Origin of the sequence: Catenuloplanes niger (assembly GCF_031458255.1) — a bacterium.
Lineage (GTDB): Bacteria > Actinomycetota > Actinomycetes > Mycobacteriales > Micromonosporaceae > Catenuloplanes > Catenuloplanes niger.
Genome location: NZ_JAVDYC010000001.1, coordinates 4,020,202 through 4,928,789, shown reverse-complemented (window position 1 = coordinate 4,928,789; position 908,588 = coordinate 4,020,202). Strand labels below are relative to the sequence as shown.

Sequence of the window (908,588 nt, the reverse complement as noted above, 5' to 3'; positions counted from 1 at the left end):
CCGGCGACCTGCCCGGCCTGGCCTTCGCCGCACTGGCCACGGCCGCGGCGCTGTGGGGGCTGCGCCGGCTCCACGCGAACCTGCCGATGCTGCACCGGATCGCGATCGTCGAGGCCGGCGTACTGCGGCAGGGCCGGCTGATCCCGTGGGCGGAGGTCGAGGCGGTCCGGCTGACCAGCCCCGGCGACCCGGACGAGGAGGGCGCCGTGGAGCTGCGGACCGGCGGCCGGCTGCTGGAGCTCACGCCGCCCGGCTCGATGATCGACCCGACGGAGCTGCGGGTGGCCGTGGCGACCTACCTGCGGGCACCGGAACGCCGGGCCGAGCTGAACTCACCCGTCGACCCGCGCGGCGAGTCCGTCCGGCCGCCCGACCCCCGGCTCGGCCGGCATCCGCGCCGCGAGACCGTCGAGGGTGGTCCGGAGGCCTAGCTCGAACAGCGCGTCCAGGTCGAGGTCGAAGCCGTCCGCGGTGACCACGGCCATCATCCTGGACCACACCGGGTGGCGGTCGCCGGTCATCAGCGCGGCCATCGCCGGTGCGGTGCGCGCGACCCACTCCTCGCCGGAGATGCCGCTGGCGGACTGGGCCTGCGCCTCCCGCTCCAGCTGCATGGCGAGGCTCTGCACCTGCGTGTAGATCAGGATCGAGTGGTTGAGCATCTCCGCCGGCGTGAGGCCGTGGCCGTCCAGCGCGCGCAGGATCTGCTCGTCGTGGGTCAGCAGGTTCGGCAGCGGCAGCGGGCGGAACAGCGAATCGACGTGCGGCAGCCAGGGGTGCCGGCGGTAGAGCGTCCAGAGCGCGCGGGCGGCCCGCTCGATCCGGGGCCGCCAGGCCAGCGGTTCCCCGGTCTCCGGGTAGCCGATCTCGCCGTAGGCCGCGTCCGCCATCAGCGCTGTCAACTCGTGCTTGTCGGCGACGTGCCGGTACGTCGACATGGTGGCCGCGCCGAGCCGGGCCGCGATCGCGCGCATGGACAGCGCGTCCAGCCCCTCCGCGTCGGCCAGCTCGATCGCGGTGCGCACCAGCCGGTCGCGGGTCAGGTCGCGCGGCCCGCTGCGGGCCGGTGCGTCACCGGCCAGGTCGGCGACGATCGTGCCGGACCGCGGCTCGGTGCGGACCAGGCCCAGGTGGCGCAGCGTGGTGAGCGCCTTCGTGGCCGTGGCCGTCGCCACCCCCCACTCCCGCGCGATCCGGCGGGTGGACGGCACCCGGTCGCCGGGGGCGAACTCACCGTCCCGGATGCGGCGGCTCAGCTCGGTGACGATGCGCTGGAACGGCGGCTCCTCGGCCACGGCGACTCCCTTCTGTACTAGTGCACATGCTAGCTGCCCTAGGGCACATTTGCACTGTTCAAGACCTGTATGTGCGCCGTACAGTCAGATGCGTACGGAGTATTTCCGACCGTGAAGGGGCCCCATCATGACCACCGTGCTGATCTCCGGTGCCAGCGTCGCCGGGCCCGCGCTGGCCCTGAACCTGCGCGCCCGCGGCTTCGACGTGACGGTCGTCGAGCGCGCACCCGCGCCGCGCCCCGGCGGCCAGGCGCTGGACGTCCGCGGCGTCGCGCTCGACGTCGCGGACCGGATGGGGCTGCTCGGCGAGCTGCGGGACATGCGCACCCGCATGCGCGGCATGTCGATGCTGGACGCGGACGGCGTCGAGCTGATGCGCTCCGAGGAGTACACGCCCAGCAGCGGGCGGCTGGACAGCCCGGACGTCGAGGTGCTGCGCGAGGACCTGACCGGGCTGCTGCACCGGCGCGCGGTCGAGGCCGGTGTCACGTACGTCTTCGGCGACACGGTCACCGCGCTGCACGAGACGGACGCGGGCGTGCGGGTGGAGTTCCAGCACGCCGCGCCGCGCACGGTCGACCTGGTGGCCGGCGCGGACGGGCTGCGCTCGACCGTCCGCCGGCTGGCCTTCGGGCCGGACGACGCGTTCCTGCACCACCTCGGCGTCTACGTGGCGGTCTGGACGATGGAGAACATCCTGAAGCTGGCGGACTGGCAGGTGTGGATCCAGGCGCCGGGCGTCGGCGGCGGCATCTACCCGGCGCGGGACAACACGGAGATCCGGGTCAACCTCGGCTTCGAGTCCGGTCCGATCGACGGCCTGCACCGCGACCGGGCGGCGCAGCGGGCCGAGCTGGCCGCCCGGTACGCCGGGCTCGGCTGGGAGTTCCCGCGGCTGATCGAGGGCGCGCGGACGGCGCCGGACTTCTACTGCGACGCGATGGCCCAGGTGCGGATGGACGGCTGGTCGCGCGGCCGCGTCACGCTGCTCGGCGACGCGGCGTTCTGCCCGTCACCGCTGTCCGGGCAGGGCACCAGCCTGGCGCTGGTCGGCGCCTGGGTGCTGGCCGAGGAACTGGGCCGCGCCGCCGTCCCGGAGGCGCTGGCCGCGTACGAGACCCGCATGCGCCCGTTCGTCCGGCTCAACCAGGCGCTGGTGGAGAACGAGCCGGGCAGCCCGGAGTCGGAGGCCGCGATAGGGGAGGCGAAGTTCGCGATCACGCTCTGACCTCCCGGAGCGGGCCGTCGGGCCCGCCCCGGGAGTGCGTGCTCAGCGGGTGTACTGCGACTCGCGGACGCTGTTGCCACCGTCCACGACCAGCATCTGGCCGGTGATGTAGGACGCCGCGGGCGAGCACAGGAACGTGATCGCGGCCGCCACCTCCTCCGGCGTGCCGGGGCGGCGCATCGGCGTGTCGAGGCCCTGCTTGAGCTCCGCGACCGTGGACGCGGCCGTGTAGATCGTGCCGGGCGCGACCGCGTTGACGTTCACGCCGTCCGCCACGACCTCCATCGCCAGCGCGCGGGTCAGGCCGACCACACCCGCCTTGGCGGCCGCGTACGCCGCCTCGGTCGGCAGCGCGTTGACCGGGCCGGTGGTCGCGGCCAGGTTCACGATCCGGCCCCAGCCGCGCTCGGCCATGCCGCCGACGAACGCACGACTGCACAGGAACGCGGTGGTCAGGTTGCGGTCGATCTCGGTGCGCCACTCCTCGTAGGTGAGCTGGGCGACCGGCCGCAGCACCTCCGGCGAGGCCCGGCTGGTCAGGCCCGCGTTGTTGACCAGCACCTCCACGTCGCCGAGCGTGTCCGCGACCGCGTCGGCGAGCGCGCCGACCTCGGACTCGTCGGTCAGGTCCGCGACGAATCCGGTGACCGACAGTTCGTCCGCGCGCTCGTGGATGCGGCGGGTGGTGGAGACGATCGCGACCTTGGCGCCCAGGTCCCGCAGCCGGCGGGCGGTGGCGTAGCCGATGCCGTCCGGGCTGCCCGCGCCGGTGACGAGCGCGACGCGGCCGTCCAGTCGCAACGTGGTCGACTCGAGCGAGGGGAGGTCGGCGGGCACTGGATCGGAGTCGGGTGTCATAGCCGAAATCCTGCCCGGTCACCGCGAACGGGGCAACGACCGGGGGCGCGGCGCCGCGAGCGTGGGCCGTCTACCCTCATGGCGTACCCGCGCCATTACGGAGATCGCGAATGACATATCCGCCGCAGCAGCCGGAGGCCTGGAGCGATCCGGCGTACCCGGCCCATCCTCCGGCCGGCCAGCCGCCGGTCTCCGGGCCCGCCATGCCCGGCTATCCCCCGGTCCCCGACCCCGCGGGCGCCTATCCACAGCCGGTGGCCTACCCGGCGGGCAAGGACGCGGGCTACCCGTATGCGACCGGATATCCGGTTCCCGGCTACGAGTACGGCGGCTGGGGCGCGCCCCGGAAGACGAACGGCATGGCGATCGCCTCGCTGGTGGTCTCCGTCATCGGCGCGTTCTCGCTGGCCTGCTACGGCGCCGGGGCGATCCCGGCCGCGGTCGGCGCGATCCTCGGGCACGTGGCCCGGCGGCAGATCCGGACGAACGGCGACGACGGTGACGGTCTGGCCCTGGCCGGCATCATCACCGGCTGGATCGTGACCGGGCTCGGCCTGCTGATCATCGCGTTCGTGGTCGTCGTCGTCCTCTTCGCCTGGACCACCGCATCCACGACGGACCCCGGTGGAACCGGCACCGGCGGCCCGTACTACTAGGAAGGGCCCGCCGTGACGGATCCGAAGTACGCGTACCCGCCGCAGACCCCGCCGCGCCGGCCGACGAACTCGATGGCGATCGCGGCGCTGATCCTCGGGATCGCGTCGCTGTTCACCTGTCAGCTGATCGGCATCAGCGCGATCATCTGCGGCAACCGGGCGCGCAACGAGATCCGCGGCAGCGGTGAGGAGGGCGACGGCATGGCGCTGGCCGGGATCATCCTCGGCTGGGTGTCGCTCGCGCTGGTCGTGCTCACGGTGCTGTTCCTGGTCGCCTACTTCGCCATCTTCGGCGTGTTCATCCTCAACGCACCGAGCTCTTCGTGATCAGCCCTCGGGCGGCGTGAACGCGGAGGTCCGGGTCATCCCGGCGGCCCGGCCCTTCGCGGAGACGACCAGCGCCATCTTGCGGGACGCCTCGTCGATCATCTCGTCGCCGAGCAGCACGGCGCCGACCCGGCCGCCCGCCTCGGAGGTCGCGTACGCGTACGCGTCCAGGATCAGCTCGGCGTGGTCGTAGTCCGCCTGGGTGGGTGCGTAGACCTCGTTCGCCGCCTCGATCTGGTCGGGGTGCAGCACCCACTTGCCGTCGAAGCCCAGCGCGGCCGACCGGGTGGCCGCCTCGCGGAACCCGGCCACGTCCCTGATCTGCAGGTACGGGCCGTCGATCGCCTGCAGGTCATGCGTGCGCGCGGCGACCAACAGGCGCATCAGCACGTAGTGGTACGGGTCGCCGGGGTAGCCCGGGATCAGGCCGCCGACCGCCAGCGACCGCATGCCGATGCTGGCCATGAAGTCGGCCGGGCCGAAGATGATCGTCTCCACCCGGGACGACGCGGCCGCGATCTCGTCCACGTGCGCCAGCCCGGCCGCGTCCTCGATCTGGACCTCGATGCCGATCCGGCCGGCCTCCAGGCCGAGCGTGCGCTCGATCTGGCCGAGCGTCAGGTCCAGCCACCGCACGTGGCTCGCGTCGCGCACCTTGGGCAGCATGACGCAGTCGAGGTGCGGGCCGACACCCTCGACCACGTCCACCACGTCCCGGTACGTCCACTGGGTGGTCAGGTCGTTGACCCGGACCGCGCGCGTCTTGCCGGCCCAGTCACCCTCGGTCAGCGCGGCGACCACGTTCTTCCGCGCGTCCGCCTTGGCCAGCGGCGCCACCGCGTCCTCCAGGTCCAGGAAGACCTGGTCGGCGGGGAGTCCCTGGGCCTTGCCGAGCATCTTGGTGCTCGATCCGGGGACCGCGAGACACGAGCGGCGGGGGCGGCCGAGGACGGTCATGGCACTCCTTGACGACGACGGGACGGCTGGGTTCACTGACCGGTCAACGGGCGCGGCGGTGCCTCGTCACGCACGAAGATCGGCACCTCCCGGCCGTACCGGCGCGGCAACTGATCTTCTGCCTGGGCGACCTGCTGGGTGCTGACCTCGACGCCGGTGCCGTCGTGCCGGCAGCCGACCACGCCGATCTCGATGCCGGCGGCCCGCCAGTGACCGAGGTCGGCGACGACGCGCTCCTGCAGCGTCAGGAGCGTGCGCAGGTCGTGCCGGGCGTCGCGCACCTCCAGGCAGACCGTCGTGCCCTCGGCCCGGAGGAACGCGTCGAAGTCCGCGGACGGCACCCGGTAGACGACGCCGAGCACCGCGGCCTGGTCCACCTCCAGGCCGGCGAAGCTCTCCGGGAACTGCGACCGGCCCACCGACTCGACCCGGGCCAGCACGGTCGCCAGGTCGGCCGGGGTCACCAGCATCGCGCCGGTCACCGCCTCGACCCGCTCCGGCGCCCGCCGCGCGCCGCATCCCTCGGTCCGCCACTGCGCCATCTACGCCTCCGCTCGCTTCGCCACCGGCCGGGTCAGGCCTCGGCGTCGGTCGATGTGGTCAGCGCAACGGTACGTCGTCCGGACCGGGCGCCGCCCAGCACGACCACGGCCACGCCGATCACCACCAGCAGCACGCCGGGCAGCGTGGCCACCGGCGGCGCCTGGCCGAGCCACACCCAGGCGAGCAGCGCGGCGCCCGGGACCTCCAGCAGGATCAGGATGCTGACCGTGGTCGCGGAGACCCGGCGCAGCGCGAAGTTGAACATCGAGTGCCCGAGCAGCTGCGCGCCCGCGGTCAGGCCGAGGATCGCCAGCCAGGTGCTGCCCGGATAGCCGCCGAGGTCCACCCCGGCGATCAGGCACCCGGCCAGCAGGGCCAGCGCGCAGACGCCGTAGCAGACCGTGGTGTACGTGGTGGTGCTGAGCGTGCTGCGGGCCCGCTCGCCGAGCGCGGTGTAGACGGCCGCGAAGACGCCGCCGGCGATCGCCAGCAGGTCGCCGAGCACCGCCTCGCCGGAGACGCCGAGGTCCGCGCCGGTCGCGGCCGCCGCCCCGGCCACCGCAACGCCGATGCCGGCCCACGTCATCCACGGCAGGCGCCGGCCCTGACCGAGCGCGATCAGGCCCTGCCACACCGGCTGCGTGCAGACCAGCGCGGTCGCGGCCGCGACGGAGGTGAGCTTGATGCTCGGCACCCAGGTGCCGAAGTGCGCCGCCAGCGCGACGCCGGACAGCACGCAGAAGAGCAGCTGACGACGGTACGGTCCGGCGAGCGCGCGGAGCTCGGCACGGCGCCGGACGATCGCCACCGGGGTGAGAACGCCCACAGCGAGCGCGTTGCGCCAAAACGCGATCGCCAGCCCGGGTGCGGCCGCGAACGCGATCAGCGGCGACGACGTGGTGATCGCGAGGACCGCGACCGCAAGTGCGGAAACGGTGCCCGCACCGGGATGTGAGCCGGGGTGTTTCGGTTGATCGATTGAGCTCACGGTGTTTCATCCTTACACGTCGCTTCTTGCACCCGTCCGGCTACGGGTGGTGAATCTTCCACAGACGGAATGTCATAAAGCGGCTACGCTCTGACACCGGGCGCTCGCCCTTTCACATAGTTTGGGGAGGATTGATCAACTATGCCCGCATACCGTGCGGTGCTGTTCGACTTCTTCGGAACCCTGACCAGGGCGGTCCGCCGCGGCCCGGCCCACGCGGGCATAGCGCGCCTGCTCGGCTGCGACCCGGCGACGCTGGTCGAGGTGCTCGACCGCACCTACCACGCGCGGGCCCGCGGCCTGTTCGGCAGCGCCGAGGACACGCTGCGCCGGGTCGCGGCCGAGGCCGGCGGGCACCCCGGCGACAGTACGCTGCGGGTCGCCGTCGACGCCCGCCGCGAGGCCATCCACGCGGACACCACGCTGCGCCCGGACGCGGTGTCCACGCTGCGGGCGCTGCGCGGCCGCGGCCTGCGCACGGCCGTGGTCAGCGACTGCACGCACGAACTGCCCGATGTGCTGCCCCGGCTACCGGTGTACCGGCTGCTGGACGCGCGGGTGCTCTCCGTCGAGATGGGCATCTGCAAGCCCGACCCGGGCATGTTCCTGTCCGCGGCCGCACTGGTCGGCGCGCGCCCGGAGGAGTGCCTCTACGTCGGTGACGGCGGCAGCCGCGAGCTGAGCGGCGCCGAGGCGGTCGGCATGACCGCGGTACGGCTGCGCGCGCCCGACCTGGCCGGCCACCTCACGTTCAACCCGGACACCACCTGGTCCGGATCGGACATCGCCCGGCTGTCCGACACGATCGCGCTGGTCGACCGGGTGCTGCAGCCCGCATAGAGTGTCCTTCATGGCTGCTCACCCGCTGGTCGACGAGGCGCTCCGCAAGGCGTCCGTAGCGTGGGTCTCGGTCGGCGGGCGACCCGCGACCGCGCTCTGGTGCCTGGCCGTCGACGGCGTGCTGCACGTGGTCAGCGGCCCCGGCGAGCAGGCCGCGCCCGGCCTCGCGGACGCGTCCGCCGCCCGGGTCACGCTGCGCGGCGACCACGGCGGCGCCGTGGTCGCCTGGGACGCCACCGTCTCCCGGCTCTCCCCCACGGACGAACGCTGGACGGAGATCGCCACCCAGCTGGCCGGCAAGCGCCTGAACGCGCCCGGCTCCACCGCCGACCTCGTGGCCCGCTGGTCCACGGAGTGCGTGATCAGCCGCCTCACCCCGGCCGGCACGGACCCGGCCACCGGCACCACGTTGCCCGCCGGCTCCCAGGCCGCGCCGCCCCGCGAGTCCCCCGCGGCCCGCCCCGCCCGCAAGCCGTTCCGCCTCCACCGGGTCCGCGGCCGCCGCCCCTGACCCGTCACCCCGGCCACTCACCGGCCCACCCGGCCCGCCGGCTCACCCGGCGTACCGGCATACCCCGGCTCGCCGGCCCGTGCCCGGATCGCCCGACCGCTCGGCCCGCCATGATCGCCAACCGGCCCGCTTTGCTCTGCTTACATTGACAAAAGCCGCACATCGTCCACGGCAAATCGCTCCAATACGACTGATCGCGTCAATGATCGGAGCGCTCCGGTCACCGTACCGTCACGTCTTTGCTCTGCTTGCCTGAGCGAAAGCGGCAATTCGCCGACCGGATAAATCGCGCCGAATCGGGCCGCGCGGCGTAGGTAAGCAGAGCAAAGCGGGGTGGTCAGCCGAGGAAGGGCGGGACGGCGATCTCGCCCTTGGCGATCTCGACGACGTGGCCGGCGACGGTGGCGGAGACGGCGCTGCCGCCGGCGGCGGTGACCGTGCACTCCAGCGTGGACGGCCGGTGGATCTCGGCACCCTGGTGGACGGTGTAGCGCGTGGTGCCGTCCGCCGGGAGCAGGCCGGCGCCGGTCAGCCAGACGCCGAGGCCCAGCGCGGCCGAGCCGGTGGCCGGGTCCTCGGCCACGGCGACGCCCGGGCCGAACATCCGCAGGTGCGCGGTGTTCGTGGTGGCGTCCCAGGCCAGCACGGTCAGCTTGGGTACGCCGTGCCGGGCGGCGGCGGAGGCGTCCAGCCGGGCCCGGGCCACCGCGTCCGGGCGGACGGCGAGGAAGAGGTGCTCCAGTCCGCAGCCGGCGGTCCGCGGTGGGTGGCCGGCCAGGTCGGCCGCGGTCAGCCCGGCGATCTCCAGCAGCGGGGCCGGGTCGCGCTCGGGGCCGAGCGTCGGGGTGCCGCCGGTCAGCCGGGCCTCGCCGTGCGCGGACACCTCGATCTCCAGCACGCCGGCGCCGCACTCCTGGCGCAGCGTGCCCGGCGCGGCGAGGCCCCGGCGGGTCACGGTGACCGCGGCGCCCACGCTCGGGTGACCGGCGAACGGCAGCTCGGACGCGGGGGTGAAGATCCGGGCACGGTAGGTCGCGTCCGGGGCCGCGGCGGACGGCGGGAGCACGAAGACCGTCTCGGACAGGTTGAACTCGCGGGCCAGCGCCGCCATCTGCGCGGTGCCGAGCAGGTCGGCGCCGAACACCACGGCGAGCGGGTTGCCGGCAAACGGGCGGTCGGTGAAGACGTCCACGATCTCGTACGGCACTGTCGTCATAGGCTGACGCTAAGGCGTTTCGATCACCGGCGCGCCGTCCGGTCCGCCTTTCATTAGGCTGTGGGCGTGACGACGGCGACGCGGGTGTATCTGGGCCGGCTCGGCGGCCTTCCCGTCTTCGATCCGAACGGTGACACGGTCGGCCGGGTCCGGGACGTGGTCGCGCGGCTGCGCACCTCGATCCGGCCTCCACAGGTGGTCGGCCTGGTCGCCGAGGTGCCGGTGCGCCGCCGGATCTTCCTGCCGATCAGCCGGATCACCGGCATCGACCCCGACAGCGTGCTGCTCGGCACCGGCACGCTGAACCTGCGCCGGTTCGAGAAGCGGGCCAGCGAGCTGCTGGTGCTGCGTGAGCTGCTGGGCCGCCCGGTGACGATCGCGCCGGAGGGACGGCACGCGGTCGTGGTGGACGTGGCGATGGACGCGAACCGGCTGGGCGAGTGGACGCTGAGCCGGGTGGCGGTGCGCGACCAGACGATCCGGCTGGCCCGCCGCATCCACCTGGAGCAGCTCGACTGGGACGATGTGCGCGGCCTGATCCCGCAGAGCGGCGCGCACGCCACCGCGACCATGCTGGCGATGCTGGAGAAGATGCGCCCGGCCGACCTGGCGAACGCGTTGCAGGACCTGCCGGACACCCGGCGCAACGAGGTCGCGGCCGCGCTGGACGACGAGCGGCTGGCGGACGTGCTGGGTGAGCTGCCCGAGCACGACCAGGTGGAGATCGTCTCCGCGCTGGACCGGGAGCGGGCCGCGCACATCCTGGAGGAGATGGATCCGGATGACGCGGCCGACCTGCTGGCCGAGCTGCCGCCGCCGGAGCAGGAGGAACTGCTCGACCTGATGGAGCCGGGCGAGGCCGACCCGGTCCGGCAGCTGATGGCGTACGGCGAGGGCACGGCCGGTGCGGTGATGACGTCCGAGCCGGTGATCATGCCGCCGGACGCCACGGTCGCGGAGGCGCTGGCCCGGATCCGGGAGCCGGAGCTGTCGCCCGCGGTCGCCGCGCAGGTGTTCGTCACGCGCGGCCCGATGGCCACCCCGACCGGGAAGTACCTCGGCGTGGCGTACTTCCAGCGGCTGTTGCGCGAGCCGCCGTCGCGGATCCTCGGCGGGGTGGTGGACAACGACATCGCGCCGCTGAGCCCGGAGAGCGCGCTGTCCGAGGTGACCCGGCGGATGGCGACGTACGACCTGGTCGCGATGCCGGTGGTGGACGAGCAGCAGCGACTGGTCGGCGCGGTCACGGTCGACGACGTGCTGGACCACTCGCTGCCGCGGGACTGGCGTGAGCGGGAGGCCGGGCCGGCCCGGGGCATGACGGGAGGCGACGGTGGCCGAGAGACGGCGTGACCGGCTCGACCAGCCGCAGGAGCCAGGGCGGATCCGGCTGCCGAAGTTCGACCCGGAGTCGTTCGGGCAGTGGTCGGAAAGCATCGCCCGGTACATGGGGACCGCGAAGTTCCTGGTCTACATGACCGTGGTGATCCTCATCTGGATCGGGTGGAACGTGCTGGCACCGGCGTCGCTGCGCTTCGACCCGTACACGTTCACCTTCCTGACCTTGATCCTGTCCTTGCAGGCGTCGTACGCGGCGCCGCTGATCCTGCTGGCGCAGAACCGGCAGGCGGACCGGGACCGGATCGCGGCCGAGGAGGACCGGCGCCGGGCCGTGATGCAGAAGGCGGACACGGAGTATCTGGCGCGTGAGCTCGCCTCGCTGCGGGTGGCGCTGGGCGACGTGTCCACCCGCGACTTCGTCCGGTCCGAGCTGGCACGGCTGGCCGAGGAGCTGGACGAGCAGGCGAACCGGCGGCAGCGGCGGGCGGAGAAGGCCGCGGAGAAGGCGACCGACAAGGCCTCCGACAAGGCGGAGAAGAAGGCGGCGAAGCAGCGCAAGCCGGCCAAGCTCGACGAACCGATCGACGTCGGCGCATATGACCCGGAGCACGCGGAACCGCTCTGACGCAGGTCAGGACAGGGTTGAGCCGCGCGCCCCAAGGGGCTGGGCGCGCGGCCGACCATGTGATCGTGACACCCCGGCCACGATCTCGTCCAGTCCGGATGCGGATAATTGGGAAGAAGCATCGTTTATGGTGCGGGCGGCCTAGAATGCCGGGTTCGTCGCGTAAGCAACGTCTCGGCCCGGCGGCCGGTCGGGTGCGCGTGACCGGGACGTAGCATTGGCGACATGTCTGCAGTCATCACCGTCGAAGACGCCGTCCGGGCAGCGCTGGCCACGGTCGACGACCCGGAGATCCGCCGTCCGATCACCGACCTCGGCATGGTCGGCGCGCTGGAGATCGACGGCTCCGGCCGGGTCCGGGTGGGCATCCTGCTCACCGTGTCCGGCTGTCCGCTGCGGGACAAGCTGACCAGCGACATCACCACCGCGGTCGGTGCGGTGCCGGGCGTGACGTCCGTCTCGATCGACTTCGGTGTGATGAGCACCGAGCAGCGCCAGGAGCTGCAGCAGAAGCTGCGCGGCGCCGGCGGTCAGCAGCAGCAGGCGGTCATCCCGTTCGCGCAGCCCGGCTCGCGCACCCGCGTCTACGCGGTGGCCAGCGGCAAGGGCGGCGTCGGCAAGTCCAGCGTCACGGTCAACCTGGCCGCCGCGCTCGCCGCCAAGGGCCTGAGCGTCGGCGTGATCGACGCGGACATCTACGGCCACTCGGTCCCGCGCATGCTCGGCGCGGACGGCAAGCCGACCCGGGTCGAAGACATGATCATGCCGCCGCAGGCGCACGGCGTGAAGGTCATCTCGATCGGCATGTTCACCGCCGGGAACGCGGCCGTGGTCTGGCGCGGGCCGATGCTGCACCGCGCGCTGGAGCAGTTCCTCGCCGACGTCTACTGGGGCGACCTGGACGTGCTGCTGCTCGACCTGCCGCCGGGCACCGGCGACGTGGCGATCTCGCTCGCCCAGCTGCTGCCGAACGCGGAGATCCTGGTCGTCACCACGCCGCAGACCGCGGCCGCGGAGGTGGCCGAGCGGGCCGGCGCGATCGCGCTGCAGACCCACCAGCGGCTGGTCGGCGTGGTGGAGAACATGTCCTGGCTGGAGCTGCCGACCGGCGAGCGGATGGAGATCTTCGGCTCCGGCGGCGGCGCGGCCGTGGCCGAGTCGCTGACCAGGACGGTCGGCGCGCAGGTGCCGCTGCTCGGCCAGATCCCGCTGGACACCCGCGTCCGCGAGGCCGGGGACAACGGCTCCCCGATCGTGATCTCCGCGCCGGACGCACCGGCGGCGACCGCGCTGCGGGCGGTCGCGGAGAAGCTCGCGGTGCGCCGGGAGTCGCTGCTCGGCAAGCCGCTGGGGCTCACGCCGAGCAGCCGCTGACCGGCCCGGCAGAACGAGAACGAGCAGCGCCCGGGGGTACGTACCCCCGGGCGCTTTCTGCTGTGGTCCTCGACGGTCGCGGTGTCCAGGGCCCGTATCGACGTGTGGGTCGGCGCGAGGCGCGGTCCAGGTGTCGTCCGGGTGCGCGGCGCCTGGGCCTCGACGCAGCCCGGCCATCCACGTCGATACAGGGCCTAGGTGGCGTCGAAGTCGAACGCGGCCGGCTTGTTGGCCGGGGTGGCGGCCGGGACCGCGGGTGCCGGGTCGGGGCGGCGCGGGTCGACGGCAGCCGCGACGTCCTTCAGCTCGTCGTTGATGCCGGTGACGTCCTTCTTCACCGACTCGACCAGGCCCTGGATCGGGTTGCGCAGCGCCGCCTCGTCCTCCTCGCTGAGGAGGTGCTTGCGGATGAAGGCCTTGGGGTGCAGGTCCTCGAGCTGGATGTCGGTGCCCAGCTCGCGGCTGAGGTCGCCGGTGGCGTCGCGCGCCATGTTCCGCAGATTACGGATCATGCGCAGGCCGTCCTGGATCACCTGCGGCAGACGATCACCGAAGATCAGCAGAGCGACCAGGATCAGCCCGACGATCTCCCACCAGTTGAGGTTCTCGAACACAGTGCCTCCTACAACCGGATGCCCCTCCTACGACCATCCCCCGGCAACTGTACGCACGCTCCGGCCCCAACGGCAGGGGCTGGGCGGGGATCATTGGGCGTCCGCGGCCAAGGTCACCGAGGCGGTCTGCGTGGTCGAGCCGCGCCGGTACTCCACCGTGACGATGGAGCCGGGCGCGTACTTGCGGACCAGCGCGACCAGGTCGATGGCGTCGTTGAGCGGGTGGTGGTCCAGGCGGGTGACCACGTCACCGGCGCGCAGCCCGGCGGTGGAGGCCGGCCCGTTCGACTGGACGGTCTCCAGCCGCACGCCGCCGGTCAGCCCGGCGGCCGCGTTGCCGACCTCGGCGCCGATCACGGTGCGCCGCGCCTTGCCGGTCGCGATGATCTCCTGGCTGACCCGTTTCGCCTGGTTGATCGGGATGGCGAAGGCGATGCCGATGTTCCCGGCCGTCTCCTGGTCGCCGGCCACCGACTTGATCACCGCGTTGACGCCGACCACCCGGCCGGCCGCGTCGACCAGCGGGCCACCGGAGTTGCCCTGGTTGATGGCGGCGTCGGTCTGGATCGCCGCGTAGTAGCGCACCTGCCCGCTCTGGTCGGACTGGATGGTCCGGTCGAGCGCGCTGACGATGCCCTGGGTGACCGTGTTCGACAGCGCCAGCGGCGAGCCGAACGCCAGCAGCGGGTCGCCGACCGCCACCGCGTCGGAGTCGCCGAGGTCGACCGCGATCAGGCCCTCCTTCTCCACCTTGAGCACCGCGAGGTCCGACTCCGGGTCCTGCCCGACCAGCGTGGCCGGCGTCGCGGTGCCGTCCGAGAAGACCACGGCCAGCGAGGTGCGCGCGGCACCCTCGACCACGTGGTGGTTGGTGATCACGTAGCCGTCCTGGCTGACCACGAAGCCGGAACCGACGCCGCCCTGCGGGCCGCTGACCCGGATCGTGACCACGCTCGGGCTGACCCGCTCCGCCACGCCGGCCAGCGACTCCGGCGGGCGCACCGCGGCGGCCGGCGGGTCGAGCGCGCCCGCGCCGGCCGGGAACGCACCGGCCGCGACACCGCCGCGCAGCGCCAGCGCATAGCCGACCGCGCCGCCGAGCGTGCCCGCCAGCACCGCGCTGACCAGGCAGAGCAGGACGACGGGACGCCAGACCCGGGCGCGCGGGGCGTCCGGGTCGATGACCGGCTCGGGGTCGCCGTCGCCGGCCGGTTCCGCCGGGAGCACGACGGCCGCCTGCGTGTACGGGTTGCGCCAGGGATCGGACATGGCGTCGGACCACCACGCGGAACCGGGCGGGGCCGAAGTGCCGCGAACGCCCGGCTGGGGCGGGATCCCGCCGTCGGTCACGTGGTGCCTCCGTATCTCGCCGGAACTACCCGTCCAGGATTACACGGATCCCGCGCGGTCACGCATAGCTCGTTCCTCACCCTCGCACACACGCGAAACGGGGAGCCGCCGTTCCGGCGGCTCCCCGACGTCGCACGACCCGGGTGACCAGGCGTTATGAGGCGGTGCAGGTCACCGACGGCACCGGGTTGCCGCCGGTCCAGGAGCCGAGGAAGCCGAAGCTCGTGCTGCCGCCGGCGGCCAGCTTCCCGTTGTACGAGACGTTCTTCGCCGTGACCGTGGCGCCACTGGACGTGACCGTGGCGTTCCAGGCGTTCGACACGGTCTGGCCGGAGCCGAACGTCCAGGTCACGGTCCAGCCGTTGATCGCGCGCCCGGCGGTGACCTTGACGTCGCCCTGGAAGCCGCCGCTCCACTGGCCGCTGACCGCGTACGTCGCGGTGCAGCCCCCGGTGCCGCCGGTCGGCGACGGCGTCGGGCTGCCGGTCGGCGTGGGGCCGGCCGTCCGGGTGGGCGTCGGGCTGCCCGTGCCGCCGCCGTAGACGGACGCCTCGACGGACGTGGCCCGGATCCCGTTCGCCCCGTTGATCAGCCGCTGGCCCCAGGGGCTCAGGCTGGCCGGGTCGAAGTTCCGCACGATGTCCAGGTATTCGACGCCGCCGCCGTTGCCGCTCCACGACCAGCCCAGGTAGCCGATTCGCTGCGCCTGCGCGGTGGCCATGATCGCGTCCTCGTCCGGGTTGCCGTCCGAGTGCATGTCACCGAACTCGCCGACCACGATCGGCAGCCCGGCGCTGACGAACCGGCCCAGGTAGTCGGTGATCTCGGCGGCCGTGTCGAAGACGCCGTACATGTGGATGGAGAAGACCGTGTTCCGGTCCGGGTCCGCGTTGAACACCGCGGCCGCGTTGTCCCGCATGGTGAACGTCCAGTCCTGGCCCCAGTTCGGCGCGTCCACCATGATCGTGTGGTCGAAGCCGGCCGTGCGCAGCCGCTGGATCGCGGTGGAGGTGTCGGCGGCCCAGGTCTGGTAGTTCTGGTTGCCGTACGGCTCGTTGCCGATGTTCAGGATGACGTAGCGCTCCTGGCCGGTCAGCGCGCTCTGCACGCTGATCCAGTAGTCGACCGCCTGGGCCAGCGTGGCCGCGCCGGCCTGCTCGCCGTACCCGGTGGTGTCGTGCACCTCCAGCACGCAGATCAGCTTGTTCGCCTTGCACAGGCCGATCACGTTGGCGACGTCGGCCGCCTCGTTCTTGGTCCAGCGCTGACCGCTGGCGAGCACCACCCGTACCGTGTTGGCGCCGGTCGCCTTGATGTCGGCGAACGAACCGGTCTGCGTCGGGTACCAGGTGTGCGCGTGGTTGACGCCGCGCATCACGAACGCGTTGCCGTTGGCGTCGAGCAGCCGGCCGCCGTCGACCGTGAAACCGGCGGCCGCGTGCGCCGGCAGCGTGAAGACCACCATTGAGACGACCAGGGCGAACAGCGTCGCACCGACCACACTCAGTCTTTTCCTCATGACCCACCTCAAGGGAGCTGAAACGGTTAAGGGTCGCTGCCCAGGCGACTGACCACCCGGCTCCCTGGGTGTCGGGCATCAGCGTAGATGGATGCCTTGCCGGCCGCAACCGGGCCTCGTCACGACGTGCGAGGACGTCCGCCTTACGCTCATATCCACGCGGGCCTTAGGAGGTGCGTCATCGCCACGGTCGCCAGATCGGCTGACACCCCCGGTGGGCAGGCCATGCAGTTCAGCGAGGGGTACGTCGCGGAGGACCTGATCCTGCAGACCGCGCGCAGCCTGGCGCACGAGGTCGGGCTCGGCACGGTCACGCCCGGCGCGGGGGCCGCGCTGCGCCTGCTCGCGGCCGCCGGCAACGCCAAGGCGGTGGTGGAGATCGGCACCGGGATCGGCGTGAGCGGGCTGTGGCTGCTGCGCGGCATGCGGCGCGACGGCGTGCTGACCACGATCGACGTGGAGAGCGAGTACCAGCGGATCGCCCGGCGGATCTTCGTGGAGAGCGGCTTCCCGTCCGGCCGCACCCGGATCATCACCGGCCGGGCGCTGGACGTGCTGCCCCGGCTCGCGGACGGCGTCTACGACATGGTCTTCGTGGACGCGGACGTGGCGGAGTACGCGGCGTGCACGCAGGCGGCGCAGCGGCTGCTCCGGCCCGGCGGCGTGCTGGCGATCAACAACGCGCTGGCCGGCGGGCGGATCGGCGACCCGGCCGCGCGCGACCTGGCCACCATCACGATCCGCGAGCTGGTCAAGGCGATCCGGGAGGCGGACGAGTGGGTGCCCGCGCTCCTGCCGGTCGGCGCGGGCCTCCTCTCCGCGGTCAAGCGAGCGTCGTGAGATACCTGATCAGCGTGCGTACGCCCCAGCCGGTCGCGCCCTTGGCGAGCACGCCGTCCGCGCTCTCCGACCAGGACGGTGCGGACATGTCGAAGTGCGCCCAGCGGTCCCGCAGGTCGCCGGTGAACTCGCGCAGGAACAGCGCGGCCGAGATCGTGCTGACCTGGGTCGGCGCGCTGTAGAGGTCCGCGATGTCGCTGTGCAGCGCGTCCGCGTACTCGTCGGCCAGCGGCATCCGCCAGGCGCGCTCACCGGCGTCCTCGGCCGCGTCCGCCAGCGCCGTGGCGAGCGCGTCGTCCGGGCTGTACAGCGCGGCCATGGTCTTGCCGAGCGCCACCGCGTTCGCACCGGTCAGCGTGGCCAGGTCGATCAGCAGGTCGGGCGCGTGCCGCTCCACCGCGTACGCCATCGCGTCCGCGAGCACCAGCCGGCCCTCCGCGTCGCTGTTCGTGGTCTCGCTGGTCAGACCGCCGTAGTGCCGGATCACGTCGCCGGGCCGGAACGCGGAGCCGCTGACCATGTTCTCCGCGAGCGGCGCGAGCGCGGTCACCCGCACCGGCAGGCGCAACGCCGCCGCCGCGTGCACGGCCGCGACCACGGCCGCGGCGCCGCCCATGTCCTTGCGCATCAGCTTCATCGCGGCGACCGGCTTGATCGAGATGCCGCCGGTGTCGAACGTGATGCCCTTGCCGACCAGCACCACGTGCCGCGCGTCCGCGTTCTCCGGCGTCCAGGACACCTCGACCAGGCGCGGCTCGTTGACGGAACCGCCGCCGACCGCGAGCACGCCGCCGAAGCCCTGTTCCCGCAGCCAGGCCGCGTCCCGGACCACGACCTCCGCGCGGCCGCCGACACCGTCCAGACCGGGCCGGCCGCCCGCGGACGCCATCTCGCCGGCCAGCCAGGCCGGGCTCTTGATCGACGACGGCGTGTTGGTCCAGTCGCGGGCCAGGCTCGTCGCGGCCGCCACCACGGACGCGGTGGCCAGCTCCGCCGTGAAGTCCCCCGTGGTCGCCAGCGCGATGTCGGCCGGCTCCGGGCCCGCCTCGTCGAACCCGGCCGGGACCGTGAACCGGTAGGCGCCCAGGTGCAGGCCTTCCGCCAGGCCACGCACCGCGGCACCGGACACGCCGGACGGCAGCAGCACGGTCGCCGCCGCGTCCACCGCGCGGGACACGGCCGCACCCGCCGCACGCCAGCCCGCCTCGTCCGCGTCGCCGACCCCCACGAAGATCAGTTTCCCGGGGGTACGGGTGGGGCGCGGCAACGTGGCCGTGCCACCCGCCCGGCCGGCCCCCTTCGACTCGGCCAGGAACGCGGTCGCCTCCGCGAGCACGTCGGCCGGGAGCGCGCCGCCGGCCTCGACCAGCTCGGCCTCCGGACCGTCCTCGGCCGGTTCGGCCACCGGCCGCACCGGCAGGACCACCACTGACGTCAGATCCGGCTCGGCGACCAGGCGGACGTTCGGCATGCTCTTCTCACCCTCTTGGCGGTTCGTCGATGGCACAAAGGCCCGCCGGTACGGGACGTCCCGTACCGGCGGGCCTCGAAAACAATCAGCCGGCGGCGGCCTTCAGCGCGTCGCCGAGCGCATTCGCCTCGTCAGGAGTCATCTCGACGACGAGCCGCCCACCACCCTCCAGTGGAACCCGCATGACGATCCCCCGGCCTTCCTTGGTGACCTCCAGCGGACCGTCGCCCGTCCGCGGCTTCATCGCCGCCATGTTGTCTCCCCTCAGACCTACACCAGGGTCAATGGGTTGCCCCACAGCCACTTCCCATCACCGCCGGCACGCACAGCCCGCGCCGGCGACGGCCCGGGGTGTCGAACGAAGCGCTGCCCGCCCCGCGCGACCCCGGCTGCGGGCCGAAACAAGCCTGGTTACCCATATGACCGGCTCAGCCCGCGCTGCCGACCAACGATTTTCCCTGATGAACGCCTCAAGACCCAAACCGAGGCTGCAGAGTTATGACAGTCTCTAGCTTATACGTTTTTCGGCTGTCACAATGTGCGGTCATGCAGGCACGGTCTGCCCTCTTTGACCTCTATGGGGATCACCTTCGCGCCCGGGGCGGACGCGCACCCATCGCCGCCCTGGTCAGACTGCTCGCCCCCCTCGAGATCGCGGCACCCGCCGTGCGGACCGCGGTGTCCCGCATGGTCCGTCAGGGCTGGCTGCACCCGCTCCGGCTCGCGTCCGGCCCCGGATATCTGCTGACCCCGAAGGCCGTGCGCCGCCTGGACGACGCGGCCGCCCGGATCTACCGCATCGGCCGTCCCGCCTGGAACGGGCAGTTCGACTTGATCATCTTACGGCTTCCGCCGCACCGCCGGGACCGGCAACGACTCGCCGGCACCCTCTCCTACCTGGGGTACGGCGCGCTCGACGAGCAGACCTGGGTGGCGCCCCGGCCCGGCGAGGACGTGGACCGGCTGATCACCGAGGCCGGCGTCAGCTACGAGCGGTTCAGCTCCGCGCACACCGGCGGGCCGGCCGGCGCGACCTCGCTGGTCCGGCGGGCCTGGGACCTGGGCGAGATCGGCCGGGCGTACGAGCGGTTCGTCGCCGACCTGACCCCGGTGGTGTCCGGCGTGACCACCCGCAGCGAGGACCTGGAGGCGTACGCGGCCCGGTTCCGGCTGGTCCACGCGTGGCGTCAATTCCTGTTCCGCGACCCGCAACTGCCGCCCGCGCTGCTCCCGGACGGGTGGCCGGGAGCCGCCGCGGCCGCGTTCTTCGACCGACACGCGTCCCGGCTGCGCCCCGCCGCGGACCGGTACGTCGAGCATTGTCTTGCGCAGTCCGGACGCGGCCCGGCTTGACGCCGGCCCGCACGCTTGCTTCATCCCGACAGAAAGGCCCCGGCATCGTGACCGAACCGTTGCTGATCGAACGCTCCGAGGGCGTCCTGACGCTCGTGCTCAACCGTCCCGAGTCGATGAACTCACTGGACGTGGCGTTGAAGGAGGCGCTGCGGGACACGCTCACCGAGATCGAGGCGGACCGGTCCGTCCGCGCCGTCGTGCTCACCGGCGCCGGCCGCGCGTTCTGCGTCGGCCAGGACCTGCGCGAGCACGTAGCGATCCTGGAGGCCGGCTCCGTCGACCCGCTGTCCACGGTGCTCGCCCACTACAACCCGATCGCGCAGCGCCTGGCGAACCTGCCGAAGCCGGTCGTCGCCGCCGTCCGCGGCACGGCCGCCGGTGCCGGCGCGTCCCTGGCGATGCTGGCCGACTTCCGGATCGGCGGCCCCGGCACGTCGTTCCTGATGGCGTTCGCGAACGTCGGCCTGGCCGGCGACACCGGCATCTCCTGGTCGCTGCCCCGGATCGTCGGCCACGCCAAGGCCGTGGAGCTGCTCATGCTGGCCGAACCGGTCCCCGCCCCGGCCGCGCTGGACCTCGGCCTGCTCACCCGGCTCACCGGCTCCGACGACGAGGTGCTGCCCACCGCCCAGGAGCTCGCCGCCCGGCTCGCCGCCGGCCCCACCGTCGCCTACGGCGCGATCAAGCGCGAGCTCTCCGTCGGCACCGCCGGCACGCTCTCCGACGCGCTGGCCGCGGAGGCCCAGGCCCAGGCGATCACCGGTGCCACCACCGACCACCGCAACGCCACCACGTCGTTCGTCAACAAGGAGAAGCCCACCTTCCAGGGCCGCTGACCTCCACCCACCACCGGCACCGCCGCCGCCCGGCCCACCCGCCCGTCGGCGGCGCCTCGCCGCCCCCATCACCCTCACCGCCCCACCGATCGCCACCCGGCCCCCGGCTCGCTCCCTCCGACCGCCGATCCCCCGCTCACCCGCACACTTTGCTCTGCTTACCTAGCTCAACGTTGCTCAGCGCGGTCGCGTATGCCCAGCTGACGCCCTTCTCAGGCCGTCGCTGCCATCTCGGCGCCCATCGCGGGCTGATCAGCGGAGCTCCGACGCACGCCTATCGCCGCAGCGGCACGAACCACCACGAATCCACCGCCCGGGATCCGGTTCTCTCGCGAGGGCCCACCGCACGCGTGCCGTTCGGCCGGCGCTCATACCGGCCTGACGCCGCAACAGACCCGCCGACCCGGCTGTGCCTGCTCAGCAGGCATTAGCGCACGTCACGTGCCGCAATTTTGAGCTAGGTAAGCAGAGCAAAGACCCGCGGAGAGCCGACCCTGCCGGGTGGGTTTGAATCATGCGCGAATCGCGACCGCCCACGTGAGGGCGCCCGAGAGCGCCCGAGCCGGAGGAGCGGAGCGACGACCAAAAACTCAGTCCTCGTCTTCTTCCTCGGGGTCGAGGTTGGTCTCCTCGCCTAGGACGAAGGCCTGCATGGCGAGTTCGTCGCCGGACGGGGAGACGAAGGCGGGGAGTTCGGCGGGGCCGAGTTCGCGGACGTACGACCAGAAGAGGCGGACGGCCTCGGCGCGCGTGGTGGCCTCGATCGGCAGGTCGAGGCTGACCAGCCAGGTGCTGCGCTCGAGCGGGGGGCCGAAGCGCTCGAGCACGGCGGCGAACTCGGCCGGCGTGACGCGGGTGACGGGGCCGTCGAGGTGGAGCGAACCGGCGGGCTGGGGCTGGTCGAAGGCACGGCGGGAGTAGACGACCTGGCGGCGGTCCTCGTCGTTGGTGCGCAGGCCGCCGATGTGGCCGGTCGCGACCGCGCGCGGCGTCGGCTCGTCCGTGACCAGCACGACCTCGTCACCGAGCTCCGGGTGCGCGGACGCCGGGATCTCGGCGAGCACGTCGGCGAGTTCCACGAAGTCGTGGTGGTAGAGCCGCTCCTGCTTCAGCCGCTCGTCCGGAAGCACAATCGCCCACTGCTGCACCATGTGCCCATCTCACCACGGACGCGCGGGGCCGGAGCCAAGACCCCGGACACGCCGGGCGCGCGTCACACGATCCGGACGTGACAGTCTTGGAGGTGATCGTCGACCATGCCGGTGGCCTGCATCAACGCGTACGCCGTGGTGGGGCCGACGAAGCGGAAGCCGCGCTTCTTCAGTGCCTTGGCCATGGCGGTGGACTCGGGGGTGAGCGCGGGAACGGAGGCGTTCGTCGCCGGGCGCGGGCGGGGCGGCGGGGCGAACGACCAGAGCAGCGCGGCCAGGCCTTCCGGCAGGTCCAGCGCGGCCCGCGCGTTCGCCAGTGCGGCTTCGATCTTGAGTCGGTTGCGGACGATGCCGGCGTCGGCCATCAGGCGGGCCTCGTCGTCCGGGCCGAACTCGGCGACGGCCGCGATCGAGAAGCCGGCGAACGCGGCCCGGAACGCCGGACGTTTGCGCAGGATGGTCAGCCAGGACAGGCCGGACTGGAACGCCTCCAGCGTGAGCCGCTCGTAGAGCCCGTCGTCGTCGCGCACCGGACGGCCCCACTCGCGGTCGTGGTAGAGCGCGTAATCGGGCGTGCTGGCGCCCCACGTGCAGCGGGCGAGACCGTCCTCGCCCACGACCAGGTCAGACATGCGGCCCACGATAGGCGCGGGGTACGACAGGCTCCGCTACGGGAGGCGCCCGTTCTCGACCATGGTGGCGAACCTCTTCAGCGCCTGCTTGAGGCTGACCTTGGAGCCGGGCCAGAGGAACGGCCAGGTGACCTTGCCGAGGGCACCGGCGGGGAGGTGGAACCACTCGTGCCAGACGACCTGGGTCCGGTCGTTCTCCATCGGGGTGCAGCGGAGCACGCCGGGGCCGCGCAGGAACTTCCCGCAGTGCACGACGCGCACCTCGTAGGGGGCGTCGACGCGGACCACGCGCATCTCGTCGCGGAGCACGGCCGGGCCGATCGCGGTGACGGCCTCGACCAGGCTGCCCTCGCCGCCGTCGCCCTCGACCACGCGGACCTTGGTGAACGGAATCCATTCGGACTGCTTGGTCCACGCGGTGAACGCGGCGAAGACGGTGGCGGCGGGCGCGTTGACGATCACGGTCGCGGTCACCTCGCCGGCGCCGGGGGTGGCGGCCTCCCGGAGGTTCTCGGCCGGGTCGGGCTGGGTCATGCCTTCACCGTAGAGTCGGTCGCGGCCGGCTCGTCGGTCTTTACGGCAACCGTGGCGCTCTCCGACGTACCGCCGGAATTGTCGTTGTTTTCGGCAACTGGCTCGGTGGTGGCCGGTGCGGCCGGCGCGAGCGCCTCCTCCCGGGCCTTGCGCAGCGCGTCCGCGTCGTCGAGACGGCCGTCCCGGAGCGCGGCGACCTCGGCCTCGAGCACGCCGATCAGCTCCTCCTTGTACCCGATGTCGTAGGCGGCGCGGCGCAGTGCCTGGTCCACCTGGGCCATCCGGTAACCCCGCAGCGCGGTGTCGAAGCGGACGTCGGCGATGTCGGCCTCCAGCAGCGGGCGGCTGCCCGGCAGCGGCACGGCCCGGCCGTCCGGCTCCGCCGGGACCAGTGCGGGGTCGCTGCCGCTGACCAGGACCGTGACGCCGAAGATGATCGCCGCGACGACGAGCGCCGTGACGAGAGTGATGAACAGACCCATAGCGGGGATCGTGACATGGCGGACCGATCATGGCGAGACCGCCACCCCGTGGGTCAGCTCCAGCGGAGGACGTTCTTGCGCCAGGCGTAGAGGATCCCGAGCGCCAGAACGGCCACGAATACTGCCATTTCCACCACAGTGGTGACCCCGAAGCCGGGCCGGTCGAAGACCACCGCCCAGGGAAACAGGAAGACGCTCTCCACGGCGAAGAGCACGTAGAGGTACGCGTAGACGTAGTACCTGATCTGCGCCTGCGCCCAGTCGCCGCCGACCGGGTCGAGCCCGCACTCGTACGGCTCGCGCTTGCCGAACGGGTCGGCCGGCGCGGCCGGGCGGAGCAGCCGGTTCGCCCCGAACGCGGCCACGAAGATCAGCACGCTGGCCAGCAGCAACAGGCCGAGCGTGGCGTACGACCCGAGGTATCCCTCCACGCTCGACGAGCCTAGTCGCCGGCCGGCCGCGGCACACGCCCGTCGGCCGGCTCCGCCACGCTGGGTCGATCTCGCGACAGCCGTAAGTCGCGGAATCGACGTAGGCTCTGGAATGGTGTGTTCTGGCACACAACCCCTGAGGCGATCGAAGGGTGCAGGCATGAGCGAGCTCGGGAGCGAACCATCGGCTCGGCGCCGACCGCGCTGGGGCCGCGGCTCGGATGGGAGTCCGGCATGAGCAAGCAGGTGCGCCGGCTGGATCGGGTGGTCATCCGCTTCGCGGGCGACTCCGGTGACGGCATGCAGCTCACCGGTGACCGGTTCACGTCGGAGACGGCGCAGCTCGGCAACGACATCTCCACGCTCCCCAACTTCCCCGCCGAGATCCGTGCGCCGGCCGGCACGCTGCCCGGCGTCTCCAGCTTCCAGGTGCACTTCGCCGACTACGACATCCTGACGCCGGGCGACGCGCCGGACGTGCTGGTCGCGATGAACCCGGCCGCGCTCAAGGCGAACCTGCCGGAGCTGCCCGCGGGCGCCGTGATCATCGTCAACACGGACGAGTTCAGCAAGCGCAGCCTCGTCAAGGTGGGGTACGCGGCGAATCCGCTGGAGGACGGCTCGCTGTCCCGGTTCGCGGTGCACCCGGTCGCGCTGACCTCGATGACCGTGGCCGCGCTGGCGGACGCCGGAGTGTCGAAGAAGGACGCCGAGCGGGCCAAGAACATGTTCGCGCTCGGGCTGCTGAGCTGGCTGTACTCGCGCCCGTTCGAGTCCACACTGCGGTTCCTGGAACGGAAGTTCGCGGCCCGGCCGGAGCTGGTCGCGGCGAACCAGGCCGCGTTCCGCGCCGGGTGGAACTTCGGCGAGACGACCGAGGCGTTCGCGGTGCGGTACGAGATCGCGCCCGCGCCGATGGCCGCCGGGACGTACCGCAACATCACCGGGAACACCGCGCTCGCGCTCGGCCTGGTGGCCGCCGGGGTGCGCGCGAGGCTGCCGCTCTTCCTCGGCGCCTACCCGATCACGCCGGCGTCGGACATCCTGCACGAGCTGTCCAAGCACAAGCGGCTCGGCGTCACCACCATGCAGGCGGAGGACGAGATCGCGGCGATCGGTGCCGCGCTCGGCGCGTCCTACGGCGGCGCGCTCGGCGTCACCACCACCAGCGGGCCCGGTGTCGCGCTGAAGGGCGAGACGATCTCGCTGGCCGTGGCGCTGGAGCTGCCACTGGTGATCGTGGACGTGCAGCGGGCCGGCCCGTCGACCGGCATGCCGACCAAGACCGAGCAGGCCGACCTGAACATGGCGCTGTTCGGCCGGCACGGCGAGGCACCGGTCGCGGTGATCGCGCCGCAGTCGCCGTCGGACTGCTTCCACGCCGCGATCGAGGCGGCCCGGATCGCGCTCACCTACCGCACGCCGGTGATCCTGCTGTCCGACAACTACGTGGCGAACGGGTCGGAGCCGTGGCTGCTGCCGGACGTGGCGTCGCTGCCGGACCTGACCGTCGAGTTCGCGTCCGCGGCCAACTCACCGGACGGGCGGTTCCTGCCGTACCTGCGGGACCCGGCGACGATGGCGCGGCCGTGGGCGATCCCGGGCACCCCCGGGCTGGAGCACCGGATCGGCGGCTTGGAGAAGGCGGACAAGACCGGCGACATCTCGTACGACCCGGCGAACCACGACCTGATGGTGCGCACCCGGGCGCAGCGCATCGAGACGATCCCGGTGCCGGACGTGACCGTGGACGACCCGGACGGTTCGGCGAGCGTGCTGGTGCTCGGCTGGGGCTCGACGTACGGGCCGATCGGGGCGGCGTGCCGGGCGCTGCGGCAGCGCGGGCTGACCATCGCCCAGGCGCACCTGCGTCACCTGCACCCGATGCCGGCCAACCTGGAACAGATCCTGAAACGGTACGACCGGGTGGTCGTCCCGGAGATGAACCTGGGGCAGCTCGCGCACGTGATCCGGGGCCGGTTCCTGGTGGACGCGCTGCCGTTCAACAAGGTCAGCGGTCTGCCGTTCACGGCGGGCGAGCTGGAGTCCGCGTTGGAGGACGTGGTGAAGAATGGCTGAGCTGCTGAAACTCACCGCGAAGGACTTCAAGTCCGACCAGGAGGTGCGCTGGTGTCCCGGCTGCGGGGACTACGCGATCCTGGCCGCGGTGCAGGGCTTCATGCCGGAGCTGAACATCCCGCGTGAACGGATCGTCTTCATCTCCGGCATCGGGTGCTCGTCGCGTTTCCCGTACTACATGAACACGTACGGCATGCACTCGATCCACGGCCGCGCGCCGGCGATCGCGACCGGGCTGGCCGCCACCCGGCCCGACCTGTCCATCTGGGTGGTCACCGGGGACGGCGACGCGCTGTCGATCGGCGGCAACCACCTGATCCACGCGCTGCGCCGGAACGTCAACCTGAAGATCCTGCTGTTCAACAACCGGATCTACGGGCTGACCAAGGGGCAGTACTCGCCGACCTCCGAGCTCGGCAAGGTCACCAAGTCGACGCCGGTCGGGTCCGCGGACGCGCCGTTCAACCCGCTGTCGCTGGCGCTCGGCGCGGAGGCCGGGTTCGTCGCCCGCACCATCGACTCGGACCGCAAGCACCTGCAGTCGGTGTTGCGCGCCGCGGCCGCGCACCGCGGTTCGGCGTTCGTGGAGATCTACCAGAACTGCAACATCTTCAACGACGGCGCGTTCGAGACCCTCAAGGACGTGGGTACGCGGGACGAGTACCTGATCCGGCTGGAGCACGGGCAGCCGATCACGTTCGGCGACTCGTGCGTGGTGCACCCGCCCGGCGGCTTCGGCCTGTCGGTCCGGCCCACCGCGTCCGTCGACCCGGCAGAAATCGTGGTGCACGACGAGACGGTGACGGATCCGGCGTACGCGTTCGCGCTGTCCCGCCTGCCCGCCCTCGACCTGCGCAACACCCCGATCGGCGTGCTGCGCGCGGTGTCCCGGCCCACCTACGACGAGGTGCTGCAGCAGCAGGTCGCGGACGCCCGCGAGGCCGCGACCGGCACGCCCGAGGAGCAGCTGACCGGCCTGCTGCACGCGGGCGACACCTGGACGATCTGAGGACGGGGCCGCCACGCGCGGCCCCGCCCACCAGGCCACGCCGGCCTCACCCTTGATCCACCGCGCCTTCGGCAGCCACGTGCATCCGCTCCGGCCCGCCGCTGCCGCCCCGGCGCCGCTGCCGGTTGTCGCTGCTGCCGGTTGTCGCTGCCGGACCGGCGCCCCCTAACGGACCGGCGCCGCTGCCGGAACCGGCCACCGTTCCGCGCTCTCGTCAGGCCGGTTCCACTCCTCGTCAGGCCGGACCGCCCCACCGCAGCGGCCGAGCCGAAGATCGACACAGCCTCGTAGTGACCCCCGCACCCGGGTTCCGCCGCGCCACGCTCCACCCGTCGCGAACAACCATCGATCCCGCTTTCCCGCTGCTTTTGCTCTGCTTACCTGTCGGCGACCGACACATCGACGGCGCCGATCCGCCCGGTTTGTGCCAGGTAAGCAGAGCAAAGCCTGCCGGAGTACGGGGTGGAAGCCGGACGAAGCGGCGTGAATGGCGTGATAGGTGCAGATGCCGGACATGGTGCGCCGGGGCACGGTCACGGCGCCCGAGCGCGGTGGGTCAGGGGCGGCGGCCCGGGGGCAGCTCGATCGTCCGGGTGTCGAGGTCGAGCAGGCGGCCGGTGTCGAGGAAACGGCCGCTGTCGGAGCTGAGGTCGGGGTGCTCGACGGCAAGCGCGGCCGCGGCCGCCTCCGGCAGGGAGAGGTCGTTGCCCTCGGCGTAGGCGCGGTCGAACGCGTCGTCGCCGATGACCGCGCGGACGAACTGCTGGTGCTCGGTCCAGTAGTTGGCGAAGATGCCGGGCGTGCTGCGCAGCGACGAGCGCATCGCGGCGGTGGCGCCGAACAGGCGGGCGGCGGTGACCGGGTCGCCGCCCATGGCGCAGCGGACAGCCATCGCGTTGATCGTGTCGCAGGCGCGGCGGTGGAAGCCGTGGCCCATCCGGGAGCGCAGCGCGACGACCAGGTGCTCGTGCGCGGCGACCAGGTCGTTGCGGCCGAGCGCGATCATGCCGAGCAGCATGTCGACGCCGCGCCGGCCGCGCTCGAGCGGACGGCCGGCCTCGACGTTGCGGGCCGCGCCGAGCAGCTCGGCGGCCTCGTCCAGCGCGCCGCGGCGCCAGAGCAGCTCGGCGAGGCTGTAGATGGCGTAGAGCGCGTCGCCGGGCACGCCGTTCGCGGTGGCCCACTCGATGATCTCGCAGACCTGGCGCTCGGCCTCCGCGTACTGTCCCTGGAAGATCAGCGGGCCGCCGCGGGTGGAGAGCACCCGGACGAGCAGGCCGGGGTCGCCGGAGCGGCGGGCGTGCAGCTCGGCGCGCTGGGCGAAGCGCTGCTCCTCGGCGGACTCACCGTCGGCGCCGGCGTGCAGCGAGTGCATGTGGTACGCCAGGGCCAGCTCGGCGTCCGGGATGTGCTCGCCGGTCTCGGCCATCCGCCCGTACATCCGGAACAGCCACAGCCGCCCCTCCCGGGCCAGGCCGCGTTCCCGCCACCACTGGTCCAGGCCCTGCGCGAGGTGCAGGCCGGAGCGGGCGCTGCCGCCGGTGGAGGTCCACCGCAGCGCGGCGCGGACCTCGTCGGCGAGCGGGTCGAGCGCGTACAGCGACAGCGTGATCGGCTGCCCGCCCTGGTCCAGGTGGGCGCGCTGAAGGGCCTGCATGGACCAGTCGACGTGCTGGTCGCGGGCGAAGTGCTCCTCGCCCGCGTCGGCGAGCCGGCGGGCACCGTACGCCTTGATCGGGTCGAGGATCCGGTAGAGCGTGCCGGACGCGTGCGGCTCGACCTGCACCATCGACTTGTCGACCAGCACGGCGAGCGGGTCCAGCGGGTCGTCCTTGAGCACCCACTCGACGGTGGGCAGGTCGACCGGCCCGGCGAAGACGGACAGCCAGCGCAGCAGCCGGGCGGCGCGCGGTCCGAGCGTCCGGTACGACCAGGTGACCGTGGCCTGCATGGTCTGGTTGCGGGAGGCGGCGGACGCGGCGCGGGCGGCCGGGCCGATCGCGACCGTGGCGTCGGTGTCCCCGGAGCCGGCGTCGAGCGCGCCGAGCAGGTCGTCGAGGCGTTCGGCGAGCTGGCTGGCGGAGAGCAGGCGCAGGCGGGCCGCGGCCAGCTCGATCGCGAGCGGCAGCCCGTTGAGCCGGCCGGCGACCCGGGCCAGGTGGGTGACCTCGGCCGGGCTGGGGGCGCGCCCGCCCCGGGCGAGCGAGGTGCGGTCCATCAGCAGCGCGACCGCGTCGGACGGCGCGCCACCGGGGCCGGGCGCGACGGAGAGCGGCGGTATGCGCCAGACGACCTCGCCGGCCACCCGGAACGGCTCGCGGCTGGTGGCCAGGACCTTCGCCCCGGTCCCGCCGGTCAGCAGCGAGGAGATGACCTCGGCGGCCGCGGCGAGTTGCGCGTCGCCGGTGTCGAGTACGAGCAGCATGCGCCGGTTCGCGGCGGATTCGACCAGCGTGTCGAGGATCGGGCGGCCGGGTTCGGGGCGCAGGCCGAGCACGGCCGCGACGGCGAACGCGACCAGCCCGGAGTCGGTGACCGGGGCGACGTCGACGTACCAGACGCCGTCCGGGAAGCGCTCGACCAGGCCACCGGCGGTCTCGATCGCCAGCCGGCTCTTGCCCGCGCCGCCCGGGCCGACCACGGTGACCAGGCGGTGCGTCTCGACGAGCGTGGCCAGTTCGATGCACTCGGCGCCGCGGCCGACGAACGTGGTCGGCTGGTGCGGCAGGTTGTGCGCGGCCGCCTCGGTGCGCGGGCGCGGGAACTCGGTCTCCAGGCCGGGCGCGGTCAGCTGGAACAGTCGTTCGCGGCCGTCGAATCCGCGCAGCCGGTGCAGGCCGAGGTCGAGCAGCCCGGCGTCGGCCGGTATCGCGGCGAGGCGGGCGGTCGCGGCCGAGCAGAGCACCTGGCCACCGTGCGCGGCGGCGGCGACCCGGGCGGCGCGGTGCACCTCGGGGCTGGCGTACTCCCGGCCGACGGGGGTGGCGTAGCCGCTGTGCAGGCCCATCCGGACCTTGGGGGCGGCGCCGGGCACCGGCCAGGCGTGGGTGGCGAGCGCGCGCTGGGCGGCCAGGCAGGCGGTGACGGCGTCCGTGGCGTCGGCGAACGCGATGAAGAACGAGTCGCCCTCGGTGAACAGCTCGGTGCCGTGGTGCGCCGCGATGATCTCGCGCAACAGCCGCCGGTGCTCTTCGAGCACCGGCCGGTATCCCGCACCGAGCATCTGGGCCAACCGTGTTGAACCCTCGATGTCGGTGAACAAGAACGTCACCAGGCCGCTTGGCAGGTGATCCATTGCCGACACGCGTGGAACCTCCGCCCCCCTGGAAGTCGCGAATCATGCTGCCGTACCCGCTCGACCAGGTACATCCTCGAAACGGATGGCCCCGGCTCCCCCAAGGTAGTAGCCGAGCACGGGGTCATCGAGCCGCCGTTTCCGCCGCACCGGGTGTCAGCCGGGCGACTACGGCTGGGACAACGAGACCGGCCGGGGCCGGTTGTGGCACGACAGGTCAGAGCTGACGACCATCCGGATGATCATCCGAAAGGCCCAATCGCACGGTTTAAACCCGAGCGAATTGCGGGGATAAGTGCTTTTTATGACCTTAGCCGCAGCCGCATCCGCCACCGCAGCAACCACCCCCGCCGGTGGGTGCCGGGGCCGCTCCGCCCCGGCCGGTGACCGCGACGGTGGAGAGCAATTTCACGGTGTCATCGTGACCGGCCGGGCACGAGGCGGGGTCGGCGGCTTCGGTCATCGGGCGGTTGACCTCGAACGTCGCGCCGCAGGCCCGGCAGCGGAAGTCGTAGCGTGGCATGACAAGAGGGTACGGCGGCACGCACCGGTTCCGGCAGTCACGCGGACATGGGTAAGGTTCGACGAGTGATGGACGGGGACGGCCGGCCGGAGTCAGGGATGCCGAATATGGACAGTCCGACCAAAGAACCATCATCGCCGGGAATGAGCAACACACCCGGCAAACCGGTTGATTCGGATAAATCCCCCATTCCCGTACCGCGGTCGTGGGGAGTCGCCAGTGACTCGATCGAGCAACCGGAACCCGCCGCCGAAACACGCGCGAAAACCGACAAACCCGCCGAGGGTACGGCCGAGCGCGCGGAACGGGCGATCTCCGAGCCCGTCGCCGCCCGTCCTTCCGGCTCGTCCGTGATCGAGGCGGATTCACCCGATAGCGGAGCGACCGCCACCCCGGCGGTGACCCCCGCCACCACCGGTTCCCCACGCCCACGCCCGTCGGCGGAGCCGCCCGCGCCGGCCGCACCCGCGGCGAAGGAACGGCCGTCCGGTTCCCCGGCCCCGGACCGGAGGACGACGGCCGCGTCCGCTGCATCCGCGGCGTCCGGTGACGCGGCGTCGGCCGAGGCGGCGTCCGCCGACCCGGCGAGGGGCGCGACGCCGGCCGCCACGGCGGGGTCCGCGGCGGCCGTCACTCCCCGAACCGGCGACGGCGCGAGCCCGGACAAGGCCGCCGAGCGGGGCACGGACGCGAAGCCGAGCACCGCCGCCGGTGGTGCGGCCGGTGACCCGGGTGCGACCAAGACCGACCTGCCGCCGGTGGCGCAGCCCGCGCTGGCCGGCGGTGCCGCGCTGGGCCTGGCCCGGCTCACCCGGCGGCGGCTGCGTCCGCCCACGGCGCCGCGGCACGCCGCCGTCCCGCTGAACCCGCTGCTGCGCCGCTTCCCCGCCGTACACGGGATGGCGCAGCGCTCGCTCGACGGCGCCGCCGCCTGGCGACGCGGCCGGTGGGGACGCCTGACGCTGCCCGGTCTGCTGTTCCTCGCGCTGCTCGGTGCCGCCGGCACGGCCGGTGGCGTCCTGGTCCCGGCCGCCGCCGGCAACCGGGCCACGGAGCCGCCGCCCGCCGCGACGCCCACACCCGGTGCGGCCGACACCGGCCTGCCCGTGCCGGCCACGGACGCACCGCTGCCGCCGCTGGTCACGGATCTGCCGGTGGCGCCGACCGGGAGCGCCACGCCGACCGCGCCGGTGCCGGGTGCCCGGCCGGCGGACGCGCTCGCCGCCTGGGCGCAGCAGGTCGGCGCGAAGGTCGACATCCCGCCGGTGGCGCTGCAGGCGTACGGCTACGCGGAGTGGGTGGTCGGCCAGCGGCAGCCGAACTGTCACCTGAACTGGACCACGCTCGCGGCGATCGGCCGGGTCGAGTCGAACCACGGCCGGGCGAACGGCGCGGCGCTGCTCCCGGACGGCGAGTCGAACCCGCCGATCTACGGCCTGCCGCTGGACGGGCAGGGTGACCGCAAGCTGATCCCGGACACCGACCAGGGCCGGCTGGACAGCGACACCACGTACGACCGGGCGATCGGGTCGATGCAGTTCATCCCGACCACCTGGGCGCTGTGGAAGATCGACGCGGACAACGACGGCGTCACCGACCCGAACGACATCGACGACGCGGCGCTGGCCGCCGGTAACTACCTGTGCGCGAACGACAAGGACCTGTCGACCACCGAGGACTGGTGGAACGCGATCCTGACCTACAACAACGTGGAGCCCTACGCCCAGTCGGTGTACGAGGCGGCGAACGACTTCGGGCTGCGCAGTCAGACGTAGCGTGACGGCGGCCGGCCGCCGCCACGACCCGGCGTGGACGCACGCTTTCCTCCGGCGCACTGTCACGGCAAGCTGTATCCGTGACAGTGCGCGAGTGGGATCCCCGGACGGCGCCGGACAGCGATTTCCAGAACCTGCTGGGGGCGCTGAACGCGGCGCTGGCGGCTGATCTCCCGGATGATCCGCCGTGGCGCGACGACCACCTCCGGGAGTACCTGGCCGAGACGATGCCGAGCGAGCGCCGGGTCTGCTGGGTCGCGGTGGACGACGACGGCGTCCTGACCGGTCTGGTGACGGTACTCCTGCTGGGCGGCATCGGGGTGCTGGAGGTGCTGGTCCATCCGCGGGTGCGCCGCACCGGGGTGGCCCGCCGCCTGGTCGCCACGGCCGCGCGCCGGGTCTTCGCCGAGGGCTTCTCGTCGATCGGCGCGGAGGTGGTCGGCGGCACCCCGGCCGTGGCGTTCTTCGAGTCGCTCGGCTTCGAACGGGAGTACGTGGAGACCCGCAGCGTGCTCCGGTTGTCCACGGTGGACTGGCTGTCGCTGGGCGAGATGGCTCGCGGCATCGCGGCCGGCTACCGGGTGGAGTACTTCCCGGGCGGGCCGCCGGACGACATGCTGGAGGCGTACGCGATGGCCAAGGCCGAGCTGCGCGACAGCGACAACGGCGACCTCGACCTGCGCCCCAGTTCGTACGACGCGCGCCGGCTGCGGGAGAGCCTGAACGTGCTGCACCGCCGCGGCATGACCCCGCACATCGTGCTGGCCGTGCACGAGCGGACCGGTGCGGTGGCCGGCCTGACCGAGGTGGTCGTGCCGGTGCAGCGCCCGACGCGCGCGGACCAGTACGACACGATCGTCGTGCAGGACCACCGCGGGTACGGCATCGACCGGGCGATCAAGGCACGCATGCTGTTCGAGCTGCGGTCCGCGGAGCCGCGCCTGACCGAGGTGCAGACGTGGAACGCGCAGTCGAACGTACCCATGCTGAAGGTCAACGCCGAACTCGGTTTCCAGCCGGACCGGGAGTGGTGCGAATACGGGGCCGATGTGGGCGAACTGGTGCATCGACTGGAGAACGTCTGAGGTCGCGGCGCCGAAAGTTAACAGCCACGACCACCGGGAGATAGACGGCGGCCGGTGAGGCGCCTTACCGTGCGTGGGTTCTGGTCGTCCTTCTCTGGAGGATTCATGCGCCCTCGGCTCTGGCGCGCCACGCTGGCCGGCACGGTCACCGCCGTTGCGGCGATCGGTCTCGTGCCCGGCGTGGCGACCGCAGCGTCGCCCGACTTGTTCATCTCCGAATACATCGAAGGCAGCGGCAACAACAAGGCCGTCGAGATCTTCAACGGTACGGGTGCCACGGTGGACCTGTCCGCGTACGCGCTCCGGTTGTACTTCAACGGCGGCACGTCGTTCAGCAGTGTGCCGTTGACCGGTTCGGTCGCGGACGGCGACGTGTTCGTGCTCGCTCACGCGTCCGCGAACGCGGCGATCCTGGCCGTCGCGGACCAGACGTCGAGCGCGAGCTTCTACAACGGCGACGACGCGCTCGTGCTGGTCAAGGGCACCGGCGTGGTCGACTCGCTCGGCCAGGTGGGCGTCGACCCGGGCACCGAGTGGGGCACCGGGCTGACCGGCACCGCGGACAACACGCTGCGCCGGCTGCCTGCCGTGACCGCGGGCGACACGGTGGTCGACGACGCGTTCGACCCGGCGGAGCGGTGGGCCGGTTTCGCCACCGACACCGTGGACGGTCTCGGCTTCCACACGGTCGACGGCGGCGGCCCGGTGGACGTGCCGGCGGTGTTCTCCTGCCCGGCGATCTCCACCGTGGCCGGCACGGCCGGCACCGGCACCGTGACCGCGACCGACGCGGACGACGTGATCATCGAGCTGGCCGTGACGAGCCCGGTCGCCGGCATCACCCGGACCGCGTTCACGCCCGCGACCGCGACGGGCGGCACCGCGACCGCCACGATCGGGGTGGCCGCGGACGTGCCGGCCGGCACCTACCCGGTCACCGTCACCGCGTCGGACGCCGGCGGCGGCACCGCGGCCTGCACGGCCACCGTGACCGTCGCCGGGCTGCTGACCGTGGGCGAGGTGCAGGGCGCGACGCCGGACACCGGTGACGCCCGCGGCCACCGCTCGCCGCTGGCGCCCGCGTCCGGCAACGCCGGCAGCGCGCAGTACCACTTCGTGCAGGGCGTGATCACGCAGCTGACCCAGGCGCGCACGTCGGCCGGCGCCACCACGTACGGCTTCTTCCTGCAGAGCCGTCTCGGCGCGACCGACGGCGACCCGGCCAGCGCGGACGGCATCTTCGTGTTCATGGGCACGTTCACGTCGCTGATCGGCGGTTACGTGCCGGTCGCCGGCGACGAGGTGGTGCTGCGCGCCCGCGTCTCCGAGTACTACGACTACACGCAGCTCAGCAGCGCCTCGCTGGTCAGCACGGTCGCGTCCGGCCTGGACGTGAACGCGGTGGTGGCCACGACCGACGCCCGTCCGCCGGCCGACCTGGCCGCCGCGGACCGTTTCTGGGAGCGGCACGAGGGTGAGCGCATGCGCGTGCGGTCCGGCGCGCAGACGGTCAGCGGCCGCAACGTGTACCCGGCCACCGCGGACGGCGAGGTGTGGCTGCTCGACCGGGACGACCCGATCCTGAAGCGCACGGACCCGTACGCGCGCCGGGTGTTCCGGGACGCGCACCCGCTGGACGACGTGCCCGGCCGGCTGTTCGACAACGGCAACGGCAGCCGCATCATGATCGCCAGCATGGGCGTGAAGGCCGCGGCGAACGACAGCACCGCGCTGATCCCGGGCGCGAAGACGTTCGACCGGCTCACCGCGGACGCGGTCGGCGGTCTCTACTACACGTTCGAGAAGTACGCCGTGCAGGCCGAGGCGATCTCGTTCGCGAACGGTGCCGACCCGTCGCGGAACAACCCGCCGAAGCCGGCCGACCGGTCCTCCGAACTGGCGATCTCGTCGTACAACGTGGAGAACCTCTACGACTACCGCGACGACCCGTTCGACGGCTGCGACTTCACCGGCAACGCCGGCTGCGCGGGCGTCTCCCCGCCGTTCGACTACGTGCCGGGCAGCCAGGCCGAGTACGACACGCAGCTGGCCAACCTCGCCGACCAGATCATCAAGGACCTGCACGCCCCGGACCTGATCCTGGTCGAGGAGGCCGAGGACCAGGACATCTGCGCCGTGACCGGCGGCGAGCTGGTCTGCGGCACCACGAACGACGCGGACGGCGCACCGGACACGCTGCAGGAGCTGGCGCTGACCGTCACCCGCGCGGGCGGCCCCGCCTACGCCGCCGCCTACGATCGGAACGGCGCGGACGCGCGCGGCATCACGACCGCGTTCCTCTACCGCACCGACCGGTTGTCGTTGGCCCCGGCGACCGCGGCCGATCCGGTGCTGGGCTCGTCCCCCACCGTGCGGTACCGCGGCGCGGGCCTGGCCGGCAACGCGGACGTGCAGAACCCGAAGGCGCTGAACGCGGTCCTGCCGGCGGACGTGGACACGTCCACCGGCGTCGACGGCGCGAACGTCTTCACCCGGGCCCCGCAGGTCGGCAGGTTCGTCGTGCGGGCCGCACCGGGCTCGTCCGACACGTATCCGCTCTGGGCGGTGGCGAACCACTACTCGTCCGGTCCGGACTCGCGCGTCGGCCAGCGCCGGGAGCAGGCCGCGTACGGTGCCGCGATCGTCGACGCGATCGAGGCCGCGGACGCCACGGCCAGGGTCGTCTACGGCGGTGACCTGAACGTGTTCCCGCGCCCCGACGACCCGATCGCCACCGCGGCGAACCCGGCCACGTCGGACCAGCTCGGCCCGCTGTACGACGCCGGGCTGCACAACCTGTACGACGACCTGCTGGCCGACGCGCCCTCGTCCGCCTACTCGTACTCGTACGAGGGCCAGACGCAGACGCTGGACCACCTCTTCGTCAACGACGCGCTCTACGCCGACCTGATCGAGATGCGCGCCGCGCACATCAACGCCGACTGGTCCGCCGAGGACTCCACGAACGGTTCCCGCGGCAGCAGCGACCACGACCCGCAGGTCGCCCGCTTCCACACCCGGCCGGCCCTGACGGTCACCGACGCGCAGGTCACCGAGGGGGACCGGGGCACCGCCCAGTTGATGTTCGACGTCTCGCTGTCCCGCGCCACCACCAAGCCGGTCGTCGTCTGCGCCACCACGCTGGGCATCACCGCCTCGGCCGGCTCGGACTACAGCCCGCTGATCCGCTGCACCACCATCGCCGCCGGCCGGACCGGCACCACGTTCACGGTCTCTGTCACCGGCGACCGCAAGCCGGAAGCGGACGAGCGGCTGAGCCTGCTCGTCGCCGGCGTCCCCGGCGTCCGCAACGCCGACCCGGTCGCCACCGGCACCATCCGCAACGACGACTGACCACCCACCGTCGCCCTACCCGTCCGCGATCCCCAGAGGCCCGTCACCCCACCCGGTGGCGGGCCTCCCGTCCTCCAGCCACACCGTGCACATCGGCGGCGGCGGTACGTTCCGGAACTGCGCCACCCGCACCTCCCACTGGCTCCGCCGCCGCTGCCGCTCCCGCAACTCAGGTGACCGGTGAAAGGTCTCCGGCGGACGTGCCAGCCCGTACTGGTCGCCCCACCACTCCCCCGCCCGCGGGTCCAGAATCGTCGACAGGTGCGCCGGGTACCGCCGCCCCGCCCCGTCGTACGTCTCGTCCCACACCCGCATCGGCTGCACGATCCGCCCTTCCGGATCCACCACCACCAGATGCAGTCCCGCCACGCCCAGCATCCGTTCCAGCAACGCCACGCTCGGCGCCAGCCCACCCGTCTCCACCCGCGCCACCGCCGCCGCCGACACCTCCGCCCACCGCGCCAGATCCCGCTGACTCATGTCCGACATCCGCCGCGCCCGCCGCACCAACCCCGACACCGGAAACCCACCACCCCCACCCCGCAGCACCGGCCGCCCATACCCTGCAGCCCGCCCTCTCCGCCGCCTCTTCGCCCTCGTCATGCCGCGCACTCTGCCCCACACCCGCACTCCCCAGCCACCCCGCCACCTCCCCCCACCCTTCACCCTCCGTAACCCCCCACCTCCCCTCCCCCCACCCCCACCCCAAAACTTTGCTCTGCTTACATGCGCACATCCGGCGCCACTTGACGGAATGACCAGCGCAGATCCGCGCGCCGCCAAGGTAAGCAGAGCAAAGGATGCGGAAGGGCAGACGGGGCGGCGGAGACGGCCGTTACTTAAAGTGATGAATCGCGGACCGATCGGTCACGCTAAATTGGGGTCCAATCGGTCACGATCACGGTCTATTCAATCGGTTGGTGTCGATTGATCGAGTGCGGAATGATGGATTCGAAAGGCGCCGGAATGGCCTCTGGAGCGGATGCGGGTGCTCGATCGGGCCGGCGGCCGGGGATCGGGAGCCGGCAAGAGCCGGGGGGCGGTCAGCCAGGGGTGGGTGTCGGTGGTGCCGATGAGCGACAAACTGCGGCAGTCCGGAGGGCGGCCGTGAGGCGCGGGGCACATGTCGAGTTGATCTCGTCACCGGAGGCCGGGCGGGCCCTTCGCGACGGCGAGGGGGCGGGGCCGCAGTGGGCGCGAGGGTGGCCGACGGGGATAGGCCGGGCCGGGTGGGGATGGCCGGGTGGCGTGAAGCACGGTGGTGGTCAGGCGGGGGTGGGGCGAGGGGTGGTGGGGCGCGAGCGGAGGCGGGTGGTGGCGGTGGCGGCGTTGGTGGTGAGGCGGGTGGTTTCGGTGGCGAGGGCGGTGGCGCCGTCGTCGGTGAGGCGGTAGTAGCGGCGGGGGCGGCCGTCGACGGTTTCCTCGCGGTCAATGGTGACCAAACCCTCGGCGGCGAGGCGGTCGAGGGCGGCGTAGAGGGTGCCGGCCTGGAGGTGGACGGAACCGCTGGAGAGGGTTTCGGCCTCGCGGATGATGCCGTAGCCGTGCCGGGGCTGGTCGGTCAGCGCGGTGAGGATCCAGAACGTGGGTTCCCGCATTGCCTTCGCCATGCCAGCAAATATAAAGATTGTCTGAGTATGGGGACAAGCCTTGCGGGCCTGTCCCCGTCGACGTCGATACAGTGCCTAGTAACGGGCGCGGAGCAGGGTGGCGGCCTCGACGGCCCAGTAGGTGAGGATGAGCTGGGCGCCGGCGCGGTGGATCGAGGTGAGCGTCTCGAGGATTGCGGCCTCGCGGTTGATCCAGCCGTTCGCGGCGGCGGCCTCGACCATCGCGTACTCGCCGCTGATCTGGTAGGCGGCGACCGGGACGTCGACCGTGTCGGCGATCCGGGTGATCACGTCGAGGTAGGGCAGCGCGGGCTTGACCATGACCATGTCGGCGCCCTCGGCGACGTCCAGCGCCACCTCGCGCATCGACTCGCGCAGGTTCGCGGGGTTCTGCTGGTAGGTGCGGCGGTCGCCCTCGAGCGCGGACTCGACGGCCTCGCGGAACGGGCCGTAGAACGAGGACGCGTACTTCACGGCGTAGGCGAGGATCGAGCGGTCGGTGTGACCGGCGGCGTCCAGGGCCTTGCGGATCACGCCGACCTGGCCGTCCATCATCCCGGACGGGCCGAGCACGTGCGCGCCGGCGTCGGCCTGGGCCACGGCCATCTGTGCGTACGCCTCGAGCGTGGCGTCGTTGTCGACGGTGCCGTCGGCGGCGAGCAGGCCGCAGTGGCCGTGCGAGGTGAACTCGTCCAGGCAGACGTCGCTCATGATCACCGTGGCGTCGCCGACCTCGGCGCGGACGTCGCGCAGCGCCACGTTGAGGATGCCGTTCGGGTCGAGGCCGCCGGAGCCGGTCTCGTCCCGGGTCTCCGGCACGCCGAAGAGCATCACGCCGCCGACGCCGGCCTGCACGGCCTCGACCACGGCCTTGCGCAGCGAGTCGCGGGAGTGCTGGACGACGCCGGGCATCGACGTGATCGGCCGGGGCACGGTGAGGCCCTCCTTCACGAACATCGGCAGGATCAGCTGCGCCGGCGCCACCCGGGTCTCCTCGACCAGCCGGCGCATGGCCGGGGTGTGACGGAGACGCCGGGGGCGGATGTCGGGGAAAGACACGTCTCTGGGCCTTCCTTGGCTACGGAGCGTCTACCGGAAACGGAGCGCGGTCGGGCCCTGCACCTTCGAGCCGCGGCGCTGCTTGGCCGGCATCGCGGCCAGCTTCTCGCGCAGTTCGACGGCGTACCCGGCGAGCGCCTCGACCAGGTCCGGGACCGAGGCGTGCGGCGGCTGGACGTCGACCCGCAGGCCGAACTCCGTCGCGGTCTCCGCGGTCTTCGGTCCGATCACCGCGACCACCGTGCGCTGGTGCGGCTTGCCGGCGATGCCGACCAGATTCCGGACGGTGGAGGACGACGTGAACAGCACCGCGTCGAAGCCACCGGACTTGATCGCGTCGCGGATGTCGGCGGGCGGCGGGGCCGCGCGGACGGTCCGGTACGCGGTGACGTCGTCGACCTCCCAGCCGCGCTCGACCAGGCCGGCCGCGAGCGTCTCGGTGGCGATGTCGGCGCGCGGCAGCAGCACGCGGCCGACCGGGTCGAGGATCTCGTCGTGCGGGGAGAACTCGGCCAGCAGGCCCTCGGAGGACTGCTCGCCGGCCGGGATGAGCTCGGGCTGGATGCCGAACGCGCGGACCGCCTCGGCGGTGGCCTCACCGATACACGCGATCTTGACGCCACCGAAGTGGCGCGCGTCCAGGCCGTGCTCGCCGAACTTCTCCCAGACCGCGCGGACCGCGTTGACCGAGGTGAAGACGACCCAGGCGTACCGGCCGTCGACCAGGCCCTTGATCGCCCGCTCCATCTGGGCCGGGGTGCGCGGCGGCTCGACCGCGATGGTCGGCACCTCGCACGGGATCGCGCCGTACGCGCGCAGCCGGGCGCTCATCACGCCGGCCTGCTCCTTGGTGCGCGGGACGAGGACCTTCCAGCCGTACAGCGGGCGGTTCTCCCACCAGCTGAGCTTGTCCCGCTCGGCGACGCCCTCACCGAGGGTGAGCACCACGCGGCCGGTGAAGCCGAGCGCGGCCGCGACGAACGAGTCGACGGTGGACGTGGTGGTGTGCTGCGTGTCGCCGGTGCCGTCGCCGGTGACGCCGACCGGCGTGGTGCCGTCGACGCCCGCGGCGAGCAGGCCGTCGCGGACCGCGGCGAGGTCACCGGCGTCGACGGCCAGGGAGATCGAGCCGCGGCCGAGCGCGGCGGCGAGCGCCTCGAAGTCGAGCGTGGTCACGTCGTCCACGTCACCGGCGGTGCGCACGCCGGGCAGCGGCACACCGGCGTAGGTCGCGACGCCGGCGGCCTGGCCGATGCCGGGCACGACCTCGAAGTGCGCGGCGGTACGCGCGACCGCCTGCACGGCCGCGACCACCGAGTCGTGACCGAACGGGTCACCGGCGACCAGGTACGCCGCGTGCAGCCCGGAGCGGGCGGCGGAGAGCAGCACCTTGGCGACGTCGCCGGGGGCCCCCTCGGCGGGCGTGAACTGGGCGTCCTCGGCGGCCTGCGACTTCAATGCCTCGATCAGCGATTCGGGGAGACCCCGGTCGTAGATCACCTGGTCCGCATCGACGACGGCGTCGTGCGCACGGCGGGTGAGCAGGCCGGGGTCGCCGGGGCCGGCCCCGACGAACGCGATGTGGCCTACGGCTTTACGGGTGCGGGTCATTGCGTGCTCCCAGTTACATGTGCTTCCGCGGTCCGCGGTGAGGCATTCGGGGTCGTGCCATTCGGGGGCTGTACGGGGCCGGCCGTCCAGAGTCCGGCGGCGCCGGAGTCGAGCAGGTCGGCCGCGAGCGCCTTGCCGATCTCGACGGCGTCGGCCGGGCGCCCGGTGCGGGACAGGCGCACGTCGTGGCTGCCGTCCGGGGCGATCACGGCGCCGCGCAGGTAGATCTCGTCGCCGTCGTCGCCCTCGGCGAGTTCCGCGTACGCGCCGACCGGTGCGCTGCAGCCGGCCTCGAGCGTGGCCAGCAGCGACCGCTCGGCGGCGACGACCGCCCGGGTGTCCGGGTGGTCGAGCACGGTGAGCAGGTCGATCAGGTCGGCGTCGTCGGCGCGGCACTCCACGGCGAGCGCGCCCTGCGCGGGGGCGGGCAGCATGAGCATCGGGTCGAGCGTCTCGGTGATCTCGCCGTCCCGGCCGAGCCGGGTCAGGCCGGCCCGGGCCAGCACGACCGCGTCCAGGTCCGCGTGCGGCCCGACGACCCGGGAGATCCGGGTGTCGACGTTGCCGCGGATCGGGACGGTCTCGAACTGCAGGCCGAGCGCCTGGAGCTGGGCGATGCGGCGGACCGCGCCGGTCCCGATCCGGGCTCCGGGGGGAAGCTCGGTCAGCCGCAGGCCGTCGCGGGAGATCAGCGCGTCGCGCGGGTCCTCCCGAGCCGGCACGGCCGCGATGTGCAGCCCGGGGGCCGACGCGGTGGGCAGGTCCTTGTAGCTGTGCACCGCGAAGTCGATCTTCCCGGCCGTCAGCGCGTCGCGCAGCGCGGAGACGAACACGCCCACGCCGAGCGTCTGCACCGGCGCGGCGGAGGTGTCGCCGCTGGTCACGATGCGGACCAGCTCGACCGGCCGGCCGGTGGCCGCGGTGAGCGCGCCGGCCACGCGCTGTGACTGGGCGAGCGCGAGTGCGCTGCCCCGGGTGCCCAGGCGCAGCGGTGCGCCGGTGTTCGGTGAGCCGGTCACGCCCGTCCTCCGATCTCGGGTACGGCGTCCGCGTGGGTCGCCTGCGGGATCTCCAGGTCGAACAGCTCGCGCAGCAGTGCCGCGTACTGGTCGCCGCCGGGTGACTGGGCGAGCTGGCGGACCCGGACCGTCGGCTGGTGGAGCAGCTGCTGCACGACTCGGTGCAGGGTCTTCGCCACGTCCGCGCGCTGGTCGTCGCTGAACTCGGGGTGCCGCTGGTTGAGCCGGCGCAGCTCGGCGGTGACCACGTCGTCGGCGCGCCCGCGCAGCGCGGCGACGGTCGGGGCCACGTCCTTGCCGCGCAGCCAGGCGAGGAAGTTCTCCACCTCGCCGGCGACGATGTTCTCCACCGCGAGCGTGTCCGCGGACGCGGGGTGCTCCCGGCGCGCCTCGGCGAGCCGGTCGATGTCGAGCACGACCACGCCGGGCACGTCCACGGCGTCCGGCGCGACGTCCCGCGGCAGCGCGAGGTCCAGCACCACCAGCGGGTCCCGGCCGGTGCGCCCGGCGACGGCCGCCTCCAGCAGCTCGCGGGTGAGCACCGGCGTCTGCGACGCGGTCGCGGAGACGACCAGGTCGGCGTCGCGCAGCGCGGTGGCCACGTCCGCGTAGCCGACCGGGTGCGCACCGTACGCCTCGGCGAGCCGCTCGGCCCGCTCGGTGTTGCGGTTCGTGACGTGCAGCGGGCCGACCCCGGCCCGGCTGAGCGTGGCGACGGAGAGCGCGCCCATCGCGCCCGCGCCGATGACCAGCGTCGGGCGGCCGTCCAGCCCGCCGGGCAGGTGCTCCGCGGCGACCTCGAGCGCGGCCGTGACCACGCTCTGGCCGGCCCGGTCGATGCCGGTCTCCGCGTGCGCCCGCTTGCCGACCCGCAGGCCCTGCTGCATCAGCTCGTGCAGCAGCCGGCCGGCCGAGTCGGCCTCGGTGGCCGAGTGGTACGCGTCGCGCAGCTGGCCGAGGATCTGCGGCTCGCCGACGACCATGGAGTCGAGCCCGGCCGCGACCTTGAACGTGTGCTCCACGGCATCGCCGTCGAAGTGCACGTAGAGGTGGCTGGCCAGCTCGGCGGGGACGTCGAAGCCGGCGTGCCCGGCCAGCACGGTGCAGATGTCGCCGAGACCGCCGTGGAAGCCGGAGACCGCCGCGTAGACCTCCACCCGGTTGCAGGTGGACAGCATCACGGCCTCGCCGACGTACGGCTGGGCGACCAGCCGTTCCAGGATGCCGGGCAGGTCCGCGGGCGGCGTCGCGAGCCGCTCCAGCACCGAGAGCGGGCTGGTGCGGTACGACGCGCCGACGACGAGGAGTTTCACGATCCGACCGCCTCCGCAGCGTCGGTGGAATGGTGTGCTCCCGACCCGGTCAGGCCGCCGGGCAGGGCGGTGAGCGCGGCCGGCCCGGCCGCGCTCGACTTGCGGTGCTGGTGGAAGGAGAGGATCTGGAGCTCGATCGCGAGATCCACCTTCCGGACGTCCACTCCGACGGGCACGTTCAGCACCCGGGGAGCGAAGTTGAGGATGCCCGTCACGCCGGCGGCCACCAACTGGTCGGCTACGCTCTGGGCGCCTTCCGCGGGCGTGGAGATGACGCCGATCGCGATCGGGTCCTCCGCCGCGACCTGCGGCAGCTCGTCCAGGTGACGCACGGTCAGGCCGTGGATGCGCTGGCCGACCAGCTCCGGGTCGACGTCGAAGAGCGCGGCGATGCGGAAGCCGCGGCTGGCGAACCCGGCGTAGCCGGCGAGCGCGTGGCCGAGGTTGCCCAGGCCGACGAGGACGACGGAGCGGCGCTGGGTGAGGCCGAGCACGTTCTCGATCTGGTCGACGAGCAGGGTGACGTCGTACCCGACGCCGCGTGTCCCGTACGACCCGAGGTGGGAGAGGTCCTTGCGCAGCTTGGCGGAGTTGACCCCGGCGGCCACGGCGAGCTCCTCGCTGGAGACCGTCTCGTGACCCGACTCGGCCAGGTGGTGCAGGGCGCGCAGGTACTCCGGCAGCCGGGCGACCGTGGCCTCGGGAAGGTCCGGCGACGTGGCGACGACCGCGGGGTTACCGGGCTCGCCTTGATCGGTCGCGCCGTGCCCGGGCGCGCCCGGCGGGGGGTGCTGGCTCATGTGACTCCGTGCCGACGTAGCGATCCTCGGCCGATCCCGCGGATCGGTCGTTGTGGAAGCCCCTCGACACCCGCCGTTACCGGCTGCCCTGACGGGGCGTGTAGAGCTAACAATGTAGGCGCTTGTGAAGGCGTGCACAAATCGCGATCTTGATCGAAGCAGTGGACAACCGGCCGTCGTCCATGCTAGCGAATTCGCCGGGCTTCGTCGGTGCACCGAAGCCCTCCGTCTCCACCGGGACCAGCCCCGCGCCGCACCCCGCCGCCGCCGCGACCAGCTCACCCCTGAGCCGTTCGAAGACGTCCACCAATCAGTATGCGCCAAATGGCTTTTATGCTGCAAATAACGGGTAACCGCGCCGGGCGACGGTAGGGAGAGCCCTACTACCAAGAGGCGTGCGCGCGGGATCGGATACGTACGGTCGAGGGCTTAGCGTTTTCGGCATGACCACGCTCACCGCCGAATCGGGGACCCCGTCCCCGACCCCGATGCGGCAATTGCTGATCGATTCCGGATACGTCCTGATCGGTCTGCCGCTCGCACTGATCGGGTTCATCCTCACGATCGTCACCGTGACGCTGGGTGCCGGGATGGCGATCACCGTCATCGGGCTGCCGATCATGGCGGGTGGCCTGCTGGTCGCCCGCGGGTTGGCGGACCTGGAACGGCGGCGCCTGCCCGCGGTGCTGCGCACGCCCCAGCTCCGGCCCGCGTACCGGAAGAGCCGGGAGAACGGTGGGCTGTGGTCCCGGGTGTTCGCGCCGATCCTGGACGTCCAGTCCTGGCTGGACTTCGCCCACGCGCTGGTCAAGCTGCCGATCTCCGCCGTGTCGTTCCTGATCACCGTGGTGTGGTGGGCCGGCGCGGCGGGCGGCGTCACGTACTGGATGTGGGACTGGGCGCTGCCGCACGAGCCGGACAGCACCGATCTGCCCGAACTGCTCGGCCTGTCGGACACCAGCGGCTCCCGGATCGCGACCTACACCGTGCTCGGCATCTTCTTCGCCACCACGCTGCCGCTCGTCGTCCGCGGCGCCGCGCTGCTCAGCGCCGCCACCGGCCGGGCGCTGCTGACCGGCATGGCGCAGTTCCAGACCCGGATCAGCACGCTCGAGGGGCAGCGCCGGGCCGCGGTCTCCGCCGAGGCGCACGCGCTGCGGCGGCTGGAGCGGGACATCCACGACGGCCCGCAGCAGCGCCTGGTCCGGCTCGCCATGGACCTGGGCCGCGCGCAGCAGCAGCTGGAGACGGACCCGACGGCCGCGAAGGCCACGCTCGGCGAGGCGCTCACGCACACCGTGGACACGCTCAACGAGCTGCGCGCGCTCTCCCGCGGGATCGCACCGCCGGTGCTGGCCGACCGCGGGCTGCCGAGCGCACTGGCCGCGCTGGCCGGGCGATCGACCGTACCGGTGGAGCTGGCCGTCGATCGTGACCTGGGCCGGCTGGACCCGGCCGTGGAGAACGCAGCCTACTTCGTGGCGGCCGAGGCGCTGGCCAACGTGAACAAGCACAGCAACGCGTCCGAGGCCTGGCTGACCGTGGCGCACGCCGCCGGCCGGCTCGGCATCTCGGTGCTGGACAACGGCGCCGGCGGCGCGCACGTGGCGAAGGGGCACGGGCTGGCCGGCCTGGCCGACCGGGTGCAGGCGGCCGGCGGCACGCTGCGCATCGACAGCCCGATGGGCGGGCCGACCGAGCTGCGGGTCGACCTGCCGTGCTAGACACGGGGTCATGCGGGTCGTGATCGCCGAGGACGCGGTGTTGTTGCGAGAAGGTCTCATCCGGCTGCTGACCGAGCACGGCCACGAGGTGGTCGCGGCCGTGGACAGCGGGCCGGCGCTGGTCGACGCGGTCGCGGCGCACCGGCCGGACGTGTCGATCGTGGACGTGCGGATGCCGCCGACGCACACCGACGAGGGGCTGCGCGCCGCGGTCGAGGCACGCGGGCTGGTGCCGGGCACGCCGATCCTGGTGCTGTCGCAGTACGTCGAGGTCTCCTACGCCGACGACCTGCTCGCCGACCGGGCCGGCGCGATCGGCTACCTGCTCAAGGACCGGGTGGCCGCGGTCGCGGACTTCCTCGACGGGCTCGGCCGGGTCGCGGCCGGTGGCACCGTGCTCGACCCGGAGGTGGTGGCGCAGCTGTTCGCGCGGCGCCGCCGGGACGACCCGCTGCGCGAGCTGACGCCGCGCGAACGGGAGGTGCTCGGGCTGATGGCGGAGGGCCGGTCGAACACCGCGATCGCCCGGAAGCTGGTGGTCAGCGACGGCGCGGTGGAGAAGCACGTGCGCAACATCTTCACCAAGCTGCAGCTGCCGCCGGACGAGGAACAGCACCGCCGGGTACGGGCGGTGCTGACGTACCTCGGAGGCTAGGGCCTAGAGATCTTTCGCGATCTTCACGGCCTCGGCGAGTGAGTCGGCCACCGGCAGGCCGGAGGCGCGCAGCCGGTCCGGGTCGGTGAAGCCGCCGGTGTAGAGCACGACCGCGCCGCCGACCGAGTGGGCCGCGTCGGCGTCGTCGAGCGAGTCGCCGATCAGCACCACGTCGGTGCCGGCCACGCCCAGCTCGGCCAGGTGGCGGGCGAGGTAGCCGGCCTTGAGGTCGCCGCCGACCGCGCCGGGCAGGCCGTCGACGCGCCGGAAGTGCGCGGCCAGGCCGTACCGCTCGATCGCCGGGACCAGCTCGCTGTGGAACCACATGGACAGCAGCGACTGGTCCGGGCCCCACTCGCGCATCGCGTCCGCCGCGTCCGCGGCCAGCGCGACCGAGGTCAGACCGTCCCGGTACGCGTCGTGGAAGATGCCGTCGAGCACGCCGAACTCGTCCGCGTCGACCGCCCGGCCGAGCACCTGCGCGTAGTACTCCGCGATCGGCCGGCGGAAGTGGCGGCGGTGCTCGTCCGGCGTGACCGCGGGGCCGGCGACGCTGGCGAACGCCGCGTTGGTCGCCGCCACGACCAGGTGCAGGTCGTTGAGGAGCGTGCCGTTCCAGTCCCAGACGAGGTGTGTGCGAGTGCCCATCGCGCGATGTTAGCCCTCGCGGGGCAGCGCCAGATCGGCCAGCAGCCGGGCCTCCTCCACCCGCCAGTAGCCGTGCTCCCGGCCGTCCAGCAGCACGACGGGGACGCGCTCGCCGTACTCCCGCTCCAGCTCGATGTCGCTCTCGACGTCGATCTCCAGGTAGCGGTCACCGGTCGCGGCGACCACCCGGTCGACCGCCTCCTTGGCCACCTCGCACAGGTGGCAGCCGGGCCGGGTGATGAGGGTCAGACGGGGCTCCTGCACGGTGGCGAGTCTGCCAGAACCGGCACGCCGATGACCCCCGGTGGACACCGGCCCCGGCGTGTCGCGGTGCAAGTGCGGGCGGGCGTGTCACGGCATAGCCCGAGGTAAGCGCCTGGTCACCACACGTATGGTTTCGCCTGACGCACACCGTGTGCGACACGGAAGTGCGGTTTCCGCGAAATACTCCTGCTCTATGTAACGGACTCCACACGTGTGGGTGAGGCAGGCCCTATCATCTCAAAGGGTCGACTCACCCCTTTTGTTATGAGTTGACACCCCTCACCCAGAGGAGGCCGTTGTGCCCGATCTTGCACCGCAACTGCACCTCATGGGTGCGTGTCCGCTCCTGGCTCGCCGACCCCCCTTACCCGCCGGATGCGCCGATATGCCCTCAGTACGGGGCTGCGCGGAGGAGGCCCAGTGACGTACCGATACGCCGCGGACGGGATCGTCTTTTCGGCCCGGCTCGCGCTCAACGACGGCCTTCACCACCTGGGCGTGACCATCGGGATGGCGCGCGCGGAGAGCAGCGGCAGCGAACGCACCCGGAACCGCCCACCCAACGCACCACCGAACCAGGCACCACCCCGGACCGGCACGCCCACCAACGGCGGGCGGGTCGGTGCGCCACCCAAACCGGCGCCGCCCGGACAGCGCACCACGGACACCGCGCCGCTGCCGGCCACCGGGCCGGACGCGCCGCAGCGCCCCAGCCGTCCGGACCCGTCCGACGCGGCCGCCGAGGTGTGGGCGCTCGTCGAGCGCGCCCAGGCCGGTGAGTCCGCCGCGTTCGGGCTGATCTACGACCGGTACGTGGACACCGTCTTCCGCTTCATCTACTTCCGGGTCGGCAACCGGCAACTCGCCGAGGACCTGACGTCGGACACGTTCCTGCGCGCGCTCAAGCGGATCGGCAGCTTCACCTGGCAGGGCCGCGACCTCGGCGCCTGGCTCGTCACGATCGCCCGGAACCTGGTCGCCGACCACTTCAAGTCCGGCCGCTACCGGCTCGAGGTGACCACCGGCGACGTGCTCGACGCCGACCGCGAGGACCGCGGGCCGGAGGGCAGCCCGGAAGCCGCGGTCGTCGACCACATCACCAACGTCGCCCTGCTCACCGCCGTCAAGCAGCTCAACCCGGAACAGCAGGAGTGCATCGTGCTCCGCTTCCTCCAGGGCTTCTCGGTCGCGGAGACGGCACAGGCGATGGGCAAGAACGAGGGCGCGATCAAGGCACTGCAGTACCGCGCGGTCCGTACGCTCGCCCGGCTCCTCCCGGACGGCTTCCAACCGTGACCCGTTCCCCCGGATCGTCCCGTAACCACGCGTGCCCGTCCCCCGTTTGTCCCGGTGCGACCCATGGTGGTTCCGGCATTTCCCCGCATCGCGGTCGCCCTGGCCGGTGCAGACGCCGTCCGGGTAACCGCGACGACTGAAGGGAGGTGCCTTCGGTGAGAAACGTCATCTTCGACCGTCGTCGTGCCGAACGCTTCGCCCAGCTGCTGGACGAGGCCGACGGCGGACCGCGCCACCACGGCCGGTCCCGAGCGGATGACCAGGTGGCCGAGCTGGTGGCGCTCGGACACGAGCTCAACGGCGCATCGCCGGGCCCCGAGATCGACTCGGACTTCCGGACCGGGCTGCGCGCCATGCTGATGGCGACCGCGGAACGCGAGGGCATCGGCGTCACCGCCACCGACCCGGAGGACGCCGGCGGCCCGGTGGCCCGCCTGCTCAAGGCCGGTACCGCCGCGGACGCGGCCGGACGCCGGCTGCGTGCCCGTGGTGCGATCGTGGTCGGCGTGCTCGCCGGCGCGGTCGTGGTCTCCGGCATGTCCGCGGCCAGCTCCGACGCGAACCCGGGCGACGCGCTCTACAGCGTCAAACGGCACTCGGAGCAGGCGCAGCTGGCGCTCGCCGGGTCCGACGAGGACAAGGGCCGGCTGTACCTGGAGTTCGCGGCCACCCGGCTGCGCGAGGCCCGGGCCGTCACGGACGACACCGCCGGCTTCGAAACCGTCCTCAACGACATGGACGCCGACACCCGCGAAGGCGTGAAGCTGCTCGCCGGGGCCGCGACCCGGGAGCACAGCGGCACACCGCTGGAACCGGTGGACCCGTTCGTCACCGCGCAGCGCCGCCAGATCGGCGGCTTCCTGGACACGCTGTCCGGCGCGAACCGGGACCGCGCGCTCGGCTCACTGATCCTGCTCGACTCCGTCGACAAGCGGTCCCGCGCGCTGACCGACGGGTTCGCCTGCCCGGCCGCGGAGACGCTGCCGCAGACCGACGCGCTCGGCCCGCTGCCGAACGTGTGCGGCGACGAGGACGACCCGGTCGGCTCGCCGGTGCACGGCGGCGGACAGCGGTCGCAGGACCAGGTCCCGGCCGCCCGGGAGACGGACGGCGGCACGCCCGCGACCGGTGCGCCGGCCGCCACCGGCACGCCCGCCCCGGCCGCCACCGCGACGCCGGCACCCGCGCCCGCCGTCGACGAGCCCGCGGCCGGCACCGGCACCGGCACCGGCGACGAGCCGGTCATCGAGGAGCCGGAGCCGAGCGCCCCGGCGCCGAGCCCCACGCCGGCCGGCAAGAACGTGCTGGAGGACCTGCTCGGCGGTCTGCTCGGCGGCTGATCCGAGGCCACTCGCAGCGGCTCGATCCGAACGCCACTCGCACGAGGGCCGTCCGACCACCCGGTCGGGCGGCCCTCGGCGCGTTCCCGCCCCGGGATCCGCACGGTCCGCTTCGGGCGGCGGCTAGGCTCGCCTGAGCGATCGCTACGAGAAGGGGGCCCCGGTGCCGCGCATTCGCAAGGTGACCGTGAGCACGGACGCACGGGGTCACACCGCGGGCTGGGTCTCGACCGATCTGGAGGCCGCGCTGGTACCGCGGCCGGACCCGGGCGCCGCCGCCTTCTTCGACCTGGACAACACGATGATGCAGGGCGCGTCGCTGTACTGGTTCGCCCGCGGCCTCGCCTCCCGGCGCTACTTCACCGCCCGCGACGTCGCCCGGTTCGCCTGGCAGCAGGCCCGGTTCCGGCTGATCAGCGAGCACCGTGGGCACATCAGCAGCGCCAAGGACATCGCGCTGGCGTTCTTCCACGGCTGGAAGGTCGAGGACGTCGAGCGCCTGGCCGAGGAGATCTTCGAGGAGTCGATGGCGGCCCGCATCTGGCCCGGCACGCACGCGCTCGCCAAGACCCACCTGGACGGCGGCGAGCGGGTCTGGCTGGTCACCGCCGCGCCGATCGAGATAGGACGGGTGATCGCGCAACGGCTGGGGCTGACCGGTGCGATCGGCACCGTCGCCGAGATCGTCGACGGCGCCTACACCGGACGGCTGGTCGGCGACATGATGCACGGCGCGGCCAAGGCGGACGCGGTGCGGCAGCTCGCCGTCGTCGAGGGCCTGAACCTGAAGCGGTGCACGGCGTACAGCGACTCGGCCAACGACATGCCGATGCTGACCTCCGTCGGCAACGCGGTCGCGACGAACCCGGACGCGGCACTGCGCCGCATCGCCCGGGTGCGGGGCTGGCAGGTCCGCGACTTCCGGACCGCGCGGAAGGCGGCCAGGATAGCGGTGCCGGTCGCGGTCGCCACCGGCCTGGTCGCGGGCACCGCGCTGACCGTCGCGCTGCGCCGCCGGGCGGCCCGATGACCGCGAGCGCCGCCCTGCCCCGCCGCCGGATCGGGCTCGCTCAGATCGGACTGCTGGTCGCGGTGCTCGCCGCGGTCGCGCTGATCGTGCTGCCGGGCAACGCGGACCGGGCGAAGAGCCCGGCACAGACCGGCCCGCTCGGTCCCGCCGAGGCCTGGCCGGGCGTGACGATCGGCCAGTTCCCGGGCAACGTCTCCGACGGCCCCGCGTTCTCCCCGTCGTACTTCCTGGACGCGCAGACCGCGATCGGCACCGCGCCCAGCCCGGACGGTGCCTTCATGCGGCTGGTCCGCCGCGCCGGTGACGGCACGCTGCGCGAGCTGCGCCGGCTGCCGTACTCCGGCGCGCCGCAGTTCGGCGGGTTCGCCACCGACGGCACGGAGCTCGCCTGGGCCGAGTCGCTGGCCGGGGACGACAACGTGACACGCACCGAGATGTGGGCGATGCGGCTGCCGGACGGCGAGCCGCGCCGGCTCACCGCCGACACCGGCGACGTGGTCTTCTTCAACTCCGAGTACGACATGCTGATCGCCGAGCGTTCGCTCTACTGGGCCGAGGTCGCGCCCGGCGACGAGCCCGCCACGCTGATCCGGTCCGTGCCGCTGGCCGGCGGCGACGTCACCACCGGCACCGAGGACGGCGCCTGGGCGATGACGAAGTTCCCGTGGCTGGTCAGTGCGGAGAGCGGCCAGGCGTCGCTGCCGAAGCTCCGCGACTGGCGGAACAACCGGGAACTGACCGTCGCCGCCGGCGGCACCGAGCTGGTCACCTGCGGCAGCGTCTGGTGCCGGGTGCTGGTCATCTCCGCGGACGGGCCGGCCCGCACCGACCTGATGCGCCCGGACGGCTCCGACCGCCGGCGGATGGCCGGCGGTGCCGCGATGTCCGCCGTCACCGACGTGGCGCTGCTCGACCGGTTCGAGGTGCTCACCGAGGCGGGACCGGACACCATCCCGACCAGCAGCCAGATCCTCTACGTCTACGACATCGAGAAGCAGCAGACGGTACGGGTCGCCGACGCGGTCGGCATGATCCAGTCCCGCAACGGCGTGCTCTGGTGGTCGACCGGCGCCGACACCGACATCGTCTGGCACACGCTGCCGCTGACCGCGATCGGCTGACCCGGCCGCGGTCAGCCGACGAGCGGCCGCAGCTCGGTCGCGACGAACCGGACGAAATCCTCCGGCGACGGCTCGTCCTCGGTCGGCTGCAGCACGATCGTGTCCGCGCCCGCGTCGGTCCAGCGCCGCACGCCGGCCGCGATCGCCGCCGCGTCGCCGCCGACCGTCACGTCCTCGACCGGTGCCGTCATCCCCCACGTCGCGTGCGCCCGCCGGAGCCGCTCCCGGTGATCGTCACCGGTCGCCGCGATCAGGTACACCGCCAGCGTGACCGGGTCGGTCCGGCCCGCCGCCGCCCGCCCCTCCTCGATCAGCGCCCGGGCCCGGGCCGTCTCCGCCGGTGTCGTCCCGCCGGACAGGATCACCACGTCGCCGACCTCGCCGCACAACCGCAGCGACCGCGGCCCCGACGCGCCCACCAGCAGCGGCGGCGGGCTCGCCGGCTTCCAGACCAGCTCGACGCCGTCCAGGTTCACGTACCGCCCGGACACGGTGACCTGCTCGCCGGCGAGCAGCGCCCGCAGCGCCGTCGCGTACTCCCGCATCAGCGTCACCGGCGACCCGGCCCGCGCCCCCGCCTGCCCCATCCAGTCCTGCACCCCGTGCCCGAGCCCGAGCATCGACCGGCCCGGGAACATCCGCTCCAGGTTCGCCGCCTCCATCGCGGTCAGCGCCACGTTCCGCAACGGCACCGGCAGCAGTCCCACCACCACCCGCAACCGCTCCGTCCACGCCAGCGCCGCCGCCGCGCTCGCCACCCCGCTCTCGAAGAAGCAGTCCTCCCAGAGCCACAGCTCCTCCAGGCCCGCCTCGTCCGCCGCCCGCGCCACGCCCCGCAGCCGTTCCGGCTCCCACTGCGGCACGAACACCGCCCCAAGCTTCGTCATGCCCCCATCCTCCCCACCCCCGATCGACAATCCAAAGATCCCGATCAACCCCACCTCCGGAGGATCCAGAACTCCGCGCGCCGCCCGTCCCGTCGCGCACCGACTCACCACAACTCCGCGATTCCCACCCGCGCCACTTCCCACGGCACCCGTCACGCCTCGTAACGCCCCCGCCGCCCGGGCCCGCTTCCCACCCATATTTGCTCTGCTTACATGGACAAAGCGCCTGAATCTGTTGCCTGGTTTCAGGGCAACGCGCACTTTAGGCCGCAAATCCGGCCTTCTGCTTGTTTCGGTATCGACGCCCATATCACTACGACGCCGGGTAGGTAAGCAGAGCAAAGTGGCGTAGGTAAGCAGAGCAAAGGGGGGTGGGGAGATCGTTTGGGTGGGGGTGGGGCCGGGCTCGAGGCGTGCGGGATTACGCGCCGTTACGAGCACGGGGTGCGCGGGTGGGGGTTTCAGTGTGTGCGGGACCGGCAGGGAGGCCGGCCACGGCCGACCGGTGCCCGCGGGAGCACGCGGGACCGGGGACGCCGGGAGCGGGAAGATGCGCTTCGGGGTTCCGGGTCAGAGGCCGAAGGGGTCGGGGCGGGACTTGAGGAGCGTGTGCAGCGCCTGCTGGATGGTCTCGCGGACCTGGTCGGCGAGGTTGTAGACGACCAGCGGGTCGTCGGCCTGGTCCATCAGGTGGGCGGTGGGGATCGGCGGGCAGAACTGGATGAGCCACTTGCTGGGCAGTGGCACCAGGCCGAGCGGGCCGAGCAGCGGGAAGGTCGGGGTGACCGGAAAGTACGGCAGGCCGAGGAGGCGGGCGAGCGGCTTCACGTCGGCGAGCATCGGGTAGGACTCCTCGGCGCCGACGATGGCGGCCGGGACGATCGGGGCGCCGGTGCGCAGCGCGGCGGCGACGAAACCGCCGCGGCCGAAACGCTGCAGCTTGTAGCGCTGGGAGTAGTGCTTGCCGATGCCCTTGAAGCCCTCGGGGAAGACGCCGACGACCTCGCCGGTGCGCAGCAGGCGCTCGGCGTCGGGATTGCAGGCGACGGTGACGCCGGACTTGCGGGCCAGTTCGGAGACGACCGGCATGCGGAAGATCAGGTCGGCGCCGAGCAGGCGCAGGTGGCGCTCCTGCGGGTGGGTGTCGCGCAGCGCGACGGAGAGCATCAGCGCGTCCAGCGCGATCGTGCCGGAGTGGTTGCCGACGACCAGCGCGCCGCCGGACGCGGGGACGTTGCCGACGTCGAGCACCTCGGTGCGGAACCACTCGCGGTAGAGCGGCTTGAGCAGCGGGTGGAAGACCTGGTCGGTGAGCTCGGGGTCGAAACCGAACTCGTCGACGTCGTACTGGCCGGAGAGCCGGCGGCGCAGGAACGACAGCGCACCGGCGACCCGCTGATCCCACACGTCCTCGACGATGCCATCCGGGGCGTCCTCGGCGGGAGCCTTCTCCGGTGTCGTCCCCGCGGTCGGGCGGTCGCCGGGCGGAAAACCGTTCTGCGCCGGTACGGACGGGTGGTGGCCGTTGCTGCGGCGCGGCATCGGCGCCGGGTCGGCCGGGCGGAACTCCGCGCCGGGCAGGAAATCGCTCATCACGCCGCTCCCTGACGGGCCGCGCGCACCCGACGGATGGTGTCCAGGATCGACTGCTCGGTCGTGGCGAGGCGCTCCGGCGAGACCAGTGCGCCGCCGAGGTGGGCCTGGATGAAGTCGTCGAACGCGGCCGCGGTGGACCGGGGCGTGAAACCGAACTCGCGGATCAGGCGGGTGGTGTCGACGACCCGGCCGTGCACGAACAGGTCGACCTGGTCGAGGCCGTTCTGGCCGAGGCCCATGGCCCGCGCGATCGACATGGCGCCGGCCAGGCCGGGCTCGGGGACCGGCACCGGGACGCGGCCGGCCCGGCGGATCGCCTGGGACAGTGCGAGGACACCCTCGCCGGCCACGTTGAACGTGCCGGGGTGGTCCTCGGCGACCGCGCGGTGCATCACCTCGAGCGCGTCGTCGACGTGCACGAACTGCAGCCGGGCGTCGCGGCCGAAAACGGTCGGGACGAACGGCTGGGAGAAGTAGCGGGTGAGCGACGTCTCCGCGCGGGAGCCGATGAACGGCGCGAAGCGCAGGACGGTGGCGACCACGTCCGGGCGCCGGCGGCGGAAACCGCGGACGTAGCCCTCGATGTCCAGGATGTCGCGGGCGAAGCCGCCGCGCGGGACCTCCCGCGGCTCGGTGTCCTCGGTGAAGACACCCGGGTCGCGGAACGAGGCACCGTAGGCGGCGGTCGACGACCGCATGACCAGCTTGCGCAGCCGCGGTGCCTGCTGGGCGGCCGCGAGCAGCTGCATGGCGCCGATGACGTTGTGTTCCTTCATCGCGCCCCGGCCGCCCTGGATGGCGTCCGGCGAGCTGGTGATCGCGAGGTGGACGACCGCTTCGGCGCCGAGGTCGGCGAGGACCGAGCCGGCGGACCGGAGGTCGACACGGACCAGCTCGACGCCGCGCAGCGTGTCGGCCAGCGCGGCGGGCGGATCGGCCGGGTCGAGCCCGATGACCTGCCCGATGCGCGGGTCGGCGGCGAGGCGCGCGGCCACGTGCGCGCCCAGGAACCGGCTGACCCCGGTGACCACGACGGTCCCCGGCGATTCGGTCACTCGCGCCTCCGTGGCCTTCTCGACACCTGCGACCAGCTAGTGAACCTCAGGCAAGCAACACCGCGCGCCGGGCCTTTCCGAAGCGGCCCGGCGCGACGGGAATTACTTGCCGAGACGGCGACGCTGGACGCGGGTCTTGCGCAGCAGCTTGCGGTGCTTCTTCTTGGCCATACGCTTGCGGCGCTTCTTGACCACCGAGCCCATACGACAGCCCCTTCAATCGTTGTTGATGCGATCCTCCGGGCTCGGCAGGTCACGGGGCGTGACGCCGGGCACCGACGAGACGGTGGACCGGGAACCTCAGCGAGCGCGTCATGCGCCGGGCTTCAGCGGCCGGGCACCGGCGCGAGCCAGCTGGGTTCGGGTCCGAGTCCGCTCCAGGGTACCCGTGTGCGACGCGGCGACAAACACGACCCTGCCGGTCAGGCCGACTCGGAGAACGCGCCGCGCAGATATTCGTGGACCGCGTGCTCCGGCACCCGGAACGATCGGCCCACCCGAACGGCGGTCAGCTCGTTGCTGTGCACGAGCCGGTAGACGGTCATCTTGGACACCCGCATCAGCGTGGCGACCTCGGCAACGGTGAGGAAACGGACCTCCGGCAGCCGGCCCTCGGCGTGTGATGCTCCGGCCATGCGCTCACAACCCATCGACCCCGAGCGCGCGCCCCTGTCGGGCAACGCGCGTGTAATTAGTACGGTAACGGGACGGCTGTTAACGGCGCGAGACCTTCAGGAAACTCAGAGTGATCCCGTCAAGGCGACACGCCGGAAATTTCGTTTTTATCGCTCGATGTCCGTTACTCGCCGACGTCCGTGACCCGCTGATGTCCGGTTACCCGCCGATGTCCGTTATTCGCTGCGGAGCGCCACCACCGGGTCGAGCCGGCCGGCCCGTTGCGCCGGCACCACGCCGAAGACGATGCCGACCGCGGCGGACACGCCGAACGCGAGCGCCAGCGACCACCAGGTGATCGCGGCCGGCACCGGGGACAGCGCGCCGACCAGCAGCGCGGAGCCGACGCCCAGGCCCATCCCGAGCACGCCGCCGACCGAGGTGAGCAGCACCGCCTCCAGCAGGAACTGCAGGCCGATGTCGCGCGGCCGGGCGCCGACCGCCTTGCGCAGGCCGATCTCCTTCGTCCGTTCCCGGACCGAGACCAGCATGATGTTGGAGACGCCGACGCCGCCGACCAGCAGCGAGATGCCGGCGATCGCGGCCAGCACACCGGTCAGCACACCCAGGATGTCGCCCAGCACCCCGAGGATCTGCTCCTGGGTGACGGCGCTGAACTCGGTGTCGGGGTGCCGCCGGGTCAGCTCCGCCACCACCCGCGCGCTCAGCTCGTCGATCCGCTCCCGGTCCGGTGCCTTGATCGCCAGGCCGTCGATCCGGTCCACGCCGATCAGCCGCTGCGCCGCGCTGACCGGGATCTGCACCTCGTCGTCGCGGTCCACGCCGAGGCTCTGGCCGAGCGGCGCGAACACGCCGCTGACCCGGAACCGCACGCCGGCGATCGACACCTGCTGCCCGATCGGGTCGCGGTCCGGGAACAGCGACGCCGCCACGGTCGCGCCGAGCACCGCGACGCGCCGGCCGGTCTGCACGTCCGAGGAGGTGAAGTAGCGGCCGCGGCCGACCGGGCGGTCGAAGACCTGCGGCGTCGTCTCCAGCACGCCCTGGACCGTGGTGAACCGCTCGCGCGCGCCCGCCCGGACCGTCTCGCCGGACGCGACCGTGGCCGTCACCCGGGACGGGTCACCGACCACCTCGGCCACCGCCTCCGCGTCCCGCAGCGACAGGCGGGACGCGGACGGCGCGGACCCGAACTCCAACCGGCCCGGCACCACCAGCATCAGGTTCGAGCCGAGGCCCTCGACCTGTGCCTCGACCTCGTTCTTCGCGCCGGTGCCGATCGCCACCAGGACCACCACCGCACCGACGCCGATGATCACGCCGAGCATGGTCAGCAGGCTGCGCAGGCGGTTGGCCCGGAGCGCGCCGAGCGCGACCCGCCAGGCCTCGGCGAGTCTCATCCGGTCCCGCCTCTCATGCGGTCTCGCCTCTCATGCGGTCTCGCCTCTCATGCGGTCTCGCCTCTCATGCGGTCCCGCCTCTCATGCGGTCCCGCCTCTCATGCGGTCTCGTCGGAGACGACGTGGCCGTCGCGCATGGCGATCCGGCGGCGGGCCCGGGCGGCCACCTCCCGGTCGTGGGTGACCAGCACGACCGCGACGCCGGACTCCGCGTTCAGCTCCTCCAGCAGGTGCAGCACGGCCGCGCCGGTGGCGGTGTCCAGGTTTCCGGTCGGCTCGTCCGCGAGCAGCAGGGACGGGCCGGTGACCAGCGCGCGGGCGATCGCGACCCGCTGCTGCTCGCCACCGGACATCTGGTTCGGGCGGTGTGTCAGGCGGTGGCCGAGCCCGACCCGGTCCAGCATCTCCGCGGCGGCCGCGTGCCGTTTCCGGGTGCCGAGCCCGCGGTAGACCAGCGGCAGCGCCACGTTCTCCACCGCGCTGGTCCGGGGCAGCAGGTGGAACGCCTGGAAGACGAAGCCGATCACCTCGTTGCGCAGCCGGGCCAGTTCCGACGCGGACAGGCCGGCCACGTCCCGCCCGTCCAGCCGCAGCCGTCCGCCGGTCGGCCGGTCCAGGCCGCCGAGCAGGTGCATCAGCGTGCTCTTGCCGGAGCCGGACGGGCCGACCACCGCCGCGTACTCGCCGCGCGCCACGGTCAGGCTGACCTCGTGCAGCGCGGTCACCGAGAAGCCCTCCAGCCGGTACGTCCGGGACACCCGCTCCGCCTCGACCGCCGGCCCGGTCATGGCACCCGCTGCCCGGCGGTCACCCGGTCCGTCCCGCGCACCACGATCGTCTGCCCGGCCCGCAGGCCCCGCACGATCTGCACCGCGTCCTGGCCCTGCACGCCGACGGACACGTCCACCCGTTCCGCACGCCCACCGTCGACGACCCAGACCGCCTCGCCGCCCGACTCGGTGGAGAAGACCGCGGCGGCCGGCACCGTTACCGTGTTCGCCGCCTGACGAACCCGCAGGTGGGCGACCGCGCTCATGCCGGGCCGGGGTGCCGGCGCGGGCCCGCCGTCCGCGAGCGTGCCCGCGCCGAGCGAGATCCGCACCCGGTACGACACGCCGCCGCGCGCGGACGCGGTGGGCAGCAGGTCGACGGAGGTCACCTCGCCGGGATAGCCGGCACCGGTCGCGGCGTCCAGCTCCACGTCCGCGGCCGCGCCCTCGGAGACCAGCAGCACGTCGGTCTCGTCGACCTCGGCGGTGACGCTCAGCTCGGAGACGTCCACGATGGTCAGCACGGTGGTGCCGGCGCCCACGTACCCGCCCTCCGGCACGGCCGGGTCGACGCCCGCGGGCGGCCCGCCGGCACCGGTGGGCGGCGCGCCGCCGCGCAGGATCTCGGTGAGGTCCACGCCGCCCGCCGCGGCCGGGGCGCCACCGAGCTGGACCACGCCGCCGATCGGCGCCCGCAGCGTGAGCGCGTCCACCGTGCCCTTGGCCAGGTCGTAGGCGGCCTCGGCCTGCAGCCGCTGCGCGGTGGAGAGCGCACCCAGCGCGGTGCCGAGGCCGGCCACGCCCGCCTGCACGGCCCGGGTCGCGTCGGCCACGGCCGCGGACGCCGCGTCGTACCGCTGCTGGGCTGCGTCCACCTGGCGCAGCAGGGTGTCGCGGACCTGCTGGTCGGCGACCTGCTTCGCGGCGGCGCGGGCCGCGGTGAACGAGTCCGTGGCGGCCGCGTCCGTCTCCCGCTGCGCGCCGTCCAGCCCGCCGGTGGCGAAGCCGGGGACACCGGTCTGCGCGGCCGCGTCGCGCGTGCGCGCGGCCGAGTCCAGGCGTGCGGTCGCCTCCGGCGAGTCGATCACGGCGAGCACCTGGCCGGGCCGGACCTGGTCACCCGGGCGGACCAGCAGTTCCTTGAGCGTGCCGGCGGACGCGGCGGTGAGCGTGGCCGCGGACCGGGCGGTCACGGTCGCGGGCGCGTCCACGACCTCGGCGACCGCGCCGAGCCGCACCTCGCCGACGTCCACGCCGGACGGTTCCTCCTCGCATGAGGCCGCCGTCGCCCCGGCAGCCAGGACGACGGCGGCCAGAAGGGCGAGCGGGCGGCTCCGCGGGGTCATCGCGTCAGGTGACCTCTTTCAGGTAGGCGAGGCAGTCGCGGTTCACGTCGTCCCAATCCTTGCCCAAAGTAGCCGGTGCCGCATCCTTCAGTGATTTTCCGTCGCGGACCACCGCGTCGAAGAAGGCCAGCATCGCGGGCTCGCCGAACCGCTCGGAGATCCGGCGGACCGCGTAGTAGCCGACGCCGTACCGCGCCGCGACCTGCCAGTCCTCGGTGTCCGCGTCCGGTGGCGGCACCACCACGCCGCTCTTCATGTCGACCTCGTCCGCGTACCGGGCGACGAGCTCGGCCTCCTCGTAATCGGCGACCGGCACGCCGATCTCGTCCACGTAGTCGGCGATGCCCTCGATCATCCACCAGAAGTCGTCGTCGTCCGAGTAGTCGGCCGCGCGCAGCGTCGCCACGTGCGCCAGCTCGTGCCGCAGCGTGTCGTCGATGTAGTCCTCGGCCATCTCGCTGAGGTTCAGCACCACGTCCAGCCGGGCCGCACCGGTCGGGACCGCGAAGCCGGCGGCCCACTCCAGGTCCTCGCCGCCGTACCAACGCTGCCACTCCTTGCCGTCGGCCATGAAGATCCGGTAGCGGTCCACCGGGCCGGCGTCGCCGCGCACGTACCGGTCCGCGACCAGCGCCGCGGCCTCCGCCTGCTTCTGCAGTTCGGGGAGGCGCTTGGCGTACTTGGGGGTGACGCCGACGACGGTACGCGGGCCGACCGCGACGGTCAGGTTCGTGACCTCCCACGGGCGGGGGCCGTTCTCCTCCGACTCGGACGGTGCGAACGCGACCATCCGCAGGCCCTGCGCGGGCGTCTCCACCCAGCGCGTCTCGGCGCGCAGCCCGTCCACGGTGCATCCGGGGACCACGAAGCAGTGCCGCAGGTCGACCACGACCCGCCACTCGTCCCGGCCGCCCCGGCCGGTCACCGGCGTGGGCTCGCCGATCATCTCCTCCGACCAGCCGGTCACCTGCATCGCGCGCAGCGTCTCGAACCGGCGGCGCAGGTCGCGGGTCAGCTCGGTGCTGCCCTCCGCGACCGGTGCCAGGAAGCCGTTCTCGTCACCGGCCAGCAGCGCGGCCGCCTGCGCCTGCAGCGCGGCGTCGATCTGGTACCGGATCCACGGGACACGCTCGTAGGAGAGCGCGCTCGGCGCCGGGCTGGCCGGCGGGCCGGTGACCGCGGGCGCGGCGGTGGCGTCGGCGTCCCGGCCGCTCAGGACCGGGTAGACCGCGACCGCGGTGGCCGCGGCGAGTGCCGCGAAGACCGCCAGAACCACGACGGCGGTACGGCCGCGCCGCTTCCGCGGGGGTGGGGGCGGCGGCCCGTACCAGTCCGCCGGGATCGAGTCGAACTCCGGCAGCCGCGGGAACGGGTAGTCGTCCGGGACCGAGTCCGCCAGCGGTGAACGGCCCCACGCCGGAGCGGCACCCGGCTGCACCGGGATCGCCGCCGGGCCGGGGTAGGTCGGCGCCTGCGTCTCCGCCGCCGGCGGGCCCGGCTGCGCGGGAATCACCGGCGGCCCGGGTCGCGCGGGAGTCACCGGCGCACCCGGCGGAGCGGGAATCGTCGCCGGACCCGGTTGCGCGGGAATCACCGGTGGTGGGACGGACCGTGCCGGGCTCTCCGCCGCCGGCGGTCCGGGCTGCGCCGGGATCGCCGCCGGGTTGTAGACCACGACCGCGTCGAAGACGGGAATCGGTGGTACGGCATCCGGGGCCGGCGAGGCTGTTGACTCGGAGTGACCGTCCGGCGTGTTCACGAGCGCAGCCTAGAACCGCGTGTCACGCTGCGGGGATAGGCCTTTTGGCTGGAATCACGCGGTTTCCCGCCGGGTGCGCGGTTCGGCCGGGGTCACCGTCGGTTGGTGAGCGCCCGTCCCAGGAACGCGGCGCTGCCGGGACGCTCGGCGAGCCGGCGCGCCAGGTAGCCGTACCAGTGCGTGCCGTAGGGCAGATAGACGCGGACCGTGTATCCCTCCGCGGCCAGCCGCGTCTGCTCGGCCGGTCGCACGCCGTGGAGCATCTGGAACTCGAACTCGCCGGCCGGCCGGTCGAACCACCGCGCCCGGTCCTCCGCGATCGCGATCAGGCGCGCGTCGTGCGTGGCGACCATCGGGTACGCCGGGCCGGAGAGCAGCGCGTTCAGGCAGCGGACGAACGACTTGTCCACCTCCAGCGCGGCCTGCCAGGCGACCGGCTCCGGCTCCGGGTAGGCGCCCTTGCACAGCCGCACCCGGGATCCCGGGTGCGACAGCTCCCGGCAGTCCGCCTCGGCGCGCCGCAGGTACGCCTGCACCGCCACGCCGGTCGACGGCACGTCACCGCGCAGCTTCCCGACCGTGTCGAGCACGAAGTCGGTCGCCGTGCTCTCCTCCATGTCCACGGTGACCGTCGTGCCGGCCTCGACCGCGGCCGCGCACACGTCCCGGGCCAGTTCCCGGGCCAGGTGCTCGTCCACGGACCGGCCCAGCGCGGACAGTTTCACGCTGACCTCGGCGGAGTCGGACAGGCCGGCGTCGGCGATGCCGCGCAGCAACCGGCGGTACTCGTCGCGGGCCGCGTGCGCGCCCGCCTCGGTGGCCGCTGTCGGGCCGAGGTGCTCGACCGTCGTGGAGAGACCGTCCGCGGCCAGCTCGGTGGCGACCCGGATCGCGTCCGCCACGCCGTCGCCGGCGACGAAACGCCGTGCCAGGTCCCGGCCGAACGGTGCCTTCGAGACCAGGTTCTCCAGCCGGGGTGAGCGGGAGGCGGCGAGGATGGCCGAACGGAGCATACGGGGAGCGTATACGCCCCGCCCTTACGGACGACCGACGTAGTCGAACGAATCGTCTACGGTTGTCGGGTGAACTTCGATGCGTACGCCCGCACCGCGGTCGACCTCGTCAACACGCAGCTCGCGACCGTCGACGACCTCAGGGGTCTCTTCACCGACGAGAACGCGTACATGCGCGACGAGGTCGCCGACCGGGACCTCGCCACGCTCCGCCGCGCGCAGAAGCGCCTGCGCGAGGTCTTCGAGTCCGGTGCCGCCGGCCGCGACACCGAGACGGTCTCCGAGCTGAACTCGCTGCTGGAGGCGTTCCCGGTCCAGCCGCGCATCTCCGGTCACGACGCGGCCGACTGGCACATGCACGTGACCAGCCGCGGCGCGTCGGTCAGCGCGGAGTACCTGGCCGGAGCCGTGTGGGGGCTGGCCGTCTGGCTGTGCGAGTACGGCAGCTCGCGTTTCGGCATCTGCGCCGACGAGCGCTGCGGCAACGTCTACCTGGACACGTCGTCGAACTGCTGCCGCCGCTTCTGCTCCGAGCGCTGCGCCACCCGCTCGCACGTGGCCGCTCACCGCGCCCGCAAGCGTGCCGCGTCCGCCGATCCCGCCACGGCCGACGCGCCGCAGCTCACCCGCGTCTGAGTCGTCCTCGGTTCGTCAGTGGCTGGCGAGCACGCCGAGGTGTTCCCGGGCGAAGCGCAGCGACTCGGCGAGGTCGGCCTCGCGCTCGGCGCGGCTGCTCGACTTGCGGGTGGCGACCTCCAGCGCGACCGACCCGCGGAACCCGTTCCGGGACAGCGAGGCGAGGACCTCGGCGCACGGCATCGTGCCGCGGCCCGGCACCAGGTGCTCGTCGCGACCCTCGCCGGTGCCGTCGCCCAGGTGCAGGTGGGCGAGCTTGTCACCCATCGACTCGGCCATCGCGATCGGGTCGGTGCGGGCGGCGGAGCAGTGCGAGATGTCCAGCGTGTACGCGTCGTAGCCGGTGTCGACCGGGTTCCAGCCCGGGACGTAGGGCACGAAGTCGCGGCCGGCCATCTTCACCGGGTACATGTTCTCCACCGCGAACTTGAGGTCCGGGTGCTTGAGGGTCATCTTGTGCAGACCCTCCTGGAAGCGCTTCGCGTAGTCCCGCTGCCAGGTGAACGGCGGGTGCACGACCACGGTCGTGGCGCCCAGCTTCTCGGCCAGGACCGCGGCCCGGCGCAGCCGCTCCCACGGGTCGGGGCTCCACACCCGCTGCGTCACCAGCAGGCAGGGCGCGTGCACGGACATCACCGGGACGCCGTAGTGCGCCGACAGGCCCTGCAGCGCGCCCGCGTCCTGGCTCACCACGTCCGTCCACACCATCACCTCGACGCCGTCGAAGCCGAGGTGGGCGGCCATCTGAAAGGCCGCGGCGGTCGGCTCCGGGAAGACGGAGGAGCTGGACAGAAGAACTGGCACTCGCTCGGTCACACCCCTCAGCGTAACTCGCGACGGGCGCACCGCCCGGCGAAGTGTCACCCGGCCACCGCTTGTCGCGCTGCTGAGTCGCAGGTCCGGGCGTAGGGTGGCCGGGTGGCAAGCCGAACGCAGCTTCAGGTACTCGTCGACTCCGCGGACGACCCCCGGTCCCGCGAGGTCGACCTCGACTTCCCGCGCGAGTGGATCGAGTTCACCGACCCGGCCGATCCGAAGCACGTGATCCGCGCGGACCTCACCTGGCTGCTGTCCCGCTGGACGTGCGTGTTCGGCAAGGCCTGCCACGGCATCGTGCCGGGCCGCGCGCAGGACGGCTGCTGCTCGCACGGCGCGTTCTTCACCGACTCCGACGACGAGGACCGGCTGAAGAAGGCGGTCAAGCACCTGACGCCGGAGACCTGGCAGCACTACCGGCGCGGTTTCAAGAACTACACCGAGGTCGACTCGATCGACGGTGACGCCCCGGCGCGCCGGACCGCCACCCAGCGTGCGGGCGGCCCGTGCGTGTTCCTCAACGATCCGGACTTCCCGGCCGGCGGCGGCTGCGCGCTGCACGCCCAGGCGCTGCGCGACGGCGTCCACCCGCTGGAGTACAAGCCGGACGTCTGCTGGCAGCTGCCGGTCCGCCGCGCCCAGGACTGGGTCAAGCGCCCGGACGGTACGAAGGTGCTGGTCTCGACGCTCACCGAGTTCGACCGGCGCGGGTGGGGCGAGGGCGGCCACGATCTGCACTGGTGGTGCACCTCGTCGCCGGACGCCCACGTCGGCACGGACGCGATGTTCCGCTCCTACGAGCCGGAGCTGGTCGCGCTGATCGGCAAGGACGCCTACACCACGCTGGCCGAGCTGTGCACCGCCCGGCTCCGGCACGGCCTGATCGCGGTCCACCCGGCCACGGTCGCCGCCGGCACCGCCGAGCTTCCCGGCGGCCGCGAGCCGGCCACGCCCCCGCGGGAGCCATGACCGGCCACGCCCCCGCGGGAGCCATGACCGGCGTACCCGGCCGGCAGCACGCCGCCGGCCGGGCCGGACGGGTCTACGGCTCGAACTTGTAGCCGAGCCCGCGGACCGTGACGATGTAGCGCGGCGCGGACGGCTCCGGCTCGACCTTGGAGCGGAGTCGCTTGACGTGCACGTCCAGCGTCTTGGTGTCACCGACGTAGTCGGCGCCCCAGACGCGGTCGATCAGCTGGCCGCGGGTGAGCACCCGGCCGGCGTTGCGGAGCAGCAGTTCGAGCAGCTCGAACTCCTTGAGCGGCAGCTGCACGGCGGCGCCGTCGACGGTGACCACGTGCCGCTCCACGTCCATCCGGACCGGGCCGGCGGCGAGCGTGGGCGTGCTGTCCTCGACCGCCTCGGTCTGGTTGCGGCGGAGCACCGCGCGGATGCGCGCGACCAGTTCCCGCGGCGAGTACGGCTTGGTGACGTAGTCGTCGGCGCCGATCTCCAGCCCGACCACCTTGTCGATCTCGCTGTCCCGGGCGGTGACCATGATGATCGGCACGTGCGAGCGCTGCCGCAGCTGGCGGCAGACCTCGGTGCCGGACATCTCGGGCAGCATCAGGTCGAGGAGCACGATGTCCGCGCCGGTGCGGTCGAACTCGGTCAGCGCCGAGACGCCGGTCTCCGCGACCGACACCTCGAACCCCTCCTTGCGGAGCATGTAGGAGAGCGCGTCGGAGAACGACTCCTCGTCCTCGACGACCAGCACACGGGCCACCAGTAACTTCCTTTCCTATGTCCGGCAGCTCAGGACTGCCCGAGCACGGCCGGACCGGACTCGATCTCAACCGACGTGGTTAGCGGCATGCCGTCCGCCAGCGGTCGGGCAGGCAGCCGCAGAGTGAACGTCGACCCCTCCCCCAGTGTGCTCGTCACGTCCACCCGGCCACCGTGGTTGGTGGCGATGTGCTTGACGATGGCCAGGCCGAGCCCCGTTCCGCCGGTGGACCGGGACCGTGCCTGGTCGGCCCGGTAGAAGCGCTCGAAGATCCGGTCGACGTCCGCGCCGCCGATGCCGATGCCCTGATCGGTGACCGCGATCTGCACGTTCTCGTCGTCCGCGCTGATCGCGACCGTGACCTTGGTGTCCTCCGGCGAGTACGCGATCGCGTTCTCCACCAGGTTGGTGACGGCCGTGGCGACCTGGCTGTCGTTGCCGTAGACGAGCAGGCCACGCCCGCCCTCCACGGCCACCTCGATCGACTTGGCCGCGGCCGCGGTGCGGGTGCGGTCGATGGTCTCGGCCACCACCCAGTCGACGGAGACCGGTTCCGGCGTGGGGAGCGGTTCGGCGCCCTGCAGCCGGCTCAGTTCGAGCAGCTCGCTGACCAGCCGGCCCATCCGCAGCGACTCGTGGTGGATGCGCTCGGCGAAGCGCCGGGCCGCGGCCACGTCCTCGGCCGGGTCCGGTGAGCTGCCGGCGGTGATCGGGTCGGTCGCGTCCAGCAGCGCCTCGGAGAGCAGCTGGAGCGCGCCGATCGGCGTCTTCAGCTCGTGGCTGACGTTGGCCACGAAGTCACGCCGGACCCGGTCGACCCGGTGCGACTCGGTGACGTCCGCGGCCTCGACGGCGACGAACTCACCGCCGAGCGCGACCGCGCGCAGGTGCACGCCGAGCGGCGCCTGCGGCCCGCCCTCGCGGCCCCGGCGCAGGTCCAGCTCCACCTCGCGGCGCACGCCGGTGCGGCGGACCTGACCGGCGAGGGTACGCAGAATCGGGTGTGCCGCGATCGTCCCGGGCCCGGCGCCGGCGCGCAGCAGGCCCATCGCCCGCGCCGCCGGGTTGACCAGCACCGGCGTGTCGCCGGCGTCCAGCACGACCACGCCGACCCGCAGCGAGTCGAGACTCTTGCGCCCCAGGCCGGACATCGGGGCCTGATCCTTGTTGCCTATCGCCGGCCTCCCATCGACCTGGACCTCGACGCCGGAGTCCGGGTCGAGCCCGGTCAGCCGGTGCCGGGGCCGAGCCCATCGCGCACGTCCGTAGAGGAGCCCGAAGAGCACGCCGAGGGCCAGCCCGATCACTGTCGCACCGGCCACGCCCGACTCCACCGCCCACCTCACGCCAGCGATGTTAGGGGGATTGTTTACCTGGGGCCCTCGACAAAAGCGGCAAAAGCGGTCCGGGTTTCGTAATGTTCAACTCTCGGCTCGGCGTCGTTCATCGCAGTTCACCGTTGGGCCGCCCCCGCGACCTACGGTAACCCCGCATACACAGACAACGAGGACGTGATCATGCGCGTTGAATTCCAGGCAGACCTGAGGGAGGTCAGCCGGCTGCTGGTCGAGTTGGCCGAGGGTGCGCGCGTCGCCATGCGCCGTGCCACGACGGCACTGCTCGCCGCCGACCGCGCCGCCGGCGAGGCGGTCATCGAGCAGGACGCCGACCTCGACGACCTGTACCGGCAGGTCGAGGAGAAGGTCGCGGACATCCTGGCCCGACAGGCGCCGGTCGCCTCCGACCTGCGCCTGCTGATCACCGCGCTGCACATCGCGGCCGATCTGGAGCGGATGGGCGACCTGGCCGACCACGTGGCCAAGACCGCGCTGCGCCGGCACCCGTCCCCCGCGGTCCCGGCCGAGCTGCGCGGCGTCTTCAAGGAGATGGCGAACGTGGCCGACGCGATCGCCGGCAAGGTGGCGACCGTGCTGGCCGAGCCGGACGCGAAGCTCGCGGCCGAGCTCGAGTCGGACGACGACGTGATGGACAACCTGCACCGCGAGCTGTTCAAGGTGCTGCTCGGCGACGACTGGCCGTACGGTGCGGAGACCGCGATCGACGGTGCTCTGCTGGGCCGCTTCTACGAGCGTTTCGCCGACCACGCGGTGAACTCGGGCCGCCGGGTTATCTACCTGCTCACCGGCGAGACCGTGACCGACGAGACGGTCGCCGGCGACTGAGCTTCCGGATGGGAGGGGCCGGGCGGCCCCTCCCATCACCGTGTCACTTGCCCTGGTTGGCGACCGCGGCGGCCGCCTCCTTGGCCGCCTCCGGGTCCAGGTAGCTGCCGCCGGCCACGGTCGGCCGCAGGTCCGCGCCCAGGTCGTAGCGCAGCGGGATGCCGGTCGGGATGTTCAGCTTCGCGATCGCGTCGTCGGAGATCTGGTCGAGGTGCTTGACCAGCGCGCGCAGCGAGTTGCCGTGCGCCGTGACCAGCACGGTCCGGCCGGCCAGCAGGTCCGGCACGATGCCGTCGTACCAGTACGGCAGCATGCGGTGGACGACGTCCTTGAGGCACTCGGTGCGCGGCGCCAGCTCGGGCGGGAGCGTCGCGTACCGCGGGTCGCCGACCTGCGACCACTCGTCGTTGTCGTCGATCGGCGGCGGGGGCGTGTCGTAGGAGCGGCGCCAGAGCATGAACTGCTCCTCGCCGTACGCGTCCAGCGTCTCCTTCTTGTTCTTGCCCTGCAGCGCGCCGTAGTGACGCTCGTTCAGCCGCCACGAGCGGCGCACCGCGATCCAGTGCCGGTCGGCCGCGTGCAGCGCCAGCTCCGACGTCCGGATCGCGCGGCGCAGCACGCTGGTGTGCACCACGTCGGGCAGCAGGCCGTGCTCCTTGAGCAGCTCGCCGCCGCGCCGCGCCTCCGCCTCACCCTTGGCGTTCAGGTCGACGTCGACCCAGCCGGTGAAGAGGTTCTTGGCGTTCCACTCGCTCTCGCCGTGCCGCAACAGCACCAGGGTCCCCACAGTCATGCGATCAGGATATTCCGCGTGACCGGCTCGGCCCCGGGGGACTAGGTTGTAAGGTCCCGAATCAAATTCATTCATTACAGCGGGGGTACGGCGTGCGTGCGTGGTTGTCCGAGACGGCCGGAGGCTTACCGAGGACCTTCTGGTACCTCTGGGCCGGCAATCTGATCAACCGGATGGGCGGGTTCGTCGTCATCTTCCTGGCGATCTACCTGACCAGCGCGCGTGGTCTCTCGGAGAGCCAGGCCGGCCTGGTCCTGGGCCTCTACGGCGCCGGCGCCGCGGCCGGCACGATGATCGGTGGCATGGCCGCCGACCGGTTCGGCCGTCGCCCCACGCTGCTGGTCGCGCACCTCGGCGCGTCCGTGTTGATGGTCAACCTGGCGTTCGCCCGGGACCTCGTGGTGATCACGATCGGCGCGGCCGCGCTCGGCCTGTTCGCCGAGGCGGCCCGGCCCGCGTTCTCCGCGATGCTGGTCGACGTGGTCGAGCCGAAGGACCGGCTGCGCGCGTTCACGCTGAACTACTGGGCGATCAACCTCGGTTTCGCGTCGTCCGCGATCCTGGCCGGCTTCGCCGCGCAGGCGAACTACATGCTGCTGTTCCTGGTCGACGCCGCGACGATCCTGGTCACCGCGACCGTCATCTTCCTGCGCGTGCCGGAGAGCCGGCCGGCCGTGCGCGTCATCCAGGCGGGCGCGCTGGCGCCGCGCACGTCCGGGATGCTGTCGCTGCTGCGCGACCACGTGTTCCTGGTCTACGTGACGCTGAACCTGCTGGTCGCGCTGGTCTTCATGCAGCACCTGTCCACGCTGCCGATCGCGATGACCGCGGACGGGCTCTCCCCGGCCACCTACGGCGTGGTGATCGCGCTGAACGGCGTGCTGATCGTGGTCGGCCAGCTCTTCGTGCCGCGGCTGCTCCGTGGCCGGGACCACTCGCGGGTGATGGCCGCGGCCTCGGTCGTGGTCGGGGTCGGCTTCGGCCTGACCGCGATCGCGCACACCGCGCCGCTGTACGCGCTCACGGTGCTCATCTGGACGCTCGGCGAGATGCTGAACGCGCCGTCCAACTCCGCGCTGATGGCCGAGCTCTCCCCGGTCGAGCTGCGCGGCCGCTACCAGGGCGTCTCCTCGCTGTCCTGGGCCGGTGCGTCCGCGATCGCGCCGATCGCCGGCGGCTACGTCCAGGAGCACGCCGGCCATGCCGCGCTCTGGCTGGCCACGGCCGTGATCTGCGTGGTGGCCGCGGTCGGCCACCTGCTCGCCCGGCCCTCCCGGATCCGCCGGATCGCCGCGGTGGCGGCCGCGGAGGCACCGGTCAAGGAGCCGGCGGTACGGTAAAGAACCTTTACCGAAGGCGGAGGAGCGTCATGCGGCGGTGGCTCGCGAGCAACGTCGGCGGGCTGCCGGGCACGTTCTGGTACCTGTGGACCGGCATGCTGATCACCCGGGCCGGCGGCTTCGTGGTGCTGTTCCTCAGCCTGTACCTGACCGCCGAGCGCGGCGCGGCGCCCTCCCTGGCCGGGTTGCTGATCGGCGCGTACGGCGTCGGTGGCATGGCCGGCAGCCTGGTCAGCGGCGTGCTGACCGACCGGTGGGGGCGGCGGCGCACGCTGATCGCCGCCTACCTGGCGATGGTCGCCACGCTGCTGGCGCTGGCGTTCACCACGGCGCTGCCCGCGATCGGCGCGCTGATCGGGGTGCTCGGGCTGGTGCAGTCGATGCCCGGGCCCGCACTGATCGCCGCGATGGTCGACGTGGTCCCGGAGGCGGACCGGCCCCGCGCGTTCAACCTGGAGTACTGGGCGCTGAACCTCGGCACCGCGATCGCGTCGTTCCTGGCCGGGCAGCTCGCGGAGGCCAGCTACACCGCGCTGTTCGTGGTCGACGCGGCCGCCACCGCGGTCGCGCTGGCCCTGGTCGTGTGGAAGGTGTCGGAGACGTTCCGGCCGGCCCCGCGGGCCGCGCACGGCGGGTTCCGGCGCGTGCTCGCCGACCGGCACTTCCTCGCCTTCACCGGCCTGACGCTGCTCTTCGCGATGGTGGTCACACAGGCACCGACGATCATGCCGATCGCGATGGCGCAGGACGGGCTCGGGCCCAGCGCGTACGGCCGGGTGATGGCGCTCGGCGCGCTGCTCATCATCGTGGGCCAGCTGTTCGTGCCGCCGCTGATCGCCGGCCGGCTCAAGCACCGCGTGCTGGCGCTGGCCACCGCGCTGGCCGCGCTCGGCTACGGCGCGCTGACGTTCGCCGACCACCTCTGGCTCTACCTGCTCGCCGCGGCCGGCTGGACCGCCGGGCAGATGCTGGCCGCGCCGCCGAACGCGCAGATCAACGCGGAGCTGGCCCCGCCCGCGTTGCGCGGCCGCTACCAGTCGGTCTTCTACCTGACGTTCCCGGCCGCCGCGTTCCTCGCGCCGGCCGCGGGCGGGTTCACGCTGGAGCACCTCGGCGACGCGCACTGGCTGATCGCCGGCGTGCTCGGGCTGGCCGCGGCCGGGCTGCACCTGCTGGCCGGCCCGCGCCGGGAGCGGCACCTGTCCGCCATGCGCGCGCGTCCGGAAGCGGACACCGTTCGACTGTGATCAATGCCATGATCGACGACCATGACGCTTCGCCTCGCTTCACTGCGCTCCGTCGTGGCGGCCGCCGTGCTCGCCGCGGTGGCTCTCACCCCGGGTGCGGCCGTCGCCGCGCCCACGCTCGCCTGGGCTCCCTGCACCGAGGAGGACCTGCTCGGGCTCGACTGCACCGGTTACGAGGTGCCGCTCGACCATGACCGGCCGCGCGGCGGGACCACCACGATCGCGCTCGCCCGGCGCCCGGCCACCGACCCGGACCGGCGGATCGGCACGCTGTTCGTCAATCCCGGCGGGCCCGGCGGCGCCGGCCGGTTCCTGGCCGCGGTCGCGGACCTGCTCCTGCCGCCGGAGGTGCTGGCCCGGTTCGACGTGGTCGGCTTCGACCCGCGCGGCATCGGCGCCAGCGACCCGGTCCAGTGCTTCGCCACCGACGAGGAGGCGGCCGCGCTGCTGTCCCGGATGAGCGGGGTGCCGCTGACCGCGGAGCAGATCTCCTCGACGCTGCGCGCGAACCACGAGTACACCGAGGCCTGCAAGCGGAACATGGGCGCGCTGCTGCCGCACATGAGCACGCTGAACGTGGCCAAGGACCTCGATCTGCTGCGGCGCGCCGTCGGCGACGAGCGGCTGACCTACGTCGGCTACTCGTACGGCACGATGATCGGCGCGACGTACGTGAACCTGTTCCCGCAGCGGGTGCGCGCCGTGATCCTGGACGGCAACGTCGACCCGGACCAGCGGGCGAACCGGCGGCTGGCCAACAAGTTCGACCGGGCCGGCGGGTTCGAGGTCGCGCTGGACGGTTTCCTGCGGGCCTGCGACGCGGCCGGGCCGGCGTGCGCGTTCGCCGGTGGCGCGCGGGCGAAGTTCGACGCGATGCGTGAGCGGCTGCGCCAGGGGCCGGCCGACGTGCCACCGTTCGGCACCGTGACCATCGACGACCTGACCGGGTTCATCAGCAGCGTGCTCTACGACGTGCGCGCGTTCCCGGACGCGGCGGCCACGCTGCAGGCGCTGCACGAGGGGCTCTCCGGCACGGCCGGGCGCGCCGCGGGCGTACCGCCGATGGCCCTGGAGGCTCTTCCGCCGCGCGGTGGGCTCGCCGACGCCTACGCGTTCAACAGCAACGACGCGTTCTTCGCGGTGAACTGCGCGGACGCGCCACTGCCCCGGGACCCGGCGCGCTACCCGGGCTTCGCGGCCGCGTTCGAGGCCGCGCACCGGACGTTCGGGCGGGCCGAGGCGTTCAGCGAGGTCGGCTGCGCGAACTGGCCGCGGATCGAGGAGCGGTACGCCGGGCCGTGGGACCGCCGGACCGCGCGGACCGTGCTGGTGGTCAACCCGACGTTCGACCCGGCCACCCGCTACGACTTCGCGGTCCGGATGACCCGGCAGCTCGGCAACGCCCGGCTGCTCACGCTGGACGGTTTCGGCCACGCCAGCGGCGACAGTGCGTGCGTGACCGGCTGGTACGCCCGCTACCTGGTCGAGGGGGCGGTGCCGCCGGCCGGGACCCGGTGCGCGCAGGACGTGGCGCCGTTCCCCGCGGTGGGCTGAACCGGCGGCGACGGGCGGGCCTGCCCCCACAGGCCCGCCCGTTGGCCGCCGCCGGCTCGGTGTCCCCCCGGGCACCGATTCCCCCACATACCGCCCGTCCGACGGTAGTTGCGAAGCGGATCTTGACACAATGGCAAACACCTGTTCGAACGATCACATGACGTGATGTCCGTCAACGCTGCTCGGGGAACAGGTGCGCGAACGCCTGCAGGTTCGCCAGCGACTCGCCGCGCTTCACCCGCCACTCCCACTCGCGCTTGATCGAGCTGCCGAACCCGATCTCCAGCATCTGGTCGAACGACTCGTCCGCGTACGTCAGGACGGAGCCGAGCAGCCGGTCCAGCTCGTCGGCGTCCAGACCGGTCAGCGCGACCCGGCCGGTCAGGTAGACGTCGCCGGCCGCGTCGATGGAGAACGCGACGCCGTAGAGGCGCGCGTTGCGGCGCAGCAGCCAGGCCCAGAGCGCCTCCGCGTTCTCGTCCGGGCGGCGCATCACGAACGCCTCGATCCGCAGCGAGTGCTCGCCGACGATCAGGTTGCAGACGGTCTTGAGCTTGTGCGTGCCGGGCAGCGTCACCGCGAACGACCGGTCACCGGTCGGCTCGCAGGGCAGCTCCCGCTCCGCGCAGACGTCCTCGATCAGCCGTGCGACATCCGTCATCATGCCCCTCCGTAGGCCCCGGCCAGCTCCGCCGTGATCCGCCGGCGGTGCGCGGTCACCGCACCACGGTAGACGTCCAGCAACCCGGCCGCAGTGCGCTGCCAGGAGAACTGGCGGGCGTGCTGCACCGCGCCCAGGGACAGTTCGCGCAGCCGGCCCGGCTCGGCCAGCAGCCCGCCGAGCGCGCGGGCCCACTCCGCGGACGAGTGCCCGTCGACCAGCACGCCGCTCACGCCGTCCGCGACCGCGCGGCTCAGCCCGCCCACGTTCGCGGCCACCACCGGCGTGCCGCACGCCTGGGCCTCCAGCGCGACCAGCCCGAACGACTCGTTGTGCGACGGCACCGCGACCAGGTCCGACGCCCGGTAGAGCGCGGGCAGCCCGGGACCGGCCTGCGGTGGCATGAACCGCACCGAGTCCGCGATGCCGAGCCGGTGGGCCAGCTCGATCAGCGCGGTCGGCCGGTCCAGCCCACTGCCGCTCGGGCCACCGCAGATCACCACGGTCAGGCCGTCCCGGGACTCCAGCTCCGCGGCCGCGCGGACCAGCACGTCCGGCGCCTTGAGCGGCTGGATCCGGCCGACGAACGTGACGATCCGGCCGCGTTCCGGCAGGTCGAGCAGGCGGCGGGCGGCGAGCCGGTCGGCCTCGGCGCGGCCGGCCGGCGCGGGACGGAACCGGTCCAGGTCCACGCCCGGCTCGACGATCGCCACCCGGGACGGGTCCGCGCCGTACAGCCGGGTCAGGTCCTCGGCCTCGGCGAGCGTGTTCGCGACCAGCCGGTCGGACTCGGCCACCACCTGCTCCTCGCCGATCACCCGCGCCTTCGGCTCCGGGCGGTCACCGACCGCGAGCTGCGCGTTCTTGACCTTGGCGAGCGTGTGCGCGGTGTGCACCAGCGGCACACCCCAGCGGTCCTTGGCGAGCCAGCCGACCTGGCCGGAGAGCCAGTAGTGGGAGTGGATCACGTCGTAGTGGCCGGGCGCCCGGGACGCCTCCGCGCGCAGCACGCCGTTGGTGAACGCGCACAGCTGAGCCGGCAGTTCCTCCTTGGCCAGGCCCTCGTACGGGCCGGCGGTCACGTGCCGGACCAGCACACCGGGGCTCATCTCGACCACCGGCGGCAGCCCGCCGCGGGTGGCCCGGGTGAAGATCTCCACCTCGACGCCCAGCTCGGCCAGGCGGCGGGCGACCTCGACGATATAGACGTTCATGCCGCCGGCATCACCGCTGCCCGGTTGGTCGAGCGGCGAGGTGTGCACGGAGAGCGTCGCAATCCGCCGGGGTGTTGGCCAGGCCGTTCGCTGCCGAGCCACTGACACGGTCGCCTCCAGCGGATCAATTGTTGCGATTTTTACGCCGTGGTTTCCAACCACGCCGCGCCGACCCATCTTCCCCGCAGATTTTCGCCGGACATGCACTCCCGCAGCCGCACGTGATCCAACTCATTCCTCCGCGTGCCCCCGGCGTCACGGGCGGTTCCGGCGCGTACGGCAGGATCGAGGGGTGACTGATACCCCCATCGCCGTCGTCACCGGCGCCTCCAGCGGCATCGGCGCGGCCAGCGCCCGCCGGCTCGCGGCCGACGGCTTCCACGTGATCGCCACCGCGCGGCGCGCCGAGCGCCTCACCGCGCTGGTCGCGGAGATCGAGGCGGCCGGTGACCGGGCCACCGCGGTCGCCGCCGACGTCACCGACGACGCGTCCGTGCGTGCGCTGGCCGACGCCGTTCCCGGGCCGGTGACGCTGCTGGTCAACAACGCCGGCGGCGCGCTCGGGCTGGACCCGGTGGAGAGCGGCCCGGTCGCGGACTGGCAGCGGATGTTCGACACGAACGTGCTCGGCACGCTGCGCGTCACGCAGGCGCTGCTGCCCGCGTTGGAGGCGTCCGGCGCCGGGACGATCGTCGTGATCGGCTCCACCGCCGCGTTCACGCCGTACGAGGGCGGTGGCGGTTACGCCGCGGCCAAGCACGCCCAGACCGCGCTGACCGGCACGCTGCGCCTGGAGCTGAACGGGCGCCCGATCCGGGTGATCGAGATCGACCCGGGCATGGTGAAGACGGAGGAGTTCGCGCTGACCCGGTTCGACGGTGACGTCGCGCGCGCGGAGGCGGTCTACCGGGGCGTGGCCGAGCCGCTGCTGGCCGAGGACATCGCGGACTGCGTCTCCTGGGTCGCCACCCGCCCGCACCACGTGAACGTGGACCGGCTCGTGGTCCGCCCGCTCGCCCAGGCCGCACAGCACAAGGTGCACCGGACCGGCTAGATGAGGGTGCAGGGCGTCGTCACCCGCGGGACCACGAATCCCAACCGGCTGCGCCGGGTGGACAACTGGATCGCGGACCGGTACGGCGATCTGCTCCGGGACGCGGCCGACCCGCTCGTCGTCGACCTCGGTTACGGCGCCACCCCGGTCACCGCCGTGGAGCTGCGCGCCCGGCTGGCCCGCCGGGTGCGCCCGGACGTGCGGGTGACCGGCCTGGAGATCGACCCGGCCCGGGTGGCGGCCGCGCAGCCGGCCGCGGACCCGCCGTGGCTGGAGTTCCGGCGCGGCGGGTTCGAGCTGGCCGGGTTGCGGCCGGTCGTGGTCCGCGCGTTCAACGTGCTCCGGCAGTACCCGGAGTCCGAGGTCGCGGCCGCCTGGGCGCTGATCACCGCCCGGCTGGCACCCGGCGGTGTGCTGGTCGAGGGCACCTGCGACGAGCCGGGCCGGCTGGCCGCCTGGATCGCGCTGGACGCGGCCGGCCCGCGCACGCTCACGCTCGCGGCCCGGCTGGCGAACCTGGACACGCCGGCCACGCTCGCGGAACGGCTGCCGAAGGCGCTGATCCACCGCAACGTGCCGGGCGAGAACGTGCACGCGCTGATCCGCGCGCTGGACGACGGCTGGCGGGACGCGGCGCCGTTCGCGGTCTTCGGCCCCCGCCAGCGCTGGGTGCGGGCGGTCCGGGCGGTCGCGGACGCGGGCTGGCCGGTGCGGGACGGCCCCCGCCGCTGGCGCCTGGGCGAGTTGACGATCGGTTGGGATTCGGTTGCCGCGAGGTAGCAAAAACCTCAGGACCGCGTCGGTACGGCCGATCGGCCGGTGGTGAGCGCGAACCTCAAGCTGGCCGCCGCGATCATCGTGCGCGACGAGGCGGAGCTGCTGTCCCGCTGCCTGGACTCGCTGCACGGCGTGGTCGACGAGATCCACGTGCACGACACCGGCTCCACCGACGGCAGCCCGGAGGTCGCCACGCGGGCCGGCGCGTGCGTCACCACCGGGCCCTGGACCGACCATTTCGCGGACGCGCGCAACGCGGCGCTGCACGGCTGGACCGCGGACTGGGTGCTCTCCGTGGACGCGGACGAGCACGTCGTGGCGAACGCCGGCCGGCTGCGCGAGCTGCTCGCCGGCACGGACGCGGACGCGGCCACGCTGGAGATCGACAGCGACCGGCAGGACAGTGCCGTCACGTTCCGGGCGGCGCGGCTGTTCCGCCCGGACCGCACGACGTGGACCAGGCGGATCCACGAACAGATCACCGCGCGCGACGGCACGCTGCGGCTCGCCGCGCTCCCCCGCGACGTGGCCCGGATCGTGCACGCCGGCTACGCGACCGCGGACCGCCGTGAGGCCAAGGCGCTGCGCAACGTGCTGCTCGGCCGGGTGCAGCTGGACGACCTGGCCGCGGACCCGGCGGGCAACCGGGACCGGATCGCCCGCACGCTGCTCGACCTCGGGCGCAGCTGCATCGTCGCCGGGCACCGGCAGGACGCGGTGGACACGCTGGAGTTGCTGCGCGAGCTGTTCCCGCGCACCCGGGAGCGGCTGCAGGGCACCGACCAGCTGGCGCAGCTGATGCTGGCCGAGGGGATGGACGAGGTCGCGCTGGTGCTGGTCGAGGACCTGCGCGCGGCCGGCGCGGAGTCCTCGTACTGCGACTGGCTCGCCGCACAGGCCCTGGCCCAGCTCGGCGAGGTCGACGAGGCCGCGCGCCTGCTGAGCAACGTCGGCCGGGTGGTGGACACGGCCGGGCGCCGGCACGGCCCGGCCGCGCTCACCGAGATGAAGGTGCTGGTCGCCGAGCTCCAGGCGAAGCTGACCTCGGTCTGACCGGCTGGCGGCGCCGACCTCGGTCCGGCCGGCCGGCCGCGCTGACCTCGGTCCGGCCGGCCGTGTGCGTGCCGCCGGGAGCGCCGGCTAGCCGCCGCCGGGCAGCGTGAACCAGAACCGGCTGCCGCCACCCGCGTTCGACTCCACGCCGATCTCGCCGCCGTGCCGTTCCACGATCCGCTGGCAGATGGCCAGGCCGAGTCCGGTCCCGGGCCGGTCGGCGCCGTTCGGCGAGCGGTGGAACGCGTCGAAGACCCGGGCCCGGTCCACCTCCGGCACGCCGATCCCGTGGTCCGCGACCTCGATCCGGGTGCGGGCACCGGCCGGTACGGAGACGATCTCGATCTGCGGGGTCTCGCCGGGCCGGGTGTACTTGACCGCGTTCCCGACCAGGTTCTCCAGCACGTGCCGCAGCATGCCGGGGTCGGCCAGCACGGTGGGCAGCGCGCCGATCCGTACCGTGGCGTGGTCGGCCGTGTCCTGGTCCGCCGCGACGTCGGTGGCCAGCGCGCCCAGGTCGACCGGCCGTGGGTCGAGCGGCGCCGCGTCCGCGGTGGCGTACGCGAGCAGGTCGTCGATCAGCCGGTTCATCCGGGCCAGTCCGCGTTCCACGGCCCGCCAGTCCGCGTCGCCGGTGTCCCGGTCCGGTGCGTCGCGGAGCAAGTCCACGTGACCGGCCACCGAGGCCAGCGGCGCCTTCAGGTCGTGCCCGGCCATGGCCAGGAAGCCGCGCAGCTCGCCCTCGGTGCGGCGGAGCTGCCGTTCGGTCTCCTCGCGGCGCGCGATGTCCGCCTGCAGCGCCGCCGTGGCGGCCGCGACCCGGCCCAGCGCGCGCCCGCGGGACGTGCCGAGGATGCCGATGATGCCCACCACCAGCGCCGTGATCACGGTCCCGGTCAGCGCGGACGCCGGCACCAGCCAGGGTGCTTCGCCCTCGGCCAGCGTGCCGGTCGGTTTCACGGTCAACTGCCAGGTCCGCTGCGCGACGCCGACGGAGACGGTACGGGTGAGGTCGCCGTCGCCGTGCTCCTCGCCGGCCGGCCAGGTCGCGACCGGCGTGCGGATGCCCTCCGCGGACGAGTCCAGCAGCTCCACCTCGATCATGCTCAGCGCGCTGTTGCGCATGGCCGCGGCGAGGAACGTGCCACCGCGCAGGCCCAGCACCGCCCAGCCGCTGACCCGGTCCGCGGTCGGCCGGTAGAACGGCACCGCGACCACGAACGACAGCTGACGCCGGGCGGCCGGCAGGTTCTCGTCGCGGGCCAGCACGTACGTCCGGCTGATCGCGGCCGCGCCGGTGTTCGCGGACTGCCGCAGCGCACCGCGCAGTTCGGCGCGCTTGGCCAGGTCCGGGCCGATCATCTGCGGGCGGCCGTCGAAGTCGCGGGTGAGCACCGCGAACACGTGCTCGTCCTCGGCCGGGTCGGGGCGCAGCGTCAGCCCGGTCGCGCCCTGCGCCCGCCAGTACGCCTGGGTGGCCGGCACCGCCGCGGTGTCCACGGCGACCAGCACGGAGACCGCGGTGAGCGCGGGCAGCCGGCGGGTGGACAGCGCGGCGCTGATCCGGGTGAAGTCCTCCGCGGTCAGGTCGGTCTGGGCGCCGAGCGCGGTGGCGACGTCGGTGAGCGCGTCGACGTACCGGGCGGCCTCGGCGGAGACACCGGCCCGGACCAGGTCGACCCGGCGGTCGAGCGCCTGCCGCTGGTTGCGGTCGGCCAGGCCGTTCAGCGCGCCGCAGAGCGAGACGGTGGCCAGGATGCCGAGCGCGGCGACACCGGCGGCGAGCGCGGCGACGCTGCGCTGCAATCTCGGCATTACACCAGATTAAGCAACAGAAAGGGCCGCCCGGGATGTTTCCCGGGCGGCCCTTCCATCGGGGGGTCCTACTTGAGCGAGACGTTGAAGATCGGGTCAGCCGCGATCTTCTTGAACGCGGCCAGCGCGGACGCGCTGCTGGTGACCGCGATGTTCCGGTCGCCGGTGTCGTCGGCCGGGCAGTCGAAGTAGACCATCGCCTTGACCGCCGGGCGCGCCTTGAGCTGGTTCAGCACGGTGTCGAAGACCGCGCCCTTGTCCGCGGTGCGCTTCAGGCTGTGGTAGACGCCCCACTCGGCGACCATGATCGGCTTACCGGCGTGCTTCGTGGTCGCCCAGCCGTAGAAGCCGAGCTTGTTCGTGCCGGCGACCGGGCCGCGGTCGAGCAGGTTGTTGAAGTCGCCGTGGTGGTAGCCCTTCTCCGCGTTCAGGTACGAGTCCAGGCCGATCCAGTCCACGACGTCGTCGCCCGGGTACAGGTCCGGCCACCAGGACTTGGCCAGGTAGGTCTCGTTGCCCATGTAGGCGACCACGTTGATCGCGTTGGTGACGCCGTTCGCGCGCAGCCGCTGGATCACGTGCCGATACATGCCGGCGTAGTCCTTGGCGGTCATGCCCGACTCCGGGTTGGTGTTGACGTCGTTCTCCGGCTCGTGGTGCAGCGCCAGGAAGAACGGCTTCTTGACGTTCGCCTTGACGTACGCGGCCCAGCGGTCGATGCGCTTGTCCTGCTTGCCCGCCTTCACCCCGGCCCAGGTGTCGCCGTACGCGACCTTCCAGTTCAGCAGCAGCGTGCGCGGCTTCGCGGCGTCCTGCGTCATGGCGAGCTCGGCCTTGGTCGGGAACAGCTCGTTGCCCTTGTGGTACGTGTGGTAGATCGCGGCGGTACGGCCGGTCGCGGCCTCCCACTGCTTCAGCGCGGTGTCCCGCGGGGTCGAGGTGAAGCCGCCGGCCGCCGCACCCCACAGCACGCCGCAGGTCGGGACCAGCTTCGCGCCGGTGGTGCAGCCGGACACCGGGGCGGCCGGGGTCGCCGGGGCCGGGGTGGCCGCGCCGGCCACGGTCAGCCGCAGCGCCGGGCGCAGGCCCGCGGTGCCGTGCTCGGTGGAGTGGATCCGGGTGGCCGCGGTGGTGGAGCTGGAGCTGATCGCGAACGAGTAGGTGCCGGCCGCCGTGATCTGGGCGCCGAGGTCGAGGACGACCTCCCGCTGGCCGGCGGCCAGCTTCGCGGACACCGTGGTGGTGCCCAGCGCCGGGGCGTTCGTCGAGGTCAGCGTGGACTCGGCCCACGAGCTGGTGAGCACCCGGGTGACGGTCAGCGTGCTGCCGGCCGGTGCGCCGTCCAGCGCCAGCGCCAGCTTCGCGCCGGTCGCGGCCTTGCCGGTGGTGAACTTCAGGTAGGAGACCTTGCGGTCACCGGCGACCGTGCCGGCGACCAGCTTCGTCTCCGAGCCGGTGGTCAGGCTCTTGCGGGCGGAGGACGTGTAGGCGTCGTCCGAGGCGGAGACCGACAGCTGCGTCGTGGTGGTCGTGGCCGCCTGCGCGGGCGCGCCCGCGATTGCACCGACCGCCAGCGAGCCCGCCAGCAGCGTCCCGAAGACTCCCTGAGTCCTGCGCAATGTGTCACCCTTCCGTCGGCCGCCCCTGCGGCTCACCGCCTGACAGGAACTAGATTCGGCCGCGCCCGTAGCAGGTCCCGGACCCGTGACGGTGCGAGCCGGTTGCGCATCCGAGCCGCCCGATTTATGGGAGAATTCACGGATCAAGGGGGTTTTTCGTCGGAAGCCCGGAGTCGTTGTGCAGGACTGGTCCACCGATTACGCGCAGGGGCTGCTCGAGGCGGCGCCGGACGCGATCGTCGTAGTGGCCGAGGACGGCCGGATCACGCTGATCAACGCGCAGGCCGAGCGCCTCCTCGGTTACCGGCGGGACGAGCTGGTCGGCCGGACCGTGGAGATGCTGGTCCCGGCGGCGGCACGGGACGCGCACCCCTCGCACCGGCAGGAGTACATGCAGGCCGCCCGGCCGCGGCCGATGGGCTCCGGCACGCTGGCCGCACGCCGGCGGGACGGGTCCGAGTTCCCGGCCGAGATCTCGCTGTCCGCGATCCGTACCCCCGAGGGGCTGTTGATCGCCGCCGCGATCCGGGACGTCAGCGACCGGCTGGAGGCGCAGGCCGAACGGGAACGCCTGACCGCGATCGCGGAGCGGGAGCGGCTCGAGGCCCGGCTGCAGCAGTCACAGCGGTTGGAGAGCCTCGGCCAGCTGGCCGGCGGCGTCGCGCACGACTTCAACAACCTGCTCGCGGTGGTGCTCAACTACATCGCGTTCATCGCGGAGGAGGTCGGCGACGCCGCGACCGGCGACCCGGACCGCTGGGATCCGGTGCTGAAGGACATCAACCAGATCCAGCGCGCCGCGGAACGCGCCATCTCGCTCACCCACCAGCTGCTCGCGTTCGGCCGGCGCGAGGTGGTCAAGCCGCGGGTGCTCAACCTCAACACGGTGGTACGTGAGGTGGAGGCGCTGCTGCAGCGCACGATCGGCGAACACGTGCGGCTGGAGACCGCGCTCGCCGCCGACCTGTGGCCGATCCGCGCGGATCCGGGTCAGCTCACCCAGGTGCTGGTCAACCTCGCGGTCAACGCGCGGGACGCGATGCCCGGCGGCGGCAGCCTGACCATCGGCACCGACAACGTGACGGTGGACGAGAGCTACCTGGCCGGCCGGCCCGGGCTGCACCCCGGCTCGTACGTGCGGTTGCAGGTCAGCGACACCGGCGGGGGCATGCCGAAGGAGGTCGCGGACCGCGCGTTCGAGCCGTTCTTCACCACCAAGCCGAAGGGCGAGGCGACCGGGCTCGGCCTGGCCACGGTGTACGGCACGATCGCGCAGACCGGCGGGCAGGTCAGCATCTACTCGGAGCCGGACGTCGGCACCACGATCAGCGCGCTCGTCCCGGCCAGCGAGGAGGCGCTGCCGGTCGTGGAGCAGCAGACCTCGACGCTGCCCGAGGTCGCGGCCGGCGGCGGCGAGACCGTGCTGGTGGTCGAGGACGAGGACGCGATGCGCGACGTCACCCACCGCATCCTCACCCGGAACGGGTACCGGGTGCTCACCGCGCCCGGCGGCGATCGCGCGCTGGACCTGGTGCGCCACCACGACGGGCCGATCCACCTGCTGCTCAGCGACGTCATCATGCCGAAGATGCTGGGCAAGGAGGTCGCGGAGCGGGTCACCGCGCTGCGGCCGGACACCCGGGTGCTGTTCATGTCCGGCTACGCCCGCCCGGTCCTCACCGAGAACGGCACGCTGGGTGACGACGTCACGCTGGTCGCCAAGCCGTTCTCCGAGCGCGGGCTCCTCCAGTCCGTCCGCTCCGTCCTCGACGACTGACCCCGCTCCCGCGCGCCTTTGCTCTGCTTACCTTCGCAGAACGGGAGAAAAGGGCGCCGCGGCGTGCGCGGTATGCGCGCTTTGCGATGGTAAGCAGAGCAAACGGCGGCCCGGAGGTCTGTCAGGCGGCCTCGATGGTCAGGATGAAGAGCGCGCCGTGCGGCTCGACCGGCTGGTAACGGACCGTGCCGCCGTTCGCCTCGGCCAGGTGACGGACGATGAACAGGCCGAGGCCGGCGCCGCGCATGAAGCGGTCGAAGAGTGTCGGCACGAGGTGGTCGGGGACGCCGGGGCCGTGGTCGCTGATCTCGATGACCAGCTGGTCGCCCTCGCGGCGCCCGGTCAGCGCGATCGGCGCCCGGCCGTACTTCACCGCGTTGCTGAGTATGTTGAGCAGTATCTGCCAGAGGTGACCGCGGTCGGCGAGCGCGGCCAGGTCCGGTTCCACCTCGACCCGCACCGGTGGCGCCGTGGGTGGCAGGTTGCTGATCGCGGACTCGGCCACGTCCCGCACCGGCACCGGGGTGCGGCGCGCGGTGACCTTGCCGGCGTCCAGGCGGAACAGCAGCGTCAGGTCGTTCATCATGCCGATCAGCCGCCGGGTGTTCTTGTCGATCTTCGTGCTGAGCTCCAGGCGGATGTCGTCCTCGAGGTCGTTCCAGTCGACCGTGAGCAGCTCCGCGAGGCTGGCGATCGAGCTCAGCGGCTGGGCCAGCTCGTGCGACACCATCGACATCAGATCGGACTTGAACTCGACCGCGCGCTCCAGCCGCTGGTTCGCCTCGACCAGCTCCGCGTTGGTGGTCTCGGTCTCCGCGGCGTGCGCGGCAACCGCCTCCTCGGTGCGCTTCCGCCCGGTGATGTCGACGTAGGTCACCACGTACGCGCGCGGTCCGCCCGGGCCGGGCAGCGCCGCCATCGACGCCAGGACCGGCACGTCCTCCCCGTTCGGGCGGCGCAGCACGGTGTCGCCGCCGGGTCGCTCCGCGACCTCCAGGGGCGGATCCCACGGGTACGGCGGGAGGTGGCCGATCGCCTCGCGCGGGGTCCGGCCGGTCAGCTCGCACCAGTGCCGGTTCACGTCCAGCACGCGGTGGTCCCGGTCGAGCACCACCACGCCCTCGTTGATCGACTGCAGCAGTGTCTCGGTGAACTCGCGGCGCTCCTCCAGCGCGTCGACCAGCTGCTGCTGCACGCGGTCGGAGACGTTCAGCTCGCGCACCAGCCGGGCCAGCACCACCAGCAGCGCGAGCGTGGCCAGGATCGCGGCGCCGGTGATCGCGGTGGCCGGGCGGTCCACGCCCGCGTAGACCGCCGCGATCGCCAGCAGGCCGGCCACCACCGGCAGCAGCACCAGCGCGAACGCGAGCCGGCGGCCGACCGAGGCACCGCGGCTGGTGCCGGTCAGTGCCGCGAGCGGGCCGCGCTGCGGGCGCGCAACCAGCAGGCCGAGGCAGAGCGCGAGCACGGCGAGCGCGGTGATCGGCGACATGACCGTGGCGGCGCCGGTGCCGGCACCCTCCCGGTACGCCTGGCCGAAGATCTGCACCACCAGCGCCACCACCGCAATCGTGGCGGCGCCGAGCCCGAGCAGGTCGGCCGCGCCCGCGGTCTCCGCGCCGAGGCCACGCCGGTCGCCGGCGCGCCGGTCGCCGCCCGCCCGCCGGTCGCCGCCGACGGCCCGCCGGTCTCCCCCGCCGCGCCGCTGGTCCGCGACCGCGGTCTCCGGGGAGAGCGCCGGTACGGCCGGGTCCGCCGCGGTGACCGTACCGCTGATGATCGTGGTCTCGGTGCCGGCCGGGTCCGGCCGCGGCGTGCGCGGTGCGGCCCGGCGGTCCAGCGTGATCAGCGCGGCTCCGACCAGCATCAGCGTCAGCGCGGTGGTGGTCGACGTGCGGCCGAGCGGCGCGTCGTGGATGCCCAGGAAGTCGAGCGCGACCGGTCCGATGCGCCCCGGCCCGAACAGGCGGGCGATCAGCCCGGTGGCACCGGCCAGCACGGTGATCAGCCCGAGGAACCGCCCGGCCAGCCGGGCCTGCGGCTGCGGGCGGCCGGGGGCCAGCGCGATCAGGCCGCAGCCGGCCGTGGCGAGCGCCACCGCGACCAGCGGCGCGGGCGTACCGGGACCGAAGAGGTCCCCGGCCGAGGAGCCGTCTCCCCAGGTCAGCAGCGTGACCATGCCGAGGGAGGCGACGGCGACGCCGGCACCGATGGCGAACGCGCCGTGGAGTCGGCGCCCGTACTGCGGGATGTCCACGGCCGAAAGCTCCTCATGAACGGACCGGCCCTGTATCGGTGTGGGGCCCGGAGCAAGGCGAGGTCCAGGTGTCGTCTGGCTGTGCGCCGTGGGCCCGGATACCGGCGTCGTATCTGGGGTGTTCGCGACGGCGGCCAGGCGGCTCCTGGGCCATGCCGCAGCCCGGGCATCCACGCCTATATAGGGCCTAAAGGAGCCTATCAGGCAAATGCTCGCCCTTATGCAAGAAAGCGCACAGAGCCCGGGTGGGCTCGGTGCGCTTTCTACGCGGTCTGTGCGGCGGTCAGGCGGTGCGGGACGAGCCGGTCCAGGCGAACCCGGCCTCGACGAGCACCCGGTTCGCCATCTTGGCGATCTCGCCGGCGTGCCGGTTCGCGTGGTGGCCGCAGAACGAGAGCTCACCGCCCCCGGAGAGGCGCACGCCCAGCTTCGCAGCCGCCCCGCAGCTGTCGCAGCGCTCGGTGACGGTGTTGACGATCTCCACCTGGGTGGGGTTCAGCAGTGCGTTCATGGCGTTGGCCTCCTTGGTCGGTCGAACGATGCGTCGGCGCGGCCTTGTGGCCCGGACGAGGTCAACATCGGTCTCCGTTCCACCCGTTTTAGCGCGGCACCCGGCTCCTAACCAAGCCGCTACCCCGGGTTACCGCTACCGGGGGCCTCATTTGCGACGCTCGCCACACCTTGAACCTCATACCCCCAGCTCAACGGCGCCACAACGTACCCGCGCGGGGTCTTGTCACCGGCTCGTCGACGCGCTACCGGAGCGCAACCCCGTGGGTCCCCGGCCGCGACCCCGGCCGCCGAATCTGGTTCAGGTCGGCGGCCAGCAGGGCCCCGGCAGAGGAAAGGGAGTTCATGACCGCGTTTCACCGCACCGGCCGGCGTACCACCGGTCTCGCCATCGCCTCCGCCACCGCCGCCGCGTTCGTCGCGCTGACCGGCGTGGGCGTGGCCCAGGCCGCCGCACCGGCCACCGGCGCCGTCCTCCAGGACGGGGCGCCGGGCGCGATCAAGGACAGCTACATCGTGGTCCTGCGGGACACCGCGGCGACCGGCCGATCCGCGAACGTGGCGGGCGACCTGGCGAAGCGGTACGGCGGCAAGGTCCGCGCGTCGTTCACCTCGGCCGTGCGCGGCTTCACCACCGAGATGTCCCGGACCGCGGCGCGGCGCCTCGCGGCCGACCCCGCCGTCAAGTTCGTCGAGCAGGACCGCCGCGTCACGATGAGCGGCACGCAGAGCAACCCGACCTGGGGCCTGGACCGCATCGACCAGCGCACCCTGCCGCTCAGCCGGAGCTACACCTCCCCGTCCGCGTCGAACGTGACCGCGTACGTGCTGGACACCGGCGTGCGGATCAGCCACCAGGACTTCGGCGGCCGGGCCAGGCACGGCTGGGACTTCGTCGACAACGACGCGGTCGCGGACGACTGCCAGGGCCACGGCACCCACGTCGCCGGTACGGTCGGCGGCACCGCGTACGGCGTCGCCAAGGACGTCAAGCTGGTGTCCGTGCGGGTGCTCGGCTGCGACGGCAGCGGCAGCTACTCGCAGATCATCGCGGGCGTCGACTGGGTCACCCGCAACGCGGCGAAGCCGGCCGTGGTGAACATGAGCCTCGGCGGCTCGGCCTCGGCGTCGCTGGACGACGCGGTGCAGCGCTCGATCAACTCGGGCGTGACGTACGTGCTGGCCGCCGGCAACGACAACCGGGACGCCTGCGGTTCCTCCCCGGCCCGGCTCCCGGCCGGCATCACGGTCGGCGCCTCGGACAGCGTCGACGCCCGCGCGTCGTTCTCGAACTGGGGCAGCTGCCTGGACCTCTTCGCGCCCGGCGCGCGGATCCTGTCGGCGGCCCGGTCCGGCGACACCGCCACCGCCACGATGAGCGGCACCTCGATGGCGGCGCCGCACGTGGCCGGCGCGGCCGCGCTGGTGCTGGGCGCGAACCCGCTGGCCACCCCGCAGCAGGTGCGTGACGCGCTGACCGGCGCGGCCACCACCGGCCGGGTGTCCGGCGCGAACGGCTCGCCGAACCGGCTGCTCTACACCGGCACGGCCACCGCGCCGCTGGCCGTGCAGACGCCGGTCACCCCGGCGACCGCGAACTGCAACCGGGTCGAGTCGCTCACCGACGTGGCGCTGCCCGCGACCTCGGCGCTGACCGTCGCGAACTGCGGCCCGGCGTCCACCACGGCCTCGGCGCGGACCAGCGTGCAGGTGTCCGTCCGCCAGGCGGTCCGTGGCGACCTGCGGGTCCAGCTCACCTCCCCGAACGGGAAGATCTGGAACCTGAAGCCGTCCACCGGCACCGGCAACCTGAACGCCGTCTGGAACTTCGACGCCTCGAGCGCGCTGAAGAACGGCACCTGGACGCTGACGGTCAAGGACGCGCAGGGCCGGACCGGCCTGCTCGACTCCTGGACCCTCACGGTCTGACCCCGCGTCACCCCGGTGAGAGCCCCGCCGTCCCGTCCGGGACGGCGGGGCCTTTCGCGTTTCCGGGAAAAACCCAGAAAACGGATATAGCCTTATCTTTCGGTACGGTCGGAGGAGGGTGCGATGGTGCAGGACCTGCAGTCGCCGCCGCCCACGGTGCTCGTCGTCGACGACGAGGAGGACCTGCGCGACATCATGCGCCGCATGCTGGAGCGCAAGGGCTTCACCGCGCTCACCGCCGGCGACGCCGACGGCGCGATCGTCGCCTGCCGCGACCACGACGGCGGGATCGACCTGCTCGTGACGGACCTCAGCATGCCCGGTGTCACCGGGCGCGAGGTCGCGGAGCAGGCCTCGGCGATGCGCCCCGGGCTCCGCGTCATCTACGTCTCCGGCCTCCCCAAGGAGGTCGCGGTGGACAAGGGCATGGTCGACGAGCACGCCCGGCTGCTGCAGAAGCCGTTCACCACCAGCGCCCTGATCGACGCCGTCAACGCCGCCCTGCACGACGACCCGCCCGCCTAGTCTTCCGCCCGCCTAGCCTTCCGCCCGCTTTTGCTCTGCTTACCCGGGCGAAAACGGACGTGACGCGCACGCGCGGTCGTGGCGGCGCAGCCGCGCGGGTCGTGGCGGCGCAGCCGCGCGGCGGCGAGGTAAGCAGAGCGGAGCCGGTGACGCCGCGTGGCGTGGCCGGCTCGAATCTGCCCGATTTCGGTAGGTAAGCAGAGCAAAGGCGGGCGGGTGGCCAGCCGAGATGTCCGGGTGAGCGGCGGAGCGCGCCGGGCGGAAACGCACGAAGCCCCGGCCCGAGGAGCGGGCCGGGGCTTTCGCGTGGGTGGCGTCGGCGTCAGGACTTCTTGGTCGTGCGCCGGCTGTTCTTGGGGACGCGCTCGGTGGCGGCGTCCGCGGCGGCCAGGTCGACGGTGGAGTCGGCGCCCATGCCGCCGCTGATGCCCTCGCCGGCGCGGCGGGTGCCGCCGGTGACCGCGGCCGTGGCGGTGGAGGGGCCGGTGGCCGCGACCGCGGAGGCGGTGGCGCCGGTGGTGGTCGTGCCGCTGCCGGTGCCGGTCGTGTCGATGGTGGTCGTCGACTCGGTGGTGCCGGCGGTCTCCGCGGGCTTGGCGGCGCTGATCCGGCCGGCCGGCTGGGTGATCGGTTCGGGGCGGCGGTTGCGCATCATGGCCGGGCTGGGCGCGACCGACCGCTGGTTGCCGCGCTTCGTGCCGGCCCCGATGCCGGATCCGGCGCCGATGGTGGGCTTGGTCAGACTCTCGGAGAGCGTGCCCGCGGTGGTGATGCCGGGCTCGTTCGTACCGTAGGTCTTGTTCAGCCCCACGTTCATCCCGGCGTTCGTGCCGGCTCGGCCCATCGTGGTGGCGAGCGGCACGCCGGACGCCTGGTGCGGGCCGAAGCCGGCGTTCTCCATCAGCCGCTTGAAGCTGGTCAGGTCCGCCTTCAGCCGGCGGCTCAGCGAGTCCTGCGCGTGCCGGTCGCTGGGCATCAGCGCGGCCACGTCCGCGTCCATCTGCGCGATGATCTGGGTCCGTTCCGCGGTCATCGGCCGCAGCGTGATGACCTCCGAGAACGCGGGCCCGTTCGTGGCGCGCCAGGCGACCAGCTCGTCCGGGCGGCACTCGGTGATCTGCGCGTCGAACTCCCGTCGCTGACCGTCCAGATCCATGATCCAGTGGGTCTTGGTGCTGGACAGCTGCGTGACTTCCTGGACCCCGCTCATGAACTGCGGATAGTTCTCGAAGTGCGACAGCTGCTCGTAGACCGCATGCAGTGGCGCGCCCACCTCGATGGCCTGCTTCACGGTGCTCATCGGATCCTCCAACGACTAGGAGATCACCCCGGTCCGGGCAGGGGACCGGTTCCCCTGAGCGTAGCCAGGCAAAGTGAGCAAAAGCCGCGAATCGAAGAACCCCGTGTCAGAGCGTGGCGATGTACTGCCAGCGGCCGACCTGGGCGGCGTAGCGGGCGTCCGAGGCGGCGGAGACGGTCACGCCGGCCTCGAGCATGCGGCGCACCAGGGCCGCGGACGGGGTGCGCCAGGCCTCGCTGACCTCGACCGTGGCGTGCGTGACGCGGCAGCCCTCGACCAGGTGGGTGAGCAGGTGCGCGTCGATCTCGTCCTCGGTGATGCCGATCTGGTTGAGCAGGCTCAGCGGGCGGGACAGGCGGGCCGGCGCGTACCGGGCGGCGCGCTCGACGCCGCGGACCGTCGCCTCCACCGCGCGTTCGATCACGTCCGCGCGGCGTACCGTGCCGGCCGCGAGCAGGCCGCGGACCTGCTGCGGCGTGGCCGGGCCGGCGGCCAGCGGGAGGCGGCTGAGCGAGACCGAGATGGCGTCCAGGCCACCCAGGTCCGGCGGCCAGGCCAGCCAGCCGTCCGCCCGGATGATCTCGATCTCCGCCGCGACCGAGAGCCGGATGTCGGTGCGCTGCTGGGCGCGCCGGACCGAGTCGCCGTAGGCCGGCAGCCACGTGCTGTCCGGACCGGCCTGGTCCGCGAACGTGAGCGAGGTCAGGCCCGCACGGTCGGCGGCCATCACCACCACGCCGACGCTGTCGCGCCCCGCGGAGAAGCCGGTGTGGACGTGCGCGTCGGCGCACAGGTCAAGCATCGGCGTCGCCTCGACGGCGGCGGTGCGCTCTGCGCTCACGGTGTGCTCCCTGCGTCTCGCCCGGGCGCCGCCGATCGGCGCCTTCGGTGGGGCGACTCCCGCCCGAGATGACAATCGGCCCGGCGTGTAGTGCCGGTGGGTATCGCGCAGGTGCAGTCCGGTAGTGGAAAACCGGTCGGGGGGTACGACGCGCGCGTCGTACCCCCCGATGAGACTGCAGGAATTTCGGCGGCTTCCCCGAGCGCAGCGACGACCGGAGACGGAGCCGCCTAACTGATGCGGAAGCTGCCGACCAGGGCGCGCAGCTCCTCGGCGGTGCGGGCGACCTCCTGGCTGGCCTGGTTGGTCTGGTTGACGCCCTCCATGGAGTGCGTGCCGGCCTGCGCGACCTCGGAGATGCTGCCTGCGATCCGGCTGGCGCCCGCGGCGACCTCCGCGATGCTGCGGGACATCTCCGCGGTGGTGGCGGTCTGTTCCTCGACCGCGCTGGCGATCGTCGTCTGGTAGTCGTTGATCTTCGCGATGACCTCGCTGATCCGGTTGATCACCTCGACCGCGCCGCCGGTGTCGGACTGGATCGCGGCGACCCGGGAGGAGATGTCCTCGGTGGCCCGCGCGGTCTCCTGCGCCAGATCCTTGACCTCGGACGCGACCACCGCGAAGCCCTTGCCCGCGTCGCCGGCGCGCGCGGCCTCGATGGTGGCGTTCAGCGCCAGCAGGTTGGTCTGCTCCGCGATCGAGGTGATCAGCTTGATCACGTTGCCGATCTCGGCGCTGGACTCGCCCAGCCGCTCGATGCTCTGGGTGGCCAGCGCGGCCTCGCTGACCGCCTGGCCGGCGATCTGCGCGGCCTCGTTGGTGTTCTGCGAGATCTCCCGGATGGACAGGCCCATCTCCTCGCCGCCGGCCGCGACGGTCTGCACGTTGCGGGAGATCTCCTCGGCCTCGGCGGACGCGGCGGAGGTCTGCCCGTTCGTCTCCTGCGCCGCGTGGGCGATCTCGGAGCTGGTCGCGGAGAGCTCGGTGGCCGCGCCGGCGAGCGTGTTCGCGTTCGCGGCCATCGCCTCCATCGCCTGCCGCATCCGGTCCACGGCCCGGTCCAGGCCCTGCGCCATCCGGCCCAGCTCGTCGTGCGAGGAGATCCCGGCACGGACCGTCAGGTCACCGTTGGCGAGCGCGTCGACGACGTCACCGACCCGGCGGACCGGGTTCAGGATCGAGCGGACCAGCGGGATCGCGAAGCCGATCAGCGCGGCCATGCCGAGGCCGGCGACCAGCAGCATCCACAGCCGGGTCGAGGCGGTGGTGGCGGCCATGTCGGCCTGCTCCTGCTCGATCGCGGCGTCGAGCTTCTCGTGGATCGCCCCGATCTGGTCGTCGACCACGTTGTTCTGCTCGGCGATCTGGTCGTAGCGGTCCCCTACGCTCGCCGGGTTCGCCACCGCGTCAGTGACGAACTGGGTGGTGAACGCATTGAAGTCCGCGACGCTGGCGGCCAGCGCGTCGATGTCGTCGTCGATCTCGCCGGGCAGGTCCCAGCCCTCCGCGGCCGCGAGCGCGTCCAGCGCGGACTGCACGTCGTCGGTCACGTCGCCGGTGGTGTCCTCGCCGTTGGCGGCCCGGTAGGCGTCCACCTTCAGCTCGCTCTCGCGGGTGTCCAGGTGGTTGAGCGCGGCCTTGGTCAGCGCGAAGACGCGTACCGTCTCGGCCTGATCGGCGAGCCTGCCCTGGGACCACATGCCGATCCCGGTGACGCAGGCGGCCACGACGACGCCGGACACCACGATGACGGAGAGGCGTTTGCCCACGCCCACGTCTGCCAGACCAGCCAAAGCGACCTCCTAGGTGAGGGCGGTACCGAGGCAAGGCTCCGCACATGGGCCACATCGGCGGCGTGGCAACCGTCATGAGCCAATCCAGCGCCTTCGTCGGGGAAAACGGGGGTTAGGGCGATTTACCGGGGTCGTTCCGTGGTGCCGGACGGGTGCGTGCCGGCCGCAACCCGGCCGCACTTCTCGGGCACCGGGACGGCAAGGCACGCCCGGCAACCTTCTTCCCGTGCCCGCCGCCCGGCGGGGCGGGAGGAGAAGCCTTGCCCACGAAACGCATCCGGCGCCGCGCCTCGGCCGCGGCCATCGCCGGACTCGGTCTGCTGGTCGGCGGCCTCGCGACGGTGACCGCGAGCCCCGCGGAGGCAGCCTCCTCGGTGTCCGGCACGGTCAGCACCGGCGGGCTCGTGCTCAACGTCCGCAAGGCGGCCAAGACCGCGGCCAAGCGGGTCGGGACGCTTCAGGAGGGCGCCAAGGTCAGCATCGTCTGCCAGGCCAAGGGCAACCGGGTCACCGGTACGGTACGCACCACCGACCTGTGGGACCGGCTCTCCGACGGCGGTTACGTCTCCGACGCGTACATCAAGCGGCCGGCCACGAAGCTGCCGGTCTGCGACCCGCCGAAGCCGAGCCCGAGCCGTAGCACCGAGGGCGCGGCCGGTCCCGCGTGGGTGCTGCCGGTGTCGGCCGCGATGAACAGTGCCTTCCGGACGCCGCAGCGTCCCACGCACAACGGCATGGACCTGGCCGCCGCGAAGGAGACCCCGGTCCGGGCCGCGCACTCCGGCGTGGTGATGCGCGTGCTCTGCCAGGTCTCGATCGGCACCTGTGACACCGACGGCGGCCTGACCGTGAGCGGTTGCGGCTGGTTCGCGGAGATCCGCGACGCGGACGGCGTCACCACTCGCTACTGCCACCTGCTCCGGCGTCCGTCCGTGGTGCCCGGCCAGACCGTGACCGCGGGCGACCTGATCGGGCAGGTCGGCTCGTCCGGTCACTCCACCGGCCCGCACCTGCACTTCGAGGTGCACACCGCCTTCCCGGCGACGGTGGAGAACGCGGTCGACCCGTTCCTGTTCCTGAAGGCGAAGGGCGTCCCGGTGCGGTGACGCCCGGGTGGCCGGGGTGTCGACGACGCCCCGGCCACCGGGCCCGGACACGGCGGAAGGGCCGACGCCGAGTGGCGGCCGGCCCTTCCGGACGGTTCACGCAGAGTGTTCAGTCGGGCTTGCGCAGTGCTCCGGCCAGCGCTTCCACGGCGCTGTCCGCCGGGGACGCGGCCTCCCGGTTGGCGGTCTGCAGCTCCCGGTAGATCTCCTCGCGGTGCACCTGTACGGTGCGGGGCGCGCGGATCCCCAGCCGGATCACCTCGCCCCGCACCTCCAGCACGGTGATGACGATGTCGTCGCCGACCATCACGCTCTCTCCGGAGCGCCGGGTCAATACGAGCATGCGGCTTTCCCCTCCATGGTTGGACGCACCGGACCGACGCGGGACCCGGGACTCACCCCGCGACGGCGAGCTCCGCGCGCACCGGCAGCCCGGACCCGCTGAGCACGGTCTGCATGCCCCGGCGGTTACCCCGGTCGATGACGATCGGGGCCAGCAGGTTCGCCGTGGCGTGCGCGGCGGTGTCACCGGCCGTCACCACGAGCAGGACCATCAGGTCCTCGGGCTTCGGGGAGCCGAGCATCTCGGCGGCTTCGTCGTCGATCTCCGGAGCGTAGTCCGGGAAGAACGGCGACGGAGGCATTACCAGGAAACGCAGGTCGGCGTTGTCCACCGCCCGCAGCGAGTAGAGGAGTCCGTTCTCGTCCAGCCGGACCAGGACGAACTGCCGGTTGTCCGGGAAACCGGGCATCGGAGAGACCAGGTCGATGATCGGCAGATCCAGCAGGTCTGCGTCCATCTCTTGCTCGATCGTGCGCGCGGTCATGGCTTCCCTCGATCGTTCTCGGTGGTCGGTTCGGTGGATGGTGAGCTTTCTGCTAGCGCAGGAAATCCATCAGCGAGGGCTGGATCACCTTGGCGGTCGCCTGCAGCGCCGCCTGGTAAGCCGTCTGCTGCAACTGCATCTGCATGATGGTGTTGGGAAGATCGATGTCCTCGATCTCCGAGAGCTTGCTCTTGACGTTCAGCAGCCGGTCGTCGGCGGCGGTGCGGCTGGTCTCGATGCGGTTGTACCGCGCACCGACGTCGGCCAGATTTGTCTTGATCGTACCAATCGCGACGTCGAGATTCTGAAGATCGGCGTCAAGGCCGGCGGTGTTCGAACCGCGCAGATTGTTGGTGATCGACTCCAGCACGGTGAACAGCTGCGAGTCCGCGCCGTTGGCGCCGAAGACCGTGGCGCCGTTCGCGTCGACCTGCACCTTCGAGTTGTCGCCGACCGTGCGCATCACGGTGCCGGTGTCGCCGACGAACTGGCCGTTCCCGTCGAACGCGCGCTCGCCCGTCGTGGTCCCGCCGAAGACCGGCCGGTCCAGGTACTTCGTGTTCGCGACGCCGATCAGCGACTTGCGCAGGTTCTCCACCTCGGCGGCGAGCGCCTCGCGCGCGTCCGGGGTGCTGGCGGTGCCGGCCGACATGCCCTGCAGCACCAGCTCCCGAACCTTGCCGGTCTGGGAGAGTGAGCTGGTCAGCGCCGTGTCGATGACACCGAGCCAACCCAGGCCGTCCGAGGCGTTGCGGGTGTACTGCTGCACGGCCCGCGACTCGCCGCGCAGCTGCATGGCCGAGACCGTGCCGGTCGGTGAGTCGGACGGGCGGCTGATCTGCTTGCCGCTGGAGAGCTGTTCCTGCAGGTTGCCGACCCGGGTCAGGTTGCCCTGCAGGTTGGCCAGCACCCGGTTGGTGATGGCCCCGTCGGTGACCCTCAGCTGCATCGCCATCGTTCAGACCCCCTAGACGGCCATGCGGTTGATCAGCACGTCGAGCATCTCGTCGACCGCGTTGAGCACCCGGGACGCCGCCTCGTACCCGCGCTGATACGTGATCAGCTGGGTCATCTCCTCGTCCAGGTTGACGCCGGCGAAGGACTCCCGCGCCGCGTCCGTGTCCTGGGTGACCACGGCCTGGATCGCCTGCCGGCGGTCGACCGACTGGGCCTCCACACCGAGGTTCGCGATCATGACGGCGTACGTCTCGCCCGCCCCGCCCGGCGTGGTCGCCAGGTCGGCCAGCGCGTCCGCGTTCGCGGCGTCGAACGTGCCGGCCGTCGAGGACGCCGCCACGAACTCCGGGTTGTCGATCGCCACCTTGATCGACTCGGCGGTCGTGCCGGTGAAGAACGCGCGGCCGGTCACGCCGTCCAGGCCGTACCCGCCGGCGTGCAGCGTGTTGACCGTGTTCGCCAGGTTCGCGGCGACGCCGTCGAGCTGGTTCGCGTACTTCGGGATCGTGGTGACCAGCGTGTCCTGGATCGACGCGAGCGTGCCGCCGACCTGCGCGGGCGTGCCGGAGTCGGCCCACCGCACGGCCACGCTGTTGGCCGGGTCGCCGGTCTGGTTCTGCAGCCGGTCCGCGCCGGTCATCCGGATCTCCCGGGCGGTGACGCCCTGCACCAGGCCGGAGCCGCCGAGGTAGACCGCGGCGGTGCCGTCGGCCTGGATCGACGCGGTCGCGCCGGTCAGTTCGGAGAGCTTCATCAGCTGCACGTCGCGCTGGTCGGCCATCTCGTTGACCGGCAGGCCGGCCGCGGTGGCGCGCTGGATCGTGGTGTTCAACTGCGCGATGTTCTTGGCCAGCGTGTTGACCTCGGTGGCCAGCGCGTCGGCCTGGTCCCGGTTCGCCTTCCACTGCGCGCCGAGCGCGTTGTAGGCGGAGTGGACGCCGTCGACCACGGTGTTGCCCTGCTGGATCAGCGCGGTCCGGATGGCCCGGTCGTTCGGGTTGTTCGCGACGTCGCCGAACGCGCCCCACAGCTCGCCGAGCTGGTGCTGCAGCGCGGTGTCGCTCGGCTCCGCGAACGTGTTCTCGATCGTGACGAACTGCTGCTTCTGGTTCGACAGGTACGAGATGTTCGCGCGCTCCTCGCGCCCGCGCCCCTCCAGGAACTCGTCCCGGGTGCGCCGGATGTCGGAGATCGCGACGCCGTTGCCGATGCCGTCCGAGGTGGACCACATGGTCGGCATGGTGTTGCCGCTGGCCGACGTCATCTGCACGCGCTGCCGGGTGTATCCCTCGGTGTTCGCGTTCGCGATGTTCTGGCCCGCCACGTCCAGCGCGCGGCGCTGGGCGTAGAGCGAGCTGAGCGCGGTGGTGATGCCGGAGAAGGTACTCGCCATCAAATCGCCTCATCCACTAGGCGGGCACGGTGGCCGACGGATACGGACTGCCCCTGCGGGCCGTAGGTCTCGACGGAACCGGCGATGATCATCATGGTCTCGCGCGCGGCGCGCTGCCCGGCTGAGAGCAGGTCACGGTTGGTGGCGGCAAGACCGCTGATCTCCGCGGTCAGCGTCAGAAATGACTTACGGTGTTCATGGAGGAGGTCACTCCACGGCGCGGCCGCCGCGTCGGCGATCTCCCCCAGGCTGGCTTCGGGCGAGAGCCCCAGCTCGACCGCGGCCGCCTGTGCGTGGGCGGCGCGGATGACCTCGGTCTCCCGCATCTGTTCGAGGACCATCTCGACCTCGCGGGTCGCGTGCGCGAGCCACCGCGAGCGGCCGGAGGCGAGCAGTACCTGCTCCTCTTCGAGCTTGAAGAGCAGCAGCTCCATCAGCTCCCGGGTTCGCCACAGGACGCTGGACAGTTCGATCAAGCTCACGCGTGCCTCCGCCTGCCGGACGATGTCCCCTGTTCGTCCTTGCCCGTCGGCAGCACAGGGCCGCCCATGAGGGGTTTCGACCTGAGGATTCCGGCTCGGATGCAACCAAATGGCAACCGTAAGTCACGTACACAGCACCCTGAGTAACAGAGAGTTTCTCTTGTTCACGGTGAACAGCTCGCGCGAGCGCGGGCCTACGCCTGAGGGGGAATCTCATGACTGCCGTCGCCGCGGCCACCGCCGCGAACGTCGCCACCGCCCACGAGCACGAGCATCTGATCCGGGAACACATCCCGCTCGTCGGCCACCTGGTCCGCGACATGCTGAGCCGGGTGCCCTCGCACGTCAATCGCGACGACCTGACCTCGGCCGGCCTCGCCGCGCTGGTCACGGCCGCGCGTGGCTTCGACCCGTCGCGGGGCATCCCGTTCGCGCGGTTCGCCGCCACCCGCGTGCGCGGCGCGCTCCTCGACGAGCTGCGCCATCTGGACTGGGCGTCCCGGTCCGTACGATCCCGGGCCCGCAAGACCGACACCGCCCGGCAGGAACTGACCGCCACGCTCGGGCGGACACCGACCCAGCAGGAGCTGGCCGCGTTCCTCGGCATCGCGGTGGACGAGCTCAAGGAGGTGGAGGACGACGTGCAGCGCGCGGTCGTGCTCAGCCTGCAGGGCTTCACCACCGGCGCCGCGGAGGACATGGTCACCGAGCGCACCGCCGGCCCGGAGGACCTGCTGCTGCACCGGGAGAAGATCGGTTACCTGCACAACGCGATCGAGGCCCTGCCGGACCGGCTGCGCACCGTGGTCAACGGCTACTTCATGCAGGAACGGCCGATGGCCACGATCGCGGCCGAGCTCGGCGTGACCGAGTCCCGCGTCTCGCAGCTGCGCGCGGAGGCACTGACGCTGCTGCGCGAAGGACTCAACACGCACCTGGACCCGGACCTGATCGACCGCAAGGACAGGAAGGACGGGTGCGTGGCACGCCGGCGGGCCTCCTACTACCAGGAGGTGGGCTCGCTCGGGAACCTGCACACCCGGCTCGCGTTCACCGATCACCACGGGGTGCCGATCGCGATAGCGGCCTGACCCTCAGGCGCCGCGCCGCGCCGCCGATTCGTCGGTCGGCGGCACCGCCGGCCTCCGCACGGAATCGCCGGCCGCAAGCCAGAAAAAGTCTCGCGAAATCTCAAGAGCGAGTCCCCCGCGCCGAATAGTCATGGCGTACGGCGCACGGATGTGCCGCACAGGGGCCCGATATCAAGGAGGAATTTCAAATGGGTCTTCGTATCAACCAGAACATCGCCGCACAGAACGCCTACCGGAACCTGTCCGTCACGGACGGTCAGATGGCGAAGTCGCTGGAGAAGCTGTCCAGCGGTTTCCGCATCAACCGGGCGGCCGACGACGCGGCTGGTCTGAGCATCAGCGAGGGCCTGCGCGCCCAGACCGGTGGCCTCAAGGTCGCCGTTCGTAACGCGCAGGACGGTATCAGCGTCGTGCAGACCGCTGAAGGTGCGCTCACCGAGGTGCACAGCATTCTCCAGCGTATGCGTGACCTGTCGGTGCAGGCGTCGTCGTCGGGTTCCAACGACGTCGACGCGCGTACCGCGAGCAACACCGAGTTTCAGGAGCTGGGCAAGGAGCTCGACCGGATTGCGAACACCACCAAGTTCGGGTCCCAGGCGCTCCTCGACGGCAACTACTCCGGCGACTTCCAGGTGGACTGGAAGGACGTCACCACCACGGGTGGCAAGTTCCAGGTGGCGATCACCCAGGCCATGGACTCCACGAGTCTGGGCGTCGGCGGCCAGGATCTGATCGCCGCCGGTGGTGCCGACACGGCCCTCGCGGCCATCGACACCGCCATCGCGAACGTCTCCACCACCCGTGCGACGCTCGGTGCGTACCAGAACCGTCTCGAGCACACGATCAACAACCTGAACGTGTCGGTCGAGAACCTGTCGGCGTCGGAGTCGCGTATCCGTGACACCGACATGGCCCAGGAGATGGTCTCGTTCACGCGGGCCCAGATCCTGTCGCAGGCTGGCACCTCGATGCTGGCCCAGGCGAACCAGGCCCCGCAGGGTGTTCTGTCGCTGCTGCGCTAGGCCACACAACAACTTAATCAACTGAAGATCGCTTTTCACAATCGAATAGGTAGGGGTGGCTGGCAGACGGCGCCGGCCGCCCCTATCCCATAAGGCCTCATCTCCCTACCTTCGGAGGGATCGCCCGTGACCACCAGCGTCAGCGGCCTCGTCAGCGGCATGGACACCAGCGCGCTCGTCTCCCAGCTCATGCAGGTCGAGGCGGCCGGTCAGACTCGCCTGAAGTCCAAGGTGAGCACGGAGGAGAAGGCGGTCACCGCCTACCAGTCCGTGAACACGAAGCTGGCCGCGATCAAGACCGCGGCCGACGACCTCGGCAAGCTCGCCACCTGGCGGTCCGCGAAGGCGACCTCGAGCAGCAGCTCGGTCACCGCGACCACCGCGAGCGGCAACACCACCCAGACCGGCGCGGTCACGTTCGACGTGATCTCGCTGGCCAAGTCACAGGTCTCCACCACGCGCGCCGTCAGCACCGGCGACGCCACCAGCCAGAGCAGCATCACCATCACCAAGGGCGACGGTACGCAGTCCAGCGTCGACGTCTCCGCGGACCGCTCGCTCGCCGGCATCGCCAGCGCGATCAACGGCGCCGGTCTCGGTATCAAGGCGACGGTGGTGGCCCTGGAGGGCGGCGAGAGCGTCCTGCAGATGAGCTCCACGAAGCCCGGCCTGGCGAACGGCTTCACCATCGACGGCGGCTTCGACACCGACATCAAGACCCCGACCGCGGCCAGCGACGCGAAGCTCCAGGTGGGCGGCGCGGACGCGGACGGCGGCTTCGCGGTCACCAGCTCCAGCAACACGTTCGGCAACCTGATCACCGGCACCTCGATCACCGTCACCAAGGAGGGCGAGACCGGTGTCACGGTCGACGTCGCCTCGGACACCTCGGCGATCACCGCCAAGGTGAAGTCGCTGGTCGACGCCATGAACGGCACGTTCTCCGAGATCGGCAAGCAGACCGCGTACAACTCGTCGAACAAGGGCTCCGCCGCGCTGACCGGCGACTTCGCGGTGCGACAGATCAGTCAGCGGCTGCTCGGCACGGTCAGCGGCGGCCTGGACAACTTCGGCAGCCTCTCGAAACTGGGCATCTCGCTCACCCGGGACGGCACGGTCTCCTTCGACGAGGCGAAGTTCAAGAACACCTACGAGGCCGACCCGGACGCCATCAAGACCGCCACCACGGCGTACGCGACCGGGGTCAAGGAACTCGCGGACAGGTCGCAGACCGGCGTGACGGACGTGATCAACGGCCGTAAGTCGCTCATCGACGACATGAACGACCAGATCAGCAACTGGGACATCCGGCTCGCCACTCGCAAAACGGCGCTGACCCGCCAGTTTGCGAACCTGGAGACCTCGCTGAGCAGCATGAAGAACCAGTCCAACTGGCTGGCCGGTCAGCTCGCCGGCCTGTAAGGGGAGCCCAGATGACCAGCCCAGCCCTGCGTAACCGTTACCTCAACGACTCGATCGCCACCGCCTCACCCGGGCGGCTGCTGGTAATGCTCTACGACCGCCTGGTGCTGGACGTGGCGCAGGGCGAGGAGGCGCTGCTGGCCGGCGACCGGATCACCGCGGCCGACAAGCTCCAGCACGCCCAGGAGATCATCATCGAGTTGCGGTCGACGCTGGACATGTCCGTCTGGTCCGGCGCGGCCGGGCTGGCCGCGCTCTACGCGTACTGGCTGGCGGAGCTGATCGGCGCGAACGTGGGCAACGACGCGGCGCGGGCCCGCGCGGTGCGCGAACAGATCGAACCGGTCCGGGACGCGTGGCGGGAGGCGGCCGCGCAGCCCGCGGCGGCCGGCTGAGGGAAACCACCATGAACACCCCGCACGGTACGGAAGAGGGCTGGCGGTCGGCCTGGACGAAGGCGCTCGACCGCCTGGAACTGGACGTCGCCGCCGTGGAGACGATGCTGGCCGACACGCACCGGCTCGACGACACGCCGGTGCCCGACCCGTGGTCGCCGCCGGAAGGGCTCGGCCCGCTGCCGCTGGACCTGCGCCCGCGCGCGGACGGCATCCTCAAACGGCAGACCGCGGCCGCGCAACTGCTCGCCCAGCGCCTGGTCGGCACGCGCCGGCAGGTGGCCGCCGTGGCGAAGGTGGAGACCCGCGACTCGGTGCCGTCCCGCCCGGCGTACCTGGACTGCGCGATGTGAACCCGTACCCTCGACGCTTTTGCACCGCCCCTGTCCCCACGGACCCGCTCCGGGTCCGTGGGGACGCGTCTCTTGACAACTCGACAGCGAAATCCGCAACCGACCGGAAACCCGTGCGGCCTCAAGCCCGCGCCGCCCCGGCCGATGGGAAGGGCACGAGCACGGAGCGCTCGGGGAACGACTCGCCACGGACCGGCGGCCACGCAAGGGGGAAGGAGTCGCTGCCGTGTTCGACGATGTCACGTCGTCAGCGCTGCGTATCGCCGTGAACGGGCTCGCCGCCCGGCAGAAGGCGATCGCCAACAACATCGCCAACATCGAGACCCCGGGCTACCACGCCCAGAAGGTCAAGTTCGAGGAGGCGCTCTCGCACGCGGTCGAGACCGGCCAGCCGACCCGCGTCGCACCGTCCGTCGACCGCTCGCTGGAGCCGACCCGGCTCAACGGCAGCAACGTCAACCTCGACGAGGAGACGCTCTCGCACGTCGACACGTCCATGCGGTACCAGCTGACGCTGCGCGCGCTGGACAGCAAGTACGGCCTGATCAGCACGGTTCTGAAGGGCTGAGGGGGATAACCGGTGAGCACATTCAACGCGATCGGCGTCGCCAGCACCGGCGTCACGGTCTACCGCAAGTGGCTGGACGCGGTCTCGGACAACGTCGCGAACATGAACACGGTCACCCGGACGTCGGAGTCCGCGTTCCGCGAGCGCTACGTCATCGCGCAGGAGGCCGGCGACGGCAACGGTGTGCAGGTCGGCGGCGCCGCGTTCGGCAGTGCCGAGGGCCGGCTGGTCCACGACCCGAACCACCCGCTCGCCGACGCCGACGGATACGTGCGCATGCCCGACATCGACCTCGGCTCCCAGATGGGCCAGCTGGTCATGGCGCAGCGCGGCTACCAGGCCAACCTGTCCGTCGTCGAACGCGCCAAGGACTCCTACAACGCCGCCATCCAGCTCGGGAAGGGCTCCTGATGACATCTCCGATCTCCGGCATCTCCGGCATCGGCGCCGCGCTGCCGATCGCACCCGTCGCACCGACCGCGCCGTCCGCCACCCCGGCCGTCTCCGGCCCGAACGGCGACTTCGCCTCGATGCTCACCAGCGGCCTGGAAAACCTTCAGAAGGTGCAGGGCCGTGCCGATGAACTGGCTGTACAAGCCGCTAACGGCACTCTCTCGGATCCAGCCGCCTACACGATGGCCAGCACCGAAGCGGCGCTGGCGACCCAGCTCACCGTGGCAGTTCGGAACAAGGCCGTTGAGGCCTTCACAGAGATTATGAGGATGCAGGCTTAATGAAGAACCGGCTTCCGGCGCCCGTCCGCCGCCTGACCGACTCGTTCGCCTCCTTCACCACCGGCCAGAAGGCCGTCACGATCTTCGCGGTCCTCGCGCTCGCCATCGGCGGTTACTTCTTCGCCACCTGGGCCTCGAAGCCCTCGTACGCGATGTTGTTCAACAACCTCTCCGGTGAGGACGCGAGCGCGATCGTCGAGAATCTCACGGCTGAGGGTGTCACGTACGAGCTCGCCGACGGCGGCGCGACCATCATGGTTCCGAAGGACCAGGTCTACGACCTGCGGATCCAGATGAGCGGCCAAGGACTGCCGGCCAACTCCGACTCCGGTTACGCGCTGCTGGACAAGCAGGGCATCACCACCTCGGAGTTCATGCAGCACGTCGGCTACCAGCGGGCGCTGGAGGGCGAGCTCAACAAGACCATCGGCTCGATCGACGGCGTCCAGGCCGCGACCGTGCACCTGGCGATCCCGCAGAAGGACGTGTTCTCCGACGACGCGGAGAAGCCGACCGCCTCGGTCCTGATCGCCGCGCAGGGCAACACCCCGCTGAGCAACCAGCAGGTCCAGTCCGTCGTCCACCTGGTGGCGTCCAGCGTCGACGGGCTCGACCCGACCGCGGTGACCGTGGCCGACTCGTCCGGCAAGGTGCTCTCCGCCGGGGACGGCACCACGGTCGGCGCGGGCAGCGGCGACGGCGACCAGAAGACCGCCGCGTTCCAGACCCAGATGAACAACAAGATCCAGGCGATGCTGGACAAGGTGCTCGGCCCGGGCAACTCGACCGTCACCACCACCGCGGACCTGGACTTCGACAACACCGAGACCAAGACCACGAAGTACAGCTTCGACCCGACCGTGCCGGCGCTGTCGGAGTCGAACAGCCGGGAGACGTACGCGAACGGTGGCAACACCGCGGCCGGCGTGCTCGGCCCGGACAACATCCAGGTGCCGAACGGCAACGCGAACGGCGCGAACGGCTCCTACGAGTCGACCACGTCCACCAAGAACAACGCGGTCAACAAGACCGAGGAGGTCCGCAAGGCCGCCGGTGGCGCGCTGAAGAAGCTCAACATGGGCGTCATCATCAACAGCGCGGCCGCGGGCGGCATGGACCCGGCCGAGGTGGAGAAGCTGGTCGCGTCCGCGGCCGGCATCGACACCACCCGCGGTGACACGCTCGCGGTGTCGGCCGTGCCGTTCGACACCTCGGCCGCGGACGCCGCCTCCGCGTCGCTGACCCAGGCGACCAACGCGGAGAAGCAGGCCACCTACCTGTCGCTGGCCAAGACCGGCGCGGTCGTGCTGATCCTGCTGATCCTGGTGTTCGTGGCGTGGCGCGCCGGCCGGAAGGCCCGCCGCCAGCGCCTGACCGAGGAGGAGCTGGCCCGTCTGGCCGCCGAGGAGGAGGCCGAGCGCGCCCGCCGCGCCTCGATGAGCACGCAGGTCGAGATCGAGCGCGCGAACGACCAGCACGCCGAGGACCGCGCGATGCGGCAGAAGGAGATCGAGCGCATGGTCGACGACCAGCCCGACGAGGTCGCGCAGATGCTCCGCGGCTGGATGTCGGAGCGCAGGTAGTGGACCACAGGCCCGGCCGGGGAGACCCCGGCCGGGCCTGCCGCATTTTCGCCGAGATGGGGGTGCCGGATGGCAAGCGGAACGATGACCGGCCTGCGCAAGGCCGCCGTGATGCTGGTCCAGATGGACAAGGAGCGCTCCGCGAAACTGCTCGCCCAGCTGAAGGAGAGCGAGGTCGAGGAGCTCTCCGCGGAGATCGCCCGGCTGGGCCGGGTGGAGTCGGAGACCGCCGACACCGTGATGGACGAGTTCCACGCGCAGATCACGGTGCGGCACGCGGGCCAGGGCGGTCTGGAGTACGCCCGGGAACTGCTGGAGGCGTCGCTCGGTCCGGAGCGCGCCTCGATGATCCTGGACCGGCTGAACGCGTCGATGACGGACATGCCGTTCAACTTCCTCAGCCACGCCGACCCCCGGCAGGTCCTGTCCTTCCTGCAGCACGAGCACCCGCAGACGATCGCGCTGGTCCTGGCGCACCTGCCGTCCACGCTCGCCTCGCAGATCCTCTCCGGCCTGGACGCGAACGCGCAGTCCGACGTCGCGCACCGGATCGCGAAGATGGACCGCACCTCCCCCGAGGTCATCCGGCAGGTCGAGATCGCGTTCGAGCGGAAGCTCAGCACCGTGCTGCAGCCGTCCGAGCTCTCCACGGTCGGCGGCCTGCAACCCCTGGTGGACATCATCAACCGGTCGGACCGCGGCTCGGAGCGGCTCATCCTGGAGGGCCTGGAGGGCCGCGACCCGGAGCTGGCCGAGGAGATCCGGCGCCGGATGTTCATGTTCGAGGACATCAAGACGCTGGACGACCGCGCGATTCAGCTGATCCTGCGGCAGGTCGAGTCGAACGACCTGGCCACCGCGCTCAAGGGCGTCGCGGCGGAGGTACGCGACAAGGTCGTGCGCAACCTCTCCGAGCGGGCCCGGGAGAACCTGCTCGAGGAGATCGACCTGCTCGGCCCGGTCCGGTTGCGGATGGTCGAGGAGGCGCAGACGAAGATCGTCCAGGTCATCCGGGCGCTGGAGGACTCCGGACAGATCGAGATCCAGCGGGGCGGCGGTGACGCGGAGGATGAGCTCATCGCCTGACCCGGTCATCCGGGCCGAGAACGCCGGTCACGTCGCGGCCGCGCGGTTCGACATCGACCTGCGCCACGAGGCGCCGGTGCCGGCCGAGGCGGTGGAACGGGCCCGGACCGCGGCCCGCACCGCCGGCTACGCCGAGGGCTGGGCGCAGGGCCAGCAGGCCGCCGCGGTCGCCGCGCACGCCGCGCGCGATCAGGCCGAGGCCGCGCACCGCGTGCACGAGGCCAGGCGGGAGGCCGCGCTGGCCTCCGCGGTGGCCGCGATCGGCGCGGCCGTGGCCCGGCTGGACGCGCGGATCGTCCCGACCCTCGCCGACCTGCAGGAGACCGTGCTGGCCTGCGCGCTGGAACTGGCCGAGGCGGTGATCGGCCGGGAGCTGGCGACGGCGCAGAACGGCGGGCTGGACGCGATCCACCGCGCGCTCGCGATGGCGCCGCCGACCGGCGACGTCCGGGTCCGGCTGCACCCGAACGATTACCAAAACCTGCTGACCACCGCTACCGGTGGCGAGTTCACTTATGAGGGCCGGGTGATCCGGATGCAACCCGATCCGGGCCTGCAGCCGGGCGACGCGGTCGCCGAATGCGGTCCCACGACGATCGACGCCACCATCGCGGCCGCGATGGCCCGGGTGAGGGAGGTGCTGGACCTGTGAGCACGTCGACACTGCGAAGCCGGCTCAGCTCGGCGGTGCGCGCGGCGAAACCGATGGCGGTCGGCGAGGTCACCGGCGCGGTCGGCCTGCGCGTCACGGTCAGCGGCATCGGCGCCCGCGTCGGTGACCTGCTGCAGATCGGCGGCGACGACGAGCCGATCCTGGCCGAGGTGGTCGCGCTGGAGGGTGAGCGGCTCAGCTGCCTGCCGCTGGGCCCGATCACCGGCATCGGCACCGGCGCCCCGGTGGTGAACACCGGGGCCCCGCTGCAGGTGCCGGTCGGGCCCGACCTGCGCGGCCGGGTGCTGGACGGGCTGGGCCGGCCGATGGACGGCGGCCCGCCGCTGCGCGGTGAGCGGGTCAGCATCGACGCGGTGCCACCGTCCGCGCTGGCCCGGCAGACCGTGGACCGCCCGATGCCGCTCGGCGTGCGGGTGCTGGACACGCTGATCCCGCTCGGCCGGGGCCAGCGGATGGGCATCTTCGCCGGTTCCGGCGTCGGCAAGTCCTCACTGATGAGCATGATCACCCGCGGCTGCGACTGCGAGATCGCGGTGATCGGGCTGATCGGCGAGCGCGGCCGGGAGGTGCGCGAGTTCCTGGAGCGCGACCTGGGTCCGGAGGGCCTGGCGCGGTCCGTGGTGGTGATCGCGACCGGTGACCAGCCGCCGCTGGTGCGGCTGCGGGCCGCGTTCGTGGCGACCCGGATGGCGGAGTGGTTCCGGGACTCCGGCAGCGACGTGCTGCTGATGATGGACAGCGTCACGCGTACCGCGATGGCGCAGCGCGAGGTCGGCCTGTCGGTCGGCGAGCCGCCGGCCACCCGCGGTTACCCGCCGTCGGTCTTCGGCATGATGGCGTCGCTGCTGGAACGCGCCGGCCCGGGCGCGATCGGCAGCATCACCGCGCTCTACACGGTGCTGGTCGAGGGCGACGACCACAACGAGCCGATCGCGGACGCGGCGCGCGGCATCCTGGACGGCCACATCGTGCTGGACCGCAAGCTCGCGACGTCCGGGCACTTCCCGGCGATCGAGGCGCTGGAGTCGATCTCCCGGGTGGCGAACGTGGTCACCACGCCGGAGCAGCGCGCGCTGGCCACCCGGCTGCGCCGGCTGCTGGCCGCGCACCGGGACGTGCGGGAGCTGGTCGAGATCGGCGCGTACGTCCCCGGCACCAACCCGGACGCGGACCTGGCCAACGCCATGTGGCCGCAGATCCTCGCGTTCCTCCGGCAGAGCCTGGACGAGCCCACCCCGGTCGAGCACTCCTGGGCTTTGCTGAATTCCCTACTGAACGCCGACAGCCTGCCGATTGAAGGAAGGTCATGATGAACCGCCGCCACTTCCGACTCGCACCGGTGCTCCGCGCTCGACAGGCGCAGGAAGACGCGGCGAAGGGCGGACTCGTCCGCGCCAGATCCGCCGAGCGCGATGCTCAGGACCTGGCGAAGCGGGCCTCGCTCGACCTGGTCGGCGCGGAGGCGCCGACCGAGGGCACCGCCCGGGCGATCGTCGCCGCCCTGGTGGCCCGGCAGGCGCTCGCCGCCAACCTGGCCGCCGCGGAGGCGAAGGTCGTCGAGGCCGGCGAGATCACGGCACTGCAGCAGCAGCTGCTCGCGGACGCCGCCAAGAAGCGGCGTGCGGTGGAGCGGCTGGCCGAGCGGCATGCCGAGGCTCGCAAGGCCCACGAGATGGCAACCGACCAGAAGGCGATCGACGAACTGGCCGTGACGAACGGCCAGCGGGCTTCGGCCCGGGGAGCCAGTGCGTGATCCAAGGCATCGCTAACGTCCAGCAGCGCATCGCGCAACTGCAGACTCAGCTAGGCCTTAATCCGACCAGCACGAACCCGGTGACGGTCAGCACCACCCGCACCACCACCGCGAGCGGCGCCGGCTTCGCGTCCGCGCTCACCGCGGCCACCGGGTCCTCGCCGGCCACGAACGGCGCCACCGGCGCCGGCATCGTCGAGGCAGCGAAGAAGTACCTCGGCGTCCCGTACGTGTTCGGCAGCACCAATCCGGACAAGGGCCTGGACTGCTCGTCTCTCGTGCAACGCGCCTATTCCGACATGGGCGTCAAGCTTCCGCGCATCGCGGCCGACCAGGCGAAGGTCGGCACCGCGGTGCAGAACCTCGCGCAGGCCGAGCCGGGTGACATCCTGGCGTTCAACCGGCCGGTGGACCACGTCGGCATCTACCTCGGCGACAACAAGATGATCGCCGCGCCGAAGCCGGGTGACCACGTCAAGATCCAGAAGGTGTACGAGACGCCCAGCACGATCCGCCGGGTGATCGACGACCCGGCCGCCGCCACGCCGGTCCCGGCCGCCGCGGTGTCCGGGCTGCGGGCCGCCGCGCTCGGCACCAGCGCGTCGCTGAGCGGTGTGCCGTACGCGGACCTGTTCACGCAGGCCGCGGCGAAGCACGGCGTGCCGGCGAAGTTGCTGGCCGCGGTCGCGAAGGTGGAGTCGGGCTACAACCCGAGGGCGGTCAGCCCGGCCGGTGCGCAGGGCCTGATGCAGCTGATGCCGTCGACCGCGCGCGGTCTCGGCGTCGACAACGCGTTCGACCCGAAGCAGGCCATCGAGGGGGCGGCCAAGCTGCTGAAGTCGAACCTCCGGGAGTTCAAGTCGCTCGACCTGGCGCTGGCCGCCTACAACGCGGGCGGCGGTGCGGTGAAGAAGTACGACGGGATCCCGCCGTTCGCGGAGACCCAGGCGTACGTGCCGAAGGTGAAGGCCGCGCTGGCCGCGCTCGGCTGAGCAGAGACCTCAACCCGAAATATCGCCTTTTTTAGGGAGACGTTCCAGCTGATGACCAACCCGATGTCCATCAACGCGTCGAACGCCACGTCGAAGACCAACGCCTCCGGCAACGCCGCCAAGCGGCCCGGCGGCGACGCCGACGCGTTCTCCTCGATGCTGGCCACCGAGGTGGACTCGAAGCAGCCGGAGGCGCAGCGCCCGCAGACCCAGCGACAGAACGACCGCTCCACCGAGCGCCGTGACCACGACGCGGCCCGGCCGCCGCGGGACAGCCGCCTCGACCGCGAGGCGCGCGACACACGCGAGGTCCGCAACCCCCGGAACACCCGCGACGCCCGGGAGACCCGCGACGCCCGGGAGACCCGCGACGTGCGGGAAACCCGGGACGTGCGGGAAACCCGGGACGTGCGGGAAACCCGGGACGCACGCGCCCCGCGCGAGAGCCGGGAGGCGCGGGAGACCGACGGCCCCCGGGAGGCGCGCGCGGCCGGCGAGACCGGACGGACCGGTGAGCCGGGGGCGGCCGAGGGCACCGAGAAGACCGCCGAGGTTTCGACGCCGGACGAGGACACCGCCGCGTCGGCGGGTGACGCGCAGAAGCCGGCCACCGCGCCGATGGACGCCGCCACCGCGCTGCTCGCGTCCGTGATCCCGGCCTCGCCCGCACCGGCCGGCGCCGCCACCGCCTCGGTCACCGCGGCCGCGACCGGACAGAACGCGCAGACCGGGCAGGCCGTGGCGATCGCCGCGGGCGTCCCCGGGCTCGCCCAGGCGGCCGGTCCGGCCGCCGGCACCGCGCCCACCACGATCAACCCCGCCGAGGGTACGGAGACCGGCGTGCCGCTGCCGGCCGGCTTCACGCCGGTGGCCGACGGCGAGACCGTCGCGCTGCCCGGTGCGCTCGCACCGGCCGAGGCGCAGGCCACGGCCGCACCGGCGGTCCCGGCCGACGCGGCGCCCGGCACCGTGCCGGCGGACGCCACCGGCACCGCCGACCCGGCGGCCGCGACCGTCCCCACCACCACGCCGGCCACCGGCCAGGACGCCGCGGCCGGCGACGGCGGGCAGGGCGGCGACGCGTCCGGGAACGCGGCTCCGGCCGTACCCGCGACGCCCCTGGAGACCGCACCGGACGGAACCGCCGCCGGGCCGCAGGCCGCGCCCGCGCCGGGTCCGGACCCCGCGCGCACCGCGGCGCGGCCGGCCGGCGCGCCGGACCCGGCGCTGGCCGCGGGTGCGATCGCGCAGCCCACCGCGCCGGCACCGGCCGCACCGGTCACCGCGGTCACGCCGGCACCGGCCTACGCCGGCACGCCGAACACGCCGCCGGCCCAGCAGGTCGCGATGCACATCGCACCGCTGAAGCTGGAGGCGGACGGCATCCACCGGCTCACCGTGCACCTGCACCCGGTCGACCTCGGCCCGGTGAGCGTGGTGGCGGAGATCCGGAACGGCGACATCAACGTGCAACTGTCCGGCGGCACCGAGGCCGGCCGGGAGGCGCTGCGCAACTCGATGAACGACCTGCGCCGGGAACTGCAGGACGCCGGGTTCGGCAACACCAACCTGGACCTCAGCTCGGGGACGCCGCAGCAGAACGCGGACGCGTACCAGCGGCAGTTCGCGCTGCGCAACCAGAACCGGGGCGGCTACGGCGGCGGCGACGCGTCCGCCGCCGCGGAGCCGGCCGCCGCGCCGGCCGGGGCCTCGCGCGGCTTCTTCACCGACCGCGGCGGCACCCGCCGGGTCGACACCACGGCCTAAGGGGGACACATGACCACGGGCGCCGTAGGCGGGTCCGGATATACCAACATCAACGACGTTCTGGGCAAGACGAACCAGGAGGCCGCGAAGTCGAGCAACAAGCTCGACCAGGACACGTTCCTGAAGCTGCTGGTGGCGCAGATGAAGTATCAGGATCCGAGCAATCCGGCGGACGCCACGCAGTTCCTCACCCAGACCGCGCAGTTCACGCAGGTGGAGAAACTCGGCGCGATCGCCGACAGCGTGGCGAAACTGGACACGCTGGCGAGCGGGCAGGCATCGATGCTGCAGAGCCAGCTGATGCTGGGCGCCAGCAATCTGATCGGGAAGACCGTGACCGCTAAAGATCCCGCCGGGGGTGCCGACATTACTGGTGTCGTCACGTCGGCGACATTTGGTGGCAGCACCCCGACGCTGAAAATCGGGGACAAGGATGTAGCGCTGTCAGACGTCAAGGATGTTCGTCAGGCCGCGAAGCCCAGCTAAACGCTTCGCGGCGAACAACCGGTCCAGCAACACTCCACCGAACAAAGGAAACCACCTCTATGCTGCGTTCGCTGTTCTCGGGAATCGGCGGTCTCCGTGTCCACCAGCAGATGATGGACATCACGGGCAACAACATTGCCAACGTGAACACGGCTGGATTCAAGTCCAGTAACGCCGTATTCCAGGACACGCTCAGCCAGATGGTTCGCTCAGCCGGCTCACCGCAGGACACGGCTGGCGGGACAAACCCCGCTCAGATCGGACTCGGCGTGAAGCTCGCCGGCATCAACACCAACTTCTCGCAGGGTTCCGCGCAGACCACCGGTCGGAGCACGGACCTGATGATCCAGGGCGACGGCATGTTCGCGGTGAAGAACGGCAACGAGACCATGTACACCCGTGCTGGCTCGTTCTCGTTCGACACGCAGGGCAACATGGTCACGGTCGGTGGCCAGAAGGTGATGGGCTGGCAGGCGACGGACGGCCAGGTCGACGCCAACGGCGCGATCGAGCCGATCAAGCTGCCGCTCGGCCAGACCATCGCGCCGAAGGAAACCGACACCGTGACGCTGACCGGCAACCTCTCCGCGGAGGCGGCCACCACCGACCCCGCGATCGAGCTGCCGATCAGCGTGTTCACGGAGACCGGCGCGACCGAGAGCCTGACGCTCAGCTTCACGAAGACCGGCGACGACGCGTGGAGCGTCGAGCTGCCGAACGGCGGAGGCACCGCGACGATCAACTTCACCGACGGTGTCCCCACCACTCCCACGATCACGCTCGGCGACTACACCGTCGACGTCAGCAAGATGACCGAGTACAGCGGCAAGACCAACCCGAAGCTGAACCAGGTGGACGGTAACGCGTCGGGCACGCTGGCCTCGTACAACATCTCGCAGACCGGTGAGATCGTGGGTGTCTTCACGAACGGCATGAAGTCGACCCTGGGTCAGGTCGCGCTGGCGAACTTCAACAACGTCGGCGGCCTGGAGAAGGTCGGAGACTCGATGTACCGGACCACGGTGAACTCCGGCATGGCGCAGGTGGGCACGCCGTCCGACAGCGGACTCGGCACGCTCTCCAGCGGCATGCTCGAGATGTCGAACGTCGACCTCGCCAGCGAGTTCACCAACCTGGTCATCGCCCAGCGCGGTTTCCAGGCGAACTCCCGGATCATCACCACCTCCGACCAGATCCTCGAGGAGCTGGTCAACATCAAGCGGTAATCACGCATAAGCGTCTTACCCGCCGGGGCGGGCCACGAAAGTGGCCCGCCCCGGTTGCTTTTTCGGAGCCCTTTTTCGCTCAGTTCCCGCAACAGCTTGCGACCGGCCTGCTACCGGGTGATGGCTCACTTCACCGGCGCCGGCGTCGAAAAGTCTTGTGTACAGGCCACGGACGGCCTTCCAGCCCAGCCAAGCAGAGCCCGAGGACGGCCTTTCCGTGATCCTGGTTACCCGCCTGAACGGCACGGTGTTCGCCTTGAACCCCGATCTCGTCGAGCGTGCGGACTGCACGCCCGACACCGTCGTCACCCTGGTCGACGGCACCAAGTACATCATCTCCGAATCGGTGCCCGAGTTCATCGACCTGATCATGGGATACCGCGCCGGCCTCATCGCCAAGGCGCAGCGCCTCGACTCCACTCCGCACCAGCTGCTCGACGACGAGCCCGACCACTCTGACCCTGACCCGGAAAAGACCGCGAAGGTCCTTCCGCTCCACCGAAAGGACCGTTGATGGACATCGCGACGATTGTCGGTGTAGTCGCCTCGCTCATCATCGTCTTCGTCGTGCAGGCGCTCGAAGGCGGCCACGCGAGCTCGATCATCCTGCTCCCGTCGATGCTCCTGGTGTTCGGCGGCGGCCTCGGCGCGGCCATGGCCGGCGGCATCCTGAAGGACACGACCGGGCTCGGCGCCTCGCTCCAGAAGGCGTTCCTGGCCAAGGTCGTCGCCTCGGACAAGCTGGTCGAGGACGTCGTCAAGCTGGCCGAGCGCGCTCGCCGCGAGGGCCTGCTGGCGCTGGAGGACGCGGTCAAGGAGGTGCCGCACCCGTTCCTGAAGCGCGGCCTGCAGCTGGCGATCGACGGCACCGACCCGGAGGAGCTGCACGACATCCTGCACGCCGAGATCACCGCCAAGAAGAAGGCGGACAAGGCCGGGATCAAGATGTTCGAGAACATGGGCGGCTTCGCCCCGACGATCGGCATCATCGGCACGGTCATGGGCCTGGTGCACGTGCTGGAGAACCTGGACAAACCCGAGGGCCTCGGCCACGCGATCGCCGCGGCGTTCGTCGCGACGCTGTGGGGCGTGCTCAGCGCGAACCTCCTCTGGCTGCCGATCGGCAACCGGCTCACCCGGCTCAGCGCGCTGGAGGTCGACCAGATGGAACTGACCATCGAGGGCGTGCTGGCCATCCAGTCCGGTTCCAACCCGCGCCTGGTCGCCCAGAAGCTGCGCAGCCTGCTCCCGCCGGGCGGCAAGCCGGCCGCGGACGACAAGGGCAAGAAGGCCGCCTGATCCATGAGCAGACACATCGAATCCGAGGGAGGTGAGTAATGGCCAAGGCAGCCAAGCCCAAGAAGAAGGGCGGCCACGAGGAGCACGAGGAGCACGTCAACCACGAACGCTGGCTCGTCTCGTACGCGGACATGCTCACCCTGCTCTTCGTTCTGTTCGTGGTGCTCTACTCGATGAGCAACGTCGACAAGGCGAAGTACGCCGAGCTCGCGGCCGGCCTCAAGCAGGGTTTCGGTGCCGAGTCGGCCGCGCTGCAGGGGAACATCTCGCTGCTCGACGGCTCGGCCACGGACGCCAGCATCATGAATATCAACCCCGGCCTGGCCGAGGAGGTGTCCGGCGTCCCGAAGACCGCCACCGAGGACCAGATCGAGCAGGCGGTGGCCGCGTCCGACCGGCAGAAGGCCGCGCAGGACCTGGCGGCCGCCAAGGCCGAGGCGGAGAACCTCGACAAGATCAAGCAGCAGATCGACGCCGAGCTGAAGAAGGCCGGCCTGCAGGATCAGGTCAAGTACTCGATCGACGCGCGCGGCCTGATCGTCACCGTGGTCACCAACGAGGTCGTGTTCGCCGGCAACAAGGCGGAGCTGCGGCCCAGCGGCAACAAGATCATTGACTCGGTGGTCCCGGCGCTGAAGAAGATCCCGAACAACATCGAGGTCGACGGCCACACGAATCAGCTCAACGTGTCGGCCGGCGACTACCCGAGCGGCTGGGAGCTCTCCTCGGCCCGCGCGTCGTCGGTGGTCCGGCGGCTGATCACGGACGGCATCTCGGACAAGCGCCTGATGGCGAACGGCTTCGCGGACACCCGCCCGCTGATCGACCCGAAGGACCCGCGCTCGGTGACCATGAACCGCCGGGTCGACGTCATCATCCTGACCACCCTTCCGGCCACCCAGGCAAGCCTTCTGCCCACGGTCGTCGGCACCAAGTAACTCACCAGCTTCCACACGTTCGAAGGGGAATTTCCATGGCTAAGGACGAGAAGGCCGCCGAGGGCGACGCTCCCAAGAAGGGCGGCAAGAAGAAGCTCCTGATGATCATCATCATCGCGGCGGTACTGCTGCTCGGTGGCGGTGGCGGCGGCGCGTACATGATGCTGGCCGGCGGGTCGAGCGAGGCGGAGGCCGCACCGGAGCCGGAGCCGGGCGCGATCGTGGCGCTGGACCCGGTCACCATCAACCTGGCCGCCGGGCACTACCTCAAGGTCGGCATCGCGCTCCAGGCGACCGCGACCGCGGCCGCGGAGCCGGACGGCAGCAAGGCGCTCAACCTGGCGATCGACCAGTACACCAACGTGAAGGTCGCCGAGCTGGAGTCGGCCGAAGGTCGCGCCAAGCTCAAGGAGGCGCTGACCGAGAAGATCAAGGAAGCGTACGAGGACGAGGTCATGGCGATCTACTACACGACTTTCGTCACGCAATAAGCGAAATGTCGGTAACGTGCGAGGCGGGCTCCGGTTCACCGGGGTCCGCCGGGCACGCCGGCACCGCCCGAGGCGAGTTTGGGCGGTTTTCTCAGTGAAGCTCTCAAGATGCCGATGGGAACCGCGTGACCAAGTCGCCGTCCGCGGTCTCCGGCAAAGTCGCATCGGGCCGCATGTCGCGTCGCGGCGGAGGTACGGGGCCGCAGCCCTACGACTTCCGTCGCCCGATCAAGCTGTCCCGCGAGCACATGCGGAACCTGCAGATGTCCTTCGAGACGTATGCGCGCAGCTGCGGGACCCTGCTCACCACCCGGCTCCGGGCGGTCTCCCAGGTCGGCCTGCTCGCCATCGAGCAGCTCACCTACGAGGAGTACCAGACCCAGCTGAACAACCCGACCGTGCTGGCCGTGGTCACGCTGGAGCCGCTCACCGGCTCGATCCTGTTCGAGGTGCCGCTCAGCACCGCGATGGCCAGCATCGACCATCTGCTCGGCGGCCCCGGCGGCGCGCAGCCGGAACGCCCGCTGACCGATCTGGAGATGCCGCTGCTGCGCGGCCTGATCGAGAAGATGCTGGGCGAGCTCGCGTACGGCCTGGAGGCCATGGTCACGGTCCAGCCGAAGCTCGGCGCGATCGAGTACAACCCGCAGTTCGTCCGCACGATCGCCCCCGGTGACGCCGTGGTGGTCACGTCGTTCGAGATCCGGGTCGGCTCCGAGGAGTCGATCGCCAGCATCTGCATCCCGTTCGCGAGCATCCTGCCGGTGCTGGAGAAGCCGACCGAGGACGTGCAGCTGACGCCGGAGGAGCGGATGAGCCTGCTGCGCGCGCAGTCGAACCTCACCACCGGCCTGTCGCTCGCGCCGCTGGACGTGGCGGTGCGTTTCGCACCGATCCGCATGCGCACGGACGACATCGTCGACCTGCGCCCCGGCGACGTGGTGCCGCTCGGGCACCCGGTCACCGTCCCCCTCTCCGTCGTGGTCAACGACACCGTCTTCGCCCACGCCGTCCCCGGGACCCAGGGAGCGCGCCTCGCCTGCCTGATCGTGCCCTCGCCCAAGGAGGACTCCCGCAAATGACGCAGCCTCAGGGGGTGCACGCATGACCGCGGCCACCGTCACCGACTCGCAGCTGACGCTCGCGCGCTCCGCGGCGCAGGCCGCGCTCGCCGTGCTGCCGACCAGCACGCCGCTGCAGGCCGGGCAGCCGGTCGCGGGCGCGCTCACCGACCTTCCGGACGGCCAGGCGATCACCGCGCGGTTCAGCGGCGCGGCCACCGGCGAGGTGGTGGTGATCGTCGGCGCGGACCTCGCGGAGGCGCTGCGCACCAGCCCGCTCGGCGAGCTCGACCTGGCCACCGCGGTCCGGCCCGCGCTGGAGGGCGCGGCCCGCGCGTTCGGCCCGGTCGTGCTGGACCCGGGCCAGGTCATGGAGCCGGCGGTCGCGATGAGCGCGCTGACCGTCAAGGGCGACATGACGGTGAGCGTGCCGCTGCTGGAGGGCGGCGAGACCCGGGCTGTGGTCGCGGTGCTGCTCTCGCCGTGGCCGACCGAGGGCGGTGACGTCGCGCCCCGCGCCGCCGCGCCGGCCACCGCGGTCCGGGCCGGCCTGGAGATGCTGCACGACGTCGAGATGGAGGTCTCGGCCGAGCTCGGGCGCACCCGGATGAGCGTGCGCGACCTGCTCTCGGTCACCCCCGGCACCATCGTCGAGCTGGACCGGGCCGCGGGCAGCCCGGCCGATCTGCTGGTCAACGGCCGGTTGATCGCACGCGGCGAGGTGGTCGTGATCGACGAGAACTTCGGCATCCGGATCACCGAGATCATGACACCGAACGAATAGGTGAAACCCCGTGCTCGAGCTGGTCCTCCGGATCACCTTCTCGCTGGCCATCGTCTTCGGCCTGATGTGGGGTCTGGCGCGCGTGCTGAAGAAGCCGCTCACCGGGCGGCACAGCGGCGCCGCGCTGGACGTGCTGTCCCGCGCGCAGCTCAGCCGCGGCTCGTCGGTCGCGCTGATCCGGGTGGTGGACAAGGCGCTCATCGTGGGCGTGACCGAGGGCCAGGTGACGCTGCTCGGCGAGACCGACCTGGCCGCGGTCGAGCGGCAGCTGGCCGGGCCGCTCGAACGGCGGAACCGGATCACGCTGCCCGAGCACGTGAAACCCGGCGAGGACCTCAGCGGCGAGGGCGCCGAGGACAGCGTGATCGTGGAACGCCCGTCGGACGGGGGCGTGGCCACCGGGCGTACCTGGTCACAGACCGTGAACTTCCTGAGGGAGCGGACGGTCCGCCGATGACCGCGAGGCGCACGGCCGCACTGCTGCTCCTGCTGGGCGCGCTGCTGATCATCAGCCCCGCGTCGGTCGCGGCCGCGCCCGCGCCGCAGCCGACCGATGCCGGCACGATCGACATCAACATCAACGGTGGCGGCGACGCCGGCCAGCCCAGCACGTCGATCGTGCTGCTGATCGGCCTGACGCTGCTCTCCGTGGCGCCCGCGCTGCTGCTGCTCTGCACGTGCTTCACCAAGGTCTTCATGGTCCTCGGCATCACCCGCAACGCGCTCGGCCTCACCTCGATGCCACCGAACCAGGTAATCGCCGGTCTGGCGCTGTTCATCACGTTCTTCATCATGAGTCCGGTGCTGTCCGAGGTGAACGCGACCGGCGTGCAGCCCTACCTGAAGGGCGACAAGGACCAGACCGCGGCGTTCAACGACGGGGTGCGGCCGCTGCGCGCGTTCATGCTGGAGCACACCCGGGCCGACGAGATCGCGCTGCTCACCAAGGTCGCGGACGCGGAGAAACCGGCCAACCCGGAGGCGGTGCCGCTGACCACGCTGGTGCCCGCGTTCATCCTGTCCGAGCTGCGCGCCGCGTTCATCATCGGCTTCGTCATCTTCATCCCGTTCCTCATCATCGACATCGTGGTGTCCGCGTCCCTGATGTCGCTGGGCATGATGATGCTGCCGCCGGTGACCGTGGCACTCCCGTTCAAGCTGCTGCTGTTCGTCCTCGTCGACGGCTGGGGCCTGGTCATCACGGCGCTCGTCGGCAGCTACGGCTGAGCCTGCTACCGACCGGCGACCGAACCGGTAACCGTTCCGCCACGCCGGTGCCGGAGAGTACTTCTCAGCGGGGCAGTCGCCCCGCGGCTCCCAGGCGAAAGGCGAAACCTTGACCGACACGCAGGTTGTGCACCTCGGGCTCGAAGCTATGACCATCGCGGCCAAGCTGTGCGCGCCCGTTCTGCTCACCGCGCTGGCCATCGGCTTCGCCATCTCGCTGTTCCAGTCCGTCACGCAGATCCAGGAGGCCACGCTCTCCTTCGTGCCCAAGGCCATCGCCTGCGGCGTCGCGCTGCTGGTCAGCGGCAACTGGATGCTGCACGAGATGACGTCCTTCACGCGGGCGCTCTTCGACCGCATCCCCAGCCTCCTCGGCTGACACGTCCTTCCTCCGCAGGGCCCGGGTTCCCCCACCCGGGCCCTGTTTTTTTGTCGCGGAAACCCGGCAAGCCCCTCAGAGCCGGAAACCGATCTTCCCGCTCCCGGCGTGGTCCGGGCCCGCACGCTCCCGCGGGCCAACCGCGCGGAGGCCTCCGGCTCCGCCGGCGCTCCGCTCCGGCCGCCGCGTCGGAGCCGGTCCCGGCCACTCACCGAACCCCCGCGATTCCCGCACCGCTCACTTCCCGCACCGCGCCGGCGGTCCCGCCCCGCCCGCGGCCCGCACCCTCTCCGCCGCCGGCTTTGCTCTGCTTACCTGCGCAAAACACCGCACACCGCCGCCCAGCGGCGCGCGACGGCGCCCGCCGCGGCCACCATCGGTGCCCGATACGCGCGGTTCGCGCAGGTAAGCAGAGCAAAGGCGGGCGGAAGGCGTACCCGCTGGGGGTGGGGTGGGAATTGCGGGGTTGGCATGTCGAGGGCCGCAACCGAGTGGTGACCGGGCGGGTAACCGGGCTGCCACGGCCGGGGCGGAGAGTAGTTCTCAGCGGGGCACGAGCCACCGCGGACCTCGGCGAAAGGCGAAACGTTGACGGACACGCAGGTTGTGCACCTCGGGCTTGAGGCTATGACCATCGCGGCCAAGCTGTGCGCGCCCGTTCTGCTCACCGCGCTGGCCATCGGCTTCGCGATTTCGCTGTTCCAGTCCGTGACCCAGATCCAGGAGGCTACGCTCAGCTTCGTGCCCAAGGCCATCGCCTGCGGCGTCGCGCTGCTGGTCAGCGGCAACTGGATGCTGCACGAGATGACGTCCTTCACGCACAACCTGTTCGAGCGGATCCCGAGCCTTCTCGGGTAGGCGGGAGCCGGGCCGGGCGATGGTGTCGATGGAGCTGCAGACCGCGAACCTCACTGCGCTGCTGCTCGCCATGGTTCGCGCGTCGGCCTGGCTGGCGCTCTGCCCGCCGTTCAACTCGCGGCTCATCCCGGCCCGGATCAAGGCCCTGCTCGCCCTCGCGCTCGCGCTGCCGATGTCGCCCAAGCTCGCCGGTCAGGTACCGGAGCTGGCGACATCGGCTCTTCTCGTCAGCGTGGTCGAACAGGTCGTGGTCGGCGCCGCGCTCGGCTTCATCACCGCGTTGCTGTTCGCCGCGATCCAGGCGGCCGGCGACATGATCGACCTGTTCGGCGGCTTCACGCTCGCGATGGCGTTCGACCCGCTGTCCCAGGTGCAGAGCTCGATCTTCGGCCGGTTCTACAACCTGCTGGCCGTGACGCTGCTGTTCGCCACCGAGGGGCACCAGATGGTGCTGCGCGGCTTCATGATGTCGTACACCTCGCTGCCGCTCAACGACACGCTCTCCCTGGAGACGCTCTCCAGGCTGCTCACCGAGGGCGTGGTCGACATGTTCCTGGCCGCGATCCAGATCGCCGGCCCGCTGATCGCGGTGCTGTTCCTCACGGACGTCGGCTTCGGCCTGCTCAACCGCGTCGCGCCGGCGCTCAACGCGTTCTCGCTCGGCTTCCCCGCCAAGATCTTCCTGGTGCTGATGCTGGGCGGCACCGCGATCGCGGTGCTGCCGCGCGCGCTGGACTCCATCATCGAGAAGGCGGTCTCCGCGGTCATCACCCTGTCCGGGGCCTGACGCGGGGAGGTGAGACGTGAGCGGCGAGAAGACCGAGAAACCCACACCGCAGAAACTCAAGAAGGCCCGCGAAGAGGGCCAGATCGGCAAGACGCCGGATCTGGGCGCGTGGGCCGGCATCGCGGCGGCCAGCGTGCTGGTGCCGATGACGCTGGAGCAGGCGGTCATCAAGGCGCGGGAGGTGATCCTGCGGCTGCCGGACGTGGTGGAGAACCCGGACGTCGGCTCCGCGCTGGACATGTTCCGCGACGCGCTGCTGGGCTCGGCGTACGCGGTGGCGCCGCTCGCGGTCTCGATGATGCTGATCGGCATCATCGGCTCCGGCGTGCAGGGCGGCATCCACGTCGCCACCAAGCTGCTGATGCCGAAGTTCTCCCGGCTCAACCCGCTGCAGGGCTTCAAGCGGATCCTCGGCATGCAGGCGATCTGGGAGGGCGTCAAGGCGCTGATCAAGACGGTGGTCCTGGCCGGCGTGCTGTACATGCAGATCAAGGACCTGGTCCCGTCGCTGATGACGGCCGGCAACCTGCCGCTCGCGGTGCTGCTGGACATGGTCAAGGACGCCACCATCGCGATCATCCGGACCGCCGCGGTGGCCGGCCTGGTGATGGCCGCGGCCGACTACTTCGTGGTGAAGATGCGCACCATGAAGCAGCTGAAGATGTCGAAGCAGGAGGTCAAGGACGAGTACAAGAAGACCGAGGGCGACCCGCACGTCAAGGGCCAGATCCGGGCGCGGCAGCACGCGATGGCCCGCAACCGGATGATGTCCGACGTGCCGAAGGCGGACGTGGTGCTGGTCAACCCGACGCACGTGGCGGTCGCGCTGCGCTACGAACCGGAGAAGGGCGCGCCGCGGGTGGTCGCGAAGGGGCAGGGCAACGTGGCGCAGAAGATCCGCGACCTGGCCACCGAGAACCGCATCCCGATGATCCAGGACGTGCCGCTGGCCCGCGCGCTCTACGGCAGCTGCGAGATCGGCACCGAGATCCCGGCCGAGTTCTACGGCGCGGTGGCGAAGGTGCTGGCGTTCGTGATGAGCCTGAAGTCCCGCGGATCCGCGGCCGGCACGCACCGCCTGGCCGCGTAAGCCTCAGCTCTCCCACCGGGGTGCCGATCGGAACGTCGCCAGGACGGCACCTTCACGCAGGGGCACGGACCAGCCCGGGAACAGCCCCACACCCGTGGAAGGTGCCGTGAACTCGAAGCTGATGGGCCAACTGGCCGTACCGATCGGCGTCATCGCGATCATCGTGATGATGGTGGTGCCACTGCCGACGATGCTCCTCGACCTGCTCATCGCGCTGAACATCACCGGTGCGCTGCTGATCGTCCTGGTCAGCATGTTCGTCCAGAAGCCGCTGGAGTTCTCGATCTTCCCGGCACTCCTGCTGATCTTCACGCTGTTCCGGCTGGCACTGAACATCAGCGCGACCCGGCTGGTGCTGATGGACGGCTTCGCCGGCAAGGTGATCGAGGCGTTCGGTCACTTCGTGGTCGGCGGCTCGCTCATCGTCGGCCTGGTCATCTTCACCATCCTGGTGATCGTGCAGATGGTCGTGGTGACCAAGGGTGCGGAACGCGTCGCCGAGGTCGGTGCCCGGTTCACGCTCGACGCGATGCCCGGCAAGCAGATGGCGATCGACGCGGACCTGAACGCGGGCCTGATCGACGAGCCGGAGGCGCGGAAGCGGCGCCAGGAGGTCTCCGCGGAGGCCGACTTCTACGGCGCGATGGACGGCGCCTCGAAGTTCGTCAAGGGCGACGCGATCGCGGCCATCATCATCACGTTGATCAACCTGATCGGCGGCTTCGGCGTCGGCATGCTGCAGAAGGGCATGGCGCCGGCCGAGGCGATCCAGACGTACAGCCTGCTCAGCGTGGGTGACGGCCTGGTCTCGCAGATTCCGGCGCTGCTGCTGTCCGTGGCGACCGGTCTGATCGTGACCCGGTCGGCCACCGAGGGCGACATGGGCAGCAGCGTCACCAAGCAACTCGGTCAGCACAAGCTGGCGCTGCAGATCGGCGGCGGTGCCGCGCTGGCGCTCTGCGTCATCCCGGGCCTGCCGAAGCTGCCGTTCCTGGTGGTCGGCGGGCTGGTGCTGTTCGCGTCCACCCGGCTCAAGCCGCCGGTGGAGGAGCCCGCGCCGGGCGAGGCGGCCGAGGGCTCCGCGGCCGCGTCGGTCAACCCGGACACCACCGAGTCGATCATGGGTGAGATGCGGGTCGACCCGCTGGAGCTGGCGCTCTCCCCCGACCTGGTGGACCTGGTCGACCCGACCGGCGGTGACCTGCTGGACCGGGTCCGCGCGCTGCGCCGCAAGATCGCGCTGGAGCTCGGCGTGGTGATGCCCCCGGTCCGTACCCGCGATGATCTCGAATTGCCGCTCTCCGGGTACGCGATCCGGATCAGCGGCGTGGAGACCGGCCGCGGCCAGGCACCGCCGGGCACCGTGCTGGCGATCGGCGACGGCCTCTCCGCGCTGCCCGGCCGGGCCGGCATCGAGCCGGTGTTCGGGCTGGCCGGCAAGTGGGTCCCGGCCGAGCTGCACTACCAGGCGGAGCTGGCCGGCGCGACCGTGGTCGACCGGGCCTCGGTGATCATCACGCATCTGGCCGAGGTGGTCCGCACGAACGCGAGCCGGCTGCTCGGCCGCGAGGACGTGCGCGCGCTGGTCGAGACGGTCAAGCGCACCCACCCGGTGGTGGTCGAGGAGCTGACGCCGTCGCTGCTCAGCCTCGGCCAGATCCAGCGGGTGCTGCAGTCGCTGCTGGAGGAGGGCGTCGCCATCCGCGACCTGGTGCGCATCTTCGAGTCGCTGTCGCTGCGCGCGAAGGTCTCCACCGACCACGACGGCCTGGTGGAGGCGGCCCGCGCGGCGCTCGGCCCGGCGATCGCGCAGCAGTTCACCACCGCGGGCACGCTGACCGTGATCACGCTCGACCCGCAGCTGGAGCACGCGATGCTGGAGTCGCTGCGGCCGAGCGAGAACGGGCTGTTCCTGGCGCTGGACGCCGCGCTCGCGGAGAACGTGGTGAACCAGATCGGGATGCACGCCGAGACCGCGGAGCAGCAGGGCGCCAACCCGGTGCTGGCCTGCTCGCCGCAGCTGCGGCCGCCGCTGCACCGGCTGTTGCGGGCCGGTGGGCGCAAGACCGCGGTCATGTCCTACTCGGAGATCGCCGGTTCGACCGCGCAGATCGAGACGATGGGGGTGGTGAACGGTGCCTACGCGGGTGCTGCTTGAGGGTCCGGCCATCGAGCCGCTGCTGGAGCAGGTGCGCAGGGAGTACGGCACCTCGGTGCGCATCATCTCGGCGGACAAGGTGCGCACCGGCGGGTTCGGCGGCTTCTTCGCGAAACAGAAGTACGAGCTGTCCGTCGAGGTCCCGGACGAGGTGATGGCCGGCAAGCACGGCGGTGGCGGCGGTGGCACTGGCGGGGGCGGTGGCGGTGGCGGTCAGGAGGCGCCGCCCCGGGAGAAGCCAGCCGACACACTGGCGGCGCTGCTGGAGCGCGCGGACAACGACGGCTTCTCCCGGGCCCCCGCGAAGGAGCCGCCGCCGGTCCGGAACCCGTACGGCCAGGGCGGCGGCGGTGAGCTGCCCGCACGCGCCGGCCTGGTCTCCACCGCGAGCCCGGCGTTCGCCGAGATCATGGCGGGGCTGGAGAGCGGGCACCTGACCCGCGCCCCGGCCGAGCGCGCGGTCACCGCCGGAGCACCGGCCGGGTATCCCGCAGTCACCCCGTCCGCACCGTCCGGCGGCGCCGCGCCGGCGATCGACGTACCGCGCGATCCGCCCGCGATCGACGTGCCGCTCAAGCCGGCCGCGCCCACGGTCCGGCCGTACCGTCCGCCGGCCGCGACGTCGCCGGACGGGCCGCCGGCACCGGGCGGCCCGATGGTCAGCCCGGCGCTGCTGGAACAGCTGATCGCGGAAACCAACCCGTTGGCACCCGGCGTTTCCCAGCCGGCACCGGCGCCGCCGCCGATGAGTACACCGATGGCAACAGCGACGATGGCGCCCGAGGTGCCGATCATTCCGGCCGCTCCGGCGCCCCCGGAACGATCGGCCCTGGTCCCGGTGCATCCGGCGCTCCCGGCCGTACCGGTGCATGCTCCTGAGATCGTGGCTCCCACGGTGCCGAAGGCGGCACCGGTCCCGGCAGCGGCCCCGGCACCGGCCTTGGCGCCGCAGCCGCAGCCGCAGCCGGAGCCGGAGCCGGTGGCCGAGGTCACGCGGAGCTCGATCGCCGAGCGGCTGATCGCGCTCGGCATGCCGGCCGCGATGGCGGAGCGGGCGAGCGGCCCGGACGCCTACGGCGGGGTGCTGGAGGCGCTGGCCGACCTGCCGCCCCGGCCGCAGCCGCCCGCGCGCGCCGGTGACGTGCTGGTGGTGGCCGGCGAGCTGAGCCACGCGCTGCCGGTCGCCCGGAAGGTGGTCGAGCAGCTGCGGCTGGACGCGTCCCGGCTGCTGCTGGCCGGACCGTCCGCGGCCGGCACCGGCATCCACCCGTCGCGGAAGATCTCCGGGCCGAGCGCGGCCGAGAAGAAGGCTCGCAAGATCCACCGAGGTGACACGCCGTACGTGGTGGTGCTGGACGCCCCGGTGAACGAGCCGAACCAGGAGTGGGTCCGGGACGTCTGCGACGCCATCGGCGCGACCGAGGTGTGGGCGGCCGTCGACGCGACCCGGAAGACCGCGGACACGCTGCGCCACCTGAAGGGCATGGGTGACGTGGACGCGGTGGCGGTCTACGGCACCGCCGTGACCGCGGACCCGGCCACCGTGCTGGGTCTGGAAGTACCGATCTTCACGATCGACGGCCAGGACGCGTCACCGCACGCGTGGGCCGCCATGCTGTGCCAGCGTCTGACCCAATCCGAGAAGAAGTCCACCCGAAAGCGGAGGCGTTAATGGGGCTGATCCGTCCGTCTGCACTGTGGTTCGCCGCGATCCTGTCCCTGCCGGCGTTCTTCCAGTCGCTGATCCTGCAGACGCTGGACGTCACGGACGCGCTGATCCGGTTCCTGGTCGCGGTGCCCGTTGCGGCGCTGCTGCTGGCCGGTTTCCGGTTCGTGACGTTCGGCTACGGCCAGTCCGGCCCGGCGAAGGCGCCGGCCGCCGACGGGACGGAGTCCGCGCCGCTGGAGGGCACGATCTCGGACGCGACGCCGCGCCTGGCCTCGTAGGCGGTATATCTATTTCGATATGCCCATCGATGGGTGACCGAGCCATAGGCTCCCCGCAACCAGGAAAATCCGGACGCCCACGAGGCGTCCGGATCGCGTTCGGGAGGACACATGGCTCGTTTGGGTAGAACGCTCGGGCTCCTGCTCGCGCTCATCACGGCCGCCGCGCTGGGCAGCACCGCGGTGCCCGGCGTGGCGCAGGCGGGACCCGACGTCGTCGGCGGCACCCGCGCCGCACAGGGCGAGTTCCCGTTCATGGTGCGGCTCTCGATGGGCTGCGGCGGTGCGCTCTACACGTCGCAGATCGTGCTGACGGCGGCCCACTGCGTCGGCGCCACCGGCGCGAACACCAGCATCACCGCGACGCTGGGCGTGGTCGACCTCCAGTCCTCCAGCCGGATCACGGTCCGGTCCAGCTACGTCTACCGGGCGCCCGGCTACCGCAGCGTCACCACCGGCAAGGACTGGGCGCTGATCAAGCTGGCCTCCCCGGTCACCGGCCTGGCCACGCTGCCGATCGCCACGAACACCGCCAACAACTCGGGCACGTTCACGGTCGCCGGCTGGGGCTCCGCGACCGAGGGTGGCGCGCAGCAGCGGTACCTGCTCAAGGCGTCGGTGCCGTTCGTCAGCGACACGTCGTGTGCGTCCTCCTACACCGGCCGGTTCGTCGCCAGCGACATGATCTGCGCCGGGTACGCCCAGGGCGGCACCGACACCTGCCAGGGCGACTCCGGTGGCCCGATGTTCAAGACCACCTCCACCGGCGCCAAGGTGCAGGTCGGCATCGTCAGCTGGGGCACCGGCTGCGCCCGGCCCGGCTACCCGGGTGTCTACAGCGAGGTGAGCACGTTCGCCTCCGCGATCGCCGCGGCGGCCGCGACGTTGTGACGCGCGCGGGAGGGGCCGGCCGGTCGCGGCCGGCCCCTCCTGCCGTCAGAACCCGCCGGACACGACCACCTTGCCGATCACGGAACCGGACTCCACCAGCGCGTGCGCCTTCCGCAGCGCGGCCGCGCCGATCGGGCTCAGCTCCTCGGTGATCGTGCTGCGCAGCTGTCCCTCGTCGACCAGGCGCGCCACCTCGCTCAGCAGCCGGTGCTGCGTGTCGTCCGCGGGCAGGTGCAGCGGCTTGGTGAACATCAGCTCCCAGTGCACGCTGATGCTCTTTCCCTTCAGCGGCACCACGTCCAGCGTCTCCGGGTCGTCGATCACCACGATCTGCCCGAACGGCGCGGTCAGCCGCTCGTACTCGCCGATCGGCGAGGTCGCCGAGAACGCGGTGAACACGTACTCCACGCCGTCCGGCACCAGCGCGAGTACCGCGTCCGCCAGGCCGTCGCGGTGGTCGACCACGTGGTGCGCGCCCATCCGCAGCGCCCACTCGCGCGACTCCGGCCGGGACGCGGTCGCGATCACGGTCAGCCCGGTCAGCCGCCGGGCCAGCTGGATCACCATCGAGCCGACGCCACCGGCCGCGCCCACGACCAGCAGCGTGCCGGTGCTCGCCGCGGTCACCCGCAGCTTCTCGAACAGGCTCTCCCACGCCGTGATCGCGGTCAGTGGCAGTGCGGCCGCCGCCGCGTGGCTCAGCGTCGTCGGCTTGGGCCCGGTCACCCGCTCGTCCACCAGGTGCAGTTCCGCGTCGCTGCCGGACCGGCCGATCGAGCCCGCGTAGTAGACCTCGTCGCCGACCGCGAACCGGGTGACGTCCGGCCCGACCGCCTCGACCACGCCGGACGCGTCGAACCCCAGCACGCGCGGGCCGCCCGCGGGGTCGCCGCCGCGCCGCACCTTCGTGTCCACCGGGTTGACCGAGACCGCGTGCACCCGGACCAGCAGGTCGCGCCCGTGTGCCACCGGCACCGGCAGCTCCACGTCGACCAGGCTCTCCGGATCACCGGCCGGAAGACTTCTGCGGTACGCGACCGCGCGCATCGTTTCGCTCATGGTCGCCGACGGTATCCCCGGGGTAGTGGTTACCGTCAATGACCAGTAGTTACCGCTGGGAAACTACTACCCTTCGGGAACTATCCTGGCCGGATGCGTGTCGAGCCCCATGCCGAGACCTGCGGTCCCCGCGACGTCTACTCCGCCGCCTGCCCCTGCCGGAACATGCTGGACCTGCTGGCCAACAAGTGGAGCGCGCTCGCGCTCGGCGCGCTGGAGGACGGCCCGCAGCGGTTCGGCGCGCTCCGGGACCGGCTGCAGGGCGTCAGCCCGAAGGTGCTCACCCACACGCTGCGCGGCCTGGAGGCGCACGGCTTGGTCGACCGCACCGTCTTCCCGGCCGTGCCGCTGCACGTCGAGTACTCGCTGACCGAGCTCGGCCGCGACGCGTGCGCCCCGCTCGCGCTGCTGCGCACCTGGGTCGAGCAGAACATCCACCGCTTCCCGACCGCCGCCGCCTAGCCGGCGCCGCAATTCCCACCCTCCATCCCGCCACGCCCACCTTTGCTCTGCTTACATTGCCAAAACCGACCAAAGCAGACCCGGCGGTACGTCGCGCGCGGTCCGCGTACCGGCGGGAATTGGGCTGGTTTGGTCATGTAAGCAGAGCAAAGCCAGCCGGGAGGACGGTGTGAGAGTCCTCGGGCGGGCTATTGGTGGGATGGGCAACCCGTGGGAATCTGGGTGTGGGGATCAGGCGTGGGCCGGGTCGAGGGCGGCGGCGACGCGGGCGGCGGAGGCCGTGGCGCGCGGGGTGGTGGTGGCGAGGCCGACGAGGAGGACGACGAGGCCACCGGCGGCGACGATGAGGAAGCCGGGGCGGCTGGCGGCCGGGAAGTCGGCGGCGAGCGTCGCGCCGGTGGCGTCACCGAGACCGGTGACGACCACGGCGCCGATCACGGCCACGCCGAGGGACTGGCCGACCTGACGGCTGGTGGAGGCGATCGAGGCGGCCAGGCCGGCCTGGGCGCGGGGCATGCCGGAGACCGCGGTGTTGGTGATCGGCGTGTTGAGCATGCCGAAGCCGAGGCCGAACAGCGCGTACGGCAGGAGGATCCACGGCAGCGGCGTCGCGGCGGTGAACGCGGCGAGCATCGCGCCGGCCACGGTCATCGAGACACCCGCGATGATCAGTGGGAGCCGGGTCCCGCACGCACCGACGAGCCGGCCGGCGATCGGCGAGAAGATGACGGTGGCGGCCGCGATCGGCAGCATCCACAGGCCGGCGTGCAGCGCGGACAGGCCGCGCACCTCCTGGAGGTAGAGCGTGCCGAGGAAGAGCATGCCGGCCAGCGCGGCGAAGCCGCTGATCGCGATGACGACCGCGCCGGAGAACGGCGCGCTGCGGAAGAACCGCAGGTCGAGCAGGGGCTCGTCGCGCCGCGGCTCGTAGTACAGCAGGCCGGCCAGGGACAGCGCGGCGGCGGCGAACGCGCCGAGGATGAGCGGCGCGGTCCAGCCGAGGTTCGGGCCCTCGATGATGCCGAACGTGAGCGTGGCCAGGAACCCCAGCACCAGCAGCTGCCCGGCCGGGTCGGGGCGGCGCGGGTGCTCGGCGCGGGACTCCGGCACGTAGAGCGCGGTCAGCGCGATCGCGGCGATCCCGACCGGGATGTTGATCCAGAAGATCGCCTCCCAGCCGACGCTGCCGATCAGGATGCCGCCGAGGACCGGGCCGAGTGCCATGCCGAGGCCGCTGACCGCGCCCCAGACGCCGATCGCCCGGGCTCGTTCGCGCGGGTCGGTGAACGTGTTCGTGATGATCGACATGGCGACCGGGTTGAGCATCGAGCCGCCGACCGCTTGCAGTACGCGCGCCGCGATCAGCCACTCCAGTGTGGGGGCGAGGCTGCACGCCAGGCTGCCGAGCGCGAAGACGAGCAGCCCGGTCTGGAACACCCGCCGCCGTCCGATGCGGTCCGCGGTCGAGCCGGCCAGCATCAGCAGGCTCGCGAGGACCAGCGTGTACGCGTCGACGGTCCACTGCAGACCAGTCACGGAGGCGCCCAGGTCCGCGCGGATGGACGGCAGTGCCACCTGGACGATCGTGTTGTCCAGGCCCACGATCAGCAGGCTCATGCAACAGATCAGCAGGATCAGCAGGCGACGGCCACGCCCCATTTCGCCCCCTTTTTCGACCACCGCAGCGTACCGACCCGGTGATCAACTGACACGTGGTGCGCAACACGATCTCACGCGTGTAAGCGCCGTTACCGAGGGGTAGTCCACGCCCCGGCGACCGGCACCCCACGCGCCGGCACCTGGGGAGGTGTTCCGTGGAGGAGCTAAGACTTGATCTTGGCATAATCGACTATCTGATTCTGGTGCTCTACTTCGGCACCGTGCTGGGCGTGGGCTTCGCGGCCCGGCGCGCGATCAAGACCAGCGTCGACTTCTTCCTGTCCGGCCGGTCGCTGCCGGCGTGGGTGACCGGTCTGGCGTTCGTCTCGGCCAACCTCGGCGCGCTCGAGATCATCGGCATGGCCGCGAACGGCGCCCAGTACGGCATGATGACGCTGCACTACTACCTGATCGGCGCCGTACCGGCGATGGTCTTCCTGGGCATCGTGATGATGCCGTTCTACTACGGCTCCAAGGTCCGGAGCGTGCCGGAGTTCCTGCTCCGCCGCTTCAACCGGCCGACCCACCTGCTCAACGCGCTGAGCTTCGCGCTCGCCCAGGTGCTGATCGCGGGCGTGAACCTGTTCGCACTCGCCCTGGTGCTGGAGGCGCTGCTCGGCTGGCCACTGTGGGTGTCCATCGTGGTCGGTGCGCTGATCGTGCTGGCGTACATCACGGTCGGCGGCCTCACCTCGGCGATCTACAACGAGGTGCTGCAGTTCTTCGTGATCCTGGCCGGCCTGATCCCGCTGACCGTGATCGGCCTGGTCAAGGTGGGCGGCGTGAACGGCCTGGCGGACGCGGTCCGGAACAGCACGCTCGGCGAGGCCGGACTGCACACCTGGGCGGACACCGGTGGCTCGGACAACCCGCTCGGCGCGAGCTGGATCGGCATCGTCTTCGGCCTCGGCTTCGTGCTCTCGTTCGGCTACTGGACCACGAACTTCGCGGAGGTCCAGCGCGCGCTGAGCGCCCGGAACATGAGCGCGGCCCGGCGTACCCCGATCATCGCGGCGTTCCCGAAGCTGCTGATCCCGGCCGTCGTCGTGGTGCCCGGCCTGATCGCGCTGGTGACCGTGTCCGGCCTGGGCGCGGAGTCCGGCGCGCTGCAGTACAACAACGCGATCCCGCTGCTGATGCGCGACCTGCTGCCGAACGGCGTGCTCGGCATCGCGGTGACCGGCCTGATCGCGTCCTTCATGGCCGGCATGGCCGCGAACGTCAGCGGTTTCAACACGGTCTTCACGTACGACATCTGGCAGGCCTACGTCCGCAAGGACCGGCCGGACGGGTACTACCTGCGGGTGGGCCGGATCGCCACGGTGTGCGGCGTGCTGATCGGAATCGGCACCGCGTTCATCGCCGCCGATTTCAACAATATTATGAATTACATTCAAACGCTATTTAGCTTGTTCAATGCGCCATTGTTCGCGACATTCATTGTAGGCATGTTCTGGAAGCGAATGACCGCGCAGGCCGGTTTCTGGTCGCTGCTGCTCGGCACGCTCGCGTCGCTGACGGTCTACCTGCTCTACAAGGCCGGCACGCTGCCGTTCGGCTCGGACCTGGAGGAGAGCTTCTGGGGTTCCGGCATCGCGTTCTTCACCGTGGTGATCGTCGCGCTGGTCATCACGCCGCTGACCCGGCCGAAGTCCGACGACGACCTCCGCGGCCTGGTCTACGGGCTGCAGGGCACCGGCGGCGTCAGTGACGCACTCGCCGGCGACGCCGTCTGGTACCGCTCGCCGGTGCTGCTGGGCGTGATCGCCCTGGTCCTGTCCGTGCTGCTCTACATCCCGATCTGGTGACGGGGGAACCCACGATGACCGACAACGAACTCGAGCAGAAGCGGGCCTCGGCCGCACGCACCTTCGACGTCCGGCGCGTGATCGGCGGTCTCTTCACGGTCTACGGCGTCATCATCACGGCCGTCGGCCTGTTCGACGGTCCCGACGAGATCGCCAAGGCCGAGGGCGTCCGGATCAACCTGTGGATGGGCCTCGGCATGCTCGCGCTGGGCCTGCTCTTCCTGGCCTGGCAGTGGTGGCGCCCGGTGGAGACCCCGGAGCCCTCGGCCGAGGGGCAGTAGATCGCAGAACCTTCGAGGCCCGGGACGGTACGTCCCGGGCCTCGCCCGTGTGCGGCCTGGTCAGACGCGGACGTCGACCAGGCTGCCGCTGCGCTGCAGGACCGAGGTCAGCTGCTCGGTGGTGACGCCCTTGGAGCTGGCCAGGTTGAGCAGGTCGGCGGCGCTGTGCACCTGCTGGCTGACCTCGTCGGTGGACATCTCCAGCAGGTTGCTGATCCGGCTGAGCGACTCCGACTCCGTGGTCGCGCGCGGTGGGCTGCTGAGCCCGGGCCCGCCGAGCTGGCCGCCGTGGCCACCGCCCGGTCCGCCACCGTGCCCGCCGCCGGGACCGCCGGCACCGGGACCACCGGGGCCGCCCGCACCGCCGGCCGCGGCCAGCGCACCCGCGTTCGTCGCGTTGGCCAGCGACTCCGCCAGCTCGGTGGCCTGCGGCGAGTTGGCCTTGTCGACCGGCATGCCCTGCTTGATCGCGGCGATCAGGTCATCGTTCGCGACGCCCTGGGTCTCCGCGATGTCGGCGAGCGAGTTCCCCTCCTTCATCTTCTCCCGGAGGGTGTTGTTGTCCAGGCCGAGCGTCTTCGCGACGGTGGCCATCGGGTCGCGGCGCTCGATGCGGCCGCTGTTCGCGTACGCGGTGTTCGCCCCACCGCTGACGCTGCTGATGGAACCCATGTCGATCTCCTTCCGGACCGGGGGTAGACGGTCCGCTGTAATCCGGTTATCGGCCGGTTGCGGGGAGATCTCAGGAATTTCGGCAGCGCTACGGCTCACGCCGTACCGCGGTCCACCGTCCCTGGAACGCGTCGCGCCGCCGGCCCCGTGCGGGGCCGGCGACGCGGGAGAACGTGGTTCAGGCCAGCGAGAGTGAGAACGTGCCGCTGCCGTACCGCTGGATGTCGACCGTCAGGTCGATGCGGCGGCCGAGTGCGAGCAGGTGGGCCTGTGCGTCGTTCGGGATCGACTCGCCCGGGAGGACGACGCGGTCGAGTTTGACGTGCGGCGCGCCCTCCTTGTTGAGCAGGCCGGTCAGGATGTTGCAGAGCTCGCCGACGTTCTCCGCGAGGTTCGGGTAGAGCTCCTTGTCGTCGATGGCGTCCTCCGCACCGCCGACCGGCAGCAGACCCAGCGCGGCACCGGCGAACGCGGCGAGCTTCAGGTCCATCCCGAGGACGGCCGCCACCCGGTTGCTGGAGTCGACGTAGATCGCCACCGTGGCGGTGGGCAGATCCTTCTGCGTCAGCGGATTTCCGATATTGACGGTGACCTCACGGCCCAGGGTGTCCCCGAGCATGTTGCGCACCGCGAGAGAGGCGGGAACTGCGAGAGTGTCAGACATGGCTCATATCATCCCAAAATTGGACTAAAGACCTCATCAAATCGTTCAGCTGTGAACGGCTTGATGATGAAGAACTCGGCACCGGCGGCTTCGGCCTGTTGCATCATCTCGGGCGTGCACTCCGAGGTGACGAAGCCGAATTTGACGTTGTTCCCGTTCGCGCGCAGCTGCCGGAGGCACTCCACGCCGGTCATCTCGGGCATGTTCCAGTCGGAGATCACCAGGTCCGGCTTCTCCGACTGCACCAGGTCGAACGCCTGCTTGCCGTCCTGCGCCTCGACCAGGTCGTGCCCGTCGAAGCCGGCCTGGCGCAGCGTACGGGTGACGATCTGGCGCATCACCCGGCTGTCATCAGCGATCAGAATCTTCATGCCGCCTCGCCTCCGTCTCCGCGGCTCTGCCACATGGTGATGACGAACGGATCGCTCATCCAGGTACCGGCCAGCCGGCAGACCGGCTCCGCGGACGGGTAGTGCGGGGCCTCGCCGGTGACCACGGTCGGCAGCGAGACGAAGCAGCCCGGCGGGAGCATGCTCTTCACGTTGCCGCCGACGATGTTGGCCAGTTCGCCCAGCACGTCCATCATGTCGGCCTCGCCGACCTCCTCCACCTCCATCGCCAGGAACGCGGCGGAGGTGTTCTTCGCGGCCGACTCGTTGCAGGCGACGACCACGTGCCCGTGCCAGGTGCCGGTGATCGACACGGACGCGTGCATGTCCGTCTTCATGCTGTCGATGTCGTCGTAGACCGGGAGGAGCGGCTCGACGCCCTCCGGATCGAGGTACGACGACCACACCTGTTCGACGATCTCCGACAGGTCTTCGACCCGAAGTGCAGCTACATCACTCATGAACTCGCTCCCTGAGGGACGAGGCCCAGCAGGGCCAGCTTTTCGATCATGGCGCCCGCGGTGAACGGCTTGATCACGTACTCGTGCGCGCCGGCGGCGAGCGCTCGTACGATCTGGCTCTGTTCGCTCTCCGTCGTGACCATGACGAGCGTCATCTCGCGGTACTTCGGCTCCTTGCGGACCGCGGTGACGAACTCGAGGCCGTTCATGTTGGGCATGTTCCAGTCAATGAGCGCCAGTTCCGGCGCCTTCTCCATGCTGTTGAGCAGGTCGATGGCGGCCTGCCCGTCCTCTGCTTCCACCGCGTCGAAGCCGATCTGCCCGACGATGCGGCGCAGGATCAGACGCATCGCCCGGGAGTCGTCGATCAAAATCGCCTGCACGTGGCTCACCCCTTCCGTGCGGTGCCGGCCGGCACCGCAGACTTGAGTCGGTACGCCGACGTGCGCCCGGCTACGACCCGCTCATAGTTGTCATCGATGCCGATTGTTGTCTCGGCGGCTCCCAGGAAGAGCCACCCGTCCGGCCGCAGCATCCGGCCGATATTGCGCAACACGGTGCGCTTGGTGTCCACGTCGAAGTAGATGAGCACGTTGCGCAGGAACACGACGTCGAACGGCGGCATCGGCGGCAGCGGCGCGGTCAGGTTCAGCCGGGTGAAGGAGACGTTGCGCCGCAGCGAGGGCGCGATCCGCCAGTGCGCGCCGGCCCGCTCGAAGTAGTGCACGAGCTGCGCGGCCGGCAGGCCCCGGTTGATCTCCACCTGGCTGAACTCGCCGGCCTCGGCCCGCTTGATCATCTCGGTGGAGATGTCGCTGCCGACGATCTCGTAGTTCCAGCCGGCCGGCAGCGCCTGCTGCAGCGTGATCGCCAGGCTGTACGGCTCCTGCCCGCTGGAGCACGCGGCCGACCAGAACCGCAGCTTGCGGCTGGTCGCCCGGGCACTGATCAGCTCCGGCAGGATCTGTTCGGTGAGTGCGGTGAACGGCTCACGGTCCCGGAACCAGGACGTCTCGTTCGTCGTCAGCGCGTCCACGATCATCCGCTGGTGCGTGGGATCCGGACGGCGCTGCATGTTCGCCAGGAACTCGGTCACGCTGGCCGCGCCGACCTGGCGCGCGACCGGGATCAGCCGCGCCTCGACCAGGTACTCCTTGCCCGGAGCCAGCACGATCGACGCCTCGCGTCGCACGAGCCCAGCGACGAATGAGAAGTCTTGTTGAGACAGTGTCATCGAGTCACCACCTTCGGCCGAGCCGTGCGGCCGGCATTCACACGAGAGGTCAGGTACGGGCCGATCTGGTCCAGCGGCAGCACGGTGTGGGCGAGGTTCGCGGTGACGACCGCGCCGGGCATTCCCCACACCACCGAGGTCGCCTCGTCCTGCGCGACGATCTCGGCGCCGGCCGCCCGGAGTTCCTGGCAGCCATTGCGGCCGTCCTGACCCATGCCGGTCAGGATCACGGCGAGGGTCGAGCCGCCGTAGGCGCGGCCGACCGCTCGGAACATCACGTCCACGGCGGGCCGGCACGAGTTCTCCGGCGGCGCGGTGGACAGCTGGGTGACCACGCCGGTCCCCCGTTTGACCAGGACGAGGTGGCGGTCGCCGGGAGCGATGTACATCGCCCCCGGCTTGAGTGTCATACCGTCCGTGGCCTCGACGACCTGGATCGCGTTCGTGCGGTCCAGCCGTTCGGCGAACATCTTCGTGAAGACCGGCGGCATGTGCTGGGTGACCACCACCGGCACCGGCAGGTCTCCGGGAAAGGACTGCACCACCCGGGCGAGCGCGTCCGGGCCACCGGTCGAGCAGCCCACCGCGATCAGGTCGATCCGCCCGGTCGGCGCGCCCGGTCCGCCGTGCGGCGCGGGGCCACCGGCCAGCGGCGGCAGTCCCGGGCGGCCCATCATCGGCGCGCCGGGCCGGGCCGGGGCCGTCGGGGCCATCGGGCGGGCCGGTGGGCGGCCGGCCATCGGCGGTCCGCCGCGGCGCCCGCCCAACGCGTGGATCTTCGGCACCAGCTGGTCGCGTACCGCCTGGATGGAGGCCTGCACGCTGCCCACGTTCGCCGGCTTGGTGACGTAGTCGGTGGCGCCGGCGGCCAGCGCGTCCAGCGTCGCGGTGGCGCCCGCGGCACTGAGCGTGCTGAACATGATGACCGGCGTCTTGTGCCGTTTGCGCAGCTCCCGGACCGCTTCGATGCCGTTCATCTCCGGCATCTCGATGTCCATCGTGATGACGTCCGGCTTCAGCTGGTCGATCTTCGCCTGGGCCAGACGGCCGTTGGAGGCGGTACCGACGACCTTGATGTCGGGCATGCCGTCGAGCGCGTCCACGATCAGCCGGCGGACGACCACTGAGTCGTCGACCACCATCACTGCGATCGTCACTTCCTCGCCTCCCTGCGCCACATCCGGCGGGTCTGCGCGCTCTGCGCACCCTGCCCGCAACCTTGAATCGACCCCACCGCGACCGAATTGAGGCTTTCTCGCAACGGGGATATAACGGTCAGGACAGCCATGCCGGTCCCAAAGCGGCTACGACCGGGCTCAACAGCCGGTGTGCGGTGCCGGTGTCCAGCAGGTCGCGGACCACCAGTGCCTGGACCGCGCCGCTGAGCATGTTCCAGACGCCGCCGGCCCGCGCGGACATCGGCACCGCGGACGTGTCGATCGCCTGCACGAGCAGCAGCTGGGCGGCCGCGGCCGTGCGGATCCGGTCGGACAGGTACGCCGCCCAGGACGCCGAGTGCACGGCCGGGGACCAGCCGCCGGAGTTCACCCGCGCGTCCTCGCCGGAGCGGATCAGCCGTTCCACGTCCGCCCCGGTCAGCGAGCGCAGCCGTTCCAGCAGCGAGGAGACCACGTAGTGGTGCGGGCCCAGGTCCACCGGTGGGCCACCGGGTAACCGGCGGACCGCGGCCACCCAGCCCGCGCCGAGCCGGCGGCGCACGGAGTCGTCCAGGACCTCGCGCAGGTACGACGCGACCACCGCGTCACAGAGCAGTGCGGTCGCCTTCTCCGCGACCTCGTCCTGGCGGGCGCCGCGCCCCTTGCCGACCCACGTCCAGGACATCACGTCGTAGCGCACGCAGGTGAGCAGCGAGTCGACGCTGCCGATCGGGGCGCGCTCGACCATGGTGAGCGCGGCCGCGGAGTCGGCCATGTCGGACAGCCCGCGCAGCGTCGGCACCTGGCGCGCCGCGCTCTCCACCTCGAGCCAGAGCGGCGCCCGGATCTCCTCGCTCGGCAGCGTGCCGGCCAGCACCGGCAGGTCCTCCCGGCTCAGCCGCAACGCCCGCAGCAGCACCTCGGCGGTGGCGGACCCGCCCGCCAACCGGGTCAGGTCGAAGCCGAGCACGGGCGCACTGACAAGGCTGTACACGAGAAATCAGCACCCGGCCTTAGACAGCGGACCCTCGCACCCCCGGGCCGACGGATCGGCGGCACGGGGGTGCGAGGGTCCGGAGGTGATCACAAGCCCTAGCTCACGGCCGGGGTGCGGTAGGTGTCCACTGCCTGAGCCACGTTGAGCGCCAGCATCAGGCGGCCTTCCAGCTTGAACGTGCCGACGACCAGCTCGCGGGTCGGGCCGTTCAGCGTGTCCGGCGGCGGTTCGAACGTGGCCTCGTCCAGGTCGACCACCTCACCGATCTTGTCGACCAGCAGGCTGACCGGCTCCTCGTCGCCGCGCAGGATCACGTTCATCACCGGGCCGTCCAGCGACTGCCGGGGCAGGCCGAGCTGCACCCGGAGGTCCACCGCCGCGATCACCTGACCGCGGAGGTTGAACAGTCCGCCGACCGCGGACGGCGCCAGCGGCACCATCGTGTACTCGTTGTAGGAGAGCACCTCCTGCACCGTGTGCACCTCGACGCCGAAGAGCTGCCCCGCCACCTCGAACGTGGCGAATTGTCGGGTCGCCATCTCAGGCCTCCACCAGCATCTCGTCCTCGTGCAGGTCGCTGTAGAAGTTCGGGTCGGCCGCGACGATCGCACGGCGGACGTCGAGCAGCTCGGTGACCCGCTGCTGGATGACCGCGGTGCCGACCAGGCCGTCGTCGTCGACGTTCCGGCGGGCGGTCATCGCGTCCTCCACGATGTCCACGATCTTGTCGACGACCAGCGCGACACTGCGCTCGCCCTCGCTGTAGACCACCACGGAGACCGTCTCGCCGGTCTCCTCCGGCATCGCACCGAGCAGGTACGACAGCCGGACCAGCGGCAGGATCTGGCCGCGGTACTGCACGACCTCCCGGCTGCCGGCGTGCTCGATCTTCGCGATCGGGAACTCCTCCAGGCGGGTGACCGTGTCCAGCGGGATCGCCACCCGGCGCTCGCCGACCGCGGTGACCAGCAGGCGCTCCGCGTTGTCGCTCGGCCCGCGGCTGTCCCGCGCGCTGATGCTGGAGTCGCGCTCCGAGCTGGTCGCCAGGTTCGACCGGCGGGCCAGCGACGCGACGTCCAGGATCAGGCCGACCTTGCCGTGGCCGAGGATCGTGGCGCCGGCGTAGAGGCCGACGTCCTTGAACCGCGAGTTGAGCGCCTTGACCACGACCTCCTCGGTGTTCAGGACGCGGTCCACGACCAGGCCGAAGCTGCGGCCGTCGGCCTGCAGCACCACGATGTAGACGCCCTGGTCGCCGCCGACCGGCAGGCCGAGCGTGCGGTCCAGGCGGACCAACGGGAGCAGCCGGCCGCGCAGCCGGTAGACCGGGGCGCCGGACGCGTACTCGATCTTCGTCGAGTTGCCGTCGATGAAGACCAGCTCCAGCACCGAGGCCTGCGGCACCACGTACCGCTGGTCGGCGCAGTCGATGGTCAGCGCCTGGATGATCGCCAGGGTCAGCGGGATGGTCAGGCGCCAGGTGGTGCCCTTGCCCGGCACGGAGTCGACGCCGACCGCGCCGCCGACGCGCTCGATGTTGGTCTTCACCACGTCCATGCCGACGCCGCGGCCGGAGACGTTGGTGACCTTCGCGGCGGTGGAGAACCCGGGCTGGAAGACCATCGACATGATCTCGCGCCGGTCCATGGTCGCGATCTGCTCCGGCTTGGCGAGGCCGTTCTCCACGGCCTTCTTCGCGATCCGCTCCACGTTGAGGCCGGCGCCGTCGTCGGCGACCTCGACCGTCACGTGCCCGCCCTCGTGGAACGCGCGCAGCGTGAGCGTGCCCTCCGGGCCCTTGCCGGACGCGATGCGGGTCGGCACGTCCTCGATGCCGTGGTCGACCGCGTTGCGCACCAGGTGGGTCAGCGGGTCCTTGACCGCCTCCAGCAGCGTGCGGTCGAGCTCGGTCTCCTTGCCCTCCATGACCAGGTTGATCTGCTTGTCCAGCGCCTTGGAGAGGTCCCGGACGACTCGCGGCAGCTTCGACCAGATGTGGTCGATCGGCTGCATGCGGGTCTTCATGATGCCCTCTTGCAGCTCACTGGTGATCAGGTTGAGCCGCTGGGCGCTGCGCACCATCGCCTGGTCGCCCATCTCGGCCACGCCGCGGACCAGCTGGTTGCGGGCGAGCACCAGCTCACCGACCAGGTTCATCAGGCCGTCGAGCAGGTCGACGTCGACGCGGATCGCGCTGTCCGCGACGCTGCGCTTCGGCGCCTGGTTCTGCACCGCGTCACTCACCGCGGCCGGGGCGGCCTTGCCCTCGTCGAGCAGGATCGTGCCGAGCTTGCGCTCGTCGCCCTCGATCTGCTGCTGCAGTGCGGAGGCGACGTCGGCCGTGGAGGCGGCGCCGGACTCGACCAGCTGCTCGCCGATCGGCTTGCGCTGCTCCTCGATCGGCTCGGGCGTGGGGCGCTGCTCACCGGCGTCGTCGGCCGCGGCCTCGTCCTCGAACGCGGACGGCACGCCGGCCGGCGCCTTGGGCGCCTTGTCCTCGGCCTCGGCCGGGGCCTCCTCGGCCGCGGCGGGCTTCTCCGCGGCCGGCTTCGCGGCGGCGGGAGCGGCGCCCGGCTCGGCCATCTGCGCGTTGACGGTGGCGATGATGCCGTCCACGTCGACGTCGCCCTCGGCGCCGGTCTCCTCGATCGTGGCCAGCAGCGCACGGACGCCGTCCAGCATCGCGAGCAGCGCGGTGATGGTCTCCGCGGTCACCGGCTGCACGCCGTCGCGCAGCCGCGACAGCAGCGACTCACCGGCGTGGGTCAGGGTCTCCAGCCGGGAGAACGCGAGGAACCCGCTGGTGCCCTTGATTGTGTGGATCGTCCGAAAGATGCGTGAGATCAGGTCACGCGATCCGGGGTCCTGCTCCAGCGACACGAGGTCCCGGTCCAGTTGGTCCAGGTTCTCGTGGCTCTCCATCAGGAACTCGCCGACGATCTCGCCAAGCTCTTCCACAGGCTTCCCTCCTGCTCCGGTGCAGGAGCCCTATCGACCGAAAAAGGACGTACTTGAGGAATCAGGCATCGGGGTTGGCCTTCCGGTACCGGTAGCCGAAACCTCGTACCGATTCGATGGGCGACTCTTCGGGGTCGGACCAGCCCAGCTTGCGGCGCAGTCGCAGCACGGCGAACTTCACCCGCTCCTGGCCGATGCCGGTCGGGTCGTCCCACGCCTGGGTCAGCAGCTGGTTCGGGCTGAGGACCGCCCCGGCGTGCCGGACGAGCGCGTTCAGCAGCCGGAACTCGGTCGGCGTGAGCCGGACCTCCTCGCCCTTGACGTAGACGCGGCGCCGGGTGGGGTCCAGGTGCACGACGCCGTCGTCGTAGACCTGGCTGGCCCAGCTGTTCTGGCCGGCCGACGAGCGGCGCAGCAGCGCCTCGACCCGGGCCAGCAGTTCCGCGTTCGCGAACGGCTTGGTGAGGTAGTCGTCGGCGCCGCCGCGCAGGCCGCGCACCTTCTCGGCCTCCTGGCCGTGCGCGGTCAGCACCAGCACCGGTACGTCCGAGACGTCCCGCAGCCGTTCCAGCACCTGCCAGCCGTCCATCTCCGGCAGTCCCACGTCCAGGACGACCAGATCGGGCTTCTCCGTGTAGGCCTCGCGCAGTCCGCTGCGGCCGTCGGAGGCGTGTGAGATGTCGTACCCGGCGCGACCGAAAAGCATCCGCAGAGCCAGCGCGATGTCCGGATCGTCCTCGACGACCAGAAGCTTGCTCACCGGATCGCCCCCGCCCGGGCACACATGGGTCCCTGCATTAGCCCACCCCCTGCAGCATCGTCCGGATACCCATATGGCATGAATCGGTTACGATGCCTATAAGGTGATATTAGGAGCAAAAAACCGAACAGTCAGAGTTTATCGTGGGAAGTCACTGCTTGCGCCCGCATCCGAAACAGGACCGCTCGTGAAAACCGCACCGGAGCCCGAATCACGGGATGCATTCAAGGCCCAGTTCCTCGCCGTCGTCTCGCACGAGTTGCGCACGCCGCTGACCTCCATCGCCGCGTTCACGGAGATGCTCTCCGGCGTCGAGCTGCCGGAGGGCGAGCGGCCCACCGCGCTCTCCGTCGTGCAGCGCAACACCGAACGCATGCTGGTGCTGGTCGAGGACCTGATGCTGCTGTCTCGCCTCGAGTCCGGCGACCTGCCGGTGCAGTCCGAACCGGTCGAGCTGGCGGCGGTCGTCGCCGACGCCGGCCGGGAGGTCGAGCGTGTGGTGCCGACCGCGGCGGTGCGCGGCACGGTCGAGGCCGGGCCGGCCGTCCCGGGCGACGCCGGCCTGCTGCACCAGCTGTTCTACGCGGTCACCGGCGCGATGACCGAGCGGGCGCTGGACGGCAGCGGCGAGATCCGCGGCGCCTGCTTCGGCGACCACTGGACCGTGACGATCCGCAGCACCCAGGCCGAGACGCTCACCGACGAATACTTCCTGGCGACCTCGCTGCCGGTGCCGGGCGGCGACCGTACCCGCAGCCTGGCGCTCTGGATGTTGCTCGCCCGGGCGATCGCGCACCGCCACGGCGGCGCGGTCTCGATCGGCTTCGACCCGCGGACCGGCGCGGCGATCACGGTGCGGCTGCCGACCGCCTGAGCCGTTCCGGGAACCGGCCCTCAGATCAGCGCGGAGGCGCCGTGCACCACGCACCGGTTACGGCCGCCGTCCTTCGCCGCCTCCAGCGCCTCGACCGCGCGCGCGACGAGCGACTGCCAGTCCTCGGAGCCGTTCCACAGCGCCACGCCCGCGGAGAACGTCTGCGCGACCGGCGTGGCCTGCTGCAGTCGCGCGATGATCCGTTCCGCCGCGCGCAGCTGCACCCGGCTGAGGATCACGCCGAACTGTCCCTCCCCGTACCGGACGAGCAGATCGTCGGGGCGTACGTGGGCACGCCAGGCCTCACCGGCGTCCAGGAGCAGCTGCTCGGCGGCCTCCCGTCCGTGCTGCGCCTGGTAGGCCGCGAAGTGGTCCAGGTCGAGCAGCACGATCACCAGCGGGTACCGGCCTCGGTACGCGGCGGTGACCCGCCGCTCCAGCTCCTCCTCCCACGCGCTGCGGTCGATGGCACCGGTCGGGGCGTCCATAACGGCGAAACCTCCTGTCGTACGGCACGGACCACCGGCCCGGGCCGCCTGATACCCGCCGTATCGGCGCGCGGGAGCGGTTCCTGAGCGGTCGGGTTGCCGGACGGTGAGGGAATCCGGCACCCGGGTGGGAACCGAGCGCTCACCGCATAGCACCACGTCGATTCATCAAGGGTCCACGCACCCGGCCGAACTTGACCGGCGTAAGCAACGCCGACCGAGAGGCCGAATTCTTGCGCAACCTGATCCGCTCCGCCGCCCTGACCGCCGTCACCGCCGCCCTCGTGATCGGTGGCACCGCCACCACCGCGACCGCCGCCGTGACCCCGGCCACCACGCTGGAGTCCCAGGTCGTCGCCGCCACCAACACCGCACGCACCAAGGCCGGCTGCAAGAAACTCACCACCTCCCCCGCACTGACCAAAGCCGCCCGCGGCCACTCCTCCGACCAGGCCAAGCACCGCTACTTCTCCCACACCGGCCGCAACGGCTCCACCTTCACCGCCCGCGTCAAGGCCGCCGGCTACGCCCCCGCCGTCGGCGAGAACATCGCCTGGGGCTACGCCGACACCACCGGCGTCATGACCGGCTGGATGAACAGCCCCGGCCACCGCAAGAACATCCTCAACTGCAAAGCCACCAAGATCGGCGTCGGCGTCGCCCGCGACACCAACGGCACCATCTACTGGACCCAGGAATTCGGCGGCTGACCCACACACCTCCCCTCACCCCCCGTTGATCAAGGGATCGGCGTCCCCGGACGCCGATCCCTTGATCTGTTTCCCGGTGGTGCCGGACGGTGGCGTCAGATCTCGCAGCCGACCAGCACCGGCTCGGGGTGCAGGAGCACGCCGAAGCGGTCACGCACGCCGTCGCGGATCTCCCGCGCCAGGCCGAGCAGCTGCGCGGTGCTGCCCGAACCCCGGTTGGTCAGCGCCAACGTGTGCTTGGTGGAGATGCTGACCGGCACGTCACCGCCCGGATATCCCCGGCCGAACCCGGCCTTGTCGATCAGCCAGGCCGCGCTGACCTTGACCCGGCCGCCCTCACCGGGCCAGCCGGGCGGCTCGCCGGCGGACGCCTCGCGCAGCTTCTCCCACGCGCCCGCGTCCACGATCGGGTTGGTGAAGAACGACCCGACGGACCAGGTGTCCCGGTCGTCCGCGTCCAGCACCATGCCCTTGCCGGCGCGCAGCGCCAGCACGGTCTCGCGCGCGGCGGCCAGCGGCACCCGATCGCCCTGCGCCACGCCGAGCGTGCGGGCCAGCTCCGCGTAGCGCACCGGACCGGACTCCGCGGCGGGCCGCAGCCGGAAGTCGACGGAGAGCACGACGTACCGCTCGTTGTGCTTGAAGATGCTCGCGCGGTAGCCGAAGCCGCAGTCGGCCGCGGGCATGTCCCGGATGACGCCCTCGGCCCGGTCGTAGACCGTCACCGACGAGATCGTCTCCGCCACGTCCTGCCCGTACGCCCCGACGTTCTGGATCGGGGTGGCCCCGGTCGAGCCGGGGATGCCGGAGAGGCACTCGACACCGGCCCAGCCGGCCGCGACCGTCTCGGCGACGAACTCGTCCCACGGATGCCCGGCCTGGACCCGGACGATCCACTGGTCCGGGCGGCGACTGATCACCTCCACGCCACGGCTGCGGACCAGGATCGCGGTGCCGGCGAATCCGTCGTCCCCGATGACCACGTTGCTGCCGCCGGCCAGCAACAGCAGAGGGTCACCCGTTCGGCCCGCAGCCTTCGTCAAATCAACCAGTTCGTCCGCATTTTCGGCGGAAACCAGCCGTCTGGCGGGCCCGCCCAACCGCAACGTGGTGTGCGGAGCGAGTGAACTGGGGACTGTCGACCCTGCGACGGTGGGCGAATCAGCGCTAACGTCGTGCACGCCCTTAACCCTAGGCTGGGGGCGAGCGGACTGGGCGGCCGCGTGGGAGGAACGGTCATGACGAAGCTGCATGCCACGAAAGACTTCTGGATCGGCGCGCTGCGCGCCGAGGGTCCCGCGTTCCGCGCGGCCCTCGGGGAACAGGCGCTGGGCGCGCCCGTCCCCACCCGTCCGGAGTGGACCGTGACGGACCTCATCGGCCACCTCGGCGGCTTCTACGAGTGGGTCGTCACGCACGTCACGCGCGGGGTGACCACCGCACCCGAGGCGACCCGGCCGGCGAGCGGCGTCCCGGCCGGCGTCGACCCGCTGGTCTGGTGGGACGAGCGGTACGCGGCCGCGCTGGCGACGCTGGAGGGCGTGGAGGAGGACCTGCCCGCGTGGAACCCGATGCCCGCGCCGAAGAAGGCCGCGTTCTGGCTGCGCCGCGCCGCGCACCTGACCACGCTGCACCGGTGGGACGCGCAGATGACGATCGGGCTGTCCGAGCCGGTCGAGGCCAAGCTGGCCGTGGACGGGCTGGCCGAACTGCTCGACACGCTGCTCCCGGCCGGCCGCGGCACCGGCCCGCGCGACCGGTTCGGCATGATCCACCTGGTCGCCTCCGACCTGCAGCACGAGTGGTTCGTCCGGCTGCGCGGCGAGGGCCTGGCACTGCTCGACACGGACACGATCCTGGACTCCGACGACCACCGCGCGCGCGTGCTCGCGGCCGGCTCCGCCAGCGACCTGCTGCTGGCGCTGCACGGCCGAATCCCGTTCGACACGCTGGAAATCACCGGAGAGCGTTCTCTGCTGGACGGCCTGCGCATCGGCTGACCGCACCCGCCGTCATGATCCGAGAGTGATAATGGCGACGTGACTAACCCCTCAACACCGAGCGTGACGTTCCCCAAGGGCTTCCTCTGGGGGTCCGCCACGGCCTCCTACCAGATCGAGGGCGCCGCCCGTGAGGACGGCCGCGGCCCCTCGATCTGGGACACGTTCAGCCGCACGCCCGGCAAGGTCTACGCCGGGCACACCGGCGACGTCGCCTGCGACCACTACCACCGGTACCGCGACGACGTGGCCATGATGGCGGACCTGGGCCTGCAGGCGTACCGGTTCTCGATCGCCTGGCCGCGCATCCAGCCGGACGGCGCCGGCCCGGTCAACCCGGCCGGCCTCGACTTCTACGACCGGCTCGTGGACGAACTGCGCGGCAAGGGGATCACCCCGGTCGTCACGCTGTACCACTGGGACCTGCCGCAGTCGCTGGAGGACCGTGGCGGCTGGACGTCGCGGGACACGGCCTTCGCCTTCGCCGACTACGCGCAGGCGGTCCACAAGCGGCTCGGCGACCGGGTCGAGACCTGGACCACGCTGAACGAGCCGTGGTGCTCCGCCTACCTGGGCTACGCCGCCGGCATCCACGCGCCCGGCGTCCAGGACCCGGAGGCCGCGTTCAAGGCCGTCCACCACCTGCTGCTCGGCCATGGCATGGCGACGCGCGCGCTCCGGGACGCGGGCGTGCAGAAGCTCGGCATCACGCTCAATCCGGCCGCGGTCTCCCCCGCCGACCCGGACAGCGAGGCCGACGTGGCCGCCGCGCACCTGGTCGACGGCCTGCAGAACCGGATCTTCTTCGACCCGATCCTGCGCGGGTCCTACCCGGACGACGTACTCCAGCACATCCGCCGGTTCTCGGACCTGAGCTGGCTGCGCACCGGCGACGAAACCATCATCAACCAGCCGATCGACGTGCTGGGCATCAACTTCTACTCGCCGACCTACGTCCGGTCGAAGCCCGGCATCGACGGCAACCCGACCGCGCCCGGCACCGAGGGCATCGAGTTCCTGCCGGCCGCCGGCCCGGTCACCGACATGGGCTGGGCGATCGAGCCGGCCGCGCTGACCCGCCTGCTGGAGCGCATCCACCGCGACTACCCCGGCACGCCGCTCATGATCACCGAGAACGGCGCCGCGTACCCCACCGGCCCGGACGAGACCGGCGACCGGGTACCCGACACCGACCGCGTCGCCTACCTCGACGGCCACCTGCGCGCCTGCCACGACGCGATCGCCCGCGGCGTCGACCTGCGCGGCTACTTCGTCTGGTCCCTGATGGACAACTACGAGTGGGCCGAGGGCTACCGCAAGCGCTTCGGCGTGGTCTACGTCGACTACCACACCCAGCGCCGCATCCCCAAGGACAGCGCCCGCTTCTACTCCCAGGTCATCCGCAACAACGGCCTCTGACCCACCCCGGGCGCCGGGCCACTCCCGACCCGGCGCCCACCATTCCCTCGACGACCGATCTTCCCGCTCCCGGCGTGGTCGCGCCGGGCATGCTCCCGCGGGCCAACCGCGCGGAGGCCTCCGACTCCGCCGGCGCTCCGCTCCGGCCGCCGCGACGGAGCCGGTCCCGGCCCACTCCCGAAACCCCCGCGAGCCCGCCGCCCCTCACCCGTTACCTTTTTGATCAACCCCTTCGGGGTTGTTTGGTCGCTCGGCTCGGTATGGCTCTTTCCCCCTGTCGTACGCATGATCCGGGGGGTGTTGCCGCCGGGTCGGGTGGCGTCGACGGACCGCTGAATAGGGACCCGGCCGCCCCGCTTGCTGGGGTTGGTCTCTTCGTAACGTGGGTGCCGGCAGTTCGACGCCCGACCGCGACTGGACCCCGGTTGACCTGCGGTGATGGAAGGCATGCGGTGCACAACGAGTACGACGTGTTCCTCGGGCTCGACGTCGGCAAGAGCGACCACCACGCGGTCGCCCTCGGCCGGGACGGAAAGCGGCTGCACGATGCGCCGCTGCCGAACACCGAGAAACGTCTGAAGACCCTGTTCACCAAACTCGCCCGGCACGGCCGGGTCCTGGTCGTCGTCGATCAGCCCGCCTCGATCGGCGCCCTGCCCGTCGCGGTCGCCCGCGCCACCGGCTGCCAGGTCGCCTACCTGCCCGGACTCGCGATGCGCCGCCTCGCCGACCTCCACCCCGGCACGGCCAAGACCGACGCCAGAGACGCCTACGTCATCGCCGACGCCGCCCGCACCCTGCCCCACACCCTGCGCCGCGTCGACACCGGCGACGAGACCCTCGCCGAGCTGGAGGTCCTGATCGGCTACGACGACGACCTGGCCGGCGAGGCCACCCGGATCAGCAACCGCATCCGCGGCCTGCTCACCCAGATCCACCCGCCACTGGAACGCATCCTCGGCCCCAAAGTCACCCACCCAGCGGTGCTGGAACTGCTGTCCCGTTGCGGCGGCCCCGCTGGGCTGCGCACGACCGGCCGGCGCGACCTCACCTCGATCGTCGCCCCGAAGGCGCCACGGATGGGAGCCCGGCTCATCGAGCAGGTCCTGGCCGCGCTGGACGAGCAGACCGTCACCGTCCCCGGCACCACCGCCGCCGAGACCGTCCTGCCCCGACTCGCCGACAGCCTCCGGCAGGCCATGCAGCAGCGTGACCAGGTCGCGGACGAGGTCGAACGGATGCTTGATGCCCACCCTCTCGCCGAGGTCCTGACCTCGATGCCCGGCATCGGCGTCAGGACCGGCGCCCGGATACTCCTCGAAGTCGGCGACGCCACCGCGTTCAAGACCGCAGGGCACCTCGCCGCCTACGCCGGGCTCGCGCCCGTGACGCGGCGTTCCGGCAGCTCGATCCGCGGCGAACACCCGCCGAAATCCGGGAACAAGCAGCTCAAACGCGCGTTCTTCCTCGCCGCGTTCGCGTCGCTGTCCCACCCACCATCCAGGGCCTACTACGACCGCAAACGCGCTGAGGGCAAGAAACACAACGCCGCCATCATCTGCCTCGCCCGCCGCCGCGCCGACGTCCTCCACGCCATGCTCCGCACCAAAACCCCGTACCAGCCCAAAACAACCAAGGAATCTGCCCCTGAGGCTTGACGAAAACCATAGGGACACCCCCCAGCCGCGCCCCACCCTGCCCAGCCAGCCGGTCACCCGCAGCCATCTTTGCTCTGCTTACCTGCGTCAAATTTGCGCCGCGCTGCACTCTCGACGCAGGTCAGGCGGGTGCTTCTTCTCATCGAAGCCGCACTCCACCGCCCGGACGCAGACCCCATCGGACGGACTCGGGATCAGCTCGTGCCGGCGGCGCGCGACGCACGATGCACGCACATGTGAGTGGTGTAAGCAGAGCAAAGCCTCGCGGAAGGAGCGTGGGCGGAGGCGCACCGAAGATCGAGGATCATTGACCGATACGTAAGAGAGGTCAACTCGCGCTTTTGACCGCCATTGTGCATCGGTCAATGATCCTTCGGCTCTGGGCGAGTGCACTGTGGCAAATCCGCCTCCCGAGCTTCGGCCGCCTTATGCCGAAATTTCGGGCGCGTAGCGCCCGGCAGCGCAGACCAGCAGCGCGGAGAGCGCACGGACCCGCAGCGCGCGAAAGCGCGGACCACGCCACGCGGGAAGCGCGGGAAGCGCGGGAAGCGCGCGCCACGCGGGAACGCGCGAAACGCGCCGCGCGGGAAACGCGCGAACCGCGCCATGTCCGAAGCGTGCGGACCGAGGCCGGGCGTGGGGAGCGGGCCGCGATGGGGAGGGGATATCGGGCTTTGTGGGTTAGGTGGTGGGTGGGGTCAGGGGTGGTCGATGGGGAAGCCGAGGGAGCGGCGGGAGAGGAGGGCGGCGCCGGCGATGGCGGCGGGGGTGACGAGGATGGCGCCGAGCGGGATGAGGAAGCAGACGAAGACGCCGACGCCGAAGCCGAGCGCGGCGGGGCGGTGGGCGCGGAAGACGCGGCGGCGGTCGGCGAGGCGGAGGCCGCGGCGGTAGAACGGGAAGCCGGTCAGTTCGATGGCCAGGAACCAGCCGCCGACCAGCGCTGCGACCACGGGGACGACGGTCTGGCCGATCAGCGGGATGAAGCCGAGCACGAACAGCGGGATGCCGCAGAGGATGGTCAGGCCGATCAGGCGGATCGAATCGGTCAGGCTCAGCCGCATGGTCTTGTGCCAGGGCAGGTCGACCTCGTCAGGCACGCCGCCGTAGCGGTTCTCCACCGCCTCGGAGATCTTCTCGTAGAACGGGTCGCCGATCAGCAGCGTGATCGCGGTGAACGTGAGCATGCCGACCAGGACGAACAGGCCCAGTACCCCGGCGGCGACGGCGAGCCGGACGATCTCCTGAAAGCCCTCGTCCCAGCCGTTCGCGAACGGCGTGAGCCACTCCGAGATGTCGGACACGAAGTAGAACAGCGTGCCGAACGCGGCCAGGTAGAGCAGGCCGGAGATGAACGCGGGGATCAGTCCGAACGCCATCAGGCGCGGGTTGCTGACGTAGAGGCCGAGGCCGCGCAGCAGCATCCGGATCCCGGCGAGGAACTCCTGCGCGGTGCTGCCGGCGCGGACGGCGGCCGGGTGTGCGGTGATCGGAGGCCGGGCGTGCGGGCCGGGCTGCTGCGGAAGCGTCACGACCTGGAAGCCTAAGGGCAGCGCGCCATCCCCGCCTCCCGGCACCGGGAGTGCGCGAGCGCCCCGGCCGTCTCCGGGACCGCGCCGGCTCGGGCCGCTCCTACGACAGCGCCGGTTCCGCCTGATCCGGGGACGGCGTCGCTTCCGGCCGGTCGCCGGTCGCCGCCGGCTCCGCCTCCTCGTCGGACAGCGCCGATTCCAGCTGATCCCCGGAGACCGCCGGTCCCGTCTGCTCCTCGGACGGCGTCGGTTCCGGCCGATCACCAGAAGCCACCGGCTCCACCTCCTCGGACAGCGCCGATTCCGGCCGCTCACCAGAGGCCACCGGTTCCGCCTGCTCCTCCGACGGCGTCGGTTCGGGCCGATCGTCGGAGGCCGTCGATTCTGCCCGTTCCTCGGACAGCGCCGATACCGGCCGATCACCGGACGCTACCGGCTTCGCCTGCCTGTCGGAGAGCGCCAGTTCCGACTGGCCGCCAGACAGCGCCGGCTCCGGCCGGTCGGACGACGCCGACTCGGGCCGGTCACCGAACCACGCCGGTACGGGCCGGGTGCCGGACGACGCCGGTGGTGGAGTGGGGATCGGCCTCGGGAGGGACGTGGAGGTGGAGGTGGACTCCGGCCAGGCGTCCGGTGGGGCCGGCCAGTCGGCGGGCGGTTCCGGCGGGGGTGGGGGTGTGGCCGTGGCCGATTCCAGCCACTCGGGCCAGGCCGGCCAGTCGCCGGAGGGGGTGGACTCGGGTACGGGGGCGGTGGGCATCGGCAGCGGTGAGGACGTGCCCTCCGGGTCGCCGCCGGGGCCGGACTCGACCGGCCCGGTCGGGTCGGCGGGGCCGGTCGGTGCGCAGATCGGCAGCAGCGGCACCGGGGTGCAGGTCGCCGGCGGGGACGGGGCGCCGGTGGCCGGCGGGGGTGCCGAGGTGGCCGCGCCGGTGGTGGCCGGTGGCGTGGGACCACCGGTCCCGGCCGGTGTCGGTGGGCCGGCCGGTGCGGGCGCGCCGGGGAGCGGGCTCACCACGCGCCGGCCCGCGGCGGTGCCGGGTGGGTCGTGCGGCGTGCTGCCCGGTGGCGCGGTGCCCCAGGTCGCGACCGCGCTCGGCGGGGCGCCGGCGGGCGCGTCGCCGAACAGGCCGACTCCGGACGGGCCGAGCGGCGAGGAGAGGCCGCCCAGGCGCCAGCCTACGTGGATGGCGGATGGGAGGCCGCACACCACGATGGCCGCGAACACGATCCTCGGCGACACCTTCACACCCAAATCACCGCAAAACGGCAGGTAAAGGTTACGCAGGTATCGGCATGGAATCCGGACGGGTCAGTTCAGGAAGCCGGAGATGCGCTCGCGGAGGTCGGCGCGGTGGGTGAAGACCGGGCCGGGCCGGTCGTAGACGTGCAGCGTCGCGCGCGGCAGCATCCCGGCGAGCCGCTCGGCCGCCTCCACCGGGTGCAGGTCGTCGCCGCGCGCGCCGATCACCAGGGCCTCCGCGGTCACCGTGCCGAGCGCGGCGGTGTCCGGCACCGGGACCGCGTCGGCCAGGCCGGCCAGGTCCGCACCGAGACCGTCCCGGGACAGCTGCTCGACGCGTTGGCGTAGGTAGCCCCAGCCGGCCGGGGTGTTGCGCACGGACGGCGGGAGCTCCGCGGAGACCGCCTCCGCGACCGCGGCCAGGTCGCCGTCCTCGACGGTCGCGAGCAGCGTCTCGATCCGGTCGCGCAGCGCGTCGCCGCGCGGCTCGTCCACCGGGATCGGCAGGAAGAAGACCACCCGGGAGAACCGGCCCGGGCTCTCCGCGAGCAGGCGGGCCAGCGCGGCAGCGCCCATGCTGACGCCGAGCGCGCGGGTGGCGTCCGACAGGTCGGCGACGGCCCGCAGGTCACGGGCCAGGTCGGCATAGTCCCACGGGCCGGGCGGCGCCTCGGAGCGCCCGTGGCCGCGGAACTGGAAGAAGACGCGCCGGCCGAGCACGGCGCTGGCCAGCGGCCGGGTCGCGGCGATGCTGCCGGCCAGCCCGTGCGCGAACACGGTGCCCGGGTCGCCGGTGCCGCCGATCAGCCGCTCCAGCCGCACCCCGTGCGGGGTCCGCACGATGTCGGTCGGCGGTTCGGGAAGCGTGGGACGGCCGCTGCGCGGGGCCGAGGGGCCGGGACCGTAGGTCCGAGGGCCGCCGTCGGGGCGGGGCGGCCAGCGGAAATCTCTCACCAGAAGCCTTTGCCGTCGGAGAGGTCCCGCAGGCCGACGCGGACGTCCAGCAGGTACACCATCGCGGCCGCGATGCCGATCATCTGGAAGATGGTCTGCCGGCTCAGCAGCAGGCAGAAGACCATGCAGAGACCGAGGATCGCCAGCCAGCCGCCCTTGGGCAGCGTGCCGATGGCGGGGAAACCGTCCGCCCGCTGGGTGAGGCAGTGCACGAACGAGACGCCGAGCACGACCAGCGCCAGAAAGAGGATCACCAGGTCGATGATGTTGCGAACGTAGAAGGCGAAGATCGGGACGTCGGCTGCCATGCCCCAAGCTTAGAGCGTTCCCCGCCGCGCGGTAGCGGAGCGCGAGGCCCGCGCATCGGGCCTCGCGCTCGCCGGGTCACTCCGCGGCCGGCGCGGCCTTCTTCGCCACCCGCTTCCGCGGGCCCGGCACCGCGGCCACATCCGCCGGGGTCGCGGTCGCCGCGGCCACGTCCGCCGGAGTCGCGGTCGCCGCGGCCACATCCGCCGGGGTCGCGGTGACCTCGGCCGGGGCCTCGGTCGCCTCGATGTCCGCGTTCACCGTGTCGGCGGCCTGCACCACGCCGGTGCCGACCACGCGCTCGCCGTGCGCGACCAGCGCCGCGTACGTGCTGACCGCGCGCTGCTGTGCGACCTGCGCGCCGGCCTGGGCGACCGCGAGCGCGGCGGCCGCGTTGCGCTTGGCGGCCTCGGTCAGCTTCGCCACCTCGCTCTCCGGGCCGGCGGCGCGCTCCCGCAGCGTGCCGGCCTGCGCCTGGGCGACCTTCAGGCCCTCGACCGCACGGGTACGGATCTCGTCGCGCCGCCCGTTCAGCTCCTCGGCGCGGGTGCGCAGCTCCGCCACCGCGACCGGCACGCGCTCGCGCAGCTGCTCGACCACCTCGGGAAGCTTGCGGATCTGCTGGTACGCCAGGTCGCCCGCGCCGGCCACCGCGTAGAGCGGCGTGGGGATGCGGGTGTTCGCGGGGGTCGTGGTCTCGGTCTGGTTCGTCATGGCGTCTCCTCCGTCGTGGGGGTGGTCGTGGTCGGCGCCTTCGTCACCGGGGGCGCCTGCTCGGCCGCGTCACCGTCCGTCGCGGCCTTCTCCGTGCCGTCCGTCCGCACGCCCGCCGCCGCGGCGGAGGCCCCGGCCGCCGCAGCCCCCGCCGTGTCGGAAGCTGTGGCGGCCGTGGCAGAAGCCGCGGCAGCAGCCGTCGCAGCCTCCGCCGCGGCGGTCTCGGCGGCCGCAGCGGCCGCGGCCGCGGCCTCGCGTGCGTTCTCCCGGCGGAACGTGTCGTAGATCTGGGTGAGGGACTGCTTCTGCGCCATCGTGAGGTCCGGGTCGCCCGCGATGGCCTCCAGCACGCCGGGCGCGTCGCCCTCGAGCAGCCCGGCCCGCAGGTACATCGCCGGGGTGGAGACCCGCAGTGCGCCCGCGAGCTGCTGCAGCACCTCGGCGCTCGGCTTGCGCAGGCCGCGCTCGATCTGGCTGAGGTACGGATTGCTGACCCCGGCCTGCTCGGCGAGCTGCCGGAGCGAGATCTTCGCGTTGCGCCGCATGTCGCGGATGAATCCGCCGATGTCGCGCGGTAGGTCTGCCGGTGCCATGCCTCGACGGTAGTCCCGAGTGCTAACTCTTGCAAGCAAAGTGCTAGCGCGAGTTAGCACCGTCACTCGGGGCGCGTTACGGAACGTAGACAGAACTCGCATTGCCGCGGGCATCGATGCGACCTACTGTCGCTAGGTGCCTTATCTTGATCTTCCAGGGGCGAGCCTCGCCTACGACGACGACGGCACCGGCCCCGCCGTGCTCCTGCTGCACGCGGGCATCGCCGATCGACGCATGTGGCGCGAGCAGGTCGGTCCGCTCTCCGTGATGCACCGCGTGATCCGGCTGGATCTGCGCGGCTACGGGGAGTCCACGTTGACCCGCACGCCGTTCGCGCACCACGACGACGTGATCGCGTTGCTGGACGCGCTGCAGATCCAGCGGGCCGTGCTGGTCGGGGCCTCGTTCGGCGGCGCGGTCGCGATCGACACCGCGATCGCGTACCCGGACCGGGTCGCCGGCCTCGCGCTGATCGGCTCCGCGCTCTCCGGCCACGAGTGGTCCGAAGAGGTGGACGAGCTGTGGGAGGCGCTCGCCGCCGAGGTCGGCACGGACGACGTGGACGCGATGGCCGAGGCCGAGGTCCGTTTCTGGGTGGTCGGTCCCGGGCGGGACATCGCGACGATGGACCCGGACCTGCTCGAACTCGCCTGGCGGATGGACCGGCGCGCGCTCGCGGCCGAGGCCGCGCTGGGCCAGGTGGACGTGCACCAGCTGAACCCGGTGGCCACCTACCGGCTCGCGGAGGTGCGCCCGCCGACGCTGGTCACGGCCGGTGCTGCGGACGTGCCGGACATCCGCCGGCTGGCGGACCGGATGGCCGCGGAGATCCCGAACGCGCACCGCCTGCCGGACATCCCGGACGCGGCACACCTGGCCCCGCTGGAGCGGCCGGAGGCGGTCAACCGCATCGTGCTGTCGTTCCTGGGCGCTCTGCGCGGCTGACCAGGTCGAGGCGTCCCGCGGGCCGGCGGGACGCCCCGGTCAGGCGGTGAGGCCGAGCAGCTCGCGGGCCTGCGCGGGCGTCAGCGGCGGGCGCTGGGCGAGCTGAGCGAGGCCCACCGCCCGCGCCACCAGCTGCATGTTCGACTCGACCGGCCGGTGCTTCGCGTAGGTCAGCGTGTCCTCCATACCGACCCGCAGGTGCCCGCCGGCGGACAGCGCGGCCAGCATCACCGGGATCGTGGTCCGCCCGATGCCGGTCGCGGAGAACGTCAGGTCGTCCGGCAGGTCACGCATCGCGGCCAGGCACGCGGCGACCGTCTCGGTGGTGCCGTCCATCCCGCCGGGCACGCCCATCACCAGGTCGAGGTGGACGTGACCGCCGGCCGGCAGCCCGTCCTCCGCCAGCAGCCGCCGCAGCGCGTGCAACTGGCCCAGGTCGAAGATCTCGTACTCCGGCACGATCCCGCGGTCCCGCATGCGACGGTGCAGGTCGACGACGAACGGCCAGCGGTTCAGGAACACGCCGTCGCCGAAGTTGACCGAGCCCATGGTGAGCGACGCCGCGTCCGGCCCGGCGTCCAGCACCGCGCGGCGCGCCTCCTCCGGGTCGCCGACCGCGCCACCCGTGGAGAGCTGCACGATCAGGTCGGTCTCGGCGCGCAGCGCGGCCACCGTCTCGCGCAACCGGCCCGGGTCGAGCGTGGGCTCGCCGGCGTCGTCCCGCACGTGGACGTGGATCATCGCGGCGCCGAGCGCGGCGCACTCCTTCGCGGTGTGCAGCAGCTCGTCGAGCGTGACGGGCAGCGCCGGCGCGTCCTGCTTACGCGTCTCCGCCCCGGTCGGCGCCACCGTGATCAACGTGCCGAGGGACATCCGGCGTCCTTCCGGGAGCTACAGGGTCATCGTCGGGTCGATGGCCGCGGCCGACACGCCCACTCGCAGCGCCGCGTCGTCCGGCGTGTTCCGCTTGATCACGGCCAGCGCGATCGTACCGAGCTCGTGGTGCCGCACGGCCGTGCCGACGAAACCGATCTCCTTACCGGTCTCGTTCGTCACCGGCGTGTGCACGGCCGGTGACTCGTCCGAGCTGATCCCGTCCAGGTGCAGCAGCACCATGCGGCGCGGCGGCCGGCCCAGGTTGTGCACGCGCGCGATCGTCTCCTGACCGCGGTAGCAACCCTTGTCCAGGTGGACCGCGGGCTCGATCAGGCCGACCTCGCTCGGCAGCGTCCGGTGGTCGGTCTCGAACCCGGCCCGCGGCAGGCCGGCCGCCACCCGCAGCGCCTCATAGGCCCACAGACCCGCCGGGGGTACGCCGAGCGCCGTCACCAGCGCGGCGACGCCCGCGCGCGGCACGATCAGGTCGTAGCCCAGCCGCCCGGCCCGCACGAACCCGCCGGACGGCAGCGCGCGCACCGCGTACCCACTGGTGGGTTGGGGTTTGAGCAGGCCGCTGGGGAACTTGGGGCCCGGCACCGGCTGCACCGACGGCGGCGGCAGGTCCGGCACGCCGATCCGGGCCAGCGCCTCGGCGGCACGGGGGCCGTCCAGCGTGAGCACGGCCCACTCCGCGGTCGCGTCGCGCGGCTCGACCCGGGTCAGGAAGACCATCTTGGACAGGAACGTGAGCAGGCCCGCGGTGCCGGCCGGCTCGGTGTCCAGCCAGACCGTCTCGCCGACCTCGGCGACGCCCGCGTGGTGCTCGACGTGCCCGTGCGGCGACAGCACCAGCAGCTCGGTGCCCTGGCCGTCGCGCAGGTCGGCGAGGTGCTGGGTGGTCAGCGAGTGCAGCCAGCCGGCCCGCTCCACGCCCGGCACGGCCAGCACGCCGCGGTGCGACCGGTCCACGATGCCCGCCTCGGTGTCGAGCAGGCGCTGCTCGCGGGCCGGGTCGCCGTAGTGGGCGGCCACGTCCGTGAAGCCCTTGGCGTCGGGGACCGACTCGTCCAGCTCCCGGATTCCGACCGCGCCCGGCACGTCCAGCATCTACTTCTCCCTGCTGATGTCTCCGCACTCGGCGCACGTGCCGAACAGGGCCACGTGCCCGACGTCCACGGTGAATCCTTTCTCGCGGGTGAGCTCATCGGCCAGCGGCGCCATCAGCATGGGGTCCATCTCACTCACCGTGCCGCAGTGCCGGCAGACCAGATGGATGTGCTGGTCGTGCCCGCCCGGGTGGTAGGTGGGCGAGCCGTGCGACAGGTGGGTGTGCCGGACCAGCCCCAGCTCCTCCAGCAGCTCGAGCGTCCGGTAGACGGTGGTGATGTTGACGCCGGCGGCGACCTCACGCACGGCGTTGTGCACCTGCTCGGGGGTGGCATGGCCCAGCTCGTGCACCGCCTGCAGCACCAGCTGGCGCTGCGGTGTCAGCCGCAGTCCACGCTCCCGCAACATCTCGGCCAGCGTTGTTTCGGACACCGAACGAGCATACGGTGCCGCGGCCGTTCGGCGCTCCACGCCGTGAGGCGCGCTGGCCCCCGCCCCGCTCCGGGTGGCTAGTAGACGAGCGCTTGGGCGGCGTCGGCCAGGGACTCCTCCACGAAGACCGCGGCACCGGCGATCCGGACGCCGTCGAGCACGTCCTCGGGGCCGATGTCCCGGCGGGCCGCGCACTGCGTGCACAGCGTCACCCGGCCGCCGGCCAGCACCGCGTCCAGCAGGTCGGGCAGCGGCGCGGAGTGCGGCAGCGTGAACTCGGCGGCCCGGCCCGGCAACGCGAACCAGGCGGACTCGCCGGTCAGCCACAGCGAGACGTCGACGCCGGCCGCGACCGCGGTGGCGGCGACCGTGAAGGCCTGGGCGCAGCGCTCCGGTGCGTCCGCGCCGGAGGTCACCTTGATGACGAGAGATCGGGCCATGACGGTCAGCATAGGATGGGCCGGTCATGGTTACCGAGATCGGGTTTGTCAGCCTGCTGGTGGCGGGCTTCGGCGCGCTCGCGGGTGGTCTCGCGTATCTCGCCGTAAGGATTTCAAGGGGACGCTGGTGACTTCGCCGGACGCATCGTCGGACAACCCACTACTGCCGCCGTGGGCCTCGCTCGCCCCGGTGGAGTACGCGTACCCGTTCGAGGAGACGCACGACCTGCGCTCCGGGCCGGATCTGCACCCGCACCTGCTGGGCCTGTTGCCGTACGTCGGCGTGTGGCGCGGCCGGGGCCAGGGCGGCTATCCGACGCTCGAGGGTGAGGACTTCCACTTCGCGCAGGAACTGCGGATCAGCCACGACGGCCGGCCGTTCCTGTTCTACGAGTCGCGCGCGTGGATCATCGACGAGGAGGCGAAGCCGATCCGCCCGGCCGGGCGGGAGATCGGCTGGTGGCGCCCGGTGGTGGTGAACGACCGGGTCACCGACGACGTCGAGGCGCTGATGACCAGCCCCACCGGCATCATGGAGATGTACGTCGGCAAGACCAAGGGCACCACCCAGATGGAGCTGGTGACGGACCTCGTCGTGCGCACCGCCACGTCCAAGGAGGTGACGGCGGGCCACCGGCTCTTCGGCATCGTCGAGGGCGCGCTGCTCTACGCGTACGACATGGCCGCCGAGGGGTTGCCGCTCACGCCGCACCTGTCCGCCCGGCTGCTGCGCGTCGCGGGCTAGGTCGTCGGCGGACCGGTTCGGTCAGCAGGAGGTGGTCGCGGCGACCGCGATCTCGCCGCCGTCGGCCACCTCCACCGCGACGCCCTCCCGGGCGCCGTCGGAGTAGGCGAACCGCTTCTCGCCACTGGTCAGCACCAGCCCGGCCCGCGGCGTCAGCACGTCGGCGAGCGCGGGTGCCCGCTCCGGGAAGCCGGCCACGAGCGTGGTGGTGAGTGCGCCGCCCGCCGGGCACGGCACGGACGCCGCGCTCTGCCGCGAACCCTGCGCGCCCAGCGCCGCGAGCACGCCCTCGGCGCGGCCGGCCGACATCGGGTCCGGGGCCGGCTCCGCGACGGCCGGCAGCGGGCCGTCGACCGGCCGGCAGCCGGTCTCCAGCGACACCCGCAGCACGCCCGGCTCCTCGACGATGCCGCGCAGCCCGATGAAGTCGCCGGCGTCCACCCGGAACGAGTTCGTCACGCCGCCGGCGTCCCGGCCCAGCCAGCTGCGGTAGCCGGCGGGCAGCGCGCCGGCCGCGGCGACCCGCTCGATCAGCGGCGCGGTGTCCTCCGGTGTGATGTGGACGGTGGCCCGGCGGGTCAGCTCCGCGCCGTCCCGCGCGGTCGTCACCCGGCAGCCCGGCTCGATCCGCGGCGACTCCAGCACGATGACCGGTCGCACGCCGCCGTCGCCCGGCCCCTCGGCCAGCTTCGCCAGCACGGTGCCGTACGCGGTCTCGGCCACCGGCACCGCCCGGTCCAGCGGCCGGTGGTCCCGCACGGTCGGGGCGTCGGTGCGGTACGAGTAGTAGCCCAGGCCGGCGATCACCAGCACCCACACGGTGACCGCGGCCGGCATCACGCCCCGGCGCCGCCACCACGGGGAGACCTCGGCCTGCGTCACCTCGCCATGGTGTCAAAACGAGGAAAGCCGGTCCGCCCCGGGTGCGGGACGGACCGGCCGGTGGTCGGTGCGGTGACGTCAGTCGCCGACGGTGACCGCGAACTCGTTGAGGCCGCGGTCGGCGGAGACCGTCAGGTCACCGTTGCCGTGGCGGGACAGGGCACGCAGCGTCCACGAGCCCGGGGCGGCGAAGAACCGGAACTGGCCCGCGGCGGACGTGACGACCTCCGCGGTGAACTCGCCGGTCGAGTCGAGCAGGCGCACGTACGCACCCTGCACGGCCTCGCCCTCGGCCGAGGTCACCACGCCGGTGATCACGGTTTCCTTCGTCAGGTCGATGCCGGCCGGCAGCGGGGCGGCCTGGTCGGGCGCGGCGCAGGTCGCGTCGGTGACAGTGGTCATGGTGATCACGCCTTTCCGGGCTCGTCGCCGAGGACCACGGGCACGCCGACGAGCGAGCCGTACTCGGTCCAGGAACCGTCGTAGTTCTTCACGTTCTGGTGGCCGAGGAGCTCCTTGAGCACGAACCAGGTGTGCGAGGAGCGCTCGCCGATCCGGCAGTACGCGATGGTGTCCTTGCCGTCGTCGAGCCCGGCGTCGCCGTAGATCTTGCGGAGCTCGTCGTCGGACTTGAACGTGCCGTCCTCGTTCGCCGCCTTGCTCCACGGCACGCTGACCGCGGTCGGGATGTGACCGCCGCGCTGCGCCGACTCCTGCGGCAGGTGGGCGGGGGCGAGCAGCCGGCCCGCGTACTCGTCGGGGGAACGCACGTCGACGAGGTTCTGCGTGCCGATCGCGGCCACGACCTCGTCGCGGAACGCGCGCAGCGACAGGTCCTGCTCCTGGGCCACGTAGGTGGTCGCCGGGCGGGAGACCTCGCCCTTGACCAGCGGGCGGCCGTCGAGCTCCCACTTCTTGCGGCCGCCGTCGATCAGCTTGACGTCGCGGTGGCCGTAGAGCTTGAAGTACCAGTACGCGTACGCCGCGAACCAGTTGTTGTTGCCGCCGTAGAGCACGACCGTGTCGTCGTTCGAGATGCCGCGGGACGACAGCAGCGCCTCGAACTGCTCCTTGTTGACGAAGTCGCGGCGGACCTCGTCCTGCAGGTCGGTCTTCCAGTTCAGCTTGATCGCACCGGCGATGTGGCCGCCGTCGTAGGCGGTGGTGTCCTCGTCGACCTCGACGAAGACGATGCCGGGCGCGTCGATGTTCTTCTCGGCCCAGTCAGCCGAAACGAGTGCGGTGTCGCGACTCATCGAATCACTCCTTGTGAGGATTTGGTGGGTCGAGTCAGCGCGCGGATTTATCGGTGAGAGTTTGTCGCACCACGCGCGGGACCCTGTAGGTGGAGGGTTCTCGTGTTTGTGCGACGGCGCCGGTGCCGGGCTCAGAGAGATCGAGTGCCACGCGGTCGCGCGACTCGATCGAGCCGACGCGCAGGCGTGAAGGCAGCCCCGCCGTCAGTAGACGCGGGGACAGAGGCAGGCGGCCACGCGGCACAGGTCGACCGCGCGCCTTTTAGTGAGCATCGTGCCCATGCGAAGGACCCTACCAGCGGGTCCAGGTGACGGACAGGGGCGACCACCATGCGGGAAGTGACCACTCCCACGCTCGGTCGCCGCCCCGGCCGGGCCGAGGGACTAGTGGGCTGTCCACGAACGTTTGCCGGGTCCGGGGTTAGGCGGCGGTCTGGGTGCGTGGTCGACCCCAGCGGTGTTGGCGTTCGCTGCGGATGCGGGCGCGTTCGCGTCGTTGGGCGGCCAGGACGTCGGGGTGGCGGGCGTTGGCGTTGCGCCAGCGTAGGTATTTCTGCAGCTCGCCGGTCTGGACGGTGTGGTTCGGGTGGTCCGAGCCGGCCATGACGAACGTGCGGAGTGGTCCGAACTGGGCCTCGATCGGGTTGGCCCAGGACGCGCTGGTCGGGGTCAGGCACAACTCGACCTTGTTGAGGGCCGCCCACCGGCGGATTTTCGCGGTCTTGTTCGCCGACAGGTTGTCGAGGATGACGTAGATCGGTGCCCCGTCCGGCCGCGCCGCGCGGATCGATTGCAGCGCGGCGAGGCTGTGATCTGCGCCTTTGCGGCGGCGGACGACTCCCCAGAGCTGGTCGTCGCCGAGGCTGTAGCAGCCGTGGAAGTAGCGGATGCCGTGCGTGCGGGTGTAGGTCGCGGGCAGCCGGCCCGGATCGGATCGCGGTGCCCACGTGCTGCCGTGGTGCGGGCGGATCGATAGCGGCCCGAACTGGTCGAAGGCGAAACACCGGTCCAGGAACGCGTTCGTGACCTGCTCTATCCGGTCGAGTTTCGCGTCGAAGTCCGGATCCGACGATTCCTTCCAGGTGCGTGTGCGCTGCCAGGACACGTCGTTGTCATGCAAAAGTTGCCGCAGCCGCTCCGGGCTGACGACCACCCGCCGGGCGGCATCACGGCCGGCGAGGTAGTCGGCGAGTTTCCGCAGGCTCCACCGGGTGAAGGGCTGCCCGAGCCGGCGCGGGTGTTGCGTGGCCGTCGTGACGATGAACGCTTCGTCGTCTTCACTGATCCGGCGGGGACGGCCGCCCGCCCACTGAGGGTTTAGGCAGGCCAGCCCCATCTGATTGAACATGTGGATCACGTCCCGGACCGTGTCCTCATGCGCGGCGACCAGCCGGGCGATCGCCGGGACCGGGGTCCCGGACGCGGACGCCATGATGATCAACGCCCGGCGGACCCGGACCGAGTCGTGCTTCCCGCGCCGGACGAGTTGTTGCAGCCTGCGGCCCTCGTCCTGGGTCAACCGCCGTGCCCGTACCGGCTCAGCCACCCCACACCACCCACCCTCGTCAGCGAACAACGCTGCCGAGACTGCCCCCGAACCACCGCCGGGCGGCGCAAGCCGCCCGGCGTGTCTCAGACCCGGTGAACGTTCGTGGACAGCCCACTAGGCGCCGCCCTGGTTCAGCGGGACGTCCTTCGCGGTCGCGGTGACCTGCAGCCCCTCGGCGGCCGGCTTGATCTCGGTGACCTGCAGGCCGAACGGCAGCGCCGGGAGTGCCACGTTGAGGGACAGCTGCTCGGCGTACCCGCTGATCAGGTTCTGGACCAGCGCGTTGTCCGGCAGGCCCTCGGCGGAGAGCGTGTCGAAGCGGACCTGCACGGTGTTGTCCTGGACCGCGATGTTCGCCGTGCCGTTCAGCTCGACGCGCTGGCCGAGCACCTCGACCGGGAGCGTCGCGCCCAGCTTGCCGTCCCGCTCGGTCAGCGTGACGCCCTCCTGGCCGATCATGCCGGCGAGGCTGGTGTAGTCGATCGTGCCGACGCCGTTGACGTTCGACGCGACGATGTCGCCCTGGCCGGTGCGCAGCGTGTCGAGCGGCGCGGAGACGCCGGTCGCGTCGATGTCGAGCGTGGGGATGCGGACCACGTCGGCCGCGCCGGGCACCGGGCCCTGCACCTCGCGCAGCAGCACGGATATCTCGTCGTACCGCCCGGCCAGCACCTGGGTCAGGAACGGGACGCCGCCCACGGACACCTCGGCCGGCTCGGCGCTGAGGCCCTGCGCGGCGAGCTGACCGTCGATCTCGGTGCCGATGCGGTTCTCCGCGTAGCCGTGCGCCACCCGGTCCGCGACCACCACCAGCACGCCCAGCACGATCAGGAACACGATGAGCGTGATGAGCAACGCCCGTCCCCGCCGGCGGCGCCGCGGCCGCTCGACCTCAACCTGCTCGGTCGGCTGCTCGTACACCGTCACCGTCGCCTCCCAGCGCACTCGTTCACTCGAGTCTTGTTACGGAACCGGATACCCATCGGGCTCAGGTGAGGAACATGACAGACATCAGGTACGCCATGGACGCGGCAAGCGCGAAACCGCCCAGCGGACCCTGCATGTGCCGGGCCAGGAACATGGTCGGCGCGTCGCCGGCGAGCTGGCGGCCGGCCTCCGAGTAGTCGGTGGCGAGGTCCACCAGGCTCGCGGCACCGGCCGCGACCAGCCCGACCAGCGCGGCGCTGCCGGGGTCGAAGCCGACCTGGTACCGCCCGATCACCGCGGCCACCGCGGTGCCGATCATGGTGCCGAGCACCACGCCCAGGCCGCCGCGCGGCACGTGCGGCTCGAACCGGGGCCAGGCGAACACGGAGTCGAGCGCGCGCGCGACGACCAGCGCCACCCCGGCCGCGGTCAGGCAGACCACGATCGCCTGGGTGCCGGCCGGCTTGCGGGTCAGCACGATCAGCATGGCCAGCACCACCACGCCGAGCACGATCACCAGCGTGGAGAAGAACGACTCACGCACCCGGGCCCGGTCCTGCGCGCGGAACAGCTGGCCGAACACGCCGGCCGCGAGACCGCCGCACGCGACCCAGACCAGCGGGCCGATGCCGGCCACCGTGGGCAGCACGGCCGCGGCGTCCGCGGCCAGTGCGGTGCCCACCGCCACCGTCGCGACCAGCGGCAGCGCGGGCGGCCGGGTCGCCATCGTCCAGGCCAGGATGAACAGCAGCTGCACGCCGAAGACCACGGTCGCGTACGGCAGGCGCGCGTTGCCCGGTCCGGAGGTCTGCGCGCCGAAGATCAGGCCGATCGCCAGCAGCGCCGCGAACCCGGCGATGGCCAGGGAGAGCAGCCGGCGTACCTCGACCGGCTCGATCGGTTCGTCGTCCTCCTCCGCCTCCGCGGCGCGTCGGGCGTCGCCGACCAGGCTCGGCGCCTTGGGGAAGAAACCGGCGTCCTTGGACGGGCCCGTGGGGCGGTCGTCATCCGCTGCGGAGGGGAACACGACTGCGATGGTGCCAGACGCGGAACAGCGACGCGCAGCACGCCGATCGCGCGTGTGTTCATCCGGTGTCAATACCGCGTCCGCTTGCTCACTCCTTGAACTCGCAGGAGCGCTTTTGTTTAACGATCGGCTAAGGTAATGCCTTGACGCCCGTCAGCGATGCCGGGACCAAACGTCGAATTGGAGATCAGCCGGTCTGGGGATCAGCCAGTTCGGGGTGGCCGGCCTGAGGTCGGCGCCGCTACCGGTCACCTGCGCGGCCCCGCCGCCAGGACGGAGGTCTGTGTGGAAATTCTGCTGCTGGTGACGGCACGCGCGGGTGAACCGTCCGTCGTGCTTCCCGCCCTCGATCTTCTCCCCCACTCGGTGCGGACCGCTCCCCGCGACGTACGCACCCTCGTCTCCGGCCCGAGCCCGGACGCCGTCCTCGTGGACGCCCGCTCGGAGCTCGCCGAGGCCCGTGCGACCTGCCGCATGCTGCACGCCACCGGGCTCGGTGTCCCGCTCGTCGCGGTGGTGACCGAGGCCGGCCTGATCGCGCTGAACGCGGACTGGGGCGTCGACGACGTCATCCTGGCCAGCGCGGGCCCCGCCGAGGTGGAGGCGCGACTGCGGCTCGCGGTCGGCCGGCTCACCAACGCGACCGCCGGTGCCGGGGGGCTGATCCGGGCCGGCGAGCTGTCGATCGACCCGGACACGTACGCGGCGAAGCTCAAGGGCCGCCCGCTCGACCTGACGTACAAGGAGTTCGAGCTGCTGAAGTTCCTGGCGCAGCACCCGGGCCGGGTCTTCACCCGCGACCAGCTGCTGCGCGAGGTCTGGGGCTACGACTACTTCGGCGGTACGCGCACGGTCGACGTGCACGTGCGGCGGCTGCGCGCCAAGCTCGGCTCGGAGTACGAGTCGATGATCGGCACGGTCCGCCAGGTCGGCTACAAGTTCGTGGTGCCGCCGAGCCGGCCGCTGCCGGAGTCGGAGCTGGCCCCCATCCCGGTCGGGTAACCGAACCCCACAGAATTCCAACGGCCCGGCGGGCGCGGTGATCTACATCGCGCCCGCCGGGCCGTTTGCTGTGTGCCTCTGACCTGCAACTTTGATAACGAGAACGTCACGGCAACAACTCGTGACGATATCAACTGGGACGATATAAGCGATATATCGGGCAGCAGTAACTCGGTTCACGAAACGGACAACTCTTCCTCAGACGCAGGACACGTCCGGGCTCAAACCTGTTAAGTCCGTGTTCATTTACACCGGGCGTTACGGCTACCTGACGCTCCTAGCTTGCAAACCAGCCGGTGCGATTCCGGCGGCCGGGACGCCCAACCCGGCGAACCGTCCATTGAAGGGAATTCCCACGGTGAAGCTCCACCGGCACGGCGCTCTCGCGTGCCTCGCCCTGACCACGACGCTCGCCCTGAGCGCCTGCGGATCGGACAACACGGAGACCGAAGCGGCCGCTCCCGGCGCGTCCGCCCCCGCCGCCGCCAACTGCGCGACCGGCACGCTGAACGCTCAGGGTTCGTCCGCGCAGAAGAACGCGGTCGCTGAGTGGATCAAGGCCTACCAGACCGCGTGCGCCGGCTCGACCATCAACTACGAGGGCTCGGGCTCCGGCGCCGGCATCAACGCCTTCATCGCCGGCACCGCGGACTTCGCGGGCTCGGACTCGGCGCTCAAGGAAGACCAGCAGCCGAAGGCCGACCAGCGCTGCGCGGGCAACCCGGCCATCCACCTCCCGGCGGTCATCGGCCCGATCGCGGTCGTCTTCAACGTCGACGGCGTCGAGAAGCTCAACCTGACGCCGGCCACGCTCGCGAAGATCTTCGCCGGCAAGGTCACCAAGTGGAACGCGCCGGAGATCGCCGCCGACAACTCCGGCGTCACCCTGCCGGACGTCACCATCAACCCGGTCCACCGCTCGGACGAGTCGGGCACCACGGAGAACTTCACCAAGTACCTGGCGAAGGTCGCCGAGGCCGACTGGACCTACGAGGCCGCCAAGTCCTGGCCGTCCGACATCAAGGGTGGCACCGGCCAGAAGGGCTCGGACGGCATCGCCTCCGCCGTCGCCAGCTCGGCCGGTTCCATCGGCTACGTCGAGATGTCCTTCGCGGAGAACTCCGACCTCGCCACCGCCGCCATCCAGAACGGTGCGGGTGAGTTCACCGAGCTGACCGCCGAGGCGGCCGGCAAGACCATCGAGGGCGCCGAGGTCACCGGCACCGGTAACGACCTCAAGATGTCCGTCGACTACGCCACCAAGACCGCGGGTGCCTACCCGATCGTCCTGGTGACCTACGAGATCGCCTGCTCGGCCGGCAACGCCGCGGACAAGCTCGCGCTGATCAAGGGCTTCCTCGGCTACGCCGCCAGCACCGAGGGCCAGGCCGCGCTGCTCGAGCTGGGCTACGCCCCGCTGCCCGAGACGGTGCGCGCCAAGGTCGAGACCGCCGTCGCGGCGATCGCCTGACGGTCCGACAACCCCCCGATACGAACGCCTAAGACGGAGCGCGCTGATGGGTGACACCCCTCCCCGCTCGGTCGACGCCGGTGCCGGCGGCCCAGGTGGAAACACCAGGGCCGCCGGCCTCGCGGCGTCTGCCGATGGCCTCATCGAGAACAACTCCAGTAACGGCCGGCGCACCCCGCTCGGGGGGAACGGCGGCGGCACCGCGCTGCCGCGCGCCAAGGCCTTCGGCACCGAGCCGGCCTTCCGCGGCCTGACTCTCGCCGCCGGCACCACCGTGCTGGTCATCATCGTCGCCATCGCGGTCTTCCTCATCACCGAGGCGATCCCGGCGCTGCAGGCCAACGAGGAGAACTTCCTCACCTACAACAACTGGGCCGCCACCGGCACGCCGCCGCGGTTCGGCATCGCCGCGATCGTCTTCGGCACCGTGGTCTCCGCGGTCATCGCGCTGATCATCGCCGTGCCGATCGCGCTGGGCATCGCGCTCTTCCTGTCGCACTACGCGCACCGGCGGATCGCCACCGGCCTCGGCTTCGTCATCGACCTGCTCGCGGCCGTCCCGTCCGTGGTCTTCGGTCTGTGGGGCCGGTCCGTCTTCATCGAGCCGGTCCGGGACTTCTCGGTCTGGCTGCACACGTACTTCGGCTGGATCCCGTTGTTCGGCGGTGAGGGCCCGTACGGCAACTCGATCCTGCTCGGCTCGCTGGTCCTGGCGATCATGATCCTGCCGATCGTCACCTCGCTCTCCCGCGAGGTGTTCATGCAGACGCCGAAGCAGAACGAGGAGGCCGCGCTCGCGCTCGGCGCCACCAAGTGGGAGATGATCCGCACCGCGGTGCTGCCCTACGGCCGCCCCGGTGTGATCGCCGCCGTGATGCTCGGCCTCGGCCGCGCGCTCGGCGAGACCATCGCGCTGGCCATGACGCTCGGCTCGTCGTTCATCATCACGGCCGACATCATCACCAACGGCGGTGCCACGATCGCGTCGAACATCGCCAACGGCTTCGGCGAGGCCAACGACATCGGCCGCGGCGCGCTGATCGCTTCCGGCCTGGTCCTCTTCGCCATCACCCTGGTGGTCAACATGGCGGCCCGCATCATCATCTACCGCCGCCGCGAGTTCACGGATGTGGCCGCATGACACTTCTCGCCCCGGAACAGGACGTCAAGGCCGGCAGCCTGCACACCAGGCGGCTGCCCGCCTGGGCCGCGATCGCCACCGCGGTCGCCGCGCTGGCCCTCTCCGCCGTGCTGGTGCTGGGCACCGGCATCGGCAACTGGGTGCTGGTCATCGTGCTAAGCGCGGTCTTCTACCTGATCGGCTTCTTCGTCGCGGCGAACGCGGTGGAGGGCGTCCGGTCCGCGCGCAACCGCACCTGGAGCGCGCTGATCCACGCCGCCTGCGTGCTGGCGATCCTGCCGCTGGCCTCCGTGGTCTGGACGCTGGTCTCCAACGGCGTCAACCGGCTCGACGCGGACTTCTTCCTCACGTCGATGAACAACATCGGCGCCCGGGACCCCAACGGTGGCGCCTACCACGCGATCGTCGGCACGCTGGAGCAGGTCGGCATCGCCGCGCTGCTCACCATCCCGCTCGGCGTCCTCGGCGCGATCTACCTGGTCGAGTACGGCCGCGGCCGGCTGGCGCTGGCGATCCGTTTCTTCGTCGACGTGATGACCGGCATCCCGTCGATCGTGGCCGGTCTGTTCGTGCTCGCGTTCTGGGTGCTGATCGTCACGCCGATCTTCAACGACGGCAGGCCGGGCTACTCCGGCTTCGCCGCCGCACTGGCGCTCAGCGTGCTGATGCTCCCGACGATCGTGCGCTCCACCGAGGAGATGCTCCGGCTGGTGCCGGCGCCGCTCCGCGAGGGCGCGTACGCGCTGGGCGTGCCGAAGTGGAAGACCATCCTGCGGATCGTCATCCCGACCGCGCTGCCCGGCATCGTCACCGGCATCATGCTGGCGATCGCCCGCGCCGCCGGCGAGACCGCGCCGGTGCTGCTGGTCGCCGGCGGCACCGCCGCGATCAACTTCAACCCGTTCGAGAACAACCAGTCGTCGCTCGCACTGTTCGTGTTCAGCCAGGCCACCGAATCGACGCGGTTCTCCCCGGACCGCGCCTGGACGGCGGCGCTCACCCTGGTGGCGCTGGTCCTGATCCTGACCATCGGCGCGAAGCTGATCGCCCGCCGCAACCGGCTGACTCGCTGAAGCACCCCGAGGAGTAACCACCATGGCAAAGCGCGTCGAGGCGACGAACGTCAACGCGTTCTACGGCTCGTTCAAGGCCATCGAGAACGTCAGCATGGTCGTCGAACCGAAGACCGTCACCGCGCTCATCGGCCCGTCCGGCTGCGGCAAGTCCACGTTCCTCCGGTCGATCAACCGGATGCACGAGGTGCTGCCGAACGCCCGGGTCGAGGGCACGCTGACGCTCGACCAGGAGAACATCTACGACAAGCACGTGGACGTCACCGCCGTCCGCCGGCTGATCGGCATGGTGTTCCAGCGGCCGAACCCGTTCCCCACCATGTCGATCTTCGACAACGTGGTGGCCGGCCTGAAGCTCAACGGCGTCACCAAGAAGTCGGTGCTGAAGGAGGCGGCGGAGAAGTCGCTGCGCTCGGCGAACCTGTGGGACGAGGTCAAGGACCGGCTGGAGAAGCCGGGCGCCGGCCTCTCCGGCGGCCAGCAGCAGCGGCTCTGCATCGCCCGCACCATCGCGGTCGAGCCGCAGGTCGTGCTGATGGACGAGCCGTGTTCCGCGCTCGACCCGATCTCGACGCTGGCGATCGAGGACCTGATCTTCAAGCTGAAGGACCGGTTCACGATCATCATCGTCACGCACAACATGCAGCAGGCGGCGCGCGTCTCGGACCGTACCGCGTTCTTCTCGATCGACAAGACCGGTGACCCGGGCCGCCTGATCGAGTACGACGACACCCAGAAGATCTTCTCGAACCCGAGTGTCAAGCGGACCGAGGACTACATCACCGGCCGCTTCGGCTGAGCCTCGTCCCGGCAGGACCGACAACGCCCCGGTGGTACGCCACCGGGGCGTTTCGCGTCAGACGTCGATGACCAGGCGGCCGTCGACCGCGCGCGGGATGACCGGCGCGGACGGATCGCGGGTCGCGGCGGCGGCCAGCGCACCCGCCAGGTCGCCGGCGGCGGCAAGCTGGCGCAGCGTGACCACGGTGGGCGGCAGCATCACCCACTCGCCCGCGGCCTGCCGGTCCAGCGCCTCGCCGGGCGTCACCCAGGCCGTGTCGTCCGACTCCGTGGTCAGCGCGCGCGGGTCGGCGCCGGGCGGCAGCGCGACCAGGTAGAAGTACGTGTCGAAGCGGCGCGGTTCGAACTCCGGCGTGATCCACCGGCTCCACGGCGTCAGCGCGGCCGGATCGAGCAGCACACCGGCCTCCTCCGCCACCTCGCGCGCGGCCGCCTCCGGGGGCGTCTCACCGGGTTCCGCGCTGCCGCCGGGGAACGCCCACACGCCGCCGAAGACCATCGCGGACGCGCGGCGCATCACGTACACCCGCATGGGCCCGTCGGGTTTGATCATGACGACCGTGGCGGCGACGCGGGGCACGACCGGGTTCTCCCCCGAGTCGGCGAAGCGGCGCATGCGGTCGACCATGGGCGCGGGCAGGGGCCACAGCTCAGCCATTCCGCGACCCTAACCCGGCGCGACGTCGGATAGCGTGCGTCACATGAATGATCGACCCGTTCGCTGGGGCATCCTGGCCACCGGCGGTATCGCCGCCTCGTTCGCGGAGGACCTGAAGCTGCTGCCGGACGCGGAACTGGTGGCCGTCGGTTCGCGGTCGCCGGAGTCCGCGCGGGCGTTCGCCGCGACGCACGGCATCCCGCGCGCCCACGGCAGCTGGGCCGAGCTGGCCGCGGACCCGGACGTCGACGTGATCTACGTGGCGACGCCGCACTCCGCGCACTTCGAGGCCACCATGACCTGCCTGGACGCGGGCAAGGCGGTGCTCTGTGAGAAGCCGTTCACGCTGGACTCGGCGCGGGCCCGGCAGATGGTCGAGCGTGCCCGGGAGAAGAACGTGCTGCTCATGGAGGCGATGTGGACGCGCCTCAACCCGGTGGTGCTGCGCGCGGTGCAGCTGGTCCGGGACGGCGCGATCGGCGAGGTCACCACCGTGTCGTCCGACTTCGGCGTGTACGGGCCGTTCCCGCCGGAGCACCGGATGCGCGCCCGGGCACTCGGCGGCGGCGCGCTGCTGGACCTGGGCGTCTACCCGATCGCGATCGCGCTGCTGTTCCTCGGCATGCCCGATCACGTGCGCGCCTGGGCGAAGCTCGGCCCGGAGGGCACGGACGAGAACACCGCGATGATCTTCGGATACGACCGGGGCGCGGTCGCCACGCTGACCTGCGGCATCCTCGGTGTCACGCCGAACAGCGCGGTGATCAGCGGCAGCGCCGGCCGGATCACGCTGCACGACCCGGCGTTCGTGCCGCGCGCGATGACGCTGCACCGGGACGGCGCGGAGCCGGAGGTGTTCACGGAGGAGTTCCCGGGCAAGGGCTACCAGTTCGAGGCCGCGGAGATCAACCGGTGCCTGCGGGCCGGGCTGATCGAGAGCCCGGCGATCCCGCACTCGCTCACGCTCGACGTGATGGGCCTGCTGGACGACGTGCGCGCCCAGATCGGCCTCTCCTACGACTGATCGGGCCGGTCAGCGATCGAGGCGTCATTCGGCTCGCCGGAACGAGCGGAATGACGCCTCGACACGGGGCCGGTCAGCCGAAGAGTGGCGCGACCACGAAGTAGGTCAGGCAGGCGATGAGCGCCGCGGCCGGGAACGTGGTCACCCAGGCGATCACGATGTTGCCGGCCACGTTCCACCGGACCGCGGACAGCCGCTTGGTCGCGCCGACACCCATGATCGCGCTGGTGATGGTGTGCGTGGTGGAGATCGGCGCGTGCAGGACCAGCGCGTTGAAGTAGAGCACGCCGCTGGCCACGGTCTCGGCCGCGAAGCCCTCCGGCGGGCGCAGGTCGATGATCTTGCGGCCGAGCGTCCTTATGATCCGCCAGCCACCCGCGTAGGTGCCGGCCGCCAGCATGGCCGCGGACGTCCAGAACACCCACTCCGGGATGTGCGTCTTGTCGTCCGCGAACCCACCGGTGTAGAGCGCCAGCACCACGATGCCCATGGTCTTCGCCGCGTCCTGCATGCCGTGGCCGACCGACATCGCGGCCGCGGACGCGGTCTGCGCCCAGCGGAAGCCACGGTTCAGCTTGCCCGGCTGCCCGTTCCGGAAGATCCACAGCAACGCGATCATCACGACGAAGCCGAGCGCGGCGCCGACCAGCGGCGACACCACCATCGGGATCAGCACCTTCTCCACGATGTTGCCCCACTGCACGGAGCCACCGGCCGCGAAGAGCGTGGCGCCGACCAGGCCGCCGAAGAGCGCGTGCGAGGACGACGAGGGCAACCCGAAGTACCAGGTGATCAGGTTCCAGGTGATCGCGCCGATCACACCGGCGAAGAGCACGCCGAGGCTCTCCACGCCGGTGGGCAGGTGGACCAGGCCGTCGCCGACCGTCTTGGCCACGCCGGCGCCGAAGTGCGCGCCGACGAAGTTGCCGACCGCGGCCATCGCCAGCGCCACCCGCGGCGTCAGCGCCCGGGTGGAGACGCTGGTCGCGATCGCGTTCGCCGCGTCGTGGAAGCCGTTGGTGTAGTCGAACACCATCGCCACCACGATCACCGCGATAACAGCGATGAGCTCGGGACTCACGACTCTTTGACCGCGATCGTCTCGACGGTGTTGGCCACGTGCTCGAACGCGTCGCAGGCCGCCTCCAGCTCGTCCGCGACCTCCTTGAGCTTGAGCACGGTGAGCGCGTCGTACTCGCCGGAGAAGAGCCGGACCAGCAGCATCCGGTACGCCCGGTCGCCGTCGTTCTCCAGCCGGTTGCACTCGATCCAGTACGCCTCGAGGTCCTTCAGCGCGCGCAGCTTCGGCATCGCGGCCGCGGTCAGCTTCGCCTGCTGGTCGAGCACGTTGACCAGCTCGTGCAGCTCGCGCGGCAGCGCCGGCAGCTTGGTCAGACCGTAGAGGTAGAGCAGGTTGCCGACCGCCTCGAGGTGGTCCATCACGTCGTCGAGCTGCGACCCGAGGGAGTAGATGTCCTCCCGGTCGAACGGCGTGACGAACGTGGAGTTGATCTTCTTGTACAGCTCATGGGTGATCGCGTCGCTGTCGTGCTCGACCTCGGTCAGCCGCTCGCTGACCGACTGCACGTCGACGCCCGGCAGCGACAGTTCGTTCAGCAGCTCGGTGCCGCGAACCAGGTTGTGCGCGGCTCTGGTGAAGAGCTCGTAGAAGGCGCCCTCGACGGGACGGAAGGAAAACCTCACGGAGTGGACCTCGCTGCGTCTGGCCGGCGTTCCCGCGGCCGGGGCTGTTCGCGGCAGGTCGACATCGATCCTGCGCAGGTGATGCTAAGGAACGGCGCGCGTGCGTAAACCCCCGGATACCGCCTGTATCACGTCATTCAAGTCGCGTTCACCGCCCATTAACCTTGTGGTGACCTAAAGCGAGGTTACGAGCACATTTCGTAGACTACGTCGGCCGCGGCGCGACCACCGGCCGTTTCGGTCTCCGTGCCGTGCGCAGGTATCGAGCGAGCGCGGGGAGATTCGCGTCACCGATCAGATCCACTCCGGCCGCGGCCAGTTCCGCCCAGCACGCCGCCCGGATCCGCCGCGTCCGGTGCGGCACGCCGAACAGCCGCACCCGCCGGCCGTCCTCGTGCGCCTGCCGGACCAGCTCGTGCAGCAGGTACCGCTCCTCGGCCGGGATCGGCTCCTCACCGTCCCAGCCGAACCGCCAGGACCAGTGCTCGCTCACCATCGGCACCAGCGCGGCCGGCGCCTCCGCCGCGCCGAGGTCGTCGAACGTGCCGTCCGCGAAGAGGAGCCGGCCCGGGTCCGCGGCCAGCACCTCACGCACCTCCGGCGTGCCGGAGACCAGCACGGTGACCGCGCCCGGCACGACCCGGCCGTCGACCGCGTGGGTGACCAGCCCGGCGTGCGGGGCCACCTCCTCGCGCAGACACCCCAGAAGATCCCGCACCGGTACGGCCGGGGACAGCTCCAGCACCAGCCCGAACGGTGGCGTGGGGCCGTGGTGCACACGTCCGCCGCGCCGCCGGGCCCGCTCCAGCAGCGGGCGGAGCAGCAGCCGGCCGACCGGGCGCCCGTGCACCAGCGGGCGGCCGTCCGGACCGGCCTGGATCGCGACGGACGCGCTGCCGTACCCCCGGCGCAGCGCGTCGCCGAGCGGGTCGCGCCGGCCCGGGTCGAGCAGCGCGTGGCTGCCCGGCAGGTAGGGACGCGGGCGGCGGAGCATGGCCAGCCCGATCGCGGCGGCGCCACCGGTTCCGGCCAGCCCGACCAGCCCGCTGGCCACCGTCGACACGCTTCCCGTCATAACGACAAATAGTACGAAAGGTGTTAAACGCTGGGTCACATTTCGGTCGGCACGCGCTCACCGGATGGCGGACGCGCCGGCCACGAGCACACACCGGCCCGCCTCGAACCGAGGCGGGCCGGTGGCGTCACGGGTCGTGCTCAGCGGGGCAGCGCCTCGCGGGACCGCCAGGCCGTACCGAGCGAGGTCTTGCCGTTCGTGCGCAGCAGCGAGCCCTCGTAGAGCCGGGCCGCGGCGACCAGCATCGCGGCCGCGGCCAGCACCAGCAGCGCCAGCGCGACGAACGGCTCCCACACCGCGGCGTCCTCCGTGAACAGCCGGACCGGCATCGCGATCGGCGCGGAGAACGGGACGTACGACATGATCGTCATCGCCAGCGGGTTGCCGCTGAGGAAGATCACCCCGAAGAACGGCAGCATGACCGCCAGCTGCACCGGTGTGGACACGCTGTTGATGTCCTCCTGCCGGCTGACCAGCGCACCCGTCACCGCCCACATCGCGGCCAGCAGCACGAACCCGACCACGAAGAACGGCAGGAACCAGCCGATCGCCGGCGCCAGCAGGTTCAGCAGGCTCACGCCGTTGGAGGCCTCGCCGCCGGAGAGCCGCATGCCGCCGATCGACACCAGCGCGAGCAGCGCGATCTGACCGAACGCCAGGATCGTGCCGGCCAGGACCTTGCCGGCCAGCATCACCCGCGGCGGCACGCTGGACACCAGGATCTCGACGATCCGGGTCTGCTTCTCCTCGGTGATGCTCTGCGCGATCTGCAGGCCGAACATCAGCGAGGTGAAGAAGAAGACCATCGCGAACAGGTACGGCACCAGGAAGGCCAGCGCCCCGGACACCGCGTCCGCCTCGAGCAGGCGGACCTCCGGCGCGGTGCTCAGCGCGGACACCACCTCGTCCGGCGCCTCCTGCATGGCCAGCACCACGCCGTCGACCACGGCCGAGTCGACCTCGCCGGCGCGGACCAGGCGCTCCGCCTCGGCCGCGTCCGGGACCTCGCGCACCTCCAGGCCGACGGCGGCGAGCCGGTCGGTCGGCGTACCGGCGACGACCGCCACGCTCGACGCGCTGCCACCGATCAGCGACGGCACGACCGTACCGGCGATCGCGAAGACCAACAGGAAGGCCGTACTGATCAGGAAGGCCTTGTCCCTGATCTTGACCTTGAGCTCGCGCGCGGTGACGAGCCGCGTCGCCTCCCAGTTGGACAGCTGACGGCCGGTCATCGGGTCACCTCTCGGAAGATCTCAGCCAGCGTGGGTACGACCGGGCGGAACGTGCGGACCGGGCCGCGGGCGAGCGCGTCGCGCAGCAGCCCCTGGTCGTCGGCGCCCGGGTCCAGCTCGACGACCGCGCGGCGGCCGTCCAGGTCGACCAGCGTGGTCTCCGGGCGGTCCCGCAGCCAGCCCAGGTCGGAGTCGACGGCCAGCTCGAACTGGCGGCGGGCGTACCGGGTGCGCAGCGCCTCGCGCTCACCGGCCGCGCGGATCGTGCCGTCCGCGATGATCACCAGGTCGTCGCAGAGCCGCTCGACCACGTCGAGCTGGTGGCTGGAGAAGAGCACGGCCGTGCCGGCCCGGGCCCGCTCCCGCAGCACGGAGACGACGTTGTCCACCGCCATCGGGTCGAGGCCGGAGAACGGCTCGTCGAGGACCAGCACCTCCGGGTCGTGCACCAGCGCGGCGACCACCTGGGCGCGCTGCTGGTTGCCGAGCGACAGCGTCTCCAGCGTGCTGTCCGCGCGCTCGCCGAGCCCGACCCGCTCCAGCAGCTCGTCCGCGCTGCGCTTCGCCGCGGCCGCGGTCAGCCCGTGCAGCCGGCCGAGGTAGACGACCTGCTCCCGGACGGACATCTTCGGGTAGAGGCCCCGCTCCTCCGGCATGTACCCGAACGCCTGGCGGTCCGCCCGGGTCAGCGGCGTGCCGCCCCAGGTCACCTCGCCGGAGTCCGCGGCGAGCACGCCGAGAATGATCCGCATCGTGGTGGTCTTGCCGGCGCCGTTGGCACCGACGAAACCCGTCATGCGTCCCGCGGTCACGTCGAACGTGACGTCCTTCAGCACCTGCCGGCCGGCGAACCCCCGGTCGACCGCGCTCACGCTGAGCACCTTCGTCATGCCCACAACGCTATTGGCCGGAGATCGTCCCGGCGTCCGGCACACGACGGATCATGCGGGTCAACCTCGGGACGGACCCACCACGCCGTTCTCGTAGGCGAAGACCACGGCCTGCACCCGGTCCCGCAGGCCCAGCTTGGCCAGCACCCGGCTGACGTGCGTCTTCACGGTCGCCTCGCCGAGGAACAGCTTCTCCGCTATCTCCGCGTTCGTGCAACCGCCGGCCAGCAGCACCAGCACCTCGTTCTCCCGCGGCGTCAGCTCGCCGAGGTCGGCCGTCCGCTGCGGCGTGACCTCGCCCGGGCGCGCGAACGTGGCGATCACCCGGCGGGTGAGCTGCGGGTCCAGCAGCGCCTCGCCGCGGGACAGGATGCGCACCGCGTCGATCAGCGCCTCCGGCGTGCCGGTCTTCAGCAGGAACCCGCTGGCGCCCGCGCGCAACGCCGCGAACAGGTAGTCGTCCCGGTCGAACGTGGTCAGGATCAGCACGGCCGGACCGTCCTCGCCGGTGCTCGCGGTGATCCGGCGGGTGGCCTCCAGACCGTCCACACCGGGCATCTCCACGTCCATCAGGATCACGTCCGGGCGCAGCTGCGCGGCGCGCTCGACCGCGGCCAGGCCGTCCGACGCCTCGCCGACCACCTCGATGTCGTCCTCCGTCTCGAGGATGACCCGGAAGCCGCTGCGCACCAGGTGCTGATCATCGGCCAGCAGAACGCGGATCATGCCGCGACCTCCTTCTTCGTCAGGGGGAAGCGGGCGCGGACCCGGAAACCGCCGCCCTCGCGCGGACCGGTCTCCAGCACGCCCTCGTGTGCGGCCACCCGTTCGCGCATGCCGATCAGGCCCATGCCGCGCGTGTTCGGCGTGCCGATCGCCCGACCGGAGTCCGCCACGTCGATCTCCAGCTCGCGGCTCAGATAGCGGATCCGCACGTCCACGTCGACCGGGCCGGCGTGCTTGAGCGTGTTCGTCAGCGCCTCCTGGACGATCCGGTACGCCGCGACCGAGACCGACTCCGGCACCTCCACGGCCGGTTCCCCGTAGACGCCGTGCTCGATCCGCAGTCCGGCCTGACGCGAGCTCTCCAGCAGCTCCGGCAGGTCGTCGATGCTCTGCACCGGCGGCAGCGTCGCGTCGCCGTCCGTCGCGCGCAGCACGCCCAGCATGCGGCGCAGCTCGTCGACCGCGGTCCGGGCCTCCTGCTCGACCGCGGCCAGCGCGGTGCGTGCCTTGCCCGCGTCCTTCTCCAGCACCCGGCGGGCCGCGGCGGCCTGCACGCCCATCACGGCCACGTGGTGCGCGACCACGTCGTGCAGCTCGCGGGCTATCCGGACCCGCTCGCCGAGCACCGCGCGCTCCGCCTCCTTCTCCTGCGAGCGGCGCAGCTCCTCGGCGCGCTCGACCAGCAGGTGGCGGTCGTGGGCGGCGGTCCAGCCCTGGTCACCGAAGTAGTAGGCGAATCCGAAGTAGAGCGCGTTGACCAGGGTCTGCACCAGGATCGCGGAGATCAGCGGCGGGAGCGGCCCGGCCGCGGTCGAGAACGCGTCCGGCGGCATGTCCGCGACGGAGATCGCTATCGAGGTGAACAGCCAGATGAACATCGCGACGATGACGATCACGCGCGAGATCACCGACCAGCGCCGGTTCCGGCTCCAGGCGCCGGCCGTGTAGATCGCGGTGAAGAGCACGATCTGCGAGATCTGCGCCTCCTGCGCGTGCCGGACCTGGCTGCCGATGTACGCGACCGCGATGATCAGCATCACCGGCTCCGGGAAGCGACGGCGCCAGAGCAGCGGCAGCGTGGTCGCGACCGCCCAGGCCGCCTGCTCGGTCCGGGACGGCGGATCCTCGAACAGGAACATTCCCGCGCTGGTGGAGAGCACCAGGCTGAACGTGCTGCCCACCATCGCGGCGATGCCGATGAGCATGTCGTTGCGCCGCTGGTCGGCGGTCGGTCCCGGCCGCCGCCACGTCTGATCCCCCGCCGTCGTCGTCACGCGCTCAGTGTCCACGACCACGGCCAGCCGTCCAAGATCAGGTAACCAGCGCGAGCCACTTGCGGTAGGCGGAGGCGAACGGCTCGGTCCCGTCGCCCAGCGCGCCGAGCAGCCAGTCCGCGGCCAGGTGCGCCTCCCGGACCAGCTCGTCGGGGTAGCCGAACCGCTCGCGGTGCTCCGCGAACTCGTCCTCGTCGCGCAGCTCCACCAGGCCGGTCGCGCGCCGCCGTACCACATCCAGATCAAGATCTATGAGGTGTACGGTCTCGCCCTCCCACCGCGCCCGCGTGGTGATGTCGCAGTAGACCTCGCTGGTCCGCGGCGGCGGGTTGAACATGCCGGTCCAATGCGCACTGTGCGGCACCAGCAGGATGAACGGGATGCGCTCCACAGAGGCCCGCCCGTGATAGACGCTCGGCGTGCCCGCCGTCACACCCAGCCAGACCCCGAGGTCGTCCTCGGTCAGCCGGCGCGCGGGGTAGTCCCGGTGTGCGGTGCCGTCGTACTTCTGGTAGACCACCCGGACCACGTCTGACATGAGCGAACTTTAACCGATTCGATCGACCCGGCTGCGCGATCATGACCCGTCCCGGCAGGGCGTTGCAGAAAGTTGCGCTAATTGACGGCAAGTCGTAGCCGTGGCGCGTTTCGCGGAGACCGGGGGGCCGGAAACGTCGGTGGGTCCCGGTATCTTTCCCCGGGTGACTGACGAGACCACCCCGACGCCGACCCAGCCGCCGTCCCCGCGCCGGCGCAAGAGCCGCGAGCGAGCCGGCGAGCTGCTGGCCGCCGCGGTCGGCGCGGTCCCCGGCGGCTCCTCCCGCGCGGGCCAGGTGCAGATGGTCGAGGCGATCGCGGACGCGATCACCGACAAGGAGCACCTGCTGGTCCAGGCCGGCACCGGCACCGGCAAGTCGCTGGGCTACCTCACACCCGCGCTGATGGTCGAGGGCCCGGTCGTCGTCTCCACCGCCACGCTCGCGCTGCAGTCCCAGCTCGTCGAGCACGACCTGCCCCGGCTCGCCAAGGCGGTCAAGCCGGTGCTCGGCCGGGAGCCCACGTTCGCCGTGCTCAAGGGCCGGCACCACTACCTCTGCCTGGCCAAGCTGGAGAACTCGCAGGAGGACGAGCCCGAGGACGAGGGTCTCTTCGAGGTCGACGCCCACTCCCGCCCGGCGCCCGGCAACGGTGGTGGCGGCGGCTGGCTCGGCGAGTCCGGCAAGCTCGGCAAGCAGGTCGAGCGGGTGCACGACTGGGCGATGGAGACCGAGACCGGCGACCGGGACGAGCTGGACCCCGGCGTCGACGACCGGGTCTGGCGGCAGGTGTCGATGCCCGCGCGCGAGTGCGTCGGCGCCGCCCGCTGCCCGTACGGGGAGGAGTGCTTCGCCGAGGCCTCCCGCGCCCGGGCCCGCGAGGCGGACGTGGTGGTCACCAACCACAGCCTGCTCGCGGTCGACATGCTCGCCGGCCGGCACATCGTGCCGCCGCACAAGCTGCTGATCATCGACGAGGCACACGAGCTGGCCGACCGCGTCTCGTCCGCGTCCCAGGCCGAGCTGACGCCGGAGTCGATCACCGCGGCGGCCCGGCGCGCCCGCCCGGTCGTCCAGCCCGACGTGCTCACCTCGCTGGTCGAGGCCGGTGACGCGCTCACGGTCGGGCTCGCCGAGGCACCCAACGGCCTGATCACCGGCGAGCTGCCGCAGGCGCTGGCCGAGGCGTGCACGCTGATCGACGCGGCCACCCGGCGTGCGCTCGAGTCGATCGGCGACGTCAAGTCCGACGATCCCGACCCGGTGCGCAAGCAGCAGGCCAAGGCCGTGCTCGACGAGATCGGCAACACCGCGCAGCGTCTGCTCGAGGGCAGCGACCACGACGTCGCCTGGGTGGAGAAGCAGGAGACCGGCACCCGGCGCGCGCTCGTCGTGGCGCCGCTCTCGGTCGCCGGGCTGCTCTCCGAGACGCTCTACGACGAGCGCACCGTGGTCGCGACCAGCGCCACGCTCGCGCTCGGCGGCCGCTTCGACCTGGTCGCCCGCTCGCTCGGGCTGCCGCTCGGCCCGGTCAAGCCGACCCCGATCGCGGCCGCCGCCGCGGAGGCCGCCCGCCCGGCGAACGCGGCCACCAAGCCACCGCCGCCCACCGAGGGTCCCGGCTGGCGCTCGCTCGACGTCGGCTCCCCGTTCGACTACGCCAAGCAGGGCATTCTGTACGTTGCCGCGCACCTGCCGCGCCCCGCCGCGTCCGGCCTGCCGGAGGCGACCGGCGAGGAGCTGCTCAAGCTGATCACCGCGCTGGGCGGGCGCACGCTCGGGCTCTTCTCCTCCCGCAAGGCCGCGCAGCAGGCGGCGGAGCTGGTCCGCGCGCGGACCACGATCCCGGTGCTGCTCCAGGGCGAGGACGCGCTGCCGGTGCTGGTCCGCCGCTTCCGCGCGGAGCGCGACACCTGCCTCTTCGGCGTGATGTCGCTGTGGCAGGGCGTGGACGTGCCCGGCGACGCGTGCCAGCTGGTGATCATCGACCGGTTGCCGTTCCCCCGGCCCGACGAGCCGCTGGCCGCCGCCCGGTCCGCCGCCGTCGACGCCGCCACCGGCTCCGGCACCGGCTTCTCCTCGGTCAGCGTGCCGATCGCCGCGGTCCGCCTCGCCCAGGGCGCCGGCCGCCTGATCCGCGCCGTCGGCGACAAGGGCATGGTCGCGGTCCTCGACTCCCGCCTGGAGAACGCCCGCGGCTACGGCCCCTTCCTGCGCAAGACGCTCCCCCCGCTGTGGTACACCACGCGCCCCGACGTCGCGCTCGGCGCCCTCCAGCGCCTCGCCAAGTCCTGAGCCCGCCACCCGGCCGTCCCCGCTCACCCGCGGGCTACCGGTTTTCCTCGGGGCACCGGTAGCCCACGCACGGTAACGGCGGGCGGTCAGCCATGGGGGATTCGCCTGTCCGGCCGACTTTCTAGCCACGCGACGGCGAAATCGTGCGATAACCGGAAATCGACCGGTCCGGCCTCCCGTTATCGGCCCGGGCCCGGCTGACCCCGCAGCCCCGCGGCCCGGCGGCCCGCCGGGTTCCGGGACCGCCCGCCGGGTCCGGGACCGCCCGCCGGGTCCGGGACCGCCCGCCGGGTCCGGGACCGCCCGCCGGGCTCCGCCCGCGCGACGCGGGCGGCGTGCCGGGAGATGAGTCGCCGTGGGGACGGTGAGGTGGTGCGGTGACCAGCGGCGCGGTGTGGCCGGCCGGGTTCGCGGCGTGTGGGTGCTGGTGGCGGCGGCCGGTCTGGCTGTTGACGCTGGTCGGGGTGGTGTCGCTCGGGTCGTCGGAGCGGGTGCGGCGGGCGGGTGGGTGGGTGCGGCGGGGGCGCGCGGGACTCGGGGTTGATCTGCCGGGGGACCACGGAACGTGCAGGGAGGCCGCCCGCGGCCGACCGGTGCCCGCGGGAGCACTAGGGACGTGGGCGCGCCGGAAGCGGGAAGATCTGCTTAGAGGGTTTTGGGGTTGGCCACGATCGCGTCCGGTGGGACCTCGGGGCGGGTGCCGGCGGTGAGGCGGCGGACGCCGGTGTTGAGGACCGCGATCAGCGGGACGGCCACCAGTGCGCCGGTGATGCCGGCCAGGACCACGCCGGCGGCGATGCCGACGATGACGGCGAGCGGGTGGATGGCGACCGCGCGGCCCATGATCAGCGGCTGCAGGATGTGGCCCTCGACCTGCTGGACGCCGATCACCACGCCCAGGATGATCAGGGCGGTGACCCAGCCGCTGTCGACCAGTGCGACCAGGATCGCGACCGCGCCGGAGACGGTCGCACCGACGATCGGCACGAACGCGCCGAGGAAGACCAGCGCGGCCAGCGGGAACGGGAACGGGACGTCGAAGACGACCAGGAAGCATCCGATGCCGACCGCGTCGATGAACGCGACCAGGACCGTCGCGCGCACGTAGGAGACGAGCGTCTGCCAGGACGCCTCACCGGCGTCGGCCATCCGCCAGCGCGCGTTGACCGGGAAGAGCCGGACCACGAAGCGCCAGATCTTGCGGCCGTCGCGGAGGAAGAAGAACGTCGAGAACAGCACCAGCAGCGCGCCGGTGAAGAGCTCGAAGACGGTGGCCGCGGTGGAGACCGCGCCGGTGGTGAGCGCCTGGGTGTTCTGGTCCAGCCACTGCTGGCCGGTGGTGATCGCGGTGTCGAGCTGCTCGTCGTCGAGGCGGAGCGGCCCCTCGCGCAGCCAGTGCTGGATCTGCCGGATGCCCACCGTGGCGTTCCGGCTGAGCTGCGGCAGGCCGTCGACGAACTGGGTGACGACCATGGTGAGCGTGGCCGCGACCGCGCCCAGGCCGGCGACCAGGACCAGCGCGGTCGCCAGCGAACGTGGGAACCGCAGCCGGAGCAGCCAGCCGACCGCGGGGGTGAGCAGCGCGGAGAGCAGCAGCGCGATGGACAGCGGGATCACCACGATCCGGATCGTGGCGAAGAAGCTGAGCAGCACGTAGCCGATCACGCCGACCACGATCAGGCGCCAGGACCAGGCCGCGGCCAGCCGCAGCGCGTGCGGGACCTCGGCGTCGTCGCGGCTTATCGTCGACGTGTGGGTGATCTCGGGTGGTTCCTCGGGCGGGGGCGCCTCGACGACGGCCGGCGGCTCCGGCATCTGCGACTCGTACGCCCGGCGGAGGTTACGCCGGAGCTTGCTCAGTCGTCCCACACGCACCTCCCGACGGTAGCCCTTGATCACTCTCGCACCCGCGCGCCAGGCCCGGCGGGGTGCGGGTAGCGTCAACTGTCGTGAACGACGACGCCAAGCTGCCGATTCGGCTGCTGCACGACCGCGTCCTGGTCCGCCTCGACGGCGCCGAGGGCGAGCGCCGTTCCTCCGCCGGGATCGTGATCCCGGCCACCGCGTCGATGGGCCGGCGGTTGTCCTGGGCAACCGCGGTCGGCGTGGGGCCGAACGTGCGGTCCGTCGCGGCCGGCGACCGGGTGCTGTTCGACCCGGACGACCGGTCCGAGGTGGAGCTGCACGGCCGGGAGTACGTGCTGCTCCGCGAGCGGGACGTGCACGCGGTCGCGGCCGAGCGCGTCGAGTCCGACGGGACCGGCCTCTACCTGTAGTACGTGGTGATCGGGATCGGTACCACCGGCGAGGTGGGTGCCTCGATCGGCCGGCTCACCCCGTCCGGGAACGTGATGTGGTATCGCTCACCGTCCCAGCGCGCCGGCGGCGTCTGCGGGTCGCGGCCGACGAAGACCGCCCGTTCCGCCGTCACCTTGTCGAGCAGCGCCCGCTCCTCCGCCTCGGCCGTGGCCACGTGCTTGAACAGCCCGCGGTCCATGCCGTCGCGGAGCAGCGCGAGCTTGGTCGCGGTGAACTGGAAGTTGCGCATCGCGCGCAGCCCGGCGTCGCCGGCCACCCGCTTCGCCCAGCGACGGGCGGCGTGCCGGCGGCCGAGGCTGCTCAGCGTCGCGACCTCGGGCGGGGAGAGCCAGCCGGCCCGGACGTACGCCGGGAGCGCGCGCTCGGTGAGCCGCCCCTCCCAGCCGCGCAGCCAGATCGCGAAGCCGACCGTGCCGAAGAAGGCCGGGATCATCACGCCCAGGTATCCGTAGAGCAGCACGACCGTCTCACCGGTCGCGGCGACCAGCGACGGCAGCAGGTTCCAGGTGCCGTGGATCATCATGGCGACCAGCAGGCCGGCGATCGGCGCGAGCCAGCGGACCGGGCGCGCGGCGGTGCGGGCGGCGACGCCGAGCCCGATGCCGGCCATCGCGGTGAACAGCGGGTGCGCGAAGCCGGTGAACAGGATGCGCACGATGAAGATCAGCAGGAGCTGCTGGGCGCCGCTGGCCGGTCCGTACTGCTCGTTGCTGGCCGCGTAGCCGTGGCCGCCGAGGTAGAGGATGTTCTCCACCATCGCGAAGCCGATCGCGGACAGTCCGCAGTAGACGATGCCGTCGGTGATGCCGGACCACTCACGCCGCCGCCGCCAGAGCAGCAGCACCGGGCCGAGCGTCTTCATCGTCTCCTCGATGAACGGCGCCACCAGCACCGCCACCAGCGACTCGGACAGGCCCCAGCCCTCGAAGAGGTACGCCGACCACGAGTTCACCAGCAGCGCGGTGCCGGTCGCCACGAACGCGCCCCAGGCGAAGCAGAACGCGAGATAGCCGACCGGCTCCGGCTCGTACCGGTCGAGCCACATGAAGCAGCCGATCAGCACCGGCACCGGCAGCAGCGCCGCGGCCGTGCCGAGCAGCAGCCCGTCCACGCCGATGTTGAAGCCGAGGAAGACGGTCATCGCGATCGCGCAGCCGGCGATGAACACGATCATCGCGGCCAGGCCGACGAGCCGCCACCGCCGCTTCCGCCGCCCGGGGTCGGGCATCGCACCCGGCGGCATCCCGCCCGGCATCCCAGCGGTCGGCATCCCAGCGGTCGGCATCCCAGCGGCCGGCATCCCAGCGGCCGGGACGGCCGGCAGCCCGGCGGCCGGCGGCGAACCGGCCGGTGCGCCCGGCAGCCCGGTGGCCGGGCCGGCCGGCATCCCAGCGGCCGGGACGGCCGACGGTGGCGCGGACTGCGGCTGCGGTGACATCTCCGACATGGGGATCAGCGTATCCGTCGAAGGGCTTGCCACGATCACCTCGTTCATGGCTATCATTGCCGTCAGGTCACGAGCGCCAGCAGATAAGCCCCGGCTTGCTGGCCGGCAACCCTCGTCAGTTCGCGGTGGGGTGCCCCGGGTGATGACCAGGCCTGTGCGGCGGTCCGCACGGGCAAGCGCGGACCCCGTTCCCGACGGTGTGCTCGGGGTCCCTCGAGACCCCGGAGGTCGTCGCATGTCCACGATCACGCTGCCCGTCACCGCCACCACCGCCGCCGTCGAGCCGCACGTGCCGACCGTGCTCGGCGTGCCCGGCCAGATCAACCTCGACTACGCGGCCACCGCGCCGTGTGCCACCGCGGCCGCCGAGGCCGTGAACGCGATCCTGCCCTGGTACGCCAGCGTCCACCGGGGCGCCGGCGCGCTCTCCCAGCGCTGCACGCTCGCCTACGAGCGGGCCCGGCAGACCGTCGCGGACTTCCTCGGTGCGCGCGCCGAGGACCACGTGATCTTCACGCGGAACACCACGGACGCGCTGAACCTGCTGGCCTCGACGCTGCCCGCGGGCACCACCGTGGTCACGTTCGGCGGCGAGCACCACGCGAACCTGCTGCCCTGGCCCGGTCACCCGCTGCGGCTGCCGGTGCCGGCCTCCCCGGCCGAGGCGGTCCGCACGCTCAGCGCCGCGCTGGCCGAGCTGCGCCGGGGCGCGGACGCGCCGGAGCACATCCTGGTCGCCGTGACCGGCGCCAGCAACGTCACCGGCGAGGTCTGGCCGGTCGCGGAGCTGGCCCGGATCGCGCACCGGCACGGCGCCCGGATCGCGCTGGACGCCGCGCAGCTGGCCCCGCACCTGCCGGTGGACGTCGGCGCGCTGGACGTGGACTACGTGGCGATCTCCGGCCACAAGCTGTACGCGCCGTTCGGTGCCGGCGTGCTGGCCGGCCGCGGCGACTGGCTGGACGCGGCCGAGCCGTACCTGCGCGGCGGCGGCGCCACCGCCCGGGTCGGCGCCGGCACGCACGACGTGGTCTGGAACACCGGGCCGGCCCGGCACGAGGCCGGCACGCCGAACCTGCTGGGTGCGGTGGCGCTGGCCGCGGTCTGCGCGGCCCTGCAGGTCGCGGACCGGGACGCGCTGCGCCGGGACGAGGAGCGGCTGGTCGCACGGCTGCGCGCGGGCCTGGCGTCGATCCCGGGCGTGGTCGAGCTGCGCACGTTCGGCCCGGACGCGGAGCGGGTCGGGATCGTGTCGTTCGCGGTGGCCGGCCGGGACTCGTCCGACGTCGCGGCGGAGCTGGGCCGGGAGCACAACATCGGCGTACGGGACGGGCTGTTCTGCGCGCACCCGCTGGCCAAGCGGCTGCTCTCCGAGGCGTCCGCGCGGTCCGGCCTGACGCTCCCGCCGACCGCGCTGCGGGTCAGCGTCGGACTCGGCAGCACCGACGCGGACGTGGACGCGCTGATCGACGCGCTGCGCTGATCGACGCGCTGCGCTGACCCACCGCCGGTGATCCCCAGGCGTCCTCCGTGTCGCGGGACGGCGCCTGGATCACTGATCGCTGGGCAGGTCCGGAGCGTGCCGGCCGAACGCGCGGCGGACCAGCCGGATCGACTCCTCGTGCTCCACACCCGAGGCCCGGACCAGGTCCGTCGCGGTGGACCGCAGCTGCGCCACCACCACCGAGCCGGAGAAGCCGACGCCCTCCGCGTAGGCCAGGCCGGCCGCGGACGCGGCGCTGAGCGCGCGCCCCCGGGCGGCCTCCGCCTCCACGCCCAGCTCCAGTTCGGTGCGGAGCAGCTCGACCGCCTCGCCGAGCGCGGCCACGCCGGCCGCGAGCGTGCGCGGCACCGGCTCGCCGTCGTTCAGCATCGTGATGATCCGGCGGACCAGCACGCGGCTGTTGCGCAGCGCGTGCGCGACGTACTGCGCGCTGTCCAGGTACTGGGCGAGCGGCGCGCGGGCCCGCCAGCGCACCGGCGCCAGCGTGGCGTTCTCCCGGCCGGCCTTGATCGCCTCGTCCATCGTGCTCAGGTCGGTCTCGGCCGCGCGCAGCCGGTCCAGCACCTCGGCCGCGCGGTCCGGCTCACCGGCGGACAGCGCCGCGGCCGCGTCCCGCAGGCCGTGCGCGAGCACGTCCAGCGCCGGGCCGGCCGCGCGGACGACCACGGTGAGCGGGTTGATCGGCAGCAGCAGCGCCATGACGGCCAGGCCGACCGCGCCGCCGATCAGCGCGTCCCAGAACCTGCCCAGGTAGATGCCCTCGGTCGGCGGCGTGAGCGTGGCGACCAGCACCGCGGACGAACTGGCCTGCACGACCAGCGAGGAGCCGCCGCCGAGGAAGATCGCGGCGACCACGGCCAGGCCCACGGACAGGCCGATCTGCCACGGCCCGGTGCCGATCAGCAGGATCAGCGCGTCGCCGACCGCGATGCCCAGTGCCACGCCTATCACCAGCTCGAACGCGCGGCGCAGCCGTTGCCCGACGGAGACCGCGAGCGTGATCACCGCGGCGATCGGCGCGAAGAACGGCGTCTGGTGGTGCAGCAGGTCGTTCGCGATCAGCCAGGCGATGCCGGCCGCCACCCCGGTCTGCAGCGCGAGGCCCGCGTTGCCGCGCACCCGGGTCAGCCGCTCGCGGATCGTGCCGCCGGACCGGCGGCCCAGGTCGGCCACCCGCTGACCGAACGGCGCGCTGCCCATGGGACGACCCTACCGTCGATCATGGCCGTTCTCCTGCCAGGATGAGCCGGTGAGCGATCTGCGGGTGGACGATCTCCTGGCGGGCTGGCGCGGCGCGCTGGCCGGAGCGGGCGGCACCGATCCGGGTGACCGCGTGGGCACGGCGCTGCTGACCCGCTGGCGCGAGCCGCATCGGGCGTACCACGACCAGGCGCACCTGGCCTCGATGCTGTCCGTCGTGGACCGCTTCGCCGACCGCGCCCGCGACCCCGACCTGGTCCGGCTCGCGGTCTGGTACCACGACGCGGTCTACGACCCGGCCGCCGCCGGCAACGAGGAGGCCAGCGCACAGCTGGCCGCGTCGGACCTGCCCGGGCTGGGCGTCACCCCCGAGGCGGCCGCCGAGGTGGCACGGCTGGTGCGGATCACGGCCGGGCACGCGGTCGACGACGGCGACCTCGACGGCGCGCTGCTCTGCGACGCCGACCTGGAGGTGCTGGCCCGTCCCACCGCCGCGTACCGCGCCTACACCCAGGGGGTACGCCGGGAGTACGCGCACGTGCCGGACGAGCTGTTCCGCCTCGGGCGCGCGGCCGTGCTGCGCGGCCTGCTCGACCTGCCCGCGCTGTTCCGCACCCCGGAGCTGGCCGCGCGCTGGGAGGCGCCGGCCCGCGCCAACCTCAGTCGGGAGCTGGCGGAGCTGACCGCCTGACCGTGTGCTTCGGCTTGCGCAGCCCGGAGGCGCGCAGCACCGCCACGATCTCCCGGCTGGAGACGAGTCGCGCGCCGAGCCGGACCGCGGTCGCCACGCGCTCGGCCGGCACGTCGTAGTGATCGCGGTCGAACGCGCGGCGCGGTGCGCCGATCCGCGCCGCGAACGCGTGCAGCTCGTCCAGGGACCGGTCACTGACCAGATGCGACCACAACCGGCCGTGCGCGGGCCAGGCGGGCGGGTCAACGAAGATCACTCTCTCACCGTACCGTCGAAGGATGTCGGATCTGCTCACGCGATTGGCGGAGGTGCTGCCGGCCGAGGCGGTGCTGACCGATCCCGACCTGCTCGACGCGCACCGGCACGACGAGGCAGACCTCTGCGACTCGGGCACGCCTGCCGTGGTGGTCCGGCCGCGCACCACCGGCCAGGTCTCCGACGTGCTGCGGATCGCGTCGGAGCTGCGCGTGCCGGTGGTGCCGCAGGGCGCGCGGACCGGGCTGGCCGGCGCGGCGAACGCGGTGGACGGCGCGATCGTGCTGTCCACCACCGCGATGACCTCGATCCTGGAGATCGACCCGGTCAACCGGACCGCCGTGGTGCAGCCGGGCGTGGTCAACGCCGTGCTGGCCGCCGAGGTGGCCGGGGCCGGGCTGCGCTACCCGCCGGACCCGGGCTCCTGGCAGACCAGCACGATCGGCGGCAACGTGGCCACCAACGCGGGCGGCATGTGCTGCGTCAAGTACGGCGTGACCGCGGAGTACGTGCTCGGCCTGGAGGTGGTGCTGGCCTCCGGCGAGGTGCTGCGCACCGGCCGCCGCACCGCGAAGGGCGTCGCCGGGTACGATCTGACCCGCCTGTTCACCGGCTCGGAGGGCACGCTCGGCGTGATCACCGAGGTGACCCTCGCGCTGCGCCCGCCCGCCGAGGAGGCGCTCACGCTGGTCGCGGTGTTCGGCTCGACCGCCGCGGCCGGGGAGGCCGTGGCCGCGATCGCCGCCCGGGGCCTCTCCCCCAGCCTGCTCGAACTGCTCGACCGGACGCATCTGCGGGCGATCGAGGCGTACCGGCCGATGGGCCTGCGCACCGATGCCCGCGCGCTGCTGCTGGCCGCCACGGACACCGGCACCCGCGCCGCCGCCGACCTGGAACTCGTCTCGGACGCCTGCATCGCCGCCGGGGCCGAGGAGGTCTTCGCGGCCACCGACGCCGCCGAGGCCGCCGCGCTGCTGGAGGCCCGCCGTCTGGCGCACGCCGCGATGGAGAGGCTGGCCGCCGAGACGTACCCGCACGGCATCGGCGCCCTGATCATCGACGACGTGGCGGTGCCGCGCGCCCGGCTGGCCGAGCTGCTGGACGGCGTCGAGCGGATAGCGGAACGGCACGGCATCCCGGTCGGCACGGTCGGCCACGCCGGCGACGGCAACATGCACCCGAACATCGTCGTCGACCGCACCGACCCGGCCGTCCTCGCGCGCGGCCGCGCCGTCTTCGACGAGATCATGGAACTGGGCCTCGCCCTCGGCGGCACCTGCACCGGCGAACACGGCGTCGGCCTGCTCAAACGCGACTGGCTGGCCCGCGAGGCCGGCCCGGTCGGCATGCGCGTGCAACGCGCGATCAAGGACGCACTCGACCCGGCCGGCCTGCTCAACCCCGGAAAGATCCTCTAGAAGCCGATCTTCCCGCTTCCGGCGTGGGCACCACCCGGTGCTCCCGCGGGCACCGGTCGTCGCCGGCGCTCCTCCCTGCCGGTCCCGCCGTGGCAAGAGCAAACCCGCGCGGCTCACGCCGCGCCGCGGATCTCGCGCCACGACGCCAACCGCGCGGCCCGCACACGCCGCAAAACTCCCGGCACGACCATCGCGCGGTTCGCACGCCGCGCGCGGAACTCCCGGCACGACCATCGCGGGGTTCCGCGCACGCCGCGCCGCGGAACTCGCCCACGACGAGGATCGCGTGGGTTCTCACCGGCACCGCGGGGAACCGGCTCCGACGCGGCCCGGGAAGCGGAGCGTCAGCGGAGTCTTTCCGGGACGGCGAGGTTGGCCCGCGGGAGCATGCGGGCCGCGCCACGCCGGAAGCGGGAAGATCAAGAATGTTGTCCTGATCTTCGATGCGGCCCCTAGAGCTGCGGGAGGTCGGCCTCGTTGCGGTCGGCGGCGAAGCCGCGGACGTCGGCGGCGCCGAGGCGGGCCGCGTCCGCGGTGAGGTCGTCGGGCATCAGCTGGGATTGGCGCTCCGCGGCGACCCGGGCCAGGTAGTGCTCGACCTCGCGGGCGCGCACGGCCTCGTCCCAGCCCAGGACGGAACCCATGATCTCGGCGGCCTGCTCCGCGCTCTCCGTGCCGCGGTCGGGTGTCTCGAACGAGATCCGGGTGCGGCGGGTGAGCACGTCGTCGAGGTGCAGCGCGCCCTCGGCGTGTGCGGCGTAGGCGACCTCGACCGCCAGGTACTCCGGCGCGCCGGCCAGCGGGGTGGCCAGCAGCGGATCGGCGTCGATCATGGCGATCAGGTGCATGGCGAGCGTGCCGTAGCGCTCCAGCAGGTGCTCGACCACGCCGACCGGCATCGCGTGCCGGCGGGCCAGGTCGGCCCGGTCGCGCCAGGCAGCCGCGTAGCCGTCCGCGCCGAGCAGCGGCAGCTGGTCGGTTCGGGAGCGCCGCACCGAGGACCCGAGCCGGCGCGCGGCCTTGTCGACCACGTCCGCGGCCATCACCCGGTACGTCGTGTACTTCCCGCCGGCGACCAGCAGCAGCCCGAGCATCGGCTCGACGACCGCGTGCTCGCGGGACAGCCGGGACGTCGAGTCGGCCTCGCCGGCCAGCAGCGGGCGCAGCCCGGCGTACACCCCCTGGATGTCGTCCGTGCTCAGCGGCCGGTCGAGCACCTTGTTGACCTCGTCGAGCAGGTACTGGATGTCGCTCGCGGACGCGGCCGGGTGCGACCGGTCGAGCTGCCAGTCCGTGTCCGTGGTGCCGATGATCCAGTGACCGCCCCACGGGATGACGAACAACACCGACTTGGCGGTACGCAGGATGAGCCCGGCCTCGCCGGTGATCGCGGAACGCGGCACGACCAGGTGCACGCCCTTGGACGCGCGCACCCGCAGACCCGGCCGGACGCCGACCTCGCGCAGCATGCGCGTGATGTCGTCGCTCCACACGCCGGTGGCCGCGATCACCGTGCGCGCCTTGACCTCGAACTCCGCGTCCGGTGAGCCGGCCGGCGCCTCCATGTCGCGGATGCGCACGCCGGTCACCTCGCGGGCCTGCCGGAGCAGGCCGGTGACGCGGGCGCTGGTGACCACGGCCGCGCCGAGGCTGGCCGCGGTGCGGGCGGTGTTGACCACCAGGCGCGCGTCGTCGACCTGGCCGTCGTAGTAGCGGATCGCGCCGGTCAGCACGTCCGGCCGGAGGCTGGGGAAGATCTCCCGGGCGCCGGTGCGGGTCAGGTGCCGGTGCAGCGGCATGCCGCGACCGCCGCCGAAGATGCCGGCGAACACGTCGTACGCCGCGACGCCGGCGCCGTAGTAGGCCCGGCGGAACGCGCGCATCGGCCACTCGCGCGGGCCCTCGCGGCCCTCCAGCGGCACCAGGATCGGCACCGGGCGCACCAGGTGCGGCGCGATCCGGGTGGCGAGCAGGCCGCGCTCGGTCAGTGCCTCGTGCACCAGGTGCAGTTCCAGCTGCTCCAGGTAGCGCAGGCCACCGTGGATCAGCTTGGAGGAGCGGCTGGACGTGCCGGCGGCCAGGTCGCGCGCCTCGACCAGGGCCACCTTGAGGCCCCGGGAGGCGGCGTCCAGCGCGGCGCCGGCGCCGGTGACGCCGGCCCCGATCACGAGCACGTCGAAGCGCTCGCTGCGCAGGCGGCGGAGGTCGGCGGCACGGCGCAGCGGGGAGAGCTGGCCGGCGGTGTATCGAGACACGGCTGGGTCACGCACGTGTCCCACCGTAACTCCCCTCACGGGAGGCCGTAGCCGTACTGTGCGGATCATGACTGTGCCTGGCCCACCCCCGCCCTCAGGACAGCCGATGCCGTACCCCGGCCCGCCGGGGCCGTACTGGGCACCGCCGCCGCCGTGGGATCCGGGGCCGCCGCGCGGCAACCCGTGGCCGGTGGTCGGCGCCGCGTTCGCCGGGGTCTGGATCGCCGCGGTCACCGTGGCCGCACAGTGGATCGGCTGGTTCGTCGAGCAGCTCGGGCTGGCCACGACCGGTGACGCGCCGGCCGGCGTGGCCGCGGTCTGCGGTGTGGTGGCGGCCGTGCTGGCCGCGATCCCGAGCGTGCTCCTGGCGGTGCTGCCGAGATCGCCGGGCGTGCGCGCGGCCGGGCGCGCGTGGCTGCTGGGTGCGGGCGCGCTCGGCGTGTTCAGTCTGCTGCGGCTGGTGCCGATGCTGGAGCACGAGATCTACCTGCTGGCGCTGGCCGCGGTCGCCGCGCTCGGCGCGCTCGCGCTCAGACTGACCAGTCGCAATAAAACCGAAATTCCGGAAGAGTCGTCTTCACCAGATGAAGCACGTACGGACAGCCGGTGGCCGGTCCGGCTGCTGGCGCTCGGCGCCGGGGCGGCGATCCTGGCGCCGTGGTTGTGGGCCGGCGCACTCGGCGGCCTGACCGAGACGCTGCTGGCCGCGGCCGCGGCGACCGCGATCGGCTGGCTCGCCGCGGCCGTGCTGGACGAGCCGTTCTGGCGCGCGTACGGCGGGCACGGCGGCCCACGGATGGTGCTGGTCGGCGGCCTGGTCGCGGGCGTGGCGCTGGCCGCGATCGCGGGCGGCGCCGGACAGGCCGGGACCGACCTGGCGATGCTGATGATCCCGGTCGTCGCGTTCACGGCCGCCGCGCTGCAGCCGCACGCGCGCACGCTCCGGCCGGTCCGCCCGGGACGCCGGCGACGGATCAGCGGCCCCGTCCTGCTGCTGGTCGCGCCGGCCGTGTTCGGCCCGCTGGCGTTCGTGGACCCGGAAGAGATCACGCTGCTGCTCACCGGGCGGGACGTGCCGTACTGGACCGGCGTGGCCGCGCTCTGCATGTGGCTGGTCGCGCTGGTCGCCGGCCTCGCGTACGGCCTGATCCTGGGCGGTGGCGTGCGCCGGGCCCGCACCCCGGTCGCGGCCGCGGTCGCGGTGCTGCTGCTGGCCGCGGCCGGCGTGGTCTACGCGGTCCCGGGCACGCCCGGCCTGTTCGGTGACCGGCTCTTCGTGGTGCTGGCGGACCAGCCGGACCTGTCCGGCATCGACCGCACCCGCACCGGCCAGGCCGGCCGGGACGCACGCGCCGCCGACGTCTACCGCACGCTGGTCGCGCACGCGGAGGACAGCCAGCGTGAGCTGCGCGCGGCGCTGGACCGGCTGGGCCTGGACTACACGCCGTACTACCTGGTCAACGCGATCGAGGTGGACGCCGGCGCCGGGATCCGCACCTGGCTGGAGTCGCGCGACGACGTGGCCGAGGTGCGACCCAGCCCGCTGCTGCGCCCGCTGCCCGCGCCGGTCGAGACCAGCACCGGCTCGGTACCGGCACCGACCGGCCCGACCCCGGCGATCGAGATGATCCGGGCGCCGGCGGCGTGGGAGATCGGCGTGCGCGGCGCCGGGATCGTGGTCGGCACGTCGGACTCCGGTGTGGACGGCGCGCACCCGGCGCTGCGCGACGGCTTCCGGGGCGGCGACGACTCCTGGTTCGACCCGTGGAACCACACCGGAACGCCGCAGGACCACGGCGGGCACGGTACGCACACGATCGGCTCCGCGGTCGGTGCGAACGGGATCGGCGTGGCACCGGACGCGCAGTGGGTCGGCTGCGTCAACCTGGACCGCAACCTCGGCAGCCCGGCCCGCTACCTGGACTGCCTGCAGTTCATGCTGGCGCCGTTCCCGGCCGGCGGCGACCCGTTCACCGACGGGCGGCCGCAGCGCGCACCGCACGTGCTGACCAACTCGTGGGGCTGCCCGGACATCGAGGGATGCGCCAGCGGCACGCTGGCCGGGGCGACGGCCGCGTTCGCGGCGGCCGGGATCATGTTCGTGGCCGCGGCCGGCAACACCGGGCCGTCCTGCGACTCGGTCGACGACCCGCCCGCGCTCTACCCGGACGTGCTGACCGTGGGCGCGGTCGACGATCAGGGCGCGGTGGCCGACTTCTCCAGCCGGGGGCCCGCCGAGGGCGGCGCGGTCAAGCCGGACGTGATGGCGCCGGGCGACAACGTGCTGTCCGCGATGCCCGGCGGCACCTACGCCCGCAACAGCGGCACCTCGATGGCGACGCCGCACGTGGCCGGCGAGGTCGCGCTGATCTGGTCGGCGAACCCGGCGCTGATCGGCGACCTGCCGCTGACCCGGCAACTGGTCACCGTGAACGCCACCCAGCTGTCCGGGCAGAGCACGGTGTGCGGGCCGGTGGGCAACACGTCCGGGTCCGGCGTCATCTCCGTGTTCGGCGCCGTGCAGGACGCGCAGAACCGTGGCTGAGCCGGAGGGACTCGCCGTCCGGGAGCTGACCGACGACGACGTGCCGGCGGTGGTGCGGCTCTGCGCGAGCGCGCTGGACCTGCCGGAGGACGCGGCGGAGGCGGCCGAGATCGTGCTGCGGCTGCGTGAGCGCGCGGCCCGGCACCGTACCGTCGGCCTGGTCGCCGGTGATCCGGACGGCGCGGTGCGGGGCGTGGTGCTCGGCTCGATCGGGCAGCGGGGCCCGGGGGTGGGGCACGTCGACCTGTTCGCGGTGCATCCGGACGCACGGCGGCGCGGCATCGCGCGGGCGCTGCTGACGCGCGCGGAGGCCGGGCTCGCCGGGCTGGGCGCGACCGAGGTGCGCATCGCCGGCAACGCGCCGTACTACGCGTGGCCCGGCGTCGACGTGCGCTACACGGCCGCGGTCTGCGCCGCGACCGCGCTCGGCTACACGCACGACCAGACCGCGTGGAACATGACCGCGAGCCTGGTGCCGGGGTCGGCCGCGCTGCGCGGGACGGCCACCGCGGAGCGGCGACTGGCCGGGCGGGGCATCACGGTACGGCCGGCCACCCGCGACGACGTGCCGCGGCTGAGCGCCTTCGCGGAGCGGCACTTCGGTGGTGACTGGCCGGGCGAGGTCACCGACTCGATCGGCCGGGACCGGGCCGGCTGCCACCTCGCGGAGCACGACGGCGAGATCCTGGGCTTCGCGTCGTACGGTTCGTCGCGCCCCGGCTGGTTCGGCCCGATGGGCACCGCCCCGGCCGCGGAGGGGCTCGGCATCGGCGGCGTGCTGCTCCGGCGCTGCCTGGCGGACCAGTACGCGCACGGGCACCGGCGGGTGGAGATCGGCTGGGTCGGCCCGGTGCCGTTCTACTCCGGCGCGGCCGGTGCGCGAATCGAGCGGGTCTTCTTCCTGTACCGCAAACGTCTCTGACCTTTTGGGGATAATCTGGGCGTACCCCCGGTCTGTCCGTTCGTGAAGAGACTGGGGGTGTGCGGTGCGGGTGATCATCGCGGCGTCCGACGGGGACGACCCGAAGTGGGCGAACCATCTCGGTGTGCCCAAGCAGCTCGCGCCGCTGGACGGTGCGCCGCTGCTCGCCCACACCATCGGCCAGGCGCGCTCGATCAGCGACGACGTGCACGTCACGTTGCCCGACGATCCGCGCTACGACGTGCTCTCCGCGCTGCCCGGCATCACCCGGCACGTGCGCGCCGGTGACTACCCGAGCGAGTACGCGTCCACCCGTGACCTGTGGGCCGCCGACGACCGGACGGTGCTGCTGCTCGGCGACGTCTACTTCTCGGCCGAGGCGATCCGGACGATCGCCGACGCGGGCGAGCGCGAGATCCGGATCTTCGGGCGGGAGGGCGCGTCCGCGTACACCGGCAGTGACTGGGGTGCGGTCTTCGCCACCTCGTTCTGGCCGGAACACCACGCGGAGCTGGACCGGCACCTGACCGAGGTGCACTACGAGCACGCGGTCGGGCACTGCCTGCGCCCGCCCGGCTGGATGCTGCTGTGCGCGGTGCAGGGCACGCCGTGGGAGGTGCACACGGTGCAGCCGCCCTGGTTCGTGCAGATCGACGACCTGACCGACTGCATCGACCGGGCGGTCGACTACGCCCGGCACCCGGTCTTCATGACCGCCGCCCCGACCGCCGCTATTGGGCCGCGCGGAAGCTGATCGGGTCGGCCGTCACGTCGAGGTTGAGGTCGCGCACGGCCAGTGCGGCGATGTCGGCCAGCTGGTCGCGCCCGATCCGGGCGCCGTACAGGCTGGGGACGCCGTTGATCCCGGCCAGATCGTTGCCGCGCAGGTCCGCGCCCTCCAGGTCGCAGTCGATCAGCTCAAGATCGGACAGCCGGCAGTCGCTGAACGCGGCCGTGGTGAGTTGGCACCGGGTCAGCGACGCCTTGCTCAGGTTGGAGCCGATCCAGCTGACCGGGCCCTTCGCGATCACCGACTCCCAGACCGCGAAGTCGAGCCGGCACGCCTCGAACGTCACGTCGCGCAGCACGCCGTCGAAGAGTTGCGCGCCGGTCAGCCGACAGCCGATCAGCTCGCAGCGGTCCATGGTCAGGCCGCGGAGGTACGCGCTGGAGAGGTCGACCCGTTCGAGCACGCACTCGGTCAGCCGGACGTTGCGCCAGTCCGCCTCGGACAGCTCCACGTCGGTCAGGTAGCAACGGGTCAGCCGGATGCCAGCCAGCTCCAGACCGGCCCAGTCCACGTCCGTCACGTAGGCGTCGGTCAGGTCGTCGAGGGGCGGCTCGGTCACCGGATCGAGATCACGCGGATCGATGCCGGGCGGGGCGATCCCCTGGTCCTCACGCTCGACGCCGGTCTCCACTCGATCGAGACTAGCGCCGCCGGGCGGGAATCCACTTACCACGATCGTTACTCGCGGCGACGCTCACCCGAGCGACCCGCCCGCTTCATGGCGATATATGGCTCCAAAGTTGGTGACTTCAGGCCAGGCTGGGTCGCTTTCGGTTATCTTCTGATCACCCAAAGTACACGGCTGTGCTGCAGAGCAGCGCACAAACGGACGGCCCGACACATAGATCAGCGCGGGTCACGTCCCCACCCAGCCGAAAAACCATGCGGTTCGTCATGACCGTAGGAGGACCCACGCATGCGCAAGTCCCAGCCCACCAGCGGCCGCCGGCTCTTCCGAGCCGGCCTCGCCACCACGGCGGTGGCGGCCGTCGTTCTCGCCGCGGCTCCACCGGCCCTGGCGGCCCTGTCCGTCAACGTCGCGGTCACCCTGAGCCCGCCCAGCGGCCCGGTCAGCGGCGGCACCACCGTCACCGCCAACGCCACCAACCTGCTCACGGACGTGGTGACCGCCCCCAGCCTGCAGGCGGAGGTGCGCTTCGTCACCGCGACGAGCTGCCCGACCACGCTGGTCTCCGCGGTCGCCGGCTCGAACATCGCGGCTACCTCGCCGACCAAGATCAATGACGACAGCATGACGTTCGTGACCCCGGCCACGCTCGCCGCGGTGCCGACCACCTACCGCGTCTGCATCTACGGCGTCGCCAGCGGCACCATCGCCAACGGCGCCGCACTCATCGGTAGCGCCGCGACCGCGACGTCGGCCTTCCGCACGTACATCCCGGGCACGCTCGCCCCCACCACCGGCCCCGCCGGTGGCGGCAACCAGGTCACGCTCTCCGGGACCGGCGTCATCGGCACCGCCACCACCGTCGCCGCGACGTTCACCAAGGGCACCGGCTGCCCCGGCACCTACATCACCGGCTCGACCAGCTTCGCGGCGACGACCACCACGAAGACGTCGGCCAACGAGGCCACCATCACGGTGCCCGCGACCGCGACCGCGGCCGCCGGGCCGTACAAGGTCTGCGTCTACAACGGGGCCACCGCCACCAGCCTGCTGCTGAGCGCCAGCGGCGTCGGCAACGGTGCGGGCGCGAACTACGCGCCGTCCTACCCGCAGGCCATCCTGAGCGCCACCGCCGGTAAGAACGGCGGCGGCAACACGATCACGGCCACCCTGGCCGGCGCGTTCACCAACGTCGCGACGCCGGGCGTGTACTTCACCACCACCGCGTGCCCGGTGACCTACCCGAACAGTCCCGGCAACCTGGCCGGCACGGCCACCGCGACGAACGACATCGCCACCGTCACGGTGCCGACCGGCGTCCTGGCGCCGAGCAACTACAACGTCTGCCTCTACAACGGCACCACCAGCGGCACCAGCACGCAGATCGCCGTCGGCAGCGCGACCTACGGTCCGTCGCTGCCGCCGGTCACGCTGAGCCCGGACTCCGGCTCGGACGCGACCGTCACCACCATCACGGCGACCTCGTCCACGAACGACAGCTTCCTGCTCGGCGTGACCACGCCGAAGACCGTGCTGGTCAAGGGCACGGCCTGCCCGTCCGTCTACCCGACGCTGAACAGCACCAACATCGCGGCGACCAGCGACATCCGGATCTCGAACAACAAGATGGCGCTGACCGTGCCGAACACGGTCGTCTACACCTCGTCGGACGGCAACACCAGCCCGTGGAACGTGTGCATCTACACCGGCACCACCAACACCGACACGCTCGTCGCCACCGCGCTCTACCGGGTCGGCGCCACGCTCACCGTGACCTCGATCAGCCCGACCAGCGGTCCGGCGCAGGGCGGCAGCACCGTCACCGTGCAGGGTGGCGGCTTCACCGCCGGCCTGACCGCCACCATCGGCGGCGCCGAGATCACGAACATCGTGGTCGCGGCGAACGGCAACAGCTTCACCGGTGTCACCACGCCGCGCGGTGCCGGTGCCAACCTGGCGCTGACCGTCAAGACCGAAGCCGGTTCGAAGAGCCTGTCGTCCGCCTACAGCTACACGTTCGGCATCACGGTCACTCCGAACACCGCGCCGGCCGGCTCGATCATCACGCTGGACGTCCTGGGTGCCGGCTTCGAGAGTCTGGCGCCGTTCGGCACGACCGGCTCGAACGACACCGACGCCCACGTCTACCTGGTGCGTGGTGGCGCGGGCACGGCGACGGCCTACAACCCGACCGACAACGCCGGTGCCAAGACGGTGCCGCAGATCGCGGAGTGCACCAACGTCCTCGTGATCAGCGACCTCGAGCTGCTGTGCACGCTGGACCTGACCGACACGCTGACCAACGCGGCTACGCCGGCCTCCGCCGGTGCGCCGGTGCCGGAGGGCACGTACACGGTCACGGTCGTCGACAGCGGCGCGATCGCGCCGACCGCGACCATCGCCAAGTCGCTGATCACCAGCGGTTCCACCTTCACGGTGGCTCCGTACTGATCGGCCTGACCGACAGCAGAACCGCCCGGGGCGTACGCCCCGGGCGGTTTTTTCATGGGCCCGGTCAGCCGAGTTCCTGCCAGCGCTTGCTCAGCGCCGCCACGCTCTCCTCCGGTGCCGGGCGGCCGTCCATGTCGACCGCGACCGTGTAGACGCTCTTCGTGCCGCTGAGCCGCCAGCAGATCAGCAGCGTCGGCCGTTCGGTCGCCGGCACGTCCGGGCTGAGCCGGATCTTGTTGGTGCACTCGACGTCGCCGACCTTGGTGGTGTCGTCGGTGACCCAGGCCAGTTCCTGGTAGCCGGTCAGGTCGGTGCGTGCCGAGGCGACCCGCAGCCGCCGCCGCTTGTCCGCGGACCGCGTCTCGTCGACCGTCACCTCGGATCCCTTGACCGTGCTCCGGGAGTCGGGCAGCGCCCGCAGCGTCTTGGTCGGCTGCGGCAGCGCGGCCGCGCCGGCGTCCTCGTCCTTCCGCTCCGCCGTCCGGGACCGCTCCGGGGGGTCCGGTGGGGTCTCGACGGCCCGTGCGGCACCGGTGCTCCTCGGGGCGCCGGGCGAGGGGGACGCGGTGGCCGGCGCCGAACCGGTCCGCACGGTGGCTCCCGGCTGCGCGGACGGCACCGGCACGGCGTCGTCGAGCGGCGGCAGCGCGCCCACGTTCGCGGGCGGCGCGGGATCGGGCTGGTTGTTCGCCTGGACGGCGACGACGGCGCCGGCGACGCCCAGCACGGCGAACACGCCGGCGGCGCCCGCGATGATCTGCTTTCGCCGGCGCGGACGGCGGGCCGCGGCGGAGGTGTAGGCACTGCCGTCCTCGGGCTCCGGGCCGTCGGCGGTGGGTTCCGGTCCTTCGTTGCGCATGTCGGTCCTTTGCGGGTTTCGGCTCGGGCCGGCCCGCGGAGGTCGCGGATGCCGGCCCCGAATCCCCAGACTTTCACGCGAAACGGACATTTTTCGCGAGATAGATGTTGTTCGGCGGCCCCACGCAGCAGAGCGGGCGGGCCGCTGTCGCGACCCGCCCGCTCCGGTGAAACCGGGACTCAGAAGTCCATGCCACCCGCGTCGGGGGCACCGGCCGGGGCCGGGGTCTTCTCCGGCTTGTCCGCCACCACAGCCTCGGTGGTGAGGAACAGGGCCGCGATCGAGGCCGCGTTCTGCAGCGCCGAACGGGTCACCTTCGCCGGGTCGATGATGCCGGCCTTGAGCAGGTCGACGTACTCACCGGAGGCGGCGTTGAGGCCGTGACCGGCCTCCAGGTTGCGCACCTTCTCCACCACGACGCCGCCCTCGAGGCCGGCGTTGACGGCGATCTGGCGCAGCGGGGCGTCCAGCGCGACCTTCACGATGTTCGCACCGGTCGCCTCGTCGCCGACGAGGTCCAGCTTGTCGAACGCGGTCTTGCCGGCCTGCACCAGCGCGACGCCACCACCGGGCACGATGCCCTCCTCGACGGCCGCCTTCGCGTTGCGAACGGCGTCCTCGATGCGGTGCTTGCGCTCCTTGAGCTCGACCTCGGTGGCCGCGCCGACCTTGATGACCGCAACACCGCCGGCCAGCTTGGCCAGGCGCTCCTGCAGCTTCTCGCGGTCGTAGTCGGAGTCCGACTTCTCGATCTCGGCGCGGATCTGGGCGACCCGGCCGTTGATCTGGTCGGCGTCACCGGCACCGTCGACGATGGTGGTCTCGTCCTTGGTGACCTGCACCTTGCGGGCGCGGCCGAGCATGTCGAGGCCGACACCCTCCAGCTTGAGGCCCAGCTCCTCGGAGACGGTCTGGCCGCCGGTGAGGATCGCGATGTCGGTCAGCATGGCCTTGCGGCGGTCGCCGAAGCCCGGCGCCTTGACGGCGACGGACTTGAAGGTGCCGCGCACCTTGTTGACGATCAGGGTGGCCAGGGCCTCGCCCTCGACGTCCTCGGCGATGATCAGCAGCGGCTTGCCCGACTGCATGACCTTCTCCAGGATCGGGAGCAGGTCCTTGACCGAAGAGATCTTGCTGTTCGCGATGAGGATGTACGGGTCGTCGAGGACGGCCTCCATCCGCTCCGCGTCGGTCCAGAAGTAGGGCGAGATGTAGCCCTTGTCGAAGCGCATGCCCTCGGTGAGCTCGAGCTCGAGGCCGAAGGTGTTGCTCTCCTCGACGGTGATGACGCCTTCCTTGCCGACCTTGTCCATCGCCTCGGCGATGATCTCGCCGACGGTGTTGTCACCGGCGGAGATGGAGGCGGTGGAGGCGATCTGCTCCTTGGTCTCGACGTCCTTCGCCAGCTGGCTCAGGCCCTCGGAGACACTCGCGACGGCAGCCTCGATGCCCCGCTTCAGGGCCATCGGGTTGGCGCCGGCGGCGACGTTGCGGAGGCCCTCGCGGACCAGCGCCTGCGCCAGGACGGTCGCGGTCGTCGTGCCGTCACCGGCCACGTCGTCCGTCTTCTTCGCGACCTCCTTGACCAGCTCAGCGCCGATCTTCTCGTAGGGGTCCTCGAGCTCGATCTCCTTGGCGATGCTCACACCATCGTTGGTGATGGTGGGGGCGCCCCACTTCTTCTCGAGCACCACGTTGCGGCCCTTGGGGCCCAGCGTCACCTTGACGGCGTCGGCGAGGGTGTTCATGCCCCGCTCAAGACCGCGGCGCGCCTCCTCGTCGAAAGCGATAATCTTGGCCATACGGCGTTGTCCTCCTGGACGCTCACGGCACCCGGACTGTTCTCGCCGGCTGCCGCCTGCTGACGCACCTTCGAACGACGTCACGCGATCACGCACGTCGCCGTCGGCCGGGCCGGATAAGCCCGCGACGACCGGTCCTGCCCTCGTGGCTGACCTCTCGGCACCCACTCGGACGAGACCCCACCGTCCCGACCTGTTGGCACTCGCCATCAGCGAGTGCCAGAACCTTTTTTAGCACTCTCCCCATGCGAGTGCAAGCACGGTCGGTAGCCCCATGGACGTGATGCGTGCCCTCGCGGACCGGACGGGCGCCGCCCGGACCGCCCCTCACCACGCCCGCGCGGCCTCCGAGCCCCGGACGCGACCCGTTCCGCGACAGCCGCCGCGACTCCCACAAAGGGTGGAATCCCGTTCAGGGGAATACGCGACGGACGACCCCGCCCGACCGACGGCGTCCATCATGAGCGGCCACCCGATCGGCGGATGGCCAACGACGTTCAAAGTTGTAGTGACGATCGTGAAAGCCACCCACCGTGGCCGTTCGGCGCGATGCGGGAGGCACACCGAAAGGGGGAACCGATTGACCGGCGACCCACCGAACCGCACTGCCAACGGAATGGCTGCTCCGCGCAGACATCAGTTCGGCCGGCACATTAGCGAAGCCGAATAGTACTTCGACATCCGTCTACTTGTTGACGACACGATAACCGTGCCCAACACGTGAGCAGGGCGCCGCCTCACCGACGTGAGGAGCGACGCCCCGAATGGGAGATGTAGGGATCGGTCCGGCCTCGGACCGACACCGGCGAATCAGGCGATGACCCGGACCTTCTCCGCCTGCGGTCCCTTCTGACCCTGCGCGATCTCGAACTCCACGCGCTGCCCGTCGTCCAACGCCTTGTAGCCGTCCATCTCGATCGCGGAGAAGTGGACGAAGACGTCCTGCCCCCCGTCAACCGCGATGAAACCGTAGCCCTTTTCGCTGTTGAACCACTTGACGGTGCCCTGTGCCACGGTGCACTTCCTCACTTCTATGGTGCTGGTTGCGCCAACCCCCCGGCTTAAGCAACTGCTCATCCGGGGCCGCCTGATCCGGGTCCGTCTGGTCCTCGAAACACTGCGGCCGAACCGCACGCTACACGAGCAACACCGACCGTGCACTACCCTAAAACGGACACCGTGGACGCGATGCTTCGGTCCGTCGCTACTGATGGTGATCGTTGCCCGGCCCCCGAAGGAACGAACCCGGACGGCCCGTTCTCGTCGATACCGGTTGCCCGATCACCCGGTTCCGGGTAGGCAGAGCTACATGACCAGCACCATTGCCCCGGTACGCCACCCCGAGCCCCGCACGATCGCGCGCGTGCGGGTCCCCGATGCCGCGCGAATGCGCGCGCTGAGACTGGAAATGCTTGCCGATTCTCCGCTCGCATTTCTGGAAACGGTGGCGGATGCGGCGGCGCGCCCGCACGAGGATTTCCGGGCGCAGATCGCACACAACATTCGATCCGGCCTGGCCGCGCAGTTCGTGGCCGTCGAGGATGGACGGTTCGTGGGGCACGCGGGCGGCATCGTGCTGGCCGCGGACCGCCGGGTGACCGTCATATTCGCGGTCTACGTGACCCCGCGCCTGCGCGGAACGGGCCTGGTCGGAGAGCTGGTCGAGGCGGTGGCACGGTGGTCGCGCGACGAGCGGCGGCCGGAGCTGATGCTGGAGGTGGTGAACGGCAACGAGCGCGCGGTCCGGGCGTACGAACGGCTCGGCTTCCGGGACACCGGCGTGCGCGTGCCGCATCCCACGATTGCCGGACTGACCGAACTCCAAATGCGACGGTCGGCCTGACGGAAATGACGAGAACGACGCAGAACTGCGGACAGAAACGTGTCCATTACCAAGAGTGAGCGGTAGGGCGGTCGCATGCGGCCGCGACAGGCGGGCCGGACGGCGCTGACCGCGATCAACGGCACCACTCTGCTGGGCCTGCTGATCGCGGTGGCCGCCCGTGCCCGGATCCGCCGGGCACCGGGCGGCGTACTGATCGCCGGGAACTGCCGCCGCCCGGCGCTGGGCCGCACGTTCACGGTCGGCAGCGTGATCCTGACCCGGCGCCCGGCGGAGTGGCTGCTGCACCCCGACCAGGCCGAGCTGCTCGGGCACGAGACCCGGCACGTCGCGCAGTACGCCGGGCTCGGCCCGCTCTTCTTTCCCGCCTACTGGCTGGCCTGCGGCTGGTCGTACGCGCTGACCAGGTCGTACGGCTCGGGCAACTGGTTCGAACGGCGCGCCGGGCTGGCCGCCGGACGGTACCCGGAACGACCACTACGCCCGTGGGCCGCGCGGATCACCCGTCAACAGCGGCGGACCGAGAAGCCGGACGGCACCGAGACGTAGGCGTGCGACACGTACGTCCCGGGCGCCACCCGATTCCACAGGCTCGTGGTCCGGACCGTGCCGACGACCTTCTGCCCGCGCTTCTGGCACTGGATCGGCAGCTGGGCGCGCTCGCCGGCCATGCCGATCTCCGCCGAGGTGCCGCTCGCGGCCGCGCGCAGCCGGACCGGGCCGCCGCCGGTGACCACCGTGCCCTTCGTGGCGCCGCCGGTCCACAGGAAGTCCACGCTCACCCAGGAGTTGTCGGTCAGCCGGAGCGCGTCCCAGAACGTGCCGTCGGCGAGGTCGATGCCGGCCGGGTTGAGCACGTCGCGGCGGAACTGGTCGCGGCCGCCGTTGTAGTCGGCCTCGTAGGCGGCCTGCGCCTGCGGGCGCCCGCGCTGCAGCCCGGACCACGTCTGGCGGGGCGAGTTCCAGTAGTCGTCGGTGGTGTTCCACGGGCCGACGTCCCAGACCGGCGCGTACGCACAGCGCCCGTTCCCGGCACAGACCCGCACCGAACGCTCACCGCCGCCGAACGAGGAGAGCCCGAGCCGGGACGGCAGTGCCACGAAGTGGTCCCGCTCCACGATCACGTGCCCGTTCGCGGTGACGCCGCCGACCAGGCCCTCACGGGTGGCGAAGACCCGGTAGGAGAGCGGCTTCCCCGCCGCGGCGGCCTCGGCGGGCGGCGCGGCCGCCGCCGGCACCGGCAGGAAGACCATGGAGAGCAGAACCGCCAGTACCGCGCCCAACCCACTCCGCACGTGACACCCCTCCCGACGACGGCAATAGGGGTCACATCGGCGCGGCCGCGCCGGACCTGAGGAGCGCGGAACCGAAAAGCGGAGAGCGGTTTTCCCGCTTCCGGCGTGGTGCGGCCCGCATGCTCCCGCGGGCACCGGTCGTCGCCGGGGCTCCTCCCTGCCGGTGCGGCGGGTGGCCGGGAGAAACCCCGGCCTACCGGAGGTGGATCTGCCAGTCGACGGTGGCGCCGGAGGGACGGAACCCCAGCTCCGCGTTGATCGCGATCATGTGGTGGTTCGCGTCCGAGTTCCACGTGTGCACGTGGTGCAGCTCCGGAGCCCTCGCCCGTACCTGCAGATGGTTGTGGAGTTTGACGGCGAGGCCGAGGCGGTGGCCGCGGTGGGCCGGATCGACCAGCGTGATCTGCTGCCAGCCCCACGAGGACGGGTCGTCCAGTTGCTCGATCATGGTCCACGCGACCAGGCGGCCGGTGCGGTCGTCGCGCATGGCCGCGTGGAACAGCGTGGAACCCTTGTCGCGGTACGTGCGCTCGTAGTTGCGGATCACCGACGGGTCCGGCTTCTCCGCCTCCCACTCGAGGTCGCCGGTCGGCGCGTCCTCGATCAGCCGTGCGTTCAGGTAGGCGATGTCGGCCACGTCCGCCTCCGGCACGTCACCGGACCAGACCACCGGCGAATAACCACCGGTGTGCGGCGTGACCCGGGCGAGCAGCCGTTCGGCCGGGACGTCCCGCAGGTCGAGGAGCTGCCCGTGCGCGGTCGAGGCCCGCTGGTAGCCGAGCGCCGCCGCGAACGCGGAGCCGTCGCCGGGGCGGGCCGGCCCGCCGGGCAGCGACTCCGACGTGTTCGCCAGCACCGTGCTGCGGTTCTCCGCGCGGATGATCCCGGTCAGCCGGTCGTGCAGCGCGCGGCCGACGCCCCGGCGGCGGTGGGTGGGCAGCACGTGCAGCTCGATCATCGCGGCCTCCCGGTTCTGCTCGTCCGGGAGGATGAGCAGGCCGGCGCCGACCGCGACGCCGTCCAACCGGGCGAGGAAGCCGAGCCGGCGCTCGCCGAGTTGTGGATTGCGGAACCGGGCCACGTACCGCCGGGGGCTGAGGGCCGGCATGTCCGGCGTCTCGGCCAGGGAGGCGAGCCGCATGATCGCCGCCGCCTCCCCGCACGTGGTGTCGTCGGCCGGGTCGAAGGCGGCGATGCGCAGACTCATGCCGTGCAGGGTGCCCCGCGGGATCGCGATCGGGCGAGCGAAATTTGGTCGGGGAGACGCGCGCACAGCACCTCGATGAACGATCGGCACTGGGTCGTCGAGTCGGCGGAAGAGATTGTCGCCAAGCTCAGGATCCGCAACTCTTACGGCGTTGCGTCTCCCCGCACGGAGCATTTTGCGTTGTTGCAAGGATCACGTCAAGACATTCCGCTACCGACAGCCTCGACCGCCACCCCGGAGGGTGATCAATCGGCTCGGCGGGACCGCCGCGTGCTATCCGAACAGTCCCGCTTCGCGGAGCTACCCCAACAGGCCCGCTTCGCGGAACTATCCCAACAGGCCCGCTTCGCGGAACTATCCCAACAGGCCCGCTTCGCGGAACTATCCCAACAGGCCCGCTTCGCGGAACTACCCCAACAGGCCCGCTTCGCGGGCGGAGCGCAGCGACGGCTTGACGGTGTGTGTCGGTCCCACGAGGCTAGCCACGGCGTCCAGCGTCTTCAAGCCCTCGCCGGTGTTGTAGACGACCGTCTCCTTGGACGGGTCGAGCTTGCCGGACTTGACCAGCTTGGCCAGCACCGCCGTGGTCACGCCGCCCGCGGTCTCGGCGAAGACGCCGGTGGTGCGGGCCAGCAGCCGGATCGCGTCGCGGATCTCGTCGTCCTCCGCGTAGTCCATCCAGCCGCCGGTACGGCGCACCGCCTCCAGCGCGTAGAGTCCCGCGGCCGGGTCGCCGATGTTCAGCGACTTCGCGATGCCGGTCGGGCGCACCGGGCGGATCTCGTCCGTCTCCTCGTGCAGCGCGACCGCGATCGGGTTGCAGCCGGCGGACTGGGCGCCGAACACGGTCCAGCCGTTCGCCGGCGCGTCCACCAGGCCGATCTCGACCAGCTCGGAGAACGCCTTGTCCACCTTGGTCAGCAGCTCGCCGCTGGCCATCGGGATCACGACCTGCTCCGGGATGCGCCAGCCGAGCTGCTCCGCCACCTCGTAGCCGAGCGTCTTCGAGCCCTCCGCGTAGTACGGCCGGACGTTGACGTTCACGAACGCGGTGTCCTCGAACTCGTCCGTCTCGACCAGCTCGCTGCACAGGCGGTTGACGTCGTCGTACGAACCCTCGATCGCCACCAGCTGCCCGCCGTACACCGCGGTGGTGATGATCTTGCCCTGCTCCAGGTCGGAGGGAATGAAGACGATCGACGGCACGCCGGCACGGGCCGCGTGGGCGGCGACCGAGTTGGCCAGGTTGCCGGTGGAGGCGCAGGCGAACCGGGTGAAACCCAGGCCCTTGGCGGCGGACAGCGCCACCGAGACGACCCGGTCCTTGAACGAGTGCGTCGGGTTCGCGGAGTCGTCCTTCACCCAGAGCGCGCCGGTCATGCCCAGCTCCGCGGCGAGCGCGGGCGCGGAGACCAGCGGCGTCATGCCCGGGTTCAGCGTGATCCGGTCGGCCGGGTCCTGGCCGGCCGGGAGGAGCGCCGCGTACCGCCAGATGTTGTCCGGGCCGGCCTCGATCTGCTCGCGGGTGACCTTCTTCAGCGCGTCGGTGTCGTAGGCGACCTCGAGCGGGCCGAAACACTCGTAACAGGCGTGCTGGGCGGCCAGCGGGAACTCGGCGCCGCAACCGCGACAGACGAGGGCGCGGGCAGGGCTGACGGCAGACGTCATGAGGAGGTGTCCTCTCATCTTTCCCATCGCCACACCGTGTGACGGGGACGGAATTGGCACCTGCCCTCGCGGCTCGTCGTCGAGCATGCGGGGGTGGTTGCCGGGGCGTCGTCGGGCCGTATCCCTCAGCCCCTCTGGATGAGGTATTCAGTTGTGATGCGGTCGAGTTTACGGGCAGATTTCCGGATCTCCACCAGCCGATCCCGAGGTGTGAGCTAGTCGTCGCCGTTCACTCACGCACCGGCATGCTCCGCCATCGCCCGCAGGCGCCGGCTCAGCACCTGTTCCATCAGCGTCACCAGCGTGCCCTTGACCGCGCCGCGCGAGCGGGCGTCGCACTCCGCTATCGGCACCTCCGGCCCGACGCCGAGCGCCTCCCGCACCTCGGGGATCGCGAACCGGGGCGCGCCGTCGAACGGGTTGACCGCGAGCAGGAACGGCATGCCCAGGTCCTCGAAGTAGTCGACCGCCGGGTAGCTGTCCTCGATCCGGCGCGTGTCGACCAGCACCACCGCGCCGAGCGCGCCGTCGACCAGGTCGTCCCAGAGGAAGGAGAACCGGTCCTGGCCCGGCGTGCCGAACAGGTACAGCATCAGCGACGTGTCCAGGTGGATGCGGCCGAAGTCGAGCGCGACCGTGGTGGTGGTCTTGCCGGCCACCGCGTGCACGTCGTCCACGCCGCGCGAGACCTCGGTCATGTCGGCCTCGGTGAGCAGCGGCTCGATCTCGGATATGGCGCTCACGAAGGTGGTCTTGCCCACCCCGAAGCCACCGCTGATCACGATCTTCACGACCACCGGGGCGGTCGCCGCGCTAGAGGGCACGGACACGGTCGACGATCCTCTCGATCATTTCGATGGGCAGTTCGGACGGGTGCTCCGCCGGTTCCAGCACGGTCAGGTAGCCGTCCGACGCGAGGTCCGCGACCAGCACCCGGGCCACCCCGACCGGGACCCGCAGGTGCGTGGCGACGTCCGCGAGCGCGCACGGGTCCTGGCAGAGCCGGACGATCCGGCGCAGCTCGAACCGCAGCGGCGCGGAGAGCGCGGCCGGTGACGCCCGGACCTGGGTCTCCAGCCGCAGCCCGTCGCGCAGCGGCCGGGTCCGGCCCCCGGTCAGCAGGAACGGCCGGATCACGTCGTCCTCGGCGGGACGGTCGTCCGCGGTGCCGTCCGCGCCCGCGATCCGGCGGGGCAACGGCTCGGCCGGGCGCTCCCACGGTGGGACCATCCGCGGGTCCGGCACCCGCGGCAGCGCGTCGTCGTTCATGCCGGCAGCACCCGCCGGGACTCCGCGATCAGGGCCGGCGTGAGCAGGTCGCCGACGCGTTCGCCGAGCAGCGCGATCTCGTACCCGATGAGCGCCACGTCCGCGTCGCCGTCCGCCACCACGCCGAGGCAGGTGCCACCGCCGAGCGCGGAGACGATCAGGAAGCCGGACGTCATCTCGATCATGATCAGTTTGAGACCGGCGAAGTCGTACCGGCGGGACGCGCTGCGGGCCAGGCTGGTCAGCCCGGACACGATCGCCGCGAGGTGGTCGGCCTCGGCCCGGACCAGGCCGGCCGAGGTGGCGATCAGCATGCCGTCGGAGGAGACGGCGACCGCGTCGCGGACCCCGGCCGTACCCCGGACGAAGTTGGTGATCAGCCAGTTGAAGCGCTGCGCCGTGTCCGGCCCGGCACCGATGCTCATCGCGGGTTCCCATTCTCGTCGGATCGGGTGTCGGAGGCGCCGAGACGCAGGCCGCGCCGCAGTGCCGTCATGGTGGCGCCGATGTCGGCCGGCACGGGCCGTTCCGCCGTGGCGCGGGTGGCCGGCGTCTGACGCGGCACCGCGGCACGTTGCGCGCGGCGCACCCGCTTCACCAGGCCGTTCTCCGTGACGTCGGCCGCCGGCGGGACCGGCGTGACCGGCGGGACCAGCCCCGGTGGTGGCGGCACCTGCACCGCGTCGATGGAGAACGTGGTGGTCGTGGCCGTGGTCACGGTCGTAGGCTCCGGGGCGGGCGCGAGCAGCCGGGCCGGGAGCCGCACCCGCGCGGTCGTGCCGGTCACCGGCGACTGGCAGATCTCCACCCGCACGCCGAGCTTCGCGGCCAGGTGACCCACCACGTAGTGGCCGAGGAACTTCGTCGGCGCGACCGTGAACGACTCCGCGCCGGACAGGCGCGCGTTCGCCCGGGCCAGCTCCTCCGGGCTCATGCCCACCCCCTGGTCGACGACCGCGATCAGGTACGACCCGTCGTCCACCCACCGGCCGTGCACCTCCACGTCGAAGTCCGGTGGTGAGAACGTCAGCCCGTTCTCCACCAGCTCCGCGACCATGTGGGCCAGGTCGGCCACGTACGCACCGGCCGTGAACGCGTCGTCGATCCGGCGCAGCGACACCCGCCGGTAGTCCTCAACCTCCGCGATCGCGGCGCGCAGCACGTCCGACATCGGCAGCGGCCGGGACCAGCTGCGCGGCGTCGCCTCGCCGACCAGCACCAGCAGGCTCTCCGCGTTGCGGCGCATGCGGGTGGCCAGGTGGTCCAGCTCGAACAGGTTCGCCAGGCCGGCCGGGTCGGTCTCCTCCCGTTCCAGCTGGGTGATGAAGCTCAGCTGGCGGCGCAGCAGGTTCTGGTTGCGGCGGCCCAGGTTCGCCATCGAGTCGACGGTGTTGCGGCGCAGCACGGCCTGTTCGGCGGCCAACCCGTACGCGGAGGACTGCAGCCGGTTCAGCGCGTCCGCCACGGACCGGATCTCCGCACCGGCATTGCCCGAGACCACCACCGGTGGCGGCGGCTCCGCGCCGGTGCCGTCCTGCAGCCGGGCCACGGCCGCGGGCAGGCGCCGGACCGCGGCGGCGTCCGCCTCGCTCACCAGGCGGGCCAGCGGGCGGGTGATGCCGGTGGTGGCGGACCGGCCGAGCAGCAGCGCACCGATCAGCGCCAGCAGGATCACCGCGCCCAGCCCGAGCAGGTCGACCGTCGCCTCCTCGCGCAGGTCGTCGGTGCGGGCCCGGATGTCGTCCGCGACCAGCGACTGCGTGGCGGCCAGCTCGTCGAGCAGCACGGTGGTCACGCGCAGCCAGCCCTCCGGGTCGCCCTTGGGCGAGCCGGAGGCGACGGCCTGTTCCGCGGCCGTGACCGCGGTGGCGTCCGGGCCGGTGGCGGCGCGCTCCAGCCGGTCCTGCACCGATGCGGAGACGTACCGGTCGGCGTCGGCCAGCGCCACCCGCCGCACGGCGAACAGCGCGGCCAGCCCGGCCTGCTCGCCGTCCTCGAACACGCCACGCACGTGGGCGGCACCGAGCAGACCGCGCGCGGCGGACGTGGCCTCCTTCGCGTCGGAGAGCGCCTGCATCGCGGCGAGGCCCCGGCGCAGCTCCGGGTCGGGGTCCGGGAACGGCGCGTCCAGCCCGATGTCCATCCGGTTCAGCGCCGCGATCCGGTCGGTGTACGACTGGACGGCCGGCTGCCGCCCGATCCGGCCGGCGTCCACCTCCACGCGCAGCCGGCCCAGCTCCTCCAGCTGCGCGACGGTCGTGCGCACCGCCTCCGGCCCGGGGCCCTCGGCGTCCCGGAGGCCGCTGAGCGCGGTCCGGGCCGAGTCCACCCGGAGCCGCTGCCCGGCCAGGTCGGCGCGCCACCGCGCGCCACCGGCCAGCACCAGCGCGGTCAGGTCACGCTCCAGCTGCAGCTGGTGCACCAGGCCCTGGGCGGCCATGCCGAGCTCGGTGGTGGCGGTCGCGCCGTCCGCGGCCGAGTACTCGTCGACCTCCTTGATCACCAGGTCGCCGAGCAGCAGCAGGATCGCGGCGAGCGGCACCACCAGCAGGCGCGCGACCCGGCCGCGGATCGTGGCCCGGCCCGGCGGTCTCGGACCGGGCGGCTCGGTCCTCCACTCGGGGACGATCGGCCGCCGGTGCCCCGGCACCGCCGAGGTGCGCTCCACTATGGAGCGTCGCGAGTTCCACATGTGACGCCTTCCCGGTGATCCGTGCGTGACCGTCGCGCGACAGACGGTCGTTCACGGAGCCGGGCGGCCGTCGCACGCGATGTGCGAACCTGCCACCAACGGGTGACGCCTACGAAGTGACGTCCTTGCGCGTGAAGCGCCAGAACGCGATCGACCAGAACAGCGTGGCGTAACAGACCGCGGAGATGGTGCCCTTGACCATGTCGTCCGTCTGGACCGGCGTGGAGAGCAGGCCCAGCCAGGCGTCGGAGAAGTGGGTGGGCAGCAGGTTCCGCAGGTCGCCGAGCGCGGTGATCTGGTCCAGGATGTTGGAGAGGATCACCAGTAGCACCGCGCCGCCGACCGCGCCGAGCGGCGCGTCGGTCAGCACCGACAGCAGGAACGCCAGGCCCGCGGTGACCAGCAGCGTCACCGCGAGGTAGCCGACCACGCCGAGCAGGCGCAGCAGGCCCTCGCCCGCCGGGATCTGGGCCGCGACCGTGCTCCGCAGCGGCGACCAGCCGTAACGCGCCGTGCCGAGCAGCAGCGCGGTGCCGGCCAGCGTGAGCAGCGCCAGCCCGGAGTAGGTGAGCGCCACCGCCAGCTTCACGGCCAGCAGCCGCGCCCGCGGCACCGGGATCGCCAGCAGGTACCGCAGGCTCCCCCAGCTCGCCTCGCTGGCCACGGCGTCGCCGTGGAACAGCGCCACCACCACGCCGAGCATGAAACCGGCGGAGACCAGCAGCGTGAACAGCGTGAAGTTGAGACCGCCGGACGTGGCCAGATCGATCAGGCTGCCGAACTCGCCGCCGCCGGTGCCGTCGTCCTCCTCGTTCGTCTCGAACTGGAACGCGATCAAGATGATCAACGGCAGCAGGACCATGAAACCCAGCGCCAGCCGGGTACGCATCCGGGTGGCCTGCCGCCGGAACTCCGCCCCGAACGACAGCGTCCGCCCCGGCCGGTAACCCACCGCACCCGCACCGCTCATCGGTCCCCACTCCCCCGCGAGTTGTCCCCGACCAGCGCCAGGAACGCGTCCTCCAGGCGCCGGCGCGGCACCACCCGGTCGACCCCCACCCCGGCCCGGACCAGCGCCGCCACCAGCTCCCGGCGCGGCGTGCCGGTCAGGTCCACCACCAGGCCGCCGTTGTCCGCCTCGGCCAGGAACCGCGCGCCGTCCAGGCCGTCCAGCACGGCCCGCGCCGCGGCCGGGTCGTCCACGTCCAGCTGCACGGTCGGCGAGTCACCGACGATCTCCTCGACCGGGCCGGACGCGACGATCGTGCCCTTGTTCACCACCACCGCGTGCGTGCAGGTCTGCTCCACCTCGGCGAGCAGGTGGCTGGAGACCAGCACGGCCCGGCCGTCCGTGGCGTACCGCTGCAGCACCCGGCGCATCTCCGCGATCTGCGGCGGGTCCAGGCCGTCCGTCGGCTCGTCCAGCACCAGCAGCTCCGGCAACCCGAGCATGGCCTGCGCGATCGCCAGCCGCTGCCGCATGCCGTGGCTGTACTTGCGGGTCCGCCGGTGCACCGAGTCGCCGAGTCCGGCGATCTCCAGCGCCTCCTCGAAGCGCGCGTCCGCCCACGGCCGGCCGGTCGCCTTCCAGTAGGCGCGCAGGTTCTGCTCGCCGGTCAGGTGCGGCAGGAAGCCCGGCCCCTCGACCAGCGCGCCGACCCGGGACAGCACCGGCGAACCGGGCGTCAGCCGATGCCCGAAGATCCGGATCTCGCCGCGGGTCGGCTGGGTGAGGCCCATCAGCACGCGCAGCGTCGTGGTTTTGCCGGCCCCGTTCGGGCCGAGCAGGCCGACCACCTGGCCGCGCCGGACCGTGAAGTCCACCCTGGACACGGCGACGAAGCCGTCCGCGTACTCCTTACGCAGCCCCTCGACGACCAGCGGCGTGTCCGCGTGCTCGGCCGAGACCGAGCGGTCGATCCGGCGGTGCCGGGCCCGCGCGATCAGCAACACCGCGGCCAGGCCGAGCGCGATCACGGCCAGCAGACCGGCCAGCACCCAGCGCCACACCGCGTCCGGGCTCGCGATCGGGGTGCCGCCCGGCACGGGCAGGCTCACCGCCGGCTCGACCGCGACCGTGTAGACCGCGGGCGCGGCCGGCCCGGCGAACGCCTGGTCCGACGTGGCCACCACGATCCGCAGCCGGTGCCCCTCGTCGATGCGGCGGACGATCCCGGGCAGAGTGACGGTGACCGGCTGCGCGTCGTCGATCGTGGCCGGCAGGCCGGTCAGCCGCACCGGTGCGACCAGGCCCTCGGAGAGCGTGCCGCCGCCGTCCGGGTCGACGTCGTAGAGCTTCACGAACAGCACGGCCTCGCCGGTCGGTGACGCGGCGCGCAGCCGGAGCCGCGGCGAGCCGCCCACGTCGAGCGCGTCCGCCAACGGCTCGGAGACGAACGACGCGTGCTGACCGGGCAGGTCGGAGACCGCGGCGCCGAGCACGAAGGAGAGCGCACTCCCGGCGCCGGGCAGCGAGGAGATCGCGGCCGGGTTGCCGCCGGGCGGGTTCGCGATCCGCTGCGGCGGGCCGGCCACCCCGACCGCCACGGCCGGTTCACCGGTCAGGCCCGGGTAGTCGGCGATCGTGTACGCGTTCGTGACCAGGCCGCGGTCCATCGCGTCGAAGCCGGCCACCCGGGAGTAGACGAACGAGGTCGCCGGGGTGCCCGCGGTACCCGCCACGTAGTGGTCCAGCCACTCGCGGGTCAGCGCGTCCACCCGGTCCCGGTCGGTGCGCGGGCCGGCGCCGCCGTCGTGGCCGCCCGCGTACCAGGCGACCCGGACCGGGGTGCCGTTCGCGGCGATGCCACGCGCGTTCGCGTCCGCCTCGGACAGCGGGAAGAGCGTGTCGGCGAGGCCCTGGACCAGCAGCGTGGGTGCCTTGATCCGGTCGAGGACGCGGGCCGGGCTGGAGCGGTCCAGCACGGCCACCGCGTCCGGGGTGGCACGGCCGGTGGTCGCGATCGTCTGGAACGCCGCGCACACGTCCGGGGCGAACCGGCCACAGGCCGGGTCGAGGCCGGCGGGTACGGCACCGGGAACGCCACCGGACGGCCCGCCGCCGGGACTGCCGCTCGCGCCGCCGCTGGCACCACCACCGCTCGCACCGCCGCTCGCGCCGGACGAGAAGAACGTGCCGGCCCAGGCCTTCTTGAAGACGCCGTCCGCGACCGGGCCGCCGGCCGCGTTCGGCAGGAACGCGCGGGCCAGGTCGTTCCATGTGATCATCGGCACGATCGCGTCCACCCGGGAGTCCTGCGCGGCCAGCAGCAGCGCGAGCGCGCCGCCGTAGGAACCGCCGAGCGCGCCGACCCGCGGATCGCCGGGCGCGTCCAGCCGCACCTCGGGCCGCGCGGCCAGCCAGTCCAGCAGCCGCTGCGCGTCCTTCACCTCGTGGTCCGCGCTGTCCAGGTGGATCTGCCCGCCGCTGCGCCCGAACCCACGCGCGGTCCAGGTGAGCACCGCGTAGCCCTCGGCCGCCAGTCGTTCCGCCTGCGCGTGCACGCTGTGCATGTCGCCGCCGAACCCGTGCGCCAGCAGCAGCGCGGGCACCTTCCGCGTCTCGGACGCGCCGTCCGGCAGGAAGTAGCGGGTGTCCAGCATGACCGGTTCGTCGCCGGTCGGCCCGGACCGTACCGTCAGCATGCGGTCCTGGAACGTGAAACCCGGGTCCGCCGGCCACACCGCCCAGCCGGTCAGGCCCGCGACCAGTGCCAGCGCGGCCGAGCCGGCGATCGCGCGGCGGGGCGTCAGGCGCGGTAGGGCACGGCGGAACCGGCCGGTCAGAGCACGGAGCATGGCGCCGAGCCTACGGCGGAACGGCTGAACCGACCCGGTGAAGCGTGATCACGCTAGTGTCGCTGGGGTGGGCGATGCTGAGCTGACGCTGACCGTGATGCTTCGACCGGCCGCGCTGGACGCGCGCCGGGGGATCGTGCGACTGCACCCGGAGGTGCTGGCCGCGCTCGGCCTGCACCCGGGCGACCCGGTCCGGCTGTCCGGGCAGCGCACCACCGCGGGCATCGTCGCGCTCGCCGAGCCGACGTCGAGCCGCGCGATCCTCTACGCGGACGACCTGGTGCTCGGCAACCTCGGGCTGCGCGAGGGCGGGCAGATCACGGTCACGCCGATCCCGACGACCGGCGCGCGCCGCGTGGTGCTCTCCGGCGCGCCGGAGATCGTGGTCGCGGTCTCGGCCGACATGCTGAGGCTCGCGCTGCTCGGCAAGGTGGTCACGGCCGGGGACGACGTGTCGCTGCTGCCGCAGGACGTGCTGCCGGACGCCGCCACGCAGAGCCTGGTGCAGACCGCGCGGCGCAGCCTGGCCAACACGGTCGGCTTCGGCTGGACGACCACGCTGCTGCGCGTGGAGTCCGTGACGGACTCGGACGGCGCGCTGGTCACCATGGACACCGTGGTCACCTGGGCCGGCGGCCACACCACCCACGGCCAGACCTTCCACGCAAGACCATCGGCGGTACGCCGTGCGCCCGCCCCGCCGTCGCCCGCCACCTCGCCCGCGTCCCCGGTCGCGCCGGCCGCCGGCGGCACCGCCGCCACCGCCGCGTGGCGGACCGCCGGCGCGGACGCGACACCGGCCGCGGACCCGGTCGAGGGGGAGATCGTCGAGGACGCGGCGAACGGCGAGTCGGTGCCGCCGGTCGAGGACCTGCCGGGTCTCCGGGCCCAGGCCCACGAGCTGCGCGAGCTGCTCGACCTCGGCTTCCACCACCGGGAGGTGCTGGGCCGGCTGGGCGCGACCGTCTCGCTCGGTGTGCTGATCACCGGCCCGGCCGGGTCCGGCAAGGGCGTGCTGGTCCGGTCCGTCGCGGCCGCGGTCGGCGCGCGCGTGGCCGCGATCTGGGCACCGGAGCTGGCCGCGCTCAGCAACGAGGCCGCGGCCCGCCGGCTGCGTGCCGCGGCCGAGGCACTCACCGGCTCGGACCGGCCCGGCGTGCTGCTGGTCGCGGACGTGGACGCTCTGGTCCCGCGGGCCGACGCCGGACCGCTGGCGACCGTGTTCCGGCAGGTCGTCACGGGCCTGATCAAGGCGGGTACGGCCGTGGTCTGCACCAGCAGCCGGCCCGAGGAGCTGGACCCGGGGCTGCGCGCACCCGACCTGCTGTCCGTGCAGATCAGCGTGTCGCTGCCGGACGCCGCGCTGCGCCGCGAACAGCTTGACGTGCTCACCCGGGGCATGCCGCTGGCCGAGGACGTCCTGCTGGACGACGTGGCCGGCCGGACGCCCGGCTTCGTCGCCGCCGACCTGGCGGCGCTGACCCGGGAGGCCGCGGTCCGCGCGGCGCTGCGGCAGAAGGCGGACGCACCGGAGACGCCGACGATCGCGATGGCGGACTTCTCGGCCGCGCTGGAGGTGGTCCGGCCGACGTCGATGGCCGAGTCCACGCTGGAGCTGGCCCGGGTCACGCTGGACGACGTGGGCGACATGGCCGAGGTCAAGGAGCTGCTCACCGAGTCGGTGCTGTGGCCGCTGACCTACCCGGACACGTTCGCCCGGCTCGGCGTGCAGGCGCCGCGCGGTGTGCTGCTCTACGGCCCGCCCGGCTGCGGGAAGACGTACCTGGTGAAGGCGGTCGCCGGCTCCGGCAAGGCGAACGTGCTGTCGGTGAAGGGCGCGGAGCTGCTCAGCAAGTGGGTCGGCGAGAGCGAGCGCGCGGTCCGTGAGCTGTTCCGCCGGGCCCGGGAAGCCGCGCCCACGCTGGTGTTCCTGGACGAGGTGGACGCGCTCGCGCCGGTCCGCGGCCAGGGAAGCGACGGCGGCACCACCGACCGGGTGGTCGCCGCGCTGCTCACCGAGCTGGACGGCGTCGAGTCGCTGCGCAACGTCGTGGTCATCGGTGCCACCAACCGGCCCGACCTGATCGATCCCGCGCTGCTGCGCCCCGGCCGGCTGGAGCGCATCGTCTACGTCCCGCCGCCGGACGCCGAGGCCCGCACCGCGATCCTGCGCGCCGCCGCCAAGCCGGTCCCGCTCGCCGACGACGTCGACCTGGCCGCGCTCGGCACCGCGCTGGAGAACTTCTCCGCCGCCGACTGTGCCGCGCTGATCCGGGAGGCCGCGCTCGCCGCCATGCGCGAGTCCCTGGACGCCACCTCGGTCACCGCCGCCCACGTGGCGTCGGCCCGCGACCGGATCCGCCCCTCCCTCGACCCGGCCCAGGTCGCCCACCTCGCCGCCTACGCCGAGTCCCGCTCCCGCTGACCCACCGCGGCCGGCTCTCCGGTGCGGGCCGGTGGCCCGGTTTCGGGGACCGCGCCGGCACCGGCAGGGAGGAGCGCCGGCGACGACCGGTGCCCGCGGGAGCATGCGGGCAGCGGCCACGCCGGGAGCGGGAAATCCGCTTCTGAGGGTTTTTGCGGGTCTCAGGCGGTGATGACGCGGACGCCGGCGGTCTCGAACTCGTCGATCACGGACGGGGTCGCGCCGGAGTCGGTGACCAGCGTCTCGACGCGGTCGATCGGGCAGATGCGGGCGAAGGCGTGGCCGCCGAGCTTGGACGAGTCGGCGATGATCACGACGCGTTTGGCGCGGCCGACCATCAGGGAGTTCATCGCGGCCTCGCCCTCGTGGTGGGCGGCGGCGCCGAGCTTCACGTCGATCGCGTTCACGCCGAGCAGGACGAGGTCCAGCGTGACCTCGCGCAGCAGCGCGCCGCCGAGCGGGCCGACCAGTTCGAACGACTGCGGGCGGACCACGCCGCCGGCCACGACGATCTTCATCTGCGAGCGGACCAGCAACTCGTTCGCGATGTTGAGCGCGTTCGTCACCACGGTGAGCTGGGTGCCCTCGGCGTTCGTGTTCAGGTCGGGGCGGACGGCCAGCGCCCGGGCGACCTCGGTCGTGGTGGTGCCGCCGTTGAGGCCGACGACCTGGCCGGGCGCGACCAGCGCGGCGGCCGCGGCACCGATGCGCTGTTTCTCCGCCGAGTGCTTCGCGGTCTTGTAGCGCAGCGGGAGGTCGTAGGAGACGCCGTTGGCCACCGCACCGCCCCGGGTACGGATGATCATCTGCTGCTGGGCGAGCTGGTCGAAGTCGCGCCGGATGGTCGCCTGCGACACGTTGAGGTGCGCCGCGGCGTCCTCCACGCTGACCCGGCCGCTGTCCGTGAGGAGTTCCAGCAGCGCGTTCCAGCGCACATACCGATCCACCGCCGGCCTCCTCCCGCGCAACCGTGCACACGCTGAGTGATTTGGTGCACAGTAATGCTCGAAAGGACCGCTAAGCAAACCGCCGTGCTGCGCGAAGTTGTTCATGCTTGCCGCCAACCCCGGAATCTGAGCACAATGGCGCGCGAAACAGCGATGAAACGAGCCGTTCTGCGCAGCACGGCCCGTGCCCGTCCCGGTTCCATGGAGGGGTGTTGGAATGGCCTTCGTCGACGAAGAACTCGCCAGTCAGCCCGACTGCTGGCGCACCGCCGCCGCCCTCGCCCCGGAGCACGCCGACGTGCTCGGCCGGCCCGGCGAGCGGGTGGCCGTGACCGGCTGCGGCACCTCATGGTTCATGGCCATGGCCTACGCGACGCTGCGGGAACAGGCCGGCCTGGGCGAGACGGACGCGTTCCAGTCCTCCGAGTTCCCGATCTCCCGACGGTACGACCGGGTGGTCGCGATCACCCGGTCCGGTACCACCACCGAGGTCGTCGACCTGCTCGCCGCGCTGACCGGCACCCCCACCACGGTGATCGTGGGTGACGCCGGCACGCCCGCCGCGCGGCTCGCCACGGACATGGTCGCGATGCCGTTCGCGGACGAGCGCTCGGTCGTGCAGACCCGGTTCGCCACCAGCGCGCTCGCGCTGCTCCGCGCGCACCTCGGCGAGGACCTGGCCGACGCGATCACCGACGCCGAGGTCGCGGTGCGCACGCCGCTGCCGGTCGACCCGGCGCGGGCCGAGCAGATCACCTTCCTCGGCCGTGGCTGGACCGTCGGGCTGGCGCAGGAGGCCGCGCTCAAGTGCCGCGAGGCCGCGAACTTCTGGGCCGAGGCGTACCCGGCGATGGACTACCGGCACGGCCCGATCGCGATCGCCGCGCCGCACCGCGTGGTATGGGCGTTCGGCGAGGTCCCGGCCGGGCTGGACGAGTCGGTCGCGGCGGCCGGCGCCACGTTCGTGCACAGCAGCGGCCACTGCGGGCACACCGCGCTCGGCAGCTGGAACGGCGGCCGGGTGCCGCTCGACCCGATGGCCGACCTGATCCTGGCCCAGCGCTTCGCGGTGTCGCTCGCCGCCGCCCGCGGTCTCGACCCGGACGCGCCGCGCAACCTGACCCGCTCGGTCGTCCTGACGTGAGCTCAGCGAACGGTCCCGGCCCGGTCGTCGTCGCGATGGACATCGGCGGCACCGGGATGAAGTGCGGCGTCGTCGCGGTCGACGGCCCGGTGCTGCACACCGAACGACACGACACGCTCGCGTCCCGCGGGCCCGCGGCGGTCGCGGCCGCGATCTGCGACGTCGCGGCGGGGCTCGCCGACCGGGCACGCGGGCTGGGGCAGGTGCCGGTCGCGGCCGGGGTGGCGATCCCGGGCGTGGTGGACGAGGGCCGCGGCGTCGCGGTCTTCGCGGCGAACCTGGGCTTCCGGGACGTACCGCTGCGGGATCTGGTCGCCGCCCGGCTGGGCATCCCGGCCGCGCTCGGTCACGACATGCGCGCGGCCGGCCTGGCCGAGGCCCGGCTCGGCGCCGGCCACGGCTCGGACGACGTGATCTTCGTGGGCATCGGCACCGGCATCGCGGCCGCGCACGTGCGCGGCGGCCACACCAACAGCGGCGCACACGGCGCCGCCGGCGAACTGGGCCACATCGTGGTCCGGCCCGGCGGCCCGGCCTGCGCCTGCGGCCAGCGCGGCTGCCTGGAGACGATCGCCAGCGCCGCGTCCGTGGGCCGGCGCTACGCCGCGCTCACCGGTGCCGAGATCACCGCCGCCGAGGTGGTGACGCGCGCGGTCGCGGGCGAGGACGCCGCCGGGGAGATCTGGCGGGAGACCGTGGACGCGCTCGCGGACGGGCTGCTCACCGCGCAGGCGCTGCTCGACACGGAGGTCTTCGTGATCGGCGGCGGGCTCGGCGAGGCCGGCGAGGCGCTGCTCGGCCCGCTCCGCGAGGCGCTGGCCGCGCGCGTCACGTTCCACCGCATGCCCCGGCTGGTGAAGGCCAGCCTCGGCGACACCGCCGGGCTGCGCGGCGCGGCCCTGCTCGGCCTCGACGCGCTGGCCGCTTCCGATTCGTCAGTGGAGAACGAGTGACCATGCAGATCGCCGGCCGGATCGTCACGCCCGACGGAGTCGTCGAGGACGGCCACGTCACGATCGACGGACCGCTGATCGCGTCGGTCGGTGAGGGTCGTGCCGACGGTGCCGAGCGGGCCGCCTGGGTGCTGCCCGGCTTCGTGGACATCCACAACCACGGCGGCGGCGGGCACACGTTCACCACCGGTGACCCGGACGCCGCCCGCGCCGCGGCCGCGTTCCACCTGCGGCACGGCAGCACCACGGTGCTGGCGAGCCTGGTCAGTTCGCCGTTCGCGCTGATGCGGGACGCCACCGCCGCGTTCGTGCCGCTGGTCCGCGAGGGGGTACTGGGCGGCGTGCACTACGAGGGGCCGTACCTGTCCGGAGCGCGGTGCGGCGCACAGAACCCGGACTTCCTGCGCGACCCGGACACCGACGAGCTCGCCGCGCTGATCGCGCTCGGCGACGGCGCGGTCCGGATGATGACGATCGCACCCGAGCTGCCCGGCGCGCTCGACGCGATCGCGCTGCTCGCCTCGCACGGCGTCGCGGCCGCGGTCGGGCACACGGACGCACCGTACGACGTGACCCGCGCCGCGGCCGCGGCCGGTGCCACGGTCGCGACGCACCTGTTCAACGGCATGCGGCCGGTGCACCACCGGGAACCCGGCCCGGTGCTCGCGCTGCTCGACTCGCCCGGCGTGATCTGCGAGGTGGTCGCGGACGGCGTGCACCTGCACGACGGCACGCTGTCGTTCGTGGCCGGTGCGGCGCGTGGCGGATACGCGCTGGTCACCGACGCGATGGCGGCGGCCGGGATGCCGGACGGCGCCTACGAGCTGGGCGGCCTCTCCGTGGTGGTGGCGGACCGGGTCGCGCGGCTCGCGGCGAACGGGTCGATTGCCGGCAGCACGCTGACCATGGACGCCGCGCTCCGGCAGGCGGTCGGCGCCGGAATTCCCGTGGCGGACGCTTCCCGGGCCGCATCGTGGACACCGGCCCGCGCGGTCGGCCTCTCCGGCACGCTCGGCGCGATCACGCCGGGCCTGCGCGCGGACCTCGTGCTGCTCTCCGAGGACCTGCAGGTCACCGGCGTTGTTCGCGCCGGAGTCTTCCAGTAATCCATTTCTCTTCGGTACGGTGCGGCGATGTGAGCGTGCACATAGCCGTTCCCGAATACTGAAATTCGTCGCGATTTTTAGCGATAAATCGGTCTATGAGGGTCTAACCTCTCGGGTCATGCATCTGACCGTTACGCACCTTGCCGCCTTCGCGGGAGTGATGGCGCTCGGCACGATGTCCCCCGGCCCGGACTTCGCGATCGTCCTGCGCCACGCCGTCGCCTCCGGCCGCCGGGCCGGCTTCGCCACCGCGGTCGGCATCGCCACCGGCATCCTCGGCTGGGTGCTCCTCGCCGCCGTCGGCGTGGCCGCGCTGGTCGCCGCGTCCCCCGTCGCATACCTGTCGATGAAGCTGACCGGCGCCGCCTACCTGGTCCTGGTCGGCCTCCGCACGCTCTGGACCGCGATCTCCGCCCGCCGCGACCTGCCGCCCGACACCCGCGACGACCTGGCCCGGCTCGCCGCCGCGTTCGACGTCCCGCGCCACCGCCGACGCCGCCTGCCGTGGCTGTCGCTGCTCGCCTGGGAACGCCGCCACTGGTCCGCGTTCCGCGCCGGCCTGCTCACCAACGTCTTCAACCCCAAGGTCGCGGTCTTCTTCCTGGCGCTGCTGCCGCAGTTCCTGCCGGAGCACCCCACCCCCGGCGACACCCTGGTCCTCGCCGCCGTCTCCTTCGCCGTCACCGCCGGCTGGTTCACCACGGTCACGCTGGTGGTCGGCGCCATGAAACGCCTCCTCGACCGCCGCGCGGTCCGCCGCGGCCTGGACACGCTGATGGGCTCGGCGCTGCTCGCGCTCGGCCTCCGCCTCGCCATCGATCACTGAGCGCGCCCGCCGGTCACCCTCTCCACGCCACCCGCGTTTGCTCTGCTTACCTGGACATATCGACCACATCGCACGGACAAATTCGGCCAAGCCGACGCCGTGCGACTCACGTCAGCAGAGCGGGACCGGTGGCGCGGCGGCGCGGTGGGTAGCGCGAAGCGGGCCGGCGGCAGCGCAGGTAAGCAGAGCAAAGCGGGCCGGCGGCAGCGCAGGTAAGCAGAGCAAAGCAGGCCGACGGCAGCGCGGGTGAGCAGAGCAGAGGCGGGTGGGAAGGCGGCGGCGGAGTCGGAAATTTCCGGATCGGATGGCCACAGGTGCGGCGCCGGGCCCTGCCGCGGTGATCACTGTCCGAAACGGTGCGAGCTGGGGCGATGCTCGTTAGGGTGGGCAGCATGAGCGTGGGGGACATCGAGGACGACGATTCCGATCTGACCGAGCTCCCGGCGCCGCGGGCCGCACCGGAGGAGCCGGCCCTGGTCGAGCGCGAGGTGCGCATCCTCGAGTTCGAGAAGCGGTGGTGGCGGCACGCGGGCGCCAAGGAGCAGGCGATCCGCGACGAGTTCGGGCTGTCCTCGACGCGCTACTACCAGTTGCTCAACGGGCTGCTGGACAATCCGCTGGCGCTAGCGCACGACCCGGTCCTGGTCGGCCGGCTGCGCCGGCTGCGCGCCTCCCGCGCCCGCTGACCTCGGCCGCCAGAACGACAGGGTCTGCGGCGCGGGCTCGACCGGCGCGGCCGTGAACGGCAGCCAGGACGGCAGCGGCAGCGTCCGCCACGGGATGCGGGCCATCACCCGGCCCAGCACCACGCCGATGAGCAGGCCGGCGATCGAGTCGGTCAGCCAGTGGAAGCTCAGGTAGATCGTGGTGACGAAGACGATGACCGGCGGGGCGATCCGGATCACCGGCTCGAACCGGCGGGCGCGCTCGCCGAAGAGCCAGGTCAGCAGCAGCACCATGGTGAAGAACCAGACGAACGTGTTGACCATGTGGCCGGACGGGTACGACCAGTCGTAGACGGCCGCCTCGTTGAACAGCTCGACCTTGTTCGGCAGCTCCGAGGAGGGCGCGTCCCGCCCGCCGAACTCCTTGAGCGGGACGACCACGACAGCGGCCAGGACCCACGTGAACGCCAGCAGGATGAGCGGGCGGACGTCCCGGTCGCGGTAGAGCAGCCACAGCGCGATCACCCCGAAGGCGATCACGAAGTGGCCGCTCTGGCCGAGCTGGTTGCCGATCAGCGCGATCCAGTACATGACGGGCGGGCGGTGCGCGTCGGCCCAGTTCGCGATCGCGGAGTCCAGGCCGTACAGGTGGCCGGCGGCGAGCAGCGCGGTCAGCCCCACGAACGCCGCCAGCATCAGGACGTCGAACCACCAGCCAAGTCGTCGCACGCCGGACACGCTACCGGGTCAGACCAGCGACTTGATCCGCTCGTACAACAGATCGGCGCGTACGCCGGAGTTCGGGCAGCCGCCGAAGTGGTGCAGCGCGACCACCTTGTTGGTGGTGCGGGACAGCACCGGCGAGCCGGACGAGCCGCCCTCGGTGTCGCAGTAGTACGAGACGTCGCTGGCGGACGCGTACCCGGTGTAGGCGGGGTTGTCGACCGCGCAGTTGCTGCCGCGCTCGCCCGAGCTCATCGCGATCGCGGTCGGGTCGCCGGCCGGGTGCTGCGGGATGTAGAGCTGCGTGCCCGCGGCCGGCCGGGCGGTGTCCAGCGTGAGGAAGCCGAACTTCTGCACGGACGCGAAGCTCTCCACCGTGAACAGCGTGAAGTCCAGCGTCCGGTCCGTGGCGAGCACCTTGTCACCCCAGACCTTGGTCGACTGGTAGACGTCGTACCCGCCGCACCGCGCGCACTGGTAGTTGAACCACACCTCCGTGTTGTAGGCGTCCTTCGAGGTGGAGAAGCAGTGGTTGTTCGTGACCAGGCGGTTCTGCGCGCCGACCCGCCACGCGGTGCACAGCTCGGTGCCGTTGATCAGCAGCCGGGCCACCGCCTTCGAGCGGGTGTAGGCCATCGGGTTGGTCGCGCGGTAGCAGACCGCGTCCGACTTCTCGTCGCCACCGCAGACGCTCTCCTCGCGCCCCGGCCCGGCCGGGCCGGGTGCCGGCTCGCGCGCGGCCTCGACGCGTTCCGGCCGGGTGTATCCGCGGGCGACCCGGTCGATGCCGACGCCGAGGTCGGCGAGCGCGCTCTTCAGGCCGAGCGGGTCCGTGCCGCCGGTGTGCAGCTCGACCACGGCGGTGTCGCCGGAGACGGACATCGCCCAGCGCTCGCCGTCCCGGTCCGGCGCGCCCGGGTCGAGCACGGCCCGGGTCAGCCCGGTGACCGCGTCGCGGGTGACGCCCTCGTACCGGTGCGATTCGCGGCCGTGCGGGTCGGAGACCGTGAGGTAGTCGCCGGGCAGCAGCGCGATGCGGCTGAAGTGGACCTTCACGTACTCGGCGCCGGGGAACCGGAGCGTGGTGCGCCGGGCCGCGCCGGCGTAGCCGAGCGTGCGGTTCACCCGTTCGACCGTGCCGATCGGCTGGCCGGCGTCCGCGGTCTCGCCCTCCCGCGCCGCACCGGTCGGTGTCGGCTCCGCGGCCTTCGGGGGCGGCGCGGCCTCCGTCGTGGGCACCGGCCGCGGCGCGGTCGTGGCGTCCGGCGTGGCCGATGCGATGGGGGCGCCGGGGGTACGGGCCGAGGTCACCCCCGCCGCGTTCCACACCGCCACGCCGGGCGTGCCCGGGTCGCCGTCACCGAGGTAGCCGATCGCTCCGACGCCGGCGAGCGTGACCGCCGCACACGCCCCGACGACCAGACTCCACCTTCGCCGCATTCCGCTCCCGCTTCCGTTATGTCGCTGTCCGGACGTTTGATACCTGTCGCATGCCGGACGCCCAATTGGATAGACCGGACATTTGAGTAGATCTCGTCACTGTGTAACGAGCCACGATGAGCCGCGACGCGCCGCGGAAAACGGCATGCTTAGTACGTGCGCATCACCTCCGCCCTCGTAGACCCGGCGCTGCTCGACCTTCCCTGGTCGACACCGCTGGAGCAGTGGCCCGCCGACCACCTGGTCGCGCTGCCGCAGGGCATCTCGCGGCACATCGTCCGGTTCGTGAAGCTGGCCGGCACCGTCTACGCGGTCAAGGAGACCGGCGAGCGGGTGGCCGAGAAGGAGTACGACCTGCTCCGCGCGCTGGAGCGGATCGGCTTCCCGTCCGTGGAGGCGGTCGCCGTGGTCGCGGACCGGCAGTCACCGGACGGCGAGCCGCTGGACACCGTGCTGGTCACCCGCCACCTGCAGTTCTCCCTGCCGTACCGGGCGCTCTTCTCGCACACGCTCCGCGAGAACACGATGATCCGGTTGCTTGACGCGCAGGCCGCGCTGCTGGTCCGGATGCACCTGACCGGGTTCTTCTGGGGCGACTGCTCGCTGTCGAACACGCTGTTCCGGCGCGACGCGGGCGCGTTCGCGGCGTACCTGGTGGACGCGGAGACCGGTGCGCTGCGGCCGAAGCTCTCCAACGGCCAGCGCGACGAGGACCTGGACATCGCCCGGACCAACATCTTCGGCGAGGCGCTCGACCTGCAGGCCGCCGGGCTGCTGCACGAGTCGATCGACCCGGAGCAGATGTCCGACGAGGTGATCAAGCGGTACGAGAGGCTCTGGCACGAGATCACCTATGAGCAGGAGGTGCGGCAGGACTCCCGGCACCACATGGAGGGCCGGATCCGCCGCCTCAACGAGCTCGGCTTCGACGTGGCCGAGGTGGCCATGTCGGTCTCGGACAACGGCAGCTCGTTCCTGGTCCGGCCGAAGGTGGTGGACGCCGGTTACCACGTGCGCCGGCTGTTCCGGCTGACCGGCCTGGACGCGGAGGAGAACCAGGCCCGCCAGCTGCTCAACGACCTGGACACGTACCGGGCGGAGAGCGACCTGTCGGACGAGCAGCAGGCCGCGCACCGCTGGCTGACCGAGGTGTTCGAGCCGGTGGTCCGCGCGGTCCCGGCGCACCTGCGCGGCAAGCTGGAGCCGACCGAGCTCTTCTCTCAGGTGCTCAACCACCGCTACCGGCTCTCCGAGCAGGCGGGCCGGGACGTCGGCCTGGCCCCGGCCGTCCAGTCGTTCCTCAACGACGTGCTGGTGCACCGCCCGGACGAGCAGGCCGTGCTCGGCGTCGAGCCGGACGCGCTCCTCGCCTGATCACGGCGCCGGCGTCGTGGGCGGCGCGGGCGGGTTCGCGGCCGCGATCAGGTCGCGCAGGCCCTGGCGGCGGGCGACCACGACCAGACGGTCGCCGGCCGCGACCCGGTGGTCGCGCGGTGGCGCCCAGTCGACCCGGGCCGAGCCGGTCGTGGCCAGGCCGATCACCCGCGCGCCGCCGGGACGTTCCGCCGCGTCCAGCGTCGTGCCGACCAGCGCGCCGCCCGGCGCGACCGCCACCTCCGCGACCAGCAGCACGTGCCGGGCGACCGGGATGGTGGCCTTGACCTCGCGGTCCATCATGGCCTCGGCGAACGCGGGCGCGGCCAGATAGGAGACGCTGCGCGAGATCGCGATCTGGAACGCGCGCTGGATCCGCCGCGCGAAGTCGCCGTCGTAGAGCCGCAGCACCACGCGCAGGTCCGGCTTGATGCCGCGCGCGTTCAGTGCGGCCTGCAGGTTCGTCACGTCGTCGGTGGACACCACGACCAGGGCCTGTGCGCTGCCGGTCTGCGCGGCCAGCAGCGTCTCCTCGCGCGCCGCGTCGCCGGTGATCACGGGTACGCCGAGCCGCTGCGCGAGCGACATCCCGCGCGCGTGCGGGTCCTTGTCCACCGCGACCACGTCCACGCCCAGGTCGTGCAGCTGGGCCATCACCCGCATGCCGACGGTGCCCAGCCCGACCACCACCACGTGGTCGGAGTGCGGGATCGCCAGCCGTCCGGCGGCCAGGGCCAGCCGCGCGTTCACCACCGCGCCGACCACCGCGGCCGTGATCAGCGGGATCAGCGCCAGCCCGGCCAGCGTCAGCACCAGGTCGGTGATCTGCAGGACGCCGTTCTCCGCATGGTTCGGCTCCGCGCCGGTGACCGTGGTGAGCACGGTCTGGTAGACGGCGCGCCAGATGCCGATCGGCTCGGCCCGCGCGTACTCCCGGGCCTGCAGGCCGCCACTGATCAGGATTATGCCCAGCACGGTGAGGACGCCGACGCCGAGCTTCCGGTCGACCAGCGCGCGCCCGGCCCGCAGCAGCACCGCCACCGGCCGGCGACGCCGCCGGCGACGCCGCAGCCGCCGTGCCGCGACCTCGGTCCCGGCCGGCCTGCCGGTCGCCTCGGCCAGCACGATCTCCGCGCGGCTCTGGTCCTCCGGCAGGATCTCCGGCTCGCCGCCGACGGCCACGTCCCGCTCGCCACCGGCCGCCGCGTCCGTCCCGGCACCGTCGGCCGCGTCCCGCTCGCCACCCGCGGACGTGGCCGCCAGCCCGGCCACCACGGTGGCCGGTGGCACGTCGCCGCGCCGCGCCACGAACATGGTCCGGCCGGCGAGCCGGAAGTGCGTCGGGTCCGGCTCGCCCAGCGCGGCCGCCACGAACGCGGGCGCGGCCATCGAGGCGTCGGAGAGCACGGCGCTGTCGTCGAGCACCTCGCGGGCGCGCGCGGCCAGCTTGCCGTTGAAGACGCGCAGCACCAGCCGGATGCCGGGGGCGGCCTCCCGGGCGCAGAGCGCGGCGTGGATGTTCGTCACGTCGTCCGGGTGCACCAGCGCGAGCGCGGCCGCGTCGGACAGGCCCACGTTCTCGAACGCGGCCTCGTCCAGCCGGCCGGCGATCAGCGTACGGACCCGCCGCATGGTGAGCAGTTCGGGCAGCGCGGAGATCTCCGGCACCAGCGCGGTGACCCGGACGTCCGGGCGCGCGGCCAGCAGCTCGTTGATCAGGCGGAGCGCGAGCTGGTCACGCCCGCACACCACGTAGTGCGGCGCCCGGTCGGCGCCGGTGCCCCGCCCGTTCCACCACCGGGCGAGCGCCCGCCCCCGCCCGCTCGGCGAAAGATCCACATTCGCCATTCCGCGATCATATGCACGGCGGCCAAACTGGTCCGTTTAGGGCGAAACGTACACTACGCGTGTTTCGTTGCTCTTTGCGGACCACCGACCCTTTCGTCGCGCCGCATCGGCGGGAGAGCCCTTCCGCCCCGAAAGGAGCACCCTCCATGAACAAGTGGCTGACCCGCGCCGTGGGCACCGCCGGCCTCGCCGGTGGCTTCCTCCTCCTGACCGGCGCCCAGGCGCAGGCCGCACCGGCCGACCCGGAACTGCTCCCGCTCTCCGGTCTGCAGGACGGCGGCCTGCCGCTGCTGTCCGACCTGCTCGGCAACGCGGCAGCGGCACCGGCGCCGGCGGGCGGATCGGACACCCTGCTGGGCGGGCTGCTCGGCGGCGAGGAGACGCACGGGCGAACGGGGTTCACCCACCCGGCCGCGCAGTTCCTCGGCATCGACTCGGAGGCCGGCCCGGATGCCGGCCCGAGTGCCGGCCGGCGGTCCGAACTCGGCGGTGACGGCGGGCTGCTGGGGGCGCTCACCGGTCTCAGCCGACCGGCCGAGTCGCCGCGACCGGGCCTCTCCGGACTGCCCGGGCTCACCATGCTCTCCGCGCTGACCGGCCAGGACGCGGTGGCGGACCGCGCGGACGAGCGCCCGGTCGCGTCCCGGCCCGGCCGGCATCGCGCCAAGCCGAGCCCGACGCGGACGCGCGCGCTCCCGGCGCAGAGCACCCCACGCACGGCCGGCGCCCACCGCGCCGACGACGGCCCCGGGCACACCGACAACGGCCCCCGCCGCGCCGACGGCGGCCCCGGGCACACCGACAACGGCCCTCGCCGCGCCGACGGCGGCCCCGGGCACACCGACAACGGCCCTCGCCGCGCCGACGGCGGCCCCGGGCACGCCGCGGCATCCGCACCCGCCGACGGCCCGCGCCGCACCACGACGCGCACGCCCGCCGACGGCCCGAATCGCACCGCGACGCGCACGCCTGCCGACGGTCCGAACCGCACCGCCGCGCACGTGCCCGCGACCGACGACGACCGGCGCGCGGTCACCCGCCCCGGCAACGACCGGCGCACCACCGCCGCGCCCGCTCCTGCTCCCGGCCGCCGCACCGCGCCCGCCGCACCCGGCCGGCACACCGCGCCCGCGCCCGACCCCGGCCGTGGCGGCGGCACGCTCGCCGGCCACCCGGCCGACGCCTGGGCCGGGGTCCCCGGCTCGCCGGTGGACGACAGCGCCATCACCGTCACCCCGGACCAGGACCACCAGGGTTTCGGCCGGGCGCCCGCGCGCCTGGCGGAGACGCCGCGGCAGCAGGCCGAGACGCCGAAGCCCGCCGAGTCCCCGGCCCGCGCCCGCCCGTCCACGCGTGCCGGGGAGCGCCCGGTGGCCGGCCTGGACCCCGACTACTCGTGATCCACGCACCGGCCACGGCGACAGGGCCCGTCCCCACGGTGGGGACGGGCCCTGTCGCCGCTGGTCAGGACCCGAGCGTGACGGTCGCGCCGCCGACCACGGCGCCCTGGTCGGTGACCACCGACATCTCGCCGGCCAGCGACCGCCCGTCGGCCGCCGCCGACGCCACCGTCAGCGAGCCGCTGACCTTCGCCGTACCGCCGGGTTCGAGGCGTACGACGTCACCGGGCACCGCCAGCGCGCCGAACGTCGGCGTGAAGTACGCGTCCCGGTAGTCGAACGACGTCTCCCCGGACGGCACCGAGTAGCCCTGCACCACCACGCGGTACTCCCCCGCCTCCGGGTCGGTCAGCGACACCGACTCCGCCGAGTCGCCGTCCGCGGACGACGCCACCGGTGTGTCCGAGTCACCGCGGTAGACGAAGAGGTCCAGGTCGGCCGTGACGTCGCTGGTCCCGCCGATCGACACGTCCAGCCGCGTGGTCCCGGCCGGCACGGTCAGCGTGGACTCCACCCGCGCGTCGGCGGCGACGGTCGGCCGCCGGGTCGCCACGCTGCCCAGCGGCCCACCGCGCGCGACCACCCGGACCGGCCCGAACCGGTTGCGCAGGTCCCAGTTCAGCGTCTTGACCTCGCCCACCCGCACGGTGCCCGGCGTGGACTCGGCCGGTGTCACCTCGACGCCCTGCACGGCCGCGGCGATCCGGTACGGGTTCACCAGCATCGGCGACGTCCGCCGGGACTCCACCTCGATCTCCCAGATGCCGGAGAGCGGCTTGCGGTAGTCGCGCTCGATGCCGGCGCAGGGCGACACCGGCTCGAAGTTCGGGTAACAGCCGGTGGTCGCGGTCGGATCCGCCGGCACGCCGTACGGGTCGATCGCCACGAACCGCGTCTGCGAACCCGCGGCCAGCCCGGACAGGTTCACCTGCAGCGCCTCCGCCCCGTCCGGCACCTCCACGAAGTACGACCGGGTGGCGTTCCGCTCGATCTTGCCGTCCGCCTCGAACGCGTGCCCCGGCGCGGAGATCGGCGTCGCCGCGACCACGGTCGCGAACACCTCGAAGTCCACCACCGGCGTCGCCGGGTCGTCCACCGTCATGATCGCGCTGTGCGCGCCGGGTGACGGCCGCGCCCCGACCGTGACCGTGACCGGCCTGTCCAGCGGCAGGGTCACGGTGCGCGCCGCGGTGAACGTGCCGTCGTTGCCGATCCAGCGGAGCCGGTGCTCGACCGGGCCGGCCGGGCCACTGGTCCGGGTGAGCGTCACCGGGTACGGCTTCCACTCCCACGGCTTGTGCCCGCCCTCCCCGGCCGGGCACCGGTTGTGGATGCCGCTGCCCCGGCCGGGCAGCGGCTCGTCGCCCGCGCCGATCAGGTCGGACAGCGCCGTGCAGACCGGGGCGACCGCGGTGTACGTGCGCGTCTCCAAGTCCTGCCAGAGCAGCTTCCACGCGGCCGGCACGTCGATCAGCCCGTACCCCTGGGCGAACGCCGGCACGCCTGGCAGGTGTGACGCGGAGGTGTAGAGCGCCCGCCGCAGCTGGGCCGGCGTGAGCCCGCGGTCCTGCGCGCGCGCCGCGGAGAGCAGCAGCGTGGCCGCGCCGGCCGCCTGCGGGGACGCCATCGAGGTGCCCTGCAGCATCGCGTACCCGGTCGGCAGCGTGTATCCGGCCTGGGCCACCGGCGTGCCGGGCAGCCAGGTCGGGGTGCTGGAGATCGCGGCGCCCGGCGCGACCAGGTCCGGCTTGAGCCCGCCGTCCTCGCGCGGGCCGCGGGACGAGAACGGGTGCATCGCATAGTCGGCGGAGACCACCGAGCCGTAGTTCGCGGCCCACGTCTCGCGGCTGATCGTGGAGCCGACCGAGACCACGGCGCCGGCGGTGGACGGGTCGCCGACCGTGTTCAGGCCGGGCCCGTCGTTGCCGGCCGAGATGAACATCTGCACGCCGTAGTCCGTGATCAGCCGGTCGTAGAGCAGCACCCAGGCGTTGCGCCCGTCGTTCAGCGCGGTCAGGCCGCCGATCGACATGTTGATCACGTCGACGTGCCGGTTGATCACCATGTCCACCATGCCGTCGGTGAGCGCGGCGTACGTGCATCCGCCGCCCCACGTGCAGGCCCGTCCGGACACGATCTTCGCGCCCGGTGCGGCACCGTCGAACGCGGCGTTGCCCAGCAGGTCGTTGCCGGCCGCGATGCCGGCCACGTGCGTGCCGTGCTCGCTCTCCAGGATGCCGATGTTGACGAAGTCGGAGCGGGTGCCGGAGACGTCGACGTCCTCCCGGTACTCCACGGTGAACGCCATCCGGTCGATCGCCCCGGTCTTCGGGTCGTCGGTCCCGAAGTGCCCGATGTCGTACCGCTCCCGGTACGGCCGCATGACCGGCTCGTCCGTGAAGCTCTTGTTCCGGTTCGCGTCGACCCGCACGTCGTGCGACACCGGGTCGTAGAGCACGCCGAACGCGTCCGTGGTGTCGCCGTCCCGGTTGACGTCGCCGCCCGGATCACTGGCCTTGGTGATCGACTCGTAGAACCAGTTGAACGCGTACGACCCGGCCGGCGCCGTGAACCGCGCGCCGCCGACCTGGAACGACGGGCCGGTGACCGGCAGGTTCATCCGCAGCCAGGTGCGGTCCTCGAGCGGATCGGTGACGGTGAACACGTCGACGATCTTGCGTTCGCCGGTGGTGGTCCGCTGCAGTGCCGGGTGGTCGACGTCCACGCCGGAGTCCATGATCCCGATGGTGACGCCGCGCCCGTCGTACGCCGGATGGGTCCTGATGAACTCGACCGCGCCGGTCTCGCCGGCCGGCAGGAACGGGTTGTCCGCGGGCGTGTCCTTCCCCGGCCCGCTGCGGGCCTCGCGCGCGGGGGCGGAACCGCCGCCCAGCCCGTCGGCCGGGTCCGGGCGCGGCACGACCGAGTCCAGGTCGAGCGCCTCCACCCCGTCGAGCCGGGCCGCGTCGAGCACGGCGCCGGTCGGGAGTTTGGCGAGCACGTAGCCGAGCCGGTCGACGCTGCGGGAGACGGAGCCGCCGAGCCGGGTGAGCCGGCCGGCGACCGCGGTCGCGCCGCCGCGGCCGGTCGCGACCAGCACGGTGACGGTGGACCTGCCGCCGGCCCGGGCCTCGGCGAGCCGCCGGGCGTCGTCGGCGCCGAGCGTGTCGCCGGCGGGTGAGGTCTTCGGCGTGCCGGCCGCGGCGGCCGGGCCGGGAAGCCCGGGCCCGGTCAGGCCGCCGACCAGCAGCGTGATGAGGAAATATCGCAGCACACCGGCAGGCTATAGGCCTTTATCCGCATATGTCCGATTGTCGCGAAGACTTAACGCTTCCGGCCCGCGCCCTTGCCGTTCTTGTCGGCCCGCCGGTTCTTACCGGCCGGCGCCGGCTTGGCCGGCTTCTCCACCGGCACCGTCAACCGGACCCGCCACCGGCCGTCGTCCTCGGCCGCGGACAGCTCACCGCGCACACTCTCGGCCCGCTCCCGCATGCCCCGGATGCCGTGCCCGGCCACCGGCTCCGGGCCACGCCGCGACGGCACCGGGTTGCTCACGGTCGCGACCAGGCGCGCGTCCGCGACCTCCAGCCGCACCTCGACCGGTTGCCCCGGCGCGTGGTTCAGCGCGTTCGTCAACGCCTCCTGCACCACGCGGTAGACCGCCAGCCCTTCACTGCGGCCGAGCCGGACGTCCTCCGGCGCCACCATGGTCAGCGCCATCCCGGCGGCCCGCATGATCCGCACCAGCTCCGGCAGGTCGGCCAGGCCGGGCACCGCGCGCTGCCCCGGCTCGATGTCCCGGCGGAGCACGCTGAGCATGTCACCGAGCTCCGCGAGCGTGCGCCGCCCGGTGCCGGCGATCGTGTCGAACGCCCGCTCCGCCGCCTGCGGCCGGCTCTCCACCGCGGCCGGCCCACCCTCGGCCAGCACCACCATCACGCCGATCGCGTTGCTGACCAGGTCGTGCATCTCCGGGCCGATCAGCGCGCGCTCGTCCGCCGCCTCGCGGGCCGCGTCCGCCTCGGCCCGGTCCGCCTCCGCACGGTCCCGGGCGGCCTCGGCCAGCTCGCGGGCCTCCTCCGCGCCGTCGCGGCGCTCCTCGGCGAGCGCCCGGGCCTCCTCCGCGGCCAGCCGCTGGCGACGAAGATCCGTGGTGACCCGCCGGAACTCCCGCGCGGCGTGCCGGCCCTCGGCGGCCCGTGGCGCCAACCACGCGACCGCGGTGCCGAGCACCACGATCAGCACGCCCTGCCACCAGCCGGAACGGACGATCACCAGCACGAGCGTGAGCGACAGCGCCACCGCGACCGGCAACCACCGCGCGACCATCATCCCCACCTTCTCCGGCAAGCGCCCATTCTTACCGGTCCGGGGAATGCGCGCTCACCCAGTGGGTACTCCGGCAACGATGCAGACATTCCTGCCGTATCCCGATTTCCTGGAGAGCGCCCGCGTGCTCGACGCGAAGCGCCTGGGCAAACAGCGCGCGGAGACGCTTCAGGTGCTGCGCGGCCTGACCCGCCCGGGCTACGGCTGGCGCAACCACCCGGCCGTGAAGATGTGGCACGGCTTCCAGGAGGCGCTGGTCCGCTACGGCCTGGACGTCTGCGTGGCCTGGCAGGAGCGCGGGCACGCGGACACGGTGGCGGTCGCGCTGATCGCGGACTACGCGGCCGCGCGCGGGCAGTCACCGGCCGACGTGACGATCCGCTCGCAGCGGCAGCTGGAACGGGTCTGCGCGGTGCCGCCGTGGCTCGGCGACGACGCGTTCCACCTCAGCCACCGGTCCGCGCTGCTGCGCAAGGACCCGGACCACTACGGCCCGCTCTTCGGCGGCATCCCGGCCGACCTGCCCTACGTCTGGCCGGTCCCGGCCTGACCCCTCGCCGGCCGCGCCCGGCCCCGGCCGGCCCGGCCTAGTCCCCCTGCGGTGCGGGCGATTCCGGCGCCGGACGGGACGGGCGTGCCACGCGGGCCACGGACGCGAGGCCGAGGCTGCCGAGCAGCGCCGCACCACTGGCGGCACCGAAGAGACGGTGGCGGGAGGCCTTCCGGGAGTCAGCCTGCGGCTCGATCATGATTCCGGCCTTCCGTCCGAGAGCGAGGGAACGTGCACACCCTCAGTTCGGCGAACAGGTGCGCAGAGTAACCACTTCGCACCCCGGAAAATCCTCGGAGAGATGAGCCCCCTGTCGGATTCGAACCGACGACCGCCCGCTTACAAGGCGGGTGCTCTGGCCATCTGAGCTAAGGAGGCGCGCGTGACGCCCCGCCAGCATAGCCACTCCTCGCACGCGTGCAGACCTTTACCCGCTCGCCGTACCAATTGTCCGGTTATGCCGTTGGAGAATGCCGGCCAGACCTTGGCAGGGGTCACAAACGCGTTTACGGTGGCGTCACACGGGTGACATCCGCCGCGCTGTCAGGCACGACGGAGATCACTCGAGGGTCGGTGGAAGCACCGGCTCGCTCCTCTTCACTCGGATCGTCCGGCACGTTCCTGCCGGTGAAAGGAAGCAGCCACACCATGGCTACGGTCACCTACGCGAAGGCGTCCCGCGTCTACCCGGGCACCGAGCGCCCCGCGGTCAACGAGCTCCAGCTGGACATCGCCGACGGCGAGTTCCTGGTCCTCGTCGGCCCGTCGGGTTGCGGAAAGTCCACCTCGCTGCGCATGCTCGCCGGCCTGGAGGACGTCGACGGCGGTCAGATCCTGATCGACGGCCGCGACGTCACGCACCTGCCGCCGAAGGCCCGCGACATCGCGATGGTCTTCCAGAACTACGCGCTCTACCCGCACATGTCGGTGTACGAGAACATGGCCTTCGCGCTCAAGCTGCGCAAGACCTCCAAGGCGGAGATCGACCGTCGCGTGAAGGAGGCCGCCGGCCTGCTGCAGCTGGAGGACTACCTCTCCCGCAAGCCGAAGGCACTCTCCGGCGGTCAGCGCCAGCGCGTCGCCATGGGCCGGGCCATCGTGCGTGAGCCGCAGGTCTTCCTCATGGACGAGCCGCTGTCGAACCTCGACGCCAAGCTCCGTGTCCAGACCCGTTCGCAGATCGCCAGCCTGCAGGCCAAGCTCGGCATCACCACGGTCTACGTCACGCACGACCAGGTCGAGGCCATGACCATGGGCCACCGGGTCGCGGTCATGCTGGACGGCAACCTGCAGCAGGTCGACACGCCCCGCGCGCTCTACGACACCCCGAAGAACGTGTTCGTCGCCGGCTTCATGGGCTCCCCCGCCATGAACATCAAGACCGTCTCGCTGGTCGACGGCGGCGCCGACTTCGCCGGCATCGTCCTCCCGATCACCCGGGAGAACATCGAGTCCGCGCGCACCGGTGGCGACAAGGTCACCGTCGGCTTCCGCCCGGAGGACACCGACATCGTCAGCGCCAGCGAGGGCGGCCTGCCGATCGTGGTCGAGCTGGTCGAGGACCTCGGCTCCGACGCGAACGTCTACGGCCACGCCGAGATCGGTGGCGCCTCCGAGCGCTTCGTCGTCCGCACCGACCGTCGTCACATGCCCAACATGGGCGAGACGATCTACGTCAAGCCGCGCGCCGACAAGATCCACCTCTTCAACGCCAAGACCACCGAGCGCATCTGATCTCGGACGCACTCACCAGGGGCGGTTCCTCCGGACGGAGGGGCCGCCCCTGCGGCATGTCCGGGGCCTTCTTCACCCGCTTCCGGCGGGCCGGGTCCCGCACGCTCGGAGCGGGCACCGGTCGTCGCCGGGGCTCCGCCCTGCACGATCCGAGGCCGCAGGACCGAAGAACGGGCGGGACCCGCTGCCGCGGATCCCGCCCGGTGGGGAGGGCCTCAGAGGGTCAGCGTGGCCCCGGCGCCGGCCGTGACGACGGACTTCACCGAGGCGGCGGCGTCCGGCGTGTAGGCGTACGGGATGGCGTTCACCGTGCCCGCGCTCTCCGGGGTGCCGGAGTTGACGAACACGTTGTCGCGCTGGACCAGGTCGCCCGGCCCGGAATCGGCGTACCCGACCGCGGTCGGCCGGGTGACGTTCTCGAAGTAGTTGCTCTCGACCAGCACGCCCGCGCCCATCGTGGACGCCACGCCGTAGTCGGCGCCGAAGTAGTAGTTGTTGTACACGTGCACCGGGTCGCCGAAGCGCACCCGCGGGTGCCGCTCCTTGGACCCGTCGAACCAGTTGTGGTGGTAGGTCACGCGCAGGTGCCCGGTGTCCTCGGACGCGTTGCCGTCGTCGTGCCCGAGCAGCATCGACTTGGTGTGGTTGCGCACCCGGTTCCAGGAGACGGTGACGAAGTCGGACCCGCGCTTGACGTCGACGGCGCCGTCGTACCCGCCGTCCAGCAGGTTGTGGTCGATCCACACGTTCGTCGACCGCTGCACGTTGATCGCGTCGTCGTCCCAGCCGCGGAACGTCAGGTTGCGGATGATGACGTTGTGCGCGTCGCTGATGTTGAGGCCGTTGTCCAGCGTGGCGCCGGGCGCGCCGAGCACGGTCTTGTCCGACTCGACGTCGTTCATCTTGTCCGGCATGGACAGTGCGCCCTGCACCCGGATGGTCAGCGGCCCGTCCTGCTCCAGCGCGTCGGCCAGCGCCTGCCCGTCGGTCACGGTCACGGTGGGGCCACCCGCCCCACCGGTGGTGCCGCCGTTCTGGGTGGCCCAGCCGACCAGCCCGCCGGGCGCCGGCGGCGGTGACGTGGGTGGCGGCGTGGTCGGCCCGGGGGTGGTCGGCGACGCCGAGGTGGGTGCGGGGCCGGCCCCGGTGGAGACGGTCACGTCGTCGAACTCCGCGGACGCGTTGAACGTGGCCACGCCGACCCGCCCGGACGTGAACCGGGTGTCGGTCGCGGACGCGAGCAGCGCCCCGTCGACGTAGCCGCGCAGCGTGGAGCCGGCCACCTCCAGCCGGACCGCGTAGGACGAGCCGGCGGCGACCGGCAGCGGCGCCGACGCCAGCGTGGCCGACGAGCCGCCGACCAGCCGTTTCAGCTCGACCGTGCCGTTGCTGCGCAGTGCCAGGTAGTAGTAGTTCGTCGCGTTCTGCGCGCGGGCGAGCAGCGCCACGAACCGGTTGCCGCCGTTGAACGCGGTGGGCCGGACCGTGGCCTGGACCGTGTAGTCGGTCCAGCTCGCGGTGCCGGTCAGCGATCGGGCGTCACTGCTGGTGCCGGTCTGCCGGTAGGCGCCGGACGCGACGCCCCAGCTGCCGCCGGAGGAGGTCCAGCCGGCGGCGTTCCCGTCGCCGAAGTCGTCGGTGAAGAGCGTGGCCGCGGCGGCGCTGCCGGTGCCGATCGCCACCAGCACGGTGGCGACGAGCAAGGACCCACAGACAGCGGCGGCGGTACGGGTACGGGTCACGGTTTTCTCCCTGCTGCGAGAGAGCGGGGGTGGGGGCGGTGGTGTGGCGGCACCGCCCCCACCCGGATTGCGTCAACACCTCGACGTCTGTCGATATGTTGAGGTCTGCGGCCCCCGGGGTGTCTGCCCACCGCCGGGGGCCGGTGGCCGCGGGCGGTTCTGCCGGCCGCCCGCGGTCACGTCACACCATCAGAAAGCGAGATTTCCGGTGCCCGCGCCGGCCATGACCGCGGCCTTGACGCCGTTCGGGTCGGCGACGGTGTAGCTGTAGTAGGTGCTCGGCTCCTGCACGGTGCCGCTGCAGTCCGGGGCACCGGACTCGCCGACGAACACGTTGTTGCGGGCCACGCAGCGCCCGCCCGGGCCGGCGTAGTTGTTGCTGACCGGCTCCTCGACGTCCTCGAAGTAGTTGCCCTCGATCACGCAGCCCGCGTTCGCCTGACAGGCCACGCCGACGTCGGTGTTGTAGACGAAGTAGTTGTTGAACACGTGCACCGGCTCGCCGAACCGGATGCGCGGGTTGCGCTGCGGCGTCCGGTCGAACCAGTTGTTGTGGTAGGTCACCTTGAGGTACCCGGTGTCCTGCGCGCCGTTGCTGTCGTCGTGCCCGAGCAGCATGTTCTTCGAGTGGTCGTGCGTGTGGTTCCAGGAGACCGTGATGTAGGACGAGCCGCGCTTGATGTCGATCAGCCCGTCGTACCCGTCGGACAGGTCGTTGTGGTCGATCCACACGTGGTGCGTGAACATCTGCACGTTGATCGCGTCGTCCGGCGTACCGGTGAAGTTCAGGTTCCGGATGATCACGTTGTGCACCGCGTCCGCCGGCGGCGAGGTCACGGCGGAGACCGGCAGGCCGATGTTGAGGCCGCCGCCGGTGAGCCCGGACGCCGCGCCGACGCCCACGATGGTCTTGTCGCTGGTCACGTCGTGCATCGGGCCGGGCAGCGTGAGCACGCCGCTGACCCGGATGTTCAGCGGTCCGGCCGTTGCGATCGCGGTGAGGAACTCGGCCGCGGTGTCCACCGTGACCGTGGGCCCGCCCGCGCCGCCGGTGGTGCCGTTCTGGCCGAGCGCGTTCACCGAGGCGAAGCCGATCGGTGGCGCACCCGGGTCGATCGGCGGCTCGGTCGGCGGCAGCGTGGGCGTGACGGTGCCGGTCGGTTCCACCACCGGGCCGGTGGAGACCTCGAAATCGTCGAAACTGGCCGACGCGTACGACGTGGCGAGCCCGGCCCGCCCCGACGTGAGCGTGCCGTCGGTGGCCGTGACGACCGGCGCGCCGTTCAGGTAGCCGCGCAGTGTGCTGCCGGTGACCTCGAGCGTCAGCGTGTACCAGGTGCCGGTGCTGACCGTCGCGGCCGCGGACGCCAGCACGATCGGCGCACCACCGGCCCGTTCGAACAGCTCGATCCGGCCCGCGTTCGACAGCGCCAGCCCGTAGTAGGCGCTGCCGCTCTGCACCCGGGCGGTGATGCCGGCCGTACGCCCGCTGCCGTTGAAGCCGGTCGGCTTCACCCGGGCCCGGACGGAGTAGTCGGTCCAGGACGCGGTCCCGGTGTAGGTGCGGGCGTCCGCGCTGGTCCCGGTCTGGCGGTAGGCGAACGAGCCGTCGGAGACGACCGACCAGGAGCCTCCCGACTTGGACCAGCCGTTGGAGTTGCCGTCCTCGAAGGTGTCGGTCAGCAGCGAGGCCGCGCTGGCGGCCGGTGCCGCGTAGACCGCGGCGACCGCGGCGACCGCGGCCAGGGCGATCGTGTGGGCGACACGTCGCATGGTGGGTTCCTTTCGGGTCGTGCCCGGCCGCCTCGTGGAGCCGATGGCGGGACGGCCGGGCGAACTGGGCGCTAGATCCGCCCGGCGCCGGCGAACGAGCCGACGACGCTCGGGACATCCGTGGTGGCGTGCACCGGTCCGGCCCGCAGTACGGGGGTCCAGCCGGCGTCACCGCTCAGATCGGGGTCGTGGGTGGCGTTGTAGGCGTCGAGCGCGCTGATGGCGGCCTCGGCGCGGTTGCCGGTGCGGACGACGGTGCCGCGCTCGGTGATCGCGGTGCCGCCCCAGTCGCGGATGATCGCGTCCGGCCGCAGGTCGTCGTAGAGCCGGAAGTAGTTGTTCTCCGCGTAGATCGCGGATTGCACGCCGACGCCCCACGCGTAGTCGAACGTCTCGCCGGAGCTGCGGTAGTAGTTGTTGTAGATGTCCACCTGACCGAACCGCACGCGCGGCAGACGCTGGATGCTGCCGTCGAAGAGGTTGTGGTGGATGGTCACCTTGAGCCGGCCGACGTCCGGGCCTACCGTGTTCGACGAGCCGATCAGCATGGTCTTGTCGTGGTTGGTGAACACGTTCCACGACGCGGTCACGTAGGTCGCGGTGTGCGTGATGTCCAGCGCCCCGTCGTGCACCTGGTACGGCCGTCCGAAGTGGATCGGCTGGTCCGTGTCGGGGTTGTCGCCGTCGGAGAACGTGACGTGGTCGACCCACACGTTCTGGCTGCGCCGCACGGAGATCAGGTCGTAGTTCGAGTTCCAGTTGCCGAGCTCGCCGTCGGTCGGCGACCAGGCCGGGAAGCAGTCCCGCGCGTCCTCGATCGCGAGGTTGCGGATGATCGTGTTGCTGGCGCCGTCGACCATCAGCGTCAGACCGGTCAGCGTGGCGCCGGGCCGGCCGACGATCGTGGTGTTCGGGCTGAGGTTGATCTGGGTCTGCGCGGTCTGCCGGGTCACCGACCGGGCGCGGGCCGCCTCCAGCTCGCCGGTGGGTGCGACGTATCCCCAGGTGGCCGGGTCGTAGGCGGCCAGGTAGGCGTCCAGCGAGTACGCCGGGTCGGCCAGGTCGGCGCAGTCGAGCAGCGTCCCGTCCGCGGCCTCGAAGCCGTCGATGCGCCCCTCGACGTAGATGATTTTCGGGCTCGCGTCGGCCCGGCCGCCGATCGCGGCGACCAGCTCGGCCCGGGTGCGCACCGTGAACACGTGCGCGTCGTCGGCCGCGCTGCCGCCGGTGGTGCCGGGTCCGGCGGCGGCCCAGCCGTCGTTCGCCGGAAGCGTCTGCCGTCCCAGGTCCGGCGGGGCCGCCTGCGCCGACGAGGGCAGCGTGACCAACAGCAATCCGGCGATCGCCGCCGCGATGGTGGGTTTCGTCATTGATCTCTCCACGTGAGCGCCACACTGAATGCGTTTACGAACGCGAAACATCTGGGCTCAACGTAGATATTTACGTGGATGAGAGTCAATAAAACGAATATGCAGGTTAGTTGCACGTAAAAGCGGCATGACCCATTAACCGACGCACAAACGCCGGATTGTGGACCACTCTGTCCGTTTGGTTACCGGGCGGTTTTGCCTCCCGTTTGCAGGTCTCGTGCCGGCAGTCCGTCGATCGGGGTGCGCCACGGCTCCCGTGCCCAGCCGACGCCCAGCTCGGAGAGCAGTGCGGGCCGGTCCGCCGCGGCACGCAGCGCCGCGTTCACGCCCCGGATCACGTGCACCCGGTCCGGCGGCGTGCCCACGGAGTCGACCAGCGCCGCGTCGATCGCGTGCGGTGGCGGCGCCGCCTGCACCGCCTCCAGCACGGCCGTGAACGGCGCGGTCCGGTCCAGCGGCGCGATCAGCTGCGCCGGGTCGTCCAGCAGGTTCTCCAGCAGGTCACGACGGCCGGGCACGTGCTGCGGCGCGTCGTCGCCGGGCAGCAGCAGCCGGTCGGTCGGATATTCCAGCACGGCCCGGCCGTGCGTACCGTGCACGACGATCTCGCCCCGGATGAAGTCCTCACCGCAGAGCGTCACCGCCATCAGCACCGGCGGGCCGGCCGCGAACGACACCCGCAGGCTCGCGGTGTCGTCCACCTCGATCGGCCGGGTCCGGTACCGCTCCAGCTCCAGCGCGACCGGCCGCGGGTCGGGCGCCAGGGCCAGCGCCTGCATCAGCGCGTGGGCCAGCGGGTTCGCGATCGCGCCGTCCAGTGACGGGCGGCCGTTCACCGTGCGGCGCCCGGCCCACGGCGTCCGCGCGTAGTACGCGTCCGGCCGCTGCCAGGACGCGACCGCGGCGATGCCGGTGACCTCGCCGAGCCGCCCGTCCGCGATCGCGGCGCGCAGCCGGGCCAGCGCTGCCGAACCGAGCGCCTGGAAGCCGATCTGCAGGGCCCGGCCGGTGCGCGCGGCCACCGCGGCCAGCGCGCGATGCTCGGCCAGGGACATCACCGGCGGCTTCTCCAGCAGCACGTCCGCGCCGGCGCGCAGCGCGTCGGTGGCGATCGCCAGGTGCGTGTGCGGCGGCGTGCAGATCACCACCACGTCCGGCCGCACCTCGCGCAGCATCTCCGCGTGGTCCGTGAAGATCCGGGTGGCCGGGTCGATCGGCGCGTCCTCCGCCGGTGCGGGCGGGCGCGGGTCCGCGAACGCGGCCACCTCGACCCGGCCGGCCGCGGCCAGCCGAGCGAGGTTCCGGCGATGCGAGAGCCCGTGCCCGCTCGCCCCGATCAGCGCCACGCGTCTCATGCCGGCCTCCTCGCCGCGCCACCGTCCCACCGAGCAGATGATTCCCGCACGGGCTCACTCATACCGGAGTCCCCACGACGCGACGGCTCCCCGGCGGCCGGTGCCGGGCCGGAACGAGTCGCGGGCGGCTCACCTCCCGGCCGCCTCGACCGTGGCAGCCGCGCCGTGCCGGGTCAGGTCGGTGAGCCAGGACGTGATGGACGCGCGCACCTCGTCGTCCCCGGCCAGCGCGGCCGGGAACACCGAGTCGATGTGCAGCAGCGCGTCCACCACCGCGGCCGGCTCCGACGACGTGTCCGCGAGCGCGGTCCGGATCCGGTCGGCCAGCGGGTCGTTCAGCGGCAGCGCGGTCCCGTCGTCCGCCGTGCCCTGCACGAACCGCATCCACGCGGCCACCGCCAGCGTCGCCCACCGCGCGTCACCGTGCGCGGCCCGCCGGTCCAGGATCGTGTGCAGGAGCCGTTGCGGCAGCTTCTGCGTACCGTCCATCGCCACCTGGTGCGTCCGGTAGAGGATCACCGGGTTGGCGAAGCGAGCCAGCACGTCGTCGCCGTACCCGACGATCGAGACGCCCTCCGGCGGCCGGAAGCTCTCCGCGATGTCCTCCGCGATGAGTTTCCGCAGCGTGCCCTCCATGCCCGGCAGCGCCAGCGCCTCCGCGATGGTCTCCTTTCCGGCCAGCGCGCCGAGGTAGGCGAGCGCGGAGTGGACGCCGTTGAGCGTGCGCAGCTTCAGCCGCTCCCACTGCCCGGCGTCGTCCGTCATGATCGCGCCGGCCTGCTCCCAGGACGGCCGGCCGCCCGGGAACCGGTCCTCGATGACCCACTGGGTGTACGGCTCGGCCGCGATCGCCGCCTGGTCCTCCACCCCGAGCACGCGCGCCGCGGTGGCCAACGTCTCCGGCGTGGCGGCCGGCACGATCCGGTCCACCATCGAGTTCGGGAACGTCACGTTGTGGTGGATCCAGTCGGCCGGCGCACCGGTGAAGCCGCCGAACGCCAGTCCGGCGCCGACCAACCCGTGCGTGCGGCGCCCGTTCGACGGCAGGTTGTCACAGCTCAGCAGCGCGAGTGGGCCGGCGTCCGCGGCCGCGCGCGCCAGCAGCCCGCGGATCAGCAGGCCGGGCACGGTCTGCGGTGGCCGGTCCGTGGTCAGGTCCGCGGCGACCGCCTCGTCCGCGAGCAGCTCGCCGGTCACCGGATCCAGCTGGTACGCCTTCTCCGTGACGGTCAGCGTCACCACCCGGATCCGTGGGTCGGCCAGCAGCGCCACGATCGCGGCCGGGTCGCTGGCCGCGTGCCGTACCTCGGACAACGACCCGATCACGCGGGTCCGGGACGTGTGCGCGCCGAGCGTGGTCACGCTGAACAGGTTGTCCTGCGCCCGCATCCGGTCGAACACGCCGGTGCTGCGCGGTGCCACGCCGACGATGCCCCAGTCGCCACCGCCGGCGGAGATCGCCTCCTCGGTGAAGACCGCCTGGTGCGCCCGGTGGAACGCGCCGAGCCCGAGGTGGACGATGCCGCTGCCGATCTCGTCCGGACGGACCAACGGCCGGCTCTCGATCGGCAGCGAGGCGATCGCGCCCAGACCGAGCCGCTTGACGCTCACCACGCTGGTCATGCGTCCACCCCGTCCGCGAGCCGGGCGCTCCAGATCGGCCCGTCCGGGAAGCTGTAGTCCGCGACCGACTCCGGCTTCATCTCCGCGCTGTACCCGGGCCGCTCCGGCACCAGGTATCGCCCTTCGCGGGTGCTGACCGGGTCGACGAAGTGCTCGTGCAGGTGGTCGACGTACTCCACCATCCGGCCGGTGAGCGACGTGCTGACCCGCAGGTAGTCGAAGATCGCCAGGTGCTGCACGTACTCGCAGAGGCCGACGCCGCCCGCGTGCGGGCAGATCGGGACACCGAACTTGGCGGCCATCACGATCTCGGCGAGCACCTCGTTGACGCCGCCGACCCGGCACGCGTCGATCTGCATCACGCCGATCGCCTCGGCCTGCAGCAGCTGCTTGAAGATGACCCGGTTCGCCGCGACCTCGCCGGTGGCCACTCTGATCGGCGCCACCGCGCGCTGGATCCGGGCGTGCCCGAGCACGTCGTCCGCGTGCGTCGGCTCCTCGATCCAGTACGGGTCGAACTCGGCCAGCCGCGCCATGTTCTCGATCGCCTCGTCGACGTCCCAGACCTGGTTCGCGTCCATCATCAGCCGCGTGTCCGGCCCGACCTCCTCGCGGATGATCCGGGCCCGGCGCACGTCGTCCTCGATCGGGCCGCCGACCTTCATCTTCACGGCGCGCCAGCCCTCGGCGAACGCGGCCCGGCTCAGCGCCCGCACCTTCTCGTCCGGGTAACCGAGCCAGCCGACCGACGTGGTGTACGACGGGAAGCCGTCCCGGGCGATCTCGGCCAGTCGCTCGTCCAGCCCGGTCCGGCCCTTGTCCAGGATCGCGGCCGCCTCGTCCGGCGTGATCGCGTCCGTGATGTGGTGGAAGTCGATCGACGCGACCAACTCCGCGGTCGGCATCTCGGCCAGCAGGCGCCACAGCGGCTTGCCCTCGACCTTGGCCCGCAGGTCCCACACCGCGTTGACCAGCGCGCCGGTCGCCATGTGGATGACGCCCTTCTCCGGGCCGAGCCAGCGCAGCTGCGCGTCCGCGGACAGCGACCGCCAGAACGCCACCGGCGCCGCGACGATCTCCTCCAGCGTCTTGCCGTCGACGTGCCGGGAGAGCGCCTTCACGGCCGCGACCGTGATCTCGTTGCCCCGGCCGTTGGTGAACGTGAAGCCGGCGCCGACGTGCGGGCCGTCCGTGCGCAGCTCGACGTAGGTCGCCGAGTAGTCACCCCGGTTGATCGCGTCGGAACCGTCCGCCGAGTCCGACGTCGGGAACCGCACGTCGTGCACCTCGACCGCGAGAATGGTGGTCACAGCTTCTCTCCGATTTTGAAGATCTTCTTGGGCAGCCGGTACGCGAGGTCGACGATCGTCTCGGCCGCCTCGTCGAGCGGCAGCCGGTGCTCGGCGACCAGCCGGGCCAGGAACCCGGCGTCGATCCGGCGGGCCACGTCGTGCCGCACCGGGATCGAGCAGAACGCGCGGGTGTCGTCCACGAACCCGGCCGTGTTGTAGAAGCCCGCGGTCTCGGTGACCGCCTCGCGGAACCGGCGCATCACCTCCGGCGAGTCCAGGAACCACCAGGGCGCGCCGAGGAACAGCGCGGCGTAGCCACCGGCCAGCGGCGCCAGCTCCCGGGTGAACGTGTCCTCGTCCAGCGTGAACAGCACCAGCCGCAGCCGTGGGTCGTTGCCGTGCGCGTCCAGCAGCGGCTTCAGGCCGTGCACGAACTCGACCGCGTGCGGGACGTCGCCGCCCACGTCCCGGCCGTGCCGGTCGTAGAGCCACCGGTTGTGGTTGCGGAACGCGCCCGGGTGCAGCTGCATCACCAGGCCGTCCTCGATGGACATCCGGGCCATCTCGATCAGCATGTGCGCGCGGAACGCCTCCGCGTCCTCGGCCGTCGCCGTGCCGGACAGCCCGCGCGTGTAGAGCGCCTCGGCCTCGGCCGGCGTGAGCAGCAGCGTGCGCGCGGTCAGGTGCCCGTGGTCGGTGCTGGTCGCCCCGGCCGCGACGAAGTCCAGGCGCCGCGCGCGAAGCGCGTTCAGATAGCCGCGGTACGTGCCGGTGTCCTCGCCGGTGATCTCGCCGAGCCGCGCGACGTTGCCCGCCCAGTCCTCGAACTCCATGTCCACCACGTTGTCCGGCCGGAACGTGGTGATCACCCGGCCGCCGGGACCGCCCCAGCCGTCGTCGGCCAGCCGCGCGTGCCGGGCCAGGTCGTCCAGCGGCGACTCCGTGGTGGCCAGCACCTCGATGTTGAACCGCTCGAACAGCGCCCGCGGCCGGAACTCGGGCGTGGCCAGTCTCGCGGAGATCTCGTCGTAGATCGCGTCCGCGGTCGCCGGGCTCAGCCGCTCGGTCACGCCGAACACGGTCTCGAACGTCCGCTCCAGCCACAGCCGCGACGGCGTGCCGCGGAACAGGTGCCAGTGCTCGGCGAAGCGCCGCCAGATCGTCCGGCCGTCCTGCTCGGAGGGTGTGCCGTCGCGCGTGGGGACGCCCAGCTCCGCCGGGGGAATGCCCTGGCTGAGCAGCATCCGGGTGACGTAGTGGTCGGGCACGATGATCAGCCGCGCCGGGTCCGGGAACGGCGCGTCGTCCGCGATCAGACCGGGGTCCACGTGGCCGTGCGGCGAGATGATCGGCTGTTCGGCCGCCAGCGCGTACAGCTCACGGGCGATGCCGCGCTGCGTGGGCTCGGCGGGTAGGAGGAGGTCGGACACGAGGCTCCTAGGAGGGTTGGTTCACTCGGGTCAGGGACGGGCGATCGGGGCGGCAGCCGGGGTTACATCGCTTTCCATAACTGCAAAGGTTTGCAGCGAAGAAACCATGAGGGATAGCTGTCCGTCAACGGCCGAACACAAAGAGGGCTATTTTGTCCTAATTTAGCCTGGTGCATGATCGCCTTGGGAGCGCTTCCGCAATAGTTCCGCAACAAACATCCATTGACATAGGCACAACCGTTTGCATTAATTGGCCATCCACGTGACGACGGCCACAGCATTGATGACCACGAAGGGGTTCGCGTGCCAGCCACGATCCGAGACGTTGCCCGGGCCTCGGGGGTGCACATCTCCACCGTCTCGCGCACCTTCTCGGCACCCCACCTGGTCAACCCGGACACCCGCAGTCGCGTGCTGGCGTGTGCGGAGTCGCTGGGTTACCGGCCCAACCGCGCGGCCCGGGCACTGATCACCGGCCGCACGCACAACATGGGCCTGATCGTGCCGGACATCTCGAACCCGTTCTTCCCGCTGCTGATCAAGGCGGCGGAGACCCAGGCCCGCCAGCGGGACTACCACATCTTCGTCACCGACACGAACGAGGACCCGGCCGTCGAGGAGGAGCTGGTCCACGCGCTCGCCAAGCAGGTGGACGGCATCCTGCTGTGCAGCCCGCGGATGAGCAACAGCCTCATCGAGCAGCTGTCCCGCGAGGTGCCGCTGGTCGTGGTCAACCGGCAGGTGGCCGGCCTGCCGTCGGTGGTGATGGACGTCGGCCAGGGCGCCCGGCTCGCGATCGAGCACCTGGTCTCGCTCGGCCACCGCGACCTGGCGCTGCTCTCCGGCCCCCGTGGCTCGTGGACCAGCCGGGAGATCCGCCGGGCCGCCACCGCGGCGGCCCGCGCCGGCGGCGCCGAACTGACCGTGCTCGGCCCGAACCCGCCCACCGAGCGCGGCGGCCAGACGATGGCGGAGCAGGTGCGCCGCGCCGAGGTGACCGCCGTGCTCGCCTACAACGACCTGATGGCGATCGGCCTCATGGAAGGGCTCGACTCGCTCGGCATCGCGGTCCCGGCCGAGGTGAGCGTGGTCGGCATCGACGACATCACGCTCAGCCGGCTGACCCGGCCCAAATTGACGACGGTGGCCAACCCCACGGCGGCCGCCGGACGGGCGGCCGTCGACATGCTCCTGCAACAGGACGGCTCCTGGCCGGGTCGCGTCGGACGCGGCGCCACCGGGACCGTTCCCGTCGACGACCGCCGCACCACCGCACAGGTAACGCTCCAGACCCAGTTGGTCATACGCGACTCAACGGGCCCGGGCCCGCATGGCACTGCGGACCCGGGCGGCGCGGTCGCGCCTTTCCCGGAAGTTGTCGCCTCCTAAGCCCAAGGAGTGAGCGCAGAAATGCACCCCGCCACACATCCGGAGAGCGCGCTGCCCGCGCGCCCTCACCGTACCCTCAAAGTTGGTCGTGTTCTTCGCGGCTTGGCCGCCACCGCGGTCGCGCTTCCCCTGATATTCGGTGCCGCCGCGTGCGGTGACAGCAACGACGACGCGGGCACCGACCCGAACGAGAAGGTCGAGCTCAGCGTCTTCTGGTGGGGCGACGACTCGCGCGCCGAGACCACCAAGAAGGTGCTCGACGCCTACACCGCCGCGCACCCGAACGTCACGTTCGTCACCACGTTCCAGGGCAACCAGGGCTACCTGGACAAGCTCTCCACGCAGGCGGCCGGCGGGAACGCGCCGGACATCTTCCAGCTCGACGACAACATGCTGTCCGAGCTGGCCGAGCGCAAGGTCACGCTGGACCTCACGCCGTACGTCGAGGACAAGACGCTCGACCTGTCCAAGTTCCCGGAGAGCCTCGCGAAGTACGGCGTGGTCGACGGCGAGCAGGCCGGCGTCGCGCTGGCGGAGAACACGCCCGGCCTGATCTACAACAAGTCGAAGCTCAAGGAGTTCGGCGTCGCCGAGCCGACCACCGGCATGACCTGGGAGGCCTTCATCACCTGGGCCAAGGAGGTCAGCACCAAGTCCGGCGGCAAGATGCCCGGCACGATGGACCCGAGCGCGGACTACAAGGCGCTCTGGGTCTGGCTGCGCCAGCAGGGCAAGGAGTTCTACAACGGCAAGGAGCTGGGCTTCACCGCCGAGGACCTGACCCGCTGGTTCGAGCTGTGGAAGGGCGCGCGCGACTCCGGCGCCACCCCGACCGCGGACGTGATCCACGAGGGCAACAGCTCGGACGCCAGCAAGCAGCTCGTGGTCACCGGCAAGGCCGCCACCAGCTGGGTCTGGTCGAACCAGCTGGCCGCGCTGTCCAAGAACACCAAGGACGAGCTCGGGCTGATGGCGTACCCCGGTGACCCGAGCGGCCAGTGGGCGCGCGCCTCGATGTACTGGTCCGGTTCGTCCAAGACGAAGTACCCGGACGTCGTCGCCGACGTGATCAACTACTTCGTCAACGACGCCACCGCCGCGAAGACGCTCGGCATCGAGCGCGGCATCACGCCGAACCTGGACCTTCGCAAGGAGGTCGAGGCCACGCTGACCGACGCGAACCAGAAGACCTCGCTCGCGTTCGAGACCGAGATCACGCCGAAGTTCGGCGCCGCGCCGACGCCGCCGCCGAAGGGCCACGCCGCGGTGCGCACGCTGCTCGTGTCCATCGCGGAGAGCGTCCAGTACGGCAAGGCCACCCCGGCCCAGGCCGCACAGGACTTCCTCACCCAGGCCGCGGGCAAGCTCGGCTGACGCACCGCTCGCGCACGTGGAGAAGGAGGCACGCTCGTGGCACTGACCACGGCATCCGCCCCGGTCGTACCCGAGCAGCCCGGTCGACGGTCCCCCGCCGCACACAAGCGGCGGGGGTCCGGTGGCGGGCGCGGTCGACAGGGTGTGGCCGGTTACGTATTCCTGTCCCCCTGGCTGCTCGGGCTGATGGGCATCACCGCCATCCCGATGCTGCTGTCGCTCTACCTCAGCTTCACCGACTACTCGGTCTTCTCCACCTGGGAGGACGTCCAATGGATCGGGCTGGAGAACTACCAGGAGATGTTCACCGGTGACCCGCAGTTCTACCGCGCGGTCACGGTCACGCTCGTCTACGCGCTGGTCATGGTGCCGCTCAAGCTCGCGGCCGCGCTCGCGGTGGCGTTGCTGCTCAACCGTGCCTGGCGCGGTGTCGGGCTGTTCCGCGGCCTGTTCTACCTGCCGTCGCTGCTCGGCGGCAGCGTGGCACTGGCACTGGTGTGGAGCGCGTTGTTCGCCGGCGACGGCGCGGTCAACGAGTTCCTGGCGTTCTTCGGCATCACCGGGCAGGCCTGGGTCAACGACCCGGACTACGCGCTCGGCACGCTGATCATCCTGGGGATCTGGCAGTTCGGCGCGCCCATGGTGATCTTCCTGGCCGGGCTCAAGCAGGTGCCGGTCGAGCTCTACGAGGCCGCGTCCGTCGACGGGGCCAGCCCATGGCGCCAGTTCTGGCACGTCACCATGCCGATGCTCTCGCCGGTGATCTTCTTCAACCTGGTGCTGGAGACGATCCGCGGATTCCAGGGCTTCACGTCCGCGTTCGTGATCAGCAACGGCACCGGCGGTCCGGTCGACTCGACGCTGCTCTACACGCTCTACCTCTACAAGCGCGGCTTCGCCGAGTTCGAGATGGGGTACGCGTCCGCGCTGGCCTGGGTGTTCCTGCTGGCCATCGGCGTCCTGACCGTGGTCCTGTTCAGCACCGGCCGGTTCTGGGTGCACTACGCGGATGGGGAAGACCGATGACCGCTCCCGCTGTGGCACGGCACGCCGCCGTCCGCAAGAACCGGTTCACGATCGGGCAGGCGGTCCGGCTCGCCGTGCTGATCGTCGGCCTGGTCCTGGTGCTCTACCCGCTGGCCTGGGTGATCGGCTCGTCGTTCAAGTCGGACGCGGAGATCGCCAGCAACATCTCCGTGCTGCCGACCGAGTTCACCGCGTCGCACTACACGGCCGGCTGGAACAGCTTCGACGTCAGCTTCACCCGGTTCTTCATCAACAGCACCGTGATCGCGCTGCTCACCGTGGCCGCGAACGCGATCTCCTGCCTGGTCGCGGCGTACGCGTTCGCCCGGCTGCGGTTCCCGATGCGCGGGTTCTGGTTCGCCATCATGATCGGCACGCTGCTGCTCCCCGGCGACGTGCTGATCATCCCGCAGTACATCGTGTTCAACACGCTGGGCTGGATCGACACCCCGCTGCTGCCGCTGATCGTGCCGAAGGCGCTGGCCACCGAGGCGTTCTTCGTGTTCCTCATGGTCCAGTTCATGCGGGGCATCCCACGGGACCTGGACGAGGCCGCGACGATCGACGGCTGCTCGCCGTACGGCGTGTTCTGGCACGTGATCCTGCCGCTGAGCCGGCCCGCGCTGGTCACCACCGCGATCTTCTCGTTCATCTGGACCTGGAACGACTTCTTCACCCAGCTGGTCTACCTGAACGAGCTGGAGGACTACACGGTCCCGATCGCGCTCCGGCTGTTCATCGACTCGACCGGGCAGAGCTCGCTCGGCGCGATGTTCGCCATGTCCGTCCTGTCGCTGCTGCCGGTGTTCCTGTTCTTCGTCGCGTTCCAGCGGATGCTGGTCGAGGGCATCAACACCAGCGGACTGAAGGGTTAGTGATCCACCATGGGTGACCGCCAGTTGCGCTGGCCGACCGACAACGCCCCCGGGCCGCCGGTCCAGCGCGACTGGCGGGACACCCTCCGCGCCGCCTCCGACCTGGCCCTGACCGGCATCGTGCTGACGATCGCGGCCCTCCCGGTCGTCACCGCCGGTGCCGCCGTCGGCGCGGCCTCCACCGCCGTCGCCCGATACACGGATCACGAACGATTCCCCGGCGTACGCGAGGTCGCGCGCACCTTCGCCCGCGGCATCCTGCCCGGCATCCCACCGCTGCTGGTCGCGATCGCGGCCGGCGTGCTGATCCGGCTCAACATCCACGCGCTCAGCGTCGGCCTGGTCCCCGGCGGCCGGCCGCTGATCTGGGCGACGCTGCTGCTCGCGCTCGCCGCCGCCGGCTTCGCCGGCCTGGTCGTGGTCGAGTTCGGCCGCGCCACCGACCTCGGTCCGGCCGGCTCCGGCGGGGCCGCACCGCCGGCCGGGCCCCTGCCCGGAGACGAGGACCGGCAGCGGCGTGCCGGTCCCGGCTGGCGCGCCGCGACCCGCGGCGCGGCCCGGCTCGTGGCCGCCCGGCCGGCGACGCTGGCCGCCAGCGCGGGCGTGCTGGGCCTCACCACGGCGATCGGCTTCCTCGTGCAGGCCGTCGTGGTGCCGATCCTGGCCGGTTACACGCTGCTCGCCCTGCACGTCATCCGGCGCCGGCTCGCGCCGCCCGCCGACGCTGCCTGACGCACCGGCCGGCCCCTCGCCACGACCCGGTCAGTTCCGCACGAAGCGCTGGATGCGGAAGCCGTTGGAGCCGCTGCCGCAAACGATCGTGGTCTCGTTCCACGAGCAACTGCCGAGCCGGGCCTCCGGCAGCGTGCCGATCTGCCGCGGCGAATCGCCGTTGTCGACCGTCGCGGAGAGCGGCACGCCCTCGCTGCCCAGCGAATCACCGATCGGCTCGCGGTCGAAGATGAGGAAGCTGCGCGCGTTGACGCGGGCCGCGACGCCGTTCCACTCGAAGACCTTCTCACCGGACGCGTCGTAGAGCGCGGTCCGGTAGGTCCCGCCCTTCGGCTTGTGCCAGAACAGCAGTCCGCCGTCGGCCGCCGGGACGATCGCCCCGGTGTCGGTCAGCGCGGTCAGACCCGGCGCGGCCGCGCGCAGCACCTGCTCGCTGCCCGCGGAGATGTCGTAGACCGCCACCTCGTCGGTGCCCTCGTCCGCGACGTCCGCGAGGCAGAGGCGGTCGTCGGCGCACGGCGTCAGCGACTTCAGCGTGCGGCCCGAGGTGTCGTTGTAGACGACCGTCGCCGGGCCGAACGAGGTCAGGTCGTAGGCCTCGATGCGGTACCGCTCCCCGGTGGTGCCGACGTAGAGCCGTTCCGGGTCCGCCACGATCTGCGTGCCGGAGCTCGAGGTCAGGCTGAACGGCTCCACGTCGATCGCGCCGGACGACGTGACCGAGCCGGTGCTCACGTCGACGACCCGGGCCTGCTGATCCGCGCTGAGCAGCACGAAGCGTTGCTCGGCGTCCGCGTTCCAGCCGAACGGCGTGCCGGAGGCGGCGGCCGGGCCGGTGCGGTCACCCGGCGCGCCGAGCCGGATCACGCGGTACGCCTCGGAGGACTCGCCGCGCGGGATCGGCAGTTCCCAGGCCTGCTCGCCGTCGGACATCCGGTACCCGATCAGCATGCGGTCCTCGGCCCGGGCCAGCATCAAGACGTCGTTGAAGATCCAGATGCGGTCCTCGCCGGTGATGTCCTTCTGCCAGAGCCGCTTGCCGTCCCGGTCCCAGACCAGGATCGGCCGCGGCCGGTCGCTGATCCCGTCACCGTTCGCGACCACGTAACGGTCCGTCGCGTAGATGCCCTCCCAGGTGGACGCGGTCGCCTCCGCGGTGGACTCCTGCCAGACCTGCTCGTCGCCGGCCAGGTCGACGGCCTGGATCTCCAGTGTCCGGTCGTCGCGCTGGGCGGCGAGGTACGCGCGGTCGCCGACCACGTCCGTGAAGACCTCGAAAACCGACTGGTCCGGCTTGTCGGCGATCGCGGGGACGAGCGTGCCCTCGGTCAGGTCGGCGAACGCCACCGGGGACACGCGGTTCCACGGGCTCAGGTAGATCAGGGTGCCCGCGGTGACCAGCACGATCAGCACGACCGCGGTGGCCACGGCGGCCAGCAGCACCGGCCGGCGCACCGACCTCCGCGGCGGCAGCGCCCCGGCGGGCAGCGGAGCCTTACCCGGCCCGGCCCCGGCCGGGGAGACCGGCGGCGCGGAGACCGGTGGCCCGGAGACCGGTGGCGCCGAAACCGGTGGCGGCGCGGAGCGCTGCGGGGTGGACGGCGTGGGCATCGTGGCCATCAGTTCGGCCAGGGCACCCTCGGCGACCGGCAGTTCCGGCTGCTCCAGCACGGTCGGCGGGACGTGCAGGTCGGAGTGCAGGAGCCGGCCGACCATCGGCACCCGGGACGAGCCGCCGACCAGGAAGAGGCCGGCCAGCCGGTCCGGGGTGACGCCGGCGGCCCGGATCACACCGGCGGTCTCGTGCACGCCGCGACGCAGCAGCGGCGTGACGACGTGTTCGAGTTCCTCGCGGGTCAGGTGCACGGCGCGCTCGACGCCCGGCACCGCGATCGGTGCGACCGTGGCGCGGGACAGCATCTCCTTGGCGCCGCGCACGTCGTCCCAGAGCTGGCGGCGGTTACGCCACTGGGTCACGGTGACCGGCTGGGTCAGCGCCTGCCACGCCTGCCCGGCGGCGAGGTCGAGCCGCTCGGTGGGGCCGTCCGGCGCCACCTCCCAGCCCCCCGGCGTGGCCTGCGGGCCGCCCGGCGTGGCCTGCGGGCCCGGGCCGGTCAGGAGGCGGCCGACGTGGTCGACGAGTGCGGCGTCCAGGTCCAGGCCGCCGAGGTCGGCGACGCCGCCGGAGCTGACGACGGAGAAGACCGGCCGGCCGGCCGGGCCGAGACCGTCGTTGCGGACGACCGCGACGTCCAGCGTGCCGCCGCCGAAGTCGAACACCGCGAGCGCAGACCCGGCCGGCACCGGGCGGTGCAGCACCTCCGCGAAGTACCGGGCGGCCGCGACCGGCTCGGGCGTGACGCGGGTGCCGGGTTGCCCGGGCGCGGTCGCGACCGCCGGCCAGCCCGCGCGGGCGACCGCCTCGGCCAGCGTCGCCCGGCGGACCGGACCCCACGCGGCCGGGTGGGTGAGCATCGCCGGCGGCAGGAAGCCGACCGCCTCCACGGCGGCCCGGGCGACCGCGCCGAGCACGGCCGCCAGCAGGTCGACGACCGGGACCTCGCGGTCGCCGAGCAGCACCGACGTCTCGTCGATGCGGCGTTTCGGGTTCGGCTCGTACCGCACCGGGTCGGCCTGGGCGAGGCGCTGCGCGTCCCGGCCGACGTGCAGCCGGCCCTCCGGGTCCAGGTAGACACCGGAGGGCATGATCGGCTGCCCGTCGAACAGCAGCGGACGGGTCCGCCCGTCCGGGGTGCGCAGCACGGCGACCGTGTTGGACGTGCCGAGATCGACGCCCAGCCCGTACGGACCGTCACTCATGCCCGGCTCCCGGGCACGACGCGGACACGTCGTGGCCGGCGCTGAGCCGATGGTCCGCTCGCGAGCTCGCTCATTGTCGCCGTACCCCTTCGCCACCACACGTGATCAGCCTCGCATGGTAGCGACTCCGCGCAGGTCAGGCGTTGCGTCGCCGGGTGATCTCCGAAAGCGCGACCGCGGCGGCGACCGAGGCGTTGAGCGATTCCACGTCCGAGGCCATCGGGATCGAGACGCGCAGGTCGCACGTCTCGCCGACCAGCCGGGACAGCCCGCGGCCCTCGGAGCCGACCACCACGATGGTCGGGCCGGTGGCGATCTCCAGGTCGTAGACGTCGGTGGCGCCGTCCGCGTCCAGTCCGATCGCCATGAATCCCTCCTGCTGGCAGGCCTTGATCGCCCGCGTCAGGTTGGTCACCTGGGCGACCGGGAGCCGCGCGGCCGCACCGGCGCTGGTGCGCCACGCGGTCGCGGTGATCCCGGCGGCGCGGCGCTCCGGCACGAAGATGCCGTGCGCGCCGAACGCAGCCGCGGACCGGATCACGGCGCCGAGGTTGCGCGGGTCGGTGACGCCGTCCAGCGCGACGAGCAGTGGCGCGGTCTGCTCCAACGCGGCCGTGACCATGTCGGAGAAGTCCTCGTAGGCGAACGGCGGCACCTGCACGCCGATGCCCTGGTGCAGCACGCCGCCGGTGAGTCGGTCCAGCTCGGCCCGGCTCACCTCCATGATCGCGATGCCCTTGTCGGCGCAGAAGCGCACGGCCTCGCGGACCCGCTCGTCCATCTCGATGCCCTGGGCCACGTAGAGCGCGGTCGCGGGCACGCCGGAGCGCAGCGCCTCGACCACCGGGTTGCGGCCGACCAGCAGCTCGGGCGAGTCCTTCGGCGGCGTGGAGCGGCGGCCGGGCGCGATGCGCGGACCGCGTGCGCCGGTCTTGCCGCCACCACGGCCGGCGGCGAACGCCCCACGGGTCGACGCCGGAGCACCACGGCCGGAGCCGTTCCTGCCCCAGGTGGTGTCCTTGCTGCCGGGAACGCCGACCTTGGGCGCGCGGCCCTCGGCGGCCGCGGCCCGGCGCTCCTTGTCCTGCTTGCGCGCGGTCTTCTGCGGCAGGTCCTCCGTGCCGGAGTAGCCCTTGTGCCAGGGACGCTCGTCCGCCGGCAGCGTGCGCCCGCGGCCGGCGAGACTGTCCCGGTTCTTCCCGCCGGAACCCGACGGCGCGCCCCTCTTCGGCGTGACGCGCTTGTTCCTGCGCTGCGAGTTGCCCGGCATCAGTGCTGCTCCCCAATGGTCCATCGTGGGCCGGCCGGGGTGTCCTCCACCACGACGCCGGCGTTCTTCAGCTGGTCCCGCACGGCGTCGGCGGCCTGCCAGTCCTTGCGTGCCCGCGCGGCGGTGCGCTGCTCGAGTGCGAGCGCGACCAGTGAGTCGACCACCTGGCGGAGGTCGCCGCCGCCGCCCCCGGCCTGCCAGGCCGGGTCGAGCGGATCGACGCCGAACACGTCCAGCATGGCGCGCACCTCGGCCAGCGCGGCGGCGACCACGGTCCGGTCGCCGGCGCTGAGCGCGGTGTTGCCGCGGGTCATCGACTCGTGCACGACCGCGAGCGCCGCGGACGTGTTCAGATCATCGTTCATCGCGCCCGCGAACGCGGGTGGGATGTCGCCCAGCTCACCCGGACCGGTCAGCTCGACGGCCCGCTGGACGAAGCCCTCGATCCGCCGGTACGCCACCGCGGCCTCGCGCAGCGCGTCGTCCGAGTAGTCGATGGCCGACCGGTAGTGCGGCTGCGCCTGGTAGTAGCGCAGCTCGACCGGGCGCACGCCGAGGCCGGCCACGTAGTCGAGGTCGAGCACGTTGCCGACGGACTTGCTCATCTTCGACGCGCCGAGGTTGAGCAGGCCGTGGTGCACCCAGTAGCCGGCGAACCCGAACCCGGCGGCCCGGGACTGGGCGATCTCGTTCTCGTGGTGCGGGAACTGCAGGTCGAGCCCGCCGCCGTGGATGTCGAAGTCCTCGCCCAGGTAGCGCCAGGACATGGCGGAGCACTCGATGTGCCAGCCGGGACGGCCGCGGCCCCACGGCGACGGCCAGCTGCCGGCGAGCGGCTCGGACTCCTTCACGCCCTTCCACAGCGCGAAGTCGCGTGCGTCGCGCTTGGCGCGCGCCTCGCTGTCCGCCGCCTCCTGCATGTCGTCCGGGTGCTGGCCGGAGAGTGCGCCGTACGCCGGGTAGCTGCGCACCGAGAAGTAGACGTCGCCGCAGCCGTCCGCGGCCGGGTAGGCGTGCCCCGCCTCGATCAGCCGCGCGATGATCTGCTGGATCTCCGGGATGTGACCGGTGGCCCGCGGCTCGTAGGTCGGCGGCAGCACGTTGAGTGACCGGTACGCCGCGGCGAGCTTGACCTCGTTCTCGTACGCGATCGACCAGAACGGCCGGTCCTGCTCGGTGGACTTGGCGAGGATCTTGTCGTCGATGTCCGTCACGTTGCGGACGAACGTCACGTCGAGTCCGGACCGGGTCAGCCAGCGGCGGAGCACGTCGTAGTTCACACCGGAGCGAAGGTGGCCGATGTGCGGCGGGGACTGGACGGTGAGACCACACAGGTAGATCCCGACCTTGCCGGGTGACCGCGGGACGAAGTCCCGCACCGAGCGGGTCGCGGTGTCGTACAAGCGGAGTGTCACCCTGCAAGGGTAACGGCCGGTCCCCGTGTCGCGGGGACCGGCCATCGTACCAGCGAATGATCTTGGCTAGGCGCCTACGGCTTCACCCAGGGCTGGAGCGGGGTGGTGACGGCCTTGTAGGCGTCCACGATCCCGTACCCCCAGATGCTGTTGAAGTTCTTCGTGCCGGTGCACAGCGCGTCGTACTCGGCCGGCTGGCCGACCTCCGCGTAGCTGATCAGCGCCGGCGTCGGGCAGGCCCGCTCCGCCGCGGTGCGGTAGAGGTGCTGCTCGACCCAGTTCGGCGGGAGCGTCAGCCCGCCGCGGCGCCGGTCCGGCGTGCCGAACTTCGACACGATCAGCCCGGCGACGCCGGACGCGTGCGGCGACGCCATCGACGTGCCCTGCAGGTAGGTGTAGTAGCCGCACTTGCCGGCCGTGGTGCAGTCCTTGAACACGCGGTTCTCGAAGCCGGGGACGATGTTGCCGTCCTCGTCCACCCGCCCGATCTCCTGCAGGACCTTCAGCGGGTACGCCGAGAGGATCCGGTTGGCGAACGTGTCCCCGGTGCCCTGGGTGTCCGTGGCCCAGCCACCCGGCGCGGCGACGGAGATCTGCTCCGCGCCCCAGTTCGAGTAGTCGGCCTTACGGCCGGACGGGCCGGTCGCGGACACACCGATCACGAACGGGCCCTCGACCGGCAGGTCGAAGCAGGTCGCGTTGTCGATCTCGCGCGGCCGCTCGGTGCCACCCGGGTAGTTCGGGCTGGACGCGTCCGGCCGCGGGTTGCCCAGGTCCTCGTGGTTGTTGCCGAGCGAGCCGACCAGCGTCACGCCCTTGGTGTGCGCGTAGGTCAGCGCCCGCCGGACCGCGGTGATGGTGGCCCGCTGCTCCGCCTGCTCCGCGGCCGAGTCGGCCGGGTTGCCGAGGCAGTTGTAGAGCCACGGGTCAATGTAGAAGGACATGTTGACCACGTCCAGGCCGGCGTCGCCCGCGTAGGTCAGCGCGTTGACCACCGACTCCAGGAAGAAGTAGCCGGAGTCCTGGCCGCCCTTCAGCTCGACCAGCGTGACGTTCGGTGCCACGCCGGAGATGCCGGAGCCGTTGGCCGCCGCGCCGATCGTGCCGGCGACGTGCGTGCCGTGGCCCGCGTCGTCCGTGCCGACCGGGTCGAGGCAGCCGGTGACCTCGCACTCACCGTCGATGTCCGGGATGTCGCGCGCGAAGTTGCGGGACAGCTTCCAGCTGAAGTTCGCCGCGATGTCCGGGTTGCTGGCGTCCACGCCGGTGTCCAGGATGCCGACCGTCACCCCGCGGTCGCCCGGCTCCACCCGGCGGGCGTCGTCGGAGCGGACCTGCTCCAGGCCCCAGAGCTTGTCGTCCAGCGGGTCGAGCTTCGGGCCGCCGTGGCCACCGCGCTTGGCCGCGGCCCGGGACGCGGGTGCCAGCAACGCCTCCTGCTCGACCAGGTCGAGCTTGGGGGCCTTGCCGATCGCGCGGTCGTTGCTGGCGGCGCCGATCAGCGCGGTCGAGGCCGCGGCCTTCGCGGCGAAGTCGGCCGCGCCGGCGGTCACCGTGAACGTGCCGACGCTGTCGTTGCTCTCGACCACCGTGCCACCGGCGGCCGCGATCGCCGCCGTCGCCGCGGCGGTGGAGACACCGTCCTCCGCGACCACCGTGTATTCGGCCGCGCCGGCCGCGGCCGGTGCGGCGGTGGCCGCACCGGCGGGGACCGCCAGCACCAACGCCAGCCCGGTCACGGTCGCGACCGAGCCGGCGGTGAAGCGTCTGCTCACCATCTGCTTCCTCTCGAGTCGAGTGGACGGCCGTCCAAGACGGCCTGGAAGCATCCCACCCGATCTCGATGGATTCGAATAGAGGCAAGCACAAATTCTTTACACAGGCGTAGCAGTCGATACGTCGTCAAGGCCGCGTCATGCGCAGAACGTCCAGAGCCGTGTCCAACTGCTCCTCGGTGAGCTTTCCGGACGCCACGTGCCCACGCTCGACGACCACCTCGCGGATCGTCTTGTTCTCCTTCAGCGCGGCCTTCGCGATCGACGCGGCCTCGTCGTACCCGAGGTAGCGGTTGAGCGGCGTGACGATCGACGGCGAGCCCTCCGCGTAGCCGCGGGTGACCTCGACGTCCGCCTCCAGGCCGGCGACGCAGCGGTCGGCCAGCAGCCGGGCCACGTTCGCCACCAGCTTGACCGACTCGAGCAGGTTGCGGCCCATCACCGGGAGCATCACGTTGAGCTCGAAGTCGCCCTGGGTGCCGGCGAACGCCACGGCCGCGTCGTTGCCGATCACCTGCGCGACGACCTGGCGGACCGCCTCCGGCACCACCGGGTTCACCTTGCCCGGCATGATCGACGAGCCGGGCTGCAGGTCGGGCAGGCGCAGCTCGCGCAGGCCGGCGCGCGGACCGGAGCCCATCCAGCGGATGTCGTTGGCGATCTTGTAGAGGCCGGCCGCGATCGTGCGGACCTGGCCGGACGTCTCGACCAGCGCGTCCCGCGCGCCCTGCGCCTCGAAGTGGTCGCGGGCCTCGCTCAGCGGCAGCCCGGTGGCCGCGCGGAGCTTCTCGATCACGGCGGGCGCGAAGCCGGGCGGGGTGTTCACGCCGGTGCCGACCGCCGTGCCGCCGAGCGGCAGTTCCGCGAGCCGGGGCAGCGCGGACTCCAGGCGCTCGATGCCGTACCGCACCTGCGCGGTGTAGCCGGAGAACTCCTGGCCGAGCGTGACCGGCGTGGCGTCCATCAGGTGCGTACGCCCGGACTTGACCACCTCCCGCCACTCGGTCGACTTGGCCGCGAGCGCGTCGGCCAGGTAGCCGAGCGCGGGGATCAGGTCGTGCGTGACCGCGTGCGTGGCGGCCAGGTGGATCGACGACGGGAACACGTCGTTGCTGGACTGGGACGCGTTCACGTGGTCGTTCGGGTGCACGTCCCGGCCGAGCTCGCGGGCGGCCAGCGTGGCGATGACCTCGTTGGTGTTCATGTTGGACGAGGTGCCCGACCCGGTCTGGAACACGTCGATCGGGAACTGGTCGTCGTAGCCGCCGTCCGCCACGTGCGCGGCCGCGGTCTCGATCGCCTTCGCCACGTCCGCGTCGATCACGCCGAGCTCCGCGTTCACCGCGGCGGCCGCGCCCTTGATCTGCGCGAGCGCCCGGATGTGGGCCGGCTCCAGGCCACGCCCGGAGATCGGGAAGTTCTCCACGGCCCGCTGGGTCTGGGCCCGCCACAGCGCGTCCACCGGCACCCGGACCTCGCCCATGGTGTCGCGCTCGATTCGGTATCCACTCTCGTTGGCAGTCACCGGTTCATCCTCCCTCGACCGGCGCCGGTTCGCCGTTGATCTGAGCCACGCCCATCTCCGCGAAGATCAACGCGGCGCGGTCGCGGTGCGCGCGGGCCTCCTCCGGATCGCGCAGGCAGGTGCCGAGCCCGGCGAGCGCGCGGGCCTGCTCGTACCGGTGCCCGATCTGCACGGAGACGGCCAGCGAGCGCCGGTACGCCTCGACCGCGGCCGCCGGGCCGCCGGCCGCCGCGAGCGTGGCCGCGAGATCGTTGCCGACCATCGCCTCGCCGTGCCGGTCGCCGACGGTCCGCATGATCCGCAGCGCCTCCTGGTGGTGCTGCTCCGCCTCGGCCAGCCGGCCCTGGAGGCGGCGCGCGGTGCCGAGGTCGTTGAGCACCTCGGCCTCGTTGTACGGGATGCCGCGCTGCCGGCGCAGCGCGGCGGCCAGGCAGCGGGCCGCCGCGTCGGCCGCGCCCATCCGCACCCGGACCGCGCCGATGTGGCCGAGCGCGACCGAGACGTTGTGCTGGTCCCGGCGCTCGCAGGCGAGCAGCAGATGGCGGCGGTGGTAGTGCAGCGCCTCCTCGTACCGGCCCATCATCGCGGCGACGAAGCCCATCTTCGGCAGGTGCAGCATCCGGCCCCGGTCGTCGCCGCGCCGTTCCCAGACCGCGTAGGCCGCGCGCGCGTTCGCCAGCGCCTCCGGCAGCTCACCCATCATCAGCTGCACCGCGGAGAGGTTGCCGCGGGTGGTGGCCACGGCCCGGTCGTCGCCGAGCCGCTCGCGCAGCCGCAGCGACTCGGTCAGGTGCGTGACCGCGGCCTGGTAGCGGCCGGTGCGGTAGTAGGACGAGGCCAGGTAGTTGAGCACCTGTGCCACGGCCGCGTCGTCACCGGCCAGCATCGCGGCGGTCAGCCCGCGCTCGTGCAGCGCGATCAGGTCGTCGTGGTACGCGTTGACGTACAGGAACCGCCACGCCGCCCGCGCCAGCCACCAGGCGTAGTGCGCGTGCCCGGCGCCGATCGCGCGGTCGGCCAGCGCGATCAGCCCGGCCCGCTCGTCCTCCAGCCAGCGCAGCTTGCTGGGCAGCGCCTCGACCAGGTCGGGCCGCTGCGCCGGGCCCCAGCCACGCACGTCGCCGGAGCTGTGCGCCTCCATGCCGACCGTGGACGCGTCCGCCGCGTGCAGGTAGAAGTCGAGCAGCCGGCCGACCGCGGCGTGCCGCTCCGGCAGCGGGTCGCGCGCGGCCAGCCCGGCGGCGAACTCGCGCATCAGGTCGTGCAGCCGGTAGCGCCCGGCCTGTGGTTCCTCGACCAGGTGCCAGTCCACCAGGTCGTCCAGCACGTCCTGCGCGTCGTCCAGCGGCAGCCCGGCCAGCGCGGCCGTGGTGAACGCGTCGAAGCGCTCGCCCGGGTGCAGGCCGAGCAGCCGGAACACGCGCTGCGCCACCGCCGGCAGGTGTGCGTAGGACAGATCGAAGGCGCTGGCCACGGTGCGTTCCTCGGCGGCCAGCTCGGGCAGCGCGGAGCGGCCGGCCAGCCGCCGGGCCAGGTCCGCGACCCGCCACCGTGGACGGTGCGCGAGCCGGGCCGCGGCCAGCCGGATCGCCAGCGGGAGATGACCGCAGCAGCGCACCACCTCGGCCGCCGCCTCCGGCTCCGCGCGGACCCGGTCACCGGCGATCCGGGCCAGCAGGTCGATCGCCTCGGACTCGGCGAGCACCGGCAGCGACTCGGGCCGGACCGCGTCCAGGCCGAGCAGCCGGCGCCGGCTGGTGATCAGCGCGAGGCTGCCCGCGGACGCCGGCAGCAGCGGTGCGATCTGCGCGGTGCTGGCCACGTTGTCCAGCACCACCAGCGCGCGGCGGGCGGCCAGCTCGCTGCGCCAGAGCGCGACCCGGTCGTCCATGTCGACCGGTATCCGGTCACCCGGCAGGCCGAGCTGGCGCAGCAGCGTGACCAGCGCGGCGGACGCGTCCAGCGGTCGGCGCAGGCTGTGCCCGTGCAGGTCGATGAAGAGCTGCGCGTCCGGGTAGTGCGGCGCGACCAGGTTCGCCACGTGCACGGCCAGCGTGGTCTTGCCGCTGCCGGCCATGCCGTCGATCACCTGGATGACCGGGCCGTCGAAGTCGGCCTCCTCGACCGCGCGGACCAGCCGGTCGACCGCCTCGGCCCGGCCGGTGAAGTCCGCGACGGTACGCGGCAGCGCCCGCACCGGCAGCGTCACCTCCCGCGGTGCCGCCGCGGTCTCCACCTCGCCGGTCAGGATCGCCCGGTGCACCTCGCGCAGCGCCGGTCCGGGTTCGATGCCCAGCTCGTTGGCGAGCGCGTCGCGCGCGTCCCGGTAGACCGCGAGCGCGTCCGCCTGCCGGCCGGCCCGGTAGAGCGCGATCATCAGCTGCCCGCGCAGCCGTTCCCGCAGCGGGTGCCGCTCGACCAGGCCGGTCAGCCCGCCGATCGCGTCCCGTTCCAGGCCGAGCCGCAGCTCCACGTCGAACGTGTCCTCGATGGCCAGCAGCCGCTGCTCGTCCAGCGCGGCGGCGGCGCGGCGCACGGCCGGGCTGGTGATCCCGGCCAGCGCCGGTCCCTTCCAGAGCGCGAGCGCGGCGCGGAAGTGCTCCCGCGCCTCGGACCACTCCTCCTTCTCCACCGCGAGCCGGGCCTGGGCGAGCCGGCGGTCGAAGACGTTCACGTCGACCTGCTCCGGGTCGACGACCAGGCGGTAACCGGCCGGGTCCGTGACGATCAGCTCGGCGGGCAGGCCGGCCTCGGCGAACGCGCGGCGGATCCGGGAGACGCTGCTCTGCAGCTGGCCGCGCGCGGTGGCCGGTGGTGCGGAGTCCCAGAGCGCGTCGACCAGCTGGTCGATCGAGACCACGTGCAGCGAGTTGAGCAGCAGCATGGCCAGCACCACCCGGTCCCGCCCGGCGGCGACCGGCGCGTCGACGCCGCCGTTCGCGGCCCGCAGCGGACCTAGGATGCCAAACCACATCGCCACTCCCGGACGTGCCTCGCCGAGCAGAAATGTAGCTCTTCCCGCGCGGCGGCGTCCTCGGCGCCGAGCGCGACGAACCGGCCTCGGTCCGCCGATACGCCGCCCACCCGATCATTCACCGTGAGAGCAAAACAGCAGCGTTTCGGAAGCGCCGTGCGGCAGGCTATGGCTGCGGATGTGCGAACACGTCTTGCAAGATCACATCGGGGGTGGTCGCCTGCCCGTCCGCGCGTCACCACGACCGGGCGGGCATGCGACCAATACGTCACGGCGAGTTACCGACGACCGACGGTCAGGACCGGCTTGGTGACCTCGGCGAAGAAGTCGTTGCCCTTGTCGTCCACCACGATGAACGCCGGGAAGTCCTCCACCTCGATCTTCCAGACCGCCTCCATGCCCAGCTCGGGATACTCGAGCACCTCGACGTGGCGGATGCAGTCCTGGGCCAGGCGCGCGGCCGGGCCACCGATCGAACCGAGGTAGAAGCCGCCGTACCGGTGGCACGACTCGGTCACGCCGCGCGACCGGTTGCCCTTCGCCAGCATCACCATGCTGCCGCCCGCGGCCTGGAACTTCTCCACGTAGGCGTCCATCCGGCCGGCCGTGGTCGGGCCGAACGAGCCGGACGCGTACCCCTCGGGGGTCTTCGCCGGTCCGGCGTAGTAGACCGCGTGGTCGCGCAGGTACTGCGGCATGGCACCGCCGGCGTCCAGCAGCTCGGCGATCTTCGCGTGCGCGATGTCGCGCGCCACCACCAGCGGACCGCTCAGCGAGAGCCGGGTCTTCACCGGGTAGCGGGACAGCTCCGCGCGGATCTCGTCCATCGGGCGGTTCAGGTCGACCTTGACGACCTGGTCCGTCTCCAGCGTCTCGTCCGTGACGTCCGGCAGGAAGCGGGCCGGGTCGGTCTCCAGCCGCTCCAGCCACACGCCGGACGGAGTGATCTTGGCAACCGCCTGCCGGTCCGCGGAGCAGGACACCGCGATCGCGACCGGGCAGGACGCGCCGTGCCGGGGCAGCCGGACCACCCGCACGTCGTGGCAGAAGTACCGGCCACCGAACTGCGCGCCGATGCCGAACTGCCGGGTCAGCTCCAGTACCTCGGCCTCCAGCTGCACGTCGCGGAAGCCGTGCGCCAGCATCGAGCCGGAGGTGGGCAGTGCGTCCAGGTACTTCGCGCTGGCGAGCTTCGCGGTCTTCAGCGCGTACTCCGCGGAGGTGCCGCCGATCACGATCGCCAGGTGGTACGGCGGGCAGGCCGACGTGCCGATCGAGCGCAGCTTCTCCTCCAGGAACTGCATCATCCGCGTCGGGTTGAGCAGCGCCTTCGTCTCCTGGTAGAGGAAGGACTTGTTGGCCGAGCCGCCGCCCTTCGCCATGAACAGGAACTTGTACGCGTCCGGCTGCCCGCCCGGGTCCTCCGCGAACAGCTCGATCTGCGCCGGCAGGTTGGTGCCGGTGTTCTTCTCGTCCCACATGGTCAGCGGCGCGAGCTGGGAGTAGCGCAGGTTGAGCCGGGTGTACGCGTCGTAGACGCCGCGCGCGATCGCCTCCTCGTCCAGCCCGTCTGTCAGGACGTGCCGGCCGCGCTTGCCGACCACGATCGCGGTGCCGGTGTCCTGGCACATCGGCAGCACGCCACCGGCCGCGATGTTCGCGTTGCGCAGCAGGTCGGTGGCGACGAAACGGTCGTTCGGCGAGGCGGCCGGGTCGTCGATGATGGACCGCAGCTGGGTGAGGTGCGCCGGGCGCAGGTAGTGGGCGATGTCGTGCATCGCCTCCGTGGTCAGCTGGGTCAGCACGGACGACTCTATGGTCAGGAAGCGGCGCCCGCCGGGCCCGTTGACGACGTCGATGCCCTCGTCGCTCACCAGGCGGTATTCAGTCAGGTCTTCCCCGAGCGGTAGCAGGGGGGCATGGGAGAAGGCGGCGGCACTGCTCATGAGCCGCAAGCCTAGGCCAGTCCGGGCGCGGGTTCGGTGACCGGTCCGTGGCTACTTGCCGGAGAGGCCGCAATTGGGCTGTGCCGGGTCCGTGCACGCCGCATCGGCGCCCGTTTGGTCGGAAGTCCCACCATCGGCAAGTTGCGACCCGTAGGGCACGTAACCGATGTCCCGGCCGTCCCCGATGATCAGTCCGGCCGGGCCGGCCGCGAGCACGTCCGCGCCGGACCGGACCTCGGCCAGCACGGCGCCGGTCGACGGCGCGAGCGCGATCACCCGGTCCGGGTCCTGCTCGACCACGACCACCGCGTACCGGGCGATCGCGGCCCGGGTGTCCGCGTCCGCGTCGCGCGACCAGGCCACCCGGTCCTCGCCCAGCACGTACCCGCGCAGCAGCCGGCCGTCCTCGGAGTGCACGGTCACGAACTGGTCGTCCACCGACAGCACCCGGTCGCCCGGATCGCCGGTCCACAGCAGCCGGCCGTCGTACATGTCCACGATCACCTCGCGGCGGTCCGGCGCCACGCCGAGCACCACGTTGCGGCCGCCGCGCGGGTCCGTGCGCTGCGCGCAGCCCGCGCTCTCCGTGGTGCGCAGGTTCAGCGCGGTCTGCCGCCAGACCTCCCGGCCGGTGCCGGCCTCGTGACCGGTGACCGTGAAGTAGCAGGTGCCGTCCGCGGACTGGGCGAGCACCCGGATCACCCGGCCGCCCGCGGTGGTCACCCGCTCCTCGCGGCCCGGGTCGGCCACCCGGGCGACCCGGCCGGTGCCGGTCTCCACCACGAACACCTTGCCGTCGATCGGCAGCCCGAGCAGGCCGGGTGCGGGCTGCGGGCCGGCCGCGTCCGCGCTCACCCGGGGCGCGGTCAGCAACTCCGTACCGAAGGATCTCGGGTTGTCCGCGTTCAGGCCGACCTGGATGCCGGGCAGATCCGTCGACCAGCGCGGTGCGGTCCCGCGCGGGTCGAACGCGGACAGCACGCAGTCCTTGGCCGCGAAACACCGGACGTCGATCACCAGATTCCGGTACGTCCAGACGCCCACCGCGTCCGTGCTGGTCCGCAGCACGGACCCGTCGTACGGGTTGAGCACCTGGTAGCCCTTGGTGAGCAGCTCGCCGGTCAGCACCACCGCGCCGTCCCCGTCGCCGGCCACCGCGTTCCAGCTGATCCCGGTCTTCTCCCAGGCCACACCGCCGCTGGCGAGCGCGCGCCCCTCGACCGCGTCACCCCGGTCGATGATCACGGCACCACCGGCGATCGTGACCGTGCGCGGCAGCGCGCCGACCCGCTGCTGCCAGAGCGGCGCCGGCTCGGCGAGCGTGCCGCTCTGGTTCACCCACGCCCACATGCCGGGCCAGGGGTTCCAGACGTTGGTCAGCGCCAGCGTGACCAGCGCGATGACGGCAAGGATCAGCCAGCACCTGATGCAGGGACGCCGGCCGTTCGCCACGCGACCACGCTAACCACGGTCATGATCTGGGTCGGCACTCGCACAAATGCCGCCTGTCCATCCCAAAAAAGCCCAAATCCCTCCACCGGGGTACGCCGTAAGCTCTTGACCATGCTTCGCCGAGTTGTCGGGACGCGGTATGTCACACCGCTCCGTGAGGGTGGGTCACTGCCCGGCGTGATCGAGGCCGACGACCTCGGCACCTACGTGGTCAAGTTCCGTGGCGCCGGCCAGGGCCCGAAGGCCCTGGTCGCCGAGGTGATCGCGGGTGAGCTGGCCCGCCGCCTCGGCCTGCCCGTGCCCGAGCTGGTGGTGCTGGAGCTGGACCCGGTGATCGCCCGCGCCGAACCGGACCAGGAGGTCCAGGAGCTGCTGAAGCACTCCGGCGGCGACAACCTCGGGATGGACTTCCTGCCCGGCGCGCTCGGCTTCGACCCGCTCGCCCACCCGGTCGACCCGCTGTTGGCCTCGCGGATCGTCTGGTTCGACGCGTTCGTGGAGAACGTGGACCGCAGCTGGCGCAACCCGAACATGCTGACCTGGGCGCACGGCGGACTCTGGCTGATCGACCACGGCGCCGCGCTCTACTTCCACCACAACTGGCCGCGGGCGCAGGCGGTGGTGCACCGCCCGTTCAAGGGGGACGACCACGTGCTCGCACCGTTCGCCACCCAGCTCGCCGAGGCCGACGCCTCGCTCGGGCCGCAGATCACCGGCGAGCTGCTGACCGAGGTGCTGGCACTGGTGCCGGACGGCTGGCTGGCCGCGCCGGACAGCGAGGACCCGCGGCTCGCCGGCCCGGACGGGGTGCGCGCGGCGTATCGCGATCACCTGCTCGCCCGCGCGGCCGGCCGGGACGCGTGGCTGCCGGCGGGGGTGGCGCAGTGAGCGACCGGCAGCTCTTCGAGTACGCGGTGGTCCGCGTGCTGCCCCGGGTCGAGCGCGGCGAGCAGATCAACGTGGGCGTGATCCTCTACTGCCAGCGCACCGGGTTCCTGGCCGCGCGCACCCAGCTCGACCTCGGCCGGCTGCACGCGCTGGACCGTACCGTCGACGCGGACGCGGTGCTCGGCGCGCTGCGGTCGTTCGAGGTCACCACGGCCGGCGACGCGGTCTGCGGCCCGGCCTCACGCATGCGGCCCGGCGAACGTTTCCGCTGGCTGACCGCGCCGCGCAGCACGATCATCCAGACCGGGCCGGTGCACACCGGGCTGACCGCGGACCCGGCGGCGGAACTGGAGCGGCTGATGGACGTGCTCGTCCGGTAGCTCGCAGGCATTCCTCAGCGTGACCTGGGAGACTGTGCCGGTGAATCCGCAGTACTCGGGTCCCCCTCCCGCATATACCGGTCATCCCGGATATTCCGCACCGCCACCCGTGCTGGCCCCGTTCGGCGAGCGGCTCGCCGCGTATGTGATCGACGGCGCGATCCTCGGCGCGGTCGCCGCGATCTATACGATTCCGCTGATCATCTACGTCACCGCGCAGGCGATCGCGCTGTCCGGGCCGGACGGCACCGCGAACCCGGACGCGGCCCCCGGCTTCATCGCGTCGATCTTCATCTCGGTCGGCGCCACGTTCGTCCTCGGCCTGGTGATCAGCTACCTGTACCACGTCGAGTTCGTGCTGCGGAGCGGCCAGACACCGGGCAAGCGGTTCATGAAGCTGCACATCATCCGCCTGGGCACCCAGCCCGGCCAGGCCATCAGCCGCGCCGACGCGGCCAAGCGCTGGGGCGCGACGATCGGCCTGGGCCTGGTGCCGTTCGCCAACTACCTCGACGGACTGTGGCAACTCTGGGACAAGCCGTGGCAGCAGTGCCTCCACGACAAGGCCGCGTCCACCACGGTGGTTAAGGTTTCTCCGGTGAGCAGCACAGCGAGGCCCGGCGGGGTGTTCCAGTGAGCGACATCGCCCCCGGCTGGTACAAGGATCCCGCGGACCCGGCCACCCAGCGCTGGTGGGACGGGGAGGGCTGGCTGGGCGCGCCGCTCCCGGCGGACGTGACCCCGCCGGACGGGCCGCCGCCACCGGAACCGGCCGCGGCCCCGGCCGCGACCGGCGTCGACGGCACGCCACCGGCCCGCGACGGCGGTCCGCAGGGCTGGCCCGCCGACCGGACCGGCACGCCACCGCAGCACCACGCCGGTCACCCGCGGACCGCGCCGCCCGGCTGGCCCCAGGGCACGCCGCCGCCACCGCCCGGCTGGCCGCACGGTGCACCGCCGCCCGGCTGGCAACCCGGTGGGCCGCCGCCCGGCTGGCAACCCGGCGCGCCGCCGCCCGGCTGGCCGCAGGGTGGGCCGCCGCCCGGGTGGCAGCCCGGTTACCCGCCGCCCGGCTGGCCGCCGGCGCCGGTACTGCCGCACGGGATGCCGCTGGCCGGTTACGGCGCACGATTCGTGGCCCGGCTGATCGACCTCGGCCTGCTCACCGTGCTGGTCCTGATCGCGAACTCGTGGTTCCTGGTGCAGTTCGTCCAGGAGCTGCAGGTGTACCTGCCGCAGGCCGTCGAGTACGTGGCCGCGACCGAGCGCGGCGAGAACCCGGCGATGCCGACCGCCTCCGACCGGTTCAGCTACCTGCAGCTGGCGATGCTGGTGGTCACCGCGATGGTGTGGTTCGCCTACGAGGTGCCGCAGATCGCGAACACCGGCCAGACGCTGGGCAAGCGGTTGATGGGCATCAAGACCATCGGTCTGCAGGACGGCGCGACGCCCGGCTTCGGCCGCGCGTTCCGCCGCTGGAACCTCTACGGCACCGCCACGCTGTTCTGGTCCTGCTGCGGCATCGGACTGCTCTGGCAGCTGCTCGACGGGCTGTCCCCGCTGTTCGACCGGCACACGCAGCGCGCCTGGCACGACCGGGTCGCCCAGACCGTGGTGGTCCAGCTGCCGAGGAACGTGACCGGCACCCCGGTGCCCGCGCGACCCTCGGCCGACCCCGAGAGCCGCACCGACACCACCGGAGGTGACCGATGACCCGGCTGACCCGCGCCGACCTGGACGCGATCCCGGCGTACGTGCCCGGCCGCAGCCCGGCCGACCTGGCCCGCGACCTGGGCATGGCGGAGGCGATCAAGCTCGCCAGCAACGAGGTGCCGTTCGGGCCGCTGCCCGGCGTGGTGGAGGCGATCACCGCGGCCGCCACGGGCACGCACCGCTACCCGGACCTGGCCGCGGTCGAGCTGCGGGAGCGGCTCGCCGCGCGGTACGGCGTGCCGGCCGACCGGCTCGTCACCGGCTGCGGTTCCGTGGCGATCTGCGAGAACCTGGCGCGCGCCACCTGCCTGCCGGGCGACGAGATCATCATCGCGTGGCGGTCGTTCGAGGCGTACCCGATCGTGGCCGCCTCGGTCGGCGCCACCGCGATCCGCGTGCCGAACACGCCCGCCCACGGCCACGACCTGGACGCGATGGCCGCCGCGATCACGGACCGGACCCGGCTGGTGTTCGTCTGCAACCCGAACAACCCGACCGGTACCAGCCTGCGCCGCGCGGAGATCGACCGGTTCCTCGACGCGGTGCCGGAGAACGTGCTGGTGGTGCTGGACGAGGCGTACCGGGAGTTCAACACGGACCCGGACGTGCCGGACGGCATCGACACCTACGCGGACCGGCCGAACGTGGCCGTGCTGCGCACGCTCTCCAAGGCGTGGGGCCTGGCCGGGCTGCGGATCGGCTTCCTGGTCGCGGCGCCCGAGGTGGCGGCCGCGGTCCGCAAGGTGACCACGCCGTTCTCCACGAACCTGCTGGCCCAGGCGGCGGCGCTGGCCGCGCTCCAGCAGGAGGACGAGGTGCGCCGCCGGTGCGCGCTGGTGGTCGGCGAACGCGACCGGGTCACCGCGGAGCTGCGCAAACTCGGCCAGGACGTGCCCGACAGCCAGGCCAACTTCGTCTGGCTGCCGCTCGGTGACTCGGCCGCCGCGTTCGGTGCGGCCTGCGAGGCCCGCGGCGTGATCGTCCGCCCGTTCCAGGGCGACGGCGTGCGCGTCACGATCGGCACCGCCACCGAGAACGACGCGTTCCTCGCGGCCGCCACCGACGCGCTCTGACGCACCCCGCGAACGTGATCGAGGCGCTCCGCATGTCGCCGGTACGACGTGCGGGGCGCCTCGATCACGGTGCGGCGGTGCTCAGCTGACGGCGACGGCCACGCCCTCACCCGCGAAGTAGAAGTCCCTGTCCTCCGCCGTGTCCGGCGCGTTCAGCTTGCGGCGCACGGCGACGACCAGGCCGTCCGTGGCGTACGCGGTGCCCGGCGTCCAGTGCCGCTCGCGCGTCGGCTCGGTCTTCGAGGTCGGCACGCCGAACGCGAAGAGCGAGATCTGGGTGCCGGTCGCCGCGTCCAGCGTGATCAGCCGGTCCGCCGCGTTGAGCAGGTGCACCCGGCCCGGCTGCACGGCCAGCACCCGCAGCTCCTCGTCCCAGGTCCGGCCCGGCCAGGTCCAGACCTCCGCGCCGGTGACCAGGTTCCGCGCGGACGCGGTGCGTGCGCCGTCCGTGGTGTAGACCGTCTCGCCGAGCACCTTCGCACCCGGTGCGTTCGCCGCCGGTGCGGCCCGCACGCCGTCGGCCGCGAACCGGTAGGCCGTGCCGCCGTCCCGGACCAGCGCGCACGAGGACGCGCCGAGCCGGCACGAGTCCGCGGTGACCTCACCGGCCGCCACCCACTCCCGGGCGGCGCCACCGGCCAGGTCGTACACGGTCAGGCCGGTCGTGGTGCGGCACGCGAACCCGCCGCTCGCCGTGGTGAAGCTCGCCGGCCCGCAGGCCGCGCCGATCGGCGCGCGCTCCCGGCCGGTGACCGCCTCGAAGACCCGGACCGTGTCCGCGCCACGCACCACGACCAGCTCGTCGCCGGCCGTGTAGAGATCCACCGGCGTCCAGACCAGTTCCTCACCGGTACGCCGCGGCGTGGCCGGCTCCGCGTCCGGTGCCGGCTCCGGGCCGGACGCCCGCCAGGCGAGCTCGCCGTCGCTCGCGCGGATGCCGACCAGCTCGCCGTCCGTCCAGCGGCTGACCACGACGCCGCCCGCCTCGGCCACCCCGAGCAGGCTCTGCGGCCAGCGCCGGAACGTCCAGGCCGGGGTCCGCTCGGTCCGTGCGGCGGCGGGCGTGTCCGCGCGCACCTGCCGGGCGCTCGCGTAGACCCGGATGTCGCCGTCCACGATCAGCGGCGCCGAGTAGAGCAGGCCGGCCGTGCCGGTCTTCCGCTCGATCGGCGCGGCGTTCGCCACCGGCGTCACGGTCAGCACCTCGGCCGGCGGGAGCACCCGGACGACCGCGATCACACCCAGGACGACCAGCACGGACGCCGCGAGCGACGCCTGCCACCAGCCGGCCCGGCTCTTCTTCCCCGCCTCCTCGCGCACGCGGAGAACCCTACCGTGGACGTGCTCCCGGCCGCCTGTCGAACCGCGCCGGCCGCCCGGTCACCGGGTCGCGACGGGCTGGGCCGCGACCGCGAGATCGTGCAGGTCCTGCCGGAGCGCGCCCTCGGAGACCATCGCCGCGAGCCCGCCGAGGACCAGCGCGAGCAGCCGGCCACGCGGCTCCAGCGCGGCACCCTCCTGCACCGCGGTCACCGCGGTCTCGCCACGGTGCCGGCCGTCCTCGATCGGCGTGAACGTGTACGTCATCCGGTAGTCCGCGCCGATGCCGGGCGAACTGACCACGAACCGCGCGCCCTCGTCGCACTCCTCCACCCGGAACTCCTCGGTGACCAGCGCGCCGTCCGGCATGTGCCGCGTCTCCTGCCAGACCGAGCCGGACCGGAGGTCACCGGGGGTGAGCACCTCGACGTGGTCGACCGTGGAGAGCCATCCGGCGCGGCCCTGCAGATCGGTGAAGACCTGCCACACCCGCGCGGCGGGCGCCTTGATCGTCCGGGTGACCGCGATGGTCGACATGGTCCGCCTCTCCCGATGGGGCGTGTGCAGTGGATCCCGTCGAACCGAGGCGAGGGCCGGACGTTCACATCGGTGTCGGTGCGCGCGGCCCACGCATGCCCCAGCTCTTACTGCCGCAGAGTAGCGGTCCGGTCACGGCTATGGGCAGGCATTCCTACGATCCGGCTAATCGAAACCGCCATCTACCAGGCCGAAGCGGATCAGATCGGTCAACGGGTCCACCACGGACGCGGCGCCGAAACCGTCCCACAGCGGCCGCGGCTGGTGCTGGCGCACCCGGACCGGCTCGATCAGACGCATCGGATCGGTCGCCGCCAGCGCCTCGGCCACGTCCGTGACCTCGCCGCCCTCCACCGCCAGCAGCGTGCCGACCAGCACGTTCAGGAAGCCGTGGTGCACGAAGCCGGTCTCCGGATCCGCGCTGCGCAGCGCGTGGTGCGGACCGGCGGTCAGCTTGAACGGCAGCTCCCGCTCCCGGCAGGCGCAGATCACCGCGGCCAGCTCGACCGGCGTCGGGAACAGCTCCGCAGCGAGCCCGCCGGTGCGGAACTTCGCGCTCAGCGGTGCACCGGCCGCACGCGCCGAGGCCACCGTGTCCAGCGCGCCGAGCAGACCCCAGCTGAGCGGGATCTCCGCGTAGCCCTTGGGTGCCGCGCCGGACGCCAGCGCGCGGATCAGGCGGTGCAGGCCCGGCTGCGGGTCCTCGCCGCGTTTCGCCACCGCGACCTCGACCTGGCGGATCGTGAAGTGCCGCGCCAGCCGCTCCCGGACCGCGAGGAAACCGTCCAGCCCGGTGTCCGCGATCACCGCGATCTCGGCCGCGCCCGCGCTGCTCGGTGTGCCCGCCGTCGCCGCCGAGCCCTCACTCGCCGGGCGGCCCGCGCCGGCCGGGATACCCGCGCTTGCCGGACGGCCCGGGTCGGCCGGTAGGCCCGCGCCGGCCGGGCTACCGGCGCCGGCCGGGCTACCGGCGCCGGCCGGGCTACCGGCGCCGGCCGGGCTACCGGCGCCGGCCGGGCTACCGGCGCCGGCCGGGCTGACCGCGTCGGCCGGCAGCACGGGGGCCGCGGACGCGGGGAGCAGCAGCGGGCCGACGAGCGGCGCGTACCACCCCGTGACGTGCTCACGGTGAACCTCCGCGGCGTCGATGATCGCGGCGGCGTCGAGCGGTGTGGTGCCGCCGGAGGCCAGGGCCGCGTCATCCACCAGCCCCGCGAGCAACGGCGGTATCAACCCCGGTGGCACGGCTATTGAACCTAATGGAAGTCTCGATCGACCGACAAGAGCAACGCGTCAGAAGCGACGGGACCTGAGAAAGACGATCAGCTCCGCGACCGCGCCGGACGCGATCGCCAGCACCAGCGGCCACGGCGTGCCGATCATGGCGTAGACCAGGAACAGCAGCGGCATCGCGGCCGTACAGACCAGCGCGATCAGCAGCGGCCGCTCGGTGCGCAGCAGCTGCGGGAAACGCTCCCGCACCATTCGCGGAATCTGCGCCAGGTAGATCACCATCGCGATCGCACCGAGCACGGTCAGCGAGACGGCCGCGAACCGGGACAGCGCACCGTCCACCGAGGCACTGAACGCGACCAGCACCGCCACGATCAGCGCGCCACCGCCGGCGATCAGCAGCGCCCGGTGCAGCGCCTCATCCGTGGTGCGGCCCAGCGTCTGGGTGGCGGTCTCCCGCGCGCGCGGGTCGAACGCGACCGGCTCCTCCTTCGACGCCTCGGCGGCGAGCCCGGCCAGCGCCCGCGCGTACCGCCGCTGCTCCAGACGCAGCAGCCCGGAGTCGGCACCGGCCTGCTCCAGGTCCGGATTGAGCCGGATCGCCTCCCGGTAGGCCCGCTCGGCCAGGTCGAACTGGTGCAGCCGGGCCGCGACCAGCGCGAGCACCAGATGACTCTCCGGCTCGGTCGGCGCGAGCGTCACCGCGTGCCAGGCCGTGTCCAGCGCCACCTGGCCGTTACGCGTCTCACTGAGCAGCGCGGCCCCGGTGCGCTGCGCGTACGCCTCCTGCGGGCCGAGCCGGAGGATCTGCTCCGCGACCTCGGCCCCCTCCGCGAAGCGCTGCAGCTCGACCAGCGCGATGCCGCGCACCACGAGCGGCGCCACCTGCCCCGGCGCGGCCCGCACCGCCTGATCCGCGCTCACCAGCGCGTCCGCCGGCCGGTCGGTGGCCAGATAGACCCGGGCCAGCATCGCCAGCGTCCACGGATCGCCGGGCTCCACCGCCAGCGCGGCCTCCAGCTCGACGATCGCGTCCGGATAAGCCTCCAGATCAGCGAGCAGCGCGGCACGCTGCACGTGCTCGTTCGCGCTCGTCGAATCGGCACCCTCGTCCGGGGTCCGGTCGGGCGTGCTGTCGGGGGCGGCGTCGCTCGGCACGCCTCGAGCTTATGCGAGCGTTTCTACGACGAAGCTGAGCCTTCGCTGATAACGCCCCGATCCGTCACCGACCGCGGCCGACGGATCCGCCCTCGCCGTCGCTACGCGCCGAATCAAGACCCACATCCCGTTCCCGCTTCCGGCGTGGTGCGGCCCGCATGCTCCCGCGGGCAAACCGCGCCGAGGGCTCCGACTCCGCCGGCGCTCCGCTGCGCCCGCGGCGACGGAGCCGGTACCGCCGTGGCCCGGAAGAACACGCGGCTCAGGTCCCGCCGGAGGTCACGCCACGCGCCGGCCGCCCTACCGCCTTCGGCCGACCTCATGTCGCCGACGTGCCGCGGCCCCACAGAGCACGCGTCTCTCGCGCCGGGGCGACCAACACAGCGACACGGGCACTTGACCGCGCTCCCGGCACCCCCACGTGACCCCGCTCCCGGCGCCCCACGTCACACGGAATCCCCCGCCGCCGAGACCCACGCAGTCCGCGCTGCCGGCAACCCCACGACACCCGCGATCCGCGCCGCCGATACCCCACGCAATCCGCGCTGCCGACACCCCACGACACACGCGATCTCCGACGCCGACGACCCGAGGGCACCCACGCGATCCCCGCTGCCGACGTCACCCACGTGATCCGCGACGCCGACGAGCCCGACGTCACGCACGTGCCGCAGGCCGCGCATCGTATGCGATTCCGGCCACGGTGGCCGGGTCACACAGATGCCGCAGCCGACGTCCCACACTTCCGCAGCACCCAGGGACGAAAGGCCGAGCGATTTGGGAGTTGACGGCGCGATCCAAGTCGGACGGCAAGGGCTCGCGTGGCAAGCATCTCTGTCGGAACGTTCCTACCCGAAATTTCGGAGTACGGGCGCGGTCGTGAAGTATCACCATTCTTCGCTATGGCGCTTGATCGGGCATTCGGCGGCCGACATGCCGTTCGCTTCACCGAACAGGCCACGATGAAAAGGCTGACGCTGGAGTCGGCGCCGCTGAATCCCGCGATTCCAGGTGCGAAGCGTTCGGTCCCATCGCCGGCTCGACGAAACTCTGCGGTTGAAGGCCTAGCCGTCGATCTGGCCGCACCGCAGGTCCCGACGCGAGCGCGGAGCGCGGAAGTGGAATCCAGCGCGCAAGCGCGAACCAGCGCGCAAGCGCGGGCTTTGGCTTGGCCAGCGACGGATCTTGCAGGGAGGCCGCCCGCGGCCGACCGGTGCCCGCGGGAGCACTGGGAAAGCGTCCACGCCGGAAGTGGGCAGAAGAACTGCTGTTGGGGCTTGATCCGGTCGTGGATCGGTCTTCCGGTGGGCGCGCGTCAGCGGCGGTAGATCATTGCGACCGCGATGGCGGCCAGGCCCTCCGCGCGGCCGGTGAGGCCGAGGCCGTCCGTGGTGGTGCCGGAGACGGTGATGGTGGTGGCGGCGGCGGTGCTGAGTGCCTTCTGGGCCTCGTCGCGGCGTTTGCCGATCTTCGGGCGGACGCCGATCACCTGGATGGAGACGTTGCCGATCTCGAAGCCGGCCGCGCGGACCCGGGCCGCGGCCTCGGTGAGCAGTGCCACGCCGGACGCGCCGGACCACTCGGGGCGGTCGGTGCCGAAGTTGCCGCCGAGGTCGCCGAGGCCGGCCGCGGAGAAGAGGGCGTCGCAGGCGGCGTGTGCGGCGACGTCGCCGTCGGAGTGGCCGGCCAGGCCGGTCTCGCCGGGCCAGTGCAGGCCGGCGACCCAGCAGTCGCGGCCCGCCTCGAACGCGTGCACGTCGGTTCCCACGCCCACCATCGGAATGATCACGTGGTGGATCCTGCCTCATGGGTCAGCAGGTGTTCCGCGAGCACCAGGTCGATCGGGCGGGTGATCTTCATGGCGAGGTCGGAGCCGGGCACGCACACGACCGGCTCGCCCAGCTTCTCCACCATGCCGGCGTCGTCGGTGTGCGCGGCGACCGCGGCCGCGTGCGCGGCGACGAGCAGGTCACGCCGGAAGCCCTGGGGGGTCTGCACCGCGCGGAGCGTGGACCGGTCGACGGTGCCGAGCACGGTCTCGGTCGCGTCGACTTCCTTGATCGTGTCGACCACCGGCAGCACCGGGATCACCGCGCCGGCGCCGCCACGCACGGCCGCGGCCACGGACTCGACCAGCGCGGCCGGTGCCAGCGCCCGCGCCGCGTCATGGACCAGGACGACGTCCACCTCCACCGGTACGGCGGAGAGCGCGGCCGACACGGAACTCTGCCGGTCGGCGCCGCCGGGGACGACCGTCACCTCGGCGATCGGCGCGAGCAGCTCGGCCACGAACGCGACGTCCGCCGGGGGTGCCGCGATCACGATCTGGCGGACGCCACGGGCGGCCGCGACCCGGCGCACCGCGTGCACCAGCAGCGGTTCACCGCCGAGCAGTCGCAGCGCCTTGGGGCCGCCCGGGCCGAGCCGGACACCCGCGCCGGCGGCAGGAACAAGGACCGCGACGTCACCGCGCGGGTCAAGGTGCGCGGTCACGTCGCGGTCCTGTCGTTTATCAGGGGTGGTGCTGGTGATCTCAGGCCTCGGTGAGGACCTTGTCGAGAAGCGTCTCCGCCTCGTCCTTGGTGCTCTTCTCCGCGAGTGCCACCTCGCCGACGAGAATGTCCCGAGCCTTCGCCAGCATGCGCTTCTCGCCGGCGGAGAGGCCCCGCTCCCGCTCACGACGCCACAGGTCGCGGACGACCTCGGCGACCTTCAGCGGGTTGCCGGAGGCCAGCTTTTCCAGGTTTGCCTTGTAGCGCCGCGACCAGTTGGTCGGCTCCTCGGTGTGCGGTGCGCGGAGAACGTCGAAGACCTTGCCAAGGCCCTCTTCGCCGACCACTTCACGTACACCGACGATCTCGGCGTTCTCAGCGGGAACCCGCACCGTCAGGTCACCCTGAGCGACCCTCAGGACGAGGTAGAGCTTTTCCTCGCCCTTGACGACCCGAGTCTCGATAGCCTCGATGAGTGCGGCCCCGTGGTGGGGGTAAACAACGGTCTCGCCGACACTGAAAACCATAGGTTCGAAACCCCTTTCGCTGTGTCTAGCGTAACACGGTCGGACACCGATGTCCCACCCCGACCCTGACCATTTGCGCAGCTCAGACACCCTGTGAAAGGTCTTTCTCAGGCTTGACAGCGCGCCATTCAGATGATTCGCTGACGCAGCGTAACCAATACATCACCGACCTGCGGTGACGGTCGAGATCGACAGTCGCTAAGGTCGGACAGATCAGCACGTCTGGATCGAGCTGCCTCATCCGGGACGAAACGGAGCGCCGGCGGCGGTCCGCGATGCCCGGCTGGGGCGAAAAATCCTGGCCAGAAAAACTTGCACGGTCTTGCAGAAGGTCGTGGCTCAACGATGCGGCGGCCCCATTCTATCGCCGATGGCCACCCCGTGCCCCACTGGCGGTGAACGCCCGGGTGCGAGACGCTGTAAGCCGGACCCCGAGTCACTTCCGGTGGGCCGGTCAGGGGGCGCAGATGGGCACGCTTGACGGCAACGGCGACGTACCTCCTCCGGACGACAGTGACCTGCCGGAACTCCCTCCCGAGTGGCGATCGATAGTCATTCCGGACGACGCCTCCGCGCTCGCCGACGAGGCCGCGGCCGTCCGGCGCGAGCTGCGTGACCGGCAGCGGCCCGAGCCACCCGCTCCCATCGTCACCCGCCGCGCGTTCCTGACCCGGATCGTCCGGCCGCCGAGTGAGACAGCACTCCGAATTCCGCTGGTGATCATGGGGATCGCCATCATCACCACGCTGACCAGTCTGTTCCTGGTGAGCTGGCTCGGTCAGGCGCGCACGCCGGTGACGCAGCGCACCGCGACCGGGCACACCCCCGGTCCGGGGCGCACGCTGCCCGCGCTCGACCTGGTCGCGGCGGACGGCAGCAGCACGCCGCTGCGGGCACTGCTGCCGGCCGTGTTCGTGATCACCGACGGCTGCGCCTGCGACCGGCTGCTGCAGGAGACGCTGCGGGCCGCGCCGCCCGGCGTGCGGGTGGTGGCGGTGAGCCGGCTCCCGGCCTCCGGCGCACCCGCCACGCCCCGGCCCGGCCTGCTGCACCTGACCGACCAGGCCGGCTCGCTGCGCGCGGTCACCGACCTGCCGGAGCCGACCGGCGGCGGCGCCGTGGTGCTGGTCGACGACCGGAACGAGATTCTTCGCACGATCCCGGCCGCCACCGGCGCGGACGAGTACCGCGTGACGCTCGAGCAGCTCAGCTGAGCTCGAGCAGCACGGCGTAGAGCGTGAGGCCGGGGCCGAAGGCGAGCGCCAGCACCCGGCGCGGCGGCTCCGGACGGCGGCGGAGCGCGTCCAGGATCAGCAGCACGGTCGGGGACGAGCAGTTGCCGTAGGTGGCCAGCACGTCCCGGGACGCGGCCATCGCGGAGTCCGGCAGTTCCAGGTGGCGCTGCACCGTGTCGAGGATGCGCGGGCCGCCCGGGTGCACCGCCCAGCCGTCCACGTCCGCGACGGTCAGCCCGTGCCCGGCCAGCAGGTCGTCGACCATCGGGCGGACGTGCCGGGCCAGCACCTGCGGCACCCGGTTGGACAGCCCCATCCGGAAACCCAGATCGGTGACCTGCCACGACATGTGGTCCGCGGTCGTCGGGTCGGTGACCGCGGCGACCTCGCGCACGGCGTACCCCCGCTGGTTCTGCTCCTCGGGCCGCAGCACGACGGCCACCGCGGCGTCGCCGAAGAGCGCGTGGCAGACCACCTGCTGCGTCTCCAGCCGGGCCGCGGGCGGCTGGATGTGCAGGCTGGTCAGTTCCGCGCAGAGCAACAGCGCCGGGCGGTCCCGCGCGGTCACGTAGTCGGAGACGGCGCCGATCCCGGGCAGCGCGGCGTAGCAGCCCATGTGCCCGATGAACAGCCGCTGGGTGCGCGGCGACATGCCGAGGTCACGGGCGAGCAGGATGTCCAGGCCCGGGGTGGCGTAGCCGGTGCAGGAACAGACCGCGAACAGGCCGACGTCCGCCGCGTCCAGGCCGGACGAGGTGAGCGCGCGTTCCACCGCCTCCTTGCCGAGCGGCAGCGCCTCCTCCTGGTAGCGGCGCATGCGCTGCTCGGTCGACCAGCCGGAGACGTCCTCGGTGAGCGGGTTGACCGCGGCCTGCCGGGTACGCACGCCGGAGTTCGCGAAGATCCGTTCCGCGACGGCGGCGGTCCGCCCCTGGTAGTGCGCCGCGAAGTAGCCGGACCACAGCTCGTCCTGATCGGCCGACGGGGGTAATGCCACACCCATCCCACCTATGATCACCACTCTTTTCGCCCCATTCCCTGGTACGCGACGGCGGTCGACCTGATCGGACGCATGCGGCGAGCACGCTCCGGCGGTCGCCGGCCCAGCAGCCAGCCGGCGAGCGCGGGCAGGCCCGGTCGGATACCCCGAATGCGCAGCCGTACACCGTGTGTGGCGCAGAGCGCAGTCAACCGGACGGGGTCCACATAGAAGCGAGCGTCGTGGATGCCGCGCGACCGGGGCACCAGGAACTCCGCGACGGTGATCGTCAGCAGCCGGCTCAGCGGCGTGTCGTTCAGCGTGTCCAGCACCAGCAGGCCGCCCGGGCGCAGCACCCGGCACAGCTCCGCGACCGTGGCCGGCAGGTCCGGCACGTGCTCGAGCAGCTCGCCGGCGACCACCACGTCCGCGACCGCGTCCGGCAGCGGCAGCCGGGCCGCGTCCGCCCGGACCGGCAGCACGCCCCTCGACGCGGCCTGGGCGAGCGCGGCGGCGCCGAGATCCACGCCGACGTGCCGGTAGCCGTGCCCGGCCACGTGCGGTGCCAGCAGTCCGGCGCCGCAGCCCACGTCCACCAGCACCGCACCGGCCCGGGTCGCCGGTGGGATCAGCGCGGCCCGCGCGGCGGCCAGCCAGTGCAGCAGCTCGAACAGGCCACCGGGACGCCACCACTCCGCGGCGAGTACGTCGTACTGCCGAACGTCGTTACGTGCCTCGATCCGGGGCGGCACCATTCGTCGAGCCTGGCACGAGTCGGCGGGAAGGGCCAGACTGCGGCACATGGCCCTCCGAGGTTTGTTCCGCGCGTCCCATCCCGAGCCCGGCCTCGCCGTGACCACGGTCAGCGCGCTGCTGGCCGCCGGCGCCGGCCACTCGTTCGCGCGCGGTGCGCTGGTCACCGCGACCGTGCTGGCCAGTCAGGCCGCGGTCGGCTGGAGCAACGACTGGCTCGACGCGGCGCGGGACCGGACCGTCGGCCGGGCGGACAAGCCGGTCGCGGCCGGCACGGTGAGCCGCACCACGGTGGGCGTCGCGGCGCTGTTGTCCGCGGCGGCCGTACCGGTGCTGGGTCTGCTCACCACGCCGCCGGCCGCGGTCTGCATCACGCTGGCGCTGGTCTCCGCGCTGCTCTACAACGCGCCGCTGAAGCGGACGCCGCTGTCGGTGCTGCCCTATGTGGTCTCGTTCGGCGCACTGCCCGCGTTCGCGGTGCTGGCGCTGCCCGGCGCGCCCGCGCCACCGCTGTGGCTGGTCGCGGCCGGCGGGCTGCTCGGCGGCGGCGCGCACTTCGCCAACGTGCTGCCGGACCTCGAGGACGACCTGACCACGGGGGTACGGGGACTGCCGCACCGGCTCGGCGCGACCGCGTCCCGGATCGCCGCGGCCGGGCTGCTGCTCGCCGCGACCGTGACGCTCGCGTTCGGACCGCCCGGCCCGCCGTCCTGGGTGGGCACGGCCGCGCTGGTCGCGGCGGCCGTGACGCTGACCGCCGGATGGCTGGCCGGGCGGGCCGCCGCCGCGCGTGGTCAGCGGTCGCACGCCGCGTTCCGATCCGTCATCGCGGTCGCGCTGATCGACGTGATTCTGCTGGTCGTGGGCGGTGCGGTGGGCTGAGCGCGGCCCAGTTGGCGGGTCGGCTCACGAACCGGATCACGGCCAACTAGGCTGAAGCCCGGCCAGCTCGCGTTCTGGTAGTTCGAGGAGGACCGACGTGACGCGCTCGATGACGGTAGGCCGCCGGGCCCTGCGCCTCGCGGTGGGAGCCGCGGCGGTCGCTCTGGCGGTGACCGGCTGCAGTGCCGGGCAGATCGCCGAGACCGCGATGAAGGCGCCGTCGGTCGCGAGCGTCTCCGCCGACTCCGCCGACCAGAAGCTCGCGGTCCGTGGGCTCGCCGTGGCGTACGAGGGTGTCGAGGGCTACCCCGCCGGTGGCAACGCGCCGGTGCACGTGACGCTGATCAACCAGACCGCCAACCCGATGACCGTCGAGATCGGCATCGGCGCGCCGCCCGAGGGTGCGGGCCCGACCGTGACCACGGCGCGGGACGTGCGGATCCTCGGCGGTGCGGCCGCCGCGGCCCCGTCCGGTTCCGCCGCCGCGTCCCCGTCGGGCCCGGTGAGCGCGGGTGCCTCCGGTTCGCCGTCCGCCGGTGCGGGCGAGGAGGAGACCGAGACCTCCGGTTCGCCGTCGCCCGAGACCTCCGAGGGCGCGTCCTCGCCGTCGCCGAGTGCCACGGCCGCCGCTCCGGCCACCCCGGCCGGGCGTGCCGCCACCGTGGAGATCCCGGGCAACGGTGCGGTGATCTTCACGTCGGAGAGCGCGGAGCGGCTGTCGCTGATCGGCCTGGCCGCGGCGCTGCGCAGCGGCATGTCGGTCACGCTCACGTTCCAGGCCACCGAGGGCGGCGCGGCCAGCCCGCTGCTGACCGTGCCGACGCCGGTGGACATCCCGCTGACGCCGGCACCGCGCGAGACTCCGCACGAGGAGGAGGGCGAGGGCCACTAGTCAGCGGCCTTCCGAGACTTCGAGCCCGCCCGGGACACCGGGCGGGCTTTTTTGTCGGTGGGCGCGGCTACCGTTGCGGGCGTGACCCGACCTGTGCCCCGCGGTGCCTCATCGACCCGCCCCCGCTCCGGCGGTTCCAAGGAGCCGCGTCCGAGCTACCAGTGCGACGCCTGCGGGCACCAGCCGCCCAAGTGGCTGGGCCGCTGTCCGGAGTGCGGCGAGTGGGGCTCGGTGATCGAGGCGGCGCCCGGCCCGGTCGTCTCCGGCAAGGTGGTCAGCTCGCGCATGCCGGCGGAGCCGGCCCGGCCGATCTCGCAGATCAGCGCCGCACCGGCCAAGGCCCGCCCGACGCACGTGCCCGAGCTCGACCGGGTGCTCGGCGGCGGCATGGTGCCCGGCGCGGTCGTGCTGCTGGCCGGTGAGCCGGGCGTGGGCAAGTCGACGCTGCTGCTCGACGTGGCGCAGCGCTGGGCCGAGGCCGGCGAGACGTCGTCGCTGGTGGTCAGCGGTGAGGAGTCGGTCAGTCAGGTGCGGTTGCGCGCGGAGCGGATGGGCGCGCTGCACGACAAGCTCTACCTCGCGGCCGAGAGCGACCTCGGCGCGGTCATCGGCCACCTGGACGCGGTCAAGCCGGGCCTGCTGATCGTCGACTCCGTGCAGACCATCTCCACGGGCACGGCCGAGGGCGTCTCCGGTGGCGTCACCCAGGTGCGCGCGGTCACCGCCACGCTGGTCAGCATCGCCAAGGAGCGCGGCATCGCGACCGTGCTGGTCGGCCACGTGACCAAGGACGGCAACGTGGCCGGTCCGCGCGTGCTGGAGCACCTGGTCGACGTGGTGCTGCACTTCGAGGGTGACAAGCACTCGTCGCTGCGCCTGGTCCGCGGCATCAAGAACCGCTTCGGCGCGGCCGACGAGGTGGGCTGCTTCGAGATGCACGAGGGCGGCATCAGCAGCCTCTCCGACCCGTCCGGCCTGTTCCTCACGCGCTACTCCGAGCCGGTGCCGGGCACCTGTGTGACGGTCGCCATGGAGGGCCGGCGCGCGCTGGTCACCGAGGTGCAGGCGCTGATCGGCGGCACGGTCCCGGGCTCGCCGCGGCGCACCGTCTCCGGGCTGGACAGCGCGCGGCTGGCCATGGTGCTGGCCGTGCTGCAGCGCCGGGTCGAGCGGCTCACGTTGCACGACAAGGAGGTCTTCGCGGCCACGGTCGGCGGCATCCGGGTGGTCGAGCCCGCGGCCGACCTGGCGGTCGCGCTGGCGGTCGCGTCCGGCGGGCTGAACCTCGCGCTGCACCCGACGCTGGCCGCGATCGGCGAGGTCGGGCTGACCGGTGAGGTGCGCCGGGTGGGCGCGGTGCCCCGGCGGCTCGCCGAGGCGGCCCGGCTCGGCTTCAGGTTCGCGCTCGTGCCGCCCGGTTGCGGACCGGATTCCACCGGGGTTGTGCCGGACGGGATGCGGGTAGAGGAGGTCGGCGACCTGCGAAGCGCTTTGCAGTGGGCCGCCCGGTTCTCGGCGGAGTGAGGCTACTCAGAGTGACAGATAATCACTGTGTGGGGTTGCGGCCGAACCGCAACGGCGGCTCGTGGATGACGGTCCGTAGACTGTGCGGGTGCCGATCGACCGAGATGCCAGCAAGCCCGCTGGTGCCAGCCTTCCTGGCCGCGCCAGCGTGGTCGGCTCACCCGCTCGCGCCGTGACGAACGGATCCCCCGGGCTGAACGGGTCGAGCGCCGTCGGTGACCCGCTCCGGGCAAACCTCGCCCTGATGGCGCCGGGCACCGCGCTCCGCGACGGGCTGGAGCGCATCCTGCGCGGCCGCACCGGCGCGCTGATCGTGCTCGGCTACGACGCGGCCGTCGAGTCGCTCTGCACCGGCGGCTTCCCGCTGGACGTGGAGTTCTCCTCGACCCGGCTGCGCGAGCTGTGCAAGATGGACGGCGCGGTCGTGCTGTCCAGCGACTGCACCCGCATCGTGCGCGCCGCCGTGCACCTGATGCCGAACCCGGACATCCACACCGAGGAGTCCGGCACCCGGCACCGCACGGCCGAGCGGGTGGCCAAGCAGACCGGCTACCCGGTCATCTCCGTCAGCCAGTCGATGCACATCATCGGGCTGTACGTGAACGGTCAGCGGCACGTGCTGGACGACTCCGCCGCGATCCTCAGCCGGGCCAACCAGGCGCTCGCCACGCTGGAGCGGTACAAGCTGCGGCTGGACGAGGTCTCCGGCACGCTCTCCGCACTGGAGATCGAGGACCTGGTCACCGTGCGGGACGCGGTGGCGGTGGTGCAGCGGCTGGAGATGGTCCGCCGGATCGCGGACGAGATCGCGGGTTACGTGGTCGAGCTGGGCACGGACGGCCGGCTGCTCGCGTTGCAGCTGGACGAGCTGATGGCCGGCGTCGACGCGGACCGCACGCTGGTCATCCGCGACTACCTGCCGACCGGCCGGAAGGCCCGCACGCTGGACGAGGCCCTGGTCGAGCTGGACCTGCTGTCCGCCACCGAGCTGATCGACCTGGTCGCGGTCGCGAAGTCGATCGGTTACCCACCGGCCTCCGACGCGCTGGACGCGCCGGTCAGCCCGCGTGGTTACCGGCTGCTGGCGAAGGTGCCGCGTCTGCCCGGCAGCGTGGTGGACCGGCTGGTCGACCACTTCGGCAGCCTGCAGCGCCTGCTCGGGGCCACGGTCGAGGACCTGCAGGCCGTCGACGGTGTCGGCGACGCCCGCGCCCGCAGCGTCCGCGAGGGTCTCTCCCGCCTGGCCGAGGCCAGCATCCTCGAACGCTACGTCTGACCGCGCTCGAGGCGTCCCGCATGCCGGTCCGGCGTGAGGGACGCCTCGATCATGAGTCCGGCGATCAGTTCAACGTGATCGTTATGGGGTTCGTGGTCTGCTGGGAGAGCCGGCCGAAGAGCTGGTAGGTGCCGGCGGTGGGGGCGTCGCCGGCCGCGGAGCCGCCGTCGCACTTCGCGGACGACTTGCCGTTCCAGCCCGCGGTGCCGATCGTGGTCTCCTCGCCCGGCGCGAACGTCCGCATGTCCGACACGCCCGGTTCGGCGCAGGTGTCCGACGACCAGATCGTCTCCGCGCCCCGCTTCAGGTACATCTCCTGCTCGCGTGAGCCCACATCGAGCGTGCAGGCCTGGCCCGACGAGTTCTTGATCCGCAGCTCGAACCGGAGTCCCGCGCCGCGTGCCGCGCTGGCCCGGTCGGTCGCCGCCGATATCGTGATCGCGCCCTGCGCACAGCCGCCGTTGCCGCCGACCACGATCCCGTCCGCGCCCGCGGTCGGGAAGAGCGAGTCCTCGGGCTGGGGCAGCCCGGCCGAGCCGCCCTCCGGTGCCGGGTTGAACGACTGGTTCTGGCCGGGCGGGTCGGTGCGCGGCGTCAGCACCGGCGGGCTGACCGTGGTCGTGGGGGTGGCGTCGGCGTTCGGCGACGGCGTACCCGTTCCCTGACCGGTCGGCGTGTCGGTGCCGCCGCCTCTGGTGCACGAGTAGACGATCACCATGACGACGACGAGTAGCGCGCCGAGGACAACGGCGCGTCTCCGCCAGTAGACGGCGGGTGGGTGGGGTCCAACCGTCATTCTCATGATGGGGTCACCGTATCGAGCGACGAGCGCTCCGACGGCGCGACGCGCCGTGAGTATCCCTCACAGGTAGGTCCGGCGTTGGTAGATCGCGTGCGCGCCGGCCACCCGGTCCAGGAACAGCAGTCCGGCACAGTGATCGATCTCATGCTGCAGCGCCCGCGCCTCGAACCCGTCCGCCGGGAACTTCACGGTCACGCCGCTGCCGGGCAGTTGTCCCTCGACCACCAGGCGGCTGGCCCGCTTCACGTCGCCGGTCAGGTCCGGCACGGACATGCAGCCCTCGCGGCCGGGCCGCCACCGGCTCGCCTCCACCACGGTGGCGTTGCAGAGCGCGAACGCGCCGTGCACGGTCACCGCCTTTGGATGGCCGGTGACGTCCACGCAGAAGACCTGCGCGCTCACGCCGACCTGCGGTGCGGCCAGTCCGACGCAACCGGGCGAGACGCGCATGGTGGCGATCAGGTCCGCGGCCAGCCGGATCACCTCCGGGTCGCACGGGTCCACGTCGGAGCCGGCGCGGCTGAGCACCGGGTCCGGGGCCGCGACCACGGCCCGGACCGTGCCCGGCTCCCCCAGGCTCTCCGGCGTCCACCCCGCCAGGGCGTCGATCGGCGTGGTCATAACAGGTCCGATTCCGCGCGGCGCAGTGTCACCTCGACGTCCAACGTCTTCGCGACCTCGCGCAGCCGGTCCGCGAGCCGGTCGGCCGCGGCCGGCGGCAGGTCCACCTCCGCGATCAGCAGGTAGAGCGGTCCGGTGAGGCGAGTGGTGAGGTCCGTGACGTTGCCGCCCTCCGCCTCGACCACCCGGGTGACGGCCGCGACGATGCCGAGCCGGTCCGCGCCGTGCACGCTCACCAGGTACGGCTCACCCCGTGGCGCACCGCCGGCGTCCGGCTCCACCGCCCGGACCGTCGCCAGCAGCTTCCCGTCCGCGGTGAGCGGCGTGAGCGCGGCCTCGACCGCGGCCGGCTGCGGCCCGTTGCAGACCAGCGTCATCGCGAAGTGGCCGCGCAGCCGGGTCATGGTGGAGTCGGTCAGGTTGGCACCGAGCCCGGCCAGCACGCCGGCGACATCGGCGACGATGCCCGGCCGGTCGTGGCCGATGACGGTGATCGCAAGCTCCTGCACCCGTGCAGTGTCCCCGATGCGGGCGCTTCCGCGCGTGTTCCCCCGCCGGAGGGTCCAGCGTGCGGGACACATGGGCCCGGTATCGACGTGGATGGCCGGGCGGCGCCTCGCTCCGGCCCCCACGTCGATACCGGCCCCGACGCATCGGGCAGGATGGTCGCGCGATGACTATTGCTGAGACCGCAATCGACTGGTTCGACCGCAACGCCCGGGACCTGCCTTGGCGGGAGCCGGACGCCTCGCCCTGGTCGATCCTGGTCAGCGAGGTGATGCTGCAACAGACGCCGGTCGTCCGGGTGCTGCCGGCCTGGCGCAACTGGATGGCGCGGTGGCCGGTGCCGGCCGCGCTGGCCGCGGACCCGCCGGGCGAGGCGATCCGGATGTGGGACCGGCTGGGCTATCCGCGCCGGGCGCTGCGGCTGCACGCGTGCGCGACCGCGATCGTGGAGCGGCACGGCGGCGAGGTCCCGGACGACCTGGAGGAGCTGCTGGCGCTGCCCGGGATCGGCGTCTACACGTCCCGGGCGGTGGCCGCGTTCGCGTACGGGCAGCGGCACCCGGTGGTGGACACGAACGTGCGCCGGTTCGTCTCCCGCGCGGTGGCGGGCGAGCCGGACGCGGGCCCGGCGACCACCCCGGCGGACCTGGTGGCCTGCGAGGCGCTGCTGCCGGACGAGCCGGCCCGGGCGGCGCGGGCCAGCGCCGCGTTCATGGAGATCGGAGCGGTGATCTGCACCGCCCGGTCGCCGCGCTGCGCGGACTGCCCGGTGGTGTCCACGTGCGCGTGGAAGGCGACCGGCCGGCCGATGCCGGAGGGGCCGACGCGGCGCCCGCAGAAGTACGCGGGCACGGACCGGCACGTCCGTGGCCTGATCATGGCGGTGCTGCGGCAGTCCGACGTGCCGGTGTCCCGGCACCGGATCGACCTGGTCTGGCCGGACGAGGTGCAGCGGACCCGGGCGCTGGCCGGGCTGGTGACCGACGGCCTGGCATGTCCCGCGCCCGACCTGCCCGAGCACTACGTGCTGCCATGAAAAAGGGCCCCCGGTCAGGGGGCCCTTTTCACGGACGGGTCACTCCTCGGTGGCCGCACCCAGGTCGGCCGGCACCGTCTCCGGCACCTCCACCGGCCGGTCCGAAGCCCGGAAGACGAGCTTGGCCTGGTCGATGTTCTCCGGGTCGCCCTCGCAGTCGATGACCACGATGTGACCGGGGCGCAGCTCGTTGAAGAGGATGCGCTCGGACAGGTTGTCCTCGACGTCACGCTGGATCGTCCGGCGCAGCGGCCGGGCACCCAGCACCGGGTCGAAGCCCTTCTTCGCCAGGTACTTCTTCGCGTTGTCGGTCAGCTCGAGCGCCATGTCCTTGTTCTTCAGCTGGCCCTCGATACGCGAGACGAAGATGTCCACGATGTGCAGGATCTCGTCCTGCTGCAGCTGGTGGAACACGATCGTGTCGTCGATGCGGTTGAGGAACTCCGGGCGGAAGTGCTGCTTCAGCTCGTCGTTGACCTTCTGCTTCATCCGCTCGTAGTTCGACTCCTGGTCCTCCGACGCCTGGAAACCGAGCGACACCGCCTTCGCGACGTCACGCGTACCCAGGTTCGTCGTCAGGATGATCACCGTGTTCTTGAAGTCCACGATCCGGCCCTGACCGTCGGTCAGGCGACCGTCCTCCAGGATCTGCAGCAACGTGTTGAACACGTCCGGGTGCGCCTTCTCGATCTCGTCGAAAAGGACGACACTGAACGGCTTGCGGCGGACCTTCTCGGTCAGCTGACCGCCCTCGTCGTAACCCACGTAACCGGGAGGCGCACCGACCAGGCGCGACACCGTGTAACGGTCGTGAAACTCCGACATGTCCAGCTGGATCAGCGCGTCCTCGGAGCCGAACAGGAACTCCGCCAGCGCCTTGGACAGCTCGGTCTTACCGACGCCCGAGGGGCCGGCGAAGATGAACGAACCGCTCGGGCGCTTCGGGTCCTTCAGGCCCGCACGCGTACGCCGGATCGCCTTGGAGACCGCCTTCACCGCGTCCGACTGGCCGACGACGCGCTTGTGCAGCTCGTCCTCCATGCGCAGCAGGCGCGAGGTCTCCTCCTCGGTGAGCTTGTAGACCGGGATGCCGGTCCAGTTGCCCAGCACCTCCGCGATCTGCTCGTCGTCGACCTCGCTGACCACGTCGAGGTCGCCGGCCTTCCACTGCTTCTCCCGCTGCGCCTTCTGGGAGAGCAGCTGCTTCTCCTTGTCCCGGAGCTGCGCAGCGCGCTCGAAGTCCTGCGCGTCGATCGCGGACTCCTTGCCGCGCCGGACCTCGGCGATCCGCTCGTCGAACTCGCGCAGGTCCGGCGGCGCGGTCATTCGGCGGATGCGCATGCGCGCGCCGGCCTCGTCGATCAGGTCGATCGCCTTGTCCGGCAGGTAACGGTCGGAGATGTAGCGGTCGGCCAGCGTGGCGGCCGCGACCAGCGCGGCGTCCGTGATCGAGACGCGGTGGTGTGCCTCGTACCGGTCGCGGAGGCCCTTGAGGATCTCGATGGTGTGCGCCAGCGACGGCTCACCGACCTGGATCGGCTGGAACCGGCGCTCCAGCGCCGCGTCCTTCTCCAGGTGCTTGCGGTACTCGTCCAGCGTGGTGGCGCCGATGGTCTGCAGCTCACCGCGGGCCAGCATCGGCTTCAGGATGCTGGCGGCGTCGATCGCGCCCTCGGCCGCGCCCGCACCGACGAGCGTGTGGATCTCGTCGATGAACAGGATGATGTCACCGCGGGTGCGGATCTCCTTGAGCACCTTCTTCAGGCGCTCCTCGAAGTCACCGCGGTACCGCGAGCCGGCGACCAGCGCGCCGAGGTCCAGCGTGTAGAGCTGCTTGTCCTTCAGCGTCTCGGGCACCTCGCCCTTGACGATCTTCTGGGACAGGCCCTCCACCACGGCGGTCTTGCCGACGCCCGGCTCGCCGATGAGCACCGGGTTGTTCTTGGTGCGGCGGGACAGCACCTGCATGACCCGCTCGATCTCCTTCTCGCGCCCGATGACCGGGTCGAGCTTGCCCTCGCGGGCGGCCTGGGTGAGGTTCCGGCCGAACTGGTCCAGCACCAGGCTGGTCGACGGCGCGGCCTCGCCACCGGCCGCGGCGGCGGCGCCGGTGGTGCCCTTGTCCTGGTATCCGGAGAGGAGCTGGATCACCTGCTGGCGGACCCGGTTGAGGTCGGCACCCAGCTTGACCAGCACCTGCGCGGCCACGCCCTCGCCCTCGCGGATCAGGCCGAGCAGGATGTGCTCCGTGCCGATGTAGTTGTGGCCGAGTTGCAGTGCCTCGCGCAGCGACAGCTCCAGGACCTTCTTGGCCCGAGGAGTGAAGGGGATGTGCCCGCTGGGGGCCTGCTGACCCTGGCCGATGATCTCTTCAACCTGCTGGCGCACGCCTTCGAGCGAGATGCCCAGGCTCTCCAGGGCCTTGGCGGCGACGCCCTCACCCTCGTGGATGAGACCCAACAGGATGTGCTCGGTGCCGATGTAGTTGTGGTTGAGCATCCGGGCTTCTTCCTGAGCCAGGACGACAACCCGACGCGCTCGGTCGGTGAACCGCTCGAACATATCCCTCGTGCTCCTCACGTGCCGTGCGCACTCGATCTTGTGAGTCGAGCAAACGTGGCAGCGCCTCTGCCCGCGAAACCACGTCTCTGCCTGTGAACCACGCCTGAACATCCACGGAGGATGTCCATGCCATCACTCTATCGCCGTCGGCCGACTTCGCCGCTCCTCGAAGTTGTCCGAGTACCGGCTGTCAGCGACGTATTCACCAACCTGCCACGGACAACCGCTGTTCCCTGGCCGGAGCCGCTACGCGCAGAGCTGAACCGTGAACGGCCGACCGACGTCGCCGGACCGGGTGGACCGGCGTTGTCCACAGGTTCGCCACGTTATCCACAGGGCCTGTGGTTATCAACAGGTGGCTGTGGATAACTCTTTGACCTGCGGAAATATGCACAGAGGCCCGCGACGCGCGGTGCGTCACGGGCCTCTGTCCGCAGAACGATGGGATTACGGGGTGTTCAGCGCCCGGGGCCCTTCGCGTGAAACTCGTCAACGATCTCCTGCGGGATGCGCCCGCGGTCGGAGATCTCCTTGCCCTCTTTCTTCGCCCACTGGCGGATCGCCTTGTTCTGCTCCCGGTCCGCCGCCGCGCCGCCACGGCCCCGCGCGGCGCGACCGCCGACAACGACACCGCCCCGGCCGACCTTAGTTCCGGCACCGAGGTAGGGCTCGAAAAGGGACCGCAATTTCTCGGCGTTCTTCTTCGAGAGGTCGATCTCGTACTGCACACCGTCGAGGGCGAACTTGACCGTCTCGTCCGCGTCGCCGCCGTCGATGTCGTCGACCAGCTTGTGAATGATCTGCTTGGCCACGGGCCGTTATCCTTCCGAGCAAGTTTCTCCCGCAATACCTGAACAATAACTCAAAAGATGCGTCGCCCGTCAATAGGATGGGCAAGGGTCTTGTGGCGCGCCGGACGGGCAGCTTTCCACAATGCCGTTGTCGAAGAGATTCCCTGGTCAACGAGGTGCGGGGAACCGAACCAACATTCTCCGCCGGGCGCTTGCAAGGCATTCCACCTCGATACGACGCCGGATCGTGACCGGAAATCCGCGAAGCGCTCAAGTGCTACCTGGCGAACTGCGAGGTGGATGTTGTGGCCGTAGTCACGCGGCGTCACACCAGGCCGCCACTAAGGGAGCATTTCGGACTCCGGGACTGAGTGGCCGCGCCGGTACCACCGAGAGTCGGCTCTGCGGCCCGGCCAGCACACCGGCGGGTCACGGATAGGGACACCCCGCCCCGAACCATACTCGGCGGCCCGGGCAAGGATAAAGGCCGCCACCGATTCGCGGCGGTTGCGTGTCCGGTGGATTGCTGTCCGTCACGGAATGGTGCCGACCGAATATCAACTCGCCCCGCCGGGCGCGCGACCCCTAATTCGAATTAGACGTTGCGCTCGTACACCATGCGCAGACCGATCAACGTGATCATGGGTTCATGGTGTGTGATCGTCCGGCACTCGCCGACCACCAGCGATGCCAGCCCACCGGTCGCGATCACGGCCTTGACCTCGCCGATCTCCTCGATCATCCGCTCCACGATGCGGTCCACCTGGCCGGCGAAGCCGAAGTAGAGGCCGGACTGCAGGCACTCCACGGTGTTCTTCCCGATCACCGAGCGCGGCTTGGTGGCCTCCACCTTGCGCAGCTGCGCGGCACGGGCCGCGAGCGCGTCGAACGAGATCTCGATGCCGGGCGCGAACGCACCACCGAGGAACTCACCACGTGCGCTGATCACGTCGAAGTTCGTGGTGGTGCCGAAGTCGACCACGATGGACGGGCCGCCGTAGAGGCTGTGCGCGGCCAGCGTGTTGACCACGCGGTCCGAGCCGACCTCCTTGGGGTTGTCGATCGCCAGCTGCACCCCGGTCCGCACGCCCGGCTCCACGATCACGTTCGGGACCGACGCGTAGTACTTGGCCAGCATCGTCCGGAGGTTCCGGAGGGCGGCCGGCACGGTCGAGCAGGCCGCCACCCCGGTGATCTCCACGGCGTCGCCGGCCAGCAGCCCGCGGAACATCAGCCCGAGCTCGTCCGCGGTGGAGCGGGCGTCGGTCTTCACCCGCCAGGAGTGCCGGAGCTGGTCACCGTCGAACGTGGCCAGGACGGTGTTCGTGTTCCCGATGTCGATGCAGAGCAGCACGGTGGCAGCCTATCGACCAGGCGATCTAGCGCGGCCGCAGGTCCATGGCGATGTCCAGGATCGGCGACGAGTGGGTCAGCCCGCCGACCGAGAGGTAGTCCACGCCGGTCGCGCCGTACTCGGCCGCCACGGCCAGCGTCAGGCCGCCGGTCGCCTCCAGCTCGGCCCGGTCGCCGACCGCGGCCACCACCTCGCGCAGCAGATCCGGGCCCATGTTGTCGCAGAGCAGGAAGTCCGCGCCGGCCTCCACCGACTCGACCGCCTCCGCGACCGTGGTCACCTCCACCTGCACCGGCACGTCCGGGAACGTCTCCCGGACCCGTCGGTAGGCCGCGGTCAGGCCGCCGGCCGCGAGCTTGTGGTTGTCCTTGATCATCGCGACGTCGTACAGGCCCATCCGCTTGTTCGTGCCGCCGCCGGCCCGCACCGCGTACTTCTCCAGCACCCGCAGGCCCGGCGTGGTCTTCCGGGTGTCCAGCACGGTCGCCTTCGTGCCGGCCAGCTCGTCCGCCCAGGCGCGCGTGTGCGTGGCCACGCCGGACGCCCGGCACAGCAGGTTCAGCGCGGTCCGCTCCGCGGTCAGCAGCGCCCGGGTCGGTCCGGTGACGGTGGCCAGCACGTCGCCCCGCCGCACCCGCGTGCCGTCCCGGCCGGTCAGGACCACCTCGACGGTACGGCCGGAGGAGAGCTCGAAGACGGCCGCGGCCACCGCGAGCCCGGCCACCACGCCGCCCGCGCGCGCGACCAGGTCGGCCGTGTCCGTCTGGTCGGCCGGGATGGTGGACTCGCTGGTCACGTCGCGGTGCTCCGGCCCGAGGTCCTCCTCCAGCGCGGTCCGGACGATCCGCTCGATCTCCGCGACCGGCAGCCCGGCCTCGTCCAGCGCCTGCTGCGTCTTCTCCGACAGGGTCATGCGATGGGCTCCCAGCTGTGGGTGGGTGTTCCGTCCTCGGCCAGCGCGGTGACCAGGTGGCCGCGCCACTCGTCCTCCGCCGTGCCGAAATCCTCCCGCCAGTGGCAGCCGCGGGTCTCCTGACGGGCGTAAGCCGCGCCGGCCAGCGCGGTCGCCACGGTCAGCAGGTTGGTCGCCTCCCAGCTCGCGGTGCGCGGCGTGCCCCGGCGGCCGGCCGTGGCGGTGAGCGCGGCGGCCGTGCCGACCAGTGAACCGGCCGAACGCAGCACGCCCGCGCCCCGGCTCATCGCACGCTGGAGATCCGGGCGCGCGGCCTCGTCGACCACCCACTGCGCGCTGGCGTCGTGCAGCACCGGCTCGGCCTGCGGCGGCAGGTCCCGGCGGATGTCGTCGGCGATCCGGCGGGAGAAGACCAGGCCCTCCAGCAGCGAGTTGCTGGCCAGCCGGTTCGCGCCGTGCACGCCGGTGCAGGCGACCTCGCCGCACGCGTACAGGCCGGGGATGCTGGTGCGGCCGTGCAGGTCGGTGCGGACGCCGCCGGAGGCGTAGTGCGCGGCCGGCGCGACCGGGATCAGGTCGGTCACCGGGTCCACCCCGGCCGCGCGGCACGACGCCAGGATGGTCGGGAAGCGGTGCTCCAGGAAGTCCTTGCCGAGGTGGCGCGCGTCCAGGTAGACGTGGTCGGAGCCCTCGGACAGCAGCACCCGGTGGATGCCCTTGGCCACCACGTCCCGCGGTGCCAGCTCGGCCAGCTCGTGCTGGCCCACCATGAACCGCTTGCCGTCGCCGTCCACCAGGTGCGCGCCCTCGCCGCGCAGCGCCTCGCTGATCAGCGGTCGCTGCACCGAACTGACCGCGCCGGAGACGAACGACGTGGGGTGGAACTGGACGAACTCGACGTCCGTGACCGCGGCGCCGGCCCGCAGCGCGAGCGCCACGCCGTCACCGGTGGAGACGGACGGGTTCGTGGTCGACGCGTAGATCTGGCCCATGCCGCCGGTGGCCAGCACCACGGCGCGGCTGAGGATCGCGCCGACGCCGTCCTCCGTGCCCTCGCCGAGCACGTGCAGCGTGATGCCGCAGGCCCTGCCGGTCTCGTCGGTGAGCAGGTCCAGGACCAGCGCGTGCTCGACCATCCGGATCCACGGGTCGCGGCCGACCGCGGCGTGCAGCGCGCGCTGCACCTCCGCGCCGGTGGCGTCGCCGCCCGCGTGCACGATCCGGTTCGCGCGGTGGCCGCCCTCGCGGGTCAGCATCAGCGAACCGTCCGCGTGACGGTCGAACTCGGCGCCGGTGCGGATCAGCTCCCGGACCCGGGCCGGGCCCTCCTCGACCAGCACCCGGACCGCGTCGGCGTCGCACAGGCCGACGCCGGCGACCTCGGTGTCGTAGGCGTGCGCGGCCGGCGAGTCCAGCGGGTCCAGCACCGCGGCGATCCCGCCCTGCGCCCACCGGGTCGACCCGTCGTCGATGTTGACCTTGGTGACCACGGTGACGTGCAGTCCGCCTTCGCGAAGATGCAACGCGGCGGTAAGCCCGGCGATACCGGAGCCCACGACGATGACGTCGGTGGTCTCGGTCCAGCCCGGCGCCGGGGCGGCGAGACGCGTCGGCAGGGCCGGAAGATCGAGTGGACGCATCCCTCCAGTCAACTCGACCTGCCCACCCTTTGGGGAGCGCGGCCGGCGAAAAGTGGGGCTAATCGCGTACCCGCACCGGCTCAGTCCGTGATCGGGAGTGCGTTCGGGCCGGCCGCGCGCAGCGACTTGTTGATTTTGATGTCCTGGAGCCAGACGTAGCAGCGGGCGCCACGGTCACCGGTCTTCCAGTCGGCCTCGTTCGCCAGCACCGGTGCGACACCGCTGCGGGCCGCGAGGTCGTCGTCCTTCGGCACCCGCACGTACTCCGCGATCTTCTGCCGGCAGTTGTTGTAGAACGCCTGCCACGCCGCGACGTCGGTGACCTGCGGGTACTTCTGGTTGGCCGGTGCCTGCCAGACGCCGACGAACTCGCCGTTGTGCTCCTTGGCGCAGTCGGTCGCGACCATCTTGCTGATCTCCAGCGTGCTCTGCACGTCCAGCGTGTAGCAGCCGAGCCGCAGCGGCGCGTCCACCGCCTTGAGACCGTCCTTGACCGTGCCCTTGCGGGCCACGGTGGTGCCGTTCTCCTCGACGTTCGTCTTCTCGGTCACGTCGCAGCGGTACCACCGGGCGCCACCGGTCCACGCCTGGTCGGACGGGAACGCGAGACCGAGCGAGAGCCGCCCGAGCCGCCAGTCCGCGCCGAGGTACGTGGCCGACTGCTTGTCGCACTCGGCGAACGCGGCGCGGGCCGGGTCCGAGTCGCGGGCCGGCGGCTTCCCGGCGTTCGCCGGATCACCGGTGAACGTGCCGACGAACGTGGTCTCGACGCGGTGATCCGTGGCGCAGTCCACCGGGGTGGACAGCGCGCGCAACGCGATCGGCGCGAAGTCCGTCGAGTAGCAGACGCCCGCGGCCGGCACGAACGACTTCGGCTCCGGGAGCCCGGCCCAGTCGTCGGTGAGCTCGCCGTCGACCCCCTCGGGCATGCCGCAACCGGCCAGCCCCGCCGTCATCAGGGCGCCGAGCGCCAGCGCCGCCACCGAGCGTCGCATCCGAGAGACCTCCCTGCCTGTCGCCGCATCTCGCGACCGTCGCCGAATCTCGCGAGACCTAACGTAGCCGCCGCGACGTGACCCGGCACGCCGCGTGCACCGATCGAGCGTCCCGCGGCGGCATGTTTCCGCAGCTCAAGTCAGTTCTATCGGAATGTTGTCGATGAGCCTCGTGGTGCCGACGCGCGCGGCGACGAGCAGCCGGGCCGGGCCGTGCTCCGGCGCCGGGCCGAGGTCGGGCGCGAGCAGCACCAGATAGTCCAGGTCCACGCCCGGCTCCGACCGGATCCGGGCGTGCGCGGCGGCGAACGCCTCGTCCGCGGCGCCGCCGGCCGCCGCGGTGTCCGCGCCCGCGCGAAGGCCGGCGGAGAGCGCGAGCGCGGCCGCCCGCTCCGGTGCGGAGAGGTACCGGTTGCGGCTGGACAGCGCCAGTCCGTCCGGCTCGCGCACGGTCGGCACCCCGATCACCTCGACCGGTACGTTCAGGTCCCGTGTCATCCGGGTCACGAGCGTGAGCTGCTGATAGTCCTTCTCGCCGAAGAACGTGAGGTCCGGTCGGGTGAGCTGGAGCAGCTTCAGCACCACGGTGAGCACGCCGTGGAAGAAGCCGGGCCGGCTGGCACCCTCCAGCTCCTCGCCGAGCGGTCCCGGGTTCAGCCGGACCTGCGGCGGGCCGTCCGGGTACATCTCCCGGGCGGACGGCGCGAAGACCAGGTCGACGCCGGCGCGCGCGCAGATCTCCAGGTCGGACTCGAGCGTGCGCGGGTAGCGGTCGAGGTCCTCGTTCGGCCCGAACTGCAACGGGTTCACGAAGATGGTGACGATCAGGTGGTCGGCCCGCTCCCGGGCCGCGCGCATCAGCGACTCGTGGCCCTCGTGCAGCGCGCCCATGGTCATCACCACGGCGACGCGGCCGGTCATCTTGGACCGCGCGCCGTCCAGCTCGGCGACCGTGTTGACCAGCTCAGAGGTCGTCATGCGGGGTGCCCTCCCGGGCGTCGGCGAGGACGTCGAGCAGCGGCTCGGCGTCGACGGGGCGGAGCCGGCCGGCGGAGATCGCGCGGTCGGCGGTGCGCCGGGCCAGCGCCCGGTAGGTGGCCACGGAGTCCGGTGCGACCTCGGTCAGCTCGGCCAGGTGGCGGGCGACCGTGCCGGCGTCGCCGCGGGAGACCGGGCCGGTCAGCGCCGCGTCGCCGAACGCCAGCGCGTTCTCCAGCGACGCGCGCAGCAGCGGTGCCAGCACCCGCTCCGGGTGCCGCACACCCGCGTCGCGCAACCGGTCCAGCGCGTCGTTGACCAGCGTGACCAGGTGGTTCGCGCCGTGCGCGAGCCCGGCGTGGTACAGCGCGCGGTCGCCGTCCCGGATCCACTCGACCGCGCCGCCGAGCTGCTCGACCAGCCGGGCCGCGAACGGGCGGTCCTCGGCGCGCGCGGTCACGCCGTAGGAGATGCCGTGCAGCCGGGCGATGTCCTCCGGCCGGCCGGTGAACGTCATCGCCGGGTGCAGCGCCAGCGGACGGGCGCCGTGCGCGACGGCCGGGGCCAGCGGCGCCAGCCCGTGCGCGCCGGACGTGTGCGCGACGACCTGGCCGGGCCGCAGCGCGCCGTCGTCCGCGAGCCCGCGCACCACGGCCGCGAGCGCGTCGTCCGGCACCGAGACCAGCAGCAGGTCGGTCGCCGCGCGGGCGACCTGGGTGGGTGGCAGGTGGGCGGTGTCCGGCAGCAGCCGGTCGATCCGCTCGGCGGTGGCCTCGGAGGTGCCGGAGGCGGCGATCACCCGGTGCCCGGCCGCGGTGAGCGCGGCGCCGAGCGTGGCGCCCACCCGGCCGGCGCCGACGACGCCGACGGTGAGGGTCGCGCTCGATATGTGCGCGGGTGCGGTACGGCGCGTCGATGCGGCCATGTCAGCGATCCAGTCCTCGAAGGGTAGGTACCGGTCGGGGCCAGTATGCGCCAGTGTTTCAGAGCCGATACAAGCACGTGTGAAAACGTTCACCACGGCCGTCCGGGTACGTACCCGGACGGCCGTGCGCGACGGTCAGCGCAGGAATCCCGCATCGAGGAACTTGAAGTTCGTGCTCGGGCGGTCGCCGTCGGCCGGCGTGTCCTGCCCGTCGTGCACCACCAGCAGCCCGCCGGGAAAACCGGGCAGCGGCGTGGCGGTCACGGCCGCGCCGTCGCACTCCTGCGAACCGTCCGTGCGCGGCCCGTCGACCACGGCGAAGTGCCCGGTCGGGCGGAGCGAGCGCCGGTCGTACGTGTAGAACGTGTCGTCGCCCTGGCTGGAGACCATGAGCGTGCTCCGGGCGATCGTCAGGCCCTCCACGTCCGCCGCGATCCGGCCGCCGAAACCGGGGTCGGCGGCGTAGTCCACGACGCACTCCTCGGTCGCCTCGTCGTACGCGGCCGGGATGCCGAACTCGCGCACCTTCTCCACCGTGCCGGGCCGGCCGGTGAAACGGCCGTCCCGGACCGGCACCCGCCAGAGCGCCACGTCCTCCTGCGCGAGGTAGGCGACGCCGTGCACCGCGTCCACCACCACGCCCTCGACCTGCGGGCCGTCGCCCGGGTCGGTGCAGGGCGCCCAGCGCGCACCGGTCGGCAGCGTGAACTCGGCCGGCAGCGTCAGGCGGTCGACCGGGCGGTAGGTGACCCGGCCGCCGTCCGCGACGAGCCGGAACGTGCCGACCTCGGGCGTGCTGCGGCGGCTGACCAGCAGGTAGCCGCCGTCGACGGCATCCAGGCCGTAGGCGGTGCGCTGCTCGTTCACCTCGGCCTGGGTGGCGTTGAACGCGAACGGCACGTCGTCCGCGGTCACGTCCGTGAGCCGGCCGGTGCGCGCGTCGATCGCGTAGAAGCGCAGCTGGTCGCGGCCCCGGTCGCTGACCGCGGCGAGGTCCACGGTCCGGCCGCCGAGCCGGAAGCCCGCGACGATGTCCACGTTGTTGAACCGGCCGGCCTCGTCGTCCGGGCCGGGCGCGGGCGGCGTGGCGATCGACTGCACCTCGCGGCCGCGCAGATCGTAGACGCGCAGGCCGCCGTTCTTCGCGGTGGCGATCACGCGGCTCCGCGCGCGGTCGGTCGGGTGGACCCAGATCGCCGGGTCGTCCGCGTCGGCGTCGCCGCCGGCCGCGTCGTCGTGCAGCGCCGGCGTCTCCGCCGTCGCGCGCAGTTTCTCGAGGCGCTGCGGCCCGTGCGCGGCCGCCGGCGTCACGGTCGTGGTCAGGAGCAGCGTGGGTACGGCGAGCGCCGCGCCGAGGACCCGCAGGGAAGGTGATCGCATGTGACGCGACCGTAGGGTGTCCACGATGACTCGTCCTGAACTCGGCGTGAACAGCCTTCGATGGCGCACGGCGATGCAGACCGCGCTCTACGGACCGGACGGCTTCTTCACCCGGCCGGGCGCGGCCGGGCCGGGCGGCCACTTCCGGACCAGCGCGCACGCCACCGCCGTGTTCGCCGGCCTGCTGCGCCCCCTCCTGGCGCGGGTCGACGCGGCGCTCGGCCATCCGGACCCGTTCCAGCTGGTCGACGTCGGCGCCGGGCGCGGTGAGCTGCTGCTGGAGATCGCCCGGTCGGATCCGGCCGGCTTCGGTGCCCGGCTTCGGCCGCTCGCCGTCGAACTGGCCGGGCGGCCGGCCGGGCTGCCGTCCGGCATCGGCTGGACCGACCGGATCCCGGACCGCGTCGTCGGCCTGCTGCTCGCCACGGAGTGGCTGGACAACGTGCCGGTGGACGTGGCCGAGGCGGGCCCGGACGGGCCTCGCTACGTGCTGACCGACGACACGCTCGGCGAGCCGGTGTCCGCGGCGGACGCGGCGTGGCTGGCGCGCTGGTATCCGCCGCTGCCACCGGGCGCGCGGGCGGAGGTTGGGATCACCCGGGACCAGGCCTGGTCCGCCGCGCTCACGCACGTCGAGCGCGGGGTCGCGCTCGCGGTCGACTACGGACATCTGCGCGCCGGGCGGCCGCTCGACGGCACGCTCACCGGGTACCGGGACGGGCGGCAGGTGCCGCCGCGGGCGGACGGCAGCACGGACGTCACGGCGCACGTGGCGATGGACTCCGTGGCCGACGCCGGCGCCGTGGCCCTCGGTGCGCGGTCGCCCGGCGGGTATCCGTACCGGCTGATGTCACAACGGGACGCGCTGAGAGCGCTCGGGGCCGGCGGGAAGCGACCGCCGCTCAACCTGGCCGCCTCGGATCCGGTGGGTTATGTGCGCGCGCTGGCGCGCGCCTCGGAGGTGGCCGAGTTGCTGGACCCGGCCGGGCTCGGCGGGCACTGGTGGCTGGTGCAGGCGATCGGCGTGGCGCACCCATTCAGCCCCGAAGATGGCATTGTGGAGCCATGACCCTCCGGGAAGTGACGGTCGGGACGCAGGCCGGGCTGGACACCGCGGACATGGTGCTCAACATCGGGCCGCAGCATCCGTCCACGCACGGCGTGCTCCGGTTGAGGCTCCGGCTGGACGGTGAACGGGTCGTCGAGTGCGAACCGATCGTCGGCTACATGCACCGGGGCGCGGAGAAGCTGTTCGAGGTGCGTGACTACCGGCAGATCATCGTGCTGGCCAACCGGCACGACTGGCTGTCCGCGTTCTCCAACGAGCTGGGCGTGGTGCTCGCGGTCGAGCGGCTGATGGGCCTGGAGGTGCCGGAGCGCGCGGTCTGGCTGCGCACCGCGCTGGCCGAGCTGAACCGGGTGCTCAACCACCTGATGTTCCTCGGCTCGTACCCGCTGGAGATCGGCGCGATCACGCCGATGTTCTACGCGTTCCGCGAGCGGGAGACGCTGCAGACCGTGATGGAGGAGGTCTCCGGCGGCCGCATGCACTTCATGTTCAACCGGGTCGGTGGGCTGAAGGAGGAGGTCCCGTACGGCTGGACCGGCCGGGCCCGGGCGGCGATCGACGCGGTCCGGCGGCGCATGCCGGACCTGGACCACCTGATCCGGCGCAACGAGATCTTCCTGGCCCGGACCGTGGGCGTGGGTGTGCTGTCCGCCGAGGAGGCGGCCGGGTTCGGCGCGTCCGGGCCGGTCGCGCGCGCGTCCGGACTGGACCTGGACCTGCGGCGGGACGAACCGTACCTGGCCTACGGCGAACTCTCCGTGCCGGTGGTGACACGGACGACCGGGGACTGCCACGCGCGGTTCGAGGTGCTGCTCGACCAGGTGTACGCGTCGCTCGACCTGGCGCAGGCCTGCCTGGACCGGGTCGACCGGATCACCGGGCCGGTCAACGTGCGGCTGCCCAAGGTGGTGAAGGCGCCGGAGGGGCACACCTACGCGTGGACCGAGAACCCGCTCGGGATCAACGGGTACTACCTGGTGTCACGCGGCGAGAAGACGCCGTGGCGGCTCAAGCTGCGCACCGCGTCGTACGCGAACGTGCAGGCCCTGTCGACGCTGCTGCCGGGCTGTCTGGTGCCCGACCTGATCGCGATCCTCGGCTCGATGTTCTTCGTGGTGGGCGACATCGACAAGTAGGCGCCGGCCGAGGCTCAGCGGTAGTCCTCGCGGTCCCACTGGATCGCCGAGATCGCGCGCTGGTCACCGGTGAACTGGCTGGCCTCGCCGTAGAGGCTGGCGGGGTCGAAGCGCTGCTGCGGTTGCCGGCCCCGGTCGTCCCGGTCGTCCGCGCGGTGGTCCTGGGCACCGCGCTCCGCGCGCCAGCTGTCGTCGTACCGGCCGCGCAGTGGCTCGTCGGCGCCGGGCAGGCCGTCGTCCGGGCCGACCCGCCACGGTTCCTCGCGCCGGCCGCCGCGCTGCTGGGTGCGCCACGGCTGCGGGTCCTCACCACCGACGCGCCGCATCTGGCCGGTGGACGGGCCGGCATCGATCGCCCGGCGCATCTGGCCGGTGGACGGGCCGGCGTCGGCCACCCGGCGCATCTGCCCGGTGGACGGGCCGGCATCGGCCACCCGGCGCATCTGGCCGGTCTGCGGGCCGCGGCGGTCCCGGTCGTAGGGGTTCGGGCGATCCTCGCGGCGGACCGACTCCCAGCGGTCCTCCACGCGCAGCTCGCTGCCGGACTCGTCGGTGTGCACGCTGGCCCGGCGCTCGCCGACGCGCAGCTCCTGGCCGCGGTCGTCCTGGCGGACCGCGGCGTAGCGGTCGCCGGCCTGGCGGATCTGCGACCAGCTCGGCTCGGCGGAGGTCGCCTCCAGCGCGGGGCGCTCGTACGGGTTGACCTGCTCACCGCGCTCACCCCAGCTCGGCTGCCCGGGCCGGGCGGCGCGGCGGCCGACCACGTCGTCGGTGCTCTCCTCGCGCTCGCTCCCGTAACCCCGGCGGTCGTCGCCGTAGCTCCCGCGCTCGTCGCCGTAGCCCTTGCGCTCGTCGCCGTAGCCCTTGCGGTCGTCGCCGTAGTTCTTGCGCTCGTCGCCGTAGCCGTTGTCGTCATTGCCGTAACCGCCGCCGCGGAAGTCCCGGTAGCCGGGGTCGAAGTCGCGGGCGCCCGGGTCGAACGCGCGGGCACGGCGGCCACGGTCGAGGTTGTCCCGGCCGTAGTCGTCACCGTAGCCGCCACGCGGGCCGTTGAACTCGCCGGTGCCGTAGAGCGAGCCGCTGTCGCCGCGCGGATCCACGATCGTCGAGCGGGTGGTGACGTGCACGGTCTCGGTGTGCCGGACGAGACCGCCGGAGATCTGGCCGCGCCGGCCCACACCGGCGGACCCGCCGGCCCGGCCCCGGCCGGACTCGTCCCCGCCCCGGTCCGCACGCCGGTCGCGGCGGTCGTCGTCGGCGTCGTAGCAGGCCGGCCGGTCGTAGCGGTCCTCGTCCGCGCGGCTGCGGCCGTAGCCGTCGCGGTCGTAACCGGAACGGTCGTGACCCGGGCGGTCGTCGGCGTCGTAGTCGCGGTCGCCGCGCCACTCACCGCGGTCGCCACGATCGCCGCGGTCGTCCCGGTACGAGTTCCTGCCGTAGATCTCGTCCGGCTCCACGGCCGCGGAGCGCCGGGCGGTGTAGCCGCCGTCGTCCGGCTGGGCCCGGCGTGGCGTGTAGCCACCCTGGTCGCCGCCGTAGGTGCTCTCCTCAGCCGGCGGGTATCCACCGGCCTGCCCGTAACCGTCGCCCCGGGCGTAGGAGTCGTCCCGGTCGTCGGTGCCGGGCTGGTCGTAGCCGCCGTCCCGGTCGTAGTCGGCGGTCCGGTCGAAGCCGCCGTCCCCGTCGTAGCCGGCGTCCTGGCCGTAGCCGGCGTCCTGGCCGTAGCCGGCGTCCTGGCCGTAGCCGGCGTCCTGGCCGTAGCCGGCGTCCTGGCCGTAGCCGCGCCCGCGGTAGCCGTCCTGCTCGGCGGGTGGCGTGGGCGTCACGGATGCGCGTGCGTAGCCGGCGGACACGGACACGGACGCCGTCGCCCGGCCGGTCACCGGCTCCACCGGGGACGGTGCCGGAACCGCGGCGGACGCACCGATGGCGGCCCGGCCCGCGGGGGCGGCGATCGCCGGCTGGCCCGGCTCGGCGGCGCTCTGCACCGCGGCGAGCTGCGCCTGCAGGCCGTCGAGCGCGGCGCCGAGCGCCTGCAGTCGCTGGTTGGACGCGGCCTGACCGACCCGGGTGGCGTTGGCGATCTCGCTGCGCACCTCGGCGCGGAGCCGCACCATCTCCTCGACCATCGCCTCTTCGAGATCGACGCGCGACGCACCCGATCCGCCACGGAGAGCGACCGAGGTGCCGATCAGCGCGATCGACACGAGCACGACGAAGACGGCGAACCGGAGCATGCCGGTGCTGCCGCCGAGGAGCAGGAGCAGTGCCGCGAATGGCGCGAGTCCGACACCGGCCCAGAGCAGGCCTTGTGTCAGGCGTGGATTCGCCCGCTCCTCCACCGGATCAGGGGCTGGCATGGTGGTGAAGCCTACCCAGAGTTGCCGGATAGCGAAACGGGCTCGGATAGCACAATCCGGCGCCATCCCGTCCCCGAGCAGGGCGGATGGCGCCGGACCGATTTTTTCCGATTAGATCAACTTGTGGCGAGTTCGCCGTCGGAGGAGAAGACCAGGCCGACGGAGATGGTGCCGGTCTTCAGCGCGTTCTTCGTCTGGGCGCCGCCCGCGTCCAGCGAGCTGAACTGACCGGCCTGGAAGCTGTACGTGGTGACCAGCCCGGCCTGGCACTTCGGCCGCTGCGGGCACTCCGGCGGACCGCCGAGCACGGTCGCGGCGCCCGAGCACTTCTCGGCCAGGTCGCTGAGCGTGGTCAGCTCGTACTTCGCCGCGAACTCCTTGGTGACCGCGAACGCGTTCTGGTCCTGCGCGGCGGACGGCTTGCCGAACGCCAGGCCGACCTTGTCACCCAGCGCCGCGAGCGCGGTGGTGGTCGCGGTCAGGTCCGGCGACGAGACCGGCGCCGCGTCCTTGCCGTTGACCTTGCCGTTCAGGAAGTCGGCCAGCGTCGCCGCGTACTCCGGGACGACCTGGATCTCGCCCTTCTCCAGCGCCGGCTCGTACAGCTCACGGTTGCCGATCTGCTGCACCGTGACCTTGTAGCCGGCCGCGGTGAGCGCGATGTTGTAGAGCTCCGCGAGCGTCTGGTTCTCGCTGAAGTTCGCCGCGCCGATCTTGATGTCGCCGCCCGGGCCCTTCGCGATGCCGGTGGTCAGGCCCGCGGTCGCCGCGAACTCGTCCGCCGCCACCTTGGGCGTCTTGCGGTCCACGTCGACCGCCTTGTTCAGCGCGATCAGCTTCGTGGTGTCCAGCGACTCGGAGACCTTGTCCAGCGCCGCGATCAGCTCCGGCGTGGCCGCCTTCTTGTTGATCGCGGGCAGCACGTTGTCCGTGTTCTGCAGGCCCTTGTCGTCGGTGAGGACCACCAGCGACGTGCCCGCGACGCCCGCGCAGCCGGCGCCCGCCGCCGCGCTGGCCGGCGCCTCGGTGCCGGACGAGCCGGCCTCGCCGCAGCCGCTCAGTATGGTTGCCGCCGCCAGCGCGCCGAGCGCGCCGACGGTCAGACGCGAAAATCTCACGTGCCCGCCTTCCGTGTCCCGGCGCGCCCCGGTCGGGGCGGCCGCGTGTCCGACGGGCGGATGCACCTGGTGCCTCACCAGGGTCGGGACCGCCCGCGCTGTCTCACCCAACATCTTTCGCGCCGGGTACGACAACTTTCACCAGCAGTTGTCACCGGATCGTCATGATCCATATCCCGTACGCGATCACACTTACGCCGAGGCCGTTTCTATTCCTTCATTCTCGGTGTCGCACGCTGCTTTTTCAGGCGGTCGCCGGTCGACGACGGAACCGTCCGGGACGGCGCAGCGGCCGGGGCGTCAGGGCCCGCTCCACCAGCGCCAGCAGTCCTTCGATGCCGAGCGCGAGCAACCCCACCAGCAGCGCGCCGGCCAGGATCTGACCGCCACCGACCGACATGCCGAGCCCGAACCCGGCGCTGATGATCTGGCCGAGCCCGCCGCCGTTCACGAACGACGCCAGCGCCGCGGTGGCCACCACCTGCACGGACGCGGTCCGGAAGCCGGTCGCCAGGTACGGCACGGCCAGCGGCAGCTCCACCCGGGTGAGCAGCTGACGACCGGACAGACCCATGCCGCGTGCGGCGTCCCGGGCCTCCGGGTCGACCTGCCGCACGCCGGTGTACGCGTTGGCCAGCAGCGGCGGCACCGCGAACACGGCCAGCGCCAGGATCACCGGTCGCTGGCCGAAGCCGAGCGGCGTCAGCGGCAGGATGGTCAGCAGCGCGACCGTGGGGATCGCCAGCGTCACGTTGGAGATCAACACGACCACGCCGCCGCCGCGCCCGGTGTGCCCGAGCCAGAGCCCGACCGGCCAGGCGACCAGGCAGCCGATCAGCACCGCGGCGAACGAGATCCACAGGTGCTCGCCCAGCCGGTCCAGGATCCCGCCGGGGTTGGACCAGTTCAGCGGGTCGTTGAGCCAGAGAATCGCCTGGTTGATCGCGTTCATCCGCGGGCACCTCTCGTCCACGGCGTGAGCAGTCGCCCGGCACCGGCCAGCAGCAGGTCCAGCAGCAGGCCGAGCGCCACGCAGAGCACGGTGCCGACCAGGATCTCCGCCTTGTAGAAGTTGTTCCGGAAACCGCCCAGGATGAGGTCGCCGAGCCCGCCGTAGCCGATCAGCGAGCCCACCGTGACCAGCGCGACCGTGGAGACCGTGGCCAGCCGCAAGCCGGTCAGGATCGCCGGGATCGCCAGCGGCAGGTCCACCCGGAACAGGCGCGCGAACCGGCCGTACCCCATGCCCTGCGCCGCGTCGAGAACCTCCGCGGGCAGCTGGTTGAGCCCGGCCAGCGTGTTACGCACGATCAGCAGCAGCGCGTAGAGCACCAGCGCGATCAGCACCGAGGCCGGGCGGGTGGTGCCGACCAGCGGCGCCACGAACGCGAGCAGGGCCAGCGACGGGATGGTGTAGAGCACGCCGGAGAGTGCGAGAATCGGGCCGGTGAGCGGCCGGAACCAGTAGGCGAGCACGGCCAGCGGGAGTCCGACCACCGCCGCGAACGCCACCGCCTGGGTGGTCAGCGTCACGTGCTCGACCAGCGCGGACAGCACCGTATCGGCGTTGTCCCGCAGATACTGCCAAGAAAACCACGGGTTGCCGGGTGCGTCGGCGTATTGCACGCTCGAAACCGCCCATTGCCGAGAGGACATACGTGGAACCTACCGTGGACGGCGGGCAGAAGGCCGCCACCATCACGCTCGACCAGGTCAGCAAGACCTTCGACGACGGTACGAAGGCGGTGCGCTCGCTCGACCTGGAGATCGGGGCCGGCGAGCTGGCGGTGCTGATCGGCCCGTCGGGGTGCGGCAAGTCGACCGTACTGCGGATGATCAACCGGTTGATCGAGCCGACCGGCGGGCGGCTGCTGATCGACGGCGAGGACGTCACGAAGCTCGACCCGGTGCAACTGCGGCGCCGGATCGGCTACGTCATCCAGAACGTCGGCCTGTTCCCGCACCAGACCATCCGGACCAACGTCGGCACCGTACCCACGCTGCTCGGCTGGCCGAAGGCACGGGTGCGGGCGCGGTCGGACGAGCTGCTGGAACTGGTCGGCCTGGACCCCTCGGTCTACGGCGGCCGCTATCCCAAGGAGCTCTCCGGTGGCCAGCGGCAGCGCGTCGGCGTGGCCCGCGCGCTCGCGGCCGACCCGGTGGTGCTGCTGATGGACGAGCCGTTCTCCGCGGTCGACCCGATCGTCCGGGCCCGGCTGCAGGAGGAGTTCCTGCGCCTGCAGGCCGAGGTGCGCAAGACGATCGTGCTGGTCACCCACGACCTGGACGAGGCGGTGCGGCTCGGCGACCGGATCGCGGTGCTCTCCCAGGGCGGCCACCTGGAGCAGTTCGCGGCGCCGGCCGCGCTGCTCGGCGAGCCGGCGTCGGACTTCGTCCGCGAGTTCGTCGGCACCGACCGGGCGATCCGCCGGCTGTCCGTCACGAAGGTCAGCGCGGAGATGCTGGAGCCGGCCGGTGCGGCGACCGGGCTGCCGGACGCGGATCTGGGCGGCACGCTCTACGACGCGCTGGCCCGGATGCTCGGCGCCGGCACCGACCGGGTCCGGATCGTCTCGGACGGGCGCGAGGTCGGCGTGCTGACCCGCGACAGGCTGTTCTCGTAGCGCGCTGTTCTCGTGGCGCGCTGTTCTCGTGGCGCGCTGTTCTCGTGGCGCGCTGTTCTCGTGGCGCGCTGCTCTCGTGGCGCGCTGCTCTCGTGGCGCGACGGCGTGCGGCCGGGCTCCGGGATGTCCGGGCCCGGCCGTGCCGCCGGAGGTGCCCGCGCCCCGGCTAGTCGCTCTTGAGCAGGTAGTCGATGAACGCGGCCCGTAGGATCGGCTCGTTCTCCCCGTACGAGGTGTGGCCGGTGAACTCGCGCCAGAGCGCCACCGCGTGATCCACGGTCGGGCCGATCGAGCTGAGACCGTCGTCCCGCTCCGCGGCGTCGTCCGCGTGCGGCAGGTGCTCGACGATCGACCAGAAGAACTTCAGATCGTGCTTCTCGCGGGCGAGCGCGAACGCTCGCTGGCGCAGTTCCTCGGTCGGCAGTGCGTCGAGTTCGGCGAACCTGGTGTGGTTCGCGCTGACGCCCGCCCCGGTCTCGGCAGATGCTCCGGTCATGCCAGCGAGCCTAACCGGATCGGGGAGGCGCGGCTCAGGATCCCCAGCGGGAACTGTCCCACGGGTCGGTGCGCGGAGCCGGGTTCGGCTCCGCCGGCGGGGCCTGCCAGGTCGTCGCGGCCGGTGGCTCGGTCCACTGGGTGTCCGGCGCCGGCGCGGGCCGGCCGAACGTCTCCACCAGGCGCGTCACCACCAGACCGCCGCCGACCGCCACCGCGGCCGTGGCGTAGGTGGAGATGTCCCAGCTCTCCAGGTCCTGGTAGCGCAGGAACAGGGTGAGCACGACGACCGCGAGCAGCGTGCCGAGGACGCCACCGCGCCGGCCGAACGCCGAGGTGCCGCCGACCAGCGCCGCGCCGAGCGCCAGGCCGGTCCATTCCAGACCCACCGACGGTACGACCGGATCGGGGCTGCCCGCGGCCAGCAGCACGCCCGCCCCCACCGCGAGGACGGTGGAGAACACGATCGCGAGGGTGGTCACCACCGCGCCACCCACGCCGCGCCGGTCCGCCGGGTCGCCGACCGGCCGGAACCGGCCCACGGTCCGCCGCACGTTCTTGATCAGGCCGAGCAGCCCGCCGATGACCGCCAGCGCCGCGAAGCCACCGAACAGGTAGACCGCGTGCCTGGTCGGGTCGTAGTCGCCCTGCACGGCCACCGGGCCGGGCCGCAGCTGGATGTAGACGATCACGCCGAGCGCGGCGGCCAGGCTCGCGGCCCAGCCCGGCACGTGGAAGCCGACCACCACCAGCGCCAGGATCAGGCCGCCGACCAGACCGATGACCAGCGCCACGCCGGCCGCCTGGAGCACGCCGCCGTCGCCGTTCTCCGCGAAGTGCAGCGCGGACGCGACCGCGACCGGGCCGATCGCCAGGTTCGGCGCGGCGGTGCGCAGCGTGGCGCCGGCGCCGAGCGCGAGCAGACCGAGCGTGGCGCCCTGCACCAGCAGCGTGTCCAGCCCGGCACCGGTCACCGCGTCCGGCTGGCCGGCGTAGAGCAGGTAGGCGAGGCCGGCGCCGGCCACCAGCAGCACGAACTCCCAGAGGAAATGGACGGCCATCCGGTCGCGGCCGACCTCGCCGTGGCTCGGGTCGTCGAACGCGTCGCCGAGCGAGACGCGCGGCGCCTCCGCGTGCTCCGGGACGCGCGTCTCGGCCGTGGCGGCGTACTGCGGCGGGTACTGCTCGTCGCGGCGGTGACTGCCCTCGGGCCGGTAACCGGTCTCCGGCTGCCCGTAGCCGCCCGTCACCCTCGCCGTGGAGTCGGTCTCGCCGTCACGCCGCCGGTAGGCCGGCTCGTCGTACGCCATCTCGCGCGCCTCCTGTGGTGACGCGGCACCGCGCCCGTGCCTGCGTTGTCGCGTCGGCCACGCCGCGGCGGAGCCGTTCGGACGCACCGTACCCGCGCGGCGGCGCGGCCGTCACCCCTGCGACTGTTCAACCGGCCGCAACACGGAATTTCACGGCTTTGATGTCACGGCTTTCGACCGGATCCGGATGCGTCGTCGTCCCGGTCCGGCACCCGGCAGGCCCGCTCCAGCCAGAGCGCGGCCGCGATCAGCGCGATCGAGGCGATCAGGCCACCGGCCGCGGACGGCCGGTCCTCCTCCGCCGCGCGGGTCGTCTCGATCAGCAGCCAGACCAGCATCGCGCCGGAGAAGCCCGCGTAGATCGCACCGGCCGCCGAGGACGCCTTGGCCAGCACCGCGAACCGCGCCACGGCCAGCGGCTCGACCGGTTCCTGCCCGGGCCGGCGCTCGATCCGGGAGCGCGTGTTGTACGCCAGGTACGCCTCGAGGACGGCCAGCGCGGCGATCGTGACGGTCGGCAGCCACGGAACAGAGACGCCGTGCTCGCCGTAGTAGAGACCACTGATCAGCAACCACCCGACCGCGGCCGCCGCCAGCGCGGCGACCAGGAGGGTGGAGGCCCGAGTCGGGCCCATCGTCGGCGGCGGGGGCGCCGGGTTGGGGGCCTGCTCGCTGCGCTCGCTCACCTTTAGAACTCTAGCTTGATGTTCGGCCGCGGCTCGATTCCTCCGGCATCGGCGGCCGCCGGGCCCTCCCGCAGCAGCACGTCCAACGTGCCGTGACCGGGCAGGACCCCGAACGGGTCGATGTCGATCCATGGGCGCAGCACGAACGCGCGCAGGTGCGCGCGCGGATGCGGCAGCGTCAACTCCGCGTCGTCGCGCAGGACCGGCGTGCCGTCGTCGCCCCAGACCGCGATCACGTCCACGTCCAGCGTGCGCGGGCCGAACCGGCGCTCCGGGTCGCGGGCCCGGCCGGCCTCGGCCTCCAGCCGCCACGCGGTCTCCAGCCAGTCGCGCGGGCCGTGGTCCGCCGCCGCGACCATCACGGCCGCGTTCAGGTAGGACGGCTGGTCCGGGTCGCCCCACGGCGGCGTCTCGTACACGCCGGACACCACCAGCACCGTGTCACCCAGCCCGGCCACGGCGTCCCGCAGGTGCCGCTCGCGGTCGCCGAGGTTGCCACCGATCGACAGCAGCGCGCGGGTCATGGACGGCTCCGGCGCAGCGTCACCGCGACGTCCGCGAACTCGTGCGGGATCGGGGCCTGCGGCTTGTGCACGGTGACCGTCGCGGCCGCTACCCGGTCGTCCGCCAGGCACGCGGCGGCCAGCCGGTCGGCGAGCGTCTCGATCAGGTTCACCGGCTCGCCCGCCGTGATCGCGACGAGCCGCTCGGCCAGTTCGCCGTAGTGCACGGTGTCCGTCACGTCGTCGGAGGCGGCCGCGCGGGCCAGGTCCAGCTCCAGCTCCACGTCGATCAGGAAGTCCTGGCCCTCGGCCCGCTCGAAGTCGTAGACGCCGTGGTGGCCGCGTACCCGCAGCCCGCGCAGCGTGATCCGGTCGGTCATGCCTCCTCCGTTCCCGGCGCGCCGTCGTCCGGCCGGACCGCTCCCGGCCCGCCGTCGTCCGGCCGAACCGCTCCCGGCCCGCCGGCGGGTGGCCGGGCCGCCTCGGACGTGTCGGTGGCCGGCCAGACCGCTCGTGGAGCGCCGGCGGCCCGCCAGACCGCGAGCGCGTCGGCGGTGTCCCGGACCTGGTGGACGCGGACGCCCCAGGCACCGGCCGCGACCGCGAGCACGCTGGTCGCCACCGTGGCCGCGTCGCGCTGCTCGCCGGCCGGGCGCGGCGTGCCGTCCGCATCGGCCAGCAGGCTGCCCAGGTAGGACTTGCGGCTGGCGCCGAAGAGCAGCGGGAAACCCAGGGAGAGCAGTGTGCCGAGGTGACGGGTCAGCTCCCAGTTGTGCGCCGCGCCCTTCGCGAAGCCGAGCCCGGGGTCGACGATCACGTTCTCCGCCGCGACGCCCGCGGCCAGCGCCTCGTCCACCCGGCGGGACAGCTCGTCGCGCACCTCCGCGACCACGTCCTCGTAGACGGCGAGCTGCTGCATCCGCTGCGAGTGCCCACGCCAGTGCATCAGGATCCACGGTACGCCCGCAGCCGCGACCACCTTGGCCATCTGCGGATCCGCGAGCCCGCCGGAGACGTCGTTGACCGCGACCGCGCCGGCCTCGATCGCGGCCGCGGCCACGGACGCGCGGGTGGTGTCGATGGTGACGCGCACGCCGGCCGCGGCGAGGTCGCGGATCACCGGCAGCACGCGGCGGGACTCCTCGTCCGCGTCCACCCGGCCCGCGCCCGGACGGGTCGACTCGCCGCCCACGTCGACCAGGGCCGCGCCGTCCGCGCGCATCGCGACGCCGTGCGCGACCGCGGCGTCCCGGTTCGCGTACCGCCCGCCGTCGGAGAACGAGTCCGGCGTGACGTTGAGGATCCCCATCACGACCGGGCCCGGGAGGGTGCGCAGATCAGTCACAGGTAGACGGTAGCGAGCGGGTGAACAGGCCTCCGGCGGGCCCGGTTCCGTCATACCATCGGGCCGCGCCGTACCGGGCGGAAAGTTGGATCTTGTCCGGATTTTCTTCGAACACGTGTACGGTAGCCGTGACTCACGTTCAATCACGTGCGCACCACGGGTAACGGACCGGGAAGCTTGTTCGGGACAGGGACGAGCCGTACGCTTTGCAATTGCGCAGCATTCAGACGTCGAATCTTGAGGAGTCGGGGCAAGATACTTAAAACGCCCAGGTCACCCGCAGGGGCGACATGAAACGTTGAGCGGACGGCCCTCGCTGACCGCCCCGCGTTCTCGCAAGGATTGACAACTGCTGTGCCGCGGCACACCACGCCGGCCGCGGACCGGGGAGGTTCTCCAATGATCACCATAGAGCTCGTCACGCATACGCTCGACGCGCTCGCCAGCGCCTCGTCCATCGCCGCCGAGCCGGCCGAACCCGGCATCAACACGGACGGCATCGTCGGCTTCATCGCCAGCAAGATCGCGCCGATCCTGCTCGCCGGGCTCGGCATCGTCTTCATCAGCCGGGCCAGCAAGGGCGAGATCTCGAAGGTGCTCACCAGCTCCGCCATCGCCCTCGTCGGCCTGGGGTTCATCGCGGGTGCGGCGACGCTGTTCTTCGTGGGCGAGTCCCTGATCGACCTGATGTTCCAGTAGGCCGCGGGGCAGAGCATGAGACTGCGGACAGACGACGACATCTACCGGGCGAGGCTTGTCTACCTCGGCCCGCCGGGCTACACGCTCCCGATCCACCTGCCCTATGCGCAGTACGGCGTCTTCATACTCCTGGTGCCGTTCTTCATGTTCCTGCACTGGCTGGTGACGTTCGAGGTCGAGGCGTTCCCCGCCTGGGAGATCGCGCTCGCCATGGTCTCCACGTCGTTCATCTTCCGGTACGTCGACCCGGACCGGCCCGCCCGGGCCGTCATCCGCACCGCGCTGACCGACTGGCGCCGCACCCGCGAGCCGGCCGTCGAACAGCGGGATCCCCGTCTGGTCGCCGCTCGCATCCGCGTTCGGGAGGAGCTGGTATGACGTTCACCCTCAGTCCGGTCCCCGGCCTGCGACGCACGCCCTCGGGCGGGGCGAGCGCATGACGCGGTCGTCTCAGCCGGGCTCCGCGCGCCCGGCCGCAGATCAGAACGGCAATATCGGTAACGGTACGCATCAGCACGGCTACGATGCGCCCGATCTTGCCGCCGAGCCCGACTTCGTCACGAACCCCGGGCACGGGTCCGTTGCGCGCTTCCAAGCGCCCCAGCCCGTGAGAGGCCGGCCCACCATGGCCCGCGGCGGCGACAACGCAGACATCGACTCACCGTTCCTCGACCTCTTCGGGGGTACGCCGAACGACGCCACCACGCACGTACCGGCCGCGCAGCCGGCCCGGCCGGCACCGGGCTCGCCGGCCCGGCCCGCACCGGGAGCCGCGTCGCCGGTCCCGCAGCCGCCGGCCCCGGTCGCGCAGGGCGCGCAGCCGCCGATCGCCGCGCAGCCGCCGCGCACTTCGCAGCCGCCCCGTACCACCCAGCCGCCGCCCACCGCGCAGCCGTCGGCCGCCGCGCCGCCACCGCTCGCCGCGCCGGCGCCCTCGATCGGGCAGCAGCCCGCGGCCGGGCAGCCGGCGTCGATCGCACCGCCGGCGCCGGGCACGCAGCCGGAGACGGCCGGGGTGGCGTCGCCCAGCGCGTCCGCACGGCCGGGAAACGGCAGGCCGGCCGCCGCGCCGGAGCACCCGGCCGGCCGGTGGCAGACCCGCGACCGCCGGGCCGCCGCGACCACGTCCGCTCCGCCGCCCGCGCGCGAGCGGCAGACCGGTGGCGGCGGGCGGCCACCCGCCGGCCGTGGGGGCGCCTTCGGGCGACCGTCGCGGCCCGCGCCGCCGGCCCCCGGCACCCACCTCGAAACGTCCGGGCCGGGCACCTCCGCCGAGGCCGGGCAACGGCTATCCGTACCGGCAGAGAACGGTCTTGAGGCGGCTTCGCCGCCCGGCACGGAACTGAAGCCGGCCGTGGAACTGGACCCGGCGCCGCGCGAAGCGCGCAACCTGCCGGCCGTCCGGCAGGGCGACCGGCGGCCCGCGCGCAAGCCGGCCAAGGAGAAGAAGCAGCAGCAGCTGGTCATCCCGCCGCGCGCGCCGAAGAAGTTCAACGACCGCGACCCCGCCGTCGAGCTGGCGATCACCGAGATCGCCGGGCACCTCACGTTCACGCCGAACACGGTGACCGCGTGGTACTGGCTGCCCGAGGTGCGGTGGGCGTTCCGGCCGGACGCGGAACGCGAGGCGTTGCTCTCCGCGATCTCCGAGCAGTACGCGGGTCTGGCCGGCTTCCGGCTGCACCTGCGGCGGACCAACCGGCCGTTCCCGGCCGACGAGTGGGCGCGCACGGTCGACACGAACACGCTGCGCCCGCTCCCGGACGTGCCCGGCGGCACCTCCTGGTCCGACCACCTGGTCGCGGCGCAACGGCACCTGATGTCGGTCAACCACTCCGAGGGCCAGACCTACCTGGGCGTCACGTTCGCCCGGCGCTCGCTCGGCGACTCGCTCAGCGAGCGGATCCTGCGGATGTTCGGCCGCGGCGTCGCCGAGGGCGAGCGCAAGAAGCTCGGCCGCACCGTCGAGCAGTTCGACGAGGTGCTCAACGCGTTCGGCATGCGCGGCCGGCAGGTCACGCCCGGCGAGCTGGAATGGCTGCTCTACCGGTCGATCGCGCTCGGCATGTCGCCGCCCGGCCCGCTCTCCCCGATCACCAACGGGAAGTGGGAGCGCGGCGACATGCTCGCGCTCACCGAGCAGATCGAGCGTTACCGCACGCCGTACGGCTCGACCGTGAAGCTGGTCAACCGGATGACCGGCGAGGAGCGGCACGTCGCCGTGCTCTCCGTCGGCCGGATGGAGCCGCTGGAGATCCCGGAGCGGCACGAGCCGTGGATGCACTTCCACGAGCGGCTGCCCTGGCCGATGGAGCTCTCCTCGCGGATCGACATCCTCGGCCCGAACGACTCGTTCCGCAACCTCGAGCACCGGCTGCGGATGATCCGGTCCCAGCAGCTCGACTACGCCGAGCACGGCATCGACGCGCCGCCGGAGCTGGAGCGCCTCGCCAAGCGGGCGCTGCACATCGGCGACGAGATGACCACCGGCCTGCCGGTCGAGTCCGCCCGGGCGCACGGCTGGCACCGCATCGCGGTCAGCGGCCGCACCCGGGAGGAGTGCCTGGAGCGGGCCCGGCGCCTGATCCAGATGTACTCCCGGGAGCTGCGGATCTCGCTGCAACACCCGAAGAACCAGGACTGGCTGGCCCGCGAGTTCATCCCCGGCGAGCCGATCGCGAACACCGGATACGTCCGGCGCATGCCGGTCCGGCTGCTCGCCGCCGCGCTGCCGCAGGCCGCGTCCACGGTCGGTGACCGGCGCGGCGACCTGATCGGGCGCACCGCCGGCACCTGCCGCCGGCCGGTCTTCCTCGACCTGCACTTCCCGATGGAGATCCGGGAACGCTCCGGTCTCGCGGTCTTCGTCGCCGAGCCCGGCGGTGGCAAGTCCACGCTGATGGGCTCGCTCGGCTACCTCGCCGCCCGGCGCGGCGTGCAGGTCACGCTGCTCGACCCGTCCGGCCCGCTGGCCCGGCTCTGCGCGATGCCGGAACTGCGGCCCTACTCCCGGGTGCTGAACCTGACCGGTTCGGAGCAGGGCACGCTCGCGCCGTACGCGCTGATCCCGACGCCGAAACGGACCGAGTTCGCGCCCGGTGCCGCCGGCGACCGGGAATTCGAGATCGCGGTCTCCAACGCCCGGGCCGAGCGCCGCATGCTGGTCCAGGACATCTGCTCGATGCTGGTCCCGCCGCAGGTCGCACGCCAGGCCTCCACCGCCACGCTGCTGCGGCACGCGGTCCGCCAGGTCCCCGCCGAGGAGACCTCCACGCTCGACGACGTGGTGCAGACGCTCGCCCAGCTGGACAACGACGACGGCAAGGAGCTGGCCAACCTGCTCCTCGACACCGCCGAGATGCCGCTGGCGCTGCTCTTCTTCGGCTCACCGCCACCGGACGCCCTCGGCGCCGACGCCGCGCTCACCGTGATCACCATGGCCGGGCTGCGGCTGCCGGACCTGAAGATCGAACGCGAGTACTGGTCGGCGGAGGAGTCGCTGGCGCTGCCGATGCTGCACACCGCACACCGGCTCGCGGTCCGGCGCAGCTACGGCGGGTCGATGACCACCCGGAAACTGGTCGGCCTCGACGAGGCGCACTTCATGGAGGGGTGGCGGTCCGGCCGCTCGTTCCTGGTCCGCTTGGCTCGGGACTCGCGCAAGTGGAACCTGGCCGCGCTGGTGGCCTCGCAGAACCCACGCGACATCCTCGGCCTCGACGTGCAGAACTTGGTCTCCACCGTCTTCGTCGGCCGCATCGCCGAGGACCAGGAAATCGCGTCGGAAGCGCTCCGGCTCCTCCGGGTCCCGGTCAACGACGGCTACGAGGCGACGCTGGCCTCCCTGTCGAACGTGGACAGCTCATCGTCGACGCGGCTCGGCTTCCGCGAGTTCATCATGCGCGACGTCGACGGCCGGGTCCAGAAGGTCCGCGTCGACGTCGGTTACGTCGAGGGCCTCCTCGACTACCTCGACACCACCCCCACCGCGGCCCCGGCGCCGCCGGCGGGCATCGAAGCCCTGGATCTCGCAGGCGACGTGGAGGCCTGAGATGAGGCAGACCGCCGGCCGAATCAGCTCAGTGCTGCTCGCACTGCTGGTGCTGGCCATGGGAACAATCAGCTGGCCCTTCACCTCCCCAGCGGAAGCTTCGCCTAGACCCGCAACGGCGCTAGCTGCAGCCGATCTCTGCACTACCGAAGAATGGCAGCTGGATTTCAGGTCTTGCGTCGACGGCCTGGCCGATGTCGGCCAACAAAGAGCACAATGCCTAAATGCGCCCAATTCTGACGCACCGGATTCCGGCTTAGCCGGGTGGTTTGCCAGCCGACCAGAATCATCGAAACAGGTTGGCCCTGGCGGACTATATAGCCATTATGGCTATGCCGGCTACAACTACACAACATATGACCTAGACGGTGGATGCATGTCCACCTTAGTTGCGCCAGAGTTCAAGTTTGAGACCACCGTCGCCAACGGCGAGTTCATGGTTGCGACCGCGATCATTGGAGCTTCGAATGCACTTCGCGAGCGGGCCTGGGATCCGGACACGATGTGGGGATGGGCAGACCCGCTAGTCGACCAGGCAACTCGTGCTGTTTATGAAAAGGTCTTCAGCGTCTTCGGGATCGTGACGCTGTGTATCGTCGGAATCTACCTTCTTTGGCGGTCACAGCAGTCCGACATGAGCAACGCAATGACAACAGCCGGATGGGCACTGCTCGTCATGGTCGGAGTTACAGCGCTAGCCGCCTGGCCGGTCAAGTCGGCGAATATCGCCGACTCAACACTCATCACATCTCTTGGCGTTGTTCACAACGCTATCGGCCCCGCGAAAGATGACATTCCACCAGACAAGTGCGCCATGCCCAACCCCGATGCTTGCGTAGACAAGCGGCCACCGGCAGTCCGGTCGAGCGATACAGTCACCGAGGCGATGCTCTATCGGAATTGGCTCCGAGGAGTTCTTGGATCAGCGGAATCCGAGACAGCCAAGAAGTATGGTGAGGCACTATACGACGCTCGAGCCCTCCGGTGGGAAGAGTCGGAGAAGATTCGCGAAAATCCAGCCACACGCGACGCGACGATTGAAGCCAAAAAGCGCCAGTGGATGAAAATCGCCGAACAGATCAAAACCGAAAACCCTGAGGCATACGAATATCTTCAGGGAAAGAAGGGAATGGAGCGCATCGGGGCCGGCTTCATTGCAATGCTAGCGGCCACCCTGTTTGCACTATTCGACATCACGGCGGCGATCCTGGTTCTGCTCGGCTTCCTCATCTTCCGCTGGGCTGTCATCGCGGCGCCCATCTTGGGCACTGTTGGACTCTTGCGGCCCGCCGGTGAGGGATTGCGGCGACTTGCGAACGCGGTGGTGGCGGCTGTGTTCAACATTGCCATCTTCGGCACGGGCGCTGCGATCTATCTGTTTGCGGTTGACCTCATCATGAGCACCGCCACGTTGCCCGGCTGGCTGCAGGTCGTGCTGGTCTTTCTCTGTGGCGTGGTGGGATGGATGCTGTTGCGCCCGTACCGCCGGATCACGCAGTTGGGTGGGAAGAACAATGCGGCGGCCGACTCGTGGTCGCGGCGGATCTTCCGTGATCTGCGTGAGGCGTCGCGGATCGGTGCCGACGAGAACGACGATCGGGGCAGCCGGAGCATCAAGCAGCGTGACGTGACGGTGGAGCAGATCAACGTACGGCCGGAAGCGCGGTTGGAGGATCCGGTGCACGCGTCTCCGCGCGCGGAGACGACGGACGCGCCGCAGGTACGTTCCCGTCCGGACGGTGCCGAGCACGTGACCGATGCCGAGCCGGCCGTGGGCGCCGGTGGTGGCAGCGGCGGTGCGGGCGGCGGAAGCTCCACACCGCGGCGGACCCGCCAGCCGGCGCAGTGGACGGAACCGGACGTGGCCGACGCGCCCTCGTCGTACGCGATCTATCGTCCGGACACCGGCCAGACCACCACCGCGCCGCAGACGCCGCGGGTGCGTGCCGAGGCGAGGTGAGACGCGGGTGCGCCGGTTCCTCGACCTGATCGTCAAGCGCCTGCTGCGATCCCGGGCCGGGGTGGCGATCGTGTTGTTCGCGATCGTGCTGCTCATAGTGGGCGTCGCCCGTGGCTTCTCCGGGAACGCGACGGACCGCGGGCCGACCGTGGTGTCCGGCGGCACGGCGACGACCGCCGGGCCGTCGGTCGACCCGAGTTACAACTACGACGGTCCCGTGTCCTCGCTGGCGCCGCCGACGCCGTCGACCAGCCCGGGCGGTGCCAAGCCGGAAGCGGTCGGGTACGCGTTCGCGGCGGCCTGGACAGACCATCAGAACGTGTCCGCGGAGGCGTGGCTGGACCGGATGCTGCCGCATGCGACGGAGTCGCTGGCCGCGAAGCTGAGCGGCGTCGACCCGGCCGGCGTCCCGGCCGACCGGATCACCGGCGAGCCGGTCGTCGCGTCGTACGCGGAAAGCGTGGTCGACGTGACGCTGCCCGTCGACTCCGGCACGCTTCGGCTCACGCTGGTCGCGCCGGAGGGCCGCTGGCTCGTGGACAGCGTCGACTGGGAACGGGCATGACCGACCGGAGCGGGTGCGGCGCCCACGCGCGGACACGCGGCGCGGAGGGAAGACGGGCGTGAGTGACTACGAAGGAGCGCCTCGCCGCCCCGGGCTGCGAATACGGCGTATCGCGCTGGCGGTCGCGCTCACGGCCACGCTGACGCTGCTGTGCTGCGGCGGCACGGTGAGCGCGTTCTTCCTCGGCGGGCTCGGCGGGCTCGACGACAACACGATGACCCTCAGCGCGTACGGCTGCGGCGAGGGCGGCCCGGTGAGCGCCGACGGCAACCTTCCGGCGATCGGACCGTACGGCAAGGTCCAGGTGCGGAACGCGGCGGTCATCATCAACGTGGGTTCGAAGATGAACGTGCCACCCCGCGGGTGGGTGGTCGCGGTGGCCACCGCCATGCAGGAGTCCCGGCTCTCCAACCTGGGGTTCCTGGGTGACCGGAACGACCACGACTCGCTCGGCCTCTTCCAGCAGCGGCCCAGCATGGGCTGGGGCACGCCGGAACAACTGCAGGACCCGGAGTACGCGGCCACGAAGTTCTACGAGAAACTGATCACCGTGGCGGGCTGGGAGGACATGTCGCTCACCGCGGCGGCGCAGGCGGTGCAACGCAGCGCTTACCCGGACGCGTACGCGAAGCACGAGCCGATCGCCACGCAGATCGTCAACCTGCTGGCGAACGGCGCGGCCCGGGCGATCGGGAGCGGCACGGACCTGCGGTGCGCGGCCGCCGGCGAGGTCGCGGCGTCCGGTTGGACGATCCCGGTCAAGGCGATGGTCGGGTCCGGCTTCCGCACGCCGGAGCGACCGGACCACGACGGAGTCGACCTGATCGTCGGCAGGGGCGCGCCGATCTGGGCCGCGTCCAGCGGCATCGTCACGATCGCGGCCTGCGACAACGACGCGTCCGGTCGCAGTTGCAACGTGGACGGGTACCCGGGCAAGCTCGGCTGCGGCTGGTTCGTCGAGGTCCAGCACGCCGGCAACCTGATGACCCGGTACTGCCACATGGTCGAACGACCGTCCGCGAAGGTGGGCGACGTGGTCAACGCCGGCCAGGTCATCGGGCGGGTCGGGTCCAGCGGCAACTCGTCCGGCCCGCACCTGCACTTCGAGGTGCACGTCAACAACGACCGCTCGTCGTCCGGCGCGGTCAATCCGGTGTCGTTCATGAAGGACCAGGGCGCGTCGCTGGACGGTGGCCAGTGAGCCGCGAGCCGCTGCCGGAGGATCCGTTCGCCGGGCAACCCGACTGGGCGCCGCGGCCACCGCGGGCGATCGTGCCGGTGCCCGCCACCGCCGGTGGCGAGCTGCGCGGGCGGCGGGTGATGACCGGCCTGCCCGGACTGGGCTGGCGCACCGACCTGCGCGCGGACGAGCGGGTGGTGCAGGGCAGCCGGACCTACGTACCGATCATGCAGGAGCAGGAGTGGTACCGGGCCGAGGCGGAACAGATCGAGGTCTTCGCGCCGTTGGTGCCGCAGGAACGGGTCTGGATCGAGACGATCGGCTCGACCCCGGCGACTGACGGGCCCCGCGACGTGCTGTCCCGGCTCATCTCGCTGGACGCTCCGGCGCGCCGGGATCCGGTGCCGGTGATCGACTCGCCGAACCTGCTGGGACGGCGGGTGGTGCAGATGGTCGACGGGGTGGAACGGCGAGACCTGCGGGCCGTCACCGATCTCTACAGCAATGCCGAGGGCGACATCTGCCTTCGCGTCGCCGCCGAACTTGACTGGTATCGCTGGACCTGGACCGGCCAACTGCCCAAAACCATGGAAGTCCCGGTCCATCTCGCTTGGCTCGAATGAATCAGTCCAGTCGGCGTGCGCCGCATACACGCCATTCGTCTTGATCACGAACATCCAGTTGCCAGGACTGGATGTCGCTTTGAGGAAAACCATCCACTATCGCAGAAAGGCGTATATCGACCGTTGCCTGCCGATCCGATCCTGTCCCCGACTCCTTAATGCTTCCCCAGGTTACTTGAAAATCAGTTCCGAATTTCTCCTCGCGCTCTACTATGTCGCTTCGCAGTGCCTCGATCGCAGCAAGTCCTCGCCTGTCAGAACACTCATAAAATGATCTTTGTACGGGATTATTTTCGACAAGAAGAGCTCGGAGATAATTGTCGACAACTACGTCTGGCGCGCTGCGGTCGGGCTTGGTTTCCTGGTTGTACCACCACAGGCCATAGCCCACCGTGCCGGAACAGAGAACGCCTAGAACCGATGCGATGACCAGCACCACCGTCTTCCACGAGCGCCGCCGTTTGACCGGCTTCGCGCTCGGGGGCGTTTCTGGGGCGCCTGGTTCCTGCCGAGGCGGCGGGTTCGGCTCGTCCGGCTGGCTCTGCTCCACCTCCTGAGCCTATCCACCTGCGCAACGCCCCACTCATGACGCTCCAACCAGGACAGCTGGGGTGCCGATCGGGTGATGTGGGGTGGGAGAGGGCTGGTTCGTCACCCGGCCGACCGTGACATGCAGGATTTTCTCCGCTTCTGGGATACGGTCTGTGTCCGTAGGGAGGTGAGCGCGTGGCCGACGACGAGACGGACGTCAGCCGGGCCGCCGCCCTGCACCGGCAGGCGGCGGCGGTGTTGGCGGCGGCGGACGCGGGGTTGCACGCGTTGACGCCGGCTCCGGCTGATCTGCAGGCGCAGCGAGGGCTGGCGGAGCGCTTGGCCGCGGCGGCGGCGATGCTGGTGCCGGGGTGGCTGGGGGCGAATCTGGCGACCGGTCAGGTGCCGCCGGAGTCGCCGGCCGGACGGCCGGCGTTCGTCCGGGTGGGTACGGCGCGGCCGTTGCCGGAGGCGGGTTTTCCGGCCGTGGTGCCGCTGGCCGGGACAGGTCATCTGACGGTGGACGCGGACGGTCGGGACCCGCGCACGGCGGCGTTGCTGCGGGCTGTCCTGCTGCGCCTGCTGGCGTCGACCGAGCCGGGGTCGCTGCTGGTCCGGGCGGTCGACGGCGCGGACGACGCGGTCTTCGCCCCGTTCGCCGCGCTGGCCGAGGCGGGTCTGATGCCGCCGCCGGTAACGGATCCCGAGGGGCTGCGCGCGGTGCTGGCCGAGGCCGAGCAGTGGCTCCGCCTGCGCGCTCCTCGCCTACCGGACTCCCGCAAGCCCGACACGCCCGGCACGCACCCCCGCACCCAGAGCGCGCCCGCCCCACATCCACAAGACACGCACACCCACAGCACACACACCCACAGCACGCACGTCCAGAACGCACCCACCCACGACACACCCACCCAGGACACGCACCTCCCCGAGCACCGCGTCCTGGCGCCCCGGGGCCTGGAGTCGCGCCACACCGACGCCCGGCGGCCGGAGCAGCGGAAACGGGAGCAACGACGGGACGACAAGCGCCTTTTCCTGCTCGTCGTCTCCTCGTTCCCGGCCGGTGCGGAACCGGTCGACCTGCTGCGCTTCCGGGAGCTGGCGGCGCGCGGTCCCGAGGCCGGCCTGCACCTGCTGGTGGCCGGCTGGCCTCCGCCCGCGCTCGCGACCGGTCTGCCGGCGCAGCCGCTGCCGCTGAGTACCCCGATCACGCTCCGCGAGGCGTACGCCATAGTCGGCGACCCTCCCGGTGCGTCGTTCGCGGCCCAGCCGAACGACGTGGGTCTGAACTCACCGGTCCTGCTGGACGGTGACCCGCCGGCGGAGATGCTGGCCGCGGTCTGCCGTCGCCTGGCGTCCGGTTTTCTCGCGTTCGAGCGGCCCTCGCTGCGTGAGGTGCTCCCGGCGGAGCTGTGGGCGGAGGACGGCACCGAGGGTCTGGTGACGGTGGTGGGCCGGGACGGCGAGCGCACGGTGACCGTGCAGCTGACCGACCTGGCGCCGCACTGGCTGATCGGCGGGCGCAGGTCGTCGGGCAAGTCCGCGTTCCTGACCGCGGCGCTGGCCGGCCTGACCGCCCGCTACTCCCCGGACGACCTGACCCTCTTCGTCATCGACGGCCCCAGCGGCACCCAGACCAGCGGCACCCATACGAGCAGCAACCACACCAACGCCGGCGGCGGCACCCACACCAGCGGGAGCGCGGCCCGGACCGCCGGCGGCGACAGCGCACCTCACCTGAGACACGTCGACGGCGACGCCGAACGCATCCTGCACCGCCTCACCCAGGAACTGAACCGCCGCGCCGCACTCGCCGCCCGGCACGGCACCACCCGCTTCGCCGACCTGCGCACCGCGCTGGCCACCGAGGCACGCCAGAGGGCCCACGCACGCCCGAAGGACACGGCACGCCGGGACAGCGGACCACAGGAGACGAACCCTCGCATCGTCTGCGTCATCGACGAGTTCGTACCGTTGCTCCAGGCCCGTCCCGAGCTGCTCGAGCCGCTGACCGCGATCTCCCGGGGCGCCCGGTCGTGCGGCATCCACCTCGTCCTGACCAGCCGGTCCCCGCGCGCGATCCCGGCGCTGCACGAACGTGACGGCCTGTTCGCCCAGTGGACGGTGCGCATCGCGCTGCCCGGCGGCGGTGACGTGCTGGAGCCCACGAACGAGTCGGCGCAGAGCCTCCCCGCCGGCACGGCCGTGGTCAACACCGCGGGTGGACTCGGTGGCCCCAGAAACGCCACCAGAGGCCACGAACGCCTCGTCCGCTTCCCGAATCCGGACGCCGATCACAAGGCGCTCAGCGAGCTCCACAGCCGCCTCAACGCCGCCCTGCCACGCCCACGCACCACCCAGCCGAACCGGCCGGAGCAGCCGAACCCGCCGGAGCAACAAGAGAGACCGGAGCAGCGGGATCGGCCGGCGACACCATCGGTGGAGGTTCTGCTCGGCCGCCCGGTGTCGGCCCGGAGCACCGGCACGCCGCCCCCGCCCGTGGCCTTCCCGCTGGACGCCGCGCCCGGCCGGCACCTGGCGATCATCGGCGCCGCGCCGCAGGCACCGGATCTGCTGCACGCCGCCACCCGCAGCGTCTCCGCCCACCTCGCACCCGGCACCGCCCGTTTCCTGGTCTGCACGCTGGTCCCGGACGCGGACCGGCACGCGGCCGCGCTGACCGCCGCCCTGGTCCGCCGGCACGAGGTGGAGCACCTGGACGCGGCCGGCCTGACCAAGGCGCTGGAGCTGGAGGAGCCCGCCTACCTGGTGGTGTTCGGCCTGGACGCCGGTGACCGGGTGACGCTTCCGCCGGACCGGCTCACGCGTCTGCTGCGCACCGGCCCGGCGAACGGCGTGCACCTGCTCTCCTGGTGGCGCGGCGCGCACCGGCTCACCGGTGACCTGAGCGCGGCGGCGGCCGAGATCTCCGGGCTGGCGCTGCTGGATCTGCCCGCCGACGAGATCGACCACCTCATCGGCGGCGGTTCGGAACCCGCCGGCGCGCTGTTGCACGACCGCCGGTCCGGGATCAGCACGCCGTTCATCCCGTTCCGCACCGAGCCCAAGCAGCACGTTCTTCCGGCGCCGAGGAGCACGGCCCGGCCGGCGGAGGCGAGGGAGACGTGACCGACGACGCCTGGGCCGCCTACCTGGAGGCCGCCCGTGAGCTGGACGTGGCCCGCCGGGACGCCACCGTCGCGGCGGGTCTGGACCGGCCGGTCCGGGCCGCCCACGACGACCTCGCGGTGATCCGCGCCCGCCTGGTCACGCAGCGCACCCGCCTGCGCGAGCTGGGTGCCGAGGAGTCCGCGCTGATCCCGACGCTGGACGAGGTCACCGCGGTCTCGGTGGGCATGGGCGACGGGCCGGCCGCGATCCGCTCCGCGCTGCAACGGGCCCGGGCCACGGTGGAGGCGGCGGAGTCGCGACTGCCCCCGCACCGGCCGGCCGCGCCGCGGACGCCGGTGTGGGTCCGCAACCTGGTCGTCTACGGCGCGCTGGCCGCGGCCGTGCTGGTCATCCAGCTGGCGCTCTACCTGACCGCGCGGTCGGAGGTGCTGCTCACGTTCGCGCTGCTCTTCGGCGTGACGCTGCCGGCGCTGGCGTTCGCGCTGGGCTGGTTCGCGATCGGCGTGGCCTTCCCACGCGGCGACGACGGCCGCGCCGACCGCACCCCCGCGCTGGGCCTGTTGGTCTGCGCCGCCCCGAGCGTGCTGACCTGCGTGGGCGTCGGCATCATCGCGCTGGCGACGTAGAGCCGGACGCGGGACCGAGAAGCACGGGCGAGAGGCAGAATCCGGAGGACGTCTTCCCGCTTCCGGCGTGGTCGCGTTCCGAGTGCTCCCGCGGGCACCGGTCGTCGCTGGCGCTCCTCCCTGCCGGTCCCGCGGGCGGCGGGAACACCGCGGCTACCGCCGCACCCCGCGGCGAGCCCGCTCATCGCCGCCGGATGCGCGGACGCCACGAGCACCGCGGCTGCACTCGCGGACCCGCGGCCGGTCCCGTCGCCGGACCGATCCCGTGGCGGGACCGGTCAGGAGCGGCCCAGGATCAGGCTCATCGCCTCGGCGCGGGACTTCGCGTCCGTCTGGAGGCCGCCCCGTACCGCCGAGGTGATGGTCTTGGATCCGGATTTCTGGATGCCGCGCATCGCCATGCACATGTGCTCGCACTCCAGCACCACGATGACGCCGCGCGGCGCGAGCTTCTCGGTGAGCAGGTCGGCGATCTGCGAGGTGAGCCGCTCCTGCACCTGCGGGCGCCGGGCGAAGACCTCGACCAGCCGGGCCAGCTTGGACAGCCCGGTGATCCGGCCGTGCGTGCCGGGAATGTAGCCGATGTGCGCCACGCCGCGGAACGGCAGCAGGTGGTGCTCGCAGAGCGACATCACGTCGATGTCGCGGACCAGCACCAGCTCGTCGTGGTTGGCCTCGAACGTGGTGGCGAGCACCGCGCCGGGGTCGACGCGCAGGCCGGCGAACAGTTCGGCGTAGGCACGGGCGACGCGGGCGGGGGTCTTCTTCAGCCCGTCCCGCTCCGGGTCCTCGCCGAGCGCGATGAGGATCTCCCGGACCGCGGCCTCGATCCGGGGAAGGTCGACGGCGTCCTCGACCGGCGTGCCGGTGAGCTTGCCGTCGATGAGCCGTGCCGCGAGATAGTCCAACCCCGCCGACGAGGTCTCCTCGTCGACGGGGTTGGGCTGTGAACCGTTGGAGCTCAGTGGGTGCCGTCCGAGTTGTTCGACTCCGGGGACGCCGGGCCGGAGCCGACGGTCGCCTCGGCGCCGTCCGCGGCGGCCTGCGCCTTGAGCTTGTCCTTCTCCGCCGGGGTGAGGACCGGCGGGTCGGTGGACGGGCGCCGCTTGCCGAAGCCGTTGTACGGCGCCATCGGCGGGCGCTTCTGCACGCGGGCGCAGATGCGGGCCATGTCCTGCTGGGAGATGGTCTCCTTCTCCATCAGCTCCAGCACCATGTTGTCCAGCACGTCCCGGTACTCCACCAGGATCTCCCACGCCTCGTCGTGCGCGAGCTCGATGAGCGCCCGCACCTCGCCGTCGATCTCCGCGGCGACCGAGTCGGAGTAGTCCCGCTCGTGGCCCATCGTGCGGCCCAGGAACGGCTCGTCGCCGCTGGTGCCGTACTTGACCGCGCCCAGCTTCGAGCTCATGCCGTACTGCGTGATCATGGCGCGGGCCAGGCCGGACGCCTTCTCGATGTCGTTGCCGGCACCGGTGGTGGGCTCGTGGAAGACGAGCTCCTCCGCGGCGCGGCCACCCAGCGCGTACGCCAGGGTGTCGATCATCTCGGCGCGGGTCTGCGTGTACTTGTCCTCGGTGGGCAGCACCAGCGTGTGGCCGAGCGAACGGCCGCGCGGCAGGATCGTCACCTTGTGCACCGGCGCGGAGTGCGGCAGCGCCCAGGCGACCAGCGCGTGCCCACCCTCGTGGTACGCGGTGATCTTCTTTTCGCCGTCGCTCATCGCGCGGGTCTTGCGCTCCGGTCCGGCGATGACCCGGTCGATCGACTCTTCCAGGTACTCGTTCGAGATCGCACGCTTCTCGTGCCGTGCGGTCAGCAGCGCCGCCTCGTTGATCACGTTGGCCAGGTCCGCGCCGGAGAAGCCGGGCGTGCGCCGCGCGACGGAGTCGAGGTCGACGTCCGGCGTGAACGGCTTGCCCTTGGCGTGCACCCGGAGGATCGCCTTGCGGCCCTCCATGTCCGGCGCGTCGACCGCGATCTGCCGGTCGAAGCGGCCGGGACGCAGCAGCGCCGGGTCGAGGATGTCGGGGCGGTTGGTGGCGGCGATCAGGATGACGCCGCCCTTGGTGTCGAAGCCGTCCATCTCGACGAGCAGCTGGTTGAGCGTCTGCTCGCGCTCGTCGTGACCGCCGCCCATGCCGGCGCCGCGGTGCCGGCCGACCGCGTCGATCTCGTCGACGAAGACGATGGCCGGCGCGTTCGCCTTGGCCTGCTCGAACAGGTCACGGACGCGGGAGGCACCGACACCGACGAACATCTCGACGAAGTCCGAACCGGAGATCGAGTAGAACGGGACACCGGCCTCGCCGGCGACCGCGCGGGCCAGCAGCGTCTTACCGGTTCCGGGCGGGCCGAAGAGCAGCACACCCTTCGGGATCTTGGCGCCCAGGGCCTGGTACTTCGACGGGTTCTGCAGGAAGTCCTTGATCTCGTGCAGTTCCTCGACGGCCTCGTCCGCGCCGGCGACGTCCGCGAACGTCGTCTTCGGCGTGTCCTTGGTGATCATCTTGGCCTTGGACTTGCCGAAGTTGAGCACCCGCGAGCCGCCGCCCTGCATCTGCGACATGAACAGCAGCAGGAGGACGACGAGGATCAGGATCGGCAGCAGGTTCAGCAGCAGGGTCAGCAGGACGCTGTCCCGGGTGACCTTGGCGTCGATCGTGCCGGTGATCTTGCCGGCGGCCTTGGCCTGGACCACGGCGGCCCAGATGTCGTCACTGACCTCGTACGGGACCTGGGTCTCGATCCGGTCGGTCGTGGTGTCGTCGAAGGCGGCCTTCTCGCTCAGCTCGAGCTGGAGCGTCTGCTCCTTGTCCTCGTAGACGGCATTCTTGATGCCGCCCGTGTTGAGCCTGTCGAGTGCGACCGACGTCTCGACCCGGTGATAACTGGGGCCGCCCGTGAAGAAGGAGCTGGCGGCGATCGCGGCGGCGATCACCAGAATGATCCAGATCACCGGGCGGCGGAAGAAACGCGTGCGTTCCATACTGTTGTCGAGCGCCTGGCGCCCGCACCCTCCTGATCGTCCGGCTTGTCTACCACCAACGCTGCCCCCGCGACCTCCCTACCCAGGGAGGCGCCGTGACAACCGCGGACGCCGGCGGGCGGCGCCATCGGTCATTCGACGGTACACCGTAGGTGCGACGGGTGAGGTTGCGAGCCCCGTGAATACCCGGACCCCGCAGCGCGCTCTCGCGCGCCGTTCAGCACGGTAGTCCGGTTTTCTGAGAGTGCGCTGAAGCTTCACCCAACCGACACGACTCAGCTCAGGGCGTAATCAGCGTCAGCTGCGCGCGTAGACCTCGGGCTTGAGCACGCCGACGTACGGCATCTCGCGGTAGCGCTCCGCGAAGTCCAGCCCGTAGCCGACCACGAACTCGCTGGGGATGTCGAAGCCGACGTAGCGCACCTCGACCGGGACCTTGATCGCGTCCGGCTTGCGGAACAGCGCGACCACCTCGATGGAGGCGGCACCGCGCGACTCCAGGTACTTCAGCAGCCAGGAGAGCGTGAGGCCGGAGTCGACGATGTCCTCGACCACGATCACGCGCCGGCCGGCGATGTCCCGGTCCAGGTCCTTGAGGATGCGGACCACGCCGGAGGAGGTGGTGCCCTGCCCGTAGGAGGAGACCGCCATGAACTCCATCTCGCTGGCCGGGCCGAGGCGGCCCAGCTCGCGCGCGAAGTCGGCCATGAACATCACGGCGCCCTTCAGCACGCACACCAGCAACACGCCGTCCGCCGCGTCGGCGTGGTCGGCGGAAACCTGCTTGGCCAGCTCCGCGATCTTGTCACGGATCTGCTGCTCAGAGATGATCACGCGTTCGATGTCCGCGTCGTACCAGGACCCGTCAGCCATGGTCCTAGCCTGCCCCATGAAGGTTACGCGCCGTCGCGCACCCCGGGAGATTCCGGACCTCGGGGCGGGCCACACGCCCACCCGCAAAAGGGCCAAACGGCACTAAAAAGCCAATACCCGCCGACGGTACGCCGCACGCCCGCCCAAGATCACCCGATTTGATCGACTTCTGTGTCGGTGGTCACGACCGCCAGCGCGTCACCGGAACGGCGTACCGCGATCCCACCGGGGAGGTAGGCCGAACCCTGCCCGTGCCAGTCCACCACCAGCGCGTCCAACGCGGACACGTGCCGCTGGGACAGCGCGGTGCCCGGCGCGCCCAGCTCACGGGCCCACAGGTGCAGCACCCGGCTGCGTATCGCGGGGTCCAGCCCGGACAGGCTCCGCACCCGCAGCCCGCCACCGCCGGAGCCGCGCGCCTCGGCCAGCGCGGTCCGCGCCAGCCCGTCCAGCGCGGCCGCGTCCGCCGCCAGCAGCCCGGCCGTGCGCGCCAGGTTGCCGACCACGCGCGGGCCGAGCGCCGCGACCAGTGCGGGCAGCGCGTCGGCCCGGACCCGGCTGCGCGCGTACGCCGGATCCGCGTTGTGCGGGTCGGTCCACGGGTGCAGGCCGAGCGCCACGCAGGCCTTGTGCGTCTGCTCCCGGGTGATCTCCAGCAACGGCCGCACCAGCAGCACGTCGTCCGCGCCGGGCAGTGGCCGGCGCTCCCGCATGCCGGCCAGGCCCTTTATCCCCGCGCCACGCGCGAGCGCCAGCAGCACGGTCTCGGCCTGGTCGTCCCGGGTGTGCCCGACCAGCACCGCGGCGGCTCCGTGCCGGCGCGCGGCCTCGGCCAGCGCGGCGTACCGGGCCTCGCGCGCGGCCGCCTCCGGGCCACCCGGCCGGCCGGCGACCGTCACGGCCGCGACCTCGACCGGGTCCAGTCCTGCCTCGCGCGCCCAGCGGGCCACCGCGGCCGCCCGGTCCGCGGAGCCGTCCTGCAGCCGGTGGTCAACCGTGACCAGGCCGGCCCGCAGACCGAGCCGCGGTGCGACGAACGCGACGGCCGCGGCCAGCGCGAGCGAGTCGGCGCCGCCGGAGCAGGCGACGAGCACCGGACCGTCAGGGGGAAAGCCGGTCAGGGCGCGACGCACCGCCACCCGCAACTCCGCGACCGGCGGTGCTATCCGAGCCATGGAAAAACGCTAACCGGTCAGTCGCCGTCCGGCCGGGAGGCCGGGCCGGACGCGCTGGTCGCATCCGTCGCCGAACCGTCCACGCCCCCGCCGCCGAACGCCCCGTCCGGCCCGGCACCGGACTGGCCGGCACCCGACTGCCCGGCACCGGACTGGCCGACGACCCGGGCCACCCAGGCGTCCGGGTCGCCCAGCTCGTCCACCCGCGGCAGCGTCGCCGGCGACTCGAAGATCTTGTTGAAGCCGGCCATGCCGACCCGCTCCACCGCGCCGTGCACGAACTTGCGGCCCTCCGCGTACTGCCGCATCTTCACGTCCACGCCGAGCAGCCGGCGAACCGCCTTCTCCAGCGGGTTGCCGGCCTCGCGCCGACGGTTGAACCGGGCGCGGATCGTCTCCACGCTCGGGATCACCTCGGGGCCGACGCCGTCCATCACGAACTCGGCGTGGCCCTCCAGCAGCGTCATCAGCGCGGTCAGCCGGTCCAGCACCTCCTTCTGCGCGGGCGTCTGCACCAGGTCCAGCACGGACGACCGGCTCTCCGGGTCGCGGACCGCGTCGGAAAGCGTGCCGACCGCCCGGCGCAGCCGCTCCACCAGCGGGTCCTCGCCGGACTGCGACGCGTCCACGAACGCCTGCACCTGCTCGAGGAAGTAACCCCGCATCCACGGCACGGCGGTGAACTGGGTGCGGTGGGTCACCTCGTGCAGCGCGACCCAGAGCCGGAAGTCCCGCGGGTCCGCGCCGAGCTTGCGCTCCACGTCGACGATGTTCGGCGCGACCAGCAGCAGCCGGCCGTGCTCGCCGGAGAACACCTCGTACTGCCCGAGCACCCGCCCGGACAGGTAGGCCAGCACGCCGCCGGCCTGCACCGCGGTCACCCGCGAGCCGATCGCGTCCGCGATCGCGCTCGGTGCCCGGTCGCCGGTGAGCTTGCCGATCAGCGGCGCGACCACCGAGCGCAGGCCCTCGATGTTGACCTGGGCCCAGTCCCGCCGGTCGACCACGCGCACCGGCGGGTGGTCCACCCGGGACGTCAGCCCGGTGTACGCCGCGACGTGCCCCGCGGCCTCGTCGGTGAGCCGCCGCAGGTCCGCGACGACCGCGGCGGCCTCGTCATAGGTCACCCGTGGCCCGGACTTGCCCAGGGCACCCGCGGTGGCGGCGGCCAGATCCCAGTCCACGAACTGCGTCATGAAACCCAACGTACCCGCGCGCCACCACCGTGACCCGCCCGGAACGTGACCCGCCCGGAGTCAGCACCCGCAGGCGGCGAGCACGGACGCGATCCGGTCGAGCTTCCACTCCGCCTGCCACTTGCTCACCGTCTTGTACGGCACCTCGTCGGCCAGCAGCGCGAACGCGAGCAACCGCCCGTCCGCCGTGGTGAGCACGCCGGCCAGCGCGTTGACGCCGTCCAGCGACCCGGTCTTGGCCCGCACCGACCCGGCCCCGCCACGCGACTCCGGCGGCGCCGGGTCCCGGAACCGGGTGTCCAGCGTGCCCGACCAGCCGCCCACCGGCAGCCCGGCGAACATCGCGCCCAGCTCCGGACGCGATCCGTCCGCGGCCAGCCGGACCAGCGAGGTCAGCAGAGCCGGACTGATCTCGTTGTCCCGGGACAGCCCGCTGCCGTCGGTCAGCCCGAACCCGTCGACCGGCAGCCCGAGGCCGGCGATCAGGTCCCGGGTCGCCGCCGCCGCGCCCTGGAACGAGGCCGGCTGGCCACCGGCGATCGCCACCTGCCGGGCCAGCGCCTCCGCCACCACGTTGTCGCTCTCGGTCAGCATCACCTCGACCAGCCGCAGCATGGTCGGCGACTCCACCCGGCCCAGCTCGGTGCCGGGCGCCGGCCCGGTCACCGCCGCGCCCGAGGGCGTCGCGGCCGGCGTCCCCGCGGCCTGGACCGTGCCCCGCGCCACCGTCACGTTCTTGCCCAGCAGCGCCGCGAACGCACGCCCCGCGGCCAGGTCCGGTGCCGTGTGACGCTGCGCGCCGCCGGTCGCCTTCGGGTTGACCCGGGCGCCGTCCGTCATCAGCGCGGTGATCGGCGCGCCGTAGCCTGCGGACACCGCGTCGGGGTCCCAGCCCGGCCCGGTCAGCGCGCCGGTGAACAGCGACGAGTCCACCAGCACGCGGGACACCTCGGCGTTGCCGAGCGCCTTCTTGACCTGCTCGGCCAGCGTGTCCAGCCGCGCCGCGTCCTCGTACGCCGCGGACTCGCCGATCGCCAGCGTCGGATCACCGCCGCCGATCAGCACCACCTCGCCGGGCGCGGACCCGGCCACCACGCGCGTCGGGATCCGGTGGCCGGTGCCCCGCGCCGCCAGCGACGCCGCGGCCGTGACCAGCTTCGTCGTCGACGCCGGGGTGGCCGGCTCGGCCTGCTGGTAGCCGTACAGCTCGGTACCGGTCGCCACGTCCAGCACCGACACGTGCAGGCCCGGGCCCAGCTCACCGCTGGTCACCAGCGGCTCGATCGCGGCCTTCACCGCCGCCGCCGACGGCATCGGCGCCGCGTCCGTGTTCGCCGCCAGCACCGGTTGCGGCGGCGGCTCCGCGGACGGTCCCGCCGTGGTCGGGGCCGCCACCGGCTCGTCCACCGCACCCGGCCGCACGACCAGCACCACCACGAGCACCAACACCAGCGCCAGCGCCGCCGCACCGGCGCCGGCCAGCACCTTCCGCGACCGCCACGGCGCCGGCACCGCTACCCCACCGGCACCGCCGGCCGCTTCCGTGCCGCCGCCACCAGCAACCCCATCAGCCGGTACGACGGACACCCCCGACGCCGTGCCCGCACTCCCGCCCGATCCCACCGTCGCCCGCCCCGCCGCCGCCACCGGCAACGGCACCGCCGCACTCCCCCGGCCCACCGCCGGCGCCTCGACGACCCGCGGAATCACCGCCGTCGACTGCGGATCCACCGGCGCCGCCGCAGACCCGCGCACCGCGGCCGCCCCGGAAGCCGGACCACCACGTCCCCCGGCCGCGGCACCCCCACTCATCGCAGCCGAACCGGAGGCCGAGCCCCCGCGTCCCGCGGCCGCCCCGGAGGCCGAGCCACCACGCACCGCGGCCGCACCGGAGGCCGGACCACCGGCCGCCGTCGGCGCAGCACCTCCTCGCACCGCAGCCGCACCGGAGGCCGGACCACCGGCGGCCGTCGGCGCAGCACCTCCTCGCACCGCGGCCGCACCGGAGGCCGGACCACCGGCCGCCGTCGGCGTCTCGACGACCCGCGGAATCACCGCCGTCGACTGCGGATCCACCGGCGCCACCGCACCCCCGCTCGCCGCGGCCGCCCCGGAAGCCGGGCCACCACTCCCCGCGGCCGCACCGGAAGCGCGACCACCGGCCGGCGTCGGCGCCGCAGCAGCACCTCCACGCACCGCGGCCGAACCGGAGGCCGAGCCACCGGCCGCGGTCGGCGCGGCACCGCCGCTCCCAGCGGTTGTCCCGGAAGCCGGGCCACCGCTTCCCGTCGGAATCGCCGCGGTCGGCTGCTCGTCCTGCGACGCCCGTTCCGGGATGCGGATCGTCTGCTCGTCGTCCGGCGTGCGCACCGGAATGCGAATCGTCTGTGCGTCCTCCGCGCCGGACCGCGGCGGGCGCCGCTCAGCGGCCGGACCGCGCTCAGCCGCAGGCTGCCGCTCGACGGCCGGCCCCGCTTGCCGCTCGACGGCCGGCCCCGCTTGCCGCTCGACGGCCGGAGCCGCTTGCCGCTCGGCGGCCGGAGCCGCTTGCCGCTCGGCGGCCGGAGCCGGCTTCTTCGCAGCCGACACCGGTGGGGACACGCTCGGCGCGGCCACCGGGACCGACTGCCGCACGGGCGGCTCACCGGCCGGAACCGGCTGTTCAGCCGCGGGATCCGGCCCGGGCACGGACGGCTTGACGGCCGCGGCCGAATCCTTGGCGACCTGAGCCGGTTCCTCCTTGGCGATCTGGGCCGGTTCCTCCCCGGCCGGAACCGCCGGAGGCGCAGGCGGCTTCGCGACCGGGACCGGCTGCGTGGTAGGCGACTCAGTTCGCGCGACCGGCTGCGTGGTAGGCGACCCGGCGGCCGGACCCGGCTGCACGGTCAGCGGCCCGGTGGGCGAAACCGGCTGCCCGGTAGACGCGCCCCCGGGCGACATCGACTGCGCGGCGGACGAGCCAGCGGGTAGGACCGGCTGCCCGGTAGGCGACGTCAGCTGCCCGGTGGGCGATGCCGACTGCCCGGCGGGCGAACCAGTGGGTGAAACCGGCCGCCCGGTAGGCGCGCCCGCGGGCGGCGTCGGCTGCGTGGTGGGTGGCGTGGTGGGGGAAGGGCGGCCCGGGTGAGAGAGCGTGGGGCGGATGCTCGCCGGGGGTCGGAGCGTCGCGGGTCGCGGCTTCTCGGCGTACCCCGGTGGCGTCTGTGGGGTTTGGTTTTTGTTCTGCGGGAACACCGGTCCGGATGATGGGATGGGCGGCGTGGACGGCGCGGGTTCGGCGGGGGTGACGGGCGAGGACGGCGACTCAGACGGCGTGGATGACGGCTCGGCGGCGCGTTCGGGCTGGTCCGGGGCGTTCATGGCGGACACCTGTGTATTCTCGACGGAGGCAGCACCCGGGCTTATGTCGCTTTTGTCCGATGCGGCGACCGAGTCCGAGGTTGCTCCGACCCGACGCTGATCACCGTTTTCGTTGCCGTTGTGTGAATCTTGCCTCCCCACCCCAGCCCCTCCTCGTCCTGTCCCGCCGCTTTAGAGGAGACTAACGGGGTCCGAGACCGCATTGGCCGTGCCCGGGGTGTGGCGTGAGCTGTGCGAGTTCCGTTAGCCAACGTGGGCGAACGAGGGAGCGTGAATATGGATTTCGACGTTACGGTTGAGATCCCCAAGGGTCACCGCAACAAGTACGAGGTGGACCACAAGACCGGGCGCATCCGGTTGGACCGCACGCTCTTCACGGCGACCCAGTACCCGGCCGACTACGGCTTCATCGAGGGCACCCTGGGCGAGGACGGCGACCCGCTGGACGCGCTCGTGCTGGTGCAGGAGCCGACGTTCCCGGGTTGTCTCATCCGGTGCCGCGCGATCGGCATGTACCGGATGAAGGACGAGATGGGCGGCGACGACAAGGTCCTCTGCGTGCCGTTCGAGGACCCGCGTCAGGAGCACCTCCGGGACATCCACCACCTCGGTGAGTTCGACCGGATGGAGATCCAGCACTTCTTCACGGTCTACAAGGACCTGGAGCCGGGCAAGTCCGTCGAGGGCGCCACCTGGACCGGCCGTGTCGAGGCCGAGCAGGAGGTCCGCAACTCGATCCTGCGGCACCAGCGTGCGCTGGAACTGGGCGAAGGACACTGAGCACCGCGTCCCACGCCTGACGACCCGCACCGACGATCGACGCGAAGCGCGCCGGGCATCCCGCCCCGGCGCGCTTCTCCGTCATCCGTTGACGTTCCGCAGGCTCGCGTAGAGCCCGAGCACCACGCAGGCCAGCGGGACGAGCGAGACCAGCGCGGCCGTGTCCAGCAGCTCGGCGGCCCGCGCCAGATAGAGCGACGGCGGTCGCCGGGACCACACCGCGCCGGCCGCCAGCACGGACAGCGCCACCGCCACCGGCAGCCCGGCGGCCGGCGGTGACGCCGCCTCGATCGCCGTCGTGCAGGCGAGCGACACCAGCACGCCGGCGCCGGCCGCGAGCAGTGGCGCGCGATGGTGCGTGGTGACCAGCGCCCGGGCGCGCAGCAGCACGCTGACCGCGACCGCACCCGCCAGCACGCGCGCCGCCACGCCGCCGCGCAGCGCCAGGACCAGCGCGGCCACCGTGATGACCACGGCGTGGCCGGCGAGCAGCCCGGTCAGGAACTCGTCCGTGCGGCCCAACGCGGCCAGCACCGCCTCCCGGGGCGGCCGCCGGCGCGCCTCCCGCAGGCCGTCGAGCCCGGGATCGTCCGGGTCCGCCGGGCCCGCGGGCAGCGCGATCGCCGGTACCGGCAGACGGCCGAGCCGGATCGCCAGCAGCGGGAGCAGGCCGAGCGTGCAGACCGCGGCCGTGACCAGCACCGCGGACGCGTGCACCGCGGGGATCACCAGCGCCAGCGCGGCGGCCGGGACGGCCTGTAGCGCCGCGGACGCGAAGGCCACCGGGATCCACGGGTGCACGGCCGTGCCCACGGCGGCCAGCAGCGCGGCGAGCAGCACCGCGACCGCGGCGACCAGCGTTTCCGGCGCACCCCACCAGGACGGGAACCCCGGTGCGGCCCGGCCCGTCGCGACCAGCAGCGCGCCGGTGACACCCGCGAACGGAAGCGCCAGCGCGCCGAGCACCGCGGCCGTGCCGGCGTCGCCGTAGGCGCGGGCCGCGGTGACCGCGGCCAGCAGCAGCGCGACCGTCAGCCCGGCCGCGGCGTAGGCACCCGCCGGTGACGGCGGCGGGAGCAGCAGCGGCGCGAGCGCGGCCGGGAGCAGCGCGACGGCCGCGGCGCGGGTCGCGATCCGGGTCGCGGCCGGGGACCACGGGCCGGTACGCCGCGGCGCGCCCGCGATCACGTCGACCACGTCGTCGTACTCCGGCACCGGCCAGTGCACCCGGGCCGGCGTCAGGTGCAGGATCTCGCCGTCCCGGATGCCCTGCGCGCGCAGCGGTCGGGCGCCGAGCAGCGCGGCACCGTCCGGCCGGCGCAGCAGCCAGCCGCCGTGCCGCTCGCCTTCGTCCGCCAGTGACTCGCCGGCGTGCCGGAGCAGGTCGGGCAGCAGCTCGGCGAGCGGGATCTGGTCCGGTAGCGCCAGGTCGACGCGGCGGCGCGGTGCGGCGATCGTGACGCGCGCGAGGCCGGCACCCATCGACGAACCCCTTCCTCCGGCGGGCTGCGGAACGCCACGCACCTTACCTAGGATGAGCGCTCTGTTGCAGTCCGTACCGCCGGGAGACGCTGATGGCGACCGTGATCGTGCGACGTCCGCCGCGCCGCGCGGCGCCCGAGATACCCGCCGGTGAGCTGGCCGTGGACGCGCCGCCGGAGCTGCCGGAGCCGACCGGTGGACGGTGGCGGACGCTGATGACCGCACTGCCGATGCTGGGTGGCTCGGTCGCGATGGCGATGATGTTCGGCCGCGGCGGCGGCACCTACTCGTACGTGGTGGGTGCGCTCTTCGGGGTGTCGTCGCTGGCCATGCTGATCACCGGTGCGGGCGGTGCCGGCGGGCCGCAACGCGCGGAGGTCGCGGCCGCCCGCCGGGAGTACCTGCGCCGGCTGGCCGCGCTGCGCCGCCGCGCCCGGCGGACCGCGCTGGCGCAGCGGGACGGCCTGCGCTACCGGCACCCGGACCCGGCCCGGCTCTGGTCCACCGTGGACAGCCACCGGCTGTGGGAGCGGCGCGCGGGCGACCCGGACTTCGCCGTCGTCCGGGCCGGGCTCGGACCGCAGACGTTGGCCACGCCGCTGGTGCCGCCGGTCACCCGGCCGCTGGCCGAGCTGGAGCCGATGTGCGCGGGCGCGCTGCGCCGGTTCCTGGACGCCTACTCCGTGGTCCCCGAGCTGCCGGTGGCGGTGTCGCTGCGCGCGTTCGGCCGGATCCACCTGCCCGGCGGACACGGCCTCGCCCGCGCGATGCTGACCCAGCTCGCGGTCTTCCACGCGCCGGACGACCTGGTCGTCGCGGTCTGCGCCGGCCCGCACCGGCGTACGGACTGGGACTGGGTGAAGTGGCTGCCGCACGCGCTGCACCGCACCCGTACGGACGCGGCCGGCCCGCTCCGCCTGGTCACCGGCACCGTGGCGGAGTTGGAACCGCTGCTCGCCGAGCCCGGCCGGGCACACCTGGTCGTGGTGCTCGACGGTGCCGGCGGCACGTTCACCGACCGGGCCGGGACGACCGTGCTGGACCTGGACTCGGCGCCGCCCCGCAGCCCCGGTCACCGGGCGCTGGTGCTGACCGCCGGGCGGCGCCTGACCAGCCGCACCACCGAGTCGGAGACCGAGGTCGGCGTGCCGGACTCGCTGACCGTGGCGGAGGCGGAGGCGGTCGCGCGCCGGCTGGCGCCGCTGCGGCTCGCGGCCGTGGAGACGCCGCGCACGGCCGCCCGCGACACCGAGGCCGGGCTCGCGGAGCTGCTCGGCATCGACGACCCGGCGCGGATGAACCCGGCGCGGCGCTGGTCCCGCCCGCGGCCGGCGCGCGACCGGCTGCGCGTGCCGATCGGCGTCGGCACGGACGGCAGCCCGGTCGAGCTGGACCTGAAGGAGTCCGCGCAGGACGGCATGGGCCCGCACGGCCTGCTGATCGGCGCGACCGGGTCCGGCAAGTCCGAGCTGCTGCGCACGCTGGTGCTGGGGCTGGCCGCGGAGCACTCGTCGGAGACGCTCAACTTCGTGCTGGTCGACTTCAAGGGCGGTGCCACGTTCGCGTCGCTGGACCGGCTGCCGCACACCGCCGCGGTGATCACGAACCTGGCCGACGAACTGCCACTGGTGGACCGGATGGTCGACGCGATCAACGGTGAGCTGCTGCGCCGCCAGGAGCTGCTGCGCCGCAGCGGGAACATCCCGAGCCTGCGCGAGTACGACCGGGCCCGCGCCACCGGCGCCCCGCTCCCGCCGCTGCCGTCGCTGCTGATCGTCTGCGACGAGTTCTCCGAGCTGCTCTCCGCCAAGCCGGACTTCATCGACCTGTTCGTGCAGATCGGGCGGGTCGGTCGGTCGCTCGGCGTGCACCTGCTGCTGGCCAGTCAGCGGCTGGAGGAGGGGCGGCTGCGCGGGCTGGACACGCACCTGTCGTACCGGATCGGGCTGCGCACGTTCTCGTCGCTGGAGTCGCGGGCGGTGCTGGGCGTGCCGGACGCGTTCGAGCTGCCGCGCTCACCCGGCCACGGTTACCTGCGGTTCGGCACGGAGCCGCTGGTGCGGTTCCGGGCCGCGTACGCCTCCGGTCCGTACCGCCCGGCCACCGGCCCGGCGATCGCGGAACCGGCGACCACGGCCCGGGTGGTGCCGTACACGTCGGGTGTGGTGACGGTCCCCCGCACGCCACGCCCGCGCGCCGAGATCACCCGCGAGCCCGCCACCACGAGCCTGCTGGACCTGATGGTCGACGCGCTGGAGGGCGCCGGGCCGGCCGCGCACCGGGTCTGGCTGCCGCCGCTCGGCGACGCGCCGCCGCTCGGCGAGCTGCTCGGGCCGGTGCGGGTGGATCCGCGCCGCGGCCTGACCGTGGCCGACCCGGCGCTGCGCGGCACGCTGCGGGTGCCGGCCGGCGTGGTGGACCGGCCGCTGGACCAGCGCCGGGAGACGCTGTGGCTGGACCTGGCCGGCGCGTCCGGGCACGTGGCGGTGGCCGGCGGCCCGCGCAGCGGCAAGTCCACCGCGCTGCGCACGCTGATCACCGCGCTGGCGCTGACCCACACACCGGCGGAGGCGCAGGTCTACTGCCTGGACTTCGGCGGCGGCGCGCTGGCCCAGCTGACCCGGCTCCCGCACGTCGGCGGCGTGGCCGGGCGGCTGGACCCGGTGGGCGTGCGGCGCACGGTCGGCGAGGTACGGGCACTGCTCGCGGAGCGGGAGGCGCGGTTCGCGGCGCTGGGCGTGGACGGGATGGCCGACTACCGGGCCCGGCGCGCGTCCGGTGCGGTGGAGGACGACCCGTACGGCGACGTGTTCCTGGTGGTGGACGGCTGGGCCACGCTGCGCGCCGACTTCGACGACCTGGAGTCGCTGGTCACCGAGGTGGCATCGCGCGGCCTGGCGTACGGCGTGCACGTGGTCGTCTCCACCGGCCGCTGGATGGATCTTCGCCCGGCCCTGCGCGACCAGCTCGGCGCGCGCCTGGAGCTGCGCCTCGGCGACCCGGCCGACTCGACGGTCTCCCGCCGCTCCGCCGCGAACGTGCCGGCCGGCGCGCCCGGCCGGGGCATCACCGCGGAGTCGATGCACATGCTGGTCGCGCTGCCCGGCGTCGCGCCGGACGACATCGCGAAGGCGTGGACCGGGCCGCCGGCGCCACCGGTGCGCCGGCTGCCGGCCGAGCTGCCCTACGCGGCGATCCGGGACACCCGCGAGACCGGCCTGCGTATGCCGGTCGGCGTGGTGGAGACCGACCTGTCCCCGGCCGTGCTCGACTTCGCGGCCGACCCGCACTTCCTGCTGTTCGGCGACGGCGAGTGCGGAAAGACGTCGTTCCTGCGCGCGCTGGCCACCACGATCACCACCCGGTACGCGCCGGAGGCGGCCCGGCTCGTGATCGTGGACTTCCGCCGTACGCTGCTCGGCGCGGTGGAGACCGGCCACCTGCTCGGGCACGGTTCCACCGCCGCGACCGCGCGCACGATGGTCGAGTCGGCCGTCGACGCGCTGCGCCGGCGGCTGCCCGGCCCCGACGTGACCGCCCGGCAGCTGCGCGACCGCTCCTGGTGGACCGGTCCGGAGCTGTTCGTGCTGGTCGACGACTACGAGCTGGCCGGCGGCCCGGCCGGCCCGCTGGCCCCGCTGGCCGAGCTGCTGCCGCAGGCCCGCGACATCGGCCTGCACCTGGTGCTGGCCCGGCGCTCCGGTGGCGCCGGCCGCGCGTTCGACCCGGTGCTGACCCAGCTGCGGGAGCTGGCCGCGCCCGGTCTGGTGATGTCCGGCAGCCGCGAGGACGGTCCGCTGCTCGGCGACGTCCGGCCCGCCGCGATGCCGCCCGGCCGGGGACAGTTGAAGACCCGGCGGGAGGGTATACGGCTGGTACAGATCGCCTATCTGCCACCGTCCGATCCCGCATAGCCTTCGGACCTGTTGTCCGGCCCGCCGGCGCCCCGGCGGGGAGTAACCTTCACCCAGCCGAGACCGCAGTGAGGTGACCAGTTGAGCAGGCGTTGGAGACCGGGGGCCGCCGTGGCCCGCCTGGCCGCCACCGTGCTCGTCGGCGCCGCCACCGCGCTACCGGCCGGTGCACCGGCGCTCGCCGGGCCCGGCCTCGCCGCGGTCGCCCCGCTCGCGGTCACCGGTGACGAGGTGCGCGACGAGCAGTGGTCGCTGACCGAGCTGGGCATGGCCGAGGCGTGGCAGCGCTCGACCGGCGCCGGCGTCACGGTCGCGGTGATCGACTCGGGCGTCGACGACACGCACGTCGACCTGACCGGCCGCGTGCTCTCCGGGTTCGACCTGGTCAGCACCGCCGGCGACGGCACCGACGACCCGGTCGGGCACGGCACCACGGTGGCCTCGCTGATCGCCGGGGTGCCGGACGACGCCGGCATCGTGGGCATGGCGCCGGATGCCCGGATCCTCCCGATCCGGGTGCTGGACAAGCAGAATCGGTACGACGACGCACAGGTCGTGGCGAAGGCGGTGCGCCTGGCCGTCGACAACGGCGCCAAGGTGATCAACCTGTCGCTCGGCGGCCTGGGCAGCAGCCCCGCGCTCGCCACCGCGATCGACTACGCGTTCGTCAAGGACGTCGTGGTGATCGCCTGCACCGGCAACGCCAGCGCGTCCGCGCCGTCCGACGTGTGGTACCCGGCACGCGAGCCCGGTGTGATCGCGGTGACCGGCCTGGAGGAGAACGGCACCAGCCTCTGGTCCGGCTCCATCACCGGCGCCGAGACCGTGCTGTCCGCCCCCGCCACCGACCTGATCGGCGCGCGGCCCGGCGGCTACTGGCGCGTGCAGGGCACCAGCTTCGCCGCGCCGATGGTCGCCGCGACCGCCGCGCTGATCCGCGCGCGCTGGCCCGAGATGTCCGCCGCCACCGTGGTCAACCGCCTGATCACCACCGCGACCGACCTGGGCTCGCCCGGCCGCGACGCCCGCTACGGCTTCGGCATGGTCAACCCGGTCGCCGCGCTCGCCGACAATCTCCCCGAGAGCGCCCGCAATCCCCTCGACAACGCGCAGCCGCCCGGCGATGTCGGCTTCGGCTCCGCCCCCGGCACCGGCGACGACCCCCGCGTCGAGTCGGGCGACGCGGCCGCGCTCCCGGGCCGCGGGATCGAGGGCGCGCCCGGCGGCGCCGCCCAGCCCGCGGCCGCCACGGAGGCCACGCCGCCCACCGCCGGCCACCGCGGTCGCGGCCTGCTCGGCGGCCTGATCGGCGGCTCAGCCGGGCTGCTGGCGATCGCCCTTCTCTACTACGTCACGCTGCACCGCCTCCCCCGCTTCCGCGGCCCGGACCGCCAGAACCCGTGACGTCCGGCGGCTCCCGCCGGGCCGTATCGTGCGATGAGCCGAAATGTCGGGCAGGGATGGCTTCCCCGGAAGCGGCGGCGCCACTCGCGGGCGGTGGCCTCAGCGGTGCCGAGCGGCCGCAGGTAACCGGTCAGCGGCGACGGGCGCCCGCGGCGCGGGTGGATCGACAGCCGGGGCAATAGCGGGAGCGTCGACCAACGGCGCCTGGCGCATGTCGGCGACCTGCGGAAACGACGCAAGCGGCGACCGGCGACCCACAGCGGCGCAGACCGACAACGCAACCCGGCAACCCGCAGCGGCGGCATTGAGCCTGCGACAGCGCCGCAGACCGATGCCCGACGGCAGCGCCGCCAACCAGCGCCCACCCGGCAGCGCCGTAGGCCGGCGCCCAAGACGGCGGAGCCGGCCGGTGGGTTTTCGGTGACCCGACGCGGAACCGGAAGGGAGGAGCGCCAGCGACGACCGGGGCCCGCGGGAGCATGCGGGCCGCACCCCGCCGGGAGCGGGCAGATGCGGGTCTGGGTCTTCGGTCAGCTCTCCGTGCACTCGCCGGTGCCGGTGGCGCGCGTGCGGTCGAGGCCCTGCTGGGCGATCGGTGCCGCCTCCTCCGCGGTGACCGCGAAGCCGATGTTCGGGTCGTCCGCGGCGGCCGCGAAGATCACGCCGAGTACGTCGCCCTGCGCGTCGACCAGTGGGCCGCCGGAGTTGCCGTTCCGGACCAGGGCGTTGATCGTGTAGATCTCGCGGGTCACCTGGCGGGCGTTGTAGATGTTGGGGCCGGTGATGTCGCCGACGTCGCGGAGGCGGGCGGCCTGCGCGTTGTACGGGCCGTCCAGCGGGTAGCCGAGCACGATCGCGCTCTCCGACCGGCTGCCGGCCTCCTGTGACCACTCCATCACCGGCGCGTCCATCCCCGGCACGTAGATGACCGCGAGGTCGCGCTCGGGGTCGTAGACCGTGACCCGGCCCTCGAGCCGCTCCTCGCCGACCTCCACGCTGACCGAGTCGGTGCCCGCGACCACGTGCGCGTTCGTCATCACCCGGTCGTCCGCGTAGACGAAGCCGGAGCCCTCGAGCCGCCGGCTGCAGTCGTTGGCTATGCCGCGGATCTTGACGACCGACTGCCGCGCGTCCTGGACCACCGGCGACCTCGCCAGCGCCGGGTCCGGCGCCTCGACCTGCGGCGCGCGTGTGGTGCCGAGGCCGCTGAAGACCTCCGGGAAGCCGCGGGTGTTGAGCGTCTGCCGCAGGCCCTGGGACAGCGCCTCGGCCTGGGCCGGCATCACCGAGTCGACCGCGCCGAGCACGTAGCTGCTCTTGATCGACCGGGCCAGCCACGGCACGGACGAGGAGGCCAGCGGCACCGCGACCAGCCAGGCGACGAGCAGCACCGCGCAGACCGAGACCAGCGCGCCGCCGACCTCGTCGATCCGCTGGCCGGTCGGGTTGACGATGCCGTGCCGCAGCCGGGCGCCGAACCAGCCGGCCAGGGTCTGGGCGATCACCGCGAGCAGGAAGATCGCGACCAGGGAGGCGACGACCCGCAGGCCGGGGTCGGCGAACTGGGCCGCGATCAGCGGCCCGAGCTGCAGGCCGAGCAGGGCTCCGCTGAAGAATCCGGCGAAGGACAGCGTCCCCACCACGAATCCCTGCCGGTAGCCGCTCGCGGCGAACAGCAGCACCAGCAGAAAGAGCACGATGTCGGTCACGGACACCCGCCTAGGGTAGGTATGCCGGCCAAGGGCCGCCGGGGGCTGCGACGACGCCTCATGCGAGGGGACCGCTGACGTCGTCGGCCGGCGGCGGCGCCGCCGGGCCGTGCGAGGAACGTTCCGGGGGTACGAGCACCGGCCGCAACCGGTCGTCCAGCTCGGCGACGCGGGTGCGCGGCCAGGGCCGGCTCCAGCCGCCCATGTCGAGCAGCGCGGCGAGCACACCGGCGGTGAAGCCCCACACCACCATGCCCTGCGAGTCGAACGCGGGCCCGATCCAGCCGCTGCTGTGCCGCACCTGGAGCCGGTGCTCGGGATCACACAGTTCCGCGATCGGCAGCCGGGCCACGTGCGCGACCTCGGCGGGCTGCCGCGGGTGCACCGGGTGCGGCGCGTGCCACCAGGCCAGCACCGGCGTGACCACGAACCGGCTGATCGGGATCCACAGCTTCGGCAGCTCGGTGAGGACGGTGACGCTGGCCGGGTCCAGCCCGACCTCCTCGTTCGCCTCGCGCAGCGCGGTGGCGACCGCGTCCGCGTCGCCCGGATCGGCGGCGCCGCCGGGGAACGCGGGCTGGCCGGCGTGGTTGCGCATGTCCGCGGCGCGCTCCAGCATCAGCACGTCCGGACCGTCCGGTCCCTCGCCGAACAGCACCAGCACGGCGCTGGCCCGGCCCTCGCCGGTGGGCGTGGGCATGCGGGTGAAGTCCCGCGCGGTCGCGGAGGCGGCCCGTTTCGCCAGCGGCGCCAACCACTCCGGGATCTCGTCGCTCACGCCTCACCTCCGGAGGGTCTACGGCTGCCGGGCCGGAACCGCTCAATCATCCGGCGACCGTCACGCCGAGGGTGTCCCGGACGAACCGGTCCAGGCCGGCCTCGTCCAGCGCGGTGGTCTGGTGCACGCCGCGCACCCGGCCCTCCGCGTCGATCAGCACGGTGGTCGGCAGGCCGGGCGCGCCGAGCTTCGCCACGCTGAGCGCGGTCAGCAGCTCCTTGTTCGGGTCGAACAGGGACGGGAAGCGGAAGCCCAGTTCGCGCCCGAGGTCCTCGGCGGTGGACTGCCGGTCGCCGGTGTCCACACCGAGGACGCGCAGCCGGTCGCCGGCGCGGTCCGCGTAGGCCTGGACAACCGGCAGCTCGGCACGGCACGGCCCGCACCAGGAGCCCCAGAGGTTGATCACGGCGGGCCCGCGCAGCTCGGTGAGCGCGACGATGTCGCCGCCGTTGAGGCAGGACAGTTCCAGCTCGGGCAACCGGTCGAGCAGCACGTCACCGGGCGGCTCGGGGGCTCCGGCGATCGGCGTGGTGAGCCCGGCGCAGTCGGCGAACGGGGACGCGATCACCACGTCGCCCGCGGTCGCGGTGGTCCGGGGGGTGCCGGCGCATCCGGCCAGCGTCAGCGCGAGCGCGGCCGCGGCGGCCCGGACCGCACGCCTCACGGCACGTCCACGGTGGTTGCGGTCGCGGCCGCGGGGACCAGCGCCGGGTCGAGCCCGACCGCCTCGGCCAGCGCACCGGCCCGGGGGCCCTTGAGCAGCTTCACCGCGACCTCGGGCTCGGTCGGGCCGGCACCGAACGAGGGGCAGACCTTCGCGAGCGTGCAGGCGCCACAGGCCGGTTTCCGGGCGTGGCAGACGCGGCGGCCGTGGAAGATGATCCGGTGCGACAGCATGGTCCAGTCGCGCTTGGGGTACAGCGCGCCGATCGCGTGCTCGATCTTGACCGGGTCGTTCTCCGCGGTCAGCTTCCAGCGGCCGACCAGCCGTTGGAAGTGGGTGTCGACCGTGATGCCGGGCACGTCGAACGCGTTGCCGAGGATCACGTTCGCCGTCTTGCGGCCGATGCCGGGCAGTGTGACCAGGTCGTCGAGCCGGCCGGGCACCTCGCCGCCGTGCCGCTCGACCAGCGCCTGGCCGAGGCCGATCAGCGAGTTGGTCTTGTTGCGGAAGAAGCCGGTCGGCCGGATCAGCTCCTCCAGCTCGGCCCGGTTCGCGCCCGCGTAGTCGGCGGCCGTGGGGTAGCGGGTGAACAGCTTCGGCGTGACCTCGTTGACCCGTTTGTCCGTGCACTGGGCGGACAGGATGGTGGCGACGGCGAGTTGCAGTGGGCCGTCGTGGTCCAGCTCACAGTGAGCGTCCGGGTGGGTCTCGGTGAGCAACCGGCCGATCCGGCGGGCGCGGCGGGTCAACGCGAGCGAGGACTCGGCCGGGGCGGACGTGCGGGTCACATCGGCCAGCGTACGTCGGAGCCCGGGCCCGCCGCCTCCGGCGGTCGTCTATCCGGCCGTCAGCCCGCCGTTCTCGCTGATCACCGGCCCGGTGCCGGGGAAGTCCGCCGCGGACAGCTCCCGCACGTGCCGCAGCCCGGCGGCGGTGCGGTCCGGCACCGGATGGCCGGCCCGGTCCGGCCGGGTCGCGGTGAACGTGCCGCCCGCCCAGCGGCCGTCCGCGCGAAGCGTGACGCGCAGCACGCCGGCGGCCGCGTACCGCCCGGTCCGGCCGCCGGGCCCGGCGAACGTGCCGAGGCTGTACGCGATCAGCCGGCCCCGGTGGAACTCCATCCCGCGCAGCACCCCCGGGCCGTGGCCGAGCACCAGGTCCGCGCCCGCGTCCACCACGCCGTGCGCGAACCGGACCGGGTCGCCGTGGCTCTGCCGGCGGTGCCGCTCGACGCCGCCGGCCACCCGGTAGCGGCCGGGCGCGCCCAGCCGGGCGTGCACCACGACCAGGTCGGCGCGCCGCGCGGCCGCGGTCACGGCGCGTTTCGCCGCGGTCAGGTCCGATCCGGCGCCGCCCGGGAAGCCGAGCACCGCGACCCGGATCCCGCGGATCTCCGCCGCCTCCGCGCCGTACCCGCCGATGATCCTGATGTCGGTCTTTCGCGGCATGGTCCCGGTGAGATCGGCCGTCAGCACGTCCGCGCCGAGCAGCGCCCGGACGCCGTCGAGCCGACCGGTCTCGGCGATCGAGCCGGTCGCGGCGATGGAGATCAGCCCGGCCGGGCGGGGCGGCGCCGGCGGTACGGACGCACGCGGCACGAGCGGCGGCACCCCGAGCCAGAGCGGCCGGGTGCCGGCGGCGGTCGCGACGGAGATGGCATGGACGCCGGACAGTCCGCCGGCAAGCAGGATGACCAGGGCGAAAAGCACAACAAAGACCGGTTTGCGCGCCATACTGATCAAACGCACGGGGCCGAGATCGGAAGTCGAACTGCGGAGCGTGATCTTCGCTCTAGAGCTGACGGGCGCCGGATGTTACCGTCCGTTGAGGTCTGGTTGGTTACGCTTCCGGATCAAGATTCCTGGGGTGCACGCCCGATTCCGGCCCGCGTGCGCCTAGACTGACTGCGCGCGAAGGCTTCACCGGCCATCCAGGTTCTGACCGGTAGCAGAAACAGCTCGGCGCTTGGCGGAGGTGCGCATGGACGAGGTGTTGGCCCGCAGCGGGATCTTCCAGGGGGTTGATCCTGAGGCGGCCGAGGCGCTCGCCAAGGAGATGGAGACCCTCGAGATCCGGAAGGGCGAGGTCGTCTTCAACGAGGGCGAGCCCGGGGACAGCCTGTACATCGTACTGTCCGGCAAGATCAAACTCGGGCGGCGCGCGGCTGACGGCCGGCAGAATCTCGTCTCGATCATGGGTCCGTCGGACATGCTCGGCGAGCTCTCGCTGTTCGACCCGGGCCCGCGTACCGCGACGGCGACCGCGGTGACCGACACCCGGCTGGCGCGGCTGCGCAAGCAGGCGCTGCGGCCGTGGCTGCACAACCGCCCGGAGATCTCGGAGCAGTTGCTCCGGGTGCTCGCCCGCAGACTGCGACGGACGAACGACAACCTGGCCGACCTCATATTCACCGACGTCCCCGGCCGGGTCGCCAAGAACCTCCTGCAGATGGCAGGCCGGTTCGGCACCCGCGACGGGGGCGTCCTCCGCGTCACGCACGACCTCACCCAGGAGGAGCTGGCCCAGCTGGTCGGCGCGTCCCGGGAGACCGTCAACAAGGCGCTCGCCGACTTCGCGTCGCGCGGCTGGCTGCGCCTGGACGGCAAGAGCGTGATCATCCTGGACCCGGAGCGCCTGGCCCGCCGGGCCCGTGTCTAGCGACTGACCCTTCAGCGTTTCGAGCCCCGGCGGGATCACCCGCCGGGGCTCGGCGCGTTTCGCCCCTGCGGGTCGCTCGTTACGACGTGTGGCAACAGGGCCGGGCCGCACAGACGTAGAGGGGTTGCACATGGCTGTCCTCGACACCGCCATCGATCCGCGCAACCCGACGTACCAGGAGAACCGGGACGCGATGCTGGAGCGCCTCGGCGTGCTGGCGAACGCGCTGGACCTGGCACGCGCCGGCGGCGGCGAACGGCACGTCACCCGGCACCACGCGCGCGGCCGGCTGATGCCCCGCGAACGCATCGACCTGCTGCTCGACCAGGACGCGCCGTTCCTGGAGCTGTCCCCGGTCGCGGGCTGGCACACCGACCACCCGGTCGGCGCCGGCGTGGTCACCGGTCTGGGCGTGGTCGAGGGCGTCGAGTGCGTGATCGTGGCGCACGACCCGACCGTGCGCGCCGGCGTGCTGAACCCGATCGCACTCCGCAAGATCGAACGGGCCGGCGAGATCGCGCTGGCCAACCGGCTGCCGTTGATCAGCCTGGTCGAGTCCGCCGGCGCGGACCTGCCCGCCCAGACCGAGGCGTTCGTGCCCGGCGGTGTCGTGCTGCGCGACCTGGCCCGGCTCTCCGCCGGCCGGATTCCCACGGTCTGCGTGGTCTTCGGCGACGCGGTGGACGTGGCCGCCTGGCTGCCCGGCCTCTCCGACTACACGGTGCTGGTCCGTGGGCAGGCCAAGGTCTCGGTGGCCGGGCCGCGGCTGGTGCAGGAGGCGACCGGCGAGATCCCGGACGGCGAGGCACTCGGCGGTGCCGCCATGCACGCCACCCGCTCCGGCCTGGCCGACTTCCTGGCCGAGGACGAGCGCGACGCGGTACGCCTGGCCCGCCAGTGCATGCGCCGGCTGAACTGGCGCAAGCTCGGCCCGTCGCCGCGCACCGCGCTCCCCGCGCCACCCAAGTACGACGCCGAGGACCTGCTGGCGATCCCGTCCGCGGACGAGCGCACCCCGTTCGACCCGCGTGAGGTGCTGGCCCGGATCCTGGACGCCAGCGACTTCGACGAGATCAAGCCCGGCTACGGCACCGCGCTCGTCACCGGCTGGGGCGAGGTGCACGGCTACCCGGTCGGCGTGCTGGCCAGCGCGCGTGGCCTGCTGGCCTCCGCGGAGGCGCAGAAGGCCACGCAGTTCATCCAGCTGGCGAACGCGTCCGGCACGCCGCTGCTGTTCCTGCAGAACGCGTCCGGCCTGGTCACCGGCGCCGAGTTCGAGCAGGCCGGGATCGTCAAGCACGCGGCCGCGCTGATGGGCGCGGTCGCCGCGTCCGGCGTGCCACACCTGGCCGTGAACCTGGGCGCCGCGCACGGCCCGGCCGCGTACGCGATGTCCGGCCGTGCCATGGCCCCACGTTTCCTGTTCAGCTGGCCCAACGCCCGGTCGGCCGCGCTCGCGCCGGAACGGCTCACCGGCGTGCTCACCGCGCTGGCCCGGCAGGCCGCCGAGGTCAAGGGCCAGCGGTACGAGGAGGACTTCGACCGGAACCTACGGATGAACGTCGAACGGCAGGTCGAGGCGCAGACCGCCGCGCTGTTCGTCTCCGGCCGGCTGCACGACGACGGCGTGATCGACCCGCGGGACACCCGGACCGTACTCGGGCTGTGTCTGTCCGCGATCCACAGTGGCCCGGTCGGTGGCGCCGACCGGTTCGGCGTTTTCCGGATGTGAGGACTTGATGATCCGACGACTCCTGGTCGCCAATCGCGGAGAGATCGCCCGGCGGATCTTCGCGACCTGCCGGTTGATCGGCATCGAGACGGTCGCGGTCTACTCCGACGCGGACGCCCAGGCGCCGCACGTGGCCGAGGCCGACTACGCGGTGCACCTGCCGGGGAACGCGCCGACCGCCACGTACCTCCGGGGTGACCTGATCCTCGGTGCCGCGCGGAAGACCGGCGCGGACGCGGTGCACCCCGGCTACGGCCTGCTCGCCGACAGCGCCGACTTCGCGGCCGCGGTCATCGACGCGGGCCTGACCTGGGTCGGTGCCCCGCCCAAGGCGATCGCGCTGCTCACCTCCCGGCTGGAGTCGCGTGCGCTGCTGGCCGACGCGGGCGTGCCGATGCTGCCCGCGTTCGGCGAACCGGAGCACGTGCCCGGCTTCCCGGTGCTGGTCAAGGCGGACGTCGGCAGCGGCGGACGGGCGATGCGCCTCGTCCGCGACCCGGACACGCTCGCGGACGCGTTCGCCGCGGTCCGGCGGGAGGCCGCCGGCCTGTTCGGCAACGGCACCGCGCTGGCCGAACCGTACGTGGAGCGGGCCCGGCACATCGAGATCCCGGTGGTCGCGGACTCCACCGGTGGCGTGATCACGTTCGGCGAGCGCGAGTGCTCGATCCAGCGCCGCAACCAGAAGCTGATCGAGGAGACGCCGTCCCCCGCGGTCGCGCCCACCCTCCGCGCCCAGCTGTGCACGGTCGCGACCGCCGTGGTCCGCGCGTCCGGCTTCGTCGGTGCCGGTGCCGTCGAGTTCCTGCTCGCGCCGTCCGGCGACTTTTTCTTCCTGGAGATGAACACCGCGCTGCAGGTCGAGCACGCCACCAGCGAGTGCGTCGGCGGCTTCGACCTGGTGCGCCTGCAGCTGCTGGTCGCCGAGGGCTCCCCGCTGCCGATGAACGCGCCGCCGCCGGTCCGCGGCCACGCGATCGAGGTCCGGCTCTGCGCCGAGGACCCCGCGTACGCCTGGCTGCCGTCCACCGGCCGGCTGCACCGCTTCCACATCCCGGACGTGGCCGGCTCGTTCAAACCGCTGCTGCAGCCCGGCCTGCGCCTCGACACCGGCGTCGCCGACGGTTCGATGGTCGGCGTCTACTACGACTCGATGCTGGCCAAGCTGGTCGCCTGGGCCCCGACCCGGCACGAGGCCGCCCGCATGCTCGCCGCCGCCCTGACGCGTTCACACGTCCACGGCGTCGTGACGAACCGGGACCTGCTGGTACGGGTCCTGCGGCACCCCGCGTTCCGCTCCGGCAACGTCGACATCAACTTCCTCGACCGGCACCCCGAGGTCTTCGCGCCGCTGCTCTCCTCGGTCGACGCCGTCCGCGTCTCCTGCCTCGCCGCCGCCCTGGCCGGTGCCGCCACCCGCCGCGCGGCCAGTCCCGTGCTGGCCACCATCCCGTCCGGCTGGCGCAACGTCCCCAGCGGCGCCCAGATCACCGTCTACGACGGCCCGGCCGGCCCGGTCGAGGTCGGCTACCGCCTGGAACGCACCGGCGAACTGGCCGGCTGGTGGGTCCGCGCGGTCGACCCGGAGGAACTCGACCTGGCCGGCCTCGGCGCCCCACCGCTGACCGACGACCACCCGCCGGTCGCCGTCGTCTCCGCCGCCCCCGACCGGGTCGTCCTCGACGTCAACGGCATCCGCCTCGCCTTCGGCGTCCACCGGGTCCAGGACGTCTCCTACGTCGACAGCCCGGAGGGCTCGGTCGCCCTCACCGAACTCCCCCGCTTCCCGCGACCGTCCGAGCTGACCGACGGTTCGCTGACGGCGCCGCTGCCGGGCGCCATCGCCCGCGTCATGGTCGTCCCCGGCCAGCGCGTCCGCGCCGGCGACCTGCTGCTGACGCTCGAGTCCTCGATGGTCGAACACCCGGTCCACGCCCCGTCCGCCGGCGTGGTCGCCTCGGTCCCGGTCCAGCCCGGCATCCACGTCGCCGCCGGCACCCTGCTGGCCGTCCTCAACCCGGACTGAGGACCCCGCACCGGCTCGCGCCGCTTGCGGCGTGACGCGTCTCGCCGGGCGCATATCCGGTCCACTCACTCGGCGGCACGCATATGCGCAGCCGAGCGAGTGGGCCGGACGTTTCAGCGATCTAGCGCATCATGTCTGTTGTCCCGGCCACGACCGCACCGGGCCAACCGAGTTGCGCGACGAAAGATGCCGCGACGAACAATCCGATTACCGGCAGATGAGAGATCGTTCCGGCGCACACGGCACCCACGAATGCCGTCCAGCAACGGTCGTGGAAAGACAGCAACCGACTGTCCGGGATTTTGCTGTCCCGTACCTGCACAAATCCACTCTCGGTCCGCGCCTCCACACAACCGGAGTGCTGACTGTGCGTACTCTTGCGCCAATTCTCAGTGAGGCCGGACTTGTTCATGGAAATCTCCGTTCGAATGAAGAATCGCCTCGAGCAGCTGCAGCGACGATTCCGCATCGCGCGCGTCACGCGATAGAGATTTAAAAGCATCCTCGTAGATGCCCGCGCTACCGCCTGCGACGATGGAGCCTCGACCGGAGCCTGACTCGACGACGGCGGTCAAACGGCCGCTCGAGGACCTTATCAGAACAAACGGTTCGTAGAATGCCGGAGCGCGAATGTCACCGAACGCCAATAGGCGAATACTGACCACACCGGAATTACCTGCGGCGAGAAGTGCCTCGAGTTGCTCACGGTGCACCGCACGGTCGCCGAACACCCGATGGAGGACCGCCTGGTCGAGCACGACCTCGAATGCGGGAGACGAAGAAGCTCGATGCAACACCTTCTGTCGCTCGAGACGCACCTCGATGAGTCGATCCACCGACGGGTACACATGCGGCGCAAGATTGGCATAGTGGCTGTACAGAGTGCGCATGTAACTTTCGGTCTGCACAAGGCCCGGAATGACTCGGTCCTGGAACTCGTATATCTCCGCCGCCTCGTCCTCCAGGCCGATCAGCGTGGTGTAGAACTCGCTGAGCACGTCCCGGTAAGAACTCCACCAAGCCCGTCTGCGACCCGCCACCGCCAGCGCCTCGAGTTCATTTCTTACGCTCGCCTCACGAACTCCGTAAATTTCGAGAAGGTCTTTTAGATCGCGAGGCCGGAGGCCGATCAAACCCAGTTCAAGGCGACTTATCCACGAGCCGGATCGGTCGATCATGGAACCCGCTTGATCGGCCGTGAGATTCGACCGCTGCCGCAGCCGGCGCAACTCCTCGCCGAGCACCCGCCGCTGCGCCAGCGGATTGCCGCCTCGCAGAATGCGACCCCGCTCTCTGGCTGCCACCAGAACACCACCTCGCCTGCGAAATTACCGCATAGATCGGCGGATGCACATAGTTGCACGTGCGAGTTTCACTTGCGACCGTGGGTTTTACACGTGAGGTGTCGCTCGCGAGGCAAGCCACGATAACGGCCCGAAGATCGATGCGGTCCGGTGGTCAGGGCGACTCGCAGGACTTGGGGGGACCATGAACGCTGGCGATCACCCGGCCCGGCCGGGCCGGGACGACGATGTCGGAGAGCCGCACGACGAGGCCGCGGCGGGGACGGAGGCAGCGGCCTCGGCAACCATCGAGGCCCTCGAACCGCACGCATGGAACCAGCGCCACGTCAGCGCCGACGTGGTCGCCTTTCTGGAACGACGGTGGAGCTTCGCCGAGCAGAGCGCCTCACACGCTCACCGGTCGATCGTGATCCTGCTGGGCTTCCTGGCCTCCGTAGGAGTACTGCTTGCGCTCTTCGTGGCTGCCGTACTCCTGGTGGCCGTCCTGATCAACCACCTGGCCGTTCAACTGCCTACCCAGCTCGGCCTTCTGTTGTCGCTCGCCGGGCCCGGTGGGTTGGCCGGCCTGACCGTCACGGTCTGCCTGTGCCGTCGATGAACCCGCCCGGGTCGTGACCGGCCGAGATGATCACCGTCCGGCCCGCACCGACCTGATGTGTCGAGGCATCGGGACGACCGGGCCGGTCCGCTCCGGCGTCCGGGACGCGGCCGGGGTCGCTCGCGCGGGTCGCCCGCGGAAGGGGTTCAGGAACCCATCAGGCGGCGGAACCAGCTGCGGAAGCCCGGGTTGGGGACCGTGGGGTGCGGGTCGCCGTGTGGCGGGCGGGGTGGGGTGTACGTGTCGCCGTGGTAGACCCGGCCCGGTTGGCGCGGTGGCCGGTTCTGGGGGGCGTGGTGGGTCTCCGGGCGTGGGTTCGGGTACGGGTTGGCGCCGCCGGACGGCAGCCGCACCTCGTAGAGCATGTCGCGCAGCTGCTCCGCGCTCGGCCGCGACCCGGGCTCGTTCGCCATGCCCCGCCGCAGCACCGCGGTCAGCTCGCCCGGCACGTTCGGCAGGTCCGGGATGGGCTGGTTGAACATGTCCATGATGGTGAGCAGGCTGGGGTTGCGGTCGTTGTCCCAGCGCGGCGGCTTCCCCCGCAGCATCGCGTAGAGCGTGGCGCACAGCGCGTACACGTCCACCGCGGCCGACGGCCGGGACGCCCGGAACATCTCCGGCGGCGCGTACGCCGGCGTGAGCACCTCGAGCGTCACGTTCGGGTCGCGCATCTCGGCCAGCACGGCCAGGCCGAAGTCGGCCAGGACGGCCTCGTTGAACTTGGAGTACAGGATGTTGGCCGGTTTCACGTCGCGGTGCAGCACCTGCTCGGCGTGGGCGTCGGCGAGCGCGTCAGCGATCTTGATGCCGACCGACCGCACCTGACCGGCCGGCAGCGGCCCGCGGTTGGCGTACGACCCGTCGCACAGCTCCATGATCAGGTATGGGTGGCCGTCCGCCGTCACCCCGACGTCGAACAGGTCGACGACGTGCGGGTGGGAGGACATGCGGCTGGCGGCGCGGGCCTCGCGGAGGAAGCGGGCGCGGTCGCGGTCGTCGCCGAGCGCGCGGTTCTCCACCTTGATCGCGACCTCGCGGTCGACGGAGATCTGGGTGGCCCGGTAGATCGTGGCGTACCCACCACGGGCAAACTTCCGCAGATCCGTCATTCCGGGCACAACAGGCACGTGTTCATTGCCGCCGGACCCGGTCGCGGGCGGCGGTGGCCGATCCGAGTCGCCGGTCACGGATTAGAAAATACGCGATGCCGCCGGTCGGCCCACAGGCCGATGCCGGTCGCGAGCGCGCCGACGCCCTCCCAGGCCGCGACGCCGAGGAACCGGTCGGGTGCCTCGCCGGTGAGCACCAGCGTCGTGAACACCGTGCAGGTCACCAACCGGAACACGACGGTGAAGAGGTAGAACGCCCGCCACTCGGTCCAGACCGAGACGAGGTAGTAGACGCCCATGTTGAAGCTGGCCATCGACGACGCGATGATGAACACGCGCGTGTAGTCGCCGGCGGCCCGGTCCGCGGCCGGGACGACCTCGAATCCGAGGCTGCTCAGCATCGCCTCCGGCCGGATCAGCCCGGTCGCGCCCATCACGATCGCCAGGAGGCCGAAGACGGCCATCGTCCATCCGGCTATGGACCTGGGCAGCCTCATCTGATCCTCCACAAAGGTCTATGGCCGGATCATGCTAGCGGCTGCTCCAGAGTGAGGTCATCCTCCAAAGGCCTGAGTCGATCGAACATCGCGTCCGCCTCGGCCCGCTCACTGACCTGCTCGCTCGCGTACGCCAGCCGCACCGCCTCGGCCGCGGCCTCGCACGCCTCCTCCGGCGCGTCGTTGGCCAGCAGCGCGGCCGCCAGCACCCGGTGCGCGCGCACGCCACTGCGCACGTCCTCGGCCGGCATCGCCACCGCCCGCCGCGCCCAGTCCAGCGCCTGCATCGACTGCCGCTCGGCCAGCAGCGCCTGCGCGTACGTCGCGACCGCGTCCCGGCGGGAGAAGAGCAGCGACGGCGCCCGGCTCGCCGCGATCGGCGCCAGCAGCCCCACCGCGGTCAGCGCGTCGCCGGCGGTGAGCCGCACCGCGGCCAGCAGCACCCGCGGGCCGACCTGCGCCGGTGCCAGCGGGTTGTGCGGCTCGACCGCGGTCAGCACGGACCGCGCGTCCGCCTCCGCGCCCGGCACGTCGCCGAGCCGCAGCCGGACGAACCCGCGCATGGTGCCCGCGATGCCGAGCAGCAGCGGGTGCGTGGTGCGCTGGCTGTAGCCGAGCGCGTCGGTGAGCAGGTCGTGCGCGTGCTCCCACTGCCCGAGGCCGCGCGCGACCGCGCCGCGCACGGAGAGCGCGAGCCCGCGCCCCCAGTCGTCGGAGATCTCACTGAAGTCCCGGTACGCCACCCGCGCCTGGTGGTCCGCGTCGACCAGGTCGCCCAGTTCCGCCGCCGCGAACGCGTCCACGGCGCGCAGCGTGCCGACCGCCCAGGCCTCGCCGAGCCGCTCGCCGAACGGCAGGAACGAGCCGGCCAGCCGCCGTGCCTCGCCGAGCTGGCCGGCGAGCAGCCGGGAGAACGCGGTGGTGCCGCGCACCCAGGCGTGCCCGACCGGGTCGCCGAGCTCCGCGAACAGCTTCGTGGCCCGGTCCAGCACCGCCTCGCTGCCGGCGAAGTCGCCGCGCGCGGTGGTCACCCAGGCGAGGTCCTGCAGCGACCAGGCCTGCCCGTGCCGGTCACCCGCGGTCTTGGTGACCTGGAACGCGGCCGCGAACCGGCTGCTGGCCTGGCTGAGCCGGCCGGTGAAGAAGTCGTTCATGCCGAGCCGGCGCATCGCCTCCGCGCGCTCGGCCGGCAGGCCCGCGTCCGTGGCCACGGCCAGCGCCTCCTGCCAGGCTTCGGCCGCGCGCTGACCGTCGCCGAGCAGCCGGTGCGCCTGGCCGGCGATCAGCAGCGCGCCGGACCGGCAGGCCCCGTCGTCGCCCGCGTTCGCGCTGAGCTTCTCGGCCAGGTCCAGCGCCTCGGTGATCCGGCCGTTCTGCATCAGCGCGTTCGCGTGCACGAGCTGGTCGATCTCGGAGAGCGCGTCGTCGGCGAGCGCGGTGGCCCGCTCCGCGTAGTCGACCGCGAGGCCGGGCTCGCCCATCGCGTGCGCGCGGCGGGTGGCCCGGCTGAGCGCGGCCACCCCGAGCGGCACCACGTCGCGCACGTCCGAGTCGGTGCGCAGGCCGACCGCGTCCGCCAGGCGCAGCGCGGACTCCACGTGGTGCGCGACGAACAGGTCCCGCGCGTCCTCGGTCATGCCGCTCGGGCCGGCGAACCCGCTGGACAGCAGCGGTTCCACCTCGTCCTCCTCGGACGCGGCCCAGCGGGCCAGGAACGAGTGCCGCTCGGCCAGGTCGGCCTTGCCGATCCCGGCGTACGCCGCCTCCCGCATCAGCGGCGTGCTGAACGCGAAACCGCCGCGGGTACGGGTGAGCATGCGCCGCTGCAGCAGCTCCTCCACGGCCCGTTCGAAGTCGCCCGGGTGCCGCCCGCACAGCGCGTGCAGCGTGGCCGTGGCGACCTGGTCGCCGATCACCGCGGCGTCGCGCAGCACCGCGCGCGCGTCCGCGGGCAGCGCGTCGATGCGCGCGGCCAGCACGGCCGCGAGGTCGCGGGAGAGCAGCTGCCGGTCGAGCGAGCCGGCCGAGAGCCGCCACCTGCCGGCCGGGTTCGCACCGCCCGCCGCCTTCAGCGCGCCGCGTTCCATCAGCAGCGTGACCAGCTCGGCCAGGTAGAACGGGTTGCCCTGTGCGGTGGCGAGCAGCCGGTCGGTGTCCTCCGGCGGCAGCTTCCCGCCCTCCAGATAGGAGGTCAGCAGCCGGGACGCGTCGGCACCGCGCAGCGGCGGCAGCGAGTAGACCTCGGCCTCGGACATCCGGGTCATGATGCCGGCGGTCCGGACCAGCTCCGGCCGGCCGAGCAGCAGCACCAGCACCGGACCGGCGAGCCGGCCGAGCGTGACGCCGAGCGCCTCTATCGTCTCCGGCGTGGCGTCGTGCAGGTCGTCCACCACCACGAACAGCGGCGCCTCCGCGGCGAGCGCGCTGAGCAGCACGGACACGGCGGCCGGGAGCACCTCCGCGTCCGGCGGCGCCGGGATGTCCTGCGACGACCAGTCCGGTGCGCCGGTCGCGGACTGTGTGTCGCCGTAGCCGAGCAGCGTCATCAGCGCGTCCACCGACACCGGCGTGTCCGGCGACGTCCTCGCCAGGCGGGCGGCGACCCGGCGGACCCGTTCCTCGACCGCGGCCCGGGTGGCGGCCGTGAACGGCTCGTGCGGCAGGCCGATCGCGGACCGGACCAGGTCGGCCAGCGGGGCCAGCCGGCGGCGTTCGCCGAACGCGGCGCACTTGACCGCGAGCACGGTCGCGCCGCCGGTGCCCTCGAACGCGGCGGCCAGCCGTTCCGCCTCCGCGCCGAACCGGGTCTTCCCGAGCCCGGCCTCGGCCGTCATGATCAGCACGCCGGGCTCGTTGCGGTCGATCACCTCGGCGAGCCGGCTGGCGACCCGGCCAAGCTCCGCCTCGCGGCCCACGAACGGTGCCTCGTCGCCGAGACCGGACCGGGTGCCGGGCGCGTCCCGCAGGCCGAGCAGCTCGAACGCGGGAACCGGCTGCCGTTTGCCCTTCAGCTTGAGCGGGCGCAGCTGCCGCCAGGACGCCAGGTGCCGGGTCGCGTTCATGGTCGTCTCGCCCGCGTAGACCGCGCCGATCGCGGACGCGTCCGCGAGCCGGGCCGCGGTGTTCACGGTGTCGCCGATGACCGTGTACTCGAGGGACGCCTGGATGCCGGCGACCACCTCGCCGGTGTTCAGCCCGACGCGCAGGCCGAGCGGGGCGCCGCCGCCGCGTTCGTCGTCCAGCACCCGGCGGACCGCGCGCTGCATGGAGAGCGCGGCCCGGACCGCGCGCTCCGCGTCGTCCTCGTGGGCCACCGGTGCGCCGAAGACCGCCATGATGCCGTCGCCGGTGAGCTTGTCGACGTGCCCGCCGAACGTCTTCACGGCGCCGGCCAGCGCGGCCATCACCCGGTCGGTCACCGCGCCGACGCGCTCCGGATCGACCTCCTCCGACCAGGAGGTGAAGTCGGAGAGGTCACCGAAGAGCACGGTCACGACGCGGCGCTCGGCCGCCGGGAGCGCGGCGGCGGTATCGGCGACGGCGGGCAGCGCCGCGCCACAGTTGTGGCAGAACCGCGCGTTCGGGACCGCCACCGTCCCACACACCGGACACGTCACGGTGGGTCCAACCCGGCGGATCCGCTGGGGAATTCCCCGTCGAGTCCGTGCAGGTAATCGAGCTGAGCGCGGACCGACCACTCGGCCGCCCACCACAGCGAGCGGTCGACGTCGGCATAGACGCGCGCCACCACCTCCGGCGCCGTGGTCGCGCCGGCGCGCACCGCGTCCCGCACCTGGTCGAGGCGGGCGAGCCGGTGCGCGTGATAGAACGCGGCCGCCGCGCCGGTGTCGGTCAGCGCCGGGCCATGGCCCGGAAGAGCGACGACGCCACGGTACGCGGAGAGCCGCTCGAGACTGGCCAGATAGTCGCCGAGGTGCCCGTCCGGCCAGGCGACCACGGTCGTGCCGCGGCCCAGGACGGTGTCCCCGGTCAGTACCACGCGCTCGTCGCCGTGGCTCACCACGAAGCTGACCGAGTCGTGCGTGTGGCCCGGCGTGCCCAGCACCTCGACCGCGATGCCGTCCGGCGTGAGCCCGTCGAACGGCGAACCGTGCCGCGGGTCGGCGGCCAGCACGGGTGTCCCGCCCAGCCGGGTCGAGAGCGCCTGCGCCCCCTCGACGTGGTCCGCGTGCCCATGCGTGATCAGGATGGCGGTGAAGGGCCGGCGCTCCGCGATCGCGGCCAGGTGCTCGGCGATCTCCGGCCCGGGATCCACGACCAGACCGCGCTCCGCGCCGGGCACCCGCAGCAGCCAGGTATTCGTACCGTCGAGGGTCATGGGGCCGGGGTTGGGCGCGCGCAGCAGCGTCACCCAACGAGGCAACGCCTCCGCGAGTTCCCCCGCGGAGGCGGTCACGTGACCCGGCCCACTCATGACACCGATCCTACGGCGCGGAAGAGGTCAGTCCGTCAGCTCGACGATGACCTCGACCTCGACCGGCGCGCCGAGCGGCAGCTCCGCGACGCCGACCGCGCTGCGGGCGTGCCGGCCGGACTCGCCGAACACGGCGCCGAACAGCTCGGACGCACCGTTGATCACGCCGGGCTGGCCGGTGAAGCCCGGTGCGGACGCGACGAACCCGGTCAGCTTGACGACCTTGGCGACCCGGCCGAGGCCGACCAGCGCCTCGATCGCGCCGAGCGCGTTCAGCGCGCACTGCCGGGCCAGCGGCGCCGCGTCCTCCGCGGTGACCTCCGCCCCGACCTTGCCGGTCGCGGCGAGCGTGCCGTCGACGAACGGCAGCTGGCCGGAGACGTAGACGTGGTTGCCGGACTGCACGGCCGGCACGTATGCGGCGACCGGCGGCACGACCTCGGGCAGCACCAGACCGAGCTGCGCGAGATTGGCGTACGGGTCGACCGGACCCAGGATCGGCTCGGTCATCATTACCCCTTCGGGCGCTTCATATAGGCCACGAGCTGCTCCGGGTTCGGGCCCGGCACGACCGCCACGAGCTCCCAGCCGTCGTCACCCCAGTTGTCGAGGATCTGCTTGGTGGCGTGGGTCAGGAGCGGCACGGTGGAGTACTCCCACTTCTGCATGGTCGACAGCCTAGAGGCTGCGTCGCCGAGCCCCGCATGACCGCTCCGGTTACGCTGGCCGACGGCGTCACTGACGCCCGGTGAAGAGCGCCCCCGCTGCACCCGACCCGGAGGAAGTGAGATGACGACCCCGCCAGACGGTTCGTACCCTCAGGAGGGTTTCGGTCCTGCTCCTGCCCCTCCGCAGGAGGGTTTCGGCCCGGCGCCGGAGAAGCCGGCGAAGAAGCGACGCCCGGTGCTGATCGCGTCGATCGTGCTGGCCGTCGTGGTGCTGCTCTGCGGCGGCGGTGGCCTGGCCGCGTTCCTGCTGCTGCGGTCCGTGGAGTCCGGGACCGGCGCGCCGGAGCCCGCGCAGGCGGTGGACAGCTTCCTCACCGCGGTCTACGCCGACCAGGACACCCGTGAGGTCGCGCAGTACGTCTGCGCGGACAGCCGGGACAGCGAGGACATCGACGCCAAGATCCAGGAGGTCAAGGGGTACGCGTCGGCGTACCAGGACCCCAAGTTCGACTGGACCGTGCCGCAGGTGTCCGACTCCACCGAGGAGACCGCCACCGTGACCACCACGGTGACCCTGGTCACCGCGGACGAGAAGACCGCTGACCAGGCGTTGACCTTCACGGTCGTGGAGAACAATGGGTGGTGGGTCTGCGAGGTCAAGGGGTGAGCATGTGACGGGGTCCTGGTCCGCACGCCTCCACGTGGTCACCGGCAAGGGCGGCACCGGCAAGACCAGCGTGGCCGCCGCGCTGGCGCTGGCGCTCGCCCGGGACGGCAACCGCACGCTGCTGGTCGAGGTGGAGGGCCGGCAGGGCATCGCGCAGCTGTTCGGCCTGGATCCGCTGCCGTACGAGGAACGGCGGATCGCCGTCGTGCCGGGCGGCGGCGAGGTCCGCGCGCTGGCCGTGGACGCGGAGGCCGCGCTGCTCGAATACCTCGACATGTTCTACAAGCTCGGTGCCGCGGGCCGGGCGCTGCGCAAGGTGGGCGCGATCGACTTCGCCACCACCATCGCACCCGGCCTGCGTGACGTGCTGCTCACCGGCAAGGCCAAGGAGGCCACCACCCGGTCGGTGAACGGGCGCCGGGCGTACCACGCGGTGGTTCTGGACGCGCCGCCCACCGGCCGGATCGGCCGCTTCCTGAACGTGACCGCGGAGACCGCGCGGCTGGCCAAGATGGGCCCGATCAAGACGCAGTCGGACGGCGTGGCCGCGCTGCTGCGCTCGCCGATGACCGCGGTGCACGTGGTGACGCTGCTGGAGGAGATGCCGGTCCAGGAGACGCTGGACGCGATCGTGGAGCTGGACCAGCTCGGCATCCCGGTCGGCAAGGTGATCGTCAACAACGCGCGCCCGCCGCTGCTGGCGGACGGGAAGCCCACCCAGGCCGAGTTGCGGCGCGGGCTGGCCGCGGCCGGGCTGCCGGCCGACCGGGCGACCGTGGCCGGGCTGCACGCGGAGGCGAAGGCCTACCTGGCGCGGCGCGAGCTGGAGGACTCGCTGCGCGCGGAGCTGGTCGAGCTGGACCGTCCGACGATCGAGCTGCCGCAGCTGCCGGGCGGGGTGACGCGCGAGGGACTCGACGTGCTCGCCGACACTCTGCTCCGCTGACGTCCGGCCGATAGGCTCGTTTCGTGTCAGCAGATCGAGGGCCTGTGTCGACGTGGGAGCCGGGCTACGGCGAGGCCCTGGACGTGGACGCGATTCTCGCCGACCCGGACTCCCGCATCATCGTGTGCTGCGGTGCCGGTGGCGTGGGCAAGACCACGACCGCGGCCGCGGTGGCGCTGCGCGCGGCGGAGCGGCACGGCCGCCGGACCGTGGTGCTGACCATCGACCCGGCGAAGCGACTGGCGCAGTCGCTCGGCCTCTCCGAGCTGGACAACACGCCGCGCCAGGTCAAGGGCATCGACACGGAGGCGACCGGCGGCGAGCTGCACGCCATGATGCTGGACATGAAGCGCACGTTCGACGACGTGGTGCTCGCCCACACCGACCCGCAGCGCGCGCAGGAGATCTTCGCGAACCCGTTCTACGCGGCGATGAGCTCCACGTTCTCCGGCACGCAGGAGTACATGGCGATGGAGAAGCTGGGCCAGCTGCGGGCCCGCGACGAGTGGGACCTGATCGTGGTGGACACGCCGCCGTCCCGGTCCGCGCTGGACTTCCTGGACGCGCCGGCCCGGCTGGCCCGGTTCCTGGACGGCAAGATGCTCCGGCTGCTGCTGGCCCCGGCGAAGACCGGCGGCAAGAGCGTGTTCAGCCTGGTCACCGCGTCGTTCGGGATCTTCTCCCGGGTGGTGCAGAAGGTGATCGGCACGCAGCTGCTCAGTGAGCTGTCCGGGTTCGTGGCCGCGCTGGACTCGATGTTCGGCGGGTTCCGGCAGCGCGCCGAGCAGACGTACCGGATCCTGCAGGCCAAGGAGACGTCGTTCCTGCTGGTCGCGGCGCCGGAGCCGGACGCGATCCGGGAGGCGGCCTACTTCGCGCAGCGGCTGCGCGACGACCGGATGCCGCTCGCCGGCCTGGTGCTCAACCGCGTGCACCAGCCGGTCGCGGCCGGTCTCTCCGCGGCGGACAGCCTGGCCGCCGCGGCGGCGCTGGACACGTCCGGGGAGAGCCCGGCCACCGCGGACGCGTTGCGCATCCACGCGGCGCTGACCGAGCAGTCAGCGCGGGAGCAGCGGGTGGCGGCCCGGTTCACCGACGCGTTCCCCACGGTGCCCACGGTCGCGGTGATGGCGCAGCCCGCCGACGTGCACGACGTCGACGGGCTGCGAAGTATCGGCGAGGCACTCGCCTAGGTTCCGTTATCCGGCGTGCACCAGTACGTTGGTGCGGCTCTTGTCCTGTTCGCGAAGGGCGGCCTCGAACATCTTCCGCCAGCTCGCCACGTGCGGGTGCCGGCGCAGCAGCGCTCGCCGTTCCCGCTCGGTCATTCCTCCCCACACTCCGAACTCGATGCGGTTGTCGAGCGCGTCCGCCAGGCATTCGTTACGGACCGGGCAGCCGCGGCAGATCCTCTTCGCCACGTTCTGCTCCGCCCCCTGCACGAAGAGCGCGTCGGGATCGCCGTTCTGACACGCCGCCATGGTCGGCCAGTCGCTGATCATCCCCATCTGTGCACGTCCCCCCAAGCTGTACCACCGCCGACCCGTTTCCCCCGGTCGCGGTACATGTCCCTGCCGGTACGTCCCGACCGGCCACAGATCCCCCGGTCACTCCCCGCTATCCTTGCGGCACGGAGGGTGACATTCGATCTCCGGAACATCATGCTCCGTAGTTAGGCGATTACGCAACGTTGTCTGTTAAATCGACCAGGTCGGACACTTCGCCCTCTTCACTCATTATCTCGATATTTATCGATGAGCTGCTTATCCGGCTGGAGGTGCGGCCGGGCGGGATTCGCGAAAACGGCGTCACCGGCGGCCGGGAGGCGGCACACTGGTCCGGGATCCGGAGCCGCACGCCATGGGTCGCGCGTCTTGCACAACGAATGCAAGTGCCGGCGAGACGCGCGCTCGTCCGGTCATTTTTCGGCCTCGCGTGCCATACCGGACAGAATGCGCAATTGCCCTTTTTCGCCGTAGCCTGGGCTCGTGAGCTGGATCAGGAAACGTGACCACACCGTCTTTTCCGGCGCGGCGTCACTGGGCATCTGCGGCCTGCTCGCGGGCATCGTGGTGTCCGCGGCCGCGTTCCCGGCGGTGGCCATGTCCGGGCTGGCCGCGAAGGCCGGCGCCGAGACGTTCGACCGGCTGCCGACCGAACTGACCGTGCGGCGCGCGCCGCAGAACACCTATCTCTACGCGTCCGACAACCGCACGCTGGTCGCGATGATCTACGACGAGAACCGGAAAGACGTCGAGATCAACGACATTCCGCCCGTCATGCGGAACGCGATCATCGCGGCCGAGGACCACAACTTCTACCGGCACAACGGCGTCGACATGAAGGGCGTCGCCCGCGCGTTCGTGAACAACAAGTCCGGCGCGACGCAGCAGGGCGCCTCCACGCTCACCATGCAGTACGTCCGGATGGCGATCTCCTACTCCGCCACCCGCCCGGCCGACGTGGTCCGCGCCACCGAGGACACCAGTGCCCGGAAACTGCGCGAGATGCGGTACGCGATGCAGGTCGAGAAGGAGATGACCAAGGATCAGATCCTCGAGCGGTACCTGAACATCGCGCCGTTCGGCAACGGCGCCTACGGTGTCTCGGCCGCCAGCCAGGTCTACTTCAGCAAGCAGCCGAAGGACCTGAACACCGAGGAGGCCGCGATGCTGGCCGGCATGGTGAAGGCGCCCTCCGCGTTCGACCCGACCACGGAGACCGGCCGGCCGCTCGCGCTCAACCGGCGCAACTACGTGATCGACAACATGACCGAGATCGGCGCGGTCACCACGGCCGAGGCGGCCCGGGCCAAGGCCGCGGCGCTGACCGTCAACGGCACGCGCACGCCGAACGGCTGCGTCAACTCGTCCCACAACGAGTGGGGCTACTTCTGCGACTACGTCTACCGGTGGTGGATGGAGCAGGACGAGTTCGGCGACACCCCGTACGACCGGGAGCGGCGGCTGAAGAGCGGCGGCTACCGCATCGTCACCTCGATGAGCGTGAAGACGCAGGACGCGGCGCGCAAACACGTGCACAAGCGCGCGTCGGACGGCAACCGCAACGCCATCATGGTCGCGGCCGTGGAGCCCGGGACCGGACGGGTGCGGGCGCTGGCCGTGAACCGGGTCTACAAGAACGACGACGCGCACAACGAGCCGAACAGCGACCCGGTCAAGCGCCGGAACGGGCTGAAGGGCACGTACCCGAACACCACGAACCCGGTCATCACCGGCAGCGCGGACGTGCACGGATATCAGGGCGGCTCGGTCTTCAAAATGTTCGCGCTGGTCGCGGCGCTGGAGAAGGGCTACCCGCTCAGCTACTCGATCTACGCACCGGAGACCTACCACTCCCGGTACGTCGTCGCCGCGTCCAGCCCGGCCGCCTGCCCAGGCCGCGCGCTCTACTGCCCGAAGAACGCGGTCAAGAGCATGGCCGGCGTGCACAACATGTGGAGCGCGTTCGGTGCGTCGGTGAACACGTACTTCATCCCGCTCCAGGAACGCGCCGGTGCGGAGAACGCGGTGGACGTGGCGAAGCGGCTCGGCATCAAGTTCCGCGCGGCGAACGACGCCCGGTTCGCCGACGACGAGGACGCGGCCTCGCAGTGGGGCGCGTTCGCGCTCGGCGTCTCCTCCACCACGCCGCTGGACCTGGCCAACGCGTACGCCACGCTCGCCGCGGACGGCCGGCACTGCGAGCCGATCCCGGTCATCGAGATCCGCCAGGAGGGCAAGCCGCTGCCGGCCGCCGCGCCACGCTGCAACCAGGCCGTCGCCAAGGACGTCGCCCGCGCCGCGATCGACGCGGCGCGCTGCCCGGTCGGCGACCGCTCCGAGACGTCCCGATGCCGGGGCGCCACGGCCGCGTACGTGCGGCGCGCGGTCGGCCACCCGGTCGCCGGCAAGTCCGGCACCACCGACGGGGAACGCACCGCCGCGTTCGTCGCGACCACGAAGCAGCTCACGGTGGCCGGCATCGTCGCGGACACGGACAACGCCAACACCACCATGCGCGGCGGCGGCGACGGCTGGGGCAACCCGCACACCGAGGCGGTGAACCCGGCCGTCTACCTGACGCTCGCGGACGCGATGGAGGGCCTGGACGTCGAGGACTTCACGCCGCCCAGCCAGCGGATGATCAACGGCAAGCAGGTGAACATCCCGAACGTGCGCTGCGACTCCGAGCCGGACGCCCGCACCCGCCTGGTCGCGCGCGGCTTCGAGGTCCAGGTCGCGGCCGGGCGCTGGGACTCGCACTGCCCGGCCGGCACGGTCGCGAGCACGGAACCGGGCGGCAGCACCATCGAGGGCGGCGTGGTCGTCCTGCGGCTCAGCACCGGCCGGTCGCCCCGGCAGGCCGCACCGTCACCCTCGGCATCGGCTTCGGCCCGCCCCGGGTGATCCACCTTCATGATCAAAAAGCGCCGGGGGTACGTACCCCCGGCGCTTGTGGGTGGTTCTCTCAGGCGGCCAGCTGGCGGCGGACCTCGGCCGCGACCCGGCCACCCTCCGCGCGCCCCGCGACGGCCGCCTGGGCCGCCTTCATCGCCGGGCCCATGGCTGACTTACCACTCAGCCCGGCCAGCGCGCCGGAGACGATCTCAGCCAGTTCCTCGTCGGTCAGCTGCTTCGGCAGGTAGCGGTCCAGGATCTCGTGCTCGGCCAGCTCCTTCGCCGCGGACTCGGCGCGGCCCGCGTCCGCGAACGCGGTAGCCGACTCCCGGCGCTTCTTGGCCTCCTTGGTCAGCACCGCGAGCACCTCGTCGTCGGACAGGTCCCGCTTGGCCGCCCCGGCGACCTCGGCGTTGCCGACGGCGGTCAGCGCCATCCGCAGCGTCGACGTGGTCAGCTCGTCGCGGGCCTTCATGGCGGTGTGCAGGTCTTCGTTGAGGCGGTCCTTGAGCGTACCCATGGGCAGTGAAACTACCCTTGGTGGAATGCGGAAGCGCACCCTTTTCAGCCTGGCCGCCGGTACGGTCGCCGCCGGAGCCGCCACCCTCGCCTACGCCTCGCTCGTCGAGCGCAACATGTTCACGCTGCGCCGATTCGACGTGCCGGTGCTGGATCCCGACGCCGAGCCACTGCGCATCCTGCACATCTCGGACATGCACATGATGCCGGAGCAGCGCCGCAAGCAGCGCTGGGTCGCCGCGCTCGCCGCCACCGACCCCGACCTCGTCGTGGTCACCGGCGACAACATGGCCGACCCCGGCGCGGTCCCCGGCGTGCTGCGCGCGCTCCAGCCGCTGCTGGACCTGCCCGGCGCGTTCGTCTTCGGCTCCAACGACTACCGCGGCCCGGTCTTCAAGAACCCGTTCTCCTACTTCAACCCCGACCGGGAGTACGTCCAGGGCGTCGAACTCCCCGCCGACGAGCTCCGCCAGGTCCTGGTCGACGCCGGCTGGCAGGACATGAACAACGCCCGCACCACGATCAAGGCCGGCGGCCGCGTCATCGAGCTGGTCGGCGTCGACGACCCGCACGTCGACCGCGACGACTACCCCCTGGTGGCCGGCCCCGCGTCCGCGGCCGCCGACCTGCACGTGGCCCTCACCCACAGCCCCGAGCCGCCGCTGCTGGACCTGATGGCCGCAGACGGCTTCGACCTGCTGCTGGCCGGCCACACCCACGGCGGCCAGGTCTGCGTCCCGTTCTACGGCGCGCTGGTGACCAACTGCGGCATCCCCCGCAGCATGGTCAAGGGCCTGCACCGCTGGCCCGGCTCCGACTCCTGGCTCCACGTCTCCGCCGGCCTCGGCACCCACCCCACCGCCCCGATCCGCTTCTCCTGCCCCCCGGAGGCCACCCTGCTCACCCTCATCCCCCGCTGACCTGCGAAAACACGCGGAGGGGTATACCGATTTCGCGTGGGCGGTGCGGTCGGATAGTATTTGAGCCGCACCCCGGGGTATGGCGCAGCTTGGTAGCGCGCCTCGTTCGGGACGAGGAGGTCGTCGGTTCAAATCCGGCTACCCCGACCGGTAAGTGCGGGTCAGGCCCGGCCTCCTAACGGAGGCCGGGCCTGACTCATTTCGTACGGCCATGTCCGGAGAGATCTGGAGCGGCACCCGTCGAAGCGACCTCGCCCGGCAGTGCGGGGCCGGTCCCGCTACGGTGCGGTGCCGTGCAGTTCTCGGACGAGGGAGGCCGGCACCGGCGTGTCGAGCATGTGGCAGACGGCCACCTTCTGGGCGGCGAACTCCGCGGTGGTCCAGCGCGTGATCCCGTCGTTGGGTGCGAGGTCGCCGGCCTTGCCGGTGCTGTCGCTGATGGCGGTGCGGCGACCGTCGTCGGAGACCGCGGTCGTGCTGTGGTGGCCCTGGGTGTCACCGCCGTGGCCCCACGCCGTCCCGCACGGCGTCGCAAACTTGATGAGTCCGAGGCCGTAGCCGCCCTCGATGGGAAACCCGCTCGGCAGGGGGACGGTGGTCTTCATCTGCCGGAGCTGCGCACGGGAGAACAGCTCGGCGTCGAGAAGGGCGGCATAGAAGCGTGACAGGTCGCCGGCGGTGGAGATGACCGCCCCGGCGGCGCCGGCCCAGCCGCCGATGTTCGCACCGGTGTAGTCGGTGTACCTCGGGGTGCCGTCGGCGAAGTGGATGGCGTACCCGTGCGCGTATCCCGGGCCGGTGTCGGTGACCCGCGGGTCGGCGTAATAGGTGTGCCGGAGGCCGAGCGGCCGGGCGATGCGCTGGTGAACGAGCTCGGCGAGACTCGAGCGGGTCAGCTTCTGCGCGATCATTCCGAGCAGGGTGTAGTTCGTGTTCGAGTACGACCAGCTCTCGCCGGGGGCGGATGTCGGCGGATGGGCGAAGGCAGCGGTGAGCAGCTCTCGCTCGGTCCAGTTGTGCCGCGGGTCGTTCTGCATGATGGACAACACCGTGGGGTCGCCGGTGTAGCTGAACAGGCCGCTCGTGTGGTTGAGCAGCATGCGCACGGTGATGTCGTCGCCGTCGGGGACGACGCCGGGCAGGTACGCCGAGACCGGCGAGTCGAGTTCGACCGCCTTCCTGTCGACCAGTTGCAGGATCAGGGTCGCGGTGAACGTCTTGGTGTTGCTGCCGATCTCGAACTGGTCGTCCGCCCGCAGCGCGCGGCCGGTGGCCAGGTCGGCGACGCCGGCGGCAGTGGTGGAGACGCGCCGGCCGTCGTCGATCCGGGCCAGGTAACCAGGGTTGCCGACGGCCAGCATCCGCTGTGCGACGTCCCGCATCGAGCCGTCGGCCGGCGCGGACGTGGCGGTGGCCGGCGGGGCCGCATGGTGGGTGGTGGCAGCGGAAGCGGCGACGGCGTGTCCCGGGGCGGCCGGCAGCACAGCCGCGGCTATGGCGACGACAACGGTGCGCCGGTTCCCGCGGCGCCTTCTCGGTGGGGCGGTCGGGCTGGTGGGGCTCATGGTCTCGTCTCCTTGATCGATGGCGCCAGGACCGGCACGCCTCGCCCGCGAAGCGCCGTGGCCGAGTAGCTGTTCTATAAAATGTATAACAGATACCATATGTGGTGTGCACCTGCTCATTGACCTGGACAGCGAGACGCCGATCTACCAGCAGATCCGCGACCGCATGGTGGAAGCCATCGCGGACGGGCAGCTGGCGGCGGGTGCCGCGCTGCCGTCGACCAGACAGCTGGCGGTCGACCTCGCGATCAACTTCCACACCGTCAACAAGGCGTACGACCTGCTGCGCCGAGAAGGAATCATCCGCATCAACCGCAAGAGCGGCGCCGTCGTGCACCCGGACGTCAAACAGCCCACGGCCGAGGCCGAGGCCGCCGCCGCGGACTGGCGGCGACGTGCCCGCACGCTCCTCGCCGAGGCGGACGTTCGCGGACTACCCAGGCAGGACGTGCAGAACTTCGTCCGTACGACCCTGGACCGATTTCCCGGCCGGGACGACACGGGCACGGGACGACCCCCGACGGCGCCCCACCCGGGCACCGCCACCACCGCGTGACGATCTACCACCGACCGAGACGGGCGCCACTCATGCTGATCATCGCATTCGTCAACCTGGCCGGCACCGCGGTCGTCGGCGCCGTGCTGTACCTCTTGCCCCGTGCACTGCTGAACGCGGCCACCGTCCCGTTCGGAGTCCGGGTGCCACCCGACCGCTCGAACGCCCCGGAGATCAGCGCCCAGCGCGGGCGGTACGCCCGCCACCTGATCGCCGCCACCGCGGTGGTCACCCCGCTCGCGGTGATCTCGGGTGCGGTCCTGCGCTCCGCCGCACCCGGCGCCGTCGGCGCGATCGCCCTCGCCGCCACGGCGGCGGTCCTGTGGACCCACGCCCATCGCCGCATCGGCCACACCAAACGACGCGACGGATGGTACGAACGGGTCCGCCAAGGCGTCGCCACCGACACCTCGCTGCGCACCGACCCGGTCCGCTTCCCGTGGCCGTGGACGATCCCCTCACTCGTGATCATCGCCGGCACCACCGGCGCGGCCGTCATCGGCCACCACGAGCACGCCGCGCTCCGGACCGTGTTCGGCCCACCGGTCGCCCAACTGCTCGCCACCACGATCGCGGCCGGCACGGTCATGCTGATCCTGCGCGCTCGTGCCGACATCGACGTCACACTCCCGCGCGACGGTGCCACCCGCTACCGGCGGCACCTCGTCAGAACCGCGCGGGCCGTCATGGTGAGCACCGCCCTGATCAACATCATGCTGCTCGGCCTCGCCGTCATCGTCTGGACCGGCAACCGCTCCGCCTGGCCGCCCGCCCTGGTCACGGTGCCGCCCGTGCTCGCCTCGCTGGCCGTGTTCGCCCACCTCCTCGTGCGTGTCGGACCGGCCGGCGACCGCCTGCCCGGCACGGTCGACGACGAGACGCCCACCGGCCTCGTCCGCCGCGACGACGATCGCTTCTGGCGCGCCGCCGGCACGATCTACCTCAATACCGGCGACCCCGCCGTAGTCGTACCCAGCAGGACCTGGACCAGCTGGACCCTCAACGTCGGCAACCCGCGCGTACTCCTGGCGGCGGCCGCGATCCTCACTCTCGCCGCCGGAATCGCCACAGTCATCACCGTGAGCTGAGGAATGCAGGTGGAGGGCGTGCGCGTCAGGAGACGTTGGTGTGGACGTGGTGGCGGGAGGCCTCGAAGACCCTGACCGGGTTGCCGCGGTACTGCCAGGGCCAGTGGCTCACCCGGTCGCCGAGGAGCGCGTGCGTGGCCGCGGCGCGGTCGAACTCGCCGGCCGTCTCCAGCGTCATCGCGAACGTGGCGACGCGCGGGGTCGCGGTGGGGCGGAAGCGGCAGGACGGGTGCAGGACGCTGCTGTCGGCCGCCCGGACCAGGTCGGCGCGGACCTCCGGTGACGTGACGTAGCTGTGGTCGGTCCGGGTGCCGTCCGCGATGTCGATCCACTGCTCGAGGTGCGCGACCGGCAGCAGCTCCCACAACAGGCTGCCGGCCGGTGCGGACGCCACGGCCGTACGCGCGAAGTCGAACATCTGCTCGTGGCTGCCGAACCACTTCGCGCACAGGTACTGCAGGCGCTGCTCGTGCGCGACCACGTGACCCGGGTGGCGCTCGATCACCGCGTCGAACCGGGCCTGGGCGACGTCCGGGCTGACCTGCGTGCCGCGGGACGACGTGACCAGGAACGTCCGGGCGGTGACGTCGTCGGCGTCGCGGGCCGCGACGTCGGCGAGGAGGTGCTCGGCGAGGCACAGCCGGCGGTGGAACTCGCGGAACTGCTCCTCGCGGGTCTGGTCGGCCCGCTGGCCGCCGCGTGCCTCCCCCGCCCAGCCGACCCCATGGCAGCCGCGCGTCTGCCGAACGGCCACATGCGAATGTTCCTCCCGTGTCGGCCGCTGATCTTAGAGGTCGGGGAGGCAAAACGGGTGAAGGTGCCTTGACGAGGCCATTCTCTCCGCGAGACTGGACAAATGGTCAAGACCCTGCGTCCACAGAGCTACAACGAGGTGTTCTACGTCGGGCACTACTTCCGCGAGGGGATCGCGGTCGTGATGGACCTGACCAGCCTGACGGACGAGGAGGCCACGCCGCTGGTCGACTTCGCGGCGGGCCTCATCGTCGGGCGGGGTGGCGAGATGGAACGCCTCGCCACCAAGATCTTCCTGTTGCGGCCGCCCGGCATGACGGAGGCGGACCTGCCGAACTACCCGGTCGTGGCGCCGCAGCCGATGTCCCGCGGCGGGCTATGACCTGAGCAGCCCGGTCTCCGCCTGGCCGCACGCGCGCTGCGCCGCCCGCCAGTGGCCGTCCATGTCCTGCACGATCCCGACCAGGCGCTTCGCGTATTCCGTACGCTGGCCGGCGGAGATGGTCTTGATCTCCTCACCGAGCTTCAGCGCGTTCTCCGCGTCGTCGGTCAGTCCGTTGACCGCGGCCCGCAGGTCGCTGTCGATGACGAGCAGCGCCGCGTGCCGCCGGGTGGCGTCGATGTCCTCCCGCAGCTGTTCCGCGCTCTGCGCGCCGGTGGTGGCGGTGCTGGCGGCCGGCGTGGCCCTGGTGGCCGCGACCGCGGGCGTCCCGGCGGTGGCCTGCGCCGGGGTGGACGCCGCCACCTCGCCGCACACCTGGTGCTTGGCGAACTCGTTCACGCCGAACGCCGCGCCGAAGCCGAGCATCACCACGGCCAGCGCGGTCACCGCGACCGGGCCCTTCCACGAGCGGGTGGGCGGGGGAGCCCACATCGCCTGCGGCACCCGGCCGGGGGCGTAGTAGGCGTTGGTCAACTCTTCGTACGGGTTCACGGGAGCGCCCGGCGGCTGCTCGGTCGTCATACGCCTGGTCACAATCGTCTGGGGGGACGGCGGGCACCCGGCATTTCGGCACCCCGGCCGCCACCCTTAGCACTACCGGCACGCAACCCGGAGATGGCGCGCAACCCGGAGATGGCGCGCAACCCGGAGATGGCGCGCAACGCGGAGATGGCGCGCAACGCGGAGGTTCAGAGGCGCACCGGCATCACGACCGCGAACGAGTCCGGGCCGCGCAGCGCCAACGGCATGATCGGCCCGTCCAGCTCCAGGACGAGCTGTCCCGGCCCGCCCGCGTCGAGCGCCGCGAGCAGGAACTCCCGGTTGACCGCGATCCGGTGCGGCCGGTCCGGCGAGCCGGCCTCGATCGCGCCGTCCGCGCCGACGGTCAGCACCAGCACGGGCGCGTTCTCGTGCAGCACGGTCGGCGCGGCCGCGACGTCCCGCCGCAGCGCCGCCGCGTCCACGCTCACCCGCAGCGGTTCCCCGGCCCGGGCCGCGAGCGCCCGCCGGTAGTCCGGGAACTCGCCGGGCAGCGGCAATCCGCTGAGCCCGTGCCCACCGACCGCGAAGCGGATCTCGGACGCGGACAGCGACATCCGGACCGGGTCGCCCGCGGCGAGCAGCGGCACCAGCGCGTCGACCAGCGGCAGCGGCGCGACCACGCCGACGTCCGGGCCGGTGAGGTCGGTGAGCGGCACGTCCGCGATCGCCATCCGGTACCGGTCGGTGGTGACGAGCCGCAGCGCGCCGTCCAGCAGCTCGACGAAGACGCCGCCGAGCGTGGGCAGCTCCGGATCGTTGCCGGCGGCGTAGCGGACGGCGGCGAGCGCGGCGCGCAGCCCGCCGGCCGGGACGGTCAGGTCGGTCATGAGGTCCTCCACGAGATCCAGGTCACCGTCGATCATTCGGTGGATCCGGGAGAGCTCCCGCCGGGCGTCCGTCAGACCGTCCTCGAGGCGCCGCAGGTGCGCGTCGAGGAGCGCGTGCATGCCGGGCCGGTCGTCGCGCCGGTCCAGCATCGCGGTGATCTGCGGCAGCGGCATGCCGACCCGGCGCAGCCCGGCGACCAGCCGGGCGGCCGGGACCTGGCCGGCCGCGTACCGCCGGTAGCCGTTGTGCGGGTCGACGAACGCGGGGCTGAGCACGCCGGCGCCGTCGTAGAAGCGCAGTGCGCTGATGGTCAGCCCGCTGGCCCGCGCCATCTCGCCGATCGTGCGCAGCTCGTCGTCGCTCTCCATGGCGAAGACCCTGATCCCTCGACCGGGTGGAGGGTCAAGCCACGCAGAACTCGTTGCCCTCCGGGTCGGCCATGGTGACCCAGGAGTGCGGTCCCTGCTGCCCGCGCCACAGGAACGTGGCGCCGCGTGCGGTGAGCCGCTCGACCTCGGCCTCGCGCTTCTCGTCGCCGACGCGCACGTCGAGGTGGACCCGGTTCTTCCCGGTCTTCGACTCGGGCGCGGTCTGGAACAGCACGCGCCGGTCGTTCGACGGGTGCCGGATGGCCGCGCCCGAGGCCCAGACCAGCGCGCCGTGGTGCGTGGTGGTCTCGGCCTCGGTCGCGAACCCCTGATCGATCATGGATTTGATGAACGCGGCGTCCTGCGGCTCGACGGTCCAGCCGAGCGTTTCCGCCCACCAGTCCGCCTGGGCGTGCGGGTCCGCGCTGTCGATCGCCACCTGGAAGTCGTAAGCCATACCCAGGATCGTAGGGAGGATCAGGCCTCTTCGGAGTGCACCGGCTGTTCCGCCAGCAGGGTGAACTTGAACTCGGTCGTCTGTGCGTCGGGGTCGTCCTCGGGCGTCACCGTGTACGACTCCACCCGCACGCCGAGCCCGAGCGTGTCCGCGGCGGTCAGCGCCTCGGTGAGCTCCTGCACGGTGTGGAAGTAGGCGGTGTAGATCTCGGTGGGCTCGTCCAGCACAACGTCGGTCGTCATGTCGGCCGAGCCTAGATCCAAAACGGGCCGCGCGCCGGGTAGCGACGCGGCCCGCACCCCTAAAGAGCGAGCCAGACCGTGGTGTCCGGCGGCAGCAGCCCGTCCTCCAGCGGCCCGCTGGCCAGCAGCACGTCCCCGTCGAACGGCACCGGCGCCGTCGACAGGTTCGCCACGCAGGCGAACGCTCCGCGACGGAAGGCCAGCACCCCGGGTACGGAGTCCAGCCACGTGAGAGCGACCGCAGGAACGGTACGGCGCAGCCGCAGCGCGGCTCGGTAGAGCGACAGCATCGATGCCGGGTCCGCGCGCTGCACCGCCACGGTCCGGTCCTTCCACGCGCGCGGCTGCGGCAGCCACGGTGTCCCGGTGCCGAACCCGAACGGCGGCTCCTCCCCCGACCAGGGCAGCGGCACCCGGCACCCGTCCCGGCCGGGGTCGCGATGGCCGGACCGGTGCCACATCGGGTCCTGTCGCAGCGCCGGCGGGATGTCCTCGACCTCCTCCAGCCCGAGTTCCTCGCCCTGGTAGACGTAGGCGGCGCCGGGCAGCGCCAGGCTGAGCAGCGCGGCCGCGCGTGCCCGGACCGTGCCGAGGCGCAGGTCGGTGGGGATGCCCTCGCGCTTGGCCGCGAAGCTGAACCCGGTCTCGGCGCGCCCGTAGCGGGTCACCGGCCGGGTCACGTCGTGGTTGGAGAGCACCCAGGTGGCGACCGCGCCGAGCGGCTCGTGCACGCGGATCGTCTCGTCGATGACCTCCCGCAGCCGGCCGGCGTCCCACGGGCTGCAGAGGAACTCGAGGTTGAACGCGGAGTGCATCTCGTCCGGCCGCAGGTAGCGGGCGAACCGCTCCGGGTCTGGCAGCCACACCTCGCCGATCAGCGTCCGGTCCCCGCCGTACGAGTCGATCAGCCGCCGCCACGAACGGTAGATCTCGTGCACGTCGTCGAGGTCGTGGAAGGGATGCGGCCGGCCGTCGACGACCGGTGGCAGCGCCGGGTCCTTGACCAGCAACGCGGCCGAGTCGACCCGGAAGCCGTCCACCCCGCGGTCCAGCCAGAAGCGCAGGATGTCGAGGTGCTCCTCCCGTACCCGCGGATGGTTCCAGTTGAGGTCCGGCTGTGCCTTGTCGAAGAGGTGCAGGTACCAGGCGCCGTCCGGGGTCCGCGTCCAGGCCGGGCCGCCGAACTCGCCCTCCCAGTCGGTCGGGCGCTCGGGCCCCGGCCGGAACCAGAACAGCTCCCGCTCCGGCGCGTCCGGGGAGGCCAGCGCGGCCTGGAACCACGGATGCGCGGCCGACACGTGGTTCGGCACGATGTCGATGATGATCTTCAATCCGACGGAGTGCGCCGCACGGATCAGCGACTCCGCCTCCGCCAGCGTGCCGAAGATCGGCTCGATGTCGCGGTAGTCGGCCACGTCGTACCCGGCGTCCGCCTGCGGCGACGGGTACCAGGGGCTGAACCAGATCGCGTCCACCCCCAGGTCGACCAGGTGGTCCAGGTGCGCGCGCACGCCCGCCAGATCACCGATCCCGTCCCCGTTGCCGTCCGCGAAGCTCCGCGGGTAGACCTGGTAGATCACCGCGTCACGCCACCATGCACTCACGTTTCAACCCTTCATTGCGCCGGCCGAGAGGCCCCCGATGATGCTGCGCTGGAAGATCAGGAAGATGACGATCATCGGGATGCTGGCGATCACCAGGCCCGCGAGCATCATGTTCAGCGGCACCTGGCTGGTCAGCGACAGCCGGGACAGCGCCACGCTGAGCGTCTGCGCGGCCGGCTCCGACAGCACCAGCAACGGCCAGAGGAAGTCCTTCCAGATGCCGATGATCGCGAAGATCGAGACCACGCCGAGCACCGGCCGGGACAGCGGCAGCACCACCGACCACAGCACCCGTAGCCGGCCCGCGCCGTCGATCGCGGCCGCGTCCAGCAGATCGTCCGGGATCTGGTCGAAGAACCGCTTCAGCACGTAGATGTTGAACGCGTTCGCCACCGCGGGCAGCCACAGCGCCCACGGCGTGTTCAGCAGGTTCACGCCGAGCAGCGGCACGTCCGTGACGGTCAGGTAGGCCGGGATGAGCAGCGCGGACGCGGGCAGCATCAGGCTGGCCAGCATGCCGCCGAGGATCAGCCCACCGAGGATCGGCCGCAGCTTGGACAGCGCGTAGGCCACCGCCACGTCCAGGACCAGGATGAACAGCCAGCCGCCGAACGCGTAGAACACGGTGTTGCCGAAGTAGCGGGCGATGTCCATCCGGTTCCACGCGTCCGCGTAGGCCGACGGGTGGAAGCTCTCCGGAATCAGCGTGGGAATCGGCTGGGCCAGCTCGACCGGCGATTTCAGCGCGCCGGTCACCATCCAGTAGACCGGGAAGAGAAATGCGAGCGTGAACGCGATCGTCACCGTGCCGAGCACCGTGACATAGAGCGCGCGGTGCCGGCGGATCTCCGTCTCCGAGACGAGCGTGCGCATCAGGACTCCTGGCCGCGGGTGAGCCGCAGATAGACGGCGGAGAACACGGCCAGCACCACGAAGAGCGTCACGCTCATCGCGGCGGCCAGGCCGAAGTCGTTGTTCACCGTGAACGCGTACCGGTAGATCAGCACCATCACCGTGATGGTGTCCGGATTCGTGGTGCCGGTCAGCTGATAGGGCTCGATGAATACCTGCACGGTCGCGATGACCTGCAACAGCAAGAGCACCAGCATCAGGAACCGCAACTGCGGGATCGTGACGTGCCGGAGCCGTTGCCAGACCGACGCGCCGTCCAGTTCCGCCGCCTCGTACAGCTCGCCCGGAATGCTCTGCAGGCCCGCGAGATACATCAGCGTGGCGCCGCCCAGGTTCGCCCACGTCGACACCAGGACCAGGGAGAACAGTGCCGTACTCGGTGACTGCGTCCACTGCGACGTGGGTAGCCCGACCGCGTCGAGCACGGTGTTGAAGAGCCCGTTCCCCGGGTCGTAGAAGTAGCGCCAGAGCAGCACGACCACGATCGGCGGCAGCATCACCGGCAGGTAGACCGCGACCCGGAAGAAGCCTTTCAGGTGGCGCAGCTCGTTCAGCAGGATCGCCAGGAACAGCGGCACCAGGTAGCCGAACACGAGCGCGAACCCGGTGAAGACGAGCGTGTTCCGCCACGCGGTCCAGAACAGCGGGTCCTCGAACAGCGCGGCGTAGTTCTCGGTGCCGACCCAGTAGGGATCGGTAACGAAGTTGTCCTGCTGGAAACTCAGGACGATGCCGCGGACCAGGGGGTACCAGGAGAACAGCGCGAAGCACGCGAGTCCGCCGGCCATGAACGCGTAGGCCAGCAGATTGTCGCCGACGACCCGGCGCAACCGCCCGCTTCGCGGTCGTTTCGGAACTTCGGGCGGCGTCCGCGTCTCCCCCGGTGCCGCGGCCGACAGGACCGCCATCGTGCTCACCCTTCTCTCATAAGCCGTTCAGCGGTACGCCGAAGGAGGCGGGACGGCGTTCCTGACGGGTGCGACGGCGGGTGGGGCCGCCGGTGGTCAGCGGCCCCACCGTCGCTACCCGACCGACGCCAGGATCTGGTTGACCTGCGTCTCCGCGTCCGCGAGGAGCTGGTCGACGTTCGCGTTGCGGTCGGTGAGCACCTTCTGCATCGCCACGTCCAGCACCGCGTAGATCTGCTGCGCGTTCGGTGGCTCCAGCTTCACCGGGATGCTCGGCATCGCGGCCTTGAACGGCGCGTAGTTCTGCTGCGGCACGTTCGCGTACTTCGCGTCCGCGGTCTCCTGGAGCTGCGCGGCCGCACCGGTGAAGATCGCCGGCTCGGGCAGCCCGACCGGGTTCTTGTTCTCGGCGGCCCACTTGTTCTCCGCCTCGAACCGTTCCGCGCTGGTGAACCAGAACGTCAGCCACTTCAGCCCGGCCCGGATCTTCGCGGGCGAGGCCTTCGCGTTGAACATGTAGCCCTCGCCGCCGCCGAGCGTGCCGGCGCCACCCGGGATCGGGCCGAGCCCGTACGTCTCGTACCTGCCCTTGTACTGGTTGACGATCGTCGGGATGTTGTCCGCGGTCGCCACGTACATGCCGAGCTTGCCGGAGCCCATCATCTGCAGCAGGTCCGCCCACTCCAGCAGCTGCCGCTCGCCCATCGAGTTGTCCGTCCAGCGCATGTCCTTCAGCTGCTGGAGGACCTGCTTGCCCTGCGGCCCGTTGAACGCGGCCTTCCACGTGCCGCCGTCGTCGACCGCGACCTCGCCGCCGAGCGAGTAGATCTCGGTGGTGAAGTGCCAGCCGCCGGTGTTGCTCTTCGAGTAGTCGCCGTAGCCCACGTGCCCGTCCCCGAGCGCGGCGATCCTCTTCGCCGCCTCGCGCACCTCGGCCCAGGTCCGCGGCGGGTTCTCCGGGTCGAGCCCGGCCTTGCCGAACAGCTCGCGGTTGTAGAGCAGGCCCATCGAGTAGTTCTTGTACGGCAGGCCGAACGTGCCGCCCTTGTCGTCCTGGAAGACGCGCAGCACCTCCGGCTTGATCTGCGAGGTGACCGGGAAGTCGCCCAGGTACTCGCTGATGTCCGCCACCTGCCGCTTGGCGATCAGGTTGGCCGGGTCGGTGAAGTAGACGTAGAAGACGTCCTCGAGCTGGCCGCCGGCGAGCTTCGCGGCGAACGTCTGCGGGTCCATCTTCCCCTCGCGGGGATCGAGGTCGATGTCCGGGTTGAGCCTCTCGAACTCGGCCACGTTGTCGAGGAAGCGCTGGTGGGTGGCGGCCTCGGTGGCCGGCGGCAGGCCGTTGATCACCAGGGTGACCTTGCCGCCCTCCTCGGTGTCGTCGTCGCCGGCACCGCACGCGGCGGTCCCGAATCCGAGTCCGACGGCCAGCAGGAGCCCGAGAGTCGTCCGCATCCGATGTGTGCCCATGGGAACGGACCCCTTTCTGGGGTGAAATTCGGTCGTAGTCACGCCGTGTTTCGTGTCGATGACGATACAAACACCAACCGGTGACCGCAAGAACTGCACAACATCAAGAAAATTTCCGACGGTACGGGTTCGGGACGCGCAAAACGGCCCACGGTCCGCGGACCGTGGGCCGTTCGGGTGCTCTGTGGTCAGTCCCTGGGTGCCGGCGCGGTCGAGCTCCGTACCACCAGCTCCGGCTCGAAGAGCAGCTCGTCCGCCGGGATCTCCACGCCGTCGATCTGCTGCACCAGCAGCTCCACCGCGGACTGTCCCATCGCCTCGATCGGCTGGCGGACCGTGGTCAGCGGCGGATCCACGCTGTTCATCAGCGCGGAGTCGTCGAACCCGACCACGGACACGTCCTGCGGCACCCGCAGCCCCAGCCGGCGCACCGCCCGGACCGCGCCCAGCGCCAGCACGTCGCTGGCGCACAGGATGCCGGTGACACCCCGCTTGACCAGCTTCGCCGCGGCGGCCCGCCCGCCCTCGGTGGAGAACCCGGACCGCTCCACGTCCAGCCGGATCCGGCCCCGGTGCGCCTCGATCGCGGACTCGGCCGCGGCCAGCTTCCGCCGCGACGGCACGTGGTCGGCCGGCCCGAGCAGCGCGCCGATCCGGGTGTGCCCGAGCGAGACCAGATGCGCGAACCCCTGCTCGACCGCCTCCGCGTCGTCCGTGGAGACCAGCGGGAAGCCCAGCCCGTCCACCCCCGCGTTGACCAGCACCGCCGGCAGCCCACGGTCGGTCAGCTTCTTGTAGTGCTCGTGCGACGCGTCCGCCATCGCGTAGTTGCCGCCAGCGAAGATGATGCCGGAGACCTGGTGCTCCAGCAGCATGTCCAGGAACTCGACCTCGGAGACGCCACCGATCGTGCGCGCGCAGAGCACCGGCGAGAAGCCGCGCTGCACCAGCGCGCCGGTCACCGCCTCGGCCAGCGCCGGGAATATCGGGTTCTGCAGCTCCGGCAGGACCAGGCCGACCAGCCGGGCGCGCTCGCCGCGCAGCTTCGTCGGCCGCTCGTAGCCGAGCACGTCCAGCGCGGTCAGCACCGCGGTGCGGGTCGCCTCGGACACGCCCTCCCGCCCGTTCAGCACCCGGCTGACGGTGGCCTCGCTGACGCCGGCCTTCTTCGCCACCTCGGTCAGTCGTCTCGTCACGCGCGTCATCGTACGTCCGCGCGTTGCAAGAACTGAACCGAGATGTGACGTCTATCGGAAAGCCGGCGTCAGCACACCGCAAAATCAGTCAAGCGCTTTGACGGCCTCGTGGATCGCCCGGTGGAACGTCGGGTACGCGTAGATCATGCTGCGCAGCGTCGCGACCGGCACCTCACCGTGCACCGCCACCGCCAGGCCGCTCAGCACCTCACCGCCGGTCACGCCCGCGGACGTCGCACCGACCAGCACACCCCGGTCCACGTCCTCGACCACCTTGATCACGCCGGCGTTGCCCGGCCCGTGGATGAAGCCGCGCGACGACGCGGACACGTCCGTCACGCCGACCCGCACGGTCAGCCCCCGCTCCCGCGCCTGGTGCTCGGTCAACCCGACCGCGCCGACCTCCGGGTCCGTGAACGTCACCCGCGGCAGCGCCCGGTAGTCCGCGCCCGGCCCGCCCTGGCCCAGGATGTCCCGCACCACGATGTCCGCCTGGTACATCGCCATGTGCGTGAACCCGCCCTTGCCGGTCACGTCGCCGATCGCCCACACGTTCTCCCCCGCGCGCAGCCGGTCGTCGACCTCGATGAACCGGCCGGACGCGTCCACGCCCGCCTCGTCCAGGCCCAGGTCGCCCAGCTCCGCCCGGCGGCCCAGCGCCACCAGCAACTTCACCGCGGACACCTCGGAACCGTCGGACAGGCCCACCACGAAACGCGCCCCGTCGTGCCGGACACGCTCGGCCCGTACCCCCGTGTGGATCTGGACGTTGTCGGCCCGCAGGGCCGTCGCCACCACCTCCGAGGCCTCCGGCTCCTCGGCGGCCAGCACCCGGTCCGCGCCCTCCACCAGGGTCACCTGCACGCCGAAGCGCGCGAACACCTGGGCGAACTCGACCCCGATCGCACCGCCACCCAGGATCACCAGCGACGACGGCAGCTGCTCCACCTCGACCGCGTCCCGGTTCGTCCAGAACGGGGTGCCGGCCAGCCCGTCGATCGGCGGCACCACCGGCACCGTCCCGGTCGCGACCACGATGCCACGCTGCGCCACGAACTCGGTGGTGCCGACCCGCACCCGGTTCGGCCCGACGATCTGCGCCGTGCCGCGCTCGAACCGACCGCCCTTAGCGGTGAACCGGTCCACCGCCACCTTGTCGTTCCAGGTGTCGGTCGCCTCCTCGCGGATCCGCTTCGCCACCGGCGCCCAGTCCGCCGTCACCGTCGACCGCCCCGCCAGCTGCGCCACCCGGCGCGCCTCCACCAGCGCGTTGCCCGCCCGGATCATCATCTTCGTCGGGATGCACCCGTAGTACGGGCACTCGCCGCCCACCAGCCGGCTCTCGATACCCACCACGCTGAGACCGGCCGCGGCCAGCCGGCCGCCCGCCTCCTCACCGCCCACACCGAGCCCGACAACGACCACATCGACCTGCTCCGGCTGACCCATGCCCGCCAGCATGCCACCCGTGATCGTCCGCCGTCTTGTAGCGTCTCCCACCGTGATCCCGTTGCACGGCCAGGTGTCGCCCGGCTTCGAGCCGCTGCGCAGCGCCTTCTCCGCACTGCTCGCCTCCGGCGCGGAAACCGGCGCCGCGCTGACCGTCATCCACGACGGTTCCGTCGTGGCCGAGCTGCACGGCGGCTGGCGGGACCGTTCCTTGACGGTGCCGTGGACGCCGGACACCCTCACCGGGGTCTACTCGGTCGGCAAGCCGGTGGCCGCGCTGTGCGTGCTGCTGCTGGTCGCGCGCGGCCGGCTCGGCCTGGACGACCCGGTCACCCGGCACTGGCCCGAGTGCCGCACGCCCGCGGTCACCGTCCGCCAACTGCTCGACCACACGGCCGGTCTGGTCGCGTTCCCGCCCGGCCTGCCCGCCACCGCGTTCGCCGACTGGGACCTGCTCACCTCATCGCTGGCGACCGCACCGCCCGCCTGGGAGCCGGGAACGGTGGCCGGCGAGTTCGCGCTCACCTACGGCCACCCGCTCGGCGAACTGGTCCGCCGCGTCGACGGCCGCACGCTCGGCGCCTTCCTGCGGGACGAGATCGCCGTACCGTGGGACCTGGATCTCGCCTTCGGCCTGTCACCGGCCCAGATCGCGCGGTGCGCCGACCTGGTCCCGGCGTGGCCCGCCGACCCGCTGGGCGAGCCCGGCAGCTGGAAGCACCGGGCCCTCTCCTCCCCCGCCGGCGCGACCTCCGCGTCCGTCATCAACGGCCCGCTGTGGCGCACGACGGAGATCCCCGCCGTCAACCTGCACAGCACCGCGACCGCACTGGCCCGCCTCTACTCCCTGCTCCCGGCCATCCTGCCGGCGAACCTGATGACCGAGCTGACGTCCGCCTCCTACCGCGGCCACGACGTGGTCCTGAACCGCGACGTCACCTGGACGCTCGGCATGCAACTGGAACCGGACGGCAGCTGGGGCATGGGCGGCATCGGCGGCAGCTGCGCCTTCACCGACCCGGCACGCGACTACTCCTTCGCCTACGTCACCCACCACCTCGCCGACTTCACCCGCGTCGACCACCTGGTCGACACCCTCAACACGATTCTCTGAGCCGCCTTTTGGCGCCGCCCAGGCGCACTCCCCCGCTCGTTGCGCCGTGCACATAATCGACCATGTTCTACGGCATCCGCTCTAGGCTATGTAGAGCGTCGGTCTCTGACGCGCCCCTCGTCGAGCACAGCGACCTGTTCAGCAGCACCGTCCGCGCCATGAACAGGGGAACCCATGACACAGCTGTCATTCTTCGGTCCGGATGACACCGGCCCGGAGCCGAAACCGGCCGACGACCGAGTTCGCACGCTCGAACTGATAGTCACGGTGAAGGCCGCGCCGAATCCATCGGAGAAGTACGGCGAGACCGTGTGCGTCGCCGGCTTACGAATCGACACCGCTCGACGAGGCTGGGTTCGCCTCTACCCGATCAAACTTTCGATACCTGGCGTCCGAGGCGACCTTCAAGAAGTACGACGTGATCTCGATCCCGGCACGACCCGCTCATCAGGACCCTCGCCGGGAGAGTTGGCGGCCGAACATGGAGCGCATCGTCCGCATACGGCACCTCGACGGTTGGCAGTCACGGCGACCGTGGCTCGACGAATGGGTCGAGGACTCCATGTGCAAGCTCAATCGAGCGGTCAAGGAACGCAGCGACGCCCCGTCACTCGCACTGGTCCGCCCGCGCGACGTCGGCGCGCTCCGAGTGACCCGGCGGGACGGATGGAGCGCGGACGAACAGCGAAAGATCGATGCGTACGTAGGCCAGCTCGATCTTCTGTCGTCGCGTGACCGGACACCGCTTGAGGCACCCCGTTTCCGCGCCACGTACGAGTACCGATGCTGGGCACCCACCTGCAAGGGCCATCGCCAGGGAATCATCGACTGGGAGCTGGTCGCACTGCAGCGGCGATATCGCACCGAGCCGGACGAGACGGTCGAGCGCATCCTGCGCGAGAAGTTTCTCGACGAGATGTGCGCCGCCGACCGTGACGTAGCGTTCTACGTCGGCAATCAGGCCAAGCGACTACACGTGTTCAGTGTGCTGGGAACGTACTGGCCTCGGCGGCGCTGATTCTCCGCGCCAACTCTCGCAGCACGACGTGGCGGTGGCAGCGGGACTCGTCCGACTCGAAGCACAACAGAGCGACCAGCTCCCGGGTGGCCGCCCGCGCCAGCTCGTCGAGCGTATGCTCGGCGGCGCCGTCCTGCAGCAAGCCGGCGTAGACGGCGCGCGCCTCGAACAGCTCCTCGTCGGCGCCACCGAACCCGGCCCGATTCGCCTTGGGATTGCCGAGCTCACGGCGATGGTCGTAACGAATGCCAGCCGCGGTCAGCGCATTTCCCAAGGCGGTCTTGCTGAAGCCCCGCTTCCGCGAGATCGGCGTCAGACGCACATCCACCAGGTGCGCCACCCCTCGATCCACGAGGTCCTCGACGAACTCGTCGATCGCGCGACCCTCGTAGCCCACTCCGACGAGGCCGGTCGGTCGAGTCGGTGGGGAAGTCAGAACCATGGCACCAACTCTTTCATGGCACTGGACCTCGTAGCCAACGCCGCTTGCCTGACACGGAAATCCCCGTACAGCGATATCCAGCCCCGCTGGCACGACACGCCGTTCCGGACTGTCGTGTGGGCGATAAAGCCACGAACAGGCTAAACCGACACGGCATACGCATCTCGCCCCCCTGCCGCAAATGCCCACCGACGCGCGGCCCTCGGGCGCCGGACCGCGTTGATCGCTACCGGTGCACCCGATCCCACTCAGCGTGATCAAACGGCAGAGTTGCTTCCCGGCACACCGATCACGGGAGGCACACGATGCGCAGCAACACCAGCCGGCACCGGCACTGGGCCGGTCTTGCCGGCCTGGCGCTCGTCGCGCTTTCCGCGGTCGTCTCCGTCGGCGCCGTGGTCGGCACCGCCGCGGCGGGCGTCGGCTACCGGCAGAAGGTGACGGTGGAGATCGGAGCGACCGTCGGCGTTCCGCCATCGCCGAGCTCCAGCCCGAGCGCCGCGGCGAAGAATGCCGCACCGAACCCCGCTGCGATGCCCGGCACGGTCGCGGTGCCGCGCACCGCATCGGCGATGACCTCGGAAGATCCGGCCGTGCGGCCGGCGGGCGATCCCCCGCCGGACGTCGCTCTGCCGGACGCTCCTCTGCCGGCCGACGAGGACGACGCCAGACCGGCGCCCGAGTCGGTGCGGACGTCACCGGCGGAGGCAGCCGTCATCCCGAGCCCGGAACCCGCCGTGTCCGACGCGGAGACCCCCATCCCCTAGCGGACCTCCCGGCGGAGATCCCTGCCACCCGACCCAACCTTTCACTGTGCACAAGGGAGCCTCACCATGTCCAAGACCAAGAAGCGCGGCACCACCATCGCAGTGGCCGGCGCCGTCGCCGCGGTCGCCATCGGCGGTGGCGTCGCCTGGGCGGCCTTCGCCCAGTCCGCGACCGCACAGAACGTGGCCGGCTCCAGCGCCAAGTTCGGCGTCTTCACCGCGACCGGCAACTTCGCCACGGGCCAGGGCGCGAACATGCTTCCCGGCGACAAGGCCGACATCGTGATCAACGTGAACCTGCCCTCCAACAACACCGCGAACGCCCTCATCAAGTCCGTGACGCCGACCGTCGGCGGCAAGACCGTGACGCCGGCGGCGCAGGCCGACTGCGCCGGCCAGATCGACCTCGCCCAGTACCTGCCGGCCAACCTGGTCATCGCGAAGGGAGCGGACGCGAAGCTGATCCTCGCCGACGCGGTCACCTTCCGGAAGACGATGACCGAGGCGTGCCAGGGCATCTCGTTCACGACGACGTGGGACGTCCAGGTGGAGGCCACCAACGACGATGCCTCGAAGGTCTCGGCCGACGGCGTCAAGCTCACCGCCGCGCCCAACGGCAGCGCCCTGGCCCCGGCCGGCGACGACTCCGCCCCGGCCGGCAACGCGGTCCCGGGCCAGAAGAAGTAGCGTCGCGGTCCCACCGGCCCGCGCATCTCCGCCGAGGAAGGTGCGCGGGCCCACGGCGGGGCGATCCGCGTCCGATAGCGTGGCGGGCATCGACCTCACTGCTCTGATCGCCGCGTCGCGTGTGCTGCTGCTCGACTTCGACGGTCCGGTGTGCGGCCTGTTCGCCGGGCATCCGGCGGCCGGGATCGCGACCGCGTTACGCCGCCTGCTCGTCGAGCGGGGTGTGCCCGTCGTGCCGGACGAGTCGGATCCGATGGAGGTGCTCCGCTACGCGGCGACGCTCGGCCGGCCCGCGCTGACCCGCGAGGTCGAGGATGCCCTGTGTGCCGCCGAGCTGGTGGCGGCGCGCAGCGCGGAGCCGACGCCGTACGCCCGGGAGTTGTTGGTGGCGGCGCACCGGACCGGGCGGCGGTCGTCTCCAACAACTCCGCCGCCGCCTGCCGTGCCTATCTCACCGGTCAGGAGTTGGAGCGTCTCGTGCATCCGGTCGTCGGCCGGGCGTACGCCGATCCCGCGCGCATGAAGCCCGACCCGGCCCCGGTTCTCGCCGCGATGCGCGAGCTGAACGCGGAGCCCGGCGAGTGTGTCCTGATCGGCGACTCCATCAGCGACCTGACGGCCGCGCGCCGGGCGGGGGTCGCGGCGATCGCCTTCGCGAACAAGCCCGGCAAGGCGGAACGCCTCGCCGACGCCGCCGTCGTCGTGCCCGGCATGGACCGGATCGTGGCGGCCATCGAACAGCGGTACGAGCACCGGCCGACCCCGAGGGTCAGCTGAGGGCGGCGCAGAGGTCCTTCCGGATCCGCCAGCCGCCGGACAGGCTGCGGTGGTTGTCGGCGGAGATGTGCAGCGTCCAGGCCACGCCGTCGATGACGTAGAAGCCGCGCGGCAACGTGCCCCGCCCTTCGCGGAATCCGACCATCAAAGGGCCGCTGACCCGGTACGTCAGGGCGCCGTCGTCATGGTGCGTGATCAGCCCGCTGGCGCTCGCGTCGCCCCGGGTGGTCACACCGGTGGAAAGATTGGTCACCAGGAAGACGAGCGGGCCGAACGCGGCCTCGGTCCGGGGCGTACCGTCCGGCTTGGTGGTCAGGGTCTTGTAGTACACCTCGTCCACGACCGGCTCGCCGTGAAGCGCGAAGTCACAGGTCAGACCGGCCGGGTAGTCGTACGGTGGGCTGGGGACCCGGACCCAGCCGGAACCACCCGGCTCGGCGGCTTGTGCGGGCGCGGCTTGTGCGGGCGCGGCTTGTGCGGGCGCGGCTTGTGCGGGCGCGGTGACCGTGAGGGTGATCAGGGCGCACACCAGGGCTGTGCTGACCAACCGGCGCATGGGTTACCTCCATCGAGTGCCTGACGCAGGAACGCGATGGGCATCGATCCAGGTTGCCCGGCCGGAGGAACTGACGGTCCACTGTGGGGTGGCGCGCCTCCGCTAGCGTCGGCAGTTGTGCGGATCATTCGCTTGCTCGCCATGTCCGTCGTCGTCGCGCTGTTGAGCGCGTGCTCGCTGCTCCCGGAGAGCGATCCGATCCTCGTCGAGAATCCCGTGCTGAGGGTCTACCTGACGCACTCTGCCGACGACTTCGAACGCGACGAGATCGAGGAGGCGTTGCGGGCGCTTCCCGGTGTCACCGAGGTGACGTTCCTCACCAGCCAGCAGACGTACGACCAGCTGAAGGAGGGCCTGAAGGGCCGCCCGATGCCCGAGTACATCGACCCCGAGAACATGCCGCAAGTGTTCGAGGTTCGCACCACCGACGTGGACGCCTACACAGCGCTGCGTGACGGCACGGCCAGGGCGCAGGCGGAGGCGCTTCCGGGCGTGGACGAGTTCGTCTTCCAGTGCCTCACCGAGGCCGAGTGCCTGGAACGCGCCGCCGAAACCACCGAGCCGATCTGAGCACGGTGCTCAGGCCGGGACAACGGGCAGAGGACTCCCCGTTCACGGGGCCCTCGGCAGCGCAATAACGGGGGAATCCGTTGACCCCGGTCCGAGCCGGGACGCAGGATCGTCGTGGCCGTGACCCGGGGCGATGACGCCGGGGCCTCCCACGAGGTGTTCATTCACGACCATCCGACGTCGTGTCCGGTGATGGTGGCCCTGGCGCCGGCGTGGAGACCTCCGGCGGGCGGACCGCCCGTGGCGTGCCCGGCCGCGCCGCGGCCGGTCTGCTCGCGGTGGCCGGCATGACCCCGGATCTCGACGAGCCTGCCTGCTGGGGGCGACCGCGCCCTCGACAGCAGACCGAACGGAGAGATATGAAAAGAATCCTGAGCATCCTGTCGGTCCTCGCCGCGGCACTGGCCGTGTCGACGCCGGCGAGCGCCGCGCCGACGCCGACGCGCACCGCGCCGGTCACCGGGGAGTACGTCGCGCTCGGGGACTCCTACGCCTCCGGGGTGGGCGCGGGGCCGTACGACCCGGCGAGCGGGGACTGCAAGCAGAGCCCGGACAGCTACCCGCGGACCTGGGCACGGAACCACCCTGGTGTCGCGTTCAAGGACATGACCTGCAGCGGTGCCAAGATCGACGACGTGCGCGCCCGGCAGCTCGGCGCGCTCAGCACGCGGACCACGCTGGTCACGATCACCGTCGGCGGCAACGACGACGGCTTCACCTCGACCGTCGAGAACTGCCTCACCGGCAGCGACGCGCTCTGCAAGTACTCCACCGACCTGGGTTCCTGGTACGCGCGCAATACGCTGGTCGACCGGCTCGCGGCCCTCTACAGCGAGGTCCGGGCGCTCGCTCCGAATGCCCGGGTCTTCGTGATGAGCTACCCCCGGGTGATCGACGAGGGCACCGGCAGCTGCGGTGCGATCACTCCGAACGCGTTCAAGCGCACGCAGATGAACAACAACGCCGATCACATGGCCGAGGGCATCAGGTCCGCCACGGAGCGGGCGGGCGTGAAGTTCGTCGAGATGCGCCTGCCGTTCCTCGGACACCAGGCCTGCAGCGCCGAGCCGTGGATCAACGGGGTCGACGCAACCCGGATCAGCGAGATCTTCCACCCCAACCGCTACGGGTACGCCGTGGTCTACACGTTCATGCTCCAGATGGAGACGGACGTGCACTGATCCGGTTCGGGCACCGCATGTCCGTGCTGCCGGGCCACCCTCGGACGGCCCGGCAGCACCGCGACCGCTCAGCCGCGCGTCCCGCCGACTTGGCAATGGTGCCTGGTGGCCGCGCCCGCCCGCGGAACGCGAACGCGGCCGGTCAGCGGCACGGTCCGAGCCCGCCCAGCACCCGGCCGGAAGCGTGTGTCAGAGACCGCACCGGTCCGGCAGGACTCACGGTCCAGACAGCAAGATCGTCGCGTGTACCCAGCACCGGTGAACGGCCACGATCACCGGGCAACAGCGGTCAGGATGCGGGCGGCCTCAACCGGCCGGAAAAGTAAAAAGCGCCGACCGCGTTTCCGCAGATCAGCGCTTCGATAGCCCGGCGAAAGGCTATGTGGCCAGGGGCGGGGTCGAACCGCCGACCTTCCGATTTTCAGTCGGACGCTCGTACCAACTGAGCTACCTGGCCGTAACGCAGAACGCCGCGCTTTCGCACGGCGATTGCTGCGTGGCGGTCCTGACGGGACTTGAACCCGCGACCTCCGCCTTGACAGGGCGGCGAGCACTCCGACTGCTCCACAGGACCTTGCTTGTCTTGCGCCTTGCTTGCCTTGCTGGTCTTACCTTACAGTGCCCCGGCTCGGCCGGTGCTGTGCCCCCAACGGGATTCGAACCCGTGCTACCGCCTTGAAAGGGCGGCGTCCTGGGCCACTAGACGATGAGGGCGGCTCCGCTATCTTCGCACACGCTCTGCAGAACGTTTGCGTCGACTGCGGTGTCTTGCTCTCACCGGCCCCGCCGGAGGCATGAGAAGCATATGTCATCCCCCGCACCGCCTCCAAATCAGTATCCCCGCGCGGCGCCCGCGCCCGTAATAGCCCGAAAAAAGTATCGAGAAACGGGCAGAATGCTCACCATGAGTGATCAGCCCGGCGCGGACGGCGATATCGCCCAGTCCGTGCACGTCGGGCGCCAGCCGATCTGGTCGGTGGAGCGGCGTCTGGTGGGCTACGAACTTCTGTTCCGGGGCGGGACGGGTGTCTCCGGGAGCTTCGCGACCAGCCAGGTCATCGTGAACGCGTTCACCGAGTTCGGGCTGACGGAGATCGCCGGGGACCGGCTGTGCTTCATCAACATGACCCGGGAGTTCCTCACGGACGAGCTGCCGCTGCCGTTCGGGCCCGGACAGGCGGTCCTGGAGGTGCTGGAGACGATCGTGGTCGACGAGGAGCTGATCGCGGGCGTGCAGCGGCGGTCCGAGCAGGGGTACGCGATCGCGCTCGACGACTTCCTGTTGGACACCGGGCATGAGCGCCTGATGGGGCTGGCCGACTACGTCAAGATCGACATCCTGAACACCGAGCCGGACGAGTGCCGCCGGATCGCGGCGGCCTGCCGGGCGTACCCGGACGTCACGCTGCTGGCCGAGAAGGTGGAGACCGAGGAGCACCTCGCGCTCGCCGAGGAGCTGGGCTGCGAGCTGCTCCAGGGTTATCTGCTGGGCCGGCCGCAGGTGCTGTCCGCGCAGGCGCTGTCGCCGTCGAAGTTCAGCCGGATCCAACTGATGGCCGCGCTGCTCAAGCAGGACGTGGAGATCAACGAGATCGTGTCGCTGGTCACCCAGGACCCGGCGCTGTCGTTCCGGCTGCTGCGGGCCAGCAACTCGGTGGCGGCCGGCGTCACGAACCGGGTCTCCTCGGTGCACGAGGCGGTGGTGATGCTCGGGATCGCCCAGGTGCGCCAGTGGGTGGCCCTGATGGCGCTCAGCGACGTCTTCGACTCGACCGAGGGGCCGGTGGACGCCGCGCTCTCCCGGGCCCGCATGTGCCAGCTGGTGGCCGCGGAGCTGGACGAGCCGATGGACGCGGCGTTCACGGTGGGGTTGCTGGACCGGGTGGCGGACCTCATCGACGTACCGTCGGATGAACTGGCGGGGCAGCTGCCGCTCTCCACCGAGGTGTCGGCGGCGCTGGCGGACCACACCGGCGGCCTGGGCCGGGTGCTCCAGGCCGTGCGCGCCTACGAGAGCGGCGACCTGGACTCGATCCGGGCGACCGGCATCGACCCGAGCCGGCTGACCACCACGTTCCTGGCGGCGGCGGGCTGGTCAACCAACGCGATCAACGCGCTCTACGCCGGTTCCGCTCCGCGCGAGTAGCGGCAGCACCAGCGCGACCGCGTCGTCGAGCGAGGTCGGTGCGGCGGTGCCGGCCGGCAGCGCGTCCCGTTTCCACCCGGGCCCGGCCGCGATCAGCAGCATCGCGTGCCGTACCCCCGCCATCAGCGCGTGCAGCTGGGCCGGGTCGCCGGTGGACGGCAGCTGCGACCAGAGCACCACGGCCAGCGGCCCGGTGCGGGCGACCGCGTCCGCGAGCGCGGCGGCCGGCACGCGCGCGCCGAGCAGGCGGCAGGCGGCGCCACGTTCGGCGAGCGCGGCGGCGAGCGCCTCCAGCGGCAGGCTGTGCTGCTCCTCGTCGGCGCACGCGAGCAACACCTGTGGTGACACTCCGTAGGCGACCGGCCGGGTGACCGCGCCGAGCGCCTCGGAGACGGACCGGGACAGCAGATGCTCGACCTCGACGTACCGGCCGGTCGCGGCATACCGCTCGCCCACGCCGACGAGCACCGGGACCAGCAGGTCGGTCCAGGCCTGGATCACTCCCACCTCGGCGATGGCCTGAGTGATCAGTTCGCGCATGGCGGGCGCGTCGAGCCGCATCGCCGCGGTCGCCAGCCCGCGTGCGGCGGGAGCGGCGTAACCGAGAGCGATCGAGTGCCCGCCACCGTGCCGAACATCAAGATCAATATCAAGGTCCTCCGGCGATACGTGCGCCACCTCTGACGGCGAGCTCGGGGTGCCACCGACGGCGCCGTCGGACACCGGCGCGCGCGACGCGAACCGGGCCGCCTCCGCGGCCGGCACGCCCTCGGCGGTCAGCCGTCGCATGACCTCCAGCCGCGCCAGGTCCTCGTCGGTGTACCGCCGGTGCCGTCCGCTCTCGTGCCGGCTCGGCCCGAGCCCGTACCGCTGGTGCCAGGTGCGCAGCGTGGTGACCGCGATGCCGAGTCGTCGCGCGACCGCCCCCGCCGTCAGGCCGTCATCGCCCACCCGACCGCTCCGCGGCTGATATCGGCGCCCCGGCCGGGTCACCGGCGTCGACGAGCGCGAACAGGTGCTTGATCACTCCGTCGAACCAGGGCGCGAAGGGACGCCCGTCGACCAGCTCGGCGCGCAGGTCGTCGGGCGCGACCCAGCGCAGCTCCGCGACCTCGGCCGGGTCCGGCGCGATGGCCGCACCGGCCGGGAGACGACCGAGCAGCACGTGGTCGTACTCGTGCTCGACCCGTCCGGTCGCGGGGTCCTCCGCGTAGTACAGGTGCACGCCGATCTCGGTCAGCGGCAGCGGCGCCACACCAAGCTCCTCGCCGAGCCGCCGGTTCGCCGACACGGACAGTTCCTCGCCCGGCTCCGGGTGACCGCAGCACGCGTTCGCCCAGCGCAGCGGGAAGCGGGTCTTCACGGCGGCCCGCTGTTGCAGCAGGACCCGCCCGTCGTCGTCCACGAGCAGCACCGAGAACGCGCGATGCAAACGTCCCGGTGCGACGTGGGCGGCCGCGACCGTGGTGCTGCCCTTGGGGGTTCCGTCCTCGTCGCAGAGCTCGACGAGGTGTTCCTCACGTGCGGTCATGCAGTGCTCCCGGTGATGCGCGCGGCGGCCAGCTTTCCAGAGATCAACACCATCGGTACGCCGACCCCGGGCTGGGTGCCCGAACCGGCGAAGACCACGTTGTCTATCGAGGGGTGCAGGTTGTGCGGCCGGAACGGGCCGGTCTGCAGCAGGTTGTGCGCGGCCGCGAACGGGGTGCCGGCCGCCATTCCCTGATCCGCCCAGTCCGCGGGCGTGATCGTACGCAGCACCTCCACGCCGTCCCGGAAGCCGATGTAGCCGCGCTCCTCCAGCGTGCCGAGCAGCTGGTCGGCGTATCGGTCGCCCAGCCCGCCCCGCCAGTCCAGCCGGCCGCGCTCCAGGTTCGGCACCGGGGCCAGGATGTAATAGCTCTGCTTGCCCTCCGGGGCCGCCGACGGGTCGTCCATGCTCGGGTTGCAGACCAGCAGCGACGGGTCGGTCATCAGCTCGCCGCGGCGGATCACCTCGTCGAACGTGCCGCGCCAGCTCCGGCCGAAGTGGATGTTGTGGTGAGCGATCTTGGAGTAGGACCGGTCCGACCCGACGTGCAGCACCACGCAGGACGGCGAGTAGCGCAGCCGCCGCCGGTAGGTGCCCGAGGGCAGCAGGTCCCGGTAGGCCACCGGCAGGTCCGGGTTGAGAACGAACGCGTCCGCCGCGATCCGCTCGCCGTCCGCGGTGATCACCGCGGTGGCCCGGCCGTTCACCGTCTCCACCCGCGAGACCGTGGTGTTGTACCGGATCTCCACGCCGTGCTTCTCGGCCGCCGCCGCCATGCCGCGCGGGACCGCGTGGATGCCGCCCTTGGGGAAGTAGACGCCGGCCACCGAGTCCAGGTACGCGATGACCGCGTAGATGGCCAGCGCGTCGTGCGGCGACATCCCGGCGTACATCGCCTGGAACGAGAAGACGCGCTGGGTGCGCGGGTCCTTGAGGAACTGGTTGACCTTGGGCTGCAGCCGCCGCATCGCACCGCTGCCGAGCAGCTTGAGCATGCCGAGGTTGACCAGGTCGCGCGGGGAGTCGAGGTTGCGGTCGATGAAGTCGTTCCGCTCCAGCTCCCACAGGTTGCGGGCGAAGTCGACGAAGCGGAGGTAGCCGTCCGCCTCGCGCGGGCCGCAGACCCGGGAGATCTCGGCGGCCATCCGTACCGTGTCCGCGATCACGTCCAGCTGCGAGCCGTCCGGGTAGAACGCGCGGTACGCCGGGTCGAGCGGCGTGAGCTCCATCCAGTCGGACAGCTCCTCACCGACCGCGGCCAGCGGCTCGGCGATCAGCTCCGGCATGGTGAGCACGGTCGGCCCGGTGTCGAACGTGTAACCGTCGGCGTCCAGCCGCCCGGCCCGGCCACCCGGGACCGGCTCGCGCTCCACGATGGTCACCCGCCGGCCCGCGCCCGCGAGGTGCAGCGCGGCCGCGAGACCGGCCAGGCCCGCGCCGACGACCACCACGTGATCAGTGGCCCCGCTCACCGTACGCATTCGTGACCTTCCGTTCTGCTGTTTGGCTATCATGCCTGGCGCTGGGTGGCGGTGACCGCCAACCCGGTCAGGATCTCGCGGGCCGCGTCGTCGATCGGCGCGCGGCGCAACGCATGCAGCGCCGCCGCCACCCGCTCCTCGATCATTTTTTCCACTCGTTCGGGTGCACCGGTCTCCGCCACGACCTGGGCCTTGCGTGTCACGTCCACGGCGCCGTCCAGCTCGGCGAGCTGCGCCGTGGATGCCATCTCGCGCGCCAGCATCAGCAGCGCGGTCGGCTTGCCGGCGACCAGGTCGTCACCGGCCGGCTTGCCGGTGACCGAGGGCTCCCCGTAGACACCGAGCAGGTCGTCACGCAGCTGGAACGCCTCACCGACGGCCAGACCGTAGCCGCTGTAGGCGTCCGTCACGGCCCGGGTCCGCCCGGCGAAGGGCTTCCCGGCCAGTGTAAGTCCGAAGTGGAGCGGCCGGAGGACGGTGTAACCGGCGGTCTTGTGCCGGGCCACCTTCAGCGCCCGCGCCACCGACCAGCTGCCCGGCTCGGACTCGCCGAGAACGTCCAGGTACTGCCCGGCGACGGCCTCTATTCGCATCTGGTCGTAGCAGCGGCGGGTGGCGAGCAGCACATCCGCGTCCACGTCCGCCGTGCCGAGCAGCCGGTCCGCCCAGATCAGGCAGAGGTCGCCGATCAGCACGGCCGCGGCCTCACCGAACCGGGCGGCCTGGCCGCGCCGGCCGGCCGCGACGTGCTGCGCCTCGAAGACCCGGTGCACCGTCGGGCGGCCGCGCCGGGTGTCCGAGGCGTCCATCACGTCGTCGTGCACCAGCGCGAACGTGTGCAGCAACTCCAGCGCGGCGAGCGCGGGCAGCACCGCGTCGGCGCGCGGCTCCATGCCGGTCACGCCGCGCCAGCCCCAGTAGGCGAAGACCGGGCGCAGCCGCTTGCCGCCGGCCAGCACGCTGTCGCGCGCGGCCCGGGCGAAACCGCCGAGCGCCGGGTCGATCTCGTCCAGCGCGGCGATCTCCCGGGCGAGGAAGTCGGCGAGGGTGCCCTCGACCGCCTCGATCAAATTCAGCGGCATGGTGTGTACCGGGTGTTCATGTGGTTGATCCTGAGGGTGAACGGGCGGCTTACCCAGCGCGTATGGAGCGAGCGTGTCGTTGGCCACCCCACGGACGGTACTCTACGATCGGTGTTGCGTCGATTGCTGAGTCGATTTGCGCACAAGCCGTTTGAAGTTGAGTCGGTTGTGACACTGAGTCGGTCGACACCGAGTCGGTTGGCATGCAGTCGGTTGACATTGAGTTGTTCGAACCCGAGGAGCGGGCATGGACCTGGCGGACAGTTACGCACGCTGCCGCGATCTGCACCGGGAGCACGGCCGCACCTACTACCTGGCCACCCGGCTCCTACCCGCCTGGAAGCGCCGTCATGTGCACGCGCTCTACGGCTTCACCCGGCACGCGGACGAGATAGTCGACCGCACCGAGAGCCTGCCGCCGCAGCGCCGCGCCGAACTGCTGAACGAATGGTCCGAACGGTTCCTGGCCGGGCTGCGCGGTGAGCCGGTCGACGACCCACTGCTGCCCGCGGTGCTGCACACGATCGCGGTCTTCGGCCTGGACCTGGCGGACTTCGACTCGTTCCTGCGCAGCATGGCGATGGACCTGACGGTCACCCGCTACCCGACCTACGACGACCTGCTGGAGTACATGGAGGGCTCGGCGGCCGTGATCGGCACGATGATGTTGCCGATCCTCGGCACGGACGACGTGGCCGCCGCGCGCGAACCGGCCCGCCAGCTCGGCTTCGCGTTCCAGCTGACCAACTTCATCCGCGACGTCTCCGAGGACCTGGACCGCGGCCGTGTCTACCTGCCGGAGGCCGACCTGGCCCGGTTCGGGCTCGGCGTGGACGACCTCCAGGCGTGCAAGGACCGCGGTTCCACCACGCCCGAGGTGGCCGCGTTGATCGAGTTCGAGACGGCCCGCGCGCAGGAGCACTACGCGGCCGCGGCCGCCGGCGTCACCATGCTCGCGCCGGCGTCGCAGGCCTGCATCCGCACCGCTTACCTGCTCTACGGCGGCATCCTGGACGAGGTCGCGGCGGCCCGCTACGACGTCTTCGAGCGCCGCGCCACCGTGCCGAACCGGCGCCGGGCCGCGGTCGCCGGCCGCGCGCTGCTGACCGCCACCGGCACCGCCGTGCCGCTGCCCGGCCCCCGACTGGACCGCGAGGCGATCCTGGCATGAAGACCGCCGTCGTCCTCTTCACCCGTGATCTGCGGCTGCACGACCAGCCCGCACTCGCGGCCGCCTGCGCGAACGCGGAGCACGTGGTGCCGCTGTTCGTGCTGGACCCGGCGCTGCTCGGCCGCTCCGCCAACCGCGACCGCTTCCTCCACCAGGCCCTCGCCGACCTGCGCGACGGGCTGCGGGAGCGCGGCGCGGACCTGGTCGTGCGGCGCGGCGACACGGTGGCTGAGACGATCACGGTGGCCCGGCAGGCCGAAGCGGACGGCATCGCGCTCTCCCACGACGTGACCGGCTTCGCCACCCGGCGGCAGGACCGGCTGCGCGCGGAGGCGGAGCGGCACCGGATGTCGCTGCGCCTCTTCCCCGGCGTGACCGTGCTGCCGCCCGGCGAGGTCCGGCCCGGTGGCGGCAGCGGTCACTACCGGGTCTTCTCGCCGTACTTCCGGGCATGGGAGGCGGCGACGTGGCGGGACGAGGTGGCCTCGCCGCGGACCATCCGCCTGCCGCCCGGCGCGGAGCGGCTCGGCGGCGCACTGCCGGACCCGCCGGCGGGCGAGTCGCCGGACGCGGCCGAGGGCGGCGAGACCGAGGGGCGCCGGCGGCTGAAGAACTGGCTGCGCCACATCGACGCGTACGACGACCAGCACGACGCGATGGCCGACGACGACACGTCGCGGCTCTCCGCGTACCTCCGATTCGGTTGCCTGTCCCCGCTCGCGGTCGCGAACGCGGCCCGGAAGGTCGGTGGTCCGGGCGCCGCCGCGTTCGTCCGCCAACTCTGCTGGCGTGACTTCTACTACCAGGTCACGGCCGGTTTCCCGCGCATCGCCCGGCAGCCGATGCGACCGGCCGGCGACCGGAACTGGCGGTACGACGACGCGCACGCGCTGGAGGCCTGGCAGACCGGGCACACCGGCGTGCCGATCGTCGACGCCGGCATGCGGCAGCTCATGGCCGAGGGCTGGATGCACAACCGCGCCCGGCTGATCACGGCCGCGCTGCTCACCAAACACCTGCGCCTCGACTGGCGGGCGGGGCAGGACTGGTTCTTCCGGTGGCTGATCGACGGCGACGTGCCGAACAACTCCGGCAACTGGCAGTGGGTGGCCGGGACCGGCAACGACACCCGCCCGCACCGCCGCTTCAACCCGATCAGACAGGCCCAGCGGTACGACCCGGAGGGCGACTACGTCCGCCGCTACGTCACCGAGCTGGCCGGTGTGCCGGGTGCGGACGTGCACCAGCCCTGGCGTCTCGGCGACTTCGCGAAGCTCGGCTACCCGCCACCGCTGGAGTCCCATGGGGACGAAGCGGTCTGGCTCAGATAGCACGCGAAAAGGGCGCCGGTCCCCGTCGGGACCGGCGCCCGGAAAGCGCCGCCCGCGGACAAGGGGGGTCCGCACGCGGCGCCGGCGGGGCGGTGGATCGACGGTCACGGGCACCAGCCCTGCCCGTCCGTCGCGCTCCCGTCTTGCCGTGCCCTGTGTATCGGTAGCCCGTCCGGGTGGCTGAGGGATTCGACGATCCGTCTTTCGTGTGACCGCCACATCGCCGTACCCGGAGGAGAATGTGCAGGTCAGGTGGGGAGGTCGGGATGGAGCCGGTATCGATGTCGGCGGACCCGGGACGGACGCTCGGCGTCACGCTCGCCGGGGAGATCGACTTCAGTAACGCGGCCGGCGTCCTGGACCGGATCCGCGTCGAGGTCGACGCGCGCCGCCCGCCCGCGGTCCGCGTGGACCTGGCCGCGGTCACGTTCCTGGACAGCTCCGGCATCGGCGTGCTGGTCAACGTGATGAAGCTGGCGCAGGCCCGGCACGCGGCGTTCCGGGTCGAGCACCCCAACCCGAAGGTGCGCGACCAGCTGCGGATAACCGGCCTGCTCACCGCGTTCGGCCTGGACACGTGAGCGAATCCGCCGGCTCCGGGCCCGACGCGGGTCGTCGGGGCGCCGCAGCGCGGGAGCCGGCATGAGTCTTCCGCCGCCGGGCTGGCACGACCGGCTCGCGCAGGTCGAGTCGCAGCTGGCCGCGGAGCATCGCCTCGCCGCCGGGCTGCAGCACATCCTGCTCCCGATCCCGGCCACGCCGGTCGACCTGGGCGGGCTGCGGGTGGCGGTCCGGTACCTGCCGGCCGAGCGCGCGAACCGGGTCGGCGGCGACTGGTTCCACGCGACCGAGGCACCGGACGGTTCGGTGGTGCTGGCGGTCGGCGACGTCGCCGGGCACGGGCTCTGCGCGGCCGCCACCATGGCACAGGTCCGGCACGCGCTGGCCACCCTGCTGATCACCACCACCACCGCGCCCGCCGAACTGCTCACCCACCTCAACCACGTGCTGCTCGCGGCCGGCGCGGACGCCCGTACCGTCACCGCGGTCGTCGCCCGGTACGACGCCGCGGCCGGCACACTCACCTGGGCCCAGGCCGGTCACCCCGCGCCGCTGCACGCCCGGGACGGCCGCACGGTCGAGCTGGACCGGCCGGCCGGCCCGCTGCTGGGCGTGGTCCGCGACCCCCGCTACGGCACCGCCGTCACCGCACTCGACGCACACGACCTGCTGGTCTTCTACACGGACGGCCTGGTCGAACACCGCCGGCACAGCCTCGCCGAGGGCCTGGCACCGGTGATCGGGACGCTGAACCGGATCTCCGCGGCGCGCGGCCCGGCCCCGCTCGACGACCTGCTGGCCCAGCTGCCACCGGCCAACCCGGAGGACGACACCTGCATCCTCGCGGTCCGGCTGCTGACCCGGGAGGTGACCGTCGATGGCTGAGCCCCTGCGGACCGGCTTCACGATCACCACGCTGCCCGCGCTGCGCCGCGCGGTGCACCGGCACGCCGCGCGGTCCGGGCTGACCGGCGTGGTGCTCTACCGGTTCGTGGTGGCCGTGCACGAGGTCGCCGTGAACGCGGTCCGGCACGGCGGCGGCAGCGGACGGCTGGAGCTGTGGCGGTCCGGGTCCGCGCTCTACTGCCGGATCACCGACGACGGCAGCGGCGGCCTGAACAGCACGATCCACTGCCCGCCGCCGGACGCCGCCTCCGGCCGGGGCATGTGGCTGGCCCGGAACGGCACCGACTCGCTGCTCGTCCACTCCGGCGAGTCGGGCACCGCCGTCACCCTGCTGGCCCACCTGACCCCCGCCTGATCAGGCGGTTCATCCGGAAAACCCTCCCTTGATCACAGTTCGCAGTGGACACTGGTGGCACGGATCGCCGCTCGGACCGCATCCAGGGAGCTCGCCATGACCCAGCCCATCCCGCCGGACTTCGTCACCCCCGAGATCCACGCCGCCGTCTCAGCCGTCCCGCCGCACGCCGACGCCACGCGCGATCCCGCACCGGGCACCGCCCCGTCCCACGCGCTCCCGGCCCCGGCCGCGCCACTCCCGCCCACACCGGCACAGACCCCGGCCGCCTCAGTCCCGGCCGCCTCAGTTCCGGCCGCCTCAGTCCCGGCCACGCCGGTTCCGGCCACGCCGGTTCCGGCCGCCGCGGTCCCGGCCACGCCGGTACAGGTTCCGGCCGCGCCCGGTGTGGGGCCGGCCGGTCCGGCGGTGTCGGTACCGCACCCGGCGTTTGCCGTCACCGGATGAACCGAAGCGATCGCGAGGCCTCCCCCTAAATGCCGAAAAAAGGGTAGAAAAGGGGCATGGCCTCTGCAATCGCGGTGATCGTCGTCGTAGCCCTGCTCGCGGTGATCGCCAATCTGAAGGGCCGCCTGTGGCTGGCCGTCATCCTGGTCGCCGTGCTCGGGGCGCTGGCCAGCAACACTCCGGGCCCGCTCGGCACCTACGCCGACCGCGGCGCGAAGTGGGTCCTCTCGGTCCCGAGCAGACTCGGCAGCCTCCTGGACTGACCGGTCGGGCTCGGCCGACCCACGAGCCCGACCTCGCCAGGCATCCGAGCTCGACCGGCCCTCGAGCTCGACTCCCCACCTAGCTCGGCCGGCCGGTCAGAGCGACGTCGCCTTGACCTTCCAGCTGCTGGTGAACGGGGCGCCCTGGCACCGGTCGCCGGCGTCGCCGCGCAGTGCCACGGCGCCGAGGAGGCGGATGGTGCGGTCCGCGCCGGCCGGGATGACGACGGTGTCGTACTCGGTGCCGTCCGTGATGGAGACCGGCGCGTCCGCGCTCAGGAACCGGCCGCACGCCTCCTGCACGTCGTCGTCGGTGAAGCGCAGCTCCGCGTTGCTGATGCTGGTGTTCGAGACCTGGACCGCGATCTCGTTGTCGTTGCGTACCGGGATGACGATGTCGGCCGCGTGCTTGTCGCCGGGCCAGAGCCCGGTCTCCTCGCCCGCGTAGTCGGTCGCGGGCGTGCCGACCTCCAGCGGGCGAAGGCTCTGCGCGGATCCGGTGATCGACCCGCTGGAGACGGTGGTGTTGAACGCGGCGTAGGCGATGCCGGCGGTCAGCACGGCCGCGACGGCCAGGCCGACCGCCACCAGCGCGACCCGCTTGTCGGTCTTACCCATGACGTTCTCCTATGGAGTGCCGGCCGGCATGGCCGACGGCGCGCCGGACGGGGCACCCGTGCTCTCCAACGACGGACCGGCCTGCGGCGCGGCGGGCACGGGCGCGGGCGGCGCGGTGGTCACCTCCGTGACGACCGGGGCGGACCCGTCGGCCGGCGCGGGGCCGGGCGGCGCGGGCGCCGGGTCCGGCGAGCCGTCGGGCGCGGGCGCGGTGACCGGCACGGCGGTGGGCGTGGCCTCGACCAGCGGCGTGGCCGTGACGGACACGGCCGGCGCGGGCGTCTCCGTCGTCCCGGGGGCGACCGAGACCGCCACCGTCGCGATCGGGGTGGCGCCGGGCGAGCCGCTGGTGTGCACGGCCACGCCGATCCGGGGTGCGTCCGCGCTCGGCGTCACGGTCACGCCGTCCACGCTGACCTCGGTGGTGGTGGACCAGCCGGCCGCGGCGACCGCGACGCTGCCCATGCCGATCATCGCCATCAGGCCGGTTGCCGCGAGGACCACGGCCGGCAGGCGTTGTTCCTGCCAGAGCCGGCTGTCCACCATGCGGCGGTACACGTTGGCAGGCACGTCTCCGCTCCCCCGTCGAAAGATCACGTCCGGACTTCCTATGCCCACAATTCTCTCTTGACGGACATAACGAGAACCCTAAGGAACCCAGCCCAACCGGACAATCAATGTCTTTCCCTACGCACCGGACGGCCCGCAGGCGTGAGCGTTCGACCGACCCTGAACGGGGTAAATCCCGCGAATCCCAGGAAAGTCGGCAGGAACTGCGCTAGGCCCTGTATCGAAGTGGGGGGCCTCGCCGCAGCCCGGCCATCCACTTCGATGCAGGGCCTAGGTCCGCCCGGGATCGCTCGTCGGCGCGCTTTCGGCTACTCCGCGATCGACGAGACGCCGCCGAGGTCGGCGCGGGTGCCGGCCACGTAGCCCTGGCGCATGCCGCCGCCGGCCAGCCGCCGGCGGCCGGCGGTGCGCAGCCGCGGGTAGATCTCGGACACCCGCGCCTCGACCCGGTGCGACCGGTCGACCAGCACCAGGTCGGTGGACGTCCCGGCCGCGGCCGCGGCGGACGCCTCCGCCTGATGCAGCCGGCCGGCGATCGCGGCGCTGAACCCGGCCAGCCAGGAACGGCGGAACGCGGCCGCGTTCTCCCACGGCGGGACCGGCGCGGCCGCCATCCCGTGCGCGGCCTGCACCAGCAGCGAGGTGTAGAGCAGTTCGGCGCGTTCCAGGTCGCTGTCGAAGCCGAAGAGGTGCATGGCCCAGGCGTCGCCGTCCCGGCGGCGCACCGAGCGGCAGCGCAGCGCACCGGCCACGCCCGCGAGCAGACCGGCCTTGTCCAGCGCGTACGGCGGGTGCAGCACGACCACGCGGTCGCCGACCAGGTCGGTGCCGGGCTCACGCGCGGCCAGCAGCGCGCGGTCGACGCCGTACTTCGCGATCAGGTCGGCGGCCTTGGCGGTGAACGCCTCCGCCTCGGCCGGCGTGCACGCCGGGTCCTCGGCCTTCGCCAGCAGCTTGCGGACCTTCGCCAGGATCTGGTCGGACATGGGTCAGGCTGCGCGCCGCTTCAACGTGGCGACGGCGGACCCGGCCAGCGTCAGCAGGCAGTCCGGCAGCTGCCCGTCGGCGAGCGCGGCACCGAAGAGCGCCTCACCGGTGGGCATGTCCGAGTTCGCGTACGCACTGACGAACCGGGCCACCCAGCGCGCGTCGTAGTCCGCCTGGTCGATGCCGGGGAAGTCCAATGTCCACGCTCCAGCGGGGACATCGACACCGACCATCGCGGCGGCGAGGCACCAGGCCAGGTTGTAGGCCCCCTCCACCCCGTCCCGGTCGACCACGGCATCGAACGTGCCGACGACCGCATCGCTGTCACCCGCGAGCGCGAGGTGAAGCACCTGCGCCGCGTCGTCGAGCGACTCCGATGGAAGGTCCGTCACGTCCGGAAGCCTATGCCGGACCGTCAAGGGTGCGGGACGGGATACCCCAGGAAGGCACATTTGCTTAAGTAGCCCTCAAAGACGCGCAACTGCGTCGATCAGGGACGACGCAGCTGACAGGTGATACGGGCAGTACACACGCGATCACCCGGCTCGTCGGTGATAATGATCTCATAAGTCGCTATGGACACGCCCCGGAAAACTGGGGTAGCAACGCCGGTGACCACGCCCGCGCGTACCGCTTTGTGATGGGTGGCATTGATATCCACCCCTACGGCGGCCGGCCGTCCGACCGTCAGCCCGTGCGCCTGGGCGCCCAGCGAACCCAGCGTCTCGGCCAGCACACAGGACGCCCCACCATGGAGCAGGCCATATGGCTGGGTGTTTCCCTCGACCCGCATGGTGCCGGACACCCGATCGGCGGACACCTCTGCGATTGTGATGCCCATCAGGCGAACAAGATCACCCGGCTCGCCGAATCCATCGACAAGATCAACCATTTCGGACCCCTCACCTTCGGTGACGTTACCGCCGGGTTGGATTGTGCCCTCACCGTCATCGGCAAAGTGTTCAAAGCGCGCTAATGTGCCCAGCGGCGACTCTGGGAGGAGGAACTCCATATGCGCATCCGACGTGGCACGGTCATCGCCGCTGCCTGCGCGGCTCTGTTAGCGGGAGTGACGGCGTGCGGTTCGACCGAGGGATCCTCGGGGGGCGACGAGACCGGCGGGCCAATCCAGCTGTACGGCACAGACGGTAACATGATCAGTTCCTTCGGTGACGAGTTCGATCAGCCCGGCGCACTGCGCGGCATGAAGGGCACCACGCCGCTGGCACCGCTGACCGACGACTTCAAGAACCGGCTCAAGGGGGTCAATCCGGAACTCGGCGACTACGTCTACTCCGGAGAGACCTACGACGCGGTGGTGATGAGCGCGCTCGCGGCGGAGCTCGCCGGGTCGACCGCGCCGGCCGCGATCGCCGCCCAGCTGATCGGCGTCACCAGCGGCGGTACGCCGTGCGACACCGCGAAGACCTGCCTGGCGCTCGCCGCGGCCGGCACCGACCTGGTGTACCGCGGCGTCTCGATGCGCACCGGCGGCTTCACCGACGTCGGCGAGCCGTCCGTGGCCAGCTTCGCCACGCTCCACTTCGACGACCAGGACCAGCTGGACGACGGAAAGATGGAGTTCGTCAACGCCGGCGACGAGACGCAGGCCTCCACCAGGTCCGCCCCGCCCGGCGCGCGTCCCTCCGGTGCGGCCGCGTCCGGAGCACCGCTGAAGATCGGTGGCCTGTTGCCGAAGACCGGCGACCTGAAGCTCGCCTACCCGCCGATGGCGGCCGGTGCGGCGCTGGCGATCCGCGAGGTCAACGCGGCCGGCGGCGTGCTCGGTGAGGACGTGGCCTTCGTCGAGGGTGACGACGGCACCGACCCGGAGGTGGCCAAGGCGACCGTCGCCTCGCACATCGCTGCCGGCGTGCACGTGATCCTGGGCGCGGGCGCGTCCGGCGTCTCCACCGCCGTGCTGCCGCAGGTCAAGGCGGCCGGGCTGATCCTCTTCTCGCCGAGCAACACGGCCGCGAGCCTGACCGGCGCGGACGACGGCGGTCTCTACTTCCGCACCGCACCGCCGGACGTCATGCAGGGCGCCGCGCTCGGCGACGTGATCCTGCGGGACGGGCCGAAGCGGATCGCGATCGTGGCGCGCGACGACGAGTACGGCAGCGGCCTCGAGGAGAACCTGCGGGCCGCGCTGGACCGCTCGGGTGTCGCGGCGGAGAACATGCTGGCCCTGACGTACGACCACACGTCCGAGACGATCGACTTCACCGGCGGCGCCGAAGAGGTCAAGAAGTTCAAACCGGACGCGCTGGTACTGATCGGGTTCGCCGAGTCCGCTGACGTGATCAAGGCACTACAGTCCGCCGGCGTCGAGTTCAAGCACTGAGCCGTTCGGCCAAGGCGGGCCTGGCACATTTCCGGGATGTCCCTTCGCGGCTCCACCTCGTAAGTTTCATCTCAGCAACCGCGAGGTGCAGCGAACTTGAGTAGCCGCGAAGGGACATCACGCACATGAGCAGCGATTTCACCGCCGACGACACCACCATCCCGGCCGACACGACCGACGAGGGTCTCGGCCTGAACGACTCCGGCCTCAACGAGACCGGTCTCGACGACCCGGCCGCCGCCGCTCCGATCGACACCGACCTCGCGGAGGACGAGAGCGTCCTGATGGTCGAGCAGACGCTGGACGGCGCGACCAACGTCTACCTGGACGGCAACGGTGACGGCTTCGCCGACCTGGTCGTGTCGGACCTCGACAGCGACGGCGTCGCGGACATCATCTCCGCGGACAGCGACGGCGACGGCCGGATCGACACCGCGCTGTACGACGTCGACGGCGACGGCGTGATCGACGCCGGCATCCAGGACACCAACTCCGACGGCATTGCGGACGTCTTCATGAGCGACACCAACGCCGACGGCTCGCCGGACGTGGTCGAGGTCGACGAGAACTACGACGGTTCCGTGGACTACACGGTGCGCGACACCGACTTCGACGGCAACGCCGACGAGGTCGCGGTCCCGATCGCGCCGAACACCCCGGTCAACCCGTACGCGGCCGGCTGATCCGGCCGCTGCCGGAAGACTGGCGGGCGCCGACGGTGGGTAGTAGACGGCCCGCGTGGGTTTCTCCGCACGCGGGTCGCGCGAGATGCGCGATCGGCCCTACGGTGAACCAGCGCTGCACCACGATTTCAGCGCCCCTCGAACGCCTTCGGGAAGGATGCCCGCCATGACCGAGCCGCAAGAGATCGTCGAGACGCGCGGCGACGACCGGGTCGACCTGCTCGCCGCCGACACCGACGGCGACGGCCGGCCCGACGTCTGGGTGGCCGACACCGACGGGGACGGCAAGGCCGACCTCTTCCAGTTCGACACCGACCACGACGGCAAGGTCGACATCACCATGGTCGACCTGGACGAGGACGGCACGCCGGATACCGTCGTCGACGGCGACGGTGGTCACCCGCCCACGGTGTGACCACGTGCCGCTCCGCGCCTCCGGGCCCGGTGCGGCCCAGGACCACTACGAGATCCAGGTGTCCGCCACGTCGCTCCGCGCGACCGGGCGAACGCCTGGATCTTCGTCGTCATCGGCCGCCGAGCGCGGCGATGGCGGCCCAGACGACCATCATCAGCAGGCCGACCGCGCCGGTCGCGGTGAAGATGCCGCGCACGGTGCCGCCGCGCTCCTCCGGTGCCCTCGCCTCCGGATGGCGCAGCCGCCTCAGCCGAACCCGCTGCGCGCGCACCTCACGTTTCCAGCGCGCCACCTCCGCGGTCGTGCCACCGCCGTTCGCACGGAGCCCGGCGCCGTCGCCGTCCGCCTCTCGGAACCCGGCGCCGTCGCCGTCCGCCCCGCGGAGCTCGCTGCCGTCCGCACCGCGGAGACCGGTGCCGTCGCCGTTCGCCCGGCTCAGTGACACCGCCAGGCGCGCCTGGGCCTGCTGCAGCCGGCGCACCGCGCGCCGGCCCCGGATGCCGGCCTGGCCGTGGGCGTACCCGCGCGCGGCCGCACGCCGGGTGCCGGAGCCGAGCGCGCGCAGCTCCGCCTCGGTGGCGATCTCCGGATCGTTGAGGTCCGCCAGCAGCGACACGTAGTACTCCGCCTCCCGGCCGTGGGCGGCGCGCACCACGTACGCGATCAGCAGCAGCGGCGGAATGCCCTTGATCACCAGGATCAGCAGCACGCCGAGCGCGCCCTCGACCGGCCCGTCCAGCAATATCGGCGTGTTCCACAGGAAGTGGCAGGCCCAGGAGCCGGCGAACGCGAGCAGCGCGATCCCGGCCCGGCGGAACAGCGGCCGGTCCGTGCGCACCACCAGGTAGCCGACGCCGAGGCCGGCGAGCGCGCCGAACAGCGTGTGACTCCACAGCCCGGCCAGGAAGCCGCGCAGGAAGAACGTGATGACGACCGGCGACACCCGGTCGCCCTGCCCCTCCACCGCGACCGCGTTCACCGCGAAGACCACGTCCTCCGCGACCTGGAAGCCGAGCCCGACCATCGCGCCGTAGACCGCGCCGTCCAGCGGGCTGTTCACCTGCCCGGCCGCGACCAGCACGATCGCGAAGACACCGAGCACCTTGACGGTCTCCTCGATGGTCGGCCCGGCGATCGCGGCGCCCCAGCTCGCGGCGAACTCCGGCGAGACCAGCTTGGCCAGCACGTTGTGCAGCGCGCCGGCGCCGGGGATCGCCACCGCGGTGGCCACCAGCGCACCCCAGGCGAACGCGGTGGCCAGCAGCGTGCGCGGCTCCCGTTCCAGGAAGTCCAGACCCCCGACGAAGATCCAGAAGGGTACGGCGTAGAGCGCGAACAGCACGACCGCGACCACGGTGGCGACCGGGTAGCTCGTGACCGACTCGCGGAGGAACACGGTCATCCGCACCGCACCGACCGCCAGCAGCACCGCGAGCACCCAGAACGCGGGCAGCAGCAGCGCACCCCGGCTCAGCGCACCCTCGCGGGCCGGCAGGACCTCGTTGGGCTCGCTCACTCCGTACCCCGGACGGTGATGGATCTGGTGGAGGCGTCGATGGCGGCGCGCGCGGCGGACAGTTGCGGGTCGGTGCCGCTGACCGTGACCTCGATGGAGCGATCGCCGGCCAGGAAGACCGCGTACCGGCCGCCGCGGCCCGGTGCGCTGTAGCCGCCGGACAGGCCGAGCAACTGCCCGTCCGCGGTGGCGATGCTGGCCTCGCGTCCGACCACCTGATAGCCCCGGTTGGCAGCGATCTTGCGGCGCAGCTTGTCGGCCGCGTCCGGCAGACCACCCTCGAACGGCTGCACCACCACCGCGTACCGGATCGGGCCGACCAGGAAGAGCACGGTGCCGCGGTCGTCGGACGGGCGGGTCTTCGTCACGTCCAGCAGCGCGCCGGGCGGCGGGATCACGGTGACGCCGCCGCCCACCTCGTACGGCACGCCGTCCGGAAGCGCCTGTGTGGAGTCCAGTGACCGGTCCAGCGCGGGTAGGCCGACGGCGAGCAACCCGAGCACGAGCACGATGACGCCGCTGCCGAGCCCGTTCCGCAGCAGCCGACGCCACATCCCCACACATAGACGCTAACTGTTGCTGTGACGATTCGTGGCCTTCTTCTCACGGATCGTCCGAGTGACCGACCGGCGTTCAGCCGTCCAGGGTCAGCGTGGCGAGGTAATAGGGCCGGTCGGCATCGTCCACATCGGTGAGCCGCCACCGTGTCCCCTCGACGAGTCCACGCAGCTCCTCCACGGAACAGACCAGGTAGTCGAACCAGTCCGTGGTGATCTCCCGGTAGCGCAGCCGCAACCGCAGCTGCCCGCCGAGCCGCCCCCGCGACCGGTTGAGCTCGTGATAGCCGACGTGCACCGGGTCCGTGGTGCCGTACGGGTCGGTGCCGTGCGCGATCAGCCGGGCGCCGGGTGCGGCCATCTCGGCCAGCGCGGCCAGGAAGCCGGCGGCGCGGTGGTGTCCCTCCAGCAGCCCGAGGTTGTTGCCGAGCATGAGGAACGTGTCGTAGCGGCGCCCGTCCCGCGCGTGCTCGTCGACCGTGGCCAGGACGGTGTCGCGCACGCCCCGCCGGCGGCACACCGCGATCGCGCCGGGTGAGACGTCCAGCCCGGTCACGTCCACGCCGGACTCCTGCAGCGCCAGCGCGATCCGGCCGCCGCCGGTGCCGATGTCCAGCACCCGGCCCCGGGCAAGGGCGATCGCGCGGTGGTCGTGCGGCTGCCACTCGGCCGGTTCGGCCAGGTACTGGTCCGCGGGCGCGCCGTTGATCAGGCCGTCCTCGCGTTCGATGATCTCGATGACCGGGCGCGGCACCCGGCCGCCGGCCAACGGACGGCGGCCGACGCCGGTACGGATCGCGTAGGCGTCCCGGAGCATCTCGCCGAAGACGTCACCGACGCGTGGCCGGGGCACGATGTGTTCGTTGTCCACATCCGGCAGCCTGTCAGATGGCGGACACCGTTTCCGTCCGCCGCGCGTTGAGCCGTCCGTCACCCGGCCGCGTATATAAGGTCGAACACGGCCCACAGACAGAGCGAAGGCGGAGGAGCACACGGAATGACCGCGATTCCCTCCGCCCTGGCACTACCGGCGGGTCATGAAGAGCGGTCCGTCAGTCACCCTGGCGCTGCGTGGGGATCTGCCCCTGCAGCAGGGCGCGAACCTCAGACTCACGGTAGCGACGGTGGCCGCCCAGCGTGCGTATTGCGCTGAGCTTGCCCGCCTTCGCCCACCGGGTCACGGTCTTCGGGTCGACACGGAACATCGACGCGACCTCGGCCGGCGTGAGTAGCGGCTCTGGTTCGTGCGTACGCGATGCCATCGGTCACTCCTCCACAGGTACCTAAAGACATCGGCCGGGGTCCCGCCGGCCGACGCGTCTTTCATGGTCCGGCTAGTCCCCGATGTCCGACATGGGCCGAACGGACTAACGTCCCTGGATGGACGGATGAGCCATGACCGATTTATTGCGATTTTCTACGCCAGAAACCTACTTATTTGGACGCTTAGTCACGCTTCGTATCCAGCCAAGTACGAGCCTAGCCCATCATGGGAGCGCGTCCACGGTCCGATTCGACCCGCAATGTGCGCCATTTGCATGACAAATCGCGCAGCCGGTGACCGATAGAGGACTGCCACTACGTGACAACGACCGCGGGTAGACGAGTCGTCACGCCCCGCGGCCGTCGGGTCGATCGCGCTCAGTTACATCGCTCCAGCAACTGGACCGCGCGCCACCGGGCGACGAGCTTCTCGTACGCCTCGGTCGCACCCTCCGCGTCGCCGTTCGCGAGCCCGGCGAGGCCCTTCGCGACGAGCGCCGGCGAGTCGTCGGCCTCCAGCTCGTCGTCCGGCAGCAGATCCACCAGGCCGGCGTAGTCGAGCTCCACCACCGAACGCGGGTGGAACTCCTCCAGCCAGCGCGCGCCCTCCTCGACCGCCTCGGTGATCGGCGCGTCCCCGACACTCTTGCGCAGCACCGAGACGCCCCGGTGGGCACGGCGGCGGGCCTTCGAGATCTCGGTGCGGAAGCGCAGGCTCCGGCGGTTGCCCGGCCCGGTCACCAGCTCCCGCTCGGACTGGTCCACGAACACGAACCAGCGCAGCGGTACGCCCCAGGTGGAGGCCTGCTCGTGCACGCGCGGCACGCCCTCCTCCAGCACCCGGGCGCCGGTGCGCGCGTCGTCCACCACGGCCTTCGCCTGACCGGCCAGGATCGGCGGCACGAACGCGTCGGCGAGCACGGACGGCACGCCGTCCCGGGCGGAGAGCGCGGCCTCGGCGACCCGCAGCTTGAGGTTCCACGGGCAGACCAGGATGGTGTCGTCGTCCTCCAGCACGTACGCCTCGTCCGGCAGGTCGGGCAGCCGGGTCCAGCCGGCACCGAGCGCGGAGAGCACCGCGGTGCGCTGCCGCCCGGGGCCGTCGCCGGTCGCGATCGCCCGGCCCTCCCGCGCGTACCGCCGCCAGAACAGCTGGCGTTCCCGGTCGAAGGCGGTCAAGGGCTCGTAGACCCGCAGGTACGACGCGAACAGTGACGACACGGCCCGATCCTTCCACGCCGCGGTGAAGGGCTCGCCCACAGCATCTCCGATCACGGTACTTATCGCCCAGTCCAACGCCGAAGTCCTAGGGTTCTGTGTGGGCGACGACAATCCGCCCGCACACACGCCCCACAAGGGTCCGCACAACGCCAGAGGAGCAGACATGTCCTTCTTCGCCAATGACGACGACCAGGGGCTGACCGGTCACGAGCAGGTCGTCTTCTGCCAGGACAGGCAGTCCGGGCTCAAGGCCGTCATCGGCATCTACTCGACCGCACTGGGTCCCGCGCTCGGCGGCACCCGCTTCTTCCCCTATCCGGACGAGGAGTCCGCGGTCGAGGATGTGCTCAACCTCTCACGGGCGATGGCCTACAAGAACGCGCTCGCGGGCCTGGACCTCGGCGGTGGCAAGGCCGTCATCTGGGGCGACCCGGAGCAGCTGAAGAGCGAGGCGTTGCTGCGCGCGTACGGCCGGTTCATCGAGTCGCTGGGCGGCCGCTACTACACGGCGTGCGACGTCGGCACCTACGTGCCGGACATGGACGTGATCGCGCGCGAGACGCGGTACGTGACCGGACGCAGCGTCGAGCACGGCGGTGCCGGTGACTCGTCGATCCTCACCGCGTGGGGCGTCTTCCAGGGCATGCGGGCCGCGGCCGAGCACCTCTGGGGCAGCCCGTCGCTGTCCGGGCGGCGGATCGGCGTGGCCGGGCTGGGCAAGGTCGGCAAGTACCTGGTGGGGCACCTGATCGAGGACGGCGCGTCGGTGGTCGCCACGGACGTCAGCGAGGCCTCCCTGGCCTGGGCGCGGTCCACGTACCCGCAGATCGACCTGGTCGACGACACGGAGGCGCTGATCACCTCCGACATCGACGTCTACGCGCCGTGTGCGCTGGGCGGCGCGCTGAACGACGACTCGGTGCCGCGGCTGCGCGCGAAGGTGGTGGTCGGCGCCGCGAACAACCAGCTGGCCCACCCGGGCGTGGAGAAGCTGCTGGCGGAGCGCGGCATCCTGTACGCGCCCGACTACCTGGTGAACGCAGGCGGCGTGATCCAGGTCGCCGACGAGATCGAGGGCTTCAACTTCGAGCGCGCGAAGCTCCGGGCGAGCAAGATCTACGACACCACGAAGAAGATCCTCCAGCTCGCGGAGTCGGACGGCGTGCCGCCGGCGGTAGCCGCGGACCGGCTGGCCGAGCGCAGAATGGCCGAAGTCGGGCGGCTTCGGGGGATTCTGCTGCCGCGCCGGGCCTTTTAGCGACGCGCGAGGGGCAACGTGCGCTACCCGAGGTGCCGAACGTCGCCTCGCCCATGTACCGTAAGAGCCACGAGAGATGCCTGACGTCATCGGGGCCCGCCTTCGGGCTGCCCCGAATTCTGTGCGAGGGGGTCGAGCCATGGGGCGCGGCCGAGCCAAGGCCAAGCAGACGAAGGTGGCGCGGGAGTTGAAGTATCACTCCCCGAACACCGACCTCGCCGCCTTGCAGCGGGAGCTTACCGGCGGTTCGAGGTCGGAACACGACTTCGACGACGAGCACAATGAACGCCTCGACGATGACGACGAGGACGACACCGTAGACGACGACACGGATTCGTGGTCGTCGCCGCGGCGTCGCTCCTGACTGCTGGGCAATCTGAGCACGCGGCCCCCCGCGTGCTCACGCATGTCCGCATCGCCTGAGGATGTGACCACACCCCCTCGCCGCGGTGCTGCCTGCGCATGGCCAGCAGCATTCGACGTCATTATCAAGGTGTGCATACGCCGAAGACCGGCGGATCGTCGCAGTGTCACTGCGACGATCCGCCGGTCTCGCGTGCTCGGTCAACGGGGAGGGCGATTGTTCCAGTTGTAGAAGGTCGGGATGTTCTCGAAGTGGTTCCAGGCGCAGACCGCGCTGGACCCGTCGCCGCCGGCTGTCTCCGCGCGGCGTGAGCGCGCCTCCGCGGCCTCTTCGAGCAATGCGGTCAGTCCGGCACCTGCGTTCCGCACCCGCTCGGCCACCGAGTCGTTCCCCGACTCGGCGGCGTCATCCGGCTGCCGAGCGTTGGTGATCTCGGGCATGGTGCAGCACTCCCTCCAGTAAGCGGATCTTGCTGTTGCGGCAGTGGTTCGTCTCCGTACCGTCGAAACGCCCGTGCTCGAAGTATCGGTTGGCCGCGTGCGCGCCACCGCAGAACTCGAAGTACGGGCAACGGTTCCGGCACGCCTCCACGCCCGCGAGAAACTCGCCGATCCAGGGCGTCGACGTCGCGTCCGCCAGGATGTGGTCGAGCCCGCGCTCGAGCACGTTGCCGCTGGCGAAGTCGCCGTACCGCGGATCGGAGAAACCCGCCAGCTCCGGCGAGAGCAGCACGACCGAGCCGTCGTGCGCGATGGTAGGGATCGGGTCCAGCCGGCGCGGCAGCAGCGCACCGGTGGTGCCGTCCAGCACCGCGGCCGCGTACCGCAACGACAGCTCGACCTCCCGCAGGTGGATGCGCGGGTCCCGGCGCCAGGCCGCGACCAGCTCCGCCCAGAACGCGGTGACGGCCTCGGCGGAGAAGGCGTTGCCCCGCTCGTTCACGCCCTCCTGCTCCTCGATGTTGATGCCGAGCACGTCGCAGCCGAGCGTGAGGAAGTAGTCGTACAGCTCGGTGGCGAGCCCGGCGTGCGGCTCGCCGACCACGCACAGCGCGGAGAAACCGATGCCGTGCCGGCGCAGCGTCTCGACACCACGGGCGATCCGGTCGTACGCGGGACGGCCGCCCCGGGTGACCCGCTCGCCGTTACGCTCGCGCGGGCCGTCCACGCTCACGCTGACCCGCATGTCGTGCGCCGTGAAGAACTCGCACCAGGCGTCGTCGATCAACGTCGCGTTCGTCTGCACATGGTGCTCGACCTCGGGACCGAACGGCGCCATCAGCGCGGCCAGCGCGTCCCGCCCGGCCGCGAGCGGCTCACCGCCGTGCCACACGACGGAGAACCGGGTGTCGCGGGCCCAGCGGTTGACCGGCTCGGCCACCGCCTCCGCGACCGCGACCGGCATGCGCTTGTCGACCGCGCGGAACGGCAGGTAGCAGTAGGTGCAGTCGAGGTTGCAGAGGGTCGTCGGCTGCATCACCACATATGCCGGGACGGTGGCGATCCCGCGCATCCCCGAATCGGCCACCGCACCTCCTCCGCCGGCCCGCGCGCTCAGGTGAACTGCGGGTTCTGCCTTTTCAGGCTAGGCGGCGACGTCCAGCCGGGTGAAGACCCATCATGTACCCGGGGGACCGCCGAAGCACGCCGTGCCAGCCCTTTCCCGGATATGACGCGCCGTCGTCCGGTGCGGTTGCGCCAGCGGATCTTTGGTGACCAATCACCCATCGTGCAGGGAGGCCGCCCGCGGCCGACCGGTGCCCGCGGGAGCTCGCCCAACGACACCAGGCCGGAAGCGGGAAGATCAAGATTTTGATCTTCTGCTTCCGGCCTGGGACGAAGCCGTCGGAACCGATCAGCCGCGGGTGTGCTGGCCGATCATCTGGACCGTACCGGTGCCCTCGATGATCTCGCCGGCGTGCCAGGCGTCGACGCCACGGCCGGCCAGGAAGGCCAGGGCGCGGTCGGCGTCGGCGGCGGAGACGATGGCGAACATGCCGACGCCCATGTTGAACGTCGACTCCATCTCCGGGTCCTCGATCCGGCCCTTGGCCTGGACCAGCTCGAAGATGGACTGCGGCTTCCAGGTGGAGCGGTTGACCACCGCGTCCACGTGGTCCGGCAGCACGCGAACCAGGTTGCCGGGGATGCCACCGCCGGTGACGTGCGCGAGCGCGCGCACCTCGCACTCGGCGATCATGCCCAGGCAGTCCTTGGCGTAGATCTTGGTGGGGGTGAGCAGCTCCTCGCCGAGCGTGCGCTGGCGGCCGAACTCCTCGACGACCGTCTCCAGGCGCATCCGGCCGGCGCCGAGCAGCACGTGACGGACCAGCGAGTAGCCGTTGGAGTGCAGGCCGGAGGAGCGCATCGCGATCACGACGTCGCCGACCTCGACGCGGTCGCGGCCGAGGATGTCCTCCTCGTCGACCACGCCGACGCCGGTGGCGGACAGGTCGTACTCGTCGGGGCGGAGCACGCCGGGGTGCTCGGCCGTCTCGCCGCCGAGCAGCGCACAGCCCGCGTAACGGCAGCCGTCCGCGATGCCGGCGCCGATCTCCGCGACCTTCTCCGGCTCGACCTCGCCGCAGGCGATGTAGTCGAGCAGGAACAGCGGCTCGGCGCCGCAGGCCACCAGGTCGTCGACGACCATGGCGACCAGGTCGATGCCGACCGTGTCGTGGATGTTCAGCTGCTGGGCGATGACCAGCTTGGTGCCCACGCCGTCGGTGGACGAGGCGAGGATCGGGTTCTTGTACTTCTTGGCGTCCAGCCGGAACAGGCCCGCGAAGCCGCCCAGGTCGCCCATGACCTCGGGACGGGACGCGCGGCGCACCTTGTTCTTCAGCAGCTCGACGGCGCGTTCACCGGCGTGGATGGAGACGCCGGCGTCCGCGTACGTGACCGTGCGCTTTCCCCTGTTCCGGCCGGCCCCGGCCTGCCACGGCTGCCGGTCACCGTCCGCCGCGTCGTTGGCTCGCTCGGTCACGTGCGTCACGTTTCTCCCCTTGTGCTCTCGCGTCAGCCCGGGCGTGCCGCTCTGCGCGCTTGTCTGGCCGTACGGCCGCGACGCCACGGTTCTCGTGGATCGCGGCGTACACGGGCCTAAGAATGATGCGGCTTGTCCCCGCCACCGGGCGAGGCGACCAGGTCCGCCTCGTCGTTCTCCAGCTCGTGGTCGGGGCTCGGGCCGGGGGCCCCACCCTCCGCGACCTGTGCGGGCACGGACGGCATGCCGACGGACACCCGGCGGCCGACGCCCTCCAGCACGTGCTTGCCGATCATGTCATCGGCCGGCAGCGCAATCGGGTACTCCCCGTCGAAGCAGGCCCGGCAGAGCCGGGTCTTCGGCTGCTCGGTGGCGGAGATCAGGCCCGCCAGCGAGATGTAGCCCAGGGAATCCGCGCCGATCGCGCGCCGGATGCCCTCCGTGTCCAGTCCGTTGGCGATCAGCTCCGCGCGGGTGGCGAAGTCGATGCCGTAGAAGCAGGGCCAGCGCACCGGCGGCGACGAGATCCGCACGTGGACCTCGAGCGCGCCGGACTCGCGCAGCATGCGCACGATGGCCCGCTGGGTGTTGCCGCGGACGATCGAGTCGTCGACCACGACGATCCGCTTGCCGCGCACGTTCTCCCGGAGCGGGTTCAGCTTGAGCCGGATGCCCAGCTGCCGGATGGTCTGCGAGGGCTGGATGAAGGTCCGGCCGACGTAGGCGTTCTTGAGCAGGCCCTGACCGTAGGTGATGCCGGAGGCCTCTGCGTAGCCGATCGCGGCCGGGGTGCCGGACTCCGGCACCGGAATGACCAGGTCGGCCTCGACCGGGGCCTCCTTGGCCAGCTCACGGCCGATCTGGACGCGGGCCGAGTAGATGTTCCGCCCGTTGATCGTGGTGTCCGGGCGGGCGAGGTACACGTACTCGAAGAGGCAGCCCTTCGGGTCCGGCGTGGCGAAGCGCACCGAGCGCAGGCCGTCCTCGTCGATCGCGATCAGCTCGCCGGGCTCGACCTCGCGGACCACGCTGGCACCGCAGATGTCCAGCGCCGCGGTCTCGCTCGCGACCACCCAGCCGCGCTCCAGGCGGCCGAGCACGAGCGGGCGCACCCCGGCGGCGTCGCGAGCCGCGTACAGCGTGTTCTCGTCCATGAAGACGAAGCTGAACGCGCCGCGCACCCGCGGCAGCACCTGCAGCGCGGCCTGCTCCACCGACAGATCGGGGTACGACGCGAGCAGCGTGGTGACCAGCGACGTGTCCGTGGTCGAGCCGTCCGAGCCGCCGTCGAGGCCGCGCTCGGCGACCTCGCGGGCCAACTCGGCCGTGTTGACCAGGTTGCCGTTGTGCGCCAGCGCGATCGTGGTGCCCGACGTGGTCGCCTTGATCGTGGGCTGCGCGTTCTCCCAGTTGTTGCCGCCGGTGGTCGAGTAGCGCGCGTGGCCGACCGCGAGGTGGCCGCGCAGACTCGCCAGCGTGGGCTCGTCGAAGACCTGGGAGACCAGGCCGACGTCCTTGTAGACCACGACACCGGAGCCGTCACTCACGGCGATGCCGGCGGCCTCCTGGCCTCGGTGCTGAAGTGCGTAGATCCCGAAATAGGTGAGCTTTGCCACCTCTTCGCCCGGAGCCCACACTCCGAACACGCCGCAAGCATCTTGCGGGCCGGGCCTTTGGGGGTCGAGTTCGTGGCTCAACAGCCCGTCGCCTCGGGGCACCTGCCGCTCCATCCGTGTGCTTCGCGCGGAAGTTCCGTCCGCCCGGAACAGTGTACGCGAGGTCAAGCGAATGACGGAGAGCCACCTTTTCGCTGCCAGGGCGTGATCAACAACAGGTTGACCGGACAACTAGATAGGGATGTAGTTAGATATATCAGCACGGTTGCCGCTGATTCGCAGACGTCCCTGAGTAATCGCCTCGTCCCAGGACAGGCTTCCGGTGGCCAGTCGTACCCATGTCTCCGGGTCCATCTCGACCACATTGGGCGGTGTGCCGCGGGTGTGCCGGGGCCCCTCGACGCACTGAATCGCGCCGTACGGAGGAACCCGCACCTCCACCGAACGGCCGGGAACTTTGGCCGCGAGACCGGCGAGGAGCGCACGGACGGCGTCACGGAGAGCTACCCGCTCGGGGGTCTCACCGGCATCGAACGAGGCCAGCACTGTCGCCACTACTGCGGACTTATCGTGCGGAGAAGACACGTCGGGACGATACGTCTTCGCAGCCTCATCACTTGATGGCTCCCCTGGGTCGCGCGGGGGGTGCCGGACAAGGCATAGTGGCGCACGGTGTACTCAATCACGGGGTGAACCCGGCACGTCCGAGGCCGGGAGCAGATATCCCGGAAGGCGGTGGACGTGACAGCACACCGAAAGCCCTGGCGCGATTTGGCTGGTCAGCACGGCTTGACCTATCGGGTGGGCCGTGGACTACACACGCGTGCCGTCAGCGTACTCCGCGCCGGCGCGGCGGTCCTGGCAGTCACCGGTGCCGTGCTCTTCGTTACTCCGAGCTCAGCTCAGGCCGATCCGCCCGAGCTGACCATCAACCTGCAATCGGGCGCCCTGGCCGCGGGACAGAGCACGAAACTCTCCGTGACGGTCAAGCCCGACAACCCGACCGACACGCTCGCCGTGACGGTCGGGGTGTTCGACGGCGTCAAGTGCAGCCCGTGCTCCGGCACCGGCTCCTTCGAGGTGACGCTCACCGGCGACAACCTCGCCGCCGGCCAGACGCGCTCCGGCAGCGTCAAGGTCACCGCGGTCGGGACCCCGGTGATCGGCGACCCGGAGACCGAGGAGAAGACGGTCTCGCTGACGGTCAAGGGCCCGGACGCGGTCCAGACCGTCCGTAAGATCAGTGGTCGCGTGGTCGACGCCGCCACCGGCGAGGGCGTCTCCGGCGCCGCGGTCGTCATTCAGGACAGCGGCGGTCACCGGTACGACGCGGCCACCAACGGCCGGGGGACGTTCACGTTCAACGGCTCGGCGGACCGGCCGATCACGCCCGGCGCGATCCAGATCGTCGCGAGCGCGCGCGACTGGAAGGGCAACGGCGTCCAGACGATCAACGGCGGCAACGGCGCCACGGTCGACGGCGTGACGCTGCAGATGGTCTCCACGACCGCCTCCCCCAGCCCGACGCCCTCGGCGAGCGCCACCCCCAGCGCGACGCCCTCCGCCACCCCGTCCGCGGAGGAGTCGGAGGCATCCGAGGAGCCGGTGACCGACGTCACGGACGTTCCGGACACGAACAACGCGGCGAACCAGTCCGACGACGACGGGGGCATCCCGTGGTTCGTGGTGCTGATCGGCGCGCTGCTGGTCGCGGTCGGTGTCGGCACCATCGTGCTGCTGATGATCCGGCGCAAGCAGGACCGGGAAGCGGCCGAGGCCGAGGAGGAGGCCAAGAGCCGCACCCCCGTCGGGGCGGCGGCGGGCGGCTTCCGCGGCGACGACGCGACCCGCGTCGGCGGCGCCGGTCTGGGCGCGGGTGGCATGGACGACGCCACCCGGATCACCACGCCGATCTCCGACGCGCCGACCATGATCACACCGCGGGCGGCGATGGAGGAGTTCCCCGACCCGTACGGTGCGCCGCCCCCCGGCGCGCCCGGTGCCCCGAAGTGGGCCGGTAGCGACGACAACTTCGGCGGCAGCAACGACGCCACCCGCATCGGCTTCGGCGACGACCGGGGTGCCGGTTACGGCGGCGCCGGTGGTGGCTACGGCGGTGCGGCGCAGTCCGGCGGCTACGACGACGGCGGCTACGGCAACGACCGCGGTGCCGGCTACGGCGGCGCGGGTTCCGCCTCGGTCTCCGGCGGCGGCTACGGCGCCGGGGCTGCCTCCGTCTCCGGCAGCGGCTACGGTGCCGGTTCCGCCTCGGTCTCGGGCGGCGGCTACGGCGCCGGTGGCCGGGACGGTTACGACGGCGCCGGTTACGGCACCGACCGCGGTGGCTACGGCAACGACCAGTACGACGAGCCCACCGGCCGGTACAACGGCGGTGCGGACGGCTACGGCGGTCAGGGCGGCGGCTACGGCGCCACCCCGGCGGGCCCGTACGGGCAGCGTGCCGACCAGGGCGGCTACGGCGCCCAGGAGATCGACTACGGCACGCAGAACAGCCAGGCCCAGGGCGGCGGCTACGGCACCGGCCAGGGCGGCTACGGCGGCGGTGGGTACGCCGACGGGGCCGGCGGCGGTGGATACGCCGACGGGGCCGCGGGTGGCGGCTACGGCGGCGGCCAGGGCGGCTACGCCGACGGGACCGGTCAGGGCGGCTACGGCGGCCAGGGCGGTGCCGGCGGGGCCGCCGGTGGCAACTACGCCGGTGGCTACGGCGACCGCGGCGGTTACGACCAGGCCGGTTACGACCAGCAGGGCGGCTACGGCGCCGGTCAGGGTGGCTACCCGGCCCAGCCGGGCGGCGGTTACGACCAGCAGCCGGGCGCCGGTTACGACCAGCAGGGCGGCGACCGCAGCGGTTACGACCAGGGCGGCTACCGGGACAACCGCGGCAACCCGCCGCGCGGCGATCGGCGCATCGACTGGATGGACGACTGAGCCGACCGGCTCAGGTGACGGGGCTCGTGCCACACGGCACGGGCCCCGTCACCGTTTCGGGGCCGGGCGCTGTTTGTTTGGTCCGGGCGCTGTTGGTCTGGTCCGGGCGCTGTTTCGGGTCCGGGCGCCGTTTCAGGCCCGGCCGAAGATTCCACCGCGCAACAGCGGGACGACCGTGGAGGCGTCCCGTTCCAGTGCGATCGCCACGTCGTCGGCGAACCCGCGGGCGGTCAACTCCCGGCCGGAGACGCTGCCCCGGATCGCGGCCGCCACGTCCGGCACGCTGTTCAACGCGGCCAGCGCCACCGCGGCCTCCACCGAGAGACCGCCGCGCGCGCCGGCCAGCCCGTCCAGGATCGCGGCGGCGCCGAGCAGGTCCTCGACGCCCGGGCGCAGCGTGTCGTCCGGCCACCGCTCACCGGCCGCGATCACGCCGATCGGCGCGCGGGCCGTGCCGTACCCCTGATGCAGCAGCCAGCGGGCGACCGCGCGGGCGTTGCGCAGACACCCGGCCACGACCGGCAGCCCGGTGGCGCTGGCCGCGGCGCAGATCGCGGAACCGTTCGGCGACGGCAGGACCAGATCAGGCGTGCCCGGTGCCCGGCGCAGCGCGGCCGGGGAGAGCGACCACGGCCGCTCGACGCTCACCTCAGCCCGGCCGACCGCCGCGACCGCGCCGACGCGGGACGCGTACGCCTCGGCCTGCGCGCTCCACGGGAACGGGTGCACCCGCGTGCCACGCCCGACCGCGACGTCCACGGCGGTGGTGAACGACAGCACGTCGACCACGACCAGCGCGGCGCAGACACGGCCCAGCTCGCTGGCGCCGGCCAGCCCCCAGTCGAACCGCACACCCGCGCCCGGCTGCGCGTAGACCGCGTCCACCGGATCCGCCTCGCCGCTCACCGTGCCGCTCGCCTTCGCCGCCGTCGTGGGCACCGCGGTGCCGCTTCTCGAACGCACCCATGATGCCGCCCGCCGTCCCACACCGGAACGACAGGTGTCCGACGCCGCTCGCCGCTCGCGTGCCACGGAGGTGAGATGGCCGGTAAGTCGATTATTTCGCGCGCGCGGACGCCTCTGCCGGTACGCGGGTCGACGGTATGGCGGCTGTTCCGCTCGCCCGCTTCCGGCGTGGTCGCCGCCCACACGCTTTCGCAGGCACCGGTCGTCGCAGGGCAGCGCGGTAACTTCACCCCGCGTGGGGTGGTCAGGGCGGCAGCGGGGGTTCTTGCGCGATCCGAGGCCGGTCCGGTGCACCCGAGCGCCTCGGACACGCGCGCCGCGGTGGAGTGGGGGAGCCGGCACGCTGGGGTGGAATTCGCACCGATCTGAATGCCCTTGTCGGCGGGCCACGGACGGTGGGCGACAACCGGCAGGCGGCAGGCCCCCAGGCGGCAACCGGCAACCGGCAGGGCCGGGGCGACCGGTCACGAACATCGGGCGGCGAGCCACGGACCGCAGGCTGCGTACGGCAGGCCACGAACATCGGGCGGGGGCCGGCGAGCCACGGTTGGCGAGCCACTGACGGCGTGCGGCGGGGCCGCGGGCAGCAGCTGGCGTGCGGCGAACCGCAGGCGGCGAGCCGCAGACGGCAGCTGGCGTGCGGCGTGCGGCGAGCCGCAGATGGCAGCCTGCGACCAGCGAGCAGCGACCAGCGACCAGCGACCAGCGACCAGCGACCAGCGAGCAACGACCAGCGAGCAACGAGCAACGACCAGCGAGCAACGAGCAACGAGCAACGAGCAACGACCGGCGAGCAGCGAGCAGCGACCGGCGAGCAGCGACCGGCGAGCAGCGGGTAACGAGCAGCGTGCGGCAGCCGGCGTGCGGCGAGCTGCAGGCGGCGAACCGCAGCTGGCAGCTGGCAGCCGGCGGGCAGCGGGCAGCGGCCAGCAGCTGGCGTGCAGCGGGCAGCGAGCCGCAAGCCGCGAGCCGCGGGCGACGGTCGGCGGGCCACAAACAGGCCGCGGGTGACAGGCGACGGACCGCGGGACGGACCCGTGGGCGACAGGCGACAGACGACGGGCCGCCGGGCGGTGGGTGGTCGCGATGCGGAAGGTGGCAGATCGGCCGGTGGTGGAGCGGTGGTGTGCCGGAAAGGGCAGAGCCCGCGCTGATCGGGTCAGCGCGGGCTCTGCCGTGGTGCGTTCGGGTGACCGTTACTCGGTGCTGCCGTCAGCGGTGGGCTGGTCGGCGGCGTTCGTCTCGGTCTGTGCGGTGTCGGCCGGTGAGACGACGCCGTCGGCGCCGCTCGGGTCGGCCTGGGTGCTGTCCGCGGCGGCGGCCGGGAGGCCCTCCTCCGCGCCGGCGGCCGAGTCGGGCGCCGGGTCGGTGCCGATCGGCGCGGCCTGCGCCTCGGTCACGGCGGCGACCACGGCAGCGGCGGCGGCCACCGCGGCGGCACCCTCCGACGCGGCGGAGGAGACCGCCTCGGACGCCGAGGCCGGGACCGCCGAGCCGGCGGCCGGAACCGCGGAACCCGGAGCCACCGCACCGGCAGCCGAAGAACCGGCAACCGAAGCACCGGCAACGGGAGCACCGGCAACGGAAGCACCGGCAGCCGAAGCGGCGAAGGCGGTGTCGGCCGAGGGGATCTCGACGTGGCCGAAGAGGCGCGGGAGCGTGCCGGTGTGTGCCTCGCGCAGCTCGGTCAGCGGGATGCGGAACTGGCCGGTCACCTCGACCGCGTCGCTGGCGGCGTCGGTGGTGCCGATCGCGGTCCAGGGCAGCCCGTGCTCGTCGCAGAGCGCGGTGAACGCGGTCTCGTGCCCGCGCGGCACGGCCACCACGGCGCGGCCGGCGGACTCGCTGAACAGGTAGACGAACGGCGCCGAGCCGGTGGTGAACTCGTCCGGCAGCTCGACCGTGACGCCCACGCCACGTCGCAGCGACGACTCGACCAGCGTCTGGATCAGGCCGCCGTCCGAGAGGTCGTGCGCCGCGGTCAGGTGACCGACGCGCGCGGCCTCGGCCAGCACCTCGGCCAGCGCCTTCTCCCGGGCCAGGTCGACGCGCGGCGGCTCGCCACCGAGGTGGCCGTGGGTGACCCACGCCCACTCGGAGCCGGACAGCTCGTTGCGCGTCTCGCCGAGCAGGAAGACCAGGTCGCCCTCCGGGTGCGCGGACGGCGTGAAGCCGATCGGCACCCGGGTGGCCACGTCGTCGATGAGGCCGAGCACGCCGACCACCGGCGTCGGGTGGATCGCGGCCGCACCGGTCTGGTTGTAGAAGCTGACGTTGCCGCCGCTGACCGCGATGCCCAGCTCCTGGCAGCCGTCCGCGAGGCCGCGCACGGCCTCGGCGAACTGCCACATGACGGTCGGGTCCTCGGGCGAGCCGAAGTTGAGGCAGTTGGTGACCGAGATCGGCTTGCCGCCGGCCACGGCCACGTTCCGGTACGCCTCGGCCAGCGCCAGCTTCGCCCCGTTGTACGGGTCGAGGCGCGCGTAGCGGCCGTTGCCGTCGACGGAGAGCGCGACGCCGAGGCCGGTCTGCTCGTCGATGCGGAGCACGCCCGCGTCCTCCGGCTGGGCGAGGACCGTGTTGCCGAGCACGTACCGGTCGTACTGCTCGGTGACCCAGGTCTTGTCGCACAGGTTCGGCGAGGCGATCATGCGCAGCACGGTCTCCCGGAGCGCGTCGCCGCCGACCGGGCGGGGCAGCGTCTCGGCCCGGTCCGCGCGCAGCAGGATCAGGTCGGACGGTTCACGCATCGGGCGGTGGTAGACCGGTCCGTCGTCGACCAGCGAACCCGGCGGCACGTCGACGACCATGTGGTCGTTCCACGTGACGACCAGGCGGCCGCCGTCGGTGACCTCGCCGATCGCGGTGGCGAGCACGCCCCACTTGTCGGCGATCTTCAGCACGTCGTCGAGCTTCTCCGGCGCCACGATCAGGAGCATGCGCTCCTGGGACTCGCTGGCCAGGATCTCGTGCGGCGACATGGACGGCTCGCGCAGCGGCACCCGCTCCAGCCAGACCCGCATGCCGGCCTCGGCCGCGGCGGCGGTCTCGGTGAGCGCGCAGGTGAGGCCCGCGCCGCCGAGGTCCTGGATGCCGACGACCAGGCCGGCGTCGTACAGCTCCAGGCAGGACTCGATCAGGAGCTTCTCCATGAACGGGTCGCCGACCTGGACGGACGGGCGGCGCTGCTCGCTGCCGTCGTCGAAGGTCGCGCTGGCCAGCACGGAGACGCCGCCGATGCCGTCCCGGCCGGTCTTCGCGCCGAGCAGCACGACGATGTTGCCGGCGCCGGTCGCCTCCTTCTTCTGGAGGCGGTCGACCGGCAGCACGCCGATGCTGAGCGCGTTGACCAGCGGGTTGCCCTGGTAGCAGGGGTCGAAGACGACCTCGCCGCCGATGTTGGGCAGGCCCAGGCAGTTGCCGTAACCGCCGACGCCCGCGACGACGCCCGGCAGGACGCGCTGGGTGTCCGGGTGCTCGGCGTCGCCGAAGCGCAGCGGGTCCATCACCGCGATCGGGCGGGCGCCCATCGCGAGAATGTCGCGGACGATGCCGCCGACTCCGGTCGCGGCGCCCTGGTAGGGCTCGACGAAGCTCGGGTGGTTGTGCGACTCGACCTTGAAGGTCACCGCGAGCTCGTCGGAGATCTGGATGACGCCGGCGTTCTCACCGATGCCGGCCAGCAGCCGCTCGTTCTTCGGCGCCTTCTCGCTGAACTGCTTCAGGTGGACCTTGCTCGACTTGTAGGAGCAGTGCTCGCTCCACATGATCGAGTACATCGCCAGCTCGGACTGGGTCGGCCGGCGGCCGAGGATGTCACGGATCCGCTGGTACTCGTCCTCGAGCAGGCCGAGCTCCGCGAACGGCTGCAGCTCCTCGGGGGTGGAGCCGGCGCGGTCGACCGTGTCGGGCGCAGACACCGCGGTCTCCTTCGGTGAGATCAGTTCCTGGGTCACGCCGGCACCGCCGCGGACTTGCCGGCGAGGTGCGCGAGGACGGAGGCGAACAGGCCGAGACCGTCGAGGGACGGTCCGGTCAGCGCCTCGACGGCGTGCTCCGGGTGCGGCATGATGCCGACGACGTTGCCGCGCTCGTTGGTGATGGCGGCGATGTCGCGCTGCGACCCGTTGGGGTTGCCGCGGATGTATCGGGCGACGACCCGGCCCTCCGCCTCCAGCGCGTCCAGCGTGCGCTGGTCGGCGACGTAGCAGCCCTCACCGTTCTTCACCGGGATCAGGATCTCCTGGCCGTCGGTGAACGTGCCGGTCCAGGCGGTGCTGGTCGACTCGACCTTCAGCCACTGGTCGCGGTTGCGGAAGTGCAGGTGCTGGTTGCGGGTCAGCGCGCCGGGCAGCAGGTGCGCCTCGCAGAGGATCTGGAACCCGTTGCAGATGCCGAGCACCGGCAGGCCACCGTTGGCCGCGTCGATGATCGACTCCATCGCGGGAGAGAACCGGGCGATCGCGCCGCAGCGCAGGTAGTCGCCGTAGGAGAAGCCGCCGGGGAGAACGACCGCGTCGACGCCGTGCAGGTCCGGGTCGGCGTGCCAGAGGCGCACGGCCTCGGCACCGGCCAGCCGGACGGCGCGCGCGGCGTCGCCGTCGTCCAGCGAACCCGGGAAGGTGACCACACCGATCCGCATGGTCAGGCCTTCACCTGCTCGTCGGCGTGGATGGTGAAGTCTTCGATGACCGGGTTGGCCAACAGCTTGTCGGCGATCTCCCGGACCCGGTCCAGATCGGCGTCGCCGGAGAACTCCAGCTCGATGCGCCGCCCGATGCGAACCGACGTCACGTCGGTGACATCGAGCCGGGGCAGTGCGTTGGCGACGGCCTGGCCTTGCGGATCGAGGATCTCCGGCTTGAGCATGACGTCGACGACGACGCGAGCCACGAGGCACTCCTGACTGTTTGCGCTGTCCTAGCTGTCTGCGGCCGGTGGTGACCATCCGGCCCACCAGCACCGGCCTGGAGGGGCGAGCGCCCTCAGAGTACCTGGTGGCCGGTGCGCAACCAGCACCGGCCGACCCGGCCACCAGCACTTATCCGGGGAGCGACGAAGGTCACTCCCCGGGTAATCGTTAAATCGGTCAAAGACACTTATAAGCGGTTAAATCACCAGAGTACGGCGACCGCGGTCACAGGATCGGCGCGGGCGAATAACCGGCCGCGATCGGGTGTGCCGCGACCACGTCCGCGACCCGGTCCGCGACCGAGTGCACCTGTGCCGGCGCGGCGCCGACGAACGCGGCCCGGTCCGCCACGAGCGCGTCGATCTCGGCGCGCGACAGGTTCAGCCGGCCGTCCGTGGCGAGCCGGTCGAAGAGGTCGTTCTCCGCCGCGCCCTTCTCGCGCATGGCCAGCGCGACCGCGACCGCGTGCTCCTTGATCACCTCGTGCGCGGTCTCCCGGCCGACGCCACGCCGTACCGCCGCGACCAGGACCTTGGTCGTCGCCAGGAACGGCAGGAACCGGTCCAGTTCCCGGCCGATCACCGCGGGGTAGGCGCCGAACTCGTCGAGCACGGTCAGGAACGTCTGGAAGAGCCCGTCCGCCGCGAAGAACGCGTCCGGCAGCGCGACGCGGCGCACCACGGAGCAGGACACGTCGCCCTCGTTCCACTGGTCACCGGCCAGCTCGCCGACCATCGACAGGTAACCCCGGATGATCACGGCGAAGCCGTTGACCCGCTCGCTGGACCGGGTGTTCATCTTGTGCGGCATCGCGGACGAGCCGACCTGACCGGGCTTGAAGCCCTCGGTGGCCAGCTCCTGGCCGACCATCAGGCGGATCGTGGTGGCCAGCGACGACGGCGCGGCCGCGACCTGGGCGAGCGCGGCGACCACGTCGAAGTCGAGCGAGCGCGGGTAGACCTGGCCGACGCTGTCCAGCACGCGCTCGAAGCCGAGGTGCCGGGCGACCCGCCGCTCCAGCTCGGCCACCTTGTCCGCGTCGCCGTCGAACAGGTCGAGCTGGTCCGCGGCGGTGCCGACCGGGCCCTTGATGCCGCGCAGCGGGTAGCGGCGGATCAGGTCGTCGATCCGCTCGTACGCGATCAGCAGCTCCTCGGCCGCGGACGCGAACCGCTTGCCGAGCGTGGTGGCCTGCGCCGCCACGTTGTGCGACCGGCCGGTCATCACCAGGTCGGAGTGCTCGATCGCGAGCCGGGACAGGCGGGCCAGCGTCGCGACCACGCGATCGCGGATCAGCACCAGCGACGCGCGGATCTGCAGCTGCTCGACGTTCTCCGTGAGGTCGCGCGAGGTCATGCCCTTGTGCACGTGCTCGTGCCCGGCGAGCGCGCTGAACTCCTCGATCCGGGCCTTGACGTCGTGCCGGGTGATCCGCTCCCGGGCCGCGATCGACTCCAGGTTGACCCGGTCGAGCACGGCCTCGTAGGACTCGATCACGCCTTCGGGCAGCGCGATCCCGAGGTCACGCTGCGCGCGGAGCACGGCGACCCAGAGCCGCCGCTCCATGCGGATCTTCTCTTCCGGTGACCAGATCGCGAGCAGCTCGGTCGAGGCGTACCGCCCGGCGAGAACGTTCGGGATGCGCGGGCGCTCGGGGGTGTCGGGGAGGGAAGTCACGGCCGAAGTGTCTCACGTTCGCCCTGCGTCTCCGCCCGGCCGCCCGTCCGACAAGATCCATGGGTCGCTATTTCAAGATCAAAATCCCTCGCCGGTACGGTGCTGAGCGCACTCGTTCCGAAACGGTTGGCGCGCGTGGCCGTGAACTAATTCACCGTTCGACGATCGCGACCACGCCGAGCCCACCGGCCGCGCAGATGGAGATCAGCCCGCGGCCCGCCGGGCGCGCGCTCAGCAGCTTGGCGAGCGTGGCGACGATCCGGCCACCGGTCGCCGCGAACGGATGCCCGGCCGCCAGCGACGAACCGTTCACGTTCAGCCGGCTCCGGTCGATCGCGCCGAGCGGCGCCTCCAGGCCGAGCCGCTCCTTGCAGAACTCCGGCGACTCCCAGGCCTTCAGCGTGGCGAGCACCTGGGACGCGAACGCCTCGTGGATCTCGTAGTAGTCGAAGTCCCGCAGCGTGAGCCCGTTGCGGGCGAGCAGCCGCGGCACCGCGTAGGCCGGCGCCATCAGCAGTCCCTCGTCGCCGTGCACGAAGTCCACGCCCGCGGTCTGGCTGTCGCCAAGATAGGCCAGAACGGGAAGATTGTGCGCTGCCGCCCACTCCTCGGATGCGAGCAGCACCGTCGACGCGCCGTCGGTCAGCGGCGACGAGTTGCCCGCGGTCATCGTCGGGTGCGCGCCCGCGGTGCCGAAGACCGGCTTGAGCCGGGCCAGCTTCTCCGCCGACGTGTCCGCCCGCAGGTTCTGGTCGCGGTGCAGCCCCAGATAGGGCGTGACCAGATCGTCGAAGAACCCTCGCTCGTACGCCGCGGCCAGGTTCTGATGCGAGCGCAGCGCGAGCTCGTCCTGATCCTCCCGGCTGATCTCCCAGGTCTCCGCGGTGCGCGCCGCGTGCTCGCCCATGGACAGTCCGGTCCGCGGTTCCGCGTTGCGCGGCATCTCCGGCTTGAACGGCTGCACCGGGCGCAGCTTCGTGGCGGCCCGGAGCCGGGCGCCGAGCGTGCGCGCGGTGTTCAGCTCCAGCAGCGCGCGACGGAAGTCCTCGTTCAGCGCGAGCGGCGCGTCCGACGTGGTGTCCACGCCACCGGCCACCCCGACCTCGATCTGCCCGAGCGCGATCTTGTTGGCGACCAGGATCGCCGCCTCCAGCCCGGTGCCGCAGGCCTGCTGCACGTCGTACGCCGGGGTGCGCGGGTCCAGCTGGGAGCCGAGCACCACCTCGCGGGTCAGGTTGAAGTCGCGGGAGTGCTTGAGCACGGCACCGGCGACGACCTCGCCGAGCACCTCGCCGGCCAGGCCGAACCGGGCGACCAGCCCGTCCAGCGCGGCGGTCAGCATGTCCTGGTTGGATGCCTGCGCGTACCGCCCGTTCGACCGGGCGAACGGAATGCGGTTGCCACCCAGGATCGCGACCCGGCGGATGCTCTGCTGCACGACTCTCCCTCCCGACTTACTGATGGGTAGGCTACGCCTATGGTGGACCGGTACGCGACCTTCGCCAACTCCGCCGCGGGCAAGGCGCTCGTCAAGCGCCTCGGCCTGCCGGCGCCGACCACGCTGCGCCGCTACTCCCCCGGAGATCCGCTGGTCACCGGCCCGGTGCTGGTCGACGCGGCACCCGGCGGCCGGCTCGCCCCGGCGATCCGCAAGATCCTCGACGAGGCCGGCGTCGTGCTGCGCGACCCGGTCGCGGCCGCGGTGGAGGCCGGCGCGTCCGAGACGCCCGGCCGGCTCGCCGCACTGATCTTCGACGCCACCGGCGTCACCTCCTCGGACCGGCTGCGCACGCTCTACGACTTCTTCCACGCCCACGCCCGCACGCTGCTGCCGTCCGGCCGGGTGATCGTGCTCGGCACCGCGCCGGAGGACTGCGCCGCCCCGCGCGAGGCGATCGCGCAGCGCGCGCTGGAGGGCCTGGTGCGCAGCATCGGCAAGGAGTTCGGCCGGGGCAGCACCGCCCAGCTGGTCTACGCCGCACCGGACGCGCCGCTGGAGTCCACCCTGCGCTTCCTGCTCTCCGGCCGCTCCGCGTACGTCTCCGGCCAGGTCATCCGCATCGGACCGGCGGTGACCGCCGCACCGACCGAGCCCGCCGCTCCAGCCGAGCCCGCTGCTCAAGACAGGCCCGCCGCTCAGGACGCGCCCGCCGCTCAGGACGGGTCGCCGGTGGACTGGGAGCGGCCGCTGGCCGGCCGGGTCGCGCTGGTCACCGGCGCGGCGCGGGGCATCGGCGCGGCCATCGCCCGGGTGCTGGCCCGGGACGGCGCCCGGGTGATCGCGCTGGACGTGCCGGCCGCCGGTGAGCCGCTGGCCGCGCTGGCCAACGAGATCCGCGGCGAGGCGCTGCAGCTCGACGTGACGGCCGCGGACGCGCCGGATCGGCTGGCCGGCTACCTCCGTGACCGGCACGGCCGGGTCGACGTGGTGGTGCACAACGCGGGCATCACCCGGGACCGCACGCTCGGCCGGATGACCGCGGAGCAGTGGGACTCCGTGATCGACGTGAACCTGTCCAGCCAGGAACGGATCAACGACGCGATCCTGGAGCTGCTCCCGGCCGGCGGCCGGCTGATCCAGGTCTCCTCGATGAACGGCATCGCCGGCAACCGCGGCCAGGCGAACTACGCCGCGTCCAAGGCCGGCGTGATCGGGCTGGTGCAGGTGCTGGCGCCGACGCTGGCCGCGCGCGGCGTGACGGTCAACGCGGTCGCGCCCGGCTTCATCGAGACGCCGATGACCGCGAGGATGCCGGTCCCGTTGCGCGAGGCGAGCCGCCGGCTGAACAGTCTCAGCCAGGGCGGCCTGCCGGTCGACGTGGCCGAGACGATCGCCTGGTTCGCGTCGCCCGGGTCGTCCGGCGTGACCGGCAACGTGGTGCGGGTCTGCGGTCAGAGCCTGATCGGCGCCTGATGTCGGTCTACCTGCGCGCCGCCCTCGGCCTGCTGCCGCTCGGTTCCCGCCCGGACCGGCTGCCGTCCCGGACGCTGACGCGCTCCGGCGTCGCCGTGGACCGCGCGCACCTCGCACGGTACGACCGGGTCTGCGGCTTCCGGCTGGACGACGCGCTTCCCCTGACGTACCCCCATGTGCTGGCCTTCGACCTGGCCATGGAGCTGATGACGGATCGCGCGTTCCCGTTCCCGGCGGTCGGGCTGCTGCACGTGACGAACCGGATCGAGGTGCTGCGGCCGCTGACCGCGGACGACCGCCTCGACCTCTCGGTTCGCGCGGTCGACCTGCGTGATCATCCGCGCGGCCGGCAGTTCGACGTCGAGACCACGGTGACGGTCGACGGCGAGACCGCCTGGCGTTCCCGCGCCGCCTACCTGCGCCGCGGCCCGGGCCGGGGCGAGCATCCCGCGGGCGGCCCGGAACTGCCGGCCCCGTCCGCCCGGTGGCGGCTGACGCCGTCGATCGGCCCGGAGTACGCGGCCGTCTCCGGCGACCACAACCCGATCCACACGTCGTGGCTCGGCGCGCGTGCGTTCGGCTTCCCGGGCCCGATCGCGCACGGCATGTGGACCCTCGCCCGGTGCCTGTCCGCCGTGGCGGGCCGGCTGCCGGCGACCGGCGTGGTCACGACCGAGTTCCGCCGTCCGGTGCCGCTCTCCGCGACCGTCGCGTTCGGCACCGACCTGCGCGCCTTCGCCGTGACCGCGCCCCGGTCCGGCAAACCCTTCCTGACCGGCACCGTCGCCGCCCGATCCAGCTGATCGGGGCGTCCCCCGCGCCGCGGGACGGCACGGGGGACGGCGGAGGTGACGGCTCAGGCTCCGGCGAGCGCGTCCGCCGCGACCGGGTCGCAGTCACGGAGGAACTGGGCGCAGCGCGCCGCCTCGTCCGACTCGCCGATCGCGTCGGCGGCCCGGGCGAGCTCGTGCAGGCAGCCGAGGAAGCCACGGTTCGGCTCGTGCGACCACGGCACCGGGCCGTGGCCCTTCCAGCCGTTGCGGCGCAGCGCGTCCAGGCCCCGGTGGTACCCGGTGCGCGCGTACGCGTACCCGGCGACGGTCTGGCCGTTGTCGATCGCCCGCTTGGCGAGCGCGGCCCAGGCCGCGCTGTTCGTCGGGAAGCGGGCCGCCACCTGCGCGTAGGCCTCGTCGTTGTCGGCCGCGGCCAGCGCGGCCGCCGCCTCGTCGTCGCCGGGCAGCAGCGTGGCCGGCGGCTGTGGCATCAGATTCTGCATGCGTCCATCTAACCCCGACCGGCACGGCGGCCCGGCGCACCGGGCCTGGCTGAACGGCTGAGTGTTTCGTCACGCGAGCGGCGCGAACCTCCACGCGCTCGGCCGGTGTCCGCGGAACGTCCGGTCGACTACAAACAGAGGTCCGGAGCCTCCCCAGGACCCGGAAGTCGAGAGCCCGGCGGCCGTCCGCCGGGCTCTCTTCGTTGCGCGGATGCGACAAACTTGAGCACGTGCCGACTCCTCCGCCGCGTGACGTCCTCGATTTCCACGACCACACCGAGTCGGAGGTGGAGACGCGCGCCGAGCTCGACCGCCACCTCGCCACCGGAACGCTCGCCCACCTTGCGGTGCTCGGGCTCGCGCTGGACGAGGACCCACCGGATCTCTCCGGCGTGGAGCTGACCCGCACGCTGTTCCTGGGCTGCCGGTTCGCGTCCGCCGACGTGGCCGCGGACCTGATCCGGCGCGGCGCGTCCGTGGTGCCGGCGCTGCGCGAGCTGCCCTACCCGACGCATCCGGCCCGGCTCTACACGGCCGAGGAGATCTGCGCCGGGTTCCCGGAGCACGGCTTCGACGGCATGTACGACACCGTGGTCTACCGGCACTTCCGGGCGAACGGTGGCGCGGTGCCCGAGGTCCGGGAGGCGCTCGCCCAGCGCCTGCACGACCACGGCATCGACAACGCGCTCGCGTACGCCATGCACGACTGGCTCGCCGCGAACGGCCCGGCCTCGGTGGTCGGCGTGATGGGCGGTCACGCGGTCGCGCGCGGCTCGGCCCCCTACCGCCTGGCCGCCACGCTCGGCCGGGAACTGGCCCGGCGCGACCGGCTGGTCGTCACCGGCGGCGGTCCCGGCGTGATGGAGGCCGCGAACCTCGGCGCCTACCTCGCCACCCGCCCCGAGGCGGACCTGACCGAGGCGATCGACACGCTGGCCACCGCGCCGGACTTCATGGATCACGGCCCGTTCACCGAGGCCGCGCTCGCGGTCCGGGAGAAGTTCGCGCCCGACCCCGCGGCGCACTGGGCGCTGCGCGGTGGCCTCTCCGTCCCGACCTGGCTCTACGGCCACGAGCCGGCCAACCTGTTCGCCGGCCGGGTGGCGAAGTACTTCAGTAACGCCATCCGGGAGGACCAGATCCTGCGCCTCTGCCGCGGCGGGCTGGTCTTCGCCCCCGGCCGCGCCGGCACGGTCCAGGAGGTCTTCCAGGCCGCCACCAAGACCTTCTACGGCACCGACGGCCCCAGCGGCGCCTACGTGTTCCTCGACCGGGCCTTCTGGACCGAGACCCTCCCGGTCCGGACGCTGCTCGAGCCGCTGTTCGCCCAGTCACCGCACGGCGACCTGAGCCACACCGTCCACCTCACCGACGACGTCGACGAGGCCGTCCGCATCCTCACCGCCTGACCCGCCCGGTCTCGGCACCCGGCCACCGGCATCCCGGTCAGCTCTTCGGCAGCACCATCGGGTCCGGGGCGAGCGCGACGCGGTCACGGCCGGCGTTCTTGGCGGCGTAGAGCGCGGTGTCCGCGCTCTCCAGCAGCATCTCGGGCGTCTCGGGGCCGGTGCGGGCCGCGATGCCGGCGCTGAACGTGACGGTGACCGTACGGCCGTCGCCGACCTCGATCGGGGTGGTGGCGACGCGGGCGCGGAGTGCGTCGATCCGGGCGGGCGCGTCGGTGCCGGTCAGGACCAGCACGAACTCCTCGCCGCCGTACCGGGCGCACAGCTCGCCCGCGCGGGTCGCGCCGGAGAGCAGCGTGGCGACGCGGATCAGGACGGTGTCGCCGGCGGCGTGGCCGTACCGGTCGTTGATGCTCTTGAAGTGGTCGATGTCGATCAGGGCGACGGACAGCGGTGCGTCGGCCGCGACCGCGCGGGTCAGCCCGGACATCAGGTGCCGGCGGTTGTGCAGGCCGGTGAGGTGGTCGCGGAGGGCCTGCTCGGCGAGGTCGGCGCGGAGCAGTTCGATGGTCTGGAGCTGGCGTTCCAGTTCGCGGCGCTGCCGGTTGAGGTCGGTGACGTCGCGGGTGACGACGGCCCAGCCGATGCAGCGGTCGCCGCGGGCGTAGAGGCGGCTCACCCGGACGTCGAGGTCGAGGCCGGACTGCTGGGCGTTCTCCACGGTGAGCTCGCGGTCGTCGTCGACGGTCAGGTCGCGGCCGGGCATCAGCGGCGTGGCGGCGCCGAGCAGGTCCGCCAGCGTGTGCCCGACGAGCGTGCCGGCCGCGCCGGGACACAGCCGGCGGAGCAGTGCGTCGCCGGCCGGGTTGAGGTCCAGGATGCGGCCGTCACGGCCGACCACCGCGACCGCGTCGCTGATCTTCTCGAAGACGCGGCGGTGGGCGACCGGGGCCTGGGCCGGCATCGACTCGCGGACCACCATCCAGTACATCAGCGGTGCGGTCAGCACGAAACCGAGCGCGGTCAGGTCGGTGAGCCGGCCGTGCAGCGCCAGCACGACCATGTTGAGCAACGCGGACGGCAGCGAGATCAGCACCGCGAACGCGGCCGCCCGATAGCGGCTGGAGGTGACCGACCGGAGCCGCACCACCCGGACGAACGCGAAGCCGAGCACGGCGTAGCTGTAGGCGGAGTGCACCCAGAACAGCGGGCCGTAGACCGGCACGAACCCGCCGTCGAACCCGGTGTCCCGGAACCCGGCGAAGAAGAGCTGGTGCCACGGCGTGGTGGCCATCGCGGTCACGCAGAGCACGGGCTCGATCGCGAAGAGGACGACGAACCGGCGGCTCGGGTGCCAGGCCCGGTCCGCGAGCGCGTGGGAGAGCACCAGCCAGCCGGCGACGACGGTGCAGACGAAGACGAACGACACCGTGTTGGTCAGCTGGAGCAGGCCGGCGTCCCGGACCAGCATCTCGGCCGCGTCGGTCGCGGACCAGCCGGCCAGCCCGACGTTCAGGAACGCGGTCGCGCCGAACCCGGCCGCGTGCCGGCGCCGGCGCCACGCGACCACGGCGATGCCGGTGGAGACGACGGACGCGGCCAGGAAGAGCACGCACAGCACCACCGTGACCATGTGCGTCACCTCCCCCGGCTCGGTCTGGAACACAGCTCCATCGGCAGTGCCGGGCACCCTGCTGAGGTGATGTGAAGTGAGCTACCGGATCTGGTGGCCGGTGATGGCGCGCGCGATGACCAGGCGCTGGATCTCGGACGTACCCTCGAAGATGGTGTAGATCTTGGCGTCCCGGTACCAGCGTTCGACCGGGTGCTCGCGCAGATATCCGGCGCCGCCGAGGATCTGCACGGCCTTCTCGGTGACCGCCACCGCGACCTCGCCGGCCTTGAGCTTGGACATCGAGCCCTCGCCGGCCGCGAACGGGCGGTTGTTGCGGCCCATCCACGCGGCCCGCCAGACCAGCAGGCGCGCGGCGTCGATCTCCATCCGCATGTCGGCCAGCGCGAACGCGATCGCCTGGTTCTCCACGATCGGCCGGCCGAACTGCACCCGGTCGCGCGCGTAGTCGAGCGAGTACTCGTAGGCCGCGCGCGCCACGCCGATCGCCTGCGCGCCGACCGTGGGCCGGGACAGCTCGAACGTGCGCATCGAGGCCTGGCCCGCCGCCCGCTCGTTGTTGCGCGCCTTCGCCAGCCGCGCCTCCAGCCGGCCCCGGCCGCCGAGCAGGCAGCGGCCCGGCACGCGCACGTCGTCGAGGAAGACGTCCGCGGTGTGCGAGGCGCGCAGGCCGAGCTTGGCCAGCTTCCGCGGCGACGACAGACCCTTCGTTCCCGGCGGTACGACGAAGGCGGCCTGACCGCGCGAGCCGAGCGTGGGGTCGACGGACGCGGTGACCACGTGCACCGCCGCGATGCCGCCGTTCGTGGCGTACGCCTTCTGCCCGTTCAGCACCCACTCGTCGCTCGCCTCGTCGTAGACCGCGCGGGTGCGGATCGCGCCGACGTCGGAGCCGGCCTCCGGCTCGGTGGAGCAGAACGCGCCGACCGCCGGGTGCGCCTCGTCGCCGAAGCACGGCGGCACCCACTCGGCCAGCTGCTCGGGCGTGCCGGAACCGAAGATCGCGGCGACCGCCAGCGACGTGCCGGCGATCGACATCGCGAGCCCGGCGTCGCCCCAGAACAGCTCCTCGTTGGCGACCGGCATGGACAGGCCGCTCGGGTCGGACCACGCGTTGGCCAGGAACTCGAACCCGTACAGCCCGACCTTCGCCGCCTCCTGGATCACCGGCCAGGGCGTCTCCTCGCGCGCGTCCCACTCCGCGGCGGCCGGACGCAGCACGCCCGCCGCGAACCCGTGCACCCAGTCGCGCAGCGCGGTCTGGTCCTCGTTGAGCTCCAGGGAGAACTCCACGCCGGTCACGCCTTCGGGATGTCGAACAGCGTCTGGATCTGCGCGGCGAGGCCGAGGTTGCCGTCCGCCTTGAGCTTGCCGCCCATGAACATCATCACCGGGTTGCCGAGGCCGGAGATCAGCTTGACGAACGGGACCGGCGCGACCGTGAGCGTCAGGTCGGGCTTGCGGTCGGTGCTCGGCGAGAGCGTGCAGGCGCCACCGTCGATCACGATCTCGTAGGTGTCCGCGCCGCCGTCCGGCCGGCCGGTGACGGTCCAGTGGATCACCGCGCTGGTCTGGCCCGCGCGCTCCGGCCGGAACTGCTTCGGCATGCGCGCGAACACCTCGTCCAGGATGAACTGGCGCTGCGGTCCGCCGAGCACCTCGGTGATCGTCGAGTCCGGCGTCGCCTTGACGATCTTCGCGAACTCGCGCGGTTCCATGGTGGCGAAGGTGGCGGGGTCGAAATCGGTCATGTCCGGCTTTTCCTCTCCCTAATCTACCCGCGCGTAAGGTTACGCCCGGGTAGATATGCTGACAAGCGTGCCGGCCTTCAAGCGTCTCCCCCGCGCCGTCCGTGAGCGGCAGATGCTGGACTCGGCCGTCCGGGTCTTCTCCCGCCGCGGCTACCACGCCGCGTCCATGGACGAGATCGCCGAGGACGCCGGCATCTCCAAGCCGATGGTGTACGCGTACCTCGGCACGAAGGAAGAGGTGTTCCTCGCCGCGCTGCACCGCGAGGCCGCCCGCCTGATGGACGTCGTCGCCGGCGCGGTCGACGCCGGCACCCCGGCCGACCGCCAGCTCTGGAGCGGCCTGCGCGCGTTCTTCGACTTCGTCGCCGGCAACCGGGAGGGCTGGACCGTGCTCTACCGGCAGGCCCGCGGCCTGGAGCCGTTCGCGGCCGAGCTGGCCGGCATGCGCTCCCGCATGGTGCGGGTGGTGACCGAGCTGCTCACCCAGGCGATGTCCACCTCCGGCGGTCAGGCCACCGACACCGAGCTCGAGGTCATGGCGCACGCGCTGGTCGGCGCCGGCGAGTCCCTCGCCGACTGGATGACCGACCACCCCGGCGCCGACCCCGCCAAGACCGCCACCCAGATGATGAACGTCGCCTGGCTCGGCGCCGACCGCCTCCTCAGCGGCACCACCTGGCGCCCGGGAACCGGGCCGTGATCACCGCCCGGGAACCGGGCCGTGATCACGCCGGTTGTTCGTGACCGGGGCGTCCCGCACGCCGTGGGAACGCCCCGCTCACCGAATTACAGGCCTTCCGCGACCGCCGCGGCGATCTTGAGCCAGGCGTCGCGGGTGGCGGACGAGAGCGTGCCGTAGCGGATCGGCTCACCGGTGTCGACGCTCCGCTCGTACGGCGCGGAGAGCACGATCCGGGTCCGGGCCGCGAAGTGCCGGAAGATCGCGTCGGTGTCCAGGTCGCGCTTGGTCGACGGCGAGGACACGATCGTGACCGCCTGCCGGACCAGCCGCTGCCGCCCGGTCTGCTCCAGGTGGTCGAGCATCCGGGCCGCGGTCTCCGCCGAGTCGTTACGGGCCGACATGGTGACCACGAGCTGGTCGGTGGCGTCGATCGCCGCCTGCCAGTTCTGCGCGCGCACGTTGTTACCGGTGTCCACGAAGATCAGCTTGTAGAACCGGCTGACCACGTCGCGGATCTCGGCGAACGCCTCCGCGGTCAGGATCTCGCCCGCGGTCGCGGACTCGTCGGACGCGAGCACGTCGAACATGCCCTCGCCCTGCGCCCGCACGTACTGCGACAGGTCGCCGACCCGGCCGTTCGCGCCCTGGAAGCTGACCAGGTCGCGCAGCATGTCCCGGACGGTACGCGCGTGGAAGTCCTGCTGCGCGCGCATGCCGAGGGTGCCCTGGGTCTCGTTGTTGTCCCAGGCCAGCACGTAGCCGCCGCGCCGCTGACCGAACGTCATCGCGAGCAGCAGCACCGCGATGGTCTTGCCGGCACCGCCCTTCGGGTTGACGATCGTGACCTGCCGCAGCCCGCCGAAGTTCCGGCGGACCATGTCGATGTCCTTCTTGATCTCCTGCTCACGGCGCCCGGGAGCCAGCGACACCAGGCCGAACGTGGCGTGCCGCAGACCGGCGCGGACGCCCATCTGGGCCACCGGGTCGGCCGGCTTCATGGTCCGGCGCCGCGCGAAGTCGTCCGCGGTCGGCGTCGGCTCGTGCGCGTCCGGCTCCCAGCCGGTGTCCGGCACCGGCGGCTGGCCCTCCTGCGGCGGGAACGGCACCGGCGGGTACGCGGTCCCCTGCTGGTGGTGCACGACCTGCTGCTGCCACGGCGGCACCGCGGCCTGCCCCTGGTTCGGGTCCGGGAACGCCGGCGTGTTCGGGTCCGGGTAGGGCGGCCGCTCCAGCGTGGGCGGGCGCGGGAAGTCGGGCCGCGGTGCGGCACCCTCGTTCGCCGGCTGCCCGTCGTCCGGCGGACCGCTGTCGGCCCCGTCGGCCGGCGGCGCGCTCGTCACCTCGGACACCGGAAGATCAGGACCGGGCACCGGGGGTACGGGCAGCGCGTGCGGCCCCGGGAAGGGACCGGGCACCGGACCGGGGCCCGGCGGCACCGGCGGGACCACACCCTGCTGGTGAACCGGCGGGACCGGGCCCTGCTGGTGCACCGGCGGGTACTGCGCGTGGTGCTGCTGGTGGACCATCGGCGGCTGCTGGTGATGCACCGGCCCCTGCTGGTGCACCGGCGGCTGGTGCACCGGCGGCTGGTGCGTCGGGTACTGCGGCTGCGGCCCCGGGTACTGCGCGTGCGCGCCCGACTGGTGCGGCCCCGGGTACTGCGGACCGGGCGGCGCCGGGTACGGCGGCTGCTGCGGGCCGGGGTACTGCGGACCCGGGTACGGCTGGTTCGGGTACTGCTGGTGCGGATAGGCCGGACCCGGCTGCTGCTGGTGGGGATACGGCGGACCCGGCGGCTGCTGGTTCGGGAACTGCGGGCCGGGGCCGGGCACCGGACCCGGACCCGGCGGCACCGGACCGGGACCCGGCGGCACCGGGTTCTGGTAGGCCGGGCCGGGTGGCACCGGGCCGGGTGCCGGGTACACCGGGTTCGGCGCCGGCGGGACCGGTCCGGGCACGGCGACACGACCATGCGCCCGCGCGTCGGGCCCGGGCGGGGCCGGCGGCGGTGGGCCGGGCACCGGTGGAACGGGCAGCGGTGGAACGGGCGGTGCGAGTGCGGTCGGGCCCGGGTCGGGCGCCGGCCGTACCGTCGCATCCTGCTCTTGATTCTGGTCCTGGGGTGCCGGCACGGGCACGCTGGCGCGAGGCGTGGTGGGTGGAGCCGGCGGCGGTGCCACCGGCTTGTTCTGCTGCGAATCCGCCGGCGACGGCTCCTGGTCGTCCGGAGACCAGAACGGCTCGTCGTCTTCCGTGTCCGACGAGAAACTATTGACCACCGCGCACTGCCTCCCCTAGTTGACGTACGCCGCCCACGCGCCCGCCTCGGTCCACCAGGACCTCTTGCGGTTCAGCGTGCCGGCCACCCCGTCGTCGATGAACTGCACTTCCCCGTCCCGCGGCAGCACGGACGCCGCGCGGCCACGGGCCCGCCGGACCTCGATCCGGAGACGGGACCTGCGGAAACGGCTCTTGGTCCGCACCGGCACCGCCACGGCCACCTCGACCGTGCCGTCGCCCGGGTCGGCGCCGCTGAGCAGCGGGAGGCCGTCCAGGCTCGCGTAGCCGGCCGCGTTGCCGACCGCGCACGCCAGGATTCCCTCTTCCCCGTCACTCAACACCGTGTCGTCCACCTGCACTCTGCCTCGCCAGGGCAAGGGCTTGCCGTCCTCACTCTTACCGCCGAGTAGCGTTCCGTCCAGCGTGACGGATCCCGCATCGGTGCGCAGCAGGTCGATGCGCCGGGTGCGGTCGCCGAGCACCGCGGCCGCGACCGCGGCGGGCTCCCGGGGCAGGCCGAGCTGTGCGGCCAGGTCGTCCGGGGTGCCGGCGCGGACCGGGTCGAGCGGCAGCACGCCGAGCGCGGGCAGATCCGGCACGGTACGCGACTCGGGCAGATCGGCGGGGCGCTTGCTGGGCGGCGGCGCGAACCGGCGGACCAGGCGGCGGACCACGGCCCGGATCTGCGCGTCGGACGCGGCCGCGACCACGACCCGGGTCTTGCTCTCCGTGTCCGGCCAGGTCAGACCGTCGGCACGGGGCGGGGCGTCCAGGCGGGCGAGCACCGCGTCGATCTCGGCGTCCGAGCGGGCGGTCACGTACTCCACCCGCGCTCCGGCCGCGGTCAGCGCGTCGCCGCAGGCCAGCACGGGCACGCGGGTGCCCGGCTCGGCGCAGGAGCGGTCCACGTCCGGCGCCTCGCCGGCGTGCTCGTCACCGCCGCAGCAGGATCCGCCGAGCCCGCAGGCGCTGGATCCGGCGGGCGCGCCGGAAGCGAGGCTGAGCAGCACCACGTCGTACACGGCCGGTGGCCTCCCGTGATCTTCTCGGCCATCTCCAACGTGGCCGTAACTTCTTGTTAGCCTGACACCTCGGGCTTGCCGTGTGGTCGCCACCTTGGCACCCGAGCCCCTCGAAGGCGGGTTTGCAGATGCCAGCGATAGTGCTTCTCGGCGCGCAATGGGGCGACGAGGGCAAGGGCAAGGTTACCGACCTGCTGGGCGAGCGGGTCGACTACGTGGTGCGGTACTCCGGCGGCAACAACGCCGGCCACACCGTGATCACTCCCGACGGCCAGAAGTATGCCCTTCACCTCATGCCGTCCGGCGCGCTGTCGCCGAACGCGATCATCGTGATCGGCAACGGCGTCGTGGTCGACCCCAAGATCCTCCTTCAGGAGATCGACGGCCTCAACGAGCGCGGCGTCGACGTGTCCCGGCTGCGGATCTCCGGTGACGCGCACCTGATCATGCCGCACCACCGGGCGCTGGACCGGGTGGTGGAGCGCTACCTCGGCTCGTCCCGGATCGGCACCACCGGGCGCGGCATCGGCCCGGCCTACGGCGACAAGGTCGCGCGGATGGGCATCCGCGTGCAGGACCTGCTCGACCCGGGCATCCTGCGCAAGAAGCTCGAGCTGGCGCTGCGCGAGAAGAACCAGATCCTGTTCAAGGTCTACAACCGCAAGGCGATGGACGTGGACGCGGTGGTCGAGGAGTACCTCGGCTACGCGGAGCGGCTGAAGCAGTACATCGCGGAGACCCGGACGATCCTCTGGGACGCGCTGGACCGCGGCGAGAACGTGCTGCTCGAGGGCGCCCAGGCGACCATGCTGGACATGGACCACGGCACGTATCCGTTCGTGACGTCGTCGAACCCGACCGCGGGTGGCGCGTGCGTGGGCGCGGGCATCCCGCCGACCGCGATCACCAAGGTCATCGCGGTGAGCAAGGCGTACACCACGCGCGTCGGTTCCGGCCCGTTCCCGACCGAGCTGTTCGACGAGTTCGGCCAGCACCTGCGCAAGATCGGCCACGAGTACGGCACGACCACCGGCCGCGAGCGCCGCTGCGGCTGGTTCGACGCGGTCGTCGCGCGGTACGCCTCCCGGCTGAACGGCGTCACCGATCTGGTGGTGACGAAACTGGACGTCCTCTCCGGACTGGAGAAGGTGCCGATCTGCGTCGGCTACGAGATCGACGGCGAGCGCGTCGACGACATGCCGATGACGCAGACCGACTTCCACCACGCCAAGCCGGTCTACGAGGAGCTGGACGGCTGGTGGGAGGACATCTCCCAGGCCCGCACCGAGGCGGAGCTGCCGAAGAACGCGCGCCGGTACATCGCGCGGATCGAGGAGCTGTGCAACACCCGGGTCAGTGTGGTCGGCGTCGGTCCGGGCCGCGACGAGAACGTGGTCCGGCACCAGCTGATCTGAGCTAGATCACCGGCCGTCGGTAGCATCACTCGGCGTGCGCGTACTTCTCATCGGTTCCGGAGGGCGTGAACACGCCCTCGCCATCGGCCTCGCGGCCGACCCCTCGGTCGAGCGGCTGGTCGCGGCGCCGGGCAACCCCGGCATCGCCCAGCACGCCGAGCTGCGCGAGGTGGCCGCGACCGACCCGGCCGCGGTCGCGGCGCTCGCCGTCGAGGTGGGCGCCGACCTGGTCGTGATCGGCCCGGAGGCGCCGCTGGTGGCCGGCGTGGCGGACGCGGTGCGGGCCAAGGGCATCGCCGCCTTCGGCCCGTCCGCCGCGGCCGCGCAACTGGAGGGCTCGAAGACGTTCGCCAAGGACGTGATGTCCGCGGCCGGCGTGCCGACCGCGCGCGCGTTCACCTGCACCACGCCGGCCGAGGCCGCGGCCGCGCTGGACGAGTTCGGCGCGCCGTACGTGGTGAAGGACGACGGCCTCGCCGCGGGCAAGGGCGTCGTGGTCACGGACGACCGGGACGCGGCGCTCGCCCACGCGGCCGAGTGCGGCCGGGTCGTCATCGAGGAGTACCTCGCCGGTCCCGAGGTCTCGCTGTTCGTGGTGACCGACGGCGAGGCGGCGCTGCCGCTGATGCCGGCCCAGGACTTCAAGCGCGTCGGCGACGGCGACGCCGGGCCGAACACCGGCGGCATGGGCGCCTACACGCCGCTGCCGTGGGCGCCCGACGGGCTGGTCGACCGGGTCATGGCCGAGGTGGTCACCCCGACGCTGGCCGAGATGCGCAAGCGCGGCACGCCGTTCTCCGGCCTGCTCTACGTCGGGCTGGCGATCACCGAGGCCGGCCCGCGGGTGATCGAGTTCAACGCGCGCTTCGGCGACCCGGAGACCCAGGTCGTGCTGGCCATGCTGACCACGCCGCTGGCCGGTCTGCTGCACGCGGCCGCGACCGGCGAGCTGGCCGCACACCCGCCGCTGACCTGGCGGGACGGCGCCGCGGTGACCGTGGTGGTGGCGTCCGAGGGCTACCCGGAGGCGCCGCGGACCGGTGGCGTGCTGACCGGCGCGGAACGGCCCGGCGTGATCCACGCGGGCACGAAGCGGCGCGACGACGGCGCGCTGGTCTCGTCCGGCGGCCGGGTGGTCTGCGCGACCGCCACCGGCGCGGACCTCACCGCCGCCCGGACCGCCGCATACGCGCTGGTGGAGGGCATCGAGCTGGCCGGTTCGCACCACCGGACCGACATCGCATTGGCTGCTGCGGAAAGGCGCGTAACGGTCTGACCTCCGCAAATACGTAGTCCGATTCGTCACGTGTGTCACTCTGAGAAAAGAGGGGTAGGGAGCGTGCGAGTTCGGCGGCCGTCGAACTCGCACACGACGTAGGGAGGTGCGCGGTGCTCGACAGAACGGGACCTACCGTAGGCGTGCTCGGCTCGTACGGCGGACTCAACCTCGGGGACGAGGCGATCCTCACCAGCCTGCTCGACGATCTGCGCAACCGGCGCCCGGACGCCCGGATCCTGGTCTTCTCCCGGCATCCGGAGAACACGAAGGCGAAGCACCCGAACGTCGAGGTGGTCGGCTGGGAGGGGATCAGCCGGCAGGCGACGGCGACCTCGCTCGGCGAACTCGACCTGCTGATCCTCGGCGGCGGCGGAATCCTGTACAACACCGAGGCGCGGCGCTACCTGCGAGTGGCCAAGGCGGCCCAGGAGCGTGGCGTGCCGGTCTTCACGTACGCGCTCGGCGCCGGCCCGCTCACCGAGGAGACGGACTGCGCCATCGTGCGGGAGGTGCTCTCCGAGGCGGTCGAGGTCACGGTCCGGGACGAGGAGTCCCGGCTGGTCCTCGAGGAGGCCGGCGTCACCCGCACCATCCACGTGACCGCGGACCCGGCGCTGCTGCTGGACCCGGAGGACTTCAGCGACGACATGCTGCGGACGGAGGGCATCCCGGCCGGGCGGCGCCTGGTCGGCATGAGCGTCCGCGAGCCCGGCAAGGCCGCGGAGCACCTGGACGAGGAGTCCTACCACCAGCTGCTCGCGCAGATGGGCGACTTCCTGGTGCACCGGCTGGACGCGCGGCTGCTCTTCGTGCCGATGGAGCGCGACGACATCCGGCACTCGCACGCGGTGCTCTCGCACATGACCGCGGTGCAGGACTGCCGCGTGCTCTACGGCGACTACCGCCCACGCCAGGTGCTCGGCCTGATGCGGCACCTGGACCTGGCGGTCGGCATGCGCCTGCACTTCCTGATCTTCAGCGCGCTCAGCGGCGTGCCGTTCCTGCCGCTGCCGTACGCCGGGAAGGTCTTCGACTTCGCCCAGCAGGCCGGCGCACCGGCTCTCCGCGGCGTGATGCGCGAGTCGGCCGGCCCGCTGCTCGCGCAGGTCGACCGGCTCTGGGACGAACGGCCCGAACGGGTCGCGGACACCAGTGAGCGCATGTCCGGGCTGCGCGTCCGCTCCCGGGAGACCGGCGAACGGCTCGGCGCGGTCCTGGAGAACATCCGCCCGCGGACACTGATCGCCGCGTAGAAAGGGATAGGAGATCGCGACCGGGGTAGGGGATCAGTCATGACGTTGTCGCCGTACGTGTCGACCGCATACCTCTCCCCTCCCCCGCAGGACGAACTCGTCGAGCTGCCTCCCCGCCGGGCCCGTCGCGCCGGCCGCACGAACGTGCTGGTCGTCGGCGGTGGGCCGGCCGGGATCGGGGCGGCGCTCGGTGCCGCCGCGACCGGCGTCCGGGTGACGCTGGTCGAGCGCTACGGCTTCCTCGGCGGCAACGCGACCGCCGCGCTGGTGATGCCGCTGACCAGCTTCCACAACGAGATCAAACAGGCGGTCGGCGGCGACGACACCCGGCTGCTCCCGACCGACCACGGCGAGGGCGAGCCGGTCGTCGGCGGCGTGCTCTGGACCATGCTCGACCGGCTGCACCAGATGGGCGGCGTGATCAAGCCGAGCCCGGACACCGGCTACACCGTGCCGTTCGACCCGGAGCTGTTCAAGCTCACCGCGTACGAGCTGCTGGCCGAGGCCGGCGTGCACATGCTGCTGCACTCGTTCGCGTCCGACGTGATCGACCTGCCGGACGGCGCGCGGGTGGTCTTCGAGGGCAAGTCCGGCCCGATCGTCATCGACGCGGACGTGGTCGTCGACTGCACCGGCGACGGCGATCTCGCGGCCGCGGCCGGCGCACCATACGAGATCGGCCGCCCCGAGGACGGCCTGACCCAGCCGATGACGCTCATGTTCCGGATGGGCAGGTTCAACCACGAAGGCTTCAACGGGTACGTGCGGGAGCACCCCGACCAGTGGCGCGGCGTCTACGGTCTGTGGGACCTCATCCGCGAGGCCACCGAGGCCGGTGAGCTCGACCTCACCCGCGAGGACCTGCTCTTCTTCGCCACGCCGTACGACGACGAGGTCGCGGTCAACTCCACCCGCGTCACCGGCGTGCTCGGCACCAGCGTCTTCGACCTGACCCGGGCCGAGCTGGTGGCGCACGAGCAGATGGCGCAGATCGCCCGTTTCCTGCGCCGCCGCGTCCCCGGCTTCGAGCAGTCCTACGCGATCCAGAGCGGCGTGCAGGTCGGCGTCCGGGAGACCCGGCGCATCCAGGGCGAGTACACGCTGACCGGCGACGACGTGCTGACCGCCCGGAAGTTCGACGACGTGATCGCGCGCGGTGCGTACCCGGTCGACATCCACAACCCGACCGGCCGCGGCACCGTGCTGAAGCGCCTGCCGCAGGGCGCGTCGTACGACATCCCGCTGCGCTGCCTGCTTCCCCGCGGCACCGACCGTCTGCTGGTCGCCGGCCGCGCCATCTCCGGCGACCACGTGGCCCACTCGTCGTACCGCGTCATGCCCATCTCGATGGCCACCGGCCAGGCCGCCGGCGTCACCGCCGCGCTCGCCTCCCGCGACGGCAAACCGCCGCGCGACCTCTCCGTCGAGACAGTCCAGCGCGAGCTCCGCAACCAGCGCGCCAGCCTGGCCTGACCGCTCAGCCGAGCCGCGTCACCAGCGCGCGGAGCGCGAGCTGCAGCTCCTCGTCCGGAGCGACGGAGTTCGACGAGAACGTGACGTACCGCTGGGGCATCGCGAGCTGGGCGCGCAGGTGCGGCAGGGCCGGTGCGGCGGCGCGGCCCATCCGGCTCAGGCACGCCACGACGAAGGGTCCGGCGAAACCGTTCCGCGCCCACGCCGCCAGCAGCGTGTCGACCACCGCCGGGGCCTCCGGTTCGCCGGCGATGCCCCGGATCGCGTCCGCGCTGTGCAGCCGGACCCAGTCGTAGTCGTGGTTCAGCAGCTCGCGCAGGCGCGGCAGCGCGGCCGCGGCGGGCGGGCCGATCTCGCCGAGCGCCTCGCCGACGGTCCGGACCGCGTAGGCGGCGTCGTCCGCGAGCGCGTCGAGCAGCAGCGGCAGTAGCTCGTGCCGATCGCGGCCGATCGCCCACAGCGCCGCCAGCGCCTCCTGCCCGAGATACCGGTCGCGGGTCGCGGCGACCGTGCGGACCGCGTCGAGCGCGGGCGCGGCGGCCGGGCCGAACGCCCGTAGCGCGGACAGCGCCGCGCGAACGGACGACGAGTCCTCGGCGCTCCCCGTCGCGGAGAGGAAGCCGGCGATCGCGGGCACGGCGGCCGGGTCACCGAGCGCGGACAGCGCGGAGACCAGCGCGCTGCCCGGCCTGCTCGCCCGCGGGTCGGCCGGGTCGATGCGGCGCAGCCGCGCGAGCAACCGGGGCACCAGCCGGCCGGCCGCACCCGGGAGCCGGCCGGCGACCCGGACCGCCCGCCAGCTGTCCACGTCACCGTCGAGCGCGGCCAGCAGGCTGGGCACCGCGCGTGCGTCGCCGAGCAGGGCCAGCGCCTGCACCGCCTCCTGGTGCGCGCGGCGCGCCTGCGGGTCGGGCGCGGACCACGCGCCGGGGCCGGCCGCGCTGACGACCGCGGCCAGCGCGTCCGCGACCGGGGCGGAGAGCGGCGCGCAGTGCTGCAGCGTCACCGCGGCCTCCGCGGCGACCTCGTGGTTCGCCTCGTCCAGGTGGCCGGCGACTCGGGTGATCAGCGCGGTGTGGTCACCACGCCAGTCGCCCACGAGATCGCGGCTCATCCGGAGCGCGTCCAGCCGGGTGCCCGGATCGGCGCTGCGCAGCTGCTCCGCGAGCAGCGCGGCACGGTCCGCGACCCGGCCGGCCAGCGTCCGGTGGAACGTGTGCAGCAGGCCGGTGGTCGGCGCGAACACGCGGTTGGCCCGGTCCAGCTCGTCGAAGACGGCGGTCACCTCCGGCGGCGCTCCCGGCTCCGGCGGCCTGGGTGGTGGCGAGCCCCGCCACGGCCAGGTCGGGGTCAGCGCGCGCAGCAGCCGGATCGCGGCCGGCACGGCGTCGTCGCCGATCCGGTCCGGGGCGGACCGCGCGCGGTGCACCACGGCGGCGAGGCGGGTGCCGGCGTCCGCGCCGGGGTCGGCGGCGAGCGCGTCCAGCCAGGCGATCACATCGGCCGCGCACGCCGGGTGGCGCAGCGCGATCTCGCCCATGGACCGCACGATCGCGAGCCGGATGACCAGGTCGGACTCGGCCGGGAGCCGCCGGCGCAGCACCGTGGCGGCGCGGACGCCGTCGCTGTGGATCAGGCCGATCGCCGGGATCGCGGCCACGCGCACGCACGGGTCCGGGTCGGCGGCGAGCGCGACGAAGGTCTCCCCACGGTCGCGCAGCACGACGCCCGCTCCGCGATAGTCGTGCACCGCGTAGTCGTGGTCGGGCTCGACGTCGTCGTCGCAGGGGATGTCGGCGACCTCGCCGGCGATGCTGGTCAGCAGCGTGACGACCGCGGCCCGGTCCGGCGTGCCGGGGTCGGTGGCCAGCGCGAACAGGAACGGCAGGGCCGCGGTCGTGCTGCGGTAGACGTCGCCCTGGTGGTGGACGCTGCCGTAGAACGAGTCGAACGCGCCGCTTCGCTCCGCCGCGTCCGGCGAGCGCATCGCCAGCAGCATCGCGGGAACGTCTGCGGCCGAGCCGTAGGCGTGCTTCATCGCGGCCCAGTCGATCCGGTCCAGTCCGTCGAGCATGGACGGCATGATGCCCGGCCGGTACGACATTTTCGTGGCACGCCCGCACGGGGCCGATGGTGACCGGCCGCGGAACCGGCAGGGAGGCCGCCCGCGGCCGACCGGTGCCCGCGGGAGCATGCGGGCGGGGCCACGCCGGATGCGGGAATCCGGTCCTTCGGGGTCGGGGTTGCCGGCACGCCACGGGTATTGCGCTCGTGCCGAACACTCGGGCACATGGAGATCTTGGTGATCGGCGCGGTGGGCCTGTTGATCGTCGTGCTGCTGGCGAACCGGGGCCAGAAGAAGAAGCGGAAGCGCGACGGAGGAGACGGCCACTACTCCGGCACGGACAGCGGCGGCAGCGGTGGCGGTGGCGACGGCTGGGGTGGCGGGGACGGCGGTGGTGACGGTGGGGGCGGCGGCGGTGGCGACTGAGCCGGTCAGACGATCGGGACGCGGTGCCAGAAGCCGATCGGGAGGTTGACCTCGTCGGCGGTGGAGATGCCGTTCTCGTCGAGTGCGTTGTGGATCGCCAGGCGGGCACCGTCGAAGATGAGCTCGACGGCGTGCAGCACGCGGGGGCGCCACTGGGACGGCATGATCCGCTCGATCACGTTGACCTGGCGCAGCGCGCGGCCGCGGAGCGCGGCCAGCTCGGGGAGCGTGCCGGAGCGCCAGTCGAGGTGGATGCCGGGCCAGTCGAGCGGGGTGGTCATGTCGATCTGACCCCAGGTGATGGCGCACTCGTCGAACTTGCGGTGGGTGATCTCGACGTTGAGGTCGCCGAAGCCGAGGATGACCGGGCCGCCGGCGAACCAGACGTCGGTGTCCAGGTCCCACATCAGCCAGGCGTCGACCAGTGGGCGGTCCAGGACGCGGGCGAAGCGGGCGCGGTGCGCGGCCGCCAGGGCGCGGGAGCTGAACTGCCACTCCGGCTCGTATCCGTCGATGCCGAGCATGCCCGCGACCTCCGTTCCACGTCGTTGGATCGTAACCACACGACGAACGGCCGGTCCCGTCGTGGGACCGGCCGCGTCGAAAACGGAACTAAAGGGATTACTTGCTCAGCGTGGTGCCGGTCGAGCGGAGGTGCTCGCAGGCCTCGACGACGCGCTTGGCCAGGCCGTTCTCGGCCAGCTTGCCCCAGGCCCGCGGGTCGTACGCCTTCTTGTTGCCGACCTCGCCGTCGATCTTGAGGACGCCGTCGTAGTTCTTCATGATGTGGTCGACGACCGGGCGGGTGAACGCGTACTGCGTGTCGGTGTCGATGTTCATCTTGATCACGCCGTAGTCCAGCGCGCCGTGGATCTCGGAGAGCAGCGAGCCGGAACCGCCGTGGAAGACCAGGTCGAACGGCTTCTCCTTGCCGTACTTGGCGCCGACCGCCTCCTGGATCTCCTTGAGGATCTCCGGGCGCAGCTTGACGTTGCCCGGCTTGTAGACGCCGTGCACGTTGCCGAAGGTCAGGGCCGTCATGTAGCGGCCCTTCTCGCCCAGGCCGAGCGCGGCCGCGGTGGCCAGGCCGTCCTCGACGGTGGAGTACAGCTTGTCGTCGATGGCGGCGGAGACGCCGTCCTCCTCACCGCCGACCACGCCGACCTCGATCTCGAGGATGATGTGCGCGGCCGCGGACAGGGCCAGCAGCTCCTCGGCGATCTGCAGGTTCTCCTCGACCGGCACGGCCGAACCGTCCCACATGTGCGACTGGAACAGCGGCGCCTTGCCGTTCGCGACGCGCTCCTTGGAGAGCGCGAGCAGCGGCCGGACGTACCCGTCGAGCTTGTTCTTCGGGCAGTGGTCGGTGTGCAGCGCGATGTTGATCGGGTAGTTCTTCGCGACCTCGGTCGCGTACTCGGCCAGCGCGACCGCACCGGTGATCATGTTCTTCACGGTCGGGCCGGACGCGTACTCGGCACCGCCGGTGGAGATCTGGATGATGCCGTCGCTGCCCGCCTCCGCGAAGCCCTGCAGGGCCGCGTTCAGGGTCTGCGAGGACGTCACGTTGATCGCGGGGTACGCGAACGCGCCGGCCTTGGCGCGGTCGAGCATCTCGGCGTAGACCTCAGGGGAGGCGATAGGCATCGGAGCAACTCCTTGATGTGGTGCGCTGGGTCCGGAACCCCCGGCGGGACCGCGTTGTCCTTCGCCGGAAGTATCCCGCACGCCTCATGTGTCGGGAACATCGCCCTGGAGTTACGGCCACGGGTTTTCGGGGGTGGATCCAGGGAAGCCGTTCAGGTCGTACCGTGAGGTGACGCAAGGAGGCGCTCATGAGCTACCCCGATGATCTGGTGCTGCGCGATCGTGAGGCGCCGGAGGCGGACGCGGCCGAGCAGGCGCGCCCGGTCCACGAGGACAACCCCGCCGAGGCTTTCGTGCCGGGTGACTTCGCGCCGGGTGACGGGGTCGACGAGGCGGACGCCGTCGAACAGGCCCGCGAGGTGCAGCTGTCCGACGACGACTACCGCTGACTCACCGGGTCACGTAGTCCGGGTGGGCCCGCGCCCACCCGCTCATCCCGCCGTCACGGAGCGCCTCGAAGAGCGAGTCCGGCAGCTCGTCGCCCGGCTCGGCGCCGGGCCGGGCCGTGGTGATCCCGACGACCGGCTTGCCGTCCAGGTTCATGCCGGCGAGCGCGGTCACCAGGTCCAGCCCGCCCTGGTCCAGGCTGAGCCCGTCGCCGGCGGCCCGGACCAGCTCCAGCAGACTGGCACCGGCCGCCTTCGCGGCGATCGCCCGCAGGTAGCGCTGACCGTTGCGGTCCCGGTCGTCGGAGCCCTGATCCAGGCCGTACCGCTGGCGCAGCAGGTCGATCGCGGCGGCACCGTCGAAGTCGGAGCAGCCCGCGGCGTACTGCCGGTGGGTGTGCCAGGAGACCACCTCCTGGTCGAGGCACAGCTCGACGCCGCCGACCGCGTCCGTGATCGCCTCGACCGCGGAGTAGCGAACCGTCACGGTGCCGTCGAACGTCATGCCGGTCAGCTCACGCATCGCGGCCTCGGTCAGGTCCGGCCCACCGAGCGTGAACGTCCGGCTCAACGTGTCCTGCCCCCGTCCGGGCACCGTCACGGCCCGGTCGCGCGGCAGCGACACCAGGTAGACCGCGTCCTGCCCGGCCGGCACGTGCGCGACCAGCACGGTGTCCGCGCGCGCGTCGGCACCGTCCCCGTCCGCGCCGATCAACAGCACGTTGAGCGGGCGGTCCGCGGCGGCCACCGGCGGCGACACCGACGACGCCACCTCGACGGGTGCGGCCCGGCCGGTCTCCCGGCTGATCAGCGTGGGTACGGCCAGCACCGCGGTGACCGCGAGCGCCGCGCCCACGGACCGGCTGACCAGCCGGATACGACGGCGGCGGCCGGTGGTCTCGTCGATGGCCCGGCGCAGCGGTCCCGGGTCCGGCGCGAGGTGCTCGTGGCGGGCGAACGTCTCCCGCAGGTCGTTCTCGATCATCTCTCCTAGACCTCCACCAACTGCGCCCGGAGCGTGGCGAGGGCGCGCGAGATCGACGCCCGGACCGTGCCGACCGCGCGCCCGAGGATCTCGGCGATCTCCGCGTCCGGCAGGTCCTCGTAGAAGCGCAGGACCAACGCGGCCCGCTGCCGCTTCGGCAGGCGGGAGAGCCACGCCCAGATCTGGTCCCGTTCCGCGGCCGCCTCGGCATGATCCCCCGGTACGGCGAGCGCCTCGTCCGGCTCCGCGCGCAGCAGCACGCGCCGCAGCCAGGACCCGCGCCGCCAGTCCAGGTACTGGTTGGTGAGCATGCGGCGGACGTACCGGTCGGGCGAGTCGGCACGGGCCACGCGGCGCCAGTTGAGCTGGACCCGGACCATCGTCTCCTGCACCAGGTCCTGCGCCAGATGCGGATCCTGCGTCAGCATGACCGCGTACCGCGACAGCGCGGGCAGCCGGGAGTCGGCGAACTCCGCATAGTCCAAGGGGCACCTCCGAGTGCTCTCCCAGAGATGACGTCCCGCGACACCCAAATCATTGCGAACGATCGCAGGAAAGTTATCCACCGGGGTTGACCTGCGGTTTTGCGGTTATCCCCAGAGTTATCCACAGGCGGTCCGGTTTATCCACAGGCCAGTTTTCCACAGGGCCGGATCAACCGTTCGGACAGAACTCCGAGCATCGACCCACACGGCGCACCGGCCTTCGCGGCCGGCGGGGCGCCGTGCCGTGGGTCACGCGGCACGGGGTCGCCGGGTCCGGTATCGCCCCCTAAGATCCACATCGGAAATCTACGGATCGTAATTTTCCGATTACGGGAGGGCCTCGCCGCACATGCGTCACCTGACAGTCCGCACCGTCCTCGCCGGCCTGGCCACGACCCTGGCCACCGCCGTGCTCTGCCTGCCCGGGTCACCCGCGTCCGCTGCCGTGCCCGGCCTCGACCTCACGTTCGACCAACTCACGCTCACGACCGGCTCGACGCCGGTGGCGCAGGAGGTACGACTCCGGGGTGACCAGGGGGCCTCCGCCCGGAACGTCGTTCTCACCTTCAACACAGCTGATCTTGACGGGGTCGCCACGATCGTCCCGGACGTGGTCCTGGGCGGCTGGTGGGGATGTGACGACGCCGGGACACTGATCACGTGCGCGTGGACACGGACGGGACCCTACTCGTTCAACGGCTACAGCGACCCGCTCTTCGATCTCATCGTGACCCCGGCCGCGGACGCCGCACCGGGCGCCGGTGGCACGCTCGCCTACACGGTCACGGCTGATGGCAGCACCGCCGGCGGCACCAGCCGCATCTCCGTCAGCGAGGGCGTCGACCTGGCAATCCCGGACACCGGCGACGTGACCGGCACCGTACCCAGGGGCGGCACGTTCCAGGCGGCGGTGGGCGTGAGCAACCCGGGAACGCGAACGGTGCACGGCACGGTGCTCGTCCTCGACCTGAGCGCGGGCCTGCGGCTGGCCGGCAACCACAGCAACTGCCACGTTCCGGCGGACGACAGCTTCCCGTACGCCTACTGCGAGTTCGACCAGGACGTGCTGCCCGGTGCGGTCCACCGGACCTGGGTGCCGCTCGGGGTCGACTCCTCCGTCCGGGCACCGAGCACGATCTACAGCTCCCTGAACTGGTACACGCCGGTCGACTGGACGGTCACCCGGAGCCGGTGGGGAGGCGCGGACGCCACGTTCGTCCCCGGCACCGGTGCCGTGCTGAGCCTGGCCGGGGCGCCAGCGTCCACGGTCGAGCGGGCCCAGACCGACACCGTGTGGGCCGACACCACCCACAACCTCGTCATCAGAGTGACCGGAAGCAATCCGGTGAACTTCGCCGCGGTCGGCGCGTCCGTACCGGGAACCATCGGTGTGCCGCACGAGATCCAGGTCGGTCTGCGCAACGCGGGTTCGGTCCGGTACGACAGTGCGGACGGGGAACTGGGCCTCTACGCGGACGTGCGCTTCCCGAGTGGCGTCACCGTCACCGCCGCGGACGAGAACTGCGAACCCGTCGCTCCCGGCGAGTACCGGTGCGTACACCCGGAGAGTCGATTCCCGGCAGGCGCGCAGCAGCTCTTCGGGTTCGAGCTGGTGATCGACGTGCCGACGACCGATGTTCCCGGCACGGTCACGATGCTCAGCCTCAAGGTCGCCGACGGCGACGCAGCCGACGACGTGGCCGAGATCCGGTTCCTCTGAGGCCGGGGTCCCTGCCGGGCCGGCAGGGACCCCGTAATTCGAGCGAGACTCGCGTCGCTGCCTGGGATCATGTGCGGGTGCTGATGACCGTCTCGACCACGCATACGCCCGCCACCGATCTCGGCTATCTCCTCGTCAAGCATCCGGACCGGGTGCATCGGTTCGACGTGCCGGCCGGGCAGGCGTACGTGATGTATCCCGAGGCGACGGCGGAACGCTGCACGGCGGCGCTGCTGCTGGACATCGATCCGCACCTGCTGCACTCGGGCCGGAAGCGGGGGGCCGAGGCACCGGACTCGGCCGAGCTCGGGCAATACGTGAACGACCGGCCGTACGCCGCGTCCAGCATGCTCGCGTCCGCGCTCGGGAAGGTGTTCCGCAGCGCGCTGCGCGGTGCGTCGAAGGACCGGCCGGAGCTGGCCGGCACCGCGATCCCGCTGGAGGTCGCGGTGCCGGTGCTGCGCTGCCGCGGCGGTGCGGAGCTCGCGCCGCGACTGTTCGGCCCGCTCGGCTGGGAGGCGTCCGTGACGCCGATCCCGCTGGACGACGACTGGGGCGACAGCCGGTACGTGCAGCTGCGGCTGACCGGCACGTTCCGGCTCGCCGACGCGCTCAACCACCTGTACGTGCTGCTTCCCGTGCTGGACGACGCCAAGCACTACTGGGTCGCGCCGGACGAGATCGACAAGCTGATCCGGGCCGGCGAGGGCTGGCTGGCCGGCCACCCCGACCGTGCGCTGATCACCCGGCGTTTCCTGGCGCACCGCCGCGCGCTGGCCGGCGCCGCGCTGGCCCGGCTGGCCGAGGAGCACAGCCGGCTGGCCGAGCTGGACGACATCGCGGACCCGGACACCATCGAGGAGCCGGCGGCGGAGAGGCGTCAGCCGCTGGCCGTGCAGCGCCGCGCGGCCGTGCTGGCCGCGCTGCGGGAGCTGGGCGCCGCGCGCGTGCTGGACCTCGGCTGCGGCCCCGGTGCGCTGCTGGCCGACCTGGTCCGCGACCGCCGGTTCACCGAGATCGTCGGCGCGGACGTCTCCACCCGCTCCCTGGAGATCGCGGAGCGGCGGCTGCGGCTGGACCGGCTGCCGGAGCGGCAGCGCGAGCGGATCAAGCTGTGGCAGACCGCGCTCACCTACCGCGACGACCGGCTGCGCGGCTTCGACGCGGCCGTGCTGATGGAGGTGATCGAGCACGTCGACCCGCCGCGGCTGGCCGCGCTGGAGGACGCGGTGTTCGGGCACGCGGCACCGCAGGCGGTGCTGGTGACCACGCCGAACGCGGAGTACAACGTGCACTACGAGCTCGACGGCATGCGTCACCACGACCACCGGTTCGAGTGGACCCGCGAGCAGTTCGCCGCGTGGTCGGCCCGGGTCGCCGAGCTGTACGGGTACGCCGTGCGGCTGGCCGGCATCGGCGAGGACGACCCGGCGGCCGGATCACCCACCCAGATCGCGATCTTCACCAGGAGCACCGAGGCATGACCGAGCTGACCGTCCCCGAGCTGTCCCTGGTCGCGCTGGTCGGCATCTCCGGATCCGGCAAGTCGACGTTCGCCCGGCGGCACTTCGCCCCGACCCAGGTGCTCTCCTCGGACACGTTCCGCGCCATGATCGCCGACGACGAGAACGACCAGTCCGCGTCCGGCGACGCGTTCGACGCGCTGCACTACGTGGCCGGCAAGCGTCTGGCCGGCGGCCGGCTGACCGTGGTCGACGCCACCAACCTGCAGGAGCACGCCCGGGCGGGCCTGCTGAAGGTCGCGCGGGAGCACGACGTGCTGCCGGTCGCGATCGTGCTGGACGTGCCGGAGTCGCTGGCCTGGGAGCGCACCGAGGCGCGGGCGGACCGCACGTTCGGCCGCGAGGTGCTCGCGCGGATGCGGCGCGACCTGCGCCGGTCACTCGGCCGGCTGCAGCGCGAGGGTTTCCGGAGGATCCACGTGCTGCACGGCCCGGACGAGATCGACGCCGCGACGATCCGGTACGAGAAGCTCTTCAACGACCGGCGCGAGCTGACCGGCCCGTTCGACATCATCGGCGACGTGCACGGCTGCCGCTCGGAGCTGGAGACGCTGCTGGCGGAGCTGGGCTGGGAGATCCACCGGGACGCGGCCGGGTACGCGGTGTCCGCGAGCCATCCGCGGGGCCGCACCGCCGTCTTCGTCGGTGACCTGGTCGACCGCGGGCCGGACACGCCCGGCGTGCTGCGCCTCGTGATGGGCATGATCGACGCCGGCACCGCGCTCAGCGTGGCCGGCAACCACGAGGCGAAGCTGCTGCGCAAGCTGCGCGGCCGGGACGTGAAGCTGACCCACGGCCTCGCCGAGTCGGTCGCGCAGCTGGAGGCGGCGCCGCGCGAGCTCACCGACCGGCTGCCGCGTTTCCTCGACTCGCTGATCAGTCACTACGTGCTGGACGGCGGCCGGCTGGTGGTCGCGCACGCGGGCCTGAAGGAGGCGTACCACGGTCGTGCGTCCGGCCGGGTCCGGTCGTTCGCGCTCTACGGCGAGACCACCGGCGAGTCCGACGAGTACGGCCTGCCGGTCCGTTACCCGTGGGCGCAGGACTACCGGGGCAAGGCCATGGTGGTCTACGGCCACACGCCGGTGCTGGCGGCGGAGTGGGTCAACAACACCATCTGCCTGGACACCGCCGCGGTGTTCGGCGGCTCGCTGACCGCGCTCCGCTATCCGGAGCGGGAACTGGTCAGCGTGCCCGCGGAGGCGGTGCACTACGCGCCGGTCCGCCCGCTGCACACGCTGCCGGGTGCGCAGCGCCCGGCGGACGCGCTGGAGCTGTCCGACGTGACCGGCCGGCGGCACCTGGAGACCGGGTACGGCTCGGTGACCGTCGCCGCGGAGAACTCGGCCGCCGCGCTGGAGGTGATGAGCCGGTTCGCGATGGACCCGCGCGCGCTGCTCTGGCTGCCGCCGACGATGGCACCGTGCTCGACCGCGCCGTCCGGCGACTTCCTGGAGCATCCGGCGCAGGCGTTCGCGGACTACCGGTCCGCGGGCGTGACGACGGTGGTGTGCGAGGAGAAGCACATGGGCTCCCGCGCGGTGGTGCTGCTGTGCCGGGACGCGGAGGCGGGCAAGCGGTTCGGCGTGTCGCTGGGCGCGGTGTGGACGCGTACCGGCCGGCCGTTCTTCGACGATCCCGCGCTCACCGACGAGCTGCTGCGCCGTGCCGGTGCGGCCGCGGAGGCGGCCGGGCTGTGGGACGAGCTGTCCACCGGCTGGGTGCTGCTCGACTGTGAGCTGCTGCCCTGGTCCGCCAAGGCCGGCGCGCTGATTCGCGAGCAGTACGCGGGCGTCGGCGCGGCCGCGAACGCGGCGCTCCCGGCCGTACGCGCGATGCTGGCGTCCGCGGCCGGGCGCGGCCTGGACGTGTCCGCGCTGCGCGACCGGATGTCCCGCCGCGCCGGCGACGTGGCGCGTTACCGCGATGCCTACCGGCGGTACGTGCGCCCGACCGACGGCCTGACCGGCGTGACGCTGGCGCCGTTCGCGGTGCTGGCCGCGGACGGGGTCTCGTTCGCCGCGCGCAACCACGGCTGGCACCTGATGCTGGCGGACCGGCTCTGCGCGGCCGACCCGGAGCTGTTCACGCCGACCGGGCGCCGGATCGTGGATCTCGGCGACGAGGCCGCGGTCGCGGAGGCCACGACCTGGTGGCTGGAGCTGACCGGCGCCGGCGGCGAGGGCATGGTGGTGAAGCCGTTCGACGGGCTGGCCGTGAAGGGTGCCAAGGGCCGCCTGCAGCAGCCCGGCATCAAGTGCCGCGGCCGGGAGTACCTGCGGATCATCTACGGCCCGGAGTACACCGAACCGGAGACGCTGGAGCGGCTGCGGAACCGCTCACTGGGCCGCAAGCGCGGGCTGGCGCTGCGCGAGCACGGGCTCGGCCTGGGCGCGCTGGACCGGCTCGCGGAGGGCGCGCCGCTGTGGCGGATCCACGAATTGGTGTTCGCGGTTCTGGCGTGCGAATCGGAGCCGGTCGACCCCCGTCTGTGACGGGAAAGGCACGGAACGGTGAGAATGGCGCGGCCGGGCATTCCCCGGCCGCGCACTGTCCGCCAATTCCCAGTGCACACTCAGCTCCGTAGCAGATTCGCGTCTGGACTGCTTACCCGTAAGCGGTAACCTGTCTCCCCGTGGACAACGCCGACAACGCACGCTTGATCGTCGACAATCTGGCGCTCAACCCTCTCGATCCGAAAGAGCTCATCACGGCCGTCGGGCTGGTGGGCATCTGGGGCATTCTTTTCGCCGAAACCGGACTTCTGGTCGGCTTCTTCTTCCCCGGTGACTCGCTGCTCTTCCTCGCGGGCGTGGCAGCGTCCACGGTGGCGGAGCAGATCTTCGGTGAGGGCGTCTCGCTCTCCCTGCCCGGCCTGCTGATCGGCGCGCCGATCGCCGCGATCGTCGGCGCCCAGCTGGGCCACTGGCTCGGCGCGAAGTACGGCCGGCGGATGTTCGAGCGCCCGGAGTCGAAGCTCTTCAAGAAGGAGTACGTCGACAAGGCGGAGTTCTACTTCAACAAGTACGGCCCGGCCAAGGCCGTGGTGCTGGCCCGCTTCATCCCGATCGTGCGCACGTTCCTCAACCCGGTCGCCGGCATGCTCGGCATGCCCGCGAAGACGTTCTTCCTGTGGAACGTGGTCGGCGCCATCCTCTGGACCGACGGCATCATCCTGGCCGGCTACCTGCTGGCCGCGCAGATCATCAAGGTCATCGACCCGGAGGACATCGACCACTACCTGCTGCCGGTGGTCGTCCTGATCGTCCTGATCTCGGTGCTGCCGGTCTTCTTCGAGTTCTTCCGCGAGCGCCGCGCGAAGGCCAAGGAGGCCGAGGCGCACGCCCGCGCGGCCGAGGCCGAGGCCCGCATCGTGGAGGCCGAGGCGAACATCGTCGAGGCCGTCGAGCACGTGGTCGAGGCCGCGACGCAGCAGATCCCGGCCGTCTCCGACCAGCACCGGCCCGGTCAGGGCGGCGGTCAGGTCTACGGCGGCGGCACGTACGGCAGCACCGACAACCGGCGGTAGTTCCGCTCTCCCGGTGATCCGGGCGCCCCGACGCCTGGATCACCACGAGGTTGTCCGCACACATGAGAATGGCGCGGTCCCCGAGGGGGCCGCGCCATCGTGCTACTCACGGTCACCGAGCCCGGAGCGCCGTCCCCACGGCGCGCACCCGGATCTCGGTGGCCAAGACGCCGGGCACGACGAGCCGGTGACCCGGCCCGCCGTGCCCGGCGGTAAGACCGTCAGACTCAGCGAGTCTTCTTCGTCGCCCGCTTCCGCGGCGGGGTGAGCAGGTCAGCGATCGTGGCGATCGCCGACGGCACCAGCCGGTAGTAGGCCCACACACCGCGCTTCTCCCGCTCCAGCAAGCCGGCCTCGGTGAGGATGCGCAGGTGGTGGCTCACCGTCGGCTGGGAGAGCCCGAGCGGCGCGGTCAGGTCGCACACGCAGGCCTCGCCCTCCGGGGCGGACTGGATGAGGCTGAGAAGCCGCAGCCGGGCCGGGTCAGCGAGCGCCTTGAGGACACCCGCCAGACGCTCGGCGTCGGCACGTTCAATCGGCTCGCCGGCGAGCGGCGAGATCTGAGGCATGGTCAGTTCGGCCAACGCAGTTCCCACGAAATCCATCCTTCCACCTACAGCATCGATTCGCCTGCATATCAGCAGGTCCGAATCGGTAAACTTTTAGGCCGTTAGGCCGAGGTCGGCCAATGTATAGGCCGCTCGATAGGGCAGTCCCGCGGCCCGCACCGCATCGCCTGCACCTCGATCAACAATAACCGCTACACCCACTACCTCGGCTCCGGCCTGCTGCAACGCCTCGACGGCCTGCAGCACACTGCCGCCGGTCGTCGACGTGTCCTCGACCGCCAGGACGCGCCGACCGGCCACGTCCGGACCCTCGATGCGCCGTTGCAGTCCGTGAGCCTTACCGGCCTTCCGAACCACGCACGCATCCAGCGGTCGATCCGAATCCGCCGCGGCATGCAGCATGGCCACGGACACCGGATCGGCACCCAGGGTCAAGCCACCCACCACGTCGAAATCCCAGTCAGCCGTGAGGTCTCGCATCACCCGCCCAACGAGGGGAGCCGCCGCGTGGTGCAGTGTGACGCGACGAAGGTCGACATACCAATCCGCTTCCTGACCAGACGACAGCACGACCCTGCCGTGCACCACGGCTAAGTCAGTGATGAATTTACGCAGGTCGTCACGGTCGCCCATGGCGTTGAGGGTACTGCTCAATGCTGAGAAGCGAACGGTCGACCCGGCTCGACGCGAAAAAATCGGTTGGACGGGGGAGTGAATGACGTGACGGAGAGGTCCTCACCGAACGCTCCGACCAGCCCATCGAGGCCGATCGTCGCCCGAGGGTGACTCACCGGACACCCAAAGAAACCATGACGGTAGATATTTGCTTCAACCGTCGAACGGGACAGACCGTGTCGGCGCTACCGCGCCACGCGCAAATTTGATAGAGCGCGATTCCTCGATCGGTACACCCGCGCGGCCGGCCCGCCGCACCACCGGCTCAGCGCGCACCCCGCCCGACGAAGCGGTTCCCCGCCTCGCTGAAGCGCCGGACGAGCCCGTGCGGCGTGTGGCGCAAGGCGGTCGCGGCGAGCTTGTAGCGCACGGTCGGAACGCTAACGTAGTGACCTTTACGCAGGTCAGACAAGGCCTTGGCGGCGACGGTGTCGGCATCCAGCCAGATCCAGCCGGGCGAACCGGCGGTCGGGATGCCGGCCCGCTGATGAAACTCCGTGCGGATGAACCCGGGACAGAGCGCGAGCACGTGCACACCGTACCGCCGGACGGACTGCGCCACGGACTCGCTGAAATTGATCACGTACGCCTTCGTTGCGGTGTACGTCGATCCGGGCGCCGTGACACCGTAGCCGGACAGCGAGGAGACGTTGATCACACCGCCTGAGTGTCTTTCCGTCATTTGCGGCAAAACAGCAAAAGTCAGGCGCATGACGGCCTCCACGTTCAGCCGCAGAATGCGCAACTCGTCATCCAGCGTGGAGTCCAGAAATCCCTTGCCCAGTCCGATCCCGGCGTTGTTCACCAGAAGTTCGACCGGCGTCTCCCGCAGGCGTTCCTCGACCGTGGCGGTGCCGGACCCGGTCGCCAGATCCACCGGGATGACGCCCACCCGCACGCCGTACCGGGCGCTGAGGTCCGCCGCGCAGGCGGACAGCCGAGCCGCGTCGCGAGCGACCAACTCCAGATCCCACCGCTCCGCGGCCAGCCGAGCCGCGAACGCCGCGCCCAGACCGGCGGTCGCGCCGGTGATCAGCGCGACGCGGCGCGGCGGCTGCTCGGGCACGGTCACCTCGATGGGGGCGGCGGCGCCCACGGCGACCGCGACGGGTCGGGATGCGGCGCCACGGTGGGCATGGGCGGAGCCTGGAACGGCGGCACGGTCGGCACCGGCGCGGTCGGCGCCGTCCTCGTGCGCGTGCCGGCCGCCAGGAACACGGCTACCAGAAAGTAACCAACGACTTGCGCTACGGCAAGCCCGATTCCGGCGGCGACCCACCAGCCCGGGTAGACGTCCGCGGACGCGGCGAACACCGCGGCCACCCGCGGGTCGTCGGAGCCGAGATCCCGTTGCAACAGCCCGGCCGCCAGGCTCGCCGCGCCGCCGCAGAGCCCGAGCGCGCAGACCACCCAGGTGGCCACGCGGGCCGCCGTCAGGCCGCTGCGCACGCCCACGGCCAGCGACACCAGCAGCACGCCGACCACACCGGAGAGCACCACACCCGCGATCGCGGCACCACGGATGCCGCCCTCGACCCGGTCGATCAGCGTGGGGTCACCACCGAACCGCCGGGCGTCGGACGCGAAGTCGGCCAGTCCGTTGATCGTCAGCAACAGGTGCAGCGCGGCCGCCAGTATGCCGACGACGCCCATCACGATCAGCAGCGCCGCGGCGAGCGAGACCGTGCCCGGCGGTCGCGTGGCGGGTGCTGGCACCGCCGGTCCCGAAACAACCACGCGTTCCCCTCGACGTCACGTCCCCCGGGCATGAACCTACTCGCCGAGGGGGCAAAAAGTGAGCCCCGCCGCGCGGAGCGCGGCGGGGCCGGTGCGACGCCTCAGGAGTGCGAGGACGACGGCGGGGAGGCGGGCGGATCCGACGGTGGCGGGCTCGACGGCCCGGACGACGGCGGAACCGGGTTGTCGAACGGCGACGGCGGCGGGCCCTGCGACTCCGGCCCGGACACCGGCGGCGAGGACGCCGGCGGCGGGTAATCCGGCGGCGTGGACCCCGGCTGCGCCGGCGGATAGCCCGGCGGGTACGTGCCCGGCTGAGCCGGCTGCGGCGGGTAGGGAGCCTGACTCGGCGGCGGGTAGGCCGCCCCGCCCGGGTAACCGGCGCCCGGCGCACCCGGGTAACCGCCGTCCGGCGCGCCCGGGTAACCGGCGCCCGGCGCGCCCGGGTAGGCGCCACCCGGCGCGCCCGGGTAACCCGTGCCCGGATAGCCCGTGCCCGGGTAGCCGGCGCCCGGCGGCTGCCAGACCGCGGCCGGCTTACGGAAGAAGTCGTTCGCCGGCGGCAGCGCCAGCAGGACCACCACGGCCAGCAGGAACAGCAGCGTGAGCACGCTGGTGACCACCGTCACCGGGCTCACCCACGCCGGGATCGCGTCGGTCAGCTGCCGGTTGACCTCCTCCGGGTCGGGCATGCCGCTCTGCGAGGGCATGTCGGTGGCGAGGCCGCTCATCGCGCCGCTGATCGCGTTGCCCGCCAGCCCGAAACCGGTGCAGCAGATGCTGAGGCCGCCGATCACCCAGGTGGTCACCCGGGACGGGTTCTTGCCCTTGTTGTTGAAGATCGCCAAAGCCACGAAGCCGGCCGCCAGCAGCAGATTGACCACCACGCCGAACACCAGGCTGCCGACCAGGACGGACTCGGTGCCCTCGGCCGCGGTCCCGGCGTAGGCGTCCGCGTACACGTCCATGGTCGGTTTGATGGACACGATGGACGCCAGACTGCCCAGCACCGTCAGCGCGGCCGTGGCGAACAGCAGATATCCGGCCACCGTCACGACGCCCGGCCGATGTGGCACCGGCTGGCCGCCCTGACTGTAGGGATTCGACACGACGCTCCCCTCTTATGCGATCGGTTTCACCACTGATGAAACCCGCTCATCAATAACTTCGCCATTCACTGCGTACATACTCCAGCACGTGTGGCGACAGAAGCGTCGAGACCTTCACGTCGACCGGGCCCCGGTCGGGCGGGAAGATCGCGCCGGCCGCCAGCACGGACGGGGAGAGGAAACGCGGCGTGGCCGGCGGCTCGCTGCGCAGTGACGGGCCCGGTGCGTCCGGCGTGGCCAGCACGAAACCCCAGTCGCCGAACGACGGGACGTCCACGTGGTACGGCGTGGTGCCGAAGCCGGCCGCGCGGATCGTGGCCTCGATGCACCAGTACGACCTCGGCGCGAAGTACGGCGAGCCGGCCTGCACCACCATGTTCGCGCCCTCGTCGAGCACGTTGCGCACCAGCGTGTAGAACTCGACGGAGTAGAGCTTCGCGGTCGCGGTCTCGTCCGGGTCCGGCATGTCCACCACGACGGCGTCGTACCGGGTGGTCGCGCCGCGCAGCCAGGCGAACGCGTCCGCCTCCACCACCCGTACCCGTGGGTCCTCGAAGGCATCGCGGTTGAGCGCGCGGATCTCCGGGCGGGTCCGGGCGAGCGCCACCACGGCCGGGTCCAGCTCGACCAGCGTGGCCGTCGTGACGGACGGGTACGCCAGCACCTCGCGCAGCGCGAGCCCGTCGCCGCCGCCGAGCACCAGCACGTCGCCCCGCACGCCGGCCATCACCGGGTGCACCAGCGCCTCGTGGTAGCGGTACTCGTCGACGGAGCTGAACTGCAGGTCACCGTTGAGGAAGAGGCGGGTGTCCGCGACGCCGCCGGAGACGAGCGGCACCGACTCGGTCAGCACGATCTCCTGGTACCGGCTGCGTTCCGCGTGCACGATCGGGTCCCGGTAGAGCTCCTGGCGCGCGTTCACCTCGAAGTCGTGCGCGAGCGCGTACGCGTACCCCAGGCTGAGCGCGACCACCACGGATCCGGCGCCGAGCCCGATCTTCGCCCGGCGGCTCAGCGCCCGGCGGAACACCGTGAAGACCAGGATCACGCCGGCCGCCGCGTTGACCGCACCGACCACCAGCGCGCCGCGCAGCTGGCCGAAGACCGGTAGCAGCAGGAACGGGAACGCGAGCCCGCCGAGCAGCGCGCCCACGTAGTCGGCCGCGAACAGGTCGGCCACCGCGCTGCCCGCCGCCTGCTCGCGGATGCGCTGCAGCAGCACCATGAGCAGCGGGATCTCCGCGCCGATCAGCGCGCCGAGCACGAACGCGGTGCCGATCAGCGCGGGCGCGTAGAGGTCCAGCCAGGCGAACGCGGCGTAGAGGCCGAGTACGGAGAGGCCGCCGAGCAGCGCCAGCAGCAGCTCGATCGCGGCGAACGCGGACGCGGCCCGGTGCTGGAACGGCTTGGCCGCGAGCGCGCCGACGCCCATCGCGAAGACCATCACGCCGAGCACGATCGAGGCCTGGCCGACCGTGTCACCGATCAGGTAGCTGCCCAGCGCGACCAGTGCCAGCTCGTAGACCAGGCCGCAGGCCGCGCAGACGAAGACCGCCGCGAGCACCGCGGCCCGGGCGATCCTCGGTCGTCCCGCGAAATCCATCAGTTCTTCGCCGGGCGGGTCGGCGGCCTCGTCCCCGGACGTGGCGTCGACCGTCCCGTGGGCTCCTCCGGCTTCCTCACCCTGCCACGCTGCCACACACCGATGGCGACCGCGGCGAGACCGACCAGAACGGAGCCACCGGCGAACGCCAGGAAACCCCACCGGTCGCGCAGGAAGTCGTTACCGGCCGGGGGCAGCGCCGTGAGCGGCTCGCCCGAGGCGGCGGACCCGCCGGTGGCCGGCACCGGTGTCGCGGCCCCGGCCTCCGCGGTGACCAGCGGCAGCGACAGCGCGGCGTGCATGGTCGTGAAGCCGGGCTCGTCGATGAACGTGCTCGTGGTGAAGCCCATCGAGGCCAGGCGCCGGGCCAGGTCCGCGCCGGTCACCCGCGAGCTGTTGGTCTCCACGGTCATCGACGCGGAGTCCTCGGCCTCGCTGCTGGCCGACGTGTACGTGACCCGCGCGATCACCTCGATGTACTCCGGGCACCGGGTCGGGTCGGAGTCGACCGGCACCTGTGCGCCGAGGCTGGAGCCGCGGCTGACGGACGCGCCCTCGGACGACGAGTTCGCCCGCAGGTCCCAGCCGTAACACATGCCCTGCACGGCGGTGGCCGCGGCGAGCACGCGCGCGGTCTCGGTCGCCTGGTCGGTGGTGGGCGGCGGCACCGTGGTGCTGTTGTCGGTCGAGCAGCCGGCCAGCGCAACGGCCAGCACCGCGAACGTGCCCGCGAGCCGCGCGACGGTGTTCATCAGATGATCGCCGCCGCGATGATCGCACCGGTGGCGACGTGGATGACGGCGGAGACCCAGACGGCCGGGTGCGGCTCCGGGTCGACCAGGATCTCACCGAGCCGGCCCGGCGTGACCGCGTCCAGCAGCAGGAACGCGCCGGCCATCAGCAGCAGGCCGAGCGCTCCGTAGGCGAGCGTGCTGACGATGCCCTGGGCGAAGTCGTTGTGGCTGGCCGCGATCGCGGAGACCACGATGATGCCGACGCCGAGCAGGTTCGACGCGAGCAGCACGGACGCGTTGCTGTTCCGGTTCGCCCAGATCAGCACGTGCAGCTTGCCCGGCGTCGCGATGTCCACCAGCAGGTAGCCGACGGCCATCAGGGCCACACCGATCACACCGTACGAGAGCGTGATCAGCAGGTCGGTAAGCAGATCCATCGACTCAGCGCCTTTCGAGAATTTTTGTGGTCATTTGCCGGATCCGGGTCCGCCGCCGCGGATGGTGTTGCCGCTGCCCCAGCCCCAGTAGCCGCCGGTGTGGCCGCTGTACCGGCGCCGCGCCGAGTCGATGTCCTCGATCAGGATCAGGGAACCGACGGCCGCGGGCAGGATGACCACCGCGTCGTCCGCGTACCGCAGGTAGACGCCGCTCGCGTCGACCACCTCGTCGGCCGGCTCCCAGGCCTTGGTGATCTGCGCGGCCACCGCGGTCGGCGTGTTGTTCGACGCGTACGCCTTCGCGTCGTCGCCGATGTCGTTGGAGACGGAGCGCTGGAACTTGTCGTCGACGTAACCGCGCACCGAGAAGTTGCCGTAGAGGATCGCCCAGCCGGCGACCAGCACACCGACGAGCGCCAACGCGATGCCCACGATGAACCACGGGCGATGCTTCGTCATGCGGCCGCTCCCAGTCGTACGGATGTGGTGGTCTCGACCAGCTCACCGGTCTGCGGGTACGCGTGCCAGGTGCGCCACCCGACCGCGTCCGCGCCGTCGGGGTAGGCCAGCAGCGCGGTGATCGCGTCCGGGTCGCCCGGGAACTGGCCGACCAGCCCGTGCGGGTGCCCGGACAGCTCCGCGCGCAACCGGCCCACCTCGGCGGACATCCCGGCCGGGGTCAGCCTGCGGATCTCGGCCGCGAAGCGGTAGCGCTCGTCGGTGACCGCGTCGGGCAGGTCGGGCCGGCGGCCGGGCAGGCAGGCCACGGTCTCGCTCAGCTCACCCATCATCACCTGGTGCGAGGCGCCGAGCAGGCGGAGTTGCAGACCCAGCTCGGGGATCTCGAGCACGTGCAGCGCGGGCGCGGGCGGCAGGCCCAGCGCGAAGCTCAGGTCGGCTGCCGTGGTGTCCGCGTAGGGCAGCGTCAGGTCGACGAGCATGTCACCGCGCCTGGGGGTAGATCCGGAACTCGGCGCGGACCAGCGACTCGCCGCGCGCGGCCTCCCACTTGCCGGAGTCGCCGTACGACTCGAAGGAGAGCAGCGCGCCGTCCTTCGCCTCGTAGTCGTGGTACTTCACGGTGCCGGTCTCGTTCAGTCCGGTGGTGCCGGTCGAGGTGAACTGCGCGCGACCGGACTCGTCCTTGGTGTAGCGGCGGCCGTCCAGGTCGACGGTGGCCGCGCCCGGCTTCGCGGTCACGTCCGGCACCTCGCGCCAGAGCACGACCTCCAGGTCCGGGTCCTCCTCGACGGAGAGCCACGCCTGGTCGCCGTTCGCGTCGTCGAGCAGGTGCTCGGTCCAGCCCCAGGAGGCCTCGGTCAGCCGGAGGCTGCCGCGCACCGCCCAGCTGGTGCCGCGGATCTCCACGATGTCACCGGGCGCGAGCGTGCGCGGGTCGCCGCGCAGCGCGTCCTCGTCCTTGGTGTGGAAGGGGTCGGTGCCCTTCGCGGCGGGCGGCGGGGCCGGCTTCCGCTGCTGGGACTTGTTCCAGGCGATGACGAGCGCCACGATGCCGACGACCACGAGCACGCAGCCGACACCGACCACGAAATACGCACTGCCACCGTTCACGCCGGCGATCCCTTCCCAGGTCGATCAAGTCCTGCTGGCCGCCGACGGTAGCAAGCCCTGTCACCCTCCGCGACCTGGCAAGAAGCGCCTTGTCAGATTTGCAATCCAAAGGGCCGGGACTTTCCCGGCCCTTCAGACATCGGTTTCCCGCGGTGTGACTCAGGCCACGCCGACGATCAAGCCGTCGCCGGTCGGGCTGGCGTCGACCTTGACGGTGTCGCCGTCCAGGACCTCGCCGGCGAGCAGCGCCTTCGCCAGGCGGTCGCCGATCGCGGACTGGACCAGCCGGCGCAACGGGCGGGCACCGTAGAGCGGGTCGTAGCCCCGCTCGGCCAGCCAGGTCCGCGCGGTGCCGGTGACCTCCAGGCCCAGCCGGCGGTCGGCCAGCCGGCGGCGCAGCGCGTCGAGCTGGATGTCGACGATCGAGGCCAGCTCCACGCCGGTGAGCGCGTGGAACACCACGATGTCGTCCAGCCGGTTGAGGAACTCGGGCTTGAAGTGCCCGCGCACCACGGACAGCACGGCCTCGCGGCGCGCGTCCTCCGGCAGCGTGATGTCGGAGATGATGCTCGAGCCGAGGTTCGACGTCAGGATCAGGATCGCGTTCCGGAAATCGACGGTACGGCCCTGGCCGTCGGTGAGGCGGCCGTCGTCCAGCACCTGGAGCAGCAGGTCGAAGACGTCCGGGTGGGCCTTCTCCACCTCGTCCAGCAGGATCACCGAGTACGGCCGGCGGCGCACCGCCTCGGTCAGCTGCCCGCCCTCCTCGTAGCCGACGTAACCGGGCGGGGCACCGACCAGGCGCGCGACGGAGTGCTTCTCGCCGTACTCGCTCATGTCGATGCGCACCATCGCGCGGTCGTCGTCGAAGAGGAACCCGGCCAGCGCCTTCGCCAGCTCGGTCTTGCCGACGCCGGTCGGACCGAGGAACAGGAACGATCCGGTCGGCCGGTCCGGGTCGGCGATGCCCGCGCGGGCCCGCCGGACCGCGTCGGAGACCGCGCCGACCGCCTCGGCCTGGCCGATCACCCGGGACTGCAGCGACTCCTCCATCCGCAGCAGCTTCGCGGTCTCGCCCTCCATCAGGCGGCCGGACGGGATGCCGGTCCAGGCCCCGACCACCTCGGCGATCTCGTCCTCGCCGACCTTCTCCTTGACCATCGGCGGCTCGTCCGGCACCGGCTCGTTGGCCAGCGTCTCCATCTCCCGCTCCAGCGCGGGGATCTCCTCGTACTGCAGGCGGGACGCGAGCTCCCAGTTCGTCTCGCGCTGGGCGCGCTCGAGGTCGACGCGCATCTCGTCGATCTTCTTCTTCAGCTCGCCGACCCGGTTGAGGCCGCCGCGCTCGCGCTCCCACCGGGTGGTGAGCACGGTCAGCTCCTCCTGCCGGTCCGCGAGGTCGCGGCGCAGCCGCTCCAGCCGGTCGCGGGAGGCCGCGTCGGTCTCCTTGGCCAGCGCGAGCTCGTCCATCTTCATCCGGTCGACGGTGCGCTGCAGCTGGTCGATCGCGACCGGGCGCGAGTCGATCTCCATGCGCAGCCGGGACGCGGCCTCGTCGATCAGGTCGATCGCCTTGTCCGGCAGGAACCGGTCCGCGATGTACCGATCGGAGAGGCTGGCGGCGGCGACCAGCGCACCGTCCGTGATCTCCACGCCGTGGTGCGCCTCGTAGCGGCCCTTCAAACCGCGCAGGATGCCGATCGTGTCCTCCACGGTCGGCTCGCCCACGAACACCGGCTGGAAGCGCCGCTCCAGCGCCGGGTCCTTCTCGATGTGCTCGCGGTACTCGTCCAGCGTGGTCGCGCCGACCATCCGCAGCTCACCGCGGGCGAGCATCGGCTTGAGCATGTTGCCCGCGTCCATCGAGCCCTCGCCCTTGCCGGCGCCGACCACGGTGTGCAGCTCGTCGAGGAACGTGATCACCTGGCCGTTGGAGTTCTTGATCTCCTCCAGCACGGACTTGAGCCGCTCCTCGAACTGGCCGCGGTACTGCGCGCCGGCGACCATGGCGCCGAGGTCCAGCGAGACCAGCTTCTTGTCGCGCAGCGACTCGGGCACGTCGCCCGCGACGATGCGCTGGGCGAGCCCCTCCACGATCGCGGTCTTGCCCACGCCCGGCTCGCCGATCAGAACCGGGTTGTTCTTGGTACGCCGGGAGAGCACCTGGATCACCCGGCGGATCTCCGAGTCGCGCCCGATGACCGGGTCGATCTTGCCGTCCCGGGCCGACTGGGTCAGGTCGATGCCGTACTTCTCCAGGGCCTGGTAGGTCTGCTCCGGATCGGCCGAGGTGATCCGGCGGTCACCGCCACGCACCGCGGGGAACGCCGCGACCAGTGCGTCCTCCGTCGCGCCGGCCTTGCGCAGCAGCTCGGAGACCGCGCCGCCGACCCGCGCGAGGCCGGCCAGCAGGTGCTCGGTCGACGTGTACTCGTCGCCCAGCGGGCGGGCGATCTGCTCGGCGGCACCCACCGCGTTCGCGAACTCACGGGCCAGGCTGGGCTCGGCGACGCTGGAGCCGCGCGCGGAGGGCAGGTTCTCCAGGGCGCGGGCGGCGGCGCGGCGGACGTCCGCGGGGTTCGCACCGACGGCGCGCAACAGACCGGTGGCGGTGGACCCGCCGGTGTCGAGCAGCGCGAGGAGCAGGTGCCAGGACTCGACCGTCGCGTGGCCCCGCTGGCCGGCGTCGGCCACCGCGGCGGTGATGACTTCGCGGCTCTTGGTGGTAAGGCGTTCGGCGTTCATCGGCTCCCCATGGTGGTTACCTTCAAGCGTGGTGTCCGCGTTCTATGACACCACCGGAGTTGAGTCTATTCCACTCAACTCTGGGTTGCCCACGTCACGCCGCGGGTTTATCACGCCGCGGGTTTATCCGGCCGGCCGCACCTCGATCACGGTCCACCAGCGCTCCGCGCCGAACCCGACGCCGAGCCGGGCCCGCCCGCCCTCCCGCGCGAGGATCGTGCCGTCCGGCAGCAGCCGGGACCCGTCGTCCAGCCACCCCCAGTCCGGTCGCGGCCAGTACCGCCCCTGCCAGATCACGCCCTGGCCGCCCCACTGCCCGCCCACGATCAGCGCGCCGCCGCCGGCCGCGATCGCGAGCACGCCGTATCCCGGTGGGAGCCCGGGCGCGGTCACCGGGAGCCACCGGCCGGACCGGAAGGTCCACAGCCGCATGACGTCGTCCGTCTGGGCCAGCAGCCACACGTCCCGGCCGTCCGCGGAGATGACCAGACTCGGGCCCCGGGCCTGGTCACCCTGCGGCGGCACCGGGGTCCGGGTCCAGACCGTGCCCCCGTCCGTGGAGTACGCCGCGCTCGGCGTCCGGTCGCCCAGCCCGGCGGCCCAGATCCGGCCGTCCGCCCCGGTGGCGACCGAGAGAATGACCGGCACCGGCGGGCGCCTCGGCACCGGCCGCATCACCCCGCCCCGCCACACCATCAGCCAGGACGAGTCGTCCCGCACGAAGTGCCCCCGCCGGGCGCGGTACATCCCCTCCGTGCGGTCCACCTCGACGAAGGACCGGCCGTTGTCGGTGGAGAGCAACCAGACGTCGCGCGAGAACCAGTGCAGGACCAGCACGCCGGGTACGGCGTAGAGCAGCACCGTGCCGTCCGCCGGGTGCGTGATCCGGCGCCAGCTCCGCCCGCCGTCCTCGGTGGCGAAGACCGGCGTCGGGCACTGCCCGCCGGGGCACCCGGAGAAGACGGCGTAGCCGACCTCGCGGCTGGCGAACTCGAGGTACGGCGGCGGGGTTCCGGGCGGCAGGTCGACGGTCGCCCGGCGTACCGTCGAACGGTCTTGCCTCTCGGCCGCCGAAGGCGGGCGGTCGACCAGCACCACGGTCGTCAGCAGCAGCGCAGCCGAGAGCAACGACGCGAACAATCTGCGACTATTCGGCACGATCCGCCTCCGGAGGGCGAGCATCATGGAACGCTCTGTCTCAGATGACAAGTGTCGAGGTGGCGACGAGGTTCCCACACAGGTGATCAGTCCGCGGACGGCGGGAAACGGTTGGGTAGCGTGTATCCCGTGCGAGTAAGGGTCGAACAGACAGCTCTCCCCGGCATAGGCGTGCGCCATGACCTGGTCATGGCATCCGGCCGCCGGATCGGCGTGGTCTCCCACCGCAGCGGCCGTCGCGACCTGGTGCTCTACGACCAGGACGATCCGGACGCCTGCATCGCCTCGCTGCCGCTCACCGACGACGAGGCCGAGGCGCTGGCCGACCTGCTGGGCGCCTCGCTCATGCTGGGTCAGCTCGCCGGTCTCCGCTCGCAGGCCGCCGGGCTGCTCACTGAGCAGATCTCCATCCCGGCCGGTTCCCCCTGGGCACACCGCCGGCTCGGCGACACCCGGGCCCGCACCCGCACCGGCGCGTCGATCGTCGCCGTCCTCCGCGACCGAGAGGTGATCGCCTCCCCCGCGCCGTCGTTCGCCTTCCAGACCGGTGACGTCGTGGTCGTCGTCGGCACCCGGGAAGGGCTCGACGGTGTCGCGGCCATCCTGGCCGAGACGGAGCCGGACGGCTGAGGCGCGTATGCACGACCTCTCCATACTCCTCATAGAACTCGGCACGGTCCTCCTCGGTCTCAGCCTGCTCGGCCGGATCGGACGGCGGGTCGGGCTGTCCCCGATCCCGCTCTACCTGATCGCCGGCCTGGCGTTCGGCGAGGGCGGCCTGCTGCCGCTCTCCGCCAGCGAGGAGTTCATCGAGGTCGGCGCCGAGATGGGTGTCATCCTGCTGCTGGTCATGCTCGGCCTGGAGTACTCGGCCGGTGAGCTGGTCGGCAACCTGCGCTCGTCCGCGCCGGCCGGGCTGATCGACGCGGTGCTCAACGCGGTGCCCGGCGCCGCGTTCGCGTTGCTGATGGGCTGGGACTGGGTGGCCGCGCTGGTGCTGGCCGGCATCACCTGGGTCTCCTCGTCCGGCGTGATCGCGAAGGTGCTGAGCGACCTGGGCCGGCTCGGTAACCGCGAGACCCCGGTCGTCCTCTCCGTGCTGGTCATCGAGGACCTGGCGATGGCGCTCTACCTGCCGGTCCTCACCGCGGTGCTGGCCGGCGTGTCGCTGGCCGCGGGCGCCACGTCGCTGGTGATCGCGGTCGCCACCGTGGTGATCGTGCTGCTGGTGGCGATCCGGTTCGGCAACGCGATCTCCGCGTTCATCGCCGCGGACGACGCGGAGGCGCTGCTGCTCGGCGTGCTCGGCGTGACGCTGCTGGTCTCCGGCATGGCGGACAAGCTGCAGGTGTCGGCCGCGGTCGGCGCGTTCCTGGTCGGCATCGCGCTGTCCGGCCCGGTCGCGCACCACGCGGTGCAACTGCTGACGCCGCTGCGCGACCTGTTCGCCGCGGTGTTCTTCGTGTTCTTCGGGCTGTCCACGCACCCGGCCGAGATCCCGCACGTGCTGCTGCCCGCGCTGGCGCTGGCCGTGCTGACCATGGCGACGAAGGTGCTGACCGGCTATCTCGGCGCGAAGCGGGCCGGGATCGCGCTGCCCGGCCGGTTCCGGGCCGGGCTCGCGCTGATGCCGCGCGGCGAGTTCTCCATCGTCATCGCCGGGCTGGCGGTGGCGGCCGGCGTGGAGCCGCAGCTGGCGTCGCTGGCCACCGCGTACGTGCTGATCACGGTCATCACCGGGCCGATGCTGGCCCGGATCCCGGACACCGAGTGGTTCAAGGCCATGCTGCGCAGGCGGACCGCCACGGTGCCCGCGCACCCGATGCCGCAGACCGACACCAGCCTTTGACGCAATTCCCGGAAATGGCACGCCGCTCGGGTTCCGGTCGACCGTAGCGGCGCGTTACCGTGTCGCCGCAATCAGCTTTGGGTGTGAACCAGGGACTGGAGTCGCATGGCGAGCGTGCAACAGTCGAGCTTCCACGGTTTCGCGAATCCGGTCGATCCGAGTGCCGCCGAGATCCGCGCGTGGGCCTACCAACCCGACTCGGTGCCGCTGGAGTCGATGCCGGCGGACTGGGACCTTCTCGTGTCCGGCGACCGGCTGGTCGGCACCCTCTTCGAGCTGGCCATGGACCGGACCTGCCCGGCACGCCGCTTCGCGCTGCACTGTCTCTACATCTATGCGGCCGACGGGATCCGGACGAAGTTCCGGGCACACCCGAAACGGCGGCTGCGGAAGCTGGTCGAGACCGCGGAGGACGAGGGCGACGAGCCGATGGCGATCTGGGCGCACAACGTCCGGGTGCTGCTGGCCCGGCCGGAGCTGTTCGACTACCACGACTGGTGCGAGGGCGGCCTGGTCCGGCAGTCACGCCGGCTCGGCTGACAACCCCAGCCGGTGACGGTCGTGGTCCGGGCGGGGAGCCCCCGTGGATCCCCGCCCGAACCGGCGCCGCGAGCCGTCATGGCAGGCCGATCGGCCTCGCGACCCGTCGTCGCGCACCCTGGGTGACCATAACCGGCTCACCGCCCGGCTCGGGCGGGAATCCGACATTTCGCCTTTGGGGCTGCATCTCGCCTCTGAGGCGGGGGCGCCTCGGTCATTCGCGACGCGGCCGGACACCAGCGACGATCCAAACCCGAGAAGCGATTTTCCCGCTTCCGGCGTGGTGCTGCCCGCATGCTCCCGCGGGCACCGGTCCCGCCGTGGCCGGCCCACCCCAAAACCCAACCCCACCGTCGACCCACACCGCGCCGACACTCTGCACGCCACCGACCATGCGCCACCGGCCTCGCGCCGCCGACCATGCGCCATCGGCCTCGCGCCGCCGACCTCGCCGCTGATCCCGCACCGCCGACCTAGCGCCACCGCCTTTACGCCGTAGGCCTTGCGCCGCTGGCCCCGTGCCGCCGGTCCCCGCCGCGGACCTTGCACCGCGGGTCCACGCCGCCGGTCCCGCTGCGGACCTCGCACCGCCGGTCCCACGCCGCCGGTGCCCGCCCCGGACCTCGCGCCACCGGTCTGGCGGCCGCGTGCTGAACCACTGCGCGTTCGGCGTCGCGGTAGAGCGGAGATCCTTCAGCCTGTATCGCTGTTTCGCGTGGGCGGCAACAGCGATACAGGCTGAAGGATCTTGAATCTCAGCTTACGGATGATCACGTCTCGGATACCGGATACGCGCCCGGCCTCGGGTCTTCCGGCACGCCCGGCGCCGCGGGACCGCCGCCGTCGGACGGCCTTCCGCCGGCCGCTCTCGAATGCAGATCATGACGATCCGCCCACCGCCGCGCGGCGCAGCGGGAAACCTGCCGCGCGAGGAGAGCCGCAGCGCGGCGGATCGCGTGGGGTTTCCGGCGCCGGGCGGGACCGGCTCCGGTGTCGTGCGGGAAGCGGAGCGCCAGCGGAGTCTTGCCGTGCGGCGAGGTTGGCCCGCGGGAGCATGCGGGCCGAACCCCGCCGGAAGCGGGAAGACCAAGTATTTGATCTTCGTGAGGCACGGCAGAACGCTACTGCGGCCGTTCCCGCGGCCGCCAGACCACCAGCGCGGTCGACCGCTGGCTGGTCGGCACGAGGTCGCGGCGCGGGTACGCCGCCATCGCCTCCAGTTCCGCGATCCGCCGGTACGCCGCGGCCAGTTCCTCCCGCAGCTCCAGCACCTGCTCCTGGAGGTCGCCGGCGAGGTGTTCCAGCCCGATGATGTGCTTGATGCCGGCCAGGTTGACGCCTTCCTCCTGGCTGAGGCGCTGCACCTCGCGGAGCAGCGCCACGTCACGGGCGCTGTACCGCCGTCCGCCGCCGGCGGCCCGGCCGGCCTGCACGAGACCCAGCCGGTCGTACTGCCGGAGGGTCTGCGGGTGCATGCCGGCCATCTGGGCCGCCACGGAGATGATCAAGACCTTGGCGTCCGAGACTCCCTCGATCGCGATGCGGATGCGCGCGTCCACGGTGTCACCTCGTCCTATCCAGCTCTGCGTACCCGTGCCTCGAGATGCTCCCGGGACGCCGCCGGCGTGCGCTCGGCGAACGTCCGCAGCGCCTCCCGGGCCTCTGGCGAGACGTCCTTCGGCACCTGCACCTCGAGCGTGACGAGCAGGTCGCCGGCCTCGCCGTCCCGCTTCGGCACGCCCTTGCCCCGGGCGCGCAGCACCCGGCCGCTCGGCGTGCCCGGCGGGACCCTGAGCGTCACCGCGCCGTCCATCGTGGGCACGCGCAGGTCGGTGCCGAGCACCGCCTCCGCGAACGTGATCGGCACGGTCATCGTCAGATTGTCGCCGCTGCGCGCGAACAGCTCGTCGCGACGCACCTTGACCAGCACGTAGAGGTCGCCGGGCGACCCGCCGCGCTCACCCGGCTCACCGCGGCCGGACAGCCGTATCCGCTGCCCGTCCGCGACGCCGGCCGGGAGCCGGACGTTCATCGTGCGGGTCTTGGTCACGCCGCCGGTGCCGTGGCACTCCGGGCACTTCTCGTCCACGATCGTGCCGACACCCTGGCAGTCCTTGCAGGGCTCGGAGAAGCTGAACGAGCCCTGGTTGCGCTGCACCAGGCCGGAGCCTCGGCAGGTCGGGCAGGTCCGTGGCTGCGTGCCGGGCTTCGCGCCGTTGCCGTGGCAGACGTCGCAGACGCCCGGCGCGCGCAGCGTGATCGGCAGGGTGGTGCCGCGCACCGCGGCACCGAAGTCGATGGTCACCTCGGTCTCGACGTCCCGGCCGCGGGACGGGCCCTGCCGGCCGCCACCCCCGCCGGAGAATATCGATCCGAAGAGGTCGGAGAAGCCGGCACCGCCGAACCGGCGGTCGCCCGCGCCGGCACCGCCGGTGTTCACGCCGCCGAACAGGTCGGAGACGTCGAACGGGAACGCTCCACCGCCCGGGGGGCCACCGGCGCGGGCGTTGCGCCGGAACGCGCCCGAGCCGAAGAGCGCGCGCATCTCGTCGTACTCCTTGCGCTTCCGCTCGTCGGACAGCACGTCGTAGGCCTCGGAGACCGACTTGAAGCGCTCCTCTGCCTCGCTGTTGCCGGGGTTGTGGTCCGGGTGCAGCTCACGCGCGAGTTTGCGGTACGACTTCTTGACGTCGTCCTGGGAGGCGGACTTCGGCACGCCGAGAACGGAGTAGAAGTCCTTTTCCAGCCAGTCCTTGGAACTCACCAATCCACCTCCTTCGCTGGCTCATTCGCCTGGATGACCGGCGAGGTGGCCCGGTGCACGGGCCACCTCGCCGGTCGGGAGCTCACTCCGGGTCCGCGACCGCCACCATCGCGGGCCGCAGCAGCCGGTCGCCGAGCGAGTAGCCGCGCCGCATCACGTCGATGCAGGTCGTCTCCGTCACCTCGGCGGAGGTCAGGTGCGCCACCGCCTCGTGCCGGTTCGGGTCGAACGGGTCGCCCTTCTCGCCGAACGCGGTCAGCCCGAACTTGCCGAGCGCGGCCTGGAGCTGCTCCGCGACGCTGGCGAACGGTCCGACCAGGTCGCCGTGCTCGCGCGCCCGGTCCAGGTCGTCGAGCACCGGCAGCAGCGCGGACAGCACCGAACCGGTGGCCTGCTCGCTCGCCGCGGCACGGTCGCGCTCGACGCGCTTGCGGTAGTTGGCGTACTCCGCAGTGACCCGCTGGAGGTCGCGCGTGCGGTCCTCCACCTCGGTCCGCAGCGCTTCCAGCTCGGCGGAGAGGGGAGGCGTCGGTGCGGCGTGCTTACCCACCCGCTCCTCCTTCTCCTCTTTCGACTCGGACTTCTCCTCGGCGGCCGGAGCCTCCTCGGCGTCCTTCGCGTCCGTGGCCGGCTCGGCGTCGAGCACCTCGTCCGGCTCCAGGACCTCGGGCGCCTCGGCCTTCTCGGGCTTCTTCGCACCGTGCTTGGCGACGGAAGGGTCGATCTTCCGCCGGTCCCTTATGACGACCCGCTCGGTGCCCTCTCCGGAACGCTCGCGCTCCGCCGAGGATCCGGCCGTGTCGCCCGGCTTCTGCTGCTCGTCGGTCATGCCTTCACCTCACCCCGCACCCGTCCCACGGCGTACCGTCGGGTCACTTCTTGTTGTCCTCGTCGACGATCTCGGCGTCCACGACGTCGTCCGCCGCGTTCCGCGCACCGCCCGGCGCGCCACCGGCCGCACCCGCGCCGGCACCGGCCGCACCCGCGGCGTCCTCGGCGCCGGCCTGCTCGGACTGCTGCTGGTAGAGCAGCGAACCGGCCTGCTGCGAGACGGTCGCCAGCTTCTCGTGCGCCGTCTTGATCGCCTCGATGTCGGTGCCGCCCAGCGCGCCGCGCAGCTCGCCCAGCGCCTCACCGATCTGGTCCCGGGACTCGGCCGGCAGCTTGTCGCCGCTCTCCGCCAGGAACTTCTCGGTCTGCCACTGGAGCTGCTCGGCCACGTTGCGGGCCTCGGCGTCGTCCCGGCGGCGCTTGTCCTCGTCCGCGTGGTCCTGCGCCTCGCGCATCATCCGCTCGATGTCGTCCTTCGGCAGCGCGGAGCCACCGGTGATCGTCATCGACTGCTCCTTGCCGGTGCCCAGGTCCTTCGCGTTGACGTGGACGATGCCGTTCGCGTCGATGTCGAAGGTGACCTCGATCTGCGGCACGTTGCGCGGCGCCGGCGGAAGACCGGTCAGCTCGAACGTGCCGAGCTTCTTGTTGTACGCCGCGATGTCCCGCTCGCCCTGGAAGACCTGGATCAGCACGGACGGCTGGTTGTCGTCGGCCGTGGTGAAGACCTCGGAGCGCTTGGTCGGGATGGTGGTGTTGCGCTCGATCAGCTTGGTGAAGATGCCGCCCTTGGTCTCGATGCCCAGCGACAGCGGGGTCACGTCGAGCAGCAGGACGTCCTTGACCTCACCCTTGAGCACACCGGCCTGCAGCGCGGCGCCGACGGCCACGACCTCGTCCGGGTTGACGCCCTTGTTCGGGTCACGGCCGGTGAGCTGCTTGACCAGGTCGGTCACGGCCGGCATACGCGTCGAGCCACCGACCAGGATGACGTGGTCCACGTCGGAGACCCGGACGCCGGCGTCCTTGATCGCCTGCTCGAACGGGCCCTTGCAGCGGTCCAGCAGGTCCTGCGTCATGCGCTGGAACTCGGCGCGGCTGAGCGTCATGTCCATGTGCAGCGGACCCGACGGGCCGGCCGTGATGTACGGCAGGTTGATGCTGGTGGTGGTGGCGGCGGACAGCTCGATCTTCGCCTTCTCCGCGGCCTCCTTGAGGCGCTGGAGGGCCATCTTGTCCTGGCCGAGGTCGATGCCGTGCTCACCGCGGAACGTCTTGACCAGGTGGTCGATGACCCGCTGGTCCCAGTCGTCGCCGCCCAGGTGGTTGTCGCCGGAGGTCGACTTGACCTCGATGACGCCCTCGCCGAGCTCCAGCAGCGAGACGTCGAACGTGCCGCCGCCGAGGTCGAAGACCAGGACGGTCTGCTCCTTGGTGCCCTTGTCCAGGCCGTAGGCGAGCGCGGCCGCGGTCGGCTCGTTCACGATCCGCAGGACGTTGAAGCCCGCGATCTCGCCGGCCTCCTTGGTGGCGGTCCGCTGGGCGTCGTTGAAGTACGCCGGGACCGTGATCACCGCGTCGGTGACCTGCTCGCCGAGGTACGCCTCGGCGTCGCGCTTGATCTTCATGAGCACCCGCGCGGAGATCTCCTGCGGGCTGTACTTCTTCCCGTCGATGTCGATCGACCAGGTCGAGCCGATCTCGCGCTTGACCGAGCGGATCGTCCGGTCCGGGTTGGTCACGGCCTGCCGCTTGGCGACCTCGCCGACCAGCACCTCGCCGTTACGGGCGAAGGCCACGATCGAGGGAGTGGTGCGCGACCCCTCCGCGTTGGCGATCACGGTCGGCTCGCCGCCTTCGAGAACGCTCACGCAGGAGTTCGTCGTGCCCAGGTCGATGCCGACCGCACGTGCCATGTTCTTCCTCACTTCACTTCTCGAACCACGGCGCCTGCCGGCACCGCGGGCTTCTTCCGATCCGCGCCCGGCCCGAGCGCCTCACCTAAGTTGAGTGGACCGGACTCAATACTGCCACGATCACAAAAACCGTCAAGTGGAGAGTTGAGCGCGTCACGCGCAAGTTTATCCGTTGTACGTGAGGGGTACCTCGAAACTCACCGATCGGGCAGGCTTACTACTCTGGCCGGGCGCTCGCGGGGAGCGTGACCGTGTCTCCGGGGAGAACTGTGCAGACTCGCGGTGAGCTCACCCCCGCCTCGCTGGCCGAGGCGCTCGACCACCTGCGCTCGGTGGTCGCCGCCACGTCGTACCCGTTGGTCATGCCGTCCGCGGCGGACGCCACGGAGGCCGGTGCGGCGCTCGTCACCCAACTCGACGACTATCTGATCCCACGGCTCGCCCGGCTGGACGCGCCACTGCTCGCGGTGGTCGGCGGTTCCACCGGCGCGGGCAAGTCCACACTGGTCAACAGCCTGGTCGGGGCGAAGGTGAGCGCGTCCGGCGTGCTCCGGCCCACCACCCGGGCGCCGATGCTGGCCGCGAGCCCGGCCGACCTCGAGTGGTTCCGGCGCGGCGAGCTGCTGCCCGGGCTCACCCGGACCGACGAGCCGAGCACCGACCCACGCTCGTTGCAGCTGGTCGGCGTGCCCGCGCTCACGCCCGGGCTGGCGCTGCTGGACGCGCCGGACATCGACTCCGTGGTGGACGCCAACCGCGCGCTCGCCGGGCAGCTGCTCGCGGCCGCGGACCTGTGGATCTTCGTGACCACCGCCGCGCGGTACGCGGACGCGGTGCCCTGGGCGCTGCTGCGCACCGCCCGGCAGCGCGGCACCGTGATCGCGATGGTGCTGGACCGGGTTCCGCCGGAGGCCGCCGAGGAGGTCGCGGCGCACCTCGCCGAGATGCTCCGGGACAACGGGCTCGGCGCCGCACCGCTGTTCATCGTGCCGGAGACCCGGCTGACCGCGGACGGGCTGCTGCCGCCGGCCGCGCTCGGCGACCTCAGCGCCTGGATCGGTTACCTGGCCGCGGACGCGGAGACCCGGGCCGACGTGGTCCGCCGCACGCTGGCCGGCGCGCTGGCCGCGCTCGCACCCACCACCGGGTCGCTGGCCGACGCGGCCGAGGAGCAGAACGCGGCCGCGGAGACGCTCACCGACCGGGTGGACAACGCGTACCGGAACGCGAACCGCGCGGTCGCGCACGGCGTGGAGGACGGCCGGCTGCTCCGCGGCGAGGTGCTGGCCCGCTGGCAGGAGTTCGTCGGCACCGGCGAGCTGATGCGCACGCTGGAGGCGCAGATCGGCCGGCTGCGGGACCGGATCGTGTCCACGCTCACCGGCCGGCCCGCGCCCGGGCACGCGCTGCGGTCGGCGATCGAGGGCAACCTGGTCACGCTGATCCGCGGCGCGGCGGACGAGGCCGCGGAGGCGGCGTACACCGGCTGGCAGGCGCACCCGGCCGGGGCCGCGCTGCTGTCCCCGCCGCTCGGCCGGGCCGCGCCCGACCTGCCGGACCGCGCGGAGCGACTGATCCGGGACTGGCAGCGGCACGTGCTGGAGATGGTCCGGGAGGAGGCCGGCGACAAGCGGGCGATCGCGCGCGGCACCGCCTACGCGGTCAACGCCAGCGGCCTGCTGGTGATGGTCGTGGTCTTCGCGTCCACCGCGTTCATCCCGACCGGTGCGGAGGTCGCGGTCGCCGGCGGCACCACGGTCGCGGCGCAGAAGGTGCTGGAGGCGATCTTCGGCGACCAGGCGATCCGCAGCCTCGCCGCCAAGGCCCGCGCGGACCTGCTGGACCGCGTCGCCGCGCTGCTGGCCGAGGAGGCCGAGCGCTTCACCGCGCTGGTGGCGACGGTCCCCGACTCCGCCGGACGCCTTCGCGGTGCGGCCCTCGACGTCGAGGCGGCCCGGGCCGAGGCCGGGCTGGTGACCCGGTGAGCGGCGGTCTGGTCTCCCGGATGCGGGACGCGCTGGCGCCGTCCCGCACGCTGGACGCGGACAGCCTGCTGCGCCGGGTCGAGTCGCTGCGCCGGTTCCTTCGCGCGGTCGACGGGCTGCTGCCGCCGGAGCGGCTGACCGGCGCGCACACCGTGGTGGAGCGGGCCGACGCCCGGCTCGCGCTGTCCCGCGAGCACACCGTGGTGGCGCTGGCCGGCAGCACCGGCAGCGGCAAGTCCAGCCTGTTCAACGCGCTCGCCGGGCTTCCGCTCTCCCAGGTCGGCATGCGCCGGCCGACCACCGGCGCCGCGCACGCCTGCGTCTGGGGCTCGCTGGAGGGCGCGAACGCGCTGCTCGACTGGGTGGGCGTGCTGCCGAGGCACCGGTTCGTCCGGGAGAGCGCGCTGGACGGCGACGACCAGAGCGCGTTGCGCGGCCTGGTGCTGCTGGACCTGCCCGACTTCGACTCCGTGCAGCGCGCGCACGCCACCGAGGTGGACCGGCTGCTCGGCCTGGTCGACCTGATCGTCTGGGTGGTCGACCCGCAGAAGTACGCGGACCGCACGGTGCACGAGGCGTACCTGCAGAAGCTGCGGACGCACGCCGGCGTGACCGTGGTCGTGCTCAACCAGGCCGACCGGCTGACTCCGGAGGACCAGCAGGCCGTCGTGACCGACCTGCGCCGGCTGCTGGTCGAGGACGGCCTGCCCGAGGCGCCGGTGCTGGCCACGTCCGCGCTGCCGCACCCGCCGGGTCTGGGACCGCTGCGCGGTCAGCTGGAACAGGCGGTCACCAAGCGCGAGGCCGCGCTGCTGCGGCTCTCCGCGGACGTGGACGCGACCGCGGACCGGCTCGGCGAGCTGGTCGGCCCGGCCGTGGCCGAGGACGTGGTGGACCGGGCCGCGGTGGCCGCGCTGGCCGACGCGTTCGCGGTGATGGCCGGCGTGCCCGCGGTGGTGGAGGCGACCGAGCGCGCCTACCGGCACCGGGCGATCGGCATGACCGGCTGGCCGCTGGTGCGCGGCCTGCGCCGGCTGCGCCCGGACCCGCTCCGCCGGCTACACCTGGACCTGCCGTCCGCCGGACCCTCGGACGGCTTGCTGGACGGTCTGACCGAGGAGGACCCGGCGCCCCGCCCGCTGCCGGCCACGTCGGTGCCGGACCCGGACGCGGCGCAGCGGGCCGCGGTCAAGCTCGCGGTCCGGCAGGTCGCGGACCGGGCCGCCGTCGCGCTGCCGGAACCGTGGCGCCCCGGCCTGCTGGACGCGGCCCGCTCGCACCTCGACGACGTGCCGGACGCGCTGGACTCCGCGGTGGCCGGCACCGACCTGGGCATCGGCACGCCGATCTGGTGGCGCGTGGCCGGCTTCACCCAGTGGCTGGTCACGCTGGCCGCGGCCATCGGCCTGGGCTGGCTGATCACCGGGTACGCGATCCGCGCGCTCGGCCTGCCCGCGCTGGACTACCCGGACGTGGGCGCCACCCCGCTGCCGACCGTGCTGTTCCTCGGCGGTCTGCTGGCCGGTGCGCTGCTCGCGCTGATCGCCCGACCGGTGATCGCGTTCGCGGCCCGGCGGGCCCGGCGGCGCGTGGACCGGAAGCTGCGCACCGAGGTCACGGCCGTGGCGCGGCGAACCGTGGTGTCGCCGGTGCGAGAGGTTCTGCAGTCGTACGCGCGGGCACGCGAGGCCATGGCCTTCGCCCGGTCCGATCACGCGTAGGCTCGGACCATGCCCGCACCCCGGACGCCGCACGACGCCGTGCTCGAGGCCGCCCGCGACGTCGTCAAGCTCGACTGTGCCTACGACGCGGAGCTGCTCGGCACCGCGTTGCTGGGCAGCTTCTACGAGCTCGCCGAGGAGGCCCGGGCGGAGGCGGTGCGCGGTTTCACCGGCGACTTCCTGGCCGCGACCGCGGACCGCACCGCACCGGCCGCGGACGCGATCCGGCAGATCTTCGCGGCGCTGGTCCCGGACGCGACCGGCGCGTCCGCCGTGCGGCCCGGACCGGACGCACCCGCCTGGGTGCCGCTGCTCGGCCGCGTCCGGTGCACCGGCACCTGGGCGTACGGTGACGTCTACGGCGACCAGACCACCTACATCGCGGCGTTCGCCTACGACGACGAGGTGCTCGGCGGGCCGGAGCACGCGGTGGTCGCGCTGGTCGACCACAACATCGGCATCGCGAAGGACGTCTTCGTCACCGGCTCGGCCGAGAAGATCGTCGCGCAGGTCCGCGCGCTGTGCGCCACGGACGAGATGACCTGGTTCCGCGACGAGGCGCCGGAGCGGCTGCGCGAGCAGGTGGTCCGCCATCTCGCGATCACCGACGAGCTGTCCAGCCTGCCGGCCGCGTCGTCGCTGGCCACCGACCGCGCGCTGGCCGGTGCCCGGCTGGCGGTGCTGCCCGGCGACTCGGTCGAGGTGCCCGGCGCCACGCCGATGTCCGACGGTGCCCGGTCCGCGCTGATCGCCGACTTCCTGCGCTCGCCGGAGGCGGAGTCGCAGCAGCTGGACCTGGTGGAGACGGAGACGGAGCGCTCGTCCCTGCAGTTCGGCGTCAGCCTGGTGGTGGACCACGCGGCCACGCTGCCGGACGCGGACCCGCTGCGCTGGAGCCCGGCCGTGGCCGGCTTCTTCCTGCTGGACTGGGTGCACCGGCGCGCGGTGCTGGACGTGGACGACGCCGCGATGCTGCCCCGGGTGGTGCGCGCCTGGACGGCGTACGCGCATCGGCGCCGCGAGCTGCCGGACGCCGCGGTCACCGCGTCGATCGCGCAGCTCGAGGATCTGATCCCGGAGTTCGTGCGGCTCTACACGACCGGTGAGCAGCGCAGCCCGGCCACGGCCGCGGTGGCGCAGCTGCTGGCCGAGGGCGTCGACCCGCAGGATCCGGACGCGCTGGAGGCCTGGCTCGAGGCCCGCCGCCAGCCCCCGGCCGAGGACTGAGCACCGACTCGCCGGTCACGGGTGCCGGTCGACCAGCACGACCGGGGCCGGGGACGGCGGGGCCAGGAACGGCACGACCGGTCCGCCCGGCACCGCGGACGTGCGGGCCAGCGCGGTCGCGCCCGCGGTGAACACGGCCAGCATCGGCAGCGAGGCGAGCGCGACCAGCATCGCCACCGTGGCCGCGAAGCGCCGTGGCGACCCGGTCAACCCGGCCGCGCGCACCATTTCCCGACCCCTTCTGCCTCACTCTCAGTTCCGCAGTAGTAACGGCCCGTTCGACATATGGGCACGATTTGTACGAAATATCATTGTTTAATGTGTTCGTCGAAACCGCGGCGACATATTCGCGCACCCGGAGATCTGTAATCCAGCTCACCTTCTTGCAAGGATGGACGCAGCACCCCTTCCCGGCCCGCGCGGCAAGCCCTCACCTGGGCTAGGCGCGATCCGGGGAACCCGCTGCCCACCGGGCAGAACGGATCGAGCGGCGCGCCGCAGGACACCCCCGGACGCGCCCCGGCTCACAGGGAGACGCTCATGGCGCGAGACGACGACACCCTCGTCCAGCTTCTGACCCCCGACGGCGAACGCGTCGACCGGGCCGTCGGGCCGGACGGCGTCGAATACTCCGTCGACCTCACCGACGCGGAGTACCGCGGGTTCTACCGTGACCTGGTCACGGTCCGCCGGCTGGACGCGGAGGCGACCGCGTTGCAGCGCCAGGGCGAGCTGGGCATCTGGGCCAGCCTGCTCGGCCAGGAGGCGGCGCAGGTCGGGTCCGGCCGCGCGCTGCGCCCGCAGGACATGGTCTTCCCGACCTACCGTGAGCACGGCGTGCTCTACTGCCGCGGGATCGACCCGATCATGCCGCTCAGCCTGTTCCGCGGCGTCGACCAGGGCGCCTGGGATCCGATCGAGACCCGCTGCGGGATGTACACGATCGTCATCGGCGCGCAGACGCTGCACGCCACCGGCTACGCCATGGGCATCACGATGGACGGCAAGGTCGGCAACGACGACGGCGAGGCGGCGATCGCCTACTTCGGGGACGGCGCGACCTCGCAGGGCGACGTGAACGAGGCGTTCATCTGGTCCGCGGTCTACACCGCGCCGGTCGTCTTCTTCTGCCAGAACAACCAGTACGCGATCTCCGAGCCGATCGAGCGGCAGACCCGGGTGCCGCTCTACCAGCGCGCGGCCGGCTTCGGCTTCCCCGGCGTGCGGGTGGACGGCAACGACGTGCTCGCCTCCTACGCGGTCACCCGGCACGCGCTGGACCACGCGCGCGGCGGCCAGGGCCCCACGCTGATCGAGGCGTACACGTACCGGATGGGCGCGCACACCACGTCGGACGACCCCAGCCGGTACCGGCCGCCCGCGGAGGCCGAGGCGTGGCGCTCACGCGACCCGATCGCCCGGCTCGCCGCGTTCCTCGGCAAGCAGCAGATCGCGGACGAGTCCTTCTTCGCCGAGGTGGACGAGCAGGCCAGGACCGAGGCGGTACGGCTTCGTGAGCGCGTCCTCACGATGCCGGATCCGGCTCCCGATTCGATCTTCGACAACGTCTACCCTCATGGATCACCACTACTCGACGGCGAGCGTGAGCGGTTCAACGCGTACCGGAAGTCCTTCGAGGGGAGCGCACACTGATGGCGACTGAGGCCCTGACCCTCGGCAAGGCACTGAACGCCGGCCTGCGACGCGCACTCGACCGAGATCCAAAGGTCGTCATCATGGGTGAGGACGTCGGCAAGCTCGGCGGCGTCTTCCGGATCACCGACGGGCTGCAGAAGGACTTCGGCGAGAACCGGGTGATCGACACCCCGCTGGCCGAGTCCGGCATCATCGGCACCGCGGTCGGCCTGGCACTGCGCGGCTACCGCCCGGTCTGCGAGATCCAGTTCGACGGCTTCGTCTACCCGGCGTACGACCAGATCGTCAGCCAGGTCGCGAAGATGCACTACCGCTCGCGCGGCATGGTCCGGCTGCCGATCGTGATCCGGATCCCGTTCGGCGGCGGCATCGGCGCGGTGGAGCACCACTCCGAGTCCCCCGAGGCGTACTTCGCGCACACCCCCGGCCTCAAGGTGGTGACCTGCTCGAACCCGTCCGACGGCTACACGATGATCCAGCAGGCGATCGCGTCCGACGACCCGATCGTGTTCCTGGAGCCGAAGCGCCGCTACTGGGAGAAGGGCGAGGTCGATCCGGAGGCGGAGGCCTACCCGCTGCACTCCGCACGGGTGACCCGGCCGGGCACGGACGTGACCGTGGTGGCGTACGGCCCGATGGTCCGCACCGCGCTCGACGCCGCCACCGCGGCCGCCGAGGACGGGCGCGAGCTGGAGGTGATCGACCTGCGCAGCCTGTCGCCGCTGGACCTCGCGCCGGTGTACGAGTCGGTCCGGCGTACCGGCCGGTGCGTGGTGGTGCACGAGGCGCCGTCCAACGTCGGGCTCGGCGCGGAGATCGCGGCCCGGGTCACCGAGGAGTGCTTCTACTCCCTGGAGTCACCGGTACTGCGGGTCACCGGCTTCGACACCCCGTACCCCGCGGCCCGCGTCGAGGAGGAGTACCTGCCGGACCTGGACCGGGTGCTCGACGCCGTCGACCGCACCTACGGCTGGTGAGCGGACGATGACTCGGATCAAGCGGTTCGACCTGCCGGACCTCGGCGAGGGCCTCACCGAGGGTGAGATCCTGAAGTGGCTGGTCTCGGTCGGCGACGACGTCGAGCTGAACCAGCCGATCGTCGAGGTGGAGACCGCGAAGGCGGCGGTGGAGATCCCGGCGAAGTGGGCCGGCCGGGTGAGCGCGCTGTTCTGCGAGGAGGGTGCGGTCGTCGAGGTCGGCACCGCGATCATCGCGATCGACACCGACCCGGGCGCCGGCGACCTGCCGGACCAGCCCGCCGCGGAGGAGCCCGCGCAGGGTGGCGCTGCCGGCCGTACCCCCGTGCTGGTGGGTTATGGCCCTCGGACGACCGCGGCCAAGCGGCGCCCCCGGCGCAATCCGGCGCCCGGCGCCCCGGCGCAGACCACTTCCACCCCCGCGCCGGTACGGACGTCCGCCCCCGCGCCGGCGATCGCACCCGCGGCGGTGGTGCCGGCGGCGGTTCCCGCGCGTCCGGAGCCGGTGACCGCGAGCGCCGGCCCGGTGCTGGCCAAGCCGCCGGTGCGCAAGCTCGCCCGCGACCTCGGCGTGGATCTGCGCCTGCTGACCGGCACCGGGCCGCTCGGCTCGATCACCCGGGCGGACGTGCAGAGCGCGGTCGAGGCACCGGTCGAGGCGCCGGCCCGGCCCGATGTCCGATTTGACGCATCACGCGAACAGCGCGTCCCGGTGAAGGGTGTCCGAAAGCTGACCGCGGCGAACATGGTCGCGTCCGCGTTCACCGCACCCCACGTCACGGAGTTCCTGACCGTCGACGTGACCCGGGGCATGCGCGCGCTGGACCGGCTCCGGGAGCAGCGCGAGTGGCGGGATGTCCGCGTTTCTCCGCTTCTGCTGGTGGCGAAGGCCGTGCTGCTCGCGATCCGCCGGCATCCGATGATCAACTCTTCCTGGGCCGGCGACGAGATCGTGGTCAAGGACTACGTGAACCTGGGCATCGCGGCCGCCACCGACCGCGGGCTGATCGTGCCGACCATCAAGGACGCCGGCCAGCTGCCGCTGCGCGAGCTGGCGGACGCGCTGAACGAGCTGGTCAGGACGGCCCGCGCGGGCCGGACCACACCCGCGGACATGTCCGGCGGCACGTTCACGATCACGAACGTCGGCGTGTTCGGGGTGGACGCCGGCACGCCGATCCTGCCGCCCGGCGAGGCCGCGATCCTGGCCTTCGGCGCGGTGCGCGAGGCGCCCTGGGTGCACAAGGGCAAGGTCAAGGCGCGTCAGGTGACCACGCTCAGCCTGTCGTTCGACCACCGGATCATCGACGGCGAGCTGGGCTCCCGGTTCCTGTCCGATGTCGGGCGGTTCCTCGCCGACCCGGAGACCGCGCTGCTCGCCTGGAGTTGATCTGCAGCAGCTCAGAGTTCATCCGCCGTGCCCCCGTCGATCACTCGACGGGGGCACGGTTTTTCTTCTGGCCATCTCATCTTCTCCCGACGATCCTTAGGCGAGTGGCCGTGATCACCTCCGAATCGTTGGCAGTTGGGCACGGTCGTGTGTTTCAATTGCGTTACCAGATCGGAAGCAACCGGTCGGAACATCAGGAGTGATGAAAGTCATGAGCATGATCAGCCGGATCCGGGCCGCGCGCGAGACCGCCCGTCGGAACCGCGCGATCGAGCGCGCGCTGCGCTCCGCCAACACCCCTGCGCTGCGCGATGAGATCCTCGCCATCGCTCAGCGTCACTACGGGTAACTCACCAACCTCACTCCGTTGACCCGTGCGGCCGCACCTGTGGCCCGGGCACCACGGAACCCCTCGGCCCGCCGGGTGACCGCGTCTGAAATGTCGACGCGGACCGCCCCGGCGGGCCGTCGCGTATCCGGGTCCGTATTTCCGACCTGCTATGGCGCCCGGTACGGTTGGGCTCGGTCGCCACACCAAGGCCACCCGTGTGTCTTCCCACCGGCACCCACCGGCGGGAAGGATCGGGACCGGGAGACGTGACCCGACCGGAACGACCACGAACCACGTGGTCGCCGGCCGGGCGCCGGAGCCCGGCGGTCGACCACTGGGCTGCCGGCGACGAGGTCGCGCGGCTGCGGCCCGGCAGAGCCGAGGCCCTGGCCAGGCGACCCGGCCGACACGCGATGGAGGAGGCGCAGATGACGTCCGAGGGCCTGCACAAGGCCGGCGACGAGCCGGCTGAGGCGGCGCCGGGCACCGGTGGCACGCCGCCGCCGGAGGGCGCCGAGAGCTTCAACCCCTACCGTTCCGGGGGCCACGTGCCGCCGCAGCAGCCCGCGGCCGGTGCCGCGCCGGCGCCCGGCATGCCCCAGCGCGGCATCGCGTCCGCCGGGGTCCCCCGGTGGCCGTCCGCGCCCGCCCCACGCCCGGAGGACGGCGCCGACAGCGGCGCGAACGAGTGGCCGAGCCAGACCTCGTGGTCACCGAACGTGACGCCCGAACCACCGTCCCCGCCGAACTGGGGACCCTCGCCCGAGTCGTCCGCCCCCGCGCAGTCGCGCTGGGCGCCGGCCGCGCCGGACCCGTCGGCCGAGCAGCCGCGCGCGTTCGGTGGCGGCTCCACCCCCGGCTTCGGCGGCCGGGCCAGCGTCTCCGGCGCGGCCTCGGTGCCGCCGCCGCCCGCACCGGCCACGCCGCCGTCCACGTTCGGCGCGGAGCCCGCGCCGTACAACCCCTACGGCCAGCCCGACGCGAACGATCAGGGCGAGTCGTACGCGGAGGCCACCCAGCACTGGAAGGGCAACGCCTACCCCGGCGCGGAGCAGGCCGCTCGTCAGCAGCCCGGCGCGTCGTCCTGGGCCGCCCCGGCCGAGCCGGCGCAGTCCGCCTGGGGCGCGGCGCAGCCCGCACCCGAGCAGCCGGCCTACGAGCGCAGCGGCCTGCCGCCGGAGGCCTGGGCCCCGGCCGCACCGGCCGCCGACGCGCCCGTCTCCGGCAGCGGCTCCACCGACCCGAACGCGTCCGGCCGGCACGGGCTGCCGCAGCGTGCGCCCGGCCAGTTCGAGCCGCCGTCGGAGAGCACGTACAGCGGCTTCGACCTCACCAAGCGCGGCGCCGCCGGTGGCGGGCGGGCGCAGGTGCCGTCGGCCCCCGACGCGTCCGCCGGCTTCGGCGCGGGCGCGTTCACGCGCGGTGCCGCGGCCGGCCACCAGGGCGACACCGGCCCCGAGGAGCCGCAGCCCGAGCCGTGGAACCCGCCGGTCCGGGTGCCGGGCGCGAGCTTCGCGTCCACGCCGCCGCCGGACGACCCGGAGAGCTCGCGCACCTCCATGCCGACCTCGTTCGGCGGCTCGTTCAACGGCTTCGGCCCGAACAACCCGAATTCCGCCGGTACGTTCGGCGAGGCGCCGTCCCCGTCGGCCGGCTTCGGGCCGGCCGCACCGGGTGAAGGCTTCGGACCGGCCGCACCGGGCGAGGGCTTCGGGGCGGCTCCGGCCGCCCGGGGCACGTTCGGCGAGGCCGACGGCGGCTACCGTGAGTCCGGCCCGGCCGGTTACGACGCGCCCGCGTCGCCGCCCGCGGAGTCCGGCGCCTTCGGCACCTCCGGCGGTTTCGGCCAGGCGCAGCCTGGTGGCTTCAACCAGCCGCCGGCCGGTGGCTCCGGTCAGGCGGAGTCCGGCGGCTTCGGCCAGGCCCAGCCGGGCGGCTTCGGTCCGGCCCAGCCGGGCGGGTTCGACCAGCCGCAGGCCGGCGGGTTCGGTCAGCCGGAGTCGAGCGGCTTCGGTCCGGCGCAGCCTGGTGGCTTCAACCAGCCGCAGTCCGGCGGGTTCGGCCAGCCGGAGTCGAGCGGTTTCAACCAGCCGCCGGCCGGTGGCTTCGGCCAGCCCGAGTCCGGTGGCTTCGGCCAGCCGCAGGCCGGTGGCTTCGGCCAGCCCGAGTCCGGTGGCTTCGGCCAGCCGCAGGCCGGCGGGTTCGGTCCGGCCGCGTCCGAGGAGAGCCCGGCCAGCGAGGCCGGCCGCTTCGCGGTCCAGCCCGACTTCGGCGGCTCCTACGGCGGCGACCAGCAGCACGACCCGGCGCAGGTGCCGCAGCCGCGCACGCCCTCCGACCTCCCGGCCGCCTCGCCGTACGCGCCGCCCGCCGCCGGTTCCGCCGGTGTGGCCCGCGCCGCCGTGGTGCCGCCGTCCGCCTCCGCCGCGGCGCCGTCCGTGTCCGCGCCGCCGGCCGGTGAGTCGCCCGCCGACGCGCCGGCCACCGGTCGCGCGGTCGCTGGTAGCGCCTCGGTGCCGATGGCCAGCAAGATCACCCCGCCGCCGGACGCGCCGATGCCGCCGCCGGTGAGCAAGGGCCAGGCCCGGGTGTACGGCAAGGCCGCCGCACCCGAGCCGGACGAGTCGTCCCCGATCTCGGGCGCGCCGGTCAGCGGCACACCGGTGTCGGGCTCCCCCACCTCCGGTTCCCCGGTGTCGGGCTCCCCGGTCTCCGGTTCCCCGGTCTCCGGCGGTTCCCCGGCCTGGAGCGGTTACGACGCACCATCCGTGCCCGGTGCCCCCGGCGCGTTCGCGTCGCCGCACCAGGAGCACGGCCCGGTCAACGGCTTCGCGCACGGTCAGCAGCGCGAGGAGCCGCCGGCCGAGGCCGCGCCGCCGCACTTCGCGGTCGGCGGCGGTCTGCCGTACCCCGGCCAGGTCGTCGACGGCCGGTCGATCGACCCGCGTGGCCCGATGGGCGACCGGGGTCACGACAACCGCGGTTTCGACGACCGTGGCTTCGACGACCAGGGTGACGGCTTCCCCGGCGGTCCCGGAGCCGGAGCCGGCTTCGGCGGTCCGCAGCGCAACGACGGCTTCGGCCCGCGCAACGACGGCTTCGACGACGGGTTCGGCGCACCGCCGCTCGCGCCGTCCCAGCACGACGGGTTCGGCGCACCGCCGCAGCAGCAGGACGGCTTCGGCACGCCCCCGCAGCAGCACGGCGGCTTCGGCGCGCCGCAGGACGACTCGCCGTTCGGCCCCGGGCCGGGCGCGGGCGGCCCGTCGTTCGGCAGCAACACGGCCGTGTTCGGCAGCCCGCCCGGCGGCTTCCCCGGCAACAACGCTCCCGGCGGCTTCGGCGGCGGCCAGGGCGGCTTCGACGACCCCGGTGACGCCGACCAGGACGCGTTCGACAAGTTCAAGGCCGCGGAACCGGAGCCGGCGAAGGACCCGCTGCCCCCGCCGAAGAAGGGCGGCAACGGTGGCGTGCTCATCGCGGTGGTCATCGTGGCCGCGCTGCTCGTCCTGGTGCCGCTGCTGCTGGTCTGGCTGATGTCGTCCTCCCAGGACGACTCCGCGGCCTCGTTCGACGTGCCGGTCGGCGGCTGCGTGCAGGAGAGCAGCGGCCAGCCGGTCGTCGCCGAGTGCGCGGAGCCGGGCGCGTTCACCGTGGTGTCCCGCGCGCCGAGCAAGGACCAGTGCGCGGACCAGAGCCAGCCGTTCATCGAGATCCGGACCGGTGGCGAGGTGCTCTGCCTGGCCCCGGCCGTCCCGGCCGCCGGCGGCGCGTCCGCGCCCGTCACCACCGGCTGAACCACCGCACAACCGGCACCGCGCCGCCTGGCACCACGAACGAGGAACGATGAGCGACACACCGCAGGGCCGGGTCCGCGCGCCCGAGCTCCGAGGCCGGGGCTGGCTTAACACCGGCGGCACCGACCTGACGCTGGCGGGGCTCCGCGGGAAGATCATCATCCTGGACTTCTGGACGTTCTGCTGCATCAACTGCCTGCACGTGCTGGACGAGCTCCGGCCGCTGGAGGAGAAGTACGGCGACGTCCTGGTCATCATCGGCGTGCACTCGCCGAAGTTCGAGCACGAGCGCGACCCGGACGCGCTGGCCGCGGCCGTGGAGCGCTACGGCGTACCGCACCCGGTCCTTGATGATCCTGATCTGCTGATGTGGCAGCAGTACGCGGCGAAGGCCTGGCCGACGCTCGCGGTCGTCGACCCGGAGGGCTACCTGGTCGCGTCGATGGCCGGCGAGGGCCACGCGGAGGGCCTGGCCAGGCTGGTCGACGAGCTGATCGTCCGGCACGACGCGAAGGGCACGCTGCGCCGCGGCGACAGCCCGTACGTGCCGCCCGCCGAGGCCGAGACCCCGCTGCGTTTCCCCGGCAAGGCCGTCCCGCTGCCGAACGGGAACCTGCTGGTCAGCGACTCGGCCCGGCACTCGCTGGCCGAGGTCACGCTGGACGGTGACGTCGTGCGGCGGATCGGCACCGGCGTCCGCGGCCGCGCCGACGACGCCCCGTCGTTCTCCGAGCCGCAGGGACTCTGCCTGCTCCCGCCGCACACCGCCGAGATCGCCGGCTACGACGTGGTCGTCGCGGACACGGTCAACCACCTGCTCCGCGGCGTGAAGCTGTCGGACGGCACGGTCACCACGATCGCCGGCAGCGGCCGTCAGTGGCGGTCCGCGCCGGACGGCCACGCCCACGACGCGCTGGCCGTCGACCTCTCCTCCCCCTGGGACGTGGCCTGGTACGACGAGAAGGTCGTCGTCGCGATGGCCGGCATCCACCAGCTCTGGTGGTTCGACCCGATCAAGCGCACCGCCGGGGTCTACGCCGGCACCACGGTCGAGGCGCTGCGCGACGGCCCGATCCCTGACGTCTGGATGGCACAGCCGTCCGGCCTCGCCACGTCCGCCGACGGCAGCCGCCTGTGGATCGCCGACAGCGAGACGTCCGCGCTGCGCTGGATCGCGGACGGTGAACTGCACACCGCCGTCGGCCAGGGCCTCTTCGACTTCGGCCACATGGACGGCCCGGCCGCGCAGGCGCTGCTGCAGCACCCGCTCGGCGTCTGCGCGCTGCCGGACGGCTCGGTGCTGATCGCCGACACCTACAACGGCGCGGTCCGCCGCTACTCCCCCGACACGGACGAGGTCACCACGGTCGACCGCGGGCTCGCCGAGCCCAGCGACCTGGTGCTCACCGCGGACGGCGCGGTCCTGGTGGTCGAGTCCGCCGCGCACCGCCTGACCCGCCTGGCACCCGGCACGCTGGAGGCCGCCGGCGTCTCCGCGGACGGCACCCGGCACCGCACCGAACGCCCGGCGACCCCGCTCGCGCCCGGCGACGCCACGCTCGACATCATCTTCACCCCCGCGCCGGGCCAGAAACTCGACGAGACGTTCGGCCCGTCCACCCGCCTCGTCGTCAGCGCCTCCCCACCGGAGCTGCTGCTCGACGGCGCCGGCACCACCACGGACCTCTCCCGCACGCTGCGCCTCAACCCCGACGTCCCCGGCGGCGTCCTTCAGGTCGTCGCCCAGGCCGCCACCTGCGACATCGACGCCGAACACGCGGCCTGCCACCTCACCCGCCAGGACTGGGGCGTCCCGATCACCATCACCCCGGGCGCCCCGTCCCGCCTACCACTCATCCTGCGCGGCCTGGACGGCTAGTGGGCTGTCCATGAACGTTCGCCGCGCTTGAGACACTCCGCGCGGCTTGCGCAGCGCAGCGTCAGGTCGAGAGCAGTCTCGTCAGCCTTGTTCGGTCACGAGACTGGGTGGTGTGGGATCGAGCCGGTGCAGACGCGGCAGTTGACCCAGGACATGGGCCGCCGGCGGCAACAACTCGATCGATGCGCGGTTCGGGCCGCTACGCACGTCCGTCAGCGCCGGCTCGGCCTACGACAGTCACACCGCCCAGACTCGTGAGCTAACGCTGACGTTTGCGCGGCCGCGCGGGATCGTTGTCATTCAACGCTTTCACGTGCCAGAGGCCCGGCTTGAGAATGTTGCCGGCTGCTGTCAGAAAATCCTCGCGGCACTTGGGAGACGTGAAATGGAACGTCGACAGCTTCTCGTCCCTGAACCACTCGCCCGCACCGGTCCCGCCCGAGGCGATCTGGGGATTCGCGTGCTCCTCGTAGTGAAATGACAAACCACGAAGAGCACTCAGAACCGAAACGTTCTCGGACCACACCGTAACGCTGAAGTGAAACAAGTCATGCTTACTGGACACTGTGGTCAGTGTAGTGATCCGCATCAGCTCCCGTGCAACGCGAATCCGACGTCGTCCCCGATGCCTCAGGCGAAGGACGCGAGGGTCTGGTTCGCGTCGAGGAGGGAGGCGCGGACGCGGCGGGCGAGGTCGACGGCGCCGGCGGTGTCGCCGTGCAGGCAGATGGACTCGACCGGGCACGGGACCACGGTGCCGTCGGCCGCGACGACCGTGTGTTCGACGGCCATCCGGACCACCCGGTCGGCGACCGCGGCGGAGTTGTGGATGACCGCGTCCGGGTCCGTGCGCGGGACGAGGCGGCCGTCCGGCAGGTAGGCGCGGTCCGCGAAGCCCTCGCCGACGACCCGGAGCCCGGCGTCCGCGGCGAGCCGGGCGAGCACCGAGCCCGGCTGGCACAGCACCGGCAGCCCGGCGTCGTAGTCGGTGATCGCGTCCACCACCGCGCCGGCCTGCACCTCGTCGACCGCGGCCGTGTTGTAGAGCGCGCCGTGCGGCTTGACGTAGCGGACCCGGTCGCCGGCCACCCGGGCGAAGCCGTCGAGCGCCGCGACCTGGTAGATGATCTCATCGCGCAGTTCGGCGCGGCGGTACTCGATCCTGCGACGTCCGAAACCGGCCAGATCGCGGTAGCCCACCTGAGCGCCGATCGCCACGCCCCGGTCGGCCGCGGCGGCGCAGACCGCACGCATGATGGACGGATCGCCACCGTGGAAGCCGCAGGCGACGTTCGCCGAGGTCACCAGGTCGAGCAGCGCCTCGTCGTCGCCGAGCTTCCAGACTCCGAAACCCTCACCGAGATCAGCATTGAGGTCCATGGCTCCGCACGGTAGTCGGCCGCGCGCGACACTCCAAGCGGGTGAGGCTCTTCACTACTGCGAGGTAACTTACGGTGGCGTAACCTGGTGGCGTGACCACCGAAGCCCCCGCTCGCCTCAAGCCGCTGGACCTCGGCAAACCTCGCCTGCGCGGCTGGTTGCACTTCTACGCGTTCTTCGTCGCGTTGGTCTGCGGCATCGTCCTCTGTTCGCTCGCGCTGTCCCGGCCAGGCTGGACGCCGCTGCTCAGCTGCGCCGTCTACAGCCTCACGGTCTGTGGCCTGTTCGGCACCAGCGCGCTCTACCATCGGCGGGTGTGGAGCCCACGCGGCTACCAGATCATGCGCCGGATGGACCACTCGATGATCTTCGTGTTCATCGCCGGCACGTACACGCCGTTCTGCCTGTTGCTCCTGCCGTCGCCGAAGTCGGAGATCATGCTCGGCGTCGTCTGGGGCGGTGCGCTCCTCGGCGTGGCCCTGAAACTGGTCTGGCCGCACCTGCCGCGCTGGGTCGGCGCACCGCTCTACATCGCGCTCGGCTGGGTCGCGGTCGCGGTCCTGCCGGACATCCTGCACAGGGGCGGCGTCGCCGCGCTGGTGCTGCTGATCGTCGGTGGCGTGATGTACAGCGTCGGTGCCGTGCTCTACGCACTCCGCCGGCCGAACCCGTGGCCCACCGTCTTCGGCCACCACGAGTTCTTCCACGCCTGCACCCTCGTCGCCGCGATCTGCCACCACATCGCCATCTACTTCGCCCTGTTCGCATAGGCACTGTTCGCACAGGCACTGTGCGCATGGCAAGGGCTCCGCAGCCACAGCTGCGGAGCCCTGCTACGTAACTCGTCCCCGCGAGAGGGCGCGGTGCCCGAACCGGACGACCGGAGTTACAGCTGCTGACGACGAACCCGGTACTGCTCCTCGACCACCCGGTCCTCGGCCGGGGCGGCGACGGGCGGGGCCACGTGCGTGTGCGGCGGCGCGGTCGCCGGGTGCGGCGGCGCGGGGATGTGACCGTCGGTGGTGGTCGCGACCGGGCGACGGCGGCTCTGCCAGAACCACACGGTCGTCGCGAGTCCGGCGAGGCCGGCGAGGATCAACACCCAGCCGACCACAGCGATGTCGATCCACCCCAGGTCGAACTCGATGGCGAACGCGAAGATCGCCCCTAGCGCGATGAGGAAGATACTTGCTCCGAAACCCACTTTCCTCGCCCTCCTTGGCTGACGGCCGGGCCGGGGTGGCCGGCACATTGCCGAGTCGTGGACCGTGGCCTGGATGCCGACCCACGCTTGAGTGATGGCTTACCCACCCGTCACACGTATCAATCAGGCAAGCTGTACCGCGTGACGTCTCGAACCCTGGTCCTGCTCCGCCACGCCAAAGCCGACCGCCCGGACGGTATCGGTGACCTCGAACGCCCGCTGACCGAGCGCGGTCACGCGGACGCGGCCGCCGCCGGAGCCTGGCTCGCCCATCACGGCTACGCCCCCGATCTGGTGATCTGCTCGCCCGCGCGGCGTACCCGGCAGACCTGGCACGGCGTGGCGGTCGCGATGGCGGAGGCCTCGACCGACGCGAGTTCCCCCACGGTCCGGTACGAGGCGGCCCTCTACGCGGAGGGTCACCACGCGCTGCTCGCCACCGTCAAGGCGGTGCCGGCGGACACCTCGACCGTGCTGCTCGTCGGCCACAACCCGGACATCTCGCTGCTGTCCGCGATGCTCGACCCGGACGGCGCGAACGACTCCGACGGCATGCGCACCAGCGGCCTGGCCGTGCACCGCTTCGACGGCGACTGGGCGTCGCTCGGTGCCGGCGGCGCTCCGGCGACCGACACGCACACCGCGCGCGGCTGACCCGGGCCGGCCTGGCTCAGCCCGGCGGCGCCGGCGGGTGCCGGATCTCGATCTCGGAGTCCGCGCCGAGCGGTGCGGCCGGGTGGGCCAGACGCGTCTCGTCGACCACGTCGATCGCCCCGCCGAGCGCGCGGGTCCGCCGATCGTTCCAGTACCAAATGGTGATCAGCAGTGCGGACGTGCCGGCCAGCATCAGCACCCAGCCGACCACGTTCAGGTCCAGCCACGCCGGCTCCACGTGGACCGCGAAGGCCAGGATGGCGCCGATTGCGATGAGGAAGATTCCTCCGCCAATACCCATGTGCACTCCCCCGTGCCAGGAGATTTCAGGCTATATCGGCTAAGGGCCACCGCACGGCGCTACCGCAAAGAAGCAGCGGGGGTACGCGTACCCCCGCTGCTTCTTTGTCCGGGTTCTAGAACTGGTCCTCCGGGACCTCCATGACGTCGAGCGTGGCGCCCTGCACGACGCGACGGTCCGCGCCGACCCGGGGCAGCACCTCGTGGGCGAAGAACCGCGCGGCCGCGACCTTGCCCTCGTAGAACGCCTTGTCCGCGGCGGAGACCTCACCGGCCAGCGCACCGAGCGCGACGTCCGCCTGCTTCTGCAGCAGCCAGCCGACCACCACGTCACCGAGCGCGAGCAGCACCCGGCGGGAGTGCAGACCGACCTTGTACAGCTCGTCGGGCTTGCCGCCCTGGGCCGCGCCGAGCCAGCCGGTGATCGCGCCGAGCATCGCCTGGAGCTCGCCGAGCGACTTGCCGAGCAGCAGCCGCTCCTCCTTGAGCCGGCCGTTGCCGCCCTCGGCCTCGATGAACTGCTGGATCTCGCCGGCCACCCGCATCAGCGCCGCGCCGTTGTCCCGGACGATCTTGCGGAAGATCAGGTCGAGGCTCTGGATCGCGGTGGTGCCCTCGTAGAGCGTGTCGATCTTCGAGTCGCGAACGTACTGCTCGAGCGGGTAGTCCTGGAGGAAGCCGGAGCCGCCGAACGTCTGCAGCGACTCGTGGCCGAGCAGCTCGTAGGCGCGCTCCGAGCCGACGCCCTTGACCAGCGGGAGCAGCAGGTCGTTGACCTTCTTGCCGACCCCGGCGGTCTCGGCGTCGCCGGCCGCCTCCGCCTTCGCGACCGTGTCCTGCCAGGTCGCGGTGTAGAGCACGAGCGCGCGCAGGCCCTCCGCGTACGCCTTCTGGAGCATCAGCGACCGGCGTACGTCCGGGTGCTTGATGATCTCGACGCGCGGCGCCGTCTTGTCGGCCTGGCGGAGCAGGTCGGCGCCCTGCTGGCGGCTCTTCGCGTACTCCAGCGCGTTGAGGTAGCCGCTGGAGAGCGTGGCGATCGCCTTCGTGCCGACCATCATCCGCGCGTACTCGATGATCAGGAACATCTGGCGGATGCCCTCGTGCACCTCGCCGAGCAGCCAGCCCTTGGCCGGCGTGCCGTGCTCGCCGAACGTCAGCTCGCAGGTGTTGGAGACCTTGATCCCCATCTTGTGCTCGATGTTCGTGGCGTAGACGCCGTTGCGCTCGCCCAGCTCACCGGTCTCCGCGTCGAAGTGGAACTTCGGCACGATGAACAGCGACAGGCCCTTCGTGCCCGGTCCGCCCACGCCCTCGACGCCGACCGGGCGCGCCAGCACGTAGTGGATGATGTTGTCGGTGAGGTCGTGCTCGCCGGACGTGATGAACCGCTTGACGCCCTCGATGTGCCAGGAGCCGTCCGGCTGCGGGATCGCCCGGGCACGGCCGGCGCCGACGTCCGAGCCGGCGTCCGGCTCGGTCAGCACCATGGTCGAGCCCCACTGCTTCTCGATGAACAGCTCGGCCCACTTCCGCTGCTCCTCGGTGCCCTCGACGTGCGCTATGTGCGCGAACGAGGGACCCGAGGAGTACATCCAGAGCGGCGCGTTCGAGCCGAGCACCATCTCGGCGATCGCCCACCAGACCGCGCGCGGTGCGGGCGTGCCGCCGAGCGCCTCGGGCAGGTCCAGCCGCCAGAACTCGGCACCCATCCACGCGGCGTAGGACTTCTTGAACGACTCGGGCAGCGGAGCGGTGTGCGTGGCCGGGTCGAAGACCGGCGGGTTCCGGTCGGCGTCGGCGTAGCTGGCGCCGAGGTCCTCCTCGGCCAGCCGCCGCATCTCCGAGAGGATGTCCCGGACCGTGTCGACGTCGAACTCGGCGTACGGAGCGACGCCGAACGAGCGATCGGCGCCGAACACCTCGAACAGGTTGAACTCGAGGTCTCGCAGGTTGCTCTTGTAGTGACTCATGGGCGGCAGCCCCCGCTTCACGCTCGTTACCGGTCAGTAATAGAAGAGTATTACCGACGGGTAAGTACGGACAAGGCCGCCGTCGAAGTGACCACGGCCACACGCGCCGCACTATCGACCGCGATTCACCCTTTTTGCGGTGTTTCTCGAGTGACCTCCACCGTCAGGTCAAGCCGCCGCGCCGAACGGACCGCAACCTGGGCCGAGTCCATCTCGTTGGCACGTTCGAAGCGCCGCTCGGCGTGGGGGCCGGGCCATCGTTGGGGAGGATGTCCATGCTGCTCAGCAACCTCAGAGACGCACTGCGCCAGATACGCCCGGAGCCGGACGGGTACGAGCGCGGCTACATCGGCCGGCACCGGGCACCGGAGGAGCCGGACGAGGCGCCGACCACCATGCTCCCGCCGATCACGATCAGCACCCCGATCATCCCCGGTCCGCTGCCGGTGCCGTCACCGCGCACCGCGCCCGCGACGTAGAGGTCGCGGGTCATGCCCCGGCGGCGCCGACCTCCCAGCTCGGCATGGCCGCGCTCGCGACGGGCCTGGGCCCGGTGTACTCCATCAGCACCAGCGCGATGTCGTCGTCCAAGCGTCCGTGCACCCACTCGTGCAGCGCGGCCTCCAGCGACGCCAGACCGTCACCGACCGTGCCGTGCCCGACCAACTGCCAGGCGCGGTCGGCGGTCGGGAAGAACTTCCCCTCCCGGCGAGCCTCGCCGAGACCGTCCGTGAAGAGCAGCAACCGGTCGCCGGGCTCCAGCCGCTCCACCCGCGGCTGGGCCTCCGGCCGGAAACCCAGCGGCGGTACGGGTGCCGGCGGATCCAGCGGGATCACCTTGCCCCGCCGCAGCAGCAGCGGCGCCGGATGCCCGCAGTTCACGATGGTGAGCGTGCCGCCGCGCTCCTCGACCAGCACCGCGGTCACGAAGTCCTCGTCGCCGACGCTGCGGGCGACCGCACGATCCAGATCGGCCACCACGGTACGGAGATCGCCGCGCTCGAACGCCACGTGCCGGTACGACCCGAGCACGATGCTGGCGAGGCGCACCGCGTCCAGCCCCTTGCCGCGCACGTCGCCGATGATCATCCGTACCCCGTAGGGCGTGTCGAGCGCCTCGTAGAGGTCGCCGCCGATGTCCGCGGCCGCGGTCGCGGAGATGTAACGACCGGCCACCGCGAGCGTGCCCACGTGCGGGCCGATCGGGCGCAGCACCGCCTGCTGCGCGACCTGGGCCAGCTTGAACAGCTCGTCGATGCGGCGGGCCTGCCGGTCGCGGATCGTCGCCACCGCGGCCGCGATGCCGGTGGACAGCCCGACACCGACCACATTGATCGCCGCCGGGAACGACGGATCGGAGATCACGAACCCGGCACCGACCACGGTGGCCAGTGCGCCGACGGTCAGCACCACCCGCCACGACGCGAACGCCGCGGCCAGGAACGGCGCGGCCGCGACCAGGCCGACGTAGCTCGCGTTGGGGCCGTCGGCCAGCTCGATCACGGAGACGAGTGCGAGCAGCGCGACAGCCGCGCCGAGGCCGGCGCGGGATCCTGGGCTGATCGGGCCGCGGCCCGCGAAGAGGTTGTGCATTGGTCCGGACCCAGCATGCCTGATCGACCGACGGGACTGCACCGACTTGCCCCCTAGTCTGATGCCGATTTGGCCGTCCGGTGGGGTGGTGGCGTCACCTGGTTGTCGCCCGATCGGGTCGCCCTTGTGGGGCGCGTCCGTCTCTCCCACGCTTTCGCGGGCCCGGTGGGTTGCCGCGTTGCGCCGCAGGAGCAAGATGATCTGGTGTCGTCGGACCTTACCACCGAACTGATCGGCGCATTTCGCTGGAATGACCCGGGGCACGACTTCCCGCACCTGGTCAGTGACCTCTCCGGCTGGTGGCGCTCGCCCTCGATCCTGCACGCGCTGGGCCCGGCCCTGGCCGGCCTGTTCGTCGCGGAACAGCCGACCGTGGTGGTCGCGCCGGAGGTCACCGGCTTCGTCGTCGGCCCGCTGGTCGCGATCGCGCTGGAGGTGGGCTTCGTCGAGGCGTACAAGGGCGGGCACGCGCCGGTCGCCGAGCCGATGACCTGGGCCCAGGCCGCACCGGACCACAAGGGCCGGCGACTGTCGCTCGGCGTGCGCACCCGCCAGCTGCGCCCCGGTGACCGCGCGCTGATCGTCGACGACTGGATCACCACGGGCGCCCAGTCCCGCGCGCTCGGCGAGATCGTGACCGCGTGCGGCGCGGTCCCGGTCGGCACGGCCGCGATCGTCGCGGAGTGCACGCCCGAGGTCGCGGCCGAGTTGCGCGTTCGCAGCATCCTCCGCGCCGAGCAGCTTTAGGCTTTTTGCACGTTATCTCATTCGTTGGGTCATCTGCAGAAGACGCTGCGTGTCCGGCCGATGTGGACGATGATCTTCAGGTCGCTATCGATCTCCACGAATCGGCCGCCCATGCGCTATGCCACGCCCCGCCCGCTCGCCGGCCACCCCGGCCGCTTCGCCGCGCTCCTCACCGGACCTGATGATCCACTGGCCGACGCGGCGCGCGCCGTCGAGCAGACCGTCTTCGAGACCGAGTTCGGCCTGGACTCCGACACCATGAAGGCCGAATACAGCGGGTACGACGCCGCCAGCCGCTTCATCGTCGTGCTCGACCAGGCCCGGCACCGGGCCGCCGGCGTCATCCGGCTGATCGACGAGTCCCCGGCCGGCCTGAAGACGCTCAACGACGCGCCGGCCCACATCGGCGGCACCGTCGACGACATCCGCGAGCATCACCGGATGACCGACGGCCGGCGCGCCGTCGACGTCGCCACGCTCGCGGTCCTCCCGGAGTACCGCGGCACCCGGTCGGTGCTGGTCAGCACACTGCTCTACCGCACGCTCTACCGCGTCTTCCACCGGGACGGGATCACGCACGTGGTCGCCATGATCGACGAACCCGCGTACCGCAATCTCCGGCGGATCGGCACCCCGTTCGTACCGATGCTGGGCTCCTCGCCCTTCTGCTATCTCGGCTCCGCCGAGAACCGCGCGCTCTACGGCGACTTCCGCGAGTTCGGCCCCGCCATCGCCCGCAACGCTGCCACGCTGCGCGCCCAGGCCCGCCTCTCCCCGGCCAACCTGCGGCACCCCCGCCGCCTGCTGTTCCGCCGGATGGCCGCGCGGATCGCCACCACGATCGTCACCGGCTCGGGCCTGGACCACCGAATCCATCTCTGAGCAGCGCCTGCGGCAGGGTCTCGTTCAGCCACGCCTCGGACTCGTCGAGCGACCAACCCAGATCATCGGTACGGACGAAGTAGGCCGCGTTGCACAGGTACAGCCAGAGCAGGTCGGTGGCGCGGTCGTCGTCGACGCCGTCGCGCAGCGCGCCCAGCTGCCCCAACCGCCGCGCGGTCACCGCCAGCCCGTGCCGCATGCTGGCGTGCGCGATCTCCTGGATCTCCCGCACCGTCGGCTCCTGCGGCGCCGCGGCGACCACCTGCCGCATCAGCCCGGCCCACAGCTCGAACTGCTCGCGCGTCGCGCGCACGATGAACCGGACCAGCTCGGCCGGATCGGTGATCTGACGGAGCCGGGTCATCACGAGCGCGACCTCGTCGGTGTTGGTGCCGGACTCGATCAACGTCCGCAGCAGCCCGTGCTTGCCGCCACCGACCGCGTACACGGTGGCCGGCGCGACCCGCGCGTGCCGGGCGATCTCCTCGACCTTCGTGCCGAAGTAGCCCTTCTCGACGAACAACTCCCGGGCCGCGTCCAGGATCGCCTGTCGGGTGCGCTGGGCGTACTCCGCCCTCCTGCTGGTCGTGTCGTTCGGGTTGGGCACGCCGAGATCGTACTTGCCAGCCTTTCGTCAGAGTCGGCTCTGATCAGTGTAATGAACTCCAGGAAGGCTGCCTGCCCCCATGAAAGCGCTCTTCACCACGTTCCCCGCGTACGGACACCTGCTGCCGATGCTCCCGCTGGCCGAGGCCGCCGTCGCGGCCGGCGACACCGTGCTCGTCGCCACCCACGAGACGCTGCACGCCGCCACGCGCGCGTTCGGCCCGCCGCTACCCGCGCTGCTCGCGGAGAACGAGTCCCGGTCCGGCGCCGACGTGCTGGCCTACCGCACCGACAGCGCACGCCTGCTGGACGCCAACGTCGCGCTCTTCACCACCACGTACGCCGACCTGGCCTTCGACGAACTGCTGTCCCTCGCCGAGACCGAACGCCCCGACGTCATCGTCGGCGAGCAGTGGGACTACCTCGGCCCGCTGGTCGCGGCCAGGCTCGGCATCCCCTGGGTCGTCTTCGTCCACAGCCCCGCCACCGACATCGACGCCGTGCTGACCGCCGGCGCCGCCAAGGCCGGCGCCCACCGCGGCCTGACCTTCCCCACCCCGCTGGCCACCGTCCGGCTCTGGCCGGAATGGCTGGAGACCACACCCCCGACCACAACCGCACTCCCGATCAGCAGCCAGCCGTACGACGCCCCCGCCCGCGCCGACATCCCCGCCTTCACCGGCGACCGCCCGGTCGTCCTGGTCACGCTCGGCACCGTCGTCGACGACCTCCCCCTGCTCCGCTCCGCCGTCCAGGCCGTCCTCGACGCCGGCGCGGACGCCCTCGTCACCACCGGCTTCACCGCCACCCCCGCCGACCTGGGCGCCGTCGCCACCCCCGACCGCGTCCGCGCCGTCTCCTTCGCCCCCATCGCCCAACTCCTCGACCACGCCCACGCCGTCCTGGCCGCCGTCGGCTCCGGCACCACCCTCGCCGCCCTGTCCCGCGGCCTCCCCCTCGCCCTCATCCCGAAGATCGCCAACCAGCCCCTGGTCGCCTCCCTCGTCACCGCGCTCGGCGCCGGCCTCACCGTCGACTCCCCCGCCTCCCTCCCCACCGCCATCCCGTCCCTGCTCACCACCCCTTCCCTGCGCGAGGCCGCCACCACCGCCCGGTCCCGCCTCGCCACCCGCCCCTCCCCCACCACCGTCTGGACCACGCTGCGCTCCCACCTGCGCTGACCCCGCAAAGCCCTCGTCCACCCAGGACGAGGGCTCCCCACGTCCAAATCTCCATGCACTCCGGCGCGCCGCGGCGGAGGCTCAGCCAGAACCGCGTCTCGCCGCGCCGAGGACAGCCCGGGCCGCGTCGGCCCGGGAACGGATGCCGGCGTCACGCCCCTGGCCGTCGGCAGGTACACAGCGTTCGAACAGAACCTGCTGCTCACCAAGCCCTCCTCGGAGACGGTGAACGCCGCCCCCACTCCGGCCCAACCGCGGGCGGCGAAGCCACACCGCAAACATCCCCAACAGCGGCACGCCCAGCAACTCCGAAACGCGGTCCTTCCAGCCCTTTGGAGCGGAATGCGAGAAGGCCCAGCTCGCACTAGCCCGGGTGGCGGAAATCGAACCCGCAGCTCAGGGCCCCTGCGACTCCCCACGATTCCCTCTCGTTCCCGGCCCTACCGGCACGCAGGGGGCACGGCGGCCGACCGACCACTCAGCATGCACCGCCTACCGGAACCGCCGACAGTGGTGCGCACCGAGCCTTCAACAACGCGAGCCGCGGCCGGCAACACAAGACCGGCAATGCCGTCTACGCACAGCTCCCGGCGACAGAGGGTCAGCGGCAAGTCAGCGAAACCAGCGCGGCAGCCCATCGCACAGCACAGGCCGCGACGGGCTCCGTGCAAACCAGAATGAGGGCAGTCGTCCGTACCCCCGGCAGCACCTTCGACCTGCCCAGCCCCGCACTCACGCAACGGTCTCGTACATGCTCGCCAGCCTGCGCGGATTGCCCAGGTCGTACACCGCCTTGCCCGACCAGTTCAACCTCCGGTCGAGCTGCACCTCACCACCCGTCGGCCCAGCAGGATCAGCCAGGTCCGCCACCGCCACGACGGCCGCTGATCCGCATACCGCGAGCCAGCCGGCGCTCGCGCACCCTCAGCACCCACGACAACGATGAGCCATCGCAACCGCCCATGGACGGCTCGAGACGAGCCAGCCCTCGAAGGGGCACGAATCCGCAGCAACGCCGGAAGGCAACCACCGGCACGTGGGGTTTCCGGGGCTCGGCCCCGGAGCAGAAATGCGAGAAGGCCCCAGCTCGCGCTTTCCGCGAGCAAGGGCCTCCGCCGACGAGAGCGGGTGACGGGAATCGAACCCGCACTGTCAGCTTGGGAACCGCACAAGATCGCTCTGCTACGGGCGCACGTACAGGTCACGCTTGTCATAAGTGGCCTGGAGTGGCCTAGCAGCACCCCGCGTGATGGCACGCAGATGGCACGGCGGCCCGTGCCTCAGTAACCAGCCAACCCTGCTGCGAATACCGGGCAACGGCGCCGGACATGATCTACGTCGCTTGCTCTTGGGAGTCAGGCCTGCAGCCGGTGCCTAGTCTCGGCCTGACCCGTTGGAACCAGAACACGGATGATCTGGGCACCACGCTCATATGAGCCAAGTCAGCGCCGAGAACGTCTTGAACTGACGGACATCCTCATGAAATTATGTTCACGGCAATTCCAAATAAAAGAATGTGAATCATCGTCATGACCAACCGTTTTCGCGCAATCAATGAGCCAGCAAAAGGATTCACGGAGGAATTGGTGCCCCAACTAATCAGAACCGAAGTTACCGGAATGCTTGGCAGGTTCGATCACGTATTTGAATTTCCCGCCGACTGGGAATTTGTCATTCTTCATGGCCCGAACGGTGTAGGAAAAACAAAGCTTCTCGAGCTAGTATCGTGGACATTTGGCTGGCAGACAATAAAGCTGGCGAATTTGCCGTTCGGCTCCGCCCGGTTCGACTTCGACGATGGAACTCGCCTTAAGGTAACTCGGGTTGAGGCAGATCCTAAAAAGACACACAGGACACGGCACTCCAACTCTGCCGTACGACTCGGCTTCGCCGTTCATTTCGAGCTTCGCCGACCCGGTAGTCATATGATCTCCTACACCTCCTCCCCCAGCACTATGAGGGAGACCGCCCAACTTCGTGAAGTCGTCCAACGCCTACTTCCAGTTTCTCGTGTAGGGCCAGATGCTTATCACGATCACCCCACTGACGTAGTAATGAGCTTGGCTGAGGTCCTTGAATTCTATGGCTCTGCGCTTCCATCCGACATTTACCCTGAAGCCGAACAACCGCGCGTGATCCGCGACTTCTTAAGTGGAATTAAGGTCTACCTTATTGAGACACAACGCCTACTCAACATTCCCGCGGAATTACCCTCTAACGCTCGATATCGCACACAGCCCGAGCAGCCGAAATCGAGAGTTTCAATCTATTCCGAAGATCTTGCGCGACGACTGAAGGAAGCCCTTGCGCAGAACTCTCGGCGGTCGCAGGAGCTTGATAGGACCTTCCCGGAGAGACTACTTGAGGAGCAGCCGGTCACCAATCTTACAGACGATCAGATCCGAGAAAGGTACCGCCTGCAAGCAGATTACCGCGCACGGTTATCTCAGATTGATGTACTAGGAGCATCTTCAGAGTATTTGCCGCTTCCTGATCGGACACTCAAGGATTGGGAACGACACGTTTTGTGGACGTATCTAGAAGATACGGAGCGAAAGCTCGACACTTTCAAGGATGTTCTTACACGCGTTCGCCTGCTTCAAGAAATTGTGAATAGTCGGTTCAAATATAAGAGTCTGAAGATTAGCCGCGAGGAAGGCTTCGTAGTAGTAACTGACAGCGGTGAGGAAATCCCTCCGGAACGCCTATCCTCTGGGGAGCAGCACGAGCTTGTTCTTGTATATGGGCTTCTTTTCGAGGTCGAGGAGAATACTCTCGTTCTAATTGACGAACCAGAAATCTCACTGCATGTTGGATGGCAACGCCAGTTCCTGTCCGACCTTTTTGAGATTTCGCAAATTACCAACCTGCGGTTTGTTATCGCAACTCACTCTCCGCAAATTATTCACAAATGGTGGGAGAGGACCGTTCCCCTTGTCCCGGCGGACGACATGGACGATGCATGAGGGAGCAACTGACGGGCGATGATCTCTTCGCCGAGATTCTTCTACTAAGCGATCACAGAAAGAATATTCTGTTGGTTGAAGGGCCTGACGATGTGGCGACGCTAGATAGTCACGTCGCCGAGGAACACACATTCGTAGTTCCTGGATACGGAAAGACTTCCGTGCAGTATGCAATAGATTTGTGCGACGCGCGCGGCATAAATAATGTGCTCGCCATTCTCGACCGCGACTGGGTAGGGATCGCGGAAGCTGAGGTAAGTACACCGAATGTAATTTACACGGACCTTTACGACCTAGACGCAACAGCAATCTTCGCTGGAGATGCGACCAAACGGACTGTAGCGGGCTTGTGCGATCCAAACAGGGTGAAACTCCACACCGATTCACTCCAACTTGCACACATCGCCGACATCGGCGTTCCGACAAGTGCAGCGATCGGAGTGCTGCGCCTCGTCACCAAAGAGCAGAGACTTCCGCTCCGCCTGCGCGACTTTCCGGTGCAGGAAATCCTAAACCTAGATAACGGGGCTCCCGACATTGAAAAGATGATCGTTATCGCGGCAGCACGCGCCGCAAGTCGCTCTACCGTTGTGGACGTTGAGAATATCGCTTCTCTAGTTCGTGCACGGATTGACAACTTGGCCAACCCGAGGCGCTTCTGCTCTGGGCACGATTTAGGGATGACCATTGCTACCATTATGCGCAAACGCTGGGGATGCACCACCAAGGCCGACACCGTAATTAAAACATTCCGCGTTTCTTTCGGATGCCCGGAACTCGTTTCCACCTCTCTATACGCAAAGGTTCGCAGCTGGGCCGACGATCGCGGTCTAGAGGTATGGTCTTGCCCTAAGGTTCTTGCTCGCGCTGCGTCGCAGCTATCGTAATCACGAATTCATTTTGCCGAGCATACTAAAAGCAAGTTGGCCGCTATGCGAACATCACATTCGGCAAGTGAGTTCTATCAAGGAGTCGCCCTGCAAGCGCAAATCCGATGTACTTCATATCGAGCATGTGTGCGTTTAGCCATCGCCAATAACGGCATCGAGAGTGACGCACCGGCGCAGAGATATTCTGATTTCCATTCGCGAATGCCACTGAGAATAATACTTTCGCAAGGTCTCGACCGAACTAAACGCCAATGAGGGATCGAAATGACCGGCCACTCGTTGAAGTCATATAGCCCGGCAAATTTCACGCACAAAGCGCGTCCATGATCGCGTCGTCACGGCCAGTATTGGACCAACAGCGTCTTTACTGTCACGCACGTAGACATGTGTACGGGTCTTTGCAACCTCTACGCAGTCGCCGCCGTTGGGGCCGCTGCGGGTGGACTTCTTCCAGGTTAGGTGATCCATTTTTCAACTACCTTCTTGATCAGGGCGATGGAGAGACGTTGGGGAAGGGCTTCTCCCAAGAGACCTTCCCAGGTGCGGCGGAGGGCATCAACGGCTTCGGGGGACTCGATCATGAGGTCGCGGAGTTGGGTGTCGAGTAGGGCGAGGTCGGGGGCGTGGGGGACGCTGGCTAGGACGAAGGAGCCGGACATGCCGCGGTGGGCGCCGATGTCGGTGGGGAGGATGTGGAGTTCGACTCGGCCGGCGGTGCTGGCGGTGATGAGGGAGTCCAGTTGGGCGCGCATGATCTCGGGTGAGCCGATCGGGCGGTGCAGCACGGACTCTTCGAGGATCATGATTAGTTCCGGCGGGGTCTTGCTGGTGAGGATCTGTTGACGCTGGATTCTGGCGTCGGTGGCGCGTTGTAGGGCGGTCTCGTCGGCGGTGAGCATCCCGGCGCGGAGGACGGCGCGGGCGTAGTCCGGGGTCTGGAGTAGGCCGCTGATGACGAACTGCTGGTAGGTGCGGAGCGCGGTGGCGGTCTGCTCGATGTCTGCCCATGGGCGGAACCACTCGGGCATGATCTCGCGCGATGCGGCCTCGTGTGCCGCGTCCAGGAGGCGGCCGAGTAGACCTCCGGTGGTGAGTGCGTCGTCGGCGCGGTGGATCAGTTCGGCGCTGGGTGGGCGCTTGCCGGTCTCGACGGCGGAGACGTGGGTGTTGGAGAAGTGGATCTCCGCTGCTAGGGCCTCCTGGGTGATGCCCTTCCGTTCGCGGGCCAGTCTCAGTTCATGCCCGAGCGCTCGCAGCATCGGGTGTGCGGTGCCGGTTTGGTCAGTGGGCATGAGATTCCCCATCGGTTCCCCGTGCGAGTGTCGCCGTTCCGCAGAGCGTTGGTCGATTTCGCCGACGAATGGATGCAACGTCGAACGGGTTCCTGGTAACTCGATTCTCGGAAATAGTCCTTGTAGTCAAGGAGGGCGCGTCGCCAGGTGGTGCTAGGTCGTCCGCTTTTCCGCCGAGAATCAAGGAGGAGATTCCCATGCCGTCGGTAACCATCGGCGCAAGTCCAGAGATAACCGATGCCGAGCACCCGGACTTCTGCGACCCGGAGGTATGCACGGCCGGCGTCGAGTCGCCCCGAGGGGTGCCGCAGCACCGATCGAAGCCGTGGAAGATGGGGCTGTCGGGTGACATGTTCATCGACCGGATCGAGGTGCGGCTGGTGGAGCCCGTCTCCACGCCGGGTGACTGGTTCGTGGAGGTGGACGTCTTCACGGACGATCCGGACGAGGCGACCGACACGCTGATGTTCACGCGGCCGGACGTGTTCGCCATGTTCAGGTTCTTCTTCATCATCATCGAGAACGCCGTGAAGGCGAAGAGGCCCGACCGGAAAACAGTCGCTAAGGCGGCGTAATCCATGGTCTCCGAGCGTCGGTGCGTACCCGATGAGTTCCACGCCGTGGGAGACATCGTTCACCTCAACAAATTCAATGTCAAAGACGGTGAGCGAGACGTGGATATTCGGATTCTGCATGTCTCGCATCTGCTCTTGTCGGTGCCGGATGTGCAGTGGGTCCGAATCCTCGGTGTCGAGATGGAGGGCGCCGAGGAGAAGGGGCCGCAGAGCCTTTTCGTCGTGCACAAGGAAGCCCTGATACGCAAAGAGGCAGAGGTTTAGGCCGAGCTGCGCTTCATGACGTCGAGAACAGCGTGCGCGGCGTCAGCCGGCCGGATCTGCGCCGTGTCGAGGAAGAGATCGGGCTCGGGAACGGGCTCGGTCTCTTCCCACGCGCGCAGGCGGGCGTTGGTGTCGCCGGTGGCGCGGGAGATGATGCGGGACTCGGCTACGTCGCGGGGGCACCAGAGGTAGACCACTGTCCAGCGAGTCTGCGGCGTGGCGTTCACCAGCGCCTCAATCGCGGGGACTTGGCCGAGGTGGACGACGGGGATGCCGGTGGTGAGTGCGTCGGTCAGGCCGGGGCGGTCGATGACGTAGAGGGAGTCGTACCGGCGGTTCTCCCAGATGATGTCGCCGGTGGCGCGGAGACGGTCGATGTCGGGCTCGGTGGTCATGCGGTAGGTGCCGGTGCGGCCGGGGCCGGCCTTGAGCCGGCGGAAGAGAGTGACCGTGGGGTCCAGCTCGGCCAGCGCATGGGTGACGGTGTCTTTGCCGCTGGCGGGTGGGCCGTAGAGGATGATGCCGCTGCTCATGGCGTACCGCCGGTGATGGTTTTGATCAGGTCTTTTGCCTGGGCCTGGAGTGGGCGGCTGGATGCCGAGTTGTCGATGACCTTGTGTGGGACCGGTGGGCGGAAGCTGGTTTCGACCTTGGAGAGGTAGCCGGCCCAGTCCGCGAGTTTCGCGGCGTCGCGGGCGGCGCCGCGGTGGCGGACGTAGGTGTGCATGGTGGCTTCGTCGCAGTAGACCCAGACGTAGGTCGTGGTGGCGTTCAGCTCTGTGAAGGTGGCCTGGGTGCGCTCGATCCACGCGGGGTCGTTGAGTTCGCGGATGAACGGGGCGGTCAGGATGACGCTGTTGCCGCACGCGACGTTCTCCGTGGCGGCCGCGATCAGGGCCTCGTACTCGCGGGGGCGGATCAGGTTGAAGTATTCGGCGGACTCGCGGTCGTGGGGTGAGTGGCCGATGGTCTCCAACGCGGCCTCGACGACCGGGCGGGTGAGGGTGTCCTTGTCGAGCATGGACCAGCCGGTTTCGCGGGCGAGGATGCGGCCCAGCTCGGTTTTGCCGCTGCCGGCGTAGCCGCCCACGATGACGACCTTCGGTTGCCGGGGGCGGATGTCGGCTTTGCGGTCCTGGCCGGGGGCGTGGACGTAGCGCTTGGAGCGGGACTTGCTGATCACCAACCCCTCTTCGGCCAGAAGACGCATCGCTTCGGAGATGGTGAAGACGCTGACGTCCCAGCGTTCGGCCAGCTCGCGCGTGGACGGGAGGACGTCTCCGTCGCGGAGCACTCCGGCCTCGATGTCGTTGCGGATGTTGCGTGCGACCTGCTGATGCAGCGATTCCCCACGGGTCAGTGGCGGGCGGGGGGTCGACATGGCGTCTCCTCTTATCAGCGGCATCGTGCAACTGGTATCCCAAAATACCAGGTGATTTGCTGGTTGCCGACGTTGTTAGCTCACGTTTACGCAGCTCAGATGCCCTCCAACACGAACTTTCGATCTAACAGTTGACCTGTATGCATATCAACTGTTAGCTTCGTGGCACAGAGATCGCCGTCACAACGACGGTGGTCACGGAAGCCACAAGAGGAGTGCGTCTTGGCACCGAACGACTGGCTCAACGACATCGACGGCCCTACGTCGGGCGAACTCGCGGCGATCGAGGCGGAAGAGCCGCTGATCAGCGCGGAGGTTGCGTTGCTGGACGCGCAGATCCGCGTCTTCTGTGCGGACGGCGGTCCGACCGAGCTGGATTGGCACCGGCTGCGGATCGCGGAGAAGCGGGTGGCTCGGGAGGCGCTGGCGCTGCACCGGCGGCACCTGGACAGCGCGGAGCTGGGGTGGGTGGCGTGACGAACTCCGCCTTCCCGATCCCGACGGATGGGGATTCGCGCTTCAGGTACCGCTTGCTGGTGGACGTGGCGCGGGTGCTGGAACGGCACGGTTTTCCGCCGGTCGAGGCCACCGCGGATCTGGTTCGGCTTCAGCAGAACCTCTTCAACTTCCTCTATGCCAAGCCCGAGCACGCCGACGCTGAAGGAGTCCTGCGATGACCGTCTCCGCGTACCCGCCTCAGGTGGCGGATCTTCTTCCCCGCGCTCAGGAACTGGTGGCGGCGCTGGGTGTGGTGCCGTCCGAGAACCGGATCAAGACCGAGCTGAAGGTGGGCCGGCCGAAGGCCAAGGCCATCCGGGCGGCGCTGGAGCAGGAGACCGCACCGGCCGATCCCGATCCGGAGCAGGCGCCGGAGGACGTGGTGCCGGACCCGGTTCCGGCGGTGGACGAGCCGGAGACCGTGCCGGTGCCGGTGGCCGAGGTGGCGCCGGTGACGGTGGAGGAAATCGGCCAGCGTGAGGCGGTCGTGGACCCGGTTCCGGCTGCTGAGCCCATCACACGGCGGGCGGTGCCGTCGTGGCCTGTGCTGATCCTGGCGCTGCCGGCGTTCGCGGCGGTGTGGTCGGGGTGGGTCGGGCTCGGCGAGATGACCGGGTTCGGGGTGGTGCACCCGCTTCCGGGGATCGCGGACGGGTTCAGCCTGAACACCGCGATCACGCTTCCGATCGGTGTCGAGACCTATGCGGCGTACGCGCTGCGGGTGTGGTTGTCGGCTCAGGTGAGCGTGCGGGCGCGGCGGTTCGCCAAGTGGTCCGCGATCGGGTCGCTCGTGCTCGGTGCGCTCGGGCAGGTCGCCTATCACCACATGGAGGCGGCGGGCGTGACTGAGGCGCCGTGGCAGATCACGACGGTGGTCGCGTGCCTGCCGGTGGCGGTGCTCGGGATGGGCGCGGCGCTGGCGCACCTCAATCACGACGGACGTTCCTAGCTTCGCCCGGCGGCGCGGCCCTTCGGCCTGGAAACCTGTGCCGCGCCGCCGGTCACTCGCTCCGTTCACCTCGTGAGGCTTCAGGAGGAAGAACCCTCATGCTCGCAGAGACCAACCCGGAACACACCGGCCGCACGGCCACCCTCACCCCTGAGGTGCTGGTGGGTGAGGTGGTCATGGTCGACCAGCCGCATGCCCGTACCGATGATGAGTGGTTGAAGGAACTGGCGCGGCAGGCCGCGCAGCGCAAGCCGATCCTGCCCGCGTGGATGCTGTCGGGCTCGGACTTCCGGCACACGTGCCGCTGGATCGCGGCGCACTACCTGCACGTCTCCGTCTATCACGCGGTCCGCATGCCGGTCTACGGCGGGAAGCTCGCGCTGCGGGCGCCGCGCGGGGTCTGGCGATTCATTTCCGGCGGTACGCGGTGGGTGCTCGACCTGGAAGGCCTGCCCGTCCGGCTTGCGGCGGTCCGGCGGGAGGACGCGGAGCAGTACCTCCGGCTGTCCCGGCAGCGTGACGGCCGGGTGCGTCTGCGGACGCTGATCGCGGCGTCGGTCGCGGTGCTCGGTGCGGCCGGCACGTTCGTGCTCGCGGTGCTGGCGCCGAGCTGGGCGCACTGGGCGACGCTCGCGGGGCTGGTCGCCGCGTTCGGGCTCGGCGGGGCGCGACCGGATCGGCCGCTGGTGTCCCGCGCTGTCGTTCCGACGCATGTGCAAGAGCTGACCTCGAATCAGGTCACGCTCGCGCTGTCCGTGCTCGGGCTCGCGGGGATCAACCAGGCGGTGTCGAAGCTGGGCGACAAGGCGATCGGGTTCCCGGCGCCGATCACCCGCGACGGACCCGGATGGCGTGCCGATGTCGATCTGCCGCCCGGTGTGACCGCGACCGAGGTGATCGAGCGGCGGGAGAAGCTGGCCGGCGCGCTGACCCGGCCGCTGGGGTGCGTGTGGCCGGAGGGCAACGCCGAGGTGCATCCCGGCCGGCTGGTGCTCTGGGTCGGGGATCAGGACATGTCGAAGGCGCGCAAGCCCGTGTGGCCGCTGCTCAAGGGCGGGCCGGTGGACCTGTTCAAGCCTCAGCCGTACGGGACGGATCAGCGCGGACGCTGGGTGAACCTGACGCTGATGTTCATCGCGATGGTGATCGGGTCGATTCCGCGGATGGGCAAGACATTCGCGCTGCGGGAAGCGCTGCTGATCGCGGCGCTCGATCCTCGGGCGGAGATCCATGCGTACGACCTGAAGGGCACCGGTGACCTGTCCGCGCTGGGGAAGGTGGCGCACCGGTACCGGGCTGGCGAGGACGACGAGGACATCCTCTACGCGGTGGCCGCGATGCGGGAGCTGCGGGCGGAGCTGCGCCGCCGGGCGCGGGTGATCCGGGATCTGCCGCCGGATCTGTGCCCGGAGAACAAGGTCACGCCGGAGCTGGCCACGCGGCGCTCGCTGGGCCTGCATCCGATCGTGGTCGGGGTCGATGAGTGTCAGGTCTGGTTCGAGCACCCGGAGTACGGGGCCGAGCTGGAGGAGATCTGCACGGACCTGGTGAAGCGGGGGCCGGCTACCGGGATCGTGCTGATCCTGGCGACCCAGCGGCCGGACGCGAAGAGCCTGCCGACCGCGATCTCCGCCAACGCGTCGACGCGGTTCTGCCTGAAGGTCATGGGGCAGATGGAGAACGACATGGTGCTCGGGACCAGCAAATACCGCAACGGCGTCCGGGCCACGATGTTCGCGTGGGAGGACAAGGGGATCGGCTACTTCGCCGGTGAAGGCGCGGACGCGCGGATCGTGTCAACCGTGTTCATCGACGGGCCGGCCGCGAACGTCCTCGCTGAGAAGGCGCGGGCGCTGCGGGAGCGGGCGGGGCGGCTGACCGGGCACGCGCTCGGTGAGACGCCGGAGGTTGAGCGGGCGGCCGGTCATCACCTGCTCGACGACATCCTGTCCGTGGTGCCGGTGGCGGAGCTGCGGGTGTGGAACGAGACCGTGGTGGCGCGGTTGGCGGAGTTGCGGCCGGATGTCTACGACGGGTGGGCGCCGGAGCAGCTGACGGCGGCGCTGAAGCCGTACGGGATCGAGGTTGACCAGATCGGTCGGCGGGTGGGCGGGAAGACCGTCAACCGGCGCGGCATCACCCGCGCGCATGTCGCGGAGAAAGTTGCCGAGCGTAACCGATCGAAGGCTGCGGCCTAGTACCGCCGGAGGGTGCTGGCGCTAGCGCCCGAGCCTGCTAGCGCTAGCACCTCCGCTAGCACACGAAATGAAGCCCTGCCAGGACGCTAGCACGCTAGCGGCCCTGGTCCCCCATGCCCGAAAACCGGCCCTGGAGGCGTTCGTGGACACCCCTTCCCTGATCGCTAGCTTCCTCTGCTTCGTCCTACCGCCCGTCACGATCTGTTACGCCGCTAGCTGCGCGATCTGGCCGTGGAAAGCGTGCTCAACCTGTCACGGAACCGGGCGGATCAAGAGCCCGTTCGGACGCGTGTTCCGGCTGTGCCGGCGCTGCGACGGCACCGGACGGCGCATCCGGGTCGGGCGGCACGTGTGGAACGAGTACCGGCGCGTGCACCGGGACGGCACCCGATGAACCGCACTCCGCACCCGGACTGGTGCGCCGCTGACCATCGCTGCGGGCTCAACGAGCACCGGAGCGCGGAGATCGTCGTCGACCTGGCGCGGCACGGTCGCGCGGTCGTCACGCGGACGCGGACGGAGAACGGGCGCGAGTACGCCGAGGTCCGGCTTTGGGTGCCGCTCGCTCGCCGTGAGGTGGCGGCGCGGCGGCAGTTGCTCGCCATGCTCTCCGGCCTGCGCGTCCTGCTCGGCCGTGTCGCGGTCGCTGCCCGACCGTCGCCCCACCGCTGATCCGCTGCTCAACCTGGAAAGGAGGCCGCATCATGAATCGACCCGCACACGATGAAGGCGCGGAACGTGCCGTCATCGGCGCCGCGCTGCTCAGTCCGTCGCTGGTCACCGAGCTTGCGGCCAAGCTCAACCCCGGCGACTTCTACCGTCCGAACCACGGAGCGCTGTGGGACGCGATCTGCCGGCTCGACGCGGCCGGCACACCGGCCGATCCGATCACGCTCGCGGCGCATCTGGCCGAGACCGGGGATCTGGCGCGAGTGGGTGGGGCGCCGTACCTGCACACGCTGATCTCCGAGGTGCCAAGCGTCGCCAGTGCCGGCTACTACGCGGACATCGTGGCAGGGCACGCCCGGCGACGGGACGTCTCCGAGCTGGGATTGCGGCTTACCCAGCTCGCGGACTCCGGCACCGACACGGCCGATCTGCTGGCGACCAGCCGCGCGCTGCTCGACGACACCGGCACCGGTGCGGAGTGGGCGCCACCGATCCCGCTGGGCACCGGGCGGCATCTGCCGGCCTTTCCCGCGCACGTGCTGCCGGGGTGGGTGGCGGACATGGTGCGGGCAGTCGCGGAGTTCACGCAGACGCCGGTCGACCTGGCCGGGAGCATCGCGCTCGCGGCGCTGTCGACGGCCGCCGGCGGGCGGGCCGAGGTGGAGGTGCGGGGATCGTGGCGGGAGCCGACGAATCTGTTCACGGTCGTGGTGTTGCCGCCGGGGTCGCGGAAGTCGGCGGTGTTCGCGGCGATCACCGGGCCGTTGCTGGCGGCTGAATCGGCGCTGGTGGAGCGGACCAAACCCGCGATCGTCGAGGCCGAGTTGGCGGCGCGGGTGGCGGGGAAGGCCGCTGACAAGGCGGCGCACGCTGCGGCGAACGCGGATGCGTCCGCGCGGGATACGTTGCTGGCCGAGGCGTCGGCCGCCGCGATGCAGGCCGAAGCCGTCACGGTGCCGAGCCTGCCTCAGCTTGTTGCCGATGACGTGACCAGCGAGGCTGCCGCGCAGCTGCTCGCGGACCAGGGCGGCCGGCTGGCGGTGCTCTCGCCGGAAGGTGGCATCTTCGCCACCATCGCTGGCCGTTACTCCGGCACCCCGAACCTGGAGGTATTCCTCAAAGGGCACGCCGGGGACATGATGCGCGTCGGCCGGCTGTCCCGCGAGAGTCAGCACGTCGCCAAGCCTGCGCTGACGCTCGGCTTGGCCGTGCAACCGGACGTGCTGCGCGACATCGCTTCCATGCCGGGCTTTCGCGGGCTCGGACTGCTGGCACGCATCCTGTTCGCGCTGCCGGAGAACACGGTCGGCTTCCGCCGGATCGGTGCTGACCCGGTGCCGGCCGACGTTGCCGAGGCGTACAGGGACAACCTGGGCGCCCTGGTCCTCACGCTCGCGGGCTGGACCGATCCGGCGGTCCTGCCGCTCACCGAGGATGCCAACGCCAGGGTGCTCGACATCGAGCGCGCGGTAGAGCCACGGCTTGCGCCCGGTGGTGCGTGGGGACACGTCGTGGACTGGGGCAGCAAGTACACCGGCGCCGTCGTCCGCATGGCCGGGCTGATCCACCTTGCCGAGCACCTGCGCGACGGATGGGGCAAGCCGGTGGAGGCGGAGACGATCGACCGGGCTGCACAGCTCGGTGACTACTACGCCGCTCACGCGCTGGCCGCATTCGACGACATGGGCGCCGACCAGGCCACCCGCAACGCCCGGCACGTGCTTGCGTGGATCGAGCGCACAGGATCGACGACATTCACCAAACGCGACCTGTACCGCGCCACCAAGTCCGCCACGATCCGGGCCGTTGCCGACCTGGAACCCGCGCTCGCGGTGCTCGACGCGCACGGCTACCTCCGCCAGATCGACCCGCCGGCACGACCCCGGACCGGCGGCCGGCCGCCGTCGCCAACCTTCCTCGTGAACCCGGACGTGCACCGGCCGGCCGCCACCGTCCATCCGATCCGCGACGCCCGGCGGACCGCATGAAGCCACTGACACAACCGACAGAACTGCCACAACCCCCGTACCGCAGAGATTCTGTCAGTTCTGGCAGTTCTGTCACGCCCGAGCCGAGCCGCCTCACCCCGAGAGGAACCAGCGTGCGACCGAGGCCAACCGGCCATCCCTCACAGTCCGCTTCTCGCTCGATCCCCCGCCGTTCGGAAGGAGTGCCGCTGATGCCCAAGGTCACCGACATCCGCACCGTTGCCCCGGTGCTGCCCGAGGAACTGCTCACGATCGAGGAAGCGGCGCTCCGGATCAAGATGAGCGTGCGGTACGTCCGTCGGCTGGTCGCCGAACGTCGCATCCCGTTCTACCGGCTCGGTCGCTCGGTGCGCTTCGATCCCACCGACCTGGCCGAGTTCGTCACGGCCGGCAGGGTTGAGCCGATGACGCCGGAGAGCGTGTGGCGCGGGCTGCGGGGTGTGGCCTGATGCCGGGCAAGGGAGGCCACCGCCGGTTCGGCGCGATCCGGAAGCTGCCGTCCGGCCGCTACCAGGTGCGCTACCCCGGCCCGGACGGTGTGGTGCGGCCGGGAGAGCAGACGTTCGAACGGAAACAGGAAGCCGAGCAGTACCTGTCTATCGTCGAGTCGAAGCTGATCACCAGTGAGTGGATCGACCCGAACCGAGGCAAGATCTGGTTGCAGGACTACGCCGAGCGCTGGATCGCCGAACGGCCGAACCTGCGGCCCCGGACGGTGCACCTCTACACGTGGCTGCTCGGCAAGCACGTCACGCCGTACCTCGGGAAGGTGCCGCTGAACCGGCTGAGTACGCCGATGGTTCGGGAGTGGCGTACGAAGCTGCTCGACAACGGCGTCTCCGCCACCATGGCCGCGAAGGCGTACCGGCTGCTGCGCGCGGTCCTGATGACGGCGGTCAAGGAGGACGAGTTGATCCGGGTGAACCCGTGCCGGATCAAGGGAGCAGACCAGGAGCGGCCAGCGGAACGGCCGGTGCTCACCGTCGCCCAGGTCTTCGACCTGGCGGAAAAGGTGCCGGAGCGCTACCGCGCGCTGATCCTGGTCACCACTTTCGGGTGTCTCCGGTGGGGTGAGGTGATCGCGTTGCAGCGGCGAGACATCGACCTTGAGGCGGGTACGGTGCGCGTCCGTCAGGCGTACGTGGAGCAGCGCGGCACGGGCCTGGTCCTCGGCCCGCCGAAGTCGCGGGCCGGACTTCGCACGGTGACCCTGCCGGCCGTCGTCCTGCCACAGGTCAAGGCGCATCTCACCGAGTTTGCAGGTGATGACCCGGACGCGTTCGTGTTCACCGGCGCGGAAGGCCGGACGATCTGGCGCGGCAACTTCAACCAGCTCGTGAAGTGGTCGGATGCCGTCGCGGCGATCGGGGCGCCGAAGCTGCACTTCCACGACCTCCGGCACACCGGGAACACGCTCGCGTCCCGCGCGCCGGGTGCGAGCCTGCGGGACCTGATGACCCGGATGGGCCACGACAGCCCGCGCGCGGCGCTGATCTACCAGCACGCCAACTCGGAGGCCGATCGGGCGATCGCCGAAGCGATCAACAAGGCGGTGCAGGCGGCTCGGCGGAAGCCGAGCAAGCGGGCGCCGAGGGCCGCTCAGGACGAGGCTGAGCCGGTCTAATGGCACGTAGAAGGCACGCGACGGATTTCTAGTCCTAGAAACACGGAAGCCCTGGTTGGGACATCTGTCCTGACCAGGGCTTTTGCCGTGGAGCGGGTGACGGGAATCGAACCCGCACTGTCAGCTTGGGAAGCTGATGTTCTGCCATTGAACTACACCCGCGTGGTGCGGCCTCACTCTACCTGGTGGGGCGATCGCAGCGCGAGCGCCTATGCCTGTGAGTCGCCGGAGGCGGCGATGACGATTTCGACGCTGGGGGCGTGGTCGCGCCAGACCTGGACGGCGGGGCGGGCGGTGGTGGTGTCGGTGGCGAGGGGGGTGGCGCCGCCGCGGCCGTGGCGGGCGAGCATGGCGACGTCGATGGTGAATTCGTAGAGGCGCCAGTCGACGTGGGGTTCGGCGCGGAGGTCGCCGGCGAGGCGGGTGATGCGGGCGAGGTCGGTGACCGGGTGGGCGTGGCCGGCGAGGTAGGCCTCGTCGTCGCTGTCCTCGGGCGGGAAGCTGTGCAGCGCGTAGCGGCCGTCGCGGTCGAGGTCGCGGCGTTTGGGGGAGTCGACGATGAAGCAGAAGAGGCCTTCGTCGGTGATGACCGGGGAGACGGGGTGGACGCGGGGGCCGCCGTCGGAGCGGACGGTGGCGAGGTAGCCGAGGCCCGGACCGTATTGCTGCATGAGGGTGCGGATGGCGGCGGCCAAACCGGGCTGTGAGGTGGCGAAAACGGTCCAGGTAGCCATGTGACGATCCTACTCGAACACACGTTCGAACGGCCAGCGTGAACGATAGTGTGTCCGGATGCTGCTCTCCGACCGGGACCTTGTCGCCGAGATCAAGGCCGGCACGCTCGCCCTCGATCCGTTCGAGGCCGCGCTGGTCCAGCCGTCCAGCATCGACGTGCGGCTCGATCGGCTGTTTCGTGTCTTCAACAACCACCTGTACACGCACATCGACCCCGCGGTGCAGCAGGACGACCTGACGTCCGAGGTCGAGGTGCCGGCGGGTCAGCCGTTCGTGCTTCACCCGGGCGAGTTCGTGCTCGCCTCCACGCTGGAGGTGATCTCGCTGGGCGATCAGCTGGCGGGCCGGCTGGAGGGCAAGAGCAGCCTGGGCCGGCTGGGTCTGCTGACGCACTCCACGGCCGGGTTCATCGACCCGGGGTTCACCGGGCACGTGACGCTGGAGCTGTCGAACGTGGCGAACCTGCCGATCACGCTCTGGCCGGGCATGAAGATCGGGCAGCTCTGCATCTTCCGGCTGTCGTCGCCGGCCGAGCACCCGTACGGCTCGGAGGTCTACGGCTCCCGCTACCAGGGCCAGCGCGGCCCGACGCCGAGCCGCGCGTGGCGTAACTGGCGCACCTGGCCCACGGCATGAGAAAGGCCGCCCCGAGGGGCGGCCTTTCAACGAAGGGAACCTAGAGCGGGCTGCCGAAGCTGTGCACCGGCATCGCGTCGATCTTCATCATCCGCACCGGCTCCGCGGGGTTCGGTGCGTGCACCACCCACCCGTCACCGGCGTACATGCCGACGTGGCTGAGGTCGGCACGGTAGAAGACGAAGTCGCCCGGCTGCAGCTCGGTGCGGCTCACCGATCGCATCAGTCCGCGCTGCGCGGCCGCGTTGTGCGGGAACGAGATGCCGACCTGGTTGTACGCCGCCAGCATCAGGCCGGAGCAGTCGTAGGCGTCCGGGCCGGCCGCGCCCCAGACGTACGGCGAGCCGATCTGCGCGCAGGCAAACTTGATCACGACACCGCGCTTGCCGCCGGGGTACTCGTAGGGGCAGGGTGCCGGGGCCAGTTCGCCGCCGCCACCGTTGCCGTAGATCTGGAGCCGGAGCTTCTGCAGCTCCTCGACCTCGGAGTTGATCTCCTTGGTCTTCGTGGCGAGTTCCGCCTCCTGCTTGGTGAGGTCGGCGACGAGCGCGTCGAGCGGCGCCTTCTCGGCCTCCAGCTGCTCCTTCAGCGCGACGACCTCGGCGATCTCCCGGCCCTGCGTGCGGGCGAAGTGATCGAGGATCTCGAGCTGGTTGGTGAGCGTGGTCGGCGAGCCGGTCACCAGGATCGAGCCGAGCGTGCTGACCGGGCCGGTCTTGTACTCCTCGGCCGCGAGCAGGCCGACCCGGCCCATGACCAGGTCGACCTCGGCCTGCAACGGCTGGATCTTGGCGCCGAGCACCTCGGCCTGCTTCTTTTTCTTCTGCAGCTCCTGGCGGGTGGAGTTGTGCTTCTCGACCGTGGGCTCGAGCTGGGTCCACGCCTCGTCGATCTGCTTCTCCACCTCGGCCACGCTCGGCTCCGCGTGGGCGGCGGTGCCGCCGAGCGTGACCACCAGGGCGGTGGTCAGCGCACACATCGCGCCGACGACGACGGACCGGTTTCGGAGTGCGGCAATGCCTGCCACCGAAGTGTGTGCTCCCTTGTGTCCCTGACCGCCTACCGGGTTAGCTGACGGGTTCGGGCGGGTGAGGGCCGGTGCAGTAGCGCCCACCACAGGGTCATCGCCCTACCGCCGGCCGTGGCCGGCGGATTCACCCCGAGTGCTGCTTGGGTCCCCGGTTCATCGCGTGGATGATTCGGCGGTGTCAGGCTCGCGGCGACCGCTGATGGTCGCGCGTCATCGAGCCCGGCGAACCCCAAGATTAGAGAGGCAAAACGGACACCGCAAGCGGATCTACCCCAAAAATCGGTGCGTAAAAGGGTGGTAGCCGTACGTTATGCAACTGTCCGTCAATTGATCGTCACATATACATCGTCGACCTGGCCGGCATATTGATCGTTGTTGGCGGTCACGCTCTTGCCGCCGATTCGCAGCGGCTCGGTATTCGCGATGGACAGCCGGGCCGGCAGCTTCGTCGTCCCGCGCGCCACACCGTCCACGTTGATCGACAGCGCGCCGCCGTTGCGCACGCATCCGACCGCATGCCAGCGCCCGTCGGCCACCCGGACCGGCGCGACCACCCGGTAGATGCGGGCCGGGCTGGCCACCACGCAGCTGGGCCGACCGTCCAGCCCGTCGACCTGCAGCTTGTACTGGGTGCCGCCGCCGACCGAGAAGCCCTTCTGCACCACGTTCGCGCCGTCGGCGGTGTCCGTGGGCCGCATCAGCACGGACGCGCCGTACCGCAGGCGGCGGGTTCCGGGGTTGAGCGTGACCGGGTCGCCGCCCTCCAGGATCGCGCGCGGGCAGTTCTGCGGCAGCGCGGTGCAGCGGGCCGGGAACGTGGCGGCCCAGCCACCGCCGTGCCGGGTGAGGCGGAGCGCGCCGCCGGCCGCGGTGCGCGCCCGCATGCCGTACCGGCCGGTGACGTCCAGGAACTGCCGGCCGGCCCCGCCGTCGAATGTGTACCGCACCGTGACCGGCCGCGGCGCGACCCGGGCCACCTCGGTCGGGGCCGGCTCGTCGGCCGGCGGGACCACCTCGATCCCGCCGTCGTCGACAAACGGTTCCGCGGCGTAGGCGGACAGCGTGGGGGCGGCGTAGGCGGACAGCGTGGGGGCGGCGGAGGGGGAAGCGGAGGACGGGGCGGGAGTGGGGACGGACGGGGTGGGTTCTCCACCGGAGACCACTATCGCGCCGGTGAGCAGTGCGAGCACCGCACCCCCCACGGCGACCGCAGCCACCCGGCCCGTCAGCTTTCCCGGCATACGGCTTTTTTCGGACATTCCCCCATTGTGGGTATTGCGGGTTGCGGCACCCGGCCCACCCACCGGAGCCCACGGCAAAATCATGCAAAAGCAGGAGCCCGCACCGGTACGTCCGGTGCGGGCTCCTGCCCGTGAAGTGCGACGTCAGACGTAGCGGCGGAAGCCGACCACCGGCATCACGTTGATGCTGAGCACCTCGACCGACATGCCCGGCTGCGGCGCGTGCACCATCATGCCGCCACCCAGGTAGATGCCGTCGTGGCTGAGGCTGCTGTTGAAGAACACCACGTCACCCGCGCGCGCCTCGGACCCGCTCACCGCCGTACCCATGTTCCACTGGGAGACGGTGCTGTGCGGGAGGCCGACGCCGGCCGCGCTGTGGGCGAAGGCGACCAGGCCGGAGCAGTCGAACGAGCCGGGGCCGGCCGCACCGAAGACGTACGGCTTGCCGAGCTGCGCGCAGGCGGTCGCCACGACGACCGCGGCCGCACCGCTCGCGCCGCTGGCCGAACAGGAGCCGCCACCGGAGGTGCTGCCGCTGCTCGGGACGTTGGCCACCGAACCGTACGCCTCCTCCTGCAGCTTCTCGAGCTCCTTGATCTCCTTCTCGACCGCGGTCTTCTTGGTCGCGAGTTCCTTCTCCCGCTTCTCCTGCTCGGAGACGATCTTGTCCAGCTCGGCCTTCTGCTTGTCCATCTCGGTGCGGGCCTCGGCCACGGCCTGGATGTCCGCGCGCTCGCCCGCGGCCAGCCGGTCCAGGTAGACGAGCTGGTCCGTCAGCGCGGTCGGCGAGCTGGTCCGCAGGATCGAGTTGAGGCCGGAGGCGGGGCCCTCCCGGTACGACCGGTTGGCGATCACACCGACCTTGTCGATCGCGACCTGCATCTGGTCGTTGAGCGGCTTCATCTTCGCTTCGAGCTCGGACCGCTTCTTCTGGTTGCCCTTGAGGTCGCTGCGGACCTTGTTGTGCTCCTCGATCATCGGCTCGAGCTCGGCCCACTTCTCGTCCATCTGAGCCTCGATCTGCGCGAGGGTGGGCTCAGCGTGAGCGGGGGCGGACAACAGCGTCAGGCTGAACAGGACAGCCGCGCCGGCCGAGAGGAATGCGCGGGTGACCACGCGATGGGGACGCAACGAGAGCCTTGGCGTCACCGGGGCTCGCCTCCGAGGGGGGTGAGAGGTCTGCCGGACCGGAATGGATAGTGCCGGCGGAGTAACGGAGCCTCACCTTAGGACGTTTACCCGTCCGTTATCAACCCAATGGCGAATACCAATTCGTACCGCACTCGCGCCAACACTAATCGTTACACTAAATCGCCACCAACCACCGCAGTAAGCACATCGGCCAGCGTCAGAATTCCGAGTGGGGCGCGGCCGTCGCTGACCAGCACCATGTGTTTTCGTTCGCGCCGCATCCCGATGAGCAGATCCGCCAGCGTACGGTCCGGTGGCACCACCGCCAGCGGCCTGATCACCTCGGCCGGCACGGCACGGCGGCGCACCTCCGCCTCGTACCCCAGGATGTCCTTGACGTGGATGAATCCGAGCACCCGGCGGGTGGAGCGCTGCACCACCGGGAACCGCGACCGCCCGGTGCGGGTGGAGAGCACCTCCAGCGACGCCGGTGACACGTCCTCCGAGACCGTCACCACGCTCAGCCAGTCGCGCAGCGCGTCGGCCGCGGTCTGCCGGCTCAGCGCGAGCGCGCCGGTGATCCGCGCGTGCTCCTCGTCGCCGAGCAGCCCCTCCGCCTGTGCCTGGCTGGCCAGCCCGGCCAGCTCGTCCGCGGTGAACACCGTCTTCGCGGTGTCCGAGGTCTCGATCCCGCCGAGCCGCAGCAGCCGCCGGGACGCCCACTTCATCGCCAGCAGCAGCGGCTTCGTGGCGGTGCAGAACGCCAGCATCGCGGGGCCGAGCCAGAGCGCGGCCGGTTCCGGGCCGGCCAGCGTGATGTTCTTCGGGACCATCTCGCCGAGCACCGTGTGCAGGCCGACGACCAGGCCGAGCGCGAGCGTGAACGCGATCGGGTGCACGGCCGGCTCCGGCACGTGCAGCGCGTGGAACGGCGCCTCGAGGTGGTGCGCGATGGCCGGCTCCGCGATCGCACCCAGGCCGAGCGAGCAGATCGTGACGCCGAGCTGGGCTCCGGCGATCATGAGCGGGATCTGGTTCATCGCGGCCAGCGCGAGCCGGGCCTGGGCGGACGTCTCGGCCAGCGGTTCCAGCACGGTGGGCCGGGACGCGATCAGCGCGAACTCGCCGCCGACGAAGAACGCGTTGCCGAGCAGGAGCAGCACGGTCAGGCCGATCTCAAGCATCCGGCGTCACGATCCTGACCTGCTCGATCCGGTGCCGTTCCACCGAGACGACGGTGAACTCCCAGCCGTCGGCGCGAACCGTCTCGCCCGGCACCGGGATGTGGCCGAGCCGGGCCATCAGGAAGCCACCGAGCGTCTCGTACGGCCCCTCCGGTAATCGGAAGCCGGTCTGCTCCAGCAGCTCGTCCTCCCGCAGCACGCCGTCGACCAGCAGCTTCCGCTCGTCACCGGGCGGGTCCGGGGTCAGCTCGGCGACGTCGTGCTCGTCCGCGATCTCGCCGACCAGCTCCTCGACCAGGTCCTCGACCGTGACCACGCCGTCGGTGCCGCCGTACTCGTCGACCACGATCGCCAGGTCCGCGTTGCCGGCCCGCAGCGCCGCCAGCACGCCGTCCAGGTCCAGGCTCTCCGGGACCAGCACCGGCTCGCGCGCGACCGTGGCGACCGTGGTGGTGGCGCGCCGGTGCAGCGGCACGCCGAGCGCGTCCGGCACGCCGGCCACGCCGGTGATCTGATCGAGCGTCCGCTCGTACACCGGGAAGCGGGTGCGCCCGGTCTGCCGGGCCAGCGTGATGAGCTTCGCGACCGTGTCCGTGGCCCGCAGCGCCACCACGTCCACCCGCGGCGTCATCGCCTCGGCCGCGCGCTTGTCGGCGAACCGGATCGTGCGCCGCAGCAGCGCCGCGGTCTCGGCCGACATCTCGCCCGCGTTCGCCGAGATGGTGGCCAGCAGGCCGAGCTCGTCCGGGGAGCGTGCGCTGGCCAGCTCCTCCTGCGGCTCGATGCCGAAGCCGCGGACCACCCGGTTCGCGGCGCCGTTGAGCGCGCGGATCAGCCAGCCGAAGAGCGCGGTGAAGACGCGCATCGGCGCGGCGGTGAGCAGCGCGGCGCGCATCGGCCGGGCCAGCGCCGCGTTCTTCGGCACCAGCTCGCCGAAGAGCATCGAGAAGAGCGTGGCGACCACGAGCGCGAGCAGCGGCGCGACCACCTCCACCCGCGGGCCGAGCAGCGGGCGCAGCGCCGGGTCGATCAGGTTCGCCAGCGCGGGCTCGGCCAGATAGCCGGTGAGCAACGCCGTGATCGTGATGCCCAGCTGCGCGCCGGAGAGCTGGAACGAGAGCTCGTGCAGTGCCGCGCGCACGCCTCGGGCCCCGCGGTCACCGGCCTCGGCCCGCCGCTCGATCTCCACCCGGTCCACCGTGACCAGGCCGAACTCCGCGGCCACGAAGAACGCGTTGCCGGCAGTGAGCAGAGCGAAGATGACCAGCGGCAGCAGTGTGGTGACTAGGAGCCCGTCGATGATCGATTCACCTCGGCCTTATCCTGCCGCACATCACCGCGGCACCTGGGGTAGATCCTTGTCTTCCCCGGGTGCCGCGGTAAAGCATCAAAAGCTCAAAATCTTACGCAGACGGTACGTCCTCCGGCTTGGCCTTCACGTCGAGAGAGCGCAGCAGCACCGTGGCCACGTCGACGACCTCGACGTCCTCGTGCTTGCCCTTGGCGTTCACGCCGTCGCCGAGCATCGTGTAGCAGAACGGGCAGCCGACCGCGATGGTCTGCGCGTTCGTGGCCAATGCCTCTTCGGTGCGCTCGATGTTGATGCGCTTGCCGATCTTCTCTTCCATCCACATGCGCGCGCCACCGGCGCCGCAGCAGAACGAACGCTCCTGGTTGCGCGGCATCTCCGTCAGGCCGTCCTTGACGGCCGAGCCGAGCACCTCGCGCGGCGGCGCGAACACCCGGTTGTGCCGGCCCAGGTAGCACGGGTCGTGGTAGGTGACGCCGCCGTCGAGCTGGTTGACCGGCGTCAGCTTCCCGGTCGCGACCAGGTGGCTGAGCAGCTCCGTGTGGTGCACGACCTCGACCTCCAGGCCGAGGTCCCGGTACTCGTTGCCGAGCGTGTTGAAGCAGTGCGGGCAGGTGGCGACGATCTTCTTGACGTTCGCCTCCTTCAGCGTCTCCACGTTCTGCTGGGCGAGCATCTGGTAGATGAACTCGTTGCCGATCCGCCGGGCCGGGTCGCCGGAGCAGGTCTCCCCCTCGCCCAGGATGGCGAAGTCGACGCCGGCCTCGTGCAGCAGCGTCGCGACCGCGCGGGTGGTCTTCTTCGCCTTGTCCTCGAACGCGCCGGCGCAGCCGACCCAGAACAGGTACTCGAAGTCCTCGCCGCCACCGGCCCGCTTGATCTCGAAGTCCAGGCCCTTGGTCCAGTCCTCGCGGGTGTTCTGCGGCGAGCCCCAGGGGTTGCCCTTGTTCTCCAGGTTGCGCAGCATGACGCCGGCCTCGGACGGGAAGTTCGACTCGATCAGCACCTGGTAGCGGCGCATGTCGACGATGTGGTCCACGTGCTCGATGTCGACCGGGCACTGCTCCACGCAGGCGCCGCAGGTGGTGCAGGACCAGAGCACGTCCGGGTCGATCACGCCCATCTCGGCCTCGGTGCCGATCAGCGGCCGGTTGCCCTCCGCGACGGCCAGCACGTCCATGTGCGCGAGCTGGGCCTCGGTGGCCTTCTCCTCGCCCATCAGATCCTTGCCGCCACCGGCCAGCAGGTAGGGCGCCTTGGCGTAGGCGTGATCGCGCAGCGACAGGACGAGCAGCTTCGGCGACAGCGGCTTGCCGGTGTTCCACGCCGGGCACTGCGACTGGCAGCGGCCGCACTCGGTGCAGGTGGAGAAGTCCAGCAGGCCCTTCCAGGTGAACTGCTCGACCTGGGAGACGCCGAACTGGTCCTTCTCCGGGTCGGCCTCCTCGAAGTCGAGCGGCTTGCCCTCGCTGGTCATCGGCTTGAGCGGGCCGAGGCCGGACCCGGCCGCCTTGGCCGGCTCACGCTTGAACCAGATGTTCGGGAACGCCAGGAACCGGTGCCAGGCGACGCCCATCGTGACGTTCAGCGAGATCACGATGAGCCAGGTCATCGAGATCATGATTTTGAACATCGCGGCGACGCTCGGGCCGGCCTCCCAGGCCGGCAGCACCGAGCCGACCGCGTGGCTGAGCGGCGCGGCCCAGACCGGGTAGGCGAAGTGGTCGGTCGCGACCTTGAAGCCGCGGATCAGGAAACCGAAGATCAGGACCAGCAGCACGACCCACTCGACGAAGTAGCCCTGCCACATCGTCGAGCCGGTGAAGCGGGAGCGGCTGCCGGGACGGTTCGGCCGGTTCGCCAGGCGCACGGCCATCAGGTAGACGATGCCGGCGATGCCGAGAATGCCGATCCACTCGGTCGCGAAGCCGAAGACCAGCCAGTGCCCGATGATCGGCAGCTCGCCGGTCGGCGTGACGACCTCGAAGTACGCCTCCACCACCAGGAGGAACAGCACCAGGAAGCCGACCATCACGAACCAGTGCGCGGCGCCGATCAGGCTCCACTTGAACATCCGGGTGTGGCCCGCGGTCTCCTTGAGCATGACCACGGTGCGGGACAGCGGGTCGGAGAACCGCTCCGGCGCCGGCTGCCCGAGCCGGATCACCTGAACGATCTGGCGGACCGCGCGGACCGCCAGGACGACGGCGACGGCCGTGATGGCGAAGGCGACGATCGTCGTCGCGATCTGGACGCTGCCCATGCGAAGGCCTCCCGGGGCTGCTGCGAACGGCTGCAGTCTCTCAGCAGCCTACGCGCCCGATTACCCGCGAGTAACTACAGGCGCGCCGTAACGTGAAGCATCTCGCAGCCCATAACCCACGGCCCCAGCGGGATCACCCTAAGCGCCCCGCGAGCCGGAAACCGCCCGACCACGCCCGGGGGTGCGCTGACACGTGCGCTCCCGGTCCGCGCTCTCCGCGGACCGGGAGCACCCGAGCACGCGTCAACGCCACCTGGTGAAGACGATCAGGGAGGCGACCATCGAGCCGAAGCCGACACCGAGGTTCCAGTAACCCCAGGTGCCCACCGGGTACTGCTGGCTCGACAGGTAGTAGAGCACCAGCCAGGCGATGCCGGCGATCAGCAGAAAGCAGGCGAGCGCCGGCACCCAGACCGGGCTGGGCTTGCCAGCCGCCGCACCGGTCTTCGCCGGCCCGAGCTCGGCGGGCGGGGTGTAGACCTTCTTCTTGCGGACCTGCGACTTAGGCACTGCGTTCTCCTGGTGGTTGCCGTCTTGGATCCGGGTCGCCCGCTGACCAGGCGACCGGCGAGAGCGGCGGTGGTCCGTGGCGAACTACTGTTCGTTCGTTAGCGTAGTCAAGGCGGCGCGCTAAAGCATCGACGGGCCGCAAAGAAACTGTCACAGGTCGCGGTCGGCGGGTACGGGGAGGACGAACAGGCGTGGAGTACACCGACGACGTCCGGTCCTGGCGGCAGGTGCTGCGGCGCGCCACCGGCGCGCTGCCACCCGGGCGGCGAGGCCGCAAGCCCACCGTCTGGTCGATCGGCACGCCCGTGATCGCACTGGCCGCGGGGTTGCTGTTCACCACCAGCGCGACCACGGCGGCCGGCACCGCGCTGCGCGAGGACCGCCGCCCGCAGCTGGCCCAGCTGATCGAGGACGAGCGCGACCGGGTGGAGGCCGCGGAGGAGCGGGCCGACGCGCTGCGCGACGACGTCCGGGCGCAGACCGACGCGCAGGGCTCGTCGAACAGCTCGGTGCAGGCGCAGAACGACCGGGCCGGCACCTACGAGCAGCGGGCCGGCTTCACCGCGCTGGGCGGTCCCGGCATGCGCGTGGTGCTGGACGACGCGCCGCACACCGACGCCACGGACGGCGCCACCAACGACGACCTCGTCGTGCACCAGGGCGACGTGCAAGCCGTGGTCAACGCGATGTGGGCCGGTGGGGCCGAGGCGATGTCGATTATGGGAGTTCGGGTCATCTCGACCAGCGCGGTACGCTGTGTCGGCAACACGCTGCTTCTCCACGGGCGGAACTACTCCCCGCCCTTCGAGATCATCGCGATCGGCGATCCGGAGTCGATGCGGGCGTCCCTCGCGTCGTCGTCCGGGGTCCAGGCCTTCCGCCAGGCGGTGGCCGATTACGGGCTGGGTTATCGAGAAACCGTGGAAGGGAACACCACCGTGCCGGCGTATGACGGATCCACCGCCCTGCGCTCGGCGGATGTCCCCGGGTGACCCCGATGAACAGCGACAAGCCGCCGTCCGGTCGCCGCGGCCAGCCCGCGACGTACGCCGCGAGTACGTACTCACCCGCGCCCGCCGAGCCGGACCCGCCCGCGCCGCCGCCCCCGCCCCCGCCCCCGCCGCCGCAGCCGCCCGCGCCGTCGGTGCCGCCACGGCCGTCCGCGGTGCCGCAGCCGTCCGCGGTGCCGCAGCCGCCCGCGCCGGTGAGTCCGCCGGGCGCGGAGAGCACCGCGATAATCCCGCGGGTCTACGGGGGCACCGCGCCGAACCCGCCGTCGCCGCACACCCGCCGGCCGTCGCCCTTCCCCAAGACGCCGCCGGACGGCTCGTTCGGTGCGTCCGCCGACACGCAGACCACGGCGCCGCTGCCGGCCCGCCCGGCCGGCCCGCGGCCGCCGACGATGTCCCCGCGCCAGGCCACGCCGCCACTGGACACGACCACGGCCCGGCCGGCCGCGTCCCCGGCGCGCGGCACACCGCTCACCGACCAGACGACGCAGCTGCCCGCCACGGCCCCGGCACGACCGCACCGGTCCGCCCCCGCCGCGCCGGCGTCGCCGATCGCGGAGCCCACGATGATGATGGGCGCGATACTCGGCGACGGCACCCGACCGCGCAAGGACGAGACGGCCGCGCCGGACGGCGGCGGTGGCGGTGGCAAGCACGCGGAGCAGAAGGTCCCGCGCGGCGCCAAGGTCGTGCGGCTGCGCGCGGAGCGGGTCGAGGACGGGTACAAGAGCGTCTACTCCGAGCTGACCCGGCCCACCTGGTTCACCCGCACCATGGCGGTCGTGCGCGGCGCCGGCGAAGTCATGATCACCTTCGGCCTGATCGTGCTGCTCTTCGCGGCGTACGAGGTCTGGGGTTCCGGCGCGGTCGTCGACGCGCACCAGAGCGACCTGGACGAGCAGCTCAACCAGGCCTGGGACAACGCGCCCACGGTCGGCCCGACCCCGACCGTCTCCGCCGAGGCGGCGCCGGACGGCCCGGTCGGCCGGCTCTACATCCCCCGGCTCGACAAGCGGTGGGTGGTCAACCAGGGCGTCACGCCGGAGGACATCCGGTACGCGCCCGGTCACTACCCGAACAGCGCGATGCCCGGCGAGGTCGGCAACTTCTCCATCGCCGGCCACCGGAACCGGGCCACGTTCTGGGCGCTCGACGAGCTGGTCGAGGGCGATCCGATCGTGGTCGAGACGAAGGACTCCTGGTACATCTACCAGGTCACGATGGAGCACATCGTGAAGCCGAACCAGGTCGAGGTGGTCGCGCCGGTGCCGAACCAGCCGGGCGCCGAGCCGACCAAGAGCATGCTCACGCTGACCACCTGCAACCCGAAGCTGGACAACTACGAGCGGCTGATCATCCACGCGGAGCTGAGCAGTCAGGAACCCCGCGTGCCCGGCGAGAAGCCCTCGGTCCTGGAGTAATCACATGTACGCGTGGATCTGGCGCAAGCTGCCGTTCGGCACGCCCGGCAGGATAGCGGGCTCACTGCTGATCACCGGTGGGCTGGTGGCGCTGCTCTGGTTCGTGGTCTTCCCCTGGGCGGAACCGATCCTGCCGTTCGACGACGTGCAGGTCGGCGACGACTTCGGCACCACGACGCATGCGCCGGGCGGTGACGGGACCGGCGACGGCACGCCCGGCCCCGGTGACGGCCACGACGTGCCCTACGACACCACGACCAACAACCCCGAGCCGACGGCGAGCTGACGATGCGCATTCTCGTGATCGACAACTACGACTCGTTCGTCTTCAACCTCGTGCAGTACCTCGGCCAGCTGGGCGCCGAGTGCGAGGTGCGGCGCAACGACGAGATCGAGGTCGCCGACGTCGGCCGCGCCGGCGCCGCCGGGGTCCTGCTCTCCCCCGGCCCGGGTACGCCCGAGCGCGCCGGGATCATGATGGACGTGATCCGGGCGTACGCCGGGGAGATCCCGCTCTTCGGCGTCTGCCTCGGCCACCAGGCGATCGGCGCCGCGTTCGGCGCCACCGTGACGCACGCGCCGGAGCTGCTGCACGGCAAGACGTCCCTGGTCTCGCACAAGGGTGACGGCGTGCTGGCCGGCCTGCCCGACCCGTTCACCGCGACGCGGTACCACTCGCTCGCCGTGGTGCCGGAGACGCTGCCGGACGAGATCGAGGTGACCGGCACGACCGAGTCCGGCGTGGTGATGGCGATGCGGCACCGCACGCTGCCGGTCGAGGGCGTGCAGTTCCACCCCGAGTCGGTGCTCACCGAGGGCGGCCACACCATGCTGGCCAACTGGCTCGCCGCCTGCGGCCTGCCCTCGGCCCGGGACCGCGCGCCGGAGCTGGCCGCGGAGGCGGAGACCCGCCGCCTCGGCGCGTTCGTCTGACCCGCACCGCACCCGGCTCGATCGCCCAGCTGAAACGGCCGAGGGCCGTGACCCCTGCGGTCACGGCCCTCATTCGTTCGTACAGTGCGTCAGGGAGCCTCGTTGGTCGGCGATGCCGGCGGCGGAGTCGTCGGGGTGTTGTTGCCCCCGCCCGGTTCCTCGGACTCGTCCGGGCCCGCCGTGGTCGGGTTCGGCTGCGGCGCCTGCGGCACGGTGATCGTGATCCGCACGCGACTGCCCCTCTCCGCCTGGCTGTTGGCGTTCGGGCTCTGGTCGGACACGACCGGCGCCGTGCCGGCCGGGACCGACTGGCCCTCCACCTCTTCCCAGGTGAAGCCGGCCTGCTCGAGCAGCGCCCGCGCCGCGGCCGGGGACTGGCCGGCCACGTTCGGCACCTCGGCCATGTTGCCGCGGGACACCTCGACCACGATGGTGGTGCCCTTCGGGACCGAGTCACCGACCTTGTCGACCTTGACGACCTGGCCCTCCGGGGCCGTGCCGTTCACGTCCCGGCGCTCCGGCTCCAGGCCCGCGTCGGTGAGCTCCTTCTGGGCGGCGTCCCACTGGGTGCCGACCAGGTTCGGCACCTGGACGGTGTCCTTCTCCGCGCACATGGTCAGCGTGACCGTGTCGCCGCGCGCCGCCGTGGCGTCGGCCTCCGGGTTCTGCTTGACCACCTGGCCGACGGTGCAGTTGTCGGTCTGCGGCTTCGGGTCGTAAGCGGGCACGAACCCGTCGTCCCGCAGCGCCTTCTCCGCGTCGTCCTTCGACATCCCCACGACGCTGCTGACCTGCAGCGTCGTCGGTTCCTCGGTCTGGTCCGGCCGGAACGCGATCCAGGCGACCAGGCCGATCACCACCAGCACCGCCACCGCGCTCAGGCCGGCGATGACCCAGGCGGACGACTCCTTCTGCGCCGGGCGCGGCGGCACGCCACCACCCTGCGGGATCGCCCGGGTCGCGCCGGTCATGCCGGAGGTGGCGCCGAGGTACTGCGTCTCGTCCTCGCGCATCACCGGCGTGGCCATCACCGGGCGTCCGGTGGCGGCGCGCAGCAGGTCCGCGCGCATCTCGCCGGCGCTCTGGTAGCGGTTCGCCGGGTTCTTCGACAGCGCCTTGAGCGCTATCGCGTCCAGGTCCGGGCCGGCCTCCGGGTTGAGGTCGCTCGGGGTCGGCGGCTCCTCCCGGACGTGCTGGTAGGCGACGCTGACCGGGCTGTCACCGACGAACGGCGGGTGGCCCACGACCAGCTCGAACAGCACGCAGCCGGCCGCGTAGACGTCCGACCGGGCGTCGACCGGCTCGCCGCGCGCCTGCTCCGGGGAGAGGTACTGTGCGGTGCCGATCACCGCGCTGGTCTGCGTCATCGTGGTGGCACCGCTGGCCAGGGCCCGCGCGATACCGAAGTCCATGACCTTGACCTGGCCGGTCTGGGTCACCATGACGTTGCCGGGCTTGATGTCCCGGTGGATGATGCCGTGCCGGTGGCTGAACTCCAGCGCCGCGCAGATGTCCGCCATGATCTCGAAGGCGCGGCGCGGCTGCAGACGGCCCTCGGCCGTCAGCACCTCCTTCAGAGTCCGCCCGTTGACGTACTCCATGACGATGAACGGGAGCTTCTCACCGGTGGGGGCGATCTCCTCGCCGGTGTCGTAGACCGCGACGATCGCGGGGTGGTTCAGGGCGGCGGCGTTCTGCGCCTCCCGGCTGAAACGCATCTGGAAGGTGTTGTCGCGGGCGAGATCCGTCCGGAGCATCTTGATCGCGACGTCCCGGCCGAGCCGGAGGTCGCGGCCTTGGTGCACCTCGGCCATACCGCCATAGCCGAGCAGCTCGCCGACCTGGTACCTGCCGTTCAGCAGGCGGGCCTGCGCAGTCATCTCGTCTGTCGTCCTTCGGTCATGGGGAGCTCGTTCGTCCCCGGCGCCGGCTCGCCGCCGGCCTGGTCGTTGAACACATGCGGGACCGGTCGATCATTCTCGATCGCCCGGTCCGGGTCAATTCGCTCATCCCGACGGTACGACGCGGCCGGAAGAATGTCAGTTCCAGTCGCGGTGACGACCCTCGTCACACCCGGCGGAGCACCGAGAGCGACGGGATTGTTACGGCCGGCCAACCAGGCGATGACCCCCGCGCAGAGCAGCACCAGCAGGCCGAGCACGATCGCGAGCACGATCAGCACCTGCCGGCTGGTCGAGCCGCCGGCCGGCGGCGGGTACATCGGCGCGTAGTGCGGAACCTGCTGCGGCGCCCCGACCGGGGGCGGCACGGTCGCCGCGGCCCGGAACGGCGCCGCCGGCCCACTGGACACGGGCTGTCCGCTGATCGGCGGTGCCATGCCGTGCTGGGGACCGGGCACACCATGCTGAGGACCGGGCACGCCGACGGCGGCCGGTGAGGTCGGTGACGCCGGGCCGGTGGCCGGCGGCGCGGAGACGCGGCCGGTGATCGGCGCACCGGAGCTCGGCCGGTTGGCCGGGCGGGGCGTGTTGGCCAGCGCGGCCGCGGCCTGACGCGCGGCGACGGCCATCGCGGCGGCGCTCGGGAAGCGACCGGCCGGTGCCTTCGACATGGCCCGCTCGACGATCGCGCGGGCGGCCGGCGGGATGTCGGCCGGGAGTGGGCGCGGTGTGTCCCGCACGTGCCGCATCGCGATGTCCAGCGGGTTGTCGCCCTCGAACGGGCGACGGCCGGAAAGGCACTGGTAGGCGACCACACCGAGCGCGTAGACGTCCGAGGCCGGCGTGGCGGTCTCGCCCGAGGCCTGCTCCGGCGAGATGTACGCCGCGGTGCCGAGCACGGAACCGGCCACGGTCAGCGAGCCGACCATGTCCGACCGGGCGATGCCGAAGTCGGTGAGCACCAGCGTGCCGTTCGGCCGGACCAGCAGGTTTCCGGGCTTGACGTCGCGGTGCACGATGCCCTTCTGGTGGGCCGCGTGCAGCGCGTCGGCGGCCTGGGCGACCAGCGCCATGGTCCGGGCCGGGGTGAGCCGGCCGACCTTGCCGAGCGTGCGGGAGAGCGCGTCGCCCTCCACGTACTCCATGACCAGGAACGCGACCTGGGTGTCGCTGCCGTAGTCGTAGATGTCGACCACGCCGGGGTGGTTGACCGTGGCCATCGTGCGCGCCTCGCCCCGGAACCGCTCCGCGAAGCCGTGCTCGTCCAGCAGCGCCGGGAGCAGGATCTTCACCGCGACGGTCCGGCCGAGCACCTCGTCGGTGCCCTTCCAGACGTCACCCATGCCGCCGCTGGCGATCCGCTCCTCCAGGCGGTAGCGACCGCCGAGCATGGCTCCGGGCGCGATCATCAGTTCCCGCCCCGCTCCGACGTGACGGCCTTGAGGATCTGGCCGGCGATCCGGGTCGCCTCCGCGGAGCCGCCGTTGCCGGCCGCCTCCAGGAAGACCGCGACCGCGGAGACCGCCTTGCCGTCCTTCATCGCGTAGCCGACGAACCAGCCGTGGTTGTCCGTGACGCCGTTCTGCGAGGTGCCGGTCTTGCCGCCGACGTCGTAGCCCTCGACCTGCGCGGAGGTGGCGGTGCCGTTGTTGACCACGCTCTCCATCATGGTCTGCAGGTCGCGCGCGACATCGCTGGAGACGGAGCGGCGCAGCTCCTCCGGGTTCACCGTGTAGTGCGTGGAGGTCCGGTCCGGGCCGAGCAGCCGCTCCACCAGGTACGGCCGCATCTGCACGCCGTCGTTCGCCACCGCGGCGGCGATCATCGCGCCCTGCAGCGGCGTGATCCGCACGTCCTTCTGGCCGATCGCGGTCTGCGCCATCGCGGCCTTGTCCTCGGTGCCGTCCGCGTTGGCGACGTCACCGACGTGGCTGGTGGCGACCGTCAGGCCGCTGTTCTCCTTCAGGTTTCCGCAGGTCAGCGCCTCGTCCTCGAAGCCGAAGTCCTGCGCCTTTTTCTTGATCACGTCCCGGCCGAGCTCCACGCCGAGCCGGGAGAAGCTGGTGTTGCAGGAGACGGTCAGCGCGTCGATCAACGAGATCTGCTGCTGCGGGCACACGTTCGCCGACGCGTTCGTGATCTCGTGCGTGGTGCCGGGCGCCACGTACGACGGGCCGGCCTGCATCATGGTCTCCGGCGTGGAGCCGGCCTCCAGCGCAGCCGCCGAGTCGATCACCTTGAAGACCGAGCCGGGCGGCCAGGTCTCGGCCACCGCGCGGTTCAGCAGCGGCTTCGCCTTGTCGCCGTCGTAGGCGGCGAACGCGGCGTCGGTGTCCGCCTGGGTGTGGCTGGCCAGCGGCGACGGGTCGAAGCTCGGCATCGAGACCATCGCCTGGATGCCGCCGGTGGACGGGTCGAGCGCCACCGCGGCGCCGACCTTGACCCCCAGCTTGTTCTCCTTCAGCTCCTTGTACGCCGCCTCCTGCGCCGCCTTGGAGATGGAGAGCAGCACGTTCCCGCCGGCCGCCTCCTCGCCGGTGAACATCGCGCGCACCCGGTCCGTGAAGAGCTCGTCGCTCTGCCCGGAGAGGTAGTCGTTCTCGAAGCGCTCGACGGAGCTCGCGGTCCCGTAGACCGGCTTGTAACCGGCCACGTGCGCGTAGACGTCACCGAACGGGTACTCCCGCTGGTAGCGCAGCCGGCCGTCGGTGGACTTGCTCAGCGCCACCGCCTCCGTGCTGGTGCCGCCCGCGTGGACCTCGATGTTGCCGCGCTGCTTGTCGTACTCCACGTCGCGGAGCCGGAACGAGTTCCGCTCGTGGGTCCGGTACTCCTCGCCCTTGGCGGCCTGGACCCAGTTGAGGTTCGCGAAGAGCAGACCGAAGAGCACCAGGATGACGATGCTGGCCTTGCGCAGGGGCGCGTTCACGGGCGGATCACCTCCGTCGGGGCGCCGTGCAGCTGCTGCGGCGCGGGCTTGCCACCGGGTGCCGTCGCGAGACCGCCGCCCGAGGCGAGTGGACGGCGGGCCGCGTCCGAGATCCGGAGCAACATCGCGACCAGCATCCAGTTGGCCATCAAGGAGGAGCCCCCAGAGGAGAGGAACGGTGTCGTCTGGCCGGTCAGCGGGATCAGGCCGGTGATGCCCCCGATGATGACGAAGACCTGCAAACCCAGGGTGAACGCGAGGCCACCGGCGACCAGCTTGCCGAACGAGTCCCGGACGTCGAGCGCGGCCCGGAGCCCGCGCTCGACGATGATCAGGTAGAGCATCAGCAGCGCGACGAGGCCGAAGAGGCCGATCTCCTCGCCCATGCCGGCGAAGATGAAGTCGTTCTGCACCTCGGGGATGATGCCGGGGCTCCCACCGCCCGGTCCGGCGCCGAAGAGGCCTCCGGTGCCGAACGCGAACAGCGCCTGCACCAACTGGTAGCCGTCGCCGTCGATGTCACTGAACGGGTCGAGCCAGATCGTGGCGCGGTCGTAGAAGTTCGCGAACGGGCCGCCGACCAGCTCACCCAGGTAGTACGCGAGGAACACGCCCCCGAAGAAGAGCAGCAGACCGATGATCAGCCAGCTGGACCGCTCGGTCGCGACGTAGAGCGTCACGACGAACATGCCGAAGTAGAGCAGCGCGGTGCCCAGGTCCTTGACGAAGACCAGGAGCAGCAGCGACATCATCCAGACCACGAGGACCGGGCCGAGGTCGCGGCCGCGCGGGAAGTCGATGCCCAGGAACCGCTTGCTGGCCAGCGACAGCACCTCGCGCTTGCGCACCAGGTAGAACGCGAAGAAGACGACCAGCGCGAGCTTGCCGAACTCACCGGGCTGGATCGCGAACGCGTCACCGAACCGGATCCACAGCTTGGCGCCGTTGACCTCGGAGAACCGCGCCGGGAGCACGGCCGGGATCATGATCAGGATGATGGCGCCGAAACCCAGCGTGTACGAGTAGCGCGACACGTTCCGGTGGTCGCGGATGAGCACCAGCAGCGCCGCTGCCAGGATCACCGAGATCAGCGTCCAGGCCAGCTGACGGCCGCCGCCGCCGGCGAACGCGCCCCGGTCCGCCGCCTCGGCCACGCCACTCACGTCGTCCAGGTCGAGGCGCCGCAGGAAACCGACGCCCAGTCCGTTGAGCAGCGCGGCCGCCGGGATGATGGCCGGGTCCGCGAACGGCGCGAGGAACCGGATCACCACGTGCAGCGCCAGGAACACCGCGGCGAGCGCCGCGGTCGGCACCCAGAAGTCCGGGGTGATCGTGTCGAGCATGGTCGCCTCGACGGTCGCCGAGTACGCCAGCACCAGTAGCAGCGCCAGCGCCAGCAGCGCAAGCTCGCTGTTGCGGCGCTTGGTGCTGTCGATCTTGAGTCGCGGCATCTCGCCCGTTGAGGCGGGCGTGGGTGCCGATGCTGCTGGCGCTGTCACAGTTCTTCCCTGCGGTCGATGGTGCCGGCTCAGCCGGCCGGCCGACAGCTCGCCGGGTCGGCGACCGGCGGAACGTCAGGCGCGGGAGTCTCGGCGGCGGACGTGGTCTGCGGTGCACTCGGCGTCGGTGACCCGGTCGCGCTGGTGGACGGCGCGGCGGTCGCGGAGGCACTGCCGGACGGGGTCGCCGCCGGCGAGGACGGAGCCGTGGACGACGGCGCCGGGGTCGGGGTGGCCGCCACCGGAGGCGCGGTCTCGCAGGCCGGCTTCAGGTTCGGATTCGACGGCGAGTCGGTGGTCAGCTCGTCGAGCCGCCGCTCCGCGTCCGTCCGGTCGTTGGCGACGATGCCCTTCTTGACCCGGTCCTGCGCGACGACGGTGAGGTCGTCGAGCGTCGCGGCGTCACTGGTCTGCTGCACGCTGGAGAGCGCGAAGCCGGCTATCTCCCCGGGCACGCCCTGGAAGACCGCGAGCCGCCCGTCGTCGGTGGCACCCACGTAGTACTGCGACTGCGTGTACTGCCAGCCGCCCCAGACGCCACCGGCCAGCACCCCGAGCAGCGCGACCGAGAGCACGGCGGTACGCACCGGGTGCCGGCGCGGTCCCTCCGTGGTCTCCTCGGCGGGCACCGCGTCCGCCCCGTTCTCCGAGTCCGGCGAGGCGGACCGCGGCGGGTTCAGCGCGGAGGCGCGCGCGGCGGGCGTGGACGTGTCGGTGACCGCGCCGAGACCCCGGTCGCCGGCGGCCGCGCCGCCGACCATCGGAGCGAGCTCCACGATGTCGCCGTCGGTGGCGTCCGCGACCACGACCGTGATGTTGTCCGGGCCGCCGCCGCGCAACGCGAGCTGCACCAGCCGCTCGACGCACTGCTGCGGGTCGACGTACTCCCGGAGCGTGTCGGCGATCGTCTCCGCGCTGACCACGGCGGAGAGCCCGTCCGAGCAGATCAGGTAGCGGTCGCCGGGCAGGACCTGGCGAACGCTGTACTCCGGGTCGATGTCCCGCCCGTCGAGCGCACGGGTGAGCAGCGAGCGCTGCGGGTGGCTGCCGGCCTCCTCGGGGCTGATCCGCCCCTCGTCGACGAGCATCTGGACGTACGTGTCGTCCTTGGTGATCTGGGAGAACTCGCCGTCGCGCAACAGGTAGGCGCGGGAGTCACCGATGTGCACCATGCCGAACTTCGTGCCCGAGAAGAGGGCGGCGGTGAGCGTGGTGCCCATGCCCTCCATCTGCGGGTTCGCGTCGACGGTGTCACGAAGCTGCTGGTTCGCTGTTTCGACGGCGTTCCGCAGAGCGTCGACCAGGGCGCTGCCGGGAACGTCCTCGTCCAGCGGGGCCATCGCACCGATCACGATGTTGCTGGCGACGTCTCCGGCGGCCATGCCGCCCATGCCGTCGGCCACGGCGAGAAGCCGCGGCCCGGCATAGACGGAATCCTGGTTGCCGTCTCGAATCAGACCGCGGTCACTGCGTGCCGCGTAGCGCAGGGTCAGAGTCATGGCCGCAACTCGAGAGAAGTGCGCCCGATCTTGATCGGAACGCCCAGGGGGACGGGGGTAGGTCCAGTGACCTTAGCGCGGTCCAGGTATGTCCCGTTCGTCGAGCCCATGTCCTCAAGGAACCATTGGCCGTCACGGGGCATCAGGCGCGCGTGCCGTGCGGACGCGTAATCGTCCGTGATCACCAGCGTGGAGTCCTCGGCACGACCGATGGTGATCGGCGCCTCACCCAGAGTGATGCGCGTGCCGGCCAGCTGACCGGCGGTGACCACCATCTGCCGCGCCGCGCGGCCACGCTTGACCTTCGCCGCGGGACGCGCCTGATTGAGGGCCGCGCCCACCCCCCGTGGCGCGGCCACCAGACGACTGGACCGCGCGCCGGCGAAGAGGTCTCGCCGGATCACGCCGACCACCGTGAACACGAAGATCCACAGAAGGACGATCAGGCCTATCCGGGCGACAGTGAGGACGAGCTCTGGCAAGGCGCCTAGCCGTCCACGCGGAACGTCAACGTGGTCGTCCCGAGCTGGATCATGTCGCCGGGATTCAACGCGACCGCGGAGACCCGCTGCCCGTTGACCATCGTCCCGTTCGTCGATCCGAGATCGGTCAGCACCACCTGGCTGCCGTCGAAGTCCAGCCGCGCGTGCCGGCGGGAGATCCCGACGTCCGGCAGACGCAGATTCGCCTGGTCGCCACGACCGATGACGGTCGAACCGATCTGCAGCGGATAGGTGCGGCCGTCGCCGGAGACCAGGCGGATGTTGCGCCCGCCCGGGGCACCGCCGTGCGGCGGGTAGCCGCCCTGGTCGTAGCCACCCTGGTCGTAACCGCTCGGCTGGCCGTAGCCACCCTGGTCGTAACCGCCGCCCTGGTCGTAGCCGCCCTGCATCGGGGCGACCTCGCCACCGGTGTAGACCTCGGCCGTGACCCGGAACATGCCGGTGTCCAGACCGTCACCGCGCTCGATCTCGACGATCACGTCGCCGTAGACGGTCCAGGCCTGCTCACCGATGAACTCGGCCTGGGACTGCGCCAGCTCCTGCGCGAGCGCAGCAGCGTACGGCGCAAGGCGACTGTGGTCGTACGGCGAGAGGTCGATCACGTACCGGTTCGGGACCAGAGTGCGCCCGCCGGCCAGGATAGCCTTGTGCGCCTCGGCCTCTCGTTGCATGGCGTTGAGGATCTCCACGGGGTGGACGACCCCCTTGAAGACCTTGGCGAAGGCCCCTTCGACCAGGCCTTCCAATCGCTTCTCGAAGCGTTGCAGCACGCTCACCGGCTCCTCCTCGGGTTCCGAGGACATGATGGTATCCGGCCGCCGCTCACGCAGCTCGCGTGGCAAACGACCGCTGGTTGCCAGTCTTCATACAGGGACTGGTGGGTGCCGTGCTACTCTTCCGAGGCATCACGGGCGGAAAGCTGCTCACAGCAACAGTTTCGTGATGCGAGCCTTGGACAGCGTAGTCTGTTCGGGCACCTCACAAGAACAACGCAGCGGAGTTGTTATCGATGCTGCAGCTGATCTTGAGAGGCCGGGAACCCCCCGAAGCTAAGGCCCCCAAGCCTATGCCCTAGGGTAGTTCTCAGCCACGGGGATGTGGCGGAATGGCAGACGCGCACGGTTCAGGTCCGTGTGTCCGAAAGGACGTGGGGGTTCAACTCCCCCCATCCCCACGAGAGGCCTGGGGCCCCTGTGTTCGCGGAGAGCGCGAACCGGGGGCCTCTCGTCATTCTGCCCCGGGGCCGAGCCCCGGGTGCCCCGCGTGCCGGATGGTTGCGGATGCGGCGTGGCCGCTTTGAGACCGCGTGCCGGATGGTGCCGAAGCGGCGTGGCCGCTTTGAGACCGCGTGCCGGATGGTGCCGAAGCGGCGTGGCCGCTTTGAGACCGCGTGCCGAATGGGTGCGGATGCCGCGTGTCGGATGGTTCGGGTGCGGCGTGGCCCCTGAGATTGCGTGCTGGATGGCGGCGGGTCGATGGGTGTGCCCTCCAAGAGGTTGCTGGCGGCCTTTCGGAAATGTGTGTGGGGTCCGGCGTGGCGGGGGGGTTGGGAACTCCTGAAGGAAGCCTGGGGTGGGGGGTGCCCTTAAAGGTGTGATTTCTGGGGTTGCGTTGTGGTTTGCGAGTCGTTGGAGTCCGTGAAAGCTACGGCCTCGGCTCGCGATCGTGGGGTGTCTGGTGAGTGTTGCGCTGGTGACCGGGGCGGGAGGGCTCATCGGGTCGGAGGCGGTGCGGCACTTCGCGGGGCTGGGGCTGGATGTCGTCGGGGTGGACAACGACATGCGGGGGCAGTTCTTCGGGCGGGAGGCGTCCACCGCGTGGAACACCCGGCGGCTGGTACGTGAGCTCGGTTCGCACTATATGCACTTTGACCTGGATATTCGCGACCGTGAAGGACTGTCGTCGGTCTTCAAGAAATTCGGGTCCGACGTTTCGGTTGTGATCCATACCGCAGCACAGCCGTCGCACGACTGGGCGGTCCGCGACCCGCTCACGGATTTCGACGTCAATGCGGTCGGGACGCTGAATGTTCTTCAGAATGTGCGCGAGCACTGCGACGAGGCCGCGTTCATTCACTGCTCGACGAACAAGGTCTACGGGGACGGGGTCAACCGGCTGCCGTTCGTGGAGCTGGAAACGCGGTTCGAGCTGGGGGAAGAGCACCCCTACTGGGCCGGCGTGACCGAGTCGATGTCCATGGACCAGGTGCTGCACTCGGTGTTCGGGGCGTCGAAGGTGGCCGCGGACGTGATGGTGCAGGAGTACGGGCGCTACTTCGGCATGCGGACGGTGGTGTTCCGCGGGGGAACGTTGACCGGACCTGCGCATTCGGCCACTGAGCTGCACGGATATCTGGCTTACTTGATGCGGTGCAACATGGAGCAGCGCGTCTACAAGATCTTCGGGTACAAGGGAAAAATGGTTCGTGACTCTATTCACAGTCACGACGTACTGACGGCCTTCGAGGCGTTCTTTCGCGCCCCTCGATGCGGCGCCGTGTACAACTTGGGCGGCGGCCGGCGGTCGAACAGCTCGCATCTCGAGGCGTTCGCACTGGCCGAGTCGATCACCGGGCTGCCGATGCGCACGGAGTACGTGCCGGAGAACCGGGTCGGTGACCACCGCTGGTGGATCGGGTCCAACGCGGCGTTCGAGCGTGACTATCCCGGGTGGCGGCAGCTTTACGACGTCCCGATGATCCTGCGGGAGATCTACGAGGCGAACGCGGACAAGTGGGTCCCGGGGTTCGTCTCATGATCGCGCAGGGCAAGCGCAACGTCCTCGGCGTCATGGTGGACGTGGTCGACTACGAGTCCGCGGTCGACCAGATCGTCGAGGCGGCGCACCGCAGGCGGCCGTTCGCGCTCACCGCGCTGGCCGTGCACGGCGTGATGACCGGCGTGCTGGACCCGGTGCACAACGCGCGGCTCAACGGCTTCGACCTGGTCACGCCGGACGGACAGCCGGTGCGGTGGGCGCTCAACCTGCTGCACCAGGCCGGGCTGGCGGACCGCGTCTACGGGCCGGAGCTGACGCTGCGCGTGCTGGCCCGGTGCGCGGCCGAGAACCTGCCGGTCTACCTCTACGGCTCCACCGAGGACACGCTGGCGCTGCTCGTACCGGCGCTGCACCGGATGTTTCCCGGCATCCGGATCGCGGGCGTGGAGTCGTCGAAGTTCCGGCCGGTCGAGGCGGGCGAGGACGAGGAGATCGCGGCCCGGATCAAGGCCTCCGGCGCGCGGCTCGTGCTGGTCGGGCTCGGTTGCCCCCGGCAGGAGGTGTTCACGTACGCGATGCGGCCGCTGCTGGACATGCCGCTGCTCGCCGTCGGCGCCGCGTTCGACTACCACGCCGGCCTGCTGCGGAACCCGCCCGCATGGATGCAGCGCGTCGGCCTCGAGTGGTTCTGGCGGCTCGGGCTGGAGCCCCGCCGGCTGTGGCGGCGGTACATCGTGCTGAACCCCGCGTACCTGGCCCGGCTCGGCGCGCAGAAGACCCGGCTGTGGAACGCGCAGCCACCGGAGCCGGCGAACGAGCGCCCGCCGACGTTCTCCATCTGAAGCTGGGGGTTTTCTTCAGGCAAGCGCTTTCCTATGCTGTGGCGGCACGCCGACATCAACGGAAGGGCACCGCCATGAAGATCGACGACGGGCTCGGCCCGGCGGACCTGCTGCCGAGGATCACGCAGCTGTGGGAGGCCTCGGCCGCGAAGATCGAGTCGATCGAGCAGACCTGCCCACCCGGTTCCCCCTCGCCGGTCTTCACCATGGCCGGGCGGTACACGGCCCGCGGCTGGACCGAGTGGACCCAGGGCTTCCAGTACGGCTCCGCGATCCTGCAGTTCGACGCGACCGGGGACGAACGGTTCCTGACCATCGGCCGGGACGCCACCGTGAACGTGATGGCCGGGCACGTCAGCCACATCGGCGTGCACGATCACGGCTTCAACAACGTCAGCACGTACGGCAACCTCTGGCGGCTGGCCGGCGAGGGCCGGATCGACGCCGGTGACCGGAACTTCCTCGAACTCGCCCTGAAGATCACCGGAGCGGTGCAGGCGGCCCGCTGGCAGCGCACGCAGGACGGCACCGGCTACATCTACTCGTTCAACGGGCCGCAGTCGCTGTTCGTGGACACCATTCGCTCGTGCCGCGCGCTGGCCGTGTCGCATCTGCTCGGGCACGCGCTGATGGGCGAGCACGACGAGAAGATCTCGCTGCTCGGCCGGATCGTCGAGCACGCGCGCAACACCGCGCGGTTCAACATCTGGTACGGCACCGGCCGCGACTTCTACGACGTCCGGGGGCGGACCGCGCACGAGTCGCTGTTCAACGTGAACGACGGCCACTACCGCGCGCCGAGCTCGCAGCAGGGCTACTCGCCGTTCAGCACCTGGACGCGCGGCCTGGCCTGGGCGATGGTCGGCTACCCGGAGCAGCTGGAGTTCCTGGACACGATCGCGGACGAGGAGCTGGAGCCGTTCGGCGGGCGCACCGAGATCACCGCGATGATGCTCGACGCGGCCACCGCGACCTGTGACTTCTACCTGGAGCACACGCCGGTCGACGGCATTCCGTACTGGGACACCGGCGCGCCCGGCCTGGCCCACCTCGGCGACTACCTGGGCCGGCCGGCCGACCCGTACAACGCGCACGAGCCGGTCGACTCGTCCGCGGCCGCGATCGGCGCGCAGGGCCTGCTCCGGCTGGGCCGCTACCTGACCGCGCACGGCCGGGCCGAGGACGGCCGCAGGTACTGGCAGGCCGGGCTCACCGTGGCCAACACGCTGTTCGCCGAGCCGTACCTGTCCACCGACCCGGCGCACCAGGGTCTGATCCTGCACTCGGTCTACCACCGGCCGAACGGCTGGGACCACGTGGCGGACGGGCAGCGCGTACCGAACGGCGAGTCCAGCATGTGGGGCGACTACCACGCCCGTGAGCTGGCGCTCTACCTCCAGCGCGTCGCCCGCGACGAGCCCTACTACACCTTCTTCGGGGGTACGCGATGATCGCGCTCGTCACCGGCGGCTCCCGCGGCATCGGCCGTGGCATCGTGGTCTGCCTGGCCCGGGCCGGGTACGACGTGGTCGTCAACTACGCCGGCAACGTGGACGCCGCGAAGGAGGTCGCCGCGGAGGCCGAGTCGCTCGGCCGGCGCGCGCTGACCGTGCAGGCCGACGTGTCCGTGGCCGCGGACCGCGAGCGACTGCTGGCCGAGTCCTACGCCGCGTTCGGCCGGCTGGACCTGTTGGTCAGCAACGCGGGCGTGGCGCCGAAGGTGCGGGCGGACATCCTGGAGGCGGACGAGGAGTCCTTCGACCGGGTGCTCGGCATCAACCTCAAGGGCCCGTACTTCCTGATCCAGTCCACCGCCAACCGCATGATCGCCCAGCCGGCGGGCGAGACCCGTCCGAAGATCGTGATCATCTCGTCGAACAGCGCGTACACCGCGAGTGTGAACCGCGGCGACTACTGCGTGTCCAAGGCCGGCCTGGGGATGGTCACGCAGCTGTTCGCGGCGCGGCTGGCCGAGCACGGGATCAACGTCTACGAGATCCGCCCTGGCATCATCGCCACGGACATGACCGGCGCGGTCACGGCCAAGTACGACGAACTGATCCTCAACGGGGGAATCCAGCCGATTCGCCGCTGGGGCAAGCCGGACGACGTGGGCCGCGCGGTCGTCGCGGTCGCCACCGACCTGCTGCCGCACAGCACCGGCGAGGTGATCAACGTGGACGGCGGCTTCCACCTGAAGACGCTCTGACCACGACGGTACGAGACCTAGGGACAGCCGCTGGGGTGGCGGACGGCGGCGGGGATCGCGGCCATCCGCACCAGCACCTGACGCGGGTCACGCGGGTTGCCGACGTCGTCGAGGCGGACGCCGCGCACGAAGACCCACAGGCCGTCCGGCAGGCGCTGGACGTGCATCACGTCGTCGACCAGCAGCGTGAGGCCGCCCGCGCCGAATTTGTAGTCCGCCTCGGCGAGGGCCAGCACGTCGCCGCGTTTCACCACGGCTCCTGGCTCCACGTCCACAAGACTGCCTCCGCCGCACCCGGAAATGCAACTCCCAGTTTTCTGGGTGTTGCATTGGCGGCGGAGGAAGACGGGGTCCCGGGCACAACGAGGTGCACGGGACCCCGGCCGACCCTCCCCAGGCCGGTCCATGCCGCGCCGCGCGGGCGCGAAACCTGTCCCGGCAGGGTATGGCGCCGCACCCCTCATCCGCCAGATCCGGAATAGTCGGATATTTCGCGCCGACCCCCTACGGGTGGTGAACCCGGGCCCGACCAGGGCAGGTCCCGGATTCGCCGTCCGTCGATGTGGGTAACGCTGACCGGCATGACCGAAGCCGTGCACCTCGGAGCCATGCTCGCCCTCGCCGCCGTCTGGCTCACCGCCGGCGTCCTGGCCGACGGGCTGCCCGACGCGCCGTCCGCCCGCGCGCTGCGGCAGCGGTCCGGCTCGGTGCTCGTGCTCGCGACCGGCGGCCTCGCCGTCCTGGTCGCGCTGGCGCTGATCCCGGCACCCGAGTGGTCGCCGGCCACGCCCCGCACGGTCGACCCGCGCCTGCTCTCGTTGCTGCTCCCGCTGGTCCCAGCCGTCTTCGCGGCCGGCTTCACGCTGCGCCGCGTGGCCCGGATCCGGACCGCCACGTCCGCGTTCACCTCGGCCCCGGGCGTACCGCTGCCGCCCGCACTGCGCGCCGGCGCCGCGCACCCGCTGCTCGCGATCCCGCTGCAGGCCACCGCCCTGGCCTCCGCCGTCGCCGGCACGCTGGCGACCGGCTGGCTCGACCCGGCGGGCTCCGGCGCGATCGGCATCATCGTGACCGGCCTGGCCCTCGCGACGGTCGTCCTCGCCATCCGTCACGCGCTGCGCCACAGCCGCCTCGCCGAGGGCGCGATAACGGTCCGCCGCGCGTCCGCCGCCGCCCTCTCCCGCTGACCGAGGACCACACCCAAAACCGTGATCTGCCCACTTCCGGCGTGGTGCGGCCCGCATGCTCCCGCGGGCACCGGTCGGCCGTAGGCCGGCCTTCCTGCCGGTTCCGCGGTGCGCGGGAAAGGTCCGGCGGGTCAGCGACGGTCGAGGGCGCCCTGGGTGTAGATCAGCTCCAGGATGGCGCGGGTGGCCTCGAACCAGCGGTCCAGCCAGCCGGGCTCGGGAAGGGAACCGCGCGGCGGCAGCTCGAGGAGCAGGCCGCGGAGCAGCGGGTGGTCCGCGAGCGGGCCCGGGTCGGAGGTGTCCGGCCATCCGGTCGTCGGGAACACCGGCTCCTCCAGACCGGCCAGCGCCAGGGACGGCAGCCGCGGGTTGTGGTCGATGGACGGCTCGTCGAGCGCGCCGGAGCGCGGGCTCAGTTCCACGTCGGGGCCGACCTCGCCGGAGAGGACCCGGTCGCGCTGGATCGGGCGGTACCCGTTCAGGTGACCGGCGAACCGGTCCTGCGTCGCCGATCCGTTGCCGAGGTTGTCGGGGCCAATGCTCACTGCTCTCGCCTGCCTTGCTCGCTTCAACTCGGCCCGGCGCAACACCGGGTTCATGAGTGCAACGAAGGTCCTGGCGATCCGGCCACGGCGGAATGTCGGTTTTGCGGGCATCCGGTGGGCCGGACGGCAGCGTACGGCCCACCGAACGTCTATGCCTCAGAGGTCGAACTCGCCGTTCTTGGTGCCGGCGAGGAAGGCGGACCAGCCGTCCGGCGCGAGGATCAGCGCCGGCCCGTCCGGGTCCTTGGAGTCACGAATCGCGATCGCCGGCGTGACGAAAGCGATCTCCACACAGTTGTCGCAGTTGGGGCCGCTGCGAGAACTCTTGCGCCACATCGCGCTGCTCAGGTCAGGTCCCGCTGTCTCCACTCCCACAATGGCTCCTTCGCCAGGTCCGCTAAGAGGGATACGGACTCCTCCGGTCGGAGGGCCGCGGCGCGGATGTGATCGAAGATGAAGACGTACTTCCGCAACTCGTCCGCCTTCTCCAGGAACAGCCCACCGGTCGCGTTCTCCGCGTAGACGACGTCGGTGTCCGTGGGCTCGGGGAAGTCGAGAATTGTGAACGTTCCGTCCATGCCGGCGTGCGCGCCCGCCGAGAACGGCAGGACCTGCAACGTCACGTTCGGCAGCTCGGCGGTCACGACCAAGTGGTGGATCTGGGCTCGCATGACCGCATCGCCGCCTACCGGCCGGCTGACTACCGCTTCATCGAGCACCATCCACAGGTCGATCGGGTCGTCCTGCATCAGCAACGATTGACGTTCCATTCGGACACGCACCCGGCGCTCCACCTCATCGGCGGAGATGTCCGGCCGGGCGGAGCGAATCATCGCCCGTGCGTACTCCTCCGTCTGGAGGAGACCGGGAACGACCTGCTGCTCGTACGCCCGGACGGAGTTCGCCTCTGCCTCCAGACCGACGTATGCGCCGGTCAGGACGGTGCTGTAGGGGTGCCACCAGCCCTTCTGCCGCGCCTCGCGGGAAATCTGGACCAGTTCGGCGGACTCGTCGCCGTCAATGCCGTAGATGTCCAGCATCGCCCGGACGTCCCGTGGTGTCGCACTGGTGTGCCCCGTCTCGATACGTGAGACCTTGGAGGTGGAACAGTGCAGACGGTCGGCCACCGCCTCGATCGTCACACCGGCTTCTTCACGGTGTTTGCGCAGCTCGGCGCCGAGACGGCGGCGCCGGACCGTGGGGCTTCGGCGCTGGGTCACCGCTACCTCCGGCTATGGGGTGGACGGCCGGATCAACCCGACCAGAAAGATCGAATTCGCGCTCGCTATCGGCAGGGCATTCAGTCTGACGGGTATGTCGGAAGCCCATCAACCGGACCGGTAGCCGGAAGGTGGGCGCCAACGTGCAACTTGCATTGACTAGGCTCCTGATGCAATCTGTCTGTATGGCATGGGTCACTCAACGTTCCCAGGCTGTCCGTTCAAGTAGGACGAAGTCCGACATGACGGACGCCGAGGCGGACCCGACACGGCACGCCACAACGGACCGGCCTACCCTCACGCCGGTTCGATAACAATTCGCAGCCAGCGAAAACAGGTGATCAGAAACGCCATTCGTGGGCGCATCACGCGTGCCACGGGACAAGACCCCGACGCAGCGAAAACCGCGGATCAAGGAGTCGATGTGTTGCCCCGGTCCGGCGATATCCTTTGCGTGACCCGCTCGGCGAGCGTGCAGTTCACCGAGCCGCTCTACTTCCGGGTGATCCGGGTGCATGACTGGCCGACCTATGACGGCTGGGTCTGGCTCGACGGATACGAGCTCAACGCGGGTGGTGACGCCGTAGAGCGCCGTTCGATCTTCGTCCAGGTGGACGGATTGCGGCAGATCAACGCCTCACCGGAGACGAGGGCCGGTGCCGCACCGCGACGACCGGGCCTCTCCGCCTCGGCCGTCGCGGTACGCAGTCGCTGATCGGGTCAGCCGTTCGGCCCCGGCTCGGTGGTGGGCGCGCCGGTGGGCTCCTCGGGCGCGGTGGGCTCCGGCGCCCGCGCCACGGTCAGCGTGATCTTCGTGCCCTTCGGCACCACGGCACCGCCCGGCGGGTCCGAGTCGATCACGGTGTTCGGGTCGAAGTCGTCCGTGGCCTGGTAGACCAGCGCGAACGGCAGGCCGAGCCCGGCCAGCGCCTGCTGTGCCTCCTGCATCGTGTAGCCGGTCATCCGCGGCACCTCCACCTCGGCGGCCCGGGTCGGGCTCGGCGCCGTGGTGGTCTCCGGCGCGGACGGCTCGTCCGACGCCTCCTCGGTCGGCTCCGCACTCGTCCGCTGCGCAGTCGGCGTCGCGGCGGCGGTCGCGGTCGGGGTCGGCTCCGGGTCGCCGTCGCCGCCGCTCTGCATGCCGAAGTAGATGCCGGTGCCGACCAGCAGGATCACGAGCAGCACGATCACGCCCCACATGACCGGCATCAGCCACTTGCGGTTCGGCTCCTCCGGCGCACCCCAGCCGGGATCGTTGCGGGAGAACGGGTCGGCCTGCGTGAACGCCCCGGCCGGCTCGGCGGGGCGCACGGACGCGCGCGCGGTCCACGGGTCCTGCCCGCCGGGGCCACCCGGCCCGGCCGGTCCGCCCTGGACCGGATCCATCCGCCGGGTCTGGTCGCCACCGGGCACCGGACGATAGGGCGCGGTCTGGTCGCCGGAGACCGGACGGTACGGCGCGGTCTGGTCGTGGCCGCCGGGACCGCCGGAGACCGGACGGTAGGGCGCGGTCTGGTCGTGGCCACCGGGGCCACCGGGGACCGGACGGTAGGGCGCGGTCTGGTCGCCGCCACGCGGCGGGCCACCCGGCGGCGGGCCACCCGGACCGCTCATCGGGCGCTGCAGCCGGGTCTCCTCGTTCGCGGCCCACGGGTCGGCCGGCGGTCGGCCGGCGGCTGTCTGGTCGTCACCGCCCCAGTACCGCGCGTCATCACCACGCCACTGCCGCGTCTCGTCGGGCGAACCCTGGTCGTCACCGGGACGCCTGCCGTCAGCCATCGCTGTCCTCTCCGCGGAGACGGTCGCCAGTACTCTTGGCGGTCGGTCTAAACCTATCGGCCGTTCCGGCACGTTGCGGTAACGACCCGCTCCCAGTTCGCCTCCTCGCCCCGGTGGCCCTGGCCCGCTACTCTCCCCGGCATGGCCGTACGAGGCTGGGGTGGATCGATCGCGTCGGCAGTCGGCGTGGCGGCGGGCACCGGCGCAGCACAGTTGGGGCTCGGTTACGGGCTCGGGATCATCGCGTGGGTGCCGTCACCGGACGGCTCCGCCGAGCCGGTCTGGGTGGCGAGCCTCACATGGGCCACCTGGATCGCGGCGACGTCCGTGATAGCCGGCGCCGTCTACGCGGACCGGCGCAGCGGCCCCAGCGCGCTGGCCGCCGATCCCACCGCGCGCAAGGTCAGCGGAATGCTGGAGCTGGTGCTCTGGCGCATCGCGCTGTGCCTGGCCGCCGCGCTCGGTGCGGCGCTGACCGTGGCGCTGGTCGCGGTGCCGGCCCGGGAGGCCGCGCAGGACTACACGTTCGCGCCGGAGACGATCGCGGCCGGCTACACGGTGATCGGCGTGCTCGTCGGCCTCGGGGTGTCCTTCGCCGCGATCTCGTCCGCCGCGACAGCGGCCAACGTGATCATCACGACGGCCTGGCTCTGGCTGCTCGCGATCGCGGCGACGGTGGACGGCGCGATGTCCGGCCGCGGTTTCACCGGCGCGCAGCTCGGCGTCTGGCGCATCACGGACGACGGCGAGGGCTACTGGATCCGCAGCCTGTACTGGCCGGGTGCCGCCATCTCGCTCTCCGCCGCGCTGGTCGCGGGCCTGATCTCGGCATGGTGGGGCGGCCGCCGCACCGACTCGAAGGTCGGCGTGTCGGTCTCCGGCGCGATCGGCCCGATCCTGGTCGCGGCCGCGTACTTCATGGCCGCACCGCGCCCGGGCGGCATGGAGTCCTGGCAGGTGTCGGCCTACCTGATAGCGCCGTACGCGGTGATCGCCGGCCTGCTCGGCTCCGTCATCATCGCGGCCGCCACGCCCCGCCCCTCCTACGAACGCGCGCTGCTCCCGGTCGAGATCGACGACGAGGACCCGATTCCACCGGTACGCCCGGCGCTCACCGCGGCCCCGGAACCGCTCCGCCCGCCGTCGGCCGTGCCGGCGCAGCCCGCCCGCCAACAGCAGAGCGTTCCGCAGCCGGGCAAGGCGCAACCGGGCAAGGCTCAGCCGGACCGGCCGCCCCAGCCGGACAAGCCGCAGCCCGAGAAGGCGCCACCGCCGGCGGAACCGCAGGCCGGGCCGCCGAAGTTGCGGCTGAAGCCGAAGTCGGAGCGGCCGCAGCTCGGCCTGGTCGAGGAGCCGGACCCGGAGCCGGTGCCGAAGTCCCGGCCGAAGCGCCCGGCCGCGGCGGACAAGCCGTCGGACGCCGAGCAACCGCCCAAACCGACCGGTCGTGCCCGTCCCGTGGTCAAGCCCAGGCCCGACCCGAAGAACTGACCACCGGATCAGCAGGGCCAGAGGTGGACCGGCTCGTTGGTGCGCTGCAGCTCGGCGTACGCGAGAACCATCTCGTGCAGTGCCTGGTCGCGGCTCCGGCCCCGGCGCTCGGCGTCCGCGACCCGGGCGGTCTGCCACCCGGCCCCGGTCTGCCCGGTGCGGCACCGGCCCTCGATCACGCCGAGGAGCCGGTCCCGCTCGGCCGGGTCGACACCGAAGCGGTCCAGTCCCTCGTACGCCATCGGCAGCAGCGTCTCCAGGATCAGCTTGTCCGCCTGCGTCTCGCCCATGCCGGGCCAGTTGATGTACGCGTCCAGCCCGTGCCGCGCGGCCCGGTGGAAGTTCTCCTCGGCCGAGCCGAATGTCAGCTGGGACCAGATCGGCCGGTCCGCCTCGGCCAGCGCGCGGACCAGCCCGAAGTAGAACGCGGCGTTGGCCAGGATGTCGACCACGGTGGGCCCGGCCGGGAGCACGCGGTTCTCCACCCGCAGGTGCGGCCGGCCGTTCATGATGTCGTAGACCGGCCGGTTCCACCGGTAGACCGTGCCGTTGTGCAGCCGCAGCTCGCCGAGGTTCGGCACGCCGCCGTCGTGCAGCACCACGACCGGGTCCTCGTCGTCCAGGATCGGCAGCAGCGGCGGGAAGTACCGCACGTTCTCCTCGAACAGGTCGAAGATCGACGTGATCCAGCGCTCGCCGAACCACACCCGCGGGCGTACCCCCTGGGCTCGTAGTTCGTCCGGGCGGGTGTCCGTGGACTGTTCGAAGAGCGCGATCCGGGTCTCCGCCCACAGCCGGCGGCCGTAGAGGAACGGCGAGTTCGCACCGACCGCGACCTGGGCCGCGGCAACGGCCTGGGCCGCGTTCCAGTACGCGGCGAACGTGTCCGGCGCGACCTGGAGGTGGAACTGGACGCTGGTGCAGGCGCCCTCGGCCGCGATCGAGTCGACGTACGAGCGGACCCGCTCCGCACCGCGGATGTCCAGGTCCAGCGCCTCCCCACGGGCGGCCATGATCTGGTCGTTGAGCGCGTGGTAGCGCGGGTTGGCGGAGAGGTTCTCGACGACCGTGTGCCGCTCGGTGAGCGTGGGCAGCACGCCGACCATCATTATCCGCGAGTCGGACTTGCCGGCCCGGTCCTCCGCGCGGTCCAGGCTGGTGCGCAACGCCCGCTCGTAGTCGGCGAAGCCGGTACCGGCGATGAGCCGGGGCGACGCGTTCAGCTCCAGGTTGAATCGGGCCAGCTCGGTCTGGAACAGCGGATCGTCCATGGTGGCGAGCACTTCGGCGTTGCGCATCGCGGGCTCGGCATCGGCGTCGATCAGATTGAGCTCGATCTCGAGACCGGTGGTCGGGCGGTCGGCGTCGAACGCGAAGTCGTCGAGCATCAGGGCGAAGACATCGAGGCACCGGCGCACCTTCCGCCGGTACTGGACCCGGTCCTCCCTGGTGAAAGCGGCTGAGGTGACGTCCTTGCCCATCTGTCCTCCCGGCGCACGGCAGTGACGGATCTATGTGGGTGAGCGACGCAGCTCAGGAAGACACAATGCTTCACAACGCCCGGTAAGCACTCCGGAACGCTCCGTCCACCATGCCACACGGGAACGCGTAACCTCTAGTGCCGGATAGATCACTTCCCACGCCGATGGGATTCCCAGAGACAGCAAAACCCCCGGCCGTGCGGGCGGCCGGGGGTGTTCGCGGAAGATCAGGCGCGGCGGATGGCCTCGGCCTCGATCTCGATCTTGACCTTCTTGCCGACGAGCACGCCGCCGGTCTCCAGGTTCTGGTTCCAGGTGATGCCGAACTCCTCGCGGTCGATCTCGGTCGTCGCGGAGAAGCCGATGACCTCCTGGCCCCACGGGGACTTGTTGACGCCCTCGAACTCGACGTCCAGCTCGACCCGGCGGGTGACGTCCTTGACCGTCAGGTCGCCGTGCAGCTTGAACTCGTTGCCGCTGATCTCGGCCAGGCCGGCGCTGCGGAACGTCAGCTGCGGGTGCTTCTCGACGTCCAGGAAGTCGCCGCTCTTCAGGTGACCGTCACGGTCGGCCTGGTTGGTGTCGATGCTCGAGGCGTCGATGTCGGCGGTGACGGAGGACTCCAGCGGGTCCTCCGCGATCGTGACCACGCCGGTCACGGTCTTGAACTGACCACGGACCTTGCTCACCACGAGGTGCCGGGCCACGAAGCCGACACGCGAGTGGGCGGGGTCGATGTCGTACACACCGGCGGCCGGGATGGAGACGCCGTTGTAGTCACGAACGTTGAGGTCACTCATTGGAGGTTCTCCCAGAAACAAGGTCTGCTATCAGGACGTCTGACGAAGCAACTATATGCTGCGCAGTATTCCGCGTGTCAAGCTTTGCTAAAGTTGAGCCGTGACTCCGAACCTGTTCGACGACCCGCGCATCACCGCGATCGGCTTGCTCTCCGAGGTCCACTCGGGTCTGACCAACCGGTTCGCTGCCCAGTTCGACCAGCACAACGTCTCCACCGTCGAGTTCGAGGTGCTCATGCGCCTGGCCCGGTCCCCCGGCCGCGAGCTGCGGATGACCGACCTGGCGTCGCAGACGTCGCTCTCCACCAGTGGCGTCACCCGCGTCGTGGACCGGATGGAGCGCGCCGGACTGCTCTGCCGTCGCGCCTGCCCCACCGACCGGCGCAGCTCCTACGCGGTGATCACCGAAGCCGGGCTGGCCCGGATCGAGGAGACGCTCCCCGGCCATCTCGCACTGATCGAGGAGTTCTTCACCGGCCTGCTCGACGCCGATCGGCTGAAGGATCTGCTCGGCACACTGCGCGTGATCCGGGACGCCGCCAATCCCGGGGCGATGGTGGGCACTACGGACACTTCTCACTCCGGAGAGTAACCGTTCGCGCATGATCCGGGTCGGTAACCGGCAGAACAAGAGGCAGAAGAGCCCACCAGAAGCGACATTGCTCCCGAAAACGGCAAATGCCGCCGGGTGATCGGTTAGATTTCCCGCGCACGGGGACGCACACCGGGGGGTGTTTCACGCACGGAGGTCGGGGGGCCTCTGCGGGGTTTCCGTCGCGTCGCGCGTGCACGGGGGTGCGCGCCTTCCGGCGCCGGCCGCTCACCAGCGGCCGGCGCCGGTTCTTCCAGAGCCAGACGGTGTTGGCGCAGGCTCTTCCTCAGGTCACTCCGCTGCGCTCGCGTTCGGTGGGCAGCAGCGTGATGCCGCCGAGCTTGCACACCTCGGCCAGCCGGGCCAGCACGGATGTGCGCTGTTGTCCGTCGTCCGTGCTCGCCGCCAGCCCGACCAGCGCCTCCGCCACATCGCGCAGGTCGTGGCCGCCGCTGTGCGAGTCCGCCGCGGCCGTGAACCACTCCGCGGCCAGTTCGCGTTCGCCGCGCCCGGCCGCCAGGTAGGCCTCGATCATCGCGATCTGTCCCTCGGTGACGGCGGGCCGCCGCGCGTCCGGGTCGTCCGGCACACCGGCCGGCTCGCGCAGCTCGGCCAGGATCCGGCCGGCCGTCTCCGCGTCGCCGGCCTGCGCGGCCGCGATCCCGATCGTGCCGAGCAGCCGCCGCCGGTGGCCGGGGTCGCCGTGCCGTTCCAGCACCTCGATCGCGCGGCGGCCGAGTGACTGCGCCTCCGTGTACCGGCCGCCGAGCCGGCTCACCTCGGCCAGGTTCGCCATCGCGAGCGCGCGCAGCCGGTCGTCGCCCTGTTGCGCGGCCAGTCGGTCGACCGCGGCGAGCCGGCGCCGGGCCGCGCGCAGGTCGCCGGCCCGGATCTCGTGCCAGGTCAGGTTGTTCTGCGCGACCGTCATGTCGCGTGGCCGGTCCAGCCGGGTGGCGAGCGTGAGCGCGGCCTCGCCGTGCCGGCGGGCCTCGTCGTACCCGCCGACGGTCATCCACAGGGCGCAGAGCACGTTGCGGGCCGCGAGCTCGCCGGCCACCTCGCCGTGGCGCTGGAATTCGGTGAGCGCGCCGGTCACGGCCGGCAGTTCCTCCGCGCCGGCGCCGTGTTCCAGCGCGAGCCGGCCCAGCCCGACCTGCGCCCACGCCCGGACCCGGGGGTCCGCGTCCTCGGTGCGCGGGTCCGCGAGCAGGCGGCGCAGCCAGTGCCGGCCCACCACGTCGCGGCCGCGGAACCGCCACCACCGGGGCAGTGCGGCCGCGATCCGCAGCGCGGTGTGCGGATCGTCGCCGGCGGCGTGGGCCAGCGCGGCCCACAGGTCACCGGAGATCTCGTCCAGCCGGTTGATGCCGTCGGTCAGGTCGTGCCCGGCCAGTTGCGGCGCGGTGCGTTCGGCCAGCCGGGCGAACACGGCCGCGTGCCGGGTGCGGATCGCGGACGCCTCGCCGCGCGCGACGGCGCGTTCCTCCGCGAGCTCGCGGACCACGTCGACGAGCCGGAACCGGTACGGGCCGGCACCGCGCACGCCGAGCAGACCCAGCTCCAGCAGCCGGTCGAGCAGCGGCAGCGGGTCGGCCGGCTCGGCGTCGTCGTCGGACAGGATCGCCGCGGCCAGGCGCACCGACCAGCGGTGGCGGAACGCGGCGAGCCGGCGCAGGCCCGCGCGCTCGTCCGGTTCCAGCAGCCGGTAGCTGGCGGCGGCCGCGTCGCGCAGCGTGACGTCGGTGGACGGGCGGCTGCCGGGCCGGCCGGACAGGTCGAGCACCCGGTCGCCGTACCGCTGCAGGATCTCGTCGATGTCGAGCAGCCGGCCCCGGGCGGCGGCCAGTTCCAGCGCGAGCGGTAGTCCGCCGAGCCGGCGCAGCAACGCACCGAGCGCGACCGCCTCCTCGTCCGTGATCGGGTCGCGGCGCACCTGCCGGAGCCGGGCCAGGAACAGCGCGGCCGCGGGGTAGGCGGCGATCTCGTCCGGGCGGGCCGGCGCGTCCGGGGGCGGCGTCTCCAGCGGGCCGACCGGGCGGACGTGCTCGCCGGGCAGCCCGATCGGGTGCCGGCCGGTGGCCAGCACGCGCAGGTTCGGCGCGGACTCGATCAGCCAGTGCAGCGCGTCCGCGACCGCGTCCGGTGAGCGCTCGACGCCGTCGATCATCACGAACGTGCGCTCGCCGCGCAGCCGGGTGCGCAGGTCGGCCGCGCGGGCCACGCCGAGCACCGCGGCCAGCTGGGCCAGGACGTCGCTGCCGCTGGACAGCTCGGTGATCACGATGCCGGCCGTGCCGCCGGGGTGCGCGGCGGCGACGCGTTCGGCGACCGCGAGGCCGAGGCTGGTCTTGCCCACCCCGGCCAGGCCGACCAGCGTCACCACGCCGGGTGGGCCGGACGCGGTGATCAGCTCCGCCACGTCCGCGACCTCGGTGTCCCGGCCGATCAGTTCGACCGGCGGCGGCAGCCCGTTGCGCGGCGGCACCGGCGGTTCGGGCACCGCGGGCCGGCCGCGGGCGGCCGCGAGGAAGTCGGCGCGTTCCCGGCCGGCGAGCGAGAGCGCGGTGGCGATCAGCTCCACCGTGGTGCGCTGTGGCCGGGACGCCCGGCCACGTTCGAGATCACGGACCGTGCGCACGCCGATGCCGGCCGCGGCGGCCAGGTCGGCCTGGGTCATGCCCGCGGTGGCCCGCCGTGCCCGCAGCAGGTCGGCAAAGCCGGCTCCACGCTGGTCAGAGCCATGATCCACGGTCATGGCGGAAGACTACGGGCGCGTATCACACGCCGGAAGACGATCGTCGGCGGACCGACCGGCCTACTGCCGATAGCCGACAGCTCCGCGGCCTCCGGTCAGATGCCGAGGTCACGGGCGATGATCATGCGCTGGACCTCGGACGTACCCTCGCCGATCTCCAGGATCTTGGAATCGCGCCAGAAGCGGGCCACCGGCGTCTCGTTGATGAAGCCGTATCCACCGTGGATCTGGGTGGCCTCCCGCGCGTTGGTCACCGCGGCCTCGCTGGCGTGCAGCTTCGCGATCGCGGCCGCGCGCTTGAAGTCCGCGCCGGAGATCAGCCGCGCGGCCGCGTCGTGGTAGGCGAGGCGGGAGGTGTGCGTACGTACCTCCATGTCGGAGATCTTGAACTTGATCGCCTGGAAGTCACCGATCGGGTGACCGAACGCGTGCCGCCCGCGCGCGTAGGTCAGCGACTCGTCCACGCACCCCTGGGACAGGCCGGTCGCCAGCGCCGCGATCGCGATCCGGCCCTCGTCGAGAATGCGCAGGAACTGCGCGAAGCCGCGGCCGCGCGGGCCGAGCAGGTTCTCCGCGGGGACGCGCACGTCCTCCAGGATCAGCTCGTGGGTGTCCGAGGCGCACCAGCCGACCTTGGAGTACCCGGGCAGCACCGTGAGGCCGGGTGTGCCGCTCGGCACGATGATCGTGGAGATCTCCTTGGCCCCGTCCGCGGTCGTGCCGGTGACCGCGGTGACCGTGACCAGCGACGTGATGTCCGTGCCGGAGTTGGTGATGAAGCACTTCGCGCCGTTGATCACCCACTCGTCGCCGTCCAGCACCGCGCGCGTGACGGTGCCGCCCGCGTCCGATCCCGCGCCCGGCTCGGTCAGCCCGAACGCGGCCAGCCGCTCGCCGCTGATCAGGTCCGGCAGCCAGCGTGCCCGCTGCGCGTCGGTGCCGAACCGGTAGATCGGCATGGCGCCGAGTGAGATCGCGGCCTCCAGCGTGATCGCCACGCTGGAGTCGACCCGGGCCAGCTCCTCCAGCGCCAGGCAGAGCGCCAGGTAGTCGCCGCCCATGCCGCCCACGTCCTCCGGGAACGGCAGGCCGAACAGGCCCATCGCGCCCATCCGCCGGACGATCTCGTACGGGAACGCGTGCTTCTCGTAGAACTCGCCGATGACCGGCGCGACCACCTCGCGGGCGAAGTCGCGCACGCTCGCGCGCAGCGCCTCGTGTTCCTCGCTGAGCATGCCGGATCTCCCCTCTAGACGGGTGTCACACCGTGCCGGCGGCGGGCGAACGAGCGGTCCTTGCCGTCCGCGGCCGCGTATCGCGCGATCAGCTCGGCGCGCAGCTCGGCCGGCGGCACGACGGTGTCCACCACCAGCTCACCGGCGAGACGCGCGATGTCGATGTCCTGCTCGTACTCGGCACGGCGGGCGGCGACGAACGCGTCCCGCTCCGCCTCGTCCTCGATTGCCGCGATCTTGTTGGCGTAGACCGCGTTCACCGCCGCCTCCGCGCCCATCACCGCGATCTTGGCGGTGGGCAGCGCGATCGTGGCGTCCGGGTCGAAGCCGGGGCCGGCCATCGCGTAGAGGCCGGCGCCGTACGCCTTGCGGACCACCACGCAGATCTTCGGCACCGTGGCCTCGGAGACCGCGCTGATCATCTTGGCACCGTGCCGGATGATGCCCTGCTTCTCGACCGCGGTGCCGACCATGAAGCCGGGAACGTCCGCGAGGAACAGCAGCGGCACGTTGAACGCGTCGCAGAGCTGCACGAACCGCGCCGCCTTGTCCGCGGAGTCGACGAACAGCACGCCGCCCTTGAACATCGAGTTGTTGCCGAGCACCCCGACGGTACGGCCGTTCAGCCGGCCGAACCCGATGGTCAGCTCGCGGGCCCACAGCGCCTGGATCTCCAGGAACGAGTCGCGGTCGAGCAGGCCCTTCACGAAGCGCCGCATGTCGAACGCCTGCCGTTCGCTGGCCGGGACCAGCCCGCCGAGGTCCACCGCGGGCGACTCGGTGCCGTCCACCGCGGGCGGCGCCTGGGTCCAGTTGTCCGGCAGGTAGGAGAGGTAGCGGCGCACCACGTCCAGCGCCTCGACCTCGGACTTGCACAGGAAGTGGCCGACGCCGGACTCGGCACAGTGGACCCGGGCGCCGCCCATCGCCTCCAGCGTGGTCTGCTCGCCGGTGACCATGCGCACCATCCGGTCGGAGCCGAGGTACATGCTGGCGTTGCCGTCGACCATCGCGACCACGTCGCAGAACGCCGGGATGTAGGCACCGCCGGCCGCGGACGGGCCGAACAGCGCGCAGACCTGTGGGATCGCGCCGGACGCGCGGACCTGGGTGTGGAAGATCTTGCCGGCACCGCGCCGGCCGGGGAACAGGTCGACCTGGTCGGTGATCCGCGCGCCGGCGGAGTCGACCAGGTAAATCATCGGGTGGCCCCGCTCGTACGCCCGCTCGATGATTCTGATGATCTTCTCGACCGTGCGGGCGCCCCAGGAGCCGGCCTTGACCGTGGAGTCGTTCGCCATCAGGCAGATGGGGCGGCCGGCGATCGTGGCGGTCCCGGTGATCACACCGTCCGCCGGGAGGCCGTCGGCCAGCACGTTCGCGTAGCGGCCGTCCTCGGTGAACGAGCCCTCGTCGACCAGGTGCGCGATGCGCTCACGGGCGAACAGTTTGCCCTTCGCCGCGTTGGCGGCGTGGTACTTCTCGGCGCCACCCGCCTCGGCGCGCTTGCGCATCTCCGCCAGGGTCGCCTCGTCGAGCGTCACCGGACCTCCCCGCACCGTCGCTTAACGATCGTTAGGGTAACCCAGCTCCGGTGCCCGCGCCAGGGAAAAGCCCCCGCGCGGAGACCGCACGGGGGCTTTCCGGTGTTACGTGGTGCTTCAGCCCAGCAGGCCGGACAGCAGGTTCTGCACCGGCAGGCCGTTGCCCAGGCTGTTGTTGCCGCCCTTGGTCAGGCCGCTGACGACCGGGAGCTCCAGCGACTCGGCCGAGTGACGACCCGCGGCCGCGTCCGCACCGTCGCCGTAGGCGTCCGGGCTGACACCGTCGTAGTCGCCGGACGGGTCGCCGCTGCCGTCGTCGACCGGCTCCTCGTCCACCGGCTCCTCGTCGACGGGCTCCTCGTCGGTCGGCTCCTCGTCGACCGGCTCCTCGTCCACGGGCTCCTCGTCCACCGGCTCCTCGTCGGTGGGCTCCTCGTCGTCACCCGGGTAGTGCGAGTCCGGCTGCTCCGGGGAGACGCCGTTGCCCTCGTCGCCACCGTTGGAGCACTGCGCGGCGGCCTCGCCGTCGCCCAGCACGCCCGCCGCGATGCCGCAGATGTTGATCGGCACGTTGACCGGCACCGCGACCTGCAGGTTGTTGAGCACGCCGTCGACGTCGCCCGAGCCGCCACCCTGGTGGATGCCGGCCTCGCCCCAGTTGGAGCCCTCGTTCTTGCAGTCGGCGGCCGCCTCGCCGTCGCCGAGCAGGCCGACCGCGACGCCGCACAGGTTGATCGGCACGTCGACCGGAACCGCGACGCTGGCGTTGTTCAGGATCCCGTCGACGTCGCCGCCGGCGGTGTTCTGCATGATCGCGGTGCCCTCGGCACCGCCGTGGCCGTGGCCACCGTTGCTCAGCTTGGCGGCCGACTTGGCGTCGCCGACCGCGATGCCGCCGACGTTCACCGGCACGTGGATCGGCGCGACGACCGACAGGTTGTTGCCGATGCCGTCGACGTCGTGGCCGCCCGCACCCTGCGCCTGGCCGCCGTGCCGCTTGGCCTCGGTGATCGCGGACTCGGTCTCGGCGCTGCCGCCGTTCTTGCCCACGCCCTCGGCGGACGCGTCGCCCAGGATGCCCGCGGCAACGCCGATGACGTTGACCGGCACCTGGATCGGCGCGGCGACCTTCAGGTTGTTGGCGATGCCATCGACATCGCCGCCACCCGAACCCTGGGTGATGGAGTGCTCCGGCAGCTCGTTGGTGCACTCGGAGGCGGCGTAGCCGTCACCGAGCACGCCGACCGCGACGCTGCAGAGGTTGATCGGGATGTCGATCGGCGCGGCGATGGACGCGTCGTTCAGGATGCCGTCGGTGTCACCGTCGGACGACGAGGCCTGCTGGATGTCGGCCGCCTGAGCGGCGGTCGGCGCGAGCAGCAGCGCGCCCGCGGTCAGCACGCCAACGCTCAGAGTCTTGCGAACCCAAGTCTTCATGGGAAGGCAATAACCTTTCGAAATAAGAAAAGAGAATGTCTCTTACGGAATTTCGCTATTAGGTTGTGGTGCCGAATCCGTAGTCCGGCGGGCGAACGAACGCCTTGCCGGGCGCGGCGGTGCCCTGGGCCTTTGTGCTGTTTCCCCTGGTAATGGTCGGGAGAGCCAACCGGCACCGGTACGCCGGCGGAACCATCCTCAATCCGGAGAAATGGTGGGGGCCTCGGCATCGCGCCGGGGCACCACGAGATCGGCCGGGGCGGTGGGCCGGGACGCGGCCCCCATCGTGCCCTCGACCGCGGCGGGGCTGACGGCGAACGAACCACCGTCGGTGTTCACCACCGACCCGCCGGTCGGCGCTCCCGTCGTACCGCCCGAGGTGCCCTTGGCGGGCCCGAACGGCAGCGGTGCACCGGGGAGTTGCTCCGGGACACCCGTCCGGGCGTCTCGGAGCGGGAGCGGCTCGGTGGGTGCCGAGCGCGCGGCCCGCTCGGGCTCCGAGTCGAGCCGCATGCCGGTCACGACCGCCGCCGCCGGCACCCGGGCGGGCGCGGTGCTCGCGGCGGTGACACCCGTGCTCGGGGTGACCGGGGTCGGAACCACCACGTCCGGCGACGCGGTGGCGGAGTCGGTCCGGAGACCGTCGGGCTCGGCCGGTGTGTCGTGCGACGGGATCGCGACGGGCCTCGGATCCGGTCCGCCCAGGCCCGCCGGACCGGCCGGTGCGGTGGCCGTGTCCCGGACTGCGGGGTTCGTGGAGCCGGCCGGTCCGCCGGTGAGGCGGATGGGTGCGACGGGCTCCCGCTCGGCACCGTCTCCGGTGACGAGCGTGCGTAGCGTGTGCGCCGGAGCGTCGGACTCCGCCGGCTGGCGCGCCGGCATCGCCGTGTCGGTCCGGGCGAAGGCGCCGATGCCGCGGAGGTGGTCCGTCGGCGGTGCGGCGGTGACCTCGGCCGCAGGCGTCAGAAGCTCACCGACCAGCGAGGGTGCGCGTTCCTCGACCACCCCGATGCCGAGGTCGTTGACGAGGGCGAGCACGCCCGGACCGCGGTGTGCGGCCTCGGTAGGCGTCTCAGGCTCTGCGGCGTGGGCGGCACCGGCGGTGAGCAGCCAGGCCGCTCCCGCGATGCCACCGATGACGAGCGTGCGCAGGACCGGCCGGCGTCCCCGACGATCCGCCACCACCTGGTTGACTGATCGCAGGACCGCGGACACGCCGAAGGGCGGGACGGCGGTCTCGGGCACGGTCGTGCTTGACGCACGTCCCGCCCGTTGCTCCGCCATTGGTTCGCCCCTCGTCCGTCGGCACGTCGTTCGGCGGGCGCTTCATCCACGCAAATTGGACGAAACGCTCTCACCGAATTAGGTAACGAAGCGGATAAGGGCGGGATACGCGACGAATCGGAATTACTGTGACACCAATCGGGAGCGCGGGCCGGCGCGCAGAACGCCGGACGGCAGCTCCCGGCCGGTGATCTGTTCGGCCAGTGCCGCGGCCTCCAGAAGTTTCTCCAGGTCGATGCCGGTGTCGATGCCCATGTCGTGCAGCATGTGGACGACTTCCTCGGTGGCCACGTTGCCGGAGGCGCCGGGTGCGTACGGGCAGCCGCCGAGACCACCCACGCTCGCGTCGAACTCGGTCACGCCCAGCTCCAGCGCGGTCAGGATGTTCGCCAGGCCGGTGCCGCGCGTGTTGTGGAAGTGCAGGAGCAGCGGGATCCGGCCGACCGCGGTCAGCAGCTCGCGTACCCGCCGGGGGGTCGCCATGCCGGTGGTGTCGCCGAACGCGACCCGGTCCGCGCCGTCACCCAGCACCCGCTCCACGATGCCGGCCACCCGGGCGGGCGCGATGTCCCCCTCGTACGGGCAGCCGAAGCTGGTCGCCACGATCACCTCCACCGTGGCGCCGGCCGCGTGCACCGTCGTGATCAGCTCGGTCAGGCCGGCGAGCGACTCCTCCGTGGACCGGTTCAGGTTGCGCCGGTTGTGCGTGTCGCTGGCCGAGACGACCACCTCGAGCTCGGTGAAGCCGGCGGCCAGCGCGCGTGCGGCGCCACGCGGATTCGGCACCAGCGCGGAGTAGCGCACGCCGTCGGCCTTGCGTGCCCGTGCCCACACCTCGTCCGCGTCGGCCATCTGCGGGATCGCCTTCGGGTGCACGAAGGACACCGCCTCGATGCGCCGCACGCCGGTGGCGGAGAGCGCGTCCAGCAGCCGGACCTTGGCGTCGGTGGGCACCGGCGCCTCGTTCTGCAGCCCGTCGCGCGGGCCGACCTCGCGGATCGAGACCATGGCTAGCGTCCCCTCATCCGGCCCACGATGCCGGTGTCGTAGTCGCCCGAGCGGAACTCGTCGTTCTCCAGCAGCTCGGCGAAGAACGGCAGGTTCGACTTCGGCCCGGCGATCTCGAACCCGGCGACCGCGTCGCGCGCGCGGGCCAGCGCCTGCTCACGGTCCTCGCCGAAGACGATCAGCTTGGCCATCAGCGAGTCGTAGAAGCGCGGCACCGTGGTGCCGGCGGCGTACCCGGAGTCGACCCGGACGCCGTGCCCGGCCGGCTCGACCCAGGTGGTGACCGTGCCGGGGCCCGGCAGGAAGCGCTTCGGGTCCTCCGCGTTGACGCGAAGTTCGATCGCGTGGCCGGTCAGACGGAGCGTGCCGAACGTGGGCGGCAGTCCCGACGCCACCCGCAGCTGCTCCTCGACCAGGTCCACGCCCCAGACCAGCTCCGTGACCGGATGCTCGACCTGCAGCCGGGTGTTCATCTCCAGGAAGAAGAACTCACCGGTGGCCGGGTCGAGCAGGCACTCCACCGTGCCGGCGTTGCGATAGCCGACGGCCTCACCGGCCCGGACCGCGGCGGCCAGCAGGCGCTCCCGCAGCTCCGGTGTGACCGCGGGGGACGGCGCCTCCTCCGCGACCTTCTGGTTGCGGCGCTGCACCGAGCACTCACGCTCGCCCAGCGCGACCACCCGGCCGTCCGCCAGGCCGAGGATCTGCACCTCCACGTGCCGTACCCGGGGGAAGTAGCGTTCCAGCAGCACGGAGCCGTCGCCGAACATGCGCTCCGCGAAGGCGCGAACCTTGTCGAACTCGGCGCGCAGCGCGGTCTCGTCCGCCGCGACCGCCATGCCCATGCCGCCGCCGCCCGCGGCCGCCTTGATCATCACTGGGTAGCCGATGCCCGCGGCGAGCGCCGCCTCGACGTCCGCGACCGGCTCGCGGGTGCCGGGCGCGACCGGCACGCCGGCCGCCTCCATCAGGTTCCGCGCGCGGATCTTGTCGCCCATCGCGGCGATCGCGTCGGCACCCGGGCCGACCCAGATCAACCCCTGGCCCGCGACGGTACGGGCGAAGTCCGCGTTCTCCGAGAGGAAGCCGTAGCCCGGGTGGATCGCCTGCGCGCCGGTCGACTTCGCCGCCGCGAGGATCGCCTCGGCGTTGCGGTAGCTCAGCGCCGGATCGGCCGGGCCGACGCAGACGGCCTCGTCCGCCTCGCGCACGAACGGCAGGTCCGCGTCCACGTCGGAGTGCACCGCGACGGTGCGCACGCCGAGACGGCGCGCGGTGCGAAGGATCCGGCGGGCGATCTCGCCCCGGTTCGCGATGAGCAACGACTCGATCATGCGGGAGCGCCCTTCTGGAGTTATCCGGCGTGCACCAGTGCGGAGAGCGTGGCGGCGCGCAGCAGCGTGGCCCGGCGTTCGCGCTCGACCTCGCCGCCGAGGAACGGGGTGGAGTTCATCAGGCCGAACGCGGCGTGCGCCATCACCCGGGCCTCGGCCGCGCTCAGCTCGGGGCGCAGCACGGTCAGCACCTGCACCCACTCCTCCACGTAGAGACGCTGCAACCGGCGGATCTGCCGGCGCGGCTCCTCCGGCAGGCGGTCCAGCTCGTGCAGGTGCAGCGCGATCACGGCCGGGTTGGCCAGCGCGAAGTCGACGTGGAAGGCGATCAGGGACTCGATCGCGGCGCGCGGGTCGTGCTCATGCTCGGCGACCCGCTCCCGGCCGCCGGCCAGCAGGCGCTCGCTGACCGGTATCAGCGCCGCGACCAGCATCGCTTCCTTGCCCTTGAAGTGGTGGTAGAGCGCGGGGCCGGTGACACCGGCGGCCGAGCCGATGTCGTCCATCGAGACGCCGTGATAACCACGGGACGCGAAGAGCCGGACCGCGATGCCGAGGATCTCGTCCTTGCGCGAGCGCTTCTTCGTGCTCTGTCCCGGAACGCTCGGGGTCTGCTGGTCCACCGTCACCCGCTCAGCCTATCCCCCTGTCAAGCAAAAGCTGAACGATCGTTCAAGGGATGGGAGCGTAATCACGCGCCGTTCTGGGTTCCCACCACGGGCGCGACAGCAACGCGGCCACGCCGGCGCCGGCCGCGTTCACCAGGACGTCGTCGATCGAGGCGACGCGGCCCAGGTCCAGTGCGTACTGCAGCGTCTCCACGGTGACGGACGCGGCCGCGCCGAGCAGCAGCACCCGGCCGATGCCGCGCAGCGCCGGCCAGCGGATCGGTGCGAGCGCGCCCAGCCCCGCGAAGACCAGCAGGTTGCCGGCCACCTGGTAGCCGAGGAACCCGAGCCCCTCCGCGGCCTGGTTCGGCAGGTCGGTGAACGGGATCAGGAAGACCTGGCCCGGCGCGTCCAGCGGGGTGAGAATCATCCACACCCAGGGAGCGGTGGTCGCCAGCATGCCGATCTCGGCCGCGCTGTGCCGCCACGCGACCTCCCGCGGCACGCCACGCCGCGCGCGCAGCCCGGCCAGCCCGGTGGCGACCAGGGCCGCCACCGGCACCAGTGCGAACGCGATCAGGACGACGTGACCCCAGGCACGCCAGACGCTCAACGCGGATTCGGGCCCTTCACGATCGGCGCGCGGACCAGGTTGCCCCACTCGGTCCACGAGCCGTCGTAGTTGCGCACCGCCGGCAACCCGAGCAGGTGCTGCAGCACGAACCAGGTGTGGCTGGACCGCTCCCCGATCCGGCAGTAGGCGATCACGTCGGCCGCCCCGGTCAGGTCCGCGTAGAGCTCCCGCAGCTCGGCGGCCGGCTTGAACGTGCCGTCCTCGCGGGCCGCCTGCTTCCACGGCCGGTTCACCGCGCCCGGGATGTGACCGCCGCGCAGCGCGCCCTCCTGCGGGTAGTCCGGCATGTGTGTCAGCTCGCCGCTGTACTCCCCCGGCGACCGCACGTCGACCAGCGGCCGGCCCGCGCCGGCGTGCGACTCGACCTCCTCGCGGAACGCGCGGATCGGCGCGTCCTCACGGACCGGCACCGGGTAGTCGGCGCGCGGGCGGGTGGTGCGGTCGCGGGTCAGCTCACGACCCTCCGCGGCCCACTTCTGCCGGCCGCCGTCGAGCAACCGCACGTCGGTGTGGCCGAAGAGCGTGAACACCCAGAGTGCGTACGCCGCCCACCAGTTGAAGTTGTCGCCGTAGAACACGATCGTGTCGTCGCGGCCGATGCCCTTGGCCGCGCACAGTTCCGCGAACCGCTCCGCGGTCAGGTAGTCGCGGGTCACCGGGTCGTTCAGCTCGGTGTGCCAGTCGACCTTCACCGCGCCCGGGATGTGGCCGGTGTCGTAGAGCAGCACGTCCTCGTCCGACTCGACCACGACGAGGCCTGGATCGCGCAGGTGTTCCGCCAGCCAGTCGGTGGTCACCAGGCGCTCGGGATGCGCGTAGTCCTGCAGGTGCGGTGCGGGATCCGTGGATGCGGGCATGGTTCCTAAGTTACGCGTCCTCGCGGACGATCGGCGCGAGCGACGGTCGTTTCGGGGCGATCAGATCGCCGGAGGAGCGGCCGGTCAGCCGGCGCTTCACCCACGGCGCCAGGTAGCGGCCGGCCCAGCGCAGGTCCGCGCCGCGGGCCAGCAGCCACGGCGACGGCGCCGGGTGCGGCGGGACCAGCATCCAGTCCTCGTCCACCGCGACGCCGAGTGCGTTCAGCACGTGCGCGGCGGTCCGGCGGTGGCCGATGTCGGACAGGTGCAGCCGGTCGATGCTCCACAGCAGCGGGTTGCGGAACTCGTCGTCGGCGAACAGGTCGATCAGGTAGGCGCCGGTCTCCGCCGCGGTCTCGCCGACCCGCGCGTTCATGTAGGCGACGCGCGGGCCCATCACGCGCTGGCCGGGCAGCCGCAGCGTCACGTCCGCGAACCGGAACACGATCGCGTCGGCGCCGGTCGCGCGGATCCGGGTGATCGAGTCGTGGAAGCTGTCGCACACCGCGGCCGGCTCGCACTTCGGGCGCAGGATGTCGTTGCCGCCGGCCGCGAAGCTGACCAGGTCGGGCCGCATCTCCAACGCGACCGGCAGCTGGTCGGCGGTCACGGACGGGAGCAGCCGGCCACGGACCGCCAGGTTCGCGTAGCGGAAGTCCGGCCCGGCCTCGGCGGCGAGCCGGGTGGCGACCAGATCGGCCCAGCCGCGGAACGTGCCGTCCGGGTACGGGTCGTCCATCCCCTCGGAGAAGCTGTCCCCGACGGCCACGAAGTTACGCCAGCGCATACCTGTCCCCCACTAGGTAGTTGCACACCACAGGCATTTTGCCGACTCCCATTACCCGCCGGTAGGCCCTCGATAGGTGAGCTTCAAAACAACGAGACCCGCCGCCGGTACGTACCGGCGGCGGGTTTGTGTGTTGTTGTGTTGCCTGATCAGGGGACGACCAGGCGGAGCAGAACCGACTCGCGCACCTCCGCGGGCTCGTCGGCCCGGCCGAGCAGCCGCCCGTCCCGGCTGAGGATCGACAGCCACGACCGGTCCGCCTCGACGTAGCGGGCCACCAGGTCACCGGCCGGCGTGAAGAAGAGCTGGTGCGGACCCAGACCGTCGGTGTCGTCGTCGAGTGGCAGCGACTCACCGGTCCTGGTGTCGATCACGTGGTTGGCCTCCAACGTGCGCGGCGGTGCGGTCTGCCGCTCCGCGTCGTTGTCGATCAGACGCGCGGTGATCCGTTCCCCGTCCGGCGAGACGCTGCTGATCTCGAGGTCCAGCCGGTTCCCGGACAGGTTGGGAATCGTTCTGCTCGCGCCGGTGCGCAGGTTCCGCACGTACGTCTCGGAGACCCCGAGCCGGGGATGCACGGTGTAGGCCACCCAGTCGCCGTTGATGTGCACGTCGCAGGCGTACCGGAGCTTCTCGTCGTCGCGCGGCGTGAAGGCTCCGCCGTCGACCGCGAACCAGCCGGTCTGCGCGCTGTTCGTCTCGGGCTGCCACATCACCGCCAGCAACCGGGTCGAGTCGGAGGACCAGGCCGGCGCGGAACAACCACCGCTGAACCGGAAGTCCTCGTCCTGCCGGTTCAGCACGACCATGTCGTTGTCGCCGAGCCGGCTCAGGTGCAGGCCGGCGTTCGAGATCCAGGACAGGTGGGTGCCGTCCGGCGAGACGGCCAGCGAGTCCCGCAGTTCGTCGCCGCCGTACCGGCCGACCGGAAAGTCGCGGAAGTACAGGGTCCGCACGCCGCCGCCGTCCCAGACCGCCATGTTCCCGAAGCCCGCGAGGTTGTCGATGTAGACCGCGGAGGTCGCGCCGGCCGGTGGCGTGGCGATCTCCGGGAGCGCGCGGTCGTTGCCGCCGCGCAGCGCGAAGCCGGCGGACGTGACGCCGACGACCGCCACGGTGGCGGCCGCGGCCAGCGCGAGCCGGATCCGCGCGATGCGGTGCGAGGTGCGCACCGCGCGGTCGCGCAGGTCGACCGGCCGGGCCTCCTCGGCGAGGTCGGCCAGGCCGGCACGGAGGTCGTCGAGGTTCATGCCCGGCTCCCGTCGAGGTCGGTCACGGCGCGGAGCTTGGCCAGCGCCTTCGCGGTCTGGCTCTTCACGGTGCCGACCGTGACCCCGAGCAGGTACGCGGTCTCCGCCTCCGTGCGGTCCTCGAAGAACCGCAGCACGATCACCGCGCGCTGCCGGGGCGGCAGCGTCAGCAACGCGGCGCGCAACGTCAACCGCAGCGTGGGGTCGGTGCCGGCCCGGCCCGCGCGCTCCGGCAGGTCACCCGGCAGCACCTCGGCCACCCGGCGGCGCCGCCACCAGGAGACCTGCAGGTGATACATGATCTTCCGGGTGTACGCCTCGGCGTTGTCCACCCGTTCCAGCCGCCGCCACGCGCGGTGCGTCCCGGCCAGCGCGGACTGCACGAGGTCCTCGGCAAGGTGCTGGTCGCCGGTGAGCAGGTAGGCCGCGCGCAGCAGCGCGGGCGTGCGGCCGCGGACGAAGTCGTCGAAGTCCGGTGACGGCGGGTCGGCCACCGGTGTCCTCCTGACGGCAGCTGAGGGGGTCATGTCAGCCCAGACGCGAGTCTGCCCGGCAATGGTTGCCCGCGCTGTGCGCCGTACCCTTTTCGCATGCTGCTTCGCATGTCGACCCTGTTCCTCCGCACACTCCGCGAGGACCCCGCCGAGGCCGAGGTTCCGAGCCACCGGTTGCTGGTCCGCGCCGGTTACGTCCGGCGTGCCGCGCCGGGTGGCTACACCTGGCTGCCGCTGGGCAAGATGGTGCTGGACCGGGTCGCCGCGATCGTGCACGAGGAGATGCGCGCGATCGGCGGGCAGGAGGTGCACTTCCCGGCACTGCTCCCCCGCGACGCGTACGAGAAGAGCGGCCGGTGGACCGCGTACGGTGACGACATCTTCCGGCTCAAGGACCGGCGCGGCGCGGAGTACCTGCTGGCGCCGACGCACGAGGAGCTGTTCACGCTGCTGGTGCAGGACCTGTTCGGGTCGTACCGCGACTTCCCGGTGATCCTCTACCAGATCCAGACCAAGTTCCGGGACGAGGCGCGGCCACGGGCCGGGCTGCTCCGCGGGCGCGAGTTCCTGATGAAGGACGCGTACTCGTTCGACCTCACGGACGACGGCCTGCGCGAGTCCTACGCGAAGCACCGCGTCGCGTACCAGCGGATCTTCGAACGTCTCGGGCTGGACTTCACGATCGTGTCGGCGCAGTCGGGCGCGATGGGTGGCTCCGGTTCCGAGGAGTTCCTCGCGGCGGCCGAGGTCGGCGAGGACACGTTCGTGGGCTGCGCGGTCTGCTCCTACGCGGCCAACACCGAGGCGGTGACGACGCCCGTTCCCGCTCCGATCGACAGGGAGCACCCGGGGCTGGAGGTGCACGACACCCCGGAGACGCCGACGATCGCGTCGCTCGTCGACCTGGCCAACGCGCGCGGGCTGGCCGGCCGCACCGACTGGACCGCCGCCGACACGCTGAAGAACGTGGTCGTGGAGTTGAGCCGGCCCGGTGTCGCGGAGAAGGAGTTGCTGGTCATCGGCGTGCCCGGCGACCGCGAGGTGGACCTGAAGCGAGTCGAGGCGCAGGTGCACCCGGCCGCGGTCACCATGTTCGAGGACTTCGCGTCCCGGCCCGACCTGGTCCGCGGCTACATCGGCCCGCAGAAGCTCGACGCCCGCTACCTGGTCGACCCGCGCGTCGCGGCCGGCAGCGCGTGGTTGACCGGTGCGAACGAGGCCGGCAAGCACGCCACGAACGTGGTCTCCGGGCGTGACTTCACGCCGGACGGCACCATCGAGGCGGTCGAGGTCCGCGCCGGCGACCCGTGCCCGAACTGCGCGGACGGCACGCTGGAGATCCGCCGCGGCATCGAGATCGGGCACATCTTCCAGCTCGGCCGCCGGTTCGCGGACGCGTTCGGGCTGGACGCGCTGGGCCAGGACGGCAAGCCGGTCCGGATCACCATGGGGTCGTACGGCGTGGGCGTCTCCCGCGCGGTCGCGGCCATCGCGGAGCAGCACTGCGACGAGCGCGGCCTGGTGTGGCCGAAGTCGGTGGCCCCGTTCGACGTGCAGGTGATCCCGGCCGGCAAGGGTGCCCAGCTGGAGATCGCCACTGAGCTCGCCTCGACGCTGGTCGCCGCGGGCCTCCGGGTGCTGCTGGACGACCGGCCGGCGAAGGTGTCCACCGGCGTGCGGTTCGCGGACGCGGATCTGATCGGTGCGCCGCACTCGATCGTGGTCGGCCGCGGTGCCACGGACGGCGTCGTGGAGCTGCGCGTGCGCGCCACGAGCGAGCGCTCCGAGGTCCCGCTCTCCGACGTGGTCGGGCTCCTGACCAGCGATTGAGGCTCCTGTCCGCCGGGTAGGTGGACGGACATGGTGAGAGTCGGTGCGCTCATGACTCGCGATGTCGTCTACCTGCCCGCGGACACCACGCTCGACGACGCCGCGCAGGCGGCCGTGCGGCGGCTGCTGATCCGCGACCCGGACCGGCAGCCGATGGGCATCGTGGCACGCGGCGATCTGGTGAGTAGTTTGTGATCATGCCTGAGATGCCGCCGAAGCTGGCCGAGATCGTCGACGAACTGGCCTCCGCGCCGCGGGACGTGGTGCTGGAGATGCTGCTGGAGTTCTCCGACGCCGTCCCGCCGCTGCCGCCCACCCTGGCCCACGAGGGCATGGAGCAGGTCCCGGAGTGCCAGACCGCGTTCTTCCTGCACGCGGAGGTGGACGCGGACGGCGTGGTGACCACGTACTTCGACGCGCCGCCGGAGGCGCCGACCACGCGCGCGTTCGCCGGCATCCTCGCGGAGGGCCTGGCCGGCGCGACCGTGTCCGAGGTGCTCGCCGTGCCGGACGACCTCTACGTGCGGATGGGGCTGGCCGAGGTGATCAGCCCGCTGCGGGTGCGTGGCGGGCACGCGATCCTGGCCCGGCTCAAGCGCCAGATCTCCTGATGTTTCACGTGAAACGTGGCGGGCTCACGTTCACTGAGCCCGCCTCACTACCGCGCCAGCCCCGCCACGACCTCGGCCCGCGGGAGCTCGGCCGCGAGCGCGCCCGGGAGCTGCAGCTTGCTGTGCCGGACACCGGAACCGATCACTACTGAGGCCGCCTCACACACGCGCGGGTCCACCAGGACCGGCCACTCCGGCGGCAGCCCGATCGGCGTGATGCCGCCGTACTCCATCCCGGTCAGTGCCACGGCCTCGTCCATCGGCGCGAAGCTCAGCTTGCGCACGTTCAGGTGCTTGCGGACCACACCGTTCACGTCCGCGCGCGTGGTGGCCAGCAGCAGGCAGGCCGCGTACCGGGTGACGCCGTCGCGCTTGCCGGCCACGATCACGCAGTTCGCGGACTCGTCGAGGCGCACGCCGTACTCCGCGCAGAACGCGGCCGTGTCGGCCAGCCCGGCGTCGATCGCGGCCACCACCGTGCCGGACCGGCCGGGCCAGTCACGGAGTGCCGCCTCGACCGGCGCGGCCAGCAGGTCCGGCCGGTCGAGCGCCGGCTCGGTCTTCAGGCTCCCCATCACCGGCCCATCGTGTCAGACCAGCTCGGTACGCAACTCGTGCGCACCGTCCGGCCGGGTCCCCTCGTAGTAGATCCGGTGGCGGCCGTCGCCCAGCGCGACCACGCTCAGGTAGCGCAGCCCGTGCGGCGCGTACGGCGACTCGATCGGGTCCCCGTCGTCCGCGGTCAGCCGGCCGAACGTGCCGCGCGCGAGGCCGGTGCGCTCCTCCCAGTTCTCCTCCGCGGTCGCCCGCCCGTCGTACGCGACGGTCAGCTCGTCGCCGTTCGCCAGCACCGCGGCCACCCGGACACCGCGCGCGTCCCACTCGCCGGGGCGGCCGGCCAGCGCGGTGCCGCGCCAGGTCCAGGTCACGCCGTCCGGACTGGTCGCGTACCGGGTCGTCATCCGGTCGGCGCGCTCGTCCGTCTCCAGCGGATGGCAGGACGCCCAGAGGTGCCAGCCGCCGTCGTGGAACAGCACGACCGGGTCCTTCACGCCGACCGTGTCGTCGCCGGGCAGCACCGTGATCGCCGGTGCGGTGGCCAGGCCCTCCGGCGTGTCCGCCTCCAGCAGGTCGACGCGCCAGTGCTTGGTGCCGGGCGTGGCCACGCTGACGTAGACGCGCCACCGGCCGGCCGGCGTGCGGACCAGCGCGGGACGCTCCAGCGACTCGCCGCCGAACGCGTCCCGGTGCAGCTCCGCGATCGTGGTGAAGTCGACGCCGTCCGCGGAACGGGCGATCACGTTGACGAAGCCGCGCCCCTCCCCGATCGGCTTGCGCAGCCGGTAGGCCAGGTAGATCGAGTCACCGTCGCGTACCGCGCTCGGCGCGCCGGCCCAGGCACCGGCCCGACCCTCCGGAGGCGCGATCACGGTCGTGCCCTCGTGCCACCGCGGCAGCGGGAACGTCATCGTCGGCGTGGTCACGTTGTCTCCTCTAGTTCACAACTTGTGCGGTATGGGTGGTCAACTGCGTCCAGTCGTCGTACGACACGCCGGTGACCTCCTCCAGCAGCCGGATCTCCTCGATGAAGCCCGGCAGCACCGCCGCCCGCTGCTCGACGGTCAGCCGCGGCCGGCATCCACGCTCCCGATGCAGTGCGGTCAACAGCGGTCCACGGAACGCCTTCCGCAGCCACACCGGATAGCGGTGACCGATCCGGCCGCCGGTGCGCAGCAGGTAGCGCAGCGCGCCGTTGACCGGCGTGTCCGCCACCGAGAAGTTCACGTTCGCCGGCGGCACCACGTCGATCACGCCGGTCGCCACGCCGAGGAACGCGCACACCCGGTCCAGCGCCGCCGCCGGCGTCTCCCGCAGGTCCCGGTAGCGCAGGATCAGCACCTGCTCCCGATCGAACAGCTCGAACAGGTGCCGCACCTGGCTCCCGTACCGCCCGAGGCCCGCGTAGTGCCAGAACGCGGCCCAGCCGGCGGCGACGCGTTCCGGTTCCCGCCGCATCGCGGTCACGAAGTCCGCCTCCGGCTCCAGACCCGCGGTCCACAGGTGCTGCCAGTTCGAATGCGCCCGGTCCACCGGGTCGCGCAGCAACAGGATGATCCGTACGTCCGGCACCAGCGCGCGGATCCGCCGCTGTGCCTCCAGATCGTGCAGGTAGAACGGTGTCGCCTCGCCGGTCAGCGTCCCGGCCGGCGCTCCCGCGAACAGCCGCTCGTAGTCCGCGCGCCGCCACACGTGCTCCTGGTACGTCTGGATGTCTCCCGGCCCCCCGTGCTTCGGCGGCGGCCCGTCCGACAGGAAGAACTTCGGCTCCTTCACCGGCGACAGATACAGCCCCGGATGCCCGGCCAGTGCCGCATGCAGCGCGGTCGTGCCGGCCTTGGGCACGCCCGCGATCAGGAAGTCGGGCAACGCCATGGCGCCCCTCCTACTCCGTTAATCCCATCTCCTTAATGGGATATGTGCTCAGGCTACCCGCCTTTCCCCGCTTTTTCGCACCCCCACACCCATACAACCCACCCACGGCCCACCTTCCGCCATGGTGCCGAAGTGACGTTCTTCGAAAACAGCCACTACAGCGCACGGTCGCCAAGCACCCGCACGCACCGTCAAACCGAAGCCTCAGCGTTGCTCGGCAACGCAGATACCAGGGAGCGGTTGCAGAACAGCGACCGTACGGTAACCGCATGCGAACGCAAGTGATCGTGCTCAACGGTGGGTCAAGCGCAGGAAAGTCGGGAATCGTTCGGTGCCTGCAGGCGATCCTTCCGGATCCGTGGCTTGCGACCGGGGTCGACCGGCTGATCGAGGCGATGCCCGCAACCATGCGCTCGCCGGAAAGCATCGATTTCGCGGCAGACGGCACGGTCGTCATCGGGCCGGAATTCGACCGGCTGCAGAACGCCTGGATGGCCGGAGTCGCCGGGACCGCCGCAGCCGGCGCCAAGATCATCATTGACGATGTCTTCCTCAGCGGAGCTCGATCTCAGCAGCGATGGCGGGCCGTGCTCAACGGCTTGGACGTGGTGTGGGCCGGCGTCCGCTGCGATGCGCAGGTCGCCGCTGGTCGAGAGATCGCCCGTGGAGACCGAGTCCGAGGGATGGCCGCCGCACAGGCCGACATGGTGCACCAGGGCGTGGTGTATGACGTGGAGGTCGACACCACACACACCGAGTCGATCGTGTGTGCCGAAAGGATCGCGGAGAGGCTGTAGAAGGCGCCGAGACCGGGTACGCGAACATCTGCAGATCCCCGCCCCCACGTTCGGAACAGCTTGACGATCGCTTGCACGCAGCGCAAACGCCCTCCCGAGGGACCGTCGGCGCCCCCGAGCAGTCGAGATCCGCGCCCGGCGCCGGTTCTCCCGAACATCCCCGCGGCCAACCCGCGTAACGCACCCCACAGCCCATAGGGCGAGCGAAGCGAGCCGAATCAACCACAACATCCCCGCAGCCAACCCGCGTAACGCACCCCACAGCCCGTAGAGCGAGCGAAGCGAGCCGAATCAACCACAACATCCCCGCAGCCAACCCGCCCAACCGCACGCCAGGCACGTGGGGGCTTCCGGGGGCTCGGCCCCCGGAGCAGAATGACGAGCGCCCCCTGTCCACGCACTCCGTGGACAGGGGGCGCCCCCGAGCTCGTGGAGCCCAGGAGAATCGAACTCCTAACCCCCGCCTTGCAAAGGCGGTGCTCTGCCAATTGAGCTAGGGCCCCGGGGTGTTACTTACCGCAGGTCGGGAGCGGTGGTGGCCTCGTGCCAGAGGGCGCGCTCGTCACTCGACTGCTTGATCTTTCGCACGATCAGGACGGCCGCGCCGACGACACCCGCTGCGATCAGGAGCTTCTTAAACATTGGGGTTGTCCCCTCGCTGTTTGAGCCGGCCGACCCGGGTGTCGCGGCGATTCGGAGGAATCGGGAGTGGGGCTAGCTGGAATCGAACCAGCGACCTCAGAGTTATCAGCTCTGCGCTCTAACCGACTGAGCTATAGCCCCGTGCGACCGGGAAAGATTACCGCACTTGCTCCGGACCGCCCAAATCGGGGGTCCGGCGGTCAGGTTCAGTGTCGCGCGGCCGCCGTGGCGAGGCACGCGATTTTCTCCTGACCGCCGGGTCCGGTGGATCAGTCCCGCTCGGCGAGCGTCAGCTCGACGCCGCCGACGAGGTCGGCGCAGACGTTGTAGATGAACGCACCGAGCGTGGCCAGCGCGGTGAACAGCACCACGTTGACCAGGCCGATCAGCGCCGAGGTGCCGATCACGCCCTTAGCGGTGATCTTGAAGACGGCACCGCCGGTGTCGCCGCCGGACGCGGTGACCAGCTCGGCCAGCGTCTCGTTGACGCTCTGGAAGACACCCATCGCGTCGAGCGCCAGGTAGAGCACGGACGTGGCCACGATCACCACGATGAACAGCACCAGCGACACCGCGAACGAGAACTTCATCACGGACCAGGGGTCGATCCGCTTGACGTTCAGCCGGGCCCGGCGGGGGCCGCGGGCGGCGGCTCCGCCGACCGCGTTGCGGGCGGCCCGGATCGTGTCCGTGACGCGGGCCGCGCCGACGCCGCGCACGGCGCCGCTGACCTTGCTGCCGAGGCCGCTGAGTCCGCTGGTGGAGGTGCCGCTCGCCGCGGCGGCGGCGCCGGCACCGGCCGGGATCCGTTCGGTCCGCTCGCCGGGCGGGCTGGACGGGCTGCTGCTACCGGTGGCCGGGGAGGCCTTCGGCGGGGTGGCGGGCTTGGCCGGCGTGGCCTTGGCCGCCGACGACGGGGCCGACGAGCTCGCCGTGGCGGGCTTGCCGGCCGGCACGATGACCGGCTTCACGGTGTCCTTGTCTCCTGCGGCGCTCGGGGCCGCCGGCTTGGCGGCGCCCGAAGTCGCCGGCTTGGCGGCGCCGGTCGAGGATGAACCGGCCGGTGCCTCGTCCGGCGGCGGCTTCATCCCCGGCGCCCGGGTGAACTTCGGCGACGGTGCGTCCGCGGAGGGTCCGACCACCGCGCGGCCCACGACCGCGCGGCCCTTGGCCTTGGCGTCACCGTCGGCGGAGTCCTTGCCGGCCGGAGTCGCCGAGGTCCCCGCCCCCGACGTCGCCTGTGTCTCCGTCATTCATCAGTCCTGTTCGTCAGGCTCGTCGGCATTGCGAGCAATCGCCACGATGGTCACGCCTTCTGGGAGATCCATGAGCTTGACCCCCATTGTGTTCCGGTCCCGCGTACGACGTACAGGCTTCACCGGAGTCCGGATCACGCCACCGTTGCTCGTGATCGCGAACAGTTCATCATCCGGGTTGATGACAACGGCACCGACCAGACCACCACGCCGTTCCGTGATCTTGGCGGTCAGCACGCCCTTGCCCCCACGTCCCTGCACCGGATATTCCTCGATGGGCGTCCGCTTCGCGTACCCACCGTTGGTGGCTACCAAAACGTCCATCCCTTCCCGCACGACCTCCATCGCGAGCAGCTCGTCGTCCTCGCTGAAGCGCATGCCGATGACACCGGAGGTCGCCCGTCCCATCGGGCGCAGCGTATCGTCTGTCGCCTCGAAGCGGATCGCCTGAGCCTTCTTCGAGACGAGGAGGAGATGGTCACCCGGTCCGGCCAGCGCCGCACCGACCAGCTCGTCCTCCTCGCGCAGGTTGATGGCGATGATGCCACCGCTGCGGTTGGAGTCGAACTCGCCCAGCCGGGTCTTCTTGACCAGGCCTTCCTTGGTCGCGAGCACCAGGTACGGCGCGATGTCGTACCCGGGGATCACGATCACCTGCGCGATGTGCTCCTCCGGCTGGAACGCCAGCAGGTTGGCCACGTGCTGGCCGCGCGCGGTCCGGCTCGCTTCCGGCAGCTCGTACGCCTTGGCGCGGTAGACCCGGCCCTTGTTCGTGAAGAAGAGCATCCACGAGTGCGTCGAGGTCACGAAGAAGTGCGAGACGATGTCGTCCTGGCGCAGTGTGGCACCACTCACACCCTTGCCGCCGCGCTTCTGCGAGCGGTAGAGGTCGACCTTGGTGCGCTTCGCGTACCCGGTCCGTGTGATCGTGACCACCACGTCCTCGCGGGCGATGAGGTCCTCCATCGAGACCTCGCCGTCGAACGGGATGATCTGGGTGCGGCGCTCGTCGCCCCACTTCGCCACGGTCTCGCCGAGCTCGTCGGAGATGATCGTGCGCTGCCGCTCCGGCTTGGCCAGGATGTCCTTGAGGTCCGCGATCTCGATCTCGATCTTCGCGAGCTCGTCGATGATCTTCTGACGCTCCAGCGCGGCGAGGCGTCGCAGCTGCATGTCGAGGATCGCGGTGGCCTGGATCTCGTCGACGTCCAGCAGCGACATCAGGCCCTGGCGGGAGTCCTCGACGGTGGGCGAGCGCCGGATCAGGGCGATCACCTCATCGAGCATGTCCAGCGCCTTGACCAGGCCGCGCAGGATGTGCGCGCGCTCCTCGGCCTTGCGCAGGCGGTACGCGGTCCGCCGGCGGATGACCTCCATCTGGTGGTCGACGTAGTAGCGGATGAACTGCGCCAGGTTCAGCGTGCGCGGCACGCCGTCGACCAGCGCCAGCATGTTCGCGCCGAACGTCTCCTGCAGCTGCGTGTGCTTGTACAGGTTGTTCAGCACGACCTTGGCGATCGCGTCGCGCTTGAGCACGACCACCAGGCGCATGCCGGTACGGCCGGAGGACTCGTCCCGGATGTCGGCGATCCCGGTGAGCTTGCCCTCCTTGATCAGGTCGGCCATCCGCTCGGCCAGGTTGTCCGGGTTGACCTGGTAGGGCAGCTCGGAGACCACCAGCGAGGTGCGGCCCTTCGCGTCCTCCTCGACCTCGACCACCGCGCGCATGCGGATCGAGCCACGGCCGGTCCGGTACGCGTCCTGGATCGCCTGAGTGCCGACGATCATGCCGTTGGTCGGGAAGTCCGGGCCCTTGACGATGCCGATCAGCGCTTCGAGCGTCTCGGCCTCGTCGACGTCCGGGTTCTCCAGGCACCACTGCACGGCCGCGGCGATCTCCCGCAGGTTGTGCGGCGGGATCTTGGTGGCCATGCCGACCGCGATGCCCTCGGAGCCGTTGACCAGCAGGTTCGGAATCCGCGACGGCAGGATCGTGGGCTCCTTGGCCCGGCCGTCGTAGTTGTCCTGCATGTCGACGGTGTCTTCGTCGATGTCCCGCAGCATCTCCATGGCCAGCGGGTCGAGCTTGCACTCGGTGTACCGCATGGCGGCCGCGGGGTCGTTGCCCGGCGAGCCGAAGTTGCCGTTGCCGTCGACCAGCGGGTAGCGCAGCGACCAGTTCTGCGCCATGCGGACCAGCGCGTCGTAGATCGACGAGTCGCCGTGCGGGTGGAACTGACCCATCACGTCACCGACGACGCGGGAGCACTTCACGTAGCCACGGTCCGGCCGGTAGCCGGAGTCGTACATCGCGTAGAGGATCTTGCGGTGCACCGGCTTGAGGCCGTCGCGGACGTCCGGGAGCGCGCGGCCGACGATGACGCTCATCGCGTAATCGAGGTACGACCGCTGCATCTCTACTTCGAGGCCGACCGGTTCGATCCGGCCGCCGGCGTCCACCGCGGCGGGCACCGCGGACTCCTCCGGCTGCTCGCTACCCGTGGACTCGGGAGTATCCGTCACAGTTAACCCTAACTACTGTCAAAAGCGGCATTTCCCTGTGGATAACCGCTGTGGAAAGCGTGGAAGCTGTGGATAACTCTGCGAGAGCGGCCGGGCCGCTCTCCGCTAGATGTCCAGGAAGCGCACGTCCTTTGCGTTGCGCTGGATGAACGAACGGCGTGCTTCCACGTCCTCCCCCATCAAGACGCTGAAAAGGTTGTCCGCGGTTGCGGCGTCGTCGAGGCTCACCTGGCGTAGCGTCCTCGTCGCCGGGTCCATCGTGGTCTCCCACAGCTCGGGGTAGTTCATCTCGCCGAGACCCTTGAACCGCTGGATGTCGTCCGGCTTCGCGTTCGGCTTCTTCTCCTGGCGCAGCCGGATCAGGCCGTCCCGCTCGCGGTCGGAGTACGCGTACTGCGCGTCGTCGCCCTTGCGGTTCCATTTGATCTTGTAGAGCGGCGGCGCGGCCAGGTAGACGTGGCCCAGCTCGACCAGCGGCCGCATGAAGCGGAACAGCAGCGTCAGCAGCAGCGTCTGGATGTGCTGGCCGTCGACGTCCGCGTCGGCCATCAGCACGACCTTGTGGTAGCGCAGCTTCTCGATGTCGAAGTCGTCGTGAATGCCGGTGCCCAGCGCCGTGATCAGCGCCTGGACCTCGTTGTTCTTCAGCACGCGGTCGATGCGCGCCTTCTCCACGTTGAGGATCTTTCCGCGGATCGGCAGGATCGCCTGCACGCGCGGGTCCCGACCCTGCTTGGCGGAGCCGCCGGCCGAGTCGCCCTCGACGATGAACACCTCGGACTCGCGCGGGTCCGTGGACTGGCAGTCGGCCAGCTTGCCCGGCATCGAGCCGGACTCCAGCAGCGACTTGCGACGGGCCAGCTTGCGCGCCTGGGCGGCGGCGATCCGGGCTCGGGCCGCCTGCGACGCCTTCGTGATGATCGTCCGGGCCTCGGCCGGGTTGCGGTCCAGCCAGTCGACCAGCCACTCGTTGCAGATCTTCTGCACGAAGCTCTTCGCCTCGGTGTTACCCAGCTTGGTCTTGGTCTGGCCCTCGAACTGCGGGTTGGCCAGCTTGACCGAGATGATCGCGGCCAGGCCCTCGCGGATGTCCTCGCCGGAGAGCTTCTCGTCGCCCTTGAGGATCTTCTTCTCCGCGCCGTACTTGTTGATCAGCGTGGTCAGCGCCGCACGGAAGCCCTCCTCGTGCGTACCGCCCTCGTGCGTGTTGATCGTGTTGGCGAACGTGTAGACCGACTCGCCGTACGACTCGTTCCACTGCATGGCGATCTCGACCGCGATGCCGTCGCCCTCGGCCTCGAACTGGATCACCGACTTGTGGATCGGCGTCTTGGTCGCGTTGAGGTGGCGGACGAAGTCGGCGATGCCCTCCCGGTAGCAGAAGGTCACCTCGCGCTTCTTGCCCTCCTCGTCCGCCTGGCGCTCGTCCAGGATGTGGATGGTCAGGCCCTTGTTGAGGAAGGCCATCTCCTGGAGCCGGCGGTAGATCGTCTGGAAGTCGAACTCGACGACCTCGAAGATCGTCGGGTCCGGCCAGAACGAGACCGTGGTGCCCTTGCGGTCGGTGGGGCCGAGCTGCTCGATCGGCGTCGGCTTGGACGCGTCGAAGTGCTGCCGCCAGTGCGTGCCGGCCTTGTGGATCTCCACGGTCACCTTGGTGGACAGCGCGTTCACCACGGCCGCGCCCACACCGTGCAGACCACCGGAGACCGCGTACGCCTTGCCGTCGAACTTTCCACCGGCGTGCAGCACCGTGTACGCCACCTCGACGCCCGGCTTCTTCAACTTCGGGTGGATGTCGACGGGGATGCCGCGGCCGTTGTCGGCGACGCGCACGCCACCGTCCGCCAGCAGCGTCACGTCGATCGTGTCGCAGTAACCGGCCAGTGCCTCGTCCACCGCGTTGTCCACGATCTCCCACACCAGGTGGTGCAGGCCTCGCTCACCGGTGGACCCGATGTACATACCGGGCCGCTTCCGCACCGCCTCGAGGCCCTCGAGCACGGTGAGTGAATCGGAGTTGTACTCCTGCTTTTCTTCCGCTGCCACCCTCGGCCACTTTCTCGCACCGGACGCCCCGGGGGGGACGGACGTTGCGGGTTCGGCGGGCGCACGGCGACACGCACGACCCTCAGGCCGTGCGGACCACCGCGGGAAGCCCGCGGATCGCGATCTGCGGAACGCAGCGGTCGAACCCGGTTACGGAGTGTGTCTCCGCGACCAGCTCGCTCACGACGTCCCGATCGCTTCCAATCCTACTGTGCGCCGACGACATTCTTCGGGTACGGCATCCCCTTCCGGGCACCTGAGACGTCCGTAGCGGCGAGAACCGCCCGATCTCGACTCCCCCCACGGACCCCGGTCTCCGGGATACGGCCAGTCGAGCGGCACATATGGTGTGGAAAGCCCCGGTGAGCGTGAAAATGCGTGTCGGTCGGTCACGCTGGGAAAGCAAAAATGAGTGACGAAGCACGCATGACCGATCCGGGTGCGCCGGGGTCGCGCTCGGCCGTCCGGTCGCGTAACCTGCCCCGGCGCGGGGCGCTAGGCGTTCGATGCTGTCCGAGGCGGTAAGGGAAGGTGACCCTCGATGGGGCTTGACAACGTCGCCGTGCAGTGGCCACGCACGGGCCGGTTCTACGACCCGGTGGCTCCCGCCGCGTTCGTGGACTTCGCCCAGGTCGCCGACGCGCCGGAGGTGGAGTCCCCCACGGCCGCGCTGGCCGGCCACATCGCGGAGACCGGCAGCGTGCGCGCGACCGCGTACACCGAGCTGGTCGACCTGCTCCTCGGCCTCAACGGTGTGCTCTACGCCACAGAGGCCGCAAACGAGGACGAGGACCCGGTCATCGACCCGGACGGCTGCGCCTGGATCGCCGGCGGCCTGGAGAAGTTCGTCCTCGGCCACGAAAAGCTCGGCGACCTGGTCACCTTCGACACGGTCGGCGAGGTCCTGCGCACCACGATCGCCGACAGCCGCCTCGCCGACCAGCAACTGCGCTGGCTCGCCACCCGCATGGACAGCCTCCGCGACGAGTCCGGCGGCGCACCGCAGTGGTCCTTCCCGCTCTCCGAACTGGCCGTCCTGGCCCGCTTCTACCGCCGCTGCGCCGACCGCGCGTTCGCCGTCTACGCGGACTACTGAAAAACACCCACCCCGCGAATCCCAAAGCGGATCTTCCCGCTTCCGGCGTGGTGCCGCCCGCATGCTCCCGCGGGCACCGGTCGTCGCTGGCGCTCCTCCCTGCACGCCGAGTGGGCGGTCACCAATCCCCGGCGGCAAGCCGCCAACCCCCCACCCGCCTCCGCCCCGCTCACCGCCACCTCTCACGAGGGCCAACTCCAGCAGCGTCCGCGAAGACCAAAACCTCGCCCCGCTCGCTCACCCAGCGGCTCATCGCCGCTGCCACGCCCGGAACGGTTGCCACGCTCGGCACCGCTGCCAGACCCCGGGCCGCTACCAGGCCCGGGACGGTTGCCACGCTCGGCACCGCTGCCAGACCCCGGGCCGCTACCAGGCCCGGGACGGTTGCCACGCTCGGCACCGCTGCCAGACCCCGGGCCGCTACCAGGCCCGGGACGGTTGCCACGCTCGGCACCGCTGCCAGACCCCGGGCCGCTACCAGGCCCGGGACGGTTGCCACGCTGAGCACCGCTGCCAAGCCAGGCCCGGCGCGACGCCCGCCACGCTCGGCACCGCCGCCACGCCCAGGGCTGCTGCCACGCGCCGAACCGCTGCCACGGCCAGACCCTTGCGCCCGAAATATCGCATTATCTCGCCCCGACGAAGACTCCGTCCCCCACAGAGCTCCGCCCGACTGCCCTGAGTGATCAATCAGGTGAGCAAAAAGACGATCCACTTCGCCCGATGACCTCTTTTTCGCTCACCTGATTGATCACTCAGGGCGCCAGGCTGCGGGGTGACCGCCAATCTCTACACGGCGAACGAAGCACCCAGCGGCTCTTATCCGAAATTTCGGACACGGAAGAACGCGAGACGCGGGGCAAGAGGCGCCCGACGTGGGGCCTCCGACGCCCGACGCCGAGCGCGCGAGGCGCGGGCGCGAGGCGCGAGGCGCGGGCGCGAGGCGCGGGCGCGAGGCGCGGGCGCGAGGCGCGAGGCGCGAGGCGCGAGGCGCGAAGCGCCGCGGGAGCGCGGGGCAACGGACGCCGGGCCGGGTGCGGGACGCCGGGGAATTGGGGGTGGAGTGGGGCGTGGCTGGGAAGGGGAGGGGGTGGGGTTGCGGTTTGGTGGAGTGGGCTGGGACCGGCTCCGCCGTGGCGTCCGGAGCGGAGCGCCAGCGGAGTCGGAGGACGCCGCGCGGTTGGCCCGCGGGAGCACGCCCGGCGTGACCACGCCGGAAGCGGGAATATCGGGGTCGGGGTTTGCGAAGTTGGGGTGGTTCAGCCGTAGGTGTCGCGGGGGCCGCGGCCCCGGACGCGGCGGGGGCCCTTGCTCCAGCTCGGGGCGGCGGGGCCGTGGATGTGGAGTTTCTTGACCACGCCGTGGCCGACCTCGCCGGCGATGCGCTTGATCAGGCCGGCGGCGAGCAGGCGGAGTTGGGTGGCCCAGGCGGTCGACTCGGCTTCGACGGTGAGTTCGCCGTTCTCGAGTTTGACCGGGCGGCTGTGTGCGGCGACGTCCGCGCCGACGATCTTCTCCCAGGAGCCGAAGATCGAGGCCTCGGCGGTGGGGCGCTGCCAGCCGCGGGTCTGGACCAGGCGGTTGAGCATGCTGCCGAGCAGCTGCGGGTCGCGCGGGTCGGGGCCGGGGCCGGAGTAGCCGCGCAGCCGGCGGCCGGATTCGGCGCCGGGGCGGGGCTGGCCGCGCCGCTGCGTGCGGGCGTTCTCGCGGCGGGCCTTGGCGGCGTCCAGTACGGCACGGGCGAGCTCGGGGCCCTGCAGGCCGTCCGGTGGTTCCAGCGGGTCCGGTAGCGGTTGATCATGCGACACGGTGCACCTCCCCCTCGGTCACGGCGTATCGGGCGCCGCGCAGCGCCTCCGGGACATCCTCGGCGACCGCGCAGGTGACCAGCAGCTGGGCCGCGCCGGCGACGAGGTCGGCGAGGCGGGTGCGGCGGCCCGCGTCGAGCTCGGCGAAGACGTCGTCGAGGACCAGCACGGGCTCGATGCCGTCGTCCCGCAGCAGGTCGTAGGCGGCGAGGCGGAGCGCGAGCGCGAACGACCAGGACTCGCCGTGGCTCGCGTAGCCCTTGGCCGGGAGGTCGCCGAGCGTGAGCAGGATGTCGTCGCGGTGCGGGCCGACCAGCGTGGTGCCGCGGTCGATCTCGGCGGGGCGCGCGTCCGCGAGCATGCCGGCCAGCAGCGTCTCCAGTCCGGCCCGGTCCGGCAGCGGGCTGGGCGGGTCGCTGAGCCGTTCGGTGCCGCGGCCGGAGGAACCGATCTTGTACGCGATGGCGGCCGCTCCCTTGCCGGCCGCGACCGCGTCGTACGCCTTCGCGATGTGCGGGCCGAGCGCGGCGCACAGCTCCAGGCGGCCGGCGAGCAGCTCCGCGCCGTGCCGGGCGAGCTGCGCGTTCCACACCTCGAGCGTGGCCAGGTCGGCGCCGTCCCGGTCGCCGCCGGCCCACTTGCGGCGCTGGTAGGACGTGCGCAGCAGGGCGTTGCGCTGTTTGACCACCCGTTCGTAGTCGGCGCGCACGCCGGCGAACCGTGGCTGGCGCGCGACCAGCAGGTCGTCGAGGTACTTCCGGCGCTCGCCGGGATCACCGCGGACCAGCTCCAGGTCCTCCGGCGCGAACAGCACGAGCCGCAGCGCGCCGAGGATGTCGCGGGACCGGCGGACCGGTGAGCGGCCGAGGCGGGCCCGGTTCGCCCGGCCGGGCACGATCTCCAGCTCGACCAGCAGCTCACGGCCGTCGTGCACGATCGCGCAGCGGACGACCGCGGCGGAGGCGCCGAACCGGACCAGCGGCGCGTCCATCGCGACCCGGTGACTGCCGAGCGTGGCGACGTAGCCGAGCGCCTCGATCAGGTTCGTCTTGCCGACGCCGTTCGAGCCGACCAGGACGGTGCCGCCGGGTTCGAGGTCGACGGCGACGCGCTCGTACGAGCGGAAGTCGACGAGTTCGAGCCGGCGGACGTACATCCAGGGAGATCCTTTGCCGTTGAAAAGCCGACGGGGGTGTGTCGCGTCTCGATTGTCGCGCACACCCCCGCCCGGCCCGGACCTACCTCTTGACGGCGTGACCGCCGAACTGGTTGCGCAGGGCGGCGACGGCCTTGATGGCCGGCGAGTCGTCCTGGCGGGACGTGAACCGGGCGAACAGCGACGCGGCGATGACGTTCATCGGGACCGCGAGGCGGATGCCCTCCTCGACGGTCCAGCGGCCCTCGCCGGTGTCCTCCGCGTAGCCCTTGATGTTGGCCAGCTCGGGGTCCTCGTCGAGCGCGCGGTCGAGCAGGTCGAGCAGCCAGGACTTGACCACCGAGCCCTCACGCCAGCTCTTGAACACCTCGGGCACGTTGTGCACCAGCTCGGACGCCTTGAGCAGCTCGTAGCCCTCGGCGTACGCGTGCATCAGCCCGTACTCGATGCCGTTGTGGACCATCTTCGAGTAGTGACCGGCGCCGACCGGACCCGCGTGCGCGAACCCGAACTCGCCCTCCGGCTTGAGCGCCTCGAAGATCGGCATGCAGTGGTCGACGTGCTTCTTGTCGCCGCCGACCATCAGCGCGTAGCCGTTGCTGACGCCCCAGACGCCGCCGGAGACGCCGACGTCCATGTAACCGATGCCGAGCGCGCCGAGCTTCTCCGCCCGCGGGCCGTCGTCGCTGAACTTGGAGTTCCCGCCGTCGATGACGATGTCACCGGCGGACAGCAGGCCACCGAGCTGCTCGATGATGTCCTCGGTGACGCCGGACGGGACCATCACCCAGACGACCCGTGGCGCCGCGAGCTTCTCGACCAGCTCCGCCAGGCTCGCTGCGTCGCTGATCTCGGGCCGCGGGTCGTAACCGACCACGTCGTGACCGGCGGCACGGATGCGTTCCCGCATGTTGCCGCCCATCCGGCCTAAACCAACCAGGCCGAGTTGCATTTCGTCCCCCTTGCAGTTGTTCAGCTTCCGCGTATCAGCGGGTTACCCGGATCGGCATGATCAGGTAGCGATACCCAGTAATGATCTCGCCGTCTTCGCTCGCGGGGGACAACACGGCCGGTTTGAACGCGTCGACGAACGACAGCACGGCGGTCGGCGCGTTCAGCTGGTTCAACCCGTCCAACAGGTACTGCGGGTTGAAGCCGATGGTCAGCGCCTCGCCGGTGAAGGTGGCGTCCATGGCCTCGCTGGCCCGCGCCTCCTCGGTGCCGCCGGCCTCGACGACGAGACCGTCCTCGCTGAAGCTGAGCAGGATGGGGGTGGTGCGCTCGGCGACGAGCGCCACGCGGCGGGTGACCTCCTGGAGTGCGGAGACCGACACCCGCGCCTGCGCGTTGTGCGTCGCGGGGAACAGCGACCGGACCGGCGGGTAGTTGGCGCCGTCCAGCAACCGGCTCGTCGTCCGGCGGGTCCCGCCGGCGAAACCGATCATGCCCTCGCCCGCGCCGCCCTGGGCGAGGGCCAGGGTGACCTGACCGCCCAGCGGGCCGAGCGTCTTCGCCGTGTCGTTGAGGGTCTTCGCCGGCACGAGCGCGTTGATGTTGATCTCAGGGTCCTCGGGCGACCACTCGATCTCGCGCATGGCGAGCCGGTAGCGGTCGGTGGCGAGCATGGCCAGCGTCGTGCCGGTCAGCTCCAGGCGCACGCCGGTCATCATCGGCAGCGTCTCGTCCCGACCGGCGGCGATGGCCACCTGGCTGACCGCGGCGGCGAACGCGGCCGCGTCGACGGTGCCGGCGCTGGCCGGCATGTCCGGCAGGCTCGGGTAGTCCTCGACCGGCATGGTCGGGAGCGTGAACCGCGCGCTGCCGCAGACCAGCTCCAGGTGCGGGCCGACCGCGGCGATGTCCACCGGCTTGGCCGGGAGCGCCTTGGTGATCTCGGCGAGCAGGCGGCCGGAGACGAGCGCGGCGCCGTCGGAGTCGCCCTGCACGTCGACGCTCACCTGGCTGGAGACCTCGTAGTCGAAACCCGAGACCTGCAGCACGCCGTCGGTGACCCGCAGCATCACGCCGGCGAGCACCGGCACGGACGGCCGGCTGGGCAGGCTCTTGGCGGTCCACGCCACGGCGTCGGCGAGCGCGTCGCGCTCCACTCGGAACTTCATGGCCACGTGCCTCCGGGTCGACTGGTTGGGCATCCCTATTCTGCCGGTCCAGCGCCAAGAGGTGGGTACGCGGGCCAGACCCTGTGCGGACCGGGTGCCCGGCCCTGACCTACCGAACCTTAGGTCGCCCCGATGACCTCCGCTCCCCCGCCCCCGGCCGTTCGCGCCATCCGCCAGCTCCTCCTCGGTGCGTCCTGGATCTTGCGAGGCGAAGCGCGAGTTCAAGATCCTCCACAAGCCGATGATTGATCTTTCTTATTTCTAGAAATAAAGAGAGTCGTAGTCATCGGTGCTGTGGATTCTGGGGATAACCCGAGTTTTTGCAGGTCAGGAAGTTATCCACCGGTGATTATGCTGTGGAGAACCGGGGTATAACTCGGCAAGTTCTCCACAGGCCGTCTGAGGGCCTCCGGGTTATCCACTGCGTAACCCCGGTTATCCACCGGTTGTCCACCGGGTTTCCCCACAGGTGTGGATTACGGCTCGGGCGCGCGGCCCCCTGTGCATAAGAGTTATCCCCAGAACCTTCAACAGGATATGCACACGAGATCAACACCTGGGGACAACCGATTACTGCGTGTGCACATCCACAGTCGTTTCCACAGAAGTTATCCCCAGCTGTGGACAACCCTCGACGGAGTTATCCACCGACTGTGCATAACTCCGGTGGATGGCTTGTGGACAGTGTGTGGACAGTGTGGACAACCAACCGATCGGAGGATGTGGATAGAGGTGCCCACCTGTGGATATGGGAATTCCGGCATGCGCACTTGCGACCTGCGTGTCCACAGATTGTGGATAGATACCTGTGGAAAACCGTCAAGATCTGTGGATGCCTGTGGACGGAGCCGACACGCAGTGGACAAGCGGTGGATAACTTCTGGGGATAACTTCGGACACGACAAAGGGCGCCCACCGCACCCGCGCGACTCGGGGTGGGGCGAACGCCCTGGTAACAGTTGAGTAACGGCCTACCGCGGACCCGGACGAGGCGCCATCGGGCGCCGTCCGGACGATCCCGGGGCTACGAGTTCTGCTTGATCCGGTTGGTCAGCTCGGCGATCTGGTTGTAGAGCGACCGCCGCTCCGCCATCTGCTGCCGGATCTTCCGGTCCGCGTGCATCACCGTGGTGTGGTCGCGGCCGCCGAACGCCTGGCCGATCCGGGGCAGCGACAGGTCGGTCAGCTCCCGGCACAGGTACATGGCCACCTGGCGCGCGTTGACCAGCACCCGGGAGCGCGAGTGGCCGCGCAGGTCCTCCAGGCTCACCCCGAAGTACTCCGAGGTCGACACCATGATCTGGTCGGCGTTGATCTCCGGGCCGGCGCCGTCCGGGATGAAGTCCCGCAGCACCTCCTCGGCCAGCGACAGCGCCACCGGCGACCGGGTGAGGCTCGCGAACGCGGTCACCCGGATCAGCGCGCCCTCCAGCTCCCGGATCGAGGACGAGATCCGGGACGCGATGAACTCCAGCACGTCCGGTGGCGCGAGCAGGCGCTCCTGCGCGGCCTTCTTCTGCAGGATCGCGATCCGCGTCTCCAGGTCCGGCGGCTGGATGTCGGCCAGCAGACCCCACTCGAAGCGGGTCCGCAGCCGGTCCTCCAGCGTGGTCAGCTGCTTCGGCGACCGGTCCGAGGAGATGACGATCTGCTTGTTCGCGTTGTGCAGCGTGTTGAACGTGTGGAAGAACTCCTCCTGCGTCCGCTCCCGGCTCACCAGGAACTGGATGTCGTCGATCAGGAGGATGTCGGTGTCCCGGTAACGGCGCTGGAACGCACTGGTCTTGTCGTCCCGGAGCGAGTTGATGAACTCGTTCGTGAACTCCTCGGTCGACACGTACCGCACCGAGCGCGCGTGGCCGAGCGTGGTGGCGTAGTGGCCGATCGCGTGCAGCAGGTGCGTCTTGCCCAGCCCCGAGCTGCCGTAGATGAACAGCGGGTTGTACGCCTTCGCCGGGGACTCGGCCACCGCCACGGACGCGGCGTGCGCGAACCGGTTCGAGGAACCGATGACGAACGTCTCGAACATGTACTTCGGGTTCAGCCGGTTGCCGCCGGACTCACCGCCGGGACGCGCCCGGTCGAGGCCACCGGGGCCGCCGGTCACACCGGGGCGGAGTTCCCGCACGGTACGGCCCGGACCGCTGTCGCCGGGCCCGGTGTCCGCGGGGTCGTCGGCCATCGGCGGCGCGGCCGCCCGTGGTTCACGGCCGAACGGCGGCGGGGTGTCGTCGTTGAACGCGTTCGCCCGCTGGCGGCCCTCGTCGCGGCGCGGCGGCTCGGGCCGCTCGTGCACCTGCGCGGGCTGGTACGGCGGGTGGGCGTCGGGCTGCGGCATGCGCGGCTCCGCGGCCGGTGCCGGGGACTCCGCCCGTGGCGGCGCGGCGAACAGCGCGGCCTGCGGCTCGTCCCGGGCGGCCGGCGGCTCCGGCGTGCTCTCCCGGCGGGCGCCGTTCGGCGAGATCGGCGCGGTCTCCGGCTCGGTGCCGCGCTCGTCCGCGTACTCCGCGCGGGAGTAGTCCCGCTCGGAACGGGAGTAGTCACGTTCCGAGCGGGAGTAGTCGTGCTCCGGACGGGAGTAGGTGTTCTCCGGGCGGGAGTAGTCGTGCGCCTGGTCCGCGACCGGCGGGTCGAACAGCGCGTCCCGCTCCGGATAGGACGGTGCGGGCTCCGGCGGAGGTGACGGCGAACCGTAGATCGTCCCGGCCGGACGCCCGGCGCCGTCCTCGGGCGGCCGGACCGTGACCGCCACCTGTATCGGGCGGCCGAGCCGGCGGGAGAGCGCGTCGGTGATCGCCGGGCGCAGCCGCGACTCGATCACGTCCCGGGTGAACGCGTCCGGCACGGAGAGCAGCGCGGTGTCCTCGACGATCGCGCGCAGCCGGGTCAGGCGGAGGTAGGCGCGCTGCTGCGCCGACACGATCTCATCGGCGAGATCGTCGGTTGCGGCGCTCCACACCGAGGCCAGGTCGACCGTGTCGGCCACCGTCCCGCCACCCCCATCGCTCCCGACATCACCGGTCGCCTGCCGGCCGGTTGCCGCTGTCGTCCTGTGGTCGCGGGACCGCGGGTCTGCTGTCGGCCCCCCGCCGACACTGCTGCTACCCACGTTCTTCACGACCGTCGTCCACAGGTTATCCACACCCTGTGTACCGACCGATTGTGGCTTACCGTCCGTTGCTGGTGAGACCGGCCGAGCTGCGGTGGCGCGGATGAAGGGTCCACCGTGCCGAACGACTTTCCCCCTCGTCCGGTTCTGGCCGCCCGGCGCGCCGGCGGCCGGGCCGCCGATGTCGTCACCGGCAAACGGGCACGCTAACAGCGATGGCCCCGCAGCATCAACCGCCGGACCGTGCCGGGCGGCCCGGGTAGGGAGTACCCGCAGTTCACCGGCGGTGTGCCCGGCCGGCGCGTTTTGACGCCCGGTGGTGCACCCGCGTACTCTGGGCAGGCTAATCGGCTGGCCGTGACGGCCCGCCGGACGACTCCTGGTGCGGCCGGTTAGCATTGACCAGAGACTTCGGGCCGTTTGCAAGATCACCTCCGGCCTCGGGGAACGCAGGGACAGACGACCTCCGGCTCGCAGAGCGTGCTCGGGCCGTACGAAGACGGAGTTTGACGTGAGCAAGCGCACCTTCCAGCCGAACAACCGCCGCCGCGCCAAGACCCATGGTTTCCGGCTGCGGATGCGCACCCGTGCCGGTCGCGCGATCGTTTCCGCGCGCCGCGGCAAGGGCCGCGCCAAGCTGTCTGCCTGACGTCCGGCCCGCCGGTCAGGAGGGGGCAGGTCAGTCGTGTTGGCCGCAGCGCAGCGACTGCGGCGTAGCAGCGACTTCGCCGTAGCGATCCGCGCTGGCCGTCGGGCCGCGCGCGGATCCGTCGTCGTCCACCTCCACCTCGCGTCCACGGAAACCGTGGGCGTCGAGGGGACCGAGGGTTCAGTGCAGCAGCACGAGGCGATCGAGCCGGTGCACGCCGCCGTGGCGGCGCGCGCCGGCTTCGTCGTTTCCAAAGCGGTCGGCAACGCGGTCGTCCGCAACCGGGTCCGCCGTCGCCTCCGCCACCTCGTGCGGGAGCGGCTCGACGCGCTGCCGGCCGGTGCCACGCTGGTCGTACGCGCGCAGCCGGGGGCCGCGCGGGCGACGTACCCACAACTTGGTCTTGATCTTGATGCGGCGTTGCGGGCCGCTGTCGCCCCGCGTGCCGGCCGCCAGTCAGACGGTGCGAAGCGACGCAGGGATGGTGCCGGATGAGCGATACCGAGCGTCCGCCCACGCTCGCGGCCCGTGTGCTGGCGCGCTGCGTCATCGCGTACCGTCAGTGGATAAGCCCGGCGCTGCCGGCACGCTGTCGTTTCTATCCGTCGTGCAGCGCATACGCCCTGGAGGCGGTCACGCGGCACGGAGCACTGCGGGGGAGCCGGCTCGCGATCTGGCGGCTGCTGCGCTGCCACCCCTTCCATCCTGGCGGATTCGACCCGGTGCCCGACCCGGACCGCCGTCGCGCGAATGTGACTGGAGCCGGAATTGTTTGACTTTAGCCTGGACCCGATCTACTGGGCGATCTCATGGATCCTGCTGAAGTGGCACGCCGCCTGGGACTTCATCGGCGTCCCCGAGACCACCATCCTCGGCACCAACTGGTCCTGGATCCTCGCGATCATCTTCCTGGTCGTCACGGTTCGCGTGGTGCTCTTTCCGGTCTTCGTCAAGCAGATCAAGTCCCAGCGCGCGGTGCAGGCCCTCCAGCCGCAGCTCAAGGCGCTGCAGGACAAGCACAAGGGTGACCGCGAGACCCTCCAGAAGGAGATGGTCGAGCTCTACCGCAAGGAGAAGGCGAACCCGCTGATGGGTTGCCTTCCGATGTTCATCCAGATCCCGGTCTTCTTCGGCCTCTTCCACGTGCTCCGGCGCCTGGACCCGGCCAAGATGAACAAGACGCTGTACGGATGGACCGCGGAGCAGTTCGACGGCGCGGCCAACGCGAAGCTCTTCACCGTGCCGATCGCCGGCAAGTTCGGCTCGACCACGGACGAGCTGGTCCGGCTGGGCGCCAACCGCGTCACCGTGATGATCGTCGCCGGCCTCCTGGTCCTGATCATGATGGCGACCACGTACCTCACCAGCCGCCAGATGATCCTGAAGACCGGCTGGGCGGAAGACCCGCAGCAGAAGATGATCCAGCGCCTGATGCTGTACGGAATTCCGCTTTCTCTGCTTGTTTCGGGCTATTTGTTCCCGATTGGTGTGATCATCTACTGGGTGTCGAACAACCTCGTCACCCTCGCTCAGCAGCAGTGGGTCCTCCGGAAGTTCCCGCCGCCGGTCACCGCCACGGCCGGCCGGACCGGTGGCTCCGCCGCGTCCCGCCAGAGCGAGCCCGCCAAGACCGGTCTCTTCGGGCGCAAGAGCGCGCCGGTCGAGCCCGTCAAGCCGTCCGTCGACACCAAGGCGCTCGCCCCCAAGCCGGGCGCCAAGCCGGTCCGTCCGGGCAAGGCGGCCCAGGCCACCAAGACCCAGGCGAACGGCGCCACCGCCACGCCGGCCAAGTCGGGCGGCACGCCCGGCAAGAACGCGGTCGGGCGTACGGGTGGAGTCCGGGCGAAGAAGAGCAACCCGTCGGCGAAGCCCAAGGGCTGACGACCCCCATAAACGTGCCCGACGTCCCGGCCCGCGCGGCCGGGGCGCCGGGGAACCAGCGGACCGGTGACGGTCCGGCCCAGCGAGTACGGAGATGACACCGTGACCGATACCAGCACTCCCCACGCTGACCAGGACCTCGAGACCGAGGAGGCCGTCGCCGAGCGCGCGGACGAGGACAGCGAGGAGACCAAGGAATCGGAAGGCCCGTCCGACAGTGACCTGTTCCGGCAGAGCGAGATCGCCGCGGACTACGTCGAGGGTCTGCTGGACATCCTCGACTACGACGGCGACATCGACGAGCTGGTCTCCGCGGGTCGCCCGATGGTCGAGGTCGTCGGCGGACGGCTGCAGCCGCTCGTCGGACAGCGCGGCGCGACCCTGGAGGCGCTCCAGGAGCTGACCCGGCTGGCGATCTTCCGGGCCACCGGGACGCCGAGCCGGCTGCTGCTCGACGTCGGCGGCTACCGCAACGCGCGGCGCAAGGAGCTCGCCGCGGTCGCGCGCAACGCGATCGAGAAGGTGCGCGAGCACGGCGAGCCGGTCCGGCTCGAGCCGATGTCCGCGTTCGAGCGCAAGTGCGTGCACGACGTGATCAACGCGGCGTCCGGCGTGGAGAGCGAGTCGGAGGGCGTGGAGCCCAGCCGTCGCATCGTCGTGCGGCCGGTCGACTGATCCGTGCGCGAATCCGCTTCCAGCGGCTCGGAGGGCGTCGTGCCTTCCGAGCCGCTGTCGTCTGACTCTCCGTCCTCCGCGGCGTCGGCCGTACCGGCGGAGGACCTTGATCTGTCGCTTCCGGACGCGTTGCGGCCGGCGGCCGAGGCGTTGTTCGGGCCGCGACTGGAGCTGGCCGCGCGCTTCGCGCACCTGCTGGGCACCGATGGCGTGGTGCGCGGGCTGATCGGCCCGCGCGAGGCGCCGCGCATCTGGGAACGGCACCTGCTGAACTGTGCCGCGCTCGCCGAGCTAATCCCTTCCGGCGCTTCCGTCGTCGACGTCGGCTCTGGGGCCGGTTTGCCCGGTATCGTGCTAGCGGTGGCCCGTCCTGATCTCACGATCGCGCTGGTCGAGCCACTGGCACGACGGACCGCCTTCCTGGCGGAAGCGGTGACGGCGCTGGGCCTGGACGACACCACCACGGTGATCCGGGGCCGCGCCGAGGAGGTCGTCGGGAGTCCCCTCTCCCCCGCCGACGTCGTCACCGCACGGGCGGTCGCGCCGCTTGACCGGCTCGCGGGCTGGTGCCTGCCCCTCACCGCCGTCGGCGGGCGGCTGCTGGCCCTCAAGGGGTCGTCAGCCGCGGAGGAGATCGCGGAGCATCAGAGCGCGGTGAGCCGGCTGGGTGGTTCCACGCCGGTCGTCCGGCTGTGCGGGGAGTCCCTCCTCGACGCGCCGACGACCGTGGTGGAGATCGTCCGGGAGCGGGCGGTCGTGCCGGCACGGTCGGGGAAGGCGTCCCGTCCGGAGCGCCGGTCCGCGTCCAGGGCCGGCGGTGCCTCCGGGAACGGGAGGAGACGGAGGGGCTAGATGCGGGGTCGGCGGCGCGGTAAGCGGAAGGCCAGCGGCGGGCGTTCGGCGGTGCCACCCTCGCCGGCTCCCGGCATGCCGGCCGTTTCCGGCAGCGGTGCGGGTGAGGCTTCCCGGGCCGCGCCCGGTGAGGTGGCCGCGGCCGGCCGCCCGTCCCGGAAGAAGCGGGGACGCGGGCAGACCGCGGATCCGTCCGGGCTGCCGGGTGGTCCGGACGCATCCGTGCGGTCGGTGGGACTCCGTGGTGCGGCGTCCGGTTCCGTCCGCGGCGCGGGTGGGACGGTGGGAGGCGTCGTGGGCGCGCCGGCCGCGAGACGGTCGGCGCCCGGTCTGCTCTCCTCCAGCCCGCTGGATGCCGTTCCCGTGGACACCGAGGCCTCCGCTCCGGCGCCGGCCGCGCGTGTCCCGGGGTTTCCGGCACCGGTCGCCGTACCGGTGGCGGCGGTTCCGCTCCTTCCGGCGACCTTCACCGCGCCGCTGTCCGCGTCGCTCGCGTCCCGGCTGGCCTCCGGCCTCCGGCCGCCGCCCGAGATCGACCCGCTGCTGGAGGCGCCGGACGGCACCGGGTGGCCGGACTGCGAGGCGCACTGCTCCGGCGTACTGCGGCTGACGCCCGGGTTCATGGTCTTCAGTTCCGAAGGTCTCTCGTTTCCCGTGAAACATGGTCCGGATGGGCGTGGCCATGGGCGCCCCACCGCCGTAGGCTGGCCGCGCGTCGATAGTGTGGACTCATCCGAATTTGGCAGGGATGACACGGTGCAGGACTACGGAAGCTACCCAGGCTCCTCCTCTTACCCTGTTTCACGTGAAACGCGCTATGACGGCTCGCCGGGCGAGCCCTCGTACGGCAGGATTGATCCCGCCCCGGTAGGACCGGGTGGATATGAGGGCGAGGAGTATCCGGTGCCGCAACCGCGGGTGGGAAACGGCTACGGCGGACCCGAACTGCCGACTGAGACAGACAGCGACCCCTACGTTTCACGTGAAACGCCGGCTCCCGCCGACGTCGATCTTCCTTTGGCCATGGAGGCGTTGCGCGCCGTGCAGATCCTGAATCCCAGCGGCGAGGTGACCATGCCTCGTCCGGCGCATCCCCGGATCATGTGCGTCGCCAACCAAAAGGGTGGTGTCGGCAAGACCACCACGACCGTCAACCTGGCGGTCGCGTTGGCGCTGCACGGCAACCGCGTCCTCGTGGTCGACCTCGACCCGCAGGGCAACGCCTCGACGGGTCTGAACGTGCCGCACCACGCGGGCGTGCCGGACGTCTACGACTGCCTCATCGACAACGTGCCGCTGGCCGACGTGGCCCAGGGCGTCGAGGGCATTCCGAACCTCTGGTGCGTGCCCGCGACCATCGACCTGGCCGGCGCCGAGATCGAGCTGGTCTCCGTGGTCGCCCGTGAGTCGCGGTTGTCCCGTGCGATCAAGAGCCACCCCGAGCAGTTCGACTACGTCTTCATCGACTGCCCGCCGTCGCTCGGCCTGCTCACGGTCAACGCGCTCGTGGCCGCGCAGGAGGTGCTGATCCCCATCCAGTGTGAGTACTACGCGCTGGAAGGGCTCAACCAGCTGATCAACAACATCAACCTGGTACGTCAGCACCTGAACCCGACGCTCGACGTCTCCACCATCCTGCTGACCATGTACGACCGGCGGACCCGCCTGGCCGACGCAGTCGAGCAGGACGTGCGGAACCACTTCGGCGACAAGGTGCTGCAGGCCGTCATCCCCCGCAACGTCCGCGTCTCCGAGGCGCCCAGCTACGGGCAGTCCGTCGTCACGTACGACCCGGGCTCGCGCGGAGCCACCAGCTACTTCGAGGCCGCCCGCGAGATCGCCGAGCGGGGCGCCACGGAAAACCTGGGCCGCAACGGGTAGGCGCCGCGGCGCGCTTTAGCATGGTCGGTTCCGGGACGGCTACATCGCCGACCCGTGGTGTGTGGCACTGTGTGGTTGATTCGGGCGACTTGGTGGCCGTCGCGGGTGGCGCGGCGGTGGCGGCATCGGAGCAAGGAGAAGCGGGCAGATGAGGAAGGGTCCTAAAGGCGGGCTCGGGCGTGGACTCGGAGCCCTGATCCCGACCGCGCCTGTGGCCGAGACGGTGTCCGTGCCCGCTCCGGCCGCACCGCCGGCTCCGGCTCCAGCCCCGGCAGCGCCGGCGGTCGCCGCTTCGGCACCGGCCACTTCGGCACCGGCCGCACCGGACTCGCCCGCGGTGGAGTCGGAACCGGCCGCCGCGGAGCCGCCCGTACCGCCGGCTCCGGCTGCTGAGTCCGTTCCCGACGAGCCGGTGCTCGCACCCGTCCCCGGCGCGCGCTTCGCCGAAATCTCGGTCAACGACATCATCGCCAACCCGAAGCAGCCCCGGCACGTCTTCGACGAGGAGGCGCTGGAGGAACTCAAGATCTCCATCCAGGAAGTCGGGTTCCTCCAGCCGATCGTCGTCCGCGAGCTCGAGCCCGGCAGCTACGAACTCGTCATGGGTGAGCGGCGGTGGCGTGCCGCCCAGGCGATCGGCCGGGAGACCATCCCCGCGATCGTCCGGGATACCAAGGACGACGCGATGCTCCGCGACGCCCTCCTGGAGAACATCCACCGCGCCAACCTGAACCCGCTCGAAGAGGCGGCCGCGTACCAGCAGCTGCTCGAGGAGTTCGGCGCCACCCACGACGAGCTGGCCCGCCGCATCGGCCGCAGCCGCCCCCAGATCTCCAACACCATCCGGCTCCTCAACCTCCCGCCACAGGTCCAGCGCCGCGTCGCCGCCGGGGTCCTCTCCGCCGGGCACGCGCGGGCACTGCTGGCGCTGGAGGACGCAGACGCCCAGGACGAGATGGCCAAGCGGATCGTCAACGAGGGCATCTCGGTACGCGGCACCGAAGAACTGGTGCAGCTCGCGCTGAGCGATGGGCCGGTCGCCAAGAAGGCCGCGCAGCGCCGCGCCAAGCCACACGCGCCGGCCCTGACCGACCTGGCGGACCGGCTCTCGGACCGCTTCGACACACGCGTCAAGGTCGACATCGGCCGCAGCAAGGGCAAGATCACGATCGAGTTCGCGACCGTGGATGACCTGGAGCGCATCGTCGGAATAATCGGCGTCGAGCGTCGCGGCGACGAAGAGGCCTGATTGGCGTACACCCCCGATCGGCTCGGAGGGCTAACAGCCCTTCGGGCCGATTTGCTTTTCCGGGGGTACGTGGAGAGCGGCGGTGCCGGTTTCACGTGGAACGTGAGGCGTGCGTGCGGCGGTCTGTGCGGCTCGCTGGGCTTCGGATCGGTGTGGGCGGGTGTCCGTGCCAGGGGTCGGTCACGCGGTGCTGCTGTAGATCATCTGAGCGGGTTGGTTCGGTGTTTCACGTGAAACTGGGGTTCGCCGCGTTGCGCGAGTGGGCGGGCGGATCAGGTGGCCGGCCATGAGGGCCGGTCCGTCACTCTGAAGCGGGGCTTCTCCCATTCGGCGAACTGCCGGTCGGATGGCGAGGGCGCTCGAGTTCGTGGTGCTGGAGCGGTGCTCACGGGACTGATGACGGACGCGGTCGCGACCGAGATGTGGCCTCATCCGGGAGTACGCGGGATCGAGTGCGCCGTCGTCTGGCCGTGCTGGCCGTCCATAGCCAGCGCTGTCTGCCGCTCCGGCGAAGCTGAGCCAACGGAGGTTCCGAGCGAGTTCGCCGACCAAGGCGTGGGTCCCTAGCCAGCGCTCTAGAGCTGGGTCTGCGAACCCGGGACTTCGTGCCGCAGGGCGGAGGTCGCGGCCGGAGATGTTTGGTCGCCGGATCGCATCCCGGAGGGCGACGTCCGGGAGTGCGGGTTCTGGCGTAGGTGTTTCTACAACTGCACTCCATAACGTCGGTCAGTTCGGGGATACCCACCGCATGGCGTGGGCGTCGGTCCGTTCACCGCGGCGCGCCGTTGCATCAGGTGGACCGGATTAGCCTGGGCCTTACCGCGACGTGTCCGGTCAACTGACTCCATCGGTGGGCAGTCGGGCTTGGTAAGACCTGGGCGGTTCGGAGTGGATCTGGATGGCGCCATCTCCGGCGGCACTCCGCGCCGAGTCGTCTCAACGAACGCAGCTCCGCCGTACTCGTGTCCAGCCGCGACCAAGTACACCCGCTCGTCACTAGCGAGTCCGTTACGGCTCCCGCATACCGGCATCGGCCCGGTTGGCTTCCGCCAACCTGAAGGACGCGGGGTGCGCGGCGGGTTCCGTCGCGCGGCAAGGATTGGGCCGCTGGCGAGCAATTGCGCTGTGCCGTGCCACACGAGGTAGTACAGCGAATCGGCCCGCCTGCCAAGTCGCGTCGTGCCGGACTACGCCGGGTGAGGTCGAGCCGGTCTACCCGGCTGGGCCGAGTCGGCTGGGCCGGCCGAGCCGAACCGGCCAAGCCGAACCGGGTAAACCGAGCCGGTCGAGCCGAGCCCGGTAAACCGAGCCGAGCCAGCTGAGTTAAGCGGCCTAGCTGGTTGAGTCAGCTGAGCCGAATAGCGCCCACCATGCGGCATGGCGGCGTGCCGCACTGAGCGGGGTGACGCCGCACACCGGATGGTGCTGTGAAACAGCCCGCCGCATGGTGCCGTGGGCCCATCGGACAACGCTGTTCATGCCGCACAGTGCGGTGGTGCCGTAGCGCAGGCAGACGTGCCACCTCACCTACCTTGACTGACGCGAGCCGAGCCGCCGTGCGAAGCCATACTTGCCCCCCAAGCGTGCTGCACGGAGCCGCTAGGGCCAGGATGGACCCGCAGGTGGATCACGCGACCAACGTTGAAGCAATCCGGTCATAGGTTCAGCGAAGAGAGTGTGGCGGTATCCGTGTCTGCTGGCCGCTCTCCAAGCAGTTGGTCGATCTAGAGTGCGGGAGGCTTTCCGCAGTGATCGCACTCCGTCGACCGCCGCCAGTCGGTGTATGTCCCTGGATTCACCTGTGGGCGGGAGCGTCCCGAGCCTATAGGCCTGGCATCCTGGCCCGTGTCCGTCGACCGTGTAGTTGCTCGCGGCGACTGCTTTCGAAGACGCCGAGCGGCGCTCAACTCCGGTGTCTTCGCATCGTTAGCCAAGACAGCGATCCAGTTGTGAGGCCCGTGAAGAGCGGAACCCTGCAGCACCCTCGGTGCCCACCGGCGTCGTCTGGCTCTGCCTCGCCTGGTGAAGCTCCGAGGTGCGCTGCCATCGGATTGCTGGGTTTCACGTGAAACGGGGTGCCGTGCGCAGTGCACCGCTGGAGGCAGTACCCCTCCTCTGGGCCATCGGGTCGGTCGCATGGATGTCAGGACGGAGCCGAACCAAAGTGCGTATTCACGGGATCCGCCGCACGCCTCACGTCGGCGACTTGACCCGCACAGGGCTGGATGACTCCCTCCTCCGTTGACAGCGGCGGCCTGTGGATTCTCAGCATGAGATGGTCCCCGGGCTGCCAGGCAGCTCGCATTGCTCGACGGGGCTCCATGCCGGCGTTGAAAACGTCCTTAGCGCGAGCCGCCAGTTCGTTCTGCTCGTTACGGGCAATGCGTCTTTACGCTAATCCGCTACACCGCAACGGGCACTCGAAGCCTTCACTGCTCCTGACTGAGCGGTTGGTTCGCACCGTCCAGCTGCTCGCGCTCCGAAGAAATGCGCCCACATCACCATGCGGACAAGCTGATCCCTGACCTACGCGGGCCTCCCCATATGGCCTTTCGATGTGACCTAGCCAAGGGCGAGCGTCTGCCGTAGACCAGCCGCACAACGCACGTTGATCACGACGGTTTCACGTGAAACGCGCGGGGCGCGGGGCGCGGGGCGCGGGGCGCGGGGCGCGGGGCGCGGGGCGCGGGGCGCGGGGCGCGGGGCGCGGGGCGCGGGGCGCGGGGCGCGGGGCGCGGGGCGCGGGGCGCGGGGCGCGGGGCGCGGGGCGCGGGGCGCGGGGCGCGGGGCGCGGGGCGCGGGGCGCGGGGCGCGGGGCGCGGGGCGCGGGGCGCGGGGCGGTGACTCCGTTGCTGGGTTAGGAGGCGGATCCGGGTGGACGGAGGAGTGCGAGCTTGATTGTCGCGATGAGTCGGCCGCAAGCTATCCGGTGGGTGGTCGTCAGAGTCGGCAGGACCGACGCCGAGGAATCTCAGGCGCGGCCAGCCGAGTTGCGTGATCTCAACTTGCGCTAGCAGCGCCGGGCTTGAGGCAGGAGCGGACTATATGCGTCAGGTGGCGTTAGGCCGCGGGTGATCTTCGGCGTCGACGGCAGAGGGGTGTCGCTGTCGAGGCATTGGTGGACAGGGCTGGCATCCGACCGTGTCCGGGGCTCGACGGCCACGGTTCAGACGGAGTCTGCGTTGAACGGGCCGTGCCACCGTAGAGCCATGAGTCCGGGTCCGGCGAACGCGGGCACTCGGCGACTAACGGAAGTAAGGCACGTCGCGCCGCACTCCCCTGTGCTGTTCGTCCGGTGCTGTGTCGAGCACTCGCCGGTTGCGCCGCTGCTTCGGCCGGGGTGCATCGTGACATGGTGGCAGTAAGCACAAACCATCCAACTTTTCTGTACGGGGCGATGCTGGCTTCTTCAGCTAGTGGGTGTGTGGCGGTGGCACCATGGGGCGATGTGGGAGCGGCGATGGCGAGGGGTGCCTCGGTGGGTCGTCGCGGTGAGGTTGGTCAGGCGCTTGTTCTGGCGTACGGCGGTGTCGTTCATGCGGTCCAATTGGCCGGCGGGTGGCCGCCGTACCCGTGGGTGCCCGGGTGGCTCGCGGCGTACTTCGTTTCCCTCACCGTGCTTGATCCGGTGGCGGCATGGCTCTTGCTTGAACGGCGGCGGGTGGGCCTCTATCTCGCCGCGTTCATTTTGGTGACCGACGCGCTCGCCAACGGGTACGCCAGTTACTACCTGCCGATGGGTGCCCCGGCGTCGAGAGTGGCACAGGCGGTGATCACCGGGTTGGCGGTGGGGTCGCTCGTGGTTGCGTACCAGGCGCGACCACGGATGCGTCGCTGACGGCGGATCTCTATTCCGGGCATTCGCCCGAGTCAGGTCGAGCCGGCAGGACCGGCGGAGAATCACGCGTGAGTTCTGCCGCAGGCAACGAAGGCGGGCATGTGCCGGTCCGCAGTCCGCTACGACGGTTTGAACCGCGTGTGCTGACAGCAGCATTCGAAGCAGGCTTCCCCGGTCCACCAACGCGTGTCAGGGCTGGAGATGATCAGGCCGGCTTCCTCGGTACCCCTCTCTTCCGTCACGATCTCGTCGCGTCGGCCGTTCGTACGGCTGTCGCGTGGGACCCGCACCGTTGACGGCGCCGGTCCGAACCAACCGACGCGGGTCAACGCTCGGCTCGTATGTGGGAGGCGATGGAAGCACCCGTCCGCGAGTCCTCAGGGCGACCTGTGGAAGCGGCGCACCCCAATCTCGGATCATTCGTCGCCGGGAAGCGCTGGCCATCCAACCCTGCAGAGCGAGCGCCGTAGGAGGTGGCTGCCACGAAGGGGATGACATGGGTTCGGCAATCCGTCGGGGATCGCGCGTCATCATCTGACCTTGTCTCAAGGCCGGAAGACGACAACCCTTCACTCGGACAGACCACACCTCCGGACGAGAGCCAGACCGCCATTGGCATCAGATCGGTCGGCCTTGGCCATAGGCGCCGGTGGAGACACAGGCTTCATCGCCGAGCGGTCCTTCCGGTCCACGGCACAGGTGGACCGTGCGATTCGAGGAGTTCCGGCTCTCGCGAGGATTTCTCGGGCCGGCGTCGTGAGTCCTCGACCGCCCCGTTTCACGTGAAACCCCGAGATCGACTCGGCTCGGTCCGCGGCCCATCCCGGCGCACCGGGCCTGTGGAAAACTCCGTCCACTCGGCGAGACGGGGCGGCCGCTTCGCGGTGGGCAAAGTTATCCACAGAAGTTATCCACAGGGCGCTGCGTTTCACGTGAAACAGCGCGTCAGATGGCCTGTTGCCCTGTGGATGACGGTGGTGGATAACCGCTTTTTACGCGTCCACGCAGGGTGTTTGATCGCCTCCGCTGAGGTGGGCATGCCGATCGGTAATCCACAGGGTGCGAAGCGTGCCTGTGGATAACTCGGTGGATAACGTGGCCTGTGGACGTACCGCCCGGCATGCTCTGGACTGGCTTCGGCGGTGCCGAAATGAGGTAAGGACATCGGGCGGGAAACCCGTTAGGGTCAGCCTCGTGCCCCACACCCCCTCCTCCGTTCCGGAGTTCACGAAGTGGCCGTCGTTCCCGTTCGAGGGCGACATCCGCGTGAAGCAGATCGAAGACCCGGTCGAGGTCGAGCCGTCACGCAAGGGTGAGGGCTCGGCGGACTGTGTCGCGTGTGCCGCGCCCGACGAGGCGTATATCTGGGTCAGTGACCGCTGGCGGGTGCGCGCGATGGACCAGCCGTCGGGGCTGCCCATGGTTCTGATCCTGGAGTCGCGGTCGCACCTCGACCTGGGTGACCTGCCTAATCTGCTCGCCGCCGAGCTGGGCGTGATGACCGTCCGGTTGGAACGCGCCATCCGCTCGCTGGACGGCGTCGCTCGGGTGCACGTCAACCGCTGGGGTGACGGTTCCGCGCACCTGCACATGTGGTTCCTCGCGCGTCCCTACGGGCGGCTGCAGTTGCGCGGCACGTTCCTGTCGCTCTGGGACGCGATTCTTCCGCCGATCCCGGAGATGCAGTGGCGGGAGAACCTCGCGCTTGTCGCCGCGTGGTTGGCCGAGTTCGGTGGCCGTCCGCTCGCCGAGCCGCCGCACATTCAGTGGCAGGCGCCGTCCAGTTTCGCCGCGGCCGGTGACAGCGCCGGCGACGACACCACCCGCGGTACCCGTCCAGCTGACGGCGACACCGGCGGGTCGGCACCGGGAGGCAGCGAGGCCAGCGGCACGTCGATCGCCGCGCCGGCGGAGCCGATCAGTTCGGTCGCCGCGCTGGAGGAACCGGACGACGAGGCCGCGGCCGGCGGGAACCCCGTCGCTACCGACACCGACTCCGCGCCGACCAAGGCCTGATCCACATGGTTCCGGCCCAACGTTGCCGGTGCCGTGTGAATCAGGCCGGTGCGCCTGTTGGACGACCTCGGCGGCCCAGCCCCGAGGGAACCCGGGACGGGTCTCGGGTTGCACGGTGGCCGGCCGAGGACCTGTTCTGCGCCTCCCGGCTCAGCCGAAAGCAACTCTGCAACGGTCCCGGGCCTGAAGCCAGGTCAGCACAACCCGGAATCCGGCACAACCCGGAATCGTGCTCAACGCTCGCAACGCGAAACCGAGCCGACGCGAAACCGAGCCAATGCGAAACCGAGCCAACGCGCGATCCGTACTACGCGGGATCTTCACACCAAGCGTGATCTCGCACCATGGGGTACCCGGCACCACGCGAAACCTTGCACCACACGGAACCGACCATCGCTGAACTCGGACCACCAACACAGAACCGCGCACAGCGTGAAATCCAGCAGGACCCGAAAGGCCGGGCGGCAGCCCACGATCGCCGGCGCGACCGCGACGGCCCGGCCAAGCACGAACCCCGAATGCGCAATTCCGAACGCGCAACCCTGAACGCCAAACCCCGGACAGCCGACGGCACGCCGCCGAGGACACGCGGCTCGGACACCCCGGCCCGGAGACCCGGGCCCGGAGACCCTGCATAGGGAAGCGCGGCCCAGGCAACCGCTTCTGTCAGAGCCATTCTCTCGCGATTTCGGACCGACCGACTTTCCCCCACGCCGCTTCGCGAATCGGTCAAATGCCCCGCCGAACCGCCCGTTCCACCAGCCCGCTCAGCACAGTCCCCAGATCCAGTCCCGCTGCCGCTACCGCCAGCGGTAGCAGTGACGTCTCGGTCATCCCCGGTGACACGTTCACCTCGAGCACGTGCGGCACCCCGTCCGGGTCGACGATGAGGTCGACCCGCGACAGGTCCCGCAAGCCGAGCGCTTCGTGCGCCGCCACCGCGACCGCCGCCACATCCGCCGCGACGGCCGGGGACAGCCGGGCCGGTGCGTGCCATGTCGTCAGGCCGGCCGTGTACCGCGCCGCGTAGTCGTACACCCCGTCCCGCGGCACGATCTCCACGGCCGGCAGCGCGGTCGGCCCCTCCCCCAGGTCGACGACCGACACCGCGATGTCCGCGCCGGTCACGTACCGCTCGACGAGCGCGGTCGAGTCGTATGCGAAGCAGCCCACCATCGCGGCGGGCAACTCCGTGCCCGACCGGACGACGGACGCGCCGAGACCGGACCCGCCCTGCGCGGGCTTGACCATCAGCGGTACGCCGAGGCGCTCCACGATCCGGTCCAGCACCGCGACCGCGCCCAGCTCGGAGAACCGGTCGTGCGGCAGCGCCACCCAGTCCGGCGTTCTGATCCCGGCCTCGCGCAGCACCGCCTTCGCGGACGGCTTGTCCCAGGCGAGGCGCGCGGCCCGGGCGTCGCACCCGACGTAGGGCATGTCGAACAGGTCGAGCACGCCGCGTAGTGAGCCGTCCTCACCGGTGGCGCCGTGCAGTGCGATGACGACCGCGTCCGGCGGGTCGGCGCGCAGGCCGGGCAGGAGCGCGACGTCCGCGTCCCGGAGCTCGGTCTGCACGCCGGCTGCGTGCAGCGCGTCGACGACCCGGCGGCCCGACCGGAGCGAGACGTCCCGCTCGTAGGAGAGGCCGCCGGCGAGAACCAGGACACGAAGATCGCGAGACATGCCGTCGATCATGCCAATTGCGAACCGGGCACATCCGCCCCGCCCTGGCCCGGACGGAGACCGACCGAACCGGAGCCGAAGACGGAGCGCATCGCCATCTCCTGTTCCATCACGCCGGAGAGCCGGCGCACGCCCTCCCGGATCCGCTCCGGTGACGGGAACGAGAAGTTGAGCCGCATGTACCGCTGGCCGGTGCCGTCCGAGTAGAACCCGGTGCCGGGCACGTACGCCACCCGGGCCGCGATCGCACGCGGGACCATCGCCTTCGAGTCGAGCCCGTCCGGCAACGTCGCCCAGACGAACAGCCCGCCGGACGGCCGGGTCCACGTCGTACCCGCCGGCATGAGGTCGTCGAGGGAGTCGAGCAGCGCGTCGCGCCGCTCCCGGTACACCTCGCGGTAGACCTTCAGCTGCTCCCGCCACGGCATCGTGGTCAGGTACTGGGTGACCGCGGCCTGGGCGAACGCGCTCGGGCAGAGGATCGTCGCCTCGGTCGCGATGACCAGCTTGTCGCGCACCGCGTGCGGCGCCAGGATCCACCCGATCCGCAGCCCGGGCGCGAACGTCTTGGAGAACGTGCTCAGGTAGAACACGCCGTCGCGCCGGCGGGCCCGCAGCGGCCGGGGCGCGTCGCCGTCGAAGCCGAGCTGACCGTACGGGTCGTCCTCGACGACCAGCAGCCCTTCCCGCTCGCAGATGTCCAGCACCTGCTCCCGCCGCTCCTCCGACATGGTCACGCCGGCCGGGTTCTGGTAGGTCGGGATGGTGTAGAGGAACTTGATCCGCCGGCCGGACGCCCGGACCGCCGCGATGGACGCCTCCAGCGCGGCCGGGATCAGGCCGTCGGAGTCCATCGCCACGTGTTCGACGGAGGCCTGCGCGGCCTGGAACACGCCGAGCGCGCCCACGTAGGTCGGCCCCTCGGCCAGCACCACGTCGCCCGGGTCCAGGAACAGGCGTGCGACCAGGTCGATCGCCTGCTGGCCGCCGACCGTCACCACCACGTCGTCCGGGGAGGCGCCGCATCCGACGTCGATGCCGGAGAGCGCCATCACCTCGCAGATCTTCTCGCGCAGCTCGATCGTGCCCTGGCCGATCCCGTACTGCAGGGTGGTGCTGCCCTGTTCGCTGCCGAGCCGGCCCAGCATCTCCCCCACGGCATCCAGCGGAAGTGCGGCGATGTACGGCGCCCCACCGGCCAGCGACACCACCTCGGGGCGACTGGCGACGGCGAAGAGAGCTCGGATCTCCGAGGCGGTCATGCCCCCGACACGGGCGGCATACCTATCGGTGTAATCATCGAGCGTCGTGCCGGACATGATCACCTCACTCTTGGCAGTGCGCCCAGCGCGGGCGCCGGTGTGATCGATGTTATGCCCTTCACATCCGGGCCACCCTCGGACGACCGGGCGGTCCACATGGCGGACCAACCCCGCGTCTTTCGCGCTCAGCTGAAAATCCGGCGTACGATTCTCCGGGGAGTTCGTCAGCACCGTGGGGGATCGCCACCATGTCTCGTCGCCTGGTCAGCCTGACCCTGGACACGCTCGAGGACCTTCCGCGAGGGTGCCGCAGGTGTGTCTTCTGGGAGCTCGATCCGGTCAGCGCCGAACGCGCCTGCACCGACGGCGCACCTGAGCTGGAGAAAGAGGCCTGGGTCTCGCAGACGCTGCTGGAGTGGGGCTCCTGCGGCAAGCTGGTCTACGTCGACGGCATGCCGGCCGGCTTCGTGATGTTCGCGCCGCCCGCCTACGTCCCGCGTTCGATGGCGTTCCCCACCTCGCCCGTCTCCGCCGACGCCGCGCTACTGATGACGTCTCACGTCGTCCCCGCGTTCGCCGGCGGCGGGCTCGGCCGCATGCTGGTCCAGGGCGTCGCACGCGACCTCACCAAGCGTGGCATCAAGGCCATCGAGGCGTTCGGGGACGCCAAGTTCGGTGACGTCGACGACGACGCCAAGGCCTGCGTCGCCCCGGTCGACTTCTTCCTCTCCGTGGGCTTCAAGACCGTCCGCCAGCACCCCCGCTACCCGCGCCTCCGCCTGGAACTGCGCACCGCGCTCTCCTGGAAGTCCGACGTCGAGTACGCGCTGGAGAAACTTCTCGGTTCGATGACGCCGGAGACGCTGCTGCGCCCGGTTCGGCCCGCCACCCGATCCACGGTCTGACGACCTGAGAAGCGGATTTCCCGCTTCCGGCGTGGTCACCGTCCGCATGCTCCCGCGGGCACCGGTCGGCCGTTGGCCGGCCTCCCTGCACGTCCCGGCCCACTCCGGCACCCCGTAAGTGAGCTCGACTCAGTAGCGATAGCCCCTCGACGAGGCGCCGTCCCACCGTGCCGGAACGCCGCGCAGCGCTGAGCCGCGCCGCGCCGAGACGTTGCGTTGGGCGCCGATCGGGATGCCGCACGGAGATGTCGTGAGCAGGCCAGGAGCCTAGTGAGCGAAGCTCACTTGGGTGTGCTCGGGCGGCCTCGGATCGTGCAGGGAGGAGCGCCAGCGACGACCGGTGCCCGCGGGAGCATGCGGGACCCGGGCCGCCGGAAGCGGGAAGATCCGGTTGTTGATCCGGGGTTCAGGCCTTGACCGGGAGACCGCCGGAAAGCGCCATGCGCAGCTGGCGGACGTCGATCGAACCGGTCGGCACGTCGTTCTCGACCGGGTAGTACATCCGCTGGACCGCGGCGACGATCGACTCTATCGCCTGCTCGCGGAAGAGCGGGTCGACGAGCCGGTTCCGGTCGAGCGGCGAGGTCAGGTAGCCGAACTCGACGCGGACCGCGGGCATGCGGCTGAGACGCAGCAGGTCCCAGGTCTTCGCGTGGGTCTGGCAGTTGCGCATGCCGGTGCGGGCGACGATCTCGCGCTGGACCAGCCCGGCCAGCCGCTCGGCGACCGTGGAGGTGACGCCGTCGGAGGTGCCGTCGCCGTAGTGGTACGTGGAGACGCCGTCCGCCTCGGGCGTCTTGTAGCCGTCGATGTGCAGCGAGATCAGCAGGTCGGCGTGCAGGTCGTTGGCGAGCTGGGCACGGTCCCGATCCGGGATGCGGGCGGCCGGCGACGGCCCCCGGGTGAGGTGGACGCGCATGCCGGCGCCGGCCAGGCGGCCCTCCAGGCGCGACGCGAGGTCGAACGCGAGCTCCGACTCGGTCCAGCGCAGCGGGCCGTCCGGGACGATGATGCCCGGGTCGGGACCGCCGTGGCCGGGGTCGATGACCACGGTCTTGCCGAGCAGGTGCGGGCCGGACTGGCGGAACGCCTCGGCCTCGCGCAGCCACTGCGGCCGGCCGCCGACCACCTTGCGGCCGAGCCGGCGCAGCGCGTGCATGGTCTGCGGCCCGAACGAGCCGTCCGGGGAGAGGCCGACCTCGCGCTGGAACTGGCCGACGGCCTTGGCGGTGCGGCCCTGGTAGACGCCGTCCGGCCGGCCCACGTCGTAGCCCATCTCCAGCAGGCGTTCCTGCAGCGTGCGGACGTCCTCACCGATCAGCGGGTGCGGGATCGCGTGGAACAGCGCGCGCGAGCCGAGCCGCCAGCGGGACGCGTCGAGCGCCAGCCAGGTCTCCTCGTCGACCTCGCCGTCGACGGTCAGGCCGCGCTGCTGCTGGAACGCGCGGACCGCGGTGTCGGTGCGGTCGTCGAAGACATCGGAGTCCTGGTCGAAGGACGCGTCGAGGCGCGCCAGGACCGAGCGGATCTCCGCCACCGCGGGGCCACGGTCTCCACGTCGGATCGGGCGCACAGGGAACGACCTCCTCGGAACTCGACCCGGAGCGTATCGCGGGTCCACCGCCGCCGCCGGGTTCACGACGTGCGGGTAGAAGACGGGCTACTTACAGTAAAGAGCCCCGGCTTCGCGAAACGCATAAACCGGGGCTCTCTGCGCAAAAAGTGTATTACAGCGCGTCTTCGATGAGGTTGATCAGCGCGCCCTTGGGCTTGGCGCCGGCCACCGACTTCACCGGCTGGCCGCCCTTGAAGACCGTGAGCGTCGGCACGGACATCACCCGGTACGCCATGGCGGTCTCCGGGTTCTCGTCGATGTTCATCTTGACGATGGTGACCTTGTCGCCCATCTCCTGCGAGATCTCCTCGAGCAGCGGGGTGACCTTGCGGCACGGCGCGCACCACTCGGCCCAGAAGTCGACGAGCACCGGCTTGTCGGACTGCAGAACCTGGCTGACAAAGGTCTTGTCGGTGACCGACTCCATGGATCCTCCTGGGGCTGGGGGGTGACTTACTAGATCTCTTCGAACGACGCGATGAAGCGCTCGGCGTCGAGCGCGGCGGCACAGCCGGTGCCGGACGCGGTGATCGCCTGCCGGTACGTGTGGTCGACCAGGTCACCGGCCGCGAACACACCCTGGACGTTGGTCCGCGTGCTGGGCGAGTCGACGACCACGTAGCCGTCCTCGTCCATCGCGACCTGGCCCTTGAAGAGGTCGCTGCGCGGGATGTGGCCGATCGCGACGAACACGCCGGTGACGTCCATCGTCTTGGTCTCGCCGGACACCGTGTTCTTCAGGCGGACGCCGCTGACCTTGCCGTCCTCGCCGAGGATCTCCTCGACCGCGCTGTTCCACTCGACCTTGATCTTCGGGTTGTCCAGCGCGCGCTGCGCCATGATCTTGCTGGCCCGGAACGAGTCGCGGCGGTGCACGATGGTGACCGTCTCCGCGAACCGGGTCAGGAACGTGGCCTCCTCCATGGCGGAGTCGCCACCGCCGACCACCACGATGTGCTGGTTGCGGAAGAAGAAGCCGTCACACGTGGCGCAGGACGAGACGCCGTGACCGAGCAGCTCCTCCTCGCCGGGGACGCCGAGCCGGCGCCAGGCCGAACCGGTGGCGAGGATCACGGCGCGCGCGAAGTAGCTGGTGTCGCCGACCCAGACCGTCTTGAGGCCCTCCGCACCCGGCTCGGTGACCGTGGTGCCGGTGAGCTCGACGCGGGTGACGTCGTCCGTGATGAACTCGGCGCCGAACCGCTCCGCCTGCTTGCGCATGGAGTCCATCAGCTCCGGGCCCATGACACCGTCCGGGAAGCCGGGGTAGTTCTCCACCTCGGTGGTGGTCATCAGCGCGCCGCCCGACTGCACACCCTCGATGACCAGCGGCTTCAGGTTGGCGCGTGCGGCGTAGACCGCGGCGGTGTAACCGGACGGCCCCGAGCCGATGATGATCAGGTTGCGGACCTCGTCCACTGCCCCACTCCTCAGTCCTCGTGTGCGGCGCTGCCCGTCCGGCCGGTGGCAGGGCATGGCGGCGATCGCCCCAGCAGAAACGTCATCGCATGAACCGGGATTCCCGGTCCGGCACACCGGTGGGCCGGCTCACGTCGGGGCCCGAAGGGTGCTGCCTGCTCACCCTACCGGCGCGCGATGGAGAGTGTCCGCTCCCATGCCCTCGGCACCGCACTCCGGGCCGCTGATCCACACCATGTCGCGGCCGGCCGGATCGGTGAAGAGCACCAGCATGCCGGGGCTGCCCTCGAACGACGCGTAGTCGATCAGCCGGGCCGTGACGGCCGCGACACCGTGCTCGACCGCGATCGCCTGTAGACAGGCGCGCAGCGCGGCCGGGTCGGTGAGCCGGGCCAGCGCCGGTGGCACGGCGCCGGCGGTGTCCTCCCGCATCGGGGCCGGTGCCCCGCCGCCGGTGTCGGCCATCGGACTGCTGAACGTCTCGGCCGCGGCGGCGCCGCGCTCCGCCGTCTGCGCGGCCAGCGCCGCGGACTCCGGCGTGTAGTCCCGGCCGCTGACCAGGACCCGTTGCGCGAGCATCGGCGCGGACACGGCACCCGGCGCCCCGGCCGACGTGGCGACCTCGCTGTTGTCCGCCGAGTTGTCGAGCAGACCGGTCAGGCCGATCGAGGCGAACGCCAGCACACCGGCGGCGATCGCGGTGGGCACGGCCCAGCGCGGCACGTGGCGCTTCCGCAGCGGGACGACGGGGGCGACGAACTCCGCCCGGAGCGCGTCGTCGAGCCGGGCGGCCAGGTCCGCGGGCATCGGGCCGACCGGTGCCTCGGCCAGCGCACGCAGGTCGGTCCGGACCGCGCCGGTGGCCTCGGCGAGCGCGTCGTGCGCGTCCCGCCAGTGCGGATCCGCGGCGATCAGCGCGGTGACCTCGTCGAATCGTGGGTCGCCGGCCAACGCGCCGCCCAGGTAGTCGGCGAGGAGGTCCCACTGAGCCTCGGTCAGTGACGCGTCCGAGCTGCTCACTGTTCCTCCGTCTGCACTCGCAGGGCCTTCCGCGATGAGACGTCTCCCGCGTCCGCCGGGTTCCCGGCGTGAGCTGCGTCGCTCAACGTTCCCGTGACCGGAGCGTTATTGGGCCGAGACCGCTGCGGCCGCAGGTGCCCGAGGCTGATCGCCAGCTTGGCGCGACCGCGGGCACACCGGCTCTTCACGGTTCCCTCGGCCACGCCGAGCGCGGCCGCCGCCTCGGCCACCGAGTAGCCCTGCACGTCGACCAGGATCAGCGCGGCCCGCTGCTCGAACGGCAGCTCGTCGATCGCGGCCCGCACCACCAGCGCGGTGTCGTGGTCGACGATCGGCGCGGCCGGCTCCCGCTCCGGGCGGTCGTCGTCGGCCGGGCCGGAGAGCGGGACCGTGCGGTGGCTCCGCAGCCGCCGGATCCGGTCCAGGCAGGCGTTGACGACGATCCGGTGCAGCCAGGTGGTGACCGCGGCGTCGCCCCGGAAGCGCGCGGCCGCCCGGTGCGCGGAGAGCAGCGCCTCCTGCAGCGCGTCCGCCGCCTCCTCGCGGTCGCCGACGGTGCGCACCGCGACCGCCCAGAGCCGGTCCCGGTGCCGGTGGATCAGCTCGGCGAAGGCATCGCGATCGCCGGCGACGTGAGCCGCGAGCAGCTCGTCGTCGGGTGTGTCAGGTTCCCTCGACGGTGATCTCATCAACCACGATCTTCCGCGAGTCCGGCAACTCCGTGAACCACACCAGCAGGTACTGGTACTTGGCGTCCGGGTCGAAGCCGTCGATGAAGGCCAGCGTGGGCGCGTCGTGGTTCTCGAAGCCCTTGCCGATCTGGGTGTACGTCGTGCGGATCTGCTCGTCGAAACCCATCAGCGTGTCGTTCGGCGCGCCGGTGTTGCCGCCGGCCGGGTCGCTCGCACCGGTCAGCAGCTGCGCGGAGATGCCCTTCTCGCCGAGCTGCACCTTGACCGAGGAGACCTGCCGCGGGCTGCCCAGGTCGATCAGCAGCCCGATGCCGGGCTTGAGGTTGCCGAACTTGCGCGTGTTGTACGTCGACGTGTCCCAGGACGTGCCGTCGTCGCCGTCGATCGCGAGGTTCGCGTCCGGCCGGTCGTCGCCGGTGCTGTTCGGCCCCGGGTCGACCACGCGGATCTGGTTGCCGTTCAGCTTGATCGGCTGCGGGTTCGGGATCGCGCCCGGCGCGGCGCCGCCACCACCGTCGGTGCCCTGGCTGGCGTTGGCCTGCACCGGCTGGCGGCCGTCGTCCTCACCACCGCCGAGCGCGGAGATGCCGAGCATCAGGCCGATGACCGCGATGGCCAGCAGCGCGGCCACACCGACGGCGATCTTGCGACCGGCGTTCTGCGGCTGCTCCGGGCCGGCCTCGTCACCCTGGGTGAACCGGAGCGGGCCGACCTCCTCCAGGTACTGCTCCTCGGCGGCCGAGTCGAGCCGGGTCAGCTCCGCGGCCAGCACGTCGGACGCGGGGACCGCGAGCTTCGGGTCCAACAGGTCCATCGTGAGGTCGTCGAGGTAGGCGGGCACGCCGGCGCGCGCCTGGCGCGGCGCCACGATCGTGCCGGAGCCGTCGCGCACCGCGTCCGGCAGCCGGGAGGCGCCGGCCTCCGCGTGCGGCCAGTGCCCGGTGAGCGCGTAGTAGAGGACGCCGCCGACCGCGCGCACGTCCGCGTCCGGCTTGACGCCGCCGTCGGTCCGCGCGTCCGCGAGCACGACCCGCCCGTCGGTGCCGATCATGGTGGTGCCGGCGTGCACGTTGCCGTGGACCATGCCGGTGGCGTGCACGGCCGCGACCGCGTCCGCCACGCCGTGCGCGATGCCGATGGCGCGGGCCGCGTCCATCGGGCCGGAGTCGGTGACCAGGTCGCGCAGCGCCACGCCGTCGATCCACTCGCGCACGACGTAGGCCCGCTCGCCCTCGTCGATCGCGTCGTAGACCCCGGCCAGGTTGGGGTGGATCACCCGGCTGGCCGCGACGGCGGACTGCAGCATCTCGGCCGCCTCGTCGCCGCCGGGGTAGCGCAGCACCACGGCGACCGGGCGGCGGAGGATCACGTCCGTGCCGCGCCAGATCTGCCGGCCGGCCGAGTCGTCGTTGACGTGCTCTTCCAGCTGGTAACGGTCGGCCATGACGTCACCGACGGCGGGCTCACCGAAGGTCATCACGGACGGAACCGCCTCGGCGGCCTCTCGACCTTCGCCGACCTGGGTCACCCGTCCTCCCTCGGTGATCACGCGTCCTCAATCGGCCTGCGACCAAAGATTTGCGATCGATAGACCCGTTGCGCGGACAATCCTCCCATGAAGGGTAGGCGTCGCGCCGCTTCCGCCGAGAGCGACCTTACCTGGATCGCGGCCACTCCCGGTGCGTCCTCCTCCCGCGCCGCCGTGATCAGCGGTGCGGGAGCGAGCCCTGTAGAGATTGTGCGCCCTACCTGGGGTTACTCAAAGCCTCTGTCCACAACCATCGGGTGACGACAGCTATATCCCCGGCGGGAGGGCCCGAAACTACCGGCTGATTTTGCGCTTCACCATGTCCAGCAGCTGGGTGATCTCGCGAATGCGCAGCGCCAGCGCGAGCGCCAGGTACGTGCCGCCGATCGCGGCACCGCCGACGGCCAGGTTGAGGAGCGCCTCCATCAGGGACGGCGTGCCGTCGCCCGGCAGCAGCGTCGTCACCACGACACCGACCAGGGTCGCGCCCGCGGTGGCGGCCAGCACCTTCAGCAGCGTGGTGACCACGTCGCGCATGCCGAGCGCACCGATCCGGCCGCGCAGAACCGTGGCGGAGATAACAGCCGAAAGGAGGTAAGAAGCACCGTTTCCGGCCATCAGTCCCACCGCGACCCACTCGGCGTCGAGCAGCATGAAGCAGGCGATGTGGATCGCGATCCGGACCACCACCACCGGCGCGTTGACCAGCGCCGCGGTCTTGTTCTCCGACATCGCGTAGTTGGCGAACGTGAAGAGCTGGCTGACCGAGAACGGGATCAGCGCGATGCCGGCGCTGATCAGCACGAACGAGGTGGCCAGCGCGTCCTCGTCGGTGATCGCGCCGTGCCGGAACAGCGCCACCGTGATCGGGGCGGCCAGCACGCCGTAGACGACCGCGACCGGGGCCAGCGCCGCCGTGGCGGTCCGCAGACCGCGGCTCAGGTCCGCCGCGATCTCGGACAGGCGCCCGTCCGCGGCCGCCGCGCTCATCCGCGGCATGAGCGCCGTGATGATCGAGACCGCGATGATGCCGTGCGCCATCATCAACAGCAGGTAGACGTTGTTGTACATCAGCGGGCCGGTCGGGTCGTCGGCCTGTCCCGAGTCCGCGGCCGCGCGGTTGAGCAGGCTGAACACGACGGCCAGGCCGATCTGGTTGGCCACCACGTAGAAGAACATCCACGCGCCGAGCCGCGCCAGCTCGCGCAGCCCGAGGTCGCGGAAGTTGAACCGCCACTTCCACCGGAAGCCGACCTTCCGCAGCGCCGGGATCAGGCCGGCCGCCTGGACCGCCACGCCGATCAGCGTGCCGCCGCCGATCAGCGCGATCCGGCCGGGCGTCATCTGCTCCGGGTCGAGCTTCGAGGCGCCGTAGAGCACCAGGTAGGCGCCGCCGGTGACGATCACGATGATGTTGTTCAGGATCGGCGTCCACATCGGCGCCGCGAAGTGGCCCCGGGTGTTGAGCACGGAACTGAACAGCGCGGACACGCCGGTGAAGAAGATCATCGGCAGCATCAGGTACGACAGCCGGGTGACCAGCGTCTGGTACTCGCCGGACTGCCCGCCGGCATAGGTCATGGTCAGCAGCGGCGCGCAGACCACCGCGATCACGGTGGCGCCGGCCAGCATGAGCACGGCGAGGCTGAGCAGCGTCTGGGTGAACGCCTGGCCACCGTCCGCGTCCGCCTTGCGCCGCCGGACCAGCAGCGGCAGCAGCACGCTGGAGAGGATGCCGCCGAGCAGGAAGTCGTAGATCAGACCCGGGAAGATCTGCGCGGTCGTGTACGCGTTACCGATCACCGTGCCCAGCGCGGCCGACAGCACGACGGTACGCAGGAAGCCGGTGCCGCGACTGACCAGGCTGCCGGCCGCCATGATCAGGCTGTTGCCCGCGGTACTGGTCGGCGGCTCCGCCCCCGGCACCTCGCCGCCACCACTGACCGTGTCCGTGTCCGGCACGGTCAGTCGCGCCTCGTCCGCGTCGATCAGCGGCGGCGCGTGCCTGTCGTCGTAGGGACCGTCACGATGGCCTGCGTTGGAGCTCCGGTACAGACCGCCGGTCATGTCGTTTCCCCTCGGAACCGCCCGGCGTACCCGCGTGCCGCCGGCGTTGAACGAACCCTAGTCAACCCGAGCACTCTCCACATCCGCGGGCGTGCCGGCGCAGACCTCGCGCAACAGCGTGCCGGGCGTGGCACCGGCGATCTCCTCGATCACCCAGGCCGCCTCCGCCGGGACCAGCGGCTCGGTCAGCGCGTCCAGCACGGCCGGGTGATCGCACCCGGCCGTTTCCAGAGCCTCGAGCAGCGACGGTACGGCCGAGAGGTCCCCGGCGTGCACCATGCGCCGGGCCAGCGGCACCACCGCGGTCGTGGTGCACCAGGGCGCGCCGTAGATCTCCGTGGTCAGTCGCGACCGGGCGGACTTCAGCAGCTCAGCGAGGCCGGCGAACGGGAACGCGTGTTCCGTACCGTCGCGCATGCTCCTGATCGGGAAGCCCAGCTCGTTGCGCTCGGCGCGCTGGGTGGCCACCCAGCCGGCACCCTCGTGGTGGTGCCAGTCCAGGCCCGCCCGGCGGCCGTCCCGCCCGACCAGCAGCCGCTCGATCTCGCGGTCGGTGAGCGCCTCCGGGTCCACCGGCATCGGCCACCAGCGCGGCTCCGCGAAGAACGGGATCGGCTCCTGCTCCGGGCCGGCCTCCAGCGGTGCCGGGCGCAGCGCGCGGAACGCGGCGGTGAACAGCGCCCGCACCACCGGCACGTCGTCCGCGAGCGTGACCGGCGCGAACCGGCTGAGCAGCGCGACCACCAGCCCGGGGTGGGGCAGCGACGGGTCGTCCATCGCGATCACGCGGCCGATCAGGTCGAGCTCGGACCAGCGCAGCACGTGCGGGCGGCCGTCGTCCGGCGCGTCCCAGCCGAGCATCGTGCCCTCGTGCGCGCCGAACCCGGGCGCGGCCAGCTCCAGCAGGTGGTACGGCTGCGCGAAGTCCAGATCCAGCAGCAGCCGGTAACCACCCGCGACCGGCAACGTGACCAGCAGCGCGGGACGGTCCGTGGGCTCGTCACCGGTGAAGAACCACTCGGACCAGAAGGAGGAACGACCGGCGAGCGCGCGCAGCGCCTCGGGGACTGGCATGGGTAACCATCCTGCCCCCTGCACGAGGGCGATACGCTGGCGGTCCCATGTCTGAAACGTCCCAGGGCCCCGTCGGGGTCGATCAGCGCCAGGCCACCGCCGACCAGCCGGCCGCGGCACAACCGTCCGCGGCGCAGCTGTCCGCGGCGCAGCGCAACGCCGTCGCGGAGCTGCTGCGCGTCTCCCCCGTGGCCGACGAGCTCGGCCGCCGCTTCACCGCGGCCGGGCACGAATTGCACCTGGTCGGTGGCTCGGTGCGGGACGCGCTCCTCGGCCGGCTCGGCGACGACCTGGACTTCTGCACGGACGCGCAGCCGGACCAGACACTCGCCGTGCTCAAGGGCTGGGCCGAGGCGATCTGGGAGACCGGGCGCGAGTTCGGCACGATCGGCGCGATGCGCGGCGGCCTGCGGCTGGAGATCACCACGTTCCGCGCGGAGGCCTACGACGGCGTCAGCCGCAACCCCGTCGTCCGGTACGGCACCAGCCTCGCGGACGACCTGGTCCGGCGCGACTTCACGATCAACGCGATGGCGGTCAGCCTGCCCGGGCACGTGTTCACCGACCCGCACGGCGGCCTGGGTGACCTGGCCGCGCGCGTGATCCGGACGCCGGGCACGCCGCAGCAGTCGTTCGGCGACGACCCGCTGCGCATGCTGCGCGCGGCCCGGTTCGTGGCGAAGCTGCGGTTCACGCCGGACCCGGCCGTGGTCGCCGCGATGACCGAGCTGGCGCCGTCGCTGGACCGGATCACGCCGGAGCGGATCCGGGACGAGTTCACCAAGCTGATGGTCGGCGCGGACCCGATCGCGGCGCTGCGGCTGCTGGTCGACACCGGCCTGGCCGACCGGTTCCTGCCGGAGCTGCCCGGCCTCAAGCTCGCGATCGACGAGCACGCGCAGCACAAGGACGTCTACGAGCACACGCTCACCGTGGTCAGCAACGCGATCCGGCTGGAGGGCGGCGGCGAGCCGGACTTCACGTTGCGGCTGGCCGCGCTGCTGCACGACATCGGCAAGCCGGCCACCAAGGCGGTCGGATCGGACGGCCGGGTCAGCTTCCACCACCACGAGGTGGTCGGCGCGCGGCTGACGCGGCAGCGGATGAAGGCGCTGCGCTACCCGAAGGACGTCACCGCGGACGTCACCCGCCTGGTCGAGCTGCACCTGCGCTTCTACGGATACGGCCGGGGCGAGTGGACCGACTCCGCGGTGCGCCGGTACGTGACGGACGGCGGCCCGCTGCTCGACCGCCTGCACAAGCTGACCCGCTCCGACTGCACCACGCGCAACCGGCGCAAGGCCGCGGCGCTGGCCGCGGACTACGACGCGCTGGAGGAGCGGATCGCCCGGATCGCGGCCGAGGAGGACCTGGCGCGGGTCCGGCCGGACCTGGACGGCAACGCGATCATGGAGCTGCTCGGGCTGCCGCCGGGGCCGCTGGTCGGTCAGGCCTGGCGGCACCTGAAGGAACTGCGGCTGGAGCGTGGCCCGCTGACCCGCGACGAGGCGGAGGACGAGCTGCGTGCGTGGGCTCGCGCACAGGGCCTTTAGGACAGTTCTCACCTGACGATCCGTTCACTGATTTCGATCGGATCAACCGCTTACGCGGCGCGCGTACGGTCGGCTAGGTTCACTGCTCGGTCCTTCGTGGAGGGCCGATCGGTGGCTAAGGAGGGCCGGGCAGTGCGACCGTGCGCCATCTGCGGCGAGGTGACGGTCACGGCCGACGGGACGTGTGCCGGGTGCGGGGTGTCGCGGCAGCGCCTGCAGTCACCCACCTACCCGACCAATCCGGCATACCGGCCGGTGTCCGGGCCGCCGCGCGACGCGGCCGAGACCGCACCGCTGCGGGACGGCGCCGAGACCACGCCGCTGCCGCCGGTGTCGGGTCCCCCCATGCCGGGGCCGCCGGTGTCCGGGCCGCCGGTGTCCGGGGTGCCGGTGTCGGGGCGTCCGATGTCCGGGCCGCCGGTGTCGCCGCGCGTGCCCAGGCCGCCGTCGTGGCGTACCCCCGCGGCGCCCGCACCGGTCTCTCCCGCTCCCCCGCCGTCACCGGTCCCGGCGGAACCGGTGATGAGCTACGACTCCCGCTCCCCCGCGCTGGCCGGAAACGAGCGCGCGCATCCGGTCGCGGTCGCGTTGGTCGCGATCGCGGGTGTCGTCGCGGCCGGTGTGTTCGGCACGGTGGTGGTGCGGTTCGCGGGCGCGGACTCCCGGGCCGCCGACCGCCTCACCGGCCCGCCGGCGGCCCAGGCCGCGGCCGTGCCCTCCGCCCCCTCGCCCTCACCCTCGCCTTCGCCGTCGTCGCCTTCGCCCTCGCCGTCGTCCGTTCCGTCGCTGTCCCCGCCGTCGAGTGCGCCGGTCGGCCCGGTCGGCGCGTCGGGGGCCGCGGACGAGTGCCTGGCCGGGGTGTGGCGCGTCGCCGAGCAGCGGGAACTCGTCGCGCTGCCCGGGATCGGCACCGTCGAGGTGACGCTGACCAGCGACGGCCCGGAGGTCACCTACGCGGCGGCCGGCACCGGCGTGGTCGACTACGGCGCCGCGACCGGGTACGCCGCCACCGTCGACGGGCGGGACACGCTGATCACGGTCGCCGGCACGGTCACGTTCGAGTTCGTGTCCGCGGACGGCAGGACGGCCGCCACCCAGGCCCGGTCCGCGGCCACGTTCACGGTCACGCCGGACGGCGGCGAGCCGGGCGCGCCGGCGGAGTGGCCCGCCTCGCTGACCGAGTGGTCCGTCGAGTGCGGGCCGGGGGAGCTGACGCTGACCGCACCCGACGCGCAGACGGAACGCCTGGTCAGAATCGGGTGATCATGTCGTCGCGGTGCGTGGTGAGCGTTCACTGTGCCCGGCCGAGAATTACTCATTGAGTAAGATCCGCTGACCGTTGAGGCCATTGGGGCGAGTGGATCGCACCCGCTAGCGTCGGGTCTGAAGCGGGAGATAGCGAGCCGGGAGGCGACATGGGGCCCTGCGCGGTCTGTGGGGGCGGCACCATCGACGCGGCGGGCAACTGCACGCAGTGCGGCAACTACCGGGGCACCGGCGAGGTGACCTCCGCGCCTCCGGCCAACTACCCACCGCCCGCCTATCCCCAGCAGCCGCAGCCTCCGTACCCGGCGCCGACCAGCGGTTCCGGCTACGACCCGTACCCGAACCCGCACACCAGCGGCGCCCCGTCGTACCCGACCAGCGGCGGTGCCGGCTACCCCACCAGCGGCGGTGCCGGCTACCCGACCAGCGGTGCCGGCTACCCGAGCAGCCCGCCGCCCCCGCCGCCGTACCAGGCGGCCCCGCAGTACACGGCGCAGCCGCAGGCGTACCCGCCGGTCTACACGCCGCCACCGCCGCAGAACAAGGGCCGGCGCGGCCTCAACTTCCTGATCGGCGCGCTGGTCTCGGTCGTGCTGGTGCTGCTCTGCTGCATCGGCATCGCGGTCTGGGGCAACACCGAGAACGACAAGGACCCGAACGCCGGCGGCACGCCCACGCCGACCGTCTCGGTGAACCCGGACATCGACGCGTGCACGGTCGGCACCTGGAACGTCTCCACCCACACCGAGGACCTGGAGGTCCCGAACGTGGGCACGATCAAGCTGAGCGGTGGCAAGGGCGCGACGTTCACCCTGGCCCAGGACGGTACGGCGATCTTCGACTACGGCGACGGCACCGAGTACACCGGCACGCTCAGCGGGCAGAACGTGCGGCTGCGGATCCAGGGCGAGGTGACGTACGACTACACGTCGCGCAACAGCCGGCTCGCGCTGACCGGCGTCGACACCGAGGCCACGTTCGTCATCTTCGTCAACGGCGAGGAGACCGCGGAGGAGCAGGAGTTCCTGGCGACCTCGGACACGGCGGACTACACCTGCAGCAGCACCCGGCTGACGCAGGAGGGCAACGCCTACACGATCGAGTACACCCGGGGCTGACGCGGCACAATGGAGCGCATGCGCTGGGTGGTGATCGATTCACCGATCGGTGAGCTCTCCGTGGCGGCCGGGAGCGCGGACGTCGCGGGCCCGGCCGCGGTCGGTGGCGTGCACTTCGGGCGGCACCCGGCCGCGACGCCGTACGCCGGGGGTGGGCCGGCGCCGCTGGACGAGGCGGTGGCGCAGCTGCGGGCCTACTTCGCGGGCGAGCTGACCGCGTTCACCGTGCCGATGCGGGCGCCCGGCGGCTCCGACTTCGAGCGCGCGGTGTGGGACCGGATCGCCCGCGTGCCGTACGGCGAGATGATCACTTATGGCGAGATCGCGACCGGGCTCGGCGACGCCGGTGCGGCCCGCGCGGTCGGCACCGCCTGCAACCGCAACCCGATCCCGGTCCTGGTCCCCTGCCACCGGGTGGTGGGTGCGGGCGGCAAGATGGTCGGCTTCGGCGGCGGCCTGCCGCGCAAGCGGGTGCTGCTGGAGCTGGAGGCCCGCGTCACGCTCCAGCGCGACTGGTCTCCGTAGAGAGTTGCGCTTCCGGCCGGAAGCCGGACGGCCGGAGCAGGATGCCCGATTTCGGCATCATGCTCCGGCTTCCTCGGTCAGCGCTCGATCTCGCCGGCGATGAACTTGTCGACGGACGCGTGCGCGTCGTGGTCGGAGTACTGCACCGGCGGGGACTTCATGAAGTAGGACGAGGCGGAGAGGATCGGGCCGCCGACCTTGCGGTCCAGCGCGATCTTCGCGGCGCGGACCGCGTCGATGATGACGCCGGCCGAGTTCGGCGAGTCCCACACCTCGAGCTTGAGCTCCGCGTTCAGCGGCACGTCGCCGAACGCCTTGCCCTCCAGCCGGATGTACGCCCACTTGCGGTCGTCCAGCCACGGCACGTGGTCGGACGGGCCGATGTGCACGTCGCTCTTGACCATCTCGTGCGGGATCTGGGACGTCACCGACTGGGTCTTGGAGATCTTCTTCGAGATCAGCCGGTTGCGCTCCAGCATGTTCATGAAGTCCATGTTGCCGCCGAAGTTCAGCTGGTACGTGCGCAGCAGCTCGACGCCGCGGTCCTCGAACAGCTTCGCCAGCGCGCGGTGCACGATGGTCGCGCCGACCTGGCTCTTGATGTCGTCGCCGACGATCGGCAGCCCCGCGTCGGTGAACTTCTGCGCCCACGCCGGGTCGGAGGCGATGAAGACCGGCAGCGCGTTGACGAACGCGCAGCCGGCGTCGATCGCGGCCTGCGCGTAGAACTTCGCCGCCTCCTCGGAGCCGACCGGCAGGTACGCGACGACGACGTCGGCCTGGGCGTCGCGCAGCGCCTGCACCACGTCCACCGGCTCCTCGTCCGACTCCTCGATGATCTCGCGGTAGTACTGGCCGAGACCGTCGAACGTCGGGCCGCGCTGCACCTGCACGCCGGTCGGCGGCACGTCGGCGAGCTTGATCGTGTTGTTCTCGCTCGCCACGATCGCCTCGGCCAGGTCGCGGCCGACCTTCTTGGCGTCCACGTCGAACGCCGCGACGAACGTCACGTCCGAGACGTGATAGTCGCCGAACGTGACGTGCATGAGACCGGGAACCCGGTCGCTGGGGTCGGCGTCACGGTAGTACTCCACACCCTGGACCAGGGACGAGGCGCAGTTACCCACACCGACGATGGCCACGCGGACGGAACCCATCCCGGTTGCCTCCTTCTTCTTGGTCAGCACGACAGGTCGCCTGTCATGACGGGCCCGGCTCCTCCCCGGCGGCGGTGCCGGTCGAGGGCGGGAGAATGTCGCGGCCGGGGCCGCGGCCGGAGCGCTCGCTCGCGATGAGCTCCTCCAGCCAGCGGACCTCGCGCTCACACGCGTCGAGGCCGTGGCGTTGCAGCTCCAACGTGTAGGCGTCGAGCCGTTCGGTCGCCCGGGCCAGCAGGTTGCGCAGGCCCTCGCGTCGCTCCTCGACCTTCCGGCGGCGGCCCTCCAGGATGCGCAGCCGGGTGGCGCGGTCGGTGCGCGCGAAGAACGCGAAGTGCACGTTGAAGCCCGCGTCGTCGAAGGTTTCCGGCCCGGCGTGCGCGAGCAGCTCCGCGAACCGTTCCTTGCCCTCGGCGGTGATCTTGTAGACGATCCGGCCGCGCCGGCTGGTCAGGGCCGGCACCTCGTCCGCGGTCGCGGGCGTCTCGCCGGCCTGTGTGATCCAGCCGGCCAGCTGCAGCCGCTTGAGCGTCGGGTAGAGCGTGCCGTAGCTGATCGCCGCGCGGATCGGGCCGAGCTTGGTGCCCAGCTCCTTGCGCAGCTCGTAGCCGTGCATGGCCGACTCGGAGAGCAGACCGAGGATGGCGAACTCCAACACGGCCGTCTCCTCTCATCCGATGTATCGGCCCGATACATCGAACCGTAGAACGGAAGGTGGCTGATGCGCAAACGATGTGCCGTCAGACGTTCGTGTCGGGCACTGACTGTCACGGAAAGTGAGCGTTGTCGCCTCTTGGGCCGGGAGCCGTTACTCTTCAGTCCGTGCGCACGCAGCGGCAGGTGGTGGACTACTCGCTTCAGAGGCGAGCGGTGCTGCGTGAGGTGCATTCGGGCAGGGTGGGCGTCCACGAGGTCTGCGATGCCTCCCCCTACCTCAAGAACGCGGCACGCTTCCACGGTGAGCCGACCGAGGAGCGGTGCCCGATGTGCCGCCGCGAGAACCTCACGCTCGTGCACTACATCTATGGTGATGAGCTCAAGCAGTCCGCCGGGCAGGCGCGCAAACTGGCGGAGCTTCCGGTGTTGGCGATGACGCTGAGTGAGTTTCAGGTGTACGTAGTGGAGGTGTGCCAGGGCTGCTCCTGGAACCACCTGGTGGAGCAGTTCCTGCTGGGCCGCGAGGGCCTGGAGGCGGATGAACCCGGTGGCAACTCCGGCCGTAGACGAGGGGCGGAACGGTGACGCGCTCGTGGGTCGGAGAGGTAAGTCAGATCGTTAGCCCGATAAGTCCGTTTATTCCGGATGTAACGGCTACAAAGTCAAGTGAAGGGGCAGCGGTATGTGCTGCCGCGCCCCTTGTGTCCGTTCGTGGCGAAGCTCACGGCCGCCCCCAGGGTCGTCGACTCGCGCCACCGCGACCGGCAGGGTGTGACGAATGAACGCGTACGGCGAACCCAGTCCTCCGCATGGCCGGGCATCCGGTCCGGGCGGAGGCCGGATGCCGGGCTCCGGTGAGCCGGACGACGACCGCTACGGCGGGTCCGGCGCCTCCGGCGGCTGGCCGGGTAACGGTGCCCGGCCGGGTGGAGGCGTGCCCCCACGTGCCTCCGGCAGCGCTCGCCCCGGTGGGCCTCCGAGCGCACGCGCCTCCGTGGGCGGCAGCGGTGCCGTCGGCGGTGCCCGCGTGCCGGGCAGCTCCGGCTCCGCGTCCGTCGGCGGTGTCCCCGGGCGTGCCTCGGTCGGCGGCAGTGCCGCCGTCGGTGGCGCCCGCGTGCCGGGCAGCTCCGGCTCCGCGTCGGTCGGCTCCGCACGACCCGGCGTGCCGGGCCGCGCGGCGGTCGGTGGTGCCGCCGTGGGTGGTGCCGCGGTGGGTGGTGCCGCCGTCGGTGGCGCCGCGGTCGGTGGTGCGCCCGTCGGCCGGGCCGTGCCGGGCCGGGCCAGTGTCCGACCGGTCTCTCCGGCCGGACCCGGCGACTCCGGGCCGGGCGGTGCCGGTCCCGGCCGCCGCAGCCGCAGCGCCGGCTCGATGGACCCGGAAGCCGCGAAGCGCGCCAAGCGCCGCAAGATCGCTAACTGGTCGATAGCGGCGTTCGCGGTCGTCATCATGACGGCCGGCATCGGCATCGTCGGCCTCACCTACGCCTTCGACGACGTCCCGGACATCAACACGTTCGAGCCGGAGATCTCCACGATCGCGTACGCGGACGGCTCCGAGATGACGAAGCTCGGTGAGCACAACCGGACCGTGGTGCCGGACGAGAAGATCACGCCGCTGGTCAAGCACGCGGTCGCGGCGGCCGAGGACAAGGGCTTCTACGACCACTCCGGCATCGACATGAAGGGCATCGCCCGCGCCGCCTGGAACAACATCTCCGGCGGTGACACGCAGGGCGCGTCCACGATCACCCAGCAGTACGCGCGGCACGCCGCGGAGCTGACCGGCATCAACTACAACCGCAAGATCCGCGAAGCGCTGCTGGCTCGCAAGATCGAGGACAACTACGACAAGGACCAGATCATCTCGTTGTACCTCAACGCGATCTGGTTCGGCCGGGGTGCCGAGGGCATCGAGGCAGCCGCGAAGGCCTACTTCAACAAGACGGTCACCAAGATGCCCGGCGAGGAGGGCGCGCTGACCGCGTCCGAGGCCGCCGTGCTCGCCTCCGTCATCAAGCAGCCGGAACCGGTGCAGGGCGGCCACCAGGGCTACGACCCCGCGCGCAACCCGGAAGCGGCCAAGGAGCGCTGGGCGTACACGCTCAACAACATGGCCGAGAAGGGCTGGATCACCGCGGAGGAGCGGGCCAAGGCGGAGTTCCCGGAGAAGAGCCTTGCCAAGTACGACCCGAACGCCTGCCAGGCGGAGTGCGTCAACAACAAGCCGGTCGGTCACGTCCTGAACTACGTCAAGGACGAGCTGGCCGAGATGGGCATAACCGACTGGCAGCAGCGGCCGTACAAGATCAAGGTTTCGATCAACCCGGCCATGCAGAAGGCCGCCGAGGACGCGGCCTCGCGCAAGAGCAAGTCCTCGCCGATGAGCAAGACCGCGGAGAACCACCAGGCCGCGCTGGTCGCGATCAACCCGACCAACGGCCAGGTGCTCGCCTACTACGGCGGTGACGACGGCGCGGGCTTCGACTTCGCCGGGCGCAACGGCGGTCACCCGCCGGGCTCGACGTTCAAGATGTACACGCTCGCGGCGGGCCTGCGCGAGGGCATGTCGATGGAGTCGTACTGGGACTCCACCAAGAACGTCGACGAGGAGCGCGGCGGCCGCGAGATCTCCAACGCCGGCCGTGAGGACCCGGCCTGCGGCAAGTACTGCTCGCTGGAGAAGATGACGATCGACTCCTTCAACGTCCCGTTCTACTGGATGACCAAGGACATGGGGCCGGACAAGGTCGTCGCCGTCGCCCGGGACGCGGGTGTGCGCACCATGTGGACCAACGACGACGAGGAGATCAACCTCGCCGAGGTCGAGCCGACCGCGGTCGCGCCGAGCAAGTTCGACGTCGAGGTCGGTTTCGGTCAGTACAAGGTGAAGGTCATCGAGCACGTCAACGGCCTGGCCACGCTGGCCAACCGCGGCGACTACAACAAGGCCCACTTCGTGGTCAGCGTCGAGAAGAAGAACAGCGCGACCGGCGAGTGGGTCAAGGTCAACGGCGAGCAGATCAAGCCGGAGAAGAAGTTCGACACCGAGCAGATAGACAGCATGCTCAAGGTGCTGCAGAAGATCCCCGGTGCGAGTGACGGCAACGACCACTCGCTCGCCGGTGACCGGCCCGCGTTCGCCAAGTCCGGCACCTGGGAGCTCGGCAAGGAGGGCGGCACCAACGGTGACGCCTGGTACCTCGGCGCCACCACGCAGATAGCGGCCGGTGTCTGGGTCGGTACCTCCGGCGCCCGAGCGGCGATCAAGGACCCGGACGGATCCGACATGTACGGCGGTGACACGCCGGGCCAGATCTGGGAAGACTTCATGAACGCCGCGAACAAGGCGGCGAAGTACAAGGTGGAGAGCTTCCCGGAGGGCAGCTCCGTCGGCGACCCGAGCGTGCTCGCCAACGGTGTCTCGCCGTCGCCGAAGGCCCCGGAGACGCCGGACAACCAGAACCCGAACCCGAACGGGTCGCCGAGCTGTGAGCCGTTCGACTTCAACTGCCTCTTCGGCAACAACGGCGGTAACAACGGCGGCGGCAACAACAACGGCGGCGGCAACAACCAGACGCCGTCACCCACGCCGACCGACGGGCTGCCCGTTCTACCGGGCGTACCCGGCGGAGGCGGGCCGGGCAACGATGACGACGACTAGCGGTCGATCCGTCTGACCCGGATGAGGCCGGTGCGCACCAGGTGCGTACCGGCCTCATTCTTTGTCGTCGATGCGGTGTTCTTGTGACGGCCGTGTCCGGTTCTCCAGGGCCATGCGGCAAGATGCCTCGTATGAACGTCGAGCAGCCGCCGCGGGTCGACAACCCCGGACAGTCCGAGCCGTTCGTCCGTGGCCTCTCCGAGGCGATCGGCGGGCCGCTCGGCGACCACGCCGCGCCCGGCCGGGGCGGGACGACACCGTTCTGGACCGCCACCCGGATCGTGCTGGCCCTGGTCTGTCTCACGCTCGCGCTGCACTGGGTGCAGAAGTCGCCCTGCCGCGACGGCGCCTGGGACAACCACGTGCAGTACACCCGGTTCTGCTACACCGACGTGCTCGCGCTCTACTACGCCGAGGGCCTCAACGAGGGCAAGGTCCCCTACCGCGACCACCCGGTGGAGTACCCGGTCGTCACCGGCTACTTCATGGGCGCGCTCGGCCTGCCGGTCCACGCGTACGGTGAGAACAACCCGGCGGTCAACCAGGGCACGCTCTTCTACGACGTGAACGCGCTGGTGCTCTCCGCGCTCGCGGTCGCCACCGCGGCCGTCATCCTGGCGCTGCGCCGCCGCCGCCCGTGGGACGCCGCGTTGTTCGCGCTCGCGCCCGCGCTGTTCGTCACCGCGACGGTGAACTGGGACTTCCTGGTCATCGGCCTCGCCGCCGCCGGGCTCTACGCCTGGGCGAAGAGCAAACCGGTGCTGGCCGGCGTGCTGCTCGGGCTCGGCGCGGCGGCCAAACTCTGGCCGTTGTTCATCTTCGGGCCGCTGCTCATCCTCGGGTTGCGGGCCGCGAAGCTCCGGCCGGTGCTCGTCGCGTTCGGCACCGGCGCGGTCACCTGGGTCGCGGTCAACGCGCCCGTGTTCCTGCTCTGGCGCGAGTCGTGGAACCGGTTCTTCGAGCTCAACACGGAACGGCCGATCGACTGGGGCACGTTCTGGTACATCGGGCGGTACCTGGACGGCAAGCTCGCCCCGCTGATCCCCGGGGAACAGGGCCTCTTCCAGTGGTTCAGCGACAACGTCGACCCCGCGCTGAACTGGACCAGCTACGCGCTCTTCGGCCTCGCCTGCCTCGGCGTCGCCTACCTGATCCTGACCGCGCCGCGCCGGCCGCGCCTGGCCCAGGTGCTGTTCCTGGTGGTGGCCGCATTCCTGATCTTCAACAAGGTCTGGTCGCAGCAGTTCGTGCTCTGGCTGCTGCCGCTCGCGGTGCTGGCCCGCCCGCGCTGGGGCGCGTTCCTGGCCTGGCAGGCGGCCGAGGTGCTCTACTTCGTCGCGTTCTACGGTGAGCTGCTCGGCGCGTCCGGCAAGCAGGTCTTCCCGGAGGGCGTCTTCGTGCTCGCGTCCACGCTGCGACTGGTCACGGTCGCCGCGCTCTGCTGGTTCGTGATCCGCGAGATCCGCCACCCGGCGGAGGACCCGGTACGCAGCACCTACGACGACGACCCGGACGGCGGCGTTCTCGACGGGGCGCCGGACGCGCCGTGGGTGATCAGCCGGTTCGGCCGGGGCCGCCCGGCCCCGCTGCCGGTCCCGGCGCTGGCGGGTGCCGGCCTCGGCGCCACCACGGCCGGCGTGGCCGCCGACGCCCCGCCGAGCCAGCCCGCCGCCCACCCGGCCGACGACCGTGCCGGCGGTCCGCACGACGGCCCCCAGGACGCGGCACCGGCCCGGTCCACCGGCCCGGCGGCGGCATCCACCTCCGAGCCCACCTCCGGCCCCGCGCCTACTTCGGCTCCCGCGCCCGCTGCCGGGCCGGTGGCGGCGTCCGATGATGACGCCTCCGCGGGAATCGGTGCCGTCAGCGCCGACCCGGCCGGGACCACCTCGACCGACGGTGCGGCCCCGGGCGAGGGCCCGGCCGCGGGTCGTGGTGGCCGGACGGCGGGCGATGACGACGCCCGGTGACGGACGGCCGGCCGAGGTGCTCGACTGCCTCGGCCAGCGGTGCCCGCTGCCGGTGATCGCACTGGCCAAGCGGCTGCCCGCGCTGCCGGTCGGCGCGGTGGTCCGGGTGCTGGCCGACGACCCGGCCGCCGCGAACGACATCCCGGCCTGGTGCCGGATGAAGTCCCAGGAGTGCCTGGGCTCCCCGGAACCCGCGGCCTTCGACGTCCGCCGGGTGACCTGAACGGCGAACGGCCCGGACCGGCAGTCACCGCGGTCCGGGCCGTTCGCCGTTCGACGCTCGTCAGAGGCGGTAGACCACCGCGTTCTCGATGTCCTCGCGGGTGATGCCGAGGTAGTCGACCGGCAGGTCGATGCGGGCCGCCAGGTCCGTACCGCCGATCCGGTCGCGCAGCACCACCACGGTCCGCACGCCGACGCTGCGCAGGTAGTCGACGCTCGGCTGGTCCGGGAACGACGCCGCGGACTGCCGGATCTGGTCGGTGAGCTGCGGCGTGAATCCGCTGCCGCCGTTCGTCACCTGCTGGAACCGGGTGGTCGACCAGAGCATCACGTGCTGGTCCCAGCCGCCCTCGCTGGGCAGCACCAGCATCGGCCCGTCCACCGTGCGCATCGCCAGCGGCTGCTGCGGTACGAGCGGGTGCGGCGTGACGTTCGTGCCCTCCAGCAGGATCGCCACCAGCGGCAGCAGCGTGACGACGCGCAGCAGCAGGCCGGGCCGGGCCGGCACCTGGTCGCGGGAGAAGTCGGCGGCCCGGCGCGAGTACGCCGCGACCGCGCCCGCCGCCAGGAGCGCCAGGAAGATCGTGGTCCACAGCACCAGCCGGCCCGGCGTGCGGATGCCCTGCCAGCCGGGCAGGTACTCGAAGAGCGGCACGTAGGTGAACGTGCCGCCGAAGAACTCGGTGCCCATCGCCAGCGCGCCGCTGACCAGCACGCCGGCCAGCATCAGGAGTCGCTGCCGGACCGTCCAGATCGAGAAGAACAGCCCGGCCGTCGCGAGCCCGATCAGCGCGAACCCGGGCAGCAGCGTCATCTCCGGCGCCCACGGCAACGCGTCCCGCGCCTGCGCGTGCAGCGTGCCCCAGACCGCGGACTCGCCGGACGCGGTGAAGAAACCCTGCAGCGGCGGCGAGTAGAGCTGGATCTCTTCGATGCTGCGCTTCGCGTACGGGTACAGCTCGGAGACCCGGAAGTACGGGATGGCGAGCAGCGCACCGGCCGCGCCGAAGATCAGGCCACCGCCGGCGTCCGCCGCGAGCAGCCGCCAGCCGAACGGTTTCGGCTCCGTCCACACCCAGAACCGCTTCACCAGGTACGTGACGAGCGAGACCAGCACGATCAGCAGCAGCGCGTACGCGAACGGCAGTCCGATGCCGAAGCCGAGGCTGAGCTGCCAGGCCGCGACCAGCCAGCCGGCCAGCGCCCACCCCGCGTGCCGCTTCTCCGGACGGTAGCCGTGGCGCAGCGAGTAGCCGTGGCCGCGGGCCAGCATCGCCAGCGCCAGCATGATGCCGCCGCTGGACATGACGTGCAGGTGCCCGGCCTGGGCCAGCCGCCACGGGGCGAGCGCGAGCGCCGCGCCGGCGACCGCGCCCGCGATCCGGCCGGTGCCGAGCTGCCGGGCCAGCGCGTAGCCGCCGACGAAGACCATCGCGTACGCCAGCACGAAGATGATGTTGTAGCGCAGCACCGCGGCGACCGGGCCCTCGCCGATCATGCCGGCCGGCGCGTACCCGAGCAGCGCGTCGGAGAACGCGAAGCTCAACTCGTTCGGATAGAACGTGTTCGACTCCCACAGCCGCGCCGGGTCGGTCAGCAGGATGTGCCCGGACCAGGCCATCTGCCAGGCCTGCAGCGTCGGGTCCCAGATGTCCTGCGGGATCGTGTGCAGCGGGTACCTCAGCGTGGGCCAGGTCATCACGACGGCGAAGAGCAGGCCGCCGAGGATCGCGAACGTCCACTCGTGGGTCAGTCCGCGCCGGACCGCGGCCACCACCCGTCCGACCGGGGTGAGCTGCACGGGCGGTGGCGGCCCGAACGACTCGAACGGGTCCCGGTTCGGGTCCTTGACGACGGTCATCTCGCCGGGCCGAGCGGCCGGCTTCGAGGCCGCCGCCGACGCGGTGGCGTCGCCGGGAGCCGCGGACCGCAGCGCCGCCGCGCCCCGCTCCGGCTCGCTGCCGGCCTTCACCGCGCCGGCGGCCTTGTCAGCGCCGCCTGGCTTGTCCGCGGCAACGGGCTTGTCCACGGCGGCTGGCTTGTCCGCGGTAGCTGGATTCTTCGTGGTCGCGGCCGGCTTGTCACCGGTCGCGCCGACCGCCTGATCGGGCACCGGAGCCGGGCGCGCCCCCGCCGCCTTCGCGTTGCCCTGCCCATCGCCGGTGAGCTGCGGTTTGTCCGTACTCATCGCTCGACTGCCCCTTGTGGTCTCGTATGCACGCCGGTGGAGACGGTCTAGTCGCCGATTTGGTTGCGAAGGAACGTGATGTCGGCGCTCTGCCCCTCGACGCCACCGGGGGTCTCCACGATCACCGGCGCGTTGGCCGCGCGGATCACGCCGACCAGCAACGCCGGGTCGATCATGCCGTTCCCGATGTTGTCGTGCCGGTCGCGCCGGGAGTCGAACTCGTCCCGCGAGTCGTTGCAGTGCACCAGGTCGATCCGCCCGGTGATCGCCTTGACCCGGTCGACCGCGTCGATCAGCGCCTCACCGCCGGCGTGCGCGTGGCAGGTGTCCAGGCAGAACCCGGCGCCGAGCGGCCCGACCGCGTCCCACAGCCGGGCGATCGCGTCGAACGTGCGGGCGCACGCGTTCTCCCCGCCGGCCGTGTTCTCGATCAGGACGGGCAGCGGGAAGCCGCCCTCCTTCGCCGCGTAGGCGAACGTCTTGCGCCAGTTGTCGAAGCCGATCGCGATGTCGTCGCCGTCGCCGACGTGGCCGCCGTGCACGATCAGCCCGGCCGCGCCGATCTCCGCGGCCGCGCGGGCGTGCGCGAGCAGCAGCTTGCGGCTCGGGATGCGCACCCGGTTGTTCGTGGTGGCCACGTTGATCCGGTACGGCGCGTGCACGAAGAGCTGCACGTCCGAGGCGCGCAGCGCGTCCGCGTCGGCCCGGGGCGCGGGCGTGTCGAACTTCTGCGGGTCGGTGAGGAAGAACTGCACGGCGTCGGCACCGCGGGCGGCGGCGGCGGCCAGCGGGTCGGCCGGATCGACGTGGGCTCCGATTCGCATGACGGGCAGCCTACGTCTCTCCCCCGACGAAAATCGCCCCCGGCTGTCCGAACGGTCACGCCGGCGTCACGATCGGCCGCGCCGTCACCGAGCGCCACCGCGTCTCGTTGGGCGAATGAAATCGACCGGGGGTGTTTTACACCACTTTGTCGTTCGCCGTCACACCAGCCCGGGGAGTCTGTCGATGCGGAGCCGGATCGCGCGCATGTCGCTGACCGTGTTGGTGGCGGCGTTGCCGCTGCTCACCGGCGCCGCGTCGGCCACCGAGGAGAGCGGCGAGGAGGTCGTCTTCAGCGGCGGCGGGCTGATCGGCCTGGCCTGCGGCGCGAAGCCGAACGTGGGCGCGGTCTCGCTGCCCGCCGAGTCCACGCTGCGGGTGGTCAACCAGACCGGCTACCGGGCCAAGCTGATCCTGGACGGCGTCACGCAGGGCGAGGTCGGCAAGGGGGACGCGGCCAAGGTCCTCTTCCACCGCGGCCCGGTCACGGTCGCGCTGAAGCCGAACTGCGTGCTCACCGAGGAGTCCGCGTCCGTGCGCGTCACGGTGCGCCCGCCGGTGCGTGTCGCACCGCCCCCGGCGGCATCGAAACCGGCGGAGGAGCCGGCGCCGGCCGTGGCGCCGCCGGCCGCCCCGGAGCCGCGCTCGCCGGACGCCACCACGAGCCGGCCCACGCCGGGCGGCGCGCGGTCCACGCCGGCCACCGCGGTGTCGTCGCCGGTGCCGGACGTTCCCGCGGGTACGACCGAGAGCGCCCGGGTGCCCGGCGCCACGCCGTCGGTCGTCCCGTCCGACCAGTCCCCGCTCCCCGATCCGCTCGCCGCCCCGCTCGGCGGCGGCACGCCCGGTGACGCCGTGGACGGTGTCGCCGCGGAACCGGTCGCCGCGGTGGTACCGGTCGAGGAGACCGGCCCGGTCGGCCTGCTGGCATTAATCGCGACAATTTGCGTGATTGGCGTGTCAGCTGGGGCAATTCGGGCTATTATCGCTCAGCGGGCCGCTCGAACAGCGTGACGGCGGGCCCGCGTCCGAGGCCCCGCGGGGCGCCGGTCCAACCTCGTCGGTGTGGTCGTTCCTCCCCAGGTCCCACCCCAGGAAAGCGGACCCGCGCCCCGCGGTTCTTTTCATCCCGCTTTGGTGGATCTTCATCGGGGTCCGCTGATCCGTGCCGCGAGAGCCCCGCTATCCTTGTCAGGTTGCCCGCGGCCGGTAATCCCATCGCGCCCGCGGCAACGACGCAGACCTCCTGTCACGGAAGGACCGTGACCGCTAGCCCATAGGAGGTGAGTACGTCTTGCGTCACTACGAAATCATGGTGATCCTCGATGCCAGTCTCGAGGAGCGCACCGTTGCACCGTCGCTCGACACGTACCTGAACGTGATCCGGACCGCGGGCGGCTCGGTGGAGAAGCTCGACGTCTGGGGCCGCCGGCGCCTGTCGTACGAGATCGACAAGAAGGCCGAAGGCATCTACGCCGTCATCGACCTGCAGGCGACGACCGAGGCCGTGGCCGAGCTGGACCGCCAGCTGCGGCTCAACGAGTCCGTGCTGCGCACCAAGGTCATCCGGCCGGAAGTTCGCTGATCTTCCGGCTCCACCCGAACCGAACGTCGCCGGGGTTTTGTCACACCCGTGTGGCAATCTGACACACCAAATCACCCCGGTGGTAGGAGAAGGTCATGGCAGGAGAGACAGTCATCACCGTCGTTGGCAATCTGACCAATGACCCAGAGTTGCGCTTCACCGCCTCGGGTGCGGCAGTCGCCAGGTTCACGGTCGCGTCGACCCCTCGGACTCTCGATCGGCAGTCCGGGGAGTGGAAGGACGGCGAGCCACTCTTCCTCCAGTGCAGCGTCTGGCGTCAGGCGGCGGAGAACGTCGCCGAGTCGCTGACGCGCGGTTCTCGCGTGATCGTCCAGGGGCGTCTGCGCCAGCGGTCGTACGAGACGCGTGAGGGAGAGAAGCGCACCGTCATCGAGATGGAGGTCGACGAGGTCGGCCCCTCGCTCCGCTACGCGACCGCGAAGGTCCAGAAGATGTCCCGTTCCGGTGGCGGCGGCGGTGGTGGGGGCTTCGGCTCCTCCAACGGCGGCGGCCAGGGCGGCGGCGGCTTCGGCGGAGGGAACTCCGGTGGCGGCGGCAACTTCGGCGGAGGCAACAGCAACTCCGGCGGCGGTGGCGGCGATTACTCCGACCCGTGGGCGACCGCGAGTCCGGCCTCTTCCGGTTCGGGTGGCGGCAACTTCGACGACGAGCCCCCGTTCTAACAGGTTACGGAGCAAGCAATGGCTAAGGCTGCGGCACTGCGCAAGCCGAAGAAGAAGGTGAATCCGCTCGACAAGGAGGGGATCACCTACATCGACTACAAGGACACCGCGCTCCTGCGCAAGTTCATCTCCGACCGCGGCAAGATTCGTGCCCGCCGCGTCACCGGTGTGACCTCGCAGCAGCAGCGTCAGATCGCCAAGGCGGTCAAGAACGCCCGCGAGATGGCGCTCCTGCCGTACACGACGACGGCCCGCTGAGAGGGGGGACGGACATGAAGATCATCCTTACCCAGGAGGTGTCCGGCCTCGGCGCTCCCGGTGACATCGTGGAGGTCAAGGACGGCTACGGCCGTAACTACCTTCTGCCGCAGGGCTTCGCGATCAGCTGGACCAAGGGCGCCGAGAAGCAGGTCACGGTCATCCGCCGGGCCCGCCAGGCGCGCGAGATCCGTGGTCTCGAGCACGCGAACGAGGTCAAGACCGCCATCGAGGGCCTGAAGACGGTCAGCCTCGGCGCCCGTTCCGGCGCCGGCGGCCGCCTCTTCGGCTCGGTCACCCCGGCCGACGTCGTCAGCGCGATCAAGGCCGCCGGCGGCCCGTCGATCGACCGGCGCCGCCTCGACCTCCCGGCCCACATCAAGTCGGTCGGTGCCTACTCGGTGGGGGTCAAGCTGCACCCCGAGGTCACGGCCAAGTTCACGCTGAACGTGACGCCGGCCAAGTAAGGCCCGCTCTACCGCAGGAGCCCCGGGACGCTCGCCGTCCCGGGGTTTTTGTGTCCCCGGGCAAGAACACATACCCAAGACCACGAGGGCCTTCTTCCCGCTTCCGGCGTGGTCGCGTTCCCAGTGCTCCCGCGGGCACCGGTCGTCGCTGGCGCTCCTCCCTGCCGGTCCCGGCGCGGCCACGGGCACCGGTGACCACCGCATCTGACCGCCGCATCGTCAGACGCGACCATGAACGGCGGCGCGAACCGCGCGACGCGTCGTCAGCGGCAGCGGTGTGTGCCACAGCCTCGGATCCGATGCGTCACGAGCGGCAGCGGCCGGCCGCGCGCCGCGAGTGAAGGCGTGTGTCGTGGGCGTCCGGAATCCCGTGCGCCGCGATCGGCGCCGGAAGCGGGGATGACCGTGCCGCGCGTGACGGGTGCCGTGGTGTCGTGGGACGTGAACCCGCCTGACGCGGCGCGAGTGGCGGTGGACATGGCGGGGGTTTCCCGGGCACCGGAACGCGCGTGACGTGGCGCGAGTGGCGGTGAACGTGGCGTGGGTTTCCCGGGCGCCGCGTGACCGGCTCCGGCGCCGGGTGCGGAGCGGAGCGCCGGCGGAGTCGGAGCGCCCGGCGGGTTTGCCCGCGGGAGCGAACGGGCTGTACCCCGCCGGGAGCGGGAAAATGATCCAGGTCCTGGTCCGGCCCTCGGCTTCTCAGCCGATCGGCTGGCCGCTGATCGCGGAGACCAGCACGGTGGCCAGGCCGCCGCCCATCACGGCCGCGGCCAGGCCCACGCTCGCGGTCTTCCAGGTGCCGCTGACCAGGCGCAACAGGTACGCGATGACGATGCTCACGGCCAGCGAGATGCCGAACTGGGGTGCCGCGCCGAGCAGCGTCGCGCCGGCGCGGGCCCGTTCCGCCGTGCCCTGGGTGAGGGTGAAGATCGTGAACAGCAGGACCGGCACCGAGTACCAGAAGACGGTGAAGCCGATCGCCGCGAGCGGGCCGCCGGGCGGCGCGTCCTCCAGCTCGTCCAGTTCCTCGACCGCGACCCGGCGGCGCATCGCCGCGGACATCTCGCGGCGCGGCGTGCGTTCCTCCGGGGTCGCGTCCGCGTACGACGGGCGGGTCAGCCCGTCCGGGTAGGTGCCGGTGTTCGCCTGGCCGGCCGCCCAGTCCCGCTCCGCGGCCGACGTGTCGTCCTGCCACGAGCGCACCGGACGTGACGCCCGGTAGACGCCCGCGGCCGGCGCGGTGCCGGTCGTGGGCGCGCCGGTCCACATCACCCCGTCCGGCGTGCGCTGCCAGCTGCTGGTGTCCGTCTCCGTCCGGCGCGGATAGCGGGAGACCTCGCCGGTCTCCCCGGCGTAGCGGGGCCGCGGCGCGTCCGGTTCCGCCCGGGTGAAGCCGTAGCCGCCGGCCCGGGTGCCGGTGTCCTCGGTCGCGGACCGCTCGCGGCGGGCGCGCGGGCCGTCCATCTGGGCACCGCGCCGCCACGTGCCGGTGTCCGAGACCGCCTGCGGGCCCCGCCAGTCGCCGTCATCCGCGTTCTCCGGGCGCCGCCGCCACGTGCCCGTGTCGGTGGTGCCCGGGGCCCCGGCCGGCCACTGGGACGACGTCTGTGCCCGTTCCGGCCGGTCCTGGATCGCCTCCGGCGGCAGCTGCGGCGCGTTGCCGGACCGCGGCACCGGTGGGCCGGCGTCGGCGCGCGTCCCGCGGGTGCGGGCCGGACCCATCGTCGGGTCGCTCCAGTCCGGCCAGCCGCTCTGCTGATAGTGCCGCGGCTTCTCCGCGCCGGGTGCGGGCCGCTCACGCCCGCGCTCCACCCACTCGGGCCCGCGCTCGACCCGCTCGACCCGCTCGGGCCCGCGCTCGACCCGCTCGGGCTGCTCCCAGCTCTGGTCGTCGGTCCGTTCCGGGGCGTGTTCCGGCAGCTCGCCGGCGCGCTCGGCGCGGCGCCGCTCGGACCGGGTCCGGCGCGGCGCGTCCCAGGAGCCGGTCTCCTCGCGGACGGCCCGGCCGCCCCAGGTGTCCTCGGCCGGCGCGGGCCGCTGCGCGGGCACGTCCGTGGCCCGGTGCTCGATCGCGTCCGCGGAGCTCCAGCTGCCGGTCTCGGAGACCCAGGTGCGCGTTTCCGTCACCCGACGCCACGAACCGGCGCCCGAGCGCCGGTTCCAGGTGTCCTCCTCCGCGTCGCGGCCCCATGAGCCGCCGCCCTCGTCGGGTGGCCGGCGCCGGGCGGCGGGCTCGGTGTCGCCCGCGTCGGTGCGCGAGCCGTACCGGCCGCCGGGCTGGTAGGCGCGGTAGCCGGTGCCCTCGTCCGGGTCGACCCGTGAGCCACGCCGCCAGCTGGCCGTGTCGCTGACGTTGCGCCAGCTTCCGGTGTCGTACCGCCGGTCGGCCCAGCTCGGCCGCTCCGGGGCCGCGTCCTCGTAGCTGAGGCTCTCGCTGGTCCGGTCGTAGCTGGCGCCGCCGTCCGGCTCCTGACGCCAGCCCTCCGTCTCGCGGCTGGCCTGCCAGCGGTTGCGCGCGCGGCTGGACCGGATCGGCGGGATGTCGCCGACGCCGGTGTCGCCGGTGCGCCGGTAGAAGTCGGTGGTGGCCGGGTCGGGATAGCTCGTGTAGCGCTCGACCTGCGACTCCTCCGCCGCCCGGGGCCGGGGCAGCTCGTCGCCGTAGTCGGCGTCTTCCGACCAGGAGCCAGCACGACGGCGCTGTCGCGGCGCCCGCCCGCTGAGATCCTGATCGTCGTAGTCCACCAATGGAGCGTGACCGTTCCGAGACCAGATCGCAATACGTGTTCCGGCGGCATCAACTTGCGGCGATGAGCCTACCTTCGCCCGAATCTACCCCCAGAACCGGACAACCTTTCTTTCCTCCACATGCTGGGGACAAAGTTTTACCTGCTCAGAGACGTTTGTGTGACGCGATCCACTTAGTTGTGCACAGGTTATCCACAGGGCTGCGCACAGTGTGCGGCCCGCTGTCCACAGGTAATACCCAGGCTCATCCACCGACCCGTTTGGGGCTGAGGGCTGGGTGTTCGTAGTGTGATCGCGCTACCCGTGGGAGTGTCTGCCGATGTGCCAGTCGGCCGCCGCGGTCGCCGGCCGTTCCGGTTGTCGGCGACCGTTCGATGCGGGATAGTACGTATGTTCGACTGAGGGGGCGCGATGTCGATTACCGACGACGTGCGGCCCGGCTCGTTTTCCCCCGACGACTCCGGGGACGACCGCCCGCGCCGCCAGAAGGACCGAAAGTTCGACGGCCCGCCACGCGACGGTGAGGGCGGCGGTGGCGGCCTCGATCGCACCCCGCCGCAGGACATGGCCGCCGAGCAGTGCGTGCTCGGCGGCATGCTGCTCTCCAAGGACGCGGTCGCCGACGTGGTGGAGATCCTCAAGCACGGCGACTTCTACCGCCCGATCCACGCGACGATCTTCGACGCCATCACCGACCTGTACGGTCGCGGCGAGCCGGCCGACGCCATCACGGTCGCCGCGCTGCTCAACGACGCCGGCGATCTCGCCCGCATCGGCGGCGCCCCCTACCTGCACACGCTGATCGCCAGCGTCCCCACCGCCGCCAACTCGTCGTACTACGCCCGCATCGTGGCCGAGCGCGCGGTCCTGCGCCGCCTGGTGGAGGCCGGCACCCGCATCGTCCAGCTCGGCTACGGTGCCGCCGCCGGCACCGGCCGCGACGTCGACGACATCGTCGACCTGGCCCAGCAGGCCGTCTACGAGATCACCGAGAAGCGCGTCAACGAGGACTTCGCCAGCCTCGGCGAGATGCTCCAGCCCACGCTCGACGAGATCGAGGCGATCGGCGCCCAGGCCGGCATGATGACCGGCGTGCCCACCGGCTTCGCCGACCTGGACCGTCTCCTCAACGGCCTGCACGCCGGGCAGCTGATCATCGTGGCCGGGCGCCCGGGTCTCGGGAAGTCCACGGCGAGCATGGACTTCGCCCGGAACGCCGCCATCCGGGCGAACCAGGCGAGCGCCATCTTCTCGCTCGAAATGAGCAAGATCGAGATCGTGATGCGTCTGCTGTCGGCGGAGGCGCGGGTGCCGCTGCACGTGCTGCGGTCCGGGCAGCTCTCCGACGACGACTGGACGAAGCTGGCGCGGTGCATGGGCGAGATCAGCGAGGCCCCGCTGTTCGTGGACGACACGCCGAGCATGAACCTGATGGAGATCCGGGCGAAGGCGCGGCGCCTCAAGCAGCGGCACGACCTCAAGCTGATCGTCGTCGACTATCTGCAGCTGATGTCCTCGCCGGGCCGCACCGAGAGCCGTCAGCAGGAGGTCGCGGAGCTGTCCCGTGGCCTGAAGCTGCTGGCCAAGGAGGTCGAGGCGCCGGTCATCGCGGTGTCCCAGCTGAACCGTGGTCCCGAGCAGCGCACCGACAAGCGCCCGCAGCTGTCCGACCTGCGTGAGAGTGGATCGATCGAGCAGGACGCCGACGTCGTGATCCTGCTCCACCGCGACGACTACTACGACAAGGAGTCACCGCGCGCGGGCGAGGCGGACTTCATCGTGGCGAAGCACCGTAACGGCCCGACGGACACGGTCACGGTCGCGGCGCAGCTGCACCTGTCGCGGTTCGTGGACATGGCGATGTAGGGCCGCCTGCAGGAGCGGGGCGGCCCTACCCGCGGGACGTTCTAGTCGAAGAGCTCGCCCAGGAAACCGCGGTGCTTCTTGCCACGTCGGTGACCGTGGTGGCGGTAGTGCCCGTGGTACCCGCCGCCGTGGCCGTAGGCGGGTGCCCCGTGCCCGTACGCCGGGGTCGCCGCCGGGTAGCCGTGCTGAACCGGAGGCGGAGGCGGAGGCGCGTAACCGCCACCGTGCACCGGCGCGGCCGGCGGGTAACCGGGAGGCGGCGGAGGCGGCGGGACAGCCCCAGGGCGGGCGCCCTGCGGGTTGCTCCGGTTCCAGCTCTGCTCGGCTTCGAACAGCTTCTCCAGCTCGCCGCGGTCCAGGAAGATCCCCCGGCACTCGCCGCACTGGTCGATGGTGACGCCGCTGCGTTCGTACTGCCGCATCTGGCCGTGGCACTTTGGACAGGTCATCTGCATGCGTCGACGGTACCCCGACCGGTCACGCATCGTGCACCTACGGCGCCAGCCACCAGCCCAGCCCGGCGGCCGAAAGACCCAGAAGCAGATTCAACGCCAGATTCAGTACGCCGAGCGCACGCGGCAGCCGTACGGTGTCCGCCGCCAGCGTGGACCAGGTGGTCAGCGCGCCGCAGAAACCGGTTCCGGCCAGCGCGACCACCCAGGTCGGCGCGGTGCTGTGCAGCAGGCCGAGCAGCAGCGAGCCGAGCACGTTCGCGGCCAGGATGCCCCACGGCAGGCGCCGCCCGAACCGGGCCGCCGCGGCCGTGTCGAGCAGCAGGCGCACCACCGCCCCGGCCGCGCCGCCGATCAGCACCAGCCCAAATGTGATCATGACGAGTTCTCCTTGACGCCGCGCGCCCGCCGTGCTGACCGGCCGCTCATGCCGGCCGGTACGCCGTCACGCACGCCTCGCGCCGGGCCACCGGCCGGTGAGCCGTCGACCGGCGAGCCACCGGCCGAGCCGGGCCGCACCGAGCGATCCGGCGACCGTGGCGACCGTATAGGCCGCGGCGACCGTATAGGCCGCGGCGACCGTATAGGCCGCGGCGGCCGGCGGCCGGTCGCCGAGCTGAAGCGTCTGCACCGCGAACGCGGAGAACGTGGTGAACCCGCCGAGCACACCGGTCGCCACGAACGGCCGCAGCAGCGGGTGCGTGCCGGGCCGGTCCTCGATCCGGGCCAGGAACGCGCCGATCGCCAGGCACCCGGCCATGTTGATCGCCACGGTGGTCCACGGGCCGGGTGCGGCGGCGGACACGGCGTACCGGGCGGCGGCACCGAGCGCGCCACCCGCGGCCACCGCGCCGATCACGGGCCACCCGGGGTTGGTCACGCCGGCAAGTGTGGCAGACGGCTCCCGGAGCGGCCGGACGCTCGCCGGGTGGCGGAGAGCCGCACCACCGCGCCGGTGTCGTGCAGCGACGGTGCCAGGTGGCCGGGCCGGTCGCCGGACCCGAGCCGCAGCGCGCCGAGCAGCGTGTCGACCGGCATCGCGCGGGCGAACAGGTGGCCCTGGCCGGCGCCGCAGCCGAGCTCCCAGAGCGCCTTGCGCTGCGCCGGGCTCTCCACGCCCTCGGCCACGACCAGCAGGTCCAGGCTGCGCCCGAGCTCGACGGTGGCACGCACGACCGCGGCGGCCTCGGGAGAGCCGTCCATCGCGGCCACGAACCGCCGGTCGATCTTGATTTCCTGGACCGGTATCCGCGGCACGGCGGCGAGCGAGCTGTACCCGGTGCCGAAGTCGTCGAGCGCGAGCCGTACGCCGGCGTCGCGCAGCTCGTGCAGGACCCGGTCGACCACGGCGAGCTGGCTGAGCGCGAGCGTCTCGGTCAGCTCCAGCACGAGCCGGTCCGCGGGCACGTCGTGGGTGGCGAGCCGCGCCGCGACCAGCGCCGGGAAGCCCGGGTCGAGCAGGCTGCGCGGTGACACGTTGACCGCCACCGGCAGGTCGTAGCCGGCGTCGCGCAGCGTGGTGACCGCACCGAGTGACTTCTCCAGCACCGTGTCGGTGAACGCGGGGAGCAGCCCGGAGCGTTCCACGGTCTCCAGGAACCGCAGCGGGTCGAGGTGCCCGCGGACCGGGTGGTGCCAGCGGGACAGCGCCTCGGCCGCGACGACCTCGCCGGTGCCCAGGTCGAGGATCGGCTGGAAGTTGACCGCGAACTCCTCCTCCTCGACCGCGCGGGTCAGGTCGCCGCCGAGCGCCAGCCGCGCGATGTCCGCGGTGTCCTTCACCCGGCTGTACGTCGCGATCCGCTCGCCGCCGCGTTTCGCCTGGTACATGGCGACGTCCGCGCGGCGCAGCAGCTCGGTCATGCCGCCCCGGCCGGGCGCGACCGCGATGCCACCGCTGGCCTCCACGCGCAGCTGCATGCCCTCGGCCGTGAACGGGTGGTGCAGGGTGTCCAGCAGGACCTCCGCCCGGTGCATCGCGACCGCGGGCGCGGACAGGCCGCGGAGCAGCACCGCGAACTCGTCGCCGCCGAGCCGGGCCACGATGTCGCCGGGGTGTGCCGCCTCCGCCAGCCGCCGCGCCACCTCGGTCAGCACCGCGTCGCCCGCGGTGTGCCCGAGCGTGTCGTTGACCTCCTTGAAGTGGTTGAGGTCGATCAGCAGCATGGCGGTGAGGCCGTCGTGGTGCGGCTCGTGCAGGTGGTGTGCGCCGCGGTCGAGCAGGGCCCGCCGGTTGAGCAGGCCGGTGAGCTGGTCGTGGGTGGCCTCCTGGGCGTGCGAGGCCGCGACGCTCATCAGCTCCTGGTACGCGGTGGCGTTGCGGATCGCGGTGGAGAGCGCGGACGCGAACGTGCGCAACGTGTACTGCTCCCGCTCGGAGAGCCGCACCTCGGAGTGGAAGCGCAGGCGGAGCACGCCGATCTCGCCCCCGGCACCGGACCCGAGCAGCGGCATCGCGAACACCTGCCGCTCCGGCTGGGGGGCGTCGTCCGGCGGGCCGTCGAAGACGACGCTCTCGCCGCGGCCGCGCACGAGCCGCCCGCCGATCGTGACCTCGATCTCGTTCGCGGAGAAGAGTGGCTCCGCGCGGACCACGGCGGTGTGCAGCACCCGGGTCAGGTCGGTGTCGTTGAGCGCCTCGGTGACGGTGGCGAGCCGCTGCCAGGCCTTTCGTTCCTCACGGGTGCGCATGCGGTTCTGGTAGAGCAGCTGGACGACCACGGCGACGGCCGCGACGATGAGCGTCCACGGCGGGTCGACGCGCCAGGTGGCCGCGGCCGCGAGCGCCGCCGCGATCTTGACCATCAGCGTGAGCAGACGGATCGGCCAGTCGCCGAGCACCAGCTGGCGGAGCGTGCCGCCGGTGGCCAGCGCGAGCACCGGCATGGCCAGCAGATCGTCCGTGACGATCAGGACCGCGCCCGCGACGACCAGCGCGGCCAGCTGCTGCGGTATCGGCAGGTGGTCGCCGTGCAGCGGCCCGAAGATCAGGGTGGTGACGGCCAGCGCGAGGCCGGCGGTGAGCACGGCCTTGGCGGTGTTGAATGCGATCTTGTCGGGCCGGATCCGGCGCCGCACCTTCGGCAGCGCGGTGCCGGCCGCCAGGCACAGCAGCGCCCAATGCGGCGGCAGAAACGCGATGGTCAAAAGAATGCCGGTCTCGGACCAGTTGTACGAGACGATCGCGCTCCGGATGCGGATCATCGAGGTGCCGACATCGACCGTAAAAGCGATCATCGCGGCGGCCACGATCGGCAGCCACCATTCCGGAAGATCGGAATTCCGGGCCGCGGTCCAGCCCGCCCAGATCAATATCGGAACGGCCGCCAGCGTGAAAAGGCTGACCAGCTGCCGTAGCAGCTGGTCAGCCCGATGGCTGGTAGTCGCCTCGACCATGTGACGCCTCGCTCCAGGGGACCGTAGTGGTCAGCCTACTGGGCACGTGTCCGCCGGCCTAGTTCTGGATCGGATGGGGGATCAGAGCCACTCGGTGCCGCGCATTGTGGTCTTCCCTTCGTCTCGACGGTGCAATTCCTATTTCCAAAAGTCTTTCGGCGCCTTCGTCAAGCGCTTCTCGAGTGCTTGACTGGGAACGACTCTAGATTCGGCGCGAAAACTGCGAAAGATTGAAATGTCGCTCGTTTCGGTAAATGCTAAAGTAGACGCTATTGATTACTTAGAGAAACCGTTTGACAACAGAATGCATTCATTTCGCGCTCGTCTCACCCGGAGTCATGCAGACCGTGATTTCCCTGATCAGGGTAGGTGTCCACGACAATTGACGGCAGATCACGAACGAGTGACAGTGTCGCAAATTCGAGTCGTGTGAACGCGTCCGGGCGCGTCGAAAGGCGGTCACGGCGCGCACGCGGGCGGCACCACCTGCCGTGCTCATAAACTGCCCGAGTGAGCGATCCCCGAAACCTGACGCATGTCGATTCCAGCGGCGCCGCCCGGATGGTCGACGTGTCCGCGAAGTCGGTAACCACTCGTACCGCCGTGGCCGCCGGAGTGCTACGGACCACCGCCGAGGTGGTCGCGCTGCTCCGCCGCGACGGACTGCCGAAGGGCGACGCGCTGGCGACCGCGCGCATCGCCGGCATCATGGGCGCCAAGCGCACGCCCGACCTGGTGCCGCTCTGCCACCCGATCGCGCTCACCGGCGTCGTGCTCGACCTGACACCCGGCGAGTCCACCGTGGAGATCACCGCCACGGTCCGCACCAACGACCGCACCGGCGTCGAGATGGAGGCGCTGACCGCGGTCACGGTCGCCGGCCTCACGCTGGTCGACATGGTCAAGGCCGTCGACCCGGCCGCCGTCATCTCCGACGTCCGCGTACTCACCAAGACCGGCGGAAAGACCGGCGACTGGGCCCGCCCGGAGGACCGCCCGTGATCACCGCACGCGTCATCGTCGCCTCGAACCGCGCCGCCGCCGGCGTCTACGCCGACACCAGCGGCCCGATCCTCGTCGCCGGCCTGCGCGACCTCGGCTGCGACGTCGGCGACCCGGTCGTCGTCCCGGACGGGGAACCGGTCGCCGAGGCCCTTCGCGCCGCCGTCGCCGACCGCGTCTCACTCGTCCTGACCAGCGGCGGCACCGGCATCACCCCCACCGACCGCACGCCGGACGTCACCCGCGAACTCCTCGACTACGAGATCCCCGGCATCGCCGAGGCCATCCGCGCCCACAGCCGCGACAAGGTCCCCGCCGCCGCCCTCTCCCGCGGCCTGGCCGGCGTCGCCGGCCGCACCCTCGTCGTCAACCTGCCCGGCTCCACCGGCGGCGCCCGCGACGGCCTCGCCGTCCTCGGCCCACTCCTCCCGCACGCCATCGATCAGCTCCACGGCGGCGACCACTGACAAACCGAAGCGGACAACCGATTTACCCGCTTCCGGCGGAGCACGTTCCGAGTGCTCCCGCGGGCACCGGTCGTCGCTGGCGCTCCTCCCTGCACGATCCGTGGCCGCAAGACCCCACACCCGTCCACCCTTGCGACCACCCGGCCGCAAGGGTGCCCACGCCCGGCACCCCCGAACACCGGTCACCGTCCGCGCCGCTCCCCGCGAAACCCGGTGTCCCGCGAAATCCGCACCTGGTTCGCCGCCGGCGGGGCGTCCGGGGACCGCCGTGCCCCGGTTCGGCGCCGGTTGCCGGTGTCGCTGCCGGCGGAGTGTCGCGGGACCGTCGTGCCGCGGTTCGGCGCCGGTCCCGGTGTCGCTGCCGGCGGGGTGTCGCGGGACCGTCGTGCCGCGGGTCCGCGGTTGCCGCTTCTCACGTCCCGGGCCCGCGGGCGGCGATCCTGAGGCACGGAAGGGGCGCGGGGTCTGCGTGCCTCGGTTCGGTGGGGCGAGGCACGGAGGACGCGGCGCGGCGGGCGCGCGGTGGCGCAGCGGCTAGGCTCGGAGCGTGAGTTCCGAGACCGCGTCCGCGACGCCGATCGCGTGGGCCGACGCGCAACGAGTCGCTTTCGAGGCGGGCCGGGCCGCGGCGCCCGGCGCCGAGCGGGTCGCGCTGGGCGAGGCGGACGGCCGCACGCTGGCCGAACCGCTGGTCACCCTCACCGACCTGCCGCCGTTCCCGACGTCCAGCATCGACGGTTACGCGGTGCGGGGTGCCCCGCCGTGGCGGGTGCTCGGCCGCGTCCTCGCCGGTTCCGTCGCGCCGCCGCTGCCGGCCGAGGACGGCGTGGCGATGGAGGTGGCCACCGGCGCGATGGTGCCGGACGGCACCCAGGCGATCCTGCGGACCGAGGAGTCGGCCACCACCGCGGACGGCCGGATCGAGGGCACGCCGCGCGCCGAACCGGAGTGGCGCGTCCCCGGCGACGAGGCCGCCCGCGGCGAGGAACTCTTCCCGGCCGGCACCGCGGTCGACCCGGCGGTGATCGGCCTCGCCGCCCACTGCGGCTACGACACGCTGCCGGTGCTGCGCCGGCCGCGCGCCGCGGTCCTGGTCTTCGGCGACGAGCTGCTCACCGGTGGCCTGCCCGGCAACGGCCTGGTCCGCGACGCGCTGGGTCCCGCACTCCCGTCCTGGCTGCGCCGGCTCGGCGCGACCGTGGGCACCGGCGTCGTGGCCGGCCCGGTCAAGGACACGCTGGAGGCGCACGTCGACGCGATCCGCGCCGTCCTCGACTCCGCCGACCTGATCTGCACGACCGGCGGCACCATGCGCGGTCCGGTCGACCACCTCCACCCCGCGCTGCGTGAGCTCGGCGGCGACTACCTGATCAACACGGTCGCGGTCCGCCCCGGCTTCCCGATGCTGGTCGCCCGCGTTCCCGGCCCCGACGGCCGCGACCGCTTCCTGGCCGGCCTCCCGGGCAACCCGCAGTCCGCCATCGTGGCCCTGATGTCGCTGGTCGCCCCGCTCCTGGCCGGGCTGGCCGGCCGCGACGCGCCGCGACTGCCCCGCGTCACGCTCGGCGCCCCGATCCGCGGCCGCGGCACCGACACCCACCTCGCGCTGGTCCACGTCGACCGGGAGAACGTGGCCCGGCCGATGGCCCACGTCGGCTCGTCCATGCTGCGCGGCCTGGCCGGCGCGTCCGGCTTCGCCGTCATCCCGCCCGGCACCTCCGGCGAGCCCGGCGGCCAGGTCGACCTCGTCCCGCTCCCCCTCCTGAACGGCGAACGCCGATGATCACCGTTACCGACCAGCCCTTGGACATCGCCGCCCACGAGGCCGCGGTCTCGGACGCGCGTGCCGGCGCCGTCGTCTCGTTCGCCGGCGTCGTCCGCGACCGCGACCACGGCCGCTCCGTCGAACTGCTCGAGTACGAGGCCCACCCCAGCGCCGAATCCGTCCTGCGCGAGGTCGCCGCCGAACTCCTCGCCGACCCCGACGTCTACGCCGTCGCCGTCTCCCACCGCTACGGCCCCCTCAAGATCGGCGACGTCGCCCTGGTCGCCGCCGTCAGCACCGCCCACCGCGCCGCCGCCTTCACTGCCTGCGCCCGCCTCGTCGACGAGGTCAAGGCCCGCATCCCGGTCTGGAAACGCCAGGTCTTCACGGACGGCACCGACGAATGGGTCAACTGCGCCTGACACACAAGCCCGTCAACCGGCACCTCTATGCCGAAATTTCGGGCATCCGTGTGTTCGCAGGTCCGTGATCCGGCGGTGCCGCGGTTCGCCACCGCGAGCCTGGCAGATCTCCCGGTCGGCCGATTCTCGTCTTTCCGCTGCCCGCGCTGCCCGCGCTGCCCGCGCTGCCCGCGCTGCCCGCGCTGCCCGCGCTGCCCGCGCTGCCCGCGCTGCCCGCGCTGCCCGCGCTGCCCGCGCTGCCCGCGCTGCCCGCGCTGCCCGCGCTGCCCGCGCTGCCGAGTTGCCCTCGTCACCAGCGCTGCCGCGCTACCCGGCGTCGTCCGCGTCGTCCGCGTCGTCCGCGTCCCCGCGTTGCCGCGCTACCGGGCGTCACTCGAGATCAGCGGTGTCGCCGCGTCGCCCGCATCGCGCGCACCCGAGTCACCCGCGTTAGCGGGCCGACCGCGTTGCCGTGCTAGCCGCGCCACCCGTCGCCCGCGCACCCAGTCATCGGCATTGCCCGCACCCCCGCGTTGACCCGCACCCCCGCGTTGACCCGCGCACCCGCGTTGACCCGCGCACCCGCGTTGACCCGCGCACCCGCGTTGACCCGCGCTCCGAAACCCCCGCGTTGCCGGTCGGGGCTGCGGTTGTTGCCGCGGCGGGACCGGCAGGGAGGCCGGCCACGGCCGAGCGGTGCCCGCGGGAGCACCGTGGAGTGGCCACGCCGGAAGTGGGAAAATCGGTTAGAGGGGTTGGGTTCGTAGGTATCGACCGAAGTGTGGGACGGTGAACGCGACCGTGCCGCGCTCGCCGGAGTAGATCAGGCCCTTCTTGATCAGGGCGTCGCGGGCCGGGGAGAGGCTGGCCGGGCGGCGGCCGAGGGAGCGGGCGATGTCCGAGGTGGGTACGGCGCCGTCGAGGCCGTCGTCGTCGGAGGCGAGCGTGGCCATGGCGCGCATGTAGTCGCGTTCGGCGGGGGTGGCGCGTTCGAAGCGGGAGCCGAAGAAGCCGACGGCCAGTTCGGTTTCGGCCTCGGGGGCGGCGACCCGGACGTCCTCCGCGGTGATCGGGGAGCGTGGCGCGTGGTCCCAGGTGGCCTTGCCGTAGGCCTGTACGAAGTACGGGTATCCGCCGGACTTCTCGTAGAGCAGGTCGAGTGCCTTCGGTTCGTAGTCGACGTCTTCCCGCAGCGCCGGTGCGGTGAGTGCCCGGTCGGCCGCGGCCCGGTCGAGGCGGTCGATGCGCTGGTAGCGGAACAGTCGCTCGGAGTAGGACTTCGCGGCGGAGAGGACCGCGGGCAGGTGTGGCAGGCCGGCGCCGACCACGATCAGCGGGCCGCCCAGCTGGGAGAGTTCGTGGCAGGCGGCGCAGAGCGCGGAGATGTCCGGCGCGCCCAGGTCCTGCATCTCGTCGATGAAGATCGCGATGCCGGTGCCCACGTCGGTGGCGATCGCGGCCGCGTCCGTGAACAGCTCGACCAGGTCGATCTCGATGTCGCCGGAGTCGGCGCGGCCGCGGGTGGCGGGCACGTCGATGCCGGGCTGCCAGCGGTCGCGGAGCTTGGCGCCGTCGTCGTTGGAGCGCAGCGCGAACGCCTTGAGCACGCCGAGGAACTCGTCGATGCGGTCCGGTGCCCGGTGCCGGCCGGCCAGCTCGCGGACGGCCATGTGCAGCGCGGCGGAGATCGGGCGGCGCAGCGACGTGTCCGGCCGGGCTTCGATCTTGCCGGTGCCCCAGAGGCGGCCGATCGCCTGCGAGCGCAGGCTGTTGAGCAGCACGGTCTTGCCGACGCCGCGCAGACCGGTGAGGACCAGGCTGCGTTCGGGGCGGCCGCGCGCGATCCGTTCCAGGACCACCTCGAACGCCTCGACCTCGCGGTCCCGGCCGGCGAGCTCGGGTGGGCGCTGACCGGCGCCGGGGGCGTAGGGGTTCCGGATCGGATCCACGTATCGCACCGTATCGAGGTCTCTAGGTCTGGGGCTAGACCGCGATAGATGTCTCGATACGGCGTCTGGAAAAGACTAAGGCCGTCTAGCGATATCGCTAGACGGCCTTAGAAGGAGCTATCAGGAGGTACGCGGCGTCTCGGTCAGCGTCTTCAGGCAGAGCACGTAGTCACCGACGCCACCGACCGTGGCCGACGTGTACATGTACCAGGAGTCGGCGCCCTCGATGTCCTTGCACGCCTCCTCGCCGTTGTCCGTGAACGGGATCCGGATCAGGACTTCCAGGGTGTCCTTGGCGCAGGGCACCTTGCGGATCGAGGCGTTCTCGTCCGTGCCGTCGTTGACGATGCAGTCGCCGACCTGGACGTTCTCCGCCTCCTCGTCCGTGTTGTCCTCGGCGGTGGGCGTCGGGAACGGGTCGCCGGTCGGGAGCGTCGGGACCGTGGTCGGCACGGTGGCGATCACGTCGTCGATCGCCTCGGTGGTGCGCACCGCGGCGAAGTAGACGCCGGCGCAGATCAGCACCGCGAAGACCGCGACCGCACCGACGATGATGCCGACGACCTTGCCGGCGCCGCTCTTCTGCGGCGGCGGCGGAGCACCCCAGCCACCCTGCATCGGCGGGCCGGGCGGCGGCAGCGGCGCGCCGTAACCCTGCACCGGGGGCTGCTGCATGTTCGGGTCGCCGTACGACGGCGGCGGGGCCTCACCGTAACCGGGAGTGCCGTAGCCGGGGGTGCCGTAGCCGGGGGTGCCGTAGCCGGGCTGGCCGGACACGGGCGCGCCGTAGTTGGGCTGGCTGGAGACCGGCGCGCCGTAGTTCGGCTGGCTGGAGACCGGCGGCGGGGCGGCGTAGTTCGGCCCGCCGGAGGTCGGGTACGGCGGGGGCGGGGGTATGTCGCCCTGCGCGCCCTGCGGCGGCGTGCCGTAGGACGGCTGCCCGTACGACGGTGGCGGCGGGTACTGCCCCGCGGGATTGTTCGGGTCGTACTCCGGGTGCTGGCCGGGACCGGGGGGTGGTCCGTAGCTAGACATCGGCTCTCCTAGGTTTTTCTGTCGCGCACCGAGGAAGCCTCACCAAGGTCCCCCCGCTGCTCGGGACCCTACCGCTGCTTCAGGCAAAGAACGAAGTCAAGGGAATCAAGCTGACTGTTGAAGAAGTACCAGTTTGTGTACCCCTCGACGGCCTCGCACTTCTTTTTCGCGTCGTCCTCACCGGTCGCCGGTGCGTCGAAGCGGGCGAGCACCTCGTACACGCTCTTCTCGTCACAGTCAGCGATCTTCATCACCGGCTTGGCGGTGTCGCCGACGTTCTGGACGCACTCGCCCTTCTTCGCGTCGCGCGCGTCGCTGACCAGGGGCGCCGACGCCGAGGGGGCCGGTGCCGAGCCACCGGCGGACGGCGCCGGGGAGCCGGAGTCGGCCGGCTGCGGCGTCGGGTCCTCGGTGGCCGTGTTGTTGGTGTCGTCGCTCGTCCGGTTCAGCAGGTAGAACGCGGTGCCACCACCGGCCAGCACGAGCAGCACCAGGACCGCGATCAGGATGACCATGCCGCTGCCACCCTTGCGCGCCGGCGGACCGGGCTGCGCGACCGGCGGCCCGGGCGGGCCGGGAGGTCCGGGTGGTGTCGGGGCCCAGCCGCCGGGCGCGGCCTCGGTGGCCCGCTGGGCGTAACCGGTGCCGGTGACGTCGTAGCCGCCGTTGCCGTACCCCTGCTGCTGGCCGTACCCCTGCTGCTGCCCGTACCCCTGCTGGTCGTAACCGCCCTGGCCGTAGCCGGCGCCCTGGTCGTAGCCGCCACCGTCGTTGTTGTCCCGGCCCCAGTCGCCCCAGGGGTCGGACGGCTCGGTGTACGGCTCCTCCTGGGGGTCCCGGCCGCGTCCGGGATACGGCCCGCCGGGCGGTCCGTAGTTCGACATGGCACTGCCTCCTACCGAGCTTCTGCGTCAGCTGCCTGCGGGTCGGGCCGCCAGCCCGGCGACCTCAGCCACCGTAGCCGGGGCATGCCCCTCCCCCACCTCCCGGAAGTGTGCCAGTGTCGGCAACCCGTGTCGTGATCAGGCGGGCTACGATCAGCGCGGTGTCCGTCTCACTCGTCGTCATCACGGCCGCGCTCGGCGCGGTCGTCGGGATTCTGACTCCGCGGGTGGCCTGGCGGCTGTCCGTCGAGTTCGGCGAGCCGCCGCGGTCGGCCTGCGACAACTGCGGACACACCACCGATGCGTGGGTACGGGTCCGGGTGGCCTGCCCGGGTTGCGGCCGCCGGCTCGGTCCACGTCCGTGGCTGACCACCCTGGTCGGTGCGGTCTCGCTCGGCGCGCTCGGCTGGGCGTTCGGCCCCGACCCGGTGCTGCCCGGCTACCTGGCGGTGGCCGCGATCGGTGTGCTTCTCGCGTTCGTCGACCTGGCCGTGCTGCGCCTGCCGGACCCGCTGGTCGGTGCCGCGGCCGTGCTCGGCGGCGGCGTGCTGCTGCTGATCTCGCTGCTCGACTGGTCCTTCGCCCCGCTGCTGCGCGCGCTGCTCGGCGGGCTCGTCCTGTTCGCGGTCTACCTGGTGATCGCGCTGATCCCGGGCGCGAACCTGGGCTTCGGCGACGTGAAGCTCTCCGCGGTGCTCGGCCTGATGCTCGGCTGGCTCGGCTGGCCGGCCGTGCTGCTCGGCCTGGTCGTGCCGCACCTGCTGAACGGCCCGGTCGCGCTGGTGCTGCTGGTCACCGGCCGGGCCGGTCGCGGCACGGATCTGCCGCTCGGGCCGGCGCTGCTGGCGGGCACGCTGGTCGCGGTCGTGATCGCGCGGCACGGGTTGCCGCTGTTCGGCTGAGATGGAAGATCTACTGTTCAGTGCCCTCGGATGATCGGCTGGTGTCGATAGTCCGAGGAGGGAAAAATCGGCTCTCGGCTATCGGTTATCCGACATCGCCGGTGCGGGTGGCGTCGCGCATCGCAAAACGGGAATTACACCCATCGATCGACGCTGATATGTCTTATTCGTTCGGTTTGACCTAGGCCGAACGGACGATCGCCCGTCGGGTCAGGCTGTCATTCCGTCGACATCGAGCCTCCACGGTGTCTATTCCATCGGGCCGGTCACCCGACTAGTCCTGGTTGCTGTGGCGGGCAGAGTCGTACCTCGGCTGGTCCACGGCCGTACAGCTCATGAGCCGATCACGGCTCGCTCCCGCGGCGCGTCCCGGCACCGCCCTGCCGGCCGCGTCACGACAGGCCCGACCCGAAGACCAAGGGGAGAAGGATGCTGAACCTCTACGCCCGAGCGGCGGTGTACGTCGCCGGAGCCCGTCACCGGGACCGTGGCGCGACCGCGGTCGAGTACGCACTGATCATCGCAGGTGTCGCCGCGGTGCTGGCGGTCGTCGTGTTCGCACTCCAGGACGTACTGCGGGACATGTTCCAGGAGACCTGCACGGACATCGCCGCCGGCACGGGTGCGCCGGTGCCGCCCGACTGCGTGGCCCCGTAACACCTGATCACAGCGTCGCCACGGCCCGTACGGGGGCGGGTCGTGGTGACGCTGCCGGCCGAACGAGACGGAAAGGCAGTCATGCGGCTCAGGGGGAGGCGACGGCACGCCGATCGGGGTGCCGCGGCGGTGGAGACCGCACTCGTTCTGCCGTTGCTGCTCATGGTCGTGTTCGCGATGATCGACTTCGGCCGGATGCTGAACACCCAGATCAAGGTCACCGAGGCGGCCCGCGAGGGCGCCCGCGCGCTCGCACTCGTCGGTGACGACGAGGCCGGTGCGGTCGCCGGCACCGTGTTGGGCACGCCGCCCGCCTCGTTCCCCGGGCCCGGTGACTGGACCGGCACCTCGATCGAGGACTGCGCCGGCCCCATCGAGGACAACGCGACGTACGAGGTGGTGTACGGCTTCGTGTTCGTCACCCCGCTCACCGTGTTCGCCGACATCGGCGGCGGCGCCGTCCGGCTGAATGCCACGGCGGTCATGCCATGCCGCGCCTGACCGGACGGCGATCGCGCCGGAGGGACCGCGGCGCGGTCGCCGTCCTCGTAGCGATGATGTTCGGCAGCGGTATGGTCGCCGGCTTCGGCGCGCTGACCGTGGACGTCGGCCTGCTCTACGCGGAGCGCACGCAGCTGCAGACCGCCGCGGACGCGGCCGCCATCGCGGTGGCCAAGGTGTGCGCGCTGCGCCGGGCGCAGTGCAACACGAGCGACATGCTGGCGGAAGGCCTCCGGTACGCCAGGGCCAACGTGAAGAGCGCCGGGGCCGGGGTCAGCAGGATCTGCGGCAGCGTCCGGGTCGACGTCCCACTGGCCAGGCCCGGCCCGATCACGGCCTGCCCGGCCCCGCCGGACAACCTGACCCGCTGCCTGGGCGACCGGCCCGGCACCGGCGAGTTCGTCGAGGTGTGGGTGGAGACCCGGCGGTCGGGCGGCAGCACCGCGCTGCCGCCGGTGTTCGCGGGCGCGGTCACCGGCACCGACGGCGTCACGGTCGGTGCATGCGCGCGCGCCTCCTGGCAGGTGGTCAGCACGGTGCCCGGCGCGCTGCCGATCGTGCTGTCCGACTGCCGGGTGCGGCAGGTGTTCGACACCCGCGGCCCGGAGCTCGCACCGGAGGACGGCCGGCACCGGGCGGGCCGAGCCGGCGAGATCCGGCTGCCGTTCCGGGAGATCGACGCGGGGTCGCCCATGTTCGGCTACTGCCGGGCTCCCGGCTGGCCGCGCCGCAGCGACGCGACCGACGGCTTCGGCGGCGACGTGCTCGGTGACGACCCCACGCGGTGCGCCCGGACGACCTTCACCATCGGCACCGTCCGCGCGCTCCGGGACGGCGACGGCGACGCGAACGCGTTCTGGGGAGAGAGCCGCCGGGGCCGGAAGCCGCCCGGTTGCTTCGCGCTGCTCAACGAGCTGGTGACCAGCAAGGAGCCGATCCCCGTCGCGGTCTACCGGCCCACCTCCACCGGTGCCTCGGTGGAGAGCATCCGCAGTTTCGTGGTCACCGGCTGGTACCGCCGGGGCTGGCCGGACCGGAAACCGCGCGTGCCCGGACGGGACGACCGGTGGAACATGCGCTCCACGCTGACCGGCGCGACCCGCTGCGCGGTCAGTCCACGCTTCACCGACTCCTGTCTCTTCGGCTACTTCACCGCCGACCCGGCCGGCGGTGGCGCGGCCGGACCCGCCTCGATCCGGATCACCGGCTGACGATCAAGAAACGGACCGGTTCTTCATGTCTCGTCGCATCCTCGCCGTCTTCCTGGCGATCGTCCTGGCCGTGCTCGGCACCGCGGCGGTGCTGTACTACGTGAACCGGGCCGACGACCGGGCGGTCGACGACGTCAGCGCCGTCGAGGTGCTGGTCGCTCAGCAGCGCATCGCGACCGGCACCACCGGCACCGTGATCAGGGACCGGCAGCTCGCGGTCACCACCCGCATGCCCGCGTCCAGCCTGCCCGAGGGCGCGGTCACCTCGATCACGCCCGAACTGGAGAAACAGCTGGTCACGTCCACGCTGCTGCCGGGCCAGCTGCTGCTGCGCAGCATGTTCGCGAACGCGACGGAGACGTCCAGCGGCCTGGCCATCCCGAGCGACAAGGTGGCGGTCAGCTTCGAGGCGTCGATGGCGCAGCAGGTGGCCGGGTACGTGCGGCCCGGCGCGCACGTGGCGCTGTTCGCGTCGTACACCGCGACCGCGAACGGCAGCAAGGCGATCGGCGGCGAGGGCGTCCGCGGCACCGCGGTGCTGCTGCCCCGGATCGAGGTGATCGCGATCGGCGAGTACGGCACCGGCGAGACCACGATCACGCCGCAGGACGGCGCACCGGACGCGGAGCCGACGACGCTGGTCACGGTGGCGGCCTCCACGGTGGAGGCCGCGAAGATCATCACGGCGGCGAACGCGGGGGCGATCTACCTCGCGCTGCTCACCGACGAGTCCGACGTCCAGGCCGGCGTCGGCGTCGACGACAACAACGTGTTCGGGTGAGGTCGCGATGACCATCCTGTACGAGCCGTCCCGGCAGGCCGCCCAGCATTTCGGCATGCTGGTCGGCGGCGACGTGCGCACCGCGCTCAGTCTCGACGACGTGTACGCGCTGCTCAACGAGGACCCGGACGAGCAACTGGTGCTGATGGGGCCGAACACACCGCTGCCCGAGGCGGTCAGCCTGGCGGCCCGGCAGCGGCTGGCCCGCCCGTCGCTCGGCGTGGTGCTGCTGCGCCACCAGCTCGAGGTGAGCGTGCTGGCCGAGGCGATCCGCTCCGGCGTGCGCGAGGTCACGGACGTCAACGACCCGACGAACATCCTGGCCGCCTGCGCGCGGTCGCAGGACCTGTCCCGCCGCATGCACGGCGGCCTGCACGCGAAGACGTCGGAGCGCGGCGACGCGGTGGACGGCAAGGTGATCACGGTCTACGCGGCCAAGGGCGGCTGCGGCAAGACCATGCTGGCCGTGAACCTGGCGGTGGCACTGGCCGGAGGCGGCGACAAACGGGTCTGCCTGATCGACCTGGACCTGACTCTCGGTGACGTGGCGCTGATGCTGCAGCTGTCGCCGGAGCGGACCATCGCGGACGCGGTGCCGGTCGCGGACCGGATCGACGAGACCGGCCTGCGCACCATGGTCACCAACTACTGCCCGGGCGTCGACGTGCTGCTCGCGCCGGTCGTCCCGACCATCGCGGAGCAGATCAGTCGGGATCTCGTCACGGAGATCCTCTACCTGACCCGCGGCATGTACGACTACGTGGTGGTGGACAGCCCGCCGGTCTTCAACGACCACGTGCTGGCCGCGCTCGACTCGTCCCACCAGTACCTGCTGGTCGCCACGCCCGCGGTTACCGCGATCAAGAACCTGCGCATCCTGCTCGACACGTTCGACGTCCTCGACTACCGCAAGGAGAACCGGCTCGTGATCCTCAACCGGGCCGACGCGCGGCTGGGCGTGACGCCGGCCGACATCGAACGCGTGCTGCGGATTCCGCTCACCGCGCAGATCCCGGCCAGCCGTGACGTCTCGATCTCCATCAACCGGGGGGTGCCGATCGTGCTCGACTCCCCGGCGCACCCGGTCAGCGAGGCGATCCGCGACCTGGCCGGGCACCGGATCGGGGCCGGTGTCCCCACCCCCAAGGGCCTGAGGTCCATGCTGTCCCGCCGTGGGAAGAGGTGAACTGGTGACCGACCAGCAGAATCGCAGTCCCGGCCGCCGACCCGACGAGATCCCGCGCACCGGCAGCGGCTTCTCCGCGGCCGAGGTGCTGGCGCTGAACGAGGACTCGCCGTACCCGGCGACCGCGATCCCGGTGACCGCGGTGCCGAGCACGAACTTCCCGTTCAGCGGCGCGTCAGTGTCGACGTCCGCCACCGGCGCGTTCGGGCGCCGCAACGCCCGCCGCGCGTACGACCCGCTGGCCGAGGTCCGCCGCCGCGCCCACGGTGCGCTGCTGGAACAGCTCGGCCCGCAGATGTACGAGGCCGGCGCGGACGAGGAGGAACTGGAGCGCCGCGTCCGTGAGGCGCTGCCCGGCCTGCTCGCCAAGGAGGACCAGCTCACCGCGGGCGACCGAGGGGTGGCGTTCCGGCAGGTGATCGACGAGATCGTCGGGCACGGGCCGATCGAGCCGCTGCTGCGCGACCCGGACATCACCGAGATCATGGTCAACTCGTGGGACCGGATCTACGTGGAGCGGTTCGGCCGCATCCAGTCGGTGGAGACCGCGTTCCTGGACGAGTGGCACCTGCGCCGCGTGATCGACAAGATCGTCTCGCGGGTCGGCCGCCGGGTGGACGAGTCCAGCCCGATGGTCGACGCCCGCCTCCCGGACGGCAGCCGGGTCAACGCGGTCATCCCGCCGGTCACGCTGGACGGCGCCGCGATGACGATCCGGAAGTTCGCCGCCAACCCGTACGGCGTGGAGGACCTGATCGCGTTCGGCACGCTCAACCCGTCGGTGGCGTCGCTGCTGTCCGCCTGCATCCAGGGCCGGCTCGACGTGCTGATCACCGGCGGCACCGGCACCGGCAAGACCACGCTGCTCAACGTGCTCTCCCAGATGCTGCCGCCGCACGAGCGCATCATCACCATCGAGGACGCGGCCGAACTGCGACTGGCCCAGGACCACGTGGTCCGGATGGAGTACCGCCCGCCGAACATCGAGGGCCGCGGCGAGGTCACCATCCGCGACCTGGTCCGGAACGCGCTGCGCATGCGGCCGGACCGGATCGTGGTCGGTGAGGTCCGGGACGGTGCCGCGCTCGACATGCTCCAGGCGATGAACACCGGCCACGACGGCTCGCTCACCACCGTGCACGCGAACTCGCCGCGCGACTCGCTGTCCCGCCTGGAGACCATGGTGCTGATGGCCGGCATGGACCTGCCGGTGCGCGCGATCCGCGAGCAGATCGCGTCCGCCGTGGACGTGATCGTGCACCTGAGCCGGCTGCGCGACGGCACCCGGCGGGTCACCCACGTCACCGAGGTGCTCGGCCTGGACGGCGACGTGATCCTGACGCAGGACATCTTCCTGTTCGACTTCCGGTCCGGCACCGACGCGTACGGCCGCTACCAGGGCGAGCTGCGTCCCACCGGCACCCGGCCGCAGTTCCTGGACAAGCTCGCCGACTCCGGCGTCGACGCGTCCCCGCACAACGTCGGCCTGCAGGACGTGCTGCCGTGACCACACCGGCCGGCGCCGCCGCCGCACACCGCCCGGCCGGGGCCGAAGGTGGCCGCCGCGATGCTTGAGACGGGCACCCCGACGTTCCGGATCGTGATGGCGGCGCTGGTCTTCCTGGCGCTGCTGTCGATCTTCCTGCTGATCTTCTCCCCCATGTTCGGCCTGGTGGAGCGCCGTCGCCGGATGGCCCAGGTGGAGGAGTTCGCGGCCGCGGTGCACGCCGACCGGACCCGGACGTCCCGGCCCGCGTCCCCGTTCGCCCGGGTCGCGGTCTCCGCCGCCGAACAGGTAGTCCGCACCCGGGGCTGGGAGGAGCGGATCGGCCGCCAGCTCGACCGGGCCGGCCTGAAACTGCGCCCCAGCGAGTGGCTGCTGGCCCGGATCGGCGTCGCGCTCGGCCTCGCGGTGGTGCTAACGCTGCTGATCGGCCCGCTCGGCTTCCCGCTCGGCGCGTTCCTCGGCGTGATCGCGACCGAGCTGTTCCAGCGGCACATGGCGAACCGCCGCGAGGAACGGTTCGCGGCCGCGTTCCCGGACGCGATCCAGATGGTGATCGGCTCGCTGCGGTCCGGCTTCTCGCTCCAGCAGGCGCTCGACGCGATGGTCCGCGAGTCCGTCGACCCGCTGGCCGGCGAGTTCAGCCGCGCGCTCGCGGAGGCCCGGCTCGGCATGGAGCTGGAGGAGGCGCTGGACCGGGTCGCGAAACGCATGAACAACAAGGACCTGGCCTGGACCGTCATCGCGATGCGGGTGCAGCGCGAGGTCGGCGGCAACCTGGCCGAGGCGCTCAGCAACACGATCAACACCATCCGCGAGCGCGAGCTGCTGCGCGGCCACGTGCGCGCGCTCTCCGCCGAGGGCCGGCTCTCCGCCTGGGTGCTGCTCGCGCTGCCGATCGTGCTCGGCGGGTTCATGTTCCTCAGCCGCCGGGAGTACGTCGCGCCGCTCTTCACCGACCCGCGCGGCGTCCTCATGCTCGTCGCCGGTGTCGCGCTGGTCGCGCTCGGCGGTTTCTGGCTCACCCGGGTCGTCAAGGTCGAGGTCTGACGTGGACGTGATCGTGCTCGGCGCCGGACTCACCGTCATCTTCGCGGCGCTGCTCATCCTGCTCCTGACGCTGGTCCTGGGCGGCGCCGACCGCCGCGGCCTGGCCCGCGCGCTCGCCGACATCAACACGGTCTACGCGCCCGGCGCCGCACAGGGCCGCCGCACCGCGCTCTCCGCCGGCCCGGCCGGCCGGCCCGCGCTCGGCCGCGCGGTCACGTTGCTGGCCAGCCGGCTCACCCCGGACCGGGCCGCGGCCTGGCTGCAGCGCACGCTCGACCACGCCGGCAACCCACCGTCGTGGCCGCCCGCCCGAATCCTCGAGGCGCAGGGGTGGAGCATCGTCATCGGCGTACCCGTGGGCGCTCTGCTGGGTCTCGGCCTCGTCGCCCGCGGCTCGTCGCCGGCCAGCACGCTGATCCTGGGCGCGCTGGCCGGCGGGCTGATCGGCTGGTGGGGCCCCTACCTGCTGGTGCTCAACGCGGCACAGCGCCGCCAGGAACGGTTGCTGGACACGCTGCCGGACACCCTCGACATGCTCACGCTCTGCGTCGAGGCTGGTCTCGGCTTCGACGCCGCGCTGATGCAGGTCGCGGCCGGCATCGACGGCCCGCTCGGCGGCGAACTGGCCCGCGCGCTGCAGGAGATGCAGATGGGCAAGCGACGCGCGGAGGCACTGCGTTCGCTCGCCGCCCGCACCACGATCCCGGAACTGCGCAACGCCATGATGTCCATCGTCCAGGCCACCGAGCTGGGCATCCCGGTGGCGTCGGTGCTCCGCGAGCAGTCCCGCGAGATGCGGGTCAAACGCCGCCAGCGCGCGGAGGAACGCGCCCGCAAGGTCCCGATCAAAATCCTCTTCCCGCTGGTCTTCTGCCTGTTCCCGGCACTCTTCGTGGTCATCCTCGGCCCCGGCGTACTACGACTGATCGACACCCTCGGCAACGGGTAAGACCCAGACCAAATTCTTGATCTTCCCGCTTCCGGCGTGGTGCGGCCCGCATGCTCCCGCGGGCCAACCTCGCCGCGGGCTCCGACTCCGCTGGCGCTCCGCTCCACCCGCGGCGCCGGAGCCGGTGCCGCCGGTCCCGGCAAAAGATCCCACCACCACCCACGCCTCGTCACGCGGCAGAGAGGGCGTCAGCGGATCCGGCCGCCTTCTGTGACGAGCCATTCGCCGGTTTCCCAATCCGATGGACCTTCGTCGACGCGGAAGCAGAGGTCGAACCGGATCTCGAGATTCGGACATGCGTGCCGGACGTAGACGGTGCGGAAAATGTCCTCAAGGCCGGGTAATCCGGTCCCCCACGGGGCCGGGATCAACTCCTCCAGCTCGGCGCGGGTCAGGGTCGTCCAGAGGGCGAACTGCCATGTCGTGTGCGAGCTCCACTCGTCATGCACGAGTTCGAAGCGTGGCTCCCGCCCGACGACGAAATCGCGAATATCGGTCGTCAACTCACCGGGAGTCGCCGGAAGGATGAACGGCCACGGTTCACCGGTCGGATAGTGATACATCGCAGCCACGGCGGCCAGGTCGCGTACCAGGTCGTGCCACTCATCTGCAGGCACGGACCGGGTGGGCAGGTTGACGCCGGTGTGGTCGACACGCCCGACATGCCCGGTGAGGCGCCGTGCGAGGTCGGCCAGTTCCATCCGCTCGCGGTCCGGAATCGCATTCCGGCCCGCAAGCGGGATGCGCCGGCCGATGTTCAGGACGATTTCCGGTTCAGGCACGTCAGCCAGCCCGACCCGGGTTACCGGGCGGGCGGACGGTGGCATCGGTGGAGTCAAGACCAGGCTGTCCGCGGCATCGCTCGAGGCGTAAGCGACCTCGGCGAGCAGACTCCGCAACTCATCGAGGAACTGCCTGTACGCGGGTGAAGCCGGAAGGCAGAACACAATTTCCGCAAGTCGATCCACGGCCCGAACGTAACAAGATGAGGGCCTCACCAGTCGTGCCGTTCTTGGCGGCTTCGGACACTGCGCGGCCGGAATTCGGCCGCGCGCTAACTCAGCGTAGTGAAAGAGGGGCCGTAACTCGCCGGGGGCGCTCGACCTCACTGACATATAACCAGCCTGCCCTCGGCCGGTTGTCGCGTCGGTAAGCATGTGCTTTCGGGCGCCCTGCGCCCGAAATTTCACCATTTATCGACGCCGCCGCGACGTGCCTGACCGTGATCTCCGCGCCTCGGAAACTCCGTAGGCGACGCTGGTCGTCAGGTCGATCAATGACCGATGCGAAAAGGCGGCCCGCAGCGCTTGATGACCTCGTTTTCGCATCGGTCATTGATCGGCGAGCTTCGACGCGGGAGGCTTGTCATGATTTTTCGGGCGCGCTGATGGTCGGCGCGGAGCGTGTGGGCCGGGCCGGGGCGGGGCGCTGCGGGGTGTGGGCTGGGGCCGGGCCGGTTGCGGTGGGTGTATGTCTTTCGTGAGATGCGGGTGCGGGGTGCGGCGCACCAGACTTGATCCCATGACCGAAACTCTCGCCGGTGCGGCCGCGGTCGTACTGCTCGCAGTCCTGTTCTTCCTGGCCCTTCGTCATCGGCGGCAACAGACCGGTGTCGTCCTGACCGATGCGCGCAACCGCTCGCGATACTCCACCTCGATCTTCGGCAGCAGCATGACCGGTGACTCCGGTGGCAGCGGCGACGGCGGTGGCTCCGGTGGCGACGGCGGCGGCTTCGGTGGTGGCTTCGGTGGTGGCGACGGCGGTGGTGGTGGCGGCGGTTCCTAGGCGGTCAGCAGGCCGCGGTCGGTCGCGGTGGCCACGGCCTGGTTGCGGCCGGTCACGCCGAGCTTGTCGTAGATCCGGGCCAGGTAGGTCTTCACCGTCGACTCGCTCAGGCCGAGCGTGGCCGCGATCTGCGGCACGGTCAGCCCGTCCCGCAGCAGGTTGAGCACCTCCCGCTCGCGCGGGCTGACCACGGTGGCCGAGTGCCGGCGCCGGGTCAGCGCCCCGGCCAGGTCCGGCGCGGTGAACGAGCCCGGCGCGGCCGCCGCGTGCCGGACCGCGGCCAGGATCGCGCCCAGCTCCTCGGTCCGCGGCAGGAACGCGGAGATCCCGGCCTCGAGCGCGCGCAGCAGCAGGTCGTCGTCGCGCGCGGCCAGCAGCACTATGCCCAGCGCCGGGTGACCGCGCCGGACCTCGGCACCCCAGGTGAGGCCGTCGCCGTCGGCCAGGTCCAGGTCCAGCAGCACCACGTCCGGCTGCTGCGCGGCGAGCAGCGCCAGCGCCTCCGCGCCGGACGCGGCCGCGCCGACCAGTCGCAGATCCGGCTCGCCCTCGAACGCCGCCGCGATCCCCACCCGGGTCAGCGTGGCGCCGGACGCGGAGACAACGGTGACGGTCATGCGCGGAGTCTGGTCGTTCCGCGGCGGAATAGCGGTCGGCTACCTGACAGCCCTGCCGTTCGGTCACCCGAGATCGGCCGGGCGGGTCAGATCAGCCGTAGCTGCCGGTCCTTGGGCTTGCGGGGTTCGGTGGCGCCGAGCCGTTCGAAAAGACCGGAGTCGATGTCGGCCAGGAACGGCGTCGGCGTGCTGTCTCGCTCCGCGCCGTACCGGAAGCGTCGCGCCGCGTGGCTGACGTAGAGCCGGTCCTGCGCGCGGGTGAGTCCCACGAAGAACAGCCGCCGCTCCTCGTCGACGTCGTCGGACGACGGCTTCTCGCCGGGGAACCGCATCGGCAGCAGCCCGTCCTCGCAGCCGACCAGGAACACCACCGGGAACTCCAGGCCCTTCGCCGCGTGCAGCGTGAGCAGCGTGACGGCCTCCGCGCGCGGGTCCAGCGTGTCGACCTCCGCGCCCATCGCGATCTCGCCGAGGAAGCGCTGCAGGTCGTCGCCGCAGCGCAGCGCGAGCGGCTTGAGCACGTCCACCGCGGACCAGATGTCGGCCGGCTCGACCGCGGCCGGGGAGTCCAGCGTCGGTGTCGCGTACCGCTCGGCCAGCACCTGGCCGGTCAGCCGCACCCGGGCCGCGACCGAACCGCCGAGCCCGTCCTGATGGCGGAGCTCACGTGCGATCGCGGAGACGCCGACGCGGTCCCGCAGCCGGTTGTGCGAGCGCTTCTGCACCGGGATGCCGGCCCGGTTCAGCGCGTCCAGGATCGGCCCGGACTGCGCGTCGGTGCGGTAGAGCACCGCGATGTCGGAGAACGAGATGTTGGAGGTGCGTCCGTCCGCCCGGCCCGCGTCCATCGACCGGTGCGACACGCCACCGACCAGCTCGTCCACGGTCCGCGCGACGAACTCGGCCTCGTCCCCGGCGGATCCGGCCGCGAGCCGGCCGACCAGCGGCGCCTCGGGGTCGAGCCGGGCCGGGTCCAGCCGGCGGCCGCGGACCAGCGACGCCGGCGCGATCGCCTGCACGGCCGCGGCCAGGATCGGCGCGGACGAGCGGTAGTTGCGGGTCAGCCGTACCGTCCGGGCGTCCGTGAAGTCCTGTGCGAAGCGCAGGAAGTAGCCCACGTCCGCGCCACGGAACGAGTAGATCGCCTGGTCCGGGTCGCCGATCGCGCACAGGTTGCCGTCCGGCGGGCTGAGCAGGCGCAGCAGGTCGTACTGGACCGCGTCCACGTCCTGGTACTCGTCGACGAAGATCCACCGCCAGCGCGCCCGGTACTCCTCGACCAGCGCCTTCGACTCGGTCAGCAGCGCCACCGGCAGCGTGACCAGCTCGTCCAGGTCGACCAGGCTGTCCGCGCGGAGCAGTTTCGCGTACGCGGCGTCGTCCTCACCGGCCTCGGCTCGCGCGGCCGCGCGCTCCGCGTCGTCCGCGATCCGGAAGTCGGCCGGCAGCCCGGCCGCGGCCGCGTTCTCCCGGAGGATCTGCAGGCCCAGCGAGTGGAACGTGGAGACCGTGACGTCCTCGGCGACCGGGCCGAGCAGCCCGTCCAGCCGCTCGCGCATCTCCTCGGCCGCGCGCCGGGTGAACGTGATCGCCAGGCACTGCTCCGGGAAGACGTTCAGCTCCGCGCAGAGGTACGCGATCCGGTGGGTCAGCGTGCGGGTCTTGCCGGTGCCCGGGCCGGCCACGATCAGCAGCGGCCCGGACGGCGCGGACGCGGCCACCCGCTGCATCGCGTCCAGCCGGTCCAGCAGGCCGGTGCCGACCTCCTCCATGCCGGAGAGCATCGGCTCGAACGGCTCGTGCGGGGACGGCGGCGGGGCGAGCGGCGGCTGCGCCTTCGCCGGCGTCTTCTGCGGGACCGAGGCGACCCCGCGTGCCGGCCTCGGCCGCGCCGCGTCCCCACCCGGCGAGCCCGCGCCGGCGCTCCCGGCACCCCGCGAGCCCGCGCCGGAGGTCACGGCACCGGGTGAGTCCGCGCCGCGGCCCGGCCCGCCCGCCGTCCCGGCGCCGGACGCGGTGACCAGCGGCGAGGTGACCAGCGGCGGGGTGGGGGAGTTCGTGGTGGTGGCCGGCACCGACACGGCCGCGGTCCGCTTCGCCGGCTTGCTGGACGCCGCGGCCGTGGCCTTCCGCTTCGCCGGCACCCGCTGCTGCGGCACCGGGAGATCGAACAGCGTGTCCGCCTGGGCGGCGCCACCGGACGAGTCCAGCTCCCCCGGCTCGAACAGCTTGATGACGCCGTACTCCCCGTCGTACCCGGGGATTCTCCGCACCTGTCCGCGGCGCAGCCGCGAGATCGCCTCGCCGATCAGCTCGCCGCCGGCCGCGGTCACGTCCGCCACCGGCACGGTCGTCAGGATGGACAGCTCCGAGCCGAGCGCCGCGATCAGCGAGTTGAGCTGCCCCTCCACGGTCTTCGACCGGGCGCCCACCGCGTTGATCTCACCGAGGATCTCGGCCAGCGGCACCAGGTGGGTGACCTTCTTCGCGTTCGGCCGCGGAACGTCCGGCGACCGGTCGGCCAGGTCCTCGACCCGGCTCAACACGCCGATCGTGAGGCCCTTGCCGCATTCGGGGCATATGCCGTTGTTCGCGCGCGAGCGGGCCGGCTCCCAGTTGACCCCGCAGTTGCGGTGTCCGTCCGCGTGGTACTTGCCCTCCTCGGGGAAGAACTCGATCGTGCCGTCCAGCCCGACGCCGGTGCGCAGCGCCTCGCGGACCGAGAAGTAGTCCAGGGCCGACGACAGCACGGTCGCCTCCCGGGCCAGCGCCGGCGGCGAGTGCGCGTCCGAGTTCGAGACCAGCTGGTACGCGTCCAGGCTGCTCACCCGGCCGTTCATCGCCGGATCCGAGGAGAGCCCGGTCTCCACCGCGAAGATGTGTTCGGCGAGGTCGGCGTAGCAGTCCGCGATCGCGTCGAAACCGGACTTCGACCCCAGCGCGGAGAACCACGGCGTCCAGATGTGGGCCGGCACCAGGAACCCGTCCGGGCTCGACTCCAGCACGATCTCCAGCAGGTCGCGCGAGTCCAGCCCCAGGATCGGCCGGCCGTCCGAGCCGAGGTTGCCGATCCGGCCGAGCGCGGTGTTGAACCGGGCGGCCGCGTCCAGGTCCGGCATGTAGATCAGGTGGTGGACCTTGCGCGTACGGTCGCCGCGCTTGTAGATCGTCGAGATCTCCACCGAGAGCATGTAGCGCATCGGGTCCGCCTCGGCCGCGCTGGACAGGCGCGGCGGCAGGCGCCGGGCGATGTCCGCCTCAACGTCCGGGGCGAGCCGGTAGAGGCCGGGCTCCGCGGGCTGCAGCGTCTCGCGCAGGTGGTCGAACCAGGCGGGATGGGTGAAGTCGCCGGTACCGAGCAACGCCACGCCCTTGCGCCGGGCCCACCACGCCAGGTTCGGCATGTTCAGGTCACGACTGCATGCGCGCGAGTACTTGGAGTGAATGTGCAGGTCGGCCACGAACGGAGGCGCGGCCGCGGCGCCGTCGACGGGTCTCGCGCTCAACGGGGGCACGCTGCATCCTGCCACGCCGCGCCGCCCGGCCGCGCGTCGCCACGCCCGGGATGTGACGTACTCACGAACTCCTTAGCCTCCGGCGAAGGGCGGCAGCACGTCCACCGTCGGGTTCGTGGGCAGCTCGGTGGCCGGGTCCCGCCAGGCGGTGCCGTCGACCAGGTAACTGGCGCGGGCGAAGACCGAGGTCAGCCGCTCGCCGTGCCGGTCGGCCAGCTCGGCCAGCAGCGCGTCCAGCGTCGCCGCCGACGAGTCCAGCGTCTCCTCCGGGGTGCCGGCCGCGGCACGGGCCGCCGCGAAGTACCGCACGGTGATCTTCATGAGGTCAGCCCCCGATCGCCGACATCGGGCGGGCCGGCTGCAGGAACGACGGGTCGTCGATGCCGTGCCCGGCGCGTTTGCCCCACATCGCGATCCGCCACCGGTCGGCCACCTCCTCGTCGGAGGCGCCGGAGCGGAGCGCGGCACGCAGGTCGGACTCCTCGGTGGCGAAGAGGCACGCGCGGACCTGACCGTCCGCGGTCAGCCGGGTCCGGTCGCAGTCGCCGCAGAACGGGCGCGTCACGGTCCCGATCACGCCCACCCGGGCCGGCCCACCGCCGAGCGCGTCGTGCCCGTCGACCAGCCACGTCTCCGCGGGTGCGCCGCCCCGGGCGACCGGGTCGGGCAGCAGCGTGAACGCGGCGCGCAGGTCGCGCAGGATCTCCTCGGCCGTGACCATCGAGGCCCGGTCCCACCCGTGCTGCGCGTCCAGCGGCATCTGCTCGATGAACCGCAGCTCGTAGCCGTGCTCCAGCGCGAACGCGAGCAGTGCCGGTGCCTCGTCGTCGTTGATGCCGCGCATCAGCACCGTATTGATCTTGACGGGGGTCAGCCCGGCCTCGGCCGCGGCGCGCAGCCCGGCCAGCACGTCGTGCAGCCGCCGGCGCCGGGTCAGCGTGGCGAACCGCTCGTCGTCGAGTGTGTCGAGCGACACGTTGATCCGGTCCAGCCCGGCGTCGCGCAGCGCGACCGCGGTCCGCTCCAGACCGATGCCGTTCGTGGTCAGGCTCATCTGCGGGCGCCGCTCCAGCGCCGCCACCTCGGTGATGATCCTGGTGAGGCCGGGCCGGATCAGCGGCTCGCCGCCGGTGAACCGCACGTCCTCGACGCCCAGGTGCACGACCGCGATCCGGATCAGCCGGATCACCTCGTCGTCGGTGAGCACGTCCGAGTTCGGAAGCCAGGCCAGGCCCTCCGCGGGCATGCAGTACACACAGCGCAGGTTGCACCGGTCGGTCAGCGAGACCCGCAGATCGACGGCACGCCGGCCGAACCGGTCGATGAGACCCGGGTCGGCGGGGCGGGGGGCGACTTCGTCCACGCGTCGAACTTAGCGCGTGCTTCGATCACCGGCGAAGCATCAGTTCGGCGGCCTGACGAACCTCGGCCCGGTAGGCCGACCCGAACAGCGCGGTGTGCACCAGCAGGAGGTGCAGCTGGTGCAGCGGGATCCGGTCCCGCCACCGGTCGTCCAGCGGCCGGCCGAGCGCGGCCGCCGCCTCGGCGTACCCACTGATGATCTGGTCCTGCTCCGGTACGCCGCCGAAGAGCAGCAGCGCGGCCAGGTCGGTCTCCCGGTGGCCGCCGTGCGCGGCCGGGTCGATCAGCCGGACCCGCCCGTCCGCACCCCACAACACGTTGCCCGGCCACAGGTCGCCGTGGATCCGGGACGGTGGCTCGTCACCGCCGAAGCTCTCGATCCGGTCCAGCACCCGCGCGACCGCCGCCTGCGTCGCCGCGTCGAGCGCGCCGTTGTCCACCGACCTCCGCAGGTGGGGCAGCAGCCGCCGCTCCGCGAACCAGGTCGCCCACGGGCCCGGCGAGGGCGTGTCGTCCTGCGGCAACGCGCCGATGAAGCCGTCGGGGTGGCCGGGCAGCGCACCGAACGCGGGTGCCCCGGCCGCGTGCGTCACGGCCAGCTCCGCGCCGAACCGCCGGGCCGCCCGTGGCGTGGCCGCACCCGGCTCGATCCACTCCATCGCGAGCAGGTCCGGAAGAACCACGAGCACCTCCGGCACCGGTACGCCGCCGGCCGCACCGAGCCAGGCCAGCCCGGCCGCCTCCACCTCGAAGAACGTGTCCGGCATCGGGGCCGGCCGGTTCTTGGCGAAGAGCGAGGTGCCGTCGTCCAGCGTCAGCCGGAACGCGTCCGAGACGCTGCCGCCGCCCACCGGGGTCTGCCGGATCCGCTGATGGGTGAGAAATGTCGGGAGGTGCTGCGGGTGCGCACGAAGGTAGGACATGTCCATCCGCTTGTTCTCCCCACCGGGTGCCGATCCAGTCATTATGTCCGTATGGGTGCGGTGACTGTCCGTCCATATCGTCCGGTGGATCACGGCGCGGGCCGGCAGCTCTGGGGCGAGCTGACAAAACGGCACCGGGAGCTGTACGACGACCCGGGGTACGGCGGCGCCGACCCGACCGCCGCGTTCGAGGAGTACCTGACGCGGCTCGACCTGTCCGGCGTCTGGGTCGCCGACCACCCGGTGGACGGCGTGATCGGCCTGGTCGGGCTGATCGTGGACGGCCGGCGCGGCGCCGTGGAGCCGATCGTGGTCGCGGACGGGCACCGCGGAGAGGGCGTCGCCACCACGATGCTCGGCTTCCTGGCGGAGGAGGCGCGCCGCCGCGGTTTGACCTCGCTCACCGTCTCGCCGGAGTCCCGCAACGTCGAGGCGATCACGTGTCTGCACGCGGCGGGCTTCACCGTGCTCTCCTCGGTCCAGCTGACATTGGACCTGGACCGGCGACCCGGGGTCTGGCGCGACGGCCCGCAACTCCACTCACTCGACTTCCGCTCCTGAGCTGGGGTTCTCCTTTATTCGCACCATCTGACTGTGGACAGCGCCGGTGTCGTCCACAGCCGTTCGACTCGCCGCCGGCCGGTCACGACGCTCGCTGCATGAGCCTCTCCGATCTCCGCGTGGCCTCCCCCGCTCACCTGGTCGCGGTCGTGCCCTACCTGCTCGGGTTCCACCCGCGCGACAGCCTGGTGGTGGTCGGCCGTCGCGAACATACGCTGCTGTTCGCGGCCCGCCGGGACCTGCCGCCGGCCGACACACCGTTGGCCGAGGTCGCCACGTTCGCGCAGCACATCGCGGCCGTGGTGGCGCGGCAGACGATCGACTCGGTGGTCCTGTTCGGCTGGACCGACGAGCGCAGCAGCGGCGCCGCACTGGTCGCCGAGGTCGCGGACGCGCTGCTGGAGCTCGGCATCCCGGTGAGCGACCAGCTGCGCGTCGCCGGCGGGCGCTTCTGGTGCTACCTGTGCACGGACGAGGGCTGCTGCCCGCCCGCGGGCCGGCCGTTCGACGCGGAGGCCGCCGAGATCCGCCGGAGCGCGGGCTTCGACGTGTTCGCCTCCCGCGAGGCGCTGGTCGCGTCCGTGGCACCGGCCGACGACGAGGGGATGCGGGTGGCCACCGTGGCGGCCGACCGCCGGCTGGAGGAGCTGGCCGCCCGCACCGGGCCCGGTGCCGGCCCGCTGTTCGGCGCGATCCGGCGGGCCGGTGCCCGCGCGGTCGGCGTCGCCATGGCGCGGCATCGGGACGGCGGCACGCTCGACGACGACGAGGCGGCGTGGCTGAGCGTGCTGCTCGCGCACACACCCGTCGGGGAGTACGCGCTGGACCGCGCGGACGCCGCCGGCTGGCAGGTCGAGCTCTGGGCCGACCTGCTGCGCCGCGCCCGCCCCGAGCTGGCCGCGATGCCGGCCGTGCTGCTCGCGTTCACCGCGTGGCGCACCGGCCAGGGCGCACTCGCCGCGGTCGCGGTCGACCGTGCGCTGGAGGCCGACCCGTCACTCGGCATCGCCCGCCTGCTCGACACCGTGCTCACCGACGGCATCCCACCGTCCGAGCTGGATCGCGCCGGTGCCGCATGACGGGCCGGATGCGGCGCCGCCGGTCACACCGGGAGCCAGGCCAGGCCGTCGAGCGTGGCGAGCGAGACCGCGCGCAGGCCGCCCGGGCCGGCGGTCCACAGCGTGCCGCCGATGACCAGCGAGCGGGTGATCGGGCTGCCGTCCGGCTGGGCGAGCGTGCCGGTCTCCCGGATCGCGTCGCCGGTCAGCGTGAGCACCAGCGCGGCCGGTGCCGCGCCGGTGCGGTCGGCGACCGGCACCACCAGATGCCCGGTGGCCGGCCAGAACAGGAACGCGTGCGGGTCGAACTCGGCGGCCGAGCTGTGCGCCGGCAGGCGGTGCTGCGCCAGGCGGGCCGGCGCCCTCGGGTCCGACACGTCGAAGAGCGACACCTGCAACCCGGTGACCGCGCCCTCCGCGGTGGCGTCCTGCCCCACCCCGATCAGCCGGCCCGGCGCGGCCGGGTGGAGGTAGGCGGAGTAACCCGGGATCTTCAACTCCCCGGTCACCACGGGCCGGGCCGGGTCGCGCAGGTCGATCGCGTAGAGCGGGTCGGTCCGGCGGAACGTGACGACGTACCCGCGGTCCTCCAGGAACCGGACCGAGTGGATGGTCTCGCCCCGGCCCAGGTCGCCGACCGTGCCGGTGACCGCCAGGGCCGTGCCGTGCTGCGTCAGCACCGTGACCGAGCCGGCGTTCCGCGCCTCGACCGTGGTGGCCGCGCGCAGGCTGCCGTTCCACTCGGACAGTGCGTACTGGTTGAGCAGCCGGCCGGGCACCACGCCCGACGCGGCGTAGCGGGGCGTGGCACCACCGGTGTCGAACCGGTAGATCTCGGTCCGGTCAACGCCGCCGTCCGCGACGTAGAGGCTCGCGGCCGTGCCGTAGACGGTGTCGCCGTCCGCGACCACGGTCACCGGTGTGCCGTCGGCCAGCGCGGTCCCGGCCAGGTCGAGGCTCAGCATGGTCAGCATGCGCACCCCGTCGTACGAGGCGGGCCGGCTCACCCGGTCGCACGGGACCGTGCCGGTGGTGACCGTGCCGTCCGGCGCGGTCACCTCGAAGCGGGGCAGCCACACGTCGTCCCCGGCCTCCGCCACGATCCGGCGGTTGACGTCCTCGTTTGCCCGGTCCAGCGGAAATTCGATGCGCGGCGACGAACGGACCACGACCCGGGCCGTGCCGCCGGTCTGCCGCGCGTCGACCAGCGCGCCGTCCATCGCGTAGCGGCCGATCTGGCGCGGTGCGGCGGTCAGGTCGATCAGGCGCAGGTCCAGCCGGGACTGCCGCGGCACCGGCCAGCCGCGGGTGTCCTCGGCGAACCCGTTCGGGACGCTGACCGGCGCGTCCGGGGCGGTCAGCACCAGCGCGCGATCACCGGAGAGCAGCAGGTCCGCGGCGCCGTACGCGCCGGTCAACGTCAGCTCGCCGGTCTGCGCGCGGGACGCCGCGTCGACCACCCGGAGCACCGGGACGCCGTCGCGCACCGCGATCGTGACGATCCGGCGGCCGTCCGTCTTGATCAGGTCGGGCTCGTCCACGCCACGCTCGTGCGTGTTCGTCCCGGAGAACGCGTCGCCGGCGGCACCGGCGGACAGATCGGACGCGTTCGGCGCCAGCTCGGCGCCGTCCCGCTCCGCACCGGCGGCCGGCACCGGCACCTCGTCGCCCGCGAATCCGAACGGGCCGACCTTCGCCGCCGCGGACGCCCGGAGCGTGTCGTAGAGACCGGGGCAGGAGTCGTATGAGACGAGTCGCAGGCCCTCCGCCGGCGTCACCGGCGGAGCGTCGGGAGTGTCGTCCGAGGACGACGTGCAAGCCGTCAGCGCGAGCAGAAACGCGAGAACGGCCGGGCTCCGCCGGGGCACAGTCATGCCCGGTTGGACGACGGAGCGCGCCCGGCCGTTCCGTCAGCTCAGAGGTACATGCCGGTGCGGTGGTCCTCCGGCTCCTTCACCGGCGGCTTGTCGCCCTCGCCGAAGAACCGCTTGCCGCCGAACTCGCCGTGCAGCCGGTCGTCCAGCTCGTCCGCCAGGCCGGTCATCACCTGCACCGCCAGCATCAGGTGGGTGGCCTGGAAGTTGCGGCCGAAAACCGGGATCGACGCCCACACCGTGTCGTTCGCGCAGTAGAGGCGGCCGATCGGCATGCGGTTGGTCAGCTCGGACAGCTTCACGTACAGCTGCTCGGACGGCTCGATCTCGGTCAGGATCGGCGAGAACACGTCCACCAGCGGCGGGTTGTCGCGCACCCGGACGAAGACCATCGCGGAGCCGGCCCGGATGCCGATGTCACCGTCCGCGTCCACCTGGAGCTGCTCGACCGAGATCTTCGTCATCGAGCTGATGACCATCTTGACCTGGTCCTCCAGCTCGAAGCCGGCCAGCGGATCCCCGTCCTTGCCGGAGATCAGCGCCTCCTCCAGGTCGAGCTCCGCACGCTCGATGTCACCGATCGACGGCTCGTGCCGCGCGGTGCCCAGCGGCGGCGCGTCGATCGGCTCGTCCTCGCTGTCGTGCACCAGGTAGACCACGAACGCCGGGTGCGGCGCGCCGTAGATGTCCCGCAGCGTGCGCGCCACCGTGGTGGCCAGCCGGGACGCGCCGGGCGTGTTCGTCCGCAACCCGAACTGGCCGCCCGAGCCCTCCACCACGCCGGGTGGCGACCAGCCGAGCGCGACCATCTCCGCGACCGCGGCCCGGTCCATCCGGTAGCCCTCGGGCAGCTGCGCGTTGCTGACCGCGAACGCCAGCACGTGCCCGTCCTCCTTGACCGAGATGGTCACGGAGTAGACGGCCTCGCCCACGCCGGCCGCGGTCGGGTCCAGCGTCAGCTCGACGTAGGCGCCCTCGGGCAGCGACGGGAGCACGCCGGCGAGCGCACGAGCGAACTCGTTCCACGCGTCGGTGACCTTGCCGCGCAGGTCGGACGTAGTGGGCTCGTCGAGCAGGATGTGCTCGCTCATCTGGTCGGCCTGCTTGGCCGGTTGGTCATTCGCCGCTGCCATGTTCTCCGCCTCCGTCCCTCAGGGTCACCCTACCGAGGGGCCGTCGCCGTCCGGGAGTGCGTGCGTCTTTTGTTCGATCAGCTCAGGACGGGGTCGGCCACTGCAGCGCGAGCTCGGAGAGCCGGGCCGCCGCGTCGGTCGGGTCCGCGCCCCGGCCCACCGCCAGTCCCAGCAGGAACGCGGTCACCGGTGCCCCCGGCCGCACCACGTTGTGCGCCACGTCCTTGGCCAGGTCGAGCACCAGGCCGACCGGCACGTCGGCCGGCTCCAGACCCAGCTCCACGGCCGCGGCCACCACCCACTCGTCCAAACCCTCGGGTCCCGCCACAGTCGCCTCCACAGCTCAGGGGTTGTCGGCGGCCCAGGTCTCCGCCTGCCGTAGATCCTCCTCCGTGTCGCAGTCGAACCACGGCGGCACACCCGATCCGGCCCAGGTCTCCTCCCGTACCCGCAGCCGGGCGAACAACGCGCGCATCGACGCGCCGGCCAGCTCACCGCGCTCGGCCGCCAGCCCGTCCAGCGCCGCCAGCAACACCGGCATCCGCCACACGCCGCACAACAGCTGCCGTCGCCCGTCCCCGTCCACGAAACACGCACCGTCCACATCGGCGGTCGCGTCGAGCGCGGCGGCCAGTGTGTCGAGGGCGGCCGGGGTGAGCATCGGCAGGTCCCCGGCCAGCAGCGCCACCAGCCGGGTGCCGGGGGCCGCGCGAACCAGCGCGGACAGGCCGGCGGCGGCACCGGCGACCGGCCCGCCGCCGGGCGGCGACTCCACGGTGCGCAGCACGCCGGCGGGCATCGTGAGCGCGGCCGGCCCGACCACCACGCGCGGCGACAGCGCGGCCGTCGCGTCCAGCACCCGGGACAGCATCGTGCGCCCACCCACCGGAAGACCGGGCTTCACCACGCCGCCGAGCCGGCTCCCCCGCCCACCGGCCAGCACCACCACACCGCGATCGCGCACATCCATCCGCCGAACGTAACCGGCCCACCGTTCCGGGTGGCGGCCCGCCGTCCGGCGCGGCCGGCACGTTGCGCGCGTGTGCGGCGCGCGCGACGCGTTACTCGACCTGGCCGGCAGGGTGTCGCACGTCCTCGGCCCGCCGCCGGGCGTGACCGTCGCGGTGTCCGGCGTGGCCGGCCCACGGGCACGGGTCGGCGTGCTTGTGCCACAGGGCTCGGGTGGAGTGTTTGTGCCGCGGGGCTCGGGCGGAGTGCTTGGGCCGCGGGTGCGGGTGGGCGTGCCTGGGCCGTGGGGCGTGGCCGGCGTGCCGCTGATGGTGCCGGGGACGTCGGGAGGTCGCCGGGGCGGGGGCGCGGGGATACGGTGGGGGCGTGGGCAGAGCGACGGATCGGCGCACGGTCGTGCGGATCGACGTGGACGGCGACGGATCGGTGCGGCGGCGGCCGGACACGTTGAGTGCTGAGGAGCCGTTCGAGATCCGGGTCGGGCCGGCCGGTCCCGGGCGGCGGGCGCCGCTGGCGGTCACCATGCGGACCCCCGGTGACGACCTGGACCTCGCGCTCGGGTTCCTGTTCACCGAGGGTGTGATCCGGTCCGCGGACGACGTGCTGACCGCGCAGCTCTGCGCCGGCACCGACCAGCCGAACACGTACAACGTGGTGGACGTCGTGCTGGCCGCGGACGTGCCGCCGCCGGTCACCGACCCGAGCCGCAACTTCTACACCACGTCGTCGTGCGGCGTCTGCGGCAAGGCCAGCATCGACGCGATCCGGACCCGTTCGGTGCACCCGGTCGCGGACGACCCGATGCGCGTCTCGCCACGGGTCCTGGCCGGCCTGCCGGACCGGCTGCGCGAGCGCCAGCGCGCGTTCGAGCGCACCGGCGGCCTGCACGCCGCCGCGATCTTCGACGCGGACGGCGAGCTGCTGGCGATCCGTGAGGACGTCGGCCGGCACAACGCGGTCGACAAGGTGATCGGCTGGGCGTTGCGCGCCGGCCGGGTGCCGCTCGCCGGCCACCTGCTGATGGTCTCCGGCCGGGCCAGCTTCGAGCTGACCCAGAAGGCGTGGATGGCCGGCCTGCCGCTGCTCGCCGCGGTCTCCGCCCCGAGCACGCTCGCGGTCGACCTGGCCGAGGAGGCCGGCATGACGCTGGTCGGCTTCCTGCGCGGCACCAGCATGAACGTCTACACCGGCGCCGACCGCATCACCCACCCGTCCCCGGTCCCGGCCGCCTGACGACGAACACCCCGCCGCACACAACGTCCCCGGCGCCACGCAACACACACCGCGCCGTGCCGCGCGCCGTGCCGTGCCGTGCCGCGCAGCGCGTCGTGCCGCGCAGCGCGTCGTGCCGCGCACCGCGCCGTGCCGCGCAGCGCGTCGTGCCGCGCACCGCGCCGTGCCGCGCACCGCGCGGTGCGTTGTGCCGTGCGGTGCGGTGCGCTCGCTGGGTTTGTGCGCTCGCTGGGTGGTGCGATTTATCGTCCCTGCGTTTTCGGGCGTCCGCCCGGACGTAGGGCGCGGTGGACGCCGCACTTCGGGTGAGTGCCGTGTCGCCTGCCCCCGGGCGGAGTCGACATCGACGATTCGTTTCTGACGACGCTGATCCGGCCGCCGCTGAACCGGTTACGGGCGACCCGATGATCCGCGCCACCGGCGGCTTCGACCTGGTCCGCCGCCTGTGATCGCTTCCGGCGAGGACGTAGGGCGCGGCGGATGCCGCGACCGGGACGGGAGTCGCGTGGCTTTGGCCCGGCCGCGGCGGAACCGGCAGGGAGGAGCGCCAGCGACGACCGGTGCCCGCGGGAGCACTCGGAACGCAACCACGCCGGAAGTGGGAAAAACCCTGTGCCGGTCGTGAACCGCCCCTCCGCCGGACCGCCCCGCCCGTCAGCCAGCTTCGCCGTCAGCCGGCCTCGCCGTCGGACCGTCCCGCCGTCGGGCGCTAGATGCTGGAGACCAGGCGGGACAGGACGATCATGCTGCGGGTGGAGGTGACGAACTGTTCGGCGCGGAGGCGTTCCAGGGCCTGTTCGAGGTGGGCCATGTCGGCGGCGCGCAGGTGGACGATCGCGTCGGCCTCGCCGGAGACGGTGTAGGCGGCGAGCACCTCGGGGTGGCGGCGGGCCGCGACCGTGATCTGTGCGGGCGTGGTGCGGCCGGTGCAGAACAGCTCGACGAAGGCTTCGGTGTGCCAGCCGACCGCGGCCGGGTCGACGACCGTGGTGAATCCCTTGATGACGCCGGCCGCGCGTAACCGGTCGACGCGGCGTTTGACCGCGGGGGCGGAGAGCGAGACGCGCGCGCCGATCTCGGAGTAGGACGAGCGGGCGTCCGCCACCAGTGACGCAATGATCTGCTGATCCACGGCGTCTATCTGCAACGATCCGCTCCTTTCACGCAGCGTTCCGATCTGTTTCCCGCGCTCGAGCGTACCTACTGTCTAGAGGCATGATGGTCGGGGAACGTAAGCCCATTTGTCGGACTTATCTGATGTGCTCGCCGCGCTTCTTCCGCGTCGAGTACGAGATCAACCCGTGGATGGACACCGGCGTGCCGGTCGACGCGGACCTCGCGGTCAAGCAGTGGGAACGGCTCCGCGAGATTCTGATCGAGCTGGGCCACACCGTGCACACCCTGGACCCCGACCCGGGCCTGCCCGACATGGTCTTCGCGGCGAACGGCGCGTTCACGGTCGACGGCGTCGCCTACGGTGCCCGCTTCCGGTTCCCGCAGCGCGGTGCCGAGGCGGCGGCGCACCGCGCGTTCTACACCACGCACGGCTGGCCGCACACCGAGTCGGCCGAGATCAACGAGGGTGAGGGCGACTTCGCCTACCTGCCGGGCGTCGCGGGTGGGCTGATCCTCGCCGGGTACGGCTTCCGCACCGCACCGCCCGCGCACGCCGAGGCGGTGGAGGTGCTCGGCCGCCCGATCGTCCCGCTGCACCTGACCGACCCGCGCTTCTACCACCTGGACACCGCGCTCGCCGCGCTGGACGACCGGACGATCGCCTACTACCCCGGCGCGTTCTCCGCGGGCTCCCAGCGCGTGCTGCGGCGGCTCTTCCCGGACGCCGTGCTCGCCGACGAGGCGGACGCGCTCGACTTCGGCCTGAACCTGGTCAGCGACGGCCGCCACGTGGTGCTCAACAGTGACGCCGCCGCCCTCGCCGCGAGGCTGGCCGCGGCCGGCTTCACGCCGGTCCCGGTCGAGCTCTCCGAGCTGAAGAAGGGTGGCGGCAGCGTCAAGTGCTGCGTCGCCGAGCTGCGCGGGTGACCAGGGCCGCCGGGTGACCAGGGCCGCCGGGTGACCAGGGCCGCCGGGTGACCCGCGGAGGGTCACCCGCCGGCGCCGGGAGTGACGCCGAGCCGGCGCGCGGACCTCGGCGCCGGACGGTTCAGCCCAGGGTCGACAACTCGGAGATCAGGACGTTGGCCAGCTGGGTGCCGTCGCGGCGGACCTCGCGCAGGTACCACTTCTGCTGCGGCGTCCGCGGCTGGTTGAACTGCCACGACCCGCGCGGGCTGTCGATCGTGCCGACCTGCCCGATCGCCCGGTTGATGTCCTGCGCGCTCGGGCCCTCGGCCTTGGTGATCCCGATCGCGCGGTCCAGCACCTGGCCGGCGTCGTACGCGGCGACCGACGCCGCGGTCGGGATCGCGGAGAAGCGGCGCCGGTAGTTGTCCGCGAACCGCTGGTTGAACGTGTTGGCCAGGTCCGCCGCGTAGTTGTGGGCGGTGAAGATGCCCTCGGCCAGCGTGTCCATCTGTGCCAGGTTCGTGCCCTCGGTGAACAGCCCGGGCGCGTAGATCGGCTGGTCCAGCCCGGACGCGCGCATCTGCTTGACCAGCGTGACCGCGGCCGGCCCGAACGCGTGGCAGAACAGCACGTCCGCGTTCAACTGCTCGATCGCCTCGATGGCCTCGATCAGCTCACCGGCGGACGGGTTGTACGTGTCCGGCATCCAGATCGGGCCGTCGGAGATCTGCGGCGCGCTGTTACCGAACGCGCTGCGGAAACCGTCGACCGCGTCCCGCCCGCTGGCGGCCGGCGCGATCATTGCGATCTTGCCGCTTTTCACAGTGGTTTTCATATACGTTCCGAGCGCTTCGCCCGGTTCGTCGTCCACGTACGACGTGGACCACGTGAAAACCGCGCTGCTCACACTCGCCGGTCCGCCACCGGTGCCCAGCATCGGGATCTTGGCGCTTTCGATCTTGCCGCTGACCGCGCTCACCAGCATCGAATTGCTGACGCCGACGATCGCCGAGACGCCGCTATTGATCAACTGGTCCGCCGCGGCGGTCGCGGTCTGCTCGCTGTCGCCCTCCTCGGCGGTGACCAGCTCGATCGCATGCCCGCCGAGCAGGCCGTTGTTGAAGTCGAGATAGAGCTTCAGGCCGTTGATGATCTCGTCGCCGGCCGGCTGCCGGTCGCCACTGAGTGGCGCGATCACGCCGACCTTGAGCACCTTGTCGGTGATCTTGCCGGTGGCCTCGGCCTCGGAGTCGCCGCCGCCGCAACCGGCAACCACACCGGACATTCCCGCCATTCCGATCCCTGCGCCAAGCCCCGTGAAAATGCGCAGTGCCCGCCGTCGGTCCATGTGCGACACGCGTTCGCTCCCACCTGAAACAGTTTCCGATCTCCGGGTCACTGCGGTGTCTACCTGCTCGAGGGGACTTCGTCAATGCCCCAATCCTGGGACATTGAGCCGTGTTGTGGGTCCGGGTGCTCCTCACTCCGGTGGGCGACGTGACCCGACCCCGGCGGTACCGCCACCCTTGGCGGGCACCTCGACCGGTGAGCGAAGATGGGAGCCATGAGCGAGGCATCCCCCAGCACGAACGAAGAGAAGGACGGCACCGTGCTCGTGGTCGGGCCGGACGGCAGCCCGCTGGGCACCGTCGCGACCGGCGACGCGGCCGAGGCCGAGGACCCGTCCCGCCTGATCGAGCAGCCGGCGAAGGTCATGCGGATCGGCAGCATGATCAAGCAGCTGCTGGAGGAGGTCAAGGCCGCACCGCTGGACGAGGCGAGCCGGGGCCGGCTGCGCGAGATCCACCAGCGCTCGATCGCCGAGCTGGAGGACGGTCTCGCGCCGGAGCTGCGCGAGGAACTGGAGCGGCTGTCCCTGCCGTTCGAGGGCGACACCCCGCCGAGCGACGCGGAGCTGCGCATCGCCCAGGCCCAGCTGGTCGGCTGGCTGGAGGGCCTGTTCCACGGCATCCAGGCCGCGCTGGTCGCCCAGCAGATGGCGGCCCGCCTGCAGCTGGAGCAGATGCGCGGCGGCCGCCCGGCGCTGCCGGCCGGCCCCGGCGGTCTGCCGCCCGGCATGGCGCCGAACGCGGACGCCACCGGCCACGGCCGCACCGGCCAGTACCTCTAGGACACGGTTGGCGGATCTCGCCGCAGGCCGGCGCAGATCCGCCAACACGCCTAGAAGCCGAAGACCTTCTCCAGGTACGCCGCGACGCCGTCCTCGTCGTTGGACAGGGTGGTGTCCGCGGCGATCTCGAGGACGGCCGGGTGCCCGTTCGCCATCGCGATCGGCCGGCCCACCCAGGTGAGCATCGGCAGGTCGTTCGGCATGTCGCCGAACGCGATCACGTCCGCCGCGTCCACACCGTGCCGCCGGCAGTACCACTCCAGCCCGGCCGCCTTGGTCACGCCGACCGCGGAGATCTCCACCAGCCCGGAGTACGACGAGTGGGTCGCCTCGGCCAGCCCGGTGAGGCACCCGTTGACCAGCGCGGCGAACTCGTCCGCGTCCCGGCTGCCGGACCGGGCCAGCAGCTTCACCGCGGGCGCGGAGGTGATCTCCTCCGGCGAGCCGACCACCCGGATCGTGGGCAGGCCGGACTCGTACCGGACCGGCCACTCCTGCTCGTGCAGCATGTGCCGGCTGTCCTCGATCTCGACCGCCAGCACGATGCCCGGGATCTCCGCGCGCAGCCGCTCCGCGACCCGGGACAGCATCTCCGGGTCCATCGGCGCGGTGTGCAGCGGCGTGTCCGTGTCCGGGTCGTAGATCACCGCACCGTTCGCGCAGACCGCCGGCAGTGGCGTGCTGAGCTGGTCGTAGACCTGGTTCAGCCAGCGGATCGGCCGCCCGGTGACCAGCACGACCGGCACCCCGGAGGCGGCCAGCCGTTCCAGCACGGCGATCGTCCGGGGGCTGATCGTGCGGTCGCTGCGCACCAGCGTGCCGTCGATGTCCGTGGCGACCAGGCGCGGCGGGCTGTCCATCAGAGCGAGAGTAGCCGATCCAGGAAGACCGCCACGCCGTCGTCGTCGTTGCGCAGCGTGACCTCGTCGGCGGCCGCGCGCACGGACGGATGCGCGTTCGTCACCGCGACCCGGCCCCACCCGGCCCAGCGGAACATCGGCAGGTCGTTGGGCATGTCGCCGAAGACCAGCACGTCCGCCGGGTCGATGCCGAGGTGCGCCGCGACCACGGCCAGGCCGCTCGCCTTGTCCACGCCGGGTGGCGCGATCTCCACGTAGCCGAGCCCGGCCTGGGTGACCGAGGCCAGCGACGGCGGGATCACCGCCTGCGCGCGGGCCAGCAGGTCGTCCACGTCCAGGTGCGGTGCCCGGGCGAACGCCTTGATGACGTCGCGGTCCAGGCACTCGACGCGGGAGCGCTGCTCTATCCGGTCGTACCGCCAGTGCGGGTCCAGGTCGCCCCAGAGCGGGGCGTCGTGCTCGTCCGAGGCCTCGACCATGACCAGGAGCGGGCCCTCCGCCGCGGCCTCCAGCAGGGTGAGCGCGCGGGTCAGGTCCGCGGAGGGGAGCCGGGCGTCGCGCAGCACGATCGGGTCGCGCACGTCGCGCTGGTCGACGACGCGACCACCGCCGGCCATCACCAGGAAGTCCGCGTCCCGGATGTCGTTGCGGGTCAGCTCCGTCAGCCGCGGGCCGCGGCCGGTCGCGCCGACCACGGGTATGCCGGCCGCGCGCACCCGGTCCAGCACGGAGTGGGTGAAATCGGAGACCGTGTCGTCGCTCCGGACGAGCGTCCCGTCGAGGTCGGTGGCGATCAGCTTCGGCAGACCGACCCGCGCCCGCGCCTCCGGGGCGACCAGTGCCCGACCGCCCACCCCTGACGCGACTGAAGACTGCATACCCATCTGGCACTCTCCCTCGCCTGCCCCGCACCGGGACGGCTGATCCGCTCCCGGCGGCGGGGGAGAGCAACCATAGCTCACTGATTGCTACGCCACCACGACTTCTCCGTGACGTAGCAATCAACAGGATCTCAGCGCTTGGTGACCGGCTCCAGCCGCTCACGGCCACCCAGGAATGGCTGCAGCATCTTCGGCACCCGGACCGAGCCGTCCGGCTGCTGGTGGTTCTCCAGGATCGCGACGATCCACCGGGTGGTGGCGAGCGTGCCGTTCAGCGTGGCCGCGATCTGCGTCTTGCCGTCCGCGTCCCGGTACCGCACGTTGAGCCGGCGGGCCTGGAACGTGGTGCAGTTCGACGTCGAGGTCAGCTCCCGGTACGCGCCCTGCGACGGCACCCACGCCTCGCAGTCGTACTTGCGGGCCGCGCTGGTGCCGAGGTCGCCGGCCGCGGTGTCGATCACCCGGTACGGCAGCTCGCACTTGGCCAGCATCTGCTCCTCCCAGGCCAGCAGCCGCAGGTGCTCCTCCTGCGCCTCCTCCGGCCGGCAGTAGCTGAACATCTCGACCTTGTCGAACTGGTGCACCCGGATGATGCCGCGGGTGTCCCGCCCGTAGGAGCCGGCCTCGCGCCGGAAGCAGGTCGACCAGCCCGCGTACCGTCGCGGTTCGGAGAGGTCCAGGATCTCGTCGCTGTGGTACGCCGCGAGCGGCACCTCCGACGTGCCGACCAGGAATAGGTCGTCCGCCTCCAGGCGGTAGATCTCGCTGGCGTGCGCGCCGAGGAAGCCGGTGCCCTCCATCGACTCCGGCTTGACCAGCACCGGCGGGATCATCGGGGTGAAGCCGTACTCCACCGACTGCGAGATCGCCATCTGCAGCAGTGCCAGCTCCAGCAGCGCGCCGACGCCGGTCAGGTAGTAGAACCGGCTGCCCGAGACCTTCGCCCCGCGCTCCATGTCGATCGCGCCGAGCGACTCGCCCAGCTCCAGGTGATCCTTGATCTTGAAGCCCGGGTCGCGGTCCGCGCCGAGCCGGCCGTCCGGCGTCACCTCGCGCAGCACCACGTAGTCGTCCTCGCCGCCGGCCGGCGCGCCGTCCTCGACCAGGTTCGGGATCGCGAACTGCGCGCGCTTCAGCTCCGCCTCGGCCTCGCCGACCGCGGCCTCCGCGGCCTTCACCTCGGCGGCCAGCTCCTTGGTGCGGGCGAGCAGCGTCGCCTTCTCGTCCGGCGCGGCCTTCGGGATCTGCTTGCCGAGCGTCTTCTGCTCCGCGCGCAGTGACTCGAAGCGCTGCACCGCCGACCGCCGGGACTCGTCCGCCGACAGCAGCTCGTCGACGACGGAGTCCGACTCACCCCGCTGGCGCTGGCTCGCTCGGAGCGCGTCCGGGTTGTCACGAAGCAGGCGCAGATCAATCACGGTTGTTGAGCCTACCGGGACGCGTCGGAACGCTCACGCCGATATCCCGGCCGCGGTCAGCGCCAGGGTTCCCGCCGGTCGTCGAAGGAGCGGTGGAACGGCTCGACCGGCTCCACGCTGAGGTCCAGCGGCGCGCCCGGCGTCTCGTCCGCGTGCCGCGGCACCACCGGCTGCCGCCACTCGTCGCCGTCCGGGTCGCCGTCCGGGTCGCTCGCGGCGGCCGGGACGGTACGCGGGCGGGGCGTGAGGTAGGCGGCGAGCCCGAGCAGCGCGACGCCGGCCAGCGCGTACCAGGTGCCCATCTCGGTGTGCAGCGTGAAGTCGGTCTCGCCGGAGGAGTAGACCAGCCCGCCGAGGCGGATCGTCTCGGAGTCGCCGGAGAAGATCACCGCGGCGACACAGGCGAGCGCGGCACCGGTCATGGCCAGCGCCAGCACGCGGCTCTGTGCCCGGCCTGACGGGCGGCCGAACAGCGCCAGCGCGACGCAGCCGGCCAGCGCGATCGCGGCGCCGAGGTAGCCGTAGGCGAGCACGCCCAGCTGGTCCAGGTACACCCGGATCGGCTCGACGACCGCCGGGCCGATGTCCTCCCCGCCGTCGTCGAGCGGCACGTCGTACCGCTGCCACTCGGTGACCAGCGAGCCGAACACGCCGGCCGCACCGAGCAACGCGACGCCCCGCAGCACCGTGAGGTCCGGCCGCAGCCGGCGGCGCCAGCGTGCGGAGCGGGCGGGCGGCGTACCGCCGGACGGGTCCGGGGTCTGCTCGTCGCCACGGGTGTCGAGCAGGTCCGGCACCGAATGACCGTTGATCGCGGCGCCGGGCTCTCGGGGCGTCTGCTGCTCCATGGGATCCGCCTCCCTCCGAAGGATTGTTCCACGCCGGCCTGGGATTTCAGCTCTCATGGACATGACGTCACAGTCCCGAGACCGGTTGCGGGTTCCCCGGTGTCTTTCGTGGCACGGGCGCACCGGCGCACGGATTGGGCTAGCGTCGCAGGTATGCCAATTCGCTCCGGCTCTGCCCGCTGGCAGGGCAATCTCACCGAGGGTTCCGGGACGGTCCGCACCGGCAAGGGCGGCCTCCAGGGCAACTACTCGTTCAAGTCCCGCTTCGAGGAGGGTGAGGGGACGAACCCGGAGGAGCTGATCGGCGCCGCGCACGCCGGCTGCTTCTCGATGGCGTTCTCCAAGGCCCTCTCGGACGCGGGTTTCACGCCGACGTCCGTGGACTCCACCGCCAAGGTCCACATGGGCCAGACGGACGCGGGCTTCTCCATCACCAAGATCGATCTGGAGACCACGGGCGACGTGCCCGGGATCGACGAGTCGACGTTCCTCAAGATCGCGGAGGAGGCCAAGGCCAACTGCCCGATCTCCCGCCTGCTCGCGCCGGGCGTCCAGGAAATCACGCTCTCCGCGAAACTCGCCTGATCACCGGTTCCGGGCCGGCGGTCAGCCGGCCCGGCGCTGGCATAGTGGGGCGCGTGCCCGTGGAGATGGACCGCGACCGCTTCGAGGAACTCGTCGGCGAGGCGCTCGACGAGGTGCCGGAGGAGCTGCTCCGGCTGATGGACAACGTCGTCATCCTGGTCGAGGACGACTCCCCGCCCGGCGAGCCCGAGCTGCTCGGCCTCTACGAGGGGCACGCGCTGACCGAGCGTGGCTGGGACTACGCCGGCGTGCTGCCCGACCGGATCACCATCTACCGCCACCCGATCCTGCGCGTCTGCGACAGCGAGGACGACGTGGTCGACGAGGTCGCGGTGACCGTGGTCCACGAGATCGCCCACCACTTCGGCATCGACGACGCGCGGCTGCACGATCTCGGCTGGGGTTGAACGGCCGATCTAGGCTCGAAGCGGAACGATTCGGTCTGGCTGGAGGAACCATCATGCGCAGCGCCCTCTTCTCCGCGGAGAACCTGGAGAACAACCAGGATCAGCACCCCGGCATGCGGCTGCAGAACTCGAAGATGCTGAAATACCAGCTCAACGGCGAGATGATGGCCCGCACCGGCACGATGGTCGCCTACCAGGGCCAGATGCAGTTCCAGGCGCTGGGCTCCGGCGGTCTCGGCAAGTTCATCAAGAAGCAGCTCACCGGCGAGGGCGTCCCGCTGATGAAGGTCACCGGCCACGGCGACCTCTTCCTCGCGGACCGCGCCGCCGACATCCACATCATCGACCTGGAGCACGGCGACGCCCTGTCGATCAACGGGGCGAACGTGCTGGCCTTCGACCCGACGCTCAACTACGACATCAAGATGGTCCAGGGCATGGGCATGATGTCCTCCGCCGGCCTCTTCAACTGCGTCTTCACCGGCTACGGCCGGATCGCGGTCACGTCCAACGGCAGCCCCGTCGTGCTCAACATCGACGCCCCGACGTACGTCGACCCGCAGGCCGCCATCGCCTGGTCCGCCAACCTGCAGACCGGCTACCACCGCGCCGACCAGCTCGGCATCGGCACGCTCCTCGGCCGCTCCACCGGTGAGGCCTTCACGATGAGCTTCGCCGGTCAGGGCTTCGTCGTCGTGCAGCCCTCCGAGGAGCCCCCGGGCGGCCACGCGGTCGCCGGCGGCCAGAGCAACAGCGGCGGCGGCCTCCTCGGCGGCCTGCTCGACTGACCCGTCCAGAAGCGGATTTTCCCGCTTCCGGCGTCATCCGGCCCGCACGCTCCCGCGGGCACCGGTCGTCGCTGGCGCTCCTCCCTGCCGGTCCCGTCGTGGCCGGCGAAGAACCAGCACCGCTCTCCGCCCGGCGTACGGTCAGTAGTCGCCGTGGCGGAGGCGGTCGACCCAGGCGGCGGACGCGGCGAAGGACTCGTCGGACAGGCCCGCCGGGGCCGGCACCGGGTGGTCGAGGTCCGGCGCCCAGCGGTGGCGCGGATAGGAGCCGAGGAACCGGACGTCCGCGCACACCCGCCGCAGCCCCTGGAGGGCCTCGCCGAACCGGGTCTCCGCGACGTGCCCGGCGCAGTCGAGGAAGAAGACGTAGCGGCCGAGGGCCTCGCCGGTCGGGCGCGACTCGATGCGGGTCAGGTTGATGCCGCGGACGGAGAGCTCGGTCAGCACGGTCAGCAGCGCGCCGACCTGGTCGTGCCGGATCACCAGCGCCAGCGACGTGAGATCGTCGCCGGTCGGTGCCGGCGGCGTCGCCGGGCGGGTGACCAGCGCGAACCGGGTGACCGCATGCGAGTGGTCGGCGATCTTGTCGGCGAGCACGGCCAGCTCGTAGCGCGCGGCGCCGAGCGGGGCGCAGATCGCGGCGTCGAACTCACCGGCCGCGGCCGCGATCGCCGCGGCCGAGTTGGAGAGCACGTCGGTGACCTCGGCGTCCGGCAGGTGGGTGCGCAGCCAGTTGCGGCACTGGGTGGACGCCTGCGGGTGCGCGGCCACGGTGCGGATCGCGTCGAGCGGCGTGCCGGCGCGCGCACCGAGCACGAACTCGACCGGGATCACCACCTCACGGGTGATCATCAGGGGCGCGCCGGCGATCAACTCGTCCAGCGTGATCGGGACCGCGCCGCCGATCGAGTTCTCCAGCGGGACCAGCGCGGCGTCCGCGTCACCGCCACGCACCGCGTCCAGCGCCTCCGGCACGCTGCGCGCCGGCACCCGTTCACCGGCCGCCGCCTCCGCCACCGTGAGCAACGCCTGCTCGGTGAACGTGGCCTCCGGGCCCAGATAGACGAAGCGCATACCGCCACCTTAGGCCCTGCCCCGCCGCGACGGCCGCACCCCGCTTCGGCTCTGAGAAGCGCTCGTTCGAGGGCTTCAGATCCGGAAGGCGCTCGTCGGTGTCGGGGACGAGGTCGGTGTGGCGGTGGGAAGCGGGGCCTCGCCGCAGGCGGCGGCGCGGATCGCGGACGGCGCGGCGCCGCGCACCCGGGCCGAGCACACGTTCGTGCCCGCGGTGACGAGCTTCAGGCTCTCCGGCGGGCCGCTGGTCACCACGAACAGCGGTTCCGCCGCCGGGACCGAGACCAGGCTGAGGTGCCACGTGCCGGCGCAGAACGGGCCGCTGGTCACCCGCGCGCCCCCGGCGGCCGGCACCAGGTCGCCGGTCCGTCGCAGCACCGCGATCACGTCGGACGCGGCCGGCTCGCCCTGGCACGGCACCAGCACGGTCTCCGCGTATGCGCCGCTCGGCTCGACCGTCGGCGTCAGCCACGGCACCGGCATCGAGGGAACGTCCAGCACCGGCACGGACGCGGGCGCGGACACCGCGGGACGGGTCCAGGTCTGCTCCTCGAACCCGGGCGGCGCGCCGCACGCGGCGAGCACCACCACGCCCAGAACAGAGACCCCAAGAGCCACGAGGGTACGCGAGACCGGCACGAAGACAGATGTTAAGCCCGTTCCGGCGGAAAGCCAGGACCCAAAACTGGCGTCATCTGCGCGTGGCGCCCGCGCGCGGTGGATCGCCGGCGACGACCGGATCCGGGGCCTAGGTGATCTGCGCGAAGAACGTGAGGGAGCCGCTGACCGCCGCGTCCTGGAACAGGGGAGTGGCGATGCCGTCGACCGTCTCGTCGGTGCCGGGCTGGGCCGCGCCGTCGACGCGCATCAGGCCGCGGGCCAGCCGGCCGGACGTGACCGCGAGCAGCGGCGGGATCTTGTCGATGTCCGACTCGGTGAGCGCGTTGCGGTTGGCCGTGAAGTCGATCAGGCGCAGCACGTCGAGCAGCGGACGGCCGACGACCTCGAGCGGGTCACCCATGCCGAGCAGCGTGCAGCAGGACGGCGACGCCGCGACGATCGCCAGGTCGGTGTCGATCACCAGGCACTGCTCGGTGGCGGACGCCGCGACCGCGGCCCAGCCTGCCATGCCGGACGGGTGCGCGGTGACCGGCGACGCGAACTGGTGCCCGGAGAGCGACAGCTCGATCTGGTGTGCCAACACACGCCTCCCAACCCTGTGTCGACGGACCGTGGCGGGCCGGACCCGACAACTCTAGCCCGAAAGATCGCTTCGGCCGTGGCGGGATGCCGACAGACCCGGGCTTGAACGGACCCGGATCCACACGGACTCGAAGCCGAACAGACCCGGACCCGAACGGCCGGTGGCGGGCCGGACGGCGGCGCCGACCAACCGGGTGCGGTGATCGGCTCTGCCGTCCTGCCCGCCGGGCGTCGTTCGCGGCGGCGTCGTTGAAACGTTACCGGCGAGGCGTGCGCTTGTCAGCCGCGGTCCGGCCTTCGGCGTACCACCGGTAGTTGTCGGCGGCGGCCCGGTAGGGCGCGTTCAGCCAGGTCGACGGGTGCTCGGCGACCGCGGTGAGCTTGGTGGCGGTCTCCGCGCTGATCCGCGCGCCACCGGCGACCAGGAGCCGGTCCAGCTCACGGTCGGTGGCCACGAGACAGTCCTTCGGCAGGCCGTAGACGCTGATCACACCGGTCCCCACGAACGTGAGCACGGGCGTGACCGGGATCGTGTGGCCGACCGCGGCGGAGAGGGCCTTGGCGGCGCGCTTGGCGTCGCGCTTGGCCTCGGCCACGTAGTTCGGGCGCTTCCCGTTGATCTGGACGACGTCGCCCGCGATGAGCACGCGGGCCCGGCCGTGATCCGCGACCGCGACGGCGAAGATGCCGCCCGGACCGATCGCCAGGAATCCGGCGCGCTCGTCCGGAGCGGTGTCCAGGTCGAGCAGCTGGCTCGGCATGTCGGCACGCGGCCAGTCGACGATGTGCCAGGCGGGGCCGAGACGGTCCAGCCGCGACAGAGCACGGTGGCCGGCGGCCTCGATCCGGCGGGCGTCCCGCTCGGCACGGCGGCGACGGGCCCATTCCATCGGGCCCGGACGCACCGCGTCCAGCGGCACCGGGAGTCCGTCGTCCTGGCGGGGACGGGTCTCGCCGGCGGTGAGCGCACGTTGAGTGGGGACGGTTGTACGAGCGGAAAAGACAGACATCGGTACCTCCGGCAAAAGGTCCCATTGGTTGTCGTGACACTACGGTACGTGGTTGACCCGGCACGGATGCAAGACCCAGACCCCTGAATTCTGCGGAGTGAGACATGAATCCGTGCTATTCACCTTTTTCCCACATGGCGCACACCGCCGCGAGCCGACTGTCCGAAAAGCTCGGTAAAGATCAGCGAAGGGTGAGCTGACGGCCGAGGAGGCCCTGCTTGGCGCGCCGCGCGGCACTGTCCAGAGTGTCGTCCGTGAGCGCCGCCGCGTACCGCTTCGCGAAGTCCGCGAGTGGGGATTCCCACTCCGAGCCCGCCGGCTCGACCGGCAGGTCCCACACCGGCACCAGCAGACCGTGCGCGCGGAACATGCCGGCGAACTTGGTGTCCTCGCCGAGCTTCAGCTCGCCGGCCGCGCTCAGCCGGGCCAGCGCGTTCAGCGCCGCGTCCTCGCCGTCCGGCAGCACCCACCGCACGTGGGACTTCTCCGGCACGCGACACCAGTACGCCGCAGGCGCCGCGGCGAGCCGGACCGTCGGGTAGACGGACGCGTTCGCCCGCTCCAGCGACGCCTTCACGGTCGGGTCGTCGGCCGCGCCCTCCTCCAGCCAGAACTCGAAGCCGTCGTGCATGGCGATCTCCAGCGGACCGTCCGCCAGCACGTCCTGCAGCCGCGGCCCGGGGCCGGGCAGCGCGGGCACGGCGACGGTGCTGCCCGGCGTGGTCTCCAGCGCCGAGAGCAGCGCGGCGGCCAGGTCCCGGGAGACGTCGCCGGACTGGATGTGCCGCTGCAGGCCGATGAAGACGCTGCCGTCCGGCCGGGTCATCGCGGGCCAGGCCATCGGGAGCACGGTCGCGAGCGTGACGGTGCGCTCGCCGTACTTCTCCACCAGATCGGGGGCCAGGCGCAGCGGGGCGGACGCGGCCGGGACCAGTTCGCGCAGCGCGACCCACTCCGGTTCGTCGGCCAGCCCCTCGAACGGCCGGTGCACGAAGATGTCCCGGACCTTCTGGCGCTTGGGTGCCGCGTCGGCGGCGGACTCATTGTTCCTACGGCGCTTGCTCACGGCGACCCAGCCTAGGCGGTCGCCCCACGGGGCGTCTCGTCCGGCGCGGATCCCGGGAGCGGGAATTTCCGCGACGAGCCGGTCAGGCGACGGCGAACTCGGCCCAGACCGAGTGCTCGGCGCCGTTCCGGTCGGTGCCCCAGCAGCGCGCCATCGCGGCCACGATGCCCAGGCCGCGGCCGTCGATCGAGCGGGGTCCGGCGGCGCGCATGCACGGTTCGGTCGCGGCCCCGCCGTCGGTCACCCGGACCTCCAGCACACGTGCGTCACCGGTGGCACGGCGCAGCCGCCAGCTCAACCGGATCACGCCGCCGGGCAGCGGACGCGCATGCCGTATCGCGTTGCTGAGCAGCTCCGCGACCACGGTGACCACGTCACACAGCAGGCTCGCGGTGATCGAGCCGGTCAGCTCCTGGGTGAGTTGGCGCCGGGCGGCCCGGACGCCTTGGGCGTGATGCGGCACTACCAGGCTGCGGGACTGCATGCTCCCGTTCTCCTGTTGTACGGCCGTCATGCGCCGCCCCCTCGCAGGTCTCGACCGTGGCCCCGGCCGCGTCAGCCGCGGGGGAGGCGCACCTCTACGATCGTGCCCCCGCCCGGCCGAGGCCGGATGGAGGCCCATCCGTTCTGCCGCTCCACGATCCGGCGGACCAGGAACAGTCCGAGGCCCGCACCGGGGTAGCGGCGGTGGTCGCCCGATTCGCCCTGCCAGAAGCGGTCGAATGCGCGTTCCACATGCTCAGGACGTACCCCGATGCCGCGGTCGCTAACCCGGAACGCCACCGTCTGCTCGTCCGCCTCCGCGGTCAGCTCGATCGGCGAGTCGCCCTCCGCGTACTTTCCCGCGTTCGTCGCCAGCTCGGTGACCACGGTGGCGATCGCGGCCCGGTCGCCGAACGCCTTCGGCAGGTCCTCCGGCAGCTCCAGCGTGAGCCGGCGGCGCAGGTCGGTGGGGAGCTCGGTGACCGCCGCGCGCAGCGCGTCCACCACGTCGAACGGCACCGGTGCGGAACCGCCGACCGGGCCGAGGCCGCCGGTCGTGGCCAGCAGGCGGTCGACCAGCCGGGCCAGGTCCGTGGCGCGCTGGCCGATCGCGCGCGTGGCCTCGCGACGGTCCCCGTCCGCCAGCGCGTCCCAGTGGCCGGTGAGAGTGTCCGCGTACCCCTTGATCACGGTGACCGGCGTGCGCAGCTCGTGGCTGGTCACCGCCAGGAACAGGTCCCAGTCGTGGTTGAGCTGGTTCTGGTCGCTGATGTCGCGGAACGTGACCACGCGCGAGTAGGACCGGCCCGGCAGGTCACCGGCCGCGATCTTCATCCAGCGGCCGTCCGGCAGCCGGTGGTCGATCACCCGGCCGGTCGGCGGCGCCGGGAACGGCAGCGGCCGGTTCAGCGCCTGCGCCGCGGTCCGGCCGGTGACCCGCTCGGCCGCCGGGTTCCACAGCCGGACGTAGCCCTGCGAGTCGACGATCGCCAGCCCGTCCGCCAGCGCGGCCACGACCGGGCCGTCGCCGTGCACCGGCAGGCCGGACTGGTCACCGTAGAGATGCGCGACGGAGACCGCGACGTAGCCGAGCAACCCGTGCGCCTCCGGCGAGCTGGGCTCGTCGTCCGTGAAGAACGCGTGCAGCGAGCCGAGCGCGAGACCGCCGGCCTCCACCCGGGCGCCGAGCATGCGCCGGATGCCGCGCGTGGTGAACTGCTCCGCCACCTCCGCGGGCAGCGCGGTGACCGGCACCTCGGTGGTCGCCGGGCCGGACAGCAACCGGGCGACGGACGGGTCCGCGTGGTCGACCACCCGGCCGAGCGCCCAGCTGGACGCGCCGCTGGTGGCCACGATGCGGCCGCGGCTCGGACCGTACTCCGCGAACGAGACGCCGTGCGCACCGAGCCCGGTCTGCACGACCTCCAGCAGGCGGTTCAGGGCGGTGACCCCGGAAGCGCCCGCGTTGATCATGTTGATGACCGCGGTGTGCCCGGCGATGAACGCGGCATAGTCGGGACGGTCCGGCATGCTTTGAGTCTGCCTCGCTGTGGGGGTGTGCCGCAGTGGCCGGTCACCCGAGGGCGCCGAGCGTCACACTCGGCGCGCCGGGCGTCAGGAGACGCGGGCCGTCAGATGACGCGGGCAGGATTCCCGTCGTCGGTGACCATGTCGCGGGAGGCCGCCTCCCACGCCTTCATGCCACCGGTCAGGTTGCGGACGTTGTCCCAGCCGTTCTGCAGCAGGTAGTTCACCACCTGCGCGCTGCGGCCACCCATCCGGCAGACCACGACCACGTCGCCGTCCGCCGGGACCTCCTCGATCCGCACCGGGATCTCCTGCATCGGCAGGTGGTGGGCGCCGGGCGCGTGGCCGGCCTCCCATTCGTCCTGCTCGCGCACGTCGAGCAGGTAGGCGCCGTCCGGCACGTCGGCGGCGGTCACGCTGGGAACCTGAGATCCGAACACGCCTCCAGCGTACGGCGGGTCAGCTTCGGGAAATAACCTCGGGGTTCTCGATCACGAACTCGGTCAGCCGGTCCTCCCGAACCGCCTCGAACATCCGCTCGCTCAGCTCGGAGAGCTGCTCGTACTCCGTACCGCCGACGGTGACCGGGTTGAACCGGCCCCCGTTGGTGTTCAGCGTCATCAGGTCGCCGACCGCCACGCCCTTGAGCGCGAAGATGAAGTCCGCGACCGGGATCCCGCCGGTGTCCAGCGTGAACGCGGTGCCGGCGGCCCGGATCAGCTGGTCGACCCGCAGCGGGTTGGCCGTGATGCCGCTGCTCGCGGCCTTCCGCACGATCGCCTTGATCATCTGCTGCTGGTGCCGCTGCCGGCCGTAGTCGCCGTCGCTGAGCCCGTAGCGCTGCCGGGAGAAGTCGAGCGCCTGGGTGCCGTTCATCTGCTGGCACCCCTTGCCGTAGACGACCGGTTCGGCCGCCCGGCGCTTCCCGGCCCGGCGCGCGTCGGCCTTGTACATCTGCTCGCCGTCGACCATGACCATGTGGTGCGAGACGACCCGCTCGGCCACGCACATCCGCACGCCGCCGAGCTCGTCGATCACGTTCTTGAAGCCGCCGAAGTCGATGATCGCCGCACCGTCGAACCCGATGCCGGTCGCGTTCTTCAGCGTCTCCGCCATCAGCTGCGCGCCGCCGGCCCAGTCGCCACCGTTCTGCGCCCCGTAGTAGAACGCGTCGTTGATCTTCGCGGTCGCACCACCGAAGCCGCTCTTCTCGTACGGCGGGATTTCCGCCAGCGTGTCCCTCGGCACCGAGATGAGGAACGCGCGATCATGCGTGGCCGGGATGTGCAGGATGACGATGGTGTCCGCCCGCGTGTTGTTCTCCTCCCAGCTCTCCCGCACGTCCACGCCGAGCAGCAGCATGTCGATCGCGCCGTCCAAGCTCGCCCCACCCTCGGCCGTGCTCTTGCTGCCGTCCCCCAGCAGGTTGTCCTGCGCGATGTTCTGCGTCGCCCGCCCGATCAGCACCTGCGCCCCGGCCAGCGCCCCACCGCTCAGCACCAGCAGCACCACACCGAACGCCACGGCCAGCCGCGCCCACAGCGGACTGCGCCGACGCCGCCGGGCACGCCGCCGGTGCCCCCCGGCCGGCGCCGGCTCCGACGCCACCACCACGGCCCGCTCCGGCACCACGACCGGCCGAATGATCGTCTGCACCTGGGTGGGCGCGTTCCAGCGAGGCGCGGCGGCCGGAGAGTCAGCGCGGTACCGGACATGCATGCCAGACTCTCCCAGGTGGTGACGATACGGACATCACCTGATGTAACGAGCGCTGCCGGATTTGCGCTCCCCACCCAGAAAACCCAACCCCAGGGCCCGAATCTGCCCACTTCCGGCGTGGTCCCGTGCCGCATGCTCCCGCGGGCAACGGTCGTCGCCAGGGCTCCTCCCTGCACGTTCCGCACCCACCACACCCCTCCCGCCTTCCTCCCGCCATCACCTCACTCCACGCCCGCTGCCCGCTGCCGCTGCCCGCTGCCCGCTGCCGCTGCCCGCTGCCCGCTGCCGCTGCCCGCTGCCGCTGCCACGGCCCCCGGCCCACGGCCTATGCGTCTCGCGTTGACGGTGAACTGACAGGGCGCTCCGCGTCCGATATTTCGGCTTATAGACCCCGGTGCCGTTTACCGAACGGGAACCGACCAGATCATCGGCAGTGCCGCAAACCCTTCTTCGGTCACCAGGGCTGACGTTCGCGCGTCGCATTCGCGATGGCTGCGGTGCCGCGCCATCCTGGGGCTGACTGCGGCAGCGCGTCGTTCCTGCCCGGGCTGTGCCGCTCTCTGATCGGTTCTCGTCGAAGGAGACGTGACCGCTGAACGCAGGACGAGCCGCAACCTGCCCGGCGGCGTGGATCGCGGCGTGGGCGGTGCCGGTGCCGGGCCGGGGCCGGGTCGGCGTGTGGCGTCGCGGGCGTGGCGTGCGGCGAGGAGCGGCCGGGGGTCGGTGACCGGGTGCGGGACGTGCAGGGAGGAGCCCTGGCGACGACCGTTGCCCGCGGGAGCGTGCGGGAAGTGGGCACGCCGGAAGCGGGAAAAGCGTCCGTCGCCTGTGATTGTCGGTGCGCGGTGGCTAGCTGGACTTGGCGATGAACTGGGGGTGCTCGATCAGGAAGGTGCCGAGCGTGCCGGTCTTCGCGGCGGCCAGCATGTCCATCGATTCGCCGTCGAGCTGCTCGAAGGACTGGCCGTCGATGGTGACCGAGTTGAGGTTGCCGGCGTTGGTCTTGATCAGCATCAGGTCGTTGGCGGCGACGCCCTTGAGCGTGTAGATGAAGTCGGCCAGCTGGATGCCGCCGGTGTCCAGCACGAACGCCTCGCCCGCGGCCTCGGTCAGCGCGTTGAGCTTGCCGAGGTCGGTCAGTACGCCGCTGGAGGTGGCCTTCTTCGCGATCGCCTTGATCAGCTGCTGCTGGTGGCGCTGGCGGCCGTAGTCGCCGTCGCTGAGGCTCTTGCGGATGCGCGCGTAGTCGAGGGCCTCGGTCGAGTTCATCAGCCGGCAGCCCTTCTTGTGGACCAGCGGCGTGACGCCCTCGGGGAGCTGGATGCCGTACGTCTCCGAGTACCAGCCCTGGACGAGCTTGCCGTTCGCGTCCACGCCGAGGTGGGCGGACTCGGCTTCCTCGTCGACGCACATGTCGACGCCGCCCATCGCGTGGATCACGCTGGCGAAACCGTTGAAGTCGATGATCGCGGCGCCGTTGAACTTGATGCCGGTGATCTTGTTGAGCGTGTTGGAGAGCACCGCCATGCCGCGGCTGCGCTTCTCCAGCTCCGTGCCCTCGCCCTCGTAGCCGTACGAGAACGCGGAATTGATCTTCCCGGTGGCGCCGACGAAGCCGACCTTGTCGTAGGCCGGCATCTCCACCCGCCAGTCGCGCGGGATCGAGATCAGGTACGCCTGGTCGTGCGTCTCCGGGATGTGCAGGATGATGATCGTGTCGGAGAGGACCGACGTGACGGAGGAGCCCTCCTCGCGGGCGTCGATGCCGACCAGCAGCAGGTTGACCGCGCCGTCGATGTTGTTGCCCGACTCGCCGCTGGCCGCGGCGGCGTCACCCTCGATGAGCGTGCCGGCGGTGATCGAGCTCTCCGCCTTGTTGATCACGACTTGCGCGGCGACCAGAGTGCCGCCGCTCGCCACCACCAGCACCGCACCGAAGCTGAGGATCAGGCGCGCCCACAGCGGGTCTTTGCGTCGCTTGGCCGCCACTCGTGAAATCCCCTCACCTGCCACCGGTTTCCGCGCCAAGCTAAGCGCGGTTGCCGAACAAGTGGTGTCCCAGAGGTTGCCAAACGGTTAACAACCTCTGGGAGAACCATGGGCGTTACGGGTTGGTTTTGGCTGGTGGCTCTGTGTTTGCCTTGGCCCAGTCGTCCATCGTGTCGTTCGCGATCGCCTCGTACAGCGCCAGCGCCGGCTCCCGGTCGGAGACCACCACGGACTGCCCGTCGCGCTCCGCGCTGCCCTGGTTCGGGCTGGTGATGAACATCAGGTCGTCGCTGCGCAGGCTGCGGAACTCCAGCGCCATGTCGACCAGCGAGAAGTTCTCGTCCACGGTCATCGCGTTCGTGGTCGCCTTGAGGAACGCGTCCAGCTTGCCGGCGTTGGTCAGCGTGCCGGAACTCGCGGCCTTGTCCATCAGCGCCTTCAGGAACTCCTGCTGGTGGCGCATCCGGGCGAAGTCACCGTCCGGGAACTGGTAGCGCTGCCGGATCCAGTCGAGCGCCTCCTCGCCGTTCATGTGGTTCACGCCCTTCTCGAAGACGCGGAACGGCTTGTGGATCGACTTGGTGTCCTGCTCGACCGTCAGGTCCACGCCGCCGAGCGCGTCCGTCACCTCGACGAAGCCGGCGAAGTCGATCGCGGCCACGTGGTCGATGCGCACGTCCGAGAAGCACTCCACGGTCTTGACCGCGAGCGGCAGCCCGCCGAACGCGAACGCGGAATTGATCTTGTTGGGCGCGCTGTCCGCGCAGTCCGCACCGGCACTGGTCGGGATCGACACGTACAGGTCTCGCGGTATCGACACCAGGTAGGCCTTGGAGTGGTCGGCCGGGACGTGCATCAGGATGATCGTGTCGCTGCGCCACTCACTGGCCTCGCCGCTCTGCGCGTCCGGGTCCCGGGAGTCGCTGCCGACCAGCAGGATGTTCATGGTGCCGTCGACCGGCTTCTCCGGGCGGCCGTCGCGCAGGTCGGCGAACGCGTCGGTGCGCTTCAGGTCGCCGTCGAGATTCGACGCGTACGTCCAGAGGCCGCCGCCGATCAGGAGCAGCAGGACCAGCACCGCGATGCCGCCGACCAGGGCGATGCGCTTCCAGTTGGGCCGGAGCGGCCGTCGCCCGCCGCCGCTGTAGACGCCGCGGCCACCACCGAGCGGCGGCTCGCCACCGCCGCCGCCACCGGATCGGGTGGAGCCGTTCCGCTGGGTGCGGGGCCCGCCGTACGTGCCGGACTGACCCGTGCCGCGCCCGGGCCGGACGGAGCCGCCGCGCACCGGCCCGCCGCCCGGTGCCGAGGCACGGGCGCGCGGACCGACCGCGTCACGCCGGAACTCGCCGCCGCCGAAAGATCCAGATTGTGCCGTGGGTGACATGAGTCCAGAGTACGTAGCCGAAGCTATTTCGCTCGGCGACGCACAGTGAACCGGCACAATTAGGGGAGTCGAACCCCCAGGTCAGACCCGGGACTGGAAGTAGTTGATCGTCCTGCGCAGACCCTCGTCCGGCCCGACGGACGGCTCGTAACCGAGCTTGGTGCGGGCCAGCGTCAGGTCCGGGCGGCGCTTCTCCGGGTCGTCGGAGGTGCGCTCGATGAACTTCACGGTGGACGAGCTGCCGGCCAGCTCGATGATCTTCTCGGCCAGCTGCCGCATCGTGAACTCGTGCTCGGTGCCGCAGTTGATCGGCCCGGTCTCGGTCGAGTCGAGCAGCATCAGGATGCCGCGGACCAGGTCGTCCACGTAGGTGATCGAGCGGGTCTGCGAGCCGTCGCCGTGCACGGTGATCGGCTCACCGCGCAGCGCCTGGCTGATGAACGTCGGGATCGCGCGGCCGTCGTCCGGGCGCATGCGAGGACCGTACGTGTTGAAGATGCGGACGATCGCCACGTCCGTGCCCCGGCTGCGGTGGTAACCCATCGTCGCGGCCTCGGAGAAGCGCTTGGCCTCGTCGTAGACGCTGCGGATGCCGACCGGGTTCACGTTGCCCCAGTACGACTCCGGCTGCGGGTGCACCAGCGGGTCACCGTACGCCTCGGAGGTGGAGGCCATCAGGAACCGGGCGCCGTCCGCGGTGGCGCGCTCGAGCAGGTTCAGCGTGCCGATCGAGCCGACCCGGAGGATCTCGACCGGGATCGTGCCGAAGTCGGTCGGGCTGGCCGGCGACGCCATGTGCATGATCGCGTCGAACCGCTCGGCGATCGCCGGGTGGTGCGCCGGCAGGCCCTCGGTGATGTCCGCCTCGATCAGCGTGAACCGCGGATTGTCGGCGAGGTGACCGAGGTTGTCCTTGGCGCCGGTGATGAAGTTGTCCACCGCCACGACCGTGCAACCACGGCCGATCAGCGCATCGACAAGGTGCGACGGGACGAAGCCGGCTCCGCCGGTGACGAGAACCCGGTGGCCCTCTCCGAAACGCTGGGCAATGACCATGGCGCCAGACTATAGGTCGTCGCCGGACGCAGCGAAGGGGCGGTCCCATCTCGGACCGCCCCTCCGGGGATCGTGCGAACGGTGTGTGTCAGTGAGCTCCCGCTCCGGTGATCGACCGGACCTCGAGTTCGGCGAACTTACCGGCGTCCGCGGGCTCCTTCGAGATGATCGTCCCGAGCCAGCCGCACAGGAAGCCGACCGGGATCGACACCAGGCCCGGGTTGGACAGCGGGAAGAAGTGCCAGTCGGCGTTCGGGAACATCGCGGTCGCCGAACCGGACACCACCGGCGAGAAGAACACGAGCCCGACCGCGGTGATCAGGCCGCCGTAGATGGCCCAGACCGCGCCGTTGGTGTTGAACCGCTTCCAGAACAGCGAGTAGAGGATCGCCGGCAGGTTGCCGGACGCGGCCACCGCGAACGCGAGCGCCACCAGGAACGCCACGTTCAGGCTCTGCGCGAAGATCGCCAGCACGATGGAGACCGCGCCGATGACGAACGCGGAGATCCTCGCCACAGTCACCTCCTGCCGCTCCGACGCCTGCCCACCCTTGATCACGTTGGCGTAGAAGTCGTGCGCCAGCGAGCTGGACGAGGCGAGCGTCAGGCCGGCCACCACCGCGAGGATGGTCGCGAACGCCACCGCGGCGATCACGGCCAGCAGCACCGAGCCGCCGGTGCCGCCGCCCAGGTACTCCTCGCCGAGGACCTGCGCCAGCTGTGGCGCGGCCGTGTTGCCGGCCTTGTCCTGCGCGATGATCGCCTCGCTGCCGACCAGCGCGGCCGCGCCGAAGCCGAGCGCGAGCGTCATCAGGTAGAAGACGCCGATGATGCCGATCGCCCAGAGCACGCTCTGCCGGGCCGCCTTCGCGGTCGGCACCGTGTAGAAGCGGATCAGGATGTGCGGCAGCCCGGCCGTGCCGAGCACCAGCGCGATGCCGAGCGAGAGCAGGTCCAGCTTGCTCCACAGCGTCTTCAGCGCGTCGTCGGACTCCACGCCGTACCGCAGGCCGGGCTGGAGGAACGCGTCGCCCTTGCCGGACGCGTCCGCGGCGGCGCCGAGCAGCGACGACAGGTTGAACGAGAAGTACGCGAAGACCAGGATCGTCATCACGGCCGCGCCGGTCATCAGCAGGAACGCCTTGACGATCTGGACGTACGTGGTGCCCTTCATGCCGCCGATCGTCACGTAGACGATCATGAGCACGCCGACCAGCACGATGGTGAGCAGCTTCGCCGCGTCCGCGTCCATGCCGAGGAACGTGGTGCCCGGCCGGATGCCGAGCAGCAGCGCCACCAGCGCGCCCGCGCCGACCATCTGGGCCAGCAGGTAGAAGATCGACACCGTGATGGTGGAGACCGCGGCCGCGGTCCGGACCGGCTTCTGCCGCATCCGGAACGCCAGCACGTCCGCCATCGTGTACTTGCCGGAGTTCCGCAGCAGCTCCGCGACCAGCAGCAGCGCCACCAGCCAGGCGACCAGGAAGCCGATCGAGTAGAGGAAGCCGTCGTAGCCGGAGAGTGCGATGATGCCGGCGATGCCGAGGAACGACGCGGCCGACATGTAGTCGCCACCGATCGCCATGCCGTTCTGGAAGCCGGAGAACGAGCGGCCGCCGGCGTAGAAGTCCGCAGCGCTCTTGGTCTGCCGGCTGGCCCAGATCGTGATCCCGAGCGTGAAGAGCACGAAGACCAGGAAGAGGACGATGGTCAACGTGCGGGCGGTGGTGTTCGTCGCCTCCGCCGCGAAGATCAGGTCTCTCACTTGTCGCCCTCCAGCTCCGCGCGGATCTTGTCCGCGATCGGGTCGAGACGCTTGTTCGCGTACCGCGAGTAGAGCCACGCGATCAGGAACGTGGTCACGAACTGCAGCAGGCCGAAGATCAGCGCGACGTTGATGTGGCCGATGACCTTGATGGCCATGAAGTCACGCGCGTAGGCGGACAGGATGACGTAGAGCGAGTACCAGAGGAAGAACGCGACCGTCATCGGGAAGACGAAGCCGCGCAACGCCTTGCGCAGCCCCGCGAACTCCTCCGACTCCTGCACGGCGACATATCTGCTCTGGTCCGGGGAAGTGTCCGTACTCATGGTTCCGGTGCACCACCTTCGCGGGTGTGTGGTCCGATTCGCACCGCACCGTAGAAAGCGGGGACCGGCGGTGAAAGCATTGATCGTCATCCCGGCGCGGCGGTGCGCCGAACGGACGTACCGATGCGCCCAGTGACCCCGGTCACGCCGTCTACCGCTCGCTCAGCTCGCGGTATCGCCCTCGGTAGTGCAGCAGCGGCACTGCGTCCCGACCTGCCTCGACGTGTTCGACCGTCGCCTCGACCAGCAGACCCCAGCCGAACTCGCGAGCACCGTCGATGCGCGCGCCCGCCCACGTCCCGCTGCCGGCCGGCACCGGACCCCACGCGGTCTCGGTCCACGCGTCCGCGCGGAACAGGCCGCCGGGCGCCGGCATCAGCCCGGCGAACCGGTCCGCCAGCTGCCGGTGCGACGGGTCCAGCGGCGTGACCGCGATCCGGCCGGTCTCCTCGGCCGTCTCCCACAGCTCCGACTCCGGGTCGATCAGGCCCAGCACCCGCGCCGGGTCACCGTCCGCGACCAGCGTGGAGGAGACGGTCAGGCCGGCCGGGCCGGGCGTGGTCCAGAGCGTGACCGGCGAGGCCAGCCGGCCGCGCAGCCGCCGGACCGGCGACCGGTCCGCGTCCGGCGTCGCGAACGGATCGGTGGCGTGAATGCGGGCACCCGGCTCCTCGACGTTCATGCGGTCGAGCCTAGGGAGTCGCCCGCGAGCCCGCTCGTCGTCATCGCCGCGGGGAGATCGCCGAGAGCAGCTCGGGCATGCGACGGTCGAGCAGACGCCCGGCGAGACCGGAGCCGAACCACAGCGCGACGCCGCCGTAGAGCAGCCCGGCCGGCAGCCCGGCCCACACCCACACGTCACCGGCCAGCGCGGACACCACGAAGACCGGCACCATCAGCACCAGCGTGCAGAGCATCGCGGCGAAGCTGAACAGGCTCTTCGTCACGCCCGCACCGGTGTTCACCGCGAACGGGTTCGTGGTCTCCGGCAGCGAGAACGCGCCCAGCACGGAGACGAACAGGTTGATCGCCACCCCGCAGCCGTACGCGGCCGCGGTCGCGCCCCACATCGACGGCACCCAGCCCGGCCGGCCCAGCACCAGCGCCAGCGCCACCGGGATCACCGTGATCAGCGGCACCAGGTAGCACGAGAAGCCGGCCACCCGGGCACGCAGCTCGGCCGTGCCCGGCACGCCGGCCACCACGTTCGCGGCGTACGCGGTCCCGTCGTAACCGAACTGGTTCGCCAGCCCGACGCCGCCGAGCACGCCCAGGAACACCATCGACGCGGTCACCGTGGCCAGCGACGGCGGTGCCGCCGCGGTCCCCTCGATCAGGCCCCGGCTGCCGATGTTCACCATCAGCGGCACGAACACGCCGACCACCGCGAACGTGATCAGGTTCGCCCGCCGCCGGGTGTCCCGCCACCAGTACCGCACCTGCAGCGCGACCAGCGCGCCGAACCGGTTCCGCGGCAGCCCGCGCAGCAGCCGCGGGAACAGCCGGGTGGTCGGCGACGCGCCCGGCGCCTCCCGGGTGCCCCGGCCCGACGTGGTGGTCGCGGTGCCGGCCATCGCGCTCTCCAGCGTCGACGACCACCACCGGAGCAGCACCGCGACGGACCCACCCACGATCAGGAACTTCGCGGGTACGGCGAACCAGCGGCCCTCCACCGCGTCCAGCCCCACGGTGTACGCCGCGGCCAGCGGCGTCCAGCCCAGCACCCGGGCCACGCCGGCCAGCGCGACCCAGTCCGCGGTGCGGGCCGCGGCCAGCAGCCCGATCTGCAGCGGCCCGAGCAGCGCGGCCAGCACGGCCAGCAGGATCGCGGCCAGGTCCCGGACCCGCCGCGACCGCAGCATCGCGGAGAACGCGCTGGTCGTGGCGCGGCTCAGCGACACGCACAGCAGCAGCCCGGCCACCGCGCCGGCCAGCTGCACCAGCCCGGCCGGCGCACCACCGAGCAACCCCGCGGCCACGGCCAGGCCGGACGTGGCCGCGAGCGTGGTGATCGCGGGCACGCCGGCCAGCGCGGCCGCGAACATGCCGGCGACCAGCGTCCGGCGGCGCAGCGGCAGCAACGCGAACCGGGCCGGGTCCAGCGTCTCGTCCACGCCGAAGAAGACCAGTGGCATCAGCAGCCAGCCCAGCACCACGGCGGCACCGCCCAGCCCGCCGCCGAGCGCCATGCCGGTGTGGTCGCGGCTGAACCCGGTCACGGCGAAGAGCGTGAAGCCGACCACGGCGAACCAGGCGCCGAAGAACAGCCCGATCACGAACAGCGCGATCCGCCATCGCTGCCCGCGCAGCCCGTTGCGCATCACCCGCAGCTTCAGCAGCACGAAGTGCCAGGGCGTCACAGCCATGCGAGTTCCTGGCCGGTGGCGGTGCGCCCACCGACCACCCGCACGAAGACCTCCTCCAGCGACTGCCCGGCCCGGACGTCCGCGATCGTGCCCGCGGTCAGGATCCGGCCCTGCGCCAGGATCGCCACGTGCGTGCAGAGCCGCTCCACCACCTCCATCACGTGGCTGGAGAAGATCACGGTGTTGCCGCTCGCCACGTACCGCTGGAGGATGTCCCGGATCAGCGCGGCGGACACCGGGTCGACCGCCTCGAACGGCTCGTCCAGCACCAGCATGCGCGGGCCGTGCAGCAACGCGCAGGCGAGCCCGATCTTCTTCTTCATGCCGGCCGAGTAGTCGACCACCAGCGTCCGGTCCGCGTCGGTGAGCGCCAGCACGTCGAGCAGCTCGCGGGCCCGCTGGTCGACCACGTCGGCCGGCATGCCGCGCAGCAGCCCGTGGCAGGCCAGCAGCTCCGCGCCGGTGAGCCGGTCGAACAGCCGCGCGCCGTCCGGCATCACGCCCATCATCCGCTTCGCGGTCAGCGGGTCGGACCAGACGTCGTGGCCGAGCACGGTCGCGGTGCCGGCGTCCGGCCGGAGCAGGCCCACGGCCATCGAGAGCGTGGTGGTCTTGCCGGCGCCGTTCGGCCCGAGCAGGCCGTAGAACGATCCGGACGGCACCTCGAGATCGACCCCGGCCACCGCGACCCTGTCCGCGAACCGCTTCACCAGTCCGTGCAGCGCCAGGGCGAACGTCATGGGCTCGACGGTATCCGGTTCCGGCGCACCGGCACCGTCCGATCGGGGGAACCCTTATCGGTTGCTTGGCGGTAGTTGGGTGTTATGCATGCGATAGCTCGGCGACGCGCGTCACACGCACGGGTTACCCTCTTTCGCCGTGACCACTTCGAGCACCGTGTCGCAGGCCGCTGAGGCCGGCGAGCCGGAAAAGGCCGCCGCCGAGGCGCCTCCGGCGACCGAGAGCAGCAGCAATCCCGCGGGCCGGCCCCCGCGCTGGACCGGACGTCGGGCGGACGTCCTGGTCACGCTCGTCTACCTGCTGGGCGCCTTCTGGGTGACCATCCGCACCTGGATCGACCCGTGGGGCCGCGTCCTCGGCGAGCAGGCCAAGGACCAGGCGTTCAACGAGTGGATGTTCGCCTACGACGCGCACGTCGTGCGGAACCTGGACAATCCGTTCTTCACGACGCTGCAGAACGCGCCGGACGGCGTCAACCTCATGGGCAACGTCGCCATGCAGCTGCCCGGCATCCTGCTGTCGCCGCTGACCATGGTCGCCGGGCCCGAGGTGACCTACCTGTCCCTGATGACCGCCAACCTGTTCTTCACGGCGCTCACCTGGTACTGGCTGCTCTCCCGCCGCCTGGTCAAGTCCCGCGTGGGCGCGTTCGCCGGCGCGCTCGTGATCGGCTTCGGGCCGGCGATCATCTCGCACAGCAACGGGCACCCGCACATCACGTCGCAGTGGCTGATCCCGTTCATCATCTGGTCGGTCATCCGGCTCGGCGAGCCCGGCCGTACGGTCCGCAACGGCCTGACGCTCGGCGCGCTGGTGCTCGCGCAGCTGTTCGTCGGCGAGGAGAACCTGTTCCTCACCGCGATCGCGTGCGCGTTCATGGTGATCGGCTACGCGATCTTCAACTGGGCCGACGTCCGCGCCCGGTTCGCCCGCGCCGCGGGCAGTCTCGCGATCGGCGGCGGCCTGGTGCTGCTGTTCGCCGCGTACCCGCTCTACCACCAGTTCGCCGGCCCGCAGCACTACAGCGGCCACCCCGGCGACCCGAAGCCGGCGACGATCGAGTCGTACTTCGCGTTCGCGACCGAGTCGATCGGCGGCGGGAAGAACAGCGCCGCCGGCCTCGCGCCGAACTTCACCGAAGAGGTCACGTTCTTCGGCTGGCCGCTGATGCTGATCGCGCTGGCCGGCATCGTCTGGCTGCGCCGGGAGAACATCGTCCGGGTGCTGGCCGTCACCGGCGCCGGCGCCGCGATCCTCTCGCTCGGCCCGGTCATCCACCTGAACAACCAGCGCAACCTCCGGATCCCCGGCCCGTTCGCGCTGCTCGAGCACCTGCCGGTGGTCAACGCGATGGTGGTGGCCCGCTTCAACCTGATCACCACGGTCGCGATGGGCGTGCTGCTCGCGGTGATCGTCGCCCGGGTCGCCGAGCGCGCCCGCCCGGCCGAGACCTCCGGCCTGCCGATCCGGCTGCTCGGCCTCACGGTGCTCGCCGGCGCGCTCATCCCGATCATGCCGACGCCGCTGGCCGGCCACGACCGCCCGCCGGTCCCCGACTTCGTCACGGCCGGCACCTGGCGCGACTACGTCGCCGAGGGCCGCACGCTGGTCCCGGTCCCGGTCAACGGCCTGACCAGCATCCGCTACGGCTCGGCCGCCGAGGTCGGCTTCGCGGTGCCGAGCGGCTACTTCCTCGGCCCGTCCTCGCCGGACGACAACACCGGCCGCTGGGGCGCCCCGCCGCGCCCGACCTGGCAGCTCTTCGAGAAGATCCAGGGCAGCAAGGACGAGCCCGTCGTCATCACGGACGCCGACCGTACCGCCGCCGTCGAGGACCTCCGCTACTGGAAGGCCGACGCCGTCGTCCTCCCCCGCGACCGGGGCACCGACGTCAAGCTCCTCCTCGCCCTGGAGTCGCTCCTCGGCCCCGGCCAGCGCGTCTCCGACGTCTGGCTCTGGGACGTGCGCCCGCTGACCAACAACTAGATCGCCGCAGCCCACACGGCCGGGGCCGCCGAGATCGACAAGATCTCGGCGGCCCCTCGCCGTGTCACAGCACCTTCACCGGACGGCCGCCGTCCACCAGGACGGTCAGGCGGACCGCCCACCGAAACACGAAAGCCGGGCCGATCAGCGTCTCCGCTGGTCAACCCGGCTTTTCCGCACGCAGATGCGGAGGGCCAGGGATTCGAACCCTGGAGGAGTGTCACCACCCCTAGTGGTTTTCAAGAGAACTGCGTTTCGGTGAACCCTTACCCGACGCGACCTGCGGTTTCGACTTGGAACGCGCCGGATTCACCGGGCGGTTCCCCCGGATACGCCCCCGCCCCCGACTTGCCTTGATCGCCCGCTCGATCTGCTGGTTGATGTGCTCCTCGTCCCCATCGATGCAACCGGCGTAGACCTTCAGGAGCACGGCGACACCGTGGCCGGCCCGGCTGGCGACCTCGGTTGCCGGAACACCGCCGTTCAACCAGAGCGTCACCGCGGCGTGCCGCAGATCGTAGGGTCGGCCGGCGAGCGGGGAGACGGCCTGCTCGGGAGTCAGCGCAGCCTTCCGCGCGTCGCGCCAGATCTCGCCGTAGGTCGACTCGACCAGGTAGCCGCCACGAGCCGCGCGGAACAGCCGGCCGTCATCGGCGGTCCCGAACTCGGCCAGGTGAGCGCGGAGGATGCGCACCAGGTCGGGCGGGATCGGGACGCTGCGCATCTCCGTCTCGGCCCGGTGCTTCAAACCGCGTACCTGGCGGACCTCTCCGTCGTCCGTCCAGTCGGCCCCGGTCGGTGGCGCGGTCTCAGCGAGATCGATCCGCCCCCAGCCACTTTCCGGAAGGTGACAGTCGGCCCGGCGCAGCGACGCGGCCTCGGACGGACGGAGACCGGCGAAGTAGAGGCAGGCGAAGAAGGCGACCAGGTGGGCGCCCTGCGGGTGCACTGCCGGAACAGCGTCGAGAAGCGATTCCACCTGGGCGGTGTTGGCGACCACCCGCCGGTCGACCGCCTCCGCGACCGCGGGTGCCTTCCACTGGGTGCGGTCGATCGGGTTGAAGTCGAGGAGGTTCCGCTCGACGGCGTAGCCGAGCGCGTTGTAGAAGACGGCGCGTTTGCGCTGAACCGTGGTGGCCGCCGCCGGCTTTCCGTCGAGTCGCCGGGAGCAGGCGTTCAGCGCGGTACGGATGTGGTCGGTGTCGCGCAACCGGCCGACCGGGAGAGACTGCCGACTCAGCCAGGCGAGGGCTGCCTCCTCAGCTGCCGGAACGGACTCGGACCTGGTGTTCGGGTTGAACGCCCAGCGGTAGAGCGCCCGGCGCAAAGTCTCCGCGTCCGGCGCCCCACGGTCAGCGACGATCAGCACGGGGGTGACCGTGAGCAGCGCATCGACCATGGACTTGCGGGACTTCGCCGCAGCGTGCGGCCACTTCATCTCGATGTAGGCGCGGGCGTGGTCGTACCAGGTGGTGCGGTCCTGCTCGCGCAGCTTGGACTCGGGGAGGCCGGTGAGTTCGTCGAAAGGCTCACCCGCCGCGGCGGCCTTCACCAGGTCGGAGCGGAAGCGGTCAGCGAGCGCCTTCGTGGTGAACGAGCGCTCGAACCGCTTGCCGGCCACGACCCAGCGGACGCGATGACTCTTGCTCTTACCGCGGTCATCGCGCTTGCCCATGTCGTGGATCTTCACGTCGTAGCTGCTCATGCGGCGTTGTCCTCCCGCTGGCACAGCCACGCGTCGAGGTCGGCACGTCGGATGCGGACCTCACCGTTGGGCAGCTTGATGCAGCGTGGGGCGATGCCGAGGCGACGCCACTTGTAGAAGGTCGAACGGGGGACGACGAGTTCGGTGAGCACCTCAGGAACGGACAGCAGCTTGCGATCCAAGCCTCCGGTCATCTCCTTCGTCTTCATGCAGCCTGCTGAGTGGGGACTGCTGAAAGGGGGCGCTGTTGAGCGGCGGCAAGTTGACCGCGCCATCGGATGCGGGCTGAAACAGCACGTAGAACGCGATGTTCGAGCGGGAGGACGTCCGGGTCGTCCGGTCGGGCCAGCTCGAAGCGGAAGCGCTTCGGGTCTTCCTCGGTCGCCGGTTGGCTGTCCTCGGTGTCAGCGAGACCGCCGGCCAGGACGGCGCGGACCCAGGCGCGGTTGTCCGCGCGGTGGTCGGCCAGGGTCTTGCCGGACCACTGCCGAGACACCAGGACGCGGCGGCCGGTGAAGCCGAGCGTCGAGCGCTGGTGCACCTTGCCGGTGCAGCGGCCCGGTGTGAGGCCGGGTTTCGCGCCGTCCGGCTGGACGTTGTAGAGCAGCCAGTTCGCGCAGGTCGGTGAGCACGGGAGCGTGGACAGCTCCGCGTGGAGCCGGTCGAAGTGCGCCCGCTGCGGGTCCGTCTTGGGGGTCGCGTGTTCGGTCAGGTCCTTGGTGACGTACTTGGTCACGTACCGAATCGCGCGCTCCGCGTCTTTGGTGCCGGACTCGATCCCGCGCGCGTCGATCCGGCCGAGCCGGGCGACGTAGGCCGGGTCTTCGTCGATCGCATCCAGCGCCTCATCCCACGTCGGCAGCGGCACGCGGGTTTTCGGGTCGACGTAGCCGCCCTCGTCCGTATCCCAGACCGGCGGCTTGTCCACCGAGTAGGACGCCCGATCGAACGGCGGCCACCACACCTGGTGGTAGGTGGCCGCCGCTACCTGCTTGAGCAGCCGCCGCGGGATCGTGCCCCGGATCGCAAAGTGCGCGTGCGGAGCGAGCCGACGTTGCAGTTCCACCGCGCCCGCGTACTGCACGTTCCAACCCGTCGCCCGGCGGAGGTTCTGCCACCAGCGATCCATCACCCGCGCGAAGTGGATCGCGTCGAGTGCGGCCCGCCGGTAGTCGTAGGTGTCCGGGTCGACCGGTGTGCCGAGTTCCGGGTCGTACCGGCCGTGCCGGGCGCCGCACTCACACGGGACGACGTAGGCGCCGCGCCGGATGTGCGAGTGGACCGGGCCGTGTGAGTCGAGGGTCAGGGTGACGAGCATCGACGGCCGGTAGGTCTTGCCCGCCCGGCCGGCGAAGGCCCGGCCGACCGTGCGCCCGTCGACCGGCAGCCGGGGCAGGTCCGGGGAGTCCTGCCGGCGCTTCGTCGACCGCTTCCGCCGTGGGCGCTCGTCTCGGTCGCGTGGGGTCAGGTGGCCGCGGAGATTCGTCTCGGCCAGCAGCTCGTCAGCCTGTGCGATCTCCTCGTCCAGGGCGGTGATCTGCGCGGCCCGCTCGTCCGGGGTCATCGGTTGGTAGTTGAGCGCTTCCCGGTCGAACTCCAGGTGCGCTCGCTGGGCCACGAGGTCGAACACGTCCGCGGTTGGTGGGTCCAGGTCGATCGCGGGCTCGTCGGCGAGGTGCCAGCCCTCCCGGATCTGCTGGATGCGCAGCCGCCGGCCACGCTCGGCGCACGGCTTGCACTTCGCCGCCAGGGTCGCCCCGCACGGCACCTCGACGATCTCCGTGACGCCGGTGAACGTGTCGGTGCGGCGCAGGACGACCGGACGGACGCAGACGCCGTTGTTCTCCGCGAGCTGCTTGAGCGCGTCCTTGGCGAGCGGCTGCCGCATCCGCGCGGCCCGCGACCCCGGCCGGGGCTCGTCACCCGCGGCCGGGATCAGCGCCGGCTGAGTCATCGCGCCACCTCCGCGTTCGGGCGGGTGAAGGCCAGCGCGGGCACCGGAACGAGACCGGACCGGTCGTTCGCCGGGCGCGGTTGCGGCTCATCGCCGCCCGGTGACGGATGCGCTTCGGTGGCCGGCGTGGGCTCGGTCGGCACCCAGTGCGCCGGTTCCATGACCGGAGCCTTGATCGGCGCCGCGGGCATGGCCGGCTTCCCGGACAGGACGAGCTTGGACAGACCCATGAAGGCCAGCGCCGGTACGGCCGACAGCAGCCAGCCGGAGATGCCCGGCTTGGCGACCGCGAGCTGAGCCGACAGCGACAACGCGACCCCGCAGACGAGCAGGAACATCGGGTAGCCGATCGGCCTGTCGGCCCGCCGCCGGGCGCGGATGGTCAGCAGCGCGGCGATCGGGAGGAGTTCGGAGATCGCGGCATTCGCCCAGCCGAACCAATCCGGCGTACCGGCCGGGCTGTTGTGCATGGTCCAGTCGTGCACGTGCGTGAACGACGCCGCCCCGGCCAGCGTGCCCACGGTCAGCAGGATCGCGACCAGGACCACGCCCTCGAAACGCTCCGCGCGGGTCATCGGGTCTCCCCCACGATCTCGCCCTCGACGACCTGCTCGTATCCGTACCGGTGGCAAAGGTCTTGGATGTCGCTGTCGGAGTGATAGGCGAACCGCACTTTCACCGGCTCACGCACGCCGTCAAGCGAGACGAACGCGACGCCCGGCGAGGTCTCCGGGATCTCGTCCGCGAGCGCACCCCGGTTGCGGGCACCGTCGCCGAGGATGAGATCCACCTGCTCGGCCTCGGTCAGCCGGAGTGCGATCCGGGTCGGGAACAGGTCCCGGAACGGCAACACCTCCTTGCGCGGGTCCTGAAGCGCGGCGATCACGTGGACGCCGACCGCGCGGCCCTGGGACAGCAGCAGCGACAGCGACTCCCGGATGCGATCGCGGACCTTCCGGTCCGAGATGTATGAGGTGAGCGCGGCCAGCTCGTCGATCACGATGATGATCAGCGAGTCGCCCGGCGTCGGGGTGTGCTGGCGGGTGACGCCGCGGAGCCGGTTGGCGCGAGCCCGCATGCGCACCACCGCGTCTTCCAGGACGCCGGCCATGGTCTCGGCGGTGTCGTAGACGAAGCGGGTGTACAGCGGCAGGCCGCCGGCCAGTTCCATGCCGCCCTTCGGGTCGAAGACCCACAGCTCGACGAGACGTTGTTGGATACCGCCCGCGAGCGCGGCGATCAGCGCCCAGATGACCGATCCCTTGCCCGCGTTCGTGGCCCCGCCGATCAGCACGTGCGATCCGGCGAGCCGCAGCGCGTACGCGTCGCCGTTCTCCTGGACGCCGAGCGGCAGCCGGGCGAGGTCGAGGCTCGTGGGAGTCGGGATCGGCGCGATCGTTGCCGCCAGCGGATCGCGGCGCAGGAACACCAGGACGATTCGGTCGGGACGGCGGTGCGTGCGGGCACGGCCCTCCCGGACGCGGAACGTGTAGGCCAGGCGCGGTGCGGCTTTGCCCCAGTCGTCCGGGTGCTGGCCGGGCAGCATCCGCACGGTCACTTCGTCGCCGAACTCGGTGGCGCGGACGCCGAGGAGCTGCGGGACGTACTTGTCACCGCCGAACACCGTGGCCAGCCCGCACGTGGCCATGGCCGGCGCCCAGCCGCGCCGGTAGACGAACAGCCGACGCCACCGGCCCAGCAGCGGCCACCATACGAACCGGTGCCAGGTCGTGCGATGCCACCGCCACCACCCCGCGCCACCCGCCGTCAGCGTCGCGAGCACCGCGAGAAGGATCTCCCAGCCGAAGTCGGCCCAGATCCAGACGATCAGCGCGGCCGGGCCGGTCAGCCACCAGTAGCGGACCGCGAGCACCGTCGCCCGGAACACGCCGCGGAGCGTCCACCACAGGACGAGGAGCCAGCCGGGCACCCGCCATACCGGCACCCGGACGTTCATCGGCGCGGTTGGGATCTTGTCTCCCGGAATCACGTTGATCAGCGGCACTCTGCGGCCCCCGCTTCCGTCTCCGTCGCGGGAAAGAGCGGGATCTGATCCGGGAGCTGTGCAGGCTCCGGGCGCCGGCTGTGCTGGCCCAGCTTGGTGTTGACCTCCGGGACGTGCCGGATCATGGTGGGCAGCCAGCGGCCCCGGCCGAGCACCGCGCGCATGTCCGCCGGATCGGAGACATACGGCGCGATACCGGCCGGGTCCAGGTGATTGAGCTTCACGATCGTCCGGGCCAGGGATGCGGCGGCAGCGGAGATCTCCACCAGGGCCGCCACCCGCAGCACGTCGACCGGGCACGAGACGTAGACGTGCCGGACCGCCGCGATCCCCAGCTCGGCCAGCTTCTTCACGACAACGCGACGCGCGGTCACAGCGACCACCGCCACACCGGCCGGCCAAGCCGCGCCCGGCAGCGACGGCAGCACATCCGCTTCGGGTCGAACCGGCGCGGCTTGACCCACTTCTCGCAGTACATGCACCACATCGCGGAGACCGTCGACGGCGCACCGCAGTGCAGCCGGACGATCGTGGACAGCGTGGCCGTGGTCATCACGCCACCCCCGGCCCGCGCAGCCGGACCGCGGTTGCCCGCGCCGTCCCCGCCAGCTCGACGGCTTCCGCGGATCCGACGCGCTCCAGCAGGTCAGCCTTCGCGTCGCACCAGTCCGCCCGCTCCAGATCACTCGAATTCCGGTCCGGCATCGCACCCAGCAACGCCGACAGTTGCGCGCCGAACGACTGCACGCGGGCAGCCTCATCTACCGTGGGCTTCACAGCCCCACTCCTTCCAAGGGGTACGGGTTGGCAGCGCGGGGCAGGGCCGAAGTCTTTGGTCGGAGGACGGCCCGCCCCGCGTCAAACTCTCTGCTCAAGCAGCAGCCGCGCCGGGCACAGCCCCCGCGGCACGCATCCCGGTGGCGCGCAGCGAATACGCCATCCGCGCCCGGCACTTGCTCGACGACCCGCCACAGCGGTTGCCGTCCACATACGGCGTGATCGTCAGACCGTCGAACTCCACCGCCGGCGGGTAACCGGGCACGCTCGACGCGGGCGGCACCGGCTGATGCGGCGCGACGACCTTCACTTTCACCTCGGTCGTCCGCCCGAACTTCCCGGCCTCCGGGTCCAGGTCCATCACCTTGACCACCCAGACCCGCTCCCCCGTCTCCTTGTCCCGCGCCTGGTTGTCCGCCTCCCCACGCCGGTCGAAGTCGACCTGCGCGTCCACCCCCAGGCAGAGCGCTCCACGCGGAAACACGTACTCGGACGGCACCGGCACCTTCAACGTCAGCGGAACCACGAACCAACCTCCTAGCCGCACAGCCATCTAAGTAATGACCTCTTATGCAGACAAGTTAGGCCGACTTATACACACAAGCAAGGACCGAGACTTGGTTTTCAGATCACGCACATCCGGACGCTTCGATCCCGGCTTGACGAGTGGCTTCCGTCTGCGTACACGCCCACGTACGGTGCCCGAATGATCGACGAGGCACGGGCGAGGCACATCGCGGAAAAGATCCTGGCCCAGGATGCAACCCGGCCGGGCACACCGACCCTGGCCATCGTCCACGTCCAGGAGCACCCGATCGGTTGGGTGTTCTACTACGACTCCGCGAAGTACGTCCGAACCGGCAACTTCATGGACGCCACCGTAGGAAACGCGCCGATCGTGGTCGAGCGCGCGACAGGCCAAGCGCACATCACGGGCACAGCCCGTAGCACCGGCTACTATCTGACCGAACTCGACGCGGGAACGCACGCATGCACAGAGTGCCCCCCAGCCGGACGGCAAGGCTTGATGCAACTGCGCTACGGCAGCGGGTAGGCGTCGTCGATCTCGTGTCGCGAACCGGGCATCACCAGCTGGGACGACAGCACGGCCTCACCCGACGACTGGTACACCGTGATCACGGTGCTGATCACGGACTCGTCGTAAGGCACCTCAAGCATGCCGGCCTCGTGCTCGGTGATGCGGCGAGCAGTCAGCCGCTCAATCACATAGTCCCCGCGGATGCCGCGTACCCGATTGATGTGGTCGAGAAGGCTGCCAGCGATCGGCGCCGGCTTGATGATGTCGGTGCCGACCGCCACATCCACCGGAACGTACGTCGACACCATGTCGACCGGCCCGAACTCCGACACCGTGATCCGGTGACGCACGTAGACCGGCGTGTCATCCGGGATGTGCAGCGAGGCCGCGATGCGCGGCGGAGCCAGCACCGGCCCCACGTGCAACACGCTCGTGGAAACGGTCTCGTCCAGGTACAGCGCTTCCCGCGCGTACTGCGGCGAGACACCGGCAGCGGACGGCCGACCACGCACGAAGTGCCCCTTGCCCTGCTGCGACTCGATCCACCCGTCCTGCCGCAGGATGCCCAGCGCCTTCAACACGGTCGGCCGCGCGACCCCGAACTCCTTGGCGAGCGTGTTCTCCGACGGCAGCGAAGTTCCCGGCGGGTACTTGTCGCTCTCGATGCGCTCACGGATCGTGTTGAGCACCCGCAGGTACTTCGGCGTCGGCACCTCGTACGCGCTCACACACACTCCGCCCCATCACACAACCCACTTGACAACACAAGACACTAAACCTGATGCACATGAGCAGGCAAGACCGGTCATGCGTCGGAGGACTGCTCAACCGCCTGATCGCCGAACCACTCCGACCGGACGCCCACCCTGCGAAGCCCGATCAACTGCGGACGAGTCGCGCCGGGCCGCCGCGCCGGCAACCAGGAATAGCGGCCGAACACTCGCAAGGCCGCGCGCCGCAGAGGACACGGCCCTTCCAAACCACAGACCGGACAACGGCCGTCGTTGGAGAGGTCGGTATGCCGGTCCAACTGTCGCTGCGCCTCCCGCAACTCGGAACGAGCCTCAGCGCTCAGGTAGACCGTCATCGCTCAACCCCCTCATCAATACCGGGCCGGGTGCGGCGAGTCGCAAGCCGCCACGAAGCACGAAGATCTCTCGACGCACGGTTGCCTCACCCGTCGCCGGGTCGATGACATAGCCGGCAACCCAGGCCCATCCGTCGTAGGTCGCCCCGTCGGACACCGAGATCACCCGCAGGATCAGCGAATTCACGCCGCTGAACTGCACCGATGCCCGCCGATCGACGATCAGCACGTCCCCGACCTTGGGATCCATCACGCCCCCGTCGAAATCAACGGTGCAGGGCGCCGATGCAGCCCATTCCTACTCCTGGTGCGGGCCGGGATTAAGGAACGGCGCCAGCTTGGCTCGCATGACCTGCACCGACGCCACATCGAACCGTGGCAACTTCCCAGAGCCACCGCAGTCAAGGCAGGGCCGACGAAACGACGCGTCAACCCGTTCGCAGGTGCAGGCCATAACTCGCATAGCCGACCGCCTGACCACGTACTTCCAGCCGGCACCCCGGCACGAGGTGCAGACCAGAAACTCCACGGCGAAGGCCGGGAGCGGATCACCGGCCCGCTCGCCCCGATCCGGGAACCGCTCGGAGGAACCCGTCTCGATCTCGCTCGCCGACATCCGGCCTCCCCGCCATCACCATTAGAGCTAGCTCTATTAGAGACACTGCGGGTCAGCGCTGTCAATAGAGCTACTCCTAAGCAAAAAGATCGACCTCTGAGGTGCTAGCTTCAGGGCGCTCAACCGAGGGGGGACCATGACCACCGGCTACCGAGAACTGGCGGCCATCCTGCGAGCGGCGATCTCACGCGGCGAGTACGCCGAGGGCACCACGCTGCCCAAACAGGAGGAGATCGCGACGCTGCACGGCGTCAACATCAAGACCGTTCGCCAGGCGGTACGCATCCTCGAAGCCGAAGGTCTCGTCACTCCGGTCCGCCGTCGCGGCACCGTGGTCCGCCCACGCCTGCCGATGAAGCGCCTCGGCGCCGACCGCTACGCGAAGAGCAAGTGGAAGGCCGCCGGCCTGGTCGCGTTCGCCGCCGACCGCGAGGCCACCGGCCGGCCATGGAAACCCGGAGACCAGACCCAGACGGTACGGATGACGACCGCGGACGCCGACATCGCGGAAGCGCTCGGTCTCGAGGTCGGTGATCAGGTCTACGAGCGAGCGCGTCTGGTCAAGGAAGCCGGCGCGCCGACGCACACCCTGAACAGCTACTACCGGCCGGAGGACGTCGAGGGCACACCGCTCGTCGACGCGAAGGCCGGCCCGGCCGGCCGCGGTGGTGGCTTCGCCGTCCTGACAAGCCAGGGCTTGGAGCCGGACAACATCACCGAAACCGTTCGCGCCCGGATGCCGACGCCCGACGAGATCGAGCTACTCCAACTCCCCGGCGGCGAGCCGGTGATGATCCTGCACCGCATCACGTACACGGCCGAGGGACGCCCGGTCGAGTTCGCCCGCGGCGTCCATGCCGCTTCCCGCTTCGCCTGGACCTACCACTTCCAGATCCCCGACTGACCTTCACCCGGAGGCCACGCCATGACGAACAGCCCGGCCGTCATCCCCGCCGAGATCCGCGAGGATGTCGAGACCCTGTGGAACTACCACCAGATGGGCCACGAACTCCGTCCCACCGACATCGGCATCGGACTGGGCAGCCATGACATCGGTGTAGCCATGATCGGCACCGACCTCTACCACCGCGGCATGTACCCGATCCTGCTGTTCACAGGCGCCAACGCGCCGCCCACGGTTGAGGTCTTCCCGCGCGGCGAGGCCGTGCACTACCGCGAGTACGCCCTTGAGCACGGCGTCCCTGACGAGGCAATCCTCATCGAGACGAAGGCCCGGCACACCGCGGAGAACATCGTCCTTTCCCGCGAGCTGCTGGAGGAGCGTGGCTACAAGGACATCAAGACCGTCACCCTCATGTCCCGCCCCTACCAGCAGCGACGTGGCTACTCCATCTGCAAGAAGCACTGGCCCGAGGTCGACGTCATTTGCGCCTCACACCCTCTGCCCATCGACGACTACTTCGCCTTCATCGGCAACGCGAAGAAGGTCATCGACACCATGGTCGGCGATACCCAACGCATCGATACGTGGGCCGAGGCCGGCTGGGCGATCCCCCAGCCGATGCCCGACTCAGTCCGCGCGGCATACGGGCGCCTCGTGGCAGCCGGCTACACAAGCCGCCTGGTCTGAGGGCTCAAGCTCGAAGCCCACCTCCCCCGGCTTGCCCCGTGCGCTCACACAATCGCAAGGCGCACCGACTGCGCCGTCTCCACGCCCAAGGCGTGCGCCGTGGAGGTGAGCAGGCTGGAGAACCTCTCAAGGTCTTCCTCCACGAGGATCAGCTCCATCACCGGCTCCTCGATACCGACGGCGTATGCCTCGAACTCGACGCAGGTCACGTCCGGCGACGACGTGCACCTGAGCAGGCGCATTCCAACCCGAGTACCCAGCGCATCACTCAATTGCATGAACTCCATACGCGACCGATGCCATGCGCCCGGCGTGTTCACCCGACACTCAGCCGAATCGCACCAGAGCGGGTGATCATCGTTCGCTCTTTCCGTCTTGTCCTCAGAAGCTTCCGCAGACATCGATTCTCCTCGCACAGGGATGTCGACCAAGGCGGCCGCCTCGCCCGCCTCGTAACCAATCGAACCTGAGAACACTATTTCCGACAGCACCGCTCGACGGAACCGATCCGACTCCCCATGCCCAGCAGTCAGAAGCAGCGAGCCAGCAAGGGAATCTGAGACCTTTCATGTGGAATAGCTGTGGTGCGCCGTGATCAACAATCCAACACGCACACCTCACCCGACGCTGATCTCTCTAGGCAGAGAACTCCGGATCGCACGCGAATCTCGCGGCATAACTCAACAAGAACTCGGCGCAGAGATCCACTTCTCCGACAGCCAGATCTCCGCTGTCGAGACCGGCCGGCGCCTGCCGAGCGACGCCCTCATTCGTCGCGCCGACGAGATACTCGGTACCGCGGGTCTGCTCGTTCGACTCTTGGAAACCGCACAGGCAACCGCAACCCGGGAGACCTTGCCCGAGTGGTTCCGCCCCTGGGCAGACATCGAGCAGGCCGCCACCAAGCTCCGCTCATACCAACCACTCGTCCTGGACGGCTTGCTACAGACCCCCGCCTACGCCCACGCCATGTTCCAAGCCGGCGACCCAGCAGCCGATGAGGACACTCTCCAACGCGCAGTAGCGGCCCGCATCGACCGGCAGCAGATCTTCAACCGCCCAAACCCCCCACGGCTCATCACGATCCTCGAAGAGTCAGTCCTCCACCGCCCCATCGGCCCAACACCCGAGGTGATGCGCAACCAACTCGACCACCTAGCCACGGCCAGCCGCGGCGGCACCATCGAGATCCACATCCTCCGCACCGAGGTCGGCACACACAGAGGCCTAGCCGGCGCCTTCGCACTCGCCACTATCCCAGGCCATCCCGAGATCGCCTACATCGACACCCAACTCCGCGGCCTGGTCATCGAGGCCACGACAGACGTTGATGCCATCCACCACATCTGGGAAGGTCTCCTAGGAGAAGCCCTTCCCCAACGTCAGTCCCTCAAGCTGATCCAGGAGGCCACAGAGTCATGGACAACCTGACATGGAAAAAGTCCACCCGCAGCAGTCCCAACGGCGGCCACTGCGTTGAGGTAGCCTTTACAGCTTCCCGCCAGGTTTGGGTTCGGGATAGCAAATTTCGATCTGGGCCGACCCTCCAGTTCAGCCCACCCTCATGGATTGCCTTGATTCAAGATATTGGACGTAAGTACGCAATAAACGGAAGCCCGCCCAAAAATCCCGCTTAATGCTGATCGCGATTAGATCACAGATAATCGGATTGCATGAAACTCCACGACGCGGCGGTTCGGCGTGGCAGACGGTGAGAGGGATGCACGTAAACTAATCGGCGGCCCCGATGATTTTACCTTCCGTGGTTGCCGCCTGATCTTGGTGTTGCCAGATAAATTCAGCGATATTCTTCACGTATGCTGTAGCCTCCGCTGACTCCTCGTAAGCGCGGGATTCAAGAACTTGACGCAGCCAAGCTGCCTTGTCCTTTGAAGGAACATCCCTATGGAAACACTCAAGTTCACCCACGGGGACGAGGAAGATTCCTATACTCTTCAGTGCCGAGTCTAGTGATGCATACGCGGCGGCCGCCTCGCCCATCAAGAGTGCCTTACCTTGGCTTTTGAACAGCTTCCATCCACTGGACGGCGTGATAAGAGACCGAATTTCTGCTGCCTGGGCCGGCATGATCCGATCTCCATCAACATTATTAAGGATTTCAGTGATTTTAAAACGGGCAAAATCTTTGTCGGCGTACTTCATGCGGGACTTGATTGCCGCCAGTACGACACTGCGATTTTTTTGCATACTCTTTGAATTGCCACCACATGCTTCCACTAATGCGGTGAAGTCTCCATCGTCCTGCAGGAAGTCGATGTCCACGGCGCATCCCACAGGAACCCGGGCGGCCCTTAGTGCCCTCACCGCTTTTGGGATGCCCGTTTTGCCTCCGCAGTGTGCGAAGTGCACGCTTAGGGCTGAAACCTCAAAGCCGCCGTCCAATACCTTAACGGTAGACTCAAGAACCGCACGATAATACGTGCAGTCAGATCCTGCCTCGCAAAGCATTACACCATGAGAGAAAAGCCCGTCCAGGATGCCGAAATACTTGATCAGTGGGTCCTCGTATACCTGTTGGACCCTATCGACATGCACTTGCGCAGCGTGATTGCCCTTGCTTGAACGCGTCAGTCGCACAACGGTAACCGCACTTGCTGACGACTTTTCAGACATAATTCCGCGAAGGATGTCGTCACTGTGTGTGGCAACTATTACTTGGACGCCACGATCGTGCTGCCTCGCAAGGAACCGACCAAGCATGTAGGCCTGAGGTGGGTGGAGAAACGCTTCTGGCTCGTCAATTAAAAGAAGTGGGTATCCTGCAGTTATGACAGTTAGAACCATTCCCATGAATGACTTAACGCCGTCACCTTGATCTTGAAGAAGAGGAAGTGATTTGATTTCTTCAAGATACTCGGGTGAGGCTGGGGCGGGGCCTTCCTCTGCGGCCACAGTTCCAACGTGCAGAGTAATCTGACTACCGCCATATCGATTGACGGTAAGGTGCTCGCCGAATGCCGACCTCATCTCCTCGCTTGCAAGGCGTTCTAGGTCTCGATTAGCGTAGAGGAATTGAAGCGGTTGCGTCGGAGCCTCTTGCAGGGCGTTGAAAGACGAGGAAGTAGCCACCGCGCTCTGAGCCTGCCCGGCGGGAATGTGACGCAGCAAGAAGTTTGCGAGCTTGCCAAAACTGGATTGCCCGGAGGTCCAACTTCTTTTGATCTCGCGTACCGCGACCCCTGGCCCACCGAGTGAAGTGAAGCTCTCTTCTTCGTAGATCCCATGCGGATACGATCCAGGGGCGTAGAACTTATACCGCCCACGCATCCAGTCAATCAGTGCCTCCTCCTCGCACCTTCTTTCAACCTCAATCCCAGCAGTCACCTTTGGCCGGATGTGCGGCTCTAGTTGTACAAGCGTTAGGCGCTCAGCAATTTCCTGGAGCAATCTACTCTTGCCGGCATTGTTAGGTCCAACCACCACGGTTAGACCTTCAGCTACAGCAATCTGCTCTCCACTCAAGAGCGAAACTCGTGTCAGCTTGAGCAAGTCCGGTTTTCCTGTATCCACTAAGACATCATGCCCGACATGGTTGATCATGCAGAGGTGGGTCAGTCTTGAACCTGGCCAAGCCGTATCAAGGCATAGCAAATTGGCTGGCTTTGTGCTGCTTCTGCAACCTGTATGAAACTTCAGAATTCGGTAGCTAGTAGCTAGCTGCCGAATTGGTCTCTCCTGGATCAAGGGCACCGCAAGCGGTGCCGCGTCGCCAGCGGCCTGCTGGCGGCCTCCGGCCGGCATCGGCCGCCGGCGACGCACACGGTGGGCGACCTTGAGCAGGTGAGTGCTTTTAACGTCGCGGCATGGTTTCTCCCGACGATGCCCAAGTCGCGCCCGCGCTGGACCAGAACGCGGCTCTCGCGTTGGAGCGGTACCAGCGCTCGATCAGCCGGCTCACCTTCTGCTTCGACGGGCGGCCCACCACTCTGTACAACCGGACTCTGATCGGCCGGCTCAGCGGCAGCCCGCGGCCGGTCGAGATCCTGATGTGGGGACCGGTCATGGGAGAGGATGTCGCCGTCGCGATCGAATGCAGGCAGCGGCAGCAGGCAGTAGGCGTCGGAGCGGTCGAGCACTTCGCGGGCAAGCTCCTGGACATCGCGGCGGACTGCGGCATCCTCTACTCGATCTCCGGATTCACCAGGAACGCCCGAGCCCGCGCCGCAGCGATAAGGAGCCCCGCGGTCATGCTGCTCGCGCTCAACCGACCTGGCCGGTACCGAGAGCTGACGATCCCGAAGCAGCGCGAGCCGGGGGAGGACGAGGCGTTTCTGCCGCCGCACGACGCTGAGGAGATCACGGAGTTGGACTTCCTGCTCTACCTCTGGTTGCGGCCACAGTCGCCCAACTGACGACGACCCGTGGTGGTCCAGACCGTGACGATCGCGTGGGTGGCCGGCCGCCGCTGTTGCTCCCGGCGATCGGCTGCCGCGCCGCTGCGCGGCTTGCCTCCGGTCCCCTCGGGTTACCCACCGCGCGGCGCAAGCCGGACGCCCGGACCGTCGACCGCACCTGTGACGTACCGAACACGCGCCGCCCGGACCACAAGCGGTCCGACGGCGCACAAGCCCCCGGAAGCGTGGCGGGAGCCCGTCGAGACCTTCCCCCCGATACGCCCCCGAACGCCGAGCGACAGCAAGATCAAGCGAGACACAGTGGGACCGCAGCCGGAGAAGCAAGAAGCGGGCCGCCGCAGCGTTTCCGCTGCTGACGACCCGCTTTCCGCACGTGGATGCGGAGGGCCAGGGATTCGAACCCTGGAAGAGTGTCACCACCCTTAGTGGTTTTCAAGACCACCGCCATCGGCCACTAGGCGAGCCCTCCCGGCTTCGTCGGAGGGTGCTCGGGCACGCTCCGCCGCCTGGGAGTCGCAAAAAAGTTCCGGCCATGCGACTACCCGACCACCAGTTTGCCAGACCGGTCGGGTGGATTTTCAACCCCGGTGGCAGGTCGCGGATCACCCGCGGTTCGCAAGTTTTCTACCAGCGCCGATGTGGGCGGGTACGCCGGGTGTCGGATCGTCCGCGCGGGTGGGTATAAGGATCGTATGCATGCGATCACGATCCCGGAGCCCGGCGGGCCGGAGGCGCTCGTCTGGTCGGAGGTGCCGGATCCGGTGCCGGGTCCGGGCGAGCTGCTGATCGAGACGGCGGCGAGCGCGGTGAACCGGGCGGACCTGATGCAGCGCCAGGGGGACTACCCGCCGCCCAAGGGCGCGTCACCGTACCCGGGGCTGGAGTGCTCCGGGGCCGTCGCCGCGCTCGGCGAGGGCGTGACCGGGTTCGAGGTCGGCGAGCGCGTCTGTGCGCTGCTGGCCGGCGGCGGTTACGCGGAGCGCGTCGTGGTGCCGGCCGCGCAGGTGCTCCCGGTGCCGGCGGGCACGGACCTGGTGGACGCGGCCGCGCTCCCGGAGGTGGCGTGCACGGTCTGGTCGAACGTGGTGATGGCCGCGCACCTGGCGAAGGGTGAGACGCTGCTGGTGCACGGTGGCGGCAGCGGCATCGGCACGTTCGCGATCCAGCTGGGCCGGGCGCTCGGGGCGACGGTGGCCACCACGGCGAGCCGGGGCAAGCACGCGGCGCTGCGGGAGCTGGGCGCGGACGAGACGATCGACTACGCGACCGAGGAGTTCGAGAAGCGGGTCGCGCCGGACGTCATCCTGGACATCATGGGCGGCTCCTACCTCGCGCGGAACGTGGAGGCGCTCCGGCCCGACGGGCGCCTCGTGATCATCGGTACGCAGGGCGGTCGCACGGCCGAGCTGCACATCTCGAAGCTGCTGGCCAAGCGCGGCACACTGATCGCGACGGCGCTGCGGTTCCGGCCGGCGGCGCAGAAGGCGGAGATCGTCCGGCAGGTGCGCGAGCACGTCTGGCCGCTGATCGAGTCCGGCGCGGTCCGGCCGGTCGTGGACCGCCGGATCCCGATGCGCGACGCCGCGGAGGCGCATCGCGTGGTCGAGTCCGGCGGCCACCTCGGCAAGGTCCTGCTAGTTGCCTGACAGCAGTATCCGCGGGCCGGGTCCGAACGCGGCCAGTTCGTCGCCGGGGTTGTAGAGCGTGCACTTCTGCAGCGACAGGCAGCCGCAGCCGATGCAGCCGGTGAGGTTGTCGCGGAGCCGTTCGAGCAGCGCGATCCGCTCCGCCAGCTTGTCGTGCCAGCCGGCGGAGAGCCGCGCCCAGTCGGCCTTCGTGGGCACGCGCCCGTCCGGCAGCGAGGCGAGCGCCTCCCGGATCTCCTCCAGCGACACGCCGACCTGCTGCGACACCCGGATGAACGCGATCCGGCGCAGCTCCGCGCGCTGATATCGCCGCTGGTTGCCGCCGGTGCGGACCGCGTGGATCAGGCCGAGGCGCTCGTAGTACCGCAACGCGGACGGTGCGACGCCGCTCCGGGCCGCCATGTCGCCGATCGTGAGGAGATCCTGCATGGTCGTCACGGACCCAAAGTTAAATCATGCTTGAGTTTTCGCCCAGCCCGTCAAAAGCAAACACGACAAAAGCAATTCAACGGTACGGGAAGGCCCGTGCATCGCGTTTCGCGCGAGGTATACGCAACAACGCTCGGGTGCGGTGCACCCGAGCGTTGTGGACGTTCTCAGATCAGCGCGTGGCCTTCGGCTTCCGGACGCGCTCGCGGGCGAGGATCCAGATCGCCTCCACGCCGTCCTTCCACGTGATCTTCTTGCCCTCCTCGCGCCCACGGGCACGGTAGGAGATCGGCACCTCGTACGGCCGGATGCGCTGGCGGAGCAGCTTGCCGGTGACCTCGGCCTCCATGCCGAAGCCGCGCGACTTGATCGCGAGCGACCGGTAGAGCGAGACCGGCATCAGCTTGAAGCAGGTCTCCAGGTCGCCGATGTACGAGTTGTAGAGCACGTTCGCGGCGGTGGTGACGCCCTTGTTGCCCATCACGTACCAGAAGCTGTACGCGCTGTGGCTGCCGAAGGTCCGATTGCCGTAGACGACCTGGGCGTGACCGTCCAGCACCGGCTGGAGCAGGCGCGGGATGTCCTGCGGGTCGTACTCCAGGTCGGCGTCGAGGATGACCATGAACTCACCCTCGGCGTTGTCCACCGCGGTCTTGATCGCGGCGCCCTTGCCCGCGTTCTTCGCGTGGGTGATGACACGCACCCGCGTGTCGTCAACGGCAGCCAGGATCTCTCCGGTACGGTCAGAGCTGCCGTCGTCGACGACGACGAGCTCGATCTCGCATGGGTAGTCCACCGCCAGTGCCTGCTTCAACGCGTTAGCCAGACGGGCTTCCTCGTTGTAGACCGGCATGAGGATCGAAAGCTTCACCGGGTTTTCTCCACACTGCGGGACGACGAGATCGGCCATAGCCTAGCCGCAGGATCGCTTCAGGTGTATCCCGGGTTTGGGGTATGGCGTGATCAACTTTGCGTCACTACAGCGTATTAGATCCCTGATCTACTTTCTCTTACTAATTGCGCTTTCGTCGTCACCGTTGGTGCGAGGAGCGGCCCCGCACCGGCACGGCGCGGCGGGTCAGCCGGCGGCGGCCGCCGGGGTCGGGCGGGGCAGGAGCTTCGGCCGGAAGACCCGGCTGAGCAGTGCGTCCAGGTGCCACAGCTGCTTGGGGTGACCGACCCGGATCCAGAACCGCTCCCGCACGCCGTCGATCGCGGTGGCCGCGAGCTCGACCGCGGAGAGTTGCACGTCCGGGTTCCAGTTGACGTTCCCCAGGTGTCGTAGCTCTGCGTTGAGGTGCAGTCGCAGCCGGCGCAGCACCCGGGTCTCCTGGGTCACCACCAGCCGGCGTTGGGTCAGTAGGAGCAGGAACTCTCCCTGCAGCGGCCGGTCGGGACGGAGGCATCGGGCCACCAGCACGGCGGTGTCGTCGGCTTCGACGCACCGGCGGAAGACCGGCATGTGCCGGCTGACGGTCGGGACGGCCACTCCGGCTTCGGCGGCGGCTGGCAGGAACGTTCGCGAGAAGACGTCCATGCCGGTTCAACGACGCGTGAACCGGATATGACGCGCCGGCTGCGCGGACCGGACAGTGTCCGCTGCGGTTTCCGGACACGGTTTGACATGCTGGCGGGCATGACCGACCCGATGTCCTGGAGAGTGCCCATCTGGTTACCGGTGGTCAAGCTGGCCGGCGGCGTCGCGCTGCTGCTGCTCGCGCTCGCGCTGGCCGACGGGGACCGCGCCCAGCTCGGTGCCGGCGCCGTGGTCTGCGCCGGGCTGGCGGGGTGGGCCGCACGGGACCTGCTGGCTCCGGTGCGGCTCGCGGTCGACGAGGACGGGCTGACCGTGGTGACCGGCTTCGCCCGCCGGACCCGGCTGACCTGGGAGCGGGTCGAGGCGGTGCGGCTGGACACCCGCCCGCGCCTCGGCGTGCGCACCGAGACGCTCGAGGTCGACACCGGCGACACGCTGCACGTGTTCACCAAGGCCGACCTCGGCGTACCGCCGGAGGAGGTGTTGCCGCACCTGTCGTCTAGGACGACGCGGTGAGCGCGAGCACCGCCAGGATCACGAAGATCAGCCCGAGCGCGCCGCCCTGGATCAGCCCCCGGTTGCGCGCCGGGGCGTAGGCGAGCGCGGCCGCGGCCAGCCCGCCGACGGCCAGCCCGCCGATGTGCCCGGCGATCGAGATGCTCGGCACCACGAACGTGATGACCAGGTTGACGATCAGGATCGGCAGCACGGACGACGTGTCCCGGCCGAGGCGGCGCAGCAGCACGAAGAGCGCGGCGAAGAGCCCGAAGATCGCGGTGGAGGCGCCGGCCGACACCGACTCCGCGTCGATCAGCAGCGCGGCCACGTTGCCGCCGAAGCCGGCGACCAGGTAGAGCGCGAGGAACCGCAGCGGGCCGAGCGCGGTCTCCAGCTGCCGGCCGAGAATCCACAGCGCCCACATGTTCATCAGCAGGTGCAGGATTCCGAAGTGGATGAACATGGCGGTGAACAGCCGGTAGTAGCCGCCGTCCCAGACGCCGGGGAAGACCGTGCCGTACTGCGGCAGCGCCCCGAACGTCGCGTTGCCGTCGGCGAGCACGGTGATCGACGGCCCGACCACCGCGCCGGCGTAATGGATGATCGACGCGCCGCTGAACAGCCCGCTGCCGACCAGCGCGTTCATGCCGGAGAAGACCACGCCGAGCACGGCGGCCAGCACGTTCAGCCCGATCAGCGTGGTCGTGACGACTCCGGCACGGCCGGCCGCGCTCCCGCCGAAGGCGGTGCGGACCGGCCGTTGCGTACGTCTCCCCTCGGCCACGCACTCCGGGCACTGGTGGCCGACCGACGCCTCGTTCATGCAGTCGGGGCATATCGATCGGTCGCACCTCGTGCACCGGACATGCGTTTCCCGGCCGGGATGCCGGTAGCAGACCGGGACGGTCGCCGGAACGTCACTCATACGATCAAAAGTACGTCAGATCAGCCGACGCGTTCGATCTCGACCTTCTCGATGATCACGTCCTGCTTCGGACGGTCCATCGGGCCGGTCGGCGTGGTGGCGATCGAGTCGACCACGCGCGCGGACTCGTCGTCGGCCACCTGGCCGAAGATGGTGTGCCGGTGGTTCAGGTGCGGCGTCGGCGACACCGTGATGAAGAACTGCGAGCCGTTCGTGCCGGGCCCCGCGTTCGCCATCGCGAGCAGGTACGGCCGGTTGAAGACCAGGTCCGGGTGGAACTCGTCGGCGAACTTGTAGCCGGGGCCGCCGGTGCCGGTGCCGGTCGGGTCGCCCATCTGGACCATGAAGCCGCTGATCACCCGGTGCGAGATGGTGCCGTCGTAGTACGGGCCCTTGCCGGCCTGGCCGGTGCGCGGGTCGGTGTACTCCTTGGTGCCCTCGGCCAGCTCTACGAAGTTGGCAACCGTCTTCGGGGCGTGCAGCGGAAACAGCTCGAGCCGGATCGCACCGTGGTTGGTGTGCAGGGTGGCATATACAGCCTGGGCCACGGGTACTCCTTCGTCGGTTGGACAGTTCAGTTTCCAAGCGGATCCTCCCATGTACGAGTTCCGCCTACACGGCGGCACCCGAAGGGGCAGGATCACCACAGGGACAGACACCCTTACGGAGGTGGGGCTGGTGTTCGGTATCGGGCGAAGCAAGACCCGCAGCCAGATGGTCCGGGAAGAGCTCGAAGAGGGCCTGGGTCACCTGAGGCAGGCGGCCACGCACGCGGCGGAGGGCGTCGGTGCGACGGTCGGCCCGCGGGTGCACGCCGCGCGCGAGGTCGTGACACCGGCCGCCAGCCGTGCGCGCACCGCGGCCGCCGGTGGCATCGCGGCGTTCACCCCGCTGGCCATGTCGGCCGCGGAGAACGCGCGACAGGCCGGTAAGCAGGCCGGGAAGCAGACCCGGCGGATGAAGCGGAAGAACGCCAAGGCGCTGCGACGCGCCGTCGGCCGGGAGGAGCGAGGCATGTCGCGGAACCGCAAGCTGACCGGTCTGCTCATGATCGGCGTCGCCGCCGGTGTGGCCGGGTCGATGATCATGAAGAAGCGGCGGCAGCGCGAAGAGGATCAGTGGACCACCCACGAGTCCAGCACCGCGCGCAGCGCCACCGACGCGGCCCGGCAGATGACCGAGAACGCGAAGCAGATGTCCGAGAACGCGAAGGACAAGATCGCGACGGCGGCCGAGTCGGCGAAGGAGACCGTGAAGAGCGCGGCGGACACCGCGAAGACCGCGATGCACGCCGCCCCCGGCGACAAGGACCAGGACAAGAAGGACCAGGACAAGCAGCCGGCCGCGGACCGGATGGCCGCGTCCGACCGGCTGAACCCGGACACGCAGTCGCCCGGCACGTCGTCCGCCTCGTCGATCCGGCCGGCCGGGATGGCGGGCGCGACCGGCATGGCCGGCGCCGGCAACAAGATGCACGGTGACCCGGTCACCGGCCCGGACCGCTGGGCCAACGGCTGAGGACACGCGACGAAACGGCCGGGGGTACGCCGTACCCCCGGCCGTTCCTGCTCGTGTTTCGGTCCTACAGCCAGCCGTTGCGCCGGAACAGGCGGTAGAGCGTGGCTGACGTGATCACCAGCAGGGTGATCAGCACCGGGTACGAGAAGCGCCACTCCAGCTCCGGCATGAACTTGAAGTTCATGCCGTAGATGCCGGCGGCCGCGGTCCAGACCGTGGCGATCGCGGCCCAGGCGGCGATCTTCCGCATGTCGTTGTTCTGGTCGACCGTGACCTGCGCCAGCCGCGCCTGCAGGATCGAGTTGAGCAGGTCGTCGTTCGCGGTGACCTGCTCGATCGTGCGGCTGAGGTGGTCCTGCACGTCCCGGAAGTACCGGCGGATCTCCTTCGGCACCGTGCCGCGGCTGGCGTCCGAGGTGAGCGTGAGCAGCGGCCGCTGGAACGGCACCACCGCGCGGCGGAACTCCACCAGCTCGCGCTTGAGCTGGTAGATCGACTGGATGCTGCTGTTGCCGGCGCGCGAGAAGACGTCCTCCTCCAGCGCGTCCAGGTCGTCCTCGATGCCGTCCGCGACCTCGATGTAGTGGTCGACGATCCGGTCCGAGACCGCGTACGCGACCGCCCACGGGCCCTGGGCCAGCAGCTCCTGACGCGCCTCCAGGTCCGCGCGGACCGGGGCGAGCCGCGAGGCGTTGCCGTGCCGGACCGTGATCACGAAGGCCGGGCCGATGAACATCAGCACCTGGCCCGTCTCCACCACCTCGGAGTGCTCGGTCAGCCGGCCGTGCTCCAGATACCGGGCGGTGCGGCAGACCAGGAACACCACGTCGTTGAAGCGCTCCAGCTTCGGCCGCTGCTCCGCCTTGACCGCGTCCTCGACCGCGAGCTCGTGCAGACCGTACGCCTCCGCGATCGGTGCCATCTCGGCCTCGCTCGGCTCGTGCAGGCCGAGCCAGACGAACGCGGTCGGCTGCTCCCGGGCCGCGGCCAGCGCGGACGCGTAGTCCTGCGGGCCCTCCTGACGCACGCCGTCGACGTAGAGCGCGCAGTCGACGACCGCGCTGCGGACCACGTCGTTCGCCGGTGGGGGAGGAGGCGAGCCGTCGGCCCCGATGATCCGGGTCATCGCCCGGACCGGCGCCGTCCACGTTCGGGAGCGTCCCCCCGAGTGTCCGTTGCCGCCGGCCGTCGGATTGTTCCGCTCAACCATCCGCTTCACCCCCTCGTCGTATCCCGCATGGACATTACGCGCGGGCGGCGCCGGTGGGCGTGACGCGGGTGAGGGGGGTGGCGCCGGGTGGACCGGCCGCTTTGGGGGGTGGGGGGTGCGGATCGGTCCACCCGGCGCCAAGGGGGCGGGGTTAGGTCTATGAGCGCCATCGCACGGCGATTGGCCTCCCGCATTGTGGCGGCAGGCCCGGCCGGAAGGAAACCCCGGACCGGGTCTGACCGCTCAATGTCGTAAACCCGACAGATCAAAAGGGCACCTTTTGGTGCTGTCAGGCGTTAGTGGGCTCTATTTTCAGCCGCGCACCGCGTCGATGGCGGCGGCCAGCCGGCGCACGCCCTCGTCGATCTGGTCCACGGTCACCGCGGAGAACGCCAGCCGCAGCGAGTGCTCGCCGCCCTCCAGCAGGAAGTCCGTGCCCTTCACGACCGCCACGCCGCGCTCGGCCGCGGCCGGGAGCAGCTTGTCCACGTACACGTCGTCGGGCAGGTCGATCCAGAGGAAGTAGCCGCCGTCCGGCTCCGTGAACCGCACCCCCGGGATGTGCGCCCGCAGCGACTCGGCCAGCACCCGGGCCCGCTCGCCCAGCGCCGCGCTGACCGTCGCGATCGACCGGTCGATGTCACCGGACACGCAGAACTGGTGCACGATCGCCTCGGACACCATGCCGGGCGAGATGTAGAGGTTGGTCGCGCGCTTCGCGATGTCGCCGATCAGCTTCGCGGGGCCGACCAGGTAACCGACGCGCACGCCGGGGCAGACCGTCTTGGTGAAGCTGGACGCGTGCACCACCACGCCCTCGGTGTCCATCGACAGCATCGACGGCAGCGCCTCGCCACGGAATCGGATGTCCGCGTACGGGTCGTCCTCGAAGATGGTGAAACCGAACTCCTTCGCCAGCGCCAGCAGCTCACGGCGGCGCTCCAGGGACAGCGTCACCCCGGCCGGGTTCTGGTAGTTCGGGATGATGTGGGCGAGCGTCGGGCGCACGCCGGACTCCAGCAGGGTGCGCAGCTCCGCGGTGTCGATGCCGTCCGCGTCCAGCGTCACCTGGTGCACCTTGCCGCCCAGGTTCTGCAGGTTGAGCAGCGTCCGGTCGTACGTCGGCCTCTCCACCACGACCGCGTCGCCGGCCTTGACCAGGTGGTCGAAGAGGAACGCGTCGGCCTGCAGCGAGCCGTTCGTGATCAGCACCTGCTCCGGCGTGACGCCGTGCTTCTCCGCGATCCACGCGCGGAGCGGGACGTAACCCACCGAGGTGCCGTAGGCGGTGATGCCCGCCGGGTCGGCGTCGAACGCACGCACCGCCGCGGCCTTCAGGCCCTCGATGTCCACGATGTCGAGGGAGGGGGCGCCACGGGCGAAGGAGATCAGCTGCTCAGCGGTCATGCGCTACAGCTTACGAGCCGGGCATGATCTTCCCCATGCCCGTTCCCGCCTGGTGAAAGCCCTCGGAAAAAGCGGCGGCGACGGGTGCGCCGGCCGCAGAAAGCGACCGGCTCCACCCGTACCGTCAGGAGGTTTTCAAGGCTCTTTCCCGCGCCCAGACGCGCATGACGTCGCGGACCGAGATCACGCCGAGGACCTCGTCGCCCTCCAGCACGACCAGGTGCCGGAACCCGCCGCGGGCCATCGCGAGCGCGGCCTCCTCCAGCGTCCAGCGCGGACTCGCGTAGACGACGTCCCAGGTCAGGTGGGCGCCGATGCGTTCGGTGTCCGGGTCCAGCCCGGCGCCGATCGCCTTGAGCAGGTCCCGTTCGGTCATGATCCCGACGCCCTCGCCGTCCGGGTCGAGGATCACGGCGGATCCGATGCCGCGGTCGGCCATCATCGTGGCCGCCTGGCGGAGTGTGTGATCGGGCCCCAGCGTGAGCACCAGGGCGGACATGGCATCGCGAACGTGCATGGCGCATCTCCCTTGATACGGCTGCTGTTCGTGCTGCCACTCATGGTGGCGAATCCGCAGGCGGAGCGGCAAGAGCGCCGGGTTCCGCTAATCTCTCGTCCGTGACTGCACCACCTGAGCCCTCCGGTCGGACGCCCGCGGACCCGCTGCTCTGCGCCGGTGCGCTGATCGTCGACGACGACGGCCGGATCTTCGTGCAGCGGCGGTCGGCGGACCGGCGGTTGTTCCCGGACACCTGGGACATCGTCGGCGGGCACGTGGAGGCGGGGGAGAGCGTCGACGAGGCGCTGCACCGCGAGGTCCGCGAGGAGACCGGCTGGATCCTGTCGCACGTGCTCGGCACGGTCGGCGAGCACACCTGGAAGGGCGACGACGGGCTCTACCGGCTGGAGACCGACTACCTCTGCCGGGTGGACGGCGACCTGACCCGGCCGCGGCTGGAGGCCGGAAAACACACCGACTTCGCCTGGGTCACCGAGGCCGAGCTGGACCTGCTGGACGAGAACCGGCCGGACGACGACACCATCCGGCGGATCGTCGCGGACGGGTTCGCCATGCTCCGGGTGTTCGGTTTCTGACGGTCGGTCGTTGTTCCCGGTATGGGAATGATCGGGCTCGTGCTCGCCGCCGGTGCCGGACGACGTCTGCGCCCGTACACCGACGAACTGCCGAAGGCACTCGTCCCGGTGGACGGGGACACCACGATCCTGGACATCGCGCTGCGCAACCTCGCGTCCGTGGGCCTGGCCGACGTCACGATCGTGGTCGGCTACCGGGCCCCGGCGGTGCTGTCCCGGGTGCCGGAACTCCAGGACCGATACGGGGTACGGCTGACGCTGGTGCACAACGACCGGGCCGAGGAGTGGAACAACGCGTACTCGCTGTGGCTCGCCCGTGACCACTTCACGAACGGCGCGCTGCTGGTCAACGGCGACACCGTGCACCCGGTGAGCGTGCAGAAGACGCTGCTCGCCGCGCGCGGCCCGTCGATCGTGCTGGCGCTGGACACCGCGAAGCACCTCGCCGACGAGGAGATGAAAGCCGATTTCTCACCCGACGGGCGGCTCAGCCGGATCACCAAGCTGATGGACCCGGCCGCCGCGACCGGCGAGTACATCGGCGTCTCGCTCATCTCACCGGCCGCGGCCGGCGGGCTCGCGGACGCGCTGGAGACGGTCTGGCGCCGCGACCCGAACCTCTACTACGAGGACGGCTTCCAGGAGTACGCGGACCGCGGCGGCGCCATCCGGTACGCGGACATCGGCGACGTCCCCTGGGTCGAGGTGGACAACCACGACGACCTGGCGCGCGCCCGGGCCATCGCATGCCGCTACTAGCCCGCACGATCCTCACGCCGCTGCACGTCGACGTGCGCCGCGGCGCCGTGGCCGACCTCGGCCGGATCCTCGCCGACGGCCGGATATCCGCCGGCGGTGACGTGGCCGTCGTGGTCGGGCACGGCGTCGGCGCGCGCGTCGCCGACCTGATCCGGCCGAACCTCGGCGCCGCCGACATCTTCACGGTCGCCGGCGGCACCCTGGACAGCGCGAACGAGCTGGCCGCGAAGCTGCGCGCCCGCTCGTACGACGCGGTGGTCGGGATCGGCGGCGGCACCACGCTGGACACCGCGAAGTACGCGGCCACCCGCTACGGCATCCCGATGGTGTCCGTCGCCACCAGCCTCGCCAACGACGGCATCGGCTCGCCGGTCGCCAGCCTGGTCAACGACGGGATCAAGGGTTCGTACGGCGTGCACATCCCGATCGCGGTCATCGTCGACCTGGACTTCGTCGAGGCCGGCCCGTCCCGCTACAACCGTGGCGGGATCGGTGACGTGCTCAGCAACCTCAGCGCGCTCGCGGACTGGGAACTGGCCCGCGACATCCGCGGCGAACCGGTCGACGGGCTGTCCGCGTCACTGGCCCGGATGGGCGCGGAGGCGCTGCTCAGCCACCCCGGCGACATGACCGACGACGGCTTCGTCACGGTGCTCGCCGAGAGCCTGATCGCGAGCGGGCTGGCGATGGCCGTGTCCGGTTCCAGCCGCCCGTGCAGCGGCGGCTGCCACGAGATCATGCACGCGGTCGACGTGCTCAACCCAGGCACCGGCTCGCACGGCGAACTGGCCGGCATGGGCGCGCTGTTCTGCACGTTCCTGCGCGGCGACGAGGCACGCTTCCGGCAGATCTCCCGCTGCCTGCGCCGGCACGGCCTGCACCGTACGCACCGGGAGTTCGGCCTGAGCGACGAACAGTTCGTGGACGTGGTCGGCTTCGCGCCGCGCACCCGGCCCGACCGGTACACGATCATCGAGCACCTGGCGATGGGTGCGAAGGAGATTCGCGCGCGGCTGGCAGACTACGTTGATGCAGTCCAGCGCTCCTGAGCACCAGCCGGCCGAGTCCGACTTCTACCGCGTCAACCGCGGCGGCGGCCTCTACAGCGAGGCGGTCAGCCAGCGACTCGGCGCCAAGCTCGCACTCTTCGGCTACCGCAAGAAGCTCGCACCGACCACGCTCACCATCTTCAACCTCGGCATCAGCGCGGTCGTCTCCGCACTGGTCATCGTGACCGCCGGCCCGGTCGCGGCCGGCGAGGTGCCCGGCGTCGTGATCGGCCTGATCGCGCTGGCCGGCTGGCAGCTCGCCTACGCGTTCGACTGCGCCGACGGCCAGCTCGCCCGCGTCACCGGCCAGACCAGCACGGACGGCGCCCGCGTCGACATCCTCTGCGACGTGGCCGGCCAGATCGCGCTGGTCGGCGCGCTCTCCGCGGTCGCGGTCGCCCAGGAACCGGAGACCCCCGCCTGGCTGATCGCGCTGTTCGCCGGCGGCTGGATGGTCAACCTGATCACCTCGGTCCTGGCCACCGGCCCGCAGGCGGTCAGCATGCTGAAGTCCAACACGTGGCCGATCCGCGTGGTGAAACTGGCCCGCGACTACGGCGCCATCATCGCCGTGGCCGCCGTCGTCCTCACCGTCGCCCCGATCGCCATGGTCTGGTTCATCGGCATCTTCACCCTGGTCAACGGCGCCTTCCTCCTCACCAGCATCGCCTTCAGCGCCCGCAACGCCCTCCGCGCCCACGACCTGCCGCGGTCCTGACGGCCCGGCCGGGCACGCGGCAGGTCAGCCGCGGACCGGGATGATGGCGGAGGAGCCGAGGAGGCGGCCGTTGGCGGCGAAGGCGTCGGCGCGGAGGTATTCCGGGTCGGTGGGGACGGTCAGCGCGGTTTCGAAGCCGGTGCGGTCGCCCTCGGCGACGACGCCGAGGCTGCCGGGCTGGCTGCCGGCGCGGATCTGCCAGGTCTCGACCTCGGTGGCGCCGTTCCAGCTGGCGTAGGCGACGAGTTTGCCGGCCTCCCGGCGCAACCCCACGGCGGGCTGGTCGGCGGGCTCGGCGGTCCACGTGGCGCGGGTCGCGCGGTACGACTGGCTGTCCGACGGGAGCCGGCCGTCGAAGAGCACGGTGCCGTCCTCGGCGAACTCGGTGAAGTACGGCAGTTCGCCCCAGCCGATGAACGAGCGGCCGTCCGGCCGTTCCTCCATGCTGCCCTGGGTGGGTGCGGACAGGCGGCGCGGGTGCACGTACTCCCGGACCAGCGTGGCCGCGCCGGCGTCCTCGTCCAGCGCGAGGATCAGGCCGCGGGAGCGGTCGTGTTCCCTGGTGATCCCGGCCGCGTTGTCGAACAGGCCGATCGTGCCGTCGCTGCGCCGCCGCGCGTCGTGCTGCCAGGAGAACGTCGCCTCCGGGGGCAGCCGGAAGTCGCTCCTCTTGCCGCCGAGCCGCCAGATCACGTCCCCGGTGGAGCGGTCGATCTTGTAGACGGTCCAGGTGTGCCGGGCGGAGACGAGCAGGTTGCCGTCGCTGTCCTCGGCCACCGAGTTCGCGTGGAAGTAGTCGTACGGCAGCAGCGCGGAGTCGCCGGCCGGCAGCGGCGCGTAGGACTCGTCGAACGGCACGTGGTCGCTGGCCCGCCACTCCATGAGCAGCTTGCCGGTGGCGATGTCGACCTCCTGGAGCACGCCGTCGTGCAGCGCGCCCGCGGCCGGGCCGCCGACCGAGGTGAGGTCCGCGGAGATCGGGCGGTACACCCAGAACAGCGCGGTCCCGCGTGAGGTGATCTTCAGGTCGTGCTGGTCGGCCTGGGTGACGCCGTCCGCGCGGATCCGGGTCACCTCGCGGTAGCGGTTGTCGTAGATGACGAACTCGCCCTGTCCTATGCCGAGCCCGCCGGTCCCGCCGATCAACCCCTCCCACCAGGTCAATACCGGTTTGTCCTGATATTTCTGCACTTTGAGGTCGATGGCGACGGTGGCCGGCGCGGGCACCGGCCGGAACCACACCGGCACGCCGTTCGTGTCCACGATGAGCGTGCCGAACTGCCCGCGGCCCTGGGCGGGTGTGAGGAACACCAGGCCGGAGTCCGGGTCCGGCGCCGGGGTGGACACCACGACCCGCTGCACGTGCAGGTCGGGCCGGGAGATGAAGTTGAGGAGGTTGTCCGCGCCGCCGGCCTCCGCGCCGCGGTTCGCCTCGCGCGCGGAGTCCGCGCCGATCACGAAGCCGGCGCCGCAACCGGTGAGTCCGACCGCCGCGAGTCCGGCGCCGGCGATCAGCAGCTGCCGCCGGGACCAGCGGCGGGGCGGTTCGGGCAGCGTGTCCGGCATCGCGCTGATCGGAGATGGAGGAACCATGCCGCTTCCCGTCACGAGTCGCACCTTTCCCGGAGAAGCCGCGGATTACGCTCACACATTGCTGAGAAGACCGTCATACACGTCGAGCAGCCGGCGGGTGACCACCCGCGGGTGGAACGTCGACTCGTACCGTGCCCGCGCCGCGTGCGTCAGCGCGGCGGCGCCGTCCCGGGCGGCCGGCAGCGCCGCGGCCAGCTCGGCCGGGTCCGCCCGTACCACCCAGCCGGCGTCACCGACCAGGTAGGGAATGCCGCCGAGCGCGGTGCCGAGCACCGGCCGGCCGGCGGCCAGCGCCTCGATCGTCACCGTCGGAAGCACATCGTGCCAGGTCGACACCACCAGGACCACCGCGGTACGCCGCAGGGCCGCGCGCACGCCGTCCCGGTCCAGCACGCCGAGGTACCGCACGTCCGCGCGGGCGGCCGCCGCGGCCTCGACCTCCGGGCGCAGCTCACCGTCGCCGGCGATCCGCAGCGTGCCGAGCGCGCCGTCCGGGTGCCGCCGCCAGGCGTCGAGCAGCAGCCGGAGGCCCTTCTCCGGGGAGAGCCGGGCGAGGTAGAGGAAGCCGTCGCCGGGCGGTGCGGGCGGACCCGGGTCGGGCACCGCGTTCGGCTTCACCACGATGTTCGCGGGTGGCACCCCGTACCCCAGCAGATGGTCCTGGATCGCGGTGGTGAGCGCGATGAAGCGGTCGACCGCGCGCCAGGTGGGGCGGTGCACGGCGAGCGCGGTGGCCATCACCGCGCTCTGCGCCCGCGAGCCCCGGTAGCAGCCGTGCACGATCGCGGGCAGCGGGAACGTCCGATCACGGCAGTCCGTGCAGATCCGGCCGTCGCGGAAGAACAGGCCGGGCGCGCAGACCTGCCGGTAGTTGTGCACGGTCTGCACCACCGGGACGCCGTGCCGGTGCGCGGTGCGGACGATCCAGGGCGAGATCAGCGGGTACGGATTGTGCAGGTGCACCACGTCCGGGCGATGTGCACGGAGCACACCGGCCAGGTCCCGCTGCGCGGCCGGCGCGTAGATCGGTGAGACCGGCAGCAGCGCCTTGCTCGCCACGGACATCCCGGGAATGGCGTCCGAGCTGCGCAGGAACGGCACCACCTCGACGCCCGCATCGGACAGCTGCGCCATCTCCTGATCGACGATCGTGTTCTCACCGGACGGCATGGCGTCGCGGTAACGATTGTGCGCGACCAGGACCTTCATAGGTCCAAGACGCTACCGTTTGAGACGTGCCAGAGTTACCGGAGGTGGAAGCGCTCGCCGCGTACCTTCGCGAGCGCGCGGTGGGTCGTACGGCCGACCGCCTGGAGGTCGTCGCGATCAGCGCCCTGAAGACGTACGATCCGCCGCCGTCGGCGGTCGCGGGCCTGGAGATAACGGCCGCGGGCCGGCACGGCAAGTTCCTGGACGTCACGTTCGGCGCCGCTGACACCGGCCCGGTTCACCTGGTGGTGCACCTGGCCCGGGCCGGCTGGCTGCACTACCGCGAGTCGTTCCCGGCCGCCACGCCGCTGAAGCCGGGCAAGGGCCCGATCGCGGTCCGGGTGCGGCTGGACGACGGCTCCGGTTTCGACCTGACCGAGGCCGGTACGAAGAAGAGCCTCGCCGCCTACCTGGTGCGGGACCCGGCGGAGGTGCCGGGCGTGTCCCGGCTCGGCCCGGACGCGCTCGCGGTCGACCTGGAGACGTTCACCGCGCGGATCACCAGCCGGCGCGGGCAGGTCAAGGGCGTGCTCACCGACCAGGAGATCCTGGCCGGGATCGGCAACGCGTACTCCGACGAGATCCTGCACGTGGCGAAGCTGTCGCCGTTCGCGCTGACGAACAAGCTGTCCGCCGAGCAGATCGCGCGGCTGTTCGAGGCGATGCGGTCGGTGGAGACGGACGCGGTCACCCGTTCGGTGGGCCAGCGGGCCGCGGAGCTGAAGAGCGAGAAGCGCTCCGGTTTCCGGGTGCATGCGCGCACCGGACTACCGTGCCCGGTTTGCGGCGACACTGTGCGTGAGGTCTCGTTCGCGGATACGAGTCTTCAGTACTGCCCCACGTGCCAGACCGGGGGCAAGCCGCTCGCCGATCGCCGCCTTTCTCGAATCGTGCGATAAATCTCCACAGTAATCGCTCGCACCCTCAGCGTGACCTGCGAGGACTCCCCAATGCCCAGGAGAAGAACAATGCGGTCTCAACCCGTGAAGCAGGCGCTTCGGCGACCTTCCGCAGACAGGTTCCGTCGGTATAGTGTCCCGGTCTCACGCACTGAAGCGCGGAACCATCGGCCGTCAGGCCGGTGCCGGTTTCCCGGACCGAGCGACGGAGCGTAATGTCTGCCGGGTCACCGCCACGTCCCGGGAGTCATGGGAAACTGATGCGGTGGGCTTCCCATGGCCCGATGGGCGGGTGGGTAGCACCTGTCACGCGGGAGGACGTAGGTGAGGTGACGACGAGCCTCCAACGCCCGGTCGTCAAAACAGGCCGGAGCAACAGCGTGCCCCAGTACGACGAGTTCGAGATTCAACCGGCTCCGCCCGAGCGGCCCACGAACGGTGTGCCCCGCTCGGCCTGGACGAGGGCGAAACGCACCGTCTCACGATGGCACCGGCCGTACACGGTCATGCTGCTCCTCCTCGACTTCGGCGCCGCGGCGATCGCCAGCCTGGTCGCCGTCTCGCTCTTCGAGCAGGCGGCCTCGGGCTTCCAGGATCCGGACAACGGCGAGCCGTGGTTCCAGGCCGTGGCGTACGTGTTGTTGCCGCTCGGCTGGCTGGTCGTGCTGTGGGCCAACGGCGCCTACGACCGCCGCTACCTCGGCCTCGGCACCGATGAGTTCAAACGGGTGACCAGGGCTTCGGTGACGGTCGCGGCCAGCGTGTCCTTCATCGCGTTCGCCACCAAGACCGACCTGTCCCGGCTCTCGGTCGGCTTCGCGCTGGTCGGCGCCACCGTGCTGATCCTGTTCGCGCGATACGTCGCGCGGCTGATCCTGCACGTGTCCCGCCGCCGGTTCGGTGCGGCCGCGCAGCGCATGGTGCTGCTCGGCACGCTGCCGGAGACGCTCGAGGTCTACACCGCGGTCACCCGCAGCCCGGCCGCCGGCCTGGTGCCGGTCGCGATACACCTGACCGACGGCTACGCCGCCGCGAAGGGGCTGGAGACGCCGGTGCCGGTGCACGCCGGCAAGGACGTGCTGGCGCTGGTCCGCGAGGTGGGTGCGGACACGATCGCGTTCTGCGGCTCGGCCAGCGCCGAGCCGGGCGAGCTGCGCCGCCTGGCCTGGCAGCTGGAGGGCACCGGTATCGACCTGGTGGTGGCGCCGCAGCTGACCGACATCGCCGGCCCGCGCGTGCACATCCGGCCGATCGAGGGTCTGCCGCTGCTGCACGTGGAGGAGCCGACCATCTCCGGTCTCGGCTGGCTGGCCAAGAACGTGATGGATCGGGTCGCGGCCGGGCTCGGCCTGATCCTGCTGTCGCCGCTGCTGCTGGCGATCGGCATCGCGATCAAGATCTCCGACCCGGGTCCGGCGTTCTTCCGGCAGTCGCGGGTGGGCCACGAGGGCAAGACGTTCCGGGTCTGGAAGTTCCGGACCATGTACGTCGACGCCGAGGAACGGCTCGCCTCGATGCAGGACATGAACGAGACGGACGGCCTGCTCTTCAAGGTCAAGAACGACCCGCGGATCTTCCCGGCCGGCCGGTTCCTGCGGGCCAGCTCGCTGGACGAGCTGCCCCAGCTGATCAACGTGTTGTTCGGCGAGATGTCGCTGGTCGGCCCGCGACCGCTGCCGGCCGACGACGGTGACTTCCTCGGCGACGTGCGGCGACGGCTGCTGGTCCGCCCCGGCATCACCGGCCTGTGGCAGGTCTCCGGCCGCTCCGACCTCTCCTGGGACGAGGCGGTCCGGCTGGACCTCTACTACGTGGACAACTGGTCGCTGGCGTACGACCTGAGCATCCTCTGGCGCACCGTCGGCGTGGTCGTCGCCCGGAAGGGCGCCTACTGACCGCCGGGTCCGCCCCCGCTCCTCAGTGATCCGGGCGTCGTCCAGGTCGTTCCGGCGACATGGACGGCGCCCGGATCGTCGGTGGGGGCCGGACTCGACAAACGCAGCCCTCACCGTCAGGATTCGGCGGTGGGGGCAAATTTGTCTACGGTCGCGGCCGTGCTCGCGCTCATCAGCGCGCTGGCCGCGGCGGTCGCCGCCGTCATCCGGCTCCGGCAGCGGCGCGGCATCGCCACCGAGGCGCAGCGCGCCACGTACCAGGTGCTGCACACCGCGGGCCTCGCCGCGGAACCGTTGCGCGCCGGGCTCGACCGGGTGAACGCGGCGAAGGCGGTCCGGCACCTGCGCACGCTGGTCGGCGCGCCCGGCCTCGCGCTGACCGGCGCGGACGGCCTGCTCGGGCTGGACGGCCGGGGCGCGCACCACACGGCGCAGCTGGCCGCGGCCGGTGCCCGCGCGATCGCACAGAACCGCTCCACCGTCCTCGGCCAGGACGACCTGCCCTGCGACCGGATGGACTGCGTGGTGCGCGGTGCCGTGGTGGCGCCGCTGACCGGCCCGGACGGCCGTTCCGGTGCCGCGCTGGTCGCGATCGCGGACGGCCAGCCCGCGCCCGGCCTGGTGCAGGCCACGCTGGAGACCGCGCGCTGGGCCGCCGCGCAGCTCGCGCTGGCCGAGCTGGACTCGTCACGCGAGCGGCTGGCCCGCGCCGAGATCCGGGCGTTGCGCGCGCAGATCAGCCCGCACTTCATCTACAACGCGCTGACCGCGATCGCCTCGTTCGTGCGCACCGACCCGGAACGCGCCCGCGAACTGATCCTGGAGTTCGCGGAATTCACCCGCTACTCCTTCCGGGCGCACGGCGAGTTCACTACGCTCGCCGAGGAGTTGCGCTCGATCGATCGGTACCTGACCATCGAGCGTGCGCGGTTCGGGGACCGTCTGCAGGTCCGCCTGCAGATCGCTCCGGAGGTCCTTCCGGTGAGCCTCCCTTTTCTCTGCCTGCAACCGCTGGTGGAAAATGCGATCCGCCACGGCCTCTCGCGCAAGCCCGGCACCGGCATGGTCAGCATCGAGGCCAGCGACGCCGGGGCGGAGTGCCACATCACGGTGGAGGACGACGGGGTCGGGATGGACCCCGCGGTACTCGTCGCCGGGATGGCACAAGCGGCCGGGGAGTCCGACGACTCCGGCCAGCACGTCGGCCTGTCGAACGTGGATGAGCGGCTGCGGTCGGCCTTCGGTGACCAGTTCGGACTGGTCGTCGAGACCGCCCTCGGCGCCGGGATGAAGGTGAGCATGCGAGTGCCGAAGTTCCACCCGGGGGTGCGCGCGTGAACGGTGTCCACGGTCGCCCGCGCCGTACGGGGGTGGCGGCATGACCGCCTTCCTGCGTGTCCTGGCCGTGGACGACGAGCCGCCCGCGCTGGACGAGCTGGCCTACCTGCTGCGCACCGACCCGCGGGTGGCCCGGGTGCACACGGCCGGCGACGCCACCGAGGCACTGCGCCTGCTGCGGGACACCGACGTGGACGCGGTCTTCCTGGACATCCGCATGCCCGGCCTGGACGGCATGGAGCTGGCCCGGGTGCTGCGCCGGTTCGCCCGCCCGCCCGCGATCGTGTTCGTCACCGCCTACGACGACGGTGCGGTGGACGCGTTCGACCTCGGCGTCACCGACTACGTGCGCAAGCCGGTCCGGACCGAGCGGCTGGCCGAGTCGCTGCGCCGGGTGGCCGAGGCCCGGGTGATCCCGGCCCAGCGCGGCGCGCTGGCCCGGAGCGAGGACGACCCGACGATCCCGGTCGAGCTGGCCGGCACCACCCGCATGCTGCCCCGGTCCGCGGTCCGCTGGGTGGAGGCGCAGGGCGACTACGCCCGCCTGCACACCGCGGACGGCTCGCACCTGGTCCGGGTGCCGCTGGCCACGCTGGCCGAACGCTGGGCCGACGCCGGGTTCGTCCGGATCCACCGGTCGTACCTGGTGCAGCTGCGGCTGATCGCGGAGCTGCGGCTGGCCAACTCCGGCTACGTCGTGGTGGTCGACGGCACCGAGCTGCCGGTCTCCCGCCGGCACACCCGTGAGCTCAAGGACCGCCTGGTCCGCGCGGCCAAGCAGGACTGGAACCGCTGACATGCCCGACCGGCCGGCCCGTGTCCGGGTGGTGCTCGCCGAGGTGGGCCGGCCGCGTGCCGCCGACCGGACCCGGATCGACCTGGCCGAGCAGAACCAGGTCGGCGAGGCGCTGCTGCGCGGGCTGATCCGGGCGCAGTTCGCGCTGGCCGTACGGCTGGCGGTGGTGGTCCTGATCGGGCTCGGCGGGCTGCCGCTGCTCTTCGCGATCGCGCCGTCCGTCACCACCGTCAAGGTGCTCGGCGTGAACCTGCCGTGGCTGCTGCTCGGCGGCGTGTCGTTCCCGTTCCTGCTCGCGGTCGGCTGGACCTACGTGCACCTGGCCGAACGCAACGATCAGGACTTCACCGCGCTGGTGCAGCGGCATGACCCCTAACCCGTACCTGATCCCGACCGTGGTCGTGATGACCGTGGTCACCGTGGCGATCGGCTTCTACGGCCTGCGGCTGGCGCGGACCACGTCCGACTTCCTGGTCGCGTCCCGGATGGTCAGCCCGACGTGGAACGCGGCCGCGATCGGCGGTGAGTACCTCTCGGCCGCGTCGTTCCTCGGCGTGGCCGGGCTGATTCTGAAGTTCGGCGTGGACGTGCTCTGGTACCCGGTCGGCTTCGCGGCCGGATACCTCGCGCTGCTGCTCTTCGTGGCCGCGCCGCTGCGCCGCTCCGGCGCGTTCACCCTCCCGGACTTCTGCGAGCTGCGGCTCGGCTCCCGCCGGCTGCGGGTGCTGGCCACGGTGTTCGTCGTCTTCATCGGCTGGCTCTACCTGGTGCCGCAGCTGCAGGGCGCCGGTCTCACGCTGGCCACCGTGACCGGCGCGCCGTACACGCTCGGCGCGGTGCTGGTCTTCGCGGTCGTCACCGCGAACGTGGCGCTCGGCGGCATGCGGGCGATCACGTTCGTGCAGGCGTTCCAGTACTGGCTGAAGCTCACCGCGCTGGCCGTCCCCGCGATCTTCCTGCTCCTGGTCTGGCAGTCGGACGCGCGACCGCCGGTCACGCCCGCGGACGGCCTCACGTTCCGGCAGGCCACGGTGCTGACCGTGGAGGCGCCGGCGACGCTCACGTTCACCGACGGCAGCACCCGCGAGGTGCGGGCCGGCGACGAGCTGTCATTCCCGGCCGGTGCGCCGGTGCCGGCCGTCGAGGGCGTCTCGGCCGGCCTCGACTGGCTGCTCCCCGGCCGCGGCGGCAGCCTGTTCGGCACGTACTCGCTGATCCTCGCCACGTTCCTCGGCACCATGGGCCTGCCGCACGTGCTGGTCCGCTTCTACACCAACCGGGACGGCGCCGCCGCGCGCCGGACCACCCTGGTCGTGCTCGGCCTGGTCGGCCTCTTCTACCTGCTGCCCACGGTCTACGGCGCGCTCGGCCGGATCTACACGCCGCAGCTGCTGCTCACCGGCGACACCGACGCCGTGGTGCTGCTGCTGCCCGGCGCCGCGATCGGCACCGGCCTGCTCGGTCAGCTGCTCTCCGCGCTGGTCGCCGCCGGAGCGTTCGCCGCGTTCCTGTCCACCAGTTCCGGGCTGCTCACCAGCGTGGCCGGCGTGCTCGCCACCGACGTGCTCGGCCGCGGCGGCTCGGTGCACACGTTCCGCCTGGCCTCGCTGATCGGTGGCGCGGTCCCGCTGCTGCTCGCGCTCAACGTGGCGTCACTGGACGTCTCGCAGGTGGTCGGCCTCGCGTTCGCGGTCGCCGCGTCCAGCTTCTGCCCGCTGCTGGTGCTCGGCATCTGGTGGCGTGGCCTCACCGCGCCCGGCGCCGCCGCCGGCATCGTCGTCGGTGGTGGCGCCGCCGTGGCCGCCGTCCTGGTCACGGTGCTCGGCCCGCCGCTCACCGGCTGGACCGCCGAGGCCGTCGCCCAGCCCGCGGCCTGGACCGTCCCGCTCGCCTTCGCCACCATGGTCGCGGTCTCGCTCGCCACCCGCCGGCAGATCCCGTCCACGATCGGCACCACCATGCTCCGGCTGCACGCCCCCGAGTCCCTGCACCTCTAAGCCCCGCGTCTCCAGGCGCCGGAGAGACCCAGGATCACATTCGTCGTCCCGCTTCCGGCGTGGCGAGTTCCGGTGCTCCCGCGGGCACCGGTCGGCCGCGGGCGGCCTCCCTGCCGGTCCCGCGGTGGCCCGGACAACCCCGGAACTCCCGCGCCCGGCGGCTCGCATGCCCCTGGTGACCAGCGGCGGAACCCGGCAGGGCGGAACCCGGCCGAGGTCGGGTGAGCCGGCCGGCTCGTGGTGACCAGCGGCGGAACCGGCAGGGAGGAGCCCCGGCGACGACCGGTGCCCGCGGGAGCACCGGGACGCGAGCGGGCCGGAAGCGGGAAAATCAGCATTTCCGGCTCTTGGGTTGATGCGGCTGGAATCGCGCCAAGGCGGACCTGCGGGCAGAATGCGGGAGATGAGCAGAGGCGCCCGCACCGGCACGGTGATCGCCGTGGTGCTGCTCGCCGCCAACCTGCGGCCCGCCGTGGTCGCGGTGTCGCCGATGCTCACCGACATCCGCGCGGACACCGGGCTGTCCAGCCCGGCGGCCGCGCTGCTGACCACCGTCCCGGTGCTCTGCTTCGGCCTGCTGGCACCGCTCGCGCCGCCGCTGGCCCGCCGGATCGGCCTGGTGCCGGCGCTGGTCGCGGTCCTGTGCGCGATGACGGTCGGCGGTCTGCTGCGGCTGCCGGACTCGGTGGTGCTGCTGTTCGCCGGCACCGCGGTGTTCGGCGCCGCGATCGCGGCCGGCAACGTGCTGCTGCCGGTGCTGGTCAAGCGCGAGTTCCCGGACCGGTCCGGCACGATGACGGGCGTCTACTCGGTCGCGCTGTCCACCGGCGCCGCGATCGCGGCGGGGACCGCGGTGCCGGTGCTGCTGATCTTCGGCCACGCCTGGCGTCCCGCGCTCGCGGTGTGGGCGATCCCGCCCGCGCTCGCGCTTCTCGCCTGGCTCCCGCTGCTGCGGAACCGCGCCGCCGCGGCGCCGGCCGCGACCGCCGTCCCCCGGATCGCGCTCCGGCGTGCGCCGCTGGCCTGGGCCGTGACCGGCTTCATGGGCCTGCAGTCGCTGGTCTACTACGCCACCGTCGCCTGGCTGCCGGAGATCCTGATCGCGTCCGGCAGCGGTCAGGAGCGCGCCGGCTACGTGCTCTCGGTCTTCAACCTGGTGGGCATCGCCGGCTCGCTGATCTTCACGGCCACGGTCGGCCGGACCCGGAACCAGATCGGGTACGCACTGGTCAGCGCCGGTCTGTACGCGGCCGGGTTCGCCGGGCTGCTGGTCGCGGCCGGCCCGCTCGACTTCCTCTGGGCCGCGCTGCTCGGCCTGGCCCAGGGCACCACGATCAGCCTCGCGCTGGCGTTGATCCTGCTGCGCATGCCGGACGCGGCCCACGCCGCGCGGATGTCCGGCATGGCGCAGGGAATCGGTTATCTGCTCGCCGCGGCCGGCCCGGTGCTGGCCGGCGTGCTGCACGACGCGACCGGCGGATGGTCCTGGCCGCTGCTGCTGCTCGGTGCCCTGCTGGTGCCGATGGCGGCGGCCGGTGCCGTGGCCGGCCGGGACGTGACCCTGAGAATCCCGACAACGATTGGAGTCAGATCATGAGCTTGGAGCGCCCGGTCGCCCCGGATCCCTACGACCTGCTGCCGCCCGTCCCGTCGTTCGCGCTGACCAGCACGGACATCGCGGACGGCACGGCACTGGACGACACGTTCGCGCACGACAGCGTGGGCGGGCGGAACGTGTCCCCGCAGCTGAGCTGGTCCGGCTTCCCGGCCGGGACGAGGAGCTTCGTGGTGACCTGCTTCGACCCGGACGCGCCGACCGGTTCCGGCTTCTGGCACTGGGTCGCGGTGAACCTGCCGGTGACCGTGACGGAGCTGGCGCAGGGTGCCGGATCGACCGAGGGCGGGCTCCCGGACGGGGCATTCCACGTCCGTAACGATTACGGCACGCTCTCATATGGTGGTTCCGCGCCACCGGCCGGCGATCGCGAACACCGATACGTCTTTGCGGTACACGCAGTAGACGTCGAGGCACTCGACGTTACTTGGGACGTTTCCCCGGCAGTGGTGGGCTTCAATCTCGCGTTCCACACATTGGCGCGGGCCACCCTGCGTTCCACTTATCGGGTGAGTTAAACCGTGAGCTAGGACACAGAAAGCCGGGCCGCCCGGATAGTGGGCGGCCCGGCTTCCGGATAAGTCGTTTACTCCGGCACTCGCGCGACCACGAACACCGACTGGCCGAACGGCGGGCGCACCAGGGACTCGGCGGCCTTGGTGACCGGGAGCACCAGGGAGTCGTAGAACTTCACCATCGGCCCCTCCTTCGGCGTCAGCTTGAAGATGCTGGTCGCGCCGTAGTAGCCGATCAGACCGAGCGCGTTCGCGTAGTGCAGGACCTCGATCTGGAGGCCCGCCTCCTCCATCGCGGCGCGCATCGTCTTCTTGGTGTAGCGGCGCACGTGGCCGGTGGCGTAGTCGACCGGGCTCATCGCGAACATGAACGCCGGGACGATCAGGACGATCTTGCCGCCGGGGCGCACGAGCCCCTTCATGCAGCGCAGCGCGGCGACATGATCCTCGATGTGCTCGAGCACGTTGTAGCTGACCAGAGTGCTGTGCGACCCCGTCTCGGAGGTCGGCAGCAGCATCTCCTTCACCTCGACGTTCGGGGTGTCGGCGAAGCGCTCCTTGAGCTCCACGAGGCGGTCCGGCTCCGCCTCGGTGGCAGTGAACCTCGACACGTGCGGTGCCCACTCGGCGGCGTAGTTCCCGATGCCGCTGCCGATCTCGATCGGGTCGTCCCCGAGGTGCGGGATCGCCAGCTCGACGAACCAGCGACGGTGGTTGACCGCCGTCGCAAGACCCTCAAGCACCTCGGATTGGACGCGCTGGTCGCCGGTGAGCTCTGCCATGTGTCGGTTCCCTCATGTGGTGATCCGGATTCAGCGAGACCGCAAGAGTTAACCACTCAACGCCGATGATCGAAAGTTGAGCGGCGCCGCAAGCGTGAATTTATGACCTATTTGAGACATGTATCGCACAGGCTACGCGCAGATAACGGAACTGTGATCCTGTCGTGACCATGGTCGTCACCGGGACGGGTAACCGTCACCTCTGCCCCAGCTCATAGAGACATACGCGTTATCAAGCTCGGTTAGGCTCGCGTGGCTATGACTATTCAGGACATCGACCCCTCGAACCGGCCTCTCGGGGTGGCCATGCCCTCGGTCGACATCGAAGCCGAGCGGATCCTTCTCGAACAGGATCTGGAACAGTCTTCCGGCCTGCGCTCGCCCCGGTGGCGCGCGCGCCTGCTGGATCTGGCCGCGGTCGCGAGCTTCGCGCTGATGGCGTTCCTGGTCACCCGCACCGCCTGGTTCAACCTCGACCACGAGCTGGTCAACGCGCAGGACCAGGCGTTCTTCGAGTGGATGCTGGCGCACGGCGCGCGGGTGGTCACCGACTTCGCCTACCCCTTCGTGTCGTACCAGGTGAACGTGCCGTACGGCATCAACCTGATGGCGAACACGTCGGTGCTGGCCGTCTCCATCCCGATGACGCCGATCACGCTGGCCTTCGGGCCGCACATCGCGTTCAACGTCTTCCTCACCGGCGCGCTGCTGCTGACCGGCGTCTCCTGGTACTACGTGCTGTCCCGGCACATCGTCACCTCGAAGGTCGCGGCGTGGGTCGGCGCGCTGTTCGCCGCGTTCGCGCCGAGCATGGTGGCGCACGCCAACGGCCACCCCAACATCATCTCGCAGTTCCTGATCCCGCTGATCATCTGGCGGACGCTCTGCCTGGTGGAATCCGGACGCTCGGTGCGCAACGGCGCGCTGCTCGGCCTGCTGATCGTGTGGCAGGCCTTCATCAACCTCGAGATCCTGTTCATGACCGCGGTCGGCGTCGGCATCTTCGTCACCATCGTGGGCCTGAGCAAGGCCGAGCACCGCCGGCACCTCAAGACGTTCGTGGCCGGTCTCGGCGTGACCGCCGGTGTCGCGCTGACGCTGCTGGCGTACCCGCTGTACATCCAGTTCTTCGGCCCGCAGTCCTACCACGGGCTGGCGTCGGACATCAGGCACTTCGGCGCCGACCTCGGGTCGTTCTGGACGTACTCCCGTCGCTCGATCGCGGGCGACTGGAAGACCACGATGTACATGACGCAGAACTCCTCCGAGGAGAACGCGTTCTTCGGCTGGGGCATCCCGATCGTCTTCGTCGGCCTGGTCGTCTGGCTGCGCCGGAGCCGCGTGGTGATCGGCCTCGCGTCCGTCGCGCTGCTCTTCGCGTTCATGTCGCTCGGCCCGGCGATCCACTACATCGGCGCCGACACCGGCGTCCCCGGCCTGTGGTCGCTGCTGCACGGCGTGCCGATCCTCAACTCGGTGGTGCCGACCCGCTGGGCGCTCGCGGTCGCGCCGGTGATCGCGATCCTGCTGGCGCTCGGCGTGCAGCGCGTCAACGGCCTGGTCCTGGACCGGCCCAAGGCGGTGCTCCCGGTCCGGCTGGCCACCACCGCGGTGCTCTCGCTGACGCTGATCCCGATGTTCCCGACGCCGCTGCTGACCCAGCCGATGACGGAGACGCCCGCGTTCATCACGAACGGCACCTGGCGGGAGTACGTCGACGAGCGGCACACGGTCGTCACGCTGCCGCTGCCGGACGCGTCGTTCCCGGCGGCCCAGCGCTGGTCCGCGATCACCGGCAACGACATGCGCCTGCCGCGCGGCTACGGACTCTTCCGCAGCGAGATCGACGGCACCGGCGCGTTCGCCGCGACGCCGCGCGCGACGAGTCAGTACTTCTACAACCTGTGGGCCGGCTACTGGGTGCCGAAGGTCGACGACACCCGCCGCGCGCAGACGCTCGACGACCTGCGCTACTGGGAGGCCGGCCTGGTCATGCTGCCGCCGCAGGCGCACGACATCGAGATGCGGCGCGCGATGAGCGACATCCTCGGCTTCCAGCCGAAGTGGGTCGAGGGCGTGTGGATCTGGGACGTCCGCCACCTGACCAGCACGGTCGCGGACGACTGACCTCGTACACATGTTCTATCCACAGGCTGTGGACAGAGCTGTGCACAAAGCCCGGCGGGGGCGTACCCCCGCCGGGCTCACTGCTTTATGCAGCAGCCGGAGCAGACCTTGGGCGCCGGCAGCGTGAAGGCCAGGCAGCAGGTGCGGCGCTGGACCATGAGCCGGCCGTCCGCGTCCGGGACCACGTCCACCAGGTCCGCGACACCGAGCGCGGCGAGCAGCGTCTCGGTGGTGTGCACCGCGCGGCCGGGCAGCACGTCGGCCGTGCGGAGCACGCCCTGGGCCACGCCGGACGCGAGCGAGCCGAGCAGCGTGCGCGCACCGATCCGGGCCTGACCGCGCAGCCGGTCCAGCAGCGGCGCGAGGTGCTCGTCCAGCAGTGAGCCGCGCAGCATGGCCAGCAGGTCGGCCTCGTCCGCCGCGACCCGCACGCCCGGGTGGCCGCCGGCCGCCAGCGGGTCGCTCGGCAGCACCGCCACCTCGGTCGTCGGGGACAGCCCGACGCGCAGCAGCGGCGCCGAGTCGTCCACCCGGATCAGCGTGTCCGACGGCCGCAGCAGCGGCACGCGGCGCGCGCCGGCCCAGCCGACCACGGCCGGCAGCGCCACCCAGTAGGTGTAGTGCTTCCAGGCCAGGGCTGCGGCCGCGTGCGGCTGCGCGTGCCAGAGGCGACGGGCCGAGCCCAGCAGCGCGGGCAGCGCGTCGCCGGTGATCAGGTCGTCGCCGGAGATCCAGTCGTGCGGACGCCGGTGCGCCAGCAGGCCGGGCAGCAGGCTCGGCAACGGATATGCGGGACCGAACGCGGCCCGGAGCGTCGCGGTGATCGGTGCGAACGGTTCGACGGGCGCCGGCCGGTGGACGAGGGTGGTCACTCGGCGTCGCCGACTCGGGTGATGAATGAATGACGGTGGGTGATCGGCGCGGACTCGTGCCGCGACGGCTCCGAATCGGAGCCGGTGAGCCGGATGCCTCGCCGCATAGCCGCCGCCACCTCGTCAGATCGTTCACCGCCCGGACGGACGGCTCACCATTGCTCGCTAAGGATAGCCTAACCAGACTTGGCGGCGTTCGCCCGCGTGGTTACTCACGATGACGATACCGACGGCGCTTGGCCCGGTCTCCGCTAATAGGGCGATGATTCCCGCTAAATCAGCTCATAATCACCGGCTGACGTCGCGCTCGGTAACCATCAGTACCGGTCGAGTCGCAATGCGTGCAAGGTCTTGACCGGTTTGTCAATACTTCTGTCCGTAACGCGCTACTCACTCACGGGTGTTCGGTCGGGCAACGGACACTTGAATACCCGGGAGCCGAGAAGGACGCGTGATGACAGCACAGCCGACATCGCCGACCTCGCCGCTGGAGCGGGCGGCCGACTCGTTCGCCGCCGAACTGTCCCAGTGGCGTGCCGACCGCGGAATGACCAAGAAACAGCTGGCCGCCCGGATGGGCTTCGACCCGTCCTACGTCAGCCACGTCGAGGGCCGCCGCCACCGTCCCACCGAGGACTTCGCCCGCCGGGCCGAGGCCGTGCTCGACGCCGGCGGCCGCATCTGGCAGCGCTTCCAGGAGTACGACGAACTCCGCCACGTGCGCTCCAGCGGCCTCACCCACCGCGACCCGCCCGTGCCCGAGCAGTGGCTGCCGCCCGGCACCGGTCTGGTCGTCGAGCAGGAGATCGCGGAGCTGGTCTACTCCGACGGCGAGTACCGCTGCGTGATCCGCCGGGCGCTCTACAACGCCGGCACCGAACCGGTCACCCGCTACATGGTCAAGGTCGCGGTCGACCGGTACCCCGGCGACCCGGAGCGCTCCAACCGGCACCACCGTGAGCACCCGCTCTCCTTCGACGAGCTGAAGCTCACCGCGTTCTGGGGCGCGCCGTACGCGCGGGAGCCCATGCGCTGGCGGAAGAAGCGCGACCGGGACGCGGACAAGGAGATGTGGCTGCTCTTCGAGAACGACAACGGCCGCTTCCCGCTCTACCCCGGCCAGCGGACCACGATCGAGTACGCGTACTCCGTGGCCGAGGAGAAGTGGGGCCAGTGGTTCCAGCGCGCGGTCCGGTTGCCCACCCGGCAGCTCACGGTCCGGCTCGACTTCCCGGCCGCGCTCGACCCGACGGTCTGGGGCGAGGAGACCTCGCTCTCCGCCGAGGAGGCGCCGCTGCGCACCCCGTTCACCCGGCACGAGGAGCACGACCGCGCGGTCTTCGAGTGGTCGACGGACGAGCCACCGCTCAACGCGCGGTACAAATTGTCCTGGCGGTTCCGCGGCACCCCGGCGCCGACCGGCGGGGAGCGGGCCAGCGACCGCATGCGCGCGGCCGGCATCCTGCAGCGCGGCGACACCCGCCTCGGCACACCGGCCCGGCGGCTCGTCCTGCCCGAACAGGCCCGTGAGGCGCGCGACGTGGCCGAGGCACTGCACCGCGCGGCCGGCCGGGTCGAGACGCTGCACGACTTCCGCAAGGGCATGGGGCTCGCCGCACCGCAGATCGGGCTGCCGGTCGCGGTCGCGGTGATCCGGCCGCCGGACCCGGACGGGGAACCGCTGACGCTGGTCAACCCGCGGGTGGTGACCGAGTCGGCGGAGACCGACGTCCAGTACGAGGGCTGCCTGTCGTTCTTCGACGAGCGCGGCGCGGTGCGCCGGCCGTTGCGCATCGACGTGGAACACGAGCGCTGGGACGGCACCCGGGTGATCACCACGTTCGAGCGGGCGACGGCCCGGCTGGTCGCGCACGAGATCGACCACCTGGACGGACGGCTCTACCTGGACCGCATGCCGCCGGACGCGCGGCTGGTCTCGCTCGAGGAGTACCAGGACGGCGGGCTGCCCTGGCGGTACTGACCGAATGGTTCTACTGGCCGAACGCGTCATACCTTATGCGTGACGGTGGCACCTCCAGCGCGGCCAGCGTGCGCAGCGTGGCCTGGACCATTCCGGCCGAGCCGGCCACGTAGAAGTCGTGGTCGTTCCACGGCCCGTACCGTCCGACGATCTCCGACACGTTGCCGTGCTCACCGTCGAAGCTCGCGTCCCGGCTGCACGCCGGCACCAGCGACACCCACGGGTGCTGGGCCGCGATCGCCCGCAACTCCGGCAGGTCGTAGAGGTCCTCCCGGGTCCCGGCACCGAAGAACACGTGCACCCAGCGCGTCCGGTTGAACCGGGTGAGTTCCTCCAGCAGCGCCTTGATCGGGGCCAGGCCGGTGCTGCCGGCCACGCACACGATGTCCCGGGTCGAGCGGCGGTCCAGCGTCATCGACCCCATCGGCGCGGCCAGCCGCAGCAGATCACCGGCGCGCACCCGGCGGACCAGCGCGCCGGACACCCACCCGCTGCTCAGCGCGCGGACATGGAACTCCAGCGTGCGGTCCCGGCGCGGCGCGTTCGCCATCGAGTAGACCCGCCACACCCGCGGCCGGTACGCCGGGCACTCCACGCTGACGTACTGCCCGGCCCGGAACTCCAGCGGCTGGCCCGGCAGCACCGTGAGCACCGCGATGTCCCGGCCGCGCCGCTCGTGGCTGAGCACCTCCGCGATCCAGTACGCCGGGTCGTCGTCCGCCTTCGCCGCGTCGATCATCTTCTGCGCGATCAGCCCGTACGCGTCCCGCCAGGCCTGGTCGAAGTCCGGCGTCCACCGCTCGCCCCCGAAGATCCGCAGCGACTCCAGCAGCGCGTCGCCGACCACCGCGTACTGCTCCGGCGTCACCTCGAACTTCCGGTGGTCCCGGCCCAGATCCCGCAGGTAGGCGTCGAGCCGCTCCGGATCGTCCAGCGTCTGCACCGCCGTCACGATCGCGCCCAGCAACCGCGATCGCTGCGCGTCCATCTGCACCGGGAACAGGTCACGCAGGTGCGGATTGGACAGGAAGATTCGCGCGTAGAAGTAGCCGGCCAGCTTCTCCTGCTGCTCCTCGACGACGGTCCAGCTCTCGCGCAGGAGGTGCGACAGATCGCCCATGACCCGCGATCCTCGGCCCCGCCCGGCGCCCCGCGCGGACGCACTGTGCGACCGGACCCTGATGGGGCACAGTATTCAGGTGACCGCGCTCCTGGACGCCCCCGACGGCCTCGCACACCGCGACCGTACCCTCCGGTTCGAGCTGCTGATCGTGTTCGGCCTGTCGCTCGGCCAGTCGGCGGTCTTCTCGCTGGTCAACATCGTCGGCCGGCTCACCGCGTCCACGCCGCTGTCCGCACAGACGTCCACGCTCAACCCGGCCGCGTCCGACCGCCCCTACCTCGACCTGACACTCCAGCTGCTGCGGATCTTCTTCGCGCTGATGCCGGTCGCGCTCGCGCTGCACCTGCTGGCCCGTGACCGCGCCGCCGGCATGGGCCTGGACTTCCGCCGCCCGTTCTTCGACCTCGGTTCCGGCAGCGCCCTGGCCGCCGGCATCGGGCTGCCCGGCCTCGGCCTCTACCTGGTCGCCCGCGAACTGGGCCTGAACACCACGGTGGTCGCGTCCGCGCTCAACGACGTCTGGTGGACCGTGCCCGTCCTCGTCCTGGCCGCCGCGAAGAACGCCGTCCTGGAGGAGGTGCTGGTCGTCGGCTACCTGATGCGCCGCCTCGAACACCTCCGCTGGCGCGTCCCCGCGATCATCCTCACCAGCTCGGTGCTCCGCGGCTCGTACCACCTGTATCAGGGCTTCGGCGGTTTCATCGGCAACATCGTGATGGGCGTCGTCTTCTGCCTCTTCCACCTTCGCTTCAAGCGCGTCATGCCGCTGATCGTCGCCCACACGATCCTCGACATCGTCGCCTTCGTCGGCTACGCCCTGCTGGCCCCGCACGTGTCCTGGCTGTAGCCCGCGTACCCGTGCCGTAGTCCGCGTGTTGTCAGGCGGCCGGCCAGGCGGCCATGGCCAGTTCCGCGGTGTCGGTGAGTTCCGCCGCGGTGGCGCCGTCCCGTGCGCGCTGGGACATGCCGTGCATGACGGCGGTGAAGTACGCGGCCAGCTTCCGCGGGTCGGCCGTCGCCGGGATCTCGCCCTGCTCGCGCGCGGTGGTCAGGCGCTTCTCGAACGTGTCGACGTTGGCGTTGCGCAGATCCCGCATGTAGACGGCGACGTCGACATCGGCCGCGGCCGCGCTGCACAGCAGGTTCCCGGCCGGCGTCTCCGGGTCGGTGTACATCGCGGCCGCGTCGAGCAGGATGCGGTGGAACGCGGCGAAGGCCGTGGGCTCCCTGGCCATGGCGGCCCAGACGAACTCCCCGGCCGGTGACCGGCCGTACGCCTCGATCACCTCGTTGAACAGCGACCGCTTGTCCCCGAACGCCGCGTAGAGGCTGCCGGGCCGGATGCCCATCTCCCGGGTCAGGTCGTTGATCGAGGTCGCCTCGTACCCGTTCTCCCAGAACAGGCGGGTGGCGGCCGCCAGCGCCGCGTCCCGGTCGAAGGCCGGCGGCCGGCCACGCCGTACTTCTGATGCGTCCATGCGCCCATTCTAGAGCGATCACTCAAGACTGGCCGCGAGACTTCTTGACCGATCACTCAAGAAAGACGTACTCTCTTTCTTGAGCGAACATTCAACAAAGGAGTCGTCATGTCAGGAGCACTGCGGGGCAAGGTCGCCCTCGTCACCGGCGGCAGCCACGGCATCGGCCGGGCCACCGCGGAGCGATTCGCCCGCGACGGGGCCACCGTCGGGATCGGCTACGGCCACGACGAGCCGGCCGCCCGCGAGACCGTGGAGCGCATCAACACGAACGGCGGGCGTGCCTTCGCCGTCCACACGAAGCTGGGCACGCCCGGCGACGCGACCCGCTTCTGGGACGCCTTCGACGAGGCGGGCCGCGACCACGTGCCCGACGGGCAGCTCGACATCCTCGTCCACAACGCCGCGAAGGGCAGCTTCGCCCGGCTGGCCGCCCTCTCCGAGGAAGAGTTCGACCAGGTGATCGCGGTGAACGTGCGGGCGCCGTTCTTCATCACGAAGCTGGCGCTGCCACGGCTGCGCGACGGCGGCCGGATCATCAACATCTCCAGCCTCGCGGCCACCGTCGCAAGCCCGGACCTGCTCGCCTACGGCGTCAGCAAGGCGGCACTGAACACGTTCACCCTCGACCTGGCCGTCGACCTCGGCCCACGCGGGATCACGGTCAACTCGGTGGCACCCGGCATCGTCATGACCAGAAACAGCCAATACCTGCGGGACAACGCGGAACTCGCGGCGCAACAGGCGGCCCGCGTCGCTCTCGGCCGCCTCGGCGAGCCGGACGACGTGGTGAGCGTCATCGCCTTCCTCGCCTCCGACGAGGGCCGCTGGGTGACCGGCCAGGTCATCAACGCCTCCGGCGGCACCTCACTCTGACCCCGCCGCGATCCGTGCGCGACACGCCGACACGCCGATTCGCCGGAAAGCAGAACGGCCTCCCACATCCGTGGGAGGCCGTTCCTCAACTGTGCGCCCGAAGGGACTCGAACCCCTAACCTTCTGATCCGTAGTCAGGACGCCTCAAGCGCTGTAGCGACCTGGGGAAACGCAGCTCTGCACCATGGCGTTGGGCAACGCTGTCCAGCGAATCAGATGGTTACTGCTACAGCGTTGGATCTTGCCACCAACGCCCCAATATTTACTTTGAGTAGCGGACTAGCCAGTCTTCCCGTGTAGCCCCAGCGCCAGTTCGATCATGCGCGCGAGGTCCAGCTCCAAGGCTTCCTCGTTGCGCGCCCGGCGCTCCTGCAGGAACCGCACCATGAGCGCGCGCGTCTCCTCGTCGACCGGCGCCCTCATGATCTTCTCCATCGCGGTGTCGCCTTCCGCCACTGACGGTTCGACTTCCTCCGCCGGGTCGTACGCGAAGCCGGCCGCTTCCACCACGGGGCGCGGATCCAGGCCGACCGCGCGCGCCATCGCGGCGACGGTCGCGGGCTTGGTACTGATCTCGATGGTCTGGCCGCCGCCCACTGACTGACGCCCGGTCACGACCTGCCGCCAGCGCCCCTCACTGATGCCGGCTCGGCGTGCCGCCTCGCGGGCGGACAGACGCGGGCGGGCAGCCTCACGGGCTTGCTCGATGAGCTGGCCGTGAGGCGTCAGTTGTCTGGGCGCGCTCATGCGCGTGATCGTACGCGATATTTCGCAGCAGTTCGCAACGGCACCCATGAATGAATCGCGAACGGATGAGATTCCCATCGTCCGAACGTCCACCGTTCGCACTTGAAGGCGCGAACGCTTGCGAACTATTGCGAACCTGCCTATGGTCGTTCGCATGACCAATACCGAGCGACGGCGGCAGGCAGCACGGGAGCCGCTTGATCACCACCCCGCCCGGCTGCGTCGCAGGCGGATCGCGAACGGCATGAGCCTTTCGCAGCTCGCCGAGGTCACGTCGGCCAGCAAGGGGCACCTCTCTGAGCTGGAGCGCGGCACGCGCAATCCGAGCCCTGAGCTGCTCGCCGCCATCGCGAGGGCGCTGGGTTGCGGGGTCACCGACCTCATGCCCGACGAGCCGGTCACGGCAGGCGCGCGATGACCCCCGCGCAGGCTGGCCAGCTCGGCGCTCTTGAGCGCTGGGGCAAGACGCCCGACCGCGCCGCGGCCACGGCGCCGGCTCGCAAGGCCGCCGAGGCGCGGTGGGAGCGCGAAGTTCGCAGCGAGTTCCCCGACCTCGATGACGCCCTGGTCCTCCGTCTCGCGGAGAGCCGACGCAAGGCGCACTTCGTCCGCATGGGCCAGGCCTCGGCCGCGGCCCGCAAGCGGAAGGCGGCGCAGAAGCCGCCGATCAAGGCCGCTTCGTCGGCCGCCTGAATCCAGAAACGCCAAAGGCGCCCCACTCGCTTTGCCGGCACCGGGGACGCCCAGACCCGAGGAGTATCCCATGACCCAGCCGATCAGAACGAGCCCAGCGATGCTGCTGCCGCCCGAGATCACAAGCCTCTACGTCCAGCCCAAGGCCGACGGCTGCTACCTGCTCGACCGGCGCGACGGCGTGATCCTCGCCCAGATCGACGCGCACAAGGATGGCGCCGGCGCCTGGCTGATCGAGCTGTGCGAGGACGTGGTGCAGCTACACAAGCACACCGGCACGCTCGCCACCGCGATCCGGTGGGCCGAGCAGGGCATCGCGGAGCTGGACCACTTCGCGATGTACGGCGAGATGCCGGACTACGTGACGGTCCCGCGCAGGCCCTGGCCGCACACGAAGACGACGGAGGCGCTCGCCGATGCGCTGGAGGCGCTCGCCGCGAACCTGCGCGCGTTCGACCTCACGCTGCCGCGCCACACGGACATCTCGCTCGAAGTCCTCGTCATGAACTTCGGTACGGACAGGGCTGCGGTCAAGGCCACGAAGATGCAGGCCGTCGATGCGCTGATCGCGGGGCTGGCTCTTCCGGCCGCCGAGGACCGGAGTCGCGCGGATTCCAAGATGCACTACGGCACGCCACACGCCAGCGACGGCGGGTCGAGGCACCAGGGCGGGCTGGACGTGGCTGTCACGACGATCGTCGACCGCGACGCCGCCGTGCTCGCGGTCCGCGTCGCCGAGCTGGAGGCGCAGCTCGCGGCCAAGGGCGGTGCCGCGTGAGCATCCTCGCCAACGCCCTGCGCTTCGGGGCCACGGACGCCCAGGAGCGCGCCGCCGTTCACCTACTGCTGCACGTGCCGACCAGCACGGTCGAGGTCATCGACCGCCCCGACGTCCGTACGCACATCCACCGGATGACCCGCACGGTCGCCGTGGTGGCGTGGTCACACCTCTCCCTCGCCATAACGGACGGTGCGGTGCGGGTTACCGGGCGGGAGGCGGCGCTGATCCGGATCGCCTGTGCCATCGGCGGCGGCGCCCGGGTGAACCTGCGCGACGCGCTGGCCGGCATGCCGCCGCAGGACCTCACCCGCGTGCTGGAGGCGTTGGCCATGGCCGGCGGCCTGGAATCGAACGAGCCGGTCAGCGGTGCGCTTGAGCGTGACCTCCGCGAGCCGTGCGGCGGTGCGTTGCCGGAGGGCGTCGTCGGCTTCCGGCTCGGGCAGGCCGCGTGATGGCCGACCTGCTGGAGCTGCTGCTCATCGTCCTCGGCATCTTCACCCTGATCGCGATCATCGCCTCGCTGCTGGTGCTCGCCGTCGCCTTCCTCGTCGACCTGGCCATCGAGTCCGGCCGACGGCGGAAGGCGCGGCGCGCGGCGGCCCAGGGCGACGTGTTCGCCGAGGACCTCATCCGCGCCGACCTGGCCGCGCTGGACGCGTGCGCCACGGCCGACGACCTCATCCGCCTCCTCGACTCCTCGGGAGACAAGCAGTGCTGACCGAGACCATCGCGGTCACCTCCGGCGCCCTGATCCTCATGGGCGCCGGAGCGGCCGCGGCCCTCACCATCCAGGGCTACGCCTCGCCCGGCCGGCACCGGCGCGACGAGGCTCCGGCTCCGTCGGTCGCCGCGGGCGTCGCGTATGCCGAGCAGCTCGCCGACGCGGCGGCCCGGGCCCAGGCGGAGGCCTGCGAGCGTGCCGGCGTCGCACCGGTGCCGCCACTGCTCGGCGCGCTCGACCCCGTGGCCAGGGCCGCAGACGCGGTGCGTGTGCCGACCGACGAGCGGCTCGTCATCCGCCCGCGCGTCGGCACCGCCGAGACGCTGCCGCTGCCGCGCGTGGGCCGCCTCGGTGCCGCCGCAGGGCTTCCGGCTGAGGTCACCGGCGCGCTGGTGCTCGACACGGACCGGGCCACCGGGGAGGCGCCGTGACCATCCACCTCGACCTCGACGACCCGTTCACCGGCGTTACCGCACCGGCCACGTCCGCGATGGACTGGTCGCCGCAGCAGCAGGAGGCGATCGAGAAGATCGTCGCCTGGTACCGCGACCCGGACGGTCCGCAGGTCTTCCGGCTCTTCGGCTACGCCGGCACCGGCAAGACCACGCTGGCGCGCTCGATCGTCGAGCAGCTCGGTGTCCGCGCGCTCTACGCGGCCTTCACCGGCAAGGCCGCGTACGTCCTGCGGTCGAAGGGCTGCGAGGGCGCGTCGACCGTGCACTCGCTGATCTACACGCCGCAGGACAAGGTCCGTGCGCACCTGGAGGAGCTGGAGCGGAAGCTCCTCGTCGAGAGCAACCCGATGCAGCGCGCGGTCCTGGAGACCCAGATCGCGGTGGAGCGGGAAAAGCTGGAGACGCCGGACTTCATCCTGCGCGAGGACTCGCCGCTGGAGACCGCGCCGCTGCTGGTGCTTGACGAGGTGTCGATGGTCGGGTCGCGGATGGCCGCGGACCTGCTCTCGTTCGGCGTCCGGCTGCTGGTGCTCGGCGACCCGGCGCAGCTGCCCCCGGTCGACGGCGGCGGCTACTTCATCGACGCCGAGCCGGACCACCTGCTCACCGAAATCCACCGGTCCGCGCTGGACTCGCCGGTGACCCGGCTGGCCACCTCGGTCCGCAAGTCGGCGCCGGGCGATCGCTCGCTCGGCCTCTTCGCCGACGGAGACTCCGGCCGGCGCCAGCGCGTCAGCCGCGAGGACCTGGCGGGCTTCGACCAGGTGCTCGTCGGCACCAACAAGACGCGGTGGCAGGCGATTCACCTGATGCGCTCGCTGGCCGGTCTCTGCGGCCCGGTGCCGCAGCCCGGCGACAAGATCATCGGTCTCGCGAACAGCACCGAGGCCGACATCTTCAACGGGCAGCAGCTGCGCGTGGCGAGCGTGCTCGACCAGCTGCCGCTGCACCCCGAGGCCGACCGTGTGCGGCTGCTGGTCGAGGAGGACACCGGCCACCGGCGTCCGCTGACCGTGTGGCTGTCCGGCTTCCAGAGCATCGAGGGCGAGAAGAAGGCGAAGAAAGAGGGGCGCGGTTCGGTCGCCGCGGCCACCTTCGCCCAGGCCATCACCTGCCACAAGTCGCAGGGCTCGCAGTACGACCACGTCCTGGTCGTCGACGAGTCCTACGTCTTCAGCCGCGCCGCGGCGGCCGAGGCCGAGCGAGCCGGTCATCCCCCGGACGCCGCGGCCGCCGCCGGTCACATCAACGGCCAGCGCTGGCTCTACACCGCGATCACCCGCGCCGCCGAGCGCGTCGTCGTCATCCCCGGCCCGAGAGGACTCCCCGCATGAGTCACCTGACCCCTGCCCAGATCGGCGAGCGGCTCCGCGCCGCCCGCCAGGCCGCCGGCCTCAGCCTCGCCCAGGTCGAGGAGAAGAGCCTCGGCCACTGGAAGGCCGTCGTCGTCGGCTCCTACGAGCGTGCCCAGCGGGCCGTGACGGTGCCGCGCATGGACGCGCTGCTGCGCTTCTACGGCCGCGGCGACCGGCTGGAGATCCTCGGCCCGGGCGACGTCGTCACGCCGGCCGCGGAGGGCGCCGAGGGCGGCACCGAAATCGAGTACGGCGTCCGGCTCGCGGACGGTTCGGTCGTCACGGTCGCCGACGAGGCCGCCGCTGTGCTGATCGAGCGCGTCGCGGCGGCATCGGTCGTCCGCCGCGTGGTCCGCCGGACTGAGTGGAGCGCCGATGTCTGAGATGGACGAGGTGGAGACCGTCGTCGCGCGGGCCACCGACACCTACAGCGCCGCCTTGCAGGAGGCGGGCTTCCTTCTCAACTTCGACGAGGACTCGTCGGGCTTCGAGATCGAGTACCGCGAAGACGGCGATGGCGGCTGGGACCTCGTCATCGAGGTCGGGCACCACCACTTCAGCCCGGGCGGCGGGCTCGTGCGTGAACTGGTCCTGATCTTCAACACCGGCGAGGAGTGCTGGCACCGGATCCGTACCTACGCCGACACCGAGCAGGACCGCGGGGAGGCTCGCGAACTCGACGCCGGCCTGCAGACGCCCGGCGACGCCGTCGTCGCATATATCCGCGCGGACAACCTCTGCACCCGGACGGAGTGCCTCGATGTCTGAGCAGATCACCACCTTGCTGCAGGCGCTCGGCCTGGAGGTCACGCCGGAGGTTGCGCGGGACATCGCGCGGACGCGGCAGATCACCGACCAGATGATCGGGTTGGCCCGCGAGCAGCTGGCCGACCTCGACGCGGACGGAACGGTCGCGGCGCTGGCCTACCAGTTCTCCCGGCGGTCCGCGGCCCAGGTCGAGATGATCGCTGCGATCGCCGTGGTGATGCTCGCCGAGCAGCGCGGCCAGCGCGTCGCCCCCTCGATCGACGAGATCACCCGGGCGATCAACGACCCAGGCGCGGTGGTCAAGCGCCGTTTCGACACCGACGGCGAGCCAGCCGAGAGCATCGGCGAGTGGGGCGCCCGCGCGGTCTTCGCGGTGCTGGTCGACGGGCCCGCGGCGGTAGCGCGATGACGACCCCTGAGATTCCGGACTACCGGACCGCCGAGGAGAAGCGCGTCGCGGACCGCTTCCCACGCGACGTGGAGAAGCACGAGATGACCGTGCTGCACGAGGACGGCCTCTACCGGCACGTCCGGTTCCAGCAGCCCGGCACCAGCATCTACTACTTCGACCTGATCACGTGGCCCGGCTCGCTCGCGATCAAGGGCGACATGGACGGCTTCATGTTCTCCCGGATCGACGACATGTTCGCGTTCTTCCGGATGGACGGCTACCGGGTCAACCCGACGTACTGGTCGGAGAAGATCGCCGGCCACCGGAATTCGGTCATGTCCTACTCCGAGGACGTGTTCAAGACGCAGATCTTCAGCTACCTCGACGACGTCGCCCGCGACGAGCCGGAGCGCGCCGAGGACGTCGAGACGGCCCGAAAGCGCGTGCAGGAGGCCATCGACGACGGCGACGCCGCCTACGAGGAGAGCGTCCGCGAGCTGCTCCGCGAGCTGGAGGAAGAGGGGGTCGTCTCCGACTCGTGGGAGTGGGACCTGCGGGACTGGGACTACCGGTTCCTCTGGAACTGCCACGCCATCGCCTGGGGGCTCCAGCAGTACGACGCGGCGAAGAAGGCCGCATGACCGCGCAGCTCGACCGTGATGCGGCTGCGCCTGCGGCCGGGCTGCTCTCCCTCCTGATCACCGTGCCGCTCGCGGCCGCGCTCCTCGGCGGCGCGGTGATCGCCTCCCCGATCTACCTGCTCGTCGCCGCCGTCGCGCGGCACCTCCGGAGGACCCGATGACCGACCTCAACCTCAACGCCATCCGCCGCCGCTGCGAGACGGCGACCCCGGGGCCTTGGATGACCGGCAGCTACTTCGGCGCCCGCACTCTCGGCCCGGCCGTCGCCGTGATCTCCGGCAACTTGCCACCGATCGAGCTGGATCCGCTCCGGAACGGAAAGGCCGACGCCCGCTTTATCGCCCACGCACGCAAGGACGTGCCCGCGCTGCTCGCGGAGGTCGAGCGGCTCAGCGCTGAGGTCACGGAGCTCCGCCACGCGGCCGAGCGCGCGAGGCCAGTCGTTGAGGCGGCTCTACGACAGTTCGACACCGGCAGCAACGAGGACCTGCACGAGCTGGACCGCGCCGTCGTGAAGTACCGGGGCCAGCAGTGACCGTCTCCAAGGACCAGCTGGCCGCGCTGCTCGCCGACATGGCGCCCGTGCGGTCGACCGGTGGCCAGGGCATCCTCGCCGCGCCGGCCGCCGCCGCGGTCCCGCCGGCCACTGGAATCCCGGCCGGGCCGCCGGAGTCGACGCTGCGCGAGCTGCGCCAGGTCCTCATGGACTACGAGGCGGCGCGGCCGCGGTCGATGCAGAAGGCGCTCGGCCCGAGCGAGCTGGGGACGCCGTGCGACCAGCAGATTGCGCGCAAGCTCGTCGGGGCGCCGCGGGTGCCGGTCACCGAGCCGACCTGGGCGCCGTTCCAGGGGACCGCGGTCCACGCGTCCATGGAGGACGTCGTCGCGTTCTGGAATCGGCAGCTCGGGCGCGAGCGGTGGTTGGCCGAGGACCGGCTCGTGATCGACGAGGGCGTCCCCGGCGTCGACCCGATCGCGGGCTCCGGCGACGCGTTCGACCAGGACTGGGGCATGGTCGTCGACTGGAAGCACACCGGGAAGACCGCGCGCGAGAAGCTCGCCCGGGCCAAGCGGATGGGCAAGCCGCCAGCCGAGCAGGTCAGCCCGGAGTACCGGGTCCAGGCGCACCTGTACGGCATGGGCCACGCGAACAAGGGGCGCCCGGTGCGGTGGGTCCGGCTGGTGCTGCTCGCGCGCGACTACTCGTTCGACGCCTCGGAGGAGTGGACCGAGGCCTACGACCCGGACATCGCGTACGCGGCGATCTATCGCTACTTCGGCCTGCACGACGCGATCAACGCGCTCGGCGGCCCGGAGCACATCGGCGACCTGATCGCGGCCATCCCCGCTTCCCCCAGCAACGACGGGTGCAAGTGGTGCCCGTTCCGGACTCCCGGCCGTCCCGCCTCGTGGCAGGGCTGTCCGGGCAACAAGCCGCTCGCGCAGATCGTCGAGCGGGCCACCCGTGGGCTGATCGACCCAGATACGCAGGAGATGCGATGACCAACGACGCCAACTCGATCCTCATGGGCAGCGCCGGTGCGCCCTCCGCCAAGTTCCCGGTCGTCGGGACCATGCTGCACGGCACGGTGGTCGAGGAGCCGACCACCCAGCAGCAGACGAACTTCCGCACCAAGGCGAAGGAGTTCTGGCCCGACGGGCAGCCGAAGATGCAGGTCCTCGTAGTCCTGCAGACGAGCGAGCGCGACCCGGAGGTCCAGGACGACGACGGCAAGCGGACGCTCTTCATCAAGGGCAAGGAGCTGACGAACGCGATCCGCGACGCCGTGCGGACCGCGGGCGCGAAGGGCATCCACCGGGGCGGGACCCTTACCGTGCAGTACGTCGGGGACGGCCAGCCCGCGCCCGGGCTCGACGACGGGCCGAAGCTGTACGCGGCACGCTACGAGCCGCCGTCGCAGTTCGCGGGCGTGGCCGCGTCCGGTGGCTTCATCCAGCCGCCATCGCAGCAGGCCGCGCCGCAGCAGTTCGTCCAGCCGGCCGCCGTGCCGCCGGCCTCGCCGGTGCCGCCGCAGTTCGTCCAGCCAGCCGCGGTCCCGGCCCCGGCGCCGGTCCAGCAGTACGCGGCCCCGGCCGTCCCGCAACAGCCGGTCGCCGCGGCCCCGGCCGCCCAGCCGGCGCCGCCCGGGGTGGACCCGGCGATGTGGGCCAGCTTGAACGAGCAGCAGCGAGCCGCGGTCCTGGCGCTCTCCGCCCCGATTGCGGGCGCAGCCAGCCAGCAGACCCAGCCGCCGTACTGATCCTCCGCAGCACCTCTTCGACGGCCCCGTGGCCTGGGACTTCGCGTTCCGGGCACGGGGCCGTCACCCCCTCAGACGTTTCATCGACATACATGATCATGGGGAGCGCACATCTTGGTCACCCTCGACCCGACCGCCGTCGCGCGCTGGCTCGCGATCCTGCACGGCGACTCCCCGGGGCACGTGCACATCTGCTCCGCTGGCGACTGGACCGGGCGCACCTTCCCCGCCGCCGAGCTGGACCGCGCCGCCGCCTACGTGGCCGCGCTGGACGCGTCCGGGCGCGAGGGCATCTACGCCCGGGTGACCTCGGTCCACGGGGACTTCAGCCCTTGGAAGCACGGCTGCGGCACGACGAGTCCGTGCGGTCAGCCGGCCGAGCAGTGCCCGAGCCGGATCCGCGGCCGCGGTGGTGCCGCCGACTCCGCCGCGCTGCCCGCGCTGTGGGCCGACCTGGACCTCGCGGGCCCGGGTCACGCCGAGCAGGACCTGCCGCCGGACGAGGACGCCGGCCGTGCGGTCATCGCCGCGTCCGGGCTGCCCGAGCCGACTATCTGGATCCACAGCGGCGGAGGCCTCTACCCAATCTGGCTGCTCGACGCGCCCTGGCTCCTTGAGGACGGCGCCGCGCTGGAGGCCGCCCGGTCGCTGGCGAAGGACTGGCAGGCCGTGATCGAGCATGCGGCCGCGGGCAAGGGCTGGCGGTACGGGCGCGGCGTTGGCGACCTCGCCCGCGTGCTCCGGATCCCCGGCACCGTCAACCGCAAGGAGGGTCTCGCCCGGCCGTGCCGGATCGTCTCCGCCGCGCCGCAGCGGTACACCGTCGCGCAGCTGCAGGAGGCGCTCGCCGCCGCCCGCGCCCGCATCGCCCCGGCCGCACCGGTCGCTCTGGCCGCCGTGCCCGCAGTCTCGCTCGGCACCGTCGCCCGCCCGGCCGGCGCGATCAGCCCCGGTGACGACTACGCCGCGCGCGTCTCGTGGCACGAGATCCTGGAGCCGGTCGGCTGGACCGAGCACTACCAGCAGGACGGCGTCACGTACTGGACGCGGCCGGGCAAGAGCACCGGGACCTCCGCGAGCACCAACGCGCTCGGCACCGACCGGCTTCACGTCTTCACCACCTCGGCCGCGCCGCTGGAGGGCAACGAGAGCTACTCCAAGCTCGGCGCGTTCGCGGCGCTGCACCACGGCGGCAGCCACTCCGCCGCCGCCCGGGCGCTGGCCGAGGCCGGATACGGCACGCCGCTGGTGTCGCCGGCGCGGGAGCAGCGCGAGGCCCTGGGCGACATCCTCGGTGCGCCCGTGCCCGACCCGGCCCCGGTGCCGCCGCCGGCGCGGGTGTGGACGACCGAACTGGACGTCTCCAACAGCGCGGTCGCCGCGGAGTGGCTGCGCAACGAGGCGGGGCGCGGGAAGCTGGCCGGCCTCTTTCGCCGCGGGGGCGTCGTCGTCCACACACCGCGGGAGGGCGACGAGGGCTACGTGCCGCTCTCGGACGGCGACGAGGACCAGGACGGCCCGGCGCAGGTTCGCGAGGTCGACGACTCCCGGCTCGCCAGCCGCATCACATACACCTACGGCGTCTACAAGCTGGTCAAGGTCAAGGAGGACTGGGAGCCGAAGCCCGCGCTGTTCCCGAAGACCGCGGCCCGGACCGCGCTGGACGTGCCGGACATGCTGCCGAACCTGCGGGTGCTGAAGGGCGTCATCCACGCGCCGGTCTTCCGGCCGGACGGCAGCCTCGTCGAGGTGCCCGGATATGACCCGGCGACTGGGCTGCTGCACCTGCCCGACCCAGGGCTGCACGTGCCGCCGGTGCCGGACCTGCCGGACGAGGGCCACGTGCGCGGCGCCGTGCAGATGCTCGACGAGATGCTCAGCGGCTTCCCATTCCTGACCGACCACTACCGCGCCAACTACGTCGGGGCGCTGATTACGCCGCTGCTGCGCGCGATGGCGCCACCGCCGTACAAGCTGCACGCGATCGAGGCGCACCAGCCCGGCTCCGGCAAGACGCTGCTGGCGAACCTCAGCCGGTGGATCCACGGCGGCGTGTTCCGCGCGGAGCTGCCCGATGACGACGCCGAGATGCGCAAGCAGATCACCGCGATCCTCACAGTCACCACCGGGATCATCGCCATCTTCGACAACGTCGGCGGACACCTGAAGTCGAGCATCATGGCCGGCCTGCTCACCTCGGACCGGTGGGACGACCGGGTGCTCGGCAGCACCAGCTGGGCCACCGCGAAGAACGACCGGCTCTGGACGATCACCGGCAACAACCTCTCGATCGGTGGCGACCTCCCGCGCCGCACGCTGAGGACGGTCATCGACCCGGGCATGCCGAATCCAGAGCGGCGCACGGGGTTCGCGATCGGAGACCTGGAGGGGTGGGTCAAGGCGCACCGCGGGAAGCTCCTGCACGCGCTGATCACCATCGTGCGCGCCTGGGTCATCGCCGGAATGCCAATGCGGGACGCACGCACCACGGACTCCTATTCGCGGTGGGTCCGAATGGTGGACGGCATCATCGCCCACGCCGGAATTCCGGGCCGATTCGATGACCCCTCCACGCAGACCGAGATCGGCACCGACGACGACGAGTGGGGCGATTTCCTGCGCGCCGCCTATGGCGCATTCGGGTCGGCCACGTGGACCGCCAAGGAGCTTCTCGGGAAGGTCAACACGGGCAGTCTTATCGAGCCCGGGCCGATCCCCGCGGAGGCGCTCCCGGGCGACCTGGAGGCCAAGCTGTCCCGCCCTGGGGCGTCGATGGCGGGCGTGTCGAAGTCGCTCGGGAAGTGGCTCCGCAACCGGGACGGCCGGTGGGCCGGAGGTCTCGTCTCCCGGCATGCAGGGTTTGACCGCACCAAGACGGCGCTGTGGCAAATCCACTCCAATGCCACTGAATCGGACGGAGTGAAGCCGTGAGTGCAGGGTTTGCAGGGTTTGCAGGGTTTGTTTCAGCCAACACGCGGGCGCGACCCAACGGAGCAAACACGGAGCGTGTTGGAGCCGTGGGAACGCGAAAAGCTATCGGCGCCAGAACTCCCTGCAAACCCTGCAAACCCTGCATCGGCCGGTGAGGGGGCGTGGAGCACCTGCTCTCCACGCCCGCCGCGCTGTCGAGGTGCCCCCGCTGCCGGAGCATCACGATCACCGCGCTGGACGAGGGAATCCGAGTGCGCGCCGACCTCATTCCGCTGCCGGATCGCAACGCCGAAATCGAGGCCCTCCTCGACGGGCGCCGCACCTATTCCCGGCTCCGAAACAACGAACTCGCCTACCGATACCCATACCGCATGAAGGACCCCGTGCTGAATGGCCCGATCCACGCGCAGCACCAATGCCCACCCCGGCCGATGCAGGCCACCATCTTCGACATCGGAGCCTGAATGAGCGCCTCAATGCGAAAGGGCACGGCGTGGGAGACCGCGATCGTGCGCTTCCTGAACGACAACGGCGTCCCGCACGCCGAGCGCCGCGCCAAGAACGGGATGAAGGACCGCGGCGACATCGCCGGCATCCCCGGCGTCGTCATCGAGGCCAAGAACGAGCGCGCCATCGCGCTCGCCTCGTACCTCGCCGAGGCGGAGGCCGAGCGGATCAACGACGGCGCCGACCTCGGCGTCGCCTGGGTGAAGCGCCGCGGCAAGTCCTCGCCCGGCGACGGCTACGTCGTCATGACCGGCGCGACGCTCGTCCAGCTGCTCGCCGCCGCCGGCTACATCGCGACCCCCGCACCCCTGACGCGTGACGTCTGACCCGAAGGAGCTCGTCATGTCCGTGAAGAAGACCGTGCTGCCCGCTACCTGGAACGCGCCGGCCTGCCCTGACCGCACGATCAACGTGGTGCACGGCCGCCTCCACACCTGGACGCGCGAGGACGCCACGCACGTGCGCCCGCAGATCCCGCCGGCCTGGGATCGCTGGTTCTCGCGCACCGCGCCGCAGCAGCCGGGGCTCAAGTGGGCGGAGCTGGTCACCGAGGACGGCCCGGTCGAGTTGGGCGAGCCCGGCCCGGCCCCGGAGCCCGCGGGGTGCGGGTGCCACACGCTGGGCCGCGCGGAGGTGGTCGCCATCACCGCGATCGGGCGTGGCCGGTGACCGGCGACGCGCCGCCGTTCGCGGTGGCCGGCGAGATCGCGTGCCAGCCCGAAGACCAGCCCAGGTTCTACCCGGACCGCGGCGTCAGCGTGGGTCCGGCCCGCACCATCTGCGCCCGCTGCCCGGCTGAGGTGGTCTGCCTGGACTGGGCGATCGAGACCGACCAGCGGTTCGGCGTCTGGGGTGGCAAGACCACTCCGGAGCGCCAGCGAATCCGCCGTGAGCGTGAGGGCGCCGCCGAGCAGCCCTCCGCCTGACCCACCGAACAGGAGCACCACCCCGTGACGCACCCGCACCGTCTGCACGCCACCGCCGCCCTTTGGTCGCTCCGCGCGGCCTGGCCGCACCTCGCACACGCCGCGAACGTCGAGCGCCGCCAGCTCGTCGACGACGATGCCGGCACCCTTCGCGCCCAGGTCTATGGCGCCATCGGCGGCGGCAAGACCCATCACTCGAACGGCATTCTCGACGCGCTCCTGCGCCGCGGGGATTCCCCCGGCCGCGATGACATGCAGCGGCTCGCCGCGAGCACCCGCGAAACGATGGCCTGGCTCGCCGGCCGGATCCTCGACGACCGGTACCGCCCCGGGCAGCCCGTGCTCTCCACGCTGCTGGAGCTGATGCCGCAGATCTCGCCCGCAGCCGCGGCGGAGGTGGCGAAGTGGGTGGACGAGGCGGACTGCGAGATCCGGAACGCGCTTGCGCTCGGCAACGACCACGAGCCGCTCGTCGGCGTGCCGTGCCCGGCGTGCGGCAGCCGACGGCTCGTGGTGCGGACGTCGGCGCCGAGCGACCGGCCCGTGGCGTGCGCGGCCGACTGCATGTGCGCTGGCGCGGGCTGCAGGTGTGGGACGAAGGACCGGGCGCAGGGCGTCGGACACATCTGGGCGTTCAGCGCGCTTATCGGGGAGGCAGCCGATGGGCGACGCGGGGTTGGCGTGAGGTGAGTGGCGCAGCGGGATGGGGCCGGCTCACCCGGCCCCATCCGCTCTCAGCGCTTGCGGTTAGGCCGTAGCAACCTGCACCGCCGGCTCGGTGCCGACGTTATGAGTGCCGCCTGCAGCGTGAAAGAGCCTGCGATGCAGGCCGCGATGATCATGCCCACTGCGGACGCAACCGGGCTGACGGCCCGTTCGGCGTGGTGGCCGAGGAGCAGAAGGCAGCTACTGGCCACAGCCGCCACTCCCCAGGCCTTGACCTGCACGGACACATGCATTGGAGGTACGCTCATTGGGCGCTCCTGTTTTCTTGCCTTGGACGGCATGGGATGTGGACGCTTCGCCCGGCTTTGGAGCCCCACTCCTGGGCCGGGCCTCTTCGTTGCTAGCCCAGCGTAATGGAATCTCGATGCCGTTCAACACCCGGGAATCGTGGTGTAGGAGGGTCCTGACCTGCGCATACAGTCGCACAAGTTACGTTCTGAACCGTAGGTGACCAGCGCTGTGTATCACCCGGCGTCGACATCGAAACTGCTCCGTTTTCCTTCAGGGGCTGATTTATAAAGTTTCAGTAACGTTGCTTTAGAAAGTGCATTCCGCACCAAATGGGCACCCGCCCAGTGTTCGTCGGCAGAGGCGATTCGGCTCAGGAGGTGCCGCGTGATTCCGCTACACGGTGACGAGTGGGGCACGGCGCAGGAGATCGCCGGACGCCTGGGCGCAGACGTGACGGTCGCCATGATTCGCAACTGGGCCCGACGCGACGGCCTCAGTAACGTCGAGCTGACCTGCGATGACGGCAAACGCCGGACGCACTACTCGCTCAACCAGGCGGCTCGGATCGAAGCCAAGAAGGACAGCAGCGGCCGCGGCCGGCCCCGCGCCGCTTGACGACGACGCACTGGCGAGGCACCATTTGATCACTTCCCGGGTTGGCAGAAGCTGCCCGGAATCAGGACCCACAGCAGCCCGGAGCGCTCAGCGCCCGGGCTGCCGGCGTTCCGAAGGGTGTTCCGGATCCGGGGCGGGGAGTGGCCAGGTGTGGGCCATCACGCCTGACCACCTCGCGCTTGACGCCTCTTCACCAGCGCGGCAGTATTTGATCAACTTCCGGGCGCTGAGCACAGCCCGGCTTACCCTGCAGGCGCTCGGCGCCGAGGGTCCTCGATTTTGCGCTGCCCCCACAGCGTGGCGACCTGCCCGGTCGCCACCTATGGGGGTAGGCGGCGACCGGGCAAATCCTCATCCATCGTCGTACCCCCATGCGAACGGGGGCAACGATGGCTGCTTGGGAACTGCACGAGGGCGACGCGCTGGCCGTGTTGCCGACCTTGGAGCCGGAGAGCGTCGACCTGGTGCTCGCCGACCCGCCGTACAACTCCGGCGGCCGGACGCAGAGCGACCGCACCCGCGAGAGCGCACGCGGCAAGTACGTCAGGAGCGACGCCCAGCACCAGCTTGCGGACTTCACCGGCGACAACCGCGACCAGCGCAGCTACACCGCCTGGCTCGCACTCATCCTCGCGCACTGCCTCGCGGTCGCCCGGCCGGGTGCTTCGGCGCTGGTCTTCTGCGACTGGCGCCAGCTGCCGGCCACGAGCGATGCGCTCCAGGCCGGCGGATGGCTGTGGCGCGGGATCATCCCGTGGCACAAGCCGATCTCGCGGCCGCGGATGGGCGGCTTCAAGGCCGAGTGCGAGTACCTGCTGTGGGGCTCCAAGGGCGGCATCGACGCGACGCGGAACCCGGTGTACCTGCCGGGGCTGTATTCCGCGAGTCAGCCTCGCGGCGCCAACCGGGTCCACATCACGCAGAAGCCGGTCGACCTGATCGCTGAGTTGCTCGGCGTATGCGTGCCCGGCGGCCGCGTGCTCGACCCGATGGTCGGCTCCGGCTCCACCGGCGTCGCGGCCATGCAGACCGGACGGACGTTCGTAGGAGTCGAAGCGTCGGCGCACTACGCCGCCGTCGCCCGGGAGCGGCTTCAAGCCGCCGAAGCGGAGTGGCGCAGTGGCAGCGCGCTGGGCTCATAACCCAGAGGTCCCCCGTTCGACTCGGGGCTCCGCTACGCATTGAGACCTCGGACCGCAACTGCGGGACGAGCGGGGGGTGGTGAAATCGGGCGGCGCTGCGGGGCGCCGCCCGATGTCCCTACTTGCAGATGTGCTTCTTCATCAACTCGATCGCCTGCTCGGCCTGCGCCCGGTCGATGGTGGCGTTGCCGCCCGACAGCCGCTCAACCACCCGGTCCGCGAGCGCCGTGCCGGTGATCTCGCCCGCCGCGATGTCCGCGCACGTCTCCTCGGCCCGGCGCACCGCGCGATCCTCGTTGGCGACCAGGCCCTCGTCGATCTCCGCCAGCGCAGTCAGGTAGGCCGCGCGGTCCTGCTCCGAGAACGACGGCTCGACGGCCGGCTCCGGCGCGGCGGCCGACGAGGTCGCTACCACCGGCGGGGTCTCGGGCGCGGCCGGAGCCGCGCCGTCCTCACCGCCACCACAGCCGCCGAGCGCAATGAGGCTCGCGACGGCCACAGCGACCGTCCACATGTTTTTGCTCATCCGAGCAGATTGGACGATCCGTCACCGTGGCGCCGCTCAGTGTCAGGGAGGCGACAGTGCCGCGCAGGACCACGACCGAGCGCGGGTACGGCCACGCCCACCAGCGCGAGCGCGAGCGGTGGCGCCCCAGGGTCGAGGCCGGGCTCGTCGACTGCCATGCCGGGCGGTGCATCGAGCCCGAGCGGGCGATCGCGGCCGACGCGGCGTGGGACCTCGGGCACAACGACGACCGCACCGCGTGGACCGGCCCGGAGCACCTGCGCTGCAACCGGTCCGCGGGCGGGCGCAACGGGGCTGCCGTCACCAACGGCCAGCGGGCCGCGTTGCGGCACTCGCGTCGCTGGTGACCGAAACGTTTAGAAAAATCTGGTGACCAGGGCAAATGACCCCCGCGCCAGTCGAGCTTTTCTCTCCCCGTGAGCCGAATTCCGGATCCGTAAATACGGGGCGTAATGACGGGAGGTGGGCCGGTGTGGAGCGCGAGTGCAGCAACTGCGGGAAGCCGTTCATGCCGAAGCCCGGTCCGGGCCGTCCGCGGAGGCGCTGTGAGGAGTGCCGACCGCCTGAGAAGCGCCGCGCCGACGCACCTCCGCTGAGCCCGCCGGCCCCGACAAACGTCCACCGGCTCCCGGCGCCATCGGCTGAGTCCGTCGCCCGCGCCGGACCGGTCGGCGCCACCCTCGAACGTCTGACCAACGCGGGTCGCGAGTCGACGCCGGAGGGCGAGATCGCGCTGACGCTCGCTGCGGCCCTCGCGGAGGGCGGACACACGGCGTCCGGTCTGGCCGCGCTGGCGAAGGAGCTGCGGGCGACGCTCGCGGCCGCGCTGGAGGGCGCACCCGTCGAGCCGGACCTCGTCGATGAGCTGAAGGAGCGCCGTGCTCGACGTCGAGGCGCCTGACCTGATCCGACCAGCGCACCTCTGGGTTCCACCGCGGCTGTCCTCGGCAGGCAGCGAGGCGGTCGACCTGGCCCGCGACGTCGGCATCGGCATCGACCCGGAGCAGGCGCTCGCCATCGACGCGATCCTCTCAGAGGGGCCGTTGGAGCAGCCGTGGGCCGCGCTGGAGGCCGCGATCATCGAGGCGCGCCAGAACGGGAAGACCATGGGCGTCATCAAGCCGGTCGTCATCGCCAACGTCATCCTCTTCGGCGCAACGCTGATCGCCTGGACCGCACACCGCTTCGTCACCGCACAGGAGTCCTTCCTCAGCCTGCAGGAGACGATCACCGGCTCCCCGCTGCTGTCGCGGCGGCTGAAGAAGATTTCCGAGTCGCACGGCGAGGAAGAGATCGAGTTCCACGGACAGTCGCGCACCTCGGCCGGTCCTCGGATCAAGTTCCTGGCCCGCTCGAAGACCGGCGGCCGCGGACTGAGCGGCAACCAGATTGTGCTCGACGAGGCATTCGCGCTGGAGCCCTCGCACATGGGATCGCTCATCCCGACGCTGGCGACGAGGCGGGACGCGCAAGTGCTCTACGGCTCGTCGGCCGGACTCAGGAACTCCGCGATCCTCCGCGCGATCCGCAACCGCGGCCGCGCCGGCGGCGACCCGTCGCTCGTCTACGTCGAGTGGTGCGCGCCGGAGGGTGGCTGCACCGAGGACGACTGCGACCACCGGCTCGGCGCCGAGGGCTGCGCCTTGGACGACGTCGAGCGCTGGCGCGCCGCGAACCCGGCCATCGCCCGCGGCCGGATCACCGTCACGTTCGTCGCCGCTGAGCGTCGTGCGCTTACGCCGGAGGAGTTCGCGCGCGAGCGCCTCGGCTGGTGGGACGACCCGATCACCGGCGGCGCCGAGCTGCTCGCGTCGTGGGAACAGTGCAAGGACGAGGACTCCGCACCCGCGGGGCGTCCGGTCCTCGCGATCGACGTGGCGCCCGGGTCGAAGTCGGCCGCGATCGTCGCCGCGATGTGGCGCCCCGACGGTCTGCCACACCTCGAAGTCGTGGCGCACGCGCCTGGCGTCGACTGGATCCCGGGTCGCGCAGTCGAGCTGCTCAGGCACCGCCCGCTCGACTGGGTCCTCGACCCGACCGGTCCCGCCGGTGCCCAGATCAACAGGCTCGCCGAGGTCGGCATTGTGCCGCGGCAGATGTCCACCCGCGACCTGGGCCAGGCCTGCGAAGAGTTTTCCTCCCGGACCGAGGCCCAGCAGCTGCGGCACCTGGGCGACCCGGTGATGGGACGCGCGATCGCCTCGGCCGGGCGCCGCTCGATCGGCGACGGCCTCTGGGCGTGGTCACGGACGAGAAGCGAGACGGACATCTGCCCGCTGGTCGGCGGCGCCGAAGCGCTGTGGGCCCTCGCCGTGTCCCCGCCTGAGGAACCGCCGCCCGCCGCTCCTGTCAACGCTCCGGCGGATGGCCGCTCCGAGACCAACGAGCTGGCCACCGCCGGCTTCTAACTCCGCGTCGGAGGTGACCACGCATGACCATCCCGGCCGCCCCCGTCAGCGAGATCGGCTACGCGAACCCGCACGCCGGCGACTGGTGGACCGTCCTCGACGAGGAGCCGACGCCGGAGCTGCGCTGGCCGCGCTCGGTCGAGGTCTACGACGCGATGCGCTCCCAGGACGCCCAGGTCGCCTCGGTACTCCGCGCGGTCACCCTCCCGGTGCGCCGCACGCCATGGCGAATCGACCCGGCCGGCGCTCGCGACGAGGTGGTGCAGCTGGTCGCCGACGACCTCGGTCTGCCGATCGTCGGTGCCGACGGCACCCGGCCGCCGCCCGCGCGGGTCCGCGACCGGTTCTCGTGGCCGGAGCACCTGCGCCAAGCGCTGCTCATGCTGCCGTTCGGGCACGCGTTCTTCGAGCAGGTCTACCGCATCACCGACGACGGCCGACGCGCGCGCCTCCGGAAGCTCGCACCGCGGATGCCGCGCACGATCGAACGGATCGACGTCGACCACGACGGCGGGCTGATCAGCATCACCCAGTTCAGCGCGAAGGCCGGCCAGCTCCAGCGCCCGATCCCCGTCTCCCAGCTCGTGGCGTATGTCCACGACCGAGAGGGCGGGAACTGGTTCGGCCGGTCGCTGCTGCGCCCGGCGTACAAGCACTGGCTGATCAAGGACCGGCTGCTGCGCGTCGACGCGCAGACCATCGAGCGCAACGGCATGGGCATCCCGGTCTACGAAGGCGCCGATGGCGAGAGCGACCTGAGCGCGGGCCTGAAGATGGCGAAGGCCTGGCGTGCCGGCGACTCCTCCGGCGCGGCCACCCCGCACGGCGCGAAGCTCCGGCTCGCCGGCGTCGAGGGCAGCCTGCCGAACGCCCAGCCGTCGATCCGGTACCACGACGAGCAGATCGCCCGCGCGGTCCTCGCGCACTTCCTCAACCTCGGCACGCAGACCGGCTCGTGGGCGCTCGGCACGACCTTCGCCGACTTCTTCACGCTGTCGCTGCAGACTCTCGCGCAGCAGGTCGCCGACGTGGCCACGTCGCACATCGTCGAGGACCTGGTCGACGTCAACTTCGGCGAGGACGAGCCCGCCCCGCGGGTCACCTTCGACGAGATCGGCTCGCGCCAGGCCGCCACCGCGCAGGCGCTGAAGATGCTCTTCGACGCGGGCGCGATCTTCCCCGACCGCACCCTCGAAGAGACGCTGCGCCAGCAGTACGGCCTTCCACCGAAGGACCGCCCGGCGCCCGCGCCCATCACCTCGGAGGACCAGTGACTACCCGAGCCCGGCGCGCTGCCCGCGCAAGAAACTTCACGCCTGCTGGCCCAACGCCGGCGGCCGGCCCGGATCAGACTCGGCAGCCGCCGTCCTGGTACCACGTCGGCCCGGTGCTGGCGCTCGCCACGGAAGAGGACGGCGAGGAGGCCGCGGCCGAGTCGACCAGCGCGGACGTCTACGTCTACGAGACGATCGGTGGCTGGTTCGGCATGACCGCCGACGACTTCGTCCGCGACGTCGCAAGCCTCGACGTCGACCAGATCGTCCTTCACCTCAACAGCCCGGGCGGCGACGCGTTCGAGGGCGTGGCGATCGCCAACGTCCTCCGTGCGCACCGGGCCCGCGTGGTGGTCCGCGTCGACGGCATGGCCGCCTCCGCCGCCAGCGTCATCGCGATGGCCGGCGACGAGGTGGTCATGGGCATCGGCAGCCAGATGATGGTCCACGACGCCTGGGGCTACGCGGTCGGGAACGCCGCCGAGGTCGAGCGGTACCTGCGCCGCCTCCACGCCACCAGCGACTCGATCGCCTCCACGTACGCCGCGCGCACCGGCGGATCCACCGAGGAGTGGCGCGCGATCATGCAGGCCGAGTCCTGGTACACCGCAGAGGAAGCGGTCGCCGCGGGCCTTGCCGACCGGATCGCGGCCGCCGACGAGACCGGCACCGCACAGGGTGAGCAGGTCACGCCGGGCGGCTCGTCCGCCTTCTGGGACCTCTGGGACAGCCTCGCCGACCAGGCGCGCCACGACCTGAGCATCTACACCTACGCCGGCCGCGAGCACGCACCCGCGCCACGTATCCCGGCCCGACAGACCCCGGCCGCGTCCGCGTCCGGCACCACCACGCAGGAGAGGAGCCCCGCCGTGGCGTTCAGCGACGAGCAGCTCACCACCATGCGGCAGCAGCTCGGCCTGGCCAGCGACGCCGACGAGGGCGCCATCCTGGCCGCGCTCGCCGAGCGTCTGGCCGAGCCGCCCGCGCCGCGCACCGCACCGGGCACCGTCACCCTCGACGAGGCCCAGCACGCCCAGCTGCTCAACGACGCGCGTGACGGCCGCGAGGCCCGCGCGCAGCAGCTGACCGAGCGCCGCGAGCGCCTGGTCCAGGCCGCGGTCGACGACGGCCGCATCCCGCCGGCCCGCCGCGACCACTGGATCGCGCAGCTCGCCGCCGACCCGGGTGCCGAGAGCACCCTGGCCGACCTGCGGCCGGGCCTCGTGCCGGTCAAGGAGATCGGCTACGCGGGCACCAGCAAGAACGAGGTGGCCGAGACCGACCCGGCCGCGAGCGACGACTACTGGTTCGCGGGCGTCGGCGCCCCGGCGAAGGTGGAGGGCTGATCCATGGCGAACGAGCTCATCCCGTTCGAGGAGCCGGGCCAGCGCATCACCGCGCAGGCGAGCGCCACCGTCACCGGCAAGCGGTTCGTCAACATCTCCGGCAACCGCACCGCCGGAGGCAAGTACCAGGTCGCGCCCGCCACCGCCGCGGGCGCGGTGTTCGGCGTCGCCACCTACGACGCCGCGTCCGGCGAGCCGGTCGGCGTCATCCGGTCCGGCATCGTCCCGGTCACCGCCGGGGGCACCATCGCCGCCGGCGCCCGGGTCGAGGTCGGCACCAACGGCCAGGCCGTCACCCTCGCCTCCGGTGTGGCCGTCGGCCAGTGCGTCGACGGCGTGACCAGCGGCAACGACGCGCGTATCGCGCTCAACCTCCTCTGAGACGGGACACAGCCAGATGCCCAACCAGCAGATCGCATACCCGCTGGCCGCCCCGACGCTCAGCGGCAACGTCCTCACGGTCGACACCGCGCTGCGGCAGCCGACCCGCATCACCCGCCGGATCATGGACCTCACCCTGGCCCGGTTCATCGTCGACCGGATCTTCGCCACCGCCGGCAGCGTCTCGGGCGGCTCGGTCGTCTACGACCAGGCCACCACCAACGAGCTCTACACCGACCGCGACGTCGAGCGCGTCGGCCCGGGCGACGAGTTCCCGATCGTCGGCTCCCAGCGCACGGTGCCGAAGGTCGCCCTGGTCGAGAAGTGGGGCGGCAAGTTCTTCATCACCGACGAGGCCCGCGACCGCAACGACGTCACGTTCTTCAACAACCAGGTCACCCAGCTCGCGAACACCATCGTCCGCAAGGTCAACACCCGCGCGGTGGAGACGCTGGAGGCGGCCATCACCGCGCTCGGCGGCGGCGGTACGTTCGTCGGCCACAACTGGGGCACCGTCGTCACCGGCGGCAGCTCCCAGACCAACAACAGCGGCTGGCCTGCCGCCGACCTCGGCCAGGCGCAGTTCCTCGCCGACACCGACGAGCTCGGCGTCACCTACGACCTGTGGCTGGTCAACCCGAAGCAGCGGATGCAGTTCTTCAACACCTACGGGTCGACGGCGCAGGCGGTCCTCGACTCCTACGGCGTCGAAATGTATGCCAGCAACCGCATCGCCAACGGTACCGGCTACGCGGTCGCCCGCGGCCAGGTCGGCGAGCTGCGCGTCGAGAAGGCGCTCGACACCGAGGCCTGGCGCGAGCGGGAGACCCAGCGCAACTGGGTTCAGTCCGACGTCCGCCCGGTCATGTACGTGACCAATCCCTACTCGATCAAGAAGGTGACCGGGCTCGATGGCTGAGAAGACAATCAAGCTGGCCTCGTTCTGGTACCTCGGCGAGGACGGCATCGAGCGCACCGCGCTGCGCGGTGAGACCGTCGAGCTGGGCGAGGCCGACGTCGCCCGCGGCGAGCGCCTCGGCGCCTTCGCCAGCGACGCGGACCTGAAGCCCGGCTCCGTGTTCGGCGACTGGTACACCGCGCAGGCGGCGAACCGGAAGGCCGCCACCGACGCCGGTATCCCGGCGCTGGTCGAGCCGGTCACCCCAGACGCCCCCGAGAAGCCGGCCGCCAGCGCGTCCCGCGCGGCCTGGGCGGCATACGCGGCCAGCAAGGGGGCGCCGGAGGCAGAGACCGCCGAGCAGGGCGGCCTCACCCGCGACCAGCTGCGCGAGAAGTACGGAGCCTGACGGTGGCGGACCTGTTCGAGCTGACCGAGCTGGCGGACTACCTGCAGCAGGGGCCGCTCGACGAGGCCAGCGCGACGGTCGCCCGGCGTAAGGCGTCCGGGTGGCTGCGGTCCGCTACCAAGCTCACCGCCTGGCCTGACCCGGTTCCCGACGACCTGTGGGGCTGGGCGATCGAGTTGGCCGCGCTGGCGTACGACAACCCGGCGATGCTCGCCAGCGAGCAGGTCGGCGCCACGTCGCGCACCGCCGACCGCGGACGCCTCGCCGCGATCCTCGACGCGGCCCGTGCGGCCTACCTCGACCCGGCCACGGCTGGCGGCGGCCCGCTGCACTCCTTCCCCGAGCCGGACTGGCAGTGGCAGGGCGGCATCGTCACCAGGCGATAGGAGGAGACCGTGCAGCTGCGTGACCGCATCACCCGCCTCCGCGCTCCGCTGATCGCCGACGGGTACGGCAACCAGGGCCCGGACTGGCCGGCCGCCGTGACCGCGGTGCTCCGCGCGAGCGTCCAGCCCGCGTCGTCGACCGAGGACGTCGTCGACGAGCAGCGCACCGTCACCCGGTGGCGGGTCTGGCTGCCGCGGACCGCCGACCTGCTCGCCACCGACCGGATCGAGTGGGACGGCCAGACCTACGAGGTCGAGGGCGACGTCGAGCACTGGAAGGACCGCGGCCAGCTCCACCACCTCGAAGCGGTGATGATCAAGGTGACTCAGGGGTGACCGTGTACGTCCAGCCCGACGTTGACGCCGCCCTGGTCGTCTACCTCACCGCGCACCCCGCGCTGGCCCCGCTGCATTCCGGCCGGGTCGGCACCCGGCTCGCGCCCGGTAGCGCGCCGGCCGTACGGACGTCCTCGCTCGGCGGCGCATACGCCTGGCCGTGGGAGTCGACGCCCGAGTTCCAGATCGAGTGGTGGGGCGGCGATCAGGCTGCCGCAAGCCGACTCGCGCGCACCGGCGAGGCCGCGCTCTACGGGCTGCTCGGCCCGATCACCGGCGGCTGGATCACCGCCCTCGACATCCCCCTGTCGATGCTCTGGTCCCCGGACGAGACCAGCGGCAGGGCCAGATACCTCACGCAAGTCCAGCTCACAGTGAATCCGGAGGGGTCGACGTGACCGACCGCATCGTGACCTCCGACATCCCCTTCGGCGACCCGGGCCGCGGCGTGTTCGCGTACCGGGTCGGCGACAAGGTGTCGGAGGACGCCGTCAAGGCCAACGGCTGGGAGGACTACGTCGCCTCCCCGTCGTCGAAGGCCGGCCAGCACGCCGCGGCGGCCGCCGCCGGCCAGGAGACTCCGGCCGCGGCCGGCAAGGAGGCGAAGTAGATGGCGAACGTGACCATCCAGCCCGGCCAGATCAAGACCGGCCCGGGCGTCATCCGCTGGGCGCCGCTCGGCACCGCCGCCCCGGCGCCGACCGCAGTCGGCGGGAAGATCGCCGTCACCTGGGACGCCGCGTGGCTCCAGGTCGGCGCCACCGACGCGGGCCTGACCTACACCGAGTCCACCAGCACCGAGCAGATCCGAGTCGCGGAGTCGCTCTACGCGGTGAAGACCGTGACCACCGAGAAGTCCGGCACGGTGGCGTTCGAGATGAACCACATCTCCGACGTCAACTGGAAGCTCGCCATGAACGGCGGCACCATCACCGTCACCGGCTCGAACGGCACCAAGCTCAGCTCGTACGTGCCACCGCTGACCGGCAACGAGGTGCGGGTCCAGCTCGCGTTCCTGTCGTACGACGACGAGGAGCTGATCTGGTGGCCGCAGGTCTTCAACGGCGGCTCCGTCGAGACCGCGCGCGGCACCGTGGAGACCAAGGCCGGCCTGCCGGTCGAGTTCGCCGCCGAGCTGCCCGACGCCGCCGTGCTGGCCACGCCGTACAAGCGGTGGACGGCCGGTTCGCTGGCACAGGGGGTCTGACGATGGGACACCTCGGAACCTTCGGCGCCGCGGTCCGCGAGGCGAACCCGACAGCCGAGAAGGACAGCTTCGAGTTCTTCGGCGAGACGTTCACCGTGCACGGCGTCATCCCACCGATGCTCATGCTCCAGATCGGCGCCGCGGCCACCGGCAAGATCGACGAGCAGGAAGGCCTCGGCGCGATGTGGGAGGCCATGCGGTGCAGCCTCACCATTCCGGCCACCGGCGATCAGCCCGCGGACGGCAAGGCCTTCGACCGGCTCTACAAGCTCGCGGTCAACCATAACTGCAACATTGACGAGCTGATGCGGCTCGCCATGGCCCTGTTCGAGGTGCAGGCCGGCCGCCCTACGCAGGAGCCGCACGGCTCCTCTCTTGGGCAGTCCTCCACTTCGCCGAGTTCGAGCACCTCATCCTCAGCCTCCCCGGCCTCGCCGGCGGACGCGAACCCGAAGCTCGCGGGCATGGTCCCGGTGGCCACGGTCCTGGGTGGCTGACCCGGCTCTCGCCCCGGCTGCTCTGCAACCTCATCTACGTGCACCTCGCCCAGCGTCAGGAGCACGCCGAGAAGTGCGGCCGCGACGTGTGCGCCGCGGACTGCGGGCACCGGCGCTTCGCCGAGTGGCTCGACGCACCCCTGCTGCCGTCTGAGATCCACGCCCACGAACGCCGCGAAGAACGCCTCGCGGCGCTCTGGCGCGGAGAGATTCCCACCTGACAGGAGGACCTCGGTGCGCACCGACAACAAGCCGATCCGTCCCGAGGTCCTCGCCGCCTTCTCCCAGGTGCCGGAGGTGGCCAAGGCGGTCCGCCAGGTCGCCAACGCGATCCGCCGCGACGCTCGCCAGCTGGCACCGAAGGACACCGGCAACCTCCGCCGCAACATCCAGGTCGAGCGGGTCTACGACCCCGAGGAGGGCCTCGTGTTCTTCCTCGTCGGCTGGGGCGGCCGCGCCTGGTACGGGCTGCTCGTAGAGACCGGCACCGAGAACGAACCACCCCGGCCGCACCTCGTCCCGGCCGCGATCAAGAACGGGGCCCGATGAGCGTCATGCGGACCGCGTTCGTCGCGGTCATGCCCCAGCTGGACAACTTCGGTGCCGAGCTGACCAAGAGGCTCAAGCGCATCGACGCCACCAAGGACGGCAACCGCATCGGCGCGCAGATCGCGGCCGGAATCCAGGACAAGCTCAAGACCGGCGTCACCGCCGGACTCGGCGCTCTGGGCATCGGCGCCGGCGTCGGTGCCGGGATCGCCTCCGGCGTGGCCGGCGCCCTCGACGTGAGCAAGGCGACGGACAAGCTCCGCGCCCAGCTCGCCCTCACCCAAGCGGAGTCCGCCCGGATCGGAGAGGCCGCCGGCGCCCTCTACGCCCGCGGCTACGGCGAGAGCCTCGGCGAGGTCAACGACGCGATCGCCTCCGTGATCCGCAACATCCCCGAGCTGCGCGACGCCAGCGTGCCGGTCCTCGACGAGATCGCGGCCGGCGCGCTCAACATCGCCCGCGTCTTCGACGAGGAGGTCGCCGGCGTTACCGCAGCGGTCTCCTCGATGCTGCGCAGCGGTCTCGCGCCCAGCGCACAGGCGGCCCTCGACGTGCTGACCGTCGGCTTCCAGAACGGCGCCGACAAGGGCCAGGACCTGCTCGACACGTTCACCGAGTACAGCGTCCAGTTCACCAAGCTCGGCCTCACCGCTCCACAGGCGCTGGGCGCGATCACCCAGCTGCTCGACGGCGGCGCCCGCAACGCGGACATCGCGGCCGACGCCTTCAAGGAGTTCTCGATCCGTGCGATCGACGGCTCCAAGACCACGCTCGACTCCTACAAGGCCCTCGGCCTCTCCGCCGACACCTTCGCGAAGACGCTGGCCTCCGGCGGCCCTGCGGCGACCAAGGCCTTCGACACCATCGTCGACAAGATCAACGCGATCCAGGATCCGGTAAAGCGGAACACCATCGGCGTCGGCCTCTTCGGTACCCAGTGGGAGGACCTGGGCGATGCGTTCCGCAACCTCAACGTCAGCTCGCTCACCTCCGAACTACGCGACCTCAACGGCGCTACGTCCGGCCTCGCCGACCAGTCCGACGGCGCACGGGTACAGGGCTTCATCCGCAGCATCCAGCAGGGCTTCATCGGCGTCATCGGCGGCCAGGCCATCCCCGCGGTCAAGGACTTCGCCGCAGCACACCGCGACCAGCTCAACGGCGCGATGGACACGGCAGCCCGGATCGGCCGCGAGGTGGTCCTCCCCGCTCTGCGCGAGATCGCGGTCTACACCACCGGCACGTTGATCCCCGCGATCGGCGACACCGTCCGCTGGTTCCAGGACCACGAGACCACCACGAAGATCCTCGGCGGCACGCTGGCCGGCACGGTCATCATCGTCAAGGGCTACGGCGCGGCCGTCGCCGTAGCGGGCGCGGCCACGAAGGCGTGGGGCGTCGTAACCGCGATCGCCAGCGGCGCCCAGGCCGCGTACAACGCCGTCCTCGGCATCGGCAACACCACGCTCGGCGTCTGGGTGGGCGTCAAGGCCATCGAGCTCGCCGCCTGGGTGCGCACCACCGCCGTCACGGTCGCCGCGACCGCCGCAACGATCGCCTCCACCGTGGCGCAGAACGCGGCCGCGATCGCCAGCCGGGTATGGGCGGCCGGCCAGTGGCTCGTCAACGCGGCGCTGACCGCGAACCCCATCGGCTTGGTCGTCGTCGCCATCGGCGCCCTGGTCGCCGCGGTGATCATCGCCTACCAGAAGAACGAAACGTTCCGGAACATCGTCAACGCGGTCTGGGCCAGCGTGAAAACGGCCATCGGCGCCACGGTCACCTGGTTTCTGCAGTACGTGTGGCCCTGGCTGAGCAAGGCCATCGACGGGATCATCTGGTACTTCAAGATGCTGCTGACCATCACCATCAGCGTCTGGAGCGGCATCTTCAACGCCATCCTGTCCGCGTGGAACTGGATGCGCGACCGCGTTTTCAACCCCCTCGGCGAGTGGATCACGAAGACGCTGCCGAACGCCTTCCGGACCGGCGTCGACGCGATCAAGGGCGCCTGGGAGCGAGTGAAGGACGCCGCGAAGGTCCCCGTGACGTTCGTGGCGAACTCGGTGATCAACCCGCTGATCCGCGGCATCAACTCCGCCGCGTCGTTCGTCGGCGTCAAGGACCGCATCCCCGAGATCCGCGGCTTTGCGTCCGGCGGCCAGATCCCGGGCGCGCCGAGTCTGCGGGACAACCGACTCGCCGTCGGGCCGAACGGTCTGCTCAAGGTCGCCAGCGGTGAGTTCATCACCAACACCCGGTCGACGCTGGCCAACCTCGGGCTCATCAAAGCGATCAACGCCAAGCGCGGCCGCGTGACCCGAGACGACGTCGACCCGTATCTCGACGGCCGCGAAGACGGCGGCCAGGTCGGCACCGGCTCCGGGATCGGTGACTTCTTCGGCCGGGTCATCAACGGCGCGAAGGGCCTCGGCGAGTGGGTCACCGACTCGAAGAGCGCGCTCCAGCGTCTCGCCGGGCCGCTACTCGCCAAGATCCCGGGCGCAGGCAGCCTCGGCGCGCTCGTGCGCGGCATGGGCGGCAAGCTCGTCGGCTGGGCCGGAAAGTGGCTGACCGACAAGCTCGGCGGTGACGGCGGCGGCCTGGGCGGTCAGTCCGTCCTCGGCGGCTGGCAGGGGATGCAGCGCCTGATCAGCAACCGCTTCCCGAGTCTTCGGCTGATCTCCGGGCTTCGGCCCGGCTCCCGGACGCTGAGCGGGGAGCTGGACGAGCACTCTCGCGGCCGCGCGGTCGACTACCCCGCGGTCCGGGCGCTCGCGGCGTGGATCAAATCCACGTTCGGCGCGCGCACCAGGGAGCTGATCACACCCTGGCACGACCTGAACCTTTGGCAGGGCCGACCCTTCCGGTACACCGGCGACGTCTACGACCAGCACGCCGGCACCGGCCGCTTCCAGGGCAACGAGCACATCCACTGGGCTGCAGCCTTGGGCGGCCTGGTCGGCAAGGGTTCCGGCCTGCCCTTTGGCTCCTACGACGCGGGTGGCCACCTGCCGCCCGGGCTGTCCATCGCCCACAACGGCACCGGCCGCCCGGAGCCGGTCGGGCACGACCTCGCCGGCACCCGGGCGTACAGCATCACGGTCAACGTCCAGCCCGGCGCGCACCCAGCAGAAGTCGGGCGCCAGATCGTGGAGTCGATCAAGGCGTACGAGGCCAGCTCCGGATCGAGGTGGAGGCAACGGTGAGGGTGCTCGTCGACGTCGGTCTGCAGCACGGCGCCGAGATCGACCCGACGTACCTGCTCATCGGCCACCCGGTCAACGGCCGGATCGGCACGGGCCGGATCGGCACGGTCGACGTCCTCGCGGACTACTCCAACCGGCTCATGTCACTGTCGGTCGAACGGACCTCGACCCGACGGACCGGGCCGATCGTGGAGTACAACGCCGGCACGTGCTCCGTGCAGCTGCTCAACGATGACGGCCTGCTCGACCCGTTCACGATCGAGCAGGCCGGCCTCACCGCACCGGGCGTCGTACTGCGCATCCGCTTGGAGCACGACGGCGTCACCTACCCGATCTGGCGCGGCTTCGTCGACACCTGGATCCCGTCGCACGACGCTCCGGACCACGCGACGGTCACCATCACCGGGACCGACGGCCTCGGTCGGCTCGCGGGCGTGCCTCGCCTCGCCGCCGCGGTCCCGGTCGGCGAGGGCGACCTCAGCGGCGCGCGCATCCACCGCATTCTCGACACCGCGGGCTGGCCGGCCGAGGCGCGAAAGATCGCGGCGGGCGACACCGCGCTGCGGGCCACCGACCTCGCGGGCAACCCGCTCGACGAGGCCCAGGACGTGGCCACCGCGGAAATCGGCGAGCTGTACGTCGACGCCCAGGGCGACATCGTCTTCCGCTCACGCCACGCGCTCCTGACGGACCCACGCTCGTCGACGAGCTGGGCGACGTTCGGCTCGAACACCGCCGCGGGCGAGATTCCGTACGTCGGCCGGCCCGGCATCAGCTACGACCGGATGCAGATGGTCAACCGCGTCACGGTCACCCGCGACGGCGAGGACGCCGCGCTGCCGGTCGTCGAGGACGCCGCCTCCATCGGCCGCCACGGCTTGCACGCCATCGAGGAGACCCTCCCGGTCACCACCGACGAGGCCGCGCTCGGGTGGGCCCGCTGGATTCTGTGGCAGGAGTCGGAGCCGGAGTTCCGGTTCACCAGCCTGGCCATCGACGCCCGGATCGATCCAGACACCGTGCTGCCGCACGCGGCCGGCCGCGAGATCGGCGACCGGATCACCGTGGTCCGCCGGCCACCAGGAGGCATCGTCGACCAGCGCGACTGCTTCATCCGCAGCATCTCCCACACCTGGTCTCCACCAGATCGATGGCAGACCACCTGGGGCCTTCAGGGCGCCGACCGCTACCGGTTCTTCGTCATCGGCCACCCGAGTCAGGGCGTCATCGGGGCCAACGTCATCGCGTACTGAGCAGGAGGCCTCGTGCCGATCAAGACCTTCACCAACGGGTCCGTGCTGACCGACGACGACCTCAACACGTATCTCATGCAGCAGACTGTCATCCGCTGCACCTCGGGCACACGGCCAGCATCGCCGGTGGCCGGGATGCTGATCTACGAGACGGACACGGACCTGTATCGCCGGTGGCTCGCAGGCACGTGGGACTTCGTCGCGGTCGGCCAGAAGATCCTCGCGGCGGGCCTGATCACCGCCCAGTCGTCCGGCAGCAACTCCGGCACCTCGGTGCCCGTCTTCCGGTTCGACGACATCCCGATCCGCCCGAACCGCAATATCCACATCGTCGCGACCGATTTCGGCGTCACGGCGAGCAACAACCAAAACTCTGCGCTGGTGCGGTGGACGGCCACGGAAGACGGCTCAACGCCGACCGTCTCGTCGACCGAGATCGGCCGAACCTCGGTGCGCATCGAGATCTCGGCCGCCTACCCGACCGCCACCTGGACGTCGAAATACCGGTCCCCGGCGACGCCCGTCACCCTCTCACTGCTCATGAGCATCAGCCGCACCGCGGGCAGCAACACCGTCTATGTCCAGCCGTCGAACTCCGGGATCGAGATTCTCGTGCTCGATATGGGCCCGGCCCCGTCCTACACCGGCACCGTCCTCTAGGAGCGCGCATGCCATTCCCGAGCGTGGGCTACACCCCTGTCGCTGTTGATTACAACGTGCAGATCTCCGGCCCGATGAATGCCTCCGTCACGATCAGCACCCAGTCGTTCGGTGACCCGGCCTGGGAGGACGCGCTGCCCGCAGCGGTGAGCGCCTTTCGCGACTCGCTCATCGCCACCGGCTGCGACGTCGCGGTCTACGAGGTGGCCGCCGGCACCATCGAAAGGCAGCTCCACTGATGGCACGCAACCCGAACCCGGCCAGGATCACCGACGAGATCTGGTCGCTGTGGGAGCGGTTCGACGCGTTGGAACCGTCCGCCCTGCTCGGTGGCATCTACGCGGCCAAGCCGGGCTACCACAACTACCGAGACGCCCTCTGGAGCGGCGACTACTCCCGCGCGGAGGTCGCCGCCGACCGGCAAGGCCCAGGCGACAAAGCCGCGGCCCTCGACCTCACGATGTCCGCCGAGGCGATGCGCCGGTATACGACCCGGCTCGACGTGGCCGCACGAACCCGGGACGAGCGGCTCTACATCGGCGGCGTGCCGATCATCCGCGAGTTCATCGGCACCAAGGACAGCCGGTCCGTCTACTGCTACGTCCTCACCGGCGGCTGGCCGCTCGGCGTCGGCGCGGACGCCGGCCCGGACCCGGGCCGCGACACCACACACCTGTGGCACCTGCACATCTCGTTCATCCGCCGGTTCGTGACCTCGCAGGACGCGATGAACCGGCTCTACTCCGTGCTCGCCGGCGAATCCCTCGCCACCTGGCGCGCACACGGCTCTGAGGAGGGCGACATGGCTGCGGCCGAAGACCTGTGGCGACTGCTGTTCAACGGCGGCTACCCGCCGGGCGTCTCCGCCACGCACAACGGCGGCATCGACCGGGCGGAGATCTACAAGCGATTCCAGGCGATCCAGACCGGCCTCACCGCGGTGAACGCCAGCCTCACCAAGATCGCGGCGCTGCTGGCCCAGCAGGACGACGTCGACGCGGAGGAGGTCATCGCCGGCTTCATCGCGGCGTTCCCCCTCGGCCGGCTCGCCGAGCTGCTCGCCGCCGAGCTGGCCGAGGGCGGCCTCAACCCGGACGAGCTGGCCCAGAAGATCACCCAGGCGCTGCCGCACGACCAGGCACGCGCATTCCTGGACGCGCTGGCCGACGCGATCGGCAACCGGGCGGACCCCGAGGGCGACGCTGCCACCTCGGCCGCCGCGGCTGCACACGCCTCCGCGCAGGCGGAGGGCTGATGGGCGGCCGGCCGCTGACCCTGGCGACCGGCCGGCACCCGTTCGAGGTCAGCACGCTGCTCGCCGCGCTGATCGTCGGCGTGGCGCTGCAGCTGGGCGGCGCGGTCACCCCGCGGTCCGTCTCGACGGCGATGCCGCCCACCATCCAGACCGTATGGGCGATCGGCCTGATCGTCGCCGGCGCCGTCGGCCTCATCGGTCTCGCCTGGCCGCGCACCGCGCTGCTGGCCGGACTCGCCTTGGAGCTGGCCGGTGTCGCGGTTCTCGGTGCCGCGGCGACGATGTACTCGATCGCTCTCTACGCCGTCAGCGGTGCCCAGGCAATCGCCGCCGGTGGCTTCGTCAGCGCGGTGGCCATCGCTTCCTGGTGGCGCTGGGTGCAGATCATCCTCGACCTGCGGCGGCTCGGCCGCGCCGCGGACGTCGGCGAGACCATGGACGTCCCGCTACTGCTGGACGGTGACCGATGAGCGGCGGCATCCTCGGCCAGGTCCTGACCGTGATCGCCGCGCTCGGCGGACTGCTCGGCGCCGCCGGGGGCCTCACGGTATGGGCGCAGCGCCGCAAGCTCCAGGCGGACACGGCCGACGTTCTCACCGACACCGCGCTCACCCTGGTCCAGCCTCTCCGTGAGCGCGTCACCGAGCTGGAGGCGGAAACCCGCGAGGCCAGCCGCAACGTGCGCGAACTCAACGACGCGGTGGTCTCGCTGACCGGCACGCTCAGGGACTGGCGGATCGCGATCCTGAGCCCTCACGTCACCCGCGACGAGCTACGCGCGATGGTGACGCGGCCGGTCGAGGTGCCGAACGGGCGTGTGGACGTTGGCTAAACGGCCTGCGCGCAACCTCGGCAGAGCGAGAGTTGCAATGAATTGAGACAATGCCTGCATGACTGTGGGTGCTGCCGAGCTAGTAGCGCAGGTTCTGGTCGGACTTTTTATCGCAATGCTTATCGAGCTGAGACAGCTACTTTCTAACTCCAGGGATCGGGCCATTGCGCTAGAAAGAGCAGGTGCAGCGCGAAGGGTTGACGATGCGCTCTCGAAATTTCGGGTCAGTATGGCGCGAATGCTCCTCTTCTACGCGTTGCCGGCTTTGGCGCTCTCCACGCTCGCGCTCGCCTTCTGCCTACAAAGCGTGATCAACGACCGCCCCATGACTCACGGCTCAGCGGTCGTCGTTAGGATTTGCCTCTGGCTACAGGTCTTTTTTGTGGTGATGCTGCCAACAGTCGAATATGCCATACGAGGCTGGGAGTTAATCTTTCCAGATCGCGAACCACCTCGATTCATAAAGGCTCTCATTCAGGCCGGGTTCATGGCACTTTGGGTCTCTACCGGGGTTACTCTCCTGATGCGTTAGGCTGAGACCAATATCTCGACTTGCCTCAATGTGAAATTCATTTGATCGCCAAATTGCGATCCAGAAGCCTCACCGGCTGAGCGGGCGCCACTTCGACCGCGGTCCCGGCGCCCAGCCGATCAGGTAGTCGACACCGCGGCGCGCGCGGTCCTCAGTGAGCCCGCGCCACTGCACGCGCTCTTCCCGGCGCTGCCCCCAGCGGCTCACGCCGACGACGGCCCACGTGCCGTCCGGATCGCGCTCCAGCAGCACGTCTTTCCTGGCCATGCCCCATTGGCCGTTGAACCAGTGCTCCACCCTCTCCGCGTCCTGCACGTCCGCAGGCTACGCGCGCTAGCACACGTGTGCGATCAATCCAGGAGTGATCATGAAGATTTTCGGTCGGGAGCCCGCGCTCGTCATCGGCGCGATCGGCTCCCTGCTCACCGTCCTCGCCGCGCTCAACGTGCCCGGCATCGACGCCGGCGCGGCCGCGGCCATCACTTCGCTGATCGCGGCGGTCATCATGGCGGTGACCACCCGCCCGATCGCTCCGGCACTCTTCACCGGTGCCGTGGCGGCCGGCGCCGCGCTGCTCGCCGAGTACGGCTTCGCGGTCGCCGACGGCACGATCGGCGCGATCTCCGGCGCGGTCATCGCCGCGTTCGCCCTCTTCGGCGTGCGCCCCCAGGTCGAGCCCGCGGGCGCCACGCCGCCGGCCACCGCCAGCTGATCCACCACTTCCCGACCACCACACCAGTCGGCCCGCCCCGGGGAATCCCCGGGGCGGGCCGTTCTGTGCGTCCGCGGGCGGCGGCGGGCATCCGAGCGACCCCGAGGGGCCTCGCGCCCAGCCAGCCCAGCGCGATCTCCCGCCGCTCTCAACCCTGGCTGTCCGGGCCCGCGACTGCCCCAACATAATCGATTAGGCAGTATGACGCGACCCCGGGTGCCTGGCGGGGGTCACCCGGGGTCGCTCTCAACCCGTCCTGCCACCGTGGGAACCCAGGACGAGGAGTAGATGGCGGCTCCAGCCGTACCGGGGGCCGGAGCCGCCGCCCGCGCGAGTGCTTGTCCGCTCGGGAGCCGCACCCGCGCGGGCTGTCAGGCGGTCGTGAGGTGGTCGAAGTCGCCGTCCTTCGCGCTGGCGAGGAACGTGTTCCACTCCTCCGGCGTGAACTGCAGCGCCGGGCCGGTCGGCGCGGCGCTGTTGCGCATCGCCACCCCGGTCGGCACCGATGCGACCTCGACGCAGTTCGGGCCGCTGTTGTCGCAGCGCCGGCCCTTCTGCCAGCCGACGATCGTGCTGGCGTCCTGGGTGTGCAGCATCTCTCGCTCCTTTTCTCCGGCCGCCACCGCGGCGACCTGGTCCAGCTCGCCTCGCCTGGCGAGGTATTCGCGCGCCCAGATGATCTGGGTACACGCAGCCGGGTCGCTGCGGCAGATCAGCCCGCAGTGCCCGCGGGTCTCGTGGGCCTCCACGGTTCGCCGCGCCGCGCGGTGCTCGATCACGGCGTCGACCGGCTCATCCGTCGCGCCCCTCACGCGGGGCGTTCCTGCTGCCGCTCGGCCACGCGCTTGGCCAGCCGCTCCCACTCGTCCATCAGCAGCCACGCGGTGGCGTGTACTCCCGGCGCAGCCAGTACCGACAGCCGGATGCGCACGATTCCATCCGTCCCGAGGTGCAGCCTCGCGGTGATCTGGCCGCCGCCGGCGCCGCCGAGGGGCGAGACCGAGGGCTGTCCGACGGACATAGCCCGCCCGAGCCACGCTCCGTCAGGCATCCACGGTCCGGCCTCGCGCGCCGCAGGGCGGCCGCTCACGTCCACGCCACGAAGCGCTTGTGGAGGTCGGCCGGGCGCGCATTCGGCATCTCCCGCGCCGCGAGTACCAGCTGCTCGGCGAGCACCGCGGCAAGAGCATCCCCGTGCTCAGCGGCAAGCTGCGCGCGGGCAACGTCGCACGGCCACGCCTGCCCGTCCTGCGCGCAGAGCCAGCTCGGCCGCAGCGGGTCGTGCGGCGGCGCCAGCACGGTGGCGTACGTTGTCCAGCCGCGAGTCACAGTGCTGCTCCCTTCGCGCCGGGGCGCGGCAGCAGCGCTAGGTCACCGCAGCTGCCGCCGCACCCGGATCCGGGAGCGCAGCGAGTTCGAGGGCCATCCCGTTCCCACTGCGCTCGTCGACGGCGCGGCGACCTGCTGATGGCCGTGGGGCGACCTGTGTAATGGACGATCGCCGCGCCACCAACAGCCTGTCCATGACCGGGGGCGAATAGTAGGGGTCCGGCGGTCGCCCGGCGTCCGGTCCACTCTCCACACTGTCCGGCCGTTTCCGGACACGAGGCGGACAGCGGGCCGTCTTGCGCTGATCAGGCTCGTAAGCTAGGGCTATGACCGACGCGCTGCTCGTGGCCACTGCCGTTCCCTCGCATGATGACGCCGTCGCGATCGCCCGAGCTGCGATCGAGGCGTCCCTCGCCGGGTCGGCACAGATCGTCGGACCGGTCGAGTCGGTGTTCCGGCACCTCGGCGAGGTGGGTACGGGCGAGGAGTGGCAGGTGCTTCTGCGCACCACCGATGCCAGCTACGCGGCCCTGGAGGCCCACCTGGTCGAGGCGCACCCGTGGGACAACCCCGAGGTCATCGCCATTCCGCTGGTCCGGGCAACGCCGGCGTATCTCGCGTGGCTCCAGCGGGCAACGACGGCACCGCAGGCCTAGTTGCAGCGAGGCGCTCGCGCAGGTCATGTCCCGCCTGTAGCTCTGCCGGGAGCCGGTCTGAGACCGCCTCGATTCGCTCCCACGGGCGAACGGACGCGACGCCATCCGCGAGGTCGAGCGCGTCTATGGCGAGCTCGACCGCTTTCTCCGGCTCGCCGGCGTCGACGTAGGCGTCCGCCAGCCATGAGGTGTAGAGCGCCTTGTCGCGGGCGTGGGTCTCCGGCATCCCTTCGAGCGCGTCCTCCAATGCGCGGATCGCGCGGATCGGCCGCTGCAGCACCGACCAGACGCGGCCGCGCATGATCTCCACCTCGGTCGCGTCCACCCACGCCGACCAATCCGGCTCACCCGGACCGTGCGCCACGGCCGCGGCGGTGGCGATGTCCATGTGTCCCGCGGCGGCATCGCCACGGCCGGCCATCGCCAGCGCCCATGCACACCGCTCGTTCAGCAGCGCCCGGACGCTGGCCGGAACGTCGTCGCCCGCCGTCCGGCACGCCTCGATCGCCAGCTCGCTCGCCGGCCGCCGCAGCGCCAGCAGCTGGTAGGCCAGCAGCGCCAGCGCGTTGCCCGCGAGCGCGGCGGCGGGCACCTTCTCGGCGGCCGTGCGCGCGGTGTTCCGTGCCTGCTCTGCGGCGGCGAGGCTGAGGCGGTAGAGCCTCTCCGCCTCCGGCTGCCAGCCAGCATCGAAGGCGGCCCAGCCCGCCTGCTGTGCCTGCTCAGCCAGTAGGCACAGCAGCTGCCGCCCGACGTCATCGGAGTAACTGCCGTCGGCCAGCAGCGCCTCGGTCGCGGCCACCTCGCCGAGGTACACCCGATACGTGTCAGCACCGCCCACCAGGTCGTCCAGCCGCCGCAGCCTCGCCGCGCGCCGCTGCAGCCGGTCGACGCTGGCGGATCCCACGCGGCCGGTGCGGTGCGGCGATGCGCTGCTGGCAAGGCCGCCGGCCATCGCGGCTAGGCCGAGCTGTACCGCCTGGCGGCGCGGGATGGTGATGGTCTGCGCCAGCCTCACCAGCTCACCCGCCGCGCCGAGCGCGTCGTCCAGCAGCTTCACGGTCTCCTCCGTCGGGCACGCCTTGCCCGTCTCGAAGTCGCTGATCTGCGTCTTCGAGCTGAGCGCTCGCCGGCCGAGGTCACGCTGAGAGAGTCCGCGCGCCTGACGTAGATCACGCAGGCGGGCGCGCCATTCCTCGTCGACTTCGACCGTCCGCCCCACGGCAGCCTCCCCAGGCTGAGGACTGGGTGCGGCAGCGTAGCCGCTGCCTCGGAGGTTACAACGAGACGCGACCGGCGTAGGCCCGGCACGACCAAGGGCCGCACCCGCGAGGGGTACGGCCCTTGGTGCTGCGGATTACGCGGGCGGTCCGATGATGTCAGCGATTGATGCGTCGACCGTTTTGAACGACAGGTCGGTGATGAACTCGCCCGCCTGGTTGTAGACCTTCGACCCGTTCGGTCCCTCCTCTACGCGCCATGCGCCGTTGCCGGGGTCGGGGATGGTTGCGGTCGTGCCGTCCCAGTTGACGCGAGCGTCGGTGGCGTAGCGGCTCATGCTGGTCTCCTGTCTGGGCAGCCGGTCTGGCCGTCCCCGCGCAGCACCCGGGTGAGTCCAGGTGCTGCACGGCGGGTCGGTCAGCGGCGGGTGCGCAGCCATCGCCACGCCCGGCCGGCGTGCCGTGCGGCCGACGTTGCGTGCGAGCGCAGTACCAGCACGGCGATGCCGACCACGAGCGTTGCCGCGAGCGGGTTGTCGATCACGAGCTGGCCGAGGCGCACCAGCAGCACGACGGCGAGCAGCGCGCCGAGCGCGATCCCGGCGGCTCGGTACGCGGTGCGGCGGCGGGCGGAGGGCACCGCCAGGCTGCCGCGGCTCGGCGGGCGCCGGCGGGTGCGTGCCGCGCGGATCGCCGCGATCTCCTCGGTCGTCAGCTCACCGAGGTCTTCGGTCTGGCTCCGGTCGTCAGTCATCGCGGTCTCCATCGGCACTTCCCTTACTCAGGAATTCGTGTTTCGCGGCCCGGGCGATCCGTTTGGCATGGCTTTCGGAATAGGCCCAGTGGTCCTGGATACCGCGGGCGGTTCGGGCGATCGTCAAGCCTTTCTCGGCCATCCGCATCGCGTACTCTTCGACGGTCTCTTCCTCTTCTTCGAACCGCTCTTCCTCGGCGGGTTCGGCGGGTTCGGGGGCTTGCCCGGTCAGCGCGAGGCCGAGCATCCGCAGCCGGTGCCGGGCCTCCTCGGCGACCTGGCCGCGGAGCGGCGGGGGTTCAAACGAGGGGGTCTCGCGGGGTTCATCTTCAGGTTCATCGCGGGGGTTCACACGCTGCGAACTGGGTGAACCCCCTCCGCTGGCCCGGGCCGGTGGGGTAGGGGAGGGGCTCTCCCCCGCGGCGTGCCGGCCGACGCCGGCACGCCGCTCGTACAGCTCACGTGCGCCGAAGAACAGAACGACGGCGGCGATGAGGAAAACGAACTCCCACCGGTCCTCTGGCGTGGCGGACGCGACAGCAAGAATGGTCATCTCAGACTCCAAAGATCCAGCCGGGAAGCGGAGCGAAGAATCCCGCCAGCCAGTCCACGGACCCCGCCGTGATAGCGCCCGCGTTACCGCCCGGCAGCTCCGCGAACAAGCCGAGCGCGATAGCGATCAGCCACAGGCGGGTATTGATCCGGTACATGTCGGTGGTCGGGAACTGCGTCGTGACGAACCGCCCCGCGTACTTCTGTGTGATCTTGATGTCCGGGACCACGCACGCCATCCCGTACAGCCAGACGCCGAACACGGCCACGCCCAGCAGCAGGCTCGCGGACGCGCCGGCGATGTAGGCGTTGCCCTGCATGTCCAGGGCGGACTGGATGACGCCGGTGAGCCGGTCGGTCAGCCACAGGTCCGCGTCCGAGCCGTTCCAGCCCTCGCGGATCGCGGGGATGGCCATGAGGAACGCGACTCGGTCGCGGAGGCTGGCGGGCCCGGCGGAGGTGTAGTCGATCGCCAGGGCCAGGATGAGCAGGACCGCCACCCCGGTCGGGGTCATCACGTGCTCCATCAGGCACCGTCCCAGTCGCGCGCTTTGCGGCCGTTCTCGACGTCCCACAGCTCGATGCGCGGCTCGCGCATCGGCTCGCCGGCGTCGATCGCGGTCTGGGTGTAGGTGGCCAGGATCCGGTCCAGGCGGCCCTCGATCCGGGGGTGGTCGAGGTTGAGGGTCATCTCGATGTTGCGGTTGCGCAGCACCTGGAACGTTGCGTCGAAGACGCGGATGTTGTAGCGACGGAACGGGTTCTGGCGGGGGCGCACGCGGCTCTCCTGTGTCGGGGGCGGGTCGGTGGTCACGGGGTCGGGCGGTCGTGGACGTGCGCGACGCGGATGACGGCCTGGCCGCCGTCGGCGTAGCGGACGGTCAGCAGGTCCTCGTCGATGCCGATGACGGTGGCCGGCCGCTCGCGGCCTGCGGTCTCGATCCAGACCTGCTGGTGGAGCGTGAGCGGGATGGGCACGGGGTTCTCCTGGTCAGCGGGGACGGGCGAGGAAGTAGCGGTTGAGGGCGGCGCCGTCGACCTTGACCAGGAGACCGTCGCTGGCCAGCCGGGCGAGCACCGCGGGCCTGGTCATCTGGTCTCGGTGCGAGGGGTGCCCGTCGCCGACCCAGCCGCCGCACTCGGCGGCGGTGGCGAGCAGGTCGTACCGCTCGTGCGCCTCGTACGGCAGATCGCGGGCGTAGTCGGCGCGCAGCCGCTTCGCGGCGGCCTCCGCGCCGGCCGCGGCGTCGCGCCGAAGCTGGGCCTCGCGGCCGGCGTGGTTGCTGGCGGCGCGGGTCAGCTCGCGCGCGCCCTCCTCCAGGCGGCGGACGAGCCGCGCGGTGTGCTCATGCATCGGGGACTCCTTGTCGGTGTCGGGGATTTCGGCCGGTGATCCGACGGCCGCCGCGCGCGCCCGGGTGATGAGCCGGGCACGACGGGAGCCGTTAGAGCAGCCAGGCGATGAGGGCCGCGGCCAGCGCGGTGGCGGGCGACGCGATCAGCAGGTCGATGGCGAGCCGGATCCGCCGGTGCTTGCGGACCGCGGCCCGCGAGAGCCACGCGACCGTGCGGGCCTCGGTGTCGCGGATCGGGTCGGCGGTGTTCAACTCGGCTCGCAACTCGTTGAGCGATAGCCGCGCCCAGCGGACGATCCCGTGGTCACCGGCGAGATCGGGACGCAGCGCCAGCAGCAGCAGGCCCACGGAGACCAGCCACACCGCCACCAGCGTCCAGCCGCCGGCGCGTACCGGGCTCGGCAGAGCCGTGATCGACAGACCGGCAGCGCTGATCGACAGCATCGTCCCGGCGATCGCCCCGATTGCCTGGGCCTTCCCGTCCGCCCGCGCGATCTGCGCCTCGCCCTGCTGCACCGGACTCATCTGTACCGGCTCGGGGGCGCTCATCGGGCCGCCTCCGCCAGCTCTGCGGCCGACCAGTACGTGCGCACTGTGCGCACGCCCAGGCGCAGCGCCTTCGCGGTCGCCTCCTGCGTTGCGGTCGGATGCTCCTCGCGGTACTCCGCGACCCGGGCCGCAGTCTCCTCCGCGCTGGTCCGCCGCGCCGGCCGGGTCCGCGCCTCCGCCAGCTCGGCGCGGAGCTGGTCAACCTGCGCGCCCCGTGCCGCCGACTCGCCGCGCGCGTCGTCCAACAGCCGCCGCATCTCGGCCACCTGCCGCTCCGCCTGCCGCCCGGCCTCGGCCACCGCCTCACGCCGGTCGGCCGCTGCCGCCTCAGCCGCCTGCCGCAGTTCGGCAACAAGCCGCTGTGCCGCCGCCGCATCCTCCCGCCGCGCCGCCTCGGCCGCCGCCACCGCGCGCTGCTGCCGCTCGGCCGCCGCCGCCGCGTCCTGCTGCTGCCGCTCGATCTGCCGCCGCAGACCGGCAGCCTCCGCCGCCGCCTGCCGGACGTCCGCCTGTCGCTGCCGCTCCGCCTCTTCGGCGGCGGCAACCGCGGCCGCGATCGCCTGCTGCTGCCGCTCGGCTTGCCGCCGCTGCTCGGCCGCTGCCGCCTCCGCGTCGTGCTGCTGCCGCTCCATGGCGGCGATCGCCTCGTCCAGCTGCCGGGCGAGATCGGCAACAGCCGCGTCCCGCTGCCGCTCGGTATCGGCGGCGGCGGCAACCGCGTTCGCTGCTGCCTGCTCGGCGGCGGCAATCGCTTCGGCCGCGGCGCGCTCGGTGGCGGCCAGCTGGTCGACCTGCTCTGCGGTCAGCGGCCGGGTGCGGGCCTCGGCGACGAGGGTGCGCTGCACGCGCTCAGCGACCTCGGCGAGCATCGCGTCGTCCGCGTCGAGGGTGAGCCGGTGCCAGCGGGCCGTCAGCTTGGTGACCAGCGCGGTCTTGCCGTCGCGCCCCGCCTTCCAGAGCCGGAACCGCAGCCTGGTCAGTCGGTCGATCAGCTGTGCGCGGTCGATGGTCTCCAGGTCGGCCTTACCCGGCTTGGCCAGCCCGAGCGCGATCACGCGCTGCCGCAGCCAGGGGCCGATCATCCAGGTCAGCGCGTTCTCGTCGCGCTCGACGACTTCGTTCTCGCCCAGCTCCTGCAGGCCCAGCTTCCACACCCAGACCGCGAGCAGCGGCAGGACGAAGCGCAGCGGGATCTCGACCGGCGTGTCCGCCGAGCAGGCCACGATCGCGCCGAGGATCGTGGCGATCGTCCAGACCGCGCGCAGGTGCTTGCGCTGTTTGATGCTGCCGAGGCGGGACTTCTCGGCGGTGATCATCTCGCAGATGATCGCGACGTCCCCGATCGCGAAGAAGATCAGCGCCAGGCCGCGGGCGAGATTGAGATCCTCGCTCGCCACCTCCCACATGCCCTCAGCGGAGAAGCCCAGGATGGCCAGCCCGAGCCAGCGGCGCAGCACCCGGTCCGGCCGGCCCGTCTTGCGGTCCGCGCGCTTCATCGCGACCAGCGCGGCGAGGACCAGCGCACCGCCAACCGCGATCGTTACGGCGTCCTCGTGCGCTCGAGCGAACCGCCAGGCGGTCCCGAGCGCGTCGAGGAAGGTCTCGATGTCCATGCCGGAGAGAGTGGCACAGAGTTGTAAGAGTTGTAAAGGTTGACAGTGTTGTAAGACTGTGGGGCGTGACGACCTTGGGGTACGCGACGACGCTGCGATCTGGGACGATGAGCCATCTCGTGAGAGTTGGCAGAGTCGGCAGGCAGGGGACCGCGGTGGAGCAAGACCGGTGGCTGAAGATCAAAGAGGTCGCCGCCGCCTGGGCAGCTGCCGGCCTGCCGGGCGGCGAACAGACGATCCGCCGCATGATCGACGATGGCGACTTCGGCGAGGTCCACCGCACCCGCGGCCGCTACCGGCTGGTGCGCGCGTCGGCAGTTGCCGCCCGCATCCGGCAGGAGAGTCCGGAAGCTGACACCGGCACCGGCAACTGACCCGGCAAGACGAAGCGGCAGATGCCGCTCGATCTCCGCTGCCCAGCTGCCGTGTCCGGGAGCCCTAGGGCTCTAGGACTCCAGGACTCCAGGCGAACCGGCGGCCGTACGGTCGCCCGATGATCGATTCGCGCTCGGATCGGCCGCTGCACCGGCAGCTGGCCGACGCGCTGCGCGAGCGCATCCGCGTCGGCGAGTGGCGGCCCGGCACCTATCTGCCGTCCGAGGCGGCGATCCAGCAGGAGTACGGCGTGGGCAAGACCGCCTGCCGCAACGCTCTCGACGTCCTCCGTCGTCAGCGCCTGGTCGTCACCGAGGCCGGGCGGGGCACGATGGTGCGCATGCCACCCGAGCGCACCCGCGTCGCGATCCCGCGCGGCGCCGAAGTCCTCATCCGGCCGGCCGCCGACGAAGACGAAGAGGCAGCGCTGGACCTGGAGGAGGGCGAGATGGTGGCGGAGGTGCGCCTCGGCGGTAGGACGCGAAGCCTGCATGCCGCCGAGAGAACCATCTTCACCACCGCCTGAACTGGCTATGTCGACGCACATCCGATGTAGCGCCATATTTCTGGCGGGGCACACCAAGATCGTCGATCTTGGTAAGGTCGCGCAACCCGAAGCGGCCTCGCGTCGTTGAGGAAATAGAGAACCGCCGCCGGGATGGCCCCTGGCGGCGGTTCGTCTCGTGTGGCGGTCGCGGCCCCGGCCTGCCGCGAGTCGGTTCAGTTGGCTTCCGGTACCACCTTCAGGTGACGCCGGGGTGCGTACCTCACCGCGTCGAGTTCGTCGGCAGTGAAGGCGACGCCCTCCTCGCGCAGGAACAGCACGAACCCCTGGGCAATGCCCTCTCGCAACCCCCGCTGGTGCCCCTCCGCCCGTCCTTCCTCTCGCGCCCGGTCAAGCAGTTCCTCCATCGGCTGCGTCGCAGGTCGGCGCGTGCTCCGGAGAGCCACGACCAGGCTGAGACCTGCGAGAGCAGCTGCGGGAAGGACGATGCGCGCGAGGACGGGGACGGTGTGCATGGTGCCTCCTTGCGTGTTCACCGACGTATGGCCCCGCCGTGGTGATCATCAGATTGCCCACAGTAGTTTCACGCTCGAAAAAGCTGCCCCACCGCGTCGGCAAAGTTGCAAACCGCCTGGGCCGGGCTGACTGCCCGAACAGTCAACTGCGGGTCAATCGAACATACGTACGAATAGTAGCCGGGCGCGCAAGAGCTGCGCATCACAGTCTGTCCGCAATGGACTTGCGCTGCGCGATGGCCTGTGCACGGTCGTTCGCCGCAGACCGCCCGTAGACCCGCGGCATCTCCGCCGAGGACCAGCCGAACAGCTCCATCGCGTCGGAGTCCGAGCCGCCCTCCATCTTCCAGATGTGCGCGGCCGTGTGGCGCAGCTGGTGCGGGTGGATCCGGCCGATCCCCGCCTGCCGGCACCGCCGCACGAGCATCTGGTAGAGCCCGCTCGGGCCGAGCGGCTTCCCGCGGGCGCCGAGCCACAGCTCGCTGTACCGACGCGCGTCCCGGTGCTTGCGACGCTCCCGCAGGTACCGGTCGATGGCCTGGCCGGTCGACGCGCCGAACGGGATCGTGCGGGTCTTGCCGCCCTTGCCGTGCAGCGTGACCCGATCGCGCCGCATGTCGAGGTCGGGTTCCTGAATGCCGGCCATCTCCGCCACGCGAGGGGAGCCGGCTTCGCACCAGAGCCGGATGATGGCGGTGTCGCGGCGATCGTCGTGGGTGCGCCCCGAGGCCGCCTTGAGCAGACTCCTGATGTCCTCGTCCGGGACGATGGCCGGCGCCTCGTCAACGATCTGAGGTGTGGGAATCCGGGCCATCGGCGACGCGTCGATGAGCTCCTCGGCCACCGCCCAGTTGTAGAAGGCGCGGAGGTCGCGGAAGCGGACCAGGGCGGTCGTCTGGGAGAGGCCGCGCTCCTGGGTGATGTCGAGCAAGAAGTCCTCGACCTCCTGGCGTCCGAGCGTCAGCAGGTCGCCGTCTTCGTGGAATCGGGCGAGTTGCCCGAGGGAGTCGAAGTAGCCGACCATCGTCTTCGGGCTGCGCCGCCGGAGCCGGAGGAACCGGTCGTACGAGGCGAACGTGTGTTCGTTGCTGTTCACGCTAGGTAACCCTTCTCGTGCTACAGCGTTGGCAGCAATACCCGACGAGTCAGATGCTTACCGAACGCTGTAGCGCGAGCGAGACACAAAAAAGCCCCCTGAGCTTCGCAGCTCAGGGGGCATATTGTGCGCCCGAAGGGACTCGAACCCCTAACCTTCTGATCCGTAGTCAGATGCTCTATCCATTGAGCTACGGGCGCTTGCCTTGCTACTTCCTTGCTTGCTCAGTCAGCATACACACCTGACTTTCGCGCGGAGACTCCGGGATTCGAACCCGGGAGGGGCGTTAAACCCCAACCGCATTAGCAGTGCGGCGCCATAGACCAGACTAGGCGAAGTCTCCTCGGCAGCCCGGAGGCCACCGCGGAACGAGGATACCGTGCCCGGTCCGGTGCGAGCAAAGCAACCCTCTCGACCACGCCGGAACGGGTTTTCCTGGCACGGTCGCCGCGCTGCAAAACCGTGGTCAACAGCTAGGCTACCTGGGCATGGAGGACCATGCGGAGGGCACGCGGCGCGGTGGCGAACCGGGCCGGGCGGGAAAACGGTCAGGCGATCGGGCGCGGCCGTCGCAGGCACCGTTCCGAGCCGCCGAGCCGGAGCACACCGAGCCGAAGATCGAGCCGGGCGCGGGCCGCAAAACGCCCCCACCGGCGGTGACGTTCCAGCCCCCGACCCCACCGCCAACCGTTCCGCCGCAGGTCAGAGCGGGTGAACAACCCAAAAACCAGGAGCCGCCGGCGGTACGCGACACCGCGCCGCCGGACCCGGAATCGCCCGATGTGACGGTGGACACGCCGTCGGCGCGAAAAGCACCGGCCCGAAAGGCCGCGACGCCCCGGAAGGCCGCTTCACAGGCACCCCGAAAGGCGCCGTCCCCACGTCGCGCCGCATCGTCCGCAAAGTCGTCAGCAGCCGAAACGCCACAGAACATCGAGGCGCCGGAATCAGCCGCCACTACCGACGTGGAGGCAGTGAAAGACGCGGCGCCGCCGGACCCGGACGTTTCGGCACCGTCCACTGTGACCGCGGAACCGGCCGATCCCGCGCCGGCCACACGCCCCAAGGTGACCAAGGCCACGAAGAAGGCCGCGGCACCCCGGCGAATTCCGGCCAAGCGCTCCGCACCACAGCTCCTCCTCCCCACCGACGCGGTGCCCACGGAAACGCGGACGTCCGCAGAGACGGGAACGCCGACGGAAACCCCGGCTCCGGCCGCGCTTCCGGCGGAAAGCTCCTCGGCGCCGGAGATCTTCGTCGCCCCGCACACCGACGCCCACGCGGAGAAGCCTGCGAAGTCCCGGTCCGCCGGCCCAGCGGACGTCGTCACCGGCGCCCCATCCTCGGCACCGACTGGGACCTCGCCCACCGGCCTGACGGATGTCGTGACTCCACCGGCCGCAACTCCGCTCACCAAGCCGGACCACGTCGTCACCGAGACTCCCGCATCTGCCGAGATGCCAGCCCCCGTCGTCGCCGAGGCTCCGGTTCCGGCCGTCGAGCCGGGCCCGGTAGTCGCCGAGACCGCTGCCTCCGCCGAGGTTCCGGCCGCCGGGCCAGGCCCCGTCGTCGCCGAGACTCCGCCTCCGGCTGAGGTTCCGGCCGTCGAGCCCGGCCCGGTAGTCGCCGAGACCGTTGCCGTCGCCGAGGTTCCGGCCGCCAGACCAGCCCCCGTCGTCGCCGAGACTCCGGTTCCGGCCGTTGAGCCGGGCCACGTGGCAGAGACCTCTGCTCCGGCCGCTGGACCGGAGAACGGCGTGGCCGAGGTGCTGACGCCGGTCGAGCGTGCGCCCGCTGGGCCGGAAAACGGCGTGGCCGAGACGACGGCACCGGTCGAGGGTCCGGCCGCTGGGGCAGGAGACGTCGTGGCCGAGGTTCCGGCTGCTGAGCCGGCGACCGCCGTCGCTGAGGCTGCGGCTCCCGCACGGGTCGAGACACCGCCGGCGGCGGAAGCACCGATCGCAGCCGGCACCGCGGACGAGCCGGAGAAAGCCCGAGGCGCGCACCTTCCGGCCGGGAACGTCACCGACCAGCTCCCCGGCGAGGCCCCCGAAAGCGAGTCACCAGCCGTCGCCGCACCCAACCTGCGCGCCAAGGTCATCGAGCGGCCCGGCCACGCGGGCGAACTGCTGGCGCTGTCCGCCGTGGAAACGCTCGGCCCGCGGGCCGGCGAGTGGGCACGCCAGATGCGCGCTCTCTACCCGGCGGCGGACGCCGACGCCCTGGCCCGGCTCGCGACGATGCGGTCCGCCCGAACCTCCGCCGTGACCGGCATGCTGGCCGCCACCACCGGCGGTTACGCGCCGGTGGTCGAGTACGCCTCCGTGGCATGGGTGCAGGCATCCGTGGTGCTGCGGGTGGCAGCCGCCTACGGCGCCGACCCCACCGACCCGGAACGCGCGGTGGACCTGCTGGTCCTGCTGCGGCTGCACGCCAGCCGGGAAAGCGCCCGCGCCGCCCTGGACAACGCGGTCGGCGAACACGGTGGCGGCCTGCTGCGTGCCCACCCCCTGGAGGGCATCTGGCGCCTCGCCACCCCTCTCGCCGCCCGCTTCGGCGGCTGGCTCGCCCTCCGCACCGCCGCCCGCCTCCTCCCCGGCGCCGCAATCCTGGTCGCCGCCCTCACCGACGCCGCCGCCATCGACCTCCTGACCGCCCGCGCAATCGCCCACTACCGCCACCGCTCCCGCACAGCCGCACCGTCCGACGGCGGATCGGATAGCTAGGATTTCGGGTCCCGTCGGCGGACGACCAGAACCGGTTCACCAGATGCCTGGGACCCGTTCTGGTAGCTGATGCGCTCGACGATCGTTGTGTCAGATATCTCTGACACAACGATCGTCGGATCCGGTCGCACGGATCCGCTGAGAGCGATCCGGCCGGCTAAGGTACTGGCATGGCACAGACGTTCCGAGTGGTTGACCTCTTTGCCGGGTGCGGCGGCATCACATCAGGGTTTCACCACACGGGTCGATTCCGTACGGTCGGTGCCGTAGAGGTCGACCTCGCCGCGGCAACCACCTATGCGGAGAACTTCGGCCGAGAGGTCGTGTATCACGGCAGCATCGCGGACTGGGAGCCTACCGGGGCCGCGCTGCAGGCGCAGGTCGTCGTAGGCGGGCCTCCGTGCCAGGGATTCTCCAACCTCGGTGCGAAGCGCCTCGACGACCCGCGCAATCAGCTCTGGCGTGAGTACGTCCGGGTCCTCGTGAAGATCAAGCCAGCGGTCTTCATCATCGAGAACGTCGATCGTTTCCTGCGCAGTGAGGAATTCCGTCTGCTGCGCGAGGAGACCGAGCCCGGTGGCCGTCTTGCGGACTACCAGCTCGAAGACGGTGTGGTCAACGCGGCTGACTTCGGTGCGGCACAGGTCCGACGACGAGCCATCGTGATCGGCACTCGAAAGGATCTGGGTCGGGCCATCGAGATCCCGAACGGAAAGTTCGCACGCGACAGCTGGCAGACGGTCGGGGACCGGATCAAGGATCTCCCTACGGTGCACGAGGACGACCAACTTCTTCCGACGGGGAGAAGCGTGACGCATCACGGAGTATCCGTGGCGGGTCCGTTCGAAGGGCTCGCCCTTCACCTGACGCGTAGTTATCAGCCCATCTCGCAGGAGCGTTTCCGTCACATCCCGGAGGGGGGGAACCGGTTCAATCTCCCCGACGACCTGAAGAGTCCGTGTTGGTTGAAGCACACCTCGGGGTCCGGCGACGTAATGGGCCGTCTGCGCTGGGATCGCCCGTCCGTGACGATCCGCACCGAGTTCTTCAAGCCGGAGAAGGGCCGTTACCTTCATCCGACCGAGCACCGAGCGATCACTCATCTGGAGGCCGCTCGTTTGCAGGGGTTCGACGACACTTTCAGGTGGTGCGGATCGAAGGTGCAGATCGCCCGTCAGATCGGTAACGCCGTCCCGGTCGAGCTGGCCGAGGCTCTCGGTTCATACGTCGCCGAGAGCCTCGACGAGCGCCTCGGCGACAGCTAGATGCTCGGTTCGCCTTCGATCGGTCGAGGGCGAACCAAGTTCATCACGCGCTCGGCTGCCTTCTCGGGGTCCTCGTGCTCCCAAATTCGAACGACGGTCCAGCCGGATTCCGTCAAATGATTGTTGGTCGCGATGTCCCTGGCCTGGTTCGTTGCCAGCTTGGTGGACCACCACTCCGAGTTCGAGGCCGGGCTCGTTTGATGGACGGGACACATGTGCCAGAAGCAGCCGTCGACGAATACCGCTACTCGGGCTCTGGTGAAGGCGATGTCCACGGACCTGCGGCTCATACCGGGGATGGGCCACGCCACCCGAAATCGAAGACCTCGGGCGTGCAACAGCTTACGGAGAGCCACCTCCGGGGCCGTATCGCGTCGCTTCTGCCGACTCATGCGACCCGACACACCGGGCGAACTCGGTACGGGGCGTGGTGCAGCCGTCATGTCGGTCACCGTACCGCCAGATGCTTTCTCGACTCTTCGCGCTGCTCGCGGACCAAGCCGAGAAGCTGCTCGTCCGAGAACCAGTCCAGATTGAGGAAAGCCGTCAGGCGTAGCAGGCGTTGCAAGGAGTCCCGAAGGACGTCACGGGCCGGGACGTCGCTTCCCGTTTCGCCGTCCTCGACGTGCGCGCGAACGACAGCGCGGACCAGGGCGGGTGTGGCCGCCAGTGACCGACGTCGGGACATGATCTGATCAAGGTCTGCCTCACCCATGCCGGACAGCAGGGCGTACGGGTCCGCCGCCGACGGATCGTGAAGTACGTACGCTCTGCTCCAGAGGCGTGCGAGGGCGTGCCGCGTCAGATCGGTGCCCTTGAATCGATCGGTGACGTAGGTTCCGTCCTCCTTCATCGGGAAGCGCCAGGCGCATAGATGCGGGACCAGCACGAGCGCCAAGAAGGCCCAAACCTGCCTTTGCGAGGCCTCGCCCGGGGTCATCCCCGACCGCTGATGCAGGAGTTTGGCAACCGATCGATCGAACTCGTTTCGCTCCACCACTGTGGGCGCCGACGGGTATCGGCTCGCGGCCGCGAGCTTCTCCAACTCTGCGGCGAGCAACTGCAACTCGTCCTTGCTGACCCTCGTGCCTCCGGTCGCCGCGAAGACTGCATGCGCGGAGCTGACCGACGCATCACTCCGAAGGCTTTGCGGATCGCGGCCGTGCATGGCGGAGAAGAGCCTCTCCATCTCGTTCGGGAGCAAACGCGGGTAAAGAGTGCTCATGCCGCCTGACTTCCAGGAAAGCGGAGACTGCTCTGAGCTCGAGCCCGTACACGTGACGGATCTCGTTGCCACTCGTCCCGCAGCCGTTCCGTAGCCGCCTCCAGGGTTTCGGCCGGCATGCTGAGGAATGCTCTGATGAGCCCTTGTACCAGGGCGGCGGTCGACATGTCGGACGTGTTGCCGTCGGAAACCCCTGCGGTCGGGAATTCCTCGTCCATCAGGGCGCGCCCGACCAGATCGCAGACGACGTCGACCGTCAACGCATCCAGCATCACTGCTGAACTCGGGTCGTCGGGGGCTGCCGTCGCGCGGCGCACGGCGGCATTGTCGTCGTTGAGCAGGACCAGGAGGCTTCCCATCGCCGCGCTGTTCCACTCCGAGGAGTCGAGGCTGACGTACCAGGCGGCTTGTTCAGGAAGGCCTTGTGCCGCGAAGCTGACCGGCGCGACCGGAAGAAGGCCGGCGGACCCCTCCAGCCGGATAGCTGCCTCGTCCCGCCAGAGGATGCTCCCCGGCCGGCGTGCCACGAACGGCTCCGTGCCGTTCGGCACCTCTGCCAGGACGAGAGTCGTCTCCACGGTCAGGGATGCGGCCAGATCCGCGCCGGAGATCTCCACGTCGAGTATCTCTCGTACGCGGCCCGCCGTGTCCGTCTTACCGAGGTACCGGTGAGCCGCGGTCCGCCGGATGAGCGAAGTGGTCGGCCAGTACCGGACGTCGAGCGCCAATCGGGCTGTCGATGGGAGACCGCACTCGTTGAACACGGTGGCGATGTCGACCTCGACCTCACGCTGCAACCTCAATACCGTGCTGTAGTCCCAGGACGTCAGGAACTCACCGACCGGAGCACCGTCGTCGGTAGATTTCCATGATGCTGCGGTGACGTACTCGTCTGCCGTTCGATACGGGTAGGCCCGAATCCCCATCAGTCCACCATTTCAATGCTGACGTCGATCGCGGCGTCCTCAACCGCCGCGATCAGCATGTCGACCTCGACGGAGTCGTCGCCGGCCGCGAAGCTGTCACCGGGGAGTACGGCGCCGTTGTGCCGCCATCCGAGTACCTGCGGCAGATCACTACCGGCGGGACTCGCCGATTCCGGTGAACCTTCGCCGGTTATCACCGTCACGAGGCCTCGTACGGTCGTACCGGCGAACACCCGAACCTTCTGCGCCAGCAGGACGCGACCACCACGAGAACGGAAGTACGGCTTGCCGACCATGACGGCGCGATGCCGCTTCCGGTCTCCGGCGGACGGGTTCTGCCGGCCGGCCGATCGTCCAGGAACGCCACCGCCCGTTTCACCACCGGTCCCGTCGGAGCCGCCCTTCGAGGAAGCAGACGGTGTCGTTTCGGACGCGCCCGTGCCTCCCACACCGGCGAGCAGAAAGCCCAACCGTTGAGCGACCGGTCCGACCGGTGCTTCAGACACCTTGGCGTCCCGCGCTTTCGGACCGACGAGCCTCGCACACTCTTCGTTGAGGCGCCGACGGTACACACGGACGAACGTGGCCTCTCGTCCGGAGAGTTGTGCATCGATCCATGCGTCGTGGGTAGGTGGCTCCGCCTTCGCGAATATGCGGTCGAGCTCGTCCTCCACTTTGAATACACCGGCATAGCCGACATCCGGATGTGCCTTCGAAGGCTGTTCTAGATATTGCACGACCAGGTCGGGGCGACGCATGCAGCACACATGGTGCGGAGAGCCGCTCAATCCCAGCTCGGCTGCGGCTTGTGAGGTCACCTTCGCGCCGAACGTGTCCACGGATGCAAACCGACCGAGCGCCTTCCTGGGATTTCCGCAACGGATGTTCGGTTCCACCTCGGCCTGCATCGCCCGATAGGCCATGGCGAAACTGGCCAGGACCGCGTCGTTCTTCTCCGAAGGGACATCGACCCTGGTTCCGTGTGCGGTAACGGTCGTACGCAGCTTGCTCGGCCGGCCGTCGATAGTGAGCGGCCAGAGATTCCAGGCGACCGCGTCGGCAAGGAAGCGGCCTGCTTGCTCGACGGGCATCTCGCTGCCGTCCTCCACCGCCGGGTCCGAGAGGTCCGGATCCAGCACCACGACCGTGGTGCCGGTCTCGTCGTCCTTGAAGCCCGGCAGGCCGAGCGCTCGCGCGGCAGCATCTGCTGCTGCATCCGTCAGCGGTTCACAGTGACTGCTGTCCGGAATGCCCCACCAATGACGGCCGGTGTACGGCACGTCTTCGATCGTTGTCGAGCTGAGCAGCGAAGAACCGATCAATCGAGATCTGATCCGGTCCTCGTGGCGGAATCGGGTGTGGATTAGTACGGTTCCTACGCGCGAAGCCAGAAAGAACGCACCCTTGCCGTACCCGTACGTTCCGCCCCCGCCGTCCACGTCCTGCTTCTCGCCGCTGTTCAGAACGAAGGACAACCAGGCGCGCTCGTTGGGCTCGGCCCGCACGTCCGAGCGGGTCGGGCCACCGAGACCGCTTGTTCCTCGGTCCGATACGGCGAGGTACCTGATGGTGGAGCTTCTAAGGAAGTTTGGCAGCGTGCGTGAGGCGGTCGGATCCTCGGGTGCGCCCGGCGCCAACATATCGACCCAGGCGCGTCGGTGTACGGCTGACACGGTCACCAGATCAAGCCGATAGTCGACATCGCCATCCCGCTTCGCGTCCCAGCTGTTCTGGGCTGATTCACGTACCAATACGGTCAGGACGGACAGCGCGGGGCGTCCCAGCTGATTGCGCAGCCCTTCGGCGGTGATTCCGCCGTCAGGGCGAAAAGGCTGCGCGTACCAGGCGGGCATCATGATGCAATCTCCATGAAGGTACGGGCGACGGTGGTCAGGTCCAGATTCGAGGCCGGGACGGTATCGAGGTCGACTGCGTACTCGACGAGCTGCACGCCGGCCGGCACGATGCCGGCGACGAATCGGTCCGGTGTGATTCGCGGAAAGTTCGGCCCGACGTCGTAGATCCGCCGCTCCGACAGTTCGAAACTGACGCCACGCACTCCCTCGGAGGTCAGCGACGGCAGACCGATCTCGTCGAGGCGGTGCAGCAGCAGAGCGGAGGCTGCCTTCTGCAGACAACGTTCGACGATCGCCGGGAGGTCATCCGCCGCGCCGTGGGGCCGGACGGCGAAGCGGCTCCAGAGCAGCGTCAAGGATCCGTTCTCGGATCTCTCCAGCTGGTCCGTCCCGTGCACACGGATGGTTCGGCCGACTGCCGAGGTGGTCGTCTTGACCTCGAGCGCATGCACACGGCGACGGAAATCCTGGGGTGCGCCGGTCGGGCCGACCCAGGTCTCGGTCGCCGTCGGATCGGCATCGAGCAGACGCTCCAGCACCACGAGTTCGCCGTACAAGCCGGCCAGACGCGGAACCGTCCATACCTGGCCACCCGACAGGAGCTTCCGCCAGGATTCCAGTACGGCCGAAAGCTGCCGGCCGGAGATGTGACGGTCCTTCGCGATCAGAGCGCATATGTCCGCCGCGAGCCCGGTGAATACGCCGGTGAGGTCGTCGCGGCGACACTCGAGGTCGAGGAAACGGACAACTTGGTCGTCGACGACCTTCACCAGGACGTTCAGCTGCACCCCGGCGCTGCGCCACTCGCCGATCAACCTCTCCTCCGGAGAGACGGGGACGAGGAGGTGGCGATGTCCGGCATCATCCACGGCCAGCCGGAGCGGTCCCGCGGGCACCTCGAGCGCAAGTTCGGCACTGGCCAATCCTCCGGCCTCCGTCGACGGAACCTGGACCGCTACATCCGACCAGAGCGCCTCGAGGAGGTTACGCAGTTGCAGGGCCCGGAGGCCGTCCACGGTCGTCACGAGGCCGGCGCTCCATCGGTACTGTCCTGGTCCAGCTCCAGAACGGACAGGTCCTCCGGCTCCTCGTCCGTGGCAGTGGGGAACACCTTCGACAAATCGGCAGCCAGGTAGTCGTACTCGACCAGTACGTCGTCGCCCCGGCTCGGCTCGGGAAACACCAGCGCGGCGCCCCAGACGACGCGACCCGGTGCGGCGAGGGGCGCTCGGTCACGGCCCCTCCTGCGCTTGTCATCACCCGCATCGAAGCTCGACTCCGGCGCCGAACTCGCGTCGATCGGATACAGCAGGACCAACCCCCGCTCGGGCTGTTGCTCGGCTCGGGTCTGCTTCAGAACCGTACGATTGACCGACGAGTCGGGGGCGATGGAGAGGTCGATGCCTTCATCACGCGGACCGGTGAGCGTCCTGATGTCCGCGACGTCGTCGTCACGACTGGCCGCGGTACGGGTTCGGATGATCGGCGCGACCTTCTTGCCGTCAGGAAGCGTCACGGTGTCGCGGTCGTCGCGTGGACGGTTGCCGACGACAGCGACGTTCCACGAGTACAAACCGCCACGGTTGTGTCGTTTCTTGATGTAGGCGGTGATCAGCCCGTTCGGGGCGTCTGTGTTCATCGCATGAAAGTTGTAACGCTCTACGAACTCGACGACGTGATCGGTGGAGACTCCTCGCCAGAGTGACTTCCCAGAATCGATCGACTCGTACTTGCCCTGCTCCGACGCGGACCGTAGCAGTGCGTGAACCGCCTGCTCATTGGTGTTCAGCCATTCAACCGCTTGGGCTTCGGGGGCGACCAGGAAGTAGCGACTCTCGACGAGTGCTCCTCCGTAGGCCGCTGCCGCCCGTACCGCCGCCTTCTGTTTACTCGGAGCGGTCACTCGCATCTTCGGGTGGCATCGAATCCGGACGGCGAGCTCCAACGGAGTCTTGTGCTCTTCCAGGAGTCGATCGATCTCCGTCCGCATCTCGGCTTCGACCGTCGCAAGGTGCGCGAACCAGCGGCGCATCTGTGCAGGCATGTAGATTCGAGGCAGGTCGCTGTAGCCGGGTCGGTACCCGAACCATCTACCCATCTGGAGCAGCGTGTCGTAGACGTCCGAGGACCGGACGAAGACACTGACCACCAGGCCCTCAAGCGTCAGTCCTCGGGAGAGCGTGTTGCCGCCGACCGCGATAACCGTCGCAGGCCCGGACTCGTAGTCCAACCGATCGGTACTGCGGTAGTGGTCCATGATGACTTTGGTGTCGGCGATCACGGCGGGCAGGGTTTCGATGAGGTCCTCGACCGGAACGTGCTTCTCGGCCATGAGATCCGCCGGTACCCGATCGGTCTCTGTCTGCCAGAGCATCCGTAACTCGTGAGAAAGATTCGTGTCTCCGTCCAGTACTTCGTTCAGGATGCTGAGTCTGAACGCCTCCAGAGGAGGTCCGTACGAGTCGTGCACCCTGGTGTCCGAGTGGGCGTGGACCAACATCGACGAGTGCTGGACCTTGCCGGAGCGTACGCGACGTGCAGCCGTGGCCAGCCAGAACCACAACACCGCGTCACGGAGCGACGGAGTGATCTCCGGTGCGAAATTCGCTGCGTCCGCCTTCTTCGCCGGTCTGAGTTTGCCGACCTCGTTCTCCGGGATCTCCCTGATCATGTCGAGCCCACCGGGGACCGTCTCGGGGTTCTCGCCGTCGAGCGGAGCTCGTCCGAAGAGCGTTTCCGGACCCTGGTACGCCTTGCTGCGCGGAAGGCTGAGGATGAAATCTCGCGGGTAGAAGTCACCCCCGTCGGGATCGGCCAGCAGGTTCGCGAAGGGTGTGGCCGTGTATCCGAGGTAGCACACTCGCGGCAGGCTGGCGATGACGTCCGCAATGAGTGGATTGATGTTCTTGGTGGCGATCGTGGCCTGATCGGCCTCGTCGTCGATCAACAGGACCGGACAGTTCTGCAGGTGAGCCTTGGCGCTCGACAGCCAGTTCTTCAGCTTGCGGAGAACAACGGCGTTCTTCTTCACCACCAATAGGAGGTGCTGGTCCCTGGCGGTGAGCAGTGCCGCGGGATTCGGCAACGGCATGAAGTCGTGTTCCAGCTTGGTGATCTGGTGCCACAACGTCGGGTTGAGGTTTACGACGTCCCGGATCAGCCGCGCCTGAGTCTGCCGTCGCAATGCGTTGTGGATGCCGGACAACACGATGAACATGCGGTATCCGCGGTCCGCGGCCTTGGCGATCACCGCTGTGAAGTTGCTGGTCTTGCCCGACTGGACGTGCCCGACGACCAAACCCTTGGAGCTGAACCGGGTTGTCGCTGGGTGATCCAACATGGCGACGACCTTGTCGGACGAATCATTGATCTTCTCGATTGCCTCTTCGTCGAGGCTCCTGCTCAGATGTGCTTTGAACGCAGGCCAGTTCTTGTCGTCGCTTCGTGGGCCCGCATACCACTTGACCGAGTTCTCTCGGCCCACACCCAACGGTTCTTTCAGGGTGACGAATACGGTGGACTCGGCTTCGTGGCGCTTGATCAATTCGGTGATCAGGTCCTCTGGCACGAAGAGGTTACGGAGATCCTGGGTTACCTGGTGCGGAGGTGCGTTATCGAGGAAGTTGCGGTAAGTGTTCCACGCACTCTCCATGCGGGGATCTTGCATCGACATGACCCTCCTGATCGTCGGATTCTGCAGCTTGTCCGCCGGGCTGTCCGCGGTGCCCGGTCCCGGTTCCGGTCCCGGGATCTTGTTCCGCTTGTCTGCTCGCCATCATCGACGGCTCGACCGATACGCATGCCGACGACGCGAGCATTCGTTCCGATCTCGGCCGTAGGTACGCCTGAGCCGCACTCTTCGGACGCGGTGCGGTGTTCGAACGTATGACCGGTTCGGGGTCGCCTCACAATGGCCTCCATTCGAACGGAACCGTGTCGATCGAATCACCGACAAGTCGGGTCGATGGCTGTGAGCAGGAGGTGCCCCTCGCGCCGATGAGCTGCAAGCTTGTGGATGCCCCCAGCCGAGATCCAGCGTTCCGGGCGCGGTGTGGAACTGCACGAGGGCCATGTTTCACATGAAACATCACCCTCGTACCGCAAGATGATCTTGAACTCAGGAAGCGGACGCGGCCTTCAGGAGGTCGCGGAGGCGGTCATAGCCGTTGTTCTGGCTCTCCGCCTGGAAGGTTCCGTCGATGGTCACCTTCTCGCCGCCGCGCAGCACGATCTCGAACCGCTTCGGGACCTTCCGCACCTGGCCGCCGGAGGCGATCTCCTCCATCGGGATGTACCGCGTGCCCGGCGTCGCCACCACGGCCTCGGCGTCGCCCTTCTGCACCCAGTCCATGATCCGCCCGCGCTTCTTGTGGGCCATCGTGAACTGCCCCATCGACGGCACCAGCGCCACGCCGGTGTCCAGCACCACCACGTCGGTCCGCGCGCCCGCCACCTTCATGGCGATCACGCCGCCCAGCACGGACGCGCGGCGCAGCGGCACCGTGGCCGCGACCTGCTTCGCGGCTGTGACGTCGATGCCGAGCTCGGCCAGCCGGGCCCGCGCGGACCCGAGCGTCTCCCGGTCGACCGCGAGCAGCGCCACCGGCGCGAGGTCCAGCTCCGAGCCGTCCGCGGCCAGCAGGCGCGGCGCGCCGGTCCACGAGTGGTCCCAGTGCGCCACCCCGGATCGCACCGCGGCCAGTGAGAACAGCGCGTCGAGCGGGTCCGCGAAGAGCTTGGCGGCCTCCTCGGGTGAGGCGGACGGGAAGACCACCGCGGCCATCGCGGGGAGCCGCCCGGCCTCGATCTGGTCGAGCACGGCGCCGACGTCGGTGACCGGTACGCCGAGTGCCCGGGTCAGCGCGCGCAGCAGGCCGTCCATGTTTTCCTGCAGCCGGCGGCTGGCGCCGGTGCCGACGAACTGCTGCCAGGGCAGCACGGTCAGGTTCCGCCCGCCGAAGATGTGCTGCTGCAGCGCGAGCCCGGCCTGGTCGAGCGCGGGGACGAGCACCGCGGCCGGCCGGTCGTCCGGTGTGGCCGGGGACTCCGGAGCCGCGTTGATCGCCGCGACCCGGGCGCCGATCGGCGGGTGGCTGTCCCAGCGGGACTGCTGTTCCTGGACCGAGGACGCACTCGACCGCAGTGCCGCGATCTCGTCCGCGCGCGCGGTGAGCAGCTCCCGGAACCCGGCGAACAGGTCGTCCGGCGCGGCGCCCGCTTCGAGCCCGGGTCCGACGTACCGGTTGAGGTAGAAGTCGAACGCCGCGGAGAGCACCCGCACCTCCTCCAGTGCGCCGGCGGCCGCGGCCCGGCCGGCGACCCGGACGGACGCCAGGTCGGCCTCGAGCTCCTGGCGACGGCTGACCGCGTTGTCGACCAGCAGGAACAGCCGGCCGTACCCGCGGTAGACGTAGCCGACCAGGTTGCCGGCGCCGAGGTGCTCGATGGTGCGGCCCATCGCCATCCGCCCCCGGTACGACACGGCCGCGAGCCGGGTGTGCGAGCCGGAGAAGTGGCCCAGTTCGTGCGCGAGCACCGAGCGCAGTTGCGCGACCGTGAACGTCTGCAGCAGCGGCATGCCGATCAGCATGGTCCGGCGCCCGCCGATCAGCCCCATCAGCCGGCTCTTCTCGGAGACCGCCGCGTTGACGTCCGGCACCAGGAAGATCTCGTCGGGTGCGCGGGTGCCGACCGCCTGCGCCAGCTCGTCCACGGTCGCCCACAGCTGGGGTGCCTGGTCACGGCGCAGCGGGATGCCGTTCGGGTCGCCGCTCTGCTCGCGCACCGCCTTCCAGGTGCCGTAGCCGACGGCCCAGACGGTGGCCCCGAAGACGAACAGCCCGAACTTCGCGGCTCCGGCGCCGTTGCTGTGGCTGCCGACCCAGACGGCGAGCGCGGTGCCGGCCACGAAGAGCAGCAGCGCCACCAGGTAGAAGCCGGCCAGCATGATGATGGAGATCAGCGCTCGGAACGCTGTCGTCATTGGAGTCCTCCCCGTGTCGGCACGGGAAGCTACCGGTCCCCGCCCCGGCGCACAATCGGCTTTATTCTTCAATTTCCACGGAGTTTTCGACGTGAGGAGCCACGGAGTCACATGAGCACCGAGACGCTGGAGTTTCAGGCCGAGGCGCGCCAGCTGCTGCAGCTGATGGTCCATTCGATCTACTCGAACAAGGACATCTTCCTGCGGGAGCTCATCTCGAACGCGTCCGACGCCCTCGACAAGCTCCGCCTGGAGTCGCTGGTCGACAAGGATCTCGACGTGGACGCGTCCGACCTGCACATCGCGATCGAGGCGGACCGGGAGGCGCGCACGCTGACCGTGCGCGACAACGGCATCGGCATGTCCCGGGAGGACGTGGTCCGGCTGATCGGCACGATCGCGAAGTCCGGCACCGCGGAGGTCCTGGCGAAGCTGCGCGAGGCGAAGGAGAACGCGGAGCTGATCGGCCAGTTCGGCGTGGGCTTCTACTCGACCTTCATGGTCGCCGACCGGGTCACGCTGGTCACCCGCAAGGCGGGCGAGTCCGAGGGTACGAGGTGGGAGTCCGCCGGCGAGGGCACGTACACGATCGAGGCGGCCGAGGACGCGCCGCAGGGCACGAGCGTGACGCTGCACCTCAAGCCGGAGGACAGCGAGGACCACCTCTACGACTACACCACCGAGTGGAAGATCCGGGAGATCGTCAAGCGGTACTCGGACTTCATCTCCTGGCCGATCCGGATGACCACGGAGAAGACCGGCGAGGACGAGACCGTCGAGTACGAGACGCAGACGCTCAACTCGATGAAGGCGCTCTGGGCCCGCCCCCGCAAGGAGGTGGAGCAGTCCGAGTACAACGACTTCTACCGGCACGTCAGCCACGACTGGTCGGACCCGCTCGAGACGATCCACATGAAGGCGGAGGGCACGTTCGAGTACGAGGCGCTGCTCTTCATCCCGTCGCACGCGCCGTTCGACCTGTTCCTGCGCGAGGGCAAGCGCGGCCCGCAGCTGTACGTGAAGCGCGTCTTCATCATGGAGGACGCGGAGGCGCTGCTCCCCGACTACCTGCGCTTCGTCAAGGGTGTCGTCGACGCGCACGACCTGTCGCTGAACATCTCCCGGGAGATCCTGCAGCAGGACCGGCAGATCCAGGCCGTCCGCCGGCGCCTGGTCAAGAAGATCCTTTCGACGGTACGGGACCTGCAGCAGAACGAGAACGAGAAGTACCAGACGTTCTGGCGCGAGTTCGGCCGCGCGGTCAAGGAAGGCCTGATCAACGACACGGACAACCAGGGCGCGATCCTGGAGATCCTGTCCGCCGCCTCCACGCACTCCGAGGAGGGCGTGACCACGCTGGCCGACTACGTCAGCCGGATGAAGGACGGCCAGCAGCACATCTACTACATGACCGGCGAGTCCCGCTCGATGATCGAGAACTCGCCGCACATGGAGGCGTTCCGCGCCAAGGGCTTCGAGGTGCTGATCCTCACCGATCCGGTCGACGAGGTCTGGGTGGAGCGGGTCACCGAGTTCGACGGCAAGCCGCTGCAGTCGATCGCGAAGGGCCAGGTCGACCTGGAGTCGGAGGAGGAGAAGGAGGCCGCGAAGCCGGAGCAGGAGCAGCGGAAGAAGGACTTCGCGGAGCTGCTCAGCTGGATGACCGGCGCGCTGTCGGAGAACGTCAAGGAGGTCCGGCTCTCCTCCCGGCTGACCACGTCGGCCGCCTGCATCGTCGGCGACGAGAACGACGTGACGCCGACGCTGGAGAAGATGTACCGCGCGATGGGCCAGGACGTGCCGCACGTCAAGCGCATCCTGGAGCTGAACCCGACGCACCCGCTGGTCACCGGCCTGCGTACCGCTGTTGAGTCGGGCTCAAAAGACGAGCAGAAGGACACCGCGGAGCTGATCTACGGCATGGCGCTGCTGGCCGAGGGCGGCGAGCTCGCGGACCCGTCCCGCTTCACCAGGCTGCTCGCCGACCGGCTCGCCGCGACGCTCTAGGACGGAAGGTACGGCCCGGAGACGAACTCGCCGTCCTTCGTGAACGGATAGAGGTTCGGCTTGCAGCCGCCGAGATCGATCGACTGCTGCATCATGATGGGCGCGAGTTCGCCCGGGCCGGAACACCCCTGGTGGTCGAACCCCAGGTAATGCCCCACCTCGTGGTTGATGACCGCGGCCGGGTACTCGTCCACCGACGCGACCCCGGAGCCCTGCAGCCAGCGCCGCAGGTTGATCATGATTATGTTGCCGGTCTTGCAGGAGTACTTGCCCTCGGTGTCCAGCCCGACCTGCCGGCACACCCGGTCGACCGTGGCCGGCGAGGCCAGCCGGATCCGCACCTTGTACTGAGGCCCGCTCACTCGCTGGAACCGCCAGGACTCGTTGTGCACGCCGTGCTCCGGCTCGGTCACCGGGTGTTCGGCCGAGGCGGGCCAGCTCTGCGGGTGCTCGAACACGGTCTCGATCGCGTCCGCGAAGTCGTCCGTCATCACCTTCGGCAGGTCACCCCAGTCGACCCCGGACTCCACCTCCACCCGGTACGTGATCAGCGTCCGCCCCGTACCGATCACGTAGTTCGAGCCCCGGGCCGTCTCGTAGGCGCCGTCACCCTCCTCCGGCACCTGCTCGTCGGCCACCGGCTCCGGGCTGGGCGACGGGCTGGGGCTCGGCGCCGCCTCGGACACCGCGGTCGTCTCGACGTCCCCGGCCCGCCACTCCGGTTCCGCCTCCGCCGCGGTCCCGCATGCCGTCAGCGCCACGACCAGCGCACTCGTACCGATGATCCGACCCGCACGCACGCGCACGACCGACCCTCTCCACCGGGTGCCCACCCCCGAAGCAGGCACCATCCCATGCCGACGATCCCCGCACAGGGTGCTCAAGGCCAGATCAAAAACTGTCCAGGGGTACGTCGCCTCGAGCAGTAGACGGTGCGGTGGTTGCTCAGGTGGTCCGAAAGTGTCGCACCCCACTATTAGCGTGTCGGCATGGTCAGCGCGGCGGCATACGCATACCTCGATCATTCGGCGTTCGCGCCGGACAGCGGTCTTCTGCTCCAGACATCCGGCGGCCCGGCCGCCCACCCGCGGTTCTTCGACGGCTTCCTCACCGAGCCCGGCGCCGCCGCGGTCGGGCTGCTCGCCGTCGCCGAGGTCGCCCGCACCCGATACTTCCGGCCGGTCAGCCCCGCGAGCCTCGACCCGGTGGTGACCGCCGGTTCCGACCGGCTGCGCTTCGAGTCGTTCTCCGGCTGCTGCGGCGTCTACGCGCGCCTCGACGTGCTGCCGGCCGGCGTCGACGGCACCATCACCGACCACGGCACGACGAACGTGGACGTCAACGTGCCGCTCCAGCGCGCGCTCTCCCGGGTCGGCCGCTCCGACCCGATGCACCTCTCGGTCGGGCCGGACGATCTGACCGTCACCACGTTCGACGGGCCGCTGGTCGAGCGAAAGGTGCCGCTGCCGTCCCGCTGGCTGCGCGGCTTCGCCGAGGCCCAGGTGATCACGTCCCGGTTCGACCCCCGCGCCGAGGTCGGCGTGGCCGACGCCCGCGCGCTGCTGCACCGCCTGCCGGTCGCCGAGCGCGGCGTGCTCTGGGCGATCCCGTCCGGCCGATCGCTGCGCCTGACTTCCCGCCCGGTCCCCGGCGCGGTCTGCCTGCCCGGCGCCGGCCGCCTGGTCGCGCTCCGCCCGTTCCTGCGCTTCGCCACCACACTCCGGGTGTACGGTCCGGCGGTCACCGCGGGCAGCGGACCGGTCGCCAGCACCTGGGAGCTCAGCTCGCCCGCGATGCGCCTGTCGCTCACGCTCTCCCCGGAGCCGTACCGTGGTTTCTCCGGCGAGGGCGCGGTCCTGGAATCGCTCGCGGCGGACGACGCGGCCGACGACGCCGACCTGATCAGCGCGCTGCTGTCCTGGGACCCGACGATCGACGTGGACGCGCTCGCGGTCTCGTCCGGGCTGTCCGCCACCCGGGTCCGCGACGCGCTCACCCAGCTCGGCACCGCCGGCCGGGTCGGCTTCGACGTGGCCGAGGCCGGCTACTTCCACCGCACCCTGCCCTACGACGCGTCCGCCGCCGCCAAGCTGAACCCGCGACTCGTCGGCGCCCGCGCGCTGGCCGCCGCCGGCGCGGTGACGATCGAGGGAGAGTCCGCCACGGTACGCAGCGGCACCGAGGCCTACCGGGTGCGCATGCTCGCCGACGACACGTTCACCTGCACCTGCCCCTGGTGGGCCAAGCACCGCGGCGACCGGGGCCCGTGCAAGCACGCGCTCGCGGCCCGCATGGTCCGCACCGGTGAGACCGCCGACCTCGACGAGCCCGCGGCGGCGCTGTCATGACGACCGAGCTGCCCACCGACACCGACACGCTCCTCGAGTGGCTCGACCGCCGCCAGCGCAACAAGGACTATCGCGGCGTCGCCAGCCTGCTCCGCAGGATCTCCGAGGAGGACCGGCTCGCGCTCGCACCGCGCGTCGAGGCGCAGATCAAGTCGATCAAGGGGGAGGACTGGTGGCGCGGGCAGCTCACCCCCGACCAGGCCGGCCTCGGGTTGATCGTGCTCGGCACCGCGCCGACCGCGGCCCGCGCCGCCGCGCTGCTCACCCGGAGCGACATGCGCGAGGGCTGGGGCCGCATCCCCCGGCCGTTCCTGCTCGAGGTGCTGCGCGCCCGCCAGGTGCCGTGGCTCGGTGACCTTGCCACCCGCATCGCCGGCAAGCTCAACGCGCGCGACGCCGCCTGGTCCGGGGAGTGGGAGTTCGCCGCCACGCTGCTGGCCGAGTCCGGCACCGCCCCGCCGGTCACCGAGGCCGTCACCCGTGGCTGGCTGAGCCAGCTCACCCCCTTCCGGCACGACGAGAAGCCGCAGCCGGTCATCGACCGGCTGCGCGACGACCCGTACCTCGACCTGCTGCTGCCGACGGTCTTCGAGGTCGACGGACTGGGCGCGGAGCTGACCGTCAGCCAGTGGGATCCGGAGACCCGGGAGTGGGACAACAAGCCGCACATCATGTTCGCGCTCGCCCGGCTCGCCACCGAAGGCCGCCTCGACCGCACGACGCTGCTCGACCGCACGCTCGACCGGCTCGTCCGCGGCGACCGGCCGAATGCGCTGCGTCCGTTCACCGCGCTGCACGACGCGCTCGCCCCCACCCCCGCGGAGCAGGCCGACCGTGCCCTCGACTACGCCCAGCTCCTGCCCGTCGCGCCGGCCCCGGTCGCCACGCTCGGCCAGCGCGCGCTCCGCGCCGCCGACGAGATCGGCCGGCTGGAGCTGGAGACGCTGCTCGACGCGTCCGCCGGTGTGCTGCTCCGCAAGGAGAAGACGCTGGTCAAAGCACAGCTCTCCTGGCTGGAAAAGGTCGCCCGCCGCGAGCCCGCCCGGCTCGGCGACATCATGACCACGGTCGCGATCGCGTTCGGCCACACCGCGCTCGACATCCAGGAGCGGGCGCTGACCGTCGTCGGCAAACACGTCGGCAAGCTCAGCGCGGGCGACCTCGCGCGGATCGCGGACGAGGCGGTTCAGCTCGGCGGCGACCTGCCGGCCCGCGCGGCCGCGCTGTTCGGCACCACGATCGACGAGCCGCTCCCGGTCGACCCGGCCGTCGCGCTGCCACCGGCCCCGCCGGCCGCCGAGATGCCGTCGCCGATCGCGAGCGCGGACGAGCTGGCCGAGGAGATCAGCAGTCTGGTGCACACGGAGACCGCGATCCGCTGGGAGCGGGTGCTCGCCGCGGTCGTCGCGCTGCACGCGGCCGGCCGGCGCGACGCGCTCGCCACGGCGCTGCGCCCGGTGCTCGACCGGCACTCCGAGGCGTTCGTGGAGCACACCTGGATCCGCCGGCCGCGTTTCGTCTTCCTCGGTGAGACGCTCCGTGCGGTGATCGCACCGCAGGAGCGGAAGACCGGCATCTGGCAGCGGATGACCTCGCCCATCCAGAAGGCCTGGCAGGACGGGACGCTACCCGGCGCCGGCGGGGCCGAGCACGGCCCGCACGGCATCCTCGCGCTCCGGGTCGCGGAGATCTCCGCCCGGATCCACCGCGAGCCGGTCCCGATGCTGGTCGCCACGCCCACCCACGTGACCGGCTCGCTCGACGCCGCCGTGCTGCTGGACCGGCTGACCCGCGCGGAGGCCGAGGGCTGGCAACCGTGGCGAATAGACCTGGAGCAGGCGCTGGTCCGGCTGCCCCGCCAGGTCGATCCGGCCGTCGCCGAGCGGGCTGCCGCGTTGACCAGCGAGTCCGGGAAGCGGCTCGCGGACTGGCTGCGGGACGGCGGCCTGCCGGACCCGGTCAGCACCGTGATCGAGCAGCGTGCCCGGGAGAAGAAGAACTACTACGGCTGGGGCGAGGTGGACCGGCGGGTGGTCGTCGCGCTGGAACCCGCGCACGCGCTCCCGACCGGCCTGATCCTGGAGAGCCGGCTGCTGCGCCTGAACCGGGGAACACATCCGTCCTACGCCGACGTCGAGCTCGGTGACGTGTGGGTGGCCGTGCTCCCGCACCACCGGGACACGATCGCGGCCTGGGCGCTGCCCGCGATCGCCGGCCTGGCCGACTCCGACCAGAAGGGAGGCGGTGGGCTGCTGCCCCAGCTCGCCGAGGCCGACGGCCCGGTCGGACCCGCGCTCACCCACGCCTTGGCGTACGCGCTGGGTGCCCGGCACGAACCGGACCGGATCGCCGCTGTCGACGCGTTCCTGCTGCTGCTCGCACGCGGGACGTCGATCGCCGGCGGGGTGGGAGCGGCGCTGGCCGACCTCGCCACGGACGGAATGGTGAAGCTGAGCCGGGTGGCCGGCCCATTGGGCGACATCCACCGGTCCGGCGGTTCCAGCGGAGTGTGGGAATTACTCACGGTGGCACTTCCAATACTTCTTCCTCTGGCGCCGCGTGCGCTGCCGGATCTTTTGGAACTGTCCGCGCAGGTGGCACCGGCCGCCGGCGCACGGGGATCGTTTGCCGAGCTGGACGCGGTTGCCGGGCGGGGCGGCTCGTCCCGCCTCGTACGCGAGGCGAAACGTTTGCGAGACGTGTTGAATCAGTGACCCAAAGTGGCGCGTTTGAACGATGGGGGGCCCGATTTGGCGCCGAAGGGGACTCCCTGTAATGTTCTCTTCAGCGGGGCACCGGGCCAGCGAAGCGGAAACGCAGACGGGCCGGTCCGCTGAATCCCAAGATCTACCGCTGAGGTAACCTTCTGCGGTCTGAAACTGGGAAGCCAGGAAGTTCGAGCTACAGCCCGAAAAACACCGGGTTGACACAGCGAAAACGACCCGGTAAGATAGACCAAGTGCCCGGCGGAGACAAAGGGTATGAAATAGGACGGAATACCCCATCGCTTGGGGCGGGTTGACCCGGTTCGAGCGTGGTGTGTGGTTGTTCTTTGAGAACTCAACAGGGTGCTTTAAAAGCCAGTGCCAATTGATTTATACCCCGGCCGGGCATTTTGATGTCTGGTTGGATTCCTTTGGCAGTTTGATTACTGTCGGGACAGATTTTCTCTAGATTTCGTTGGAGAGTTTGATCCTGGCTCAGGACGAACGCTGGCGGCGTGCTTAACACATGCAAGTCGAGCGGAAAGGCCCTTCGGGGTACTCGAGCGGCGAACGGGTGAGTAACACGTGAGTAACCTGCCCTAGACTTTGGGATAACCCTCGGAAACGGGGGCTAATACCGGATACTCCTTGATCATCGCATGGTGGTTTCGGGAAAGTTTTTCGGTCTGGGATGGACTCGCGGCCTATCAGCTTGTTGGTGGGGTAATGGCCTACCAAGGCGACGACGGGTAGCCGGCCTGAGAGGGCGACCGGCCACACTGGGACTGAGACACGGCCCAGACTCCTACGGGAGGCAGCAGTGGGGAATATTGCACAATGGGCGGAAGCCTGATGCAGCGACGCCGCGTGAGGGATGACGGCCTTCGGGTTGTAAACCTCTTTCAGCAGGGACGAAGCGCAAGTGACGGTACCTGCAGAAGAAGCGCCGGCCAACTACGTGCCAGCAGCCGCGGTAAGACGTAGGGCGCGAGCGTTGTCCGGATTTATTGGGCGTAAAGAGCTCGTAGGCGGCTTGTCGCGTCGAATGTGAAATCCCGTGGCTCAACTGCGGGTCTGCATTCGATACGGGCAGGCTAGAGTTCGGTAGGGGAGACTGGAATTCCTGGTGTAGCGGTGAAATGCGCAGATATCAGGAGGAACACCGGTGGCGAAGGCGGGTCTCTGGGCCGATACTGACGCTGAGGAGCGAAAGCGTGGGGAGCGAACAGGATTAGATACCCTGGTAGTCCACGCTGTAAACGTTGGGCGCTAGGTGTGGGGGGCCTCTCCGGTCCTCTGTGCCGCAGCTAACGCATTAAGCGCCCCGCCTGGGGAGTACGGCCGCAAGGCTAAAACTCAAAGGAATTGACGGGGGCCCGCACAAGCGGCGGAGCATGCGGATTAATTCGATGCGACGCGAAGAACCTTACCTGGGTTTGACATCACCGCAAATCCTCCAGAGATGGGGGGTCCTTCGGGGGCGGTGACAGGTGGTGCATGGCTGTCGTCAGCTCGTGTCGTGAGATGTTGGGTTAAGTCCCGCAACGAGCGCAACCCTCGTTCCATGTTGCCAGCACGTCATGGTGGGGACTCATGGGAGACTGCCGGGGTCAACTCGGAGGAAGGTGGGGATGACGTCAAGTCATCATGCCCCTTATGTCCAGGGCTTCACGCATGCTACAATGGCCGGTACAATGGGCTGCGATACCGTGAGGTGGAGCGAATCCCAAAAAGCCGGTCTCAGTTCGGATCGGGGTCTGCAACTCGACCCCGTGAAGTCGGAGTCGCTAGTAATCGCAGATCAGCAACGCTGCGGTGAATACGTTCCCGGGCCTTGTACACACCGCCCGTCACGTCACGAAAGTCGGCAACACCCGAAGCCGGTGGCCCAACCCTTGTGGAGGGAGCCGTCGAAGGTGGGGCTGGCGATTGGGACGAAGTCGTAACAAGGTAGCCGTACCGGAAGGTGCGGCTGGATCACCTCCTTTCTAAGGAGCACCATCCCGCGAAAGCGGGCATGGAGCCCGCCACTCTCGAATGCAGAGTGGGGGTGCTCATAGGCGGAGACACTGGCCAGTTCGACGCCGGCAACGGCTGCAACGCCTAGTACACCCGCTTGCGGGAAGGAACGGTTTAGTGTGCAGTGCGGCTGGTGGAGAGCGTTAAGCACCCTGTTGAGTCCTGAAGGAACAACCGTGAGGTTGGGTCTTCGAGGAACTGAACGCCAAGCATGACCTTGCGTGACATACCGCCGAATGATGTTCGGGCTGGTGTTGTGTGTGGTGGTTGTGGGTTGGTTGTTTGTTGAGAATTGCACAGTGGACGCGAGCATCTTTGTTTTCTGTAGGTCAAGTTGTCAAGGGCGAACGGTGGATGCCTTGGCACCAGGAGCCGATGAAGGACGTGGGAGGCGACGATACGCCTGGGGGAGCTGTCAACCAAGCTGTGATCCCAGGATTTCCGAATGGGGGAACCCGGCACCAGTCATGTGGTGTCACCCGTATCTGAATTCATAGGATACGTGGAGGGAACGCGGGGAAGTGAAACATCTCAGTACCCGCAGGAAGAGAAAACAACACGTGATTCCGCGAGTAGTGGCGAGCGAAAGCGGATCTAGCCTAAACCGATATCGCGTGATACCTGTCAGGGGTTGCGTTATCGGGGTCGTGGGACCATCTTTTCAACGCTGACACGTTGGACGAAAGTTACAAAGTCGATTGTTAACGGAACAGTCTGGAATGTCTGGCCGTAGACGGTGAAAGTCCGGTACGTGAAAATAGTCGACCTTTCGTGATGGCACCCGAGTAGCAGCGGACTCCTGAAATCTGCTGTGAATCTGCCAGGACCACCTGGTAAGGCTGAATACTTCCTGGTGACCGATAGCGGACGAGTACCGTGAGGGAATGGTGAAAAGTACCCCGGGAGGGGAGTGAAATAGTACCTGAAACCGTTCGCCTACAATCCGTCGGAGCCTTTAGGGGTGACGGCGTGCCTTTTGAAGAATGAGCCTGCGAGTTAGTGGCATGTGGCGAGGTTAACCCGGGTGGGGTAGCCGTAGCGAAAGCGAGTCTGAATAGGGCGTCTGAGTCGCATGTTCTAGACCCGAAGCGGGGTGATCTAGCCATGGGCAGGCTGAAGCGCGGGTAAGACCGTGTGGAGGGCCGAACCCACCAACGTTGAAAAGTTGGGGGATGACCTGTGGTTAGGGGTGAAAGGCCAATCAAACTCCGTGATAGCTGGTTCTCCCCGAAATGCATTTAGGTGCAGCGTTGCGTGTTTCTTGCCGGAGGTAGAGCACTGGATGGCCTAGGGGCCCTACAAGGTTACTGAAGTCAGCCAAACTCCGAATGCCGGTAAGTGAGAGCGTGGCAGTGAGACTGCGGGGGATAAGCTTCGTAGTCGAGAGGGAAACAGCCCAGATCGCCAGCTAAGGCCCCTAAGCGTGTGCTAAGTGGAAAAGGATGTGGGATCGCATTGACAACCAGGAGGTTGGCTTAGAAGCAGCCACCCTTTAAAGAGTGCGTAATAGCTCACTGGTCAAGTGGTTCCGCGCCGACAATGTAGCGGGGCTCAAGTACACCGCCGAAGCTGTGGCATTCACGAGTGATCGTGGATGGGTAGGGGAGCGTCGTTCAGCGGGTGAAGCTGCCGGGTGACCGAGTGGTGGACGCTGGACGAGTGAGAATGCAGGCATGAGTAGCGAATGAAGGGTGAGAATCCCTTCCGCCGGATGACCAAGGGTTCCAGGGCCAGGCTAATCCGCCCTGGGTGAGTCGGGACCTAAGGCGAGGCCGAGAGGCGTAGTCGATGGACAACGGGTTGATATTCCCGTACCCGCGAAGGAGCGTCCCTGCCGAACCTCACTGTGCTAACCACGTGAGTTACCGGATGACTTCGGTCTGAAGGTAACGAGCCTGGGATCCTGGTGGGTAGTAGGCAAGCGATGGGGTGACGCAGGAAGGTAGCTGAGCCCGGTGAGTGGTTGTGCCGGGGTAAGCGTGTAGGCCGTGTCATAGGCAAATCCGTGGCACATATAGGCTGAGACGTGATGCCGAGCCGATTCAGGTGAAGTCAGTGATCCTATGCTGCCGAGAAAAGCCTCTAGCGAGTTCCGAGCGGCCCGTACCCTAAACCGACACAGGTGGTCAGGTAGAGAATACCGAGGCGACGGGTGAACTGTGGTTAAGGAACTCGGCAAATTGCCCCCGTAACTTAGGGAGAAGGGGGGCCGGACGCGTGAAGCCACTTGCTGGTGGAGCGTGGTATGGCCGCAGAGAGCAGGGGGAAGCGACTGTTTACTAAAAACACAGGTCCATGCGAAGTCGTAAGACGATGTATATGGACTGACGCCTGCCCGGTGCTGGAACGTTAAGGGGACCGGTTAGCTCTTCGGGGCGAGGCTGAGAACTTAAGCGCCAGTAAACGGCGGTGGTAACTATAACCATCCTAAGGTAGCGAAATTCCTTGTCGGGTAAGTTCCGACCTGCACGAATGGCGTAACGACTTCCCCACTGTCTCAACCACAGGCCCGGCGAAATTGCAGTACGAGTAAAGATGCTCGTTACGCGCGGCAGGACGGAAAGACCCCGGGACCTTTACTATAGCTTGACATTGGTATTTGGGTTGGCTTGTGTAGGATAGGTGGGAGCCGGTGAAGCTCGGACGCCAGTTCGGGTGGAGGCAATCTTGAAATACCACTCTGGTTGATCTGGGTATCTAACTTCGGGCCCTTATCGGGTTCAGGGACAGTGTCTGGTGGGTAGTTTAACTGGGGCGGTTGCCTCCTAAAGGGTAACGGAGGCGCCCAAAGGTTCCCTCAGCCTGGTTGGCAATCAGGTGTTGAGTGTAAGTGCACAAGGGAGCTTGACTGTGAGACTGACGGGTCGAGCAGGGACGAAAGTCGGGACTAGTGATCCGGCACTTGCGTGTGGAAGCGGTGTCGCTCAACGGATAAAAGGTACCCCGGGGATAACAGGCTGATCTTCCCCAAGAGTCCATATCGACGGGATGGTTTGGCACCTCGATGTCGGCTCGTCGCATCCTGGGGCTGTAGCAGGTCCCAAGGGTTGGGCTGTTCGCCCATTAAAGCGGTACGCGAGCTGGGTTTAGAACGTCGTGAGACAGTTCGGTCCCTATCCGCCGCGCGCGTAGGATACTTGAGAAGGGCTGTCCCTAGTACGAGAGGACCGGGACGGACGAACCTCTGGTGTGCCAGTTGTCCTGCCATGGGCATGGCTGGTTGGCTACGTTCGGAAGGGATAACCGCTGAAAGCATCTAAGCGGGAAGCTCGCTTCAAGATGAGGTATCCCACCCACCTTGGTGGGGTAAGGCTCCCAGTAGATGACTGGGTTGATAGGCCGGAGATGTAAGCACGGTAACGTGTTGAGTTGACCGGTACTAATAGGCCGAGGACTTGACTACACAAACTTTGAAAGTATGCTCGCGTCCACTGTGTGATATCTGAACAAACAACCGTGAAGGACCCGGTTAAGTTCATAGTGTTACGGCGGTTATAGCGAGAGGGAAACGCCCGGTTACATTCCGAACCCGGAAGCTAAGCCTTTCAGCGCCGATGGTACTGCACTCGGGAGGGTGTGGGAGAGTAGGACGCCGCCGGACTTCTTTTAATCAGGGCCACCCCTTATGGGGTGGCCCTGATTTGTTTTCCAGGACCCGGAAAAGTGTCGCACCCTCTGGATACGGTGACGCCGAAAGCGAGCGAGCCACGGGAGGTTGGACATGACAGCAGACGTGTTGCCGGATGAGGACAGGTTCGTCGTGCAGCCGGCCTGGCTTCGCTATCGCTATCCCCGTCGCGGCGAGCCGGGCCTGAAGCCGCGCCTGCCCGAGGTGGAGAAGGCCCGCGCCGCGGTCGCGCAGATCACCGGCGTGGCGGCCGACCGGGTCCGCGGGGTGCTGGAGCACCCTGACACGGATCCGGTGATCGCCGAGGCCGGCCTGGCGTTCCACCGGGGACAACCGGGCCCGACCCCGCTCGGTGCCGCCGCGACCGCACTGATCTCCAACCGGGCGGTGCACTATCCCCACGAGGACAAGATTCCGCTCTTCGCCGACCTGTGGCTGGCCGAGCACGGGCTGCGGTTCGCGGTGCGGGCGGTGGTCGAGCTGTTCTCGGTGGTGATCAGCAAGCCGTACGAGGCGGTCAGCCCGATCGTCTTCGCCGACGAGGCCGGCCGCAGCTTCCAGGTGCACCGGCGGACGCTGCTCGACCTCGCCGGCCGCGTGCGGCACGCCCTCGCGACCGCGTCCGAGGAGGAATACCGGGAGGTCGTCGCGGAGCTGGCCGGCGAGCGGGACACCACGGCGCTGCGGCGCGTCGCCACGTCGTTCCTGGTGCCGACGGAGGCGGCCTGGGTCGAGGCGGACGCCACGGAGATCGCCGCGTCCGGCTCGGAGGAACTGGCGCTGATCGCCCTGACGACGATCACCACCCGGGCCCAGGTCGACCGGATCACGCCGCTCGTCCAGCCGTGGTTCGTCATGCAGAACCCGGCGTTGCTCTACACCTTCTTGATCGGCACTCGCTCGGACGCGCTGCCCGCGCTGCGCGTCTGGGCGACGGTCAACACGGACTCCACGGAGTACGCGAAGCGCTTCCTTCCGCCGATCGGGATGGTGCCCACGGACGAGGCGTTCGAGGCGCTGGCCGACCGGGTGGACGACCGCTTCGTGCTGCCGGAGCTGCAGGCGGCGGCCGGCCGTTTCCCCGCACGGGCGATCCGGTTGCTGGCTGCGCGTTCCACGGCCAAGCGCACGCTCGCCGAACTGCTCAACGCGGTTGTCCTGGCGCATCCGGAGCTGGCCGCCACGATGCTGGACGAGCTGCCCGAAGCGTCGTCGAGGCGGGTGCGCGATCTGCTCGCGGCCGCCGCCGACGTGACCGAGGCACCGGCCGACTCGTTGCCGGCACTGCTGGTCAACCCGCCCTGGGCGGTCAAGCGGACGGTCCGCAAGCCCAAGGTGATCACCGGCCTGGTCTGCGACGACCCGGTGACGCTCGACTGGGCGCCCGGCGAGGCGGAGGCCTGGTCCCGCATCCGGCTCGGTGACGCGTCCTGGGCCGTCCAGCAGGACTGGGCCAAGGTCGTGGCCGAGAGCAAGCGCGGGCGCACCAGCCCCTGGTACGGGAAGGGCCCGTTCTTCGCGTTCGCACCGTTGTCGCTGACGCTGCCGCGGATCGGGGAGTGGCAGCCGCGCCACCTGTGGGAGCCGGGCGAGACCATGCGGGTCGTGGTGGCCCGGCACGGCATCGTGGCGTTCACGGCCGCGCTCGCCGCCGCTCGGCAGATGCCGCCGGCCGCGGCCGCGCTGCTCCCGTTCACCGCGCCCGAGGTGGCCACGCTGATGGCGGATCGGTATGTGCGGCTGAAGTCGGCGCGCCCGACCGCGCTCGCCTGGCTGCAGCGCCACCCGGTCTCCGGCGCGCGCGCGTTGATCCCGGCCGCGGTCGGTAAGGCCGGCCAGGAGCGGCACAACGCGGAGCAGGCGCTGCTGGCGATCGTCGCCTCCGGTTATGCCAGAGAGGTGCGGATGGCCGCCCGGTCGTACGGCGAGGAGGTCGCCGCCGAGATCGAGCCGCTGATCACCACGGATCCGCTGGACCGGCTCCCGGCCCGCATGCCGGTGGTGCCGGAGTGGGCCGACCCGGCACTGCTGCCGCGGCTGCGGACGCCCGCCGGTGTGCTGCCGCTGGACTCCACGCGGCACGTGCTGACCATGTTGGCGCTGTCGCGCCTCGCCGAGCCGTACCCCGGCCTGGAGGTGGCGACGGCGACGATCGACCGGCGCAGCCTGGCCGAGTTCGTCTGGGGGCTGTTCCGGCGCTGGCAGGCGGCCGGCATGCCGGCGAAGGAGGTGTGGGCGTTCGAGGCGCTGGCGCACCTCGGCGACGACGACGCGGTGCGCGGCCTGACGCCGCTGATCCGGGCCTGGCCGGGCGAGGGCGGGCACACGCGCGCGGTCACCGGCCTGGAGATCCTCTCCGCGATCGGTACGGACGTGGCGCTGATGCACCTGCACGGCATCGCGCAGAAGGTGAAGTTCAAGGGCCTGAAGGATCGGGCGAACGAGAAGATGGCCGAGGTCGCGGCCGCGCTCGAGCTGCGTCCGGAGCAACTCGCCGACCGGTTGCTGCCCGACTTCGGCCTGGACGGGTCCGGCAGCCTGACGCTCGACTACGGGCCACGCCGCTTCGTGGTCGGGTTCGACGAGCAGCTCAAGCCGTTCGTCGCGGACGAGACCGGCAAGAGACTCAAGGCGCTGCCGAAGCCGGGTGTCAAGGACGACGCCGAGCTGGCGCCGGAGGCGTACCGCCGTTTCTCGGGTCTGAAAAAGGACGTGCGCACGGTCGGCGGTGACCAGATCCGGCGCCTGGAAGCGGCGATGGTGGACGGCCGGCGGTGGACCGGTGCGGAGTTCGCGCAGTACCTGGTCGGGCATCCGCTGCTGGTGCACATCGTGCGGCGGCTGGTGTGGGGCGTCTACGACGAGCGCGGTGCACTGACCGCCACGCTGCGGGTGGCGGAGGACCGGACGCTCGCGGGTGTGGATGATGAGCCGGTGACCGTGGCCGAGGACGCCGTGATCGGTGTCGTGCATCCGCTCACGCTCGGCGACGCGCTGCCGGGCTGGGCCGAGGTCTTCGCCGACTATGAGCTGTTGCAGCCGTTCCCGCAGCTCGGCCGGGAGGTGTTCCGCCTGGAGCCGGCCGAGCGGGAGCAGACCGAGTTGCTGCGCTTCAAGAACGTGAAGGTGCCGACCACGAAGCTGCTCGGGCTGGAGCGGCGCGGCTGGCGGCGCGGCGACGTGGGCGACGGCGGGCACCAGGGATGGTTCGAGCGCGACCTCGCAGACGGCCTGGCCATGGTGGTCCACATGGACCCGGGTGTGGCGGTCGGCGCGGTCGGCTACTTTCCGGAGCAGCGCTTGGACGAGGTCGCTCCACGGACCGCCGGCGACTACTGGAACCGTAAGAGGTACACGAACCTGGGTGACCTCGACGAGATCGTGATCTCCGAGGTCATCCGCGATCTGAACGAGGTGACCGCGTGACCGATGTCCAGACGATGCAGCGTCCGCCGGCCGAGGTCCGGTACGCGGACGAGCTGCGGCGGCTGCGGGAGACGGACTCCGATCCGCGACCGCCGGGCTGGGCACTGAGCCTGCGCGCGGCGCGCCGGTTCATCATCGGCGACGACCGGCAGGGCATCTCGCGCAAGTTCGTCGGCGACCCGTCGCTGATCGACCGGGCGCTGGTCAGCCTGGCCACCAGCCGCGGGCTGATGCTGGTCGGCGAGCCCGGCACCGCGAAGTCGCTGCTCTCCGAGCTGCTCGCGGCCGCGGTCTCCGGCGACTCGACGCTGACCATCCAGGGCGGTGCCGCCACCACGGAAGATCAGATCAAGTACTCGTGGAACTACGCGATGCTGGTCGCGGACGGCCCGTCGACCCGGTCGCTGGTGCCGGCGCCGCTGCTGCGCGGCATGTCCGAGGGCAAGGTGGTCCGGTTCGAGGAGATCACCCGGTGTCCGCTGGAGGTGCAGGACTGTCTGCTGTCACCGCTGTCCGACCGGGTGCTGGCGGTGCCGGAGCTGACCGGGCCGGACGCGATGGTGTTCGCGACCGAGGGCTTCAACATCATCGCGACCGCGAACACGCGTGACCGCGGCGTCAACGAGATGAGCTCCGCGCTGAAGCGCCGTTTCAACTTCGAGACGGTCTTCCCGATCGCGGACCTGGCCACCGAACTGTCGCTGGTCGAGGCGGAGGCGTCCGCGCTGCTGCGGCGCTCCGGGGTGACCGCGGCGCCGAACCGGGACGTCCTGGAGGTGCTGGTCACCACGTTCCGGGAGCTGCGCATCGGGCAGACCGCGCGCGGCGACTCGATGGACAGGCTGACGTCCGTGATGAGCACGGCGGAGGCGGTCTCGGTGGCGCACGCGGTCGGGCTGCGCGGCTGGTTCCTGCGCGGCGAGGCCGGCACCGCGGAGGACGTGGTCTCCTGCCTGGCCGGCACCGCGGCCAAGGACAGCGCGGAGGACCTGGCCAAGCTGCGCCGTTATCTCGAGCAGCAGGCCCGCGGTCGCAAGGGCGCGGCGTGGAGGGCGCTCTACGACGCCCGGCACGTGCTACCCGGATGATCACGTTCATCGGCGTCCGGCACCACAGTCCCGCCTGCGCGCGGTTGGTCCGGGAGACGATCGAGGACCTGCGCCCGGCGTACGTGCTGGTCGAGGGCCCGGCGGAGATGAACGCACGGATCGGTGAGCTGCTGCTCGGCCATCAGCTGCCGGTCGCGGTGTTCAGCAGCTACCGGGACGGCGAACGGCACCACGCGTCGTGGGCGCCGTTCTGCGACTACTCGCCGGAGTGGGCCGCGCTGACCGCGGGCCGGGCGGCCGGTGCCGAGCTGCGCTTCATCGACCTGCCCGCCTGGCACCCGGCGTTCGCGGACCGGCGGAACCGGTACGCGGACGCGGACCAGCGGTACGCGGACGTGATCGACCGGCTCTGCCGCGAGTTCGCGGTGGACAACGTGGACACGCTCTGGGACCACCTGTTCGAGATCCCGGACCCGGACGGGCTGGCCGAGCGGCTGGCCGCCTACTTCGACCTGATCCGCGGCGAGACCGAGGACGGCGCGGGCGAGGACGACGTGGCGCGCGAGGCGTACATGGCGTCCTGGATCCGCCGGACCCGGAAGGAGGCCGGCGACCGCCCGATCGTGGTGGTGACCGGCGGCTTCCACCGGCCCGCGCTGGTCCGGCTGGCCGCGCTGCCCGGTGACGACGAACCGGTCGAGCACGCGCTCCCGGCGGACGCGGCCGGCGGCAGTTACCTGGTGCCGTACTCGTTCCGGCGCCTCGACTCGTTCGACGGCTACCAGTCCGGCATGCCGTCCCCGGCGTACTATCAGCGGCTCTTCGAGGAGGGCGCGGAGGCGGCGGCCGACCACCTGATCGAGGCCGTGGTCGGCCGGCTGCGGGAGCGCAAGCAGCGGCTCTCCACCGCGGACCTGATCGCCGCGTCCGCGTCCGCGGAAGGGCTGGCGCTGGTGCGCGGGCACCGGCACCGGTCCCGGACCGACGTGCTGGACGGGCTCGCGTCCGCGCTGCTCGACGAGGCCCTGGACGTGGCGCTGCCGTGGTCGACGCGGGGCACGCCGGCGCCCGGCACGCACCCGGTGGTGGTGGAGATGGTCGCGGCGCTCAGCGGCGACCGGGTCGGCCGGCTGCACCCGGACACGCCGGCGCCGCCGCTGGTCCACCACGCCACCGCGGAGCTGGAGCGGCACGGTCTGGACTCCGACGGCAGCCGCCGTCTCGACCTGGCCCGGGACGGTGACCGGGAGGTCAGCCGGGTGCTGCACCGGCTGCGGCTGCTGGCGGTGCCCGGCTTCACCCGGCACTCCGGCCCGCGGACCGGCATCGACCCGGAGCCGGTCGAGCAGTGGTCGATCACCCGCGACGACCGGCGGCTGCCCGCGCTCATCGAGGCCGGTGGGTACGGCGCGACGATCGGCGAGGCGGCCGCCGCGACGCTGGCCGAGCGCGTCACGCTGGTCGGCGGCGACGTGGAACAGCTGGCCGGCGTGCTCTTCGACGCCGCGCTGGCCGGCATCCCGGAGCTGTCCGCGCAGGTGCTCGACGCGATCGACGGCGCGGTCGGTGCCACGCCGGAGATGGGCCCGCTCGGCCGGGTGCTGGAGGTGGTGCTCGCGCTGTGGCGGCACGACCGGTTGCTCGGCACGGCCGGCAGCGCACCGCTGGGCACGGTGATCACCGCGTCGGTGAACCGGATCCTCTGGCTGGCCGAGGGCGTCCGCGGCGGTGCCGCCCCCGCGGACCTGCCCCGGATCGCGGCGCTGGCGTCGGTGCGGGACGCGCTGGTGCACGCCGGAACCGCGCTCGGCCTGGACCGGGACGCGGCGCTGGGCGTGGCCGCGCGGCTGGCGCTGAGCACGGAGGCGCCGCCGGACCTGCGCGGCGCCGGGTTCGGGTTCGGCTGGTCGCTGGGCGCGGACCAGGCCGGCGACCCGGTGCGGGCGGTGCGTGGCGCGTTCACGCCGTCGTCCGCCGGTGACTGGCTGGCCGGGCTGTTCGCGCTGGCCCGCGAGGAGGTGCTGCAGGCCGGCGGCGTCCTGGACGTGCTGGACGAGGCGATGGACGCGATGGGCGACGACGACTTCCTGATCGCGCTGCCCGCGCTGCGGCAGGCGTTCGAGTTCTTCCCGCCGCGCGAGCGGGACACGATCGCGCAGCACCTGCTGTCCCGGCGCGGGATCGCCGGTGACAGCCGCGCGCTGCTGCGCCTGCACGCGGCGCCGGAACTGGTCGCGGCCGGCGCCGAGCTGGACGGCCGGGTCGCGGAGCTGCTGCACCGGGAGGGGTTGGTCACGACGTGACGACGGATCCGACGCTGGAACGCTGGCGGCTGGTGCTCGGCGAGCCGGGTGAGTCCGTGCTGAACGGCGAGAAGCTGAGCGGTGCGGGCGCGGCCCGGGACGCGGCGCTCGACTGGCTCTACGGCCGGGACGAGGGACTGCGCAAGCGGGGCATCCGGGGTGGTGCCGGCCCGTCCGTGCTGAACACGGTGGACTGGCTGAACGACATCGCCAGGCTGTTCCCGAAGGAGACGATCGAGCGGCTGCAGAGGGACGCGGTCGAGAAGTACGAGATCCACGACGTGGTCACGAACCCGGCCGTGCTCGAGACGATCACGCCGAACCAGACGCTGCTCAAGGCCGTGCTGCGCACCAAACACCTGATGAACCCGGAGGTGCTGCGGCTGGCCCGGCGGATCGTGGAGGCGGTGGTCCGCGAGCTGATGGAGAAGCTGCGGGCGGACATCCGCACGTCGTTCAGCGGCAGCCGCAGCCGGCGGCCGAGCCGGTTCCGGCAGGCCCGGAACTTCGACGTGAAGCGCACGATCCGCGACAACCTGGGGCACTACCAGCCCGGCGAGCGGCGGGTGCTGATCGAGACGCCGTACTTCTTCTCGCGTACCCGGCGGCATCTGGAGCAGTGGCAGGTGATCCTGCTGGTCGACCAGTCCGGGTCGATGACGGACTCGGTGATCCACTCGGCGGTGACCGCGGGCTGCCTGTGGGGGTTGCCGGGCATCAAGACGCACCTGGTCGCGTTCGACACCGAGGTCGTCGACCTGACGTCCGAGGTGGACGACCCGGTCGAGCTGCTGATGAAGGTGCAGCTCGGCGGCGGCACGAACATCACCCGCGCGGTGCAGTACGGCAGCGGCCTGATCGAGAACCCGCGCCGGTCGATCTTCGTGCTGATCAGCGACTTCTACGAGGGCGGCGACCCGCACCACCTGGTCCGGCTGGTCGGCAACCTGGTCGATCAGGGTACGAAGGTGTTCTGCCTGGCCGCGCTGGACATGGACGCGAACCCGGACTACGACGCGCACACCGCCCAGCGCTTCGCGAACGTGGGCGCGGCCGTGGGCGCGATGACACCGGGCGAGCTGGCCGCCTTCGTCGCGGAACACGTGAACCGATGAGGGCCGAACTGCTCGCGCTGACGCCGGACGCGCTGGCCGCGCTGACCAACCGTGGCCTGGTCAAGCGCGCGACCAAGGAGGTCGACGCGGCGCCGCCGGCGGTGACCGAGGAGGCGGACGGCACGGTGGTGGCCACGTTCGCGGACGGTCCGGTCACCCGGCTGCCGTCCGGCGGGCTGGACGCGGGCTCGTGCACGTGCGGCGCGATCGGTGCCTGCCGGCACCTGCTCGCGCTGGTCCTGGCGTACCAGCGGGTCGCCGCCGTCCCCGGCGGCACGGATGCCCCGGCCGAGCCGGACCCGGACTCGACGCCGCCGCCCGCGGTGGTGCACTGGTCACCGGGCACGTTCACCGACGAGCAACTGCAGGCGCGGGTCGGCAGCCGGCTGATGACCGCGGCCCGCAAGGCGCTGCGCTCCGGGTACGTCGCCCGCGTCCGGCGCCCGACCGAGGACGACCCGGCGCCGCAGGTCGATCTCGGCTCCGCCACGGTCCGGTTCCTGGTCCCGCACGACCTCGGATTCGTGCACACGGACGCGGTCGCGGGCGCGCGCGACGACGTGCTCGCGCTCGCGGTCTGGGCGTTCCGGGCCGCGGACGAGCGCGCGCCGGGCACCTTCGAGATCCAGATCGAGGTCGGGGGTACGGACGCGGCCGCGGCCAAGGACGGCGGTGGGCTCGTCCCGGCCGTGGCGGTCGCGTCCGAGCTGCTGCGCGACGGCATGGTGCACGCCGGGCCGGGCCTCGCGTCCGCGCTGGCCGAGGCGCGCCGCGGGCTGGACGGCGCCGGGCTGCGCTGGCCGCTGCTGGCGGTCACGGACCTGGCGGAGCTGCTGGTGGCGTACCGCGACCGGGGCGCCGGCTACCGGCCGGAGTTGCTCGCCGAGCTGCTGGTGGAGCTGCACGCGCGCGAGCGGACCGTGCGCAACGGCGGGTCCGGCCTGCGCAGCCGGGTGCTCGGCACGGAGGAGGCGGCCGAGACGCCGCTGCGGCGAACGCGGCTGGAGAGCCTGGGCTGCCGGGTGACCGAGCTGGGCGACGACCGGACCGCCGAGATCTTCTTCGCGCACGCGGACAGCACCACCGTGCTGGTCCTGCGCCGCTCGTGGACCACGGACGACGACGGCCCCGCGCTGGCCCGCCGCCGCGCCGGCGGTGTCACGATCGGCGCGCTGGCCGGCGGCAACGTCATCTCCGAGTCCGCGGTGCGCAGCGCGAGCCGGGTGGTGCGGCTGGCCACCGGGCGCCTGGCGAAGACGTCCGCGTCCCCCTCGCTCGGCACCTGGGAGCAGCTGCCGAGCGGGTTGTTCGTGAACTCCTACGAGGACCTGCGCCGCCGGCTGGAGGCACTGCCGCCGCGTCCGGTCCGGCCGCGCGTGGAGGCGGAGCTGGTGCGCGCGCTGGCGGTCGCGGAGGTGCGGCACGTCGTCTACTCGCCCGGTCAGCAGCGGCTGGACGCGCTGGTCGCGGACGCGTCCGGTGCGGTCGCCCGGATCAGCGCGCACCACACGTCCGCGGCACCGGGCCGGCTGGACGCGCTGGCTGCCGCGCTGACCGGTGACCACGGGCCGGTCCGGGCGGTCAGCGGCAGCGTGCGGCGCTCGGCCGGGGGCCTGGTGGTGGACCCGCTGGCGGTCGCGGCGGACGGCACGATCGTGGTGCCGGACCTGGCGCCGCCCGGCGGGCAGGCGGACGCGATGCCGCACGGCACGATCCCGACGGACCCGCTGGCCGAGGCGCTGACCCAGGCGCACGGGCTGCTGGCGGAGGCGGCGCACCGGGGGCTCGCCCATCTGCCGGCGTCGTTCCGGGACCGGCTGCGGGCCGAGGCGACCGCACTGACCGGTCTCGGCCTGCGTCGCGTCGCGGACGCGGTGCGTGGCTTCGCGGACTCGCTCGGCCCGGACCCGTCCGACGCCGCGGTGGAGTCCTGGGTGGACGCGGCGCTGTATGTCGACACCGCTCTGGAGCTGCGCTGATGCCGTACACGATCCCGCTCGACGTCTTCCTGGTCCTGTCCCGCGGCGACGAGGTGCTGCTCGCGCTGCGGCGGAACACCGGCTTCGCGGACGGCCGGTGGAACGTGCCGTCCGGCAAGGTCGAGCCGGGCGAGAGCGCGGTGGTGGCGGTGCTCCGTGAGGCCCGCGAGGAGGTGGGCCTGTCGCTCGCCGCCGCGGACGTGCGGCTGGTCACGACCGTGCATCTGAGCAGGCCGGGCGGGCACGCGCGGATCGGCCTGTTCTTCCACGCGACGCACGACCCGGTGCGCCACGGCTCCCCGGTCAACGCGGAGCCGCACAAGTGCGGCGGCATCGCCTGGTATCCGGCGGCGGCGCTTCCGCCGGACACCGAGCCCTACAACGCCGCCGGCCTGGCCGGCTGGCTCACCGGCACGCCGCTGGTCCTGGACGGCTGGCCGGCGTGACGCCGTAGCGCCCCGGCCCCCGCGCTCAGGCCCGCGCCGGTCAGCGCTCAGGCCCGCGCCGGTCAGCGCTCAGGCCCGCGCCGCGGTGGGCCGGTGGCGTGCCCGGTGCCCGGGGGTTTGTGCGCCGCGGGACTGGCAGGGAGGCCGGCCACGGCCGACCGGTCTCCGGCGGGAGCGGCGGAACGCGACCACGGCGTGACCGGGACCGCCCGGTCCTGGCCTTTGATCGTCAGTTGCTGAGGTCGACCATCCAGAAACCGGCGCCGCGCGCGTCCTGGCGGGTGCGGAAGGCCTGGGCCTCGTCGTAGAAGCGGTCGATCTGGAAGATCGCGCGGTCGGCGAGGTGGTCGAGCGCGGCGGCGATCTGGACGTCGAGCGCGCCGGTGGGGTCGCCGAGCGGATCGGTGCGGATCCAGTGCGCGATGACGAGGCGGACCAGGTGCGGGTCGCCGTTGATCGGTTCGGCCAGTTCGCGCAGCTCGCCGCGGGGGCCGGGATGCAGGCCGGTCATGCGCGGGGCGGCGGTGATCGCGCGCAGCTCGGCCAGCCACTCGTCCGCGGGAAGCGCGGCCAGGCGCAGGTCGAGGTGGTTGACGACCGGTTCGATCTCGCCGAGCGCGAGGCCGTGGCGCAGCGCGCCGACCCGGTCGCCGAGCTGCTCGTGGTGCTCGCGGAGCCGCTCGTGGACGGCGCGCCACGAGTCGGGGTGGTTGATCGGCCGCTCGGCGAGCTGGTCGAGCAGGACGCGGCGCAGGAACGGGTGCAGGACCCGGGTCCTCGGCGTGACCAGCAGATCGGTGCGGACGAACTCGGCCAGGGCGGGCGGCGGTGGTGCGGCGAGTGCGACCGCGGTGGAGACCGGGTCGAGCGCCGGCACCGCGCTGCAGGTGACCAGCTCCTCGTGCAGCTCGCCGCCGACGCGGCCGAGCAGCCGGCCGGCGCTCACCGTCGCGAGCGTCGCACCCGGGTCAACGGCGTCGGCCAGACGCAGCACTGTCCGGGGATCGAGGGGCGGGCCGGAGGCGGAGTCCGCCTGTCGAGCCGTCGCCAGCGTCCGTAGCACATGGGCGAACCCCCAGGGATGGCCGCCGGTGAGACGCTCCGCCACGGTCACGTCGTCGGAGGTGACGGCGGATTCCAGATGACGGCACATCGCCTCGGCGGACTCGTCGTCGAGATCGGGCAGCTGGGTCACGAACATCAGGTGGGCCGGGTCGGCCCACGCGGCGGCGAGCCGCTCGCGCCAGGCACCGGCGCCGCCGTCCGGCGCGGCCGACGGCGGTGACGCGGTGGCGCCGGCCGGGAACCGGGTATGGCCGGACGCGAGCAGCAGCATCGGGTCGGAGCGACCGGTGCCACCGCGCTCGACCAGGCGCTTGTGCCGGACGGACGTGAGGGTGGAGAGCAGGCTCAGGCCCGAGCCGCTGTCCGCGTGGTCGAGCAGCACCACGGGATGGTCGGTGCGTGGGCCGGCGAAGCGCCCGCCGTCGTACGCCGCGGCGAGGTCGGTCAGGAACGCCTCGCAGAGCATCGCCTCCACGGCCTCGTGGTCGACCTCCATGGTGTGCCGCAGGTCGATCAGCGCGTCGACCGGGTCGCCGGAGGAGCTGTGCCGCTGCCGATACCACAACAGGCTCTCGTGGGCGCGGCGGCCGAGCGCGGCGGCGGTGGCGTCGATCGCGGCGAGGTAGCTGACCTCGGCCGGCCCGGGCTTGAGACCGGCGGCGGCGAGGTCCCGGCCGAGTTTCAGCATCACCTCGCGGGTGGTGGTCTTGAGGCGGTGCCGGTTGGCCAGCAGGTCACGGAGCACCTGCTCGGTGACGTGCCGGCTGTTGTCGTCCTCGAAGGAGACGCGCAACGCGACCAGGCCGAGCGCGAATCGGGGAAGCGTGAGCCGGCCGTAGCCCTTGACCTGGGTGGCGAGGCCGAACATCATCCGCCCGAGCAACTCGTGCGGTTCCAGCCAGCCGCAGGCTCCGAGGTCGATCCGCACGCACGGCCGGATGCCTCGCTCCTCCGTCCAGACGTGGGAGAGCAGGTCGCTGCCGCGGTCGCCGCGGGCCGTCCAGAACAGCATGATCGGCTGCTCGGCCGGGGCCAGGTCGCCGTCGTCGGTGAACTCCGGTTCGAGGAACCGGGGCAGCAGACGGTCGACGATCCAGCGACGATTGGGCGGCAGCGGGGGCGGTTCGGGCATGGCGGGGGTCCTCGCTCGACTCGCTCGGGGGTGCGGTGCGGGGGGTGGCGCGAGGCGCTCCGGCTATGATGCGCGCTTGCACGAGGCAATAGCAAGTGCAAATGCACGTGCATATGCAGACTCTAAGCAGTGAGTCATTTACCGCACAAACGGACACATCGGGCGTTCCCCGTGGTTCACGCGTGACTGTCGGGAGTACCGATCGTTAGTTTTCCGGATTTTCGGCGCGCTGACGTGCGCAGGTTCGCCGCATCGGGGTCACAACTGGGCCAAGTTTGCGGCACCGTGGGGTCAACCGTCCCACTTCGGTCGGAATCCAGTCGTGCTCTTTACTCGATCTAACGGGTGAATGCGGTAAGGGCTATGGCGTGCGGGCGGCACGGCGCCGCCGGCGGACGCGGCCGGCGAGCGCGCGACCGACCGGGCGCCCGTGCGGCAGACTCCGGTGCAGACCGCGCTCGGCCTGCAACATCGCCGCGTGTTCGGCGGCGCGGTGCTCGGCCTCGCGGCGCACGAACTCCCGGTGCGTCAGGTATGCGTCGTCCAGCGCCCGGCGCGCGTCCGCCTGTGCCCGCAGGCTCTCCGCGCGCTGCGACGCCGCGTAGATCAGTGCCGCATGCACGTCCGGCGAGTCCCGCTCGGCCGTGGTCGCCGCCGCCAGCTCCTCCTGCGCCCGCCCGCGTCGGTGCCGCTTCGCGATGTCCACCAGGCTGACCGGCGAGAAGACCTTCGCCACGGCCGGGACCAGGTCGACCACCACGAAGACGATCTCCAGCAGGTGGTAGAGCTGGCGCGCCTCGGGATCGTTGTCCAGCACCCGGGCCAGCGCGGCGCGCCGGGCGAAGATGCCGTCGTTGTGCGCGGTGGAGACGCTGGCGGCGTCCGCGCTGGCCGCGATGCGCCGGTCGAGCTGTTGCACGGCCGCGTCGATCTCCGCGCCGCGCGTGGTGAGGCGGCGCAGCGCGGTGTCCCGGGCCGCCTTGCCCGCGTTCAGGTCGCCGAGCTTGACCTGTGCGATCGGGCCGCAGCCGGGCGTCCGCGTGCCGCCGGTGCCGTTGCACTCCTCGTCGAACGCGCGCTGCAGTGCGGGGATCGCGGCGGCGGCCCGGTCGTACTCGGCCTGCAGCCCGGTCTTCTCGGCGAGCAGCGTGGTGCGCTGGTTGGCCAGCTCGGAGGAGTCGCGGACCTGCGCCGAAATGGCGGACGCGTCGCGCAGCCGGTCCACATCCAGCTGCTGCTGGATCTCCTTGGCGCCGACGCCGAGCATCGCGAACCAGGCGATCAGCAGGCCCATCGGCACCGCGATCGCGAGCCGCGGCACCAGCAGCCAGAGCCGGTGCAGCACGCCGTCCCGCTCGACGTGCGCGGAGACCAGCCAGCGGTCGATCTGGAAGATGCCGAAGCCCCAGATCAGCGAGACCGCGACGGCGACCTGCGGCGGGGCCTCGGTGGCGATGGTGACCGCCCAGAACATCGTGGCGGTCGCCATCAGCGTGGTGAACAGCACCAGCGCACCGAAGACGCGGTAGCGGCCGGCCTCACCCCAGAAGATCGCCTCGCCGGGATCGACGCCGGAGGCGCGGAGGAAGAGGTGAAGCCGGAACCGGGCTTTGGTCGAGGACATCGAGCCTCCAACGGGCTGAATCACCCTCATTATTCTGTTTTGCCCCAGGGGGTTTGACCTGAATGCCCAAATCCATGCCGATCGGTACGGGAACCGCCGTGATCGCGGTGCGTGGTCGAACGGTAGGCGTTCGGTGATCAGCTATGTGTCAGCAGAGAATCCGGAGAATTTCTCTCTAATCGAAAATCCCATTAGGCGCCGACTTTCCGCTACTTTCCTACCCGTTGGCGACGTCCGTTTCGCACGGGGCGATGACCGCGGCCATGCCGTGGGGCGGCACGACGGGCGGCAGTGGGCTAGGGGTGCATTGTGATCATGCCAGTGCGGCGTACGCGGCTACGGTCGCGGTCCGTGCCGGGTCTCATCGCGGTCGTGCTGATCCTCGTGCCGGTCGCGATCCTCTTCGGACAGAGCTGGAACGGTACCGCCGAACGAATGGACACCGTCGATCGCGAGCGAAAGGGCGTCGAATACGCGATCGCGCTCGGCGAACTCACCCGCGTCATGGCCGAGGCACAGTCCGCGGCGCTGCACCGGACGCCGTCGCTGGACCCGGTCGACGGCGCGGTCGCGGCCGTGGACGGCGTCGACGCCCGCCTCGGCGCGGACCTCGGCACCACCGCCCGGTGGACCGACGCGCGCGTGAAGATCCAGGCGCTGGGCGGCGTCTCCGGCACCATGTCCGAGGTCTACGACGCGTACGCCGCGGTCACCGACCTGTTGCTCGCGCTGCACGCGGAGGTCCGCGACAACGCCCGCCTCAGCCGCGACCCGGCCGGCGACACGTTCCACCTGCAGGAGGCCGGCGCGGCCGAACTGCCCGCGCTGATCGTCGGCACCGGGCGCCTCGCCGACCTGGCCGGCATGGCCGTCGGCGCCTCCGCCGCGGACCGGACCGCGCTGCTCGGCCGGGTGCTGGCCACCCGCACGCTGGTCGACGACGACGTCGCCGGCCTCACCGACAACCTGCAGGCGTCGCTGGACGAGACGGAGAGCGACACGCTCAGCACCAAGCTGCTGATCGGCCTCAACCGGTTCCGGCAGGGCGTCGACAAGCTGTACGCGGTGGTGGACCTGTCCGCGACGGAGTCCGCCGTGGCCGCCCAGATCTCGCCCGTGCGCACCGAGGCGCAACGGGCCCAGGCGGACCTGATGTCGACCGTGCTCACCGAGCTGGACACGCTGCTGCGCGACCGCGGCGGCGAGCTGGGCGCACGGCGGATCATCGCGGTGCTCATGCTGATCATGGCCGTGCTGATCGCGGCCGCGCCGTTCGCCCTGATCGCGTTGCTCCGGCGCCGCACGCCGGAACCGGCCCGGCTGGAGCCGATGCCCCGGCACGCGGAGGAGACACCGGCCGGGGAGGACGTCTGGTCGCCGAGACGGAGGCGGGCCGGTGCGACGCGTTGAGATTCCCGCGCTCCGCGTCCAGGGCAAGCTGGCGCTGGTCATGGTGGTGCCGCTGCTCGGACTGATCACGCTGGCCGTACCGGTGGTGGTCGACCGCATGCAGGACGCCGGGCGTGCCTCCGACACCGCGGACCGGGTGGTGCGGGCCGGCCGGGTCGGTGCGGTGGTGCAGGCGCTGCAACAGGAACGGCTGCTCTCCGTCGCGTACGTCCGCGGCCTCACCGACCGGTCCCGGCTCGAACTGCAGACCGCGCGCGTCACCGACTGGGTCGCGGACCTGCGTCGCGAGCAGGTGCTCACGCCCGAGCTGGCCGCGGCCGCGGACTCGGTGGGCACGCTCGCCGAGACCCGTAAGGAGGTGCTCGACCGGACCGCCGGGACGGATCTGATCGGCGCCGGGTTCGGGCAGGTCATCGTGCGGTTCATCGATGGGCTGCGGCTGACCGAGGTGGCGGACGGCGGCACGGCCACCGGGCGGCGCGTGCTCGCGCTGGACGCCGCGCTGCGCGTCGACGAGGAGGCCAGCGCCGGGGCGTACGTGCTGCTCGACCTCGCGGTCAGCAAGGACCTCGCCTCGGTGGCCCGGGCGGCCGGGCAGTTCACGGCGCTGGACCGGCAGACCGCGCGGTTCCGCGGTTACGCCGATCAGGGGCAGGCCGCGGCGTACGAATCGGTGCTGGCCCAGATGCGGCTGGCGGCCGGGGACAACTTCTTCACCCGGTTCGCCGCCGACCCGGTCGGCACCGCGAACGGGCTGAACGCCGCGCGGATGCTGCCGTTCATCGAGTCGATCCTGGTCAACGGCCGGTTCATCGAGGACCAGATCGCCCGCGACGTCGCCGACCTGGTGGTCGCCGACCGGCGGGCCGCGAACACCACGGCGTACCTGGTGCTGGCGCTGACCGTGCTGCTCACCGCGGTCGTGATGGCCGGTGCGCTGGTCACCGCGCGCCGCGTCACCCGGCCGTTGCTGCGACTGACCGAGTCCGCGGACCGGGTCGCCCGGCTCACCGAGGAGGAGCTGACCCGGGTCGCGGACGACGAGGCCGAGTCCAGCACGCCGATCCGGCTCGATCCGCTGCGGGTGCGCGGCGACGACGAGGTCAGCGACCTCGGGCACGCGATCAACCGGGTGCAGAACACCGCGGTCCGGCTGGTCGAACGGCAGGTCGCCGGCCGCCGGAACGTGGCGCAGATGTTCGGCCACATCGGGCGCCGCGCGGAGAACCTGATCGACCGCCAGCTCTCGATCATCGACGCGCTGGAGCGCGACGAGACCGACCCGGCGCGGCTGGAGAGCCTCTACCGGCTCGACCACATGGCCAGCCGGCTGCGCCGCAACGCCAGCAGCCTGGTCGCGCTCTCCGGCGGCGGCACCGACGCCGGCCAGCACCGCGAACCGCTGCCGCTGCTGCACGTGGTCCGGCTCGCGCTCGGCGAGATCGAGGGCTACCCGCGCGTCGACGTGGACGTGCCGGACACCATCGACGTACTGCCGCCGGCCATCGCGGACCTCACGCTGGTCGTCGCGGAGCTGATGGAGAACGCCTGCACGTTCTCGCCGCCGGACACGCGGGTCACGGTCACGGCCGCACCGGCCGACAACGGCGTTCGCCTGATCATCATCGACCGCGGACTCGGCCTGTCGCCGGAACGCCTGGCCCGGGAGAACGCCCGGCTGGCCCGCCGGGAACGACTCGACCTGGCACCGACCGAGGTGCTCGGCCTGGTCGTGGTGGGGCGGCTGTCCCGCCGGCAGGGCATGCCGGTCACGCTCGCCGAGACGCCCGGCGGCGGGGTCACGGCCACGGTCCTGCTCGGGCGCCGCCAGCTGATCCTGCCGGAACCGGTGACGCCGGCCGAGAGCGAGCCGGCCGTCGAGGTGGCGCTGCTGGATCGGGCGAGCCGGAGCCTGGAGGCCGGGCCGTCGTGGAACGCGTTCGCGATCTCGGCCACGGCGGCGGAGCTGCCGGCCGCCGAGGAGGAGCCGCCCGCGCGGCCGCTGCGGGTGCGGCCCGTCGTCGAGTACCGCGCGGCACCGCTGGCGCTTCCCGCGCCGCGCGTCCCCACCGGTCCGCCGGCCCCCGGCCCGTTGGTCACCGGCCCGCTGGTCACCGGTCCCCTGGTCACCGGCGCGTCGGCCGGCGGCGCGTCGATCGGTGGTGTGACGGCCGGTGGTGTGACGGCCGGTGGTCCGTTGATCGTCGCGGACGCGAGCGGGCGCACGGCGGAGGCCACCGAGGTGCCGCAACCGCTGATCGTGCCGCAGCCGCTGATCGTGCCGGAGGTCGCGTCACGGGGCGAACTGGTCGTCGATCCCGCGCCGCACGTCCGGCAGGCCGACCAGGACACGTCGCCGACCACCGAGATCACGGTCGTCGACCCGGCGGCCGAACCCAGGGTTCCCGGCGCCGCCGAGACGGGTAACGGTCTGCTGAAGCGGGTGCCGGGCGCCACGCTCGGCAGGCAGGACGTTCCGCTCGTCCCACCCAGGATCGTCCGTCCGGGAACCGCACCGGTCCGCCAGGACCCGGAGAAGGTACGCGAGCTGATGCGGCAGTTCGAGTCGGGTGTCGCCCGAGGTCTGCGTGCCACCCGATCCGACCAGCACACCGACGAGGGAACCACTCGATGAGCACCCTGAGCACCGAGGCCAAGACGTTCAACTGGCTGCTGGATACGTTCGCGTCCGGCACGGCCGGGGTCGTCCAGGCGATCGCCGTGTCGTCCGACGGCCTGCTGATGGCGATGACCACCGCCCAGGAACGGGCCAACTCGGAGCGGCTCGCGGCCGTCGTGTCCGGGCTGACCAGCCTGGCCGTGGGCGCGGCCAGCTGCTATCCGCTCGGCGGGCTGAACCGGGTGGTGCTGGACATGGACGAGGGATATCTGCTGGTCACGTCGATCAGCGCGGGTTCGGTGCTCGGCGTCATCGCCGAGCGCTCGGCGAACCTGGGCACGCTCGCCTACGAGATGACGCTCTTCGTCAACAAGGCGGGCGACGCGCTCACCCCGAAGCTGATCGACGAGCTGAAGAGCCACGTCCGGACGTGAGCGACGACCACTTCTCGCGGGTGCGCCCGTACCTGGCGTCGGAGCCCGCGGACGAGCCCTCCTGGAACACCTCCACCGGGTTCCGGCCGTTCGTGCTGACCGCGGGGCGGGTGCACGCGGACGGCGGCGACACCCCGGACATCGGGCTGGACACGCACGTGGTGGCGCGCTGGGGCGAGTCCACCGACGCGCTCTCGCCGGAGCAGCGGGAGATCGTGCGGCTCTGCGTGGAGTCGCTGTCCGTGGTCGAGATCAGCGCACGGATCGGGCTGCACGTCGGCGTGACCATGGTGCTGGTCGGCGACCTGGCCGCGGCCGGGCACCTGGTCGTGCACGAGACGACGCAGCCGGAAGGGCCGAGCGTGGAGATCATGAATCGGGTGGCGGACGGGCTGCGTTCACTCTGAATTGTCGTACCCCCTCCATAGGGTTGGTGGGTGCCCGTCGAACCGTGGACGGCCGCGCACGTGCTCGCGCTCGCTCCCGACGCCTCCTCGGCAAAGGGTGCACAGAGCGTCAGCGGCGCGGCCAAATGGGAGGCCGCCGGCCTCAGCGATGACGTGTTGTGGGGACTCTGCAAAGGCAGCGGTAAGAAGCCGTACCAAGCCTGTGTGGATCTCTCCGGACCCGCCTACAAATGCTCCTGCCCGAGCCGGAAATTTCCGTGCAAGCACGCGCTGGGTCTGCTGTTGCTCTGGTCCGGTGGCGGCGTCGATCCGGGCGGCGACCTGCCGGAGTGGGTGGCGGAGTGGCAGGCCGGGCGCGCGGCCCGGGCGGCCCGGGCCGAGACCCGGCGCACCGAACCGGGCGTGGTCGACGAGGCCGCCGCCCGCAAGCGCGCCGGGCAGCGGGCGGACCGGGTCGCGGGCGGGCTCGCCGAGCTGGACCGGTGGCTGCTCGACCAGGTGACGTCCGGGTTGGCCGGCGTGCAGCGCGCGGGCTACGCGCCGTTCGAGACGATGGCGGCCCGGTTGGTCGACGCGCAGGCCGGCACGGCCGCGGGCGCGGTCCGGCGGCTCGGCGCGACAGCCGGTGTCGGTGCCGGCTGGGCCGACCGGCTGCTCGGCGAGCTCGCGCTGCTGCGGCTGCTGACCGGCGGCTACGCGCGCCTCGACGCGCTGCCGGAAGAGCTGGCCGCGACGGTACGGACCCGGGTCGGCTTCGCGACCTCGGCCGACGACGTGCGGGCCGGTGCCCGGGTGCGCGACTCGTGGCAGGTGCTCGGCCAGGCCGACACCGTGGAGGAGCGGCTGACCGGCCGCCGCACGTGGCTGCGCGGGCTCGGCACCGGGCGGTTCGCGCTGCTGCTGGCCTACGCGGCACCGGGCCAGTCGCTGCCGGGTGACGCGGTGCCGGGCACGGTGCTCGACGCCGAGCTGGCCTTCTACCCCGGCGCGGCGCCGCTGCGGGCGTTGATCGCGGAGTCGTACCGGACGTCCGCGCTGTCCTCGGTGTCCGGCGCGGTCCCGGTGCGGGACGCGCTGACCGCGGCCGGCCGGCTGCGCGCGGCGGACCCGTGGCTGGACGAGGCGCCGGTGCTGCTCGCCGACGTGTGCCCGGCCGGCGTGGACCGGCTGACCGACCCGGCCGGCGACGCGGTGCAGCTGGTCGGCGACGTGCCGTGGTGGCTGCTGGCCGCGTCCGGTGGCCACCCGGTGACGGTCGCGGGCGAGCTGACCGCTGCCGGCGGCGTACGGCCGCTCGCGGTGTGGTCCGCGGACGGCGGCTTCACGGCCGCCCCGCACGGCCCGGCCACCGCCGACCGCCACGTCACGCGGCTGCCGGAGGAACTGGTGTCGGCGGCCCTGGTCGGCGTGGACCGCCGCCCGTGGCGCGGCGACTCGGTCCTCGTCGACGGTCGTGAGCTGCGCGTCCACGGCACACCGGCGGACGGTCGCGGCGGGCCGGCCGGGGCACTGCTGGACGCGGTGGCGGTCGCGGTCGCCTATCGGCGGTCCGGGCCGGCGGCGATCGGCGGCGTCGCGGCGGACGAGCCGGCCGGTGCCGAGACCCGGCCGGTGGTCTCCGCGCGGGCCGGGCAACGACTGGTGCAGCTGCTGACCGGTGCGGGCGTGCCCGGCGGTGGTGACGTGGCGCAGCGGCTGCTGGCGGAGTGGCTGCGGATCGCGGCCGAGCAAGGGCTGCGCGCCCCCGCGTTCACGCTGCCCGCGCTGCTGGAGGCGGGCCGCCGCAGCACGGCGCTGCGGCCCGCGCTGGCGCTGGTCGCCGGGCGCCGCGGCGGCTGGCTGGCCGAGCGCCGTGCCGACTGGCGATACCTGCTGGCCGAGGCCGCGGAGCCGGGCGACGACGCGGACTGGGCGACCGGCACGCCCGGCGAGCGCCTGGCCTTCCTGACCGCGCTGCGCGAGCGTGACCCGGACGCGGGCCGCGAACTGCTGGCGGCCGGGTTCGACGCGGAGGAGCCGGAGCAGCGCGCCCGCTTCCTCGCCGCGCTCGCCACCGGGCTCTCCGCCGCGGACGAGCCGCTGCTGGAGCGGGCGCTGGACGACCGCCGCCGCGAGGTCCGGCAGGCCGCGGCCGAGCAGCTGACCGTGCTGCCCGGGTCCGCGCTGCGCCGCCGGATGACCGGGCGTGCGCGGTCCGCGGTTCGCTTCGACGGCCGCCGGCTGATCGTCACCCCGCCCACGGAGTGCGACGCGGCCATGCGGCGGGACGGCATCGCGCCGAAACCGCCGCGCGGCGTCGGCGAGCGCGCCTGGCTGCTGGAGGAGGTCGTCGCCCGCACGCCGCTGACCGCCTGGACCGAGACGACCGGGCTGGACCCGGCCGCGTTCACGGCGCTGCCGGTCGTGGCCGTCCTCGCCGCGAGTCCCGCGGACGCGGCCACCGCGCACACGGGCTCGGGCGACTGGGCGCTGACCCTCCGCAAAGGACTGTCCCGGGCCGCGGTGCTCGCGCGGGACCCGGACTGGGTGGTGCCGCTGGCCGACCTGATGTCCCAGCCGGTCAACCGGGACATGGACGTCGCCGACGAACTGCTCACGATGGCGCTCTACGAGGCGCTCCCCGCGGCGGAGCTGGGCCGCTACGCCGCGCGTGTGCTGCGGGCCGACCCGGCGCGTGCGCACCGGCTGGCCGAGCTGCACCCCGGGCCCTGGCCGGACGATCTGGCCGACGCCGCGCTGGAGGCGATCGCGAGCCTCGCCACCTCCGGGCGGTACGCGTGGAACATCGGTGACCTGTGCCGGCTCGCGTCCGCGGCCATGCCGGTGGCGTACGCGCCGCGGGTCGCCGCGCTCGCCGAGCGCATCCGGCTCTCCGGCGACCCGGCCGCGATCCGGCCCGCCGACACCGTCGCGGCGCTGTCCGCCGCGCTCACCTACCGACACGAGATGACCGAGGAGCTTCGATGACGGCCCTGCGCCCGCACGCCGAGCAGCTGTTCGCCGACGAACTGGACCGGCTCGCGGCCGCCGACGACCGGTCGCGCCCGCCCGGCTGGCGGCTCTCCCCGCAGGCGGTCGTGACCTACGTGCTCGGCGACGGGGACACGATCACGCCGAAGTACGTCGGGCCGCGCCGGCTGATGGAGGTCGCGGTCGCCACGCTCGCCACCGACCGGGCCCTGCTGCTGCTCGGCGTGCCCGGCACCGCCAAGACCTGGGTGTCCGAGCACCTGGCCGCCGCGATCTCCGGCGACTCCACGCTGCTGGTCCAGGGCACCGCCGGCACGGCCGAGGAGTCGATCCGGTACGGCTGGAACTACGCGCGCCTGCTCGCCGAGGGCCCGTCCACGGACGCGCTGGTGCCGAGCCCGGTCATGCGCGCGATGCGGACCGGCACGATCGCCCGGTTCGAGGAGCTGACCCGGGTGCCGTCCGACGTGCAGGACACGCTGATCACGATCCTGTCCGAGAAGACGCTGCCGGTGCCGGAGCTGAGCACCGAGGTGCAGGCACAGCGCGGCTTCAACATCATCGCGACCGCGAACGACCGGGATCGCGGCGTGAACGAGCTGTCCAGCGCGCTGCGCCGCCGCTTCAACACGGTCGTGCTGCCGGTCCCGGCCACGGCCGAGGAGGAGGTCGACATCGTCGCGCGGCGGGTCGCGCAGCTCGGCCGCGCGCTGGAGCTGCCCGAGGTGCCGGCCGCGATCGAGGAGATCCGCCGGGTGGTGACGGTCTTCCGTGAGCTGCGCGGCGGGCTGACCGAGGACGGGCGCACCAAGCTCAAGTCGCCGACCGGCACGCTCTCCACCGCGGAGGCGATCTCGGTGATCACCAACGGGATGGCGCTGGCCGGGCACTTCGGCGACGGCACGCTGCGCCCCGGCGACGTCGCAGCCGGGATCGTCGGCGCGGTGATCAAGGATCCGGTGTCGGACGCGGTGGTCTGGCGGGAGTACCTGGAGACCGTGGTCCGCGAGCGGGACGGCTGGACGGGCTTCTACCGGGCCGCGCGCGAGGCGGTCTGAGGTGGAGCGGCACTACGGGGTCCGGCACCACGGGCCCGGCTCGGCCCGGGCACTGCTGCGCGCGCTCGACGAGCAGCGGCCGGACCTGGTACTGATCGAGGGCCCACCGGAGGCGGACGACCTGGTCCGGTGGGCGGCGGACGACGGGCTCGTGCCGCCGGTCGCGCTGCTCGGCTACGTCACCGACGCGCCGGGTACGGCCGCGTACTGGCCGTTCGCGGTCTTCTCACCGGAGTGGCAGGCGATCCGCTGGGCGGTCGCCCACGACGTGCCGGTCCGGTTCTTCGACCTGCCCTGGGCCTACCGGGCGGCCACGGAGCCGGCCCGCACGACGGAGCCGGCATCGCCGGTCGACTCCGGCCCGGCAGCGGCCGCGGGACCGGGCACCGATCCCGCGCCGGGTGCCGATCCCGCGCCTGGTGACGGCTCCGCGCCTGGTGCCGGATCGGACGCGGATGCCGGATCGGGGCCGGTTCCTGGCCCGGCACACGGGCGTGGTCCGGCGCCGGGTTCCGTGCCGGAGCCGGATTCCGGATCGGGGCCGGTGCCCGATCCGGACGGCGACGGTGAGCCGGTGCGGCCGGTCGATCCGATCGGGGAACTGGCCGCGGCGGCCGGGTATGACGATCCGGAGCGCTGGTGGGAGGACGTGATCGAGCACCGCGGGATGCCGGCGTTCGAGGCGATCGCGGAGGCGATGGCCGCGATCCGGGCCGAGTCGCCGGACGACCCGGACGACCTGGTCCGTGAGGCGCACATGCGCACGGTGCTGCGCGCGGCCCGGCGTACCCACGAGAACATCGCGGTCGTCTGCGGGGCCTGGCACGTGCCCGCGCTGACCGCGAAGGTCCCGGCCGGGGCCGACGCCGCGCTGCTCAAGGGCCGGAAGAAGGCCAAGGTCACGTTCACCTGGGTGCCCTGGACGTACGGGCGGCTGGCGTCCTGGCAGGGCTACGGCGCCGGGGTGCGCTCGCCGGGCTGGTACCACCACCTGTTCACCACCGAGGACGAGGTGATCACGAGGTGGCTGGTGAAGGCGGCCGGTGTGCTGCGCGACGACGGCGTGCCGGTCTCCTCCGCGCACGTGATCGAGTCGGTGCGGCTGGCCGAGGCGCTCGCGGTGCTGCGCGGACGGCCGCTGGCCGGGCTGGACGAGGTGACCGAGGCGGCCCGCGCGGTGCTCTGCGAGGGCGACGAACTGCGGCTCGACCTGATCGGCCGGCGGCTGGTGGTCAGCGAGCGGCTCGGTGAGGTGCCGGACGACATGCCGGCCGTACCGCTCGCCCGCGACCTCGCCGAACGGCAACGCGCGCTGCGGCTGAAACCGTCGCCGCTCGAGGCCGAGCTCAGACTGGACCTGCGCAAGGAGATCGACCTCGGGCGCAGCCGGCTGCTGCACCGGTTGCGCCTGCTCGGCGTGCCGTGGGGCGAGCCGGCCGACCGCGGCGGCGGCAAGGGCACGTTCCGCGAGACCTGGCAGCTGCGCTGGCAGCCGGAGTACGCGGTCGCGCTGGTCGAGGCGAGCGGGTACGGCACGACCGTGCTCGACGCGGCCACCGCGCGGCTGGTGGAACGGGCCCGGCGCAGCGAGGTGCTGGCCGAGGTGACCGCGCTGGTCGAGGTCGCGATGCTGGCCGACCTGCCGGACGCGTACCCGCCGGTGCTGCGCGCGCTGGACACCCGGGCCGCGCTGGACGCGGACGTGACGCACCTGATGGCCGCGATCCCGGCGCTGGCCCGCACGCTGCGGTACGGCGACGTGCGCGGCACCGACCTGGGCGCACTCGGCACGGTCACCGCCGCGCTGCTCGGCCGCGTCTACGCCGGGCTGCCGTCGGCCGTGCTGTCGCTCTCCGACGAGGCGGCGCAACACCTTCGCGGGTACGCGGACGCGGTGCACGCGGCGGTCGGGCTGCTCGACGACGCCGGCCTCCGGGAGCGCTGGCTGGACACGCTGGCGTCGCTGTCCGGCCGCGACGACCTGCACGGCCTGCTGGCCGGCCGGTTCACCCGGGTGCTCTACGAGGCGGACCGGCTGGACCGGGCGGAGACCCGGCGGCGGATGGGTCTGGTGCTGACCGCGGGCGTGCCACCGGCCGTGGCGGCGCGCTGGATCGAGGGATTCCTGGCCGGCGGCGGGCTGCTGCTGGTGCACGACGCGGCGCTGCTGGCGCTGGTCGACGAGTGGCTGGCCGCGCTCGGCCCGGACGCGTTCACCGAGGCGCTGCCGCTGCTGCGGCGCACGTTCGGCACGTTCGCGGCGCCGGAGCGACGGGCGATCGGCGAGCGGGTCGCGGGCGCGGCGGACCACGGCGGCGGCGACGACACCCGGGTGGATCACGACGTGGCCGGGTCGGTGCTGCCCACGCTGGGCGCGCTGCTGGGCCGCGAGATCGGCAGACGAGAGATCGAGAGCGTGGGGAGCACGACATGACACAGCGGGGGCACAAACTCCGGCGGATCCGCCGCCTTCTCGGCGGCACCCTGCCCGCCACCGGCGTCACCCGGGTGCACCGCCCGGCGGCCCGGCCGTCCACACCGGACAGCACACCGCACCCGGCCGGCGACCGCCCGGCCGGCGACCGCCCGGCCGGCGACCGCCCGGCCGGCGACCGCCCGGCCGGCGACCGCCCTGCCGGCACCGGGCCGGCAGACACCGCGACGCCGGACGCCGGCGTAATGCCGGGCACCGCGGGCGCGGGCGGCGGCGTAACGCCGGGCACCGCGGGCGGTGGCGTAATGCCGGGCACCGCGAACGCGGGCAGCGGCGTGACGGCAGGCGGTGGGAACGCGGGCGGTGGGAACGCAGGCGGTGGGAACGCGGGTGGTGGGAAGGCGGACGGCGTGCGGCGCGGTGCCGCGACGGCGACGGGTGGGTGCGCGCCGGAGGCGGTCGGAGCGGTGGACGAGCGTCGTGACGGGCTCGGTGCGGGTGTCCTTCCCGGCGATCACGGGCGGCCACGTACCGGCGGAAGGTTTGGATCTTATCGGGGCGTGCATCGCCGGGAGGCGGCGTGAGCGAGGAGGTGGAGCGGCTGCGGCGCTGGCGGATGGTGCTGGGCGCCGCCGCCGGCGAGAGTTTTCAGCAGCTCGGCGGCGCCGAGGCGGCGATGGACGCGGCGCTCGGCGCGCTCTACGACGGTGCCGGCGAGGGCGAGTCGCGGAACCGGTCGGCCGGGCTGGGCGCGTCCGCGCCGCGGGTCGCGCGCTGGCTGGGCGACATCCGGGAGTACTTCCCGAGCACGGTTGTGCAGGTGATGCAGCAGGACGCGATCGACCGGCTGAACCTGACCTCGCTGCTGCTGGAACCGGAGATGTTGGCCGCGGTCGAGCCGGACGTGCACCTGGTCGGCACGCTGCTCTCGCTCAACCGGGTGATGCCGGACCGGACGAAGGAGCTGGCCCGGCAGGTGGTCCGCCAGGTGGTGGACGAGCTGGAACGCCGGGTCGCGCAGAAGACGCGGGCGGCGGTGACCGGCGCGCTGAACCGGGCCACCCGGGTCAACCGTCCCCGGCACGCGGACATCGACTGGGACCGGACGATCCGGGCGAATCTGAAGCACTACCAGCCGGAGTACCGGACCGTCGTGCCGGAGCGGCTGATCGGGTTCGGCCGGCGGACCAGCGCGGTGCAGCGGGACGTGGTGCTGTGCGTGGACCAGTCCGGTTCGATGGCCGCGTCCGTGGTCTACTCCGGCGTGTTCTCGGCCGTGCTCGCGTCGATGCGGTCGCTGCGCACGTCGCTGGTGGTCTTCGACACCGCCGTCGTGGACCTGACCGACCAGCTCAGCGACCCGGTGGAGGTGCTGTTCGGCACGCAGCTGGGCGGCGGCACGGACATCAACCGCGCGATCGGGTACGGCCAGACGTTGATCACCCGGCCGCGGGACAGCATCTTCGTGCTGATCAGCGACCTGTACGAGGGCGGCGTACGGGACGAGATGCTGCGCCGGGTGGCCGCGATGGTCGGCTCGGGCGTGCAGGTGATCGTGCTGCTCGCGCTCTCCGACGAGGGCGCGCCCGCCTACGACCACGAGAACGCGGCCGCGCTGGCAGCGCTCGGCGTGCCCGCGTTCGCCTGCACACCGGACCTGTTCCCGGAGCTGATGGCGGCCGCGATCGAGCGCCGGGACCTGCGGGCTTTCGCGGAGCGCGCGACGACGCGTTAGGTAGCCCCGCCGGGTGGGAAAAGGTCCACCAACTGAACGGTGAGGAGCCTGCGGTGCAGGAGCTATGGACCCAGCTCGCGCTGGTGGCCGTGCTGGTCGTGCTCAACGCGGCATTCGCGGGCAGCGAGATGGCACTGGTCTCGCTACGGGAGAGCCAGATCCACCGGCTGGAGCGGGAGGGTGGCGCGGGCGGCCGGGTGCTGGCCCGGCTGGCGAAGGACCCGAACCGGTTCCTCGCCACCATCCAGATCGGTATCACGCTGGCCGGCTTCCTGGCGTCCGCGTCCGCCGCCGTGTCGTTGGCCAAGCCGCTGGTGCCGGTGCTGAGCGCGCTCGGTGACGCGGCCGAGCCGATGTCGATCGTGCTGGTCACGCTGGCGCTGACGTTCGTCACGCTGGTCTTCGGCGAGCTGGCCCCGAAGCGGATCGCGATGCAGCGCGCCGAGGGCTGGGCGCTCGCGGTGGCCCGGCCGCTGGACCTGCTGGCCACGATCTCCCGCCCGGCCGTGTGGGCGCTCGGCGCGACCGCGGACGTGGTGGTGCGCGCGTTCGGCATCGACCCGGCCGAGGAGCGCGAGGAGATCAGCCCGGACGAGCTGCGCGACATCGTCTCCGGTCACCGGGGCTTCACGGTCGAGCAGCAGACGATCATCAACGGTGCGGTGGAGATCGCCGAGCGGCAGCTGCGCGCGGTTCTGGTGCCGCGACTGCGCGTGTTCACGCTGGACTCGGGCACGACCGCGGAGGCCGCGCGCCTGGTGCTGGCCGCGTCCGGGCACTCGCGGGCGCCGGTGGTCCGGCACAGCATGCTCGACGACGTGGTCGGCGTGGTGCACCTGCGCGAGCTGATCGGCGTGCCGGACGACCGGCCGGTCGACGAGTGCGCGCGCCCGCCGATGCTGCTGCCCGACTCGCTGCCGGTCTCCGACGCGCTGCGCCAGTTCAAGGCGGAGCGGCAGCACATAGCGCTGGTGGTGGACGAGCGTGGCGCGATCGACGGGATCGTCACGCTGGAGGACGTGCTGGAGGAGATCGTCGGCGAGATCTACGACGAGACGGACCGGGACGTGCAGGCGGTGCGCACGGACCCGGACGGCACGATGGCGCTGCCCGGCACGTTCCCGGTGCACGACCTGCCGGACATCGGGGTGGAGCTGGACGAGCGGCCGCCCGGTGACTACACGACCATCGCCGGGATGATGCTGACGCTGCTCGGGCACATTCCGACGGTGGCCGGTGAGACGGTCACGATCGACGGCTGGGAGGCGGCCGTGACGTCGGTGGAGCACCACGCGATCACCGGTGTGAGCCTGCGCCGGCTGCCGGAGGGCGCGCCCGCGGAGGGCGAGGAACAGCCGGTCGAGGCACGGTAGAGATCCACAGGGACCTCTCGGCTGGCCGTTATCAAATCGTGATTCAGGCGGAAGATCGATCACCAATGGTGAGCGGTTGCCCCACTTTGCCCGGTTAACCGGCCGGAAACCTCTACACGCGGCGTAAGCAACGGTGATCGTCAATGCCGCGCGACGGTTACCCGTGGGTAAACCGAGGGTTGTGAGCCGTGTCTCTTCGCACAATCATTGGCTCCGCGCTTCGTTACCGGCCGGTAAGGGCCCGCGGGCGGCCGAAACGCCTCACCACGCACCGCTCGGGCATCGACGGTGCGGACTCCCGTCGTGAGGAGGAACCCGTGCAGGAGAAACCGGCGAAGGGACGCGTGCGCTGGCGTCGCGCGGCCGTCCTGGCCGTACCCACGGTGATCGCCACCGGATTCATGATCTTCGGCATGTCGAACGGCGCGATCGCGGCGTCGTTCTCGGTCTCCGGCAGCACGTTCAAGGTCGCCGCGGACCGGCTGGAGGGCGACGGCTTCGCCCAGTACGGCGGCATCGCGACCGAGGAGGGCGGCGAGCGGCACCCGACCGCGGTCTCCGCGATCCGCGAGGCCGAGCTCTACGACCTGTGCCAGTCCGTCAACGCCTCGAACCCGCTGGTCGGGCGCGTGATCCTGACGATCAACGCGGGCGGCGGCGACCGGCCGGCCACGGCCAGCAACCTGGTGCTGGACGTGGACGAACTCTCCGGTGACGCGACGTTCACGAACATCGAGATCGGCCGGGACGCGTCCACGCTGACCAAGGGCGGTGAGGGCGCGAAGGGGCAGCCCGGTCTCTTCGGCCAGCAGGCGGACCACGTCACGATCAACAACCTTCGGCAGGTCGCGTGGACCACGACGGCCGGCACGTTCGCGCTGACCGGCCTGCAACTCAAGGTCAACGTCGGTGACGACGCCAAGGAGTGCTTCTGATCGGCGCCCGCCGGCCCGCGCGTTCCGGGCGGGCCGGTGGGCCGGCAGGCGGGGAGCGGAGCATGCGAGACGTCGGCGGGGCGATCGCCCGAGGCTGGCGCGCCTTCGGCCGCTGGCGTGGGAACCGGCCGTTCTGGGGCGGCCTGCTGCTGATCCTGGCCGGCCTGGAGATGTTCGGCACCACCCAGGGCGGCGGCGTCAACGGGTTGTCCGTCCACGTGGGACCGAGCGGGTACCTGAGCTGGCTGATCCCGGCGGTGCTGGTCACCTGCGGGGTGCTGGTCTGGTGCACGCCCGCGCAGCGCGTGTTCTACGCGGTCGTCGGCGCGCTCACCTCGGTGTTCTCGCTGATGGCGATCAACCTCGGCGGCTTCTTCGTGGGGCTGGTGCTGGGCGCGGTCGGGTCGGCCCTGGCGTTCGGCTGGGGGCCGCCGGAGCCGGTCGCGGATCAGGACCCGGAGCCAGGACAAGACCAGAATCCGTCGCCGGGGTACGACCGGAGCGCGGTGCTCCGTCCGGCGGCGATGCCGGACGATCCGCCTGACCGGCGTACCCCCGGGATGTCGGTCTGGATCCTGATCGTGGTCTCGGCCGTGGCCGCGGGGCTGCTGCCGGGCGCGGAGGCGGCACACGCGGCACCGTGCCCGCCGCGGCCGAGCGCGTCGCCGGCGCCGTCGGCCAGCCGCTCACCGGGACCGATCGAGGAGTGGATCGGCGACGTCACGGACGGGATCGGTGACCTGCTCGGCCTCGGCGGCAAGGCCCGCCCGCCGTCCGCGCCGTCACCGTCCCGGTCGCCGTCCGGGGACGCCGGGGAGGACTGCGGGACGACCAACCCGCCCGGTCCGCCGGGCCCGCCCGCCTCGCCCGGTGATCCGGGCCAGCCCGGTGACCCGGGCCAGCCCGGTGACCCGGGCCAGCCCGGTGACCCGGGCCAGCCCGGTGGTGGGAAGCCCGCGGAGGATCCCGAGGAGCGGGTGAAACAGCTCGGGGTGCCGCCGGGAGTGCCGCCGGTGGCGACGCGGCCGTCGCTGCTGACCGGCACCAAGGTCGAGATGTGGAACCTCGGCATGGACGGCATCGTGGACATGCCCCGCGTGGACGGCAGCACGATCAAGGCGCTGCAGTTCTCGATGACCCGGGCGGACACGCACGACTTCCGGCTGGAGACGCCGCGCCACCGGGAACTCTCCCCGATCACCAGCTCGACGCTGGGCGTGGCGGGGGACGTCCGGTTCTACGCCACGAGGTTCACCGGCACGCTGCTCGGCATCACGATCACGCTGACGCCGGAGTCGCCGATCCCGCCGGACGGTATCCCGATCGCGTTGCCCTACATCGCGTTCCAGGACCCGTCCATGGAACTGCTGCTGGCCACCTGCCGGACGCTGACCGGTCCCGACCTCGTCGACGTGGTGTGACGAGGCCGGGAGCGGCGGTGGGTCAGTAGCGGGCCATCGCGCGGCGGAACGGGTCCAGGCCGATCGAGCCCAGGTTCAGGCCGGCCTGGTGGAACGCGCGGAGGTCGAAGTCCGTGCCCTTGCGGGCCCGGGCGTCCTCCCGCGCCTGCAACCAGAACCGCTCGCCGACCTTGTACGACGGCGCCTGCCCCGGCCAGCCCAGGTACCGGTTCAGCTCGAAGCGCAGGATCTCGTCCGGCATCCGGCAGTGCGCGCGCAGGAACGCCCAGCCGTGCTCCGGCGTCCACCGCTCCCCGGGCGCGAACCCGAACGGGTTGTCCGCCGGGATCTCCAGCTCCAGGTGCATGCCGATGTCGACGATCACCCGGGCGGCCCGGAGCGCCTGGCCGTCCAGCATGCCGAGCTTGTCACCCGGGTCGTCGAGGTAGCCGAGCTCGTCCATCAGCCGCTCCGCGTAGAGCGCCCAGCCCTCGCCGTACCCGGAGGTCCAGCCCATCAGGCGGCGCCAGCGGTTGAGCAGGTCCGCGCGGACCGTGGTCTGCCCGACCTGGAGGTGATGGCCGGGCACGCCCTCGTGGTAGACCGTGGTGACCTCGCGCCAGGTGGAGAAGTCCGAGATGGTGCCGGGCACCGCCCACCACATCCGGCCCGGCCGGCTGAAGTCCTCGCTCGGCCCGGTGTAGTAGATGCCGCCGTCGCTGGTCGGCGCGATGCAGCACTCCAGACGCAGCACCTGGTCCGGGATGTCGAAGTGGGTGCCGTTCAGCTCCGCCACGGCCTTGTCCGCGAGCGCCTGCATCCAGTCGCGGAACGCCTCCTTGCCGTGGATCGTGCGCGCCGGGTCCGCGTCCAGCGCCGCGACCGCCTCGTCGATGCTCGCGCCCGGGCCGACGATCCGGCTCGCGACCAGGCGCATCTCGTCCTCGAGCCGGGCCAGCTCGTCGAAGCCCCAGGCGTACGTCTCCAGCAGGTCCAGGTCCGCGCCGACGAAGTACCGGGAGGCCAGCGAGTAGCGCTCCAGCCCGGCGGCCTGCTTCTCCCGGCCGTGCGGTGCCAGCTCCCGGCGCAGGAACTCGCCGAACTCGGCGGTCGCGCGGGTCGCCGCGGCCGCGCCCCGCTCCAGGTCACCGGTCAGGCCCGCGGTCGTCGTCCCGAGCGACCGGACCAGCGCGTGGTAGACGTCGTCCTGGGCCGGGTCGGTCCAGATGTCGCACTGCTTCGCGACCTCGACGATCTGCTCGCGCGGGCTCACGTGCCCCCGCGAGACCTCGTGCAGCAGCGTCGTCCTGATCTGGTCGAGCGCGTGCGGGATCCGGTTGAGCCGGGCTGCGATGTTCGCCACCGCCTGCTCGCCGTCGTGCGGCATCAGGTCGAACGCGCCGCGCACGTCGTGCAGCGCGCTGGTGATCACGTTGAGCTGGCTGGTGGTCTCGCCGGCGTCGTACCGCGCGAGGTTCAGCTCCAGCCGTTCGATCATGGCCTCCCGGCCGACCTCCTCGTCCGGCGAACCGGCCGGGGTGGCGTGCAGGGCGGCCACGGTACGGCGGTCCAGGTCGGCCTGTGCGGCGTAGCCGTCCGGCGTGAGGTCGTCGAATTGGTCGTCGTAGCCGTCGATACCGAGGTGCGTGGCGCCGATCGGGTTCAGCGGTGCCCACTCCTCGACGTACCGTTCCGCGAGGTCGTCGATGTGTCCCACCGGGTGATGTTGTCACACCCCTGAGGCAGAGTGTCCGGACGTGACGACCCGTTCCTGGCTGCCCGGATATCTCGCGCTCGCCGCCGTCTGGGGTGCGAGCTTCCTGTTCATCGGCATCGGCGTGCGCGAGCTGCACCCGGTCTACGTGACGCTCTTCCGGGTGGTGGCCGGCGCGCTGACGCTGGGCCTGGTGCTGCTGCTCACCCGCGACCGGCTGCCCCGCGACCCGGCCGCCTGGGTGCACCTGTTCGTGATCGGCGTGTTCGGCGTGACGATCCCGTTCACCCTGTTCGGGTACGGTGAGCAGCGCGTCTCGTCCGGCCTGGCCGGCATCTGGAACGCGACCACTCCGCTGCTCACGCTGCCGATCGCGGCGCTGGTGCTGCGCACCGAGACGCTCACCGCGCGCCGCGTCGCGGGCGTCAGCGTCGGGTTCCTCGGCGTGCTCGTGGTCCTCGGCGTCTGGGACGGTGTCGGCGGTGCGCAGCTGTCCGGGCAGCTCATGTGCCTGGGCGCGGCGGCCTGCTACGGCTTCGCGATCCCGTACCAGAAGCGGTTCCTCGGGCACCGGCCCGACTCCTCCGCCTCGCTGGCCGCCGGTCAGCTGCTGATGGCCACCGTGCAGCTGCTGGTGGCGGCGCCACTGCTGGCCGGCGCGCCGCCGTCGCCACTCGGCCTGTCGCCGGAGGTGATCGGCAGCGTGCTGGCGCTCGGCGTGTTCGGCACCGGGCTGGCGTTCCTGGTCAACATGCGCAACATCCGGCTGATGGGCGCGAGCACGGCCGCGTCCGTGACATACCTGATCCCGGTCTTCGCGGTGCTGCTCGGCGTGCTGGTGCTGGACGAGCACATCTCCTGGCATCAGCCGGCCGGCGCGCTCATCGTGCTGGCCGGCGTGGCGATCAGCACGCTCAGCGTGCGTGCGTCCACTCGATGAGCCGGTCCGCGGACCAGGTGTTCACCACCCGGTCCGCGGGCACGCCGCACAGCGCGGCGCGCTCACAGCCGTACCGCTGCCAGTCCAGCTGACCGGGCGCGTGCGCGTCCGTGTCGATCGCGAAGAGGCAGCCGGCCTCGACCGCGAGCCGCAGCAAGCGCTTCGGCGGGTCCAACCGGTCCGGCCGACAGTTGATCTCGACGGCCTTGCCGTGCTCCGCGGCCGCGGCGAACACCCGCTTCGCGTCGAAGTCGCTCGGCGGGCGGCTGCTGGTCCGCGCGTGCGCCCGGTCGTTGTTCTTCGTGGGCAGCCGCCGGCCGGTGCAGTGACCGAGGATGTCCAGGTGCGGGTTGGCGACCGCCCTCAGCATCCGCCGGGTCATCGCGGCCTCGTCCGCCCGCAGGTCGCTGTGCACCGAGCCGACCACCACGTCCAGCCGGGCCAGCAGGTCGTCCTCCTGGTCCAGGCTGCCGTCCGGGTTGATGTCCACCTCGATCCCGGTCAGGATCCGGAACCCCTCGGGCAGCTGCGCGTTCAGCTTCGCCACGTGCGTGAGCTGCTGCCTCAGCCGTGCCGGGCTCAGCCCGCGGGCCACCTTCAGCCGCGGCGAGTGATCGGTCAGCACCAGGTACTCGTGGCCGACCTCGGCCGCGCCGAGCGCCATCTCCTCGATCGGCGAGCCACCGTCCGACCAGTCCGAATGGCTGTGACAGTCGCCGCGTAACGCCTCCCGCAACCGGATCGCGGTCACGGGCAGGTCGTCCTGCTCGGTGGCGAGCAGCCGGCGCAGGTAGACCGGCTCCTCACCGGCCAGCGACTCCGCCACGCAGCGCGCGGTCACGTCGCCGACGCCCTTCAGGTCACTCAGCGTGCCGTCGGCCGCACGCTCCTCGACCTCCGCGGGGTCGAGCGCGCCCAGCGCGTTCGCGGCCGACCGGAACGCCTTCACCCGGAACGTCGCCTCGTGCGCCGCCTCCAGCAGGAACGCGATGCGCCGCAGATCGGCGACCGGATCACGGGATGCCATGTCGTCAACCTAACGCGGGGTTGTCGCCCTCCGCGCGACATGGGTACTGTCCGGCTCACGTACGCCCGGCGTACGGGGAGGATCGACGATGACCGCCACGCTACGGGCCGCCGTCTCGGTGGTGCTGCTCGCCGGGTTCTACCTGGTCGCGCTGGTTCAGCTCGCGCTCGTCGCGGTCCTGCTCTTCGGGGCGAGCGTGCTGGTCGCCGGCCACGACGCGGTCAAGCTCGCGTTGCCCCTGATCACCCTGGGCGTCGGCGTCGCCGGGCTCGCGCTCGGCCGCGGCCTCGCGTCCCGGCGCTCCCGGCCGCACGGCATCCCGGTCGCGCCGGAGCGGGCACCCGCGCTGTGGGCCGTGGTGCGGGAGATCGCGGACCGGGCCGGCACGCGGGCGCCGGACCGGATCCGGCTGCTGCCGGACGCGACCGTCCGCGTCACCGAGGACGTCCGGCTGCTCGGCCTGCGCGGCGGCGTACGCACGCTCTACGTCGGCCTGCCGCTGCTGCAGATCATGACCGTGGACCGGGCGCGGGCGATGCTCGCGCACGAGCTGGGCCACTTCTCCCCGCCGGGCGGCGCCGCCTACCGCGGGCGGCTCGCGGTCACCGCCGCGCTGCCCCGCATGCCGCTCACCCTCCGCTGGTACGCGCACCTCTACCTGGCGTTGGACGCCGGCGCCACGCGTGCCCAGGAGGCCGCGGCCGACCGGCTCGCGGCCACGGTCGCCGGGCCCGGTGCCGCCGTGGCCGCGCTGCACGACCGGCCGGTGCTGGAGGCCGCCTGGTCGTTCTTCTTCCGGCGGTACGTGCGGCCCGGATGGGAACACGGCTACGTGCCCGACGACCTGTTCGGCGGCTTCGCCGACTTCGTCCACGCGCGCGCGGACGAGCTCGACGACCTGCGCAGCCAGGCCCCGGCCGCGGACCGCTGGGACACGCACCCACCGGTCGCGGAGCGGGTCGCCGCGCTCGCCGCCGGCCCCGCCCTCGCCGCCGGCCCCGCCCTCGATGCCGGCCCCGCCCTCGATGCCGGCCCCGCCCTCGATGCCGGCTCCGCATTCGATGCCGGCTCCGCGCCCGACTCCGCTGTCCGGCCGGAAGTGGGGGAGGCTCCGCTGCCCGCGACCGCGCTGCTCACCGACCCGGCCGGTGCGGCGCGTGCGCTGCAGGACGCCACGATCGCGGCGGGACGGCGCCCGCTGGCCTGGCCCGAGTTCATCGCGGCCGCCGGCACCGCCACGCTGCGCCGCGAGGCCGACCAGGTGCTCCGGGAGGCCGCCCGCACGCTCGGCCGGGACGACGCGGGCCTGTCCGAGACGCTGGACGTCGCCGCCACCGGCCGGTTCACCCGGGCCCAGGTCGAGTCGCTGCTGCTGCTCGCCGCGATCCACGCCGGTGCGGCCGGCTGGCGGCACAGCTGGTCCGCGCCGCCCCGCCTGCTCGGCCGGGACGGCAGCCCGCTGCGGCTCGGCGAGATCGCCACGCTGGCGCTGAGCCGGTCCACCGTGGACGAGGCCCGCAAGCACCTGGCCGAACTCGGCATCGACGCCGGCTCCACGCCGCCGCTGACCCCACGGTCCGGCGCGGCCGGCGCGGGCGCGGTCGCCGGCCTGATGAACGTGATCGTCAACGGCGAACGCTCCGACCTGGTGCTGCTCAACACGGGGCTGATAGTGGTGCCGGGCGTCCCGCGGCTGCGGCAGCGCGAGGTGCGGCCCCGCATGCACGCGATGCTGACCTCGATCCCGCCGGACCGGCTCGCCGCCGAGCCCGGCCACCGTTTCGTCGCCTACGCCGACTTCGCCACGGCCCGCCTCACCCGCCGCGTTCCGAAGACCTACGACATCACGCTGTACGACGACACCACCCTCAAGATCCGCGCCGGTACCGACACCGAGGAACTCGGCCCGGGCTGGTCCACCCTGGCCGACGCCACCCTCGCGTCCCGCTCCGCGTAGCGGACACCAGCTGTCCGCTACCCCGGGCAGGCTGAGGTCATGAAGCCCAACCGCGCCGGATCCCGGATCGACCACCTCAACGTCGCCGTGCCCGACCTCGCCGCCGCCGTCGCCTTCTACGAACCCGTGCTGGCCGCGATCGGGATCACGAAGATGCTGGAGTTCCCGCCGAACGCCCGGCCGAACCAGCCGACGGCCATGACCGGTTTCGGCCTCGCCCAGGTCAAGCCGTACTTCTGGCTCATCGACGGCGGCACGGTCGGCACCAACATGCACCTCGCCTTCACCGTCGACACCCGCGACGACGTGGACACGTTCCACCGCGCCGCGCTCGAGGCCGGCGCCACCTCACTCCTGGCGCCCGCCGTCCACCCCGAATACCACGACGACTACTACGGCGCGTTCGTGCTCGACCCGCACGGCATCAACCTCGAAGCGGTCTGCCACCAGGGATAGGCCCGGCGCGGTGGCGTGGCCGTGTGTTCCGCGACGGCCACGCCCCGCGCGGCGCACGTCTAGACGAATACACCTCTTGACGCCTAGCCCGCCGCGCCTAGCGTGTCCGAATGATCACCCCGGATCGTCGAGGCGCCGCCTACCAGCGGCTCGCCGGCATCCTGCGCGATCGCATCGCCTGCGGAAGCCTGCCGCCCGGCCGCCGCGTACCGTCCGAGAAGGATCTGCACGACGAGTTCGGTCTGGCCCGGGAAACCGTGCGGCGCGCGCTCGCGATCCTGCGGCAGGAGGGCCTCATCGAGGTCCGCCACGGGCACGGCACCTTCGTCGTCGACGCGCCACCGACCGCGGAACTCACGCCCGGCGACAGCCTGACCGCCACCGCCGCCATCACCGTCACCCGCGCCTCCGGCCGGGTGGAGACGTACCCGGCCGGAACCCGGCTCACGGTCGGTCCCCGGCCGCGGCTCGATCGTCCGGCCGTCGCCGCTGCCGTCGTCGTCGACGCCGGACACGTACTCCTGATCCGGCGCAGCGTTCCCGAAGGCCCGCTCTCCTGGCAGTTCCCGGCCGGCGAGATCGAGCCCGGCGAGGTCGCCACCCAGGCCGCGGCCCGGGAAGCGCGAGAGGAGACCGGCGTGCTCGTCCGGCCGGTGCGCCCGCTCGGCCGGCGCGTCCACCCCACCACCGGCCGGTCGATGCACTACGTGCTGTGCGACCTGATCGGCGGCTCCGCCCACCCCGCCGACCCGGACGAGGTGGCGGAAACCGCGTGGTGCGACCGCGCCGCCCTCGCCGACCGGGTGCCGTACCCCCTCTTCGGCCCGGTCCAGGAACACCTCGACCGCGTACTCGACTGACCGCGACGCGCGAGGGCCCGGCGCGCCCGCACTATCGTGCGGCGGACAGCGGACGCGTCGAACGAGAAAACGCCCGGCAGCTGCTGTCGCAGCTGCCGGGCGTTTGCCCTGCTGGATGGCGGTGGCGGCGGGATTTGAACCCGCGGAGGGCGTAAACCCTCACACGCTTTCGAGGTCTGCCCACCACTGGACAGCGGCGACCCAGAAGGTCCCTGAGCTGCTCATTGGCGATGTGGTGGACAGTAAAGTTCGTTGGCGAACAGACCCGAATGAGACGACAACTGAGACGAAGACAGGGACGCTACCTGAGCATGATGCCGGACTCATCCACGTACTCGATCCCTCGCTGGGTGATCCACACACAATCGGGGCCGCGATGGATGTAGTTCAACTCACGTTCAAGCCGGAAATATATCCGACTCATATTCTTACGCATTGCAGGCGTGCTCCACTCCCGCAACTGGTCTCGCGTCGCTCCCATACTTCCGCAGTGATAAAGCAGCACCAGCATGTGCTGACCGTGACTCAGGGTCGGATCGAGTACCTTCAAAAATCCATGAAAGTCCTCGACAACTGGCGCACGCCGAGTGACAAGGTCCCGAACGATACGCTGCGCTTCATCCGCTGATATCGTAGGCATATGCCACAAGCGAATGAATTCAGCCAATACCCAGTCCAGAACTCCAACAACCAGCGTGGCATCCTGTAAGTTAGGATCAATTCCATCCGCCAAATGCGCAGTATCGCGATTGTTGCGAATATCGTAAACCACCCGCAGGGATCGCGGAATATGCAAACGAATCGAGGCAGGTGGACCGCCATTCTTTGGCAACGATGCCAGCAATTTAATCAGCTCGTCGGTTTTCAGGGAGCCACCCAGTGGCACAAAGCTGCCAGTGGCCTCTTCCTGTAGAAGGCGAAAGGCTGCCTCGCAGAATCGTCCGCCCTCGACGGCCTGCAGGCGAAGTCCGCCTCGATAGAATTCAGACTTCGCCTCCTGGTATGCCAACAAAAGCTCATCGACCAACTTGGGGTCTCGGCGCAGGGCGAGAGCTTGCCGCATTTCCTCGATCACGGCTTAGCGAGTCCGCTCGCAGAGGACTTCGCCGCTTCGCTTCCGACGGCCGACTTTGCAGCAGCGCCACTCGATCCACCGTGAGAGGTTGTCGACCTTTTCGCTACCGGCTTGCGCCTACGAACTGGATTATGGTCTTTCGCCGCAGCCTCAACCGCATCACGATCGGGAAGGGCCGCAACAATGGCCTCCCCCAACGTGGAGATCTGCCTGTTTCCCGCACCCGCCGAGACCAGATATCCATTCCTAGTTTCCGCTTTAGCCACATCGCGACTAGGATTCTGCATTTTTGGCTGAGCGGCTTCCGTATTGAGTGAAATGATGTCAGCAGTTTTGAAATGATGCACATTTCGACAATGGGTAAGGTAATATGCCAGACAGGCGATCTTCTCGCTAAGACTTTTCGGACGCTTCGAGGCAAGGAAAGCTTTGGGTGATGAGAGATCGCCAATCCCGCCCTGAGGATACGACGGATACGGTGCGCCAGTGACGTTGTACGGAACTGCCGACATCATCGGTGGCACCACACCAGGCGAAAGCATGGGCGCATAAGGAACTGCAGACGTAGGATCCGAAGGTGGCATAGAAATCAGAGGAGGCGGGGACACCTTCAGGATTTCAGACAACCAGCGGAGCGCTCTCGCGACCTGTTCTTGATCTAGAGCCTGCAGTGCCTCCAGGGCTGCCTTGGTTGCATCCAACTCCAAGGCAGCCTTAGTTGCGTCCAACTCGACGGCCGGGTCGACCATCTTCACTCCAAATGAGTCTCAGCGGCGGGCTCAGCCCTTGGCCACACTCTCCCCATGAGAGCCACTCAGCATATCGAACCTGCGCCGAGTATCAAGGCGGCATTGCGAGAGACATTCAAGATCTTTTGATTTGAAGATCATGAGAATACAACTGGTGTATGAATTGATAAGACTATTCTCATCGTTCTCCTGCAGGAGCATATACGTCTAGACAAATATACCTCATGGGCTTCCCATAGATGCACCTAATGTGAGTCTGTGATCACGCCCGATCGAGAGGGTGCCGCGTATCGGCAGCTTGCTGCCGCACTCCGCGAGCGCATGCACAGCGGAGTGCTGCCTCCAGGTCAGCGCATCCCCTCCGAGAAGGACCTGCAGCACGAATTCGGGTTGGCACGGGAAACGATCCGCCGCGCGCTGTCGATCTTGCGCCAGGAGGGCCTTATTGAGGTCCGTCACGGCCACGGCACGTTCGTCGTCGAGACGCCTCCGTCGGTAAGCCTGAAGTCAGGCGACAGCATCACATCGAGCGCTGCCATCACCGTAACCCGCGCAACTGGTCAGGTTGAGACGTATCCGGTCGGCACGAAACTCACGGTCGTCGACTAAGCCGATGTCGACAAGTCGCGCTGCTAGCGATCTCAGAAGGTTCCCATGAGCCAATCAGCGCGGCATACCGTCATAGATGAGTGGACCGGGCGCCACGCATGCGCGCTGCAAGCGGCTCTTCGGATGTCGCAAGATGAGATGGCGGCGCTGATCGGCGTTGCGAAGCGGACGATCGCGGCATGGCATGAGCGGCCCGAGGTCCGCATCCGGCCGGAGCTACAGCGAGCGCTCGACACCGCTTACGAGCGATCTGACGACTCCGTGAAGATCCGGTTCGCGCGGCAGCTCAACGCCGAGGACCGCGCCGATGTTGAGGCGGCCGGAAGCGCAGCACCGCTCACAGTCGCGATAGCTGTCGTGGTCAACGGTGCGCGCGTGCTCCTCGTCTGCCGGCGCGAGGACGACCCGGACGGGATTACCTGGCAGTTCCCCGCCGGGATCGTCAAGCCGGGTGCGAAGCCTCGCACGGTCGCGGTGCGGGAGACGTTGGCGGAGACCGGAATTCACTGCACGGTTACGCGGGCGCTGGGAAGCCGGGTGCATCCGATTACGGGTGTGTTCGCCGAGTACTTCCTGTGCACCTATCTCACGGGTGAGGTCGACAACCTCGATCGGGCCGAGAACGTGGACGCGGTGTGGATACCGCGGCAGCGCATCGGTGACTTCGTGCCCGCTGACCGGGTCTTTCCCCCTGTTCGGCAAGTCCTGGAAAACCTGGAAGCGGAGTCATGAGTCAGCCTGAGAAGCCAGCAATCGCCGCCGCCATCATCGTCGAGGACGGGCGGGTCCTGATGGTCCGTCGCAACGTCAAGGAGGGGGCGCTCTCCTGGCAGTTCCCGGCCGGCGAGGTCGAGCCGGGCGAGACCAGCGAGGATGCCGCCGTTCGCGAGGCGAACGAGGAGACGGACGTGACTGTCCGCGCGGTGAAGACGCTCGGCGAGCGCGTGCATCCGAACACCGGGCGGACCATGGTCTACGTCGCGTGCGACCTGGTCAGTGGCACGGCGCGAGTCGCGGACGAAGAGGAGCTGGCGGAGGTGGCGTGGTGTGACCGCGCCACCCTGGCCGAGTATGTGCCGTATCCGTTCTTCGGGCCGGTGCAGGAGCACCTCGACGCGGTCCTGCGTTAGTCGGTGCCGAGCAGGTCGGCGAGCCGGGAGCGGACCACGCCGGCGTGGAAGAAGTCCGGCATCGGCACGCCGGCGATGACCTGCCGGTCGGAGACGGCTTCGTTCAGCGAACGCGGTGGGAGTGCCTCGATCAGCTTGAGGCACTCCCACGCGTACCCGCGAGCCTCTGGAATTTGCCCTTCTGCACGGAGCCGGACGGCGAGCGCGAACGCGTATTCCGCGGCGGCGCGGTCGTCCTGGTAGAAGCGCTCCTCCTCGTACCGCTTGCGGAGCGCACTGATCGGCGGCGGCTCCTCGGGGAGCATCAGAAGAGGTAGCGCTCGGCGACGGTCTGGTAGTCGAACAGCTCCGTCTCGGAGAACCACAGCTCGACCTCGTACTTGGCCTCCTCGACGTTGCCGGAGGCGTGGATGAGATTTGCAGCCACGATGCCCTTGGCCTCGGTGTACGCCTTTGACGTGTGCGCGAAGTCGCCGCGGATCGTGCCGGGCGGGGCCTGGTTCGGGAACGTGGCGCCGACCATGCGGCGGACGGTGGCGACGACCTCGACGCCTTCGAGGACGAGCGCGATGACCGGGCCGGTCTGCATGAAGTTCGCGGTCACATCGAAGACGGACTTGCCGAAGCGCTCCTCCAGGTCGAAGTAGTGCTTCTTGGCGAGATCCGCGTCGATCTGCACCATCTTGGTGCCGACGACCTTCAGGCCCGCGTCCTCGAACCGCTGCAAGATCCGGCCGGCCAGACCGCGCGCGACCGCATCGGGCTTGAGAAGAACGAGGGTCCGCTCCAGAGCCGCCATGCCGTACCTCCGCTATCAGCTACGTAGATCTATAGCCTCGCATAAGATCGATGCATCTGGCTGCCCCGTGTTCCGTGTCGGCTGATTGCGCTCGAAGGGTCGGCATCAGATTTCACTGATACTCGACGACAGCAAGCCCTCACCTTCGGGAGATGTGGCCGTCGCTCATGGTGGGACGGCGGCTTAGGGGCCGCCGTCGCCATACCTTGTATCGCTGGAGAGCCGTCTAGTGAGGTGATCTCAGTGAGTTTCGGGCAGGATTCGGTATTCGAAGTGGGTGAGGTGAAGTGCGGCGGCGACGATGTCACCGATTCGTCGTGGGCTGGCGGTGGTATGGCGTAGCGTTTTCCAGCGGCCGACGAGGATGGCGAAGCCGCGTTCGCCTTGCCAGCGCAGGCCGCGTAGCAGCCGGTTCACCGTCCGGTTCGCCACCGCGAGTTGCCGGCCGCCGGCCGGTTGTTTGGTGGGGGTTTTGATGCCGTGACCTGCTCCTTCGTAGCCGGCGTCGGCGAGGGCCGGCAGCTGCAGTTCGGCGGCGGCCCAGTTCAACGCGGCGGTGACGCCCAGCTGCTGAGCGCAGCTGAGATCATGCATATGCCCGGGCAGTGACGGTGAGGTCCAGATGATCAGCCCGTCAGGGCGCATGACGGCCTGGACGTTCGCGCCGAAGTCCCGGTGCTTTCCCGAGTACCAGGCGTCGATCGTCTCGCCCTTCACGCTGGTGGCGGTCTCCGCGAGGCGGTCACAGTCGAACAGCTTGCCGTCCAGAATGACGAACGCCCAGCCCTCGTCGGCGGCCCGTTGTAACGCCTCATGCAGATCAGGTGCCTGGGCGGACAGCACGGTGATGCCTTCGGCGAGATACCGGTAAACGGTGGCCCGGGAGATCCCGAACCCGGCGCCCAGCACCGTGGCGTCTTCGGCTTTGCGGAACCACACTATGACCAGCAGCGCCTGGTAGAAGCAGGTCAACGACCGTGTCCCGCGACGGGTGCCCCTCGCCCGCCGTTCGGCGGACAGCAGCTGGGCAAGGTAGCGCACCAGTTCCCTGGGCACGTCGAGCATGGCAGGATAAGCGATCACGTGGAGCCCTCTCGTAGACCTGTTCCGTCGCAAGAACCTGTCTATCGATGGCTCCACGCCCATATCCAGCACCATCCGCTTCGACCCGATATGCCCGTGTCTACAGCAGAACCGCGCCGCAAGTCCTCGTTGAGATCACCTCAGTGACGCCGGGAAGCCTACAAGGCGATCAGCTCGGCGATCTTCTTGGCGATGTCCTCCATGGAGTCCTCTCCTGTGCTCAGCCCGTTACGGGAGCCGAGGAGCGGGCTGACCGATCGAATCTCCTCGTAAGTGACCCCGTGCGCTACGGGAATCAGCAGGTCACGTGACAGCAGTTCCGAGAGTTCCTTCTCGGATACCCCGCCGTTCTCGATGCGCCTAAGAAGCGCGGGCGTGATCAGGACGAGGCCGATGCGCGTCTTGGCAAGGCCCTTATCGATCTCCCGCATGAAGGGCTGACCAAGGATGATGTCCCTCTCGCTGAACCAGACCGACACACCCTCACCTTCGAGGAAGTTGTGCAGTTCAGTCGCGGCCCCACGCCGATCGTCCCAGGCGTGACAGAGGAACAGATCGTAGGACTTAGCCCGAGGTCCTACGGCTTCGACCTTGCTGCGGTAGCGATCCAGCGCCGCAACTTCCTCTGAGGTATAGGCAACGGGTGAGTTGACTGGCGACCATCGAGGTCGTGCCGATCGACCGCCGCCCCCGCCGGAGGACCCGCTTCCGCCACCGCTGCGGGATGAGGCTGGCGAGGCGTAGCTGGACGGGTGTGAGTAGGGCGAGTACGACGATCGGCCATGGACGGGGCATGCGGCGGCACCGCTGGAGGTGCGGTGGCCCTGGCTGGGTGCTGTGCATCTCATGGACTCACTATAAGACCAACCCCTGAATTGTCGTTGTGTGGACGCCACAGCCTCACATCGGCGTGTTCGACATCAGCAAGGCGACCCATGGGCGAGCGAAGCCACCGCTCTCAGCCGAGGTCGATCCAGTAGTCCAGCTCGACGCGGTCGGAGGGGATGACGATGTCGGTCGCGACCTCGACGACGCGCTCGCCGGCGTAGGTCTGCCTGGTGATCGTCACGACTGGCGTACCCGATGGGATTCGCAGGGTGTCGGTTTCTTCGCGGACCGGCATGCGGGCGCGCACCCGTTCGCGGATTCCGGTGATCACGATCCCGAGGCTGTGGAGCTGGGCGGTGTTGCCGCCGGGCCACGGTTCGTTCTCCGGGTCGGCGACCGGCGTCCCGGCGACGTCAGCCAAGAGCAGACAGGACACAGACATTTGCTGGGGCACGCCGTGGGCGCGGAAGACGAAGCGGCGCTCCAACAGCATCGTGCCGTTCTCGACCCCGAAGAGTTCCGCGCGTGCGGCGGAAGCGGGGACTTCGGCGAACTCCTTGTCGAGTGTGTACTCCGACCAGCGGACCGCCTGGTCCGCGGTGAACGAGGTCTCGGGCTGGGTGGCGCCGCGGATTTGGTCGAGTTCGCGGCGGTAGCGGTCGGAGCCGAGCCGGCGGACCGGCATGACGGGGCGGGCGTAGGTGCCGCGGCCCTGTTCGGTGACGGCGAGGCCTTCGGCGCGGAGGAGGCCGATCGCCTCGCGGACGGTGCCGCGAGATACGCCGAACTCGTTCATCAGGGCGGTTTCGCTGGGGAGCAGTGAGCCGGCGGGGATGGTGCCGGCGAGCATGCGACGGCGTAGTTCGTCGGCGACCGTGCGGTAGCGCGGACGGTCGGGGTGCGGGCTAGACACGTCGGTCACCCTACGCCGCTCCTGAACTCGTATAGACGAGGTTAGCGAACCACACGTCTAGACGTGTCGTCTAGACAGGTGTACCTTCGGTCGCGCAGCCAGCACCTTTCGGTGTTTCTAGGGCTAGACGCGCCGGTGCTGGCTGCCCGCAGACCGGTGCGGCGGCGCTTCGTCCCGCAACGGGTGCCGTCGTGCCGCCGGGTCTGCGCAAGGGCGCCAGCTCTACGAAAGCCGCGACCGGGACGGACCGGCTGAGTGGTGCCTCAACAGCGAAATGCACAGCCGCTCATGCATGTCCGTCCGGACCTTTGGAGGTCGCGATGCGTCCATGGAAGCGCATCAAGTGGTTCTTCAACCCGCACGATTCTGACGAGCCGATCCGGGTCGTCTCGCGTGCGGTTCCGGTGCCGTACCGCGGTCACAGCGAGCCTGCCTGGAATGGGCCGACGACCCGCTATGAGCCGTTCCGGCTGACCCCGGGGCAGCGGGCGCGTGGTCACGGCGGACGGTGGCCGTCGTGAGCGCCGGGGCGGTGGCGCCGCAGCGTCGCCCGGAGATCGTGCCGGGCACGGTGCTCGACCTTGCTCCGCTCGATCATCGCGGGGACGGCGGACGGCTGTCTCTGCGCGTGACGGAAATCGGCGAGGAGTACCGGAGGGTGCCCACGCTCGAATGGCTGCGGGTCAAGGGCGTGGTGGTCCGGTCCGATGGTGTGCCGGGTGGCGAGACGAGCGCTTGGGTCCGCACTGCGGCGCTGGCCGATGCCGTACGGCCTACCGGGTGGCTACCGGAGCCGGTCCGGTGAGCGCCGGTGAACAGACGATCACTTCGTCAGAGGGGACGAGGAGAGTGGAAGAGGCAGAACGCGAACACCCCGGCTGGTGCGCCGCCGACCCGGGCGAGCATCGGTCACTCCCGGTCGTGGTGCGGCCGGACGCTTTCGACGACGCGTCCGTACAGGCCTGGTTGACGTCGCTGTACGGCAGTGATGCGGCATCGGCGGTCGTCACGGTCGAGGTCGAGGACGTGGAGATGCGTGCCCGGCGGACACTGACCGTCGGGCTGACGAGGGCGTTCATCGCCGCGTTGGCGGAGCTGCGGCGGTTGCGCCGAGCCGGCGAGCGCCGCGCCGTGGTCGATGGGCATCCCTCGTGGTGCACCCGGATGGAGAGTGCGGGTGAGCCGCACCGGTCGCGGGAGGTGGAGGCGGCCGAGGAGCACAACGGGGACGTCATCCGGGTCTGGCTCGCGCTGGGCGCGAGTCAGGGGGATGCGCGGCCGCGGACGCTGGTCGAGATGCGCACCGATGGCGTGGTGCTGGAATGGCCGCCGCTGACACTGGTTCAGCACGCCGTCCTGCTGCGCAAGCTTGCCCACCTGCTGGAGCAGCTTCACTCGGCCGACGCGGAAGCGCCCGCACTGCGCCGATCCGCGTAGGCCCTCGCTCGATCGCCGTAGGCGCGATCGAGCGGAGGCGCGCCGCTCTTCCTGGCTCGCACACCCGGAAGGGCACAGCGGCGCGCCCGACACCGGTGTGCCGCCGCCCGGCTGAGGGCACCACGTGCGGCGGCACACCTCCTTCGTTCCTGAGCTGGAAGTGGCGCCGAATGACGCACCTTGACCATGCCGACGCGGTCGACGGTTGGCTTCCCGCCGGTGGCGACATCACCGTTGGCGCTGCACACCTGCAAGTCACGCACGCGCCGAAAGGTGATGTCGCCCTACGTAGCTCGGCCGATCCGGCAGGGCCGGCCCTACTGGTCTCCCGTTCCGCGATTCGCGACTTCATCGAGGCGGGACGGACGGGGACGCTCGATGCCGTGCTCGGGCGCTACTCCGACGAGCATCCGGTCTGGTGCACGGGGATCGAGCTGCCGGGCCGCCGGCATCGGTCCAGCGTTCTCCTCGCGCACCGTTCCGATGACCTCACCGAAATTCGGGTCTGGATTGTGCAGCCATCCGAAGCTGACGCCGAGACCGTGATGATGAGCTTCGAAGAAGCGGACGGCAACCGCAAGCGGCTGGTGCTGACCGAGCAGCGCATCGCTCGCTTGATCACGGCGACCGAGGAACTCGAACGCCTCTCAGCACATAGTGAGACGTATATGGGAACCGATGACTTATCGCACCCTATGTGGTGCGTCGGCTCCGGCGGCGAAGTGCGGGGCTGGAGGCATCGATCCGACAGGCAGATCATCGCTGCCGGTGGCTCTAGGGACGAGGTCGACGCGGAGGCCATCGACCTACAACTCATCCGGACCATCGGGCGCTTCGGAGATCCTGACAAGCCAAACCGCGTCCTGCTCAACACCTTGAACGGAAACGAGCACACTTGCTGGATCTTCGAACTCCACCAACTCCCGCTGATTCGCCGAGCCCTGGCTGAGATCGGAAGATGGCAATCGCGGGCGCCTGAGCAGCTCGGCTACTCGTGATGTTCGCCTGGCCGGCGCTGCGGCCAGGCACTCGCCATGTTCCCGGCCTTATGCGCCGGGTCGAACGACGTGCACGAGATCACGTCTGATCGCTCCCTGCCCCGAAGCAAGCCGCACCATCGCTGCACCGATAACGCATCGATGATGTGCGCTGCCTTCATCGGCGGCGCGCGGCGTCTCCGGTTGACTGGTTGTCAACGGAGGAACGCTTCGGAGGGAGGTTGAGCATCATGCTTCAGTCGGAGACGACCGAGCCGCGCCGCGGCCGGGACGCCTGCCAGTCACGGACGGCCGTGGGGCGCCAGGCCGGGGAGCGGCCGAACATGCGGTCGGCGGCGGGGGCCTGGCCGCGGGAAACGTAGGCGGCCCAGGTGGCGCGGCTGATCGGCGCGCCAGCTGATCGCAGGTACGCGAGTACGTCCTCGGTCGTCCACCAGTCGGCGGGCAGGCTGTCGTCAGTCGTCTCGGCCATCACGGGCGAGCCTACGCGAGTCTCGCCGCGAGCCGCGCGCTCGCATCATCACGGTCTGCGCCGCGTGAGCGGGTAGGTAATCGTCGATTGACGAATACAACGTCAAGCTGTAGCATCCGCAGCGTCGAATACAACGTCACGTTGTAATCGCGGTGCCGTGCCGTTCCATCGACTTCGTCTTGAGAGGAACCACGTTCATGAGCACCAACAACCAGCGCTTCGCCGACGGCGAGCCGGGTCCGACGCCAGAGCATCTGACGGCGATCGAGCGGGAGTGGCCGCTGATCGAGGCGGAGATGGAGCTGGTCAGGGCCGAAATTCAGGTCCTGACGACCGAGCCCCGGCCCACGGCGATCGACTGGCGCCGGCTGCGGCTCGCGGAGCGTCGCGTGCTGCACGAGGCCGCGATCCTGGTCGCCCGGCTGACCGAGTCGACCGACCGCGCGGCATGAGATCCCTGCGGGTCAGTGCGGACCCGATGACGTCCCTCGCCACGGATTGGAGGCTCCGATGAGTCTCGGAATCTTCTCCCTGATCCTGCTCGGGCTACTCGCGGTGCTGGTCACCGACCGCAAGACCCGCGGCCGGATCGTGTGCACGGCGCTGTGCGCGTTCATGCTCGGCCTGGTCGTCGCCGGCGCCGACGGGGTCCTGACCGGCCCGGCACACGCGCTGGTCGACGGCGTCCGGTCGGGGATGACCGCGATCGGGAACTCGCTCGGCGGTGGCCAGTGACGGACACACACCTGATCAGGGTGCGGTGGGGCGTGCGGGGTGCGGTCCTGCTCGGCGTCGCGACCTCGGTCGCGGCGAACGTCCTGCACGCCGAGCCGAACCCGATCTCCCAGGCCATCGCGGCGTGGCCGCCGTTCGCGCTGCTGCTCACCGTCGAGCTGATCTCCCGGGTGCCGGTCCACCGTCGCGGCCTCGCGGCGGTGCGGATGGCCGCGACGGCGATCATCGCGGGAATCGCGGCGTGGGTGTCGTACTGGCACATGGCGGGCGTCGCGGCCCGCTACGGCGAGGAAGGCGCGGCCCCGTACCTGATCCCGATCTCGGTTGATGGTCTGGTCGTGGTCGCGTCCGTCTGCCTGGTCGAACTCTCCGGCCGCATCCACGCGGCCACGGCAGCGACTCCCGAGAGCGCGGAGCGTCCGGCGCTGGCGCCGGAAATCCAGGACAAGACCACGGACACAGACCCGGACACGGGTACGGCGTTCGCGCTGGATACGGCCGAGGAGCCGCAATCCGAAACCGCGAACGACGGCGCCGGCGAAAGTCCGGACAGCGAGCCACAACCCGAGCCGGTCGTGGTTCCGCGGCCGAAACGTAAGCGGGACACCGGGTCTGCGGTCGCGCGGTTGCGGGAGCGGCATCCCGACATGAGCGCGGTCGAGATCGCGCGGCGGGTCGGGGTCACCGACCGGACCGTGCGCCGGCACCTGCGTACCCCCGTGATCGAAGCCGCATGAAGGAGATCTCCGGAATGAGTGCGACCGCACGACACCTCGCCTCCGCGCTCGAAGCGCTCGGCGAGACCACGAACGACGTCGCGGAGTTCCTGACCGCGGGCGGCTGGACCGGGCTGCGCAGCGACGGCCGGGCGTGCCCGATCGCGATCTACCTCAGCAGCGTCGTGCCGAACCTCAGCGACGTGTACGTGACGCCGTACGAACTGGTCGTCGTCACCGGGGACGGCGAGGAGATCGACACGGGGTTGCCGGTCGGGCCGTCGGACTTCGTCTCGGCGTTCGACGACGGCGCGTACGACGATCTCGCGGCCGTGATCACGGACGAGTTCGGTGAGGTCACCGACGACATCGAACGGTAGCTCCGCCCGGGGCGCGGCCATCCGGCCTCGCAAACCTCCGGCCGCGCCCCGGCCTCCTCGTCAGCCTTTCCAGACCTCTGCGGAGGGAACCATCATGACAAGCCCTGACGACTTCGATTGGGTACGGCACGAAGCCGAGCTGACCGGCGGACCCCCGCCGGTCGACACACCGGACGCGCTCACACCGCACCGGTGGAGCGCGGCCGGACTACGGGCCACGAAGCGGCGGCCGATCATCCCGGCGTGGGCGCGGTCCCGGACCGAGCTGATGATCCAGGTGCGGTGGGTGGTCGCCTACTACACGCACGTGAGCCTCTACCACCTGACGCGCAGCCCGAAGTACGCAGCGAAGCTGGTCATCCGGGCGCCGCGCGGTGCGGCCCGGCTGGTCGGCGGTGCGGTCCGGTGGGTGGTCGACGCGGAGGGCGCGCCAGTGCGGGCGGCGGCGGTGCGCCGGGAGAGCGCGGAGGAGTACCTGAAGCTGTCCCGGCAGCGAGACGCGCGGGTACGGCTACGTACCGCGCTGCTGGTCTCGTTCCTGGTCGGCGGGATCGCGGCGGCGGGGCTGCTGGTGATCGCCGGGTCGGAAGCGGCCTGGTATGCGGTGCTGATCGCGGTCGTGGCGGTGCTCGGGGTGGCCGGGACGCCGGCGGACCGGCCGTTGGTCGATGCAGCGGTGTCGGCGACGCGGACGCCGAAGCTGACCTCCGACGTGGTGCTGACCGCGCTCGGCGCGCTCGGGGTCGCCGGGATCAACCAGGCGATCTCCCGGCGCGGGTTGCAGGACGCGATCCGGTTCGCGGAGCCGATCAGCAGGGACGGGCCGGGATGGCGGGCCGTCCTCGATCTGCCGCCCGGGGTCACGGTCGATCAGGTAGTGGAGAAGCGCAAGGAACTGGCGTCCGCGCTCAGCCGGCCGCTCGGATGCGTGTGGCCGGAGGGCAACGTCGAGGTGCACCCGGGACGGCTGGTGCTGTGGGTCGGCGACGACGATCTGTCGAAGGCCGAACAGCCGGGATGGCCGCTGCTGAAGAGCGGGACGGCGAGCCTGTTCCGGCCGGTGCCGTTCGGGACCGACCAGCGCGGGCGGCCGGTCATGGTCACGCTCATGTTCGCCTCGATGGTGATCGGGTCGATTCCGCGGGTAGGCAAGACGGTCGCGGCGCGGCTGCTGTTGCTCGCCGGGGCGCTGGATGTGCTGGCGGAGATCCACGCATACGACCTGAAAGGCATGGGGGATCTCGCGCCGGTCGAGCCGGTCTGCCACCGGTACCGGGCCGGGTCCGACGATGACGACGTCGCGTACGGGCTGGCGGACATGCGCGAGGTGGCGGCGGAGCTGACCCGGCGAGCGCGCGTGCTGCGGGAGTTGCCGCGGGAACTGTGCCCGGAATCGAAGATCACACCGGAGCTGGCCGCGCGTGCGGCGTACCGGCTGCATCCGATCTTGATCGTGGTCGACGAGTGCCAACGCTGGTTCGAGCACTCCGAGCACGGTGAGGAACTGCGGGAGATCGCGGAGGATCTCGTCCGGCGCGGCCCGGCAGCGGGGATCATCGCGGTGTTCGCCACACAGCGGCCGGATGCGAAGTCGCTGCCGACAGGGATTTCCGGCAACGCGGTGCTGCGGTTCTGCCTCAAGGTCATGGGACAGATGGAAAACGACATGGTCCTCGGGACCAGCGCATATCGCAACGGGGTGCGGGCGACCATGTTCAGCCGGCGCGACCTCGGGATCGGCTATCTCGCGGGGGAGGGCGACGAGCCGCAGATCACCCGGACCTACAACGTTGACGGGCCGGCGGCCGAGGGTGTGGTGCGGCGGGCGCGTGTACTGCGAGAGGAGGCGGGGCGGATCACCGGGCATGCGCTCGGGGAGGAGTTCGCGCCACACGCCGTCGCCGCTGTGTCGGTGCTCGACGACATCGCGGCCGTGGTGCTCAGCGACGAGACGAAAGTCTGGTGCGAAACTGTCGCGGCACGGCTCGCGGAGCTACGGCCGGAGACCTACGCGGGGTGGGACGGCGAACAGGTGACGGTGGCGCTCAAGCCCTACCGGGTCAAGGTCCGCCAAGTGTGGGGCACCGACCGGAGTAGTGGGCTCGGTGCCAATCGGCGCGGCTTCGAGAGAGTACAGCTCCTCGCGGCCATCGCGGAACGTAACCGGCGACGGGACGCCGGATAGGCCACGGCCGGTGCTAGGTCTAGCACCCACGGGCCGCTAGACCTAGCACCTCCGCTAGCAGGCCAAAACCCCACTGAACAGGACGCTAGCAACCTAGCGGCCTACCCCTCGCACGCCCTGAAACCGGCAACGGAGGCGCTCGTGCACCCCTCACACCTGCTAGGGATCCTGCTCTGCCTCACACCCGTCCTCGTCGCTATCAGTTACTGCGGGCTCTGCCAGATCAGGCCGTTCGCACGGTGCCGCGTCTGCCGCGGGACCGGCCGGGCGCGACGCCAGTTCGGACGGGTCAGCCGAGCCTGCCGAAGGTGCGACGGCACCGGGCTCCGCGTGCGGGCCGGCACCCGCGCGGTCAACCGAGCCGCGCGCCTCTACCGCGACGGCACGAACTGAGCGGCGGGCCGGTCATGGCGAGACAGCAACGCGCGCTCCGGATCGAACTCGGCGACGGGCTCGGGCTCGTCGAGCTGCGCCGGCACGCCGACGAGAACGGCCGGACCTGGGCGGAGATCCGAATGCAGATCCCGCTCGGCGACAGCGAAGCCGCAGCACGACGGCAACTGATCGCGCTTCTTCTCCGACTTCGAGAACTCGCCGCTGACGTGGCCGCGCGGCGGCGGCCCGGACCGCGGCCCTGATCACAAGCGTGGAAAGGACTTCGCAGTGAAGGCAAAGACTGTGCGCACGACTCGCGTCGGCGCCAAGCAGGATCAACCGATAACGATTCGCATTACCGATCTGCCAGACCTCGTCTCCGCGGTCGACCACCAGGAGGAGCGCATGCAGGTCACCGATGACCGCATGGTGCTGACCATGGAAGAGGCGGCCCAACGGCTCGGGATCGGCCGCACCACCATGTACGCCCTTGTCATGAACGGCGAGATCCGCTCCGTCACGATCGGCCGGCTCCGTCGCGTTCCTGTCAGGTGCCTCACCGAGTACGTCGACCACCTGCTCGACCCCGCCTCACCTGACACCGCGGTCTGAGGGGAAGCGGGCATGAGAACGCGCAAGCCGAACGGCACATCGACTGTCTACAAAGGCGCGGACGGCTACTGGCACGGCAGGGTCGTGATCGGCGTCAAGAACAACGGCAAGCCGGATCGTCGTCACGTTCAGGCCAAGACCGAGGGCGAGGTGTACGACAAGGTACGGAAGCTGGAGCAGCAGCGCGAGAACGGCACCGTACGCAAGGTGGGGCAGCGCTGGACGGTGGAGAAGTGGCTGACGCACTGGGTCGAGAACATCGCGGCCGAGTCGGTCTCAGACAACACGCTGTCCGGCTACCGGGTCGCGGTCGGCAAGCACCTGATTCCGGGGGTGGGTGCTCACCGGATCGAAAAGCTGGAGCCGGAGAACCTGGAGACGCTGTACCGGCAGATGATGCGGGCTGGCAGCGCGGCTGGCACAGCGCACCAGGCTCACCGAACGATCCGGACGGCCCTCAACGAGGCGGTGCGGCGAGGTCATCTCATCCGGAATCCGGCGACGCTCGCGAAGCCGCCGAGGCTTACCGACGAGGAGATCGAGCCGTACGCCGTCGCGGAGATCCAGAAGTTGCTCGCCGTTGCCAGCGAGCGGCGAAACAGCATGCGGTGGGCCATCGCCCTTGCACTCGGACTACGGCAGAGCGAGGCGCTCGGGTTGCGCTGGTCGGATATCGACCTGAACAAGGGCCGCCTCACGGTGCGACGGGCACGGCAACGCCCGCGGTGGCAGCACGGTTGCGGCAACACATGCGGTCGGAAGTTGGGTCTGCTGCACCAATAGGTGACAGGTCAAGTCACGCGGCCTGACTGGCCGGTGGGGTCATGATGGTCTCGTACTCGATGGGGGTCAACCGGGACAGGCTTCGTTGGCGTCGGCGGCGGTGGTAGGTGCGTTCGATCCAGGTCACGATCGCGGTCCTCAACGCCTGCCGGGTGGGCCAGGTCCGGCGGTCGAGGACGTTGTTCTGCAGCAGGCCGAAGAACGATTCCATGGCGGCGTTGTCGCCGGCGGCACCGACTCTGCCCATCGATCCGATCATGTCGTGACGGTGCAGTTCACCGACAAGCTTCCGGCTACGAAACTGCGACCCACGGTCGGTGTGCAGCACGCAACCGGCCACGTCACCGCGCCGGGTGACCGCATTGCGCAAGGCGTTGACCGCCAGCCTCGACTTCATCCGTGAGTCGATGGAGTAGCCGACGATCCGGTTGGACCATACGTCCTTGATCGCGCACAGGTAGAGCTTGCCCTCACCGGTGCGGTGTTCGGTGATGTCGGCCAGCCACAACCGGTTCGGGCCGCTCGCGGTGAAATCGCGTTTGACCAGGTCGTCGTGGACCGGCGGGCCCGGCCTCCCGCCCTTTCCTCGCCGCCGCTTGCGGCTGCACGTGCTGAACCAGCCCATGCCGGAACAGATCTTCCAGGCAGTACGCTCGGTCATCGCCTGGCCTGCGGCACGGGCTTCGTCGGCCAGGAACCGGTAGCCGAACTCCGGGTCGTCACGGTGAGCGTCGAACAACGCGTCCGCCCGGTAGGCCTCGGCCAGTTCGGCGTCGGTGACCGGGCGGGCACGCCACCGGTAGTAGGGCTGTCGAGCGATGTTCAGCACCCGGCACGTGACCGCGATGGGGATCCCGTCGTCGGCGAGCTCGTTCACGAGCGGGTAGAGCCTTTTCCCGGCAGGTTCGCCTGCGACAAATATGCTGCGGCTCGGCGCAGGACCTCGTTCTCCTGTTCGAGAAGCTTGATCCGCTTACGGGCCTCACGCAGCTCGACCGAGTCGCTGCGGCTCGCACCGGGCTGGGCGCCTTCCTCGATGCCGGCCTGGCGCAGCCACTTGAACAACGTCATCGGGTGGACCCCGAAGTCCTTCGCGATCTGCTCGACCGTCACGCCGGGGTCCCTGTCACGGGCGACCCGCACGACGTCATCGCGGAACTCACGGGGGTAGGGCTTGGGCACAGCAACATCCTTCCAGCCCGCCGTCATGGCAAGCCATCTCAGATGTCACCTATCGGTGCATCAGAGCCGTTCGGCGGGCACTGCCCGGAGCGGCGGCCCGCACGCGCGGAAACCAAGGAGACGAAGTCCCGGGCTGGCCGTCGCAGCATGGGTCTCCCCGATGAATTGATCGCGCTGCTGAAGAAGCACCGCGAGGAACAAGATCGCGAGCGAGAGCAGGCAGCTCAACTGTGGCAAGACGGTGGTTGGCTGTTTGCCACACCAGCCGGAGGCCCACTCAACCCGCGCACCGACTACGACGAGTGGAAGCGCCTGCTGAAACTCGCAGGGCTGCGCGACGGCCGACTTCACGACGCTCGGCACACCGCCGCGACGGTTCTGCTCCTTCTCGGTGTACCTGAGCGTGCTGTCATGGGCATCATGGGATGGTCAAACTCATCGATGGCCGCCCGGTATCAACACATCACTGCAGAGATTGATCGGGACATCGCAAAACGCGTTGGCGGATTGATCTGGGAGCCGAAGCAGCGTCAGAAGTCAAAAAAGTCAAAGAAGCAACAGCGATAGAAGGCGCCCTGGTTAGGCCTGGTGGTCTGACCAGCGGGTTGCTGGCAGTTGGCTGGACTGCCAGCAACCCGCCGTCGTACTGTGATTAGAAGTAGGACTGCAGTACAGCTGTGAGCAGGGCCTCAATCCCAGTTCCCAGTGCAGCGGTCACAACGGCGGGAACCGTCGTGACCGCGATGAGGCGGACGGTCGTCGACCATCCGCCGGTGATCGCAGCCTGCACCGCTGACCGCTGGCAGCGGTTGACCGGTGCAGGCTCTTCTCTCTCAGGCACCTCGTGATCACACACGGCGGTACCTCCTTTTCTTTAAGTGGAGGCAGACTCCACGGCACCAGCCTTGTTGCTTGTGCGCTTCTTGAGCCGCTTCAGTCTGGGCTTTGCGGCCTCGGTCTTAGCCTTCCTTCGCGCTGCCGCTCGGGTCAGGCGTTGGAGTTCCGCGCGAGCGGCTTGGCTATACGGCTCGGCCAACGCTCGATGCCAAACCGCCCGGTTGCCAGTCGGAGAGCGGTGATCCGCGACAAGCTGACGTCGCTCCATCAACAGCGTCTGGCCCTCGGCGATCTCATACTTACGGAGTTCGCCGTAGCCGCGCTCCGCCGTTCGCTCGGAAATGCCATACCAGGACTGCGCCCGCTCGATCGCCATCGAGAAGGTTGGGTTCAACGTCGTCTCTGACAGCATGATCAAGAACATGGCCTTGCCTGGCATCGAGAGCTGATCCACAAGCCCGCTCGTCCAGTAGTCATACGGGATGACTAGGTAGCCCTTGCCGACGGTTGTGGCATCGGAGCCTGGCCTGGTCCACGCCTTACCGGTACCGTCCTCCATCTGGGGCTGGACCAGAAGGCCCCGCCCCTTCGGCTGGCGGATCACGAGATGCCGCGTCTCTAGCGCCTCGAAGGCGCGGCCGACATTCTGCGCGCTCCACCGGTTGTTCTTGGAGCTCAGCATCTTCGCCCACGTAGCGAGAGGCAGCGGTTTATCCTTATCGAGCGCGGGCTCTAGCGCGTGAAGGAGGAGGAAGGCGTCGAGTGCGCGTTCCTGTCGTGCGGTCACCATCGCGGCGAGCACAGACGCACGAGCCTTCTTGGGGTCGGGCTTCTGCACGAACGCCTTTCGCAGCGGGGCATAGCCGCGCTTCGCGCTTGCCAGGAAACGGGCGCGCATGCCGTCACCACTAAGTGGATCTTCATCCTGGATGCCTTCGAACGGGTCGCTCATGGGTCGAAACAGTACCCGGATCCGTCGCCGACTGGGAGCACATGAGGGATCGACTCATGCGCTCCCAGGTGCCATCTTGAGAAGCGATGAGATGCCAACTGGGACGCTGATGAGACAACCCTGAGAAGCCGAAACTTTAGGGCAACTGGACGCCGCATCCCCCGGCGTCCAGGGCCGAACCGTGGCACGCCGAAAAACCTTCGAGGATTCTGGGACGCCAAGCAGCCGGCAAGGCCTAGAGACGGGTCTCGGGATGGCAGTAGCCGCAAACGCCGATCACGCGTAGCGACCGCTCTCAGCCGGCAAATCACAGGTCCGGCGGTTCCGCGCCTCACTCAGCTTCCCGACACGTCAGGTGAGGTTGAGGAAGGGCAACCCCCCGCGAACTGACTGCAGCCATGCCAGCTCCCGCACCGAGCTTCCGACCTTGGCTTGCGCTCTGGCGCATCGGAAGTCAGTTCGCACCGGATGCTTCGCCAGCGGTGCTGGGATGACAACTGAGACGACAGTTGGGCCTAGCGATCTTCAAACGAGAAAACGCCCGGCCGCTGCTTGCGCAGCTGCCGGGCGTTTGCCCTGCTAGATGGCGGTGGCGGCGGGATTTGAACCCGCGGAGGGCGTAAACCCTCACACGCTTTCGAGGCGTGCTCCTTAGGCCACTCGGACACACCACCGGTAGGTACGTTACCGGACGCCTTCATGGGTCTGCGCGCGGGGGAGCCGCTTCGGTGACCGGGGGCGGAGGTGGCCTGGCATGATCAGCGGCATGAGTGTGCACATCGGTGCTGAGCCAGGTCAGATCGCCCCGCGGGTTCTCATGCCGGGGGATCCGCTGCGGGCGAAGTGGATCGCGGAGACGTTCCTGACGGATGCGACGTGCTACACGTCCGTGCGGGGGATGCTGGGGTTCACCGGCACGTACCGTGGGGTCGAGGTGTCGGTGCAGGGGTCCGGCATGGGTATGCCGTCCGCGACGATCTACGCCCACGAGCTGATCAACGAGTACGGCGTGCGGACGCTGATCCGGGTCGGTACGTGCGGTGCGCTGGTCGACGACCTGAACCTGCGGGACGTGATCGCGGTCAACGGTGCGTCGACGGACTCCAACATGAACCGGCAGCGGTTCGACGGGCTGATCGACTATGCGCCGGTTGCGGACTTCGGGCTGCTCCGGACCGCGGTCGCCACGGCCGAGCAGCGGGACGTCGCGGTGCGGGTGGGGCCGGTGCTCGCGGCGGACCTGTTCTACACGGACCGGATGGACCTGTACGACCGGCTCGCCGACTACGGCGTGCTCGCGGTCGAGATGGAGTCGGCGGCGCTGTTCACCACGGCGGCCCGCTACCGCGCGAAGGCGCTGACCCTGCTGACCGTCAGCGACCACATCAAACGCGGTGAGAAGACCACGTCGCAGGAGCGGGAGCAGACGTTCTCCGCGATGGTCGAGATCGCCCTCGACACGGCCGTCACGGCCTGACGGCCCCGACCCGGCACCCGGCAAGGGTGCCGGGCCAGGCAAGGGCGCCGGATAGAGCGAGCGTGCCGGATAGAGCGAGCGTGCCGGATCAGGCGAGAGCGCCGGGCCGGTCGTCGAAGAAGGTGCGCAGGAGCGCGGCGCACTCCGGTTCGAGGACGCCGGCGTAGACCTCCGGGCGGTGGTTGAGCCGGCGGTCGCGGACGACGTCCCAGAGGGAGCCGACCGCGCCGGTCTTCGGTTCCCACGCGCCGAAGACGACCGTCTCCACCCGGGCCAGGACCAGCGCGCCGGCGCACATCGTGCACGGTTCCAGCGTGACCACCAGCGAGCAGCCGGTCAGTCGCCACTCGCCGACGACCTCGGCCGCGCGGCGCAGCGCCAGGATCTCGGCGTGCGCGGTCGGGTCGCCGGTCAGTTCGCGTTCGTTGCGGGCCGACGCCAGTTCGGTGCCGTCCGGACCGAGGATCACCGCCCCCACGGGTACGTCGTCGGCCGCATCCGCGGCCACCGACAGTGCCCGCCGCATCCACCGCTCGTGCCGTTCCCGCCGCGTCTCCACATCGGCATTCTTCCCGGCACCCGGCCGGCCGCCCCGGCCGCCCGGACGATCAACCCCGGCGGAAAGATCCGCACCGATCCAGGCCCGCGCGCGGCCGAGGTCAGTGCCGGACCGCGTGCTCCCGCAGCTCGTCCACGACCTCCGCGCTGCCGATGATCTGCTCGCACAGTTCGTGGGTGACGTCCGACGGGTGTACGCCCTCCCGCCCGCACAGCACCAGCAGGTCGTGTGACGAGATCCCGAGGTCGGCGAGCAGGTCCGGGTCGCCGATCGGGTCGATCTCCGGCTCGTCCAGCGCGTGGGACGGGGCGGCCGATCCCTCCTCGACCCCCTCGGTCACCGACTCGATCTCGCTGTGGATCTCGATCGCGGGCATCTCGATGTCGCTGAGCAGCAGCGCGCCCAGCCGGGACTCCTCCGCGAAGATCGAGTCGGAGCCGAAGACGCGCGGGTCCTCGCCCTCGTCGAGTCGCATGATCACCAGGTAGGAGTCGTCGGACTCGACGAAGAGCAGGCTGAGGTCGGCGTCATGGTCGACGTCGCGCAGGCGGTCGGCGATGTCCTCGGTGTCCGCGGCCCCGGTGAGCGCGAGGTCTGAAGCGGACCAACCACTCGGGCCCCGGACCAGGGCGGCAGCGAAGTACGACATTGGGTCCCCCCGAATACCAGCCGTCGATACGCGTGACGCTAGTCGCTGCAAGGGCCGCTTATAGGGCATTCCGGAAGCCTGCTGAGATGGGCGGGAAATTATTTACGACCGGTCGGTCTTTTTGTATCGTCGGAGCCGTGACACGCGACGGACGACTCGCCCGCGGTGACCGCACCCGGGCCGCGGTGCTGGACACGGCCGTGGCGCTGGCGACCCGCGACGGGCTCGACGGCCTGTCCCTCGCGCAGGTCGCGGACGAGCTGCGGCTCAGCAAGTCCGCACTGTTCGCGCACTGGCGCCGCAAGGAGGACCTGCAGCTCGCCACCATCGAGCGCGCCCGCGAGCAGTGGCTGGAGCGGGTGATCGGCCCGGCGTTGCGCGAGCCGCGTGGCGTACGCCGGCTGTGGGCCCTGCACCGCCGCCGGATCGCGTTCTACGCGGACTCCGTACTCCCCGGTGGGTGTTTCTTCGCCAACGCGGAGTTCGAGTTCAACGCGCGCGAGGGACCGGTCAAGGAGCGGCTGGCCGAGATCCTGGCGGACTGGCTCGGCCTGCTCGAACGTCTGGCCCGGGAGGCGATCGAGGCCGGCGAGCTGGTCCCGGGGACCGACCCGGCGCTGCTGGCGTACGAGTCGGAGGCGCTCGGGCTGGCCGCGGTCATGCAGTCCCGGCTGGCCGGCACGGACGCGGCCTACGACCTCGCGCTGCGGTCCATGCACGCCCGTCTGCGATCACTGAGCACCGACCCCGGAACAATCGAGGAGCACAGCGAATGACCACCGAGTACGGCGTCACCGCGCCCGTCACGATCCACTTCGACGACCTGGACGCGCTCGGCATCCTGCACAACGCGCGGTACGCCGTGCTGGCCGAGCGCGCGATCCTGGAGTGGTGGGCCGCTCGCGGCTGGACGTTCGCCGGCAACCGCCCGACCAAGCCGGACGCGTTCAACGTCATCCGGGAGTACTCCGTGACGTTCCACGTGCCGATCGCCGGCGCCGGCCCCGCCGCCGTGCACTTCTGGCTGGAGAAGCTCGGCACGACCAGCGCGGAGTACCGGTTCCGCTTCCTCTCCGCGGACGGCTCGGTCGTGCACGCGGAGGGCCGCCGGGTCAACGTCTGCCTCGACCCGGCCACCATGCGCCCGACGCCGTGGTCCGACGAGGCCCGCGTGGCCGCCAAGGAGATCACCCGGGCCTGATCACCCGGGCATGGTCACCAGAGCGGCCAGTCGGCCGTCTCGGCCCAGCGGCCGGCCAGCACGTACGCCGCCGTCGCCCAGGCCAGACCCACGCTGATCGCGATGCCGGCCGCGGCCCCCCGGTCGCCCGCACGGGCGAGCACGGCCGCGGCCGCCCAGGCCACGCCGCCCGCGATCAGCGTCCACCACCCGTACCCGGTGATGCTCGTGCCGAGCAGTGGCAGGATCACCATCCAGAACACGCCGCCGCCCAGCCCGGTCAGGAACCACGACACGCGCACCGGGTGCGGCTCGCGGTAGGTCGGCCGGGACGGCGCCGGCGGCGGGTAGTCACCCATCTGCCCGAACCGGTGGGCCTCGCGCGCCGCCACTATCGCGGGCGGACCGGCGAAACGATCGTTGCCCGGCTCGAACGGCGGCGGTGCCGTGAAGGCCGGATCGCCGTAACCGGGCTGTTGCGCCACGTCGCCACGCTCCTGGATGCTCGCGGGAACCTCCCTTGACAGCCTACTGGGGCCGCGCGTCATGGTGCCCATCTGCCAAGATGGCCCCCATGCAACGGGGACAGAACCGGATCTCATCGATGGCCGGGGTCGCGATGACGCTGGCGGTGACGCTCGTGGCCGGCGGGTGCGCCACCGGCCCGGAGCCGGCCACACCGATCTGGCAGGCCGGTTCGCCCGCTTCGTCCGCGATCCCGGCACCGCCGTCCCGGTCGGCGCCGGCCGCACCGTCCGCGTCCCCGTCGGCGTCGCCGTCCGCGTCCCCGTCGCGGAGCGCCGCGCCGTCGCCCACGCCGTCGAAGACGAAGGCCGCGAACTACACCTACGTCTTCCCGGTTCCCGGCAGCCCGGTGTCCTACCATCCGACGCACGCCACGAACCCGGCCACCGACATCTTCGCGAACTGCGGAAACCCGGTGCTGGCCGTCACCTCCGGCACGATCGTCGAGATCAGCCGCAAGGACGCGTTCGTCAAGGGCCGGCCGGACGGCCCGCTCAACGGCGGCTTCTTCGTCTCACTGGTCGGCGACGACGGTGTCCGCTACTACGGCTCGCACCTGTCCGTGGTCGACGCCGGCATCGAGCCCGGCGTCCGGGTCCGCGCCGGCCAGCGCCTCGGCAACGTCGGCAAGACCGGCAACGCCAACAACGTCTGCCACCTCCACTTCGGCATCTCCCCGCCGTGCGCCGAGACCGGCGACTGGTGGATCCGCCGCGGCGCCATCTGGCCTGCCCCCTACCTCGACTCCTGGCGCGAACAGGGCAGCAAGTCCCCGGCCGCCGCCTCCGCCGAGTACATGCAGGCCAACGGCTGCCCCAAGGCCCCGTACTGACCCGCGGGCCCGCTGCCCGAACCCGAAGACCAAGATCTGGATCTGCCCGCTTCCGGGGTGGTGCGGCCCGCATGCTCCCGCGGGCCAACCGCGCGGTGTCCTCCGACTCCGCTGGCGCTCCGCTCCGGACGCCGCGGCGGAGCCGGTCCCGCCGTGCCCCGGACAAACCCACGCCGGCCGCGCGGCCACCCACCGCCCCACGCGCCCCCGCACGACAACCGCCGGGCGCTCACGCCCAAAACCTGCGGGCCGTTCGCGTCCGGAACCCGCGGCGCGTTCGCGCCCAAAAGCTGCGGGGCCGTCCGCGTCCGGAACCCGCGGCGCGTTCGCGCCCAAAGCTGCGGGGCGTTCGCGCCCGGAACCCGTGGGCAGCGGCCGGCGCGCGGAGGCGGGAGGACCGGTTCACGCGCTCCACTGGGCGAAGCGTTTGCGGGCGGTGTCGTTGATCATGGTGAAGGCGCCGCCGGCGGCGACCGTGCCGAGGGCGGGGCTGGCGGCCATGGCGAGGACGCCGAGCACGCCGTTGCCGTGGGCGGTCCACGGTTCGAGCGAGCCGTCGGACGGGTCGGCGGCCGCGAGCTTGACGCGCTTGGTCTGGCCGTCCTTGCAGCTGCCCTGGCTGCCGGTGGCGGTGCTGGCGCAGATGTTGTCGAAGTGGCCGCCGATGTAGAGCGTGCCGGTCAGCAGCGCGAGCGCCTGCGGGTTGCCGTCCATGGTCATGGTCCAGCGCGTGGTGCCGTCCAGCGCGTAACCGGCGACCGTGCCGCCCCGGCCGCCGTGTGCGGCGTAGACGCCGGTCGGGCCGACCGCGATGCCGTACACGATGACCGTGGCCTTGGTCTTGAAGCCGGTGTCGAGCGTGCCGCCGGACGGGCTGAGGGCCGCGATGCGCGGGGAACCGCCGATGCCGTTGATCTTCTTGAACCGGCCGCCCACGTAGATGCGACCGCCGCCGGACGCGAGCGCCTGCACCTGGTCGTCGGCCTTGGGCTGCCAGGCGGGGTCGAGTTTGCCGCTGCCCAGGCTGAACGCGGCGAGCCGGCCGCGGCTCTCGCCGTTGACCTCGGTGAGGTTGCCGCCGGCGTAGAGGCGGTTGCCGGCGATCAGCAGCGCGTACGGCGCGCCGGTCATGGTGTGGTTGAGCATCGCGCTGACCGTGCCGGTGGTGCCGTCCAGTTTGGCCAGGCCGTCCCGCTTGGTCGCGCCGATCGTGCCGAACGTGCCGCCGACGTAGACCGCGCCGCCGCCGGTCGCGATCGCGCGGACCGTGCCGTCCGCCGCGGGTGCCCAGTCGAGCAGCTTGCCGGTGCGCGCGTTGATCGCGGCGAGACGGCTGCGCCGGACCTGCACGCCGTCGACGACCGCGGCGGTGAAGTCACCGCCGACGTAGATCGTGTCGCCGGCGTATGCGGTGGCCCACACCGTGCCGTTGAAACCGGGCGTGTGCTGCGGCACGGACCCGATCGCGTGCGCGGGCGAACCGGTCCCCAGCACCCCGACGGCGACGATCATCACGGCGAAACGTCGCATTAATACCCTAAAAATCATTTCATAACGGTACGGGCGGCGGCGTCCGGCGCCGGCGAGCGAAAAGGGTGAAAAGCCGCGGAGCTTCGGTGGAGGCCGGGGCGGGCCGAACCGGTGACCCGGAGCCGCTCGTCCGGCTCGGACCGTGCTGTGAAAAAGTCACCGCGTGCGCGTCGCCGTGATCGGAATGGGTCTCATCGGGGGTTCCGTGCTGCGGGCCCTCGCCGCCGCCGGACACGACATGGTCGGCTTCGACGCCGATCCGGCCACCCGTGGCACCGCCCGGACCGCCGCGGCCGAGGCCCCGCCGAGCGCCCGGTGGCGGATCGCGCCGTCCGTCTCCGCCGCGGTCGCGGACGCGGAACTGTGCATGATCGCGGTCCCGCTGCCCGCGCTGGAGACCGTGCTCGACGAGATCACCGGGCGCGGCTACCGAGGCCTGATCACGGACGTGACCTCGGTCAAGATGCCGGTGCTGGACCTGGTCGAGCGCTACCTCGAGGGCGGCTCGCAGCGGCTGGCCGGCTTCGTCGGCGGGCACCCGATGGCCGGCCGGGAGACGTCCGGCTTCACCGCCGCCGACCCCCGCCTGTTCGACGACTGCGCCTGGGTCCTGGGCCTGGAACCCGGCCGCACCATGCTCGGCGACTGGCTCGACCTCGCCGACCTGGTCACCGGCCTGGGCGCGCGGGCGGTCCCGGCCACCGCCGCGGAGCACGACCGGGCCGTCGCCATGATCAGCCACGTGCCGCACCTGGTCGCGTCCGCCGTCGCCGAACAGGCCGCCGACCCGCTCGCGGCCGCGCTCGGCGCCGGCTCGTTCCGCGACGGCACCCGCGTCGCCGCCACCCGCTCCGACCTGGTCGCCGCCATGTGCGGCGGCAACGCCGACTCGGTCCGCCCGGTCCTGGACGCGGTGATCGAGTCCCTCACCGCCGCCCGCGCCGCCCTGGACGCCCGCGACCCGATCTCCGCGCTCCGCCCGTGGCTGGTCCCCGGCCACCGGGTCCGTTCGGCCTGGCCCGCCACCCCGGGTGAGCCGCTGCCGATGCGCCCGTCCGTCACCGCGCTGCTCGACCTGGGCCGCGCCGGCGGCTGGATCACCTCGGTCTCCAAGGACCGCACCACGGTCACGGCGGTTCGCCCGGAGTGACCGGTGCCGTCGGGTCTAGGCCGTCCGTGACCTGCGGTACGCGGTCGGCGTGGTGTCGAGTTCGCGGGCGAAGACGGTGCGGAGGTTCGCGGCGGTGCCGAAGCCGGTGGACCGGGCGACGCGCTCGACGGACCAGTCGGTGGTCTCCAGGAGACGGCGGGCCGCGGTCAGGCGCCGGTCGATCAGCCAGCGCATCGGGGACGTGCCGGTCTCGCGCTCGAAACGGCGGATGAAGGTACGACGGGAAAGGTGCGCGTGATCGGCCATCCGCTGCACGGTGATCGGCGACGCCAGGTGTTCGATCAGCCATTCGCGGGTGTCGGACAGGCCGTCCCGGGACGCGGGTGCGGGCGCGTGGGCGGGGACGACCTCGCGGGCCACCCGGTCGGCCGCGGACGCGCCGAAGTCGGTGCGGATCAGGTGCAGGCAGACGTCGGTCTCGGCGGCCGCGCCGGCGGACGTGACGATCGTGCCGTCCTCGACGAACGTGTCCCCGTCCAGGACGGTGACCGCGGGGTGCAGCGTGCGCAGCGCCGAGAGGTATCGCCAGTGGGTGGTGGCGCGGCGGCCGTCCAGGACGCCGGCCGCGGCGAGGGCGAACGTGCCGGTACAGACGGCCAGGATGCGGGCGCCGCGGTCGTGGGCGGCGCGCACCACCGCGAGGTGGTCGCCGGGGACCGGGAGGTGCGGGTCCGCGAAGCCGGGCACCACCACGACGTCGGCGAACTCGGCGGCCGCGACGTCGGTCTCGTGCACGGTCACCCGATAGCCGGGATGGGAGCCCAGCACGTACTGCGGCAGCGTGACGTCCAGCGGGAAGTACCGCGGCAGCGCGATGATCGCTACGTTCCTGCTCCGCACGTCGTGTCACGATCCTTGCGTTTGTTGGCACCGCCGGGTGTGGGCCGGCGAAAGGGCCGCTCCATACCGTTGCCGGCATGAACGACATCAGGACGGCAAGCCACGGGGTTCCGTGGGAGGACAGCTACGGGTACGTGCAGGCGGTCCGGCGCGGCAACACCATCTACCTCTCCGGACAGGTCTCGCACGACGGGCCGGATCTGGTGGCACCCGCCCCGCTCGATGATGCCGGAGCGGTCACCGACTTCGCCAACACGGCCGCGCAGATGCGGCAGTGCTACGCGAACGCGTCGGAGCTCCTGCGCCGGTTCGGCGCGTCGCTGGACGACGTGGTCGACGAACTGATCTTCGTGTTGGACTCGGACGCGGGCGGTGCCGCGGCCGAGGAGGTGCGCAAGGAGGTCTACGGCCGGCCGGTGCCGCAGGTGGCCAGCACGATCGTCAGCACGCCGCGGCTCGCCTTCCCCGAACTGCTCGTCGAGATAAAGCTGATCGCGGTGGTGTGACCGGACCGTTGGCGCCTTCCACTGGGCGAGCGGGGGATGACGCGGCGTACGGGCGCGTGGAAAGGTGGGGCCGACAGCCCACCCCGATGGAGGAGGCGCTACCTGTCGATGGCATGGCGATCCGAACGGCTTCCGGCGACCGCGCTGGCGGAACGGCCGGAACAACCGGAACAGCCGGAACAGCCGGTGGAGACAGTGGACCGCCCGGTGACGGCCGACGGTGCCACGGGCGGTGATCGCCCGGCCGAACAGGCCCTCCTGAGGTACGCGATGCGGTCCGCCGTACTCCTGCGCGGGGTCGTCGGGCTGGTCGCGACCGTCGCCGGCGTGATGACCGCGCCGGAGGCGAACGCGCTGGTGATCGGCGCGCTCACGGCGAACCTGGTCTGGTCCGTGGTGTTCGTGGCCATCGCCCGGGGTCGCGGCCTGACCTGGTGGCTGGCCGCGGGCGACGTCGCGTTCCTGTCCGGGCTGTGCCTCATCCAGCAGAGCGTGACCGTGCCGGCGGCACTGCCCGGCGCGGCCAGCTGGATCGGCGGGCTGATCTCGATGACGCTGCTGGTCGCGGTCATGGGACTGCCGACGAGGTGGGCGATCCCGGCGTCGCTGGTGCTGGTCGTCGCGCACCTGGTCGGCATCCGGCCGGCCGACGACGGTGTGATCTCCGCGCTGATCCACGTCATCCAGATCATCGCGATGGTGGTGCTGATGTGGGTGCTGCGCCGGTCCGCGGGTTACGCGGACACGGAACTGGCCGCCGTGCTGCGCGACCAGCGAGCCGAGCTGATCGAGCGGGCCCGGCGGGCGGACGAGCGGGTGCAGCGCCGAGACCTGCACGACACCGTGCTGTCCACGTTGACCATGGTCGGGACGGCCGGCATCCTGGGGCCGTCGGCGCAGCTGCGGCAGCGAGCGGCCGCGGACATCCTGGTGCTGGACCGGCTCGCCGGCCCGGACGCGCCCGCGCTCGACGTACCGGCGAACGGTCTTGACGATCGACTGCGGGAGATCGCGCTGCAAACCGACCTGGACGTGGCGCTCTCGATGACGCCGATCGAGGTGCCGGCCCCGGTCGTGGAGGCGATCGCCGCCGCCACCGCGGAGGCGGTCAGCAACGTGCGCCGGCACGCCGGCACCGGCCGCGTGCGGATCACCCTGACCGGTGGCGACGGGGCGGTCCAGGTCGAGATCAGGGACCGCGGTCGCGGCTTCGACCCGCGGAACACCCCCTTCCACCGGTACGGCGTGCGCGAAGCGATCATCGGGCGGATGCAGACGGTCGGCGGACTGGCCGACGTGGACTCCGCGCCCGGCGGCGGCACCACGGTCACGCTGCGGTGGTGGCCGTGATCGAGAGCACCGCGATGCTCGTCGCCCGCCGCTACCTGCGCGGGACCGCGATCGCCGCGCTGGCCATCCCGGTCTGCTGGCACCTGCTCTACGACGGCACCATGACGGTGCTCGGCTGGTCCGTCTACCGCTGGCCGTGGGCGGTGGCGATCTGCTGGGTCGCGTACCTGGCGATCGGCGCGGTCGGCGCGCTCGACATCTTCGGCCGGCCCCGCCCACGCCTGTTCTGGCCGCTGACCGTCGCCGCGCTGCTGGTGGTCGCGATCGTGCTGGCCGCCTGCCCGCCCGAGGAGATCCTCCGGTCCTTCAACTGGGCGTGGGGCTCGATCGGCTGGCTCGGCGTGATCATCTGCTGGCGGCGCCCGATCACCCACCTCGTCGCGTTCGTGCTGGCCAACGCCGCGATCGTGGTGACCGGGCTGGCGATCGGCGACCAGCTCGACCAGATCACGCTGGCCCGGCTCGGCATGGTGGTGATCGGCAGCGCGGCACTGCAACTCGGGTTCGCGTTCACCGCCGGCGGCGTCCGCGCGATCGCCGCGTCCGTCACGAGGAGCGCGGTGGCGCGCGCGGAGGTCGCGGACCGGCGCGCGGTCGCGGAGGCCGTGCACGCCGCCCGCGTCACCCGCTACGAGGACATCCGCGACGACATCCGCACGCTGCTCACCGAGCTGGCCGACGGCGCCGACCCGCGCGACCCGCTGGTCCAGCAGCGCTGCCGGGCCGGTGCCGCCCGGCTCCGCCGCCTGCTCGCCGAGACCGACGACGTGCCCGACCCGCTGCTGCACGGCCTGCGCGCCGGCGCCGACGTCGCCGAACGCCGCGGCGTCGAGGTCTCGCTGGTGCGCGTCGGCCACGTCCCCGACCTGACCGTGGAGACCTGCCGCGCGCTCTCCGAGGCGCCGATCGAGGCCCTCAGCAACGCCGCCACCTGGGCCCGGGTCACCGTGGTCGGCTCCGGTGACGAGGTCGTCGTCAGCGTCATCGGTGACATGCCCGAGGTCCCGGTCGCCCCCCGCAAGGGCATCGAGATCACCGCGCACACCGAGGGCGAACGCCGCTGGATCGAGGCCCGCTGGCAGTTGCAGCCGGCGGCCTGACCGGCCCGTCAGATCCGGCCGAAGCTGAGGATGCCGCTGGCCGCGCCGGCCAGTTCACCGGCGGCCGGGCGCAGCGCGGCGCGCGCGTGCGCGAGGACGGCGGTGTCGCCCAGCTCGGCGGCCGCGTGCGCGAGCAGCCAGAGGCGGGCCTCGAGCAGCAGGTCATGAGGGGATTCCGGCACGGCGTGCAGGGCCGCGGCCGCGGCCTCCCGGTCGCCGCGCGCGATCAGGCGCAGCGGGCGGACCCACGGTTCGTAGGGACCGGCGTCGTCCACCTCGGAGCGCGGGTCCAGGGACAGCAGGGCCAGCGGGAGCAGGCCCTCCTCGACGCCGGACATGCCGCTGCCGGCCATCCGGGCGGCGGCCGCCCGGTACGCGTCCGCCGCGGCGTCGGGCGCATCGTGCAGGGCATGGCGCAGGCCGGCGTACCAGCCGGTGAAGACGCCGACCATCGGAAGCTCGTAGCGGGCGGCCAGCCGGTCCGCGTCGGCCGCATGCCGGTCCGCGGCGGCGACGTCGCCGCGCGCGCACGCCGACTGCAACAGGATGAGGTGGCCGAGCACCTCGAACGTGACCAGCCGATGCCGTGCGGCCAGCGCGGCGAGCTCGGCGCCGATCGCGGCCCGTTCCGCGGACCGGCCGGCCGGGCCGAAGCAGTGCATGAACCGGGCGTTCAGCGCGAACGCCAGCAGTTCCGGTGCACCGGACGCGCGGGCCAGCCGTTCCGCCTCGCGCGCCGCGGTCTCGCCACGCGTGCCGGTGCCGCCGCGCAGTTCCATCGCGATCGTGCTGAGCAGCCTGCTGCGCAGCCGGACCCCGCCTTCGGCGGACAGTTCAACAGCCCCATCAGCGGTACGACCGCCCGCCCGCATCCACCCCGCACCGAGCTTGCGATCCGCACCGTCGGGGCCACCCGCACCCGTCCCGTCGCGCTCCGCGCGGTCACTCGGTCCGTCGTGCTCCGTGCGGTCGCTCCGTCCGTCGTGCTCCGTGCGGTCGCTCTGTCCGTCGCGTTCCGCGCGGTCCAGCGCCGCGAGTGCCCGTTCGGCCGCCGCCACGATCCGTGCCGAGAGTTCCTCGTCGTCGTTGCGGGGCCACACCGCCGGCACCTCGAACGAGGTCACCGCGATCGCCGCCGCCACCGGATCACCGAGTGCCTCCGCGGCGTCGATCGCGTCCGCCCGGTGCCGCCGCGCCTCCGCCAGCCGCCCGACCACCGCCAGCGCCCGCCCCAGCCCCATCACCGCGGTCAGCCTCTCCCGCGCGTTCCCGGCTTGTGCGTCGCCGACCCGCGCGTTCCCGGCCGGTGTGTTGCCGGCCCGCGTATCGTCGGCCGGCGCGGTCGAGGGTGGTGCGTCGCCGTCGGCCGGGGGTGACTGGGTGCCGGTGGCCGCGTCGTGCGCGTCCAGGGCGCGCTGCCACATGCGGGCCGCCTCGTGCGGGTCGCCGCGGCGTTCCGCCTGCTCGGCGGCGGCCCGGGCATATCGGGCCGCCTGCGCGGCGTGCCCGGCACCGGCCAGCGAGAAGTGGTGTGCCAGCGGGCCGGGGTCGTCCGGGCGCAGCCGTTCCAGCGCGGCGCCGGCCGCGGCGTGCCACCGGGACCGCCGCAACGCGGACAGGTCACCGTAGAGCGTGTCCCGCACCAGGATGTGCGTGAACCGCAGTTGCCCGGCCGCCTCGGTCAGCAGTCCGGCCGCGACGGCCTGGTCCAGCGCGTCCAACAGGTCGTCGTCGCCCAGACCGGACAGCGCGGCCAGCACGTCCGGGTCGATGTCGCGACCGAGCACGGCGGCGCGGCGCAGCAGCTCACCCGCGGGTTCCGGCAGCCGGACGAGGCGGTGCCGGAGCACGTCACGCACGCCGGCGGGCACGCGGGCCAGCGCCTCCACGCCCTCGGCGGCCAGCACCCGGGCCAGTTCCCGGACGAAGAACGGGTTACCGCCGGTACGCCGGTGCAGCCGCTCCACCACGTCCGGCGCGAGATCGTGCCCGGTGACCGCCGCGGCCAGGTCACCGGTCGCGCCGGCGGGCAGCCCGTCCAGGTGGACGCGGGCCGGCTCGACCCGGGCGAGCCGGGCCAGGGCAGCGGCCAGGTCCGGTGTGACCTCGGTGGCCCGGTAGGTGCCGACGACCAGCACCGGCCCGCCGGCCGCGTCAGGGCCGGCGAGCAACCCGGCCAGCAGGTCGAGCGTGCCCTCGTCCGCCCAGTGCAGGTCGTCCAGCACCACGAGCACGGGCGCTCGCCCGGCCGCGGCCTCCACCAGCGCCGCCAGCATCCGCCGCAGCCGGAACCGGGCCGCCGCGGGATCCTCCGCCGCGCCGGAGAGCAGGTCGTCCCCGGCGGACAGCGCGTCGCTGATCTGGAACCAGGGCCAGGCGACGGGCGCGTCCTCGTATTCGGGGCAGCGACCCCACACGGTGGTCCAGCCGCCGGCGGCGAGGTCCGCGGCGAGCGATTCGGCCAGGGCCGTCTTGCCGGCGCCGGCGTCACCGGAGACGAGCGCCAGCGCCGGACGCCGCCGTCGCTCCGCCGTGCGGGCCGCGTCCACGAGCCGCTCCTTCTCCGCCGCACGACCCACGAAGCCCGGAACCCGCCCGGCCCGCTCGACGTGGCCCACCGGCTCCGCGGCGTGGCCGGCGGGGTGGGCCGGGGAGGTGGCGCGCGGCTCCGGGGTGGACGGCGCTCTCCGGGTCGTCGGAGTGGGGACGATGCGCGCGACCGGCCGTACCGTCGAGGGGTTCTCCAGGTTTGGATCTTGGGTCAGGATGGCGGACTCGAGCGCGCGCAGGCGCGGGCCGGGGTCGACGCCGAGCTGGTCGGCGAGGGTGTCGCGGGCGGTGCGGAGCGCGGCGAGCGCGTCGCCCTGGCGGCCGGTGCGGTAGAGCGCGGTCGCCAGCAGATGCCACGCCTCCTCGCGGAGCGGCGCGTCGGCGGTGTGGGCGCGCAGCGACGGGACGGCGTCGGCGGGGCGGGACAGGTCGAGCAGCGCGGCCGCGCGGCGTTCCACCGCCAGTGCGCGCAGCTCGTCCAGGCGGTCGATCTCCGCGCGGGTCCAGCCCTCGGCCGCGAACTCGTCGTAGGCGGGGCCGCGCCACAGCGCCAGCGCGTCGTCCAGCCGGGTCAGCGCGGCCTCGGGGGCCAGGTCGGCGGCCTCGTGCACCGCGTCGGTGAAGCGGCCGGCGTCGGTCGAGGCCGCGTGCAGCGCGTAGCCGATCGGCGCGGTGACCAGCAGTTCCGATGGGCGGCGGGGCGGCCGGTCCGGTTCGAGCGCGCGGCGCAGGTCGGCGACGAACGTGCGGATCGCGGCGACCGCGCGGTCCGGCGGCGCGTCCGCCCAGAGGTCGTCGACGAGCGTGTCCACCGGGACGACGCGGCCGTGTGTGACCAGCAACCGGGCGAGGACCGCGCGCTGGCGGTTGCCGCGCAGCGGGACGGGCCGGCCGTCATGGTACGCGGCCGCGAGCGGGCCGAGCACACCGAACGTCACCGTCACGCGATCAATCTAGGACAAGCGTGGCCGCGCTCCGTCCGGAGCGCGGCCACGTCAGCCCTGTCGAACCGATCAGGACGTCTTTCCGGCCGCCGCCCGGATCGTGGGCGCGGCCTCGCCGGCGGAGGTCTCGGCCTCCGGCGTGGGGGAGTCGCCGCGGTAGCGCCAGACGGAGTCCGGCTGAGCCGGCTTCTCCGACGCGTCCGACCCGGCCGCGGCGGACCCAGCACCGGCGGAACCGGCACCGGCGGTGGCGGAACCAGCACCGGCGGTGGTGGACCCGGCATCGGCGGATCCGGCGGTGGCCGGCGCGGTGGCCGGCTTCCGGCGTGCGATGAACCACATGATCGCGCCGCCGCCGGCCAGACCCACCAGCAGGCCGGCGATCCCGACCCAGAGCCCGGCGTTCGAACCGGTGTCGGTGACGGACGCGACGTTCTGCGTCTCCGTGGCGGTGCCGCCGCCGTGGTGACCGCCGTTCGAGTCGCTGATCGTGTCCGGGATGAGCCGCAGCACGGCCGCGGCGTTCGGCGCGGACGCACCGGCCGCGGGCACCACGTCGTTCACCACGGTGGTGCCGTCGTCGTACTTCTCGGTGACGGTGAAGACCACCTGCTCGGCGACGGGCAGCGGACCCAGCGTGACCAGCAGTTCGGCGGACTGGCCCGGTTTGGCGCCCTTGCCGGGCATGGCGAACCAGGTGATGTCCGACACGGCTTCGGTGACCTTGCTGCTGTGCACGCCCTGCAGCGGGGTGTCGAGCTTCTTCCAGCTGATCCGGGGCGCCCAGTCGTCGATCGACAGCGGATACGTCTCCGCGATCGGCATCGAGTCGGGCATGGTCAGCACGACCTCGTCGAGCGTGGCCTTCGGGCTGCCGTTCGTCACCGTGAAGGTCAGCCGGGGAGCGCCGCCCTGGACGCTCACGTCCGGGTCGACCGTCACGTCCGCGGACGCGGGCGTGGGGAGTGCGAGCGCTCCCGCCGCGAGGGCGAGGGCCGCACCTGCCAGGGACTTGCCGAGCCAGCACCTCATGACGGGTAGTTCGGATGCGGACCCCGGTTTGGTTCAATCCGCCGCACAGATTGAGGTTTGCCTATCGGTTTGTGAGAATGGCGGTGGCGACGCGGGGGCTGACGCGTCGTCGAGCCGGGGCTGCGCTTCCCACCTTTTCGGCAACACCGTGGAAGGAAGCACCCATCGTGAATCTTCGACGCAGGGCGGCCGCCTACTTCGCCGCCTCCGTGCTGGCCGCCGGGCTCGTCACCGTGATCAGTCCGCCGTCCGCGGCTGAGGCGCACGGGGCGATGATGAGGCCCGGCTCCCGCACGTACATGTGCTGGCAGGACGGGCTCGACTCGACCGGCCAGATCGTCCCGCAGAACTCCGCCTGCCGTGCCGCGACCACCATCAGCGGTACGAACGTGCTCTACAACTGGTTCTCCGTGCTGCGCTCCGACGGGGCCGGCCGGATGGAAGGGTTCATCCCGGACGGCCAGCTCTGCTCCGGCGGGAACACGAACTTCACCGGCTTCAACGTGCCCGGCGACTGGCCGCTCACCCACCTGACCTCGGGCGCTCCGTGGAGCTGGCGGTACAGCAACTGGGCGCACCACCCGGGCACGTTCAGCATGTACATCACGAACGACGGGTGGGACCCGTCGCAGCCGCTCGCCTGGGACGACCTCGCGGACACGCCGTTCCTGCAGGTGACGAACCCGCCGCAGAACGGCCCGGTCGGCTCGAACGACGGTCACTACTACTGGTCGGGCAACCTGCCGTCCGGTAAGAGCGGTCGCCACATCATCTACTCGGTGTGGTCGCGCTCGGACAGCCAGGAGACGTTCTACGGCTGCTCCGACGTGGTCTTCGACGGCGGCAACGGCGAGGTCACCGGCGTGAAGGGCGGCGGGACCGTGACGCCGACCCCGACCACCGGCACGCCCTCACCGCGCCCGACGACTCCGGCGCCGACCACGGCCGCGCCGACCACGCCGCCGCCGACCACCGGTCACCCGGGGAACGGCTGCATGGCGATCTACAGCGTGGTCAGCGCGTGGAACGGTGGCATGCAGGGCCAGGTGGAGGTCATGAACCACAACACGGCCACGTCGGGTGGCTGGACCGCCACGTTGACGCTGCCCAGTACGTACACGATCAGCAGTTTGTGGAACGGCACGATGAGCGGCAGCGGCAGTTCCGTCACGGTTCGGAACGTGAACTGGAACGGCGCGATCGCGCCGGAGGGCAGCACCACGTTCGGTTTCGTCGCCAACGGAACCGGATTGCCCCAGGTCAGCTGCACCCTGACCTGATCGGTGTCGTCGACGGGGCTCGCGGAACCGCGGGCCCCGTCCCGCCGATCGGGTGGCAGGAACGGGACAGTCGTCGCAGGATGGACGAATGCGACTGGTTACCCGAGCACTGAGCCTGGCCCTGGTCCCGGCGCTTGCCCTCGGGCTCGCGGCCTGCGGTGACGACGACTCGGCGGGGCCCGGCGGCGGCGCGGCGGAGGCGCCGAGCAGCGCGGCCGCACCGCTGGCGCTCACCCCGGCCGACCGGGAGACGAACGTGCCGGTCTCGGCGGAGATCGGCCTGGCGGACGGCGGCGCGCTGACCGAGGTCGCGCTGACCGACGGCGAGGGCGCGGTGGTCGAGGGCGAGCTGCGTGCGGACGGCAGCACCTGGGTCCCGGCCGACCCGCTCAGCTACGACACGACGTACACGGTGCGGGCGACCGCCGGGGACCGCACGTCCACCGGCACGTTCACCACGATGTCCCGGCCGGGGAACCGGATGGACGCGCAGATCTTCATGGCCGACGGCAAGACGTACGGGCAGGCCATGCCGATCGTGGTGGAGTTCGGGCAGGGCGGCGTCAAGGAGGCGGACCGGGCCGCGGTCGAGCGGCGGCTGTTCGTGCGGAGCGACCCGCCGCAGGAGGGCGTCTGGCACTGGGACAGCGACATCCAGGTCGAGTACCGGCCGGAGAAGTACTGGCAGCCGGGGACGAAGCTGACCATCCGGCTCGGGCTCGGCGGACTGCCGGTCGGCGGCGGCCGGTACGGCAAGGTCGACGTCGACCTCACCGCGTCGATCGACACCAAGCGCCGCGAGATCCAGGTGGACAACGCGAGCAAGAAGCTGACCGCGGTGGAGGACGGCAAGACGCTGCAGACGTACCCGGTGAGCCTGGGCAAGCCGTCCGCACCGTCGTTCTCCGGGACCATGGTGATCATCGAGCGGCTGGAGAAGACCACGTTCGACTCGTCGACGTACGGCGTCCCGGCCTCGTCCGCGGACGGCTACCGCACCGACGTGCAGTTCGCGGAGCGGCTCACCTGGAGCGGGCAGTTCATCCACGCGGCGCCGTGGTCGAACGCGGACCAGGGCCGGCGGAACGTCTCGCACGGTTGCGTGAACGTCTCGGACAGCGGCGGCAAGTGGATCTTCGAGTGGACCCGGGTCGGCGACCCCGTGGTGATCAAGGGCACCGAGGAGAAGCTGCCGGTCGGCGACGGCTGGACCGCATGGAACATGTCCTGGGAGGACTTCAAGGCCGGCAGCGCGCTGTGACCGAGGGGCTGTGACCGAGGGGCTGTGACCGGGGGGCTGTGACCGGGGGGCTGTGACCCGGGTAGGGGCCGGGGTGCCGGCCCCTACCCGGAGTGCTCAGCGTGCGCGGTTGACCGCGCTGGTCACTGCCTTGATCGAGGCGGTGACGATGTTCGCGTCCAGGCCGACGCCCCAGTACACGACCTCGTTGATCTCACACTCGACGTACGCCGCGGCCTGCGCGTTCTCGCCGGCGGTCAGCGCGTGCTCCGCGTAGTCCAGCACGCGTACCCGGATGCCCAGGGCGTGCAGCGCCTGGACGTACGCGTCGATCGGGCCGTTCCCGACCGCGGCCAGCGGGCGCCGGTTGCCCTGGTAGTGCACCTCGGCCTCGATCTCCACCTTGCCGTCGACGCTGCCGGTGGAGTAGCGCTCCAGCGCCAGGCGCGGCGTCACCTGGTGCTCGACCAGGTAGGACTGCGCGAAGATCTCGAACATGCGCTGCGGGTCGACCTCGCCGCCCTCGCCGTCCGTGACCGACTGCACCACGCCGGAGAACTCGATCTGCAGCCGCCGCGGCAGGTCGAACTTGTGCTCCTCCTTCATGATGTACGCCACGCCGCCCTTGCCGGACTGCGAGTTGACCCGGATGACCGCCTCGTAGGAGCGGCCCACGTCCTTCGGGTCGATCGGCAGGTACGGCACGGCCCACTCGAAGTCGTCGATCTCGGTGCCGGCGTTGCTCGCGTCCGCGGCGAGCGCGTCGAAGCCCTTCTTGATCGCGTCCTGGTGCGAGCCGGAGAACGCGGTGTAGACCAGGTCGCCCGCGTACGGGTGGCGCTCGTGCACCGGCAGCTGGTTGCAGTACTCGACGGTCCGCTTGATCTCGTCGATCTGGGAGAAGTCGATCTGCGGGTCGATGCCCTGGGAGAACAGGTTCAGCCCCAGCGTGACCAGGTCGACGTTGCCGGTCCGCTCGCCGTTGCCGAACAGGCAGCCCTCGATCCGGTCCGCGCCGGCCAGCAGGCCCAGTTCGGCGGCGGCCACGGCGGTGCCCCGGTCGTTGTGCGGGTGCAGCGACAGCACGATCGAGTCGCGGCGCGGCAGGTGCCGGTGCATCCACTCGATCGAGTCGGCGTAGACGTTCGGCGTGGCCATCTCGACCGTGGCCGGCAGGTTGATGATCAGCTTCCGGTCCGGCGTCGGGTCGATCACGTCGATCACCGCGGAGCAGATCTCCAGCGCGTAGTCCAGCTCGGTGCCGGTGTACGACTCCGGCGAGTACTCGTAGAAGATCTCGGTGTCCGGCGTGTGGATCTCCGCGTACTTCTGGCAGAGCCGCGCGCCGCTGGTCGCGATGTCGGTGATGCCGTCCCGGTCCAGGCCGAACACCACACGCCGCTGCAGCGTGGACGTCGAGTTGTAGAAGTGCACGATCGCCCGCTTCGCGCCGCGCAGCGACTCGAACGTGCGGTCGATCAGGTGCTCCCGGCACTGGGTCAGCACCTGGATGGTCACGTCGTCCGGGATCAGGTCCTGCTCGATCAGCTGCCGGACGAAGTCGAAGTCGGTCTGCGACGCGGCCGGGAAACCGACCTCGATCTCCTTGTAGCCCATCTGCACCAGCAGCTGGAACATCCGCCGCTTGCGCTCCGGCGACATCGGGTCGATCAGCGCCTGGTTGCCGTCCCGCAGGTCGACCGCGGACCAGCGCGGCGCGGTCTCGACCCGGCGGGCCGGCCACTGCCGGTCGGGCAGGTCGATCGCGAACTGTTCGTGAAACGGCTTGTACCGCCCGAACGGCATGGTGCTGGGCTGCTGCGTCGCGATGGGGTCACTGTGCGTGCTCATGGTTTTCTTGGGCTCCCGTCAGAGCTTCGCTCGAGATTGATCTAGTCGGGGGCCGACTGGCGGGCGCTGGCGAATCGTGGTCGTGGGCGCGCGCTAGATCACCGCGACGAGGTGCCGGCCAGGGATGGGGCCTCGTCGCGGCGGCGAAGGAGGAGAGCCTGCTGCCACATGACGGTCTCCACCCTACGTGATCCACTCCGCACTGGCGAATACACGATGCTGTTATCCGCCCGCCTGCGTACCCGCTGATGGTGTCGCGGTCCGGGGTGGCGGAGTGGCCATGCCGAGCGCCGGCCCGGTCGTCACCGGCCCGGGCAGCGTGATGGTGCCCGGGCCGGTGACCGGCGTCTGGGCCAGCGCCAGCGTGCCGAAGCTCAGCTTCGCGCCGGTCAGCACGCCGGTCTCGTTGTAGCAGTAGATGCCGGTGTCCAGCGGCGCGTCCAGCGAGGCGTAGGTCGACTCGACCGCGTAACACTGGCCGGAGATGCCGTCCGCGACCGGCTTCGCCAGCGACACGGACAGCGGCGCGTCCCGGTCGGTCAGCACCGCGCGCCAGTCCGTGAACGCGTGCTGCACGCGCGGGTCGATGTGCTTCGGCAGCGTGCCGTCCGGGTCCGCGACCCGGATGCAGACCGGCGAGACCGGGCGGGTCTCGGACGGCAGCGCGCACTGGAACAGGCCCTGGCCGTTGACCGCCACCGACACGTCCGCCAGGCCGCCCATCGCGCCGCCCGCGATGTCCACCCGCCAGCTGCGGTCCGTCGCCAGCGTGACGATCACCGCGCGGGGGGTGCCGCCGCCCTCGGTGAGCGTGTACGTGGCGACGACCGAGGAGTCCTCCGCGGCCGCGGCGCGCGCGGCCAGCGACGAGCGGGGGTTCTCCTGCCGCGGTGGCTCGGTGGTCGGCGCCGGCGAGGCCACGGCCGCCGGCTCGGGCCCCCCGCCGCACCCGGCCGCGGTGGCGACGGCGAGCAGTGCGAGTAGAACCGGAAGCGGTCGGGTCGTCTCCACGCGCCCATTCTCGATCGCGCCCGTACGGTTGATCGTGAACATTCGTGCACGACACGCCGGGCGGTTGATGCCAGTTTTTTCGCCGGTTTTCGGCTTTCGGCACGCCTTGTCGCAGGTCGAGGCGGTGATTGCGGCCGGATCGTGGGATCGTGTGCGGCCGGTCGGAGAACTCGTCGGTACCCTGGTGAGGCTTACTCGCCGCCGCCGGTCCTTCACCCGGCGGCGTCGGCACGTGTTCTGGATTCTTGTCGTCGGTCTCGTCTGGAGGGTTCAACACCCGTGGCGCTCGTGGTGCAGAAGTACGGCGGTTCCTCGGTCGCGAACGCGGAGCGGATCAAGCGGGTCGCCGAGCGCATCGTGGCCGCGCGGAAGGCCGGCAACGACGTCGTCGCCGTGGTCTCCGCGATGGGTGACACGACGGACGAGCT

847 protein-coding genes, 16 tRNA genes, 3 rRNA genes, 13 pseudogenes and 3 riboswitches (2 of these 882 only partly in view) are annotated in these 908,588 nt (G+C 71.4%); of the genes and pseudogenes, 418 read left to right on the top strand and 461 right to left on the bottom strand.

The annotated features are described in order from the left end of the window. Positions 1-431, top strand: the 3' portion of a protein-coding gene (locus J2S44_RS21880; protein ID WP_310417038.1) for a hypothetical protein. Its footprint begins 319 nt before the window's first position; 431 of the gene's 750 nt are visible here — the last part of the coding sequence; its start codon lies beyond the left edge, outside the window; its stop codon occupies positions 429-431. On the opposite strand, the gene J2S44_RS21875 is transcribed toward J2S44_RS21880, so the two are convergent. Then, positions 333-1,295 carry a GntR family transcriptional regulator gene (locus tag J2S44_RS21875; protein WP_310417035.1) on the bottom strand — a complete coding sequence of 321 codons (963 nt, stop codon included), beginning with the start codon at positions 1,293-1,295 and terminating at the stop codon, positions 333-335. The two genes, J2S44_RS21880 and J2S44_RS21875, sit on opposite strands and share 99 nt — an antisense overlap. Positions 1,296-1,422: 127 nt before the next feature. Between J2S44_RS21875 and J2S44_RS21870 the strand changes: the two genes are divergently transcribed. Beyond that, the gene (locus J2S44_RS21870) at positions 1,423-2,523 is read left to right on the top strand and encodes an FAD-dependent monooxygenase (RefSeq protein WP_310417032.1); all 1,101 of its coding nucleotides are present in this window, start codon (positions 1,423-1,425) and stop codon (positions 2,521-2,523) included. Between the two features lie 42 nt (positions 2,524-2,565). On the opposite strand, the gene J2S44_RS21865 is transcribed toward J2S44_RS21870, so the two are convergent. Beyond that, the gene (locus J2S44_RS21865) at positions 2,566-3,381 is read right to left on the bottom strand and encodes an SDR family NAD(P)-dependent oxidoreductase (protein ID WP_310417029.1); all 816 of its coding nucleotides are present in this window, start codon (positions 3,379-3,381) and stop codon (positions 2,566-2,568) included. A 110-nt stretch (positions 3,382-3,491) separates the two neighbouring features. On the opposite strand from J2S44_RS21865, the gene J2S44_RS21860 reads away from it, so the two are divergent. Both J2S44_RS21860 and J2S44_RS21855 read left to right on the top strand, forming a co-directional pair. Then, positions 3,492-4,037: a DUF4190 domain-containing protein gene (locus J2S44_RS21860; RefSeq protein ID WP_310417027.1), complete on the top strand. Its 546-nt coding sequence runs from the start codon at positions 3,492-3,494 to the stop codon at positions 4,035-4,037. A gap of 12 nt (positions 4,038-4,049) precedes the next feature. Next, positions 4,050-4,364: a DUF4190 domain-containing protein gene (locus J2S44_RS21855; protein ID WP_310417024.1), complete on the top strand. Its 315-nt coding sequence runs from the start codon at positions 4,050-4,052 to the stop codon at positions 4,362-4,364. Here the strand turns inward: J2S44_RS21855 and J2S44_RS21850 are convergent, their stop codons facing one another. Genes J2S44_RS21850 through J2S44_RS21840 form a run of 3 tightly spaced genes read right to left on the bottom strand, consistent with a single transcriptional unit; the run spans position 4,365 to position 6,843 of the window. Beyond that, positions 4,365-5,321 (bottom strand): HpcH/HpaI aldolase/citrate lyase family protein, encoded by a 957-nt coding sequence (locus J2S44_RS21850; RefSeq protein ID WP_310417021.1) that lies wholly within the window; start codon positions 5,319-5,321, stop codon positions 4,365-4,367. A gap of 32 nt (positions 5,322-5,353) precedes the next feature. Then, positions 5,354-5,863 carry a hypothetical protein gene (locus J2S44_RS21845; RefSeq protein ID WP_310417017.1) on the bottom strand — a complete coding sequence of 170 codons (510 nt, stop codon included), beginning with the start codon at positions 5,861-5,863 and terminating at the stop codon, positions 5,354-5,356. A gap of 32 nt (positions 5,864-5,895) precedes the next feature. Beyond that, positions 5,896-6,843 carry a DMT family transporter gene (locus J2S44_RS21840; RefSeq protein ID WP_310429837.1) on the bottom strand — a complete coding sequence of 316 codons (948 nt, stop codon included), beginning with the start codon at positions 6,841-6,843 and terminating at the stop codon, positions 5,896-5,898. A gap of 150 nt (positions 6,844-6,993) precedes the next feature. On the opposite strand from J2S44_RS21840, the gene J2S44_RS21835 reads away from it, so the two are divergent. Both J2S44_RS21835 and J2S44_RS21830 read left to right on the top strand, forming a co-directional pair. Next, on the top strand, positions 6,994-7,692 hold the full coding sequence (locus tag J2S44_RS21835; protein WP_310417014.1) for an HAD family hydrolase: 699 nt from the start codon (positions 6,994-6,996) through the stop codon (positions 7,690-7,692). A 10-nt stretch (positions 7,693-7,702) separates the two neighbouring features. Further along, positions 7,703-8,203, top strand: coding sequence for a hypothetical protein (locus tag J2S44_RS21830; protein WP_310417011.1), 501 nt, complete (start codon positions 7,703-7,705; stop codon positions 8,201-8,203). A gap of 337 nt (positions 8,204-8,540) precedes the next feature. On the opposite strand, the gene J2S44_RS21825 is transcribed toward J2S44_RS21830, so the two are convergent. After that, a complete protein-coding gene (locus tag J2S44_RS21825; protein ID WP_310417008.1) occupies positions 8,541-9,419 on the bottom strand; it encodes a PhzF family protein in 879 nt (292 codons plus the stop codon). A gap of 66 nt (positions 9,420-9,485) precedes the next feature. Between J2S44_RS21825 and J2S44_RS21820 the strand changes: the two genes are divergently transcribed. From J2S44_RS21820 to J2S44_RS21810, 3 genes are all read left to right on the top strand, one after another. Next, entirely contained in the window at positions 9,486-10,772 is a 1,287-nt protein-coding gene (locus tag J2S44_RS21820) for a magnesium transporter MgtE N-terminal domain-containing protein (RefSeq protein ID WP_310417004.1), read from the top strand. Further along, positions 10,753-11,385: a DUF1003 domain-containing protein gene (locus tag J2S44_RS21815; protein ID WP_310417001.1), complete on the top strand. Its 633-nt coding sequence runs from the start codon at positions 10,753-10,755 to the stop codon at positions 11,383-11,385. The genes J2S44_RS21820 and J2S44_RS21815 overlap by 20 nt, the downstream gene beginning before the upstream one ends. 225 nt (positions 11,386-11,610) lie before the next feature. After that, positions 11,611-12,759: an Mrp/NBP35 family ATP-binding protein gene (locus tag J2S44_RS21810; protein WP_310416997.1), complete on the top strand. Its 1,149-nt coding sequence runs from the start codon at positions 11,611-11,613 to the stop codon at positions 12,757-12,759. A 194-nt stretch (positions 12,760-12,953) separates the two neighbouring features. On the opposite strand, the gene J2S44_RS21805 is transcribed toward J2S44_RS21810, so the two are convergent. The 3 genes from J2S44_RS21805 to J2S44_RS21795 form a co-directional block, all read right to left on the bottom strand. Then, positions 12,954-13,373 (bottom strand): twin-arginine translocase TatA/TatE family subunit, encoded by a 420-nt coding sequence (locus J2S44_RS21805; protein WP_310416994.1) that lies wholly within the window; start codon positions 13,371-13,373, stop codon positions 12,954-12,956. Between the two features lie 90 nt (positions 13,374-13,463). Further along, positions 13,464-14,642, bottom strand: a complete 1,179-nt coding sequence (locus J2S44_RS21800) for a S1C family serine protease (protein WP_374727886.1) — start codon at positions 14,640-14,642, stop codon at positions 13,464-13,466. Between the two features lie 235 nt (positions 14,643-14,877). After that, the gene (locus tag J2S44_RS21795; protein ID WP_310416988.1) at positions 14,878-16,242 is read right to left on the bottom strand and encodes a cellulase family glycosylhydrolase; all 1,365 of its coding nucleotides are present in this window, start codon (positions 16,240-16,242) and stop codon (positions 14,878-14,880) included. A gap of 225 nt (positions 16,243-16,467) precedes the next feature. Here J2S44_RS21795 and J2S44_RS21790 point away from each other — a divergent pair, with 225 nt between their 5' ends. Beyond that, positions 16,468-17,082: an O-methyltransferase gene (locus J2S44_RS21790; RefSeq protein WP_307242813.1), complete on the top strand. Its 615-nt coding sequence runs from the start codon at positions 16,468-16,470 to the stop codon at positions 17,080-17,082. Here the strand turns inward: J2S44_RS21790 and J2S44_RS21785 are convergent. Further along, positions 17,066-18,553 (bottom strand): leucyl aminopeptidase family protein, encoded by a 1,488-nt coding sequence (locus J2S44_RS21785; protein WP_310416985.1) that lies wholly within the window; start codon positions 18,551-18,553, stop codon positions 17,066-17,068. The two genes, J2S44_RS21790 and J2S44_RS21785, sit on opposite strands and share 17 nt — an antisense overlap. 85 nt (positions 18,554-18,638) lie before the next feature. Continuing rightward, on the bottom strand, positions 18,639-18,806 hold the full coding sequence (locus tag J2S44_RS21780) for a DUF3117 domain-containing protein (protein WP_007455245.1): 168 nt from the start codon (positions 18,804-18,806) through the stop codon (positions 18,639-18,641). 293 nt (positions 18,807-19,099) lie between these two features. Here J2S44_RS21780 and J2S44_RS21775 point away from each other — a divergent pair, with 293 nt between their 5' ends. Both J2S44_RS21775 and J2S44_RS21770 read left to right on the top strand, forming a co-directional pair. After that, positions 19,100-19,906: a PaaX family transcriptional regulator gene (locus J2S44_RS21775; RefSeq protein ID WP_310416982.1), complete on the top strand. Its 807-nt coding sequence runs from the start codon at positions 19,100-19,102 to the stop codon at positions 19,904-19,906. 47 nt (positions 19,907-19,953) lie between these two features. Continuing rightward, positions 19,954-20,745 carry an enoyl-CoA hydratase-related protein gene (locus tag J2S44_RS21770; RefSeq protein WP_310416980.1) on the top strand — a complete coding sequence of 264 codons (792 nt, stop codon included), beginning with the start codon at positions 19,954-19,956 and terminating at the stop codon, positions 20,743-20,745. Between the two features lie 590 nt (positions 20,746-21,335). Here the strand turns inward: J2S44_RS21770 and J2S44_RS21765 are convergent. The 5 genes from J2S44_RS21765 to ndhC all read right to left on the bottom strand — a co-directional run bounded on the left by J2S44_RS21765 (position 21,336) and on the right by ndhC (position 23,975). After that, positions 21,336-21,896 (bottom strand): hypothetical protein, encoded by a 561-nt coding sequence (locus tag J2S44_RS21765; protein ID WP_310416977.1) that lies wholly within the window; start codon positions 21,894-21,896, stop codon positions 21,336-21,338. Positions 21,897-21,958: 62 nt separating this feature from the next. Beyond that, positions 21,959-22,528: a DNA-3-methyladenine glycosylase I gene (locus J2S44_RS21760; protein WP_310416974.1), complete on the bottom strand. Its 570-nt coding sequence runs from the start codon at positions 22,526-22,528 to the stop codon at positions 21,959-21,961. 36 nt (positions 22,529-22,564) lie between these two features. After that, positions 22,565-23,062, bottom strand: coding sequence for an SRPBCC family protein (locus J2S44_RS21755; protein ID WP_310416970.1), 498 nt, complete (start codon positions 23,060-23,062; stop codon positions 22,565-22,567). Further along, positions 23,059-23,544: a DivIVA domain-containing protein gene (locus J2S44_RS21750; RefSeq protein ID WP_374727885.1), complete on the bottom strand. Its 486-nt coding sequence runs from the start codon at positions 23,542-23,544 to the stop codon at positions 23,059-23,061. The genes J2S44_RS21755 and J2S44_RS21750 overlap by 4 nt, the downstream gene beginning before the upstream one ends. Positions 23,545-23,597: 53 nt before the next feature. Further along, a complete protein-coding gene (gene ndhC / locus J2S44_RS21745; protein WP_306839591.1) occupies positions 23,598-23,975 on the bottom strand; it encodes an NADH-quinone oxidoreductase subunit A in 378 nt (125 codons plus the stop codon). A gap of 234 nt (positions 23,976-24,209) precedes the next feature. On the opposite strand from ndhC, the gene J2S44_RS21740 reads away from it, so the two are divergent. Both J2S44_RS21740 and J2S44_RS21735 read left to right on the top strand, forming a co-directional pair. Then, positions 24,210-26,054, top strand: coding sequence for a 2-oxoacid:acceptor oxidoreductase subunit alpha (locus tag J2S44_RS21740; protein WP_310416968.1), 1,845 nt, complete (start codon positions 24,210-24,212; stop codon positions 26,052-26,054). Next, positions 26,047-27,063: a 2-oxoacid:ferredoxin oxidoreductase subunit beta gene (locus tag J2S44_RS21735; RefSeq protein ID WP_310416965.1), complete on the top strand. Its 1,017-nt coding sequence runs from the start codon at positions 26,047-26,049 to the stop codon at positions 27,061-27,063. The genes J2S44_RS21740 and J2S44_RS21735 overlap by 8 nt, the downstream gene beginning before the upstream one ends. 556 nt (positions 27,064-27,619) lie before the next feature. Here J2S44_RS21735 and J2S44_RS21730 read toward each other — a convergent pair. Together J2S44_RS21730 and J2S44_RS21725 are read right to left on the bottom strand one after the other, a co-directional pair. Then, positions 27,620-30,367, bottom strand: coding sequence for an ATP-binding protein (locus J2S44_RS21730; RefSeq protein WP_310416963.1), 2,748 nt, complete (start codon positions 30,365-30,367; stop codon positions 27,620-27,622). Positions 30,368-30,668: 301 nt separating this feature from the next. After that, entirely contained in the window at positions 30,669-30,881 is a 213-nt protein-coding gene (locus J2S44_RS21725; protein WP_310416961.1) for an FmdB family zinc ribbon protein, read from the bottom strand. Between the two features lie 398 nt (positions 30,882-31,279). Here J2S44_RS21725 and J2S44_RS21720 point away from each other — a divergent pair, with 398 nt between their 5' ends. The 3 genes from J2S44_RS21720 to J2S44_RS21710 all read left to right on the top strand — a co-directional run bounded on the left by J2S44_RS21720 (position 31,280) and on the right by J2S44_RS21710 (position 37,095). After that, a complete protein-coding gene (locus tag J2S44_RS21720; RefSeq protein WP_310416958.1) occupies positions 31,280-32,656 on the top strand; it encodes a lytic transglycosylase domain-containing protein in 1,377 nt (458 codons plus the stop codon). An 80-nt stretch (positions 32,657-32,736) separates the two neighbouring features. Continuing rightward, positions 32,737-33,741: a GNAT family N-acetyltransferase gene (locus J2S44_RS21715; protein WP_310416956.1), complete on the top strand. Its 1,005-nt coding sequence runs from the start codon at positions 32,737-32,739 to the stop codon at positions 33,739-33,741. Between the two features lie 105 nt (positions 33,742-33,846). After that, positions 33,847-37,095: a lamin tail domain-containing protein gene (locus tag J2S44_RS21710; protein ID WP_310416953.1), complete on the top strand. Its 3,249-nt coding sequence runs from the start codon at positions 33,847-33,849 to the stop codon at positions 37,093-37,095. A gap of 15 nt (positions 37,096-37,110) precedes the next feature. Here the strand turns inward: J2S44_RS21710 and J2S44_RS21705 are convergent, their stop codons facing one another. From J2S44_RS21705 to J2S44_RS21675, 7 genes are all read right to left on the bottom strand, one after another. Next, positions 37,111-37,602 (bottom strand): helix-turn-helix domain-containing protein, encoded by a 492-nt coding sequence (locus J2S44_RS21705; protein WP_310429835.1) that lies wholly within the window; start codon positions 37,600-37,602, stop codon positions 37,111-37,113. Between the two features lie 758 nt (positions 37,603-38,360). Next, a complete protein-coding gene (locus J2S44_RS21700) occupies positions 38,361-38,693 on the bottom strand; it encodes a PadR family transcriptional regulator (RefSeq protein WP_310429833.1) in 333 nt (110 codons plus the stop codon). A gap of 87 nt (positions 38,694-38,780) precedes the next feature. Further along, on the bottom strand, positions 38,781-39,764 hold the full coding sequence (gene hemB / locus J2S44_RS21695) for a porphobilinogen synthase (RefSeq protein ID WP_310416950.1): 984 nt from the start codon (positions 39,762-39,764) through the stop codon (positions 38,781-38,783). A 30-nt stretch (positions 39,765-39,794) separates the two neighbouring features. After that, positions 39,795-41,375, bottom strand: a complete 1,581-nt coding sequence (locus J2S44_RS21690) for a bifunctional uroporphyrinogen-III C-methyltransferase/uroporphyrinogen-III synthase (RefSeq protein WP_310416948.1) — start codon at positions 41,373-41,375, stop codon at positions 39,795-39,797. Then, on the bottom strand, positions 41,372-42,394 hold the full coding sequence (hemC, locus tag J2S44_RS21685; RefSeq protein ID WP_310416946.1) for a hydroxymethylbilane synthase: 1,023 nt from the start codon (positions 42,392-42,394) through the stop codon (positions 41,372-41,374). The genes J2S44_RS21690 and hemC overlap by 4 nt, the downstream gene beginning before the upstream one ends. Beyond that, on the bottom strand, positions 42,391-43,707 hold the full coding sequence (locus J2S44_RS21680) for a glutamyl-tRNA reductase (RefSeq protein WP_310416943.1): 1,317 nt from the start codon (positions 43,705-43,707) through the stop codon (positions 42,391-42,393). The genes hemC and J2S44_RS21680 overlap by 4 nt, the downstream gene beginning before the upstream one ends. Beyond that, entirely contained in the window at positions 43,704-44,507 is an 804-nt protein-coding gene (locus tag J2S44_RS21675) for a redox-sensing transcriptional repressor Rex (protein ID WP_310416941.1), read from the bottom strand. The genes J2S44_RS21680 and J2S44_RS21675 overlap by 4 nt, the downstream gene beginning before the upstream one ends. A 443-nt stretch (positions 44,508-44,950) precedes the next feature. Here J2S44_RS21675 and J2S44_RS21670 point away from each other — a divergent pair, with 443 nt between their 5' ends. Further along, positions 44,951-46,231 (top strand): sensor histidine kinase, encoded by a 1,281-nt coding sequence (locus tag J2S44_RS21670; RefSeq protein WP_310416938.1) that lies wholly within the window; start codon positions 44,951-44,953, stop codon positions 46,229-46,231. A 10-nt stretch (positions 46,232-46,241) separates the two neighbouring features. Continuing rightward, entirely contained in the window at positions 46,242-46,886 is a 645-nt protein-coding gene (locus J2S44_RS21665) for a response regulator (protein ID WP_310416935.1), read from the top strand. A gap of 3 nt (positions 46,887-46,889) precedes the next feature. Here J2S44_RS21665 and J2S44_RS21660 read toward each other — a convergent pair whose 3' ends face one another. After that, positions 46,890-47,534, bottom strand: coding sequence for an HAD family hydrolase (locus J2S44_RS21660; RefSeq protein WP_310416931.1), 645 nt, complete (start codon positions 47,532-47,534; stop codon positions 46,890-46,892). Between the two features lie 9 nt (positions 47,535-47,543). After that, a complete protein-coding gene (locus tag J2S44_RS21655; RefSeq protein WP_310416928.1) occupies positions 47,544-47,798 on the bottom strand; it encodes a glutaredoxin family protein in 255 nt (84 codons plus the stop codon). A 510-nt stretch (positions 47,799-48,308) separates the two neighbouring features. Here J2S44_RS21655 and J2S44_RS21650 point away from each other — a divergent pair. From J2S44_RS21650 to J2S44_RS21635, 4 genes and pseudogenes are all read left to right on the top strand, one after another. Continuing rightward, a complete protein-coding gene (locus J2S44_RS21650; RefSeq protein ID WP_310429831.1) occupies positions 48,309-49,094 on the top strand; it encodes an ECF subfamily RNA polymerase sigma factor, BldN family in 786 nt (261 codons plus the stop codon). A gap of 155 nt (positions 49,095-49,249) precedes the next feature. Beyond that, positions 49,250-50,116: pseudogene (locus tag J2S44_RS21645) on the top strand (DUF5667 domain-containing protein); the annotation flags it as partial. A gap of 451 nt (positions 50,117-50,567) precedes the next feature. Then, the gene (locus J2S44_RS21640; protein WP_374728005.1) at positions 50,568-51,464 is read left to right on the top strand and encodes an HAD family hydrolase; all 897 of its coding nucleotides are present in this window, start codon (positions 50,568-50,570) and stop codon (positions 51,462-51,464) included. Then, positions 51,461-52,585: a hypothetical protein gene (locus J2S44_RS21635; RefSeq protein WP_310416920.1), complete on the top strand. Its 1,125-nt coding sequence runs from the start codon at positions 51,461-51,463 to the stop codon at positions 52,583-52,585. Before J2S44_RS21640 ends, J2S44_RS21635 begins: the two co-directional genes overlap by 4 nt. Positions 52,586-52,596: 11 nt before the next feature. Here J2S44_RS21635 and J2S44_RS21630 read toward each other — a convergent pair whose 3' ends face one another. The 10 genes and pseudogenes from J2S44_RS21630 to J2S44_RS21585 all read right to left on the bottom strand — a co-directional run bounded on the left by J2S44_RS21630 (position 52,597) and on the right by J2S44_RS21585 (position 63,047). Continuing rightward, on the bottom strand, positions 52,597-53,472 hold the full coding sequence (locus J2S44_RS21630) for an LLM class flavin-dependent oxidoreductase (protein WP_310416917.1): 876 nt from the start codon (positions 53,470-53,472) through the stop codon (positions 52,597-52,599). 570 nt (positions 53,473-54,042) lie between these two features. Further along, entirely contained in the window at positions 54,043-55,065 is a 1,023-nt protein-coding gene (locus tag J2S44_RS21625; RefSeq protein ID WP_310416915.1) for a lysophospholipid acyltransferase family protein, read from the bottom strand. Next, positions 55,065-56,123: an NAD-dependent epimerase/dehydratase family protein gene (locus J2S44_RS21620; protein WP_310416911.1), complete on the bottom strand. Its 1,059-nt coding sequence runs from the start codon at positions 56,121-56,123 to the stop codon at positions 55,065-55,067. Before J2S44_RS21620 ends, J2S44_RS21625 begins: the two co-directional genes overlap by 1 nt. 102 nt (positions 56,124-56,225) lie before the next feature. Next, a complete protein-coding gene (locus J2S44_RS21615; protein WP_007465623.1) occupies positions 56,226-56,327 on the bottom strand; it encodes a 30S ribosomal protein bS22 in 102 nt (33 codons plus the stop codon). Positions 56,328-56,545: 218 nt separating this feature from the next. Beyond that, a complete protein-coding gene (locus J2S44_RS21610; protein ID WP_033345947.1) occupies positions 56,546-56,758 on the bottom strand; it encodes a helix-turn-helix domain-containing protein in 213 nt (70 codons plus the stop codon). A 216-nt stretch (positions 56,759-56,974) separates the two neighbouring features. Further along, complete coding sequence (locus J2S44_RS21605) at positions 56,975-58,159, bottom strand: ABC transporter permease (protein WP_310416909.1); 1,185 nt, start codon at positions 58,157-58,159, stop codon at positions 56,975-56,977. A 110-nt stretch (positions 58,160-58,269) separates the two neighbouring features. Beyond that, a pseudogene (locus J2S44_RS21600) lies at positions 58,270-58,947 on the bottom strand (ABC transporter ATP-binding protein); the annotation flags it as partial. Then, complete coding sequence (locus J2S44_RS21595) at positions 58,944-60,275, bottom strand: efflux RND transporter periplasmic adaptor subunit (RefSeq protein ID WP_310416902.1); 1,332 nt, start codon at positions 60,273-60,275, stop codon at positions 58,944-58,946. The pseudogene J2S44_RS21600 and the gene J2S44_RS21595, both read right to left, overlap by 4 nt. A 4-nt stretch (positions 60,276-60,279) precedes the next feature. Then, complete coding sequence (locus tag J2S44_RS21590; protein WP_310416899.1) at positions 60,280-61,815, bottom strand: hypothetical protein; 1,536 nt, start codon at positions 61,813-61,815, stop codon at positions 60,280-60,282. A gap of 311 nt (positions 61,816-62,126) precedes the next feature. Further along, positions 62,127-63,047, bottom strand: coding sequence for a proline dehydrogenase family protein (locus J2S44_RS21585; protein ID WP_310416896.1), 921 nt, complete (start codon positions 63,045-63,047; stop codon positions 62,127-62,129). A 69-nt stretch (positions 63,048-63,116) separates the two neighbouring features. Here J2S44_RS21585 and J2S44_RS21580 point away from each other — a divergent pair, with 69 nt between their 5' ends. Then, complete coding sequence (locus J2S44_RS21580; protein ID WP_310416894.1) at positions 63,117-63,683, top strand: CGNR zinc finger domain-containing protein; 567 nt, start codon at positions 63,117-63,119, stop codon at positions 63,681-63,683. A 15-nt stretch (positions 63,684-63,698) separates the two neighbouring features. Here J2S44_RS21580 and J2S44_RS21575 read toward each other — a convergent pair whose 3' ends face one another. After that, a complete protein-coding gene (locus J2S44_RS21575; protein ID WP_310416891.1) occupies positions 63,699-64,499 on the bottom strand; it encodes a sugar phosphate isomerase/epimerase family protein in 801 nt (266 codons plus the stop codon). A gap of 102 nt (positions 64,500-64,601) precedes the next feature. On the opposite strand from J2S44_RS21575, the gene J2S44_RS21570 reads away from it, so the two are divergent. Then, positions 64,602-65,468, top strand: a complete 867-nt coding sequence (locus J2S44_RS21570) for a DUF3109 family protein (protein WP_310416888.1) — start codon at positions 64,602-64,604, stop codon at positions 65,466-65,468. A 73-nt stretch (positions 65,469-65,541) separates the two neighbouring features. Here J2S44_RS21570 and J2S44_RS21565 read toward each other — a convergent pair whose 3' ends face one another. Continuing rightward, positions 65,542-66,225, bottom strand: coding sequence for a response regulator (locus J2S44_RS21565; protein WP_310416885.1), 684 nt, complete (start codon positions 66,223-66,225; stop codon positions 65,542-65,544). 29 nt (positions 66,226-66,254) lie between these two features. After that, entirely contained in the window at positions 66,255-67,571 is a 1,317-nt protein-coding gene (locus J2S44_RS21560; protein WP_374727884.1) for a sensor histidine kinase, read from the bottom strand. Between the two features lie 171 nt (positions 67,572-67,742). Here J2S44_RS21560 and phoU point away from each other — a divergent pair, with 171 nt between their 5' ends. Next, positions 67,743-68,408, top strand: coding sequence for a phosphate signaling complex protein PhoU (gene phoU / locus J2S44_RS21555; protein WP_310416882.1), 666 nt, complete (start codon positions 67,743-67,745; stop codon positions 68,406-68,408). A 43-nt stretch (positions 68,409-68,451) separates the two neighbouring features. Here the strand turns inward: phoU and J2S44_RS21550 are convergent, their stop codons facing one another. After that, positions 68,452-69,201 (bottom strand): phosphoglyceromutase, encoded by a 750-nt coding sequence (locus J2S44_RS21550; protein WP_310416879.1) that lies wholly within the window; start codon positions 69,199-69,201, stop codon positions 68,452-68,454. Positions 69,202-69,293: 92 nt separating this feature from the next. Here J2S44_RS21550 and J2S44_RS21545 point away from each other — a divergent pair, with 92 nt between their 5' ends. From J2S44_RS21545 to J2S44_RS21535, 3 genes are read left to right on the top strand one after another with little or no spacing between them, the layout of a single operon-like run. Further along, positions 69,294-70,541 carry an MDR family MFS transporter gene (locus tag J2S44_RS21545; RefSeq protein WP_310416875.1) on the top strand — a complete coding sequence of 416 codons (1,248 nt, stop codon included), beginning with the start codon at positions 69,294-69,296 and terminating at the stop codon, positions 70,539-70,541. A gap of 29 nt (positions 70,542-70,570) precedes the next feature. Then, positions 70,571-71,788, top strand: coding sequence for an MFS transporter (locus tag J2S44_RS21540; RefSeq protein WP_310416872.1), 1,218 nt, complete (start codon positions 70,571-70,573; stop codon positions 71,786-71,788). 21 nt (positions 71,789-71,809) lie between these two features. Further along, positions 71,810-73,342, top strand: coding sequence for an alpha/beta fold hydrolase (locus J2S44_RS21535; protein WP_310416870.1), 1,533 nt, complete (start codon positions 71,810-71,812; stop codon positions 73,340-73,342). A 172-nt stretch (positions 73,343-73,514) separates the two neighbouring features. Here J2S44_RS21535 and J2S44_RS21530 read toward each other — a convergent pair whose 3' ends face one another. Then, positions 73,515-74,003 (bottom strand): type III secretion system chaperone family protein, encoded by a 489-nt coding sequence (locus J2S44_RS21530; protein WP_310416866.1) that lies wholly within the window; start codon positions 74,001-74,003, stop codon positions 73,515-73,517. After that, positions 74,003-75,394, bottom strand: coding sequence for a D-inositol-3-phosphate glycosyltransferase (gene mshA / locus J2S44_RS21525; protein WP_374727883.1), 1,392 nt, complete (start codon positions 75,392-75,394; stop codon positions 74,003-74,005). The genes J2S44_RS21530 and mshA overlap by 1 nt, the downstream gene beginning before the upstream one ends. Positions 75,395-75,509: 115 nt before the next feature. Here mshA and J2S44_RS21520 point away from each other — a divergent pair, with 115 nt between their 5' ends. Genes J2S44_RS21520 through J2S44_RS21510 form a run of 3 tightly spaced genes read left to right on the top strand, consistent with a single transcriptional unit; the run spans position 75,510 to position 78,101 of the window. Next, on the top strand, positions 75,510-76,271 hold the full coding sequence (locus J2S44_RS21520) for an SDR family NAD(P)-dependent oxidoreductase (protein WP_310416863.1): 762 nt from the start codon (positions 75,510-75,512) through the stop codon (positions 76,269-76,271). After that, complete coding sequence (locus J2S44_RS21515) at positions 76,272-77,051, top strand: class I SAM-dependent methyltransferase (protein WP_310416860.1); 780 nt, start codon at positions 76,272-76,274, stop codon at positions 77,049-77,051. It abuts the gene before it with no gap. 42 nt (positions 77,052-77,093) lie between these two features. Further along, a complete protein-coding gene (locus J2S44_RS21510) occupies positions 77,094-78,101 on the top strand; it encodes a glycosyltransferase (RefSeq protein WP_310416857.1) in 1,008 nt (335 codons plus the stop codon). 87 nt (positions 78,102-78,188) lie between these two features. On the opposite strand, the gene J2S44_RS21505 is transcribed toward J2S44_RS21510, so the two are convergent. Both J2S44_RS21505 and J2S44_RS21500 read right to left on the bottom strand, forming a co-directional pair. Further along, the gene (locus tag J2S44_RS21505; protein WP_310416854.1) at positions 78,189-79,916 is read right to left on the bottom strand and encodes a sensor histidine kinase; all 1,728 of its coding nucleotides are present in this window, start codon (positions 79,914-79,916) and stop codon (positions 78,189-78,191) included. Positions 79,917-79,984: 68 nt separating this feature from the next. After that, complete coding sequence (locus J2S44_RS21500; RefSeq protein WP_310416851.1) at positions 79,985-81,535, bottom strand: CBM96 family carbohydrate-binding protein; 1,551 nt, start codon at positions 81,533-81,535, stop codon at positions 79,985-79,987. A 178-nt stretch (positions 81,536-81,713) separates the two neighbouring features. On the opposite strand from J2S44_RS21500, the gene J2S44_RS21495 reads away from it, so the two are divergent. Further along, positions 81,714-83,312 (top strand): PAS domain S-box protein, encoded by a 1,599-nt coding sequence (locus J2S44_RS21495; RefSeq protein WP_310416849.1) that lies wholly within the window; start codon positions 81,714-81,716, stop codon positions 83,310-83,312. Between the two features lie 121 nt (positions 83,313-83,433). On the opposite strand, the gene J2S44_RS21490 is transcribed toward J2S44_RS21495, so the two are convergent. After that, positions 83,434-85,569, bottom strand: coding sequence for a sensor histidine kinase (locus tag J2S44_RS21490; protein WP_310416847.1), 2,136 nt, complete (start codon positions 85,567-85,569; stop codon positions 83,434-83,436). A 283-nt stretch (positions 85,570-85,852) separates the two neighbouring features. Next, complete coding sequence (locus J2S44_RS21485) at positions 85,853-86,080, bottom strand: DUF7455 domain-containing protein (RefSeq protein ID WP_310416844.1); 228 nt, start codon at positions 86,078-86,080, stop codon at positions 85,853-85,855. A 344-nt stretch (positions 86,081-86,424) separates the two neighbouring features. Between J2S44_RS21485 and J2S44_RS21480 the strand changes: the two genes are divergently transcribed. Both J2S44_RS21480 and J2S44_RS21475 read left to right on the top strand, forming a co-directional pair. After that, positions 86,425-88,008 (top strand): S8 family serine peptidase, encoded by a 1,584-nt coding sequence (locus tag J2S44_RS21480; protein ID WP_310416841.1) that lies wholly within the window; start codon positions 86,425-86,427, stop codon positions 88,006-88,008. A 123-nt stretch (positions 88,009-88,131) separates the two neighbouring features. Continuing rightward, on the top strand, positions 88,132-88,533 hold the full coding sequence (locus J2S44_RS21475) for a response regulator (protein WP_310416838.1): 402 nt from the start codon (positions 88,132-88,134) through the stop codon (positions 88,531-88,533). A 322-nt stretch (positions 88,534-88,855) separates the two neighbouring features. Here the strand turns inward: J2S44_RS21475 and J2S44_RS21470 are convergent, their stop codons facing one another. The 3 genes from J2S44_RS21470 to J2S44_RS21460 all read right to left on the bottom strand — a co-directional run bounded on the left by J2S44_RS21470 (position 88,856) and on the right by J2S44_RS21460 (position 92,467). Next, positions 88,856-89,833 carry an SRPBCC family protein gene (locus tag J2S44_RS21470; protein ID WP_310416835.1) on the bottom strand — a complete coding sequence of 326 codons (978 nt, stop codon included), beginning with the start codon at positions 89,831-89,833 and terminating at the stop codon, positions 88,856-88,858. Between the two features lie 106 nt (positions 89,834-89,939). Continuing rightward, positions 89,940-90,674 carry a hydrolase gene (locus tag J2S44_RS21465; protein WP_310416832.1) on the bottom strand — a complete coding sequence of 245 codons (735 nt, stop codon included), beginning with the start codon at positions 90,672-90,674 and terminating at the stop codon, positions 89,940-89,942. A gap of 230 nt (positions 90,675-90,904) precedes the next feature. Next, positions 90,905-92,467 (bottom strand): methyl-accepting chemotaxis protein, encoded by a 1,563-nt coding sequence (locus J2S44_RS21460; protein ID WP_310416829.1) that lies wholly within the window; start codon positions 92,465-92,467, stop codon positions 90,905-90,907. Positions 92,468-92,727: 260 nt separating this feature from the next. Between J2S44_RS21460 and J2S44_RS21455 the strand changes: the two genes are divergently transcribed. Further along, positions 92,728-93,573, top strand: coding sequence for a peptidoglycan DD-metalloendopeptidase family protein (locus tag J2S44_RS21455; protein WP_310416825.1), 846 nt, complete (start codon positions 92,728-92,730; stop codon positions 93,571-93,573). Between the two features lie 109 nt (positions 93,574-93,682). Here J2S44_RS21455 and csrA read toward each other — a convergent pair whose 3' ends face one another. From csrA to flgN, 5 genes are read right to left on the bottom strand one after another with little or no spacing between them, the layout of a single operon-like run. After that, positions 93,683-93,916, bottom strand: coding sequence for a carbon storage regulator CsrA (csrA, locus tag J2S44_RS21450; RefSeq protein WP_310416822.1), 234 nt, complete (start codon positions 93,914-93,916; stop codon positions 93,683-93,685). Between the two features lie 52 nt (positions 93,917-93,968). After that, on the bottom strand, positions 93,969-94,400 hold the full coding sequence (gene fliW, locus J2S44_RS21445) for a flagellar assembly protein FliW (protein WP_310416820.1): 432 nt from the start codon (positions 94,398-94,400) through the stop codon (positions 93,969-93,971). 52 nt (positions 94,401-94,452) lie between these two features. After that, a complete protein-coding gene (gene flgL, locus J2S44_RS21440; RefSeq protein ID WP_310416817.1) occupies positions 94,453-95,355 on the bottom strand; it encodes a flagellar hook-associated protein FlgL in 903 nt (300 codons plus the stop codon). A gap of 12 nt (positions 95,356-95,367) precedes the next feature. Continuing rightward, a complete protein-coding gene (gene flgK, locus J2S44_RS21435; protein WP_310416814.1) occupies positions 95,368-96,750 on the bottom strand; it encodes a flagellar hook-associated protein FlgK in 1,383 nt (460 codons plus the stop codon). Next, positions 96,750-97,232, bottom strand: coding sequence for a flagellar export chaperone FlgN (flgN, locus tag J2S44_RS21430; protein WP_307242699.1), 483 nt, complete (start codon positions 97,230-97,232; stop codon positions 96,750-96,752). Before flgN ends, flgK begins: the two co-directional genes overlap by 1 nt. Positions 97,233-97,447: 215 nt before the next feature. Here flgN and J2S44_RS21425 point away from each other — a divergent pair, with 215 nt between their 5' ends. The 33 genes from J2S44_RS21425 to J2S44_RS21265 all read left to right on the top strand — a co-directional run bounded on the left by J2S44_RS21425 (position 97,448) and on the right by J2S44_RS21265 (position 126,293). Then, a complete protein-coding gene (locus J2S44_RS21425) occupies positions 97,448-98,323 on the top strand; it encodes a sigma-70 family RNA polymerase sigma factor (protein ID WP_310416811.1) in 876 nt (291 codons plus the stop codon). A 188-nt stretch (positions 98,324-98,511) separates the two neighbouring features. Continuing rightward, positions 98,512-99,345 carry a flagellin N-terminal helical domain-containing protein gene (locus J2S44_RS21420; RefSeq protein WP_310416809.1) on the top strand — a complete coding sequence of 278 codons (834 nt, stop codon included), beginning with the start codon at positions 98,512-98,514 and terminating at the stop codon, positions 99,343-99,345. Between the two features lie 126 nt (positions 99,346-99,471). Further along, positions 99,472-100,767, top strand: a complete 1,296-nt coding sequence (gene fliD / locus J2S44_RS21415; RefSeq protein WP_310416806.1) for a flagellar filament capping protein FliD — start codon at positions 99,472-99,474, stop codon at positions 100,765-100,767. 11 nt (positions 100,768-100,778) lie between these two features. Beyond that, on the top strand, positions 100,779-101,162 hold the full coding sequence (fliS, locus tag J2S44_RS21410; RefSeq protein WP_310416803.1) for a flagellar export chaperone FliS: 384 nt from the start codon (positions 100,779-100,781) through the stop codon (positions 101,160-101,162). A gap of 11 nt (positions 101,163-101,173) precedes the next feature. Beyond that, positions 101,174-101,515: a hypothetical protein gene (locus tag J2S44_RS21405; protein WP_310416800.1), complete on the top strand. Its 342-nt coding sequence runs from the start codon at positions 101,174-101,176 to the stop codon at positions 101,513-101,515. Between the two features lie 226 nt (positions 101,516-101,741). Then, positions 101,742-102,083 (top strand): flagellar basal body rod protein FlgB, encoded by a 342-nt coding sequence (locus J2S44_RS21400; RefSeq protein WP_307242693.1) that lies wholly within the window; start codon positions 101,742-101,744, stop codon positions 102,081-102,083. 12 nt (positions 102,084-102,095) lie between these two features. Next, complete coding sequence (locus J2S44_RS21395; RefSeq protein ID WP_310416797.1) at positions 102,096-102,494, top strand: flagellar basal body rod protein FlgC; 399 nt, start codon at positions 102,096-102,098, stop codon at positions 102,492-102,494. Further along, a complete protein-coding gene (gene fliE, locus J2S44_RS21390; RefSeq protein ID WP_310416794.1) occupies positions 102,494-102,817 on the top strand; it encodes a flagellar hook-basal body complex protein FliE in 324 nt (107 codons plus the stop codon). The genes J2S44_RS21395 and fliE overlap by 1 nt, the downstream gene beginning before the upstream one ends. Continuing rightward, the gene (fliF, locus tag J2S44_RS21385) at positions 102,817-104,400 is read left to right on the top strand and encodes a flagellar basal-body MS-ring/collar protein FliF (RefSeq protein WP_310416790.1); all 1,584 of its coding nucleotides are present in this window, start codon (positions 102,817-102,819) and stop codon (positions 104,398-104,400) included. Before fliE ends, fliF begins: the two co-directional genes overlap by 1 nt. Positions 104,401-104,469: 69 nt before the next feature. Next, on the top strand, positions 104,470-105,486 hold the full coding sequence (gene fliG / locus J2S44_RS21380) for a flagellar motor switch protein FliG (RefSeq protein WP_310416788.1): 1,017 nt from the start codon (positions 104,470-104,472) through the stop codon (positions 105,484-105,486). Next, positions 105,470-106,138: a FliH/SctL family protein gene (locus J2S44_RS21375; protein WP_310416784.1), complete on the top strand. Its 669-nt coding sequence runs from the start codon at positions 105,470-105,472 to the stop codon at positions 106,136-106,138. The genes fliG and J2S44_RS21375 overlap by 17 nt, the downstream gene beginning before the upstream one ends. Further along, positions 106,135-107,469 (top strand): FliI/YscN family ATPase, encoded by a 1,335-nt coding sequence (locus J2S44_RS21370; protein WP_310416778.1) that lies wholly within the window; start codon positions 106,135-106,137, stop codon positions 107,467-107,469. Before J2S44_RS21375 ends, J2S44_RS21370 begins: the two co-directional genes overlap by 4 nt. Beyond that, on the top strand, positions 107,466-107,912 hold the full coding sequence (locus tag J2S44_RS21365; protein ID WP_310416776.1) for a flagellar FliJ family protein: 447 nt from the start codon (positions 107,466-107,468) through the stop codon (positions 107,910-107,912). Before J2S44_RS21370 ends, J2S44_RS21365 begins: the two co-directional genes overlap by 4 nt. Positions 107,913-107,992: 80 nt before the next feature. Further along, the gene (locus J2S44_RS21360) at positions 107,993-108,904 is read left to right on the top strand and encodes a transglycosylase SLT domain-containing protein (protein WP_310416772.1); all 912 of its coding nucleotides are present in this window, start codon (positions 107,993-107,995) and stop codon (positions 108,902-108,904) included. A gap of 51 nt (positions 108,905-108,955) precedes the next feature. Next, positions 108,956-110,671, top strand: coding sequence for a flagellar hook-length control protein FliK (locus J2S44_RS21355; RefSeq protein WP_310416769.1), 1,716 nt, complete (start codon positions 108,956-108,958; stop codon positions 110,669-110,671). Between the two features lie 9 nt (positions 110,672-110,680). Beyond that, complete coding sequence (locus tag J2S44_RS21350; RefSeq protein WP_310416766.1) at positions 110,681-111,157, top strand: flagellar hook assembly protein FlgD; 477 nt, start codon at positions 110,681-110,683, stop codon at positions 111,155-111,157. A gap of 59 nt (positions 111,158-111,216) precedes the next feature. Next, positions 111,217-112,383 carry a flagellar hook protein FlgE gene (locus J2S44_RS21345; RefSeq protein ID WP_310416763.1) on the top strand — a complete coding sequence of 389 codons (1,167 nt, stop codon included), beginning with the start codon at positions 111,217-111,219 and terminating at the stop codon, positions 112,381-112,383. Positions 112,384-112,600: 217 nt separating this feature from the next. After that, entirely contained in the window at positions 112,601-112,897 is a 297-nt protein-coding gene (locus tag J2S44_RS21340) for a flagellar FlbD family protein (protein ID WP_310416760.1), read from the top strand. Then, positions 112,897-113,682, top strand: a complete 786-nt coding sequence (locus tag J2S44_RS21335; protein WP_310416758.1) for a motility protein A — start codon at positions 112,897-112,899, stop codon at positions 113,680-113,682. The genes J2S44_RS21340 and J2S44_RS21335 overlap by 1 nt, the downstream gene beginning before the upstream one ends. Positions 113,683-113,720: 38 nt before the next feature. Then, positions 113,721-114,620 (top strand): OmpA/MotB family protein, encoded by a 900-nt coding sequence (locus tag J2S44_RS21330; protein ID WP_310416755.1) that lies wholly within the window; start codon positions 113,721-113,723, stop codon positions 114,618-114,620. A 35-nt stretch (positions 114,621-114,655) separates the two neighbouring features. Then, positions 114,656-115,111, top strand: coding sequence for a flagellar basal body-associated FliL family protein (locus J2S44_RS21325; RefSeq protein ID WP_310416752.1), 456 nt, complete (start codon positions 114,656-114,658; stop codon positions 115,109-115,111). A gap of 173 nt (positions 115,112-115,284) precedes the next feature. Next, positions 115,285-116,193: a flagellar motor switch protein FliM gene (locus J2S44_RS21320; protein ID WP_307242677.1), complete on the top strand. Its 909-nt coding sequence runs from the start codon at positions 115,285-115,287 to the stop codon at positions 116,191-116,193. 22 nt (positions 116,194-116,215) lie between these two features. Further along, positions 116,216-116,956, top strand: a complete 741-nt coding sequence (gene fliN / locus J2S44_RS21315; RefSeq protein WP_310416749.1) for a flagellar motor switch protein FliN — start codon at positions 116,216-116,218, stop codon at positions 116,954-116,956. A 10-nt stretch (positions 116,957-116,966) separates the two neighbouring features. Next, positions 116,967-117,413, top strand: a complete 447-nt coding sequence (locus J2S44_RS21310; RefSeq protein WP_310416746.1) for a FliO/MopB family protein — start codon at positions 116,967-116,969, stop codon at positions 117,411-117,413. Next, entirely contained in the window at positions 117,410-118,183 is a 774-nt protein-coding gene (gene fliP, locus J2S44_RS21305) for a flagellar type III secretion system pore protein FliP (RefSeq protein ID WP_310416742.1), read from the top strand. Before J2S44_RS21310 ends, fliP begins: the two co-directional genes overlap by 4 nt. Before the next feature lie 109 nt (positions 118,184-118,292). Then, complete coding sequence (gene fliQ / locus J2S44_RS21300) at positions 118,293-118,562, top strand: flagellar biosynthesis protein FliQ (RefSeq protein ID WP_310416739.1); 270 nt, start codon at positions 118,293-118,295, stop codon at positions 118,560-118,562. A 588-nt stretch (positions 118,563-119,150) separates the two neighbouring features. Continuing rightward, a complete protein-coding gene (fliQ, locus tag J2S44_RS21295; protein WP_310416736.1) occupies positions 119,151-119,420 on the top strand; it encodes a flagellar biosynthesis protein FliQ in 270 nt (89 codons plus the stop codon). A 28-nt stretch (positions 119,421-119,448) separates the two neighbouring features. After that, positions 119,449-120,207, top strand: coding sequence for a flagellar biosynthetic protein FliR (fliR, locus tag J2S44_RS21290; RefSeq protein ID WP_310416733.1), 759 nt, complete (start codon positions 119,449-119,451; stop codon positions 120,205-120,207). Between the two features lie 16 nt (positions 120,208-120,223). Then, a complete protein-coding gene (flhB, locus tag J2S44_RS21285) occupies positions 120,224-121,297 on the top strand; it encodes a flagellar biosynthesis protein FlhB (protein ID WP_310416730.1) in 1,074 nt (357 codons plus the stop codon). A 106-nt stretch (positions 121,298-121,403) separates the two neighbouring features. Beyond that, positions 121,404-123,455 carry a flagellar biosynthesis protein FlhA gene (gene flhA, locus J2S44_RS21280; protein WP_310416727.1) on the top strand — a complete coding sequence of 684 codons (2,052 nt, stop codon included), beginning with the start codon at positions 121,404-121,406 and terminating at the stop codon, positions 123,453-123,455. After that, positions 123,445-125,127 (top strand): hypothetical protein, encoded by a 1,683-nt coding sequence (locus tag J2S44_RS21275; RefSeq protein WP_310416725.1) that lies wholly within the window; start codon positions 123,445-123,447, stop codon positions 125,125-125,127. Before flhA ends, J2S44_RS21275 begins: the two co-directional genes overlap by 11 nt. Continuing rightward, complete coding sequence (locus tag J2S44_RS21270; RefSeq protein WP_310416722.1) at positions 125,127-125,402, top strand: hypothetical protein; 276 nt, start codon at positions 125,127-125,129, stop codon at positions 125,400-125,402. Before J2S44_RS21275 ends, J2S44_RS21270 begins: the two co-directional genes overlap by 1 nt. A 111-nt stretch (positions 125,403-125,513) precedes the next feature. Continuing rightward, positions 125,514-126,293 carry a S1 family peptidase gene (locus J2S44_RS21265; RefSeq protein WP_310416718.1) on the top strand — a complete coding sequence of 260 codons (780 nt, stop codon included), beginning with the start codon at positions 125,514-125,516 and terminating at the stop codon, positions 126,291-126,293. Between the two features lie 45 nt (positions 126,294-126,338). Here the strand turns inward: J2S44_RS21265 and J2S44_RS21260 are convergent, their stop codons facing one another. Beyond that, on the bottom strand, positions 126,339-127,352 hold the full coding sequence (locus J2S44_RS21260) for a zinc-binding alcohol dehydrogenase family protein (protein WP_310416715.1): 1,014 nt from the start codon (positions 127,350-127,352) through the stop codon (positions 126,339-126,341). A gap of 93 nt (positions 127,353-127,445) precedes the next feature. On the opposite strand from J2S44_RS21260, the gene J2S44_RS21255 reads away from it, so the two are divergent. Further along, the gene (locus tag J2S44_RS21255) at positions 127,446-127,814 is read left to right on the top strand and encodes a winged helix-turn-helix transcriptional regulator (RefSeq protein WP_310416713.1); all 369 of its coding nucleotides are present in this window, start codon (positions 127,446-127,448) and stop codon (positions 127,812-127,814) included. 231 nt (positions 127,815-128,045) lie between these two features. On the opposite strand, the gene J2S44_RS21250 is transcribed toward J2S44_RS21255, so the two are convergent. After that, positions 128,046-129,473 (bottom strand): DHA2 family efflux MFS transporter permease subunit, encoded by a 1,428-nt coding sequence (locus tag J2S44_RS21250; protein ID WP_310416710.1) that lies wholly within the window; start codon positions 129,471-129,473, stop codon positions 128,046-128,048. A 155-nt stretch (positions 129,474-129,628) separates the two neighbouring features. Here J2S44_RS21250 and J2S44_RS21245 point away from each other — a divergent pair, with 155 nt between their 5' ends. Both J2S44_RS21245 and J2S44_RS21240 read left to right on the top strand, forming a co-directional pair. Beyond that, positions 129,629-131,281 carry a sodium:solute symporter family protein gene (locus J2S44_RS21245; RefSeq protein WP_310416707.1) on the top strand — a complete coding sequence of 551 codons (1,653 nt, stop codon included), beginning with the start codon at positions 129,629-129,631 and terminating at the stop codon, positions 131,279-131,281. Positions 131,282-131,295: 14 nt separating this feature from the next. Next, positions 131,296-131,562 (top strand): hypothetical protein, encoded by a 267-nt coding sequence (locus tag J2S44_RS21240; RefSeq protein ID WP_310416703.1) that lies wholly within the window; start codon positions 131,296-131,298, stop codon positions 131,560-131,562. 60 nt (positions 131,563-131,622) lie between these two features. Here the strand turns inward: J2S44_RS21240 and J2S44_RS21235 are convergent, their stop codons facing one another. The 11 genes from J2S44_RS21235 to J2S44_RS21185 all read right to left on the bottom strand — a co-directional run bounded on the left by J2S44_RS21235 (position 131,623) and on the right by J2S44_RS21185 (position 140,854). Then, a complete protein-coding gene (locus tag J2S44_RS21235; RefSeq protein WP_310416700.1) occupies positions 131,623-132,234 on the bottom strand; it encodes a hypothetical protein in 612 nt (203 codons plus the stop codon). Positions 132,235-132,412: 178 nt separating this feature from the next. After that, positions 132,413-132,898, bottom strand: coding sequence for a hypothetical protein (locus J2S44_RS21230; protein ID WP_310416697.1), 486 nt, complete (start codon positions 132,896-132,898; stop codon positions 132,413-132,415). A gap of 8 nt (positions 132,899-132,906) precedes the next feature. Next, on the bottom strand, positions 132,907-133,269 hold the full coding sequence (locus J2S44_RS21225) for a response regulator (RefSeq protein ID WP_310416693.1): 363 nt from the start codon (positions 133,267-133,269) through the stop codon (positions 132,907-132,909). Next, positions 133,266-133,748 carry a chemotaxis protein CheX gene (locus tag J2S44_RS21220; RefSeq protein ID WP_310416690.1) on the bottom strand — a complete coding sequence of 161 codons (483 nt, stop codon included), beginning with the start codon at positions 133,746-133,748 and terminating at the stop codon, positions 133,266-133,268. The genes J2S44_RS21225 and J2S44_RS21220 overlap by 4 nt, the downstream gene beginning before the upstream one ends. Next, positions 133,745-134,131: a response regulator gene (locus J2S44_RS21215; protein ID WP_307242653.1), complete on the bottom strand. Its 387-nt coding sequence runs from the start codon at positions 134,129-134,131 to the stop codon at positions 133,745-133,747. Before J2S44_RS21215 ends, J2S44_RS21220 begins: the two co-directional genes overlap by 4 nt. A 5-nt stretch (positions 134,132-134,136) precedes the next feature. Then, positions 134,137-134,982, bottom strand: a complete 846-nt coding sequence (locus J2S44_RS21210; protein WP_310416687.1) for a CheR family methyltransferase — start codon at positions 134,980-134,982, stop codon at positions 134,137-134,139. Continuing rightward, positions 134,979-136,139, bottom strand: a complete 1,161-nt coding sequence (locus J2S44_RS21205; RefSeq protein WP_310416684.1) for a protein-glutamate methylesterase/protein-glutamine glutaminase — start codon at positions 136,137-136,139, stop codon at positions 134,979-134,981. Before J2S44_RS21205 ends, J2S44_RS21210 begins: the two co-directional genes overlap by 4 nt. A 118-nt stretch (positions 136,140-136,257) precedes the next feature. Next, entirely contained in the window at positions 136,258-137,133 is an 876-nt protein-coding gene (locus J2S44_RS21200) for a hypothetical protein (RefSeq protein WP_310416681.1), read from the bottom strand. 98 nt (positions 137,134-137,231) lie between these two features. Further along, positions 137,232-137,675, bottom strand: a complete 444-nt coding sequence (locus J2S44_RS21195; protein WP_033346646.1) for a chemotaxis protein CheW — start codon at positions 137,673-137,675, stop codon at positions 137,232-137,234. A gap of 1 nt (position 137,676) precedes the next feature. Next, entirely contained in the window at positions 137,677-140,094 is a 2,418-nt protein-coding gene (locus J2S44_RS21190; RefSeq protein WP_310416679.1) for a chemotaxis protein CheA, read from the bottom strand. A 61-nt stretch (positions 140,095-140,155) separates the two neighbouring features. Beyond that, a complete protein-coding gene (locus tag J2S44_RS21185) occupies positions 140,156-140,854 on the bottom strand; it encodes a response regulator transcription factor (RefSeq protein WP_310416676.1) in 699 nt (232 codons plus the stop codon). A gap of 187 nt (positions 140,855-141,041) precedes the next feature. Here J2S44_RS21185 and J2S44_RS21180 point away from each other — a divergent pair, with 187 nt between their 5' ends. Then, complete coding sequence (locus J2S44_RS21180; RefSeq protein WP_310416673.1) at positions 141,042-141,728, top strand: sensor histidine kinase; 687 nt, start codon at positions 141,042-141,044, stop codon at positions 141,726-141,728. 20 nt (positions 141,729-141,748) lie between these two features. Here the strand turns inward: J2S44_RS21180 and J2S44_RS21175 are convergent, their stop codons facing one another. Further along, complete coding sequence (locus J2S44_RS21175; RefSeq protein ID WP_310416671.1) at positions 141,749-142,216, bottom strand: GGDEF domain-containing protein; 468 nt, start codon at positions 142,214-142,216, stop codon at positions 141,749-141,751. A gap of 194 nt (positions 142,217-142,410) precedes the next feature. On the opposite strand from J2S44_RS21175, the gene J2S44_RS21170 reads away from it, so the two are divergent. After that, on the top strand, positions 142,411-142,926 hold the full coding sequence (locus J2S44_RS21170; RefSeq protein WP_310416669.1) for a CAP domain-containing protein: 516 nt from the start codon (positions 142,411-142,413) through the stop codon (positions 142,924-142,926). Between the two features lie 95 nt (positions 142,927-143,021). Here J2S44_RS21170 and J2S44_RS21165 read toward each other — a convergent pair whose 3' ends face one another. Further along, a complete protein-coding gene (locus J2S44_RS21165) occupies positions 143,022-144,107 on the bottom strand; it encodes a UDP-N-acetylmuramate dehydrogenase (RefSeq protein ID WP_374727882.1) in 1,086 nt (361 codons plus the stop codon). Positions 144,108-144,164: 57 nt separating this feature from the next. Here J2S44_RS21165 and J2S44_RS21160 point away from each other — a divergent pair, with 57 nt between their 5' ends. The 3 genes from J2S44_RS21160 to J2S44_RS21150 all read left to right on the top strand — a co-directional run bounded on the left by J2S44_RS21160 (position 144,165) and on the right by J2S44_RS21150 (position 148,003). Beyond that, complete coding sequence (locus J2S44_RS21160; RefSeq protein WP_310416663.1) at positions 144,165-144,926, top strand: maleylpyruvate isomerase N-terminal domain-containing protein; 762 nt, start codon at positions 144,165-144,167, stop codon at positions 144,924-144,926. A gap of 39 nt (positions 144,927-144,965) precedes the next feature. After that, the gene (locus tag J2S44_RS21155) at positions 144,966-146,345 is read left to right on the top strand and encodes a GH1 family beta-glucosidase (RefSeq protein WP_310416661.1); all 1,380 of its coding nucleotides are present in this window, start codon (positions 144,966-144,968) and stop codon (positions 146,343-146,345) included. Positions 146,346-146,797: 452 nt separating this feature from the next. Continuing rightward, positions 146,798-148,003 carry an IS110 family RNA-guided transposase gene (locus J2S44_RS21150; RefSeq protein ID WP_310412446.1) on the top strand — a complete coding sequence of 402 codons (1,206 nt, stop codon included), beginning with the start codon at positions 146,798-146,800 and terminating at the stop codon, positions 148,001-148,003. Positions 148,004-148,701: 698 nt separating this feature from the next. Here the strand turns inward: J2S44_RS21150 and J2S44_RS21145 are convergent. The 6 genes from J2S44_RS21145 to J2S44_RS21120 all read right to left on the bottom strand — a co-directional run bounded on the left by J2S44_RS21145 (position 148,702) and on the right by J2S44_RS21120 (position 153,345). Further along, positions 148,702-149,493 (bottom strand): EI24 domain-containing protein, encoded by a 792-nt coding sequence (locus J2S44_RS21145; protein ID WP_374728004.1) that lies wholly within the window; start codon positions 149,491-149,493, stop codon positions 148,702-148,704. 142 nt (positions 149,494-149,635) lie between these two features. Beyond that, positions 149,636-150,778 (bottom strand): hypothetical protein, encoded by a 1,143-nt coding sequence (locus J2S44_RS21140; protein ID WP_310416658.1) that lies wholly within the window; start codon positions 150,776-150,778, stop codon positions 149,636-149,638. Between the two features lie 69 nt (positions 150,779-150,847). Further along, positions 150,848-151,732 (bottom strand): alpha/beta fold hydrolase, encoded by an 885-nt coding sequence (locus J2S44_RS21135; RefSeq protein WP_310416655.1) that lies wholly within the window; start codon positions 151,730-151,732, stop codon positions 150,848-150,850. Then, the gene (locus tag J2S44_RS21130) at positions 151,729-152,040 is read right to left on the bottom strand and encodes a DUF2516 family protein (protein WP_310416652.1); all 312 of its coding nucleotides are present in this window, start codon (positions 152,038-152,040) and stop codon (positions 151,729-151,731) included. Before J2S44_RS21130 ends, J2S44_RS21135 begins: the two co-directional genes overlap by 4 nt. A gap of 76 nt (positions 152,041-152,116) precedes the next feature. After that, positions 152,117-152,752, bottom strand: coding sequence for a hypothetical protein (locus J2S44_RS21125; RefSeq protein ID WP_310416649.1), 636 nt, complete (start codon positions 152,750-152,752; stop codon positions 152,117-152,119). Next, positions 152,749-153,345, bottom strand: a complete 597-nt coding sequence (locus J2S44_RS21120) for a helix-turn-helix domain-containing protein (RefSeq protein WP_310416647.1) — start codon at positions 153,343-153,345, stop codon at positions 152,749-152,751. The genes J2S44_RS21125 and J2S44_RS21120 overlap by 4 nt, the downstream gene beginning before the upstream one ends. Before the next feature lie 136 nt (positions 153,346-153,481). On the opposite strand from J2S44_RS21120, the gene J2S44_RS21115 reads away from it, so the two are divergent. After that, entirely contained in the window at positions 153,482-154,291 is an 810-nt protein-coding gene (locus J2S44_RS21115; RefSeq protein ID WP_310416645.1) for an alpha/beta fold hydrolase, read from the top strand. 39 nt (positions 154,292-154,330) lie between these two features. On the opposite strand, the gene J2S44_RS21110 is transcribed toward J2S44_RS21115, so the two are convergent. The 4 genes from J2S44_RS21110 to J2S44_RS21095 all read right to left on the bottom strand — a co-directional run bounded on the left by J2S44_RS21110 (position 154,331) and on the right by J2S44_RS21095 (position 157,161). Next, positions 154,331-155,164: a beta-keto acid cleavage family enzyme gene (locus J2S44_RS21110; RefSeq protein ID WP_310416644.1), complete on the bottom strand. Its 834-nt coding sequence runs from the start codon at positions 155,162-155,164 to the stop codon at positions 154,331-154,333. Positions 155,165-155,182: 18 nt separating this feature from the next. Next, complete coding sequence (ygfZ, locus tag J2S44_RS21105; protein WP_310416642.1) at positions 155,183-156,277, bottom strand: CAF17-like 4Fe-4S cluster assembly/insertion protein YgfZ; 1,095 nt, start codon at positions 156,275-156,277, stop codon at positions 155,183-155,185. After that, entirely contained in the window at positions 156,278-156,709 is a 432-nt protein-coding gene (locus tag J2S44_RS21100; protein ID WP_310416639.1) for a Fur family transcriptional regulator, read from the bottom strand. A 77-nt stretch (positions 156,710-156,786) separates the two neighbouring features. Further along, positions 156,787-157,161, bottom strand: coding sequence for a DsrE family protein (locus tag J2S44_RS21095; protein ID WP_310416635.1), 375 nt, complete (start codon positions 157,159-157,161; stop codon positions 156,787-156,789). Between the two features lie 14 nt (positions 157,162-157,175). On the opposite strand from J2S44_RS21095, the gene mtfM reads away from it, so the two are divergent. Both mtfM and J2S44_RS21085 read left to right on the top strand, forming a co-directional pair. After that, positions 157,176-157,280: a small membrane protein MtfM gene (mtfM, locus tag J2S44_RS21090; RefSeq protein ID WP_306835781.1), complete on the top strand. Its 105-nt coding sequence runs from the start codon at positions 157,176-157,178 to the stop codon at positions 157,278-157,280. Continuing rightward, positions 157,277-157,894 carry a heme-binding beta-barrel domain-containing protein gene (locus tag J2S44_RS21085; RefSeq protein ID WP_310416633.1) on the top strand — a complete coding sequence of 206 codons (618 nt, stop codon included), beginning with the start codon at positions 157,277-157,279 and terminating at the stop codon, positions 157,892-157,894. Before mtfM ends, J2S44_RS21085 begins: the two co-directional genes overlap by 4 nt. 21 nt (positions 157,895-157,915) lie before the next feature. Here J2S44_RS21085 and J2S44_RS21080 read toward each other — a convergent pair whose 3' ends face one another. From J2S44_RS21080 to J2S44_RS21050, 7 genes are all read right to left on the bottom strand, one after another. Next, positions 157,916-158,776, bottom strand: coding sequence for a hypothetical protein (locus tag J2S44_RS21080; RefSeq protein ID WP_310416630.1), 861 nt, complete (start codon positions 158,774-158,776; stop codon positions 157,916-157,918). Between the two features lie 78 nt (positions 158,777-158,854). Beyond that, positions 158,855-159,178: a DUF1416 domain-containing protein gene (locus J2S44_RS21075; RefSeq protein ID WP_310416627.1), complete on the bottom strand. Its 324-nt coding sequence runs from the start codon at positions 159,176-159,178 to the stop codon at positions 158,855-158,857. A 5-nt stretch (positions 159,179-159,183) separates the two neighbouring features. Next, positions 159,184-160,032, bottom strand: a complete 849-nt coding sequence (locus J2S44_RS21070) for a sulfurtransferase (protein ID WP_310416625.1) — start codon at positions 160,030-160,032, stop codon at positions 159,184-159,186. 204 nt (positions 160,033-160,236) lie between these two features. After that, positions 160,237-160,305, bottom strand: coding sequence for an Ms5788A family Cys-rich leader peptide (locus J2S44_RS21065; RefSeq protein ID WP_374728003.1), 69 nt, complete (start codon positions 160,303-160,305; stop codon positions 160,237-160,239). A gap of 148 nt (positions 160,306-160,453) precedes the next feature. Beyond that, positions 160,454-161,578, bottom strand: a complete 1,125-nt coding sequence (locus tag J2S44_RS21060; RefSeq protein WP_310409359.1) for an IS630 family transposase — start codon at positions 161,576-161,578, stop codon at positions 160,454-160,456. A gap of 117 nt (positions 161,579-161,695) precedes the next feature. Beyond that, positions 161,696-162,508 (bottom strand): LmeA family phospholipid-binding protein, encoded by an 813-nt coding sequence (locus tag J2S44_RS21055; protein ID WP_310416621.1) that lies wholly within the window; start codon positions 162,506-162,508, stop codon positions 161,696-161,698. Between the two features lie 61 nt (positions 162,509-162,569). Next, complete coding sequence (locus J2S44_RS21050; RefSeq protein ID WP_310416618.1) at positions 162,570-163,535, bottom strand: phosphatidylglycerol lysyltransferase domain-containing protein; 966 nt, start codon at positions 163,533-163,535, stop codon at positions 162,570-162,572. A 285-nt stretch (positions 163,536-163,820) separates the two neighbouring features. On the opposite strand from J2S44_RS21050, the gene J2S44_RS21045 reads away from it, so the two are divergent. The 5 genes from J2S44_RS21045 to pstB all read left to right on the top strand — a co-directional run bounded on the left by J2S44_RS21045 (position 163,821) and on the right by pstB (position 169,021). Continuing rightward, complete coding sequence (locus tag J2S44_RS21045) at positions 163,821-164,537, top strand: winged helix-turn-helix transcriptional regulator (protein ID WP_307242625.1); 717 nt, start codon at positions 163,821-163,823, stop codon at positions 164,535-164,537. A 358-nt stretch (positions 164,538-164,895) separates the two neighbouring features. Further along, on the top strand, positions 164,896-166,008 hold the full coding sequence (gene pstS / locus J2S44_RS21040) for a phosphate ABC transporter substrate-binding protein PstS (protein WP_310416615.1): 1,113 nt from the start codon (positions 164,896-164,898) through the stop codon (positions 166,006-166,008). Positions 166,009-166,054: 46 nt separating this feature from the next. Next, positions 166,055-167,149 (top strand): phosphate ABC transporter permease subunit PstC, encoded by a 1,095-nt coding sequence (pstC, locus tag J2S44_RS21035; RefSeq protein WP_310416613.1) that lies wholly within the window; start codon positions 166,055-166,057, stop codon positions 167,147-167,149. Then, the gene (gene pstA / locus J2S44_RS21030; RefSeq protein ID WP_310416610.1) at positions 167,146-168,222 is read left to right on the top strand and encodes a phosphate ABC transporter permease PstA; all 1,077 of its coding nucleotides are present in this window, start codon (positions 167,146-167,148) and stop codon (positions 168,220-168,222) included. The genes pstC and pstA overlap by 4 nt, the downstream gene beginning before the upstream one ends. 22 nt (positions 168,223-168,244) lie before the next feature. Then, positions 168,245-169,021, top strand: coding sequence for a phosphate ABC transporter ATP-binding protein PstB (gene pstB / locus J2S44_RS21025; protein WP_310416607.1), 777 nt, complete (start codon positions 168,245-168,247; stop codon positions 169,019-169,021). 57 nt (positions 169,022-169,078) lie between these two features. Here the strand turns inward: pstB and J2S44_RS21020 are convergent, their stop codons facing one another. Then, entirely contained in the window at positions 169,079-169,681 is a 603-nt protein-coding gene (locus tag J2S44_RS21020; RefSeq protein WP_310416604.1) for an NUDIX hydrolase, read from the bottom strand. A gap of 43 nt (positions 169,682-169,724) precedes the next feature. Here J2S44_RS21020 and J2S44_RS21015 point away from each other — a divergent pair, with 43 nt between their 5' ends. After that, the gene (locus J2S44_RS21015) at positions 169,725-170,705 is read left to right on the top strand and encodes a Gfo/Idh/MocA family protein (protein ID WP_310416601.1); all 981 of its coding nucleotides are present in this window, start codon (positions 169,725-169,727) and stop codon (positions 170,703-170,705) included. A 73-nt stretch (positions 170,706-170,778) separates the two neighbouring features. On the opposite strand, the gene J2S44_RS21010 is transcribed toward J2S44_RS21015, so the two are convergent. From J2S44_RS21010 to J2S44_RS20975, 8 genes are all read right to left on the bottom strand, one after another. Then, positions 170,779-171,786, bottom strand: a complete 1,008-nt coding sequence (locus J2S44_RS21010; RefSeq protein ID WP_310416599.1) for an inorganic phosphate transporter — start codon at positions 171,784-171,786, stop codon at positions 170,779-170,781. Then, the gene (locus tag J2S44_RS21005; RefSeq protein ID WP_310416596.1) at positions 171,783-172,409 is read right to left on the bottom strand and encodes a DUF47 domain-containing protein; all 627 of its coding nucleotides are present in this window, start codon (positions 172,407-172,409) and stop codon (positions 171,783-171,785) included. Before J2S44_RS21005 ends, J2S44_RS21010 begins: the two co-directional genes overlap by 4 nt. A 205-nt stretch (positions 172,410-172,614) precedes the next feature. Then, positions 172,615-173,484 (bottom strand): PI-PLC domain-containing protein, encoded by an 870-nt coding sequence (locus tag J2S44_RS21000; protein ID WP_310416593.1) that lies wholly within the window; start codon positions 173,482-173,484, stop codon positions 172,615-172,617. Between the two features lie 140 nt (positions 173,485-173,624). Next, a complete protein-coding gene (locus tag J2S44_RS20995) occupies positions 173,625-174,704 on the bottom strand; it encodes an ABC transporter permease (protein WP_310429820.1) in 1,080 nt (359 codons plus the stop codon). An 11-nt stretch (positions 174,705-174,715) separates the two neighbouring features. Beyond that, on the bottom strand, positions 174,716-175,609 hold the full coding sequence (locus tag J2S44_RS20990; protein ID WP_310416591.1) for an ABC transporter ATP-binding protein: 894 nt from the start codon (positions 175,607-175,609) through the stop codon (positions 174,716-174,718). Between the two features lie 60 nt (positions 175,610-175,669). Further along, positions 175,670-176,335, bottom strand: coding sequence for a response regulator (locus J2S44_RS20985; RefSeq protein WP_310416588.1), 666 nt, complete (start codon positions 176,333-176,335; stop codon positions 175,670-175,672). Next, positions 176,332-177,609 carry a sensor histidine kinase gene (locus J2S44_RS20980; protein ID WP_445343960.1) on the bottom strand — a complete coding sequence of 426 codons (1,278 nt, stop codon included), beginning with the start codon at positions 177,607-177,609 and terminating at the stop codon, positions 176,332-176,334. Before J2S44_RS20980 ends, J2S44_RS20985 begins: the two co-directional genes overlap by 4 nt. A gap of 37 nt (positions 177,610-177,646) precedes the next feature. Then, on the bottom strand, positions 177,647-178,147 hold the full coding sequence (locus J2S44_RS20975) for a DUF402 domain-containing protein (RefSeq protein ID WP_310416586.1): 501 nt from the start codon (positions 178,145-178,147) through the stop codon (positions 177,647-177,649). A 163-nt stretch (positions 178,148-178,310) separates the two neighbouring features. Between J2S44_RS20975 and J2S44_RS20970 the strand changes: the two genes are divergently transcribed. Continuing rightward, positions 178,311-180,440, top strand: a complete 2,130-nt coding sequence (locus J2S44_RS20970; protein WP_374727881.1) for an ATP-dependent DNA helicase — start codon at positions 178,311-178,313, stop codon at positions 180,438-180,440. A gap of 645 nt (positions 180,441-181,085) precedes the next feature. Here J2S44_RS20970 and J2S44_RS20965 read toward each other — a convergent pair. After that, positions 181,086-182,384 (bottom strand): AI-2E family transporter, encoded by a 1,299-nt coding sequence (locus J2S44_RS20965; RefSeq protein ID WP_374727880.1) that lies wholly within the window; start codon positions 182,382-182,384, stop codon positions 181,086-181,088. A 5-nt stretch (positions 182,385-182,389) separates the two neighbouring features. On the opposite strand from J2S44_RS20965, the gene J2S44_RS20960 reads away from it, so the two are divergent. Then, complete coding sequence (locus J2S44_RS20960) at positions 182,390-182,716, top strand: GroES family chaperonin (RefSeq protein ID WP_307242609.1); 327 nt, start codon at positions 182,390-182,392, stop codon at positions 182,714-182,716. Here J2S44_RS20960 and J2S44_RS20955 read toward each other — a convergent pair. Next, positions 182,707-184,206, bottom strand: a complete 1,500-nt coding sequence (locus J2S44_RS20955; protein WP_310416581.1) for a PrsW family intramembrane metalloprotease — start codon at positions 184,204-184,206, stop codon at positions 182,707-182,709. The two genes, J2S44_RS20960 and J2S44_RS20955, sit on opposite strands and share 10 nt — an antisense overlap. Before the next feature lie 65 nt (positions 184,207-184,271). Next, positions 184,272-184,391: riboswitch (SAM riboswitch) on the top strand. Positions 184,392-184,441: 50 nt separating this feature from the next. Between J2S44_RS20955 and J2S44_RS20950 the strand changes: the two genes are divergently transcribed. Next, positions 184,442-185,689: an aminotransferase class V-fold PLP-dependent enzyme gene (locus J2S44_RS20950; RefSeq protein ID WP_310416578.1), complete on the top strand. Its 1,248-nt coding sequence runs from the start codon at positions 184,442-184,444 to the stop codon at positions 185,687-185,689. Between the two features lie 69 nt (positions 185,690-185,758). Here J2S44_RS20950 and J2S44_RS20945 read toward each other — a convergent pair whose 3' ends face one another. Next, positions 185,759-186,910 (bottom strand): FUSC family protein, encoded by a 1,152-nt coding sequence (locus tag J2S44_RS20945; protein WP_310416576.1) that lies wholly within the window; start codon positions 186,908-186,910, stop codon positions 185,759-185,761. A gap of 49 nt (positions 186,911-186,959) precedes the next feature. Between J2S44_RS20945 and J2S44_RS20940 the strand changes: the two genes are divergently transcribed. Next, complete coding sequence (locus J2S44_RS20940; protein ID WP_310416573.1) at positions 186,960-187,601, top strand: HD domain-containing protein; 642 nt, start codon at positions 186,960-186,962, stop codon at positions 187,599-187,601. Here the strand turns inward: J2S44_RS20940 and J2S44_RS20935 are convergent. Beyond that, a complete protein-coding gene (locus J2S44_RS20935; RefSeq protein ID WP_310416571.1) occupies positions 187,570-187,857 on the bottom strand; it encodes a DUF4031 domain-containing protein in 288 nt (95 codons plus the stop codon). The genes J2S44_RS20940 and J2S44_RS20935 overlap by 32 nt on opposite strands. A 22-nt stretch (positions 187,858-187,879) precedes the next feature. On the opposite strand from J2S44_RS20935, the gene J2S44_RS20930 reads away from it, so the two are divergent. After that, a complete protein-coding gene (locus J2S44_RS20930; RefSeq protein WP_310416567.1) occupies positions 187,880-189,274 on the top strand; it encodes an FAD-binding oxidoreductase in 1,395 nt (464 codons plus the stop codon). Between the two features lie 452 nt (positions 189,275-189,726). Here J2S44_RS20930 and J2S44_RS20925 read toward each other — a convergent pair whose 3' ends face one another. After that, positions 189,727-191,529 (bottom strand): glycerol-3-phosphate dehydrogenase/oxidase, encoded by a 1,803-nt coding sequence (locus tag J2S44_RS20925; RefSeq protein ID WP_310429814.1) that lies wholly within the window; start codon positions 191,527-191,529, stop codon positions 189,727-189,729. A gap of 67 nt (positions 191,530-191,596) precedes the next feature. Here J2S44_RS20925 and J2S44_RS20920 point away from each other — a divergent pair, with 67 nt between their 5' ends. The 3 genes from J2S44_RS20920 to J2S44_RS20910 all read left to right on the top strand — a co-directional run bounded on the left by J2S44_RS20920 (position 191,597) and on the right by J2S44_RS20910 (position 195,750). Next, positions 191,597-194,074, top strand: coding sequence for a S8 family serine peptidase (locus J2S44_RS20920; protein WP_374727879.1), 2,478 nt, complete (start codon positions 191,597-191,599; stop codon positions 194,072-194,074). Then, the gene (locus tag J2S44_RS20915) at positions 194,067-194,996 is read left to right on the top strand and encodes a GNAT family N-acetyltransferase (RefSeq protein WP_310416564.1); all 930 of its coding nucleotides are present in this window, start codon (positions 194,067-194,069) and stop codon (positions 194,994-194,996) included. Before J2S44_RS20920 ends, J2S44_RS20915 begins: the two co-directional genes overlap by 8 nt. 64 nt (positions 194,997-195,060) lie before the next feature. After that, positions 195,061-195,750: an NTP transferase domain-containing protein gene (locus J2S44_RS20910; RefSeq protein WP_310416561.1), complete on the top strand. Its 690-nt coding sequence runs from the start codon at positions 195,061-195,063 to the stop codon at positions 195,748-195,750. Here the strand turns inward: J2S44_RS20910 and J2S44_RS20905 are convergent. Beyond that, positions 195,728-196,417: a pentapeptide repeat-containing protein gene (locus tag J2S44_RS20905; protein ID WP_310416559.1), complete on the bottom strand. Its 690-nt coding sequence runs from the start codon at positions 196,415-196,417 to the stop codon at positions 195,728-195,730. The genes J2S44_RS20910 and J2S44_RS20905 overlap by 23 nt on opposite strands. A gap of 285 nt (positions 196,418-196,702) precedes the next feature. On the opposite strand from J2S44_RS20905, the gene J2S44_RS20900 reads away from it, so the two are divergent. Further along, positions 196,703-198,865, top strand: coding sequence for an IPT/TIG domain-containing protein (locus tag J2S44_RS20900; protein ID WP_310416556.1), 2,163 nt, complete (start codon positions 196,703-196,705; stop codon positions 198,863-198,865). 64 nt (positions 198,866-198,929) lie between these two features. Here J2S44_RS20900 and J2S44_RS20895 read toward each other — a convergent pair whose 3' ends face one another. The 3 genes from J2S44_RS20895 to J2S44_RS20885 all read right to left on the bottom strand — a co-directional run bounded on the left by J2S44_RS20895 (position 198,930) and on the right by J2S44_RS20885 (position 202,540). Further along, positions 198,930-199,724 (bottom strand): hypothetical protein, encoded by a 795-nt coding sequence (locus J2S44_RS20895; protein WP_310416553.1) that lies wholly within the window; start codon positions 199,722-199,724, stop codon positions 198,930-198,932. A gap of 179 nt (positions 199,725-199,903) precedes the next feature. After that, positions 199,904-201,526: a chaperonin GroEL gene (groL, locus tag J2S44_RS20890; RefSeq protein WP_310416551.1), complete on the bottom strand. Its 1,623-nt coding sequence runs from the start codon at positions 201,524-201,526 to the stop codon at positions 199,904-199,906. Between the two features lie 810 nt (positions 201,527-202,336). After that, positions 202,337-202,540, bottom strand: coding sequence for a cold-shock protein (locus J2S44_RS20885; protein ID WP_033342363.1), 204 nt, complete (start codon positions 202,538-202,540; stop codon positions 202,337-202,339). Positions 202,541-202,835: 295 nt separating this feature from the next. Here J2S44_RS20885 and J2S44_RS20880 point away from each other — a divergent pair, with 295 nt between their 5' ends. Both J2S44_RS20880 and J2S44_RS20875 read left to right on the top strand, forming a co-directional pair. After that, positions 202,836-203,369, top strand: coding sequence for a GNAT family N-acetyltransferase (locus J2S44_RS20880; RefSeq protein ID WP_310416548.1), 534 nt, complete (start codon positions 202,836-202,838; stop codon positions 203,367-203,369). Positions 203,370-203,444: 75 nt separating this feature from the next. Further along, positions 203,445-203,918, top strand: coding sequence for a hypothetical protein (locus J2S44_RS20875; protein ID WP_310416545.1), 474 nt, complete (start codon positions 203,445-203,447; stop codon positions 203,916-203,918). Here the strand turns inward: J2S44_RS20875 and J2S44_RS20870 are convergent. From J2S44_RS20870 to J2S44_RS20830, 9 genes are all read right to left on the bottom strand, one after another. Further along, on the bottom strand, positions 203,876-204,664 hold the full coding sequence (locus tag J2S44_RS20870) for a DUF8814 domain-containing protein (RefSeq protein WP_310416542.1): 789 nt from the start codon (positions 204,662-204,664) through the stop codon (positions 203,876-203,878). The two genes, J2S44_RS20875 and J2S44_RS20870, sit on opposite strands and share 43 nt — an antisense overlap. 193 nt (positions 204,665-204,857) lie before the next feature. After that, the gene (locus J2S44_RS20865; protein WP_310416539.1) at positions 204,858-205,871 is read right to left on the bottom strand and encodes a GNAT family N-acetyltransferase; all 1,014 of its coding nucleotides are present in this window, start codon (positions 205,869-205,871) and stop codon (positions 204,858-204,860) included. A 408-nt stretch (positions 205,872-206,279) separates the two neighbouring features. Next, positions 206,280-207,539, bottom strand: a complete 1,260-nt coding sequence (gene thrC, locus J2S44_RS20860; RefSeq protein ID WP_310416536.1) for a threonine synthase — start codon at positions 207,537-207,539, stop codon at positions 206,280-206,282. A gap of 11 nt (positions 207,540-207,550) precedes the next feature. Next, positions 207,551-207,684, bottom strand: a riboswitch (SAM riboswitch). 88 nt (positions 207,685-207,772) lie between these two features. Further along, the gene (locus J2S44_RS20855) at positions 207,773-208,369 is read right to left on the bottom strand and encodes a GTP-binding protein (RefSeq protein ID WP_310416532.1); all 597 of its coding nucleotides are present in this window, start codon (positions 208,367-208,369) and stop codon (positions 207,773-207,775) included. Continuing rightward, positions 208,353-208,808 carry a DUF742 domain-containing protein gene (locus J2S44_RS20850; RefSeq protein ID WP_310416529.1) on the bottom strand — a complete coding sequence of 152 codons (456 nt, stop codon included), beginning with the start codon at positions 208,806-208,808 and terminating at the stop codon, positions 208,353-208,355. Before J2S44_RS20850 ends, J2S44_RS20855 begins: the two co-directional genes overlap by 17 nt. Then, positions 208,805-209,233, bottom strand: coding sequence for a roadblock/LC7 domain-containing protein (locus J2S44_RS20845; RefSeq protein ID WP_310416526.1), 429 nt, complete (start codon positions 209,231-209,233; stop codon positions 208,805-208,807). Before J2S44_RS20845 ends, J2S44_RS20850 begins: the two co-directional genes overlap by 4 nt. Then, on the bottom strand, positions 209,230-211,500 hold the full coding sequence (locus J2S44_RS20840; protein WP_310416523.1) for a sensor histidine kinase: 2,271 nt from the start codon (positions 211,498-211,500) through the stop codon (positions 209,230-209,232). Before J2S44_RS20840 ends, J2S44_RS20845 begins: the two co-directional genes overlap by 4 nt. 109 nt (positions 211,501-211,609) lie before the next feature. Continuing rightward, a complete protein-coding gene (locus J2S44_RS20835; RefSeq protein ID WP_310416520.1) occupies positions 211,610-212,470 on the bottom strand; it encodes an ABC transporter permease in 861 nt (286 codons plus the stop codon). After that, positions 212,467-215,298 carry an alpha/beta fold hydrolase gene (locus tag J2S44_RS20830; protein ID WP_310416518.1) on the bottom strand — a complete coding sequence of 944 codons (2,832 nt, stop codon included), beginning with the start codon at positions 215,296-215,298 and terminating at the stop codon, positions 212,467-212,469. The genes J2S44_RS20835 and J2S44_RS20830 overlap by 4 nt, the downstream gene beginning before the upstream one ends. 67 nt (positions 215,299-215,365) lie before the next feature. Here J2S44_RS20830 and J2S44_RS20825 point away from each other — a divergent pair, with 67 nt between their 5' ends. Further along, positions 215,366-217,723: an AAA family ATPase gene (locus tag J2S44_RS20825; RefSeq protein ID WP_310416515.1), complete on the top strand. Its 2,358-nt coding sequence runs from the start codon at positions 215,366-215,368 to the stop codon at positions 217,721-217,723. Positions 217,724-217,884: 161 nt separating this feature from the next. On the opposite strand, the gene J2S44_RS20820 is transcribed toward J2S44_RS20825, so the two are convergent. Beyond that, a complete protein-coding gene (locus J2S44_RS20820) occupies positions 217,885-218,670 on the bottom strand; it encodes a DeoR/GlpR family DNA-binding transcription regulator (protein ID WP_310416512.1) in 786 nt (261 codons plus the stop codon). Between the two features lie 217 nt (positions 218,671-218,887). Here J2S44_RS20820 and J2S44_RS20815 point away from each other — a divergent pair, with 217 nt between their 5' ends. The 5 genes from J2S44_RS20815 (at position 218,888) to J2S44_RS42950 (ending at position 223,385) form a co-directional block, all read left to right on the top strand. Beyond that, a complete protein-coding gene (locus J2S44_RS20815) occupies positions 218,888-219,814 on the top strand; it encodes an SIS domain-containing protein (protein ID WP_310416509.1) in 927 nt (308 codons plus the stop codon). Between the two features lie 35 nt (positions 219,815-219,849). Beyond that, positions 219,850-220,767, top strand: coding sequence for an ROK family protein (locus tag J2S44_RS20810; RefSeq protein ID WP_310429811.1), 918 nt, complete (start codon positions 219,850-219,852; stop codon positions 220,765-220,767). After that, positions 220,764-221,873, top strand: a complete 1,110-nt coding sequence (gene nagA, locus J2S44_RS20805) for an N-acetylglucosamine-6-phosphate deacetylase (protein WP_310416506.1) — start codon at positions 220,764-220,766, stop codon at positions 221,871-221,873. Before J2S44_RS20810 ends, nagA begins: the two co-directional genes overlap by 4 nt. 118 nt (positions 221,874-221,991) lie before the next feature. Next, positions 221,992-222,699, top strand: coding sequence for a LysE family translocator (locus J2S44_RS20800; RefSeq protein ID WP_310416503.1), 708 nt, complete (start codon positions 221,992-221,994; stop codon positions 222,697-222,699). 371 nt (positions 222,700-223,070) lie between these two features. Then, on the top strand, positions 223,071-223,385 hold the full coding sequence (locus J2S44_RS42950) for a DUF3263 domain-containing protein (RefSeq protein WP_374727878.1): 315 nt from the start codon (positions 223,071-223,073) through the stop codon (positions 223,383-223,385). Here the strand turns inward: J2S44_RS42950 and J2S44_RS20790 are convergent. After that, positions 223,323-224,093 carry a phosphatase PAP2 family protein gene (locus J2S44_RS20790; protein WP_310416501.1) on the bottom strand — a complete coding sequence of 257 codons (771 nt, stop codon included), beginning with the start codon at positions 224,091-224,093 and terminating at the stop codon, positions 223,323-223,325. The genes J2S44_RS42950 and J2S44_RS20790 overlap by 63 nt on opposite strands. 18 nt (positions 224,094-224,111) lie before the next feature. Further along, entirely contained in the window at positions 224,112-225,527 is a 1,416-nt protein-coding gene (locus J2S44_RS20785; RefSeq protein WP_310416498.1) for a trypsin-like serine peptidase, read from the bottom strand. 156 nt (positions 225,528-225,683) lie between these two features. On the opposite strand from J2S44_RS20785, the gene J2S44_RS20780 reads away from it, so the two are divergent. After that, the gene (locus J2S44_RS20780) at positions 225,684-226,901 is read left to right on the top strand and encodes a DUF4032 domain-containing protein (RefSeq protein ID WP_310416495.1); all 1,218 of its coding nucleotides are present in this window, start codon (positions 225,684-225,686) and stop codon (positions 226,899-226,901) included. Here J2S44_RS20780 and J2S44_RS20775 read toward each other — a convergent pair whose 3' ends face one another. After that, positions 226,902-228,749 carry an NAD-binding protein gene (locus tag J2S44_RS20775; protein WP_310416493.1) on the bottom strand — a complete coding sequence of 616 codons (1,848 nt, stop codon included), beginning with the start codon at positions 228,747-228,749 and terminating at the stop codon, positions 226,902-226,904. A gap of 146 nt (positions 228,750-228,895) precedes the next feature. Here J2S44_RS20775 and J2S44_RS20770 point away from each other — a divergent pair, with 146 nt between their 5' ends. Further along, entirely contained in the window at positions 228,896-230,149 is a 1,254-nt protein-coding gene (locus tag J2S44_RS20770) for a chromosomal replication initiator protein DnaA (RefSeq protein ID WP_310416491.1), read from the top strand. Positions 230,150-230,213: 64 nt separating this feature from the next. On the opposite strand, the gene J2S44_RS20765 is transcribed toward J2S44_RS20770, so the two are convergent. Continuing rightward, positions 230,214-233,423, bottom strand: coding sequence for a S8 family serine peptidase (locus J2S44_RS20765; RefSeq protein WP_310416488.1), 3,210 nt, complete (start codon positions 233,421-233,423; stop codon positions 230,214-230,216). A gap of 50 nt (positions 233,424-233,473) precedes the next feature. After that, the gene (locus J2S44_RS20760) at positions 233,474-234,499 is read right to left on the bottom strand and encodes a sensor histidine kinase (RefSeq protein WP_310416485.1); all 1,026 of its coding nucleotides are present in this window, start codon (positions 234,497-234,499) and stop codon (positions 233,474-233,476) included. A gap of 58 nt (positions 234,500-234,557) precedes the next feature. On the opposite strand from J2S44_RS20760, the gene J2S44_RS20755 reads away from it, so the two are divergent. Next, the gene (locus J2S44_RS20755; protein WP_310416482.1) at positions 234,558-235,028 is read left to right on the top strand and encodes an MSMEG_6728 family protein; all 471 of its coding nucleotides are present in this window, start codon (positions 234,558-234,560) and stop codon (positions 235,026-235,028) included. A 304-nt stretch (positions 235,029-235,332) separates the two neighbouring features. Here the strand turns inward: J2S44_RS20755 and J2S44_RS20750 are convergent. Then, positions 235,333-235,406, bottom strand: a tRNA-Thr gene (locus J2S44_RS20750). A gap of 270 nt (positions 235,407-235,676) precedes the next feature. Between J2S44_RS20750 and J2S44_RS20745 the strand changes: the two genes are divergently transcribed. Beyond that, positions 235,677-236,762 (top strand): ABC transporter ATP-binding protein, encoded by a 1,086-nt coding sequence (locus tag J2S44_RS20745; protein ID WP_310416480.1) that lies wholly within the window; start codon positions 235,677-235,679, stop codon positions 236,760-236,762. A 215-nt stretch (positions 236,763-236,977) separates the two neighbouring features. On the opposite strand, the gene J2S44_RS20740 is transcribed toward J2S44_RS20745, so the two are convergent. The 7 genes from J2S44_RS20740 to uxaC all read right to left on the bottom strand — a co-directional run bounded on the left by J2S44_RS20740 (position 236,978) and on the right by uxaC (position 247,347). Then, positions 236,978-238,504 carry a pectate lyase family protein gene (locus J2S44_RS20740; RefSeq protein ID WP_310416477.1) on the bottom strand — a complete coding sequence of 509 codons (1,527 nt, stop codon included), beginning with the start codon at positions 238,502-238,504 and terminating at the stop codon, positions 236,978-236,980. 189 nt (positions 238,505-238,693) lie between these two features. Further along, positions 238,694-240,277 carry a pectate lyase family protein gene (locus J2S44_RS20735; RefSeq protein WP_310416475.1) on the bottom strand — a complete coding sequence of 528 codons (1,584 nt, stop codon included), beginning with the start codon at positions 240,275-240,277 and terminating at the stop codon, positions 238,694-238,696. A 71-nt stretch (positions 240,278-240,348) separates the two neighbouring features. Continuing rightward, positions 240,349-241,647: a pectate lyase family protein gene (locus tag J2S44_RS20730; protein WP_310416472.1), complete on the bottom strand. Its 1,299-nt coding sequence runs from the start codon at positions 241,645-241,647 to the stop codon at positions 240,349-240,351. 182 nt (positions 241,648-241,829) lie between these two features. Then, a complete protein-coding gene (locus tag J2S44_RS20725) occupies positions 241,830-243,002 on the bottom strand; it encodes a Gfo/Idh/MocA family protein (RefSeq protein WP_310416469.1) in 1,173 nt (390 codons plus the stop codon). A gap of 129 nt (positions 243,003-243,131) precedes the next feature. Then, the gene (locus J2S44_RS20720; protein WP_310416466.1) at positions 243,132-244,625 is read right to left on the bottom strand and encodes a mannitol dehydrogenase family protein; all 1,494 of its coding nucleotides are present in this window, start codon (positions 244,623-244,625) and stop codon (positions 243,132-243,134) included. Further along, on the bottom strand, positions 244,622-245,935 hold the full coding sequence (locus J2S44_RS20715; protein WP_310416463.1) for an enolase C-terminal domain-like protein: 1,314 nt from the start codon (positions 245,933-245,935) through the stop codon (positions 244,622-244,624). Before J2S44_RS20715 ends, J2S44_RS20720 begins: the two co-directional genes overlap by 4 nt. Continuing rightward, complete coding sequence (gene uxaC, locus J2S44_RS20710; RefSeq protein WP_310416460.1) at positions 245,932-247,347, bottom strand: glucuronate isomerase; 1,416 nt, start codon at positions 247,345-247,347, stop codon at positions 245,932-245,934. Before uxaC ends, J2S44_RS20715 begins: the two co-directional genes overlap by 4 nt. 303 nt (positions 247,348-247,650) lie before the next feature. Here uxaC and J2S44_RS20705 point away from each other — a divergent pair, with 303 nt between their 5' ends. The 5 genes from J2S44_RS20705 (at position 247,651) to J2S44_RS20685 (ending at position 252,743) form a co-directional block, all read left to right on the top strand. Further along, positions 247,651-248,736, top strand: coding sequence for a LacI family DNA-binding transcriptional regulator (locus J2S44_RS20705; RefSeq protein ID WP_310416457.1), 1,086 nt, complete (start codon positions 247,651-247,653; stop codon positions 248,734-248,736). Positions 248,737-248,838: 102 nt separating this feature from the next. Further along, positions 248,839-250,110, top strand: coding sequence for an ABC transporter substrate-binding protein (locus J2S44_RS20700; protein WP_310416454.1), 1,272 nt, complete (start codon positions 248,839-248,841; stop codon positions 250,108-250,110). A 36-nt stretch (positions 250,111-250,146) separates the two neighbouring features. Then, on the top strand, positions 250,147-251,136 hold the full coding sequence (locus J2S44_RS20695) for a carbohydrate ABC transporter permease (RefSeq protein WP_374727877.1): 990 nt from the start codon (positions 250,147-250,149) through the stop codon (positions 251,134-251,136). Beyond that, positions 251,133-252,011, top strand: coding sequence for a carbohydrate ABC transporter permease (locus J2S44_RS20690; RefSeq protein ID WP_310416449.1), 879 nt, complete (start codon positions 251,133-251,135; stop codon positions 252,009-252,011). The genes J2S44_RS20695 and J2S44_RS20690 overlap by 4 nt, the downstream gene beginning before the upstream one ends. Positions 252,012-252,020: 9 nt before the next feature. Next, positions 252,021-252,743, top strand: a complete 723-nt coding sequence (locus J2S44_RS20685; RefSeq protein WP_310416446.1) for a hypothetical protein — start codon at positions 252,021-252,023, stop codon at positions 252,741-252,743. Positions 252,744-252,773: 30 nt separating this feature from the next. Here J2S44_RS20685 and J2S44_RS20680 read toward each other — a convergent pair whose 3' ends face one another. The 8 genes from J2S44_RS20680 to J2S44_RS20645 all read right to left on the bottom strand — a co-directional run bounded on the left by J2S44_RS20680 (position 252,774) and on the right by J2S44_RS20645 (position 267,920). After that, positions 252,774-255,563 carry an Hsp70 family protein gene (locus tag J2S44_RS20680; protein ID WP_310416443.1) on the bottom strand — a complete coding sequence of 930 codons (2,790 nt, stop codon included), beginning with the start codon at positions 255,561-255,563 and terminating at the stop codon, positions 252,774-252,776. 136 nt (positions 255,564-255,699) lie between these two features. Then, positions 255,700-256,833: a 23S rRNA (guanosine(2251)-2'-O)-methyltransferase RlmB gene (gene rlmB, locus J2S44_RS20675; RefSeq protein ID WP_310416440.1), complete on the bottom strand. Its 1,134-nt coding sequence runs from the start codon at positions 256,831-256,833 to the stop codon at positions 255,700-255,702. Then, positions 256,833-258,248: a cysteine--tRNA ligase gene (gene cysS, locus J2S44_RS20670; protein ID WP_310416438.1), complete on the bottom strand. Its 1,416-nt coding sequence runs from the start codon at positions 258,246-258,248 to the stop codon at positions 256,833-256,835. Before cysS ends, rlmB begins: the two co-directional genes overlap by 1 nt. Positions 258,249-258,322: 74 nt before the next feature. Continuing rightward, positions 258,323-260,023 (bottom strand): S8 family serine peptidase, encoded by a 1,701-nt coding sequence (locus J2S44_RS20665; protein WP_310429809.1) that lies wholly within the window; start codon positions 260,021-260,023, stop codon positions 258,323-258,325. A gap of 127 nt (positions 260,024-260,150) precedes the next feature. Further along, the gene (locus tag J2S44_RS20660; RefSeq protein WP_310429807.1) at positions 260,151-261,506 is read right to left on the bottom strand and encodes a class II fumarate hydratase; all 1,356 of its coding nucleotides are present in this window, start codon (positions 261,504-261,506) and stop codon (positions 260,151-260,153) included. A gap of 46 nt (positions 261,507-261,552) precedes the next feature. Then, positions 261,553-264,522 carry an AfsR/SARP family transcriptional regulator gene (locus tag J2S44_RS20655; RefSeq protein WP_310416435.1) on the bottom strand — a complete coding sequence of 990 codons (2,970 nt, stop codon included), beginning with the start codon at positions 264,520-264,522 and terminating at the stop codon, positions 261,553-261,555. 278 nt (positions 264,523-264,800) lie between these two features. After that, complete coding sequence (locus tag J2S44_RS20650; RefSeq protein ID WP_310416432.1) at positions 264,801-266,468, bottom strand: fumarate hydratase; 1,668 nt, start codon at positions 266,466-266,468, stop codon at positions 264,801-264,803. 51 nt (positions 266,469-266,519) lie between these two features. Further along, positions 266,520-267,920, bottom strand: a complete 1,401-nt coding sequence (locus J2S44_RS20645; protein WP_310416429.1) for an outer membrane protein assembly factor BamB family protein — start codon at positions 267,918-267,920, stop codon at positions 266,520-266,522. 111 nt (positions 267,921-268,031) lie between these two features. Here J2S44_RS20645 and J2S44_RS20640 point away from each other — a divergent pair, with 111 nt between their 5' ends. From J2S44_RS20640 to hisC, 5 genes are all read left to right on the top strand, one after another. Continuing rightward, complete coding sequence (locus J2S44_RS20640; protein WP_310416426.1) at positions 268,032-268,808, top strand: HipA family kinase; 777 nt, start codon at positions 268,032-268,034, stop codon at positions 268,806-268,808. After that, a complete protein-coding gene (locus J2S44_RS20635) occupies positions 268,805-269,188 on the top strand; it encodes a DUF3037 domain-containing protein (protein WP_310416424.1) in 384 nt (127 codons plus the stop codon). Before J2S44_RS20640 ends, J2S44_RS20635 begins: the two co-directional genes overlap by 4 nt. 109 nt (positions 269,189-269,297) lie before the next feature. Continuing rightward, on the top strand, positions 269,298-269,825 hold the full coding sequence (locus J2S44_RS20630) for an RDD family protein (RefSeq protein ID WP_310416421.1): 528 nt from the start codon (positions 269,298-269,300) through the stop codon (positions 269,823-269,825). Further along, on the top strand, positions 269,822-270,901 hold the full coding sequence (locus tag J2S44_RS20625; protein ID WP_310416418.1) for an RDD family protein: 1,080 nt from the start codon (positions 269,822-269,824) through the stop codon (positions 270,899-270,901). Before J2S44_RS20630 ends, J2S44_RS20625 begins: the two co-directional genes overlap by 4 nt. After that, complete coding sequence (gene hisC / locus J2S44_RS20620; RefSeq protein WP_310416416.1) at positions 270,898-271,974, top strand: histidinol-phosphate transaminase; 1,077 nt, start codon at positions 270,898-270,900, stop codon at positions 271,972-271,974. Before J2S44_RS20625 ends, hisC begins: the two co-directional genes overlap by 4 nt. An 81-nt stretch (positions 271,975-272,055) precedes the next feature. Here the strand turns inward: hisC and J2S44_RS20615 are convergent, their stop codons facing one another. From J2S44_RS20615 to J2S44_RS20585, 7 genes are all read right to left on the bottom strand, one after another. After that, on the bottom strand, positions 272,056-273,294 hold the full coding sequence (locus J2S44_RS20615; RefSeq protein ID WP_310416413.1) for an outer membrane protein assembly factor BamB family protein: 1,239 nt from the start codon (positions 273,292-273,294) through the stop codon (positions 272,056-272,058). A gap of 60 nt (positions 273,295-273,354) precedes the next feature. Further along, positions 273,355-273,831: an SRPBCC family protein gene (locus J2S44_RS20610; protein WP_310416410.1), complete on the bottom strand. Its 477-nt coding sequence runs from the start codon at positions 273,829-273,831 to the stop codon at positions 273,355-273,357. Positions 273,832-273,996: 165 nt separating this feature from the next. Continuing rightward, complete coding sequence (locus J2S44_RS20605) at positions 273,997-275,061, bottom strand: hypothetical protein (RefSeq protein ID WP_374728001.1); 1,065 nt, start codon at positions 275,059-275,061, stop codon at positions 273,997-273,999. 63 nt (positions 275,062-275,124) lie between these two features. Continuing rightward, positions 275,125-276,222: a tetratricopeptide repeat protein gene (locus tag J2S44_RS20600; RefSeq protein ID WP_310416404.1), complete on the bottom strand. Its 1,098-nt coding sequence runs from the start codon at positions 276,220-276,222 to the stop codon at positions 275,125-275,127. Positions 276,223-277,537: 1,315 nt separating this feature from the next. Then, entirely contained in the window at positions 277,538-277,999 is a 462-nt protein-coding gene (gene ispF / locus J2S44_RS20595; RefSeq protein WP_310429806.1) for a 2-C-methyl-D-erythritol 2,4-cyclodiphosphate synthase, read from the bottom strand. Between the two features lie 8 nt (positions 278,000-278,007). Further along, positions 278,008-278,715, bottom strand: a complete 708-nt coding sequence (gene ispD / locus J2S44_RS20590; protein ID WP_310416401.1) for a 2-C-methyl-D-erythritol 4-phosphate cytidylyltransferase — start codon at positions 278,713-278,715, stop codon at positions 278,008-278,010. A gap of 40 nt (positions 278,716-278,755) precedes the next feature. After that, positions 278,756-279,241, bottom strand: coding sequence for a CarD family transcriptional regulator (locus J2S44_RS20585; protein WP_033342403.1), 486 nt, complete (start codon positions 279,239-279,241; stop codon positions 278,756-278,758). Between the two features lie 467 nt (positions 279,242-279,708). Here J2S44_RS20585 and J2S44_RS20580 point away from each other — a divergent pair, with 467 nt between their 5' ends. After that, positions 279,709-280,455: a hypothetical protein gene (locus tag J2S44_RS20580; protein WP_310416397.1), complete on the top strand. Its 747-nt coding sequence runs from the start codon at positions 279,709-279,711 to the stop codon at positions 280,453-280,455. Here the strand turns inward: J2S44_RS20580 and J2S44_RS20575 are convergent. Further along, complete coding sequence (locus J2S44_RS20575; RefSeq protein WP_310416394.1) at positions 280,448-281,479, bottom strand: type III polyketide synthase; 1,032 nt, start codon at positions 281,477-281,479, stop codon at positions 280,448-280,450. The two genes, J2S44_RS20580 and J2S44_RS20575, sit on opposite strands and share 8 nt — an antisense overlap. An 11-nt stretch (positions 281,480-281,490) precedes the next feature. Continuing rightward, entirely contained in the window at positions 281,491-282,210 is a 720-nt protein-coding gene (locus J2S44_RS20570; RefSeq protein ID WP_310416392.1) for a methyltransferase domain-containing protein, read from the bottom strand. Between the two features lie 46 nt (positions 282,211-282,256). Between J2S44_RS20570 and J2S44_RS20565 the strand changes: the two genes are divergently transcribed. The 4 genes from J2S44_RS20565 to disA all read left to right on the top strand — a co-directional run bounded on the left by J2S44_RS20565 (position 282,257) and on the right by disA (position 286,782). Then, entirely contained in the window at positions 282,257-283,090 is an 834-nt protein-coding gene (locus J2S44_RS20565; protein ID WP_310416389.1) for a UbiA family prenyltransferase, read from the top strand. 97 nt (positions 283,091-283,187) lie between these two features. Next, on the top strand, positions 283,188-283,982 hold the full coding sequence (locus J2S44_RS20560) for a hypothetical protein (RefSeq protein ID WP_310416387.1): 795 nt from the start codon (positions 283,188-283,190) through the stop codon (positions 283,980-283,982). A gap of 81 nt (positions 283,983-284,063) precedes the next feature. Next, the gene (radA, locus tag J2S44_RS20555) at positions 284,064-285,506 is read left to right on the top strand and encodes a DNA repair protein RadA (RefSeq protein ID WP_374727876.1); all 1,443 of its coding nucleotides are present in this window, start codon (positions 284,064-284,066) and stop codon (positions 285,504-285,506) included. An 88-nt stretch (positions 285,507-285,594) separates the two neighbouring features. Further along, positions 285,595-286,782, top strand: a complete 1,188-nt coding sequence (gene disA, locus J2S44_RS20550; protein WP_310416384.1) for a DNA integrity scanning diadenylate cyclase DisA — start codon at positions 285,595-285,597, stop codon at positions 286,780-286,782. Positions 286,783-286,846: 64 nt separating this feature from the next. Here the strand turns inward: disA and J2S44_RS20545 are convergent, their stop codons facing one another. The 3 genes from J2S44_RS20545 to J2S44_RS20535 all read right to left on the bottom strand — a co-directional run bounded on the left by J2S44_RS20545 (position 286,847) and on the right by J2S44_RS20535 (position 288,714). Further along, positions 286,847-287,578 carry a hypothetical protein gene (locus J2S44_RS20545; RefSeq protein ID WP_310416381.1) on the bottom strand — a complete coding sequence of 244 codons (732 nt, stop codon included), beginning with the start codon at positions 287,576-287,578 and terminating at the stop codon, positions 286,847-286,849. Between the two features lie 66 nt (positions 287,579-287,644). Next, complete coding sequence (locus J2S44_RS20540; protein WP_310416379.1) at positions 287,645-288,205, bottom strand: peptide deformylase; 561 nt, start codon at positions 288,203-288,205, stop codon at positions 287,645-287,647. Further along, positions 288,202-288,714 (bottom strand): glycine cleavage system transcriptional repressor, encoded by a 513-nt coding sequence (locus tag J2S44_RS20535; protein ID WP_310416375.1) that lies wholly within the window; start codon positions 288,712-288,714, stop codon positions 288,202-288,204. Before J2S44_RS20535 ends, J2S44_RS20540 begins: the two co-directional genes overlap by 4 nt. A gap of 164 nt (positions 288,715-288,878) precedes the next feature. Between J2S44_RS20535 and J2S44_RS20530 the strand changes: the two genes are divergently transcribed. After that, the gene (locus J2S44_RS20530; protein ID WP_310416372.1) at positions 288,879-289,748 is read left to right on the top strand and encodes an HhH-GPD family protein; all 870 of its coding nucleotides are present in this window, start codon (positions 288,879-288,881) and stop codon (positions 289,746-289,748) included. A gap of 39 nt (positions 289,749-289,787) precedes the next feature. Here J2S44_RS20530 and J2S44_RS20525 read toward each other — a convergent pair whose 3' ends face one another. The 9 genes from J2S44_RS20525 to J2S44_RS20485 form a co-directional block, all read right to left on the bottom strand. After that, a complete protein-coding gene (locus tag J2S44_RS20525) occupies positions 289,788-292,310 on the bottom strand; it encodes an ATP-dependent Clp protease ATP-binding subunit (RefSeq protein WP_310416368.1) in 2,523 nt (840 codons plus the stop codon). Positions 292,311-292,768: 458 nt separating this feature from the next. Continuing rightward, positions 292,769-293,122, bottom strand: coding sequence for a histone-like nucleoid-structuring protein Lsr2 (locus tag J2S44_RS20520; RefSeq protein ID WP_310416365.1), 354 nt, complete (start codon positions 293,120-293,122; stop codon positions 292,769-292,771). A 574-nt stretch (positions 293,123-293,696) separates the two neighbouring features. Continuing rightward, on the bottom strand, positions 293,697-294,455 hold the full coding sequence (locus J2S44_RS20515; RefSeq protein ID WP_310416362.1) for a type III pantothenate kinase: 759 nt from the start codon (positions 294,453-294,455) through the stop codon (positions 293,697-293,699). Positions 294,456-294,480: 25 nt separating this feature from the next. After that, a complete protein-coding gene (gene nadC / locus J2S44_RS20510; protein ID WP_310429802.1) occupies positions 294,481-295,362 on the bottom strand; it encodes a carboxylating nicotinate-nucleotide diphosphorylase in 882 nt (293 codons plus the stop codon). A 2-nt stretch (positions 295,363-295,364) separates the two neighbouring features. Further along, the gene (locus tag J2S44_RS20505; RefSeq protein ID WP_310416359.1) at positions 295,365-297,008 is read right to left on the bottom strand and encodes an L-aspartate oxidase; all 1,644 of its coding nucleotides are present in this window, start codon (positions 297,006-297,008) and stop codon (positions 295,365-295,367) included. Between the two features lie 80 nt (positions 297,009-297,088). Beyond that, the gene (locus J2S44_RS20500) at positions 297,089-298,003 is read right to left on the bottom strand and encodes a septum formation family protein (RefSeq protein WP_310416356.1); all 915 of its coding nucleotides are present in this window, start codon (positions 298,001-298,003) and stop codon (positions 297,089-297,091) included. A 135-nt stretch (positions 298,004-298,138) separates the two neighbouring features. Next, positions 298,139-298,981: a pantoate--beta-alanine ligase gene (gene panC / locus J2S44_RS20495; protein WP_310416353.1), complete on the bottom strand. Its 843-nt coding sequence runs from the start codon at positions 298,979-298,981 to the stop codon at positions 298,139-298,141. Further along, the gene (locus J2S44_RS20490; protein ID WP_310416351.1) at positions 298,968-299,906 is read right to left on the bottom strand and encodes a Rossmann-like and DUF2520 domain-containing protein; all 939 of its coding nucleotides are present in this window, start codon (positions 299,904-299,906) and stop codon (positions 298,968-298,970) included. Before J2S44_RS20490 ends, panC begins: the two co-directional genes overlap by 14 nt. A gap of 135 nt (positions 299,907-300,041) precedes the next feature. Further along, positions 300,042-301,286, bottom strand: coding sequence for a phytase (locus J2S44_RS20485; RefSeq protein WP_310416348.1), 1,245 nt, complete (start codon positions 301,284-301,286; stop codon positions 300,042-300,044). Positions 301,287-301,311: 25 nt separating this feature from the next. On the opposite strand from J2S44_RS20485, the gene J2S44_RS20480 reads away from it, so the two are divergent. Beyond that, entirely contained in the window at positions 301,312-302,355 is a 1,044-nt protein-coding gene (locus tag J2S44_RS20480) for an SAM-dependent methyltransferase (protein WP_310416346.1), read from the top strand. After that, the gene (locus J2S44_RS20475) at positions 302,352-303,491 is read left to right on the top strand and encodes an NADH-quinone oxidoreductase subunit D (protein ID WP_310416344.1); all 1,140 of its coding nucleotides are present in this window, start codon (positions 302,352-302,354) and stop codon (positions 303,489-303,491) included. The genes J2S44_RS20480 and J2S44_RS20475 overlap by 4 nt, the downstream gene beginning before the upstream one ends. A 14-nt stretch (positions 303,492-303,505) precedes the next feature. On the opposite strand, the gene J2S44_RS20470 is transcribed toward J2S44_RS20475, so the two are convergent. From J2S44_RS20470 to J2S44_RS20455, 4 genes and pseudogenes are all read right to left on the bottom strand, one after another. Beyond that, positions 303,506-305,851: a coiled-coil domain-containing protein gene (locus J2S44_RS20470; RefSeq protein ID WP_310416342.1), complete on the bottom strand. Its 2,346-nt coding sequence runs from the start codon at positions 305,849-305,851 to the stop codon at positions 303,506-303,508. A 116-nt stretch (positions 305,852-305,967) separates the two neighbouring features. After that, a pseudogene (locus J2S44_RS20465) lies at positions 305,968-307,031 on the bottom strand (glycine betaine ABC transporter substrate-binding protein). A gap of 182 nt (positions 307,032-307,213) precedes the next feature. Beyond that, positions 307,214-307,921, bottom strand: coding sequence for an ABC transporter permease (locus tag J2S44_RS20460; protein ID WP_310416339.1), 708 nt, complete (start codon positions 307,919-307,921; stop codon positions 307,214-307,216). Further along, positions 307,918-308,595: an ABC transporter permease gene (locus J2S44_RS20455; protein WP_310416336.1), complete on the bottom strand. Its 678-nt coding sequence runs from the start codon at positions 308,593-308,595 to the stop codon at positions 307,918-307,920. The genes J2S44_RS20460 and J2S44_RS20455 overlap by 4 nt, the downstream gene beginning before the upstream one ends. 32 nt (positions 308,596-308,627) lie before the next feature. On the opposite strand from J2S44_RS20455, the gene J2S44_RS20450 reads away from it, so the two are divergent. Then, positions 308,628-309,593 carry an ABC transporter ATP-binding protein gene (locus J2S44_RS20450; RefSeq protein ID WP_310416332.1) on the top strand — a complete coding sequence of 322 codons (966 nt, stop codon included), beginning with the start codon at positions 308,628-308,630 and terminating at the stop codon, positions 309,591-309,593. Positions 309,594-309,759: 166 nt separating this feature from the next. Here the strand turns inward: J2S44_RS20450 and J2S44_RS20445 are convergent, their stop codons facing one another. The 6 genes from J2S44_RS20445 to folP form a co-directional block, all read right to left on the bottom strand. Next, positions 309,760-310,089 (bottom strand): hypothetical protein, encoded by a 330-nt coding sequence (locus tag J2S44_RS20445; protein ID WP_310416329.1) that lies wholly within the window; start codon positions 310,087-310,089, stop codon positions 309,760-309,762. A 34-nt stretch (positions 310,090-310,123) separates the two neighbouring features. Further along, positions 310,124-311,398, bottom strand: coding sequence for an ABC transporter permease (locus tag J2S44_RS20440; protein ID WP_310416326.1), 1,275 nt, complete (start codon positions 311,396-311,398; stop codon positions 310,124-310,126). 164 nt (positions 311,399-311,562) lie between these two features. Next, positions 311,563-312,033 carry a DUF3180 domain-containing protein gene (locus tag J2S44_RS20435; RefSeq protein ID WP_310429800.1) on the bottom strand — a complete coding sequence of 157 codons (471 nt, stop codon included), beginning with the start codon at positions 312,031-312,033 and terminating at the stop codon, positions 311,563-311,565. 53 nt (positions 312,034-312,086) lie between these two features. Beyond that, positions 312,087-312,608 carry a 2-amino-4-hydroxy-6-hydroxymethyldihydropteridine diphosphokinase gene (gene folK, locus J2S44_RS20430; RefSeq protein WP_310416323.1) on the bottom strand — a complete coding sequence of 174 codons (522 nt, stop codon included), beginning with the start codon at positions 312,606-312,608 and terminating at the stop codon, positions 312,087-312,089. After that, positions 312,605-312,967 (bottom strand): dihydroneopterin aldolase, encoded by a 363-nt coding sequence (gene folB, locus J2S44_RS20425; RefSeq protein ID WP_310416320.1) that lies wholly within the window; start codon positions 312,965-312,967, stop codon positions 312,605-312,607. Before folB ends, folK begins: the two co-directional genes overlap by 4 nt. Further along, entirely contained in the window at positions 312,964-313,932 is a 969-nt protein-coding gene (gene folP, locus J2S44_RS20420; RefSeq protein ID WP_374727875.1) for a dihydropteroate synthase, read from the bottom strand. The genes folB and folP overlap by 4 nt, the downstream gene beginning before the upstream one ends. A gap of 399 nt (positions 313,933-314,331) precedes the next feature. Between folP and J2S44_RS20415 the strand changes: the two genes are divergently transcribed. The 7 genes from J2S44_RS20415 to J2S44_RS20385 all read left to right on the top strand — a co-directional run bounded on the left by J2S44_RS20415 (position 314,332) and on the right by J2S44_RS20385 (position 323,010). Beyond that, positions 314,332-314,631, top strand: a complete 300-nt coding sequence (locus tag J2S44_RS20415) for a hypothetical protein (protein ID WP_310416318.1) — start codon at positions 314,332-314,334, stop codon at positions 314,629-314,631. A gap of 15 nt (positions 314,632-314,646) precedes the next feature. Next, a complete protein-coding gene (locus tag J2S44_RS20410) occupies positions 314,647-315,009 on the top strand; it encodes a hypothetical protein (RefSeq protein WP_307242447.1) in 363 nt (120 codons plus the stop codon). A gap of 58 nt (positions 315,010-315,067) precedes the next feature. Then, positions 315,068-318,682 (top strand): ATP-binding protein, encoded by a 3,615-nt coding sequence (locus tag J2S44_RS20405; protein WP_374727874.1) that lies wholly within the window; start codon positions 315,068-315,070, stop codon positions 318,680-318,682. A 1-nt stretch (position 318,683) separates the two neighbouring features. Continuing rightward, positions 318,684-320,642, top strand: coding sequence for a phosphatidylglycerol lysyltransferase domain-containing protein (locus tag J2S44_RS20400; protein WP_310416315.1), 1,959 nt, complete (start codon positions 318,684-318,686; stop codon positions 320,640-320,642). A 7-nt stretch (positions 320,643-320,649) separates the two neighbouring features. Beyond that, positions 320,650-321,207: a hypothetical protein gene (locus J2S44_RS20395; RefSeq protein WP_310416312.1), complete on the top strand. Its 558-nt coding sequence runs from the start codon at positions 320,650-320,652 to the stop codon at positions 321,205-321,207. Positions 321,208-321,301: 94 nt separating this feature from the next. Next, the gene (locus J2S44_RS20390; RefSeq protein ID WP_445343972.1) at positions 321,302-322,408 is read left to right on the top strand and encodes a M23 family metallopeptidase; all 1,107 of its coding nucleotides are present in this window, start codon (positions 321,302-321,304) and stop codon (positions 322,406-322,408) included. Next, positions 322,405-323,010 carry a hypothetical protein gene (locus J2S44_RS20385; RefSeq protein WP_310416306.1) on the top strand — a complete coding sequence of 202 codons (606 nt, stop codon included), beginning with the start codon at positions 322,405-322,407 and terminating at the stop codon, positions 323,008-323,010. Before J2S44_RS20390 ends, J2S44_RS20385 begins: the two co-directional genes overlap by 4 nt. Before the next feature lies 1 nt (position 323,011). Here the strand turns inward: J2S44_RS20385 and J2S44_RS20380 are convergent, their stop codons facing one another. Next, positions 323,012-323,560 (bottom strand): hypothetical protein, encoded by a 549-nt coding sequence (locus J2S44_RS20380; RefSeq protein ID WP_310416303.1) that lies wholly within the window; start codon positions 323,558-323,560, stop codon positions 323,012-323,014. Between the two features lie 176 nt (positions 323,561-323,736). Between J2S44_RS20380 and J2S44_RS43125 the strand changes: the two are divergent. Both J2S44_RS43125 and J2S44_RS20370 read left to right on the top strand, forming a co-directional pair. Continuing rightward, positions 323,737-325,593, top strand: a pseudogene (locus J2S44_RS43125) (FtsK/SpoIIIE domain-containing protein); the annotation flags it as partial. 1,073 nt (positions 325,594-326,666) lie between these two features. Further along, a complete protein-coding gene (locus J2S44_RS20370) occupies positions 326,667-327,299 on the top strand; it encodes a hypothetical protein (RefSeq protein ID WP_310416297.1) in 633 nt (210 codons plus the stop codon). 278 nt (positions 327,300-327,577) lie between these two features. On the opposite strand, the gene folE is transcribed toward J2S44_RS20370, so the two are convergent. The 6 genes and pseudogenes from folE to dacB all read right to left on the bottom strand — a co-directional run bounded on the left by folE (position 327,578) and on the right by dacB (position 335,044). Next, the gene (folE, locus tag J2S44_RS20365; RefSeq protein WP_310416295.1) at positions 327,578-328,207 is read right to left on the bottom strand and encodes a GTP cyclohydrolase I FolE; all 630 of its coding nucleotides are present in this window, start codon (positions 328,205-328,207) and stop codon (positions 327,578-327,580) included. A 53-nt stretch (positions 328,208-328,260) separates the two neighbouring features. Next, positions 328,261-330,288, bottom strand: a complete 2,028-nt coding sequence (ftsH, locus tag J2S44_RS20360) for an ATP-dependent zinc metalloprotease FtsH (protein ID WP_310416292.1) — start codon at positions 330,286-330,288, stop codon at positions 328,261-328,263. A 297-nt stretch (positions 330,289-330,585) separates the two neighbouring features. Continuing rightward, the gene (gene hpt / locus J2S44_RS20355) at positions 330,586-331,161 is read right to left on the bottom strand and encodes a hypoxanthine phosphoribosyltransferase (protein WP_310416290.1); all 576 of its coding nucleotides are present in this window, start codon (positions 331,159-331,161) and stop codon (positions 330,586-330,588) included. A 149-nt stretch (positions 331,162-331,310) separates the two neighbouring features. Then, positions 331,311-332,336, bottom strand: a complete 1,026-nt coding sequence (gene tilS / locus J2S44_RS20350) for a tRNA lysidine(34) synthetase TilS (protein WP_310416287.1) — start codon at positions 332,334-332,336, stop codon at positions 331,311-331,313. A 146-nt stretch (positions 332,337-332,482) separates the two neighbouring features. Then, a pseudogene (locus tag J2S44_RS20345) lies at positions 332,483-333,532 on the bottom strand (Rv3626c family coenzyme F420 biosynthesis-associated protein); the annotation flags it as partial. 60 nt (positions 333,533-333,592) lie between these two features. Continuing rightward, positions 333,593-335,044 (bottom strand): D-alanyl-D-alanine carboxypeptidase/D-alanyl-D-alanine endopeptidase, encoded by a 1,452-nt coding sequence (gene dacB / locus J2S44_RS20340; RefSeq protein WP_310416284.1) that lies wholly within the window; start codon positions 335,042-335,044, stop codon positions 333,593-333,595. 2,124 nt (positions 335,045-337,168) lie between these two features. On the opposite strand from dacB, the gene J2S44_RS20335 reads away from it, so the two are divergent. Then, positions 337,169-337,672 carry an inorganic diphosphatase gene (locus J2S44_RS20335; protein WP_307242423.1) on the top strand — a complete coding sequence of 168 codons (504 nt, stop codon included), beginning with the start codon at positions 337,169-337,171 and terminating at the stop codon, positions 337,670-337,672. A gap of 81 nt (positions 337,673-337,753) precedes the next feature. Here J2S44_RS20335 and eccD read toward each other — a convergent pair whose 3' ends face one another. Beyond that, the gene (eccD, locus tag J2S44_RS20330; protein WP_310416281.1) at positions 337,754-339,154 is read right to left on the bottom strand and encodes a type VII secretion integral membrane protein EccD; all 1,401 of its coding nucleotides are present in this window, start codon (positions 339,152-339,154) and stop codon (positions 337,754-337,756) included. A gap of 92 nt (positions 339,155-339,246) precedes the next feature. On the opposite strand from eccD, the gene eccCa reads away from it, so the two are divergent. Together eccCa and mycP are read left to right on the top strand one after the other, a co-directional pair. Next, positions 339,247-343,068: a type VII secretion protein EccCa gene (eccCa, locus tag J2S44_RS20325; RefSeq protein ID WP_310416279.1), complete on the top strand. Its 3,822-nt coding sequence runs from the start codon at positions 339,247-339,249 to the stop codon at positions 343,066-343,068. Between the two features lie 81 nt (positions 343,069-343,149). Beyond that, a complete protein-coding gene (gene mycP / locus J2S44_RS20320) occupies positions 343,150-344,472 on the top strand; it encodes a type VII secretion-associated serine protease mycosin (RefSeq protein WP_310416277.1) in 1,323 nt (440 codons plus the stop codon). A 530-nt stretch (positions 344,473-345,002) separates the two neighbouring features. Here the strand turns inward: mycP and J2S44_RS20315 are convergent. From J2S44_RS20315 to J2S44_RS20295, 5 genes are read right to left on the bottom strand one after another with little or no spacing between them, the layout of a single operon-like run. Next, on the bottom strand, positions 345,003-346,187 hold the full coding sequence (locus tag J2S44_RS20315; protein ID WP_310416275.1) for a MarP family serine protease: 1,185 nt from the start codon (positions 346,185-346,187) through the stop codon (positions 345,003-345,005). Positions 346,188-346,239: 52 nt separating this feature from the next. After that, positions 346,240-346,959: an NUDIX hydrolase gene (locus tag J2S44_RS20310; RefSeq protein ID WP_374727873.1), complete on the bottom strand. Its 720-nt coding sequence runs from the start codon at positions 346,957-346,959 to the stop codon at positions 346,240-346,242. Positions 346,960-347,005: 46 nt separating this feature from the next. Then, positions 347,006-347,623, bottom strand: coding sequence for a TlpA family protein disulfide reductase (locus J2S44_RS20305; RefSeq protein WP_310416272.1), 618 nt, complete (start codon positions 347,621-347,623; stop codon positions 347,006-347,008). Further along, entirely contained in the window at positions 347,620-348,411 is a 792-nt protein-coding gene (gene nth / locus J2S44_RS20300) for an endonuclease III (RefSeq protein WP_374727872.1), read from the bottom strand. The genes J2S44_RS20305 and nth overlap by 4 nt, the downstream gene beginning before the upstream one ends. Before the next feature lie 48 nt (positions 348,412-348,459). Continuing rightward, positions 348,460-349,332 (bottom strand): CapA family protein, encoded by an 873-nt coding sequence (locus J2S44_RS20295; protein ID WP_310416270.1) that lies wholly within the window; start codon positions 349,330-349,332, stop codon positions 348,460-348,462. A 271-nt stretch (positions 349,333-349,603) separates the two neighbouring features. Between J2S44_RS20295 and J2S44_RS20290 the strand changes: the two genes are divergently transcribed. From J2S44_RS20290 to J2S44_RS20280, 3 genes are all read left to right on the top strand, one after another. Then, positions 349,604-350,281, top strand: coding sequence for a Crp/Fnr family transcriptional regulator (locus J2S44_RS20290; RefSeq protein ID WP_033343613.1), 678 nt, complete (start codon positions 349,604-349,606; stop codon positions 350,279-350,281). A gap of 130 nt (positions 350,282-350,411) precedes the next feature. Continuing rightward, a complete protein-coding gene (locus tag J2S44_RS20285; RefSeq protein WP_310416268.1) occupies positions 350,412-352,013 on the top strand; it encodes an acyl-CoA carboxylase subunit beta in 1,602 nt (533 codons plus the stop codon). 7 nt (positions 352,014-352,020) lie between these two features. Continuing rightward, positions 352,021-354,039: an ATP-binding protein gene (locus J2S44_RS20280; RefSeq protein WP_310416265.1), complete on the top strand. Its 2,019-nt coding sequence runs from the start codon at positions 352,021-352,023 to the stop codon at positions 354,037-354,039. 121 nt (positions 354,040-354,160) lie between these two features. Here the strand turns inward: J2S44_RS20280 and J2S44_RS20275 are convergent, their stop codons facing one another. Further along, on the bottom strand, positions 354,161-354,451 hold the full coding sequence (locus tag J2S44_RS20275) for a DUF397 domain-containing protein (protein WP_310416262.1): 291 nt from the start codon (positions 354,449-354,451) through the stop codon (positions 354,161-354,163). Next, complete coding sequence (locus tag J2S44_RS20270; RefSeq protein ID WP_310416259.1) at positions 354,429-355,343, bottom strand: helix-turn-helix domain-containing protein; 915 nt, start codon at positions 355,341-355,343, stop codon at positions 354,429-354,431. Before J2S44_RS20270 ends, J2S44_RS20275 begins: the two co-directional genes overlap by 23 nt. Positions 355,344-355,527: 184 nt before the next feature. On the opposite strand from J2S44_RS20270, the gene J2S44_RS20265 reads away from it, so the two are divergent. Further along, positions 355,528-355,941, top strand: a complete 414-nt coding sequence (locus J2S44_RS20265) for a hypothetical protein (protein ID WP_310416256.1) — start codon at positions 355,528-355,530, stop codon at positions 355,939-355,941. A gap of 146 nt (positions 355,942-356,087) precedes the next feature. Here the strand turns inward: J2S44_RS20265 and J2S44_RS20260 are convergent, their stop codons facing one another. The 6 genes from J2S44_RS20260 to sp36 all read right to left on the bottom strand — a co-directional run bounded on the left by J2S44_RS20260 (position 356,088) and on the right by sp36 (position 362,650). After that, entirely contained in the window at positions 356,088-357,050 is a 963-nt protein-coding gene (locus J2S44_RS20260; RefSeq protein WP_310416253.1) for a serine/threonine-protein kinase, read from the bottom strand. Between the two features lie 74 nt (positions 357,051-357,124). Beyond that, positions 357,125-357,547: a hypothetical protein gene (locus tag J2S44_RS20255; RefSeq protein WP_310416251.1), complete on the bottom strand. Its 423-nt coding sequence runs from the start codon at positions 357,545-357,547 to the stop codon at positions 357,125-357,127. Positions 357,548-357,576: 29 nt separating this feature from the next. Continuing rightward, positions 357,577-361,164, bottom strand: a complete 3,588-nt coding sequence (locus J2S44_RS20250; protein ID WP_310416248.1) for an adenylate/guanylate cyclase domain-containing protein — start codon at positions 361,162-361,164, stop codon at positions 357,577-357,579. Further along, entirely contained in the window at positions 361,161-361,982 is an 822-nt protein-coding gene (locus J2S44_RS20245) for an MBL fold metallo-hydrolase (protein ID WP_310416246.1), read from the bottom strand. Before J2S44_RS20245 ends, J2S44_RS20250 begins: the two co-directional genes overlap by 4 nt. Before the next feature lie 27 nt (positions 361,983-362,009). After that, on the bottom strand, positions 362,010-362,492 hold the full coding sequence (locus J2S44_RS20240; RefSeq protein WP_310416243.1) for a RidA family protein: 483 nt from the start codon (positions 362,490-362,492) through the stop codon (positions 362,010-362,012). Positions 362,493-362,494: 2 nt separating this feature from the next. Beyond that, entirely contained in the window at positions 362,495-362,650 is a 156-nt protein-coding gene (sp36, locus tag J2S44_RS20235; protein ID WP_306836041.1) for a Sp36 family protein, read from the bottom strand. A 121-nt stretch (positions 362,651-362,771) separates the two neighbouring features. Between sp36 and J2S44_RS20230 the strand changes: the two genes are divergently transcribed. The 3 genes from J2S44_RS20230 to bagB are packed head-to-tail and all read left to right on the top strand — an operon-like array spanning position 362,772 to position 365,456. Further along, positions 362,772-363,317 (top strand): Rv0361 family membrane protein, encoded by a 546-nt coding sequence (locus J2S44_RS20230; RefSeq protein ID WP_310416241.1) that lies wholly within the window; start codon positions 362,772-362,774, stop codon positions 363,315-363,317. Further along, positions 363,286-364,263 carry an ATPase BagA gene (gene bagA, locus J2S44_RS20225; RefSeq protein WP_310416238.1) on the top strand — a complete coding sequence of 326 codons (978 nt, stop codon included), beginning with the start codon at positions 363,286-363,288 and terminating at the stop codon, positions 364,261-364,263. Before J2S44_RS20230 ends, bagA begins: the two co-directional genes overlap by 32 nt. A gap of 44 nt (positions 364,264-364,307) precedes the next feature. Continuing rightward, entirely contained in the window at positions 364,308-365,456 is a 1,149-nt protein-coding gene (gene bagB / locus J2S44_RS20220; protein WP_310416235.1) for an ArsA family ATPase, read from the top strand. Between the two features lie 6 nt (positions 365,457-365,462). Here bagB and J2S44_RS20215 read toward each other — a convergent pair whose 3' ends face one another. Beyond that, complete coding sequence (locus J2S44_RS20215) at positions 365,463-365,771, bottom strand: WhiB family transcriptional regulator (RefSeq protein WP_306836035.1); 309 nt, start codon at positions 365,769-365,771, stop codon at positions 365,463-365,465. Positions 365,772-366,260: 489 nt separating this feature from the next. Between J2S44_RS20215 and J2S44_RS20210 the strand changes: the two genes are divergently transcribed. Next, positions 366,261-368,672: a transglycosylase domain-containing protein gene (locus J2S44_RS20210; RefSeq protein WP_310429791.1), complete on the top strand. Its 2,412-nt coding sequence runs from the start codon at positions 366,261-366,263 to the stop codon at positions 368,670-368,672. Positions 368,673-368,733: 61 nt separating this feature from the next. Here J2S44_RS20210 and J2S44_RS20205 read toward each other — a convergent pair whose 3' ends face one another. Further along, a complete protein-coding gene (locus J2S44_RS20205) occupies positions 368,734-369,183 on the bottom strand; it encodes a GatB/YqeY domain-containing protein (RefSeq protein WP_310416232.1) in 450 nt (149 codons plus the stop codon). A 25-nt stretch (positions 369,184-369,208) separates the two neighbouring features. On the opposite strand from J2S44_RS20205, the gene J2S44_RS20200 reads away from it, so the two are divergent. Together J2S44_RS20200 and J2S44_RS20195 are read left to right on the top strand one after the other, a co-directional pair. Beyond that, positions 369,209-370,102: a metallophosphoesterase gene (locus J2S44_RS20200; protein WP_310416228.1), complete on the top strand. Its 894-nt coding sequence runs from the start codon at positions 369,209-369,211 to the stop codon at positions 370,100-370,102. A 73-nt stretch (positions 370,103-370,175) separates the two neighbouring features. Continuing rightward, positions 370,176-370,249: transfer RNA gene (locus J2S44_RS20195), tRNA-Pro, on the top strand. A gap of 131 nt (positions 370,250-370,380) precedes the next feature. Here J2S44_RS20195 and J2S44_RS20190 read toward each other — a convergent pair. Beyond that, a complete protein-coding gene (locus tag J2S44_RS20190; RefSeq protein ID WP_310416226.1) occupies positions 370,381-371,667 on the bottom strand; it encodes a serine hydrolase domain-containing protein in 1,287 nt (428 codons plus the stop codon). 106 nt (positions 371,668-371,773) lie between these two features. On the opposite strand from J2S44_RS20190, the gene J2S44_RS20185 reads away from it, so the two are divergent. After that, the gene (locus J2S44_RS20185; RefSeq protein WP_310416224.1) at positions 371,774-372,223 is read left to right on the top strand and encodes a GntR family transcriptional regulator; all 450 of its coding nucleotides are present in this window, start codon (positions 371,774-371,776) and stop codon (positions 372,221-372,223) included. A 32-nt stretch (positions 372,224-372,255) separates the two neighbouring features. Continuing rightward, a complete protein-coding gene (locus J2S44_RS20180; RefSeq protein WP_310416221.1) occupies positions 372,256-373,311 on the top strand; it encodes a hypothetical protein in 1,056 nt (351 codons plus the stop codon). Positions 373,312-373,336: 25 nt separating this feature from the next. On the opposite strand, the gene J2S44_RS20175 is transcribed toward J2S44_RS20180, so the two are convergent. After that, complete coding sequence (locus J2S44_RS20175) at positions 373,337-374,065, bottom strand: DUF4034 domain-containing protein (RefSeq protein ID WP_310416218.1); 729 nt, start codon at positions 374,063-374,065, stop codon at positions 373,337-373,339. Positions 374,066-374,167: 102 nt separating this feature from the next. On the opposite strand from J2S44_RS20175, the gene J2S44_RS20170 reads away from it, so the two are divergent. Next, positions 374,168-374,446 carry a cell division protein SepF gene (locus J2S44_RS20170; protein ID WP_310416215.1) on the top strand — a complete coding sequence of 93 codons (279 nt, stop codon included), beginning with the start codon at positions 374,168-374,170 and terminating at the stop codon, positions 374,444-374,446. Here J2S44_RS20170 and J2S44_RS20165 read toward each other — a convergent pair. The 10 genes from J2S44_RS20165 to J2S44_RS20120 form a co-directional block, all read right to left on the bottom strand. Next, positions 374,441-375,028, bottom strand: coding sequence for a hypothetical protein (locus J2S44_RS20165; RefSeq protein ID WP_310416212.1), 588 nt, complete (start codon positions 375,026-375,028; stop codon positions 374,441-374,443). The two genes, J2S44_RS20170 and J2S44_RS20165, sit on opposite strands and share 6 nt — an antisense overlap. Positions 375,029-375,195: 167 nt before the next feature. Then, positions 375,196-376,245, bottom strand: a complete 1,050-nt coding sequence (locus tag J2S44_RS20160; protein WP_310416209.1) for a DNA polymerase III subunit beta family protein — start codon at positions 376,243-376,245, stop codon at positions 375,196-375,198. A gap of 34 nt (positions 376,246-376,279) precedes the next feature. Further along, positions 376,280-376,702: a VOC family protein gene (locus J2S44_RS20155; protein ID WP_310416207.1), complete on the bottom strand. Its 423-nt coding sequence runs from the start codon at positions 376,700-376,702 to the stop codon at positions 376,280-376,282. Positions 376,703-376,722: 20 nt separating this feature from the next. After that, positions 376,723-376,944, bottom strand: a complete 222-nt coding sequence (locus tag J2S44_RS20150) for a hypothetical protein (protein ID WP_310416204.1) — start codon at positions 376,942-376,944, stop codon at positions 376,723-376,725. Positions 376,945-377,003: 59 nt separating this feature from the next. After that, positions 377,004-378,548: a glycoside hydrolase family 13 protein gene (locus J2S44_RS20145; RefSeq protein ID WP_310416201.1), complete on the bottom strand. Its 1,545-nt coding sequence runs from the start codon at positions 378,546-378,548 to the stop codon at positions 377,004-377,006. A 3-nt stretch (positions 378,549-378,551) separates the two neighbouring features. Next, positions 378,552-379,421 carry a carbohydrate ABC transporter permease gene (locus tag J2S44_RS20140; RefSeq protein WP_310416198.1) on the bottom strand — a complete coding sequence of 290 codons (870 nt, stop codon included), beginning with the start codon at positions 379,419-379,421 and terminating at the stop codon, positions 378,552-378,554. Continuing rightward, a complete protein-coding gene (locus J2S44_RS20135; RefSeq protein WP_310416195.1) occupies positions 379,421-380,368 on the bottom strand; it encodes a carbohydrate ABC transporter permease in 948 nt (315 codons plus the stop codon). Before J2S44_RS20135 ends, J2S44_RS20140 begins: the two co-directional genes overlap by 1 nt. A gap of 114 nt (positions 380,369-380,482) precedes the next feature. Beyond that, positions 380,483-381,823, bottom strand: coding sequence for an ABC transporter substrate-binding protein (locus J2S44_RS20130; protein WP_310416192.1), 1,341 nt, complete (start codon positions 381,821-381,823; stop codon positions 380,483-380,485). 203 nt (positions 381,824-382,026) lie between these two features. Then, complete coding sequence (locus tag J2S44_RS20125) at positions 382,027-383,034, bottom strand: LacI family DNA-binding transcriptional regulator (RefSeq protein WP_310416189.1); 1,008 nt, start codon at positions 383,032-383,034, stop codon at positions 382,027-382,029. 84 nt (positions 383,035-383,118) lie between these two features. Continuing rightward, positions 383,119-384,483 (bottom strand): dihydrolipoyl dehydrogenase family protein, encoded by a 1,365-nt coding sequence (locus tag J2S44_RS20120; RefSeq protein ID WP_310416186.1) that lies wholly within the window; start codon positions 384,481-384,483, stop codon positions 383,119-383,121. 52 nt (positions 384,484-384,535) lie between these two features. On the opposite strand from J2S44_RS20120, the gene J2S44_RS20115 reads away from it, so the two are divergent. From J2S44_RS20115 to J2S44_RS20110, 3 genes and pseudogenes are all read left to right on the top strand, one after another. Beyond that, entirely contained in the window at positions 384,536-385,597 is a 1,062-nt protein-coding gene (locus tag J2S44_RS20115) for a serine hydrolase domain-containing protein (protein ID WP_310416183.1), read from the top strand. Between the two features lie 174 nt (positions 385,598-385,771). Next, positions 385,772-385,918: pseudogene (locus J2S44_RS43170) on the top strand (DUF8758 domain-containing protein); the annotation flags it as partial. A 97-nt stretch (positions 385,919-386,015) separates the two neighbouring features. Next, complete coding sequence (locus J2S44_RS20110) at positions 386,016-386,615, top strand: DUF8757 domain-containing protein (protein WP_488193104.1); 600 nt, start codon at positions 386,016-386,018, stop codon at positions 386,613-386,615. Here the strand turns inward: J2S44_RS20110 and J2S44_RS20105 are convergent. Next, the gene (locus J2S44_RS20105; protein WP_310416178.1) at positions 386,578-387,057 is read right to left on the bottom strand and encodes a DUF488 domain-containing protein; all 480 of its coding nucleotides are present in this window, start codon (positions 387,055-387,057) and stop codon (positions 386,578-386,580) included. The genes J2S44_RS20110 and J2S44_RS20105 overlap by 38 nt on opposite strands. Before the next feature lie 305 nt (positions 387,058-387,362). Between J2S44_RS20105 and J2S44_RS20100 the strand changes: the two genes are divergently transcribed. The 4 genes from J2S44_RS20100 (at position 387,363) to J2S44_RS20085 (ending at position 389,288) form a co-directional block, all read left to right on the top strand. Continuing rightward, positions 387,363-387,824: a hypothetical protein gene (locus J2S44_RS20100; protein WP_310416174.1), complete on the top strand. Its 462-nt coding sequence runs from the start codon at positions 387,363-387,365 to the stop codon at positions 387,822-387,824. A 66-nt stretch (positions 387,825-387,890) separates the two neighbouring features. Beyond that, positions 387,891-388,511 carry a hypothetical protein gene (locus J2S44_RS20095; RefSeq protein ID WP_310416171.1) on the top strand — a complete coding sequence of 207 codons (621 nt, stop codon included), beginning with the start codon at positions 387,891-387,893 and terminating at the stop codon, positions 388,509-388,511. A 79-nt stretch (positions 388,512-388,590) separates the two neighbouring features. Next, entirely contained in the window at positions 388,591-389,034 is a 444-nt protein-coding gene (locus J2S44_RS20090) for a hypothetical protein (protein ID WP_310416168.1), read from the top strand. Beyond that, the gene (locus J2S44_RS20085) at positions 388,977-389,288 is read left to right on the top strand and encodes an HAD family hydrolase (RefSeq protein ID WP_310416166.1); all 312 of its coding nucleotides are present in this window, start codon (positions 388,977-388,979) and stop codon (positions 389,286-389,288) included. The genes J2S44_RS20090 and J2S44_RS20085 overlap by 58 nt, the downstream gene beginning before the upstream one ends. Here J2S44_RS20085 and J2S44_RS20080 read toward each other — a convergent pair. Continuing rightward, positions 389,281-389,844 (bottom strand): hypothetical protein, encoded by a 564-nt coding sequence (locus tag J2S44_RS20080; RefSeq protein ID WP_310416163.1) that lies wholly within the window; start codon positions 389,842-389,844, stop codon positions 389,281-389,283. The genes J2S44_RS20085 and J2S44_RS20080 overlap by 8 nt on opposite strands. Before the next feature lie 141 nt (positions 389,845-389,985). Between J2S44_RS20080 and J2S44_RS20075 the strand changes: the two genes are divergently transcribed. Both J2S44_RS20075 and J2S44_RS20070 read left to right on the top strand, forming a co-directional pair. Further along, positions 389,986-390,414, top strand: a complete 429-nt coding sequence (locus J2S44_RS20075) for a cell division protein FtsX (protein ID WP_310416160.1) — start codon at positions 389,986-389,988, stop codon at positions 390,412-390,414. Positions 390,415-390,773: 359 nt separating this feature from the next. Then, positions 390,774-391,595, top strand: coding sequence for an SGNH/GDSL hydrolase family protein (locus tag J2S44_RS20070; RefSeq protein WP_310416157.1), 822 nt, complete (start codon positions 390,774-390,776; stop codon positions 391,593-391,595). Between the two features lie 383 nt (positions 391,596-391,978). Here the strand turns inward: J2S44_RS20070 and J2S44_RS20065 are convergent. The 3 genes from J2S44_RS20065 to J2S44_RS20055 form a co-directional block, all read right to left on the bottom strand. Then, a tRNA-Phe gene (locus J2S44_RS20065) sits at positions 391,979-392,052 on the bottom strand. Positions 392,053-392,092: 40 nt separating this feature from the next. Further along, a tRNA-Asp gene (locus J2S44_RS20060) sits at positions 392,093-392,169 on the bottom strand. 67 nt (positions 392,170-392,236) lie between these two features. Beyond that, positions 392,237-392,309, bottom strand: a tRNA-Glu gene (locus J2S44_RS20055). Positions 392,310-392,499: 190 nt separating this feature from the next. On the opposite strand from J2S44_RS20055, the gene J2S44_RS20050 reads away from it, so the two are divergent. Beyond that, entirely contained in the window at positions 392,500-393,741 is a 1,242-nt protein-coding gene (locus J2S44_RS20050) for an EAL and HDOD domain-containing protein (protein ID WP_310416154.1), read from the top strand. Here J2S44_RS20050 and J2S44_RS20045 read toward each other — a convergent pair. From J2S44_RS20045 to J2S44_RS20030, 4 genes are read right to left on the bottom strand one after another with little or no spacing between them, the layout of a single operon-like run. Further along, on the bottom strand, positions 393,691-394,692 hold the full coding sequence (locus J2S44_RS20045; RefSeq protein ID WP_310416152.1) for a MerR family transcriptional regulator: 1,002 nt from the start codon (positions 394,690-394,692) through the stop codon (positions 393,691-393,693). The genes J2S44_RS20050 and J2S44_RS20045 overlap by 51 nt on opposite strands. Then, entirely contained in the window at positions 394,682-395,272 is a 591-nt protein-coding gene (gene idi, locus J2S44_RS20040; protein WP_310416149.1) for an isopentenyl-diphosphate Delta-isomerase, read from the bottom strand. The genes J2S44_RS20045 and idi overlap by 11 nt, the downstream gene beginning before the upstream one ends. Next, entirely contained in the window at positions 395,269-396,753 is a 1,485-nt protein-coding gene (crtI, locus tag J2S44_RS20035) for a phytoene desaturase family protein (RefSeq protein WP_310416146.1), read from the bottom strand. Before crtI ends, idi begins: the two co-directional genes overlap by 4 nt. Before the next feature lie 29 nt (positions 396,754-396,782). After that, positions 396,783-397,922: a polyprenyl synthetase family protein gene (locus J2S44_RS20030; protein WP_374727871.1), complete on the bottom strand. Its 1,140-nt coding sequence runs from the start codon at positions 397,920-397,922 to the stop codon at positions 396,783-396,785. 160 nt (positions 397,923-398,082) lie between these two features. Here J2S44_RS20030 and J2S44_RS20025 point away from each other — a divergent pair, with 160 nt between their 5' ends. From J2S44_RS20025 to J2S44_RS20000, 6 genes are all read left to right on the top strand, one after another. Further along, entirely contained in the window at positions 398,083-399,006 is a 924-nt protein-coding gene (locus tag J2S44_RS20025) for a phytoene/squalene synthase family protein (protein WP_310416141.1), read from the top strand. Next, complete coding sequence (locus J2S44_RS20020; protein ID WP_310416138.1) at positions 399,003-400,337, top strand: cryptochrome/photolyase family protein; 1,335 nt, start codon at positions 399,003-399,005, stop codon at positions 400,335-400,337. The genes J2S44_RS20025 and J2S44_RS20020 overlap by 4 nt, the downstream gene beginning before the upstream one ends. Before the next feature lie 266 nt (positions 400,338-400,603). After that, positions 400,604-400,918 carry an STAS domain-containing protein gene (locus J2S44_RS20015; RefSeq protein ID WP_310416135.1) on the top strand — a complete coding sequence of 105 codons (315 nt, stop codon included), beginning with the start codon at positions 400,604-400,606 and terminating at the stop codon, positions 400,916-400,918. Between the two features lie 61 nt (positions 400,919-400,979). Then, a complete protein-coding gene (locus J2S44_RS20010) occupies positions 400,980-401,783 on the top strand; it encodes a PP2C family protein-serine/threonine phosphatase (protein ID WP_310416132.1) in 804 nt (267 codons plus the stop codon). Then, positions 401,776-402,159 carry an ATP-binding protein gene (locus tag J2S44_RS20005; RefSeq protein WP_310416129.1) on the top strand — a complete coding sequence of 128 codons (384 nt, stop codon included), beginning with the start codon at positions 401,776-401,778 and terminating at the stop codon, positions 402,157-402,159. The genes J2S44_RS20010 and J2S44_RS20005 overlap by 8 nt, the downstream gene beginning before the upstream one ends. Positions 402,160-402,662: 503 nt before the next feature. Then, on the top strand, positions 402,663-402,869 hold the full coding sequence (locus J2S44_RS20000) for a hypothetical protein (RefSeq protein WP_310416126.1): 207 nt from the start codon (positions 402,663-402,665) through the stop codon (positions 402,867-402,869). Between the two features lie 96 nt (positions 402,870-402,965). On the opposite strand, the gene J2S44_RS19995 is transcribed toward J2S44_RS20000, so the two are convergent. From J2S44_RS19995 to J2S44_RS19975, 5 genes are all read right to left on the bottom strand, one after another. Then, complete coding sequence (locus J2S44_RS19995; protein WP_310416124.1) at positions 402,966-403,487, bottom strand: hypothetical protein; 522 nt, start codon at positions 403,485-403,487, stop codon at positions 402,966-402,968. A gap of 9 nt (positions 403,488-403,496) precedes the next feature. Further along, the gene (locus tag J2S44_RS19990; RefSeq protein WP_310416121.1) at positions 403,497-404,057 is read right to left on the bottom strand and encodes a hypothetical protein; all 561 of its coding nucleotides are present in this window, start codon (positions 404,055-404,057) and stop codon (positions 403,497-403,499) included. A 308-nt stretch (positions 404,058-404,365) separates the two neighbouring features. After that, positions 404,366-405,043 carry a DUF2786 domain-containing protein gene (locus J2S44_RS19985; RefSeq protein WP_310416118.1) on the bottom strand — a complete coding sequence of 226 codons (678 nt, stop codon included), beginning with the start codon at positions 405,041-405,043 and terminating at the stop codon, positions 404,366-404,368. A 3-nt stretch (positions 405,044-405,046) separates the two neighbouring features. Further along, the gene (locus J2S44_RS19980) at positions 405,047-405,436 is read right to left on the bottom strand and encodes a hypothetical protein (protein ID WP_306836156.1); all 390 of its coding nucleotides are present in this window, start codon (positions 405,434-405,436) and stop codon (positions 405,047-405,049) included. A gap of 98 nt (positions 405,437-405,534) precedes the next feature. Next, positions 405,535-406,056, bottom strand: a complete 522-nt coding sequence (locus J2S44_RS19975) for a PaaI family thioesterase (RefSeq protein ID WP_310416115.1) — start codon at positions 406,054-406,056, stop codon at positions 405,535-405,537. On the opposite strand from J2S44_RS19975, the gene J2S44_RS19970 reads away from it, so the two are divergent. From J2S44_RS19970 to J2S44_RS19960, 3 genes are all read left to right on the top strand, one after another. Beyond that, a complete protein-coding gene (locus tag J2S44_RS19970; RefSeq protein ID WP_310416112.1) occupies positions 406,057-407,388 on the top strand; it encodes an ABC transporter substrate-binding protein in 1,332 nt (443 codons plus the stop codon). It begins immediately after the preceding gene. 125 nt (positions 407,389-407,513) lie between these two features. Further along, positions 407,514-408,071 carry a hypothetical protein gene (locus tag J2S44_RS19965; RefSeq protein WP_310416109.1) on the top strand — a complete coding sequence of 186 codons (558 nt, stop codon included), beginning with the start codon at positions 407,514-407,516 and terminating at the stop codon, positions 408,069-408,071. Between the two features lie 166 nt (positions 408,072-408,237). Then, positions 408,238-408,486 carry a hypothetical protein gene (locus tag J2S44_RS19960; RefSeq protein WP_310416106.1) on the top strand — a complete coding sequence of 83 codons (249 nt, stop codon included), beginning with the start codon at positions 408,238-408,240 and terminating at the stop codon, positions 408,484-408,486. A 109-nt stretch (positions 408,487-408,595) separates the two neighbouring features. Here J2S44_RS19960 and J2S44_RS19955 read toward each other — a convergent pair whose 3' ends face one another. From J2S44_RS19955 to J2S44_RS19935, 5 genes are all read right to left on the bottom strand, one after another. Next, positions 408,596-410,002: a PrsW family intramembrane metalloprotease gene (locus tag J2S44_RS19955; protein ID WP_310416103.1), complete on the bottom strand. Its 1,407-nt coding sequence runs from the start codon at positions 410,000-410,002 to the stop codon at positions 408,596-408,598. After that, the gene (locus J2S44_RS19950) at positions 409,999-410,556 is read right to left on the bottom strand and encodes a hypothetical protein (RefSeq protein WP_310429789.1); all 558 of its coding nucleotides are present in this window, start codon (positions 410,554-410,556) and stop codon (positions 409,999-410,001) included. The genes J2S44_RS19955 and J2S44_RS19950 overlap by 4 nt, the downstream gene beginning before the upstream one ends. A gap of 79 nt (positions 410,557-410,635) precedes the next feature. Next, complete coding sequence (locus J2S44_RS19945; protein ID WP_310429787.1) at positions 410,636-411,376, bottom strand: class I SAM-dependent methyltransferase; 741 nt, start codon at positions 411,374-411,376, stop codon at positions 410,636-410,638. Positions 411,377-411,611: 235 nt separating this feature from the next. Next, entirely contained in the window at positions 411,612-411,821 is a 210-nt protein-coding gene (locus J2S44_RS19940) for a BldC family transcriptional regulator (RefSeq protein WP_033343489.1), read from the bottom strand. 379 nt (positions 411,822-412,200) lie between these two features. Further along, positions 412,201-413,043: a DUF8083 family protein gene (locus J2S44_RS19935; RefSeq protein WP_310416100.1), complete on the bottom strand. Its 843-nt coding sequence runs from the start codon at positions 413,041-413,043 to the stop codon at positions 412,201-412,203. Positions 413,044-413,206: 163 nt separating this feature from the next. On the opposite strand from J2S44_RS19935, the gene J2S44_RS19930 reads away from it, so the two are divergent. Further along, positions 413,207-414,301 (top strand): Glu/Leu/Phe/Val family dehydrogenase, encoded by a 1,095-nt coding sequence (locus tag J2S44_RS19930; RefSeq protein ID WP_310416098.1) that lies wholly within the window; start codon positions 413,207-413,209, stop codon positions 414,299-414,301. A gap of 139 nt (positions 414,302-414,440) precedes the next feature. Next, positions 414,441-414,665: a DUF3073 domain-containing protein gene (locus tag J2S44_RS19925; RefSeq protein WP_306836176.1), complete on the top strand. Its 225-nt coding sequence runs from the start codon at positions 414,441-414,443 to the stop codon at positions 414,663-414,665. A gap of 200 nt (positions 414,666-414,865) precedes the next feature. Here the strand turns inward: J2S44_RS19925 and amcA are convergent, their stop codons facing one another. From amcA to J2S44_RS19900, 5 genes are all read right to left on the bottom strand, one after another. Then, positions 414,866-415,105: a multiple cyclophane-containing RiPP AmcA gene (gene amcA, locus J2S44_RS19920; RefSeq protein WP_310416095.1), complete on the bottom strand. Its 240-nt coding sequence runs from the start codon at positions 415,103-415,105 to the stop codon at positions 414,866-414,868. Further along, complete coding sequence (gene amcB / locus J2S44_RS19915; protein WP_310429785.1) at positions 415,071-416,177, bottom strand: cyclophane-forming radical SAM peptide maturase AmcB; 1,107 nt, start codon at positions 416,175-416,177, stop codon at positions 415,071-415,073. The genes amcA and amcB overlap by 35 nt, the downstream gene beginning before the upstream one ends. Positions 416,178-416,519: 342 nt before the next feature. Beyond that, positions 416,520-417,659, bottom strand: a complete 1,140-nt coding sequence (gene purM, locus J2S44_RS19910; RefSeq protein WP_310416092.1) for a phosphoribosylformylglycinamidine cyclo-ligase — start codon at positions 417,657-417,659, stop codon at positions 416,520-416,522. Between the two features lie 107 nt (positions 417,660-417,766). Beyond that, entirely contained in the window at positions 417,767-419,368 is a 1,602-nt protein-coding gene (gene purF / locus J2S44_RS19905) for an amidophosphoribosyltransferase (protein ID WP_310416089.1), read from the bottom strand. Between the two features lie 129 nt (positions 419,369-419,497). Then, complete coding sequence (locus tag J2S44_RS19900) at positions 419,498-419,851, bottom strand: sterol carrier family protein (protein WP_374727870.1); 354 nt, start codon at positions 419,849-419,851, stop codon at positions 419,498-419,500. A 291-nt stretch (positions 419,852-420,142) separates the two neighbouring features. On the opposite strand from J2S44_RS19900, the gene J2S44_RS19895 reads away from it, so the two are divergent. After that, complete coding sequence (locus J2S44_RS19895; RefSeq protein WP_310416083.1) at positions 420,143-422,218, top strand: peptidase associated/transthyretin-like domain-containing protein; 2,076 nt, start codon at positions 420,143-420,145, stop codon at positions 422,216-422,218. A gap of 132 nt (positions 422,219-422,350) precedes the next feature. Here the strand turns inward: J2S44_RS19895 and J2S44_RS19890 are convergent, their stop codons facing one another. From J2S44_RS19890 to J2S44_RS19865, 6 genes are all read right to left on the bottom strand, one after another. Next, complete coding sequence (locus J2S44_RS19890; RefSeq protein WP_374727869.1) at positions 422,351-423,157, bottom strand: 2-phosphosulfolactate phosphatase; 807 nt, start codon at positions 423,155-423,157, stop codon at positions 422,351-422,353. A gap of 1,223 nt (positions 423,158-424,380) precedes the next feature. Beyond that, on the bottom strand, positions 424,381-427,140 hold the full coding sequence (gene purL, locus J2S44_RS19885) for a phosphoribosylformylglycinamidine synthase subunit PurL (protein WP_374727868.1): 2,760 nt from the start codon (positions 427,138-427,140) through the stop codon (positions 424,381-424,383). Next, positions 427,137-427,832, bottom strand: a complete 696-nt coding sequence (gene purQ, locus J2S44_RS19880; protein WP_307248946.1) for a phosphoribosylformylglycinamidine synthase subunit PurQ — start codon at positions 427,830-427,832, stop codon at positions 427,137-427,139. Before purQ ends, purL begins: the two co-directional genes overlap by 4 nt. Next, on the bottom strand, positions 427,829-428,077 hold the full coding sequence (gene purS / locus J2S44_RS19875) for a phosphoribosylformylglycinamidine synthase subunit PurS (RefSeq protein ID WP_307248943.1): 249 nt from the start codon (positions 428,075-428,077) through the stop codon (positions 427,829-427,831). The genes purQ and purS overlap by 4 nt, the downstream gene beginning before the upstream one ends. A gap of 244 nt (positions 428,078-428,321) precedes the next feature. Beyond that, the gene (purB, locus tag J2S44_RS19870; RefSeq protein ID WP_445343971.1) at positions 428,322-429,737 is read right to left on the bottom strand and encodes an adenylosuccinate lyase; all 1,416 of its coding nucleotides are present in this window, start codon (positions 429,735-429,737) and stop codon (positions 428,322-428,324) included. Positions 429,738-429,924: 187 nt separating this feature from the next. Next, positions 429,925-431,211, bottom strand: coding sequence for an acetyl-CoA C-acetyltransferase (locus J2S44_RS19865; protein WP_310416076.1), 1,287 nt, complete (start codon positions 431,209-431,211; stop codon positions 429,925-429,927). A gap of 39 nt (positions 431,212-431,250) precedes the next feature. Here J2S44_RS19865 and J2S44_RS19860 point away from each other — a divergent pair, with 39 nt between their 5' ends. Both J2S44_RS19860 and J2S44_RS19855 read left to right on the top strand, forming a co-directional pair. Then, entirely contained in the window at positions 431,251-432,687 is a 1,437-nt protein-coding gene (locus J2S44_RS19860) for a 3-oxoacyl-ACP reductase (protein WP_310416074.1), read from the top strand. Further along, complete coding sequence (locus J2S44_RS19855; protein ID WP_310416071.1) at positions 432,687-433,490, top strand: MaoC family dehydratase; 804 nt, start codon at positions 432,687-432,689, stop codon at positions 433,488-433,490. Before J2S44_RS19860 ends, J2S44_RS19855 begins: the two co-directional genes overlap by 1 nt. Before the next feature lie 53 nt (positions 433,491-433,543). Here the strand turns inward: J2S44_RS19855 and J2S44_RS19850 are convergent, their stop codons facing one another. After that, positions 433,544-433,963 (bottom strand): DUF3151 domain-containing protein, encoded by a 420-nt coding sequence (locus J2S44_RS19850; protein ID WP_310416068.1) that lies wholly within the window; start codon positions 433,961-433,963, stop codon positions 433,544-433,546. Between the two features lie 230 nt (positions 433,964-434,193). Between J2S44_RS19850 and J2S44_RS19845 the strand changes: the two genes are divergently transcribed. Further along, a complete protein-coding gene (locus J2S44_RS19845; protein ID WP_310416065.1) occupies positions 434,194-435,372 on the top strand; it encodes an LOG family protein in 1,179 nt (392 codons plus the stop codon). A gap of 37 nt (positions 435,373-435,409) precedes the next feature. Here J2S44_RS19845 and J2S44_RS19840 read toward each other — a convergent pair whose 3' ends face one another. The 3 genes from J2S44_RS19840 to J2S44_RS19830 are packed head-to-tail and all read right to left on the bottom strand — an operon-like array spanning position 435,410 to position 438,753. Continuing rightward, the gene (locus J2S44_RS19840) at positions 435,410-437,035 is read right to left on the bottom strand and encodes a histidine kinase N-terminal 7TM domain-containing diguanylate cyclase (protein ID WP_310416061.1); all 1,626 of its coding nucleotides are present in this window, start codon (positions 437,033-437,035) and stop codon (positions 435,410-435,412) included. Between the two features lie 48 nt (positions 437,036-437,083). Then, positions 437,084-438,295, bottom strand: coding sequence for an acyl-CoA dehydrogenase family protein (locus J2S44_RS19835; RefSeq protein WP_310416058.1), 1,212 nt, complete (start codon positions 438,293-438,295; stop codon positions 437,084-437,086). A gap of 5 nt (positions 438,296-438,300) precedes the next feature. Next, the gene (locus J2S44_RS19830) at positions 438,301-438,753 is read right to left on the bottom strand and encodes an SCP2 sterol-binding domain-containing protein (protein WP_310416055.1); all 453 of its coding nucleotides are present in this window, start codon (positions 438,751-438,753) and stop codon (positions 438,301-438,303) included. 58 nt (positions 438,754-438,811) lie between these two features. Here J2S44_RS19830 and J2S44_RS19825 point away from each other — a divergent pair, with 58 nt between their 5' ends. Further along, positions 438,812-439,453, top strand: a complete 642-nt coding sequence (locus J2S44_RS19825; RefSeq protein WP_310429780.1) for a TetR/AcrR family transcriptional regulator — start codon at positions 438,812-438,814, stop codon at positions 439,451-439,453. Between the two features lie 86 nt (positions 439,454-439,539). Here the strand turns inward: J2S44_RS19825 and J2S44_RS19820 are convergent. Continuing rightward, a pseudogene (locus J2S44_RS19820) lies at positions 439,540-441,393 on the bottom strand (MinD/ParA family ATP-binding protein). Between the two features lie 336 nt (positions 441,394-441,729). Continuing rightward, complete coding sequence (locus J2S44_RS19815; RefSeq protein WP_310416049.1) at positions 441,730-442,737, bottom strand: diacylglycerol kinase family protein; 1,008 nt, start codon at positions 442,735-442,737, stop codon at positions 441,730-441,732. A gap of 128 nt (positions 442,738-442,865) precedes the next feature. On the opposite strand from J2S44_RS19815, the gene J2S44_RS19810 reads away from it, so the two are divergent. The 4 genes from J2S44_RS19810 to J2S44_RS19795 all read left to right on the top strand — a co-directional run bounded on the left by J2S44_RS19810 (position 442,866) and on the right by J2S44_RS19795 (position 448,157). Then, the gene (locus J2S44_RS19810; RefSeq protein WP_310416046.1) at positions 442,866-444,152 is read left to right on the top strand and encodes an adenylosuccinate synthase; all 1,287 of its coding nucleotides are present in this window, start codon (positions 442,866-442,868) and stop codon (positions 444,150-444,152) included. A gap of 34 nt (positions 444,153-444,186) precedes the next feature. Then, on the top strand, positions 444,187-445,428 hold the full coding sequence (gene purD, locus J2S44_RS19805; RefSeq protein WP_310416043.1) for a phosphoribosylamine--glycine ligase: 1,242 nt from the start codon (positions 444,187-444,189) through the stop codon (positions 445,426-445,428). Positions 445,429-445,541: 113 nt separating this feature from the next. Continuing rightward, positions 445,542-446,684 (top strand): polysaccharide pyruvyl transferase family protein, encoded by a 1,143-nt coding sequence (locus J2S44_RS19800; protein ID WP_310416041.1) that lies wholly within the window; start codon positions 445,542-445,544, stop codon positions 446,682-446,684. A gap of 39 nt (positions 446,685-446,723) precedes the next feature. Next, positions 446,724-448,157 carry an FAD-dependent oxidoreductase gene (locus tag J2S44_RS19795; protein ID WP_310416038.1) on the top strand — a complete coding sequence of 478 codons (1,434 nt, stop codon included), beginning with the start codon at positions 446,724-446,726 and terminating at the stop codon, positions 448,155-448,157. A gap of 4 nt (positions 448,158-448,161) precedes the next feature. On the opposite strand, the gene J2S44_RS19790 is transcribed toward J2S44_RS19795, so the two are convergent. Next, on the bottom strand, positions 448,162-450,231 hold the full coding sequence (locus J2S44_RS19790; RefSeq protein WP_310416035.1) for a HEAT repeat domain-containing protein: 2,070 nt from the start codon (positions 450,229-450,231) through the stop codon (positions 448,162-448,164). Positions 450,232-450,447: 216 nt separating this feature from the next. On the opposite strand from J2S44_RS19790, the gene J2S44_RS19785 reads away from it, so the two are divergent. Next, complete coding sequence (locus tag J2S44_RS19785) at positions 450,448-450,648, top strand: hypothetical protein (protein ID WP_310416032.1); 201 nt, start codon at positions 450,448-450,450, stop codon at positions 450,646-450,648. 5 nt (positions 450,649-450,653) lie between these two features. Here the strand turns inward: J2S44_RS19785 and J2S44_RS19780 are convergent, their stop codons facing one another. Both J2S44_RS19780 and fbaA read right to left on the bottom strand, forming a co-directional pair. After that, a complete protein-coding gene (locus tag J2S44_RS19780; RefSeq protein ID WP_310416031.1) occupies positions 450,654-451,172 on the bottom strand; it encodes a hypothetical protein in 519 nt (172 codons plus the stop codon). Positions 451,173-451,269: 97 nt separating this feature from the next. Further along, complete coding sequence (gene fbaA / locus J2S44_RS19775) at positions 451,270-452,295, bottom strand: class II fructose-bisphosphate aldolase (RefSeq protein WP_310416028.1); 1,026 nt, start codon at positions 452,293-452,295, stop codon at positions 451,270-451,272. A gap of 188 nt (positions 452,296-452,483) precedes the next feature. Here fbaA and J2S44_RS19770 point away from each other — a divergent pair, with 188 nt between their 5' ends. Continuing rightward, positions 452,484-452,684 carry an Rv3202a family protein gene (locus J2S44_RS19770; RefSeq protein WP_310416026.1) on the top strand — a complete coding sequence of 67 codons (201 nt, stop codon included), beginning with the start codon at positions 452,484-452,486 and terminating at the stop codon, positions 452,682-452,684. A gap of 1 nt (position 452,685) precedes the next feature. Here J2S44_RS19770 and J2S44_RS19765 read toward each other — a convergent pair whose 3' ends face one another. Together J2S44_RS19765 and J2S44_RS19760 are read right to left on the bottom strand one after the other, a co-directional pair. Next, entirely contained in the window at positions 452,686-453,666 is a 981-nt protein-coding gene (locus J2S44_RS19765) for an LCP family protein (RefSeq protein WP_310416022.1), read from the bottom strand. 5 nt (positions 453,667-453,671) lie between these two features. After that, the gene (locus tag J2S44_RS19760; protein ID WP_310416020.1) at positions 453,672-454,151 is read right to left on the bottom strand and encodes a SigE family RNA polymerase sigma factor; all 480 of its coding nucleotides are present in this window, start codon (positions 454,149-454,151) and stop codon (positions 453,672-453,674) included. Between the two features lie 349 nt (positions 454,152-454,500). On the opposite strand from J2S44_RS19760, the gene J2S44_RS19755 reads away from it, so the two are divergent. From J2S44_RS19755 to J2S44_RS19740, 4 genes are all read left to right on the top strand, one after another. Then, a complete protein-coding gene (locus J2S44_RS19755; protein ID WP_310416017.1) occupies positions 454,501-455,871 on the top strand; it encodes a hypothetical protein in 1,371 nt (456 codons plus the stop codon). Between the two features lie 77 nt (positions 455,872-455,948). After that, complete coding sequence (locus J2S44_RS19750; protein WP_310416014.1) at positions 455,949-457,355, top strand: 3' terminal RNA ribose 2'-O-methyltransferase Hen1; 1,407 nt, start codon at positions 455,949-455,951, stop codon at positions 457,353-457,355. Then, positions 457,352-459,889 carry a polynucleotide kinase-phosphatase gene (locus J2S44_RS19745; protein WP_310416011.1) on the top strand — a complete coding sequence of 846 codons (2,538 nt, stop codon included), beginning with the start codon at positions 457,352-457,354 and terminating at the stop codon, positions 459,887-459,889. The genes J2S44_RS19750 and J2S44_RS19745 overlap by 4 nt, the downstream gene beginning before the upstream one ends. Before the next feature lie 140 nt (positions 459,890-460,029). Further along, positions 460,030-460,923: a DedA family protein gene (locus J2S44_RS19740; protein WP_310416007.1), complete on the top strand. Its 894-nt coding sequence runs from the start codon at positions 460,030-460,032 to the stop codon at positions 460,921-460,923. 227 nt (positions 460,924-461,150) lie between these two features. Here J2S44_RS19740 and J2S44_RS19735 read toward each other — a convergent pair whose 3' ends face one another. From J2S44_RS19735 to J2S44_RS19675, 13 genes are all read right to left on the bottom strand, one after another. Continuing rightward, positions 461,151-461,528, bottom strand: coding sequence for an ArsR/SmtB family transcription factor (locus J2S44_RS19735; RefSeq protein ID WP_306836240.1), 378 nt, complete (start codon positions 461,526-461,528; stop codon positions 461,151-461,153). A gap of 57 nt (positions 461,529-461,585) precedes the next feature. Next, a complete protein-coding gene (gene pyrE / locus J2S44_RS19730) occupies positions 461,586-462,125 on the bottom strand; it encodes an orotate phosphoribosyltransferase (RefSeq protein WP_310416005.1) in 540 nt (179 codons plus the stop codon). 307 nt (positions 462,126-462,432) lie between these two features. Then, entirely contained in the window at positions 462,433-463,239 is an 807-nt protein-coding gene (locus J2S44_RS19725; protein WP_374727867.1) for an SDR family NAD(P)-dependent oxidoreductase, read from the bottom strand. Further along, entirely contained in the window at positions 463,236-463,883 is a 648-nt protein-coding gene (locus J2S44_RS19720) for a hypothetical protein (RefSeq protein WP_310415998.1), read from the bottom strand. The genes J2S44_RS19725 and J2S44_RS19720 overlap by 4 nt, the downstream gene beginning before the upstream one ends. Before the next feature lie 122 nt (positions 463,884-464,005). After that, positions 464,006-465,013, bottom strand: a complete 1,008-nt coding sequence (locus tag J2S44_RS19715; RefSeq protein ID WP_310415994.1) for a hypothetical protein — start codon at positions 465,011-465,013, stop codon at positions 464,006-464,008. 49 nt (positions 465,014-465,062) lie between these two features. Next, the gene (locus J2S44_RS19710) at positions 465,063-466,616 is read right to left on the bottom strand and encodes a polyamine aminopropyltransferase (protein WP_310415991.1); all 1,554 of its coding nucleotides are present in this window, start codon (positions 466,614-466,616) and stop codon (positions 465,063-465,065) included. Next, a complete protein-coding gene (locus J2S44_RS19705) occupies positions 466,616-467,368 on the bottom strand; it encodes a hypothetical protein (RefSeq protein ID WP_310415989.1) in 753 nt (250 codons plus the stop codon). Before J2S44_RS19705 ends, J2S44_RS19710 begins: the two co-directional genes overlap by 1 nt. After that, the gene (locus tag J2S44_RS19700) at positions 467,368-467,787 is read right to left on the bottom strand and encodes a DUF350 domain-containing protein (protein WP_310415987.1); all 420 of its coding nucleotides are present in this window, start codon (positions 467,785-467,787) and stop codon (positions 467,368-467,370) included. The genes J2S44_RS19705 and J2S44_RS19700 overlap by 1 nt, the downstream gene beginning before the upstream one ends. A gap of 30 nt (positions 467,788-467,817) precedes the next feature. Further along, positions 467,818-468,246, bottom strand: coding sequence for a DUF4247 domain-containing protein (locus J2S44_RS19695; protein WP_310415984.1), 429 nt, complete (start codon positions 468,244-468,246; stop codon positions 467,818-467,820). Continuing rightward, complete coding sequence (locus tag J2S44_RS19690; RefSeq protein ID WP_310415981.1) at positions 468,243-468,728, bottom strand: DUF2617 family protein; 486 nt, start codon at positions 468,726-468,728, stop codon at positions 468,243-468,245. The genes J2S44_RS19695 and J2S44_RS19690 overlap by 4 nt, the downstream gene beginning before the upstream one ends. A gap of 1 nt (position 468,729) precedes the next feature. Then, entirely contained in the window at positions 468,730-469,359 is a 630-nt protein-coding gene (locus J2S44_RS19685) for a DUF4178 domain-containing protein (RefSeq protein WP_310415978.1), read from the bottom strand. Positions 469,360-469,518: 159 nt separating this feature from the next. Next, a complete protein-coding gene (clpB, locus tag J2S44_RS19680; protein WP_310415975.1) occupies positions 469,519-472,104 on the bottom strand; it encodes an ATP-dependent chaperone ClpB in 2,586 nt (861 codons plus the stop codon). Between the two features lie 123 nt (positions 472,105-472,227). After that, the gene (locus J2S44_RS19675) at positions 472,228-473,244 is read right to left on the bottom strand and encodes a hypothetical protein (RefSeq protein WP_310415973.1); all 1,017 of its coding nucleotides are present in this window, start codon (positions 473,242-473,244) and stop codon (positions 472,228-472,230) included. Positions 473,245-473,391: 147 nt separating this feature from the next. Between J2S44_RS19675 and J2S44_RS19670 the strand changes: the two genes are divergently transcribed. From J2S44_RS19670 to J2S44_RS19660, 3 genes are all read left to right on the top strand, one after another. Then, entirely contained in the window at positions 473,392-473,892 is a 501-nt protein-coding gene (locus tag J2S44_RS19670; RefSeq protein WP_310415970.1) for a cation:proton antiporter regulatory subunit, read from the top strand. A gap of 7 nt (positions 473,893-473,899) precedes the next feature. Further along, complete coding sequence (locus tag J2S44_RS19665) at positions 473,900-475,111, top strand: cation:proton antiporter (protein WP_310415967.1); 1,212 nt, start codon at positions 473,900-473,902, stop codon at positions 475,109-475,111. 105 nt (positions 475,112-475,216) lie between these two features. Beyond that, positions 475,217-475,651 carry a hypothetical protein gene (locus J2S44_RS19660; RefSeq protein ID WP_310415964.1) on the top strand — a complete coding sequence of 145 codons (435 nt, stop codon included), beginning with the start codon at positions 475,217-475,219 and terminating at the stop codon, positions 475,649-475,651. A 1,121-nt stretch (positions 475,652-476,772) separates the two neighbouring features. On the opposite strand, the gene J2S44_RS19655 is transcribed toward J2S44_RS19660, so the two are convergent. The 4 genes from J2S44_RS19655 to dnaK all read right to left on the bottom strand — a co-directional run bounded on the left by J2S44_RS19655 (position 476,773) and on the right by dnaK (position 481,162). Further along, positions 476,773-477,210 carry a heat shock protein transcriptional repressor HspR gene (locus tag J2S44_RS19655; RefSeq protein ID WP_310415962.1) on the bottom strand — a complete coding sequence of 146 codons (438 nt, stop codon included), beginning with the start codon at positions 477,208-477,210 and terminating at the stop codon, positions 476,773-476,775. A 14-nt stretch (positions 477,211-477,224) separates the two neighbouring features. Beyond that, entirely contained in the window at positions 477,225-478,415 is a 1,191-nt protein-coding gene (dnaJ, locus tag J2S44_RS19650) for a molecular chaperone DnaJ (RefSeq protein WP_310415959.1), read from the bottom strand. An 82-nt stretch (positions 478,416-478,497) separates the two neighbouring features. Further along, entirely contained in the window at positions 478,498-479,244 is a 747-nt protein-coding gene (gene grpE / locus J2S44_RS19645) for a nucleotide exchange factor GrpE (protein ID WP_310415956.1), read from the bottom strand. Between the two features lie 43 nt (positions 479,245-479,287). After that, a complete protein-coding gene (gene dnaK / locus J2S44_RS19640) occupies positions 479,288-481,162 on the bottom strand; it encodes a molecular chaperone DnaK (protein WP_310415951.1) in 1,875 nt (624 codons plus the stop codon). A gap of 362 nt (positions 481,163-481,524) precedes the next feature. On the opposite strand from dnaK, the gene J2S44_RS19635 reads away from it, so the two are divergent. Genes J2S44_RS19635 through J2S44_RS19625 form a run of 3 tightly spaced genes read left to right on the top strand, consistent with a single transcriptional unit; the run spans position 481,525 to position 486,095 of the window. Next, complete coding sequence (locus J2S44_RS19635) at positions 481,525-483,147, top strand: GTPase family protein (protein WP_374728000.1); 1,623 nt, start codon at positions 481,525-481,527, stop codon at positions 483,145-483,147. A gap of 20 nt (positions 483,148-483,167) precedes the next feature. After that, positions 483,168-484,868 carry a GTPase gene (locus tag J2S44_RS19630; RefSeq protein WP_310429778.1) on the top strand — a complete coding sequence of 567 codons (1,701 nt, stop codon included), beginning with the start codon at positions 483,168-483,170 and terminating at the stop codon, positions 484,866-484,868. Between the two features lie 9 nt (positions 484,869-484,877). Then, a complete protein-coding gene (locus J2S44_RS19625; protein WP_310415944.1) occupies positions 484,878-486,095 on the top strand; it encodes a hypothetical protein in 1,218 nt (405 codons plus the stop codon). Positions 486,096-486,110: 15 nt separating this feature from the next. On the opposite strand, the gene J2S44_RS19620 is transcribed toward J2S44_RS19625, so the two are convergent. After that, the gene (locus tag J2S44_RS19620) at positions 486,111-486,323 is read right to left on the bottom strand and encodes a hypothetical protein (protein ID WP_310415941.1); all 213 of its coding nucleotides are present in this window, start codon (positions 486,321-486,323) and stop codon (positions 486,111-486,113) included. A gap of 312 nt (positions 486,324-486,635) precedes the next feature. Between J2S44_RS19620 and pdhA the strand changes: the two genes are divergently transcribed. The 6 genes from pdhA (at position 486,636) to J2S44_RS19590 (ending at position 496,125) form a co-directional block, all read left to right on the top strand. After that, complete coding sequence (gene pdhA, locus J2S44_RS19615) at positions 486,636-487,748, top strand: pyruvate dehydrogenase (acetyl-transferring) E1 component subunit alpha (protein WP_310415938.1); 1,113 nt, start codon at positions 486,636-486,638, stop codon at positions 487,746-487,748. After that, positions 487,748-488,728: an alpha-ketoacid dehydrogenase subunit beta gene (locus tag J2S44_RS19610; RefSeq protein WP_310415935.1), complete on the top strand. Its 981-nt coding sequence runs from the start codon at positions 487,748-487,750 to the stop codon at positions 488,726-488,728. Before pdhA ends, J2S44_RS19610 begins: the two co-directional genes overlap by 1 nt. A gap of 7 nt (positions 488,729-488,735) precedes the next feature. Next, positions 488,736-490,118, top strand: a complete 1,383-nt coding sequence (locus tag J2S44_RS19605; protein ID WP_310415933.1) for a dihydrolipoamide acetyltransferase family protein — start codon at positions 488,736-488,738, stop codon at positions 490,116-490,118. Positions 490,119-490,329: 211 nt separating this feature from the next. Then, entirely contained in the window at positions 490,330-490,467 is a 138-nt protein-coding gene (locus tag J2S44_RS19600) for a hypothetical protein (RefSeq protein WP_306836288.1), read from the top strand. Positions 490,468-490,877: 410 nt separating this feature from the next. Continuing rightward, entirely contained in the window at positions 490,878-494,246 is a 3,369-nt protein-coding gene (locus J2S44_RS19595; protein ID WP_310415930.1) for a hypothetical protein, read from the top strand. A gap of 49 nt (positions 494,247-494,295) precedes the next feature. After that, positions 494,296-496,125 (top strand): NHL domain-containing thioredoxin family protein, encoded by a 1,830-nt coding sequence (locus J2S44_RS19590; protein WP_310415927.1) that lies wholly within the window; start codon positions 494,296-494,298, stop codon positions 496,123-496,125. 259 nt (positions 496,126-496,384) lie between these two features. On the opposite strand, the gene J2S44_RS19585 is transcribed toward J2S44_RS19590, so the two are convergent. Both J2S44_RS19585 and J2S44_RS19580 read right to left on the bottom strand, forming a co-directional pair. Continuing rightward, a complete protein-coding gene (locus J2S44_RS19585; protein WP_310415924.1) occupies positions 496,385-496,690 on the bottom strand; it encodes a hypothetical protein in 306 nt (101 codons plus the stop codon). Between the two features lie 65 nt (positions 496,691-496,755). Next, on the bottom strand, positions 496,756-497,505 hold the full coding sequence (locus J2S44_RS19580) for a LamB/YcsF family protein (RefSeq protein WP_310415921.1): 750 nt from the start codon (positions 497,503-497,505) through the stop codon (positions 496,756-496,758). Positions 497,506-497,597: 92 nt separating this feature from the next. On the opposite strand from J2S44_RS19580, the gene trhA reads away from it, so the two are divergent. Further along, positions 497,598-498,275, top strand: a complete 678-nt coding sequence (trhA, locus tag J2S44_RS19575) for a PAQR family membrane homeostasis protein TrhA (protein WP_310415919.1) — start codon at positions 497,598-497,600, stop codon at positions 498,273-498,275. A gap of 116 nt (positions 498,276-498,391) precedes the next feature. On the opposite strand, the gene J2S44_RS19570 is transcribed toward trhA, so the two are convergent. Beyond that, complete coding sequence (locus J2S44_RS19570; RefSeq protein WP_310415916.1) at positions 498,392-498,709, bottom strand: DUF6458 family protein; 318 nt, start codon at positions 498,707-498,709, stop codon at positions 498,392-498,394. Positions 498,710-498,850: 141 nt separating this feature from the next. Here J2S44_RS19570 and J2S44_RS19565 point away from each other — a divergent pair, with 141 nt between their 5' ends. Continuing rightward, positions 498,851-499,363, top strand: coding sequence for a SixA phosphatase family protein (locus J2S44_RS19565; RefSeq protein WP_310415913.1), 513 nt, complete (start codon positions 498,851-498,853; stop codon positions 499,361-499,363). 16 nt (positions 499,364-499,379) lie between these two features. On the opposite strand, the gene J2S44_RS19560 is transcribed toward J2S44_RS19565, so the two are convergent. Together J2S44_RS19560 and J2S44_RS19555 are read right to left on the bottom strand one after the other, a co-directional pair. Continuing rightward, on the bottom strand, positions 499,380-499,664 hold the full coding sequence (locus J2S44_RS19560; RefSeq protein WP_310415910.1) for a DUF6458 family protein: 285 nt from the start codon (positions 499,662-499,664) through the stop codon (positions 499,380-499,382). 115 nt (positions 499,665-499,779) lie between these two features. After that, the gene (locus J2S44_RS19555; RefSeq protein ID WP_310415907.1) at positions 499,780-501,636 is read right to left on the bottom strand and encodes an acyl-CoA dehydrogenase; all 1,857 of its coding nucleotides are present in this window, start codon (positions 501,634-501,636) and stop codon (positions 499,780-499,782) included. Between the two features lie 269 nt (positions 501,637-501,905). Here J2S44_RS19555 and J2S44_RS19550 point away from each other — a divergent pair, with 269 nt between their 5' ends. Then, positions 501,906-502,115, top strand: a complete 210-nt coding sequence (locus J2S44_RS19550; protein WP_310415904.1) for a hypothetical protein — start codon at positions 501,906-501,908, stop codon at positions 502,113-502,115. A gap of 10 nt (positions 502,116-502,125) precedes the next feature. On the opposite strand, the gene J2S44_RS19545 is transcribed toward J2S44_RS19550, so the two are convergent. Next, the gene (locus tag J2S44_RS19545) at positions 502,126-503,229 is read right to left on the bottom strand and encodes a PP2C family protein-serine/threonine phosphatase (protein WP_310415902.1); all 1,104 of its coding nucleotides are present in this window, start codon (positions 503,227-503,229) and stop codon (positions 502,126-502,128) included. A gap of 204 nt (positions 503,230-503,433) precedes the next feature. Here J2S44_RS19545 and J2S44_RS19540 point away from each other — a divergent pair, with 204 nt between their 5' ends. Continuing rightward, the gene (locus tag J2S44_RS19540) at positions 503,434-503,976 is read left to right on the top strand and encodes a phosphoribosyltransferase family protein (RefSeq protein ID WP_310415899.1); all 543 of its coding nucleotides are present in this window, start codon (positions 503,434-503,436) and stop codon (positions 503,974-503,976) included. Positions 503,977-504,087: 111 nt separating this feature from the next. Then, on the top strand, positions 504,088-504,858 hold the full coding sequence (locus J2S44_RS19535; RefSeq protein WP_310415897.1) for a GNAT family N-acyltransferase: 771 nt from the start codon (positions 504,088-504,090) through the stop codon (positions 504,856-504,858). On the opposite strand, the gene J2S44_RS19530 is transcribed toward J2S44_RS19535, so the two are convergent. After that, complete coding sequence (locus tag J2S44_RS19530; RefSeq protein ID WP_310415895.1) at positions 504,821-505,465, bottom strand: TetR/AcrR family transcriptional regulator; 645 nt, start codon at positions 505,463-505,465, stop codon at positions 504,821-504,823. The genes J2S44_RS19535 and J2S44_RS19530 overlap by 38 nt on opposite strands. A gap of 79 nt (positions 505,466-505,544) precedes the next feature. Here J2S44_RS19530 and J2S44_RS19525 point away from each other — a divergent pair, with 79 nt between their 5' ends. Beyond that, the gene (locus J2S44_RS19525) at positions 505,545-506,645 is read left to right on the top strand and encodes a glycosyltransferase (RefSeq protein WP_310415891.1); all 1,101 of its coding nucleotides are present in this window, start codon (positions 505,545-505,547) and stop codon (positions 506,643-506,645) included. A gap of 732 nt (positions 506,646-507,377) precedes the next feature. On the opposite strand, the gene J2S44_RS19520 is transcribed toward J2S44_RS19525, so the two are convergent. Beyond that, complete coding sequence (locus J2S44_RS19520) at positions 507,378-507,521, bottom strand: hypothetical protein (RefSeq protein WP_310415888.1); 144 nt, start codon at positions 507,519-507,521, stop codon at positions 507,378-507,380. Positions 507,522-508,174: 653 nt separating this feature from the next. Between J2S44_RS19520 and J2S44_RS19515 the strand changes: the two genes are divergently transcribed. Beyond that, entirely contained in the window at positions 508,175-509,611 is a 1,437-nt protein-coding gene (locus J2S44_RS19515) for an AAA family ATPase (protein ID WP_310415885.1), read from the top strand. Beyond that, complete coding sequence (locus J2S44_RS19510) at positions 509,608-510,498, top strand: hypothetical protein (RefSeq protein ID WP_310415882.1); 891 nt, start codon at positions 509,608-509,610, stop codon at positions 510,496-510,498. The genes J2S44_RS19515 and J2S44_RS19510 overlap by 4 nt, the downstream gene beginning before the upstream one ends. A gap of 288 nt (positions 510,499-510,786) precedes the next feature. On the opposite strand, the gene J2S44_RS19505 is transcribed toward J2S44_RS19510, so the two are convergent. Both J2S44_RS19505 and J2S44_RS19500 read right to left on the bottom strand, forming a co-directional pair. Then, complete coding sequence (locus J2S44_RS19505) at positions 510,787-510,969, bottom strand: DUF397 domain-containing protein (RefSeq protein WP_310415879.1); 183 nt, start codon at positions 510,967-510,969, stop codon at positions 510,787-510,789. Then, positions 510,957-511,793 (bottom strand): helix-turn-helix domain-containing protein, encoded by an 837-nt coding sequence (locus J2S44_RS19500; protein WP_310415876.1) that lies wholly within the window; start codon positions 511,791-511,793, stop codon positions 510,957-510,959. The genes J2S44_RS19505 and J2S44_RS19500 overlap by 13 nt, the downstream gene beginning before the upstream one ends. Before the next feature lie 68 nt (positions 511,794-511,861). On the opposite strand from J2S44_RS19500, the gene J2S44_RS19495 reads away from it, so the two are divergent. Together J2S44_RS19495 and J2S44_RS19490 are read left to right on the top strand one after the other, a co-directional pair. Next, positions 511,862-512,368, top strand: coding sequence for a hypothetical protein (locus J2S44_RS19495; RefSeq protein ID WP_310415874.1), 507 nt, complete (start codon positions 511,862-511,864; stop codon positions 512,366-512,368). 45 nt (positions 512,369-512,413) lie between these two features. Continuing rightward, complete coding sequence (locus J2S44_RS19490) at positions 512,414-512,632, top strand: hypothetical protein (RefSeq protein ID WP_310415871.1); 219 nt, start codon at positions 512,414-512,416, stop codon at positions 512,630-512,632. Here J2S44_RS19490 and J2S44_RS19485 read toward each other — a convergent pair. Both J2S44_RS19485 and J2S44_RS19480 read right to left on the bottom strand, forming a co-directional pair. Then, on the bottom strand, positions 512,629-513,165 hold the full coding sequence (locus J2S44_RS19485) for a P-loop nucleotide/nucleoside kinase family protein (RefSeq protein WP_310415868.1): 537 nt from the start codon (positions 513,163-513,165) through the stop codon (positions 512,629-512,631). The genes J2S44_RS19490 and J2S44_RS19485 overlap by 4 nt on opposite strands. Beyond that, complete coding sequence (locus J2S44_RS19480) at positions 513,162-514,013, bottom strand: GntR family transcriptional regulator (protein WP_310415865.1); 852 nt, start codon at positions 514,011-514,013, stop codon at positions 513,162-513,164. Before J2S44_RS19480 ends, J2S44_RS19485 begins: the two co-directional genes overlap by 4 nt. 222 nt (positions 514,014-514,235) lie before the next feature. Between J2S44_RS19480 and J2S44_RS19475 the strand changes: the two genes are divergently transcribed. The 8 genes from J2S44_RS19475 (at position 514,236) to J2S44_RS19440 (ending at position 521,939) form a co-directional block, all read left to right on the top strand. After that, positions 514,236-514,490: a DUF6284 family protein gene (locus J2S44_RS19475; protein ID WP_310415862.1), complete on the top strand. Its 255-nt coding sequence runs from the start codon at positions 514,236-514,238 to the stop codon at positions 514,488-514,490. Then, complete coding sequence (locus tag J2S44_RS19470) at positions 514,487-514,690, top strand: hypothetical protein (RefSeq protein ID WP_310415859.1); 204 nt, start codon at positions 514,487-514,489, stop codon at positions 514,688-514,690. The genes J2S44_RS19475 and J2S44_RS19470 overlap by 4 nt, the downstream gene beginning before the upstream one ends. Further along, on the top strand, positions 514,687-515,460 hold the full coding sequence (locus J2S44_RS19465) for an ABC transporter permease (RefSeq protein WP_310415857.1): 774 nt from the start codon (positions 514,687-514,689) through the stop codon (positions 515,458-515,460). The genes J2S44_RS19470 and J2S44_RS19465 overlap by 4 nt, the downstream gene beginning before the upstream one ends. After that, a complete protein-coding gene (locus J2S44_RS19460) occupies positions 515,367-517,658 on the top strand; it encodes a cell division protein FtsK (RefSeq protein WP_310415854.1) in 2,292 nt (763 codons plus the stop codon). The genes J2S44_RS19465 and J2S44_RS19460 overlap by 94 nt, the downstream gene beginning before the upstream one ends. A 390-nt stretch (positions 517,659-518,048) precedes the next feature. Beyond that, positions 518,049-518,330, top strand: coding sequence for a hypothetical protein (locus J2S44_RS19455; RefSeq protein WP_310415851.1), 282 nt, complete (start codon positions 518,049-518,051; stop codon positions 518,328-518,330). A 32-nt stretch (positions 518,331-518,362) separates the two neighbouring features. After that, the gene (locus J2S44_RS19450) at positions 518,363-520,315 is read left to right on the top strand and encodes a DUF3987 domain-containing protein (RefSeq protein ID WP_310415848.1); all 1,953 of its coding nucleotides are present in this window, start codon (positions 518,363-518,365) and stop codon (positions 520,313-520,315) included. Positions 520,316-520,506: 191 nt separating this feature from the next. Next, entirely contained in the window at positions 520,507-520,764 is a 258-nt protein-coding gene (locus J2S44_RS19445; protein WP_307242127.1) for a helix-turn-helix domain-containing protein, read from the top strand. Next, positions 520,764-521,939, top strand: a complete 1,176-nt coding sequence (locus tag J2S44_RS19440) for a tyrosine-type recombinase/integrase (RefSeq protein ID WP_310415845.1) — start codon at positions 520,764-520,766, stop codon at positions 521,937-521,939. The genes J2S44_RS19445 and J2S44_RS19440 overlap by 1 nt, the downstream gene beginning before the upstream one ends. Before the next feature lie 88 nt (positions 521,940-522,027). Here the strand turns inward: J2S44_RS19440 and J2S44_RS19435 are convergent. Together J2S44_RS19435 and J2S44_RS19430 are read right to left on the bottom strand one after the other, a co-directional pair. Further along, a tRNA-Gly gene (locus J2S44_RS19435) sits at positions 522,028-522,101 on the bottom strand. A gap of 47 nt (positions 522,102-522,148) precedes the next feature. Further along, positions 522,149-522,673: a pyridoxamine 5'-phosphate oxidase family protein gene (locus tag J2S44_RS19430; protein WP_310415841.1), complete on the bottom strand. Its 525-nt coding sequence runs from the start codon at positions 522,671-522,673 to the stop codon at positions 522,149-522,151. Between the two features lie 58 nt (positions 522,674-522,731). Here J2S44_RS19430 and dcd point away from each other — a divergent pair, with 58 nt between their 5' ends. Next, positions 522,732-523,310: a dCTP deaminase gene (dcd, locus tag J2S44_RS19425; RefSeq protein WP_310415838.1), complete on the top strand. Its 579-nt coding sequence runs from the start codon at positions 522,732-522,734 to the stop codon at positions 523,308-523,310. A 40-nt stretch (positions 523,311-523,350) separates the two neighbouring features. Here dcd and J2S44_RS19420 read toward each other — a convergent pair whose 3' ends face one another. The 7 genes from J2S44_RS19420 to J2S44_RS19390 form a co-directional block, all read right to left on the bottom strand. Then, positions 523,351-524,337: a C40 family peptidase gene (locus tag J2S44_RS19420; protein WP_310415835.1), complete on the bottom strand. Its 987-nt coding sequence runs from the start codon at positions 524,335-524,337 to the stop codon at positions 523,351-523,353. A gap of 14 nt (positions 524,338-524,351) precedes the next feature. After that, positions 524,352-524,525, bottom strand: a riboswitch (cyclic di-AMP (ydaO/yuaA leader). Positions 524,526-524,663: 138 nt separating this feature from the next. Beyond that, positions 524,664-525,557 (bottom strand): LamG domain-containing protein, encoded by an 894-nt coding sequence (locus tag J2S44_RS19415; protein WP_310415832.1) that lies wholly within the window; start codon positions 525,555-525,557, stop codon positions 524,664-524,666. Positions 525,558-525,725: 168 nt separating this feature from the next. After that, positions 525,726-526,592: a C40 family peptidase gene (locus J2S44_RS19410; RefSeq protein ID WP_310415829.1), complete on the bottom strand. Its 867-nt coding sequence runs from the start codon at positions 526,590-526,592 to the stop codon at positions 525,726-525,728. Positions 526,593-526,885: 293 nt separating this feature from the next. Beyond that, positions 526,886-527,899, bottom strand: coding sequence for a hemolysin family protein (locus J2S44_RS19405; protein ID WP_310415826.1), 1,014 nt, complete (start codon positions 527,897-527,899; stop codon positions 526,886-526,888). Then, complete coding sequence (locus tag J2S44_RS19400; protein WP_310429776.1) at positions 527,892-529,172, bottom strand: hemolysin family protein; 1,281 nt, start codon at positions 529,170-529,172, stop codon at positions 527,892-527,894. Before J2S44_RS19400 ends, J2S44_RS19405 begins: the two co-directional genes overlap by 8 nt. A 130-nt stretch (positions 529,173-529,302) precedes the next feature. Then, positions 529,303-531,471, bottom strand: coding sequence for a (Fe-S)-binding protein (locus J2S44_RS19395; RefSeq protein WP_310415823.1), 2,169 nt, complete (start codon positions 531,469-531,471; stop codon positions 529,303-529,305). A gap of 243 nt (positions 531,472-531,714) precedes the next feature. Beyond that, on the bottom strand, positions 531,715-531,981 hold the full coding sequence (locus J2S44_RS19390; RefSeq protein WP_310415821.1) for a cell division protein CrgA: 267 nt from the start codon (positions 531,979-531,981) through the stop codon (positions 531,715-531,717). A gap of 191 nt (positions 531,982-532,172) precedes the next feature. Here J2S44_RS19390 and J2S44_RS19385 point away from each other — a divergent pair, with 191 nt between their 5' ends. The 4 genes from J2S44_RS19385 to J2S44_RS19370 are packed head-to-tail and all read left to right on the top strand — an operon-like array spanning position 532,173 to position 535,345. After that, the gene (locus J2S44_RS19385; protein WP_310415818.1) at positions 532,173-532,973 is read left to right on the top strand and encodes a DUF881 domain-containing protein; all 801 of its coding nucleotides are present in this window, start codon (positions 532,173-532,175) and stop codon (positions 532,971-532,973) included. Between the two features lie 5 nt (positions 532,974-532,978). Beyond that, entirely contained in the window at positions 532,979-534,412 is a 1,434-nt protein-coding gene (locus tag J2S44_RS19380) for a class E sortase (RefSeq protein WP_310415815.1), read from the top strand. Positions 534,413-534,416: 4 nt separating this feature from the next. Continuing rightward, the gene (locus J2S44_RS19375) at positions 534,417-534,698 is read left to right on the top strand and encodes a hypothetical protein (protein ID WP_310415812.1); all 282 of its coding nucleotides are present in this window, start codon (positions 534,417-534,419) and stop codon (positions 534,696-534,698) included. A 2-nt stretch (positions 534,699-534,700) separates the two neighbouring features. After that, positions 534,701-535,345, top strand: a complete 645-nt coding sequence (locus J2S44_RS19370; protein ID WP_310415809.1) for an aminodeoxychorismate/anthranilate synthase component II — start codon at positions 534,701-534,703, stop codon at positions 535,343-535,345. A gap of 89 nt (positions 535,346-535,434) precedes the next feature. Here the strand turns inward: J2S44_RS19370 and pknB are convergent, their stop codons facing one another. The 7 genes from pknB to J2S44_RS19335 all read right to left on the bottom strand — a co-directional run bounded on the left by pknB (position 535,435) and on the right by J2S44_RS19335 (position 544,479). Beyond that, positions 535,435-537,225: a Stk1 family PASTA domain-containing Ser/Thr kinase gene (gene pknB / locus J2S44_RS19365; protein ID WP_310415806.1), complete on the bottom strand. Its 1,791-nt coding sequence runs from the start codon at positions 537,223-537,225 to the stop codon at positions 535,435-535,437. After that, on the bottom strand, positions 537,222-538,655 hold the full coding sequence (locus J2S44_RS19360) for a serine/threonine-protein kinase (RefSeq protein WP_310415803.1): 1,434 nt from the start codon (positions 538,653-538,655) through the stop codon (positions 537,222-537,224). The genes pknB and J2S44_RS19360 overlap by 4 nt, the downstream gene beginning before the upstream one ends. Further along, on the bottom strand, positions 538,655-540,175 hold the full coding sequence (locus tag J2S44_RS19355) for a peptidoglycan D,D-transpeptidase FtsI family protein (RefSeq protein ID WP_310415800.1): 1,521 nt from the start codon (positions 540,173-540,175) through the stop codon (positions 538,655-538,657). The genes J2S44_RS19360 and J2S44_RS19355 overlap by 1 nt, the downstream gene beginning before the upstream one ends. Continuing rightward, complete coding sequence (locus J2S44_RS19350; RefSeq protein WP_310415798.1) at positions 540,172-541,626, bottom strand: FtsW/RodA/SpoVE family cell cycle protein; 1,455 nt, start codon at positions 541,624-541,626, stop codon at positions 540,172-540,174. Before J2S44_RS19350 ends, J2S44_RS19355 begins: the two co-directional genes overlap by 4 nt. 77 nt (positions 541,627-541,703) lie before the next feature. Beyond that, complete coding sequence (locus tag J2S44_RS19345; RefSeq protein ID WP_310415796.1) at positions 541,704-543,173, bottom strand: protein phosphatase 2C domain-containing protein; 1,470 nt, start codon at positions 543,171-543,173, stop codon at positions 541,704-541,706. Beyond that, the gene (locus J2S44_RS19340) at positions 543,170-543,655 is read right to left on the bottom strand and encodes an FHA domain-containing protein FhaB/FipA (protein ID WP_307242095.1); all 486 of its coding nucleotides are present in this window, start codon (positions 543,653-543,655) and stop codon (positions 543,170-543,172) included. Before J2S44_RS19340 ends, J2S44_RS19345 begins: the two co-directional genes overlap by 4 nt. A gap of 5 nt (positions 543,656-543,660) precedes the next feature. Continuing rightward, a complete protein-coding gene (locus J2S44_RS19335; protein ID WP_310415793.1) occupies positions 543,661-544,479 on the bottom strand; it encodes an FHA domain-containing protein in 819 nt (272 codons plus the stop codon). Positions 544,480-544,767: 288 nt separating this feature from the next. On the opposite strand from J2S44_RS19335, the gene J2S44_RS19330 reads away from it, so the two are divergent. The 5 genes from J2S44_RS19330 (at position 544,768) to J2S44_RS19310 (ending at position 549,445) form a co-directional block, all read left to right on the top strand. Continuing rightward, positions 544,768-544,850, top strand: a tRNA-Leu gene (locus J2S44_RS19330). Between the two features lie 503 nt (positions 544,851-545,353). Beyond that, complete coding sequence (locus J2S44_RS19325; RefSeq protein WP_310415791.1) at positions 545,354-546,433, top strand: NAD-dependent epimerase/dehydratase family protein; 1,080 nt, start codon at positions 545,354-545,356, stop codon at positions 546,431-546,433. Further along, positions 546,430-547,236: a WecB/TagA/CpsF family glycosyltransferase gene (locus tag J2S44_RS19320; protein ID WP_310415787.1), complete on the top strand. Its 807-nt coding sequence runs from the start codon at positions 546,430-546,432 to the stop codon at positions 547,234-547,236. Before J2S44_RS19325 ends, J2S44_RS19320 begins: the two co-directional genes overlap by 4 nt. A gap of 74 nt (positions 547,237-547,310) precedes the next feature. After that, positions 547,311-548,687, top strand: coding sequence for a hypothetical protein (locus J2S44_RS19315; protein WP_310415784.1), 1,377 nt, complete (start codon positions 547,311-547,313; stop codon positions 548,685-548,687). Further along, a complete protein-coding gene (locus J2S44_RS19310; RefSeq protein WP_310415782.1) occupies positions 548,684-549,445 on the top strand; it encodes a 3-ketoacyl-ACP reductase in 762 nt (253 codons plus the stop codon). The genes J2S44_RS19315 and J2S44_RS19310 overlap by 4 nt, the downstream gene beginning before the upstream one ends. A 17-nt stretch (positions 549,446-549,462) precedes the next feature. On the opposite strand, the gene J2S44_RS19305 is transcribed toward J2S44_RS19310, so the two are convergent. After that, complete coding sequence (locus J2S44_RS19305; RefSeq protein WP_310415779.1) at positions 549,463-549,714, bottom strand: hypothetical protein; 252 nt, start codon at positions 549,712-549,714, stop codon at positions 549,463-549,465. 312 nt (positions 549,715-550,026) lie between these two features. Here J2S44_RS19305 and J2S44_RS19300 point away from each other — a divergent pair, with 312 nt between their 5' ends. Next, positions 550,027-550,632, top strand: a complete 606-nt coding sequence (locus J2S44_RS19300; RefSeq protein WP_310415776.1) for a hypothetical protein — start codon at positions 550,027-550,029, stop codon at positions 550,630-550,632. A 131-nt stretch (positions 550,633-550,763) separates the two neighbouring features. On the opposite strand, the gene J2S44_RS19295 is transcribed toward J2S44_RS19300, so the two are convergent. The 3 genes from J2S44_RS19295 to J2S44_RS19285 all read right to left on the bottom strand — a co-directional run bounded on the left by J2S44_RS19295 (position 550,764) and on the right by J2S44_RS19285 (position 552,397). Then, complete coding sequence (locus J2S44_RS19295; RefSeq protein ID WP_307242081.1) at positions 550,764-551,231, bottom strand: hypothetical protein; 468 nt, start codon at positions 551,229-551,231, stop codon at positions 550,764-550,766. A 102-nt stretch (positions 551,232-551,333) separates the two neighbouring features. Continuing rightward, on the bottom strand, positions 551,334-551,513 hold the full coding sequence (locus J2S44_RS19290) for a DUF397 domain-containing protein (RefSeq protein WP_310429774.1): 180 nt from the start codon (positions 551,511-551,513) through the stop codon (positions 551,334-551,336). Between the two features lie 8 nt (positions 551,514-551,521). Next, positions 551,522-552,397 (bottom strand): helix-turn-helix domain-containing protein, encoded by an 876-nt coding sequence (locus J2S44_RS19285; protein ID WP_310415773.1) that lies wholly within the window; start codon positions 552,395-552,397, stop codon positions 551,522-551,524. Between the two features lie 424 nt (positions 552,398-552,821). Here J2S44_RS19285 and J2S44_RS19280 point away from each other — a divergent pair, with 424 nt between their 5' ends. After that, positions 552,822-553,112 carry a hypothetical protein gene (locus J2S44_RS19280; RefSeq protein WP_310429772.1) on the top strand — a complete coding sequence of 97 codons (291 nt, stop codon included), beginning with the start codon at positions 552,822-552,824 and terminating at the stop codon, positions 553,110-553,112. A 5-nt stretch (positions 553,113-553,117) separates the two neighbouring features. On the opposite strand, the gene J2S44_RS19275 is transcribed toward J2S44_RS19280, so the two are convergent. After that, positions 553,118-554,176, bottom strand: a complete 1,059-nt coding sequence (locus tag J2S44_RS19275; protein ID WP_310415769.1) for a PASTA domain-containing protein — start codon at positions 554,174-554,176, stop codon at positions 553,118-553,120. A gap of 141 nt (positions 554,177-554,317) precedes the next feature. On the opposite strand from J2S44_RS19275, the gene J2S44_RS19270 reads away from it, so the two are divergent. Then, a complete protein-coding gene (locus J2S44_RS19270; RefSeq protein WP_310415766.1) occupies positions 554,318-555,667 on the top strand; it encodes a hypothetical protein in 1,350 nt (449 codons plus the stop codon). 8 nt (positions 555,668-555,675) lie between these two features. Here J2S44_RS19270 and J2S44_RS19265 read toward each other — a convergent pair whose 3' ends face one another. After that, a complete protein-coding gene (locus J2S44_RS19265) occupies positions 555,676-557,148 on the bottom strand; it encodes a glutamate-cysteine ligase family protein (RefSeq protein WP_310415763.1) in 1,473 nt (490 codons plus the stop codon). A gap of 227 nt (positions 557,149-557,375) precedes the next feature. Continuing rightward, positions 557,376-557,948, bottom strand: a complete 573-nt coding sequence (locus tag J2S44_RS19260; protein WP_310415760.1) for a YceI family protein — start codon at positions 557,946-557,948, stop codon at positions 557,376-557,378. Between the two features lie 100 nt (positions 557,949-558,048). On the opposite strand from J2S44_RS19260, the gene J2S44_RS19255 reads away from it, so the two are divergent. After that, a complete protein-coding gene (locus J2S44_RS19255) occupies positions 558,049-558,540 on the top strand; it encodes a MarR family winged helix-turn-helix transcriptional regulator (protein WP_310415757.1) in 492 nt (163 codons plus the stop codon). A 286-nt stretch (positions 558,541-558,826) separates the two neighbouring features. On the opposite strand, the gene J2S44_RS19250 is transcribed toward J2S44_RS19255, so the two are convergent. The 13 genes from J2S44_RS19250 to J2S44_RS19190 form a co-directional block, all read right to left on the bottom strand. Next, positions 558,827-561,295: an ATP-binding protein gene (locus tag J2S44_RS19250; RefSeq protein ID WP_310415754.1), complete on the bottom strand. Its 2,469-nt coding sequence runs from the start codon at positions 561,293-561,295 to the stop codon at positions 558,827-558,829. A gap of 95 nt (positions 561,296-561,390) precedes the next feature. Then, complete coding sequence (locus J2S44_RS19245) at positions 561,391-562,530, bottom strand: acyl-CoA dehydrogenase family protein (RefSeq protein WP_310415752.1); 1,140 nt, start codon at positions 562,528-562,530, stop codon at positions 561,391-561,393. Positions 562,531-562,544: 14 nt separating this feature from the next. Further along, positions 562,545-564,044, bottom strand: a complete 1,500-nt coding sequence (locus J2S44_RS19240) for an acyl-CoA carboxylase subunit beta (protein WP_374727999.1) — start codon at positions 564,042-564,044, stop codon at positions 562,545-562,547. 147 nt (positions 564,045-564,191) lie between these two features. Next, positions 564,192-565,511 (bottom strand): hypothetical protein, encoded by a 1,320-nt coding sequence (locus J2S44_RS19235; protein ID WP_310415747.1) that lies wholly within the window; start codon positions 565,509-565,511, stop codon positions 564,192-564,194. A 198-nt stretch (positions 565,512-565,709) separates the two neighbouring features. After that, a complete protein-coding gene (locus J2S44_RS19230; protein ID WP_310415745.1) occupies positions 565,710-566,756 on the bottom strand; it encodes a hypothetical protein in 1,047 nt (348 codons plus the stop codon). A gap of 162 nt (positions 566,757-566,918) precedes the next feature. Next, positions 566,919-567,803: a hydroxymethylglutaryl-CoA lyase gene (locus J2S44_RS19225; protein WP_310415742.1), complete on the bottom strand. Its 885-nt coding sequence runs from the start codon at positions 567,801-567,803 to the stop codon at positions 566,919-566,921. A 2-nt stretch (positions 567,804-567,805) separates the two neighbouring features. After that, positions 567,806-569,137: an acetyl-CoA carboxylase biotin carboxylase subunit gene (locus J2S44_RS19220; RefSeq protein WP_310415739.1), complete on the bottom strand. Its 1,332-nt coding sequence runs from the start codon at positions 569,135-569,137 to the stop codon at positions 567,806-567,808. 20 nt (positions 569,138-569,157) lie between these two features. Continuing rightward, positions 569,158-569,766: a TetR/AcrR family transcriptional regulator gene (locus J2S44_RS19215; protein ID WP_310415736.1), complete on the bottom strand. Its 609-nt coding sequence runs from the start codon at positions 569,764-569,766 to the stop codon at positions 569,158-569,160. A gap of 43 nt (positions 569,767-569,809) precedes the next feature. Then, the gene (locus J2S44_RS19210) at positions 569,810-570,358 is read right to left on the bottom strand and encodes a VanZ family protein (RefSeq protein WP_310415733.1); all 549 of its coding nucleotides are present in this window, start codon (positions 570,356-570,358) and stop codon (positions 569,810-569,812) included. Beyond that, the gene (locus J2S44_RS19205) at positions 570,355-571,236 is read right to left on the bottom strand and encodes a sulfurtransferase (protein WP_310415730.1); all 882 of its coding nucleotides are present in this window, start codon (positions 571,234-571,236) and stop codon (positions 570,355-570,357) included. The genes J2S44_RS19210 and J2S44_RS19205 overlap by 4 nt, the downstream gene beginning before the upstream one ends. Positions 571,237-571,246: 10 nt before the next feature. After that, positions 571,247-572,023, bottom strand: coding sequence for an SGNH/GDSL hydrolase family protein (locus J2S44_RS19200; protein ID WP_310415727.1), 777 nt, complete (start codon positions 572,021-572,023; stop codon positions 571,247-571,249). 149 nt (positions 572,024-572,172) lie between these two features. Next, the gene (locus J2S44_RS19195; protein WP_310415724.1) at positions 572,173-573,273 is read right to left on the bottom strand and encodes a hypothetical protein; all 1,101 of its coding nucleotides are present in this window, start codon (positions 573,271-573,273) and stop codon (positions 572,173-572,175) included. Then, positions 573,270-573,800, bottom strand: a complete 531-nt coding sequence (locus tag J2S44_RS19190) for a SigE family RNA polymerase sigma factor (RefSeq protein WP_374727866.1) — start codon at positions 573,798-573,800, stop codon at positions 573,270-573,272. Before J2S44_RS19190 ends, J2S44_RS19195 begins: the two co-directional genes overlap by 4 nt. Positions 573,801-573,863: 63 nt before the next feature. Between J2S44_RS19190 and J2S44_RS19185 the strand changes: the two genes are divergently transcribed. From J2S44_RS19185 to J2S44_RS19175, 3 genes are read left to right on the top strand one after another with little or no spacing between them, the layout of a single operon-like run. After that, a complete protein-coding gene (locus J2S44_RS19185) occupies positions 573,864-575,597 on the top strand; it encodes a proline--tRNA ligase (protein ID WP_310415717.1) in 1,734 nt (577 codons plus the stop codon). Positions 575,598-575,648: 51 nt separating this feature from the next. Continuing rightward, complete coding sequence (locus J2S44_RS19180) at positions 575,649-575,792, top strand: CBS domain-containing protein (protein WP_310415713.1); 144 nt, start codon at positions 575,649-575,651, stop codon at positions 575,790-575,792. 2 nt (positions 575,793-575,794) lie between these two features. Continuing rightward, the gene (locus J2S44_RS19175; RefSeq protein ID WP_310415710.1) at positions 575,795-576,208 is read left to right on the top strand and encodes a SufE family protein; all 414 of its coding nucleotides are present in this window, start codon (positions 575,795-575,797) and stop codon (positions 576,206-576,208) included. 47 nt (positions 576,209-576,255) lie between these two features. Here J2S44_RS19175 and J2S44_RS19170 read toward each other — a convergent pair whose 3' ends face one another. From J2S44_RS19170 to J2S44_RS19160, 3 genes are read right to left on the bottom strand one after another with little or no spacing between them, the layout of a single operon-like run. After that, a complete protein-coding gene (locus tag J2S44_RS19170; protein ID WP_310429770.1) occupies positions 576,256-576,783 on the bottom strand; it encodes a YbaK/EbsC family protein in 528 nt (175 codons plus the stop codon). A 15-nt stretch (positions 576,784-576,798) separates the two neighbouring features. Beyond that, complete coding sequence (locus J2S44_RS19165) at positions 576,799-577,692, bottom strand: hypothetical protein (RefSeq protein WP_310415706.1); 894 nt, start codon at positions 577,690-577,692, stop codon at positions 576,799-576,801. A gap of 10 nt (positions 577,693-577,702) precedes the next feature. Further along, positions 577,703-577,873, bottom strand: coding sequence for a hypothetical protein (locus tag J2S44_RS19160; protein ID WP_310415703.1), 171 nt, complete (start codon positions 577,871-577,873; stop codon positions 577,703-577,705). 54 nt (positions 577,874-577,927) lie between these two features. On the opposite strand from J2S44_RS19160, the gene J2S44_RS19155 reads away from it, so the two are divergent. Next, a tRNA-Asn gene (locus tag J2S44_RS19155) sits at positions 577,928-578,010 on the top strand. Then, positions 577,971-578,093 (top strand): hypothetical protein, encoded by a 123-nt coding sequence (locus J2S44_RS19150; protein ID WP_310415700.1) that lies wholly within the window; start codon positions 577,971-577,973, stop codon positions 578,091-578,093. The genes J2S44_RS19155 and J2S44_RS19150 overlap by 40 nt, the downstream gene beginning before the upstream one ends. Here J2S44_RS19150 and J2S44_RS42945 read toward each other — a convergent pair. Then, positions 578,087-578,641, bottom strand: a pseudogene (locus J2S44_RS42945) (sulfotransferase family protein); the annotation flags it as partial. The gene J2S44_RS19150 and the pseudogene J2S44_RS42945 sit on opposite strands and share 7 nt — an antisense overlap. A gap of 269 nt (positions 578,642-578,910) precedes the next feature. On the opposite strand from J2S44_RS42945, the gene cpt reads away from it, so the two are divergent. Continuing rightward, positions 578,911-579,438 carry a chloramphenicol phosphotransferase CPT gene (gene cpt, locus J2S44_RS19145; RefSeq protein WP_310415697.1) on the top strand — a complete coding sequence of 176 codons (528 nt, stop codon included), beginning with the start codon at positions 578,911-578,913 and terminating at the stop codon, positions 579,436-579,438. Positions 579,439-579,868: 430 nt separating this feature from the next. On the opposite strand, the gene J2S44_RS19140 is transcribed toward cpt, so the two are convergent. The 6 genes from J2S44_RS19140 to gyrB form a co-directional block, all read right to left on the bottom strand. Next, positions 579,869-579,941 (bottom strand) — tRNA-Ala (locus J2S44_RS19140). 10 nt (positions 579,942-579,951) lie between these two features. After that, the gene (locus J2S44_RS19135) at positions 579,952-580,080 is read right to left on the bottom strand and encodes a DLW-39 family protein (RefSeq protein WP_310415694.1); all 129 of its coding nucleotides are present in this window, start codon (positions 580,078-580,080) and stop codon (positions 579,952-579,954) included. 67 nt (positions 580,081-580,147) lie between these two features. Further along, positions 580,148-580,221, bottom strand: a tRNA-Ile gene (locus J2S44_RS19130). 128 nt (positions 580,222-580,349) lie between these two features. Beyond that, positions 580,350-581,333, bottom strand: coding sequence for a DUF3566 domain-containing protein (locus J2S44_RS19125; RefSeq protein ID WP_310415692.1), 984 nt, complete (start codon positions 581,331-581,333; stop codon positions 580,350-580,352). A 3-nt stretch (positions 581,334-581,336) separates the two neighbouring features. After that, positions 581,337-583,859 (bottom strand): DNA gyrase subunit A, encoded by a 2,523-nt coding sequence (gyrA, locus tag J2S44_RS19120; protein WP_310415689.1) that lies wholly within the window; start codon positions 583,857-583,859, stop codon positions 581,337-581,339. 105 nt (positions 583,860-583,964) lie between these two features. After that, positions 583,965-585,908, bottom strand: a complete 1,944-nt coding sequence (gene gyrB, locus J2S44_RS19115) for a DNA topoisomerase (ATP-hydrolyzing) subunit B (protein WP_310415687.1) — start codon at positions 585,906-585,908, stop codon at positions 583,965-583,967. A gap of 541 nt (positions 585,909-586,449) precedes the next feature. On the opposite strand from gyrB, the gene J2S44_RS19110 reads away from it, so the two are divergent. Further along, on the top strand, positions 586,450-587,004 hold the full coding sequence (locus tag J2S44_RS19110) for a hypothetical protein (protein ID WP_310415684.1): 555 nt from the start codon (positions 586,450-586,452) through the stop codon (positions 587,002-587,004). Positions 587,005-588,263: 1,259 nt separating this feature from the next. On the opposite strand, the gene J2S44_RS19105 is transcribed toward J2S44_RS19110, so the two are convergent. The 5 genes from J2S44_RS19105 to dnaA all read right to left on the bottom strand — a co-directional run bounded on the left by J2S44_RS19105 (position 588,264) and on the right by dnaA (position 595,074). Further along, positions 588,264-588,812 (bottom strand): DciA family protein, encoded by a 549-nt coding sequence (locus J2S44_RS19105; protein WP_310415680.1) that lies wholly within the window; start codon positions 588,810-588,812, stop codon positions 588,264-588,266. Then, positions 588,802-589,968: a DNA replication/repair protein RecF gene (gene recF / locus J2S44_RS19100; RefSeq protein WP_310415677.1), complete on the bottom strand. Its 1,167-nt coding sequence runs from the start codon at positions 589,966-589,968 to the stop codon at positions 588,802-588,804. Before recF ends, J2S44_RS19105 begins: the two co-directional genes overlap by 11 nt. Positions 589,969-590,050: 82 nt before the next feature. After that, a complete protein-coding gene (gene gnd / locus J2S44_RS19095) occupies positions 590,051-590,920 on the bottom strand; it encodes a phosphogluconate dehydrogenase (NAD(+)-dependent, decarboxylating) (RefSeq protein WP_310415674.1) in 870 nt (289 codons plus the stop codon). A gap of 34 nt (positions 590,921-590,954) precedes the next feature. Next, on the bottom strand, positions 590,955-592,088 hold the full coding sequence (gene dnaN / locus J2S44_RS19090; protein ID WP_310415672.1) for a DNA polymerase III subunit beta: 1,134 nt from the start codon (positions 592,086-592,088) through the stop codon (positions 590,955-590,957). A gap of 1,024 nt (positions 592,089-593,112) precedes the next feature. Next, a complete protein-coding gene (gene dnaA, locus J2S44_RS19085) occupies positions 593,113-595,074 on the bottom strand; it encodes a chromosomal replication initiator protein DnaA (protein ID WP_310415670.1) in 1,962 nt (653 codons plus the stop codon). 634 nt (positions 595,075-595,708) lie between these two features. Here dnaA and rpmH point away from each other — a divergent pair. The 10 genes from rpmH (at position 595,709) to J2S44_RS19035 (ending at position 608,238) form a co-directional block, all read left to right on the top strand. After that, complete coding sequence (gene rpmH / locus J2S44_RS19080; RefSeq protein ID WP_307242019.1) at positions 595,709-595,846, top strand: 50S ribosomal protein L34; 138 nt, start codon at positions 595,709-595,711, stop codon at positions 595,844-595,846. A gap of 36 nt (positions 595,847-595,882) precedes the next feature. Further along, entirely contained in the window at positions 595,883-596,341 is a 459-nt protein-coding gene (rnpA, locus tag J2S44_RS19075) for a ribonuclease P protein component (protein ID WP_310415667.1), read from the top strand. Then, on the top strand, positions 596,338-596,622 hold the full coding sequence (gene yidD, locus J2S44_RS19070; RefSeq protein WP_310415664.1) for a membrane protein insertion efficiency factor YidD: 285 nt from the start codon (positions 596,338-596,340) through the stop codon (positions 596,620-596,622). Before rnpA ends, yidD begins: the two co-directional genes overlap by 4 nt. Beyond that, on the top strand, positions 596,615-597,727 hold the full coding sequence (gene yidC, locus J2S44_RS19065) for a membrane protein insertase YidC (RefSeq protein ID WP_310415661.1): 1,113 nt from the start codon (positions 596,615-596,617) through the stop codon (positions 597,725-597,727). Before yidD ends, yidC begins: the two co-directional genes overlap by 8 nt. Positions 597,728-597,829: 102 nt before the next feature. Beyond that, entirely contained in the window at positions 597,830-598,402 is a 573-nt protein-coding gene (locus J2S44_RS19060) for a Jag family protein (RefSeq protein ID WP_310415658.1), read from the top strand. Between the two features lie 54 nt (positions 598,403-598,456). Further along, on the top strand, positions 598,457-599,254 hold the full coding sequence (gene rsmG, locus J2S44_RS19055) for a 16S rRNA (guanine(527)-N(7))-methyltransferase RsmG (protein ID WP_374727998.1): 798 nt from the start codon (positions 598,457-598,459) through the stop codon (positions 599,252-599,254). Positions 599,255-600,157: 903 nt separating this feature from the next. Continuing rightward, positions 600,158-601,135: a ParA family protein gene (locus J2S44_RS19050; protein WP_374727997.1), complete on the top strand. Its 978-nt coding sequence runs from the start codon at positions 600,158-600,160 to the stop codon at positions 601,133-601,135. Positions 601,136-601,283: 148 nt separating this feature from the next. Further along, positions 601,284-602,384: a ParB/RepB/Spo0J family partition protein gene (locus J2S44_RS19045; protein WP_310415655.1), complete on the top strand. Its 1,101-nt coding sequence runs from the start codon at positions 601,284-601,286 to the stop codon at positions 602,382-602,384. Positions 602,385-605,862: 3,478 nt separating this feature from the next. Continuing rightward, complete coding sequence (locus tag J2S44_RS19040) at positions 605,863-606,222, top strand: hypothetical protein (protein WP_310415652.1); 360 nt, start codon at positions 605,863-605,865, stop codon at positions 606,220-606,222. 1,194 nt (positions 606,223-607,416) lie between these two features. After that, positions 607,417-608,238 (top strand): hypothetical protein, encoded by an 822-nt coding sequence (locus tag J2S44_RS19035; protein WP_310415649.1) that lies wholly within the window; start codon positions 607,417-607,419, stop codon positions 608,236-608,238. A gap of 729 nt (positions 608,239-608,967) precedes the next feature. Here J2S44_RS19035 and J2S44_RS19030 read toward each other — a convergent pair. After that, entirely contained in the window at positions 608,968-609,921 is a 954-nt protein-coding gene (locus J2S44_RS19030) for a D-alanine--D-alanine ligase family protein (RefSeq protein WP_310415646.1), read from the bottom strand. A gap of 8 nt (positions 609,922-609,929) precedes the next feature. Next, entirely contained in the window at positions 609,930-611,240 is a 1,311-nt protein-coding gene (locus J2S44_RS19025; protein WP_310415643.1) for an aminotransferase-like domain-containing protein, read from the bottom strand. A gap of 191 nt (positions 611,241-611,431) precedes the next feature. On the opposite strand from J2S44_RS19025, the gene J2S44_RS19020 reads away from it, so the two are divergent. Then, positions 611,432-612,088, top strand: coding sequence for a GNAT family N-acetyltransferase (locus tag J2S44_RS19020; protein ID WP_310415640.1), 657 nt, complete (start codon positions 611,432-611,434; stop codon positions 612,086-612,088). A 406-nt stretch (positions 612,089-612,494) separates the two neighbouring features. Here J2S44_RS19020 and J2S44_RS19015 read toward each other — a convergent pair whose 3' ends face one another. The 8 genes from J2S44_RS19015 to J2S44_RS18980 form a co-directional block, all read right to left on the bottom strand. Beyond that, on the bottom strand, positions 612,495-613,661 hold the full coding sequence (locus J2S44_RS19015; RefSeq protein WP_310415637.1) for an N-acetylmuramoyl-L-alanine amidase: 1,167 nt from the start codon (positions 613,659-613,661) through the stop codon (positions 612,495-612,497). A gap of 154 nt (positions 613,662-613,815) precedes the next feature. Next, positions 613,816-614,130: a thioredoxin gene (trxA, locus tag J2S44_RS19010; protein ID WP_307241993.1), complete on the bottom strand. Its 315-nt coding sequence runs from the start codon at positions 614,128-614,130 to the stop codon at positions 613,816-613,818. A gap of 29 nt (positions 614,131-614,159) precedes the next feature. Beyond that, complete coding sequence (gene trxB / locus J2S44_RS19005) at positions 614,160-615,122, bottom strand: thioredoxin-disulfide reductase (protein ID WP_310415634.1); 963 nt, start codon at positions 615,120-615,122, stop codon at positions 614,160-614,162. 159 nt (positions 615,123-615,281) lie between these two features. After that, positions 615,282-616,142: an RsmA family anti-sigma factor gene (locus J2S44_RS19000; RefSeq protein ID WP_310415631.1), complete on the bottom strand. Its 861-nt coding sequence runs from the start codon at positions 616,140-616,142 to the stop codon at positions 615,282-615,284. Further along, positions 616,139-616,831, bottom strand: a complete 693-nt coding sequence (gene sigM / locus J2S44_RS18995) for an RNA polymerase sigma factor SigM (protein WP_310415628.1) — start codon at positions 616,829-616,831, stop codon at positions 616,139-616,141. Before sigM ends, J2S44_RS19000 begins: the two co-directional genes overlap by 4 nt. Further along, positions 616,806-618,362, bottom strand: coding sequence for a protein kinase family protein (locus J2S44_RS18990; protein WP_310415625.1), 1,557 nt, complete (start codon positions 618,360-618,362; stop codon positions 616,806-616,808). Before J2S44_RS18990 ends, sigM begins: the two co-directional genes overlap by 26 nt. A gap of 294 nt (positions 618,363-618,656) precedes the next feature. Beyond that, the gene (gene murJ, locus J2S44_RS18985; protein WP_310415622.1) at positions 618,657-620,429 is read right to left on the bottom strand and encodes a murein biosynthesis integral membrane protein MurJ; all 1,773 of its coding nucleotides are present in this window, start codon (positions 620,427-620,429) and stop codon (positions 618,657-618,659) included. A 57-nt stretch (positions 620,430-620,486) separates the two neighbouring features. Next, positions 620,487-621,503 carry a hypothetical protein gene (locus J2S44_RS18980; protein ID WP_310415619.1) on the bottom strand — a complete coding sequence of 339 codons (1,017 nt, stop codon included), beginning with the start codon at positions 621,501-621,503 and terminating at the stop codon, positions 620,487-620,489. A gap of 47 nt (positions 621,504-621,550) precedes the next feature. Here J2S44_RS18980 and J2S44_RS18975 point away from each other — a divergent pair, with 47 nt between their 5' ends. The 4 genes from J2S44_RS18975 (at position 621,551) to J2S44_RS18960 (ending at position 625,965) form a co-directional block, all read left to right on the top strand. After that, a complete protein-coding gene (locus J2S44_RS18975) occupies positions 621,551-623,056 on the top strand; it encodes a CCA tRNA nucleotidyltransferase (RefSeq protein WP_310415615.1) in 1,506 nt (501 codons plus the stop codon). 522 nt (positions 623,057-623,578) lie between these two features. Next, the gene (locus J2S44_RS18970; protein ID WP_310415612.1) at positions 623,579-624,319 is read left to right on the top strand and encodes a hypothetical protein; all 741 of its coding nucleotides are present in this window, start codon (positions 623,579-623,581) and stop codon (positions 624,317-624,319) included. 152 nt (positions 624,320-624,471) lie between these two features. Then, on the top strand, positions 624,472-625,440 hold the full coding sequence (locus J2S44_RS18965) for a hypothetical protein (protein WP_310415609.1): 969 nt from the start codon (positions 624,472-624,474) through the stop codon (positions 625,438-625,440). 18 nt (positions 625,441-625,458) lie between these two features. Next, positions 625,459-625,965: a methylated-DNA--[protein]-cysteine S-methyltransferase gene (locus tag J2S44_RS18960; RefSeq protein WP_310415605.1), complete on the top strand. Its 507-nt coding sequence runs from the start codon at positions 625,459-625,461 to the stop codon at positions 625,963-625,965. A 77-nt stretch (positions 625,966-626,042) separates the two neighbouring features. Here the strand turns inward: J2S44_RS18960 and J2S44_RS18955 are convergent, their stop codons facing one another. Continuing rightward, complete coding sequence (locus tag J2S44_RS18955) at positions 626,043-627,122, bottom strand: inositol-3-phosphate synthase (RefSeq protein WP_310415602.1); 1,080 nt, start codon at positions 627,120-627,122, stop codon at positions 626,043-626,045. A gap of 43 nt (positions 627,123-627,165) precedes the next feature. Beyond that, positions 627,166-627,780: a PadR family transcriptional regulator gene (locus tag J2S44_RS18950; protein WP_310415598.1), complete on the bottom strand. Its 615-nt coding sequence runs from the start codon at positions 627,778-627,780 to the stop codon at positions 627,166-627,168. Positions 627,781-627,944: 164 nt separating this feature from the next. On the opposite strand from J2S44_RS18950, the gene J2S44_RS18945 reads away from it, so the two are divergent. From J2S44_RS18945 to J2S44_RS18930, 4 genes and pseudogenes are all read left to right on the top strand, one after another. Then, complete coding sequence (locus tag J2S44_RS18945; protein WP_310415596.1) at positions 627,945-628,364, top strand: DUF5318 domain-containing protein; 420 nt, start codon at positions 627,945-627,947, stop codon at positions 628,362-628,364. A gap of 442 nt (positions 628,365-628,806) precedes the next feature. After that, complete coding sequence (locus tag J2S44_RS18940; protein WP_310415592.1) at positions 628,807-631,440, top strand: transglycosylase domain-containing protein; 2,634 nt, start codon at positions 628,807-628,809, stop codon at positions 631,438-631,440. A 122-nt stretch (positions 631,441-631,562) separates the two neighbouring features. Beyond that, positions 631,563-633,002 (top strand): annotated as a pseudogene (locus J2S44_RS18935) (glycosyltransferase family 87 protein); the annotation flags it as partial. A 391-nt stretch (positions 633,003-633,393) separates the two neighbouring features. Beyond that, on the top strand, positions 633,394-633,633 hold the full coding sequence (locus tag J2S44_RS18930; protein WP_310415589.1) for a sulfurtransferase TusA family protein: 240 nt from the start codon (positions 633,394-633,396) through the stop codon (positions 633,631-633,633). A gap of 60 nt (positions 633,634-633,693) precedes the next feature. On the opposite strand, the gene J2S44_RS18925 is transcribed toward J2S44_RS18930, so the two are convergent. After that, positions 633,694-635,820 (bottom strand): hypothetical protein, encoded by a 2,127-nt coding sequence (locus J2S44_RS18925; RefSeq protein ID WP_310415586.1) that lies wholly within the window; start codon positions 635,818-635,820, stop codon positions 633,694-633,696. A 47-nt stretch (positions 635,821-635,867) separates the two neighbouring features. Continuing rightward, positions 635,868-636,644: a deoxyribonuclease IV gene (locus tag J2S44_RS18920; protein WP_310415583.1), complete on the bottom strand. Its 777-nt coding sequence runs from the start codon at positions 636,642-636,644 to the stop codon at positions 635,868-635,870. 184 nt (positions 636,645-636,828) lie between these two features. Here J2S44_RS18920 and J2S44_RS18915 point away from each other — a divergent pair, with 184 nt between their 5' ends. The 5 genes from J2S44_RS18915 to rplI all read left to right on the top strand — a co-directional run bounded on the left by J2S44_RS18915 (position 636,829) and on the right by rplI (position 639,635). Then, entirely contained in the window at positions 636,829-637,656 is an 828-nt protein-coding gene (locus J2S44_RS18915; protein WP_310415580.1) for a hypothetical protein, read from the top strand. 280 nt (positions 637,657-637,936) lie between these two features. Next, positions 637,937-638,227, top strand: a complete 291-nt coding sequence (rpsF, locus tag J2S44_RS18910; RefSeq protein WP_307241956.1) for a 30S ribosomal protein S6 — start codon at positions 637,937-637,939, stop codon at positions 638,225-638,227. Positions 638,228-638,322: 95 nt separating this feature from the next. After that, positions 638,323-638,910, top strand: a complete 588-nt coding sequence (locus J2S44_RS18905; protein WP_310415578.1) for a single-stranded DNA-binding protein — start codon at positions 638,323-638,325, stop codon at positions 638,908-638,910. Positions 638,911-638,928: 18 nt separating this feature from the next. Next, complete coding sequence (gene rpsR / locus J2S44_RS18900) at positions 638,929-639,168, top strand: 30S ribosomal protein S18 (protein WP_033345375.1); 240 nt, start codon at positions 638,929-638,931, stop codon at positions 639,166-639,168. Between the two features lie 14 nt (positions 639,169-639,182). After that, on the top strand, positions 639,183-639,635 hold the full coding sequence (gene rplI / locus J2S44_RS18895; protein WP_307241952.1) for a 50S ribosomal protein L9: 453 nt from the start codon (positions 639,183-639,185) through the stop codon (positions 639,633-639,635). A 699-nt stretch (positions 639,636-640,334) separates the two neighbouring features. Here the strand turns inward: rplI and J2S44_RS18890 are convergent. Continuing rightward, positions 640,335-642,380, bottom strand: a complete 2,046-nt coding sequence (locus J2S44_RS18890; RefSeq protein ID WP_310415575.1) for a hypothetical protein — start codon at positions 642,378-642,380, stop codon at positions 640,335-640,337. 414 nt (positions 642,381-642,794) lie between these two features. Here J2S44_RS18890 and dnaB point away from each other — a divergent pair, with 414 nt between their 5' ends. Beyond that, positions 642,795-644,249, top strand: coding sequence for a replicative DNA helicase (gene dnaB / locus J2S44_RS18885; RefSeq protein ID WP_310415572.1), 1,455 nt, complete (start codon positions 642,795-642,797; stop codon positions 644,247-644,249). 41 nt (positions 644,250-644,290) lie between these two features. On the opposite strand, the gene J2S44_RS18880 is transcribed toward dnaB, so the two are convergent. The 4 genes from J2S44_RS18880 to J2S44_RS18865 form a co-directional block, all read right to left on the bottom strand. Next, the gene (locus J2S44_RS18880; protein WP_310415570.1) at positions 644,291-644,704 is read right to left on the bottom strand and encodes a TFIIB-type zinc ribbon-containing protein; all 414 of its coding nucleotides are present in this window, start codon (positions 644,702-644,704) and stop codon (positions 644,291-644,293) included. 37 nt (positions 644,705-644,741) lie between these two features. Continuing rightward, positions 644,742-645,080, bottom strand: a complete 339-nt coding sequence (locus tag J2S44_RS18875) for a fluoride efflux transporter FluC (protein WP_310415567.1) — start codon at positions 645,078-645,080, stop codon at positions 644,742-644,744. Positions 645,081-645,146: 66 nt separating this feature from the next. Next, positions 645,147-645,581: a fluoride efflux transporter FluC gene (locus J2S44_RS18870; RefSeq protein WP_310415564.1), complete on the bottom strand. Its 435-nt coding sequence runs from the start codon at positions 645,579-645,581 to the stop codon at positions 645,147-645,149. Continuing rightward, positions 645,578-648,097: a putative bifunctional diguanylate cyclase/phosphodiesterase gene (locus J2S44_RS18865; protein ID WP_310415562.1), complete on the bottom strand. Its 2,520-nt coding sequence runs from the start codon at positions 648,095-648,097 to the stop codon at positions 645,578-645,580. The genes J2S44_RS18870 and J2S44_RS18865 overlap by 4 nt, the downstream gene beginning before the upstream one ends. A gap of 510 nt (positions 648,098-648,607) precedes the next feature. On the opposite strand from J2S44_RS18865, the gene moaC reads away from it, so the two are divergent. The 4 genes from moaC to J2S44_RS18845 all read left to right on the top strand — a co-directional run bounded on the left by moaC (position 648,608) and on the right by J2S44_RS18845 (position 651,753). After that, positions 648,608-649,099 carry a cyclic pyranopterin monophosphate synthase MoaC gene (gene moaC / locus J2S44_RS18860; RefSeq protein WP_310415558.1) on the top strand — a complete coding sequence of 164 codons (492 nt, stop codon included), beginning with the start codon at positions 648,608-648,610 and terminating at the stop codon, positions 649,097-649,099. Further along, positions 649,096-649,566: a MogA/MoaB family molybdenum cofactor biosynthesis protein gene (locus J2S44_RS18855; RefSeq protein ID WP_310415556.1), complete on the top strand. Its 471-nt coding sequence runs from the start codon at positions 649,096-649,098 to the stop codon at positions 649,564-649,566. The genes moaC and J2S44_RS18855 overlap by 4 nt, the downstream gene beginning before the upstream one ends. Before the next feature lie 577 nt (positions 649,567-650,143). Continuing rightward, positions 650,144-651,349 (top strand): molybdopterin molybdotransferase MoeA, encoded by a 1,206-nt coding sequence (locus J2S44_RS18850; protein ID WP_374727996.1) that lies wholly within the window; start codon positions 650,144-650,146, stop codon positions 651,347-651,349. Continuing rightward, positions 651,346-651,753: a molybdenum cofactor biosynthesis protein MoaE gene (locus J2S44_RS18845; protein ID WP_310415550.1), complete on the top strand. Its 408-nt coding sequence runs from the start codon at positions 651,346-651,348 to the stop codon at positions 651,751-651,753. The genes J2S44_RS18850 and J2S44_RS18845 overlap by 4 nt, the downstream gene beginning before the upstream one ends. 725 nt (positions 651,754-652,478) lie before the next feature. On the opposite strand, the gene J2S44_RS18840 is transcribed toward J2S44_RS18845, so the two are convergent. The 3 genes from J2S44_RS18840 to J2S44_RS18830 all read right to left on the bottom strand — a co-directional run bounded on the left by J2S44_RS18840 (position 652,479) and on the right by J2S44_RS18830 (position 655,600). Beyond that, a complete protein-coding gene (locus J2S44_RS18840) occupies positions 652,479-653,681 on the bottom strand; it encodes a DUF8462 domain-containing protein (RefSeq protein ID WP_310415547.1) in 1,203 nt (400 codons plus the stop codon). 120 nt (positions 653,682-653,801) lie between these two features. Continuing rightward, a complete protein-coding gene (locus J2S44_RS18835; RefSeq protein WP_310415544.1) occupies positions 653,802-654,716 on the bottom strand; it encodes an LppU/SCO3897 family protein in 915 nt (304 codons plus the stop codon). 68 nt (positions 654,717-654,784) lie between these two features. Beyond that, on the bottom strand, positions 654,785-655,600 hold the full coding sequence (locus tag J2S44_RS18830) for an LppU/SCO3897 family protein (RefSeq protein WP_310415541.1): 816 nt from the start codon (positions 655,598-655,600) through the stop codon (positions 654,785-654,787). Positions 655,601-655,761: 161 nt separating this feature from the next. Between J2S44_RS18830 and J2S44_RS18825 the strand changes: the two genes are divergently transcribed. The 9 genes from J2S44_RS18825 to J2S44_RS18785 all read left to right on the top strand — a co-directional run bounded on the left by J2S44_RS18825 (position 655,762) and on the right by J2S44_RS18785 (position 664,341). Continuing rightward, positions 655,762-656,502, top strand: coding sequence for a prepilin peptidase (locus tag J2S44_RS18825; protein WP_310415538.1), 741 nt, complete (start codon positions 655,762-655,764; stop codon positions 656,500-656,502). A 429-nt stretch (positions 656,503-656,931) separates the two neighbouring features. After that, positions 656,932-657,159 carry a Flp family type IVb pilin gene (locus tag J2S44_RS18820; RefSeq protein WP_310415535.1) on the top strand — a complete coding sequence of 76 codons (228 nt, stop codon included), beginning with the start codon at positions 656,932-656,934 and terminating at the stop codon, positions 657,157-657,159. A gap of 129 nt (positions 657,160-657,288) precedes the next feature. After that, positions 657,289-657,660 (top strand): TadE/TadG family type IV pilus assembly protein, encoded by a 372-nt coding sequence (locus J2S44_RS18815; RefSeq protein WP_310415533.1) that lies wholly within the window; start codon positions 657,289-657,291, stop codon positions 657,658-657,660. Further along, positions 657,648-658,871 (top strand): pilus assembly protein TadG-related protein, encoded by a 1,224-nt coding sequence (locus tag J2S44_RS18810; protein ID WP_310415530.1) that lies wholly within the window; start codon positions 657,648-657,650, stop codon positions 658,869-658,871. Before J2S44_RS18815 ends, J2S44_RS18810 begins: the two co-directional genes overlap by 13 nt. Positions 658,872-658,896: 25 nt before the next feature. After that, complete coding sequence (cpaB, locus tag J2S44_RS18805; RefSeq protein ID WP_310415528.1) at positions 658,897-659,652, top strand: Flp pilus assembly protein CpaB; 756 nt, start codon at positions 658,897-658,899, stop codon at positions 659,650-659,652. 7 nt (positions 659,653-659,659) lie between these two features. Further along, positions 659,660-660,838: a CpaE/TadZ family protein gene (locus tag J2S44_RS18800; protein WP_310415525.1), complete on the top strand. Its 1,179-nt coding sequence runs from the start codon at positions 659,660-659,662 to the stop codon at positions 660,836-660,838. Positions 660,839-660,842: 4 nt separating this feature from the next. Continuing rightward, positions 660,843-662,345: a TadA family conjugal transfer-associated ATPase gene (locus J2S44_RS18795; RefSeq protein WP_310415522.1), complete on the top strand. Its 1,503-nt coding sequence runs from the start codon at positions 660,843-660,845 to the stop codon at positions 662,343-662,345. 60 nt (positions 662,346-662,405) lie between these two features. Then, positions 662,406-663,392 carry a type II secretion system F family protein gene (locus J2S44_RS18790; RefSeq protein WP_310415519.1) on the top strand — a complete coding sequence of 329 codons (987 nt, stop codon included), beginning with the start codon at positions 662,406-662,408 and terminating at the stop codon, positions 663,390-663,392. Position 663,393: 1 nt separating this feature from the next. Continuing rightward, on the top strand, positions 663,394-664,341 hold the full coding sequence (locus J2S44_RS18785) for a type II secretion system F family protein (protein ID WP_310415516.1): 948 nt from the start codon (positions 663,394-663,396) through the stop codon (positions 664,339-664,341). Between the two features lie 188 nt (positions 664,342-664,529). On the opposite strand, the gene J2S44_RS18780 is transcribed toward J2S44_RS18785, so the two are convergent. Continuing rightward, positions 664,530-665,309: a hypothetical protein gene (locus J2S44_RS18780; RefSeq protein ID WP_310415513.1), complete on the bottom strand. Its 780-nt coding sequence runs from the start codon at positions 665,307-665,309 to the stop codon at positions 664,530-664,532. A 553-nt stretch (positions 665,310-665,862) separates the two neighbouring features. Between J2S44_RS18780 and J2S44_RS18775 the strand changes: the two genes are divergently transcribed. Next, complete coding sequence (locus J2S44_RS18775; RefSeq protein ID WP_310415510.1) at positions 665,863-666,126, top strand: hypothetical protein; 264 nt, start codon at positions 665,863-665,865, stop codon at positions 666,124-666,126. Here the strand turns inward: J2S44_RS18775 and J2S44_RS18770 are convergent. From J2S44_RS18770 to J2S44_RS18750, 5 genes are all read right to left on the bottom strand, one after another. Further along, positions 666,123-666,743, bottom strand: coding sequence for a helix-turn-helix transcriptional regulator (locus tag J2S44_RS18770; protein WP_310415507.1), 621 nt, complete (start codon positions 666,741-666,743; stop codon positions 666,123-666,125). The two genes, J2S44_RS18775 and J2S44_RS18770, sit on opposite strands and share 4 nt — an antisense overlap. 86 nt (positions 666,744-666,829) lie before the next feature. Continuing rightward, positions 666,830-670,258 carry a UvrD-helicase domain-containing protein gene (locus J2S44_RS18765; RefSeq protein ID WP_310415504.1) on the bottom strand — a complete coding sequence of 1,143 codons (3,429 nt, stop codon included), beginning with the start codon at positions 670,256-670,258 and terminating at the stop codon, positions 666,830-666,832. A gap of 72 nt (positions 670,259-670,330) precedes the next feature. Then, positions 670,331-670,579, bottom strand: a complete 249-nt coding sequence (locus J2S44_RS18760) for a MoaD/ThiS family protein (RefSeq protein WP_310415501.1) — start codon at positions 670,577-670,579, stop codon at positions 670,331-670,333. A gap of 4 nt (positions 670,580-670,583) precedes the next feature. Continuing rightward, positions 670,584-671,621, bottom strand: coding sequence for a GTP 3',8-cyclase MoaA (moaA, locus tag J2S44_RS18755; protein WP_310415498.1), 1,038 nt, complete (start codon positions 671,619-671,621; stop codon positions 670,584-670,586). Positions 671,622-671,646: 25 nt separating this feature from the next. Then, positions 671,647-672,549: a fructosamine kinase family protein gene (locus tag J2S44_RS18750; RefSeq protein ID WP_310429764.1), complete on the bottom strand. Its 903-nt coding sequence runs from the start codon at positions 672,547-672,549 to the stop codon at positions 671,647-671,649. Positions 672,550-672,627: 78 nt separating this feature from the next. Here J2S44_RS18750 and J2S44_RS18745 point away from each other — a divergent pair, with 78 nt between their 5' ends. Next, positions 672,628-673,104, top strand: coding sequence for a GNAT family N-acetyltransferase (locus J2S44_RS18745; RefSeq protein WP_310415495.1), 477 nt, complete (start codon positions 672,628-672,630; stop codon positions 673,102-673,104). 98 nt (positions 673,105-673,202) lie between these two features. Beyond that, complete coding sequence (locus J2S44_RS18740; protein ID WP_310415493.1) at positions 673,203-674,183, top strand: DUF4192 domain-containing protein; 981 nt, start codon at positions 673,203-673,205, stop codon at positions 674,181-674,183. A 23-nt stretch (positions 674,184-674,206) separates the two neighbouring features. Here J2S44_RS18740 and J2S44_RS18735 read toward each other — a convergent pair whose 3' ends face one another. From J2S44_RS18735 to mobA, 4 genes are all read right to left on the bottom strand, one after another. Continuing rightward, positions 674,207-675,940 carry a beta-propeller domain-containing protein gene (locus J2S44_RS18735; protein ID WP_310415490.1) on the bottom strand — a complete coding sequence of 578 codons (1,734 nt, stop codon included), beginning with the start codon at positions 675,938-675,940 and terminating at the stop codon, positions 674,207-674,209. A 137-nt stretch (positions 675,941-676,077) separates the two neighbouring features. After that, positions 676,078-677,169 (bottom strand): T3SS (YopN, CesT) and YbjN peptide-binding chaperone 1, encoded by a 1,092-nt coding sequence (locus J2S44_RS18730; protein ID WP_310415487.1) that lies wholly within the window; start codon positions 677,167-677,169, stop codon positions 676,078-676,080. 82 nt (positions 677,170-677,251) lie between these two features. Then, the gene (locus J2S44_RS18725; RefSeq protein WP_374727865.1) at positions 677,252-677,497 is read right to left on the bottom strand and encodes a DUF6457 domain-containing protein; all 246 of its coding nucleotides are present in this window, start codon (positions 677,495-677,497) and stop codon (positions 677,252-677,254) included. Positions 677,498-677,512: 15 nt separating this feature from the next. Next, positions 677,513-678,139 (bottom strand): molybdenum cofactor guanylyltransferase, encoded by a 627-nt coding sequence (mobA, locus tag J2S44_RS18720; RefSeq protein WP_310415484.1) that lies wholly within the window; start codon positions 678,137-678,139, stop codon positions 677,513-677,515. 365 nt (positions 678,140-678,504) lie between these two features. On the opposite strand from mobA, the gene fdhD reads away from it, so the two are divergent. Then, complete coding sequence (gene fdhD / locus J2S44_RS18715; RefSeq protein WP_310415481.1) at positions 678,505-679,371, top strand: formate dehydrogenase accessory sulfurtransferase FdhD; 867 nt, start codon at positions 678,505-678,507, stop codon at positions 679,369-679,371. 709 nt (positions 679,372-680,080) lie between these two features. Here fdhD and J2S44_RS18710 read toward each other — a convergent pair. Beyond that, a complete protein-coding gene (locus J2S44_RS18710) occupies positions 680,081-680,518 on the bottom strand; it encodes an Lrp/AsnC family transcriptional regulator (protein WP_310415478.1) in 438 nt (145 codons plus the stop codon). A 71-nt stretch (positions 680,519-680,589) separates the two neighbouring features. On the opposite strand from J2S44_RS18710, the gene ddaH reads away from it, so the two are divergent. Then, positions 680,590-681,414, top strand: coding sequence for a dimethylargininase (gene ddaH / locus J2S44_RS18705; RefSeq protein WP_374727995.1), 825 nt, complete (start codon positions 680,590-680,592; stop codon positions 681,412-681,414). Between the two features lie 121 nt (positions 681,415-681,535). Here the strand turns inward: ddaH and J2S44_RS18700 are convergent, their stop codons facing one another. Next, complete coding sequence (locus J2S44_RS18700) at positions 681,536-682,681, bottom strand: ABC transporter substrate-binding protein (RefSeq protein ID WP_310415473.1); 1,146 nt, start codon at positions 682,679-682,681, stop codon at positions 681,536-681,538. 270 nt (positions 682,682-682,951) lie between these two features. Between J2S44_RS18700 and J2S44_RS18695 the strand changes: the two genes are divergently transcribed. Then, positions 682,952-683,527, top strand: coding sequence for a bacterial proteasome activator family protein (locus J2S44_RS18695; protein WP_310415469.1), 576 nt, complete (start codon positions 682,952-682,954; stop codon positions 683,525-683,527). Positions 683,528-683,577: 50 nt separating this feature from the next. Here the strand turns inward: J2S44_RS18695 and J2S44_RS18690 are convergent, their stop codons facing one another. From J2S44_RS18690 to J2S44_RS18675, 4 genes are all read right to left on the bottom strand, one after another. Further along, positions 683,578-684,387, bottom strand: a complete 810-nt coding sequence (locus J2S44_RS18690; RefSeq protein ID WP_310415466.1) for an HAD family hydrolase — start codon at positions 684,385-684,387, stop codon at positions 683,578-683,580. Then, positions 684,387-685,241, bottom strand: coding sequence for an HAD family hydrolase (locus J2S44_RS18685; RefSeq protein WP_310415463.1), 855 nt, complete (start codon positions 685,239-685,241; stop codon positions 684,387-684,389). The genes J2S44_RS18690 and J2S44_RS18685 overlap by 1 nt, the downstream gene beginning before the upstream one ends. 158 nt (positions 685,242-685,399) lie before the next feature. Continuing rightward, positions 685,400-686,686, bottom strand: coding sequence for a serine--tRNA ligase (serS, locus tag J2S44_RS18680; RefSeq protein WP_310415461.1), 1,287 nt, complete (start codon positions 686,684-686,686; stop codon positions 685,400-685,402). 56 nt (positions 686,687-686,742) lie between these two features. Next, the gene (locus J2S44_RS18675; RefSeq protein WP_310415458.1) at positions 686,743-687,534 is read right to left on the bottom strand and encodes a hypothetical protein; all 792 of its coding nucleotides are present in this window, start codon (positions 687,532-687,534) and stop codon (positions 686,743-686,745) included. A 153-nt stretch (positions 687,535-687,687) separates the two neighbouring features. Here J2S44_RS18675 and J2S44_RS18670 point away from each other — a divergent pair, with 153 nt between their 5' ends. The 3 genes from J2S44_RS18670 to J2S44_RS18660 are packed head-to-tail and all read left to right on the top strand — an operon-like array spanning position 687,688 to position 689,314. Then, positions 687,688-688,119 (top strand): OsmC family protein, encoded by a 432-nt coding sequence (locus J2S44_RS18670; protein WP_310415455.1) that lies wholly within the window; start codon positions 687,688-687,690, stop codon positions 688,117-688,119. Between the two features lie 59 nt (positions 688,120-688,178). Further along, entirely contained in the window at positions 688,179-688,526 is a 348-nt protein-coding gene (locus J2S44_RS18665; RefSeq protein WP_310429761.1) for a metallopeptidase family protein, read from the top strand. A 53-nt stretch (positions 688,527-688,579) separates the two neighbouring features. Further along, positions 688,580-689,314, top strand: a complete 735-nt coding sequence (locus J2S44_RS18660) for an AIM24 family protein (RefSeq protein WP_310415453.1) — start codon at positions 688,580-688,582, stop codon at positions 689,312-689,314. Positions 689,315-689,455: 141 nt separating this feature from the next. Here J2S44_RS18660 and pheA read toward each other — a convergent pair whose 3' ends face one another. The 17 genes and pseudogenes from pheA to J2S44_RS18575 form a co-directional block, all read right to left on the bottom strand. Further along, the gene (gene pheA, locus J2S44_RS18655) at positions 689,456-690,388 is read right to left on the bottom strand and encodes a prephenate dehydratase (protein ID WP_310415450.1); all 933 of its coding nucleotides are present in this window, start codon (positions 690,386-690,388) and stop codon (positions 689,456-689,458) included. 75 nt (positions 690,389-690,463) lie between these two features. Beyond that, positions 690,464-691,006: a hypothetical protein gene (locus J2S44_RS18650; RefSeq protein WP_310415447.1), complete on the bottom strand. Its 543-nt coding sequence runs from the start codon at positions 691,004-691,006 to the stop codon at positions 690,464-690,466. Between the two features lie 130 nt (positions 691,007-691,136). Continuing rightward, entirely contained in the window at positions 691,137-691,589 is a 453-nt protein-coding gene (locus tag J2S44_RS18645) for a PAS domain-containing protein (protein WP_310415444.1), read from the bottom strand. A gap of 259 nt (positions 691,590-691,848) precedes the next feature. Continuing rightward, positions 691,849-692,601, bottom strand: a complete 753-nt coding sequence (locus J2S44_RS18640) for a hypothetical protein (RefSeq protein WP_310415441.1) — start codon at positions 692,599-692,601, stop codon at positions 691,849-691,851. Positions 692,602-692,782: 181 nt separating this feature from the next. After that, positions 692,783-693,667 (bottom strand): DUF5926 family protein, encoded by an 885-nt coding sequence (locus J2S44_RS18635; protein ID WP_310415438.1) that lies wholly within the window; start codon positions 693,665-693,667, stop codon positions 692,783-692,785. An 82-nt stretch (positions 693,668-693,749) separates the two neighbouring features. Next, positions 693,750-694,181, bottom strand: coding sequence for an ATP-binding protein (locus J2S44_RS18630; protein WP_310415436.1), 432 nt, complete (start codon positions 694,179-694,181; stop codon positions 693,750-693,752). Positions 694,182-694,222: 41 nt separating this feature from the next. After that, positions 694,223-695,680 (bottom strand): sensor histidine kinase, encoded by a 1,458-nt coding sequence (locus tag J2S44_RS18625; protein WP_310415433.1) that lies wholly within the window; start codon positions 695,678-695,680, stop codon positions 694,223-694,225. 101 nt (positions 695,681-695,781) lie between these two features. Beyond that, complete coding sequence (locus J2S44_RS18620) at positions 695,782-696,117, bottom strand: rhodanese-like domain-containing protein (RefSeq protein WP_310415430.1); 336 nt, start codon at positions 696,115-696,117, stop codon at positions 695,782-695,784. A 19-nt stretch (positions 696,118-696,136) separates the two neighbouring features. Beyond that, positions 696,137-697,396, bottom strand: coding sequence for an LCP family protein (locus J2S44_RS18615; protein ID WP_310415427.1), 1,260 nt, complete (start codon positions 697,394-697,396; stop codon positions 696,137-696,139). Positions 697,397-698,245: 849 nt separating this feature from the next. Then, entirely contained in the window at positions 698,246-699,385 is a 1,140-nt protein-coding gene (locus tag J2S44_RS18610) for an LCP family protein (protein ID WP_310415422.1), read from the bottom strand. Between the two features lie 115 nt (positions 699,386-699,500). Beyond that, on the bottom strand, positions 699,501-700,772 hold the full coding sequence (locus tag J2S44_RS18605) for an LCP family protein (RefSeq protein ID WP_310415419.1): 1,272 nt from the start codon (positions 700,770-700,772) through the stop codon (positions 699,501-699,503). An 81-nt stretch (positions 700,773-700,853) separates the two neighbouring features. Then, positions 700,854-701,828: a UDP-glucuronic acid decarboxylase family protein gene (locus J2S44_RS18600; RefSeq protein WP_310415416.1), complete on the bottom strand. Its 975-nt coding sequence runs from the start codon at positions 701,826-701,828 to the stop codon at positions 700,854-700,856. A gap of 88 nt (positions 701,829-701,916) precedes the next feature. Continuing rightward, positions 701,917-703,584, bottom strand: a complete 1,668-nt coding sequence (locus J2S44_RS18595; RefSeq protein ID WP_374727994.1) for a monocarboxylic acid transporter — start codon at positions 703,582-703,584, stop codon at positions 701,917-701,919. Positions 703,585-703,589: 5 nt separating this feature from the next. Then, positions 703,590-703,919, bottom strand: coding sequence for a DUF485 domain-containing protein (locus tag J2S44_RS18590; RefSeq protein WP_310415412.1), 330 nt, complete (start codon positions 703,917-703,919; stop codon positions 703,590-703,592). Between the two features lie 151 nt (positions 703,920-704,070). After that, positions 704,071-704,631 (bottom strand): annotated as a pseudogene (locus J2S44_RS18585) (flavin reductase family protein); the annotation flags it as partial. 10 nt (positions 704,632-704,641) lie between these two features. Next, positions 704,642-706,285, bottom strand: a complete 1,644-nt coding sequence (locus J2S44_RS18580; protein ID WP_310415409.1) for an ABC transporter permease — start codon at positions 706,283-706,285, stop codon at positions 704,642-704,644. Further along, entirely contained in the window at positions 706,276-707,025 is a 750-nt protein-coding gene (locus tag J2S44_RS18575) for an ABC transporter ATP-binding protein (protein WP_310415405.1), read from the bottom strand. Before J2S44_RS18575 ends, J2S44_RS18580 begins: the two co-directional genes overlap by 10 nt. A gap of 139 nt (positions 707,026-707,164) precedes the next feature. On the opposite strand from J2S44_RS18575, the gene J2S44_RS18570 reads away from it, so the two are divergent. After that, positions 707,165-709,012 (top strand): DUF6311 domain-containing protein, encoded by a 1,848-nt coding sequence (locus J2S44_RS18570; protein ID WP_310415402.1) that lies wholly within the window; start codon positions 707,165-707,167, stop codon positions 709,010-709,012. Positions 709,013-709,241: 229 nt separating this feature from the next. On the opposite strand, the gene J2S44_RS18565 is transcribed toward J2S44_RS18570, so the two are convergent. The 9 genes from J2S44_RS18565 to J2S44_RS18525 form a co-directional block, all read right to left on the bottom strand. Next, positions 709,242-710,564 (bottom strand): tyrosine-type recombinase/integrase, encoded by a 1,323-nt coding sequence (locus tag J2S44_RS18565; protein ID WP_310415400.1) that lies wholly within the window; start codon positions 710,562-710,564, stop codon positions 709,242-709,244. A gap of 149 nt (positions 710,565-710,713) precedes the next feature. Beyond that, entirely contained in the window at positions 710,714-710,926 is a 213-nt protein-coding gene (locus tag J2S44_RS18560) for a helix-turn-helix transcriptional regulator (protein WP_310415398.1), read from the bottom strand. Beyond that, on the bottom strand, positions 710,923-712,671 hold the full coding sequence (locus J2S44_RS18555; protein ID WP_310415395.1) for a replication initiator: 1,749 nt from the start codon (positions 712,669-712,671) through the stop codon (positions 710,923-710,925). Before J2S44_RS18555 ends, J2S44_RS18560 begins: the two co-directional genes overlap by 4 nt. Further along, on the bottom strand, positions 712,668-713,246 hold the full coding sequence (locus tag J2S44_RS18550; protein ID WP_310415392.1) for a DUF2637 domain-containing protein: 579 nt from the start codon (positions 713,244-713,246) through the stop codon (positions 712,668-712,670). Before J2S44_RS18550 ends, J2S44_RS18555 begins: the two co-directional genes overlap by 4 nt. Next, positions 713,243-714,628 carry an FtsK/SpoIIIE domain-containing protein gene (locus J2S44_RS18545; protein ID WP_310415389.1) on the bottom strand — a complete coding sequence of 462 codons (1,386 nt, stop codon included), beginning with the start codon at positions 714,626-714,628 and terminating at the stop codon, positions 713,243-713,245. Before J2S44_RS18545 ends, J2S44_RS18550 begins: the two co-directional genes overlap by 4 nt. A gap of 38 nt (positions 714,629-714,666) precedes the next feature. Then, positions 714,667-715,050: a hypothetical protein gene (locus J2S44_RS18540; protein WP_310415386.1), complete on the bottom strand. Its 384-nt coding sequence runs from the start codon at positions 715,048-715,050 to the stop codon at positions 714,667-714,669. Beyond that, on the bottom strand, positions 715,047-715,229 hold the full coding sequence (locus J2S44_RS18535; protein ID WP_310415383.1) for a hypothetical protein: 183 nt from the start codon (positions 715,227-715,229) through the stop codon (positions 715,047-715,049). The genes J2S44_RS18540 and J2S44_RS18535 overlap by 4 nt, the downstream gene beginning before the upstream one ends. Next, positions 715,229-715,453 (bottom strand): hypothetical protein, encoded by a 225-nt coding sequence (locus J2S44_RS18530; RefSeq protein WP_310415379.1) that lies wholly within the window; start codon positions 715,451-715,453, stop codon positions 715,229-715,231. The genes J2S44_RS18535 and J2S44_RS18530 overlap by 1 nt, the downstream gene beginning before the upstream one ends. Before the next feature lie 94 nt (positions 715,454-715,547). Then, positions 715,548-715,979 (bottom strand): hypothetical protein, encoded by a 432-nt coding sequence (locus J2S44_RS18525; protein WP_310415377.1) that lies wholly within the window; start codon positions 715,977-715,979, stop codon positions 715,548-715,550. A 180-nt stretch (positions 715,980-716,159) separates the two neighbouring features. Here J2S44_RS18525 and J2S44_RS18520 point away from each other — a divergent pair, with 180 nt between their 5' ends. Continuing rightward, positions 716,160-716,507 (top strand): YrhB domain-containing protein, encoded by a 348-nt coding sequence (locus J2S44_RS18520; protein ID WP_310415374.1) that lies wholly within the window; start codon positions 716,160-716,162, stop codon positions 716,505-716,507. Here the strand turns inward: J2S44_RS18520 and J2S44_RS18515 are convergent. From J2S44_RS18515 to J2S44_RS18505, 3 genes are all read right to left on the bottom strand, one after another. Further along, on the bottom strand, positions 716,492-717,220 hold the full coding sequence (locus J2S44_RS18515) for a GntR family transcriptional regulator (RefSeq protein WP_310415371.1): 729 nt from the start codon (positions 717,218-717,220) through the stop codon (positions 716,492-716,494). The two genes, J2S44_RS18520 and J2S44_RS18515, sit on opposite strands and share 16 nt — an antisense overlap. A 77-nt stretch (positions 717,221-717,297) precedes the next feature. Continuing rightward, positions 717,298-717,579 carry a hypothetical protein gene (locus tag J2S44_RS18510; RefSeq protein ID WP_310415368.1) on the bottom strand — a complete coding sequence of 94 codons (282 nt, stop codon included), beginning with the start codon at positions 717,577-717,579 and terminating at the stop codon, positions 717,298-717,300. Continuing rightward, the gene (locus tag J2S44_RS18505) at positions 717,557-717,829 is read right to left on the bottom strand and encodes a hypothetical protein (protein WP_310415365.1); all 273 of its coding nucleotides are present in this window, start codon (positions 717,827-717,829) and stop codon (positions 717,557-717,559) included. The genes J2S44_RS18510 and J2S44_RS18505 overlap by 23 nt, the downstream gene beginning before the upstream one ends. Positions 717,830-718,331: 502 nt before the next feature. Here J2S44_RS18505 and J2S44_RS18500 point away from each other — a divergent pair. After that, a complete protein-coding gene (locus tag J2S44_RS18500; RefSeq protein WP_310415362.1) occupies positions 718,332-719,099 on the top strand; it encodes a GntR family transcriptional regulator in 768 nt (255 codons plus the stop codon). Positions 719,100-719,120: 21 nt separating this feature from the next. Further along, positions 719,121-719,786 (top strand): YdcF family protein, encoded by a 666-nt coding sequence (locus tag J2S44_RS18495; protein WP_310415359.1) that lies wholly within the window; start codon positions 719,121-719,123, stop codon positions 719,784-719,786. 44 nt (positions 719,787-719,830) lie between these two features. Here J2S44_RS18495 and J2S44_RS18490 read toward each other — a convergent pair whose 3' ends face one another. After that, complete coding sequence (locus tag J2S44_RS18490; protein WP_310415356.1) at positions 719,831-720,277, bottom strand: hypothetical protein; 447 nt, start codon at positions 720,275-720,277, stop codon at positions 719,831-719,833. 100 nt (positions 720,278-720,377) lie between these two features. Between J2S44_RS18490 and J2S44_RS18485 the strand changes: the two genes are divergently transcribed. Then, complete coding sequence (locus J2S44_RS18485; protein ID WP_310415353.1) at positions 720,378-721,217, top strand: helix-turn-helix domain-containing protein; 840 nt, start codon at positions 720,378-720,380, stop codon at positions 721,215-721,217. Next, positions 721,205-721,423: a DUF397 domain-containing protein gene (locus tag J2S44_RS18480; protein WP_310415350.1), complete on the top strand. Its 219-nt coding sequence runs from the start codon at positions 721,205-721,207 to the stop codon at positions 721,421-721,423. The genes J2S44_RS18485 and J2S44_RS18480 overlap by 13 nt, the downstream gene beginning before the upstream one ends. A 94-nt stretch (positions 721,424-721,517) precedes the next feature. On the opposite strand, the gene J2S44_RS18475 is transcribed toward J2S44_RS18480, so the two are convergent. Beyond that, positions 721,518-723,347 (bottom strand): ATP-dependent nuclease, encoded by a 1,830-nt coding sequence (locus J2S44_RS18475; RefSeq protein WP_310415347.1) that lies wholly within the window; start codon positions 723,345-723,347, stop codon positions 721,518-721,520. 263 nt (positions 723,348-723,610) lie between these two features. On the opposite strand from J2S44_RS18475, the gene J2S44_RS18470 reads away from it, so the two are divergent. After that, a complete protein-coding gene (locus J2S44_RS18470) occupies positions 723,611-724,159 on the top strand; it encodes a restriction endonuclease (RefSeq protein WP_310415344.1) in 549 nt (182 codons plus the stop codon). Between the two features lie 383 nt (positions 724,160-724,542). Here J2S44_RS18470 and J2S44_RS18465 read toward each other — a convergent pair. Beyond that, positions 724,543-724,631 (bottom strand) — tRNA-Ser (locus tag J2S44_RS18465). Positions 724,632-724,854: 223 nt separating this feature from the next. Here J2S44_RS18465 and J2S44_RS18460 point away from each other — a divergent pair. Continuing rightward, positions 724,855-725,808, top strand: a complete 954-nt coding sequence (locus J2S44_RS18460) for an NAD(P)H-quinone oxidoreductase (RefSeq protein ID WP_310415341.1) — start codon at positions 724,855-724,857, stop codon at positions 725,806-725,808. Here J2S44_RS18460 and soxR read toward each other — a convergent pair. The 3 genes from soxR to J2S44_RS18445 form a co-directional block, all read right to left on the bottom strand. Next, complete coding sequence (gene soxR / locus J2S44_RS18455; RefSeq protein ID WP_310429759.1) at positions 725,797-726,237, bottom strand: redox-sensitive transcriptional activator SoxR; 441 nt, start codon at positions 726,235-726,237, stop codon at positions 725,797-725,799. The two genes, J2S44_RS18460 and soxR, sit on opposite strands and share 12 nt — an antisense overlap. A gap of 172 nt (positions 726,238-726,409) precedes the next feature. After that, positions 726,410-727,108: a glycosyltransferase family 2 protein gene (locus J2S44_RS18450; protein ID WP_310415339.1), complete on the bottom strand. Its 699-nt coding sequence runs from the start codon at positions 727,106-727,108 to the stop codon at positions 726,410-726,412. 207 nt (positions 727,109-727,315) lie between these two features. Then, positions 727,316-727,774 (bottom strand): hypothetical protein, encoded by a 459-nt coding sequence (locus tag J2S44_RS18445; protein ID WP_310415336.1) that lies wholly within the window; start codon positions 727,772-727,774, stop codon positions 727,316-727,318. A 99-nt stretch (positions 727,775-727,873) separates the two neighbouring features. Here J2S44_RS18445 and J2S44_RS18440 point away from each other — a divergent pair, with 99 nt between their 5' ends. Continuing rightward, entirely contained in the window at positions 727,874-728,290 is a 417-nt protein-coding gene (locus tag J2S44_RS18440) for a PH domain-containing protein (RefSeq protein WP_310415333.1), read from the top strand. On the opposite strand, the gene J2S44_RS18435 is transcribed toward J2S44_RS18440, so the two are convergent. Continuing rightward, the gene (locus J2S44_RS18435) at positions 728,274-729,197 is read right to left on the bottom strand and encodes a rhomboid family intramembrane serine protease (protein WP_310415330.1); all 924 of its coding nucleotides are present in this window, start codon (positions 729,195-729,197) and stop codon (positions 728,274-728,276) included. The genes J2S44_RS18440 and J2S44_RS18435 overlap by 17 nt on opposite strands. A gap of 20 nt (positions 729,198-729,217) precedes the next feature. Then, complete coding sequence (locus tag J2S44_RS18430) at positions 729,218-729,745, bottom strand: peptidylprolyl isomerase (protein WP_310415327.1); 528 nt, start codon at positions 729,743-729,745, stop codon at positions 729,218-729,220. Positions 729,746-729,866: 121 nt separating this feature from the next. On the opposite strand from J2S44_RS18430, the gene J2S44_RS18425 reads away from it, so the two are divergent. After that, on the top strand, positions 729,867-730,715 hold the full coding sequence (locus J2S44_RS18425; RefSeq protein ID WP_310415324.1) for a hypothetical protein: 849 nt from the start codon (positions 729,867-729,869) through the stop codon (positions 730,713-730,715). A 64-nt stretch (positions 730,716-730,779) separates the two neighbouring features. Here J2S44_RS18425 and corA read toward each other — a convergent pair whose 3' ends face one another. The 3 genes from corA to J2S44_RS18410 form a co-directional block, all read right to left on the bottom strand. Further along, a complete protein-coding gene (corA, locus tag J2S44_RS18420; protein WP_310415320.1) occupies positions 730,780-731,925 on the bottom strand; it encodes a magnesium/cobalt transporter CorA in 1,146 nt (381 codons plus the stop codon). Between the two features lie 312 nt (positions 731,926-732,237). Next, entirely contained in the window at positions 732,238-733,332 is a 1,095-nt protein-coding gene (locus J2S44_RS18415) for an aminotransferase-like domain-containing protein (protein ID WP_310415317.1), read from the bottom strand. A gap of 124 nt (positions 733,333-733,456) precedes the next feature. Then, positions 733,457-733,849: a CBS domain-containing protein gene (locus J2S44_RS18410; protein ID WP_310415314.1), complete on the bottom strand. Its 393-nt coding sequence runs from the start codon at positions 733,847-733,849 to the stop codon at positions 733,457-733,459. Positions 733,850-733,950: 101 nt separating this feature from the next. Here J2S44_RS18410 and J2S44_RS18405 point away from each other — a divergent pair, with 101 nt between their 5' ends. Genes J2S44_RS18405 through J2S44_RS18390 form a run of 4 tightly spaced genes read left to right on the top strand, consistent with a single transcriptional unit; the run spans position 733,951 to position 736,953 of the window. Then, the gene (locus tag J2S44_RS18405) at positions 733,951-734,427 is read left to right on the top strand and encodes an NUDIX hydrolase (RefSeq protein WP_310415310.1); all 477 of its coding nucleotides are present in this window, start codon (positions 733,951-733,953) and stop codon (positions 734,425-734,427) included. Positions 734,428-734,454: 27 nt separating this feature from the next. Further along, on the top strand, positions 734,455-735,186 hold the full coding sequence (locus J2S44_RS18400; protein ID WP_310415307.1) for a phosphocholine cytidylyltransferase family protein: 732 nt from the start codon (positions 734,455-734,457) through the stop codon (positions 735,184-735,186). Then, a complete protein-coding gene (locus J2S44_RS18395; RefSeq protein ID WP_310415304.1) occupies positions 735,174-736,235 on the top strand; it encodes an iron-containing alcohol dehydrogenase family protein in 1,062 nt (353 codons plus the stop codon). Before J2S44_RS18400 ends, J2S44_RS18395 begins: the two co-directional genes overlap by 13 nt. After that, entirely contained in the window at positions 736,216-736,953 is a 738-nt protein-coding gene (locus J2S44_RS18390) for a CDP-alcohol phosphatidyltransferase family protein (protein ID WP_310415301.1), read from the top strand. Before J2S44_RS18395 ends, J2S44_RS18390 begins: the two co-directional genes overlap by 20 nt. 24 nt (positions 736,954-736,977) lie before the next feature. Here J2S44_RS18390 and J2S44_RS18385 read toward each other — a convergent pair whose 3' ends face one another. Both J2S44_RS18385 and J2S44_RS18380 read right to left on the bottom strand, forming a co-directional pair. Further along, positions 736,978-738,546, bottom strand: coding sequence for an arylsulfotransferase family protein (locus J2S44_RS18385; RefSeq protein WP_310415298.1), 1,569 nt, complete (start codon positions 738,544-738,546; stop codon positions 736,978-736,980). A 51-nt stretch (positions 738,547-738,597) separates the two neighbouring features. After that, entirely contained in the window at positions 738,598-739,755 is a 1,158-nt protein-coding gene (locus tag J2S44_RS18380; protein WP_310415295.1) for a glycosyltransferase family 4 protein, read from the bottom strand. A 26-nt stretch (positions 739,756-739,781) separates the two neighbouring features. On the opposite strand from J2S44_RS18380, the gene J2S44_RS18375 reads away from it, so the two are divergent. The 8 genes from J2S44_RS18375 to J2S44_RS18340 all read left to right on the top strand — a co-directional run bounded on the left by J2S44_RS18375 (position 739,782) and on the right by J2S44_RS18340 (position 748,813). Further along, positions 739,782-740,654 carry a DNA-formamidopyrimidine glycosylase family protein gene (locus J2S44_RS18375; RefSeq protein WP_310415293.1) on the top strand — a complete coding sequence of 291 codons (873 nt, stop codon included), beginning with the start codon at positions 739,782-739,784 and terminating at the stop codon, positions 740,652-740,654. A gap of 284 nt (positions 740,655-740,938) precedes the next feature. Then, positions 740,939-742,549 carry a sugar transferase gene (locus J2S44_RS18370; protein WP_374727864.1) on the top strand — a complete coding sequence of 537 codons (1,611 nt, stop codon included), beginning with the start codon at positions 740,939-740,941 and terminating at the stop codon, positions 742,547-742,549. A 129-nt stretch (positions 742,550-742,678) separates the two neighbouring features. Next, positions 742,679-743,887, top strand: a complete 1,209-nt coding sequence (locus J2S44_RS18365; RefSeq protein WP_310415288.1) for a sensor histidine kinase — start codon at positions 742,679-742,681, stop codon at positions 743,885-743,887. Positions 743,888-743,927: 40 nt separating this feature from the next. Beyond that, positions 743,928-744,683, top strand: a complete 756-nt coding sequence (locus J2S44_RS18360) for a LytR/AlgR family response regulator transcription factor (protein WP_310415285.1) — start codon at positions 743,928-743,930, stop codon at positions 744,681-744,683. A 1-nt stretch (position 744,684) separates the two neighbouring features. Beyond that, the gene (locus tag J2S44_RS18355; RefSeq protein WP_310415282.1) at positions 744,685-745,059 is read left to right on the top strand and encodes a hypothetical protein; all 375 of its coding nucleotides are present in this window, start codon (positions 744,685-744,687) and stop codon (positions 745,057-745,059) included. Continuing rightward, entirely contained in the window at positions 745,049-746,680 is a 1,632-nt protein-coding gene (locus tag J2S44_RS18350) for a sodium/solute symporter (RefSeq protein WP_310415279.1), read from the top strand. Before J2S44_RS18355 ends, J2S44_RS18350 begins: the two co-directional genes overlap by 11 nt. Positions 746,681-747,083: 403 nt before the next feature. Continuing rightward, positions 747,084-748,277, top strand: coding sequence for an MFS transporter (locus J2S44_RS18345; RefSeq protein WP_310415275.1), 1,194 nt, complete (start codon positions 747,084-747,086; stop codon positions 748,275-748,277). Further along, positions 748,274-748,813, top strand: coding sequence for a YbhB/YbcL family Raf kinase inhibitor-like protein (locus tag J2S44_RS18340; protein WP_310415272.1), 540 nt, complete (start codon positions 748,274-748,276; stop codon positions 748,811-748,813). Before J2S44_RS18345 ends, J2S44_RS18340 begins: the two co-directional genes overlap by 4 nt. 68 nt (positions 748,814-748,881) lie before the next feature. Here the strand turns inward: J2S44_RS18340 and J2S44_RS18335 are convergent, their stop codons facing one another. Continuing rightward, positions 748,882-749,592 carry a methyltransferase gene (locus tag J2S44_RS18335; protein ID WP_306836696.1) on the bottom strand — a complete coding sequence of 237 codons (711 nt, stop codon included), beginning with the start codon at positions 749,590-749,592 and terminating at the stop codon, positions 748,882-748,884. 258 nt (positions 749,593-749,850) lie between these two features. Between J2S44_RS18335 and J2S44_RS18330 the strand changes: the two genes are divergently transcribed. Then, positions 749,851-751,719, top strand: coding sequence for a DUF6311 domain-containing protein (locus tag J2S44_RS18330; protein ID WP_310415270.1), 1,869 nt, complete (start codon positions 749,851-749,853; stop codon positions 751,717-751,719). 77 nt (positions 751,720-751,796) lie between these two features. Here J2S44_RS18330 and J2S44_RS18325 read toward each other — a convergent pair whose 3' ends face one another. Beyond that, positions 751,797-752,591 (bottom strand): hypothetical protein, encoded by a 795-nt coding sequence (locus J2S44_RS18325; RefSeq protein WP_310415268.1) that lies wholly within the window; start codon positions 752,589-752,591, stop codon positions 751,797-751,799. A 454-nt stretch (positions 752,592-753,045) separates the two neighbouring features. Here J2S44_RS18325 and J2S44_RS18320 point away from each other — a divergent pair, with 454 nt between their 5' ends. Then, positions 753,046-754,572 (top strand): peptide deformylase, encoded by a 1,527-nt coding sequence (locus J2S44_RS18320; RefSeq protein WP_310415265.1) that lies wholly within the window; start codon positions 753,046-753,048, stop codon positions 754,570-754,572. 10 nt (positions 754,573-754,582) lie between these two features. On the opposite strand, the gene J2S44_RS18315 is transcribed toward J2S44_RS18320, so the two are convergent. Next, a complete protein-coding gene (locus J2S44_RS18315) occupies positions 754,583-755,692 on the bottom strand; it encodes a globin domain-containing protein (RefSeq protein ID WP_310415262.1) in 1,110 nt (369 codons plus the stop codon). 79 nt (positions 755,693-755,771) lie between these two features. Between J2S44_RS18315 and J2S44_RS18310 the strand changes: the two genes are divergently transcribed. Further along, complete coding sequence (locus J2S44_RS18310) at positions 755,772-756,542, top strand: CPBP family intramembrane glutamic endopeptidase (protein ID WP_307241787.1); 771 nt, start codon at positions 755,772-755,774, stop codon at positions 756,540-756,542. 31 nt (positions 756,543-756,573) lie between these two features. Here J2S44_RS18310 and J2S44_RS18305 read toward each other — a convergent pair whose 3' ends face one another. Further along, positions 756,574-757,173: a TetR/AcrR family transcriptional regulator gene (locus J2S44_RS18305; RefSeq protein WP_310415259.1), complete on the bottom strand. Its 600-nt coding sequence runs from the start codon at positions 757,171-757,173 to the stop codon at positions 756,574-756,576. 108 nt (positions 757,174-757,281) lie between these two features. Between J2S44_RS18305 and J2S44_RS18300 the strand changes: the two genes are divergently transcribed. Further along, entirely contained in the window at positions 757,282-758,049 is a 768-nt protein-coding gene (locus tag J2S44_RS18300; RefSeq protein ID WP_310415256.1) for an SDR family NAD(P)-dependent oxidoreductase, read from the top strand. A gap of 92 nt (positions 758,050-758,141) precedes the next feature. Here J2S44_RS18300 and J2S44_RS18295 read toward each other — a convergent pair. Both J2S44_RS18295 and J2S44_RS18290 read right to left on the bottom strand, forming a co-directional pair. Beyond that, positions 758,142-758,201 (bottom strand) — tRNA-OTHER (locus J2S44_RS18295). 127 nt (positions 758,202-758,328) lie between these two features. Then, the gene (locus tag J2S44_RS18290; RefSeq protein WP_310415252.1) at positions 758,329-758,796 is read right to left on the bottom strand and encodes a helix-turn-helix domain-containing protein; all 468 of its coding nucleotides are present in this window, start codon (positions 758,794-758,796) and stop codon (positions 758,329-758,331) included. Between the two features lie 154 nt (positions 758,797-758,950). Between J2S44_RS18290 and J2S44_RS18285 the strand changes: the two genes are divergently transcribed. The 24 genes from J2S44_RS18285 to J2S44_RS18170 all read left to right on the top strand — a co-directional run bounded on the left by J2S44_RS18285 (position 758,951) and on the right by J2S44_RS18170 (position 773,975). Further along, positions 758,951-759,214, top strand: coding sequence for a helix-turn-helix domain-containing protein (locus J2S44_RS18285; protein ID WP_310415250.1), 264 nt, complete (start codon positions 758,951-758,953; stop codon positions 759,212-759,214). Next, entirely contained in the window at positions 759,211-759,489 is a 279-nt protein-coding gene (locus J2S44_RS18280; RefSeq protein WP_310415246.1) for a hypothetical protein, read from the top strand. Before J2S44_RS18285 ends, J2S44_RS18280 begins: the two co-directional genes overlap by 4 nt. A gap of 70 nt (positions 759,490-759,559) precedes the next feature. Next, on the top strand, positions 759,560-760,267 hold the full coding sequence (locus J2S44_RS18275) for a hypothetical protein (RefSeq protein ID WP_310415243.1): 708 nt from the start codon (positions 759,560-759,562) through the stop codon (positions 760,265-760,267). Next, entirely contained in the window at positions 760,264-760,722 is a 459-nt protein-coding gene (locus J2S44_RS18270; RefSeq protein WP_310415240.1) for a hypothetical protein, read from the top strand. Before J2S44_RS18275 ends, J2S44_RS18270 begins: the two co-directional genes overlap by 4 nt. Beyond that, positions 760,722-760,988 (top strand): hypothetical protein, encoded by a 267-nt coding sequence (locus tag J2S44_RS18265; RefSeq protein ID WP_310415237.1) that lies wholly within the window; start codon positions 760,722-760,724, stop codon positions 760,986-760,988. The genes J2S44_RS18270 and J2S44_RS18265 overlap by 1 nt, the downstream gene beginning before the upstream one ends. After that, positions 760,982-761,422 carry a hypothetical protein gene (locus J2S44_RS18260; protein WP_310415234.1) on the top strand — a complete coding sequence of 147 codons (441 nt, stop codon included), beginning with the start codon at positions 760,982-760,984 and terminating at the stop codon, positions 761,420-761,422. The genes J2S44_RS18265 and J2S44_RS18260 overlap by 7 nt, the downstream gene beginning before the upstream one ends. Continuing rightward, positions 761,419-762,780, top strand: a complete 1,362-nt coding sequence (locus J2S44_RS18255; protein WP_310415231.1) for an ATP-dependent DNA helicase — start codon at positions 761,419-761,421, stop codon at positions 762,778-762,780. Before J2S44_RS18260 ends, J2S44_RS18255 begins: the two co-directional genes overlap by 4 nt. Beyond that, positions 762,777-763,184 carry a helix-turn-helix domain-containing protein gene (locus tag J2S44_RS42940; RefSeq protein ID WP_374727863.1) on the top strand — a complete coding sequence of 136 codons (408 nt, stop codon included), beginning with the start codon at positions 762,777-762,779 and terminating at the stop codon, positions 763,182-763,184. The genes J2S44_RS18255 and J2S44_RS42940 overlap by 4 nt, the downstream gene beginning before the upstream one ends. 1 nt (position 763,185) lies before the next feature. Beyond that, complete coding sequence (locus J2S44_RS18245; RefSeq protein WP_310415229.1) at positions 763,186-763,569, top strand: hypothetical protein; 384 nt, start codon at positions 763,186-763,188, stop codon at positions 763,567-763,569. After that, positions 763,562-763,978 carry a hypothetical protein gene (locus tag J2S44_RS18240; protein WP_310415226.1) on the top strand — a complete coding sequence of 139 codons (417 nt, stop codon included), beginning with the start codon at positions 763,562-763,564 and terminating at the stop codon, positions 763,976-763,978. The genes J2S44_RS18245 and J2S44_RS18240 overlap by 8 nt, the downstream gene beginning before the upstream one ends. After that, positions 763,975-764,601 (top strand): hypothetical protein, encoded by a 627-nt coding sequence (locus J2S44_RS18235; RefSeq protein WP_310415225.1) that lies wholly within the window; start codon positions 763,975-763,977, stop codon positions 764,599-764,601. The genes J2S44_RS18240 and J2S44_RS18235 overlap by 4 nt, the downstream gene beginning before the upstream one ends. Then, a complete protein-coding gene (locus J2S44_RS18230) occupies positions 764,598-764,762 on the top strand; it encodes a hypothetical protein (protein WP_310415222.1) in 165 nt (54 codons plus the stop codon). The genes J2S44_RS18235 and J2S44_RS18230 overlap by 4 nt, the downstream gene beginning before the upstream one ends. Continuing rightward, entirely contained in the window at positions 764,759-765,136 is a 378-nt protein-coding gene (locus J2S44_RS18225; RefSeq protein WP_310415220.1) for a hypothetical protein, read from the top strand. The genes J2S44_RS18230 and J2S44_RS18225 overlap by 4 nt, the downstream gene beginning before the upstream one ends. Beyond that, positions 765,133-766,104, top strand: a complete 972-nt coding sequence (locus J2S44_RS18220) for a hypothetical protein (RefSeq protein WP_310415218.1) — start codon at positions 765,133-765,135, stop codon at positions 766,102-766,104. The genes J2S44_RS18225 and J2S44_RS18220 overlap by 4 nt, the downstream gene beginning before the upstream one ends. Beyond that, a complete protein-coding gene (locus tag J2S44_RS18215; RefSeq protein ID WP_310415215.1) occupies positions 766,101-766,862 on the top strand; it encodes a hypothetical protein in 762 nt (253 codons plus the stop codon). The genes J2S44_RS18220 and J2S44_RS18215 overlap by 4 nt, the downstream gene beginning before the upstream one ends. 114 nt (positions 766,863-766,976) lie before the next feature. Next, positions 766,977-769,793 (top strand): hypothetical protein, encoded by a 2,817-nt coding sequence (locus tag J2S44_RS18210; protein WP_310415212.1) that lies wholly within the window; start codon positions 766,977-766,979, stop codon positions 769,791-769,793. A gap of 161 nt (positions 769,794-769,954) precedes the next feature. Next, entirely contained in the window at positions 769,955-770,257 is a 303-nt protein-coding gene (locus J2S44_RS18205) for a hypothetical protein (protein WP_310415209.1), read from the top strand. Between the two features lie 12 nt (positions 770,258-770,269). After that, positions 770,270-770,626: a hypothetical protein gene (locus J2S44_RS18200; protein WP_310415206.1), complete on the top strand. Its 357-nt coding sequence runs from the start codon at positions 770,270-770,272 to the stop codon at positions 770,624-770,626. Positions 770,627-770,642: 16 nt separating this feature from the next. Beyond that, the gene (locus J2S44_RS18195; RefSeq protein ID WP_310415203.1) at positions 770,643-770,969 is read left to right on the top strand and encodes a hypothetical protein; all 327 of its coding nucleotides are present in this window, start codon (positions 770,643-770,645) and stop codon (positions 770,967-770,969) included. Then, positions 770,966-771,226 (top strand): WhiB family transcriptional regulator, encoded by a 261-nt coding sequence (locus tag J2S44_RS18190; protein ID WP_310415201.1) that lies wholly within the window; start codon positions 770,966-770,968, stop codon positions 771,224-771,226. Before J2S44_RS18195 ends, J2S44_RS18190 begins: the two co-directional genes overlap by 4 nt. A gap of 24 nt (positions 771,227-771,250) precedes the next feature. Continuing rightward, positions 771,251-771,916 (top strand): hypothetical protein, encoded by a 666-nt coding sequence (locus tag J2S44_RS18185; RefSeq protein ID WP_310415198.1) that lies wholly within the window; start codon positions 771,251-771,253, stop codon positions 771,914-771,916. A 651-nt stretch (positions 771,917-772,567) separates the two neighbouring features. After that, positions 772,568-772,798 (top strand): hypothetical protein, encoded by a 231-nt coding sequence (locus tag J2S44_RS18180; protein ID WP_310415196.1) that lies wholly within the window; start codon positions 772,568-772,570, stop codon positions 772,796-772,798. 371 nt (positions 772,799-773,169) lie between these two features. After that, complete coding sequence (locus J2S44_RS18175; RefSeq protein WP_310429757.1) at positions 773,170-773,940, top strand: DNA-methyltransferase; 771 nt, start codon at positions 773,170-773,172, stop codon at positions 773,938-773,940. Further along, a tRNA-Met gene (locus J2S44_RS18170) sits at positions 773,904-773,975 on the top strand. The genes J2S44_RS18175 and J2S44_RS18170 overlap by 37 nt, the downstream gene beginning before the upstream one ends. Positions 773,976-774,058: 83 nt before the next feature. Here the strand turns inward: J2S44_RS18170 and J2S44_RS18165 are convergent. Beyond that, positions 774,059-774,466, bottom strand: coding sequence for a hypothetical protein (locus tag J2S44_RS18165; RefSeq protein ID WP_310415193.1), 408 nt, complete (start codon positions 774,464-774,466; stop codon positions 774,059-774,061). Between the two features lie 56 nt (positions 774,467-774,522). Here J2S44_RS18165 and J2S44_RS18160 point away from each other — a divergent pair, with 56 nt between their 5' ends. The 24 genes from J2S44_RS18160 to J2S44_RS18045 all read left to right on the top strand — a co-directional run bounded on the left by J2S44_RS18160 (position 774,523) and on the right by J2S44_RS18045 (position 791,898). Next, positions 774,523-774,813 (top strand): hypothetical protein, encoded by a 291-nt coding sequence (locus J2S44_RS18160; protein WP_310415191.1) that lies wholly within the window; start codon positions 774,523-774,525, stop codon positions 774,811-774,813. 125 nt (positions 774,814-774,938) lie between these two features. Further along, positions 774,939-775,367: a hypothetical protein gene (locus J2S44_RS18155; RefSeq protein WP_310415188.1), complete on the top strand. Its 429-nt coding sequence runs from the start codon at positions 774,939-774,941 to the stop codon at positions 775,365-775,367. Next, entirely contained in the window at positions 775,345-776,874 is a 1,530-nt protein-coding gene (locus J2S44_RS18150) for a terminase large subunit domain-containing protein (RefSeq protein WP_310415185.1), read from the top strand. The genes J2S44_RS18155 and J2S44_RS18150 overlap by 23 nt, the downstream gene beginning before the upstream one ends. A gap of 23 nt (positions 776,875-776,897) precedes the next feature. Further along, entirely contained in the window at positions 776,898-778,148 is a 1,251-nt protein-coding gene (locus tag J2S44_RS18145) for a phage portal protein family protein (RefSeq protein WP_310415182.1), read from the top strand. 113 nt (positions 778,149-778,261) lie between these two features. After that, positions 778,262-779,494: a head maturation protease, ClpP-related gene (locus tag J2S44_RS18140; RefSeq protein ID WP_310415179.1), complete on the top strand. Its 1,233-nt coding sequence runs from the start codon at positions 778,262-778,264 to the stop codon at positions 779,492-779,494. Between the two features lie 3 nt (positions 779,495-779,497). Continuing rightward, positions 779,498-779,875: a DUF2190 family protein gene (locus J2S44_RS18135; RefSeq protein ID WP_310415176.1), complete on the top strand. Its 378-nt coding sequence runs from the start codon at positions 779,498-779,500 to the stop codon at positions 779,873-779,875. Between the two features lie 16 nt (positions 779,876-779,891). Further along, the gene (locus tag J2S44_RS18130; protein WP_310415174.1) at positions 779,892-780,794 is read left to right on the top strand and encodes a major capsid protein; all 903 of its coding nucleotides are present in this window, start codon (positions 779,892-779,894) and stop codon (positions 780,792-780,794) included. Next, positions 780,787-781,182, top strand: coding sequence for a hypothetical protein (locus J2S44_RS18125; protein ID WP_310415171.1), 396 nt, complete (start codon positions 780,787-780,789; stop codon positions 781,180-781,182). The genes J2S44_RS18130 and J2S44_RS18125 overlap by 8 nt, the downstream gene beginning before the upstream one ends. 2 nt (positions 781,183-781,184) lie before the next feature. Further along, positions 781,185-781,568 carry a hypothetical protein gene (locus J2S44_RS18120; RefSeq protein WP_310415168.1) on the top strand — a complete coding sequence of 128 codons (384 nt, stop codon included), beginning with the start codon at positions 781,185-781,187 and terminating at the stop codon, positions 781,566-781,568. A 9-nt stretch (positions 781,569-781,577) separates the two neighbouring features. Beyond that, entirely contained in the window at positions 781,578-781,904 is a 327-nt protein-coding gene (locus tag J2S44_RS18115; protein WP_310415165.1) for a phage head completion protein, read from the top strand. Continuing rightward, positions 781,901-782,302, top strand: a complete 402-nt coding sequence (locus J2S44_RS18110; RefSeq protein ID WP_310415163.1) for a hypothetical protein — start codon at positions 781,901-781,903, stop codon at positions 782,300-782,302. Before J2S44_RS18115 ends, J2S44_RS18110 begins: the two co-directional genes overlap by 4 nt. After that, positions 782,299-782,514, top strand: coding sequence for a hypothetical protein (locus tag J2S44_RS18105; protein ID WP_310415161.1), 216 nt, complete (start codon positions 782,299-782,301; stop codon positions 782,512-782,514). Before J2S44_RS18110 ends, J2S44_RS18105 begins: the two co-directional genes overlap by 4 nt. Beyond that, entirely contained in the window at positions 782,515-783,111 is a 597-nt protein-coding gene (locus J2S44_RS18100; RefSeq protein WP_310415158.1) for a phage tail tube protein, read from the top strand. It abuts the gene before it with no gap. Positions 783,112-783,113: 2 nt separating this feature from the next. Then, positions 783,114-783,608 (top strand): hypothetical protein, encoded by a 495-nt coding sequence (locus J2S44_RS18095; RefSeq protein WP_310415157.1) that lies wholly within the window; start codon positions 783,114-783,116, stop codon positions 783,606-783,608. A 38-nt stretch (positions 783,609-783,646) separates the two neighbouring features. Then, positions 783,647-783,829 (top strand): hypothetical protein, encoded by a 183-nt coding sequence (locus tag J2S44_RS18090; RefSeq protein WP_310415154.1) that lies wholly within the window; start codon positions 783,647-783,649, stop codon positions 783,827-783,829. A gap of 13 nt (positions 783,830-783,842) precedes the next feature. Next, positions 783,843-784,157, top strand: a complete 315-nt coding sequence (locus tag J2S44_RS18085) for an HK97-gp10 family putative phage morphogenesis protein (RefSeq protein ID WP_310415151.1) — start codon at positions 783,843-783,845, stop codon at positions 784,155-784,157. Then, positions 784,154-787,366, top strand: a complete 3,213-nt coding sequence (locus J2S44_RS18080; protein WP_310415149.1) for a phage tail tape measure protein — start codon at positions 784,154-784,156, stop codon at positions 787,364-787,366. Before J2S44_RS18085 ends, J2S44_RS18080 begins: the two co-directional genes overlap by 4 nt. Then, on the top strand, positions 787,363-788,619 hold the full coding sequence (locus J2S44_RS18075) for a hypothetical protein (protein ID WP_310415146.1): 1,257 nt from the start codon (positions 787,363-787,365) through the stop codon (positions 788,617-788,619). The genes J2S44_RS18080 and J2S44_RS18075 overlap by 4 nt, the downstream gene beginning before the upstream one ends. A 12-nt stretch (positions 788,620-788,631) precedes the next feature. Then, on the top strand, positions 788,632-789,279 hold the full coding sequence (locus J2S44_RS18070) for a hypothetical protein (protein ID WP_310415144.1): 648 nt from the start codon (positions 788,632-788,634) through the stop codon (positions 789,277-789,279). 8 nt (positions 789,280-789,287) lie between these two features. Then, positions 789,288-789,518, top strand: coding sequence for a hypothetical protein (locus tag J2S44_RS18065; RefSeq protein ID WP_310415141.1), 231 nt, complete (start codon positions 789,288-789,290; stop codon positions 789,516-789,518). Next, positions 789,518-790,534, top strand: a complete 1,017-nt coding sequence (locus tag J2S44_RS18060) for a hypothetical protein (protein WP_310415138.1) — start codon at positions 789,518-789,520, stop codon at positions 790,532-790,534. Before J2S44_RS18065 ends, J2S44_RS18060 begins: the two co-directional genes overlap by 1 nt. Continuing rightward, complete coding sequence (locus J2S44_RS18055; protein WP_310415135.1) at positions 790,534-791,004, top strand: hypothetical protein; 471 nt, start codon at positions 790,534-790,536, stop codon at positions 791,002-791,004. Before J2S44_RS18060 ends, J2S44_RS18055 begins: the two co-directional genes overlap by 1 nt. Continuing rightward, on the top strand, positions 791,001-791,366 hold the full coding sequence (locus J2S44_RS18050) for a hypothetical protein (RefSeq protein WP_310415132.1): 366 nt from the start codon (positions 791,001-791,003) through the stop codon (positions 791,364-791,366). Before J2S44_RS18055 ends, J2S44_RS18050 begins: the two co-directional genes overlap by 4 nt. 58 nt (positions 791,367-791,424) lie before the next feature. Beyond that, on the top strand, positions 791,425-791,898 hold the full coding sequence (locus J2S44_RS18045; RefSeq protein WP_310415129.1) for a hypothetical protein: 474 nt from the start codon (positions 791,425-791,427) through the stop codon (positions 791,896-791,898). A gap of 69 nt (positions 791,899-791,967) precedes the next feature. On the opposite strand, the gene J2S44_RS18040 is transcribed toward J2S44_RS18045, so the two are convergent. After that, entirely contained in the window at positions 791,968-792,213 is a 246-nt protein-coding gene (locus J2S44_RS18040) for a hypothetical protein (RefSeq protein WP_310415126.1), read from the bottom strand. 52 nt (positions 792,214-792,265) lie between these two features. Here J2S44_RS18040 and J2S44_RS18035 point away from each other — a divergent pair, with 52 nt between their 5' ends. Continuing rightward, positions 792,266-792,610 (top strand): hypothetical protein, encoded by a 345-nt coding sequence (locus J2S44_RS18035; protein ID WP_310415123.1) that lies wholly within the window; start codon positions 792,266-792,268, stop codon positions 792,608-792,610. A gap of 371 nt (positions 792,611-792,981) precedes the next feature. Here the strand turns inward: J2S44_RS18035 and J2S44_RS18030 are convergent, their stop codons facing one another. From J2S44_RS18030 to J2S44_RS18020, 3 genes are all read right to left on the bottom strand, one after another. Beyond that, entirely contained in the window at positions 792,982-793,206 is a 225-nt protein-coding gene (locus tag J2S44_RS18030; protein WP_310429755.1) for a DUF397 domain-containing protein, read from the bottom strand. A 212-nt stretch (positions 793,207-793,418) separates the two neighbouring features. Further along, positions 793,419-793,631 carry a hypothetical protein gene (locus J2S44_RS18025; protein ID WP_310415122.1) on the bottom strand — a complete coding sequence of 71 codons (213 nt, stop codon included), beginning with the start codon at positions 793,629-793,631 and terminating at the stop codon, positions 793,419-793,421. A gap of 65 nt (positions 793,632-793,696) precedes the next feature. Beyond that, complete coding sequence (locus J2S44_RS18020; RefSeq protein WP_310415119.1) at positions 793,697-793,939, bottom strand: flavin reductase; 243 nt, start codon at positions 793,937-793,939, stop codon at positions 793,697-793,699. 326 nt (positions 793,940-794,265) lie between these two features. Here J2S44_RS18020 and cutA point away from each other — a divergent pair, with 326 nt between their 5' ends. Continuing rightward, positions 794,266-794,595 (top strand): divalent-cation tolerance protein CutA, encoded by a 330-nt coding sequence (cutA, locus tag J2S44_RS18015; RefSeq protein ID WP_310415118.1) that lies wholly within the window; start codon positions 794,266-794,268, stop codon positions 794,593-794,595. On the opposite strand, the gene J2S44_RS18010 is transcribed toward cutA, so the two are convergent. From J2S44_RS18010 to J2S44_RS17965, 10 genes are all read right to left on the bottom strand, one after another. Continuing rightward, positions 794,516-795,814 carry a helix-turn-helix domain-containing protein gene (locus tag J2S44_RS18010; protein ID WP_310415114.1) on the bottom strand — a complete coding sequence of 433 codons (1,299 nt, stop codon included), beginning with the start codon at positions 795,812-795,814 and terminating at the stop codon, positions 794,516-794,518. The genes cutA and J2S44_RS18010 overlap by 80 nt on opposite strands. Before the next feature lie 135 nt (positions 795,815-795,949). Beyond that, positions 795,950-796,150: a hypothetical protein gene (locus tag J2S44_RS18005; protein ID WP_310415111.1), complete on the bottom strand. Its 201-nt coding sequence runs from the start codon at positions 796,148-796,150 to the stop codon at positions 795,950-795,952. Between the two features lie 80 nt (positions 796,151-796,230). Further along, positions 796,231-796,566, bottom strand: a complete 336-nt coding sequence (locus J2S44_RS18000; RefSeq protein WP_310415108.1) for a hypothetical protein — start codon at positions 796,564-796,566, stop codon at positions 796,231-796,233. After that, entirely contained in the window at positions 796,559-797,119 is a 561-nt protein-coding gene (locus tag J2S44_RS17995) for a hypothetical protein (RefSeq protein WP_310415106.1), read from the bottom strand. The genes J2S44_RS18000 and J2S44_RS17995 overlap by 8 nt, the downstream gene beginning before the upstream one ends. 1 nt (position 797,120) lies before the next feature. Further along, on the bottom strand, positions 797,121-797,633 hold the full coding sequence (locus J2S44_RS17990; RefSeq protein ID WP_310415102.1) for a hypothetical protein: 513 nt from the start codon (positions 797,631-797,633) through the stop codon (positions 797,121-797,123). A gap of 11 nt (positions 797,634-797,644) precedes the next feature. Next, complete coding sequence (locus J2S44_RS17985; RefSeq protein ID WP_310415098.1) at positions 797,645-797,896, bottom strand: hypothetical protein; 252 nt, start codon at positions 797,894-797,896, stop codon at positions 797,645-797,647. A 32-nt stretch (positions 797,897-797,928) separates the two neighbouring features. After that, the gene (locus J2S44_RS17980; protein WP_310415095.1) at positions 797,929-798,096 is read right to left on the bottom strand and encodes a hypothetical protein; all 168 of its coding nucleotides are present in this window, start codon (positions 798,094-798,096) and stop codon (positions 797,929-797,931) included. Positions 798,097-798,109: 13 nt separating this feature from the next. Next, positions 798,110-798,472, bottom strand: coding sequence for a hypothetical protein (locus J2S44_RS17975; RefSeq protein ID WP_310415092.1), 363 nt, complete (start codon positions 798,470-798,472; stop codon positions 798,110-798,112). A gap of 91 nt (positions 798,473-798,563) precedes the next feature. Next, entirely contained in the window at positions 798,564-799,022 is a 459-nt protein-coding gene (locus tag J2S44_RS17970; protein WP_310415090.1) for a Pycsar system effector family protein, read from the bottom strand. Next, positions 799,019-800,635, bottom strand: coding sequence for a hypothetical protein (locus J2S44_RS17965; RefSeq protein ID WP_310415087.1), 1,617 nt, complete (start codon positions 800,633-800,635; stop codon positions 799,019-799,021). The genes J2S44_RS17970 and J2S44_RS17965 overlap by 4 nt, the downstream gene beginning before the upstream one ends. Positions 800,636-800,790: 155 nt before the next feature. On the opposite strand from J2S44_RS17965, the gene J2S44_RS17960 reads away from it, so the two are divergent. Further along, complete coding sequence (locus J2S44_RS17960) at positions 800,791-801,009, top strand: hypothetical protein (protein ID WP_310415083.1); 219 nt, start codon at positions 800,791-800,793, stop codon at positions 801,007-801,009. Positions 801,010-801,128: 119 nt separating this feature from the next. After that, positions 801,129-801,536: a GntR family transcriptional regulator gene (locus J2S44_RS17955; RefSeq protein WP_310415080.1), complete on the top strand. Its 408-nt coding sequence runs from the start codon at positions 801,129-801,131 to the stop codon at positions 801,534-801,536. A gap of 194 nt (positions 801,537-801,730) precedes the next feature. Here the strand turns inward: J2S44_RS17955 and J2S44_RS17950 are convergent, their stop codons facing one another. The 4 genes from J2S44_RS17950 to J2S44_RS17935 form a co-directional block, all read right to left on the bottom strand. Continuing rightward, on the bottom strand, positions 801,731-802,030 hold the full coding sequence (locus J2S44_RS17950; protein ID WP_310415077.1) for a hypothetical protein: 300 nt from the start codon (positions 802,028-802,030) through the stop codon (positions 801,731-801,733). 202 nt (positions 802,031-802,232) lie between these two features. Continuing rightward, a complete protein-coding gene (locus J2S44_RS17945) occupies positions 802,233-803,126 on the bottom strand; it encodes a tyrosine-type recombinase/integrase (protein WP_310415075.1) in 894 nt (297 codons plus the stop codon). 127 nt (positions 803,127-803,253) lie between these two features. Then, positions 803,254-803,326, bottom strand: a tRNA-Arg gene (locus tag J2S44_RS17940). 53 nt (positions 803,327-803,379) lie between these two features. Beyond that, positions 803,380-803,469: transfer RNA gene (locus tag J2S44_RS17935), tRNA-Ser, on the bottom strand. A 145-nt stretch (positions 803,470-803,614) separates the two neighbouring features. On the opposite strand from J2S44_RS17935, the gene J2S44_RS17930 reads away from it, so the two are divergent. Together J2S44_RS17930 and J2S44_RS17925 are read left to right on the top strand one after the other, a co-directional pair. Next, positions 803,615-805,852, top strand: coding sequence for an EcsC family protein (locus J2S44_RS17930; protein ID WP_310415072.1), 2,238 nt, complete (start codon positions 803,615-803,617; stop codon positions 805,850-805,852). Positions 805,853-806,022: 170 nt separating this feature from the next. After that, positions 806,023-807,117, top strand: coding sequence for a DNA cytosine methyltransferase (locus tag J2S44_RS17925; RefSeq protein WP_310415069.1), 1,095 nt, complete (start codon positions 806,023-806,025; stop codon positions 807,115-807,117). Here the strand turns inward: J2S44_RS17925 and J2S44_RS17920 are convergent. The 7 genes from J2S44_RS17920 to J2S44_RS17890 all read right to left on the bottom strand — a co-directional run bounded on the left by J2S44_RS17920 (position 807,114) and on the right by J2S44_RS17890 (position 817,107). Continuing rightward, positions 807,114-807,509, bottom strand: a complete 396-nt coding sequence (locus J2S44_RS17920; RefSeq protein WP_310415067.1) for a very short patch repair endonuclease — start codon at positions 807,507-807,509, stop codon at positions 807,114-807,116. The two genes, J2S44_RS17925 and J2S44_RS17920, sit on opposite strands and share 4 nt — an antisense overlap. Before the next feature lie 56 nt (positions 807,510-807,565). Next, positions 807,566-808,342 carry a DUF6339 family protein gene (locus J2S44_RS17915; protein WP_310415065.1) on the bottom strand — a complete coding sequence of 259 codons (777 nt, stop codon included), beginning with the start codon at positions 808,340-808,342 and terminating at the stop codon, positions 807,566-807,568. Further along, a complete protein-coding gene (locus J2S44_RS17910; RefSeq protein ID WP_310415062.1) occupies positions 808,339-809,268 on the bottom strand; it encodes a hypothetical protein in 930 nt (309 codons plus the stop codon). Before J2S44_RS17910 ends, J2S44_RS17915 begins: the two co-directional genes overlap by 4 nt. Next, on the bottom strand, positions 809,268-811,124 hold the full coding sequence (locus J2S44_RS17905) for a hypothetical protein (RefSeq protein ID WP_310415059.1): 1,857 nt from the start codon (positions 811,122-811,124) through the stop codon (positions 809,268-809,270). Before J2S44_RS17905 ends, J2S44_RS17910 begins: the two co-directional genes overlap by 1 nt. Continuing rightward, a complete protein-coding gene (locus J2S44_RS17900; protein WP_310415057.1) occupies positions 811,121-812,149 on the bottom strand; it encodes a PD-(D/E)XK motif protein in 1,029 nt (342 codons plus the stop codon). The genes J2S44_RS17905 and J2S44_RS17900 overlap by 4 nt, the downstream gene beginning before the upstream one ends. Then, positions 812,146-814,776 (bottom strand): Z1 domain-containing protein, encoded by a 2,631-nt coding sequence (locus tag J2S44_RS17895; RefSeq protein WP_310415054.1) that lies wholly within the window; start codon positions 814,774-814,776, stop codon positions 812,146-812,148. The genes J2S44_RS17900 and J2S44_RS17895 overlap by 4 nt, the downstream gene beginning before the upstream one ends. A gap of 465 nt (positions 814,777-815,241) precedes the next feature. Continuing rightward, positions 815,242-817,107 (bottom strand): M48 family metallopeptidase, encoded by a 1,866-nt coding sequence (locus J2S44_RS17890; RefSeq protein ID WP_310415051.1) that lies wholly within the window; start codon positions 817,105-817,107, stop codon positions 815,242-815,244. Positions 817,108-817,218: 111 nt separating this feature from the next. On the opposite strand from J2S44_RS17890, the gene htpG reads away from it, so the two are divergent. Further along, positions 817,219-819,114, top strand: coding sequence for a molecular chaperone HtpG (htpG, locus tag J2S44_RS17885; protein WP_310415048.1), 1,896 nt, complete (start codon positions 817,219-817,221; stop codon positions 819,112-819,114). On the opposite strand, the gene J2S44_RS17880 is transcribed toward htpG, so the two are convergent. After that, entirely contained in the window at positions 819,111-819,914 is an 804-nt protein-coding gene (locus J2S44_RS17880) for a DUF3152 domain-containing protein (RefSeq protein WP_310415046.1), read from the bottom strand. The two genes, htpG and J2S44_RS17880, sit on opposite strands and share 4 nt — an antisense overlap. A 189-nt stretch (positions 819,915-820,103) precedes the next feature. Between J2S44_RS17880 and J2S44_RS17875 the strand changes: the two genes are divergently transcribed. The 11 genes from J2S44_RS17875 (at position 820,104) to J2S44_RS17825 (ending at position 840,132) form a co-directional block, all read left to right on the top strand. Continuing rightward, positions 820,104-821,462: an SWIM zinc finger family protein gene (locus tag J2S44_RS17875; protein ID WP_310415043.1), complete on the top strand. Its 1,359-nt coding sequence runs from the start codon at positions 820,104-820,106 to the stop codon at positions 821,460-821,462. After that, positions 821,459-824,176, top strand: coding sequence for a DUF6493 family protein (locus J2S44_RS17870; RefSeq protein WP_310415040.1), 2,718 nt, complete (start codon positions 821,459-821,461; stop codon positions 824,174-824,176). The genes J2S44_RS17875 and J2S44_RS17870 overlap by 4 nt, the downstream gene beginning before the upstream one ends. 463 nt (positions 824,177-824,639) lie before the next feature. Beyond that, positions 824,640-826,155 (top strand): 16S ribosomal RNA (locus tag J2S44_RS17865). A gap of 358 nt (positions 826,156-826,513) precedes the next feature. Then, positions 826,514-829,589 (top strand): 23S ribosomal RNA (locus J2S44_RS17860). Between the two features lie 81 nt (positions 829,590-829,670). Further along, positions 829,671-829,787, top strand: a 5S ribosomal RNA gene (rrf, locus tag J2S44_RS17855). Together the 16S, 23S and 5S rRNA genes form the textbook arrangement of a ribosomal RNA operon. 120 nt (positions 829,788-829,907) lie before the next feature. Next, complete coding sequence (locus tag J2S44_RS17850; RefSeq protein ID WP_310415038.1) at positions 829,908-833,240, top strand: DUF4132 domain-containing protein; 3,333 nt, start codon at positions 829,908-829,910, stop codon at positions 833,238-833,240. Between the two features lie 14 nt (positions 833,241-833,254). After that, a complete protein-coding gene (locus tag J2S44_RS17845; RefSeq protein ID WP_310429753.1) occupies positions 833,255-834,328 on the top strand; it encodes an ATP-binding protein in 1,074 nt (357 codons plus the stop codon). Next, entirely contained in the window at positions 834,325-836,592 is a 2,268-nt protein-coding gene (locus J2S44_RS17840) for a DUF5682 family protein (RefSeq protein ID WP_310415035.1), read from the top strand. The genes J2S44_RS17845 and J2S44_RS17840 overlap by 4 nt, the downstream gene beginning before the upstream one ends. Further along, complete coding sequence (locus tag J2S44_RS17835; protein ID WP_310415032.1) at positions 836,589-837,707, top strand: VWA domain-containing protein; 1,119 nt, start codon at positions 836,589-836,591, stop codon at positions 837,705-837,707. The genes J2S44_RS17840 and J2S44_RS17835 overlap by 4 nt, the downstream gene beginning before the upstream one ends. After that, positions 837,704-839,686 carry a YehQ family protein gene (locus J2S44_RS17830; RefSeq protein WP_310415030.1) on the top strand — a complete coding sequence of 661 codons (1,983 nt, stop codon included), beginning with the start codon at positions 837,704-837,706 and terminating at the stop codon, positions 839,684-839,686. The genes J2S44_RS17835 and J2S44_RS17830 overlap by 4 nt, the downstream gene beginning before the upstream one ends. After that, a complete protein-coding gene (locus J2S44_RS17825) occupies positions 839,686-840,132 on the top strand; it encodes an NUDIX hydrolase (RefSeq protein WP_310415028.1) in 447 nt (148 codons plus the stop codon). Before J2S44_RS17830 ends, J2S44_RS17825 begins: the two co-directional genes overlap by 1 nt. Before the next feature lie 229 nt (positions 840,133-840,361). Here the strand turns inward: J2S44_RS17825 and J2S44_RS17820 are convergent, their stop codons facing one another. Both J2S44_RS17820 and J2S44_RS17815 read right to left on the bottom strand, forming a co-directional pair. Then, positions 840,362-842,329 carry a hypothetical protein gene (locus J2S44_RS17820; RefSeq protein WP_310415025.1) on the bottom strand — a complete coding sequence of 656 codons (1,968 nt, stop codon included), beginning with the start codon at positions 842,327-842,329 and terminating at the stop codon, positions 840,362-840,364. Positions 842,330-842,690: 361 nt separating this feature from the next. Continuing rightward, a complete protein-coding gene (locus tag J2S44_RS17815; RefSeq protein ID WP_310415021.1) occupies positions 842,691-843,953 on the bottom strand; it encodes a DUF4407 domain-containing protein in 1,263 nt (420 codons plus the stop codon). Between the two features lie 351 nt (positions 843,954-844,304). Here J2S44_RS17815 and J2S44_RS17810 point away from each other — a divergent pair, with 351 nt between their 5' ends. The 11 genes from J2S44_RS17810 (at position 844,305) to J2S44_RS17760 (ending at position 860,750) form a co-directional block, all read left to right on the top strand. Next, on the top strand, positions 844,305-845,363 hold the full coding sequence (locus tag J2S44_RS17810) for a hypothetical protein (RefSeq protein ID WP_310415018.1): 1,059 nt from the start codon (positions 844,305-844,307) through the stop codon (positions 845,361-845,363). Beyond that, entirely contained in the window at positions 845,350-847,998 is a 2,649-nt protein-coding gene (locus J2S44_RS17805) for a sensor histidine kinase (RefSeq protein ID WP_310415015.1), read from the top strand. The genes J2S44_RS17810 and J2S44_RS17805 overlap by 14 nt, the downstream gene beginning before the upstream one ends. Beyond that, positions 847,995-848,417, top strand: coding sequence for a roadblock/LC7 domain-containing protein (locus J2S44_RS17800; RefSeq protein WP_310415012.1), 423 nt, complete (start codon positions 847,995-847,997; stop codon positions 848,415-848,417). The genes J2S44_RS17805 and J2S44_RS17800 overlap by 4 nt, the downstream gene beginning before the upstream one ends. Then, positions 848,414-848,824 carry a DUF742 domain-containing protein gene (locus tag J2S44_RS17795; protein WP_310415009.1) on the top strand — a complete coding sequence of 137 codons (411 nt, stop codon included), beginning with the start codon at positions 848,414-848,416 and terminating at the stop codon, positions 848,822-848,824. The genes J2S44_RS17800 and J2S44_RS17795 overlap by 4 nt, the downstream gene beginning before the upstream one ends. Before the next feature lie 30 nt (positions 848,825-848,854). Further along, entirely contained in the window at positions 848,855-851,791 is a 2,937-nt protein-coding gene (locus tag J2S44_RS17790) for a DUF5691 domain-containing protein (RefSeq protein WP_310415007.1), read from the top strand. Then, a complete protein-coding gene (locus tag J2S44_RS17785) occupies positions 851,788-852,852 on the top strand; it encodes an ATP-binding protein (protein ID WP_310415005.1) in 1,065 nt (354 codons plus the stop codon). Before J2S44_RS17790 ends, J2S44_RS17785 begins: the two co-directional genes overlap by 4 nt. A 1-nt stretch (position 852,853) precedes the next feature. Beyond that, positions 852,854-855,286 carry a DUF5682 family protein gene (locus J2S44_RS17780; protein WP_310415002.1) on the top strand — a complete coding sequence of 811 codons (2,433 nt, stop codon included), beginning with the start codon at positions 852,854-852,856 and terminating at the stop codon, positions 855,284-855,286. Between the two features lie 580 nt (positions 855,287-855,866). Next, on the top strand, positions 855,867-857,021 hold the full coding sequence (locus tag J2S44_RS17775; protein ID WP_310414999.1) for a VWA domain-containing protein: 1,155 nt from the start codon (positions 855,867-855,869) through the stop codon (positions 857,019-857,021). 53 nt (positions 857,022-857,074) lie between these two features. Next, positions 857,075-858,394, top strand: a complete 1,320-nt coding sequence (locus J2S44_RS17770) for a hemolysin family protein (RefSeq protein ID WP_310414996.1) — start codon at positions 857,075-857,077, stop codon at positions 858,392-858,394. 281 nt (positions 858,395-858,675) lie between these two features. Then, positions 858,676-859,329 (top strand): DUF6230 family protein, encoded by a 654-nt coding sequence (locus J2S44_RS17765; RefSeq protein WP_374727993.1) that lies wholly within the window; start codon positions 858,676-858,678, stop codon positions 859,327-859,329. A gap of 62 nt (positions 859,330-859,391) precedes the next feature. Further along, positions 859,392-860,750 (top strand): DUF6114 domain-containing protein, encoded by a 1,359-nt coding sequence (locus tag J2S44_RS17760; RefSeq protein ID WP_310414991.1) that lies wholly within the window; start codon positions 859,392-859,394, stop codon positions 860,748-860,750. Positions 860,751-860,772: 22 nt separating this feature from the next. On the opposite strand, the gene J2S44_RS17755 is transcribed toward J2S44_RS17760, so the two are convergent. Beyond that, positions 860,773-862,446 (bottom strand): DUF885 domain-containing protein, encoded by a 1,674-nt coding sequence (locus tag J2S44_RS17755; RefSeq protein ID WP_310414988.1) that lies wholly within the window; start codon positions 862,444-862,446, stop codon positions 860,773-860,775. Between the two features lie 40 nt (positions 862,447-862,486). Between J2S44_RS17755 and J2S44_RS17750 the strand changes: the two are divergent. Next, positions 862,487-863,475: pseudogene (locus J2S44_RS17750) on the top strand (DMT family transporter). On the opposite strand, the gene J2S44_RS17745 reads toward J2S44_RS17750, so the two are convergent. After that, a complete protein-coding gene (locus J2S44_RS17745) occupies positions 863,358-864,410 on the bottom strand; it encodes a PHP domain-containing protein (protein WP_310414982.1) in 1,053 nt (350 codons plus the stop codon). The pseudogene J2S44_RS17750 and the gene J2S44_RS17745 overlap by 118 nt on opposite strands. An 88-nt stretch (positions 864,411-864,498) precedes the next feature. On the opposite strand from J2S44_RS17745, the gene J2S44_RS17740 reads away from it, so the two are divergent. From J2S44_RS17740 to J2S44_RS17730, 3 genes are all read left to right on the top strand, one after another. Then, on the top strand, positions 864,499-866,367 hold the full coding sequence (locus tag J2S44_RS17740) for a M48 family metallopeptidase (RefSeq protein WP_310414979.1): 1,869 nt from the start codon (positions 864,499-864,501) through the stop codon (positions 866,365-866,367). Between the two features lie 39 nt (positions 866,368-866,406). Then, positions 866,407-866,823: a VOC family protein gene (locus J2S44_RS17735; RefSeq protein WP_310414976.1), complete on the top strand. Its 417-nt coding sequence runs from the start codon at positions 866,407-866,409 to the stop codon at positions 866,821-866,823. A 110-nt stretch (positions 866,824-866,933) separates the two neighbouring features. After that, on the top strand, positions 866,934-867,683 hold the full coding sequence (locus tag J2S44_RS17730; protein ID WP_310414972.1) for an NUDIX domain-containing protein: 750 nt from the start codon (positions 866,934-866,936) through the stop codon (positions 867,681-867,683). Positions 867,684-867,984: 301 nt separating this feature from the next. Here the strand turns inward: J2S44_RS17730 and J2S44_RS17725 are convergent, their stop codons facing one another. Together J2S44_RS17725 and J2S44_RS17720 are read right to left on the bottom strand one after the other, a co-directional pair. Further along, the gene (locus J2S44_RS17725; RefSeq protein WP_310414967.1) at positions 867,985-868,758 is read right to left on the bottom strand and encodes a hypothetical protein; all 774 of its coding nucleotides are present in this window, start codon (positions 868,756-868,758) and stop codon (positions 867,985-867,987) included. Further along, the gene (locus tag J2S44_RS17720) at positions 868,755-869,513 is read right to left on the bottom strand and encodes a hypothetical protein (RefSeq protein WP_310414964.1); all 759 of its coding nucleotides are present in this window, start codon (positions 869,511-869,513) and stop codon (positions 868,755-868,757) included. The genes J2S44_RS17725 and J2S44_RS17720 overlap by 4 nt, the downstream gene beginning before the upstream one ends. Positions 869,514-869,765: 252 nt before the next feature. Between J2S44_RS17720 and J2S44_RS17715 the strand changes: the two genes are divergently transcribed. The 3 genes from J2S44_RS17715 to J2S44_RS17705 all read left to right on the top strand — a co-directional run bounded on the left by J2S44_RS17715 (position 869,766) and on the right by J2S44_RS17705 (position 871,246). Continuing rightward, on the top strand, positions 869,766-870,116 hold the full coding sequence (locus J2S44_RS17715; protein WP_310414961.1) for a GntR family transcriptional regulator: 351 nt from the start codon (positions 869,766-869,768) through the stop codon (positions 870,114-870,116). 138 nt (positions 870,117-870,254) lie between these two features. Then, positions 870,255-870,848, top strand: coding sequence for an NUDIX hydrolase (locus J2S44_RS17710; protein WP_310414958.1), 594 nt, complete (start codon positions 870,255-870,257; stop codon positions 870,846-870,848). Further along, positions 870,845-871,246 (top strand): NUDIX hydrolase, encoded by a 402-nt coding sequence (locus tag J2S44_RS17705; RefSeq protein WP_307241676.1) that lies wholly within the window; start codon positions 870,845-870,847, stop codon positions 871,244-871,246. The genes J2S44_RS17710 and J2S44_RS17705 overlap by 4 nt, the downstream gene beginning before the upstream one ends. Here J2S44_RS17705 and J2S44_RS17700 read toward each other — a convergent pair. The 5 genes from J2S44_RS17700 to J2S44_RS17680 all read right to left on the bottom strand — a co-directional run bounded on the left by J2S44_RS17700 (position 871,243) and on the right by J2S44_RS17680 (position 874,878). Next, positions 871,243-871,551 (bottom strand): hypothetical protein, encoded by a 309-nt coding sequence (locus J2S44_RS17700; RefSeq protein WP_310414955.1) that lies wholly within the window; start codon positions 871,549-871,551, stop codon positions 871,243-871,245. The two genes, J2S44_RS17705 and J2S44_RS17700, sit on opposite strands and share 4 nt — an antisense overlap. After that, complete coding sequence (gene ndk / locus J2S44_RS17695; RefSeq protein ID WP_310414953.1) at positions 871,551-872,045, bottom strand: nucleoside-diphosphate kinase; 495 nt, start codon at positions 872,043-872,045, stop codon at positions 871,551-871,553. Before ndk ends, J2S44_RS17700 begins: the two co-directional genes overlap by 1 nt. A 240-nt stretch (positions 872,046-872,285) precedes the next feature. Continuing rightward, positions 872,286-873,110 (bottom strand): transposase family protein, encoded by an 825-nt coding sequence (locus J2S44_RS17690; protein ID WP_310409445.1) that lies wholly within the window; start codon positions 873,108-873,110, stop codon positions 872,286-872,288. A 176-nt stretch (positions 873,111-873,286) separates the two neighbouring features. After that, the gene (locus J2S44_RS17685; RefSeq protein ID WP_310414950.1) at positions 873,287-873,976 is read right to left on the bottom strand and encodes a toll/interleukin-1 receptor domain-containing protein; all 690 of its coding nucleotides are present in this window, start codon (positions 873,974-873,976) and stop codon (positions 873,287-873,289) included. Positions 873,977-874,086: 110 nt separating this feature from the next. After that, entirely contained in the window at positions 874,087-874,878 is a 792-nt protein-coding gene (locus J2S44_RS17680; RefSeq protein ID WP_310414947.1) for a GntR family transcriptional regulator, read from the bottom strand. 508 nt (positions 874,879-875,386) lie between these two features. Between J2S44_RS17680 and J2S44_RS17675 the strand changes: the two genes are divergently transcribed. The 3 genes from J2S44_RS17675 to J2S44_RS17665 all read left to right on the top strand — a co-directional run bounded on the left by J2S44_RS17675 (position 875,387) and on the right by J2S44_RS17665 (position 877,304). Continuing rightward, the gene (locus J2S44_RS17675; protein ID WP_310414944.1) at positions 875,387-875,674 is read left to right on the top strand and encodes a hypothetical protein; all 288 of its coding nucleotides are present in this window, start codon (positions 875,387-875,389) and stop codon (positions 875,672-875,674) included. Next, positions 875,671-876,306, top strand: coding sequence for a hypothetical protein (locus J2S44_RS17670; protein WP_310414941.1), 636 nt, complete (start codon positions 875,671-875,673; stop codon positions 876,304-876,306). Before J2S44_RS17675 ends, J2S44_RS17670 begins: the two co-directional genes overlap by 4 nt. Before the next feature lie 170 nt (positions 876,307-876,476). Next, positions 876,477-877,304, top strand: a complete 828-nt coding sequence (locus J2S44_RS17665; protein ID WP_310414939.1) for a DUF397 domain-containing protein — start codon at positions 876,477-876,479, stop codon at positions 877,302-877,304. A gap of 235 nt (positions 877,305-877,539) precedes the next feature. Here J2S44_RS17665 and J2S44_RS17660 read toward each other — a convergent pair whose 3' ends face one another. Continuing rightward, entirely contained in the window at positions 877,540-877,776 is a 237-nt protein-coding gene (locus J2S44_RS17660) for a helix-turn-helix transcriptional regulator (protein ID WP_310414936.1), read from the bottom strand. Between the two features lie 197 nt (positions 877,777-877,973). On the opposite strand from J2S44_RS17660, the gene J2S44_RS17655 reads away from it, so the two are divergent. From J2S44_RS17655 to J2S44_RS17620, 8 genes and pseudogenes are all read left to right on the top strand, one after another. Next, the gene (locus J2S44_RS17655) at positions 877,974-878,228 is read left to right on the top strand and encodes a DUF6284 family protein (RefSeq protein WP_310414933.1); all 255 of its coding nucleotides are present in this window, start codon (positions 877,974-877,976) and stop codon (positions 878,226-878,228) included. Positions 878,229-878,286: 58 nt separating this feature from the next. Further along, positions 878,287-878,511, top strand: coding sequence for a hypothetical protein (locus J2S44_RS17650; protein ID WP_310414930.1), 225 nt, complete (start codon positions 878,287-878,289; stop codon positions 878,509-878,511). Then, positions 878,508-879,248: a DUF2637 domain-containing protein gene (locus tag J2S44_RS17645; RefSeq protein ID WP_310414928.1), complete on the top strand. Its 741-nt coding sequence runs from the start codon at positions 878,508-878,510 to the stop codon at positions 879,246-879,248. Before J2S44_RS17650 ends, J2S44_RS17645 begins: the two co-directional genes overlap by 4 nt. A 14-nt stretch (positions 879,249-879,262) precedes the next feature. Further along, positions 879,263-879,607, top strand: a complete 345-nt coding sequence (locus tag J2S44_RS17640; RefSeq protein WP_310414925.1) for a hypothetical protein — start codon at positions 879,263-879,265, stop codon at positions 879,605-879,607. Positions 879,608-879,701: 94 nt separating this feature from the next. Further along, positions 879,702-881,792: a cell division protein FtsK gene (locus J2S44_RS17635; RefSeq protein WP_310414922.1), complete on the top strand. Its 2,091-nt coding sequence runs from the start codon at positions 879,702-879,704 to the stop codon at positions 881,790-881,792. Positions 881,793-882,199: 407 nt separating this feature from the next. Continuing rightward, on the top strand, positions 882,200-882,430 hold the full coding sequence (locus J2S44_RS17630; RefSeq protein WP_310414919.1) for a hypothetical protein: 231 nt from the start codon (positions 882,200-882,202) through the stop codon (positions 882,428-882,430). Between the two features lie 25 nt (positions 882,431-882,455). Further along, entirely contained in the window at positions 882,456-882,779 is a 324-nt protein-coding gene (locus J2S44_RS17625; protein WP_310414916.1) for a helix-turn-helix domain-containing protein, read from the top strand. 12 nt (positions 882,780-882,791) lie between these two features. Continuing rightward, positions 882,792-883,547, top strand: a pseudogene (locus J2S44_RS17620) (site-specific integrase); the annotation flags it as partial. A 28-nt stretch (positions 883,548-883,575) separates the two neighbouring features. Here the strand turns inward: J2S44_RS17620 and J2S44_RS17615 are convergent. Beyond that, positions 883,576-884,744 (bottom strand): IS3 family transposase gene (locus tag J2S44_RS17615; protein ID WP_310409493.1). Its coding sequence is split into 2 segments (ribosomal slippage): positions 883,576-884,457 and positions 884,460-884,744, totalling 1,167 coding nucleotides; the frame shifts between segments, so codons are not numbered across the junction. A 45-nt stretch (positions 884,745-884,789) separates the two neighbouring features. On the opposite strand from J2S44_RS17615, the pseudogene J2S44_RS17610 reads away from it, so the two are divergent. Further along, a pseudogene (locus J2S44_RS17610) lies at positions 884,790-885,311 on the top strand (tyrosine-type recombinase/integrase); the annotation flags it as partial. A gap of 307 nt (positions 885,312-885,618) precedes the next feature. On the opposite strand, the gene J2S44_RS17605 reads toward J2S44_RS17610, so the two are convergent. Further along, positions 885,619-886,533: a hypothetical protein gene (locus J2S44_RS17605; RefSeq protein WP_310414910.1), complete on the bottom strand. Its 915-nt coding sequence runs from the start codon at positions 886,531-886,533 to the stop codon at positions 885,619-885,621. A gap of 584 nt (positions 886,534-887,117) precedes the next feature. Continuing rightward, a tRNA-Ser gene (locus J2S44_RS17600) sits at positions 887,118-887,207 on the bottom strand. Positions 887,208-887,299: 92 nt separating this feature from the next. Between J2S44_RS17600 and deoD the strand changes: the two genes are divergently transcribed. Then, on the top strand, positions 887,300-888,010 hold the full coding sequence (deoD, locus tag J2S44_RS17595; protein ID WP_310414906.1) for a purine-nucleoside phosphorylase: 711 nt from the start codon (positions 887,300-887,302) through the stop codon (positions 888,008-888,010). A gap of 88 nt (positions 888,011-888,098) precedes the next feature. On the opposite strand, the gene J2S44_RS17590 is transcribed toward deoD, so the two are convergent. Continuing rightward, positions 888,099-888,536, bottom strand: a complete 438-nt coding sequence (locus J2S44_RS17590) for a nucleoside deaminase (RefSeq protein WP_374727992.1) — start codon at positions 888,534-888,536, stop codon at positions 888,099-888,101. Positions 888,537-888,669: 133 nt separating this feature from the next. Then, positions 888,670-889,218 (bottom strand): tRNA adenosine deaminase-associated protein, encoded by a 549-nt coding sequence (locus J2S44_RS17585; protein ID WP_310414901.1) that lies wholly within the window; start codon positions 889,216-889,218, stop codon positions 888,670-888,672. A 137-nt stretch (positions 889,219-889,355) separates the two neighbouring features. On the opposite strand from J2S44_RS17585, the gene J2S44_RS17580 reads away from it, so the two are divergent. Next, on the top strand, positions 889,356-889,994 hold the full coding sequence (locus J2S44_RS17580; protein ID WP_310414898.1) for a TetR/AcrR family transcriptional regulator: 639 nt from the start codon (positions 889,356-889,358) through the stop codon (positions 889,992-889,994). Then, on the top strand, positions 889,991-890,419 hold the full coding sequence (locus J2S44_RS17575) for an acyl-CoA thioesterase (protein WP_310414895.1): 429 nt from the start codon (positions 889,991-889,993) through the stop codon (positions 890,417-890,419). The genes J2S44_RS17580 and J2S44_RS17575 overlap by 4 nt, the downstream gene beginning before the upstream one ends. Positions 890,420-890,433: 14 nt before the next feature. On the opposite strand, the gene J2S44_RS17570 is transcribed toward J2S44_RS17575, so the two are convergent. Further along, entirely contained in the window at positions 890,434-890,883 is a 450-nt protein-coding gene (locus tag J2S44_RS17570) for a hypothetical protein (RefSeq protein ID WP_310414892.1), read from the bottom strand. 89 nt (positions 890,884-890,972) lie between these two features. Here J2S44_RS17570 and J2S44_RS17565 point away from each other — a divergent pair, with 89 nt between their 5' ends. Then, positions 890,973-891,755, top strand: coding sequence for a M23 family metallopeptidase (locus J2S44_RS17565; protein WP_310414890.1), 783 nt, complete (start codon positions 890,973-890,975; stop codon positions 891,753-891,755). Between the two features lie 402 nt (positions 891,756-892,157). Here J2S44_RS17565 and J2S44_RS17560 read toward each other — a convergent pair whose 3' ends face one another. After that, the gene (locus tag J2S44_RS17560) at positions 892,158-893,285 is read right to left on the bottom strand and encodes a PQQ-binding-like beta-propeller repeat protein (protein WP_310414887.1); all 1,128 of its coding nucleotides are present in this window, start codon (positions 893,283-893,285) and stop codon (positions 892,158-892,160) included. A 163-nt stretch (positions 893,286-893,448) separates the two neighbouring features. On the opposite strand from J2S44_RS17560, the gene J2S44_RS17555 reads away from it, so the two are divergent. Then, the gene (locus J2S44_RS17555) at positions 893,449-894,435 is read left to right on the top strand and encodes a prephenate dehydrogenase/arogenate dehydrogenase family protein (protein WP_310414884.1); all 987 of its coding nucleotides are present in this window, start codon (positions 893,449-893,451) and stop codon (positions 894,433-894,435) included. 15 nt (positions 894,436-894,450) lie between these two features. On the opposite strand, the gene J2S44_RS17550 is transcribed toward J2S44_RS17555, so the two are convergent. Next, a complete protein-coding gene (locus tag J2S44_RS17550) occupies positions 894,451-895,296 on the bottom strand; it encodes a GlxA family transcriptional regulator (RefSeq protein WP_310414882.1) in 846 nt (281 codons plus the stop codon). A gap of 77 nt (positions 895,297-895,373) precedes the next feature. On the opposite strand from J2S44_RS17550, the gene J2S44_RS17545 reads away from it, so the two are divergent. From J2S44_RS17545 to J2S44_RS17535, 3 genes are all read left to right on the top strand, one after another. Further along, positions 895,374-895,802, top strand: coding sequence for a RidA family protein (locus J2S44_RS17545; protein WP_310414879.1), 429 nt, complete (start codon positions 895,374-895,376; stop codon positions 895,800-895,802). A 108-nt stretch (positions 895,803-895,910) separates the two neighbouring features. Continuing rightward, positions 895,911-897,152, top strand: coding sequence for a sensor histidine kinase (locus J2S44_RS17540; RefSeq protein WP_310414876.1), 1,242 nt, complete (start codon positions 895,911-895,913; stop codon positions 897,150-897,152). After that, positions 897,143-898,252: a hypothetical protein gene (locus tag J2S44_RS17535; RefSeq protein ID WP_310414873.1), complete on the top strand. Its 1,110-nt coding sequence runs from the start codon at positions 897,143-897,145 to the stop codon at positions 898,250-898,252. The genes J2S44_RS17540 and J2S44_RS17535 overlap by 10 nt, the downstream gene beginning before the upstream one ends. An 8-nt stretch (positions 898,253-898,260) precedes the next feature. On the opposite strand, the gene J2S44_RS17530 is transcribed toward J2S44_RS17535, so the two are convergent. After that, entirely contained in the window at positions 898,261-901,746 is a 3,486-nt protein-coding gene (locus tag J2S44_RS17530; protein WP_310414870.1) for an ATP-binding protein, read from the bottom strand. 69 nt (positions 901,747-901,815) lie between these two features. Then, complete coding sequence (locus J2S44_RS17525) at positions 901,816-902,778, bottom strand: DUF1775 domain-containing protein (protein ID WP_310414868.1); 963 nt, start codon at positions 902,776-902,778, stop codon at positions 901,816-901,818. 167 nt (positions 902,779-902,945) lie between these two features. Here J2S44_RS17525 and J2S44_RS17520 point away from each other — a divergent pair, with 167 nt between their 5' ends. Further along, entirely contained in the window at positions 902,946-904,058 is a 1,113-nt protein-coding gene (locus J2S44_RS17520) for a lytic polysaccharide monooxygenase (RefSeq protein WP_310414864.1), read from the top strand. 88 nt (positions 904,059-904,146) lie between these two features. Beyond that, the gene (locus tag J2S44_RS17515) at positions 904,147-905,319 is read left to right on the top strand and encodes a L,D-transpeptidase (RefSeq protein ID WP_310414861.1); all 1,173 of its coding nucleotides are present in this window, start codon (positions 904,147-904,149) and stop codon (positions 905,317-905,319) included. A gap of 96 nt (positions 905,320-905,415) precedes the next feature. Here the strand turns inward: J2S44_RS17515 and leuA are convergent, their stop codons facing one another. Next, complete coding sequence (gene leuA / locus J2S44_RS17510) at positions 905,416-907,149, bottom strand: 2-isopropylmalate synthase (RefSeq protein WP_310414858.1); 1,734 nt, start codon at positions 907,147-907,149, stop codon at positions 905,416-905,418. A 222-nt stretch (positions 907,150-907,371) separates the two neighbouring features. Beyond that, positions 907,372-908,160: a hypothetical protein gene (locus J2S44_RS17505; RefSeq protein ID WP_310414856.1), complete on the bottom strand. Its 789-nt coding sequence runs from the start codon at positions 908,158-908,160 to the stop codon at positions 907,372-907,374. Positions 908,161-908,439: 279 nt separating this feature from the next. Here J2S44_RS17505 and J2S44_RS17500 point away from each other — a divergent pair, with 279 nt between their 5' ends. Continuing rightward, positions 908,440-908,588, top strand: the 5' portion of a protein-coding gene (locus J2S44_RS17500; RefSeq protein ID WP_310414853.1) for an aspartate kinase. It continues 1,117 nt past the right edge of the window; only the first 149 of its 1,266 coding nucleotides appear in the window; it begins with the start codon at positions 908,440-908,442; the stop codon falls past the right edge of the window.

What these genes read in the sequence shown, in the direction of transcription:
- J2S44_RS19950 (WP_310429789.1), bottom strand. Translation starts at nt 410,556, where the DNA reads ATGTGGCGTCGGCTGCTGCGGAACGGGCTCGGCAGCGGCGTCATCGTG.
- J2S44_RS19860 (WP_310416074.1), top strand. Translation starts at nt 431,251, where the DNA reads ATGGTGGACCGGTACGCGACCTTCGCCAACTCCGCCGCGGGCAAGGCG.
- htpG (WP_310415048.1), top strand. Translation starts at nt 817,219, where the DNA reads ATGAGCACCGAGACGCTGGAGTTTCAGGCCGAGGCGCGCCAGCTGCTG.
- J2S44_RS20260 (WP_310416253.1), bottom strand. Translation starts at nt 357,050, where the DNA reads ATGACGGATCTGCGGAAGTTTGCCCGTGGTGGGTACGCCACGATCTAC.
- J2S44_RS18415 (WP_310415317.1), bottom strand. Translation starts at nt 733,332, where the DNA reads ATGACCGCTGAGCAGCTGATCTCCTTCGCCCGTGGCGCCCCCTCCCTC.
- J2S44_RS19600 (WP_306836288.1), top strand. Translation starts at nt 490,330, where the DNA reads ATGAGCATGATCAGCCGGATCCGGGCCGCGCGCGAGACCGCCCGTCGG.
- J2S44_RS18345 (WP_310415275.1), top strand. Translation starts at nt 747,084, where the DNA reads ATGAGCAGAGGCGCCCGCACCGGCACGGTGATCGCCGTGGTGCTGCTC.
- J2S44_RS20845 (WP_310416526.1), bottom strand. Translation starts at nt 209,233, where the DNA reads ATGAGCATCGGTGCCGGGCCGGACACGGCGCAGCGCTTCAACTGGCTG.
- J2S44_RS20440 (WP_310416326.1), bottom strand. Translation starts at nt 311,398, where the DNA reads ATGGCGTACGACGAGCCGGCCTACCGGCGGCGTGACGGCGAGACCGAC.
- J2S44_RS18355 (WP_310415282.1), top strand. Translation starts at nt 744,685, where the DNA reads ATGCCCGACCGGCCGGCCCGTGTCCGGGTGGTGCTCGCCGAGGTGGGC.
- J2S44_RS19045 (WP_310415655.1), top strand. Translation starts at nt 601,284, where the DNA reads ATGAGGAAGGGTCCTAAAGGCGGGCTCGGGCGTGGACTCGGAGCCCTG.
- fliN (WP_310416749.1), top strand. Translation starts at nt 116,216, where the DNA reads ATGACCGCGGCCACCGTCACCGACTCGCAGCTGACGCTCGCGCGCTCC.
- J2S44_RS18830 (WP_310415541.1), bottom strand. Translation starts at nt 655,600, where the DNA reads ATGTCGAACTACGGACCGCCCGGCGGGCCGTATCCCGGACGCGGCCGG.
- J2S44_RS19320 (WP_310415787.1), top strand. Translation starts at nt 546,430, where the DNA reads ATGATCGCGCAGGGCAAGCGCAACGTCCTCGGCGTCATGGTGGACGTG.
- J2S44_RS19450 (WP_310415848.1), top strand. Translation starts at nt 518,363, where the DNA reads ATGAATCGACCCGCACACGATGAAGGCGCGGAACGTGCCGTCATCGGC.
- J2S44_RS17660 (WP_310414936.1), bottom strand. Translation starts at nt 877,776, where the DNA reads ATGGCCGAGACGACTGACGACAGCCTGCCCGCCGACTGGTGGACGACC.
- J2S44_RS17655 (WP_310414933.1), top strand. Translation starts at nt 877,974, where the DNA reads ATGAGCACCAACAACCAGCGCTTCGCCGACGGCGAGCCGGGTCCGACG.
- J2S44_RS18055 (WP_310415135.1), top strand. Translation starts at nt 790,534, where the DNA reads ATGGGCGGCCGGCCGCTGACCCTGGCGACCGGCCGGCACCCGTTCGAG.
- J2S44_RS18545 (WP_310415389.1), bottom strand. Translation starts at nt 714,628, where the DNA reads ATGAACGTCCGGGTGCCGGTATGGCGGGTGCCCGGCTGGCTCCTCGTC.
- J2S44_RS18835 (WP_310415544.1), bottom strand. Translation starts at nt 654,716, where the DNA reads ATGTCTAGCTACGGACCACCCCCCGGTCCCGGCCAGCACCCGGAGTAC.
- J2S44_RS21750 (WP_374727885.1), bottom strand. Translation starts at nt 23,544, where the DNA reads ATGGGTCTGTTCATCACTCTCGTCACGGCGCTCGTCGTCGCGGCGATC.
- J2S44_RS18965 (WP_310415609.1), top strand. Translation starts at nt 624,472, where the DNA reads ATGGGGCCCTGCGCGGTCTGTGGGGGCGGCACCATCGACGCGGCGGGC.
- J2S44_RS19745 (WP_310416011.1), top strand. Translation starts at nt 457,352, where the DNA reads ATGACCGAGCTGACCGTCCCCGAGCTGTCCCTGGTCGCGCTGGTCGGC.
- rlmB (WP_310416440.1), bottom strand. Translation starts at nt 256,833, where the DNA reads ATGCCGGGCAACTCGCAGCGCAGGAACAAGCGCGTCACGCCGAAGAGG.
- J2S44_RS20690 (WP_310416449.1), top strand. Translation starts at nt 251,133, where the DNA reads ATGACCGCTCCCGCTGTGGCACGGCACGCCGCCGTCCGCAAGAACCGG.
- J2S44_RS17650 (WP_310414930.1), top strand. Translation starts at nt 878,287, where the DNA reads ATGAGTCTCGGAATCTTCTCCCTGATCCTGCTCGGGCTACTCGCGGTG.
- J2S44_RS19695 (WP_310415984.1), bottom strand. Translation starts at nt 468,246, where the DNA reads ATGACGAAGCATCGCCCGTGGTTCATCGTGGGCATCGCGTTGGCGCTC.
- J2S44_RS20405 (WP_374727874.1), top strand. Translation starts at nt 315,068, where the DNA reads ATGACGCGGTCGTCTCAGCCGGGCTCCGCGCGCCCGGCCGCAGATCAG.
- J2S44_RS21260 (WP_310416715.1), bottom strand. Translation starts at nt 127,352, where the DNA reads ATGAGCGAAACGATGCGCGCGGTCGCGTACCGCAGAAGTCTTCCGGCC.
- J2S44_RS18200 (WP_310415206.1), top strand. Translation starts at nt 770,270, where the DNA reads ATGCGAAAGGGCACGGCGTGGGAGACCGCGATCGTGCGCTTCCTGAAC.
- J2S44_RS19610 (WP_310415935.1), top strand. Translation starts at nt 487,748, where the DNA reads ATGGCGACTGAGGCCCTGACCCTCGGCAAGGCACTGAACGCCGGCCTG.
- J2S44_RS20280 (WP_310416265.1), top strand. Translation starts at nt 352,021, where the DNA reads ATGATCCGACGACTCCTGGTCGCCAATCGCGGAGAGATCGCCCGGCGG.
- J2S44_RS19830 (WP_310416055.1), bottom strand. Translation starts at nt 438,753, where the DNA reads ATGACCGATTTCGACCCCGCCACCTTCGCCACCATGGAACCGCGCGAG.
- J2S44_RS17690 (WP_310409445.1), bottom strand. Translation starts at nt 873,110, where the DNA reads ATGCTCGACGTGCCCAGGGAACTGGTGCGCTACCTTGCCCAGCTGCTG.
- J2S44_RS19620 (WP_310415941.1), bottom strand. Translation starts at nt 486,323, where the DNA reads ATGGTGCGCGCGGCCGGGTTGACCGGGTCGCCACGGCGCTTCGCGGCC.
- J2S44_RS17515 (WP_310414861.1), top strand. Translation starts at nt 904,147, where the DNA reads ATGCGACTGGTTACCCGAGCACTGAGCCTGGCCCTGGTCCCGGCGCTT.
- J2S44_RS20010 (WP_310416132.1), top strand. Translation starts at nt 400,980, where the DNA reads ATGAGTCTTCCGCCGCCGGGCTGGCACGACCGGCTCGCGCAGGTCGAG.
- ndk (WP_310414953.1), bottom strand. Translation starts at nt 872,045, where the DNA reads ATGGCGGCTCTGGAGCGGACCCTCGTTCTTCTCAAGCCCGATGCGGTC.
- J2S44_RS21845 (WP_310417017.1), bottom strand. Translation starts at nt 5,863, where the DNA reads ATGGCGCAGTGGCGGACCGAGGGATGCGGCGCGCGGCGGGCGCCGGAG.
- J2S44_RS19635 (WP_374728000.1), top strand. Translation starts at nt 481,525, where the DNA reads ATGCCGTCCGCGGCGGACGCCACGGAGGCCGGTGCGGCGCTCGTCACC.
- J2S44_RS18275 (WP_310415243.1), top strand. Translation starts at nt 759,560, where the DNA reads ATGACCCAGCCGATCAGAACGAGCCCAGCGATGCTGCTGCCGCCCGAG.
- J2S44_RS21075 (WP_310416627.1), bottom strand. Translation starts at nt 159,178, where the DNA reads ATGACCACTGTCACCGACGCGACCTGCGCCGCGCCCGACCAGGCCGCC.
- J2S44_RS20285 (WP_310416268.1), top strand. Translation starts at nt 350,412, where the DNA reads ATGGCTGTCCTCGACACCGCCATCGATCCGCGCAACCCGACGTACCAG.
- J2S44_RS21335 (WP_310416758.1), top strand. Translation starts at nt 112,897, where the DNA reads ATGGACATCGCGACGATTGTCGGTGTAGTCGCCTCGCTCATCATCGTC.
- J2S44_RS17705 (WP_307241676.1), top strand. Translation starts at nt 870,845, where the DNA reads ATGAGTCAGCCTGAGAAGCCAGCAATCGCCGCCGCCATCATCGTCGAG.
- J2S44_RS19970 (WP_310416112.1), top strand. Translation starts at nt 406,057, where the DNA reads ATGCGCATCCGACGTGGCACGGTCATCGCCGCTGCCTGCGCGGCTCTG.
- J2S44_RS19545 (WP_310415902.1), bottom strand. Translation starts at nt 503,229, where the DNA reads ATGCACAACCTCTTCGCGGGCCGCGGCCCGATCAGCCCAGGATCCCGC.
- flgL (WP_310416817.1), bottom strand. Translation starts at nt 95,355, where the DNA reads ATGGCGATGCAGCTGAGGGTCACCGACGGGGCCATCACCAACCGGGTG.
- J2S44_RS18235 (WP_310415225.1), top strand. Translation starts at nt 763,975, where the DNA reads ATGACGACCCCTGAGATTCCGGACTACCGGACCGCCGAGGAGAAGCGC.
- J2S44_RS18845 (WP_310415550.1), top strand. Translation starts at nt 651,346, where the DNA reads ATGATCACCGTTACCGACCAGCCCTTGGACATCGCCGCCCACGAGGCC.
- thrC (WP_310416536.1), bottom strand. Translation starts at nt 207,539, where the DNA reads ATGACGTCTGCCGTCAGCCCTGCCCGCGCCCTCGTCTGTCGCGGTTGC.
- J2S44_RS18480 (WP_310415350.1), top strand. Translation starts at nt 721,205, where the DNA reads ATGGACAACCTGACATGGAAAAAGTCCACCCGCAGCAGTCCCAACGGC.
- J2S44_RS17685 (WP_310414950.1), bottom strand. Translation starts at nt 873,976, where the DNA reads ATGAGATGCACAGCACCCAGCCAGGGCCACCGCACCTCCAGCGGTGCC.
- phoU (WP_310416882.1), top strand. Translation starts at nt 67,743, where the DNA reads ATGCGCGTTGAATTCCAGGCAGACCTGAGGGAGGTCAGCCGGCTGCTG.
- J2S44_RS18880 (WP_310415570.1), bottom strand. Translation starts at nt 644,704, where the DNA reads ATGCAGATGACCTGTCCAAAGTGCCACGGCCAGATGCGGCAGTACGAA.
- J2S44_RS17560 (WP_310414887.1), bottom strand. Translation starts at nt 893,285, where the DNA reads ATGCGACGTTTCGCCGTGATGATCGTCGCCGTCGGGGTGCTGGGGACC.
- J2S44_RS18135 (WP_310415176.1), top strand. Translation starts at nt 779,498, where the DNA reads ATGGCGAACGAGCTCATCCCGTTCGAGGAGCCGGGCCAGCGCATCACC.
- J2S44_RS17710 (WP_310414958.1), top strand. Translation starts at nt 870,255, where the DNA reads ATGGCGGCGCTGATCGGCGTTGCGAAGCGGACGATCGCGGCATGGCAT.
- J2S44_RS21420 (WP_310416809.1), top strand. Translation starts at nt 98,512, where the DNA reads ATGGGTCTTCGTATCAACCAGAACATCGCCGCACAGAACGCCTACCGG.
- J2S44_RS17740 (WP_310414979.1), top strand. Translation starts at nt 864,499, where the DNA reads ATGACCGCCACGCTACGGGCCGCCGTCTCGGTGGTGCTGCTCGCCGGG.
- J2S44_RS21865 (WP_310417029.1), bottom strand. Translation starts at nt 3,381, where the DNA reads ATGACACCCGACTCCGATCCAGTGCCCGCCGACCTCCCCTCGCTCGAG.
- hisC (WP_310416416.1), top strand. Translation starts at nt 270,898, where the DNA reads ATGACCCGGCTGACCCGCGCCGACCTGGACGCGATCCCGGCGTACGTG.
- J2S44_RS18930 (WP_310415589.1), top strand. Translation starts at nt 633,394, where the DNA reads ATGACGACGCCCGGTGACGGACGGCCGGCCGAGGTGCTCGACTGCCTC.
- J2S44_RS17850 (WP_310415038.1), top strand. Translation starts at nt 829,908, where the DNA reads ATGACAGCAGACGTGTTGCCGGATGAGGACAGGTTCGTCGTGCAGCCG.
- eccD (WP_310416281.1), bottom strand. Translation starts at nt 339,154, where the DNA reads ATGGGTGCCGGCCTCGCGCGCGTCACGATCGCCGCACCGCGCCGCCGC.
- J2S44_RS17760 (WP_310414991.1), top strand. Translation starts at nt 859,392, where the DNA reads ATGCGAGACGTCGGCGGGGCGATCGCCCGAGGCTGGCGCGCCTTCGGC.
- J2S44_RS18695 (WP_310415469.1), top strand. Translation starts at nt 682,952, where the DNA reads ATGGGAGCCATGAGCGAGGCATCCCCCAGCACGAACGAAGAGAAGGAC.
- J2S44_RS19310 (WP_310415782.1), top strand. Translation starts at nt 548,684, where the DNA reads ATGATCGCGCTCGTCACCGGCGGCTCCCGCGGCATCGGCCGTGGCATC.
- J2S44_RS19360 (WP_310415803.1), bottom strand. Translation starts at nt 538,655, where the DNA reads ATGATCGCGCCCGGAGCCATGCTCGGCGGTCGCTACCGCCTGGAGGAG.
- J2S44_RS20810 (WP_310429811.1), top strand. Translation starts at nt 219,850, where the DNA reads ATGGACATCGGCGGCACCGGGATGAAGTGCGGCGTCGTCGCGGTCGAC.
- J2S44_RS21210 (WP_310416687.1), bottom strand. Translation starts at nt 134,982, where the DNA reads ATGACACTGTCTCAACAAGACTTCTCATTCGTCGCTGGGCTCGTGCGA.
- yidD (WP_310415664.1), top strand. Translation starts at nt 596,338, where the DNA reads ATGAGCGATACCGAGCGTCCGCCCACGCTCGCGGCCCGTGTGCTGGCG.
- J2S44_RS17800 (WP_310415012.1), top strand. Translation starts at nt 847,995, where the DNA reads ATGAGCACCCTGAGCACCGAGGCCAAGACGTTCAACTGGCTGCTGGAT.
- J2S44_RS19930 (WP_310416098.1), top strand. Translation starts at nt 413,207, where the DNA reads ATGTCCTTCTTCGCCAATGACGACGACCAGGGGCTGACCGGTCACGAG.
- J2S44_RS17895 (WP_310415054.1), bottom strand. Translation starts at nt 814,776, where the DNA reads ATGGAGAGTGCGTGGAACACTTACCGCAACTTCCTCGATAACGCACCT.
- J2S44_RS19940 (WP_033343489.1), bottom strand. Translation starts at nt 411,821, where the DNA reads ATGGCATCGCGTACGCACGAACCAGAGCCGCTACTCACGCCGGCCGAG.
- J2S44_RS21110 (WP_310416644.1), bottom strand. Translation starts at nt 155,164, where the DNA reads ATGTCCCTCGGCACGTTGATCACGGTGGCGCCGACCGGGGCGGAGACG.
- J2S44_RS17585 (WP_310414901.1), bottom strand. Translation starts at nt 889,218, where the DNA reads ATGTCGTACTTCGCTGCCGCCCTGGTCCGGGGCCCGAGTGGTTGGTCC.
- J2S44_RS18980 (WP_310415619.1), bottom strand. Translation starts at nt 621,503, where the DNA reads ATGCCAGTCCCCGAGGCGCTGCGCGCGCTCGCCGGTCGTTCCTCCTTC.
- amcB (WP_310429785.1), bottom strand. Translation starts at nt 416,177, where the DNA reads ATGCGCGGGATCGCCACCGTCCCGGCATATGTGGTGATGCAGCCGACG.
- J2S44_RS21070 (WP_310416625.1), bottom strand. Translation starts at nt 160,032, where the DNA reads ATGAGTCGCGACACCGCACTCGTTTCGGCTGACTGGGCCGAGAAGAAC.
- J2S44_RS20135 (WP_310416195.1), bottom strand. Translation starts at nt 380,368, where the DNA reads ATGGCGGTCCTGTCGGCCGCGGCACCGGGGGAGACGCGGACGCCGCCC.
- J2S44_RS21650 (WP_310429831.1), top strand. Translation starts at nt 48,309, where the DNA reads ATGGCGCGCGCGGAGAGCAGCGGCAGCGAACGCACCCGGAACCGCCCA.
- J2S44_RS21345 (WP_310416763.1), top strand. Translation starts at nt 111,217, where the DNA reads ATGCTGCGTTCGCTGTTCTCGGGAATCGGCGGTCTCCGTGTCCACCAG.
- dnaK (WP_310415951.1), bottom strand. Translation starts at nt 481,162, where the DNA reads ATGGCACGTGCGGTCGGCATCGACCTGGGCACGACGAACTCCTGCGTG.
- J2S44_RS21670 (WP_310416938.1), top strand. Translation starts at nt 44,951, where the DNA reads ATGACCACGCTCACCGCCGAATCGGGGACCCCGTCCCCGACCCCGATG.
- J2S44_RS20975 (WP_310416586.1), bottom strand. Translation starts at nt 178,147, where the DNA reads ATGTCAGACGTGGTCCGGGTGGTCTACCAGAAGTACGACGGCACCGCA.
- J2S44_RS20100 (WP_310416174.1), top strand. Translation starts at nt 387,363, where the DNA reads ATGCGCAGCAACACCAGCCGGCACCGGCACTGGGCCGGTCTTGCCGGC.
- J2S44_RS20570 (WP_310416392.1), bottom strand. Translation starts at nt 282,210, where the DNA reads ATGGTGCCGCCCCGGATCGAGGCACGTAACGACGTTCGGCAGTACGAC.
- J2S44_RS18560 (WP_310415398.1), bottom strand. Translation starts at nt 710,926, where the DNA reads ATGAAGACGAAGGAGATGACCGGAGGCTTGGATCGCAAGCTGCTGTCC.
- recF (WP_310415677.1), bottom strand. Translation starts at nt 589,968, where the DNA reads ATGTACGTCCGCCGGCTCGAACTCGTCGACTTCCGCTCGTACGAGCGC.
- J2S44_RS19515 (WP_310415885.1), top strand. Translation starts at nt 508,175, where the DNA reads ATGACCAACCGTTTTCGCGCAATCAATGAGCCAGCAAAAGGATTCACG.
- J2S44_RS18050 (WP_310415132.1), top strand. Translation starts at nt 791,001, where the DNA reads ATGAGCGGCGGCATCCTCGGCCAGGTCCTGACCGTGATCGCCGCGCTC.
- J2S44_RS17730 (WP_310414972.1), top strand. Translation starts at nt 866,934, where the DNA reads ATGATCACCCCGGATCGTCGAGGCGCCGCCTACCAGCGGCTCGCCGGC.
- J2S44_RS18435 (WP_310415330.1), bottom strand. Translation starts at nt 729,197, where the DNA reads ATGAGTGACGTTCCGGCGACCGTCCCGGTCTGCTACCGGCATCCCGGC.
- J2S44_RS19395 (WP_310415823.1), bottom strand. Translation starts at nt 531,471, where the DNA reads ATGGGCAGCGTCCAGATCGCGACGACGATCGTCGCCTTCGCCATCACG.
- J2S44_RS21325 (WP_310416752.1), top strand. Translation starts at nt 114,656, where the DNA reads ATGGCTAAGGACGAGAAGGCCGCCGAGGGCGACGCTCCCAAGAAGGGC.
- J2S44_RS20180 (WP_310416221.1), top strand. Translation starts at nt 372,256, where the DNA reads ATGCTGATCATCGCATTCGTCAACCTGGCCGGCACCGCGGTCGTCGGC.
- J2S44_RS18510 (WP_310415368.1), bottom strand. Translation starts at nt 717,579, where the DNA reads ATGACGGTCTACCTGAGCGCTGAGGCTCGTTCCGAGTTGCGGGAGGCG.
- ftsH (WP_310416292.1), bottom strand. Translation starts at nt 330,288, where the DNA reads ATGGAACGCACGCGTTTCTTCCGCCGCCCGGTGATCTGGATCATTCTG.
- J2S44_RS21665 (WP_310416935.1), top strand. Translation starts at nt 46,242, where the DNA reads ATGCGGGTCGTGATCGCCGAGGACGCGGTGTTGTTGCGAGAAGGTCTC.
- J2S44_RS21760 (WP_310416974.1), bottom strand. Translation starts at nt 22,528, where the DNA reads ATGTCTGACCTGGTCGTGGGCGAGGACGGTCTCGCCCGCTGCACGTGG.
- J2S44_RS17525 (WP_310414868.1), bottom strand. Translation starts at nt 902,778, where the DNA reads ATGAGGTGCTGGCTCGGCAAGTCCCTGGCAGGTGCGGCCCTCGCCCTC.
- soxR (WP_310429759.1), bottom strand. Translation starts at nt 726,237, where the DNA reads ATGCAGGATCTCCTCACGATCGGCGACATGGCGGCCCGGAGCGGCGTC.
- J2S44_RS17565 (WP_310414890.1), top strand. Translation starts at nt 890,973, where the DNA reads ATGCAACGGGGACAGAACCGGATCTCATCGATGGCCGGGGTCGCGATG.
- J2S44_RS20680 (WP_310416443.1), bottom strand. Translation starts at nt 255,563, where the DNA reads ATGAGTGACGGTCCGTACGGGCTGGGCGTCGATCTCGGCACGTCCAAC.
- J2S44_RS19550 (WP_310415904.1), top strand. Translation starts at nt 501,906, where the DNA reads ATGTCCATGCTGCTCAGCAACCTCAGAGACGCACTGCGCCAGATACGC.
- J2S44_RS17830 (WP_310415030.1), top strand. Translation starts at nt 837,704, where the DNA reads ATGAGGGCCGAACTGCTCGCGCTGACGCCGGACGCGCTGGCCGCGCTG.
- J2S44_RS20720 (WP_310416466.1), bottom strand. Translation starts at nt 244,625, where the DNA reads ATGACCAGCGTGGTGAGCGTCAAGCGGCTCGGTCTGGGCGCGATCGCC.
- J2S44_RS19275 (WP_310415769.1), bottom strand. Translation starts at nt 554,176, where the DNA reads ATGGCTGACGGCAGGCGTCCCGGTGACGACCAGGGTTCGCCCGACGAG.
- J2S44_RS20140 (WP_310416198.1), bottom strand. Translation starts at nt 379,421, where the DNA reads ATGCGCACGCTCGTCTCGGAGACGGAGATCCGCCGGCACCGCGCGCTC.
- J2S44_RS19525 (WP_310415891.1), top strand. Translation starts at nt 505,545, where the DNA reads ATGAAAGCGCTCTTCACCACGTTCCCCGCGTACGGACACCTGCTGCCG.
- J2S44_RS20655 (WP_310416435.1), bottom strand. Translation starts at nt 264,522, where the DNA reads ATGTGGTTTGGCATCCTAGGTCCGCTGCGGGCCGCGAACGGCGGCGTC.
- J2S44_RS21765 (WP_310416977.1), bottom strand. Translation starts at nt 21,896, where the DNA reads ATGGTGCAGCAGTGGGCGATTGTGCTTCCGGACGAGCGGCTGAAGCAG.
- J2S44_RS18035 (WP_310415123.1), top strand. Translation starts at nt 792,266, where the DNA reads ATGAAGATTTTCGGTCGGGAGCCCGCGCTCGTCATCGGCGCGATCGGC.
- J2S44_RS18670 (WP_310415455.1), top strand. Translation starts at nt 687,688, where the DNA reads ATGCCAATTCGCTCCGGCTCTGCCCGCTGGCAGGGCAATCTCACCGAG.
- J2S44_RS20190 (WP_310416226.1), bottom strand. Translation starts at nt 371,667, where the DNA reads ATGAGCCCCACCAGCCCGACCGCCCCACCGAGAAGGCGCCGCGGGAAC.
- J2S44_RS21790 (WP_307242813.1), top strand. Translation starts at nt 16,468, where the DNA reads ATGCAGTTCAGCGAGGGGTACGTCGCGGAGGACCTGATCCTGCAGACC.
- J2S44_RS19245 (WP_310415752.1), bottom strand. Translation starts at nt 562,530, where the DNA reads ATGCTCAGCGAGGAACACGAGGCGCTGCGCGCGAGCGTGCGCGACTTC.
- J2S44_RS20775 (WP_310416493.1), bottom strand. Translation starts at nt 228,749, where the DNA reads ATGGCGAATGTGGATCTTTCGCCGAGCGGGCGGGGGCGGGCGCTCGCC.
- J2S44_RS19240 (WP_374727999.1), bottom strand. Translation starts at nt 564,044, where the DNA reads ATGCGCAAGCGCGCCGAGGCGGGTGGCGCCGAGAAGTACCACGCCGCC.
- J2S44_RS18500 (WP_310415362.1), top strand. Translation starts at nt 718,332, where the DNA reads ATGACCACCGGCTACCGAGAACTGGCGGCCATCCTGCGAGCGGCGATC.
- J2S44_RS19770 (WP_310416026.1), top strand. Translation starts at nt 452,484, where the DNA reads ATGAGCTACCCCGATGATCTGGTGCTGCGCGATCGTGAGGCGCCGGAG.
- J2S44_RS21130 (WP_310416652.1), bottom strand. Translation starts at nt 152,040, where the DNA reads ATGGCAGCCGACGTCCCGATCTTCGCCTTCTACGTTCGCAACATCATC.
- J2S44_RS21175 (WP_310416671.1), bottom strand. Translation starts at nt 142,216, where the DNA reads ATGGACGCCCCGACCGGTGCCATCGACCGCAGCGCGTGGGAGGAGGAG.
- J2S44_RS42940 (WP_374727863.1), top strand. Translation starts at nt 762,777, where the DNA reads ATGAGTCACCTGACCCCTGCCCAGATCGGCGAGCGGCTCCGCGCCGCC.
- csrA (WP_310416822.1), bottom strand. Translation starts at nt 93,916, where the DNA reads ATGCTCGTATTGACCCGGCGCTCCGGAGAGAGCGTGATGGTCGGCGAC.
- J2S44_RS21405 (WP_310416800.1), top strand. Translation starts at nt 101,174, where the DNA reads ATGAACACCCCGCACGGTACGGAAGAGGGCTGGCGGTCGGCCTGGACG.
- J2S44_RS17975 (WP_310415092.1), bottom strand. Translation starts at nt 798,472, where the DNA reads ATGCATGAGCACACCGCGCGGCTCGTCCGCCGCCTGGAGGAGGGCGCG.
- J2S44_RS21825 (WP_310417008.1), bottom strand. Translation starts at nt 9,419, where the DNA reads ATGACGACAGTGCCGTACGAGATCGTGGACGTCTTCACCGACCGCCCG.
- J2S44_RS18575 (WP_310415405.1), bottom strand. Translation starts at nt 707,025, where the DNA reads ATGACGTTCGCCCTGGCGCTGCACGGACTGGTGAAGCGGTTCGCGGAC.
- J2S44_RS20865 (WP_310416539.1), bottom strand. Translation starts at nt 205,871, where the DNA reads ATGAGTCTGCGCATCGCCGCCTTCGACCCGGCCGACGACACCACGTGC.
- J2S44_RS21365 (WP_310416776.1), top strand. Translation starts at nt 107,466, where the DNA reads ATGATGAACCGCCGCCACTTCCGACTCGCACCGGTGCTCCGCGCTCGA.
- J2S44_RS19185 (WP_310415717.1), top strand. Translation starts at nt 573,864, where the DNA reads ATGCTGCTTCGCATGTCGACCCTGTTCCTCCGCACACTCCGCGAGGAC.
- J2S44_RS19505 (WP_310415879.1), bottom strand. Translation starts at nt 510,969, where the DNA reads ATGGATCACCTAACCTGGAAGAAGTCCACCCGCAGCGGCCCCAACGGC.
- J2S44_RS21660 (WP_310416931.1), bottom strand. Translation starts at nt 47,534, where the DNA reads ATGGGCACTCGCACACACCTCGTCTGGGACTGGAACGGCACGCTCCTC.
- J2S44_RS18915 (WP_310415580.1), top strand. Translation starts at nt 636,829, where the DNA reads ATGCGGAGCCGGATCGCGCGCATGTCGCTGACCGTGTTGGTGGCGGCG.
- J2S44_RS19455 (WP_310415851.1), top strand. Translation starts at nt 518,049, where the DNA reads ATGAACCGCACTCCGCACCCGGACTGGTGCGCCGCTGACCATCGCTGC.
- J2S44_RS18615 (WP_310415427.1), bottom strand. Translation starts at nt 697,396, where the DNA reads ATGCATGTCCGGTACCGCGCTGACTCTCCGGCCGCCGCGCCTCGCTGG.
- J2S44_RS18775 (WP_310415510.1), top strand. Translation starts at nt 665,863, where the DNA reads ATGACCGAAACTCTCGCCGGTGCGGCCGCGGTCGTACTGCTCGCAGTC.
- J2S44_RS17990 (WP_310415102.1), bottom strand. Translation starts at nt 797,633, where the DNA reads ATGACCCCGACCGGGGTGGCGGTCCTGCTCATCCTGGCCCTGGCGATC.
- J2S44_RS20025 (WP_310416141.1), top strand. Translation starts at nt 398,083, where the DNA reads ATGGACCTGGCGGACAGTTACGCACGCTGCCGCGATCTGCACCGGGAG.
- J2S44_RS21470 (WP_310416835.1), bottom strand. Translation starts at nt 89,833, where the DNA reads ATGAGCACCGTGAAGCAGGCCATCGAGGTGGGCGCGCCACTGCATGCG.
- J2S44_RS20080 (WP_310416163.1), bottom strand. Translation starts at nt 389,844, where the DNA reads ATGCGCCGGTTGGTCAGCACAGCCCTGGTGTGCGCCCTGATCACCCTC.
- J2S44_RS17965 (WP_310415087.1), bottom strand. Translation starts at nt 800,635, where the DNA reads ATGGACATCGAGACCTTCCTCGACGCGCTCGGGACCGCCTGGCGGTTC.
- J2S44_RS21020 (WP_310416604.1), bottom strand. Translation starts at nt 169,681, where the DNA reads ATGGCTGAGCTGTGGCCCCTGCCCGCGCCCATGGTCGACCGCATGCGC.
- J2S44_RS20955 (WP_310416581.1), bottom strand. Translation starts at nt 184,206, where the DNA reads ATGTCGGAGATGTCACCGCAGCCGCAGTCCGCGCCACCGTCGGCCGTC.
- J2S44_RS17890 (WP_310415051.1), bottom strand. Translation starts at nt 817,107, where the DNA reads ATGACGACAGCGTTCCGAGCGCTGATCTCCATCATCATGCTGGCCGGC.
- J2S44_RS18305 (WP_310415259.1), bottom strand. Translation starts at nt 757,173, where the DNA reads ATGGACGCATCAGAAGTACGGCGTGGCCGGCCGCCGGCCTTCGACCGG.
- J2S44_RS20800 (WP_310416503.1), top strand. Translation starts at nt 221,992, where the DNA reads ATGCATCTGACCGTTACGCACCTTGCCGCCTTCGCGGGAGTGATGGCG.
- J2S44_RS19495 (WP_310415874.1), top strand. Translation starts at nt 511,862, where the DNA reads ATGGATGCAACGTCGAACGGGTTCCTGGTAACTCGATTCTCGGAAATA.
- J2S44_RS19350 (WP_310415798.1), bottom strand. Translation starts at nt 541,626, where the DNA reads ATGCCGCGACTCAAGATCGACAGCACCAAGCGCCGCAACAGCGAGCTT.
- clpB (WP_310415975.1), bottom strand. Translation starts at nt 472,104, where the DNA reads ATGAACGCCGAACGCCTTACCACCAAGAGCCGCGAAGTCATCACCGCC.
- J2S44_RS21230 (WP_310416697.1), bottom strand. Translation starts at nt 132,898, where the DNA reads ATGTCTGACACTCTCGCAGTTCCCGCCTCTCTCGCGGTGCGCAACATG.
- J2S44_RS20415 (WP_310416318.1), top strand. Translation starts at nt 314,332, where the DNA reads ATGATCACCATAGAGCTCGTCACGCATACGCTCGACGCGCTCGCCAGC.
- J2S44_RS17825 (WP_310415028.1), top strand. Translation starts at nt 839,686, where the DNA reads ATGCCGTACACGATCCCGCTCGACGTCTTCCTGGTCCTGTCCCGCGGC.
- J2S44_RS17700 (WP_310414955.1), bottom strand. Translation starts at nt 871,551, where the DNA reads ATGCTCCCCGAGGAGCCGCCGCCGATCAGTGCGCTCCGCAAGCGGTAC.
- J2S44_RS18320 (WP_310415265.1), top strand. Translation starts at nt 753,046, where the DNA reads ATGACAGCACAGCCGACATCGCCGACCTCGCCGCTGGAGCGGGCGGCC.
- J2S44_RS18130 (WP_310415174.1), top strand. Translation starts at nt 779,892, where the DNA reads ATGCCCAACCAGCAGATCGCATACCCGCTGGCCGCCCCGACGCTCAGC.
- J2S44_RS20005 (WP_310416129.1), top strand. Translation starts at nt 401,776, where the DNA reads ATGGCTGAGCCCCTGCGGACCGGCTTCACGATCACCACGCTGCCCGCG.
- J2S44_RS18630 (WP_310415436.1), bottom strand. Translation starts at nt 694,181, where the DNA reads ATGACGGCCGTACAACAGGAGAACGGGAGCATGCAGTCCCGCAGCCTG.
- J2S44_RS21710 (WP_310416953.1), top strand. Translation starts at nt 33,847, where the DNA reads ATGCGCCCTCGGCTCTGGCGCGCCACGCTGGCCGGCACGGTCACCGCC.
- J2S44_RS19485 (WP_310415868.1), bottom strand. Translation starts at nt 513,165, where the DNA reads ATGAGCAGCGGCATCATCCTCTACGGCCCACCCGCCAGCGGCAAAGAC.
- J2S44_RS21530 (WP_310416866.1), bottom strand. Translation starts at nt 74,003, where the DNA reads ATGACGGATGTCGCACGGCTGATCGAGGACGTCTGCGCGGAGCGGGAG.
- J2S44_RS17605 (WP_310414910.1), bottom strand. Translation starts at nt 886,533, where the DNA reads ATGAGCGACCCGTTCGAAGGCATCCAGGATGAAGATCCACTTAGTGGT.
- J2S44_RS18390 (WP_310415301.1), top strand. Translation starts at nt 736,216, where the DNA reads ATGCAGTCCAGCGCTCCTGAGCACCAGCCGGCCGAGTCCGACTTCTAC.
- J2S44_RS17820 (WP_310415025.1), bottom strand. Translation starts at nt 842,329, where the DNA reads ATGCCCGAACCGCCCCCGCTGCCGCCCAATCGTCGCTGGATCGTCGAC.
- J2S44_RS18340 (WP_310415272.1), top strand. Translation starts at nt 748,274, where the DNA reads ATGAGCTTGGAGCGCCCGGTCGCCCCGGATCCCTACGACCTGCTGCCG.
- J2S44_RS17785 (WP_310415005.1), top strand. Translation starts at nt 851,788, where the DNA reads ATGACGGCCCTGCGCCCGCACGCCGAGCAGCTGTTCGCCGACGAACTG.
- J2S44_RS18195 (WP_310415203.1), top strand. Translation starts at nt 770,643, where the DNA reads ATGTCCGTGAAGAAGACCGTGCTGCCCGCTACCTGGAACGCGCCGGCC.
- pdhA (WP_310415938.1), top strand. Translation starts at nt 486,636, where the DNA reads ATGGCGCGAGACGACGACACCCTCGTCCAGCTTCTGACCCCCGACGGC.
- J2S44_RS19700 (WP_310415987.1), bottom strand. Translation starts at nt 467,787, where the DNA reads ATGGATCTGCTTACCGACCTGCTGATCACGCTCTCGTACGGTGTGATC.
- J2S44_RS18060 (WP_310415138.1), top strand. Translation starts at nt 789,518, where the DNA reads ATGGCACGCAACCCGAACCCGGCCAGGATCACCGACGAGATCTGGTCG.
- J2S44_RS18580 (WP_310415409.1), bottom strand. Translation starts at nt 706,285, where the DNA reads ATGGCTGTGACGCCCTGGCACTTCGTGCTGCTGAAGCTGCGGGTGATG.
- J2S44_RS19190 (WP_374727866.1), bottom strand. Translation starts at nt 573,800, where the DNA reads ATGACCCCCTCAGCTGCCGTCAGGAGGACACCGGTGGCCGACCCGCCG.
- fliS (WP_310416803.1), top strand. Translation starts at nt 100,779, where the DNA reads ATGACCAGCCCAGCCCTGCGTAACCGTTACCTCAACGACTCGATCGCC.
- J2S44_RS19765 (WP_310416022.1), bottom strand. Translation starts at nt 453,666, where the DNA reads ATGATCGAGAACGACCTGCGGGAGACGTTCGCCCGCCACGAGCACCTC.
- J2S44_RS19810 (WP_310416046.1), top strand. Translation starts at nt 442,866, where the DNA reads ATGCCAGCGATAGTGCTTCTCGGCGCGCAATGGGGCGACGAGGGCAAG.
- J2S44_RS18225 (WP_310415220.1), top strand. Translation starts at nt 764,759, where the DNA reads ATGACCGACCTCAACCTCAACGCCATCCGCCGCCGCTGCGAGACGGCG.
- J2S44_RS18640 (WP_310415441.1), bottom strand. Translation starts at nt 692,601, where the DNA reads ATGTCTGTCTTTTCCGCTCGTACAACCGTCCCCACTCAACGTGCGCTC.
- J2S44_RS19480 (WP_310415865.1), bottom strand. Translation starts at nt 514,013, where the DNA reads ATGTCGACCCCCCGCCCGCCACTGACCCGTGGGGAATCGCTGCATCAG.
- J2S44_RS20650 (WP_310416432.1), bottom strand. Translation starts at nt 266,468, where the DNA reads ATGAGCAGTGCCGCCGCCTTCTCCCATGCCCCCCTGCTACCGCTCGGG.
- J2S44_RS20875 (WP_310416545.1), top strand. Translation starts at nt 203,445, where the DNA reads ATGCGGCCGCGACAGGCGGGCCGGACGGCGCTGACCGCGATCAACGGC.
- eccCa (WP_310416279.1), top strand. Translation starts at nt 339,247, where the DNA reads ATGGCGACCGTGATCGTGCGACGTCCGCCGCGCCGCGCGGCGCCCGAG.
- J2S44_RS18470 (WP_310415344.1), top strand. Translation starts at nt 723,611, where the DNA reads ATGGTTTCTCCCGACGATGCCCAAGTCGCGCCCGCGCTGGACCAGAAC.
- J2S44_RS19170 (WP_310429770.1), bottom strand. Translation starts at nt 576,783, where the DNA reads ATGGGGAGCCTGAAGACCGAGCCGGCGCTCGACCGGCCGGACCTGCTG.
- J2S44_RS19960 (WP_310416106.1), top strand. Translation starts at nt 408,238, where the DNA reads ATGACCGAGCCGCAAGAGATCGTCGAGACGCGCGGCGACGACCGGGTC.
- J2S44_RS19465 (WP_310415857.1), top strand. Translation starts at nt 514,687, where the DNA reads ATGACCGTCTCCGCGTACCCGCCTCAGGTGGCGGATCTTCTTCCCCGC.
- J2S44_RS20075 (WP_310416160.1), top strand. Translation starts at nt 389,986, where the DNA reads ATGTCCGTCGTCGTCGCGCTGTTGAGCGCGTGCTCGCTGCTCCCGGAG.
- J2S44_RS17955 (WP_310415080.1), top strand. Translation starts at nt 801,129, where the DNA reads ATGATCGATTCGCGCTCGGATCGGCCGCTGCACCGGCAGCTGGCCGAC.
- J2S44_RS20930 (WP_310416567.1), top strand. Translation starts at nt 187,880, where the DNA reads ATGTCGGATCTGCTCACGCGATTGGCGGAGGTGCTGCCGGCCGAGGCG.
- J2S44_RS20950 (WP_310416578.1), top strand. Translation starts at nt 184,442, where the DNA reads ATGTCCACGATCACGCTGCCCGTCACCGCCACCACCGCCGCCGTCGAG.
- cpt (WP_310415697.1), top strand. Translation starts at nt 578,911, where the DNA reads ATGCGAACGCAAGTGATCGTGCTCAACGGTGGGTCAAGCGCAGGAAAG.
- J2S44_RS21160 (WP_310416663.1), top strand. Translation starts at nt 144,165, where the DNA reads ATGACGAAGCTGCATGCCACGAAAGACTTCTGGATCGGCGCGCTGCGC.
- J2S44_RS17630 (WP_310414919.1), top strand. Translation starts at nt 882,200, where the DNA reads ATGGCGAGACAGCAACGCGCGCTCCGGATCGAACTCGGCGACGGGCTC.
- J2S44_RS21635 (WP_310416920.1), top strand. Translation starts at nt 51,461, where the DNA reads ATGACCGCGAGCGCCGCCCTGCCCCGCCGCCGGATCGGGCTCGCTCAG.
- J2S44_RS20585 (WP_033342403.1), bottom strand. Translation starts at nt 279,241, where the DNA reads ATGGTTTTCAGTGTCGGCGAGACCGTTGTTTACCCCCACCACGGGGCC.
- J2S44_RS20435 (WP_310429800.1), bottom strand. Translation starts at nt 312,033, where the DNA reads ATGGGCCCGACTCGGGCCTCCACCCTCCTGGTCGCCGCGCTGGCGGCG.
- J2S44_RS19975 (WP_310416115.1), bottom strand. Translation starts at nt 406,056, where the DNA reads ATGGAGTTCCTCCTCCCAGAGTCGCCGCTGGGCACATTAGCGCGCTTT.
- J2S44_RS20835 (WP_310416520.1), bottom strand. Translation starts at nt 212,470, where the DNA reads ATGAGCGGTGCGGGTGCGGTGGGTTACCGGCCGGGGCGGACGCTGTCG.
- J2S44_RS21095 (WP_310416635.1), bottom strand. Translation starts at nt 157,161, where the DNA reads ATGCTGACCGTCATGGCCCGATCTCTCGTCATCAAGGTGACCTCCGGC.
- J2S44_RS19755 (WP_310416017.1), top strand. Translation starts at nt 454,501, where the DNA reads ATGCGTCACCTGACAGTCCGCACCGTCCTCGCCGGCCTGGCCACGACC.
- J2S44_RS17910 (WP_310415062.1), bottom strand. Translation starts at nt 809,268, where the DNA reads ATGGGGATTCGGGCCTACCCGTATCGAACGGCAGACGAGTACGTCACC.
- J2S44_RS19560 (WP_310415910.1), bottom strand. Translation starts at nt 499,664, where the DNA reads ATGGGTATTGGCGGAGGAATCTTCCTCATCGCAATCGGCGCCATCCTG.
- J2S44_RS21515 (WP_310416860.1), top strand. Translation starts at nt 76,272, where the DNA reads ATGAGGGTGCAGGGCGTCGTCACCCGCGGGACCACGAATCCCAACCGG.
- J2S44_RS19110 (WP_310415684.1), top strand. Translation starts at nt 586,450, where the DNA reads ATGGGGCTTGACAACGTCGCCGTGCAGTGGCCACGCACGGGCCGGTTC.
- folK (WP_310416323.1), bottom strand. Translation starts at nt 312,608, where the DNA reads ATGACCCGCGCGCTGCTGTCGATCGGTGGCAACCTCGGCGACCGCGAG.
- J2S44_RS20755 (WP_310416482.1), top strand. Translation starts at nt 234,558, where the DNA reads ATGCAGACATTCCTGCCGTATCCCGATTTCCTGGAGAGCGCCCGCGTG.
- J2S44_RS21775 (WP_310416982.1), top strand. Translation starts at nt 19,100, where the DNA reads ATGCAGGCACGGTCTGCCCTCTTTGACCTCTATGGGGATCACCTTCGC.
- J2S44_RS19235 (WP_310415747.1), bottom strand. Translation starts at nt 565,511, where the DNA reads ATGAAGACTTGGGTTCGCAAGACTCTGAGCGTTGGCGTGCTGACCGCG.
- J2S44_RS20500 (WP_310416356.1), bottom strand. Translation starts at nt 298,003, where the DNA reads ATGCGACGCTCGGTGGCGGCGCTGGCGCTCGGCGCCCTGATGACGGCG.
- J2S44_RS18590 (WP_310415412.1), bottom strand. Translation starts at nt 703,919, where the DNA reads ATGAGTACGGACACTTCCCCGGACCAGAGCAGATATGTCGCCGTGCAG.
- J2S44_RS19535 (WP_310415897.1), top strand. Translation starts at nt 504,088, where the DNA reads ATGCGCTATGCCACGCCCCGCCCGCTCGCCGGCCACCCCGGCCGCTTC.
- J2S44_RS20830 (WP_310416518.1), bottom strand. Translation starts at nt 215,298, where the DNA reads ATGCTCCGTGCTCTGACCGGCCGGTTCCGCCGTGCCCTACCGCGCCTG.
- fliE (WP_310416794.1), top strand. Translation starts at nt 102,494, where the DNA reads ATGACATCTCCGATCTCCGGCATCTCCGGCATCGGCGCCGCGCTGCCG.
- J2S44_RS20565 (WP_310416389.1), top strand. Translation starts at nt 282,257, where the DNA reads ATGGCCCTCCGAGGTTTGTTCCGCGCGTCCCATCCCGAGCCCGGCCTC.
- J2S44_RS17915 (WP_310415065.1), bottom strand. Translation starts at nt 808,342, where the DNA reads ATGAGCACTCTTTACCCGCGTTTGCTCCCGAACGAGATGGAGAGGCTC.
- J2S44_RS21740 (WP_310416968.1), top strand. Translation starts at nt 24,210, where the DNA reads ATGAGCAAGCAGGTGCGCCGGCTGGATCGGGTGGTCATCCGCTTCGCG.
- fliP (WP_310416742.1), top strand. Translation starts at nt 117,410, where the DNA reads ATGACCGCGAGGCGCACGGCCGCACTGCTGCTCCTGCTGGGCGCGCTG.
- idi (WP_310416149.1), bottom strand. Translation starts at nt 395,272, where the DNA reads ATGACCGCACGTGAGGAACACCTCGTCGAGCTCTGCGACGAGGACGGA.
- J2S44_RS19250 (WP_310415754.1), bottom strand. Translation starts at nt 561,295, where the DNA reads ATGACCGTGGATCATGGCTCTGACCAGCGTGGAGCCGGCTTTGCCGAC.
- J2S44_RS20410 (WP_307242447.1), top strand. Translation starts at nt 314,647, where the DNA reads ATGAGACTGCGGACAGACGACGACATCTACCGGGCGAGGCTTGTCTAC.
- panC (WP_310416353.1), bottom strand. Translation starts at nt 298,981, where the DNA reads ATGACGACCTCTGAGCTGGTCAACACGGTCGCCGAGCTGGACGGCGCG.
- sigM (WP_310415628.1), bottom strand. Translation starts at nt 616,831, where the DNA reads ATGAGATCACCGTCGAGGGAACCTGACACACCCGACGACGAGCTGCTC.
- J2S44_RS20170 (WP_310416215.1), top strand. Translation starts at nt 374,168, where the DNA reads ATGGTCAAGACCCTGCGTCCACAGAGCTACAACGAGGTGTTCTACGTC.
- fbaA (WP_310416028.1), bottom strand. Translation starts at nt 452,295, where the DNA reads ATGCCTATCGCCTCCCCTGAGGTCTACGCCGAGATGCTCGACCGCGCC.
- J2S44_RS20730 (WP_310416472.1), bottom strand. Translation starts at nt 241,647, where the DNA reads ATGACGAAACCCACCATCGCGGCGGCGATCGCCGGATTGCTGTTGGTC.
- J2S44_RS18865 (WP_310415562.1), bottom strand. Translation starts at nt 648,097, where the DNA reads ATGGTCGAGGCGACTACCAGCCATCGGGCTGACCAGCTGCTACGGCAG.
- J2S44_RS18300 (WP_310415256.1), top strand. Translation starts at nt 757,282, where the DNA reads ATGTCAGGAGCACTGCGGGGCAAGGTCGCCCTCGTCACCGGCGGCAGC.
- J2S44_RS19020 (WP_310415640.1), top strand. Translation starts at nt 611,432, where the DNA reads ATGTCTCGTCGCCTGGTCAGCCTGACCCTGGACACGCTCGAGGACCTT.
- J2S44_RS18030 (WP_310429755.1), bottom strand. Translation starts at nt 793,206, where the DNA reads ATGCTGCACACCCAGGACGCCAGCACGATCGTCGGCTGGCAGAAGGGC.
- J2S44_RS20205 (WP_310416232.1), bottom strand. Translation starts at nt 369,183, where the DNA reads ATGGGTACGCTCAAGGACCGCCTCAACGAAGACCTGCACACCGCCATG.
- J2S44_RS21355 (WP_310416769.1), top strand. Translation starts at nt 108,956, where the DNA reads ATGACCAACCCGATGTCCATCAACGCGTCGAACGCCACGTCGAAGACC.
- J2S44_RS19445 (WP_307242127.1), top strand. Translation starts at nt 520,507, where the DNA reads ATGCCCAAGGTCACCGACATCCGCACCGTTGCCCCGGTGCTGCCCGAG.
- J2S44_RS19590 (WP_310415927.1), top strand. Translation starts at nt 494,296, where the DNA reads ATGAGCGACACACCGCAGGGCCGGGTCCGCGCGCCCGAGCTCCGAGGC.
- J2S44_RS18095 (WP_310415157.1), top strand. Translation starts at nt 783,114, where the DNA reads ATGGGACACCTCGGAACCTTCGGCGCCGCGGTCCGCGAGGCGAACCCG.
- J2S44_RS18080 (WP_310415149.1), top strand. Translation starts at nt 784,154, where the DNA reads ATGAGCGTCATGCGGACCGCGTTCGTCGCGGTCATGCCCCAGCTGGAC.
- J2S44_RS18820 (WP_310415535.1), top strand. Translation starts at nt 656,932, where the DNA reads ATGCTGAACCTCTACGCCCGAGCGGCGGTGTACGTCGCCGGAGCCCGT.
- J2S44_RS19925 (WP_306836176.1), top strand. Translation starts at nt 414,441, where the DNA reads ATGGGGCGCGGCCGAGCCAAGGCCAAGCAGACGAAGGTGGCGCGGGAG.
- J2S44_RS20165 (WP_310416212.1), bottom strand. Translation starts at nt 375,028, where the DNA reads ATGACGACCGAGCAGCCGCCGGGCGCTCCCGTGAACCCGTACGAAGAG.
- J2S44_RS18675 (WP_310415458.1), bottom strand. Translation starts at nt 687,534, where the DNA reads ATGGAGCAGCAGACGCCCCGAGAGCCCGGCGCCGCGATCAACGGTCAT.
- J2S44_RS18535 (WP_310415383.1), bottom strand. Translation starts at nt 715,229, where the DNA reads ATGACCACGGCCACGCTGTCCACGATCGTCCGGCTGCACTGCGGTGCG.
- J2S44_RS21675 (WP_310416941.1), bottom strand. Translation starts at nt 44,507, where the DNA reads ATGAGCCAGCACCCCCCGCCGGGCGCGCCCGGGCACGGCGCGACCGAT.
- J2S44_RS18005 (WP_310415111.1), bottom strand. Translation starts at nt 796,150, where the DNA reads ATGAGCCGCTACGCCACCGACGCTCGCGTCAACTGGGACGGCACGACC.
- J2S44_RS18350 (WP_310415279.1), top strand. Translation starts at nt 745,049, where the DNA reads ATGACCCCTAACCCGTACCTGATCCCGACCGTGGTCGTGATGACCGTG.
- J2S44_RS21505 (WP_310416854.1), bottom strand. Translation starts at nt 79,916, where the DNA reads ATGCCGAGATTGCAGCGCAGCGTCGCCGCGCTCGCCGCCGGTGTCGCC.
- J2S44_RS21225 (WP_310416693.1), bottom strand. Translation starts at nt 133,269, where the DNA reads ATGAAGATTCTGATCGCTGATGACAGCCGGGTGATGCGCCAGATCGTC.
- J2S44_RS19965 (WP_310416109.1), top strand. Translation starts at nt 407,514, where the DNA reads ATGAGCAGCGATTTCACCGCCGACGACACCACCATCCCGGCCGACACG.
- J2S44_RS20685 (WP_310416446.1), top strand. Translation starts at nt 252,021, where the DNA reads ATGGGTGACCGCCAGTTGCGCTGGCCGACCGACAACGCCCCCGGGCCG.
- J2S44_RS21000 (WP_310416593.1), bottom strand. Translation starts at nt 173,484, where the DNA reads ATGACGGGAAGCGTGTCGACGGTGGCCAGCGGGCTGGTCGGGCTGGCC.
- sp36 (WP_306836041.1), bottom strand. Translation starts at nt 362,650, where the DNA reads ATGCAGAAGTGGGAGTACTCCACCGTGCCGCTCCTGACCCACGCCACC.
- J2S44_RS18395 (WP_310415304.1), top strand. Translation starts at nt 735,174, where the DNA reads ATGCCGCTACTAGCCCGCACGATCCTCACGCCGCTGCACGTCGACGTG.
- J2S44_RS19265 (WP_310415763.1), bottom strand. Translation starts at nt 557,148, where the DNA reads ATGGGCAAGGACGTCACCTCAGCCGCTTTCACCAGGGAGGACCGGGTC.
- J2S44_RS18555 (WP_310415395.1), bottom strand. Translation starts at nt 712,671, where the DNA reads ATGACTCAGCCGGCGCTGATCCCGGCCGCGGGTGACGAGCCCCGGCCG.
- J2S44_RS21860 (WP_310417027.1), top strand. Translation starts at nt 3,492, where the DNA reads ATGACATATCCGCCGCAGCAGCCGGAGGCCTGGAGCGATCCGGCGTAC.
- J2S44_RS20540 (WP_310416379.1), bottom strand. Translation starts at nt 288,205, where the DNA reads ATGACCACGCCGATCGACGCCCTGGCGGGGTGGACGCCGGAGAGCCTG.
- J2S44_RS20985 (WP_310416588.1), bottom strand. Translation starts at nt 176,335, where the DNA reads ATGATCCGCGTTCTGCTGGCCGATGATCAGCACCTGGTGCGCAGCGGC.
- J2S44_RS18440 (WP_310415333.1), top strand. Translation starts at nt 727,874, where the DNA reads ATGACCGACCCGATGTCCTGGAGAGTGCCCATCTGGTTACCGGTGGTC.
- J2S44_RS17540 (WP_310414876.1), top strand. Translation starts at nt 895,911, where the DNA reads ATGGCATGGCGATCCGAACGGCTTCCGGCGACCGCGCTGGCGGAACGG.
- J2S44_RS19660 (WP_310415964.1), top strand. Translation starts at nt 475,217, where the DNA reads ATGGCGAGCGTGCAACAGTCGAGCTTCCACGGTTTCGCGAATCCGGTC.
- J2S44_RS20490 (WP_310416351.1), bottom strand. Translation starts at nt 299,906, where the DNA reads ATGGCCGCATCGACGCGCCGTACCGCACCCGCGCACATATCGAGCGCG.
- J2S44_RS21615 (WP_007465623.1), bottom strand. Translation starts at nt 56,327, where the DNA reads ATGGGCTCGGTGGTCAAGAAGCGCCGCAAGCGTATGGCCAAGAAGAAG.
- J2S44_RS19030 (WP_310415646.1), bottom strand. Translation starts at nt 609,921, where the DNA reads ATGTCTCGCGATCTTCGTGTCCTGGTTCTCGCCGGCGGCCTCTCCTAC.
- J2S44_RS18410 (WP_310415314.1), bottom strand. Translation starts at nt 733,849, where the DNA reads ATGCACGTTCGCGATGCCATGTCCGCCCTGGTGCTCACGCTGGGGCCC.
- J2S44_RS19710 (WP_310415991.1), bottom strand. Translation starts at nt 466,616, where the DNA reads ATGGATTTCGCGGGACGACCGAGGATCGCCCGGGCCGCGGTGCTCGCG.
- J2S44_RS18605 (WP_310415419.1), bottom strand. Translation starts at nt 700,772, where the DNA reads ATGTCACCCACGGCACAATCTGGATCTTTCGGCGGCGGCGAGTTCCGG.
- J2S44_RS18285 (WP_310415250.1), top strand. Translation starts at nt 758,951, where the DNA reads ATGACCAATACCGAGCGACGGCGGCAGGCAGCACGGGAGCCGCTTGAT.
- J2S44_RS20240 (WP_310416243.1), bottom strand. Translation starts at nt 362,492, where the DNA reads ATGACCGAGCCGATCCTGGGTCCGGTCGACCCGTACGCCAATCTCGCG.
- J2S44_RS20050 (WP_310416154.1), top strand. Translation starts at nt 392,500, where the DNA reads ATGAGTGATCAGCCCGGCGCGGACGGCGATATCGCCCAGTCCGTGCAC.
- pheA (WP_310415450.1), bottom strand. Translation starts at nt 690,388, where the DNA reads ATGCGCTTCGTCTATCTGGGCCCGGAGGCCACGTTCACCGAGCAGGCG.
- J2S44_RS17840 (WP_310415035.1), top strand. Translation starts at nt 834,325, where the DNA reads ATGATCACGTTCATCGGCGTCCGGCACCACAGTCCCGCCTGCGCGCGG.
- J2S44_RS20770 (WP_310416491.1), top strand. Translation starts at nt 228,896, where the DNA reads ATGAACAAGTGGCTGACCCGCGCCGTGGGCACCGCCGGCCTCGCCGGT.
- J2S44_RS19440 (WP_310415845.1), top strand. Translation starts at nt 520,764, where the DNA reads ATGCCGGGCAAGGGAGGCCACCGCCGGTTCGGCGCGATCCGGAAGCTG.
- mtfM (WP_306835781.1), top strand. Translation starts at nt 157,176, where the DNA reads ATGGTTACCGAGATCGGGTTTGTCAGCCTGCTGGTGGCGGGCTTCGGC.
- J2S44_RS21235 (WP_310416700.1), bottom strand. Translation starts at nt 132,234, where the DNA reads ATGGGTTCCATCAGCAGCGTCAGCGGTGGGGCGAACACCGCGTACGCG.
- dcd (WP_310415838.1), top strand. Translation starts at nt 522,732, where the DNA reads ATGCTGCTCTCCGACCGGGACCTTGTCGCCGAGATCAAGGCCGGCACG.
- J2S44_RS20785 (WP_310416498.1), bottom strand. Translation starts at nt 225,527, where the DNA reads ATGCGGCGAAGGTGGAGTCTGGTCGTCGGGGCGTGTGCGGCGGTCACG.
- J2S44_RS17635 (WP_310414922.1), top strand. Translation starts at nt 879,702, where the DNA reads ATGACAAGCCCTGACGACTTCGATTGGGTACGGCACGAAGCCGAGCTG.
- J2S44_RS19735 (WP_306836240.1), bottom strand. Translation starts at nt 461,528, where the DNA reads ATGGATTTCGTGGGAACTGCGTTGGCCGAACTGACCATGCCTCAGATC.
- J2S44_RS42950 (WP_374727878.1), top strand. Translation starts at nt 223,071, where the DNA reads ATGCTCGTTAGGGTGGGCAGCATGAGCGTGGGGGACATCGAGGACGAC.
- J2S44_RS20020 (WP_310416138.1), top strand. Translation starts at nt 399,003, where the DNA reads ATGAAGACCGCCGTCGTCCTCTTCACCCGTGATCTGCGGCTGCACGAC.
- J2S44_RS19380 (WP_310415815.1), top strand. Translation starts at nt 532,979, where the DNA reads ATGAACAGCGACAAGCCGCCGTCCGGTCGCCGCGGCCAGCCCGCGACG.
- rpsR (WP_033345375.1), top strand. Translation starts at nt 638,929, where the DNA reads ATGGCTAAGGCTGCGGCACTGCGCAAGCCGAAGAAGAAGGTGAATCCG.
- J2S44_RS18810 (WP_310415530.1), top strand. Translation starts at nt 657,648, where the DNA reads ATGCCGCGCCTGACCGGACGGCGATCGCGCCGGAGGGACCGCGGCGCG.
- J2S44_RS19225 (WP_310415742.1), bottom strand. Translation starts at nt 567,803, where the DNA reads ATGGTCTCGATCCGCGAGGTCGGCCCGCGCGACGGGCTGCAGAACGAG.
- J2S44_RS18625 (WP_310415433.1), bottom strand. Translation starts at nt 695,680, where the DNA reads ATGCCGGACCGTCCCGACTATGCCGCGTTCATCGCCGGGCACACCGCG.
- J2S44_RS19795 (WP_310416038.1), top strand. Translation starts at nt 446,724, where the DNA reads ATGACGTTGTCGCCGTACGTGTCGACCGCATACCTCTCCCCTCCCCCG.
- J2S44_RS20480 (WP_310416346.1), top strand. Translation starts at nt 301,312, where the DNA reads ATGACTCGTCCTGAACTCGGCGTGAACAGCCTTCGATGGCGCACGGCG.
- J2S44_RS18875 (WP_310415567.1), bottom strand. Translation starts at nt 645,080, where the DNA reads ATGATCACATTTGGGCTGGTGCTGATCGGCGGCGCGGCCGGGGCGGTG.
- J2S44_RS19300 (WP_310415776.1), top strand. Translation starts at nt 550,027, where the DNA reads ATGACCGAAGCCGTGCACCTCGGAGCCATGCTCGCCCTCGCCGCCGTC.
- J2S44_RS19135 (WP_310415694.1), bottom strand. Translation starts at nt 580,080, where the DNA reads ATGTTTAAGAAGCTCCTGATCGCAGCGGGTGTCGTCGGCGCGGCCGTC.
- J2S44_RS18145 (WP_310415182.1), top strand. Translation starts at nt 776,898, where the DNA reads ATGACCATCCCGGCCGCCCCCGTCAGCGAGATCGGCTACGCGAACCCG.
- J2S44_RS20945 (WP_310416576.1), bottom strand. Translation starts at nt 186,910, where the DNA reads ATGGGCAGCGCGCCGTTCGGTCAGCGGGTGGCCGACCTGGGCCGCCGG.
- J2S44_RS20290 (WP_033343613.1), top strand. Translation starts at nt 349,604, where the DNA reads ATGGACGAGGTGTTGGCCCGCAGCGGGATCTTCCAGGGGGTTGATCCT.
- J2S44_RS17970 (WP_310415090.1), bottom strand. Translation starts at nt 799,022, where the DNA reads ATGAGCGCCCCCGAGCCGGTACAGATGAGTCCGGTGCAGCAGGGCGAG.
- J2S44_RS21810 (WP_310416997.1), top strand. Translation starts at nt 11,611, where the DNA reads ATGTCTGCAGTCATCACCGTCGAAGACGCCGTCCGGGCAGCGCTGGCC.
- J2S44_RS20920 (WP_374727879.1), top strand. Translation starts at nt 191,597, where the DNA reads ATGACTGTGCCTGGCCCACCCCCGCCCTCAGGACAGCCGATGCCGTAC.
- J2S44_RS21595 (WP_310416902.1), bottom strand. Translation starts at nt 60,275, where the DNA reads ATGACCCCGCGGAGCCGCCCGCTCGCCCTTCTGGCCGCCGTCGTCCTG.
- J2S44_RS21240 (WP_310416703.1), top strand. Translation starts at nt 131,296, where the DNA reads ATGACCGACAACGAACTCGAGCAGAAGCGGGCCTCGGCCGCACGCACC.
- J2S44_RS19500 (WP_310415876.1), bottom strand. Translation starts at nt 511,793, where the DNA reads ATGCCCACTGACCAAACCGGCACCGCACACCCGATGCTGCGAGCGCTC.
- J2S44_RS17735 (WP_310414976.1), top strand. Translation starts at nt 866,407, where the DNA reads ATGAAGCCCAACCGCGCCGGATCCCGGATCGACCACCTCAACGTCGCC.
- pyrE (WP_310416005.1), bottom strand. Translation starts at nt 462,125, where the DNA reads ATGGGCGACCGTGACGACCTGCGTAAATTCATCACTGACTTAGCCGTG.
- J2S44_RS17815 (WP_310415021.1), bottom strand. Translation starts at nt 843,953, where the DNA reads ATGTCCTCGACCAAAGCCCGGTTCCGGCTTCACCTCTTCCTCCGCGCC.
- J2S44_RS21835 (WP_310417014.1), top strand. Translation starts at nt 6,994, where the DNA reads ATGCCCGCATACCGTGCGGTGCTGTTCGACTTCTTCGGAACCCTGACC.
- J2S44_RS19430 (WP_310415841.1), bottom strand. Translation starts at nt 522,673, where the DNA reads ATGGCTACCTGGACCGTTTTCGCCACCTCACAGCCCGGTTTGGCCGCC.
- bagA (WP_310416238.1), top strand. Translation starts at nt 363,286, where the DNA reads ATGGGTGGTGGGTCTGCGAGGTCAAGGGGTGAGCATGTGACGGGGTCC.
- grpE (WP_310415956.1), bottom strand. Translation starts at nt 479,244, where the DNA reads ATGACCGACGAGCAGCAGAAGCCGGGCGACACGGCCGGATCCTCGGCG.
- J2S44_RS19370 (WP_310415809.1), top strand. Translation starts at nt 534,701, where the DNA reads ATGCGCATTCTCGTGATCGACAACTACGACTCGTTCGTCTTCAACCTC.
- J2S44_RS17845 (WP_310429753.1), top strand. Translation starts at nt 833,255, where the DNA reads ATGCAGCGTCCGCCGGCCGAGGTCCGGTACGCGGACGAGCTGCGGCGG.
- J2S44_RS21320 (WP_307242677.1), top strand. Translation starts at nt 115,285, where the DNA reads ATGTCGCGTCGCGGCGGAGGTACGGGGCCGCAGCCCTACGACTTCCGT.
- J2S44_RS19785 (WP_310416032.1), top strand. Translation starts at nt 450,448, where the DNA reads ATGGAGATCTTGGTGATCGGCGCGGTGGGCCTGTTGATCGTCGTGCTG.
- J2S44_RS18360 (WP_310415285.1), top strand. Translation starts at nt 743,928, where the DNA reads ATGACCGCCTTCCTGCGTGTCCTGGCCGTGGACGACGAGCCGCCCGCG.
- J2S44_RS21550 (WP_310416879.1), bottom strand. Translation starts at nt 69,201, where the DNA reads ATGACTGTGGGGACCCTGGTGCTGTTGCGGCACGGCGAGAGCGAGTGG.
- J2S44_RS21375 (WP_310416784.1), top strand. Translation starts at nt 105,470, where the DNA reads ATGAGCTCATCGCCTGACCCGGTCATCCGGGCCGAGAACGCCGGTCAC.
- J2S44_RS19985 (WP_310416118.1), bottom strand. Translation starts at nt 405,043, where the DNA reads ATGTCCGACCAGATCCTGGCGAAGGTCCGCAAGCTGCTGGCGAAGGCC.
- J2S44_RS21480 (WP_310416841.1), top strand. Translation starts at nt 86,425, where the DNA reads ATGACCGCGTTTCACCGCACCGGCCGGCGTACCACCGGTCTCGCCATC.
- J2S44_RS20070 (WP_310416157.1), top strand. Translation starts at nt 390,774, where the DNA reads ATGAAAAGAATCCTGAGCATCCTGTCGGTCCTCGCCGCGGCACTGGCC.
- J2S44_RS21220 (WP_310416690.1), bottom strand. Translation starts at nt 133,748, where the DNA reads ATGAGTGATGTAGCTGCACTTCGGGTCGAAGACCTGTCGGAGATCGTC.
- J2S44_RS20660 (WP_310429807.1), bottom strand. Translation starts at nt 261,506, where the DNA reads ATGGGCGAGGTCCGGGTGCCGGTGGACGCGCTGTGGCGGGCCCAGACC.
- J2S44_RS21780 (WP_007455245.1), bottom strand. Translation starts at nt 18,806, where the DNA reads ATGGCGGCGATGAAGCCGCGGACGGGCGACGGTCCGCTGGAGGTCACC.
- J2S44_RS20265 (WP_310416256.1), top strand. Translation starts at nt 355,528, where the DNA reads ATGAACGCTGGCGATCACCCGGCCCGGCCGGGCCGGGACGACGATGTC.
- J2S44_RS18955 (WP_310415602.1), bottom strand. Translation starts at nt 627,122, where the DNA reads ATGGGTTCCGTCCGCGTGGCCATCGTCGGTGTGGGTAACTGCGCCTCG.
- J2S44_RS18730 (WP_310415487.1), bottom strand. Translation starts at nt 677,169, where the DNA reads ATGGCAGCGGCGAATGACCAACCGGCCAAGCAGGCCGACCAGATGAGC.
- J2S44_RS18335 (WP_306836696.1), bottom strand. Translation starts at nt 749,592, where the DNA reads ATGGCAGAGCTCACCGGCGACCAGCGCGTCCAATCCGAGGTGCTTGAG.
- J2S44_RS19260 (WP_310415760.1), bottom strand. Translation starts at nt 557,948, where the DNA reads ATGAGTGACCTCAACGTTCGTGACTACAACGGCGTCTCCATCCCGGCC.
- J2S44_RS20215 (WP_306836035.1), bottom strand. Translation starts at nt 365,771, where the DNA reads ATGGGGATGATCAGCGACTGGCCGACCATGGCGGCGTGTCAGAACGGC.
- J2S44_RS21330 (WP_310416755.1), top strand. Translation starts at nt 113,721, where the DNA reads ATGGCCAAGGCAGCCAAGCCCAAGAAGAAGGGCGGCCACGAGGAGCAC.
- J2S44_RS17665 (WP_310414939.1), top strand. Translation starts at nt 876,477, where the DNA reads ATGACGCACCTTGACCATGCCGACGCGGTCGACGGTTGGCTTCCCGCC.
- mobA (WP_310415484.1), bottom strand. Translation starts at nt 678,139, where the DNA reads ATGGATGTGCGCGATCGCGGTGTGGTGGTGCTGGCCGGTGGGCGGGGG.
- J2S44_RS21830 (WP_310417011.1), top strand. Translation starts at nt 7,703, where the DNA reads ATGGCTGCTCACCCGCTGGTCGACGAGGCGCTCCGCAAGGCGTCCGTA.
- J2S44_RS18280 (WP_310415246.1), top strand. Translation starts at nt 759,211, where the DNA reads ATGACCCCCGCGCAGGCTGGCCAGCTCGGCGCTCTTGAGCGCTGGGGC.
- J2S44_RS19375 (WP_310415812.1), top strand. Translation starts at nt 534,417, where the DNA reads ATGTACGCGTGGATCTGGCGCAAGCTGCCGTTCGGCACGCCCGGCAGG.
- J2S44_RS20470 (WP_310416342.1), bottom strand. Translation starts at nt 305,851, where the DNA reads ATGCCAGCCCCTGATCCGGTGGAGGAGCGGGCGAATCCACGCCTGACA.
- J2S44_RS21270 (WP_310416722.1), top strand. Translation starts at nt 125,127, where the DNA reads ATGGGGCTGATCCGTCCGTCTGCACTGTGGTTCGCCGCGATCCTGTCC.
- J2S44_RS18690 (WP_310415466.1), bottom strand. Translation starts at nt 684,387, where the DNA reads ATGGACAGCCCGCCGCGCCTGGTCGCCACGGACATCGACGGCACGCTG.
- trxA (WP_307241993.1), bottom strand. Translation starts at nt 614,130, where the DNA reads ATGGAGTCGGTCACCGACAAGACCTTTGTCAGCCAGGTTCTGCAGTCC.
- J2S44_RS20155 (WP_310416207.1), bottom strand. Translation starts at nt 376,702, where the DNA reads ATGGCTTACGACTTCCAGGTGGCGATCGACAGCGCGGACCCGCACGCC.
- ygfZ (WP_310416642.1), bottom strand. Translation starts at nt 156,277, where the DNA reads ATGCTGGACGTGCCGGGCGCGGTCGGAATCCGGGAGCTGGACGAGTCG.
- J2S44_RS20245 (WP_310416246.1), bottom strand. Translation starts at nt 361,982, where the DNA reads ATGAGTGGGCCGGGTCACGTGACCGCCTCCGCGGGGGAACTCGCGGAG.
- J2S44_RS20725 (WP_310416469.1), bottom strand. Translation starts at nt 243,002, where the DNA reads ATGAGACGCGTGGCGCTGATCGGGGCGAGCGGGCACGGGCTCTCGCAT.
- J2S44_RS19625 (WP_310415944.1), top strand. Translation starts at nt 484,878, where the DNA reads ATGCCCGCACCCCGGACGCCGCACGACGCCGTGCTCGAGGCCGCCCGC.
- J2S44_RS18740 (WP_310415493.1), top strand. Translation starts at nt 673,203, where the DNA reads ATGAGCCTCTCCGATCTCCGCGTGGCCTCCCCCGCTCACCTGGTCGCG.
- leuA (WP_310414858.1), bottom strand. Translation starts at nt 907,149, where the DNA reads ATGAGCACGCACAGTGACCCCATCGCGACGCAGCAGCCCAGCACCATG.
- ispF (WP_310429806.1), bottom strand. Translation starts at nt 277,999, where the DNA reads ATGGTGGGCGTGGGAACCGACGTGCACGCGTTCGAGGCGGGCCGCGAC.
- J2S44_RS18970 (WP_310415612.1), top strand. Translation starts at nt 623,579, where the DNA reads ATGAGCTACGACTCCCGCTCCCCCGCGCTGGCCGGAAACGAGCGCGCG.
- J2S44_RS20735 (WP_310416475.1), bottom strand. Translation starts at nt 240,277, where the DNA reads ATGCGACGTGTCGCCCACACGATCGCCCTGGCCGCGGTCGCCGCGGTC.
- J2S44_RS20640 (WP_310416426.1), top strand. Translation starts at nt 268,032, where the DNA reads ATGCTTCGCCGAGTTGTCGGGACGCGGTATGTCACACCGCTCCGTGAG.
- J2S44_RS18790 (WP_310415519.1), top strand. Translation starts at nt 662,406, where the DNA reads ATGCTTGAGACGGGCACCCCGACGTTCCGGATCGTGATGGCGGCGCTG.
- ddaH (WP_374727995.1), top strand. Translation starts at nt 680,590, where the DNA reads ATGGTCGGGGAACGTAAGCCCATTTGTCGGACTTATCTGATGTGCTCG.
- mshA (WP_374727883.1), bottom strand. Translation starts at nt 75,394, where the DNA reads ATGGGTCGGCGCGGCGTGGTTGGAAACCACGGCGTAAAAATCGCAACA.
- J2S44_RS19555 (WP_310415907.1), bottom strand. Translation starts at nt 501,636, where the DNA reads ATGAGTCACTACAAGAGCAACCTGCGAGACCTCGAGTTCAACCTGTTC.
- J2S44_RS18770 (WP_310415507.1), bottom strand. Translation starts at nt 666,743, where the DNA reads ATGACCGTCACCGTTGTCTCCGCGTCCGGCGCCACGCTGACCCGGGTG.
- J2S44_RS19630 (WP_310429778.1), top strand. Translation starts at nt 483,168, where the DNA reads ATGCGGGACGCGCTGGCGCCGTCCCGCACGCTGGACGCGGACAGCCTG.
- fliW (WP_310416820.1), bottom strand. Translation starts at nt 94,400, where the DNA reads ATGACCGCGCGCACGATCGAGCAAGAGATGGACGCAGACCTGCTGGAT.
- J2S44_RS21795 (WP_310416988.1), bottom strand. Translation starts at nt 16,242, where the DNA reads ATGAGGAAAAGACTGAGTGTGGTCGGTGCGACGCTGTTCGCCCTGGTC.
- J2S44_RS18385 (WP_310415298.1), bottom strand. Translation starts at nt 738,546, where the DNA reads ATGGTTCCTCCATCTCCGATCAGCGCGATGCCGGACACGCTGCCCGAA.
- J2S44_RS18760 (WP_310415501.1), bottom strand. Translation starts at nt 670,579, where the DNA reads ATGAAGATCACCGTGCGGTACTTCGCGGCGGCCCGTGCCGCGGCCGGC.
- J2S44_RS18265 (WP_310415237.1), top strand. Translation starts at nt 760,722, where the DNA reads ATGGCCGACCTGCTGGAGCTGCTGCTCATCGTCCTCGGCATCTTCACC.
- J2S44_RS21195 (WP_033346646.1), bottom strand. Translation starts at nt 137,675, where the DNA reads ATGGCGACCCGACAATTCGCCACGTTCGAGGTGGCGGGGCAGCTCTTC.
- J2S44_RS21785 (WP_310416985.1), bottom strand. Translation starts at nt 18,553, where the DNA reads ATGCCGAACGTCCGCCTGGTCGCCGAGCCGGATCTGACGTCAGTGGTG.
- J2S44_RS18100 (WP_310415158.1), top strand. Translation starts at nt 782,515, where the DNA reads ATGGCGAACGTGACCATCCAGCCCGGCCAGATCAAGACCGGCCCGGGC.
- J2S44_RS18370 (WP_374727864.1), top strand. Translation starts at nt 740,939, where the DNA reads ATGGGCGGGTGGGTAGCACCTGTCACGCGGGAGGACGTAGGTGAGGTG.
- pknB (WP_310415806.1), bottom strand. Translation starts at nt 537,225, where the DNA reads ATGACTGCGCAGGCCCGCCTGCTGAACGGCAGGTACCAGGTCGGCGAG.
- J2S44_RS18505 (WP_310415365.1), bottom strand. Translation starts at nt 717,829, where the DNA reads ATGGATCCCAAGGTCGGGGACGTGCTGATCGTCGATCGGCGGGCATCG.
- J2S44_RS20150 (WP_310416204.1), bottom strand. Translation starts at nt 376,944, where the DNA reads ATGACGACCGACGTTGTGCTGGACGAGCCCACCGAGATCTACACCGCC.
- J2S44_RS19175 (WP_310415710.1), top strand. Translation starts at nt 575,795, where the DNA reads ATGCCTGAGATGCCGCCGAAGCTGGCCGAGATCGTCGACGAACTGGCC.
- J2S44_RS21800 (WP_374727886.1), bottom strand. Translation starts at nt 14,642, where the DNA reads ATGTCCGATCCCTGGCGCAACCCGTACACGCAGGCGGCCGTCGTGCTC.
- J2S44_RS20745 (WP_310416480.1), top strand. Translation starts at nt 235,677, where the DNA reads ATGGCTACGGTCACCTACGCGAAGGCGTCCCGCGTCTACCCGGGCACC.
- dnaB (WP_310415572.1), top strand. Translation starts at nt 642,795, where the DNA reads ATGTCGATTACCGACGACGTGCGGCCCGGCTCGTTTTCCCCCGACGAC.
- J2S44_RS20575 (WP_310416394.1), bottom strand. Translation starts at nt 281,479, where the DNA reads ATGGGTGTGGCATTACCCCCGTCGGCCGATCAGGACGAGCTGTGGTCC.
- J2S44_RS21605 (WP_310416909.1), bottom strand. Translation starts at nt 58,159, where the DNA reads ATGAGACTCGCCGAGGCCTGGCGGGTCGCGCTCGGCGCGCTCCGGGCC.
- J2S44_RS21425 (WP_310416811.1), top strand. Translation starts at nt 97,448, where the DNA reads ATGACTGCCGTCGCCGCGGCCACCGCCGCGAACGTCGCCACCGCCCAC.
- J2S44_RS20160 (WP_310416209.1), bottom strand. Translation starts at nt 376,245, where the DNA reads ATGGAGAGCGACGACGAGCTGCGCACGATCGGCGAGATGGCGCGGGCC.
- J2S44_RS21255 (WP_310416713.1), top strand. Translation starts at nt 127,446, where the DNA reads ATGCGTGTCGAGCCCCATGCCGAGACCTGCGGTCCCCGCGACGTCTAC.
- J2S44_RS21540 (WP_310416872.1), top strand. Translation starts at nt 70,571, where the DNA reads ATGCGGCGGTGGCTCGCGAGCAACGTCGGCGGGCTGCCGGGCACGTTC.
- J2S44_RS19410 (WP_310415829.1), bottom strand. Translation starts at nt 526,592, where the DNA reads ATGGACGAGAAGTGGGCCGAGCTCGAGCCGATGATCGAGGAGCACAAC.
- J2S44_RS20230 (WP_310416241.1), top strand. Translation starts at nt 362,772, where the DNA reads ATGACGACCCCGCCAGACGGTTCGTACCCTCAGGAGGGTTTCGGTCCT.
- dnaN (WP_310415672.1), bottom strand. Translation starts at nt 592,088, where the DNA reads ATGAAGTTCCGAGTGGAGCGCGACGCGCTCGCCGACGCCGTGGCGTGG.
- corA (WP_310415320.1), bottom strand. Translation starts at nt 731,925, where the DNA reads ATGGTTGAGCGGAACAATCCGACGGCCGGCGGCAACGGACACTCGGGG.
- J2S44_RS20815 (WP_310416509.1), top strand. Translation starts at nt 218,888, where the DNA reads ATGGCCTTCGTCGACGAAGAACTCGCCAGTCAGCCCGACTGCTGGCGC.
- groL (WP_310416551.1), bottom strand. Translation starts at nt 201,526, where the DNA reads ATGGCCAAGATTATCGCTTTCGACGAGGAGGCGCGCCGCGGTCTTGAG.
- J2S44_RS18600 (WP_310415416.1), bottom strand. Translation starts at nt 701,828, where the DNA reads ATGGTCATTGCCCAGCGTTTCGGAGAGGGCCACCGGGTTCTCGTCACC.
- J2S44_RS19945 (WP_310429787.1), bottom strand. Translation starts at nt 411,376, where the DNA reads ATGCTCCGGGACGCCTACGCGATCCGTACCGGCGTCGGCCGCCGTCCG.
- J2S44_RS19025 (WP_310415643.1), bottom strand. Translation starts at nt 611,240, where the DNA reads ATGTCCGGCACGACGCTCGATGATTACACCGATAGGTATGCCGCCCGT.
- J2S44_RS18025 (WP_310415122.1), bottom strand. Translation starts at nt 793,631, where the DNA reads ATGTCCGTCGGACAGCCCTCGGTCTCGCCCCTCGGCGGCGCCGGCGGC.
- J2S44_RS21120 (WP_310416647.1), bottom strand. Translation starts at nt 153,345, where the DNA reads ATGGCACCGGCAGACCTACCGCGCGACATCGGCGGATTCATCCGCGAC.
- J2S44_RS19790 (WP_310416035.1), bottom strand. Translation starts at nt 450,231, where the DNA reads ATGCTCGACGGACTGGACCGGATCGACTGGGCCGCGATGAAGCACGCC.
- J2S44_RS19200 (WP_310415727.1), bottom strand. Translation starts at nt 572,023, where the DNA reads ATGCGCTGGCGTAACTTCGTGGCCGTCGGGGACAGCTTCTCCGAGGGG.
- J2S44_RS21690 (WP_310416948.1), bottom strand. Translation starts at nt 41,375, where the DNA reads ATGACCCGCACCCGTAAAGCCGTAGGCCACATCGCGTTCGTCGGGGCC.
- J2S44_RS18550 (WP_310415392.1), bottom strand. Translation starts at nt 713,246, where the DNA reads ATGACCCGCGCGGAGCGTTTCGAGGGCGTGGTCCTGGTCGCGATCCTG.
- J2S44_RS21625 (WP_310416915.1), bottom strand. Translation starts at nt 55,065, where the DNA reads ATGAGCGATTTCCTGCCCGGCGCGGAGTTCCGCCCGGCCGACCCGGCG.
- J2S44_RS18700 (WP_310415473.1), bottom strand. Translation starts at nt 682,681, where the DNA reads ATGTCCGGTGTGGTTGCCGGTTGCGGCGGCGGCGACTCCGAGGCCGAG.
- J2S44_RS20105 (WP_310416178.1), bottom strand. Translation starts at nt 387,057, where the DNA reads ATGGTTCTGACTTCCCCACCGACTCGACCGACCGGCCTCGTCGGAGTG.
- J2S44_RS19335 (WP_310415793.1), bottom strand. Translation starts at nt 544,479, where the DNA reads ATGTCCTCGGAACCCGAGGAGGAGCCGGTGAGCGTGCTGCAACGCTTC.
- J2S44_RS18330 (WP_310415270.1), top strand. Translation starts at nt 749,851, where the DNA reads ATGACTATTCAGGACATCGACCCCTCGAACCGGCCTCTCGGGGTGGCC.
- J2S44_RS20475 (WP_310416344.1), top strand. Translation starts at nt 302,352, where the DNA reads ATGACCCTCCGGGAAGTGACGGTCGGGACGCAGGCCGGGCTGGACACC.
- J2S44_RS17905 (WP_310415059.1), bottom strand. Translation starts at nt 811,124, where the DNA reads ATGATGCCCGCCTGGTACGCGCAGCCTTTTCGCCCTGACGGCGGAATC.
- J2S44_RS17870 (WP_310415040.1), top strand. Translation starts at nt 821,459, where the DNA reads ATGACGACCGAGCTGCCCACCGACACCGACACGCTCCTCGAGTGGCTC.
- J2S44_RS18520 (WP_310415374.1), top strand. Translation starts at nt 716,160, where the DNA reads ATGATCGACGAGGCACGGGCGAGGCACATCGCGGAAAAGATCCTGGCC.
- J2S44_RS20255 (WP_310416251.1), bottom strand. Translation starts at nt 357,547, where the DNA reads ATGAGGCTGCCCAGGTCCATAGCCGGATGGACGATGGCCGTCTTCGGC.
- J2S44_RS20445 (WP_310416329.1), bottom strand. Translation starts at nt 310,089, where the DNA reads ATGACCGGAGCATCTGCCGAGACCGGGGCGGGCGTCAGCGCGAACCAC.
- J2S44_RS18975 (WP_310415615.1), top strand. Translation starts at nt 621,551, where the DNA reads ATGTCTGAAACGTCCCAGGGCCCCGTCGGGGTCGATCAGCGCCAGGCC.
- pstA (WP_310416610.1), top strand. Translation starts at nt 167,146, where the DNA reads ATGACACTTCTCGCCCCGGAACAGGACGTCAAGGCCGGCAGCCTGCAC.
- J2S44_RS18240 (WP_310415226.1), top strand. Translation starts at nt 763,562, where the DNA reads ATGTCTGAGCAGATCACCACCTTGCTGCAGGCGCTCGGCCTGGAGGTC.
- J2S44_RS18660 (WP_310415453.1), top strand. Translation starts at nt 688,580, where the DNA reads ATGCGCAGCGCCCTCTTCTCCGCGGAGAACCTGGAGAACAACCAGGAT.
- J2S44_RS19605 (WP_310415933.1), top strand. Translation starts at nt 488,736, where the DNA reads ATGACTCGGATCAAGCGGTTCGACCTGCCGGACCTCGGCGAGGGCCTC.
- J2S44_RS19855 (WP_310416071.1), top strand. Translation starts at nt 432,687, where the DNA reads ATGTCGGTCTACCTGCGCGCCGCCCTCGGCCTGCTGCCGCTCGGTTCC.
- J2S44_RS21725 (WP_310416961.1), bottom strand. Translation starts at nt 30,881, where the DNA reads ATGCCACGCTACGACTTCCGCTGCCGGGCCTGCGGCGCGACGTTCGAG.
- J2S44_RS20610 (WP_310416410.1), bottom strand. Translation starts at nt 273,831, where the DNA reads ATGTCGACCATCGCGGTCACCCGGACGATCAAGGCGCCCGCCGCGCGG.
- J2S44_RS18045 (WP_310415129.1), top strand. Translation starts at nt 791,425, where the DNA reads ATGACTGTGGGTGCTGCCGAGCTAGTAGCGCAGGTTCTGGTCGGACTT.
- J2S44_RS20880 (WP_310416548.1), top strand. Translation starts at nt 202,836, where the DNA reads ATGACCAGCACCATTGCCCCGGTACGCCACCCCGAGCCCCGCACGATC.
- J2S44_RS20015 (WP_310416135.1), top strand. Translation starts at nt 400,604, where the DNA reads ATGGAGCCGGTATCGATGTCGGCGGACCCGGGACGGACGCTCGGCGTC.
- murJ (WP_310415622.1), bottom strand. Translation starts at nt 620,429, where the DNA reads ATGACCGGCGGTCTGTACCGGAGCTCCAACGCAGGCCATCGTGACGGT.
- J2S44_RS21735 (WP_310416965.1), top strand. Translation starts at nt 26,047, where the DNA reads ATGGCTGAGCTGCTGAAACTCACCGCGAAGGACTTCAAGTCCGACCAG.
- J2S44_RS20335 (WP_307242423.1), top strand. Translation starts at nt 337,169, where the DNA reads ATGGATTTCGACGTTACGGTTGAGATCCCCAAGGGTCACCGCAACAAG.
- J2S44_RS19125 (WP_310415692.1), bottom strand. Translation starts at nt 581,333, where the DNA reads ATGACGGAGACACAGGCGACGTCGGGGGCGGGGACCTCGGCGACTCCG.
- J2S44_RS18905 (WP_310415578.1), top strand. Translation starts at nt 638,323, where the DNA reads ATGGCAGGAGAGACAGTCATCACCGTCGTTGGCAATCTGACCAATGAC.
- J2S44_RS20545 (WP_310416381.1), bottom strand. Translation starts at nt 287,578, where the DNA reads ATGACGGTTGGACCCCACCCACCCGCCGTCTACTGGCGGAGACGCGCC.
- J2S44_RS18245 (WP_310415229.1), top strand. Translation starts at nt 763,186, where the DNA reads ATGGACGAGGTGGAGACCGTCGTCGCGCGGGCCACCGACACCTACAGC.
- J2S44_RS17640 (WP_310414925.1), top strand. Translation starts at nt 879,263, where the DNA reads ATGAGTGCGACCGCACGACACCTCGCCTCCGCGCTCGAAGCGCTCGGC.
- J2S44_RS19345 (WP_310415796.1), bottom strand. Translation starts at nt 543,173, where the DNA reads ATGACTCTGACCCTGCGCTACGCGGCACGCAGTGACCGCGGTCTGATT.
- amcA (WP_310416095.1), bottom strand. Translation starts at nt 415,105, where the DNA reads ATGCCCGAGATCACCAACGCTCGGCAGCCGGATGACGCCGCCGAGTCG.
- gnd (WP_310415674.1), bottom strand. Translation starts at nt 590,920, where the DNA reads ATGCAACTCGGCCTGGTTGGTTTAGGCCGGATGGGCGGCAACATGCGG.
- J2S44_RS19295 (WP_307242081.1), bottom strand. Translation starts at nt 551,231, where the DNA reads ATGAACCCGGTGTTGCGCCGGGCCGAGTTGAAGCGAGCAAGGCAGGCG.
- J2S44_RS19405 (WP_310415826.1), bottom strand. Translation starts at nt 527,899, where the DNA reads ATGCTTGAGATCGGCCTGACCGTGCTGCTCCTGCTCGGCAACGCGTTC.
- J2S44_RS20200 (WP_310416228.1), top strand. Translation starts at nt 369,209, where the DNA reads ATGCGGAAGCGCACCCTTTTCAGCCTGGCCGCCGGTACGGTCGCCGCC.
- pstB (WP_310416607.1), top strand. Translation starts at nt 168,245, where the DNA reads ATGGCAAAGCGCGTCGAGGCGACGAACGTCAACGCGTTCTACGGCTCG.
- J2S44_RS17745 (WP_310414982.1), bottom strand. Translation starts at nt 864,410, where the DNA reads ATGGCATCCCGTGATCCGGTCGCCGATCTGCGGCGCATCGCGTTCCTG.
- J2S44_RS19995 (WP_310416124.1), bottom strand. Translation starts at nt 403,487, where the DNA reads ATGGGTAAGACCGACAAGCGGGTCGCGCTGGTGGCGGTCGGCCTGGCC.
- J2S44_RS19315 (WP_310415784.1), top strand. Translation starts at nt 547,311, where the DNA reads ATGAAGATCGACGACGGGCTCGGCCCGGCGGACCTGCTGCCGAGGATC.
- fliR (WP_310416733.1), top strand. Translation starts at nt 119,449, where the DNA reads ATGGAGCTGCAGACCGCGAACCTCACTGCGCTGCTGCTCGCCATGGTT.
- tilS (WP_310416287.1), bottom strand. Translation starts at nt 332,336, where the DNA reads ATGGCTCGGATAGCACCGCCGGTCGCGGAGTTGCGGGTGGCGGTGCGT.
- J2S44_RS20505 (WP_310416359.1), bottom strand. Translation starts at nt 297,008, where the DNA reads ATGCGTCCACTCGATCTTCCGGCCCTGCCGACGCGTCTCGCCGCCCCG.
- J2S44_RS18400 (WP_310415307.1), top strand. Translation starts at nt 734,455, where the DNA reads ATGATCGGGCTCGTGCTCGCCGCCGGTGCCGGACGACGTCTGCGCCCG.
- J2S44_RS17930 (WP_310415072.1), top strand. Translation starts at nt 803,615, where the DNA reads ATGGAGGACCATGCGGAGGGCACGCGGCGCGGTGGCGAACCGGGCCGG.
- J2S44_RS21850 (WP_310417021.1), bottom strand. Translation starts at nt 5,321, where the DNA reads ATGACCGTCCTCGGCCGCCCCCGCCGCTCGTGTCTCGCGGTCCCCGGA.
- J2S44_RS20275 (WP_310416262.1), bottom strand. Translation starts at nt 354,451, where the DNA reads ATGAACAAGTCCGGCCTCACTGAGAATTGGCGCAAGAGTACGCACAGT.
- J2S44_RS21250 (WP_310416710.1), bottom strand. Translation starts at nt 129,473, where the DNA reads ATGGGGCGTGGCCGTCGCCTGCTGATCCTGCTGATCTGTTGCATGAGC.
- J2S44_RS17545 (WP_310414879.1), top strand. Translation starts at nt 895,374, where the DNA reads ATGAACGACATCAGGACGGCAAGCCACGGGGTTCCGTGGGAGGACAGC.
- J2S44_RS18925 (WP_310415586.1), bottom strand. Translation starts at nt 635,820, where the DNA reads ATGAGTACGGACAAACCGCAGCTCACCGGCGATGGGCAGGGCAACGCG.
- J2S44_RS18125 (WP_310415171.1), top strand. Translation starts at nt 780,787, where the DNA reads ATGGCTGAGAAGACAATCAAGCTGGCCTCGTTCTGGTACCTCGGCGAG.
- flgK (WP_310416814.1), bottom strand. Translation starts at nt 96,750, where the DNA reads ATGGCGAGTACCTTCTCCGGCATCACCACCGCGCTCAGCTCGCTCTAC.
- J2S44_RS21610 (WP_033345947.1), bottom strand. Translation starts at nt 56,758, where the DNA reads ATGGCCGGAGCATCACACGCCGAGGGCCGGCTGCCGGAGGTCCGTTTC.
- fliG (WP_310416788.1), top strand. Translation starts at nt 104,470, where the DNA reads ATGGCAAGCGGAACGATGACCGGCCTGCGCAAGGCCGCCGTGATGCTG.
- J2S44_RS18920 (WP_310415583.1), bottom strand. Translation starts at nt 636,644, where the DNA reads ATGCGAATCGGAGCCCACGTCGATCCGGCCGACCCGCTGGCCGCCGCC.
- crtI (WP_310416146.1), bottom strand. Translation starts at nt 396,753, where the DNA reads ATGCGTACGGTGAGCGGGGCCACTGATCACGTGGTGGTCGTCGGCGCG.
- cpaB (WP_310415528.1), top strand. Translation starts at nt 658,897, where the DNA reads ATGTCTCGTCGCATCCTCGCCGTCTTCCTGGCGATCGTCCTGGCCGTG.
- J2S44_RS21350 (WP_310416766.1), top strand. Translation starts at nt 110,681, where the DNA reads ATGACCACGGGCGCCGTAGGCGGGTCCGGATATACCAACATCAACGAC.
- J2S44_RS20895 (WP_310416553.1), bottom strand. Translation starts at nt 199,724, where the DNA reads ATGCGCAACGAAGGACCGGAACCCACCGCCGACGGCCCGGAGCCCGAG.
- J2S44_RS21535 (WP_310416870.1), top strand. Translation starts at nt 71,810, where the DNA reads ATGACGCTTCGCCTCGCTTCACTGCGCTCCGTCGTGGCGGCCGCCGTG.
- J2S44_RS18460 (WP_310415341.1), top strand. Translation starts at nt 724,855, where the DNA reads ATGCATGCGATCACGATCCCGGAGCCCGGCGGGCCGGAGGCGCTCGTC.
- J2S44_RS19850 (WP_310416068.1), bottom strand. Translation starts at nt 433,963, where the DNA reads ATGCAGAATCTGATGCCACAGCCGCCGGCCACGCTGCTGCCCGGCGAC.
- J2S44_RS19510 (WP_310415882.1), top strand. Translation starts at nt 509,608, where the DNA reads ATGAGGGAGCAACTGACGGGCGATGATCTCTTCGCCGAGATTCTTCTA.
- J2S44_RS20400 (WP_310416315.1), top strand. Translation starts at nt 318,684, where the DNA reads ATGAGGCAGACCGCCGGCCGAATCAGCTCAGTGCTGCTCGCACTGCTG.
- J2S44_RS19205 (WP_310415730.1), bottom strand. Translation starts at nt 571,236, where the DNA reads ATGCCCGCATCCACGGATCCCGCACCGCACCTGCAGGACTACGCGCAT.
- J2S44_RS18165 (WP_310415193.1), bottom strand. Translation starts at nt 774,466, where the DNA reads ATGAGCAAAAACATGTGGACGGTCGCTGTGGCCGTCGCGAGCCTCATT.
- J2S44_RS19290 (WP_310429774.1), bottom strand. Translation starts at nt 551,513, where the DNA reads ATGTGGCGCAAGAGTTCTCGCAGCGGCCCCAACTGCGACAACTGTGTG.
- J2S44_RS20525 (WP_310416368.1), bottom strand. Translation starts at nt 292,310, where the DNA reads ATGTTCGAGCGGTTCACCGACCGAGCGCGTCGGGTTGTCGTCCTGGCT.
- J2S44_RS19780 (WP_310416031.1), bottom strand. Translation starts at nt 451,172, where the DNA reads ATGCTCGGCATCGACGGATACGAGCCGGAGTGGCAGTTCAGCTCCCGC.
- J2S44_RS20900 (WP_310416556.1), top strand. Translation starts at nt 196,703, where the DNA reads ATGCGCAAGTCCCAGCCCACCAGCGGCCGCCGGCTCTTCCGAGCCGGC.
- J2S44_RS19580 (WP_310415921.1), bottom strand. Translation starts at nt 497,505, where the DNA reads ATGGACCTCAATGCTGATCTCGGTGAGGGTTTCGGAGTCTGGAAGCTC.
- J2S44_RS18380 (WP_310415295.1), bottom strand. Translation starts at nt 739,755, where the DNA reads ATGAAGGTCCTGGTCGCGCACAATCGTTACCGCGACGCCATGCCGTCC.
- J2S44_RS19595 (WP_310415930.1), top strand. Translation starts at nt 490,878, where the DNA reads ATGACGTCCGAGGGCCTGCACAAGGCCGGCGACGAGCCGGCTGAGGCG.
- J2S44_RS20840 (WP_310416523.1), bottom strand. Translation starts at nt 211,500, where the DNA reads ATGTGGAACTCGCGACGCTCCATAGTGGAGCGCACCTCGGCGGTGCCG.
- J2S44_RS18175 (WP_310429757.1), top strand. Translation starts at nt 773,170, where the DNA reads ATGCGAACGGGGGCAACGATGGCTGCTTGGGAACTGCACGAGGGCGAC.
- J2S44_RS20850 (WP_310416529.1), bottom strand. Translation starts at nt 208,808, where the DNA reads ATGAACGACGACGCGCTGCCGCGGGTGCCGGACCCGCGGATGGTCCCA.
- J2S44_RS20460 (WP_310416339.1), bottom strand. Translation starts at nt 307,921, where the DNA reads ATGAACGCGATCAACCAGGCGATTCTCTGGCTCAACGACCCGCTGAAC.
- J2S44_RS18800 (WP_310415525.1), top strand. Translation starts at nt 659,660, where the DNA reads ATGACCATCCTGTACGAGCCGTCCCGGCAGGCCGCCCAGCATTTCGGC.
- J2S44_RS17950 (WP_310415077.1), bottom strand. Translation starts at nt 802,030, where the DNA reads ATGCACACCGTCCCCGTCCTCGCGCGCATCGTCCTTCCCGCAGCTGCT.
- J2S44_RS17575 (WP_310414895.1), top strand. Translation starts at nt 889,991, where the DNA reads ATGACCACCGAGTACGGCGTCACCGCGCCCGTCACGATCCACTTCGAC.
- J2S44_RS17925 (WP_310415069.1), top strand. Translation starts at nt 806,023, where the DNA reads ATGGCACAGACGTTCCGAGTGGTTGACCTCTTTGCCGGGTGCGGCGGC.
- J2S44_RS18215 (WP_310415215.1), top strand. Translation starts at nt 766,101, where the DNA reads ATGACCAACGACGCCAACTCGATCCTCATGGGCAGCGCCGGTGCGCCC.
- J2S44_RS19220 (WP_310415739.1), bottom strand. Translation starts at nt 569,137, where the DNA reads ATGATCGAGTCGTTGCTCATCGCGAACCGGGGCGAGATCGCCCGCCGG.
- J2S44_RS20095 (WP_310416171.1), top strand. Translation starts at nt 387,891, where the DNA reads ATGTCCAAGACCAAGAAGCGCGGCACCACCATCGCAGTGGCCGGCGCC.
- J2S44_RS17875 (WP_310415043.1), top strand. Translation starts at nt 820,104, where the DNA reads ATGGTCAGCGCGGCGGCATACGCATACCTCGATCATTCGGCGTTCGCG.
- J2S44_RS19270 (WP_310415766.1), top strand. Translation starts at nt 554,318, where the DNA reads ATGGCCGTACGAGGCTGGGGTGGATCGATCGCGTCGGCAGTCGGCGTG.
- J2S44_RS17995 (WP_310415106.1), bottom strand. Translation starts at nt 797,119, where the DNA reads ATGACCATTCTTGCTGTCGCGTCCGCCACGCCAGAGGACCGGTGGGAG.
- rplI (WP_307241952.1), top strand. Translation starts at nt 639,183, where the DNA reads ATGAAGATCATCCTTACCCAGGAGGTGTCCGGCCTCGGCGCTCCCGGT.
- J2S44_RS18960 (WP_310415605.1), top strand. Translation starts at nt 625,459, where the DNA reads ATGCGCTGGGTGGTGATCGATTCACCGATCGGTGAGCTCTCCGTGGCG.
- cutA (WP_310415118.1), top strand. Translation starts at nt 794,266, where the DNA reads ATGACCGACGCGCTGCTCGTGGCCACTGCCGTTCCCTCGCATGATGAC.
- J2S44_RS17920 (WP_310415067.1), bottom strand. Translation starts at nt 807,509, where the DNA reads ATGAGTCGGCAGAAGCGACGCGATACGGCCCCGGAGGTGGCTCTCCGT.
- J2S44_RS18000 (WP_310415108.1), bottom strand. Translation starts at nt 796,566, where the DNA reads ATGACTGACGACCGGAGCCAGACCGAAGACCTCGGTGAGCTGACGACC.
- J2S44_RS18065 (WP_310415141.1), top strand. Translation starts at nt 789,288, where the DNA reads ATGCCATTCCCGAGCGTGGGCTACACCCCTGTCGCTGTTGATTACAAC.
- J2S44_RS21870 (WP_310417032.1), top strand. Translation starts at nt 1,423, where the DNA reads ATGACCACCGTGCTGATCTCCGGTGCCAGCGTCGCCGGGCCCGCGCTG.
- J2S44_RS18290 (WP_310415252.1), bottom strand. Translation starts at nt 758,796, where the DNA reads ATGAGCGCGCCCAGACAACTGACGCCTCACGGCCAGCTCATCGAGCAA.
- J2S44_RS19690 (WP_310415981.1), bottom strand. Translation starts at nt 468,728, where the DNA reads ATGCTCGTCGACCTGACGCTGCCCTACGCGGACACCACGGCAGCCGAC.
- J2S44_RS19180 (WP_310415713.1), top strand. Translation starts at nt 575,649, where the DNA reads ATGACTCGCGATGTCGTCTACCTGCCCGCGGACACCACGCTCGACGAC.
- J2S44_RS21475 (WP_310416838.1), top strand. Translation starts at nt 88,132, where the DNA reads ATGGTGCAGGACCTGCAGTCGCCGCCGCCCACGGTGCTCGTCGTCGAC.
- J2S44_RS21755 (WP_310416970.1), bottom strand. Translation starts at nt 23,062, where the DNA reads ATGACCCAGCCCGACCCGGCCGAGAACCTCCGGGAGGCCGCCACCCCC.
- fliF (WP_310416790.1), top strand. Translation starts at nt 102,817, where the DNA reads ATGAAGAACCGGCTTCCGGCGCCCGTCCGCCGCCTGACCGACTCGTTC.
- J2S44_RS18230 (WP_310415222.1), top strand. Translation starts at nt 764,598, where the DNA reads ATGACCGCGCAGCTCGACCGTGATGCGGCTGCGCCTGCGGCCGGGCTG.
- J2S44_RS21015 (WP_310416601.1), top strand. Translation starts at nt 169,725, where the DNA reads ATGAATGATCGACCCGTTCGCTGGGGCATCCTGGCCACCGGCGGTATC.
- J2S44_RS20530 (WP_310416372.1), top strand. Translation starts at nt 288,879, where the DNA reads ATGACTATTGCTGAGACCGCAATCGACTGGTTCGACCGCAACGCCCGG.
- J2S44_RS18445 (WP_310415336.1), bottom strand. Translation starts at nt 727,774, where the DNA reads ATGGACGTCTTCTCGCGAACGTTCCTGCCAGCCGCCGCCGAAGCCGGA.
- folB (WP_310416320.1), bottom strand. Translation starts at nt 312,967, where the DNA reads ATGACCGACCGGATCACGCTGCGCGGGCTGCGGGTACGCGGCCACCAC.
- J2S44_RS21125 (WP_310416649.1), bottom strand. Translation starts at nt 152,752, where the DNA reads ATGACGAACCAGACCGAGACCACGACCCCCGCGAACACCCGCATCCCC.
- J2S44_RS21630 (WP_310416917.1), bottom strand. Translation starts at nt 53,472, where the DNA reads ATGACGAAGCTTGGGGCGGTGTTCGTGCCGCAGTGGGAGCCGGAACGG.
- J2S44_RS18315 (WP_310415262.1), bottom strand. Translation starts at nt 755,692, where the DNA reads ATGGGCGATCTGTCGCACCTCCTGCGCGAGAGCTGGACCGTCGTCGAG.
- J2S44_RS21585 (WP_310416896.1), bottom strand. Translation starts at nt 63,047, where the DNA reads ATGCTCCGTTCGGCCATCCTCGCCGCCTCCCGCTCACCCCGGCTGGAG.
- J2S44_RS20485 (WP_310416348.1), bottom strand. Translation starts at nt 301,286, where the DNA reads ATGCGATCACCTTCCCTGCGGGTCCTCGGCGCGGCGCTCGCCGTACCC.
- J2S44_RS20990 (WP_310416591.1), bottom strand. Translation starts at nt 175,609, where the DNA reads ATGACGAAGGTGCTCAGCGTGAGCGCGGTCGACCGGGGGTTCGCCGGC.
- pstC (WP_310416613.1), top strand. Translation starts at nt 166,055, where the DNA reads ATGGGTGACACCCCTCCCCGCTCGGTCGACGCCGGTGCCGGCGGCCCA.
- J2S44_RS20130 (WP_310416192.1), bottom strand. Translation starts at nt 381,823, where the DNA reads ATGCGGACGACTCTCGGGCTCCTGCTGGCCGTCGGACTCGGATTCGGG.
- J2S44_RS20000 (WP_310416126.1), top strand. Translation starts at nt 402,663, where the DNA reads ATGGCCTCTGCAATCGCGGTGATCGTCGTCGTAGCCCTGCTCGCGGTG.
- J2S44_RS17590 (WP_374727992.1), bottom strand. Translation starts at nt 888,536, where the DNA reads ATGCGGCGGGCACTGTCGGTGGCCGCGGATGCGGCCGACGACGTACCC.
- J2S44_RS18750 (WP_310429764.1), bottom strand. Translation starts at nt 672,549, where the DNA reads ATGGACATGTCCTACCTTCGTGCGCACCCGCAGCACCTCCCGACATTT.
- deoD (WP_310414906.1), top strand. Translation starts at nt 887,300, where the DNA reads ATGAGTGTGCACATCGGTGCTGAGCCAGGTCAGATCGCCCCGCGGGTT.
- J2S44_RS19665 (WP_310415967.1), top strand. Translation starts at nt 473,900, where the DNA reads ATGCACGACCTCTCCATACTCCTCATAGAACTCGGCACGGTCCTCCTC.
- J2S44_RS19195 (WP_310415724.1), bottom strand. Translation starts at nt 573,273, where the DNA reads ATGAACCTCGACGACCTCCGTGCCGGCCTGGCCGACCTCGCCGAGGAG.
- J2S44_RS18495 (WP_310415359.1), top strand. Translation starts at nt 719,121, where the DNA reads ATGACGAACAGCCCGGCCGTCATCCCCGCCGAGATCCGCGAGGATGTC.
- J2S44_RS20580 (WP_310416397.1), top strand. Translation starts at nt 279,709, where the DNA reads ATGGGCACGCTTGACGGCAACGGCGACGTACCTCCTCCGGACGACAGT.
- J2S44_RS18475 (WP_310415347.1), bottom strand. Translation starts at nt 723,347, where the DNA reads ATGATCAACCATGTCGGGCATGATGTCTTAGTGGATACAGGAAAACCG.
- J2S44_RS21700 (WP_310429833.1), bottom strand. Translation starts at nt 38,693, where the DNA reads ATGCGGGAACCCACGTTCTGGATCCTCACCGCGCTGACCGACCAGCCC.
- J2S44_RS21485 (WP_310416844.1), bottom strand. Translation starts at nt 86,080, where the DNA reads ATGAACGCACTGCTGAACCCCACCCAGGTGGAGATCGTCAACACCGTC.
- J2S44_RS20120 (WP_310416186.1), bottom strand. Translation starts at nt 384,483, where the DNA reads ATGGGTCAGCCGGAGCAGGTCGATGTGGTCGTTGTCGGGCTCGGTGTG.
- hpt (WP_310416290.1), bottom strand. Translation starts at nt 331,161, where the DNA reads ATGGCTGACGGGTCCTGGTACGACGCGGACATCGAACGCGTGATCATC.
- J2S44_RS21265 (WP_310416718.1), top strand. Translation starts at nt 125,514, where the DNA reads ATGGCTCGTTTGGGTAGAACGCTCGGGCTCCTGCTCGCGCTCATCACG.
- J2S44_RS19705 (WP_310415989.1), bottom strand. Translation starts at nt 467,368, where the DNA reads ATGAACACCGTCGCGCGGCTCGCGGGCACGTTCGCGGTGCTGGCCGTT.